The 909,474-nt window shown below is 64.1% G+C and carries 862 protein-coding genes, 2 tRNA genes, 9 pseudogenes and 1 riboswitch (2 of these 874 running past the window's edge); of the genes and pseudogenes, 487 read left to right on the top strand and 386 right to left on the bottom strand.

The genetic code is table 11. The annotated features are described in order from the left end of the window. The 3 genes from hflC to DCM79_RS20190 form a co-directional block, all read left to right on the top strand. Positions 1-769, top strand: partial view of a protease modulator HflC gene (gene hflC / locus DCM79_RS20200; RefSeq protein ID WP_257176023.1) — the 3' portion only. Its footprint begins 128 nt before the window's first position; only the last 769 of its 897 coding nucleotides appear in the window; the start codon falls outside the window, past its left edge; its stop codon occupies positions 767-769. Between the two features lie 71 nt (positions 770-840). Then, complete coding sequence (locus tag DCM79_RS20195) at positions 841-1,047, top strand: DUF2065 domain-containing protein (protein ID WP_028137993.1); 207 nt, start codon at positions 841-843, stop codon at positions 1,045-1,047. Positions 1,048-1,189: 142 nt separating this feature from the next. Then, positions 1,190-2,692 (top strand): Do family serine endopeptidase, encoded by a 1,503-nt coding sequence (locus DCM79_RS20190; RefSeq protein WP_257176022.1) that lies wholly within the window; start codon positions 1,190-1,192, stop codon positions 2,690-2,692. Positions 2,693-2,824: 132 nt separating this feature from the next. Here the strand turns inward: DCM79_RS20190 and serB are convergent, their stop codons facing one another. After that, a complete protein-coding gene (serB, locus tag DCM79_RS20185; RefSeq protein ID WP_257176021.1) occupies positions 2,825-3,730 on the bottom strand; it encodes a phosphoserine phosphatase SerB in 906 nt (301 codons plus the stop codon). A gap of 11 nt (positions 3,731-3,741) precedes the next feature. On the opposite strand from serB, the gene miaA reads away from it, so the two are divergent. The 8 genes from miaA to DCM79_RS20145 all read left to right on the top strand — a co-directional run bounded on the left by miaA (position 3,742) and on the right by DCM79_RS20145 (position 11,786). Then, on the top strand, positions 3,742-4,698 hold the full coding sequence (gene miaA / locus DCM79_RS20180) for a tRNA (adenosine(37)-N6)-dimethylallyltransferase MiaA (RefSeq protein WP_257176020.1): 957 nt from the start codon (positions 3,742-3,744) through the stop codon (positions 4,696-4,698). Between the two features lie 327 nt (positions 4,699-5,025). After that, positions 5,026-6,801: an acetolactate synthase 3 large subunit gene (locus DCM79_RS20175; RefSeq protein WP_257176019.1), complete on the top strand. Its 1,776-nt coding sequence runs from the start codon at positions 5,026-5,028 to the stop codon at positions 6,799-6,801. Between the two features lie 24 nt (positions 6,802-6,825). Continuing rightward, entirely contained in the window at positions 6,826-7,368 is a 543-nt protein-coding gene (ilvN, locus tag DCM79_RS20170; RefSeq protein WP_028137987.1) for an acetolactate synthase small subunit, read from the top strand. Between the two features lie 3 nt (positions 7,369-7,371). After that, positions 7,372-8,061 carry a class I SAM-dependent methyltransferase gene (locus DCM79_RS20165; protein WP_373568092.1) on the top strand — a complete coding sequence of 230 codons (690 nt, stop codon included), beginning with the start codon at positions 7,372-7,374 and terminating at the stop codon, positions 8,059-8,061. 66 nt (positions 8,062-8,127) lie between these two features. Then, positions 8,128-9,018, top strand: a complete 891-nt coding sequence (locus tag DCM79_RS20160; RefSeq protein WP_257176017.1) for an EamA family transporter — start codon at positions 8,128-8,130, stop codon at positions 9,016-9,018. A 7-nt stretch (positions 9,019-9,025) separates the two neighbouring features. Then, on the top strand, positions 9,026-9,628 hold the full coding sequence (locus DCM79_RS20155) for a LysE family translocator (RefSeq protein WP_257176016.1): 603 nt from the start codon (positions 9,026-9,028) through the stop codon (positions 9,626-9,628). A 133-nt stretch (positions 9,629-9,761) separates the two neighbouring features. Next, positions 9,762-10,781, top strand: a complete 1,020-nt coding sequence (gene ilvC / locus DCM79_RS20150) for a ketol-acid reductoisomerase (RefSeq protein WP_257176015.1) — start codon at positions 9,762-9,764, stop codon at positions 10,779-10,781. A 156-nt stretch (positions 10,782-10,937) separates the two neighbouring features. Further along, complete coding sequence (locus DCM79_RS20145) at positions 10,938-11,786, top strand: SDR family oxidoreductase (protein WP_257176014.1); 849 nt, start codon at positions 10,938-10,940, stop codon at positions 11,784-11,786. Positions 11,787-11,796: 10 nt separating this feature from the next. Here DCM79_RS20145 and DCM79_RS20140 read toward each other — a convergent pair whose 3' ends face one another. Then, positions 11,797-12,417 carry a hypothetical protein gene (locus tag DCM79_RS20140; RefSeq protein ID WP_257176013.1) on the bottom strand — a complete coding sequence of 207 codons (621 nt, stop codon included), beginning with the start codon at positions 12,415-12,417 and terminating at the stop codon, positions 11,797-11,799. A 107-nt stretch (positions 12,418-12,524) separates the two neighbouring features. On the opposite strand from DCM79_RS20140, the gene DCM79_RS20135 reads away from it, so the two are divergent. Together DCM79_RS20135 and DCM79_RS20130 are read left to right on the top strand one after the other, a co-directional pair. Next, complete coding sequence (locus DCM79_RS20135) at positions 12,525-13,178, top strand: TetR/AcrR family transcriptional regulator (RefSeq protein ID WP_257176012.1); 654 nt, start codon at positions 12,525-12,527, stop codon at positions 13,176-13,178. A gap of 214 nt (positions 13,179-13,392) precedes the next feature. Then, positions 13,393-15,105: a sulfatase-like hydrolase/transferase gene (locus tag DCM79_RS20130; protein WP_257176011.1), complete on the top strand. Its 1,713-nt coding sequence runs from the start codon at positions 13,393-13,395 to the stop codon at positions 15,103-15,105. 108 nt (positions 15,106-15,213) lie between these two features. On the opposite strand, the gene DCM79_RS20125 is transcribed toward DCM79_RS20130, so the two are convergent. After that, positions 15,214-16,773: an ABC transporter permease/substrate-binding protein gene (locus DCM79_RS20125; protein WP_257176010.1), complete on the bottom strand. Its 1,560-nt coding sequence runs from the start codon at positions 16,771-16,773 to the stop codon at positions 15,214-15,216. Continuing rightward, positions 16,770-17,552, bottom strand: coding sequence for an ATP-binding cassette domain-containing protein (locus tag DCM79_RS20120; protein ID WP_257176008.1), 783 nt, complete (start codon positions 17,550-17,552; stop codon positions 16,770-16,772). Before DCM79_RS20120 ends, DCM79_RS20125 begins: the two co-directional genes overlap by 4 nt. 131 nt (positions 17,553-17,683) lie before the next feature. Between DCM79_RS20120 and DCM79_RS20115 the strand changes: the two genes are divergently transcribed. From DCM79_RS20115 to DCM79_RS20050, 14 genes are all read left to right on the top strand, one after another. Further along, positions 17,684-18,502, top strand: coding sequence for an ABC transporter ATP-binding protein (locus tag DCM79_RS20115; RefSeq protein WP_257176005.1), 819 nt, complete (start codon positions 17,684-17,686; stop codon positions 18,500-18,502). Next, on the top strand, positions 18,502-19,290 hold the full coding sequence (locus DCM79_RS20110) for an ABC transporter permease (protein WP_257176004.1): 789 nt from the start codon (positions 18,502-18,504) through the stop codon (positions 19,288-19,290). Before DCM79_RS20115 ends, DCM79_RS20110 begins: the two co-directional genes overlap by 1 nt. Before the next feature lie 99 nt (positions 19,291-19,389). After that, positions 19,390-19,923, top strand: a complete 534-nt coding sequence (locus tag DCM79_RS20105; protein WP_257176002.1) for a DUF305 domain-containing protein — start codon at positions 19,390-19,392, stop codon at positions 19,921-19,923. Positions 19,924-19,932: 9 nt separating this feature from the next. Continuing rightward, positions 19,933-21,402, top strand: a complete 1,470-nt coding sequence (locus tag DCM79_RS20100; protein ID WP_257175999.1) for a YncE family protein — start codon at positions 19,933-19,935, stop codon at positions 21,400-21,402. Positions 21,403-21,442: 40 nt separating this feature from the next. Continuing rightward, positions 21,443-21,961 carry a sigma-70 family RNA polymerase sigma factor gene (locus DCM79_RS20095; protein ID WP_257175998.1) on the top strand — a complete coding sequence of 173 codons (519 nt, stop codon included), beginning with the start codon at positions 21,443-21,445 and terminating at the stop codon, positions 21,959-21,961. Continuing rightward, a complete protein-coding gene (locus DCM79_RS20090; RefSeq protein WP_257175997.1) occupies positions 21,958-22,731 on the top strand; it encodes an anti-sigma factor in 774 nt (257 codons plus the stop codon). Before DCM79_RS20095 ends, DCM79_RS20090 begins: the two co-directional genes overlap by 4 nt. Before the next feature lie 72 nt (positions 22,732-22,803). After that, on the top strand, positions 22,804-23,829 hold the full coding sequence (locus tag DCM79_RS20085) for an ABC transporter substrate-binding protein (protein ID WP_257175996.1): 1,026 nt from the start codon (positions 22,804-22,806) through the stop codon (positions 23,827-23,829). A gap of 21 nt (positions 23,830-23,850) precedes the next feature. Beyond that, on the top strand, positions 23,851-24,555 hold the full coding sequence (locus DCM79_RS20080) for an NUDIX hydrolase (RefSeq protein ID WP_257175994.1): 705 nt from the start codon (positions 23,851-23,853) through the stop codon (positions 24,553-24,555). A 93-nt stretch (positions 24,556-24,648) separates the two neighbouring features. Further along, positions 24,649-25,971 (top strand): ABC transporter substrate-binding protein, encoded by a 1,323-nt coding sequence (locus DCM79_RS20075; RefSeq protein WP_028137974.1) that lies wholly within the window; start codon positions 24,649-24,651, stop codon positions 25,969-25,971. Between the two features lie 15 nt (positions 25,972-25,986). Continuing rightward, positions 25,987-26,754: an ABC transporter ATP-binding protein gene (locus DCM79_RS20070; protein ID WP_028137973.1), complete on the top strand. Its 768-nt coding sequence runs from the start codon at positions 25,987-25,989 to the stop codon at positions 26,752-26,754. Positions 26,755-26,757: 3 nt separating this feature from the next. Then, positions 26,758-27,462, top strand: coding sequence for an ABC transporter ATP-binding protein (locus DCM79_RS20065; RefSeq protein WP_257175993.1), 705 nt, complete (start codon positions 26,758-26,760; stop codon positions 27,460-27,462). Positions 27,463-27,467: 5 nt separating this feature from the next. Next, positions 27,468-28,349, top strand: coding sequence for a branched-chain amino acid ABC transporter permease (locus DCM79_RS20060; RefSeq protein WP_028137971.1), 882 nt, complete (start codon positions 27,468-27,470; stop codon positions 28,347-28,349). After that, positions 28,346-29,365 (top strand): branched-chain amino acid ABC transporter permease, encoded by a 1,020-nt coding sequence (locus tag DCM79_RS20055; protein WP_257175992.1) that lies wholly within the window; start codon positions 28,346-28,348, stop codon positions 29,363-29,365. Before DCM79_RS20060 ends, DCM79_RS20055 begins: the two co-directional genes overlap by 4 nt. Continuing rightward, positions 29,325-30,275, top strand: a complete 951-nt coding sequence (locus DCM79_RS20050; protein WP_257175991.1) for a polyphosphate kinase 2 family protein — start codon at positions 29,325-29,327, stop codon at positions 30,273-30,275. The genes DCM79_RS20055 and DCM79_RS20050 overlap by 41 nt, the downstream gene beginning before the upstream one ends. 531 nt (positions 30,276-30,806) lie before the next feature. Here the strand turns inward: DCM79_RS20050 and DCM79_RS20045 are convergent. The 3 genes from DCM79_RS20045 to DCM79_RS20035 all read right to left on the bottom strand — a co-directional run bounded on the left by DCM79_RS20045 (position 30,807) and on the right by DCM79_RS20035 (position 33,100). Next, positions 30,807-31,448 carry a DsbA family oxidoreductase gene (locus DCM79_RS20045; RefSeq protein WP_257175990.1) on the bottom strand — a complete coding sequence of 214 codons (642 nt, stop codon included), beginning with the start codon at positions 31,446-31,448 and terminating at the stop codon, positions 30,807-30,809. A 291-nt stretch (positions 31,449-31,739) separates the two neighbouring features. Continuing rightward, complete coding sequence (locus tag DCM79_RS20040) at positions 31,740-32,384, bottom strand: NAD(P)-dependent oxidoreductase (protein WP_257175989.1); 645 nt, start codon at positions 32,382-32,384, stop codon at positions 31,740-31,742. Positions 32,385-32,479: 95 nt separating this feature from the next. Then, on the bottom strand, positions 32,480-33,100 hold the full coding sequence (locus DCM79_RS20035; RefSeq protein WP_257175988.1) for an FMN-dependent NADH-azoreductase: 621 nt from the start codon (positions 33,098-33,100) through the stop codon (positions 32,480-32,482). Between the two features lie 86 nt (positions 33,101-33,186). Between DCM79_RS20035 and DCM79_RS20030 the strand changes: the two genes are divergently transcribed. The 6 genes from DCM79_RS20030 to DCM79_RS20005 all read left to right on the top strand — a co-directional run bounded on the left by DCM79_RS20030 (position 33,187) and on the right by DCM79_RS20005 (position 39,461). Continuing rightward, positions 33,187-33,564 (top strand): helix-turn-helix domain-containing protein, encoded by a 378-nt coding sequence (locus tag DCM79_RS20030; protein WP_257175987.1) that lies wholly within the window; start codon positions 33,187-33,189, stop codon positions 33,562-33,564. A gap of 318 nt (positions 33,565-33,882) precedes the next feature. Beyond that, on the top strand, positions 33,883-36,219 hold the full coding sequence (locus DCM79_RS20025; protein ID WP_257175986.1) for a mechanosensitive ion channel domain-containing protein: 2,337 nt from the start codon (positions 33,883-33,885) through the stop codon (positions 36,217-36,219). Between the two features lie 13 nt (positions 36,220-36,232). Then, the gene (locus DCM79_RS20020; RefSeq protein ID WP_373568138.1) at positions 36,233-36,571 is read left to right on the top strand and encodes a tripartite tricarboxylate transporter substrate-binding protein; all 339 of its coding nucleotides are present in this window, start codon (positions 36,233-36,235) and stop codon (positions 36,569-36,571) included. A 298-nt stretch (positions 36,572-36,869) separates the two neighbouring features. Beyond that, positions 36,870-38,522, top strand: coding sequence for an NAD-dependent malic enzyme (locus DCM79_RS20015; RefSeq protein WP_257175985.1), 1,653 nt, complete (start codon positions 36,870-36,872; stop codon positions 38,520-38,522). Between the two features lie 165 nt (positions 38,523-38,687). Next, complete coding sequence (locus DCM79_RS20010) at positions 38,688-39,206, top strand: septal ring lytic transglycosylase RlpA family protein (protein WP_257175984.1); 519 nt, start codon at positions 38,688-38,690, stop codon at positions 39,204-39,206. A 99-nt stretch (positions 39,207-39,305) separates the two neighbouring features. Then, positions 39,306-39,461 carry a hypothetical protein gene (locus DCM79_RS20005; RefSeq protein WP_196236077.1) on the top strand — a complete coding sequence of 52 codons (156 nt, stop codon included), beginning with the start codon at positions 39,306-39,308 and terminating at the stop codon, positions 39,459-39,461. Positions 39,462-39,577: 116 nt separating this feature from the next. Here the strand turns inward: DCM79_RS20005 and DCM79_RS20000 are convergent, their stop codons facing one another. The 3 genes from DCM79_RS20000 to DCM79_RS19990 all read right to left on the bottom strand — a co-directional run bounded on the left by DCM79_RS20000 (position 39,578) and on the right by DCM79_RS19990 (position 43,041). After that, the gene (locus DCM79_RS20000; protein ID WP_257175983.1) at positions 39,578-39,883 is read right to left on the bottom strand and encodes a hypothetical protein; all 306 of its coding nucleotides are present in this window, start codon (positions 39,881-39,883) and stop codon (positions 39,578-39,580) included. 109 nt (positions 39,884-39,992) lie between these two features. Continuing rightward, positions 39,993-40,265, bottom strand: a complete 273-nt coding sequence (locus DCM79_RS19995) for a hypothetical protein (RefSeq protein ID WP_257175982.1) — start codon at positions 40,263-40,265, stop codon at positions 39,993-39,995. A 130-nt stretch (positions 40,266-40,395) separates the two neighbouring features. After that, positions 40,396-43,041: an alpha/beta hydrolase fold domain-containing protein gene (locus tag DCM79_RS19990; RefSeq protein ID WP_257175981.1), complete on the bottom strand. Its 2,646-nt coding sequence runs from the start codon at positions 43,039-43,041 to the stop codon at positions 40,396-40,398. 263 nt (positions 43,042-43,304) lie between these two features. On the opposite strand from DCM79_RS19990, the gene DCM79_RS19985 reads away from it, so the two are divergent. Together DCM79_RS19985 and DCM79_RS19980 are read left to right on the top strand one after the other, a co-directional pair. Further along, on the top strand, positions 43,305-43,484 hold the full coding sequence (locus DCM79_RS19985; RefSeq protein ID WP_257175980.1) for a hypothetical protein: 180 nt from the start codon (positions 43,305-43,307) through the stop codon (positions 43,482-43,484). Between the two features lie 76 nt (positions 43,485-43,560). Next, positions 43,561-45,018: a carboxylesterase/lipase family protein gene (locus tag DCM79_RS19980; RefSeq protein WP_257175979.1), complete on the top strand. Its 1,458-nt coding sequence runs from the start codon at positions 43,561-43,563 to the stop codon at positions 45,016-45,018. A 195-nt stretch (positions 45,019-45,213) separates the two neighbouring features. Here the strand turns inward: DCM79_RS19980 and DCM79_RS19975 are convergent, their stop codons facing one another. Then, complete coding sequence (locus DCM79_RS19975; RefSeq protein WP_126255372.1) at positions 45,214-45,393, bottom strand: hypothetical protein; 180 nt, start codon at positions 45,391-45,393, stop codon at positions 45,214-45,216. 152 nt (positions 45,394-45,545) lie between these two features. Between DCM79_RS19975 and DCM79_RS19970 the strand changes: the two genes are divergently transcribed. Then, positions 45,546-46,343: a class III extradiol ring-cleavage dioxygenase gene (locus DCM79_RS19970; protein WP_257175977.1), complete on the top strand. Its 798-nt coding sequence runs from the start codon at positions 45,546-45,548 to the stop codon at positions 46,341-46,343. 418 nt (positions 46,344-46,761) lie between these two features. On the opposite strand, the gene DCM79_RS19965 is transcribed toward DCM79_RS19970, so the two are convergent. Genes DCM79_RS19965 through glgC form a run of 3 tightly spaced genes read right to left on the bottom strand, consistent with a single transcriptional unit; the run spans position 46,762 to position 49,772 of the window. Further along, complete coding sequence (locus DCM79_RS19965) at positions 46,762-47,022, bottom strand: SemiSWEET transporter (RefSeq protein ID WP_257175976.1); 261 nt, start codon at positions 47,020-47,022, stop codon at positions 46,762-46,764. A 36-nt stretch (positions 47,023-47,058) separates the two neighbouring features. Continuing rightward, the gene (gene glgA, locus DCM79_RS19960; RefSeq protein ID WP_257175975.1) at positions 47,059-48,513 is read right to left on the bottom strand and encodes a glycogen synthase GlgA; all 1,455 of its coding nucleotides are present in this window, start codon (positions 48,511-48,513) and stop codon (positions 47,059-47,061) included. Beyond that, on the bottom strand, positions 48,510-49,772 hold the full coding sequence (gene glgC, locus DCM79_RS19955) for a glucose-1-phosphate adenylyltransferase (protein WP_257175974.1): 1,263 nt from the start codon (positions 49,770-49,772) through the stop codon (positions 48,510-48,512). Before glgC ends, glgA begins: the two co-directional genes overlap by 4 nt. A gap of 357 nt (positions 49,773-50,129) precedes the next feature. Here glgC and DCM79_RS19950 point away from each other — a divergent pair, with 357 nt between their 5' ends. The 3 genes from DCM79_RS19950 (at position 50,130) to DCM79_RS19940 (ending at position 52,316) form a co-directional block, all read left to right on the top strand. After that, on the top strand, positions 50,130-50,570 hold the full coding sequence (locus tag DCM79_RS19950) for a hypothetical protein (protein WP_257175973.1): 441 nt from the start codon (positions 50,130-50,132) through the stop codon (positions 50,568-50,570). Positions 50,571-50,787: 217 nt separating this feature from the next. Then, a complete protein-coding gene (locus DCM79_RS19945; protein ID WP_257175972.1) occupies positions 50,788-51,102 on the top strand; it encodes a septal ring lytic transglycosylase RlpA family protein in 315 nt (104 codons plus the stop codon). Between the two features lie 44 nt (positions 51,103-51,146). Next, complete coding sequence (locus DCM79_RS19940; RefSeq protein ID WP_257175971.1) at positions 51,147-52,316, top strand: Gfo/Idh/MocA family protein; 1,170 nt, start codon at positions 51,147-51,149, stop codon at positions 52,314-52,316. Between the two features lie 196 nt (positions 52,317-52,512). Here the strand turns inward: DCM79_RS19940 and DCM79_RS19935 are convergent, their stop codons facing one another. The 4 genes from DCM79_RS19935 to DCM79_RS19920 form a co-directional block, all read right to left on the bottom strand. After that, positions 52,513-53,823, bottom strand: a complete 1,311-nt coding sequence (locus DCM79_RS19935; RefSeq protein ID WP_257175970.1) for an ABC transporter substrate-binding protein — start codon at positions 53,821-53,823, stop codon at positions 52,513-52,515. Positions 53,824-53,972: 149 nt separating this feature from the next. Next, on the bottom strand, positions 53,973-56,483 hold the full coding sequence (gene uvrA / locus DCM79_RS19930) for an excinuclease ABC subunit UvrA (protein WP_257175969.1): 2,511 nt from the start codon (positions 56,481-56,483) through the stop codon (positions 53,973-53,975). Positions 56,484-56,568: 85 nt separating this feature from the next. After that, positions 56,569-57,690: a D-alanine--D-alanine ligase family protein gene (locus tag DCM79_RS19925; RefSeq protein ID WP_274069743.1), complete on the bottom strand. Its 1,122-nt coding sequence runs from the start codon at positions 57,688-57,690 to the stop codon at positions 56,569-56,571. Positions 57,691-57,853: 163 nt separating this feature from the next. Continuing rightward, positions 57,854-59,071, bottom strand: a complete 1,218-nt coding sequence (locus DCM79_RS19920) for an SMP-30/gluconolactonase/LRE family protein (RefSeq protein WP_257175968.1) — start codon at positions 59,069-59,071, stop codon at positions 57,854-57,856. A gap of 322 nt (positions 59,072-59,393) precedes the next feature. Here DCM79_RS19920 and DCM79_RS19915 point away from each other — a divergent pair, with 322 nt between their 5' ends. From DCM79_RS19915 to DCM79_RS19895, 5 genes are all read left to right on the top strand, one after another. Next, the gene (locus DCM79_RS19915) at positions 59,394-59,657 is read left to right on the top strand and encodes a hypothetical protein (protein WP_257175967.1); all 264 of its coding nucleotides are present in this window, start codon (positions 59,394-59,396) and stop codon (positions 59,655-59,657) included. A gap of 1,492 nt (positions 59,658-61,149) precedes the next feature. Next, positions 61,150-62,712 (top strand): 2-isopropylmalate synthase, encoded by a 1,563-nt coding sequence (locus DCM79_RS19910; RefSeq protein WP_257175966.1) that lies wholly within the window; start codon positions 61,150-61,152, stop codon positions 62,710-62,712. A gap of 266 nt (positions 62,713-62,978) precedes the next feature. Then, a complete protein-coding gene (locus tag DCM79_RS19905; protein WP_257175965.1) occupies positions 62,979-63,983 on the top strand; it encodes a TRAP transporter substrate-binding protein in 1,005 nt (334 codons plus the stop codon). Between the two features lie 188 nt (positions 63,984-64,171). After that, positions 64,172-64,774 carry a Spy/CpxP family protein refolding chaperone gene (locus tag DCM79_RS19900; RefSeq protein ID WP_257175964.1) on the top strand — a complete coding sequence of 201 codons (603 nt, stop codon included), beginning with the start codon at positions 64,172-64,174 and terminating at the stop codon, positions 64,772-64,774. A 182-nt stretch (positions 64,775-64,956) separates the two neighbouring features. Further along, a tRNA-Lys gene (locus DCM79_RS19895) sits at positions 64,957-65,032 on the top strand. A gap of 58 nt (positions 65,033-65,090) precedes the next feature. On the opposite strand, the gene DCM79_RS19890 is transcribed toward DCM79_RS19895, so the two are convergent. Genes DCM79_RS19890 through DCM79_RS19880 form a run of 3 tightly spaced genes read right to left on the bottom strand, consistent with a single transcriptional unit; the run spans position 65,091 to position 67,077 of the window. Continuing rightward, positions 65,091-65,306 (bottom strand): hypothetical protein, encoded by a 216-nt coding sequence (locus DCM79_RS19890; protein WP_257175963.1) that lies wholly within the window; start codon positions 65,304-65,306, stop codon positions 65,091-65,093. Between the two features lie 11 nt (positions 65,307-65,317). Next, on the bottom strand, positions 65,318-65,905 hold the full coding sequence (locus DCM79_RS19885; RefSeq protein ID WP_257175962.1) for an ANTAR domain-containing response regulator: 588 nt from the start codon (positions 65,903-65,905) through the stop codon (positions 65,318-65,320). After that, a complete protein-coding gene (locus tag DCM79_RS19880) occupies positions 65,902-67,077 on the bottom strand; it encodes a transporter substrate-binding domain-containing protein (RefSeq protein ID WP_257175961.1) in 1,176 nt (391 codons plus the stop codon). The genes DCM79_RS19885 and DCM79_RS19880 overlap by 4 nt, the downstream gene beginning before the upstream one ends. Before the next feature lie 410 nt (positions 67,078-67,487). On the opposite strand from DCM79_RS19880, the gene DCM79_RS19875 reads away from it, so the two are divergent. The 9 genes from DCM79_RS19875 (at position 67,488) to DCM79_RS19835 (ending at position 76,948) form a co-directional block, all read left to right on the top strand. Beyond that, the gene (locus DCM79_RS19875) at positions 67,488-68,888 is read left to right on the top strand and encodes an amidase (RefSeq protein ID WP_257175960.1); all 1,401 of its coding nucleotides are present in this window, start codon (positions 67,488-67,490) and stop codon (positions 68,886-68,888) included. Positions 68,889-68,905: 17 nt separating this feature from the next. Then, entirely contained in the window at positions 68,906-69,901 is a 996-nt protein-coding gene (locus tag DCM79_RS19870; protein ID WP_257175959.1) for an acetamidase/formamidase family protein, read from the top strand. Between the two features lie 32 nt (positions 69,902-69,933). Then, on the top strand, positions 69,934-71,175 hold the full coding sequence (locus DCM79_RS19865) for an urea ABC transporter substrate-binding protein (protein WP_373568091.1): 1,242 nt from the start codon (positions 69,934-69,936) through the stop codon (positions 71,173-71,175). 95 nt (positions 71,176-71,270) lie between these two features. Continuing rightward, positions 71,271-72,137 carry a branched-chain amino acid ABC transporter permease gene (locus tag DCM79_RS19860; RefSeq protein WP_257175958.1) on the top strand — a complete coding sequence of 289 codons (867 nt, stop codon included), beginning with the start codon at positions 71,271-71,273 and terminating at the stop codon, positions 72,135-72,137. A gap of 11 nt (positions 72,138-72,148) precedes the next feature. Then, positions 72,149-73,213 (top strand): branched-chain amino acid ABC transporter permease, encoded by a 1,065-nt coding sequence (locus tag DCM79_RS19855; protein WP_257175957.1) that lies wholly within the window; start codon positions 72,149-72,151, stop codon positions 73,211-73,213. Positions 73,214-73,215: 2 nt separating this feature from the next. Beyond that, on the top strand, positions 73,216-73,935 hold the full coding sequence (locus tag DCM79_RS19850) for an ABC transporter ATP-binding protein (protein WP_257175956.1): 720 nt from the start codon (positions 73,216-73,218) through the stop codon (positions 73,933-73,935). After that, entirely contained in the window at positions 73,925-74,650 is a 726-nt protein-coding gene (locus DCM79_RS19845) for an ABC transporter ATP-binding protein (RefSeq protein WP_257175955.1), read from the top strand. The genes DCM79_RS19850 and DCM79_RS19845 overlap by 11 nt, the downstream gene beginning before the upstream one ends. A 45-nt stretch (positions 74,651-74,695) precedes the next feature. Then, positions 74,696-75,457, top strand: coding sequence for an SDR family NAD(P)-dependent oxidoreductase (locus DCM79_RS19840; RefSeq protein ID WP_028137907.1), 762 nt, complete (start codon positions 74,696-74,698; stop codon positions 75,455-75,457). An 87-nt stretch (positions 75,458-75,544) separates the two neighbouring features. Then, a complete protein-coding gene (locus DCM79_RS19835) occupies positions 75,545-76,948 on the top strand; it encodes an amidase (protein WP_257175953.1) in 1,404 nt (467 codons plus the stop codon). A 92-nt stretch (positions 76,949-77,040) separates the two neighbouring features. Here DCM79_RS19835 and DCM79_RS19830 read toward each other — a convergent pair whose 3' ends face one another. The 3 genes from DCM79_RS19830 to DCM79_RS19820 are packed head-to-tail and all read right to left on the bottom strand — an operon-like array spanning position 77,041 to position 82,061. Continuing rightward, entirely contained in the window at positions 77,041-79,251 is a 2,211-nt protein-coding gene (locus DCM79_RS19830; protein WP_257175952.1) for a hypothetical protein, read from the bottom strand. Positions 79,252-79,253: 2 nt separating this feature from the next. Next, entirely contained in the window at positions 79,254-80,399 is a 1,146-nt protein-coding gene (locus DCM79_RS19825) for a phosphatase PAP2 family protein (protein ID WP_257175950.1), read from the bottom strand. Between the two features lie 18 nt (positions 80,400-80,417). Further along, a complete protein-coding gene (locus tag DCM79_RS19820; RefSeq protein ID WP_257175949.1) occupies positions 80,418-82,061 on the bottom strand; it encodes a hypothetical protein in 1,644 nt (547 codons plus the stop codon). Positions 82,062-82,173: 112 nt separating this feature from the next. Between DCM79_RS19820 and DCM79_RS19815 the strand changes: the two genes are divergently transcribed. The 9 genes from DCM79_RS19815 (at position 82,174) to DCM79_RS19775 (ending at position 92,763) form a co-directional block, all read left to right on the top strand. Then, complete coding sequence (locus DCM79_RS19815) at positions 82,174-82,407, top strand: hypothetical protein (protein ID WP_257175948.1); 234 nt, start codon at positions 82,174-82,176, stop codon at positions 82,405-82,407. Positions 82,408-82,785: 378 nt separating this feature from the next. After that, the gene (locus tag DCM79_RS19810; RefSeq protein WP_257175947.1) at positions 82,786-83,886 is read left to right on the top strand and encodes a peptidoglycan-binding protein; all 1,101 of its coding nucleotides are present in this window, start codon (positions 82,786-82,788) and stop codon (positions 83,884-83,886) included. A 160-nt stretch (positions 83,887-84,046) separates the two neighbouring features. After that, positions 84,047-84,256 (top strand): hypothetical protein, encoded by a 210-nt coding sequence (locus DCM79_RS19805; RefSeq protein ID WP_257175946.1) that lies wholly within the window; start codon positions 84,047-84,049, stop codon positions 84,254-84,256. 729 nt (positions 84,257-84,985) lie between these two features. Next, on the top strand, positions 84,986-87,091 hold the full coding sequence (locus tag DCM79_RS19800; RefSeq protein ID WP_257175945.1) for a PatA/PatG family cyanobactin maturation protease: 2,106 nt from the start codon (positions 84,986-84,988) through the stop codon (positions 87,089-87,091). Between the two features lie 18 nt (positions 87,092-87,109). Beyond that, positions 87,110-87,325, top strand: coding sequence for a cyanobactin biosynthesis system PatB/AcyB/McaB family protein (locus DCM79_RS19795; RefSeq protein WP_257175944.1), 216 nt, complete (start codon positions 87,110-87,112; stop codon positions 87,323-87,325). 110 nt (positions 87,326-87,435) lie between these two features. After that, on the top strand, positions 87,436-87,630 hold the full coding sequence (locus DCM79_RS19790) for a hypothetical protein (protein WP_257175943.1): 195 nt from the start codon (positions 87,436-87,438) through the stop codon (positions 87,628-87,630). Positions 87,631-87,688: 58 nt separating this feature from the next. Beyond that, positions 87,689-90,040, top strand: a complete 2,352-nt coding sequence (locus tag DCM79_RS19785; protein ID WP_257175942.1) for a TOMM precursor leader peptide-binding protein — start codon at positions 87,689-87,691, stop codon at positions 90,038-90,040. A gap of 121 nt (positions 90,041-90,161) precedes the next feature. Beyond that, positions 90,162-90,350 (top strand): DUF5837 family cyanobactin class RiPP, encoded by a 189-nt coding sequence (locus tag DCM79_RS19780; RefSeq protein WP_028137896.1) that lies wholly within the window; start codon positions 90,162-90,164, stop codon positions 90,348-90,350. A 214-nt stretch (positions 90,351-90,564) separates the two neighbouring features. After that, on the top strand, positions 90,565-92,763 hold the full coding sequence (locus tag DCM79_RS19775) for a S8 family serine peptidase (protein ID WP_257175941.1): 2,199 nt from the start codon (positions 90,565-90,567) through the stop codon (positions 92,761-92,763). A gap of 273 nt (positions 92,764-93,036) precedes the next feature. On the opposite strand, the gene DCM79_RS19770 is transcribed toward DCM79_RS19775, so the two are convergent. Beyond that, the gene (locus tag DCM79_RS19770) at positions 93,037-94,176 is read right to left on the bottom strand and encodes an acyl-CoA dehydrogenase family protein (RefSeq protein ID WP_257175940.1); all 1,140 of its coding nucleotides are present in this window, start codon (positions 94,174-94,176) and stop codon (positions 93,037-93,039) included. A gap of 75 nt (positions 94,177-94,251) precedes the next feature. Between DCM79_RS19770 and DCM79_RS19765 the strand changes: the two genes are divergently transcribed. From DCM79_RS19765 to DCM79_RS19745, 5 genes are all read left to right on the top strand, one after another. Further along, complete coding sequence (locus DCM79_RS19765) at positions 94,252-95,118, top strand: FadR/GntR family transcriptional regulator (protein ID WP_306556679.1); 867 nt, start codon at positions 94,252-94,254, stop codon at positions 95,116-95,118. Positions 95,119-95,150: 32 nt separating this feature from the next. Beyond that, the gene (locus DCM79_RS19760; protein ID WP_028137894.1) at positions 95,151-95,960 is read left to right on the top strand and encodes an enoyl-CoA hydratase/isomerase family protein; all 810 of its coding nucleotides are present in this window, start codon (positions 95,151-95,153) and stop codon (positions 95,958-95,960) included. 9 nt (positions 95,961-95,969) lie between these two features. After that, positions 95,970-98,189 carry an acyl-CoA dehydrogenase gene (locus tag DCM79_RS19755; protein ID WP_257175939.1) on the top strand — a complete coding sequence of 740 codons (2,220 nt, stop codon included), beginning with the start codon at positions 95,970-95,972 and terminating at the stop codon, positions 98,187-98,189. Between the two features lie 24 nt (positions 98,190-98,213). After that, complete coding sequence (locus tag DCM79_RS19750) at positions 98,214-99,398, top strand: CaiB/BaiF CoA-transferase family protein (protein ID WP_257175938.1); 1,185 nt, start codon at positions 98,214-98,216, stop codon at positions 99,396-99,398. A gap of 107 nt (positions 99,399-99,505) precedes the next feature. Continuing rightward, on the top strand, positions 99,506-100,432 hold the full coding sequence (locus DCM79_RS19745; RefSeq protein ID WP_257175937.1) for a tripartite tricarboxylate transporter substrate binding protein: 927 nt from the start codon (positions 99,506-99,508) through the stop codon (positions 100,430-100,432). A 12-nt stretch (positions 100,433-100,444) separates the two neighbouring features. Here the strand turns inward: DCM79_RS19745 and DCM79_RS19740 are convergent, their stop codons facing one another. Beyond that, complete coding sequence (locus DCM79_RS19740; protein WP_257175936.1) at positions 100,445-101,398, bottom strand: tripartite tricarboxylate transporter substrate binding protein; 954 nt, start codon at positions 101,396-101,398, stop codon at positions 100,445-100,447. Positions 101,399-101,527: 129 nt separating this feature from the next. Then, positions 101,528-102,016 (bottom strand): MarR family winged helix-turn-helix transcriptional regulator, encoded by a 489-nt coding sequence (locus tag DCM79_RS19735; protein ID WP_257175935.1) that lies wholly within the window; start codon positions 102,014-102,016, stop codon positions 101,528-101,530. Between the two features lie 180 nt (positions 102,017-102,196). Here DCM79_RS19735 and DCM79_RS19730 point away from each other — a divergent pair, with 180 nt between their 5' ends. The 6 genes from DCM79_RS19730 to DCM79_RS19705 are packed head-to-tail and all read left to right on the top strand — an operon-like array spanning position 102,197 to position 107,795. After that, positions 102,197-102,520, top strand: a complete 324-nt coding sequence (locus DCM79_RS19730) for a hypothetical protein (RefSeq protein WP_257175934.1) — start codon at positions 102,197-102,199, stop codon at positions 102,518-102,520. A gap of 22 nt (positions 102,521-102,542) precedes the next feature. Continuing rightward, positions 102,543-103,862: a Rieske 2Fe-2S domain-containing protein gene (locus tag DCM79_RS19725; RefSeq protein WP_257175933.1), complete on the top strand. Its 1,320-nt coding sequence runs from the start codon at positions 102,543-102,545 to the stop codon at positions 103,860-103,862. Positions 103,863-103,872: 10 nt separating this feature from the next. Then, positions 103,873-104,829, top strand: coding sequence for a PDR/VanB family oxidoreductase (locus tag DCM79_RS19720; RefSeq protein WP_257175930.1), 957 nt, complete (start codon positions 103,873-103,875; stop codon positions 104,827-104,829). A 37-nt stretch (positions 104,830-104,866) separates the two neighbouring features. Continuing rightward, complete coding sequence (locus DCM79_RS19715; protein ID WP_257175929.1) at positions 104,867-106,150, top strand: CaiB/BaiF CoA-transferase family protein; 1,284 nt, start codon at positions 104,867-104,869, stop codon at positions 106,148-106,150. Then, complete coding sequence (locus DCM79_RS19710) at positions 106,147-107,343, top strand: acetyl-CoA acetyltransferase (RefSeq protein WP_257175928.1); 1,197 nt, start codon at positions 106,147-106,149, stop codon at positions 107,341-107,343. Before DCM79_RS19715 ends, DCM79_RS19710 begins: the two co-directional genes overlap by 4 nt. Beyond that, a complete protein-coding gene (locus tag DCM79_RS19705; protein ID WP_257175927.1) occupies positions 107,340-107,795 on the top strand; it encodes a Zn-ribbon domain-containing OB-fold protein in 456 nt (151 codons plus the stop codon). The genes DCM79_RS19710 and DCM79_RS19705 overlap by 4 nt, the downstream gene beginning before the upstream one ends. 26 nt (positions 107,796-107,821) lie before the next feature. Here the strand turns inward: DCM79_RS19705 and DCM79_RS19700 are convergent, their stop codons facing one another. The 4 genes from DCM79_RS19700 to DCM79_RS19685 all read right to left on the bottom strand — a co-directional run bounded on the left by DCM79_RS19700 (position 107,822) and on the right by DCM79_RS19685 (position 111,078). Then, positions 107,822-108,673, bottom strand: a complete 852-nt coding sequence (locus DCM79_RS19700; protein WP_257175926.1) for a FadR/GntR family transcriptional regulator — start codon at positions 108,671-108,673, stop codon at positions 107,822-107,824. A gap of 71 nt (positions 108,674-108,744) precedes the next feature. Beyond that, complete coding sequence (locus tag DCM79_RS19695; RefSeq protein ID WP_257175925.1) at positions 108,745-109,512, bottom strand: SDR family NAD(P)-dependent oxidoreductase; 768 nt, start codon at positions 109,510-109,512, stop codon at positions 108,745-108,747. A gap of 19 nt (positions 109,513-109,531) precedes the next feature. Continuing rightward, positions 109,532-109,912 carry a Zn-ribbon domain-containing OB-fold protein gene (locus DCM79_RS19690; RefSeq protein ID WP_257175924.1) on the bottom strand — a complete coding sequence of 127 codons (381 nt, stop codon included), beginning with the start codon at positions 109,910-109,912 and terminating at the stop codon, positions 109,532-109,534. 5 nt (positions 109,913-109,917) lie between these two features. After that, positions 109,918-111,078: a thiolase domain-containing protein gene (locus DCM79_RS19685; protein ID WP_257175923.1), complete on the bottom strand. Its 1,161-nt coding sequence runs from the start codon at positions 111,076-111,078 to the stop codon at positions 109,918-109,920. Positions 111,079-111,167: 89 nt separating this feature from the next. Here DCM79_RS19685 and DCM79_RS19680 point away from each other — a divergent pair, with 89 nt between their 5' ends. From DCM79_RS19680 to DCM79_RS19670, 3 genes are read left to right on the top strand one after another with little or no spacing between them, the layout of a single operon-like run. Then, positions 111,168-112,682 (top strand): acyl-CoA synthetase, encoded by a 1,515-nt coding sequence (locus tag DCM79_RS19680; RefSeq protein WP_257175922.1) that lies wholly within the window; start codon positions 111,168-111,170, stop codon positions 112,680-112,682. A gap of 29 nt (positions 112,683-112,711) precedes the next feature. After that, positions 112,712-113,650: a tripartite tricarboxylate transporter substrate binding protein gene (locus DCM79_RS19675; RefSeq protein ID WP_257175920.1), complete on the top strand. Its 939-nt coding sequence runs from the start codon at positions 112,712-112,714 to the stop codon at positions 113,648-113,650. A 9-nt stretch (positions 113,651-113,659) separates the two neighbouring features. After that, entirely contained in the window at positions 113,660-114,517 is an 858-nt protein-coding gene (locus DCM79_RS19670) for a MaoC family dehydratase (RefSeq protein WP_257175919.1), read from the top strand. 35 nt (positions 114,518-114,552) lie between these two features. Here the strand turns inward: DCM79_RS19670 and DCM79_RS19665 are convergent, their stop codons facing one another. The 9 genes from DCM79_RS19665 to DCM79_RS19625 form a co-directional block, all read right to left on the bottom strand. Then, on the bottom strand, positions 114,553-116,343 hold the full coding sequence (locus DCM79_RS19665; RefSeq protein ID WP_257175917.1) for a chloride channel protein: 1,791 nt from the start codon (positions 116,341-116,343) through the stop codon (positions 114,553-114,555). 1 nt (position 116,344) lies between these two features. Next, entirely contained in the window at positions 116,345-117,319 is a 975-nt protein-coding gene (locus tag DCM79_RS19660) for a formylglycine-generating enzyme family protein (protein ID WP_257175916.1), read from the bottom strand. Between the two features lie 3 nt (positions 117,320-117,322). Further along, positions 117,323-118,966 carry an arylsulfatase gene (locus DCM79_RS19655; RefSeq protein WP_257175915.1) on the bottom strand — a complete coding sequence of 548 codons (1,644 nt, stop codon included), beginning with the start codon at positions 118,964-118,966 and terminating at the stop codon, positions 117,323-117,325. A 32-nt stretch (positions 118,967-118,998) separates the two neighbouring features. After that, the gene (locus DCM79_RS19650; protein ID WP_257175914.1) at positions 118,999-119,772 is read right to left on the bottom strand and encodes a GntR family transcriptional regulator; all 774 of its coding nucleotides are present in this window, start codon (positions 119,770-119,772) and stop codon (positions 118,999-119,001) included. A 4-nt stretch (positions 119,773-119,776) separates the two neighbouring features. Continuing rightward, positions 119,777-120,829: an ABC transporter ATP-binding protein gene (locus DCM79_RS19645; protein ID WP_257175913.1), complete on the bottom strand. Its 1,053-nt coding sequence runs from the start codon at positions 120,827-120,829 to the stop codon at positions 119,777-119,779. Continuing rightward, positions 120,826-121,665 (bottom strand): carbohydrate ABC transporter permease, encoded by an 840-nt coding sequence (locus DCM79_RS19640; RefSeq protein ID WP_257175912.1) that lies wholly within the window; start codon positions 121,663-121,665, stop codon positions 120,826-120,828. The genes DCM79_RS19645 and DCM79_RS19640 overlap by 4 nt, the downstream gene beginning before the upstream one ends. Further along, a complete protein-coding gene (locus DCM79_RS19635; RefSeq protein WP_257175911.1) occupies positions 121,662-122,597 on the bottom strand; it encodes a carbohydrate ABC transporter permease in 936 nt (311 codons plus the stop codon). The genes DCM79_RS19640 and DCM79_RS19635 overlap by 4 nt, the downstream gene beginning before the upstream one ends. Positions 122,598-122,600: 3 nt before the next feature. Then, on the bottom strand, positions 122,601-123,995 hold the full coding sequence (locus DCM79_RS19630; RefSeq protein ID WP_257175910.1) for a sugar ABC transporter substrate-binding protein: 1,395 nt from the start codon (positions 123,993-123,995) through the stop codon (positions 122,601-122,603). Positions 123,996-124,348: 353 nt separating this feature from the next. Next, positions 124,349-125,311 carry a LysR family transcriptional regulator gene (locus tag DCM79_RS19625; protein WP_257175909.1) on the bottom strand — a complete coding sequence of 321 codons (963 nt, stop codon included), beginning with the start codon at positions 125,309-125,311 and terminating at the stop codon, positions 124,349-124,351. Positions 125,312-125,611: 300 nt separating this feature from the next. Between DCM79_RS19625 and DCM79_RS19620 the strand changes: the two genes are divergently transcribed. From DCM79_RS19620 to DCM79_RS19605, 4 genes are all read left to right on the top strand, one after another. Continuing rightward, positions 125,612-127,258 (top strand): thiamine pyrophosphate-dependent enzyme, encoded by a 1,647-nt coding sequence (locus tag DCM79_RS19620; RefSeq protein ID WP_257175908.1) that lies wholly within the window; start codon positions 125,612-125,614, stop codon positions 127,256-127,258. Positions 127,259-127,271: 13 nt separating this feature from the next. Further along, on the top strand, positions 127,272-128,780 hold the full coding sequence (locus DCM79_RS19615; protein ID WP_257175907.1) for an aldehyde dehydrogenase: 1,509 nt from the start codon (positions 127,272-127,274) through the stop codon (positions 128,778-128,780). 146 nt (positions 128,781-128,926) lie between these two features. Further along, positions 128,927-130,399 carry an FAD-binding oxidoreductase gene (locus DCM79_RS19610; RefSeq protein ID WP_257175906.1) on the top strand — a complete coding sequence of 491 codons (1,473 nt, stop codon included), beginning with the start codon at positions 128,927-128,929 and terminating at the stop codon, positions 130,397-130,399. A gap of 31 nt (positions 130,400-130,430) precedes the next feature. Continuing rightward, the gene (locus DCM79_RS19605) at positions 130,431-131,393 is read left to right on the top strand and encodes an MBL fold metallo-hydrolase (RefSeq protein WP_257175905.1); all 963 of its coding nucleotides are present in this window, start codon (positions 130,431-130,433) and stop codon (positions 131,391-131,393) included. Positions 131,394-131,493: 100 nt separating this feature from the next. Here DCM79_RS19605 and hpaD read toward each other — a convergent pair whose 3' ends face one another. From hpaD to DCM79_RS19585, 4 genes are all read right to left on the bottom strand, one after another. After that, complete coding sequence (hpaD, locus tag DCM79_RS19600; protein ID WP_257175904.1) at positions 131,494-132,339, bottom strand: 3,4-dihydroxyphenylacetate 2,3-dioxygenase; 846 nt, start codon at positions 132,337-132,339, stop codon at positions 131,494-131,496. A 253-nt stretch (positions 132,340-132,592) separates the two neighbouring features. Next, positions 132,593-133,171 carry an amino acid synthesis family protein gene (locus DCM79_RS19595; protein ID WP_257175903.1) on the bottom strand — a complete coding sequence of 193 codons (579 nt, stop codon included), beginning with the start codon at positions 133,169-133,171 and terminating at the stop codon, positions 132,593-132,595. A gap of 8 nt (positions 133,172-133,179) precedes the next feature. Then, positions 133,180-134,043, bottom strand: a complete 864-nt coding sequence (locus DCM79_RS19590) for a fumarylacetoacetate hydrolase family protein (RefSeq protein WP_257175902.1) — start codon at positions 134,041-134,043, stop codon at positions 133,180-133,182. Positions 134,044-134,141: 98 nt separating this feature from the next. Further along, the gene (locus DCM79_RS19585; RefSeq protein ID WP_257175901.1) at positions 134,142-134,843 is read right to left on the bottom strand and encodes a GntR family transcriptional regulator; all 702 of its coding nucleotides are present in this window, start codon (positions 134,841-134,843) and stop codon (positions 134,142-134,144) included. A gap of 176 nt (positions 134,844-135,019) precedes the next feature. Between DCM79_RS19585 and DCM79_RS19580 the strand changes: the two genes are divergently transcribed. The 3 genes from DCM79_RS19580 to DCM79_RS19570 all read left to right on the top strand — a co-directional run bounded on the left by DCM79_RS19580 (position 135,020) and on the right by DCM79_RS19570 (position 137,923). Continuing rightward, positions 135,020-135,949, top strand: coding sequence for a zinc-dependent alcohol dehydrogenase family protein (locus DCM79_RS19580; RefSeq protein ID WP_257175900.1), 930 nt, complete (start codon positions 135,020-135,022; stop codon positions 135,947-135,949). Between the two features lie 248 nt (positions 135,950-136,197). Then, positions 136,198-136,869, top strand: a complete 672-nt coding sequence (locus tag DCM79_RS19575) for a VOC family protein (RefSeq protein ID WP_257175899.1) — start codon at positions 136,198-136,200, stop codon at positions 136,867-136,869. Positions 136,870-136,942: 73 nt separating this feature from the next. Further along, the gene (locus DCM79_RS19570) at positions 136,943-137,923 is read left to right on the top strand and encodes a tripartite tricarboxylate transporter substrate binding protein (RefSeq protein WP_257232121.1); all 981 of its coding nucleotides are present in this window, start codon (positions 136,943-136,945) and stop codon (positions 137,921-137,923) included. Positions 137,924-138,372: 449 nt separating this feature from the next. On the opposite strand, the gene DCM79_RS19565 is transcribed toward DCM79_RS19570, so the two are convergent. Both DCM79_RS19565 and DCM79_RS19560 read right to left on the bottom strand, forming a co-directional pair. Beyond that, positions 138,373-139,335: a tripartite tricarboxylate transporter substrate binding protein gene (locus tag DCM79_RS19565; protein WP_257175897.1), complete on the bottom strand. Its 963-nt coding sequence runs from the start codon at positions 139,333-139,335 to the stop codon at positions 138,373-138,375. Positions 139,336-139,412: 77 nt separating this feature from the next. Further along, a complete protein-coding gene (locus tag DCM79_RS19560; RefSeq protein ID WP_257175896.1) occupies positions 139,413-140,000 on the bottom strand; it encodes a MarR family winged helix-turn-helix transcriptional regulator in 588 nt (195 codons plus the stop codon). Positions 140,001-140,180: 180 nt separating this feature from the next. On the opposite strand from DCM79_RS19560, the gene DCM79_RS19555 reads away from it, so the two are divergent. Next, positions 140,181-141,809, top strand: a complete 1,629-nt coding sequence (locus DCM79_RS19555; RefSeq protein ID WP_257175895.1) for an alkaline phosphatase family protein — start codon at positions 140,181-140,183, stop codon at positions 141,807-141,809. Positions 141,810-141,935: 126 nt separating this feature from the next. Beyond that, on the top strand, positions 141,936-142,076 hold the full coding sequence (locus tag DCM79_RS19550; protein WP_257175894.1) for a hypothetical protein: 141 nt from the start codon (positions 141,936-141,938) through the stop codon (positions 142,074-142,076). Between the two features lie 294 nt (positions 142,077-142,370). Here the strand turns inward: DCM79_RS19550 and DCM79_RS19545 are convergent, their stop codons facing one another. Genes DCM79_RS19545 through DCM79_RS19525 form a run of 5 tightly spaced genes read right to left on the bottom strand, consistent with a single transcriptional unit; the run spans position 142,371 to position 147,481 of the window. Next, complete coding sequence (locus DCM79_RS19545) at positions 142,371-143,795, bottom strand: FAD-dependent oxidoreductase (protein WP_257175892.1); 1,425 nt, start codon at positions 143,793-143,795, stop codon at positions 142,371-142,373. Between the two features lie 51 nt (positions 143,796-143,846). Next, on the bottom strand, positions 143,847-144,827 hold the full coding sequence (locus tag DCM79_RS19540; protein WP_257175891.1) for an ABC transporter substrate-binding protein: 981 nt from the start codon (positions 144,825-144,827) through the stop codon (positions 143,847-143,849). 29 nt (positions 144,828-144,856) lie between these two features. After that, the gene (locus DCM79_RS19535; RefSeq protein WP_257175890.1) at positions 144,857-145,864 is read right to left on the bottom strand and encodes an ABC transporter substrate-binding protein; all 1,008 of its coding nucleotides are present in this window, start codon (positions 145,862-145,864) and stop codon (positions 144,857-144,859) included. Then, complete coding sequence (locus DCM79_RS19530; RefSeq protein ID WP_257175889.1) at positions 145,845-146,636, bottom strand: ABC transporter ATP-binding protein; 792 nt, start codon at positions 146,634-146,636, stop codon at positions 145,845-145,847. Before DCM79_RS19530 ends, DCM79_RS19535 begins: the two co-directional genes overlap by 20 nt. Next, positions 146,633-147,481, bottom strand: a complete 849-nt coding sequence (locus DCM79_RS19525) for an ABC transporter permease (RefSeq protein ID WP_257175888.1) — start codon at positions 147,479-147,481, stop codon at positions 146,633-146,635. Before DCM79_RS19525 ends, DCM79_RS19530 begins: the two co-directional genes overlap by 4 nt. Before the next feature lie 133 nt (positions 147,482-147,614). Here DCM79_RS19525 and DCM79_RS19520 point away from each other — a divergent pair, with 133 nt between their 5' ends. The 8 genes and pseudogenes from DCM79_RS19520 (at position 147,615) to DCM79_RS19485 (ending at position 157,667) form a co-directional block, all read left to right on the top strand. Continuing rightward, entirely contained in the window at positions 147,615-148,139 is a 525-nt protein-coding gene (locus tag DCM79_RS19520; RefSeq protein WP_257175887.1) for a MarR family transcriptional regulator, read from the top strand. 453 nt (positions 148,140-148,592) lie between these two features. Then, positions 148,593-149,432: an AraC family transcriptional regulator gene (locus tag DCM79_RS19515; protein ID WP_257175886.1), complete on the top strand. Its 840-nt coding sequence runs from the start codon at positions 148,593-148,595 to the stop codon at positions 149,430-149,432. Positions 149,433-149,560: 128 nt separating this feature from the next. Continuing rightward, the gene (locus tag DCM79_RS19510; RefSeq protein ID WP_257175885.1) at positions 149,561-152,566 is read left to right on the top strand and encodes a molybdopterin cofactor-binding domain-containing protein; all 3,006 of its coding nucleotides are present in this window, start codon (positions 149,561-149,563) and stop codon (positions 152,564-152,566) included. Beyond that, a complete protein-coding gene (locus DCM79_RS19505) occupies positions 152,563-153,375 on the top strand; it encodes a xanthine dehydrogenase family protein subunit M (protein WP_257175882.1) in 813 nt (270 codons plus the stop codon). The genes DCM79_RS19510 and DCM79_RS19505 overlap by 4 nt, the downstream gene beginning before the upstream one ends. Beyond that, positions 153,372-153,890: a (2Fe-2S)-binding protein gene (locus DCM79_RS19500; RefSeq protein WP_257175881.1), complete on the top strand. Its 519-nt coding sequence runs from the start codon at positions 153,372-153,374 to the stop codon at positions 153,888-153,890. The genes DCM79_RS19505 and DCM79_RS19500 overlap by 4 nt, the downstream gene beginning before the upstream one ends. Further along, a complete protein-coding gene (locus tag DCM79_RS19495) occupies positions 153,883-155,424 on the top strand; it encodes an AMP-binding protein (protein WP_257175880.1) in 1,542 nt (513 codons plus the stop codon). Before DCM79_RS19500 ends, DCM79_RS19495 begins: the two co-directional genes overlap by 8 nt. Before the next feature lie 29 nt (positions 155,425-155,453). Further along, the gene (locus DCM79_RS19490) at positions 155,454-156,260 is read left to right on the top strand and encodes an enoyl-CoA hydratase/isomerase family protein (RefSeq protein WP_257175879.1); all 807 of its coding nucleotides are present in this window, start codon (positions 155,454-155,456) and stop codon (positions 156,258-156,260) included. Positions 156,261-156,336: 76 nt separating this feature from the next. Beyond that, positions 156,337-157,667, top strand: a pseudogene (locus DCM79_RS19485) (MFS transporter). 129 nt (positions 157,668-157,796) lie between these two features. On the opposite strand, the gene DCM79_RS19480 reads toward DCM79_RS19485, so the two are convergent. Continuing rightward, positions 157,797-158,531, bottom strand: coding sequence for an SDR family NAD(P)-dependent oxidoreductase (locus DCM79_RS19480; protein ID WP_257175878.1), 735 nt, complete (start codon positions 158,529-158,531; stop codon positions 157,797-157,799). Positions 158,532-158,541: 10 nt separating this feature from the next. Beyond that, positions 158,542-159,582 carry a LacI family DNA-binding transcriptional regulator gene (locus DCM79_RS19475; RefSeq protein WP_257175877.1) on the bottom strand — a complete coding sequence of 347 codons (1,041 nt, stop codon included), beginning with the start codon at positions 159,580-159,582 and terminating at the stop codon, positions 158,542-158,544. Between the two features lie 197 nt (positions 159,583-159,779). Here DCM79_RS19475 and DCM79_RS19470 point away from each other — a divergent pair, with 197 nt between their 5' ends. From DCM79_RS19470 to DCM79_RS19440, 7 genes are all read left to right on the top strand, one after another. Then, positions 159,780-161,078: an ABC transporter substrate-binding protein gene (locus tag DCM79_RS19470; protein ID WP_257175876.1), complete on the top strand. Its 1,299-nt coding sequence runs from the start codon at positions 159,780-159,782 to the stop codon at positions 161,076-161,078. 62 nt (positions 161,079-161,140) lie between these two features. After that, positions 161,141-162,028: a carbohydrate ABC transporter permease gene (locus tag DCM79_RS19465; protein ID WP_257175875.1), complete on the top strand. Its 888-nt coding sequence runs from the start codon at positions 161,141-161,143 to the stop codon at positions 162,026-162,028. A 4-nt stretch (positions 162,029-162,032) separates the two neighbouring features. After that, positions 162,033-162,860 (top strand): carbohydrate ABC transporter permease, encoded by an 828-nt coding sequence (locus DCM79_RS19460; protein ID WP_257175874.1) that lies wholly within the window; start codon positions 162,033-162,035, stop codon positions 162,858-162,860. A 7-nt stretch (positions 162,861-162,867) separates the two neighbouring features. After that, the gene (locus DCM79_RS19455) at positions 162,868-163,872 is read left to right on the top strand and encodes a zinc-binding dehydrogenase (protein ID WP_257175873.1); all 1,005 of its coding nucleotides are present in this window, start codon (positions 162,868-162,870) and stop codon (positions 163,870-163,872) included. 6 nt (positions 163,873-163,878) lie between these two features. Beyond that, positions 163,879-164,952, top strand: a complete 1,074-nt coding sequence (locus tag DCM79_RS19450) for an ABC transporter ATP-binding protein (RefSeq protein WP_257175872.1) — start codon at positions 163,879-163,881, stop codon at positions 164,950-164,952. Continuing rightward, the gene (locus tag DCM79_RS19445) at positions 164,949-165,908 is read left to right on the top strand and encodes a sugar kinase (protein WP_257175871.1); all 960 of its coding nucleotides are present in this window, start codon (positions 164,949-164,951) and stop codon (positions 165,906-165,908) included. The genes DCM79_RS19450 and DCM79_RS19445 overlap by 4 nt, the downstream gene beginning before the upstream one ends. Then, entirely contained in the window at positions 165,905-166,942 is a 1,038-nt protein-coding gene (locus DCM79_RS19440) for a tagatose 1,6-diphosphate aldolase (RefSeq protein WP_257175870.1), read from the top strand. The genes DCM79_RS19445 and DCM79_RS19440 overlap by 4 nt, the downstream gene beginning before the upstream one ends. Positions 166,943-167,127: 185 nt before the next feature. Here the strand turns inward: DCM79_RS19440 and DCM79_RS19435 are convergent, their stop codons facing one another. The 4 genes from DCM79_RS19435 to DCM79_RS19420 all read right to left on the bottom strand — a co-directional run bounded on the left by DCM79_RS19435 (position 167,128) and on the right by DCM79_RS19420 (position 172,125). Next, positions 167,128-167,940, bottom strand: a complete 813-nt coding sequence (locus DCM79_RS19435) for an IclR family transcriptional regulator (protein WP_257175869.1) — start codon at positions 167,938-167,940, stop codon at positions 167,128-167,130. A 114-nt stretch (positions 167,941-168,054) separates the two neighbouring features. Then, positions 168,055-169,149 (bottom strand): extracellular solute-binding protein, encoded by a 1,095-nt coding sequence (locus tag DCM79_RS19430; protein WP_257175868.1) that lies wholly within the window; start codon positions 169,147-169,149, stop codon positions 168,055-168,057. Between the two features lie 34 nt (positions 169,150-169,183). Continuing rightward, entirely contained in the window at positions 169,184-170,974 is a 1,791-nt protein-coding gene (locus tag DCM79_RS19425) for an ABC transporter permease subunit (protein ID WP_257175867.1), read from the bottom strand. Then, positions 170,971-172,125 (bottom strand): ABC transporter ATP-binding protein, encoded by a 1,155-nt coding sequence (locus tag DCM79_RS19420; RefSeq protein WP_257175866.1) that lies wholly within the window; start codon positions 172,123-172,125, stop codon positions 170,971-170,973. The genes DCM79_RS19425 and DCM79_RS19420 overlap by 4 nt, the downstream gene beginning before the upstream one ends. Positions 172,126-172,367: 242 nt before the next feature. On the opposite strand from DCM79_RS19420, the gene DCM79_RS19415 reads away from it, so the two are divergent. The 8 genes from DCM79_RS19415 to DCM79_RS19380 all read left to right on the top strand — a co-directional run bounded on the left by DCM79_RS19415 (position 172,368) and on the right by DCM79_RS19380 (position 180,113). Beyond that, a complete protein-coding gene (locus tag DCM79_RS19415; protein ID WP_257180798.1) occupies positions 172,368-173,177 on the top strand; it encodes a CoA transferase subunit A in 810 nt (269 codons plus the stop codon). After that, positions 173,177-173,935, top strand: coding sequence for a CoA transferase (locus DCM79_RS19410; RefSeq protein WP_257175865.1), 759 nt, complete (start codon positions 173,177-173,179; stop codon positions 173,933-173,935). Before DCM79_RS19415 ends, DCM79_RS19410 begins: the two co-directional genes overlap by 1 nt. Beyond that, positions 173,932-176,241 (top strand): molybdopterin-dependent oxidoreductase, encoded by a 2,310-nt coding sequence (locus DCM79_RS19405; protein WP_257175864.1) that lies wholly within the window; start codon positions 173,932-173,934, stop codon positions 176,239-176,241. Before DCM79_RS19410 ends, DCM79_RS19405 begins: the two co-directional genes overlap by 4 nt. Before the next feature lie 14 nt (positions 176,242-176,255). Continuing rightward, a complete protein-coding gene (locus tag DCM79_RS19400) occupies positions 176,256-176,825 on the top strand; it encodes a peroxidase-related enzyme (RefSeq protein WP_257175863.1) in 570 nt (189 codons plus the stop codon). Between the two features lie 126 nt (positions 176,826-176,951). Then, complete coding sequence (locus DCM79_RS19395; protein WP_306556678.1) at positions 176,952-177,611, top strand: hypothetical protein; 660 nt, start codon at positions 176,952-176,954, stop codon at positions 177,609-177,611. Positions 177,612-177,630: 19 nt separating this feature from the next. Continuing rightward, positions 177,631-178,323 (top strand): L-fuculose-phosphate aldolase, encoded by a 693-nt coding sequence (locus DCM79_RS19390; RefSeq protein WP_257175861.1) that lies wholly within the window; start codon positions 177,631-177,633, stop codon positions 178,321-178,323. 32 nt (positions 178,324-178,355) lie between these two features. Continuing rightward, positions 178,356-179,318, top strand: coding sequence for a carbohydrate kinase family protein (locus DCM79_RS19385; protein ID WP_257175860.1), 963 nt, complete (start codon positions 178,356-178,358; stop codon positions 179,316-179,318). 48 nt (positions 179,319-179,366) lie between these two features. Further along, positions 179,367-180,113 (top strand): SDR family NAD(P)-dependent oxidoreductase, encoded by a 747-nt coding sequence (locus DCM79_RS19380; protein WP_257175859.1) that lies wholly within the window; start codon positions 179,367-179,369, stop codon positions 180,111-180,113. A 195-nt stretch (positions 180,114-180,308) separates the two neighbouring features. Here the strand turns inward: DCM79_RS19380 and DCM79_RS19375 are convergent, their stop codons facing one another. From DCM79_RS19375 to DCM79_RS19365, 3 genes are read right to left on the bottom strand one after another with little or no spacing between them, the layout of a single operon-like run. After that, on the bottom strand, positions 180,309-181,304 hold the full coding sequence (locus DCM79_RS19375) for an ABC transporter substrate-binding protein (RefSeq protein ID WP_257175858.1): 996 nt from the start codon (positions 181,302-181,304) through the stop codon (positions 180,309-180,311). Between the two features lie 22 nt (positions 181,305-181,326). Then, complete coding sequence (locus tag DCM79_RS19370) at positions 181,327-182,136, bottom strand: ABC transporter ATP-binding protein (protein WP_257175857.1); 810 nt, start codon at positions 182,134-182,136, stop codon at positions 181,327-181,329. Continuing rightward, positions 182,133-182,903 carry an ABC transporter permease gene (locus DCM79_RS19365; protein ID WP_257175856.1) on the bottom strand — a complete coding sequence of 257 codons (771 nt, stop codon included), beginning with the start codon at positions 182,901-182,903 and terminating at the stop codon, positions 182,133-182,135. The genes DCM79_RS19370 and DCM79_RS19365 overlap by 4 nt, the downstream gene beginning before the upstream one ends. Before the next feature lie 106 nt (positions 182,904-183,009). Between DCM79_RS19365 and DCM79_RS19360 the strand changes: the two genes are divergently transcribed. The 5 genes from DCM79_RS19360 (at position 183,010) to DCM79_RS19340 (ending at position 188,904) form a co-directional block, all read left to right on the top strand. After that, the gene (locus DCM79_RS19360; RefSeq protein ID WP_257175855.1) at positions 183,010-184,137 is read left to right on the top strand and encodes a mandelate racemase/muconate lactonizing enzyme family protein; all 1,128 of its coding nucleotides are present in this window, start codon (positions 183,010-183,012) and stop codon (positions 184,135-184,137) included. Further along, complete coding sequence (locus DCM79_RS19355; protein ID WP_257175854.1) at positions 184,137-185,732, top strand: GMC family oxidoreductase; 1,596 nt, start codon at positions 184,137-184,139, stop codon at positions 185,730-185,732. Before DCM79_RS19360 ends, DCM79_RS19355 begins: the two co-directional genes overlap by 1 nt. A gap of 28 nt (positions 185,733-185,760) precedes the next feature. Beyond that, complete coding sequence (locus DCM79_RS19350; RefSeq protein ID WP_257175853.1) at positions 185,761-186,483, top strand: GntR family transcriptional regulator; 723 nt, start codon at positions 185,761-185,763, stop codon at positions 186,481-186,483. 137 nt (positions 186,484-186,620) lie between these two features. Then, positions 186,621-188,465, top strand: coding sequence for an ATP-dependent zinc metalloprotease FtsH (gene ftsH / locus DCM79_RS19345; RefSeq protein ID WP_257175852.1), 1,845 nt, complete (start codon positions 186,621-186,623; stop codon positions 188,463-188,465). Between the two features lie 196 nt (positions 188,466-188,661). After that, positions 188,662-188,904, top strand: coding sequence for a hypothetical protein (locus DCM79_RS19340; protein ID WP_306556677.1), 243 nt, complete (start codon positions 188,662-188,664; stop codon positions 188,902-188,904). A gap of 488 nt (positions 188,905-189,392) precedes the next feature. Here the strand turns inward: DCM79_RS19340 and mgtA are convergent, their stop codons facing one another. Together mgtA and DCM79_RS19325 are read right to left on the bottom strand one after the other, a co-directional pair. After that, a complete protein-coding gene (gene mgtA, locus DCM79_RS19330) occupies positions 189,393-191,933 on the bottom strand; it encodes a magnesium-translocating P-type ATPase (protein ID WP_257175850.1) in 2,541 nt (846 codons plus the stop codon). Between the two features lie 139 nt (positions 191,934-192,072). Next, positions 192,073-192,537, bottom strand: a complete 465-nt coding sequence (locus DCM79_RS19325) for a hypothetical protein (protein ID WP_306556676.1) — start codon at positions 192,535-192,537, stop codon at positions 192,073-192,075. A 237-nt stretch (positions 192,538-192,774) separates the two neighbouring features. On the opposite strand from DCM79_RS19325, the gene DCM79_RS19320 reads away from it, so the two are divergent. Genes DCM79_RS19320 through DCM79_RS19310 form a run of 3 tightly spaced genes read left to right on the top strand, consistent with a single transcriptional unit; the run spans position 192,775 to position 194,963 of the window. Beyond that, on the top strand, positions 192,775-194,121 hold the full coding sequence (locus DCM79_RS19320; protein WP_257175849.1) for a hypothetical protein: 1,347 nt from the start codon (positions 192,775-192,777) through the stop codon (positions 194,119-194,121). Positions 194,122-194,133: 12 nt separating this feature from the next. Beyond that, positions 194,134-194,643 (top strand): DUF2249 domain-containing protein, encoded by a 510-nt coding sequence (locus tag DCM79_RS19315; protein WP_257175848.1) that lies wholly within the window; start codon positions 194,134-194,136, stop codon positions 194,641-194,643. Then, on the top strand, positions 194,640-194,963 hold the full coding sequence (locus DCM79_RS19310; RefSeq protein WP_257175847.1) for a metal-sulfur cluster assembly factor: 324 nt from the start codon (positions 194,640-194,642) through the stop codon (positions 194,961-194,963). The genes DCM79_RS19315 and DCM79_RS19310 overlap by 4 nt, the downstream gene beginning before the upstream one ends. 37 nt (positions 194,964-195,000) lie before the next feature. Here DCM79_RS19310 and DCM79_RS19305 read toward each other — a convergent pair whose 3' ends face one another. Further along, positions 195,001-195,591: a UbiX family flavin prenyltransferase gene (locus DCM79_RS19305; protein ID WP_257175846.1), complete on the bottom strand. Its 591-nt coding sequence runs from the start codon at positions 195,589-195,591 to the stop codon at positions 195,001-195,003. After that, positions 195,588-197,117, bottom strand: coding sequence for a UbiD family decarboxylase (locus DCM79_RS19300; RefSeq protein WP_257175845.1), 1,530 nt, complete (start codon positions 197,115-197,117; stop codon positions 195,588-195,590). Before DCM79_RS19300 ends, DCM79_RS19305 begins: the two co-directional genes overlap by 4 nt. A gap of 100 nt (positions 197,118-197,217) precedes the next feature. Here DCM79_RS19300 and DCM79_RS19295 point away from each other — a divergent pair, with 100 nt between their 5' ends. The 4 genes from DCM79_RS19295 (at position 197,218) to DCM79_RS19280 (ending at position 200,675) form a co-directional block, all read left to right on the top strand. Continuing rightward, a complete protein-coding gene (locus DCM79_RS19295) occupies positions 197,218-197,763 on the top strand; it encodes an SCP2 domain-containing protein (protein WP_257175844.1) in 546 nt (181 codons plus the stop codon). After that, entirely contained in the window at positions 197,763-198,740 is a 978-nt protein-coding gene (locus tag DCM79_RS19290) for a peptidase U32 family protein (protein WP_257180796.1), read from the top strand. Before DCM79_RS19295 ends, DCM79_RS19290 begins: the two co-directional genes overlap by 1 nt. A 55-nt stretch (positions 198,741-198,795) precedes the next feature. Then, positions 198,796-199,740 (top strand): U32 family peptidase, encoded by a 945-nt coding sequence (locus DCM79_RS19285; protein ID WP_257175843.1) that lies wholly within the window; start codon positions 198,796-198,798, stop codon positions 199,738-199,740. Positions 199,741-199,817: 77 nt separating this feature from the next. Beyond that, the gene (locus DCM79_RS19280; RefSeq protein ID WP_257175842.1) at positions 199,818-200,675 is read left to right on the top strand and encodes an SDR family oxidoreductase; all 858 of its coding nucleotides are present in this window, start codon (positions 199,818-199,820) and stop codon (positions 200,673-200,675) included. Positions 200,676-200,898: 223 nt separating this feature from the next. On the opposite strand, the gene DCM79_RS19275 is transcribed toward DCM79_RS19280, so the two are convergent. Beyond that, a complete protein-coding gene (locus DCM79_RS19275; RefSeq protein ID WP_028137832.1) occupies positions 200,899-201,414 on the bottom strand; it encodes a ferritin-like domain-containing protein in 516 nt (171 codons plus the stop codon). Positions 201,415-201,499: 85 nt separating this feature from the next. Between DCM79_RS19275 and DCM79_RS19270 the strand changes: the two genes are divergently transcribed. Further along, positions 201,500-201,694 carry a hypothetical protein gene (locus DCM79_RS19270; RefSeq protein ID WP_028137831.1) on the top strand — a complete coding sequence of 65 codons (195 nt, stop codon included), beginning with the start codon at positions 201,500-201,502 and terminating at the stop codon, positions 201,692-201,694. A 134-nt stretch (positions 201,695-201,828) separates the two neighbouring features. Next, positions 201,829-201,999 (top strand): hypothetical protein, encoded by a 171-nt coding sequence (locus DCM79_RS19265; protein WP_257175841.1) that lies wholly within the window; start codon positions 201,829-201,831, stop codon positions 201,997-201,999. A 36-nt stretch (positions 202,000-202,035) separates the two neighbouring features. Here the strand turns inward: DCM79_RS19265 and DCM79_RS19260 are convergent, their stop codons facing one another. Further along, positions 202,036-202,386, bottom strand: coding sequence for a RidA family protein (locus tag DCM79_RS19260; protein ID WP_257175840.1), 351 nt, complete (start codon positions 202,384-202,386; stop codon positions 202,036-202,038). 204 nt (positions 202,387-202,590) lie between these two features. Between DCM79_RS19260 and DCM79_RS19255 the strand changes: the two genes are divergently transcribed. The 3 genes from DCM79_RS19255 to msrA all read left to right on the top strand — a co-directional run bounded on the left by DCM79_RS19255 (position 202,591) and on the right by msrA (position 206,094). After that, positions 202,591-204,912, top strand: coding sequence for a molybdopterin guanine dinucleotide-containing S/N-oxide reductase (locus DCM79_RS19255; protein ID WP_257175839.1), 2,322 nt, complete (start codon positions 202,591-202,593; stop codon positions 204,910-204,912). Positions 204,913-205,024: 112 nt separating this feature from the next. Beyond that, complete coding sequence (locus DCM79_RS19250; RefSeq protein WP_028137828.1) at positions 205,025-205,447, top strand: OsmC family protein; 423 nt, start codon at positions 205,025-205,027, stop codon at positions 205,445-205,447. A 131-nt stretch (positions 205,448-205,578) separates the two neighbouring features. Further along, on the top strand, positions 205,579-206,094 hold the full coding sequence (gene msrA, locus DCM79_RS19245; RefSeq protein WP_028137827.1) for a peptide-methionine (S)-S-oxide reductase MsrA: 516 nt from the start codon (positions 205,579-205,581) through the stop codon (positions 206,092-206,094). 97 nt (positions 206,095-206,191) lie between these two features. Here the strand turns inward: msrA and DCM79_RS19240 are convergent, their stop codons facing one another. From DCM79_RS19240 to DCM79_RS19210, 7 genes are all read right to left on the bottom strand, one after another. Further along, positions 206,192-207,346 (bottom strand): MFS transporter, encoded by a 1,155-nt coding sequence (locus DCM79_RS19240; RefSeq protein WP_257175838.1) that lies wholly within the window; start codon positions 207,344-207,346, stop codon positions 206,192-206,194. A gap of 1,022 nt (positions 207,347-208,368) precedes the next feature. Beyond that, on the bottom strand, positions 208,369-209,595 hold the full coding sequence (locus DCM79_RS19235; RefSeq protein WP_257175837.1) for a Zn-dependent hydrolase: 1,227 nt from the start codon (positions 209,593-209,595) through the stop codon (positions 208,369-208,371). Beyond that, a complete protein-coding gene (locus DCM79_RS19230) occupies positions 209,588-210,373 on the bottom strand; it encodes an ABC transporter ATP-binding protein (protein WP_257175836.1) in 786 nt (261 codons plus the stop codon). Before DCM79_RS19230 ends, DCM79_RS19235 begins: the two co-directional genes overlap by 8 nt. Beyond that, positions 210,370-211,143: an ABC transporter permease gene (locus DCM79_RS19225; protein WP_028137823.1), complete on the bottom strand. Its 774-nt coding sequence runs from the start codon at positions 211,141-211,143 to the stop codon at positions 210,370-210,372. Before DCM79_RS19225 ends, DCM79_RS19230 begins: the two co-directional genes overlap by 4 nt. Before the next feature lie 73 nt (positions 211,144-211,216). Further along, on the bottom strand, positions 211,217-212,161 hold the full coding sequence (locus DCM79_RS19220; RefSeq protein ID WP_257175835.1) for an ABC transporter substrate-binding protein: 945 nt from the start codon (positions 212,159-212,161) through the stop codon (positions 211,217-211,219). Positions 212,162-212,267: 106 nt separating this feature from the next. Beyond that, a complete protein-coding gene (gene hutC / locus DCM79_RS19215; protein WP_257175834.1) occupies positions 212,268-212,996 on the bottom strand; it encodes a histidine utilization repressor in 729 nt (242 codons plus the stop codon). Then, positions 212,993-214,351, bottom strand: a complete 1,359-nt coding sequence (locus tag DCM79_RS19210) for a formimidoylglutamate deiminase (RefSeq protein WP_257175833.1) — start codon at positions 214,349-214,351, stop codon at positions 212,993-212,995. The genes hutC and DCM79_RS19210 overlap by 4 nt, the downstream gene beginning before the upstream one ends. Positions 214,352-214,438: 87 nt before the next feature. Here DCM79_RS19210 and hutI point away from each other — a divergent pair, with 87 nt between their 5' ends. Genes hutI through hutU form a run of 3 tightly spaced genes read left to right on the top strand, consistent with a single transcriptional unit; the run spans position 214,439 to position 218,888 of the window. After that, complete coding sequence (hutI, locus tag DCM79_RS19205) at positions 214,439-215,653, top strand: imidazolonepropionase (protein ID WP_257175832.1); 1,215 nt, start codon at positions 214,439-214,441, stop codon at positions 215,651-215,653. Then, entirely contained in the window at positions 215,650-217,221 is a 1,572-nt protein-coding gene (gene hutH, locus DCM79_RS19200) for a histidine ammonia-lyase (RefSeq protein ID WP_257175831.1), read from the top strand. Before hutI ends, hutH begins: the two co-directional genes overlap by 4 nt. Continuing rightward, positions 217,218-218,888, top strand: coding sequence for a urocanate hydratase (gene hutU, locus DCM79_RS19195; RefSeq protein WP_257175830.1), 1,671 nt, complete (start codon positions 217,218-217,220; stop codon positions 218,886-218,888). The genes hutH and hutU overlap by 4 nt, the downstream gene beginning before the upstream one ends. Here hutU and DCM79_RS19190 read toward each other — a convergent pair whose 3' ends face one another. Continuing rightward, on the bottom strand, positions 218,889-219,509 hold the full coding sequence (locus tag DCM79_RS19190) for a TetR/AcrR family transcriptional regulator (protein WP_257175829.1): 621 nt from the start codon (positions 219,507-219,509) through the stop codon (positions 218,889-218,891). It abuts the gene before it with no gap. Between the two features lie 254 nt (positions 219,510-219,763). Between DCM79_RS19190 and DCM79_RS19185 the strand changes: the two genes are divergently transcribed. The 8 genes from DCM79_RS19185 to DCM79_RS19150 are packed head-to-tail and all read left to right on the top strand — an operon-like array spanning position 219,764 to position 228,136. After that, positions 219,764-220,624 carry a xanthine dehydrogenase family protein subunit M gene (locus DCM79_RS19185; RefSeq protein ID WP_257175828.1) on the top strand — a complete coding sequence of 287 codons (861 nt, stop codon included), beginning with the start codon at positions 219,764-219,766 and terminating at the stop codon, positions 220,622-220,624. After that, on the top strand, positions 220,621-221,145 hold the full coding sequence (locus tag DCM79_RS19180; protein WP_257175827.1) for a (2Fe-2S)-binding protein: 525 nt from the start codon (positions 220,621-220,623) through the stop codon (positions 221,143-221,145). The genes DCM79_RS19185 and DCM79_RS19180 overlap by 4 nt, the downstream gene beginning before the upstream one ends. Continuing rightward, entirely contained in the window at positions 221,142-223,517 is a 2,376-nt protein-coding gene (locus tag DCM79_RS19175; RefSeq protein WP_257175826.1) for a xanthine dehydrogenase family protein molybdopterin-binding subunit, read from the top strand. Before DCM79_RS19180 ends, DCM79_RS19175 begins: the two co-directional genes overlap by 4 nt. Positions 223,518-223,549: 32 nt before the next feature. Continuing rightward, entirely contained in the window at positions 223,550-224,791 is a 1,242-nt protein-coding gene (locus tag DCM79_RS19170; RefSeq protein ID WP_257175825.1) for an ABC transporter substrate-binding protein, read from the top strand. A 10-nt stretch (positions 224,792-224,801) separates the two neighbouring features. Beyond that, positions 224,802-225,677, top strand: a complete 876-nt coding sequence (locus DCM79_RS19165) for a branched-chain amino acid ABC transporter permease (RefSeq protein WP_257175824.1) — start codon at positions 224,802-224,804, stop codon at positions 225,675-225,677. Next, positions 225,674-226,672 (top strand): branched-chain amino acid ABC transporter permease, encoded by a 999-nt coding sequence (locus tag DCM79_RS19160; protein WP_257175823.1) that lies wholly within the window; start codon positions 225,674-225,676, stop codon positions 226,670-226,672. Before DCM79_RS19165 ends, DCM79_RS19160 begins: the two co-directional genes overlap by 4 nt. Beyond that, complete coding sequence (locus DCM79_RS19155) at positions 226,669-227,424, top strand: ABC transporter ATP-binding protein (protein ID WP_257175822.1); 756 nt, start codon at positions 226,669-226,671, stop codon at positions 227,422-227,424. The genes DCM79_RS19160 and DCM79_RS19155 overlap by 4 nt, the downstream gene beginning before the upstream one ends. Beyond that, positions 227,417-228,136 carry an ABC transporter ATP-binding protein gene (locus DCM79_RS19150; RefSeq protein ID WP_257175821.1) on the top strand — a complete coding sequence of 240 codons (720 nt, stop codon included), beginning with the start codon at positions 227,417-227,419 and terminating at the stop codon, positions 228,134-228,136. Before DCM79_RS19155 ends, DCM79_RS19150 begins: the two co-directional genes overlap by 8 nt. Before the next feature lie 2 nt (positions 228,137-228,138). On the opposite strand, the gene DCM79_RS19145 is transcribed toward DCM79_RS19150, so the two are convergent. The 3 genes from DCM79_RS19145 to DCM79_RS19135 form a co-directional block, all read right to left on the bottom strand. Further along, on the bottom strand, positions 228,139-230,148 hold the full coding sequence (locus DCM79_RS19145; RefSeq protein ID WP_257175820.1) for a bifunctional diguanylate cyclase/phosphodiesterase: 2,010 nt from the start codon (positions 230,146-230,148) through the stop codon (positions 228,139-228,141). Between the two features lie 342 nt (positions 230,149-230,490). Further along, positions 230,491-231,648: a hypothetical protein gene (locus DCM79_RS19140; protein ID WP_257175819.1), complete on the bottom strand. Its 1,158-nt coding sequence runs from the start codon at positions 231,646-231,648 to the stop codon at positions 230,491-230,493. 322 nt (positions 231,649-231,970) lie between these two features. Continuing rightward, positions 231,971-232,243 carry a hypothetical protein gene (locus DCM79_RS19135; protein ID WP_257175818.1) on the bottom strand — a complete coding sequence of 91 codons (273 nt, stop codon included), beginning with the start codon at positions 232,241-232,243 and terminating at the stop codon, positions 231,971-231,973. A gap of 163 nt (positions 232,244-232,406) precedes the next feature. Here DCM79_RS19135 and DCM79_RS19130 point away from each other — a divergent pair, with 163 nt between their 5' ends. Continuing rightward, the gene (locus DCM79_RS19130; RefSeq protein ID WP_257175817.1) at positions 232,407-233,216 is read left to right on the top strand and encodes an extracellular solute-binding protein; all 810 of its coding nucleotides are present in this window, start codon (positions 232,407-232,409) and stop codon (positions 233,214-233,216) included. Here DCM79_RS19130 and DCM79_RS19125 read toward each other — a convergent pair. Continuing rightward, positions 233,190-233,888: an ABC transporter permease gene (locus DCM79_RS19125; RefSeq protein WP_257175816.1), complete on the bottom strand. Its 699-nt coding sequence runs from the start codon at positions 233,886-233,888 to the stop codon at positions 233,190-233,192. The genes DCM79_RS19130 and DCM79_RS19125 overlap by 27 nt on opposite strands. Next, a complete protein-coding gene (gene arsC, locus DCM79_RS19120) occupies positions 233,885-234,256 on the bottom strand; it encodes an arsenate reductase (glutaredoxin) (protein ID WP_257175815.1) in 372 nt (123 codons plus the stop codon). The genes DCM79_RS19125 and arsC overlap by 4 nt, the downstream gene beginning before the upstream one ends. 395 nt (positions 234,257-234,651) lie before the next feature. On the opposite strand from arsC, the gene DCM79_RS19115 reads away from it, so the two are divergent. The 4 genes from DCM79_RS19115 to DCM79_RS19100 all read left to right on the top strand — a co-directional run bounded on the left by DCM79_RS19115 (position 234,652) and on the right by DCM79_RS19100 (position 238,868). After that, complete coding sequence (locus DCM79_RS19115; protein ID WP_257175814.1) at positions 234,652-235,503, top strand: 3-hydroxybutyryl-CoA dehydrogenase; 852 nt, start codon at positions 234,652-234,654, stop codon at positions 235,501-235,503. Positions 235,504-235,635: 132 nt separating this feature from the next. Then, a complete protein-coding gene (locus DCM79_RS19110) occupies positions 235,636-236,100 on the top strand; it encodes a group III truncated hemoglobin (RefSeq protein WP_257175813.1) in 465 nt (154 codons plus the stop codon). A 261-nt stretch (positions 236,101-236,361) separates the two neighbouring features. Continuing rightward, positions 236,362-237,015 carry a ubiquinol-cytochrome c reductase iron-sulfur subunit gene (locus DCM79_RS19105; RefSeq protein WP_257180795.1) on the top strand — a complete coding sequence of 218 codons (654 nt, stop codon included), beginning with the start codon at positions 236,362-236,364 and terminating at the stop codon, positions 237,013-237,015. Between the two features lie 128 nt (positions 237,016-237,143). After that, on the top strand, positions 237,144-238,868 hold the full coding sequence (locus tag DCM79_RS19100) for a methanol/ethanol family PQQ-dependent dehydrogenase (protein ID WP_028137808.1): 1,725 nt from the start codon (positions 237,144-237,146) through the stop codon (positions 238,866-238,868). 253 nt (positions 238,869-239,121) lie between these two features. Here DCM79_RS19100 and DCM79_RS19095 read toward each other — a convergent pair whose 3' ends face one another. From DCM79_RS19095 to xoxF5, 7 genes are all read right to left on the bottom strand, one after another. Then, entirely contained in the window at positions 239,122-239,379 is a 258-nt protein-coding gene (locus DCM79_RS19095) for a hypothetical protein (RefSeq protein ID WP_257175812.1), read from the bottom strand. A gap of 54 nt (positions 239,380-239,433) precedes the next feature. Beyond that, a complete protein-coding gene (locus tag DCM79_RS19090; protein ID WP_257175811.1) occupies positions 239,434-241,746 on the bottom strand; it encodes a molybdopterin cofactor-binding domain-containing protein in 2,313 nt (770 codons plus the stop codon). Position 241,747: 1 nt separating this feature from the next. Then, positions 241,748-242,200 carry a (2Fe-2S)-binding protein gene (locus DCM79_RS19085; protein ID WP_028137805.1) on the bottom strand — a complete coding sequence of 151 codons (453 nt, stop codon included), beginning with the start codon at positions 242,198-242,200 and terminating at the stop codon, positions 241,748-241,750. 624 nt (positions 242,201-242,824) lie between these two features. Further along, complete coding sequence (gene gfa, locus DCM79_RS19080; protein WP_028137804.1) at positions 242,825-243,388, bottom strand: S-(hydroxymethyl)glutathione synthase; 564 nt, start codon at positions 243,386-243,388, stop codon at positions 242,825-242,827. Between the two features lie 32 nt (positions 243,389-243,420). Further along, entirely contained in the window at positions 243,421-244,530 is a 1,110-nt protein-coding gene (locus DCM79_RS19075) for an S-(hydroxymethyl)glutathione dehydrogenase/class III alcohol dehydrogenase (RefSeq protein ID WP_257175810.1), read from the bottom strand. Positions 244,531-244,590: 60 nt separating this feature from the next. Beyond that, the gene (locus tag DCM79_RS19070; RefSeq protein ID WP_257180794.1) at positions 244,591-245,082 is read right to left on the bottom strand and encodes a c-type cytochrome, methanol metabolism-related; all 492 of its coding nucleotides are present in this window, start codon (positions 245,080-245,082) and stop codon (positions 244,591-244,593) included. A gap of 111 nt (positions 245,083-245,193) precedes the next feature. Further along, positions 245,194-246,999: a lanthanide-dependent methanol dehydrogenase XoxF5 gene (gene xoxF5 / locus DCM79_RS19065; RefSeq protein ID WP_257180793.1), complete on the bottom strand. Its 1,806-nt coding sequence runs from the start codon at positions 246,997-246,999 to the stop codon at positions 245,194-245,196. A gap of 512 nt (positions 247,000-247,511) precedes the next feature. On the opposite strand from xoxF5, the gene DCM79_RS19060 reads away from it, so the two are divergent. Next, on the top strand, positions 247,512-248,480 hold the full coding sequence (locus tag DCM79_RS19060) for a helix-turn-helix domain-containing protein (RefSeq protein ID WP_126255566.1): 969 nt from the start codon (positions 247,512-247,514) through the stop codon (positions 248,478-248,480). A gap of 57 nt (positions 248,481-248,537) precedes the next feature. Here the strand turns inward: DCM79_RS19060 and DCM79_RS19055 are convergent, their stop codons facing one another. The 5 genes from DCM79_RS19055 to DCM79_RS19035 all read right to left on the bottom strand — a co-directional run bounded on the left by DCM79_RS19055 (position 248,538) and on the right by DCM79_RS19035 (position 253,295). Next, the gene (locus tag DCM79_RS19055; RefSeq protein ID WP_257175809.1) at positions 248,538-248,963 is read right to left on the bottom strand and encodes a hypothetical protein; all 426 of its coding nucleotides are present in this window, start codon (positions 248,961-248,963) and stop codon (positions 248,538-248,540) included. Positions 248,964-249,079: 116 nt separating this feature from the next. After that, complete coding sequence (locus DCM79_RS19050; protein ID WP_257175808.1) at positions 249,080-250,081, bottom strand: tripartite tricarboxylate transporter substrate binding protein; 1,002 nt, start codon at positions 250,079-250,081, stop codon at positions 249,080-249,082. 255 nt (positions 250,082-250,336) lie between these two features. Then, on the bottom strand, positions 250,337-251,266 hold the full coding sequence (locus DCM79_RS19045) for an ABC transporter substrate-binding protein (protein ID WP_257175807.1): 930 nt from the start codon (positions 251,264-251,266) through the stop codon (positions 250,337-250,339). Next, on the bottom strand, positions 251,263-251,619 hold the full coding sequence (locus DCM79_RS19040; RefSeq protein ID WP_028137796.1) for a cytochrome c: 357 nt from the start codon (positions 251,617-251,619) through the stop codon (positions 251,263-251,265). Before DCM79_RS19040 ends, DCM79_RS19045 begins: the two co-directional genes overlap by 4 nt. Before the next feature lie 11 nt (positions 251,620-251,630). Continuing rightward, positions 251,631-253,295: a methanol/ethanol family PQQ-dependent dehydrogenase gene (locus DCM79_RS19035; RefSeq protein WP_028137795.1), complete on the bottom strand. Its 1,665-nt coding sequence runs from the start codon at positions 253,293-253,295 to the stop codon at positions 251,631-251,633. Between the two features lie 331 nt (positions 253,296-253,626). Between DCM79_RS19035 and DCM79_RS19030 the strand changes: the two genes are divergently transcribed. The 5 genes from DCM79_RS19030 to DCM79_RS19010 all read left to right on the top strand — a co-directional run bounded on the left by DCM79_RS19030 (position 253,627) and on the right by DCM79_RS19010 (position 256,155). After that, the gene (locus tag DCM79_RS19030; protein WP_257175806.1) at positions 253,627-254,019 is read left to right on the top strand and encodes an EF-hand domain-containing protein; all 393 of its coding nucleotides are present in this window, start codon (positions 253,627-253,629) and stop codon (positions 254,017-254,019) included. A gap of 127 nt (positions 254,020-254,146) precedes the next feature. Further along, positions 254,147-254,485 (top strand): hypothetical protein, encoded by a 339-nt coding sequence (locus DCM79_RS19025; RefSeq protein WP_028137793.1) that lies wholly within the window; start codon positions 254,147-254,149, stop codon positions 254,483-254,485. Positions 254,486-254,712: 227 nt separating this feature from the next. Further along, entirely contained in the window at positions 254,713-254,793 is an 81-nt protein-coding gene (gene pqqA / locus DCM79_RS19020; RefSeq protein WP_008562446.1) for a pyrroloquinoline quinone precursor peptide PqqA, read from the top strand. A 24-nt stretch (positions 254,794-254,817) separates the two neighbouring features. Next, complete coding sequence (locus tag DCM79_RS19015) at positions 254,818-255,723, top strand: hypothetical protein (protein ID WP_257175805.1); 906 nt, start codon at positions 254,818-254,820, stop codon at positions 255,721-255,723. A 222-nt stretch (positions 255,724-255,945) separates the two neighbouring features. Beyond that, positions 255,946-256,155 carry a hypothetical protein gene (locus DCM79_RS19010; protein ID WP_028137791.1) on the top strand — a complete coding sequence of 70 codons (210 nt, stop codon included), beginning with the start codon at positions 255,946-255,948 and terminating at the stop codon, positions 256,153-256,155. A 9-nt stretch (positions 256,156-256,164) separates the two neighbouring features. Here the strand turns inward: DCM79_RS19010 and DCM79_RS19005 are convergent, their stop codons facing one another. The 4 genes from DCM79_RS19005 to DCM79_RS18990 are packed head-to-tail and all read right to left on the bottom strand — an operon-like array spanning position 256,165 to position 258,933. Continuing rightward, positions 256,165-256,518 (bottom strand): hypothetical protein, encoded by a 354-nt coding sequence (locus DCM79_RS19005; protein ID WP_257175804.1) that lies wholly within the window; start codon positions 256,516-256,518, stop codon positions 256,165-256,167. Between the two features lie 43 nt (positions 256,519-256,561). Next, positions 256,562-257,272: an ABC transporter ATP-binding protein gene (locus DCM79_RS19000; RefSeq protein WP_028137789.1), complete on the bottom strand. Its 711-nt coding sequence runs from the start codon at positions 257,270-257,272 to the stop codon at positions 256,562-256,564. Further along, positions 257,262-257,999 (bottom strand): ABC transporter permease, encoded by a 738-nt coding sequence (locus DCM79_RS18995; RefSeq protein ID WP_257175803.1) that lies wholly within the window; start codon positions 257,997-257,999, stop codon positions 257,262-257,264. The genes DCM79_RS19000 and DCM79_RS18995 overlap by 11 nt, the downstream gene beginning before the upstream one ends. Before the next feature lies 1 nt (position 258,000). Further along, positions 258,001-258,933 (bottom strand): ABC transporter substrate-binding protein, encoded by a 933-nt coding sequence (locus DCM79_RS18990; protein WP_257180791.1) that lies wholly within the window; start codon positions 258,931-258,933, stop codon positions 258,001-258,003. Between the two features lie 171 nt (positions 258,934-259,104). On the opposite strand from DCM79_RS18990, the gene DCM79_RS18985 reads away from it, so the two are divergent. Continuing rightward, a complete protein-coding gene (locus DCM79_RS18985) occupies positions 259,105-259,464 on the top strand; it encodes a hypothetical protein (RefSeq protein ID WP_257175802.1) in 360 nt (119 codons plus the stop codon). 166 nt (positions 259,465-259,630) lie between these two features. On the opposite strand, the gene DCM79_RS18980 is transcribed toward DCM79_RS18985, so the two are convergent. Next, positions 259,631-260,449, bottom strand: a complete 819-nt coding sequence (locus tag DCM79_RS18980; RefSeq protein WP_257175801.1) for a quinoprotein dehydrogenase-associated SoxYZ-like carrier — start codon at positions 260,447-260,449, stop codon at positions 259,631-259,633. Between the two features lie 80 nt (positions 260,450-260,529). Then, entirely contained in the window at positions 260,530-261,456 is a 927-nt protein-coding gene (locus DCM79_RS18975) for a quinoprotein relay system zinc metallohydrolase 2 (RefSeq protein WP_257175800.1), read from the bottom strand. Positions 261,457-261,583: 127 nt separating this feature from the next. On the opposite strand from DCM79_RS18975, the gene DCM79_RS18970 reads away from it, so the two are divergent. Both DCM79_RS18970 and DCM79_RS18965 read left to right on the top strand, forming a co-directional pair. After that, positions 261,584-262,465 carry a substrate-binding domain-containing protein gene (locus DCM79_RS18970; RefSeq protein WP_257175799.1) on the top strand — a complete coding sequence of 294 codons (882 nt, stop codon included), beginning with the start codon at positions 261,584-261,586 and terminating at the stop codon, positions 262,463-262,465. A gap of 24 nt (positions 262,466-262,489) precedes the next feature. After that, positions 262,490-263,047, top strand: coding sequence for a PQQ-dependent catabolism-associated CXXCW motif protein (locus DCM79_RS18965; protein ID WP_257175798.1), 558 nt, complete (start codon positions 262,490-262,492; stop codon positions 263,045-263,047). A 154-nt stretch (positions 263,048-263,201) separates the two neighbouring features. Here the strand turns inward: DCM79_RS18965 and DCM79_RS18960 are convergent, their stop codons facing one another. The 6 genes from DCM79_RS18960 to DCM79_RS18935 form a co-directional block, all read right to left on the bottom strand. Further along, the gene (locus tag DCM79_RS18960) at positions 263,202-263,501 is read right to left on the bottom strand and encodes a copper-binding protein (protein ID WP_257175797.1); all 300 of its coding nucleotides are present in this window, start codon (positions 263,499-263,501) and stop codon (positions 263,202-263,204) included. Positions 263,502-263,636: 135 nt separating this feature from the next. Beyond that, on the bottom strand, positions 263,637-264,245 hold the full coding sequence (locus DCM79_RS18955; RefSeq protein WP_257175796.1) for a hypothetical protein: 609 nt from the start codon (positions 264,243-264,245) through the stop codon (positions 263,637-263,639). Further along, positions 264,242-265,090, bottom strand: coding sequence for an ABC transporter permease (locus DCM79_RS18950; RefSeq protein WP_028137779.1), 849 nt, complete (start codon positions 265,088-265,090; stop codon positions 264,242-264,244). The genes DCM79_RS18955 and DCM79_RS18950 overlap by 4 nt, the downstream gene beginning before the upstream one ends. Then, positions 265,087-265,893 carry an ABC transporter ATP-binding protein gene (locus tag DCM79_RS18945; RefSeq protein ID WP_257175795.1) on the bottom strand — a complete coding sequence of 269 codons (807 nt, stop codon included), beginning with the start codon at positions 265,891-265,893 and terminating at the stop codon, positions 265,087-265,089. The genes DCM79_RS18950 and DCM79_RS18945 overlap by 4 nt, the downstream gene beginning before the upstream one ends. Continuing rightward, positions 265,890-266,849, bottom strand: a complete 960-nt coding sequence (locus DCM79_RS18940) for a YVTN family beta-propeller repeat protein (RefSeq protein WP_257175794.1) — start codon at positions 266,847-266,849, stop codon at positions 265,890-265,892. Before DCM79_RS18940 ends, DCM79_RS18945 begins: the two co-directional genes overlap by 4 nt. Before the next feature lie 202 nt (positions 266,850-267,051). Further along, positions 267,052-268,233, bottom strand: a complete 1,182-nt coding sequence (locus tag DCM79_RS18935) for an ABC transporter substrate-binding protein (RefSeq protein ID WP_257175793.1) — start codon at positions 268,231-268,233, stop codon at positions 267,052-267,054. 60 nt (positions 268,234-268,293) lie between these two features. On the opposite strand from DCM79_RS18935, the gene DCM79_RS18930 reads away from it, so the two are divergent. Further along, positions 268,294-268,866 carry a DUF3280 domain-containing protein gene (locus tag DCM79_RS18930; protein WP_257175792.1) on the top strand — a complete coding sequence of 191 codons (573 nt, stop codon included), beginning with the start codon at positions 268,294-268,296 and terminating at the stop codon, positions 268,864-268,866. Between the two features lie 174 nt (positions 268,867-269,040). On the opposite strand, the gene fghA is transcribed toward DCM79_RS18930, so the two are convergent. After that, positions 269,041-269,886 (bottom strand): S-formylglutathione hydrolase, encoded by an 846-nt coding sequence (gene fghA / locus DCM79_RS18925; RefSeq protein ID WP_257175791.1) that lies wholly within the window; start codon positions 269,884-269,886, stop codon positions 269,041-269,043. A gap of 74 nt (positions 269,887-269,960) precedes the next feature. Next, positions 269,961-270,581, bottom strand: coding sequence for a response regulator transcription factor (locus tag DCM79_RS18920; RefSeq protein WP_018320706.1), 621 nt, complete (start codon positions 270,579-270,581; stop codon positions 269,961-269,963). Between the two features lie 215 nt (positions 270,582-270,796). Between DCM79_RS18920 and DCM79_RS18915 the strand changes: the two genes are divergently transcribed. Continuing rightward, complete coding sequence (locus DCM79_RS18915) at positions 270,797-272,155, top strand: histidine kinase (RefSeq protein ID WP_257175790.1); 1,359 nt, start codon at positions 270,797-270,799, stop codon at positions 272,153-272,155. Between the two features lie 27 nt (positions 272,156-272,182). Here DCM79_RS18915 and DCM79_RS18910 read toward each other — a convergent pair whose 3' ends face one another. Both DCM79_RS18910 and DCM79_RS18905 read right to left on the bottom strand, forming a co-directional pair. Next, entirely contained in the window at positions 272,183-272,821 is a 639-nt protein-coding gene (locus DCM79_RS18910) for a response regulator transcription factor (protein WP_257175789.1), read from the bottom strand. A 100-nt stretch (positions 272,822-272,921) separates the two neighbouring features. After that, positions 272,922-275,087, bottom strand: a complete 2,166-nt coding sequence (locus DCM79_RS18905; protein ID WP_257175788.1) for a PQQ-dependent dehydrogenase, methanol/ethanol family — start codon at positions 275,085-275,087, stop codon at positions 272,922-272,924. A 399-nt stretch (positions 275,088-275,486) separates the two neighbouring features. Here DCM79_RS18905 and DCM79_RS18900 point away from each other — a divergent pair, with 399 nt between their 5' ends. Next, positions 275,487-277,874, top strand: a complete 2,388-nt coding sequence (locus tag DCM79_RS18900) for a TonB-dependent receptor (RefSeq protein ID WP_257175787.1) — start codon at positions 275,487-275,489, stop codon at positions 277,872-277,874. 175 nt (positions 277,875-278,049) lie between these two features. Here the strand turns inward: DCM79_RS18900 and DCM79_RS18895 are convergent, their stop codons facing one another. The 3 genes from DCM79_RS18895 to DCM79_RS18885 are packed head-to-tail and all read right to left on the bottom strand — an operon-like array spanning position 278,050 to position 281,576. Beyond that, positions 278,050-279,075 (bottom strand): ABC transporter permease, encoded by a 1,026-nt coding sequence (locus DCM79_RS18895; RefSeq protein WP_257175786.1) that lies wholly within the window; start codon positions 279,073-279,075, stop codon positions 278,050-278,052. Beyond that, positions 279,072-280,589: a sugar ABC transporter ATP-binding protein gene (locus DCM79_RS18890; protein ID WP_257175785.1), complete on the bottom strand. Its 1,518-nt coding sequence runs from the start codon at positions 280,587-280,589 to the stop codon at positions 279,072-279,074. The genes DCM79_RS18895 and DCM79_RS18890 overlap by 4 nt, the downstream gene beginning before the upstream one ends. A 33-nt stretch (positions 280,590-280,622) precedes the next feature. Continuing rightward, positions 280,623-281,576, bottom strand: coding sequence for a sugar-binding protein (locus DCM79_RS18885; RefSeq protein WP_257175784.1), 954 nt, complete (start codon positions 281,574-281,576; stop codon positions 280,623-280,625). A gap of 306 nt (positions 281,577-281,882) precedes the next feature. Between DCM79_RS18885 and DCM79_RS18880 the strand changes: the two genes are divergently transcribed. The 5 genes from DCM79_RS18880 (at position 281,883) to DCM79_RS18860 (ending at position 286,745) form a co-directional block, all read left to right on the top strand. Continuing rightward, positions 281,883-282,245, top strand: a complete 363-nt coding sequence (locus DCM79_RS18880) for a hypothetical protein (RefSeq protein WP_257175783.1) — start codon at positions 281,883-281,885, stop codon at positions 282,243-282,245. 369 nt (positions 282,246-282,614) lie between these two features. Continuing rightward, complete coding sequence (locus DCM79_RS18875; RefSeq protein WP_257175782.1) at positions 282,615-283,025, top strand: hypothetical protein; 411 nt, start codon at positions 282,615-282,617, stop codon at positions 283,023-283,025. A gap of 154 nt (positions 283,026-283,179) precedes the next feature. Next, a complete protein-coding gene (locus tag DCM79_RS18870) occupies positions 283,180-284,634 on the top strand; it encodes a GH1 family beta-glucosidase (RefSeq protein ID WP_257175781.1) in 1,455 nt (484 codons plus the stop codon). A gap of 233 nt (positions 284,635-284,867) precedes the next feature. Next, entirely contained in the window at positions 284,868-286,100 is a 1,233-nt protein-coding gene (locus DCM79_RS18865; protein ID WP_257175780.1) for an acetyl-CoA C-acetyltransferase, read from the top strand. Between the two features lie 342 nt (positions 286,101-286,442). After that, on the top strand, positions 286,443-286,745 hold the full coding sequence (locus DCM79_RS18860; protein WP_025037698.1) for an HU family DNA-binding protein: 303 nt from the start codon (positions 286,443-286,445) through the stop codon (positions 286,743-286,745). 69 nt (positions 286,746-286,814) lie between these two features. On the opposite strand, the gene DCM79_RS18855 is transcribed toward DCM79_RS18860, so the two are convergent. The 5 genes from DCM79_RS18855 to DCM79_RS18835 form a co-directional block, all read right to left on the bottom strand. Next, positions 286,815-286,970, bottom strand: a complete 156-nt coding sequence (locus tag DCM79_RS18855) for a hypothetical protein (protein ID WP_257175779.1) — start codon at positions 286,968-286,970, stop codon at positions 286,815-286,817. Between the two features lie 4 nt (positions 286,971-286,974). Next, positions 286,975-289,368, bottom strand: a complete 2,394-nt coding sequence (gene lon / locus DCM79_RS18850) for an endopeptidase La (protein ID WP_257175778.1) — start codon at positions 289,366-289,368, stop codon at positions 286,975-286,977. A gap of 8 nt (positions 289,369-289,376) precedes the next feature. Further along, entirely contained in the window at positions 289,377-289,760 is a 384-nt protein-coding gene (locus DCM79_RS18845; RefSeq protein WP_028137762.1) for an Hsp20/alpha crystallin family protein, read from the bottom strand. 150 nt (positions 289,761-289,910) lie between these two features. Then, the gene (locus DCM79_RS18840; RefSeq protein WP_257175777.1) at positions 289,911-290,477 is read right to left on the bottom strand and encodes a ferritin-like domain-containing protein; all 567 of its coding nucleotides are present in this window, start codon (positions 290,475-290,477) and stop codon (positions 289,911-289,913) included. A gap of 104 nt (positions 290,478-290,581) precedes the next feature. Beyond that, on the bottom strand, positions 290,582-290,788 hold the full coding sequence (locus tag DCM79_RS18835) for a hypothetical protein (protein ID WP_257175776.1): 207 nt from the start codon (positions 290,786-290,788) through the stop codon (positions 290,582-290,584). 90 nt (positions 290,789-290,878) lie between these two features. Between DCM79_RS18835 and DCM79_RS18830 the strand changes: the two genes are divergently transcribed. The 3 genes from DCM79_RS18830 to DCM79_RS18820 all read left to right on the top strand — a co-directional run bounded on the left by DCM79_RS18830 (position 290,879) and on the right by DCM79_RS18820 (position 293,756). Next, positions 290,879-291,040: a hypothetical protein gene (locus DCM79_RS18830; RefSeq protein WP_257175775.1), complete on the top strand. Its 162-nt coding sequence runs from the start codon at positions 290,879-290,881 to the stop codon at positions 291,038-291,040. Positions 291,041-291,302: 262 nt separating this feature from the next. After that, the gene (locus DCM79_RS18825; protein WP_257175774.1) at positions 291,303-291,956 is read left to right on the top strand and encodes a class II aldolase/adducin family protein; all 654 of its coding nucleotides are present in this window, start codon (positions 291,303-291,305) and stop codon (positions 291,954-291,956) included. Positions 291,957-291,968: 12 nt separating this feature from the next. Continuing rightward, positions 291,969-293,756, top strand: coding sequence for a chloride channel protein (locus tag DCM79_RS18820; RefSeq protein WP_257175773.1), 1,788 nt, complete (start codon positions 291,969-291,971; stop codon positions 293,754-293,756). 5 nt (positions 293,757-293,761) lie between these two features. Here the strand turns inward: DCM79_RS18820 and DCM79_RS18815 are convergent, their stop codons facing one another. Beyond that, on the bottom strand, positions 293,762-294,013 hold the full coding sequence (locus tag DCM79_RS18815) for a DUF2798 domain-containing protein (RefSeq protein ID WP_257175772.1): 252 nt from the start codon (positions 294,011-294,013) through the stop codon (positions 293,762-293,764). Between the two features lie 284 nt (positions 294,014-294,297). Here DCM79_RS18815 and DCM79_RS18810 point away from each other — a divergent pair, with 284 nt between their 5' ends. The 4 genes from DCM79_RS18810 (at position 294,298) to uraD (ending at position 298,289) form a co-directional block, all read left to right on the top strand. After that, the gene (locus DCM79_RS18810) at positions 294,298-294,711 is read left to right on the top strand and encodes a hypothetical protein (RefSeq protein ID WP_257175771.1); all 414 of its coding nucleotides are present in this window, start codon (positions 294,298-294,300) and stop codon (positions 294,709-294,711) included. A gap of 1,338 nt (positions 294,712-296,049) precedes the next feature. Continuing rightward, a complete protein-coding gene (locus tag DCM79_RS18805) occupies positions 296,050-296,463 on the top strand; it encodes a DUF3830 family protein (protein ID WP_257175770.1) in 414 nt (137 codons plus the stop codon). Continuing rightward, entirely contained in the window at positions 296,464-297,399 is a 936-nt protein-coding gene (gene puuE, locus DCM79_RS18800) for an allantoinase PuuE (protein ID WP_257175769.1), read from the top strand. A gap of 2 nt (positions 297,400-297,401) precedes the next feature. Further along, on the top strand, positions 297,402-298,289 hold the full coding sequence (gene uraD, locus DCM79_RS18795) for a 2-oxo-4-hydroxy-4-carboxy-5-ureidoimidazoline decarboxylase (protein WP_257175768.1): 888 nt from the start codon (positions 297,402-297,404) through the stop codon (positions 298,287-298,289). On the opposite strand, the gene DCM79_RS18790 is transcribed toward uraD, so the two are convergent. Together DCM79_RS18790 and DCM79_RS18785 are read right to left on the bottom strand one after the other, a co-directional pair. Next, a complete protein-coding gene (locus DCM79_RS18790; RefSeq protein ID WP_257175767.1) occupies positions 298,286-301,012 on the bottom strand; it encodes a molybdopterin-dependent oxidoreductase in 2,727 nt (908 codons plus the stop codon). The genes uraD and DCM79_RS18790 overlap by 4 nt on opposite strands. Beyond that, complete coding sequence (locus tag DCM79_RS18785; RefSeq protein ID WP_257175766.1) at positions 301,009-301,833, bottom strand: FAD binding domain-containing protein; 825 nt, start codon at positions 301,831-301,833, stop codon at positions 301,009-301,011. Before DCM79_RS18785 ends, DCM79_RS18790 begins: the two co-directional genes overlap by 4 nt. Positions 301,834-301,997: 164 nt before the next feature. Here DCM79_RS18785 and DCM79_RS18780 point away from each other — a divergent pair, with 164 nt between their 5' ends. Next, positions 301,998-303,344: an 8-oxoguanine deaminase gene (locus tag DCM79_RS18780; RefSeq protein ID WP_373568088.1), complete on the top strand. Its 1,347-nt coding sequence runs from the start codon at positions 301,998-302,000 to the stop codon at positions 303,342-303,344. A 107-nt stretch (positions 303,345-303,451) separates the two neighbouring features. Here the strand turns inward: DCM79_RS18780 and DCM79_RS18775 are convergent, their stop codons facing one another. The 4 genes from DCM79_RS18775 to DCM79_RS18760 form a co-directional block, all read right to left on the bottom strand. After that, on the bottom strand, positions 303,452-304,528 hold the full coding sequence (locus tag DCM79_RS18775; protein WP_257175765.1) for a BMP family ABC transporter substrate-binding protein: 1,077 nt from the start codon (positions 304,526-304,528) through the stop codon (positions 303,452-303,454). A 77-nt stretch (positions 304,529-304,605) separates the two neighbouring features. Then, complete coding sequence (locus DCM79_RS18770; RefSeq protein WP_257175764.1) at positions 304,606-305,523, bottom strand: ABC transporter permease; 918 nt, start codon at positions 305,521-305,523, stop codon at positions 304,606-304,608. Beyond that, a complete protein-coding gene (locus DCM79_RS18765; RefSeq protein ID WP_257175763.1) occupies positions 305,510-306,601 on the bottom strand; it encodes an ABC transporter permease in 1,092 nt (363 codons plus the stop codon). The genes DCM79_RS18770 and DCM79_RS18765 overlap by 14 nt, the downstream gene beginning before the upstream one ends. Further along, positions 306,585-308,174, bottom strand: a complete 1,590-nt coding sequence (locus DCM79_RS18760) for an ABC transporter ATP-binding protein (protein ID WP_257175762.1) — start codon at positions 308,172-308,174, stop codon at positions 306,585-306,587. Before DCM79_RS18760 ends, DCM79_RS18765 begins: the two co-directional genes overlap by 17 nt. A 359-nt stretch (positions 308,175-308,533) precedes the next feature. Between DCM79_RS18760 and DCM79_RS18755 the strand changes: the two genes are divergently transcribed. Next, complete coding sequence (locus DCM79_RS18755; RefSeq protein ID WP_257180789.1) at positions 308,534-309,907, top strand: hypothetical protein; 1,374 nt, start codon at positions 308,534-308,536, stop codon at positions 309,905-309,907. 50 nt (positions 309,908-309,957) lie between these two features. Here DCM79_RS18755 and DCM79_RS18750 read toward each other — a convergent pair whose 3' ends face one another. Further along, positions 309,958-310,179 (bottom strand): hypothetical protein, encoded by a 222-nt coding sequence (locus tag DCM79_RS18750; protein WP_257175761.1) that lies wholly within the window; start codon positions 310,177-310,179, stop codon positions 309,958-309,960. A 344-nt stretch (positions 310,180-310,523) separates the two neighbouring features. Between DCM79_RS18750 and DCM79_RS18745 the strand changes: the two genes are divergently transcribed. Continuing rightward, a complete protein-coding gene (locus DCM79_RS18745) occupies positions 310,524-310,706 on the top strand; it encodes a hypothetical protein (RefSeq protein ID WP_028137743.1) in 183 nt (60 codons plus the stop codon). Positions 310,707-310,739: 33 nt separating this feature from the next. Here DCM79_RS18745 and DCM79_RS18740 read toward each other — a convergent pair whose 3' ends face one another. The 3 genes from DCM79_RS18740 to DCM79_RS18730 all read right to left on the bottom strand — a co-directional run bounded on the left by DCM79_RS18740 (position 310,740) and on the right by DCM79_RS18730 (position 313,417). Beyond that, on the bottom strand, positions 310,740-312,116 hold the full coding sequence (locus DCM79_RS18740; protein WP_257175760.1) for a VWA domain-containing protein: 1,377 nt from the start codon (positions 312,114-312,116) through the stop codon (positions 310,740-310,742). A 5-nt stretch (positions 312,117-312,121) separates the two neighbouring features. Further along, positions 312,122-313,069, bottom strand: a complete 948-nt coding sequence (locus DCM79_RS18735) for a MoxR family ATPase (RefSeq protein WP_257175759.1) — start codon at positions 313,067-313,069, stop codon at positions 312,122-312,124. Positions 313,070-313,216: 147 nt separating this feature from the next. Continuing rightward, positions 313,217-313,417 (bottom strand): hypothetical protein, encoded by a 201-nt coding sequence (locus DCM79_RS18730; protein WP_194403530.1) that lies wholly within the window; start codon positions 313,415-313,417, stop codon positions 313,217-313,219. Between the two features lie 226 nt (positions 313,418-313,643). Between DCM79_RS18730 and DCM79_RS18725 the strand changes: the two genes are divergently transcribed. Further along, positions 313,644-314,618 (top strand): quinone oxidoreductase, encoded by a 975-nt coding sequence (locus DCM79_RS18725; protein WP_126255621.1) that lies wholly within the window; start codon positions 313,644-313,646, stop codon positions 314,616-314,618. Positions 314,619-314,652: 34 nt separating this feature from the next. Here DCM79_RS18725 and DCM79_RS18720 read toward each other — a convergent pair whose 3' ends face one another. Together DCM79_RS18720 and DCM79_RS18715 are read right to left on the bottom strand one after the other, a co-directional pair. Then, complete coding sequence (locus DCM79_RS18720) at positions 314,653-314,928, bottom strand: hypothetical protein (protein WP_028137738.1); 276 nt, start codon at positions 314,926-314,928, stop codon at positions 314,653-314,655. Between the two features lie 99 nt (positions 314,929-315,027). Beyond that, positions 315,028-315,636 carry a S24 family peptidase gene (locus DCM79_RS18715; protein ID WP_028137737.1) on the bottom strand — a complete coding sequence of 203 codons (609 nt, stop codon included), beginning with the start codon at positions 315,634-315,636 and terminating at the stop codon, positions 315,028-315,030. A gap of 165 nt (positions 315,637-315,801) precedes the next feature. Between DCM79_RS18715 and DCM79_RS18710 the strand changes: the two genes are divergently transcribed. Both DCM79_RS18710 and DCM79_RS18705 read left to right on the top strand, forming a co-directional pair. Continuing rightward, positions 315,802-316,332, top strand: coding sequence for a GcrA family cell cycle regulator (locus tag DCM79_RS18710; RefSeq protein ID WP_257175758.1), 531 nt, complete (start codon positions 315,802-315,804; stop codon positions 316,330-316,332). Between the two features lie 42 nt (positions 316,333-316,374). Continuing rightward, on the top strand, positions 316,375-316,950 hold the full coding sequence (locus tag DCM79_RS18705; protein WP_257175757.1) for a hypothetical protein: 576 nt from the start codon (positions 316,375-316,377) through the stop codon (positions 316,948-316,950). A gap of 14 nt (positions 316,951-316,964) precedes the next feature. Here DCM79_RS18705 and DCM79_RS18700 read toward each other — a convergent pair whose 3' ends face one another. Further along, positions 316,965-317,321 (bottom strand): hypothetical protein, encoded by a 357-nt coding sequence (locus DCM79_RS18700; protein ID WP_257175756.1) that lies wholly within the window; start codon positions 317,319-317,321, stop codon positions 316,965-316,967. A gap of 635 nt (positions 317,322-317,956) precedes the next feature. Here DCM79_RS18700 and DCM79_RS18695 point away from each other — a divergent pair. Further along, entirely contained in the window at positions 317,957-318,142 is a 186-nt protein-coding gene (locus DCM79_RS18695; protein WP_028137733.1) for a hypothetical protein, read from the top strand. Positions 318,143-318,364: 222 nt separating this feature from the next. Beyond that, positions 318,365-318,706 carry a phasin gene (locus tag DCM79_RS18690; RefSeq protein ID WP_028137732.1) on the top strand — a complete coding sequence of 114 codons (342 nt, stop codon included), beginning with the start codon at positions 318,365-318,367 and terminating at the stop codon, positions 318,704-318,706. A 176-nt stretch (positions 318,707-318,882) separates the two neighbouring features. Here the strand turns inward: DCM79_RS18690 and DCM79_RS18685 are convergent, their stop codons facing one another. The 3 genes from DCM79_RS18685 to DCM79_RS18675 form a co-directional block, all read right to left on the bottom strand. Beyond that, entirely contained in the window at positions 318,883-319,200 is a 318-nt protein-coding gene (locus tag DCM79_RS18685; RefSeq protein ID WP_257180788.1) for a c-type cytochrome, read from the bottom strand. Between the two features lie 282 nt (positions 319,201-319,482). Continuing rightward, a complete protein-coding gene (locus tag DCM79_RS18680; protein ID WP_257175755.1) occupies positions 319,483-320,313 on the bottom strand; it encodes an alpha/beta hydrolase in 831 nt (276 codons plus the stop codon). A gap of 153 nt (positions 320,314-320,466) precedes the next feature. Continuing rightward, positions 320,467-322,263, bottom strand: coding sequence for a ShlB/FhaC/HecB family hemolysin secretion/activation protein (locus DCM79_RS18675; RefSeq protein WP_257175754.1), 1,797 nt, complete (start codon positions 322,261-322,263; stop codon positions 320,467-320,469). 130 nt (positions 322,264-322,393) lie between these two features. Here DCM79_RS18675 and DCM79_RS18670 point away from each other — a divergent pair, with 130 nt between their 5' ends. After that, a complete protein-coding gene (locus tag DCM79_RS18670; RefSeq protein ID WP_257175753.1) occupies positions 322,394-323,653 on the top strand; it encodes a FecR family protein in 1,260 nt (419 codons plus the stop codon). Positions 323,654-323,712: 59 nt separating this feature from the next. After that, positions 323,713-326,454, top strand: coding sequence for an EAL domain-containing protein (locus tag DCM79_RS18665; RefSeq protein ID WP_257175752.1), 2,742 nt, complete (start codon positions 323,713-323,715; stop codon positions 326,452-326,454). A 33-nt stretch (positions 326,455-326,487) separates the two neighbouring features. Here the strand turns inward: DCM79_RS18665 and DCM79_RS18660 are convergent, their stop codons facing one another. Next, entirely contained in the window at positions 326,488-326,748 is a 261-nt protein-coding gene (locus tag DCM79_RS18660) for a hypothetical protein (protein WP_257175751.1), read from the bottom strand. A gap of 250 nt (positions 326,749-326,998) precedes the next feature. On the opposite strand from DCM79_RS18660, the gene rocF reads away from it, so the two are divergent. Continuing rightward, on the top strand, positions 326,999-327,976 hold the full coding sequence (gene rocF / locus DCM79_RS18655) for an arginase (RefSeq protein WP_257175750.1): 978 nt from the start codon (positions 326,999-327,001) through the stop codon (positions 327,974-327,976). Between the two features lie 120 nt (positions 327,977-328,096). Here the strand turns inward: rocF and DCM79_RS18650 are convergent, their stop codons facing one another. Continuing rightward, positions 328,097-328,510, bottom strand: a complete 414-nt coding sequence (locus DCM79_RS18650; protein WP_373568087.1) for a response regulator — start codon at positions 328,508-328,510, stop codon at positions 328,097-328,099. 306 nt (positions 328,511-328,816) lie between these two features. Between DCM79_RS18650 and DCM79_RS18645 the strand changes: the two genes are divergently transcribed. Further along, positions 328,817-329,155: a hypothetical protein gene (locus tag DCM79_RS18645; protein WP_257175748.1), complete on the top strand. Its 339-nt coding sequence runs from the start codon at positions 328,817-328,819 to the stop codon at positions 329,153-329,155. Between the two features lie 71 nt (positions 329,156-329,226). On the opposite strand, the gene DCM79_RS18640 is transcribed toward DCM79_RS18645, so the two are convergent. Then, complete coding sequence (locus tag DCM79_RS18640) at positions 329,227-329,643, bottom strand: hypothetical protein (RefSeq protein ID WP_257175747.1); 417 nt, start codon at positions 329,641-329,643, stop codon at positions 329,227-329,229. 231 nt (positions 329,644-329,874) lie between these two features. Between DCM79_RS18640 and DCM79_RS18635 the strand changes: the two genes are divergently transcribed. After that, positions 329,875-330,084: a hypothetical protein gene (locus DCM79_RS18635; protein WP_257175746.1), complete on the top strand. Its 210-nt coding sequence runs from the start codon at positions 329,875-329,877 to the stop codon at positions 330,082-330,084. Positions 330,085-330,461: 377 nt separating this feature from the next. Here DCM79_RS18635 and DCM79_RS18630 read toward each other — a convergent pair whose 3' ends face one another. Next, entirely contained in the window at positions 330,462-330,797 is a 336-nt protein-coding gene (locus DCM79_RS18630) for a nuclear transport factor 2 family protein (RefSeq protein WP_373568086.1), read from the bottom strand. 96 nt (positions 330,798-330,893) lie between these two features. Here DCM79_RS18630 and DCM79_RS18625 point away from each other — a divergent pair, with 96 nt between their 5' ends. Both DCM79_RS18625 and DCM79_RS18620 read left to right on the top strand, forming a co-directional pair. Then, a complete protein-coding gene (locus DCM79_RS18625) occupies positions 330,894-334,727 on the top strand; it encodes a LuxR C-terminal-related transcriptional regulator (protein WP_257175745.1) in 3,834 nt (1,277 codons plus the stop codon). 138 nt (positions 334,728-334,865) lie between these two features. Beyond that, positions 334,866-335,150: a hypothetical protein gene (locus DCM79_RS18620; RefSeq protein ID WP_257175744.1), complete on the top strand. Its 285-nt coding sequence runs from the start codon at positions 334,866-334,868 to the stop codon at positions 335,148-335,150. A 68-nt stretch (positions 335,151-335,218) separates the two neighbouring features. Here the strand turns inward: DCM79_RS18620 and DCM79_RS18615 are convergent, their stop codons facing one another. The 5 genes from DCM79_RS18615 to DCM79_RS18595 form a co-directional block, all read right to left on the bottom strand. Then, complete coding sequence (locus DCM79_RS18615; RefSeq protein WP_257175743.1) at positions 335,219-336,505, bottom strand: NRAMP family divalent metal transporter; 1,287 nt, start codon at positions 336,503-336,505, stop codon at positions 335,219-335,221. 235 nt (positions 336,506-336,740) lie between these two features. Next, positions 336,741-336,926, bottom strand: coding sequence for a hypothetical protein (locus tag DCM79_RS18610; RefSeq protein WP_257175742.1), 186 nt, complete (start codon positions 336,924-336,926; stop codon positions 336,741-336,743). Between the two features lie 219 nt (positions 336,927-337,145). Then, positions 337,146-337,772, bottom strand: a complete 627-nt coding sequence (locus DCM79_RS18605; protein WP_257175741.1) for a hypothetical protein — start codon at positions 337,770-337,772, stop codon at positions 337,146-337,148. Positions 337,773-337,798: 26 nt separating this feature from the next. Next, a complete protein-coding gene (locus tag DCM79_RS18600; protein WP_257175740.1) occupies positions 337,799-338,119 on the bottom strand; it encodes a hypothetical protein in 321 nt (106 codons plus the stop codon). 493 nt (positions 338,120-338,612) lie between these two features. Then, on the bottom strand, positions 338,613-338,795 hold the full coding sequence (locus tag DCM79_RS18595) for a hypothetical protein (RefSeq protein ID WP_257175739.1): 183 nt from the start codon (positions 338,793-338,795) through the stop codon (positions 338,613-338,615). 129 nt (positions 338,796-338,924) lie between these two features. Between DCM79_RS18595 and DCM79_RS18590 the strand changes: the two genes are divergently transcribed. Then, positions 338,925-339,152 (top strand): hypothetical protein, encoded by a 228-nt coding sequence (locus tag DCM79_RS18590; protein WP_257175738.1) that lies wholly within the window; start codon positions 338,925-338,927, stop codon positions 339,150-339,152. A 141-nt stretch (positions 339,153-339,293) separates the two neighbouring features. On the opposite strand, the gene DCM79_RS18585 is transcribed toward DCM79_RS18590, so the two are convergent. After that, on the bottom strand, positions 339,294-340,064 hold the full coding sequence (locus tag DCM79_RS18585) for an EAL domain-containing protein (protein ID WP_257175737.1): 771 nt from the start codon (positions 340,062-340,064) through the stop codon (positions 339,294-339,296). A 349-nt stretch (positions 340,065-340,413) separates the two neighbouring features. Here DCM79_RS18585 and DCM79_RS18580 point away from each other — a divergent pair, with 349 nt between their 5' ends. Continuing rightward, positions 340,414-340,662, top strand: a complete 249-nt coding sequence (locus DCM79_RS18580) for a hypothetical protein (RefSeq protein ID WP_028137705.1) — start codon at positions 340,414-340,416, stop codon at positions 340,660-340,662. A 118-nt stretch (positions 340,663-340,780) separates the two neighbouring features. Then, positions 340,781-341,050, top strand: a complete 270-nt coding sequence (locus DCM79_RS18575; RefSeq protein WP_257175736.1) for a hypothetical protein — start codon at positions 340,781-340,783, stop codon at positions 341,048-341,050. Here the strand turns inward: DCM79_RS18575 and DCM79_RS18570 are convergent. After that, a complete protein-coding gene (locus DCM79_RS18570; RefSeq protein WP_257175735.1) occupies positions 341,044-341,271 on the bottom strand; it encodes a hypothetical protein in 228 nt (75 codons plus the stop codon). The genes DCM79_RS18575 and DCM79_RS18570 overlap by 7 nt on opposite strands. Continuing rightward, positions 341,268-341,468 carry a hypothetical protein gene (locus DCM79_RS18565; RefSeq protein ID WP_257175734.1) on the bottom strand — a complete coding sequence of 67 codons (201 nt, stop codon included), beginning with the start codon at positions 341,466-341,468 and terminating at the stop codon, positions 341,268-341,270. The genes DCM79_RS18570 and DCM79_RS18565 overlap by 4 nt, the downstream gene beginning before the upstream one ends. A gap of 462 nt (positions 341,469-341,930) precedes the next feature. Here DCM79_RS18565 and DCM79_RS18560 point away from each other — a divergent pair, with 462 nt between their 5' ends. From DCM79_RS18560 to DCM79_RS18545, 4 genes are all read left to right on the top strand, one after another. Further along, positions 341,931-342,764, top strand: a complete 834-nt coding sequence (locus DCM79_RS18560) for a DUF4261 domain-containing protein (RefSeq protein ID WP_257175733.1) — start codon at positions 341,931-341,933, stop codon at positions 342,762-342,764. 5 nt (positions 342,765-342,769) lie between these two features. Further along, positions 342,770-342,973 (top strand): hypothetical protein, encoded by a 204-nt coding sequence (locus tag DCM79_RS18555; RefSeq protein WP_257175732.1) that lies wholly within the window; start codon positions 342,770-342,772, stop codon positions 342,971-342,973. Further along, complete coding sequence (locus tag DCM79_RS18550) at positions 342,970-343,602, top strand: DUF1629 domain-containing protein (protein ID WP_257175731.1); 633 nt, start codon at positions 342,970-342,972, stop codon at positions 343,600-343,602. Before DCM79_RS18555 ends, DCM79_RS18550 begins: the two co-directional genes overlap by 4 nt. Positions 343,603-343,978: 376 nt before the next feature. After that, a complete protein-coding gene (locus DCM79_RS18545; protein ID WP_257175730.1) occupies positions 343,979-345,631 on the top strand; it encodes an AHH domain-containing protein in 1,653 nt (550 codons plus the stop codon). 149 nt (positions 345,632-345,780) lie between these two features. Here DCM79_RS18545 and DCM79_RS18540 read toward each other — a convergent pair whose 3' ends face one another. The 3 genes from DCM79_RS18540 to DCM79_RS18530 all read right to left on the bottom strand — a co-directional run bounded on the left by DCM79_RS18540 (position 345,781) and on the right by DCM79_RS18530 (position 348,178). Beyond that, positions 345,781-347,313, bottom strand: coding sequence for an FAD-dependent monooxygenase (locus DCM79_RS18540; protein WP_257175729.1), 1,533 nt, complete (start codon positions 347,311-347,313; stop codon positions 345,781-345,783). 237 nt (positions 347,314-347,550) lie between these two features. Then, positions 347,551-347,895: a response regulator gene (locus DCM79_RS18535; protein ID WP_257175728.1), complete on the bottom strand. Its 345-nt coding sequence runs from the start codon at positions 347,893-347,895 to the stop codon at positions 347,551-347,553. A gap of 58 nt (positions 347,896-347,953) precedes the next feature. Beyond that, on the bottom strand, positions 347,954-348,178 hold the full coding sequence (locus DCM79_RS18530) for a hypothetical protein (protein WP_257175727.1): 225 nt from the start codon (positions 348,176-348,178) through the stop codon (positions 347,954-347,956). Positions 348,179-348,510: 332 nt separating this feature from the next. On the opposite strand from DCM79_RS18530, the gene DCM79_RS18525 reads away from it, so the two are divergent. Further along, positions 348,511-348,633, top strand: a complete 123-nt coding sequence (locus tag DCM79_RS18525; RefSeq protein ID WP_257175726.1) for a hypothetical protein — start codon at positions 348,511-348,513, stop codon at positions 348,631-348,633. Next, positions 348,630-348,965 carry a hypothetical protein gene (locus DCM79_RS18520; protein ID WP_257175725.1) on the top strand — a complete coding sequence of 112 codons (336 nt, stop codon included), beginning with the start codon at positions 348,630-348,632 and terminating at the stop codon, positions 348,963-348,965. Before DCM79_RS18525 ends, DCM79_RS18520 begins: the two co-directional genes overlap by 4 nt. A gap of 133 nt (positions 348,966-349,098) precedes the next feature. Here DCM79_RS18520 and DCM79_RS18515 read toward each other — a convergent pair whose 3' ends face one another. Beyond that, positions 349,099-350,061 carry a hypothetical protein gene (locus DCM79_RS18515; protein WP_257175724.1) on the bottom strand — a complete coding sequence of 321 codons (963 nt, stop codon included), beginning with the start codon at positions 350,059-350,061 and terminating at the stop codon, positions 349,099-349,101. Between the two features lie 154 nt (positions 350,062-350,215). Here DCM79_RS18515 and DCM79_RS18510 point away from each other — a divergent pair, with 154 nt between their 5' ends. The 6 genes and pseudogenes from DCM79_RS18510 (at position 350,216) to DCM79_RS18485 (ending at position 355,913) form a co-directional block, all read left to right on the top strand. Then, positions 350,216-351,025: a M23 family metallopeptidase gene (locus DCM79_RS18510; RefSeq protein WP_257175723.1), complete on the top strand. Its 810-nt coding sequence runs from the start codon at positions 350,216-350,218 to the stop codon at positions 351,023-351,025. Positions 351,026-351,043: 18 nt separating this feature from the next. Then, a pseudogene (locus tag DCM79_RS18505) lies at positions 351,044-351,664 on the top strand (PBSX family phage terminase large subunit); the annotation flags it as partial. Between the two features lie 406 nt (positions 351,665-352,070). Then, positions 352,071-352,499 (top strand): GNAT family N-acetyltransferase, encoded by a 429-nt coding sequence (locus tag DCM79_RS18500; protein ID WP_257175721.1) that lies wholly within the window; start codon positions 352,071-352,073, stop codon positions 352,497-352,499. 242 nt (positions 352,500-352,741) lie between these two features. Continuing rightward, positions 352,742-354,007: a CaiB/BaiF CoA-transferase family protein gene (locus DCM79_RS18495; RefSeq protein WP_257175720.1), complete on the top strand. Its 1,266-nt coding sequence runs from the start codon at positions 352,742-352,744 to the stop codon at positions 354,005-354,007. Positions 354,008-354,140: 133 nt separating this feature from the next. Beyond that, positions 354,141-355,346, top strand: a complete 1,206-nt coding sequence (locus DCM79_RS18490) for an acyl-CoA dehydrogenase family protein (protein ID WP_257175719.1) — start codon at positions 354,141-354,143, stop codon at positions 355,344-355,346. A 9-nt stretch (positions 355,347-355,355) separates the two neighbouring features. Beyond that, a complete protein-coding gene (locus tag DCM79_RS18485) occupies positions 355,356-355,913 on the top strand; it encodes a flavin reductase family protein (protein ID WP_257175718.1) in 558 nt (185 codons plus the stop codon). 31 nt (positions 355,914-355,944) lie between these two features. Here DCM79_RS18485 and DCM79_RS18480 read toward each other — a convergent pair whose 3' ends face one another. Continuing rightward, positions 355,945-356,853, bottom strand: coding sequence for an NAD(P)-dependent oxidoreductase (locus tag DCM79_RS18480; RefSeq protein ID WP_257175717.1), 909 nt, complete (start codon positions 356,851-356,853; stop codon positions 355,945-355,947). A gap of 166 nt (positions 356,854-357,019) precedes the next feature. Here DCM79_RS18480 and DCM79_RS18475 point away from each other — a divergent pair, with 166 nt between their 5' ends. The 6 genes from DCM79_RS18475 to DCM79_RS18450 all read left to right on the top strand — a co-directional run bounded on the left by DCM79_RS18475 (position 357,020) and on the right by DCM79_RS18450 (position 363,326). After that, positions 357,020-358,003 (top strand): ABC transporter substrate-binding protein, encoded by a 984-nt coding sequence (locus DCM79_RS18475; protein ID WP_257175716.1) that lies wholly within the window; start codon positions 357,020-357,022, stop codon positions 358,001-358,003. 72 nt (positions 358,004-358,075) lie between these two features. Beyond that, on the top strand, positions 358,076-359,770 hold the full coding sequence (gene ilvD, locus DCM79_RS18470) for a dihydroxy-acid dehydratase (RefSeq protein WP_257175715.1): 1,695 nt from the start codon (positions 358,076-358,078) through the stop codon (positions 359,768-359,770). 82 nt (positions 359,771-359,852) lie between these two features. After that, positions 359,853-360,698, top strand: a complete 846-nt coding sequence (locus tag DCM79_RS18465) for an ABC transporter ATP-binding protein (protein WP_257180786.1) — start codon at positions 359,853-359,855, stop codon at positions 360,696-360,698. After that, positions 360,695-361,480, top strand: coding sequence for an ABC transporter permease (locus tag DCM79_RS18460; protein WP_257175714.1), 786 nt, complete (start codon positions 360,695-360,697; stop codon positions 361,478-361,480). Before DCM79_RS18465 ends, DCM79_RS18460 begins: the two co-directional genes overlap by 4 nt. Further along, on the top strand, positions 361,480-362,244 hold the full coding sequence (locus DCM79_RS18455; RefSeq protein WP_257175713.1) for an ABC transporter permease: 765 nt from the start codon (positions 361,480-361,482) through the stop codon (positions 362,242-362,244). The genes DCM79_RS18460 and DCM79_RS18455 overlap by 1 nt, the downstream gene beginning before the upstream one ends. A 35-nt stretch (positions 362,245-362,279) precedes the next feature. Then, positions 362,280-363,326, top strand: coding sequence for a peptidase M29 (locus DCM79_RS18450; RefSeq protein WP_257175712.1), 1,047 nt, complete (start codon positions 362,280-362,282; stop codon positions 363,324-363,326). On the opposite strand, the pseudogene DCM79_RS18445 reads toward DCM79_RS18450, so the two are convergent. The 6 genes and pseudogenes from DCM79_RS18445 to DCM79_RS18420 form a co-directional block, all read right to left on the bottom strand. Then, positions 363,323-363,448: pseudogene (locus DCM79_RS18445) on the bottom strand (IS481 family transposase); the annotation flags it as partial. The gene DCM79_RS18450 and the pseudogene DCM79_RS18445 overlap by 4 nt on opposite strands. A 124-nt stretch (positions 363,449-363,572) precedes the next feature. After that, on the bottom strand, positions 363,573-364,565 hold the full coding sequence (locus DCM79_RS18440) for a 3-hydroxybutyryl-CoA dehydrogenase (RefSeq protein ID WP_257175711.1): 993 nt from the start codon (positions 364,563-364,565) through the stop codon (positions 363,573-363,575). A 3-nt stretch (positions 364,566-364,568) separates the two neighbouring features. Next, positions 364,569-365,657: an NAD/NADP-dependent octopine/nopaline dehydrogenase family protein gene (locus tag DCM79_RS18435; protein ID WP_257175710.1), complete on the bottom strand. Its 1,089-nt coding sequence runs from the start codon at positions 365,655-365,657 to the stop codon at positions 364,569-364,571. Further along, a complete protein-coding gene (locus DCM79_RS18430) occupies positions 365,654-367,180 on the bottom strand; it encodes a class I adenylate-forming enzyme family protein (protein WP_257175709.1) in 1,527 nt (508 codons plus the stop codon). Before DCM79_RS18430 ends, DCM79_RS18435 begins: the two co-directional genes overlap by 4 nt. A gap of 2 nt (positions 367,181-367,182) precedes the next feature. Next, positions 367,183-368,472, bottom strand: a complete 1,290-nt coding sequence (locus DCM79_RS18425; RefSeq protein ID WP_257175708.1) for an acyl-CoA dehydrogenase family protein — start codon at positions 368,470-368,472, stop codon at positions 367,183-367,185. A gap of 12 nt (positions 368,473-368,484) precedes the next feature. Next, a complete protein-coding gene (locus tag DCM79_RS18420; protein WP_373568085.1) occupies positions 368,485-369,300 on the bottom strand; it encodes an alpha/beta fold hydrolase in 816 nt (271 codons plus the stop codon). A 182-nt stretch (positions 369,301-369,482) separates the two neighbouring features. Here DCM79_RS18420 and DCM79_RS18415 point away from each other — a divergent pair, with 182 nt between their 5' ends. The 4 genes from DCM79_RS18415 to DCM79_RS18400 all read left to right on the top strand — a co-directional run bounded on the left by DCM79_RS18415 (position 369,483) and on the right by DCM79_RS18400 (position 374,859). Then, positions 369,483-370,244, top strand: a complete 762-nt coding sequence (locus DCM79_RS18415; protein ID WP_257175706.1) for an SDR family NAD(P)-dependent oxidoreductase — start codon at positions 369,483-369,485, stop codon at positions 370,242-370,244. Between the two features lie 27 nt (positions 370,245-370,271). Continuing rightward, the gene (locus DCM79_RS18410; protein ID WP_257175705.1) at positions 370,272-371,108 is read left to right on the top strand and encodes an enoyl-CoA hydratase family protein; all 837 of its coding nucleotides are present in this window, start codon (positions 370,272-370,274) and stop codon (positions 371,106-371,108) included. 97 nt (positions 371,109-371,205) lie between these two features. Further along, positions 371,206-373,557 (top strand): bifunctional salicylyl-CoA 5-hydroxylase/oxidoreductase, encoded by a 2,352-nt coding sequence (locus DCM79_RS18405; RefSeq protein WP_257175704.1) that lies wholly within the window; start codon positions 371,206-371,208, stop codon positions 373,555-373,557. A gap of 51 nt (positions 373,558-373,608) precedes the next feature. After that, the gene (locus DCM79_RS18400) at positions 373,609-374,859 is read left to right on the top strand and encodes a flavin-dependent oxidoreductase (RefSeq protein WP_257175703.1); all 1,251 of its coding nucleotides are present in this window, start codon (positions 373,609-373,611) and stop codon (positions 374,857-374,859) included. Positions 374,860-374,868: 9 nt separating this feature from the next. On the opposite strand, the gene DCM79_RS18395 is transcribed toward DCM79_RS18400, so the two are convergent. Together DCM79_RS18395 and DCM79_RS18390 are read right to left on the bottom strand one after the other, a co-directional pair. Then, on the bottom strand, positions 374,869-375,324 hold the full coding sequence (locus DCM79_RS18395) for a cupin domain-containing protein (RefSeq protein WP_257175702.1): 456 nt from the start codon (positions 375,322-375,324) through the stop codon (positions 374,869-374,871). A gap of 29 nt (positions 375,325-375,353) precedes the next feature. Continuing rightward, entirely contained in the window at positions 375,354-376,529 is a 1,176-nt protein-coding gene (locus tag DCM79_RS18390; protein ID WP_257175701.1) for an ABC transporter substrate-binding protein, read from the bottom strand. Between the two features lie 250 nt (positions 376,530-376,779). Between DCM79_RS18390 and DCM79_RS18385 the strand changes: the two genes are divergently transcribed. From DCM79_RS18385 to DCM79_RS18375, 3 genes are all read left to right on the top strand, one after another. Continuing rightward, entirely contained in the window at positions 376,780-377,298 is a 519-nt protein-coding gene (locus DCM79_RS18385) for a MarR family winged helix-turn-helix transcriptional regulator (protein ID WP_028137658.1), read from the top strand. Between the two features lie 146 nt (positions 377,299-377,444). Beyond that, a complete protein-coding gene (locus tag DCM79_RS18380) occupies positions 377,445-379,136 on the top strand; it encodes a benzoate-CoA ligase family protein (RefSeq protein ID WP_257175700.1) in 1,692 nt (563 codons plus the stop codon). 21 nt (positions 379,137-379,157) lie between these two features. Further along, the gene (locus tag DCM79_RS18375) at positions 379,158-379,616 is read left to right on the top strand and encodes a RidA family protein (protein ID WP_373568084.1); all 459 of its coding nucleotides are present in this window, start codon (positions 379,158-379,160) and stop codon (positions 379,614-379,616) included. A 37-nt stretch (positions 379,617-379,653) separates the two neighbouring features. Here DCM79_RS18375 and DCM79_RS18370 read toward each other — a convergent pair whose 3' ends face one another. Beyond that, positions 379,654-380,382, bottom strand: coding sequence for a CBS domain-containing protein (locus DCM79_RS18370; protein WP_028137655.1), 729 nt, complete (start codon positions 380,380-380,382; stop codon positions 379,654-379,656). Between the two features lie 209 nt (positions 380,383-380,591). Here DCM79_RS18370 and DCM79_RS18365 point away from each other — a divergent pair, with 209 nt between their 5' ends. Continuing rightward, entirely contained in the window at positions 380,592-382,445 is a 1,854-nt protein-coding gene (locus DCM79_RS18365; protein WP_257175698.1) for an alpha/beta hydrolase, read from the top strand. Here DCM79_RS18365 and DCM79_RS18360 read toward each other — a convergent pair. From DCM79_RS18360 to DCM79_RS18350, 3 genes are read right to left on the bottom strand one after another with little or no spacing between them, the layout of a single operon-like run. Next, the gene (locus tag DCM79_RS18360) at positions 382,442-383,413 is read right to left on the bottom strand and encodes a CHAD domain-containing protein (protein WP_257175697.1); all 972 of its coding nucleotides are present in this window, start codon (positions 383,411-383,413) and stop codon (positions 382,442-382,444) included. The two genes, DCM79_RS18365 and DCM79_RS18360, sit on opposite strands and share 4 nt — an antisense overlap. After that, on the bottom strand, positions 383,400-384,962 hold the full coding sequence (locus DCM79_RS18355; protein ID WP_257175696.1) for a bifunctional aminoglycoside phosphotransferase/ATP-binding protein: 1,563 nt from the start codon (positions 384,960-384,962) through the stop codon (positions 383,400-383,402). Before DCM79_RS18355 ends, DCM79_RS18360 begins: the two co-directional genes overlap by 14 nt. Positions 384,963-384,984: 22 nt before the next feature. Then, positions 384,985-385,968, bottom strand: coding sequence for a zinc-dependent alcohol dehydrogenase family protein (locus DCM79_RS18350; protein ID WP_257175695.1), 984 nt, complete (start codon positions 385,966-385,968; stop codon positions 384,985-384,987). Positions 385,969-386,181: 213 nt separating this feature from the next. On the opposite strand from DCM79_RS18350, the pseudogene DCM79_RS18345 reads away from it, so the two are divergent. Beyond that, positions 386,182-386,562: pseudogene (locus DCM79_RS18345) on the top strand (universal stress protein); the annotation flags it as partial. A gap of 64 nt (positions 386,563-386,626) precedes the next feature. Beyond that, positions 386,627-389,320 carry a bifunctional acetate--CoA ligase family protein/GNAT family N-acetyltransferase gene (locus DCM79_RS18340; RefSeq protein ID WP_257175694.1) on the top strand — a complete coding sequence of 898 codons (2,694 nt, stop codon included), beginning with the start codon at positions 386,627-386,629 and terminating at the stop codon, positions 389,318-389,320. 8 nt (positions 389,321-389,328) lie between these two features. Here DCM79_RS18340 and DCM79_RS18335 read toward each other — a convergent pair whose 3' ends face one another. Then, positions 389,329-389,829, bottom strand: a complete 501-nt coding sequence (locus DCM79_RS18335; protein ID WP_257175693.1) for a phage holin family protein — start codon at positions 389,827-389,829, stop codon at positions 389,329-389,331. Next, positions 389,830-390,105 (bottom strand): hypothetical protein, encoded by a 276-nt coding sequence (locus tag DCM79_RS18330; protein ID WP_257175692.1) that lies wholly within the window; start codon positions 390,103-390,105, stop codon positions 389,830-389,832. Between the two features lie 173 nt (positions 390,106-390,278). On the opposite strand from DCM79_RS18330, the gene DCM79_RS18325 reads away from it, so the two are divergent. The 3 genes from DCM79_RS18325 to DCM79_RS18315 are packed head-to-tail and all read left to right on the top strand — an operon-like array spanning position 390,279 to position 393,292. Next, positions 390,279-391,415, top strand: a complete 1,137-nt coding sequence (locus DCM79_RS18325) for an ABC transporter permease (protein ID WP_257175691.1) — start codon at positions 390,279-390,281, stop codon at positions 391,413-391,415. 2 nt (positions 391,416-391,417) lie between these two features. After that, positions 391,418-392,185, top strand: a complete 768-nt coding sequence (locus DCM79_RS18320) for an ABC transporter ATP-binding protein (RefSeq protein WP_028137647.1) — start codon at positions 391,418-391,420, stop codon at positions 392,183-392,185. 3 nt (positions 392,186-392,188) lie between these two features. Further along, on the top strand, positions 392,189-393,292 hold the full coding sequence (locus tag DCM79_RS18315) for an ABC-type transport auxiliary lipoprotein family protein (RefSeq protein WP_257175690.1): 1,104 nt from the start codon (positions 392,189-392,191) through the stop codon (positions 393,290-393,292). A gap of 6 nt (positions 393,293-393,298) precedes the next feature. Here DCM79_RS18315 and DCM79_RS18310 read toward each other — a convergent pair whose 3' ends face one another. Further along, positions 393,299-393,616: a cytochrome c gene (locus DCM79_RS18310; protein ID WP_257175689.1), complete on the bottom strand. Its 318-nt coding sequence runs from the start codon at positions 393,614-393,616 to the stop codon at positions 393,299-393,301. A 154-nt stretch (positions 393,617-393,770) separates the two neighbouring features. Here DCM79_RS18310 and DCM79_RS18305 point away from each other — a divergent pair, with 154 nt between their 5' ends. The 3 genes from DCM79_RS18305 to DCM79_RS18295 all read left to right on the top strand — a co-directional run bounded on the left by DCM79_RS18305 (position 393,771) and on the right by DCM79_RS18295 (position 395,709). Then, a complete protein-coding gene (locus DCM79_RS18305; RefSeq protein WP_257175688.1) occupies positions 393,771-394,484 on the top strand; it encodes a helix-turn-helix domain-containing protein in 714 nt (237 codons plus the stop codon). A 91-nt stretch (positions 394,485-394,575) separates the two neighbouring features. Beyond that, positions 394,576-394,701, top strand: a complete 126-nt coding sequence (locus DCM79_RS18300) for a hypothetical protein (RefSeq protein WP_257175687.1) — start codon at positions 394,576-394,578, stop codon at positions 394,699-394,701. 279 nt (positions 394,702-394,980) lie between these two features. Continuing rightward, positions 394,981-395,709, top strand: a complete 729-nt coding sequence (locus DCM79_RS18295; RefSeq protein WP_028137643.1) for a Crp/Fnr family transcriptional regulator — start codon at positions 394,981-394,983, stop codon at positions 395,707-395,709. Positions 395,710-395,719: 10 nt separating this feature from the next. On the opposite strand, the gene DCM79_RS18290 is transcribed toward DCM79_RS18295, so the two are convergent. Next, positions 395,720-396,496 carry a cyclase family protein gene (locus tag DCM79_RS18290; RefSeq protein WP_257175686.1) on the bottom strand — a complete coding sequence of 259 codons (777 nt, stop codon included), beginning with the start codon at positions 396,494-396,496 and terminating at the stop codon, positions 395,720-395,722. Positions 396,497-396,793: 297 nt separating this feature from the next. On the opposite strand from DCM79_RS18290, the gene DCM79_RS18285 reads away from it, so the two are divergent. The 6 genes from DCM79_RS18285 to DCM79_RS18260 all read left to right on the top strand — a co-directional run bounded on the left by DCM79_RS18285 (position 396,794) and on the right by DCM79_RS18260 (position 403,680). Further along, the gene (locus DCM79_RS18285) at positions 396,794-397,765 is read left to right on the top strand and encodes a TRAP transporter substrate-binding protein (RefSeq protein WP_257175685.1); all 972 of its coding nucleotides are present in this window, start codon (positions 396,794-396,796) and stop codon (positions 397,763-397,765) included. Between the two features lie 62 nt (positions 397,766-397,827). Beyond that, positions 397,828-398,379: a TRAP transporter small permease gene (locus DCM79_RS18280; protein WP_257175684.1), complete on the top strand. Its 552-nt coding sequence runs from the start codon at positions 397,828-397,830 to the stop codon at positions 398,377-398,379. Continuing rightward, on the top strand, positions 398,370-399,662 hold the full coding sequence (locus DCM79_RS18275; protein WP_257175683.1) for a TRAP transporter large permease: 1,293 nt from the start codon (positions 398,370-398,372) through the stop codon (positions 399,660-399,662). The genes DCM79_RS18280 and DCM79_RS18275 overlap by 10 nt, the downstream gene beginning before the upstream one ends. A gap of 23 nt (positions 399,663-399,685) precedes the next feature. Further along, positions 399,686-400,489, top strand: coding sequence for an SDR family NAD(P)-dependent oxidoreductase (locus tag DCM79_RS18270; RefSeq protein WP_257175682.1), 804 nt, complete (start codon positions 399,686-399,688; stop codon positions 400,487-400,489). Between the two features lie 175 nt (positions 400,490-400,664). Further along, positions 400,665-402,767: a molybdopterin oxidoreductase family protein gene (locus DCM79_RS18265; protein ID WP_257175681.1), complete on the top strand. Its 2,103-nt coding sequence runs from the start codon at positions 400,665-400,667 to the stop codon at positions 402,765-402,767. A 130-nt stretch (positions 402,768-402,897) separates the two neighbouring features. Continuing rightward, a complete protein-coding gene (locus DCM79_RS18260) occupies positions 402,898-403,680 on the top strand; it encodes an enoyl-CoA hydratase/isomerase family protein (protein ID WP_257175680.1) in 783 nt (260 codons plus the stop codon). A gap of 79 nt (positions 403,681-403,759) precedes the next feature. Here the strand turns inward: DCM79_RS18260 and DCM79_RS18255 are convergent, their stop codons facing one another. The 3 genes from DCM79_RS18255 to DCM79_RS18245 form a co-directional block, all read right to left on the bottom strand. Beyond that, positions 403,760-404,188 (bottom strand): heme-binding protein, encoded by a 429-nt coding sequence (locus DCM79_RS18255; RefSeq protein ID WP_257175679.1) that lies wholly within the window; start codon positions 404,186-404,188, stop codon positions 403,760-403,762. Continuing rightward, the gene (locus DCM79_RS18250; protein ID WP_257175678.1) at positions 404,181-407,156 is read right to left on the bottom strand and encodes an FAD-binding and (Fe-S)-binding domain-containing protein; all 2,976 of its coding nucleotides are present in this window, start codon (positions 407,154-407,156) and stop codon (positions 404,181-404,183) included. The genes DCM79_RS18255 and DCM79_RS18250 overlap by 8 nt, the downstream gene beginning before the upstream one ends. A gap of 102 nt (positions 407,157-407,258) precedes the next feature. Next, entirely contained in the window at positions 407,259-407,996 is a 738-nt protein-coding gene (locus DCM79_RS18245) for a GntR family transcriptional regulator (protein WP_257175677.1), read from the bottom strand. Positions 407,997-408,130: 134 nt separating this feature from the next. On the opposite strand from DCM79_RS18245, the gene DCM79_RS18240 reads away from it, so the two are divergent. The 7 genes from DCM79_RS18240 (at position 408,131) to DCM79_RS18210 (ending at position 415,854) form a co-directional block, all read left to right on the top strand. Next, positions 408,131-409,333: an alanine--glyoxylate aminotransferase family protein gene (locus DCM79_RS18240; RefSeq protein WP_257175676.1), complete on the top strand. Its 1,203-nt coding sequence runs from the start codon at positions 408,131-408,133 to the stop codon at positions 409,331-409,333. Between the two features lie 139 nt (positions 409,334-409,472). Beyond that, positions 409,473-410,672 (top strand): alanine--glyoxylate aminotransferase family protein, encoded by a 1,200-nt coding sequence (locus DCM79_RS18235; protein ID WP_257175675.1) that lies wholly within the window; start codon positions 409,473-409,475, stop codon positions 410,670-410,672. A gap of 24 nt (positions 410,673-410,696) precedes the next feature. Next, on the top strand, positions 410,697-411,494 hold the full coding sequence (locus DCM79_RS18230; RefSeq protein ID WP_257175674.1) for an enoyl-CoA hydratase/isomerase family protein: 798 nt from the start codon (positions 410,697-410,699) through the stop codon (positions 411,492-411,494). Positions 411,495-411,668: 174 nt separating this feature from the next. Next, entirely contained in the window at positions 411,669-412,622 is a 954-nt protein-coding gene (locus tag DCM79_RS18225; protein ID WP_257175673.1) for a tripartite tricarboxylate transporter substrate binding protein, read from the top strand. 132 nt (positions 412,623-412,754) lie between these two features. After that, positions 412,755-413,297 (top strand): tripartite tricarboxylate transporter TctB family protein, encoded by a 543-nt coding sequence (locus DCM79_RS18220; protein WP_257175672.1) that lies wholly within the window; start codon positions 412,755-412,757, stop codon positions 413,295-413,297. Between the two features lie 11 nt (positions 413,298-413,308). Next, positions 413,309-414,826, top strand: coding sequence for a tripartite tricarboxylate transporter permease (locus DCM79_RS18215; RefSeq protein ID WP_257175671.1), 1,518 nt, complete (start codon positions 413,309-413,311; stop codon positions 414,824-414,826). Between the two features lie 155 nt (positions 414,827-414,981). Next, the gene (locus DCM79_RS18210; protein WP_257175670.1) at positions 414,982-415,854 is read left to right on the top strand and encodes an outer membrane protein; all 873 of its coding nucleotides are present in this window, start codon (positions 414,982-414,984) and stop codon (positions 415,852-415,854) included. 179 nt (positions 415,855-416,033) lie between these two features. On the opposite strand, the gene DCM79_RS18205 is transcribed toward DCM79_RS18210, so the two are convergent. From DCM79_RS18205 to DCM79_RS18185, 5 genes are all read right to left on the bottom strand, one after another. Further along, positions 416,034-416,531, bottom strand: a complete 498-nt coding sequence (locus DCM79_RS18205) for a hypothetical protein (protein ID WP_257175669.1) — start codon at positions 416,529-416,531, stop codon at positions 416,034-416,036. A 259-nt stretch (positions 416,532-416,790) separates the two neighbouring features. Beyond that, positions 416,791-417,144, bottom strand: coding sequence for a hypothetical protein (locus tag DCM79_RS18200; protein WP_257175668.1), 354 nt, complete (start codon positions 417,142-417,144; stop codon positions 416,791-416,793). A gap of 927 nt (positions 417,145-418,071) precedes the next feature. Then, on the bottom strand, positions 418,072-419,268 hold the full coding sequence (locus tag DCM79_RS18195) for an O-antigen ligase (RefSeq protein ID WP_257175667.1): 1,197 nt from the start codon (positions 419,266-419,268) through the stop codon (positions 418,072-418,074). 170 nt (positions 419,269-419,438) lie between these two features. Beyond that, positions 419,439-420,632, bottom strand: coding sequence for a CaiB/BaiF CoA-transferase family protein (locus tag DCM79_RS18190; RefSeq protein ID WP_257175666.1), 1,194 nt, complete (start codon positions 420,630-420,632; stop codon positions 419,439-419,441). Positions 420,633-420,751: 119 nt separating this feature from the next. Then, complete coding sequence (locus tag DCM79_RS18185; protein ID WP_373568083.1) at positions 420,752-420,964, bottom strand: hypothetical protein; 213 nt, start codon at positions 420,962-420,964, stop codon at positions 420,752-420,754. A gap of 291 nt (positions 420,965-421,255) precedes the next feature. Here DCM79_RS18185 and DCM79_RS18180 point away from each other — a divergent pair, with 291 nt between their 5' ends. Together DCM79_RS18180 and DCM79_RS18175 are read left to right on the top strand one after the other, a co-directional pair. Next, positions 421,256-423,580: an FG-GAP-like repeat-containing protein gene (locus tag DCM79_RS18180; protein ID WP_257175664.1), complete on the top strand. Its 2,325-nt coding sequence runs from the start codon at positions 421,256-421,258 to the stop codon at positions 423,578-423,580. Between the two features lie 185 nt (positions 423,581-423,765). Next, entirely contained in the window at positions 423,766-424,797 is a 1,032-nt protein-coding gene (locus tag DCM79_RS18175; protein ID WP_257175663.1) for a GDP-L-fucose synthase, read from the top strand. On the opposite strand, the gene DCM79_RS18170 is transcribed toward DCM79_RS18175, so the two are convergent. Then, positions 424,798-426,021, bottom strand: a complete 1,224-nt coding sequence (locus DCM79_RS18170) for a glycosyltransferase (RefSeq protein ID WP_257175662.1) — start codon at positions 426,019-426,021, stop codon at positions 424,798-424,800. 152 nt (positions 426,022-426,173) lie between these two features. Between DCM79_RS18170 and DCM79_RS18165 the strand changes: the two genes are divergently transcribed. The 22 genes from DCM79_RS18165 (at position 426,174) to DCM79_RS18060 (ending at position 451,794) form a co-directional block, all read left to right on the top strand. Further along, positions 426,174-427,184 carry an STELLO glycosyltransferase family protein gene (locus DCM79_RS18165; RefSeq protein ID WP_257175661.1) on the top strand — a complete coding sequence of 337 codons (1,011 nt, stop codon included), beginning with the start codon at positions 426,174-426,176 and terminating at the stop codon, positions 427,182-427,184. A 24-nt stretch (positions 427,185-427,208) separates the two neighbouring features. Continuing rightward, positions 427,209-428,003 carry a TylF/MycF family methyltransferase gene (locus DCM79_RS18160; protein WP_257175660.1) on the top strand — a complete coding sequence of 265 codons (795 nt, stop codon included), beginning with the start codon at positions 427,209-427,211 and terminating at the stop codon, positions 428,001-428,003. Further along, positions 428,000-429,481: a lipopolysaccharide biosynthesis protein gene (locus tag DCM79_RS18155; protein WP_257175659.1), complete on the top strand. Its 1,482-nt coding sequence runs from the start codon at positions 428,000-428,002 to the stop codon at positions 429,479-429,481. Before DCM79_RS18160 ends, DCM79_RS18155 begins: the two co-directional genes overlap by 4 nt. A 14-nt stretch (positions 429,482-429,495) precedes the next feature. Further along, positions 429,496-430,299: a hypothetical protein gene (locus DCM79_RS18150; protein WP_257175658.1), complete on the top strand. Its 804-nt coding sequence runs from the start codon at positions 429,496-429,498 to the stop codon at positions 430,297-430,299. A gap of 277 nt (positions 430,300-430,576) precedes the next feature. After that, the gene (locus DCM79_RS18145) at positions 430,577-431,374 is read left to right on the top strand and encodes a formyl transferase (RefSeq protein WP_257175657.1); all 798 of its coding nucleotides are present in this window, start codon (positions 430,577-430,579) and stop codon (positions 431,372-431,374) included. A gap of 8 nt (positions 431,375-431,382) precedes the next feature. Next, complete coding sequence (locus DCM79_RS18140) at positions 431,383-432,321, top strand: polysaccharide deacetylase family protein (protein ID WP_257175656.1); 939 nt, start codon at positions 431,383-431,385, stop codon at positions 432,319-432,321. Positions 432,322-432,680: 359 nt separating this feature from the next. Beyond that, positions 432,681-433,685, top strand: coding sequence for an N-acetylneuraminate synthase family protein (locus DCM79_RS18135; RefSeq protein WP_257175655.1), 1,005 nt, complete (start codon positions 432,681-432,683; stop codon positions 433,683-433,685). Further along, entirely contained in the window at positions 433,682-434,839 is a 1,158-nt protein-coding gene (gene neuC / locus DCM79_RS18130; protein ID WP_257175654.1) for a UDP-N-acetylglucosamine 2-epimerase, read from the top strand. The genes DCM79_RS18135 and neuC overlap by 4 nt, the downstream gene beginning before the upstream one ends. A 37-nt stretch (positions 434,840-434,876) precedes the next feature. After that, positions 434,877-435,575: a cytidylyltransferase domain-containing protein gene (locus DCM79_RS18125; protein WP_257175653.1), complete on the top strand. Its 699-nt coding sequence runs from the start codon at positions 434,877-434,879 to the stop codon at positions 435,573-435,575. After that, positions 435,572-437,278, top strand: coding sequence for a hypothetical protein (locus DCM79_RS18120; RefSeq protein ID WP_257175652.1), 1,707 nt, complete (start codon positions 435,572-435,574; stop codon positions 437,276-437,278). Before DCM79_RS18125 ends, DCM79_RS18120 begins: the two co-directional genes overlap by 4 nt. Further along, the gene (locus tag DCM79_RS18115) at positions 437,275-437,991 is read left to right on the top strand and encodes a bifunctional 2-polyprenyl-6-hydroxyphenol methylase/3-demethylubiquinol 3-O-methyltransferase UbiG (RefSeq protein ID WP_257175651.1); all 717 of its coding nucleotides are present in this window, start codon (positions 437,275-437,277) and stop codon (positions 437,989-437,991) included. The genes DCM79_RS18120 and DCM79_RS18115 overlap by 4 nt, the downstream gene beginning before the upstream one ends. Before the next feature lies 1 nt (position 437,992). After that, positions 437,993-439,270 carry a glycosyltransferase gene (locus DCM79_RS18110; protein WP_257175650.1) on the top strand — a complete coding sequence of 426 codons (1,278 nt, stop codon included), beginning with the start codon at positions 437,993-437,995 and terminating at the stop codon, positions 439,268-439,270. A gap of 123 nt (positions 439,271-439,393) precedes the next feature. Further along, entirely contained in the window at positions 439,394-440,524 is a 1,131-nt protein-coding gene (locus tag DCM79_RS18105; protein WP_257175649.1) for a glycosyltransferase family 4 protein, read from the top strand. A gap of 2 nt (positions 440,525-440,526) precedes the next feature. Next, positions 440,527-442,416 (top strand): asparagine synthase (glutamine-hydrolyzing), encoded by a 1,890-nt coding sequence (gene asnB, locus DCM79_RS18100; RefSeq protein WP_257175648.1) that lies wholly within the window; start codon positions 440,527-440,529, stop codon positions 442,414-442,416. Then, positions 442,413-444,077: a hypothetical protein gene (locus DCM79_RS18095; protein WP_257175647.1), complete on the top strand. Its 1,665-nt coding sequence runs from the start codon at positions 442,413-442,415 to the stop codon at positions 444,075-444,077. The genes asnB (DCM79_RS18100) and DCM79_RS18095 overlap by 4 nt, the downstream gene beginning before the upstream one ends. A gap of 32 nt (positions 444,078-444,109) precedes the next feature. After that, positions 444,110-444,928 (top strand): glycosyltransferase family 2 protein, encoded by an 819-nt coding sequence (locus DCM79_RS18090; protein ID WP_257175646.1) that lies wholly within the window; start codon positions 444,110-444,112, stop codon positions 444,926-444,928. Next, complete coding sequence (locus DCM79_RS18085; protein ID WP_257175645.1) at positions 444,925-445,536, top strand: bifunctional 2-polyprenyl-6-hydroxyphenol methylase/3-demethylubiquinol 3-O-methyltransferase UbiG; 612 nt, start codon at positions 444,925-444,927, stop codon at positions 445,534-445,536. Before DCM79_RS18090 ends, DCM79_RS18085 begins: the two co-directional genes overlap by 4 nt. Positions 445,537-445,744: 208 nt before the next feature. Then, positions 445,745-446,902 (top strand): glycosyltransferase family 4 protein, encoded by a 1,158-nt coding sequence (locus tag DCM79_RS18080; protein ID WP_257175644.1) that lies wholly within the window; start codon positions 445,745-445,747, stop codon positions 446,900-446,902. Next, entirely contained in the window at positions 446,902-448,836 is a 1,935-nt protein-coding gene (asnB, locus tag DCM79_RS18075; RefSeq protein WP_257175643.1) for an asparagine synthase (glutamine-hydrolyzing), read from the top strand. Before DCM79_RS18080 ends, asnB (DCM79_RS18075) begins: the two co-directional genes overlap by 1 nt. Next, positions 448,827-449,693 (top strand): class I SAM-dependent methyltransferase, encoded by an 867-nt coding sequence (locus DCM79_RS18070; RefSeq protein WP_257175642.1) that lies wholly within the window; start codon positions 448,827-448,829, stop codon positions 449,691-449,693. Before asnB (DCM79_RS18075) ends, DCM79_RS18070 begins: the two co-directional genes overlap by 10 nt. Further along, entirely contained in the window at positions 449,690-450,844 is a 1,155-nt protein-coding gene (locus DCM79_RS18065) for a glycosyltransferase family 4 protein (RefSeq protein WP_257175641.1), read from the top strand. The genes DCM79_RS18070 and DCM79_RS18065 overlap by 4 nt, the downstream gene beginning before the upstream one ends. After that, entirely contained in the window at positions 450,841-451,794 is a 954-nt protein-coding gene (locus tag DCM79_RS18060; protein WP_257175640.1) for an NAD-dependent epimerase/dehydratase family protein, read from the top strand. The genes DCM79_RS18065 and DCM79_RS18060 overlap by 4 nt, the downstream gene beginning before the upstream one ends. A gap of 33 nt (positions 451,795-451,827) precedes the next feature. Here DCM79_RS18060 and DCM79_RS18055 read toward each other — a convergent pair whose 3' ends face one another. Further along, positions 451,828-452,802 carry a GDP-mannose 4,6-dehydratase gene (locus tag DCM79_RS18055; protein ID WP_257175639.1) on the bottom strand — a complete coding sequence of 325 codons (975 nt, stop codon included), beginning with the start codon at positions 452,800-452,802 and terminating at the stop codon, positions 451,828-451,830. Positions 452,803-452,985: 183 nt separating this feature from the next. Between DCM79_RS18055 and DCM79_RS18050 the strand changes: the two genes are divergently transcribed. Both DCM79_RS18050 and DCM79_RS18045 read left to right on the top strand, forming a co-directional pair. After that, on the top strand, positions 452,986-454,260 hold the full coding sequence (locus tag DCM79_RS18050; protein ID WP_373568137.1) for a nucleotide sugar dehydrogenase: 1,275 nt from the start codon (positions 452,986-452,988) through the stop codon (positions 454,258-454,260). A 23-nt stretch (positions 454,261-454,283) separates the two neighbouring features. Further along, positions 454,284-455,300: an NAD-dependent epimerase gene (locus DCM79_RS18045; protein WP_257175637.1), complete on the top strand. Its 1,017-nt coding sequence runs from the start codon at positions 454,284-454,286 to the stop codon at positions 455,298-455,300. 1,053 nt (positions 455,301-456,353) lie between these two features. Here DCM79_RS18045 and DCM79_RS18040 read toward each other — a convergent pair. Both DCM79_RS18040 and DCM79_RS18035 read right to left on the bottom strand, forming a co-directional pair. Further along, positions 456,354-456,965, bottom strand: coding sequence for a YdcF family protein (locus DCM79_RS18040; protein ID WP_257175636.1), 612 nt, complete (start codon positions 456,963-456,965; stop codon positions 456,354-456,356). 853 nt (positions 456,966-457,818) lie between these two features. Then, positions 457,819-458,751, bottom strand: a complete 933-nt coding sequence (locus DCM79_RS18035) for a hypothetical protein (protein ID WP_257175635.1) — start codon at positions 458,749-458,751, stop codon at positions 457,819-457,821. 176 nt (positions 458,752-458,927) lie between these two features. On the opposite strand from DCM79_RS18035, the gene DCM79_RS31850 reads away from it, so the two are divergent. From DCM79_RS31850 to DCM79_RS18015, 4 genes are all read left to right on the top strand, one after another. Next, positions 458,928-459,638 (top strand): class I SAM-dependent methyltransferase, encoded by a 711-nt coding sequence (locus tag DCM79_RS31850; protein WP_373568082.1) that lies wholly within the window; start codon positions 458,928-458,930, stop codon positions 459,636-459,638. Continuing rightward, positions 459,544-460,458: a bifunctional 2-polyprenyl-6-hydroxyphenol methylase/3-demethylubiquinol 3-O-methyltransferase UbiG gene (locus tag DCM79_RS18025; RefSeq protein ID WP_257175633.1), complete on the top strand. Its 915-nt coding sequence runs from the start codon at positions 459,544-459,546 to the stop codon at positions 460,456-460,458. The genes DCM79_RS31850 and DCM79_RS18025 overlap by 95 nt, the downstream gene beginning before the upstream one ends. Positions 460,459-461,480: 1,022 nt before the next feature. After that, positions 461,481-462,551, top strand: a complete 1,071-nt coding sequence (gmd, locus tag DCM79_RS18020) for a GDP-mannose 4,6-dehydratase (protein WP_257175632.1) — start codon at positions 461,481-461,483, stop codon at positions 462,549-462,551. Beyond that, positions 462,532-463,473: a GDP-L-fucose synthase gene (locus DCM79_RS18015; RefSeq protein ID WP_257175631.1), complete on the top strand. Its 942-nt coding sequence runs from the start codon at positions 462,532-462,534 to the stop codon at positions 463,471-463,473. Before gmd ends, DCM79_RS18015 begins: the two co-directional genes overlap by 20 nt. 154 nt (positions 463,474-463,627) lie before the next feature. Here DCM79_RS18015 and DCM79_RS18010 read toward each other — a convergent pair whose 3' ends face one another. Genes DCM79_RS18010 through DCM79_RS18000 form a run of 3 tightly spaced genes read right to left on the bottom strand, consistent with a single transcriptional unit; the run spans position 463,628 to position 466,285 of the window. Continuing rightward, entirely contained in the window at positions 463,628-464,269 is a 642-nt protein-coding gene (locus DCM79_RS18010) for a hypothetical protein (protein ID WP_257175630.1), read from the bottom strand. Next, on the bottom strand, positions 464,266-465,447 hold the full coding sequence (locus DCM79_RS18005) for an ERF family protein (protein ID WP_257175629.1): 1,182 nt from the start codon (positions 465,445-465,447) through the stop codon (positions 464,266-464,268). Before DCM79_RS18005 ends, DCM79_RS18010 begins: the two co-directional genes overlap by 4 nt. Continuing rightward, a complete protein-coding gene (locus tag DCM79_RS18000; protein WP_373568136.1) occupies positions 465,431-466,285 on the bottom strand; it encodes a YqaJ viral recombinase family protein in 855 nt (284 codons plus the stop codon). Before DCM79_RS18000 ends, DCM79_RS18005 begins: the two co-directional genes overlap by 17 nt. 388 nt (positions 466,286-466,673) lie before the next feature. Here DCM79_RS18000 and DCM79_RS17995 point away from each other — a divergent pair, with 388 nt between their 5' ends. Then, entirely contained in the window at positions 466,674-467,231 is a 558-nt protein-coding gene (locus tag DCM79_RS17995; protein WP_257180785.1) for an HAD family hydrolase, read from the top strand. A gap of 44 nt (positions 467,232-467,275) precedes the next feature. Then, positions 467,276-467,710 carry a hypothetical protein gene (locus DCM79_RS17990; protein ID WP_257175627.1) on the top strand — a complete coding sequence of 145 codons (435 nt, stop codon included), beginning with the start codon at positions 467,276-467,278 and terminating at the stop codon, positions 467,708-467,710. 254 nt (positions 467,711-467,964) lie between these two features. Here the strand turns inward: DCM79_RS17990 and DCM79_RS17985 are convergent, their stop codons facing one another. Beyond that, positions 467,965-468,768: an outer membrane protein gene (locus DCM79_RS17985; RefSeq protein ID WP_257175626.1), complete on the bottom strand. Its 804-nt coding sequence runs from the start codon at positions 468,766-468,768 to the stop codon at positions 467,965-467,967. A gap of 728 nt (positions 468,769-469,496) precedes the next feature. On the opposite strand from DCM79_RS17985, the gene DCM79_RS17980 reads away from it, so the two are divergent. Beyond that, complete coding sequence (locus tag DCM79_RS17980; RefSeq protein WP_257175625.1) at positions 469,497-471,332, top strand: caspase family protein; 1,836 nt, start codon at positions 469,497-469,499, stop codon at positions 471,330-471,332. Between the two features lie 871 nt (positions 471,333-472,203). Continuing rightward, a complete protein-coding gene (locus DCM79_RS17975) occupies positions 472,204-472,416 on the top strand; it encodes a hypothetical protein (RefSeq protein ID WP_257175624.1) in 213 nt (70 codons plus the stop codon). A 179-nt stretch (positions 472,417-472,595) separates the two neighbouring features. On the opposite strand, the gene DCM79_RS17970 is transcribed toward DCM79_RS17975, so the two are convergent. The 4 genes from DCM79_RS17970 to DCM79_RS17955 form a co-directional block, all read right to left on the bottom strand. After that, the gene (locus DCM79_RS17970; protein WP_257175623.1) at positions 472,596-472,802 is read right to left on the bottom strand and encodes a hypothetical protein; all 207 of its coding nucleotides are present in this window, start codon (positions 472,800-472,802) and stop codon (positions 472,596-472,598) included. Between the two features lie 178 nt (positions 472,803-472,980). Next, the gene (locus DCM79_RS17965; protein ID WP_257175622.1) at positions 472,981-474,636 is read right to left on the bottom strand and encodes a recombinase family protein; all 1,656 of its coding nucleotides are present in this window, start codon (positions 474,634-474,636) and stop codon (positions 472,981-472,983) included. A gap of 123 nt (positions 474,637-474,759) precedes the next feature. Next, positions 474,760-474,987, bottom strand: a complete 228-nt coding sequence (locus tag DCM79_RS17960) for a hypothetical protein (RefSeq protein ID WP_257175621.1) — start codon at positions 474,985-474,987, stop codon at positions 474,760-474,762. A 159-nt stretch (positions 474,988-475,146) separates the two neighbouring features. Next, positions 475,147-475,392, bottom strand: a complete 246-nt coding sequence (locus DCM79_RS17955) for a helix-turn-helix domain-containing protein (RefSeq protein ID WP_257175620.1) — start codon at positions 475,390-475,392, stop codon at positions 475,147-475,149. A gap of 177 nt (positions 475,393-475,569) precedes the next feature. On the opposite strand from DCM79_RS17955, the gene DCM79_RS17950 reads away from it, so the two are divergent. Further along, positions 475,570-476,085, top strand: a complete 516-nt coding sequence (locus DCM79_RS17950; protein ID WP_257175619.1) for a hypothetical protein — start codon at positions 475,570-475,572, stop codon at positions 476,083-476,085. A 163-nt stretch (positions 476,086-476,248) separates the two neighbouring features. Here DCM79_RS17950 and DCM79_RS17945 read toward each other — a convergent pair whose 3' ends face one another. From DCM79_RS17945 to DCM79_RS17930, 4 genes are all read right to left on the bottom strand, one after another. Continuing rightward, positions 476,249-477,106, bottom strand: a complete 858-nt coding sequence (locus tag DCM79_RS17945) for a DUF5681 domain-containing protein (protein WP_257175618.1) — start codon at positions 477,104-477,106, stop codon at positions 476,249-476,251. 154 nt (positions 477,107-477,260) lie between these two features. Then, the gene (locus DCM79_RS17940; protein WP_257175617.1) at positions 477,261-478,547 is read right to left on the bottom strand and encodes a DNA methyltransferase; all 1,287 of its coding nucleotides are present in this window, start codon (positions 478,545-478,547) and stop codon (positions 477,261-477,263) included. Between the two features lie 82 nt (positions 478,548-478,629). Beyond that, a complete protein-coding gene (locus DCM79_RS17935; protein ID WP_257175616.1) occupies positions 478,630-479,040 on the bottom strand; it encodes a hypothetical protein in 411 nt (136 codons plus the stop codon). A 533-nt stretch (positions 479,041-479,573) separates the two neighbouring features. Beyond that, the gene (locus tag DCM79_RS17930) at positions 479,574-480,797 is read right to left on the bottom strand and encodes a phenylacetate--CoA ligase family protein (RefSeq protein ID WP_257175615.1); all 1,224 of its coding nucleotides are present in this window, start codon (positions 480,795-480,797) and stop codon (positions 479,574-479,576) included. Between the two features lie 86 nt (positions 480,798-480,883). Here DCM79_RS17930 and DCM79_RS17925 point away from each other — a divergent pair, with 86 nt between their 5' ends. Then, positions 480,884-482,038: an AGE family epimerase/isomerase gene (locus DCM79_RS17925; RefSeq protein ID WP_257175614.1), complete on the top strand. Its 1,155-nt coding sequence runs from the start codon at positions 480,884-480,886 to the stop codon at positions 482,036-482,038. Between the two features lie 12 nt (positions 482,039-482,050). Here DCM79_RS17925 and DCM79_RS17920 read toward each other — a convergent pair whose 3' ends face one another. From DCM79_RS17920 to DCM79_RS17895, 6 genes are all read right to left on the bottom strand, one after another. Beyond that, positions 482,051-482,890: an ABC transporter ATP-binding protein gene (locus DCM79_RS17920; RefSeq protein WP_257175613.1), complete on the bottom strand. Its 840-nt coding sequence runs from the start codon at positions 482,888-482,890 to the stop codon at positions 482,051-482,053. Positions 482,891-483,036: 146 nt separating this feature from the next. Further along, a complete protein-coding gene (locus DCM79_RS17915) occupies positions 483,037-484,320 on the bottom strand; it encodes an ABC transporter substrate-binding protein (RefSeq protein WP_257175612.1) in 1,284 nt (427 codons plus the stop codon). Between the two features lie 43 nt (positions 484,321-484,363). Then, positions 484,364-485,437, bottom strand: coding sequence for a branched-chain amino acid ABC transporter permease (locus DCM79_RS17910; RefSeq protein ID WP_257175611.1), 1,074 nt, complete (start codon positions 485,435-485,437; stop codon positions 484,364-484,366). Positions 485,438-485,440: 3 nt separating this feature from the next. Next, positions 485,441-486,334 (bottom strand): branched-chain amino acid ABC transporter permease, encoded by an 894-nt coding sequence (locus tag DCM79_RS17905; protein WP_018317428.1) that lies wholly within the window; start codon positions 486,332-486,334, stop codon positions 485,441-485,443. Between the two features lie 178 nt (positions 486,335-486,512). Next, positions 486,513-488,444, bottom strand: a complete 1,932-nt coding sequence (locus tag DCM79_RS17900) for a long-chain fatty acid--CoA ligase (protein ID WP_257175610.1) — start codon at positions 488,442-488,444, stop codon at positions 486,513-486,515. After that, positions 488,441-489,262: an ABC transporter ATP-binding protein gene (locus tag DCM79_RS17895; RefSeq protein WP_257175609.1), complete on the bottom strand. Its 822-nt coding sequence runs from the start codon at positions 489,260-489,262 to the stop codon at positions 488,441-488,443. The genes DCM79_RS17900 and DCM79_RS17895 overlap by 4 nt, the downstream gene beginning before the upstream one ends. A 336-nt stretch (positions 489,263-489,598) precedes the next feature. Between DCM79_RS17895 and DCM79_RS17890 the strand changes: the two genes are divergently transcribed. Continuing rightward, a complete protein-coding gene (locus DCM79_RS17890) occupies positions 489,599-490,273 on the top strand; it encodes a Crp/Fnr family transcriptional regulator (RefSeq protein WP_028137580.1) in 675 nt (224 codons plus the stop codon). A gap of 7 nt (positions 490,274-490,280) precedes the next feature. Here DCM79_RS17890 and DCM79_RS17885 read toward each other — a convergent pair whose 3' ends face one another. Beyond that, positions 490,281-491,543: an MFS transporter gene (locus DCM79_RS17885; RefSeq protein ID WP_257175608.1), complete on the bottom strand. Its 1,263-nt coding sequence runs from the start codon at positions 491,541-491,543 to the stop codon at positions 490,281-490,283. Between the two features lie 120 nt (positions 491,544-491,663). Then, the gene (locus tag DCM79_RS17880) at positions 491,664-492,506 is read right to left on the bottom strand and encodes a uroporphyrinogen-III synthase (RefSeq protein WP_257175607.1); all 843 of its coding nucleotides are present in this window, start codon (positions 492,504-492,506) and stop codon (positions 491,664-491,666) included. Between the two features lie 187 nt (positions 492,507-492,693). On the opposite strand from DCM79_RS17880, the gene purU reads away from it, so the two are divergent. After that, complete coding sequence (purU, locus tag DCM79_RS17875; RefSeq protein WP_257175606.1) at positions 492,694-493,557, top strand: formyltetrahydrofolate deformylase; 864 nt, start codon at positions 492,694-492,696, stop codon at positions 493,555-493,557. 64 nt (positions 493,558-493,621) lie between these two features. On the opposite strand, the gene DCM79_RS17870 is transcribed toward purU, so the two are convergent. Then, the gene (locus DCM79_RS17870) at positions 493,622-493,906 is read right to left on the bottom strand and encodes a hypothetical protein (RefSeq protein ID WP_257175605.1); all 285 of its coding nucleotides are present in this window, start codon (positions 493,904-493,906) and stop codon (positions 493,622-493,624) included. A gap of 518 nt (positions 493,907-494,424) precedes the next feature. On the opposite strand from DCM79_RS17870, the gene DCM79_RS17865 reads away from it, so the two are divergent. The 6 genes from DCM79_RS17865 to DCM79_RS17840 all read left to right on the top strand — a co-directional run bounded on the left by DCM79_RS17865 (position 494,425) and on the right by DCM79_RS17840 (position 500,343). Then, positions 494,425-495,603, top strand: a complete 1,179-nt coding sequence (locus DCM79_RS17865; RefSeq protein ID WP_257175604.1) for an ABC transporter substrate-binding protein — start codon at positions 494,425-494,427, stop codon at positions 495,601-495,603. A gap of 177 nt (positions 495,604-495,780) precedes the next feature. Beyond that, positions 495,781-496,650 carry a branched-chain amino acid ABC transporter permease gene (locus DCM79_RS17860; protein WP_028137574.1) on the top strand — a complete coding sequence of 290 codons (870 nt, stop codon included), beginning with the start codon at positions 495,781-495,783 and terminating at the stop codon, positions 496,648-496,650. A gap of 8 nt (positions 496,651-496,658) precedes the next feature. Next, positions 496,659-497,687 (top strand): branched-chain amino acid ABC transporter permease, encoded by a 1,029-nt coding sequence (locus tag DCM79_RS17855; protein ID WP_257175603.1) that lies wholly within the window; start codon positions 496,659-496,661, stop codon positions 497,685-497,687. Then, positions 497,684-498,439 (top strand): ABC transporter ATP-binding protein, encoded by a 756-nt coding sequence (locus DCM79_RS17850; RefSeq protein ID WP_257175602.1) that lies wholly within the window; start codon positions 497,684-497,686, stop codon positions 498,437-498,439. Before DCM79_RS17855 ends, DCM79_RS17850 begins: the two co-directional genes overlap by 4 nt. Further along, positions 498,432-499,148, top strand: a complete 717-nt coding sequence (locus tag DCM79_RS17845; RefSeq protein WP_257175601.1) for an ABC transporter ATP-binding protein — start codon at positions 498,432-498,434, stop codon at positions 499,146-499,148. The genes DCM79_RS17850 and DCM79_RS17845 overlap by 8 nt, the downstream gene beginning before the upstream one ends. Positions 499,149-499,224: 76 nt before the next feature. Continuing rightward, positions 499,225-500,343 (top strand): cobalamin-independent methionine synthase II family protein, encoded by a 1,119-nt coding sequence (locus DCM79_RS17840; protein ID WP_257175600.1) that lies wholly within the window; start codon positions 499,225-499,227, stop codon positions 500,341-500,343. Between the two features lie 211 nt (positions 500,344-500,554). Here the strand turns inward: DCM79_RS17840 and DCM79_RS17835 are convergent. Continuing rightward, positions 500,555-500,761, bottom strand: a pseudogene (locus tag DCM79_RS17835) (caspase family protein); the annotation flags it as partial. A 263-nt stretch (positions 500,762-501,024) separates the two neighbouring features. On the opposite strand from DCM79_RS17835, the gene DCM79_RS17830 reads away from it, so the two are divergent. From DCM79_RS17830 to DCM79_RS17815, 4 genes are all read left to right on the top strand, one after another. Then, positions 501,025-502,380 (top strand): hypothetical protein, encoded by a 1,356-nt coding sequence (locus tag DCM79_RS17830; RefSeq protein WP_028137568.1) that lies wholly within the window; start codon positions 501,025-501,027, stop codon positions 502,378-502,380. 61 nt (positions 502,381-502,441) lie between these two features. Continuing rightward, on the top strand, positions 502,442-503,638 hold the full coding sequence (metK, locus tag DCM79_RS17825; RefSeq protein WP_028137567.1) for a methionine adenosyltransferase: 1,197 nt from the start codon (positions 502,442-502,444) through the stop codon (positions 503,636-503,638). A gap of 137 nt (positions 503,639-503,775) precedes the next feature. Then, the gene (ahcY, locus tag DCM79_RS17820; protein WP_257175599.1) at positions 503,776-505,197 is read left to right on the top strand and encodes an adenosylhomocysteinase; all 1,422 of its coding nucleotides are present in this window, start codon (positions 503,776-503,778) and stop codon (positions 505,195-505,197) included. 160 nt (positions 505,198-505,357) lie between these two features. Beyond that, entirely contained in the window at positions 505,358-506,818 is a 1,461-nt protein-coding gene (locus DCM79_RS17815) for an NAD(P)/FAD-dependent oxidoreductase (RefSeq protein WP_257175598.1), read from the top strand. A 95-nt stretch (positions 506,819-506,913) separates the two neighbouring features. On the opposite strand, the gene DCM79_RS17810 is transcribed toward DCM79_RS17815, so the two are convergent. Beyond that, positions 506,914-507,150, bottom strand: a complete 237-nt coding sequence (locus DCM79_RS17810; protein WP_257175597.1) for a 4-oxalocrotonate tautomerase family protein — start codon at positions 507,148-507,150, stop codon at positions 506,914-506,916. 16 nt (positions 507,151-507,166) lie between these two features. Further along, the gene (locus tag DCM79_RS17805) at positions 507,167-507,877 is read right to left on the bottom strand and encodes an SDR family NAD(P)-dependent oxidoreductase (protein WP_257175596.1); all 711 of its coding nucleotides are present in this window, start codon (positions 507,875-507,877) and stop codon (positions 507,167-507,169) included. 216 nt (positions 507,878-508,093) lie between these two features. Between DCM79_RS17805 and DCM79_RS17800 the strand changes: the two genes are divergently transcribed. From DCM79_RS17800 to DCM79_RS17790, 3 genes are all read left to right on the top strand, one after another. Further along, a complete protein-coding gene (locus tag DCM79_RS17800; protein WP_257175595.1) occupies positions 508,094-509,017 on the top strand; it encodes a LysR family transcriptional regulator in 924 nt (307 codons plus the stop codon). 145 nt (positions 509,018-509,162) lie between these two features. After that, positions 509,163-509,318, top strand: coding sequence for a hypothetical protein (locus DCM79_RS17795; protein ID WP_007612486.1), 156 nt, complete (start codon positions 509,163-509,165; stop codon positions 509,316-509,318). 136 nt (positions 509,319-509,454) lie between these two features. After that, positions 509,455-510,384, top strand: coding sequence for an aspartyl/asparaginyl beta-hydroxylase domain-containing protein (locus DCM79_RS17790; protein WP_257175594.1), 930 nt, complete (start codon positions 509,455-509,457; stop codon positions 510,382-510,384). Between the two features lie 109 nt (positions 510,385-510,493). Here DCM79_RS17790 and DCM79_RS17785 read toward each other — a convergent pair whose 3' ends face one another. Further along, positions 510,494-511,036: a Spy/CpxP family protein refolding chaperone gene (locus DCM79_RS17785; protein WP_257175593.1), complete on the bottom strand. Its 543-nt coding sequence runs from the start codon at positions 511,034-511,036 to the stop codon at positions 510,494-510,496. Between the two features lie 162 nt (positions 511,037-511,198). On the opposite strand from DCM79_RS17785, the gene DCM79_RS17780 reads away from it, so the two are divergent. Continuing rightward, a complete protein-coding gene (locus DCM79_RS17780; RefSeq protein WP_257180784.1) occupies positions 511,199-511,657 on the top strand; it encodes a nuclear transport factor 2 family protein in 459 nt (152 codons plus the stop codon). A gap of 87 nt (positions 511,658-511,744) precedes the next feature. On the opposite strand, the gene DCM79_RS17775 is transcribed toward DCM79_RS17780, so the two are convergent. The 3 genes from DCM79_RS17775 to galE all read right to left on the bottom strand — a co-directional run bounded on the left by DCM79_RS17775 (position 511,745) and on the right by galE (position 515,425). Next, the gene (locus DCM79_RS17775) at positions 511,745-512,452 is read right to left on the bottom strand and encodes a fumarylacetoacetate hydrolase family protein (protein ID WP_257175592.1); all 708 of its coding nucleotides are present in this window, start codon (positions 512,450-512,452) and stop codon (positions 511,745-511,747) included. Between the two features lie 35 nt (positions 512,453-512,487). After that, positions 512,488-514,293, bottom strand: a complete 1,806-nt coding sequence (locus DCM79_RS17770; RefSeq protein WP_257175591.1) for an ABC transporter ATP-binding protein — start codon at positions 514,291-514,293, stop codon at positions 512,488-512,490. Between the two features lie 118 nt (positions 514,294-514,411). Beyond that, complete coding sequence (gene galE, locus DCM79_RS17765) at positions 514,412-515,425, bottom strand: UDP-glucose 4-epimerase GalE (protein ID WP_257175590.1); 1,014 nt, start codon at positions 515,423-515,425, stop codon at positions 514,412-514,414. Positions 515,426-515,551: 126 nt separating this feature from the next. On the opposite strand from galE, the gene DCM79_RS17760 reads away from it, so the two are divergent. The 3 genes from DCM79_RS17760 to DCM79_RS17750 all read left to right on the top strand — a co-directional run bounded on the left by DCM79_RS17760 (position 515,552) and on the right by DCM79_RS17750 (position 517,448). Next, the gene (locus DCM79_RS17760; RefSeq protein ID WP_257175589.1) at positions 515,552-516,589 is read left to right on the top strand and encodes a glycosyltransferase family 4 protein; all 1,038 of its coding nucleotides are present in this window, start codon (positions 515,552-515,554) and stop codon (positions 516,587-516,589) included. 179 nt (positions 516,590-516,768) lie between these two features. After that, a complete protein-coding gene (locus DCM79_RS17755; RefSeq protein ID WP_257180783.1) occupies positions 516,769-517,065 on the top strand; it encodes a type II toxin-antitoxin system HigB family toxin in 297 nt (98 codons plus the stop codon). Then, positions 517,065-517,448, top strand: coding sequence for a type II toxin-antitoxin system HigA family antitoxin (locus DCM79_RS17750; protein WP_257175588.1), 384 nt, complete (start codon positions 517,065-517,067; stop codon positions 517,446-517,448). Before DCM79_RS17755 ends, DCM79_RS17750 begins: the two co-directional genes overlap by 1 nt. A gap of 20 nt (positions 517,449-517,468) precedes the next feature. On the opposite strand, the gene waaF is transcribed toward DCM79_RS17750, so the two are convergent. Then, the gene (gene waaF, locus DCM79_RS17745; protein ID WP_257175587.1) at positions 517,469-518,539 is read right to left on the bottom strand and encodes a lipopolysaccharide heptosyltransferase II; all 1,071 of its coding nucleotides are present in this window, start codon (positions 518,537-518,539) and stop codon (positions 517,469-517,471) included. 156 nt (positions 518,540-518,695) lie between these two features. Between waaF and rfaD the strand changes: the two genes are divergently transcribed. The 5 genes from rfaD (at position 518,696) to DCM79_RS17720 (ending at position 525,445) form a co-directional block, all read left to right on the top strand. After that, the gene (gene rfaD / locus DCM79_RS17740; RefSeq protein WP_257175586.1) at positions 518,696-519,676 is read left to right on the top strand and encodes an ADP-glyceromanno-heptose 6-epimerase; all 981 of its coding nucleotides are present in this window, start codon (positions 518,696-518,698) and stop codon (positions 519,674-519,676) included. A 12-nt stretch (positions 519,677-519,688) separates the two neighbouring features. After that, positions 519,689-521,173: a D-glycero-beta-D-manno-heptose-7-phosphate kinase gene (gene rfaE1 / locus DCM79_RS17735; protein WP_257175585.1), complete on the top strand. Its 1,485-nt coding sequence runs from the start codon at positions 519,689-519,691 to the stop codon at positions 521,171-521,173. Further along, positions 521,170-522,456, top strand: a complete 1,287-nt coding sequence (locus tag DCM79_RS17730) for an O-antigen ligase (protein ID WP_257175584.1) — start codon at positions 521,170-521,172, stop codon at positions 522,454-522,456. Before rfaE1 ends, DCM79_RS17730 begins: the two co-directional genes overlap by 4 nt. Positions 522,457-522,540: 84 nt before the next feature. Next, positions 522,541-524,451: a nucleoside-diphosphate sugar epimerase/dehydratase gene (locus tag DCM79_RS17725; protein ID WP_257175583.1), complete on the top strand. Its 1,911-nt coding sequence runs from the start codon at positions 522,541-522,543 to the stop codon at positions 524,449-524,451. Between the two features lie 46 nt (positions 524,452-524,497). Next, a complete protein-coding gene (locus tag DCM79_RS17720; RefSeq protein ID WP_257175582.1) occupies positions 524,498-525,445 on the top strand; it encodes an NAD-dependent epimerase/dehydratase family protein in 948 nt (315 codons plus the stop codon). Here the strand turns inward: DCM79_RS17720 and DCM79_RS17715 are convergent. Together DCM79_RS17715 and DCM79_RS17710 are read right to left on the bottom strand one after the other, a co-directional pair. After that, positions 525,433-526,452, bottom strand: a complete 1,020-nt coding sequence (locus DCM79_RS17715) for a glycosyltransferase family 4 protein (protein WP_257175581.1) — start codon at positions 526,450-526,452, stop codon at positions 525,433-525,435. The two genes, DCM79_RS17720 and DCM79_RS17715, sit on opposite strands and share 13 nt — an antisense overlap. Continuing rightward, positions 526,449-527,408, bottom strand: a complete 960-nt coding sequence (locus DCM79_RS17710; RefSeq protein WP_257175580.1) for a lysylphosphatidylglycerol synthase transmembrane domain-containing protein — start codon at positions 527,406-527,408, stop codon at positions 526,449-526,451. The genes DCM79_RS17715 and DCM79_RS17710 overlap by 4 nt, the downstream gene beginning before the upstream one ends. A 234-nt stretch (positions 527,409-527,642) precedes the next feature. On the opposite strand from DCM79_RS17710, the gene DCM79_RS17705 reads away from it, so the two are divergent. From DCM79_RS17705 to DCM79_RS17665, 9 genes are all read left to right on the top strand, one after another. Further along, complete coding sequence (locus DCM79_RS17705; RefSeq protein WP_257175579.1) at positions 527,643-528,632, top strand: NAD-dependent epimerase; 990 nt, start codon at positions 527,643-527,645, stop codon at positions 528,630-528,632. A gap of 7 nt (positions 528,633-528,639) precedes the next feature. Continuing rightward, positions 528,640-530,052, top strand: a complete 1,413-nt coding sequence (locus DCM79_RS17700) for a mannose-1-phosphate guanylyltransferase/mannose-6-phosphate isomerase (RefSeq protein WP_257175578.1) — start codon at positions 528,640-528,642, stop codon at positions 530,050-530,052. Between the two features lie 180 nt (positions 530,053-530,232). Continuing rightward, positions 530,233-531,237 carry a Gfo/Idh/MocA family protein gene (locus DCM79_RS17695; RefSeq protein ID WP_257175577.1) on the top strand — a complete coding sequence of 335 codons (1,005 nt, stop codon included), beginning with the start codon at positions 530,233-530,235 and terminating at the stop codon, positions 531,235-531,237. A 51-nt stretch (positions 531,238-531,288) separates the two neighbouring features. Further along, positions 531,289-532,440: a DegT/DnrJ/EryC1/StrS aminotransferase family protein gene (locus DCM79_RS17690; RefSeq protein WP_257180782.1), complete on the top strand. Its 1,152-nt coding sequence runs from the start codon at positions 531,289-531,291 to the stop codon at positions 532,438-532,440. Positions 532,441-532,633: 193 nt separating this feature from the next. Continuing rightward, complete coding sequence (gene murJ / locus DCM79_RS17685) at positions 532,634-534,160, top strand: murein biosynthesis integral membrane protein MurJ (RefSeq protein WP_257175576.1); 1,527 nt, start codon at positions 532,634-532,636, stop codon at positions 534,158-534,160. A 257-nt stretch (positions 534,161-534,417) separates the two neighbouring features. Then, positions 534,418-534,693 carry a DUF1127 domain-containing protein gene (locus tag DCM79_RS17680; protein ID WP_257175575.1) on the top strand — a complete coding sequence of 92 codons (276 nt, stop codon included), beginning with the start codon at positions 534,418-534,420 and terminating at the stop codon, positions 534,691-534,693. Positions 534,694-534,902: 209 nt separating this feature from the next. Then, a complete protein-coding gene (locus DCM79_RS17675) occupies positions 534,903-537,212 on the top strand; it encodes a xanthine dehydrogenase family protein molybdopterin-binding subunit (protein ID WP_257175574.1) in 2,310 nt (769 codons plus the stop codon). 153 nt (positions 537,213-537,365) lie between these two features. Then, entirely contained in the window at positions 537,366-537,812 is a 447-nt protein-coding gene (locus DCM79_RS17670) for a cytochrome c (protein WP_257175573.1), read from the top strand. Positions 537,813-538,130: 318 nt separating this feature from the next. Further along, complete coding sequence (locus DCM79_RS17665) at positions 538,131-539,414, top strand: cystathionine gamma-synthase family protein (RefSeq protein ID WP_257175572.1); 1,284 nt, start codon at positions 538,131-538,133, stop codon at positions 539,412-539,414. Between the two features lie 182 nt (positions 539,415-539,596). Here DCM79_RS17665 and DCM79_RS17660 read toward each other — a convergent pair whose 3' ends face one another. Next, a complete protein-coding gene (locus DCM79_RS17660; protein WP_257175571.1) occupies positions 539,597-540,013 on the bottom strand; it encodes a CHRD domain-containing protein in 417 nt (138 codons plus the stop codon). Positions 540,014-540,168: 155 nt separating this feature from the next. Here DCM79_RS17660 and DCM79_RS17655 point away from each other — a divergent pair, with 155 nt between their 5' ends. After that, on the top strand, positions 540,169-541,098 hold the full coding sequence (locus DCM79_RS17655; RefSeq protein ID WP_257175570.1) for a cytochrome c: 930 nt from the start codon (positions 540,169-540,171) through the stop codon (positions 541,096-541,098). On the opposite strand, the gene DCM79_RS17650 is transcribed toward DCM79_RS17655, so the two are convergent. Continuing rightward, positions 541,095-541,340, bottom strand: coding sequence for an Lrp/AsnC family transcriptional regulator (locus DCM79_RS17650; protein WP_018317369.1), 246 nt, complete (start codon positions 541,338-541,340; stop codon positions 541,095-541,097). The genes DCM79_RS17655 and DCM79_RS17650 overlap by 4 nt on opposite strands. A gap of 166 nt (positions 541,341-541,506) precedes the next feature. Here DCM79_RS17650 and thiD point away from each other — a divergent pair, with 166 nt between their 5' ends. The 4 genes from thiD (at position 541,507) to DCM79_RS17630 (ending at position 545,610) form a co-directional block, all read left to right on the top strand. Further along, positions 541,507-542,307, top strand: a complete 801-nt coding sequence (thiD, locus tag DCM79_RS17645) for a bifunctional hydroxymethylpyrimidine kinase/phosphomethylpyrimidine kinase (protein WP_257175569.1) — start codon at positions 541,507-541,509, stop codon at positions 542,305-542,307. 372 nt (positions 542,308-542,679) lie between these two features. After that, positions 542,680-543,492 (top strand): UDP-2,3-diacylglucosamine diphosphatase, encoded by an 813-nt coding sequence (locus DCM79_RS17640; RefSeq protein ID WP_257175568.1) that lies wholly within the window; start codon positions 542,680-542,682, stop codon positions 543,490-543,492. Between the two features lie 13 nt (positions 543,493-543,505). Beyond that, positions 543,506-544,564, top strand: a complete 1,059-nt coding sequence (locus DCM79_RS17635) for a glycosyltransferase family 1 protein (RefSeq protein WP_257175567.1) — start codon at positions 543,506-543,508, stop codon at positions 544,562-544,564. 62 nt (positions 544,565-544,626) lie between these two features. Further along, entirely contained in the window at positions 544,627-545,610 is a 984-nt protein-coding gene (locus DCM79_RS17630; RefSeq protein WP_028137531.1) for a threonine/serine dehydratase, read from the top strand. A gap of 327 nt (positions 545,611-545,937) precedes the next feature. Here DCM79_RS17630 and DCM79_RS17625 read toward each other — a convergent pair whose 3' ends face one another. Beyond that, positions 545,938-547,737, bottom strand: a complete 1,800-nt coding sequence (locus DCM79_RS17625) for a caspase family protein (RefSeq protein WP_257175566.1) — start codon at positions 547,735-547,737, stop codon at positions 545,938-545,940. Positions 547,738-547,901: 164 nt separating this feature from the next. Here DCM79_RS17625 and DCM79_RS17620 point away from each other — a divergent pair, with 164 nt between their 5' ends. Beyond that, positions 547,902-548,345, top strand: coding sequence for an RbsD/FucU family protein (locus DCM79_RS17620; protein WP_257175565.1), 444 nt, complete (start codon positions 547,902-547,904; stop codon positions 548,343-548,345). Here DCM79_RS17620 and DCM79_RS17615 read toward each other — a convergent pair. Further along, positions 548,338-548,721, bottom strand: a complete 384-nt coding sequence (locus DCM79_RS17615; RefSeq protein ID WP_257175564.1) for a VOC family protein — start codon at positions 548,719-548,721, stop codon at positions 548,338-548,340. The genes DCM79_RS17620 and DCM79_RS17615 overlap by 8 nt on opposite strands. Before the next feature lie 147 nt (positions 548,722-548,868). On the opposite strand from DCM79_RS17615, the gene DCM79_RS17610 reads away from it, so the two are divergent. Continuing rightward, a complete protein-coding gene (locus DCM79_RS17610) occupies positions 548,869-549,228 on the top strand; it encodes a hypothetical protein (protein WP_257175563.1) in 360 nt (119 codons plus the stop codon). A gap of 234 nt (positions 549,229-549,462) precedes the next feature. Here the strand turns inward: DCM79_RS17610 and DCM79_RS17605 are convergent, their stop codons facing one another. Next, positions 549,463-550,884 (bottom strand): hypothetical protein, encoded by a 1,422-nt coding sequence (locus DCM79_RS17605; RefSeq protein WP_257175562.1) that lies wholly within the window; start codon positions 550,882-550,884, stop codon positions 549,463-549,465. A gap of 75 nt (positions 550,885-550,959) precedes the next feature. On the opposite strand from DCM79_RS17605, the gene DCM79_RS17600 reads away from it, so the two are divergent. Continuing rightward, complete coding sequence (locus DCM79_RS17600; protein ID WP_257175561.1) at positions 550,960-552,156, top strand: major facilitator superfamily domain-containing protein 6; 1,197 nt, start codon at positions 550,960-550,962, stop codon at positions 552,154-552,156. Here the strand turns inward: DCM79_RS17600 and dgcA are convergent. Further along, complete coding sequence (gene dgcA / locus DCM79_RS17595) at positions 552,126-553,121, bottom strand: N-acetyl-D-Glu racemase DgcA (protein WP_257175560.1); 996 nt, start codon at positions 553,119-553,121, stop codon at positions 552,126-552,128. The genes DCM79_RS17600 and dgcA overlap by 31 nt on opposite strands. A gap of 133 nt (positions 553,122-553,254) precedes the next feature. On the opposite strand from dgcA, the gene DCM79_RS17590 reads away from it, so the two are divergent. Genes DCM79_RS17590 through DCM79_RS17580 form a run of 3 tightly spaced genes read left to right on the top strand, consistent with a single transcriptional unit; the run spans position 553,255 to position 556,068 of the window. Beyond that, complete coding sequence (locus tag DCM79_RS17590; RefSeq protein WP_257175559.1) at positions 553,255-554,388, top strand: ABC transporter permease; 1,134 nt, start codon at positions 553,255-553,257, stop codon at positions 554,386-554,388. 2 nt (positions 554,389-554,390) lie between these two features. Further along, a complete protein-coding gene (locus tag DCM79_RS17585; RefSeq protein ID WP_373568081.1) occupies positions 554,391-555,185 on the top strand; it encodes an ABC transporter ATP-binding protein in 795 nt (264 codons plus the stop codon). A gap of 16 nt (positions 555,186-555,201) precedes the next feature. After that, positions 555,202-556,068 carry an MlaD family protein gene (locus DCM79_RS17580; protein ID WP_257175558.1) on the top strand — a complete coding sequence of 289 codons (867 nt, stop codon included), beginning with the start codon at positions 555,202-555,204 and terminating at the stop codon, positions 556,066-556,068. Between the two features lie 231 nt (positions 556,069-556,299). On the opposite strand, the gene DCM79_RS17575 is transcribed toward DCM79_RS17580, so the two are convergent. After that, positions 556,300-562,062, bottom strand: a complete 5,763-nt coding sequence (locus DCM79_RS17575) for an apolipoprotein A1/A4/E family protein (RefSeq protein ID WP_257175557.1) — start codon at positions 562,060-562,062, stop codon at positions 556,300-556,302. A 398-nt stretch (positions 562,063-562,460) separates the two neighbouring features. Here DCM79_RS17575 and DCM79_RS17570 point away from each other — a divergent pair, with 398 nt between their 5' ends. Further along, positions 562,461-562,835, top strand: a complete 375-nt coding sequence (locus DCM79_RS17570; protein ID WP_257175556.1) for an Hpt domain-containing protein — start codon at positions 562,461-562,463, stop codon at positions 562,833-562,835. A 177-nt stretch (positions 562,836-563,012) separates the two neighbouring features. Continuing rightward, positions 563,013-563,333 (top strand): 2Fe-2S iron-sulfur cluster-binding protein, encoded by a 321-nt coding sequence (locus DCM79_RS17565; protein WP_028137518.1) that lies wholly within the window; start codon positions 563,013-563,015, stop codon positions 563,331-563,333. Between the two features lie 16 nt (positions 563,334-563,349). Here DCM79_RS17565 and DCM79_RS17560 read toward each other — a convergent pair whose 3' ends face one another. Beyond that, the gene (locus tag DCM79_RS17560; RefSeq protein WP_257175555.1) at positions 563,350-563,817 is read right to left on the bottom strand and encodes a thioesterase family protein; all 468 of its coding nucleotides are present in this window, start codon (positions 563,815-563,817) and stop codon (positions 563,350-563,352) included. A gap of 183 nt (positions 563,818-564,000) precedes the next feature. Here DCM79_RS17560 and DCM79_RS17555 point away from each other — a divergent pair, with 183 nt between their 5' ends. Together DCM79_RS17555 and DCM79_RS17550 are read left to right on the top strand one after the other, a co-directional pair. Next, positions 564,001-565,029, top strand: a complete 1,029-nt coding sequence (locus tag DCM79_RS17555) for an NAD(P)/FAD-dependent oxidoreductase (protein WP_257175554.1) — start codon at positions 564,001-564,003, stop codon at positions 565,027-565,029. Positions 565,030-565,136: 107 nt separating this feature from the next. Next, entirely contained in the window at positions 565,137-565,727 is a 591-nt protein-coding gene (locus DCM79_RS17550) for a DUF2147 domain-containing protein (RefSeq protein ID WP_257175553.1), read from the top strand. Between the two features lie 272 nt (positions 565,728-565,999). On the opposite strand, the gene DCM79_RS17545 is transcribed toward DCM79_RS17550, so the two are convergent. The 7 genes from DCM79_RS17545 to DCM79_RS17515 all read right to left on the bottom strand — a co-directional run bounded on the left by DCM79_RS17545 (position 566,000) and on the right by DCM79_RS17515 (position 573,546). After that, entirely contained in the window at positions 566,000-566,275 is a 276-nt protein-coding gene (locus DCM79_RS17545) for a hypothetical protein (protein ID WP_257175552.1), read from the bottom strand. Then, positions 566,272-567,855: a PepSY domain-containing protein gene (locus DCM79_RS17540; RefSeq protein ID WP_257175551.1), complete on the bottom strand. Its 1,584-nt coding sequence runs from the start codon at positions 567,853-567,855 to the stop codon at positions 566,272-566,274. Before DCM79_RS17540 ends, DCM79_RS17545 begins: the two co-directional genes overlap by 4 nt. Positions 567,856-567,872: 17 nt before the next feature. Continuing rightward, complete coding sequence (locus tag DCM79_RS17535) at positions 567,873-568,193, bottom strand: hypothetical protein (RefSeq protein ID WP_257175550.1); 321 nt, start codon at positions 568,191-568,193, stop codon at positions 567,873-567,875. Then, a complete protein-coding gene (locus DCM79_RS17530; RefSeq protein ID WP_306556673.1) occupies positions 568,190-570,292 on the bottom strand; it encodes a TonB-dependent siderophore receptor in 2,103 nt (700 codons plus the stop codon). Before DCM79_RS17530 ends, DCM79_RS17535 begins: the two co-directional genes overlap by 4 nt. A 749-nt stretch (positions 570,293-571,041) precedes the next feature. Beyond that, on the bottom strand, positions 571,042-571,308 hold the full coding sequence (locus DCM79_RS17525; protein WP_257175548.1) for a hypothetical protein: 267 nt from the start codon (positions 571,306-571,308) through the stop codon (positions 571,042-571,044). A gap of 196 nt (positions 571,309-571,504) precedes the next feature. After that, a complete protein-coding gene (locus tag DCM79_RS17520; protein WP_257175547.1) occupies positions 571,505-572,803 on the bottom strand; it encodes a HAMP domain-containing sensor histidine kinase in 1,299 nt (432 codons plus the stop codon). A gap of 62 nt (positions 572,804-572,865) precedes the next feature. Further along, complete coding sequence (locus tag DCM79_RS17515) at positions 572,866-573,546, bottom strand: response regulator transcription factor (RefSeq protein WP_257175546.1); 681 nt, start codon at positions 573,544-573,546, stop codon at positions 572,866-572,868. Between the two features lie 347 nt (positions 573,547-573,893). Here DCM79_RS17515 and DCM79_RS17510 point away from each other — a divergent pair, with 347 nt between their 5' ends. Continuing rightward, positions 573,894-574,793 carry a MipA/OmpV family protein gene (locus tag DCM79_RS17510; RefSeq protein ID WP_257175545.1) on the top strand — a complete coding sequence of 300 codons (900 nt, stop codon included), beginning with the start codon at positions 573,894-573,896 and terminating at the stop codon, positions 574,791-574,793. A 5-nt stretch (positions 574,794-574,798) separates the two neighbouring features. Next, positions 574,799-575,539 (top strand): hypothetical protein, encoded by a 741-nt coding sequence (locus DCM79_RS17505; protein WP_257175544.1) that lies wholly within the window; start codon positions 574,799-574,801, stop codon positions 575,537-575,539. 17 nt (positions 575,540-575,556) lie between these two features. On the opposite strand, the gene garD is transcribed toward DCM79_RS17505, so the two are convergent. The 7 genes and pseudogenes from garD to DCM79_RS17470 all read right to left on the bottom strand — a co-directional run bounded on the left by garD (position 575,557) and on the right by DCM79_RS17470 (position 584,454). Then, the gene (gene garD / locus DCM79_RS17500; protein ID WP_257175543.1) at positions 575,557-577,098 is read right to left on the bottom strand and encodes a galactarate dehydratase; all 1,542 of its coding nucleotides are present in this window, start codon (positions 577,096-577,098) and stop codon (positions 575,557-575,559) included. 116 nt (positions 577,099-577,214) lie between these two features. Next, positions 577,215-578,663 (bottom strand): aldehyde dehydrogenase family protein, encoded by a 1,449-nt coding sequence (locus tag DCM79_RS17495; RefSeq protein ID WP_257175542.1) that lies wholly within the window; start codon positions 578,661-578,663, stop codon positions 577,215-577,217. An 18-nt stretch (positions 578,664-578,681) separates the two neighbouring features. Continuing rightward, positions 578,682-578,879, bottom strand: a pseudogene (gene gudD / locus DCM79_RS17490) (glucarate dehydratase); the annotation flags it as partial. Between the two features lie 85 nt (positions 578,880-578,964). Further along, complete coding sequence (gene kdgD, locus DCM79_RS17485) at positions 578,965-579,909, bottom strand: 5-dehydro-4-deoxyglucarate dehydratase (protein WP_257175541.1); 945 nt, start codon at positions 579,907-579,909, stop codon at positions 578,965-578,967. A gap of 127 nt (positions 579,910-580,036) precedes the next feature. Further along, entirely contained in the window at positions 580,037-580,942 is a 906-nt protein-coding gene (locus tag DCM79_RS17480) for a LysR substrate-binding domain-containing protein (protein WP_257175540.1), read from the bottom strand. Between the two features lie 389 nt (positions 580,943-581,331). Further along, on the bottom strand, positions 581,332-583,284 hold the full coding sequence (locus DCM79_RS17475; protein ID WP_257175539.1) for a hypothetical protein: 1,953 nt from the start codon (positions 583,282-583,284) through the stop codon (positions 581,332-581,334). Positions 583,285-583,371: 87 nt separating this feature from the next. Next, entirely contained in the window at positions 583,372-584,454 is a 1,083-nt protein-coding gene (locus DCM79_RS17470; protein WP_028137506.1) for a YbhN family protein, read from the bottom strand. A gap of 431 nt (positions 584,455-584,885) precedes the next feature. Here DCM79_RS17470 and DCM79_RS17465 point away from each other — a divergent pair, with 431 nt between their 5' ends. Beyond that, positions 584,886-585,392, top strand: coding sequence for a ferritin-like domain-containing protein (locus DCM79_RS17465; protein WP_257175538.1), 507 nt, complete (start codon positions 584,886-584,888; stop codon positions 585,390-585,392). Between the two features lie 71 nt (positions 585,393-585,463). Here the strand turns inward: DCM79_RS17465 and DCM79_RS17460 are convergent, their stop codons facing one another. Further along, on the bottom strand, positions 585,464-585,898 hold the full coding sequence (locus DCM79_RS17460) for a hypothetical protein (RefSeq protein WP_028137504.1): 435 nt from the start codon (positions 585,896-585,898) through the stop codon (positions 585,464-585,466). Positions 585,899-585,977: 79 nt separating this feature from the next. Between DCM79_RS17460 and DCM79_RS17455 the strand changes: the two genes are divergently transcribed. After that, a complete protein-coding gene (locus tag DCM79_RS17455; RefSeq protein ID WP_257175537.1) occupies positions 585,978-586,565 on the top strand; it encodes a hypothetical protein in 588 nt (195 codons plus the stop codon). An 8-nt stretch (positions 586,566-586,573) separates the two neighbouring features. Here the strand turns inward: DCM79_RS17455 and DCM79_RS17450 are convergent, their stop codons facing one another. Then, the gene (locus DCM79_RS17450; RefSeq protein ID WP_257175536.1) at positions 586,574-587,917 is read right to left on the bottom strand and encodes a PLP-dependent aminotransferase family protein; all 1,344 of its coding nucleotides are present in this window, start codon (positions 587,915-587,917) and stop codon (positions 586,574-586,576) included. 188 nt (positions 587,918-588,105) lie between these two features. On the opposite strand from DCM79_RS17450, the gene DCM79_RS17445 reads away from it, so the two are divergent. Together DCM79_RS17445 and DCM79_RS17440 are read left to right on the top strand one after the other, a co-directional pair. After that, positions 588,106-588,342, top strand: a complete 237-nt coding sequence (locus tag DCM79_RS17445; protein WP_257175535.1) for a DUF1127 domain-containing protein — start codon at positions 588,106-588,108, stop codon at positions 588,340-588,342. Positions 588,343-589,459: 1,117 nt separating this feature from the next. Continuing rightward, positions 589,460-591,643, top strand: a complete 2,184-nt coding sequence (locus DCM79_RS17440) for a DUF262 domain-containing protein (protein ID WP_257175534.1) — start codon at positions 589,460-589,462, stop codon at positions 591,641-591,643. A gap of 335 nt (positions 591,644-591,978) precedes the next feature. On the opposite strand, the gene DCM79_RS17435 is transcribed toward DCM79_RS17440, so the two are convergent. Together DCM79_RS17435 and DCM79_RS17430 are read right to left on the bottom strand one after the other, a co-directional pair. Beyond that, positions 591,979-592,404 carry a universal stress protein gene (locus DCM79_RS17435; protein ID WP_028137496.1) on the bottom strand — a complete coding sequence of 142 codons (426 nt, stop codon included), beginning with the start codon at positions 592,402-592,404 and terminating at the stop codon, positions 591,979-591,981. A gap of 37 nt (positions 592,405-592,441) precedes the next feature. After that, positions 592,442-592,978, bottom strand: coding sequence for a histidine phosphatase family protein (locus DCM79_RS17430; protein ID WP_257175533.1), 537 nt, complete (start codon positions 592,976-592,978; stop codon positions 592,442-592,444). Between the two features lie 93 nt (positions 592,979-593,071). Here DCM79_RS17430 and DCM79_RS17425 point away from each other — a divergent pair, with 93 nt between their 5' ends. From DCM79_RS17425 to DCM79_RS17385, 9 genes are all read left to right on the top strand, one after another. After that, positions 593,072-594,529, top strand: coding sequence for an FAD-binding oxidoreductase (locus DCM79_RS17425; RefSeq protein ID WP_257175532.1), 1,458 nt, complete (start codon positions 593,072-593,074; stop codon positions 594,527-594,529). Between the two features lie 84 nt (positions 594,530-594,613). Next, entirely contained in the window at positions 594,614-595,126 is a 513-nt protein-coding gene (gene msrB, locus DCM79_RS17420) for a peptide-methionine (R)-S-oxide reductase MsrB (protein WP_028137493.1), read from the top strand. A gap of 289 nt (positions 595,127-595,415) precedes the next feature. Next, entirely contained in the window at positions 595,416-597,668 is a 2,253-nt protein-coding gene (locus DCM79_RS17415) for a flagellar hook-basal body complex protein (protein WP_257175531.1), read from the top strand. A 35-nt stretch (positions 597,669-597,703) separates the two neighbouring features. Next, on the top strand, positions 597,704-599,587 hold the full coding sequence (flgK, locus tag DCM79_RS17410) for a flagellar hook-associated protein FlgK (RefSeq protein ID WP_257175530.1): 1,884 nt from the start codon (positions 597,704-597,706) through the stop codon (positions 599,585-599,587). 21 nt (positions 599,588-599,608) lie between these two features. After that, the gene (locus DCM79_RS17405) at positions 599,609-601,492 is read left to right on the top strand and encodes a flagellar protein (protein WP_257175529.1); all 1,884 of its coding nucleotides are present in this window, start codon (positions 599,609-599,611) and stop codon (positions 601,490-601,492) included. 73 nt (positions 601,493-601,565) lie between these two features. Beyond that, positions 601,566-602,351, top strand: coding sequence for a hypothetical protein (locus DCM79_RS17400; RefSeq protein ID WP_257175528.1), 786 nt, complete (start codon positions 601,566-601,568; stop codon positions 602,349-602,351). Further along, the gene (locus DCM79_RS17395; RefSeq protein ID WP_257175527.1) at positions 602,341-603,990 is read left to right on the top strand and encodes a hypothetical protein; all 1,650 of its coding nucleotides are present in this window, start codon (positions 602,341-602,343) and stop codon (positions 603,988-603,990) included. The genes DCM79_RS17400 and DCM79_RS17395 overlap by 11 nt, the downstream gene beginning before the upstream one ends. Position 603,991: 1 nt before the next feature. Next, positions 603,992-605,245, top strand: coding sequence for a RimK family alpha-L-glutamate ligase (locus tag DCM79_RS17390; protein ID WP_257175526.1), 1,254 nt, complete (start codon positions 603,992-603,994; stop codon positions 605,243-605,245). Beyond that, the gene (locus DCM79_RS17385) at positions 605,242-606,741 is read left to right on the top strand and encodes an aspartate aminotransferase family protein (protein ID WP_257175525.1); all 1,500 of its coding nucleotides are present in this window, start codon (positions 605,242-605,244) and stop codon (positions 606,739-606,741) included. Before DCM79_RS17390 ends, DCM79_RS17385 begins: the two co-directional genes overlap by 4 nt. A gap of 103 nt (positions 606,742-606,844) precedes the next feature. Here DCM79_RS17385 and flbT read toward each other — a convergent pair whose 3' ends face one another. Beyond that, on the bottom strand, positions 606,845-607,300 hold the full coding sequence (gene flbT / locus DCM79_RS17380) for a flagellar biosynthesis repressor FlbT (protein ID WP_257175524.1): 456 nt from the start codon (positions 607,298-607,300) through the stop codon (positions 606,845-606,847). A 320-nt stretch (positions 607,301-607,620) separates the two neighbouring features. On the opposite strand from flbT, the gene DCM79_RS17375 reads away from it, so the two are divergent. From DCM79_RS17375 to flaF, 5 genes are all read left to right on the top strand, one after another. Then, a complete protein-coding gene (locus tag DCM79_RS17375; RefSeq protein ID WP_257175523.1) occupies positions 607,621-609,900 on the top strand; it encodes a DUF1522 domain-containing protein in 2,280 nt (759 codons plus the stop codon). Between the two features lie 356 nt (positions 609,901-610,256). Next, the gene (locus DCM79_RS17370) at positions 610,257-612,536 is read left to right on the top strand and encodes a DUF1522 domain-containing protein (protein ID WP_257175522.1); all 2,280 of its coding nucleotides are present in this window, start codon (positions 610,257-610,259) and stop codon (positions 612,534-612,536) included. Between the two features lie 326 nt (positions 612,537-612,862). After that, positions 612,863-615,142 carry a DUF1522 domain-containing protein gene (locus DCM79_RS17365; protein WP_257175521.1) on the top strand — a complete coding sequence of 760 codons (2,280 nt, stop codon included), beginning with the start codon at positions 612,863-612,865 and terminating at the stop codon, positions 615,140-615,142. A 219-nt stretch (positions 615,143-615,361) separates the two neighbouring features. Then, positions 615,362-617,653, top strand: a complete 2,292-nt coding sequence (locus DCM79_RS17360) for a DUF1522 domain-containing protein (RefSeq protein WP_257175520.1) — start codon at positions 615,362-615,364, stop codon at positions 617,651-617,653. A 293-nt stretch (positions 617,654-617,946) separates the two neighbouring features. Next, complete coding sequence (gene flaF / locus DCM79_RS17355; RefSeq protein ID WP_008554779.1) at positions 617,947-618,315, top strand: flagellar biosynthesis regulator FlaF; 369 nt, start codon at positions 617,947-617,949, stop codon at positions 618,313-618,315. A gap of 233 nt (positions 618,316-618,548) precedes the next feature. On the opposite strand, the gene DCM79_RS17350 is transcribed toward flaF, so the two are convergent. The 4 genes from DCM79_RS17350 to DCM79_RS17335 form a co-directional block, all read right to left on the bottom strand. Then, on the bottom strand, positions 618,549-618,908 hold the full coding sequence (locus DCM79_RS17350) for a hypothetical protein (RefSeq protein WP_257175519.1): 360 nt from the start codon (positions 618,906-618,908) through the stop codon (positions 618,549-618,551). 158 nt (positions 618,909-619,066) lie between these two features. Further along, positions 619,067-619,564, bottom strand: a complete 498-nt coding sequence (locus tag DCM79_RS17345; protein WP_257175518.1) for a hypothetical protein — start codon at positions 619,562-619,564, stop codon at positions 619,067-619,069. Between the two features lie 11 nt (positions 619,565-619,575). Next, positions 619,576-619,944: a flagellar assembly peptidoglycan hydrolase FlgJ gene (gene flgJ, locus DCM79_RS17340; RefSeq protein ID WP_257175517.1), complete on the bottom strand. Its 369-nt coding sequence runs from the start codon at positions 619,942-619,944 to the stop codon at positions 619,576-619,578. After that, entirely contained in the window at positions 619,944-621,077 is a 1,134-nt protein-coding gene (locus DCM79_RS17335) for a flagellar basal body P-ring protein FlgI (RefSeq protein WP_257175516.1), read from the bottom strand. Before DCM79_RS17335 ends, flgJ begins: the two co-directional genes overlap by 1 nt. A 284-nt stretch (positions 621,078-621,361) precedes the next feature. On the opposite strand from DCM79_RS17335, the gene DCM79_RS17330 reads away from it, so the two are divergent. Continuing rightward, on the top strand, positions 621,362-621,775 hold the full coding sequence (locus DCM79_RS17330) for a flagellar assembly protein FliX (RefSeq protein ID WP_257175515.1): 414 nt from the start codon (positions 621,362-621,364) through the stop codon (positions 621,773-621,775). Positions 621,776-621,790: 15 nt separating this feature from the next. Here the strand turns inward: DCM79_RS17330 and DCM79_RS17325 are convergent, their stop codons facing one another. Then, on the bottom strand, positions 621,791-622,162 hold the full coding sequence (locus DCM79_RS17325; protein WP_257175514.1) for a helix-turn-helix domain-containing protein: 372 nt from the start codon (positions 622,160-622,162) through the stop codon (positions 621,791-621,793). A 145-nt stretch (positions 622,163-622,307) separates the two neighbouring features. On the opposite strand from DCM79_RS17325, the gene DCM79_RS17320 reads away from it, so the two are divergent. The 4 genes from DCM79_RS17320 to DCM79_RS17305 all read left to right on the top strand — a co-directional run bounded on the left by DCM79_RS17320 (position 622,308) and on the right by DCM79_RS17305 (position 625,824). Next, positions 622,308-622,919, top strand: a complete 612-nt coding sequence (locus DCM79_RS17320; protein WP_257175513.1) for an NAD(P)-dependent oxidoreductase — start codon at positions 622,308-622,310, stop codon at positions 622,917-622,919. Positions 622,920-623,135: 216 nt separating this feature from the next. After that, positions 623,136-623,501, top strand: a complete 366-nt coding sequence (dksA, locus tag DCM79_RS17315; protein ID WP_085966600.1) for an RNA polymerase-binding protein DksA — start codon at positions 623,136-623,138, stop codon at positions 623,499-623,501. A 299-nt stretch (positions 623,502-623,800) separates the two neighbouring features. After that, a complete protein-coding gene (locus DCM79_RS17310; protein WP_257175512.1) occupies positions 623,801-624,601 on the top strand; it encodes a phytanoyl-CoA dioxygenase family protein in 801 nt (266 codons plus the stop codon). A gap of 443 nt (positions 624,602-625,044) precedes the next feature. Further along, the gene (locus tag DCM79_RS17305; protein WP_257175511.1) at positions 625,045-625,824 is read left to right on the top strand and encodes a 2-keto-4-pentenoate hydratase; all 780 of its coding nucleotides are present in this window, start codon (positions 625,045-625,047) and stop codon (positions 625,822-625,824) included. 263 nt (positions 625,825-626,087) lie between these two features. Here the strand turns inward: DCM79_RS17305 and flgH are convergent, their stop codons facing one another. The 4 genes from flgH to flgF are packed head-to-tail and all read right to left on the bottom strand — an operon-like array spanning position 626,088 to position 629,582. After that, positions 626,088-626,852, bottom strand: coding sequence for a flagellar basal body L-ring protein FlgH (flgH, locus tag DCM79_RS17300; protein ID WP_257175510.1), 765 nt, complete (start codon positions 626,850-626,852; stop codon positions 626,088-626,090). A gap of 9 nt (positions 626,853-626,861) precedes the next feature. Next, the gene (gene flgA, locus DCM79_RS17295; protein WP_257175509.1) at positions 626,862-627,995 is read right to left on the bottom strand and encodes a flagellar basal body P-ring formation chaperone FlgA; all 1,134 of its coding nucleotides are present in this window, start codon (positions 627,993-627,995) and stop codon (positions 626,862-626,864) included. 20 nt (positions 627,996-628,015) lie between these two features. After that, on the bottom strand, positions 628,016-628,804 hold the full coding sequence (gene flgG, locus DCM79_RS17290; protein WP_091965437.1) for a flagellar basal-body rod protein FlgG: 789 nt from the start codon (positions 628,802-628,804) through the stop codon (positions 628,016-628,018). A 16-nt stretch (positions 628,805-628,820) separates the two neighbouring features. Then, a complete protein-coding gene (gene flgF / locus DCM79_RS17285) occupies positions 628,821-629,582 on the bottom strand; it encodes a flagellar basal-body rod protein FlgF (protein ID WP_257175508.1) in 762 nt (253 codons plus the stop codon). A 377-nt stretch (positions 629,583-629,959) separates the two neighbouring features. On the opposite strand from flgF, the gene fliL reads away from it, so the two are divergent. From fliL to DCM79_RS17260, 5 genes are all read left to right on the top strand, one after another. Then, positions 629,960-630,460: a flagellar basal body-associated protein FliL gene (fliL, locus tag DCM79_RS17280; RefSeq protein WP_028137460.1), complete on the top strand. Its 501-nt coding sequence runs from the start codon at positions 629,960-629,962 to the stop codon at positions 630,458-630,460. Between the two features lie 30 nt (positions 630,461-630,490). Further along, entirely contained in the window at positions 630,491-631,693 is a 1,203-nt protein-coding gene (gene fliM, locus DCM79_RS17275; RefSeq protein ID WP_018321852.1) for a flagellar motor switch protein FliM, read from the top strand. Next, on the top strand, positions 631,690-632,136 hold the full coding sequence (locus DCM79_RS17270; RefSeq protein ID WP_257175507.1) for a DUF6468 domain-containing protein: 447 nt from the start codon (positions 631,690-631,692) through the stop codon (positions 632,134-632,136). The genes fliM and DCM79_RS17270 overlap by 4 nt, the downstream gene beginning before the upstream one ends. A 9-nt stretch (positions 632,137-632,145) precedes the next feature. Beyond that, positions 632,146-632,910, top strand: a complete 765-nt coding sequence (locus DCM79_RS17265; protein ID WP_257175506.1) for a MotE family protein — start codon at positions 632,146-632,148, stop codon at positions 632,908-632,910. 600 nt (positions 632,911-633,510) lie between these two features. After that, complete coding sequence (locus tag DCM79_RS17260) at positions 633,511-633,708, top strand: hypothetical protein (RefSeq protein WP_257175505.1); 198 nt, start codon at positions 633,511-633,513, stop codon at positions 633,706-633,708. A 20-nt stretch (positions 633,709-633,728) separates the two neighbouring features. Here the strand turns inward: DCM79_RS17260 and DCM79_RS17255 are convergent, their stop codons facing one another. Then, the gene (locus tag DCM79_RS17255) at positions 633,729-637,880 is read right to left on the bottom strand and encodes a VCBS domain-containing protein (protein WP_257175504.1); all 4,152 of its coding nucleotides are present in this window, start codon (positions 637,878-637,880) and stop codon (positions 633,729-633,731) included. Positions 637,881-638,241: 361 nt separating this feature from the next. Here DCM79_RS17255 and DCM79_RS17250 point away from each other — a divergent pair, with 361 nt between their 5' ends. The 3 genes from DCM79_RS17250 to DCM79_RS17240 all read left to right on the top strand — a co-directional run bounded on the left by DCM79_RS17250 (position 638,242) and on the right by DCM79_RS17240 (position 643,806). Then, positions 638,242-638,892, top strand: a complete 651-nt coding sequence (locus tag DCM79_RS17250; RefSeq protein ID WP_257175503.1) for a FecR domain-containing protein — start codon at positions 638,242-638,244, stop codon at positions 638,890-638,892. A gap of 92 nt (positions 638,893-638,984) precedes the next feature. Further along, positions 638,985-639,848, top strand: coding sequence for a tetratricopeptide repeat protein (locus DCM79_RS17245; RefSeq protein WP_257175502.1), 864 nt, complete (start codon positions 638,985-638,987; stop codon positions 639,846-639,848). Positions 639,849-640,074: 226 nt separating this feature from the next. Next, entirely contained in the window at positions 640,075-643,806 is a 3,732-nt protein-coding gene (locus tag DCM79_RS17240) for a tetratricopeptide repeat protein (RefSeq protein WP_257175501.1), read from the top strand. Positions 643,807-644,053: 247 nt separating this feature from the next. Here the strand turns inward: DCM79_RS17240 and fliP are convergent, their stop codons facing one another. Together fliP and DCM79_RS17230 are read right to left on the bottom strand one after the other, a co-directional pair. Continuing rightward, positions 644,054-644,812: a flagellar type III secretion system pore protein FliP gene (fliP, locus tag DCM79_RS17235; RefSeq protein ID WP_028137455.1), complete on the bottom strand. Its 759-nt coding sequence runs from the start codon at positions 644,810-644,812 to the stop codon at positions 644,054-644,056. After that, positions 644,809-645,771, bottom strand: coding sequence for a flagellar biosynthetic protein FliO (locus tag DCM79_RS17230; RefSeq protein WP_257175500.1), 963 nt, complete (start codon positions 645,769-645,771; stop codon positions 644,809-644,811). The genes fliP and DCM79_RS17230 overlap by 4 nt, the downstream gene beginning before the upstream one ends. Before the next feature lie 351 nt (positions 645,772-646,122). Between DCM79_RS17230 and flgB the strand changes: the two genes are divergently transcribed. The 10 genes from flgB to DCM79_RS17180 all read left to right on the top strand — a co-directional run bounded on the left by flgB (position 646,123) and on the right by DCM79_RS17180 (position 655,399). Next, entirely contained in the window at positions 646,123-646,527 is a 405-nt protein-coding gene (flgB, locus tag DCM79_RS17225; RefSeq protein WP_257175499.1) for a flagellar basal body rod protein FlgB, read from the top strand. Between the two features lie 41 nt (positions 646,528-646,568). Continuing rightward, positions 646,569-646,994, top strand: a complete 426-nt coding sequence (gene flgC, locus DCM79_RS17220) for a flagellar basal body rod protein FlgC (protein ID WP_257175498.1) — start codon at positions 646,569-646,571, stop codon at positions 646,992-646,994. 16 nt (positions 646,995-647,010) lie between these two features. Continuing rightward, positions 647,011-647,319 (top strand): flagellar hook-basal body complex protein FliE, encoded by a 309-nt coding sequence (gene fliE / locus DCM79_RS17215; protein WP_257175497.1) that lies wholly within the window; start codon positions 647,011-647,013, stop codon positions 647,317-647,319. Positions 647,320-647,496: 177 nt separating this feature from the next. Continuing rightward, complete coding sequence (fliQ, locus tag DCM79_RS17210) at positions 647,497-647,760, top strand: flagellar biosynthesis protein FliQ (RefSeq protein WP_007612284.1); 264 nt, start codon at positions 647,497-647,499, stop codon at positions 647,758-647,760. Positions 647,761-647,777: 17 nt separating this feature from the next. Next, a complete protein-coding gene (fliR, locus tag DCM79_RS17205) occupies positions 647,778-648,548 on the top strand; it encodes a flagellar biosynthetic protein FliR (RefSeq protein WP_257175496.1) in 771 nt (256 codons plus the stop codon). A gap of 13 nt (positions 648,549-648,561) precedes the next feature. Beyond that, positions 648,562-649,641, top strand: a complete 1,080-nt coding sequence (flhB, locus tag DCM79_RS17200; protein ID WP_257175495.1) for a flagellar biosynthesis protein FlhB — start codon at positions 648,562-648,564, stop codon at positions 649,639-649,641. Positions 649,642-649,795: 154 nt separating this feature from the next. Then, complete coding sequence (gene cckA / locus DCM79_RS17195) at positions 649,796-652,372, top strand: cell cycle histidine kinase CckA (RefSeq protein ID WP_028137448.1); 2,577 nt, start codon at positions 649,796-649,798, stop codon at positions 652,370-652,372. A gap of 184 nt (positions 652,373-652,556) precedes the next feature. Beyond that, positions 652,557-653,597 (top strand): Tim44 domain-containing protein, encoded by a 1,041-nt coding sequence (locus DCM79_RS17190; RefSeq protein ID WP_257175494.1) that lies wholly within the window; start codon positions 652,557-652,559, stop codon positions 653,595-653,597. Between the two features lie 149 nt (positions 653,598-653,746). Continuing rightward, the gene (locus tag DCM79_RS17185) at positions 653,747-654,430 is read left to right on the top strand and encodes a lectin (RefSeq protein WP_257175493.1); all 684 of its coding nucleotides are present in this window, start codon (positions 653,747-653,749) and stop codon (positions 654,428-654,430) included. 261 nt (positions 654,431-654,691) lie between these two features. Further along, complete coding sequence (locus DCM79_RS17180; protein WP_257175492.1) at positions 654,692-655,399, top strand: glutathione S-transferase; 708 nt, start codon at positions 654,692-654,694, stop codon at positions 655,397-655,399. A gap of 182 nt (positions 655,400-655,581) precedes the next feature. On the opposite strand, the gene DCM79_RS17175 is transcribed toward DCM79_RS17180, so the two are convergent. Next, the gene (locus DCM79_RS17175) at positions 655,582-655,755 is read right to left on the bottom strand and encodes a hypothetical protein (protein WP_196236045.1); all 174 of its coding nucleotides are present in this window, start codon (positions 655,753-655,755) and stop codon (positions 655,582-655,584) included. A 310-nt stretch (positions 655,756-656,065) separates the two neighbouring features. Beyond that, a complete protein-coding gene (locus DCM79_RS17170) occupies positions 656,066-656,539 on the bottom strand; it encodes a hypothetical protein (RefSeq protein WP_257175491.1) in 474 nt (157 codons plus the stop codon). Positions 656,540-656,636: 97 nt separating this feature from the next. On the opposite strand from DCM79_RS17170, the gene DCM79_RS17165 reads away from it, so the two are divergent. The 3 genes from DCM79_RS17165 to DCM79_RS17155 all read left to right on the top strand — a co-directional run bounded on the left by DCM79_RS17165 (position 656,637) and on the right by DCM79_RS17155 (position 658,916). Next, positions 656,637-656,867, top strand: coding sequence for a hypothetical protein (locus DCM79_RS17165; RefSeq protein ID WP_257175490.1), 231 nt, complete (start codon positions 656,637-656,639; stop codon positions 656,865-656,867). Then, positions 656,864-657,148: a type II toxin-antitoxin system RelE/ParE family toxin gene (locus DCM79_RS17160; protein ID WP_257175489.1), complete on the top strand. Its 285-nt coding sequence runs from the start codon at positions 656,864-656,866 to the stop codon at positions 657,146-657,148. The genes DCM79_RS17165 and DCM79_RS17160 overlap by 4 nt, the downstream gene beginning before the upstream one ends. A gap of 112 nt (positions 657,149-657,260) precedes the next feature. Beyond that, entirely contained in the window at positions 657,261-658,916 is a 1,656-nt protein-coding gene (locus DCM79_RS17155; protein WP_257175488.1) for a fumarate hydratase, read from the top strand. A gap of 151 nt (positions 658,917-659,067) precedes the next feature. On the opposite strand, the gene DCM79_RS17150 is transcribed toward DCM79_RS17155, so the two are convergent. From DCM79_RS17150 to DCM79_RS17130, 5 genes are all read right to left on the bottom strand, one after another. Further along, positions 659,068-659,982, bottom strand: a complete 915-nt coding sequence (locus DCM79_RS17150) for an SH3 domain-containing protein (RefSeq protein ID WP_257175487.1) — start codon at positions 659,980-659,982, stop codon at positions 659,068-659,070. A 14-nt stretch (positions 659,983-659,996) separates the two neighbouring features. Next, entirely contained in the window at positions 659,997-660,293 is a 297-nt protein-coding gene (locus DCM79_RS17145; protein ID WP_257175486.1) for a hypothetical protein, read from the bottom strand. A 105-nt stretch (positions 660,294-660,398) separates the two neighbouring features. Continuing rightward, the gene (locus tag DCM79_RS17140; protein ID WP_257175485.1) at positions 660,399-660,953 is read right to left on the bottom strand and encodes an inner membrane-spanning protein YciB; all 555 of its coding nucleotides are present in this window, start codon (positions 660,951-660,953) and stop codon (positions 660,399-660,401) included. Between the two features lie 207 nt (positions 660,954-661,160). Continuing rightward, positions 661,161-661,424 carry a hypothetical protein gene (locus tag DCM79_RS17135; RefSeq protein WP_257175484.1) on the bottom strand — a complete coding sequence of 88 codons (264 nt, stop codon included), beginning with the start codon at positions 661,422-661,424 and terminating at the stop codon, positions 661,161-661,163. 74 nt (positions 661,425-661,498) lie between these two features. Beyond that, positions 661,499-662,896: a carotenoid oxygenase family protein gene (locus tag DCM79_RS17130; protein ID WP_257175483.1), complete on the bottom strand. Its 1,398-nt coding sequence runs from the start codon at positions 662,894-662,896 to the stop codon at positions 661,499-661,501. A gap of 106 nt (positions 662,897-663,002) precedes the next feature. Here DCM79_RS17130 and DCM79_RS17125 point away from each other — a divergent pair, with 106 nt between their 5' ends. After that, positions 663,003-663,734, top strand: coding sequence for a TetR/AcrR family transcriptional regulator (locus tag DCM79_RS17125; protein WP_257175482.1), 732 nt, complete (start codon positions 663,003-663,005; stop codon positions 663,732-663,734). A gap of 39 nt (positions 663,735-663,773) precedes the next feature. Next, entirely contained in the window at positions 663,774-664,412 is a 639-nt protein-coding gene (locus DCM79_RS17120) for a DUF6321 domain-containing protein (protein ID WP_257175481.1), read from the top strand. Here DCM79_RS17120 and DCM79_RS17115 read toward each other — a convergent pair. After that, on the bottom strand, positions 664,409-665,014 hold the full coding sequence (locus DCM79_RS17115) for a hypothetical protein (RefSeq protein ID WP_373568080.1): 606 nt from the start codon (positions 665,012-665,014) through the stop codon (positions 664,409-664,411). The genes DCM79_RS17120 and DCM79_RS17115 overlap by 4 nt on opposite strands. 160 nt (positions 665,015-665,174) lie before the next feature. Between DCM79_RS17115 and DCM79_RS17110 the strand changes: the two genes are divergently transcribed. After that, complete coding sequence (locus tag DCM79_RS17110; protein ID WP_257175480.1) at positions 665,175-665,738, top strand: SET domain-containing protein; 564 nt, start codon at positions 665,175-665,177, stop codon at positions 665,736-665,738. Between the two features lie 154 nt (positions 665,739-665,892). On the opposite strand, the gene DCM79_RS17105 is transcribed toward DCM79_RS17110, so the two are convergent. The 5 genes from DCM79_RS17105 to DCM79_RS17085 all read right to left on the bottom strand — a co-directional run bounded on the left by DCM79_RS17105 (position 665,893) and on the right by DCM79_RS17085 (position 668,607). Beyond that, entirely contained in the window at positions 665,893-666,291 is a 399-nt protein-coding gene (locus DCM79_RS17105) for a hypothetical protein (protein ID WP_257175479.1), read from the bottom strand. 32 nt (positions 666,292-666,323) lie between these two features. Next, on the bottom strand, positions 666,324-666,554 hold the full coding sequence (locus DCM79_RS17100; protein ID WP_257175478.1) for a hypothetical protein: 231 nt from the start codon (positions 666,552-666,554) through the stop codon (positions 666,324-666,326). Between the two features lie 139 nt (positions 666,555-666,693). After that, complete coding sequence (locus DCM79_RS17095) at positions 666,694-667,773, bottom strand: YeeE/YedE family protein (protein ID WP_257175477.1); 1,080 nt, start codon at positions 667,771-667,773, stop codon at positions 666,694-666,696. Between the two features lie 71 nt (positions 667,774-667,844). Then, on the bottom strand, positions 667,845-668,195 hold the full coding sequence (locus tag DCM79_RS17090; protein ID WP_028137430.1) for a metalloregulator ArsR/SmtB family transcription factor: 351 nt from the start codon (positions 668,193-668,195) through the stop codon (positions 667,845-667,847). Between the two features lie 28 nt (positions 668,196-668,223). Continuing rightward, positions 668,224-668,607, bottom strand: a complete 384-nt coding sequence (locus DCM79_RS17085; RefSeq protein WP_257175476.1) for a thioredoxin — start codon at positions 668,605-668,607, stop codon at positions 668,224-668,226. 97 nt (positions 668,608-668,704) lie between these two features. On the opposite strand from DCM79_RS17085, the gene DCM79_RS17080 reads away from it, so the two are divergent. Next, complete coding sequence (locus DCM79_RS17080) at positions 668,705-669,436, top strand: cytochrome c biogenesis CcdA family protein (protein WP_028137428.1); 732 nt, start codon at positions 668,705-668,707, stop codon at positions 669,434-669,436. An 11-nt stretch (positions 669,437-669,447) separates the two neighbouring features. On the opposite strand, the gene DCM79_RS17075 is transcribed toward DCM79_RS17080, so the two are convergent. Further along, the gene (locus DCM79_RS17075) at positions 669,448-670,167 is read right to left on the bottom strand and encodes a hypothetical protein (RefSeq protein WP_257175475.1); all 720 of its coding nucleotides are present in this window, start codon (positions 670,165-670,167) and stop codon (positions 669,448-669,450) included. An 87-nt stretch (positions 670,168-670,254) separates the two neighbouring features. On the opposite strand from DCM79_RS17075, the gene DCM79_RS17070 reads away from it, so the two are divergent. The 14 genes from DCM79_RS17070 to DCM79_RS17005 all read left to right on the top strand — a co-directional run bounded on the left by DCM79_RS17070 (position 670,255) and on the right by DCM79_RS17005 (position 681,526). Further along, entirely contained in the window at positions 670,255-670,836 is a 582-nt protein-coding gene (locus DCM79_RS17070; protein WP_257175474.1) for a thioredoxin family protein, read from the top strand. A 131-nt stretch (positions 670,837-670,967) separates the two neighbouring features. Beyond that, positions 670,968-671,411 carry a sulfur oxidation c-type cytochrome SoxX gene (gene soxX, locus DCM79_RS17065; protein ID WP_257175473.1) on the top strand — a complete coding sequence of 148 codons (444 nt, stop codon included), beginning with the start codon at positions 670,968-670,970 and terminating at the stop codon, positions 671,409-671,411. Positions 671,412-671,429: 18 nt separating this feature from the next. Continuing rightward, a complete protein-coding gene (soxY, locus tag DCM79_RS17060; RefSeq protein WP_257175472.1) occupies positions 671,430-671,882 on the top strand; it encodes a thiosulfate oxidation carrier protein SoxY in 453 nt (150 codons plus the stop codon). Between the two features lie 18 nt (positions 671,883-671,900). Then, positions 671,901-672,227, top strand: coding sequence for a thiosulfate oxidation carrier complex protein SoxZ (gene soxZ, locus DCM79_RS17055; RefSeq protein WP_257175471.1), 327 nt, complete (start codon positions 671,901-671,903; stop codon positions 672,225-672,227). Between the two features lie 28 nt (positions 672,228-672,255). Next, positions 672,256-673,077 carry a sulfur oxidation c-type cytochrome SoxA gene (gene soxA / locus DCM79_RS17050; RefSeq protein WP_257175470.1) on the top strand — a complete coding sequence of 274 codons (822 nt, stop codon included), beginning with the start codon at positions 672,256-672,258 and terminating at the stop codon, positions 673,075-673,077. 27 nt (positions 673,078-673,104) lie between these two features. Then, the gene (gene soxB, locus DCM79_RS17045; RefSeq protein ID WP_257175469.1) at positions 673,105-674,796 is read left to right on the top strand and encodes a thiosulfohydrolase SoxB; all 1,692 of its coding nucleotides are present in this window, start codon (positions 673,105-673,107) and stop codon (positions 674,794-674,796) included. A 6-nt stretch (positions 674,797-674,802) separates the two neighbouring features. Beyond that, a complete protein-coding gene (soxC, locus tag DCM79_RS17040) occupies positions 674,803-676,074 on the top strand; it encodes a sulfite dehydrogenase (protein WP_028137420.1) in 1,272 nt (423 codons plus the stop codon). Further along, positions 676,058-676,750, top strand: coding sequence for a c-type cytochrome (locus DCM79_RS17035; RefSeq protein WP_257175468.1), 693 nt, complete (start codon positions 676,058-676,060; stop codon positions 676,748-676,750). Before soxC ends, DCM79_RS17035 begins: the two co-directional genes overlap by 17 nt. Next, entirely contained in the window at positions 676,747-677,211 is a 465-nt protein-coding gene (locus DCM79_RS17030) for a hypothetical protein (protein ID WP_373568079.1), read from the top strand. The genes DCM79_RS17035 and DCM79_RS17030 overlap by 4 nt, the downstream gene beginning before the upstream one ends. Before the next feature lie 14 nt (positions 677,212-677,225). Next, positions 677,226-678,128: an alpha/beta hydrolase gene (locus DCM79_RS17025; RefSeq protein WP_257175467.1), complete on the top strand. Its 903-nt coding sequence runs from the start codon at positions 677,226-677,228 to the stop codon at positions 678,126-678,128. Positions 678,129-678,138: 10 nt separating this feature from the next. Beyond that, positions 678,139-678,582 carry a DsrE family protein gene (locus tag DCM79_RS17020; RefSeq protein WP_257175466.1) on the top strand — a complete coding sequence of 148 codons (444 nt, stop codon included), beginning with the start codon at positions 678,139-678,141 and terminating at the stop codon, positions 678,580-678,582. A 94-nt stretch (positions 678,583-678,676) separates the two neighbouring features. Further along, positions 678,677-679,768, top strand: a complete 1,092-nt coding sequence (locus tag DCM79_RS17015) for a YeeE/YedE family protein (protein ID WP_257175465.1) — start codon at positions 678,677-678,679, stop codon at positions 679,766-679,768. A gap of 100 nt (positions 679,769-679,868) precedes the next feature. After that, entirely contained in the window at positions 679,869-680,690 is an 822-nt protein-coding gene (locus tag DCM79_RS17010) for a helix-turn-helix domain-containing protein (protein WP_257175464.1), read from the top strand. A 170-nt stretch (positions 680,691-680,860) separates the two neighbouring features. Then, on the top strand, positions 680,861-681,526 hold the full coding sequence (locus tag DCM79_RS17005) for a DsbA family oxidoreductase (protein WP_257175463.1): 666 nt from the start codon (positions 680,861-680,863) through the stop codon (positions 681,524-681,526). 7 nt (positions 681,527-681,533) lie between these two features. Here DCM79_RS17005 and DCM79_RS17000 read toward each other — a convergent pair whose 3' ends face one another. The 5 genes from DCM79_RS17000 to DCM79_RS16980 all read right to left on the bottom strand — a co-directional run bounded on the left by DCM79_RS17000 (position 681,534) and on the right by DCM79_RS16980 (position 686,282). Then, on the bottom strand, positions 681,534-682,697 hold the full coding sequence (locus tag DCM79_RS17000; protein WP_257175462.1) for a GNAT family N-acetyltransferase: 1,164 nt from the start codon (positions 682,695-682,697) through the stop codon (positions 681,534-681,536). 150 nt (positions 682,698-682,847) lie between these two features. Continuing rightward, a complete protein-coding gene (gene ccoG, locus DCM79_RS16995) occupies positions 682,848-684,287 on the bottom strand; it encodes a cytochrome c oxidase accessory protein CcoG (protein ID WP_257175461.1) in 1,440 nt (479 codons plus the stop codon). A 37-nt stretch (positions 684,288-684,324) separates the two neighbouring features. After that, positions 684,325-684,528 carry a DUF2892 domain-containing protein gene (locus DCM79_RS16990; RefSeq protein WP_011088520.1) on the bottom strand — a complete coding sequence of 68 codons (204 nt, stop codon included), beginning with the start codon at positions 684,526-684,528 and terminating at the stop codon, positions 684,325-684,327. Positions 684,529-684,555: 27 nt separating this feature from the next. Beyond that, a complete protein-coding gene (gene trxC / locus DCM79_RS16985; RefSeq protein ID WP_257175460.1) occupies positions 684,556-684,999 on the bottom strand; it encodes a thioredoxin TrxC in 444 nt (147 codons plus the stop codon). Further along, positions 684,996-686,282: an NAD(P)/FAD-dependent oxidoreductase gene (locus DCM79_RS16980; protein ID WP_257175459.1), complete on the bottom strand. Its 1,287-nt coding sequence runs from the start codon at positions 686,280-686,282 to the stop codon at positions 684,996-684,998. The genes trxC and DCM79_RS16980 overlap by 4 nt, the downstream gene beginning before the upstream one ends. A gap of 115 nt (positions 686,283-686,397) precedes the next feature. On the opposite strand from DCM79_RS16980, the gene DCM79_RS16975 reads away from it, so the two are divergent. From DCM79_RS16975 to DCM79_RS16960, 4 genes are all read left to right on the top strand, one after another. Continuing rightward, positions 686,398-686,724, top strand: a complete 327-nt coding sequence (locus tag DCM79_RS16975) for a helix-turn-helix transcriptional regulator (RefSeq protein ID WP_257180778.1) — start codon at positions 686,398-686,400, stop codon at positions 686,722-686,724. Positions 686,725-686,820: 96 nt separating this feature from the next. Next, complete coding sequence (locus DCM79_RS16970; RefSeq protein ID WP_373568078.1) at positions 686,821-687,816, top strand: efflux RND transporter periplasmic adaptor subunit; 996 nt, start codon at positions 686,821-686,823, stop codon at positions 687,814-687,816. Next, positions 687,813-691,037, top strand: coding sequence for an efflux RND transporter permease subunit (locus DCM79_RS16965; protein WP_257175457.1), 3,225 nt, complete (start codon positions 687,813-687,815; stop codon positions 691,035-691,037). Before DCM79_RS16970 ends, DCM79_RS16965 begins: the two co-directional genes overlap by 4 nt. A gap of 10 nt (positions 691,038-691,047) precedes the next feature. Further along, positions 691,048-691,404, top strand: a complete 357-nt coding sequence (locus DCM79_RS16960; RefSeq protein WP_028137402.1) for a carboxymuconolactone decarboxylase family protein — start codon at positions 691,048-691,050, stop codon at positions 691,402-691,404. Positions 691,405-691,483: 79 nt separating this feature from the next. Here the strand turns inward: DCM79_RS16960 and DCM79_RS16955 are convergent, their stop codons facing one another. The 3 genes from DCM79_RS16955 to DCM79_RS16945 form a co-directional block, all read right to left on the bottom strand. Next, a complete protein-coding gene (locus DCM79_RS16955) occupies positions 691,484-691,807 on the bottom strand; it encodes a hypothetical protein (RefSeq protein WP_257175456.1) in 324 nt (107 codons plus the stop codon). A gap of 105 nt (positions 691,808-691,912) precedes the next feature. Then, positions 691,913-692,317 carry a hypothetical protein gene (locus DCM79_RS16950; RefSeq protein ID WP_257175455.1) on the bottom strand — a complete coding sequence of 135 codons (405 nt, stop codon included), beginning with the start codon at positions 692,315-692,317 and terminating at the stop codon, positions 691,913-691,915. A 384-nt stretch (positions 692,318-692,701) separates the two neighbouring features. Continuing rightward, positions 692,702-692,944, bottom strand: coding sequence for a PilZ domain-containing protein (locus DCM79_RS16945; RefSeq protein ID WP_257175454.1), 243 nt, complete (start codon positions 692,942-692,944; stop codon positions 692,702-692,704). A gap of 182 nt (positions 692,945-693,126) precedes the next feature. Here DCM79_RS16945 and DCM79_RS16940 point away from each other — a divergent pair, with 182 nt between their 5' ends. After that, positions 693,127-693,420 (top strand): HdeA family protein, encoded by a 294-nt coding sequence (locus DCM79_RS16940; protein WP_164718979.1) that lies wholly within the window; start codon positions 693,127-693,129, stop codon positions 693,418-693,420. Between the two features lie 104 nt (positions 693,421-693,524). Here the strand turns inward: DCM79_RS16940 and DCM79_RS16935 are convergent, their stop codons facing one another. Continuing rightward, entirely contained in the window at positions 693,525-693,989 is a 465-nt protein-coding gene (locus tag DCM79_RS16935) for a PaaI family thioesterase (RefSeq protein WP_257175453.1), read from the bottom strand. Between the two features lie 341 nt (positions 693,990-694,330). Between DCM79_RS16935 and DCM79_RS16930 the strand changes: the two genes are divergently transcribed. Together DCM79_RS16930 and DCM79_RS16925 are read left to right on the top strand one after the other, a co-directional pair. After that, positions 694,331-694,630, top strand: a complete 300-nt coding sequence (locus DCM79_RS16930) for a hypothetical protein (RefSeq protein WP_257175452.1) — start codon at positions 694,331-694,333, stop codon at positions 694,628-694,630. 106 nt (positions 694,631-694,736) lie between these two features. Then, on the top strand, positions 694,737-694,991 hold the full coding sequence (locus DCM79_RS16925; RefSeq protein ID WP_257175451.1) for a hypothetical protein: 255 nt from the start codon (positions 694,737-694,739) through the stop codon (positions 694,989-694,991). A gap of 20 nt (positions 694,992-695,011) precedes the next feature. Here the strand turns inward: DCM79_RS16925 and DCM79_RS16920 are convergent, their stop codons facing one another. Further along, positions 695,012-695,245, bottom strand: coding sequence for a hypothetical protein (locus DCM79_RS16920; protein WP_018316629.1), 234 nt, complete (start codon positions 695,243-695,245; stop codon positions 695,012-695,014). A 343-nt stretch (positions 695,246-695,588) separates the two neighbouring features. Here DCM79_RS16920 and DCM79_RS16915 point away from each other — a divergent pair, with 343 nt between their 5' ends. Beyond that, positions 695,589-695,846 (top strand): DUF2798 domain-containing protein, encoded by a 258-nt coding sequence (locus DCM79_RS16915; protein ID WP_257175450.1) that lies wholly within the window; start codon positions 695,589-695,591, stop codon positions 695,844-695,846. Between the two features lie 527 nt (positions 695,847-696,373). On the opposite strand, the gene DCM79_RS16910 is transcribed toward DCM79_RS16915, so the two are convergent. After that, positions 696,374-696,541 (bottom strand): hypothetical protein, encoded by a 168-nt coding sequence (locus tag DCM79_RS16910; RefSeq protein WP_257175449.1) that lies wholly within the window; start codon positions 696,539-696,541, stop codon positions 696,374-696,376. A gap of 111 nt (positions 696,542-696,652) precedes the next feature. Next, positions 696,653-696,853, bottom strand: coding sequence for a hypothetical protein (locus tag DCM79_RS16905; protein WP_257175448.1), 201 nt, complete (start codon positions 696,851-696,853; stop codon positions 696,653-696,655). Positions 696,854-697,163: 310 nt separating this feature from the next. On the opposite strand from DCM79_RS16905, the gene recA reads away from it, so the two are divergent. The 4 genes from recA to DCM79_RS16885 all read left to right on the top strand — a co-directional run bounded on the left by recA (position 697,164) and on the right by DCM79_RS16885 (position 701,366). Further along, complete coding sequence (recA, locus tag DCM79_RS16900; protein WP_061882979.1) at positions 697,164-698,252, top strand: recombinase RecA; 1,089 nt, start codon at positions 697,164-697,166, stop codon at positions 698,250-698,252. A gap of 105 nt (positions 698,253-698,357) precedes the next feature. Further along, on the top strand, positions 698,358-699,338 hold the full coding sequence (locus tag DCM79_RS16895) for a hypothetical protein (protein ID WP_257175447.1): 981 nt from the start codon (positions 698,358-698,360) through the stop codon (positions 699,336-699,338). A 9-nt stretch (positions 699,339-699,347) separates the two neighbouring features. Continuing rightward, positions 699,348-700,346 carry a hypothetical protein gene (locus tag DCM79_RS16890; protein ID WP_257175446.1) on the top strand — a complete coding sequence of 333 codons (999 nt, stop codon included), beginning with the start codon at positions 699,348-699,350 and terminating at the stop codon, positions 700,344-700,346. Between the two features lie 45 nt (positions 700,347-700,391). After that, complete coding sequence (locus tag DCM79_RS16885) at positions 700,392-701,366, top strand: hypothetical protein (protein ID WP_257175445.1); 975 nt, start codon at positions 700,392-700,394, stop codon at positions 701,364-701,366. Positions 701,367-701,502: 136 nt separating this feature from the next. On the opposite strand, the gene gcvP is transcribed toward DCM79_RS16885, so the two are convergent. From gcvP to gcvT, 3 genes are all read right to left on the bottom strand, one after another. Beyond that, positions 701,503-704,370, bottom strand: a complete 2,868-nt coding sequence (gene gcvP, locus DCM79_RS16880) for an aminomethyl-transferring glycine dehydrogenase (protein ID WP_257180777.1) — start codon at positions 704,368-704,370, stop codon at positions 701,503-701,505. A gap of 216 nt (positions 704,371-704,586) precedes the next feature. Then, on the bottom strand, positions 704,587-704,955 hold the full coding sequence (gcvH, locus tag DCM79_RS16875; RefSeq protein ID WP_257175444.1) for a glycine cleavage system protein GcvH: 369 nt from the start codon (positions 704,953-704,955) through the stop codon (positions 704,587-704,589). A gap of 9 nt (positions 704,956-704,964) precedes the next feature. Further along, positions 704,965-706,113, bottom strand: a complete 1,149-nt coding sequence (gcvT, locus tag DCM79_RS16870; RefSeq protein WP_257175443.1) for a glycine cleavage system aminomethyltransferase GcvT — start codon at positions 706,111-706,113, stop codon at positions 704,965-704,967. 141 nt (positions 706,114-706,254) lie between these two features. After that, positions 706,255-706,345: riboswitch (glycine riboswitch) on the bottom strand. A 311-nt stretch (positions 706,346-706,656) separates the two neighbouring features. Here gcvT and alaS point away from each other — a divergent pair. Together alaS and DCM79_RS16860 are read left to right on the top strand one after the other, a co-directional pair. Further along, the gene (gene alaS / locus DCM79_RS16865; RefSeq protein ID WP_257175442.1) at positions 706,657-709,338 is read left to right on the top strand and encodes an alanine--tRNA ligase; all 2,682 of its coding nucleotides are present in this window, start codon (positions 706,657-706,659) and stop codon (positions 709,336-709,338) included. Positions 709,339-709,344: 6 nt separating this feature from the next. Continuing rightward, on the top strand, positions 709,345-710,571 hold the full coding sequence (locus tag DCM79_RS16860; RefSeq protein ID WP_257175441.1) for a cyclic nucleotide-gated ion channel: 1,227 nt from the start codon (positions 709,345-709,347) through the stop codon (positions 710,569-710,571). Positions 710,572-710,733: 162 nt separating this feature from the next. On the opposite strand, the gene DCM79_RS16855 is transcribed toward DCM79_RS16860, so the two are convergent. Beyond that, positions 710,734-711,948: an NADP-dependent isocitrate dehydrogenase gene (locus DCM79_RS16855; RefSeq protein WP_257175440.1), complete on the bottom strand. Its 1,215-nt coding sequence runs from the start codon at positions 711,946-711,948 to the stop codon at positions 710,734-710,736. 341 nt (positions 711,949-712,289) lie between these two features. Here DCM79_RS16855 and DCM79_RS16850 point away from each other — a divergent pair, with 341 nt between their 5' ends. After that, entirely contained in the window at positions 712,290-713,489 is a 1,200-nt protein-coding gene (locus tag DCM79_RS16850; protein ID WP_257175439.1) for a TrmJ/YjtD family RNA methyltransferase, read from the top strand. A gap of 141 nt (positions 713,490-713,630) precedes the next feature. Here DCM79_RS16850 and DCM79_RS16845 read toward each other — a convergent pair whose 3' ends face one another. The 3 genes from DCM79_RS16845 to wrbA all read right to left on the bottom strand — a co-directional run bounded on the left by DCM79_RS16845 (position 713,631) and on the right by wrbA (position 717,304). Continuing rightward, positions 713,631-715,292, bottom strand: a complete 1,662-nt coding sequence (locus tag DCM79_RS16845; RefSeq protein ID WP_257175438.1) for an amidohydrolase — start codon at positions 715,290-715,292, stop codon at positions 713,631-713,633. A 186-nt stretch (positions 715,293-715,478) separates the two neighbouring features. Next, positions 715,479-716,678 carry a CynX/NimT family MFS transporter gene (locus tag DCM79_RS16840; protein ID WP_257175437.1) on the bottom strand — a complete coding sequence of 400 codons (1,200 nt, stop codon included), beginning with the start codon at positions 716,676-716,678 and terminating at the stop codon, positions 715,479-715,481. Next, complete coding sequence (gene wrbA, locus DCM79_RS16835; protein ID WP_257175436.1) at positions 716,678-717,304, bottom strand: NAD(P)H:quinone oxidoreductase; 627 nt, start codon at positions 717,302-717,304, stop codon at positions 716,678-716,680. The genes DCM79_RS16840 and wrbA overlap by 1 nt, the downstream gene beginning before the upstream one ends. 108 nt (positions 717,305-717,412) lie before the next feature. Here wrbA and DCM79_RS16830 point away from each other — a divergent pair, with 108 nt between their 5' ends. After that, positions 717,413-718,321 (top strand): LysR family transcriptional regulator, encoded by a 909-nt coding sequence (locus tag DCM79_RS16830; RefSeq protein WP_257175435.1) that lies wholly within the window; start codon positions 717,413-717,415, stop codon positions 718,319-718,321. Positions 718,322-718,390: 69 nt separating this feature from the next. Here the strand turns inward: DCM79_RS16830 and DCM79_RS16825 are convergent, their stop codons facing one another. Further along, positions 718,391-719,038 carry a TetR/AcrR family transcriptional regulator gene (locus DCM79_RS16825; protein ID WP_257175434.1) on the bottom strand — a complete coding sequence of 216 codons (648 nt, stop codon included), beginning with the start codon at positions 719,036-719,038 and terminating at the stop codon, positions 718,391-718,393. Between the two features lie 246 nt (positions 719,039-719,284). On the opposite strand from DCM79_RS16825, the gene DCM79_RS16820 reads away from it, so the two are divergent. From DCM79_RS16820 to cynS, 7 genes are all read left to right on the top strand, one after another. Beyond that, positions 719,285-719,827 carry an OsmC family protein gene (locus tag DCM79_RS16820; RefSeq protein WP_257175433.1) on the top strand — a complete coding sequence of 181 codons (543 nt, stop codon included), beginning with the start codon at positions 719,285-719,287 and terminating at the stop codon, positions 719,825-719,827. A gap of 35 nt (positions 719,828-719,862) precedes the next feature. Then, positions 719,863-721,017: an acyl-CoA dehydrogenase family protein gene (locus DCM79_RS16815; protein ID WP_257175432.1), complete on the top strand. Its 1,155-nt coding sequence runs from the start codon at positions 719,863-719,865 to the stop codon at positions 721,015-721,017. 52 nt (positions 721,018-721,069) lie between these two features. Further along, positions 721,070-721,948, top strand: a complete 879-nt coding sequence (locus DCM79_RS16810; protein ID WP_257175431.1) for a sulfurtransferase — start codon at positions 721,070-721,072, stop codon at positions 721,946-721,948. A 117-nt stretch (positions 721,949-722,065) separates the two neighbouring features. Beyond that, on the top strand, positions 722,066-723,448 hold the full coding sequence (locus tag DCM79_RS16805) for a CmpA/NrtA family ABC transporter substrate-binding protein (protein WP_257175430.1): 1,383 nt from the start codon (positions 722,066-722,068) through the stop codon (positions 723,446-723,448). Between the two features lie 169 nt (positions 723,449-723,617). Further along, entirely contained in the window at positions 723,618-724,457 is an 840-nt protein-coding gene (gene ntrB, locus DCM79_RS16800) for a nitrate ABC transporter permease (RefSeq protein ID WP_257175429.1), read from the top strand. A gap of 5 nt (positions 724,458-724,462) precedes the next feature. Beyond that, positions 724,463-725,386: an ABC transporter ATP-binding protein gene (locus tag DCM79_RS16795; protein WP_257175428.1), complete on the top strand. Its 924-nt coding sequence runs from the start codon at positions 724,463-724,465 to the stop codon at positions 725,384-725,386. A gap of 15 nt (positions 725,387-725,401) precedes the next feature. Continuing rightward, the gene (cynS, locus tag DCM79_RS16790; RefSeq protein WP_025037304.1) at positions 725,402-725,890 is read left to right on the top strand and encodes a cyanase; all 489 of its coding nucleotides are present in this window, start codon (positions 725,402-725,404) and stop codon (positions 725,888-725,890) included. Here the strand turns inward: cynS and DCM79_RS16785 are convergent. Next, positions 725,877-726,704, bottom strand: a complete 828-nt coding sequence (locus DCM79_RS16785; protein WP_257175427.1) for an oxaloacetate decarboxylase — start codon at positions 726,702-726,704, stop codon at positions 725,877-725,879. The two genes, cynS and DCM79_RS16785, sit on opposite strands and share 14 nt — an antisense overlap. Positions 726,705-726,806: 102 nt before the next feature. Here DCM79_RS16785 and DCM79_RS16780 point away from each other — a divergent pair, with 102 nt between their 5' ends. Continuing rightward, a complete protein-coding gene (locus DCM79_RS16780) occupies positions 726,807-727,781 on the top strand; it encodes a LysR family transcriptional regulator (RefSeq protein WP_257175426.1) in 975 nt (324 codons plus the stop codon). A gap of 5 nt (positions 727,782-727,786) precedes the next feature. Here DCM79_RS16780 and DCM79_RS16775 read toward each other — a convergent pair whose 3' ends face one another. After that, positions 727,787-728,110: a DUF1476 domain-containing protein gene (locus DCM79_RS16775; RefSeq protein ID WP_257175425.1), complete on the bottom strand. Its 324-nt coding sequence runs from the start codon at positions 728,108-728,110 to the stop codon at positions 727,787-727,789. Between the two features lie 322 nt (positions 728,111-728,432). Between DCM79_RS16775 and purC the strand changes: the two genes are divergently transcribed. Both purC and purS read left to right on the top strand, forming a co-directional pair. Further along, positions 728,433-729,200, top strand: coding sequence for a phosphoribosylaminoimidazolesuccinocarboxamide synthase (gene purC / locus DCM79_RS16770; RefSeq protein WP_173015815.1), 768 nt, complete (start codon positions 728,433-728,435; stop codon positions 729,198-729,200). Positions 729,201-729,214: 14 nt separating this feature from the next. Continuing rightward, a complete protein-coding gene (gene purS / locus DCM79_RS16765; RefSeq protein WP_257175424.1) occupies positions 729,215-729,457 on the top strand; it encodes a phosphoribosylformylglycinamidine synthase subunit PurS in 243 nt (80 codons plus the stop codon). A gap of 104 nt (positions 729,458-729,561) precedes the next feature. Here the strand turns inward: purS and DCM79_RS16760 are convergent, their stop codons facing one another. After that, a complete protein-coding gene (locus DCM79_RS16760; protein WP_257175423.1) occupies positions 729,562-730,578 on the bottom strand; it encodes a magnesium and cobalt transport protein CorA in 1,017 nt (338 codons plus the stop codon). 179 nt (positions 730,579-730,757) lie between these two features. Between DCM79_RS16760 and purQ the strand changes: the two genes are divergently transcribed. Together purQ and DCM79_RS16750 are read left to right on the top strand one after the other, a co-directional pair. Further along, positions 730,758-731,459, top strand: a complete 702-nt coding sequence (purQ, locus tag DCM79_RS16755; protein ID WP_257175422.1) for a phosphoribosylformylglycinamidine synthase subunit PurQ — start codon at positions 730,758-730,760, stop codon at positions 731,457-731,459. After that, a complete protein-coding gene (locus tag DCM79_RS16750) occupies positions 731,456-732,427 on the top strand; it encodes a tripartite tricarboxylate transporter substrate binding protein BugD (RefSeq protein WP_257175421.1) in 972 nt (323 codons plus the stop codon). Before purQ ends, DCM79_RS16750 begins: the two co-directional genes overlap by 4 nt. 20 nt (positions 732,428-732,447) lie before the next feature. Here the strand turns inward: DCM79_RS16750 and DCM79_RS16745 are convergent, their stop codons facing one another. Next, positions 732,448-732,846 carry a RidA family protein gene (locus DCM79_RS16745; RefSeq protein ID WP_257180776.1) on the bottom strand — a complete coding sequence of 133 codons (399 nt, stop codon included), beginning with the start codon at positions 732,844-732,846 and terminating at the stop codon, positions 732,448-732,450. Positions 732,847-732,982: 136 nt separating this feature from the next. Between DCM79_RS16745 and DCM79_RS16740 the strand changes: the two genes are divergently transcribed. Next, positions 732,983-733,579 (top strand): TetR/AcrR family transcriptional regulator, encoded by a 597-nt coding sequence (locus DCM79_RS16740; protein ID WP_257175420.1) that lies wholly within the window; start codon positions 732,983-732,985, stop codon positions 733,577-733,579. A gap of 71 nt (positions 733,580-733,650) precedes the next feature. On the opposite strand, the gene DCM79_RS16735 is transcribed toward DCM79_RS16740, so the two are convergent. Both DCM79_RS16735 and DCM79_RS16730 read right to left on the bottom strand, forming a co-directional pair. Beyond that, on the bottom strand, positions 733,651-734,616 hold the full coding sequence (locus DCM79_RS16735; RefSeq protein ID WP_257175419.1) for a DMT family transporter: 966 nt from the start codon (positions 734,614-734,616) through the stop codon (positions 733,651-733,653). 75 nt (positions 734,617-734,691) lie between these two features. Continuing rightward, positions 734,692-735,171: a PaaI family thioesterase gene (locus tag DCM79_RS16730; RefSeq protein ID WP_257175418.1), complete on the bottom strand. Its 480-nt coding sequence runs from the start codon at positions 735,169-735,171 to the stop codon at positions 734,692-734,694. 184 nt (positions 735,172-735,355) lie between these two features. Here DCM79_RS16730 and purL point away from each other — a divergent pair, with 184 nt between their 5' ends. Continuing rightward, positions 735,356-737,566: a phosphoribosylformylglycinamidine synthase subunit PurL gene (purL, locus tag DCM79_RS16725; RefSeq protein WP_257175417.1), complete on the top strand. Its 2,211-nt coding sequence runs from the start codon at positions 735,356-735,358 to the stop codon at positions 737,564-737,566. Positions 737,567-737,702: 136 nt separating this feature from the next. Here purL and DCM79_RS16720 read toward each other — a convergent pair whose 3' ends face one another. Beyond that, on the bottom strand, positions 737,703-738,893 hold the full coding sequence (locus tag DCM79_RS16720) for an acyltransferase (RefSeq protein WP_257175416.1): 1,191 nt from the start codon (positions 738,891-738,893) through the stop codon (positions 737,703-737,705). Between the two features lie 165 nt (positions 738,894-739,058). Here DCM79_RS16720 and DCM79_RS16715 point away from each other — a divergent pair, with 165 nt between their 5' ends. Beyond that, entirely contained in the window at positions 739,059-739,232 is a 174-nt protein-coding gene (locus DCM79_RS16715) for a DUF1328 domain-containing protein (protein WP_007612121.1), read from the top strand. A 61-nt stretch (positions 739,233-739,293) separates the two neighbouring features. Here the strand turns inward: DCM79_RS16715 and DCM79_RS16710 are convergent, their stop codons facing one another. Continuing rightward, entirely contained in the window at positions 739,294-739,653 is a 360-nt protein-coding gene (locus DCM79_RS16710) for a DUF427 domain-containing protein (RefSeq protein ID WP_257175415.1), read from the bottom strand. Positions 739,654-739,849: 196 nt separating this feature from the next. Between DCM79_RS16710 and DCM79_RS16705 the strand changes: the two genes are divergently transcribed. Genes DCM79_RS16705 through DCM79_RS16695 form a run of 3 tightly spaced genes read left to right on the top strand, consistent with a single transcriptional unit; the run spans position 739,850 to position 741,693 of the window. Continuing rightward, positions 739,850-740,104, top strand: a complete 255-nt coding sequence (locus DCM79_RS16705) for a BolA/IbaG family iron-sulfur metabolism protein (protein WP_028137365.1) — start codon at positions 739,850-739,852, stop codon at positions 740,102-740,104. A gap of 23 nt (positions 740,105-740,127) precedes the next feature. Further along, a complete protein-coding gene (locus DCM79_RS16700; RefSeq protein ID WP_257175414.1) occupies positions 740,128-741,309 on the top strand; it encodes a low temperature requirement protein A in 1,182 nt (393 codons plus the stop codon). Positions 741,310-741,315: 6 nt separating this feature from the next. Next, positions 741,316-741,693 carry a hypothetical protein gene (locus DCM79_RS16695; protein ID WP_257175413.1) on the top strand — a complete coding sequence of 126 codons (378 nt, stop codon included), beginning with the start codon at positions 741,316-741,318 and terminating at the stop codon, positions 741,691-741,693. 52 nt (positions 741,694-741,745) lie between these two features. Here the strand turns inward: DCM79_RS16695 and egtD are convergent, their stop codons facing one another. Continuing rightward, entirely contained in the window at positions 741,746-742,717 is a 972-nt protein-coding gene (gene egtD, locus DCM79_RS16690) for an L-histidine N(alpha)-methyltransferase (RefSeq protein WP_257175412.1), read from the bottom strand. A gap of 134 nt (positions 742,718-742,851) precedes the next feature. Further along, entirely contained in the window at positions 742,852-744,147 is a 1,296-nt protein-coding gene (egtB, locus tag DCM79_RS16685; protein WP_257175411.1) for an ergothioneine biosynthesis protein EgtB, read from the bottom strand. Positions 744,148-744,385: 238 nt separating this feature from the next. Here egtB and grxD point away from each other — a divergent pair, with 238 nt between their 5' ends. From grxD to DCM79_RS16665, 4 genes are read left to right on the top strand one after another with little or no spacing between them, the layout of a single operon-like run. Continuing rightward, positions 744,386-744,712, top strand: coding sequence for a Grx4 family monothiol glutaredoxin (gene grxD, locus DCM79_RS16680; RefSeq protein ID WP_257175410.1), 327 nt, complete (start codon positions 744,386-744,388; stop codon positions 744,710-744,712). Positions 744,713-744,715: 3 nt separating this feature from the next. Continuing rightward, positions 744,716-745,270, top strand: a complete 555-nt coding sequence (locus DCM79_RS16675) for an O-acetyl-ADP-ribose deacetylase (RefSeq protein WP_257175409.1) — start codon at positions 744,716-744,718, stop codon at positions 745,268-745,270. 42 nt (positions 745,271-745,312) lie between these two features. Continuing rightward, positions 745,313-746,599 carry a serine hydrolase gene (locus tag DCM79_RS16670; protein WP_257175408.1) on the top strand — a complete coding sequence of 429 codons (1,287 nt, stop codon included), beginning with the start codon at positions 745,313-745,315 and terminating at the stop codon, positions 746,597-746,599. After that, on the top strand, positions 746,580-747,845 hold the full coding sequence (locus DCM79_RS16665; RefSeq protein WP_257175407.1) for a serine hydrolase: 1,266 nt from the start codon (positions 746,580-746,582) through the stop codon (positions 747,843-747,845). Before DCM79_RS16670 ends, DCM79_RS16665 begins: the two co-directional genes overlap by 20 nt. Here DCM79_RS16665 and DCM79_RS16660 read toward each other — a convergent pair whose 3' ends face one another. From DCM79_RS16660 to DCM79_RS16620, 9 genes are all read right to left on the bottom strand, one after another. Further along, positions 747,846-748,913: a low specificity L-threonine aldolase gene (locus DCM79_RS16660; RefSeq protein ID WP_257175406.1), complete on the bottom strand. Its 1,068-nt coding sequence runs from the start codon at positions 748,911-748,913 to the stop codon at positions 747,846-747,848. Positions 748,914-748,949: 36 nt separating this feature from the next. After that, positions 748,950-749,234, bottom strand: a complete 285-nt coding sequence (locus tag DCM79_RS16655) for a type II toxin-antitoxin system RelE/ParE family toxin (protein WP_306556668.1) — start codon at positions 749,232-749,234, stop codon at positions 748,950-748,952. Beyond that, positions 749,231-749,458 (bottom strand): hypothetical protein, encoded by a 228-nt coding sequence (locus DCM79_RS16650; RefSeq protein ID WP_257175404.1) that lies wholly within the window; start codon positions 749,456-749,458, stop codon positions 749,231-749,233. The genes DCM79_RS16655 and DCM79_RS16650 overlap by 4 nt, the downstream gene beginning before the upstream one ends. A 113-nt stretch (positions 749,459-749,571) precedes the next feature. Beyond that, positions 749,572-750,189, bottom strand: coding sequence for a 30S ribosomal protein S4 (rpsD, locus tag DCM79_RS16645; RefSeq protein ID WP_028137354.1), 618 nt, complete (start codon positions 750,187-750,189; stop codon positions 749,572-749,574). A gap of 199 nt (positions 750,190-750,388) precedes the next feature. Next, on the bottom strand, positions 750,389-751,156 hold the full coding sequence (locus DCM79_RS16640) for an acyltransferase (protein WP_257175403.1): 768 nt from the start codon (positions 751,154-751,156) through the stop codon (positions 750,389-750,391). A gap of 271 nt (positions 751,157-751,427) precedes the next feature. After that, on the bottom strand, positions 751,428-752,201 hold the full coding sequence (locus DCM79_RS16635) for an HpcH/HpaI aldolase/citrate lyase family protein (protein WP_257175402.1): 774 nt from the start codon (positions 752,199-752,201) through the stop codon (positions 751,428-751,430). Between the two features lie 61 nt (positions 752,202-752,262). Then, a complete protein-coding gene (murI, locus tag DCM79_RS16630; RefSeq protein ID WP_257175401.1) occupies positions 752,263-753,060 on the bottom strand; it encodes a glutamate racemase in 798 nt (265 codons plus the stop codon). Positions 753,061-753,204: 144 nt separating this feature from the next. Next, complete coding sequence (locus DCM79_RS16625) at positions 753,205-754,011, bottom strand: Crp/Fnr family transcriptional regulator (protein ID WP_028137350.1); 807 nt, start codon at positions 754,009-754,011, stop codon at positions 753,205-753,207. Positions 754,012-754,260: 249 nt separating this feature from the next. Next, positions 754,261-755,340, bottom strand: a complete 1,080-nt coding sequence (locus DCM79_RS16620) for a preprotein translocase subunit SecD (protein WP_257175400.1) — start codon at positions 755,338-755,340, stop codon at positions 754,261-754,263. Positions 755,341-755,589: 249 nt separating this feature from the next. On the opposite strand from DCM79_RS16620, the gene DCM79_RS16615 reads away from it, so the two are divergent. Then, on the top strand, positions 755,590-757,497 hold the full coding sequence (locus DCM79_RS16615) for an acyl-CoA synthetase (RefSeq protein WP_257175399.1): 1,908 nt from the start codon (positions 755,590-755,592) through the stop codon (positions 757,495-757,497). Between the two features lie 212 nt (positions 757,498-757,709). Here DCM79_RS16615 and DCM79_RS16610 read toward each other — a convergent pair whose 3' ends face one another. Further along, complete coding sequence (locus DCM79_RS16610) at positions 757,710-758,879, bottom strand: M20 aminoacylase family protein (protein WP_257175398.1); 1,170 nt, start codon at positions 758,877-758,879, stop codon at positions 757,710-757,712. A gap of 113 nt (positions 758,880-758,992) precedes the next feature. Continuing rightward, a complete protein-coding gene (gene purB / locus DCM79_RS16605; protein ID WP_257175397.1) occupies positions 758,993-760,300 on the bottom strand; it encodes an adenylosuccinate lyase in 1,308 nt (435 codons plus the stop codon). 549 nt (positions 760,301-760,849) lie between these two features. Here purB and DCM79_RS16600 point away from each other — a divergent pair. After that, entirely contained in the window at positions 760,850-761,437 is a 588-nt protein-coding gene (locus tag DCM79_RS16600; RefSeq protein ID WP_257175396.1) for a TetR family transcriptional regulator, read from the top strand. Positions 761,438-761,472: 35 nt separating this feature from the next. On the opposite strand, the gene DCM79_RS16595 is transcribed toward DCM79_RS16600, so the two are convergent. The 3 genes from DCM79_RS16595 to DCM79_RS16585 all read right to left on the bottom strand — a co-directional run bounded on the left by DCM79_RS16595 (position 761,473) and on the right by DCM79_RS16585 (position 763,918). Then, positions 761,473-761,778 (bottom strand): hypothetical protein, encoded by a 306-nt coding sequence (locus DCM79_RS16595; protein ID WP_257175395.1) that lies wholly within the window; start codon positions 761,776-761,778, stop codon positions 761,473-761,475. Between the two features lie 111 nt (positions 761,779-761,889). Further along, positions 761,890-762,540, bottom strand: coding sequence for a response regulator transcription factor (locus DCM79_RS16590; protein ID WP_257175394.1), 651 nt, complete (start codon positions 762,538-762,540; stop codon positions 761,890-761,892). A 7-nt stretch (positions 762,541-762,547) separates the two neighbouring features. Next, positions 762,548-763,918 (bottom strand): sensor histidine kinase, encoded by a 1,371-nt coding sequence (locus DCM79_RS16585; protein ID WP_257175393.1) that lies wholly within the window; start codon positions 763,916-763,918, stop codon positions 762,548-762,550. 199 nt (positions 763,919-764,117) lie between these two features. Between DCM79_RS16585 and DCM79_RS16580 the strand changes: the two genes are divergently transcribed. The 5 genes from DCM79_RS16580 to DCM79_RS16560 all read left to right on the top strand — a co-directional run bounded on the left by DCM79_RS16580 (position 764,118) and on the right by DCM79_RS16560 (position 768,469). Next, complete coding sequence (locus DCM79_RS16580) at positions 764,118-764,897, top strand: MotA/TolQ/ExbB proton channel family protein (RefSeq protein ID WP_257175392.1); 780 nt, start codon at positions 764,118-764,120, stop codon at positions 764,895-764,897. Then, positions 764,894-765,580 (top strand): hypothetical protein, encoded by a 687-nt coding sequence (locus DCM79_RS16575; protein WP_257175391.1) that lies wholly within the window; start codon positions 764,894-764,896, stop codon positions 765,578-765,580. Before DCM79_RS16580 ends, DCM79_RS16575 begins: the two co-directional genes overlap by 4 nt. After that, positions 765,573-766,178 carry a hypothetical protein gene (locus DCM79_RS16570; RefSeq protein WP_257175390.1) on the top strand — a complete coding sequence of 202 codons (606 nt, stop codon included), beginning with the start codon at positions 765,573-765,575 and terminating at the stop codon, positions 766,176-766,178. The genes DCM79_RS16575 and DCM79_RS16570 overlap by 8 nt, the downstream gene beginning before the upstream one ends. A gap of 114 nt (positions 766,179-766,292) precedes the next feature. After that, on the top strand, positions 766,293-767,033 hold the full coding sequence (locus tag DCM79_RS16565) for a metallophosphoesterase (RefSeq protein ID WP_257175389.1): 741 nt from the start codon (positions 766,293-766,295) through the stop codon (positions 767,031-767,033). A 5-nt stretch (positions 767,034-767,038) separates the two neighbouring features. Then, positions 767,039-768,469: a bifunctional serine/threonine-protein kinase/universal stress protein gene (locus tag DCM79_RS16560; RefSeq protein ID WP_257175388.1), complete on the top strand. Its 1,431-nt coding sequence runs from the start codon at positions 767,039-767,041 to the stop codon at positions 768,467-768,469. Positions 768,470-768,495: 26 nt separating this feature from the next. Here DCM79_RS16560 and DCM79_RS16555 read toward each other — a convergent pair whose 3' ends face one another. The 5 genes from DCM79_RS16555 to rpe all read right to left on the bottom strand — a co-directional run bounded on the left by DCM79_RS16555 (position 768,496) and on the right by rpe (position 770,475). Then, positions 768,496-768,687: a hypothetical protein gene (locus tag DCM79_RS16555; RefSeq protein ID WP_257175387.1), complete on the bottom strand. Its 192-nt coding sequence runs from the start codon at positions 768,685-768,687 to the stop codon at positions 768,496-768,498. 24 nt (positions 768,688-768,711) lie between these two features. Continuing rightward, a complete protein-coding gene (locus DCM79_RS16550) occupies positions 768,712-768,885 on the bottom strand; it encodes a hypothetical protein (protein WP_257175386.1) in 174 nt (57 codons plus the stop codon). A gap of 5 nt (positions 768,886-768,890) precedes the next feature. Continuing rightward, positions 768,891-769,034, bottom strand: coding sequence for a hypothetical protein (locus DCM79_RS16545; protein WP_257175385.1), 144 nt, complete (start codon positions 769,032-769,034; stop codon positions 768,891-768,893). 91 nt (positions 769,035-769,125) lie between these two features. Further along, a complete protein-coding gene (locus DCM79_RS16540; protein WP_257175384.1) occupies positions 769,126-769,722 on the bottom strand; it encodes a hypothetical protein in 597 nt (198 codons plus the stop codon). Positions 769,723-769,773: 51 nt separating this feature from the next. Beyond that, positions 769,774-770,475, bottom strand: a complete 702-nt coding sequence (gene rpe / locus DCM79_RS16535; RefSeq protein ID WP_028137335.1) for a ribulose-phosphate 3-epimerase — start codon at positions 770,473-770,475, stop codon at positions 769,774-769,776. Positions 770,476-770,726: 251 nt separating this feature from the next. Between rpe and DCM79_RS16530 the strand changes: the two genes are divergently transcribed. Next, positions 770,727-771,506, top strand: a complete 780-nt coding sequence (locus DCM79_RS16530; RefSeq protein ID WP_257175383.1) for an EF-hand domain-containing protein — start codon at positions 770,727-770,729, stop codon at positions 771,504-771,506. Between the two features lie 12 nt (positions 771,507-771,518). On the opposite strand, the gene DCM79_RS16525 is transcribed toward DCM79_RS16530, so the two are convergent. The 3 genes from DCM79_RS16525 to DCM79_RS16515 all read right to left on the bottom strand — a co-directional run bounded on the left by DCM79_RS16525 (position 771,519) and on the right by DCM79_RS16515 (position 775,742). Next, positions 771,519-771,731, bottom strand: coding sequence for a KTSC domain-containing protein (locus DCM79_RS16525; protein ID WP_257175382.1), 213 nt, complete (start codon positions 771,729-771,731; stop codon positions 771,519-771,521). A 150-nt stretch (positions 771,732-771,881) separates the two neighbouring features. Continuing rightward, complete coding sequence (locus DCM79_RS16520; RefSeq protein ID WP_257175381.1) at positions 771,882-772,877, bottom strand: P1 family peptidase; 996 nt, start codon at positions 772,875-772,877, stop codon at positions 771,882-771,884. 57 nt (positions 772,878-772,934) lie between these two features. Further along, entirely contained in the window at positions 772,935-775,742 is a 2,808-nt protein-coding gene (locus DCM79_RS16515) for a PAS domain S-box protein (protein WP_257175380.1), read from the bottom strand. A 236-nt stretch (positions 775,743-775,978) separates the two neighbouring features. On the opposite strand from DCM79_RS16515, the gene DCM79_RS16510 reads away from it, so the two are divergent. Further along, on the top strand, positions 775,979-776,365 hold the full coding sequence (locus DCM79_RS16510; RefSeq protein WP_257175379.1) for a response regulator: 387 nt from the start codon (positions 775,979-775,981) through the stop codon (positions 776,363-776,365). An 82-nt stretch (positions 776,366-776,447) separates the two neighbouring features. Here DCM79_RS16510 and DCM79_RS16505 read toward each other — a convergent pair whose 3' ends face one another. The 5 genes from DCM79_RS16505 to DCM79_RS16485 form a co-directional block, all read right to left on the bottom strand. Then, entirely contained in the window at positions 776,448-777,566 is a 1,119-nt protein-coding gene (locus DCM79_RS16505; protein WP_028137329.1) for a branched-chain amino acid ABC transporter substrate-binding protein, read from the bottom strand. Between the two features lie 161 nt (positions 777,567-777,727). Beyond that, positions 777,728-778,471 (bottom strand): ABC transporter ATP-binding protein, encoded by a 744-nt coding sequence (locus tag DCM79_RS16500; protein WP_257175378.1) that lies wholly within the window; start codon positions 778,469-778,471, stop codon positions 777,728-777,730. Then, a complete protein-coding gene (locus DCM79_RS16495) occupies positions 778,468-779,301 on the bottom strand; it encodes an ABC transporter ATP-binding protein (protein ID WP_257175377.1) in 834 nt (277 codons plus the stop codon). Before DCM79_RS16495 ends, DCM79_RS16500 begins: the two co-directional genes overlap by 4 nt. After that, a complete protein-coding gene (gene livM / locus DCM79_RS16490; RefSeq protein ID WP_257175376.1) occupies positions 779,298-780,599 on the bottom strand; it encodes a high-affinity branched-chain amino acid ABC transporter permease LivM in 1,302 nt (433 codons plus the stop codon). Before livM ends, DCM79_RS16495 begins: the two co-directional genes overlap by 4 nt. Before the next feature lie 27 nt (positions 780,600-780,626). Further along, positions 780,627-781,544: a branched-chain amino acid ABC transporter permease gene (locus tag DCM79_RS16485; RefSeq protein ID WP_028137325.1), complete on the bottom strand. Its 918-nt coding sequence runs from the start codon at positions 781,542-781,544 to the stop codon at positions 780,627-780,629. A gap of 280 nt (positions 781,545-781,824) precedes the next feature. Here DCM79_RS16485 and DCM79_RS16480 point away from each other — a divergent pair, with 280 nt between their 5' ends. After that, positions 781,825-781,998: a hypothetical protein gene (locus tag DCM79_RS16480; RefSeq protein WP_181769418.1), complete on the top strand. Its 174-nt coding sequence runs from the start codon at positions 781,825-781,827 to the stop codon at positions 781,996-781,998. Between the two features lie 273 nt (positions 781,999-782,271). Further along, positions 782,272-782,811: a hypothetical protein gene (locus tag DCM79_RS16475; RefSeq protein WP_257175375.1), complete on the top strand. Its 540-nt coding sequence runs from the start codon at positions 782,272-782,274 to the stop codon at positions 782,809-782,811. Here DCM79_RS16475 and DCM79_RS16470 read toward each other — a convergent pair. The 3 genes from DCM79_RS16470 to DCM79_RS16460 form a co-directional block, all read right to left on the bottom strand. Beyond that, on the bottom strand, positions 782,773-783,165 hold the full coding sequence (locus DCM79_RS16470) for a carboxymuconolactone decarboxylase family protein (protein WP_257175374.1): 393 nt from the start codon (positions 783,163-783,165) through the stop codon (positions 782,773-782,775). The genes DCM79_RS16475 and DCM79_RS16470 overlap by 39 nt on opposite strands. 108 nt (positions 783,166-783,273) lie before the next feature. Continuing rightward, on the bottom strand, positions 783,274-784,056 hold the full coding sequence (gene pcaD / locus DCM79_RS16465) for a 3-oxoadipate enol-lactonase (RefSeq protein ID WP_257175373.1): 783 nt from the start codon (positions 784,054-784,056) through the stop codon (positions 783,274-783,276). A gap of 29 nt (positions 784,057-784,085) precedes the next feature. Further along, a complete protein-coding gene (locus tag DCM79_RS16460) occupies positions 784,086-785,441 on the bottom strand; it encodes a 3-carboxy-cis,cis-muconate cycloisomerase (RefSeq protein ID WP_257175372.1) in 1,356 nt (451 codons plus the stop codon). A 172-nt stretch (positions 785,442-785,613) separates the two neighbouring features. Here DCM79_RS16460 and DCM79_RS16455 point away from each other — a divergent pair, with 172 nt between their 5' ends. The 12 genes from DCM79_RS16455 (at position 785,614) to DCM79_RS16400 (ending at position 796,120) form a co-directional block, all read left to right on the top strand. Next, positions 785,614-786,060 carry a carbon monoxide dehydrogenase subunit G gene (locus tag DCM79_RS16455; protein WP_028137320.1) on the top strand — a complete coding sequence of 149 codons (447 nt, stop codon included), beginning with the start codon at positions 785,614-785,616 and terminating at the stop codon, positions 786,058-786,060. Between the two features lie 150 nt (positions 786,061-786,210). Continuing rightward, positions 786,211-786,696, top strand: coding sequence for a (2Fe-2S)-binding protein (locus DCM79_RS16450; RefSeq protein ID WP_028137319.1), 486 nt, complete (start codon positions 786,211-786,213; stop codon positions 786,694-786,696). 27 nt (positions 786,697-786,723) lie between these two features. After that, positions 786,724-787,530 carry a xanthine dehydrogenase family protein subunit M gene (locus DCM79_RS16445; protein WP_257175371.1) on the top strand — a complete coding sequence of 269 codons (807 nt, stop codon included), beginning with the start codon at positions 786,724-786,726 and terminating at the stop codon, positions 787,528-787,530. 60 nt (positions 787,531-787,590) lie between these two features. Then, positions 787,591-788,529, top strand: coding sequence for a MoxR family ATPase (locus DCM79_RS16440; RefSeq protein WP_257175370.1), 939 nt, complete (start codon positions 787,591-787,593; stop codon positions 788,527-788,529). 146 nt (positions 788,530-788,675) lie between these two features. Beyond that, positions 788,676-789,878, top strand: coding sequence for a VWA domain-containing protein (locus DCM79_RS16435; RefSeq protein ID WP_257175369.1), 1,203 nt, complete (start codon positions 788,676-788,678; stop codon positions 789,876-789,878). A gap of 10 nt (positions 789,879-789,888) precedes the next feature. Further along, positions 789,889-790,212, top strand: coding sequence for an XdhC family protein (locus DCM79_RS16430; protein WP_007602422.1), 324 nt, complete (start codon positions 789,889-789,891; stop codon positions 790,210-790,212). Between the two features lie 2 nt (positions 790,213-790,214). Beyond that, positions 790,215-790,916 carry an XdhC family protein gene (locus tag DCM79_RS16425; protein ID WP_257175368.1) on the top strand — a complete coding sequence of 234 codons (702 nt, stop codon included), beginning with the start codon at positions 790,215-790,217 and terminating at the stop codon, positions 790,914-790,916. Further along, entirely contained in the window at positions 790,913-792,517 is a 1,605-nt protein-coding gene (locus DCM79_RS16420) for a molybdopterin-binding/glycosyltransferase family 2 protein (RefSeq protein WP_257175367.1), read from the top strand. Before DCM79_RS16425 ends, DCM79_RS16420 begins: the two co-directional genes overlap by 4 nt. 201 nt (positions 792,518-792,718) lie before the next feature. Further along, a complete protein-coding gene (locus DCM79_RS16415) occupies positions 792,719-793,108 on the top strand; it encodes a DUF4189 domain-containing protein (RefSeq protein WP_257175366.1) in 390 nt (129 codons plus the stop codon). A gap of 139 nt (positions 793,109-793,247) precedes the next feature. After that, positions 793,248-793,658 (top strand): DUF2000 family protein, encoded by a 411-nt coding sequence (locus DCM79_RS16410; RefSeq protein WP_257175365.1) that lies wholly within the window; start codon positions 793,248-793,250, stop codon positions 793,656-793,658. A 138-nt stretch (positions 793,659-793,796) separates the two neighbouring features. After that, the gene (gene adhP / locus DCM79_RS16405; protein WP_257175364.1) at positions 793,797-794,822 is read left to right on the top strand and encodes an alcohol dehydrogenase AdhP; all 1,026 of its coding nucleotides are present in this window, start codon (positions 793,797-793,799) and stop codon (positions 794,820-794,822) included. Between the two features lie 17 nt (positions 794,823-794,839). Next, positions 794,840-796,120 (top strand): alpha-glucosidase/alpha-galactosidase, encoded by a 1,281-nt coding sequence (locus tag DCM79_RS16400; protein ID WP_257175363.1) that lies wholly within the window; start codon positions 794,840-794,842, stop codon positions 796,118-796,120. 29 nt (positions 796,121-796,149) lie between these two features. Here the strand turns inward: DCM79_RS16400 and DCM79_RS16395 are convergent, their stop codons facing one another. Genes DCM79_RS16395 through DCM79_RS16385 form a run of 3 tightly spaced genes read right to left on the bottom strand, consistent with a single transcriptional unit; the run spans position 796,150 to position 797,372 of the window. Then, the gene (locus tag DCM79_RS16395) at positions 796,150-796,563 is read right to left on the bottom strand and encodes a GFA family protein (protein WP_257175362.1); all 414 of its coding nucleotides are present in this window, start codon (positions 796,561-796,563) and stop codon (positions 796,150-796,152) included. Between the two features lie 12 nt (positions 796,564-796,575). Continuing rightward, positions 796,576-797,040, bottom strand: coding sequence for an SRPBCC domain-containing protein (locus tag DCM79_RS16390; RefSeq protein WP_257175361.1), 465 nt, complete (start codon positions 797,038-797,040; stop codon positions 796,576-796,578). After that, positions 797,037-797,372 (bottom strand): helix-turn-helix transcriptional regulator, encoded by a 336-nt coding sequence (locus DCM79_RS16385; RefSeq protein ID WP_257175360.1) that lies wholly within the window; start codon positions 797,370-797,372, stop codon positions 797,037-797,039. The genes DCM79_RS16390 and DCM79_RS16385 overlap by 4 nt, the downstream gene beginning before the upstream one ends. A gap of 110 nt (positions 797,373-797,482) precedes the next feature. Here DCM79_RS16385 and DCM79_RS16380 point away from each other — a divergent pair, with 110 nt between their 5' ends. The 6 genes from DCM79_RS16380 to DCM79_RS16355 all read left to right on the top strand — a co-directional run bounded on the left by DCM79_RS16380 (position 797,483) and on the right by DCM79_RS16355 (position 803,535). Next, on the top strand, positions 797,483-798,169 hold the full coding sequence (locus tag DCM79_RS16380) for a TetR/AcrR family transcriptional regulator (RefSeq protein WP_257175359.1): 687 nt from the start codon (positions 797,483-797,485) through the stop codon (positions 798,167-798,169). After that, entirely contained in the window at positions 798,166-798,954 is a 789-nt protein-coding gene (locus tag DCM79_RS16375) for an HlyD family secretion protein (RefSeq protein WP_257175358.1), read from the top strand. Before DCM79_RS16380 ends, DCM79_RS16375 begins: the two co-directional genes overlap by 4 nt. Continuing rightward, entirely contained in the window at positions 798,951-799,880 is a 930-nt protein-coding gene (locus DCM79_RS16370; RefSeq protein WP_257175357.1) for an ABC transporter ATP-binding protein, read from the top strand. The genes DCM79_RS16375 and DCM79_RS16370 overlap by 4 nt, the downstream gene beginning before the upstream one ends. Next, a complete protein-coding gene (locus DCM79_RS16365; protein ID WP_257175356.1) occupies positions 799,877-801,040 on the top strand; it encodes an ABC transporter permease in 1,164 nt (387 codons plus the stop codon). The genes DCM79_RS16370 and DCM79_RS16365 overlap by 4 nt, the downstream gene beginning before the upstream one ends. Positions 801,041-801,169: 129 nt before the next feature. After that, the gene (locus tag DCM79_RS16360; RefSeq protein WP_257175355.1) at positions 801,170-802,477 is read left to right on the top strand and encodes an adenylate/guanylate cyclase domain-containing protein; all 1,308 of its coding nucleotides are present in this window, start codon (positions 801,170-801,172) and stop codon (positions 802,475-802,477) included. A gap of 143 nt (positions 802,478-802,620) precedes the next feature. Continuing rightward, positions 802,621-803,535 carry a PhzF family phenazine biosynthesis protein gene (locus tag DCM79_RS16355; protein WP_257175354.1) on the top strand — a complete coding sequence of 305 codons (915 nt, stop codon included), beginning with the start codon at positions 802,621-802,623 and terminating at the stop codon, positions 803,533-803,535. Between the two features lie 123 nt (positions 803,536-803,658). Here the strand turns inward: DCM79_RS16355 and DCM79_RS16350 are convergent, their stop codons facing one another. After that, a complete protein-coding gene (locus DCM79_RS16350; protein ID WP_257175353.1) occupies positions 803,659-804,120 on the bottom strand; it encodes a DUF488 family protein in 462 nt (153 codons plus the stop codon). Positions 804,121-804,284: 164 nt separating this feature from the next. After that, positions 804,285-805,106, bottom strand: a complete 822-nt coding sequence (locus DCM79_RS16345; RefSeq protein WP_257175352.1) for a DUF72 domain-containing protein — start codon at positions 805,104-805,106, stop codon at positions 804,285-804,287. A 117-nt stretch (positions 805,107-805,223) separates the two neighbouring features. Here DCM79_RS16345 and DCM79_RS16340 point away from each other — a divergent pair, with 117 nt between their 5' ends. The 4 genes from DCM79_RS16340 (at position 805,224) to DCM79_RS16325 (ending at position 808,762) form a co-directional block, all read left to right on the top strand. Then, positions 805,224-805,604: a hypothetical protein gene (locus DCM79_RS16340; protein ID WP_257175351.1), complete on the top strand. Its 381-nt coding sequence runs from the start codon at positions 805,224-805,226 to the stop codon at positions 805,602-805,604. A 71-nt stretch (positions 805,605-805,675) separates the two neighbouring features. Further along, a complete protein-coding gene (locus DCM79_RS16335) occupies positions 805,676-805,879 on the top strand; it encodes a hypothetical protein (RefSeq protein WP_257175350.1) in 204 nt (67 codons plus the stop codon). Positions 805,880-806,119: 240 nt separating this feature from the next. Continuing rightward, positions 806,120-807,253: a glycosyltransferase family 2 protein gene (locus tag DCM79_RS16330; RefSeq protein WP_257175349.1), complete on the top strand. Its 1,134-nt coding sequence runs from the start codon at positions 806,120-806,122 to the stop codon at positions 807,251-807,253. Positions 807,254-807,259: 6 nt separating this feature from the next. Further along, positions 807,260-808,762 (top strand): glycosyltransferase family 39 protein, encoded by a 1,503-nt coding sequence (locus tag DCM79_RS16325; RefSeq protein ID WP_257175348.1) that lies wholly within the window; start codon positions 807,260-807,262, stop codon positions 808,760-808,762. Positions 808,763-808,764: 2 nt separating this feature from the next. Here DCM79_RS16325 and DCM79_RS16320 read toward each other — a convergent pair whose 3' ends face one another. Both DCM79_RS16320 and DCM79_RS16315 read right to left on the bottom strand, forming a co-directional pair. Then, positions 808,765-810,654 (bottom strand): CHASE2 domain-containing protein, encoded by a 1,890-nt coding sequence (locus tag DCM79_RS16320; protein ID WP_257175347.1) that lies wholly within the window; start codon positions 810,652-810,654, stop codon positions 808,765-808,767. Between the two features lie 47 nt (positions 810,655-810,701). Beyond that, positions 810,702-811,226 (bottom strand): FecR domain-containing protein, encoded by a 525-nt coding sequence (locus DCM79_RS16315; protein WP_257175346.1) that lies wholly within the window; start codon positions 811,224-811,226, stop codon positions 810,702-810,704. A gap of 680 nt (positions 811,227-811,906) precedes the next feature. Between DCM79_RS16315 and DCM79_RS16310 the strand changes: the two genes are divergently transcribed. Further along, positions 811,907-812,986 carry a DUF2778 domain-containing protein gene (locus DCM79_RS16310; RefSeq protein ID WP_257175345.1) on the top strand — a complete coding sequence of 360 codons (1,080 nt, stop codon included), beginning with the start codon at positions 811,907-811,909 and terminating at the stop codon, positions 812,984-812,986. 7 nt (positions 812,987-812,993) lie between these two features. On the opposite strand, the gene DCM79_RS16305 is transcribed toward DCM79_RS16310, so the two are convergent. Both DCM79_RS16305 and DCM79_RS16300 read right to left on the bottom strand, forming a co-directional pair. Continuing rightward, positions 812,994-813,623 (bottom strand): glutathione binding-like protein, encoded by a 630-nt coding sequence (locus DCM79_RS16305; RefSeq protein ID WP_257175344.1) that lies wholly within the window; start codon positions 813,621-813,623, stop codon positions 812,994-812,996. Positions 813,624-813,634: 11 nt separating this feature from the next. Next, complete coding sequence (locus DCM79_RS16300; protein ID WP_257175343.1) at positions 813,635-814,228, bottom strand: cysteine hydrolase family protein; 594 nt, start codon at positions 814,226-814,228, stop codon at positions 813,635-813,637. 130 nt (positions 814,229-814,358) lie between these two features. Between DCM79_RS16300 and DCM79_RS16295 the strand changes: the two genes are divergently transcribed. From DCM79_RS16295 to DCM79_RS16285, 3 genes are all read left to right on the top strand, one after another. Then, positions 814,359-815,198, top strand: a complete 840-nt coding sequence (locus tag DCM79_RS16295; RefSeq protein ID WP_257175342.1) for a LysR family transcriptional regulator — start codon at positions 814,359-814,361, stop codon at positions 815,196-815,198. Positions 815,199-815,326: 128 nt separating this feature from the next. Next, positions 815,327-816,073 carry a signal peptidase I gene (gene lepB, locus DCM79_RS16290; RefSeq protein ID WP_257175341.1) on the top strand — a complete coding sequence of 249 codons (747 nt, stop codon included), beginning with the start codon at positions 815,327-815,329 and terminating at the stop codon, positions 816,071-816,073. A gap of 111 nt (positions 816,074-816,184) precedes the next feature. Further along, positions 816,185-816,472 carry a GIY-YIG nuclease family protein gene (locus tag DCM79_RS16285; protein ID WP_257175340.1) on the top strand — a complete coding sequence of 96 codons (288 nt, stop codon included), beginning with the start codon at positions 816,185-816,187 and terminating at the stop codon, positions 816,470-816,472. A 321-nt stretch (positions 816,473-816,793) separates the two neighbouring features. On the opposite strand, the pseudogene DCM79_RS16280 reads toward DCM79_RS16285, so the two are convergent. Next, positions 816,794-817,198, bottom strand: a pseudogene (locus DCM79_RS16280) (TCP-1/cpn60 chaperonin family protein); the annotation flags it as partial. Between the two features lie 151 nt (positions 817,199-817,349). Between DCM79_RS16280 and DCM79_RS16275 the strand changes: the two are divergent. Beyond that, positions 817,350-819,611, top strand: coding sequence for a hypothetical protein (locus tag DCM79_RS16275; protein ID WP_257175339.1), 2,262 nt, complete (start codon positions 817,350-817,352; stop codon positions 819,609-819,611). Positions 819,612-819,743: 132 nt separating this feature from the next. Here DCM79_RS16275 and groL read toward each other — a convergent pair whose 3' ends face one another. Continuing rightward, complete coding sequence (groL, locus tag DCM79_RS16270; protein WP_257175338.1) at positions 819,744-821,384, bottom strand: chaperonin GroEL; 1,641 nt, start codon at positions 821,382-821,384, stop codon at positions 819,744-819,746. 45 nt (positions 821,385-821,429) lie between these two features. Then, the gene (locus DCM79_RS16265; protein WP_025037205.1) at positions 821,430-821,744 is read right to left on the bottom strand and encodes a co-chaperone GroES; all 315 of its coding nucleotides are present in this window, start codon (positions 821,742-821,744) and stop codon (positions 821,430-821,432) included. A 379-nt stretch (positions 821,745-822,123) separates the two neighbouring features. Here DCM79_RS16265 and DCM79_RS16260 point away from each other — a divergent pair, with 379 nt between their 5' ends. Together DCM79_RS16260 and DCM79_RS16255 are read left to right on the top strand one after the other, a co-directional pair. Then, complete coding sequence (locus DCM79_RS16260) at positions 822,124-822,411, top strand: usg protein (RefSeq protein WP_049820194.1); 288 nt, start codon at positions 822,124-822,126, stop codon at positions 822,409-822,411. A 151-nt stretch (positions 822,412-822,562) separates the two neighbouring features. Next, a complete protein-coding gene (locus DCM79_RS16255) occupies positions 822,563-823,075 on the top strand; it encodes a cupin domain-containing protein (RefSeq protein WP_257175337.1) in 513 nt (170 codons plus the stop codon). 98 nt (positions 823,076-823,173) lie between these two features. Here DCM79_RS16255 and DCM79_RS16250 read toward each other — a convergent pair whose 3' ends face one another. The 7 genes from DCM79_RS16250 to DCM79_RS16220 form a co-directional block, all read right to left on the bottom strand. Next, on the bottom strand, positions 823,174-824,424 hold the full coding sequence (locus DCM79_RS16250) for a NupC/NupG family nucleoside CNT transporter (protein WP_257175336.1): 1,251 nt from the start codon (positions 824,422-824,424) through the stop codon (positions 823,174-823,176). Between the two features lie 294 nt (positions 824,425-824,718). Beyond that, positions 824,719-825,477: an SDR family oxidoreductase gene (locus DCM79_RS16245; RefSeq protein WP_257175335.1), complete on the bottom strand. Its 759-nt coding sequence runs from the start codon at positions 825,475-825,477 to the stop codon at positions 824,719-824,721. A gap of 24 nt (positions 825,478-825,501) precedes the next feature. Further along, on the bottom strand, positions 825,502-826,260 hold the full coding sequence (locus DCM79_RS16240; RefSeq protein ID WP_126257829.1) for a proteasome-type protease: 759 nt from the start codon (positions 826,258-826,260) through the stop codon (positions 825,502-825,504). A 193-nt stretch (positions 826,261-826,453) separates the two neighbouring features. Beyond that, the gene (locus DCM79_RS16235; RefSeq protein ID WP_257175334.1) at positions 826,454-826,861 is read right to left on the bottom strand and encodes a carboxymuconolactone decarboxylase family protein; all 408 of its coding nucleotides are present in this window, start codon (positions 826,859-826,861) and stop codon (positions 826,454-826,456) included. A gap of 63 nt (positions 826,862-826,924) precedes the next feature. Further along, positions 826,925-827,773, bottom strand: coding sequence for a transglutaminase family protein (locus tag DCM79_RS16230; RefSeq protein ID WP_257175333.1), 849 nt, complete (start codon positions 827,771-827,773; stop codon positions 826,925-826,927). Between the two features lie 167 nt (positions 827,774-827,940). Next, positions 827,941-828,885 (bottom strand): alpha-E domain-containing protein, encoded by a 945-nt coding sequence (locus tag DCM79_RS16225; RefSeq protein ID WP_257175332.1) that lies wholly within the window; start codon positions 828,883-828,885, stop codon positions 827,941-827,943. Between the two features lie 3 nt (positions 828,886-828,888). Next, on the bottom strand, positions 828,889-830,307 hold the full coding sequence (locus DCM79_RS16220) for a circularly permuted type 2 ATP-grasp protein (protein ID WP_257175331.1): 1,419 nt from the start codon (positions 830,305-830,307) through the stop codon (positions 828,889-828,891). 279 nt (positions 830,308-830,586) lie between these two features. Here DCM79_RS16220 and DCM79_RS16215 point away from each other — a divergent pair, with 279 nt between their 5' ends. The 3 genes from DCM79_RS16215 (at position 830,587) to DCM79_RS16205 (ending at position 832,646) form a co-directional block, all read left to right on the top strand. Beyond that, on the top strand, positions 830,587-831,324 hold the full coding sequence (locus DCM79_RS16215; RefSeq protein WP_257175330.1) for a molybdopterin-binding protein: 738 nt from the start codon (positions 830,587-830,589) through the stop codon (positions 831,322-831,324). 41 nt (positions 831,325-831,365) lie between these two features. After that, the gene (gpt, locus tag DCM79_RS16210; RefSeq protein WP_063195254.1) at positions 831,366-831,893 is read left to right on the top strand and encodes a xanthine phosphoribosyltransferase; all 528 of its coding nucleotides are present in this window, start codon (positions 831,366-831,368) and stop codon (positions 831,891-831,893) included. A 135-nt stretch (positions 831,894-832,028) separates the two neighbouring features. After that, a complete protein-coding gene (locus DCM79_RS16205) occupies positions 832,029-832,646 on the top strand; it encodes a hypothetical protein (protein WP_257175329.1) in 618 nt (205 codons plus the stop codon). 25 nt (positions 832,647-832,671) lie between these two features. Here the strand turns inward: DCM79_RS16205 and DCM79_RS16200 are convergent, their stop codons facing one another. After that, complete coding sequence (locus tag DCM79_RS16200; protein WP_257175328.1) at positions 832,672-833,694, bottom strand: methionine synthase; 1,023 nt, start codon at positions 833,692-833,694, stop codon at positions 832,672-832,674. A gap of 330 nt (positions 833,695-834,024) precedes the next feature. Between DCM79_RS16200 and DCM79_RS16195 the strand changes: the two genes are divergently transcribed. Beyond that, the gene (locus DCM79_RS16195; RefSeq protein ID WP_257175327.1) at positions 834,025-834,633 is read left to right on the top strand and encodes a 2-hydroxychromene-2-carboxylate isomerase; all 609 of its coding nucleotides are present in this window, start codon (positions 834,025-834,027) and stop codon (positions 834,631-834,633) included. Continuing rightward, the gene (locus DCM79_RS16190) at positions 834,633-835,616 is read left to right on the top strand and encodes an NADPH:quinone oxidoreductase family protein (protein ID WP_257175326.1); all 984 of its coding nucleotides are present in this window, start codon (positions 834,633-834,635) and stop codon (positions 835,614-835,616) included. The genes DCM79_RS16195 and DCM79_RS16190 overlap by 1 nt, the downstream gene beginning before the upstream one ends. A gap of 88 nt (positions 835,617-835,704) precedes the next feature. Here the strand turns inward: DCM79_RS16190 and DCM79_RS16185 are convergent, their stop codons facing one another. The 8 genes from DCM79_RS16185 to DCM79_RS16150 all read right to left on the bottom strand — a co-directional run bounded on the left by DCM79_RS16185 (position 835,705) and on the right by DCM79_RS16150 (position 846,139). Beyond that, positions 835,705-836,595 (bottom strand): crotonase/enoyl-CoA hydratase family protein, encoded by an 891-nt coding sequence (locus DCM79_RS16185; protein WP_135163159.1) that lies wholly within the window; start codon positions 836,593-836,595, stop codon positions 835,705-835,707. 159 nt (positions 836,596-836,754) lie between these two features. Continuing rightward, on the bottom strand, positions 836,755-838,176 hold the full coding sequence (locus DCM79_RS16180) for an amidase (protein ID WP_257180775.1): 1,422 nt from the start codon (positions 838,174-838,176) through the stop codon (positions 836,755-836,757). After that, positions 838,169-839,341 carry a M20 aminoacylase family protein gene (locus DCM79_RS16175; RefSeq protein WP_257175325.1) on the bottom strand — a complete coding sequence of 391 codons (1,173 nt, stop codon included), beginning with the start codon at positions 839,339-839,341 and terminating at the stop codon, positions 838,169-838,171. Before DCM79_RS16175 ends, DCM79_RS16180 begins: the two co-directional genes overlap by 8 nt. A 13-nt stretch (positions 839,342-839,354) precedes the next feature. Continuing rightward, on the bottom strand, positions 839,355-840,860 hold the full coding sequence (locus DCM79_RS16170) for a M81 family metallopeptidase (protein WP_257175324.1): 1,506 nt from the start codon (positions 840,858-840,860) through the stop codon (positions 839,355-839,357). Positions 840,861-841,125: 265 nt separating this feature from the next. Continuing rightward, a complete protein-coding gene (locus DCM79_RS16165; RefSeq protein WP_257175323.1) occupies positions 841,126-842,775 on the bottom strand; it encodes an ABC transporter ATP-binding protein in 1,650 nt (549 codons plus the stop codon). A 133-nt stretch (positions 842,776-842,908) separates the two neighbouring features. Beyond that, complete coding sequence (locus DCM79_RS16160) at positions 842,909-843,796, bottom strand: ABC transporter permease (RefSeq protein WP_028137266.1); 888 nt, start codon at positions 843,794-843,796, stop codon at positions 842,909-842,911. Between the two features lie 21 nt (positions 843,797-843,817). After that, the gene (locus tag DCM79_RS16155; RefSeq protein ID WP_257175322.1) at positions 843,818-844,759 is read right to left on the bottom strand and encodes an ABC transporter permease; all 942 of its coding nucleotides are present in this window, start codon (positions 844,757-844,759) and stop codon (positions 843,818-843,820) included. A gap of 249 nt (positions 844,760-845,008) precedes the next feature. Next, the gene (locus tag DCM79_RS16150; RefSeq protein WP_257175321.1) at positions 845,009-846,139 is read right to left on the bottom strand and encodes a M20/M25/M40 family metallo-hydrolase; all 1,131 of its coding nucleotides are present in this window, start codon (positions 846,137-846,139) and stop codon (positions 845,009-845,011) included. 269 nt (positions 846,140-846,408) lie between these two features. On the opposite strand from DCM79_RS16150, the gene DCM79_RS16145 reads away from it, so the two are divergent. Further along, positions 846,409-848,016, top strand: coding sequence for an ABC transporter substrate-binding protein (locus tag DCM79_RS16145; protein WP_257175320.1), 1,608 nt, complete (start codon positions 846,409-846,411; stop codon positions 848,014-848,016). A 277-nt stretch (positions 848,017-848,293) separates the two neighbouring features. Here the strand turns inward: DCM79_RS16145 and DCM79_RS16140 are convergent, their stop codons facing one another. The 3 genes from DCM79_RS16140 to DCM79_RS16130 form a co-directional block, all read right to left on the bottom strand. Then, positions 848,294-849,544, bottom strand: coding sequence for a multidrug effflux MFS transporter (locus tag DCM79_RS16140; RefSeq protein WP_257175319.1), 1,251 nt, complete (start codon positions 849,542-849,544; stop codon positions 848,294-848,296). Positions 849,545-849,703: 159 nt separating this feature from the next. Then, on the bottom strand, positions 849,704-851,428 hold the full coding sequence (locus tag DCM79_RS16135) for a hypothetical protein (RefSeq protein ID WP_306556739.1): 1,725 nt from the start codon (positions 851,426-851,428) through the stop codon (positions 849,704-849,706). A gap of 13 nt (positions 851,429-851,441) precedes the next feature. Further along, a tRNA-Leu gene (locus DCM79_RS16130) sits at positions 851,442-851,530 on the bottom strand. A gap of 174 nt (positions 851,531-851,704) precedes the next feature. Between DCM79_RS16130 and DCM79_RS16125 the strand changes: the two genes are divergently transcribed. Further along, positions 851,705-852,139 (top strand): twin-arginine translocation pathway signal, encoded by a 435-nt coding sequence (locus tag DCM79_RS16125; protein ID WP_257175318.1) that lies wholly within the window; start codon positions 851,705-851,707, stop codon positions 852,137-852,139. Between the two features lie 18 nt (positions 852,140-852,157). On the opposite strand, the gene DCM79_RS16120 is transcribed toward DCM79_RS16125, so the two are convergent. Together DCM79_RS16120 and DCM79_RS16115 are read right to left on the bottom strand one after the other, a co-directional pair. Further along, positions 852,158-853,360 (bottom strand): FAD-dependent monooxygenase, encoded by a 1,203-nt coding sequence (locus DCM79_RS16120; RefSeq protein ID WP_257175317.1) that lies wholly within the window; start codon positions 853,358-853,360, stop codon positions 852,158-852,160. A 19-nt stretch (positions 853,361-853,379) separates the two neighbouring features. Then, positions 853,380-853,625, bottom strand: a complete 246-nt coding sequence (locus DCM79_RS16115) for a zinc-finger domain-containing protein (protein WP_007602543.1) — start codon at positions 853,623-853,625, stop codon at positions 853,380-853,382. Positions 853,626-853,932: 307 nt separating this feature from the next. On the opposite strand from DCM79_RS16115, the gene DCM79_RS16110 reads away from it, so the two are divergent. From DCM79_RS16110 to DCM79_RS16100, 3 genes are all read left to right on the top strand, one after another. Further along, positions 853,933-855,069: a hypothetical protein gene (locus tag DCM79_RS16110; RefSeq protein ID WP_257175316.1), complete on the top strand. Its 1,137-nt coding sequence runs from the start codon at positions 853,933-853,935 to the stop codon at positions 855,067-855,069. A 117-nt stretch (positions 855,070-855,186) separates the two neighbouring features. Beyond that, complete coding sequence (locus DCM79_RS16105) at positions 855,187-855,942, top strand: alpha/beta fold hydrolase (RefSeq protein ID WP_257175315.1); 756 nt, start codon at positions 855,187-855,189, stop codon at positions 855,940-855,942. A gap of 40 nt (positions 855,943-855,982) precedes the next feature. Beyond that, positions 855,983-857,146: a LuxR family transcriptional regulator gene (locus DCM79_RS16100; RefSeq protein WP_257175314.1), complete on the top strand. Its 1,164-nt coding sequence runs from the start codon at positions 855,983-855,985 to the stop codon at positions 857,144-857,146. Between the two features lie 448 nt (positions 857,147-857,594). Here the strand turns inward: DCM79_RS16100 and DCM79_RS16095 are convergent, their stop codons facing one another. Next, positions 857,595-858,530, bottom strand: a complete 936-nt coding sequence (locus DCM79_RS16095) for a LysR family transcriptional regulator (protein WP_257180773.1) — start codon at positions 858,528-858,530, stop codon at positions 857,595-857,597. 107 nt (positions 858,531-858,637) lie between these two features. On the opposite strand from DCM79_RS16095, the gene DCM79_RS16090 reads away from it, so the two are divergent. Further along, complete coding sequence (locus tag DCM79_RS16090; RefSeq protein ID WP_257175313.1) at positions 858,638-859,051, top strand: hypothetical protein; 414 nt, start codon at positions 858,638-858,640, stop codon at positions 859,049-859,051. 76 nt (positions 859,052-859,127) lie between these two features. On the opposite strand, the gene DCM79_RS16085 is transcribed toward DCM79_RS16090, so the two are convergent. From DCM79_RS16085 to DCM79_RS16055, 7 genes are all read right to left on the bottom strand, one after another. After that, complete coding sequence (locus tag DCM79_RS16085) at positions 859,128-859,436, bottom strand: YciI-like protein (RefSeq protein ID WP_257175312.1); 309 nt, start codon at positions 859,434-859,436, stop codon at positions 859,128-859,130. A gap of 151 nt (positions 859,437-859,587) precedes the next feature. Next, positions 859,588-861,834: a xanthine dehydrogenase family protein molybdopterin-binding subunit gene (locus DCM79_RS16080; protein WP_257175311.1), complete on the bottom strand. Its 2,247-nt coding sequence runs from the start codon at positions 861,832-861,834 to the stop codon at positions 859,588-859,590. After that, positions 861,831-862,820, bottom strand: a complete 990-nt coding sequence (locus DCM79_RS16075; protein ID WP_257175310.1) for a xanthine dehydrogenase family protein subunit M — start codon at positions 862,818-862,820, stop codon at positions 861,831-861,833. Before DCM79_RS16075 ends, DCM79_RS16080 begins: the two co-directional genes overlap by 4 nt. Continuing rightward, the gene (locus DCM79_RS16070; protein ID WP_373568077.1) at positions 862,817-863,356 is read right to left on the bottom strand and encodes a 2Fe-2S iron-sulfur cluster-binding protein; all 540 of its coding nucleotides are present in this window, start codon (positions 863,354-863,356) and stop codon (positions 862,817-862,819) included. The genes DCM79_RS16075 and DCM79_RS16070 overlap by 4 nt, the downstream gene beginning before the upstream one ends. A gap of 41 nt (positions 863,357-863,397) precedes the next feature. Beyond that, the gene (locus DCM79_RS16065) at positions 863,398-863,883 is read right to left on the bottom strand and encodes a nuclear transport factor 2 family protein (protein WP_257175309.1); all 486 of its coding nucleotides are present in this window, start codon (positions 863,881-863,883) and stop codon (positions 863,398-863,400) included. A 119-nt stretch (positions 863,884-864,002) separates the two neighbouring features. Continuing rightward, entirely contained in the window at positions 864,003-864,920 is a 918-nt protein-coding gene (locus tag DCM79_RS16060) for a LysR family transcriptional regulator (RefSeq protein WP_257180671.1), read from the bottom strand. 388 nt (positions 864,921-865,308) lie between these two features. Then, positions 865,309-866,667 carry a hypothetical protein gene (locus tag DCM79_RS16055; RefSeq protein ID WP_257180670.1) on the bottom strand — a complete coding sequence of 453 codons (1,359 nt, stop codon included), beginning with the start codon at positions 866,665-866,667 and terminating at the stop codon, positions 865,309-865,311. Between the two features lie 301 nt (positions 866,668-866,968). On the opposite strand from DCM79_RS16055, the gene cysE reads away from it, so the two are divergent. Next, positions 866,969-867,793, top strand: coding sequence for a serine O-acetyltransferase (cysE, locus tag DCM79_RS16050; RefSeq protein ID WP_257180669.1), 825 nt, complete (start codon positions 866,969-866,971; stop codon positions 867,791-867,793). A gap of 132 nt (positions 867,794-867,925) precedes the next feature. Further along, positions 867,926-868,144: a DUF3126 family protein gene (locus tag DCM79_RS16045; protein ID WP_007602550.1), complete on the top strand. Its 219-nt coding sequence runs from the start codon at positions 867,926-867,928 to the stop codon at positions 868,142-868,144. Positions 868,145-868,414: 270 nt separating this feature from the next. On the opposite strand, the gene DCM79_RS16040 is transcribed toward DCM79_RS16045, so the two are convergent. Together DCM79_RS16040 and DCM79_RS16035 are read right to left on the bottom strand one after the other, a co-directional pair. Next, on the bottom strand, positions 868,415-870,238 hold the full coding sequence (locus DCM79_RS16040) for a caspase family protein (protein ID WP_257180668.1): 1,824 nt from the start codon (positions 870,236-870,238) through the stop codon (positions 868,415-868,417). A 319-nt stretch (positions 870,239-870,557) separates the two neighbouring features. After that, positions 870,558-871,265, bottom strand: coding sequence for a hypothetical protein (locus DCM79_RS16035; RefSeq protein ID WP_257180667.1), 708 nt, complete (start codon positions 871,263-871,265; stop codon positions 870,558-870,560). 222 nt (positions 871,266-871,487) lie between these two features. Here DCM79_RS16035 and DCM79_RS16030 point away from each other — a divergent pair, with 222 nt between their 5' ends. Together DCM79_RS16030 and DCM79_RS16025 are read left to right on the top strand one after the other, a co-directional pair. Next, entirely contained in the window at positions 871,488-871,817 is a 330-nt protein-coding gene (locus DCM79_RS16030) for a hypothetical protein (protein WP_028137247.1), read from the top strand. A gap of 87 nt (positions 871,818-871,904) precedes the next feature. Then, positions 871,905-872,435: a gamma carbonic anhydrase family protein gene (locus tag DCM79_RS16025; protein ID WP_028137246.1), complete on the top strand. Its 531-nt coding sequence runs from the start codon at positions 871,905-871,907 to the stop codon at positions 872,433-872,435. On the opposite strand, the gene DCM79_RS16020 is transcribed toward DCM79_RS16025, so the two are convergent. Beyond that, the gene (locus DCM79_RS16020; protein WP_257180666.1) at positions 872,432-872,596 is read right to left on the bottom strand and encodes a hypothetical protein; all 165 of its coding nucleotides are present in this window, start codon (positions 872,594-872,596) and stop codon (positions 872,432-872,434) included. The genes DCM79_RS16025 and DCM79_RS16020 overlap by 4 nt on opposite strands. A 95-nt stretch (positions 872,597-872,691) precedes the next feature. Here DCM79_RS16020 and DCM79_RS16015 point away from each other — a divergent pair, with 95 nt between their 5' ends. Further along, on the top strand, positions 872,692-873,003 hold the full coding sequence (locus DCM79_RS16015; RefSeq protein WP_257180665.1) for a hypothetical protein: 312 nt from the start codon (positions 872,692-872,694) through the stop codon (positions 873,001-873,003). A 104-nt stretch (positions 873,004-873,107) separates the two neighbouring features. Beyond that, the gene (locus DCM79_RS16010; RefSeq protein ID WP_257180664.1) at positions 873,108-873,479 is read left to right on the top strand and encodes a hypothetical protein; all 372 of its coding nucleotides are present in this window, start codon (positions 873,108-873,110) and stop codon (positions 873,477-873,479) included. Between the two features lie 187 nt (positions 873,480-873,666). Here DCM79_RS16010 and DCM79_RS16005 read toward each other — a convergent pair whose 3' ends face one another. Both DCM79_RS16005 and DCM79_RS16000 read right to left on the bottom strand, forming a co-directional pair. Beyond that, a complete protein-coding gene (locus tag DCM79_RS16005; protein ID WP_257180663.1) occupies positions 873,667-874,161 on the bottom strand; it encodes a hypothetical protein in 495 nt (164 codons plus the stop codon). Between the two features lie 178 nt (positions 874,162-874,339). Continuing rightward, positions 874,340-874,498: pseudogene (locus DCM79_RS16000) on the bottom strand (aspartate/glutamate racemase family protein); the annotation flags it as partial. A gap of 73 nt (positions 874,499-874,571) precedes the next feature. On the opposite strand from DCM79_RS16000, the gene DCM79_RS15995 reads away from it, so the two are divergent. Continuing rightward, positions 874,572-875,315: a DUF5131 family protein gene (locus tag DCM79_RS15995; protein WP_257180661.1), complete on the top strand. Its 744-nt coding sequence runs from the start codon at positions 874,572-874,574 to the stop codon at positions 875,313-875,315. Here the strand turns inward: DCM79_RS15995 and tcmP are convergent. From tcmP to DCM79_RS15965, 6 genes are all read right to left on the bottom strand, one after another. Then, positions 875,271-876,173 carry a three-Cys-motif partner protein TcmP gene (gene tcmP, locus DCM79_RS15990; RefSeq protein ID WP_257180660.1) on the bottom strand — a complete coding sequence of 301 codons (903 nt, stop codon included), beginning with the start codon at positions 876,171-876,173 and terminating at the stop codon, positions 875,271-875,273. The two genes, DCM79_RS15995 and tcmP, sit on opposite strands and share 45 nt — an antisense overlap. A gap of 143 nt (positions 876,174-876,316) precedes the next feature. Next, entirely contained in the window at positions 876,317-877,048 is a 732-nt protein-coding gene (locus tag DCM79_RS15985; RefSeq protein WP_257180771.1) for an aspartate/glutamate racemase family protein, read from the bottom strand. 35 nt (positions 877,049-877,083) lie between these two features. Continuing rightward, positions 877,084-877,962: an ABC transporter permease gene (locus DCM79_RS15980; protein ID WP_257180659.1), complete on the bottom strand. Its 879-nt coding sequence runs from the start codon at positions 877,960-877,962 to the stop codon at positions 877,084-877,086. A 3-nt stretch (positions 877,963-877,965) separates the two neighbouring features. Next, the gene (locus DCM79_RS15975; protein ID WP_257180770.1) at positions 877,966-878,862 is read right to left on the bottom strand and encodes an ABC transporter permease; all 897 of its coding nucleotides are present in this window, start codon (positions 878,860-878,862) and stop codon (positions 877,966-877,968) included. Positions 878,863-878,924: 62 nt separating this feature from the next. Then, entirely contained in the window at positions 878,925-880,214 is a 1,290-nt protein-coding gene (locus DCM79_RS15970) for a PotD/PotF family extracellular solute-binding protein (protein ID WP_028137236.1), read from the bottom strand. Positions 880,215-880,260: 46 nt separating this feature from the next. After that, entirely contained in the window at positions 880,261-881,247 is a 987-nt protein-coding gene (locus tag DCM79_RS15965; RefSeq protein WP_257180658.1) for an ABC transporter ATP-binding protein, read from the bottom strand. A gap of 268 nt (positions 881,248-881,515) precedes the next feature. On the opposite strand from DCM79_RS15965, the gene DCM79_RS15960 reads away from it, so the two are divergent. Further along, positions 881,516-882,220: a GntR family transcriptional regulator gene (locus DCM79_RS15960; RefSeq protein WP_257180657.1), complete on the top strand. Its 705-nt coding sequence runs from the start codon at positions 881,516-881,518 to the stop codon at positions 882,218-882,220. A gap of 202 nt (positions 882,221-882,422) precedes the next feature. Here DCM79_RS15960 and DCM79_RS15955 read toward each other — a convergent pair whose 3' ends face one another. The 3 genes from DCM79_RS15955 to DCM79_RS15945 all read right to left on the bottom strand — a co-directional run bounded on the left by DCM79_RS15955 (position 882,423) and on the right by DCM79_RS15945 (position 885,365). Beyond that, on the bottom strand, positions 882,423-883,046 hold the full coding sequence (locus tag DCM79_RS15955; protein ID WP_257180656.1) for a transglutaminase-like cysteine peptidase: 624 nt from the start codon (positions 883,044-883,046) through the stop codon (positions 882,423-882,425). Between the two features lie 331 nt (positions 883,047-883,377). Next, complete coding sequence (locus DCM79_RS15950) at positions 883,378-883,989, bottom strand: PilZ domain-containing protein (protein ID WP_024340745.1); 612 nt, start codon at positions 883,987-883,989, stop codon at positions 883,378-883,380. Positions 883,990-884,123: 134 nt separating this feature from the next. After that, the gene (locus DCM79_RS15945; RefSeq protein WP_257180655.1) at positions 884,124-885,365 is read right to left on the bottom strand and encodes an MFS transporter; all 1,242 of its coding nucleotides are present in this window, start codon (positions 885,363-885,365) and stop codon (positions 884,124-884,126) included. A 352-nt stretch (positions 885,366-885,717) separates the two neighbouring features. Between DCM79_RS15945 and DCM79_RS15940 the strand changes: the two genes are divergently transcribed. Both DCM79_RS15940 and DCM79_RS15935 read left to right on the top strand, forming a co-directional pair. Continuing rightward, positions 885,718-886,869, top strand: a complete 1,152-nt coding sequence (locus DCM79_RS15940; RefSeq protein ID WP_257180654.1) for a zinc-binding dehydrogenase — start codon at positions 885,718-885,720, stop codon at positions 886,867-886,869. Positions 886,870-886,924: 55 nt separating this feature from the next. Next, positions 886,925-887,341 (top strand): VOC family protein, encoded by a 417-nt coding sequence (locus DCM79_RS15935; RefSeq protein WP_257180653.1) that lies wholly within the window; start codon positions 886,925-886,927, stop codon positions 887,339-887,341. Here DCM79_RS15935 and DCM79_RS15930 read toward each other — a convergent pair. After that, a pseudogene (locus tag DCM79_RS15930) lies at positions 887,326-887,932 on the bottom strand (metallophosphoesterase). The gene DCM79_RS15935 and the pseudogene DCM79_RS15930 sit on opposite strands and share 16 nt — an antisense overlap. A gap of 281 nt (positions 887,933-888,213) precedes the next feature. Between DCM79_RS15930 and DCM79_RS15925 the strand changes: the two are divergent. Beyond that, entirely contained in the window at positions 888,214-890,163 is a 1,950-nt protein-coding gene (locus DCM79_RS15925; protein ID WP_257180652.1) for a DEAD/DEAH box helicase, read from the top strand. Positions 890,164-890,220: 57 nt separating this feature from the next. Here DCM79_RS15925 and DCM79_RS15920 read toward each other — a convergent pair whose 3' ends face one another. After that, the gene (locus DCM79_RS15920; RefSeq protein WP_257180651.1) at positions 890,221-890,727 is read right to left on the bottom strand and encodes a GNAT family N-acetyltransferase; all 507 of its coding nucleotides are present in this window, start codon (positions 890,725-890,727) and stop codon (positions 890,221-890,223) included. Between the two features lie 146 nt (positions 890,728-890,873). Between DCM79_RS15920 and DCM79_RS15915 the strand changes: the two genes are divergently transcribed. Further along, a complete protein-coding gene (locus tag DCM79_RS15915) occupies positions 890,874-891,260 on the top strand; it encodes a hypothetical protein (RefSeq protein WP_257180650.1) in 387 nt (128 codons plus the stop codon). 58 nt (positions 891,261-891,318) lie between these two features. Here DCM79_RS15915 and DCM79_RS15910 read toward each other — a convergent pair whose 3' ends face one another. Then, on the bottom strand, positions 891,319-892,452 hold the full coding sequence (locus DCM79_RS15910) for a DJ-1/PfpI family protein (protein ID WP_257180649.1): 1,134 nt from the start codon (positions 892,450-892,452) through the stop codon (positions 891,319-891,321). A gap of 126 nt (positions 892,453-892,578) precedes the next feature. Next, entirely contained in the window at positions 892,579-893,133 is a 555-nt protein-coding gene (locus DCM79_RS15905; protein WP_257180647.1) for a PAS domain-containing protein, read from the bottom strand. A 449-nt stretch (positions 893,134-893,582) separates the two neighbouring features. On the opposite strand from DCM79_RS15905, the gene DCM79_RS15900 reads away from it, so the two are divergent. Both DCM79_RS15900 and DCM79_RS15895 read left to right on the top strand, forming a co-directional pair. Beyond that, positions 893,583-894,401 carry a rhomboid family intramembrane serine protease gene (locus DCM79_RS15900; RefSeq protein ID WP_257180646.1) on the top strand — a complete coding sequence of 273 codons (819 nt, stop codon included), beginning with the start codon at positions 893,583-893,585 and terminating at the stop codon, positions 894,399-894,401. 195 nt (positions 894,402-894,596) lie between these two features. Next, the gene (locus DCM79_RS15895; RefSeq protein ID WP_257180645.1) at positions 894,597-895,025 is read left to right on the top strand and encodes a CBS domain-containing protein; all 429 of its coding nucleotides are present in this window, start codon (positions 894,597-894,599) and stop codon (positions 895,023-895,025) included. On the opposite strand, the gene DCM79_RS15890 is transcribed toward DCM79_RS15895, so the two are convergent. Next, the gene (locus DCM79_RS15890; protein WP_257180644.1) at positions 895,026-896,060 is read right to left on the bottom strand and encodes a patatin-like phospholipase family protein; all 1,035 of its coding nucleotides are present in this window, start codon (positions 896,058-896,060) and stop codon (positions 895,026-895,028) included. 261 nt (positions 896,061-896,321) lie between these two features. Between DCM79_RS15890 and DCM79_RS15885 the strand changes: the two genes are divergently transcribed. Both DCM79_RS15885 and DCM79_RS15880 read left to right on the top strand, forming a co-directional pair. Then, positions 896,322-897,395: a hypothetical protein gene (locus tag DCM79_RS15885; RefSeq protein WP_257180643.1), complete on the top strand. Its 1,074-nt coding sequence runs from the start codon at positions 896,322-896,324 to the stop codon at positions 897,393-897,395. A gap of 394 nt (positions 897,396-897,789) precedes the next feature. Then, complete coding sequence (locus DCM79_RS15880) at positions 897,790-897,984, top strand: hypothetical protein (RefSeq protein WP_028137218.1); 195 nt, start codon at positions 897,790-897,792, stop codon at positions 897,982-897,984. A 35-nt stretch (positions 897,985-898,019) separates the two neighbouring features. Here the strand turns inward: DCM79_RS15880 and DCM79_RS15875 are convergent, their stop codons facing one another. Continuing rightward, on the bottom strand, positions 898,020-899,012 hold the full coding sequence (locus DCM79_RS15875) for a zinc-dependent alcohol dehydrogenase family protein (RefSeq protein ID WP_306556665.1): 993 nt from the start codon (positions 899,010-899,012) through the stop codon (positions 898,020-898,022). Between the two features lie 104 nt (positions 899,013-899,116). Here DCM79_RS15875 and DCM79_RS15870 point away from each other — a divergent pair, with 104 nt between their 5' ends. Continuing rightward, positions 899,117-899,977: a LysR family transcriptional regulator gene (locus tag DCM79_RS15870; protein ID WP_257180768.1), complete on the top strand. Its 861-nt coding sequence runs from the start codon at positions 899,117-899,119 to the stop codon at positions 899,975-899,977. Positions 899,978-900,906: 929 nt separating this feature from the next. Beyond that, entirely contained in the window at positions 900,907-903,369 is a 2,463-nt protein-coding gene (locus tag DCM79_RS15865) for a bifunctional diguanylate cyclase/phosphodiesterase (protein WP_257180642.1), read from the top strand. Here the strand turns inward: DCM79_RS15865 and DCM79_RS15860 are convergent. From DCM79_RS15860 to thrS, 3 genes are all read right to left on the bottom strand, one after another. Then, complete coding sequence (locus DCM79_RS15860) at positions 903,355-904,623, bottom strand: serine hydrolase (protein ID WP_257180641.1); 1,269 nt, start codon at positions 904,621-904,623, stop codon at positions 903,355-903,357. The genes DCM79_RS15865 and DCM79_RS15860 overlap by 15 nt on opposite strands. 63 nt (positions 904,624-904,686) lie before the next feature. Further along, positions 904,687-905,250 carry a nitroreductase gene (locus DCM79_RS15855; protein WP_257180640.1) on the bottom strand — a complete coding sequence of 188 codons (564 nt, stop codon included), beginning with the start codon at positions 905,248-905,250 and terminating at the stop codon, positions 904,687-904,689. Between the two features lie 93 nt (positions 905,251-905,343). Then, on the bottom strand, positions 905,344-907,386 hold the full coding sequence (gene thrS, locus DCM79_RS15850; protein ID WP_257180639.1) for a threonine--tRNA ligase: 2,043 nt from the start codon (positions 907,384-907,386) through the stop codon (positions 905,344-905,346). 186 nt (positions 907,387-907,572) lie between these two features. Here thrS and DCM79_RS15845 point away from each other — a divergent pair, with 186 nt between their 5' ends. Then, positions 907,573-908,745, top strand: a complete 1,173-nt coding sequence (locus DCM79_RS15845) for an MFS transporter (RefSeq protein WP_257180638.1) — start codon at positions 907,573-907,575, stop codon at positions 908,743-908,745. Between the two features lie 90 nt (positions 908,746-908,835). Then, positions 908,836-909,204: a hypothetical protein gene (locus DCM79_RS15840; protein WP_028137207.1), complete on the top strand. Its 369-nt coding sequence runs from the start codon at positions 908,836-908,838 to the stop codon at positions 909,202-909,204. Positions 909,205-909,358: 154 nt separating this feature from the next. Here DCM79_RS15840 and DCM79_RS15835 read toward each other — a convergent pair whose 3' ends face one another. Further along, positions 909,359-909,474: the end of an alpha/beta hydrolase gene (locus tag DCM79_RS15835; protein ID WP_257180637.1), read on the bottom strand. The gene runs 1,156 nt beyond the window's last position; only the last 116 of its 1,272 coding nucleotides appear in the window; the start codon falls outside the window, past its right edge; its stop codon occupies positions 909,359-909,361.

Here is a 909,474-nt window from a genome sequence, read left to right as displayed (position 1 = left end):
CGACGTGGTCACCGCGCCCGGCCTGCACTTCAAGGCACCGTGGAATTCGGTGATCAACATCGACAAGCGCATCCTTGACCTGGAGAACCCCTCCCAGGAAGCGATTGCGTCCGACCAGAAGCGGCTCGTGGTCGACGCATTCGCGCGCTACCGCATCAAGGACGCGTTGCGCTTCTATCAGAGCGTCGGCTCGATCCAGGCTGCCAACATCCAGCTCACCACGCTCCTCAACGCGGCACTGCGCCGCGTGCTCGGCGAAGTCACCTTCATCAACGTGGTGCGCGACGAACGCGAGAGGCTGATGCAGCGCATCCGCGACCAGCTCGATCGCGAGGCCGACGGTTACGGCATCGAGGTCGTCGACGTCCGGATCCGCCGCGCCGACCTGCCGGAGCAGAACAGCCAGGCGGTCTATCAGCGCATGAAGACCGAGCGCGAGCGCGAAGCGGCCGAGTTCCGCGCGCAGGGCGGCCAGAAGGCGCAGGAGATCCGCTCCAAGGCCGACCGCGAGGCGACCGTGATCATCGCGGAAGCCAACTCGCAGGCCGAGCAGACCCGCGGTGCGGGCGATGCCGAGCGCAACCGCCTGTTTGCGGAAGCCTACAGCAAGGATGCCGACTTCTTCGCCTTCTACCGGTCGATGACCGCCTATGAGAACGGCCTGAAGTCGAACGATACCCGCTTCCTGCTGCGGCCGGACTCGGATTTTTTCCGGTACTTCAGCAACCCGTCCGGCAAGATGGCAACCGAGACGCCGGCGAAGCCGTAAGCGAGACAGGGGCGGCAGGTCCGGCCGCCCCTCGTCCAGATAAGAACAGCATAACGGGAGGTTCCAATCCGATGAGGTCCATTGCGTTCGCCGACTTCCTCATCGGCTTGGGCATCCTGTTCGTGCTGGAGGGCTTGATGTTTGCGGCGAGTCCAAACTGGATGCGCAAGGCCATGAAGAGCGCCATCGCCACGCCGGATAACATCCTGCGGGCGGTCGGGATCGGCTCGGCCGTGGTCGGCTTGGTCCTGATCTGGGTTATGCGGCGGCCGGTCTAGGCCGCGCACCAACGCCAAAGTGAAGCCGAAAGACCGGTTTTCGCCGTATTATCGGGCTCTTGAGGCCCGTTAAGCTCCGTGCTTGCGCCGTCCCCCCGTTCGAGCGCAGTCTGGACCGAATCCTTATTCTCTGGAGATACCAATGCCCGCTGCCACCATTGCCCCGACCCGCTTGCGTTTAGGGCTGGCCGCGCTCGTCGTCAGTGCTTTCAGTGCGTTCGGCACACCGGCCGAGGCGCGCGGACCGGATGGCATCGCCGACGTCGCCGAGAAGGTGATCGACGCGGTCGTCAACATCTCGACCTCGCAGACCGTTGAGGCCAAGGGCAGCGGCGGCGGCAGCAACACCATGCCGCAATTGCCGCCCGGCTCGCCTTTCGAGGAGTTCTTCGACGATTTCTTCAAGAACCGCAGGGGCCCCGGCGGCGGCAGCAAGGGCGGCGACGGCGGCAGCGCTCCGAAGAAGACCAACTCGCTCGGATCCGGCTTCATCATCGACACGGCGGGCGTCGTCGTCACCAACAATCACGTCATTGCGGATGCCGACGAGATCCACGTCATCCTCAACGACGGCACCAAGATCAAGGCCGAGCTGGTCGGCGTCGACAAGAAGACCGATCTTGCGGTGCTCAAGATCAAGCCGCCGAAGCCCCTCGTCGCGGTGAAGTTCGGCGACAGCGACAAGCTTCGCCTCGGCGATTGGGTGGTCGCGATCGGCAATCCCTTCAGCCTGGGAGGCACGGTCACCGCCGGCATCGTTTCGGCGAAGAATCGCGACATCTCCTCAGGTCCCTACGACAGCTACATCCAGACCGATGCCTCCATCAACCGCGGCAATTCCGGCGGTCCGCTGTTCAACCTCGACGGCGACGTCATCGGCGTCAACACGCTGATCATCTCGCCCTCCGGCGGCTCGATCGGCATTGGTTTCGCCGTGCCGTCGAAGACGGTCGTGGGCGTCGTCGATCAATTGCGCCAGTTCGGCGAGTTGCGCCGCGGCTGGCTCGGCGTGCGCATCCAGAGCGTCACCGACGAGATCGCCGAGAGCCTCAACATCAAGCCGGCGCGCGGCGCGCTGGTCGCCGGCATCGACGACAAGGGCCCGGCCAAGCCCGCGGGCATCGAGCCCGGCGACGTCGTCGTCAGGTTCGACGGCAAGGACGTGAAAGACCCGAAGGATCTCTCGCGCGTCGTCGCCGACACGGCGGTCGGCAAGGAGGTCGACGTCGTCATCATCCGCAAGGGCCAGGAGCAGACCAAGAAAGTCACGCTCGGCCGCCTCCAGGATCCCGAAAGGGTGCAGGCCGCGGTCAAGACCGACGAGCCGGCGCCCGAGAAGCCGGTGACGCAGAAGGCGCTCGGCCTCGATCTCGCCGCGCTGAACAAGGATCTGCGCACGCGCTACAAGATCAAGGAGAGCGTCAAGGGCGTGGTCGTCACTTCGGTCGATGCCAATTCCGACGCCGCGGAAAAGCGCCTCTCGGCCGGAGACGTCATCGTCGAGGTCGCGCAGGAAGCGGTGTCGAGCGGCGCCGACATCCAGAAGCGGGTCGATCAGCTCAAGAAGGACGGCAAGAAGTCGGTGCTGCTGCTGGTCTCCAACGCCGAGGGCGAGTTGCGCTTCGTGGCGCTGAGCGTGCAGTAGCCGCAAGTACGGTCCCGTAGGGTGGGCAAAGGCGCTCTTGCGCCGTGCCCACGCTCTCTTGCTGTAATGGATGAATGGTGGGCACGCTTCGCTTTGCCCACCCTACGATCGCTGAGCGAGCAACAAGAGCGGTTACCCCTCCACGAACTCCTCGCGCCGGTACCCCTGCGCATAGAGCAGCGCGGTGAGATCGCCGTGATCGATCCGCGCGGCTGCCGCCGCCGCGACGGCCGGCTTGGCGTGATAGGCGACGCCGAGCCCCGCCGCCTGGATCATAGCGAGGTCGTTGGCGCCGTCGCCGACCACGACCGAGTCGATGTCGTCGAGATCGAACGATTCCATCAGGTCGACCAGCGTGGCGAGCTTGGCCGCGCGTCCCAGAATCGGCTCCTTCACCTCGCCGGTGAACTTGCCGTCGCGCACGACGAGCTCGTTGGCGCGGTTTTCCTGAAAACCGATCTTGGCGGCAACCGCGGCCGTGAACAGCGTGAAGCCGCCGGAGACGAGGCAGGTATAGGCGCCGTGGGCCCGCATGGTCGCGACCAGTGTGCTGCCGCCCGGGGTCAGCGTGATCCGCTTGGCCAGCACCTCGTCGACCGCGCTGGCGGGCAAGTCCTTCAGCAGCGCGACGCGCTCGCGCAGCGCCGGCTCGAACTCGATCTCGCCGCGCATGGCGCGTTCGGTAATGGCGGCCACATGCGCCTTCACCCCGACCAGATCGGCGAGCTCGTCGATGCATTCCTGCCCGATCATGGTCGAATCCATGTCGGCGAGAAAAAGCTTCTTGCGCCTGAAGCCGACAGGCTGCACGACGATGTCGATGGGCAGATCGCCGCGAAGCTCGCGGAGCCGCTGCTCGATGGCGTGACGGTCGGCTTCGAGGTGACTGTCGGCGCCGAACGGGATATCGACCGCGACCCCGTCGAACAGCCAGTGCGCGGGTGCGGCCTGCGGCAGCACGGCGCGGGCGCCGTCGACGATGGTCGTATCGAGCGCGGGATGGTCGGGGTTGCAGATCAGGGTGGCGACGAGGGACATTTGAGGTTTTCGTGAGCGAGGAGCAAGTCGGCAGAAGGCCCGTTGGCGAGGCCGTGCTTATCGCAGGCCCGACCGCAAGCGGCAAGTCGGCGCTCGCGCTGGAGCTCGCGCTCGCCAGCGGCGGTATCGTCGTCAATGCCGATTCCATGCAGGTCTACCGCGACCTGCGCATCATCACGGCACGGCCGACACAGGATGAGGAGGCCCGCGCTCCGCACCGTCTCTACGGCCATGTCGATGCAGCCGTGAATTTCTCGGCCGGCGCCTGGGTGGCCGATGCGGCAAAGGCGCTCGACGAGGCGCGCGCGCAAGGCCGCCTGCCGATCTTCATCGGCGGCACCGGGCTCTATTTCAAGGCGCTGACCGCCGGGCTCTCCGTGGTGCCGCCAATTCCCGCCGAGGTGCGCGAGGACGTGCGCGCGCGGCTGGAACGGGACGGTGCGGAGGCGCTGCATGCGGAATTGGCGCGTCGCGATCCGCTTGCCGCAGCGCGATTGAACCTGCGCGATCGCACCCGGATCGCGCGTGCGCTCGAAGTGGTCGAGGCGACCGGCCGCTCGCTGCTCGACTGGCACCGGGAAGGCCAGCCTCCGCTGCTGCCGAGGGACAGTTTTCGCGCGGTGTTTCTCGCGCCCGAGCGCGACACGCTCTACGCACGGATCGACGCCCGTTTCGACGCCATGCTGGCAGCCGGCGCGTTGGAGGAGGTCGAGCGCCTTGCCGCCAGACAGCTCGATCCGCTGCTGCCGGCGATGAAGGCTCATGGCGTGCCCGCCCTGATCCGGCACTTGCGCGGTGAGCTCAGCCTGGAGCAGGCCGCCGCCATCGGCCGCGCCGACACCCGTCACTATGCCAAGCGGCAATTCACCTGGTTCCGGCATCAATTGCCAGAGTTCGAATGGGTCAGGCCGGAGCAGGCGAGGGAATGGGTCGCTGCGAACGTCAACGCGGTCCGCGCCCGCGGCTGACGAATTTTCCATCCGGGTTCCCCAATTTACCTCTCGCCGAACCCGGGGAACACCGCTACACTGCGAAAATCGCGCGGAGACGGCCGCCTTGCCTTGACATCTAGGCTTTGGCCGCTATGTTCGCGCAACCTTTGGGAAGCCGAGCGCCTGCCATGCGTAACATTATTACCAAACTTCTTATCGCCGTCGTACCCAGGCACACCGCCGGGGATGGCTAGCTGCCATCCACATGACAGGCGGTGTGCATGGGCCCTCTTCGGGGCCTTTTTTATTTCCCGAACCCGACACGAACGAAGCCGCTGACAACAGCGCATCCGGAGCAAGCCAATGAGCGACAAGAGCCACGATCCGAACCAGATGACCGGCGCCGCGATGATCGTGCGCGCGCTCATCGATCACGGCGTGACCGACATTTTCGGCTATCCCGGCGGCGCCGTGCTTCCAATCTATGACGAGATCTTCCAGCAGAGCGAAGTCCAGCACATCCTGGTTCGTCACGAGCAGGGCGCGGGCCACGCCGCCGAGGGCTATGCCCGCTCGACCGGCAAGCCGGGCGTCGCGCTGGTGACCTCCGGCCCCGGCGCCACCAACATGGTGACGCCGCTGACCGATGCGTTGATGGACTCGATCCCGCTGGTCTGCATTTCGGGCCAGGTGCCGACGCATCTGATCGGCAACGACGCGTTCCAGGAATGCGACACGGTCGGCATCACGCGCCCCTGCACCAAGCACAATTGGCTGGTCCGCGACGTCAACGATCTCGCGAAAGTTCTGCACGAGGCCTTCTACGTCGCGACCTCCGGCCGTCCCGGGCCGGTGCTGGTCGACGTGCCCAAGGACGTGCAGTTCGCGACCGGCACCTATCATCCGCCGCGCAAGTCCGACGTGCACCGCTCCTACGCGCCGCGCGTGAAGGGCGATGCGGCGCAGATCCGCAAAGCGGTGGCGCTGCTGGCGGGTGCCAAGCGTCCGGTGATCTACAGCGGCGGCGGCGTCATCAATTCCGGCCCCGAGGCGACCAGGCTGTTGCGCGAGTTGGTCGAGGTCACCGGCTTCCCGATCACCTCGACGCTGATGGGTCTCGGCGCCTATCCTGCGTCGGGCAAGAACTGGCTCGGCATGCTCGGCATGCACGGCACCTACGAGGCCAACATGACGATGCATGATTGCGACGTCATGCTGTGCGTCGGCGCGCGCTTCGACGACCGCATCACCGGCCGCGTCGATGCGTTCTCCCCCAATTCGAAGAAGATCCACATCGACATCGACCCGTCCTCGATCAACAAGAACATCCGCGTCGACGTGCCGATCATCGGCGATTGCGCCAACATCCTTGGCGACATCCTGCAGGTGTTCAAGGCGGAGGCCAAGAAGCCGGACATCAAGAGCTGGTGGCAGCAGATCGCGCAATGGCGCGCTCGCAACTCGCTCTACTACAAGAAGAGCAACGACGTCATCCTGCCGCAGCATGCGATCCAGAGCCTGTTCGAAGCCACGCGCGGCCGGGACACCTACATCACGACCGAGGTCGGCCAGCACCAGATGTGGGCGGCGCAGTTCTACGGCTTCGAGGAGCCGCATCGCTGGATGACGTCGGGCGGTCTCGGCACTATGGGCTACGGCCTGCCGGCTGCGGTCGGCGTGCAGGTGGCCCATCCCGACAGTCTCGTCATCGACATCGCAGGCGATGCCTCGGTGCAGATGACGATGCAGGAGATGTCGACGGCGGTGCAGTACGAGCTGCCGATCAAGATCTTCATCCTGAACAACCAGTACATGGGCATGGTGCGGCAGTGGCAGCAGCTGCTGCACGGCAACCGGCTGTCGCATTCCTATTCGGAGGCGCTGCCGGATTTCGTCAAGCTCGCCGAAGCCTATGGCGCCGTCGGCCTTCAGGTGCACAAGCCCGGCGATCTCGACGGCGCCATCAAGGAGATGATCTCGGTCAAGCGGCCGGTGCTGTTCGACTGCCGCGTCGCGGCGCTCGAAAATTGCTTCCCGATGATTCCGTCCGGCAAGGCGCACAACGAGATGCTGTTGCCGGAGCAGGCCAATGACGAGGCGACCGCGAAAGCGTTCGCCGGCGGCAAGGCGCTGGTGTGACGAGCGACATTTGAGGGGACGACAATGAACCAGCCCGCATCCGCCTATTTCATCGAAGAGCGCCACGATCCGAACGAGACGCACACGCTCGCCGTGCTCGTGCAGAACGAGCCTGGCGTGCTCGCGCGCGTCATCGGCCTGTTCTCGGGCCGCGGCTACAACATCGAAAGCCTCACGGTCTCGGAGACCGAGGCCCAGAAGCATCTGTCGCGCATCACCATCGTCACCACCGGCACGCCGATGGTGATCGCGCAGATCAAGAACCAGCTCGACCGCATGATCCCGGTCTATCAGGTCGTCGACATGACCCAGACCCGGCGCTCGATCGAGCGCGAGCTCGCGATGGTGAAGGTGCGCGGGCAGGGCGAGCATCGCGTCGAGGCGCTCCGGCTGGCGGATGCGTTCCGCGCCCGGGTGATCGACGCCACCACCGAGAGCTTTGTGTTCGAGATCACAGGCAATACGGACAAGATCAACCAGTTTATCGACCTGATGCGCCCGCTCGGCCTCGTCGAGGTGTCGCGCACCGGCGTTGCCGCGATCGGACGCGGGCCTGAAGGGATGTGAGCCATGCTGGCGCGCGACTGGTACTATAACGAGCGGAACCGGATGGGGATCGGGCCCGCCGTGGCCTCGATCTACGACGCCCACGACGATGCCGATCTGCGGGCGCGCGCCGCACTGAAGATGCTGGGAGTCCAGCGCGGCTGGCGCATCGCCGACATCGGCTGCGGCAACGGCGTGCTGGCGACCGAAGCGGCGCTGATGGGTGCCGAGGTCGACGCCATCGACATCTCGCCGGCGATGCTGGCGCTCGCCGAGATCTACGCGCGCGATCGCAAGGCGCCCGTGCGCACCCAGTCCGCCGGCCTGCTCAGCTTTGCCTATCGGCCGGAATCCTACGATCTCGTCGTCAGCGAGTTCACGCTGCACCATTTGCCGGATTTCTGGAAAGCTGTGGCGATGTCGCGGATTTTTCGCGCGCTCAAGCCGGGAGCGACGTTCTACCTGCGCGACATCGTCTACACCGCGATGCCCGACGCGATCGAGCGCGACGTCGAGCAATGGGCCGACTTCCAGATCAAGAACCACGATTTCGCACGCGAAAGCGTGGTGACGCATATGCGCGACGAATATTCCACCTTCGGCTGGGTGATGGAGCGGATGCTGACCGACGTCGGCTTCACGCTGGTCTCGGCCGACTACCACGGACCGATGCACGGCACCTATCTGGTTCGCAAACCCAATTCTTCCACGTAAAGGCCGGCGAGCAAGGCTAGACGAATAACAACAGGGCTGCACGACAGGGCAGAACCGAGAACAACAATGAAGCCGGCCGATATCCTCATCGCCGTCCTGGTGGCGATCATCTGGGGGCTTGCCTTCGTGGCGAGCCGGTTCGCGCTCGACGAGTTGTCGCCGGAGCTGATGACGGCGCTGCGCTTCGCCATTGCAGCGGTGCCGTGCCTGTTCATCCGCAAGCCCAAGATCGCCTGGTCGCTGCTGATCGCGATCAGCTCCACGTTGTTCCTCGGCCAGTTCCTCAGCCAGGCCTATGGCATCGCTCACGGCGTGCCGGTCGGGCTCACCAGCGTGGTGGTGCAGAGTCAGGCTTTGTTCACGATCGGTTTTGCCGCGATCGCCTTTGGCGAGCGTCCGACACCGATGCAGACGCTCGGCATCGCTATCGCCGCGATCGGCCTGCTGATGATCTGCGGTACGGTCGGCTACGATTTCAGCGTCGCTGCGTTCGCGGTGCTGATGATCTCGCCGCTCAGCTTCGCGGTCGGCAATCTGCTGCTGCGCAAGGCCCGCGGCGTGCCGATGTTCGACCTGTTCGCGTGGCTGTGCCTCGCCTCGGCCGTGCCGCTGTTCGTGCTGACGCTGATCGCCGACGGCCCGGCGCCGACCTGGACGTCGCTGAGCCGGATGTCGCTGACATCGGCGCTCTGCATGCTGGCGCTTGGCGGCATCTCCACCAGCATCGCCTATTGGCTGTGGGGCCGCTTGCTGCGCGACTATCCCGCCGCGCAAGTGGTGCCGTTCGCGCTGCTGGTCCCGTTCGTCGGCTCGGCGGCCTCCAGCATCGTTTTCGGCGAGCGGTTCGGACCCTTGCGGCTTGCCGGCATGGTGACCGTGATCGGCGGTATCGCCGTGATGGTGCTGGCGAAGCGGCCCAATACGCTACCCGAAGAACCGTTGCCGAAGACGGCGTGAGGTGAGCATGTCCCAGTCGCTGCTCTATGCCTTCCTCATCTTCATGGTCGTGATGTATTTCACGCCCGGGCCGAACAACATCATGCTGCTGTCCTCGGGCCTGACCTACGGCTTCCGGCGCACCATCCCCCACATCGTGGGCATCGTTCTCGGCTTCGCCTTCATGGTCGCAGCTGTCGGCCTCGGGCTCGGCTCCGTATTCCTGGCCTATCCGATCCTGCAGACCATCCTGAAATATGCCGGTGCCGCCTACCTGATCTATCTTGCCGCCGCGATCGCCATGTCCGGCCCGGCCAAGCCGGGGGAAGGCGATGGCCGCGGCCCGATGACCTTCTGGGGCGCGGCGATGTTCCAGTGGATCAATGCCAAGGGCTGGGTGATCGTGATCGGCACCATCACCGCCTATGCGGCGATCGCCCAATTCCCGCTCAATATCGCGATCCAGACCCTGATCAGCCTGATCGTCGGCACCGTCTCGACCGTGGTCTGGGCCCTGTTCGGCTCCGCCTTGCGGCCGGTCCTGACCTCGGAGCGGCTGGTCCGCGCCTTCAATATCCTGATGGCGATCCTGCTGCTGGCCTCCCTCTACCCCGTTTTCATGGATGCATGATGTCGCGGATTTCCATGCAGAAACGGGTTTCCCTCAGGGCTGAAAATGCTCTAGACAGCCCCCGAAATCCGCAAATTTCACCCTTCGGACACTGACCAATGGCCGATTTTCGGCCCTGAACGAGGAAACGACCATGCGTGTTTATTACGATCGCGACGCCGACCTGAACCTGATCAAGGGCAAGAAGGTCGCCATCGTCGGCTATGGCAGCCAGGGCCATGCCCATGCGCTCAACCTCAAGGATTCCGGCGTCAAGGAAGTCGCCATCGCGCTGCGCAAGGGATCGGCCTCGGCCAAGAAGGCGGAGAACGCCGGCTTCAAGGTGATGGAAGTCGCCGAAGCCGCCAAATGGGCCGACCTCGTCATGATGCTGACCCCGGACGAGCTTCAGGGCGACATCTACCGCGAGCACCTGCACGACAACATGAAGAAGGGCGCTGCCCTGGTGTTCGCGCACGGCCTCAACGTCCATTTCAACCTGCTCGATCCGCGTGCCGATCTCGACGTGCTGATGATCGCGCCGAAGGGCCCCGGCCACACCGTGCGCTCGGAATATCAGCGCGGCGGCGGCGTGCCCTGCCTGATCGCGATCGCCAAGGACGTCTCGGGCAACGCCCATGACCTCGGCCTGTCCTACGCCTCCGCCATCGGCGGCGGCCGCGCCGGCATCATCGAAACCACCTTCAAGGAAGAGTGCGAGACCGACCTGTTCGGCGAGCAGGTGGTGCTCTGCGGCGGCCTGGTCGAGCTGATCAAGGGTGGCTACGAGACGCTGGTCGAAGCCGGCTACGCGCCGGAGATGGCCTATTTCGAGTGCCTGCACGAGGTGAAGCTGATCGTCGACCTGATCTACGAAGGCGGCATCGCCAACATGAACTACTCGATCTCCAACACCGCCGAGTACGGCGAGTACGTCACCGGTCCGCGCATCATCACCGACGAGACCAAGAAGGAGATGCGCAAGGTTCTGGCCGACATCCAGGGCGGCAAGTTCGCCCGCGACTGGATGCTCGAGAACAAGGTCAACCAGACCTCGTTCAAGGCGACCCGCGCCAAGCTCGCTCAGCACCCGATCGAGGAAGTCGGCGCCAAGCTGCGCGACATGATGCCTTGGATCAAGAAGGGCGCGCTGGTCGACAAGTCGAAGAACTAAGTATTGTGCCCCGGACGCAGCGCAGCACGTTGGTGCTGCGCTGCCGATCCGGGGTCCATGCGGCTCCTGGGTCCCGGCACTGCGCTTCGCTGTGCTTGTCCGGGACACCAACAGAAATCCAAGGCATGATCGCGGGCACCTGAGGGAGGGAAGACCATGCGATCTGTCGTCGTCACCGGTGCATCCACCGGCATCGGCTGGGCTACCGCAAAATTCCTGATCGGGCGCGGCTATCGTGTCTTCGGCAGTGTGCGTAAGCAGGTCGACGCCGAGCGGCTCGAGGCCGAGTTCGGCGCCCATTTCACGCCGCTGCTGTTCGACGTCACCGACGAAGCCGCAGTCCTCGCGGCTGCGCGAGAAGTCCGCGAGGCGCTGGGCGGGGGGACGCTGGCCGGCCTCGTCAACAATGCCGGCGTCGCGGTCGCCGGTCCCGTGCTCGAATTGTCGGCCGACGATTTTCGCCGCCAGATGGACATCAACGTCATCGGCCCCGTCATCGCGACCCAGGCGTTCGGGCCGCTGCTCGGTGCCGATCCCTCGCTGAAGGGGCCGAAGGGGCGGATCGTGATGATCAGCTCGGTCGCGGGCAGGAACGGCAATCCACTGTCGGCGCCCTATTCCGCCTCCAAGCATGCCATCGAGGGATTGGCGGAAAGCCTGCGCCGCGAATTGATGCTGTTCGGCATCGACGTCATCATCGTCGCTCCCGGCGCAGTGAAGACGCCGATCTGGAGCAAGGCCGAACAGATCGATCTCTCCGTCTACCAGAACTCGCCCTATCTGCCGGCGCTGAACAAGGTCATGGCCTTCATGATGGATCTCGGCGCCAAGGGCCTGCCGGCCGAGCGGATCGCCGAGATCGTGTTCGAGGCGCTGACGGCGGCGCGCCCCAAGGTGCGCTACCAGATCACGCCCGACCCGATACGCCATCTGATCGCGGCCGTGCTGCCGAAGCGGACGCTCGATCGTATCATTGCCAAGCGGCTCGGGTTCCTGCCACTGTAAGGCAGGCGCTTCAGCCTGCCGCAACGGCCTGCGTGCGCGGGCGGCGGGCCATCGCGATCATGCGCAGCGCCAGCACGATCAGCAGCGGAATGAAGAATGCGGCATAGAGCGGCATCGCCGGCACGCGCATGCCGAACGACACCAGGAACTGGAACCAGAGATAATAGCCGCCCACCAAGTGCAGCCTCCGCCAGGCGCGCGGTCCGATCAGCGCGGCGGTGCGGTCGAACGAGGTCGCGCTCATGGCAATGATGACGGCATAGCCGATGCCGCCGAAGACGTAGGAGACGACCGAGGTTGCTTGCGCAAAGCCGGCGGGATCCATCCAAGCGAACACTACGATCGCGACCGCGTGGATGGCGTGGGACGCGGCAAAGCTCAAGCCGAGATAGCGCCGGTTGCGGCGCTGCCAGCGCGTCCAGGCGTTGGGCCACAGCTGTGCCAGCGCTGCGGCGCTGAAGGCGAGGCAGAACAGCGCGAGCGAGCTTCGCGCCGTGAAACGGATCACCATCCGCACGCCCTCGACCTCGAACTGCCGCATCGAGGCGATCCACAGGCTGAGGACGATCAGGCTCAACGAGAGGGCGGCCAGCAGCCGCCAGCCCTCGAGCCAGCCTTGACGGTGCGACACGATGATCTCCCTTCATTATGTAAGCGTCGATTACATGGCGGCGCCCCGGCGCGGTCAATGGTGTAATCGCTGCTTACATTCACGTTGAGGTGATGCTAGAAGGGCCCATGTCCGCTCGTCAGCCCTCCAGGCCGCGTGCCCGCCGCCCCACCGCCCAACCCAAACCCTATCACCATGGCGACCTTCGCCGCGTCCTGATCGATGCTGCGCTGCAACTTGCGGCGGAGGGAGCAGAGGTCTCGGTCCGCGAGGCCGCGCGCCGGGCCGCGGTGTCCCCGGGTGCGCCATTCCGGCACTTTCCCAACCGCGATGCTCTGATGGCGGCGGTGGCGGAGGAGGCGCAGCGGCGGTTTCGCGCCGAGATCGAGGCAGTGCTGACCGAGGCTCCGGCCGCCGGCCCACTTGTCCGCTTTCGCGCCTTCGGGCTCGCTTACCTGCGCTGGGCGATGCGCAATCCCGCCCATTTCGAGATCATCTCCACCGGGCGCTACTTCGCCCATGGCAGCTCCGCCGACCTCAGCCGCGACAATGCCGAGCTGATCGCGCTGACCGAGGGGATCCTGGCTGATGCGGCAGAGCAGGGCCTGCTGCGGCCGGCCGACCTCAAGCAGGTCCAGGTCGCCGGTCGCGCGCTGGTCTACGGCTTTGCCCGGATGAATCTCGACGGCCATTTTCCGCGCTGGGGCGTCGAGCAGGGCGAGATCGAGCGGATGGCGGAAGCAGTGCTCGACCTGTTCATCTCAGGCATCGCAAAGCGCTAGGCCGGTGCTTGGCGATGTCGACCGCCGTATCGCGGCGCGCCGCTCGCTGACATTAAGCGAAGGTCGGATCACGACGTGCGTTGCCTGTCCTTGACCGTTCCGTTACAGTTTTATGACATGGTGCAGGCTTCCGGCTGCGCCGGAGGCCCTGGTCGTTTTCGGGCCGGCCAGACGGCTTGGCATCACCGCACCGGACCAGAGTTGCGTGTCCTCGATGGCGTCCGCGCCCAATCCAGGTCCTTCTGCCACCACCGCCGTGCTGGCGAGCGTCGCCGCGCTCGGCATCTGGCGGCTGCTCGCCGTGGCCGCGCCGCACCTTGCCGCCCTCGCGCTGATGTACCAGACCGAGACCGATTTCGGCTCGCGGCTCTCGTTCGCGCTGGCCTGGGGCATCCTCAATTTCTTCTGGATCACATTGCTGCGCCGGCCGGCCCTCTCCGGCGCGCTGTCGCTGACCATGGTGGTCGTGCTGGTGCTGCTGTCGCGGCTGAAGCACGACGTCGTGCAGATGACGGTCAACTTCATCGACCTGATGATGATCGACCGCGACACCGTCGCGTTCCTGTTCGCGATCTTCCCGAATTTGCGCTGGTCGGTGATCCTGGCCGGCCTGGTCACGCTGCCGCTGATGTATGCGCTGTGGTGGCTCGATCCGTTTCGCATCCGCCGCCTGCCCGCGCTCGCCTGCAAGCTGGCCTGTCTTGCCGCGCTGGTCTTCTATTCGCTCTATCACCCTGACGAGGCCTGGCGCGGCTATTACGACGACGGTTATCTCTCGAAGTTCTTCCGCTCCGGCGTCAGTTCGGTCTCCGATTTCGTGCAATATGGCTTCATGGAATCGGCCGCTGCGACCAATGAGCGGCTCAACATGCCGCTGGTCGATTCCTGTCACCCCGCCGGGCGCCGGCCGAACATCATCATGATCCATGATGAATCGAGCTTCGACATCCGCGCCGCGCGCGGCATCAAGGTGCCGCAGGGCTATGGCAGCCACTTCAAATCCTGGGACGGCAAGCAGCGCACGTTCCTGGCCGAGAGCAATGGCGGGCCGAGCTGGTTCACCGAATACAACGTGCTGGCGGGGCTCTCCTCGCGTTCGTTCGGCCGCTTCGCCTATTTCGTGACACGCATCGCCTCGAGCCGCGTCGAGCGTGGGCTGCCGCTGGCGCTGCGCCGCTGCGGCTACGACACGATGTCGCTGTATCCCGCCCATGGCGGCTTCATGGCCGCCCGCAGCTTTCAGACGACCACCGGAATCGAACGCTTCCTCGATTCGAAGGATCTCGGCGCCAAGGACGTCGAGCCCGACAGCTTCTTCTACGAGAAGGCGCTGCAGCTGATCGGCCAGCAGCCGCCCAACAAGCCGCTCTTCACCTTCATCTATCTCGGCGCCAATCATTTCCCCTGGGAGACGCGCTTCCGTCCCGAGCTGCTGCCGAACTGGCGCGCGCCGGGCAATGTGGCGTCCATCGACGAATATCTGCGCCGGCAGGCGATGAGCGCCGAGCAGTACAAGGCGTTCGTGGCGGGGCTGAAGAAGAAATTTCCGGGCGAGCCCTTCCTGATCGTGCGTTACGGCGATCATCAGCCTGAGTTCGCGCCTGCCATCCTCGAGCCCGGGCTGGACGAGGGCGCTCTCGGCAAGAAGCTCGACGCCTACGATCCGCGCCTCTATGCGACCTATTACGCGATCGACGCCTTGAATTTCCAGCCGGTCAAAAGCGAGGCCGTGATGGACACGATCGACGGCCCCTATCTGCCCCTGGTGATCCAGGAGGCCGCGGGCATCCCGCTCGACCCGTCCTTTGCCGAGCAGAAGGAGATCATGCTCCGCTGCAAGGGCGTCTTCTACGGCTGCAAGGACGGCGCCGAAGCGCGGCGGCTGAACCGCCTGCTGATCGATGCAGGGATGATCCGGGGGCTGTAGCCTCTCGCCGCGTATCTCGTACTTTGTAGGGTAGGCAAAGCGGAAGCGTGCCCACCATCTCTCACCGCATTGAAGAGATCGTGGGCACGGCGCTGGCGAAATCTCGCCCTACCGCCCGCCCACCTTCTCCCACAGCCACCTCGCCACCGCATCGGGCGATGAATTCGCATCGTTGCCGCTGGCGCGCAGGTTCGCCTCGCGCATGGTGGCGATGTCGATCTTGCCGAGCAATGGTCTCAGCGCCGCCTTGAGTCGCTCGTCATCGGCGCGTTTGGGCGCGAGCAAAAGGATCGCGTCATAGGGCGGGATGGCCTGCCTGGGGTCGCCGAGCGCGACCAGATCGTATTTCGCGATCAGGCCGTCGCTGGTGTAGCCGGCGATGACGTCGACCTCGCCGCTCGCCACCGCCGCATACATGAAGTCCGGCTGCATCTGGCGCTGGGCGCGGAAGGAGAGGCCGTAGGCTTTCTGCAGCGCCGCCCATTCCGGCCGCGAGAAGAATTCGTAGTCGCCGGCGATCGACATCGTCGATGCGTGCGCGGCGAGATCGGTGATGGTGCGGATGCCGAGCGCCTCGGCACGTTGCTTCGGCATCACCAGCGCATAGGCATTCTCGAAGCCGAGCTCGCCGAGCAGAGTGATGTTGTCCTTCGCCAGCTCGCTCTTCAGCTCCGCGATCAGCTCGGCGCGCGGCTTGATGTCGGTGCGATGCAGCTGGTTGGCCCAGAGCGTGCCGGAATAATCGACACAGAGATCGATGTCGCCGGCCTTCAACGCCCCGAAGATCACGCTGGAGCCGAGCCCCGAGCGCGCCGTCGCGGAGAGGCCGGCGGCCTGCAGGCGGTCCCTGAGCAGCGCCGACAGCACATATTGCTCGGCGAATGTCTTGGCGCCGACGATATGGCCCTGCGACGAGCGCCCCATCGTCGGCACCAGCGTGGCCGCGACCAGCGCTGCGATGCCGGTCGCGCCGAGCACGGAGCGGGCACGGCTGCGCTGGCGCAGGCCACCTTCGATCAGGCCGAGCAGCTGATCGACGGCGAGTGCGAGCAGGGCCGAGGCGAAGCAGCCGAACAGCACGAACACCCAGTTCTGGGTCTGCAGTCCGGCAAAGATGTAATTGCCGAGGCTGGTCTGTCCGATCGGCGTCGACAGCGTCGCGGTGCCGATCACCCACACCGCGGCGGTGCGGATGCCCGCCATCATCACCGGCAACGCCAGAGGCAGCTCGACCATGATCAGCGACTGGCGTGCGGTCATGCCGACGCCCTTGGCGGCCTCGATCAGCGCGGGATCGATGCCGTTGAGCCCGGCGATGCCGTTGCGCAGCACCGGCAGCATCGAATAGAGCGCGAGCGCCAGCATCGCCGGCAGGAAGCCGAAGGCCGAGAAGGACACGCCGAACCAGGCCAGCGTCACCGATGCCGCCAGCAGCAGCAGCGGATAGAACAGTGCGAGCAGCGCCAGGCCCGGCACCGTCTGCACGATGCTGGCGACCGCGAGCAGGACGGCGCGCGGCGCCGGGCGGTTGCGCGTCAGGATCGCCAGCGGCAGGCTGACGGCGAGACCGAGCGCGAGCGCGGCCAGACTCACCCGCACGTGGTTGCCGAGATAATCGGGCAGATGCGCCAGCGCCTCGCCCCAGCGTGGATCGGCAAGCACGCTCATGCCGTGCCGCCCTGCGGTAGCAGCGCGTTCAGCCGTTCGACCTGGCGGCGCGGCGTGCGCAACAGCTCGAGCACGTAAGCGTCGCTGCTGCTGGAGAGCTCGGCAGGGGTGCCCTGGGCGAGCAGCCTCCCGCCGCGCATCACCGCGATGCGGTCGGCGAGCAGGATCGCCTCGGTGATGTCATGCGTGATCATCACACTGGTCAGGCCGAGCTTGCGGTGCAGCGCACGATAATCCTCGCCGAGCGCGTCGCGGGTGAGCGGATCGAGCGCGCCGAAGGGCTCGTCCATCAGCACGATGCGCGGCTTTGCCGCAAGCGCCCGCGCCACGCCGACGCGCTGGCGCTGGCCGCCGGAGAGCGCCGCCGGCAGGCGGTCGCGATGCGCATCGCCGTCGAGCTGCACGAGCGCGAGCAACTCGTCGACGCGCGCAGCGATGCCCGCCGCCGGCGCGCCCAGCAATTTGGGTGTGATCCCGATATTGTCAGCGACGCTCAGATGCGGAAACAGCCCGCCGCTCTGGAAGACGTAGCCGATCCGCCGCCGCAGCGCGACCGGATCGACGCTTTGCACGCCCTCGCCCTCGACACTGACGGTGCCGCCATCGGCCTCGATCAGCCGGTTGGCGAGCCGCAGCAGCGTCGTCTTGCCCGAGCCCGAGCTCCCCACGATGGCCACGAACTCGCCTTCGGCGGCGTCGAGCGACACACCGTCGACAGCCCTGAGCGAGCCGAAGCGCTTGGTGACGTGGGAATAACTGATGGCCGGTTTGGAAGGCATCTCAAGTAGGCTCGCGCTTGTCCTTCCCTGGCGGGCCAGGGAGGGTGGTCCCATGCGTAGCACGCTTGCCGCCTTGATTGAACTTGGCGGCGCGAGCGGCTAAGGCATCAAGCGAAATTCGGAGGAAGCCTATGTCGACGCCCACGGCGGTGGCGCTGGAAGATGCCAAGGTCGCGTTCCGGCTCGGGGACGGGCGGGTCTATACGGCGGTGGAGAAAGCCCATCTTGCGGTTGCGCAGGGCGAGTTCGTGGCCATTGTCGGCCCCACGGGCTGCGGGAAATCGACGCTGCTCAACGTCGCGGCGGGGCTGTTGAAGCCGGCCGCCGGCAGCGTCAGGATTTTCGACCGGCCGCTGGCCGGGCTGAACCGGGATGCCGGCTATTTGTTCCAGGCCGACGCGCTGTTCCCCTGGAAGACAGCGCTCGACAATGTCGCGATCGGGCTCGAGATCAAGGGCACGCCGCGGGCCGAGGCGCTGCCGCGCGCGCAGCAATGGCTCACCTCGGTCGGCCTTGGCGCCTTCGCGGGTCGCTATCCGCACATGCTCTCCGGCGGCCAGCGCAAGCGCGTGGCGCTGGCGCAGGTGCTGATCCGCGATCCAAAGATCCTCCTGATGGACGAGCCGTTCGGGCCGCTCGATGCGCAGACTCGCCAGGTGATGGGCAATCTGCTGCTCGATCTGTGGAGCGCCGACCGCAAGGCGGTGCTGTTCGTGACCCACGATCTGGAAGAAGCCATCGCGCTCGCCGACCGCGTCGTGATCATGTCGGCCGGTCCGTCCTCGCGCATCATCGGCGATTGGCGCGTCAGCTTAGCCCGCCCGCGCGACATCTTCGAGGTACGGCTGGACAAGGGGTTCCACGAGCTCCATCGCGAGATCTGGAGCGTGCTCAAGGACGAGGTGATGAAGGGTTACGCGCAATCCACGCAAGCGGCGGAGACGGTCTGATGTCGCGCCCGACGCTGCTCGCGCTGCAAGTCCTGGTCGCGGTCGTCTGCATCGTGCTGTGGCAGGTGCTGTCGACCGTCCCCGTATTCGGCAAGATCCTGCTGCCGCCGTTCTTCTTCTCCAACCCGCTCGACGTCTTCAGCCAGATCGTGAAGTGGTTTTCCTCCGGCGTGATCTGGAAGCATCTCGGCATCACCCTGACGGAATCGATCCTCGCCTTCGTGATCGGTTCGCTGGCCGGCGTGCTGGTCGGCTTCTGGTTCGCGCGCCAGCCGCTGGTGGCCGCGGTGTTCGATCCTTACGTGAAGATGATCAATGCACTGCCCCGCGTGGTGCTGGCGCCGATCTTCGCACTGTGGCTCGGCCTCGGCATCTGGTCCAAGGTCGCGCTCGGCGTGACGCTGGTGTTCTTCATCGTGTTCTTCAACGTCTATCAGGGCGTCAAGGAGGTGAGCCGCACCGTGCTCGACAACGGCCGCATGCTCGGCATGAGCGAGCGGCAGCTGATGCAGCACGTCTATTGGCCCTCGGCGCTGTCCTGGATGTTCTCCTCGCTGCACACCTCGGTCGGCTTCGCCGTGGTCGGCGCGGTGGTCGGCGAATATCTGGGATCCGCGGCAGGGCTTGGCTATTTGATCCAGCAGGCCGAGGGCGTGTTCGACGTCGCCGGCGTGTTCGCCGGCATGTTCGTGCTCTCGGCGTTCGTGATCCTGATCGACTTCGGGGTGACGCTGGTCGAGCGGCGCCTGCTGGTGTGGCGGCCGACGGCGTTGGACGGGCGGGGGTAGGCTCGATCGCCTGCTGACGTTTACGTGATCGGCCGGCCGGAATAGAACGCGCGCCCACGCGTCCTACCCCCATGCAACAAAGCTGCATGGGAGTTCAGGATGGACCAGTTACAATTTCGCCGCGTCGTTGCGGCGCTCGCAGGCAGATGCCGATGGCCGAAGCCGGGCCTCGGCACGGCGCTCATCGGCGCTCGCATTTTCGCCGCATTCGCGCTGCCGTCGCTCGTGCTCGCGCATGAACCTCATCCGGTCGCCGCGCCGGTTGCGCACAGCGCGGACGAGCGTGCGTTCCTGCAAGAGAACGACGCGGCGATGACGAAGATGATGGACGACATGGCGGCCAAGCCGACCGGCGATATCGATCGCGACTTCGTTGCGATGATGACCCCGCATCACCAGGGTGCGATCGACATGGCGGTGATCGAGCTGCGTTACGGCAAGAACGAGCAATTACGGCGCATCGCCCAGGAGATCATCGTCGATCAGATGCAGGAGATCGCGGCGATGAAACTCGCCATCGGCGAGCCTGCAACGGACACGACGCCGGCTCCGACGCAACAGCCATCCGCTCCAGCCGCAAACGTTCATCATCAGGGTGTGCAGATGGATATGTCCGCCGCAACGAAGAAATAGGAGTCACCGATGAAGGCGTCGCAAAGCAACATCATGAAGAGCGTTTTCCTCGCAGCCACGATGCTCGCCACGGGTTCGGCCGCATGGGCAGGGCAGGCGCCGGGCGCGCTATCCGCCCGCGATATTCCGATCAGTCATCACGATCGCGTCTATGCGGCCGAGCAGTTCTCGAACACGGTCTCGGTGACAGATCCGGTCGACAACAAGCTGCTTGGTGTGATCCGCCTCGGAGATCCGCAACCCGGCAATTTCAGCCCGCTCTACAAGGGCCAGGTTCTCGTGCACGGCATGGGTTTCTCCCCCGATCACAAGACGCTTGCCGTGGTATCGATCGGCTCGAATTCGGTGACATTCATCGACACCGCGACCAACGCGGTCAAGCACACGACTTATGTCGGGCGGTCGCCCCACGAGGCGTTCTACACCCCCGATGGCAAGGAGGTGTGGGTCACCGTCCGCGGCGAAAACTACATTTCCGTGATCGATGCCAAGAGCCTGAAGGAGAAGACCCGCATCACGACCCCCAACGGGCCGGGGATGCAGATCTTCTCGCCTGACGGCAAGTACGGCTACATCTGCTCGTCGTTCAATCCCGAGACCGATGTCGTATCTGTCGCCGATCACAGGATCATCGCCAAAGTAAAGCAGGAGAGCCCGTTCTGCCCGAACATCGCGGCGACGCCCAACGGAAACCAGGTCTGGTTCACGCTGAAGGATGTCGGGCGGACCCAGGTGTTCAACGCGAAGCCGCCGTTCAACCCGATCAAGACGATCGACACTGGTCCGATCACCAATCACGTCAACTTCGCGCACACTGCCAAGGGCACGTTCGCCTATGTCACCGTCGGTGGTCTGAACCTGGTGAAGGTTTTCCGCACGGACGATTTCTCGCAGGTCGCGACGATCCCGGTCGGTAGTCTGCCCCACGGCGTCTGGCCGTCTGGCGATGGCACGCGCATCTATGTCGGCCTCGAGAACGCCGACGCCCTCGCAGCGATCGACACTGCGACCAACAGCGTGGTTGCGACTGTCCCGATCGGCCAGGCACCGCAGGCGATCGCCTACGTCCCAGGCGCGGCGCCCAATCCGGATGACCGCCAGAATCTGCAGCCGCTGGGCGTAGCCGGCCGGGTCGCCCATCTTTCGATGGGTCCCAAGGACGGATCGAAGGACGGCACGGCGCCGACCAGCGTCTCGCTGTTCGACCAGGGCCTGATTCAGATATTGCAGGCTTCGGTGACGGGACTTCAACCCAAGCAGAAATACGTGCTTGCGCTGGCGGATCAAATTGACGGAAGCGGGCCGCTGCAGCCACTTGCGGCCTTCATGACGAATCCGGCCGGATCAGCCATCGTCAACGCGGCTGGCCCGATCCGCCAGATCGTCGATCAATCCGCGGTCTCCGGAAAGCGATATCTCGTGATAGCTTCCGGTGACTCGGCCGAGCCCGGCGCCGCGGTCCAGATCCAGACACAATGACGCGCCGTCGGGCGTCGACGAAAGGCGGGCGGAGCGCTCCATGAAGGACATGCTGGTTCAGGTCGAACCGCTGATCCCCTCGCTCCGCCGATATGCGCGGGCGCTGATGCGTGATCGCGCTACGGCCGACGATCTGGTTCAGGATTGCCTGGAGCGCGCCGTCGGCCGCTGGCATCAGCGGCGCGACGGCAGCGTGCGCGCCTGGCTGTTCACCATCCTCCACAATCTGGCGGTCACCCAATTTCGTCAGGCCGCGACGCGGGGAAGGCATATGCCGATCGACGATGCAGGCGAGCGCGAGCTCGTGAGTGCTGCCGCGCAGGAGCACAGGCTGATCTATCAGGATGTCTTGAACAAGCTCGCGAAGCTGCCGGAGGAGCAGCGGGCCGTGCTGCTGCTGGTTGCAGTCGAAGACTTTTCCTATGCCGATGCCGCGAAAATGCTGGATGTCCCGATCGGGACCGTGATGTCGCGCCTGTCCCGCGCGCGGGAACGGCTGCAGCATGAGATGGAGGGGGCTGCGCCGGGGAATATCATGGAATTGCGGAGCGTGAAATGAGCCAGCGACCGATCACGGAAGATGATCTCCACGCCTTTGTGGACCAGGCACTAGCACCCGAGCGTCGTGGAGAGGTTGCTTCCTATCTGAACGATCATCCGGATGCCGCCCGGCGCGTCGCGGCCTTCGCCAGCCAGCGCGAACAGTTGCGCAGCGCGTTGGCTTCGATTGCGGATGAACCTGTGCCGGTCGAACTGAATCTGTCGCACATCATCGAACGTCGAAAACGAGGTCCTTTGCGTACATGGAGCGCAATCGCGGCGCTGTTGCTGGTGGGCATCGGCGGTGTCGGCGGGTGGACCATGCGCGGCCTGTCGCAAGGTGGTTCGACCGGCTTGCCCGCATTGGCACAAGAGGCTGCCTACTCCTATGGCGTCTACGCACCGGATCGCGTGCGGCCGGTCGAAATACGAGCGTCCGACAGCGCCGAGCTCACGCAATGGGTGTCCGGCCGGCTGAGGCGGGCGGTCAAGGTGCCTGATCTCTCCGCGTCGGGCTATCGGCTGATGGGGGGGCGCCTGGTTGCGACCTCGCATGGTCCGGCCGCGATGTTCATGTATGACGACGATCGAGGCGACCGTCTCGTCATGCTGACACGTCCAATGAGCAGCGGCAGTCAGGATGCGCCAATGATGCCGCACGCGGCGGGCGATATCGCGGGCTTCGCATGGGCGGATCGCGGCATGGGCTATACGCTCGTCGGCCAGCTTCCGGGGGACACCCTCAAGCCGATCGCAAATGAAATTCGGAAACAGACGGGACCGATCTAGCTTCAGGACTCGGAAAGCTTCTCAAGCCCCTCCCGCTGCTCTATGGTGCCGCCGGCCGAACGGAGGAACCCCATGAAGAACACGATTGCCAGGCTCGCCGGCGCGCTGCTCGCGCTGACGCTCACCGTCTCGCTTGCCCAGGCGCAAAGCAAGGTCACCATCGCGGTCGGCGGCGGCTCCTGCCTGTGCTATCTGCCGACGGTGCTGGCCAGGCAGCTCGGTGAATACGAGAAGGCCGGCCTCAATGTCGAGCTGGTCGACCTCAAGGGCGGCTCGGACGCGCTGAAGGCCGTGCTCGGCGGCAGCGCCGACGTCGTCTCCGGCTATTTCGACCATTGCGTCAATCTCGCCGCCAAGAAGCAGGAGCTCCAGTCCTTCGTGGTCTATGACCGCTATCCCGGCCTCGTGCTGGTGGTCGCGCCCTCGCGGACCAATGAGATCAAGTCGGTCAAGGATCTCGCCGGCAAGAAGGTCGGCGTGAGTGCGCCCGGCTCCTCCACCGACTTCTTCCTCAAATACATGCTCAAGAAGAACGGGATCGATCCCACCAGCGTCGCCGTGATCGGCGTCGGTCTCGGTGCCACCGCGGTCGCCGCCATGCAGCAGGGTCAGATCGACGCTGCCGTGATGCTCGACCCTTCCGTGACCGTGCTTCAGGGCAGCTACAAGGATCTGCGCATCCTCTCGGACACCCGCACGCAGAAGGACACGCTCGAGACGTTCGGCGGCGAGTATCCCGGCGGGGCGCTCTACTCGACCGTGGCCTGGATCAACGGCCACGAGAAGGAGGCGCAGGCTCTTACCAATGCCATCCTCGCCACGCTGGCCTGGATCCATTCGCACTCGCCGGAGGAGATCATGGCGAAGATGCCGGAGGAGACGGTCGGCAAGAACAAGGATCTCTATCTCGCCGCGCTGAAGAACACGATTCCGATGTACTCGGAGACCGGCAAGATGGACCCGAAGGGGGCGGACGCCGTGCTCGCGGTGTTCAGCGTCGGCTCGCCCGAGGTGGCCAATGCCAAGATCGACGTCAGCAAGACCTTCACCAACAAGTTCGTCGAACAAGCCAAGAAGACCACGGGAAATGTCAAATAGCTGACGCGATAGTCGTCCCGCATGACGTCACCGATCATTCATCGCGTCACGACGCTCGCTCTTGCGGTGCGGCCGATCGCCTGGCCGTTCGCCGAGGAGCGTCGTGACGAGATCGCGGCGCACTTCGCCGAGAAGCAGCGCGAGCGGCCGAAGATCTGGAACGGCCGGGTCCTGCTCGGACGCGATCCCGTGTTCGCGGGCGGCCATTTCGCTTCCACCTATTTCGAGACCGATTTCGCAAGCTTCCTCGCCTGGCGCGACTGGGGCTTTCCCGGCGTCCCCGTGTTCAACGGTTTCGGCATAGGCGCGCTGCGTACCTCCGACGGCGCCTTCATCATGGGCGAGATGGCGCAGCACACCGCCAATGCGGGCCGTATCTACTTCCCGTCGGGCACGCCCGATCTCGACGACGTCAGGGACGGCGCGCTGGACATCCCCGGCAGCGTCGTCCGCGAGCTCGAGGAGGAGACCGGCCTGACGCCGGCGGACTACCGGGCCGAGCCGGAATGGCACTGCGTCGTCAGCGGTCCGACGATTGCGATGATGCAGGTGCTCAACCTGGATATGTCGGGCGAGGAGGCCCGCGCCCGGATCGAAGCCAACCTCGCCCGCGAGGACGAGCCCGAATTGTCGGCCATCCATCTCGTGCGCGGGATGAGTGATCTGAAGCCGACCATGCCGCGATTTGTCACGGCCTTTATCGAGCAGCAGTTCGCCTCGCGCTGATGCGCAAGGCTTGACATCCCTGCGCTCTGCCCATGTGATGGGGGCAAGCAAGATCAAGACGAATGCAACGCACAATCGTCCAGGGAGGTTCTGATGCGCATGCGCATGGCTGCCCGTTTGCTACGTGGGCTGTTGGTCGCGATATCGGCGACAGGTTTGGCGGTGTCCGCCGAGGCCCAAGACAAGGCTCAAGACAAGAAGCTCAAGATCGGTGTCATCTATGATCTGACCGGCCCGCTCGCCGGCGGTGGCTCGGAGCTGCAATATACCGGCGCGCGAATCATGCTGGATCAGTACAGCGGGAAGGACGTCGAGGGCTACAAGATCGAGGCGATCTATGCCGATGCTCAGAGCAAGCCGGACGTCGCCATCAATGAAGCGATCCGTTTGATCGAGCAGGAAAAGGTCGACATGCTGCTCGGCTTCTTTTCCTCGGCGCAGTGCGTGCCGGTGGCAGCGCGCGTCGAGCAACTGAAGAAGTTCATGTGGATCACGACCTGCATCTCTTCTGCGGTGCTGGAGAACAAGAACTACAAATACGTGTTTCGGCCGCAGGCCTCCGGCGATCAGTTCGGCATGATGACGATGGACTTCATCGCGCAGAACACGAAGGAGAAGCTGGGCAAGGAGCCAAAGGACCTGCGGGTCGCCATCATCCATGAGGATGGCGCCTACGGCGTCGACGTTGCCAAGGGCAACGAAGCCGGTGCCAAGAAGGCCGGCTTCAACATCGTGCTCAGGGAGGGCTATTCGGCCACGGCCCCGGATTTGTCTGCGCTGGTCACCAAGCTGAAGCGGGCCAAGCCGGATGTGGTCTTCCACACCGGCTACAATCCCGACATCACCCTGCTGCTCCGGCAAGCGCGCGAGCAGGGGCTGAAGTTCGGGGCACTGGTGGGACATGGCGCCGGCTACGGGGTCTATGAGAAGCTGAAGGAAGGCCTCGGCGCCGATGTCAACTACGTCTTCAACACCGATCCGATCTCGATCTGGCTGGCCAACCAGAAGAGCATGGATCCGAAGCTGCCGCCGATCATCAAGGCGGTCGGCGAGGAGTTCGACAAGCGCAAGCCGGGCCTCGCCATCCGTTCGGCTCATGTCGGCATGGCGGCGTCCAACACCCACCTGTTCCTGACCGACGTGCTGCCGCGAGCCATCAAGAAATACGGCGGTATAGATCCCGACTCCCTGCGCAAGGCAGCACTCGACACCGACATCCCCGAGGGCGGCACCATGCTCGGCTTCGGCGTCAAGTTCCACGGCGAAGGCTCGCCCATGGCCGGCCAGAACGAGCGCTCGTTCCCCGTCGTGATCCAGTACGTCGACGACAAGTCCTACGTGGTGTGGCCCAAGAGCCAAGCGCAGCGCGAGGCCGTGCTGCCGCTGCCGAAGGGCACCACCTATAGCAACCAGTAGCGGCGGAGAGCTTTGGTGCTGGAAGTCAGCGGGCTGGTGAAGCGGTTTGGCGGCTTCACCGCCGTGAACAACGTGTCGTTTCGGGTCGACCAGGGCGAGATCCTCGGCCTGATCGGCCCCAACGGCTCGGGCAAGAGCACGATCTTCAACATGCTCTCCGGCACGCTGGCGCCGACCTCGGGCTCGATCCTGTTCGGCGGCTCCGAGATCGCGGGGCTCGCCCCGCACCGGATCATCAACAGCGGCATCGGCCGCACTTTCCAGATTCCGCGCCCGTTCCGCCGCCTGACCATCTTCGAGAACGTCGCGCTCGCCGGCTTTTATGGGCAGGGCCGCCACAGCCGCGTCAAGGCCGAGGAGGCGGCCGAGCGTTCGCTCGCCATGGTCGGCCTGCCGACCGATCGCCATGCCAGCGTCGACGGTCTCGGTGCCGCCGGCCTGAAGAAGCTCGAGCTCGCCAAGGCGCTCGCCACCGCGCCGAAGCTGCTGCTGGCCGACGAGAGCCTCGGCGGCCTCGACGAGGCCGAGATGGACCAGGCCGCCGACATGCTGCGCAACATCCGCGACGAGCTCGGGATCACCATCATCTGGGTCGAGCACATCATGGGCGTGCTGATGCGCGTCGTCGATCGCGTCATGGTGCTCGATCACGGCGAGAAGATCTCGGAAGGCCTGCCGAGCGCGGTCGCCGGCGATCCGCGCGTCATCGAGGTCTATCTCGGCACCGATGCCGAGACCACACAGGCCGCGGCCGCCGAAGCGCGCCGCCGCGCGGGAGGCTAGCCGATGCTGGAGCTCCGCGCCGTCAATGCCGGCTATGGTACGTTCCAGGCGTTGTTCGACGTCAGCCTCGACGTCAGGGCCGGTGAAGCCGTCGGCGTCATCGGCCCCAACGGCGCCGGCAAGACCACCCTGATGCGCGTCATCTCCGGCCTGATCCGGCCCTCGCGCGGCTCGATCCGGATGGAAGGCGTCGACGTCGTGGTAACGCCGCCGCACAAGATCGTCAGCCTCGGCATCGCCCATGTGCCGGAGAACCGGCGATTGTTTCCGCAGCTCACGGTCGACGACAATCTCAAGATGGGCGCGTTCATGAAGGAAGCGCGCGGGCATTATGCCGAGCGGCTCGAGGTCGTGTTCGACCTGTTCCCGCGCCTGAAGGAGCGGCGGCACCAGATGGCCGGCACCATGTCCGGCGGTGAGCAGCAGATGTGCGCGATCGGCCGCGCGATGATGTCCAATCCGAAATTGCTGCTGCTCGACGAGCCGTCGGCGGGTCTCGCGCCGGTCGTGGTGCAGCAGGTGTTCGAGCTGGTGAAGCGGATCCGCGCCAGCGGGCTGACGGTGCTGATCGTCGAGCAGAACGTGCAGCAGGTGCTGAAAGTGGTCGATCGCGCTTATCTGATCGAGGCCGGCTCGATCCGCGCGTCCGGCACCGCGGCCGAGATGCTGGCGAGCGATACGGTCAAGGAAGCGTATCTCGGGGTGTGATGGGCATGCAGGGATTCCTCGACGTCTTCGACATCTACCTGCTGGAGGCCGTGATCAACGGCATCCTGCTCGGCGGCGTGCTGGCGCTGCTCGCGCTCGGGCTCAACCTGATCTTCGGCGTCATCGACGTCACCTGGATCTGCTACGCCGAGCTCGTGATGATCGGCATGTACGGCATGTATTTCTTGGTGCAGGTTTACGGCGTCAGCTATTTCGTTGCCGCCCCGCTCACCATCCTGCTGGTCGCCGTGCTTGGCGCGGCGCTGCATTACCTCGTGATCGCGCCGCTACTGACCGCGCCGCCGATCAACCAACTGCTCGCGACCGGCGGTGTTCTGTTCGTGCTGCAGAGCTTTGCCACCGTCGCCTTCGGCATCGACTTCCGCAATCTCGGCATCCGTCTGCCGGTGCTCGCCTTCGGCGACATGAATTTCAGTTATGCGCGGCTGCTGTCGTTCCTGGCGGCGCTGGTCGGCATGGTCGCGGTCTACTTGTTCATGACGCGCACCTTCACCGGCACCGCGATCCGCGCCATCTCGCAGGACCGCCAGATCATGGCGCTGATGGGTGTCGACACCAGGCGGATCTATCTCATCACCTCTGCGCTCGGCGGCGCGCTGGCCGGGCTCGCCGCCTGCCTTCTGGTGCTGCAATATGACGTGCACCCCTTCGTCGGCCTGTCGTTCGGGCCGATCACCTTCCTCATTTGCGTGCTCGGGGGCCTCGGTAATTTCATCGGCGGCTTCATTGCCGCCTTCGTGTTCGCCGAGATCATCTCGCTCGGCGGCCTGTTCTCCGATCTCGAATGGGGCTACGTGCTCGCCTTCGCCTTCTTCATCGTCATGATGTTCATCCGGCCCGCGGGCCTCCTGGCGAGGCGCCGATGATGGGGCAGGGGCGGCTTGCGGCATGGGGAATAGGCCTGGCGGCGCTGGTCGCGCTGCCGTTCGTCTATCGCGATCCCTATCATCTGCACATCCTGGTGCTGATCCTGATCTGGTCGTTCGCCTACACCTCCTGGTCGGTGATGGGACGGTTCGGCCTGGTCTCGCTTGGGCACGGCGGCTTCATGGGGATCGGCGCCTATGTCACCGCGCTGCTGTGGAATCACGCAGGGCTGTCGCCCTGGATCGGCATTCCCATCAGCATGATCGCGGCCGGCGCGCTGGCGCTGATCGTCGGCTATCCCTGCTTCCGTTTCCGCATCACCGGGCATTATTTCGTGCTGGTGACGCTGGCGCTGTCGGGCATCGTGCTCCAGGTCATCACCGCGACGCGCGACTACACCGGCGGCTCGCTGGGCTATACGCCGAACCGTACTTCGGGCAGCAAGCTGCTGGCGCTGCAATTCGACGACAAGACGACCTGGTACCTGATCGCGCTCGGGGTCTGGCTGTTCGGCATCGTGGTCTGGCACTGGGTCGACCGCAGCATGGCCCGCTATGCGCTGGAGGCGATCTCGGAGGACGAGGACGCTGCGGCCGCCGCCGGCGTCGACGTCACCGCGGAGAAGTTGAAGATCACGCTGCTCAGCGCCGTGATGACGGCGCTGGCGGGCGCGATCTACTGCCAGTACCAGATGTTCATCACGCCCGACACCGTCAGCGGCATCGCGGTGTCGCTGCAGATGGTGTTCGCGGCCATCGTCGGCGGCCTGTTCGTCTCGCTCGGCCCGACCGTCGGCGCCATCATCACCATTATGCTGGCCGAGACCCTGCGCATCGGTTTCGGTACCAAGGCGGTCGGCTGGGACAACCTCGTCTACGGGCTATTGCTCGTGCTTTTCATCATATTCCTTCCCAAGGGCATCCTTGGTAGCTTGCTCGACCGATTGAAGCCGCAACGCAAGGTGCCCCGCGCTCATGAGCAAGAAACCGTCCAAGCCGCTCGCCCAGGAGCTTGACCGCTACATCACGCCGTTCCGCTATGACGGCTCCGGCAAGTTTCATCTCAAGGATCACAAGACCAGCGAGAAGGGCGGTCTCGACAAGGAGGCGGCGCAGGCGATTCTCGACGCCAACAAGAAGCGGCTGACCGAGTTTCAGGAGAAGCTCTACGCGCAGGACCGCTGGTCGTTGCTGATCGTGTTCCAGGCCATGGACGCCGGCGGCAAGGATAGTGCCATCAAGGCGATCTTCGAAGGCATCAACCCGCAGGGTTGCGAGGTCCATGCCTTCAAGGCGCCGAGCAGCAAGGAGCTCGACCACGACTTCCTCTGGCGCCATGTGATCGCGCTGCCCGAGCGCGGCCGTATCGGCATCTTCAACCGCTCCCACTACGAGGAATGCCTGGTGACGCGCGTGCACCCGGAGCTCCTCGCCAAGGAGAAACTGCCGCAAAAGCTCCTCACCAAGAACATCTGGAAGGAGCGGTTCGAGGACATCTCCGCATGGGAGCGCTATCTCTGCCGCAACGGCACCGTGGTGCTGAAGTTCTTCCTCAACGTCTCCAAGGACGAGCAGCGCGAGCGCTTCCTCGACCGGCTGCAGGATCCGGCCAAGCAGTGGAAGTTCTCCATGGGCGACATCGAGGAGCGCGCGCTGTGGCCGCGCTACCAGGCGGTCTACCAGGACATCGTCCGGCACACCGCGACGTCTCATGCGCCTTGGTACGTCGTGCCGGCCGACCACAAATGGTTCGCGCGCGTCGTGATCGGCTCGGTGATCAATGCGACGCTCGAAAAGCTCGACCTGCGCTTTCCCCGTGCCGACAAGGCATCGCTGCGCGAGTTCGACGAGGTGCGCAAGGCGCTGGAGCAGGAAGAAGAACGGGACAGGACAAGAAAATCGCGAAAACAACCCCATGCACAGTAGCCGGCGGCAGCAAAATCAACGGCTTGGTGGCCGCTGGGAAAGCTTGCTGATTTGGCGAAATGAGTTTGTCGCGTCGGGCAAAACAGCCGCTCGCCGAGTCCTGCGGAACCGGCCTGTTCAATTGTGATGTTTCACCCGGCTGATCCCGCTTGACAGTTTTGTGTCACGGGAGGACCATGCCGATGGTCGCAAACAAGCGACGCGCAACGTCCACCTCATGAGCAAGGGGAGGTCTATGACACCACCTCCGCAAATCCAGCCGCGTTAAGTGCGATGGAGCTCGTTCGGACTATCGCATAGCGGCGAAAACCGCGAACGGCACGCCGGGTCAAGGTTTAGCGGGCTGCATCAGTAAGGCAGAGCCCCTACCTTCCCGGCGCTGTATTTTTTTATCGCATCGATCGTGTTGCCGGCGTGATGAGGCCGCCGCGATCGGCGTCTTTTCACATCCTTTTGTCGTCTTCCTCCTCGCCGTCATTCCAGGCCTACGCCCGGAATGACGGAGTAATCGCGATGGTGGCCCGATCGCTGTCAGGCGGATGCGGCGACACCGGCAGCCTCACGGATGGCCGCTGCGATCTCGTCTTCGCTGCGTCCTCCGTTGATGGCGATGCGCCCGCCGAAGACGAAGTGAGGAACTGACCTGACCCCGGCTGCCGCCGATTGAGCCGCCTCCTGCTCGACACGTCGGTGTTGCTCGGGATCGAGCGCTATCGCGCGGGCTTCTTCACGTTCGAACCCATAGGTCACGGCGATATCCGCGAGGACATCGGGGTCTGAGATGTTCTTTGCTTTCAGAAAATGGGCATCGGTGATCGCGACCGCGAGCTGATGCTGCGTACCTTGTGCTCGCGCCGCAAGGACTAAACCGTGCGCCGCCTGCGTCCTGTAAGTCCAGGGCTGGCGGCTCAGGTCGAGATCAAGGCCGGACGCCCGCGCTTCCGCCTCAGGGCGGGCGAACGACGCCTTCGGATCAGTCACGCCGTAGCGCGAGAGGAGAAGATCGGGAATGTAGAGGCCCTCCGCTGGCGCGTCGGGAAGCAAAAGGACCGGATGTTGACGGATATCCACGTCCAGCTCGGGGAATCGCTCCGCCAGGACCTTATCGAGACGGTGATGCCCGATGATGCACCAGGGACAGGTGATCTCGGTGTAAAGATCGATTTGCAGCATGATCTCATCCTTCTGGTCGTTGAGCCGGCAAGCTGAATTGATCTGAACCCACACTCATCAGACCCAGGTTCTGCCTACCGGTCTGTTCGAGACGTCGGTGAAGCCATCCACGTCACGAACCGGTTAGGGCTGCGGCGGGGGCAGGACCATCTCGACTCCATCGCGCTCGATGACAGGTTCCAGATTTCCTGCGCAGTGGTGTCGGGATCGATTGCCGAAGCCTCGATCGAGTGGTGCAACGGCGGCAGTCGCGCGCATGCCCGCCAAACCAGTCCGATGGGCCGTATGCACTCAGATGTGATCGGCTATCCCCGGCGCGGCGCGCACGTACTCCTTGGCTGCGACCTGATCGACCAGGAATTTCGCAAGATTCCCGCGCGATAGCTTCATGCTGAGCTTCGTCGTGCCGTACCAGCCGACGTCCACTTGGCCTGTTGCGGGCCCATCCTTGAGGTTGGGAATCCGAACCAGCGTCCAATCGAGGCGTGAGTTGCTCACCAGTGCGGCGGTCGCGCTGATATCGTCATAGGCGTTGCGAACGATCAGCCTGAACAGCATGACGAACGCCTGCGACTTGAAGTCGAAACCATCCTTCGGATCACGATAGGCGGCCGTCGAGATCTGAATGAGCCGACGAACGTTCAGCTCTTCCATGACAGAGATGATCGTGCCGACGCCGCGCATAATCGGCCGCTTCTCGCGCGCCTTCAGACTATTGGGCCCGAGCGCGCTGATCACCGCGTCTGCGCCCGCGACGCACGCCTTGATCGCTTCGCGATTGTTCAGCTCACCGAGGATGACTTGGATCTTGCTCCCAAAGGCCGAGAGTTTTCCGGCGTCGCGCGTGTAGACGGACAGCTTATAACCTTGCCGGAGCGCCTCTTCGATAATGTGTCTTCCGGTTGGTCCGGTCCCTCCAAAGAGAGCAATCTTCATCTCATTTTCCTCGTGGGCTTTTGGCTTGGAGCAACTGCCCTAGCTGCTGACATGCATGTTCGCGCTCACAGCCCGAGCAGTTGGCCGGCCCGCCTTCAGGCGGCCTTTTCCAAGACCGAGCGAACCCGGGCTTCGGTGACGGCGATGGCGGCCTTGGCCGCCTCAGGCCCGAAGACGGTGCCTTCCACACGGACGATTTCGATGTCGGTCAGGCCGATGAAGCCCAAGAGGTGGCGCAGATAGCCGGTCTGGAAGTCAAAGGGCGCCCAGTCGCCTTCCGAGAAGACGCCGCCTGCAGCAATGACGAGATAGACCTTCTTGCCGGTCAGCAATCCCTGCGGCCTGCCGGCTTCGCTATAACCAAAGGTCACGCCCGGCCAGGTGATATGATCGAACCAGGCCTTGAGCTGCGACGACGGGCCGAAATTGATCATGCCCGAACCCAAGACGATCACGTCCGCAGCCTTCACCTCGTCGACAAGTTCCTGGGCAAGGCCGACCGCCTTGACCTGCTCGGGCGTGCGCGCCTCTGGGGCCGCGACGCGGCCGTGAATATAGGCCTGCGCGATATGCGGCAGTGGGTTGGCCGCGAGATCGCGAGTCAAAAGCGTGCCGCCCAAGCGAAGCTTGAAGCCTTCGGCGATCTCGGTCGCGAAGCGGGTGGACAGGCTCTCGGCGCCACGAGGGCTCGATGTGACGAGGAGGATGTTGGTCATGGTTGCTCCGGGGTGAACAGGGTAGTAAACTCTTGTTACCAACACTATTAAGGTGACTGCCGTATTCCCCGCAAGAAGGCACTCCAATGACACTTGGTGACATTGATTTTCCCATCCCCCGAAAAGGTGACGAGTGCCGGTTTGTTCGGGAAATCCTTGATCGGGTCGGCGACAAATGGAGCCTGTACATCATCGCAACCCTCAAGGATGGACCGGTTCGCTTCAACGAGCTGCGCCGTCAGATCGACGGCATCTCGCAGCGGATGCTGACGATCACCTTGCGCGGACTGGAACGCGACGGGTTGGTGAAGCGGACATTGTTCCCAACTATTCCGCCGCGCGTGGAATATGAGTTGACGGACGTCGGACGGACGCTTCTTGCGCCCGTGATGGGTCTCGTAATGTGGGCGGACAGCAATCAGGAGAACATCCAAGACGCTCGCGTCCGATACGATGCAAGCTAGTTGGCATCGGACATCACCTGTCCGATTTGCATTCTATGGCACGCTATTGCCGCACAGGCAGAGCGGGGGTCTTCCAATGCGCACGATCCATCGTCTTCTGACTCTCAGTCATCATTGACGAAGAAAGAAAAGATGAGCCAAGCACCTCGGGCCGCCCGCAGAGCTAGCCGCCGGTAACAACTACAAATGCCAAGAGAATGTCGCCCCGAAGGCCAATTTCCGACACAGGCTAGGGGCGAATAGCGGCAATCCGACATGACGCATGTGTTTCGGTGGTCCCGACGCCGCCGGCGCATGCATTTTTTTCAGGGAATCCTCGTGTCGCATAAGCTTGCCCAGGCCTTCTTCGCCGTTCTCTTCCTCGCGCTCTCCTTCCCCAGCGCTCGCGCCGAGCAGGCTCAGCCCGCGATGACCAATGCGGCCGCGTTGTCGCCCGAGGAGGCCAGGCGAGCGCTTGAGACGATCCAGGACGACAGGAAACGCGCGCAGATGATCGACACGCTGCGCGCGATCGCCAATGCGTCCGGCCCGCAGCAGCCCGCGACGCCCGCGCCCGCGCAGACGTCGCCGATCCCGCTCTCGGCTGACGGCCTCGGTGCGCAGCTCCTGCTCACGGTGTCGGAGGAGATCGGCGAGATCTCGAGCGAGATCGCCAGCGTGGCGCGGACGATCACGCATTTCCCGGCGTTCTATTACTGGATCGTACGGACCGCCAACGATCCCGCGGCCTATAACCTTCTGATCGAGATCGCCTGGAAGCTTGCACTGGTTCTCGGTTGCGCGCTCGTGGCCGAATGGGTGCTGTTCCGCCTGATCCGCCGCCCGGTTGCCTTCCTGGAAGGACGCGTGCCGCAAGCCGCGCATCTGCCGGCACAGGCGCTGCCGATTGCCGATCCGCCGTCTTCGGTCGCCGATGTCACCCCCGCGCCCGAGCTGCACAAGCGCCGTCACAGCCTTGCGCGGGTCTGGCAGGTGATGCTGCGGCTGCCCCCCGTGTTCGGCCGCCTCGTCCTCGAGCTGCTTCCCGTTCTCGTCTTCGTGGGCGTCGCGACGGCGCTGCTCGGGACCGAGATCGGCCAGCCCACCACGGTCCGCCTCGTGATCCTCGCCGTCGTCAACGCCTATGCGTTCTCGCGTGGGCTCATCTGTGTGGTACGCGCGCTGGCAGGGCCGTTCGGCCTGTTTCCGGTGCGTGCCGAGACGGCGGCCTATGTCGAGATCTGGGCGCGCCGCATCGTCGGCGTCGGCATCACCGGCATCGCCTTTGCCAATGTCGCGCTGTTGCTCGGTCTGCACCGCGCCGGCTATGCAGCGCTGCTGCGCATGGTGATGCTGATCGTGCATCTCTTCGTCGTCGTCATCATCCTGCAATGCCGGCGGCAGGTTGCCGAGGCCATCCGCGCGCCGGCCGACCGGCAGGGAATCGCGGCCCGCCTGCGCAACCGCATCGCCGGCGGCTGGCACTATCTCGCCATCGCGCTGGATCTCGCGCTGTGGGCGGTGTGGGCGCTCAACATCCGCAACGGCTATTCGCTGCTGCTGCAATATTTCGTCGGCACCATCGTGGTCGCCGTGATCACGCGGCTCGCCGTCATGCTGACGCTGAGCCTGATCGACCGCGGCTTCCGGATTCAGCCGGACATTCTCCAGCGCTTTCCGGGCCTCGAGATCCGCGCCAACCGCTATTTGCCGCTGCTGCGCAAGATCGTGTCGGGCGTGATCGTCTTCATCGGCCTGGTGGCGGTGCTCGAAGTCTGGGGTGTGGACGCCATCGTCTGGTTCTACGGCGGCCAGATCGGCAGCCGGCTGATCTCCGCCCTCGTGACGATCGGCCTTGCCGTGTTCATCGCCGCCGCGATCTGGGAAGCCAGCAACGCGCTGCTGGACCGCCAGATCAACACGCTGTCGCGCGATGGGCACTATGCCCGCGCCGCGCGCCTGCGCACCTTTCAGCCGATGCTGCGCACCGCGCTGCTCTGCCTGATCGCCACGATCGTCGGCCTCACCGCGTTGAGCGAGATCGGCGTCAATGTCGCGCCGCTGCTGGCGGGCGCCGGCATCGTCGGCATCGCCATCGGCTTCGGCTCGCAGAAGCTGGTGCAGGACCTCATCACGGGTCTGTTCCTGCTGCTGGAGAACACGGTGCAGGTCGGCGACAATGTCAGCGTGTCGGGGCTTTCCGGGACGGTCGAGAACGTCTCGATCCGCACCATCCGCCTGCGCGCGGGCGACGGCGCGGTGCACATCGTGCCGTTCAGCGCGGTCACGACCATCACCAATGCCAGCCGCGGCGCCGGCAATGCCTCGGTCAGCGTCAACGTCGCCTACAGGGAGGACACCGACCGCGCCGGCCAGATCCTCAAGGACATCGTCGACGAGATGCGCCGCGAACCGGAATTCCGCGCGCTGATCCGCGGCGACCTCGATCTGTGGGGCATCGACAAGGTGGACGGCGCGATGGTGTCGATCGTCGGCCAGATCCGCTGCACCGAGGCCGGGCGCTGGCCGGTCCAGCGCGAATTCAACCGCCGCATGAAGCTGCGCTTCCAGCAGAACGGCATCAACATCGCATCCGCCACCCAGACCATCCTGATGCATGTCGCGCCGCCGGCAGACGGTGCCGCCAGCCTGACGCCAAGACGGGCGGCCGGTTAGTCGCCCGGCGGAAATTTCCGGCTTGCCTCCGTCCACCCGGCAGCGTTCACTCTGTTTCCAGCCCGCTCCCGACATTCCGACCGTCGACGAGGCGGGCCTGCCGGGGCTCTATATTTCCTACTGGCACGGCATCTGGGCACCGAAGACCACGCCGAAGGAGATCGTGGCCAAGCTCAACGCGGCCATCGTCGCCGTGCTTGCCGATGCCGCGGTCGAGCGGCGCTTTGCCGAATTAGGTCAGGAGATACCGCCGCCCGACCAGCAGACGCCTGCGGCGCTTGCGGCCTTTCAGAAGGCCGAGACCGCGAAATGGTGGCCGATCGTGAAGGCGGCCAACATCAAGCCGGAATAGCCGCGCGCGGCGCCACAAGCACTCTTCCTCATCCTGAGGAGGCCGCGCAGCGGCCGTCTCGAAGGATGGCCGCGGGCGAGATCTCGGCCTTCATGGTTCGAGACGCGCGTACCGCGCTCCTCACCATGAGGCGAGAGAGCTGCTTGCCGCGTTAACTTTTGCTCCAACTGCCGCTCGTTCGCGGCAATCTCGCTGCATTGCGAGATCACAATCGGCGCCTCAGTCTCTACGTCCTTGATCTCGATGGAGCGCTGGCCGACAATGTCCGCCGTTCAATGTGAAGCTCCTTGGGGGAATCGTGAATAGACCTGCTCGGGTCGTTGCCCAATCGACGTCGTCAAATCCGCCGCAAGGCATGGCGCTGCTGCGCGATCCCCTGCTCAACAAGGGCACCGCCTTCACCGAATCCGAGCGCGCCGCACTCGGCCTGCGTGGCCTGCTGCCGCCTTGCGTGCTGACGATGGAGACCCAGGCGCAGCGTGTCCTCACCAATCTGCGCACGCTGCCGACCGATCTGGAAAAATATGTCGCGCTGAACGCGCTGCATGACCGCAACGAGGCGCTGTTCTTCCGCGTCGTCGTCGACCATATCGACGAAATCCAGCCGATCATCTACACGCCGACGGTCGGGCTCGCCTGCCAGAAATACGGCCTGATCTTCCAGCGGCCGCGCGGCATGTTCATCTCCTCGCGCGATCGCGGTCAGATCGCCGAGCTGCTGAAGAACTGGCCCTACCAGGCCAAGCTGATCGTCGTCACCGACGGCGAGCGCATACTGGGGCTTGGCGATCTCGGCGCCAACGGCATGGGCATCCCGGTCGGCAAGCTCTCGCTCTACTCGGCCTGCGCCGGCGTGCATCCGGAATCGTGCCTGCCGATCGTGCTCGACGTCGGCACCAACAACGAAGAGCTGCTGAACGATCCCTATTATCTCGGCCTGCGCGAGCGGCGGCTTACGGGCGAAGCCTATGACAGCTTCGTCGACGAGTTCATGCAGGCTGCGCGAAAGACCTTTCCGGGCGTGCTGATCCAGTTCGAGGATTTCGCCAATCATTCGGCGTTCAAGCTGCTGCACAAATATCGCGACGAAGCCTGCGTCTTCAACGACGACATCCAGGGCACCGCGGCGGTGGCGCTCGCCGGACTGTTCTCGGCTCTGCGCATCTCCGGCGGCAAGCTCAGGGATCAGCGCATCCTGTTCCTTGGCGCGGGCGAGGCGGCGACCGGCATCGCCGATCTCGTGGTGTCGGCCATGATGGCGGAAGGCGCCAGCGAAGCGGACGCGCTCCGGCGCAACTGGCTGGTGGATTCCCGCGGCCTCGTCGTCGGCGGCCGCGATGGTCTCTCAGGCCACAAGCTGCGCTATGCGCATGCCGGCCAGGCGCCGATCTCCGACTTCCTGACTGCGATCAAGACGCTGAAGCCGACGGCGATCATCGGCGTCGCTGCGGTCGGCGGCGCTTTCACGCCGGAGGTGCTCAAGACCATGGCCGAGCTCAACGAACAGCCGATCGTGTTCGCGCTCTCCAACCCGACCTCGAAGGCGGAATGCTCGGCCGAGGATGCCTATCGCTACACCGGGGGCCGCGCGCTGTTCGCCTGCGGCAGCCCGTATGATCCGGTCAAGCTCAACGGTCGCAGCTTCGTGCCGCGCCAGGGCAATAATTCCTACATCTTCCCCGGCGTCGGCCTCGGCGTCATCGCCAGCGGCTCGAAGCTCGTGACCGACGAGATGTTCATGGCGGCGGCCCATACGCTTGCCGATTGCGTCGGCAAGGAGGACCTCGATCAGGGGAGCCTCTATCCGGCGTTGCCGCGCATTCGCGAGGTCTCGGTCCGCATCGCCGCGGCCGTTGCCGACGTCGCCTATCAGCGCGGGTTGGCGGCCGGACCGGCGCCCAACGACGTCAAGGCCCTGGTCCAGTCCCAGATGTACGAGCCGCATTACTGAGCCACTGGGGTTGCCGGCCCTCAGGCTGTCCCGATTCAGGACGCGTCACTGTGGTGGAATCGTCACAGCTGACGCGAAATGGCGGCGGCCGCACGCCTGCTTTTGTTCCGACAAGGTTCTGCCCTCATTGCCGACCGAAAATCGCCCCCGTTCGGAGGGCGTATCATGTCTCGCATTGCACGTGCCGAAGCTTCCCGGATTTCCTACGCGACCTCGTGCCGGCTGTTGCTTGCCATCGCCGGCGCCGCCTCGCTTGCCGCCTGCGCGCAAGCGCCGGTCGGCCGCCAGAAGGCCGATCTCGCCGGCGCCAGCCGGCAGGCCGCGGTCGAGCGCCCGCAGCGCGTGGCGGCGCTGCATCCGCGCCCGATCAGCCGGGCGCGCGCTCCCGATGCGGACTCAAAGCAAACCGTGTCGCACGGCATTGCCAGCTTCTATTCGGATACGGCGACCGCAAGCGGCGAGCGGTTCGACAAGAACGAGTTGACCGCGGCGCATCCGACTCTGCCGTTCGGCACCAAGCTGCGCGTCACCGACACCGATTCCGGCCGCTTCGTCACGGTCCGGGTGAACGATCGCGGGCCCTATGTTCGCGGACGCGTGGTCGACATCACGCCGTCCGCGGCCGAGGCGCTCGGCATGGTCGACAAGGGCATCACCAATGTCCGGCTCGAGGTCGTGCAATAGGACGCTCGTCAACACCAGACGCCGCGTTTAACCGGGTGTTAGCGGCTTATCGAGCACCATGTGTGTCCAGGCAGTTTGGGGCAGTGGGGAGAGGGACGCTTGAACACGATCCAGTATCTCGAAGATCAGGCCGCGCGCGCCGAGCGGCTCGCCAGACGGATCACGGATACGCTGACCATCGAAAGGCTGCTCGCCTTTGCCGACGAGCGCCGCCGCGAGATCGAGGTCATCGCCGGCAAGTACCGGCGCGCTTAGACTCTTCCCAATCCATGTCCTGACGGCTGGCACCACCGAGGTGACCGCCAAATGCGCCGCGGACGCTGCGCTTTTCTTGTTCGGGCAAGCAGAGCGCTTTCAGGAGCAGAGCGCTTTCAGGAATGGCTTTCCACGAAGTCGCTGAGATAATCAGGCAGCTCCATTCCGTCGATGTCGCAGCGCGCTCGGATCTCGCCGGCGACGTCGGTCGAGATGTCCTTCATCCAATGCTCGAGCGTGTTGAAGGAGATCACCTTGATGGGGTCGTTGAAGCAGCCGGCGACGAGATCGCCGATCGTGGCTTCGAGGTCGTTGCGTTCGATGCGGATTTCGGTGTTCTCGTCGCGGCGATCGACCACCACGAACAAGGTCTGGTCCGCCCCGTAGGGCACGATCGATGATGGTACGCCAGCTTCAAGCATCCTCAGGCACTCGCGACTTGGCTTACGAATTGGCTTAGGACTTTGGCTTCCGATCCCCGTTAACGGGACAAACCGGAAGAAGGTTCCTGCGCGATGCCGTGAAGTGCGGTCAGAGAAATTCTCGGAGGCGCCAGAGCTCGACGACGTGCTCGGGCGAGAGGACCTCGGTGACCAGCGGCGGCTGCGCCACGGTGCGGATCTCGTAGAGGTGACGGGTCGCCACCGGCTTGTCCATGAACGCCGAGATGCATTCGTCGAGCGTGCCTTCGACGACCTGGTACGGCTCCCGGTCCGGCTGACGCTGATTGGCGAGCGACGGCCATTTGTTCAGCACCGCAAGCGCACCGAAATCGACCTTTGACTCCCCGACAACGTCCCCCATCGTCCCGCCTCACGCAAAAAACGCCCCAGCACGCGGATCTGCGTGCCGGGGCCTACACCTGTCGCTGCATCTCAATGCCACGACGCCATAATGCAGCAGCCGGGAAAAGGTTCCCGGCCGCCTTGCCTGATCAGCTCGCCGCCGCCGCGATCTTGTGCCCCGGGCTGGCCTGCCCGGCGAAGCGACGCAAGGCCTCCGCCATCTGCACCCGGCCCGGTACGCCCGTGATCACGACGTCGACCATGGTGAACGAGGAGTGGAAATGGCCGTGCGCCTTCAGCTGGTCGACCGGGACGCCTGCGGCCGACATCGCCTCGGCATAGGCGATCCCCTCGTCGCGCAACGGATCGAACTCGCAGGTCACCACGAAGGCGGGCGGCAGGCCGGCGACCTTGCCGCGCAGCGGCGAGACGCGCGGATCGGTGCGGTCGGCCGGCGAGCAATAGAGATCCCAGAACCAGTACATCAGCGAGCGCGTCAGGAAGTAGCCGGTCGCATTGTCGTTGTAGGAGGAACGATCGAAGCTGCAATCGGTGACCGGGCAGATTAGGAGCTGGCCGGCGATCTCGGGCCCGCCACGGTCGCGCGCGAGCTGGCAGGTGACAGCGGCGACGTTGCCGCCGGCACTCCAGCCGGCGACCAGCACCGGGCCCGCTCTGCCGCCGAGCTCTTCGGCGTGCTCGGCGATCCAGCGCGTTGCCGCATAGCCGTCTTCGGCCGCGGTCGGGAAGCGATGCTCCGGGGCGTGACGATAGCCGACGCTGACGAACATCATCCCGGTCCGCCGCACCATGTCGCGGCAGAACGGCTCGTCCGATTGCTCGTCGCCGAGCACCCAGCCGCCGCCGTGGAAATACACCACGACCGGATGCGGTCCTGGCGTCGCCGGCTTGTAGACGCGGTAAGGCAGCGCGCCGTCCGCGACGGGAAGGGTGCCGTCGACGATGTCGCCGATCGGCCGTCCCGCAGGCCGGCTCTTGTTGAACTCGTTCACGAACGCACGCGCGCCTTCCGCGCCCATCGACTCGATCGGCGGCAGGTTCAGCGACGCCAGCAGGCCCAGCACCAGCCGCACGTCCGGCTGCAGCCGCACCACCTCGCCGTCATTGCATTGCGCGGCGCCACCAGGGCCGGTGAGCTTGAAGCCGAGCATGCCGCGGCTCACCACCTCGTCGCAGATGCTGCGATAGGGGCCGACGCCGCCGGTATAGGGCATCAGGCCCTGCACCTTGCCGGGCACGTTGGCGCCCGTGTACCAGGTGTTGGCGAGCCGGTGTAGCGTCAGCATCGAGCAGTCGGCCATGTGCCTGTTCCAGCCGGCCTGCGCCGTCTCGGTCGGCTCGATCGTGGTGAGGCCGGCATCGCGCAAGTCGGCCAAGCGGTCGACCACCCAGTCGACATGCTGCTCGATCGAGACCGCCATGTTCGAGAGCACCGACGGGCTGCCCGGACCGGTGATCATGAAGAAGTTCGGGAAGCCCGCGACGGTGAGGCCGAGATAGGTCTGCGGCCCCTGTGCCCAGACGTCGGTGAGCGACTTGCCGCCGCGCCCGGTGATCGGATGCACGGCGCGGATCGCGCCGGTCATGGCGTCGAACCCGGTGGCGAACACGATGACGTCGAGGTCGAAGCTGCGCTTGTCGGTCGCGATGCCGCTCGCGGTGATCGCCTTGATCGGTTCCTGGCGCAGATTGACCAGCGTGACGTTCGGCCGGTTGTAGGTGGCGTAGTAATTGGTGTCGAGGCAGGGGCGCTTGGCGCCGAAGGGATGGTCGTGCGGCATGAGCGCGGCAGCGGTCTCGGGGTCCTTGACGGCCGCGCGGATCTTCTCGCGGATCAGGTCCTGGACGATCTTGTTGCCGTCGACGTCGACGGCCTGGTCGGCCCAGAGCTGGGTCAGGATGTGGACGAGGTCGCCGGCCGCCCAGGCACGCTCGAACCGCTCACGGCGTTCGGCATCGCTCAACTGCCAGCTCACGACCGTCTGCTGCGGATAGGGCACGCCGGCCATCGACTGGCGCGCCTGCTCGCGATAGGCGGCGCGGTCGCTCTGCAGCAGGCTCATGCGGTCCGACGGCGCCGGACCGTTATGCGCGGGCAACGCGAAGTTCGGCGTGCGCTGGAACACGGTCAGATGCGCGGCCTGCTCGGCGATCAGCGGGATCGACTGGATCGCCGACGAGCCGGTGCCGATCACGGCGACGCGCTTGCCCGCCAGATCGACGCCGCCATGCGGCCAGCGTCCGGTGAAATAGACCTCGCCCTTGAAATCCTTGACGCCGTCGATCTCCGGCGGCTTTGGCGCCGAGAGGCAGCCGGTGGCCATGATGTAGTGGCGGCAGGAGACCGGGGCGCCATTGTCGGTGGTGAGCAGCCAACGCTCCGCCGTCTCGTCCCATCTGGCTTCGGTGACCTTCGTGCCGAAGCGGATGTCGCGTCTGAGATCGTAGCGGTCGGCGACGAAGCCGAGATAGCGCAGGATTTCGGGCTGGGTTGCGTATTTCTCCGACCAGGTCCAGGCGGTCTCGAGCTCGGGATCGAACGTGTAGCTGTAGTCGATGGTCTGGATGTCGCAGCGCGCGCCGGGATAGCGGTTCCAATACCAGGTGCCGCCGACGTCGCCGGCCTCCTCGAGGGCGACGGCCTTGAAGCCGGCCTTGCGCAGGCGGTGCAGAAGATAGAGGCCGGCAAAGCCGGCCCCGACCACGGCGACGTCGACCTGCTGAGCGGTTCCGCGTTCCTCGGAGGCACGTGTGGCAACCATCGCATCAGACATGGCATTCCTCCCGTATGTTTCGTTTTGCCGGCAGGCTAGCGCTGCAGGTTCAGCTTGTCATCAGAGCAAGTGCAATCTTCGGTGGTCGTTTGCGGCGGCATCATGGCCGCGCGAATGTCGCGGGCGCTGCACGCATCGCGATGCACAATGGCCGTGATTACCCGGGCTAATCATGCCCGATCGCCCTGTGTATGCTTGCGGTTACAAGCCACGCGTAGCGGCCGAGCGTCATGCCAGAGTTGAGTGAGCGGACCAAAGCGAACATGGACGTCGTCCTGGAGCAGACGTGCCGGCAATTGCCGCATGGCGGCGATCACGATAGCCGCAGGTTCATCGCCGAGCGACTGATCGAGGCGGCGCAGGCCGGACACTCGACGCTCGGCGAGCTCGGCATCGTCGCGCGCCGCGCGCTGGCGGAGATTCTCGCAAAGCGCGGTGAGTAAGCCGCAAGGCTTGCCTGCTGGCGCGCCGCGGACATAACCTCACACGAATTCGTCTGCGCATCGAGATGCCCAGAAGATGCGATCCCTGCTTGCGCTCATTGCGGCTTCCGCATTGCTCTGGCTTGCCGGCTCGGCCATGGCTCAGCCGGTCGGGCAGTTTCCATTCGCGCTGACGCGCGAAGGACAGATGCTCGGCGCCGTCGAAGGCGAGGTGGCTTCGTTCAAGGGACTGGCCTACGCGGCGCCGCCGGTCGGCGCGTTACGCTGGCGGCCGCCGCAGCCGACGCCCGAAAGCTCGGAGATGCACACCGCCTATGCCTCCGGCGCGCCCTGCCTTCAGCCGGCGCTGCCCGAGGCAAGCGAGGATTGTCTGACGCTGAACGTGTTCCGTCCCTTCGGGGTCGACGGCCCGCTGCCGGTGATGGTGTTCATCCATGGCGGCGGCTTCGTCAGCGGCAGCGCGAACGAGCCGCTGTTCGACGGTGCCAGGCTGGCGCAGGCCGGCCTCATCGTCGTGACCGCCAATTATCGCCTCGGCGCGCTCGGCTGGCTTGCTCATCCCGCGCTGTCGGACGGCGGCTCCGGCAATTACGGCCTGATGGATCAGATCGCCGTGCTGCATTGGGTTCACGACAACATCGCGGCCTTCGGCGGCGATCCTGGCAACGTCACCTTGTTCGGCAGCGGCGCCGGCGCGACGTCGATCGCGCTCCTGATGCTGTCCGCGCAAGCGCTTGGTCTCTTTCACAAAGCCATCCTGCAATCGATTCCAGCGCGCGCGCATCTGCGCTCGGTGCAGGAGGCGGAGGCTGTCGGCCGGCAGTTCGTGGCCGCGCTGGGAGCGCAGGCGGATCTGCGCGGCGTCGAACCGCGACGCCTGCTTGCCGCCGAGAACCGTCTCCTGCAGACATTGCGGCGCAGCTTCGCGCCGATGAGAGATGGAGATCTGGTGACCGAGGATATTGCCGCGGGCTTTGCAGCCGGACATCAAAGCCGTATTCCCATGATCATCGGCTCGAACGACGACGAGACGGGCTTCGACAGCGAGTCCGATATCAAGGAGGAGGTCGCATCGTCAGGGCTCACGAGCGGCGAGCTGCGCGAGCTCTATCCAGGTCTCGTCCGGCCGTCAGAGCTTGCGGCGAGGTTCTATACCGACAAGGTCTTTACCGAGCCCGCACGATTGCTGGCCCGCCTGCATGCAGCAAGCGGCGCGGCGACCTTTCGCTATCGCTTCGCCTATGTGCCGGAGGCCCGGCGCGCCAATCCCGAAGGCGGGCATGGGCGCGAGCTGCAGTTCATTTTCGGTGCGGAAGGCGTGCCGGGGGCAGGCATCTTCTCGCGCGGCGATCGCAAGGTCGCAAGCCGCATGCGATCCTATTGGATCAACTTCGCCAGGAGCGGCGATCCCAACGGTCCGGATCTTCCGCATTGGGCCGCGGCCGGTCGCGATCGCCTGCTGCTGATGACGAACGAGGGCATCGCGAGCGGCGACGATCCCTTGGCGGAGCGTCTGGACCGACTCGCGCGCTAGCTGCCGCAGCCCGCCCACCTCTCCCGCTTGCGGGAGAGGTCGCGCCGAAGGCGCGGGTGAGGGCTGTCTCCGCTAGGGGATACTATCCCATTGCGGAAACACCCTCTCCCCAACCCTCTCCCGCAGGCGGGAGAGGGAGCGCGCCTCCGTCCAATTGTCAGAGCTCATCTTAAGCGCGACAGGATGGCGTGAGCTTTAAGCCGCGAGCTCGACGCGCGGGGCCGGCGTCAGCCGGTCTTCCTCCAGATAGTCCATCGCGCCGTCCTTCTCGACGGCGTAGAATTGCTGGCCTTCCCGCGACTTGAAGGCGGCGCGCACGATGCCGCGGCGGCCCTTGTCACTGTTGACGACGTCCCCCAGTGCAAACTTCCTCATCTCACGTCTCACTTGTCTTGAGGCCGACTGCTTCGGCCATGCCGGAGATTTTGGGCGGCAAATCGTTAACGACTTGCTAACCATGCCGGTTTGCCTATGCTCGCCGCCGTCGCGCCGGCACTGGCGCGCATATTGCCGATGAGACCAGCAACATGACGCGATTTCCGACGCTCTTCCTGTCGCATGGCGGCGGTCCCTGGCCGTTCATGGAGGACAGGCGGGTGCAATATGCGAAGACCGCCGCGGAGTTCGGCCGGCTGCCGCAGCTGCTCCCGGAAAGGCCGAAGGCCGTGCTCGTCATCACCGGCCATTGGGAGGCCGATGCCTTTACCGTCTCGACCTCGGCGCAGCCGCCGATGGTGTACGATTATTACGGTTTCCCCGAGCATACGTACCACCTCAAATATCCGGCGCCCGGCAAGCCGGAGCTCGCGGCGCAAGTGAAGGCGCTGCTGACGCGGGCCGGCCTCGATTGCCGGGAAGATCCCAATCAGGGGTTTGATCACGGCACCTTCGTGCCGCTCGGCTTGATGTATCCGAACGCCGACATGCCGATCGTGCTGCTGTCGCTGAAGTCTGCCTACGATGCGGCCGAGCACATCAAGGCCGGCGAAGCCATCGCCTCGCTCCGCGATGATGGCATCCTGATCGTCGGCAGCGGGCTGACCTATCACAACATGCGCGGCTTCAACCGGCCGGAGTCCAGGCCGGTCTCCTACGATTTCGAGGCTTATCTGAACGAGGCGATCAGCAACCCGGATCCGGTCCGTCGCAACGCGATGCTGGTCGATTGGGAACATGCGCCGAGTGCGCGCCTGGCGCATCCGCGCGAGGACCATCTGCTGCCGCTGATGGTGGCCGCCGGTGCCGCCGGCAGCGATGTCGGCAGGCGCGTCTTCGTCGACGAGGTCTCGGGTGTCGCGATGGCGTCGTATGTGTTTGGTGGTTGAATCTTCCTTCTCCCCTTGTGGGAGAAGGTGGCGCGAAGCGCCGGATGAGGGGTCTCTCTCCGCAAGTCCAACTCTCATGTGAATCGCTGAGAGAGACCCCTCACCCGTCTCGCCGCTACGCGGCGAGCCACCCTCTCCCACTGTTCAGACCGGGGAGATGGTGGACGGGTGTTCGGAGACATCGTGGACACTTTCTGGGCTCCCGTCGAGAGGTCGGATGTCGACGGTTGCAATCGTTTGGGTTCTGAACACGACGTCGAAGACGCCAGACAAACTCCAATCTCGCGTCCATCCGAGACACCTCGCGGAACGGCATCCGACAGCCTCCTTACTGAGCTGTCGAAAGTGTCCACGATGTCTCCGAACACCCGTCCACCATCTCCCCGGTCTGAACACCCACAAGGGGAGAGGGTCAACCTCACCCGTATCTCAGCTTCATCACCAGAATGCCGCCGGCGAGCACCATGGTGATGGCGTTGGCGGCGACCAGCGGGGCGTCTCCGGAGAGCAGGCCGTAGATTAGCCAGAGCGCGAGGCCCAGCACCATGACCAGGAACATGCCGAGCGAGATGTCGCCGGTGGAGCGGGTCTTCCACACCTTGATGGCTTGCGGCGCGTAGGCCACGGTGGTGCAGGTGGCGGCGGCAAAGCCGATCAGCTTGATGACGAAGGGGTCCATGCCGGCTCTATAACATGGATTCGCCGATGGTCACGTTCAGGCGCGCGCCGCCATCAGATCACGATACAGTGCGGCATAGTCGCCAGCGCGGCCACGCCAGGAGACGTCGGTCGCAAGGCCGTTTCGTTGCAGCCGGCGCCAGGTCTGCTTGTCGTGGAAGGCGGCGTTGGCCTTGCGCAAGCTGCCGGCGAGGGCCTCCGCCGTCACGGGTGCGAACTTGAAACCGGTGGCATCGCGGCCGGAGGCGGCGGCCTCGTCGATATCGACGATAGTGTCCTCGAGCCCGCCGACGCGCGAGACGATCGGGACGGCGCCATAGCGTAGCGCGCAGAGCTGGGTGAGCCCGCATGGCTCGAAGCGCGAGGGCACGATCAGCGCGTCCGAGCCGGCCTGGAGCAGGTGCGCCAGGATTTCGTCATAGCCGATCACGACGCCGATGCGGCCGGGATTGGCGCGGGCCGCAGCCTGATAGCGGTCCTGCAGATCGCGGTCGCCGCTGCCGAGCAGCGCGAGCTGCATGCCTTCGCGCAGGATGGTCGGGATCGCCTCGAGCAGGAGATCGAGACCCTTCTGCCACGACAGCCGGCTGATGACGCCGAGCAGCGGCGCCTCGTCCGAGGAATCGAGGTTGAACTGCTGCTGCAGCACTGCCTTGTTCGCAGCCCGGAACGTGAGGTCCTCGGCGCCGTAGCGGTAGGCGATGTGGGGATCGTCCTGCGGATTCCACACCGAGATGTCGATGCCGTTGAGGATGCCGCTCAGCACATCGCGGCGCGCGCGCAACAGGCCGCCGAATCCCATGCCGCCCTCGTCGCTCTGGATCTCCCGCGCGTAGGTCGGCGACACCGTGGTGATGCGGTCGGCGAATTGCAGCCCGGCCTTGAGGAAGCTGATGCCGCCGAAATATTCGAGTTCATTGACGTTGAAGGCGTGCCAGGGCAGGCCGATCGACCCGATCAGATCAGGTGCGAACTTGCCCTGATAGGCCATGTTGTGGATGGTCATCACGGTGGCAGGCCGCGGGCGATTGTCATAGTGCAGATAGGCGGGCGCAAGCCCGGCCTGCCAGTCGTGGGCGTGCACGACGTCGGGCACGAACGCGGGCACGAGGCCGCGGCCGATGTCGGCCGCGACGCGCGACAGCGCCGCGAAGCGCACGCCATTGTCGGGCCAGTCGACGCCTTCAGGGGTGACGTAAGGGTTGCCCGGCCGCGCATAGAGGTGGGGCACGTCGAGCACGAACAGGTCGAGCCCCTCGTGGAAGCCGGCGAGCAGCCGTCCGGGACCGCCGAAATAATCCGGCCAGCTGCGAATCTCCGCGGCGCCGGCGACCTGCCGCATCACGTCGGGATAGCCCGGCATCAAGGTGCGCATCTCGACGCCGTGCGCCTTCAGCGCGATCGGCAGCGCGCCGGCGACGTCCGCGAGGCCGCCGGTCTTGACGATGGGATAGACTTCCGAAGCGACCGCGAGGACGCGAACAGGCATCATTTATTGAGCCCGTCGATCATCGGCTGGGTGATCAGGGAGATGCCCTGTTCGGTGGTGCGGAATCGCTTTGCGTCGAATTCGGGATCCTCGCCGACGACGAGGCCTTCGGGAATCTCGACGCCGCGATCGATCACGACGTTCTTCAGGCGAGCCCCGCGGCCGACATTCACATAGGGCATGATGACCGCGTTCTCGACATTGGCGTAGGAGTTGATGCGCACGCCGGTGAACAGCAGCGAGCGGCGCAGCGAGGCGCCGGAGATGATGCAGCCGCCGGAGACCAGCGAGCTCACCGCCTGGCCGCGCCGGCTTTCCTCGTCATGGACGAATTTCGCCGGCGGCGTGATCTCCGAATAGGACCAGATCGGCCAGGCGCGGTCGAACAGATCGAGCTCCGGCACCACGTCGGTGAGATCGATATTGGCGGACCAGTAGGCGTCGACGGTGCCGACATCGCGCCAATAGGCAGTGTTGTTGCGGCTGGAGCGGACGCAGGAGGTCGAGAACTGGTGGGCGATGGCGCGGCCGTTCTTGACGAGGTAGGGAATGATGTCCTTGCCGAAATCGTGGTTCGAGTCCGGGTCCTCGGCGTCGCGCTTGAGCTGGTCGAACAGAAACTTTGCGTCGAAGACGTAGATGCCCATGCTGGCCAGCGAGACGTCCGGCTTGCCCGGCATCGGCGGCGGATCTTTCGGCTTCTCCAGAAACTCCTGAATCCAGCCGTTCTCGTCGACATGCATGATGCCGAAACCGGAAGATTCCGCGCGCGGCATCTCCAGGCAGCCGACTGTGACGTCGGCGCCGCTCTCGACGTGCTGGCGCAGCATCACCTCGTAGTCCATCTTGTAGATATGGTCGCCGGCCAGCACCACGATGAAGCGGCAGGCGTGGGATTCGATGATGTCGATATTCTGGTAGACCGCATCCGCCGTGCCGACATACCACATGTTCTCGGAGACGCGCTGGCTCGCGGGCAGGATGTCGAAGCTCTCGTTGCGCTCGGGACGGAAGAAGTTCCAGCCCATCTGAAGATGCCGGATCAGGCTGTGTGCCTTGTATTGGGTGGCGACCGCGATGCGGCGGATGCCTGAATTGACGGCATTCGACAGCGCGAAATCGATGATGCGGGACTTGCCGCCGAAATAGACGGCGGGCTTGGCGCGCCGGTCAGTCAGCTCCAGGAGCCGGCTGCCGCGTCCACCAGCCAGGACGAACGCCAGCGCCTGACGGGCGAGCGGCTCATTACCGACGGCACTCATGTCATCCTCCCACTCACGCCCGGCGCAGACCGAGGCCATTTGTCGCGAGAAGCCCTCGCGCCCTTGGAACAGATAGTAGCGGTACGCATAGTAAATCGTGAAGTAGGTTGTTGGTTGCGAGCGCGGGAAGCTTAATGCTCTGCCCGCCCGGCTCCGGCACCGCGGCGGCGACGCCGGGCGGCGGATGGTTCGGGCGCTTTGCATGCCGACGGCCCTCTCGCCAGGAGGCATGAATGGGACTTGTGCGCCGCACGCAAAATTCCGGCTCGAAGATCCGGGATTTGACATAACGCAACGATGCCCGATCATGCCGCTGCGATCCTTTTCCAAGCGAAACGTCAAACAGGAGCTGAGACGATGAGGTTCTGGAAAACGGCAATTGCCTGTTCGCTGGCCGGCGTGGTCATCGCCGGTCAAATCCAGCAGGCGGCGGCGGCCCCGCTGCCGACCAACGTCGCGACCATGAAGGCGGCGGTCGGCGATGACGTCACGCCGGTGCATTGGCGCGGCGGCGGATGGGGATTGGCCATTGGTGGCCTCGCTGCAGGTGCAATCATCGGCGGCGCCATCGCCGGCGGCGCGCCTTATGGCTATTACGGCAGACCCTATTATTACGGCGGCTACGGCTATCCGGGCTACGGCTATGGCTATGGCTATGCCCCCGCCTATTACGGCTACGGCTACGCACCGGTCTATGCCTATCCACGCTATTATCGGCCCTACCGTCCGTACTACGGCTACGGCTATTACCGGCCGCACCGGGTCTATCACCGTCACTATTACCGCCGACATTGGTGAATGCCCGCGTAGGCGGCGGGAGAGTCAGGCGATCAGCTCATGCAGGCAAACTGCATGAGCGCGATCGTGGCGAGCTGCCGCCTCGAAAACACGTCGGTCTTCACAGACGGAAATAATCTGTGATCGAACTGTCGCGCCTTGCGCGGCAGTGTTGCTGGAACCCGAGGGAACAAAGCGACGTTTGCAGCGCCGGGCAGGGCCAACCGGGAGCGGTGCCGTGCGCGCACGAACCACGCTTTTCTTTTCTCTGGCCAGCTTTTCGCTTTGTGCAATTTCCGTTGCCCAGGCCGAAAGTGGGCTTGCCTCGTATTACGGCTATGGAAAAGCCGGCAAGGGCGGCGAGCTGACCTGCGCGCACCGCACGCGCCCGTTCGGCAGCGTGCTCAGGGTGTCCTACGGCAGCCGCACGATCCAGTGCCGCGTCAACGATCGCGGCCCCTTCATCCGCGGCCGGATCGTCGATCTCTCGGTGCCGGCCGCCCGCGCGCTCGGCATGATGAGCGCCGGCGTGGTGCGGGTCTCCGTGGAATAGGCCGCCCCGCGCGCTATAGTGCTGCCCGAGCAAAGGTGAGGGCTATGGCTGGGATCAGGGTGGGACTCGTCGGCTGCGGCTTCGTGTCGGAGCTGCACATGTACGCGTTCCGGCGCGTCTATGGCGTGAATGTCGAGGTTGCCGCGGTGGCCGCGCGCGGCGACCGTGTCGTCGCATTCGCCAGCCGCCACAGCATCGCACGCGTCTATCGCAGCTTCGCCGATTTGATCGCGGACGGCACGATCGACGTCGTCGACATCTGCACCCCGCCCAATCTTCACGCGGAAATGATCGTTGCGGCGATGCAGGCCGGCAAGCACGTGATCTGCGAAAAGCCTTTCGCCGGCTATTTCGGCCGCGACGGCGATGTGCGGCCGATCGGCCAGCACGTGCCGAAGGCGCTGATGTACGAGCGCGTGATCGAGGAGATGGACAAGACGCGCGCCGCGATCGAGCGCACCGGCAAGCTCTTCATGTATGCCGAGGACTGGGTCTACGCGCCCGCGGTGACAAAGATTGCGGAGATCGTCAGGGCGACCAGGGACAAGATCCTGTTCATGAAGGGCGAGGAGAGCCATTCCGGCTCGCATGCGGCCCATGCCGCGCAATGGGCGATGACCGGCGGCGGCTCGCTGATCCGCATGGGCTGCCATCCGCTCTCGGCCGTGCTCTATCTGAAGCAGGTCGAGGCCAGGGCGCGCGGCGAGACCATTGGCGTCGCCAGCGTCACCTGTGACGTCGGCAACGTCACCGCCGGGCTCAAGCCCGAGGAGCGCACCTACATCAAAGCCAATCCCGTCGACGTCGAGGACTGGGGCACGCTCACTGCGACCTTCTCCGACGGCACCAAGGCGACCGTGTTCTCCGGCGACATGGTCATGGGCGGCGTGCGTAATTTGATCGAGACCTACACGTCCGGCGGCTCGCTGTTCGCCAACATCACCCCGAACAATCATCTGATGAGCTACCAGACCAGCGAGGAGAAGCTCGCCTCGGTCTACATCACGGAGAAGGTCGACCGCAAAACCGGCTGGCAATATGTCTGCCTCGAGGAGGAATGGACGCGCGGCTATCTGCAGGAGATCCAGGACTTCATGGAATGCGTGGCGAGCGGGCGGCAGCCGTTGTCCGATCTCGCGCTGGCCTATGAGACGATCAAGGTGAACTACGCCGGCTATTGGGCGGCGGAGGAGGGACGACGGGTGGTGCTGTAGGGCAGTGAGTGCCACGAGCATGATGCCATCCTTCTCCCCTTGCGGGAGAAGGTGGCGCGAAGCGCCGGATGAGGGGTTCTCTCCACGCGCTTGCTAAGAGTTGGACTCGGGGAGAGAACCCCTCACCCGGCTTCGCTTTGCGAAGCCACCCTCTCCCGCAAGGGGAGAGGGTGCACCGCCTTCGCGGCGAGCAAAGCTACGCCCCGTAGGTCGAGCCCTTCGGCAGCGGGAATACCGGGTCCCGCGTGCGGATGTTGGTCGGCCACACCACCGAGATGTGCTCGCCGGCATTCTGCATCACCACCGGGGTCGAGCGTTCGTTCTGGCCGGAGAGCGGCGTGCCCGGCGGGAAGAACTTCACGCCGTAGCCCTGGATGGTGCCGCCGGCGGGAATGTCGACGTCGAGCGCGGCTTTGCGAATCGCCTCGGGCTCGAAGCTGCCGTACTTCTCCTTGGCGACCGGCAGCACGTTGTTGAGCAGCACCCAGGTCTGGTTGAAGCCCATCGAGCAATGCGGCGGCACGTCGGTGGCGCCGGTCTTGGCCTGATAGCGCGAGACCATGGTCTTGATCAGCTCGCCCATGCCGGGCGCGAGCTTGGCGGGATCGAGCAGCTGCGCCGGCACCGGGTCGATGTTGCAGAAATTGTCGATGTCGGTCCCAAACGTCGCGCGCAGCTTGTCGAGCTGGCTGTAGCCCGCGCCGGCCCCGAACAGCATCTTGAAGCGCAATCCGCTCTCGCGGGCCTGGCGCAGGAACAGGGTGATGTCGGGGTTGTAGCCCGCGTGCGAGATCACGTCCGCCCTGGAGCGCTTGATCTTGGTGACGAGCACCGACAGGTCAGGCGCGGAAGCCGAATAGCCTTCACGCAGCACGACCTGGATGCCGGCCTCCTTGGCGTAGGCTTCGTCGGCGGCGGCGACGCCGACGCCGTAGGGGCCGTCCTCGTGGATCAGCGCGACCTTGACGTCCTTGGCCTCCATGCCGAGCTTGGCCTTGGCGTGCTCGGTAAGGAAGGCGGCGAAGGCCTGGCCGTATTGATCCGAGTGAATTTGCGCGCGGAACACGTATTGCAGGTTCTTGTCCTTGAACACGGCGGTGGAGACCGCGGTCGTGATCCAGAGAATCTTCTTCTGCTGCTCGACCTTGGCGGCGAGCGGCACCGCGTGCGAGCTCGCATAGACGCCGTTGAGGATGTCGATCTTCTCCTGGCTGATCAGACGTTCCGCCTCGTTGATCGCGACGTCGGGCTTGCTCTGGGAATCCGCGGCGACGGGAGTGACCTTGTATTTGCCGCCGATGCCGCCCTTCTCATTGACGAGGTCGATGGCGATCTGCGCGCCGACCGAGGAGGCGACCGAGCCGCCGGCGGCGAACGGGCCGGTGAGATCGTAGATCAGGCCGATGCGCAAATTCTCGGCCTGCGCCTGGGCCCGGGTCCAATCGAGGCTGAGCGTGGCGGCGGCAGCCGCCGTACCCTTCAGCAGCTGCCTGCGTGAAGTCGGCATCCTATCCTCCCTCAAAACCGTCTTATGTTGTTTTTTGCGAAGTATGGGGAGCGCGCCAACGGAAAGTCAACATCGCGAAAGTCGAGGTCGGTCGCACGTGGCATGGAACGCAAATGCGAAATGACGGCGAGGCGGGCGATAACGTGTGATCACTGGGTCAGGCGCCGGGCCAGATAGCGCGCGGTCTTGCCGCCGGCCGTGGCGACCTGTTCAGGCGTTCCCGCCACGACGATGCGGCCGCCCTCGTCACCGGCGCCGGGGCCGAGATCGATGATCCAGTCGCTGTGGGCCACGACGTCCATGTCGTGCTCGACCACGATCACGCTGTTGCCGGCCTCGACGATCCGCTCGAGCTGGGCGATCAGCCGTTCGACGTCGCGCGGGTGCAGGCCGGTGGTGGGCTCGTCCAGGACATAGAGCGTGTGCCCGCGCTGCGGACGCATCAGCTCGGTCGCGAGCTTGATGCGCTGAGCTTCGCCGCCGGACAATTCGGTGGCGGACTGGCCCAGGCGGATATAGCCGAGGCCGACCTCGCGCACGACCGATAGCGAGCGTTTCAGCGTGGCATCGCCCTCGAAGAACGCGAAGGCGTCGTCGACGCGCATTGCCAGCACATCCGCAATGGACTTACCGCGGATCTTCACCTCGAGCGTCTTGTCGTTGTAGCGCGCGCCCTTGCAGGTCGGGCAGGGCGCGTAGACGCTGGGCAGGAACAGCAGCTCGACGCAGACGAAACCCTCGCCCTCGCAGGTCGCACAGCGGCCCTTGGCGACGTTGAAGGAGAAGCGTCCGGCATCGTAGCGGCGGGACTTCGCCTGCGGCGTCGCCGCGAACAGTTTTCGCACATGGTCGAACAGGCCGGTATAGGTCGCAAGGTTGGACCGCGGCGTCCGCCCGATCGGCTTCTGATCGACCACGACGAGCCGGTTCACCTGGTCGAGGCCGGCAACGATCCTGCCGCCCAATGTCTCGACCGTCGGCGCCAGGCTGTCGTCATCGGAATCGGCAGCAAGCGTGTGGCCGAGATGAGCGGCCACGGTGTCGACGAGAAACTGGCTGATCAGGCTCGATTTGCCGGAGCCGGACACGCCGGTGATGCCAGCGATGACGCCTAGGGGAATGTCGATGTCGAGGCCGCGAAGATTGTTGCGGACCACACCCCTGATTTTCAGATGCCCCTTCGGCGCACGACAAACAGCCGGCAGTGGCTTTCTTGGTCGCGACAGATAGTGGGCGGTTCGCGATTGCTCGATGTCCTCAAGCCCTGCCGGCGGCCCGCTGTAGAGGATGTGTCCGCCGCCTTCGCCGGCATCGGGGCCGACGTCCACCAGCCAGTCGGCATGCCTGATCACCTCGATCTCGTGCTCGACCACGAAGATCGAGTTGCCGGCATGCTTCAGCCGGTCCAGCGCCCGCAGCAGCGCCTCGGTGTCGGCGGGATGCAGGCCCGCGGACGGCTCGTCGAGCACGTAGACGACGCCGAACAGGTTGGAGCGGACTTGCGTGGCCAGACGCAACCGCTGCAATTCCCCCGGCGACAGCGTCGGCGTGCTGCGCTCGCAGGCGAGATAGCCAAGGCCGAGGTCGAGCAGGACGGCGAGCCGGGCCGACAGATCCTCGCAGATGCGTCTGGCGACAATGGCCTTCTCCGACCTGTCCGCAGATGCTGTTGCAAACGGCTTGATGAGCTGGTGCAGTTGCGAGAGCGGCAGATGCGACATCTCGGCAATGTTGAGCCCGGCGAACCTGACCTTGAGGGCCTCGGGCTTCAACCTTGTGCCATGGCAGGTTGGACAGTCGCGCGTGATCATGAATTGCGCGACGCGGCGCTTCATCATCGCGCTCTCGGACTTGGCGTAGGTCTGCATCACGTAGCGCTTGGCGCCGGTGAAGGTGCCCTGATAGCTCGGCTCCTCCTTGCGGCGCAGGGCGCGCTTGACTTCGGCGGCGTCGTAGCCGGCATAAACGGGAACGGTCGGCTGCTCCTCGGTGAACAGGATCCAGTCGCGGTCCTTCTTCGGGATCTCGCGCCAGGGCTTGTCGACGTCGTAGCCGAGCGTCGTCAGGATGTCCCGGAGGTTCTGACCTTGCCAAGCGCTCGGCCAGGCCGCGACCGCACGCTCGCGGATCGTCTTGGTGTCGTCGGGCACCATCGACTTTTCGGTCACATCGAGCATCCGGCCGATACCGTGGCAGGTCGGGCAGGCGCCCTCCGGCGTGTTCGGCGAGAACGCCTCCGCATAGAGCATCGATTGTCCCCGCGGATAGTCGCCGGCGCGGGAATAGAGCATTCGCAAAAGGTTCGAGATGGTGGTGACGCTGCCGACCGACGACCGCGTTGTCGGTGCTCCACGCTGCTGCTGAAGCGCGACCGCGGGCGGCAGGCCCTCGATGTCGTCGACTTCAGGGACTTGCATCTGGTGGAAGAGCCGACGCGCGTAGGGCGATACCGACTCCAGATAGCGCCGCTGCGCCTCGGCATAGATCGTTCCAAAGGCGAGCGAGGATTTGCCGGAGCCCGACACGCCCGTGAACACCACGAGCGCGTTGCGGGGAATGCGAACGTCGACGTTCCTGAGATTGTGCTCGCGCGCGCCCCGCACCCGGACGAAGCCATCGTCCTGCATCAGGCTGCCGGTCGGTTCTGATCGATCATCCATCTGGATCCTCCGGCCGCGGCGGGAGTGGCTCCGCGCGGCGCATGCTTCGCGCGGCGATCAGGTGTCGCCTGTGCCGACAGATAACCTAGCTTGCGTAGGCGCGTTCCAGCGATCGACGCTGCAGGTGCCGATCCAGTGCCAGGTCGACGAGACGCGTCAGCAGCTCGCCATAGGGTACGCCGGAGGCTTCCATCATCTTCGGGTACATGCTGATCGACGTGAAGCCGGGCAGGGTGTTGATCTCGTTGAAATAGAATTCGCCGGAGTGCCAGTCGAGGAAGAAGTCGACGCGCGCGAGGTCGCTGCATTCGAGGGCCGCGAAGACCTGCACCGCGAGCATGCGCACGCGCGCCATCTGGGCGGCGTCGAGCCTGGCCGGAAGATCGACCCGGGCGCCGTCGGGGTCCAGATACTTGGCCTCATACGAGTAGAATTCGTGATGGGCGTTGGGATTGAGCTCGCTGGCGACGCTCGCGAACGGCGTCTCGCCATCGAGCACCGCGATCTCGATCTCTCGGGCGTCTATGCCCTGTTCGACCAGCACCTTGACGTCATAGCGAAATGCGTCGTCGAGCGCCGCGCCGAGCGCATCCCACGTCTTGACCTTGTGAATGCCGACGCTGGAGCCCATGTTGCAAGGCTTGACGAAGACCGGGAGCGCCAAGCCCTCGGTCGCCTTGGCGACCGACGCGGCGCGGTCCCGGGCGAAGGCCTTGCGGGTCAGCACGCGATAGGGCGCGACCGGAATGCCGGCTAATCCGGCGAGGCGTTTGGCGATATCCTTGTCCATGCTGACGGCGGAGGCGAGAACGCCCGACCCGACATAGGCAACCTCAGCCAGTTCCAGGAGGCCCTGCACGGCGCCGTCCTCGCAGAGCGGCCCGTGCAGGACCGGAAAGACCACGTCGACATCGAGCGGGCCAGCTCCGCTTTCCGAGATCGGCATGAGCGCGCAGCGTCCGTCGGGTGTTCGGGCGAGCCGTATTTCGGGTGCGTCGGGCAGGATCGGCAAGGACGCCGCCTGCGCCTGATCGATCGCATGCAGATCGTTCCACTGCCACCGTCCTGCCTTGTCGATGGAGACGGGGATGATCTCGAAGCGCGAGCGGTCGAGATGCCTGAGCACGGAGGCGGCGGATTTCAGCGAGACCTCGTGCTCGCCTGACCTGCCACCATAGAGAACAACGACGCGAATCTTGTCTGCCATGGCTCAATTATCACGCGCTCTGTCCGGGAGTCACCTCCGTGGTCCTGTCTGCAGGTGCCGTAGGTTGGGCAAAGCGCAGCGTGCCCACGACTCCTTCAATACCGAACGAGAAGGTGGGCACGGCGCTTTGCGCCTTTGCCCACCTTACGATAGCGGTGCACTCTCAGCCCGGCCCTGCGCCCTGCGTTGCCGTGAACACCGCGTAGAGCGACTGGCTCGCGGCCATAAACAGGCGGTTGCGCTTGGGGCCGCCGAAGCAGACGTTGCCGCACACCTCCGGCAGGCGGATGCGGCCGAGCAGCTTGCCCTCGGGCGACCACACCGTCACGCCGCTATAGCCGACGGCGCGGCCGGCATTGCTGGAGGCCCATAGATTGCCGTTGACGTCGCAGCGCAGGCCGTCCGGCCCGCACTTCACGCCGTCGACCACGCAATCGGTGAACTTCTTCAGGTTCGACAGCTTGTTGTCGGTGCCGACGTCTAACACGAAGATCTCGCCCTTGCCGCCGGGGCCGGTGTCGCCCGGTCCCTTGCCGGTGGAGGCAATGTAGAGCTTCTTGTAGTCGGGCGAGAAGCAGAGGCCGTTCGGATCGGGCACCTGGTCCTCGGTGACGACGAGGTCGACGCGGCCGGAGGGGTCGATGCGATAGCAATTGGTCGGCAGCTCGCGCCTGCCCGGTGTGAAGCCGGCCGGCTGCCCGATCCGCGGATTGAGCTTGCCGCCCGCATTGCTCGGGCCGCCCGCGACGTCAGGCTCGCCTTCGTAGAGCTGGCCGCCATAGGGCGGATCGGTGAACCAATAGCTGCCGTCGGGATGCGCGGCGACATCGTTCGGCGAGTTCAGCTTCTTGCCCTGATAGGAGTCGGCCAGCACGGTGGCGGTGCCGTCATGCTCATAGCGCGTCACCCGGCGGGTCAGATGCTCGCAGGAAAGCTGGCGTCCCTGGAAGTCGAAGGAGTTGCCGTTGGAATTGTTTGAGGGGGTGCGAAACACGCTGACCCGGCCGTCGTCTTCGCTCCAGCGCATCTGCCGGTTGTTGGGAATGTCGCTCCACAACAGGTATCGTCCTTGCGCGCTCCATGCCGGGCCCTCGGCCCACAGCAAGCCGGTGTAGAGACGCTTGATCGCGGTGTTGGGTTGCGCGAGATCGTTGAAGGAGGGATCGACCGCGATGATGTCGGGGTCCCAGAAATAGGTGGTCGGCGCGCCGTGAGGTCCGAAATCGCGCGGCGGATTGGTGATGGTGGTCGGCGGTGCGGCGGGTCCGGTCTGGGCTAGCGCAGGGCCGGCGACGGTGGCCGCAGCGCCAAGCGCAAGCCCCCGGACAAGTGTTCGTCGTGAAAGCGCAAGCTCCTGCTCACGCTGTTCCTGGCGTGTCATGGCGTCCTCCCAATATCGTTCGGCTGGCCGGTTGATCCGGCCGAGCAACTGGAGGTTAATGCGGTCCGGCGCCGGTTGCGAGACTGGAATTGCTCTCGCGCGATGTCGGGGGCCGCAATCCCGTCATATTCGAATGCGTTTGGAGCGGGCGCGCTCCGCATCAGCCTTGCGCAGTTCGCAGGGCTCGAAAATGTTCCGCAGGCCAGCGCAAAAATTTGCTTGCGGCAAAGCGCGGCATGCAACGCATTCGGCCCGGCTCAAGCCATGATTTCGCGCGCATTGCCCCGCAAACACCGTCCGGGGGCGATGAACGGAGTTGAGCGTGGCTGGCGTCGTCGTATTGATCGTGTTGCTGGGGATCGCATTCGCGGCCGGCTATTTCACGCGTGACCACATCTCGAACAAGCGGCGTGCGGAAGCCCGCCGCTGGCGCGAATACACCGAGCCGGACTGGCTCAATGCGAACGCGCCGGCCAACACCAACGAGATCACGAACGCCATCACAGCCGTCCCCGTGGTCAACGGCGAGCTCGGCCAGATGCTGACCCGCTGGGAAACGAGGGCCCGCGCCCGCCGCGCGGGATAGAGGCGTTGTTCTTGTAGCCCGAATGGAGCGCAGCGCAATCCGGGGCCGCTCGCCCGGCATCTCGCATCGTCCCGGATTACGCTTGCGCTCCATCCGGGCTACGGCACCTTGCCTGTGTCGCCCTCTGTCAATCCCTCCGCGCGAAAATATTCTACTTTACCGAAATTCGGTTTTGACGTATGTGTCGCCCATCCCGGCTCACTCAGGAGGGGCGATCTCGTCGTCGTCTTGATCGCGAGCCGGGCTTGCGGTGGACGCGGCAGCGTCGGCACGAGATGGGACGGGCAGGGCGGGTAGTCCCTGTGGGGCGGGTAGTCCCTGTGAGTCCAACACCCGCGTGCAGACGAACGGCGCTGTTCAGTTCGTCGCGCCAACATTCGATGGCTACGTGCACGATGCCGTCGACCCTGTGGTGCGAACGAATGCGCGTACGGCAAAACCGTGTGGTCCTGGCCGTCGTTGCTACGGTCAAGCTTCCGCGGAGGTGCGAGCGAGCCCAACCGGGCAGACTGCATCATTCAATTCGCGGGGCGAGGGAGGCCAGAAGGAAAGTTCGGCTCCCGGGAGAGCACGGCATAAGCTGTCCGACCATCGCGCAGGGAAGGCCGAGTGATCGGCACCACCTGTATGCTGCTGTGCGGTTCTTCCTGCGTGTGCATTGCGCGCAGCGGACCGCGGGTGCGTTGTCAGCACCCGGCCTTCCCTGCACCCTCTTGGCTTTGAGGGTGGAGACGCAAGCAAAGCTCGGGCGACTCCAGCCGCGAGAGCGAGAAGGCATGTCCGTCGCCACACACGCGATGTCATCGCCCGCGAAAGCGGGCGATCCAGTATTCCAGAGACGCTAGAGATCAATCCGAGAAGCCGCGGCGTACTGGATTCCCCGCCTTCGCGGGGAATGACAGTGGTGATTGGAGAAGCAGCTCTCGCCTCATCCGCCACTACGCTCGCGTGCCCCGGACGCAGCGCAGCGGCCCGGCCGATGCGGAGGATCGTCCGGGGTGGTGCGCTGCAGAGCCGGGGCCCATCCGCGCCGTGCCTTGTGGCCCTGGGTCCCGGCTCTGCGCCGCAACGTAAGAACGCTGCAGCGCGTCCGGGACAGGCGGGGGCGTGCCCCCAACATCAGGTCAGCTCCCTTGACCATCTTTTGGCGTTGCAGTTGCGGCCATTTCTCGTCTAGAAACGGGCCACTGAGCCTCCCGGCAACCAACCGTCAACGGTTTTGACCGAGGATTTGAGGGCTCAAAAGGGTCCGGCAATGCTGATTCGCGGCCAAATCGAGGGGATTTCGGGGGAGGTGGCTCTGGCCGCCGCCACGATCCCGGCCGCGCTGCTGCCCACCCTGCTGATTGGCGGGCTTCTTCTTAGCTGCCCCTGAGGGCCGGCTGGGCGCCATGCGCCTGGGCGCTCAGGGGCTGGTCGAGATCACCGGACACCTCAAGCGCCAGGGACCAAGACGGCCTGAACGGCGCAAAAGCTCAAAAGGAAATCTGAAATGGCCACCGTGAACAAGTCCGAGAAGGACCGCGTCATCATTTTCGACACCACCCTGCGCGACGGCGAGCAGTGCCCCGGCGCCACCATGACCTTCGAGGAAAAGCTCGAGGTCGCCGAGCTGCTGGACGATATGGGCGTCGACGTCATCGAAGCCGGCTTCCCGATCACCTCGCAGGGTGACTTCGAAGCGGTGAGCGAAATCGCCCGCCGCTCCAAGAATGCCGTGATCGCCGGCCTGTCGCGCGCCCATCCGGCCGACATCGATCGCTGCGCCGAGGCGGTGAAGTTCGCCAAGCGCGGTCGCGTCCACACCGTGATCGCCACCTCGCCGTTGCACATGCGGGTGAAATTGAACAAGACGCCGGAAGAGGTGCTCGAGACCTCGGTCGCCATGGTCGCGCGTGCCCGCAACCAGATCGACGACGTCGAATGGTCGGCCGAGGACGGCACCCGCAGCGAGATGGATTTCCTGTGCCGCATCGTCGAGGCCGTGATCAAGGCCGGTGCCACCACGGTGAACATCCCCGACACCGTCGGCTACACGGTGCCGGAGGAATACACCCACTTCATGAAGACGCTGATCGAGCGCGTGCCGAACTCGGACAAGGCGATTTTCTCCGTGCACTGCCATAACGATCTCGGCATGGCGGTCGCGAACTCGCTGGCCGGCATCGTCGGCGGCGCGCGCCAGGTCGAGTGCACCATCAACGGCATCGGCGAGCGCGCCGGCAACGCCGCGCTCGAAGAGATCGTGATGGCGATCAACGTGCGCAACGACAAATTCCCCTATTGGAACAAGATCGACACCACGCAGCTCACCCGCGCCTCCAAGGTGGTGTCGGCAGCGACCTCGTTTCCGGTGCAGTACAATAAGGCCATCGTCGGTCGCAACGCCTTCGCGCATGAGAGCGGCATCCATCAGGACGGCGTGCTGAAGGACGCCTCGACCTACGAGATCATGCGGCCGGAGATGGTCGGCCTGAAGCAGTCCTCGCTGGTGCTGGGCAAGCATTCCGGGCGCCACGCCTTCGTGCACAAGCTGGAGGAGATGGGCTACAAGCTCGGCCCGAACCAGCTGGAGGATGCCTTCACGCGGATGAAGGCGCTGGCCGACCGCAAGAAGGACATCTACGACGAGGACATCGAGGCGCTGGTCGACGAGGAGATGGCGGCTTCGCACGATCGCATCAAGCTGGCCTCGCTGACCGTGATCGCCGGCACCCACGGCCCGCAGCGCGCGACCATGAAGCTCGACGTCGACGGCCAGATCAGAATCGAGGAGGCCGAGGGCAACGGTCCGGTGGACGCAGTGTTCAACTGCATCAAGCGCCTGGTGCCGCACGAGGCCAAGCTGGAGCTGTACCAGGTCCACGCCGTCACCGAGGGCACGGACGCGCAGGCAGAAGTCTCGGTGCGGCTGGCGCAGGACGGCCGCTCGATGACGGCGCGCGCGGCGGATCCGGATACGCTGGTGGCCTCGGCCAAGGCCTATCTCGGTGCGCTCAACAAGATCGTCATGAAGCGCCAGCGCGACACCGTGACCACGGCCGCGGCGAGCTGACGTTTCTTCGCCTCTCCCGCTTGCGGGAGAGGCCGACACGCGAAGCATGGCGGGTGAGGATTCTTTCCCCATGGGGAAATGTCCCGTTGCCGAAACACCCTCTCCCCAACCCAAGGCGGGAGAGGGAGCGCAGGCGGCATTCACCATGAATACCTGCCCTGCTAAGGGCCAATAGCGGCGCAAGCCGCCGGCCTGTATTGATGCAGGCGGGCAAGAGGATTGGCCGCCCGCATGCCGGGCGGCCCAAATAGCACCAGGGAGAGATTATGCGCACCTTCGCGATCGCCGCGTCCATCGCGGCATTGGCACTCGGGCTGGCCGGGCCGGCATCGGCCCAATCGCCGATCATCATCAAGTTCAGCCACGTCGTCGCCACCGACACGCCGAAGGGCAAGGCGGCGGAGAAGTTCAAGGAGCTGGCCGAGAAATATACCGCCGGCAAGGTCAAGGTCGAGGTCTACCCGAACTCGACGCTGTACAAGGACAAGGAAGAGCTCGAGGCGCTCCAGCTCGGCAGCGTGCAGATGCTGGCGCCCTCCAACTCCAAGTTCGGGCCGCTCGGCATCCGCGAGTTCGAGGTGTTCGACCTGCCCTACATCCTGCCCGACATCAAGACGCTGCGGAAGGTGACGGAAGGGCCGCTCGGCACGCGGCTGCTCAAGCTGCTGGATGCCAAGGGCATCTCCGGGTTGGCCTATTGGGACAATGGCTTCAAGCAGATGAGCGCGAACAAGAAGCTGATCACGCCCGCCGACTATCAGGGCGTCAAGTTCCGCATCCAGTCCTCGCGCGTGCTGCAGGCCCAGTTCAAGGCGCTCGGCTCGCTGCCGCAGGTGATGGCGTTCTCGGAAGTCTATCAGGCGCTGCAGACCGGCGTGGTCGACGGCCAGGAGAACACCTGGTCGAACATCTATACCCAGAAGATGCACGAGGTGCAGAAGTACATCACCGAGACCAATCACGGCTATATCGGCTACGTCGTGATCGTGAACAAGAAGTTCTGGGACGATCTGCCCGCCGACATCCGCGACCAGCTCAACAAGGCGATGAAGGAAGCGACCGAGTTCGGCAACACGCAGTCGCAGAAGGAGAACGACGACGCGCTCGCCGAAATCAAGAAGAGCGGCAAGAGCGAGATCATCAAGCTCACGGCGGAGCAGAGCGAGGCGATGCGCAAGGCCATGGAGCCGGTCTACAAGGATGCCGCAAGCCGCATCGGTCAGCCGCTGATCGACGAATTCCTCAAAGAGGCCAAGAGCACGACCAACTGATCCGTGTAGCGATGAACGAAGGCTTCCGTGCGGTTTGCACGGAAGCCTTTTTGTTGCGAACGATTCCGATTGCGACGGTAAAATCGTTCGTTACATCTTGGTAAGGACGCACTCCCTGTCCAACTTGTAAGTTGCGCGTCAGCCGCACCGCGCCCATCTTCATGAACATCCTTCCAGAGGAGGTTCGGATGAAGAAGTTCACCATCGCCGCCATCGCCGTGCTCAGCATCGCCGGCTCAGGCGCGGTCTACGCCCAATACCATCGCCCGTGGATGGAGCACGTCCGCCACATGCGCATGAACCCGGAGGATCGCGCCGCCCTCGTCGATGCGCGGATCGCCGCCGTCCATGCCGGGCTGAAGCTCAACGCCGATCAGGAGAAGCTGTGGCCGCCGGTCGAGGCTGCCGTGCGCGAGTTCGCCAAGCTGCGCATCGACCGCGCCAATGCGCGGATGAATGCCGGCCCCGGCGATGCCGGCAAGGACGCCGACAAGGTGGACGATCCGGTCGCCCGTCTGCGCCAGCGCGCCGAGGACATGGGCGCGACGTCCGCGGCCCTGAAGAAGATCGCCGACGCCGCCGATCCGCTCTACAAGACCCTGGACGAGGGCCAGAAGCGGCGCCTCGCCGTGCTGACCCGCCACCGCGGCCCGTTCGGCGGCGGCGAGGATGGCCCGCGGCACCGCCACTTCATGGAGCGCGGCATGGATCGCATGATGGGGCACGGCATGGAGCATTTCCACCATGACCGCGACGGCGGCGAGGACCGCGACCGCGAGGGCCGGCTCTAAACGAGGCGGGTTTTTGCGGGGAATCAGCCCCTGGGATCAACCCCGGCGAAGCCGCTGGAATCCAGCGGCTTTTCGCTTTTCCGGCGCTGTGGAAGAACCTTGGAAAACTTGCGACCGGTCGCTTGCCAGACCCGGATCGCTTTGCTAAACGACCGGCCTCGCAAGGCTTTGACCGGCCTTTCGGGCGCATAGCTCAGTTGGTAGAGCAGCTGACTCTTAATCAGCGGGTCCCAGGTTCGAGCCCTGGTGCGCCCACCATTTAAATCAAGACCTTAGCGAGAGAGACCGTTTGAGAAGGCCGGACTAGAACGGTTTTTCAAACGGTGTTTTTGACGGCCAGGTCGGCGACGCATTGGGGCAGCTGCGCCGCGCTGTCATCGAAATAGTGCTTGAAGTCGACGTGGACCCTCATGTTGTCCGGGCGGTCGGCCGCCATGCGATCGTAGAGAAGAACGGACGCCGCCTCGAAACGCCGATAGACCGATTTGTGCCTCGGTGATCTCGATTCTTCCGTCTCCGGCATCGTTGCCAACAGGAAGCAATCTAACCCGTTGCGCGCGGAAGCATGCCCCTTGCCGTTATCTCCGCCGAGAGCTCTTCGATCGTCTTGCGCTGCTCCATCGCAGTTCTTCGGATCAGTGCAAAGGAAGCAGGTTCGGTGAGCGCATGCGAATGCATGACCTGAAGAACGGCGGCGAGCACGACGCGACGTGACCGCAGACGCTGTTCGAGCTTGAAAATCTGTTGTTTCAACTCGCTCGTGCGTTCGTTCCGCTCGAATGCCATGACGAGAGCTGCATAGATGCCGGCCGATCGCAACGGCTTGATGAGAAACGAGGCTGGATCGAGTTCGAACACTAGCTTGAGTCGGCTTGGCGTCTCTGTGCCGAGCAGGGCGATGACAGGTGATCGCGTCAGGAATGCGCGTTGCGCCGGTTGCAGCAGGGGCAGGAATTCGTCGTCGATCAACACCAAATCCGGTGCGAAGTCGACGGGCTCCGCCGGCGTCCATGCGACACCCTCGAGTCCCAGACGCTCGAACTGGCGTCGCACGATGGTTGCGTCGCGTTCGTCTTTGATGGCGACGAGAGCCTTGCGTCCGCGTAGCGAAAATGAAGACCGTCTGCTCATTTCACAACCCGCAAATGCGGCGCGTTCGGCAATGCGCCGCCCGCCGAGGTTTCTTTCGACGGGCTGACGGCGACGTCGAGCTGCGTCAGGTAGGGATCAGGCTTAACAGGCGCTTCGGCTTCCCAGAAGATATCAAACTGTCCTTGTGGGTTGGAGACGGCAAGCCGCGGTGTAAGGACGCAATGATTGTTGCCGCCGTCGATCCACACCGGCCCTTGCGGCGAATTGTAGCGATATCCCGCCGCGGCGCGCCGCACTTCGGCAATGTCGGACGTCCCCGCGCGCTGCAGAGCGCGCGCCAGCAGATACACCGCGACATAGGCGGATTGACCGTCGACGGAGGGACTGCTGTCCTCGCCATAGCGCGCCCTCCAGCGCGTAACGAAGGCGCGGTTCTCCGGCAAGCGAATGCTCTCGAAATAGGCTGACGACGTGATGCAGCCGGCCGATGCAGGCCCGACGATCGCTAGTTCCGGCTCGCACAGGCTGCAACTCAGCATGGGGATCTCCAGGCCGGCGGCCTTGGTGCCTGCGTTGAAGGCGCGGATGAAGTCGTAGCTCGAGCTTCCGACCAGAGTGTTGAACACGATTGGCGGCTTTCGGCGAACGATCTCGTCGACGATGTGCCCGACGGCGCTTTCGCCGAGCTCGAGCAGCCGTTCCGCGAGGATGTGGCCGTTTGCCGCGCTGACCAATTCGCGGGTGACGCGATTGGTCTCCCATGTCCAGACGTAGTTGGAGCCGACGCAGAAAAATTCCCGCGACAGATTGTCGAGAACGTAACGGACCAGTGGCAACACGTTGTGATTGGGCGAGGCGCCGACATAGATCACGTTGTCCGAGCACTCGAAGCCCTCATAGCGGGCGGGATACCAGAGCAGGCGATCGGTGCGCTCCACGATTGGGAGCACCTGCTTGCGCGAGGCCGAGGTGTAGCAGCCGATGATGTGCTCGACGCCGACGTTGCGGATGAGGTCGTCGCAGACCGTGTGATATTCGGAGACGATGCCGCGGGGATCGCGGATATGGGGCGCGATCGAGAAGTCGAACTCCGCCTGGCCGTTGATCTCCTCGACCGCCATGATCGCGCTCTTGAGGATCTCGCGGCCCATCGCCTGATATGGCCCGGACTGCGAGCAGACGATGCCAACGGGAACAGACGGCTTTGTCATTGATGGCTTTCGGTCGCGGAACGCGAACATGAAATCATCATCGCCGACGACAGCGCAAGTGGCTTGCCCTTTTGCTGCGCAGCACTCTCGAAATTTAGGCAGGCAGCATCGTTGACAACACGATGGGCAGTTACTTAGACTTTTCTCCTACAGGGCGACCTGTCGAACCTCGCGTGCGCTGATCTGGCCGATGACGTCCAGCTCTTTGCTACCTAATTGCTTCGTTCGATCACGGACCCTAAGCGACAGATCATAGCCGCGGCATTTGAGCCATTCGTCACCTCATTCGGGAGGGGCGGGTGGCTTTTTGTTTTTGCCGCCAAGACAGCTGGCGATGCGTCCGCATCGCCAGAACAGTGACGCACGCGCCTGACGACGGTGTGTCATGTCGAGCAAGAGGATGAGGAGCAATGGCGGCAACAGATCTCCACTATCTTGGACTCGTCGAGATCGGACAAAAGCTCCAGGCAAAGGAATTGTCATCGGTCGAAGTCACCAAGGCGTTGCTCGGCCGGATCGACGAGCTCGACGGCAAGCTCAAGAGTTTTGCGTATGTCATGGCCGACTCGGCGCTTGCGGAAGCAGCCGCGGCCGAGAAGGAGATCGCCTCTGGCAAAATCAAGGGGCCGCTGCACGGTGTGCCGGTGGCGGTGAAGGATCTCTGCTGGGCGAAGGGCGCACCTTCCGCGCATGGCATGACGATCCATCGCGACTTCCGCCCCACTGAGGATGCAACGGTCGTCGCGCGGCTGAAGGATGCCGGCGCGATCATCCTCGGCAAGCTGCAGCAGACCGAAGGCGCTTACGCCGACCATCATCCGAAGATCGACCCGCCGCGGAATCCGTGGAACGCGGATCTCTGGCCCGGTGCCTCGTCGAGCGGCTCCGGCGTTGCGACCGCGGCGGGCCTCTGCTTCGGCTCGCTTGGCACCGATACCGGCGGGTCGATCCGCTTTCCGTCCGCGGCGAACGGAGTCACCGGACTTAAGCCGACCTGGGGACGGGTCAGCCGCTATGGCGCATTCGAGCTTGCGGCGACGCTGGACCACATCGGCCCGATGGCGCGGAGTGCGGTCGATTGCGGTGCCATCCTCGGCGTCATCGCCGGCAAGGATCCTAAGGATACGACAGCGGTGCCGCTGGCCGTGCCGGATTATCTCGCCGGCCTGACCGGCGATCTGCGCGACGTGACCATCGGCGTCGACCGGCGCTGGACCAGCGAAGGCACCGACGGCGACGCGGCCAAGGTGCTGGCCGAGGGTTTGCGGGTGGCGGCCGATCTCGGGGCGAAGATCAAGGAAATTGCGTTTCCCGATCCCAAGGCGATCATCGACGACTGGTTCCCGCTCTGCGGCATCGAAGTCGCGGTCGCGCACGAGGATACCTATCCGGCGCGCAAGGACCAATACGGCCCGGCGCTGGCCGGCCTGCTCGAGCTCGGACGGCAACAGTCCGGTATGGACTACCAGAAGATCGTGCTCCGCCGCGAAGCGTTTCGCGGCGCTGTGCGCGTGCTGTTCGAGACGGTCGATCTCCTCGCGATCCCGGCCCAGGCGTTTGCGGCGCCGACGCTTGCCAAGATGGCAGCGCTCGGAGAGGACGCCTCGCTGATCGGAGGCCTGCTCCGCTTTACATGTCCGTTCGACATGACGGGAAGTCCGACCGTGACGTTGCCCGGCGGCTTTGCGGCGAATGGCGGCCCGGTCGGCTTCCAGTTCGTCGGGCGTCATTTCGACGAGGCACTCCTCGTTCGCGCGGGCGATGCGTTCCAGCGCGTGACCGACTGGCACAAGCGTCATCCCGCGATCTGAATCGAGGAGCCGATCACATGTCCGAAGACTGGTTGAAGACATCCATCATGGCCAGGCGCGCCGTCGCCAAGGGCGCGAGCGGCACGACCCATAGTCTCACGATCGAGCAGCAGGGCGGCTTCCACTACGTCTACGGCCCCTATGCCAAGCCGACCCTGTCGATAGATCCCGGCGGAGTGGTCGTCGTAGAGACCGAAGATGCCTTTGGTGGCGCGCTCACCAGGGAGACCGACAGCCCCACCGCGAAGTTGAACTTTCCCTATCTCAATCCGCAATGTGGGCCGATCGCGGTGAATGGTGCCAGAAAGGGCGATTGCCTTGCGATCTACATTCGCGACGTCGAGACCCGGGGCGAGCAGCCGGCCGGCACGACCTGCATCATTCCGGAATTCGGCGGACTGGTCGGGACAGGCTCGACGGCGCTGCTCAATCCGCCGCTGCCGGAACGCGTGAAGAAAGTGCATGTCGACAGGAACGGCGTGCGCTGGAACGACAGGCTCACGCTGCCCTACGAGCCCTTCATCGGCACGATCGGCGTCTCGCCGGAGATCGAGGCGATCTCTTCGCTGCAGCCGGACTATCACGGCGGCAACATGGATCTTCCCGACGTCGCGCCCGGCGCCATCATCTATTTCCCGGTGCACACCGACGGCGGGATGCTCTACGTCGGCGACTGCCACGCCACGCAGGGCGACGGCGAGCTCTCCGGAGTCGCGCTGGAGCAGCGCGCGACCGTCACGCTCCAGGTCGACCTGATCAAGAACTGGAGCTTCGCCTGGCCTAGGCTCGAGACCAAGGACTTCATCATGACGATCGGCAGCGCGCGTCCACTCGAGGACGCAGCCCGCATCGCCTATCGCGAGCTCGTGCGGTGGATGGCGGCCGACTACGGCTTCGACGAGATCGACGCCTACATGCTGCTCAGCCAGGCCGGCCGCATGCGCCTCGGCAACATGGTCGACCCCAAATACACGATGGGAGCATCGATCCTGAAGAATTACCTCAAGCCATGACGTCAGCACTTTCAACAACAGGGGACATCACGATGAATTCGGGACGTAGGTTGCGTGCTATTCTGCTCGGCGCGATGCTCGGTACGGCAGCATCGATCGTTGGCGCTCATGCAGCGGAACCGCCGCTGAAGATAGGTCTGCTCGAGGACGTGTCGGGCGACCTCGCTTTCATGGGTATGCCGAAGCTGCACGGCTCGCAGCTCGCCGTGGAGGAAATCAACAAGAGCGGCGGCATTCTGGGCCGGCAGATCGAGCTCATCCATCTCGATCCGCAGGGTGACAATGCGCGCTACCAGGAGTTCGGCCGGCGTCTGCTCAACCGCGACAAGGTCGACCTGCTGATCGGCGGCATCACTTCGGCCTCGCGCGAGGCGCTGCGTCCGATCGTCGATCGGACCACGACGCCGTACTTCTACACCAACCAGTACGAGGGCGGCGTCTGCGACGCCAGCATGATCAGCATGGGCGCGGTGCCCGAGCAGCAATTCTCGACGCTGATTCCCTGGATGGTCGAGAAGTTCGGCAAGAAGGTCTACGTCATCGCCGCCGACTACAATTTCGGTCAGATCTCGGCCGAGTGGAACCGCAAGATCATGAAGGATCTCGGCGGCCAGGTCGTCGGCGAGGAGTTCATCCCGCTCGGCGTGTCGCAGTTCGCGCAGACCATCCAGAACATCCAGAAGGCAAAGCCCGACTGGCTGCTGACGATCAACGTCGGTGCCGCGCAGGATTCGTTCTTCGAGCAGGCGGCCGCCGCCAACCTCAACCTGCCGATGGGCTCGTCGATCAAGGTCATGCTCGGCTTCGAGCACAAGCGCTTCAAGCCGCCGGCCCTCAACAACATGCACGCGACTGCGAACTGGTTCGAGGAGATCGACACGCCGGAGGCGACCGAGTTCAAGAAGCGCTGGCGCGCCAAATTCCCCGACGAGCTCTACATCAACGACATGGGCTACAACGCCTACAACGCGCTCTACATGTACAAGACATTGGTCGAGAAGGCGAAGTCGACCAAGCTCGAGGACATGCGCAAGGTGATCGCGACCGGTGATGCCTGCATCGACGCGCCCGAGGGCAAGGTCTGCATCGATCCGAAGAGCCAGCACACCTCGCATCGAATGCGCCTGATCTCGGTCGGGCCGAAGCACGAGGTGAAGGTCGAGAAAGATTACGGCACGATCCAGCCGTACTGGCTGGGCGAGATCGGCTGCGATCTGACCAAGAAGAACGACAAGGATCAGTACACGCCGAGCCACCTTCCCAAGAAATCGTGACGTCCGGGCACGGATCTTGCTCGTGTCGAGCGTCACGAACGTGAACAAGGCCGGCGCCGCAACGATGCGGCGCCGGGAGCGGCAAGGGGATCAAGATGTCGGCTGAAGTGTTCTCGGTATTCTATCAGTTCGCCGACGTGTTCGCGTTCCTCATTCTCTCGGCCGCAGGCCTCGCCATCGTCTTCGGCATGATGGGCGTCATCAACATGGCGCATGGCGAGTTCATCATGTGCGGTGCCTACGTCACCGTTGGCCTCGTGAACCTCGGCGTGCCGCTCGCGATCGCCCAGATCCTGGCCGCGGTGACCGCGGGTCTCATCGGTGTCCTCGTCGAGTTCCTGGTCGTGCGGCGCTTCTACAAGCGGCCGCTGGATTCGCTGCTCGCGACCTGGGGCCTCAGCCTCATCGTGACGCAATCGATGCTGCTGATCGTCGGCTCCGCCGTGCGCGGCATCGGAACGCCCGAGGGAAGTTTTGCCATCGGCGGCTACACGTTCTCGACCTATCGCCTCGTTCTGTTCGCCTGCGCCGTCGCCGTGCTGGCCGGCCTCTACGTCATCTTCATGAAGACGCGGTTCGGCGTGATCGCCCGCGCCACCATGCAGAACGCAGCGATGGCGAAGGCGCTCGGCGCGCGCACGGGCCGCATCTATGCCATCAGCTTCGGAATCGGCACCGGCCTCGCTGGACTGTGCGGAGCGCTCTACGCGCCGACCATGACGCTGATCCCGACCATGGGAGCGACCTTCGTGGTCGAGAGCTTCGTGACCGTCGTGATCGGAGGCGCCAACGTGCTGCTCGGAACGGCGCCGGCCGCCGTGTTCCTGGCGATGATCCGGATGGCGCTGAATGCGAGCTATGGCCAGATCATCGGGCAGATCGGCATGCTGGTGGCGGTCATCCTGATCATTCGCGTGCTGCCCGAAGGTCTTTCCAGCGTGCTGGTTCGTCGCGGACGCTGAGGGAAATGCGGATGTTCAAGCTGCTGGAAGGTTCACAGACACTCGGGCGCGGCAGGGCTTTCTGGTCCTGCTTCCTGATCGTCCTGGCGGGGGCGCTGACCTATCCGTTGTTTGCGGATTCCTACGACGTCGGCAATTTCGCCTACTTCCTGATCTGGATCTTCATGGCGCTCGGCCTCTGCCTGATGTGGGGCTATGGCGGGATGCTTTCGTTCGGACAGACCCTGTTTTTCGGCATTGCCGGCTACAGCTACGGCGTGCTCGCCATCAATATGGGCGGCGGCACCGCAACGATCGCCGCGCTCGTGCTCTCTGTGGTTCTCGCCATGATCGCGGCGGGCATCCTCGGCTATTTCATGATCTGGGGCGGCATCAACGGCATCTTCTTCGGCATCGTAACGCTGTCCGCAACGCTCGTACTTGCCTTCTTTCTCGGTCAGACGGCAGGACCGGAATGGCACATCGGCCCGGCGCGGCTGAACGGGTTCAACGGCATGAAGGGCATGGATCCGCTGACCGTCGGTGAGTTCTACGTCGAGGGATCGGCGCTCTACTACGTCATGGTCGCGCTGATCGTGATCGTGTATCTCGCGCTGCGGATGCTCGTGAACTCGTCGATCGGCAACGTCATCGTGGCGACGCGGGAGAATCCCCAGCGTGCGGAGATGCTGGGCTACGACGTCCGCAAATATCAGTTGCTGACCTTCGTGATCGGCAGCGGTCTCGCCGGCCTCAGCGGCGCGCTCTACACATCCTGGGGGCAGTTCATCACGCCATCCAGCATTGGCTTGCCGGCGGCCGCGATGCCGATCGTATGGGTGGCCTTTTCCGGGCGCAGCGATCTGACTGCGACGCTGGTTGGGTCGTTCCTGCTTCTCTTCGGCTTTCAGACCATCACCGTCTACAGCCAGCAGGCGGCGCTGGTGCTGATGGGGGCACTGCTGCTCGCGACCGTGATGCTGGCGCCGCAAGGCTTCGTGCTCGGCATCGGCAAGCTCGCTGCCGACTGGTGGCAGGCACGCCGGCGGCGCAGCGACGTTGCCGAAGCCGGCCGCCTGCAACCGGAAGAGTCCTGATCATGGCGCTGGTCGAAGTCAAAGGCGTATCCAAGCGCTTCGGCGGGCTGACGGCGGTCTCGGGCGTCGACCTCACGGTCAATGCTGGCGAGATCCACTGCCTGATCGGCCCCAACGGCGCCGGCAAGAGCACGTTGTTCAAGCTGATCGTCGGCCTCTATCCGCCGACCGAAGGCAGCATCCTGTTCGACACGGTCGATATCACCGCCGAACGTCCCTACGCGCGGGTGCAGCGGGGCATGAGCATCAAGATGCAGGCCCCGAGCGTCTTCAAGGAATTGCCTGTCCGCCAGAACATCCAGACCGCGCTGCAGGAGCGACTGTCCGGCCCGGAACGCATCGCCGAGGAGGATCGTCTGCTGACGCTGCTCGACCTGCGGTCGGACAGCGACAAGCTCGCGGGCGCGCTGTCGCACGGCCAGCAGCAATGGCTTGAAATAGGAATGGCGCTGGCGCTGAAGCCTCAACTGCTGTTGCTGGACGAGCCGACCGCCGGCATGTCGCCGGAGGAGACCTTCAAGACCGGCGAACTGATCAAGTCGTTCAACGCAGAAGGCATGACGGTGCTCGTGGTCGAGCACGACATGGCCTTCGTGCGCCAGGTCGCCCAGCGCGTGACAGTGCTGCATCTCGGTAAGATTTTCGCGCGGGGCAATCTCGAGAGCATCCTGCAGGACGAGAAGGTCGCTGAAATCTATCTCGGGAAAACCCATGCTCACTAAGCCCGATGCCGCCGACCGGATTCTGGACGTTTCGGAACTGTGGGCCGGATACGGTGCGACACCTATCCTGCAGGGGGTGACCATGTCGGTCTCGCGGGGCGAGATCGTCGGCGTGATCGGCCGCAACGGCGTCGGCAAGTCGACCCTGATGCGATGCATCATCGGGCTGCTCCAGACCTGGCGCGGCACCATCAGTTTCGTCGGACAGGACGTGACCTCGCTGGAGGCCGACGCACGGGCGAGGGCGGGCTTCGGTTACATCCCGCAGGGGCGCGACGTGTTTCCGCAGATGACGGTCGAAGAAAACCTCGAGGTCGGTCGCTTGATCGGCGGTCCCGGAGGCAAGAAGCTGCCGGAGCTCGTCTACGAGTATTTTCCGCGGCTCAAGGAGCGCCGTCGGCAAGCAGCCGGCACCATGTCGGGCGGCGAGCAACAGCAGCTCGCCATCGGTCGCGCGCTGATCGGCAATCCGTCCCTGATGATCCTCGACGAACCCTCCGAGGGTATCCAGCCGTCGATCGTTCAGCACATCTGTGAGGCGCTCCGGTCGTTCCGCAACGAGCTCGGAACCACCATCATCTTCGTCGAGCAGAACCTCGACACGATCCTGGCGATCGCCGAACGCTGCTACATCATGGAGAAGGGCAAGATTACGCGGTCGCTCGCAGGCGCCGAGGTCAACGAGGACAACGTGCGCGAACAGCTTCTGCTCTGAACGGCCTCGGGCGTGATTTCAAGTCGTCAATAGGGAGGGAAGAACATGGATCTCGGACTCAAGGGCGCAAAGGTTCTCGTCACAGGCAGCACCAAGGGGATCGGCAGGGCGATCGCCGACACCTTCGCGGCAGAAGGGGCCAATGTCGGCATTTGCGCGCGCAACCAGGCGGACGTCGACAGCGCGGTCACTGCGATCAAGGCGAAGGGCGTCGCCGCGTTCGGCAGCTCGGTCGACGTTTCCAATGGTCCGGCGCTCAAGGCCTGGGTAGAGGATATGGCCTCCAAGCTCGGCGGCATCGACATTGTCGTCGCCAATGTCAGCGCATTATCGATCGGGCAGGACGAGGAGAGCTGGGAGAAGGAGTTCTCCACCGACATGATGGGCACGGTGCGGCTGATCAATGCGGCGATGCCATACCTGGAGAAGAGCAAGGCCGCCGCGATCGTCACCATCTCCAGCGTGTCGGGCCGCGAGGTCGATTTCGCCAGCGGTCCCTACGGCACATTCAAGGCCGCAATCATCCACTACACGCAGGGGCTCGCCTTCCAGCTTGCCGGCAAGGGCATCCGCGCCAACTCGGTGTCGCCGGGCAACACCTATTTCGAGGGAGGCGTTTGGAATCAGATCAAGGACGGCAATCCCGAGCTGTACAAGACTGCGCTGGCGCTCAATCCGACCGGCCGCATGGGCACGCCGCAGGAAATGGCAAACGGCGCGGTCTTTCTTGCCAGCAAGGCCGCGAGCTTTATCACCGGGACCAACCTCGTGGTCGACGGTGCGCTCACGCGCGGGGTGCAGTTTTAGGCGCATTCCGAGCCGCGCAGCGACGAAACCGGGCCGCCAGCGGCGCCGGCGGGCAGGGCCGTTTTCCGACAACAACAGGGCTGTCAGATGTCAGCAGATCCAATCCACTATAAGTCGATCACCGAGCTCTCCGAGCTGTTCCGTCGCGGCGAGCTTCTGCCCTCGAAAGTGACCGAGGCCATGCTGAGCCGGATCGCCAGGCTCGACGGCAAATTCCACGGCTATCAGCTCGTCCTTGCCGAGCGCGCCATCGCACAGGCGAAGCGCTGTGACGCCGAGCTCGCCAAAGGCATCTGGCGCGGGCCGCTGCACGGCGTGCCGATCGGACTGAAGGACCTCTGCTACACGACCTTTGCGCCGACGGCCGGTGGCACCATGATCCACGCCAAATTCGTCCCGTCCTTCAACGCGACGATCGTGGACCGGCTCGAACAGGCCGGCGCCGTCACGCTTGGCAAGCTAAAAATGACCGAGGGCGCCTATACCAGCCACCATCCGAACGACCAGGCGCCGCTCAATCCCTGGGGTGTCGATTACTGGGTCGGCTCGTCCTCGAGCGGATCGGGCGTGGCGACGTCGGCGGGGCTCTGCTTCGGCTCGATCGGTAGCGACACCGGCGGCTCAATCCGGTTTCCGTCGGCAACATGCGGCTTGACCGGGATCAAGCCGACCTGGGGACGCGTTAGCCGCTATGGAGTCTTCCCCCTGGCGGATTCGCTCGATCATGTCGGGCCGATGTGCCGGAGCGCAGCCGATGCAGCCGCCATGCTCGGCGTCATCGCCGGCGCCGATGTCAACGATCCGACGGCCCTGCAGGCGCCGGTGCCGGACTATCTCGCAGGTATCGGTGGCGGGGTCCGAGGCCTGCGGATCGGCGTAGACCGCAGCTACACCCAGAACGGAATCGATCCGCAAGTGGCCGCCGCGTTGCTGGAAGCCGAGCGGACGCTCGCTGCGCTTGGGGCCGATATCCGCGAGGTCAGGTTCCCGGCCTACGAGAAGCTCGTAAGCATGTGGATTCCGATGTGTTCGATCGAGACCGCAGAGGCGCATCTCGAAACCTATCCGTCCCGGAAGTCGGAATACGGCCCCGATCTAGCGCAGTTGATCGAGCAGGGCAGATCGATGAGCGGCGTCGAGATCGCGCAGATCCATCACGAGAGGCTGAAGTTTTGCGGCAGCTTGGCGGCCCTGTTTGCCGATATCGACCTGCTCCTGATCCCCACCATGCCCGTGCCGATTCCGACGCTGACCAAGATGGGCGAGTACGGCGCGGATCCGAACGTGCTGCTCAGCATCTTGCGTTTCACCGCGGTGTTCGACTTCTCGGGCAGTCCGACCATCACGCTGCCGAATGGCATCGCGTCGGATAGCCTGCCGCTCAGCATGCAGTTCGTCGGCCCGCATCTGTCGGAGGATGTGCTCGCGCGCGCCGGGCATGCGTTCCAGTCGGTGACGGACTGGCACACTCGTCGTGCCCCGATCGATTGACTTTTTGGCCCGGTTGGGGGCCGAACCACCGCTTTTCGCATCATGACCACATTGGCGAGCCAGAATGACCAATTCTGCCAAGTGAAATCAAGTCAGCCGATTCGGTCGTCGCTCGAATCGTCGAAGCCAGGTTGCCAGTGCGGAGGTATGCGTACGAAACCAAGTCGCGCCTTCCTCAGAACTGCGCTTTCATTGTCGTCCGCGCCGTGATCCTCCCAATACCCACGAAGTAGCGACCGGTAGTTCTCAAGGGCGGCTTTCTCTACGCACTCATCTCCGGCCGTGACGAAGGTCGCTGTCAGTTGGCGCGCCACGAATGGGGCAGCTGTACTGGTGCCGTCCAATCGGGACCGCGCGCCGCTCCGAACCCCCGCTGCGATCGTTCCGGTCAGGACTCGTGATCGGTCAGACATGGATGAGCACGCGACCCTGGCCTCCGGCCATCCACTTTCGAGCGCCCCTGCAGAGCTGTAGGCTGCTGGACGGACGCCTTTGAGGGAAGAGCCGAGCCCAGCGCCAAGTCTATAACCGCCCACGATCAGCGAGGTGCGACCGGTGGCCAATCCGTTGAGGCTGCCGAAGCGGCGAACGATCGATCCCGCCGCATCCGTTTCACTGAGATCTCCTTCAGGGGTGTAGCGAATGTTCGCAGGTTGATCGAAATAGCTCTGCCGACTCCCCGAGCGCAGACCCTCGGGGTCCGCGGCACGTTGGATCCAGCATTGGATCGGCTGCTCAAGCGGTGCAGTGTTCTCGTCTCGGCTGATCACGACGGTCCATTGGCCGGATTCGATGGCCGGAAGTGAAGCCATTTCCGGTTCCGTTGGCGCCAGGATGACCAAGACCCGCCATCGTTGCCCCCTGTGCAAATCAGCACTGATCAGACCTACTGGCCGGCCTTCGGCGTTCAAGAGAGGCTTGTGTGATCTTGGATCGCCGCCCGTCTTCATCTGATCGAATTGAACAGGCAAGGAGACGCGTGAGCGATCGAGAGGATCGATCAATTTGATCGTGTAGCTGGACGGGTCAAAGTTTCTCTCGAACCAGAGCTCGAGATAGCTGGGTGTCCGATCGTTTGGTTGGATGCGCCAATTCAGCCTGGCTTGTCCGCGATCGAAATCCGCTTCGCTGACGACCGCGTGCAAGCGATCGAGAAAGCTATTTCCGCTCGGCACCACGAGAGCCGTCGGGCCTGTCGAGTGACGGCGGAGCGCAACCATCTCATCGATCGCCGCCTCGAGTTCCGTCCCGCCGTCGTGGCGCCCTCCGGAAAAACCATAGCTGAAGTTGATGACCAGGCGGGGCTTGTCGATGCCGTATCCTCTGGCGATGACGTCGGCACGGTCGAAGATGTAGTGAAATGCCGACAACATGTACATGTCCTTGCCGAAGCCTGACGTATCCCAGGCGACGGTGTTTGGTAACTGCACGCCGATAATGCGAATTTCTTCGCTTGGGTCGTCACCGCGTTCAGAGGCGCATCCAGCGGCAAGATCCATGACGTGAGCACCGTGGGTAGCGCGCCGGTCGATCAGGCTGCCTAGGGCCTCCGTGTCGACGGCTGCTCCGGCCTTGCGGTACAGCGCGTCTTCGTCGTCTCCGTATTGCGCGATGTAGTCCTCGATCTGGCTCCGCATGTATTCCCGTCCGAACAGAACGCTGTCCTGCTGCGGATTGGCGATGGCTGATTGCAGCCAACAGAACTCAACGCGTGTCCGCGTCCCGCCAAGGTCTCGAAAATTGCGGTGCGCGAAGGGCAGGCCATCGTCGATGACCGCGATGATGGTGATTCGCTTTTGCCCTGATATCCGTCCGCGGAGCCCGTCGTCGGGGCGCCAGTCCGGCCGCTCCGGATAGCGCCCTTGACCAGGATGCATCGCCCGCTCAGGCACCGGAAATGCAACGCGTGTCCGAGCCTCCTCTATCGTGGCAAAATTCGCATCGATGGCGAATTCCGTGTTCAATTGCATCAGGCCCCTGCTGAGAAGGTTGCGAAGCGCTTTCGGCCCCTTGACGTCGTCGAGCGGGTTCTCGACGACGAAGGGAACGAAGGACAGCTTTGCGGCATTCCACAGCGTCGGAAACCATGCGATTCGACGGTCCCCCCGAAGATTGGAGATGGCGTTGATATTCGCCGCTTTCGGGAATTCGGCTAGAGCGGTGATGTATTTCGCGTGGTCGCGAATGGCCGGAAAGGAATAGCCTTGGCCAATTCCGAAGTTCCAGAACTCGTAGGGGCTGAGGTAGACTGGCACGCCGTCCGAGCCATCAGCAAGATCATCGCTCGCGCCATCGTCTGTCATGATCATGCCTCCTGGACGAGGTCAAACTCACCGGATGCCTTGTTCCAAAGCCATTCGAAAAGCTCGGACGATCCGACATCGATAGATCCGGTCTCGGTCACGCCGAAGCCCCGGTTGTCGCCCTTCGCGAACTCCTTGACGAAGAAGTCGAGGTCGCCTTTGGCGGAATACCTATAACCATTCACCGTGGTGCCGGCGCGGCATTTGGCCAGCACGATCTGACCGATGGCGCGGCCCAGGATTGCTCCTGCCCAAGTATCGATCGGAAAATGTACCCCGGCCACGGTCCGATTGACGGCGATGCGCTCCGCCAGCTTGGTGATCAGCGCTTGGCGCGCCTTGACGTCGGGATAATGCTGTTGCTGGCGTTCGACAAATCTGTTGAGGACGGTCGCGACTGCGAAAGCTTCGGTGGCGTGTGCGCTCGGGAAGGTGCCGTGAGCCGGGGTCGGGATCATTGGCATGACCTGCGCGCCGGCGCGATCGGGGCGCCGACAGGCCAGATGGTGCTTCACAACCATCGCAACGTGGGCGGCAAGCACCTGAGTGATCGTGATCAGCTCGAACGTATGAGTGTTGGCGCCGACTTGAAGGCCGAGCAGCATCGCAAAATACGGTGTGGGAAAGCCGAGCTGGGTGATAATCTCAGGCGTTCGGTCGGGCCGCTGGTCCAGGTAGGACCTCATGAATTTCAACTGCTCCTTGAAACAATCGCTGTCCGGACGCCGCACGGCGTAGAAGCTCCGCTCGCCGCGATCATGGTCACCGCTGTCACCGTGATGTCGACGACGGCCATAGCTTAGGGTGACGGTCCTGTCGTCCTGGCGCCAATCAAGTTCCCTTAGGAACTCGGTCATGTAAAGCGAGGCTCTCACCCAGTCGGCCCACAAGGTCATGTTGCCGGCTGACGAGAAGGCGAGTTCCTCGATGTCCCCCGCCGGGTCGCGGCTGGCGACGTGGGTGATTGCCTGCTCGGCAATCTGCAGACCTTGCACAAGGATCGGATCGTAGACGGGGTCGGCGCCGGCACCGAGGAAGGAGCCCAACCCGGTAAAATTGAGATTCCCGCCTCCGGTTCCGCCTGTACCTCCCGTGCCCCCCGTCCCCCCGGTCCCACCAGTGCCGCCGGTTCCGCCTACGATCGACATCAGACGCTCCTTTCTTCATCAAGGAATCCCGGCAGCGCTCAGCGCTTCGGCCGCGCGCTTGCCGAAGTTGTAGTCCGCAGCCGGATGATCCCGGCGATAAGCGGAGACCGTGAAGTGTGGTTGACGAGTCAAGAGGTCCGAGGCCGCCCGCTTAGCGTCCTCGATTCGACCCAGATTGTGCAAAGCCACGATTTTCGTGCGCAAAGTGGAAATGTGGCGGTGATGTCTCTGCAGCGAGCACTCGGCGAAATCCAGCGCTTCGGCGTATCGTCCGGCGGACAGAAGCGCTGTCGCGCTGAGCGATTCGTAGTAGTATCGAAAGGGATCGATCGGAGACAGGCGCCGCGCTCTTTCGGCTGCCGTGACCGCCGTAGGTCCATGGTCTTGGAATGCGTTCAGCGCGCCCTTCAGGAGCCAAGCCAGCGCTTCATTCGGGTTGCGGCGCAGCGCTTCGTCGTAGCGCGCACTGGCGATATCCATACGGCGCAGCAGATTGTTGTGTGCGAAACCATCGATCGTTAGGCAAAATGCGTTGTCCGGATTGATGTCGAGGGCGCGCGCGGTGCTGTCGAGGGCGATCCGCGTATCCTTGGCCGGATCGGTGCTCCAGCCATTGAAGACGCTCAATGCGTGCCACTTCCCGAACCAGGCGTGGGCTTCAGCGGCATTGGGAGCGCGCTTCAACGTCTCCTCGATAAGTTCGCGCGACCTTGCAAAATCGCGAAGTGCCGGGCGATGCATGAGCCCCACTCCCGCCACCAGGAGCCGATGATCTTCCACGTCGGAGAGTCGACGATCAGACACATGCGAGATCGCATCGTCTGCCACCGTGGCGCCAATGGCGCGCACGATCTCCGCTACGCCTTCCGCGCACCTATCCATGAAGCGGCCGATCGGTCCCGCGAATTGCCGGGTCCACAGGATGCGGCCCGATATCGTGTCAACCAAGTCTGCGTCGAGTATGATCTCGCGTGAGGCAACGCGAAGGGTGCCGACCAAGCAATAGTCGACGGCAAGCTGCTCGCGAACTGTTGCGATGTCCACGGCTCGGTGATCGAGCGCCCTGCTGGACCAATGGGAGATCACGGAGGTCAGGTTCGATCGTGAAAGCGAGCGACTCACTTCCTCGGCCAGCCAGTCGCCGAGAACGGCATGCTCGGGTGTTCCACCGATCGTCCGGAACGGCAGCACTGCGACGAATGGCAGCATCGGCGCGGCGAGCGACTGCGTAGAGCAACCGTACAGCGAATAAATTTGCTGAGGATTTTGGCGCATCGCGCCAAGCCAGCTGTTGAAGCCGTCCTCCTTGAGGTTGATCCCTTCGAGCAGCTCTCCAGATCCCGGCCGTCCGATGAAGGAGACGCGGGCGAGGTCGAGCGTGAGGTCGGAATTCGTGCTGCTCAGAACGTCTGTGAAGCAGTCTCCCATGATCTGCCTGATATCGGATAAGGCCCGTCTCAGGCTCTGTCTGCCCGTATCATAGCAAGCCGTGCCCCATAGTGTGTCCTGAAGGAACGGCCTGGTCCGACGCCCAAATGGTGCGGTCGCCAGGAGGGCGAAAAGGGCCTTGTGCTTGGCTCCGGTTATCTCAAATCCACCCGCCTGTGTGGACCGGACCACGCAGGCTCCAAACAGATTGATTTCAATGCGCTTGATCTCCACCACAGAAATCCCATAGGTGAGACAACTTGTCATTCCGCAATGAATACAACCTAACACTGTATCAAGCGCATATCCAAGTGTCCTCACACATTTTTCACGCCGCCAGCTTTGGATGTTCGCATTACTGTTCTGTATGGCCAAATCGGGCGGCGAGGGTGAGGACGAAAAAGGTCGGCGATCCGGCCTGGAGGCTCCTCGTGACGTGGTGGAGTTCTACTCCCGCTGGGCCGATTTTCGGCAAACGGCCACCCAGATGTTGGATCGGGCCGACCTTTCCCCGGACGAGCGGCAGACAGTCTTCTGGCTGATCCAGTTGGTTGACCGCATTAGCGAGCATGATCTCTAGCCGGACGCCGAGCGAACTAACGGGGGGGCTCGAGCTGCTCTGCAACCGGATCCGGCATGATGCCTGAGCCGGCTGGGTGCTCAGTTTCCGTCAATTACTGCCGTCGAACGCGAAGGAGCGACGCAGCGAGTTGAGCGCGTCGGCCGCGCCCGAGGGATGCACTCACGTTTATCTCACGCGACAAAAAGCAAGCCGCCGATATTCTTCGTATCGACATCGCTCGACCAATAAAGGTGAGAGCGCGCTGTTCGCGTCCGCCGGCACGATCAACGGAATCCCTGTCTCGGGCCGTTCGGCTCCCGACCTCAGAGCGCGATATCCGGGAATCTGTGTCGACAGCGCCTTTGCGCTTCACGCTCAGAGCCAGGGAGAACAGGCATGTTAGTTTCTCAGTTGTTTTCTGGACACGCAGACCTCGAGTTGATCGCGTCCGGCGGGCGTCGCATGCTGGCGCCTGAGGTGTCCGATAGCGTGGCGCTGGTTCAGCAAGCGCTTCTCGCCATCGGATTTCCCTTGCAAGCTGCGGGCGTCGATGGAGCTTTCGGTCAGGAAACGGGAAATGCCGTAGTCGCTTTCAAGACCGACCGCGGTCTGTTTCCGAACGACCCCGTGGTCGGGGTTGGGACGATCAAGCGGCTGGACCGCGAGATCACATGGCTCGAAGGTGGGGATGGAGCGGGACTGATCGACGTCGCGACGCTGGACACAAAGACCCTCGTTCTCGATCCTGTCCACGCGGGTTTCGTCGAGAACACGTTAGGGGATATGTCGATCGGTCAGAAAGTGCTGGACCAATGGGAATTTGGCGACAGGGCCTGTTTTCGCGCCTCATTTCTGTTTGATCGCTTCATCGCGCAGGCGCTCGGTCGATTCATCGAGCCGTTCGTTTTCGAGAATTTCTGCGAGAGGACGGGGCCGTGCACCGCCGACGACTTTCTGGACGAGGCAGGACCGCTGAACTACACGGCGTTCCTTAAGCCGAGAAATCCGACAGTTCCGCCAGCGCGCATTGACGAGTTGGCCAGCATGCGGCGTCCGGACATCATCTCGCACCGTGCCATCAAGGAATGGTACGAAATCAAACCGGCCAGCGTCTGGAGTGCGGGCGAGGCGTGGATCAAGCTGAATAGCATCATTCCAGCCTATGCGGCGCGTGGTCTGCCTTACAAGCCCGGTGAGAATTATGTGCCGACCGATGTTGTGCTGGGGCGCTTCCTCACGCCTGAAGGCGAAAAGCTCGATCTGATCCTCAGCCTGCGCCGGCAGGCTCCAGGCCTGATCTTCTACATTCTATGTGTGAAGGGCGACTATGTCAGGTACTTCAATCGCGTCCGGATCGCGGCCGGCGTCGCGGCGCTGTTGATTGCGCTGAGCGAAGTCTTGGTGCCGGCAGCGGAGGTGGCGGGCGTCCTTGCGTCTCTCCAGGAGATCCTGGCCGCGCTATCGATCGTAGCGGCGCCGGCGCTGCAAAGACTTTAACCGCCGGCAAAATCAATCGTCGCGCAGCTGTCCGTCTCAAGCACAGATGGCGGCAATCTCAGCGCAGTGCAGACATTCAAAGTCCAGTTCACGCTTAACTCACGCGACAAAGCAGGCGCCGTGGCTATCATGGCTCCATCATTCTCATCAGGAGGACCAAGTGATGTTTCCAGTTCAATCGGCACCGATCGGTCGCAGCATTCTCAACAAGAGCTTGTCGTCGCGAGAGATTGGGCACGATCCGGCAGGTTCAGGCACGGCTGACGTCGCGGCACAGTTGGATGGGTCGATCCATCAACAGGGCTTCTTCAGTGATCTTGGAAGCCATCTTGGCAGTGTGCTCGACGATCTGGTCGGTCAGATCTTCTGACCTGAACGTCGACAGGATCGAGATCCTTCCGAAATGCGGCGCGCTGGGCTACATTGGTCTGAGCGCGCTCTTCGGCCGACACGGTACACGCCTTCGGCCTGGGATTGGATATCAAGGATAAAGATCCCGGCCCCGAAAGACTCCGGTCGTGCAAGGTGCGTAGCGATTATTCGAAATAGTTGTGCTTATACGCCAAGCCAAGGCGCGACAACGTTCGTCCTGAGCTCATCGCGCCTCGGCGGCTCTGGCCAGCTTTCAAGCGCGCCACGAGCTGTCTGCACCGGCCGTTGGATCGACAGTCCCATTCCAGCCTCATGACGTCAGCGCTGGTTAGCCGAGCGGCCCGCAGTGCTCGGTCGAAGACGGGGCGTTGCGCATTTCCATCTCGATCTGCGGCGGGACGCTGCGATCACGACGCGCACTCACCCCTATAGCGAGTCATTGATTGATCGCGGACTCAGCGTCGACACGCGATCGTGCCGCGCATCTATCAATGACGTCATGCATTCGGCGCTCGAAGTTCGCGGGAAGGAAGGTCGTATCCGCGATAAGAAAAATCACGCTTATCTCACGCGACAGAAATCGTTCAACAGATATTATTGCGAACTGAGATCTTGTTCACCAGCGGACGTCGTCGCTGGGATCGGCAACTCTAACGCAGCTTGAAGAGCTGGAGCGGCCGACGTCGAAACTGAGATTTCTGGTGCGTCTTCGAAGGAAGCGAACGAGATGGCAAGTCGATCTGCCTTAGTTGCTGGCAGGCATGTTGAGCGGCCGTCCGGGTTTGGCGCCGCAGGCTCGTCATCGTCGGGTGTGGAGACGCGCAGCGTGCTGTGGACGCCTGAGGGCAGTCCTAACAATGTGCAACGATTTGATGCCGGTAGAGGCTCGCCGGGCGTTCGTATCGCCGTGTTGGACGGCCGTGTCGATCTTGAACATCCATGCTTTCGAGGTGCTCATCTTGCTCTGCTGCCGAGCATGCTCCCTGCGGATCAAAAGTCGTTGGGACCGATGGCCGCGCATGGGACTCACATTACGAGCGTCATTTTCGGTCAACCCGGCAGCGAAGTCGAAGGGCTCGCGTCGGGCTGCAGTGGACTCATTATTCCGGTCTTTTTCGAAGATCGCCGGAGCGCCTCGCAGCTTGATCTGGGCCGTGCCATCGAGCTGGCTGTCGATCATGGCGCGCACATCATCAATATCAGCGGCGGTCAGCTGACGGACGTTGGGGAGGCCGACGCCTGGCTGGAGAACGCAGTGCGCCTCTGCGCCGATCGCAATGTCCTTGTGGTGGCGGCGGCCGGCAACGACGGGTGCGAGTGTCTGCACGTTCCGGCGGCGCTCCCGATGGTGTTGCCCGTCGGCGCGCTGGATCGCCAGGGCCGACCGATAAATTTCAGCAACTGGAGCGGAGCCTATCGCTCCAGAGGCTTGATGGCCCCAGGCCAGGACATCCTTGGCGCCAAGCCGGGCGGCGGCGTGACGCGTCGCAGCGGCACCAGCTTTGCGGCGCCCATCGCGGCCTCGGCTGCCGCGCTGTTGTTGAGCCATCAGGTCGATCGAGGCGAAACACCTGATCCGCATTTCGTTCGCCAGCTGCTGCTCGACAGTGCGTTGCCTTGCGACGGCTTGGGCCCGGACGAGTCTGACCGATGCTTGGCGGGGAGGTTGAACTTACCAGGTGCTTTCGAACTCTTGAAACGGAGTATAGGACAAATGACCAGAAATACGATGACGGCGAATACGGCGATCAGCCCTCAGTGCGCCTGCAACGAGCTCAAGGAGCCGAACGCGGTCTCACAGGCCGAAATGGCGGAGCCGAATGCGGCGGATCCGCGTTTGGAGTCGTCGCAAGGCGCTATACAGTCGCTGGCTGCGATGGCGATCGGCGGCAGCCGGATGCCGGATGAGGGCGCCGGCCCCCGGCCTGCTGCAGCACGCGCCGCTCCCGGCATGGCACTCAGCTCCGTGGTGCCGAGCTCCATACCGGACATGGATGAACCTGCCGGTCTGGTCTATGCACTCGGCGTGCTTGGCTATGATTTTGGGACGGAGGCGAGACGGGACAGCTTCAAGCAGCTGATGCCGCCCGTCAACCAGGTGCCTGCGAATCCTTACGACGCCCGCCAGATGGTCGACTATCTGACAACCCATCTTGCGGAAGCCAAGTCGCTCATCTGGACTTTGAACATCGAGCTGACGCCGGTGTATGCCATCGAGCCGGTCGGAGCATTTGCTCGCGACGTTTATGAAGTTCTCCTCACCATGCTGGCCGGCGAGATCAAGTTGGAGTCGGACGCGGATTTCGTTCAGCGGGTAGCCATTCCAGGAGTGCTGACGAAACGCACCGTCAAGCTTTTCTCGGGGCAGGTCGTGCCGGTGATCCAGCCGGTCAATACGCGTGGAATGTATGGCTGGAAGACCAACGCACTGATCGATAACGCATTGAATGCGCTTGCCAGCGATGGGGTGGAGTCGGATCAGGCCGAGAGCATCCGTTCGTCGCTGGAAGCATTTCTCAACCGTGTTTACTACGACTTGAGGAATCTCGGAAAAACATCCCGCGACCGCGCGCTGAACTTCGCCGTCACCGACGCATTCCAGGTCGCTACGACGTTCAGCGACTCGCTCGTAGCTGGAATGCAGCTCGATGAAATTGCGGTCGACAAGAGCCCGTTCTGTCGCATGGACAGCGATTGTTGGGATGTGAAGTTGAAGTTCTTTGATCCGGAGAACAACAAACGCGCCAAGAGGATATTCCGCTATACGGTCGATGTGAGCGACCTCATACCCGTCACCATGGGCGAGGTCCGGTGGTGGACCCAACCCAATTGATTCCGGGAGGACACACGCATGGTCAACATCAATCCGATCCTTTCAAGGCCGGTGAAGCGTCCGCATTCCGTAGTCCCATCGACGTGTGTCGATGTGGTGCATGGAAGGCGCGAGGACTTGATATCTCTGGCGATCTCGCTGATCCACGGCGCGAATTATAACGATCCGGCTCCGTTTGAATGGGCTGCACCTGAGCAGGTCATAAGTTCGGCATTCGTCCACCGGAGGTTTTGACAACATCATGACGCGGGACGCGATGATCGGCCGGCAGTGCCGGGCGACCATCGCGCGAGGCCGAACGAGCTCACGACGAGTATTTCGCAGCGAACGAGGAGCTGTTGACAATGACGAAGAAGCCGCGACCGGAGAAAAAGCGCCCCAGCGGGTCGATCACTTGGGACGAGGCAAGAGCGATGGGCATGAGCTATCGCAGCTATCTCCAAGGACTGACGGGGCTGGTCGACAGGAAGGCGAAAGGAGCGTCGGCCGAAGCGGAAGATGCCGACAAATCGTACCTGCGAGGAAGGATTTGGGCATAGGCGATTGGCGGACGGGGGCAATCGCCTGGCTCGATGACGAAGGGATCGGATGAGAGACATGCAGGCTGAGGTTGTCGACTATACGGCGAGTTGTTGCGCGAGCCCGGTGCGGCTGTGCATCAAGCCGAACTTCAGTGTCGAGCTCGTCGAGCCGATGCATGTATATTTGCTTAGCGAGCACGCATCTCACGTCCTGACAGGGCAATTGTATTGCGCCATCGTGCCGTTGCTCGATGGTCGATACACCATCGACGAGATTCATTCGCTCTTGTCTGGGACAATTTCGAGTGACGTTGTAGACCATGTGATCGCGCGGCTGAGCAGGCTGGGCTTTCTCGTCGAGGCCGTCGACGGAACAGCTCCCGGAGTCGCGGCATTCTGGAGCGAGCTTGGCTTCGATCCAGGCCGGGTCGTGATGCAGCTCCGGCAGAGCAGGATCTCGCTGATGGCCGTCGGCAATGTCTCCGTAGTGCGATTGCTGACGTTGATATCGGAGGCGGGCCTCGTTGCTGATATCCGGCCAGTTCAGAGAAGCGGCGATGCGGCGGCAACTCTGCCCGACCTTCAGGTCGTCGTGACCGACGACTACCTGCGTCCGGAGATCGAGGAGATAAACCGGATTGCATTGAAGACCCGACGGCCCTGGATGCTCGTCAAGCCTGTCGGCAGCGTCATCTGGCTCGGTCCCATCTTCGTGCCGTGCGAAACTGGCTGCTGGCAGTGCCTGGCTCACCGCTTGCGGGGCAACCTCGAAGTAAAGGAGTCCATACACCGGCAGAGAAAAGCCCAGGCCGACGCTCCCATTTGTCTGCCGACGTCACGGCCTGCGCTTCCGTCAACTGTCGACCTGGCGTTGCATTGGACGACGACGGAGATTGCAAAATGGCTGGCAGGGCGGACGCTCGGGCCCGAGGACGGCAATGTCAGGGCAGAGACCCTGGCGGGAAAGATCCTCACGCTGGATCATCTGAGTCACGGCTGCCAAACGCATTCACTGCCGCATAGGCCCCAGTGCAGCTGTTGCGGCGATCCCGCCCTGATCGCTCGTCGAGGTTTTCAGCCAATCATGCTGGAATCGTCGCCGAAGCGGTATGTCGAGGAAAGCGGCCACCGCTCCATGACGCCAGAGCAGACCGTCGCCCGCTATCAGCACCTGATCAGCCCTGTCTCCGGGGTCGTCACGGAATTGACGAGGATCTCAGATCCCGCCAACCATTTGGTTCACACCTATAGATCGAGCCATAGCCGGGGCACCGTCGGGTCTCTGCGCGGCCTGCGCCGGATCCTCCGACACACCAGCTCCGGCAAAGGCAAGACCAGCGAGCAAGCCCGCGCCAGCGGTCTCTGCGAGGCGATCGAACGCTACTCGTTCATCTATCAAGGTGACGAGCCGCGGATCAACGCCACTTTGGCCGAGATGGGCGAGAACGCGCTCCGTCCCGAATGCTGTCTGCAATTCAGCGAGGCGCAGTACGCAGATCGCGAGACGTTGAATGCAAATTCGGCAGTCGGCAACAATTGGATTCCCATGCGCTTCGACCCTGGCCGGCCGATCGACTGGACACCGGTTTGGTCGCTCACGCATGGACACCAGAAATTTCTGCCGACGGCCACTTGCTATCAATGGTACCCGCTCCCCAGGAATCATGAGTTTTGTCGGGCGGATTCAAACGGGAACGCCGCCGGCAACAACCTGGAAGAAGCGATCTGTCAGGGATTCCTGGAAGTCGTCGAGCGGGATTGCGTGGCGCTTTGGTGGTACAACCGCTTGCGGCGTCCGGCCGTCGATCTGGCGAGCTTCGATGATCCGTACTTCCGCGATCTCGAGCAGTACTATCGGGACGTCGGCCGGGAGATGTGGCTCCTCGATCTCACTGCCGATCTCGGGATCCCGGTCGTGGCCGCGGTCTCCCGAAGGATCACGGGCAGTAGTGAACGGCTGATTGTCGGCTACGGAGCCCATTTCGATCCAGCGGTTGCCGTGACGAGAGCGCTGACCGAGATGAGTCAGGTCGGCCTGGAGTTGGACAAGATTCCTGATGAGCTGATCGATGCCGAAGGTGCCGAGTGGCTGCTCGGCGCGCGAATAGAGGACAAGCCTTACCTTGTCCCTGACCGGCTGGCACCGGCTACGAAGGCCGTTGATTTCAAGTCAGCCTGGACGGGCGACATACGCGACGATGTCGATATTGCCGTTGCCGCTTGCCGGCGCATCGGTCTCGAGGTCCTGGTTCTCGACCTCACGCGGCCCGACATCGGGCTCAACGTCGTCAAAGTCGTCGTTCCGGGCATGCGCTTCTTCTGGAAAAGGTTTGCGCCGGGGCGTCTCTACGACGTGCCTGTCAGGCTCGCATGGTTGAATGAACCAACCCCCGAAGCACTGCTCAACCCGACGCCGATGCCGTTTTAGTTGACGCCGCGGGTTCCGCTAGCACCGGACTCTCACGGCGAGCCTGGCTTCTTCCGCAAGGAGGAGGAGTACGCGACCCGCTCAGAGTGGTCGAGCATGCGTCTATCGAAGGAGACAACCTATGAAGATCACGAACAAGAAGCCCGTGCAGATCGCGCCGGTTTCTCGCAGCATCGTCGGCAATTCGGCCGACCTGTTGTCCGAGCTGTCGGAGGAGACCCTTGCTGGCGTGACCGCGTCGGTCAGCGTCAGTGTTCCCGGCGTCGGCTCGGTCACGATCACCTGCGCCTATTCGGGTAGCGCCGAATAGAACCCGGACGACAGTCACCAACTGATCGGCGACGGTTCATTGGTGAATTGTCGAATTTGAAGGGGAGCGCTCGTCGTCGGCGCGGCGAGCGCTCCCAATCCCGGAAACCGAGTGATCGAGCTTCTGACAACGTCAATCTGCCGTGCGCGATTTTGCCGATTGCAGCGGCAGCGGCAGGGAGCGTTTGGATGATCTCAGACGAGCGAGCAGCCCGATGAGTCTGGATTCTTCGAGACTTCTGAACGCCCCATCGGTGCGAGCTGCCGACCTGCATGGGCGGTTTGTCGACGGCCCCTCCACCGCGAGAGGCGTGACTGCGTCCAACCTGATTGTCGATGCCGGTGCCGTCACCATGCCGCACGATTTGGATGCCCGCATTCCCGGTCTCGGCGAACTCCGAAAGCGGACGTTGGGCGACCCTCGAGTCACCATCGTCGTTCTCGACGGCTACCCCGATCTGACATTGTCAAGTCTTCGCAGCGATCAGATCTCGATGCTGCTTCCGTATTGGCATGAGGGGGCGAGCCCGATCACGGCTGAGCAGCACGCCCTGTTCCGCGAGATCGCAAATAGTGATCTTCCTGATAAGCAGAAGGAAGAAAGGCTTCTCACCGAGTTCTCGCCAGACATCCTGCTTCGGATTCTGGGCGACCGTCACGCCACTCATATCACCAGCGTCATCGCAGGGCGGCCTGGCACACCGGCGCCGGGCATCGCGCCGGCTTGTCGGGTGATCGTCGTGCCGATGAACCAGGTTGGCGAGGCGGGGGAGTTCATATCGCCGCTCAATCTCGCCCGGGCGTTCGATCTGGCCCATGATTGGGGAGCTGACGTGATTCATTGCGCCGCGTGCGTGCCGACTCAAACGGATTCGCCACACGACCTGCTGGCGCGCGCGGTCCGCCGATGTCTCGACGACAACATCCTGATCGTGGCGCCGGCCGGCAATAACGCGGGCGATTGCCGCTGCTTTCCTGCCGCACTCCCGGGGACGCTCGCAGTGGGCGCTCTGAAGGACGACGGCAAACCGTTCAAGTTCAGCAATTGGGGCGGCAATTATTCGGCAGACGGCATCATGGCGCCGGGCGAAAACATCCTCGGAGCACAGCCGGGAACGGAGGAGCCGATCCGCGAAATGGGGACGAGCGTGGCGGCGCCGATCGTTACCGGCATCGCTGCCTTGCTGATGAGCCAGCAGTTGCAGGCCGGGCAGCAGATTGATGCAGCGGCGATCCGCGCGGCGCTGCTCGATACGGCGCGCTTATGTGATCCAGCCGTCATCGACGAGCCGGAACGTTGTCTTCGAGGCGTGCTGGATCTGCCTGCGGCCTTCGAGGCGCTGTTCACGTCGCGCGGCGGGATTGGTGCGAGCGGCAGAGACGACCGTCTCCTCGTCGGCGTCGGACCCGTTCCCCAGACCGGCGTGATGACGAGTGCCGCATCATCGTCCGTCGAGGAGACGCTCAGTCCATCGGCTTTGCCACCGACCGTAGCGGACTCTGCCGCTTCGGCACCGGCTTCGGTTGGCGCGACGGGGGGCGTCGAACAAAGCACCGCCCACTCCGGCCTGGTCTATGCGCTCGGCAGCTTGGCCTACGACTTCGGATCCGAGATCGGCCGGCAGGAGTTCGAGCAATATATGGGCCGGGAGGCGGGGCGTGCCGGCCCGGACCGGCCGACTCCGCACGAGGTGCAACACCTCATCGAATATCTCGATCGGCGCCGGACGGAGCGGGATTGTTTGATATGGACTTTGGTGATCGGCGGCTCGCCGGTCTATGGGCTCGTTCCCGAAGGCCCTTATGCCGACACAATATACGAGACCTTTCTGCAACTCTTGGCCGGTCAAAGCCTGACACCGGATCAATCCGATTTCATCGAGAGGATCAGCATTCCGGGCCGCCGTACCGGCGAAATGATAAGGCTTCAATCAAAGGCGGAGGTTCCGATCGTAGCCGTCACTGATCTGCGCGGCATTTACGGCTGGAAGATCAATGAGCTGGTCGATGACGCCGTGAACAGGATACACGGCGCAGAGGCTACTCCGGCGCGCGCATTTCTCCATCATGCAGTAACCGACTTCCTCAACCGTGTGTACTTCGAGTTGCACAATCTGGGACAGATGTCCCGAGATCGTGCAATGAACTTCGCAGCAACGAATGTGTTTCAGGCTGCATCGGGTTTTGCTGCAGCAGTCGATGAAGGGCGTGTGCTCGACACCATCGTTGTGACCAAGAGCCCAGTATGTCGAATGCATAGCGACTGCTGGGAGTTGTCCTTGACGTTCTTCGATCCGGACGACGAGGGAAGGGCAGCAAAAATGTTCCAGTTCACGATTGATGTATCTGAGATGATGCCGGTTACGGTCGGTAACGTGAAGAGCTGGTTCAAGAGGCGCGGTTTCGGACACTAACTTTGTAGCTGGTCCTCCGGTCGCCTTCCGACCACATGGGCGTATGCTGGCCGCCTTCTCGGGGGCATGGCGCAAACATGGCGATGGTGCCGCTGATGAGCAGCTGAGCATTCTCGGATTGGCGATAGTCCAGGAGGAGAGTGTTGTGTTGGTACCGAGCTTTCCCAACGGACTGCCGGAGAATATCGGATCAGCTATTTCGTATCCGGCTTTGGCGTGCTTCCGAAACTCCAAACGCCACGACGTTTCCTCCGAGTTCTATTTGCTTGAGATCTATCGCAACAGCTCGCGGGCGATTACCACGCGCTGGATCTGGTTGGTTCCCTCGAAGATCTGAGTCAGCTTCGCGTCGCGCATCATTCGCTCGACGGGGTAGTCCATGGTGTAGCCATAGCCGCCGAAGATCTGGACGGCGTCGGTCGTCACCTTCATAGCCACATCGCTGCCGAAGCATTTCGCCATGCTGGCGAGCAGATTCAGGCGCTTCCAGTCGCCTTCATCGCCGGCCCGCGCGCATTCATAGACGAGCGCACGCGCGGCCTCGATCTGGATCGCCATGTCTGCGAGCATGAACTGTACGCCCTGGAATTCGGAGATCGACTTTCTGAACTGCTTCCGCTCCTTGGCGTAGGCGATGCAGGCGTCGAGCGCACCTTGGGCCAGGCCGACCGACTGAGCGCCGATCGTCGGGCGGTTGAGATCGAGCGCCCGCATCGAGGCACGAAAGCCCTTGCCCTCTTCCCCCACGAGGTTTTCGGCGGGCACCCGCACATTGTCGAGGAAGATCGGCGTATTGGGCGCGCCGCGAAAGCCCATCTTGCGCTCATGTCGGCCGAACGACACGCCCGGCATCTTCTTTGGCTCGATGATGAAGGCGCTGATGCCGTCGGCGCCCGGTCCGTCGCCGGTCCGGGCCATCAACACGATGAACTCAGCCTCCACGCCATAGCTGCACCACTGCTTCCGGCCGTTCAGGATGTAGCTGTCGCCATCCTTCTGCGCGCGGGTGTTGAGGGCGGTGACATCGGAGCCGGCCTGCGGCTCGGAGATCGCGATTGCCGTAACCACGCCGCCCTTGGCGATGATCGGCAGGAACTTGCGGCGCTGCTCCTCCGAGCCGAAATGGAGCAGCGGCATGATGAACATGGTGTTGAGTCCGGCAATGGACGCGCAGGCGGGAGAGACCTTCGATATCTCCTCCCGCGCGATGCACATCATGGTGAGGTTGCCATTGGGGCCACCGTACTGCTCGGGTACCCAGAGCTGCATCAATCCCATCTCGCCGAACAGTTTCACCAGTTCGGTCGGGAAGCGATCAGTCTCGTCGATCTCCGCCGCGATCGGGGCCACATGTCTGGCCACCATCCGGCGGATGCTCTCGCGGAACGCGGTTTGCTCTTCGGTGAAACTCATCGCGGCGTTTCCTTGGGAGAAAGCTCCAAAGAAAGAGCTTCCATTTAATGGGTGATCCATTTAATAATCATTGTCATGATGATGAAGTCAAGACCGCAGACATCCACTCCCTCAAAGTCCGGACCATCTGGCCGACGCGACCGCCCCGCGGATAGCCGCGTGGCAGGGGCGCCAACGGCGCCGAAATTCCGGCCGATCCATACGCGTCGGGCATTCGAGGAAATCTGCGAGAGGATCAGGGAGCAGCTCGCGTTGGGCGTGCTCAAGCCCGGTGACAAATTGCCGCCGGAGCGCGACCTGGCCCAACAGTTGGGCGTGAGCCGTAACGTCCTGCGTGAAGCTCTGCGGAGCCTGGAGATGGCCGGAGTGCTTCGGCTGCGAAAAGGCGTGAAAGGCGGCGCTTTTGTGCGCGAGGGCGATACCGGCCGCATGAATCTCGTCATGCGCGACATGCTGAGTCTGGGCACGATCTCCGTGCGCGAGCTGTCCGAGGCGCGGATTGACGTGCTGGATCTCGTGGTTCGGCTGGCCTGTGCCAACGGCAAGCCGGTCGATTTCGACGCGCTCGAGGCCAACATCGAGCGCACGGAGCTCGCGACGCAGGAGGGTCGTCTGCTCGACCGCGTCGAATGCTCGCGCGAGTTCTACAAGCTGCTTGCGGTTGCGACCGGGAACAAGGTGATCGCGATGATCCTCGATTCGGTCACCGAGATCCACATGCGGTTCGTCTATGCCAAGGTGGTGTCGAGCGGTGTCGCCATGGCGCGGTTGGTGGAGACGCGTCGAAAATTTCTGGCGGCGCTCCGGGCACGAAATGCAGCGACTGCGTCACGCCTGATGCGTACCCATCTCGAGTCAGTGCAGCGCATGCTGGAACAGGATCCCGGTGCGATGTCGCTGCAGGTGGCGCTTGCCGAGATGCAGCCGGGCATGCGCCCCTGAACGAAAAACGATGAGCCAAAACGGAGGAAACCGTGTCGATCTACGCCAAATACGAATGCCTGAAAGTCGAGGTCGCGGACAAAGTCGCGACGGTCACGCTGAACCGGCCGGAGGCGCGTAACGCCATCAATCAGAAGCTGATCCGCGAACTCAGGACGATCTGGGACGATCTGGCCGACGATCACGCCGTCAACGTCGTAGTGCTCACCGGCGCCGGAGATTTCTTCAGCGTCGGCGGCGACGTCAAGGCGATGTCGGAGCGACCGGGCGGGGACGTTCTGGAGGAGGGCGAGATCCATGATCCCATGATCAGCCGCCGCGGGGTTACCCGGCAACTCGAGCTCGACAAGCCCATCATCGCGGCGATCAATGGCGATGCCATCGGGCTGGCTGCGACCCATGCGCTGCTGTGCGATATCACGGTCATGTCCGAGGATGCCCGCATCGGCGACACGCACGTCTCCCGCGTCGGGCTGGTTGCCGGCGACGGCGGCACCGTGATCTGGCCGCTGCTGGTCGGCATCAACAAGGCCAAGGAGTTCCTGATCCGCGGCACGCTGCTTAAGGGCAGGGAGGCCGAACGGATTGGCCTGGTCAATCATGTGGTTCCTCGTGCCGACGTGCTGGGCAAGGCGCGGGAAATCGCCATTGAACTGGCGAACGGCCCGACGTGGGCGATCCGCTGGACCAAGCTGTCGATCAACCAGATCGTGAAGGATCGCGTGAACATGTTGCTGGAGGCGTCAATGGCGCTCGAGCAGGTCACGTTCGAGACAGCGGATCACAAGGAGGCCACCATGTCCTTCAAGGAGAAGCGCAAGCCGAGGTTCGGTCAGGCGTAGGCTCTCGTGATGGCCTCCGGGATCGAAAGCGACGACGTTGCGGGCATGCTTCGCGATTCCATGCGCGGACTTCTCGAAGCGCATTGGCGCGCCGATCGCCTGAAGGATGGTGCGTCGCCGGACGCGATCACCGAGATCTGGGACAAGCTGGCCCAGCAGGGTGTCGCGGTTCTGGGCGCCAATCCGGAGGAGGGCGGTCTTCGCGAGATCCTGGCGGTGATGGAAGAGCTCGGCCGCGCGGCGTGTCCAGCTCCGATGTGGTCTGCCGTGCTGGCCAACCTCGTGCTGCCGGATGCATCCTCCGATGGAGCCGACCTGCGAAAGGCACTTCACGTGGGCGCGGCGCGCATTGTCTTTTCCTTCGGGGCGTTCGATCCCGATCCCGGTATCGGTTCGATCACGCTTGATGGCGAGACGGCAACGGGATCCCTCCGGTTCGTCGAGGCGGCGGGAAGCGCGACCCACCTGCTCACGCCGGTGGATGAGGCGCAGCTCGTGCTCGTCGACCTTCGGGCTCCCGGCGTCGATCGTCTACCTACGCGCACGATGGGGGCGTGGGGCAATTGGGAGCTGACGCTCGATGCGGCGTCGGCAAGACTTGTTCCTGCTGCCGACATCAGCCTGAGCGACCTGCGATCGATCGCGCGCCTCATGCTACTGGCGCGTGCCCATGGCGCCGCGCGCCGCGCGTTCGAGCTGGCGGTTACCTACGCCGGGGAGCGGCATCAGTTCGGCCAGCCGATCGGGCGATTTCAGGCGATCCAGCACAAGCTGGCCAACTGCTTCATCGATCTCGAGGGCGTGCGTCTCGTTCTGCACCATGCAGCAAAGCTGCGCGACGAGAGCGACCTCGACTGGCGGTATTTCTCCGATTGCGCCATGGCGTTCGCAGGCCCTGCTTTGCGACGCGCTTCGCTGGAGACGCAGCACACGTTCGGCGCCATCGGCTATGCCGAAGAACACGAAGCACCACTGCATTTCAAACGCGTCCATCTGGACACCGTAGCGTTTGGTGGCGCAGCCCATGCCAAACGAAGCCTCGCCGCCCATCTCTTCGACAATGGCGGTGCGGGGATGCCGCAATATGACCTCGGCTGCGCGGGCAACGAACTGCGCGATCAGGTCAAGCGGTGGTTTGCGCGAAACTGGGCGGACGGCAGAAAAGCCGCCTTCGACGCCAAGCCGTTCGCAAAGCGCGAGTTCGACGCCGAGTTTGCTGCAGATATGGGCAGCACGGGGTGGATCGGCCTCGGCTGGCCGCAGGAGTTCGGCGGCCAGGCGCGTTCGCCGCTCGAGCAAATCGCCTTCATGGAGACCATGGAGCAGAACGAGGCTCCGCGCATTGGCGCCTCGATCCAGGCCAACGCCTTGATGATGTTCGGAACGTCCGAGCAACAGAAGAAATATCTGCCGGAGATTCTGCGCGGCGAGGCCATGCATGGGATGGGTTACAGCGAGCCGCAAGCAGGATCCGACCTTGCGGCACTGCGGACCAGCGCGGTCCGCGACGGCGACCAGTGGGTCATCAACGGTCAGAAGATCTGGACCACGACCTGGTGGGGCAAATACATGTTCCTGGCGGCGCGAACCGACAAGAGCGCCAAGCCCCATGCCGGCATCAGCATGTTCATCGTGCCGATGACCACACCCGGAATCACGATCCGGCCGGCCAACACCATGTACGATGGAACGTTCGCCAACATCTTCTACGACGATGTTCGCGTGCCCCTGGAGAACCTCGTCGGCGCTGAAAACGAGGGCTGGAAAGTCCTGACCGGAGCGCTCGCTTTCGAGCGGGGGCTGGTCGGTGGCGGCATCGTGCTGAAAGTCGCGCATGCCTTTGAACGATTGCGCCAGCACGTCGTGGCCCGGCAGGAGTTAAGCGAGGATCCAATGATCCGGGACCGCATGGCGGCGTTCGCGTGCGAAATCGAGATCGGGCGCCAGCTGATGATGCATTGCGCTGACCTTGCCGCCGGCGGCATCACTCCGCCGGAGTATGGTGCGATCAGCAAGGTCTTTTCCAGCGAGCTGATGGAACGCTTCGGCGAGGCCGCGCTCGACATGCTCGGCATGCGCGCCACGCTGTCCGAACAGATGCCGGGTGCCATCGACAACGGCCGGTTCGAGCAAAACCTGCGTCATTCCTTGATGTGGGTGATCAGCATCGGAACGAACGAAATTCAGCGCAGCCTGATCGCGCAACGTGCGCTTGGCTTACCTCGATAGGAACGGATGATGCAGGGACAATCGTTGAAGCCACCACTCGAGGGCGTCCGCGTGCTGGACTTCTCCATCATGCTCGCCGGACCCTATTGCGCCCGGCTGCTGGCAGATGTCGGCGCCGAAGTGATCAAGATCGAGCCGCCGGAAGGCGAGGAGATGCGTCTGCGCGCGCCCCTTCGCGACGGCCAAAGCGCCTATTTCGGCCAGCTCAACGCCGGCAAGAAGAGCATCGCACTGGACCTCAAATCGTCCGAGGCGATCAAGCTCGTGCATCGGATGGTCGAAAGCACGGATATTCTGGTCGAGAATTTCCGCCCCGGCGTCATGGAGCGCCTCGGTCTCGGCTATGAGGCGCTTCGCAAGATCAATCCGCGTTTGATCTATTGCTCGATATCCGGCTACGGCCAGACCGGTCCGCAGTCGGAGCGACCGGCCTATGCGATGATCGTTCAAGCCGAGAGCGGTTTCGACCGCGCGCTGATGCGATACGCCGGTGATCGCGACCGGCCGGCGGCCGGAGCAGTGTTCGTTGCCGACATTCTCGGTGGCGTTTTCGGCTTCTCGGCGATTCAAACGGCGATGGTGCAACGGGAGCGTACGGGAGCAGGGCAGCACGTCGATGTCGTTCTGATGGACTGCATGCTGAACCTCATGGTGTATGAGCTGCAGGAAGCGCAATTCTCGGCGCCGGTGGCACGGCCGACCTATGGTCCCGTGCGCGCCAAGGACGGCGACGTCCTGATCGCGCCGGTATCGGCGCGCAATTTTGCGGCGCTTCGCGACCTGACGCGCCTGCCGGAGCTCTCGTCCGACCCTCGTTTCACTTCGGTCGCAGCGCGTGGCGCGAACTGGGGCGCGATGATGCAGGTCGTCGAGCGGTGGACGATGCAGCACACGGTGGATGAGTGCCTGGCAGCGCTCGATCGCGCCGGCATTCCGAGCGCCCGCTTTCGTGATCCCGCGGAAACGCTGGATGATGCGGATTTGTCTGCCCGCGGCGTCTTCGCGCCGATCGCCGACCTCGCAGGCGAGTTCAAGGGCGTCAACGCGCCGTGGCGGATGTCGGGCGCGCGGACTGGAATCGGCCGCGACATCCCCGCCATCGGCGAGCACCGGGACGAGATTCTGACGCGCGTGCTCGGCCTGTCCGAAAACGACCTCGAGCAAGCCGCTGCCGCCGGCGCATTTGGAAAGGGTGGAGCGTCACCGTGATTTGATGCTGCCAGCCGCGAATTTTCTACCGCAAGATAATCAAAAAGTATCGTGGGAGGATCGACATGAAGGGGCTACGTGTTCTGGCTTTCATATTCGGAGCGGCGATGCTCGTCGCGCCCGCCGTAGCGGACAATTATCCATCGCGTCCCATCCGGCTCATCGTGCCATATCCCGCCGGCGGTTCGACCGACATCATGGCGCGTGCACTGCAGGAGCCGATGACGAAGATCCTCGGCCAGCCGATCGTCATCGATAATCGCGGCGGGGCCGCCGGCACGACCGGTTCCAACGAAGCGGCTCGATCGGATGCCGACGGTTACACGCTTCTGTTTGCCAACAACGGCCCGATCTCGATCGCGCCGTTGCTGCAAAAGGGCATCGATTTCGATCCGCTGAAGAGCTTTGCGCCAGTGTCGCTGGTTTCCACAGCGCCGCTGGTCCTGGTGGCAAGCGAAAAGGTACCCGTGAACGACGTCGCCGGGCTGCTTGCCTATGCCAAGGTGCAGAGCAAGCCGATGCTGTATGCATCCGCCGGACCAGGTTCGCTCGGGCATCTGAGCACCGAGCGCTTCCTCAATCAGGCAGGTCTGCAAATGGTCCACGTCCCATATCGGGGCCAGGCGCCGACGACGCTTGCCATCTTTACCGGCGAGGTCGACATTCTGCTCACCACCACTTCCGATACGCTGAACGAGCACATCCGCTCCGGCAAGGTGAAGCTGCTCGGGGTTTCCTCGCCCGGTCCTTCGCCGGTCGCTCCCGGTGCGGCATCCATCGGCACCGCCTTGAAGGGCTATTCGGTCGAAACGTGGTTCGGCATTCTCGCCCCTGCGGGCACTCCGCCTGATGTTGTGGCCAAGCTAAACGCCGCGCTTGGCACTGTGCTGGCGATGCCGCAAATAAGGGAGCGCTTCCTCTCCTATGGCGTCGAGGCCAAGGCCAGCACCCCTGCGGAGTTGCGCGCCCTGATCGCCGCAGAGATCCCATCCTGGCGCAAGGTGATCGAGGAACGCAACGTCAAGACCGAATAGCGGAGTAGGGTGCTAGTCGAGCGTGATGTTGGCCTCCTTCACCACCTTCGCCCACTTGTCGACATCGGCGCGGATGGTGGCCGCGAAAGCTTCCGGCGTTGAGCTCTTCGGTTCGACGCCGAGCTTTTTGAGAGCCTCCTGCACGGACGGCGTTGCGACCGCGCGCGCGATTGCGTCGTTAAGCCTGGCCACGATCTCGGACGGGGTGCCGGCAGGCGCGAGGATGCCAAACCACACCACGACCTGAAATCCAGGAAGCGCCTCGTTGATGGTCGGCGTGTCCGGAAACAGCGGCGAGCGCTCCGCCGTGCTGATGCCGAGCGATTTGAGCATGCCGGCCTGGACCTGACCCATGCCTTCGAGCGGCGTGATGAAGTAGACCGAAACCTGGCCCGCGAGCGTATCGTTCGTTGCCGGTGCGCCCCCACGATACGGAATGTGTTGCATTTCAATGCCGGCCTGACGGCGAAACAACTCCGCTGTGACATGGGAGGCCGACCCTTGCCCGACCGATGCATAGGAGAGCGCGTTGGGATCCTTCTTGCCGCGCGCGATGAGATCGGTGACGCTGCTGATCCCTGTCGACGGCGCCGTCACCAGCAGGAACGGCACGTCGACGACCTTCGAGATCGGCACGAAATCGCGGACGGGATCGTAGGCGAGCTTCTTGTAGAGGCTCGCGTTCAACGCGTTCGGCCCGAGATTGCCGAATACGATCGTGTATCCGTCCGGCGTTGCCCGAGCCGCTTCTGTCGTGCCGATGATGCCTCCGGCACCCGACTTGTTGTCGATGATGACCGGCTTGCCAAGGATTTCGGTGAGGGGTTGCAGGATCGCCCGCGCGAGGATGTCGGTGGAGCCGCCCGCCGGATAGGGCACGATCATCCGGATCGCACGCTCCGGATACCCCTCGGCCAGACAAGGGACCGCGAACAGGAATGACAGCAGCAGAACCAGTGCGCGCATCAGCGCCTCCCCTCGACGGGCGCTCTATGGCGCCTCGGAAGTATATTTAGTACGTATACGTATCGTATCGGCCGAGGGATTACAACAGCCTTGGCCAGCCAAGCGGCGGTCCGGCCGCGGCTGCGGGAGTCAGGCGCCGGGCTCGGGAGGGGGAGACTTCGCGATCGCCAGCATGCAACGCAGGAAATGCGCGCGGTCGTCCTGGCTCAAGGGAGCAAGCATGAGATCCTGCAGCCGGGCCGCGGCCGGAACCACGGCCATCAGGGCGCTGGTGCCCTTGGCCGTGATCTGGACCTGGATGGAACGGCGATCGACGGGATGGTTCTTCTTGGAGATCAGCCTGCGTGCGGTCATCCGCTTCAACATTTCGCTGAGCGTATTCCGGTCGCAACTGATGCGTTCTGCAAGCGCGGACGCCGTCATTGGTCCCTGCTGCAGCAGCGCCATCAGGACGCCGAACTGGCGGGGCGTGATGTCGGTTTGCCGCGTTACGCTCTGGTAGAGCCCGTCATATTTGGCTTCGAGCAGGCGCAGCAGAAATCCGATGCCGCTTTCCAGTCTCCACTGATGTGCCAGCGCGGCAACCGGATCTCCCGCTTCGTCCTTTTTGACCGACATGACGCCTAGTTCCCACCTGCTCCAGTGTAACAATCGGTTAGCAGCTTGGCCGTGGCCCCTCAACCGCCGGGGACGGGGTTCGCCCCGGCGGCATCCCGATGGTTGCCAGGGTCATGGCGATATGGTACGTATACGTATTAATTAACGGCTCGGACGAAAGAGCCCAGGGGAGGCCCTGCGTTGGATCTGCGCGCTCTGTTGTCGATTCCGTATCTGCTCGAGGCGGAAGCTGTCGAGACCGAGCCCGGAGAATGGCTCGTCCGTTGCGCCTATCCGGAGCTCCCCGGCTGCGCCGCAGAAGGCGTCGTCGTTGAAGCCGTGCTGAAGGATCTGGAGCGTCAGCGGATCGAAATGATCGTCAGGCTGGTCGAGGCCGGAAGGCTGCCGCCGATTCCGCGACAGCCGCTGGCTTCATCCGACCCGTTATGGACCGCGCGCGATCTCGGATTGTCTGATCGGGTCACAGCCTTGCTGGACGCGAGAACGACCCAAAATCGAACCTGACAAAAACGATCGAGGAAAAATCATGCTCTCGCACGAGGACAACGAGCGGCTGGTAAGGGTTGGCAAGGGCACTCCGCTGGGGGAGTTGTTCCGGCTCTACTGGATTCCGTTTCTGCCATCCGCGGATCTGGTCCGCGATGGCCAGCCGAAGCGCGTCCGACTGCTCGGCGAGGATCTGGTGGCCTTCCGCGACACCGAGGGCCGCGTTGGTCTGGTCGACCAGGCCTGTCCGCACCGGGGCGCGCCGATGGTTTTCGCCCGCAATGAGGATTGCGGCCTGCGCTGCGTCTATCACGGCTGGAAGTTCGACGTCACGGGCGCGGTGATGGACATGCCGGCCGAACCGGTCCGCAGCCGGCTCAAGGAGCGGGTGCGCATCAAGGCCTATGCCTGCCGCGAGCGCAACGGAATGATCTGGGCCTATCTGGGGCCGGATCAGGCCGCGCCTCCGCCGCTGCCGAATGTCGAGTGGAATCTTGTCCCCGAGGAGCAGGTTCACATCTCGGTGCGGGTTCAGGAGTGCAACTGGCTGCAGGCCGTCGAAGGCGAGATCGATTCCGCGCACGCGCCGTTGCTTCACGGCCGTCTCGACGCGCAGGGCACCACCAGCGCCTGGATCCAGAAGCGCGACCTCCGCCCGACCTTCGAATGCGTCAAGCAGGATTTCGGCATGAGCATTGCGGCACGCCGGAACTACGACGCCAATACGCTCTACTGGCGCGTCAATCAGTTCATGCTGCCGTTCTACACGCTGGTTCCGCCGCTATCGCCATTTCCCGATCTGAGCGGCCATGCCTGGGTGCCGATCGACGACGAGAACACGCTCTGCATCATGTTCTCCTATCATCCCTCGCAGCCGCTGCTGGCCAAGACGCGCGAGGTTTTCGCGGAAGGGCATAAGGGCCGGGAGAGCGGCCACGCCAGCCGCCACGCGCTGGTCAAGCAGCCGGTGACGGTGCCGTACGCCGACTATTGGACGAAGTACAATCCGCAGAACGGATATCAGTTCGACTACGAAGCCCAGCGGACGACATGGTTCTCCGGTCTCCCCGGTCTTTGGGTCCAGGACGGAGCGTGCCAGAGCGGGGTATCGCCGGTCGCCGACCGCACCAAGGAGAATTTGTGTTCCAGCGATACCGGCATCGCGATGACCAGGCGGTTCATTCTGGAAGCACTCGGCGCCTATCGCGACCACGGCACCAGGCCGAAGGGCGTCACCGATCCGGACGTGTTCATGGTCCGTGCGGTGTCCTTGCGGCTGCCGCCCGAGGACTCCTGGATCGATTCCGGCGCGCCTTTCATGCGGGCGAAGCTCGGGGCGGATTTCGGCTACGAGCTTTGAGCGCTACGACATGGCCGGCGACCTGCAGGAATTGCGAGTGAAGCGCATCAGCTATGAGGCCGAGAGCATCAACTCCTATGAGCTGGTGCCCCCCGCAGGAGGCGACCTCGGACCCTTCACCGCCGGCAGCCACATCGATCTGCATCTGAAGAACGGCATGATCCGCAGCTATTCGCTCGTCAACGATCAGAGTGAACGGCATCGCTACGTCATCGCCGTCAACAGGGATGCTGCCGGGCGCGGCGGCTCGAGCTTCGTCCACGACAGCTTCAGGGCGGGCGATACCGTTACGGTCTCCATGCCGCGAAACAATTTTGCGCTGCGTGAGGATGCGGAATCGTCGCTGCTGATCGCGGGCGGCATCGGCATCACACCGCTGCTGTCGATGATCCGGCGCCTGCAAGCGCTGAGGCGACCATGGAAACTGTCCTATGCGGCAAGGACGCGGCGGGCTGCGGCATTTCTCGACGAGCTCGGTACCATCGACCCGGCCGCACAGCTCCATGTCCACTTTGACGACGAACATGGCGGGCGGCCCCTCGATCTTGCTGCCATCGTCGGAAATGCGCCGGTCGGCACGCATCTCTATTGCTGCGGCCCGGTGCCGATGCTGGAAGCCTTCGAGAAGGCCACCGCGGGCCGTCCGGCGGAGCATGTCCACGTCGAGTACTTCCAGGCCAAGCAGGCGCCGGCCGTCGACGGCGGATTCGAGGTCAGGCTGGCGCGCAGCAATCGCACGATCGCGGTCGAGCCGGGCAAGACCATTCTGAATGCCGTTCTCGATGCCGGCGTCATGGCGAATTACTCCTGTTCGGAAGGCGTTTGCGGCACCTGCGAAACGCGGGTGATCGAAGGAATCCCTGATCACCGCGACCTGTTCCTCAGCCCGGAAGAGCAGGCGGCGAACAAGACCATCATGATCTGCTGTTCGGGATCGAAATCCGGCACGCTCGTGCTCGATCTTTGACGGCATCATCTCGGAACAAAACCATATGGGTGGAAAGATGCTGGATCGGATCGAAGCGGAGTTTCCGGAGCACACGCCCCGAACATCCGATGCGCCCAAGGCGCTTGCCGGGATCAGGGTCGTGGATTTCTCGCATTTCATTGCAGGGCCGTTTGCGACGATGATCCTGGCCGACATGGGCGCCGAGGTGATCAAGGTCGAGGCCCCCGTGCGTGGTGACGACCTGCGGCGCTACCCGCCAGTCGATGCCAGGCTGAACTATGGTGCGCCGTTCCTGTGGACCAATCGCAACAAGCGAAGCGTCGCGATCGATCTGAAATCGCCCGAGGGCGTCGCGGTCGCACGGGACCTGATCCGCACGGCGGACGTCGTGGTCGAGAATTTCTCCACCGGGGTCATGGAGCGCTTCGGGCTTGGTTACGAGAGTTGTCGTCAGATCGCGCCAGCGATCATCTATTGCTCGGTCTCCGCCTACGGCCGGGAAGGACCTTTCTCGGACCGGCTTGGCTTCGATCCGATCGCCCAGGTCGAGAGCGGATTTGTGTCCATGAACGGCTACGCGGACCGCGAGGGCGTGCGCGCGCTGTCGCCAGTCATGGACATCAGCACGGCGATGATGGCCAGCAATGCCGTCCTTGGCGCGCTTGTCGCACGCGAACGCACCGGCAGGGGTCAGGCCATTGAGGTATCGCTGTTCGACACGGCCGTTCTGATGACCGGCTATGCGTCGGTGCAGCAATTGTTCACCGGAACGGATCCGCAGCGCCACGGCAATACCAGTCCCGACACCTGCCCCTCCGGAGTCTTTCAGGCCGCAGATTCCACCTTCTACATCAACTGCGGCAACGACAAGATCTTCCAGCGCCTGATGTCCCAGGTGCTCGATCGTCCCGATCTTGCAACGTCAGATCTCTACACGACAGGAGCCGATCGCATTCGCCGGCGCGATGAACTGTTTGCGATCCTCGGCGAGGCGTTCGCGCAGCATCCCTGGTCGCACTGGCAGTCGAAGATGCGCGCCGCGGCTGTGCCTTGCGGCAAGGTCCGGACCGTCGGTGAGGCGATCCGTTCTCCGGAAGCGCGCGATCGCGGCATCGTCACGCGGATTCCTCATGATGAAGTGGGGTGGATACCGAACGTCAGCCTGCCGATCCGCTATTCGCAAACGCCGGTCGTCGATCCCGTGGCTGCTCCCGCCGTCGGCCAGCATACCGGGCAGGTGCTCCGCGATCTGCTGGGCTATGATGAAGCCCGCCTCGCGCGGCTGGCCGAGGCTGGCGCTTTTGGTGCGGACGCCCTCCCGCGGGCGGCCAAGCCATGACGGCGCGGGCAACAGGCGAACGCACGCTGCGGGGCCGTGTTGCCGTGATCGGCATCGGCGAAACGAATTACTATCGCCACGGCGCATCGCCCGACCCCGAGTTCAAGCTGGCCCTCAAGGCGATCCTGGCAGCCTGCAACGATGCCGGCCTCGATCCGCGCGAGATCGACGGGTTCTCGTCGTACAGTGACGACCGCAGCGATGCGGCGCGCCTGGCGGCAGCGCTCGGGATACGCCGGCTGAGCACGACCACGATGCAATGGGGCGGGGGAGGCGGGGGCTGCTGCGCAGCGGTGGCCAACGCCGCTGCTTCGATCGTTGCTGGGCTTGCGGATTGCGTCGTGGTGTTCCGTTCGCTGGCGCAAGGGCAATACGGACGCTTTGGACAGGCCGGCGGTATTGGCACCATCTCCGGCGAGAGGGCCTATCTGATGCCGTACGGCGTGCTGGCGCCGCCGCAGCGTTTTGCCATGCGCGTGCGGCGCTACATGCATGAGCATGGCGTGCGGCAGGAAGCCATGCAGGCGATTGCCCTGGCCTCGTACCATCATGCGCAGTCGAACCCCCGCGCGGTGATGTTCGGCAAACCGCTCGATCCCGAAAAGTACAACGCCTCGCGCTGGATTGCCGAGCCGTTTCATCTTTTCGATTGCTGCATGGAGAATGATGGCGCCGCGGCGATCATCCTGGTGCCTGAAGAGCGCGCCGGCGATTTCCGGAACAAGCCCGCCTACGTTCTCGGGGCTGCCACTGGCGCCGGATATCGCAGCGGAGCGATGCCGCATAATTCGCCGCAATATGCCAGCGCCAGTTTCGAAACGCTCGCGCCCGCTCTTTACCGCATGGCCGGGATCAGCCCCGCCGACGTCGACGTCGTTCAAAGCTATGAGAATTTTACCGGTGGCGTGGTGATGGCGTTGGCCGAGCATGGCTTCTTCAAGCCCGAGGAGGCGAACGATTTTCTTGTGCTCGACAATCTGATAGCGCCCTCCGGGCGGCTTCCACTGAATACCAGCGGCGGGAATCTCGCCGAATGCTACATGCACGGCTTCGAGCTGGTGATCGAGGCGGTGCGCCAGATCCGCGGCCAGTCGGTCAACCAGGTCAAGCGCAACGACGTGGCGATGGTGATCGGCGGGCCGATGGTGACGCCGGCCAGCAACCTTCTCCTCGGCTCCGGAGCAACGCTGTGAGCGACACTCCGCGCGCGGCCTATCTTCCCGAGGGGCTGCCGAGTCCGGTCCCCGAAAACGATGGATTATCGGCGCCGTATTGGGCGGGGTTGCAACAGAACCGCCTGTTGGTGCAGCGCTGCCCGCACTGCACGACGTGGCAGTTCGGGCCGGAGTGGCTTTGCCACCACTGCCATTCGTTCGACGTCGAATGGACCGAGGTCGAGCCGCGCGGCCGCATCTTCAGCTGGGAGCGGATCTGGAGCCCTTCCCACGACGCATTGCGCGGGCGTGGACCTTACCTCGCCGTCCTGGTGGAGCTGCCGCATGCCGGACATGTGCGCATGGTGGGGAACCTGCTCGGCGATCCCCTGCAAACCATCACCATCGGGACTGATGTCGAGGGCGTATTCGAGCATCACCATGACGCCGTGCCGCGATATTCATTGCTGCATTGGCAGGCCGCCGGATGAAGGCGGCGATGTGGGGCCAACCGAAGTCAGACCGGCGCGCGCGAGCGGCGGCGGGCGTCGCCGCGCAGACGGACCTTCTCGGTGTTCAGCAGGTGCTCGTTCAGTTTGATGAGATAGCTGCGCATCGTCTCACAAGCGCCCTTGGTATCCTTGGCCTTGATCTGCTCGATCAGTCGCAGGCGGGAGGCGATCACCGGGTCATGGGCGGGTGGTCCGGCGATCAGGACAAAGCGGCGGATCACGGATGCCATGGCTTCCAGAATCGCCGACATCACCTGGTTGCCGGTCGAGTTTGCCAGCAAGGTGCTGAACTCGACGGCCTTCAAGGTCCGCTCCTCGTAACGGCCCTGCCTCGTCAACTCGACGGTCTCGGCCACGTTCCTGCTCAGCCGCTCGATGTCCGCGGGTTTCGCGCGCTCGCAGGCGGCGCGCACCACGGCGTCCATCACCATGAGCCTCGCCTCGAGCAGCGTCGCCAGCGACACATGACCGAAGTCGAGCATGTCACGGAAGGTACGGGTCACCTGTCCGGCGCCGCTCCGGGTGATGAAGGCGCCCCCCCGGCTTCCCTTTCGCATCTCGACGATGCCGGCGATCTCGAGGCTGCGGATGGCTTCGCGCAACGCGGTGCGGCTGACATCGAGCATCTCGGACAGTTCGCGCTCGGACGGCAGCCGGTCGCCGGCTTTCAGTTCGCCACTGACGAGCTTGGCGCGGATCGCATCGCAGATCTCCTCGAAGATCCGGCGGGTCTTGATGGGACGGAAGGACTTTCCGGCAGATCGGCTATCCCTGAGATCACCAGCCGATGGCGCCGGCGTGCCGGCCGCTGTCTTTCGACCGGTACGCGGCTCTGGCCTGGATCGTTGTTGCGGCATGAGTCGTCCCTGGGGTTATCAGGTCTTCATCAGCCCGCACCGGCCTCTTTGCAAGAGCTTCCGCTGGCCGATCAGATTGATATGTGGAAACCGCCGTTGACCGCGATGTGCTGGCCGGTGATGTAGGAGGCGGCGTCCGAAAGCAGGAAACACACCGGCTGCACCACTTCCTCGGGCTGGGCCCAGCGCCCCATCGGAATGCGGGCCAGTATCCCCTCGCGGAACTTGTCGCCACGGATGGTTTCGGTCATGGGTGTCTCGACCACGCCGAAGCAGACTGAATTGGTCCGGATTCCGAACTTCGACCATTCCTTGGCCGAGGTCATCGTCATCCCCAGCATGCCGCTCTTGGCGGCGGCATAGTTGATCTGGCCCATCGCGCCGGCACGCCCTGCGTCGGACGAGATGTTGACGATGGAGCCGACGTTGGTCTCGCCGCCCTTTGCGCGTTGCAGCATGGTGCGGCCCACTGCCTGGGTCCACAGAAACGCTCCTGTCAGATGCACCTCGATGACCGCGTTCCATTGCGCAAGCGTCATCTTCTCCGACATCGCCGGCCGGGTGATGCCGGCATTGTTGACGAGACCGTGGATCGCACCGAACCGCTCGACGATCTTCTCGACCGCATCCGTTGCGAACGCCTCGTCCGTCACGCTGCCGGTGATCGTCATCAATTGGCGGTCGGACGTGTCGTAGGTCGACAGCGTGTCGCGATTGAGGTCGATGGCAATTGCGTTGGCGCCGAGCTCTCGCGCCAGGTTGATCGTGGCTCGGCCGATGCCCTGGCCCGCACCGGTGACGACGACAGTCTTGCCTTCCAGGGAGACGATGTTGCGCATGGCTTTGCGTCCTCAAGCTTCAGATCAGGGTGAACATCGGCGCGAGTGCGCCGTCGGCGCCCGGGCGAACGACCAGGCGGACGGCTGCCCCATTCGACAAGGCGCTCGGCGGACTGTCGACTATTGATGTCATCAGCGTCGGGCCCTCGTCGAGCGTGACATAGGCAAGGACCGGCAGGTCCTTGGCCGCCTGCAGCACGCTGTAGGCGTAGATCGTTCCGGTGCCGCGGCTTTCCAGCCATTCGGTCGTGTCCGAAAAGCAGAACGGGCAGCCAGCGCGCGGATAGAAATGCGGCTGCCGGCACTGCGTGCATGCTTTGATCAGCAGCTTCCCGTCGCGAAGGGCCTCGAAATAGGGCTGGATTTCGGGATTTGCGGATGGTGCAGGGGTTTGCGACACGGGGATTACTGCCTTTCCAGAATGACGGTGGCACTGCCATGACGCGTTCCGAGCGAGCCGCCGGTGCCATGCGCCAGGGCCAGCGCGCAGTTGGGCACCTGCACGGCCGGGTGGGCCTCGCCGCGCAACTGGCGGACGGCCTCGAGCACTTTTGTCATGCCGCCCCGATTTCCGGGATGGTTGTTGCAAAGGCCGCCGCCGTCGGTGTTGAAGGGCAGCTTGCCATGTCCCGAGATCAGATTTCCGTCGGCCACGAAGCGGCCGCCCTGGCCCTTGGCACAGAAGCCGAGATCCTCCAGCGTCATCAGCACCGTGATGGTGAAGCTGTCGTAGATCGAGGCGTATTGGATATCCGATGGACGGACGCCGGCCTCTTCAAAGGCGCGCGGTCCCGACCAGACGGCGCCGCTGTAGGTAAGATCGATCCTGCCACCGGCGGAATGCTTGATCGCCTCGCCGGCCCCGCGAATGCTGACGACCGGTCTTTTGAGGCTTCGCGCGACCTCCGGGGCGACGAGAACGATTGCGCCGCCGCCGTCGCTGATCACGCAGCAGTCGAGGCGATGCAGGGGATCTGCCACCATCGGAGAATTCAGCACGTCTTCGACCGTCACGACGTTCCGCAGCATGGCGTGTGGATTGTGCTGAGCGTGATGGGATGCCGCGACCTTGATCCAGGCTAGTTGTTCCGATGTGGTCCCGAACTCGTGCATGTGACGATTGGCAGCCGCGCCGTACATCGTCGCGATCACGGGATTGAAGGGCGCCTCGAACGGCGCGTCCGCCGTTGCGCCCGGCGCCGGACGGACCTGGCTTTGGCCGGCGGCGCGGGGCCGGCCTGCCAAGGTGATCAGCGCGACGCTGCATTTTCCGAGCGCGATCGCGGCCGCGGCATGGCCGACCGCCAGAACATAGGAAGAGCCGCCGGTATCCGTCGAATCGACATGACGCGGCTTGAGGTTGAGGTACTCGACCATGTTCATCGGGCCGAGCCCCGGCGCGTCGCCTGCGCAGAAATAGCCGTCCACGTCGTCTTTGCTGAGGCCTGCGTCGGCAAGCGCGCCGCGCGCGACTTCGGCGTGGATCTGGGCGAGCGACAGCCCGTCGGCCTTCCGCGTCGGGTGCTCGTAGATGCCGGCGATGCAGGCCTTGCCCCGAATGCTCAAAGATATCTCCTTGGTCTATTGATCTAATGGTCAGTCCATTATATTGATGCCAAAGTCAAGTTGGGCGAAGACCCGCGGACGGAGGAAATGTGAGCGACGAAACCGCGACCATCATCGTCGGTGAACGCACCCGCTCGAAGTCCGAGCTGCTGGCGCGCGGTCGCCGGGCCGCCACCGGGCTTGCGAGGCTCGGCGTTTGCGAAAACGACGCCGTAGCGCTGCTGCTGCGGAACGATTTCGCCTTCCTCGAAGCGACCCATGCCGCGAATGCCATTGGCGCCTATGCGGTGCCATTGAACTGGCACGCAAGCCCCGACGAAATCGCCTATATGTTGGGAGATGCGAATCCGAAGGTGCTGGTCGTTCACGCCGACTTGCTTGACCCGGTGCGCCGGATCATTCCGGCAACATGCGAGGTCCTTGTCGTTTCGAGCGCAGACGCTGGCAATCCCGTCGCTGTGCGGGACGGCGATCAGGATTGGGACCGCTGGCTGGATGAACAGCCGGAATGGGACAGGCCGCCGCTGCCGCCACGCGCGTCCTGGATCTACACCTCTGGAACAACAGGCCGGCCCAAGGGCGTCCGTCGCGAACCGGCAACGCCTCAACAGGCCGCGGCGATGCGCGATCTGTTCCGTGTCGTCTATGGCTGCCGCGAAGGCATGCGCTCATATGTCGGCGGACCGCTCTATCACGCCTCGCCCAACGCCTTCGCGCGGCAAGGCCTGGCGCTGGCCGACACGCTTGTGCTGTCGTCGCGCTTCGATCCCGAAGAGCTGCTCCGGCAGATCGACCGCCACCGTTTGACGACGCTGGTGATGGTGCCGACGTTCTTTGTGCGGCTGCTCAAGCTTCCGGAAGAGGTGCGGCGCAAGTACGACGTGTCCTCGCTCGAACTGGTGCTGCACACGGGCGCGCCGTGCCCGCCGGATGTCAAGCGGGCGATGATCGCCTGGTGGGGACCGGTCCTCGTCGAAACCTACGGCGGCTCCGAGACCGGCGTCGCCACGATTTGCACCTCACACGACTGGCTCTCCAGACCCGGAACCGTGGGGCGTGTCGCTCCCGGCGGCACGATCAAGATATTCGACGAGCAGCGCCGCGAACTGCCGCCGGGCGTCAGCGGCGAGATTTACGCACGCTCGCCGGCCTATCCGGATTTCAACTATCACGGCCGCAATGATGACCGCCGCTCCGTAGAGATCGACGGCCTGATCACCTGCGGCGACGTCGGCTACCTCGATGCCGACGGTTATCTGTTTCTCAACGACCGCAAGCGGGACATGATCATCTCGGGCGGGGTGAACATCTATCCGGCCGAGATCGAAGCGGCGCTTCAAAGCTGTCCGGGGGTTCAGGACTGTGCCGTTTTCGGCATTCCCGATGACGAGTTCGGCGAGCGCATCTATGCGGCCGTTCAACGCGACGCGGGCGCGGCGCTGACTGAAGACGATGTCAGAAATTTCGTCCGCGAGCGCCTGGCGGCATTCAAGGTGCCGCGCGAGGTGGTCTTCCACGACACGTTGCCGCGCGAAGAGAGCGGCAAGATCTTCAAGCGAAAGCTGCGCGAGCCGTTCTGGGCCGGACGTTCAACACGTATTTGAGAGGGACCATGCTTACGCGACGTTCACTCATGAGAAGCGCCGTCGGCATTGCAGCACTTGCAGCGACGCCCGCGCTGGCGCAATCGCCATGGCCCAGCCGGCTGTTGAAGATCGTCGTGCCGCTGCCGCCAGGCGGCGTGATGGACGGTTTGACGCGCGTCGTGGCCGACCGGCTGGCGCAGCGCCTGGGCCAGTCCGTGATCGTGGAAAACAAGCCCGGCGCCAACGGCATGATCGCTGCGAGCGCGGTCGCGGGGGCGGACCCCGACGGCTACACCATCCTCTCCACGATGAGCTCGATCGTCCAGAACGTCTCTCTGCACAAGTCGCCAAGCTACAAGATGTCGGACTTGTTGCCGTTGGCGCCTCTCGGCCGCTTGCCGATCGCGTTCATCGTTCCAAAGACCCTCGGCGTAACCACGTTGCGGGACTTCGTCGAGAAGGCTCGCAGTAGCCCCAAACCCCTGAGTTACGGAACCTACGGCCTTGGCTCGAGCGCGCATATCATCGGCGAAGTGCTGATGAAGAACACCGGCATCAAACTGCTTCAAGTGCCGTATCGCGGCGAGGCGCCGGCGCTGACCGCGATCCTTGCTGGTGAAGTGGACAGTGCCTTCGTATCGGTCGGTGGCGCAGTGGCTCAAAGGGAGAACGCGCTGACGCTGGCGATCGCCAATCCGGCGCGTATGAAGCGCTATGCCGATATACCCACCTTTGACGAAGCAGGATTTCCCGTGCTCGGCCTGACCGGGTTCAGCGGCTTCTTCGCGCCGGCGGCCGTGCCCAAGCCCGTTGCCGATCGGCTCAACAAGGAATTGCGGGAAATCGTCGCGCTTCCCGATGTGAATTCCAAGCTGCTTGATCTCGGGTTCGAAGATATGAGCGACATCGCCGATTTTGCGGGCTTTGTCGACGATGAGGTCAAGCGATGGGCCTCAGTGATCCACGAATTCAATATCAGCATCTAGGATATCCCGGTGGCGATCAACCTCGAGGCGCTCCAGGCACTGGAAATCACCGACATGCGGTTCGCGTATGGGGAGCGCGAGACGATGTTGTACGCGATCAGCATCGGCATGGGACGCGATCCGCTCGACCTGCGCGAACTGCCGTTCGTCTACGAAGGCGCCGCGCTGCAGGCCGTTCCCACGATGGCAGTGGTGCTGGCATCGACCGGGATAATTCGCAAGACCGGCGTCGACTTCACCAAGGTTCTCCATGGCGAGCAACGACTCACCCTGCATCGTCGCCTACCGGCCGCAGGCGAGCTGCTGGCGAATTCACGCGTCGCGGCTGTCTATGACAAAGGCGCCGACAAGGGCGCCGTATTTTTGCTCGAAACGACCGCGCGATCGGCAGCAGATAATGCGCCGCTGTTTACCTACGTCATGACGATCATGGCGCGCGGTGACGGGGGATTCGGAGGACCGCAGGGTTCGGGCCCCGAGCCGCATCAGCTTCCCGAGAGGGCGCCGGACCAGACCGACATGTTCGAAACGCGCCCAGAGGCGGCGCTGCTCTATCGTTTGAACGGAGATCGCAATCCGCTCCACGCCGATCCGAGGGTGGCCGGCCGCGCGGCGTTTGCGCGACCGATTCTCCACGGGCTCGCGACTTACGGGATTGCCTGCCGTGCCGTGCTGCGGACCGTCTGCGACTGTGACGCGGGAAGGGTGCGGTCGTTCGATGCGCGCTTCTCCGCGCCGGTCTATCCGGGCGATCGCATCGTGACCGATATGTGGACCGACGGCGACGTCGTGTCGTTCAGATGCCGCGTCCCCGATCGCGATGTGATCGTCCTCACCAACGGGCGATGCTTCCTAGCCCGATCATGATTTTCGAAGCCATGGGTCTGCGGCCCTAGCACCCCTTACCGTGAGAACAGCTCCTGGTTCCGGCGTTCGAGCTCTTCCCCGTAGGTGCGCAGAACGTGAGCTTCGCTCAAGGTGCCAATCGTGGCGCGATGGTCGGAGCGGTCGACAACCGCGAGCACGTCAGCCTCGCTGCGTTCGAAGGCCTTCAGGATCTCGCGAACCGGCGTGGTCGGAAGCAAGTATTCGTCTAGTTGTTGCGCCAGCGACCCGAGCAGCTCCTCGTCCTGATTGGCGACGGAATGTAGCGTCGCGGCGGGCACGATTCCCGCATAGATGCCGTTGGGATCGCGCAGCACGATCTGGCGGACCTGCGCCGGCGAGAACAGCTTTTGCGCTTCGCCGATCGGCATCGTCGTTGGCGCATTCTCGAAATCGGTGCGCATCAGGGAGGCTGCGCTCATCTGCCGGACCCAGCCGACGTCCTGCGGGCCGCGGATGGCCTCGCCGCGCAGATGAAAGCGCCATGTCGCGAAGCTGTAGCCGAACAGCTCGCGAACGATCAGCGCGCAGACCGATGATGCGACCACCGCTCCAACGGTGACGGAAAAATCGCCGGTGATTTCGAGCGCGAGACAGACCATACTGAAGGGCGCTCCGAGCACGCCGGTTCCGAGCGCGGCGAGTGCCGCAATCGCGGCGGTGCCGGGCTGAAGCGCGATCGTGGGAAGAGGGCCGGTCAGCACGACGCTGTAGAGCTGTCCGATCAGCGCGCCGAGCAGGAGCGAGGCGAAGAACAGGCCGCCGCGAAAGCCCGAACCAAGCGAGATGGCGGAGGCCAGGATCTTGAACACGATTGTGGTCGTGAGCAGGAGCCAGGTCGGATTGCTGACCAGCAGGATCTGCATGGCACCGTGGCCGGCGCCGAGCACGGTCGGCGTCAGCAGGGCGAGGCTCCCGAGGAGGAGACCGCCGAGAATCGGCCGCAGCAGGCCCTTGAACACCGTGATGCGCTGAAAGCAGCGCTCTGAGAATGCGACGGCGAGCATCACGAGGATGCTGACGAAGGCGCAGATGATGCCGATCAGCACCGTCTGGCCGATCATCTCCACGGAAACTGGTGAGGGGAAGCCGGGCACCATCAAGAAGGACTGGTGCGTCAATTGCCGCGCGACGAGCCACGCGGTGACGGCACTGGCGATGACCGGCACGAGACCGGCGGACGTATAGGCGCCGAGCACGACCTCGAAGGCGTAGAAGGCGCCGGCGAGCGGTGCAGAGAACGCGGCACTGATCGCCCCCGCGGCGCCGCAGGCCACCAGCAGCCGCATGTCGTTGCGGCGGGCGGCCAGGCGTTGACCGACATGAGAGCCGAACATCGAGCAGATCTGCGTATAGCCGGCCTCCAGCCCGACCGATCCGCCGAATCCGTTGGACAGCAGTGTCTGGATCGAGATCAGCAGGCTGCCGCGAAAGGATACCCGGCCGCCATAGAGCGCATTGGCCTCGATCGCGTCGGCGAACTGCTGTCCTTTCACGCGCCGGGCGAAGTACAGTCCGATGAGCGCGAGCACCAGGCCGCCGAGCATCGGGACGAGCAGCGTGCGCTGCCAGGAGATCACGCCGGTGGCGCTGAGGTGGGCGTCGAAGGGAATGTCGAACAGCAGGGCGTGAGAGACCTGGCTGAGGCTCGAGATCGCGGCCACCAGTAAGCCACTGAGCAGTCCGACGACGATGGCGACCAGCACAAGGCCGGTCTCGCGGTTGCGCACGAAATTGCGCAGGAACAACGGCAGCAGGCGGATGCCGGGAGCCGTGGCCGGCTTCGCAGGATGTGACGCCTGCGCCATCCTAGGCCGAATCCTGCAGCGGCTCGGTGCGCACGACGCGGAAGCCAATATTGCTGGACGAGGAGTCGGGCGTATTGGAGCTTCGCGCCGCGACGCGATAGCGATTGCAGTAGGATTCGTGGCAGAGGAAGGATCCGCCGCGCATCGATCGATTTGGAGCTCGCTCGCGGTTCAAGGGGTCTCGTGATGGCGTGAGGCGGTGATAGCTCGGCGAGAAATAGTCCTCGCACCATTCCCAGACATTTCCGGCGACATTGTGCAGGCCATGTCCGTTGGGCGCGAAACTGTGAACGGGCGCGGTACCGAAATAGCCATCATCGACAGTGTTGCGGTCGGGAAAGCTGCCCTGCCAGATATTGCAGCGATGCTCACCGCCGGGCTGAAGCTCGTTGCCCCAGGGGTAGGTGGCCTGGTCCAGCCCGCCGCGCGCGGCCATCTCCCATTCCGCCTCGGTCGGAAGGCGCGTGCCGGACCATTGGCAGTAGGCCTGTGCGTCGTTCCAGGAGACGTGGACGACGGGGTGATCGAGCCTGTCGAGGATGCTGCTGCCCGGTCCTTCCGGCTGCACCCAATAAGCGTGCGTCACCGGGACCCACCATGGCGTTTCCTGAACCCGCGTCGTGTGGGTCGCACGTGTATCTTGCGGCAGCAGCCCCTCGAAGACGAAGCTCCAGCCGAAGCGTTCGGCGTCCGTCGTGTAGCCCGTGGCACGCACGAAGTCGCCGAATTGCAGATTGCTCACGGCATGGCAGGCAATGGCAAACGGCGACAGCGTGACGGGTCTCACCGGGCCTTCGCCGTCTTCGACAAAGCCGATGCGGGCAGATCCCATGTGGAAGGTTCCGCCGATCAGCGAGCTCCAGCGGCGTTGGATCGGGGTTGGAGCGGGAGGGATGGCTGCTTGCGTAGCTTCGCCCGTCGGCAGTCCGCTGCCGGCGGCACGCTGGATACAACAATGTGAACGATCCCCAGTCATGTCCTAGTTCTGCTTCTCTTCCTCCCAAAAGGCCGTGCCGCCTTCCGCCTTCATCAGCTCGAGGATCTTCTCGCGAGGGATCACGCCGCAGCGATTGGCCCATTGCTGATACTGTGCCGCCATCTCCTTGACGCGGTCCGGATGCTGCGCGGCGAGATCGTTCATCTCGGTACGGTCGGTCTCCATGTCGTAGAGCTCCCAGGGGCCGGGATACTTCCGCACCAGCTTCCACTTGCCGACGCGGACGGCCGCATTGCCCTCGTGTTCCCAGAACAGCGGGCCGCGGTTGCCATAGGCCGAGGCGAATGACGGCACGAGGCTCTCGCCTTCGCAGGGCAGGATGGCGTTGCCGTTGTACTCCTTGGGGTAGGTGGCGCCGGTGACGTCGAGGATGGTCGCCATCACGTCGGTGAGCTGGCTCGGATTGTGCCGCAGGCCGCCCTTCTCGGAGATGCCGCGCGGCCAATGCACGATGAACGGGGTCGCGATACCGCCTTCGTGGATCCAGTGCTTGTAGAGACGGAACGGCGTGTTGGACAGGTTGGCCCAGGCGGTGCCGTAGCTTTGGTAGGTGTCCTCGGCGCCGGGCATCAGGGTCGGGTCATTGCCGAAACGCACCGGCCTGCCGTCGCGTGTTGTGGCCTGGGCGATCATCAGCTGGTCGACCAGCTCCTTTGCCGTGACGCCTTCCGGAATGTCCTCGGCGCAGGCGCCGTTGTCGGAGAGGAAGATGATCAGCGTGTTGTCCATCTGGCCGGTCTCTTCCAGCGCCTTCAGGATCCGGCCGATGCCCTGGTCCATGCGGTCGATCTGGGCTGCGTAAACCTCCATGCGGCGCAGCGTCCATTCGCGCTGCTCGGCGTCGGTCCACGGCGGCTGGGTCGGATCGCGGTCGGTCAGGCGCCAGTTCGGATGGATGATGCCGTCGTCGACGAGGCGCTTGACGCGCTCCTCGCGCAGCCTGTCCCAGCCCGCATCGAAGCGGCCCTTGTACTTGGCGATATCCTCGTCATGGGCATGGAGCGGCCAGTGCGGCGCCGTATAGGCGACGTACTGGAAGAACGGCGCGTCGGGCTTCTGCGCCTTGTGCTGGCGGATGAAGGCGGCGGCCTGATCGCTGATCGCGTCGGTGTAGAAGAAAGACGGATCCTTCACCGCCTCTTGCTCGATATTGTCGTTGCCGCGGGTGAGCGTGTTGGGATGGTAGAAGCTGCCGGCGCCGATGATGGTGCCGTAGAAATGGTCGAAGCCGCGCTGCATCGGCCATGCATCGGTGGGTTCGGTCAGGCTGCTGGCAATGTGCCATTTGCCGCTGAGGTAGGACGTGTAGTTCTTGCTCTTCAGCGCTTCGGCGATCGTCACGCAGCTCTTGTTCAAATTGCCGGCGTAGCCCTCTGGGCCGTTGCTGTAGGTGAGGATGCCGATGCCGGTCTGGTGCGGATGCAGGCCGGTGAGCAGCGAGGCGCGTGAAGGGCTGCAGCGGGCGGTGTTGTAGAACTGCGAATAGCGCAAGCCATTGGCCGCGAGGCGGTCGAGGTTCGGCGTCTGGATCTCGCCGCCGTAACAGCCGATGTCCGAAAAGCCCATGTCGTCGTTGAGGATGAGCAGGATGTTGGGGCTATCGGGGGTCTTTGCGCCATTCGGCATGTTTGTATCCTCGTTCTTGACGTGTGGCGTTGCTAGTGGCGGCGCGTCAGGCTGATGCTGAGGCGGAAATATTTCGGCAGGTACACGGCGCGCAGCAGCTCGAGCGCCCGTCCGCCCTTGCCGAAGGTGACGCGCTCGATGGAGAGCAGGGGCGAGCCGACCTTCACCCCCAGCAGCTTGGCGCTGCCGGCGTCGGCGAGGTCCGCGCTGATGGTCTGCTGAGCGTCCTTGATGGCGAGGCCAAGCTCGTCCTCGAAGACGCGGTACATGATGATCGAGACCAGGTCGCGCTTCTCGAGCTCGAGTCCGATATCCGGGGGGTAGAAGGCGTGCTCGATGGCGATCGGCGTGTCATCCGCGAGCCGCAAGCGCCGGAGCTGCCAAACCGCGCGTTCGCGCAGTTGCTCGCGAACGGCGGCGTCGTGCCGGTTGGTCATGCCCTGCTGCAGGATCTTGGCGCCGGCCTGGTAGCCGGCGTCGCGGATGGTTTCCGAGAAGCCCATGAGACGGCCGACCCAGTTTTCAGGCTGGTTCGAGCGCAGGAAGGTACCGCGGCCGCGCGAGCGGTCGAACATGCCTTCGTTCACGAGGGGTGCGATGGCGTTTCGGATGGTGATACGGCTGACACCGAAATGACGGCCGAGCTCGGCCTCGGTCATGAGGCGGCCGGTCCCGTCGATCAACTTGCCGTCACGCACCTGACTGCGAATGGATTCGCGGATCTTGACATGCAGGGGCGTCGAGCCCTCCGTGGCGACATCACTGCCCAGCGGTACGGGCTTCTTCTTGCGCGTTTGAACAGTCATGGTGTCAAAGCCGCATGCGTGTCGCTGGATCGAACAGGTGAATATCTTGCGGACGGGCCGTGATCGAGATCGTGTCGCCTTCGCCGGGAATGTTGCCGTCGGCGACGCGCATGCGGATCATGGTGCCGGCGCAGTCGAGATCGAGCACGGCGGTATCGCCGAGATCCTCGATCAGATCGACGCGCGCGCCGAGACCGCCTTCCGCCATGCGCAGGGCGCCGGGCCGAAGGCCGACCACCACGTCGCGCTCGCCTGCGATCGTGGTCGTTGTCTTCAGGCGATGGCCTGCGATGATGACGTCGCCATCCACGTACCGGGCGGGGACGAGGTTCATCGGAGGATTGCCGATGAAACCGGCAATGTCGATCGAGTTCGGGCGGGCGAACACCTCGGCCGGCGTGCCGACCTGCTGGATCTCGCCCGACATGAACACCGCCATGCGGTCCGCGAGCGTCATGGCCTCTTCCTGGTCGTGAGTGACGTAGACGGCGGTGACGCCGAGCGAGCGCTGCAGCTTCTTCAGCTCGGCGCGCGTTTCCAGCCGCAGCTTCGCGTCGAGATTCGACAGCGGTTCGTCGAGCAGGAACAGGCGCGCCTTGCGTACGATGGCGCGGGCGAGCGCGCAGCGCTGCTGCTGGCCGCCCGAGAGCTGGCCCGGCTTGCGTTCGAGTAAATGATCAATCTTCACCTTGCGCGCCGCGTCTTTCACGGCGGGCGCGATCTCTGATTTCGGCAGCTTGGCCATCTCGAGCGGAAAGGCGATGTTCTCGGCCACCGTCATATGGGGGTAGAGCGCGTAGCTCTGGAACACCATGGCAATGTCGCGATCGCGCGCGTCGGTCGAGGTGACGTCCTTGTCGTCGATCAGCACGCGGCCCGTGGTCGGCGCGTCGAGGCCGGCGAGGATACGCAGCGTGGTGCTCTTGCCCGAGCCCGACGGGCCGAGCAGGGCGAAGAACTCCCCCGGCTTGATGTCGAAATTCACGTTCTTCAACGCGGCAAACTGGCCGTGCAGCTTGACGATGTTGCGAAAACTGACCTGACCCTGACCGCTCATCGGCGCCCTCCGCCCTTGACTGCACCGACCGTCAGCCCCTTCACGATATGCTTCTGCGCGACCACGCCGAGAACGACGACAGGCAGCATGGCGAGGACCGAGACCGCGGCGAGCTTGGCCCACAGCGTCTGCTCGACGGAAACGAAGTTGAACATGGCGACCGTGACCGGACGCACCGTGTTGCCGCTCAGCACGACGGCGAACAGGAATTCATTCCACGCATTGAGGAACACGAACACGATGGTCACGGCGATGCCGCCACGGACCTGCGGAATGATGATCCGCCACAACGTCTTCAGTCGGCTGGCGCCGTCGAGATAGGCGGCTTCCTCCATCTCAAAGGGAATGTCCTCGAAATAGGAGACCAGCAGCCAGATCGCGAAGGGCAGTGAGAACGACAGATAGATCAGGATGATGCCCTGATAGGTGTCGATCCAGCCGATGTTCCGCAGCACCAGGAAGTAGGGGATGATGATGCCGACCGGCGGCAGCATCTGCGTAGCCAGCACGTAGAAGCCCGCGAACTTCTTGCCGCGAAAGCGCAGGCGCGCCAGCGCGTAGGCCGCGGGCACCGCCATCAGCATGGTGACGATGGTGGTTCCGACGGAGATGATGACGCTGGAGAGCAGGTTCGGCAGGATCGATCCTGAGCCGAACAGCACGTCGCGATAGGCTTCCAGCGTCGGCGCAAACACCAGCTTGGGCGGATAGGCCAGTACGTCGGAATCGGTCTTGAGCGAGTTCAGCACGCTCCAGAGGATGGGAAATGCCCAGGCCAACAGGAAGACAGTGGAGATAGCCAGCAGGGCGATGATGCGGAGGCGCTTTGCAGTCATTTCGCCCTCCGCATCGCGAACAAGATGCCGGAGATGATGATGGTCACGATCAGCAGCGCCACCGCGAGCGCCGAGCCGTAGCCGATCGAGAGCTCGGTGAAGGATTTGCGGTAGGCATAAAGATTGAGGATCTCGGTCGCGGTGCCGGGCCCCCCGGCGGTGACGGTGAAGATCGCCGCGAACGCGGTCAGCGCCACCATGGTCCGCATGATGATAACCATGACGATCGCCGGGCGCAGCAAGGGCAGGGTGATGCGGCGAAAGCGCTGCCAGGCGGAGGCTCGATCGAGCCGCGCGGCCTCGTAGATATCTTCGGGCAAGGAGGCCAGCGAGGCCAGCAGCACCATGAACGCGAACGGCGTCCACTGCCAGGTATGGATCGCGATCACCGAGACCATCGCGAGCGTGGGATCGCCAAGCCAGTTCTTGCTGCCGAGGCCGGCGTTGATGGCGAGGAAGTCGACGATGCCGAACTCCGGCGCCAGCATGAAAGTGCGCCAGATCATGCCGACCACGGCCGGCGACAGCACCACGGGCAGGATGGCGATCACCCTGAACCAGCCTTGGCCGCGCTTCATGTCCATGACGAGCAAGGCAAGCGCCAGGCCGATGATGACCTGGAGCGTGACGGTCGAGCCGGTATAGACGAGGCTCACCAGCAGCGAGGTCCAGAAACGTTCGTCCGAAAGCAGAACTTGGTAGTTCTCGAACCCGACGAAGCCGTTGGTGAACGGCATCGCCAGATCCATCCGGAACGCGCTGGTGTAGACCAGGAAGAGCAGCGGAAACGTCGTCGTGGCGAGCAGCGCGAGAAATGCCGGTGCAAGCAGGGCCGCCGCAAAGCGGCGCTCGCGCTGGGCCAGGACGCGGCCGAAATCGCTGCGAGGCTCCTCGCTCGCGATCCCGGCCGATGTCACCGCTGTGGTCACCATGGTTCAGCCGCGCATCATCGGTTCGATGCGGCGCTGCGCATCGTCCAGTGCAGCCTTGATCGTGGCCTGGCCGGAGAGGGCGGACTGGATCGCGGTTGCCATGGTATCGCCGATCGCCGGCCATTGCGGCACGCGCGGACGCCAGTCGACGTCGGTATCCTCCTGCAGGGCGCCCATCGTGGCCTCGACGAAGTTCTCGCCAAAGCCGTTCATCAGCTTGATGTAGTCGGGGTCCTTCCACACCGAGGTGCGGTTGACGCCGGAGCGTTTGGTGGGCCCGGCGAACTTGTGCGCGGTGCGCGCCTGGGTCTCGGCGCTCGCGGCCCATTGGATGAACAGCCAGGTCGCCTTGCGCTTCTTCTCCGGTAGCGCGGCATTGATCGGGAAGCCCCAGTTCCAGATCGACGTCGTGCGCTTGCCCGAGGGACCCTTGGGCCAGCGGGCATAGCCGACCTTGCCGATCACCTTGGACTTTTCCGGGTTGTTGATGACCGAAGCCGACGAGTGCGCGTCGATGTAGCTGGCGACGGTGCCTTGCGAGAAGGCATCGGCGATATCCGGCCAGTTCCAGTTGGCCGCCGCCGTCGGTGCGTACTTCTTCATGATGTCGATGTACCAAGCGAGCGCCGCCTCCGCCTCGGGACCGTTGACGGTGAGCTTGCCGCCCTTCATCCAGTCGCCGCCGAACTCGCGGAAGATCGACGGATAGATGTACATGTTCTGGCCGGCACCCGCGACGCCGCGCAGCGCCGCGCCCCAGACGCGATCGTTTGGCGTGTTCAACGCCGCCGCGTTGGACATGTAGGCCTCCAGCGTGTCGGCCGGCTTCAGGCCCTTCGCATCGTAGAGATCCTTGCGATAGACCTGAATGGTGACTTCACCGTCATAGGGCATGCCATAGAGCTTGCCGTCGATGCCGTTGGCGCTGCGCCAGGCCGGGATGATGTCGTCGAGCTTGAACCATGCCGGGTCGGTCAGCGACTTGTCGGCGAGATAAGTGTCGAGCGGCTCGACCCATTTGTTCGCGGCATAGAGCGCGTAATACATGGGATCCGCCGCGTGGGTCGCGTAGGTGCCGGTCTTCGAGGTCAGGTCGATGACGCTCTTCTGCCGAATCTGCGCCGGCGGAATTTTTTCGAAGCGGACGTCGATGCCGGTCAGCGCCTTGAATTGTGGCGCCAGGGTGATGAGGTTCTCGAAATAGCTCGCAGGAATCACGGCCACCGTGATGGTCTCGCCGGAGACCTGCTGCCAATCGATCTGAGCGGCCTTGTAAGGCGCAAGGTCGGCGTCCTGCGCTGCGGCTTGCCGGAGAAAGGCCGGACCAAGCGTCGCGAGAGCGGCGGCTGCGGTTCCGGTCTTGAGTAGCGTTCGTCGCGTCGGCGTGAATGACGGCATGCTGTCCTCCCGAAAATCCGGATTTATACTTCCGGTTAGTTAGGACATTTGCCTAAATGTTATAACAAGTCAACACGTCGATCCGGGTTCGCGCCGGCGGCGGGCCTGGCCGGCGACATGACGTCGCGCGACCCTCGGCTTGGAGCGGACCCGACGTTGTGGGCGTGCATATTCATGCGCTTCGCATGCTATTGATCGATCGCTCTGACGGTCACGTGGACGACGGTCCGTCTGCCGAATGGCTTGGGATACGACGCGCTGACCGCCGGACGAATGTTCTCGCGAGGAATTGGCGGCGAGGCTCAGCGTTGAGTTTTGACTTTACGGCCGGCTATTCAACCGCTCTGACGAACTCAGTCGTTCCGTTTTGAGGCCTTGCGCGCCGGCCCAGCCTTGTCATGTTGTGCCTTCAGATTCCATGCCCGGATCCATTGAATCACAAATTCGGCGAAGGCTTCGGCTGCCGGCGGAATCGAGCGCCGCAAAGGCCGATAGAGACACACCTCGCGCACGGTCTCGGGCTTTGTAATGCGGCGCATCGTGAGCCCCAGCGGCCGAGCCACGACTCCGACATAGGCCGGAGCAGGCGTGGCGGCGAGCCCTTGCGCCGCGATGCCAAGGGCTGTGGTGATGTTGTCGACTATCTGCGGAGGAGCGATCGGACTTGAATTCGGAGCGGAACTCCGCATCTCAGCAACGCTGACCTCGTGATCCCGGCTCGCGGCGACGAGGTTGACATTGCGAAGGTCGTCCCAGCTCAGCACCTTCCTGGTCGCCAAGGGGTGTTCTGGCGCAAGCCACAGCACCCAGGGGCTGCGGAAGATCGCCTCTCGGATCACGGCTGGATCGGGAGGGCGGTCCGGCCCTACCGCCAAGTCGACGTCTCCCGCTGCGACCCGATCCACGGTCAGATCAACGGGTACGTCTCGAATATGGATGGCAACGTTCGGACGCTCTCGTCTGAATTCGCGCACGGCCGGCGGCAATACGGCGCTCGCCAGGATCAACGGGGCGCCAATCCGGACCACGCCTGCGGAACGGTTGCGAACATCCGCTGCGGCAGTCTCGGCGAGTTGTACGTGCCGAAGGACAGTCTGTCCAATGCCCAGGAATTCGCGGCCGGCGCTCGATAAAGCAACGCGTCTCGTGCTGCGGTCGAACACGCGAAATCCTGTAATGGCCTCGAGCTCACTTACGAGCTGGCTGACAGCCGACGATGTCAGGCCCAGTCGATCGGCAGCGGCGGAGAAACTGAGAGTATCAGCGACAGCAACGAACGCTTCGAACTGCCGGATCGTGATGCGGGTGAGCGACATGCCCCATTATTAAGCATTCCTGATCAATTGCAAAGAATCGATCGTTTGTCCTGGAGCGCTCTCCTGCGCAAGAATTGCCCCGCTGATCCTCGGCATCGGTCGTGGCGGCGCCCAATCTCAATGATGAAGAGCGGAGCTCACCGGATGTGAAGCTACCGCCGCGGCATCTGGAGGGAACTGTGCTCGATCCTTGGCCGGCGCCGCTGCCGCCCTCACTCTTTGGCCGATCACAGGCGGGATTCTTCTGGTCGCCTTGCAGGCCCACAGCTCGTGCCCTCTGGACACGGACGAGCATCGCAAATGATTGAGCACGAAACCACCGGCGAGAAGATCGCTCGGTCTCTGATCGCGCACGGGGTGGATACGGTTTTCGGCATCCCCGGCGCGCACATGTATGACTTCAACGACGCTCTCTATGGCCGCCGTGCCGAGCTGCGCTTCATCCATACCAGGCACGAGCAAGGCGCCGGTTATATGGCCTACGGCTACGCCAAGTCGACCGGGAAGCCCGGGGTCTACTCGGTCGTGCCCGGCCCCGGAGTGCTCAACTCCGGCGCCGCGCTTTGCACCGCCTACGGCGCAAATGCTCCCGTTCTCTGCGTCACCGGCAACATCATGTCGCACTTGATCGGTCAGGGGCGCGGCCAGCTCCATGAGTTGCCCGATCAGCTCGCGACATTGCGGAGCTTCATCAAGGGCGCGGAGCGCATCAACCATCCAAGCGGCGTCTCCGACACCATGGCGAACCTGTTTACGCGCATGCTGTCGGGGCGCCCCGGACCGGTTGCCGTCGAGGCGCCATGGGACGTTTTTGGAGCAAAAGGACCGGTGGGCGCAATCGCCGTCGGCGTTCCCCATCTTCCGCCGGCCATCGATCCTGATGCGATCGCCGCGGCCGCGGCACTGATCGCAAAGGCCAGGAATCCGATCATCATGGTCGGCGGCGGGGCTGCGGATGCGGGCCCCGAAGTCGCCGAACTGGCTGCGCGGCTTCAAGCACCCGTCACCGCGCACCGCTCGGGCAAGGGAATCCTGCCTGGTGACGATCCTCTGGCGTTCAATTCGGTCGCAGCCTTCGAGCACTGGAAGAAGGTCGACCTCCTGATCGGCATCGGCAGTCGCCTCGAGCTGCAATATATGCGCTGGCGGTGGCTTCCGCCGGGGCTCAAGGTCATCCGTATCGACATCGATCCGACCGAGATGGTCCGTCTGAAGCCGGATGTTGCGATTGTGGCGGATGCGGCGGCAGGGACCAGGGCTTTGACCGCCGCGATCAGTGGAGCGTCACCTGCCTCGCGCGAAGATGAATTCCGCGAGATCAGGGCCAAAGCGCAGAGCGCCTTCTCGGAGGTGCAGCCTCAGAAGGCCTATCTCGACGCTATTCGCACCGTACTGCCTCGCGACGGCTTTTTCGTCGAGGAAGTGAGCCAGATGGGCTTCACGGCGCGGTTTGGCTTTCCGGTCTATGGGCCTCGACAATACGTTACATGCGGCTATCAGGACAATCTTGGCTTCGGCTATAACACCGCGCTCGGCGTCAAGGTTGCGCATCCGGACAAAGCCGTGGTTTCCGTCTCCGGCGACGGCGGGTTTCTGTTCGGACTCCAGGAGATGGCTACCGCGGTTCACCACCGCATCAACGTCGTCGCCATCGTCTTCAACAACGCGTCATACGGCAACGTTCTGCGCGATCAGCGGCAGTCGTATCAGGGCCGCTTCATCGGGTCCGACTTGACCAATCCGGATTTCGTCAAGCTCGCCGAATCCTTCGGCATGCCTGCCTATCGTGCCGCATCCCCGGAAGCCCTGAAGCGCACGCTCGCAAAAGCCCTCGATCTCGACTCGCCGGCGCTCATCGAAGTGCCGATCGAAAAGGGCTCGGAAACGAGCCCCTGGCCGTTCATTCACCCGGCCGAGCCCAGCGCGTCCGATCGTCGCCGGACATGATCAAGGAGTGAGCATGACAATTCAAACCCCCATCGCAGCTCTGCCCTTAAGCGAGGCCAGCAGGGCCTTCCTCTCGCGCAAGCACAAACTCCTGATCGGCGCGCAGGACGTTGGAACGCGGAGTGGCTCGGAAATTCCAGTGCATGATCCGGCATCCGGCGCAGTCATTGCGGCGGTGCCGGCCGGAGGCAAAGCGGAGATCGATGTGGCGGTGGCCGCAGCCCGCGCTGCCCTCGACGGCCCGTGGTCGAAGCTCCGCCCTGCCGATCGCGGACGACTTCTGCTCAAGCTGGCGGATGCGGTCGAGGCCGACGGTCAACTGCTGGCGGAAGTGGAAACGGCCAACAACGGCCAATCGATCGGTATTGCGCAGGCGCTCGAAGTGGGGGCTTCCGCCGAACACCTGCGCTACATGGCGGGGTGGGCGACCAAGATCTACGGTCAAACGCTGGACGTCTCGATCCCGATTCCGCCCGGCACCCGCTATCGCGCAATGACGCGGAAGGAGCCCGTTGGCGTGGTCGGCGCCATCGTTCCGTGGAACTTCCCGCTCCTGATGGCGGTCTGGAAGATTGCGCCGGCGCTGGCTGCCGGGTGCACGGTCGTCTTGAAGCCGGCAGAGGAGACGCCGCTGACCGCGCTGAGGCTTGGGCAGCTGATCCGGGAGGTCGGTTTTCCCGACGGCGTCGTCAATGTCGTGACCGGCTATGGTCACGAGGCCGGTGCGGCGCTGTGCTCCCACCCCGGGATTGACAAGGTCGCCTTCACCGGCTCGACCGAGGTCGGCAAGCTCATCGGACATGCCGCGATCGACAATATGACACGTTTCTCGCTCGAACTCGGCGGGAAATCGCCGATGGTGATGTTCGATGACATGAATCCCGAGTTGTTCGGGCTCGCCGCCAATCTCGGCGTCTATTTCAATCAAGGACAGGTCTGCACGTGCGGTTCGCGCGTCTACATCCAGAAATCGATCTTCGACAAGGTGGTTGAAACGTTTGTTGGCGTCGCCAACGGCCTGAAGATCGGATCTGGTTTCGATCCCGCCAACCAGATCAATCCTCTTGTTTCGGTCAAGCAGCAGTCGCGTGTCCTTTCTCTGATTGAAAGAGGCGCGACCAAGGGCGCCACGATTGCAGCAGGTGGAACCTCGGTGGGTGATGCAGGCTACTTCGTCAAGCCGACCGTCATTATCGGCGCCAACAAGACGAACACGCTTGTGCGCGAGGAGATCTTCGGGCCGGTGGTTGCTCTGCTTCCATTCACCGACATGGCCGACGCCATCGCTCAGGCGAACGACACGGAGTACGGGCTTTCTGCCTCGGTGTGGTCGCGCGATATCGATCGCTGTTTCACGTTTGCGGATGCGGTGAAGGCAGGCACGGTCTGGATCAACACGCACAACGTGGTTGATCCGAACATGCCGTTCGGCGGCTACAAGCAATCCGGTCTCGGTCGCGAACACGGGGCCGTTGCGGTCGAGAACTACCTCGAAACCAAGGCGATCTGCTTGGCGTTCTAGCTGCCACCGAACGCATCGGCCAGTCAGTCCACGTCGTCCGCCTAGAGAATAATGATGAGCGAGTCCAAGACGCTTGCGACCAACGAGACGCTTGCAGCCAATCAGAAGAGAGCGGAAGCGTTCCTCGATGGAGCCCGGTGGCACAAATGCTTGAAACCTTGAAGGGAGCAACGTCCCTGCTGGACACCACGTGGTCCGTTGCAGCGCCGCGCGTGTCGGCCGAAAAGGTGGCGATCGTGATCGAGGAAGCGCGCGGATTCCTTGGCGACCGGCTGTCGACAAGCATGGCGTTGCGCGAGCAGCATGCGCACGGTGAGGGCCCCGCGTTGCCTCATTTGCCGGATGCCGTCGCTTTCGTCGAGACGGTCGACGAGGTCAGGCAAGTCCTGGCGCTCTGTCATCGCGAGGGAGTGCCAATTGTTCCATTCGGCGCAGGGTCGAGCCTTGAGGGGCAGGTGAACGCCGTTTGCGGAGGAATAAGTGTCGATCTCAGCCGGCTGAACTCGATCATCGAAGTCAACCGGGAGAACATGGATTGTCTGGTCGAGCCGGGTGTCACGCGTGAGCAGCTCAACAGCTTTATCCGCGACGCCGGCCTGTTCTTTCCCGTCGATCCCGGTGCGGAGTGCACGATTGGAGGAATGTGCGCGACTCGCGCAAGCGGTACGAATGCAGTGCGGTACGGGACCATCCGGGAAAATGTGCTCGGGCTCGATGTCGTTCTGGCTGATGGCCGTCTCATCTCGACGGGCGGTCGCGTGCGGAAGGCCGCCAACGGATACGATCTGACCCACCTCTTCATTGGTTCGGAGGGCACACTCGGCATCATCACGAAGATCCGTTTGCGTCTTCACGGCATACCCGAGGCAACCAGCGCCGCCGTGGCGCAATTCCCAACTCTGGCAGCCGCGGTCGAGACGGTCTTCATGACGATGCAACTCGGTATTCCCATTGCGCGCGTCGAGCTTCTGGATGACGTGCAAATGGGAGCGAGCATCGCTTACTCGAAACTCGAAGGTTACGAGGCAGTCCCGACCCTGTTCTTTGAATTCAACGGCAGTCATTCCAGCGTGAAAGAGCAGGCCGAACTCGTCGAGACCATGGCGAATGACGCTGGAGCAGTTCGTTTCGTGTGGTCCAGCGGGACCGAGGCACGCAATCGGCTGTGGACCGCCCGACACCGGGCGTATCCGGCCGCAGTCGCTTTGCGTCCGGGGGCGAAAGGCATTGCGACCGACGTCTGCGTGCCGATCTCGCGGCTTGCCGAAGCTGTGCTCGGAGCGCGCGAGGATATTGCAGCGTCCGGATTGATCGCACCAATTGCCGGCCACGTTGGAGACGGCAATTTTCACTGCTGCATCCTGGTCGATCCGGGTGATCCCGTTGAAGTCGAGCGAGCGCTCACGCTGGATCACAAGATCGTCGCGCGCGGTCTCGGCCTGGGCGGGACCTGCTCTGGAGAGCACGGGATCGGCCTCGGAAAGCGCGGCTTCCTGGAGCAGGAGCACGGAGCTGAGGCTTTGGAGGTGATGCGATCGATCAAGATGGCACTCGATCCAAAAGGAATTCTCAATCCAGGCAAGCTTTTCCCAGGGCCGCCGTCAGCATCCGCGTCTTGAGCTCACCTGTCAGCGTCGAAAGGAACATGCGATGAATTGCCAATCCCTTCTCGCAGGCGCCACTATAGCCCTGATATCGTCTTTCGGAACGGCAGCCCTTGCGCAGCCGTTCGAGGGGTGCCCGTCGAAGGAAATCCTGGCGCAGTTCGAGGAGTTTGGCCGCACCAGGAAGATGCCGCCCGAGCTCGGTGCCTGGCTGAACAATCCCAAGGCTCAGTACATCGAGCCCTGGAAGGCTTTCGATAACGTCTACTATGTCGGCGTTTGCTGGGTCTCGTCCTGGGTGATACGCACAAGCGACGGCGTGGTGTTGATCGACACGTTGCACGAGCCTCATGTCGACCAGCTCATTGCCAATTTGCGCAAGGTCGGCGCCGACCTGGCCGACATCAAATACGTGCTGATGACGCATGGGCACTTCGATCATGTCGGCGGGGCCGCCAAGCTCAAGCCTCTGCTGCCGAATGCGAAATTCGTGATGACCAAGATCGGCTGGAGCGAAGCGATCGCAGCGGCGAAGCAGTCCGAAGGAACGCCGCGTCCGTGGTCAATGATCGATCAGGATGTCGTCGTCGGGGACGGAAACGTCATCCGTTCAGGCAACAACACGTTCGGTGTATTGGAGACCCCCGGTCATACCCATGGCACAGCATCGTACACCTACGACGTGAAGGATGGCACAAAGACCTATCGCGCCGTCACGGTCGGCGGACTTGGGCTCAATGCGATCGAAAACTCAAAGCAGGTCGAAGGGTACATTGCGAGCCTCGACACGATCAAGAAGCCGGTCGAGCAACCTAACAATCCTGTGACAGTGCATCTCACGACGCACCCGTTCTCCAACGGATTGACCGAGCTCCGCGAGAAGGTCGTTTCGCGCGCACCGAACGAACCGAATCCTCTTGTCGACCCGCAGGGTTTGCTCGATCAGGTGGCCTATCTGCGCAAGGGAGCGGAAGAGCGGCTGGCTATCGAACGCAAGGCGGGTCGCTAGTCATGTCTCGTCTGCGTCGCGGAGTAGCGGTAGTCTCAAGCGGAAGCATGGTGCCACCGAGGCCGGTCTGGCCGGCCCCGGTGTGCTCCGTTCGTCGCCCTCAAAGATGATGCTCGGCGATGATCTGGCCGCTGCCCGATGAAGGGAAGTAGGGACAAAGCAGCTCGGTTTCTCCCGTGTATGCGTCCCAACCGAGCAACCCGAACATCATGTGGGTATCGGCCATCAAGGCCTCTCCATTGCACTTGGTCGAGTATTCGGGGAGCATGCGGACGAACTCCGCATAGCGGCGTTCCTTCCATAGATCGAGGACGCGCAAGTCGACCTGGCGGTTGAATTCGCTGCCGACCTGTTCCCACTGGCTGTCGCCGACCTGCTCGTTGGCAACGAGCTTGTGCGACATGGAGCCGGAGGCAAGGACAGCGACCTTGCGATTGGAGGCGGCGATCGCGGCAGCGCAGGCCGTGCCGAACTTGCGGTTCTCCTCCACGCTGGCGAAGATCGGCGCGGCAACCGAAAGGACGCGCGCCCAGCCGCCTTCGTTCATGTAGTGCATCGGCACGATGGTGCCGTACTCGAGCGGCAGCGTCTCCACCTTGTGTGCCAGGACCTGAAGACCGTGCCTCGTCGCTTCGGCTGCGATGGCGTCGCCTAGCTCGGGGTCGCCGGGATAGTCGTAATTCATGTTCTGGATCATATGCGGCGCTTCATGGCTGGTATAGACGCCGCGATGGCGCGCGTTTGCGTTCATGTGACACCCGAAATTCGAGATCCAATGGGTATCGAATACGAGGAACGTGTCGGCCTTCCTGTCGCGGGCACGCCTGCCGATTTCGCGCAACGCCTGAATGGCCGCTGCCCGCTTTCCCTTCAGCGGCCCGTCGCGCTCCGAAATCATGATCGAAGGTACGTGCGCAATCTTGGCCGCCAATACGATGTCACCCATGGACGCCTCCTCGTTGAGTTATCCGGGTATCGTATTTGCCTTGGCCGCAGCGATCCTTAATGCAGATCAAATGGAGAAGGTGCCAAGCGCGGGTTGATCATTAAGCGCAGCTTATCGATTACAAAGAAACTATCGATTGTGAGGCCACGCTTGAGGCCTTGTTCGAAGATACAAAGCGCCGGGTCGAACCGTCGCCTTGTTGCTAATTCAGCGGCCAGTGCCCGCAGGTTTTGAGGCGAGCCTCCGTCAATTCTCAGCGCTGCCCATCGTGCACCGAGATATCGGATGCGGCGAGCCCGCCGATCCGCGCATGAGGCCTGCCGCCGGTCGCCATCACCAGCCCGAAAGCGATCTCGTCACGTCTGGGCGCATCCCATAGCGTCATCTCCGCGGTACCAAAATGGCTGCGCACATAGCACGCATGGATGTGTCCAAGCGGAACCATGAGACGCGTGCCGGGTCCGCCGATGGTCTTTGCCGCCGGCACGATCGCCTTGGGCTGGCTGAGCACCTCGCGCATGCCCTGGCCGCCGGCTTCGTGCCAGACCGCGCCATGCTCGAGCTCGCCGTCTTCGCCGACGATGATGCCCTTGCCGTAGGCTTCGATGCGCTCGGCGCCGCCGAGCTGCGCGATCAGCCGCGTCGCGAGCTCGCGCCCGAGCTCACGCAAGGCCGCCTGGAACGGCATCAGGTTGGGTTCGTAGCGACCGGCGAAGGGATTGTGGATGACCGCAATGGCCGTTCCGACCAACAGCGGCTTCTCTAGGCGAGGCCCGCGCTCGTGCCAGATTGTCTCGACACCAAGCGCGGTCTTGCGAATATCGTAGGACATGCGCGGCTCTATGCTTCGTCGACGACCGGATTGCTGAGCACGCCGATGTTTTCGATCTCGACCTCGACCACGTCTCCAGGCTTGAGAAAGATCGGCGGCTTGCGCGTGAAGCCGACGCCGGCCGGCGTGCCGGTGGCTATGACGTCGCCAGGAACAAGGTCGAAGATGGTCGAGGAATATTCGATCAGTCGCGGGATCGAGAAGATCAGCATCGAGGTGTCGGAGGACTGCACTACCGCGCCATTGACGCGCGTCTCCAGCTTCAGCTTGGCGGGATCGCCGATCTCGTCCGGCGTCACGAGCCACGGTCCGAACGGACCGGTGCCAACGAAGTTCTTGCCGGAGGCAATTTGCCCGGCATGGCGCTGCCAGTCGCGCACGCTGACGTCGTTGTAGATCGAGTAGCCCGCCACGTGGTTCCAGGCATCGTCCTGGCTGATGTGGCGACCGCCCTTGCCGATCACGACGGCGAGCTCGCCCTCCCAGTCGAAATTGTCGGAGACCTTCGGCCGTATCACCGGCGCGTTGTGGCCGACCTGGGAGCGCCAGACCCGCAGGAAGATCGGCGGAAACTCGGTGATCTCGCGCTTCATGCCGAACGCCACCGCCTCGTTGTGGTGGTCGAGATAATTGCGCACGGCGCAGACGATCTTTTCGGGACGCGGGATCACGGGAAGGTATTTGACGTCGGCCAGCTTCATCGTCGGCTTGTGTTCGGCGACGATGGCCTCGCGGCGCGCGTAGTCGTTGCTGCCGAGGAAGTCGGCGAGGGTCGGATATTGGGGCAGGGCGCGGCCGAGATCGACCACGCCATTTTCGACGACGGCTCCCCAGCTTTCCCGATTTCCATCCAGGAACGACAGCAGCTTCATGGCATGATCCCAAAAGTTCGCGTTTTCGATCTTGGGTATTATTTTCGAAAATAGAGGTGGATGCAAGCCTGACCCGACCGAAAAATGAGGACGACGTCCTATTCGGTCTCGAGCAGGTGCCCCGCGTATTTCGCGACATTGTCCGCGGTGGAGCGGATGTGGGTCTCGATCAGCTGCACCGCGAGATCGGCATTGCGCGATATGGCGGCTTGCATGATCGCCTGGTGCTCGCCGGCCTTGTCGCGGGGGCGTGGCCGGAAATTGGCCGACAGATGCCGGTATCGCTCGGCGCGGTCGAACAGCTCGGCGCGGATTGCGAGCAGGGTCGCGGAGCCGCAGGCGGAGACCAACGCCTGGTGGAATTGCCGGTGGGCGATCTTCCATTCGGGGTCGCGCAGCGGATGCTCGGGATCACGCTGTTCGATCCGTTTCAGCCTGTGAAGCGTCGAGATGACGGCAATCTCCCAGTCGTCATCGCCCTTCTGGATGGCGCGGCGCATCAATTCCACTTCGATGAGGACCCGGGCGTCGGTGACCTCCACAAGATCCTGCCGGCTGACCGGCGCAACGCGAAATCCGCGCTGCTCCTGGGCGTCGACCAGGCCCTCGGCGGCGAGGGCGGTCAGCGCCTCCCGCAAAGTGGTGAAGCTCGCGCCGAAACGCTCGCGTAAGACGTCGAACCTCAACGGCTCGCCGGGGGCAAGAGCGCAGGTCACGATCTCCTCGCGCAGCCGATGGGTAATGTCGGCGGCGATCGTCTTGCCGAATTCCTTGCGGGGGCGAATGGCGCTGTCGGGCATGGTCCTGCCAATGAATCGATGGCTCAAGATGCCGTGCCACCGCCCATCTTGCAATAATTTTCGTAACCGCTATTATTTTCGAAAATACGTGTCGAGGAGGGAGATATGAGCTCATGAGAGCGGTCCTGGTACGTCAACCGGGCGGGCCGGATGCCCTTGAATTGGTCGAGCTGCCAGTGCCCACGCCGGGTGCCGGACAGGTTCAGATCCGTGCCGAAGCATTCGGCGTGGGGCAGCCCGACGTGCTGATCCGTCGCGGCGTTTACAAATGGATGCCGCCGCTGCCGGCCAATCCCGGCAATGATGTCGCCGGCTGCATCTCCGCGCTCGGGGCGGGCGTTGAGGGCGTGCACGTCGGCCAGAAGGTCCTGCTGAGCGCGCGTGATCTATCGCAGCGCGGCGGCTGTTATGCCGATTATGTGGTCGCTCCCGCCGACGCCGTTCATGTGCTTCCCGACCATGTCGATCTGCAAGCAGCGGTGTGCCTGTCGAATTATCAAGTGGCTTACGCACTCCTGCAGGAGTGCCGCCATCCGCGCGCGCCCGCGAGCGTCCTGGTGATCGGCGCGGCCGGCGGCGTCGGCACCGCGCTGGTGCAACTGGCCAAGCTGGCGCAGATGACCGTGATCGGCACGGTTTCCACCGACGAGAAGGCCGAGTTCGCGCGCCGTCACGGCGCCGACCACGTCATCTTCTACCGCAGCGAGGATGTCGTGGCGCGGACCCGCGAGTTGACCAAAGGCGAGGGCGTCGGTCTCGTTCTCGACCACGTCTGCGGTCCGGAGTTTGCGTCCTATCTCGGGGGGCTTGGAAAATGGGGCACGCTGCTGTCATACAACGCTTTCGCCGGGCTGCCGGAAGAGAATCTGATGGCGGCGATGCGCGATCATCTCGACATCTGCCCTGCCGTGCGCTGCTTCTCCTTTCACATTTACGATCATGATCGCGAGAGCCGTCGCGCACTGATGCGCAGCGTGATCGACGCCCTGAGTCGCAATGCGATCAAGCCGGCGATCTCGGCGGTTCTGAAGCTGGATCAAGTCAGGCAAGCTCACACCTTGCTGGAGCAGGGCTCCGCGCTCGGCAAGATCATCATGACGCGTTGAGAGAGTGGACCACAATGACGACCCAAGCACCCATTGCTCGATTCACACGGCTGAGACATGCCACTTTCGCCTCGCCGGATTCTGAGCGATTGCTCGATTACTATCGCGGAGTGATCGGTCTTGGTCTGATCGGCCGCGATGGAGATCGCATTTTCCTTGCCAGCGACTCCGATCAGCTTTCGCTCGTGATCGAGCCCGGCGAGGCCGCTTTGACGAGTATCGCGTTCGAGATCTCACCTGATGTCGAGATGGCGGCGCTGGAGGTTACCCTGAAACGCGCGGATCTGCGTCCAGAACTGCGGAGTGATCCCCTGCCGGGAATTTCCAGGCTGCTGTCGTTCATCGATCCCGAAGGGACGCGGTTCGAGTTGATTCAGGGCTGGACGCCGACGCCGGCGCAGGAGCGGATCGGCGCGCTCGCCGTCATCAAGCTCGGTCATGTCGCGCTTCGGACGCCCGACCCGCTGGCGACGTCGAACTTCTGTGCTGATGTCATGGGTTTGCGGGTGTCCGACTGGGTCGAGGACCGTTTCGTCTTCATGCGCAGCGGCTACGAACATCATACGTTGAACTTCGCCCGTGCTCCCGTGCGCAGCCTCCATCACCTCGCATTCGAATTGCGCGGCCCTTCCCACATGCAACAGGCTTGCGATCATCTCGCTCGCCACAAGCTCGATATCCTTTGGGGACCGGTCCGCCACGGCCCGGGCCACAACACGGCCGTCTACCACCGCAATCCCGATGGCCATCTGGTCGAGCTGTTCCACGATCTCGACCGGATGATTGACGAAGAGCTCGGCTACTTCGATCCGCGCCCCTGGCATCGCGATCGTCCGCAGCGCCCGAAAGTCTGGGTTGGGCTGCCGCGCGACGTCTGGGGTCTGCCGCCATCGCCCGAATGCGTCGAGTTCGCGCGCTAGGCGGCCGGCACTTTTCTTGAAGACCGCCGCTTCAACGCGGCCAACGAAGCAAAGTCAAAGGGAGGATGCATCCATGCAATGGATGAGGCGGATTGCTGCGACCGGATTTCTGCTTGGCAGCGTCATTGCTGCTGGCCCCGCCCAATCGGCGGATAATTATCCGTCGCGGCCGATACGAATGGTTCACGGCTTCGCCGCTGGTGGCGCGGCCGATACGCTGTCGCGCATCGTTGCCGACGGGCTGTCCAAGAAGCTCGGGCAACCGGTCGTCGTTGAGGCCAAACCGGGAGCGGGCGGCAACATTGCGGCTGACGCGATCGCCAGGGCTGAGCCCGACGGCTATACGATCGGCCTCGTCACGGGCGCCCATGCCATATCGGCCGCGACTTACAAGAGTCTGAGCTACCAGCCGGCCGAAAGCTTCGACATGATCTCGACGCTGGTCTACTACGCGCTGGTCATTGCGGTGCGCAACGACTACCCGGCCAAATCGCTCGGCGAATTGATCGCGATGGCAAAGCAGAAACCCGGCGCCCTCAGCTTCGGCTCGGTCGGTTTCGGCAGCACGCACCACCTCGCAGGGGAGCTGCTTAATGCGATGGCCGGCACCGAGATGGTGCACGTTCCCTATCGCGGTGATTCCCAATCCATCACTGCGATGCTTGGCGGCGAGGTTCCGGTCATCATCGGCACGCCGGTCCTGCTCGCAGCACAGATCCAGAGCGGAGCCGTTCGCGGGCTGGCTGTGACTTCGCCAAAGCGGACCGCGCTTTTGCCCGACGTCCCGACCGTCGAGGAAGCCGGCGTCAAGGGATATGACGTGCGCACGTGGGCGGGCCTTCTCGCTCCCAAGGGCACCCCACCTGCCGTCGTTGCGACGCTCAACGCGGCGACGCTCGAGATCCTCAAGGACCCCGAGATCAAGCAGCGCCTGGAAACAGCCGTGGGAGGCGAAGTCCGTGGCAGCTCCCCGGAAGAGATGAAGAAGCTGATCCAGTCCGAAATCGCGAAGTGGTCGGGCGTGGTGGAGCGGGCGAAGATCCCCAGGATCTGATCTGCGTTCGCCTCGCGGAAGCAGACAGAAGCTTGCAGGGGAGGGAGTGTCAGGGATCGTCGTCCTCTCGTGTAGACATTGTCCCCAAAGTGGCGGATGCGACGGGTCTGCCTTTCTGGCAGCGGCGCCCCGTTCCCGCCACGGGCCTATAAGTCCACGGAAAGCTCTTGGCCGACGCGAGCGCCTTTCACGCCGTCCGGGCGGCGTCGCACGCACGTGTCGAGGTTTATCGGACCAAGGCCTTCAAAGCTCCCAAGAACTGAGATCGGCGCCGGGGCATCGTCCAACTGACGCCGTGATTCGAGACCACGACGGCACCCGCGCCGACTGCGAAGCAGCGAGCCTGATCGTTCGCCGTTGTCGATCGTGCACCGAGCCGTCGGACGTCAAGTCCGGCGGTCTGCGCACAAGGTCTACCTCCGGCCCCGTCCGGCCCTGCATGGCATCGGCTATTGCCCTGCGAGCCCGGCGGCCTTAATGACCGGCGCCCATTGCTCGTAGTCTGCCTTTTGGATTGCGGCGAGCTCGGCCGAAGTGGTGCCCGTTGGCGTCAGCCAGAGCGCACGCGCTTTCGCCTGGAATTCGTCGCCATGGATCGAGTCAACGATCAGCTTGCTCAGCTTGTCGATTTCGGCAGGAGGCGTCTTGGACGGAGCGAACATGCCGTACCAGCCGGATCCCGAGATCGCGTAGCCCTGCTCGATGAAGGTCGGCACATCCGGGACCAGCGCATTCCGCGACTTGCCGCTGCTCGCCAACAGCTTGATGGTTCCAGCCTTCGCCTGCCCTACGAGGTCGCCCAGCGGCGCACACACCAGCGGGATTTGCCCGCCCATGACGTCCGTGAGCGCCGGCCCGGTCCCCTTGTAGGCGATCGGCTGGATACTGATGCCGGAGTCGGCCGCGAACTTGAGTGGCAACAGATGCGGCAGCGCACCAAGGCCCGGTACGCCGACATTGTTCTGGGCGGGATTTTTCTTCAGCCAATCCAGAAGCTGCGCGAGGGTTCTGGCATCTGTCATCGGTCCAGCCGCCAGCCCAAAGTCGTAGGTTACGACCTGGGTGATAGGCGTGAAATCCGTGAACGCGTTGTAGGGCAGATCCTTGAACACGGTGGGGAACAGCACCATGGCGCCGAAAGGCGTGAACAGCAGCGTCATGCCGTCGGGATCGGCGCGCTGCACCTCACGCACGCCGATGCGGCCGTCCGCTCCCGTCTTGTTCTCGACGATGGCCGTGACGCCAAGCTTCTTCTGAATGTCTTGGGCAATCAGGCGCGCCAGCACGTCGCCGCCGCTTCCCGGCGAATAGGGATATATGATCTTGAGAGTCGTACCCGCCGCATCAGCCTGATAACTGCACAAGCCGGCTGTCGCTGCCACTGCACCGAGCAAAAATTCGCGTCTGTACATCCTTCCCTCCCCGTTTCCCATTGAGCTCGTCCGTCTTTTTGTGCGGCGAGCCGTTCGATCGACCAAGAGCCGCCGGCTCACGGTCCGGCAGTTTTCAGGTCGCGAACGCGCGGCGCCCCGCGGGACGGCCGAATCTGCGTGGCGTCGCGCTGCGACCCTCGGCGCGGCGATCGCGTGCCTGCAGGCCTGGAACGCGACGGCGGCTTGGCCGCATTCCGCTCCGGCCGTTGCTTTGCCGGGCGCCGGAAGATCTCGTCGAACGACTGCACGGTGGCCTCCGTCACCTTGTCGAGCAGGCGGAGGAGCTCCGCCTTTTCCTTAGGGCTGAGAGATCGCGTGATCATTTCGTTGCGTGCGGACGTGAAGGCCAGGACGCGATCGTGCAAGCGGCGTCCGGCGGCAGTCGGCACAAATAGCGTTTGCCGGCGGTCCTGCAAGCTTGCGCTGTGCGACACCAGGCCCTTGCGGATCAGATCGGATACCGACCTGCTGATCTGCGCCTTGTCCAGGTAAAGCTCGGCCGCGAGCTCGGCGAGCGTGACCGGCTGGAGCGCATGGATCAGGCCGAGCGCGCGCCACTCGCCGAGGTTCAATCCGAACTCGCCCGATATCCGCAGCTGTCCGGTGCGCTCACCGATGGTGGCGAGGCGCAAAATGCGAAACATAAGAAGCCGGCGAACGTCGCCTTCGGCCTTTGTCGGGGCACCTCTTGAACGCGCAGACATGGTTCCCAATTGATGTTGACTTTGTCAATGTTTGACATTCTCATTGAGATTGCGGCGAGTCAAGCAGGATCGTGCATTCGCCGCGCCACGTTCAGCCTGCCACCAACAGAAGGCGCGGAAATGCCCACCCGCAATGTCCTGTTCATCATGTGCGATCAACTCAGGTACGATTACCTGAGCTGTTCCGGTCATCCTTACCTTCAGACGCCGAACATCGACGCGCTCGCGGCGCGCGGCGTCCGCTTCACGCGCGCCTACGTGCAGTCTCCGGTCTGCGGCCCGTCGCGCATGAGCTATTATACGGGCCGCTACATGCGCTCGCACGGATCGAACTGGAACGGATTTCCCTTGCGCATCGGCGAGCCGACGCTCGGCGATCACTTGCGCCAGCTGGGCGTCCGCACGGCACTGGTCGGGAAGACGCACATGACGTCGGATAACGAGGGGATGCAGCGGCTCGGCATCGATCCCGGCTCTACCATCGGCGTGCTCGCTTCCGAATGCGGCTTCGAGCCCTACGACCGCGACGATGGCCTGCACCCGTCGGCAAGACGACAGCGCAGCGAACCCTACAACGCCTATCTTCGCTCCAAGGGCTATGAGGGGAATAATCCGTGGGAGACATGGGCCAACTCCGGGGCGGCCGCGGACGGCAGCCTGCAGAACGGCTGGCTTCTCGTTCATGCCGACAAGAAGGCGCGCGCACCGGACGAAGACACGGAGACGCCTTGGACGACGCGCGAAGCGATGCGCTTCATCGCCGAGGCCGCAGCCGAGCAGCGGCCCTGGTGCCTGCATCTGTCCTATATCAAGCCTCATTGGCCCTATATCGCGCCGGCGCCCTATCATGAGATGTTCGGCAAGGAGCAGGTGGTTCCGGCCGTCCGGGACGAGCGCGAGCGCGGCAACGAGACGCATCCGGTCTACAAGGCCTTCATGAATCTGCGCGTATCCCGCAACTTCTCGCGCGAGGAGGTGCGTCAGCGCGTCATTCCGGCGTATATGGGTCTCATCAAGCAGATCGACGACCAGCTCGGCGATCTGTTCGCGTTTCTGAAGGAGAAGGAGCTCGACAAGACGACGATGATCGTCTTCACCTCCGATCACGGCGACTATCTCGGCGACCACTGGCTCGGCGAAAAGGACTTATTCCATGACGTCTCCGTCAAGGTTCCGATGATCGTCGTCGACCCTTCTCCAGAGGCCGACAACACCCGCGGCACCACCTGCGATGCCCTGGTCGAAGCGATCGACCTCACGCCGACCTTCATCGAATTCTTCGGAGCAACGTCACCGCGCCACATCGTCGAGGGCAAGTCGCTGATGCCTTGGCTTCGCGGTGCCGCACCGTCGCATTGGCGGACGCACGTGTTCTCCGAATACGATTACTCCATGCAGGACGTGCGCGGCTATCTCGGGCTTGGCGTCGACCAATGCCGCTTGTTCATGGTGTTCGACGGGCGCTGGAAATACATCCACGCGCCCGGCTTCCGCCCGATGCTCTTCGATCTTCAGTCCGACCCGCAGGAGCTTCGCGACCTCGGCGCCGACCCCGCCCATGGGGATACACTCGTCAGAATGCGCGCTGCACTGCTCGACTGGGCGCTAACCGATCACAATCGCATTACGACGCCGGATGCCCGCATCGAATCCTACAGCTCGGCGACGCAGCTCAAGGGAGGAATATTGATCGGATATTGGGACGAGGCGGAACTTGAAGAAGCGCGGCAGCGCTTGCAGCCGGATTAGGCCAGGCCGGTCATTGGCCAGAAGCGGATCCTCTTAGCACGATCAACGCTCATTTCATCACCAGTCTACACTCGGATCGCGCCGTCGGTCTGCCGGACCTCTGGTTGAGCGGCTGAACGCGACGCCTTGGGCATCACGAAAATCGCCGATAGTGGTCTTTGGGCCGACCGAAACCGTCGCTATGTCGCGAAAGCGTTCTCCGAGGACATCCGCATCCGCGAAGTCGACGAACATCTGCCGCCGGAAGGCGTTGCCCGCCGGGAATGATCCTGATCGTTGCGTCGATGCCCCGGTCTTTGAAATAGCCTTTCTCGACCGCGATCATCGGCAGCACGAATTCGGGTACGTGCGAAACGCCAATGGTAACCTTGGTTTGCGCTGCGGCAATGCCGGCAAGCGGTTCTCGCGTCGGTAGCTTACCACTCCGTGGAAATCATGCCAGCGAAACGCCTTGTCCGCGGCCTCCGGAATGTTCTTACGAACGCCTCGGCTGGCCGAGCCACTTGCTGGATCCGCAAGCGTTCGGAGCGATGCTCAAGGGATGCATAGATCGATCGACGCTCAGAAGTACGGCGTCGTCCACTCCAGCTCCTTTGGCTTGATTTTCTGCTCGATGCAGCGCGCCGCGGCGTACCCGGCGATTTCGCCGGTCTGGGTACACCACGGGAAGTTGCGCATCACCATGAACAGCGTGCGGTATTCGAACGACAACGACGCGCCGGTCAGAACCATGTTGTCGATCTTTTTCGGCAGGAAGCAACGGAACGGCACCTCGAAATCGTGCTTCTGAAATCCCTCCCAAAAGAACGTCTTGGTCATCGGCTTGCTGATCGCGTCGCGGAAGCGGCGGCCGGCACGCACGTCCTCGATGTTGACGACGTACTCGCCGATCGGGTGACGGCCGTCGCGGACGCCGACGAAGCGGCCGATGCTGGCGACCGTCGCCTGCTCGAAGCCGGGCACGTATTTTCGCAGAAACTGCGCTTCGCCGTTGATGAAGCCGCGCAACTCGCGCTTGGCTTTGGCATGGTCCGCGGCGTTGTCGTCCATGTGCAGTGCCCATTCGTAGGGCACGTTCTGCCACAGCACATAGGTGCCGTCGGCCGAGATCGGGCTCATGTCGAGCGTCGGGTGGCCGATATAGGCTTCGCCGTATACGTTGTTGCCGGACATCCGCGGACGATATACGCCCTCCGGCAGATCGCCTGCGGCGGCAGCCTCGGCCATCACCTTGCCGAGGTCCGGGTCCTTGGCGGTCTCCTGATGTGCGATCAGGCGCTGCAGGTCGATGCCGCTCATGGTCCACAGCAGTCCGCCGGGGATCGGCCGCTGGATGCCGTCCCAGCCCGTGCTCGCCGGTTGCGGGCCGCCGCCCCGTACATAAGGTGCGCCAGCGCGGGCCACCAGTTCGCCGGTGCCCGAGCCCTCGATGAAGATCTTGCCCGCGATGGCCTGCAGCCCGCTGGCATTCTCGACCAGGATCGCCGTGATGGTGCCGTCGGCGGGGCCGCTGGAGTCGACGATGGCATCGACGAAGGTGGTGCCATAGAGCGCGGTGACGCCGGCTTCCTGCAGCATCATCGCCATCACACAGCCGGCGCCTTCCGGATTGAAAGACATGCGGCGAAACTCGCTGCCCGGCGGCTTCTTGCGCTCGTAGTGCGACAGCGGATTGCCGGCCCAGCCGGGATGCGTGCTCTCGGTCGCGGTATAGATATAGCCTTCGGTGGCGAAGCGCTGCATCAGTTCGGTGTGGATGCCGCCTACGCCGCTGTCGGCGGCGCCCTGCAGGCCAGAGGTGTGAACGCCACCCGGCATGTCGAAGCGCTCGATCATGACGGTGCGTGCACCCATCCGCGCCGCCTGTAGCGCGGCTGCGAAACCGCCGGGACCGCCGCCCACCACGACGACGTCGGCTTCGTAGGCGATTGGGATGTTATAATGGCGGCTGATGGCAGGGGCGGCAGTCGGGGTCTGGACGGTCATGGGGGACTCATGTTGCGAGGCCGCGGCGCGGCATCGAAGAACGACGTCGTCTCAGCCAACGAAGAAGCTGGCGTCGACCGGTTTCGGGAGATCCTTTTCGGCGACCAGGATTTCGCTGCTGCGGATCACTGCCTGCCGCGCTTTCGGATCGGCCATCGACTCGAAGCGATATTTCAGCCGGCCATTTTGCGTCGCCGTCACCAGCGTGCTTGCCGGCAGCTTGGTTTCCTTCTCGGCCGCCGCGTAGGCCGCCTGCGGATCCGCCTGCATCGCCGCCGCGCCGTCGGCGAACACCTTGTACAGCCGCTCGGCGATACCCGGATATTTGTCGAGTGCGGCCTGCCGGATTGCAAGGCCGAGGAACGGCATCACCGCGCCCTCGTGTTTCTCATAGGCCTCGCCCATGTTGAGCAGCACGCGCAGCTTCGGATTCTTGGTCATCCCGATGGTGACGCTGGGCTCCCAGGTCATCGCCGCATCGGCGCGGTCGGCCAGCACCAGCGTGACGCCGCCGAGCGGATGATCGACGGTCTGGATAGTGGTCTCCTTCTCGAGATCGATGCCGTAGAACGCGCGCACCAGCGACTTCATCAGCCGGAACGTGCCCGACGAGGTCGGCGCCGCCAGCGTCTTGCCGCGCAGATCGGTGATCGATTGGATGCTGTCCGAGGCGGTGACGATGTTGAGCAGGTTGCCTGGGTTGATCCCGCACAGATACTTCACGGGGACCCCGGCGAAGGCGCGCACCGCAAAGGTGTCCCAGCTGCCGAAGCACATGTCGAACGAACCGGCGACGAAGTCGCCGTAATAGGTCGTCAGCGACGAATACGGAATTGGCGGCGCCAGCGCGACGCCGTGCTTGCGGTCGAAACCGTTGGCCAGCGTGCATTCCATGAAGGCAGGCACGAAGCCCGGCGTGAACGTCGCCCAGGTGAGCTGCGGAAGATCGGCGGCGGGCGCCAGCGTCGGCAGCGCCAGGCCCGCGGCAGTGCCTGCGACCGCTTGAATGAATTGCCGTCGTGATCCGGCCATGTGAACCTCTCTTCAAAGGGAGCTCGGAATCAGGTGGCGAAGAAGCCGGGCTCGGCCTTCTTGGTCAGCACGCCCTGCCGCACCAGGATCTCGGATGCGGTGGTAATCGTGCTCTGCACTTTCGGATCGCCGGCCCTACCGTAGGCGAGCTTGAACCGGCCGGAACTGCGGGCGATCTTCAGCGTCTCGGCATCGATCTTGGTGCGCGGCGCGTATTTTGCGGCGATCGCATCGAATTCGGCGTCGATCAGGGCCACGCAATCGCCGAACGCAGCGCTGAGCTTGGCGGCAAGACCCGGATGGGCGCTGAGGATCTCCTGCCGGACATTGACGCAGAAATACGGCAGGTCCGATCCGGTCTTGTCGTGAAACGCCTTGCCGGCACTGAAGATCACCTCGAGATCGGGGCGCTTCTGCATGCCGTTGCTGATCATCGGCTCCCACGCCATCGCCGCGTCGGCACGATCGGCGATCACCAGCGTCACGCCCTGCGCCGGATTGTCGGCGTTCTGCACCTGCGCGATGCTCTCGATGTCGGTGCCGGCGATGTCCTTGATCATCGCGCGGGTCATCCGGTAGACGCCGGACTGCTGCGGCGCGGCGATAGTCTTGCCCTTCAACTCGGCGACCGACTTCGGGCCGCCCTTGGCGGCGATGATGCCGATCATGTCGGCGGTCATCAGGGTGCACAACAGCCGACAGGGCACGCCGCCATGATAGCGCGTCAAGATCGGGTCCCAACTCGCGATGATCAGGTCGGAACTGCCGGCGACGAAATCGTTGAACAGCGTACCGATCGACGCGTTCAGCACCGGCTCGCCGAGACGGAATCCGTGCTTCTGGTCGAGCTTGCGTTCGCGAATGACGTCGTAGAACACCGTGGTGAAGCCCGGCGTCGCGGTCGCGCAGCGGATCTCGGGCAGATCCTCGCTGCGTGACGTCAGCGGCGCCGCCAGCAGGCCGGCGCCGGCGGCGAAGCCACCCAATAAGGCGCGGCGGGACAATCGCGAGCGCATGTCAGCCTTCGTCGTCCTCATCTTTTCCTCCCAACGCGGTTTCGATTTGTGCCCGGCATTGATCCCGGGTCTTTTCGTCGATCCGAGCCGCCGCGAGCGGCATTTCCAGCACGATGCGTGCCCCGGGGCCGAGCACGATGACGCGGTCGGCCATCTCGAGCGCGTCGTCGATCCGGTGGGTCACGATCAGGCAGGTCTTGTGGAACTCGCGCGCCACCTTGCAAAAGTCCTGGCGCAGCGTGCGCGAGGTGACGTGGTCGAGCTGGCTGAACGACTCGTCGAGCAGAATCAGCTCGGGGTCGACCGCCAGCGCCCGCGCCAGCGACACCCGCTGCCGCATGCCACCTGACAATTCGTGAGGATATTTGGTCTCGGCGCCGCTCAAATTGACTGCAGCAAGAGCCTTGATCGCCCCAGCACGGGCGGTCCGGCGATCCTCGCCGGCGATCAGCAGGCCGAGTTCGGCGTTCTCTACTGCGGTGCGCCATGGCAACAGACGATCGGTCTGGAACGCGACCGCGAGCTTGCCCTTCAGTGCCTTGAACTCCTTGAACGGATCGGCGCCCGCGACCTCGACCGCGCCGGCGTCGGCCCGCATGGTGCCCATGATGATGTTGAGCACGGTGGTCTTGCCGGCGCCGGTGCGGCCGAGCAACGTGACGATCTCGCCGCGCGCGACGCTGAAGCTGAGGTCTTCGACGACGCAATGGCTTCCGAACTGCTTGCGGACTCCGCGCAAGGAGATCACCGGGCCGCCGGTCGCGGCCTTGAACTCGGTCTGCCGCATGTTCATCGGACCGCCGTATCAGGCCGCCAGCCGAGTACGGCTTTCTCGACCGCCGTCACCAGGAGCTGCAACACGATGTTGAGGACAACGAGGAAGAACGTCCAGGCGAGCACCTCGTCGATGTGGAAGGTCGATTGCGCGAGCCCCATCCGCGAGCCGACGCCGATCGCGGATGCCACCAGTTCGGCGAAGATCACCATGCGGGTCGCGTAGCCGATCACCGACTTTGTGGTGAGGATCACGTAGGGCACCAGATGCGGCACGATCAGGTAGCGCAGCGTCTGCAATTGCGACGGCCGGAAGCTCTCGATCATGTCGACCAGATCCTTCGGCAGCGCGCGGAATCCGTCGTAGATGCTGAGCGCGTAGAACGGCATCAGGATCATGATCAGGATGAAGAAGATCCGGGTTTCCGGATTCTTGAACCAGAACACGGCCAAAAGAATCCAGGACAGCGCCGGGATGCCGGTGTCGATCACCACCAGCGAGCGGACGAACGGCCGCAGCAGCGGCGACAGCGCCATGATCAGGCCGAGTAGTACCCCCGCGACCAGCGAGAACGACAGCGCCGCGGCGAGCCGGCCGAGTGTCGCGAACACGTGCACGTAGTCGGCGTGGGCGAGTCGCCAGATCGCCGCGGACACCGCTTCCGGCGACGGCATGATGTAGTCGGGAACGTACCAGCTCGCGACCTTCATCGCGGTGAGCAACAGCAGCACCACGATCACCGTCGCGCCGGTTTCGCGGATTGAGGGCTGCGTCGCGACGAATTTCAGCAGGGCCGCAGCCCGGCCGCAGTTTGGCGGCGGCTCGCTATCGGTGACGATCACCCGATTCTGGACGGTCTGCAATGGCCGGTCTCCTCCCGAAAGAGCGATGCAGCAAGCCGCTCGGTTCCTTCGTTTTTTTCAACTTAACATGTTCACTTGAGCCGTCAAGCACGACTTGGCATAATTCGAATCGGCTCCAGGCAAAGGATGACGCGTGCCCCTCTCCACACGACCCCCCAGCAGCAAGCGACAGCGAGCATCGACACCGCCAAAACCTGTCGAGGTCGACGAGATAGCGATTCCGTTCGAGCGGGCTCTACCGGTGGCGCTGTTGCGCGCGCGCGAAGCCGTGATGGCCCATATGCGGCCGATCCTGCGCAAGCACGGCACCACGGAACAGCAGCTGCGGGTGCTGCGCTCTCTCAACGACCTGCAGCCGATGGACAAGACCACGCTGACCAACCACGCAGCACTGCTGATGCCGAGCCTGCTGCGTATATTGAAGGACCTGAAGAAGGCCGGGCTGATCCGGCTAGTGCGTTCACCCGCCAACCGTCGCCTCAGTGGCGTGATCCTCACCGCGCGCGGTGCCGCGTATGCGAACGTAGTGACAGCGGAGCTGTCGCAGAAGGGCGTCGAGCTCAAGCAGGTGATCGGGGAGGCGGCGGTCGAGCAGTTGCTCGACCTTCTGAGAACCGTCGAACTCCGGCTCGCGACGGTCGCCCCCGCAAGCGAATGACGACTGTGCCATCGAAGACCTGCGATACTGCTTCTGGCCCGATGCTGCCTCGCTCGATTCTCGCCGTCGACTGACGAGTGTGGACCGGAAGTGGTTCGCAGCGAGACAAACTGCGAGTTTGACCCGTAGCTGCGTTTCCAGATAGTCCCCGTACCCCTCCTTGTTTGGGAGATCGAACAGACTGGCGGCTAGATCCGGTATTGCCAGTTTCGCCTGCGCGCCGATCAAATCGGTCGCTGGCCCGAGCCTGATAGGCTCCTCTCGCCACCGCGTTGCAGGCCGACCCCAGCGCCGCGGTCGCGCGGCTGCGTGCGAAGGTTCGGACATGAGCCGGTTGGCGCCTCCAAGCGACTTGCGTCGGTTTGCGTCGTTGGAATATGAAGCGGGTGCTGCTTATCGTGCCGTGCCAACAAAGCAACCATTTTGCAGCGCAATGCTGGGAGGAGGGAACTGATGTCGACGGCCCTGCGCATCGCTCATGGCGCTTTCGGCAGGGTCGCTCTGCTCGACATGGACCGTCCGCTGGTCCGCCACGCCCACCATCACTGCCACGTCCTGCTCAAGGTCGAGGGCGCCGACACGCAATTCATGGTCGGCGACCAGGTCACGCCGCTCACGGACACCGCCGCCGTGCTCGTCGATGGCTGGAAGCCGCACGCCTACGTGCACGACGTCAATCGTCCGCGCACGCTTATCATGGCGCTCTATATCGAGCCGGAATGGCTGAAGGAGTTCCGCCGGGGTTGGGCCGCGAGCGGTGCGCCGGGCTTTTTCGAGCGGCCTTCGGGCGAGGTGTCACCGCGCATCCGCCAGCTCACGCTGCATCTGGCGGCTGAAATGATGGCGAATCCGGACGCGGTGCGGACCCATGAGCAGACGCTGTCCGACCTGATGATTGCCGTGATCGAGCGCTTCACTGAGTGGCGCAGCTTCCCGACCTCGATCCGCGGCATGAGCGCGGTGAACTGCGACTGGCGCATCCGGCGTGCGATGGACGCGCTGCGGACGCACGATTCCTACGGCAATGTCGATCAGTTCGTGAAGGGTGCCGGGCTCTCGCGCGCGCAGTTCTTCCGCCTGTTCGAAACCTCGCTCGGCGTCTCGCCAAAGCTCTATCTCAACGTTGTCCGCATGGAGCGCGCGCTCGATGCGGTCATGCGTGAGGACACCCCGCTCGGCGAGCTCAGCGAGCGTTTTGGCTTTCCGGAGCCCGCCCATTTCACGCGGTTCTTCCGCGATCATGCCGGCGTCAGCCCGCGCGAGTTTCGCAACGTCTCGCGTCTTGCTGGCTGATATTGCGCCGCACGCTCTCGAATGAGACGATTTGGTAAGTCGTGAGAGCGGGCGGTATGGGCCCTGCAACCCTGTCCTGACAAACGTCACCGTCGCGTCAAAGAACGCGTCGGGAGGCATGGCGGGACATGGTGCAGGCTGCGGTTCAATCCGCAAATTCAGAAAGTCGCGCTGAGCCGTGGGTCGGGCGTTCGATCGAGCGCGTCGAGGACGCCGCGCTGCTCTCTGGCCGCGGCCGCTTCATCGACGATCTCGGTGTCCCGCCCGGCACGCTGCACGCGACGATTTTGCGCTCGCCGTACGCGCATGCCGACATCCTTTCCATCGACTTTGAAGCTGCCAGGCGCCTCGCTGGTGTTGCGGCGGTTCTGATCGGCAGTGACATCAGGGCCATCACCAACAGCCTCGTCGTCGGCGTGAAGGCGCCGGTCGAGTGCTGGCCGATCGCGATCGATCGCGTGCGCTATGTCGGCGAACCCGTTGCGGTCATCGTGGCGATCGACCGCGCCCGCGCCGAGGATGCGGCGGAGCTCATCAACGTCGAATATCGTCCGCGCGGCGCCATCGTCGATCCGCTCGGTGCACTCGCGCCTGGCGCGCCCGTGCTGCATGACGGCTTTCCCGGCAACCTCGCCAGCGATCGCACCTTCCGCTATGGCGACCCCGAGAAGGCCTTTGCGGACGCGCCACATCGTTTCTCCATCGATGTTTGCTATCCCCGCAATTCCTGCACGCCGATCGAGACCTATGGCGTCGTCGCCTCGCACGATGCCGGCGAGGATGCCTATGAGGTGCTGGCCAATTTTCAGGGTCCGTTCAGCATCCACACCGTGATCGCCCGCGCGCTGAAAGTACCGGGCAATCGCCTGCGGCTGCGCACGCCGCCGGATTCCGGCGGCAGCTTTGGCGTCAAGCAGGGCGTGTTTCCATACATCGTGTTGATCGCTGCTGCCGCGCGGGTCACGCAGCGTCCGGTCAAATGGATCGAGGACCGGCTCGAACATCTCACCGCGTCGGTGTCGGCGACCAACCGCGCGACGGCCTTGTCGGCGGCGGTCGCTGCCGACGGAGAGATCCTCGCGCTCGACTGGGACCAGGTCGAGGATTGCGGCGCTCACTTGCGCGCGCCCGAGCCCGCGACGCTCTATCGCATGCACGGCAACCTGACCGGCGCTTACGACATAAGCCACGTCAGCGTCCGCAACCGCGTCGTTGTCACCAACAAGACGCCGACCGGCCTCAATCGCGGTTTTGGCGGGCCGCAAGTCTATTTCGCGCTGGAACGTCTGGTGCAGCGGATTGCAACCGGCCTCAAGCTCGACCCGCTCGACGTCATCAAGCGCAACCTGATCGATGCGGGCGCATTTCCATATCGGACCGCGACCGGCGCACTGCTCGATTCCGGCAATTACCAGGAAGCCGTCGCGCGGGCGGTGGAGCAGGGCAGGCTCGCTGAACTGAAGGCAAAGCGCGACGCGGCGCGGGCGGAGGGGCGTCTCTACGGCATCGGCTTCACTGCGGTGGTCGAGCCCAGCGTGTCCAACATGGGCTACATCACGACCGTGCTGACGGCGGCCGAGCGCCGCAAGGCAGGTCCCAAGAACGGCGCGCAGGCGACCGCGACCGTCGGTCTCGATCCGGTCGGCAGCGTCACGGTCCACGTCGTCTCGGTGCCGCAAGGGCAGGGCCATCGCACCGTGCTGTCGCAGGTCGTGGCCGACGTGTTCGGCCTTCAGCCGAAGGACATCCGCGTCAACACCGAGATCGACACCGCCAAGGATGCCTGGTCGATCGCGTCGGGCAATTACGCCAGCCGCTTCGCCGCGGCCGTAGCGGGCACGGCGAAGCTGGCGGCGGAACGCATCGCCGGCCGTCTTGCGCGCATCGCCGCCAGTCAGCTCAACGTCGCGGCTGCGGACATCGTGTTCGCGAACGGCTTCGTTGCCTCAAAACAGAATCCGGAGAACCGGATCGCGTTCTCGCGCGTCGCAGCCCTCAGCCACTGGTCGCCGGGCTCGCTGCCCGACGATGCCGGCCAGGCCATCCGCGAGACCGTGTTCTGGACGCCGCCGGAGTTGACACCGCCGGACGAGGGTGACCGCATCAACTCCTCGCTTTGTCACGGATTCATCTTCGACTTCTGCGGCGTCGAGGTCGATCGCGTCACGCTCGAGACGCGGATCGATCGCTACGTCACCATGCACGATTGCGGTACCATCCTGCATCCCGGCATGGTCGACGGCCAGATCCGCGGCGGCTTCACCCAGGCGCTCGGCGCTGCCCTTTACGAGGAATACGCTTACGCCGAGGACGGCAGCTTCCTGACGGGAACGCTCGCCGACTATCTGCTGCCGACCACCACCGAGGTGCCGGAGCCCGAGATCTTCCACATGCAGACGCCGTCACCGTTCACGCCGCTCGGCGCCAAGGGCGTCGGCGAGGGCAATTGCATGTCGACGCCGGTGTGCCTCGCCAATGCGGTCGCGGATGCGCTCGGTGTTGCCGATGTCACCCTGCCGCTGGTGCCGGCGCGGCTGGCGGAGCTCGTGCGCGGTGCCGAACCGCCGCCGCCCGCAGGCGGAGCGACCGTCGTGCCCGTTCGCGAAGGCGACCGGCGGCTGCGCGGCGAGGGACAGGCCTTGGTGAAGGGCGCGCCCGAGCAGGTCTGGACCATGCTGCTCGACCCCGCCACGCTGCAATCGGTCATTCCCGGCTGCCAGCGCGTCGACAGGGTCACCAACACCCATTTCCGCGCCGACGTGACGCTCGGCGTCGGCCCGGTCACCGGGCGCTATCGCGCCGACGTGCAGCTGTTCGATCTCGATCCGCCGCGCTCCGTCACCTTGCGCGGCGGCGCCACCGGCGCTCTCGGCTTTGGTAACGCAGAAGGGCGCATCACGCTCGCTCCCGACGGCGAGGGTGGGACCAAACTGACCTACCAATACGACGCCGCGATCGGCGGCAAGGTGGCCAGCATCGGCGGCCGCCTGCTCGACGGCGCCATCCGCGTGGTCATCGGACAATTCTTTGCCGCGCTCGCCCGCAAGGCCGGCGGTGGCAGCGAGACGGGCGGCGGCTTCTCGCTGTTCGCGCTTCTGGCGAAGGCGGCCGGCCTGTTCGGGGGACGCCGATGAAGCCGGCTGCGTTCGACTATCTCCGCGCCGAATCCGTCAGCGATGTCCTCGAAGGCCTCGCGCAGCAGGGGGGCGACGCCCGTGTGCTCGCCGGCGGCCAGTCGCTGATGGCGATGCTCAACATGCGCCTCGCCAGGCCGAAGCTCTTGATCGACATCATGCGTCTCGAGGAGCTGCGCCGGATTGAGCGAACGAAAGATACGATTGTCATCGGCGCCGGCGTGCGCCAGGCGGATCTGCTGGCCTGGTCCGATCTTGCCGAGGCGCTGCCGCTGGTTGCACTGGCGCTGCCCTGGGTCGGACACATGCAGACCCGGAGCCGGGGCACGATCTGCGGCTCGCTGGCGCATGCCGATCCCAGCGCCGAGATGCCGCTGGCGCTTGTTGCGCTCGGTGGCGAGGTGCTCCTGCGCAGCGTCAAGCGCCGCCGCCGCGTCGCTGCAAAGGACTTCTTCGCCGGCATGATGCTGACCGCCCGTGCCGATGACGAGTTGATCGAGGGAATTTCGCTGCCGGTCAAAGGATCGCGCGTCGCCTTCCGCGAGGTTGCGCGCCGTCACGGCGATTTTGCCATCGTCGCCTGTGCCGCGATGGAGACGTCATCCGGCGTGCGCCTCGCCGTCGGCGGCGTTGCTGACGTGCCGACCGCGCGCGACTGGCCGCGGCTGGAGGGTAGCGCACTCGACGATGCGCTCAACGCCTTTGCCTATGAGCTCGGCGCCCGCGACGACGTCCACGCCACCGCGCGGTATCGCCGCGACCTCGTGCGCATGATCGGCCGGGACTTGATCGGCGAGGTGCTGCAATGACCCGCCTCAAGGCAGATGGCCGCCATTCCATCCGCTTCTCGCTCAATGGCAGGTCCGTAGAGGGCGAGGCCGAGCCGCGCACGCTGCTTTCTGATTTCCTGCGCCACCAGCTCGGCGCGACCGGTACTCATGTCGGCTGCGAGCACGGCGTCTGCGGCGCCTGTACCATCGTCGTCGACGGCATGCTGACCCGGTCCTGTCTGACGCTGGCTGCGCAAGTCGATGGCTGCGAGCTGAAGTCGGTCGAAGGCCTCGTGCCATCGGCCGACCGACTCGGCGTGTTGCAGCAGGCGTTTCGCCGCAACCACGCGCTCCAGTGCGGCTTCTGCACCGCGGGCATCTTGATATCGCTCGACCACTATCTCGCCTCGCATCCGGCACCGACCGAAGCGGAGATCCGCAATCTCCTCAGCGGACATATTTGTCGCTGTACCGGTTACACCCCGATCATCCGCGCCGCCTTAGAGGCTGCCGCCCAGCTCGCTTCATCCCCAAAAGAGACGTCCGATGCTTGATCTCGCCAGCAGCTTCGTGGCCAGCGCCGCGCGCGATCCAAACGTCATTGCCTTGGTCGACGGCGATCTCCGCCTGACCTATCGGCAATGGTACGACAAGATCTCTTCGCTCGTGGCATCCTTCCGCCGTCTGGGCCTCAAGCCCGGCGATCACGTCCTCACGCTGCTGCAGAACCGCTGGGAAGCGGCGACGCTGCACTGGGCCTGCCAGTTCGCCGGCCTCGTCATCACGCCGATCAACTGGCGCTCCAAGGCCGACGAGCTCGATTACTGCATCGAGAACGCCGAAGCCTGCGCAGTGTTCTATCAGGACATCTCCGCGCAGGCGGTGCAGGGCTCGGCGCGATCGGGCAGGCTGCTGTGCGTGTCGGTTGATACCGGAGCGAGTGCGACCTGTTTTGCCGATCTCATCAAGGGGACCGCGCCGGACGCCGATCCACGCGTCGGCGCCGATGCCTGGTCGATCATGCTGTACACCTCGGGCACCACCTCGCTGCCCAAGGGCGTGCCGCGGCGGCATCGCGCCGAGCGCGCCGCAGCGATCGCCCATGTCGCGCAGAATCTTTACGGCCGCGGCGAGCGCACGCTCGGGGTGATGCCGCTCTACCACACCATGGGGGTCCGCTCGCTGCTGGCGATGTCGCTGATCGGCGGCGCATTCATCTGCTTGCCGCGCTATGACAGCCGGCAAGCGCTGGCCCTCATCGAGAGAGAAGAGATCACCAACCTTTATCTGGTGCCGACGCTCTATCATGACCTCGTCCATCACGAAGACTTCGCCGCGACCAACGTCTCCAGCGTGCGCAAGCTCGGCTTCGCCGGCGCGTCGATGACCGATGGCTTGCTCAGGAAGCTGAACGAGGCGTTCAGGCCGGAGCTGTTCGTCAACCATTACGGCAGCTCGGAGATCTACACCTTCACGGTCGACCAGAAGGCCGCGGCGAAACCCGGCTCGGCCGGCAAGGCGGGCCTGAACCAGCACGTCAAGGTCGTTCGCATCGGTGCGCGTTCGGCTGCGGAGCTTGCCGCCGTCGGTGAGGAGGGCGAGATCATCGCAACGCTGGCCGGCGACGAAGCGTTCGAAGGCTACTGGCGTCGCCCGGAAGCCGACGCCAAGTCGTTGCGTGGGGGGTGGTATTTCACCGGCGATACGGGCTTCGTCGATCCTGCGGGCGATCTGTTCGTCACCGGTCGCGTCGACGACATGATCATCACGGGCGGCGAGAACGTCTCGCCGGTCGAGATCGAGAGTTGCCTGTCGCTGCATCCCGCCGTCGACGAGGTCGCGGTGGTCGGAATCGACGACGAGAAGTGGGGCAAGATCGTCGCTGCCTTCGTCAAGCGCAATCGCGCCGTCTCGGAAGGTGAGCTGGAGCAGTTCTGCCGCACCTCGGGGCTCGCCAATTTCAAGCGGCCGCGGCGCTACGTCTTCGTTGATGCCATCCCGAAATCGCCGGTCGGCAAGCTGCTGCGACGATTGCTCGTCGCCGGAGAATACGAGGCCGAGCGTCTGCCGCCGTCGGACGCGGCCTGAAAATCACCCATCAACAGAAGGAAACCCAAATGCCGTCAGCCTATCCATTTGCCGATCCCCGATTGGCAAAACTGAGTGGGTTCAAAGTCGAGATCGACGAGGTGCATGAGCGCGCCGACGTCATTCTGGGACGGCCGCCCTACAACGTCGTGGCGATGCCGCAGCGCGACCAGCTGCGGCTGACGTTCGAGACCCTGGACGAGGATCCGCGCGTGCGCATCATCGTGCTGCGTGCCGAGGGCGAGCATTTCTCCAGCGGCGGCAATATCGGGGGCTTCATGGAGGCGAGCCCCGAGCACGTCTCCAAGCTCGCCTGGAATATCGCGGCCCCGGCGCGCTGCGCCAAGCCGGTGATCGTTGCCAACCGCGGCTATTGCTTCGGCGTCGGCTTTGAGCTGTCCCTCGCTTGCGACTTCCGTATCGCGTCCGAGACGACGCAATACGCGCTGCCGGAGCAGAAGCTCGGCCAGATTCCGGGCTCGGGCGGCTCTGCGCGCCTGCAGAAGATGATCGGCATCACCCGCACCAAGGACATCGTGATGCGCTCCAAGCGGATCTCGGCGAGGCAGGCCTATGAGTGGGGCATCGCTACCGAATGCGTGCCGGATGCCGAATTGGAGAATGCGACCGACAAGCTTGTGGACGAACTCCGGTCCTTCTCGCCGCTGGCACAGCGTACCGCCAAGAAGCTCCTCAATGACACCGAGGATTCGACGCTCGCCATCGCCATCGAACTTGAAGGCCACTGCTACAGCCGCCTGCGGCAGTCCGAGGACTTCAAGGAAGGCGTCGAGGCCTTCAACGCCAAGCGGCCGCCGAAATTCGTCGGCCGTTGATACGGGACGCCACGAACTGCCGCGGTTCGCAATGGCGCGGACCGCGGCGCCAATCAAACGGGGGAGGTAAAACGACATGAGTGGGATGGATATGCCGGTCGCGGCTGCGCAAGCACCGGCCGATAACAAGCAGATGGTCAACGCGGTTATCGCATCGGTGCTCGGATGGGCGCTCGATCTGTTCGATTTGTTCATTCTGCTCTACGTGGCGCCGGTCATCGGCGCGCTGTTCTTTCCGTCGAGCAATGCGGCTCTGTCGCTCGCCGCTGTCTACGGTTCGTTCGCCGTCACACTGTTGATGCGGCCGCTCGGCTCGGCGGTGTTCGGACACTATGCCGACGTGCACGGTCGCAAGCAGGCGATGCTGGTCGCAATCGTCGGTGTCGGCCTCAGCACCGCGGCTTTTGGCTTGCTGCCGACCATCGCGCAGGCCGGCGTGATCGCGCCGATCATCTTTCTGATCCTGCGTCTCGTGCAGGGCGTGTTCGTCGGCGGCGTCGTGGCCTCGACCCACACGATCGGCACGGAATCGGTCCCACCGCAATGGCGTGGCGCGATGTCCGGCCTGGTGGGCGGCGGCGGCGCCGGTATCGGTGCATTGCTCGCGTCCTTCGTCTTCCTGGTCACGTCGTGGATTTTCCCCGGTGACGCCTTCGCGGTCTGGGGCTGGCGCGTCATGTTCTTCTCGGGGTTGCTGAGCTCTCTGCTGGGCTGGTTCATCTTCAGGAATCTGGAGGAGTCGCCGTACTTCAAGGAACTCAAGCGCCAGCAGGGCAGTAAGCAGGCAAAGGTCTCGAAAGCCCCGGTCAAGGACGTCTTCTCCGGTGAATATCGCGGCGTGCTGCTGTCAACCTGCTCATTACCTTCGGCGGCGGTGCCGGCTACTACCTGACCTCGGGTTATCTGCCGAGCTTTCTGAAGGTGATTAACGCGGTCCCGAACCAGACCGCTTCGCTGATCCTGATGGGTGCGAGCGTCTCGGCATTCTTCGCCGCGGTGTTGATCGGGGCGCTCAGCGACCTCATCGGCCGCAAGAAGACGTTCTTGCTGATCGGCGTCCTTGCGGCGGTGCTGTTGCCGCTATGCTATCTGAACCTTGCCGCAACCAAGGACACGACCCAGATCACGTTGTATGCGTTCGCCATCGCCTTCATCGGCAATGCCGGCTACGCGCCGGTGCTGATCTTCCTGAACGAACGCTTTCCCACGGCGCTCCGCGCCAGCGGTACGGGCCTGTCCTGGAACATCGGCTTTGCGCTCGGCGGCATGATGCCGACCTTCGTCTCGCTGGTGAGCGGCAGCCCCGCGCAGATCCCGATGTCGCTGGCCTGCTTCGCCGTCGGCGTGTTCGTGATCTACCTCATCGGGGCCGTCGTGATCCCCGAGACCAAGGGGAACTTCCGCTGAGGTCAAGCGGCGCGGCTGCACCCTTGGCCGCGCCGCCACATACGTATCCGGACCGGTTTCGCCAAATTGAAATCTGCCAGCGAAGTCGAGTGACTGCGAAGCCCCCAAACGGCTGACGCTTCGGATCGATCATCCCGCCAAAAAACCTCCGTCAACTGACACGACCGTGCCGGTCGCGTATTGCGAGGCCGGCATGCAAAGGAAAGCAACCGCGCCGGCGATATCTTCCGGTTGTCCCCAGCGCTTGAACGCGGTGCGGTCGGCGATGCGCTGATAGTGCACAGGATCGGTGCGGCCGGCCGCGTTGATCGCAGTTTCGATATAGCCTGGTGCAACTGCGTTGACGCGGATGCCATCCTCGGCCCATTTCAGGGCGAGTGCCTTGGTTAGCATCACGACGCCGCCCTTGCTTGCGCAATAGGCCGGGATCCGCGGCAGCGCCAGTGTCGCGTTCATCGAGGCGATGTTGACGATCGAGCCCTTCTGCTGCGCGAGCAACGGATGGAACGCCATGCAGGTCCGGAACGTGCCGGTGAGATTGACGTCGATCACCTTCATGAAGGTCTCGATCTCGAATTCCTTGTCGCGCGCCAGGATGCCGGCGCAATTCACCAGCGCGTCCACGCGCTTGTGCTGCCGGGCGAAGGCGGCGACGGCCGGATCATCGGTGACATCGAGCGTGCCGAGCGTGAGACCCGCGCGTGGCTTGAGCAGAGTGCGGGCGAGATCCGCATCATTGGCGCCCGTTGCCGTCACCGTCGCGCCGAGATCGCAGAACTGGTTGCTGATCGCCGCACCAATGTCGCCGGCGCCGCCGATCACGACGGCATGAAAGCCGGGCGCGAGAGAAAAGTTCGAACTCATCGGGAGGGTCTCACTTCAGGGATTTCGGAGGCGGCGCCGTGGATTCGCGAACCACCAGCGAGAAGTCGATCTCGCGGTGCATGATGGTCTGCTCGCCGGCAAGGCTGCGTACCAGGTATTCGCCGGCGCGCTGCCAGGTTTCGCCTGTTGGAACGTGGATGGTGGTCAGACTCGGCCGCAAATGCCGGCTCCAGTCGAGATCGTCGAAGCCGACCACCGACAGATCGCGTGGCACGGAGAATCCGTCGCGCTCCGCCTCGAGCAGCACGCCATAGGCGATGACGTCGTTGCCGCACACCACCGCCGTCGGGCGATCCTTGAGATTGAGGAGATAGCGGGCCGCTTCGCGTGCGTCGTCCAGCGTGTAGGGAACCTCGACATGCCATTGCGGGGGAAGCTCGATGCCGCTTTCGCTCAGCGCGCGGCGAAAGCCGGCGACGCGCGCGCTGGCACGGTCGTTGTTGCGCTGAAGCGCCGAGACGATCCCGATGCGGCGGTGCCCGAGCTCGATGACATGCGCCGCCGCGCGATGGGCGGCCGCCTCGTTGTCGGTGCCGACGCAAGGGTAGGGCCTGTCAGGCTGGTAGATGCCGACATTGATGAACGGCACCGCATTGTCCGCCAACAGTTTTCGCAAGCCGTCGTGATGGCAGTCGCCGCGCAGCACGAGGCCGTCGACGCCGCGGCTGATCAGGTTGCGCGCCTGCTGCAATTCGACGTCGAGATCGTAGCCGCTCGTGGTGAGGAACAGCATGTATCCGACCGACGACAGATATTGCTGCAGCGAGGCGATGCCGCGCGCGAACATCGTGTTGTCGATCGTCGGCACAATCGCGCCAAGGGTCCGCGAACGCCGCGACGAGAGGATGCGCGCGGGCGCATGCGGAATATAGCCGAGTGCCTCGATGGCCTGCTCGATCCGCGCACGCAGGGAAGGGCTCACCGCGTCGGGATTGTTGAGGGCGCGCGACACCGAGGCCGTCGACACGCCGGCGCGCGCTGCCACGGCTCGGATGCCCTGTTTCACTGATTTGGCGCTGGTCAATCTCATGGAATGTAACGTTACATCGCGGACAGCGAGACGTGAAGTGGCTCAACAACCTAATTCTGCTGCAACTTATAGCGCGTGTCCATCGCTTGACACTGCGTATATCAGAGTTAGATTGTAACCGTTTTCAAAGCCTGTTTAATCAGGATGCGCTCAAGAAGGCTTGCCGACACAAGGCAGCCAGCCGGGAGGAGAGTTCGATGAAGGCCAGGATGCTCGCGACGCATGTCGCGCTGCCCGTTCTCGCAATAGCCGTCAGCGGGCAGGCCCATGCCGCCGATTTCGACTGGATGAAGTTCAAGGGCAAGACGGTCACCTTTCTCGCCAACAACAACCCGGTCTCACAGGCGCTGCTGACCTACAAGGCCGATTTCGAGAAGTTGACCGGCATGACTCTCAAGGTCGACGGTTATCAGGAACAGCAGATGCGCCAGCGTCTGGTTACCGTGATGAATGCGAACAGCGACGAGGTCGACGTGTTCATGACGCTGCCCTCGCGCGAGGGCGAGCAGTTCGCCGCGGCCGGCTGGTATGGTGATCTCACGGCGATGGCCAAGAACCAGGTCGCCAAGGACTACGATCCAGCGGGGCTGAGCCAGGCCCTGCTGAAGGCCGCGACATTCAACGGCAAGCTTACGAGCATGCCGATGAACATCGAGGGGCCGATCTTCTACTACCGCACCGACATCTTCAAGAAGTGCGGGCTCGAGGCGCCGAAGACCATCAAGGACGTCGAGGCTGCCGCCGAGAAGATCAAGACCTGCGACAGCACGGTGACGCCGTTCGTCTCGCGTGGCCTCAAGCCCGCGGTCGCCTACACCTTCAGCAACATGCTGCACAATATCGGCGGCACGTACATCGCCAATGGCAAGTCGAATCTTTGCTCGGCCAAGGGCAAGGAGGCGCTCGACACCTATAGCCGGCTACTGCGCGATTTCGGCCCGCCCGGCGTGGTCAATTACAGCTTCCAGCAGATCTCCGCATTGTATCGCAGCGGCCGCGCCGCGATGGCGTTCGAGTCGTCGAACGAGCTCCGCACGGTCATGGAAGGCGGCGCGCGCCTGAAGGACACCGGCCTCTTGCCGTTCCCGGCGGGTGAGGCCGGCCAGGTGCCGACGACGATCGGCTGGGGCATGGCGGTGTCCTCGCACAGCAAGCAGCCCGACGCGGCCTGGTATTTCGTGCAGTGGGCGACCAGCCCCGAGGTGCAGAAGAAGATGGCGCTGCAGGGCATCGCCCCGCCGCGCCCGTCGGTCGCCAAGGACCCGGAATATCGCAAGTGGATCGACGAGGAGCCGGTCCGCAAGGAATGGCAGGCCGCGCTCGACGTGCTGGCCACCAAGGGCACGTCCGAAGTCGGTTATCCCATCGTCGCCAATCCGCAATCGCGCGAGTTCATCGGCCAGGCCGTGCAGGATCTGATCCTGAAGCAAAAGCCGATCGACCAGGCCTGCGCGGATGCGGACAAGGGGCTGGACGCGCTGATCGCGCTGAACTGACCGCCCGGTGCCGGCCGGCTCGCTGCCTGCCGGCACCTCATTCGATCGAAGGACAGGAACGCATGGCTGATACGGCTGCGCCACTCACGCAGGACCGGCAGAAGCTTGAGATGGCGGCGCTCTCGGCGCCGGCCGTGCTGTTCACGGTCGCGATGATCGCGTTTCCGGTCGTTTATACGATCTGGCTCGGCTTCCAGACCTTTTCTTCCACTGGCAAGCAATCTTTCGCGGGTCTTGCCAATTATTCCAAGCTGATCTCCGACGTCGAGTTCTGGCACGGGCTGTGGGTCACGATCGCGCTCTATGTGCTGTCGCTGATGCTGCAGCTCGTCTTCGGCGTCTGGCTGGCGCTGGTGCTGTTCCACGCCAGGCGCCTGCCGGGCATCGTCCGCTCGCTATTCATCTCGCCCTTCATGATGCCGCCCGTGGTCGCCGGCATGATGTGGCTGGTGATCCTCGATCCGTCGCTGGGGGCGGCGAACTACATCCTGCAATCGTTTGGCCTGCCGCCGTCGGACTGGCTGGCTTCGCCGAGATGGGTCATTCCGACCGTGGCGCTGATCGACAGCTGGCAGTGGACTCCCTATGTCGCGTTGATCGTGCTGGGCGGTCTGCAGTCGCTGCCGCCGAGCGTCTACGAGGCCGCCCAGATCGATGGCGCGTCCCCGTTCAAGACCTTCCAGCGCATCACGCTGCCTCTGCTGCTGCCGACCATCGTCACCGCGGCGATCCTGCGCAGCGTCGATCTCCTGCGCTTCTTCGACATCATCTACATCACCACGCAGGGCGGTCCGGGCAACGCCTCGAACACGCTCAACATCTACGGCTTCCGGGTCGGCTTCGAGTTCTTCAACATCGGCTATGCCAGCGCCCTGATGCTGACGCTGACGGCGATCGTGTTCGGCGCCGTGCTCGCCTTCAACCGCCTGCGCGGCGCAGTCGCCTGGTGACGCCATGACCGATGCCGCCAATACCGATCGCTGGATCCGATGGCTCAACACGGTGCAGCTCGTGCTGGCCGGTGCGCTGATCATGGCGCCGACGGTGTGGATGGTGCTGTCCTCGTTCAAGCCGTCCTTCGAGGTCACCGCCTATCCGCCGACGCTGGTCTTCTCGCCGACGCTGGAGAATTACGTCGAGCTGACCAGGACCACGCCGTTCCTGAGCTACGCGCTCAACAGCCTCATCGTGACCGTCGGCTCGACCGCGCTGGGGCTGCTGTTCGGCATTCCAGCCGCCTTCGCCGTGTCATGGACGCGGATCACGTGGCCGGCAATCCTCACGCTGGCTGCGCGCATGGCGCCGGGCACGCTGTTCCTGCTGCCGTGGTACGTGATGTTCCGGCAAATCGGCATGATCGGCTCCTACACTGCGCTGATCCTCAGCCATGCCGTGATCACGCTGCCGATCGTGATCTGGGTGCTGCTGCCGTCCTTCGACTCCATTCCGCGCAGCGTGTTCGAGGCTGCGCAGGTCGACGGATGCAGCGTCACGCGCATCCTCTGGCGCATCGCGATGCCGCTGGTGGCGTCAGGCATTGCGGTCTCGGCGATCCTCGCCTTCGTGTTTTCGTGGAACTACTTCCTGTTTGCGCTGGTGCTCTCCAATGGCGACACCAAGACGCTGATCGCGGCGGCCTTCAACTTCATCGGCGAAGGCTCGACGCAATGGGGCGCCCTCATGGCCGCGGCGACGCTGATCGCATTGCCGCCTCTGGTGCTGGCCGCCCTGGTTCAGCGCTGGCTGGTGTCCGGACTGACGCTCGGCGCGGTGAAAGGCTAGACCTCTGATGAATGTATCGCCCCGTCCCAATTCGATCATGCAGGCCGCGGTCTTCCACGGCAACGATCGCATCACCATCGAGCGCGTGGCGATGCCCGATGTCGGCGCGGGCGAGGTGCTCGTGCGCGTCTCGCGCACCGCGCTGTGCGGCTCGGACTTCAAGCTCTGGCACAAGGGCGCCGAGTTCACCGCAGGCCATGAGATCTTCGGCGTGGTCGAGCAGCCCGGTCACAGGCTGCACGGCCGCCGCTGCGCCGTCTACATTCCCCTGCACTGCGGCCATTGCGCCGCCTGCAAACGCGGCGACACCCAGATGTGCCTGGAAGTGTCCAGCCTGATCGGCTGGAACAGGCCGGGCGGCTATGCCGAATACGTGCCCGTGCCGGAGAATTGCCTGCTGCCGGTGCCTGATGATATCGAGGACAGCCTCGCGCCATTGCTGCTCGACACCATCGGCACGTCGGGGCACGCCGTGCGCTTCGTCAGCCGCGTCGTGCCGCCAGGCGAAGCTGGACCCGTTCTCGTGATGGGAGCAGGGCCCGTCGGCCTCGGCGTCGTGCTGGCGCTCCGTGCACTCGGCTACGACGACGTCCATGTCGCCGACCCCAATGCAGCGCGCCTAGAGATCGCGCAATCCTTCGGTGCGACGGCGCACCCGGTCGGCGATACCTCGAGGCGCTTTGCGCTCATCATGGAATGCTCCGGCGCGCATGCGGCGCGCAACCTCGGCATCGAGCTGGTCCTGCCGCGCGGGGCCTTGGTGCTGGTCGGCGAGAATGCAGCGCCCTGGACCATCGAGGAGGGCAAGGTGTTCCGTCGCAAGGATTTCTACATGATCCGCACCTTCTATTTCCCGGTCTCGGACTTCGAGCCGAATGTCGAGCTGCTGCGCAAGTACAAGGACGAATACCGCGTCCTGGTCGACGGCGAGTTTGGTCTCACGGCGCTCCCCGAAAATTTCGCCCGCTTCGCCAAGGGTGAGCTGATCAAGCCCGTGCTGGCGCTGGACTGAGCGATCATGGCCTCGATCTCGATCCGCAACCTCACCAAACGCTACGGCAACTTCACCGTGATCCCCGATCTCAATCTGGAGATCGCGGACCACGAATTCGTCGTCTTCGTCGGCCCGTCCGGCTGCGGCAAGTCGACCTTGCTGCGGATCATCGCCGGGCTCGAGCCGATCTCGTCGGGAGAGCTCTATATCGGCGACAAGCGCGTCAACGGCGTGCAGGCCGCGCAACGCGACATCGCCATGGTGTTCCAGGATTACGCGCTCTATCCGCACATGAAGGTCTACGACAACATGTCGTTTGCGCTGGAGCTGCGGGGCGTGCCGAAGGCCGAGATCGACGCCCGGGTGAGGCGCGCCGCCGCGCTGCTGCACATCGAGCCCTATCTCGACCGCAAGCCGAAGGAACTATCTGGCGGGCAGCGCCAGCGCGTCGCCATGGGCCGCGCCATCGTGCGCAACCCCAAGGCGTTCCTGTTCGACGAGCCGCTGTCCAATCTCGACGCCAAGCTGCGCGGACAGGTGCGGGCCGAGATCAAGGCGCTGTCGCAGGAGCTCAAGACCACCATGGTCTTCGTCACCCACGATCAGATCGAGGCCATGACCATGGCCGACCGGATCGTGGTGCTCCAGAGCGGCACGATCCAGCAATACGACACGCCGGAGACGGTCTACGAGCGCCCGGCCAACCAGTTCGTCGCCGGCTTCATCGGCTCGCCCGCAATGAACTTCTTCCCGGTCGAGTGGCGGCAGGACCGTGCGATTCTCTCGCAAGGCGGGACGGTGGTGCCGCTGGACGGCGAGACCGCAGCCCGCCTGAGCAATGCCGGCAGCGCCGTGCTCGGCATTCGTCCCGAACATTTCACGGTGGCTCCAGAGTCCGCCGATGGCGTCGCGATCACCGTCAAGCTGGTCGAGCCGCTCGGCTCGGATACGCTGATCCACTTCGATCTCGCCGGCGGTTCGGCGATTGCGCGGGTCGATCCGGCGCTGCGGCCGAAAGTCGGCGATCGCATCAACCTGCGCCCGCAGCAGGGCAAGACGCATCTATTCGATGCGACCAATGGTCAGGTCCTGCGGTGAGCGCATCGGTCGACATCGGCGATCTCTCGGCGCTGGCGGACGTCGCGTCCAAGGCAAGGCCCGTGCACATCATCTGTCTCGGCCTGTCCGCGCTCGACCAGGTCTGGCGCGTTGACCGGCCGTTCGCGGGTGGAAGCGAGAAGATCAAGGCACTCGCGTACGGCACACTCGGCGGCGGCATGGCGGCCAACGCATCGGTTGCGGTGGCACGGCTCGGCGCGTCCGTCGCGTTCTGGGGGCGGGCAGGGAACGATGCCGCCGGCCACGAGATGAAATCGGCGTTTGCCGCCGAGGGCGTCGATGTCGAGAACTTCCGGTTGTTTCCCGACGGCCGCTCCTCCGTCTCCGGGATCATCGTCGACAGCTCCGGTGAGCGGCAGATCGTGAATTTCCGCGGCCTCTATCCCGAGTCCGCCGACTGGCTTCCAATCGAAATCGTTGCGCGCGCATCATCCGTGCTGGCTGATCCTCGATGGGTCGAGGGCGCAGCGACGCTGTTCAGGGAAGCGCGCTCGCGCGGCATTCCGACGGTGCTTGATGGTGACATGGCCGAGCCTGATGTCTTCGAGCGGTTGCTGCCGCTGACCGACCACGCCATCTTCTCCGAGCCCGCGCTCACAGCCTTTGCCCGCTCGGCCCAGGATGAGAGCCTTGCTGCGCTTGCGCGCTTCGGTTGCCGTGTCCTTGCCGTCACCCGCGGCGAGGGCGGCGTGAGCTGGTACGGGAACGGCCAGTTGCACCGGCAGGCCGCCTATGCCGTCGACGTCGTGGACACCACGGGCGCGGGCGACGTCTTCCATGGCGCCTACGCGCTGGCGATCGGCGCAGGCCTCGAGGTGCGAGCCGCCATGACGTTTTCGGCGGCGACAGCCGCGATGAAATGCCGCCACGCCGGCGGCCGCAACGGAATCCCCGATATCAACGAGTGTCTTGCATTCATGAGGACGAAACCATGAGAACGATTGGAAAGAACCGCGGCCTGGCACGGCTTGCCGACGCGGATGGCCACTTTCGCATGGTCGCGCTGGATCAGCGGCCGCCACTGTTCGATGCCATCGCCAAGGCAAAAGGCATTGCGCGGGAGCAGGTCGAGTATTCCGACGTCACAGCGGCCAAGCGCCTTCTGGTGGAGAACCTCGCGCCGCATTGCAGCTCCATGCTGTTCGACCCGAATTTCGCGGTGCCCGCCGCGATCGATCTGCTGCCGCCGCGCTGCGGCCTAATCATGACGCTGGAGGAGCACCGGGTCGAGGAGACCGCGGGCGGCCGCAAGTCGCGCGCGATCACCAACTGGAGCGTGGAGAAGATCCGCGCCATGGGCGGCGACGCCGTCAAGGTGTTGGCCTGGTACCGGCCGGACGCCGATGCCGCGGTGAACGCGCATCAGAAGAAGTTCGTGCGCGAGATCGGCGAGGATTGCGCCCGCCACGACATCCCCTACGTGCTGGAGCTGCTGGTCTATCCGTTCCTCGGCAGCGCCAATCACACCGCCGATTACGTGGAATCGCCGGGCAAGCTGCCCGGCCTCGTCATCGACAGCGTGCGCGAATTCGCCAAGCCGGAGTACGGCGTCGATCTCCTCAAGCTGGAGAGCCCGCTCGCGGCGGGCAGCCTGCCCGCCCGCGACGGCAGCGCGGAGGCCAAGGTCGCGCAGAAGGAGTTCGATGCGATCGGCGACATCTGTCGCGGCCGCAACATTCCTTGGGTGCTGCTGTCAGGGGGCGCCGCGCCTGAAAAGTTCGAGCGGGTGCTCGACTATTCCTATGCCGCGGGCGCGAACGGCTTCCTGGCGGGCCGCACCATCTGGCTCGACGCCGTCCTGAAGAATTTCCCGGACCGTGCGGCGGTCTCGGCCAGCCTGCGCAAGGATGGCCTCGGCGTGCTTGAACGTCTCAACGAGCTGACCACGGCCAAGGGCACGCCGTGGAAGGCGCGCTTTCCGGCCTTCACCGACATCAAGCAGGAGGGTGACTTCGCACGCGCCTACTGAAATGATGGCGGCTCCGCATGGTCCCATTCCGATCGCAGGATCTGCAACGTGACTGACCCACTTTGCCGTCCGTTTGCGGCGAAGTGGGCGCGCTGCACGGATCGTTCCCGCAGCGCCGCTGCGCGTCCATCAATGGTCGTACGGAGGCTCTGTCGGCACTGCCGCAGACGTCGCGGCAGGCAAGATCAAGGTGCGCGTCGCGATTGATGTGGAGGCGGAGAATCGCCTCTTGCTGTGGTGTATGCCAACCTATTGGAATAGCCGAGCGCAGCCCCGATGGTTCTGGCTGCCTCCATGACGTGGACCGAATATTCCTTGATCTGCTTGCGCTTGATGCGGCTGTCGGGGCCCGACATGCCGATCGCTCCGACGAGTTCGCCGGAACGGCCGAGGATCGCGCAAGCGCAGGCCGCGATGCCCTCGCGCCACTCGCCGTGCAGCACGGAGGAATAGCCCTGCGCGCGCGCCAGCTCGATGTCCTCCCTCAGCTCCTCCATCGTCGTTCGCGTCGTTTCGGTGTAACGCCTGAGATGCGGGCGGAATCGTTCCAGATAGTCATCAGGCATATGCGCGAGCATCGCCTTGCCTGTCGCCATGGTGAAGGCGGGCGCGCGCATCCCCACGCTCGTATGGGCGCGGATGTGGTGAGCGCTTTCGATCTTGTCGACGTAGACGACGTCGGTGTCCTCGAGCACGGACAGATGGATGGTTTCGCCGGTGATCTCGGCAAGCTTCGTCATTGCCGGTCGCGCGACGTTGATGAGATCCATCCGGTGGATGACGTGGCTGCCGAGCGCCCAGATCTTGGTCGTGAGCTCGTAGGTGCTGTGCGGAGGGATCTGGCGCACATAGCCCTGGGACTGCAACGTCATCAGCAGCCGATGCACGTTGCTCTTGGTGAGCTTCAGCTCGCTCGCGAGGTCCGTGACCCCGCGGGGCTGCTCGCTCAGCGCAAGTGCTTCCAGGAGACGCAGCCCCTTGGTAAAAGCCTTATCCATCCACCAGCCAAAGTAGAATGATCTTTCACATCGTCTAGCATGGTCGCGCGATCCGCAACAGCCGGCGTGTGGGGACCGGCCCCGATCCCCTTGGATCGGGGCCGGTCAGCCGGCCTATTGCGCCAGCAAGGCGTTCAGCTTCTCCTGCCCGTACTCTTCATTGGTCGATTTTCCGGCCGGCGAAGCCGCGCCCCAATAATCCGGGCTCCATTCGATCGCCTTGGAGACGTTGTCCGGGTTGTTGGCCCAGTAGCGCGCGAGCTTCTTGTCGGTCGCGGCCTCGAACACGACCTGGGAGGGAAGGGCGACGGGGAAGGTCGAGGTGAGCTGCGCCGCGCGCTTGGGCTCGAGCCGCCAGGACAGCAGCTTCAGCGCGTTATCGTAGTTGGGCGCTCCCTTGGGGATCGAGAAGAAGTCGTAGTAGATGAAGCCTTGATTGAAGGTCAGCTCGATCGGGGCGCCCTCCAGGGCGAGCTTGCTCATCGAGCCGGTGTAGGCCATGCACATGTCGGCCTCGCCATCGAGCAGGAGCTGCGGCGGCTGTGCGGACGTCGTCCACCATTTGGCGATGTGCGGCTTGATCTCCTTGATCTTCTTCAGCGCCCGCTCCATGTCGATCGGGTAGAGCTTGCTCTTCTCCACGCCGTCAGCCATCAGCGCCGCTTCGAACACGAAACGCGGCCAGGCGGGCATGCAGCGGCGGCCGGGAAACTTCTTCACATCCCAGAAGTCGGCCCAGCTGGTCGGGACGTTCTCGCCCTTGTACTTATCCTTGTTGTAGACAAGGCCGACGCCGATCACCTGCAGTGCCACGCCCTTCTTGCGCTTCAGATTGTCCGGCATTGCCGCCAGCGTCTGCTTCGCCGCGTCGGACAGCTTGGAATAGTCGATGTCAGCCAGGCAGCAATCGCCGAGCAGCTTGGTCTCCTGGTCGAAGATGAAGGTCAGGTCCCATTGCGCCTTGCCGGCTTCGGCCTGGGCCTTGATGCGCGGGCCGCTGCGGGCCTCCTGGACCGTGACCACCTTGATGCCGGTCTCTTTCTCGAAGGGGTCGTACATGACCTTGCGCAATGCATCGCCATAACCGCCGCCCGGGTCCTGCATGATCACGACGTTGCTCTGCGCTTGAGCCAGACCCGTCCCCATCGCGACGAACAGGGTCGAGGCCAGCACGGAAGCCGATAGTCGCAAGCGTTTCATTCCCAGCATTTTCTCTTTCCTCCAGTTGAAACTTGATCTCTCGTCACGTTGCCTTCCGCGACGTGGCGAGAACCGGTCGTGCAAGGGCCAGCCCTGCGATCACCAGCAGCACCTCCAGCGTCGAGACCACGGCCAGCACCGGATTGAGCCGATAATTGACGTCACCCCACAGCATGAGGGGGAGCGTCTTCAGCTCCGCGCTGGACAGGAACAGCGTCAGCACCAGTTCGTCGAACGAGTGCAGGAAGGCGAAGAATGTCGCGGCAGCCAGGCCCGGCATGATGGCCGGCAGCGTCACCAGGCGGAACACCGTCAGGGACGATGCGCCATGGACGGCAGCGGCCTGTTCGAGCCTGGTATCGACGCCTTGAAGCGATGCGGACAGGATCACCACGACGAGGGGAAGGCCGCCGATCGCATGCGCCGCGGCAAGGCCGAAGACGGAGCCGACCAGGTCGAAACGCAGGAACAGGCTGTAGAGCGACAGGCCGAGCACGACCGGAGGCACGATGATCGGACTTACGAGCAGCAGCATGATGGTGGATTTGCCGCGAATGCTGCTCCTGACGATGCCGAGGGCGGCCGACGCGCCTAGCACGATCGCGATTCCCGCCGACATCGTCGCGACCACCAGGGACGTCCAGAATGCCCGCATCCAGTTCGAATCGGAAAAGAACTGCTCGTACCAGCGAAACGAGAAGCCCGGCGGCGGGAAGGTCAGATAGCTTGCGCTGCTGAAGGAAATGATCATCACCACGATGATCGGCAGGATGAGAATGGCAATGACCAGTCCGCCCATGAGGCGAACCGTCCAGGTCCCGAAGCTCGCCGGCAGCCGCCCGAACAGTCTCAGAAGCGGCCAACCGATCGCGTCGGCAGCTGAGGCGCCGAGACTGCGGCGGCTGACACCGGCGGCGCGGCGGTTAGTCGTTGTCGGTGTCGCTTCGGTCAGCTTGCGGCCGCCCCAGATGAATTCGAATCCGAGAAAGCGTCCGGCCACCGCGACCACGGCCAATGTGATCGTCAACAGCACCACGCCCAGGGCCTGCAGGAATCCCTCCGAGGTGACCGAGTCCGCCTGTTGGGTGATATGCATGGCAAACATCTGGTCGCCGGGTCCGCCGAGCAGGGTCGGCGTAATGAAGAATCCGATCGCGGCGACGAAGACGAGCAGGAAGCCGGCGCCCATGCCGGGCAAGGTCAGTGGCAGCATCACGCGCCAGAACGCCGCAATGGGCCCGGCACCGCTGGCCAGCGCCGCGCGGGTCAGGCTTTGATCAAGCCGCGCCACGCTGGAATAGATCGTCAGCACCATCAGCGGCAGAAGCACGGCGGTCATGCCGAGAAGCACCGTGCCGCGATTGAACAGCAGCTGCACGGGCTCGCTCAAAATGCCGATCGAAACCAGCATCTTGTTGACCGGCCCGTTGCGTCCGAGCAGGACCATCCAGGCGTAGGTCCGGATCAGGATGGCGATGAAATAGGGTAGCACGATCGCGGTCGCGATCAGGGCCTGGGTAATGCCACGGCTGCGGTGAATGAGCAGCGCCGTCGGATATCCGAACAGCAGGCACAGGCACGCAACGGTGACCGAGATCTGCATCGTGCGGACGAGCGAATCCCAATAGAGCGGTATCGCGAATACTCGCTCGAAGTAGGACGTCCAAGATGGCCCGCTCACGCTGATACGGATGAGATCGATCAGGGGCAGGAGGTAGATGAAGGCCAGAAACGCGAGCGCAGGCAGGAGCAGCAGCGCCGGATCCTTCAACCTCCTGACGAGATCGAGATTCGCGGGACGGTCTGCCTGGAGGCCGATCGATGCCGAGGTCATGCAAGCACCCAGCAGTCCGCGGCGCCCCAGCTCACGTGCAGACGGTCCCCGACGTTCGGCAATGGCCGGTCGGCCATGTCGGTGCACCGGATTAGGAGCGGATCTCCACCCTCCATTTGCGCCTCGATCCGCAGGATCTCGCCGAGGAAGATCGCAGACGTGACGCTGACGGGCGTGGAGTTCGCGGTCGGCTCGTTCGACACGGCGATACGTTCCGGACGCACGAGCACCGTTGCACGTCCGACGTCGATCGTGTCCCGGCTTTCGGCATTGAACACGTATCCTGCACGGTTCTTCATCGTCAGTGTCGTGCCGCGCTTCTGCATAATTTCCGCCTCGATCAGATTGCTCTCGCCGACGAACGAGGCGACGAACCGATCGATCGGGTGCCGATAGATGTCCAGCGGGCGGCCGATTTGAACGATCTTGCCGGCGTTGAGCACCGCGATGCGGTCGCTCATCGTCAGGGCTTCGCCCTGGTCATGGGTGACGAACAGGATCGTGCTGCCGATGGTCCGGTGAAGGTCGCGGATCTCGATCTGGATCTGCTCGCGCAAACGCCGGTCAAGGGCGCTGAGGGGTTCATCCATCAGCACGACCTTGGGCCTCCTGACGATCGCGCGGGCGATCGCGACGCGCTGCTGCTGCCCGCCCGACATCTGCGAAGGAGACTTCGCCGCATGCTCCGTCAGCCGCATGATCTCCAGCGTTTCGGCGACGCGGCGCTCCGCGGTCGCCCGGTCGACTCCCGCCATGCGAAGTGGAAACGCGACGTTCTGGCTGACAGTCATGTTCGGAAACAGCGCGTAGCTCTGGAACACCATGCCGAAGCCGCGCTTGTGCGTCGGCACGTTGTGGATAGGCTTGCCGTCGACGAGGATTTCGCCGCTGTCGAGGCTCTGGAAGCCCGCCACGAGGTTCAGCAGCGTCGTCTTTCCGCTGCCGGAAGGGCCAAGCAGCGTGATGAATTCGCCCGGCTCGATGTCGATGCTGATGCGGTCGACCGCGTGGAAGCTGCCGTAGGTCTTCACTGCGTCGCGGACGGCGATGCTCGATCCGATGGCGCCGCGGTCACGGAGGCGGCCGGTCGGCGACGTTCCAACGTTCGCATCGCCGGAGCGCATTGCGCGCAGAGCCGTGGGCTCACCCATTCTCTCCTCCCAACTTGTTCTATATTGTAGAACACTATTCCAATTATTGTTGGCGTAGCGCGCCGTCTTGTCAAGTCGAGGCGACCGCTCGCGGCGCAATGGCGCCCCGCTGCGGTCGATGCGGAGGTGGGATCCCCTTCAAACAAAGGCCTCGCCGACCAAGTCAGATTGACACTGTCGTCGGGATCCGCCAACATAAACGTGGAATAGCGTTCTACAATATAGAACAAGACGGGAGGATGATGGTGTTGAGCGAGCCTCGCGCAATGGCGAAGCACATCGAGCCGGGGATGCGCGTAGCGCTCCCGGTCGACTACGCCGGTGTCTCCATGGCGATGACGCGGCCCATCATCGAGCATGGTGCGGGCAATCTCGATCTCGTCTGCGTGCCAACCGGCGGATTGCAGGTCGACCAGCTCGTCGGCGCGGGTCTGGTCCGGACGGTGGAGACCAGCGCCGTCTCGCTGGGCGAGGCGGGTGGAGCGCCCCGGTTCAATGCGGCTGTCAAGGAAGGCGCGGTTCGACTGAAGGACGCGACGTGCCCTGCCATCCATGCCGGCCTGATGGCGGCGCAGAAGGGCAGTCCGTTCATGCCGCTGCGGGGGCTGATCGGAACGGATCTGCTCCGCCATCGCGACGATTGGCGCGTGATTGATAATCCGCTGGCGGATGGAGGCGATCCGATCGTGCTGATCCCGGCCATCAAGCCGGACGTCACGATCTTCCACGTGCCCATGGCTGATCGCTTCGGCAATGTCTGGGTCGGCCGTCGACGCGAGCTTGCCGCCATGGCTTACGCTTCGCAGATTGTTCTCGTCACGGTGGAGCGAATCGTCGAGCAGAATCTGCTCGCCGATGAGATGAGCGCTGCCGGCGTGCTGCCGGCAATCTACGTTACGGCCATCGCGCGCGCGCCGAAGGGCGCGTGGCCCTACGGGCTGTGGGGCGAGTATCCCACCGACAGCGCGGAGCTCGCACGTTACGCGAAGGCCGCGCGAACGGCCGACGGCTTCTCCGCCTATATGGCGCAGGCGCAGATGGAGCCCGCGTGATGGCCGAAGTTCTCCCTCGCGAATTGCTGATTTGCACGATCGCGCGGCTGCTGGACGGGGTCAGGCATGTCGCCGTAGGCGCCTCCTCTCCGATTCCTGCCGCCGGCGCGATGCTGCTGCGAGCCATGAAGGAGGCGGGCGGCGCCGTCGGTCCACGCATCTCCATCCTCGGTTCTGTCGAGCAAAATTTCTTCACCAACGGTTCGGCCGAGCTGTTCGATTGTGCGGGTCAAGGCCGGATCGATGCGTTCTTCCTCGGCGGGGGCCAGATCGACGGCTTCGGCAACGTGAACCTCGTCGGCACCGGCGATTATCCGCGCTCCAACGTGCGCTGGCCCGGCTCGTTCGGGTCGGCCTATCTCTACTTCGTCGTGCCGCGGGTCATCCTCTTTCGCGAGGAGCATACGCCGCGCGTCTTCGTCGAGCATGTGGACTTCATCAGTGCCCCCGGCGTCAGCCCCGAGGGAGTGTTTCGGAGCGGCGGTCCCGTTGCCCTCCTGACCGGCAAGGGTCTGTTTCGGTTCGACAAGACCCGGCCTGGGTTCGACCTGGAGAGCGTCCATCCCGGGCACGGTCTCGCCGAGATCAAGCAGGCGACCGGCTTTCGCTTCGCCCATGATGCCGAGCCGCGGCAGACCCCGCTGCCCGATCGATCGACGCTCGGCCTGCTCCGCGGCCGCGTGTTCGACGAACTCGCCGAGACCTATCCCGAATTCGCCGCGCAGATGCGGCGCGAGCTTGGAGCGGTCGACGCATGACCACGATCAAACGGGTTCCGCATTGCAGCCATTGGGGTGCGTACACCATCCTCGTCGAGGATGGCCGCATCGTCGGTGTCGAGCCGTTCGAGCACGATCCGGCGCCGTCCCCGATCATCCATTCCATCGCCGAATGGGCCAATCCCGAGCGGCGCGTGCTACGGCCGATGGTCCGTTCCGGCTGGCTGGACAAGCGCGGGAAAAGCGATCGCCGCGGACGCGGCCGTGAGAAATTCGTACCGGTCAGCTGGGACGAGGCGACGACGCTGGTCGCCGACGAGGTGCGCCGCGTAGCGGGCACGTTCGGCAATGCGTCGATCTTCGCGGGCTCCTATGGCTGGACCAATTCCGGCCGCCTGCATCATGCGTCCTCGCTTCTGAAGCGCATGCTCAATCTGGTTGGCGGCTTCACCAGGCACGTCGACACCTATTCGATCGCGGCAGGTCCCGTGATCTTGCGCCACACGCTCGGCAACGACGATGCATGCGGCGGCCGTGCCAACACGCTCGACACCATCGTGCAGCACACCGAGACGCTTGTGGTGTTCGGCGCCCTGTCGCCGCGAACCGCGCAAAACGAGGCCGGAGGAATTGGCAGCCATCGGCTCGAAACCTATCTCAGGCAGATCGTCGAACGCGGCGTCAAGGTCATCCACGTCTCGCCGCTGAAGGATGATCTGCCCGACTGGGTTGACGCCGAATGGTGGCCGATCCGGCCGAATACGGACACGGCGCTGATGCTCGGCCTCGCCGGCGAGATCGTGAAGGCGGGCCGGCACGATGCCGATTTCCTCGCGCGCTGCACCAGCGGCGCGGATCGCTTGCTCGGCTATCTTGAAGGCAAGACGGATGGCGTGCGCAAGGATGCGGCGTGGGCCGCCAGCATCTGCGGCCTCGATGCAGACAGGATCGCGACGCTGGCAAGCCGCCTGGTCGACACCCGTAGCATGCTCACGGTGAGCTGGAGCCTGCAGCGTGCCCATCACGGCGAACAGCCGTTCTGGGCGGCGCTCGGACTTGCATCGGTCGTCGGCCAGATCGGATTGCCGGGCGGCGGCGTTGGTTACGGCTACGCGTCACTGGGGGGCGTGGGGGCGCCGCTCAATATGGGCCGCTCTCCTGCCATTTCGCAACTGACCAGGCCGATCGACAGCTTCATTCCGGTGGCGCGGATCAGCGACATGCTGCTCAACCCCGGCAGACCGTTCAGCTATGAAGGTGAGATCCGCACCTATCCGGACACGCGGCTGGTCTATTGGGCGGGCGGCAATCCCTACCACCATCATCAGGACCTCAATCGCCTGTCGGAAGCCTGGACGAGGCCCGAAACGATCATCGTGCAGGACCCGATGTTTACGGCGACAGCCCAGCGGGCCGACATCGTGCTGCCGGCAACCACGTCGATCGAGCGCAACGATCTTGCCGGCAACAGGCGCTCCGACTTCATCCTGGCGATGAAGAAGGCCATCGAGCCGCTGGGCGAATCCCGCTCCGACTTCGCGATCTTCGACGCGATCGCAGGCAAGCTCGGGGTGGCCGACCGGTTCAACGAAGGCCGGGACGAAATGGGCTGGGTCCGCCATCTCTACGAAGCCTGCCGCAGCGATGCCGCGCAGCGCTTCGGCTTTGAGATGCCGGATTTCGATGCGTTCTGGGAAGCCGGCTATGCCCGCTGCCCGGTCAAGACAGACCATACGTACTTGACCGACTTCCGGAACAAGCCGGAGGAGCACGCGCTCAAGACCGAAAGCGGAAAGATCGTGCTCGGCAGCGAAACCCTGGCCAGGCTGGACTATGCCGACTGTCGCCCGCATCCCGCCTGGATCGAGCCGGCGGAATGGCTCGGCAATGCCACCGCCGGCCAGATGCACCTGGTGTCGCATCAGCCGGCCGGCCGCCTTCACAGCCAGCTCGAAACCGGCGCATCGAGCCGGGCCATGAAGCGCAACGGCCGTGAACAGGCTCGCCTTCATCCTGACGACGCGGCCGGTCTAGGCGTCGAAGACGGCCGGACCATCCGCATCTGGAACAGCCGAGGGGAGTGCCTCGCGACGGCGGAAGTTACCGACAAGGTCCGTCAAGGCGTGCTGGTGCTTCCGACCGGTGCCTGGTTCACGCCGACAGGCAATAGCGGTCTGGAGGTCGCCGGCAATCCGAACGTGCTCACGCTCGATATCGGCACGTCTCAATTCGGCCAGGGCTGCTCGGCCCATACCTGTCTCGTGCGGGTCGAGCACTACGCTGCCGATCGGCGCGATGCGTTCGAGGCCTATCGGGAAACGCTCGTCGCACTTGCGGCGGTCTAACAGGAGTTAGGAACATGTCTGCGCCCGCCATCAGCCGCTTTCCCGTCCCCGACATCGCGACGCTGCCGGAGGACATCCGCTCGCGGATCGAGGCGGTTCAGGAGAAGTCCGGCTTCGTCCCGAACGTCTTCCTGACGCTCGCGCATCGTCCCGACGAATTCCGGGCCTTCTTCGCCTACCACGACGCACTGATGGACAAGCCCGGGCCGATCACCAAGGCCGAGCGCGAGATGATCGTCGTCGCGACCAGCGCCGCCAATCAATGCCAGTATTGCGTCGTGGCGCATGGCGCCATCCTGCGCGTGCGCGCGAAGAATCCGCTGATCGCGGATCAGGTCGCCACCAATTACCGCAAGGCCGATATCACCGCGCGGCAAAGGGCGATGCTCGATTTCGCGATGAAGGTCTCGGCGCGCGCCTATGAGGTGGACGATTCCGACATCGCCGATCTCAAGGGACACGGATTCACCGAGGAGGACGCCTGGGACATCGCGGCCATCGCTGCCTTCTTCGGCATGTCCAACCGCCTCGCCAACGTCACCAGCATGCGTCCGAACGACGAGTTCTTCGCGATGGGACGCTGAGCGCCGCGAACGAGAACTGCAATGATATCGCTGGTCATCGACAGGCGCTTCCGGGGCCCGCCCAATTCCGGCAACGGAGGCTACGTTTGCGGATGTCTCGCAAGGCACGTCGCCGGAGACGCCGAAGTGACGTTGCGCGCCCCGCCGCCGCTGGAGCGGCCGCTCGACGTGCTGAACGGGACCGACGGCGTCATCGAGTTGCGCGAAAAAGACGGGCTGCTCGCGACGGCGCGTGCAGCAGGCCTCGATATGTCGGACATTCCCAGGGTGAGCTACGCGGCGGCCGAAGAGGCGGTCGGCAGAACGCCCTACGATGAGCAGACCCATAACCTTCCGGGATGCTTCGTCTGCGGCCCCGCACGTGGCCACGGCGACGGGCTCCGGATCTTCGCAGGTCCGCTCAAGGCGGGCACGGTCCCGGGCAAGCCGGTCGTGTTCGCGGCTTCCTGGGTCCCTCACGGCAGCCTGTCCGGCGAGGACGGCTATGTCGCGCCCGAGTTCGTCTGGGCCGCTCTCGATTGCCCGACCGGCTATTGCAGTGTGGGCGCCCGTCATCTCGGATTGAATGGTGACGAAACGGCCCTGCTCGGACGCATGGCCGCACGGATCAAGCGCCGGCCGCGCCCGGAAGAGCGATGTGTGGTGGTGGCGTGGCCGACCGGGCGGGAAGGCCGCAAGCTGTTTGCCGAGAGCGCTTTGCTCGATGCCGAGCAGGAGGTGCTGGCGACCGCGCGAGCCACCTGGCTGTTGGTCGACCGTCAGGTCCAGCTCGGAGCAAGTGCATGAAAGAGGGTGGGAGCAAGGTATGACCGGCCGCGAAGCGGAGTTCGAACTTCGTCAATCCATCATCGATGCCTGCCGCGAGATGGCGGCGCAGGGCATCAACCAGGGAACGTCCGGAAACATCAGCGTCCGAACCGACGACGGCATGCTGCTGACGCCGTCCGGTCTTCCCTACGACCGCATGAGGCCCGAGGACATCGTGGCCATGAAGTGGGACGGCTCGTGGAGCGCACCGGCCGGCAACGTTCCATCGACGGAATGGCGCTTTCACCTCGATATCCTGAAATCGAAACCGGAGGTCGGCGCCGTCGTTCACGCCCATCCGGTGTTCTGCACCATCATCGCAATCATGAATCGCTCGATCCCTGCGATTCACTACATGATCGCCGCCGCCGGCGGAAACGACATTCCCTGCGCGCCCTATGCTCAATATGGCACGGCCGAGCTCTCGCAGGCGGCGCTGAACGCGCTCCGCTATCGCCGCGCCTGCCTGCTCGCGCATCACGGGCTGATCGCCGTCGGTCCCAATCTGCGCAAGGCCTTGTGGCTCGCCGTGGAGGTCGAGGTGCTCGCCAAGCAGTATCACGGCTGTCTTCAGCTCGGCGCTCCTCCGCTGCTGCCGGACGAGGAAATCGACAGCATCCTGAAACGATGGGGGCAGTACGGCCTGCGCGATAGCGAGGGCACGCCCAAGCTCCCTCAGCTGTCGAGCTAGATCACGATCCAACCACTGTCCTGCGAGAAATCATGGCTCACTCTCACGACGTCAGCGTCTGCGGCACTTATATTCTGGACATTCTGGGAGTCCCGGTGACCGAGATTCCGCCCGGTGGCGGCCGTTTGCTGATCGAAGAAATTCGGCTCACGGTCGCGGGCACCGCCGGCGGAACGGTCGTCCCTTGCGCGCGTCTCGGTCTGAAGGCGCTCGCGGTCGGTGCCGTCGGCTCCGATGAGAAGGCGGACTGGATGCTGAACGCGCTGGAGCGTGAAGGCATCGACATCTCTCTCATGGAGCGGATGGCCGACAGTCCGACCTCGGCCACGATCCTGCCGATCCGGCCCGACGGCTCGCGTCCGGTCATGCACGCAAGGGGCGCTTCCGCGCGCTGGCGGATCGCGCCGCAAGTGCAAGAGGCCGCTTGCCGCAGCAAGATCCTGCATCTCGGTGGGGTTGGCTCCCTGCTGGCGATGGACGGCGCGCCGTCCGTGGCATTGCTGCGCGATGCGAAGGCGGCCGGCTGCACGACGACGCTCGACCTGATCCAGGCGCGCGGTGAGACGTTGGCGCTGGTCGAGCCTCTGATGCCTTATGTCGATTTCTTCATGCCAAGCATCGACGAGACCCATGCGATGGTTGGAACGGCGGATCCGGCCGCATGCGCCCGTTTCTTCATCGAGAAGGGGGCCGGAGCCTGTGCCGTCTCCATGGGCGCCGACGGCTCGTTCGTGATGACGCGCGACGGACGTCAGTTCACCGTGCCTGCCTTTGAGGTGAAGGTTCGTGATACGTCGGGATGCGGCGATTCCTACACCGGCGGCTTCATCGCGGGTCTCGTGCGCGGCTGGGATTTGCTGGACTGCGCCAGGCTCGCGACGGCGACATCCGCAATTGTCGCGACGGGTCTCGGCTCCGGCGCCAACCTCGTGTCATTCGAGGAGACCGTGCAGGCGATGAACTCGCTTCCCGTGCGCAAGCCCGCTCAGGCCTGAGCCGATCACATCATCAATACGTCAATCCGACCGATAGGGGAGAATAACATGGCCCGACATGCAATCGTTACGGGAGCAAGCCGCGGAATTGGCCGAGCGATCGCCATGGGTCTTGCCAGGCGCGGCTATGATCTCGCGCTGACCGACATCGCACCTCAGGAGAAAGTCCTGCTTGAGACCGTCGCCGAGATCGGCGCGCTCGGCGGTCGTTGCATCCCGGTGCTTGGCGACGTCAGCGACCTCGGGGATTGCAGGCGGGTCGTGGCGGAAGCCGTGCAGGGGCTGGGACACATCGACGTCCTCGTCAACAACGCCGGCATCCTCCGACTGGCGACGATCGACGAGCTGACGACCGAGACATGGGACCAGACGTTCGCCGTGAACACGCGCGGCGTGTTCCAGATGACCCAGGCCGTGGTGCCGCACATGAAGGAGCGCAAATACGGGCGGATCGTCAATATCGCCTCGCTCGCCGCCCGAACGGGCGGCCCGGGACAGTCCCACTACGCTGCATCGAAGTCGGCCGTGGTCGGCTTCACCCGGGTGTCGTCCATGGAGTTCGGCGGCTTCGGCATCACGGTCAATGCCGTTTGCCCCGGCATCATCGTAACCGAGATGGGGATGAACAATCTGCGTGATCCCGAGCGCGTCGCCTATTTCGAGAAGGTAACGGACTTGCACCGGCTTGGACAGCCGGAGGATGTCGTCGGTCCCGTGGCATTCTTTGCGTCGGATGATTCCGCGTTCGTGACCGGCCAGGCCCTCAATGTGGACGGAGGTATTTTCTACAGCTAGCGGATTTGTGAGTTGCTCGTCTCGGCGGAGGCCAAGGGCGTCTGGCAGGCGGTCCGAAGGCGCCGCCCCTCGATGCCGGCCGACACGGCCGGCATCTTCCCCCTTCTTTTCATGTCATCGGCAGCGAATTGGGGCAGCTGTGCCGCGCTCTCTGCGCGGCCGACGTTCTTGCCTGCCACGCGGACGGCAGATCGTTCACGCAATCGTTTTCAAATATAAGCTCGGATCGAAATACTTGCTGGCAGGCGTGAAGTCCTTGATGCCGGCATTGGCCATGAAGAAGTCCGTCGATTGCTGCAGCCAATTGGTCACGGTCCCGTCCGAGTACATGCGCTTCCATTCCTTGGACGTGAACATCTTCTGCGCCTTGAACGACTCGGTGATGTCGGCCAGCGGCGTCTGGCTGTAATGGCCCTTCTGCAGCTTCTCCATGGCCTCGACGCTGTTTGCAACGATGTAGTCGTTGGCATCCGCCCAGCCAAGGATCAGCTTCGCCAGCGTCTCCTTGTTGCGCTCGTAATAGTCGTTGGCGGCCGCCCAACCGCCGATGATCGCGGCTTTCGGGTAATAGGCAGAGGCGTCGGCGAGCTTGACCGCGCCGGGCACCTTGTCGCGGACCGTGACGTTGAAGGGGACCCAAAGCGCTACGGCCGGCACCGCGCCGGAAATGAAGGCGGTCACGGCGGCAGGCATGGTCTGGTTGACGAGCTCGACCTCCTTCGGATCGACCTTGTTGGCACGGAGCGCGGTATCCAGGAATACGTGCGCGGTCGTGCCGGTCGCGGTCGCGATGCGCTTGCCCTTCAGGTCCTCGAACGATTTGATGCCCTGGTCGCCACGCACCCAGAGCTGAGCGGTCGCGACCTCGATGTCATTGATGAGGAACACCTTGCCCTGGCCACGGGCCGGAAAGTTCGAAAGCACGGCGCCGGTCGACAGCACGTCGAGGCTGCCGCCGATCAAGGCCTGGAAGATCTCCAACCCGGTGTTGAACTGCCGCAGCTCGAGATCGAGGCCCTGCTTCTCGAAGGAGCCGCGATCCATGCCGGTCCAGATCTGGCCGTCGACGGCGACGGTGTGGAGATAGCCGACGCGAACCTTCGTTCTTGCCTGCGCGATCGCGGGGGCTGCGGCCGTGAAGGTGCCGAGTGCAAGGCCTGCCGTCGTGCTCAGAAATTGCCGCCGATCCATGATGTTTCCTCCGTCTTGCTTGTTATTCCGAGAATGAGACCGGGCGCATCTGCGCCTGCTGGGCACGATATTCGTCCATCACGAGCTGCCTGATATGGCTTCGCAGCTCGGCGAATTCCGGCCGCTCCTGGATCGAATCGTCGCGCGGATAGGCGAAGGGAACGTCGATGATTTGCTTGATCCGCGCCGGCCGCGCCGTCACCACCACGATGCGGGAGGCGAGGTAGATCGCCTCCTCGACGGAATGGGTGATCAGCATGACGGTCTTGCCTTCGGTCTCCAGCACCTTGAGCAGCAGGCTCTGCATGTTGGATCGGGTCTGGGCGTCGAGCGCGCCGAACGGCTCGTCCATCAGCAGGAATTGCGGCTTCACCGCATAGGCCCGCGCGATCGCGAGCCGTTGCCGCATGCCGCCGGACAGGTGCTTCGGGTAGGAGTTGGCGAAGTCGGACAGGCCCATCAGCCCGAGATAGTGATCGCAGATCGCCTCGCGCTCGGCGGCCGCGACGCGGTTGGCGTTGAGGGTCAGGCCGAAGGCGATGTTCTGCTTCACCGTCAACCACGGGAATACGCCATACTCCTGGAAGATGACGCCGCGCTCGGGGCCGGGGCCGGCGACGGGACGTCCGTCGAACAGGACCTTGCCGGTCGTCGGCTTCTGGAAGCCGGCGAGCATGCTCATCATCGTGGTTTTGCCGCAGCCGGATGGGCCGATCACCGCAATGAAGTCGCCGTCGTTGATGTCGTAGCTGACGTCCTCGACCACCTGGAGGCGGCCCTTCGCCGTCTCGAAAGACAGCGATACCTTGTCGAACTGTGCGCGCTTGGTCATGCGATGGCCCGATCCTGCCAGACCAGCAGCCGCGCGGTGATCTTGCGCAGGATCAAGTCCATGATCAGCGCGATCAGGCCGATGCAAATGATGCCGACATAGATGACGTCGAGCAGGAAATAGGTCGAGGCATTTTGGATCATGGCGCCGAGCCCGCGCTGCGCGGCGATCAGCTCGGATGCGACCAGCGTCGCCCAGGCCACGCCCAACGCCACGCGCAGCGCCGTGAGGATGTGCGGGACGGTGAGGGGAATGATGACCTTGTGAAAGATCTCGGCCTGGTTCGCTCCGAGCGTCTGCGCCACGCGGATGTAGAGCGGCGTGATCTGCGACACGCCCTCATACATCACGATCACGCCGGAGAAGAACGAGGCGTAGAACAGGATGACGAGCTTTGCGAGCTCGTCGACGCCGAAATAGACGATGACCAGCGGAATCAGAGCGATCGGCGGCAGCGCGCGAAAGAAGTTGATCATGGGATCGGCAAAGGTGCGGGCGGGGCGATACCACCCGAGCAGAAACCCGACCGGCACGGCCACGAGGATGCCGAGCGCCACGCCGAGAAAGACGCGCCGCGTCGAGGCGAAGATGTCGATCAGCAGCCCTTCCCTGGTGAGAAGCTCGAAGAACTTTGCGGCGACCTGGTGCGGCGCGGGGATCAGCGAGACGTTGACGAAGCCGCTCCAGCGCACGGCGTACCAGAGCAGGATTGCGCCGATCCACGGTATCAATCCGAGGCCAACACGTCTCAGGCCAGCTCCATTCATTCGACGCGTCCGCCCAGATTGCGATTGATGTTTTCGGAAGTCATATTATAAATAGGATGACCGTACAAGTGGTGCCTTTGATCGGAGGCGTCGCAGGCTTTCCCGCATGACTTCCCCGCCATTCACCATCCGAAGCGTCCAGGCCTTTGGCTATCGCTACCCGCTGACCACGCCGGTCATCACGTCCTTTGGGCGGATGGCGGATCGGCCTGCTGTTTTCGTCCGCGTTGAAGACACCGACGGAAACATCGGCTGGGGCGAAGTGTGGTGCAATTTTCCTGCACCCGGTGCCGAGCATCGTGTCCGGCTCGTCAACGAGGTGCTTGCGCCGGCTTTGATCGGATTCAATGCGCCCGAGCCCTCTGCCGCGTTCGAACGCCTGACGCAGGGAACCTCGGTGCTGGCGCTGCAGTCCGGAGAGGCCGGCCCGTTTGCGCAGTCGATCGCCGGCATCGATCTCGCGGTCTGGGATCTCTACGCGCGCCGCCGGAATGTTGCGTTGTGGACGCTGCTCGGCGGCGCCAAGCGCAAGATCAAGGTCTACGCCAGTGGCATCAATCCGGTCGGGTCCGAGCGGACGGCTGAAGCGGCCCTTGGCCGCGGATACCGCGCGTTGAAGCTGAAGATCGGCTTCGATCCGGCAACTGACCGCGCCAATCTCGGCGCGCTGCGCCGTCTCGTCGGCGAGGGGCTGCTCGCGGCCGACGTGAACCAGGGCTGGACCATTGCGCAGGCGCTGGAACTTGCGCCTCCGCTCGAGCGCTTCGGTCTTGCCTGGCTCGAGGAGCCGATCCGTGCTGATCGTCCGCGGCAAGAATGGCAACAGCTGTACGAGGCCATTCGCTTTCCGCTCGCAGCCGGCGAGAACATTGCCAGCCACGCCGGCTTTGCCGAGGTGCTGGGTGAGCCGATTCTCCGCGTCGTCCAGCCCGACATCGCCAAATGGGGCGGGCTGTCGGCCTGCACCAGCATTGCCCGCGACATCCTGGCGTCGGGAAAGATGTTCTGTCCGCACTATCTTGGCGCCGGCATCGGTCTTCTGGCATCCGCGCATCTTCTCGCCGGCGTCGGTGGCGACGGGCTGCTCGAAGTCGACTGCAACGAAAACCCGCTGCGCGATCGCTTCTGCGGTCCGGTGCTCGATGTCCGCGACGGCATGATCGAGCTCGGTGACGAGGCGGGTCTTGGCATCACGCCCGATCTCGCTTCCATCGCGCAATACCGGACAATCTGATGCCAGCTCGCGGCTACGACTACATCATCGTCGGCGCGGGCTCGGCCGGCTGCGTCGTTGCGAACCGGTTGTCGGCCGATCCGTCCTGCCGTGTTCTGTTGCTGGAGGCCGGCGGAGCGGACCGGAATTTCTGGCTGAAACTTCCGGTCGGCTACTACCGGACTATCTACAACGAGCGATTCTCGCGCCTGTTCAGGACCGAGCCCTCGGAAGGGAGCGGCGGCCGCGCCATTGTCTGGCCGCGCGGCCGCGTGCTCGGCGGCTCCTCGTCGATCAACGGCCTGATCTTCATCCGGGGCCAGCACGAGGACTTTGACGATTGGGAGCGCCTCGGTGCGGACGGCTGGAGCTATCGCGAGCTCCTGCCGTATTTTCGGCGTTACGAACGCTATCGCGGCGGCGAGAGCCAGTTTCACGGCGGCCTCGGCGAGTTCGAGGTCTCCGATCTCCGCAACGACAATCCGGCATCGAAGGCCTGGGTCGAGGCGGGTGTAGAGTTCGGCCTGCCGCGCAATCCCGACTTCAACGGCGCCACGACGCTGGGCGTCGGCACCTACCAGCTCGGCATCGGCCGGCACTGGCGGACCAGCTCCGCCTCTGCGTTTCTGCGCCCCATCGCCGGCCGTCCCAATCTCACCATCATCACCCATGCGCAGGTCAGCAGGGTCATTTTCAATGGTCGCGTCGCGACCGGCGTCGAGTGGATCAGCAACGGACAGGTCCACAGCGCGACGGCCGATCGTGAGATCATCCTGTCCGGCGGCGCGCTGCAATCCCCGCAGATCCTCCAGCTTTCTGGCGTCGGTCCGGCCGAACTGCTGCGCAAGCTCGGCATTCCCGTAATTGCCGATTCTCCTGAGGTCGGCGCCAATCTCCAGGACCATTATCAGGCCCGGCTGATCGTCCGTTTGAAGGAGCGAATCTCGCTCAACGATCAGATCCGCAATCCCGTCGCGCTGGCGAAGATGGGGCTGGAGTGGATGCTGGCAGGCAGGGGTCCATTGACGGTCGGGGCGGGGCAGGTGGGCGGCGCAGCCTGCACGGAATACGCGGTTGGCGGAAGGCCGGATGTGCAGTTCAACGTGATGCCGCTCTCGGTCGACAAGCCCGGCGAGCCCCTGCACCTCTATTCCGGCTTCACCGCCTCGGTCTGGCAGTGCCATGGCAAGTCGCGCGGACAGCTTGCGATCAGCTCGATTGACCCGTTCGAGCAGCCGCGCATCGTGCCGAATTATTTCGCCGAAGAGATCGATCGCAAGACCATCGTTGCGGGTCTGAAGATTCTGCGCGAGATTTATCAGCAGAAGGCCTTTCGCCCGCTCTGGGATGTCGAGATGGTGCCGGGCGAAGCGGCAAGGGATGATGCCGGGCTGTGGGATTTTGCGCGCAACACGGGAGGCACGGTGTTTCACTGCGTCGGGACCTGCCGCATGGGGCGGGACGCGCAGGCCGTGCTCGACCCGCAGCTGCGGGTGCGCGGCGTCGAGCGCCTGCGCGTGATCGACGCCTCCGTGATGCCGCAGATCACCTCGGCCAACACGAATGCGACCAGCCTGATGATCGGCGAACGGGGCGCCGCGCTGGTCATGGCTTGATCGCGCGGCCTGAATTCCGGAGGGCGAGATGGAATTGAGTTCCGATAGTCACGTCCCCAAATACGCGCAGATCGCCGACATCTTCCGGCAGCGGATCGCACGCGGCGTCTGGACCCAGGGTTTTCGGCTGCCGGCCAACGAGGAGCTGGCCGCCGAATTCGGTGTGTCGCGCGTCACGATCAGGCAGGCGGTGGAGCTGCTCGCACGCGACGGTGTGATCGAGGCGCAGCAGGGCCGCGGCACCTTCGTCACGGGAACCGTGCGGCAGGATCGCTGGCTCAAGGTCGAGACCACGCTGTCCGATCTTGCCGACATGTACCGCGACACCTCGCCCGAGATCATCAACATCTCGGAAAGCCGCAGCAATGCCCCGCTGCTTCCCGGGGACGGCAAGCCGGCGGAAAAATACGTTTTCATGCGCCGGCTGCATTCGCGGCAGAAGCAGCCTTACTGCGTCATCTCCATCTATCTCGACGAGAAGATTTTCCGCAGGTCGCCGAAGCGTTTTCGCAACGAGACCGTGATCCCGATCCTCAACGATCTCAGGGATCCCGCCATCGCCAGCGCGCGCCAGACCCTGACGATCGGCACCGCGGATATCGAGGCGGCGCGGCTGCTGCGCGTGCCGCTGAATTCGCCGGTGGCCGAGGTCCGCCGCATCTTCACGACCGCGGACCGTACCGTGATCTATCTCGGCGAGGTCACCTATCGCGGCGACTTCGTGCGGATCGACATGGATCTGCGTCCCTAGGAAGGAGAGGCCAGATCTGGCTCGACCGGACGACGGCGGTCGGCGGCTGGACTCCCCCGACGTTGAGCTGAATCAAGCGGCAGCCGCCGCTCTCCGTTACCGTTCGCACCGCAGACGACGGCGATGGGAGAAGCAGGGTGGAGTCCGATCGAGTTTCACGGAAGCAGGGCATCGCAATGGCCGCCATCCTGGCCGGCGGCATGCTGCTCGCCATGCTGCAATTCGGCCTGTCGACCTACAATACGATCGAAACCATTCCCTACAGCCAATTCGAGCAGCTGCTCGCCCAGGACAAGATCGCCGAGGTGTCCGTCGGCCCGGATACGATTCAAGGCAAATTGAAGGAGCCGCTCCCGAGCGGCAAGTCCGCCTTCGTGACCGCGCGGGTCGATATGGCCCTGGCCGAGAAGCTCGCGGCAAAGGGCGCCAGCGTGACCGGCGTCCCCGGCGGCGGCGCGTTGCAGACCTTGCTGTCCTGGATTTTTCCGGTCATCGCCTTCTTCGTGATCTGGCTCTGGATCGGCCGCTCCATGGGCGGCGGCCAGGGCCTGGGCGGGCTGATGGCAATCGGCAAGTCCCGCGCGAAGGTTTACGTCGAGAAAGACATCAAGGTCACCTTCGCGGACGTCGCCGGCGTGGACGAAGCGAAGTTCGAGCTCCAGGAAGTGGTGTCGTTCCTCAGGGATCCCAAGAGCTATGGTCGCTTGGGCGCGCACGTCCCCAAGGGTATCCTGCTGGTCGGACCGCCGGGAACGGGAAAGACCCTGCTGGCCCGCGCGGTGGCGGGAGAGGCCGGTGTCCCGTTCTTCTCGATCTCCGGCTCGGAATTCGTGGAGATGTTCGTCGGCGTCGGCGCGGCGCGGGTTCGGGATCTGTTCGAGCAGGCCCGCAAGGCCGCACCATGCATCATCTTCGTCGACGAGCTCGACGCACTCGGCCGCAGCCGCGGGCCGCTGTCGTTCGGCGGCTACGACGAGAAGGAGCAGACGCTCAATCAGCTGCTGTCCGAGCTCGACGGTTTTGATCCGAGCGCCGGCGTCATTCTGCTGGCGGCCACCAACCGCCCGGAGATCCTCGACCCCGCGCTGCTGCGTGCAGGTCGGTTCGACCGGCAGGTCCTGGTCGACCGGCCGGACAAGAACGGACGCGTTGCGATCCTGAAGGTGCATGCCCACAAGATCCGCATGAGCAGCGACGTCGACCTCGACAAGGTGGCGGGTCTCACGACCGGATTTACCGGGGCAGACCTTGCGAACCTGATCAACGAAGCCGCAATCGCGGCGACCAGGCGGAGCGGAGACGAGGTCACGTTCGACGATTTCGTCACGGCGATCGAGCGGATCGTGGCCGGAATCGAGAAGAAGAGCAGGGTGTTGAGCAAGGACGAACGGCGCAGGGTTGCCTATCACGAGATGGGCCATGCCCTTGTCGCCGCCAGCCTGCCCGGCGTCGACCCCGTGCAGAAGGTCTCGATCATCCCGCGCGGGATCGGTGCGCTGGGCTACACCATCCAGCGACCGACCGAGGACCGGTTCCTGCTGACCGTCGAGGAGCTGAAGAACCGCATTGCGGTGCTGATGGGCGGGCGCGCGTCGGAGCGTCTGATCTTCGACGGGGCGATCTCGACCGGCGCCGCCGACGACCTTCAGCGTGCGACCGAAGTCGCGATCGAGATGGTGACCAAGTACGGCATGGACGAGACGGTGGGGCAACGCACTTACGCACCCAAGCCGCAGGCCTTTCTCGGCGCGGCCCAGGACAAGATCGCCGGCGCCGCCGAGGCGACCGGGCGCGAGATCGATCTCGCCGTCCGCAACCTGATCGAGGAGGGAGACCGCCGTGCCCGCGACATCCTCCAGCAAAGGCGGGCAGACCTCGATGCCGGCGTCGACCTGTTGATCGCAAACGAAACGGTTACGTCGGAGCAGTTTGCGCCATTGCGCGGCAAACGCAGCGGCGAAAGCGAGCCGGTTGCCGCATGACGGCGCTGGGCGCCGGCAGCGCCATGATGCCGCCAGAAGGGGCGGGGCTTCGGGGGACAGCCTGATTTTCCCGGGTTGATCCGGGTCAAGATCTGACCCGCCAGACGCACTATGATGCGATTTTCCAGCTCGCTGCGGCCGCCCCCGGGCCTCGGCAGCTCCCGTTTTTTCGGGACGATGACGTCAAGAGAGCCGCGTGTGGAACGCGGAAAATGAGTTCATGCCCACATATTATTTCGACATGAAGGACGGCGTGCCCGTTCGGGATAGAGCCGGATTGGAGCTTGTCAGCGACGGTGCCGCCATCGCGCACAGCAAGGACCTGGCCGACCGGATGCGCCGGGAGAAGCCGAACGGCCATCCCGACCTTGAGATCGTCATCATCGACGAGAGCGGCCGCGAAGTTCACCGCGAACGGATTTATTGGAGCGCAACCTGAGCAGCGGTAAATGGATGTAGCGCTGCTCTCTCTGCCAAAGCCCGTTAGCTCGCTGCACATCGCCGAATTCGGCCCCCGCATTGACTTGGCGCAAACTCGCCAGCCGATCGGCTCCTAGCTTAGGGCTAAGCGCCGGGTCGGGGTGCTCGTCTCCCCCTCGCCCAACAGGTGCTGAACGGAAGGCGCTTGGGGAGGGGTGAAGCACTGTGAAGCGGCAGCACATAAAGCAAACCGTATCATTTCAGGTCCGTCTTTCGGCATGGGCCGAACAGCTCCGCGAGCGTGCCGCCAGACTGAAGCCTGGCCGCGAGCGGGACGAGCTGCTTGCGAAGGTTCGCCAAGCCGACGTCGCAGCTCACCTCGACGAATGGGTCAACTCTCGGGGTCTTCAGCCGCCAAAGTAGGGTTGCTCTGCTTCCCAGCTGAATATGGCCAATTGAGCTGTCGCCCTCGCGCTCGGCAGCAGCCCAAATCGACCGTATCGAGTGTCAAGGCTCTGCGATCGCCAGCCGCTTCGCGAGGCTTGCCGAGATCAGATAGGCCGCGGCGATGGCGATGATCGTCGCAAGCAGTCCCGCAGGCAGCGCGGTAAAGCCGAATGCGCCTCGCCATGGGCCGAGTGCAAGCGCCACGCCGGCAAGCAGGGCACCCAAGGACGTGGCGATCAAGATGGCGTGGGGGCGGTGTGCGCGCCACGGCAGCTTGCGAGACCGGATCACGAAGATCACCAGGATCTGGGTCGCTATCGATTCCAGGAACCAGCCGGTTTGAAACATCGGCGCATCCGCATCGAACAGCTTGAGAAGAACGGCGAAGGTAATCGCGTCGAACAGGGACGACGCCATTCCCATGACGATGGTGAAGCGAAGGATGCTTGTCATGTCCCAGGATTCCGGCCGCGCAATGTCCTCGCGATCGACGTCGTCGAAAGGGATGCCGATCTCGGAGAGATCGTAGATCAGATTGTTCAGCAGGATCTGCAACGGCAGCAACGGCAGGAATGGAAGAACGACCGAGGCCAGGGCCATCGAAAGCATGTTGCCGAAATTCGAGCTCGTTCCCATTCGGACATATTTCAGGATGTTGGCGAACGTCCTGCGGCCTTCGCGCACACCGGCCGCTAGCACGGACAGGTCGGGCGCCAGCAGGATCAGGTCGGCGGCCGCGCGGGCGACCTCGGTCGCGCCCGTGACGGATATGCCGACATGTGCGGCGTGAAGCGCGGGGGCGTCATTGACGCCATCGCCCATGAAGCCGACGACGTGATTGCGGTGCCTGAGCGCGGCAATGATCCGCCGCTTCTGGTCGGGATCGATCCGGGCGAACAGGTCGACATGGTCGACCCGGGCGATGAGCGCGGCATCGGTCAGCTCGGAGATCTCGGCACCGGTCATGATCCGGTCGGCGCTGAGGCCGACCGATCGCGCCACGTGCGCGACCACGGCGCCATGGTCGCCGGAAATGATCTTGATGGTGACGCCGAGCGAGCCGAGCGCCTTGATGGCTGCGGCCGCATCCTGCTTCGGCGGATCGGCGAAGGCACAAAAGCCGATCATGGTCAGATTGGTCTCGTCGCCGACGGCAATGGTCTGCTGCCCCGCCGGTATGGACTTGAAGGCGACGGCAAGAAGCCGGAAGCCGTCGCGGGCATAGCGCGCCTGGATGTCGGCCATCTTCTGTTGCCAGACGGCGTCGAGCGGATGAGCCAGACCATCGATTTCTACGGCCACGCAGCGAGAAAGGATGGATTCGGGAGCCCCTTTGGCGATCAGCGTCTGTTCGCCGTTGCGTCCGACCAGAACGGACAGGCACCGCCGCTCGAAGTCGAACGGGACTTCCGAAAGCCGGACCCAGCCATCGCGATCGTCGCGGCTTGCCGACAGGATGGCGTCGTCGAGAGGGCTTCTGATGCCGGCCTGAAATGTGCTGTTCAAGCGCGCCAAGCTCAGAACGCGGTCGCTGGCCCGATCCTCGGGATCGACATGCGCCTGCAGCGTGATCCGGGCTTCCGTGAGCGTGCCGGTCTTGTCGACGCAAAGCGTGTCCATCGCACCCAGATCGTGAATTGCGGACAACCGCTTGACGATGACTTTCCGCTTCGCCATGCGCAGGGCGCCGCGGGCGAGGGTCACCGTCATCACCATCGGCAGCAACTCGGGTGTCAAGCCGACGGCGAGCGCGATCGCGAAGAGGAAGGACTCCATCGCGTTGCGTTGCGCGACGAGATGAGCCATCAGCACGAAGAGCGTGAGGAAGAGCGTCAGCCGAAGGATCAGCAGCCCGAGCCTGCGGACGCCCTGCTCGAGCGCGGTTGGCGGTGCGTTGGCGGCCATTGCCGAGGCGATCGCGCCGAAGCGCGTCCGGCCCCCGGTCGTCACGACCAGCATCCTGCCCCTGCCGCCGACGGTACTGGTTCCCGCGAACAGGGCGTTGATGGCGTCTGCCGGCAATGCAGCGGAGCAGGTAGCGTCGGTCTTGAAGGCCGGAAACGGCTCGCCCGTCATCAGTGCTTCATTGACCTGCAGATCCTGCGCATCGAGGACGATGCCGTCGGCCGGTATCAAATCGCCGATACGGAGCTTGACGACGTCCCCCGGGACCAGTGCCGTCACCGAAATCGTCGCATCCCTGCCGCCCCTGACGACGTCAGCCTGAATGGCGACCGATTCCCGCAACCTTTCGGCGGTGAGCTCGGCACGGTGCTCCTGAACGATATCGAGCGTGATGGAGAGGGACAGCACGGTGGCGATGATGGCAAAACTGCCGATATCGCCGCTCAACCCGGAGAGGAGCGCAGCCGCCAGGAGCATGGCGATCAGCGGATTCCACAGACGTTGGCCGAGCTTGCGCAGGGCCGATCGGCCCGGTGAGGCGTCGGCGCGGTTCGCGCCGTGGATCTTTAGCCGTCGGGCGGCTTCGCCCTGCGAGAGGCCGTCCGGGCCGGAGCCGAGCGCGCGGTAAAGCTCGGCCTTTGGCATTTGCCAGAACGCCTCGGCCAAAACCTTGGCCGGGCTGGATTGTTCGATCATGGAACGGCTCGGCGGTCGCTGATTTCCAGGCGAGGCCAAGGGTAGGGGGCTGCTCGTTTCCCGGATTGATGCAACGCAATCAGATCTCGGACGGCGTCGTCAGGAGGCGGACACCGGGAGCAAAGCGCCCCCGGCCGCATCATTTCTTCCGGCCGTTTCCCGACGGGGAAAATACCTGATTGGCGGGCGGCTGCCCGCCGGTCGGCACGGCGATGGCGATGAAGCTGCGGCCCATCGAGCTGTGACAGGCATTGCAGCCGTCGGTCAGCGCGCGCATGGAGCCGGCGAACTTGCGATCGTCTCCCGCCGCGATCGCGTCGGCGACCGCGAGCAGCGGCTCGTTCATCGTGGTCACGTTGGTGACGGGAATTGCAGGGTAGAAGATCGCCGCTTCGGCCAGGCTGTTCGTCAACTGGCGCAGCTCGTACGCGGCGAGATCCCAGTTTCTCGCCTTGCCCGCGTACCAAAGCTTGAGATGCTGAAGCTGCGCCATGCTCATGACTTGGGTGAGGCGAGGCGCATCCTGCTTTGCGTTCGGGGAGGGCTGGAAGCTGGACTGCGCAATCGCGGATGTGACCGCGCCCGCCGAGATCGCCAGCACCACACACCAATTCCTTAGCGTCATCCGACCACTCCTTGCCGATTGAACGTCTTGAATATCAGCGCCGCGGGCTGTGCTCTTGCGTTGCATCAATCCTTCCACGGCCCTGGCGTCGACGCCGGTCCCATTGTCGTGAATGACGCCGGAGTTTGCGCCTCGACAAAGTGGTCGCGACTGCCGCCGCTTACCGTTTTCGAGCGCTGACATGGAAATTCATGTGCAGGCGATGGGAAGTAGGCCGTGATCGGAACCAGCCTCTGTAGATGGGCCATCAGTTACTTCGCAGTCGCGATCGTATGGTTGCTGCTCGCAGAAGCACTGATGGTCGTTGGGTTCGGTTTTCCGAACCACGATATCGGCGCTCCGGAAACTCTCGTCATTGTCCACATGGTCAGCATCGGCTGGTTGAGCACGGTGCTGTGCGGCGCGCTGTTCCAGTTCGTGCCGGTGCTGGTCGCAAGGCCGCTCTATGCGGAACGCTGGACGCTGCCGGCTCTGGCGCTGCTGACGCTGGGGCTGATGGTCCTGCTCGCGGGCTTTCTGGCTCTGGGCGGGCACATCAACGGGCCGCCATGGCTGCTTCCCATTGGGGCCGGCCTTCTGATCGCCGGCTTCGCCCTGGTCGTCGCCAATCTCGGCATGACGCTGTGGTCGGCCCGTCCGCTGCCGCTGCCGGCGCGGTTCGTCGCAGGCGGGCTTGCCTGCATCTGCGTCACGGCGGCGTTCGGCGGCCTGTTCTCGCTGGTGCTGTCCGGAACCGCCATCGGCGCGCAATGGCCGGAGCTGCTGGTCTCGGGCGTGCCGATCCACGCGCTCGCCGGCCTTGGCGGCTGGCTGACCTTCACGGCCATGGGCGTCAGCTATCGCCTGCTTGCGATGTTCATGCTCGCGCCCGACGGCGATGCGCGGCTCGGCCGCCTCGCCTGGTCTGCCGGCATCATTGCGCTGGCCGTCGGACTTGTCGGCGGCGCGCTCGCACTTTGGCGCATGACGGGGCTGAACCTGGCATTTCTGCTGGCAGGAACAGCGGCGCTGCTGTCGCTGGCCGCCTACGGCCGCGACGTGCTCGGCCTGTACAGGACCCGCAAACGCCGCGCGCTCGAGCTCAACACGCGCATGAGCCTCGTTGCGCTGACGAGCCTCATCGCCGTCGCGATCCTTGGCGCCGCTTGTCTCGCAACCGGCACCTTCTCGTCCCATGTCGGCGCGCTCGCCTTTCTCCTCGCGTTCGGCTGGCTCACGGGCCTCGTGCTCGCCAATCTCTACAAGATCGTGCCGTTCCTGACCTGGCTCGAGACCTATGGTCCGGTGATGGGCAGAGTGCCGACGCCCCGCGTCCAGGATCTTGTCGCCGAGCGCCGCGCCTCGAAATGGTTCGTGCTGTTCTTTGCCGGAAGCTGGACGGCGACATTGATGCTCATGATCGACGCGCCACTCGGCTTCCGCGTCGCCGTCGCGGCGGTGATGGTTGCGACGCTCGGCCTGAGCGAGGAGTTCATCAGGGCCCGGCGGCTTACGGATGTGGCGGCGGCGCAACGCCTGCCGACGGGAGCAGCCGCGCCCCATCTCTTGGTCTCAAGAAACTGAAAGGAGACTGCAATGACCGAATTCATCGACGTCGATGTCCGGCCGATCCTGCGTGCAGGCGGCGAGCCGTTCTCGATCATCATGGCCGCGCTCGAGCGGCTGGAGCCCGGGGAGGGGCTGCGGCTCTATGCTCCTTTCAAGCCGGTCCCTCTGTTCGAGGTCATGGCGAGCAGGGGCTTTGCTCATCGGGCAGCCGAGCTCGAAGGTGGCGAATGGGAGATCCGCTTCATGCCGGACGATGGCTCGGTCGAGGCGCCTGAACCGGTCTTTGCTGCCTCGAGCGAGGGCGATTGGCCCGAGCCCGCGGTCCATCTCGACAATCGCGACCTCGATCCGCCCGAGCCGATGGTTCGGATTCTGGCTGCCCTGGAGCGGCTCGCGCCCGGCCAGACGTTGTCCGCCTTGCTCAGCCGTGAACCGGTCTTCCTGTTTCGGGAGTTGAGCAAGCGCGGCCATCAATGGCGCGGCGGCTTCACGCCGCAGAAGGATTCCTATCAACTGACGGTGAGGGTGCAGCCATGACGATCAACGATGATGATCTCGTGGACCTGATCAGGCAGGCACTGAAGGTTGTGATCGATCCGGAGCTCGGCCACAACATCGTCGACCTCGGCTTCATCTATGACGTGTCGGTCGACGAAGGCGCCGCCCACATCACCATGACGGCGACCACACGCGGTTGCCCCGCCGCGTCCTTCCTCAAGGAGGGTGTCGCGAGCAGCGCTTGCCTCGTTCCGGGCGTCGAATCGGTCGACGTCACCATGACGTTCGAGCCGCCCTGGCATCCCTCGATGATCTCGCCGGGCGTCAGGTCATCGCTCGGCTTTGCCGAGGTGAATTGATCCGGCGAACCGGCTGTGACGGCAGCCGCTGCGCCGGCTATGCGCCTTCCGAGCCCGACCAGACCTTTGCGGGTGCGCGAAGCTTTGTCAGGTCGAGCAGGTTGATCGCCCGGGCGGCGATCTGGTCGATCACCTCATCCAGCGACTGCGGCCTCAGATAAAAGGCCGGCATCGGCGGGGCAATGATCGCGCCGATCTCGGTTGCCTGGAGCATGCTGCGCAAATGGCCGAGATGCAGCGGGCTCTCGCGGACCAGCAGCACCAGCCGGCGCCGCTCCTTGAGCTGCACGTCGGCTGCGCGCGTCAGGAGGTTGTCGAGCTGCCCCCAGGCGATGGCCGAGAGCGTGCGGATCGAGCACGGCGCCACGATCATGCCGGCAACCGGATACGAGCCGCTGGCGATCGCGGCGCCGACGTCCGAATGAAGATGATGGCGGAAGGCGAGCGCGCGCAGCCGCGCCAGCGCATCGCTGCCCACTTCCTCGCTCAGCGTACGCTCGGCCGCGGGCGAGACCACGAGGTGCACCGCGTAGTGCGGATCGGCAGCCAGCAGCTCGACGATGCGCATGCCGATCGCGGCGCCCGAGGCGCCGCTGATGCCGACGACGATGCCTTGTCGCCCGCTCATGTCAGGACCGATGTGCGTGCGGGCGCACCGGAAAGGCCGAGATTGGCCCACATCGCATCGACACGTGCGACCACGGTGGGATCCATCGCCAGCGGAACGCCCCATTCGCGATCCGTCTCCGGTGGAATCTTGTTGGTGGCGTCGATGCCGAGCTTGCCGCCGAGCCCGGATTTCGGCGAGGCGAAATCGAGATAGTCGATCGGCGTGTCGGTGAGGGTCACGAGATCGCGCGAAGCGTCGCTGCGCGTCGAGACCGCCCACATCACGGCTTTCCAGTCGCGGACGTCGATGTCGTCGTCGACCACGATCAGGAGCTTGGTGTAGCTGAACTGCGGCAGCATCGACCACAGGCCCAGCATCAGCCGCCGCGCCTGGCCGGGATAGCGTTTCTTGATCGCCGCGACCGCGATGCGATAGGAGCACGCCTCCGGCGGCAGCCAGCAATCGGTCACTTCAGGGAATTGCTGACGGATCAGCGGCACGAACAGGCGGTTGAGTGCCTCGCCGATCCGCGACGGCTCGTCCGGCGGTCGGCCCGTGAAGGTCGAGAGATAGACCGGCTGCCGCCGGCTGGTGATCGCCGTCACGCGCATCACGGGGAATTCCTCGACGGAATTGTAGTACCCGGTGTGGTCGCCATAGGGACCCTCGGGCGCGGTCTCGGTCGCCGAGACCAGGCCCTCGATGACGATCTCGGCCTCGGCCGGGATCGCGAGCGGGACGGTGAGGCATGGCGCGAGATCGGGCCGTTCGCCGCGCAGGATTCCGGCGAAGCGCAGCTCCGACATGGTCTCGGGCAGCGGCAGCACCGCGGCCAGGATGGTTGCCGGATCGGCTCCGATGACGATCGCGACCGGCATGTCGCGCCCGATCCCCTTCCATTGCTGGTGGTGGCGAGCGCCGCCGCGATGCGCGAGCCAGCGGATGATGGCGCGGTCGCGACCGAGCACCTGCATGCGGTAGACGCCGACATTCTCCTCCTGGTCGGCCGTGGCGGAGTGCGGCGGCACGGTGATCACGAGCGGCCAGGTGATCAGCGGTGCCGGCTCCCCGGGCCAGCAGATCTGCACCGGCAATCTGGCGAGATCGATGTCGGGCCCCATCGCGACGCAATCCTGCACCGGTGCCGCCGCGCGCGTGCGCGGGCGCGTCGCCAGCGCGGCGCGGGCGAGCGGAAGCTTGCCGAAGGCCTCCCTGATGCTGTTCGGCGGTCGCGGCGCGCGCAGCTCGGCCATCAGCTCGCCAAGCTCTTCGAGGCGGTCGGGCGCAATCCCCATGCCCCACGCGATCCGCTCGACCGTTCCGAACAGATTGGTGAGGAGCGGCATCTCCGAGAGGCAGCCGTCGGCTTTGACGGGCTGCTCGAACAATAATGCCGGTCCGTGCGCCTCCAGCATGCGCCGGTGGATTTCCGTGATCTCGTGGACGACGGAGACCTTCTCGCGAATGCGTCGCAACTGCCCCCGGCTTTCGATGAAGCGCAGGAAGTCGGTCAAGTCGCGAAACCGCGGCACATCACGTTGCAACTGAAGATGCTCCCAAAAAATCACAGCTAGCCGGCCTGTTTTTGGTCTTCATTGTTCCGGCTCAAATACAACAATGTGCATTCCGTCCAGATGTGGCGCCATGAATGACCCGTCCGCCGCATCTCCCGGCCGGTTGCCGACGATTCCGCCGCTCGTCGCATTGGCGATGCGTCCGCTGCCCCTGCTGCCGTTGCAGCTCGTGCTCGGCGGCGTCCTGCGGCGCATCCACCGGCGCAACCCAGCGATATTCGACCGGCTCGGCGCGCATGCGCGCGCGCGGTTCGGCATCAAGCCGACCGATCTGCCCTTTGCCTTCGTGGTCGAGGCGAAGCCGCCGCGGCTGTCCGTCGTGCGCGAGCTGCCGAAGGGCCTGGATGCGCGCATCTCGGCCTCGCTCGCCAATCTCCTGGCTCTGCTCGAAGGCAAGGTCGACGGCGATGCCTTGATGTTCTCGCGCGAGCTCGTCATCGAGGGCGATGTCGAGGCGGTGCTGGCGTTGCGCAATGCGATTGACGACGCCCAGCTCGATCTCGCCGCCGAACTGTCCTCGCTGTTCGGTCCGCTGGGCGTGCCGGCGAGGCGCGCCTTCGAGGCCGCCCGCGGCCATGTGATCGGCTCATCGGGCCAAGGCGAGCAATTCAGATGATGGAATTGATCTGTCCCGCCGGGACGCCGGCGGCGCTGAAGAGCGCCATCGATGCCGGTGCCGATGCGATCTATTGCGGCTTCAACGACGAGACCAACGCGCGCAACTTTCCCGGCCTGAATTTCAGCCGCGACGAGCTGCGCAAGGCAATCGCGCTCGCGCATGACCGCGGCGCGAAGATCCTGGTGGCCATCAACACCTTCCCGCGCGCCTCCGCCGTCGACATCTGGCATCGCGCGGTGGATGATGCGGTGAGTGCCGGCGCCGATGCGCTGATCCTTGCCGACATCGGATTGATGGACTACACGGCGCGGCGCCACCCGAGCCAGCGTTTGCACGTCTCGGTCCAGGCCGCGGCCGCGAATCCGGATGCCATCGCGTTCTATGCCGAGAATTTCGGCGCGCGGCGCGTCGTGCTGCCGCGCGTCCTGAGCGTGCCGGAGATCGCCGAGATCACGCGAGAGTCCGCCTGCGAGACCGAGGTCTTCGTGTTCGGCGGCCTCTGCGTGATGGCCGAGGGGCGCTGCTCGCTGTCGTCCTACGCCACCGGCAAGTCGCCGAACATGCAGGGCGTCTGCTCGCCGCCGAGCCATGTGACCTACGAACAGACCGCGGAGGGGACGAAGTCCAGCCTCGGCGGCTTCGCCATCAACCGGTTCGGGACGAGCGAGCCCGCCGGCTATCCGACGCTGTGCAAGGGCCGTTTCTCGACCGCGCAGGGCGCCGGTTACATTTTCGAGGATCCCGTCAGCCTGGACGCCACGACCTTGCTTAGGGGCCTGCGCGATGCCGGCGTCACCGCGCTCAAGATCGAGGGCCGCCAGCGCGGCCGTGCCTATGTCGAAAGCGTGGTGCGCCATTTCCGTCATGCGCTCGCCGCGCTCGAGAACGGCAGCGAGGCGGATATTGCGAGTCTGAAGCCGTTCACCGAAGGCCAGGCCTCCACGCTCGGCGCCTATCGCAAGACTTGGCGCTAAAGACCTGGCGCTAAAGACCTGGCGCTGATCTCTTCGAATATGTGAGGTTCCTGCGATGCAACTCAGCCTCGGTCCAGTTCTGTACAATTGGGCGCCGGAACGCTGGCGCGACTTCTACTTCCGTATCGCCGATGAAGCGCCGGTCGATGTCGTATCGGTCGGCGAGATCGTCTGCTCGAAGCGGTCGCCGTTCATCGCCGACCACATCCCGGCCGTGGTCGAGCGGCTGCAGAAGGCGGGCAAGCAGGTGCTGCTGGGCTCGCTGATCCTGGTCTCGCTGCGGCGCGAGCGCCGCCAGACCGAAGAGCTCGCTTCGGCCGAAGGCGCGCTGGTCGAGGTGAACGACCTGACCTGCCTCAGGGCGCTCGCAGGCCGGCCGCATGCCATCGGGCCCTTCGTCAACATCTACAACGAGGCGAGCGCAGCCTTTCACGCCGCGCATGGGGCAGGGCGCATCTGCCTGCCGCCCGAGTTGCCGCTGGCCTCGGTGGCGGCGATCGCGAAGGCCGTTCCCGATGTCACGATCGAGGTGTTCGCGTTCGGCAGGGTGCCGCTGGCGATCTCCGCCCGCTGCTATCATGCGCGCCTTCACAAGCTCGCCAAGGACAATTGCCGCTTCGTCTGCGAGAAGGATCCGGATGGTCTGCTCCTGAGCACGCTGGAGCAACAGGAGTTTCTGACCATCAACGGCGTGCAGACGCTGTCTCACACTTGCGCCAATCTGCTGGGTGAGGCCGAACTGTTGCGCCAGAGCAATGTCGGCTCGCTGCGCCTGTCGCCGCAGGATTGCGACATGGTCGCCGTCGCCAGGATTTTTCGCGACGTGCTCGACGGTCGCGACGATGTCGATGGCGGCAACCGCCGGCTTGCGGCGGCCTATCCTGGTGTGCCGTTCTCGAATGGGTTCCTGTGGGCAGAGCCAGGTCACCTCTATCGTCGGGCCCGATCAGGGGATGCGCAAGGTGCGGTGTCGCAGATCGGGGTCGTCTCACCCGGATAGGGCTACGGTCGTCCGGACCATCCCAGGAACAGTTTCGGCGGCGCTCCGTTAGCGCAGCGAGCTTCCCGGAGTTGTCCATGACCGATTATCCAAAGCCTCCTTTTCCACCGCAGCAGCAGCCGATGCCCGGTTCGACGCGGGCGATGCAGCCTCGGCCGGATCATGGCGAGGAGAGTTACAAGGGCGCCGGACGCTTGGCCGGAAAGAAAGCGTTGATCACCGGCGGCGACAGCGGCATCGGCCGCGCGGTCGCGATCGCCTACGCGCGCGAAGGCGCCGACGTCGTCATCTCTTATCTGAACGAGGACGAGGATGCGGCCGAGGTCAAGGCGCTGGTGGAGCGGGAGCGGCGCAAGGTCGTCCTGATCCCCGGCGATATCAGCAATCCCGATCATTGCCGCTCGATCGTGCGTCGCACCGTGGAGGAGCTCGGCGGCATCGATATCCTCGTCAACAATGCGGCGCATCAGGCCACGTTCAAGGACATCGCCGACATCAGCGACGAGGAATGGCAGCGCACGTTCGCGACCAACATCCACGCCATGTTCTATCTGACCAAGGCCGCTGTCCCGCACATGCGGCCGGGCGCTGCCATCATCAACACGGCGTCGGTGAACTCGGATATGCCAAATCCGACGCTGCTGGCTTACGCCACCACCAAGGGCGCCATCCAGAATTTCACCGGTGGGCTTGCCCAGATGCTGGCCGAGAAGGGTATTCGGGTCAACGCCGTTGCTCCGGGGCCGATCTGGACGCCGCTGATCCCGTCGACCATGCCTGAGGACAGGGTCAAGAACTTCGGCAAGCAGGTTCCGATGCAGCGCGCCGGCCAGCCGGCCGAGCTGGCAACCGCCTACGTCATGCTGGCCGATCCGCTCTCGAGCTACACTTCGGGAGCGACGCTCGCCGTCACTGGCGGGAAGCCGTTCATCTGACAGAATTAGGACTTGGTGAGACGAGGTCTAATCACAAAGTCGCGGCGCACTCCCTCTCCCGCTTGCGGGAGAGGGTCGGGGAGAGGGTGCATCCGCAATGGGACAATCCCCGAGAGGAGAAAGCCCTCACCCGCGCCTTTGGCGCGACCTCTCCCGCAAGCGGGAGAGGTGCCGGAGCCGCAGCAATCGATTCAACCAATCCAGTCGGCTTTGCAGCACTTGCTCAAGCGGCGTCGGACGCCTTGGCGTTGACGCCCTTGCGCAGCGCCACCGTGTTCAGCTTGGTGTTGGCCGCCTTCTCCTCGTTCAGATTGGTCGTGAGGAAACGGACGATGTCGTCGTGGCCGAGCTCCTCGGCCCAGGCGATCAGCGTGCCGTAGCGGCAAATTTCGTAATGCTCCACCGCCTGCGCGTTGGCGACGATCGCGGCGTCGAGCACGGCCTTGTCCTCGATCTCTCCGGCGGTCGCATCGGCTTCATCGATGAGGCCGTCGATGGCCGGACACTGCGTGCCGCTGGGCTGCTTGCCGAGCTTGGCGAACACCTTGTCGAGCCGTTCGACCTGCTTGTTGGTCTCGTCCAGATGCGCTTTCAAGCCTGCGGCGAGGTCCCTGTTGGTCGCCTTGTCGATCATCTTGGGCAGCGCTTTCAGGATCTGCTGCTCCGCGTAATAGATGTCCTGCAGCCCGTGCAGCAGCAGGTCTTCCATCGATTTGATGTCCTTGGTGAAGAAACCCATAAAAGACGCTCCTTTTCACAATGATGGCAGTGGAACGCTCCACGGCGGCAGCTGTTCCAATCGGTGGTGAGACCAGGAGAGCCGAATGAACGACGGAATTGATCATCTTGCGGGCCTGCTCGGACGCGCGGCAATGGACGTGTGGGGCGACATGCCTCGCGACATCCAGGAAGCGCTGTTCGAAACCGCCATGAAGGGACGCGAGACCGAGCGCGAGGAGCTGGCTCGGCTGCTGCATGAGCGGCATCCGCGCACGATTCACCCGGCCCGGCCGGGATGATGCAGTGGGTGGAACGATAGTCCGCGCCACCGATTGGTAAAATGGGCGATGCGCCCGCGAACCGTGGGAAATGAGACGGTGGAGGCGTATCGCTCAGCCGTGATCAATTCTGTGAGCCGATTGAAGTGACTGAGATGAGCATCGGAAAATGGTACGATCCGGTCTCGGAGCGGTGGATCGTGCCTCGTGAGACGCGCACCATGGGATACGGTCAGCCCAACGCGCAGAAGGTGCCGGACACTCACGAACGACGCGAGGCGCAACGGATCTGGGACCTGCTGGTCGATTGCTGCGCCCGCGGTTGAGCGCGTGGTCCCCGGGTCGGGCTTCGCTGCCGCTCGCTATGGCCGGGCCGCAATGGCCGTCATCTCGAGCTTGACGCCCGGACCGAGGTCGGCCACGCCGATTGCAGCGCGTGCCGGCAGATGAGCTTCTGCAAAGTGCGCTTTCCAGGCCGCGTTGAACGCGGCCTTCTCGTTGAGATCAGTCATGTAGATCGTCACCTGCAAGACGTGGGCTGGATCGGATCCGAGGGTCTTCAACAGCTGCGCCAGTTGGGTGAGCACGTCGTTGGCCTGGCCTGACATATCGAGGCTGGTGTCCTCGGGGACGATGCCGCCGATGTAAAGCACGCCGTTGTGCTCGACCACTTCGTGGAGCAGACCTTCATACGGCAAGACGCGTTTGATCATGAGAAATCCGTTGTCGCTGTGAGGGCCGCGGCATATCGCACATTCCAGGCAAACGCGAGCGCCGGTGTCTGCGAATTGCCGCCGCATGGTCCGGACCAAGTTGCCAGGCGGTGCTCGCGCACGACAGCCCTGTCGGCGCTGATCTCGACGACATCCCGGGATGATCGGTATACTGCCACCTCGTGCCGGAACAAGGAACAGATGATGGACGATACGATTGGCTTTCCCGACCCCGGTCTTGACCTGTCGAGCGGCTTCAGGCCGCACACCTCGCATTGGGGCGTGTTTTCGGCGCGTCAGGGCGCGGCCGGCCTCGAGGTCAGGGCCTATGCGGGCGATCCCGATCCGAACGGCATCATCGGCAATTTTCCCGGTGCGCTCCGCCACCAGGCGCGCATCGCCCAGCCGGCGATCCGCCGCGGCTGGCTCGAGCGCGGGCCGGGCCCGGACAATCGCCGCGGCCGCGACGAGTTCGTCCCGGTCAGCTGGGAGAAGGCGCTCGATCTGCTCGGCGACGAACTCGGCCGCATTCGCGATACGCGCGGGCCGGGCGCCGTGTTCGGCGGCTCCTATGGCTGGTCGAGTGCGGGGCGCTTTCATCACGCCCAGAGCCAGGTGCATCGCTTCCTCAACATCGCGATGGGCGGCTATGTGCGCTCGGTGAACTCCTATTCGTCGGGTGCGTCCTCGGTGCTGCTGCCGCAGATTCTGGCGGGCTATGAGGACATCACCAAGCGCAACGTCACCTGGGAGCAGATCGCGGCCGAGACCGAGATCGTGCTGGCCTTCGGCGGCATGGCGCTGAAGAACTCCATGGTGGCCGGCGGCTCGATCAGCAAGCACGTCGAGCGCGGCGCGATGGCGGCGGCGCGCCGGCGCGGCTGCGAATTCATCCTGGTCAGCCCGCTGCGTGACGATCTGCCGGTGGAAGCTGGCGCGGAATGGATGAGTTGCGTGCCCGGCACCGATACCGCCTTGATGCTCGGCATAGTCCACACGCTGGTGGCTGAGGGTCTGCACGATCAGGCCTTCCTCGATCGCTACACCGAAGGCTGGCCCGTCTTCCTGCGCTATCTCACCGGCGAGAGCGACGGGCAAGCCAAGCATGCCGAATGGGCTGCGGCCATCTCGGGCGTCGCGGCCGACACGATCCGAAAGCTGGCGCGCCGGCTCGCCGGAAAACGCGCGCTGATCACGGTCTCGCATTCGCTGCAGCGCGCCGAGCATGGCGAGCAGCCGGTGTGGATGGGTATGGTGCTGGCGGCAGCCCTCGGTCAGATCGGCCTGCCCGGCGGCGGCTACGCCTATTCGCTGGGGGCGATCGGCTATTACGGCCGGCGTGTCAACGACGTGCCGGGACCGACGCTGGGGCAGGGCCGCAACGGCGTCGCCGATTTCATTCCGGTGGCCCGCATTGCCGACATGCTGCTGGGTCCTGGCACCACCTATCGTTACAACGGCGAGACGCGCACCTATCCGGACATCCGTCTCGTCTATTGGGCCGGCGGCAATCCGTTCCATCATCACCAGGATCTCAACCGCCTGCGCAAGGCCTTTGCGCAGCTCGACACCTTTGTCGTGCACGAGCTGGCCTGGACTGCCACGGCCCGGCATGCCGACATCGTGCTGCCCGCGACGATGACGCTCGAGCGCGAGGACATCGGCTATTCCACCAACGACCCCCTCATGGTCGCCATGCACCGGATCGCCGAGCCGTTTGGACTTGCACGCGACGACTACGATATCTTCGCCGATCTCGCCGAGCGTCTAGGGGCCCGCGAACCCTTCACCGAGGGGCGCACGTCGCGGCAATGGCTGGAGCATCTCTACGAGCCGACCCGCGCCTCGCTCGCCAGGCGCGGCCTGGAGGCGCCGAGTTTCGACGAATTCTGGGCGCGCGGCAGCCTGGTCGTGCCGCAGCAGCCCGATGACGGCGGCCGGCTGCGTCGCTTCCGTGAGGATCCCGTCAATCACGGGCTGCCGACGCCGAGCGGCCGCATCGAGATCTATTCGGCCAAGATTGCGGCCCATGGCGATGCCGATTGTCCGGGGCATCCGGTCTGGCTGGAGAAGACCGACACGCCGAAGCCCGGCTCGCCGTGCTTTCTCGTCGCCAACCAGCCGGTGACGCGCCTGCACAGCCAGCTCGATTTCGGCGGGCATTCGCTTAGCTCGAAGCATCGCGGCCGCGAGGTCGCGCGCATGAACCCGGTCGATGCGGATGCGCGCGGCATCGGGGATGGCGACATCATCCGCCTGTTCAACGCGCGCGGCGCCTGCCTTGCCGCGGTCCACGTCACCGACGGCATCGCGCCCGGCGTCGTGCAGCTTCCGACCGGCGCCTGGTACGATCCGATGGATCCGGAAGACGAGGCGCCGCTCTGCGTTCACGGCAATCCCAACGTGCTCACCCGCGACGTCGGCACCTCGTCCCTGGCGCAGGGCTGCACCGGTCAGCTGACGACGGTCGAGGTGGAGAGGTTCACCGGTAATCTGCCGCCGATCCGCGCGTTCGATCCGGCATAGGGCTAACGGAACCGCTGCGGCGCGCGGCTGATTTGGAAGGGCAGGCGGTCATGCCGATGCCGCCTTCCACGGATACGACCAACGGTACTGCAATCAAACGAGGAGAACCGAGATGATCCGAAAGGCAACGGCAGTCTGGAAGGGCACCGGTCGCGACGGCACGGGCCATTTGACGAGCGAATCCGGCGTGCTGGCGCAGACCCCCTATTCGTTCAAGACCCGGTTCGAGAACGAGAAGGGCACCAATCCCGAGGAATTGATCGCCGCCGCCCATGCCGGTTGCTTTACGATGGCGCTGGCCTTCGGGCTCCAGATGGCCGGTTTCACGCCGGACGAGCTCTCGACTGAAGCCGCCGTGACCCTCGAGCCCGAAGGCAAGGGCTTCAAGATCAGCAAGTCCGCGCTGACGCTGCGTGCCAAGGTGCCGAACCTCGACGAGGCAGCCTTTGCCAAGTTCGCCGGCGAGGCCGAGAAGAACTGCCCGGTGTCGAAGGTGCTCAACGCCGCGATCACCCTCGACGCCAAGCTGGGCTAAGGCGGGGGCTCGTTGCGGGCCCACGGTTCGAGGAACCGGCCGGGCAGGCATGCAAGGCATGGCTTTCGGCCGGGCGGCCGAAAGCATATGTTGCGGCAGATGTCGAACGTAAAGCAATCGGGAGCGGACAGATGACGACAGAGCGCGCAGTTTTGGCCGGAGGTTGCTTCTGGGGCATGCAGGATCTGATCCGCAAGCAGCCCGGCGTGATCTCCACCCGCGTCGGCTATACCGGCGGCCACGTCAAGAACGCCACCTACCGCAATCACGAAGGCCACGCCGAGGCGATCGAAATCATGTTCGATCCGGCAAGGACCAGCTTCCGGACCATGCTGGAATTCTTCTTCCAGATTCACGATCCCACCACGCTCAATCGCCAGGGCAATGATCTCGGCACGAGCTACCGCTCGGCGATCTTCTACACCAGCGAGGAGCAGAAAAGGATCGCCGAAGACACCATCGCCGACGTCGAGGCGTCGGGCCTCTGGCCGGGCAAGGTGGTGACCGAGGTCGCGCCCGCTGGCGAGTTCTGGCAGGCCGAGCCGGAGCATCAGGACTATCTCGAGCGTTATCCGGACGGCTACACCTGCCACTTCATCCGGCCCGGCTGGAAGCTGCCGCGCCGCGCGGCTGCGGTGGGCGGCTGAAGCATGATCCGGAAAAGTGCGAAGCGGTTTTCCGGAAAGATCATGCGCAAACAATAACCTGAAGCGCGATGACGATTTATTGAAATCTCATCGCGCTTCAGCTCGCCGTGCCCTGACGTGCGCTTGTCGTGACGATCGGCGCTGACAGCGTGACGAGGCCCATCAGCGCCGCCAGCAGCCCGAATGCCGCTGGCAGCCCGCCAATCTGTGCGATGAAGCCGACGCCGGCCGGACCGATGAGGACCCCGGCATAGCCTGCGGTCGTGACGGCCGCGACGGCCAGGCCGGCGGGCATCACCGTTTGCCGCGCCGCCCGGCGGAACAGCACCGGCACGAGGTTCGACGCGCCGAGCCCGATCAACAGGAAACCACCGATGGCAAGTGCTGCAACGGGCGCGGTGAGCAGCATCACGAAGCCCGCGATCGCGATCAGGCTGCCCCACAGCAACGTCGCGCGGTCTCCGATGCGGGCAACGACGGCGTCACCGCCGAGCCGGCCCACCGTCATCGCGATCGAGAACACGATGTAGCCGGCGCCACCCTGCGCCTCGGTGACGAGCCCGGCGCCGATCACGAGCAGCGCGCCCCAATCGAGCATCGCGCCTTCGACCAGGAAGGTGATGACGCCGAGAAGCGCGAGCAGCAGCACCGATCCGTGCGGCATCACGAACAGCGGTCCCTCCTGCACCTGCACCGAGCGGAGCAGGCGCGGCGCGGTCACGGCCATCGCGATCAGCATCAGCACGGAGCAGATCAGCGTGCAGGCGAGCGTGCCGAATTGCAGCGAGAGCAGCGCCGTCATCAGCGCGGCTCCGGCGAAGCCGCCGATGCTGAACAGCGCGTGGAAGCCGGACATCAGCGGGCGTTTCGCGGCGCGCTCCACCTCCACGGCATGGATGTTCATGGCGACGTCGATCGAGCCGAGCGCGGCGCCGAACGCGAACAGGGCCAGCGCCAGCGTCGCGGGCGAGCTTGCGACCGCGAGCAGGGGCAGGACCAGCGCCAGGCCGAACCCGCCCGCGATGATGATCGGCCTGCTGCCGTAGTGCGCGCTCACGATCCCGGTTAGCAGCATCGCGACCACGGAGCCGATGCCGAGGCTGAGCAGGAGCAGACCGAGCACGCCGTCGTCGACGCCGAGCCGCGTTTTCGCGAACGGCACCAGCGGCGCCCAGCATGCGATGCCGAAGCCGGCAACGAGGAAGGCAAGCCGGGTCGCAAGGCGTGTCGCCGGCCGGTCGGCAGAGGACAATGGAATCTCCGGGGGAAACAGAGGCGGGAGGAATGACAAGCCCGAAGATTGTCGCGACTTTATGTCGGTGGCGTGGAATGCGATGTCGCGGGTGCACGTGCGTGTAGCGTGTAGCCCGGATGGAGCGGAGCGCAATCCGGGGCCGCTCCCCCGGCATGCTCCGCTTCCCCGGATTACGCTTTCGCTCCATCCGGGCTACGGGACCGTGCCCTGTCCGGAAATACTGCGGCGAAAGGGCGGGCCGTGCGTACGGCAAAACCGTGTGGTCCTGGCCGTCGTTGCTACGGTCAAGCTTCCGCGGAGGTGCGAGCGAGCCCAACCGGGCAGACTGCATCATCCAATTCGCGGGGCGAGGGAGGCCAGAGGGAAAGTTCGGCTCCCGGGAGAGCACGGCATAAGCCGTCCGACCATCGCGCAGGGAAGGCCGAGTGATCGGCACCACCTGTATGCTGCTGTGCGGTTCTTCTGCGTGTGCATTTTGCGCAGCAGACCGCGGGTGCGTTGTCAGCACCCGGCCTTCCCTGCGCCCTCCTGGATTTGAGGGCGGCGACGCAAACAAAGCTCGGGCGAATTGCGCCGCGAGGTCGACGAGGCGTGTCTATGAGTCGAGCTGCGTGTCACAAACTCGATCTCGTAGGGTGGGCAAAGCGCAGCGTGCCCACGCGTCTATCGTCGCATCGGACAGATCGTGGGCACGGCGCAAGTGCGCCTTTGCCCACCCTACGACACCGCCGCTGGGATGTGCACCGGAGCATTGCAATGACGCAGAGAGAATATGCGCCGCCCACCGCTCTCGTGCCCCGGACGCAGCGCAGCGCTTCCCCGGCGATGCGAAGCATCGTCCGGTGCGCTGCGCTGCAGAGCCGGGGCCCATGTCGCGGCATGGCGCCGTGTCGCCCTGGGTCCCGGCTCTGCGCCGCTACGCTTGCGCGCTGCGGCTTGTCCGGGACACGACGGTGCGGCAGAGGTGCACTCGCAATGACGTCGTTGGCAGACCGTGGGTTAGGCGGCGGGACGTCGTTCTAACCCGCCAGGATCCGCCGGCAGGCATCGACGAAGACCTCTGCGCCGGTGACGATATCGGCGTCGGCGGTGTTCTCGGTCCAGTGATGGCTGATGCCGCCGATCGATGGCACGAACAGCATGCCGGCGGGCATGACACTTGCCAGCATCTGCGCGTCATGGCCGGCGCCGCTGGGCATGCGAACGCATCGTCCACCGGCCATGGTCTTGCTGGCGGCTTCGATCGCATCCTGAAAGCCTGCGTTCATCATGGCGGGCGCGCCGGTGCGCAGCTTCTCGACGGTGACGGTGCACGGGCCGCGCGCGCTGGCATCATTCGCCATGGTCCGCAGCAGCTGCTCCAGCCTGGCGATCACGGCGGGATCGTCGTCGCGGATCTGGAACAGCATCTCGGCGCCGCCCGGAATGATGCTCGGCGCGCCCGGATCGAGCGTGATGCGCCCGGTGGTCCAGACCGTGCGCGGACCGCAGGCGGCCGGAAAACATTCGTCGATTGCGACGCAGAATTTGGCGAGCGCGAGCCCCGCATCCTTGCGCACCGCCATGCGCGTGGTGCCCGCGTGGTTTTGCTCGCCGACAAAGTTGATCTGGTACTGCCAGATGCCGACGATGGACGTCACAACGCCAATCGCGAGGCGGCTGCTTTCAAGCGTGTCGCCCTGCTCGATGTGAGCTTCCAGATACCCGACGTGCCGTCCCGGTTCGGCGGTGATGCGCGGGCGTCCCGCGAGGCCCATGTCGGCAAGCGCTTCGCGCATGGTGCGGCCGCTGGTGCGGTCGCGCGCGGCGTCGATGTCGGCCTCGGTGACCTGTCCGACATAGGAGCGCGAGCCGAGAAAATGGCCGAAATGCCCTTCCTCGTCGCACCAGGCGGCGACTTCCACCGCGCCATTGAAGGAAGGATCGGTGTTCAGTACGCGCGCAGCTTCCAGCGCGTAGACGACGCCGAGCGGCCCGTCGAGCCAGCCGGCGTAATTCTGGCTTTCCAGATGCGAGCCCGCCAGCAGCTTCGGCCCGGGCTTGGCGCTGGTGCCGAAGACATTGCCGATGCCGTCCACGGCGGCGGAGAGATTGGCCTCTGGCAGCTTCTGCACGAGCCATTCCAGCGAAAGCCTGTGCGGCTCGGAGAAGGTCGGCTTGTGGACGCCAGTCTTGTAGGCGCCAAAGGCGCGCAGCGCATGGAGATCGGCGAGCACGCGATGTCCGTCGGCGCGAGTGTCAGGCATGTTCGGCAACCCTGAGCGCTTCGGTGCGGATCTCCTCGACCAGCCGTTCCTTGAGCTGGACGAATTCCGGCGTGGTCTTGATCTTGTAGGAGCGCGGATGCGGCAGGTCCACATCGATTTCGGCCTTGATGCGGCCGGGGCGCGCGCTCATGACGATGACGCGGCTGCCGAGGAAGATCGCTTCCTCGATGTCGTGGGTCACGAACAGCACCGTTTTCTGGTCGCGTTCCCAGATCCCCAGCAGCATCTCCTGCATCAGGGCGCGGGTCTGGTTGTCGAGCGCGCCGAACGGCTCGTCGAGCAGCAGGATCTTGGGATCGTTGGCGAGCGCCCGCGCGATCGCCGTGCGCTGCTGCATGCCGCCGGAGAGCTGCTTCGGCCAATGATTCTCGAAGCCGGACAGCCCGACCTGGCGGATGAAGGCATCGGCGATCCCATGGCGCTCCGCTTCGGACACGCCGCGCTCGCGCAGGCCGAAGGCGATGTTCTCGCGCACGGTGAGCCAGGGAAACAGCGTGTAGGACTGGAACACCATGCCGCGATCGGCGCCCGGTCCGGTCACCTCGCGCCCGTCGAGCGTGACGCGTCCGCTGGTCGGGCGGTCGAGGCCGGCGACGATGCGCAGCAGGGTGGACTTGCCGCAGCCGGAGGGGCCGAGGATGGTGACGAAATCGTTGGTGCCGATGACGAGGTCGGTCGGCTCCAGCGCCCTGGTCGGCGCGTTGCCGTGACGCGCCGGGAAGGTGCGCGAGACCTGCTCGATCTTGAGGATCGTCATGCCAGCCTCCACGGAAACAGCCAGGCGTTGAAGGCCTTGAACAGGAAGTCCGAGAGCAGGCCGATCAGCCCGATCACGATGATGCCGAAGATGATCTGGCCGGTGTTGAGCAGGGCCTGGCTGTCGGTGATCATGTGGCCGATGCCGGAGGATGAGCCGATCAGCTCGGCAACGATGACATAGGTCCAGGCCCAGCCCAGCACCAGGCGCAGGATTTCCGCGATCTCGGGCGCGGAGGAGGGCAGCAGCACGCGGCGGATGATGCCGCGGTCGCTCGCTCCAAGCGTATAGGCGGCTTCGACCAGATCGCGCCGCGTCGCGCCGACGGTCACGGCGACCATCAGGATGACCTGGAATACCGAGCCGATGAAGATGACGAGCAGCTTCTGCAATTCGCCGATTCCGGCCCACAGGATCAGCAGCGGGATGAAGGCGGAGGCGGGCAAATAGCGGGCGAAGGAGACGAACGGCTCGAGGAACGCTTCGACCGGCTTGTAGGCGCCCATCAGCACGCCGAGCGGCACCGCGATGACCGCGGCGAGCGCAAAACCGCCGACGACGCGCCAGATCGTCATGCCGATGTCGTAGACGAAGCCTTGCTTGGCGAGGAGGTCATAGCCCTCCTGCACCATGGTGAGGGGATTGGCGAGGAAGGTCTTCGAGACATAGCCGCCGAGCGTCGCCCAGGACCACAGGGCGACGAACAGCACGAAGAACGCAAGGCCATAGGCCACGCGCTGCTTCGATGTAACAGGGTCCAGGGGACGCATCGACGATTTATCCGGGCGGTGAACGGCTTTGCCGGCCCCACCGCGAGACGGGGCCGGCAGATCCTGAGGCGACTTACTTGATGAAGCTGGCGTCGTAGAGGTCCTCGACCTTCGGCGCGGCCTTGATGATGCCGATCTCGAGCAGAAGCTCGGCGGCCTCCTTGTTGAAGGTGAGGAAGTCGCCGGCGAAGAACTTCTGGTTGGCGGCCTTGTCCTGCCAGCGCAGATATTTCGCCGAATTGCCGAACTGCTCGCCGGTCTGCTTCACGTCGGCGCCCATGATCTCATAGGACTTGGCCTGGTCCTTGGCGATCATGTCGAGCGCCTCGAAATAGCTGTCGGCGAGCGCCTTGGCGGCCTTGGGATTCTCGGTGAGGAATTTCGGCGTGCAGCCGAAAGTGTCCATGACCATCGGATAGTCCAGCGTGGTGGCGATGATCTTGCCCTTGTCGGGGGCGGCGCGCACCGTCGACAGATAGGGCTCATAGGTCATCGCGGCGTCGTTCTGGCCGGAGACGAAGGCCTGTGCGGCGGCGGCCGGCTCCAGGTTCACGACGGTGACGTCCTTCACCGACAGGCCGTTTTTCTTCAGCATCCAGGCCAGCGCGAAGTAGGGCGAAGTGCCGGGCGCGGAGGCGGCGACGGTCTTGCCCTTCAGGTCCTTGATCGCGGCGACGCCGTTGCGCACGGCCATGCCGTCGGCACCGTAGCTCTTGTCGAGCTGGAAGATCTGCTTGGTCGCAACACCGTTGGCGTTCCAGGAGATCCAGGTCTCGACAGTCGTCGCCGCACACTGGATGTCGCCGGAAGCGATGGCGAGATGCCGGTCCTTCTGCGGAATCTTCTTGATGGTGACGTCGAGGCCGTTCTTCTTGAAGATGCCGGCCTCCTTCGCCAGCGTCAGCGGCGCAAAGCCGGTCCATCCGGAGATGCCGACGCCGACCTTGACGTCGTCGGCGAGCACGGGAGTTGTGGCCGCAAGAGCAATGATTGTCGCAAATATCGTCGAACTACGCATGATTGTCGTCCTCTGCCGATCGGTGGATTGACGTCCTGTTGATCTTCATGTCGGCCCCTATGGGCCGTTGCTCTAAGCGTTGCACGATTTGTGCCGACATACCCTCTCAGCCTCCCTTGAATCGCGCGACAAGGCGGTGAGAGTCACCGGGATAGAGCAGGCGCACGGCGGTGATCGTGCGCGCGCTGCGCCAGGTGTAACGGTCGATCACGAGACAGGGCGCGCCGACGGCGATCGCAAGCGCGTTCGCCATATGATCGTCGGCAATGATGGCGCTGATCGTGTGCTCGGCCTCCGTCCACGGGACGTGGTGAAGCAGCCACGAGCCGGGCGGCTCGCGCGAGAAATCCGCGGCCGCGGCGTCAGGCACGGACGACAGGTCGATCAGCCGGTCCTCGACGGCGAACGGCACGTTGTCGGCGCTGTGCCGGCAGGTGACCGCGACCACCTTGCCGGCCTTCTTGACGCCGAGACGATCTCGGTCGGCAGCGGTGGCAGTGCGCAGCTTGCGCTGGATCAGCTCATAGCCGTAGGCGCGCCCCAGCGCGGTGATCTCGGCGCGGATGTCGGCGATCTTGAGCACCGCCGACATGTGCTGCGGCCGGCGCACGAATGAGCCGGCGCGCCGCCGCCGCTCGATCAGATCTGCCTGCGCGAGCTCCGACAACGCCTTGTTCACGGTCATGCGCGAGCAGCCGTAACGCGCCACCAGCTCATGCTCGAACGGAATGCGATGGCCGGGCGGCCATTCCCCGGTCAGGATCCGCTTTTCGATGTCGGCGCGGATCCGCTTGTAGAGCGTCGGCTTGTCGGCGGCATCGGTGACGAGGCTCATGCAACGAGCCTCCGCACCGCCGCGCTGAAGCGCTCGCGCGCCGCCTGACGCAGCCTGTGCCGGCCACGCTCGACAACCTTCTCGCCGCCGGAAAAGACGCAGTCGATCGCGCCGCTGCCGGCGGCAAAGATCCAGCCGTCGATCGCGGCATCGCCCTGGCGTCCCGCCAGCGAGGGATGTGCGGCGTCGAGCGTGACGATGTCGGCGCGCGCACCGGGCACGAGGCCGATCGTCGTCTGCGCCAGCGCCTGCGCGCCGCCCGCGAGCGCATGGTCGAACAGTGCGCGTCCGGTCGAGCGGCCGGCGCCGGCGGAAAGCACGTTGCGTTCGCGGTGCTTGAGCCGCTGGCCGTATTCGAGCTGACGCAATTCGTCGGCGACGCCAACCAGCACGTTGGAATCGGTGCCGATACCGAATGCGCCGCCAGCAGCAAGAAATTCGCGGGCGGGAAAGATGCCATCGCCAAGACTGGCTTCGGTGATCGGGCAGAGACCCGCGACCGCGGCGGTCGCCGCGAACGCGCTGACTTCGTCATTCGTCATGTGGGTCGCGTGAATGAGGCACCAGCGCCGGTCCAGCGGCGCGTGCTCCAGCAGCCATTGCACGGGACGCCGGCCCGACCAGGCCAGGCAATCCTCGACTTCCCTGACTTGCTCGGCGGCGTGGATATGCACCGGTCCGCCGTCAGCCAGCGGAATGATCGCGGTAAGCTCGTCCGGCGTCACCGCACGCAGGCTATGCGGCGCGATGCCGATGTTGGCGCCGGGCAACGTGCTGATCGCCTTGCGCGACGCAGTCATCAGCGCCGCGTACTGATCGACCGAGCAGACGAAGCGGCGCTGGCCGGCCTGCGGCGCGGCGCCGCCGAAGGAGCCGTGCGCATAGAAACTCGGCAGCAGCGTCAGCGCAATGCTCGATGCCTCGGCAGCCTCTGCGATCCGCGCGGCCATCTCGGCAATATCGGCATAGGGAGAGCCGTCGCGGTCGTGGTGCAGATAATGGAATTCGCCGACGCGGGTAAAACCCTGCTCCAGCATCTCGACATAAAGCAGCGTCGCAACTGAAACGACGTCGTCCGGCGTCATTGCGAGGGCGAAGCGGTACATCGTCTCGCGCCAGGTCCAGAACGTATCGGTGCTGTCGCCGCGCAGCTCGGCAAGGCCCGCCATGCCGCGCTGGAAGGCGTGGCTGTGCAGGCTCGCCAATCCCGGAAGCGCAATGGCGTGGCGCTCGTCGCCGGCGGCAGACGGCACGCCCGCGGTCACCGCCGCGATCGCGCCGGCGGTGACCACCACCTGCACGTCATTGGCCCAGCCCGAGGGCAGGAGCGCGGAGGCGAAATGCAGTCGGGTCATGATCGATTACACGCCGGCTGGACAGAACCACCTTACGATTATATGTCTAGACATATAAGTCAAGCATCCCACCCCAGGGGAAGTGGCATGGCAGAGCGCTTCGACCGGATCTGGCTCAATGCCCGTCTCGCCACGATGCGGGCCGACCGTCCTGATCTCGGCGAGATCGAGCATGGTGTCATCGCCGCGCGCAGCGGCCGTGTCGTCTACGCCGGTGCGGCGACGGACTTTCCCGCGGATGCGGATGCGAACGAGCGGATCGACTGCGAGGGGCGCTGGATCACGCCCGGCCTCGTCGATTGCCACACCCATCTCGTCTATGGCGGCAACCGCGCGCACGAGTTCGAGCTGCGCCTGAAAGGTGCGAGCTACGAGGAGATCGCGCGCGCCGGCGGCGGCATCGTCTCCACGGTGGCGGCGACGCGCAAGGCGAGCGAGGTCGATCTCGTCGCGAGCGCGCTGCCGCGGCTCGATGCGTTGATTGGCGAGGGCGCCACCACCGTCGAGATCAAATCCGGCTATGGCCTCGATACCGAGACCGAGATGCGGCAATTGGCGGCCGCGCGCAGCCTCGGTCGCCAGCGGCCGGTTGCGGTCCGCACGTCCTTTCTCGGCGCCCACGCGCTACCGCCGGAAGCCGATGGCGACAAGGATCGCTATATCGATCTCGTCTGCAAACAGATGCTGCCGGCCGTTGCGGAGGCGGGCCTCGCCGACGCTGTCGACGCCTTCATGGAGGGCATCGCGTTCTCGACCGCGCAGACGGCGCTTGTGTTCGAGACGGCGCGAGGGCTCGGGCTACCGGTCAAGCTCCACGCCGATCAGCTGTCGAACCTCGGCGGCGCGGCACTCGCTGCAAGATTCTCGGCGCTGTCGGCCGATCATTTGGAGCATACCGACGAAGCCGGCGCCGCCGCGATGGCGAAGGCCGGCACAGTGGCGGTGCTGCTGCCTGGCGCGTTCTACTTCATTCGCGAGACGCAGAAGCCGCCGGTCGAGGCCTTTCGCAGGCAGGGCGTTCCCATGGCGCTCGCGACCGATTGCAATCCCGGCAGCTCGCCGCTGACCTCGCTGCTGCTCACCATGAACATGGCCGCGACGCTGTTCCGGATGAATGTGGCCGAGTGCCTTGCCGGGATCACCCGCGAAGGCGCGCGTGCACTCGGCGTGCTCGATGAGACCGGCACGTTGGAAGCCGGCAAGTGGTGCGATCTCGCGATCTGGGACGTCGAACGGCCCGCCGAGCTCGTCTACCGCATCGGCTTCAATCCGCTGCATCGCCGGGTATGGAGGGGCCAGTGACGGAGCAGGGCGCAGCGATCGTCGTCACGCCGGGAACGGTCAGCCTCGCCGATCTCGCGGGCGTGCTTGCGGGTGCTCCTGTCGTGCTCGACCCGTCGTTCTGGCCGCGCGTGGAGGCAGCTGCCGAGATCGTCGCAAAGGCCGCGCAAGCCGCTGCGCCGGTCTACGGCATCAACACCGGGTTCGGGAAGCTCGCCTCGAAGCGCATTCCGCCCGAGCAGACCGCGCTGCTCCAGCGCAACCTGATCGTGTCGCATTGCTGCGGCGTCGGCCCCGCGACTCCGGAGCCGATCGTTCGCCTGATGATGGCACTGAAGATCGTCTCGCTCGGCCGTGGCGCCTCCGGTGTGCGCCGCGCGGTGATCGAGCAGCTGCAGGCCATGATGGCGCGGGGCGTCACTCCGCTGGTGCCGCAGCAGGGCTCGGTCGGCGCCTCCGGCGATCTCGCCCCGCTCGCGCATATGACGGCGGTGATGATTGGCGAGGGACAGGCCATCGTCGGCGGACAAGTCGTGCCGGGCGGCGAGGCGCTGGCATCCGCCGGCCTCGTGCCGCTGACGCTGGGCCCCAAGGAGGGCCTCGCGCTGATCAACGGCACGCAATTCTCGACCGCCTATGCCGTCTCCGGCGTCCTGCGCGCCTTCGGCCTGGCGCGCGCCGCGCTCGTCACCGGTGCATTGTCGGTCGATGCGGCGATGGCGTCGACGGCGCCGTTCCGTCCCGAGATTCAGGCGCTGCGCGGCCATGCCGGCCAGATCGCCGCCGCCGCCACGCTGACTGCACTGCTCGACGGCAGCGACATCCGCCTGTCGCATCTCGAAGGTGACGAGCGCGTGCAGGATCCCTATTGTCTGCGTTGCCAGCCGCAGGTCGCGGGCGCCGCGCTCGATCTGATCACGCAGGCCGCGCGCACGCTGATCGTCGAGGCTAACGCCGTCACCGACAATCCGCTGGTGCTGGTCGAGACCGGTGAGATCGTCTCCGGCGGCAACTTCCACGCCGAGCCGGTGGCATTCGCCGCAGATGCCATTGCGCTGGCGCTGTCGGAGATCGGCGCCATCAGCGAGCGGCGCATTGCGACGCTGGTCGATCCCACGCTCAATTTCGGCCTGCCGCCGTTCCTCACTCCTGATCCCGGCATCAATTCCGGCTTCATGATCGCCGAGGTGACGGCCGCCGCGCTCTATGCCGAGAACAAGCAACGCGCAGCTGCCTGCTCGATCGATTCGACGCCGACCAGCGCCAACCAAGAAGACCACGTCTCGATGGCGGCGCACGCGGCGCGGCGGCTGTCCGACATGGCCGACAATCTCGCCGCCATCCTCGGCATCGAGTTCTTGGTTGCCGCCCAAGGCATCACGCTGCGCGCGCCGCATGCGACCAGCAGGCCGCTGGCTGCCGTCATCGCCGCATTGCGCGAGCAGGTGCCGGCACTGGGTGCCGATCGCTACATGGCCGGTGATCTCGCCAAGGCCGCGGCGCTGGTCGAGGCCGATACTCTGCCCGCTGCCGCGCTCACAGCGCTTCCATCCGATCCGTTTCCGAGACTTGATGAGAGGTCCGCATGAACCGCCGACTGGACAATGACCGCACCATCCGCGCGCCCCGCGGCAGCGAGATCAGCGCCAAGAGCTGGCTGACGGAAGCTCCCTTGCGCATGCTGATGAACAATCTCGATCCTGACGTCGCGGAACGCCCGAGCGAGCTGGTCGTTTATGGCGGCATCGGTCGCGCCGCGCGCGACTGGGAGAGCTTCGACCGCATCGTTGCGGCCCTGCGCGAGCTCGAAGCCGACCAGACGCTGCTGGTCCAATCCGGCAAGCCGGTCGGCGTGTTCCGCACCCACACCGACGCGCCGCGGGTGCTGATCGCCAACTCCAACATCGTGCCGCACTGGGCGACGCTCGATCATTTCAACGAGCTCGATCGGAAGGGCCTGATGATGTACGGCCAGATGACCGCGGGCTCGTGGATCTATATCGGCAGCCAGGGCATCGTGCAGGGCACCTACGAGACCTTCGTCGAGGTCGGGCGGCGCCATTATGGCGGCAGCCTCGCCGGCAAATGGATCCTCACCGCCGGACTGGGCGGCATGGGCGGCGCGCAGCCGCTGGCCGCGACCATGGCTGGGGCCTCGATGCTCGCAGTCGAGTGCCAGCCGAGCCGCATCGAGATGCGCCTGCGCACCGGCTATCTCGATCGCCAGGCCGCGACGCTCGACGAAGCGCTGGCGATCATGGCGGATGCCGCGAAGACGAAGAAGGCAATCTCGGTCGGTCTGCTCGGCAATGCCGCGGAGATTTTCCCGGAGCTGGTGCGTCGCGGCGTCAAGCCCGACATCGTCACCGACCAGACCAGCGCGCATGATCCGATCAACGGGTACTTGCCGAAGGGTTGGACGCTCGCGCAGTGGGAAGCCAAGCGCGCGTCCGATCCGAAGGCGGTCGAGCGCGCCTCCAAGACCTCGATGGTCGAGCACGTCCAGGCCATGCTGGATTTCCACGCGCAGGGCATTCCGACGCTCGACTACGGCAACAACATCCGCCAGATGGCGCAGGACATGGGCCTGAAGAATGCCTTCGATTTCCCGGGCTTCGTGCCCGCCTATATCCGCCCTCTGTTCTGCCGCGGCGTCGGACCGTTCCGCTGGGCTGCGTTGTCGGGCGATCCCGAGGACATCTTCAAGACCGATGCCAAGGTCAAGGAGCTGATGCCGGATGACAAGCATCTGCACAATTGGCTCGACATGGCCAAGGAACGCATCAAGTTTCAGGGCCTGCCGGCGCGGATCTGCTGGGTCGGCCTCGGCGATCGTCACCGCCTCGGCCTCGCTTTCAACGAGATGGTGGCGCGCGGCGAGTTGAAAGCGCCGATCGTGATCGGGCGCGATCATCTCGACAGCGGTTCGGTCGCGAGCCCCAACCGCGAGACCGAGGCGATGAAGGACGGTTCGGATGCGGTGTCGGACTGGCCGCTGCTGAACGCGCTGCTCAATTGCGCCAGCGGTGCGACCTGGGTTTCGCTGCATCACGGCGGCGGCGTCGGCATCGGCTATTCGCAGCACGCCGGCATGGTGATCGTCGCCGACGGCACGCCCGAGGCTGCAAAGCGCATCGAACGCGTGCTCTGGAATGATCCCGCGAGCGGCGTCATGCGCCACGCCGACGCCGGTTACGACATCGCGATCGACTGCGCCCGCGACAAGGGCCTCGATCTGCCGAGCCTTGCGAAGTAGCTAATCGCTCGCCAACAATTTCGGCATCGTCGTCTTGGCGCCGTCCATGAAGGTCTGGACGGCGTCGCGGACGATGGCGTCGAGATCGGAGGGGATCGGCGTCTCGTAGATGAACTTGCGGATGGCGAGATAGAAGATGCGGCCGTGCAAGCCCCAAAACAGCTCGGTCTCGCGCTCACTCAATGAGTGAGCCTTCGCGTTGGGCAGCTTCAGGTCAAAGCGCAACTCGGCCGCCGCCGGCTCGATGATCTCGCGGCGGACGATGTCGAGATAGCGGCTGGTGATGCCGAACGATTTCATGCCGGAGAACACGAAGATCCGCACCCAGTTGTATTCGAACACCCGCTCGACATAGTCGAGATAGAAGCGCGTCAGCCGCGCTTCGAGCGAGATTGAACGGTCGCGGATCATCGGGCCCCAGTCTGGTGACCAGCGGCTGAGATAGACCTCCTGGTATACCCGCTCGATCAGCGCTTCCTTGCTGGGGAAGTGGCGATAGATCGCCGAATGCGTGATGCCCATGCGCTTGGCCAGCTCGCGCGTCTGCCCTTCGAAACCACGCTCGGCGAAGAAGCGAATGGCCTCCTCCACGATCGCGCGCTCGCGGTCGGCCGCGCGCATGTTGCGACGCTTTGGCGCAGACTTGCTGCCTGTCTCGGTCCGCTTGCGAACCGGTCGCTTCGCCGTTTTCTGCGCTTTTCGGGCCATTTCGTCGCTGAATCAACGTACCGCCGCCTTCATAACCCAAGCCGCCTTTGTGACCAAATGGTCATTTCCTGTTGACCGTCTCCGGGAGGCATGTCAGGATTTTGAGACCAGATGGTTACAAATCTGGCATCCCGGCTGATGAGCCGAGGGATCTCGAGGAAACGGCAGTGAAGGCGAGGGCTTTCAGCTATTTTCGTGCTGCGACGATCGACCAGGCGCTGGATGCTCACGCACGCGCCGGCGACGACGCGCGCTACATTGCGGGCGGCCAGAGCCTCGTGCCGGCGCTGTCGCTGCGGCTGCAGGCGCCGCGGCTCCTCGTCGATATCACTCATATCGACGAGCTGCGCGGCGTCAGGCGCGAAGGCGGCAGCTTGCGTATCGGCGCACTGACGCGCCATTGCGAAATGCTGAGCGAGCCGCTGATCGCCGAGTTCGCGCCGCTGTTGCATGCCGCCGCGCCCTTCGTCGCCCATCCCGCGATCCGCAACCGCGGCACCTTCGGCGGCAGCGTCGCACTCGCCGATCCCGCGTCCGAATTTCCGGCGATGACGCTGGCGCTCGATGCTGAGATCGAGATCGCCGGTCCCTCAGGCCGCCGGCGCGTCAAGGCCGACGATTTCTTCATCGACCTGTTCGAGACGGCGCTGCAGCCCGGCGAGCTCATCACCTCGATTCATGTCCCGCTGTTCAAGGCCGATCAGCGCTTCGCCTTCGACGAGCTGGCGCGGCGCCGCGGGGATTATGCGTTGGTCGGCTGCGGAATCTTGGCAACGTGCCCGGGTGGCCGCATCGAGGACATTCGCATCTCGTTTTTCTCCGTTGGCAATACGCCGACCCGGGTGAAGGGGGTTGAACGTACCCTGATCGGTTCGCGTCTCGAGGCGGAACGCATCACTGCGGCGCAAGGCGCGCTCGACGGCGATCTCGCGCCGCCGGATAGCGACGAGGTGCCGCCGGCGATGAGGCTGCATCTCGCCCGCGTGCTGCTGGGCCGCCTGCTCGGACGTCTTGGAGAGGGCGCATGAGCGGCTTCGACGAAACCCTGCAGGATGAGGCCGAGGCGCCGGTGCGCGTGCGCTTCGTCGTCAACGGTCGCAAGGTGGCCTGCGAGGTCGCACCGCGCGACACGCTGGTCGATTGCCTGCGCGACAAGCTCGAGCTGACCGGCACGCATGCCGGCTGCGAGATGGGCGCCTGCGGTGCTTGCCTGGTCCAGCTCGACGGCCGCGCTATCCATTCCTGCCTGATCTACGCGGTGCAGGCCGATGGCGCGAGGATCGACACCATCGAGGGACTGTCGGAGGGCGGCGTGCTCGCCGACCTTCAGGCCGAATTCCATCGCCGCAACGCGCTGCAGTGCGGCTTCTGCACGCCGGGCATGCTGATCAATGCGCAGGAGCTGCTGTCGCGGGTGGCAGAGCCGGGCCGTGGCGAGATCCGCGATGCGCTGTCGGGCAATTACTGCCGCTGCACCGGCTATGAGGCGATCGTCGATGCCATCGACGCTGTGGCGAAAGCGCGCAGCAAAGGCGGAGTTGCGACATGAGCGCGCCCCTGACCTCGCTCGACCGCCCGAACTCCTATATCGGCCGTTCCGTGCCGCGGCCGAACGCCAAGCGCTTGCTGGCTGGGCGCGGGCGCTATGTCAGCGACCTCAAGCTGCCGCGCATGCTCCACGCCGCGTTCCTTCGCAGCCCGCATGCGCACGCGAAGATCGTTGCGATCAAGACCGACGCGGCGCGCGCGGTCGAGGGTGTGCATCTCGTTGCAACTGGGGCCGACTTTGCCAGGATCTGCACGCCCTGGACTGGGACGCTCGACCATTTCAAAGGCATGACCTCTACGCCGCAATGGCCGTTGCCGCTCGATCGCGTGGTCTGGGCGGGGCAGGCAATGGTTGCCGTCGTCGCCGAGAGCCGGGCGATCGCCGAAGATGCGCTGGAGTTGATTGAGGTCGACTACGAGGACCTTCCCATCGTGGTCGACATCGACGGCGCGCGCAAACCCGGCGGGCCGGTAATCAATCCGGGCAGCGCCAGTAACGTTTGCTTCCGCAGCCAGCTCGACAGCGGCACCGTGGACGACGCTTTTATGCATGCGGCCCATGTGGTGGAGGAAGAATTCACCTTCGGCCGTCACACCGCGGTGACGCTTGAGCCGCGCGCGCTCGTCGCGGACTACGATCCGTCGGCGGGCATGCTCACCGTGCACCACGGCACGCAGACGCCGTACCAATTCCAGGATCTCTATTCGCGCCACTATGGCATCCCGGAAGCCCGGGTCCGCGTGATTGCGACCGATATCGGCGGTTCCTTCGGCATGAAGCTACATGTCTATCACGAGGACATGGCGGTGGTCGGCCTATCGATCCTGCTCGGCCGGCCCGTGAAATACGTCGCCGACCGCATGGAGTCCTTCGTCTCGGACATCCACGCCAGGGACCACCGCGTTCGAGCGCGGATGGCGCTCGACGCCAAGGGCGAAATCCTGGCGATGGATGTTGTGGACCTGACCGCGATCGGAGCGTTCTCGACCTATCCGCGCACCAGCGTGGTCGAAGGCAACCAAGTGATCCGTCTGATCGGCGCGCCCTACCGCTTGACGAACTATCGCGCCGCGCTGGAGGTGATCTTCCAGAACAAGGTGCAGACCAGCCAATATCGCGCCGTAGGTCATCCCATCGCCTGCGCGGTCACCGAGCGGCTGGTCGACATGGCAGCGAGCAAGATAGGGCTCGATGCCTTCGCCATCCGCGAGCTGAATGTCATCCCCGACGACGCCTATCCGCAGACCTCGCCGACCGGCTATCGCTTCGAGGCGCTGTCGCATCAGGCCTGTCTCAAGCGCCTGCACGAGATGATGGACTATGACGGCCTGCGCGCCGAGCAGGCCGATTTGCGCAAGCGCGGCATCTATCGCGGCATCGGCATTGCGGCTTTCGTCGAGATCACCAATCCGAGCCCGGCTTTCTATGGGGTCGGCGGCGCGCGCATCTCCTCGCAGGACGGCGCGATCCTCAGCCTGACGCCGTCGGGCGAGGTTCGCTGCCTGATCTCGGTCACCGAGCAGGGGCAGGGCACGGAGGCGATCATCAGCCAGATCGTGGCGGACCAACTCGGTGTTGCTCAGGACCACGTCAGGGTGATTACCGGCGACACCGAGGTCACGCCGCATGGCGGCGCCACCTGGGCCTGCCGCGGTGCCGGCATCGGGGGCGAGACCGCGCTGCAGGCGACGCGCGTGCTCAAGCGCAACATCCTGGAGATCGCCGCGCTCATTCTCCAGGAGCAGCCGTCGGCGCTCGATATCATCGACGGCGAGGTCGTGGACGTTGCGACGGGCAAGCCGCGCCTGCCGATCGCCGAGATCGCGCGCATTGCCTATTTCCGGTCCGACACGCTGCCGCCGGGCGCGCAGGCGCAGCTCACCGTGAGTCACCATTTTGCCCCGCAAGGCTATCCCTTCGCCTTCACCAACGGTATCCAGGGCTGTCTCCTAGAGGTCGATGTCGAGACCGGGCTCATCAAGCTCCTGAAGCATTTCATCGTCGAGGATTGCGGCCGGATCATCAATCCGATGCTGGTCGACGAGCAGCTCCGCGGGGGCATCGTGCAGGGGCTGGGCGCGGCGTTGTTCGAGGAGTGCCGCTACAGCGACACCGGCCAGCTCATGAACGGATCACTCGCCGACTACCTCGTGCCGATGCCGATGGAGATGCCGGACATCGTTATCGCCCATGTTGAGACGCCGACCGCCGACACCGTGCTCGGCGCCAAGGGTGTTGGCGAGGCCGGCACGGCAGCGGCCTCGGCCTGCGTGCTCAACGCCGTCAACGACGCGTTCGCGCCGTTCGATGCCACGATCAATTCGATTCCGATCACGCCTGCGAAGATCCTGAAAGCCCTGAAGCGCTTCTAGACCAGACAATTGAAAAGACATTGGAGGACATCATGCCCAACTCCGTTTCGACCCCGAAGGTAACCCGCCGTACCGCACTCGCCGGCCTCTCGGCCGGCGCGGCTTTGCTGGCCATGCCCCGGATCGGCCGCGCCGCTGACGAGACCATCCGCATCGGCTTTCCGACGCCGCTCACCGGCCCATTTGCCGCGGAAGCGCGCGACCAGGTCAAGTGCGCCGAGCTCGCCGTCAAGCTCGTCAACGACAAGGGCGGCATCGGCGGCCGTAAGGTCGAGCTCCTGGTGCGCGACGACAAGCTCAACGCCGGCGAGGCCGCGACCCGCACCCTCGAGCTGATCGAGAAGGACAAGGTTCACGCCGTGGTCGGCGCGCTCTCGAGCGCCGTGCAACTCGCGGTCAACGAGGTCACCCGCGCCCGCGGCGTGATCTACGTTTCGATCAGCCAATCCGACACCATCAACGAAGCCAAGGATTTCAGCAAATTCACCTTCCACGAGGCGCTCAATCCGCACATGACGACCGCGGCTGTGGCGCGGCAGACCCTGAAGAAGGGCATGAAGGTCGCCCATCTCGTCGCCGACTATGCTTACGGCCATGAGATGCTGCGCGGCTTCAAGCGCGCGCAAGCAGCGATCGGCGCCGATAGTGTCGGCGAGATCCTGCATCCGTTCGGCGCTGCCGACTATTCCACCTTCATGCCGCGCCTGATGTCGATGCGGCCGGACGTGCTCTGCATCTCCAATTTCGGCCGCGACCAGGCCAATGCGATCAAGCAGGCGGTCGATTTCGGCGTCAAGCAGCAGATGAAGATCGTTGTGCCCGTGATCCTGCACAACCAGCGGCTCGCAGTTGGCCCCGACGTGTTCGAGGGCGTGGTCGGCGGCGCCAATTATTATTGGGGCCTGGAGGCGCAGAGCAAGTCGGCCGCAAGCTTTAACGCCGCGTTCAAGGCCGCCAATGGCGGCGCGATCCCGACCGATTACGGGGCCTATGGCTATTCCGGCGTCGGCTCCTTGCTTGCCGCGATGCAGGCCGCCGGCGGCACCGACACCGACAAGGTGGTCGATGCGCTGGAGAAGCTGCAATATGATCTGACCAAGGGCCCGCAGCACTACCGCAAGTGCGACCACCAGTCGGTGCAGTCGGTGCTGGTGCTTGAGTCCAAGAAGAAGTCGGCGATGGCGAACGAGAACGATTTGTTCGCCGTTCTCGCCAACGAGGCCGGCTCCGACGACATGCTGCGCAGCTGCAGCGAGCTCGGCCACGCGACCTGAAGCCTGTCCGATGGACCTGTCGCTGATCATCATGCAGCTTCTCTCCGGGATCGCCCTTGGGTCGGTCCTGGTGATCACGGCGCTCGGGCTGACGATCGTGTTCGGCATGCTCGGGGTGGTCAATTTCGCCCACGGTGCGCTGTTCATGATCGGGGCCTATGCAGGGCTGTATCTGGCCTCGCTCACCGGAAGCTTCTGGTGGGGATTGCTGCTCGCTCCCATTTTTATCGGCGTCTTCGGCATGCTGATCGAGTTCGTCCTGATCCGCCGGCTCTATGGACGCTCGATCGATGATCCGCTGCTGCTCACCTTCGGTCTCAGCTACATCCTGGTCGAGGGCGTGCGCATCGTGTTCGGCAGCGACGGCATTCCGTTTCCGACCCCGCAGCAACTGATCGGCGTGCTCGATCTCGGCATCGGGTTCTTCCCGCGCTACCGGCTTTTCGTCATCGTGCTGGTGGCGGTGGTGCTGCTGGCGCTTTATCTCGCACTGGAGAAGACTCGTATCGGCCTGATCGTGCGCGCCGGCGCCCGCGATCCGGTCATGATGCAGGTGCTGGGTGTCGATATCGGGCGGGTGTGGCTTGCGATCTTCGGCCTCGGGGTTGGGCTTGCTGCGCTGGGCGGTGTGCTCGCCGGGCCCATGCGCAGCGTCAATCCGGAGATGGGTTCGCTGGTGCTGGCCGAAGCCTTCGTCGTCACCGTGATCGGCGGCCTCGGCTCGATCGTCGGAGCGGTCGTGGCCGGCCTCATGGTCGGCATTTCCATCAGCCTGGTGGCGCTGTTCGCGCCTGAAATGGCGACCATCGTCATGTTCGCGTTGATGGCGGTGGTGCTTCTGATCCGCCCGCAAGGCCTGTTCGGCGTCAGGGGGAGGACGGCATGACCGGACCTTCGAGCGGCGGGGTGCTCGCCAAGCCCGCACCGAGCCGCCTCGGCCGGATTCTCGACCACCGCGTGCTGCTCTCCATCGCCGTTCTGGCGCTGTTGCCATGGCTGCTGCCGTCCAAGGCGCTGGCCGTCAACGTCCTGATCTACGGCGTCGTGGTGATGGGCTACAATCTGCTGTTCGGCTACACCGGCCTTTTATCGTTCGGGCAGGCCGCGTTCTTCGGTGCAGGGGCTTATTTCACCGGCATTGCGATCGGGCGCTACGGGGTGCCGTGGTTTGCGGCGGTCGGCCTCGCGGTGTGCCTCAGCACCTGCCTTGCGGCCCTGATCGGGCTCATCTCGACACGCACCCGCGGCATCTATTTTTCCATGGTGACGCTCGCCCTGGCCCAACTGGTCTACTACGTCGCGCTGCAGGCGGCCTCGATCACCGGCGGCGAAAACGGCCTGCGCGGCTTCACCGTCGACCGCATCAGCCTGTTCGGCTTCTCGGTCAATTTCCTCGACCCCGTCAATAAATACTACGTGCTGATGGTCTTCGCGGGCTTGGCGATGTGGTTCCAATCACGCATCCTGAACTCGCCGTTCGGCGCCGTCATCGAAGCGATCCGCGAGAACGAGCAGCGGGCACGGGCCTGCGGCTACGACGTCGAGTGCAGCAAGCTGGTGGTGTTCATGCTGTCGGGCGCGATCTCCTCGCTCGGCGGCTGCATGCTGGCGCTGCATCTGTCGATCGTGCCGCTCGACATTCTGCACTACCAGACCTCGGGCATGATCGTGATGATGGTGCTCCTCGGCGGCGCCCGCAGCTTTTTCGGGCCCTTCGTCGGCGCGGCGAGCTTCCTGATCCTCGAGGACGTCATCTCGCTGTGGACGCCGCATTGGCAGATTTTCGTCGGTGCCATCTTCGTGCTGTTCGTGCTGTTCCTGCCCAAGGGCATCTGGGGCACGTTGCTAGATGCGGTTCGCGTCGGAAAGGCGCGGCCATGAGCGGCGAGCTGCTTCGCGCCGAAGGGATCGGCAAGCGCTTTGGCGGCTTTGTCGCGCTCGAGGAGATTACCCTGTCCTTTGCGGCGGGACAGCTGACCTCGATCATCGGCCCGAACGGGGCCGGCAAGAGCACGTTCTTCAACATCCTCTCTGGCGCGTTGACGCCGACATCAGGCAAGCTGCATTTTAGAGGCCGCGAGCTGAACGGCCTGCCGCAGCACCGCTTCGTGCACCACGGCATCTCGCGCTCCTACCAGATCACGAACATCTTTCCGGACCTGTCGGTGCACGAGAATGTCCGCGTCGCGGTCCAGGCGCTGACCGTGAGTTATGACATCTGGCGGAATCGCGCCCGGCTGACCGAATTGCACGCGCGTGCCGACGCGGCGCTCGAGTCGGTCGGACTGCTCGCGAAGCGGAACGAGCTGGCAAAATTCCTCTCGCACGGCCAACAGCGCGCGCTGGAGATCGCGATCGCACTGGTCTCCGAGCCGGAACTGCTGCTGCTCGACGAGCCGACGGCCGGCATGGGGCCGGAAGAGACCAAGGACATGGTCGCGCTGCTGGAGCGGCTCGCCGACAAGCGGACCGTGTTGCTGGTCGAGCACAAGATGAAGATGGTGTTGGGCCTGTCCAAGCGCGTCGTGGTGCTGCATCACGGTCGGCTGCTCGCCGACGGCGCGCCCGACGAAATCAGGAGCAATCCGGACGTCCGCCGCGTCTATCTCGGACAGAGTGAAGGCTATGGCTGAGACCGCATTGCTCGAAATCGAGAACCTCCACGCCTGGTATGGTGCAAGCCATATCCTCCACGGCATCTCGCTGCATGTGAAGGAGGGCGAGGTGGTCGCCTTGGTCGGCCGTAACGGCGCCGGCAAAACCACGACCCTGCGGGCGATGATGGGCTTGATGCCGAGGGCCGAGGGCCATGTGCGCTTCGCGGGCAGGGAGCTGCTACCGCTGCGGGCCCATCAGCGCTTCCACCTTGGCCTCGCTTACGTGCCCGAGGAACGGCGTATCGTGCCAGGACTGTCCGTGCGCGAGAATCTGCGGCTCGGCCTCGTCGCCGCCCGCCGTGAGATCGAGGAGCGTGCCGCAATCGACGAGATCGCCGAAACCTTCCCGCGCCTGAAGGAGCGGCTCGACCAGGAGGGCGTGACGCTCTCGGGCGGCGAGCAGCAGATGCTGGCGATCGCGCGGGCGCTGATCGCAAGACCCAAGATGATCCTGCTGGATGAACCGTCCGAGGGCATCATGCCGGTGCTCGTCGAGGAGATGGGCGTGCTGTTTCGCCGTCTGCGCGATGAAGGCAAGACGCTGCTGCTGGTGGAGCAGAACGTCGAGTGGGCGCTGCGCCTGGCAGATCGCGCGGTGATCATCGACCAGGGCGCGGTGGTGCACCAGAGCAGCGCTGCGGCGCTGCTCGCGGACAAGGACGTCCAGGAACGCTACTGCGCGGTTTGAGATCAGGCCACGACCTTGGCTCCGCGGCCGTCGAGACGCTGGCGTTCGTTCGCCAGGTACTCGGCGATCGCATCGGCCGGCATGGGTTTGGCGAAATAGTAGCCCTGGATGAAATCGCACCCGAGCCGGCGCAGGCTGTCGAGCTGGGCACGGGTCTCGACGCCCTCGACGACGCAGGCGATCTCCATGTCGTCGCAGAGGCCCGCAAGCGATTTGATGATCTTGTGGCTCACCGGATTCTCGTTGATCTCGGCGACGAAGCTGCGGTCGACCTTGATCTTGTCGAGCGGCAATCGGTGCACGTGGCTCAATGACGAATAGCCGGTGCCGAAATCGTCCAGCGAAATGCCGCAACCCATCGCCTTCAGCGTGGCGATCGACTGCTGCGCGCGGACGAAATCGAAGGTGACGGCAGTCTCGGTGATCTCGAAGTCGATCCGGCGGGGCGACAGACCGCTTTTCTCGATGATCGAGATCAGCGGCAATATGCCCTCGGCGGCACAGACGTCGTGAGCGGACAGGTTGAACGACAGGCGGAGGTCGTCGGGCCAGGTCTTGGCCGTGGCGAGGGCGCGCGCCAGCAGCGCCTGTGTCAAAGGACGGATCAGGCCGATGCGCTCGGCGGCGGGAATGAAGTCGGCCGGAGAGACCCAGCCCAGACGGGGACTGTGCCAACGGGCCAGCGTCTCGAAACCCGCGGTGTGCTCGCTCATGGCATCGACGATGGGCTGGAAAACCAGCTCCATCTCGGCGCCGAAATCGGAGGTGCGCAACAGATTCTCGATCACGCCACGGCTGCGAATCTCGGCCTCGAGCTCGCTCGAGAAGATCACGGTGCGGCCGCGCTGATGGCGCTTGGCGTGATAGAGCGCATAGTCGGCGCATTCATAGAGCGCTTCCGAGGTCGTCGCGGAGTTCGGGAACGATGCAAAACCGATCGAGCAGGACAAGCCGGTATGAGCGGTGTCGAGGTGGTAGGGCAGCTTGACCCGATCGCCGATGCGCTCGCCGAGCCGCATCAGGTCCGCGTCATCGGGGTCGCCGCAGACGATGAGGCCGAACTCGTCGCCGCCGAGCCGGGCGAATTCCACGCGCTGCGGGCCGAAGCCCTCGCAGACCTCGCGGATGCGCCGGCCCGCCTCGATCAGGACGCGGTCGCCGACCGAGTGACCGTAATTGTCGTTGATCGGCTTGAAGCCGTCGAGGTCGATGATCCCGACCGCGACGCGGACGTGCCTGCGCTCGGCGTCGGCAAAGGCGCTCGACAGCTCGGCGAAGAAGCGGCGGCGGTTCGGCAGCTCGGTGAGGGAATCGAGATTGGCGAGGCGGAAGTTCTCGTCCGAGAGCGCCTGCGTCGCCGCCTGTTGCGCAAGCAGCGACTTGCGGCTGGCGACGAGATCGGCGAAATCGCGGTAATAGATGAACAGCACCGTTACCATCGCGCCGGAAACCAGGAGGTTGTTGACGGCCGTCGCCTTCAGCGTCGGCTCGCCCGTGGCGAAGAAGAACAGCACATAAGGCACGTCGACGATCAGCGTCACGATCAGCGCCGCCGAGCGCAGATGCATCAGCGAGAAGATGCAGCCGATCACCGTGACCGCCATGTAGAAGGCGACCTGGCTCTTGGCGAAGGGATCGCCGTAGGGATAGAGCGCGAAGGACCAGGCGGTGAATCCGGCGCTGATCGGCAGGGTCAGCCAGTTGGTCGCGCGCAGATTGCGCAGGATGTCGGCGTCGCTGCGCACCAGATGACGCTGGCGCAGCCACCAATAGCCGCGCAACCCTGCGAGCACGGTCAGCACGCCGGGCACGATCATCGTCAGCCAGTCCGGCGCCACGTTCACGTAGGTGTAGGCCACCGCGATCGTGTTGCTCATGAGGATGAAGTAGAGCAGCGGGACCTGCTTGGAGAAGGCGCCGAACTGCGCGCGCATCAGATCCGGATTGTCGGCCGGAACGCGAAACAGCCGAACTGCGGCGGCGAGAAGAGACTTCAAATCTGCAACAGGCATTGAAAATACGAGCCCCGGCTACCCTGAAAACGCCGGCGATCTTGCATGACGGGGGTAAAGGGCGCGTTAGATTGATGCGTACCGACGGACAGGCTCGGGTCGGGCGCCACAGCGTCTCTTTCGTTCGCGGGCGTCGGTGAGGCGGCGTTAACGATAAGGGGCCGCAGAAGCGGGCGCATCGGCTGCAAAGTCCGGCAAGAAGCCGCTGCTACGTTCTGCTAACCATGCGTGTCGGCGCAACGTGATGCCCCACCTCTCCTCGCCGGGCAGGGTAATCGCATAGGGGCGATCTCCCATGTCGGAGTATCAGCCGAGCACATCTTTGGTTGCAGGAGTAGAGGATCAGGCCAGAGCGGCCTGACGCTCCCGGCCCGGTTCGCGGACTCGCTCGAGTTTCGCAGGCTCGGCGAGCCGCGTGAAACTGCGCTGGCTCGCCTGCGCGGGGCCCTCGACAATGACGCCCTCGCAGACGATCTGTCCGCCGAGCATCCTGAATTCCAGCTTGTCATAACGCGGCATCGTCTCGCCGGGGGCGGGTGGCAGCAGCCCGACGCTTCCCTGGATGTTCAGCGTGGCTTCGCCGGTGCCGTGAAGCCGCAGATTCCACATCCTGATCCCGCTTTCCGCCCAGCGTTGCCGGATCAGCGCGGTGCGATCGAGGGGCTCCGCGGCTCTCGCGCGAACCTTCGGCGCGCTGCGGACTTCCGGAGCAGGCGAGACGAGCGCCGGAGCAGGCGCGATCTCGGTGATGACGCTGGCCGTGTCGGTGGGGTCGTGCTCTGCGGCCACCGCTGCGACGGGCGCAGCACTTTCCGCAACTACCGGCGCGATGGCAGCCGCATCGTCCGGCGAGGGATCGCTGCCGAAGTCGGTCTCGGAGACAGGCTCTGCCAGAACTTCGGCGTCGGCAGACGTGACGCACGGCGCGTCTCCGCTTCGCTCGACGTCCACGATGGCATCAGAGGAGCGATCGTCGTGGACAACAAGGGCGGGGCCATCAAGCGGATCACGCCCGACCGCGACGGGCGACAGCGAAGTCTCCACCGCGGCGACGGCCTCGGCCACGACCGGATCGTTGCTGATGGCTGGTTCGGGAGCATCTTCCGCCGTGGTTTCGATCTCGGCTGCCGAAGCCTTTTCTTCGACGACCGGCTCAATGTCGGACGGTGTGTGCCGGGCGGAATCGTCGCTGGAGACGGCCTCGGTCGGCGCTGCCGGTGGGCTCTCCGCGATGACGGAGATCGCGGCATCATCCTCGGCGGGCGGAGCTGCGGACTCGCTTTCGGCCTCGTCGAGGCGCGAGGCCTTGCTGATTTCGGCGACCTGAGTCGAAGCGACTTCCGCGATGTCTTGCGCTGGCACGTCTTGTGCCGGGACGTCTTGGATCTCAATGACGGGTGAGACGTCTGCCACGGCCGGCGTTGCATCAATGCTGCCGCCCTGCGGCACGGGCCGAAGCCGGGTGAACGCCCATTTCACCGCAGGGATGCGGCGCAGCAACGATATCAGTCTCGAAAGCACTAGGCGTTGTCCAAGAGATACTCGGCGTGAGGCAATCGCTGATTCGCCAGCAATGTGAAAAACTGCCCCGGCCGTCACACCTCTGTCAATGTAGCCGAGATCAATTGCAGAACATCAAACAGGGCGGTCGGTGCCGGTGGGTGACCTGATGAAGTGTCAGTCATCACCGACAGACCAATCGCCGTGAAGTCCGAGCGTCATCGGCCGCCGCCGACGTGACGCGCCCACGATATGGCTGCGCCGTGTCAAGCACGCGCCTTCGAAGGCGAAGGACGGCGAAGCGGAATTTTCGATCTTCCGACTATTTGCCGGTGCCCGCGCTGCCGCCGGTCTGGCCGCCCGTGCTGTTGGTGTTAGTGCCGCCGGCTGATGGTTGCTGCGCACCCTTGCCGTCGCTGGCCTCGTTCTGCATGTTCGACGAGCGTCCGGTCGTCATGCCCTTGGTGGCGGGACCTCGCGAGGAGGGGCCGACGTCGCTCTGGCCCGAGGCGCCCGGGGTGGGTTGTGTCTGCGCGACGGCACTACCGGTCGCCAGCGCCATGATGCATGCCGATGCCAAGACGAGCTTCTTCATGGGATTCTCCCTGACTATACATCCCAGACAATCCGCCTGCGCCAGCGACGTTCCTGACGAATTGCGGCCATCGCTTCAACCCTGAGCGGTTGAACGTTGGGGGTTCCCGTTGGCGTTCCAAACGGCTATTGAGGGACCGTCATCCCTTGTCTGGAAACCACCCATGAGGAAGATCGCCACCCTTGGAGCGCTGCTGCTCTGGTCCACCCTCGCGTTTGCGCAGGAGCGCACCATCACGGTTGCTTCGACCACCTCGACGGAGCAATCAGGCCTGTTCGGCCATCTGCTGCCGCTGTTCGAGAAGGCCGAAGGCATCAGGGTGAAGGTCGTCGCCGTCGGCACCGGCCAGGCGCTGGACATCGGCCGGCGTGGCGATGCCGACGTCGTGTTCGTCCATGACAGGCCCGCCGAGGACAAGTTCATGTCGGAAGGGCAGGGCGTGAAGCGCTTCGACGTCATGTACAACGACTTCATCATGGTCGGGCCAAAGAGCGATCCGGCGCGGATATCCGGCAGCAAGGATGTGGTCGAGGCGCTGCGCAAGATCGCGGCCGCGAAGGCGCCGTTCGTCTCGCGCGGCGACAAGTCCGGCACGCATGCGGCCGAGCTGAGGCTGTGGAAAGAGGCGGGAGTCGACCTCAACTCCGGCAAGGACAGCTGGTATCGGGAGATTGGTCAGGGCATGGGCCCGGCGTTGAACATGGCGTCGTCGTCGAACGCCTATGTCCTGTCGGACCGCGGCACCTGGCTTTCGTTCAAGAACCGAGGCGATCTCGCCATCCTGACCGAGGGCGACAAGCGGCTCTTCAACCAGTACGGCGTCATGCTGGTGAGTCCCGAGAAGCACCCGAACGTGAAGGCGAAGGACGGGCAGGCCTTCATCGACTGGCTCGTCTCATCGAAGGGGCAGGACGCGATCGCCGGCTACAAGGTCGGCGGCGAGCAGCTATTTTTCCCCAACGCGTCCCACTAGCACGAAGGCGACGGTCGATACCGCGACGCTGAGCGCGAGCAGGATCAGTCCGAGTCCGAGCGCCAGCGGCAGGTCGCCCTTGCTGGTCTCCAGCGCGATCGCCGTCGTCATCGTGCGGGTGAAGCCGCGGATGTTGCCGCCGACGATGATGATGGCGCCGACCTCGGCGATGGCGCGGCCGAACGCCGCGAGAAAGGCCGTCAGCAGCGAGGCCCGGCCGAGCGCGAACAGGAGCGCCAAGCTGCGCAGGGCCGACAGCCCATCGATCCGCGCCAGGTCGCCATACTCCGCCCACAGCAGGCTTGCGGGTCGGTGCACCAGGGCGACCACGATGGGCGCGGCCAGCAGCGTCTGCGCGATGATCATGGCGGCCGGCGTGAACAACAGCCCGCCGGCCCCGAGCGGGCCCGACCGCGACAGCAGCAGGTAGAGCACGAGCCCGACCACGACCGGCGGAAGGCCAAGCAGCGCATTGGTCAGCACGATGATCACCTGCCGCCCGCGGAAACGGGTGATCGCGAGCAAGGCTCCGATCGGCGCGCCGATCATGAGAGCAATGATGCTCGCGGTCAGGCTGACGCGCACCGACAAGGTGACGATGCCGAGCAGCTCGGCGTCGGCTTCGCCGATGAGCGAGAACGCAGCGCCAATGGATCGTGCGAAGTCGTTCATCCGGCCTGACGCTGTTGCGCCGGCAGCAGATCGAACACCCGTTCGGAGGGACGGCAAAGCCTGACGCCCTTCGGCGTCACGACGATCGGCCTGTTGATCAGAATCGGATGCGCCATCATCGCGTCGAGCAGCTGATCGTCGGTCAGCGCGGGGTCGTCGAGCCCGAGCTCTGCGTAAGCGGGGGCCTTGTCGCGAACCGCCTCGCGCACCGAGATCCCCATGCGTGCGATGAGCTGCTGCAGCAATGCCCGCGATGGCGGTGTCTTCAGATATTCGACCACATGCGGCTCGATGCCGGCGTTTCGGATCGTCGCGAGCGTCGTGCGCGACGTGCCGCATTCGGGATTGTGATAGATGATCACGTCCATTCGAAAAGCCCCCACGCTCAGCCGCAGCTGAGCTGCTTCCGGACCCTCGCGCGGTCTCGCCGCGGCGAGCCGGCAACAGGCCTGTCGCGGACTAGACCACGATTCACGGCGCAATTTCCAGAAGCGGGCGCCGCGTGGTCCCATTCGTGGAGCTCAACGGCGATCCGAAGCGTCCGGGCCGGCCGTCCCTCCGCCGGGCCAAATTCGAGGTCAAACCGCTTGCCGGGCGGCAAAATCGTGCCGATTCGCGGTCGTGGGCGGCTTTATTCCGGCCCCGGATGCTTTAAGGAGAGGGCGGATCAGGTCGCAGTCGCGTTGTGGCGGTGCTAGACCCTGGTGCAGGAACAATGGGCCGTGCCGCCCGGTGCGCCCGCAAGGATGAAGGATATGAGGCAATGATCCAGACCGTTGGCATCATCGGGGCAGGGACCATGGGCAATGGCATCGCGCAGGTCTGCGCGGCGGCCGGACTCTCGGTCGTGATGGTCGACATTTCCGATGCGGCCGTGAACCGCGGGCTTTCGACCGTCGGCGGCAGCCTCGAACGCCTGGTCAAGAAGGAGAAGATGTCGGCGGCCGACCGCGACGCCACGCTCAAGCGCATCACCGGTACCACCGACCGGGCGAAGCTGTCGGATTGCGACCTGGTCATCGAGGCCGCGACCGAGAACGAGGAGCTCAAGGTCAAGATCCTGAAGGACCTCTGCGCCGCCTTGTCGCCGCGCACGCTGGTCGCGACCAACACCTCGTCGATCTCGATCACCAAGCTCGCCGCCGCGACCGACCGTCCCGATCGCTTCATCGGCATGCACTTCTTCAACCCGGTTCCGGTGATGGCCCTGCTGGAGCTGATCCGCGGCCTGCAGACCTCCGACGACACCCATGCCAAGGCGCTCGATTTCGCCAAGCGCGTCGGCAAGGTGGCGATCACCGCCAAGAACAGCCCGGGCTTTGCCGTCAATCGCATCCTGTGCCCGATGATCAACGAAGCGATCTTCGCGCTCCAGGAAGGGATCGCGACCGCGGAAGAGATCGATGCCGGCATGAAGCTCGGCTGCAACCATCCGATCGGGCCGCTCGCTCTGGCCGATCTGGTCGGGCTCGATACCATGCTTTCGGTGATGGAGGTCTTTTACAAGGGCTTCAACGATCCTAAATACCGGCCAGCGCCACTGTTGAAGGAAATGGTCGATGCCGGCCATCTCGGCCGCAAGACCGGGCAGGGCTTTTACACCTACAGCGCCTGATCAGGCGGCCGGCGGCGGGCATTCGCGTTCGCCGCCGGATCCCGCACTTTGCGCTGCGACAAAGACGCCGCGCGCAACTGGCCCGACAATGTCGAGCGGACCCGCGGGAACAACGGAACGGACACAGAGGATATGTCGGATCGACTGAAGGCCGAGCGCGAGGCGGCGGCCGCACGGCGAAGCCTGTTGACGCAGGATGCGATCGAGCGCACCGGGATCACCGAGGAGATGATCGCGGAACTCGTCACCCGCTTCTACGGACGGGTGCGCGAGGATGCAAAGCTGGGTCCGGTGTTTGGCGTCGTGCAGAACTGGGACGAGCATCTCGCCAAGCTCAGGGATTTCTGGTCCTCGGTGGTGCTGATGAGCGGCCGCTATCACGGCTCGCCGATGCGGGCGCATCTGCCACTCGGCTTGGCTGGTGACCATTTCGACCGCTGGCTCGATCTGTTCGAGCAGACCGCGCGCGAGGTCTGCCCGCCGCCAGCGGCCAGCCTGTTCATCGACAAGGCGCGGCGCATCGCCGACAGCTTCGAAATGGCGTCGGCAACCGTTGCCGGTTCGATCGCCGCGCCGCGCCACGTCCTCAGGCCCTGACGACACCGGCTGCCTCCAGCGCATGAAGAGCGGTCGCGCTGCGTTTGCGCAGCGCGACGAAAAGCGCACTGCACCAATTCCGTCATCATCGGTCTGATCTGCAAAATCATCATGCCGATCGCGCGGCGTGACGTTGCAATCGCGAAAACGCTTTGGTTGCATTCGGTCTTGCTCAATCAACGCGAGCAAAGCCATATTGATGCACTGCGGTGCCAATTCTTCGCCTTGTTTTCGGCAGAGTTCCAGCGCCTGCTTGTGAACATGTCCCGCGCATCGTTCACCACCAATTTCACATCGTCCGAAAACTCCAGGCAGCCCGATGCCGAGGTCGATGCCGAGCAGACGCGGCGAACGGTCCTGCTCGGCGCGCTCGCCGTCACCGCCTGCCTCGGCTGCTCCGCGCATGCGCGCGCAGGTGAGGATCCGCCCGGATCCGACGAACGGCCCCAGAAAGGCGATGTGCTCGTCTACTCCCAAGGCGACAAGGAGGGAAAGCTGATCACCGCGGCCGATCTGAACGCCGGCGGACCGCCGGTGCATGCCTGGCCGAAGGATCCCAACACATCGGTCGTGCGCAGCGGCTCGCGGCTCAACGAGATCCTGATCATCCGCCTCGATCCCGCCGAGCTCGACGAGAAGACCCGCGCGCGGGCCGTCGAGGGCATCATAGCCTATTCGGCGATCTGCTCGCACGCCGGCTGCCCCGTCACCGCCTGGGTGAAGAGCGATGTCGGCGACAAGGAGGTGTTCAAATGCATGTGCCACAACTCCGAATTCGATCCGCGCGCCGGCGCGCAAGTCGTGTTCGGACCGGCGCCGCGACGGCTCGCGGCGCTGCCGCTGGCGCTGGCTGACGGTTCGCTCAGCATCGCCGGCAATTTCATGGGAAAGGTAGGTGGCACGCAGCCAGGATGATGGACGGTTGCGGGCCCGGCCCGCGTCACGAAAGGCCGCATCCGCCAACGGCGGGCGGGGGACGAACGACAAGAATTCACAACAAGAATTCAGAACGGATGAAAAGGGGAACGTCCATGACAACTTCCATGACCAGGAAGCAATGGTTACTGTCCGGCTTCGTCGCCTTCACGTGTCTTGCATCCACTGCCGCCGTGTCCGGTCCGATCGAGAACTACTCGCCGGTCACCGCACAGCGATTGGAGAATCCGGAGCCGAAAAACTGGATGCTCTACCGGCGCACCTATGACGGGCACGGCTACAGTCCACTGGACCAGATCAACACCTCGAACGTGAAGAACCTCACGCCGGTCTGGACCTTCGCCACCGGCGTGGTCGAAGGCCACCAGGCGCCGCCGATCGTCAACAATGGCGCGATGTTCGTGACGACACCGATGGGGCAGGTGATCGCGCTGAACGCGAAGACCGGCGACGAATATTGGCGCTACAAGCGGCAGCTCCCTGACGATCTGTTCCAGCTGCATCCGACCAACCGGGGCGTCGGCTTGTGGGAGGACAAGCTCTACCTCGCCACCACGGACGATCACGTGGTCGCACTCGACGCCAAGACCGGCAAGGTGGTGTGGGATACCAAGGTCCAGGACTACAGGAAGGGCCAGTACTTGACGCTGATGCCGTTGATCGTCGACGGCAAGGTCATCGTCGGCGGCTCCGGCGGCGAGTTCGGCGTGCGCGGCTATGTCGTTGCCTATGATGCCAAGGACGGCAAGGAGCTGTGGCGGACCTACACCATCCCCGGCGAAGGCGAGCCCGGTCACGACACCTGGCAGGGCGACGATTGGAAGAACGGCGGCGGTTCGGCCTGGATGACCGGCAATTACGACAAGGAGACCAAGACGATCTATTGGGGCGTCGGCAACGCCGCGCCGTGGCCCGGCGACTCCCACCCCGGCGACAATCTCTACACCTCCTCGGTGCTCGCGCTCGATCCGGACACCGGCAAGATCAAGGCCTACCACCAGTATCATCAGAACGATTCCTGGGATTGGGACGAGGTCGAGGCGCCGATGCTGATCGATCTGCAGCGCAACGGCCGCACCATCAAGAGCCTGGTGCATCCGGGACGTGATGCCATCTTCTGGGTGCTCGAGCGGACGCCGACCAAGATCAATTATGTCGCCGGTTGGCCGTTCGTTCATACGGACGTCTGGAAGGGCATCGACGAGACCGGCAAGCCGATCGTGGATCCCGCGCACAAGCCGGTGATGGGCAAGCGCGTCGAGTTCTGTCCGTCGCTGTGGGGCGGCAAGGATTGGCCGTCGGCTGCCTATAGCCAGAGGACCGGCCTCGTCTACGTGCCTGCCAACGAGAATTTCTGCGGCGGATTCACCGGCGAGAAGGTCCCGCTCAAGCCAGGCGAGCTCTGGCTCGGCACCAAGCCGGAAGACATCGGCCTGAAGACGAGGCCGGGAGCAGATCATTTCGGCGAGCTCCAGGCCTGGGATCCCGCCACGGGCAAGAAGGTGTGGCAGCACAACTTCCCCAAGTCGCAACTGTTCGGATCGGTCACGGCGACTGCCGGCGACCTCGTCTTCGTCGGCGGCACGAACGACCGCAACTTCCGGGCCTTCCACGCCAAGACCGGCGAGCTCCTCTGGGAGCAGAAGACCAATTCCGGCATTGTCGGCATGCCGGTGTCCTACGAGATCGACGGCACGCAGTACATCGCGATCCAGTCGGGCTGGGGCGTGGACGCGCAGCGCATCCAGGACGCGCTGGTGACCAACAATATCGGCATCGAAGCCAATGTGCCCCAAGGCGGCGTGGTCTGGGTGTTCGCATTGAAGAAATAGCTCCGCGGGCGGATCGAAGACAGCGGAGCAGCAGGGGGGTGGGAATGCGGCGGACGGCAACGTCCGCCGCATTTTTGTTTGTATACTGCGATTGCCCGCGGGCCGCATACGCGTCGTCACGCCCGGGCCTGTGCCGCCTGCGCGGCCGTAGCCGCCTCGGCGCGGCGAAGGGCCGGGCGTCTACGTTGTGCCACGGCAAAGGCCGGTGCATGGCCGGGATAAAGCCGGCCAGAGGCATGAGGGTCGCAAAAGTTTACTTGCCTTGGCGATCCACCTTGTCCTTCTCCTTCTGGTTCATCTCCTGAACCTTCGGATCCGGATTATGCTGGCCGGTGGTCTGGGTGGTCGAGGCGGGCGGGGCATTGGCGTTGGGCAGTGAGGTCTGGTCCGGCGTGCTGGGACGGGTGGCCGAGGTCGGCGGCGCGGTATTGCTCTGGGCAAATGCGCCTGCGGCCGTCAAAAGAAAGGCGCTCGACAGTGACACTGCGAGCGCCTTTGAGAGGTTTGTCATCGATCTGCTCCTGTCAGATCGATGGAAACGGCGCGAGGCCGCTTCCGTTCCGTCCTACGCCTCCAGCTGCTTGCCGATCGGCAAGCTCCGGATACGTTTTCCCGTCGCCGCGAAGATCGCGTTGATCAGCGCCGGCGCGAAGGGCGGGACACCGGGCTCGCCGACGCCGCTCGGCGGCGTGTCGGGTCCGGGCGGCACGATGTAGACGTTGGTCACCGCAGGGGACTCGTCGATCCTGACGAGCTGGAAGTCGTCAAAGTTCTTCTGCTGCACCTTGCCGTCCTTGAAGGTGATCTCGCCGTATTTCGCGAGACTGAGGCCCATGATCGCCGCGCCCTCGATCTGCGAGGCGATGCGCTCGGGGTTGACATAGGTGCCGCAATCGATCGCGGTGTCGACCCGGGGCACCGTCAGCTTGCCCTTGTCGTCGACAGCGACCTCGACGATGGTCGCGATATAGCTGACGAAGCTGCGGTGCACTGCGATGCCCAGACCGTGGCCCTTCGGCACCTTGCGACTCCATTCGCCCTTCTCCGCGACCAGATCGACCACCTTGCGCAGGCGCGCCGTGTCGATCGGGTAGCTCTCCTGGGGCTCGCCGTAGTTCCAGAGGTCCTTCACGTTCGGCTTGACGATGCGAGGCGAGCCGATCAGCTCGATCAGCATGTCTTTCTGGTCGCGGCCGGTCGCCTGCGCGATCTCGCCGACCATCGATTGCACCGCGAAGGCGCGCGGGATGTTGGAGACCGAACGGAACCAGCCGATGCGGGTGCGCGCGGCTGCCTCCGGATTCTCGCAGGAGATGTTGGCGATCTCGAACGGCAGGTCGGCGAGGCCCATGCCGATCTCGAACGGGGCCTGATGCACGGCGCCGGCGGCAAAGGTCGAGGCGATGCTGGGAGCCACGCTGCGGTGGCGCCAGGCGATCACCTTGCCGTTCTTGTCGAGGCCGGCCTCGATCCGCTCGACCGAGACGGTGTGCAGGAAGCCGTTGTGAATGTCGTCTTCGCGCGTCCACTGCACCTTGACCGGCGCGCCAAGCTCCTTCGACAGCAGGGCGGCTTCGAGCGCGAAGTCGCATTTCGACTTGCGCCCGAACCCCCCACCCAGCAGCGTGACATTGACCGTGACATTGCCTTCGGGAATGCCGAGCGTCTTGGCGACGTCCTCGCGGGTGCCGCCCGGGCTCTGCACCGGCGCCCAGATCTCGGCCTTGTCGCCCTTGACGTCGGCGACCGCCACCGGCGGCTCCATGCTGACATGAGCAAGATGCGGCAGGTAGTACTCGCCGACGATCACCTTGTCCGCGCCCTTCAAGGCCGCCTCCGCGTCACCCTCCTTGCGCACGACGAGGCCTGGCTTGCGCGAGGCCTCCTCGAGCTCCTTGCGATAGGCGACCGAGTCATACTTGCCGTTGGCGCCGTCGTCCCAGGTCAGCTTCAATGCGTCGCGGCCCTTGATCGCCGCGCCGGTGTTGCGCGCGATCACGGCGACGCCCCCGAGCGGCTGGAATTTCGACGGCCACGGCCAGCCTTGAACCTTCATCACCTTCTCGACGCCGGGGACCTTCAGCGCCGCGTCGGGATCGAACGAGACGAGCTTGCCGCCGGTCACCGGCGGGCGCGCGATCACGGCATATTTCATGCCCGGCAGCCGCACGTCGGCGCCGTAACGCGCCTTGCCGGTGGTGATGTCGTGCAGATCGACCATGCCGATCTGGCCCTTGGTGAGGTAGCGGAAGTCCTTGGGGTCCTTCAGCTTGAGGCCTTCGACTGCAGGCACCGATTGCTTGGCGGCGTCGGCTGCGAGCTCGCCGAAGCCGAGCTTGTGGCCGCTGGCGCTGTGGACGACCTCATGATTGACCGCCTTGACCTCGGTCGCCGGCACGCCCCAACGCTTCGCCGCAGCCTGCTCCAGCATGGTGCGGGCAGCGGCGCCGATCTGGCGCATCGGGATCAGATAGTGCCGCGTGCTGCGTGAGCCGTCGGTGTCCTGGTTGCCGAACTTGACCTCGTCGCCGTGGGCCTGCTGCACCTTGACCCTGTTCCAGTCGGCCTCCATCTCCTCGGCCACGATCAGCGGCAGGCTGGTGCGCACGCCGGTGCCCATCTCCGATCGGTGCCCGACGATGGTGACGATGCCATCCGGGGCGACCGAGACGAACACGCGCGGATCGACCACGACGCCGTGCGGCATCTTGCCGGCGCCGGTCTCATAGGCGAGCGCCTGGCGCGACATCACGGGGGCGGCGAGGACGAAGCCGCCGGTGACGCCGAGCCCCTTCAGGATGCTGCGGCGCGAGATCTTCTCGACCCTGATATGCTTCTCGAAGCCGCGAAGCTTGCGGGGATTGTCGATGAAATTCATGTCACACTCCCGTCGATGCGAGATGGACGGCGTTTTCGATGCGCTGGTAGCAACCGCAGCGGCAGATGTTGCCGGACATCGCCTCGCGGATCTGGTCGTGCGAGGGCTTCGGGTTGTCCATCAGAAGCGCGGCGGCCTGCATTATCTGGCCGGCCTGGCAGAAGCCGCATTGCGGCACGTTGACCTGGCGCCAGGCCTTCTGCACCGGGTGGTCGCCGTTGGGGTGCAATCCCTCGATCGTGGTGACCTCGCGCCCGGCGACGTCGTTCACCGACGTGACGCAGGCCCGCACGGCCTGCTTGTCCACGATGACGGTGCAGGAGCCGCACAGAGCCTGGCCGCAGCTGAACTTGGTGCCGGTCAGCCCGACCTCGTCACGCAGGAACCAGAGTAGCGGGAGATCCGGGTCGCCGTCCCAGCTCTGTTCCTGTCCGTTGATCTTCACCTTGATCATGGTCATCCCTCGCTCTTCATAAGCATGCCAAATTGAAAATTCGCCGACGCCGGTCGGCGCAATGCCAGTTGCATCGCATCCCGGCCCACGATCCCGCACGGGCAGATCCCGGCAGGGGGCAGGAATACGAATCTCGATGTCCGGATGTGGTCGATACCTCCCGTTTGTTCTTGTTTGATTGTATGTCGCGCGGCATCGTGACGGCGCGATCGTAGCAGAGATCGCGCCTGCCCGGCGTTCACAGCCGGGTGTTCTCACCGGGAAAAGACTGCATCGATGATTTGTCAAAAGCAGGGCGCACCGGCGCGCCGCGTGCACGTCGCGTTCGCAAAACGTGACTGCGGCCAAAAAGGCTTCGTCCGCCAGCAAGACTGCACGGACGAAGCAGGATGCCTCAGTCGAGGGAGGGAGAAACGCAGACGCCGGGACTTCGAGACGGAAGTCGGAGGCGCTACGCAGTCATTCAGAGACCAGGACTGAGGGAGCTCGTCACCCTCATGGCCACGTGAGTTGCAGAGGCGGCGGCATCGCCGCGATCGTCCCGGAGCCGGGGCCCGTCCGCTTCGCTGGCGCTGGTCGAGGCCATCGAGCGGACGGGGGCCGGCGAACGTCTAGCGGCCTTGCTCAGGCGGCTTTGGCTTTGGCGACGTGGGTCGCGATCGCGTCCATCAGCGCCGGTGACAGGCAATCATAGGGCTCGAGCCCGATTTCCTTCAACCGCGCACGAATGCCGGACATCTGCTCCGGCTTCACGCCCGATTCGATCACGGAGGAGACGAAGGCGGCGAATTGCGGCGCCTGCGAGCCCTGCTCCTGGAACAGCTCGGGATGGATGAAATCGAGGCCGTAGAACGGGTGGCCCTTGTTCTCGATGCGGCCGTACATGTGGGTGCCGCAGGCCTTGCAGGCGTAGCGCTGGATCACCGCGGAGGGATCGACGATCTGGAGCTTGTCGCCGTTCTCGAGCACGGTGACGTTCTGGCGCGGCACCACGGCGACGACGGAGAATGTCGCGCCTTGCGGCTTCCAGCACTTGGTGCAGCCGCAGGCATGATTGTGGGCGACGTCGCCCTTGATGCCGACCTTGACCGGATGGTCCTTGCATTTGCAGACGAGCGTGCCGCCGGCAAAGCTGCCGCTGCCCTGTTTGAGGCCGTTGTCGATCGAGGGGTGGAGTGCAACAGTCATGGGTCGATCCTCCTTGGGGTGACGGTTTCGGGCTAGAACACGACGACTGAACGGATGGATTTGCCCTCGTGCATGAGGTCAAAGCCCTTGTTGATCTCCTCGAGCTTGAGCACGTGGGTGATCATCGGATCGATCTGGATCTTTCCGTTCATGTACCAGTCGACGATCTTCGGCACGTCGGTGCGGCCGCGCGCGCCGCCGAACGCCGTGCCGCGCCAGTTGCGTCCGGTGACGAGCTGGAACGGGCGGGTGGAGATCTCCTTGCCGGCTTCGGCGACGCCGATGATGATCGAGGTGCCCCAGCCGCGGTGGCAGGCTTCCAACGCCTGCCGCATCACCGTGGTGTTGCCGGTGCAGTCGAAGGTGTAGTCGGCCCCGCCGTCAGTGAGGCCGACGAGGTGCTGGACGATGTCGCCGGTCACCTTCTTCGGGTTGACGAAGTGGGTCATGCCGAACCGCTTGCCCCACTCCTCCTTGGAGTCGTTGATGTCGACCCCGATGATCTTGTCGGCGCCGGCCATCTTGGCGCCCTGGATCACATTGAGGCCGATGCCGCCGAGGCCGAACACGACCACGTTGGCGCCCGGCTCGACTTTCGCGGTGTTGACGACGGCGCCGACGCCGGTGGTGACGCCGCAGCCGATGTAGCAGCTTTTGTCGAACGGGGCGTCCTCGCGGATCTTGGCGACCGCAATCTCGGGCAGCACGGTGAAGTTCGAGAACGTCGAGCAGCCCATATAGTGGTAGATCGGCTTACCCTTGTAGGAGAAACGGCTGGTGCCGTCGGGCATCACGCCCTTGCCCTGCGTCGCGCGGATCGCGGTGCAGAGATTGGTCTTCTGGCTGAGGCAGCTTTTGCACTGCCGGCATTCCGGCGTGTAGAGCGGAATGACGTGATCGCCCGGCTTCACCGAGGTCACGCCGGGACCGATCTCGCGGATGATGCCCGCGCCCTCATGCCCCAGGATCGACGGGAAGATTCCCTCGCTGTCGAAGCCGTCGAGCGTATAGGCGTCGGTATGGCAGATGCCCGTCGCCTTGATCTCGACCAGGACCTCGCCGGTCTTCGGGCCTTCCAGGTCGACCTCGACGATCTCGAGCGGCTTCTTGGCTTCGAAAGCGACGGCGGCACGTGTCTTCATCGGTAGCTCCTCAAATTCTCATAAGACGCCAGGAAGTGGTCTTGGCAGTCCTCGTAGCGTTCACTTCTTGCCCATACAGGCGTCTTCCGCCTTGGTGTAGGCCTCTGTCTTCTCCTCCTTCTTGGAAGGACGCTGCCGGCCCCATGCTTCGGTGGAGCGGGCGCGGAGATAGACGTAGAGATCGTCCATGTAGCAGGCGACATTCGGATTGTCGCCGAAGGCCGGCATGACGTTCTCCTGTGCGGTCGAGACGTTCTTGCGACCGGAGGCCACCACGCCGAGGAAGTCGCCGTAGCTCATCGTCTTGACGGAATCCTTGAGCGCGGGCGCGTAGGTGGAGCCCATGCCGTCAGGCCCATGGCAGACGTGGCAGTCGGAGTGATAGCGGCGGTAACCGGAATAGGTGAACCAGTCCACGGTGCCGTCGGCCGAAATCTTGTAGGTCGGTGTTCCCTCTTTATCGAGCCACTTGCCGTCGTCTTCCTTCTTCACCGCGGCCGGATCGCCCGGACCGTCCGCGACCGCAATTCCTCCGGACGCAACCAAGATCATCGCAGCAATGACAGAGCAGATTTTACGCAAGAGATTATCCTCGAAGGAGCCCCGGGGGGAGACGAGCCGGCGCGTGGAGCTGATCCACGCGCCGGAGCGATGCTGATGGGCCTAGTTCGGCAGCGCGAACACGGTCAGCGTACCGCCGAGTGCCGTGTAGTTGCTGAGGGCCGCGTAGCCGCCGACTGCGCCGAGACCTGCGGTCGGATCGGTCAGACCTGCCGCCAGACCGATGCCGGCCCAGCCGCCGACGCCGGAGAGCACTGCGACATACTGCTTGCCGCCGTTCTCATAGGTGGTCACGTTGCCGATGATGCCGGAGGGAGTCTTGAACTTGTAGAGCTCCTTGCCGGTCTTGGCGTCGACCGCCTTCAGGTAGCCTTCGAGCGTGCCGTAGAACACCACGCCGCCGGCGGTTGCGAGCGCACCCGACCAGACCGAGAACTGCTCCTTGTTCGACCAGACGATCTTGCCGGTCTTGTTGTCCCAGGCGATGAAGTTGCCCATGTGGGTTTCACCCGGGGGCGGGTACATCGAGAGCGTCGCGCCCACATAGGGCTGGCCCGCGGTGTAGCTCACCTTGAACGGCTCGTAGTCCATGCAGACGTGGTTGGTGGGAACGTAGAACAGCTGCGTGTCCGGCGAGTAGGCCGCCGGCTGCTCGTCCTTGGTACCGAGCGCGGCCGGGCAAATGCCCTTCGTGTTCTTGTCCTCTCCGCCCGCTTCCGTCGAATACTGGGTGACCACCTTCGGACGGCCGTAGGTCGGGGAGTTCTTGTCCATGTCGACGCCGGAGGTCCAGTTCACCTTCGGATCGTACTTTTCGGCGACCAGCAGCTCGCCGGTCACGCGGTCCATGGTGTAGGCGAGGCCGTTGCGGTCGAAATGCGTCAGCAGCTTGCGCGGCTGGCCATTGATCGACTGATCCGAGAGGATCATCTCGTTGACGCCGTCATAGTCCCATTCGTCATGGGGCGTCATCTGGTAGACCCACTTGGCGACGCCGGTATCGGCGTTGCGAGCCCAGACGGTCATCGACCATTTGTTGTCGCCGGGACGCTGCTTCGGGTTCCAGGTCGAGGGATTGCCCGACCCGTAATAGATCAGGTTCAGCTCGGGATCGTAGGAGATCCAGCCCCAGGTGGCGCCGCCGCCGATCTTCCACTGATCGCCTTGCCAGGTCTTGAGGCTCGAGTCCTTGCCGACGGGCTTACCGAGCGCGGTGGTCTTCTCGGGGTCCACCAGGATCTGGTCGTCCGGACCTTCCGAATATCCGCGCCAGACCAGCTTGCCGGTCTTGATGTCGTAGGCGGTCATGTGGGCCTGAACGCCGAACTCGCCGCCGGAAATGCCGACCATCACCTTGTCTTTCACGACCAGCGGTGCCGATGTGCCGGTCTCGCCCTTGCCGGGATCGCCGTTCTTGACGCTCCATGCGACCTGACCGGTCTTGGCATCGAGCGCGACGAGCGTGGTATCGGCCTGATGCAGGAAGATCTTGCCGTCGCCATAGGCCACGCCACGGTTGACCGTGTCGCAGCACATCACGGGAATCACGTTCGGATCCTGCTTCGGCTCGTACTTCCAGACGATCTTGTTCTCCTGCGAAAGGTCAATGGCGTAGACCTTGTTCGGGAACGGTGTATGGACGTACATGATGTTGCCGATGATCAGCGGGCCGCCTTCGTGGCCGCGCAGCACGCCGGTGGAGAAGGTCCAGGCCACCTGGAGCTTGCCCACGTTCTGTGCGTTGATCTGGTTGAGCTTGGAGTATCGCGTGTTGGCGTAGTCGCCGGCCGGCATTACCCAGTCTTTCGGGTTCTGCGACATCTTCATCAGCGCGTCATTGGCTGAGGCGCTCCCGACGGCGAGAGCCGCCGCGGAGCCAAGAAAGGTCGCCAGTAGCACCTTGCGCATAGTCATTCCTCCGTTGGTCTCGTTATTTTTCCGAAGCAATATTGATTCACCGGACGTCTCGTCCGGCGTCTGCTCGTGCAGGGCGGTCACGATCGGGACCAGAAACGATGCTGTGCTGTTTCCTCCTCCTGATGAGAGCCACGGGTCCGCGTGCAGGAGCGGCCCGTTCTTGTTGTTCCTGCCGCAATCCCTAACGACTTCGTCATCGGGAAACTTGCCCAAGAGAGAACCCGCTTTGCTCGACAGCGCACGGAGGAAAAGATTTTGATTTTGCAGTAGCGAATTCAGCGGCTTCCGTGCGGCATGGAGGCGCTTTCAACGCTCAGGTTCCCCTTGACGGCGGTGCAACTAAGGCGGAGGATTAACTTTCAAGGGTGGCAATGGAACGATGGCGCTCGTGCCAAGAGACCGCTCAAATTCGAGGTAAACGTCACGCAATCACGGCTGAGGGCTTCAGCAAGCACTGGTCGCGATTCGCGTCGAATCTCCGGATCAAAACAGTGGCTGGATTAATGTCCGACACCATTCACACGCTCTCGACGACCGGTATGACGCCGAAGCGCCAGATCCAGAGCTGGATCGACGGGCTGACGAGCCTGTGTGGGCATTTCGACGTCGATCCGCTGGAGGCGTCCTCGCTCGAAGGCCGCATCGACTACACGAGCGTCTCGCGCCTGAAGCTCTGCCAGATCGAGGTGAGCCAGCATCGTATCGCGCACACGCTGGCGCGCGCCAAGGCCAATGAGCATCCCTACATCAAGATTCACTTCCAGACCTACGGCGTGTCTTATTTCGAGCAGGAAGGCCGCCACATCGAGATCAACCCCGGCGACATCATCGCCTATGACGTCTCCTGCCCGCATTCGATCATCAGCCCGGCCTTCACGCGTCACGACGTGGTGATCGTGCCGAAGGCGCTGCTGCGCGACCGCGGATTTCCCTCGCAGCGGATGCCGGCGTGCAAGTTGTCGGCGAAGACGGGCACGGGGCGGATCGCCCACGATTTCGTCCATGCGACCTTCGACGAGGCTGCCAAGCTGTCGGCGAACAGCGCGGTCGGCGTCGCCGATTCGCTGATCGACCTGCTGCTGCTGCCGCTGCGCGAAGCCGACACGATGTTCGACCGGGTCGGGCCCGAAGCGATGTATGTGCGCGCGCAGTTCTTCATCCGCGAGCATCTGCGCGATCCGGATCTGTGTATCGACCAGATCTCCGCCGAGCTCGGCTGCTCCAAGCGCTATCTGCACATGCTGTTCTCGGAGCGCGGCACCACGGTGAGCGACTACATCTGGCAGGCGCGGTTGCAGAACTGCCGCCAGGAACTCGAGGCTCATGCCGGCAAGACCATCACCGATGTCGCGTTCTCCTGGGGCTTCTCCAGCTCGTCGCATTTCAGCCGCGTGTTCCGGAAATATTTCGGCGTGGTGCCGTCCTCGATCCACAAGGCGCAGCAGAGCGCGGCAAACTCGAACGAGCATTAGATCAGACGCTGCCGAAGCCTCTGCCGCGATCAATTCGCTCGATGGACCAAATCTTGCTTACGCCGACGCGGAAATGTAGGGAATGCTGGCCAGGAGAGCGGCAAGCAGCACGGCGTTGCAGAGCATTCCGCTCCAATGCAGCCTCCGCAGCCGCACCGCGGCACCGGTATCGCCAGCTTCGCTGGCGCTGAGCTGTTCGTCCATCCGCTGCAAGAACCAGCCGCGGCCGCCGATCGCGACAGCTGCAAGCAGGCCGATGCCGATCGCGGCGAGCGGACGACCATCGAGCAGCAAAGCCACCGTCGCAATGAGTCCCGCAACGCGCATCACCAGAAAATGGGCGTTGAACATTCCGCGCAGCAGCAAACCGACCGGCCGGATGTCGAGCTTCACCAGCAGGAAGGCGGGCGAGGCAAGCGTGAAATAGCTCATCGGAAACAGCAGGATGATCAAAACGGCGACGGCGACTGCATCCGGTGTCATGCGCTCGGCCCTTGTTGTCCGCAAAGACGCGCAATCATAGCGGCAGAATGCGTGTCCGGCACTGGACTTTGGTCGAGCCCCGGGCCGCGAAGACCGACCGGCGCCTGACCTTCTGATCAGGCCGGCTCGAGGCCGAGCGATTTTGCGCTCTCGATCCAGATCGGCAACTCGCGCTGGTACAGTGCATTGGTCTCCTTGAAGCCGATGGCAGGCTCGAGCACGAAGGTGGTGAGAACCTCTTTCACTTTTGGATCGTTGTTGGCGGCGACGCAGAGCTCGGCGAGGCGGTCGACCACCGGCGCTGGCGTTGCCTTCGGCACGGCCCAGCCGGTGAAGCCGCTGACGGTGAAGAATTTCGACGTCGCGCCCTGCTCGGGAAGGGTCTTGATGGTCGGGATCGCCTCGACCTTCTTCGAATGCACCGCGAACACGGTGCCGCGGTCGCTTTGCAGGACCGACTGGGCCGCCGTGTAGCTTCCCATCGCGACATCGAGCGTGCCTTCGAGCATCCCGGTCCACATCGGGGCCTCGCCGCGGTAATGGATCGGCTCGATGTTGAGACCGTACTGCTTGTTGAGCTCGTTGATCGTCATGTGCGGGGCCGAGCCCGCGCTGTAGGTGCCGAAATTCACCTTGCCGCTCTTGCGCGCGAAGGCGACGAAATCCTCCAGAGTCTTGACCCCGGTCTTCGGGTTGGCCACCAGCAACAGGCCGGCGCCCGGAATGACGCTGACGAGGGTCAGATCCTTGTCCATGTCGTAGCCGGGATTCTTCATCACCACCCGGTTCATGATGTAGGTGGTCGAGATCGAGCACAGGATGGTGTGGCCGTCGGGCTCGGCGCGGGCGACCTCCGCCGTGCCGATCGCACCGGAAGCGCCGGGCTTGTTCTCGACGACCACGGTCTTGCCGACCTGCTTGGAGATGAATTCGCCGTAGGCGCGCGCGAGCAGGTCGGTCTGCCCGCCGGCGGGATAGCTGCAGATCATGCGAATCTGCCGCGACGGCCAAGGGCCTTGTGATGCAGCCTGCGCCGCGGCGCCGCGCGAGACGAACGGCATCGCGAATGCGCCGGCTCCGGCGGCGATGAAGTGGCGGCGATGGATTTTCTTGGACATGATTCTCTCCCGGTTCCGGGCAGGGTACTGCACCGGGCTGACGCTGCCACGGGCGTCAGGCGAGACAGATTGGCGCATTCGCCACACTTCCCGTTCGCGACGTCAGAGCAGATTCGTGCCCCGGACGCGGCGCAGCGCGACTTCCGCGGTGCGCTGCAGAGCCGGGGCCCATTCAGCAGCGAGTTGCGTGGCCTGCTGGGTCCCGGCTCGGCGGAGCGTCACTGCGTGCCGCACCGCGTCCGGGACACGAGAGACTCACCGCTGGATGATCTTGGTCCAGACGTCGCCCAGAATGGCGGGCTCGCGCGGTGGTAGATAGGTGAGGCCGGCCTGCCTGCCGAATTCGGCGATCCTGCCCTCGGCCGCGAGGGCGCTCAGCGCCTTGTTGACGGCCTCGATCAGCGCGCCATCGCTGGCAAGCCCGACATAGCCGCGATTGGCGCCGATCGGATAGTAATAGCCGGACGCCGCGAGCGCCGTATCGGGGTGCGCGGCGCGGTGGGCGTCGAAGCGCGCAAGGTCGATCAGCGTCGCGTCATGGTCGCCGCGCTGCAGCGCGCCGAGGAGATCGTCGCGGCCGGGGACGAGATGGGTGATGCTGTCGATCAGCCGCCCCTTGTCGAAGGTCATCAGGATGGCGTCGCCGAGCGAGCCGCTTTCGACGACCAGGCGAAGCCCGGCGAGATCGCCGATGTCTCCGATCGTGCGGCCGCTTGCCTTCGGCCCGAGCACCACCGTCATCGGCGAATACACGTAAGGCTGGCTCGGCGCGAGCACGCCGACGGCGACGCGGCGCCGCCGGTCGTCGCGCGTGGCCCCGGCGAAGCCCGGCAGGCGCGCCGTCTTCATTCCGGGGGCAACCAGCGAATCCCGGGTCAGCGCGTAGCCGCCGACCAGCGAGCAGCGCCCATCCGAGAGCAGCGCATTGGCCTCGAGCTGGGGACTCGAATCCTCGTCCAGCTTGCTCTCGAACCACTGGATCGCCAGCTTCCGTCCGAGCCGCTCGGCCACCGCCTGCGCCAGCAGCACGTCGAAGCCGGCATCCGGCTGGCCGCGGCGATGCAGCGAGAGCGGCGGTCGGTCCTCGTCGAGACAGATCCTCAGGGGATCGTCGGCCGCAGGCGCGGCCGACGCCATCGTCGAAAGCAGCGCAGCAACGCTCCATGCAACGGCCCGGCTCCTCATGGCTTTCTCCGGCTGGACACGAACGCCCAGAGATTCCCGATCTCGTCGTCGGAGAGAATGTCGCCCCAAGGCGGCATCTTGTTGTTCTTGCCGTTCTTCACCGTGGTGACGAAGCGCGTCTTGTCGTCGGGAATGGCGCGCAGGTCCGGCGTGATGGTGCCGGAATTCATCAGGTTGGGGCCGTGGCAGTGCGAGCATTTCGAGGCATAGGTCGACTTGCCGTGGTCGATTTGGGCCTGCAGTGGATTGCCGTTCGCGTCGTCCGCGGCACGAACGGTCGCCGCAAGCGCGACCGTCAGCACCGCGACGGTGGCGAGGCTCGCCACCGTCTTGTGAAGCATTTCTCTCAGCATCGTACCTGTGTTTATTGCTTGACCGCGAAGACCCACAGCGAGCCGCCGGGCGGCACCTTGGCAAGCCGCTCGTCACCGGAGAACAGCGAGTAGACGCCGCCGTAGCCGCTGGTCACCGCGACATATTGCACGCCATCCTGCTGCCAGGTGACCGGCTGTCCCTCGATGCCGGACCCGGTCTGGAACTGCCAGAGCTTCTTGCCGGTGTCGGCGTCGAAGGCCTCGAACTCGCCGGTCAGGGCGCCCGAGAACACGACGCCGCCCGCGGTCGACAGCACGCCCGAGAAGCGCGGAATGTCGCTCGGCGCTTCCCATTTCGACTTGCCGGTCATGGGGTCGATGGCCTTGAGGTGACCGCGCGGTCCGTCCCCGAACTCCCAGGGATCGCTCAGGTCCATGCCGAGATACCATTCACCCTGCTTGAAGGTGACGGGCTCGGCCTTGTATTTGCCGCCGAAGTTCAGCGTGTTGGCGTAGGCAAGGCCGGTCTGCGGATTGAACGACATCGGCTCCCAGTTCTTGCCGCCGAGGATCGACGGATAGACCGTCACCTTCTTGCCCTCGCGCGCATCCTTGGCGACGTCGGTTTCGACCGGACGGCCCGTCTTCATGTCGACGCCGGTCGCCCAGTTCACCTTCACGTAGGGATTGGCCGCGAGCAGCTTGCCGTTGGTGCGGTCGAGCACGTAGAAGAAGCCGTTGCGGTTGGCATTCATCAGCACCTTGGCCGGCTTGCCCTCGACGTTCATGTCGGCGAGGACCATCTCGGCGACCGCGTCGTAGTCGAACGGATTGTTCGGCGAGAACTGGTAGTGCCACTTGATCTTGCCGGTCTTGGGATCCATCGCCAGCACGGAGCAGGTATAAAGATTGTCGCCCGGCCGTACCGCCGCGTTGAACGGGCCGGGATTGCCGGTGCCCCAATAGACGGTCTTCAACTCGGGATCGTATGAGCCCGTAATCCAGGTCGAGCCGCCGCCGAGCTTCCAGGTGTCGCCCTTCCAGGTGTCGCCGCCGGGCTCGTCTGGCGAAGGAATCGAGTGAGTGCGCCAGAGGTGCTTGCCGGTCGCCGGGTCCCATCCATCGATGAAGCCGCGCGTGCCGAACTCGGCGCCTGAGACGCCCGTGATGACGACACCCTCGGCGACCAGCGGGGCGATGGTCATCGAATAGCCTTCCTTGATGTCAGCCGCCTTCTGCCGCCACAGCTCCTTGCCGTTCTTGGCGTCAATGGCGACCACGTGGGCATCGAGCGTGGTACGGAACAGCTTGCCCTCGTGAATCGCGACGCCGCGGTTGATGATGCCGCAGCAGACGATGCGGGGCGTCTCGGCCGGATATTCGATCTTGCTCTTCCAGATCTGCTTGCCGCTCTTGGCATCGACCGCCATGGTGGCGTTGTGCGTGGTCACGTAGATGACGCCCTGATAGACGATGGGCTGCGATTCCTCGCTACGATCGTCGTTGAAGCTGTAATTCCAGATCGGGACGAGGTTCTTGACCGTATCCTTGTTGATCTGGTTCAGCGTCGAGAAGCGCTGAAGATGGTAGCCCATCCCGTAATTGAGAACATTCGATGTGTCGGTCGCGCCCTTGACCAACTGCTCGGTGGTCTGTGCACTTGCACACGTCGACGCAAGCATGACGAGGCCCGCGGCCATCGCAAAGCGTTTCATCCGTTCCTCCCAATATGCGCGCCTTTTGACGCTGCAAGTACAAATCTCCGCCCGAATGCAAAACGCGTCAATACGAAAGTCGTAAGTGTGGTGCCGATATCGTTGGACGCCCGCGCCGGTCACTTCATGAAAACCGGTGGACTTGTGCAGAGACGCTGGGAAAATTCCGCGCCACGAAGCGGCTCCGATCCAGGGCGGTCTGGCTGAGCCGCAGGGTTTCCGTGAGTTGTAGCACGCACAAGTTGTAATTCAGGACTTGAACCGGACCCGCTCGCGGACTTATCTCGTTGCTGGCCCGTCCCGCACCGGGGCTCTTGGTCTGGAGGTCTTGATGATTTCGCGTCTCTCAGTTGCACTTGCGCTCTCGCTTGCATTGTTGTCCGGTCCGGCGTGGTCGGCCTCCGGCAATGCGGTCAAATTGTTCGATACCGACAACGACGGCACGCTCGATCTGGCGGAGGTCAAGAAGGTGGCGGCCGGATTGTTCGCAAAGCTCGATCCGGATCGCGACGGCACGCTCGATGCCCGCGAATTGCGCGGACGGTTGACTGCGAAACAACTCGCCGCTGCCGATCCCGACCGCGACGGGACACTGATGCTCGACGAGTACCTGTCCGTGGTCGAGCAGCGCTTCAATGCGGCCAATCCCGACAAGGATGGAACGCTGGATGCGAAAGAGCTGAACTCGCGCGCCGGCCGTGCGCTGTTGCGATTGATGCGCTGAGCGGGCAATCGGAACAACGTGACGAAGGCGGCTTTTGCGAGCCGGCACTGGGAACATCAGGCAGCTCGGTCTGTTCTCTCCGCGATATCCCGCCCGGCGCCGGGGCCGCGCGGCGGGAGAAGAGGAGATGCAGATGACCACGAAACGTACCGTTCTTGCCGCCTGCGCGATCCTGACCTTGAGCGCCGGCCTCGCCGTCGCCGGACCGTGCAACACGGGCAGTGCCAGCACCAATAAGGATGCTGGCTCTGGTCCGGTCACCGTTGGCGCAGCGCAATCGCACTCGTCCGGTTCAGCCGGCGATTCCAGCCAGCACCCGCCGACCAGCACGATGAATCGTGCAAGCGGCGAAACGCCGGCCTCATCCGAAGATGCGCAGCGGCAAATGCAGAGCGAGCCGACGGCGGCTCAGCGGGCCGACGGTGCCAAGCCGAGCGGCTCGGCAATGGCCGGCAAAGACTGCTGACGGCGCGGTGTCGTTCGTGTCGATTCGACGCGCGGTGCGTCGCACAGCCGGCGCCTCCGCAGGTCGTGCTTGACCAAGAGCGAACTGGCTTTGTCCGAGAGAGAAATGCAGCCGCGAAGAATCGACACAGACGCGCTCGGCAGACGAATCGAGGCTTGAACTGCATCTGGCGCAGCCCTAGGTTTTGCGCCGCGCGATGTCGCGCTCAATACCTTGGGAGACCCCGAATGGCTTGGAAAGCTCCGAAGATCGTGGAAGTGCCGGTCGGCATGGAAATCAACATGTACGCCTGCGCTTCGCGCAAGTAAGACTGACGACCTGCCGCGGCTTCGATGGCAAACGCCGTCGAAGCCGTGGTAGTGTCGAACATGCGCGCGAGAGCCAACAGCTTCTGGACGATTGCTGCCTGCGCGGTCGTGCTTCTGCCGGAATGCGTCAGCGCCGAGGATGGCTTCGATACCGAGCACATCTTCGGTTTCATGATCGGCACCGATATCGGCAATCCCGGCGAGCGCGAATTCCAGAGCCAGACCACGGGGCGCTTCGGCAGGGGCGGCGGTACGTATCGCGCCCTCGAGCAGGAATTCGAGATCGAGGTCGTGCCGTTGCCGAACGTCCGCATCGAGGTCGGCGGCACCGCGAGCTTGTATGACATCACCGGCGTTCCCGATATCGACGACCGCCGCCAGTTCAATTTCCAGGGCGCCTCGCTCGATCTGCGCTACCGCCTGCTCGACCGCGCGCGTGCGCCGTTCGGCCTCACCATCGCCGGAGAGCTCCATGGCGACCGGATCGACGAGACCAGCGGCGCGAAAGGGCGGATGTACGGCACGGAATTCACGCTGGCGTTCGACCGCGAGCTCGTTCCCAACTTCGCCATCGGCGCTCTCAACCTGATCTATCAGCCGGAATGGGCGCGCTTCGAGGTGGCGGGCGTGTCCGAGAAGAGCTCGACGATCGGGGCGGCGTTGGCTGGCCTGGTGCGTGTGCGGCCCAATGTGCTGCTCGGCGGGGAGCTGCGCTACTTCCGGCAATATGACGGCATCGGCCTTGGCGAGCTTTCGGGCCAGGCCCTGTTCGTCGGCCCGACCGCTTATTTCCAATTGTCCAACCGCTCACGCCTGACCATGAGCTGGAGCACGCAGGCCTGGGGACGCCCGGCCGGCTCGGGCGGAAATCTCGACCTCGTCAATTTCGAGCGCCATCAGGCCCGGATGGTGTTCGGGGTGAATTTCTAGCGAAGACGGTCGTGTCCCGGGCATCCACGTTCCTTGTACCGCGCGGCAAGGCGTGGATGCCCGGGACAAGCCCGGCCATGATGACGGAAGCTTCGGCGTTCTGCCTCATGTCAGGGAGACGAGAAGCGGTTCCCGCCCCATTCCCCTGCAAAGTGAAACTTCCCCCTCCGCGGAACGTATCCTTTCGTGCTAATCTCCATCGCCCCGTGAGAGGATTCCGGCATGAACGCGATTGACCTGGTGGTGACTGTGTGTGCGGTGCTCTCGCCTGCGACCTGCGAGGAGCAGCATCTGTTGTTCAACTATTCGGGGTCGCCTCGTCAATGCATGATGGCCGCGCCGCCCTATATCGCGCAATGGGTCGGTGAGCATCCGAAGTGGCAGGCGGTGCGCTGGCGCTGCGAATACCCGCACCCGAACGACAAGGCGTGAGGCGTCTCGCTACTTGGTGCAGTCCTTCAAATCCTTGTCGGCGATCGAGAACACTGCGTCGGCCCTGATCTCGATGTCGCGGACCACGCATTGACGTCCGTTGGGATAGCCGACCTTGGCATCGTAGCGGCCGGGCTCGACACCGGCGATGCGTAGCCGCTCGTCGTGGTCGACCTCCTTGTCCTTGTCGTTCAGGCACTGGTTCGGACCCCAATCGGTCTTGCCGGCCGGTGAGAGCTGGAATCCGGAGATCGTCTCCGTCGTCAGGTTCCAGAGCCTGATGCCCTTGCCCTTGGCCTGCGCCAGTGCGGCGTTCGGCACCGCAACCAGGAGGAGGCCGATCGCAATCAGCGTGCGCCGCATGGGTGAATCTCCCTCGATATGTCGGTCCAGTTGACCCGCGTTCTCATTTCGATTCAAGCGGCAAGGCCGCAAGCTCGGCCCTGATGCGGCCGAGATCGGCTTCGCTGCGCATCGCGCGCGGAATGGCGATCGGCACCTCCTGCACGATATGCGCGGGGCGCGGCGACAAGACCAGCAGGCGGTCGCCGAGCCGGATCGCATCGTCGAGACTATGGGTCACGAGCAGCGTCATCACCGGACGCCGCGCCACCAGCATTGCGATCTCGTCGCGCAACCGGCCGGCGAGGGCGTCGTCGAGCGAGGCGAGGGGTTCGTCGAGCACCAGCAGGTCGGGCTCGACCGCGAAAGCGCGGGCGAGTGCGACGCGCCGGGCAAGGCCGAGCGACAACTCGCCGGGAAAGTGGCTGCGATGCGCCTCCAGCTCCAGAATCCTGAACAGCTCCGACAGCTTCGCCTCGGTCACATCAGGGGCCGCCAGCCGCACATTCTGCTCGACCGAACGCCACGGCAGCAGCCGGGGCTCCTGGAACACCATTCCGATCCGCGCCTGCGGCGGCCGCGCGATATGGCCCCTGAAATCGTCATCGAGCCCGAGGATGATGCGCAGCATCGTGCTCTTGCCGCAGCCGGACGGACCGATGAGCACGCCGACCTCGCCGGGGCAAAGCGCGAACTTGAGCGGCGCGAGCACCTCGTGGGTCCCGCCCGCGGCACTCGTGAACGTCTTGCCCGTGATGTCGACCTCAAGCCGCACGTGGCCGCCACCGGGTTGTGCGGGCTTCGAACGGCTGCACCAGCAAGGTTTCGATCACGAGCACGACCGCGGCGAATGTCAGCGAATAGGCCAGCAGCCGCGGCGTGTCGAACAGCTGGAAGGCGACGCCGATCTCGAAACCGACGCCGTTCGGACGTCCGAGCAGCTCGGCGACCAGCACGATCTTCCACACCAGCGACAGCCCGGAACGGGCGGCGGCCGCGATATAGGGCGCAAGTTGCGGCAGCACGACATGGCGGAATGCGCGCCAGCGCGGCATCGCGAACACGCTCGCCATCTCGTCGAGCGAGCGGTCGAGCGCGCGGGTGCCCTCGCGCAAGGTGACGACGGCGGTCGGCAGCTTGTTGATGGCGATCGCCGCGATCGCGGCGGTCTCGGTCAGGCCGGCCCAGATATAGGCCAGCACGATCACGACCAGTGCGGGCAGGTTGAGCAGCAGGATCAGCCAGGGATCGCCGAGCCGGTCGGCGAGCCTGACCCGTCCCATCAGGTAGCCGATGGCGCTGCCGAGCGACATCGCCAGCACGAAGGCGAGCGCGACGCGCGCCAGCGTGGCGCCGAGATGCAGGAACAGCGCGCCGGATGAGGCTTCCGCAATCATCACCTCGAGCACCGCCGGCGGGGACGGCAGCTTCGCGCCGCCGACGAACAGCGCGGCAATCCACCAGGTCGCGAGGAGCAGGGCGAAGGAGAGAAGACGCAGCACCTCAGTCTCCGGGCACGGCGTGGTAGAACGTGCCGGGATCGAGCTCGGCCGCGGGGCCGACGAGATCTCGGCCACCGACCTCGGCCAGCACGCGATACAGCACGCGCGCGTCCTGTTCCTCCTCGGCGATGCTCCGGCGTGGAATACCGTCGCGATAGCGCTCGCGATAGGTCTTGAGCAGGGTGACATCGCTCGTGCCGGTCAGCGGCGCGATCTTGTCCCAGGCCGCATCCGAGCTGACCAGCAATTGCTTGGCCTTGCGGGTCATGGCGATGAAGCGCGCCACGGCGTCGCGATGGCTCGCGGCCCAATTCTCGTCGAAGACGTAACCGACCGCGGAGACGGCGCCCTTGGCGCCCAGCTTCGGTAGAATGTCTTCGATGCCGGCGAGGCGCCTGAAACCCTTGGCTTCGAGCTGGGCACAGAAATTCCAGAAGTTGAGGCTGGCCTCCATCTCGCCGTCGAGCGCCTTGGCTGCGAGCAGGGGCGGGGCGCCATAGACGACGGTCGCCTCAGACTTCAGGTCGATGCCGTCCTGCTTCATGCGCGCCTGCAGCAGCAGCCAGCTCTTGTCGATTGCTCCGCCCGCGACAGCGAGCTTGCGGCCCTTCAAGTCGGCAAGCGACTTGATCGGCGATGACGCCGGCACCATCACCGCGCCGAGCGCACTGGAGTAGGGATAGAAAGTGAGCTTGGCACCGAGCGCTCGCTCGCGCGACACCCACAGCCAGTCCGACAGGATGATGTCGGCGCTGCCTGCGCGCATTGCGATCTTGCCGGCCTCGGTGCTCGCGAGCTCGGTGACCTCCAGCGTGAGGCCCGCTTCCTTGTCGAGCCCGCTGGCGCGGATCGCGGCCAGCTCCCAGGAGAACGTTCCGGTTTTCTGCACTGCAAGGCGGATGGTCTCCGCGGCGCGGCCGGGTGCGGCCAGCATCAGCGCCAGCGTCGCCGCGACCGCCAACGGTCGACCAAGTGCCCTTATCAGGCCAAGTGCCCTTATCAGCCCAAGTGCTCTCATCACCTTGTGAGCCGTTTCCTCTGACAGAGTGCTTTTCAGGACAATACGCATAGCATAGCTTTGGTCGCAACCAGCGGGAGGATGCGCATGAAACTGGCCGGACAGCTACGACCGATTGTCGCCGCATTGACGGTGCTGGCGGCGACGTCGTGCGTGGCGCAGGCCGAGGACGTCAATGATTATCCCACGTCGGCGCGCGCGGAGTACGTCTATGGCTGCATGAAGGCCAATGGCGAGAGCCGGCAATCGATCGAGCAATGTTCCTGCTCGATCGACGTGGTGGCCTCAATCATCCCCTATGAGCGCTATGTGACCGCGGAGACCGCGCTCAGCATGTCGCAGGTGCGAGGCAATCTCGGCGTCCAGTTCCGCACATCGGAGCAGGCCAACACGGCAATGAACGATCTGCGGCGGGCGCAGGCGGAAGCCGAAGTGCGGTGCTTCTGAAGATTTCTTCCTTCTCCCCTTGTGGGAGAAGGTGGCGCGAAGCGTCGGATGAGGGGTATCTCTCCGCGAGCTCATGTGTGGAGAGATACCCCTCACCCGTCTCGCCGCTGCGCGGCGATCCACCCTCTCCCACAAGGGGAGAGGGAATCAGAGCAAGCGTCACGAACTAAGTCCCCGGCTTCTCGACATCCCACTCGTTGCGGAACACGTGTCCCTCCGTGTCCCTGGCTTCCGCGCGGAAACGCTTGGCGCCGTTGGAGACGTAGGTGAAGCGCAGATTGGGATCTTCCGAGATCGAGATGCCGCCTTCCATCGACAGCACGGGGCTGTCGTCCTGCGTCAGCTTCAGCTGGTTGATGAAGAAGGCGGGAATATAGAGCTGCGTGACCTGGTCCATCTGCAGGCCGGAATTGTTGGGATGGCCGATCATGATCTGCGCTTCGCGGACGCGGCTCGCCGGCGCTTCCTCGCGCGCGAACTGCCGGTAGCGCATCTTGCCGAGCCGGCTGTTGGCTTCCTCGACATTCTTTCCCGCCGGCGCCGAGCAGCCCCCGGAGGCTTTTACGTAGACCTTCGAGACATAGAGCTGGCCGTCGCTGAGCTCGGCCACCGCGTGGACGTCGGTGTAATTGTTGACACGCACGCGCGTCGAGATCTCGGTGACATTGGCATCGGCGCCGAGCTCGAACTTCGCCGCCATCGGCGCCGGGTTACGGTCGATCACGAGCGTGATCGAACGGATCCGTCGGCTGTCTGCGGGCGACAGCTTGCTGCGCAGGGTCACCGGCACGATCGCCGCGTCCTCGGCGCGATACGGCATCTCGATGCCGATGACGGCGCTGCCGTCATTCATCGGACGGCCATTGAAGATGTCCTGCACCAGGCCCGGCCAGGGATCGTAGGCTTCTTCGGCCTGCACCGGCATGGCAAAGGCGATGCCGAGCAGTGCGGCGATCAGGGGCAGGCGGCGTGTGCATCCCGTCATGGTCATGGTCCTCTGAGACAGCGAAGCCGATCTCGTCCCCGGATGTCAGCGAAGCCGATCTGCTTATGTTAGCGCGCCGGCTACTCCCATTCAATTTCCGAGAATGCTGCAGTTGCGTTCCGGGCGTTGTAATCGCCGAACAGCTCCCAGCGCGGTCGCTCCTCGGCAGCCGCCTTGTCGGCGGCGGCCCGGATCGGCTCGCCTTTCTTGTTCGAGGCGCGGACGTCGGACAGCAGCGTTGACAGGTAACGCCGTTCGTCGGCCAGCGCGGCGGGCCAGTCGCTCACGGGGCCGTGACCGGGAACGACACGCTGCGCCGGAATCGCCTCCAGCTCCTTCAACGTGTCGAGCCAGCCGCGGATGCTGCCGTCCATGACCGGAATGTGGCGGAGAAAGACGAGGTCGCCTGCAAACAGGGTCCTGGTCGTCTCGTCGTACACGGTGACGTCGTTGTCGCTATGTCCGGCCCGCCAGCCACGCAAGGTTAGGCGACGTGACCCGAGATCGAGCGTCATCGTGTCCGAAACCAGGAGGGTGGGAGCAATGATCCTCACGGGATCGATCAGCTCGCTACCCATGATGCGGCGAAAATTGTCGAGATAGTGAGGCCCGCGCGTCGCGAGCGCCTGGGGCAGCTTGCCATGGCCGACGAAGCTTGCGCCTGTGGTGGCGAAGGCCGCGTTACCGAAGACGTGGTCGGGGTGGCCGTGGGTGTTGATGACATAGCGGATCGGCTTGGGCGTACGGGCCCGCACCGCCGCCAGCAGGGCCTCGCCTTCGCGCACGCTGCCGCCGGTGTCGATGACAGCCACGCCATCATCGCCCACGATGAAGCCGACATTGGCAATGTCGCCCTCGTTCTCACGGCTCATCAGGGCAATGGCCCCGGAGTGTACGAAGATTCCCGGCGCGACTTCGCTCACAGGCAATTCGGCCGCCCCGGCCCGTGCTAGCGTTGCTGTCCCCAGCAGGGACAAGGCTGCGATCACTCGAGCGATGCGAGACACTTTTCCGCCTCAGTTCAAAGGATGGCCTGCATTGCACTGCAACAAAGGAAACCCAGCAGGGTCTGGCAAAACATGGCGCGTCATGCGTTGCATGGATAGCATTCAAACAAAACGAGGAGGAAGCGCGATGACGGAGGCCGGACGACATCGTCGCTGGTTGTTTTCACTGTGGGTCCTGGTTGCGTCCTGCGCGCTCGGCGATGTCGCCGTTGCGCAGACCAATGACAGCGGCGACCTCTCGTTCGAGCTGGTCGATCCGAACGTGCTGCGCGTCTGTGCCGATCCACGCAATCTGCCGTTCTCGAATGAAAAGGGCGAGGGGTTCGAGAACAAGCTGGCCGAGCTGTTTGCGGACAGGCTCAAGAAGAAGCTCGACTATGTCTTCTTCCCGCAAGCCACGGGCTTCGTGCGGATGACGTTGGGCGCGCATCGCTGCGACGTCATCATGGGCTTTCCGCAGGGCGATGACGTCGTGCAAGGCACCAATCCCTATTATCGCACCACCTATGCGCTGGTCGCCAAGACCGGCAGCGGACTCGACGGCGTCGATACGCTGGAGGATCCGAAGTTGAAGGGCAAGCATGTCGGCATCGTCGCCGGCACCCCGCCGGCGACCAACATGGCCATCGCCGGCCTGATGAGCAATGCGAAACCCTATCCGCTGATGGTCGACACGCGCTACGATAATTCGGCGCAGGCCATGATCGACGACCTCGCGGCCGGCAAGATCGACGCCGGCGTGCTGTGGGGGCCGATGGCCGGCTACTACGCGAAGAAGGTCGGATCGCTTCATGTCACGCCGCTGGTGAAGGAGACCACGGGGCCGAAGCTGGTCTACCGCATCGGAATGGGCGTGCGTCCCGCCGACCAGAACTGGAAACGGCAGCTCAACAAGCTGATCCAGGAGAACCAGGGCGAGATCAACAAGATCCTGCTCGACTTCGGCGTTCCGCTGCTCGACGAAAGCGATCGGCCGCTCAATGCGGAGACGGCCAAGAAAACACCGTAAGGCAAACGCCGTGAGGCAGACGCCATGAGGCGGCTTCCCGCCGTTGTGCTCCTCGCTGCCGTGCTGGCGGCGCCGGTTCAGGCGCAGCAGCAGGAGCCATTCGAGCCTGAGAATTATCGCGCCGACAATTATCGCGCGCCGGTGCCGGCGACGCTGGCCGGCGCGCGAGTGCTGACCACGGCGGACGCCGAAGCGATCTGGCGCGCCAAGAGCGGCGTGTTCATCGACGTGCTGCCGCGCCCGCCGAAGCCCAAGAATCTTCCGGAAGGCACGGTGTGGCGCGATGCGCCGCGCAGGAACATTCCGGGCAGCGTCTGGCTGCCGGATACCGGCTACGGCACCTTGCCGCCGGCCATGGATGACTATTTCCAGCGGGGGCTCGCTCGTGTCGCGGGCGGCGACAAGGCCGCGCTGCTGGTGATCTATTGCCTCGCCGATTGCTGGATGTCCTGGAACGCCGCCAAGCGCGCGCTGGCCTATGGCTATTCCAACATCGCCTGGTACCCCGACGGCACCGACGGATGGGAACGGGCCAAGCTTCCGACAGAAGAGTCGCAGCCGGAACCGCGGCCGGAGCAATAGCGACTGGATGGCCACCGCAGCTCGGGATCCAAAGCGCGGCGCAACTCACTCCACGTCATTGCGAGCGCAGCGAAGCAATCCAGGGTCCTTCCGCGGAGGGACTCTGGATGGCTTCGCCGCAACAGCTCCTCGCAATGACGGTGCAGGCCGAGCCCTATTGCTTCTGCAACTTGGTCAGGGTGCCGGTGCCGTTATTGTCGGTCGCAGAATAGTTCACCCTGTCGCCGGCATGAACGGCGTCCAGCATCGCGGCGTCCTTGGCCTTGTATTCCTGGAGCGCGCCGGCACTTCCGGTGCTGGCGCCGACCGTGCCCTTCTGCGTCTGCTGGATCGAGATCGTGCCGTTGAGCCGATCGATCCGCATCACCATGCCGGTCATGTCGTCAGCAACAGCGCTGGTTGCGAGCAGGCTGAGGGCCGCAGCGCCCGCCCAGATAAACTTGGTGGTTCCCATCGAGGCCTCCCGACGTCCTGGAGTTCACTTCGACAAGCCATCCTAGATCGATTTGGTTCCGCCGGATAGCCGCGGCGAGGGTTAACGATCTGACGCTATCGCGGGAACTTACGACTGCCGTCAGGGAAGCTGACGCTATTCCATCTCCTGCTGAATCACGCGGCCGAGCGCGAACAGGCGCTGGTCGATCGTGGTTGGAACCTCGCAGACGAACCGCACCACCTTGTTGCGGTCCTCGAAAATGCGGGTCTTCCAGATCAGCTCGTTGCTGAGCGCCTCGACCTTGGCCTCGTCACGCGGCGTGGCGCCCTGAAGCGCCTGGAGCTGGATTGCCTCCTCGCGGATCTTGTCGGCGGCCTCGCGCTGCTTGCGGCTGACGCGTTCGAGCCCGTTCATGACCTGCGAGCGCTGGGCGTTGAGGGTATCGAACAGGCCGGCGAACAGCAGCTTTGCGTTGGTCGTCTTGTCGGCGGAAGAGGCAGCCAGGAAGTCCTTCACCAGCTTCGCGGCCTCGTCCATCGGGGTCTTGCGCGCCGACAGCTTTGCGACCAGGGCGGTGATTTTCGCGTCGTTCTTCCACCTGGTCTCGGCGTCGTCGAGCGCGGGCCCCGCCCAGACGGCGGCGAGCGAGATCTCTGGCACCTTGGCCTGCGTGCACGGCCAGTTGGGGTAGCGCGGATCGGCCGCGCGGGCGACCGTGCCCGACAGCGCGAGTGTCAGAACAGCCATCGCCAGAACCTTCATCCTTCGCCTCCTGCGGGCCCCCGTCGCGCCAGCCCACGCGAGGGATCATAGGCCAGAATTGCACCGATCATGAAGACGATTGTGCAAGCTGCAACCACCGCCAGCGCGATCCAGTTGATCTGCCCGTAAAGTGCAAAACGTATCAGCTCGACCGCATGGGTGAACGGATTGGCCTCGCAGAGATAGTACAGATAAGGGCTGCCTTCCTGGACCCGCCAGAGCGGATAGAGCGCGGAGGAGGCGAAGAACATCGGAAAGATGACGAAGTTCATGACCCCGGCGAAGTTCTCCAGCTGCTTGATTCCGGAGGAGATCAGCATGCCGAGCGAGCCGAGCATCAGCCCGGACAGGATCAGCGCCGGCAGCACGGTGAGATAGCCCGACGACGGCGGGGTGATGTCCCAGAACCAGGCGATCAGAAGGAACGCATAGACCTGGAGCAGCGACACCGCGGTCCCCGCCAGCAGCTTGCAGAACAGCAGGAACCCGCGCGGCAGCGGGCTCACCAGGAGCGTACGCATGTTGCCCATCTCGCGGTCGTAGACCATGGACAGCGATGACTGCATGCCGTTGAAGAGCTGGATCATCGCCATCAGCCCGGGCGCGATATAGACCTCGTAGAGGATGTAGGTCTCGTAGGGCGGGATGATGGAGATGCCGAGCACCTGGCGGAAGCCGGCGGCGAAGATGAACAGCCACACCAGCGGCCGCACCAGCGCCGAGACGAAGCGCTCGCGCTGATGCAGGAAGCGCAGGCCCTCGCGCCAGACGATGCCGGTGAGACAGGTCATGTACTCGGCGAATGAGAAGCCACGCGGGGCCTCGCGCGCCGTGATGCTGCTCATGCGCCGCCTCCCGGCAACGTTTGCGCACCGGTCAGGCGCATGAAGGCGGTGTTGACGTCCTGCGCGCCGGCCTCCGTGACGACGCGGCTCATCGGCCCCCGCGCCAGCACCTTGCCCTGGTGCAGCACCACGAGGTCGTCGCTGGGCATGATCTCGTCGAACAGGTGCGTGGCCCAGAGCACGCCGATGCCTTGCTCCGTCACGAGCTGGCGGACCTGGCCGATGATGTCGGCGCGCGCCTTGACATCGAGGCCGACCGTCGGCTCGTCGAGCAACAACAGCCGCGGCCGGTGCAGCAGCGCCCGCGCGATCTCCAGCCGCCGCATCTGTCCGCCCGAGAGATCGCGTACCTTGCTGCCGGCGCGCTCGTCCAGCCCGATGCGGCCGAGCAGCTCGGCGCTGCGCGCTGCGGCCTCGCTCCGGCCGATGCCGTGGAGTGCGGCGTGATAGAGCAGGTTCTGCGTCAGCGACAGGTCGAGGTCGAGCGTGCGCGGCTGGAATACCACCCCCAGCAGCCGCAGCGCCTCGCCGGGACTCTTGCTGATGTCGTGACCGAAGATGACGACACGGCCGGACTGGATGCCGAACAGGCGCGTGATGAGCGAGAACAGCGTGCTCTTGCCGGCGCCGTTGAGGCCGAGCAGGGCCGTAAAGCTTGCCGGCTGCACATCGAAAGAGACGTCGATCAGCGCCCGGCGCGACCCATAGGCATGGCTGACGCCGTCGATCGACAGCGCCGGCACCGCTGCCGTCTCCAGCCTCGGCGCCTCCTGTGGTTCGGGACTCGGCGCAAGGCTGGTCATGGCGCGATCGCGACGCCCCAGGGCAGTTCGCCCACCTGAATGGTCTTGATCACCTTCTGCGCGGCGACGTCGATGACGGAGACGTCATTCGAGACGCCGTTGGTGGTCAGCAGATATTTTTCATCGGGCGTGAACGCCACGTGCCAGACCCGCTGCCCGACCAGCAGATATTTCGTCACTTTGCGCGAGGCGACGTCGACCACGGCGATGCGGTTGGCCGGGCCGAGCGCGACAAAGGCGGTCTTGTCGTCCTTGGTCATGCCGATGCCAACCGGCTGGATCGCCTCTTTCCGCAGGCCCGGAATCTCGAACGTGACCTTGCCGATCACCTCGTGCTTCCTGGGGTCGATGATCGAGACGGTGCCGCCGATCTCGGAGGACACCCACACTTCGGAACTATCGTGCTTGAATTCGGCATAGCGCGGCCGGGCATCGACCAGCACGTTGGCGACGATCTGGCGCGTGGCCGTGTCGATGAAATGCGCCATGTTGGTGGTTTCGGAGGTGTTGATCAGCGTCTTGCCGTCGGGGCTGATGGTCATGCCCTCGGGCTCGACGCCGACCTGGATGTCGCCGAGCCGGGTACGCTTCTCGAGATCGATCACGGTGACCGTGTTGTCGTTCTCGTTGGCGACGTAGAGGGTTTTTCCGGCCGCATCCTGGGCGAACAATTCAGGATCGGGGCCGGAGGGCAGGCTGTCGACCACGACTTGCGTCTTGGCGTCGATCACCTGGATGGTGTCGTCGTCGCCGACCGCGACCATCACGAACTTGCCGTCGCGCGTAAAATCGATGCCGCGCGGGCGCTGGCCGACCTTGATGGTCTTGGTCACGGTCCAGCTGTCGGTGTCGATCACCGAAACCGTGTTGCTCTTCTCGTTCGAGACATAGGCAACGAAGGCCTGCGCGGGCGCTGCTATGAGCCCAAGAGTCAGCAGCGACGCTGCTCGTAGCATGCGTGATATCCGCCCGCGGGCGGTCGTCACCTCCCCCGCTTGCGGGGGAGGTCGTATCGCATCGAAAGATGCGATACGGGAGAGGGCTCTTTCCTCTTGGGGGCTCTCGCGAGCCGAGACACCCTCTCCCCAACCCTCCCCCGCTCGCGGGGGAGGGGGCGCAGCGTCGTCGCGGTGGCAGCTCAATCTCATCTCACATCGCTCACTTCAGCTTGCATTTGCTCTCCGGACGATCATAGCCGAGCGTGTCGAGCTCGGAGACCTGGTGCAGGAATCCTTCCTGCGGCGAGACCGACACCACCATGCGGCCGTCGACCAAGAGGATCGGCTGGCGCAGCTGTAAATTCCAGTCGCGTAGGGTCAATCGCGTGCCCTTGAAGGCCGCGACCGAGAAATCCGGGGCCTTGATGAAGTCCGTGACCTTCTTGACGTCACCTGAATTGGTGCGCGAGGTGGCTTCGCCGATCATGCGCACCGCGGTCCAGGCCTGCATGTCGCGCGCGGTCATGCGCCGCGAATTCAGTTTCATGAAGCGGTTCTGCATCTGGATCGCGCCCCACTGGTCCAGCGATGCGTCCCAGCTGCGCGGCACGAGGCCGGCCGAGCCGGCGACGGGGCGCGGATCCCAGGTGCGATAGGGCAGGTAGCCGGCGAACACCTCGCTCTCGTCGGCAGCGACCAGCACGTCGTAGGCCGGCGCGCCTTGCGTGAACACCGGCATCTGACGCTGGATCAGCGTGACGCCGCTGTCGGTGCGCCGCGCGCCGCCCTTGTCTTCAAAGGTCTTCTCCTGCACGATCTTGGCGCCGAACCGTGCGGCGGTGCGCCGCAGCGCGTCCGCAAACAGCTTGTCCTCGTCGTGCGAGCCGACCACCAGTAGCCAGCGCGACCACTTCTTCCAGGCCAGATATTGCCCGAGCGCATCGGCCAGCATCGCGCGCGTCGGCGCGGTGTGGATCACGTTGGCGCGGCAATCGGCCTCGCGCAGCCGCTCGTCGATCGCCCCCGCATTGAACAACAGCGTGCCACGGTCGCGCAGGGCATCCGAGACTTTCAGCAGCGCGTCGGCCGGCAGGTCGGCGATGATGAAGCCGTTCTTCTCTGCCAGCGCTGTCGCGGCCTGCACCGGGTCGTCGCCTTCCTTGACGCGGCGCTCTTCCAGCGCGAACCGCTGGCCGAGGAATTTTCCGGTGGTGTTGTTGTCATCGATCGCGAGGCGGGCGCCGGCGACGCCGTCATTCTCCGCGGGCTGCTCGATCAGCGACAGCGTCGATCGGGGAGCGGCGAGGCCGAGATAGCCGACGCCGATCAGGACAGGCTCCGCCGCGAGCGCGCTCGTCGCAGCAAGACCAATGCCGATCAGACCGGCCAACCATCGGATCATGTTTCCTCCGGACGATCTCCCCGGCTTGACCCCAGGTGGAGAATTGTCTCTGCTTCAAGCATGACCAATTTGTCAGGGCATGCAACCCCGCATTTCGTCCGCGCGCTGGCGGCGTCCGGAATCACGATCATGCGAGCATCGATGATGGCCGCCGCTTTGCTGTTGACGCCTTCGTTCGCGCGCGCCGACCCGCCGAAGCTGGCCGTGTTCGATTTCGAGCTGATCGACACCAGCCTGCCCGGGGAGTTCTACGGCTCCAGGCCCGAAGAGGCACGGCTCCTGCGCATCAGCGAGCAGCTCCGCAAGGAATTGACCGATTCCGGCAGGTTCCAGGTGCTGGACATCGCGCCGGTCAGGGACGCCGCCCGCCGCGCCAACTTGCAGGCCTGCGGCGGCTGCGATCTCAAGCTCGCGGGGCAGTTGGGAGCGGAGCTCGAGATCACCGGCATGGTGCAGAAGGTCTCGAACCTGATCATCAACCTCAACGTCTATCTGCGCGACGTGAAGACCGGCGCCATGATCACCGCGGCGAGCGTCGACATGCGCGGCAACACCGATGAAGCCTGGACGCGCGCGATGAGCTACCTGATCCGCAACCGCTTGCTCGCGCCGAATTACGGCAGGCGGGAGTAGGGTATTCTCCGAGCGACTTGGGAAGCGTAGGGTGGGCAAAGGCGCAACGCGCCGTGCCCACGATCAATCAATGATTCGAGAGAATCGTGGGCACGCTTCGCTTTGCCCACCCTACGAGACCGCGAGCGTCACAGCCCAGTCCCCCTCTCTCCGCAAGCGGAGCGAGGGAGAAGCTCACCCCTTCAGCTTCTCCGCATGCCAGTGCAGGTGATCGCCCATGAAGGTCGAGATGAAATAATAGCTGTGGTCGTAGCCCGCCTGACGCCGCAGCGTCAGCGGGATGCCCGCCTTGGTGCAGGCGGCTTCGAGCAGCTCCGGCTTGAGCTGCTCCTTCAGGAAATTGTCAGCCTCGCCGACGTCGACCAGGAAGCCGGAGAACTTGGCGCCGTCCTCGATCAGCGCCACCGTGTCGTGGCTGCGCCAGGCCTCCTTGTGCGGTCCGAGATAGCCGGTCAGCGCCTTGATGCCCCAAGGCACGAGCGAGGGCGCCACGATCGGCGCGAACGCGCTCGCCGCGCGATAGCGGTGCGGGTTGCGCAGCGCCACCGTCAGCGCGCCGTGACCGCCCATCGAATGACCCATGATGGATTGCCGTTTGGCGTCGACGGGAAAATTTCCCGCCACGAGCTTGGGGAGTTCGTCCGTCACGTAGCTCCACATCCGATAATTGCGCGCGAACGGCTCCTGCGTGGCGTCGACATAGAAGCCGGCCCCGAGCCCGAAATCATACGCATTGTTGGCATCGCCGGGAACGTCCGGCCCGCGCGGTGAGGTGTCGGGCGCGACGAAGATCAGGCCGAGCTCGGCACAGGCCTTGCGGAACTCGCCCTTCTCGGTGACGTTGGCGTGCGTGCAGGTGAGGCCGGACAGATACCAGACCACGGGCAGCTTCGCGCCTTCGGCATGCGGGGGAACGTAGACCGAGAACACCATGTCGGTTCCGGTCGCCTGGCTCGCATGGCGGTACACGCCCTGCACGCCGCCGTAGGATCTGTTGGTCGAGACAGTCTGAATCGTCATGCCCTAGCTCCGTGGCATTTCACCACATCAACATTGCAACGCTTGTGTGAGCGAAAGTGTGGCGGCGGCCCGCGTCAGGCGACACCGCTGTCGATCGCCAACCGCACCAGCTCGACCGAGGTCTTCACGCCGAGCTTCTGGCGCATGATGGAGGAGGTGTTGGCGACCGTCTTGTACGACGATTGCACCAGCCAGGCGATCTCCGACAGGCTCTTTCCGGCGCTGAGCAGCCGCAGAATCTCCATCTCGCGCGCGTTCAGCTTCGACAATGGGCTTTGCGCCAGCGTCGGCCCGGCGAAGGCGATGCTGCGCGCGATCGCGCTCGGCAGGTACGTGCCGCCGCCGCCGACGGCGCGGATCGCCTCGACGAGGTCGTCGGGGTCGCCGGTCTTGGAGACGTAGCCCTTGGCCCCGCATTCGATCGCGCGCGCGGCGAAAGCCGGGTCGTCGTTCATGCTGAACATGATGATGCGGGCCTCGGGCGCGCGTTCGAGAATGCGGCGCGCGAGCTCGAATCCGGAGACGGTCGGCAGATTGATGTCGATGATGCAGAGGTCGGGACGTTCGACGATGAAGACGCATTCGCCGTCTTCGGCGTCGGCGGCCTCCAAAATCTCGATCTCGCCCTCGTCGGCCAGCACGGCGCGGCAGCCGGAGGCGACGATGGGATGATCATCCACGATCAGAATGCGCATAGGCGTTCCCCGTGACAGCGTTTCCTGTAATGAACTTGCCTGCTCTGCGCCGCATGATACCGACCTGGGACAGGCGCGTGAGCGATGTGTCCGAGCTCGCCTCATGCAACCCGGCCGGGATTGCTGTACGCTTCCGATTAGATATCCGCCGCTCCGCCCCTGTCAACGTCATCGGACAGCGGCGGGCAGAGCTTCGCGAGGCACGAGCGATACCCATGTGGCAAAATCTATCCTTGCGCGGGCGCATCAACCTCCTGCTGGCGCTGCTGCTGGCGCTGGGGCTCGCCGTCAATATCGGCCGCCAGGTCGCGGAGGCAGGTCCCCGCGTGCAGGCCGAGGACCAGAGCGTGATCCGCCTCGCGCGCGAATTCATCGAAATGATCGTGGCCGACCTCAACGAAGCCCCCGATCCGGACGCCAGGCTGAACCAGATCGCCCGCGATCTCAGCCGTCTTCGCCATGTCAGCATCACGCTCCGGGATGCCGCTGGCCATCCGCTGACGCCGCCGCGGGCCGATGCCGATGCCGACACGCACGGGCCACCAGCCTGGTTCGTCAGCCTGGTTCACCCCGACCAGACCGCGGTGAGCGTTCCGGTAACGGTCCATGGCAGGCCCGGTTCGCTCCTGATCACCTCGCATCCCGATGACGAGATCGCGGAGATCTGGGACGGCATCGTGACCCAGCTCGAGGTCGGCTCGGCGATCGCGCTGGCGCTGTTCCTGTTGATGATGAATGTGGTCGGCCGGGCCTTGGCGCCGCTGCAGTCGCTGGCGGAGACGATGGGGAAGCTCGAAGGCGGACATTACGAGGCCCGCGTCACGCCGGGCGGTGCGCCGGAGCTCGCCGCGATCTGCACCAAGCTCAACCACCTTGCCGCAACGCTTCATGAGGCGGTCGAGGACAAGCGGCGCCTCGCCGAGCGAGCGGTTTCGCTTCAGGATATCGAGCGCAAGGAGATCGCGCGCGAGCTCCACGACGAGTTCGGGCCGTATCTGTTCTCGTTGCGCGCACATGCCGGCGCGCTGGCGAAGCAGGCGGACGGACGGGTTCCCAATGCGGAAGCCGTGCGAAAACACGGCAGCGCCATGCTGGAGCAGATCAACGCCCTGCAGCAGTTCAATCGCCGCGTGCTGGAGCGCCTCCGCCCGGTCGGGCTCGCCGAGCTCGGCCTGCGCCAGGCGCTGGAATCGCTGTCGCGGCTGTGGCGGGAATCGCATCCGGATGTCGCGGTCGAGACCGTGATCTCACCCGCGCTCGGGCCCACCGGCGAGACCGCCGATCTCACCATCTACCGCATCGTGCAGGAGGCGCTCACCAATGTGTTCCGCCACGCCGGCGCGACCTCGGTCAATGTCGTCATCGAACCGGCGGAGCAGACGGCTCACGACGGCCGCTCCTGCGCCCGGGTGCGGGTCAGCGACAATGGCCGCGGCATGGAGCCCGGCCAGAAGCTCGGCTTCGGCCTCGTCGGCATGCGCGAGCGGATCCTGGCGCTGGGCGGTACGCTTAATGTCGTCTCCGGTGACGGAGGGGTGACGGTGGAGGCCTTGGTTCCGACGGCCGCGTCCTGATCCGAATTGATGTCGCGCCGCGCCGGGTCAATTCGAACCGTCTGCGCCGCCCGCGAGCTCGTACGCTAGGCGGAGCAGGTCGCTGGTGCGACGGATCCCGAGCTTGATCCTCGCCTGCTTGACGAGCCGCGCGACGGCGCGCGGCGTGATGTCCAGCTCTTCGGCGATCGCAGAGTAGGCGTTTCCCTGGCCGAGCAGGCTGAGCGCCTCTCTTTCCCTGCGCGTCAGTGTGGCGGCCTTGCCGAATTCGACGTGATCGGGCAGGGGCACGCCGCGCAAATTGATCCGCTCGTCGACATAGCGATGACCGAGCCTGACCTGACGCACCGCCTTCGGCAGCTCGTCCGGTGCCGAGTCCTTCAGCAGATATCCGATGGCTCCCGCCTTGATTGCGGACGCGACGATGCTTGCGTCCGCATGCATGCTGAAAACCAGCACGCGTGCGAGCGGTGCATCCGAGGAGATGCGATGCAGTAGGTCGACGCCGCCCAGTGCTTCTCCGGGAAAGGTCAGATCCAGGATGACGACTCCGGGCCGGTGCTCCAGGAATGCCTGATAGCCGCTCGGCACATCACGCGCAGCGACGACGTCCTCGACGTCGCCCAGCACGACGCGGCACGCTTCTGCGATGATTGGATGATCATCGACGACGAGTATCGGGCTCAAATTGAACTCTCTGGTCTGCATCGCGCTTGATTGATGCAACGTTAGGCTTGAAACCATCTCCGCCGGCTGCGGCAATGCCTGCCGCAGCCGTGTCGCCGCGTCACTTCTTCGGGCGTATGGCGTCGGCCGTGCCCTGGATGAAAGCCTGAATCTTCACGACATCGGCTTCCGTCAGCTTGCCCGTGAAGTCCGGCATGCCCTTATCGCGGAACGGTCCCTTGAACACGATGTTCTTGAGGTTGGCGATCTCCTCCGCCGGCACGTAGCCGAGGTTGCGGACGTTGCCGCCCTTGTCGACACCGGGCACGCCATGGCAGGTGGCGCAGGCGGCGACATAGAGCGCCGTTCCTTCCGGCACGTCCTTCGGATCGTACTTCACGCCCTGGATCAGGCCCTCGGTCTGGTACTTCACGAATTCCGGCAGCGGCGCCTTGCCGTTGAGCGCGAACGTGTACACCGTTCCAGGGCTTTGCCGCTCGGTCGCCCGCTGTGCCATGCCATAGACACCGCCCCAGCCGACGGCAATCGAGACATATTGCACGCCGTCGAGCATATAGGTTGAAGCCGCAGCGACGACGCCGGTGCCGGTCGGTGTCTCCCACAGCGCCTTTCCGGTCTTGGCGTCATAGGCGACGAACCGACCATCCGCCGTGCCCTGAAACACCAGGTTTCCGGCCGTGGTCAGCGTGCCGCCGTTCCATGGCGAGGGGTATTCGACGCGCCAGGCTTCCTTCTGCCTGACCGGGTCCCACGCGATCAGACGCCCGAACGGAAGACTCTTGGGCGGCTCGCCATTCAGGACGAAGCCGACGTTCCAGCCGGTGGCGCCGCCGAACTTGCCCGGCGTTGCCGCATTCTGCTTGAATTTCTTTTCCGGGATGAGGTTGAGCGGCACGTTCTGGGCCGGCAGATAGACCAGCCCGGTTTGCGGGTTGAACGACATCGGATGCCAGTTGTGGGCGCCGTAGGGTCCCGGGATCGAGTCGTAGGCCGCATCGCCGCGCGCGGCCGGCACCTCGATCGGGCGGCCGTTGGCGTCGTAGCCGGTGGCCCAGTTCACATCGACGAAGTTCTTCGCCGAGATGAACTTGCCGTTGGTGCGGTCGATCACGAAGAAGAAGCCGTTCTTGGGCGCGTGCAGGATGACTTTGCGCGGCGCGCCGTCGATGCTGATGTCGGCGAGGATCATCGGCTGGGTCGAAGTGTAGTCCCAGTGATCGCCGGGCGTCTCCTGATAGTGCCAGGCGTATTTGCCGGTGTCGGCGTTCAGCGCCACGATCGAGGCGAGATAGAGATTGTCGCCGCCGGCGGGGCTGCGCACGTTCCGGTTCCAGGGCGAGCCGTTGCCGGTGCCGATATAGACGAGGTTGAGCTCGGGGTCGAAGGTGATGGTGTCCCATGGCGTGCCGCCGCCGCCGTTGAGCCAATATTGGCCGGCGGGATCCCAGGTCTTGGCCGCCTTCTCCATCGACTCGTCTTCGAACGGCTTCGACGGATCGCCGGGCACGGTGAACCAGCGCCAGAGTTGGTTTCCGCTTTCGGCATCGTATGCGGTGACGTAGCCGCGCGCGCCATATTCGGCGCCGCCTTGTCCGATCACGACCTTGCCGTTGAAGACGCGCGGCGCGCCGGTGATGGTGTAGGAATGCTCGTGGTCGATCAGCGTGTCCTTTTCCCAGACCTTCTTGCCGGTTGCCGCGTCGAGCGCGATCAGGCGGCCGTCATAGGCAGCCACGAACACCTTGCCCTTGTAGAGCGCGACGCCGCGGTTGACGACATCGCAGCAGCCCTTGTAGCCGAGTTCGCGGTTGACTTGCGGATCGAAGGTCCAGATGCGCTTGCCGGTGCGCGCGTCGATCGCATGCACGACGCTCCAGGAGGCCGTCTGGTACATGATGCCGTCGACGACGACCGGCGTCGCCTCGACTCCGCGCGAGGATTCGAGATTGTAGGTCCAGACCAGGCCGAGGCTCTTGACGTTGTCGCTCGTGATCTGATTGAGCTTCGAAAAGCGGGTCTCGGCGTAGTCCAGGCCGACCGTCGGCCAATTGTTGGATGTCGCCGCATTGGCTTTGATGTAGGCGCTGTCGACCTGGGCAATCGCGGCCTTGATGCTGTCGGGCGTCAAGCTCTTGGTCGTGTCCTGCGCGCCTGCGGCGGCGATGGACGCGGCGACGCCAAGACTGGCGGCGAACCCCGTGACGAGGCGGCGGCGGACGCGCCGGACAAATAGATCTCGAACGGAAAAGCGTTCCCGCAGCCTCATCGTTTCCTCCGCCTGTCTTTTGCTTCCCGTAAAGGCACCCCGCCACGAAGGGCGGGGTGTTGAGTCTACGGATGAATGACTCGCGACGAGGTCGCGATGTCGCGCCAAGGATTGCACAGAGACCATCGGTCGGGTTGAGCATAAAGTCTCGCCGGCACCGGGAATTGTTCCCGAGAGTCGAGGCAGGTCGACGATCGAGTGGCGACCGGATCAGGAAGAATTCCCGATTTGATCGGGATTTCCTGCCGTTGAGAGGGCGGACCTTTTACGGCTGGCGTGCTGCGGCTTTTGGCCTGTACGTTGGCTTGAACGGCGGGGAACAAGATTGCCGGAAAATGTGGGTGGAGACGGATGGGCGTTCGGGGTCTGGTCGTAATTTCAATCTGTACGGGAATGGTCATGGCGACCGACGCGGGCGCCGCGCCGGATGAGCAAACCAACATCCAGAATTTGCCGCCGGTCGAGGTCGAGGCACCGCCACCGGCCGTGCGGCGGAGTGCTCCGTCCCGGCCCGTCGCGCGCATCGGCGCACCGTCGTCCGCCGCGCCGAGGACCCGCCTTTACGTCTATCCGACCTCGCCGGGCAGCGGCAGAGGTCTCGACGTCGACAAGGTTCCCTCGGCGATCAACGCGGTCGACGCTGGCCAGATCAGGCGCACCAATTCGCCGAACATCGCCGATGCCCTGCAGCAGCACGTGCCCGGCGTCAGCATCAATGAGGTGACCGGCAATCCCTTCCAGCCCGATATCCAGTTTCGCGGCTACGTCGCGTCGCCGCTCGCCGGCACGCCGCAAGGTCTCGCCGTCTACCAGAACGGTGTCCGCATCAACGAGGCCTTCTCCGACATCGTCAATTGGGACCTGATTCCGACGGCTGCGATCCGATCAGCCGTCGCGGTGACCAACAATCCCGCCTATGGGCTCAATGCGCTCGGCGGTGCCATCGATCTGCAGATGAAGAACGGCTTCAACTATCAGGGCGCCGAGATCGACGTCATGGGCGGCTCGTTCGGCCGCATTCAGGGCTCCGCGCAATGGGGCAAGCAGATCGACAGGAACTGGTCCGTCTACGGCGCGCTCGAAGGCATTCACGACAACGGCTTTCGCAACTTTTCATCGTCCGACGTGCGGCGCTTCTATGGCGATGTCGGATATCGCTTCGAGGGCAGCGAATTCCATCTCAATGGCGGCGTCGCCAACAACTCCTTGGCAGGCCCCAGTACCGTTCCGGCCGAATTGCTCCAGCAATATTGGGGCGCCACCTATACGACGCCGCAGACCATCTCCAACAAGGTCGGCTATCTCAACTTCACCGGAAAGGTGGAGGCAACGCCGACCTGGACCTTCGAAGGCACGGCGCGTTTGCGGCACTTCAAGCAAAGTACCGTCGACGGTAACCCGACCGATACCGTGCCTTGCGCCGACCCGACGCTGCTTTGCTTCGACGACGACGACGTCCCCGCGTTCGGCCTGAATGGCGTGCAGCTCGCCAATACCTTCGGCCCCGATGCCATCCTCAGCCAGATCGATCGCACCTCCACCAAGTCGACGTCGTTTGGCATATCCGGACAGGCGACCAACACCGATCAGCTGTTCGGTCACGGCAACCGCTTCGTGGTCGGCGCAAGCTACGACCTCAGCAAGACGCATTTCACGGGCAGCACCGAACTGGGAACGATCGGCACCAACTACGTCGTCACGGGCAGCGGCATATTCCTCGGTCAGTCGGGCGAGCCGACGTCGATCGGCCCGGTGTCGCTTCGCACCGTCAACCAGTATCAGGGCCTCTATGCACTGGACACGTTCGACGTGACGGATCGTTTTGCGGTCACTGGCGGCGGACGGTTCAACGCCGCCCAGATTTCCCTGATGGACCAGCTCGGCACCGCGCTCAACGGCGATCATGCCTTCTACCGCTTCAATCCCATCGTCGGAGGCACCTTCAGGATCACGTCCGAAGTGACGGCCTATGCCGGCTATTCCGAGGCCAACAGGGTGCCGACGCCGCTCGAGCTTGGTTGCGCCGATCCGGCGAGGCCCTGCATCATCGGACAATTCCTGGTCGCCGATCCTCCGCTGCGGCAAGTCGTATCCAAGACCGTTGAAGCGGGCTTCCGCGGCACCAAGGAACTGCAGATCGGTTCGCTCGGTTGGAAGATCGGCGCTTTCCGGGCCACCAATTACGACGACATCGTTGCGACGCCGATCCCCGGCTTGACCGGCTTCGGCTTCTTCCAGAACATTGGTCGCACGCGCAGGCAGGGGCTCGAAGCCGAGGTGAGCGTGAAGTCGAACGTGCTGCAATTCCAGGCGAGCTATGCATTCCTCGATGCGCGCTTCCTCGACGCGCTAACGCTGGGCTCGGATAGCCCGTTCGCAGACGCCGACGGCAACATCCAGGTCCTGCCGGGCAACCAGATTCCGCGCTTGCCGCGGCACCTCATCAAGGCCAGCGTCGAATATGCGGTGACCGACGTTTGGAAAGTCGGAGGCGACGCGCTGTTTGTTTCGAGCCAGTACTACGTCGGCGACGAGTCCAACCAGTTTCCACAGCTCCCGTCCTACGCCGTGTTCAATCTCCACAGCTCCTACCAGATCACCCGGAACATCCAGCTCTATGGGCGCGTCAACAACATCTTCGACAATCGCTACTCCACGCTCGGCACGTTCTTCGACAGGGAAGCGCTGCCGAACTTCGCCAACGGGGGAGCCGAATTCACCGACCCGCGCTCGCTCAGCCCGGCCAGGCCGCGCGCGTTCTATGCGGGGATGCGGGTGACGTTCTAAGGCCTGATCCGGAGCAGCGCGCAGCGGCTTTCCGAGAAGCTCATGCTGAAACAATAGCCTGGAGCGTGATGATGATGCTTCCTCATCTCATCGCGCTCCAGATACTTTGGAAGTGCTGTCGTCTTCCCGTGATCGACCGTCCGTGCCGGATACAGACCGGCGCAAACCGTCGCCTTCACTCCGCCTTCAGTTTCTCGATCGGTGCGGCCGCGGCGCTCGTCTGCCCTCGGCCTTTGGCCGCCCCGACGCGGCTGCGTCGCTGCACCAAATACTGATCGCCGAGCACTCCGGCCAGGATCACCGTTCCCATCACTGCGAAATTGAGCGAGCTCGGAATGCCCAGCAGGTTGACCAGATTTTGTAGCATCTGGAGCAGCACGGTGCCGAGCACGACGCCGATGATCGAGCCTTCGCCGCCGCGCAAGGAGCAGCCGCCGAGCACAGCGGCGGCGATGGCGTAGAGCTCGTAGAACGAGCCGTGCACGGCCGGCGAAATCGAACGGGTGTACATCGCGATCAGGATGGCTGAAAACGCAGTCAGCCCGCCGCAGATGACATAGGCCGAGATGATCACGCGGTCGGAGCGGATGCCGGAGTAGCGTGCCGCCTCCTCGTTCTTGCCGACGGCATAGAGGTAGCGGCCGAACACGGAGCGGTGAAGCACCACCCAGGCGATGATGGTCACCACGCCAAGCGCCACCACGCTGTGCGGCAGCGGAAAACCGAGGACGTTGGTGCGGCCGGCGGCCAGCCATTCCAGCATCGGAAAGCTCGCACCGAAGCCGAACCCCGCCGTCGAGTCCTCGGTATAATAGCGTGCCGCGCCGCGATAGATCAGGAGGCCGCACAGCGTGACCACGAAGGCCTGGATCCGCATCCTGGTCACCAGCGTGCCATGAATTAGGCCGATCAGGAGCCCGGCCGCAACGATCATCGCGGTTGCCGCCAGCCAGTCGACGTCGTGATTGACGATGAGGTCGATGAACAGGACGCCCAGCAGCGCGATCACGGAACCGACCGACAGCTCGATTCCGCCGATGATGATGACGAAGGCTTGCGCGATGGAGAAGATGCCGAACAGCCCGACCTGGTTGGCCGTATTGGAGAGGTTGCCAACGTACAGGAATCTCGGATTGATGAGGGCGACGACGGTTCCGACCAGGAGGATCAGGACCAGAAGGCTGAGGTCTTTCTTGCTCAAGGTCCCTCCGGTCCAATTGCGTGACCGACGGCAAGCTGCAGCACATTGTGCTCGCTGAACTGGCTGCGATCAAGGAAGCCCGAGATTGCGCCTTCATGCATGACCGCGATCCGGTCGCTGATCCCGATCACCTCCTCCATGTCGCTGGAGATCATCAGGATCGCGACGCCGGCGTCGGTGAGGCGGCGCAGCATGTCGTAGATTTCCTGCTTGGCTCCGACGTCAACTCCACGGGTCGGCTCGTCGAAGATCAGGACCTTCGGCCGCATCGACAGCCATTTGGCGAGCACGACCTTCTGCTGATTGCCTCCCGACAGCGAGCCGACGACGGTCTCGACGTCGGGGGCGCGGATATTGAGACGCTCCCGCTGGCGCATCGCATTCTCGTGCTCGCGCGCCGTATCCACCAGCCAGAAGCGCGAATAGGACGCCAGATCGGGCAGCGAGATGTTCTCGCTGATCGAGACGTCGAGCAACAGGCCCGAGCCCTTGCGGTCCTCCGGGACCAGATAGATGCCTTGTTCGATGGCGGCCCGCGGGTTTGCGATGCGGATCGGCTCGCCATCGAGCCTGATCGCGCCGTCACGCAACCGGTCGATGCCGAAGACGGCGCGCGCGAGCTCCGTGCGGCCGGACCCGACGAGGCCGGCAAGTCCGAGGATCTCGCCGCGGCGGACCGACAGGCTCACGGCGCGCTCGGGATAGGTGTCGGTGACGGCATCGACGATCTGGAGCACGCTGTCCCCAGGTGGTGCGGCCGGGGGAACGTAGAGCGATTTCAGGTCGCGGCCGATCATCAGGCGGATCATCGCCGCCGGCGAGAGCTCTGCGCGTGTCAGTGTGCCGACCACGCGACCGTCACGCAGCACGACCGCACGGTCGGCGCACTGCATGACTTCATTGAGCCGATGGGTGATGAAGATGACGCTGACCCCGTGGGCTTTCAGGCCGGCGACGATCCGCATCAAGCGGTCGGTCTCCGTGAGCGTCAGGCTCGAGGTCGGCTCGTCCATGATGACGAGACGGGCATCGAGCGAGAGCGCCTTCATGATCTCGACGAGCTGGCGCTGCGCCAGCGACAATTCGGCGAGCGGCGCATCGGCTGCGAAATCGCAGCCCAGCCGGTCGAGCAGCGGAGCGACGTCGGCGTGCATGCGCTTGCGGTCGATCAGCCGCAGGGGCCCGCCGCGCACGGGCTCGCGGCCGATGAAGACGTTGGCGGCGACATCCAGATTGTCGAACAGGTTCAGTTCCTGATGAACGAAGGCGATGCCCGCCTTGATCGCATCCGTCACGGTGAGCGAGCTTCGCGCGGCGCCGTCCACACGGATGACGCCGCCGCTCGGCTCAACGACCCCGCCAAGCACGCGCATCAGCGTCGACTTGCCGGCGCCGTTCTCGCCGATCAGCGCAACGACCTCGCCGGGCGACACCTGCAAACCGACGCGGTCGAGAGCGACCACGCCAGGATAGCTCTTGCTGATGTCAATCAGCTCGAGGAACGGCTCTGACATGGCAGGCTGCGGCTCGGGCAGCGGGGATATCTCCTATTTCTTCAGCATCTGCTTCATCGAGGCCATGAAGTCGTCGACATTCGCCTTTTCGATGACCTTGCCGGGCACGATGATGATGCCGTTGGCCGGAACACCAGACTTGTTGCCGCCGATGTAGTTCGCCATCAGCTTCATGCCCTGATAGCCCCACTCGAACGGCTGCTGGACCACTGTGCCGACGATGCTGCCTTCCTTGACGCCGCCGAGCGTGATCGGATCCTCGTCGAAGCCGATGATCTTGATCTTGTTGAGCTTGCCGGCTTCCTTGAGCACCTCATAGATGCGCGGCGTATTGTAGGAATAGAAGCCGACGAGGCAGCTCACGTCGGGCATGGCAGCAAGGATGTCCTCGACGTTGCGCTTGGCGCGGGTCTGGTCGATCTCGTCGCCGCGGACGTCGACGAGCTCGACCTTCGAGCCTTTGATGGTCTCCTTCACGCCTTCGATGCGCTCGCGTGCATTGTCGGCGCCGGGCAGGCCGACGAAGCCGACGCATTTGCCGCCGTTCGGCAGCGCCTTGATCATCAGCTTTCCTGCCTCCTTGCCGAGATCGGTGTTGGAGGAGCCGATATAGGCCACGCGCTTGGATTGCGGCGCGTCGCTGTCGGTGGTGAACAGCACCGTCTGGGACGCAACCTTGTTGAGGTGATCGGTCTGGTTCTTCGGATCCACCGCGCTGACCATGATGCCGGCGGCGCCGGCGGCGACGAGGTCGTCCATCACGCGCTGCTGCACGGCGGCCGCAGCCTGTTCCGGATATTTGAACTGGAGGTCGTAGTTGGGCAGCTCGCCCTGCGCCTTCTTCATGCCGGCCTCAGCGATCTTCCAGAAGTCGGATGCGCCATTGACGACGAAGGCCAGGACTTTCTTGTCCGCTGCGCCGGCCGAGCCGACACCCGCTGCTACCGCGAAGGCAATAGAGACACCTGCAACCAAGAGACGCTGCATATTATCCTCCCTAAGGCGGTCGGCCCTTGATAAAGGCCAACTCTGCTTGTGCCCAAATGCCATTCACCGGCCGCGAGCCGGCGAGGTGAAATGAGGCACGTACCTCAAGGTAGCAGAAGCATGCCCGGCGTGCAATCGGAAGCAGCCGCCGCGGCGTCGACGGCGAAGCCCTGCCCAATCTTGCCAGTGGTGGGCCGCTCGCCGACCTGAGCTCGCTGAGCCCGGCCAGGCTGGGCGCCTTCGGACGCCGCCTCCGTTGCTCTTGCGGGAGTGCTCGCTGAGCTTGCAGAATATGCCGCCTCCGGCATGATAGGTTCGGAGGCCTGCCTTGCCGTGTCGTTGAAGAATCCGGATGCCGTCGCTGCGATCGTTTCAGCGCTTCGGCATGTCTACGGCGACGAGATCGCGCGAATGATGCTCGTCGAGGGCATGAGCCTCGCCGACCTGATCGATGCGATGTTTTCCGCGCCCTTGACGCACCGCGAGGCCGTTCGAGATATCACGGACGCGTTGGACGATTTTGTCGTGTCACCGGACCTGGGCCTGATGTGGCACCTCAAGTACATCTATGGAGACGAGCCCGGTTCCCTACACGTCGTGGACATGGAGATCGCGACGCCCAACGGCACGCTGGCGAGCAGGGACGTCTGGCTTCGCCTGTCCACCTAGAGACGATGCCGCCTTCGCGGCGACTTGGCTCCGCTGCCGCGCAGCGCCGTCTTTACCAATCAGAAACCATCAAGAATGATCTGAAAATTTTAACGAAACTGCCCGGCGCTCTCCGCGTCAATTCGCCGGAGGGCCCGTGTGATGACAGAGCACCAATTGAGAGAGCAGGAATGCCGCATCGCCCGTTATCGGCGTTTGGAGCGGGAGGTGACCGATCCGCTGGCCGCGTGTCTGCTTCACGGCATCGTCGAGGAGCTCGAAGCCGAGCTGCGCAAGGACAGGCCGGAATGGCACGGGCTGCGTGATTAACGCTTTCTTAGCGCTGATCGTGCGGATGATCGTGAGGGAATGCCAGGGGAGACTGCTCCCATGCTGAAGGACGGGACATATGCGGCGTGGTACCAGACGCCGCTCGATCAGGGGACCGGGATCGTCCATGTCGCCGACGGACAGATCTGGGGGCGCGACAGCCTGATGACCTATCACGGCTCCTGTCAGGTCGATGGAGATCGCTTCACCGCCACCGTCTCGACCAAGCGCCACACCGACGGTCGTGCAACGGTGTTCGGCGTGGAAGACGAACTCGTTTTGGACATCGAGGGAAACTGCCCCGGCAAGATCGCCACTTACACCGCGACGGCACAGCAAGTGCCGGGAATGATTCTCCAGGGAACGCTCATTCTCACCGAACCGCCGCTGCCGGCACGTGAACAGCGAGCCGAGCCGCGCCCGGCGTTCAACCTCGCCAAGCTGCCAAAGTTGCCCAAGCGTCCGCGCTGAGTCGGCAAGTACACGGGGCAGTTGGCCCGTCAGCCCCATGTCGGCCCCCGGGACCGCGCGGTTCTGCATCCGGTTTCTCCCAAAGCTTGCTTCTCAAACCGCCCTGGACTCGCCATTGTGCGCCCGCAACAGGATTGGAAGCGGAGAAGCATCAATGTCGGACAAGGTCTCGCGTCGCCGTTTCGCGAAACTCGCGGGGCTGTCCGCGACCGGCCTGACCGGTTCGCTCGATGCAGCCGAAGCGAGACCGGCAGCGCCGCGCGCCGGCTTTCCGGCCGGCTTCGTCTGGGGAACAGCGACCTCGTCCTACCAGGTCGAGGGCGCAGTCAACGAGGATGGGAGAGGGGCCTCGATCTGGGACAAGTTCGTGCGCATCCCCGGCAAGATCGAGGACGGCACCACTGGCGACCGCGCCAATGAGCACTATCACCGCTACAAGCAGGACATTGCCCTCATCAAGGAACTCGGCTGCAAGGCCTACCGCTTCTCGGTGGCCTGGCCGCGGCTGTTTCCGGACGGCGACGGCAAGCCCAATCCAAAGGGGCTCGACTTCTACAACCGGCTCATTGACGAGCTTCTGAAGAACGGCATCGAGCCGTGGCTGACGCTCTATCATTGGGACCTGCCGCAATCGCTTGAGGATCGCTTCGGCGGCTGGCGCTCGACGGAGACCTGCAAGATCTTCGGCGACTACGCGGCCTATGTCTCCAAGCATCTGACCGATCGCGTCAAGAACGTCTTCACGCTGAACGAGAGCGGCCGCTTCGTCTATTTCGGCTACGGCATCGGCATCGACGCGCCGGGCTTGACGCTGCCGCAAGCCGACGTCAACCAGATCAGGCACAACAGTGCGCTGGCCCACGGGCTCGCGGTGCAGGCGGTGCGCGCCCACGGCCGCCGCGGCACGAGGGTCGGGCCGGCCGAGAACGTCGATGCTTGCGCGCCCGCGATCGACACGCCGGAAAACGTTCGCGCCGCTGAGATCGCGCTCCGCGAGATGAACGCCGGTTATCTCAACGTTATCATGACGGGCCGCTACACCGACGCCTTCCTGAAATTCGCCGGTGCCGACGCGCCCAAGTACACCGATGCGGAGCTGAAGATCATCTCCTCGCCGGTCGATTTCCTCGGCCTCAACATCTACGCGCCGCAGAACTATGTGGTGGCGTCCGATCACGGCGCCGGCTTCATGCCGCTGCCGATTCCGAAATCGTTTCCGCATATGAACTCGGACTGGCTGCGCGTCGGACCCGAGACGATCTACTGGGTGCCGAAGCTCGCGGCAAAGATCTGGAAGACGGATGCGATCTATATCAGCGAGAACGGCGCCTCTGGCGACGACGCCGTGACGCCCGACGGCAAGATCTACGACACCGATCGCATCATGTATCTGCGCAACTATCTCGCCCAGCTCCAGCGCGCCACGGCCGAGGGCGTGCCGGTGCGCGGCTATTTTCTCTGGAGCCTGGTGGACAATTTCGAATGGGTCTACGGGCTGAACAAGCGCTTCGGACTTTACCACGTCAATTTCGATACCCAGGTGCGCACACCGAAACTCAGCGCCAGCTTCTACCGCAACGTGATCGCGAAGAACGCGGCGGGGGCGTGATCGCCTCCCTCGCGCCGAGCTCGTCATGCCCGGGCTTGTCCCGGGCATCTACGTTCTTTGAGCTTGGAGCAACGCGTGGATGGCCGGGACAAGCCCGGCCATGACCTCGCGGAGGCTTTCGCCCAGCGGAAAATTTGCTGAGGGTGGAAGAGGGCGTTTGACGCTCCGCATTGACTCTCCTATCTGCCTTATTCAGAACCGTCCTCAAACAACCACAACAAGAGGACATGCCCATGGCTGACGCACTCATCATCGATGCCTGCCGGACCCCGCGCGGCGTCGGCAAGGCCGGCAAGGGGGCACTCTCGGGCATTCATCCGCAGCAACTGGGCGCTACCGTTCTGCGCGCGCTCGCCGAGCGCACCGGCATCGACACCGCCGACGTCGACGACATCGTCTGGGGCTGCAGCGCGCAGGTCGCGACGCAAAGCGGCGATCTCGGCCGGATGTCGGCGCTCGATGCCGGCTACGACGTGCGCGCCAGCGCCGTGACGCTGGATCGTTTTTGCGGAAGCGGCATCACCAGCGTCAACATGGCCGCATCCTCGATCATGGCCGGCGCGGAAGACCTCGTCATCGCCGGCGGCTGCGAGATGATGTCGATGGAGGGCCGGCGCGGCAGTGGCCCGATGATGATGGACAACGGCAATCTGCGGCTCCGCGCGCGGCATCCGCAGTCGCATCAGGGCGTCTGCGCGGATGCGATCGCGACGCTGGAAGGCATTACCCGAGGGGATGTCGACGCGCTCGGGCTGGAGAGTCAGAAACGGGCCGCGCACGCGATCGCGAACGGCTACTTCAAGAAGAGCCTCGTGCCGGTCCATCGCGAGGACGGCAGCCTTGCACTCGACCACGAGGAATATCCGCGGCCGCAGACCACGATGGAGGGGCTGAGCAGCCTGAAACCGGCATTCCCGGCGATCGCCGACTATGCGCTCGACGACAAGGGCACGACCTATCGCGGACTGATCCTGCAGGAATATCCTGATCTCGAGATCAACTTCGTGCACCATGCCGGCAACTCGTCCGGCGTCGTCGACGGCGCCGCGGCGATCCTGCTGGCCTCGCCCGCTTACGCCAAGGCGCACGGCCTCAAAGCCCGCGCCCGCGTGGTGGCGATGGCGAATATGGGGGACTCGCCGACGCTGATGCTGAACGCGCCGGTGCCGGCCACGCGCAAGGTGCTGGCGAAGGCGGGCTTGACCGTCGACGACATCGACCTGTTCGAGATCAACGAGGCGTTCGCGGTGGTGGCGGAAAAATACATCCGCGACCTCGAACTCGATCGTGCCAAGGTCAACGTCAACGGCGGCTCGATCGCGCTCGGTCATCCCATCGGCGCCACCGGCTCGATCCTGATCGGCACCGTGCTCGACGAGCTCGAACGGCGCGATCTCAAGCGCGGTCTCGTCACCATGTGCGCCGCCGGCGGCATGGCGCCCGCCATCATCATCGAGCGCGTCTAGCCGATCGCCCGTCACTTTCTCCCTGCTTTTACGGGGAGGAAGACCGGCGATATCGATCCAGCCCTTATTTTTCAGGGTGAATCGCGCGCTTCCCGTCAGAAAGAGGCCGGTCGTCGCTTGTCGAAAGCGGCGAATCAGTTCTAGCAAGATGTCGTGCGGGCCTTTGAAACAAGGCAAAATCCGCTGCTCAAGGCTTCTTCCGCACTGGAAGTGGCTAAAATGCAGGGTTTTTTGTCACATGGGGCCAAAAAAGCCCGTAAAACCGCGACAAAACTGTGCAGAAGGCTATAGGCCTTCGCCGGTTGGTCTAATATGCAGCCGTCACGAATCAGAGGAGACACGATGGCCACCCAAATGTCCAAATCGCAGTTGATCGAAAAGATTGCGACCGCCACAGAGCTTTCCAAGCGCGACGTCAAGAACGTCATGGAGACGCTGACCGACGTCGGTCACAAGGAGCTCAAGAAGAACGGCCTGTTCCTGGTGCCGGGCTTCGCCAAGTTCGTCGTGATCAAGAAGCCGGCGACCAAGGCACGCAAGGGCACCAACCCGTTCACGGGTGAAGAGATGATGTTCAAGGCCAAGCCGGCCCGCAAGATCGTCCGCGCCCGCCCGGTCAAGGCGGCCAAGGACGCCGTGGGCTAACGACGCAAGGCCCCCTCGGATAAGGGGGCCTTTTGTTTGGGGCAGCCGCGAGGACTTGAGACGGAGGGCTCAACCCTTGCGGCGCTTCACCCTGACCGGAACGGGTTGAAGCTGCGGCCCCGGCGCCGCCAGCGCATCGCGAAGCCGGTCGATCGCGCGATCGAGCATTTGGCGCAGCCGCTGCGTCTTCCGCGATCCCTTTGCTTTCTCCAGCAATTTCTTCATCGCCTCACTCCGCCGCTTCGACCTTCGCGTTGACCTGAGCTTCGACCGGTTCGAGCGCCGCGGCGATGGCTTCGTCGACGCGCTCCAGCCAGATGAATTCGAGGTTGTCCCGTGCGCTCTTCGGGATGTCGTCGTAGTCCCGCTTGTTGCGCGCCGGCAGCATCACCCGCTTCAGGCCGGCGGCCGCGGCTGCGACCACCTTCTCCTTGATGCCGCCCACCGGCAGCACCAGGCCGCGCAGCGAGATCTCGCCGGTCATGGCGGTGTCGCTGCGCACGGTGCGGTTGGTGAGCAGGGACGTCAGCGCCGTGAACATCGCAACGCCCGCGCTGGGCCCGTCCTTCGGGGTTGCTCCCGCCGGGACGTGAACGTGGATGTCGCTCTTCTCGAACGCTTGCGGATCGATGCCGAGCTGCGAGGCGCGGCTCTTCACCAGCGTCATCGCAGCCTGCACGCTCTCGCGCATGACGTCGCCGAGCTGGCCGGTCAGGATCATGCCGCCCTTGCCGGGCACCTTTGACGCCTCGATGAACAGGATGTCGCCGCCGACCGGCGTCCAGGCAAGGCCGGTGGCCACGCCCGGAATGCTGGTGCGCTGGGCGATCTCGCCTTCGAAACGCGGCTGGCCGAGCACGGTGACGATGTCCTTCGCCGCGATCACGACCTTTTCGGCCGTGCCCTCGGCGACCTGCACCGCGGCGTGCCGGAACAGCTTGCCGATCTCGCGCTCGAGGTTGCGCACGCCGGCCTCGCGCGTGTAGCCCTTGACCACCAGCTTCAGCGCCTCCGGCTCGATCTCGGCCTGCTCGGCCGAGAGGCCGTTGGCCTCCAGCTGCCGCCGCACCAGATAGCGCCGCGCGATCTCCAGCTTCTCGTCCTCGGTGTAGCCGGCGAGGCTGATCAGCTCCATGCGGTCCAGCAGCGGGCCCGGGATCTGGTCGAGCATGTTGGCGGTCGCGATGAACACCACGCGCGACAGGTCGAACGGCACGCCCAGGTAATTGTCCCGGAACGTCCCGTTCTGCTCGGGGTCGAGCACCTCCAGCATGGCGGCCGAGGGATCGCCCTGCACGCCACGGCCCATCTTGTCGATCTCGTCCAGCATCATGACGCAGTTCCGGCTGCCTGCCTTCTTGATGCCCTGGATGATGTTGCCCGGCAGCGCGCCGATATAGGTGCGCCGGTGGCCGCGGATCTCGGCCTCGTCGTGCACGCCGCCGAGGCTGACGCGGACGAAGGGACGGTCCATCGCGCGGGCGATGGATTGGCCGAGCGAGGTCTTGCCGACGCCGGGCGGGCCGACGAAGCACAGGATCGGCGCCTTGCCCTTCGGGGCGAGCTTGCGCACCGCCAGATATTCGATGATCCGGCCCTTGATCTTCTCCAGGCCGAAATGGTCGGCGTCGAGGATGGCTCGCGCCTCCTTGATGTCGATCGGCTTCTCCGGGGGCAGCGCCCAGGGCAGCTCGATCAGCCAGTCGAGATAGGTGCGGACCATGCCGGCTTCGCCGGCGGCCTCCGGCATGCGCTCGTAGCGGCGCAGCTCCTTCTTGGCGTGCGCGTCGGCCTCGGGCGGCATATTGGCCTTGGCGATGGCAGAAGTCAGCTCGGCGACCTCGGCCGCCTTGCCGTCGCCTTCACCGAGCTGGCGCTGGATGGTCGCCATCTGCTCGCGCAGGATCGCCTCGCGCTGCCGCTCGTCGAAGGAGGCCTTGGTCTTCTGGCCGATTTCGTTGGAGATGCGTAGCACCTCGAGCCGCTCGGCCAGGTGCTTGGACACCCTCTCGACGCGCAAGACGAGGTCGATGGTCTCCAGCACCTCCTGCTTGTCCTGCGGCTTGATGTCCATGAACGAGGTCGCCAGGTCCGCCAGCGCGCCCGGCGCACTGGTGCCCTGGAACATCGCGGCCAGCTCGGGCGGCGCCTGCGGCAGCAGCTCGATGGCCTCGATCGCCTGACGCTGCAGGTTCAGGGCGCGGGCCTCGATCTCGGGCGAAGTCGTGGTCGGCTCGGGAATCTGCTGGAAGCGCGCCACGGGAAACGGCGTCCCCGGCAGGAAGTCGAGCAGGCGTGCGCGCTGGACGCCCTGGCAGACGATGTGGTGGGTGCCGTCGGGCGCGGTGATGTAGCGCACGATATTGGCGATGGTCGCGACCCGGTAGAGGTCGTCCGGCCCCGGCGCATCGGTCTCGGGGCTGCGTTGCAGGACGATGCCGACGGGCCGCTGCTCGCGCAGCGCCTGCTGGGCGGCGGCGATGGACTTCGCCCGGCCGATCGTGATCGGCGCGATGGCGCCGGGAAATAGCACCATCTCGCGCACGGGGATGATGATCAGCGCGTCGTCGGGGATCTTCGCGTCGTTGTTGGTCTGTTCGTTGTTCATCTGTTCGGTGGCCATGATCGACCTCAGGATTTGGCGAGGCGCAGTGCGACGCAGCCGTCCATCACGAAACGGCTGATGGCGTAGCGGCCGATGGGCAATGCAATACGGCGCTCAAAACGCCCCTGCGGCAGCTCGAGCCGGTGGATGCGGGCGTTGCGGAGCTCCGGCGGCAGGGTGCGCTGCCCGGAGATGACGAGCACGCCGTCATGAATGACCGTCTCGACATTGTCCGGATTGACGCCCGGGAGCGCCACCAGGATCAGGAGCTCGTGCTCGGTTTCCAGCACGTCGATCGGCGGCTCCCAGCAGGCTTCCTGGCGGCCGAACTGCTGGCGCAGCCGGTCGGCGCGGGTCAGCGAATCCAGGGCTTCGGACAGCATCCAGTCGAGGGGATTTTTGGGTTGCATGTGGAAGGCTCAGGGGTGGGAAAGCCTGCATATGGGGCCGGTTCCCGGAAAATCCAGAGCGCCGGCGCCGGCGTGCCATGCGCTGTCGTGCAATCCAAAAACAAACGCCGCGGCAGGGCCGCGGCGTTCCGTCATCGACAGCGGCGCGGGTCAGGCCGCGGCGCGGTATTCTTCCTCCGCTTCGAGGTTGATCACGGACGTCGCGAGCTCCGTCAGCGTGTGATCAGTCGCCTCTTCTTCGTCCAGCGTCGCCTGAAGCAGCCTTGCCGCGTCCTGCATGCCGAGTTCCTCGGCCCAGGTCCGCAAGGTGCCGTAGCGGGAGATCTCGTAGTGCTCGACCGCCTGGGCGGCCGCGAGCAGTCCCGCATCGAGCGCCGGTGCGCCCTTGAAGTCCTTCATGATCTCGGCGCCCTCGTCGGTGATGCCGTTGATGGCCTCGCAGGGCTTGCCGCGTGCCGGCTTGCCCAGCATCTTGAAGATCTGGTCGAGCCGCTTGACCTGACCCTGGGTCTCGCGCAGGTGCTTGTTGAAGGCTGCGGCCAGCTCTTTCGATTGTGCTGCCTTCGCCATCTTGGGCAACGTCTTGATGATCTTGTTCTCGGCGAAATAGATGTCCTTCAGCGTCTCCAGAAACAGGTCGCTGAGCATCTTCGGTGCCTGACGCGGCCGGCGCGCCGCGGTCTTCTTGGTCGTACGCTTCTTTGCTTGCTTAGCCATAGGTCCTCCTCACGAGGTGACACGGGAAGGCCTCGCCCTCCTCAATCCTCAGGCGATCAAAGCCGCTTCAATAACGAAAGTTCCAATCTGCAACCGGTCGACGCTCAGGTCGGGCGCTTATACGGATCTTCCTGGCGCTGCCGCGCCTCGGTGTTGCGATCGAGCTGCGCCCGCTCGCCGCGCCTGAGGTGGCCGGCCTTCATCACGCCATAGACGAGGATCCCGCCGAGCACGAAGGCTCCGATGAACCAGAGCCAGAGCAGATTGGCCGAGAGCTGGCCGAGCAGCATTCCGATTCCACTGTCGCTCATCGATCGTCTCCAGTGATTTTGCAAAACGGTCCTGCCGGGCTAAGTCAGTCCGCCCGCCATCGTTCCAGCGTTCCGGGATCCCGGCGAGACATGCTCGGCTTCGCCCTGTCCGCTGCGCCAACCGTGATCGCGGCTTCGATTTTGGTGGTGATCGCGCTGCTCGGAAACCGACTGCTGCACCGGCTCGGGGATCGCATCCCGTCCTCCGGATTGCCGGCGGGCTGCTGCTGCTCGGCGCGTCCTATCAGGTGATCTTCCGTGATCGCAAGCACTCTCGGACCCACAGGAAATGCCGTGCTCTTGCGCGTCCCCGGCATGCTGCTCGCGGCCTAGTCGGGCAGTTCGTGATCAACGGGGTTGCGGCCGCCTGCCATGGCGCCGCGATAGCAGGTGAATCCATTGATCTTGCCGTCCGTTTCGTGGTTTTGACAACAGATCCGGGCCGCTTTCGCTTGCACTGCCATATTGCTTTGACGTACTTCCGGTCTAACAAGACCATCGTCGGGAAATCGGGATGTCGATGACAACGGACGAGCTCGCCAAGCGACAGGCCATCATCGACGCTTGCCGGCGCATGAATGCGCTCGGCATCAACCAGGGCACCTCGGGCAATATCTCTGTCCGGCATGTGGACGGGCTTCTGGTCACGCCGACCAGCGTGCCCTATGAGGCCATGACGCCCGGGCAGATCGTGTTCATGACCATGGACGGCGCACACGGGCCCGACCAGAAGCCGTCGAGCGAATGGCGATTTCATCGCGACATCCTGAAGTCGCGGCCCGAGATCAACGCCGTCGTGCACGCCCATCCGACCTATTGCACCATCCTGGCGATCATGGGCATGGAGATTCCGCCGGTGCATTACATGATCGCGGCGGCCGGCGGCGACAGCATCCGCTGCGCGTCCTATGCGACGTTCGGAACGGCGGAGCTGTCCGAACATGCGGTGCGGGCGCTGGAGGGCCGGCTTGCCTGCCTGCTCGACCACCACGGCATGATCGCGATCGGCAAGACGCTGGACAAGGCGATGTGGCTCGCCGTCGAGGTCGAGACGCTGGCGCGGCAATATCACGGCTGCCTCCAGATCGGACAACCGCCGCTGCTCCCCAGCGCCGAGATCGAGCGGGTCCGCCAGCGCATGGCCGGCTACGGCCTGTCGGAAGGGTAGGGCAGGCAGAGGGTGTTCGTACGGATCAGGCATCTCGTCGATCGCAAGGGGACGAACCGCACCATGGTTCGGCTGCGTGCCCTCCTGCGCAGCAACGAATTCTACCTGATCCCGCTCGCGCTGGTGATCGGCACGCTCGCGGGCTCGGTCGTGACGCTGATGGCCCGCATCGCCCAGATCGCGCATGTGGTGATCTACGGCATTCCCATTGATGTTCACCTTTCGGCTCACGAAAGCGTCAGTCCGTGGGCGGCCCTGATCGCGCCCGCGCTCGGTGGGCTGTCGCTCGGAATCATGGAATGGTCGCGGCGGCGCATGAAGATATCGAACGCGGTCGACCCGATCGAGGCGAACGCGCTGCGCGGCGGCAATCTCTCGATGCGCGACAGCGTGGTGGTGTCGAGCCAGACGCTGATCTCAAACGGCTGTGGTGCCTCGGTCGGCCTCGAGGCGGGCTACACCCAGATCGGCTCTGGAATTGCTTCGCTGCTCGGCAAGTTCTTCAATCTTCGCCGCAACGATCTGCGCCTGATGGTCGGTTGCGGCGCTGCGGCGGCGATCGCGGCGGCGTTCGGCGCGCCGATCACCGGCGCCTTCTATGCCTGCGAGCTGATCGTCGGCGTTTATTCGGTCGGCAGCGCGGCACCGATCCTGGCCGCCTCGCTCGCCGGCGCGTTGACCGCGCAATGGCTCGGCGGCGCGCCGTATTCGCTGGAGATACCAAAGGTCAGCGCGGTCGGCGTCGAGCAATATCTGGCATTGATCGGGCTGGCGCTCATCACCAGCGGCGTTGGCATCGCCGTGATGCGCTCCTCGCCGATGTTCGAGCGCCTGTTCGCCTGGCTGCCGGTCTGGCTGCGCCCGGTGATCGGCGGCCTGATCGTCGGCGGTTTCGCGATCATCACGCCGCAGGTGCTGGCGGCCGGCCACGGCGCCATGGTGCTCGACCTCTTTCACGACATGACGATCGGCCTGATCGCGCTGATCATCGCCTTGAAGGTGACGGCCTGCCTGATCTCGCTCGCCTCGGGTTTCCGGGGCGGCCTGTTCTTCGCCTCGCTGTTCGTCGGCAGCCTGATCGGCAAGTTCTTTGCCGCGGTGCTGCTCCTGATCAGCCCGAACTTCGCGATCGATCCGCTGGTGGCGATGCTGACCGGAATGGCGACGCTCGGCGTCGCCATCGTGGGCGGCCCGCTCACCATGTCGTTCCTCGTGCTTGAGATGACCCGCAACGTCGACGTCACCGCCGTGGTGCTGGCCGGCTGCATCGTCACCTCGATCTGCGTCCGGTTCATGTTCGGCCATTCCTTTTCGACCTGGCGCCTGCATCTGCGCGGCGAGACCATCCGCAGCGCCAACGACGTCGGCTGGCTGCGCAATCTCACCGTGGAGCGGCTGATGCGCTCCGACGTCGGCAAGGTGCCCTCGACCACGACGATCGCCGCCGTCCGCCGCGAGTTCGCGCTGGGCTCGCGGCCGGGAATCGTGATCGTCAACAACGCGGACGAATATGTCGGGCTGGTCATGCTGCCCGACTTGTTCTCCAATGATCTCGACAGCATCGCCGACGACATCCAGGTGGTCGAGCTCGCCCGCCTGATCGACATCGTGCTGATCCCGGAAATGAACGTGAAGTCGGCGATGGCTGTGTTCGACGAGGCCGAGGCCGAGATGCTGGCGGTGGTCGATTCCACCGACAGCCGCAAGGTGATCGGCTTTCTCACCGAGACTTTCGCCCGCCGTCGCTATGTCGAGGAGATCGACAAGGCGACGCGCGGCGTGCTGGGGGCGTTGTCGTAAGCGCCCTATTGGCGGGGTGGGGCTGCAACGAGGCAGGTCACGATCCGCCGCACCAGTGGAAGCACCACGAGCAGGGTTGGAAAGGCGACCAGCCAGGATAGCGCCCAGGCGCCGGGCCAGGTCGCGAGGAACGCCGGCGTCGCGCCGAGGCTCCGGAGCGTCGAAATGACCGATACCACCGCCGTCATGAGGATGGACAGCACGAACGGCATCACGATCGGCGCATAGCGCGCCGGCAGTTTGCGAACCGCAATCATCTGATTTCTCTTATGGAAAGACGCGTCGATCACGTTGAACCCTGGAAATGGCATCGATCCCGACGACGTCGGTTGATGCGTTGGTTCACGTCAAACGCTTACGGCGACCGCAAAACGGCGCGGCTGTTCATTATCCGCTCAGGTTGGAGGGTGCAAGCTGCGGATTGGCCGTTCGTTTACAATCGTTCAAAGCGTGGCGGATTGCCGCGATCAGGAAACCATTTCAGTGGTTTGCGCATTTGACGTGGTTTGCATATCTTTACGCAAGAACCTAGGAGGTCAAAATGACTGCTAGACCGATGATTTCTGCCGGCCGCAACCTGGCGCTGGCCGCGTTCGCAAGCCTGGCAATGGTCGCAACCTCCATGTCGCCCTCGGCTGCGGCGTCCCCCGGGACGGCCGAGGCGCTGTTCGCGAAGCCTGTCTCGGCAGGGCAGGGCTCGTCCGAGGTCACTGATTTCAGCGCAGCCCGGCGTCGCCACCACTATCGACGCGGACCGAATGCTGCCGGTCTCGCCTTCATGGGCTTGGCTGCGGGGGTGATCGGTGGCGCAATCGCCGAGAGCCGGCGCCGCGAATATTACGAGAACCGCTATTACTACGGCTCGCGTCCCTACTATGGCGGGCCCGGCTATTACGGCGGTCACGGCTATTACGGCGGCGGTGGCGGTCAATTCTATTACGATCCGGGCTACTAGCGATCGTATCGAGCGATCGTTTTCGACGCGGCCCGATTGGACTGCATGAAGGAGGGCGGTGCTTTGTACCGCCCTTTTTGATGCGTCGGTGCTCTTGTAGCCCGGATGGAGCGAAAGCGTAATCCGGGGCCGCTCGCCCGGCATCTTGCACTGTCCCGGATTGCGCTGCGCTCCATCCGGGCTACGGTACCGTGCCTGTGTCGGCCTCTGTCAATCCATCGCCGCAAAAATATTCCACTTTACCGAAATTCGGAAATGGCGTATGTGTCGCCCATCCCGGCTCATCCAGGAGGGGCGATCTCGAGGTCGTCTTGATCGCGAGCCGGGCTTGCGGTGGACGCGGCAGCGTCGGCACGAGAGGTGCGGGCAGGGCGGGTAGTCCCTGTGAGCCCGAGGCCGCGTGTAGACGAACGGCGCTGCTAGGTCTCGTCTCGCCTGTAAGTTTCCGGCTTCGTCGACAGGGCTGGAAATACTGCGGCGAAATGGCGGGCCGTGCGTACGGCAAAACCGTGTGGTCCTGGCCGTCGTTGCTACGGTCAAGCTTCCGCGGAGGTGCGAGCGAGCCCAACCGGGCAGACTGCATCATCCAATTCGCGGGGCGAGGGAGGCCAGAAGGAAAGTTCGGCTCCCGGGAGAGCACGGCATAAGCCGTCCGACCATCGCGCAGGGAAGGCCGAGTGATCGGCACCACCTGTATGCTGCTGTGCGGTTCTTCTGCGTGTGCATTTTTGCGCAGCAGACCGCGGGTGCGTTGTCAGCACCCGGCCTTCCCTGCGCCCTCTTGGCTTTCCGAGGCGCGAAGACGAAGCAAAGCTCGGGCGAAACAAGCCGCGAGGCTGATGAGGCATGTCTGCGATTTGAGCGGGCGAGCACAAACTCCGATCTCGTAGGGTGGGCAAAGCGCAGCGTGCCCACGCGTCTTTCGCCGCATCTGAAGGATCGTGGGCACGGCGCTATGCGCCTTTGCCCACCCTACGACACTGGGTCCCGGCTCTGCGCCGCAACGCTCGCGCGTTGCGGCTTGTCCGGGACACGAGAGCGAGTGGTGATGACGCCGTGCGCCCGCCGGCCCGGCCCATGCCGGCTAAATATTCGGCATCATGCCCGCTGGCGCCGATGGACTTGCCTCTCCCAATCCGGTTCAATGGAATCCATTGCGGCAAACACCGCGGCGAAGGAGACGGCGCGGCCTGCGCCGAGCCGGAACCGGCGCTGCGGCGGCGCGCCATGTTCGGCTGGTCCTGGGACCGCGGGTGATGCGACCGCGCCACTTGCGCGAAGTCGTCGGGAGTGCTCTTGCTTGAGCTGGGGCGGCCGGCCCCGATCCAGAGAGATGAGATGAGCAAGCTCGTTATCCGCGCCGGCGATTTCACCTTCGATGCCCGCTTCGAGGAGCAGCTGGCACCCAAGACTGTCGCCGCCTTTCGCAATGTGCTGCCGTTCGAAAGCCACGTCATCCATGTGCGCTGGAGCGGCGAGGGCGTGTGGATGCCGCTCGGCGACCTCGATTTCGGCGTCGGCTACGAGAACCACACCAGCTATCCCGCGCCCGGCCAGATCATACTCTATCCCGGCGGCATCAGCGAGACCGAGATCCTGTTGGCCTATGGCAGCGTCCATTTCGCGAGCAAGATGGGCCAGCTTGCCGGCAACCATTTCATCACGCTGACCTCCGGCCTGGAGAATCTGGCAACGCTGGGCAAGAGCGTGCTGTGGAAGGGCGCCCTGCCGATTCGCTTTGAGGAAGTCTGAGTGACCGATAACAGCTACCCGCGCGATCTCCGCGGTTACGGCCGCAACCCGCCGCACCCGCAATGGCCCGGCGATGCCCGCATCGCGGTGCAGTTCGTCGTCAATTTCGAGGAAGGCGGCGAGAACAACATCCTGCACGGCGACCGCGCCTCGGAAGCGTTCCTGTCCGACGTGCTCGGCGCGCAGCCGTGGCCCGGCCAGCGCCACGCCAATATCGAATCGATGTTCGAATACGGCTCGCGCGCCGGGTTCTGGCGGCTGTGGCGGATGTTCGGCGAACGCAGCTGGCCGACCACGGTGTTCGGCGTCGCCACCGCGCTCAAGCGCAACCCCGAGATCGTTGCGGCGATGAACGAGGCGGGCTGGGATATCGCCAGTCATAGCCTGAAATGGATCGAGCACAAGGACATGACCGAGGCGCAGGAGCGCGCCGAGATCGCGGAGGCGATCCGCGTCCATACCGAAGCCACCGGCGCGCGGCCGCTCGGCTGGTACACCGGACGTTCCTCGATCAACACCAACCGTCTGCTGATGGAGGAGGGCGGCTTTCTCTATCTCTGCGATTCCTATGCCGACGATCTGCCCTATTGGATCAAGGGCGCGAACGGCAAGCAGCTCGTCATTCCCTATGCGCTGGATGCCAACGACATGCGCTTCATCAACCCGCAGGGGTTTGCAGAAGGCGAGCAGTTCTTCACTTACCTCAAGGATGCCTTCGACGTGCTCTATGCCGAAGGCGAGACCGCGCCCAAGATGATGTCGGTCGGCCTGCATTGCCGCCTCGCCGGCCGGCCCGGCCGCGCTGCGGGCCTGATCCGCTTCCTCGACTATATCGGCAGGCACGAGCGTCTCTGGGTACCGACGCGGTTGCAGATCGCGCAGCACTGGCACGCCAGGCACGCGCATCTTGCCGCCGACGCATTCGAGATCGGTTGACGATGTCGCAGCTTTCCCTGTCCGATCTCAATGCCGCTGCAAAGCCTGATTTCGTGGCGGCGCTTGCCAACGTCGTCGAATATTCGCCGTGGATCGCCGAGCAGCTGGCCGACAAGCGGCCGTTCGCCGGCATCAACCAGCTGCACACGGCACTGATGGCGGCGATCCAAAGCGCCGACCCCGATGTGCAGCTCGCGCTGATCCGGGCGCATCCCGATCTCGCCAGCAAGACCCGGCGCGCGGAAGGCCTCACGGCGGACTCGACCCATGAGCAGAGCAGCGCCGGCCTCGATCGGCTGTCGGATGCCGAATACGCCGCCTTCGAGCGCGTCAACAATGCCTATCGCGCCAAGTTCGGCTTTCCCTATATCGTCTGCGTGCGCCGGCACACCCGGGATTCCGTACTGCGCGATTTCGAGGTCCGGTTGCGCAATATCGCCAAGACCGAGACGCGGCGTGCGATCGAGGAGATCGGCCGCATCTCCGCGCTGCGGCTCGATCAGCTCGTCATTGCCGACGACGCGTTGAAGGTGCATGGCCGCTTGTCGACCCATGTGCTGGACAATCATGTCGGCAGGCCTGCGGCGGGCATCCCGGTGGAGCTTGTCGAACTTTCCGCGCTCGGCGAGAACCGCGTCATCGCGCGCGCGGTCACCAATGCGGACGGCCGCACCGATCAGCCGCTGATCGGTGGCCGGCCGCTGCCGATCGGCCGTTACGAGCTCAGATTCAGCATTGCCGGATACTACGCCGAGCGCAATGTGCAGCTCACCGATCCGCCCTTCCTCGACGAAATCCCGCTGCGCTTCGCGATCAGCGAGCCGGAAGGCCACTATCACGTGCCGCTGCTGGTCACGCCGTGGAGCTATTCGACCTATCGCGGCAGCTAGCCGCCGAACTTGTCGAGCAGCGCCGGAAACAGCCGGTCCGGCTTGAACGGCGGTGCGGTGAAGCGGATGCCGGTGGCATCGGCAATGGCATTGCCGAGCGCGGCAGCGACCGGATTGTACGGGCTCTCGCTCATCGACTTCGCGCCCAACGGACCGATGCTGTCGGACGTCTCGGCGAAGAACACCTCGGTGCGGGGCACGTCGGCGAATGAGGGCAGGTGGTAGTCGCGGAATTTCGGGTTGATGACGCGCCCCTCGGCATCGATCACCATCTCCTCGTAGAGCGCGGCGCCGAGCGCTTGAGCGACGCCGCCTTCGACCTGACCGCGGCACTGCATGGGATTGGCAATGACGCCTGCGTCGGCGGCGTGCACGCTTTTGAGAATCCTGAGCTCGCCGGTGCCCCGGTTCACGGCGATGCGAAAGCCCTGCACGTTGAAGCCGACCGAGCGCGGCGTGCCGCCGGAATTGCCGCTGCCTGTGAATGGTCGCCCGCGTTCGCCGCCGAGCTTTGCCAGCTCCACAAAGGACATGCGCCGAACGCCGCAGGCGACCGCATTGTCCTCGAGCACACAGGTCTCGACGTCGCACAGCCACGCGCCGGCGGCGGCCGCCTTCAGCTCGGTCGCGAGCTGCATCGAAGCCGCATGGGTCGCCTTGCCGGCGACGAAGGTGCCCGCACTGCCATAGGCGCCGGTGTCATGGCCGCCATGGGCGGTGTCGGACTGGCGCAGGTGGATCCTGTCGACGGTGGTCGCAAGTGTGGTCGCCGCGATCTGCCGGTGCACGGTGCTGGTGCCGTTGCCGAACTCGGCGGTGCCGACGCTGAGCTCGAAGCCGCCGTGCTCGTTGAGCACCATCATGGCGTCGGCGATATGTCCGGCCGGCGGCACCGTGTGGATCATGGTCAGCGCGACGCCGTCGCCGATCAGCCATTCCGGCGACAGGTCCGGCTGGGATCCATCGGCCTGCATGGCGCGCTCGACCAGGTCGAGACACTGGTCGAGCCCGTAGGAGCCGTAGACGACGTCGTGATACTCGGACGGCGGTGGCGACAGCATGGGATCGCCGGGCCTGATGATGTTGCGCCGGCGCATCTCGTAGCCGCCGATGCCGAGTTGCTTCGCCAGCTCGTCGATTGCGGCTTCCACGGCGATGAGCGCCTGTGGCAGGCCGTAACCGCGAAACGCCCCCGCCGGCACCGTATTGGTATAAACCGCAAAGCCATCGACCCGCTTGTTCGGGCAGTTGTACACGGCAATGGATTCCGCCAGGGCGTGGAACATCACGGGCCCGGCGTGATTGCCGTAAGCGCCGGTGTTGGAGAGCAGATCGAGCTGGAGCGCGGTGAGCTTGCCGCCGGCGTCGGCGCCGGCCTTGATATGGATCCGCATCGGGTGCCGCGTCGAGGTCGCGATGAACTGCTCCTCGCGGGTGAACTCCAGCTTCACAGGGCGGCCAGTCTTCAACGCAGCGAGCGCCAGGATGTCCTCGACGAACATCTCCTGCTTGCCGCCAAAGCCGCCGCCGACGCGTTCGCAGAACACGCGAATCTTGTCCATGGGAAGCCGGAAAATGTTCGACAGCGCGCGGCGGGTCAGGAACGGCACCTGGGTCGAGCTGCGGACATTGAGCACGCCGGACTCATCGAGCCAGGCGAGGCCGCCATGGGTCTCCAGCGCCGCATGCTGCACGCGATGACTATGGAAAGTGCCCTCGTAAGTCACGGCGGAGGCGGCGAGCGCCGAGGCGACGTTGCCGAATTCGCCATGCGTCTCCGCCGCGAGGTTGCGCTGGGGATCGGCGATGCGGTTCGCGGTGGTTCGATCGGGATGAAGGACGGGCGCGCCCGGCGCCATCGCCTGCTCGGGATCGATCAACGCCGGCAGAATCTCGTAATCGACCTTAAGCCGGCGGCACGCCTCCTCGGCGGCGGCCTCGCTGTCGGCGACGATTGCAGCAACCCGCTGTCCGATGAAGCGGACGACGTCGTCGAGAATGCGGGTGTCCTCCGGATCCATCCAGTCCATCTCATGCCGCGCAGTCGAGATCAGGACCGAAGGCGCATCCTCGTGCGTCAGCACCGCGTGCACGCCGGGAATCTTCAGCGCGTCCGACTTGTCGATCGCGACGATCCTGGCGTGGGCGTGAGGCGAACGCGCCAGCTTGACATGGAGCAGGCCGTCGATTGTGGTGTCGAAGGTGTAGCGCACGGTGCCACGCACGATGTCGGGGCCGGCGGGCGCAGGCAGGCTGCGGCCGAAGGCGGCGCCGGCCTCGACACCTGTCTCGACGTTGGTCTTGCCGAGCAACGCATCCTCGATCGAGCGGTAGCCGGTGCAACGGCAGATATTGCCCTTCAGCGCCGTGCCGAGATCGGTGCGCTGGGCCTGGTTCAGCGAGGCGCAGGTGAGGATCATGCCGGCGGTGCAGAAGCCGCATTGAAAGCCTTGCGCGTCGAGGAAAGCCTGCTGCATCGGATGCGTGCCGTGGTCTCCGCCAAGACCTTCGATCGTGGTCACGGGGCGTCCCTCGGCGCGGAAAGCCGGGATCAGGCAGCTATGCACCGGCTCGCCGTCGAGCAGCACGGTGCAGGCGCCGCAATCGCCGGCATCGCAGCCTTTCTTCACGCCGAAATGGCCGAGCTCGCGCAGGAAGGTGCGCAGGCATTGGCCGGCGCGCGGCTCCTGCGAGAAACTCCTGCCGTTGATCTCGAAACTCACGGCGTCGCTCCCAGGAGCTCGCGGCGAATCTCCTCGGCGAGCCGCAATGTCATGTGCTTGCGCCAGAGCGGCTGGCCGTGGATGTCGTTGTGGTACAGATCGTCCGTGATCTGCTGCGCGATCGCCGCGTGCAATGCACTCGCGTCCGGGACGCCGCGAAAGGACAGCCGGATCGGCCGTACCGTCGATGCGGTAACCGTGAGCGTCAACGTGCCATCGGCATCGAGGCTGCCGATGAGGAGCGCCGCGGAGCGGCCGACCGGTGCCAGCGAGATCTGGCGAAACGCCGTGCGGCGCTTCAACGCGGCAATCGGAATATCGATCTGGCGAAGCAGGTCACCCGGCGTCAGGCGATTGCGCTGGTTGCCGGTGATGAAGTCGATGACCGGAATCTTCTGCTCGCCGCCACCGGCCTTCCAGACGGTGCAGACGCCGTCGAGCGCGGAAGCGAGCGAGATCATGGGCCCTGCCGGCAGCGACATGCAGAGATTGCCGCCGATGGTCGCGGTCTTCCAGATCTTGAACGAGGCCAGAAAGGCCCGGCAGCATTGGCCGATCAGCGGCGCTGCGCGCCAATCAGGCGGGCAGACGAAACCATCGAGCTGTGCGATGGTGCAGGTCGCGGCGATGCTGAGATGGGTCTCGGTGACCGACAGCGCCGGCCATTTCAGATCGGTGAGATCGATCAACCGTGTCAGATGAGTCTGCGGCTCCGAGAACAACCAGGTGCCGCCTGCCAGCCAAGCATCTCCCGCCGTCCAAACCGGCAGCTGTGCGCGCGTTTGCGGATGGGCGACCGCTGTGATGGTATTCAAGTCCATGGCTGCGCCCACGCTCGCGTCGGTGAATCGTCCGACAGAAAGTCTTGCAAGACCGGAGCCAAGTCGCAACAAGAAGTCGCAACGACAAGTCGCAGCAAGTTGGCGATCGGACCCGCCTCCGCCTTGCGGTCCTGTCGTCAACGAATGTGAGGAGAAGCGGGATCATGAGCACAAGGCCGATCTGGATCAGGGATCCCCTGGCGATCCTCGCCGACGGTGCCGAGCGCGGGATTGTGGTGACGGGCGGCCGGATCGTCGAGCTGGTGCCGGCCGGCGGCACGCCTGCGACCGCCGATGTCGCGGTGTTCGATGCAAGCGAGCACGTCGTGCTGCCGGGCCTGATCAACACCCATCATCACTTCTACCAGACGCTGACGCGGGCGCTGCCGGCGGCGATGGACCGCGAGCTGTTTCCCTGGCTCCAGGCACTCTACCCGGTGTGGGCGAGGCTGACGCCTGAGGCACTCGAGCTCGGCGTCTCCGTGGCGATGTCCGAGCTGCTGCTGTCGGGCTGCACCACCACGACCGATCATCATTACGTTTTCCCGACAGGACTCGAAGGCGCCATCGACATCGAGGTCGGCGTCGCAAAGCGGCTCGGCGTCCGCGTGCTGCTGACGCGCGGCTCGATGAACCTGTCACAGCGCGACGGCGGCTTGCCGCCCGACAGCGTGGTGCAGGACGAAGACACGATCCTCGCCGACAGCGCGCGCGTGGTCGCCGTACATCACCAGCGTGGTCCGGACGCGATGGTGCAGATCGCGCTGGCGCCGTGCTCGCCGTTCTCGGTGACGACGTCCCTGATGCGCGCAACCGCCGATCTCGCCGACAAGCTCGATGTGCGGCTGCACACCCATCTCGCCGAGACCGAGGATGAGAACAAGTTCTGCGAGCAGATGTATGGCTGCCGCCCGCTCGATTATCTCGAACAATGCGGCTGGCTGAATGCGCGAACCTGGCTCGCTCACGGCATTTTCTTCAACGCCGACGAGATCAAGCGGCTCGGCAAGGCCAGGACGACCATCAGCCATTGCGCGTGCAGCAACCAGTTGCTGGCGTCGGGCTGCTGTCCGGTCTGCGAGATGGAGGAGGCCGGCGTCGGGATTGGGCTCGGCGTGGATGGCTCGGCCTCGAACGACGGATCGAACCTGATGCAGGAGGTACGGGCCGCATTCCTGCTGCAACGGGCCCGCTATGGCGTCACGAAAGTCAGCCACAAGGATGCGTTGCGCTGGGCCACCAAGGGCTCGGCGGCCTGCGTCGGCCGGCCGGAACTCGGCGAGATCGCCGTCGGGAAGGCGGCCGATCTCGCGCTGTTCAAGCTGGACGAGCTGCGCTTCTCCGGCCACGGCGATCCCCTGGCCGCGCTGGTGCTGTGCGGGGCGCATCGGGCCGACCGCGTGATGGTAGCTGGACAATGGGTCGTGATCGACGGTGCGATTCCGGGTCTGGATGTCGCCGATCTCGTCCGTCGCCACAGTTCCGCGGCGCGGGCCATGCAGGTGGGATAGGGGCAGAAATTGAAAGAGGGGGCGACCACAAGTGCCGGGTGCTTCTGGCCACCCCCTCCGAACCTCCTCCGGGAGGAGCAGGTGATTTGAGCAAAGCAAGAAGCGTGCTACTTGCCCGGCAGCTTGTCGTCGATGCCCTTGACGTAGAAATTCATGCCGAGGATCTGGCTGTCATCGAGGTGATCGCCGCCCTTGCACTCCACCGGCTTGCCGTCCTGCCCAACAATCGGGCATTTGAACGGATGCAGCTTGCCTGAGGTGATCGCGGCCTGGGCATCCTCCGCCATTTTCTTCACCTCGTCGGGCATGTTGGTGTAGGGCGCCATCGTGAACATATGGCTGTCGAGGCCGCCCCAGGTGTCTCCGGACTTCCAGGTGCCGGCGAGCTCGGCCTTGACGCGCTCGATGTAATAGGGGCCCCAGGTGTCGAGGATCGAGGTCAGCTGGGTCTTCGGTCCGAATTTGATCATCTCGGAGTCCTGGCCGAAGGCGAGCTTGCCGCGTTCGCTGGCGATCTGCATCGCCGCGGGCGAATCCGTGTGCTGCATGATGACGTCGGCGCCCTGGTCGATCAAAGCCTTGGCGGCATCGGCTTCCTTGCCCGGATCGAACCAGGTGTTGGCCCAGATGATCTTGACCTTGATGTTCGGGTTGATCGTCTGCGCCGCCAGCATCGTCGCGTTGATGCCGGAGACGACCTCCGGAATCGGGAACGAGCCGATATAGCCGAGCACGCCCGACTTCGACATCTTGGCCGCGATCAAGCCCTGAATGTAGCGGCCCTGATACCATCTGGCCGAATAGGTCGACATGTTCGGGTTGCGCTTGTATCCGGTGGCGTGCTCGAAATGTACGTTCGGATATTTCTTGGCGACCTTCAGCGTCGGATCCATGTAGCCGAACGATGTCGTGAAGATCAGCTTATTGCCGGCGCGGACGAGCTGCTCGATGGAGCGCTCGGCGTCGGGGCCTTCGGGCACGTTCTCGAGATAGGTGGTCTCGATCTTGTCGCCCAATTCCTTCACCAGAGCCTGGCGCCCCAGATCGTGCTGATAGGTCCATCCCAAGTCTCCGATCGGGCCCAGATAGATGAAGCCGACCTTCAGCTTGTCGGCGGCGGAGGCTGCACCAATGCTCCCGGCGAGCAACAGTGTGGCGGCCAGCGCAAGAAGTGATTTCCTCATCATCGATCTCCAAACATCAGGGGAAAGCCACGATCCGCAACCTGCGCGCCCCATCGCGCCCGTCGCGGAAATGAAACTCAGCGGTCAGGGACGAACACGGTCCCGAGCGCGGCCGGTGCGGTCGAGCCGCCGCTGCGCGCGCGGGAGAGCAGAACCAGAACGACGATTGTCGCAAGATAAGGCAGCGCCGACATGAATTGCGAGGGAATGCCGACGCCCCAGCCTTGCGCATGCAGCTGAAGGATCGTGACGGCGCCGAAGAGATAGGCGCCGACGACGAGCCGGCCCGGCCGCCAGGACGAGAACACCACCAGCGCCAGCGCGATCCAGCCGCGGCCCGCGGTCATGCCGGGAATGAAGAACGGCGTATAGGCGAGCGGCAGATAGGCGCCGGCAAGCCCGGCGCATGCGCCACCGAACATCACGGCGAAGGTGCGGATGCGCAACACGGGATAACCCAGCGCATGTGCGGAGACGTGATTGTCGCCGCAGGCGCGCAGGATCAGTCCCGCGCGCGTGCGGTACAGAAACCACCAGACGGCGACGACAAGCGCAATGGAGACGTAGACGAAAGCGTTCTCCCCGAACAGCACGCGACCGACCAGCGGGATATCGGTGAGGCCCGGAATCGAGAGATGAACTGCCGGTGTGATGCGCTCGCCGACGAAGCCGGCACCGACCAGTCCGGACAGCCCGACGCCGAGGATGGTCAGCGCAAGCCCCGTCGCGACCTGGTTGACGGCGAGCCCGAGCGCCATCAATGCGAAGATCAGCGACATCATCGTGCCCGCGAGGATGCCGAACAATGCGCCCATGAAGATCGATCCGGTGAGCCAAGCACCGGCAAAGCCGCAGGCCGCGCCGACGATCATCATGCCCTCGACGCCGAGATTGAGCACGCCGGAGCGCTCGGTCACGAGCTCTCCGGTCGCGGCGATCAGGAGCGGCGTCGATGCAGCGAGCACCGAGAGGACGATGGCTTCAACGAGTTCCACGGGCCACCTGACGGTTCGGGAAGACCAGCCTGAAGCGATAGAGGATCAGGGAATCGCAGGCGAGCACGTAGAACAGCAGAACACCTTGGAAAACCTTGGTGACGTCCAACGGGATTTTCATCGCGATCTGCGCTTGCTCGCCGCCGATGAAGGTCAACGCAAGGAAAAGGCCTGCAACCAATATTCCAAGCGGATTCAGCCGGCCGAGGAAGGCAACGATGATCGCCGTAAAACCATAGCCTGGGGAGATGCCGGGCTGGAGATGGCCGACGGGGCCTGCAACCTCGATGATGCCTGCAAGGCCCGCGAGCGCGCCCGACACCGCGAAGGTCAGGATGACCAGATGGTCGGCTTTGAAGCCGCCGAACCGCGCCGCACGGGGGGCGGCGCCGACGACGCGGATCTCAAAACCCTTGATGGTTCGCCCGAGCAGGATTGCAGCAGCCGCCACGACGAGAAGCGCGATGATCGCGCCGAGATGCAGCCGGCCGCCCTCGATCAGCAGTGGGACGGTCGCCACCGGATCGAACTCGGCCGTGGTCGGGAAGTTGAAGCCGTGCGGGTCGCGCCAGGGGCCGCGCACGAGATAGTCGAGGAGAAGGTCGGCCACATAGACCAGCATCAAGCTGGTCAGGATCTCGCTGGCGCCGAACTTCACCTTGCAGATCGCCGGGATCAGCGCATAGAGCGCACCTGCGGCGGCGGCAAGGACGAACATGGCCGGCAACACCCAGGCGCCGGCGTCGGTGCCTTGCGTCCTCACCGCGATCCAGCTTCCGGCCACCGCGCCGATCAGGAATTGGCCTTCGGCGCCGATGTTCCAGGCATTGGCGAGATAGCAGAGTGACAGTCCGATCGCGATCATCACCAGCGGCGCGGCCTTCACGGCGATCTCCTGGAGCGAATAGCCGTCGGTCAAGGGCGCGATGAAATAGGCGTGCAAAGCGAGCAGCGGATTCTTGCCGAGGATCGCGAACAGGATCACCATCGTCGCGATCGTGAGGCCGACCGCGATCAGCGGCGAAACCAGCGCGATCGTGCCGGAGCGCTCGGCGCGCTTCTCAAGCACCAACTGCATGCGCCGCCTCCTTCGGCTCCAGGCTGCTGCCGCCCATGAGAAGGCCGAGCTTTTCGCGCGTCGCCTCGCTGGCGGCGAGCGGCGCTGACAATTTGCCGTGGAACATCACGGCGATACGATCGGCAATCTCGGCGAGTTCGTCCAGATCCTGGCTGGTCACGAGCACGGCGGCGCCGGCGGTGGCGAGATCAAGCAGCGCCTGGCGAATGACGGCAGCGGCGCCGGCATCGACGCCCCAGGTCGGCTGGCTCACGACCAGCACCGCAGGCTTGCGCAGGATCTCGCGTCCCACGATGAATTTTTGCAGATTGCCGCCGGAGAGGGATGCTGCTTCGGGATCGCGCTTGGCCTTGCGCACGTCGAACGTCTCGGTCGCGCGGTCGACGGCCTTCAGTGTGGCGGCGGTGTCGATGAAGCCGCGATGCACCATGCCGCTCGCGGCATGTCCGGTGAGCAGCGCGTTCTCCGAGAGCTTCATGCGCGGTGCCGTGCCGTGGCCGAGCCGCTCCTCGGGAACGAAGGCGGCCCCCAGCTTGCGCCGTTGCGTGATGGAGAGATGGCCGGCGGCAATGCCGTCGATCACCACCGTGCCCGGATCCTTCGACAATCGCTCGCCCGACAGCGCGGCGAATAATTCGTCCTGACCGTTGCCGGCGACGCCGGCGATGCCCAGAATCTCGCCGCCCTTCAGTTCGAACGAGATGTGCTCGAGCCGCACGCCATGCGCCTCGCTCGGTGCGAGCGACAGATCGTTGACGACGAGCCGCGGCGCGGTGGTCGTCCGGCGGGCCGCCGCCTTCACCTCCTTGATCTCTCCGCCGACCATCATGCGCGCGAGCGAAGCGGCGGTCTCGCGCCGGGGATCGCAGGTCTCGACCTTCCTGCCGCCGCGCAGGATCGTGGCGGTATCGCAGAGCCGCTTCACCTCCTCGAGTTTGTGGCTGATGTAAAGGATGGCGCGCCCTTCGGACTTGAGGCGTTCCAGCACGATGAAAAGCTGATCGGATTCCTGCGGCGTCAAGACCGCGGTGGGCTCGTCCAGGATCAGGAATTTCGGGTCCTGCATCAGCGCGCGGACGATCTCGATGCGCTGGCGCTCGCCGACCGACAATTGCCAGGCCTCGCTCCGGGGATCGAGCGGAAGACCGTAAGTCTTCGACACCTGCGCCAGCCGTGCCGACATGTCGTTGAAGGATTCCCGTCCGTCGAGGCCGAGCGCGACGTTCTCGGCGACCGTGAGGTTGTCGAACAGCGAGAAGTGTTGAAAGACCATGCCGATGCCGCGGCGGCGGGCGTCCGAGGGGCCGGACAGCACGATGCGCTCGCCCTGCCAGTAAATTTCACCGGAGCTGGGCTGGATCAGCCCGTAAATTGCCTTGACCAGCGTCGACTTGCCGGCCCCATTCTCACCGAGCAACGCATGGATTTCACCGGGCCAGATCTCGATGTCGATGGAATCGTTGGCGAGGAAATCGCCGTAACGTTTGGTGAGCCCGATCGTCCGCAGCAGCGGAGATTCGCCGGAATTCAGGCCCTCAGGTATTGAATCCAACATTCGCGGATGCGCTTGCATGGGTGAAATGTCTCGATAGTGGGCCAGTTTGGAGCCCGGCGTAAGGTGTGAAAATGCGTCATCCCTTGCTCAACGCTTCGGCAGGAAGCGGGCGCCTGTTGCAGATATGTGACGGTCCATGCCAAATTGGAACCCGCTATGCAGACTTGACGTCGCAGTGAGCAAAGTTGCGCGATCACGCCTGTGCCGACGCCTGCCGCGCGGGTGCAGGCTCGGGGCGATCGAGAATATCGGCCAGCGGGAAGCGTCGCCCGAGCAGGTTGATGCAAGCCGGCAGCCGGCAAGTCATCTGGACGAAACACGAATCAGCCAAGCTTCGGACGGTGATCGCACCGCCGGGGTTACTCTCTAGCCCGCATATGAATAGCGATATCTCGTTGTCTTCAGATCGCGGAAACCGATTCTACCGAGGTGTGGCTGCGACGTTTTTCGCCAACGCCCTCCAGGCGGTCAATTTTCTCGGGGATCGATTCCTGAGAAAATCGCCGCATTCGTTGTCGGCCATCGAGGACCTCTACCGGCACGCGATGGACAGCGCATTTTCGGTGACCGAAGCCTTCCTCGTCACCGGCGCCCCCCACGCATCCGCCTACTACCCCCGCGACTTCGCCTGGTTCTATCCTGACGTCCTCGACCCCGAAACCATCATGGATGCGCAGGACGCGGTGCGGCGGGCACGGCTTCTCGACAGGAGCATCCGTTTGTTGCTGGAGGCGGTTCGCGCCGATGTCGTCACGACGACCATCGTCCCGGCCGGGCGCGGTCGATACCTCGGCGTGAACTACTTCTCGCGCCCGTCGGATACGCTGCTCGGCATTCTGGCCGGCCTGCGGCAGATGATCCTGGCCGACCAGAAGGCGCCGTCCTATCTGGCGATGTCCCAATGCGCGCATGCCGGACGCCTGCTGCTGGCTGAGTATGGCGGTGACCTGAGGCGCGCAATCCTCAAGCTCGCAAGCGAGCTCGAGCCGTTCGATCATGACGGCAGCTCCTGTTTGCTGTGCGACGCTCGTGGCCCTCGCTCCGCCGCAACGGATACCCGCGCCGAGCGCCGGCGCTTCGTCACCAATGCCTGCGTCCACACGACCTTCGTGTGGGGCGTGCAGCTCGGAATCGTCGATGAGAACGAGCTGAAGCGGCTGCTCGGGCGCGACCTCGTGCAGTATAAGAAGGACCTGCTCCGTCTGTTCGGCAGGGACGGATATATCAGGCATTCTCTCGACGGGCCGGAGGGCCCGCCGGCGTCCTCAGTTGCGCTGGATTTCGTCAGCGTGCATCGCGGCTTCTGGGATCTGAACGAAGCTGGCGAGCGGGCGCTGTTCGCGGCCACGGCGGATCTGATCATTGCCGAGCCGCGCTTTCGCATCCCCAGCACGTTCCACTTCCTGGTGTCTGCGGAGAACCCGCGGAACAAGCTGATCCACAAGATCGCGGCGCCTGCCTATCAGGGACGTACCTCCTGGCCGACGTTCAACGTCGAATTCGCGGATCGCATGCTGGACTATGATGAATTTTCGGGAAGCGACACCTACCGTTCCCGCGCCCAGGGAATCTTGAAGGACATACGAGCTGCGACTGAGCTGCACGGCGGATATCAGGAGCTGATCTCCGAGCAGGGGCTGAAATATCGCACCTGGGCCTATCAGGGCGCGGTGGCTCACTCCTGGTTTCCGCGCTTCCTGTCCGTCTGGAGAAGGGCCTATGGATCGCCGCTCCTGCAGTGGAACGACTGACCTGCGGCGATATGCCGGCAGGGATGTCGCCGAGGATCAGCGCGAACCTGTCACGCCACGAGATCCAGCAACCGGCACGATCCGCGCACGAGCACCTTGCGTCCGGCCGGCGTTATCGCAGGTACGCCGTCGTTGATGGCAACGAGGCCGAGCTCGACGAGGCCTTCGACAAGATAGGACTTCGCCAGGCGGCCGTTCGACAGCGGGTTGCGTAGTGTACGCAGCGCTTCCCACTGGTCCGGCGCAAGTTCGAATTCGAAATCGTTGCTCATGTTGCCTCAAAGATCGTGCCGTTGGCGCCCTGTTAGCGGCGCCGCATGAAGACCATGCGACGACAATGAGTCGGGAATTCGGTAGGCCGTTTAGAACACCTCTTCACAAATTGCCGCACTTCGTTGCGATAAGAGAAGAAGATCGTCTGATCGGGAATAGATACGTGGCTCGATCACCAATTGATGATCCGCAGTTGATGTAGCGCTGCGCGCTGCTGCAGTGCACGGGAAGCATCACTGTCCCATGATGCCTCGCGATATGCACAGAAATGGTGAAGCGAGCGATCTGGGATTCTGTTAGGTTGATTCGCGGGGAATGACTTCACGCGGCAGGAGTGGAGTGCATGAACAGGCTGGTCGAAATTCGCAGTCAGGAATCCCTGTGCCGGGAGCGTGCGGCTCTCGATTTGGATCGCCGGCTGTTCTGGCTTGCGCAAGCCGAGGAATGGGAGCAACGCGCGCTCGACGAAATCGCCTATCACTTCCGGGAGTGCAATCTCGGCCAAGCGGAGCTCGCGCGAAACTGACGTTTCGCCCACGAGGTTGGCTGCGCGCGGGATCTACTGATAAGTCGCCACGATGTCGGACACGGCGCGCTCGAGCTGCTGCGCGGTGGCGCATTGGCGCACCACGCTGCAGAAGGTCGCGTAGCGCGGCATCTCGGAATCGCCGAAGCCCCAGGCGAGCCGCCCTTCGGGATTGAGCCAGACCAGCCGCTTCGAACGTTCGGAGATGCGGCGCAGGATGTCGGCGCGCGGCTCGAGATTGTTGCTGCGGGCATCGCCGAGCACGATCACCGTGGTTTGCGGCGTCAGCGCGCTCATGAAGTCCTTCTCGAAATCGACCAGCGAAGAGCCGTAGTCGGACGAGCCGAAACCGACCTTGGACATGATCTCGGCCATTGCCTCTTCCGGCGATTTCGCCTCCAGGATGTCGCTGACCTCGATCAGATGCGAGGAGAAGGCAAAGGAACGGACGTCATCGACGACTTCGTGCAAGGAGTGGATCAGGAGCAGGAAGAAATCCGAGACCTGAGCGACCGAGCCGGAGACGTCGCAGAGCGCCACGATCTTCGGCCGGTCGCGATGCTTGCGCTTCCACGCCGTCAGGAATGGCACGCCGCCCCACGCCGCGTTGCGGCGCAGCGTGCGGCGGACGTCGAGATGGCCGCGGCGCTGGCGCTTGCGCGGCTTGGAATAGCGCTCGCGCAGCCGGCGCGCGATCTGGCGGATGAGGGCGCGCATCTCGGCGACCTGGCGCCGCTCGATGCGGGCAAGCGGCGCGTTGCGCAGGATCTCGTTGCGAAGATTTTCGGCTTCCTCGCGGGCATAGAGCGCGAGCCCCTGGGCGACCGTGTCGCGCACCGCCTCACGCAACGCATCGAGCGCGGCGCGCAGGCGCTCGGCCAGCGCGGGATTGGTCGCGGTCAGCTGGTCGAGATCGTCGCGCAGGCGCTGCAGGCCCATGGCGTCGAGGATGCGGCTGGAGAAGATGCCGCGCTGGGTGGAGTAGCGGATCTCAGACAGGGAGGCCGCACCGGAGGCGCTGGCGATGGCGGCTGCGATCGCGTTGCGGTCCTGCGACAGCAGCATCTGCGCAAGCGGGCCCAAACCCTCGGGAGGCTGCCCTTCGCCCGGCTCGCTGGCCGAGCTGGAAGCGGGCGACTGATCCATGTCCTGCGAGGCGTCGTCGTCGGTCGCCTCGGCCTGGTCCTGCCGCGGCTCCGGCTGGCTGAAGAACAGATCGAAACAATCCCCGAGCGCGAGCTTCTCGTCCTTCGACTTGGCGAGCGTCAGCAGCAACGCGTCGCGCAGCACGGCTCGGTCGGAGATGCCGACTTGCGCGACCGCGCGCATCGCATCGATGCTTTCGGCAGGCGAAACGTGAACGCCGACGCCCCGCGCTGCCCGAAAGAAACGATGGAGGTTCTCGCGCATCGGCGTCAACCGAAGACGTTGGACCGTGCCGCCTTGGCAATGAAGCTCGTCACCTGTGGCGATGCGGCCTCGATGTCGGCTTCGTATTTCAGGAGCACGTTGAGGGTGTCCTTGACGATATCGGTGTCGAGTTCGGCGGCCTGGAGCAGCACCAGGACGCGTGCCCAGTCGATGGTCTCGCTGACCGACGGCAGCTTCTTCAGATCCAGCGAGCGGATCTCGTGGATGAAGCCGACCATCTGCCGGCGCAGCGCCTGCGAGATGCCGGGCACGCGACTTTCGACGATGCGCTCCTCGAGCCGCTGCTCGGGAAAGCCGATATGCAGATGCAGGCAGCGCCGCTTCAAGGCGTCGCCGAGGTCTCGCTCGCTGTTGGAGGTGAGGATCACGGTCGGCGGCGTGATGGCCGAGACGGTGCCGAGCTCGGGGATCGTGACCTGGAAGTCGGACAGGATTTCCAGCAGCAGCGATTCAAATTCCGCGTCCGACTTGTCGATCTCGTCGATCAGGAGCACGCAGCCGCCCGGCTGCTCCAGCGCCTGGAGCAGGGGACGCGGCTCGACGAATTCCTTGGAGAAGAACACGTCGCCAAAATCGTGGAGCTGGGCGAGCGCGGCATGCAACGTCTGCGCACCGCCGAGGACTTCGCCGAGCTTGTCCTTGAGGATCTGCGTATACAGAAGCTGCTTGGCGTATTTCCACTCGTAGAGTGCCTTGGCCTCGTCGAGGCCTTCGTAGCATTGCAGGCGGATCATCTTCATGCCGCGCCAGGCGGCGATCGCCTTGGCAAGCTCGGTCTTGCCGACGCCCGCGGGGCCCTCGACCAGGATCGGCTTCTCGATCTGCTGCGACAAATAGACGGCGGTCGCGATCTGCCGGCTGGCGATATAGCCCTGCGCGGCAAGGCCGCTCTCCACTGCCTCGATCGAGGTCGAGGCCTTCTGATCAGCCACGAATGGGCGCTCCCAAGGTCTTGCTTGAGGCTTGTTCTGCCTGCGTTCCCGGCAAAGAACAAGCCTCGTTTGGGAGACATCAGACCCGCATCAGCGGCGTTTTTTCCGCTGAACGCAAATAGTTGCGCGGTCCGCCGTTCGCGGGATTCAGTGCCGCAGCACTTCCGGCTTGCGGATGGTCTGTCTGACCTCGGCGCCGCAATCGGCGCATTCATAGACAAAGTCGATCTTGGCAAGGCTCCAATGCGGCTCGACCTCGCGCACATACATCGGCAGGAACCCCATGCAGGTGGGGCAATTCACGGGCGCGATTTCGACGTCCTGATGATGCTGTACATAAGCTGGCATCTCGGCTCTCCTTCGCAGGCGACCACCAAACCCCGCGCAGAAGCTACTGCTGGTCGCTTCATGCGCGTCATCAACTTTTCCGAACGGAGGTCGAACGGCGGAGGTTTGTCGCTCGCTGTGACATTCTTGTGACGTGTCTGTACTGTAACGGGCAGACTGAATGCCTATTTCTGCGGCCAATCCGGCTTTCTCGGACCTTCACCCAACGATAAAGGGAGCAACGCCCATGACCCATGCCATTCGTTTTCACAAGACCGGCGGTCCGGAAGTCCTGGTCTGGGAGGAGGTCAGCGTCGGCAAGCCGGGGCCGGGCGAGGCGCGCATCCGCCACACTGCGGTCGGACTTAACTTCGTCGACATCTACAACCGTTCGGGCCTGTACCCGGCGCAACTCCCGAGCGGGCTCGGCAGCGAGGCGGCCGGAATCGTCGAGGAGGTCGGGCCCGGTGTCACCGATCTGAAGCCGGGCGATCGTGTCGCCTACGGCGCCTCGCCGCTCGGGGCCTATTCCGAGGCGCGGCTGATCCCTGCCGACCGTTTGCTGAAGCTGCCGGACGGCGTCGACGACAAGACCGCAGCGGCGATGATGCTTAAAGGGCTCACCACACAATATCTGATCCGGCAGACCTATCGGGTGAAGGCCGGCGACACAATCCTGCTGCACGCGGCGGCGGGCGGCGTCGGCCTGATCCTGAGCCAGTGGGCCAAGCACCTCGGCGCGACCGTGATCGGCACCGTCAGCAACGACGAGAAGGCCAAGCTCGCCAAGGCGCATGGCTGCGATCACGTCATCATTTACACCCGGGAGGACTTCGTGAAGCGGGTGGACGAGATCACGGGCGGCAAGAAGGTGCCGGTGGTCTATGATTCCGTCGGCAAGGACACGTTCCTGAAATCGTTGGATTGCCTCGCGCCGCTCGGCGTCGCCGCGCTGTTCGGCCAGTCCTCCGGCGCGGTCGAACCGCTCAATCTCGGCCTGCTGGCTCAGAAGGGCTCGCTCTACGTCACCCGCCCGACCCTGTTCACCTATGCCGCCAAGCGTGAAAACCTGGTTGCGATGGCCGGGGAGCTGTTCGACGTCGTCAAGTCCGGCGCGGTCAAGATCGAGGTGCACCAGACCTATCCGTTGAAGGATGCCGCCAAGGCGCATGCCGATCTCGCCGCGCGCAAGACGACGGGATCGACCGTCCTCACGGTTTGATCCACTCCGGGACGTTGGCGCAGGCTCTCCTGCGTCACGCCCGTTCGTGCTTGCGCAGATCGCGGGCGTGGTCGAGGCGGGCTGCCTGGAGGTCGACCTCTTCCGGTGGAATCTGGGGCAGGGTCGCCTCCGTCAGGATGGCCTCGGTGACGTCCTCGACCGAGTTCTCCGCGATCTCGTGGATGAACGAGACATTCTGGTATTCGCCAGAGGCGATGCGGGAGACGACCTCGCGCCTGGTGATTTCGGGATCAACGACCGCTTCGCGGCCGCGCCGCCCATAATCGATCATCACGACGAAATATTGCATGAAAATGATCCTGCCGCGCTCCCGTCACCGGAAACGCGGCAGAGTATTTCCGAAAAACGGAATCAAGTCAAGTATTGTTTCTGAAAAACGGAATTTGGGTCACTTGCTCTTCTTGCGCGGCCGCGCCGACTTGGCGCGCAGCCGCTCGAGCTGGCCTTTGGGCATCGACAGGCAGATTTCCCCGACCCAGTCGAGCTTGACGCCGACGATCGGCTTGGCATTGAAGCTGGTGAGATTGACGACGGACGGACTCTTCCCCCGCTCGATGGTCTTCAGATAGCGCTCGCCGGTCTTGAGCCGGACCACGGCCTCCTCGCCGTAGAAGCTCGACAGCGGATGGCGCTGATCCTTGTAGACCACGATCACGTCGCCGCTCTCGTATTTGGGCAGCATCGAATCGCCCACGATTTCGAATGCGACGGTTTCTTCCATGATCGGGAAGGGCAACGTGATGTCGCCTAGCCCCTCCGGCGGAACCTGCTCATAATCCGGCTCGATCACGGCGCCGGCGCCGACCCGGCCCATGATCGGCGCGAGATTGAGCTCGAGATATTCCATGATCGGAATGATCTCCGAAGCCTTCACCAGACGTTCGCCGCCGAGGATCTCCGAGACCGCGCCGGGGCGCACGCCCATGGCCGCCGCCAGGCCGCCCTTGCTCTTGCCCGTCTTCTCCAGGCCCCGCTCGATCATTGCAACGTCCAACATGGTGATTCCCTCGATTGCGCACCGTCCTGGCTCTTGTAATCCGAAATTCGGAATTGATGCAATTATGAATATCAGAATTATTGCTTGACTTGCGCTTCGGAATACCGGAATGTGTGTTTCGCCTCCCGGTCGCTCGACGAGGGAAGCGCATCACAGGACAGCATCATGGAACCGGGCCATTGGCCGTCGGAGCATTCCGACGCGCTTCGCGACTATTTTCGCAAGGGCATGTCTTATGCGGAGATCGGAAGACAGATTAATGCAAGATTTGGAACGGCTTATACCCGCAATGCGGTGATCGGCCGCGCCAAGCGGCTCGGGCTCGTCATCCCGGAATGGATAACGAGCCCGTCGATCGCGCCATATTTGCCGGGCGAGGCTCCGGTTTCGCCGCGCCGCGCGGTGTTACCGAACCTGAACGTGCCGCCGAAGTCCGCAATGAAGCCGGCGGCGCCGGTGAAGTTGCGCTGCGTCGGCGTTCAGCCGCGCCTGCTTCAGCTGGTCGAGCTCGAGCCGGCCGATTGCCGCTATCCCTATGGCGGCGACAAGGACGGGGAGGAAATCGCCTTCTGCGGTCATCCCTGCCGGCCGGGCTCCAGCTATTGCGCGCCGCACGCGCGCCTGACGTGCCGCTCCGGTGCGGCGTCCGCCCGCGCCCCCGGTCCCGTCGTGCTGAGGCTGGTCTCCGATGCCTGAGCTCCCATCCGTTCCGTCGTCAATTTCGCAAGGAGTATCCGAGTGGCTCGTGTCCGACGCAACAAGTCCTACAAATTAGCCAAGATCCACGATCGGCGGTCCCGCGAGGTGCCGTTCAATGCCGAAGTGGCGGAGGTCGAGATCGACAATCCGCTGGCGCTCGATTCCGGTGAGAAGATCCTGGCCATCCGGTCGATCCGTGGCGACCCGCTGGGGCGGCTGCACGCACATCACCAGATCGACGAGGCGCAATACCGCGGCGGGCGTGCCTTCCAGAACGATTGGGAGAGGGCGGAGCGGGGGCCTCAGGCGGTGGACCCGACCCGGGAATATGTCGACGGCACGCGCACGCGCGACCCCATCACCGAGAGCCAGCGCCAGGCGGTGTTGCGGTTGAATCGGGTCGAGCGCGAGCTTGGCACCGACGGCGCGGCGCTGGTGCACGACGTGCTGATCCTGGGCCTGACCATGGATCAGATCGGCGCGCGTCGCGCCGTCCGGACGCAGCGCTGGAACGATTATTTTGCGCGGCGCTTTCGCGAATGTCTGGACCGACTGGCGCTGATCTACGGCTTTGCGACGGAAACGAGCGCCCGACGGGCAGAGCGGCGCGGGTGAAGACGGTCGGTCGCTTATGGGTGCGGTACGATCCGATAAGGCGTCGTGTACGGCTCGACGCGCAGCGAGGCATTGGCCAGAAGCCCGATCTTGGCGGTCGGCGCCTGCTGCAATTCGCCGTTCGGGCCACGATGCACGTTGTACTGCCATACCGTGAGGTCACCCTTCTGCGCGAGCGCGTGCGCAACCGCGCTCGCATCATTGCCGCCGAGCCCCTGGAGCTCCTCTGTCGATAACCCGACCACGATTTCGTCCTTGACGGTGATGATCTTGAACAGGTTCATCTTGGTCTCCTGCGCCCATGCGCCTTGTATCGAGAGGGTGAAAAGCGCGACCGCGGCGCCCTTGATGAGATCGCAGCGAGAAATCATGCCGTCGTCCTTGGTGTTGAGGCGCGCCCGAATCGAAGAGTTCAGCCATGGCGCCCGTAATCTGCGTGGCCGTGTCGCAACGGCTTGGTCGCTCGCATATGGCTAATGGTTCATGGGCGAGACCTGCGGACCGACGATGCGACATCCATGTCGAGATCGGGACGCTGAGATCAGCTTCCGAGGTTGATGTTCATTTGTCGCCGATACAACCGCTGGGGCCAGACTCAACAATTACGTGTATGCGCCGAGAAGCGCACGTATGCAGCCAATGTGCATTCATGTCGGAAACAGGCCGAAACGCTGTGCCAATTGACAGCGGTCAGGACTGTGTGACGTGATGGATGCCGCTTCTTGACGCAGGTGGGTGACGGCAACCGATATTCCTGTTATCCGGAATTGCCGCGCTGCGATGCAGACGAAGCATCTCTGCGCTCGCTGTCGGACTTGCCGGACGGGTTGTTCCCTGACATAGTTGCAACCAAGTGGTTGAGTGTTGTTGGGGCATGTCGTTCAGCATGCCGGCTGGCCGGGGCCACCCGGCCGACAGTTTGTCGCCATAGGTCCTATTGTGGCGTCTTGCTGCGGCGTTCGGTCTCGCGTAGATCACGAAGGCTGACGCTTGTCATAGGTGCGAGATGAAGAACCTTAATTTCGCGGCTGAATTGCACCTCAAGCTCGGCGCGCCCGCAAGCGGCACGGTCGAAAGTCTGCGCCTGCTCCGCGCGTTCCTGAAGCTCGCACCGCGACAGCGTTTCGAGGTGATCAAGCTGGTCGAAGATCTCGCCACCGAAGAAGCCCTTCCCGAGCGCCCGTTGTCCTGAGTCCGGCCTCGTGCCGTCACTTCCTGCCCTAAAGCGCGATGAGATTCGGGCGAATCGTCATAGCGCCTCAGGCTTTTTGCGCATGATCTTTCCGGAGAGCCGCTGCGCACTTTTCCGGATCATGCCCTAGCCGGGCCCCCGGCGAGGTTTCCCCGAGGCTGGCCGCTGGAAGGCGATCCGGCAAGTGTGGTATTCAGTCGGGAAAGCGGGAGGAGTGCGACCATGATCGAACCGAAGCTGGAAGTTCCGGCCGAACTGCGCGACCTGGCCGAGAAGACGATTGATCAAGCCGAAAAAGCGTTCGGCATGTTTTTCGAAGCCGCCAGCAAGTCAATGTCGTCCGTTCCGGGCGCGGGGACGGAGGTGTCGAAGCAGGCGTTGAATTTCACTGAGCAGAATATGAAGTCGGCCTTCGAGCATGCGCGCAAGCTGGTTCATGCCAATGACCTTCAGGAAGCGATGCGAATCCAGTCCGATTTCCTGCGCAGCCAGTTCACCAGTGCTGGAGATCACATGCGCCAGATGACCGGCAGTCTTATGCAATCGGGCAAGGACAAGTCCTGATTCTCGATCTGCGCGCAGTCTGCCCACAAATTGAACTTGCGTGGCGCGGCGATCCGCTTTTCGATGCGGGCGCAGATCCATGACGGGCCACCGAATGACCTTGTTCGCCGTCCGTCATCTCTTCTGCTGATCCCTGTCGGTCCTCCGGCAGGGATCTTTATTTTCCGGATCATGCATTAGCGCAGCGATGCGATGTATGCCGCGATGTCGCCCGCTTCGGTCCGGCTCAAGGGAAAATTCGGCATCTTCGGGTGGGGATCGAGCAGGAAGAAGGCGAGCCTCTCCGGACTGAAGCCCGGCCTGCGCGCGATAGAGGCAAAGGAGGGGACGTCGGCGCTCGCCTGGGCCTGGCCGTTCGCGACGATATGGCAGCTTGCGCACCAGCGCTTGGCGAGGTCGGCACCGTGATCGGCATCGGCTGCGAGCGCGGGCGACGTGCCAACGCTCGAGGTTACGGCAAGCGTCAGGCAGATTCGTCTCAAATGCTGGTGCATCGGGTAGCCTTCTTGCATTCCGTCGGCCAAGCCTATCCGCAGCACGATCCCGGAAATTGCGAGAGATCAATGCGGGCGATGATCGACCGCAGCAGCTTGCGGACCGAACGATAGAGATGCCGTACGCCTGCCGGCATTCTCGCCGCCGGCAGGCTCAGGCTTGCATCGAGCCCCTTCGTATCAAGACTTTCGACGGAATGCGACACCTGTCTCTCCGAGGCCATATGGCTTTTCTATCCTGCCGTCTCGGAGCCGCCTTGATCTGCCGCAAAGCGTTCCCGGCTAATAGTCACCCGGATTCATGATCATCGGACTTTTCGTATCGGCTGGCGCGAGCGCGCTGCTGGCGCTGTCACGCAGGAAGCGGTCGAGCGTTTCCTGGATCTTCTGCTTGACCGAGTTGGGGCCGCGATCGCTCATGTCCGTGTGCTGTGCGCCGGTGTGCACGATGTCGATGCCGTGCGCCTTGGCTTCTTCCGGCGTCGGCAGCACGCCGGGATCGGTCACAAAATGCGGGTCCTTCGACCGGAACGACAGGATCTTCATGCCGTCGCTCGTCACGAAAGGCACCCGCAGATTGTCGAGCGTGATCACCTTCGACACCAGTTCCGGGTGCTGATGGGCGACATACATGGAGACATCGCCGCCGTTCGAGTGGCCGACGAGGGTGATGTGGTCGTAATCGACGTTCTCCTGCTGCCTCTTCAGCTTATCCAGGACGAAGAGAATGTTGGCCTCGCAGCGGATATAGACCTCACGCCGGCCGACATATTGCTGACCGGCATGGGTCATCAGCGGCGGGTCAGTCGGCAGGTCCTGCTGGATGCTGGCAACCAGATAGCCGCGCGCGGCGAGCACATTGGCGAGGAAGGAATATTCGGTGGCCTTGACGGTGTTGCCGTTACTGATGATGGCGAGCGGGAGTTTCCAAAGGCCGAGATTGGCCTTGGTCTCGTAGTCGCGCCGCACCGCCAGTTCGACCGCGATCGGTCGCTGCCGCGAGGCGTCGAACAGCTCCAAAGTCTCATGGCGGATCGCGAACCGGCTGACGACGAAATATTCCCCGACGCCGAGGACGCAGAGAAACGCCAGGATTGCAAACACCCTCTTCATGGCTTCGTCTCAAATCACGTTCGGCTGAATATGGTCATCGGGAACTCTCCGATCGAGCGATCGTGAGCAGGTTACGGGATTAAATCTTGGCAACTCTGTGAGCAAGGCCGCAATGGCCGGATGCCGGGTCCAGTGGCGCAAACGACCGGCTGGTCAGATACACCCCGACCTGCCGCGTTCGGGACAGAGCCGAAATGCGCTCGACAGTGTAAACAGGAAGCGGGGGCTGCGGCGTTCATTGTCCGGCGCCCGGTAGCTCAACGGCACGGCCACGCCGAGATCGGCCTGGAAATCGTTTGGCAGGAAGAAGCGCACACCGGCTCCGGCCGATGTCAGCGATAGGCCTTCACTCAAACGGTAGCCGTCGTTCCAGACGGCGCCAGCGTCGCCAAAGGCATAGAGCTGATAGCCGGTCCAGTAGCGGAAATCGAGCTTCTGATCGAAGCGCAGCTCAAGTGAGCCGGCGAGGCCATTGTCGCCGCTAATTTCGGCTGCGCCGTAACCCCTGCCGAAGGCCGCACCGCCGAGATAGAACTGCTGCGAGGTGAACAGCGGCCGCGACGCTGTCTGGCTCGCTGCCGCGAGCTTGAGCGACCAGGCATCGTTGAGCGTCTGGTAGCGCGTGAACCAGAGGTTCAGCACCGAGAAGTTCGATGAGGCGCCGTCGCGCGACAACAGATCGTCGTCGAAATGCGAGGCACCGAAGACGTCGAGGCCCTGGCGGTAGATCAGCGTCGCGAAACTGGTGCCGCCGAAGCGGTCCTGCAGCCTGTAGTCGGCGGTCAGGCTCGCGGTCCTGATGTGGTCGTTGTACCAGGGGCCGTAAAGGTCATGCTCGGACACATTGCTGAAGTTCGTCGCCGCAGTCAGCGTGAGCGTGGAGGATTGCGACTGTAGCGGAACGATGCTGGCGCGCAGCTCGAAGGCCTCGGTCGTCGTGATGTCGCTGTCGAGGCGGCGGGCATCGCCTGGCCGGACCGCGCTGTAGAGCACGGAAGCGCCGAGACGTACGCCATCGACGCCGACGGGCGCGTCATAGGACAGCCGTGCGAAGCCGAGCTGGCGAGGATCGTTGGCAATGGTCGACAGGTTGACGGCCAGCGTGTCTCCGGGCGTGAGGTAGGAGTTGAACGCGCCGGTGGCGTAGGTCTGCCACGGGCCCACCGAGGATGATCCTAGATTGTCCAGGCCGAACGAGGAGAAGACGTGCCAAGTCTTCAAATAGACGGTGAGACGGAAGCGTCCGGACCCGCTGCCGATCTCCTCCAGCGCGCTGTCGGTGATCCGAACGCCCGGCCTGGCGTTGATGAGGAAGAGCTGGCGCTCGAGCGTCGGGAGCCGCGACGGCTGCTCGGCGAGAACCGGCCCGAGCATCGGCCTGACGCCGAACTGCTCGGCGCCGTCGCCTTTCAGCTCGACCTGCACGATGGCGCCTTCGATCACCTGGATCCGGAGCCGGCCGTCGGCAATGTCCTGCGGCGGCACGATCGCCCGGCTGAGATGGAAGCCGTCGGCGCGGTAGAGCTCGCTGATCGCGCCGGCGATCCCGGCGAGATCCGCCTGCGAGACCCTCTTGCCGAGATACGGCTGATAGACGGCGGCAATACGGTCGCTGGAAACCGCGTGGGCGCCGCTGATGCTAACGCCGCGCAGGACGAATTGCGGCTTGGCATCGCCGCGGGTATCGGGTTGGCCAACCGTCGGCAGGCTGACCGGCGGGCGGTTCAGTTTTTCCCGTTCGGTTTGGTTTTCAAAGTATTTCTCCGGCTGGCGCGGATCGAAGCCCGGCTGGTTCGCCTGTTGTGCGAACGCTTGGGGAGCTCCGGCAAAAAACGGGACCAGCAAGGCTATTGCGGTAACGAGATGCCGCATTCCGGCGCGCGCGGCGAAACTTTCCCCGTAGTTTGACGGAGGAATTGCCGCGGGACGGGAGGGGGTCGTTAGCCTCATGATTTTTCATAGTTTTTTAAGGTCAATGATTGGTTAATGTCACAGCTCCACTGGCCGCTTCCTGCTAATCCTCTCTTGAGTGATTTCGGATACCCCTCAGATCTGGCTGTAACGCAGACTAAGGATCGTCATGCTCGGCAGAATTGGAATGCGGTGCGCCCTCGTGGCGCTGGCTCTTGGAACGGCTTCCGGCGCATTCGCCGCGGACGACGGCGTCTGGTCGATCAGCAAGGCCACCGGTGAAGTGTGGGTCGCGACCGACGGCGCGCAACAGGTCGCTCTGAGCCGGGACGAGACGCTCAAGCCCGGCAATACCATCCGCACCGGCCGCAATGGCCGGGTGCTGCTAGTCCGCGGCGAGGAAACGATCCTGATCTCTCCGAACTCGGTGGTCGGCTTGCCGGCCGAGAAGAAGGAGGGACTCTCGACCACCATCATCCAGCAGGCGGGTTCGATCCTGCTCGAGGTCGAGAAGCGCAACGTCAAGCATTTCGAGGTCGAGACGCCCTATCTCGCCGCCGTGGTCAAGGGAACCCAGTTCAGCGTCACGGTGGAGGCGGGTAGCACCAAGGTCGGCGTGCTCCGCGGCCAGGTCGAGGTCTCCGACTTCAGGACGGGGCAGATTGCCCAGGTCATGCCGGGACAAGCGGCTACGGTGTTCGAGCAGGGCAAACCCGGACTTAGTTTGAGCGGCGCAGGAAAGTTGAGTCCGATCGAGCAGGGCAAGCCGCGCGCCCCGACGATCGAGCGCGTCCCGGTGCCGAGATCGGGACTGACGGCGCCACGCAATGCCGCGGCCGGTCATTCCATCCATGCGCTCGGTCCGATCGACAAGGGCAGCAAGGCGGCCGGTGCACCCAAGGCATCGGGCCAGGCGGCCGCGGGGCATGCCCCCAAGGCGGGAGTCGTGCGCATCTCGACCGCGCTGGGAGAGGTCAAGCTGAACGTCCACAAGGCGACGCGCGGCCTCGCCCACGGCGGCGTTCCGCCAGGGCAGGCGCGTAACGCGAATGCCAGGGCGGACAGTCAGACGGTCTGGAACGATGGCAAGACCAGCCCGGCCGCATCCAACGGCGCGGCAGCTGGCGGTGGCGCCAGTGCGAACGCCACGATCGCCGCAACGACAGCCGGGGCATCCAGCGATGCCCCGCGCGCCAAGAACGGAGACGCCGGGGGCAACGGCAATTCCGGTAACAACAACGGCAATGGCGGCAACAACGGCAATAACGGCAACGGCAATAGCGGAAACAACGGCAACAACGGCAATAGCGGCAACAACGGTAACGGCGGCAGCGGCCATGCCAACAACGGCGCCACCGGCAACGGCAGGGGCAACAACGGGAATGGCGGCGGCAATGGCGGCAATGGCCACGCCTACGGCAGACGCTGAGGCGATTTCCTAGGGGATGAGGGGCGTGCCCGCAGAAGCGGGGACGGGGGAGGACTGGAGTGAAACGCTATCGGCCGCATATCCTCGTGGTGATCGCGCTTGCGATCGTGCTGTCCACGGGGTGGCATGGCTCACTTCGCAATGCGCTCACTGATCTGCGGTTCGCCTGGCAGTCGCGAGACGCCAGCGGCAAGGTCGTGGTGGTGGCCATCGACGCACCATCCATCGATCAGATCGGCGTGTGGCCCTGGCCGCGCCGGCTTCACGCGGACCTATTGAGGAGGCTCGAGGCGGCGGGCTCGGGAGACATCGCGTTCGATGTCGATTTCAGCACGCCGTCGGATCCGGCCTCCGACGAGGCTTTCGTCAAGGCCCTTCGCGATGCCGGCGGCTCGACGATCCTGCCGTCCTTCAAGCAGCCGACGCCGAACGGCGGCGCGGCCCACGTCAATCGTCCCCTGAAGCCGTTCAGCAACCAGTCGTGGCCGGCGGTCGTGAACGTCGCAGTCGAATCCGACGGGCGTGTTCGCCGCTACCCGGTCGCCGAGAAGCTCGGGGATGAGTTGCTGCCCTCGATGGCGGTCGTGCTGGCCGGCCAGGACGCCAACCGGCGGCCGCCCTTCCTGATCGATTTCAGCATTCGTACGGCCTCCATTCCGACCGTCTCCTTCATCGACGTGCTGCGCGGCGATCCTGCTGCGCTCGACAAAGTGAGAGGCAAGAAGGTCATCGTCGGGGCCACCGCGCTCGAGCTTGGCGACCGCTTCAGCGTTCCCAACGGCAAGATCGTCTCGGGGCCTGTGCTCCAGGCACTGGCCGCGGAATCCATCCTTCAGGGCCGAATGCTGCGCTGGACCTCGGATGTCGGCATGATCCTGGGCTTGGGTGTGATCTGCCTGCTGATGATGTATTCGTGGCGGCGCTTCGGGCCGGGGATTCGCGTCGCAGCACTGGTCGCTTCCGGGGCAGCTATGGGACTGGCCGCGGTCCTCGTGCAGGCAAGATGGCCCCTCGTCATCGACACATCGCTATTTCATATCGCGATCGTCGCCTATCTGACCGCGATCGCGCTGGATGAAATCGATTTCCGTGGGCTGCTGGGGCGCATCGCCGAGAGCCGCTTTCACCGCATCGCGATGTCGCTTGGCGACGGCCTCGTCTGCACCGACGAGGATCACCGGATCACGGTCTGGAATCCCGGCGCGAGCGCGATCTTTGGCTACTCGCCGGCCGAGATGATCGGCCGCCCGTTCGAAACGCTGTGCGCTGTGCCGGTGGACGGCGATGCAAGATCGTCCATGCATGACGCCGCGCGCCAGGCGCTCCTGGTTCCAGGTGGGGCGGTCGTGGTCGAGTTCGAGGGCCGGCGCAAGAATGGTGAGACTTTCTCCGTCGAGGCGAGCTTCTCGGGTTGGCAGGGAACGGACGGCTTTCAATACGGCGCGATCCTGCGCGATATCTCGGTCCGCAAGCGTGAAGCTGAACGTATTCAATATCTGGCCGAACATGACGTGCTGACGGGTCTTGCCAACCGGAACATGCTGCACACGGGCCTCACCGACCTGATCGCTGCGGCGAAACGGCGGTCGTCCGGCGTCGCTCTGCTCGTGCTCGGGCTCGACGGCTTCCAAGAGATCAATGACATGCTCGGGCACTCGTCGGGCGATCTCGTGCTGCGCGCGGTCGCCGAGCGGCTCCGCATCGAAGTCGACGGCAAGGCGACCATCGCCCGGCTCAGCGGCGACGAATTCGCCATTGCGCTCGATTGCGCCGATATCGGCGAACCGGTCTCGACCTTCGCCGAGCGCATCGCGCAGGCCTTTGAACCCCCCCTCGCGGCCGGCACCCGGCAGCACCGCATCAGGATCAGCGGAGGCGTCGCCGTCTATCCGGAAGGCGGGCAAACGGCCGACGATCTCCTGAGCAACGCCCATCTCGCGCTAAGCCGCGCCAAGGCGACGCGGCGCGGCGGCCATGTCCTGTTCGAAGCCGCAATCAGGCAGGAGCTGGAGAACCGGTTGACGCTGGAGAGTGAGCTGGCGCTTGCTGCCGATCGCGGCGAGTTCGAGCTGTTCTATCAGCCGCAGGTTCGCCTGATCGACGGCAGCCTGGTCGGAGCCGAGGCGCTCATTCGTTGGCGCCATCCGGTGCGCGGCTACGTCTCGCCGGCCGAATTCATGCCGGTGGTCAACACCTCGGCCCTGTCCGAGCGGATTGCCAACTGGGTGATGGAGACGGCCTGCCGTCAGGCGCGAGCCTGGGAATTGTCCGGCAACAACGTGCGCGTCGCCATCAACCTCTCGCCCTCGCAACTCCAGTCCGGCGATCTCGCGCATTCGGTCGCGGCACTGCTCAAGACGACCGGGCTGACGTCGTCGCTTCTCGAAATCGAAGTCACCGAAGACATCCTGCTCCATGACGAGCGCCGCGTGCTGGCCATGTTCAAGCGGATTCAGGACCTCGGCGTCCGGGTTCTGTTCGATGATTTCGGCACCGGTTACGCGAGCCTGAGCTATCTGAAGAAGTTTCCGCTCGACGGGCTCAAGATCGACCGGTCGTTCGTATTTGGCCTGCTTACCAATTCCGACGATGCAGCGATCGTCGGCTCGACCATCGGTCTCAGCAAGCAGCTCGGCCTCACGGTCGTGGCTGAAGGCATCGAGAACCGCGCCACTGCCGACTTCCTGGTCAGCCTGGGATGCGAGGAAGGGCAGGGCTACTTCTTCGGCCGTCCGATGCCCGCCGAGGCGTTCGAGAGGCAATTTCTGACGGCAGAGCTCGACGCAGTCACCGCTGCCTGAGCAGGACGGTCTGGCCGAGCAGGCGGCTCGGTTCTACCGCCGCCGCGCGACCGCGACGCCAAAGAGGAAAGCGACGAACAGGCTGGCAAGCGGCGCTTCGCGCGTGATCGCTGCGACCGTCGCGAGGGCTCCGCCGGGCTTGCGCGATTCCTCGATGCTCGAAGTGAAACGGTCGACGGCCGCGTGCAGGCCGCCCGCGACTTCACCGATCGTGCGGGAGACATCCGCTGCCGTATCGATGGCACGCTCGGCCATGCCGGGTTGGGACGTGGATTGCGGTATCTCCGTGCTCAAGTGCGCGACCTCCAAACCTGATGGCGGAGGCCGGCACCTTTGGCTATCCGCGCGAGCGCTTGTTTTGAACAGCGGGTCTGACGACCTTTGGCTATCCGCGACAGGCGCCGTCATTAACGGCGGGTGCCGGCCTTGGATGGGCAATGCAGCGTCAGGGCTTTTGTTCCTGTCCTAAGGCAAATGCCTCCGTGAAACGACGGATGCGAATCTCTGTTAGGCTGGCGCGACCTTGTTGGATCAGGAGGCGGCCGTGACCGATCGGACCATGACGGATCGAGCCCGGCGCATCGCCTTGCTCGGCGCGCCCATCGATATGGGCGCATCGCAGCGCGGCACATTGATGGGGCCTGCGGCGCTGCGTACCGCGGGCCTTGCGACGCTGCTCGAAAGCCTGGATTTCGAGGTCGTCGACTACGGCGATCTTTCCGCCAGCGAAGTCCGGGACCTCACCGACAGGCCGCCGGAAAGAGCCAACCACTACCGCGAGATCCAGCGCTGGACACGCGCCCTGAGCCGCAAAGGCCATCAGATCGCGAAGACCGGTGCGCTGCCGATCTTCCTGGGCGGCGATCACACGCTGTCGATGGGATCGGTCAATGCCATGGCGCGTCATTGGCAGGAGCGCGGCCGGGAGCTGTTCGTGCTCTGGCTCGATGCCCATGCCGATTACAACACGCCGGAGACGACGCTCACCGCGAACATGCACGGCATGTCGGCCGCGTTCCTGTGCGGCGAACCCGGCCTCGACGGCCTGCTCGGCGACGATCCTCGCGCGTCGATCCATCCAGACCGGCTCGACCTGTTCGGCGCGCGCTCGATCGACAAGCTGGAGAAGGAGCTGATGCGAGCACGCCGGATCAGGGTCGTCGACATGCGCCAGATCGACGAGTTCGGCGTCGCGGTGTTGATCCGGCGCGTCATCGATCGGGTCAAGGCGAGCAACGGGGTGCTGCATGTCAGCTTCGACGTCGATTTCCTCGATCCCTGCGTGGCGCCGGGCGTCGGCACCACGGTGCCGGGTGGTGCGACCTATCGCGAAGCACACCTGATCATGGAGCTATTGCACGATTCCGGCGCGGTCGGATCGGTCGACATCGTCGAGCTCAATCCTTTCCTGGATGAACGCGGCCGGACGGCGCGCACGGCCGTCGAGCTCATCGGCAGCCTGTTCGGCCAGCAGATCACCGACCGGCCGACGCCGAGCAACGCGATTGCTCCGGGCGAGTGAAGCGTCGGCGATGGTGACGATGAGCTTCAATCTGCCAGATAGATCCCAGCTTGTCGCTTGGCGGTATCAGGGCTTCATCGTCGACGAGGAGAACTGAAGCAGTTACGGATTGCGGAAACCTCAGGCGGAACCCGTTTGCTGCGAGCCCGCGTTCAAGAGCTGCGATACAGCGGCAACGACTTGCGCGGGCGCAAATGGCTTTTGCAACAGGATGCTGTTCGGCACCCCTAGTACGGGCCATTGATCGGCAGCGCCGCCCGTCATGTAAACCACCGGAAAATTCGGATCGATCTCCCGGGCCGCTCTTGCGACCTCCCAGCCATCGAGGCGTCCGAGAAGATTGACGTCCGTGACAAGCGCCCGGTACGGCCTGAGACGACCCTTCAGCAGTGTACTGGCTTCCTCGCCCGTCTTCACTGTTGCGATCTCGAAGCCTCCTTCGGTCAAGGCATCTTCAACGATAGCCTGGATCATATCGTCGTCTTCGATAACAAGAATGATCGGACGTTCGGTCACGGCACCAGTCCCCGTCATCTTCCCCGTGTGTTACAAAGTGTACACAGCCCCATTTGTTCCCCAGCGGAACAAATCACGTGAATTCAGGGATGGAGTGGTCAAGCATTCCGTCTGGAATTCCGCCAGCACTGGAACATTCCGGCAATTGCCAAGTTTTCCCGATGCCCTTCCCCAAGGGTGACCCCGGTGGCCCCAGCTCCAACGCCCCCCACGATCCCCGCGAGCTGGGGCCCTTTTTTGATCGAGACCGGGCGTCGACGCAGCCCGTAACTTTGCCGACGCATCACCGTTCCCGGTGTGCAGGCGCGAGCGTAGGCGGACACTATGAAATGGATGCTTGTGGTCCTCGTCGGTGGCGTCGCGCCCGTCAATACCGATCTCGTATTCGACAAGTTCAGCGACTGCCTGTCCGCCGAGGCGCAAATGCGACAGCACTACTCTGACGCGTTCGATGCCTGGGACCGGGTCGCCGCGGCAAGAATCGACCGGCGTAGCGATTACAGGAAAGCCCGCGAACGCGAGGCGAAAAGACTGCTCAGCAATGTCGGGACCTGCGTGCCCCATGGCGGGGGAGAGTCTGTTACGCCGGCGGAGCCGCCCAAGCCTCCCGCTACACCTTCGCAGCAACCTGCTGCGCCGCCGCAGCCGGCGCCGCGACCCTAGCGAGCCGCGCACCTCATCGAAAAGGCCGCGCTCATTGCGAGCGCGGCCGCGGTCGGGACCACGCGCAGCGCTTAGTGGTGATGATGATGCCAACGGTGCCGTACCACGGGATATGATCCGGGGTAATAGGCGTAGGCGGGGCGCACGACGCGGCGATAGCGATAGCCGTAGGAAACGGGCTGGGTGTAATAGGTGGTCGTGGTGTACCCGCCGCCCCAGCGATACGGTGCATCGTACCCATAGTCGTAGGCGTACGGGCCGCCATAATAGCCAGCGCGATAATAGCCCGGACCGTAGCCGTAATAGCCATAGCCGGGGCCCCATCCATACGCCGAGGAGGCAAGCCCGCCGATCACGGCACCTGCGACAAGGCCGCCGGCAAGTCCCGGTCCCCAGCCCCGCCAATGGGCTTCAGCTGGAGACGTCGCAGCGATTGAGCTTACACCAAGAGCGCCGGCCATCAGGGCCGACATTGCGATCTTCTTCATCGAGATACCCTTTCACATCGCATTGCTTCCGCCCCGTAAGACAACGGGAAAAGTAGGCAATGGTTGCGAGATGAAAGAACGTCCTTACGCCAGTTCTGAAAGCTGGAGCATGACCTGCAACCGTCCCAGGCGATGTCATCGGTCGACTAAAGATGGTTGGGAAAAAATGGAAACATCGGGGAGTGACTTGAGTTGACACCGATGGATTCGGTGTCCTGGAGAGCAAGCATCGTGGACGACGCCGTGGTGAAGAACGCCGCCGAAACCGCCTGGACGGTGTACCGGGCGCGGCATCCCGACGTCGATGCATGCGATGGTCGGCGCAGCCTGCTGGAACGCCACTTGTTGCTCAGGAGAAGGCAAGAGCGCGCGAGCGATGCCGAAGGACTCGTCGGTTTCGGGATAGCCTACCTGGACCGGCTTCCCAGCGACGAATGTTGACGAGCATGAAAATGCTCGTCGCGCGCCTAGCCCGCGGAAGCACTAGGCCGAGTTGGACGCTGCTGGCGATTTCGTCTCTCATCTCGGCGGTCATCGTGATCGCCTTGCGCATCGTCGTCGGGAGTTAGTCGCGGAGACATTTGGAGCGCAGGCTTACGGTGCCAGCTGCGCCGCCGTACAGCCCGATAGCACCGCAGGGCCTTCGCATAAGGCGCTTGGAATGAGCTGCGCGCGCCTCATCCTTCGAGACGCCCGCCTGCGGCCCGCTCTCAGGAGGGACCGCCAGCGAAGCGCGCCTCGACGGATGGCTGCGGGCAAGATCTCTCCCATATGCGACAGCCCTGGATCGCGCCGACAGTCCCGGATCGCGCCAAAGGCTAGGGGGAGGGACTGCAGTCCAGCACCTTGATCCTTCCGGCGGCGTCAAACGCCAAAATCGCGCTCATCACACCTGTGCTGGTGGCGTAAGAGATCACGGTTCTATCGTCGGAAGGATTGAGATCGTCCAACCTGCCCGCCGGATATTTTCGGAGGCGATCGATCCAATAGGCACGGAGTGCCTCGCGGCCAGTGATGGTTTGGGCGCCGCAGCAACCGCAGTGCACCACTGCATCATCGGCATGGAGATCCAAGAGCGCTTCAATATCGCCCGCGCGATAGGCATCAAGCCAATCAACAGCAATGCCCATCGGGTCGAAGGAGAGACTTTTCACCAGTTACCATCCAAATATTTTAGGCTGCGGGAACCCGCCAAGCCTCTTTTTTCAATCGATTAATTGTATTTTAATGCCCCACCCGGCCACGGCCATATGCTGAAGGACATAGAGGACCGGGCCGAGGCAAAGTCGATGTTGGACACGTCCGCCAAGCAGGGGATCCTCAAACCCATCCGGCTTGTGCTTGTTGATCGGCAACCAATCGTCCTGCAGGGACTGAAGTCGGTCCTCGGGACGCAGCAGGACTTCGATGTTGTCGCGTCCGCCAGCGACGGGGCAGGCTGCCTCGAGGCCATCCGGACTTTGTCGCCTGACGTCGCGCTCATTGCCGACACCCTGACCGACCTGACGGCATCCGACATTCTTGCGATCTCGAAGGCCGAGAAGCTCTCCACGCGCCTGGTGTTCTTTACCGAATCCGACGCCGACCACGATCTGACCGCAGCGATTGCCGCGGGCGCCTGCAGCGCAATCTCGAAATATGCCGCTCCCGGCGCCATGCTGCGATCGCTGCGGCTGATGGCGAAGAGCGGCGTGTCGCTGGAGCAGACCGATCTCGTGCCCACCGGCCCGGACGATGACGGCGGCGGCAAGCTCGAAAAGATGCTGGAGCGATTGACGAGCCGGGAACGTCAGATCGTCCGACTGGTCGCGGAAGGGATGTCGAACAAGGAGATCGCGCGCCGGCTCGACGTTTCCCAGGGGACGGTCAAGGTCCACTTGCACAACATCTTCCAAAAACTGGAGATCACCAACAGAACGGTGCTTGCGACCATCTCATGGTTGCAACGCACCTCCGGCTTCAGCGCGCTCGCACTGGCCTTCCTGGCATTCGCGATTGCGGACGAACTCAAGGCGTCGGAAGCCGAGGACAATTTTCCGCATGACGATGGCCCCGGTCGGAGCGACGAACACGCCGGCTTTGAGGTCTGGAAAAAAGCCATCCTCGCGCATCTCATCATCTCGACATCCAGAGAAGCGACTGCTCTCACCGAGAGGGACTTGCTGGCCAAGGCAAGCCAGACCACGAACCCGAGCGCGGCAATGGAAGCGCTGCGCGCGGCGGAGCAGCTGCTTGGCTCGCAAGTCCCTGGCTTGAACGCGTTAAAGCAGGGCGGCGCTGCTGGATCGAACACGCCGAGCCTTGATGCGCTTTTGCCGCGGGAATCCCACGACGCTTCAAGCGGAGGTGTCCTTCGGGTGGAAGATCACCTTCCGCGGCTTGCTTTCCAACCGACGCCGATCCCCGGAGGCTATGGCACCTTCGCCGCTGTTGCCGGCGCGTTGATCTACGCCATGAGCGACCACCATCTCGCCGCGCAGGCACATGAGTTGGATCACACATCGATCGACAGCCTCCTGGACGGCGTTGGCGAGGCCGCGACGACCAAGCTCGCCGCGATCACGCATGTCGACGCCAATCAGCCAGCGAGCTTGCATCCAGCGAACTCAACTTCGGATATCCTTGCGCACGATTTTGGCCGGGCTGCCGGCTTTGTGACCGGAAGCATTGACGTCCCGCAACAGGACGTTCGGGGGCAGGCTGGCCCGGATGCCGCGAGCGACAGCGGCCAGAAAATTGACGGCGTGTTCGATCTTGGTCCTGCTTCCGGTTCCGGCGGAGATGGTCTCGATCAATTGCCGGATGGCAAAGTCGAGAACGTCGTTCATCGCAGTGCGGGCGATACCAAATCCGGCTCTTCCGATTCCGTCCTGGATTCCGCCTCAGGACCGAACAGGATCAATCTTGCGGCTTTCGGGGCGCTCGCTTGTCTGCATTTGACGGCCGCGGTCAAATCGATTCCGCCACATACCCTCGCCTGGATCTACGATCCCGCAACCAATCAAACGATCGTCTACGTGAATCCGACTGATCGTGTGCTTGATGTCGGGGATCGCGCGCTGCTGGAAGTTCATCTGCAGGGAATTGTATCCGTCGCAAATGCGGATGTCGTTCATCCCACCGATGGCGCAGCTGTCGCCGTCACCCTAGAGCAGCTCGAACAGGCGCTGATATCGGCGGCCGCCATCGATGAGACTGATCCGAGTGAGAGCCGGGACCACGCGAGCGAGAGTTCGCCCGGGACAGCCCACGTTTGGAGCGCTTCGGCCGATGACGGCTTGAGCTTCCAGTTCGCACACTTTCGGTCGGGCTCCGGGACGTCGGCCAAGTCGGGCACCTTCGCACGCGACTCGGCGGATACGACCGAGGGAAGTGCCGATGCCTCCAGTGTCTCGTCCTACGGATCATCAACCGCGCCCGCTCATGGTGCGTCGCCTCCGGCAACCGAAAATCTCAGTTCAAAGAGTGCTCCGGCTAGTCCGAACAGCGGCGCTCCATGGAGCGCGCAGAATGAGATCGTCCCGCCTGGCCTCTCGACGGCTGATAGTGCAAGCCATGGCAATTCTGCGCACGCTTCAAACCAGGGACAGGGAAAGAACGCGGCCGCGGGCGAGGCTGAGACGGAGTCCAAACCCGGTAACGCTGACCACGACAGTGAGCAGCATTCCCAGGCTCCGGACAGTCCGCCAGGGCTAGCGAAAAAGGCAGAGGCCGGCGGCGCCGATCACGGCGAGTCGGGCTACTCGGGCAAAGCAGTGGACCCAGGCGAGAGCGACCCAAATGCCGGCAACGCCGAGCACGGTCACGCGTCGCATGATTTGAAGTCTGGGCCTGTCAAGGCGGCGAACGTGGAGGAGGCCGAAGCCAATTCCAAGCCGGACCATGGCGTCGGCCATGACAAGGAGCATCATTCCCAGGCTGCAGACAATCCGCCAGGGCAAGCAGAGGCCGGCAGCGCCGGCCACGGCAATTCGGACCACTCCGCCAAAGTAGCGGAAGCTGGCGAGAGCGACTCAAATGCCGGGAATGCCGAGCACGGTCACGCGCCGCACGCTGGTAAGCCTCTGCCTGCGAAGGCGACGGACGTCGAGATGGCCGAAGCCAATTCCAAGCCGGACCATGGCGTCGGCCATGTCAACGAGCATCATGCCCAGGCTGCGGACAATCCGCCAGGGCAAGCGAAAAAGACAGAGTCCGGCGGCACCGACCACAGCAACTCGGGCCACTCGGCCAAAGCAGCGGAAACTGGCGAGAGTGACCCAAATACCGGCAACACCGAGCACAGTCACGCGCCGCATGATTTGAAGTCTGGGCCTGCCAACGCTGCGAACGTGGAGATGGCCGAAGCCGAGTCCAAACCGGACCAGGGCGTCGGCCATGACAAGGAGCATCATTCCCAGGCTGCGGACAATCCGCCAGGGCAAGCGAAAAAGGCGGAGGCCGGCGGCGCCGACCACAGCAATTCGGGCCACTCGGCCAAAGTAGCGGAAGCCGGCGAGAGCGACTCAAATGCCGGGAATGCCGAGCACGATCACGCGCCGCACGCTGGTAAGCCTCTGCCTGCGAATGTGGAGATGGCCGAAGCCGAGTCCACACCGGATCACGGCGCCAGCCATGATGAGCATCCATCCCACACTTCCGACCCGGCATCTCCGACAGGGAAGACAGCAGACCCGACGGCTTCGGAGCACGGCAAGCCGCCGCACGATTCGCCTTCGGCCTCACCGAACGCAGGCACGGCCGAGCCGAGCGTCGTAAAAGGGGACATCGCCGCGGGCGGAAGCCCACACCAGCCTCCGCAATCTCCTGCACCTGAAGCCCAGCCGGGAAAATCTGGATCCGCAAGCAGCGGCTCGGATCGTGACCTGGTGTTTCGCTTCGATAGCGGGACAGCTCCTTCCACATTCGCCCCGGCCGTCGAACTCAGAGAACATGGTGTTGGCCACGTGACGCCCGGTGAGAAAGACTCCCCCCAGATGATCACCGAAATCGTTGCCGGCGCGCTGGACGAGCACGCAGCCCATCACGGCGTGAACGGTCCGCATCACGGCATGGGACCCGCGACCCATGATTGGTTGATCTGAAGCGCGGCGCCCTCATTGCGCGGACAGGAACGTGATGGCGCGGGCGGCATCCGCGCAATTTGCTGGAACCTGCCTGAAGCTGGAACCGGGAAGGGCGCCTTGGAATTAACCTGCGAGAGGACAACCGCGGATTTCATGATGACAAATGGTCGTTTCGCCAACTCCATGTCCACCGCCTTCCGCCATCCCGGCGTGATCGCGCTGATCGTAGCGGGGGTGGCGATTGCGGCCATGCTGATCGTTGATCATGGCCCGTGGAATCGCGCCAAGACCCAGCCGGCTCATGTCGCGATGTATGCGACCACGGGCGAAGCGGCACGGGCCGCCGGGGCCAAGGTGCTTCCGACCACTCCGAAATCGCCGATCGAGCCGGCCCGACCGGGGCCCAAGACGTCCCCTGTCGTCAATCCCGTGACGCCGTAATCGCGTCGATCCTTGCGGCCGTGATACACGAGCCCGCCGTGAACTTCTTCTCGCGCAGCTCGGTCGCGTCAGCCGATTACCGATGAGGCGAGCAAGGCGAGGACGGCCAGCGCCATCAGCGCGGTGCCGAGCCAGCCCAGCGCGATCAGCCACTTCCTTGCCCTGAAGCGGCCCATGATCGCGCGGCTCGAGACGATCAGCATCATCATCGCCATGATTGGGACGGCGACGATGCCGTTCAGCACAGCGCTCCACACCAGCATCTGGATGGAGTCGATCCCCGTAAAGCCGAGGCCGAAGCCGATGAGGGTCGCCGCGGCGATGATGGTGTAGAAGCCGGCCGCCTCGTCCGGCTTGGCCTCCAGCGTGGCGCGCCAGCCGAAAATCTCCGCAACGCCGTAAGCGGCCGAGCCCGCCAGCACCGGGATCGCGAGCAGACCCGTGCCGATGATGCCGAGCGCGAACAATGCGAAGGTGAAGTCCCCGGCGAGCGGTCGCAGCGCTTCGGCCGCTTGCGTCGCCGAATCGATGTTGGTGATGCCGTTGGCGTGCAGCACCGACGCGGTGGTGAGAATGATGAAGAAGGCGATGCCGTTGGACAGCAGCATGCCGGAGACGGTGTCGGTCTTGATGCGGTCGAGCTCCCGATGGCCGCCGCGCTTGAGCTCGCGCAGCGGCTTGTCGCGCGTGCCCTGGTTCATCTCCTCGACCTCCTGCGAGGCCTGCCAGAAGAACAGATAGGGGCTGATCGTGGTGCCGAGCACGGCGACGACCATGAGGAAATAATCGGCGCTGACATTGGCCTTGGGCCACACCGCGGCGAGCAACGCCGTGCTCCAGGGGATCTTCACGGTGAAGGCAGTCGCGACATAGGCGAACAGCGCCAGGGTGAGAAATTTCAGCACCGGCGAGTAGCGGCGATAGGGCAGGAAGACCTGCAGGAGGGTCGAGCCCGCCGCGAAGATCAGCGCATGCTCATGATTGAGCCCGCCGATCACGAGCGACAGCGCCTCGGCCATCGCGGCGATGTCGGCGGCGATGTTGAAGGTGTTGGCGGCAACCAGCATGGCGACGAAACCCAGCACCGTCCAGCGCGGCGCGATCTCCATGACGTTGGCGGCGAGCCCCTTGCCGGTGACGCGGCCGATCCGCGCGCTGACGAGCTGGATCGCGATCATGAACGGGGTGGTGAGAAACACCGTCCACAACAGGCCGTAGCCGAATTGCGCGCCGGCCTGCGAATAGGTGGCGATGCCCGAGGGATCGTCGTCGGCAGCTCCGGTGATCAGGCCCGGCCCCAGCCGTTGCAGAAGCGTCGGCGCGGATTTCGTCGGGGTGAGGGCGCTGTCGCTCATGGAAGGGGGACCTCGATCGGGCGGTGCTTCATAGCAAATGCTGAGAACGGAACATAGGTTCCACGCCGCGCCGGGACCCGTCATTTCTGAAAATGCTAATTCAACTTGACCGCCGGGCAAAACAGGTGTAGATTGCCATCATCGCAAGACTTCTCGGACGCCAGTCGCGTGGGCGAGCGCCTCGTGTTCAGGCGGAGTCTGGAGCGGTCGCGCTGGGAGGCCTTGCGCCGCCGCGCTACTTGATGCTGACGAACATGCCCCAGGCCGCCGCCAGTGCCGCGCCGGAAAAGACGATCAGCGGGTTGTCGCAGAATGCGCTGCCATAGGTGCACATGGTGACGCCGAACGAGCCGATCTCGTGATGGCTCGCCGAATAGAACAGTCCCGACAGCACCAGCAATGCAGCGGCGACGTAGTACATGGGTGATCTCTCCAAGCTCGTCCGATGGCGCCCGCGCAAAGAGAGCAAGCGGCACGCTTCAGCATGGCGCGAGGAGCTTTCATTCCGCCAAATCCGATGCGCCGGATTTTGCTAAATTTGGTGCTATTTGCCGGTCTTTCCCGAGGGAAAAGATGGATTGCGCTCAAGCAAAAAGGCCCCGCATTGCGGGGCCTTTGCCGTATCTTGTTCGATGGGAGCTTATCGCCGCGTACCCGCACCGTAGAGCTCGCGCTCGCGGCCGATGTCCTCCGGCGACAGCGGCGGGCTTGCCGCATCGAAGTCGGTCCAGCCGCTCTTCTGCCAAGCCGCGCTGCGGTCCTGCAGGTTCACGGCCCGCTCGTTGAGCAGCGCATCGAGCCGCGCGCGGTCCTGGTCCGGCACCCGCGCCGATACCAGCGTGCCGCCGCGGCGAACGCCCTCGGCATAGCGCGAGGCATCTTCCTTGGAGACGCCGGCTTCGGTCAGGGCACCGACGATTCCGCCCGTGGCGGCACCGGCGGCTGCGCCGACTGCGGTCGAGGCGAGCCATCCTGCCGCCACGACCGGCCCGAGGCCGGGGATGGCGAGCAGGCCGAGACCGGCGAGCAGGCCCGCCGCGCCGCCGAGGCCGGCGCCGATGCCGGCACCGGTGCCGGCGCCCTCGGCGCGATCGTCGACGCCGTCGCGGTCACGGTCGACCTTGCCGGAGCGGGAGCCGTACCAATTGTCCGAATTGTTGGCGACGATGCTGATGTCGGAGTGCGGCACGCCGGCGCCTTCCAGCCGGGTCACCGCGCGCTCGGCGTCGGCATAGGAGTCGTAAAGGCGGGAGATGGTGGTTGTCATTTGCATGATTCCTTACTTGGTCGGCCTTACTTGGCGGGGTTCACGTTGCCCTGGAAGTCCAGGCTGACGTCGGTCTTGGTCCCGGCCTTGTCGGCCTTGCCACGCCAGACGCCCTGGTCGTCCTTGTGCAATCCGGACACGTTGGAATAACCGGCGCCCTCGATCCGCGACTTCGCCTGTCCCTCGGTGAAGCTGTTGCGGCCCTCGACCGGCTTGTTGGAGTTGTTCTGGTCCGAGCTGTTGACGGCGTTGTTGCCCGGCCCGCTTTGCGCGGGCTGCGACTGCGCGCTTGCGGGCACGGCTCCGAGCATCAGCAAGGTTGTGACGAGTGCGGTAAGACGTCTCATTGTTTTGTTCTCCGGCGGTGAATGTGCCGGCGACAACACGTCAGATTCGAATTGGTTGCTATCGTGCGAAGCTGCGAATGCGGCTGCAGCGTCTTGCTTCGATCATGGTCGCGCAGGTGAGGGGCGCGAGCAACATTGCCACGCTGGTCGGAGGAACTTCGCTTCCGGCGACCGATTGTCTTCGCTTTCACAGCGGGCGAGGCAGCGCCAACCATGCAATCACGCTATCCATTGTTGAAGAGGTGGACAGCGGATGAGCACGAGCAGTTGAAAGCCATGGCTGAAGCGGGCCGGCGGCCCGACGAGATTGCACTTGCGCTTAACCGGAGCGAGGCGGCGGTGAGGGGGCGTGCCTGGCAGCACGGCATCGCACTGCGCACCGTGACTACCAAGCGAGGCCGATGAGTCGCGCCGGGGTGCGAGACCGCAGACGTGCGGAGCGATGCTTGCGTGGGTAAAAAAAGCTGGAACGCGATTGTCGGGAAGCTCCGCCTTACTTCGCCGGCGGCGCTTCGGCCTGCGTCGTGGCGGGCTCCCAGGGGGCCGGCAGGATAACGCGGATCGGACGAGCCTCAGCCGCAGGCCGGCCCTGATCCTTGGTCGGCTCGGCCAGTGCCACGGACATCAGGGCGATCAGCATCGCCAGCGAGGTCGTCACAAGTCTCACATCCAGCATCGAAGCCTCCAGGGTCGTGCGTCAACGCAGGTCCTCGCCGTTGGTTCGGGTCCCGACCGGGAACAAGTGGCAATATTTGAAGTTTAAAGCAGACAGGTCCGGATCACCGGGCCGCTGGAGGAGGACACGATGAAGATCAAGACCATTATTGCCGCCGCCGTGCTGACCTCGTTTGCGGCGCCTGCGTTCGCGCAGTCGTTCTACGTGGTGCAGGACGTCAAGACCAAGAAGTGCACGATCACCGAGGCCAAGCCGACCACCACCGAAACGACGGTCGTCAGCGGCGACACCGTCTACAAGACCAGGTCTGAAGCCGAGGCCGGCATGAAGACCGTCAAGGTCTGCACCTCGAACTGAGGATGCACTGAGACGACGATCGGCGCCGAGGCTCCTCGGCGCCGCGCTTTCGAGGGAGGCCGCGCCAGCGGCAAACGAAAGCCCGCGTGGAGCGATCCGCGCGGGCTTTTGACTGATGAGCGGTTCAGGCAGGAAACTGCCTCACCCCGCGAGCGAGACGTCGATCCGTTCGAATCCCCGCACCGCCGGCAGCGACATCAGGGCGGGCCTCGCAAAATAATAGCCTTGAAACAGCGCGATGCCGGCGGAGCGCAAGATGATGAGCTCGGCCTCGTTCTCGACGCCCTCGGCCAGAACCGTGATGTCGAGCTCGCGCGCGATTTGCGCCAGGCCTGAGACGATCACTTGCTTGGGCCGGCTGAGATGGATGTCGCGCAGCAGCTCCATGTCGATCTTGATCAGGTTCGGCTGCAGCCGGGCCAGCAGGCCGAGGCCGGCATAGCCGGCGCCGAAATCATCCAGCGCGGTCCAGAAGCCGAGCGCCTTGTAGGTGCGCACGATGTTCTCGACATGCGCCGGATCGCTCATCCGCTCGTTCTCGGTGAACTCGAACATCAGATTGGAGGCGGGAAAATTCACGCGGCGCGCCGCTTCCAGCGATTTCCGGATGCAGGCGCGCGGCTCGTACACGGCGTTCGGCATGAAGTTGATCGAGAGCCGCGCGCGCGGATCCACAAACAGCCGGCCGGCGGTTTCGATCGCCATCACCCGGGCGGCCTGGTCGAAGCGGTAAAGCTGCTGGTCGGTGAGCTGGCTGAGCACGCTATGCGCGCTCTCGCCGCTGGGGCCCCGCACCAGCGCCTCATAGCCCCAGATCCTGTTCTCGGCGACGTCGACGATCGGCTGGAATGCCATCTTGAATTCGAATGGCAGCTCCGCCCCGTCAGCGCATCCGGCGCACGTCACGCCCATCTTGCAAGTCTCCTGCAGCCCTTCGCCTGCGCGGACGTTATGGCGCACCCGTTAAGGAACAGCGAAGCGTGGACGCGGACCCCGGAAAGGCGTTGCCAGGTTCATTTGTGAACACAAGCAGGCGGGCCATCAGCGTCACGATCGGACGAAACACGCCTGAAACAATGCTGAAACCCGATTGTCCTGAACTCCGTGCGCCCGGGCCCCGACCAACGAAGCGAAAAGGAGATCATCATGATCCAGATCGGTTCGAAGGAAGAAGTCGCGTTCCTGCTGGCGCTGTTCGGCACCCACACCCAGCCGGTGCGGCGGCCGAAGCCGAAATCGCAGCAGAGGTGAGAGCAAACCCATGCCCGGTTTGGCCGAATGCCAGAGCCTGCTCCGGCTCCTGATCGCCAGGGGCGATCCCAAGGCCATCCCGCTCGCCAAGGGCGCCATCGATCAATATCTGAACACGGCGCCGGTGAGCTGCCGCGGACGGGGCCTGCGCGTGCTCCAGCGCGACGCACTCGACCAGCACGATGTGGCGGTCGGCGTGCAGCGCTCGTTCGCCGAGACGGTGGACGCCTATATCGAGCGCAAGCTCGCGGAAGAGTAGGGGACTGGGCCAGGGAGGCGCAGTCAGTTCCCGGACCCCCTTGGCTTCAATAGTTTTTTTCGATGGGCTTGCAACCTTTGTCCCCTTCCGGGCCTCTTAGGGACAAAGGAATACGCACATGGCGCGATACTACTTTGACTTGACCGACGAGCACGGAGTCGCGCTCGAGGAAGAGGGGCTGGAATTGTCCAACATGCGCGCGGTCCAGGCCGAGGCCGCCAAGTCGGTCGGCGACATGGCGCGCGATGCCATCATTTCCGCAGCGGCGACCGGCGGACGGCGGAGGATGGCGATCGACGTTCGCGACGCCGGCGGGCCCGTCATGCAGATGACATTCAGCTTCGCGATCGAGACGTTCAACGCACGAACGCCATCCGGCGATCATTGACGCGTCAGCGTCGGCCGCGATGGCTGCGGCGGTGGCGGCCAGGATTGCCCGGACTCGAGCACCGCGATCTTGCGGCCCAGCTGCCAGACCTCGACCTTGCCGTGCCGCGTGAACTGCCGCGCGAAGGCGAGGGCGGTCTCGTCGGACGCGGCCTCGAAGGCCTCCGCCGAGCGGAAGACGCCGTTCTCGCCGACGAGATAAGCGCGATATTGCTGGCTCATGTCGGCGCCCTCAGGCCGGGCGAGCGCAGCCAGCTGTCGATCTGCATGGCGGTCTCGTCCTGCCGCGCCCGGCGCAGCAGCATCTCGCGGCGGCGCCCCGGCGCGAGCGCGCGCGCTTCCTCGCGGCAGCGCGCGGCCTCGTCCGCGAGGCGTTCGGTCAGTGTCCTGGTCTGTTTGATGCGACGTCGTGTCAGCATGGCGCATGTCCCTTGTTCGAGGAGGGCGGGAGCGCGAACCGGCGTTCTCATCACCGGTCTTGTGCCGCGGGCCTTGCGGTGATGGATGAAGCCTAGGCCTGGCGGAGCGGCGAGTCTGTATCTTTTGATGCGTGCGCAGATTAAATTTCGAGGCGAAGTTTGAGCCTGTTGAGCGACTTACTCAATCTGAGTGCGCGTCGATACGTGCGCTCATCTCTGCAAGCGCGTGCGCGCATGCCGCGAGCCGCTGAAGCATCCGCCGCCCAGCGTTTTTGACGACGCAAACAGACAAGAAGGACAAGTCGGAGACGACATGCTGAACGATGCGCGGCGACGCCCGCGCTGGTCAGCGCGCACCACGGGCCGTTTCCTGCGTGGCCGAGATCTCATTTGCGCTCCCATCAAAAAAAACGTCGATTGACATCGTTCTCTTTTTGTTCTAGTCAACCAACATTTCAACCTGTGGGCGAACGCCGCTGGATCGGTGTTGGCCTGATTTTTTTCGCGGGGCAGTCGATGAGTAGCTCGCTTCTCGCTTTTGTCTTGTTGGACAGCCCGGCGATGCCGGACATGTCAGCGGTCACCAAGGTCCTTCACGCCCGGCATCCGGATTTGGCAACGGAGGCGATCGGGGACGGACCTCCGCAGCAGACCCAGGCCAACTCGCCGCTCATCCGCTGTGGCCGCGAGCTTGTTGCCGTGATGTCGATGCCGGCGCCCGTGCCGCACGACCAGGGACTATGGGCGCGCGCTGTCACCACCTGGCCGGAGAGCAAGGCGGTGGCGGCCCGCCATCGCGGTCATCTGATCGTATCGATGCTCGGAAAGAGCGAGCAGCCGCTGGTCGCCGCGCGCGGCACCACCGCACTCATCGGCGCGTTGATCGCGACCATACCGGAAGCTTGCGGCGTGGTGTGGGCCGGCCGGGTGGCGCGGCCCGCCGATCTCTGGCTCGAGATGTCGCGCGATGCGTTCGCAGCGTTTCCGGACTATCCCTTCAGGCTCTGGGTCGACATTCTTCCGTTCCGGTCAGGCGCCAGGATCGGCGCGGTGACTATGGGACTGTCCGCCTTCGTCGATCGGGAGATCGAGTTCGTCACCGCCAAGCTTACGCTCGCGTCATTGTTCGACAAGGTAGCCGGCCTTGCCGTGTATCTGATCGAGCATGGCAGCGTGGTGAAGGACGGCGACACCATCGGGGCAAGCGCGAGCGAGCGGATCCAGGTGCGTCACAAGGAGTCCGATGCGTTTGGCGGGATGCCGGTGTTTTACTGTGTTGATGAGCTCGTGCAGTGATGGCGATGAGCGACTACCATCGGTACTTGCCGCCGGGCTCATTGCTCGAGATCGATCGTTTGACACGTCGGGCAAAACACCGGCAGAATGCCATCATCGAAAAAAGCCGATCAAGCTCGCGGGAAGCCGCGGGCTTTATTGTTGTGCGACCGATCGCGCTCTTCACCGCGTGTGTCGCGGGTACGATGTTCAGTGAGATGCAGTCGTGACTGACGAAAAAGAGAATTCTGTGCCGAAGCGACCGAGAGCACGCAAGCGCCGCTTCCACCGGATAAGGTACAATCTCAGCGGCCGCCCCGGCTTTTGGATCGCGGACGAAAGCGGCCTTCCTCCCTACCAAGTATCTCGATTGCCGGCTTCTACACCGCCTGTGCCTTACATGTTCGATAAATCCGACGGCCGTCTGCCCGGCGACCTGGAGCTCTGCTGGGGGTGGTGGCTCATTTCGGATCGAACCAAGGCTGTCTTCGAGAGGATGGATCCGGAGGCCTTCGTTTTTGTGCGATGCGACGTGCGACTACCGAAAGGTAGCTATCATGGGCCGGACTATTGGATCTGCGATGTTGTTCGCGTCCTCGATGCGGTGGACGAATCGCAATCGCATTTGCGGATCGGAATTCGGGACGATATCCGCTACATGGACCATGGCATGAAATATTACGAATTCCCTCTCGGATACAAGCTGGTCTTCAGAGAAGACGTGATCGGCACGGCGCACATCTTCCGCATGGCCTACGAAGAGGCGACAGTCATATGCGACCAGGAGTTCAAGGACGCTTGCAAGTCGGCGGGGTTGAAGAAGATCCACTTTGCCGACACTTCGAAAGGCGAAATTTGACTCTCTCCGTCCCGAGGAATGAAGTCCTTTCTCTCGCCGAGAGTGTGCTTTCCTGAGACACATGCGAGGGGCCGTTTCGCTTCGGCGAAGAACCGTGCAAGCAGGCATATTCTGCTGGCAACAAGGCTGGCGTCCCGCAAGCGGATAGCGACGTCGGCGCGATATTTCTTCTTGATCTAAGAGAATCCAACAAACTCGCGCCTTGAGGCCGTTGCCTGCGTTCGGTCGGGTCGACTGCGCCGCGTGCCATAGCACTTCAGAAAATACTGCAGTCCTGTCGATGAGCGCGCGGGCCTCCCGTCGGGCCTGCGCTTGTGCGCTCATTCATCCAATTTGCCACCCCCCATACTCAATGAAGTCCCTTTTGTGAGGGTGCATGTCAATTTTTTCCGACCATCATATTATTCCAGAGAGCTGTAGAGATCACCGCGCATTTCGCGGCATTGACAAGCAGACGTTCGATATCGACTCCCCCGCAAACCGAATCTATCTGCCAGCAAATCGGGAGCTCGCTGCAAAGTTGAATGTTTCGCCCCATCCCGGCGGGCATGTCGGACCTTACAAAAGCCTCGTTTGTAAAAAGCTTGATCAGATTGCAAAGACCGAAAGTCCAGAGGAGCGATTAGCGGAGATTAAGACACTGATCGATGCTATGCGGGTCGGCTTCCTCAATGGCCATCTCTACCCCAATGTGCCTATCGATAAAACACGAGAAGACATCGTCGAGTGGATCGAGAAAATTGTGACGGACCCCAAGGCTTACCGCGATCAATACCCCGATCTATTGCGAACCATCGGAGATATCGAGCGAAGGGGAACGGGCGCCGGTCAGGATCATCTGATCAAATGGTTGCTCTATCTGGATCATCCGGAGCGGCAGAAGCTCATAGACGAGGCAATTGCCCGCAATCGCGATGTCAACGTGACGGCTGGTAATCGCGACCTGCGCGGAACGAATTGGTCCAAGTTTGAAGTGTTCGACCCTTCCTCGGACATTCGTCACACTCCGGGTATCGCGCCAGTGAACCCGAGCGACTTTCCGCCGCTGTCCGGCTACAATTCACCTTCGCTGGGCGGTTTGAACGAACGGGAAGGGTTCGCGCGAAGTGATCCCCGCTTCACACGCGCGCTGCCTCCGTTCCCCCAGCTAGATCCCAATGAACAGCAGATCGGTCGATTGCCTCCGACAACGGCCGCTCCATCAGACCCGCTGGTGCTGCAATCCGATCCGCACTCCGGCGTTACGAATCCATACTACGAGAATCCGTTGGCTGGAGGCGCATCTCCGGAGCGTGATATTCTTCCTTGGTTGGCCGGTGGCGCCGCCGTGCTAGCGGCTCCCCTCCTTGCTCCCCCCTCCTTGCTCCCCTGGCTGCTCGGCGTTGGAGGCATTTTTGCGGTTACGCGCGTTGCGAACGCAGAGGATAGCAGTCCGGGCACGACGGAGGGCGCTACTGCGCCTCGTGGAGGAGTGTTCTCGACAGAAGCGCCTGCGCACGACACTATCGGCAACGGTTTTCGCGTCGACGACGGGGCTAGCAGCCGCGGCTCTTCGGCATCATCGACCTTCGGGCGGCAGCCGGGTGCAACGTCCTCGATCGATCCGAAGACTATTGCAAGCGTCTTTGCGGATCGCTTTGGCAACTGGGCCAGTACGCCAGACGGCTCCGTGCCTGCCGAGAACGTGGACAACGTGCCGGACACTCCTGCACACGGAACAGTGGCGCCCGAAAACGTTCGGCGCCTCACGCGGACCAATGAGTCCAATGCGGGCAGCGTGTTCGCGTCCGGCAGTGCGCCGGTCCCGTATCTGCCTTCCACGGAGTTCAACGAGCGGTTCGGCAATTGGACAGTGCCGATCGCTGGAAGCAGGCGACCGCAGCCCAACAAGCCGATCGGTTTCTTCGCCGACGAGCCGAGCTATTTCGTTCCACCTCCGATCTTCGACGTGGACAATCCAGGCAATTCGCGTACCGAAGCCGGGGAGTGGTTCTCGCGCTGGATACGTCCGTTGCTTCCACCGCAGTGAGGACCGGACGGAGTGGTCGACGCCGAGCCGTTCGATCGTTTGACATGTCGGGCAAAATTACCGGCAGAATGGCGTCATCGGAAGAGTTCGGATCAAGGCCCGCGGTATACCGCGGGCTTTCATATTCGAAGAGCTGTGACGTTCGTGTTCTACGCAGCAGCCGGCCCGAACCACCGCGCCAACGTCTCCTCGAGCCTGAGCTGGCTCTCGTCCCCCACCCAAGCCACGTGCCCGTCGGGCCGCACCAGCACGGCGCCCGGCGCGGCGACCCGCCCGATGACCGGAAGCTCCCACACGCCATCGTAGCTGGCGTCGACGACATCGATGCGGTCCGCCCAGGGCGCCGCGGCGATGCCGCCGCGCCGGCCGAAATTGAGCAGCACGCCGCGGGCGCGGTGCAGCAGCGTGAACAGGTTCAGCGTCCGTCCTTCGACCGCGAGGTCGAGATCGGGCATGCGCCGGCCGAGCAGCGCGTGGCCTTCGCCGAGATCGTGGGCGATGTCGAGCCCGCTCATCATCGCACCAAAACGCCGGCGCGGCTCGTCCATGGCGAGCAGCTCGGCGATCGTCTCACGCGCGGCCTTGCGGCCGTCGTCGCCGCGGCGGAGCAGGGCGATCTGCGCCCTGGTGTTCTTCAGCACGCGCGCGGCCACCGGATGGCGCTCGGCGTGGTAGCTGTCGAGCAGGCTGTCCGGCGCGAGGCCCTTGACCACCTGCGCCAGCTTCCAGCCGAGATTGACCGCGTCCTGCACGCCGAGGTTGAGGCCCTGTCCGCCGACGGAATGATGGATATGGGCGGCATCGCCGGCGAGCAGCACGCGGCCCTTGCGATAGCATGCGGCCTGCCGCGCCGCATCGGTGAAGCGGGAGATCCACGCCGGGCTGTGCACCCCGAAGTCGGTGCCGTAGACGGCAACAAGCGCATCGCTGAGATCGCGCAAGGCCGGCTGGCCGGTCGCCGCGAGTGTTGCTTCCGTCGCCACGACCAGCACGCGGCCGCCCTCGGTTCTGCTGAGGCCGTGAAAGCCGAGCGCATCGTGACGCAGGCCGAACTCCGGCGGCTCGCGCATCTCGACCTCGGCCATGAGGTTGACAAGCGTCGGTGAGGTGCCGGGGAAGTCGATGCCGGCCGCCTTGCGCACCAGGCTGCGGCCGCCGTCGCAGCCGACCAGATATCTTGCGCGCAGGCGCGCGCCGCCGGACAGCGTCACGGCGATGCCGGTCTCGTCTTCCGCAAAGCCGGTGACCTCGCGCTCACGATAGAAGGGGACGCCGAGCTCCTCGGCCCAATCGGCCAGGATGCGCTCGATGCGGGTCTGCCGCAGCTTGAGGCCGTAAGGATGCCGTGTGGGGAGATCGCTGATGTCGAGCGGGGTCCAGGCAAAGCCTGTGAGCTGGAGGATCTCGCCTTCGCGCAGGAAGCGGTCCGCGACGCCGCGCTGATCGAGCACCTCGATGGTGCGGGCGTGCAGGCCGCCGGCGCGCGTCTCGACGATCGTCTGGTCGGGGCGCCGCTCGACGACGGCAACGTCGACATCGGCAAGCGCGAGCTCGGCGGCCAGCATCAGCCCGGTCGGGCCGCCGCCGGCGATCAGGACGGCATGGTCTCTCGGCGTTGCCATTGCAGCGTCGGCGCGCTGGGCGCTGCGGCGTGAACGGGACGTCGGAAGCAGGACAGGCATGTTGACCCCCTCGATGGTCTGGTTGGGTCGGGGGTTCTACGGCAGGATCGGGGACTTGAAGCAAGCCCGTCGCGCACCACATATTGAGCTGGGAGAAGGGGCTTTCGCTTCCGCACCCGCCGCGTTGACACGTCGGGCAAAACACCGGCATAGTGGCATCATCGAAAGAATTGAGTTCAGCCCGCGCGGACGCCATCCGCTGCGGGTTTTTCATTGGCCTCTTTTATTGGCCTGTGGTCAGTGAATGCCTGCGGTTCGCTGCAGGACGTCGGCGAGCTCCTCGAACGAGAACGGCTTCCGGATCATCGGCAGGCCGCCGCGCCGGGGCTCGCGCCCCGACAATTGCAGCATCTTCAGCTCGGGGCGGAGGCGCCGCGCCAGCTCGGCCAGTTCATGACCGTCCATGCCGGGCATGTTGATGTCGGTGATGAGGACCGAAATGTCGCGGTTCTCCCCGAGCCGCTCGAGTGCATCCGGGCCGCTCCTGGCGCTGATCACCTCGCAGCCGAGATCCTCGAGCATGGCCACGATGGTCTCGAGCACGGGGGGATCGTCGTCAACAACCAGGATCGTGTGACTCATCAACGTTCCCTCCAACCAGGACGTCAACGCGCCTGTCGTCGCGTAAGTTCCGGACCGCCTAATCGTCCTTCGACAAATCGCCCGGCCTCGCCGGAAGATCGATCGTGCCGCCTTCACCGCGCGCGAGGTCGCGGCCGCCGTCGGCGCTCTCGCCGGGCTGTTCGATGACGGCCTGGTCCGGGGCGCGGTCCTTGTCGTTGCGCGGCTTGGTTTCGCTGCGCGGCTTAGTTTCGCTGCGCCGCTTGGCGTCGCTGCGCGGCTTGCGATCTGTCCTGGGTGTCATGACGGTCCTCCGACCGATCAACTTCGGCGCGGCGCATTGGTTCGTTTGACATGTCGGGCAAAACACCGGCAGAATGACATCATCGAGGCGAGTTTGGTCGACCCGCGCGGACATCATCCGCCGCGGGTTTTTTCGTCTCGGTTGCGGAATCGGACGGCGGCGGCGCATTGCGGCCACGCACTCGTCAAACCTGGAGCGCCGATCGGCGCGCCGCCGTCCGAACCATTGCTGGCCGTGCACGCGCGAACGTGTCGGCCTGCGGTGCAGGAGCCGATGGCCCGCGCCGCTGCGGTCTCCGGGACACGGAGATAGGGTTCGCGCCCGAAACGATCGTGCTTCGCCTGGCCGATCTGCCGCGCATTTTCTTCGCATGGAGGATGATGATGACCGCTTATCTGATTTCGCTCGCGCTCGCGGGCCTCGTCGCAATCGCGCTGTGGGAGACGGTGTCGTGAGCCAAGACGTCATCGAGCTTGCAGGCGAGCCGTCACCGCTGCCGGCGACGAAAGCCAGGCCAAGGGCGGCGCGCACGCCGACCGAGATCCGCGCGCTGGCGCGCGGCCACACCAAAGCCGCCCTGAAGGTGCTGGTCGGCATCATGCGCAACGACGAGGCGACGCCGGCCGTGCGCCTGTCCGCGGCCAACGCCATCCTCGATCGCGGCTGGGGCAAGGCTGCACAACCGATCGAGAGCGGTGAAGAGGGCGTGGAAACGGTGCACCGGGTCGAGCGCGTCATCGTGCGCCCGGACGACGCCGGCGGCGGCGGCGCTGGTCCCAAGGCTTGAGCCGCCGGACAACTCAAACTTTGAAATTCGGCTCGACACGTCGGGCAAAACACCAGCAGAATGGCATCATCGAATTCGAGTTGGCTCAGCCCGCGCCGAGCAATTGGCAGCGGGTTTTTCGTTCCGATGATCCCTAGTTCTTGCTCGGCTTGCTGGTCCGGCGTTGCCCGGCATAGGCGCGCTGCACCTGGTCGCTGCAGTAGGACAGCTTGCGGCCGTCGCCGGTGAAGTGTCCATTGTTGATGATCCAGAGGATGACGGTCTTGTCGTCGATCTTCTTGAACATCAGGTTCTTGCGGTCCTGAATGGTGTCCGGGTCCTGCACTCTGACGGCGTCAGGGCCTGGAGCCGATTGCAATGTGCAGTCGGCGTCGATCCTGACGGTGTCGGGAAGCTGAACCTGCGTATTCCTGATCTGGCAGATATTCGAGGCCGTCGCGATCGACTTTCCGGAGAACGTGACGACCGTGTCGTTGAACTTGGTGCAGCGCTCCTCAAAATCGGCGCCGGCCACCGCGTAAACGCCGTCCCGCGGGTGAGCCGCCTTGAGGGCTCGTTCCTGTTTGGCCTTCTGCTTGGCTTCAGACTTGGCTGCGAGTGTGGCTTCGGCAAGCGCGCGTTGCGTCTTGAGAGGGCAGTAGGCCTCGCGCCAGGGAGGATCCTTGAATCTCCCGTTCAAGCTCTTCTGAACGGAGATCGTCGCCTCATCGAGCCGCTTGACGAACATAATCTCTTTGAACTGCCTGTTCTCCCAGTTGGGATCGCGGGGGTCGAGGTTCTGCGCCAGGTTGTAGTCATTGCAGATCATGTCGAGTTGCACCGAGCCCGGCGAAAGATCAGTAATTGTCTTGACCTTGCAGCCCCATTCGTAGCCGTAGACTGATTTGCCTCGGAGATTGATCGTCATGTTGTTGCGTTCGTCGCAGGACGACTGGAAATTTTCGCCCGGCTCGGCGTAGACGCCGTCCTTGGGGCGCCATCTGTCGATAGCGGTCCCGATCGCTTCCTGAGCAAGAGCTGACACATTCGTATCCAACGTTAGAAAGACAACCAGCGCCAACAGCGGCGCGCAACGTGTCATCTTATCAAAGCTCACGGACTGCTCCTGCATCGAAAGTCAGTGGTGGGACATTCGCCTGCGTGTTGCGGCTTCGCAGGATAACTGAACACCCATAAGTTGAGCAAGGGACCGTACCGTCCGGCCGTGCTCTTCAGCTCAGAATCAATGCCTCGCAATATTGGAGAGTGGAATGTCCTGGCAGGACGCCTTGCGACGAATGTTGCCCCCCAACAGTGGCTTCGAGCCCCATACCACCAGCCCCTATGACGCGATACGGGATCGGGGTACATCTCCACACCAGGGCGTAGATGCAAATTACAACGTCGGCCCAAACGGCCAGCAGGGGATCAATCTGAAGCATCCTGCGTTGCGTTCGCCGGTGGATGGAATCGTGACAAATGCTGGTCAGGGCACTGCAGGCAGAATTGCGATCAGAGACGCCAACGGCTTGTCACATGAGCTCCTGCACACGCATCGTAGATTTGTCAGCGTGGGCGATCCGGTTGTTGCGGGACAATTGGTCGGCACGATGGGCAACACAGGAGTGATTGAGCCGTACATCGAGAGCGGCGACCATCATCTTCACTATCAACTAAAAGATCCAGCCGGTCGACGACTGAATCCTCAAGTGTTTTGGAAGGAGCAAGGGCCAATCGATCCAAATCCGGAACCTCCCGTATATGTTGACGAACATCGCCAGTACTTGCGCGATGCAGGGGCCATTCCCGCGACGTCTCGGGAAGATGTGAGAGTTTTGAGAAGTATGCCCGCGCGCCCAACCGATCGGTCGGCCTTCAATTCGAAGCCCGTCGATCTACCATACAGCGGCTCCAATTCCCCATTTCCACGGAGGGTGGAAGATTATTTCAGAGGGCTCTTCGGAACTTGGCCCCCATTCTCCGAAAACGAGACTTCTCCTGATCTAGGCCAGAGACAGTCAACGTCCCCAAACAACGAAGACTGGTCCGCGATGTGGCGCAGGCGCATCGGCCTGCCCTGAGCCGAGCGAGCGCAGCCATTGTCGATCCTGAAAATTCCGACCGCGAAGATCTTCGAGCCGCTGCTGAAACCTGCGCGTTACAAGGGCGTTTACGGCGGACGCGGCTCGGGCAAATCGCATTTCTTCGGCGAGTTGCTGGTCGAGACCTGCCAGGCCGAGCGCGGCACGCTCGCGGTCTGCATTCGCGAGGCGCAGCGCACGCTGGCGCAATCGTCCAAGCGTCTGATCGAAGGCAAAATCGCCAGCCTACACCTCGGTCACGGCTTCAGGGTGTTCAGCGACAAGATCGAGACGCCGGGCGACGGGCTCATCATCTTCCGCGGACTTCAGGATCACACGGCGGACTCGATCAAATCATTGGAGGGGTTTCGCATCGCCTGGATCGACGAGGCGCAGAGCTTGAGCGCACGCAGCCTCGCGCTGCTGCGGCCGACGATCCGGGTCAAGGATTCCGAGCTGTGGGCCAGCTGGAATCCGCGGCGCAAGAGCGATGCGATCGACGATTTCCTGCGCGGGCGCAAGCCTGACGGCGCCGTACTGGTCAAGGCGAACTGGCGCGACAATCCCTGGTTTCCCGACGTACTCGGGGAGGAACGGCTCTTGGATCAGAAGCTCTACCCGGAGCGCTACGATCACATCTGGGAAGGCGAGTATGCCCGCGCCTTCGAGGGCGCTTATTTCGCCTCGCTGCTGTCGGAAGCGCGCGCGCAGGAGCGGATCGGCAAGGTCTCCGCGGATCCGCTGCTGCCGCTGCGCGCCTTCATCGACATCGGCGGCGCCGGCGCGGCGGCGGATGCCTTCACGATGTGGATCGTGCAATGGGTCGGCAGCGAGATTCGGGCCGACTTCCAGCATCTGCGGCGCTGGCGAAAGAGCGTGGAACAGGCGCAGAGCTATACCTTCAAGGCTGTGATCACGGTGGTCGCAACCGGCTTGATGGGGGCGGTTTGGCTCGGCGTCAAGGTCGCGCTGGGCAAGTGAGCCTCGTCCACCAAGGCGGCGCAGGTCACGCAGTTGCGACGATCCCTGCCAATAGGGCCATCCCATGTACAGAATTCGGATCGTCGATGCGGACGATGACGAGACTGCCGAGACCCTCGGCGATTTGCACCGGCTGACATTCTTCGATGGGGCCGCCGTGCCGCAATTCGAGTCGGGGGCATGGTGGATCGCCTACCACGATGACGACGCAGTCGCCTTCGCCGGCGTCGTGCCGTCGACGCATGCGCGGAACAGCGGATATTTCTGCCGGGTCGGGGTCTTGCGGCGGCACTGGGGACGGGGACTTCAACTCAGGCTGATGCGGGCTGTCGAAGTGCGAGCGCGACGCCTCGGATGGCACAGCATCGTCTCCGATACGACGGACAATCCGGTATCTGCCAACAATTTCATCCGTGCGGGTTATCGGCTCTACGAGCCCGACGCGCCGTGGGCCTGGTCGCATACGCTCTATTGGCGAAAATGGCTGCGCTGATCGATCGGAGCGGGTTTCCCGTGCTGCGGAACGTGACCTTCTGAAACCAGAATGGCTGCGCAACGCGCCTGACCTTCATACACCCGGAAATGTTCAACGGCCCGGCAGCTTGAGGGCTGCCGGGCCGTTTCTGCGTTTCGGGAAAAGCAAGCGAGGCACTTGCGAAGCTGGCGGTGCCGGGCTTTAAGTTCGCTGTTGCAGGAAATTCGGCGGCCACAAGCCGATGTAAGGGAGCGCCATCCATGCCCAACAAGCCTCAATTGCCGGAACGGCCGTCGCGGGCGACGGCAGGGCTGACTGCGCTCGATGGTCTCTTGGTCATCGATTTCACGCGTGTCGTCGCCGGACCGGCCTGCACGCAGACGCTCGCCGATTTTGGCGCGCACGTCATCAAGATCGAGAATCCCGACGGCGGCGACGACACGCGCGCCTATGAGCACGCCGAAATCGGCGGCGAGAGCGCCGCCTATCTCAGCCTGAACCGCAACAAGCGCGGCATTGCGCTCGACCTCTCCGTGCCGGAAGCCCGCGAGATCGCGCTGGATCTGATCCGCAAGGCGGATGTCGTCGTGGAAAATTTCTCGAGCGGGGTCATGAGGAAGTTCGGGCTCGACTACGAGTCGGTCGCGCCGCTCAATCCACGGCTGGTCTATTGCTCAATCTCCGCCTACGGCCGCTCCGGACCGTTCGCCTCGCGGCCCGGTTTCGATCCCATCACGCAGGCGGAGAGCGGCTTCATGTCGCTCAACGGGTTTGCCGACGGCCCCGCGGTTCGCACCGGCCCGCCCATCGTGGACATGGCGACGGGGATGTCTGCCTGTAACGCCATCCTGCTGGCGTTGCTCGCGCGCGACAGGCTAGGCCGCGGGCAACGTGTCGAAGTCGCTCTGTTCGACGTCGCGATGGGAATGACCGGATTCTACGGCATGGCCTATCTCATCAACGGCGAAAATCCCGGCCGCTTCGGCAATTCGCCAAGCGGGTCGCCCACCGTCGGCGTCTATGAGGCCTCCGATGGGCCACTTTACATGGCCTGCGCCAACGATCGGCTCTATCGCCGGCTCGTGGTCGAGGTCCTGAACCGGCCAGATCTCATTACCGATCCCAAGTTTGCCACGCGCAAGGCCCGTTCCGAGAACAAGGAGCTCTTGCGCGCAGCCATTGCCGAGGTCTTTGCCAGCGATACGCTCGAGAACTGGATGGCGAAGATGAAGCAGGCCAATATCCCGGTCGGCTATCTCCGGACGGTCGAGGAGGGATTCAATGCGCCCGAGGCACGCGAGCGCGAGCGCTTGAACCGGATTCGGCACCCGACGGCGGAATGGGTGCCCAACATCGAGCCGCCGATTACCATGAGCCTGACCGGCACAGTCGATCCCGTTGCCGCCCCACTGTTAGGCGAGCATACCGAGGACGTCTTGCGCAATCTTCTCGGTTATGACGAGCGTCGGATCACCGAATTTGCCCAGAAAGGAATCTTTGGCGCGCGCAAGCCCTCGACGGGCTAGGTTCGCGATCGGTCCCTGGCACCAGGCTCCGGCTTCCGGGCCGGTGCCGCTGCATGGCTTGATTTGGCGATGGGGCGGTCGCATAAATGTGTGAAAGCGAGGGACACAAATGGCGCCTGGTCGAAAGCCGAGCATGGATCAGCCCGCCGGCCCGGAAGCCAGCGGACGTGCCCACGCGGAAATGATCGCGAAGGCTGGCGCGCTCGTGCCGCGATTGCGCGAGCGGGCGGCGCGAACAGAGGAGCTGCGGCATCTCCCGCCGGAAACCGAAAGGGATCTCCACGATGCCGGCCTGTTCCGAATGCTGCAACCGGCACGGATTGGCGGCGCAGAGCTTGATTATGTCGCTCTGGTCGATTGCGCCGAACTGCTCGGGGAAGCGGATGCGTCGGTCGCCTGGAATCTCGCCAATCTGGCGAGCCATCACTGGATGCTCGGCATGTTCGAGCAGAAGGCGCAGGATCTGGTCTGGGGCCGTGATCCGGACGTGCTGATCGCGTCCTCGTTCATTTTTCCCGCCGGACGCGCCACGCGAGTGCAGGGCGGATACCAGCTTCGCGGCAGCTGGCCGTTCTCCTCCGGCGTTGCCTCGTGTGAATGGAACATGCTGGCAAGCGTGGTGTACTCCGACGACGAGGCGGACGGCATCGAGTATCGCATCTTTCTGCTGCCCAAGGGCGACTACAACGTGCTGGACACCTGGAATGTCGCGGGATTGCGCGGGACGGGGTCTTGCGACGTGGAGGTCAGGGACGCCTTCGTGGCCGACTATATGACCGTCGCTGTCTGCGATCTCGCCGGCGGCCCGACGCCGGGAAGCAGGGTCAATCCGAATCCGCTGTATGCGCTGCCTGTGTTCTCGTTGTTCCCCTACGTCCTCTCCGGTGTTGCGCTTGGGAACGCGCAGGCGTGCCTCGACGATTACGTCGAGGTCGCACGTCACCGTATTTCGACCTACAACCGCGCCAAGCTGAGCGATTTTCAGAGCACCCAGATCAAGATCGCGGAGGCCTCGGCGAAGATCGACGCCGCACGCCTGATCATGCGGTCGGCGTGCCTCGATGCCATGGACGACGCGCGGCGCGGTCACATCCCCGATATGGCGACCAAGACCCGATATCGCCGCGATGGATCCTTTTCCGTGAACTTGTGCACGGACGCGGTCTCGATGCTGTTTGCCGCAAGCGGGGCGCGCGGCCTGTTCACGAGCGGCGTGTTGCAGCGGCAGTTCCGCGATGCGCATGCGATCAACTCGCATCTCGCGTTCAACTTCGATGCGGCCGGAACCAATTATGGACGTGTGGCGCTAGGGCTGCCGTCCGAAAATCTCACGCTGTGAGGCCGGCCGATGAATGATCAGCCGCAGCGGCCCCGTGTGCCCGATCCCGCCAACGAGTTCGCGAGCGACAGCTCGTCGATCGATCCTCGCGACTTTCGCAACGCGCTTGGAACCTATGCAACCGGCGTAACGATCATCACGGCCGCGGCGCCTGATGGCAAACCTTACGGCCTCACGTGCAACTCGTTCGCCTCGGTCTCGCTGAATCCTCCGCTGGTGCTGTGGAGCCTTGTCGTCTATTCCTCGAGCCTGACCATCTTCCAGAACGCCAGCCATTTCACCGTCAATGTGCTCGGTGCTTCGCAGCAGGCTCTCGCGAATAAGTTCGCAAAATCCTCGGACGACAAGTTCACCGGCGTGGACTGGACGCCGGGCCTCGGCGGGGCGCCGGTGCTTGCCGAGAGCGTCGCCAGCTTTCAATGCCGGTCCGTGAATCGCTATTATGGCGGCGACCACGTGATCTTTCTCGGCGCGGTCGAGGCCTATACCTACAGCACGACCGAGCCGCTGCTCTTCGCGCGAGGGGCTTTCGGCCGATTTCTCGCCGACGACGAGCGCAAGAAATGATCCTGGTGGGCTTTAGCGCGCGCTCGACGGCTCAGCGCTTTGCGGCCGAAAGCTTGTAGATCTCCAGCGCGTCCGCTTCCGCGCCGTGCGCGGCCTTGGCCAGCCGAAAAAGTTGTCCGGCAAGCGAGGCCATCGGCACCGGCGTCGACGTCGCCTGCGCGACGTCGGCAACCGTATCGAGATCCTTGAGCATCGTGGTGATGTGACCAAGCGGCGGCGAGTGAATGCCTTGCACCATCCTCGGCACGAACAGCTGAAGCGGAATGGAATCCGCGAAGCCGCCGGCGAGCGCTTCCGGCAGGCGATTGGCGTCAATCCCGGCGTTGACGGCGAGACGCGTGGCTTCTGCCAGCACGGCCATCGCGCACCCGACGATGACCTGATTGCAGAGCTTGGTGGTCTGGCCGGCGCCTGTCGGGCCCATATGGGTGAGCCGGCGCGCCATGGCCAGCACGTAGGGCCGGACCCGTTCGATATCGTCTGCTTCTCCGCCCGCCATGATCGCAAGCGTGCCTTCCTCCGCGCCCTTGGTCCCGCCGGACACCGGCGCATCGATCCAGCCGGCGCCATTGGCGTCTTTCAATCGCTTTGCGAGGTGGCGCGCGGCATCGGGATGTATCGATGAGAAATCGACGACGAGCTTGCCGGCACCGGGCGCCGCGGCGAGACCCTCCGGTCCGAAGATCACCTCCTCGACGGCCGTTGCATCCGTCACGCACATGAAGGCGATATCCGAGTTCGCCAGGAGATCGCGAGGCGTGACTGCACGCTTGGCACCGGCTTCGACGAGCGGAGCCGCCTTGCCCTCAGACCGGTTCCAGACCGTGACCTGATAACCGGCCTTGAGCAGGCGCCGGGTCATCGGCGTTCCCATCAGCCCGAGGCCGAGATAGCCAAGCCTCTCGGCGCCGTGCGGGTTTGCCTTGCTCGCATCAGCCATAGGTTGCCTCATTCTGTCGCGGCGCGACGCCGGCTTATCATACATTTCGCGTCGGACGGCAGAACCCTCCGGCCCGCATGGCTTGCCTGAATGTTTGAACCATGAAACATTTGAGGCGGTCGGGTTGGGTGGCGCCCGTCGGCGCCGGAGCAGCGGAGTGGGCACGATGCGAACCGTTTCGAAGTGGATCCTGGCTTTGGGGGCGGCAGCTGCCGTGAGCGCGGGGGCAAGCCCGTCATGGGCGCAACAGACGATCCGCGTCGGCTGGACGATCCCGGCCGAGGAATCCAAGTACTGGATGATGCGCCGCCAGGCTGAATTTCCCAACCTCGGCAAGGCCTACAACATCGAATGGACCCAATTCCAGGGCACCGCGCCGATGACGCAGGCCTTGGCAGCCGGCGCGCTGGACTGCGCGACGCAGGCACCGCTGTCGCTTGCCAACGGCGTGGTCGGCGGCAATCTCAAGGCCTATATCGTGGCGCAGCACGTGTTCGAGAAGCCCGGCGGGTTCTCCGTCTATTGGGCCGTCAAGGATGACTCCCCGATCAAGAGCATCGCCGATCTCAAGGGCAAGACGGTTGGCATTTCCGTGATCGGCGGCGGGACCCAAGGTCCGTTCAATCTGCTCTTGAAGCAGAATGGCGTCGATCCAGCCAAGGATATCAAGCTGGTCGAGGTCGGTTTCGCGGTCTCCGAGGATGCGCTACGCCAGGGCCGCGTCGATGCAGTCAACATGAACCAGCCGTTTGCGGCGCGCGCGGAGGCAAAGGGCGGCACGAGGAAGCTGTTCTCGCTCTCGCAGGCCATGCCGAACATCGTGCATATCCTGGAAGCCTGCCGCGCCGATTTCGTCGACAAGAACCCCGAACTGGTTAAGGCCTATGTTCGCGACATCACCTCGGGCATGAAGAAGGCGCTGGCGAACCGCGAGGAGACTCTCAAGGTCGTCAATGAAGTGCTGAAGGCGCCCATTCCGGTGCTCGAGACCTACCTGCTCAAGGACAACGATTTCGGCCGTGATCCAGGCGCGGCACCGAACTTCCCCGCGATCCAGAAGATGCTGGATATCTACGCCGAGACCGGAATGCTGCCGAAGCTGGATGTCACGCAGTTCAAGCATCCGACCATCGTCGCTCCGCTGGAATAGGCGGGCCAGCGATCCGGGACAGGGATCCAGCGGCGTCTCGGATCCGGGACGCCGCACAATGAAGATGCACGTATGAAGAAGCTGCGATCACGAGTGACGACAGACGGTCTCGATCGGGCCCCGCATCGGGCGTTCATGCGCGCGATGGGGCTCGACGACGCCGCGATTGCGAAGCCGATGGTGGGCGTCGTCAGCATGAAGGGCGAGCAGACGCCCTGCAACATGACCCACGACTTCCAGGTGGCTGCGGCCAAGACCGGCATCGAGGAAGCCGGCGGCACGCCGCGCGAATTCTCGACCGTGTCGGTGTCCGACGGCATCAGCATGAACCACGAGGGCATGAAGTTCTCGCTGTTTTCGCGTGAGCTGATCGCCGACTCCATCGAAGCTGTCGTCCATGGTCTGGCCTACGACGCGCTCATCGGATACGGCGGATGCGACAAGACGCTTCCGGGCGTGATGATGGGCATGGTTCGCTGCAACGTGCCGTCCATCTTCATCTATGGCGGCAGCTCGCTGCCGGGCCGCGTCGATGGGCGTACGCTGACCGTGCTCGATTCCTATGAGGCTGTCGGCAGCTTCATGACCGGAGAGATCGACGGCACCACGCTCGAGCGGATCGAGCGTGCCTGCCTGCCGACGATCGGCGCATGCGCCGGCCAGTTCACCGCGAACACCATGGGCATGGTCTCGGAGGCGATGGGGCTGACCATTCCCAACGTCTCGATGGTGCCCGGCATCTATGCCGAACGCGCGCAGATCTCGCGGCGGGCGGGACGCCTGATCATGCAGATGCTGGCCCGTGGCGGACCGTTGCCGCGCGACATCGTGACGCGGAAATCCCTGGAGAACGGTGCGGCGATCGTTGCGGCGACGGGAGGCTCGACCAACGCCGCGCTGCATCTGCCGGCGATCGCGAACGAGGCCGGCATTGCATTCACGATCGATGATGTGGGCGAGGTCTTTGCCAGGACGCCGCTGATTGGAAACCTGCGGCCGGGCGGGAAATACACGGCAAAGGATGTCTACGACATCGGCGGCGCCGCGGTCGTGATCCGCGAGCTGATCCAGAGCGGTCACATCGATGGCAGCTGTATCACCATCACCGGCCGCACGCTTGCTGAAGAATACGGCGCGGCCAACGCGCCGGACGGAGAGGTGGTTTACCCGTCTCGTGTGCCGATCATGCCTGACGGCGGCGTGGCGGTGCTGAAGGGAAATCTCTGCCCCGATGGCGCCGTGATCAAGGTTGCCGGCCTGAAGAGCCAGCTTTTCGAAGGCGTCGCGCGGGTGTTCGAGGATGAAGAAGCCTGCGTCAAGGCGGTTCGGGATCGCACCTACGCGGCGGGCGAGGTTCTCGTGATCCGCAATGAGGGGCCGGTCGGCGGCCCCGGCATGCGTGAGATGCTCGGCGTCACTGCGCTGATCTACGGGCAGGGCATGGGCGAAAAGGTGGCGCTGATCACCGACGGCCGGTTCTCCGGCGCCACCCGCGGCATGTGCATCGGTTACGTGGCCCCGGAAGCATTTGTCGGCGGTCCGCTGGCGCTGGTTCGCGATGGTGACAGGATCCGGATCGATGCCGCAAACCGGCAGATGGATGTCCTGCTCGATGAGGGAGAGCTCGCCGCGCGACGCCGCGATTGGAAGCAGCGTCCGCCGCGCCATCGTGCAGGGGCGCTTGCAAAATATGCGCGACTGGTCGGGCAGGCGCCGGGCGGAGCCGTGACGCATGAAGGCCCCGCAGAATGGCCGTGGTTCGAATGACGTATCGCACGGGTGCGAAGACCTCCGCCTGTCTGGCAGGCTTCTTGCTAAGTCCGAGCCTTACGGTGAAGCGAGCGACGGAATGACGGTGGTGCCTGCGAGATCGAGCGAATGGGTGAGACCGGTGACATCACGAGAACCGGCTTCGGCAATCATCGAGATTGATCGCGTCTCGCAGGTCTTTCAGACCTCCGCGCGCAGGGATCATGTGGCGCTCTCGGACATCTCGCTGACGATCGAGGAGAGAGCCTTCGTCTCCATCCTGGGTCCGTCGGGCTGCGGCAAGTCGACACTGCTTTATATCGTCGGCGGTTTCGTCAACCCGACCAGCGGTGCGGCGAAGATGAAGGGACAGGCGATCACGGGCCCCGGTCCAGACCGCGGGCCGGTGTTCCAGGAATTTGCGCTGTTTCCGTGGAAGACCGTGCTCGGCAACGTGATGTATGGCCCCCGCCAACAAGGTGTGCGCGCTAGCGAGGCCGAAGCGCAGAGCTTGGCCTTGCTCGAGATGGTCGGCCTCAAGGGTTACGAGAACTTCTATCCCAAGGAGTTGTCGGGCGGCATGAAGCAACGCGTGGCGCTGGCCCGGACGCTGGCCTACCATCCCGAAGTTCTCCTGATGGACGAACCGTTCGGTGCGCTCGACGCCCATACGCGGACCCGCTTGCAGAACGACCTTCTCAACATCTGGGAGCGCGATCGCAAGACGGTGCTGTTCGTCACTCATTCGGTTGACGAGGCCGTCTTCCTCTCCGACAAAGTCGTCATGATGTCGAAATCGCCCGGCCGCATCCGCGAGGTCATCGACATCGATCTACCGCGGCCGCGCCGTCGCAGCGAGCTATTGCTCGACCCGCGCTATCAGAAGTACGTCGTCGATATCGAGCGCATGTTCGATGAAAGCGACGAAGCCGGGACTGCGGTATGATGTTGCCGGCAGCCCTGATCAGACGAGCCGCTCCGGTGCTGGTTTGTATCGGGTTGCTCGCGGTGTGGCAGGTTGCGTCGATCGTGCTCAAGAACGACAGCTTCCCGACCGCGGTCGAGGCGATCCGGGCGATTCCGGACATTCTCGGCGACAAGGAATCCCTCCTCAACATCCTGGCTTCGCTTCGCCGCATGGCTCTCGGGTTCTGCGTGGCGGTGCTGATCTCGATTCCGCTGGGCCTGTTGATGGGACGCAGCCGGAGCGTTGCGGCCTTTTTCAATCCGCTCCTGATGGTGATTTATCCGGTGCCGAAGGCCGCCTTGATGCCGATCATCATGCTGTGGCTGGGCGTTGGCGACATCACGAAGACATTGGTGATATTCCTCGGTGTCAGCCTTCCCGTGATCTATCACAGCTTCGAGGGCGCCAAGGCTGTCGAAGAGAAGATGCTGTGGTCGGGCGCCGCGATGGGACTTTCACCCGTTCAGCGCCTGGTGCGGATCGTACTGCCCGCGGCGCTGCCGGAAATCCTGACCGGCTGCCGCACCGGTCTGGTGCTTGCGCTGATCACGATGATTACCAGCGAGATGATCGCCCGGCAGTCAGGGGCCGGCAACATCCTGTTCAATGCGCTCGACATGGGCCAGTACGACACCGTCTTTGCGATGATCATCATCGTGGGCGCCATGGGAATCTGCCTCGATGCCATTTTCGAAAGGGTTCGTGCCAGGCTCGTGCGTTGGTCCGAGCCTCAGTTCGACATGCCGCTGAGTTTCTCCTGATGCCGCGCCTTCTTTCCGCAAACGTCCTTCTTGGCATTGCCCCGATCGCGCTGATCATCGCCCTGTGGCAGGGGCTGGTGTCATTCGGCTTTGCGCCCGCGGTCTTGCTGCCGCCCCCGGGCTTCGTCTTCGGCCGGCTGCTCCAGCAGCTCGCGACGTGGACCTTCCAGCAGGAAATCGCGGCGACCCTGATCCGGCTGTTTGCCGGGTTCGCCATTGCGGTCGTGCTCGGTGTCAGCATCGGCATTGCCGCTGCGGCAAGTCCAGCGATCAACGCCGTGGTTCGGCCCATTGTCCGCGTCCTAGCCCCGCTGCCCAAGGTTGCGCTCTATCCGGCGCTCTTGCTCTTGCTCGGGTTTGGCCACGGATCGAAGGTCACCTTGGTGGCCGCGGATGCGCTCTTTCCCATTCTGCTCTCGACCTATTATGGTGCGTCAACCGTCGAGCAGAAGCTGATCTGGTCGGCCATGGCGGCGGGAACGCCGCGCATCCAGATTCTGTTCAGGGTGGTGCTGCCGGCGGCGATGCCGTCGATCCTGACCGGATGCCGGATCGGACTTGTCATTTCCTGCATCGTGGTGTTTCTGGCCGAGATGATCACGTCGACGGACGGATTGGGGCACGCGCTCGTGACCGCGGCGCGAACCTTCCAGGCTGTCGACATGTTCGTGCCACTGATCACGATCTCGCTGTTGGGGCTGATCCTGAACGCCTTGTTGGGAGCCCTGCGGTCGTACCTCTTGCGCGGCTTTCCAGAAGCGTGATCTGAAGGAAGAATAAACAAGACCGGGAGTGACCCATGCTGGCTGACCGCATCGAGGCAAAATGGATCGACGCATTTTGCGAGATTTTCGAGCGATGCGCCGTCAAGGCCGGCGATACTGCGGCGATCCTGTCGGAGACGCAGTCGCGGGCGTTGAACGTTCATCTGGCGGAGCTCGCGCTGCTGCGCATGGGCGCGCGGCCGTTTCACGTGGTGATGCCGACGCCGCGCAACCGGAACATCGTTCCGGTTCGCTCCACCGGCGCGAGCGAGGCGATCCAGAAGCTTGGTCCGGTCATCACCGCGCTGCAGCAGGCGGGCTTCGTAGTCGATTGCACCGTCGAAGGCCTGATGCATGCGGTGGAGACGCCCGAGATCCTCAAGGCCGGAGCACGGATCCTGGTGATCTCCAACGAGCATCCCGAAGCGCTGGAGCGGATGGTGCCGGATTCCGCGCTCGAGAAGCGCGTTCGCGCGGCGGCGAAGATGCTGCGGGGGACCAAGCGGATGCGCGTGACCTCGAAGGCCGGCACAGCGCTCGACGTCGATATGGTCGGCGCATCCACTGTGGGTGTGTGGGGCTGGACCGACAAGCCCGGCACGCTGGCGCATTGGCCCGGGGGCATCGTCGTCAGCTTTCCCAAGAGCGGGACGATCAACGGCACGCTGGTGATGGCGCCAGGCGATATCAATCTCACGTTCAAGCGTTACCTGACGTCGGCCGTGAAGATGACTCTGAAGGACGACTATGTCGTCGAACTAGAGGGCGAGGGCACCGATGCCGCGATGATGCGTGCCTATCTCGCAGCCTGGGGCGATCGCGAGGCCTATGCGGTCTCGCATGTCGGCTTCGGCATGAACCCCGGTGCGCGTTATGAGGCGCTCTCGATGTACGACCAGCGCGACACCAACGGCACGGAGATCCGGGCCGTCTCCGGCAATTTCCTGTTCTCGACCGGCGCGAACGAATTCGCCGGCCGCTACACGGCGGGTCATTTCGACCTGCCGATGATGGGAACGACGATCGAGCTCGATGGCGTCGCGGTGGTCCGGGAAGGCGTGCTTCAGGACGTCTTCGGCTAGGTGTTCAGTCCCGAGGTCAAGTGGATCGGATCGCGACTGAAGCGGCTTGGCTCGCCACCCCATGCTTTACAGATGGCCTCGAATGGTGTGAGGCCGCGAAGGCTTTTGAGCCGCTTGGCGAAGTCGCTGTATCGCAGTTCGGATGGCATGCGTTGTCGTGGCGCTGCCGTGGAGTACCTGTCCCATAATCCCTCCCGGAATACGGGATCAGATTGACTGATTCCCCCACACTCCGGGACTAAACACCTAGTCGGGATCGAGCACCGGCGGACGTGCCAGATCGAAGTGGCGGAGCAAATCCACCATGGCCTGCAGGCGCTTCGCGCGATAGGCATCGACGTCCATCCCTGAATAATCGAGGAAGCCGGCGCCTGTGCGCAGGCCGATGCGGCCCTTATGCATGTTGCGGGAAATGACGTCCGGTGCCCGATAGCGGTCGCTGCCGAGCGCGCCCTCGAGATAGCGGCTCGCGTAGTAGAGGATGTCGCCGCCGCCCCAATCGATGAATTCGAGCAGGCCGAGCACGGCATAGCGGAAGCCGAAGCCGTAGCGAATCGCCTTGTCGATCTCTTCCGCGCTGGCGACGCCTTCCTCGACCATGCGCGCGGCCTCGTTCATTGCCAGCGCCTGGATGCGCGGCACGATGAAGCCGGGCGTCGCCGCGCAGATCACCGGCACCTTGCCGATGCCTTCCAGCAGGTTCTTGACCTCGTCGATGATGGTGGGGTCGGTGGCCTTCCCAGGCGAAACCTCGACAAGCGGAATGAGGTAGGCTGGATTGAGCCAGTGCACGTTGAGAAAGCGGCGGGGATTTACGATCGCGCCTGAGAGATCGTCGACAAGAATCGTCGATGTGGTCGATGCAATGATCGTGTCAGGTTGAACCTGCCTTGAAGCCGCCCCGAGCACCTCCCGCTTGAGCTCGACGACCTCCGGGACGCCCTCGAAGACCATGCCGGCTTCGGATAGTGCTGCGCCGCTCTGGCCAGCGGGCACCACCGAGACCCGCGCGATCAGCGGGTCAACATGCCCTTCGGTCAGCAGTCCCAGCTTCGACAGGCTGGCAAAGGTCTTGCCGATTTCACCCAGCGCGTCCCCCTCCAGCTTGGCGAACTCCTCCGCGGAACGCGCCTTGACATCGATCATCGTGACCTTGTGCCCTGCATAGGCGAACGCGACGGCAATGCCGCGTCCCATGCGGCCAGCGCCGAGACAGGCGATGTTGGCGCGACGCGTCATCGTTCAGTATCCATTGCGAAGCAGCGTCTGCAATTCAGCCTTGCCGAGATTGTCGAGGCCCAGTGTCTTGAGCGTTCGGCCGCCTTGCGCAAAATCCTCGCCGCAGACCGCGCCGCCAATCGACAGGAACGCTTTGGCCAAGGGAGTGGCCACGCCAGCCAGGCCGGCGACGGAGACCAGCAGCGACAGCCCGAGCCGCAGGTCCTCGCGCATATAACGATGCTCGGTCAGCACGATTCGTTCGCGCCAATCGCCGGAATCGGTCAGGCGGTCGTGCGAGCCGCGGCCGTACATCCAGATCTCGCCTTCCTTCGCGTAATGATGAGCGAGCGGGAAATGTGGCGCGCCATAGCCGAGCGCCTCGCGCACGGCAATCCGCTCGGCGTCGAGCGCATCCGTGACCCGCCGAATCGCGGCCTGCGTGCCTTCCTTGTGGATATCCCATCTCTCGAAGTGCTCGATCGGGCCGGCGTTCATCACGATCAGCGGCGGATGGATGATCGGGCCGGCATTCATCAGCGCGCCGGACAATGCGTCTCCGCACGGTTCGATCGCTTCGGGGAAAGCCCGTCCGATCACGGCGAGGGCGTGCGGCGCCTGGTCGAGCGGAAATACGCCGACCGGAAGCCGTTTGGCGCGGATGGTGATGGCGACTTCGAATGGTCCGTGCTTGCGCGTCAGCCACGGCAGCGTCCCGGTTTCGGCAAAGCTCGCCTTGGCGCGGTTGCCGGCGTCCCGCGCGGCTTGGGCGAAGATCATCGAGCCAAATGTCGCCGGCGGCAAGAAGACGACCTGGCCATCGCGCAGATGCGGGGCAAGCAGGCGGGCGATATCTGCTTGCGCGAAGGCAGGGGCGGGGCACAGGATCAGCTCCGTTCCGCCGACGGCCTCGGCGATGTCGGTCGTGACCAACGCGAGCGTCACGTCGTGGCGGCCGTTATGGTCCTTCACCAGGATGCGCGAGCCGGCGGCGCGATGCGCCGCGACCTGGTCGGCATCGCGGCGCCAAAGCCGCACCTCGTGTCCTGATAGCGTAAAATCGCCCGTGGCCGCGAAAGAGCCGTTTCCCCCACCCAGAACCGCAATCTTCAAGATGCTTCTCCCTGCGCGCGAGACTGCGCATCGAGCTGCTTCAGCAGGAAATGCTGGACCTTGCCCAGCGCCGTGCGCGGCAGGTCGGTGACGAAGACGATGTCGCGCGGCACCTTGTACCGTGCGAGTTGCGCCTGGATATGTGTTCTGAGTTCGTCCGCTTCGAGCGGTGAGCCGGATCTCCTGATCACGTAAGCGATGGGGACCTCGTCCCAGCGCGGATCTGGCCTGCCGATCACAGCGCATTCGCTGACATCGGGATGTTCGAGCAGGACGCGCTCGACCTCGGCCGGATAAACGTTCTCGCCACCTGAAATAATCATGTTCTTCTTGCGGTCGCGGACCCAGAAATAGCCATCGGCGTCGCACAAGCCGATATCGCCGGTGCGGTACCAGCCGTCGTGCAATGCCTCGCGCGTTGCGGCTTCGTTGCCCCAATACTCAAAGAACACATTGGGTCCGCGCACCGAGATCTCGCCCGGCGTGCCCGCCGGTACCTCGCTGCCGGAATGGTCGACCACCTTGGCTTCGCAGCACAGGCCGGCGAGGCCGGTCGATCCCGTGCGCGACAGATCGCCGCCCAGCCGTGTATAGATGGCGATGGGGCAGGTCTCGGTCGAGCCGTAGACCTGGAGCACTGGCACATCTCGTGCGACGTAGCGCTCGATCAGGTGCGGTGGGACGATGGTTGACCCGGTGGCGACGGCTTTGAGTGATGAAAGATCAGTGGCTGTCCAGGCCGGATGCTCGCTCACCGCCTGGATGATCGCAGGCACCATCACCGTGAGCGTCGGTCGTTCCCGTTCGATGGCCGCAAGCGCGCTATCAGGCGCGAAGCGCGCGTGAACCGTGACGGTCGCGCCTAGCTGCAGCGCCGGCGTGGTCTGGATGTTGAGGCCGCCGACGTGGAAGAACGGCAGCACGGTCAGCACGTGGTCGTCGGACGTCATGTTATGCATGTGCTGGCTCATGACGCCATTCCAGAACAGCGCCTCCTGGCGCAGCACCGCGCCTTTTGGCCGTCCGGTCGTTCCTGACGTGTAGACGATGAGCAGCGGACACGAGAGATCGGTGTGCGGGTTGCGGCTGGTGCCGTCGCTGCGCGTCAGCAGGCCTTCGAAGGTTGTGCCGCGGGCCGGCGCGAAGTCGAGGCCGACGACGGCTGTCCCCGGCGCAAGCTCGGAGAGCACGCCCTCGAAGGCGCGTTCGAGCACCAGCACTTTGGCGCCTGCATCGGTGAGAATGAAGACTTGCTCCGCGACGGCGAGCCGCCAGTTCAGCGGCACCAGCATCGCCCCCAGCCGCGCGCAGGCGTAGAGCAGAACCAGATAATCCGGCCGGTTCAGACTGAGGATCGCGACGCGGTCGCCGCGGCCGACGCCGAGCTCCTGCTTCAACGCCGTTGCGGTCCGCTCGATGCGCGCGGCGAACGCCGCATAGCTCAGCCGTTCGCCTTCGAAGACAATGGCCGTCTTGTCTGGCGAGAACGCCGCGTTGCGATCGATCAGGCTGCAGAGATCCACCGTCAGTCGTCCGTCTCGCCGGCCTCGTACAGCGCCTCGCGCCCGATCCGGTCGAGGCAGAGCTCGGCCGTCCAGGGCAGCATCAGCGAGCCGCAGCGGCTGTCGCGATAGATCCGCTCCAGCGGCAGGGAGCGGAGCATGGCCTGGCCGCCGCAAGTGCGGATCGCGAGCGCCGCTAGCTCATTGGCGCCCTCCATCACCGAATATTGTGCGGCATAAGCCCGTAACACCTGTTCCTTGCTCGGATTGGCGCAGGCCTCGGTGACGGCCTGGAACCAGATCGCCTTGATCTGCTCCAGCTTGATCTGCATCTGCGCGACCGCGATCTGCTTGGTCGGATACATCCGGCGCTTGACCGGCGGCATGCCCGGCATCTCGCCGCGCAGATAACGCACGGTGAAATCATAGGCGGCTTGCGCCAGGCCCATATAGGTTGGCGACAGAGTCAGAAACATATGCGGCCAGCGCATCGCGGCCTGGAAGTAGACGCCGCGCGGCATCAGCGCGGAATCCTCCGGGACGAACACGTCCTTGAACAGCAGCGTGCGCGACACCGTTCCGCGCATGCCGAGCGGGTCCCAATCGCCGACGACCGAGACGCCTTCCGATTTGGCCGATATCGCGAGGTAAAGCGTGTTGCGGCGAGACGCCTTCTCACCTTGCTCGATCTCGGTGCAGAGCACGCCGTAATAGTCGGCGTGGCCCGAGAGAGACGCAAAAATCTTCTTGCCGTTGACGATCCAGCCGCCTTCCACGGGCTTCGCCTCGGTGCCGAACGCGACGCCGCCCGCGGCCGCCGCGCCACCCTCGGAGAAAGGCTGCGAATAGATCGCACCGTCGTCGACGATCCGCTTGTAGTGGATCGCGCGTCTCCGTTCGTGCTCGGCGCGGGTCAGCGCGTCCATGTCGAGATCGTCGGCGAGGGGCCCCGACCACAGGGTCGAGCAGACATGCATATTCCAGGTCAGCGCGGTCGCGCCGCAATAGCGGCCGATCTCGGCGGCTGCCAGGGCGTAGGTCTGGTAGTTCGCGCCAAGGCCGCCGTGCTTCTTGGGAACGGCAATGCCGAGCAGGCCGACGCGATGCAGGTCGCGGTAATTCTCGGTCGGGAAGATTGCCTCGCGATCGTAGGTGGCGGCGCGATCGGCAAACACGGTCTGCCCGATCTCCCTTGCGCGGGCGATGATGCCGGCCTGCTCCTCGCTCAGGCGGAACGCGACGGGATCGAAGATCGGCGCATCCAGCGCGACCTTGTCAGTCGTGCCGAGAGTCTTGCTGACTTGCATGGTCATTGCGCAGTCACCTTACGCTTTGGTCGTAACGGAATTCAGAAAACGGCCGAGGGCCTCGTCGAATGCATCAGGCCGCTCGAGGTTGGCGAGATGGCCGACGCTGGGAAGCTCGACGTATTCGGCCCCCGGGATGTAGGTCGCCGTCTTCGCCATCATTGGCGCCGGCGCGTTGTTGTCCTTGGAACCGGATAGCAGCAGAGTGGGGACCGAGATATCCTTGAGTGTGCTGCGCTGGTCGAAGCCGATGAGAGCGAGCATCATGGCGCGATAGCTTGCCTCGGGTACGCTCCCCATGCATTCGCGCGCAAGCTCCATTCCCGCAGGATCCGGATCGTCGCCGACCAGCTCTTTCACCAGCGAGGGCGCTAGCGACTGCATCGTCTCGCCGCGATCGAGCGGGCCGAGCCGCGCCGCGATGAACGATTTCTGCCAGTCGCCGTCGGCCTTGCCGAAGGCAGGGCTAGTCTGCGCCAGCACGACCGCGCGCGCCAGTTTGGGGGATTGCACGAGCCATTTCTGGACGATCATGCCGCCGATCGAGTGACCGACCAGGATGGGTCTGGTGGCACCGAGCTGCGCGATGAATTGCTGGAGCGTGTCCGCCAGGGCAGCGATGCTGACGCTCGCGAGCGGTGCCGAGCCGCCATAGCCCGGCATGTCCCACGCGATGGCACGAAAGCGTTTGCCGAACGTAGCAAGCTGCCGTCGCCAGGCTCGCGCCGCGCCCCCGATGCCATGCAGGAAGATCAGAGGGATCGCATTCGGATCGCCCGCGGCTTCATAGGCGAAGCGTCCGTCCTCTGTTATCATTGGCCCAGGCTGCGGCACGCGACATCCTCTTGCTTGCCCCCATCGATGCTAACAGGCCTTTCGGGGATGGGAAGCGATAATTTTACACTTAAAGCAATTTCCGGGCCGGCCTCCGTCGCATCGATTCTGCGCCTTCGTTGCAAAAGTTTGAAGGTTAAAATATATCGGTGCAACGGTCACAGATCCGAGGGAGCCAGCGCATGTCCGGATTGCCGCACTCGCCGCACGCGCTGGTGACCGGCGGAGGCCGCGGCATCGGCCGCGCGATCGCGGCGGCTCTCGTCGGCGCCGGCGCGACCGTGACGATCATCGGCCGGAATGCCGAGGTCCTCCATGAGGCGATCAATGATGGCGCCGCGCATTTCGCCGCGGTCGCCGACGTCGCGAACGAGACTGTCTTGAAGGCCGCCATTGCCGAGGCCCATGCGCGAAGGCCGATCGATATCCTGGTTGCCAATGCGGGCAGCGCTGAATCCGCGCCATTCGCGAAATCGGACAGTGCCCTGTTCACGCGCATGATGGACATCAATTTCATGGGCGTGGTTCATTCCATCCACGGCGTGCTGCCCGGCATGAAGGACCGCCCCTATGGCCGCATCGTCGTGATTGCGTCGACCGCGGGCCTCAAGGGCTACGCCTATGTCAGCGCATACGTAGCGGCCAAGCACGCTGCGATCGGTCTGGTTCGTTCGCTTGCGCTCGAACTCGCCGGCAGCAGCGTGACCGTGAACGCGGTTTGCCCTGGTTTTACCGACACGGACCTCGTCGCCGGCAGCATCGACAACATCATGAAAAAGACCGGACGAAGCCGCGAGCAGGCCATCGCCGAGCTTGCCAAGCACAATCCGCAAGGCCGCCTGATCGCGCCTGAAGAGGTCGCGGACGCTGTGCTTTGGCTGTGCGGGCTGGGCGCCAGCGCGATCACTGGGCAGGCGATCGCAGTTGCGGGCGGTGAAATCTAGCGCGGACAGACATACCAAGGAGATCGCATGAGCAGACCAGCCAATCCCGTCACCGTGCCGCTCGCGGACTACTCGCCGCAGCATTTTCTTCTGGCCGTGGTCGACGGCGTTGCGACGGTCACGCTCAACCGGCCCGAACGGAAGAATCCGCTGACGTTCGAAAGCTACCGGGAACTGACCGACTTCTTCCGCGCCTGCGCCTTCGACGACGAGGTCAAATCCATTGTCGTCACCGGCGCCGGCGGCAATTTCTCCTCGGGCGGCGACGTGTTCGAGATCATCGGCCCGCTGGTGAAGATGGATACCAAGGGGCTGACCGCCTTCACGCGGATGACCGGTGACCTCGTCAAGGCGATGCGGGCCTGTCCGCAGCCCATCGTCGCCGCCGTCGAGGGCATCTGTGCCGGCGCGGGTGCGATCGTCGCCATGGCCTCGGACGTGCGGCTCGCGGCAAGCGGGGCCAAGGTCGCCTTTCTCTTCAACAAGGTAGGACTCGCTGGCTGCGACATGGGCGCCTGCGCGATCCTACCGCGGATCATCGGACAGTCCCGCGCCTCCGAGCTGCTTTACACCGGTCGCTTCATGACCGCGGAAGAGGGCGAGCGCTGGGGCTTCTTCAGCCGCGTCGTCACGCCGGAGCAGGTGCTGCCCCAGGCGCAGGTCCTGGCCAAGCAGATCGCGGAAGGCCCGACCTTCGCCAATACCATGACCAAGCGGATGCTGGCGATGGAATGGGCCATGTCGGTGGAGGAGGCGATCGAGGCGGAGGCCGTTGCCCAGGCCCTGTGCATGACCACGGCCGATTTCGAGCGCGCCTTCGAGGCCTTCGCCAACAAGGTCAAGCCGGTCTTCCGAGGCGACTAGGGCCGGTCAGCCCGTCACCAGGCCGGCAACGGGGACTTGCGCGAAATTATTTTAGGCTTAAAATAGTTTCATAGCCGGGTGAATTGGCGAGGCTCCCATGAAAGTCGCGATCATCGGTGGCGGACCTGCGGGTCTCTATGCTGCGATCCTGCTCAAGAAGCAGCGCCCCGGCGCCGACATCACCGTGTATGAGCGCAACCGGGCCGACGATACCTTCGGCTTCGGCGTGGTGTTCTCGGATGCCACGCTGGACAATTTCGAAAAGCATGATCTGCCGAGCTATCGCCGCATCACCCAGGAGTTCGCGTACTGGGACGACATCGCCGTGCATTTTCGCGGCACCGTACACCGGGTCGGCGGCAACGGCTTCTGCGGCTGCTCCCGGCGCAAGCTGCTCTTGATCTTGCAGGAGCGGGCGCGCGAGCTCGGGGTCGTCCTGCACTTCGAGGTGGACGTCGAGGACGAAGCCCGCTTCGCCGATGCCGACCTGGTGCTGATCGCCGACGGCATCAACAGCCGCTTCCGCGAGAAGCATGTCGATCATTTCGAGCCGGAAGTCGATCTGCGTACCAACAAGTTCGCCTGGATGGGCTCGACCAGGCCGCTCGACGCCTTCACCTTCATCTTCCAGGAAACCGAGTGGGGGCCGTTCATCGCCCACGCCTATCAGTATGAGGCCGGACACTCGACCTGGATCTTCGAGACCGATCCCGACACGTTCGAGCGCGCCGGTCTGACAGGGTTGGACGAGACGCAGTCCGCCGCGCGGATGGCCGAGATCTTCGGCTGGTTCCTCGACGGGCATAAGCTGCTCACCAATCGCTCGATGTGGCGCAATTTCCCGATGATCCGCAGCAAGCGCTGGGTCAAAGACAACATGGTGCTGCTTGGCGATGCCAAGGCGAGCGCGCATTTCTCGATCGGTTCCGGCACCAAGCTCGCGATGGAAGACGCGATCGCGCTTGCCGAAGCGATGGAGAGGGCCCCGGACATCAAGGCCGCACTCGACATTTACGAGCACGGCCGCCGCGAGGAGGTCGAGAAGACCCAGCACGCCGCCGATGTGTCGCTGGTCTGGTTCGAGCACGTCGACCGCTTCTGGGATTTCGACCCCGTGCAGTTTGCCTTCGGCGTGATGACGCGGTCGAAGGCGATCACCTACGACAACCTCAGGCTTCGCGCGCCCGATTTCGTGGCGGAGGTGGAGAAGTCGTTTGCCAGACAGGTTCGCGACAGCGGCTTTGAGGTCGACACCCAAAAGCCGGCGGTGCCGTTGTTCCAGCCGTTCCGGCTGCGCGAGATGGAGATCGCCAATCGCGCCGTGATGTCGCCGATGTGCATGTACTCGGCGAAGGAGGGCATGCCGACCGATTTCCACCTCGTGCACTACGGCTCGCGTGCGATCGGTGGCGCCGGCCTCATCTTCACCGAGATGACCTGCGTCAGCCGCGATGCCCGCATCACGCCCGGCTGCGCCGGATTGTGGAACGACGAGCAGGAAGCCGCTTGGCGGCGCATCGTGGATTTCGTCCACGGCAATTCGGCTGCAAAGATCTGCCTGCAACTCGGCCACGCCGGCCGCAAGGGCGCGACCAAGCTGATGTGGGACGGGATGGACCGTCCCTTGGAGGAGGGCAGCTGGGACGTGGTCTCGGCATCGCCGCTGCCGTATTTTCCCGACAGTCAGGTGCCGCGCGAGCTCGACCGCGCCGGCATGAACGCGGTGAGGGAGGCCTTCGTTGCGGCGGCCGAGCGCGGCGAGCGCTGTGGCTTCGACATGCTCGAGCTGCATTGCGCCCACGGCTATCTGCTCGCGAGCTTCATCTCGCCGCTGACGAACACCCGCACGGACGAATATGGCGGCTCGCTCGAGAACCGTCTGCGGTTCCCGCTCGAGATCTTCGAAGCACTGCGGGCTGTATGGCCGAAGCATAAGCCGATGTCGGTGCGTATTTCCGCGACCGATTGGGCTGAAGGCGGTATCACCGGCGACGATGCCGTGGCAATTGCACGCGCTTTCGCCGAAGCCGGCGTCGACCTCGTCGATGTCTCGACGGGACAGACCGTGCGCGATGCTCAGCCGGTCTACGGCCGCATGTTCCAGACGCCGTTCTCGGATCAGGTCCGTAACGAGGCGCGGGTTGCGACGATGTGCGTCGGCAACATCACGACGGCGGATCAGGCCAATACGATCCTGGCAGCCGGCCGAGCGGATCTCGTCGCGCTCGGCCGGCCGCATCTGGTCGATCCGTTCTTCACCATGAAGGCGGCGGCCTGGTACGGCGCAGATGGGGCGTTCTGTCCGCCGCAATATCTGCCGGGAAAGGAGCAAATTTTCCGCAACAGCGTGCGCGACCGGCAGGACCTCGAGGAGCTGAGAATTAAGGCTAAGCCCAAGACCCGGGCCGAGCTCAAGGCGGAGGCGACAAACCCGCTTGCGGCGGAGTGACCGCCCGTGCGACGTTAACCCATTGCCTGTGTTTCGAGTGGAGTAAGGGCGATGAAGGCGATTATCGTCGGTGGCGGTATCGGTGGTCTCACCACGGCATTGATGTTGCGGTCGCGCGGCCTCGACTGCGAGATTTTCGAGCAAGCCGACACCATTCGCGAGCTGGGGGTCGGCATCAACACGTTGCCGCATGCCATGCGGGAACTCGCCGGTCTCGGTTTGCTCCAGAAGCTCGATGACGTCGCGATCCGCACCGACCAGCTCTATTATCTCAACCGCCATGGTCAGGAGGTCTGGCGCGAAGCCCGCGGCATCGACGCCGGCCACGACGTGCCGCAATTCTCGATCCACCGCGGCCGCCTCCAAGGCGTCATCCACCGCGCCGTCGAGGAACGGCTTGGGGCCGATGCCATCCACACCGGCTGCCGGCTGGGCGCGTTCGCACAGGACGAGGGCGGCGTCACAGCCTATTTCTTCGATCGCGCTGGCGCGCACATTCACACCGCGCGCGGCGACATCCTGATCGGCGCCGACGGCATCCATTCCCGCGTCCGCGAGACGCTGTTCCCGAACGAGGGACCGCCGTGCTGGAACGGCCTGATGCTGTGGCGCGGCGCGCGCGACTGGCCGCTGTTCCTGACCGGCAAATCGATGATCGTGGCCGGCGGTCTCAATGCCAAGGTGGTGATCTATCCGATCGCGGAAGGTTCGAGCCCGGCGAGCCGCCTGACCAATTGGGCGGTGCTGGTGAAGGTCGGGGAGGGTAACGCTCCGCCGCCGCGCAAGGAGGACTGGTCGCGGCCGGGCCGCCGCGAGGAGCTGATGCCGCACGTCGCGCGCTTCTCGGTGCCCTATATCGACGTGAAGAGCCTGATCGCGGCGACACCCGAATTCTACGAATATCCGACCTGCGACCGCGATCCCCTGCCTTACTGGTCGTCCGGACGCGTCACGCTGCTCGGCGATGCCGCGCATCCCATGTATCCGGTCGGCTCGAACGGCGCCTCGCAGGCGATCCTCGATGCGCGCTGCCTTGCCGACGCGCTGGTGCGCGCCGAGCATCCGCGCCAGGCGTTGCTCGAGTATGAGAAGAAGCGGCTGCCGATGACGGCCGATATCGTTCGCTCCAACCGGCGCGGCGGCCCCGAGGGCGTCATCGACGCCGTCGAGCAGCTCGCCCCTGATGGCTTCGACAATGTCGACAATGTGCTGAGCTATTCCCAGCGCGAGGCCATCGTGCGCGGCTATGCCGCCAAGGCCGGTTTCGCCGCCGTGCCGGGACTCGCGGCGGTGCGCGCCTGAACCGCGCCGCTAGTCGCCGGGCGGCGGCGGCAGGAAGTGGATGTTGAACTCGGCCGCCAACGCCACCACGTCCTCCGGCTTCTGCTCCTTCATGTTGTGAAGGCCCCAGAACAGGTCGAACAGCTTGCGGCTCGGCGAGACCCAGAACAGCACTTTGGCGGTCTGCTCCGACTTGTTGAAGATGCCGTGCGGGACACCCATGCCGAGGCGGATCAGATCGCCTGCGGTGGCCTGCGACTCCGAATTGCCCAGCATGAAATCGAGCTTGCCCTCCAGCATGTAGAGATACTCATCCTGATCGGGATGAATGTGCGGCGGCACAAACGTGCCCGGCGGAAGTGTCGCATGCCAGGAGAAGCTGTGCTCGGCGTAGCTCTTCGGCACATAGGTCTGGCCGAGGATGTTCCAGGAGATGCCCTGGATACCCTCATTGGCCCGTGTGATGCCGGTGATTTCGCTCTTCATTGCAGTCCTCCCTCAACGCAGTACGCCGCTTAGTTCGCCGCCTTGCAGTCCTTGGCATAACGGTCGCCGTAATTCTCGAAGACCTTCTGCACGATCTCGGTCTGGAACTTGCCGTCGGGACGCTTGGCCACCTTGGTCAGATAGAAGTCCTGGATCGGATAGCCGTTGGTGTTGAACTTGAAGGCGCCGCGCAGCGAGGTGAAGTCGGCCTTCTTCAGCGCCGCCTGGACCGCTGCCTTGTTCGACAGATCGCCCTTCACGGCCTTGACCGCGCTGTCGATCAGCATCGCGGCGTCATAAGCTTGGAAGGCGTAGGTGCCGGGCACGACATTGTAGGCGGCCTCGTAGGACGCCACGAACTTCTTGTTCTGGGGATTGTCGAGATTGGGTGCCCAGTTCGCACCGCCAAACATGCCGACGGCGGCATCTTGCTGGGCCGGCAGGGTCGATTCATCCACAGTGAACGCCGAGAGCACCGGAATGCTGTCGGCGAGGCCGGCCTGCCGGTACTGCTTGACGAGATTGACGCCGAGGCCGCCGGGCATGAACGTGAACAGCGCATCGGGCTTCTGTGAGGCGATCTTGGACAGCTCCGGCTGGAAATCCAGCGTGTTCAGCGGCATATAGGATTCCTCGACGATCTCGCCCTTGTAGTCGAGCTTGAAGCCCGCCACCGAATCCTTGCCGGCCTGATAGTTCGGCACCATCAAATACATGCGCTTGTAGCCGCGATCCTGCGCGACTTTGCCGAGGATCGCGTGCACTTGGTCGTTCTGGTACGAAGTCACGTAGAAGAACGGGTTGCAGTCCTTGCCGGCGAAGGTCGACGGACCGGCATTGGGGCTGATCAGGAAGGTTTTCGATTCCGTGATAGGCCGGTGGATCGCCTGCAGGATGTTGGAGAAGATCGGGCCGACCACGAAGTCGACCTTGTCGCGCTCCAGAAGCCCCTTGACCTTGGTCACCGCCGCATCCGGCTTGAGCTCGTCATCCGCAACGATCACCTCGACATCGCGGCCGCCCATCTTGCCGCCGAGATCCTTCACCGCGAGCGCAAAGCCGTCGCGGACTTGCTGACCCAGCGCAGCGGCGGGTCCCGACAGGGTCACCACCACGCCCAGCTTGATCTTCTCCTGCGCCACGGCTGGATTGAGGGCGGTGCCGACGAGCAAGGCGGCTGCGGCCAAGGTCAATTGCGTCTTCATGATCTGTCCCCGTGACATCGAGGCTTGCGCTGCAAGCCGCGTACTTCAATCCAAGCTTATGCCGATGACGGCTGCCGCGGCAAGCAGCGCGCAAACCATCGCCATCCTGCGGGCAGCGCGCATGCAAGCGGCGCGCCAATTATTTGAAGCCTAAAGAAATTCCTCTGCGGTCGATTGTTGCAGCTTTGGACTTGCGGCCGGCTCCGATTTACTTGAAGCTCAAAATGTTGGGGAATCCGTGTTGGCGCCAATGCCCGCCGAGAGTGACTGCATCGAGATGCTCGATTCCGAGACCAAGGCCGTCGAAACGCCGGAAGACCACGCCGACGAGCTGCGGCTGTGGTTGCGCCTCTTGACCTGCACGACGCTGATCGAGGGCGAGGTCCGCGGCCGGCTGCGGCAGCGGTTCGACGTCACGCTGCCCCGGTTCGACCTGATGGCGCAGCTCGACAAGGCGCCGGACGGCATGACGCTGTCCGATGTCTCCAAACGCATGATGGTGTCGAACGGGAACGTCACCGGGCTGGTCGAGCGCCTTGTGGAGTCCGGCCATCTCGACCGTCGCACGTCGGAAACGGATCGTCGTGTCCAGGTGATCCGCCTCACGAAGCTCGGTCGCGCCGAGTTCCGCCGCATGGCTGCGGAACACGAGACCTGGATCGCCGATCTGTTCGCCGATCTCTCGCCGAAAGACGTCCGCGAATTGATGCGGCTGCTCGCCAAGACCAAGGCGTCGGCGCAGAAATCGGCCGCGCGCCGCCGGCCGTAAGCGCAGGCCGCCGCGCCGCCCCATCCCTTTTGCCGCAGGAAAAAGCACGGGATGCCCAAAATCCACTATTGCGCCGAATTGTTTTAAGCCTAAAATGTTTTCCAGATCGTGCTGCCGGGTGCAATCCATGCTGAAAGGAGCGTGCGATGGCCAACGCCGCCAAGGTTCAAGTGACGGGCTCGCCTGACGGCAACGCCGCCACGGCCCATGTCGACACGTTTGCGCAGCAGCATCTGCCGCCGCGCGAGCTCTGGCCCGACTTCATCTTCACGCGGCCGGAGCTGACCTATCCGCCCCGATTGAACTGTGTCAGCTACTTCCTCGACCGCTGGGTCGGGCTGGGCCATGGGGATGCGCCCTGCGTCATCAGCCCCGCCGTCAGCTACACCTACCGCGAGCTGCAGGCGCTCGTGAACCGGATCGCCAATGTGCTGGTCGGCAAGCTCGGTCTCGTCCCCGGCGGACGGGTGCTGCTGCGCTCCGCCAACAACCCGATGATGGTTGCGACCTATCTCGCGGTGATCAAGGCCGGCGGCATAGTCGTGGCCACGATGCCTCTGCTGCGCGCCAAGGAGCTGTCCTATCCGATCCAGAAGGCTGAGATTGCGCTGGCGCTGTGCGACGGCAAGCTCGCCGAGGAAATGGAAAAGGCGAGGGCTGCCGCCCCCCATCTGAAGCGTATCGTTTATTGGGGCAACGGCGCGCCGGACTCGCTCGAAGCGCTCATCGCCGACGCACGTCCGGAGTTCGAAGCCGTCGATACCGCCGCCGCCGACGTCTGCCTGATTGCCTTTACGTCCGGCACGACAGGCGATCCCAAAGGCACCATGCATTTCCACCGCGACATGCTCGCGGTCTGCGACGGCTATGCGCGCAACATCCTGCGGGCCGAGCAGACCGATCGCTTCGTCGGTTCGGCGCCGCTCGCGTTCACCTTCGGATTCGGCGGCGTGCTGTTTCCGATGCACATCGGCGCCTCCTTCGTGGTGCTGGAAAAGACGACGCCCGACGATATCCTGGCGGCGATCGAGCAGTACAGGATCACGGTCTGTTTCACCGCACCTACGGCGTATCGCGCCATGATCGGCAAGCTCGCCGGGCGCGACATTTCCTCGCTGCGCAAATGCGTCTCCGCCGGGGAGACTCTGCCCAAGCCGACCTTCGACGCCTGGCTCAAGGCCACCGGCATCAAGTTGATGGATGGTATCGGCTCGACCGAGCTGCTGCACATCTTTATCAGCGCGACCGAGAATGAGATCCGTCCCGGCGCCACCGGGAAGCCCGTGCCGGGCTACGAGGCCAAGATCGTCGATGATGACGGCCATGACGTGCCGCCGGGCACGATGGGCAAGCTCGCGGTGCGCGGGCCGACCGGTTGCCGCTATCTCGCCGACGAGCGCCAGCGCAAGTACGTCCAGAACGGCTGGAACATCACCGGCGACACCTATCTCATGGATAGCGACGGCTATTTCTGGTACCAGTCCCGCTCCGACGATATGATCGTGTCCTCCGGCTACAACATCGCAGGCACGGACGTCGAAGCGGCCCTGCTCACCCATCCGGCGGTCGCCGAGTGCGGTGTGGTCGGCGCCCCCGACGAGGCACGCGGCATGATCGTGAAGGCCTATGTCGTCGCTGCACCCGGCGTGACGCCGGATGCGCAGCTCGTGGCCGAGCTGCAGGAGCATGTCAAACGCGAGATCGCGCCATACAAATATCCGCGGGCCATCGCGTTCGTGACGCAACTGCCGAAGACCGAGACCGGCAAACTGAAGCGCTTTGCCCTGCGGCAACTGGCGCAGGCCGCTGTGACGTCCTCAGGCGTCGCGGCGGAATGAGAAAAGGATGACGAATTGTCCGTGACGACGCCGAAGGGCCCGCAGCTCGCGGTGCTGCCCACAGCCGCCGAGGATGGCACCCGTTCGCGGGTGCAGGTACTCCAGCCGTCGGGCTGGCCGATGCCGAAGGGCTATGCCAACGGCGTGGCCGCCGAAGGGCGCATCGTGGTCACCGGCGGCGTGATCGGCTGGGACGCCGAGGAGCGTCTCGCCGACGGCTTTGTCGCGCAGGTGCGCCAGACCCTGAGCAACATCGCGGCGATCCTGGCCGAGGCCGGCGCGCGGCCCGAGCACCTCGTGCGGCTGACCTGGTACGTCGTCGACATGGACGAGTACCTGTCCAACCTGAAGGCGCTCGGCAAGGTCTACCGTGCCATCTTCGGCACCCATTATCCCGCGATGGCGCTGGTGCAGGTGGTACGCTTGGTGGAGAAGGCGGCTCGCGTCGAGATCGAGGCCACCGCCGTCATTCCGCGCTGATCGCCCAGACTCAGGCTCGCCTTGTCAGCCTACCTTGTCAGCTCGCCTTGGCGAGTTCGTCGTCCTCCGGCGAGTTCAGATAGATGCCCGACATGGTGTCGACCCAGCACAGATGATCGTGCACCTTCTTCACGCCTTCGACGTTCTCAGTGGCGACGATCGCCGCCTGCCTTGTGCGCTCTTCGGTGATGACGCCGCTGAGGTGAACGATGCCGTCACGGACGATGACGTTGAGCCCGAATGGGCACCAGTCGTTCTTCTCCATGGTCTCGATGATACGGCTGCGAATGTGATCGTCATCCGCCGTCGGATCCGGCACCTCGCGGGCGAGCCCCGCCACCGCCTGCAGCAGGTTGGCTCGCGATACGATCCCGACGACCTTGTCGCCGCGCACCACGGGCAACCGCTTCACGTTGTTGCGTTCCATGAGGTCGACGATCTCGGCGAGCGCCGTATCCTCCGTGATGGTGATGGGCGTGTCGGTCATCACTTCCGAGACCTTGCGGCCGTGCTCGTGGACGAAATCGCTGGCGGATTTGCCCGGACCCAGGATGAACCGCAGCCAGCGTCCGCGCTTGCGCCCGGTGCCGATTTCGCTGCGGCGGATGAAATCGCCTTCGGAGACGACGCCGACCAGCTTGCCGGTCTCGTCGACTACCGTGAGGCCGCTGACATGCCGCTTCAGCATGATATTCGCCGCCTCGACGATGCTGGTGTCGGGGGTAACCGAGATGACCGACCGGGTCATGATCTGGTGGGCGCGCATGGACAACTCCGCTGGCTTGTCAAATTTCGATGCGCGAAAACTACCCCGGGCGCCCGGGTGCGGCTTGACTCAGGTCAATGGGACGGAGCCCGTCCGTCCCAATGAAGCGATTGTGACCTGTCCCCGGTTTGATGCAGCTCAACGCCTATCCGAGGCCTCGCCATATCCTTCCGTCGACATCAGACCGCAGCCCTTGGGATCATTGAGCCATGAGCGTCGTGCAGATATTTCCACGGGCCGAAGAGCCGGCGGTGCAGGCCCTCCCGCTCAGTCCCGCCGCTGCTCCCGGAGCTTCGACGGCGAGCGCCGAAAAGCCCGCAGAAAAGACGGTCGCCACCGACCCTCTGCCTGAATCCGAGCCATATCCACTCGACCGCGCCTTTCACGCCATGCTGGCACGGTTCACCGGCGGAATTTCGCCGCTGGCCTTGTCGCTTGCCTGGCTCGATTGGGGCTCGCATCTCGCTGCGGCGCCGCAGCGCCAGATGGAGATTTCCCGCACCATCCTGCGCGACATCGGCCGGCTGGCGGAAGCCGCCGCGCACGCGGCGTCGCCGGAGCAGAAGCCGTGGTCCGTGATTCAGCCGCAGGGGCGGGACCGCCGTTTCAGTGGACCGCAATGGGAGACCGCGCCGTTCAATCTGCTGGCGCAGGGGTTCTTGCTCTCAGAACGCTGGTGGCGCGATGCCGCGACGGGCGTGCGTGGCGTGTCGCACCCCAATGAGGCCATCGTCGAGTTCTCGATGCGCCAGATGCTCGACATGTTGGCCCCGTCGAATTTCGCAGCGACCAATCCGAAGGTGCTGGAGAAGGCGTTCCAGAGCGGCGGGGAGAATTTCGTCTTTGGCTGGCAGAACTGGTGCAGCGATCTGATGCGCCTGCTCTCCAACTCGAAGCTGGCGGGTGGGGAGCAGTTCGTGGTCGGCAAGACCGTGGCGGCTTCGCCCGGCAGGGTCGTGTACCGCAACGAGCTGATCGAGCTCATTCAGTACCACCCGACCACCGCGCAGGTGAGGCCCGAGCCGATCCTGATCGTGCCGGCCTGGATCATGAAGTACTACATTCTCGATCTCTCGCCGCAGAACTCGCTGGTCAAATATCTGACCGGCCAAGGGTTCACCGTGTTCGCGATCTCCTGGCGCAATCCGGATGCGAGGGATAGGGATCTCGCCTTTGACGATTATCGCAAGCTGGGCGTCATGGCGGCGCTGGACATGATCGGCCTGATCGTGCCGGGGCGGAAGACGCATGCGCTCGGCTATTGTCTGGGCGGCACGCTGCTGTCGATTGCCGCGGCGGCGATGGAACGCGACGGCGACAACCGCCTCGGCACCGTCACTCTCCTTGCGGCCCAGACCGATTTCACCGAGGCCGGGGAGCTGACGCTCTTCATCAACGAGAGCCAGGTCGCCTTTCTCGAAGACATGATGTGGCAGCGAGGCTATCTCGACACGACGCAGATGGCCGGCGCCTTTCAGCTGCTGCGCTCCAACGAGTTGATCTGGTCGCGTCTGTCACATGACTATCTGATGGGTGAGGGCGCGCCGCCGAGCGACCTGATGGCCTGGAACGCGGACGCAACCCGGCTGCCGTATCGCATGCATTCGGAATATCTGCGTAAGCTGTTCCTCGACAACGATCTGGCCGGCGGGCGCTATCAGGTCGACGGCAGGAGCGTTTCGCTGTCCGATATTCACGCGCCGATGTTCGTGGTCGGCACCCTCGCCGATCACGTGGCGCCGTGGCGATCCGTCTACAAGATCAACTATCAGGTCGATGCCGACGTGACGTTCCTGTTGACCAGCGGTGGTCACAATGCCGGTGTCGTTGCACCTCCAGAGGAGCCCGGCCATAGCTATCAGGTGCTGACCAAGGCTGCCGATGCCCCCTATGTCGGTGCCGACGAATGGCTGAAGCTGGCTCCGCACGTCGAGGGCTCGTGGTGGCCGGAATGGGCTAATTGGCTAGTGGCGCATTCCGGCGCGCCCTGCGATCCGCCGCGGATCGGAGTTGGAGACGCGCCGGGACTGCCCGATGCGCCGGGGGACTACGTCCACACCTAAGCCTCCGGTTCGGATCCTGGCGCGAGATCCGAGGAGCGGAAGGGTTTGGTCTTGTCCAGTTTGCGGTAGGCGGCCGACGCCTTCCGCAGCAGCTTCTTTTCCCGCTTGCGGTTGAGGAAGCGCTTGCTGGCTTCGTGGCCTGCGCCATTCAATGACGCGGCCAGCGCCTGGCCGCGCGCGTCGTCGTTCAATTGTCCGAGCGACCGTTGCGCCTTGCGCAATCGCTTGAGGATGGACTTCTGTTTCGTCAGCGATTCATCAGCGAACAGGTCCTGGAGTGACTCGATCGAATAGGTCATTCGCTTGTTGAGAAGCCGCAGCTTGTGACGCTTCTCGACGTCGAGCTTGCGGAGCTTCCGCGCCTTCTTGAGCAGCTTCGTCTCCCACTCGGCCAGCCGCTCCATTGCATGGTCAGCGAGCGTGCAGCGGCGCAACCGGATGGCTTCCTTGCTGCGCCGGGTCGACCAGGGGCCGCTCTCGATCCAGGCCGAGGTCTGCTCGACAAGGCGGCGATAGCGCGGGGATTGCAGCGCGCGCGCCAGCTCGCGATGGCTCTCGGCGCGTTTTTCGTCCCAGTGTTGAAGCTCGGCGATCACGGCGAGCTCGTCGCCGCTCTCGGCCACGACCCGCTCGATCGCCACATCGAGGTCCCGCACCATGCCGAGCTGGCTGTTCAGCCATTTCAGCTCCGCCCAGATCGTCGGTCGCAGGGCGTCGTCGACCATCGGCGAGAAGAAGCGGATGGCGGTGCGCAGATGCGTCAGGGCGATCCGGATCTGGTGCAGCGCATCGGGATCGCCGCGGCAGGTGCCGTCATGCTGGGCGAGGATGGCGGCAAGGTGACGGCGCGCGATGATCCGGAACGCGGTATCGCAGGCCATACCGGGACTGAGGCGGCCAGGCAGGGCATTGCGACGTGCCGCCGGCGTGACGCGAGCGGCCGTCGAGATCGTGCTAGGTCGCGCCATCTTTGCCCGCGCCAATCAGATTGCCCTGTTTGCCTGCAGCGATCGCGTTCCGGCAGTTCTGGAGCGTCTGCTCTTGCGTCCCGGATGCATCGATGGTCGCCCAACCGACACGGCCGATATTATAGCGCTCCTGCAGCGCGGCAACCTCTTGCGTGGCGTCGGATGCGTCTCCCCGACGGCTTCCGATCCGCATTTGCCGGGTCGCGAGGTCCGCAACCAGGAACAGGCCGTCCAGCGGCACGTTGCACTCCCTCGCCAGTGCCGCGATCGCGTCTCGTTCGTCCTCGCGGGCAAATACGCCGTCAATGATCGCGGAATGGCCTTGCGCCAGCACCCGCCGGGCAAGTTGAGCCAGCGTTTCGTAGACGCGGCCTGCATGCTCCGGCGTGTAGGCGGTGGGCGGCAAGCGATGGGTTTCGTCGACCCCGAACATCTGCTTGCGGACGATGTCGCTGCGCAGCACGACGGCTCCGGGCGGCGGTGCGATGCGGGGCGCCAGCGCTTGCGCCAGCACTGTCTTGCCGGTGCCTGATAATCCGCCGACGGCGATCAGGCGCGGGGCGGCAGGATGGATCAGCATCGTGGCGAGGTCAAAATAGCGCCGTGCCTGCTCGACAATGTCGGGGTCTTCGGAATGCGGCGGCCTCAGCCGTGCCAAAGCCACCTGGGCGCGGATCGCCGCCCGGAGGGACATGAACAGCGGCAGGGCCGAGAGCGCGTCCAAATTATCGGCGGGCGTCGCGGTGAGATATCGGTTCAGGACGATGTTGGCCGCGTGCGCCTGATCGTGGTGCAACAGGTCCATCAGCGTGAATGCGAGATCGTAGAGCACGTCGACGGTCGCCATCTGCGCATCGAACTCGATGGCGTCGAACAGCACGGGCCGGTCATCGATCAGAACGATGTTTGCGAGATGCAGGTCGCCGTGGCAACGGCGGACAAAACCCTTCCGGCCGCGCTCCGCGAGCAAGGGGCGGAGACGCGAATAGGCCTCGTGCGAGGCTTGACTAAGCTTTTCGAAGTCTTCCGGGCCCAAACGCCCACCAGCCCGCAGGCCCTGACTGTTGCCGTCAATCAGGGCGGGGATGGATGAGACCCATGCTTTTCCGTCGGGGTCGGCCGCCCCTGCATGCGAAGCCACGATCGCGTCTGCGGCGGCCAAGGCGAGCTTTGCATCCAGCGGCCCGGCCTTCGCCAGATGATCCACCGTTTTGCTTTCGTCGAAGCGCGACATCTCCACTGCATACTCGATCGCCCGACCGGCGCCGCCAACCTGCACCGACCCATCGGGCTCTTCCGTGATCGCCACGACGCGATGATAGACCTGCGGCGCCAACGGCCGGTTGATCCTGATCTCCTCCTCGCACGCCGCCTTGCGTTTTTCGAGCGTCGAGTAGTCGAGGAACGGAAATCGGACGGCGCGCTTGATCTTCAGCGCGCGCTTGCCGTCGAGGAACACCGAGGCTCCATGCGTGTCGATCCGCGTCACGCCGGGATGGCCCGTGAGCGTCCGGAAGACCCGCTCCTGGGTCGCCATTTCGTCTTTCATGGAAATGGACATCCGAGCACCATCAGGGCGTCAGCACGGCCGCGCCGAGAATCTGACCGGCCCGCAGCATGGCCAGAACTTCGTTGGCCTGCTCGAGCGGATATGCCGTCGTTTCGGTGCGCACGCCCGCTTGCGGAGCGATCTTGAGGAAATCGATGCCATCCTGCCGGGTCAGGTTGGCGACGGAGACCAGCTGCCGCTCCTGCCAGAGTAGATCATAGGGGAAACTTGGAATGTCGGTCATGTGGATGCCGGCGCATACGACGCGCCCGCCTTTGCGGACCGCACGCAGCGCAGCCGGCACAAGCTCGCCTGACGGTGCGTAGATGATGGCGGCGTCGAGCGGCTCGTCTGGCAGCTCGTCTGATGCTCCCGCCCAGACGGCACCGAGACGACGGGCGAGATCTTGCGCGGCAGCATCGCCGCGTCGCGTGAATGCATGGACCGATCGTCCCTGCCAGTGCGCGACCTGCGCAATGATGTGGCCGGCCGCGCCAAAACCGTAGAGGCCGAGCCGTTCGGCAGGGCCGGCCAGTACCAGCGAGCGCCAGCCGATCAGCCCGGCGCAGAGCAGAGGCGCAATCTCTACGTCGTTGCCGGCCTCACCGAGCGGGAAAGCGTAGCGGGCGTCGGCGACGGCGTGGGTCGCGTAGCCGCCATCGCGCGTGTAGCCGGTGAACAGCGGTGCGTCACACAGGTTTTCCATGCCGTTCCGGCAGAATCGACAGTTTCCGCAGGTGAAGCCGAGCCAGGGAATGCCGACGCGGTCGCCGGGCGCATGCGTTGCGACATTTGGGCCCACGAGATCGACCCGGCCGACGATCTCGTGACCGGGTACGATCGGATAGCGAATATCGGGCAGTTCGGCATCGACGAGATGAAGATCGGTCCGGCAGACCCCGCAGGCGCTGATCTTCACGCGGAGCTGACCCTCGCCGGGTATCGGGTCGGGCCGCTGCTCCAGCTGGAGCCGCGTTCGCGGGGCCGGCAATACCATCGCGCGCATGAGCTTCTCCGGGGCGAACCGCTCCGACTGAACTATCCATAGAATAGCCGATGGGCCAGTCCTTGACGCCGGTCAACGCCGGCTCCGGACAGAGTTTTCTTGGCTTGACGAGGATCAAGCGTCTCAACGAGCGCCGGCCTATCGTAGCGCCAAGGAGAATCCCGATGCCCATCAAGGACGTGTTTCTGCCGCTTGCCGGCCAGCCGCGCGAGCCCAGAACTCGAGAACGTCATGATCGCCTGGGATCACTCCGCGTATGCGGCAGGTGCGGTCGGCGACGCGTTGCCGGTCCTGCAGACGGCGGCCTCTGTTCGCGTGGTGACCGTGGCGGATGAGAAGACCGACGCGATCGTGCAAGCCGGAACCGCTCTGGTCGATCATCTGAGGGAACACGATGTCCATGTCTCGTTCGAGGCGGCGAAGAGCCGCGGCAGCTCGATCGGCAAGGTCTTGCGAAATTGGGCGAATTCCCCCGGCATGGACGCCATCGTGATGGGCGCCTATCATCATTCGCCCTTGAATGAGATCGTCTGGGGCGGTGTGACAACGACCGTCATTGGCGAGCCACCATGCTGGGTTATGATCTCGCGCTAGGCTCGCCATTCGTCCAGCCTGATCCTCAACATCGAACCGTCGCCGAGCGGGTGCATTTGCTTTCATGTCAACTTATCGTCTGAATAATCTCTTGGCGCCGCGTTCAGTTGCGCTCGTCGGCGCAAGCGCCCGTCCGGTCTCGGTGGGACGCGCCGTTCTCGAGAACATTCGCAAGGCCGAATTCAAGGGGCGATTTGGCCTCGTCAATCCACGCCATGCCGAAATCAGCGGCATCGCCGCGGTCAAGAGTCTGGACGCTCTCGATTTCGTGCCCGAGCTCGTCATCGTCACCGCGCCTGCGCGTGAGATTCCCGGCATTATCGACCAGGCCGGCCGTCGCGGCTCGGCGGGCGCCTTGATCGTCTCGGCCGGGCTCGGCCACGGACCGGGATCCCTGCACGAGGCTGCCATCACCGCAGCCCGCAAGTACGGTATGCGGCTGATCGGACCTAACTGTCTCGGCATCATGATGCCCGGAGTCAGCCTGAATGCCAGCTTTGCTGCGCATATGCCGGGGGCGGGTAGCCTCGCGCTGATCTCGCAATCGGGCGCGATTGCCGCCGGCATGGTCGATTGGGCCGCGCAACGCGGCGTCGGCTTCTCCGGCATCGTCTCGATCGGCGATCAGATCGATGTCGACATTGCCGATCTGCTTGACTATTTCGCGATGGACCACAAGACGCGCGCGATCCTGCTCTACATCGAGTCCATCAAGGACGCGCGCAAGTTCATGTCGGCTGCGCGCGCCGCCGCGCGCGTGAAGCCCGTCGTCGTGGTGAAGTCCGGCCGCATGGCGCAGGGCGCGAAGGCGGCTGCCACGCATACCGGCGCGCTCGCCGGCGCCGACGCCGTCTACGACGCGGCGTTCCGCCGCGCGGGCGTCCTGCGGGTCTCCGACCTGCGTGAGCTGTTCGATTGTGCCGAGACACTCGGCCGCGTCGAATCGCCAGCCGGAAAGCGCCTCGCCATCCTGACCAATGGCGGCGGCATCGGTGTGCTCGCCGTCGATCGACTGGTCGAACTCGGTGGAATTCCGGCGACCATCTCGGCGGAGACGCGCAGGAAGCTGGATGCTGCGTTGCCGCCGACCTGGTCCGGTGCAAATCCCGTCGACATCGTGGGCGACGCCGATGCCGCGCGCTATGCGGCGGCGTTGGAGCTGCTTCTAGCCGATCGCGACAATGACGCCGTTCTGGTTCTCAACGTGCAAACTGCGATCGCCTCGGCGGCCGAGATCGCTCAGACCGTGACGGAGCTCGTCGGCAAATACCGGAAGGAGCACCGCAACTGGGCGAAGCCCGTATTGGCGGCCTGGGTCGGCGCCGATCAGCACATCATTCAGGCGCTTTCAAGCGCGGGTGTGCCGAACTATCCGACCGAGGACGACGCCGTGCGCGGCTTCATGCATCTGGTCCGGCACCGCGAAGTGGTGGAGGAGCTGAGCCAGGTTCCCCCCGCGATGCCCGACACGTTCGTTCCGGACGCTCGAGGGGCCCGGCAGATCGTCACCGCCGCGATCGCGGATGGCCGGCAATGGCTGGAGCCGGTCGAGATCAAGAATCTGCTCGAAGCTTATGACATCGCGATGGTGCCGACCTATGCGGCAGCCGATGTCGAGCAGGCGGTGGGCTATGCGAACGATATCTTCGCACAGGGCGACACCGTCGTGCTGAAGATCATGTCGCGAGACATCCTCCACAAATCCGATGTCGGCGGCGTCGTGCTCAATCTGACCACGCCCGAAGCAGTCCGGGGCGCGGCCACCGGCATTATGGCCCGTGCAAAAAAGCTGCGCCCGGAAGCCCGCATCGGCGGCGTCATCGTCCAGGCCATGGTCGTCAAGGCAAAGGCACGCGAGCTGATCCTGGGCCTCGCCGACGATCCCACTTTCGGAACTGTCGTCGTATTCGGCCGTGGCGGCACGGCGGTGGAAATCATCAACGACAAGGCGCTTGCGCTGCCACCGCTCGATTTGCAGCTCGCCCGCGATTTGATCGACCGCACGCGCGTGTCGCGGCTGCTGAAGGCCTATCGCGATGTGCCGGCGGTCAAGCAGGACGCTGTCGCCATGGTACTGGTCAAGCTGGCGCAGATGGCCGCCGACATTCCCGAGATCCGGGAATTCGACATCAACCCGTTGCTGGCGGACGAAACCGGCGTGACTGCGGTGGATGCCCGCGTCGCGGTCGGTCCGCCGCAGCGGAAGTTCGTCGGCTCCGGCCCGGCCAATTTCGCCGTTCGGGCCTATCCGTCGCAATGGGAGCGCCGCCTCAAGCTCAAGGATGATTGGCGCATCTTCGTGCGGCCCATGCGCCCGGAGGACGAGCCGACCATCCACGAATTCCTGCGCCACGTCACGCCGCACGACCTGCGCCTGCGTTTCTTCGCGCCGATGAAGGAGTTTACCCACGAGTTCATCGCGCGCCTGACCCAGCTCGACTATGCGCGTGCGATGGCCTTCATTGCATTCGACGAGGCCACCGGTGAGATGGTCGGCGTGGTCCGGCTCCATTCGGATTCGGTCTACGAGAACGGTGAGTACGCGATCCTGCTGCGGTCCGACCTGAAGGGCAGGGGGCTCGGCTGGGCCCTCATGCAGCTCATCATCGACTACGCCAAGTCGGAAGGACTGAAAGTCATCTCGGGCGACGTGCTCCAGGAGAACATCGTGATGCTCGAAATGTGCCGAAACCTGGGTTTCGAGGTCAAGCCGGATCCGGCCGAACCCGACATCTGCGACGTCAAGTTGAAGCTCTGAACGCCAGCTCAGGAGGACGCTTCGGCCGAACCTGCGGCGGTAGATGTCTTGGCCGATGTTCTGGCGGTCGACCGCAAATTCTTCACGATGATCGCCATCAGCGGCACCAGCACCGGCACGATCGTGCTGAGCGGATGATGCACCGCGCCCGACACCTGGGCCTGGAGCGCGCGCGCCTCGAGCTGGAGGGCTTCGATGGAGGCGTCGTGGATTTCGCCGGCGAGCTCGATGTCACGGCCGGACGGAGGCCGGCCGGCGATGACGAAGATGGCAGCCGCGATGGCGAAATTGACGGCACCGAGGATAGCCGCCGCGGCAATCGCGCTCCAGATCTGGACCAGCGCGAAATAGGCCGCCAGCTCCAGCATCAGGAGCCCGAACGCCGCAATCAGTGCCGCGAAGGCGCGCAGGCCGAGGCCGATCAGCAGGTGACGCAGCCTGATGTCCGCGATGATCCGGTCGGTGCGCCACAGCACGCGCAGGTGTTTGACCACGTTCTCGGTATTCACCTAGTGTCTCCTCAGCATGAAGCCGACAACCACGCCGAGCGCGAAGGCTGAGGCGAGCGATGCGACAGGACGGTCTGCAATAAGGCCCTGAAGCTGCTCGTGCTCTTCCTCGACGGTCTCGCCGAGCTCGGTGAGCGCAGCCCTGATCTGATCGGCGAGCGCCTCGGCGCGATCCTTCGAACTCTCGAACATCTCTTCGCCGGCGGTGCTCAGCAAGCGCGTCACATCAACCTTCAGCGTGTGCAACTCTTCGCTCATCCTGTCACGGTCGAACATGAACCCGATATCCCCATTGAACGGACGCAAGCCTAGGGCCCGCGTGCCCGATCATGCTTGATTTGGGTCAATCGGCACTGCAGTTCGCTCTTGAGACAGGTCAAGCCGGCCGCCATATGCTGGCCTAGAAATGCCGTCTGAATGGGGACCGATTGTCCCGACGAGGTGGAAGCGTGAACCACGAACCGCTGTTGCTCGCGACGCCGTCCGGCGACGTGCTGAACCTGCGCCCCGAAGGGCCCTGGACCGCCGCGAATGTGGTAACGCTCGAGACATTGTCCCGGTCGGTCGGAGCCGACGTCGATCGCTCGCGCGCCGTCACCCTGGACATGTCGGGCGTCAGTGCGCTCGACACGCTCGGCGCCTGGGTCTTGGAGAAGCTGTCGCGCAGGGCCGCATCATCCGGAAGGTCGGCCCAGTTCGTCGGCGTCGCCGATCATTTCAGCGGGCTGATGGATGAGGTGCGCCAGGTCAACCGGCACACACCGGCACCCACGGCTGCGCCCAACCCGGTGCTGTCGAGGCTTGGCGATCTCGGCAAGTCGACGGTCGGATCGCGCGAGGACATCACGATCTTCCTCCAGATGCTCGGTGCCTTGTTCATGGCTATAGTCGGCGTGCTGCGCCGGCCGGGCTCGCTGCGGCTGACCTCGCTGGTCTATCAGCTCTACCGCATCGGGTGGCAGGCGATTCCCATCGTCGCGCTGATCACCTTCCTGATCGGTGCCATCATCGCGCAGCAGGGTTTCTTCCATTTCCGCCGGTTCGGCGCGGAGTCCTACACCGTCGACATGGTCGGCATCCTGGTGCTGCGCGAGCTCGGCGTGCTGATCGTCGCCATCATGGTCGCCGGCCGGTCGGGAAGCGCCTACACCGCCGAGCTCGGCTCGATGAAGATGCGCGAGGAGATCGACGCGCTCTCGACCATGGGGCTCGATCCCGTCGACGTCCTGATCCTGCCGCGCGTTGCGGCCCTGGTCATTGCCTTGCCCATTCTCACTTTCATTGGATCGATTGCCGCGCTCTATGGCGGTGGCCTCGTCGCACAATTCTATGGCGATATGGGACCGGCGATCTACATCGCGCGGCTGCACGAGGCCATCTCCGTCACGCATTTCGAGGTGGGCATCCTGAAGGCGCCGTTCATGGCGCTGGTGATCGGGATCGTGGCCTGCAGCGAGGGACTGCGGGTCAAGGGCAGCGCCGAGTCGCTCGGGCGACAGACCACGACGTCGGTGGTGAAATCGATCTTCCTGGTGATCGTGCTCGACGGTCTGTTTGCGGTCTTCTTTGCCTCGATCGGAATGTGACGATGGACGCATCGCAAGACCAGTTCGCGATCCGCGTCCGTGATCTCGTGGTCGGCTTCGGCCGCCAGACGGTGCTCGACCATCTGTCGCTCGACGTCCGCCGCGGCGAGATCCTTGGGCTTGTCGGGGCGTCCGGTGGCGGCAAGTCGGTCCTGATGCGGACGATCATCGGCCTGATCCCGCGCCGCGGCGGGACCATCGACGTGATGGGACAACCGACCGGGGGGCACGGTCGAGGCGCAGCCACGACATGGGGCATCCTGTTCCAGCAGGGGGCGCTGTTCTCCTCGCTGACGGTCCGCCAGAACGTCCAGTTTCCCTTGCGCGAAAATCTGGTCCTGTCGCAGGAGCTGATGGACGAGATCGCGATCGCCAAGCTCGAAATGGTTGGCCTGCGTCCCCAGGACGCCGACAAATATCCGGCGGAGCTGTCCGGCGGCATGACCAAGCGCGTGGCGCTGGCCCGCGCGCTCGCGCTCGATCCGCCGATCCTGTTCCTGGACGAGCCGACCTCCGGCCTCGATCCGATCGCCGCCGGCGATTTCGATGCGCTGATCAAGACGCTGCAAAAGACGCTTGGGCTCACCGTGTTCATGGTGACCCACGATCTTGCAAGTCTGACCACCGTCTGCGACCGCGTTGCCGCGCTCGCCGACGGCAAGATCGTGGCGATCGGCCCGATGCGGGAATTGCTGCAATCCGAGCATCCCTGGGTGCGCGCTTATTTCCACGGCAAGCGCTCGCAGATGCTGCAACACGAGATGAGATGAGACATGGAAACCCGCGCTCCCTACGTGCTGATCGGCAGTTTCGTGCTGGCCGCGATCCTCGCGGTGTTCGGCTTCGTCTATTGGCTGAACAACACCGGCGGCATTGGGCCGCGCACGAACTACCATGTGCAATTCCAGGGGCCGGTGCCAGGCCTCCTGGTCGGAGCCGGCGTGCTGTTCAACGGCATCCGCGTTGGCGAGGTGACCCAACTCGGGCTCGCGCCGGACAATCCTCGCTTCGTCAATGCCACGATTTCGGTTGCGACCGCCACGCCGGTCCGCTCCGATACCAGGGTCGGTCTCGAATTCCAGGGTCTGACCGGCGTGCCGGTGGTGACGTTGGAGGGCGGCATGATCGTCGCCAAATCCGGCGAGCCCGTGACCCTGATCGCCGAGGCCGGTGCTGGTCAGAGCATGACGCAGGCGGCGCGTGATGCGTTGCGGCGGGTCGATACGGTGCTTCAGGACAATTCCGGCCCGCTGAAGGATACCATCGCGAACTTCAAGACGTTCTCCGATGGGCTCGCGCGCAACACCGGAAAGGTCGATGGCATTCTGGCCGGCCTGGAGAAGATGACCGGCGGCGGCGCTCCCGCGCAGAAGGTCACCTACGACCTGCACATTCCGCAGAACCTCGGGCCTGCCGGCAAGACGCTCTCGGCGTCTCTGGCCATCCCCGAGCCGAGCGCGGTCGCAATGCTGCAGACCCAGCGCATGCTGTTCGCGCCCGTCGGCGACAGGCCGGGCTTTGCCGACTTCCTCTGGGCCGACAGCATTCCGAAGTTGGTGCAGGCACGCCTGATCGACAGCTTCGAGAATTACGACATCGCCCATGCCCCATTGCGCACGAGCGACCTCGGTCAGGCGGATTACCAGCTCCTGATCGACATCCGGCGCTTTCGGATCGCCACGGAGGGCGAGGCGAGGGTGGAGATCGGACTGTCGGCGCGGATCGTCGACAAGAACGGCAAGGTGGTTGCCTCGCGTCTGGTCGAGACCAGCGAAAAGCTCGACAAGGTCGAGCCCGCCGCTTCAGTCGCCGCCTTCGACGCGGCCTTTGCCCGCATCGCCAAGGAGCTGATCGGCTGGACCGTGCAGGCGGTATGACGCCCGTTATTCCAGGGTTTTCAGGTAGGACAGAAGGTCGTGGATCTGGTCTGGATTGAGCTCGAAGGCCGGCATGTCGGCGTGACCGGTGTTGATTCCCTCGGCCAGCGCCTCGCCCAGGGTCTCGATGGGGTAACGCTGATGCAGGATGCGCAGCGGGGGTGCGCCCTCGAGCGGGCTGCGGGAGGCGCGGTCAATGGCATGGCAGCGCGCGCAATTGGCCCTTGCAAAGGCCTTGCCACGCTGTTCGGCGGTCGGTGCGGCCAGGGCAGGCGTAATCAGAAGCAGCCCAATCAGGCTGTGACGTAGAGCGCCTTGCAGCATGGACGAATGATCCCGTCGAACTCTAGAGCAGAATAAAACGGGGATGCCATTCAAATTTGATCTGAGTCAATTGGCTTTGGCGCAGTGCAGTAAAATCCAGTCGCGCGGTGGACTCGGCCTGGGGGCGGGGTGCAGTCGGCGTGGGGAGCGGTGGATGAAGCCTTCCGTGGTCATGATTGAGCCGAACGGACATTTTTGCAACGATTGTGCCGTACGCGGTGCGGCTGTTTGTTCGTCGCTGAATGCGATCGAGCTCAGGGAGTTCGAGCATCTCGGACGCCGCGTTCATTTCGAGTCGGGCGAGACCGTTTTCTCCGAAGAGGACATCACAACCTCGTTCTACAACGTCCTCGAGGGCGTAATGCGGCTGTACAAGCTGCTGCCCGACGGACGGCGGCAGATCGTCGGTTTCGCCTTGCCTGGCGATTTCCTGGGGATGAACCTTTCCGGCCGGCACAATTTTTCGGCCGATGCGATCGGTGTCGTGACCGTCTGCCAGTTCGCCAAAGCTCCGTTCAGCCGTTTCATCGAAGACCGGCCGCTTCTGCTCAAGCGGATCAACGAGCTGGCCATTCGCGAGTTGAGCCAGGCGCGCGATCATATGGTGCTGCTGGGCCGTCGTTCGGCCGACGAGAAGGTAGCGACCTTCCTGCTCGGCTGGCGTGAACGGCTGGTCGCGAACAAGGGCCTATCCGACACGGTTCCACTGCCGATGAGCCGCCAGGACATCGCCGACTATCTCGGCCTGACCATCGAAACCGTCAGTCGCACCTTCACCAAGCTGGAGCGTCACGGCGTGATCGAGATTATTCACGGCGGCATAAGCCTGCTCGATCCCGCGCGCGCCGAGGCACTGGCCGCGGCCTGACCTTCCGACGCCCCCCCACGTTTTTGATCTCGATCAATGACGCCGTCCCGCTGCAGCAAAACAATGCGGCAAATCATGGGGGGAGGGAACAATGCCCGCTGACGCGTTGCTGGTGACCGTTGTCGTCGTCGCCATCTTCGTCGTATTTGCCGCTGTCCTGGCTTGGGCCGATCGGCAAACCCATTCCATCCGGCTCGACCCGGATTCCAAGCGCTGAAGCTCCCGAGATCGTAGTCCGCTCAGACCTGCCAACAGGCTGACGCTCGTCCGGCCGGCTTGGCTGTTCGCCGGCCTCTCGACGCATCGCGGCCTTGCGTCGCCCGCAACTCTGCATCGATTCGAATGCCCTGGTGCAGCCTTCGGATGCGGGCTTTCGCGTCGATCGCGGCCTTTTCGCCTCATTTGTCTCAAACCTCGCGTGTGCTTTCCGGTTGAAAAGCCTGATAACGTTGACTACGCAGGAACCTCAGTGCCTCGCAGTCTTAGGAGCCGCGGCGTGCCTCAGGACAAGACCGGCGATCCCCGACAGTCGGCGGGCAACAAGCTATCGGTCCTGCGCAAGCACCCGATCTTCGCGGATCTGGAGCCGGAAGCGCTCGATCAGCTCTGTCGCTACGCCAAGCACACCACCGTGAAGCGCGGCGCGACGATCGCCGCCAAGGGCGATCCCGGCAACAATCTGTTCGCGGTGATCTCGGGGACGGTGAAGATCTCCTCCTCCTCGCCGGACGGCCGTAATGCGATTCTCAACCTGATTGGTCCCGGGGAAATCTTCGGCGAGATCGCGGTGCTCGACGGCGCGCCGAGATCGGCCGATGCGACCGCCAACACCAATTGCGAGCTCTACATCATCGACCGCCGGGACTTCTTGCCGTTCGTGAAGAGCCAGCCGGCGCTGGCGATGAAATTCATCGAGCTGCTCTGCGCACGCCTGCGCTGGACCAGCCAGCAGGTCGAGCAGGTGATCCTGCAGAATCTGCCGGGCCGGCTCGCGAGCGCGCTGCTCGGTCTCACCGAGGAGCGCAAGTTCGACTCCGGCAGCGGCACGCTCGCCATCACGCAGCAGGAGATCAGCGAGATGGTGGGGATGACGCGCGAGAGCATCAACAAGCAGTTGCGCGCCTGGGCCGGCCGCAACTGGGTTCGCCTCGAGCACGGCGCCATCGTCGTGCTGGATACGGATGCGCTGCGCGAACTCGCCGAGAGCGGCCTCGACGGCGAGTGATGGCGTCCGCCTAAGTGTCGATGATGGCGACGGCGCGGGTCCACCCCGCCGAGGCGCGTTCGATCTTGACCGGAAAGCATGAGACCGTGAATCCGGTCGAAGGCAATTGCTCGAGGTTGTGCAGCTTCTCGAGATGGCAATAGCCGATATGCCGTCCCGCCTTGTGGCCCTCCCAGATCAGGCCGGCGTCGCGCGTCTCGGCATATTTCTTCGCGGTATAGACGAACGGCGCGTCCCAGCTCCAGCCGTCGGTGCCGGTCAGCCGCACGCCGCGCTCGAGCAGGTACATGGTGGCTTCATAGCCCATGCCGCAGCCGGAATTGACGTATTCGGCCGTGCCGAACTTTGGGCCGGCGCTGGTGTTGACCACCACGATCTCCAGCGGAGACAAGGTGTGCCCGATGCGTTTCAGCTCCTTCTCGACGTCGTCGGCGCTCGCCACGTAGCCGTCGGGCAGATGCCGGAAGTCGAGCTTCACGCCCGGCTGAAAGCACCATTCCAGTGGGACCTCGTCGATTGTCCATGACCGTTCGCCGCGGTTCATGGTCGGATGGAAGTGCCAGGGCGCGTCGAGATGCGTGCCGTTGTGGGTCGACAACGAGATCTGCTCGACGGCCCAGCCCTGTCCGTCAGGCAGATCCTGGGCCTTGAGGCCGTCGAAGAATTGCAGCATCCGCGGCAGGCCCTGCTGGTGGTCGATATACTGAATGGCCGGATGGTTGCCCGGCGGATCGGCCGTCACGTCGTTTCTGAGCGGCACCGAGATATCGATCAGCTTCCGCGGCATTGGGCATTCCTTCGAGATGGTCCGCTGTGCCGGTCATCTTGAGGGGCCTCGATTGCTGGCGTCAAGTCGCGTGCCGGGCGGCTGGCCGCCCGCCCGACCCCACCGCAATGCGAATTGCGCCAGAAATCGATCGATGCAAGTGTTGCATCGATCGATGCCGGATTTGGCTTGGACAGGGAATGCCGCCCGCCCTACGGACGACATTGGCGCTTGACTTCATGCTTGAGGTGGAGCGACCCAAGGCGGCCCGCAGCATCCGCCGGACCACGACATAATCAAACCAGGAGGAAAGCCCAGATGAAGACACTCACCGGTATCATCACAGCCGTTGCACTGGCGGTCTCAGCGCCCCTGGCGTCCGCACGCGATTTCCGTTCGGCCGACGTCCACCCCGCCGATTATCCGACCGTCGAGGCGGTCAAGTTCATGGGCAAGCAGCTCGCGGCGGCGAGCGGCGGCAAGCTTGGTGTGAAGGTGTTTCCCAATGGAGCCCTGGGCTCCGAGAAGGACACCATCGAGCAGCTCAAGATCGGCGCACTCGACATGATGCGCATCAACGCATCGCCGCTCAACAACTTCGTGCCCGAGACCATCGCCCTGTGCCTGCCCTTCGTATTCCGCGACACGCAGCACATGCGCACCGTGCTCGATGGGCCGATCGGCGACGAGATCCTGGCCGCCATGGAGCCTGCGGGCCTGATCGGTCTCGCCTATTACGACAGCGGCGCCCGGTCCATCTACACCGTCAAGGCACCCGTCAAGTCGCTCGCCGACCTCAAGGGCCTGAAGATCCGCGTCCAGCAGTCCGATCTCTGGGTCGGCATGATCCAGAGCCTCGGCGCCAACCCGACGCCAATGCCGTATGGCGAGGTCTACACCGCGCTGAAGACCGGCCTGGTGGATGCGGCCGAGAACAACTGGCCGTCCTACGAGTCCTCGCGCCATTTCGAGGCGGCCAAATTCTACAACATCACCGAGCACTCCCTCGCGCCCGAAGTCCTCGTGATGTCGAAAAAGGTCTGGGACACGCTGAGCAAGGAGGATCAGGCGACGATCCGCAAGGCGGCCAAGGAATCGGTGCCCGTGATGCGCAAGCTGTGGGACGAGCGTGAGCAGGCGTCCCGCAAGACGGTCGAGGCGGCTGGCGTTCAGGTCGTCACGATCGCCAACAAGACGGAATTCGTCGATGCGATGAAGCCGGTCTATCAGAAGTTCGCCGGCGACGAGAAGCTGCAGAGCCTCGTCAAGCGCATCCAGGGCACGAAGTAGAACCAGCGGCGCGGGCCCGGCGTCGCCGCGAGGTGACCCGGGCCCTCGCAGGGAGACGCGGGATGACAGACCCACACGTCGCAGATCACGAGCATGACGCGGTCTCCGGGCGCCGGTCCAACGGCGTGCTGTCGCGGATCAACGCACCCATTGCGCGCGCGGGCATGTATCTGTCGGTGACCGGACTGCTCGTCATCGTCGCCATCGTCTTCTACCAGGTATTCGGACGTTACGTGCTCAACTCCAGTCCGACCTGGACAGAGAACCTCGCGCTCGTGCTGATCCTCTATGTCACGCTGATCGGCGCCGCCGTCGGCGTGCGCGATGCCGGACATATCGGCATGGACAGCCTGCTGGTGATGCTGCCCGACCACGCGCGAGAGAAGATCGAGATCGTGATCCACGTGCTGGTCGCCGCGTTCGGCGTCGCCATGGCCTATAATGGTTGGATCCTCGGGGCGTCCGTCGGCACCGTGAAGATCCCCAATCTCGGCCTTCCCGAGGTGATCCGCTACGTGCCGCTGATCGCCTCCGGTCTCCTGATCGTCTCCTTTTCCATCGAGCACATCATTGCTCTCCTGCGCCGCGAAGAGGTCGTCCCCTCATGGAACTGATCATCCTCGGCGCCACCTTTTTCGGCTTCCTGATCCTCGGCGTGCCGGTTGCCTTCGCGATCGGCCTCTCCGCGATCTGCACCATCCTATACGAAGGCCTGCCCGTCGCCGTCATCTTCCAGCAGATGATGTCGGGGATGAACATCTTCTCGTTCCTCGCGATTCCCTTCTTCGTGTTCAGCGGTGAGCTGATGCTGCACGGTGGCGTCGCCGACAAGATCGTCCAACTCGCCAAGAATCTGGTCGGACACATCCGCGGCGGCCTCGGCATGTCGAACGTGGTCGCCTGCACCCTGTTCGGCGGCGTCTCCGGCTCGCCCGTGGCCGACGTCTCGGCGATGGGCGCGGTGATGATCCCGATGATGAAGAAGGAGGGGTTCGACACCGACTACGCCGTCAACGTCACCACGCACGCTTCGCTGGTCGGCGCCTTGATGCCGACCAGCCACAACATGATCATCTATGCGCTCGCCGCCGGCGGCAAGGTCTCGATCGGTGCGCTGATCGCGGCCGGCCTGCTGCCGGCGCTCGTGCTGATGGTCTGCATGCTGGTCGCTGCCTACGCGGTTGCGGTGAAGCGCGGTTATCCGGCCGGCAAGTTTCCGGGTTGGGCCGAGGTGTTCCGCTCGTTGGCAGCCGCGCTGCCGGGCCTTCTGATCGTCGGCATCATCCTGGCGGGCATCCTGTCCGGCGTCTTCACGGCAACGGAATCCGCGGCCATCGCGGTCACATACACGATGCTGCTGACGTTCTTCATCTACCGCACCATGACCTGGGGCAATTTCCTGCGCGCGGCCGCCAAGGCCGTGAAGACGACGGGCGTGGTGCTGCTCTTGATCGGCGTCTCCACCATGTTCCAATATCTGATGGGGCTTTACGAGGTGGCCGACCTCGCCGGCGAAATGATGAGCAAGATCTCGTCGCAGCCCTGGATGATCTTCCTGCTCATCAACGTCATTCTGTTCGTGCTCGGCACCTTCATGGACATGGCCGCGACCATCCTGATCTGCACCCCGATCTTCCTGCCGATCGCGATGAAGGCGGGCATGGATCCGGTGCAGTTCGGCATGCTGATGCTGATCAATTGCGCGCTGGGGCTGAACACGCCGCCGGTCGGAACGACGCAGTTCGTCGGCTGCGCCATCGGCGGCATCTCGGTGGGCGCGGTGATGCGCACCATCCTGCCGTTCTACGCGGCGCTGATCGCAGCTCTGATGTTCGTGACCTACGTCCCCGCATTCTCGCTGTGGCTGCCGCGCCTCTTGATGGGCTACAAGGGATAGCAGCAGTACAGGAGAGGCTATCAGTGACGGACTATCGCAAGCTTTTCGATCTCACCGGCAAGACGGCCGTGGTGCTCGGCGCCGCCTCGGGTATCGGCAAATCGTCGGCCGAGGCGCTGGCCGGGCTGGGGGCCCGCGTTGTCTGTGCCGATCGCACGCTTGACGGGGCGGAAGCGACCGCCGGCGGCATTCGCGACAAGGGTGGCTGGGCCGAGGCAGCCAGCTGCGACGCCGCGAGCGCTGCGGACGTCGATGCGCTTGCCAAGGTCGTGATGCAGAAATTCCCGCGGCTCGACATCGCCGTGACGACGCCCGGCCTCAACATCCGCAAGACCATCCTCGACTACACCGAGGAGGATCTCGACCGCGTCCTCAGCCTCAACGTCAAGGGCACCGTCTTCTTCTTCCAGGCCTTTGGCCGCATCATGGTCGCGCAGAGGGGCGGCAGCATCATCGCCTGCTCCTCGGTGCGCGCGGTGACCATCGAGCCGGGGCTCGGCGTCTACGGCTCGACCAAGGCGGCGATCGGTCTGCTGGTGAAGGGCTTTGCCTCCGAGGTCGGCCATGCCGGCGTGCGCGTCAACGCCATTGCGCCCAGCATCGCCGAGACGGCGCTCACCGGTCCGTTCAAGCAGCGGCCCGACATCTACAATCTCTATGCCGGCCATACCGTGTTCAACCGCTGGAGCAGTGCGGACGAGGTCGCGACCGCCGTTGCCTATCTCGCTTCGGATGCCGCAAGCTATGTCAGCGGCAGCACGCTGTTCGTCGATGGCGGCTGGACCGCCGTCGACGGTCCGCCGACCGGTCTCACCCAGCTGCATTAAGTAACGCAGGCCGTTTCGGCATTGCGCCTGCGCGTCACGGCCGCCGTGTGGCGCAACCGTGCCGCCTTCGCTGTTGCAGCAGGAACCGCCGGCGCACACGGTTTGAGCAATTCGCATGGCGCTGCCGGATAAATGCCCCTCGGCTGGACGGTATTTTGGTGTTACGAACTGGGACATGAACCAGCACGCCAAGATTGACGCCAAGATCGAAATCCGCCATTCGACCTGTCCGCATGATTGCCCCTCCGCCTGCGCCCTCGATGTCGAGGTGGTCGAGGGCCGCAGCATCGGCCGCGTCCGCGGCTCGAAGCGGCAGACTTACACGGCCGGCGTCGTCTGCGCCAAGGTCGCCCGCTACGCCGAGCGCATCCATCATCCTGAGCGGCTGATCCACCCGCTGCGCCGCACTGGACCGAAGGGCTCCGGGCAATTCGCGCGGATTTCCTGGGACGAGGCGCTGGACGAGATCGGGCACCGCTTCAACGCCGCCGAGCGCGAGTTCGGCGCGGAATCGATCTGGCCCTATTACTACGCCGGCACGATGGGGCTGGTGATGCGCGACGGTCTCAACCGCCTCGCGCATGTGAAGAAATATTCGCGCTTCTATCAGACCATCTGCGCCAACGTTGCCCGCATCGGCTTTGCCATCGGGACGGGCAAGATCGCCGGCGCCGATCCGCGCGAGATGGCGCTGTCCGACCTCGTCGTGATCTGGGGCACCAATCCCGTCAACACCCAGGTCAACGTGATGACGCACGCCGCCCGTGCGCGGAAAGAGCGCGGCGCGAGGATCGCGGCGGTCGACATCTACGACAACGACACCATGAAGCAGGCCGACATCAAGATCATCCTGCGGCCCGGTACCGACGGCGCCTTTGCCTGCGGCGTCATGCATGTCCTGTTCCGCGACGGCTATGCCGACCGCGCCTATATGGACAAGTACACGGACTGCCCTGCCGAGCTCGAGGCGCATCTGAAAACGCGCACGCCGGAATGGGCGTCCGCGATCACAGGCGTGCCGGTGGCGGAGATCGAGGCCTTTGCCAAGGCAGTCGGCGAGACCAAACGGACCTTCTTCCGCTTCGGCTACGGCTTCACGCGCAGCCGCAATGGCGCCACGCAGATGCACGCGGCAAATTGCATTCCCGCGGTGACCGGCGCCTGGCAATACGAAGGCGGCGGTGCCTTCTTCAACAATTACGCGCTGTGGCACTTCAACGAATCCATGATCGAGGGCCACGATGCCATCGATCCTGGCATCCGCGCACTCGACCAGTCCAAGATCGGCCGCATCCTCACCGGCGACGGCGAAGCCCTGCGCGGCAAGGGGCCGGTCAAGGCGATGCTGATCCAGAATACCAATCCCATGACGGTGGCGCCGGAGCAGGCGCTGGTACGGCAGGGCTTTGCGCGCGAGGATCTGTTCGTCGTGGTGCACGAGCAGTTCATGACCGAGACGGCCCAGATGGCCGACATCGTGCTGCCCGCGACCATGTTTATGGAGCATGACGACCTCTATTACGGCGGCGGCCACCAGCACATCTCGGTCGGGCCGAAGTTGATCGATCCGCCCGGAGAATGCCGCTCCAACCACTGGGTTCTGCAGGCGCTGGCGCCGCGGCTCGGTGCCAGGCATCGAGGCTTCGAAATGACGCCGCGCGAGTTGATCGACGCGACGCTGAAGCTGAGTGGCCACGGCGACATCGGCGGCCTCGAGGCCGATCTCTGGCGCGACCTGCAACCGGATTTCCGCACGTCGCACTATCTCGACGGCTTCGCCCATGCCGACGGCAAATTCCACTTCAAGGCCGATTGGGTCCACCCGCCATTCGGCGTGACCATGGGCGATGTCGACAAGATGCCGTCATTGCCGGATCATTGGGCCGTGATCGAGCAAACCGATCAGGCCCATCCGTTCCGGCTCGCGACCAGCCCCTCGCGCAGCTTCCTCAACACTACCTTCAACGAGACGCCGTCCTCGCAGGCGCGCGAGGGCAAGGCGAGCGTGATGATCCACCCGCTGGATGCCGCCGCCCTCGACATCGCCGACGGCGATGCGGTGACGCTCGGCAATACGCGCGGCGAGACCACGCTGATCGCAACCTTGTTCGACGGCGTGCGGCGCGGCGTCCTGATTGCGGAATCCGTTCATCCCAACAAGAATCATATCGGCGGCCGTGGCATCAACATGCTGACGGGCGCCGAGGCCGTCGCGCCGATCGGCGGGGCCGCGTTCCATGACAACAAGGTCTGGATCAGGAAAGCGGTCGTGGCCTGAGGGGCGCTCCGCGTTAATCTCGAGCAAATTTGCGTCGAGGCGCTAAAGCGCGGCCGCGCCGTAGTTTGCGCTTGCACCTTGCGTCGGAGCTGCCGCAAATGGCGGCACGAAGCGGCGGAAGCGAGCTACCATGACCGAGACCACAGCAATCATTACCGAGAAGCGCGGGCAGGCATTCTGGATCACCATCAACCGGCCGGAGAAGCGCAACGCGCTGAACGGTGAGGTCATCGCCGGCATCACCAAAGGCTATCGCGACGCGCATGACGACAAGGACGTCCGCGTCATCGTGCTGACGGGCGCGGGCGACAAGGCGTTCTGCGCCGGCGCCGATTTGCAGAATTCCGGCGCGGCTTTTGCGATGGACCATTCCAAGCCAAATGTCGACTATGCCGACCTGCTACGTTTGTCACAGAACGCCACCAAGCCGGCGATTGCGCGGGTGGGCGGCGTCTGCATGGCCGGCGGCATGGGCTTGCTCTGCATGACCGACATGGCGGTCGCGGCCGATCACGTCGTGTTCGGCCTGCCGGAGGTCAAGGTCGGCGTGTTCCCGATGCAGGTGCTGAGCCTGCTCCAGCGCATCGCGCCGCCGCGCCTCGTCAACGAATGGGCGCTCACGGGCGAGCCGTTCGATGCCAAGGCCGCGCAGGCTGCGGGTCTGCTCAACTACGTCGTGCCCACGGCCGAGCTGGATGCGAAGGTCGACTGGCTGATCGGCCGCATCGTCGACAAGTCCCCGACCGCGATCCGCCGCGGCAAGTACGCCATGCGGGCCATCGCCGCGATGTCGTTCGACGAGAGCATCGCCTATACCGAAAGCCAGATCGCGCTGCTCGCGATGACCGAGGACGCCAAGGAGGGCCTCAAGGCGTTCAGCGAGAAAAGGAAGCCGGTCTGGACGGGGCGGTGAAGCCTGCGCTCTCGCGTCCGGGGGACGAGCCCGCCGTCATTCCGGGGCTCGCGCCAAGTGGCGCGCCCGGAATGGCAAGTTACCCCGCATTTGCCTTCAACCCCGCGGCTTGAATACCCGCCACCGCGCAGGCCTCGTCGTTGTCCGAGGTGTCGCCGGAGACGCCGACCGCGCCGAGCAGGGTCGTGCCGTCCATGATCAGCACGCCGCCGGGCACGGGCACCAGCGCGCCCTTGGCGATTGTGTTCACGGCATCGATGAAATAGGCCTGCTCCTGGGCGCGTTGGAACAGCGCACGCGAGCCCATGCCCATGGCGAGCGCGCCATAGGCCTTGCCGTGCGCGATCTCGGCGCGCATCAGGCTGGTGCCGTCCTGCGCGGCAGCAAGCTTGAGCACGCCGCGCGCGTCCAGGATGGTCACGACCAGCGGCTTCAGCTTGAGCTCGCCGGCCTTCGCGAGGGCGGCGTCGAGGATCTTGCGTGCAACTTCGAGCGTGAGGTCAGCCATGGCTGGGTTCCTTTGCAGTGGTGGAAGTAGAATTGGGCTCAGCACGATCGAGGCTCAGCGCCAGCACCCGTGCGACGTGGAGCGCCTCGCGCTGCGTGCCGTCGTGGATCTGATGACGGCAGGACGTGCCGTCGGCAACGACGAGCGTCGTTTCACCGGCGCGCCGCACGGCGGGCAGCAGTGACAGCTCGGCCATCTCGATCGAGGCATCATAGGTGTCGGCACCATAACCGAAGGCGCCGGCCATGCCGCAGCAACTGGACTCGATGGTCTCGACCTTGAGGCCCGGAACGAGCCGGAGCACCTGCTCGACCGGCTTGAAGGCGCCAAAGGATTTTTGGTGACAATGGCCGTGCACAACGGCCTTGTCGGCGACGCTGCCGAGCGGCAGTTGCAGCCGGCCGGCTTCGGCCTCGCGCACCAGGAATTCCTCGAAGGTCAGCGCATGCGCGCCGACCGCCTTGGCGTCGTTGTCCTTGCGCAGCGAAGCGAGCTCGTCGCGCAACGTCAACAGGCAGCTCGGCTCGAGACCGACGATCGGCACGCCGCGCGCTGCAAAGGGCGCGAAGGCGGTGACGAGCCGGTCGAGCTCGGCCCTCGCTTCATCGACGAGACCGGCGGAGAGGAAGGTGCGGCCGCAGCAGAGCGGGCGGCCGCCGCTTGCCGGCCTGGGCAGATGTACGCGATAGCCACCGGCCACGAGCACGCGTAGCGCGGCGTCGAGGTTTTCCCGCTCGTAGGTGCGATTGAAGGTGTCGGCGAACAGCACGACCTCGCGGCCGGCTTGCGGGCCAACGCTTTCGGCCGGCGGCACGAACACGTCGCTGCGGAAGGCGGGCAGCGCCCGGCGCGCGCTGATGCCGGCAAAGCGCTCGAACACTCGTCGCAGCCACGGGCTGCGATTACGCAAGTTCGCCAGCGCCGCGAAGCGCGAGGCGAGGCCGGCATAGCGCGGCAGATACGCGACGAGACGATCCCGCAGCGTCAGGCCGTGGCTCGCTGCCCGTGCCGCCAGCACCTCGATCTTCATCTTGGCCATGTCGACACCAACAGGGCATTCGTGGCGGCAGGCCTTGCAGGAGACGCAGAGTTTCAGCGTCTCCATCATCTCGTCGGACGATAGCGCATCAGGGCCGAGCTGGCCGGAGATCGCGAGCCGCAGTGTGTTGGCGCGTCCGCGGGTGACGTCCTTCTCGTTGCGCGTGGCCCTATAGGACGGGCACATCACCCCGCCCTCCAGCTTGCGGCAGGCGCCGTTGTTGTTGCACATCTCGACCGCGCCCTGGAAACCGCCGCCGGCGCCGGGATAGGCGGACCAGTCGAGCTTTGTTTTCAGCTCGCTGACGCGATAGTCGGGCTTGAAGCGAAACAGCGAGCGGTCATCCATTTTGGGCGCATCGACGATCTTGCCCGGATTGAGGACGCCGCCGGGATCGAAGCGCTGCTTCACCTCCCTGAAGTCGGCGACGAGGCGCGCGCCGAACATGGTCTCGTGGAATTCCGAGCGGACCAGGCCGTCGCCGTGCTCGCCGGAATGCGAGCCCTTGTATTCTCGCACCAGCGCGAACGCCTCCTCGGCGATGGCGCGCATCGCCTTCACGTCCTTCTCCAGCTTCAGGTTCAGCACGGGACGCACGTGCAGGCAGCCCTCTGAGGCGTGCGCATACATCGTGCCGCTGGTACCGTGCCTGGCAAACACCTGGTTGAGCCGCGCGGTGTAGTCGGCGAGGTGCGGCAGCGGCACGGCGCAGTCCTCGACGAAGGAGACCGGCTTGCCTTCCTGCTTCATCGACATCATGACGTTGAGGCCGGCGGCGCGAAAATCGGCGATGCCGCTCTGCAGCGCCGGCTCGGTGATCTCGACCACGCCGCCCCATTTGCGCGTATCGTTATTCCAGCCGAAGCCGAGATCGCCCATCAGCTCGCCGAGCTGCTTCAGGCGGATCAGGTTATCCGCCTGGTCCTCCTCGGCGAACTCGACCACCAGCACGGCATCCGGATCGCCCTTGATGGCCGCGGAGATGATCGGCTTGAACATCGCGATGTCGCGGCCGAGCGCGATCATGGTGCGGTCGACCAGCTCGACCGCGATCGGCTTGAGCTTGACCAGATGCTGGGCCGCATCCATCGCCTCGTAGAAGCTGCCGAAATGGCAGACGCCGAGGGCTTTGTTGCGGATCACCGGCCACAGCTTCAGCTCGACCTTGGTGGTGAAGGCCAGGGTACCTTCCGAGCCGACCAGGAGATGCGCCATGTTGTTCGGCGCGTTGCGCGGCACCAGCGCATCGAGATTGTAGCCGCCGACGCGACGTTGCACTTTGGGAAACCGCGCAGCGATCTCCTCGGCCTCGCGGGAGCCGAGATCGAGCATGTCGCGAAACAGCGCCCGGACTTCGTCGCCCGCATCGACATCGGAGAGATCGCGCGAGACTTCGCCGAAGCGGCTCAGCGTGCCGTCGGCGAGGGCAGCTTCCATCGAGAGCGTGTTGTCGCGCATGGTGCCGTAGCGCAAGGAGCGGCCGCCGCAGGAATTGTTGCCGGCCATGCCGCCGATGGTGGCGCGCGAGGCGGTGGAGACGTCGACCGGAAACCACAGCCCGTGCTTTTTGAGCTGCCGGTTGAGGTCGTCGAGCACGATGCCGGGCTCGACCACGCAGGTCCGGCCCTCGACGTCGTGCGACAGGATCCGGTTCAGATGCTTGGAGAGATCGACCACGAGCCCGTCGTTGACGGTCTGGCCGCATTGCGAGGTGCCGCCGCCGCGCGGGGTGACCTTTAGCCCCTCGTCGCGGGCAATCGCCAGCGCCCGCAGGGCCTCGTCCATGGTCTTGGGCGCCACCACGCCAGCTGGCACGATCTGATAGAACGAGGCGTCGGTGGCGTAGCGGCCGCGGCTGAAGGGGTCGAACAGGACGTCGCCGGTCAGCTCCGACCGCAGGCGCCGTTCGAGCGAGGAGGCGTTTGTCATCCCTGATCCCGGACTGATCCAGTAAGGCTCAGCCTTGCTGAGTTATTCATTATCATTCCCGACCGACGCATTATGAATTCAAAAATGAGCAGCTGGCCGCCTTCAAAGCGCGGCCGGCGCGGGCTCTTGGGGCTCGGTCAGGTGCTCGATCGCCGCCGTCCGCTTGTTGCGCAGGTGCTGGAACAGGATGTCGCTGAGCTCGCTGCCGGCTCTCCGGCGCAGTGCATCGAGGATCGCCTCGTGCTCGCGCATCGCTTCCGCCCAGCGTTGCCGCTTGCGGGCGAAATTGGCGGAGTAGCGGACGCGGCGGATTCGGCCCGCGAAATTGGCATAGGCCGTCTTCAGCGTCTCGTTGCGCGCGGCCGCGACGATGCTCTCGTGGATGCGCTGGTTGGCCTGGAAATAGCCGTGCATGTCGCGGTGCAGGTAATGGCCGTACATCTCGTAATGCAGCTGCTCGATCGCGGTGATTTCCGCGTCGCTGATCGCCTCGCAGGCAAGGCGCCCGGCCAGGCTCTCCAGCCCTGCCATGACGTCGAACAGCTCCTCGAGGTCGCGTTGGCTGAGCTGGCGCACTCGTGCGCCGCGGTTGGGCAAAAGCTCGATCAGGCCCTCGGCGGCAAGCACCTTCAGGGCCTCGCGCAGGGGCGTGCGGGAGATGCCGAGCATCTCGCAGAGTTGCCGCTCGGGAATGCGGCCTCCTTCCGGGATGTTGCCTTCCACCACGTAGTCGCGCAGCCGCAGCAGGATCTCGCCGTGAAGCGAGGGCTCGGGGCGCTCGCCGTCACTGCCTGCGGCGGGGGTGATCGGAACCCCATTGTCGGGAATCGTGGATTTCATTTGCAGCACAATAGTTTGCCCGTCTGGTCGCGTCGACGTCCACAATCGAATACCAAAATTCGATTGTAATGACAAAAAATGAATGCAAAATTGGACGAGGCAAACCGGTCAGAGTCGCCGACTGGGAGGTTTTCATGCATCAGGGACGTCATTTCCTTCAGATTCCGGGCCCGAGCCCGGTCCCTGAGCGCGTCCTGCGCGCCATGGACATGCCCGTCATCGATCACCGCAGCTCCGAGTTCGGCGAGCTCGGCCGCGCCGTGCTCGAAGGCAGCCAGCAGATCTTCCAGACCAGGGGTCCGGTCGTGATCTTCCCCTCCTCGGGCACGGGGGCCTGGGAGGCTGCGATCGTCAACACGCTGTCGCCGGGCGACAAGGTGCTGATGGTCGAGACCGGCCATTTCGCCACGATGTGGCGGCAGATGGCCGGCCGCTTCGGCATCGAGGTCGATTTCGTCCCAGGCGATTGGCGGCGGGGCGCCGACCCGGCGGTGATCGAGGCAAAGCTCACTGATGACACCGCGCACGCGATCAAGGCCGTCATGGTCGTGCACAACGAGACCTCGACCGGCGCCACCAGTCGCATCGCCGAGATCCGCGCTGCGATCGATCGCGCCTCGCATCCCGCGCTGCTGATGGTCGACACCATCTCCTCGCTCGGCTCGGTCGACTATCGCCACGACGAGTGGAAGGTCGATGTCAGCGTCAGCTGCTCGCAGAAGGGTTTCATGCTGCCGCCCGGCCTCGGCTTCAACGCGATCTCGGAGAAGGCGCTGGCTGCGTCCAAAGCCAACCGGATGCCGCGCTCCTATTTCGACTGGGAGGAGATGCTCAAGCCGAATGCAAAAGGCTTCTTCCCCTACACGCCCGCGACCAATCTGCTCTACGGCCTGCGCGAAGCGATCGCGATGCTGCTGGAAGAGGGGCTCGACAACGTATTCGTGCGTCATCAGCGGTTGGCGGCTGCGACCCGGGCTGCCGTCAATCATTGGGGCCTCGAGATCCTTTGCCAGGAGCCGGCCGACTACTCGCCGGTGCTCACCGCGGTGCTGATGCCGCCGGGGCACGATGCCGACCAGTTCCGCAAAGTTGTGCTCGACAATTACAACATGTCGCTCGGCTCGGGCCTGTCGAAGGTCGCAGGCAAGGTCTTCCGCATCGGCCATCTCGGCGAATGCAACGCGCTGACGCTGCTCGGTGCGCTCACCGGCGTCGAAATGGGCCTCTCGGTCGCCGGCGTGCCGCACCGCGCCGGTGGCGTCGACGTCGCGATGAAGCTCCTGGAGCAGCGCCCGCAGGGCAATGCCTCGCCGCATCTGAAGATCGTCGGCGCGTAAGGGGGCGACTATGGCAGGGACGGCAGACGAGGGCAGGCCGGTCCGCCATGGGCGGACCAACCCTTTCGAAAGAGGACAAGCCGGTCAAATGGTGCTATTCGGCGCCCACCAAACCAAGGCTAGACCGGGAAGGACGCCGATGACCGTGCATACTGGAAGGCATTTCTTACAGATTCCAGGACCGACCAACGTGCCCGATCGCGTGCTGCGGGCGATGGACATGCCGACGTTGGACCATCGCGGTCCGGAGTTCGCCGAGCTGGGTTTTGCCGTCCTTGCTGCGATGCAGCGGGTGTTCCGCACCAAGCAGCCGGTGATCATCTTCCCGTCGTCCGGGACCGGCGCCTGGGAAGCGGCGATGGTCAACGTGTTCTCGCCGGGCGACAAGGTGCTGATGTGCGAGACCGGCCAGTTCGCCGTGCTGTGGCGCGGCATCGCCGACAAGTTCAAGCTCGAGGTCGACTTCATCCCGAGCGACTGGCGCCATGGTGCCGACCTCGCCGAGATCGAGAAGCGCCTGTCGGCCGACAAGCAGCATGCGATCAAGGCCGTCTGCGTCGTCCACAACGAGACCTCGACCGGCTGCGTGACGCCGCCGCTGGAGGTGCGCAAGCTGCTCGATCGGGTCAAGCATCCGGCGCTGTTGATGGTCGACACCATTTCCGGGCTCGGCTCGATGGAATACGAGCACGATGCCTGGGGTATCGACGTTTCGGTTGCCGGCTCTCAGAAGGGACTGATGCTGCCGCCCGGCCTCGGCTTCAACGCCGTCTCGGAAAAAGCGCTCGCGGTCGCCAAGGCCAACCCCGGCATGCGCTCCTACTGGGACTGGCAGGAAGTCATCAACTTCAACAAGCTCGGCACCTTCCCTTATACGCCCGCCACCAATTTGCTCTACGGCCTGCGCGAAGCGGTCAAGATGCTGGAGGAGGAAGGGCTGGAAAACGTCTGGGCCCGCCACAAGCGCCACAGCGCCGCCACGCGTGCTGCGGTCAAGGTCTGGGGCCTGGAGACGCAGTGCTCCGACCCGGCCGCGCACTCGCCGGCACTGACCGGCGTGCGCGTGCCTGAGGGCTTTGATGCCGACGCCTTCCGCAAGGTGGTGCTGGAGAACTTCGACATGTCGCTCGGCACCGGCCTGAACAAGGTCAAGGGCAAGGTCTTCCGCATCGGCCATATCGGCCATTTCAACGATCTGATGCTGATGGGCACGCTCGCCGGCGTCGAGATGGGCCTCGATCTCGCAAAAATTCCGCACCGCAGCGGCGGCGTGTTGGCGGCCATGGACGTCCTGAAGGGGCGCGAGGCGGTGCAGATGACCAAGGCTCAGGTGGCCTGAACGAACTTGGAAAGTGAGCGCGTGATGAACGCACCTGCGACGACCAACCAAGACCTGCTCTACTCCGTCCAGGACGGCATCGCGCGGATCACTTTCAACCGCCCCCAGGCGCGCAACGCCATGACCTTCGCCATGTATGACCGCATGGCGGAGATCTGCCTGGAGATCAACGCCGACCGCTCGATCAAGGCGTTGATCCTGACCGGCGCCGGCGACAAGGCGTTCGCCTCCGGCACCGACATTTCCCAGTTTCGTGCATTCAAGACCGCGCAGGACGCGCTCGATTACGAGGCGCGCATCGACCGCGTGCTCGGCACGCTCGAGCAATGCCGCGTGCCCGTGATCGCGGCCATCGCCGGCGCCTGCACCGGCGGCGGCGCGGGCATTGCCGCCTGCTGCGACTTACGCATCGGCACCGAGACGACGCGGATCGGCTTTCCGATTGCGCGCACGCTCGGCAACTGCCTGTCGATGTCCAACATCAGCCGCGTGGTCGCCTTGGTCGGACCCGCCCGCACCAAGGATATGATCTTCAAGGCGCGCCTCGTCGAGGCGCAGGAAGCCCTTGCGCTCGGCCTGCTCAACGAGGTCGTGCCCGACGTCGAGACGCTGCAGCGCCGCGCCGACGAGACCGCAAAGCTCGTGGCCAGCCACGCCCCGCTCACGCTGGAGGCGACCAAGGAAGCCGTGCGCCGCATCCGCCGTACGCTGTCGCGCGAAGAGGGCGAGGACCTGATCCTGAAGGCCTATATGAGCGAAGATTTCCGCGAGGGCATGGACGCCTTCCTCAACAAGCGCGCGCCGGTCTGGAAGGGCAGGTAAGTCCACGCGCTTTCGGCTTCGTCAGCCGAAAGTCATAGGGTTCGACCGGCTCGCTTGCTTGAACTCGTCGGTGATAGTCCGCACAATGCAGGGATAAAAGTTTCCGCACTACAACTCAATAAACATCAGGGGACGAAACTCGTGCGAATTCCAGGGAAAGCCGTCGGCGCTGCAATGGCGCTGTTGTTGAGCACGCCGGCATTTGCCGGCTGGGAGCCGGCCAAGCCGGTCGAGATCGTGGTGGCGGCAGGCGCGGGCGGTGCCTCCGACCAGATGGCGCGGATGATGCAGGCCGCGATCCAGAAGAACAATCTGATGAAGCAGCCGATCGTCGTCTCGCTCAAGGGCGGCGCCTCGGGTGCGGAAGCGCTGATGTACATGAAGTCCAGCGAGGGCGATCCGAACAAGGTGCTGATCGCCTATTCGTTGATCTACATGCTGCCGCTGTCGGCGAAGATCCCCTTCAATTGGCGTGAGCTGACCCCGGTTTCGGTGGTCGCGCTCGACCAGTTCGTGCTGTGGGACAACAGCGCAGGTCCCAAGACGGTGAAGGAATTCGTCGCGGCCGCGAAGGCCGCGAGTGCGCCGTTCAAGATGGGCGGCACCGGCTCCAAGCGCGAGGACCACGTGCTGACCGTCTTCCTCGAGCAGAAGACCGGCGCGAAGTTCTCCTATCTGCCCTACAAGTCCGGCGGCGAGGCCGCGACCCAGCTGGTCGGCAACCACACCGAAGCCAACGTCAACAACCCCAGTGAAAATCTCGAAGTCTGGCGCGCCGGCCAGGTGCGTCCGCTCTGTGTGTTCGATAAGGAGCGCATCTCCTACACCAGCAAGGTGACGGACACCCAGTCCTGGGCCGACATTCCGACCTGCAAGGAGGAGGGCGTCGACGTGCAATATCTGATGCTGCGCGCGATGTTCCTGCCCGGCAAGGTGACGGCCGAGCAGCAGGCGTTCTATGTCGATCTCTTCCACAAGGTAACGCAGACCTCGGAGTACAAGGAGTACATGGAGAAGCAGGCCTTGAAGCCGATCTTCCTCACCGGCAAGGACATGGTGCAGTTCCTCGAGGAGGATGACGCGCTCAACAAGTCGCTGATGACCGAAGCCGGTTTCGTCGCGAAGTAGCCACCTCTGGCGTCATGCCCCGCGAAGGCGGGGCATCCAGTATCGCACAGAGCTCAACGTTACGGCTTCTGGACGGAGTACTGGATCATCCGCTTTCGCGGATGATGACAGCGCAATTTGATTTGGCAGCTCATGTCCCAAACCGATATCGAAATCGTCGTCGACGATCCGACCGCGCCCGAAGACGATTCGCCCTCCGTCGTGTCCTCCGGCACGATCGAGATCGTCGTCTGCCTGCTGCTGCTCGCGCTGGCCGTCACGCTCGGCTACGACAATTGGCGCACCGGCGCGTCCTGGGATTCGACCGGGCCCGAGCCCGGATATTTCCCATTCTATCTCTCGGTCATCCTCGGCGGCGGCAGCCTCTACGGCCTGATCGCGGCGCTGGTCGCGCATCGCAAGGCGGCAGAGGCCTTCGTCACGCAGGCGCAGGCGCGCCGCGTGCTGGCGGTGTTCGTGCCGACGCTGCTGTTCTGCCTGGCGATGCAGTTCCTCGGCCTCTATGTCGCGAGCTTCCTCCTGATCGCAGGCTTCATGCGCTTGGTCGGCAAGATCGCGCTGTGGAAGTCGCTGCTCACGGCCTTCGTGTTCACGGCGATCATGTTCGTCACTTTCGACGTCGCCTTCGACGTCATCATGCCGAAAGGGCCGCTCGAAGCGGCCTTCGGCCGCTAGGCGGGCCTGCCATGGAAGCTTTCGGTCTCCTGCTCCACGGTTTTGCCGTCCTGCTGACGTGGAAGACGCTCGTCCTGATGATGGTCGGGCTGGTGCTCGGCATCTTCGTCGGCGTGCTGCCGGGCCTCGGCGGTCCCAACGGGGTCGCGATCCTGTTGCCGCTCACCTTCACGATGGATCCGACCTCGGCGATCGTGATGCTGTCCTGCATCTATTGGGGCGCGCTGTTCGGCGGCGCGATCACCTCGATCCTGTTCAACATTCCCGGCGAAGCCTGGTCGGTCGCGACCACCTTCGACGGTTATCCGATGGCGCAGCAGGGCCGGGCCGCGGAGGCGCTGACCGCGGCGTTCACCTCCTCGTTCATCGGCTCGCTGGTCGCGGTGCTGCTGATCACCTTCCTTGCGCCGATGATCTCGTCCTTCGCGCTGAAATTTGGTCCGCCCGAGTTCTTCGCGGTGTATCTGCTCACCTTCTGCTCCTTCGTCGGACTGGGACGCGAGGCCAAGCACAAGACGGTCATCTCGATGTCGCTGGGGCTGCTGCTGGCCGGCATCGGCATGGATACCGTGTCGGGCAATCTGCGCATGACCTTCGGCTCGCCGGAATTGCTCCGCGGCATCAACTTCCTGGTCGCCGTCATCGGCCTGTTCGGCATCAGCGAGATCCTGCTGACGATGGAGGAGCGGCTGGCGCTGCGGGGACATGCGGCGAGCATTTCCCTGCGCGTCGTGCTCGGCGTCTGGAGGGACCTGCCGAAATACTGGATGACGCTGCTGCGCTCCTCCTTCATCGGCTGCTGGCTCGGCATCACCCCGGGCGGCGCGATCGCGGCCTCCTTCATGGGTTACAATCTTGCCAAGCGTTTCGCCAAGGAGCCGGAGAGCTTCGGCAAGGGCCGCATCGAGGGCGTGTTCGCGCCCGAGACGGCGGCGCATGCCTCCGGCACCTCGGCGCTGCTGCCGATGCTGGCGCTCGGCATTCCCGGGTCGGGCACGGCGGCGATCCTGCTCGGCGGGCTGATGGTGTGGGGGCTCAATCCGGGACCGCTGCTGTTCGTCGAGCACAAGGACTTCGTCTGGGGCCTGATCGCTTCGATGTATCTCGGCAATGTCGTCGGCCTCGTGCTGGTGCTGACGACGGTGCCTATCTTCGCCTCGATCCTGCGCGTGCCTTTTGCCGCGGTGGCGCCGATGATCGTGGTGTCCTGCGCGATCGGCGCCTACGCGATCCAGAACGCGATGTTCGACATCTGGCTGATGCTCGGCTTCGGCGTGGTCGGCTACGTCTTCAAGAAGATCGGCATTCCGCTGGCGCCGTTCACCCTCGCGCTCGTGCTCGGCAACCGCGCCGAGGATGCCTTCCGCCTCTCGATGATCGGCTCCGGCGGCACGCTGAAAGTGTTCTGGTCGAACGGGCTGGTCGGCTCGATCACGACACTCGCGATCGTCCTGCTGTTCTGGCCCCTGATCGAGCGCTTGCTCGGCCGGGTCGGCTGGAGCCAGCGGGACAAACTGGCGAGGTCATGACAAGCGAGTTTTTTCAGTATCTTAGCTTGTCGTGTCGCAATAGGCCGGTTGCTCAAGCCTAGTGCTTCTCCCCAAATGTTGCTGCCGGGCGACAGCCTCGGCCGTCCTTGGCGCCTATGCTCCCCTGGATTTCCAGTCTTTCGGAGGGCATTGCAATGAAGCAGGTTGTGATAGGCATTGTGGCGGCATCGCTGGTCGCGAGCAGTGCATTGGCCGCCGACCTGGCATCGAAACCCTACGTGAAGGCCCCGCCGGTGGTCGATCCGGTCTGGAGCTGGACGGGCCTCTATGCCGGATTGAACGCCGGATACAGCTGGGGCCGCGCGGACACGACCATCGCGCCGATCGCACTGCCATTCCCGGCCACGCAATTCGGTGCGTTTGGCCAGAACGTCGATGGTTGGCTGGCCGGCGGTCAGCTGGGCTACAACTGGCAGGTCGATCCGAAATGGGTCGTCGGCCTCGAGGGCGACATTCAGGCGACCGGCGAACGTTCGTCGCGGACGGTGACCACGACAAGCGCGCGCTACGGTTCGAATATCATCGGTCTTCCAATCGGCTCCGACTTCAATTCCATTGCAACGCTCACCGCAAATCTTTCCTACGACCTGCAGTGGTTCGCGACGTTCCGCGGGCGCGTCGGCATCCTGTCGGATCCGCAGACCCTCTGGTACGCGACCGGTGGTCTCGCTGTCGGCGAGTTCAAGTATTCCTCCGCGACCAATCTTGGAATCCAGGTCTTCGGGCCGGGCCTCGGCGGCACCACGCCGGTGGGCGCGTTCAGCTTTCCGATCGGGGCGGCGGTGTCCAGCAGCGATACCCGGCTCGGCTGGACATTGGGCGCCGGCGTCGAACGCAAGTTCACCCGGAACTGGTCGGCCAAGCTCGAATATCTCTACATGGATTTCGGCACCAAGACTTACTTCGCGGGAACCGCCAACCAGGCGGACGTCAGTTTCCACGATCACGTGCTGCGTGCCGGCTTCAACTATTCGTTCACCCCGACCCCCGTCGTCGCGAAATACTGAGCTGTCCAGAGCGAGGCGCCTTCGATGCCCGGCAATCCTGCCGGGCATCGTCGTTTCCGGCCCAATTCACACCACCTTCGCATCTCTGAGCTTGGCGATCTCGTCCGCACCGAGGCCGAATTCCTTCAAGACCTCCTCGGTCTGCTCGCCGATATCGCGGAACCCGGATTGTAGGGCGCTTAGATTTGGTCCTCCTGACAGAAACCGTCTGGCGCGTCTCGCATCTCACGACTTTCTCGGTAACCTGTAGCTCTAGCAATGAGGCACGTCATGCTCGAGCGTTGGAGCTGCTCGGCGATAATTTCGGCGCGGCGAGCAATGTTGCGCTGAGTGACATTTAACACTCCGGCCTGTTTGGCGCGGGCAAAGACGGCGCAAACCTCAGGGAGGAAACTCGCTACGTAGCCGACCGTCTTTAAGCCTTGCTCGGTGCGGAATTCAATTTGATTGGCCAGCACGACCAAACCTTCGCCGATAAATGGCTTAAGATTTCGCGTTGCTAAGAAAGCGGGCAGATTGCTGCTCCTGCGATACGGGCGCCCTTTGGGGGGCCGAATGCGACCCAGGCCCCACATGAAGCCAACCTGAGTCATCACGCGCTGGCCGTTATCGAGGATGGCGACCTCGATCTCGATGTCGCCAAGTCGAAGAACGCCTTGATGTGTTGCCTGTGGCAAGTGTCGCGCCCAACGAGCCTTGGCAGCCTTCCGAGCGATCTCCCTCCGCTCGTCACCCGACAGCGCGGCTGCTCTTGCAGTGCCGCCAGCGGCTCGGGCGGGAACTCCCCACTGCACCTTCCAGCGCGTTCTCCGCCGGTCGTGGTCCAAACTCACTTTTCGACGCGTATTCATTCTTCAGGACTATGGTCGGATCGGACAATTGCAGTACGACATACAGGCAAAGAGGGACCATGTTAAGTGATCGTCCGCGCCAATGTCACGCCGTGAGTAAAGCCGGATCATTTAAGACGGCCTTGACGCGCGCGGGGGAGGGGCAGTGCCAGACGGCGGTGCAGAAGGCTTTCAGCATCACATCCCTACACCGAATTTGTGGAACCGGTCGGAAGGTTGCCAGAATAGCTTGAGCAACGCTGAGCGCCTGGTAGACATCCCGTTCCTGATAGAGCTTTGGACCAAGGAGGCTTCCCAGCAATCCACCCCAAAAGCTGTGCTTGTGAGTACGTACGAGGACACCCTTCTTGCCCACGGAGATCCAACAGGCGTCTCCGCTCTCCAGTATGATGGTCGCGTCGTGGCCAAACCTTTCGTTGATGTAGAGCAGGCGCGGCATCACGTCATCACCCCTCAGCTCTTCCCTTTTCGGGAATTTCGCTCGAAGCGGTTAGTACTTGAAAATAGTTTAGTCCCGATTGGCATCACTATTACTCTCTCCGGGCCTATCGGCTTGGCGGCCCGCTTGTAACGCGGTGAGGCTGTCCCATTCCAGATATCATTCCATCTCACCCGGGTTGTGGTTTCGTGCTATACTGTTTCATGGAACGAGGGCTTGCGCTTAGGGCCGATCACCCTCACGGGCGCGAGTTTCGGCGTCCAGTCACCAAGACTGTTATTGCTTAGATCAGACTGAATGAGCGACGGCCTGCCTGAACCGTCCGCAGGGCATGCCGTCAAACGCAATTTGTCATTGACTCTGTCGCGACCACAGGGCATCGGCTTCCAAAGGGGCCGATTCTGCCTCTTCGCTGTTTCGAGTGATGCCACGGGTCGCTGCAATAGAAAGCAAGTGTCCAGGTTTGAAGCGCTCCTTATCCGTAGATGAGCATCGGCTATAGGCTTGTGATCTGGGGAACGAAAGCCGCCCCGCCCCGCCCCAGCCAGACCAGTTGGCGATAGAGTACGTGTCGATTGAGCAGATAATGAGAGAAGATCGTCTTCGCCATTTAGCCTTCGGCGGTTTATTCTATCTCCTGGATCGTTGGAGAGTCAGGCGCATGCCGCTTGTTTGTCCAAACTGTTCTGAGCAAGCATCGCCGGCCACCTACGCGCAGGGACGATGCGCGGTTCGTAAGGACTTGCATTGCGACGCATGTGGTGCAACGAGCGATGTTGCTGGATGGCGATTAGCGGCAGATTACAAAAAGAGCGGGGCGAGGTTGCCGTCACTGTCCGACAACTGAAAGTTCTATTCTGTTGTCGTCCATATCTGGACAGTCGGTCAGGTAATCTTTTCCAGGTGGCACTTGTCGAGGCCGCTGTTCTATCGTGAGGCCCCCGTAAGCTTGTTGCGGTGTTGGAGAATCCGCCCTGCTGCGAGACTGACGCCTATCACGTAGATCCAACCGGGCACAAAATCGAACAGATGCGAATTGAAAAGCGAGCTGACAAAATTCTGTACAACGACGATGAAGCCAAGCCACGGATAAAAGCCAGGCCCTCGAAAAAAACTGACATGACAAATCCACATTGCGTAGAGGACGACGCAACCGATCAAGCCCCATTGCACGGCGGCACTAAGCGTTTGGTTATGTGGGTTGCTGATTGTCTCCGCCGCTAGTCCTGTTTGACCTAGGGCGGCACGATCGAATAGCATCTGCACGGAGCCTGTGCCGTGTCCGAGCAATGGCGCTTCGCGAATGAACCCGAGAGACTTGCGCCAATACTCCAGCCGCAATCCAGTTGACGTTATCTCGTTGCTGGCGCCGTATTTTGAAGACTCAAGTAAGATACTATTCGTGCGGTTTTGTAAGTTGGGTGAAGCAAGCCACGCGGACCCGGCAGCCAATATGAAAAGTCCGATCCCTCCATAAAAGAGTGAGCGTGGCAAATAAAATGCGCCAAAAAAGAGCAGCATCACCGGCGTATATATTAGCGCTGTCCGAGCGAGTACCACGAAGGACAGGTCGGCTAGAAACGCGATTGATAGCGCAAGTAGAGGCAGAGCTAAGTGAAGTTTGCGGGCCTTAAATAGCTCTAAGATCGGCCAAGCGAGAACCACGGCGCACAGGGCAAATGATTGGCTTTGATCAATGTAATTCTTGACAGGAACGCCAGGCTGCAAACTCGCAGTGGGGGTGAGATTTGGCACAAAAACTGTGGCCCAGGACAGGGCCAGTAGAACAACACAAGATCCGAGGAAAGCCCATAATATCCAAACCGTACGCGACGATTTATAGAAGTGATACAGGAAGAACGGCATCATAAAAAACTTTAGTGTGGGATTTACACCCCGCAGGCGCGCGCCCAAGGAGACATCCGTCGCCCACAAAGTGCCTAATAACGCGAGCGCAAACAATCCGACGGCAAAGCCGCTTCTGGAGCAGCGTACCAAATCTACAAGTTCTGCAAGACGTATCCTCGTACACACATTGAGAACCAGAAGGGCGCTGAAGATCGAGGTGATGGTTGTGGACCACGGCAGCGACGCGACTGTGATCACAGCGAGGAGATCGCCCATGGCTGTCGAGCTCGATAGGGTCAGACAGCGCCGAAGATGTTGAGTCCAGCTACACTGCTTCCCTTGTACAGTAGATGAGCTAAACTGGTTTTCCATAGTTCCTCGTCGGTATGCTTGCGCGGCGCCTTTTCGGGCGGGTACGGTGATCGCAGCTCAATGAGTTGAGCAAATCAGACGACGCCGGCTTCTCTCAAAGTTGCGATCTCGTCCGCACCGAGGCCGAATTCCTTCAAGACCTCCTCGGTCTGCTCGCCGAATTCCGGCGGCCGCGCCACCATCCTGCTCGGCGTGCGTGACAGCGTCACCGGCTGGCCGACCAGGCGGATCCGGCGGCCCTCCTGGTTCGGCACGTCCTGGGCGATGCCGAGATGCTTGACCTGGGCGTCCTCGAACATCTGGTCGATGGCATAGATCGGCCCGCAGGGCACGCCGGCCTCGTTGAGCTCGCGGACCCAGGTCTCGGTCGACTTCGTCACGGTGCGCTTCTCGATCTCGGCGTTGAGCGCATCGCGGTTCTTGGAACGGGCAGGGGCCGTCGCATAGTCGGGATGGGCATAGAGCTCCGGCGCGCCGATCGCCTGCGCGCAGCGCTCCCAGATCCGTCCACCGGTCGTGGCGATGTTGATGTACCCGTCCGAGGTCTTGAACACGCCGGTCGGGATGCTGGTCGGATGATTGTTGCCGGCCTGCTTGGCGACCTCCTTCTCCATCAGCCAGCGTGCGGCCTGGAAGTCGAGCATGAAGATCTGGGCCTGCAGCAGCGACGTCTGCACCCACTGGCCCTTGCCGGACACCTCGCGCTCGAGCAGCGCGGTGAGGATGCCCATGGCGCAAAACAGGCCGGCGGTCAGGTCGGCGACGGGAATGCCGACCCGCATCGGGCCTTGGCCCGGTGCCCCAGTGATCGACATCAGCCCGCCCATGCCTTGCGCGATCTGATCGAAGCCGGGCCGCTTGTGATAAGGGCCGTCCTGGCCGAAGCCGGAGATGCTGCCATAGACGATGCGCGGGTTGATCGCGGCGAGGCTGTCATAGTCGATGCCGAGCTTCTTCTTCACGTCGGGCCGGAAATTCTCGACCACGACATCGGCCTTGGCGGCGAGGCGCTTGAACAATGCGAGCCCGCGCTCGTCCTTCAGGTTCAGCGTCATGGCCCGCTTGTTGCGATGCAGATTCTGGAAGTCGGAACCTTGCCGGGGGCCGCCCGGCTGCTCACCGCCGGCGTCCTCGGTCAACGCGTCGATCTTGACGACATTCGCGCCCCAGTCCGCCAGTTGCCGCACGCAGGTCGGCCCGGAACGGACGCGGGTCAGATCGAGCACGGTGAAGCGCGACAGGGCTTCCGAGGCATGCGGAAAGGGCATCTTGAAAGGCTCCGGGACAGATTGCGGGCCTACCATAGTGCCGAAAGATCACGCCACAAGTCCGCGCCGACGCCGATCCCGCCTGCCGAAATGCCATGCCTGATGCGCTGCCTGCGAGATCAGCGCGACAGGCGCTTCAGTTCGACGCGCGCCTGCTCGGCCAGGGGATCGTCGGGGTGGCGTGCGATGAAGAGCTCGAGGGCTTCCCGCGTTCCCTTGCGGTGTGCGGCTTCGTATTCCTCCGCCACCGCAACAGCAGGGTCGCGGGCCATCGGCATCACGGGCGCGCGCACCGCCTTGCCCTTGTCGTCGGCCTTGGCCTTTTCCACCATGACAGGCAGTCCTCCGAGGGGGTGATGGCTCAATCCGGCGAGCGCGAGCAGGGCGCCAAACAGGCGAGCTGGAAATCGAGGTCGTGTCATGAAGACCCTGCAAATCACGGGTGTTCCGGGAAACGAGACCCTTGTTCGCGGTCCGTATGACTACGGGTTTTGATGGCTAACATCGTCTTATCGAAGGCAGACGCACGCCACTGCCCCATTTAAACCAAACGTTTAACTCTCAAGCTAGAATCATGTGCCTTAGTGGCGAATCACGCCCAATGCGTTGCTCTGGAGAGTAAATTGGCCACCGCTGTCAGTGTCAGTGCCACCAACAACGCCGAGGTCGACGGCCTGCTGTCCGGTTACAAATGGACCGGCACGATCACCTATAGCTTTCCCGACGCGTCGAGCGACTATTCTAACCCTTATTACGGCGGCGACAGCGAGCCAACCACGTCGGGCTTTTCCTCGGCACCCACCCAGATCCAGGCGGCGATCAACTACGCGATCGGGCTGATCCTCGGTTACACCAACGCCAACATCCAGTACGCGGGCACGAACGGTGCCGACATCATGGTCGCGCAATCGCCGGCGGCCAATCCGACTGCTTACGCCTACTATCCCTTCAATTACGCGCCCGGCGGCGACATCTGGTTCGGCACCCAATACAATTTCTCGCTGGCCAAGCTCGGCAATTACTACTTCACGACCGCGCTGCACGAGCTCGGCCACGCCATCGGCCTTAAGCACAGCCAGGAGGCCGGCGGCCCCGCCAACGTCGCGGTGCCGAGCGCGCATGACAGCAGCGAATACACCGTCATGAGCTATCGCAGCTATGTCGGCGCTTCGACCACGGGGGGCTACACCAATGAAGCGTACGGATATTCGCAGACCTACATGGCGAACGATATCCTCGCGCTCCAGACGATGTACGGGGCGGACTTCACGACCCAGAGCAGCAGCACCGTTTACACCTGGAATCCGACCACCGGGCAGCAATCCATCAACGGCGTCGGGCAGCTCGCGCCGGGCGGCGGGGTCGGCGGCTCGGCCAACCGCATCTACGAGACGGTCTGGGACGGCGGCGGCGTCGATACCTACGACCTGTCGAACTACACGACGAACCTGAGCCTCAACCTCAATCCCGGCGCTTCGTCGGTGTTCTCCTCCGTGCAACTGGCGTATCTCGGTGACGGCCATTACGCCTCTGGCAACGTCTACAACGCCCATCTCTACAATAGCGACGCACGCTCCTACATCGACAACGCCATCGGCGGATCCGGCAACGACACCATCATCGGCAACGCCATCGCCAATACGCTGACCGGCGGCGGCGGTAACGACACGATCACCGGCGGGGCTGGCAACGACACCATCGCCGGCGGCGCCGGCACCGACACCGCGGTGTATTCGGGGAACGAGGCCAATTACGTCATCGCCTACAATTCAACGACGCAGACTTTCACCATTGTTGACCAACGTTCCGGTTCACCCGATGGGACTGATACGGTGGCGGGTGTTGAGAATTTTCGCTTCGGCGATGGCACGGTTGCTGGCACGACGTTGATGAACAATCTGCAGCCTGCGGGAGCGGGATGGATTGCCACGATCGAGCAGGACTTCAACAGCGACGGCTTTGACGACATTCTTTGGCTGCAACCGTCAACCGGAGCTGGGAAGGTCGCCTATCTTTCCAATGGCGCCCTGACCAGCTTTGACTCGTTCACCACGATTGGTAAGGGGTGGACCGCTATCGGCCATGGGGACTACAACCATGACGGGAATATCGATATTCTTTGGCAGAATCAAGCGACTGGGCAAGCCAAGGAGAGCCTTCTTTCGGCAGGGCAAATCTCCAATACATTCGATGTCGGTGTCATGAGCTCGGACTGGCAGCTCATATCGTCCGGTGATTTCAATGGCGATCAAACGGACGACATGCTCTGGCGAAATAAAGCTACTGGCGAGGGAATTGAGTGGTTCCTGCAAAACGGCTACGCGACGTCCTGGATGAAAGTCGGCGTCATGACGCCGGATTGGAAAGTGGCATCAACAATCGACCTCAATCACGATGGAACAACAGACGTTCTTTGGCAAAACACCAAGACGGGCGAGGGGATCGAGTGGTTCTGTCAAAGCGGCTACGCAGTGGCCTGGCAGAGAGTTGGGACAATGGGTGCAGGCTGGGATGTCGTCGCGACTGCCGATTTTAACTTCGATGGCCGTGTGGACCTGCTCTGGCAGAATGAAGTCAGCGGTCGTCTGATCGAGTGGTTTGTTAATGATCAGGGGCTTGCGTTTGATTGGAAAGACCTAGGGACCCCTGGGTCCAGCTGGAAAGTGTCAGGGGTGTTGGATCTGCATGCCGCCGACGGGCCGACGATCTTGATGCAGAACGCAGCGATCGGCATCACGACTGCAATTTCTAGTGCGGTCCAGGGGATCGCCACGTCATTAGCATCGCAGTCTGCATCGACCAGCGTGGCGTGGCAAGCTGACGCAAGCGGTCCCTCTCTGGTGGCTGACTCAAGCGGAGCACCTCAAAATCCTACAGCCGGTTCACTTCAGCAGGATCACGACACCTTTAACCTCCTGGCTCACTCATCCGATTTCATGTTGATCTGACATTTGCACGAAATGCCTGAGAGTGGCACGCAGCTATTGGTCGGGTTGAGCTGTCATTTTTGGCAAGGCTCTCGGACGATCCTTCGTTGAGCCCATGACGGGCCATCGTGAAGCGATGGTTGCCCATGCGCCAATGCGGAGCTATAAGCTCGGGAGAACAGGATATATGCGCCAAGTTTTGGCAGATGGCGGGTGCTGCGATGTCGGATTTCAGGTTTGACCTAGCGGGACGCCGTATCTGGGTCGCAGGCCATCGAGGTATGTTGGGCTCAGCGGTCGTTCGCAGACTAGCGAGTGAAAATTGTGAAATCCTCACCGCCGCGCGCGAAGAACTTGACCTCCGCAATCAAGCTGCCGTAAGGAGCTGGTTCGATGATATGCAGCCGGAAGTTGTTGTCTTGGCCGCGGCTCGAGTAGGCGGGGTGCTCGCGAACAGTCGGTATCCTGCGAGCTTTCTCTCGGACAACCTCGCTATTCAGGATAATGTGATTCAAGCGGCTGCGGCTCGAGGCGTCAAGAAGTTGTTGTTTGTCAGTTCTTCGTGCGTGTATCCCCGCCTAGCCGAGCAACCTATTCACGAAGACGCTCTGATGACAGGACCGTTGGAGCCGACCAACGTGTGGTATGGGGTCGCAAAGATTGCTGGCATGATGCAATGTGCTGCATATCGTCAGCAATATGGCCTTGATTTCATCGCCGCTGTTCCTGGAAATCTTTACGGTCCGGGTGACTATTTCGACAATGAGAACTCGCACGTTATTCCGGCGTTTATCCGCCGCTTTCATGATGCCGTCATCAATCGGCTTGACGAGGTCGTAGTCTGGGGCGGGGGCTCTGCGCGCCGTGAATTCGTTCACGTCGAGGAGTGCGCCGACGCCCTCGTATTTCTTCTCAAGAATTACTCTTCAGGAGACATTATCAATATCGGCAGCGGGGTTGACGTTTCTATCCGCGAACTTGCGACTTTGGTTGCTGCTGTTGCGGGGTTCGCCGGGCGCATCACATTCGATGCATCGAAACCCGAAGGGGCTCCTCGTCGGCTGCTGAACACTGAACGGCTTACGCAGCTCGGCTGGCGATCGAGAATGCCGCTGCCTCAAGGATTGGAATCAACCTATCGATGGTTTCTAGACAGCCGTGCAGCTGGACACATACCGCGTGGCTTTGCCTCTGATGACGATAGCCGCGAAGTTGCCCCAAAAATGAGCGGCAATTAACTAGTCCTGCGGAGGGAGGGTGAGCAACCTGTTGGTCCGCGCAATGAACTCCGCCGTTGCTTTTTCCGGGCTAAAGAGATCTTTGTACACTTTGCGTCCGGCTTCAGCTACTTTGCGCGCCCAAAGGGGATCATCGACTGCGCGCTTCATACGCGCCACGAATTCTTCACCGGAAGAGGCGAGCGCGCAGGTCTGACCGTCGACAAGTGCTACATTTCCGAGTGCCACATTTTCATGGGCGATGACCAGGGTCGACTGGCTGAGCGCGTAAAGGATGCGCGTTCTGTTGCCAACCGGAACGTCGATAGGCACAAGAGCTGCGTGACAATCGGCCAAAGTAGATGGAAGGTTGTCGACAAAGCCGACGCGAACAAATTCCGGCTTGTCTTTGATCGATTCGGCAAACCATTCGGGCAGGTTTCCTCGCCCAGCCAACAGAATCTTGAAGCCGTTGTGTCCCCAGAGCTTGACCAATCGGCCATAGACCTGCGTGATCATAAAATGCAGGGCCGAGCGGGAACCTAGGCCGACTAGATTGCCGAAGAACATGAAGGTAGGGATATCCGGCTTCGCACGGTATGGGACGGGTGGGTCGATCACAGGCCAAGGATAGGGACAATATTGGTGATTCCGCAGTCCGAGGCGTCTGAGCTGTTCTACCGACGATGCTGCGGACGTGATGACTTCATCGTAGGATGAGAGGACACGTGCATAGACGCGCTTCCAATTGCGTGCGGCTAGCCAGTATTTAGCGAAAGCGAAGATTCGCCACGGACGTTCCTGAAGGCCGTAAAGACCGTGATAGTAGGTCGTCTGGAAATTGAGATCGCCCAGCCAGGCAAGCTTTCGTTTGGCAAGAATCTCGACTCCAAGCCATGCAGGCAATATGTCGAAGGCGACAAATAGGTCGGCGGAAAATTCTCTCCCCCGCTTGATGAGCTCCGCGACGGGCAGCAGATCGATGCGATGTTCCCTCGCGCCCTGAACGACAAGCGTGCGGGCGGTCGCCGCCAAGACCTCAAAATAATCCGTCGAGACAGACGCGCGATAATTCTCTAACCGCTCTTGATCTTTCGGATCGTCATCAAGCAGGACAAGATGAAGAACATCAAAATATTGAGCGCGGATCCCCTGAAGGAAGCTGTAGATGATGACGAGGCTAGCGCCCTCGCGTTCGTCCGGAACTCCTTTGGTACAAAGAACAATCCGCCTACGTCGCTGCAAGTTGCGGCTCCCACGTAGAGACCGGCTTCTTGGCGGTTTTCCTTGGACGAAAGGTCATTTTTCGCTTGATAATGCCGAATTTGTTTGCGAGGAGGCCCAATGTGCCCTAGCTAGCCATGCCCCCACAAGGCAAATTACGCGGTCCGAGACGAATGAATCAAGCGATTATTATTACGTCAATCAATCCTCCTAATGACGTCATGAAGACCATCGCGGCCAGTGCTCTTCAGTCTGGTTTCGACTTCTTCGTTGTCGGGGACACTGCGAGTCCCGCAGACTTTTCGATTGAAGGATGTCGCTTCCTTGGGATTGCGGATCAGGTGAATTCCGGCTTTGCATACGCAAATCTTGCGCCAGTGAAAAATTATGCGCGCAAGAACATAGGCTACCTGTCTGCGATCGCAAGCGGTGCGCAGGTCATTGTCGAAACGGATGATGACAATTTCGCACGGCCGCAGTTCTTCGAGTGCCGGAGACGCAAGTTAACCGCTCCAGTTCTATCGGGGCATGGATGGGTTAATGCTTATCGGTACTTTTCTGATGGCAATATCTGGCCGCGCGGGCTGCCTTTGAATCACGTTCTGAAGCCCGTTCCTGACTTCGCGAACTTGGCGCTGGCTGAAGTTGATTGTCCGATCCAGCAGGGACTCGCGGACGGAGACCCCGATGTGGATGCTCTCTACAGGCTGGTGCTGCCGTTGCCTCACCACTTCAGGACGGACAGGATGGTTGCATTCGGCGTGGGCGCTTGGGTTCCGTTCAACAGCCAAAACACGAGCTGGTGGCAAAGTGCTTTTCCGCTCATGTATCTTCCTTCCTATTGCAATTTTCGAGTAACCGACATCTGGCGGAGCCTAATTGCTCAGCGCATCGCATGGGCAAACGGTTGGCACATCCTCTTCCATGGGCCGACTGTTTGGCAAGATCGCAACGAGCATGACCTGATGAAAGACTTTGAGGACGAAATTCCGGGTTATCTGAATAACGATCGTATTCGAGGGATGCTCGAAGATCTGCCGATCGCCGGGGGCCTTGATTACATCAGTCTGAACGTGCGTCGTTGCTATCAGGCTCTGGTCGACCGCGAGCTGGTTGGCGCTGCCGAGCTCCCCCTGCTTGACGCGTGGACTTCGGATTTGGATCGAATTCTCAGTCATAGATAGGCGCTGTAAAGGGTCCGTGAGACTATGAATTGGCAAGATCGTCTACGCGCCTCTTTGCTGCCGACTTATCAGAGCTTACCGAGCGGCACCAAGCGGCTCGCGCGGCGGATATTCGCCTTGTTGCAGGGGCCGCTCTTCTCAGCTCGTACGCGATGGGTCCGCTCGACCTATTTGCGTCACATTGCTCGGGAGCGGAAATATCTGTTCCTTTGCATGGCTCGGTTTGCGAACGTCAATCGGCCTATCAAAGGCTACTACATGGAGTTTGGCTGCTTCGGCGGCAACACCATGAGGCTGGCATATGACAGCTTCCATCATCTGTTCGACTGGCGGTATCTGGCTTTCGACTCATTCGAAGGATTGCCTGCGATATCAGAAATTGATCGTCAGGATGCTTGGGAGCAGGGCAAACTGAAGACGAGCGAGGAGGACTTCAAGCGAATATGCCGACGTCATGGCATTCCAGCCAATCGATTGCGAACGGTGAAAGGATTCTACGATGTCAGTCTGACGTCAGATCTGGCTCGTGAACTTCTTCCAACCAAAGCCGCTGTGGTCTATATCGATTGTGATCTTTACGATTCAACTGTCCCCATCCTTTCGTTCATCATTGATTTCCTACAAGTCGGCACAATCATCGTGTTCGACGATTGGAATTGTTTCTGGGCCGACCCTGATCGTGGTGAACGGCTAGCATGGCACCAATTCCGCGAAACGCATCCGCACCTTCGTTTTGAGCCGTTCGTCCAGACGGGAATGCAGATGTCCTTTGTCTGCGTCGGCACGTCCCTCAGGGGTAACGGGAGTTCCCCCACGTGAGCAGGTTTCTATCGCTTCGCGGCCGTTTCGCGGGGCGCGTTCTGCTCTTTGTGAGCGCGACAGTCTTTCAAGCAGTCTTGTCCGTCGCTATCCTTCCATTGACTACCGTTGTATTGACTGCGGCCGACTTCGGATATTTTGCCCTAATGATGTCGTGGGCTGCGCTCGCTGGCGCTTTCGGCGATGCAGGTGGCTCTCTGGCGCTGCCGGCAAATTATTCGGTTGCTTCGATTCCAGAGCGGCGGCGAATGTTGTCAAGCTTCTTTACGGTCGCACTCCTTTTCAGTGTGAGCCTCGCTGTCGTGTTCTTGGTGGCTTGGCCCTGGCTTCAGCATATTATGTCGGTTCCAGTTGAAGATTCCCGCGCAACCCTTCTTCTGACGGCCCTCCTCATTCCCTTAAAGTCTGCGACGATCCTCGCGACCAATGTCTTTGCCGTTTCCGGTCGTGGCAATGCCGTTGCTGCCCAGATCGCTATGCAAGCAGTTGGGTCTTTTGCCGGCACGCTAGTCTCACTCTTTACCTTTCATCTGGGCGTGGCATCGCTATTCGTTGGGGCCGTTCTCGGGCAAGCGTGCTCTGTGGTGGTCGCCATGGTAGCGCTTGGTGCCGAGCCATGGCACGTACCTAGCCGTCGATGGTTTTTGGTTCTTCGGTCCCACAGCCTAACGTCCATTGCATCGGGGCTCACGGGTGGCTTGCGCAGTATCGGGGAGAATTCGATTCTCGCCGCGAATCTCAACCTCTCAGCGGTCGGATATCTCAGTCACGCCCGGCTGTACTACGGAACCTTGCTCGCCGGAACCAATGCCGTTGCAGTCAATGTCTGGTCGACGTCGCTGGCCGAGGCGCGAGATGGGCAGCGGCTATTTTCATTGACCAAACGCGTGTGGATGCCAATCCATGTTCTGATTGCCCTTTTTGGTGTCGCATTCTCCTGTTTCGGCGAGGAGTTTGTTGTCATTCTGACTCATGACCGCCTAACGCCCGCAGCGCCACTCGTGCCCTGGTTCGCATTGCTTCTGCTGCTCCACGTTTCTGGCAGAACGCAAAATGCGACCATCTATGCAAATGGCGGCGCGAAAAGCCTCACCCATGCGGGTTCACTGATTTCGATTTGTTGCTTGGCTGCCTTACCATTTGCCGTAGGTCGGGTGCGAGACGTTGGCTGGAACGGAGGCCTCGCGGGGGTGGTCGTAGTTCTTCTTGCTGAAGCGATCCTATTCCGAGCCTATATCTATTGGAAATCGATTTCGTTCCAGCGCCTTGAAGGCTTTGATGACAGTCGGGTCGTGTATGGCTGCGCTGCCATTATCCTGAGCTGGTTGTTCAACGCATACATGGCTCCCGCACTGATAACAAGAATCGGTTTGTGCTTAGCGGTTTCCGCTGCGGCAGCTATCGTCGAACGAGAGCGCATCGTTGATTTGCTGCGCGTTTTGCAGGATCGATCTCATGCAAAGGTTCAGAATATTTGAACGGGATCAAACTCATGGCGAAACAAGACTTGGAAGCGCTTCAAGCCGCTGCAGAGATTGCGGCGGCACTTGTTCTCGAAGGATATGTCGACCGATGGGTGGAAGGGGCAATTTTTCCCTGCGAAATGGCATTCTTCCTGGCACGCTGTATGGTCGAGGACGTTTCGGTCGTCGTCGAATCCGGCCGCCAGGATGGCTACTCGACTGAAATTCTGGGTGACTGGGCCAGGCGAAATGGTCGCAGGCTCGTTTCGATCGACCTTGAGCAAGATACGGCGCGGGCCGCGGCGTGTCGGCAACGTCTTGCGCATTTGCCCATCGAGCTTGTCAAAGGCAGCGCCTATGAGGAGTTTGGCCGCTGGTCAAATAAGCTGCGCGGAGCACGAGTTGGCTTTCTCGTTGACGGCCCCAAGGGATGGCCGGCTATTTCGATGATGGCCGCGGGGCTGGCGGACAATGTTCGCCTGATGGCCATTCATAACCTGACGGTCGGGAGCCCAGAGCGGGCGTTCTTCGAGCAGTTCGGGAGTGCAGAGGTTTTTTACGAGGTCGCACTTGCGAAGCCTGGTCCCCGCTGGCGTGAGCTGCGCGAGCGTGAGGTAAATGTAGCGACGCGCGCCGGTGCGGCTCGATCGTTGGAAGTGTCTTCACTTGGCGTTCTCGTGCTCGACCCGGAACGTCGCCGCCGCGTTCGTTGCACTCTCCGTGGAGAGTTCGGCCTCCATCAGCCGAGAGTTGTCAGGGCCCTCTGGTCGCTTGGAGCCTACCGTGCGGCGACGAAGCTCTATGGTTTATCCTACAGGCTCTTGGGACGGTAAGCAGGCCCATACGACAAGTTCGAGGCGATCGGAGAACTCGCCAGCACCGGCGAGGCGACGCTTGCCTATCGGATGGGCCGAACGAGGTGTCTGACACATCTGGCAAGCTGGTTGGCGACATCGTAAAGTCCCAATAGGGTTTCGGGGACGTGCGACTAAAGTTCCTCGGATTGCCCGCCCCGTGGCTCTAAAATGATCGATACGCCACTTCCTGTCCCAGAACCGAGTTTGCTATATCGGTAACGCCCGCCGGTCTGCTAGAATCCCCCATTATCCAATGCGCATAGCCCTCCTCACCAGCACCAGTCGCCGGCATGCCTATCTCGCACGGCGCCTCCAGGAACGGCACGATCTCGCAGTGATCGTCAGGGAACAGAAGGGCCTTGATGACGCCTATGCGGGCCGAGAGGACGCGGACCTGATTGCGGATCACTTTCGTCGCCTCGCCGGGGCCGAGGATGCCTTTTTTCCGGACCATGCCTGGTGTGGTGTGCGATCCGAAACGATCACGGTTGATCGGGGGGGCCTAAATACAGACGCGGTCTTTACGGAACTGCGTCGCGCCCAACCCGAGGCAATAGCCGTGTTCGGTTGCGGGTTGATCAAAGCGCCGGTTCTCGGGATGCTCCCAGCCAACCGACTGCTGAACATCCACCAAGGCTTGTCGCCCTATTACCGCGGGAGCGGCACCAACTTCTGGCCGTTTCACGATCAACGCCCGGAACTGGTCGGCGTGACCCTGCACACGATCGATGCAGGGACTGACACGGGCGGAATCATCGCGCACGGTCGCCCTTCCATCGACCCTACGGATGGCTTGCATACGCTCGGCCTCAAGTCCGTGGTGGTTTCCGCAGAGCTCATGCTTGACGCCCTCGACGCGCTCGCCGGCGGCGAGGAGCTAACTCCCATTCCACAATGGGCCGGCGGCACGCTCTATCGGCGAAGGGACTTCAATGGCGAGGCGATCAAAAGGGTTCGGGCGCTTGAAGCAGCCGGATTTATCGCCGAGTGGCTGCACCGGAGGGAGCGCCACGAAACTGCAGCGGTCCGACTAATTCGGATCGAGCGGTGAGGCCCTCAATGTTTCTGGCGGTCAACTTCCACTACGTCGGCATGCCTAAATACCCGTTCGACGGCATTCATGGACTGACGCCGGCCGAGTTTCGAGAAAGGCTCCGTGGGCTCGCTCGAGATTTTGATATGATCGGGCTTCCGGATCTTGTTCGCGCCGCTCGCGGCAATCAGCACCTGCCCGAACGAGCATGTCTAGTTACCTTTGACGATGGACTCCGCTGTCAGTTTGAGCACGCGCTTCCGGTTCTCGAAGAGGAGCGGATACCGGCGGCCTTTTTCGTGCTGGGGAGCCCAATCGGCGAGGCGCGCGCGGCCACAGTTCACAAGCTTCACTATCTCCGGGCCAGTTTCGGCGACCCTACGATCATCGCCCACATCGAACGTCTTCCCGAACATGCGGATTTTCTGGCGGTAGACCTCAAAAAAGCGCAGGAAAGCTATCGGTATGACGGCGTTCAAACCGCGCGCCTCAAGTATTTCCTGAACTACCAGATGCCGCCCGAGTTTACCTCACGGTTGACTGATACTCTGCTGGCAGAGGCGGGCATTCCCGAATCCAGATTTGTTACTGACTTCTATCTCGATCCGTCAATGATACGAACTCTCGCCGGGCCCGGCATGATCGGTGCACATGCTTGGAGCCATGCCCCCCTGGCCAGAATGGCACTCGCAGAGGCCGGCGCTGAATTGCAAAGAACGCGGAAGCTTCTCGAAGAGGTCACGGGGACGAATGTCAGTGCGGTCAGCTACCCGCTTGGCAATCCCGGCGCGGTCAACCGCACCATTGCTGATTTGGCCGCAGAGGCCGGCTATGTCGCCGGAATGACAATGGAACGCGCGGTCAATCGCAGCCTCTCTGATTCTTTGCTGCTTGCGCGGATCGATGCCGCCGATATCGCCGCGGTTGCAGAACTTCCTGCCCGTAGTCGATATTTTGTTGACTAGATGGCTCGCCAGATCCGCCGTCGGCACGCAATGCCATGCTGCGCGCCACCTATACAAATTTTGGCGAACTTGCGGCGCCGGCAATCTGGCCTTGCTTTCTGGATCGGCCTCCTCCTTTTAATTCCAGAATTGGAGCTGAAGCCGGTTGGCGGATCCAAATAGAGGCCCGCGGCGCGGTAGCAGCGACCTCGTTACTTGATCTGCCCTCGGCGAGTGCAGGCGTGACCTCCAAAACACCATTTCTCCTCCAAAAGAGGAACTCCGCATGGGTCAATACCGTACTTCGCTTGATTGTGGCCCAAAAGTTCGGTAAGCGGAGGCCGCCCCCGTGTTCATCTTTTGTTTCGAAAGCTCGCGCCATGACCATCGGCCGCCAAATGCCTTACGTGATTGCAGAGATCGGATCCGTTCACGATGGATCGTTCGGAAATGCATGTCGTCTAATAGAGGCGGCGGCCGACTGTGGCGCGGATGCGGTCAAGTTTCAGACTCACATTGCCGACGCCGAGACACTAGTGGATGCGCCTTCGCCGTCGTATTTCTCCGCGGAGCCGCGCGCGGAGTATTTCCGGCGAACGGGCTTCTCCGTTGATCAATGGGGACGACTTGCGGAGCTGGCCAAGAAACGCAAAGTCGATTTCATGTCTTCACCGTTTTCTCTCGAAGCAGTTGACTTACTGGAGCGTGTCGGGGTCAGTGCATACAAGATTCCGTCTGGGGAGGTGAGCAATTTGCCATTGATGGAATGCATTGCGCAGACCAAGAAGTCGGTGTTCCTCTCATCTGGTATGAGCAACTGGCACGAACTGGACTCCGCGGTTGCGATACTTCGTTCGGCCTGCGCGCTGACCTTGCTCCAATGCACATCGATCTACCCGTGTCAACCAGAGCAGGTCGGCCTTAATGTCATGCTGAAAATGCGCGAACGTTATGACGTTCCTGTCGGGTTTTCGGATCATACCCTGGGCTTTGCCGCTGCGATCGCCGCGGTTGCGCTCGGCGCCACCGTGGTCGAGAAGCATTTCACTTTCTCGAAGCTGATGTATGGGAGTGATGCCAAGCATAGCATGGAGCCGGATCAATTCCAGCTGCTCTGTAGCGAGTTGAAATTCACGGCGCGAATGATGGCTTCTCCGGTGGAGAAGGACGATTTGTCTTCTGTGCTGGAGATGAAGCGGATCTTCGAGAAGAGCATTGTGGCTGCCGCGGACCTCGCCGAGGGGACCGAAATTCAACAACAGCACTTCGCGTTCAAGAAGCCGGGAGACGGAATTCCCGCCGCCCGGTACCGGGAGTTTATTGGCCGGCGCTTGGCGCGGTCCCTGCCGCGGGATCACAAGTTCGGCGAGGAGGACTTTGCGTGAGCAAGAAGAAGATCTGCGTAGTTGTCGGGTCCCGCGCAAACTATAGTTCAATAAAATCGGCGATGCGTGCCATCAAGCAGCATCCGGCTCTTGAGTTGCAATTGATCGTGGCTGCATCTGCTGTGCTCGATCGCTATGGTTCTGTCGTCAATTTAATCGAGAAGGATGGTTTTACCCCGCATGCCCGGGTGACCATGCTGATCGAAGGAGAGACGCCTTCGACTATGGCCAAGTCGACGGGGCTCGGTCTGCTCGAACTACCAACCTTGTTCGAGCAACTCGCCCCCGATGTGGTACTAACCGTCGGGGACCGCTTCGAGACGATGGCGACGACCCTGGCCGCTGCCTACATGAATATACCCGTGGCTCACACCATGGGTGGCGAGGTGAGTGGCACGATCGACGAAAGCATTCGTCATGCAGTGACAAAATTCGCGCATATCCACTTTCCGGCGAGTGAGGGGGCGCGGGAGCGCATTGTAAGGCTTGGCGAGCGACCGGAACACGTCCACATGGTTGGCTGTCCGCGCATCGACCTGGTAGCCGACATTCTGAAAAATCCAATCGAGAATATATTCGATCATCTGTTTGATGATGGTGTAGGGCAGCGCTTTTCGATCGACGAGCCGTTTGCACTCGTTTCCCAGCATCCTGTGACGACGGAATATGGTGACGGCGAGGCGCAAATCACGATGACCTTGGAGGCGGTGCGCGAGCGGGGGCTCGCGGCGGTCGTACTGTGGCCAAATGCAGACGCAGGCTCGGATGATATCTCGCGCGGCATCCGAAAGTGGCGCGAGCGGAAGCTCGACGACCGTATGCACTTCTTCAAGAACTTGCCCATCGACATTTACGTCAACCTCATGAACTCGACAGCTTGTCTCATCGGAAATTCGAGCAGCGGGATAAGAGAGGGAGCTTACATCGGTACCCCAGTCGTGAACATCGGTTCCCGCCAGAACATGCGTGACCGAGGCGATAACGTCATCGAAGTCAGTTATGACAAGAAGCAGATCTCAAATGCTATTGCGAAGCAGCTTGAGCACGGCCGGTACGCGATGAATCCGATCTACGGTGATGGATCGGCTGGCCCCAGGATCGCTAGCGTTTTGGCCGTCGAGAAGGTGGAAATCCAGAAATGCATCACGTACTGAGCGTGAAACGTCTTGGCAATCGCGAGGCTGATATCGAATGAGCCTTGTGGCCCTCATACCCGCCCGTGGTGGTTCAAAGGGCATTCCTCGTAAGAATCTTGCGCTCTGCGGGGGACGCTCCTTGCTGGATTGGACTGCAGAGGCCGCGTTGCTCTCGGGCGTCATTGATCACGCGGTACTATCGACGGATAACAACGAGATCGCTGAGGCGGGACGGGCGCTGGGGCTCGACGTGCCTTTTCTTAGGCCTGCGGACCTCGCGGGAGACGCCGCATTGATGCTTGGTGTTATGCAGCATTGTCTTGCCGAAATGCGCCGGGCGGGAGAGGCGATCGAGGCGATTGTGCTCTTGCAGCCTACCTCGCCGTTTCGTCGTGCGCACCATGTTCGCGAGAGCGTCGCAAGATTCCGCGAGACCCAGGCGCATACGCTGGTGAGCGTGGTGAACGTGCCGCATCGCTTCGTTCCCGAAGGACAAATGCGGGAGAAGGATGGGCTTCTCACGCCGTATTTCGGTGGAGGCATCGGAAAGACGTCGCGGCAGGAAAAAGAACGTCTTTATGCGCGGAATGGGCCAGCCGTACTGATCGTTCGCAGTTCAGTGCTCGACGCCGGGCAGCTCTACGGAGAGACAATTGTCGGCTACGAGATGGACGAGCTTTCCTCGCTCGACATTGATACGCCGGAAGACCTCCGGTTGGCAGATCATCTATTACGCACGGATTTCGTCCGATGAATGCGCTTGTTCGATATCTGCGTCGAAGTCCCGTCGCGGAAAGACTCGCGGACTTGCGCGAGCGGATGACAAATGGCGACTATCGCCGATTGAAGAACGAGGAAAGCCGTACGTTTGTCGATATGGCTTTTGCGCGTGAGCTGCCGTTGCCTCAGGCCGATGCCAGGACTGTTCTGATACTCAGCATGACGAACAATACTTACGCGGCAAAACTGGAGTGCATGCAGGTGTTGGCGTTGCGCCGAAGGGGCTGGCGCGCGAAAGTGTTGACGTCGAGCATCTACACTCACGCGAAGCGTCTGTACGAAGCCTTCGGTGTCGTCGATTTTCTTGCGTTCGAAAAGCTGGTCAACGTTAGAGGTGCGCGGGCGGCGGCGATTGCGGAGGTGCGGCGCCGCAGCGAGATGCCGCTGGATTTCCAGTCGGTCATGGAATGGCGGTACAGAGACGCATGGATCGGGCCGCAATTGCTTTCGTCCGTGTCCCGGCGGGGTTTCGATGGTGCCCCCGATCCACGAAAGCCTGAAGTGCGTCACGCCATCCTCGAGCAGCTGAAGGAATCCGTCGGTTTCGTGCACGCCGCAGAGAAATGCTTGTCGGAACTTCAGCCCGCTCTCATTCTCGTCAATGAACCGAACTTCCACACGCTCGGGCCGTTTGTTGATGTCGCGATCAAGAGAGGCATTTCCACGATCCAGTTCAATCAGCCTTCTCGCGAAGATGCCCTGATTCACAAGAAGCTCACGCGAGAAACGCGCCGCATCCATCCCAATTCGATCACCCGCGAAACGCTGGAGCGGATTTTGAGAGAGCCTTGGGGGGCACAGCAGGAGGCCGAACTCGATGATGAGTTCCAGAAGCGTTATGGGGGGGTGTGGAAAGTTCAGGCCCGCAACCAGCCGGCAACGGTCGATGTGACAGAGGCTGAGATTCGGCAGGAGTTGGGCCTCGACGAAAGGTCAGTAGCGGTTTTATTCTCGCACGTCCTGTGGGATGCGAATTTGTTCTACGGCAAGGATATTTTCGAGAACTATGGCGACTGGTTTACCCAAACGGTGAGGGCCGCGGCCGCTAACCCCCGAATGAACTGGCTCATCAAGTTACACCCCGCCAACATATGGAAGCGGCAGCTTTCAGGCGTGTCGGGCGAATATGGAGAGCTGCGCCTCATCCGCGAGAGTATCGGCGACCTGCCAGCCCACGTGAAATTGCTTCCGCCCGACACGCGCTTCAGTACGCTTTCCGTGTTCCGAATGGCCGATGTCGGGATTACAGTCCGTGGCAGCATTGGATACGAGCTGCCTTGTTTTGGCGTGCCGGTCATAACCGCGGGAACGGGGCGCTATTCGGGCTTCGGTTTCACTGAAGATCATTCGTCTCGCGAAAGCTATTTGGATACGCTTAACAAGCTTGAGCGGGTGCCGCGCCTCGATCCTGCGAAGGTCCACCTTGCGAGGGTCCACGCTCACGCGCTGTTCGTCAGGCGCCCGTGGGTCTATAAAAGTTTTAAGACGGAGATCGGAACGGATGTTTGTGACCCGCTGTTTCAGAATCTAGTGCCTGTCGTTGCGAGCGACGCAGATATCCGGCGTAACGGCGATCTTGACGAATTTGCGCGCTGGGCGGAGCGATCTGAGGAAATCGACTACTTGGCTCCTCAGTGCAATGCCGTTAGAGCTCACGGAATTAGTGTGCCGCGATGACCTCTCCATCTCGACCGACAAATCTGGTCTGGGATGACGCCACGTTATCTCACTTTTGGGCGTATCATTCGCAGTTCACCGAAAGCTATTTCAGCCACCAGAAGGGTAGGAGCCTTGCCGCGTATGCGAAGCGTTTGCTGCCTATCGGAGCAACGGTGCTCGACTACGGTTGTGGTCCGGGTCATTTGCTCCCGCATCTACTCGATGCAGGATTCGAGGTGCAAGGGGCGGACATAACGCCTGACACCATTGGGTCTGCGGTCACTATCAAGGATCGAAAGCGTTTCCTGGGATTTGCCACGATCGACGAGCTTTTGGCGGAGGATAGAAAGTTCGACGCCGTTTTTCTGATTGAGGTGGTTGAACACCTGGATGATTGCTGGCTGGCCAAGACGCTCGATCAGGTGCACGCGCTTCTGAAGAAGGGAGGCATTCTAATCGTCACGACACCCAACGAAGAGAATCTGGAAGAGAATATGGTCTATTGTCCGGTTTCGAATACGATTCTCCATCGCTGGCAGCATGTGCGAAGCTGGTCTCAAGGGACGCTGCGAGCGGCTTTGGCTGCACACGCTTTTCGGGATATCAGGACCGAGACGCGAACCTTTGATGGGGACAAACCAGATGGTATGTCCCTCCTGCGATATTTCGCTTCTAAGATTCTGATTCGCCTCCGAAAGCCTCAGTCTCTGATCGCCGTTGCGCGCGCCTGATATGGCGGTCGATCGGCTCTGCGTCGTCCACGTCGCCCAATCCGACAGCGAAGGCGGAGCGAATAAGGCTGCATTTCGCCTTCACAATCATCTGCGGAGCGCGGGCGTTGATTCGGTCTTCCATTGCGGCCGCAGCCACCTAAATGATCCTTCCATTGTGCCGGCACATTTGCCAGGCGTGGGTGATTTCGTCAGCGACATCGTGGCGTACTTCAACGCACGCTGCTTGAGGCAATACCGGAACCGAAACGGCATGCCTTTTTCTCCGATGCGCATCAGCTACGGTCGCCTAGATTCGTGTTTGCTGTCTCGTGCCGATGTCGTGTGTCTTCATTGGATTGCCGGGGCCTTCCTCAGGGCGCCGCAGCTTCAGGCGATAAACAAGCCGCTAGTTTGGCGGTTATCGGATATCTGGCCGTTTAGTGGCGGATGCCACTATCCCGGAAGCTGCACGAAGTTTGAGGGCATTTGTGGCTCCTGCCCTCAACTAGGGAGCGCGTCGGATCAAGATCTATCGCGATCCGGAATGCGATTGCGTGAGGCCGGATATCGCAATCTTGATCTGACTATTGTCGCCCCAAGTCGATGGATTGCCGACCTTGCTCGGCGCTCTCACCTTTTCGGTCGACTGCGCATTGAACACATTCCCACCGGAGTGGATCTTGAGGTATTTCGTCCCGAAGATCGCATTGCTGCGCGTGCCCGGCTCAATCTGCCGGCTGATGGGCACATAGTCGTATTCGGTGCGCTCGGAGCAACGTCTGACCCTCGAAAGGGCTATGCTGAGCTTCGAACCGCACTGGAGAAGCTGGCAGCATTTAGCGATCATCAATTTACTCTGGTAACATTTGGCGGCAACGAGTTCGCGGGGCAGGAACAAATAGCGAGGTTTCCCGTCTGCCATTTGGGACGCATTGATGGCCAGAATGCTTTAGCTAGCGTTTATTCCGCTGCCGATCTGCTTGCTGCCCCATTTCTTGAAGACAATCTGCCCAACGTAGTATTGGAGGCCATTGCGTGTGGAACTCCAGTTGCGGCGTTTGCTACGGGAGGCATTCCAGACGCCATTGACCATGAAATCAACGGCCATCTATCGCCGATCGGCGATACCGATGGGTTGGCGCGGGGTATAGCTTTCCTTCTCGATCGTGCTGGTGATGGCCAGATGCGTCGGGCCGCGCACGCTCGTGCTATTGAGCGGTTTGACATTCTGGTTTGCGCGCGTCGGTACGGAAGCCTGTTTGAGGAGATTGTTGCAAATCGGCACGCTCGAAATTGACAAAATTACCCAACAGAGGCTATTTTTCACTTGAATCCAGCGAGGAGGGGCGGTGGGTTCCACAGTTATCTGCCTTCCGCCGATCATACTTCAACCGCTGTTAGAGCTGGTGTAAGACGTGCTATGCCAGTTTCGATTGCCCATGTCTTACGAACCTACGGTGTCCATGGAGGCGAGCGCCAACTAGCGCGATTGTTTAGGGAGGAGGATCCCTCCCTATACGAGAACACGTTTTTCTCGATCTACTGCAATCCGCATTGCGCCGACTATTTCGCCCAGATTCCAAATTTGCGTCAGAAAAGGGTCATAGGACTCAAGGCGAAGGCTTTCCCTAAGCTTCGCAACGAAATGCTGTTGCTGTTGTTGCTGCTGCCTATTCTTCAGCTAAGAATGTTATATCTGTTGGCGGTAGGCGACTATCGGATCTGCGTGGCGCACGGAATACAGGGTGCAGCAGCCTGTTGGCTCGCAGCTTGGTTCTTGCCTGGTATACGCTTTGTTTATGTTCACAGAGGCACCAAATCGAAAGCTGGATCGCATCCGATTTTCAAGCTTCTATATAGACCTTTCCAAGTAGTCGCTGGCGTCTCGGTCGCAACCGTGGCTTCGCTGAAGACACTCGTTCCTGATGGTAGAGCGGTGACCCTTGAAAACGGCATCGACTGGGAGGCGTTTGTCGATGCAACCGCCCGCTGTGAGAAGGAGTTTCGTCGAGATACCACAACCCTTGTTTCGTCGGCTCGCTTGCTGCCGCACAAGGCGCAGGCATTCTTGCTGGATACTTTCGCAATTCTTGTTCGCGAACGGCCGAATGTCGAGTTGATCGTCGCAGGAGATGGTCCAGAGCTGAGCAATTTGATGGGCCAGGCTGAGGCGCTAGGTATCAGCAGCCGAGTCCGGTTTCTCGGTCATGTCTCCGATATCCAGTGTCGCATGGTGAACAGCGATATCTTCGTTCACGCATCCGAGGTGGAGGGGATGAGCAACGCGGTGCTGGAGGCTATGGCGCTTGGTTTGCCGAGTGTAGTGGTGGATGCTCCCGGTGTAAGCGAATGTCATATCGATGGGGAAACCGGATTTGTCGTGCAGCGAAGCCCGTCGGATATGGCTAACAGGATCATCTCGCTCATCGATGATGTCGAGCTGCGGGAATGGATGGGTAATCAGGCGAGGATACGCGTTCAAGAGCAGTACTCGACAAAGGCCAATGTTGCTCGATATCACGCGCTCTACGCAAGTTTGCTGGCGGGATAGGGATGTGCGGGTTAGTAGGAGGTCTTTGGAAGGATCCAAGAGCACAAGCCCCTGCCGTGCGTTGCGCTTCATCTCTCGCGGCTATTGCGCATCGGGGGCCCGACGCATCTGGCGAACATTTCGAGGCCGGACTATTTCTAGGCCATCGACGCTTAAGTATCATCGACCTGGACCCTCGTTCGACCCAACCCATGCACGCTGGGCCGTTCAGTGTTGTATTCAACGGAGAGATATACAACTATCGGGAATTGCGCGCCGATCTTGAAGGTCGGGGATGCATTTTTCGGACTGACTCAGACACCGAGGTGCTTCTTACGGCGTTTGCATTAGACGGCCTCGATTGTTTGAACTCGCTTGAAGGAATGTTTTCCTTTGCCGTCTGGGATCGAGAAGAACGCCGATTGACGCTTGTCCGTGACCGGTTCGGCGAAAAGCCGATGGTCTATCTTCATGACGACCACAGACTCTTGTTTGCTTCGGAAATTCCAGCTATTCAGGTTCTGTCGGGATCCGGCCTCGACATCGATCAGGCAAGTCTTCCGCTGTTTTTCCGTTTCTCCTACCTGCCTGCGCCTTATACTCCTTTCAAGGGAATGCGACAGCTCCGCCCGGGCCATTGGCTGCAGCTTGATCTCGACAGCTGGGAGCATCGCGAGGGATGCTATTACCACTTGCCTTTCGGTAGCCACCGTCTTGGACGCAATAGAGAGATGTCGTTTGAGGACGCAAAATCCGAATTGCGTCGTCGTCTTACATCGTCTGTCCGCCAGCGGTTTGCGGCATCGGACGTTCCGGTCGCAACTTTCCTTAGTGGGGGGCTGGATTCATCGATTGTATCGAGTATCGCAGCGCAAACCACTGGCCAAAGAATCGCAGCTTACTCGATTGGCTTTCCCAACGAGCCTGAGTTCGATGAATCGCCATATGCGAAGCTACTCGCGTCCCGCTACCCCCAACTCGAACACCATGTGATTGATCTCAACGAGGAGAAGCTCGCGGATTTCACTGATAGGACGCTAGCGCATCTTGGCGAACCGTACGCTGACGCGTCGCTTATTCCGACAGCGTTTCTCTGTTCTCACGTTACTGAGAAGGTCATTCTCGGCGGGGATGGCGCCGATGAAATATTTGCCGGTTATGGAACGTACTCTGCCATGCAGTGGAGCGCACGCATGCCGCCTTGGCTCAAGGCGTTAGCTACTCAGCTTCCTTCTATCGGCAATCCCGTTGCGATCAACAACCCAGTGCTTCGAGGAGCTGCACTGTTTCATAAGAATCTTCGTCGCTCGCCGATGGAAGAGTATCTCTCCTGGCGCTCTTATGCGCGCGCGGACCAACTGACCGCGCTCGGCCTAGCGAATGAGAGCGCCCATGATTTGCCGATAAAGGAGCGTCCGATACGCTCACTGCATGATCTCCTCGCCCTAGATATCGAATTTAATCTACCTGCAGACATGCTCAAGAAGGTCGACCTTGCAAGCATGCAGCATGGCTTGGAGGTTCGCCTTCCATACCTTGACTCCAGCTTGGTCGAATTCGCGCTGAATCTGCCAGCAAACTTTCTGATAATGGGCGGCCGTCGTAAACATCTGCTGCGCGAGAGCTTTCGAGATCTCCTTCCACTTGAAATTCTGGAGCGCCGAAAGCGAGGTTTTTTATTACCCATTCGCAAGTGGATGAAGAACGGGCGTATGCGAGACGAATTGGTGGAATTATCCGCAGCCCAGAATCTGCTTGACGGTGCCGCAATTCGACGATTTGCCGACCGGCATCGGTCGGGCCTCGAAGATTTGTCGCCGTTGCTTTGGTCTTGCTACGTTTACTTGAAATGGCAGCACCGGGCAATCAAGAGACCCGTTCGTGACCTAGCATTGGGCGAGTCGGAAACATGATGGGCCGAAATTTCGAAACCGTGGTTCCTCGTGAGTCTGTTGTCGCCGTTGTGCCAAGGCAGCTCATATCTGCGGCTATCGCCTTTCTGCAGCCAGCATCGTCTGCCAAATGCGTCGAAAAATTGTCTCTTTCCGCCTGGCTCTTCCTCACAAGCGTGTTTTGGGCCGTGGTTCGGTCAAGCTTCATTGTGAAGTCCGTTTCGGGAGAAACACTCGATCAGACTATCCCGCTGTGGATCAGAGTAGCTTTCTTCGCTGCCTTTGCAATTCCATCTATCTTTTTCTTTGCTTTCCGAAAAGATCGCTTTTGGCTGCTTGGGCTGGGCTCTGTCGTCGGGCTCATGCCTGAACTTCCTTTGATTCCCTATATTCGTGACAACGGTCATCTGTTAGTCATCCTGAGTGCAATAGCCGCTCTACTTTACGGGATGATGTTCCCTTTAGAAAAGGCCCCAGGTTTTGCGCGCACCTATGCTTTGTACGTTACTGTCTGCGCGGCTTCGACGATAATCAACTTCCTCCTCTATCAGAATGTCTGGCAATTGAAGGTCGGCATCTCATTTTTGATCTTTTTCACGGCTCTTGCAGTAATGATTTCTGGCGTCAGTCGTGCGGGAAATTCACGTTGGAGTACCGTCGAAGGGTTAGTCGAAGGACTCTCCTGGGGCGCCATTGGTCAATGCGCGATAGCTATCGTATCATTGCCGCTACTTTTCATTTTGCCATTCGAGGATGGGGCCGACACTGTGTTCGGACTTGCGTTTTATGACCGATACAAGTCGACGATGCCAGGCCCCGTCAATCTCGGAATGTTCTTCGTCGCAGCGATGCCGCTGGTTCTGCTATGGATGAGCTGGGGCAATAGTAAGATCAGAGCGTGTCTCGGCTGGGTTTACCTGCAAATGGCACCGTGGCTGGTCGGTATGACTGGTAGCCGCACGGCTCGAATTGTCCTGATCGGTCTGGTCTTAGCCTTCCTTTTGAAGCCCAAGACTCGATTGAGCGCCCTCATTATTTTGCCGTCGATCGCTATCTCCTTTTACCTTTCGTTCTATTTCGAATCGTTTCCTGCCGCTGTTCGCTCCGCTCTTGGAGATGCAAGTGCCGCTACGCTAAGTCTAAAAGGCAACTTTTTCTATATGAGTGACCGCTCCGGCCTGATCGAGGCCGCTGTGGAGGCCTTGCCAGTGTTTGGACGTAATGCGTTGAGCCTAGCAAAATCGCTGCATTCGTCAGAAGCCGGAGCCTCTTTCTACATCCCGCCGCTCGCGCCGATGCTTCCCGCCTCAGTTCTAGAAGCTCTGAATCTATTCTTTGGTTACGGGGCGGGTGTCGGAGGATACGTGCGGAGCGGATATCCATCGCCTCACACTACGATCCTGAATTTGCTGATCGATACTGGTGTCTTTGGGCTCATCTCTTGCGTCACCTTTTTTGTTTGGCTCGCGCTGCGGCTCTTTGTGCGATCCTTCTCCAGGGCACACCCACACGCTATAACGATCTGGCTTTGTCTACTCTGCTACGGGGCCGCCTCGGTGGCTAATGGAACCTATGTTCCGCAATGGTGGGGATATTACTCTGTTATTTTAGTCCTTGCTGCCGCGGCAGCCGCGAACTCGCTGACGGAGGGCTCTGCCGAAAGACAGTCGCGAGATGTGTAGATCCCATCGGCCTGAGCGCGAGGACGTTCTTAATGCGTCTGACAAATGGGGGTGGCTGGATTCCGGTCGAGGATGAGATGATGCCAGGCGGCAGCCGAGCTGACGAAACGAACGCATCGGCCGAAGGTCCTGGCGTTCCATTTCTGTCGATTGTAACTGCGACCTTCAATAGTGCTGCTACTGTGCGGACCACCCTTGAGAGCGTCCGACGACAGAGCTTTCGCAGTTTCGAACACATCGTTGTCGATGGCGGTTCCACCGACGGTACGATCGATATTCTAAGGGAGTACGGTGGAAGCGTCCGATGGATTTCTGAGCCTGACCGCGGCATCTACGATGCGATGAATAAGGGAATAGCGATGTCGCGTGGACGTTGGATACATTTGCTGAACTCCGACGATCATTACGCGGCTGATGACGTCTTGGCTCGCATTGTTCCGCGTCTACGCGGAGACGCAATCAATTACTGCGACATTATCCGTTCTAATCCCGACGGCAGCCGCATTTCTCAGAGATTTTCTTTTAGAAGATGGCCGCTATATTTTTCGGCCTTTCTGCCGCATCCGGCTTTGATCGTATCGGCCGCGCAGTACAAAGAACTCGGTCTTTACGATGCCAATTTTCGCGTGGCGGCGGATCACGACATGATCTTAAGACTGGTTCGCAGATACCCTGCCAATCACATCCCGCTTGAAATGACGGTCATGTGCCAGACGGGTATCTCCGCAACCAACCTCGGCATCAGCATGCGAGAGTTTGGAGAGGTCTTGCACAAACATGAAGTACCGCGGGCGCTGATCGGAATGATTATGGCAGTTAGACATATATGGTGGAAGGCGCGATCCTTATGAATGATCCAAACAGCCTCGCTATCCGGGCCGGCGTTAGCGCCAGGGTGGCGGAAATTTCATCGAACAGACGAGTGCGTGTGGCCGACCTAGCTTGCGGAGACGGGGAGTTGCTGGCTCGTCTGCGTGATCTCGGCTTCACGCAGTTGACTGGGGTGGGTTGGAAGGTGACTGTGCCCCCCACTGCAACAAAAGTGGAATGTGTTGATCTCAGTCGTAACGGCTGGGCCGATATGTTTGGCGGAGCGACTTTTGACGTACTGACTGCCACGGAAGTACTGGAACATCTCGTAAATCCTTACGAATTTCTAGTTCAAGCTCGACGCCTTACAGTTCCCGGTGGCCATTTAATTATGACCTTCCCAAACGTTCATAACTGGCGCAGTATTGTTGGTTATGCGGTAGCGGGGCGGTTTAGTGGATTTTTTGGGCCAAACTGGAACGATAATCACCCTCTATATGATCAGCACATATTTGTGCCAAATCACGAGCTGGTTCAGTATTTTCTCAAGCTGGCGGGCTTTGAGGTCGTGTCGATTGAATTCCTTTTTGGACGGGGAAAACTGTTTGGTACGACAGCAATGTTTGATTGCAAGGCGATACCCGTCTGAATCCTAGGGGGCTGCGGGCCGGCCAATCATCGCCCACGTCTTCATCGACAGGAGGCCGAAGGTCAAATATTGAGACTTGGCGGGGATGCTGGCCGGTTGAGGGCGGATCCTACAAGCACGGGTAGGGGTATTCCTAAATGTCGGTCTTTCGGGGCCCGCCGCTTGGCGGTATGTCACAGTGAATAAGGCGACTTCAGAAAAAACGGGCTTGGTCGACGCCAACTCTGCGGCAACGCCCCGCAAGGTGCTGATCTGGCATTGGGGACGACGGGGCGGTGGGGTAAGGTACACTTACGAGTTGGTGCGCGAGCTAAGGAAGCGTCCGGAGCTTGAGTTGCATATGTCGCTGTCGCGGCAAGGGGACATCATTGCAGATTTCGACGCCCTTGGATTGCCGAGTCATTACGTCGATACCTACACTGGCGTTTCGTCGGGTATCCTCGCGCTGCTTCGCGTGCCGATCGTTCGGCGTCGATTTTGGCGCTATGTGCGCGAGCACAACATTTCGGTGGTGGTCTGCACCATGAGCCATCTGTGGAATGTCCCGACACTGTGGCGCAGGCCCCGCGACGTTGCTTACGTTTTCGTTCTGCATGATCCAAAGCCGCATGCGGGGGACGACATCGCTATCCGCAAATGGATGCTCGACACTGAAATCGCGGCGAGCGACGGCATTATTGCGCTAACCGAGTACACGCAGAAGTCGGTTATTACGAACAACAGTTTTCCTGCCGACCGCGTTTGGATCGCCCCTCTGGGGGTCTTCCCGTATGCCGAAACCAGAAGCCCGACGTCCACGCCAACTGGGCGTCCGATCCAGTTGCTCTTTTTCGGACGCCTATTGCCCTACAAGGGGTTGGATATCCTCCTCGAAGCGTACAAAATCTTGAAGCGCCAGGGCAAGGCTGTTGAGCTTCGCATCATCGGTCCCGGAGATATCGAGCCGTATCGGGCGCAGTTAGCCGAGCTTGAGGACGTCTTCGTTGATAATCGGTGGATCCCCGAAGAGGATGTCGGTGCAGTCTTTGAGGGTATCGATATCGTCGTTGCGCCATACCGCGGCGCGAGCCAGTCCGCCGTACTTGCAACGTCGGGCGCGGCCGGAATTCCGGCTATTGTGACTCCCGTCGGAGGGCTAGCCGAGCAGGTCCTGCACGAGCAGACCGGTCTCGTGGCAGCTGCCCCGACACCTGCCGCGCTTGCTGCTGCACTCAGTCGGCTCGTCGATGATGAGGCATTGCGGCTGCGTTGCGGCGCGGCGGCAAAGGCCCACGCCATGAGCGAATTGTCGTGGTCTGCCATTGCTGCGAAGTTCGCGTCGATCCTCGCGTCAATCACTCCGCGCCAAAAATCCGAAACGCAATAATGTGTGGCATCATCGGAATTGTGGGCAGCAAGGCAGGTCGGATCGATCGCCAGATTCTGGTCCAGATGACAAATGCGCTCGCGCATCGGGGCCCGGATGGTGATGGCCACTGGATCAGTGATGACGGTCGCGCCGGATTCGGCCATCGCAGGCTTTCGATCATCGATCTGTCGTCCGCTGGAGCGCAGCCGATGATCTCGGCGTCCGGCCGTTATGCGCTGACGTACAATGGCGAAATTTACAATTACCGCGATCTGCGTCGAGAACTCGAGGCCAAGGGCCATCAATTCAATGGTCACTCGGATACCGAGGTCATCCTTGCGGGCTTTGAACATTGGGGTATCGATGAGACGATCTCGCGGTGTGCCGGAATGTTTGCTCTTGCCGTCTGGGATAGGCGCCACCATACCCTAGTGCTGGTGCGCGATCGGCTCGGCATCAAGCCTTTGTACTATAGCGTCGTGAACGGAACGCTTATCTTCGCCTCAGAGCTGCGCCCGATCGTGGTGCAGCGCGGAGAGCTTCCTGCAGTTTCACCGCCGGCTTTGTCCGAATACTTGCGCCTCGGTTACGTTCCGGCGCCATTCAGTATTTTCGAGGGCGTGTACAAGTTGCCCGCCGCGACCACTCTCAGGTTTCGCGACGGTCATGCCGGCGAGCCGACAGCCTACTGGTCGATTCCGGAGGTTGTCGCTCGTGGCATGTCGAGGCAACGTCCAAACGAAGAGGAGGTGCTGGAAGAGCTGGACCAGCGTCTGCGTGGCATCGTCGCCGAGCACATGATCTCAGATGTGCCGCTGGGAGCGTTCCTGTCCGGCGGCATCGATTCCAGTTCGGTCACGGCCATCATGCAGGCCGTCGGCGGTGGGGCCACCAAGACATTCTCAATCGGATTTCACGATCCGAGTTACAACGAAGCCCCATACGCTGCTGACGTCGCTAAGCATCTTCAGACCGACCACACCGAGCTTTACGTCTCGGATGCAGATGCGATGGCAGTCATTCCCTCGCTCCCCGACATCTATGACGAGCCTTTTGCGGATATTTCGCAGATACCGACCTTTCTTGTCTCTAAACTCGCGAGACAGCAGGTGACGGTTGCGCTGTCCGGCGACGGTGGCGACGAGCTGTTCGGCGGCTACAACCGCTATTTGTTCGTCGCCGACTATTGGAAACGTCTGACGAGGTTTCCCCATGCGCTGCGCCGCATGGCCGCGTCCGGTTTGTCCTCCGCTTCGCCCGCCAGTTGGGACGCCGCTTTTCGCGCGCTGAGCTACGTCCTGCCGCCGCACTTGCAACCCGCGCTACCGGGGCAGAAGATCCACAAAGTCGCCTCGGTGCTCGCATCCTCGACCTTGTACGAACTTCAGAGCAGGTTGGTGTCGCAATGGGCCAATCCCGAAACCGTTTTGGTTTCCTCGGACGGCGTTGGTCTTGCAAGATCTGCTCCCTTGGCGTTGGCGCCCGACGTTCCTGCGACCGCGGAGCAAATGGCCTGGGATATGTCGACATATCTCGTGGACGACATCCTGACCAAGGTCGATCGCGCAAGTATGCGTGTCGGACTCGAGGCGCGCGTGCCGCTCCTGGATCACCGGATGGTGGAATTTGCGTGGGAAATTCCGATCTCGTTCAAGTTCAGGAATCATTCCGGAAAATACATCCTGCGCCGTTTGCTGGAACGTTATGTGCCACGTGAGCTGTTCGAACGCCCCAAGATGGGCTTCGGCATCCCGCTCGATAGCTGGTTGCGTGGTCCGCTGAAAGGCTGGGCATCGGATTGTCTGTCCTCCGGTAATGACGAGTTTTTCGATCGCCAAGCTATCGGGGACAACTGGCAGCAACATCAGGTCGGCCGGGTCAACCGCGGCGGTCAGCTTTGGACCGTGCTGATGTTCGACCTGTGGCTTGAGCGGGCAAGGCAATGGGTCTGAGTTCCTACGTGCCGTGGTGGGCCAAGCTGGGCATCAAGCTTGGGCTCGCGCGCCTGCCTGTCCCCTACGCTCTCTGGAAACGCATCGGATTGTTTCGTCATGGCGAGATGATGGTTCCGGAGCGCGCGATCTCCGCGTTCGAGAGCCATTTTCAGTCCGCTGTGCAGAACGGCCGAGTTCCTGCGAAGTTTCACTCCCTCGAGCTTGGACCGGGAGACTCAGTCCTCTCGGGCTTCGTCGCCCGCGCGTTCGGTGCCGAAAAGGCATGGCTTGCGGATGCGGGGCCTTTCGCCGAAACCGACATTTCCGGCTGCCGCGCACTTCTCGAGTTGCTTGCCTCGCGCGGCCGGATTGTCGCCCCCCTGAAGTCGACAACCCTTCCAGATGCGATGAACGAATACGACATCGTATATCTGACGGACGGCACGAGGTCGCTCAGGGCGATTCCCGACCAGTCAATTGATTTCACCTGGTCTCAGGTGGTGCTTGAGCACATCTATCGCGACGAATTTTCAGCTCTAATGAAGGAACTGCGCCGGATCGTGGCGCCGGGGGGGATCGGTGTTCACAGCATCGATTTTCGCGATCACCTGGGAGGCGGCCTAAACAATCTCCGCTTTGGAGATGACGTTTGGGAGACCCAGGCCTTCCGAACCTCAGGCTTCTACACCAATCGCATTCGTCCCCGGGAAATGATCGACCTGATGGAGGCGGCCGGATTTAGGGTCGAGGTCATCTCTGAGCAACGATGGCCAAAAGTGCCGCTGGCTCGTGATCGGATGGCACCGCAATTTCGGGCTTTTGCCGATGAGGACTTCATGGTTTGCGAAATCCGCGTGATCATGAGGCCTGCGTGAAGGAGGCGTCTGTTCTCAATCGGAAGCGGTTGCTATTCGTCGTGACAGAGGACTGGTATTTTGTCTCTCATCGCCTGCCGATCGCCCGTGCGGCGCTGGCCGCCGGCTACGAGGTGTACGTGGCAACGCGTCTTGGCGAGAAGGCGGATGCCATCGTGCGCGAAGGATTCACGCCCATCGGCCTCAAGCGCATGCGGCGCTCCAGCCGAAATCCGTTTCGCGAACTGGCAAGCATCGCTGAACTGGTGACGCTCTACCGAAGCTATCGTCCGAACATCGTTCATCACGTAGCGATGAAGCCCGTCTTGTACGGTTCGGTCGCGGCACGGCTCGCGGGTGTGAGCGCAATTGTCAATAACGTCGCGGGATTGGGCTTCGTGTTCTCGTCCAAGGCAGTCTATGCGCAGACCCTTCGCCGCCTAATCGCTCCGTTATTAAGATATGCGTTGAGGCAGCGGCAGGCGTTGACGATTGTCCAGAACAGGGATGACGCACGGGTATTAGCCGATGACATCGGCGTTGCAGCGGAGAAGATACGTCTCGTCAAGGGATCTGGTGTCAATCTCGCAGATTTTTCCCAAATACGCCGCGAGAGTTCGCCGCCCATTGTGCTTCTGGCGTCCAGGATGATCAAGGAGAAGGGGGTCGAGGATTTCGTGCGAGCCGCAGCTCAGCTGCGTAAAGAGGGCGCGACTGCAAGGTTGGTGCTCGCGGGCGCGCCGGACCCCGAAAACCCGCACAGCATTCCTGAAGCCGTTCTCAGGCAATACCACGAAGATGGACTTGTCGAGTGGTGGGGACATCGCGACAACATCCCTGAGATCATCCGTGAGGCTGCAATCGTCTGTCTGCCGACCACGTACGGCGAAGGGATTCCCAAGACCCTGATCGAAGCCGCCGCCGGCGAGTGCCCCATCGTTACCTATGACGTGCCGGGGTGCCGGGAGATCGTGACCAACGGTATCAACGGTCTGCTTGTCCCCGCTGGCAACGTCCGCCGGCTCGCCGAGGCCATCGCGCAATTGCTGGCAGACCCGCAGCAGCGACGTCGTATGGGAGCGCAAGGTCGAAAGCGCGTCCAGGCGGAGTTCTCTCAGGAGATCGTCGTTGCCCAGACAATTGCGATCTATTCCGAGCTTTCGGTGCAATGAAGATCTTGGTCGTCGGAGCTTCAGGGTTTGTAGGCGGGCATCTCGTCCGTCGCCTCGCTGCCGATGGAATTCCTCTACGCGTCGGTGTCCATCGCAATCGAGGAAACCTACCGGCCGGAATCGACGTTGTTGAGAACGTTGATCTGGAAGGCTCGTTCGATTGGAGGTCTGCGGTCGCGGGATGTGATGTCGTTGCCCATCTAGGGGCGCGGGTGCATGTGATGCGCGAAAATAATGCAAATGCACTGGATGCATATCGTTGCGTCAACGTGGACGGGACTTTGCGTCTCGCACGTCAAGCCGCGGCTGCCGGCGTTCGCCGCTTCGTGTTTCTCAGCTCGGTCAAGGTATGCGGCGAATCCACAGCTCCGGACACGCCTTTCGACGAAACCGCAACGCCACACCCGCAAGACCCGTACGGACTGTCGAAGCTGGAGGCCGAATGTGGCTTGCTCGAACTTAGTCGCGCAAGCGGCATGCAGGTCGTCGTTCTGCGTCCGCCCTTGATCTACGGGCCAGGCGTACGCGCGAATTTTCTATCAATGATGCGTTGGCTGCGGCGCGGAGTTCCGTTGCCGCTTGGTAGCATCGAAAATCGCCGCAGTCTGATTGGTGTCGGCAACATGGTCGACCTGATCTGCGCTTGCTTGCGGCATCCTGCGGCGGCCGGAGAAGTCTTCATGGCCAGCGATGGCGAAGATCTTTCCACACCAGAGCTTCTGAGGAGGCTGGCGATGGCTCTCGACACAAAGGCTCGCCTGCTGCCCATTCCTGTAAGTCTATTGGAGGGTGCGGCCGCATTGGTAGGCCAACGGGCGTTGGCTCAGCGGCTCTGTTTTTCGCTCTGTGTTGACAGCCAGAAGGCTCGCAAGATACTCGGTTGGAGGCCGCCCTTCAGTGTCGATGACGAATTGCGGCGCACCGCGCGAGCGTTTCTAGGATCTCGCTAAGACAGGCGAATCAGGACCAGGGAAACGTTAGAGTCACGCCTTCGCTATACGGCGATATTCGAGTTCGCCGTCTGCCAGTAGTCTGACGACGTTCTTCATGAAGACCTTTGCTTCCCAGCCAAGAATCCGTTTCGCTTTAGCAGGGTTGGCAGAGTTGCACTTCAGATCGATCGGGCGAAGTAGGCTTTCGTCGAAGTCGATGTGCTTTCGCCAATCGAGTCCGAAGTAGCTGAATGCCTCGCGAACGAAGCTCTCGAGCGTATTGGTTTGACCTGTTGCAATAACGAAGTCTTCGGGTGTGTCGGCCTGGAGCATCATTGCCATGGCTTCAACATATTCCGGCGCCCAGCCGAAGTCCCGCGAGATGTGCAGGTTCCCAATGCGCAGGCTGTCGGTCTTCCCCTCGGCAATATCAGCGGCACCGGACACGATCTTTCGTGTTACAAAGCGCTGCGGACGCAACGGCGAGTCGTGGTTGAACAAAAGCCCCGAGCATGCAAACAGCCCGTGTGCGTCTCTGTAATTTGCCACGGTCCAAAATGCCGCGGCTTTGCCAACGCCATATGGGCTACGTGGACCGAACGGTGTCGATTCGTCGGCAGGCAAATCGGTATCGCCGAAGCACTCGCTGGAACACGCATTGTAGACGCGAGAGCTCAATTTCAATCGATGGACGGAATCGACAATATTGTGAGCGGTGAAAATTGTGGATTCGAGAGTCTGAATCGGTTGGTCAAATGACAGGCCGACGGAGGATTGACTCGCCAGATTGTATATCTCATCGGGAGTCGTGTCAGAAATGACATGCAGCACGCTGCCGAAATCGGTAGGGTCCACGGAATGGAGTGTCACCTGATCGCGGATACCCAGCCGGAGCAAATTCGCGAAGATGCCGAGTTCCTTGTCGCGTGATGTTCCGTGGATCGTATAGCCCAATTTGAGGAGATGCGCGGCCAACAGCGAGCCGTCCTGTCCGGATATTCCAAAGATTAGTGCCTTTTTGGGCATGACGAGCTGACTTCCAAACCGGTTTGTGATACTATAGCTAGCTCTAAATGTAAGCCGCCTCAAGGGCTAGCGGCTGGCGCGAGGCACGTCTCCAAAAGAAAGGGGATTGCAAGAGAGGGGCTTCCTAGCTAACGAGACGCTGCAGCGGAGTTTTTTGGTGGGGAGCGGACCGGCTTGCCGACTATCCGAAACATTGGCGTCATCGGCCTTGGCTACGTTGGCCTTCCAGTGGCGGTGGCGTTTGGTCGGGCTGGATATCAGGTTATCGGATTCGATATTAGCGCAGAGCGGATCGTCGAGTTGCGTCGGGGGGAAGACCGGACTCGTGAGATCGAGACGGCCGATCTGCATGCGACACGGATCGAATACACGGACGATCCGACACGTCTGGTCGCGGCAGACTTCTTCATCGTGACGGTTCCGACACCAATCGACGGTGCGAACAAGCCCGACCTTCGTGCGCTGTTGAGCGCATCTAGGTTCGTTGGCGGCGCCTTGAAGAAGGGAGACATTGTCGTTTACGAATCGACCGTGTTTCCCGGCGCAACTGAAGAGGAGTGCATGCCGGTTCTTGAGCGTGCCTCCGGCCTCAGAGCGGGTGTTGATTTCCATGTCGGATACTCCCCTGAGCGGATCAATCCCGGTGACAAGGAACATCGCTTCGAGACGATTCAGAAGGTGGTCTCCGCTCAGGATGCCGAATCACTCAGGATCGTTGCCGAGGTCTATGGTGAGGTCGTAACGGCAGGCGTCTACCAAGCGCCTTCGATTAAGGTCGCTGAAGCGGCCAAGGTCATCGAGAACACGCAGCGTGATCTCAATATCGCCTTCATGAACGAGCTCTCGCAGATCTTTCACGCGCTCGATCTCGATACTGGCGACGTGCTGGCGGCTGCCCGCACGAAGTGGAATTTCCTCCCGTTTCAACCTGGCCTGGTCGGAGGACACTGTATCGGGGTCGATCCATATTATCTGACCTATCGCGCCGAGATGGCGAAGTATCATCCTCAGGTCATTTTGGCGGGCCGGCGCATCAATGATGATATGGGTTCACGGATTGCGCGAGAGTGTGTTCGGCGCCTCCTGAAGAGGGGATCTCACGGCGGAATTGTCACGGTGCTGGGCGTGACGTTCAAGGAGAACGTGCCGGATTTGCGCAACTCTAAGGTCGTCGACATTGTGCGGGAATTGGAATCCTTCGGCATTAAGGTTCAGATCAGCGACCCTTGGGCAAACCGCGCCGAGGCCCTCCACGAGTATGGTATTGTGCTCTCCGATTACAAAGAGCAGCAATCGGCCGACGCGGTCATTCTCGCCGTCGCGCACGACACTTTCGTCAACATGGGCTGGCCATTCTTGCAGTCGTTACTGAAAGAGGGGCGGGGGCTAGTCATGGACGTTAAGTCTCGGCTGGACCGCGTGAGCAAGCCAGCCGAGATAGAGATCTGGCGACTTTAGCTCCTGAGCAGGTAACGGGCGCAATGACTGATCAAAAGATACTGGTGACCGGCGCCGCCGGATTCATAGGTTTTCACGTTGCGCATCGGCTTGCGTCGGCTGGTTGGGAAGTAATTGGTCTCGATATTGTCAACGACTACTATGATCCCACGCTGAAGGAAGCGCGGCTTCGCGTGCTGCAAGAGCTTCCATCATTCCGTTTCGTTAGGATGGATCTCGCCAATCGCGCCGCAATCACTCCATTCTTTTCCGAATCTCGCTTTTCCCATGTCGTGCATTTGGCGGCTCAAGCCGGCGTGCGATATTCTCTGGAGAATCCGCATGCCTACGTCGACGCGAACCTGCAAGGCTTCATGAACATTCTTGAGGGCTGCCGACATACGCAATGTCGGCATCTTCTCTATGCTTCGTCATCCTCGGTGTACGGCTCGAACAAGAGGCTGCCGTTCTCGGTGCACGACAACGTTGATCACCCGATCAGCCTGTACGCGGCTTCCAAGAAGGCAAACGAGTTGATGGCACATGCGTACAGTCATCTCTTCTCCTTGCCGACCACGGGTTTGCGATTCTTTACGGTCTATGGACCGTGGGGACGTCCCGACATGGCGATGTTTATTTTCGCAAAGGCGATCGTGGAGGGCAGGCCCATCAAGCTATTCAATCACGGGCAGATGTCGCGCGACTTCACCTACGTTGACGACGTCGTGGAGGCAATCGTCCGGCTGATCGACCGGCCCCCTTCTCCAGGGCAACAGGCCCCGACCGATGCTCCGGATCCTTCGCGCAGCGGCGCGCCTTGGAAGATCTACAACATTGGGAACAATAAGCCCGAGCAGCTGATGAACGTTGTGTCACTGCTCGAAAAGAAGTTGGGCCGTGTCGCAGCGAAAGAAATGCTTCCAATGCAACCGGGTGACGTCCCGGCGACATACGCTGACGTCGACGATCTGATGCGCGACGCTGGTTTTCGGCCATCAACCAGCGCCGAGGAGGGGATTAGCAAGTTTGTCGACTGGTACCGCGGATACTATCGAGTTTGACTTCGTTGCTCGGAGTGGTGGAGCCCTTTGTCTCGAAAGTGAGAGCACGTTTAAGAGTACCTTCCGCCATTCGCGACTGTTCAAAATTTGATTGCCCGCGGACGAGGATCAACGCCGACGCGCGGCCTGGACCATCTCAGCGGCCGAGCGCTTTCGCAGGAAGCTTGGGTCGGAGGACGTACGCAAAAGGGGGCGCGACCTCATTTGACCGCTAAAATTGCGTCGTAGATGAAATGCTGCCTCGAACCACTCTGGTGCTTGCCGAACCGGTAGGGGCGCCGGTGGTAGGCATGATGGCAACGCAGGCAGGCCGCTTAGCGTCGGCGGCACCCTGCAACGGATCCGGTTAGTGCCCGGATTTCAGCGCGGCGCTGGCTTTCCTATTCCAGGGGGCCGAAATCAGACTTCTCCTGCATGCATCCCGCGATCTAGCGCTAGCAGACGTAGGCGCGATATGGACCGCGATAGCAATTCGGGTCGGTGCTGCGCCCAAATTGATCTATGGTATAGGAATACGGCCGCCGATAGCGAGGGCGCTCGTACTCGTAGTAACCATGGCGCGGCCCGCCACAGACGTATACTTGGTTAGGTCCCCGGTAACAATCCGGATCCGTGCTCCGCCCATACTCATCCAAACCGTAAGGGTGCGCCCTTCGATAATACCCTTGAGCGTCTACAGGCAAAACCCACGTTGCCGTCACGCACAGCGCAACAATCACCGCAAACACGAGCCTCATTTTTTCCTTCTCCCGTTCGTCTCGACAAGATGTCGGCTACGGGCTGAATGAAATGTGAACGGCTGGGTGGTGCCGACCTGTTAGGACTTGAACTAAGGATCTCGGTCACTGAAGAGATAGTCCCCCAGGTAATAAATGCCGACAAAGGCGACTAGCCCTGCACCGGCTAGAGCGTATTTTGCCCAATCGGAAAAGTTGAACACTGCGGTGTCCGGCATAAGGTCAGAGAGCATCGATTGTCCCCATCGATCCGGCCAGCCCGAAGAAGTGGCACGATTTCTGAGTTCCGAAACTAACCTATGTTAGGTGCAGTGCACTAGGGAGCCGGGAAGAGGCTGTCAATCCTTCCAAGCGCGCGATATGCAGCCAGCCCGACCCATTCTCGACTGGCAAGATGCACAAGGAGCATTGAAGAGGCGAAGTTGCCGAAGTCGACCCAGGCGGTGTGCCCCGCCGTTAGCCAGCCGGTTGGTACAGGCTCCACCGGAAAGCCGGCGGCACGAAACAACCCAACCGCTCGAGGCATGTGGTACGCGGAAGTGACGAGGAGCCATCGCTCACCAGGAGCTGGAGAAGCAAGGGTCTTCGAGAAAGCCGCGTTCTCGGCTGTGTTGCGAGAATCGCCTTCAATTTGAACGCGATCCTTTGGCACGGCCAAGTCGGCAAGGATCTGGACCGCGTAATCGGCCTCGCGGATTGTGCTGGGCCAAAGCTCAGGATTGCCGCTCGCATAGATGATGCGAGCGGTTGGGTAGCGACGGGCTAGCTTCGCGCCGGTGATGAGCCGATCTATTCCAAGGTCCGAGGTCGGAAGGCCTCTGAAAGCAGATATCGCCGGCTTCGTCGCACCACCGAGAATAATGATGCCGGTCGGTGGGACCGGTCCGGGCACCCACGCAGGAAAGCGATCTTCCAATGGCTGAACCATGAGGCTCCCGACAGGGGTAAAGCCACAAACGGCGAGAGCCAGCAGTGAGAGGACGACAAGCTTCCGACCAGCAGAGGCGAAGCGCGTTAGGACTAGTAGACAGCCGAGGACGCCTACGATCGGCAAGAGATTTGGCAGGATGCTAACAACACCAAGCGTCTTAGACAGTAAGAACACAGGCGAGCCTCAAGGGCTAGTTGCGCTCCTGCGCAATAGCGTTTTCGAACTCTCTGACTTGGTCGATGTTGAGTTTCAGCACCAGCCCGCAGCACATAGCGAACGCGATCCATCCAATTGCAACAAGTTTCACGGCACCCCCCAATTAGAGAAGCAAATAGCTTGGGCTAATTAGGACAAAAGCGCGATCGATGGCAATCACGTAGTTGAGCTTCGATTTTTTATCTGGAGACTCGTCACCGCAGTGCGCCCTTGGATAAACAGAGCAACGGCCGCAGTGCCTCGCCATTTCGAGCACAATGCTGTCAGAAGGCCTTAGACCGTCCTTCTCCTGCGGTCGTGTGAAACACGGTTGCGCGAAAGCTGATCCAGAAACGTGACTGGGTCCAGCAGTTCCCCTGAACGTAACAAAATCGGAGCAAAAATTTACTCCGCACCCCGCTCGCTGAATAGATATTCGCCAACATAGTACAGTCCAACGAAAGCACACAAACCGACGGAGGCGGCACCATACAACGCTTTGTCAGTGTAAAGGAGCGCCTCGAACTTTTGCATCACCTCTATCAGCATCGAATCTTTCCTCGATCGCCAACCGGATGGTACTCTTAGGAGAATTTGGTTAACAAAGCATAACGTGCCGTTCTTCGCGGGGCTAGACGAACAAAGTGGCGACCAGTCAGTCTCCAATAGGGGCCTGTGTATTCACTTCGATCAAGACCTGCGAACCGTCCTCGCTTGCTGAGAGAACCCGCCAGTCGGATAGTTTGTAGAGCTCCACAAATTCGATCCAAGCCTTGAATTCGTGGTTGGCCGAGTAAAACTCGTCAAAAAGAATAAGATACCGATATTTGAGCACGCCGCAAATTGTATCTAGAACCGGGCGGGTAGAGATATATAGATCCGCGTCGAAATGGATTAGCCGCAGATCGCGAGGCCAGCCCTTTTCGATCAGATAACGTGTCACTGACTCGCTGAACAGGCCCGACTCAATCTGGACGTTTGGCTGTGGAGGCCGGGGAAAAGGGATTCCGCGCTCAAGGTTGGAGATGACCTCACGGCGTTTCTCGGGCTCATCAGCCCATAACTCGACGGGGCCACCAAAGCCTCTAATTGATCCCGCTGGCAAACCGTCCCACGATTCCGGTAGGCCTTCGAAGCAATCAAAACCTACCAAGTGAAATGCTTGTGGCAAGTGGTCTAGGAAATACTTGAGCGAACCGCCATTATTAGTACCCAACTCGAGGATAGTTCCCGACGAGGAGTTCCCATTAATCCAATTCAGAGCAACGTTCCAGATGGGGTGCTTTCCGGTCCTCTTGTTGAATGTCGGTACAATGATCACGCGATGATCTCTTGCGATCTTGTCGCGCCAAAATTGTTCGAATCGAAAAGTGTTCGCGATTTTTTGCACATTAAGGCCGAACAATTCAATCACGTCGATCGCCGCGGAGGGAAGCGAGGGTACTCGTGCCAAGACGCGCCGAAGCTTCCCCACATGTCGCGGCTTCTGAGCGAAAGGAGCGGTAGTAATGCCGAGCGGCAATTTTAGGTCTTGAGCCATCCAGTGTTCGCCCCCATCGTCAACAAGAAAATAGTTTGCAATCGGCATATGGTGCAAGTCGGAACAGCACAAGCATAAGACTTTGTCCAAATGCGCGAATGGCTACAAGCGAGCGGTCCGGCCGCTCGATTCACCCGCAGGCTAGCGGATTGACTTTGCTGCGTGTTAGAATGGTAAAAGGGCGAGAACACCGAGCTCTTTAAGGTGCCTTTTGGGGATTTTTAATGAACGCTCCGAAACCGATCCCTCTACAGTGGGACCGAGAGACGCTCAACCGGTTCTGGTCTTATTACTCAGGGACACCGGAACTCTACTTCAGTTACTCGAAAGGCGCGGACGTAGTTCGTCGTTGCGGATCTCTTCTCAAGTCTGGCGTTCGAGTTATGGATTACGGGTGTGGTCCTGGCTACCTACTTCGGCATCTAATCAGGACTGGTTGCGAGGTCTGGGGAGGCGACTTCAGCGAGGACGTAGTCGGCAAAGCCGGGCATGACATCATCGGTGTGCCGAACTTTCGTGGTATCCACACCATCTCCAGTCTTCTCGGGAGCGAGCAGTTTGATGTTGTGTTTCTCTTGGAGGTAATTGAGCATCTTGATGATGCCGCGCTCGACGAAACGATGGGAAACATCAATCAATTGCTCAGGCGAGGCGGTCGTCTGGTCGTGACGACGCCAAACGACGAACGGCTAGAAGAGAGCATCGTCTACTCGCCTGTTGCAAACGTCACATTTCATCGATGGCAGCATGTCCGAAGTTGGTCGTCGGTTAGCTTGAGCAGTTTCTTGCAGCGACGTGGTTATGATCCTGTGGTAAGCGCGGTCAATTTTCGAGACTCAAATGAATCCATATCCCTTCGAAACAGAATCGGCCGGTTCCTTCGTGACCGATTTGAAAAACCTGCCGGGCTCTATGCAGTCGCAACAAAGCTCTAGCGATAGCTTCGGCTTCCAGTGGGCCAAATTCAAGACAACTCAATTAGATAGCCACACTGGTCTTTCGCTCACGCTAACGCGCTTCTTCTCGAACACGAAATGGAAACCGAAAGATATCAACGGGAAGTCTGTTCTCGAAGCTGGATCTGGGGCCGGACGTTTTACAGAAGTTCTGTTGGACGCTGGTGCGATCGTCACGACCTTCGATGCGTCAATTGCGATCGACGTTAATCGCGAGAACAATGCTGGCAGGGGTGACGTGAAATTCCTGCGCGCGGACATCTATGACATTCCCGTGCCTAATGGATCGTTCGATTTCGTGTTCTGCTATGGAGTTATCCAGCATCTTCCGGATGCTGAGAAAGCTCTTGAATCGCTTGTCTCAAAACTAAAACCTGGTGGGCGCATCAGCATCGATCACTATCTGAAGACGTCGGCCCTCGATCCGTTCAATCAGCCCAAATACTTCTGGCGTCGCTGGACAGTTGGCATGGAGCCGGAGAGGCTTCTGCGCATAATCAGTGCCTATATGCCGGTTTGGCTTCCGATCAACACCTTGATCCAACTCATTCCATATTTTGGCCCCAAAATTGCGGCGCTGACTATGATTCCCTGCTGGAACTACCTTCGTTCGGGTTTGAACAGGCAGCAGCGGCTAGAGTGGGCCATTCTCGATACGTTCGACGCGTTATCACCCGCTTATGATACCCCTCGCACCCTCGAAGAGGTTCGCGAGCTGGTTGCCCGCTGTGAAGGGTTGACCGATATCAATGTATTCTATGGCAGCAATGGTGTGGTGGCCAACGCGGTCAAGCGTTGATTTTGGGCCGACAGGTACTGACAAGCCGTCTTTCGAGCGCTTCGGGCGGTGCCAAGAATTTCCTAGCAGTTGCTGTCTTCGTCTACCATCTGAACGTGCTTACGGGGCACTATAGATAAGCGAGAGTAAGTTAGCCCTCAAGAGGTAAAATAATACCGCAAAGATGATGAAGGAGCGCCGCTTAAGAAACGCAGATCAACATTTGGGGGCCGCTATTCGTCGTTGACCGCGCTAGCACAGAGATAGGCGCTATGGGCTTAAAGTGGCACGGCGTGTTGCGGCCGGGACCTTCGATTGTAGGCTACGATCGCAGCTATGTTATACAGGTTGCCAAGGGATTAGCTGTAGGTTCGTGACTTCGTCGTTGGCCAACAGTCACCCCACAATCGAAGACGATTACCTGCATTTCGAGCGTCGGTGACAACGTGGATTGGGCGATTGCCATTGCTGCGATTTTCCTGTTCGTCGGTGGCCATGGTCACTTTGCGTTCGGGCTTATGCTTCTCGCCGTTACTGTTGGCGTAAGCACCATCGCCGTACGTCTTCACCAAGAATTTCCGGAGTCCGGGTGGCTCATGCCGAAGTTGCTGTGTGTGGCGGTCTTCTCAGCCGCTGCTTTCTGTCTCGGTAATTTTCTAGGCTTCCTGTAGCGTCAGCAAGCAACGAGTCGCATTGCGCATGTGGAGCCAAACGCGACAGCGCGTGAACTATGCCATACATGGGCCTTGGAGCGCTCGGCTGCTTTGCAAGAGCGGGTTGCAATCGGATCTCGGGCTTCACTGTGTGGAGAATAGGTCTGCGCCCTCCGGTATTGCAAGGTTCGGGCTCCTATAATAGCTTGCCAATGATCTCAAGGACTAAAGGCCTAAGATGTCTTTGGGCTGCAATCCGATCTAATCCGTCACTCAACCTGAGTAGCGAGCTTCACCTTTGCTTGGCAATTGTGCGACAAGTAGCTTCTGCCGCGATGCGGTTCTAAGCGAAAGGGCAATCTGTCTGTGCAAGCAAGAAGGTAACGTAATATGAATGCGCGGATCGCTCTCATCACAGGCGTGACGGGCCAGGACGGCGCCTATCTCGCTGAATATCTGCTGTCGCTCGGCTACGTCGTGCATGGCATCAAGCGGCGGTCTTCGTCATTCAACACCGCGCGCGTTGATCATCTGTACCAGGATCCGCATATCGGGAATGTACCTTTCCTCATGCACTACGGCGACATGACCGATTCGACGAATCTAATCCGCCTAGTGCAGCAGATCCGCCCAACGGAGATCTACAATCTCGCAGCCCAGAGCCATGTCGCGGTTAGCTTCGAGAGCCCAGAATACACCGCCAACGCCGACGCGATCGGTGTGTTGCGCCTTCTGGAAGCGATCCGCATCCTCGGCATGGAAAAGGAGACGCGTTTTTATCAGGCCTCGACCTCCGAGCTTTACGGATTGGTGCAGGAGATTCCGCAGAAGGAGACGACGCCTTTCTATCCGCGCTCGCCTTACGGCGTTGCCAAACTCTACGGCTACTGGATCACCGTGAACTACCGCGAGGCCTATGGCATGTTTGCCTCGAACGGTATCCTTTTCAACCATGAGAGCCCGATACGCGGCGAGACTTTCGTAACGCGCAAGATCACGCGCGGCGTTGCCCGCATAGAGGTGGGATTGGAGGAGACGCTCTATCTCGGCAATCTCTCCGCCAAGCGCGACTGGGGCCATGCGCGGGATTACGTTGAGGGCATGCACATGATCCTCCAAGCCGACAAGCCTGACGATTTCGTGCTCGCCACCGGCGAGATGCATTCGGTCCGTGAGATGGTCGAGTTATCTTTTGCCCAAGTCGGCCGCCGTATTGTCTGGCGGGGCAAGGGCATCGAGGAGACCGGCGTGGATGAATCGAGCGGCAAGACGGTTGTAAAGATCGATCCGACCTATTTTCGGCCGACCGAAGTCGATCTCCTGATCGGCGACGCCAGCAAGGCGCGCCAAGTGCTCGGCTGGAAGCCGAAGAGGACGTTCGCTCAGCTAGTCGAGGAGATGATGGCAAGCGACTTGGCCGAGGCGAAGAGCGACGCGTCCCATGGCAAACGCTCAATTTGAGCTCAAGGGCAAAAGCGTCTACGTCGCCGGCCATCGCGGTATGGTAGGAAGCGCGCTCGTGCGACGGCTGGGAAGGGAGGACATAAGGCTCGTCACTATGGATCGGCGTGAGTTGGATCTTTGCAATCAAGCTGCGGTGTTCGATTGGTTCGCTAAGGTGCGTCCGCAAGTGGTATTCCTGGCTGCAGCCAAGGTCGGCGGAATCGTCGCCAATGACACGCTACGCGCCGAGTTTATCTACGAAAACATCTCGATTGCGGCTAACGTGATCCATGCTGCGCATTTGAACGGTGTTGAGAAGCTAATGTTCCTGGGCTCCTCCTGCATCTATCCAAAGCTTGCCGCCCAGCCCTTGCGCGAGGATTCTGTGCTGTCGGGCCCGCTGGAGCCGACCAACGAACCTTATGCTGTCGCGAAGATCGCGGGCATCAAGATGGTGGAGGCTTATCGCAGCCAATATGGCAGCGACTTTATTAGCGTGATGCCAACCAATCTCTATGGCCCGGGCGACAGCTATGATCCTGAATTAAGCCACGTGGTGGCGGCTCTGATCCGTCGCTTTCACGAGGCAAAAGTTTCGGGCACGAAGAGCGTCCTAGTATGGGGTACTGGTACGCCGCGGCGCGAGTTCCTCTATGTTGATGACATGGCGGATGCCTGCGTTCACCTCATGAAGAACTATTCGGGCGCGGAGCTAATCAATGTAGGCACTGGCGAGGATATCACTATTGCGGAGTTCGCACGCCTCGTCGCTCGGATTGTAGGATACAATGATGAAATCAGCTTCGACACTTCTCGGCCCGATGGTACACCCCGTAAGCTGCTTGACGTTAGCCGCTTGGCAAGGCTGGGCTGGCGAGCGACGACCTCGCTTCAGGACGGCCTTGAGCGCGCCTACGCGGCGTATTTGTCGCAAGTATAGATGCGGCGAGTGCACATCTAATTCTTGCGATTTTAGCCAACAAGCGGATCTACCGAAGCAACTCGTTCACCTTTCCACCCGCAACGCCAGCTTCTATTCAACTCGGGGCAGTTTTCGCCATCCGGTCTGACTTGCTTGAAATCGGCTTTGCAGCTCAGCTCTTTATGGTCTGACGTGGGGCTTCGTGATGGTTCGTCCTTCTTTGCCGCCCCCTTCGAGTCCGAGTGTGGCTGCCTGGGCTCGCGCTCGGCCGTCGAAGATTCTTGATCTCCTTCAGCAACATCAGGCGTCGAAGCTGTGCCCCGTTCAGCAGCGATTCAAATAGCACCAGGATCTCGCGTGCTTGAACGTAGGCTTCCATGTTGATCGCATGTTGATCGAAGCCATAGGATCGAAGACGAGCCTCGATATCGAGCGCAGCAGAAGGATCTAGCTGCCAGTCCAGCGCGTTATGGACAGTGTAGATTTCGGCTGCGTCCTGGAAGTCCGGAGCAATGCCCACCACGTCGATTCGGCGAAGCGTCATCTCCACAGCCTTTTGGCGATAGGTGCTCAGAAGCCTATGCCGCAGAATCCAGTAGCGTTGCATGTCCCAGGAGAGTTCTGCGATGTCGATAGCAAGCAGCCACTCGACGGCAGACTGGGGATCGAGGTCGCGGAAGATGGCGGACTGAAGAGCCTGATAGTGGTCGATGCTCTCGCCAGGAAGCAGTTGGGGCGGGGGACACAACGCCTCGAACTGAGGTGGCAGGACGCTCGCCGATAGCTGCTGACCGAGGTTGATCGGACCATTCATTGACCCCGCGCCTCCAAACCCGAACGAGAGGGCTCTGCACCGACATTTGCGCCGTTCGCCAGGTGGACGGGACTCGCATCCCAAAGCTCCTTTGCGATTGGCAGCGGCGAAATTTGCAGATTGGTCCACCAGGCTCTTTCGTCTCCGTGCCGGTGCAGGGATAGGTGATGGGATCTGCACAGCGGTACGGTAAATTCGTCACTGACTTTGCGTCCTAAGGTCCGCGCTTGAGCGAACTTCAGGTGATGTGCATCAGAGGGGGTCTTCTGGCAGACCAGGCAACCTTGGGCGCGGATGAAGGCGAGGTGATCCTTGCTTCGTCTTCGTGGCGGCTCCTTTGGGAAGGCGAGGCCGACTTGCTGTCCAGAAGCGGTGTTGGCAGCGGCATGCGCCTCGTCGGATATCCCCGAAGCATGCTGCTCAGGTAGAAATGGCCCGGCTGCCGACACAGGCCGCTGGTCTGTTAAATCGAATTCAAGAGGGGCTATTTGCTCGCCTCTCTTTTGGTAGGCGGCCTCAAGTACGCGAGCGTCCGGCTCAAGAAGGGTGTTCTTGAGGGGGAGGCTGGTCTTTGCCCAGGCGAGCAGTCCATCGCTGTCCTCTCGGCTGGCCAGCTCGCCCAGGAGCCGGTCCAGGAGCTCGGCGGAGCGCTCGGGGGACAACATGGGCGGGCGGTTCAGGACGGCGCTGGACGGCCTTCGCTTCGGTCCTGACTCGGCCTGCGGCTCGGGGGCGGCGGGAGGCCCCGTAGCGACGTCAGGTGCGTCCAAATCATCCTCTCCGGCGATCCCGACGAGGGCAAATAGGGCATACCGGCGGGCATAGGTCAGCGCCGCGCCCATCCGGTGCGGCGCCTCGACTTCCTTGGGGGCGCAGACCGGTAGGTCCGAAGAAATCCATTCCCCGGAGGCGTGGGCGAGCAGGGTGGTGAGATGGATCTGGCCGGTGATCTGTTCGATCCGGGTGGTCTGGATGGTGGCGATCTCCTGCTGGCTGAGGGTCTTGCGGACGATGTCGAGGCCCGAGGCGAGGGAAGCGTACCGGAAGCTTCGATCATCCTCCCGCGGGAAGGGCGACCGGATCACGGCAGTCAGGGTCTTCTCGGGGTTGGTCAGTTCAGCCTGGGCCCGGGCGAGGGCCGCAGCAAGGGTGCCGATGCGTTCACTGGACTGATGCATGGGATCCCTCCGCCGCCTGGGCTTCGAAGCTTATCGCGCCGGCCTTGGAGCGCTTGGCCTTGATGCCATGGCCCGCCGCCTCCTTGGCGTCCTCCGGCATGAGTTTCTTCAGATCGGCCTTGGCGGTTTCATGCTCACTGTGCGCCTCTCGGGTTCGAAGATAGGTGGCCGCCAGCTCCGCCCATTGGTTGGACGTGGACATGTCGACAACCCTGACCGCTTCCAGTCGGGGGCGCGGCGTCTCGATGTTGAACAGGATAGGCAGCTCGCCACTTTGGACGCAGCGCCAAAACTTCTTTTCGGCAGTGAGCAGCAGATGCTGATACAGCGGGTCGGCATGAAGCTTGATCTCGACCCATTTGCCGCCACCGGTAATGATCGAGAGAACGGCCGTGCGGGATGCGGTCACCCACATGTTGTGCTGCAACTGGGCCATGTGCTTTTCGGCCGCGACCTCCTCGGTGAAGGCCCAGGGCAGCATGAACTTGGCTTCGAAGACGGCGCCGGTCTGCTCGACCGTCCCGTCCAGCGTGGCCGCCATCCATTTGTGGACGGGATGGCGGACGCGCTTTTGGATGTCCTTGACCGTGTGCCCGCTTGCGCGTTGATACCAGGCGCGATTTAAGACCTCGGTCACGGTGCCGAGTTGGACGATCAAGTTGTCGCCGAGGTCTTCCGGCTCAATCTCGCCGCGCTTCTCTCGCCATAGGCGGACGAGGTCCTCCTGGTCATTCCCCATAATGATACGGGCGTCCGAGCCACCGATGAAATGTCGCCGGTCGTTCGGGTTGAACCTGATGATATGATGCTGTGGTTCGATTTGGCCGTCACTCTGCACGCTACGCACTGGTATCTCCTACTCCAAGAACAGCGGCGCTCTTCGCCGCACTGCCTGAAGCCTCGCGTCTGCGAGGTGAGATACCGGCGCTACAATCGGAGTTGGTGCGCGGCCGAATCAGTAACGCTCCAATCGCGTGGGAACGCCAGTCCTTTCTGCAGCAATCTTGTTGCTCGTTATAACGGCTGGAATTGCTCTTGTTCTCGCCTTTCGAGGGTAGGGATGACGATGAGGCTACCCAGCATCAAAACGACAAAACGAAGCCAATCTATGCCCCGAGGGCCGCGCGGCCCGCCCTAGAAGCCTGTTCAACCGCGTCGGATGTGTTGAAATGAAGCGGTGATTGTCGGAAGATCGCCAATATCCCCTCAAGCGTGAGCTGATGAGCTTGATGCGTCCGGCAGTGTTTTTTGATCGTGATGGCGTCCTCAATGAGGACGACGGCTACGCTTTTGATCCGGACAAGATTCGGTGGGTCAAAGGAGCCCAGCAAGCAGTAAAAGCAGTCAATGACGCCGGTTATTTTGCGTTTGTCGTGACAAACCAGTCAGGAATCGCGAGAGGGTTTTATGAGGAGCGGCATGTTCGCAATTTGCACGAATGGATGTCGCGTGAACTTTCTGTTGTGGGTGCGCATATCGATGCGTTTGAGTTCTGCCCCCACCATCCCGACGGCTTGATTGAGCGCTATCGTGTCCTCTGCAACTGTCGCAAGCCGCAGCCTGGGATGATTGGAGTCCTGCTTGAGCGTTATCCGGTGGATATCGACGCTAGCTTTATGATCGGGGACAAGCAGAGCGACCTTGCAGCAGCGCAAGCGGCCGGCATCGCAGCCCATCTATTTGATGGGTCTAATCTCCACACCTTCCTTGCTCCATTGCTGACAGGTCAGCCTTACAGCCCTCCTCAACAATCACCGTCGCATCGCGGAGACGCCGAAACGTAAGAGTTGTGCGGTCGATTGCTAGCTCGGGAAATGAAGGAGGGAACTTGGCGTCAAAGCGACAAGTCGAAGCCAATCGTGCGAACGCCGCGAAGAGTACCGGCCCGCGAACCAGCACCGGGAAGGTCATCTCCAGCCGCAATGCTTATCGGCATGGCTTGTCTCGCTGGGACGATTCCGACGGTTCTGGTCTCGCCAGGTTCGATGCGGTTTTTGCGGAGGAATTCAAAGGCGCGGGAATGGAGATCGCGCTTCAAGATCTGGTTCAAGCCAGGAATCGGCAAAGTCGGTTGCGAGCTATCAGGCTGGGGCTGATCTTGGCCGTGATTGAGAAGGCTGAGCCAAAGCAAATGAAATTTTTGTCGTGCTTGGAACGATATGAGAAAGTTGCCCTGTCGCGGCAGCGGCGAGGCCTCAAACGCGTGAAGCGAGACAACGGATCAGCAACATCGAAGCGGAAGCAGAATAGGTCCAGCTATTAGGGCCTGTGTTCATAAAGGTTGGCTGCCGATGGTTAAGCGGAAGTCGTTCGCTCGGCCTGCATCGACCGCTTATGACTCGAAGCGGACCTTAGAAGTCGTCTTCGTTTGGCCGAACGGCGGGCCATTGAGAACCCGCAAATGAAGCCCGACAGTCTACACCAGCGTCAGACCACCCGTAATTTTCCCAGCGTCAGGAAAAAGCCCGGCCGCATAACGGCCGGGCTAAGGATTACTGGAATGGGGTATTCAGAACCTTAGTGCCGGGCAACGCTCGGTCCGCCAAAGATGTAGTTTACGCCGACCCGAACCGTGTCGATGTGACCATCCGACTCGACGTGCCTGAAGGCGGCCGGAAATCCAGGATAGCTGAAGTCCCTGGCAACATTGTCGAACTGCAGATGCTGATATTCGACCTTAGCAGTCCAGTTGGGGGCGAACATCCATTCGACACCGGCACCCGCTACCCAGCCGTTGTTGAAGTTGGAGGCTGATGCAACCGCTCCCGTCAGAGGTGAAGGGCTCGGCCCGCCCGGGCAGATACCACCGCCCGCGACAACGCACGTAATGGTCCGGTCGGTGCTGGTGTGGCTCCAAGCCCAACCACCGGTTCCGTAGAGAAGGACGTTATTGATGACATAGCCGATGCGGCCCCGGACAGTTCCGAAGTCTTCGGTCTTGCCAAATGAAGAGCCGCAACCTGTCACGGTACAAGCATTCGTGGTGCCCTTGATGTCGGCCACCGAGCCATCGGCCTCAATACCAATCAGCCAGTTTGGGGAGAATTGCCAGTTGTAACCGATCTGGCCGCCTCCAAAGACGCCATCTGACTTGCTCGTCGTGGTATCGAGCAGAACACCCGCGGCACTGAAGGAGTCGTTGCTGGAGCGACCCCAGCCGTATCCAACATGGCCGCCGATATAAAATCCGGTCCAATTATAAACCGGAGCGGCGATCGGTGGGGCCTTGGTGTAAGGACGGGCCGCCATATCCGCGGCGCTTGCGGGAGCCGACAGACCCAAAGCCATCGCCCCGGCCGCAAGTACTAGAAGCTTTCTCATGCGAGTATCTCCCCAAAAGAAATTCTGAAAACGGCGCAAATGCCCACCTGTTGTTGAAGATTAACCCGTTCGTGCTCAGGTTGCTGTAGCAAGCTGGCAACACTTACTGCCGAAATACGCAAGGGTTCTCAACGTCGTAATAGCGGGGGAGGAACCTTAAGCACTCCAAAGTGCAAACTGGGACATCGGCACAGGAGCCGACGGCCTTGATGGTTAGAAGTAGCAGTTGGAAGCAAGCCGTGGGGCAGAGCCCATCCAGGTGCCAGCATTTCGAGCCAGCCTTCTCATGCCCCTCCATGTCACCTAGGGTGCTCCCGTTGGTTTTCACGATCAACGCGGTCCTCTCGCTCAACCCTCTTGGTTGTCGGGAATGCCGCCCCAACCGATAAGGCTGCCGATGCTTGGCACGCTGTCCGCCCACATCTAACTCTGGGGTCTCGTTCGGTAACGAACAAGCCTTGTCCTAGATTTGGATTGATCGGTCACCGATCGAAGCTTCCGTTCAAGGCTCATCTGGCGAAGTTGCGCCTCGTCGGTCGGTAGTCCGCTCGTTGAGCCAGAGCGGACCAGATTTGCTCCACCTGAGTTCTTCGTTTTGACCCTGTTGCAGACCTTGGTCCGCCGACCCGGACCTCCGGAAGCAGCCAATATGTGACAGACATCACAGATCTGATACTTGCCTTCCGGCAGGCTATGAATACGCTGCTCACGTTTGATCTGGGGCTGCAATGGGCGCGCTTCGTTTTTTATTGATGATTTTTGCTATGTGGGTCGGATGCGGACCGGCAATGGCCGAGCGGCGCGTCGCGTTGGTGATCGGCAATTCGGCATACAAGAACGTCAACAAACTCATAAACCCCTCGAACGACGCCGCGCTGGTCGGGGGGATGTTTAAAAAGGCGGGCTTCGAAAGCGTCGACATCAAGCTCGACGTGAACGCGGCCGACCTGCGCCGGGCGCTGCGCGAGTTCGCAGGCAAAACGCGCGAAGCCGAGGTCGCGGTCATCTACTATGCGGGGCACGGCATCGAGCTGGACGGGAACAACTACCTGATTCCCGTCGATGCGATGCTGGAAAGTGATGGCGATGTGCTCGACGAGACAGTCGCCCTCGATCGCGTCCTGTTCGCTGTCGAGCCCGCGAAGCAGCTGCGCCTGATTATACTCGACGCCTGCCGCGACAACCCGTTTGCAAAGACCATGAAGCGTACTATCGCGTCGCGCGCCATCGGCCGCGGCCTTGCCAAGGTCGAGCCGACAAGCCCGAACACCATGATTGCGTTCGCGGCGAAGGCAGGCTCGACGGCCTCAGACGGGGAAGCGAAGAACAGCCCGTTTGCTACCGCGCTAGCAGACCGTCTGCCGACCCCGGGGCTCGACCTTGGTAAGGCCTTTCGCTTTGTGCGCGATGATGTGCTCAAGAGCACCGGCAACAAGCAAGAGCCTTTTGTCTACGGCTCGCTCGGCAGTGACGACCTGGCCCTGGTTCCGGCGAAGCCGGTCGCGACCGGACCACAGGCGAATCCGCAAGATGCGGTTCGCCGCGATTACGAGCTGGCGCTACAGGCGGGTGATCGCGACGCATGGGAAGCGTTTCTTCAAGCCTATCCTGAAGGTTTTTACGCGAACCTTGCCCGGGTGCAATTGAAGAAGATCGGGGCCGAAGATGCCCGGGCCATCGCAGCAGAGAAAGCCAAGCACGCTGAAGACGAGAAGGCGCGGCTCGTGGCGGAGCGCGCTAAGAAGGCCGAGCAGGACAAGGCTGCAGCCGCTGCAAAGGCTGCCGAAGATGCCCGCATCCTTGCCGAAAAGACCAAGCAAATCGAGGACGCCAAGGCGGCGGCCGCCGAGCAGCGCAAGAAGGATGCAGAAGCGGCGGTCGCCAAGGCGCTCGCCGACAAGCAGGCCGCTGAAAAGGCGCTCGCCGAGAAGATTGCAGACGACAAGGCAGCTGCCGAGCTTGCTGCCAAAGAGGAGGCTCCGCGCGTCGCTGAGCAGAAGGTCGCGGCCGTGGCCCTAACTCAATCGCCGCCCTCTCTGTCGTCGCAGGAGACTGCCAAGCTCGTGCAGTCAGAACTCCGCCGCGTCGGATGTCTCGCGAGCAATGCGGATGGCGACTGGAATGCGACCTCGCAACGCTCGCTGGCCTTGTTCAACAAGCATGCCGGCACTAAATTCGACGCCAAGCAGGCGAGCTTCGATGCGCTGAGTGCCATCAAGGCAAAGTCGGGCCGCGTCTGTCCGCTGGTCTGCGACCGCGGCTTCAGGGCCGATGGCGACAATTGCGTGAAGATCACATGCCGCGCGGGCTATCGCGTCAACGACGACAATGAATGCGAGAAGATGCAGGACAAGAAGCCGGTAGCGACACGGGAGGATGTGAAGCCGCGAGACGAGGAGAGGAAGAGGAGAGAGGCTTCTCCTGCGAGGCCGCAGGCTGCGGGACAAATATTCTGCACCGGCACCATTTGTCGTCCGGTTCAGAAAGGCTGTCGCCTGGAGACCGCTTCAGGCGGGGTAGGTCCTACGGCGGCGGCGGGTAGGCAAGCGGAAGTTTGCAACTAGCGTCGGCCCGGCTAGGCGCTCCAATCCGGGAGACTGAACCGAACCTCTGTTGCAGATCGAAGCGAAAAACATCGAGCGCGGCGCTTTTGCAGCCGGCCTGTCCCGCCCGGGCCGCAGCGTTCGTGCGCAGATGCACAGAGCTGAGACCAGAAGGTCCGCACGCCGCCGTTGTGTGGAGCCCGGGCTCCGCAGCGCGCCCTGCTACGAGGCGCTTCAGCAGGCCTGTGGCACAAAGCGAAGTCTCCGCGAACTGCTACTCCTGAAGGTGGTCATCCAGAATCGCCGTCTCAATTGGAACGAGCGATCGTCGTTCTCGTTGTTGCACGGGCAGATTTCCGGTATTGGCCCTTCGGCGAAGTGGCAGTATCCCTCCACGAAGCCCGCTTATTGAGGCATTGCGGACGAGATTTGCTCAGGTTGAGTTCTTCGCATTTTGACCCGAAGCGGACTTCAGCCCTTTATTGAGTAAATGTGGCTCCTCAGCCGCAGCAAAACCCAGCTTACGCAATTGGTTTAGGCGGGGAACATCGTCCCGATTGGACGGTTCTTGCAGAACTGCTAGTATCTATTCGAAGTTCTGGGGTTTGCATGAACTACATTTTTCCGCTGCTGGCACTAGCCATCACCGTGGGCCTGTTTGTGCTCTATGCGATGCTGCGGCCGTATTTGCATCGATCTCGGCCGGCCGATGAGATCCTTCACTGGCCTGATACGGGCCTGAGATAGGCAAGTAGGCCGTCAGGTCTGCCATTGTGGGTCGGCACACGACGTTGCCGTCGGAAGTCGCATCGAAAAACCCGAAATTGAAGCTTGCATCGTCGGGCAAAACACCGGTTTATGGGGGGCTGGTCCAGTAATGGGAGCCCAGCCGATGGCCGACGAATGCAAGGCGTTATCTGATCTGCCGGAATTAGCCAAGCTCAACGGGGAATTTCGCAAGAACTATGGAAGGCTTCTCGGTGCATTCCTGTATCTGCGTTCGATTAGCGCCGCCCGCGGACGGTCCTGGTTCTGGACCGCTTTGCTTTCAGCCATTTGTTCAGCGGCACTGGCGTGGCTGGGGAGACGGGGCGTCGCGTTGTGAGCCGCAGATTTCAGGCTGAGTGGCAATCGACGACGTCGACCCGTATGGCTTCGGCCATACTCCCCCGCTGCGGAGAATCATGGACGGTGGTGCACTCAGGCATGAGCAATGTTCTAAGTGCTATGACGAGTTCTCGTCCGCAAAGCGCTAGGATGTAAGCTTCTGCGCGCGAGGCTGAGCTAAACCATTCCGCCGAAGTCGATGCCTTCCTTTGCGAGCTCCTCGGCTTCCTCGGCGGAAGCGGCCGGCTTCGTATCAAGGTATGGGTGCTCGGAAGCCGGCAGGATGGTGCGAATATTCTGGCCATCCGCCCGCGTGATACGGGCAGTCCAGCGCTTATGGCCGTGCTCAACTCGCTGGATGTGGTACTGCTTGTACGTAATCATAACTCTCTAACGCAACTGTCTTGAGACCGGTTGTTCTTTTAGCCATAAGGGATGCCGCCGCACAATAGATCTTAAAAGTTTCGTTAAGATCGCACGGAACCGGCAACCCCATGAGATCGAGGGTTCAAAGAAGACCCACCGGTCTGGGAGCGGGTAGGAAGAATGCAGATCACCGGAGTCAGCGGCGGCGTCCGTGAGAAAGTCTGGTTTTGGACGGCGTTGCCCTCGGCTTGCCCTGCGCACCCGGCGCGGCTTGGGAGGTGGACCGCGCTCCCGCAAGCCGGCGGGCGATGGCCTTAACGAGGCCAGTTGCGGTTTTAAAGCGCAGAATTCCTCGTCGCGCTCGCGCAGCTTCGGAAAAGCGGATCGTGCGCTTCACTTTGCCGTCCGTCGGCAACAGTACGTAATCGAGTATGGCCTTGTTGTGCTCTGACAGGCGGATCGCCGCGATCCAGCCATCGGGAAGGCAAGCCTCGCGCTCGATGCTCCAATGCGGTGCATGGCTGGGCTTTCGGCGGGGTGTCCACCGGGCGGCCCTGACGGATAGACAGACTGTCCGGTTTACACGTAGGCAATCGCTCCAGCCGCCCGAACTGACGTGCCCGCCTGCCGCCTCAATCGCGGCGGCCGCTTGTTCGACAAGCTTTGCCCTGAGCTTGGACCAAACAGGACGAGCGTCCAGGAATTCGTAATTCCGCTTCGGAGTGTAGCCGAGCAACCGATAAAGATTTCGAAAATTGCCGAAGTGCGTTTGACATGTTGCAGAGCAGGGGAGCCCCGCAGTTCGATCGATGATGGCGGGCGTCAAGCGGCCTTCTTTGATAAGAGTTTTGCGCAACCGAACAAGCATCTCCTCCTCCGTAAGATCGACGCGCCGCTCTTCGATAATCTTCCTGACGCGGATGAAGAGCTCGCGATCGATGATGGGTTCGATGCAGCCCTCGCTTCTGATCCATTGTTCGGGAGGATTTTTCACGGCGGCCTGCCGCAGTTTCTGGGACTTTCGATTGAAGATGAGGTTTCCGATATAGCTCTCGTTTCTGAGAACAATGCCAACGGCGGCGCGAGTCCATGGCGCGCCCGTACTCGAGACGAGCTCTTTCTGATTGAGCTCCCAAGCGATGACCGTCTCCGACCTAACCTCCAAGAACCTTCCGAAGATCCACCTGACGACAGCGATCTCCATCGGGTCACCCGGTCTTATGCGGATGTGGTCGGTGAGGATGTATTTCCGCTCTCCCTTCTTCATCACTCGTCTGGTTTTCATATTTTCGTCGACGAGCTCCCGCACCAGCGCATAGCCGGCTCGGCCGCATGGCTTATAGCCGAGCCGCGCAAGCCGACATTGGCCGGCGTAGACCTTTGCGGAAAGCTCCCGGCTGTATTCGGCCGCCATCACTCGCTTGATGTTCTTGACGATGCTTGCCAGCATGCTCCCATCATTCTCGAACTGCTCCGCGCAATAGGCAACCTTGATGCCGGCGCGTCTGCACACGAACTCGTAATGCGCGCTTTCGTCAACGTCTTGAAAGCGTCCCCATCGGCTGACGTCGAAGACCAGGAGATGGCCAAAATCCGCCTGTTGGTTCTCGACATCCTCGAGAAGTTGAAGAAGCCCTGTCCTGTTCTTGATGAGAAGTCCGCTCTCACCCTCGTCCTTATAGGTTCGGACCAGCGTAAGGTTGTGGGCGTGCGCATATGCAGCGATGACAGCGGCCTGATTCTGGATTGAGTACTGCTGCCGGTCGGTCGACATGCGGACATATTGGGCTGCACGAACATTGAGCAACGCTCTTGGCAGATGAGCCCTGTGAACGATGAGCGCCGTACTCATTCTTCACCTCATCCCACGCGGGACACGGGGAAATAGAACTCCTTCGGCTTCAACTCTTCAAGACGGATCTTGTGACGGCGTGCCGAACCCGTTGTTGCGGGTGCGAAGGAATTTGGATTGGCGCTAGAGGTCCGCCGTGATCATTCGGCCAAGCAGCGCAACAGCGTCGTGAAGGCGATCCGCCTCGTAAATGAGTTGCTCAATGCCCATGGAGACCCGCACTGCTTCCTCGATGCTGCCGGCCTCGGCACACGCCTGCGCCGCCTTGGCGATGCGTTGGGCTTCCGTGAGCTTGGCCTGCATCTCCCCGAAGCACGCCTTGATCACCGGTGCGATAGCTTGTGGATCCATTTATCCGCTCGCTGCATGGTTGGTGGACCATGCACGCTCTGACCCGCCGCGAAGTCCAGTGGATTTCGAGCGATTTTTTGGACTCAATGAGGGTGTGTTGGAACGCAGAAGGATACGGACCGCCCGCATGGCGCTATCGGAGCAGACTTGTCTGGCTAGCTAGCGTGTCTTGGTTTGCAGGAACCGGCGCAATAGTTTGATTGGGTCGGCCCCCAATGCCTCGGCAATGACGATGAACTCAATCACGTCCAGACGGCGCTCTCCGCCCTCATATTTCGCGACGAAGGACTGCGGTTTGCGGAGCTTCTTGGCCAAGGCCTGCTGACGCATACCCGCTTTATGTCGCGTTGCGACAAGAAGGGCGATCAGGCGGGCATACTCGGCGGATTTGAGGGACTTTTCCATGGCCGCCGGGGCTTTGCGATTCGGCGGCAGTCAATTTGATCCCGTATCGGGATTATCCCAAAATAGGATCGTGTTAACCGTCCGGTGTGAAGCTGAGCGACGGGGCGCGCTGTGCGCTGGACTTGTGCGGCGGGTGGAGCGCAACTGCAGGCATCGTTGAACCCAAGGAGTTTCACAGTGCTACTCGAACTGAATCAGAATCCCACCATGCCCCATTCCTACGCCTCCAGCGTTCGGGAGCAGGCGATTTTCCATCTCTTGCTCGGGGAACTCATGGCCGCACGTTGGCGGCAGGGCCTCCACGATATCGAGGTGCTCAAGAGCGAGGTCGATCGGGGTGGCTACGATATTGTGTTGGAAGCCAATGGGGTGCTCCGGCACATCCAGCTGAAGTCGACCTTCTCCGGCTCGGCGGTCCGGCACGTGACGGTCAGTACGCGGTTGCTTGATAAGCCCAGCGGCTGCGTCATTTGGCTCGAGGTCAACCCGCGCACGCTTGCGTTGGAGAGTTACCTCTGGTTTGGCGACCGACCGGGAATCAAGCTGCCCGATCTGGGTGCGAGGGTCAGCAGGCATTCGCGCGGCGACAGAGGCGGACAGAAGGCTGAACGCCCTATGCATCGCGATTTGAGCAAGGCCTGTTTTGAGCGCTTAAGCGGAATAGATGAGTTGCTGATCAGGCTGTTTGGCTAGCGCCGAGTGGTGGCTTGCGGGAGCCGATCGCTCGGCTCTCCGCTATCCGAACCGTCCGGGTCAAATTCATTGCAGGATCCGCAGTGCGTGAGGTGTGCGCCTTCACAAGGGAGCATCCGCAGCTCCGGGAAACCCGTCTCGAACGTGTTCGGAGCGTCGACGACTAGCTCGCAGGCTTTTTGGGCATTTCAACGATGCTCGCGCCATAGAAGGCCAGGAGTTCGTCCGTGGTCTCGAAGCGGTTGCGGGGCATGAGCAGAGGCTTACCTACCTTGGCAGGATCGTCGCGATCGAGGAATTCGCCGCCTTGTTCGGCCAAGCGGAAAATGTTGCTGAAGGCTGCTGTATCGTTTTGCAAAGCCGCGTTGCAGTTCTTCAGGATAATGAGTTCAGCCAAAGTCACAATGCGGCTACGGCCATCTTGATTGATTGTCTTGCGCTCGGTCACAAGCCGCTTGAATCGCGCGATCATATTTTCGTCCTCCGCAACGGAGATCTTGCGGCGGGGCGTCGAAGCGCTGTTCCTGATCTCGGGCTCAGGGCTGCAAGACCCCGGTTCTCTCGCGGGTTCGTGAACTGCTTCGCTGGTGCCGGCCTGGGTTGCCTTTTCCGCTGCGTTCTTTCGCTTCCACGCCTCGTAGCTCTCCGGAAATTCCGAGGGAGTGTGATCGTCGTAATAGATGATGTGGGGATGCTTCGAGGTCTCCTTGCGGAAAAGCCCGGCCTGGTGCATCAACTTCAGGAAGATCCGGAACGCGGTTGCATTCCCTTCAAGCGCTCCCTTCAAAACTCGCCGCAGATATGCCTCTCGTGTCGAGATCTTGCGTCCATCCTTTAAAGTCTGAGGGCTATCAAATATGTCGCGGATCAAGATCCCCTCGGGCCGCTTCGGTCGCCCCTTTGGGTTGCCTGATCGACCCTTCGGAAATCTCGCATGCCGCGGCGGACGCTTATAACCGACTTCATAAGGCGCCTGTATTTCGTCAAGCGTTTGAGGGCGAGTGGAGTCGATGTCATCCATTTGGTTTTTCCGAGGTGGGTTGCCGGGTCACAGAGCGTACTAGCACCTCAGATCCAAGCCGGCGCTCACGACAATTGCTGCGCGTATCAGCGCAGACTCGATGCCGCCGAGTGGCACCTCGTCTTGAAATGGCGAGCCTTTCAAAACGAGTCGATCAAGCCGCCCGGAGCTCCGCGAGCTCCTCAAAGGTCTCCTGCATGGGATAAAGCAAAGCCTTCTTTCCGGTGTACTGCTCCCAACGCCGAACCGCGACATCGACGTAAGCCGGGTCGAGCTCGATTGCGCGGGCACAGCGGCCGGTCTTTTCCGCCGCAATCAGAATCGTTCCACTGCCGCAGAAAGGATCGAGCACGATCTGGCCACGCTTGGAGCAGTCCTTGATGGCGTCGGCCACCATGGCCACGGGCTTGACCGTCGGGTGCAGCTTCAGCTCCTCCAGGCGACCGGCCTTCATGGTGGTTGCGCCTTCGTAATCCCAGACGTTGGTTCGATAGCGGCCGTGCTGACCGAGTTCGAACGTGTTGATGTGTGGGGCTGAGCCGCTCTTCCAGACGAACACCAGCTCATGCTTGGAGCGATAGAACGATCCCATCCCTGCGTTGGTCTTGTTCCAGACGCAGAGGTTCTTGAGCTCGGAGTAATACCGATCGCCTGCCTCGAACATTTCCCTCATATGCCGCCAGTCCATGCAAATCTGGTGGATCGAGCCGTCCGTTGAGTAGTGGGACAGCAGCCGGAAGGTCTTTGACAGGAATGCGGTGAATTCCTCCTTGCTCATCTCTCCGGACGCCATGGCGAACTCGCGATGCTTGATCGCGCCCAGGCCCGATACGTTACCGCCAATGCGAACATTGTAAGGGGGATCGGTGAAAATGAAGTCGGCCCGCTCGCGATCCATCAGGGTTTCGTAGACCGCGCGATCGGTTGCATCGCCGCAAAAAAGGACGTGCTTTCCCAGCCGCCACATATCCCCGAGCCGGCTGACCGGCGGACCTTCACCGCGCTCCGGGATCCGGTTCTCCGGCTGCTCGCTTTCGTCGTCGAAGTTTTCGATAATGCAGTCGACCTCGGCGGCTTCGAAGCCCGTCAGATCGATGTCGAATCCCACGTCAGCGAGCTGCTTAAGCTCGATTGCAAGGAGCTCGTTGTCCCAACCTGCCTTTTCGGCAAGGCGATTGTCCGCAAGAATGTAGGCCCTCTTATCGGTCTCGCTGAGATGCGAGAGGCGAACACAAGGGACCGTCTCGCGATTGAGCAGGCGCGCCGCTGCAAGACGTCCATGGCCTGCAATCACCTGGCCATCATCATCGATCAGAATGGGATTGTTAAACCCGAACCGTTCGATGCTCTGTGCGATCTGCTTGACCTGCTTCGTCGAATGGGTGCGGGCATTTCCAGCGTAGGTCTTCAACATGTCAATTGAAAGATGCTCGATCTGCATAAGTTCTCTCCTTTAGAGTTCTTGGGGTTTGCCCCGAGGAGAGGTTTTTGCAGACCGAGCTTTGAAATGCGCTCACGGAAAATCAGGGATGGCGGGTCGTGCGACCCTGCGGAAACTGACGCTCGATCTCCGCGTCAAAGTCCTCTGAATTCCTGCGGTCTTCTTCGGAAATGCTGCGAAGCTTCCACAAGGTGTGCTTGTTGCGGAGAGTCGTCCAGTTAATGTTCGGAAAGCGCTCTCCCGCCCAATCGGTCAACAGCTTGTATGCCCGCTCGCTGATAGCCTCATGATCAGCAGTGCGCTTCTGAGCCACGGGACGTGCCTTGAGCCGCCTGCACAGCCAGGGATAGATCCGATCGACCTGCTCGAGGGTAAAGTCCTCCAGTGCAGGATGGTTGGGCGGGCGACCGCGGCCCCTCTTGGCGGGAAGGTCGTGCCGGACGAGCCAGGGTGGGTCGTCGCGGAGCTGCTGCTGATCAAACGGAATGCCCATGTGGCACGCCTCCTCTTAGGGGTGGTTGGAACGGAGACGCTAGCTCAAGATGGCGTTTCCCCGCAGCGCGGCCGGCCGCGTTGGTAAACGCTCAAAACCCGATATTGCGGATTCGGAGGGCTATGGGGGTAGCGGGCGAGTCCAATTGACGAATGTAGAGGGCCCCTATCGCATTCTCGAATTTGTCACAAAGCGGTGACAAGCAAGCCGGCATCGATGTTACCGAAGGGCTGTCGGCACGGGGAGCTTCGGGCCGCGCCGTCGTGGAGAGCTGGCGAGCCAGGGGGTAGCGTTCGCGAGTCCACTTTCCTCCTGCCCGCGGGTGAGCGATGGGCTTCCCTGCTCGGGTCTGCAAATTCCCTGATCTAGGACCAGAAATTCCCTGCAAGTGATTTGGAATTGCCTGTTATTTTCCGCCTGCTGCTCAACGAAAGGGGTGTAAGTGCCGGGAATTACGGAGGTTTTGCGCGCGTGGGCCCTTTTTAGGCGGCCGTTGTTTCGCAATATTCGCTGTTACGAGATCAAGGTTGGCTCTACCGTTCGTCCGCGATCACCTTGCCGTCGTTCGGCAGTGCGCCGGGGCTGACCAGTTCGACGGCGCCACCGAGCTTCGTCACTGCGCGCAAAGTTCCGGCGATCTCCTCGCGTAGCGCCTCGCTCGCGGTCGCCGTTTCCGCTCTCAATGTCATCGCGTCGGTCTCGTCCTGTCGTGTCACCACGAGGCGCAGTCTTCCGAGCGAGGAATGACGCTTGCCGATCTCGGCGATCTGCTCGGGACGCACGAACATGCCCTTGACCTTCGTGGTCTGATCGGCGCGGCCCATCCAGCCCTTGATGCGCATATTGGTGCGCCCGCATTTGCTCGGACCTGGGAGAGCGGCGGTGAGGTCGCCGAGCGCAAGGCGGATCCAGGGATGATGCGGGTCGAGCGACGTTACCACGATCTCGCCGACGTCGCCGGGCGCCACGGGATCGCCGGTGCCGGGCTTGACGATCTCCAGGATCAGGTCCTCGTTCACGATCATGCCCTCGCGCGCCCCGGTCTCGAACGCAATGAGGCCGAGATCGGCGGTGCCAAAGGCCTGGTAGGCGTCGATGCCGCGCGCCTTGATCTCGGCCTGGAGCGAGGGCGGGAACGCGGCCCCGGAAACCAGTGCACGCTTGATCGAGGAGACGTCGCGGCCCGAGCTCGCCGCCGCATCGAGCAATATCTTGAGGAAGTCCGGCGTGCCGCTGTAGCCGACCGGGCGGTAGGCCTCGATCAGCTCGAATTGCTGCTCGGTATTGCCGGGCCCTGCGGGAATCACGGCGCAGCCGAGCGCGCGCGCCGACGCGTCGAAGATGAAACCGCCGGGGGTGAGATGGTAGCTGAAGGTGTTGAGGACGATGTCATCGGGCCGGAACCCGGCCGCGAACAGGGCCCTTGCGCCGCGCCAGGGATCGGCCTGCCGTCCCTCCGGCTCGAAGATCGGCCCGGGAGAGGTAAAGAGGCGGGCGAATGATCCGGGGGGCGCCGCGACGAAGCCTCCGAAGGGCGCAGAAGCCTTGTGCAAAGCGGGCAGTTCCGACTTGCGCAGCACCGGCAGGCCGGCCAGCGCGGTCCTGGAGGCCACGGCGGCGGGATCAAGGCCCCTCAGCCGCTCGGCGTAGGCCGGTGCGGCCATCGCGGTGCGCAAGACCTCTGGCAGGCGGGAGAACAGATCGGCCTCGCGGGCTGCCGGCTCGCGCGTCTCGCGGGCATCGTAATGGGCGGTCATGGCTGTTCTTTCCGTGTTGGCATCCGTTGCGCGCCGCCACCGGCATGGGTATCAGACCGCCATTGTTGAGGCCTGGAGAGGACCCGATGGCGGACATGGGAAGCGTTGCGGCGGCGAATGAGGCTGCGGATGTCGTGGCGCGCCTGAAGCTCCGCATGGTCGACGAGGCGCTGCCCCTGTGGTCGACCGTCGGCTGGGATCAGGCTACCGGCGGTTTCATCGACCGGCTGCACCGCGACGGCACTGCGGATGCGGCTGCGCCGCGGCGCGTGTTCGTTCAGGCCCGGCAAATCTATTGCTACGCCAAGGCGGCGCAGATGGGCTGGTATCCTGAGGGGCGCGCAGTCGCGCTGAAGGGACTGGAACATCTGCTGGCCAAAGCCAAGGCGCCCGACGGCCGGCCCGGCTTTGTGCACCGGCTGACGCCGGACGGGACGGTGCTGGACGGCCGCCGCGATGCCTACGACCACGCCTTCATCCTGTTTGCCCTCGCGACCGTCTACGCGCTCGACCAGGACGCGCAGGTTCGCGCCGAGATCGATGCGCTGCTCGCTTTCCTGGACGGCCATCTCCGTTCGCCGCATGGGGGCGTGCACGAAGGCCTTCCGGTCTCGCTGCCGCGCAGGCAGAACCCGCACATGCATCTGTTCGAGGCGATGATCGCCTGTTTCGATGCGACCCACGATCTGTCGTTCCAGAACCGCGCTGGCGAATTCTTCGCGCTGTTCCTGGCCAATCTCTACGACAAGCAAAAGCGCATCCTGACGGAGTATTTCGAGGAGGACTGGTCGAAGATCCAGCCGGTCAGCGTCGAGCCGGGCCATCAGGCGGAATGGGTCTGGCTGCTGAAGGGGTTCGAGCGCATCACGGGCTGCCCGACCGGGCAGCGGCGCGCCGAACTCCTGGCGACCGCGCTGCGCTATCGCGACGAGACCACGGGCTGCCTGATCGACGAAGGCGACGACGTCGGCAACATTCGCCGCAGCACGCGCCGGCTGTGGCCGCAGACCGAGATTGCGAAGGCGTGGATCGCGCAAGCCGAGTCGGGTGAGGCAGGGGCGGCGGACGAGGCCCGCGCGGCGCTGGTGCGGCTCGAACGGCATTATCTCAGCCATCCCGTGAAGGGCGGCTGGTACGACCAGTTCGATCGCGACGGCAAATCGCTGATCGACACCATTCCTGCGTCGTCGTTCTATCATGTTCTCTGCGCGGTCACGGAAGCGGAGCAGGTGCTGGGCTAGGCTTCTTGTGGATCACAGCCAGCGCTTGCGCCGCTTGAAGCTCTTGAGGTTCTTGAAGCTCTTGCGCTGGTCGCCGGCGCCGCCGAGATAGAATTCCTTGACGTCCTCGTTGTCGCGCAATTCGTCGGCACTGCCGTCGAGCACGACCTTGCCCTGCTCCATGATGTAGCCGTGGCTCGCCACCGACAGCGCGGCGCGTGCGTTCTGCTCCACCAGAAGGATGGTGACGCCGAGGTCGCGGTTGATCTTCTGGATGATCGAGAACACCTCCTTCACCAGCAGCGGCGACAGGCCCATCGAGGGCTCGTCCATCAGGATCATCTTCGGGCGCGCCATCAGCGCACGGCCGATCGCGAGCATCTGCTGCTCGCCGCCGGAGAGATAGCCGGCGAGGCCGGTGCGCTCCTTCAGGCGCGGGAAATAGTTGAAGACCATGTCGAGGTCGGAATCGACCTCGCGGTCCCTGCGGGTGAAGGCGCCGAGCTTGAGGTTTTCCAGCGACGTCATGTCGGCGACGATGCGCCGGCCCTCCATCACCTGGAAGATGCCGCGGCGGACGATCTTGTCGGGATCGATGCCGTTGATGCGCTCGCCCTCGAACAGGATCTCGCCGCGGGTGACTTCGCCGTCCTCGGTCTTGAGCAGCCCCGAGATCGCCTTCAGCGTCGTCGACTTGCCGGCGCCGTTGGCGCCGAGCAGCGCCACGATCGCGCCCTTGGGCACGTCGAGGCTGAGGCCGCGCAGCACCAGGATGACGTCGTCATAGACCACCTCGATGTTGCGCACGGCGAGGAGTGGAGGCGCGGCTACGATGCTGGGGGAGGGACGCTCGATCTCGGCCGTTTCACTCATGATCAGCTACTTTCTCGGTGTCGTCACCCGCGAGGGCGGGTGACCCAGTATTCCAGAGACGCCTGACGTTCCCCCGAAAGGCCGCGGCGTACTGGATCCCCCGCCTTCGCGGGGGATGACAGTCCTGGGTTCGGCAAATGCTCGGCTCACCAGCCCAGCAATTCCGGCTTGCGCGGCAGCTCGACGGTCTTGACCTTCTCGAGCTTGATCGTGCCCTTGGCCATGAGATCGTTGAGGTCGCCGTCGGTCGCGCCCGAGATCTTGGTGCGATAGAGATCGACCTTCAGCGTGCCGCGATGGTCCTTGTCGGTCCAGGTCGAGGGATTGCAGACGCCTTCCATTCCGGCCGGCACCCAATCCTTCTTCTGGTAGAAGCCCTTGGCGACGTTCTCGCCGGTGGCGCCGCCGTTCTTTGCGGCCCAATCGATCGCTTCCTTCATGTACATCGCGGAGCAGACGGCCGCGACGTAGTGCACCGGGCGATAGACCTTGCCGGTCGGGTCGGACATCTTGGAGATTTCCATCACCGTCTTCATGCCGGGCGCATCGCCGCCCCAACTCACCGCCGTGCGCAAGGGGAAGATCACGCCGTTGGCGGCGTCGCCCGCGGTCTTCGCAGCGTTCTCGTCCATGCCCCAGACGTTGCCGAGGAACTGAATTTCGACGCCGGCAGTCTTGCAGGCCTTCATCACCGAGATGTTCGAGGCGGCGGTATTGCCGAGATAGGCGTAGTTGGCGCCCGAGGATTTCAGGCTCAGGCACTGCGCGCTGTAGTCGCCCGGTGCGAGCGCAAAGACCAGAGGCGGCAGCACCTCGAAGCCGAGCTCCTGCGCCATCGCTTCCCCGGCGGCCTTCGGCGCGTTCGGATAGGGATGGTTGGCCCCCATGTGCACGAATTTCGGCTTGCCGGATTTGCCCTTGGCCTTCCAATCCTCGGCGGCCCACATCAGCATTGCGCGCAGCGCGTCCGAATAGCTCGGGCCATAGAAGAAGTTGTAGGGCGCGGGCTTGGCCTTGCCGCTGATGCCTCCGGGATCGGTGAGTGCGGCGGCATAGGAGCCGGACATGTCGGGGATCTTGTCCTGGGCGAGGAAGCCGGTCAGCGCTTCGGTGTCGGCGGTGCCCCAGCCCATGATCGCGGCGACCTTGGTGTCCGGCGCCGACCACTTCTTGTAGAGCGCGATGGCGCGCGGCACCTGATAGCCATAGTCGTTGGTGTCGAGGTTGAGCTGCTTGCCGCCGACGCCGCCGTTCTTGTTGACCCAGCCGAAGGTGTCGGCGACGGCCTGGCCGAAGGGCGTGCCGACGTCGGAGGTGCCGCCGGAATAGTCGGCGAGGTGTCCGATCGCGATCTGCGCCTGCGCGCCGGTCGAAAATGCGGCGATCGCGATCGCGAGCGATGCGGTGCTCAAAAGGGACTTCATGGTCATGGTCGGTTCCTCCTGTTTATTGTTTAAGTGAAGTGGTCCGCGCTCAATGTGAGAACGGGTAGAGTTTCCAGTACGCCTTGATCTGCCGCCAGCGATGCGCGAGCCCGTCAGGCTCGAACATCAGGAACGCGATGATGATCACCCCGATCGCGATCTCGCGCAGGAAGGTGATGTTGGTGTTGAGTGACAGCGCCTGGTCGATCGCGCCGCCCTTCAGATGATGGCTCAGCCACTCCATCGATTCCGGCAGCAGCACCACGAAGGCTGTGCCCATCAGCGTGCCCATGACCGAGCCGGTGCCGCCGATGATGATCATGGCGAGGAACAGGATCGAGCGCTCGATGCCGAAACCTTCCTGCGACACCACGAGCTGGTAGTGCGCGTAGAGCGCGCCGGCGATGCCGGCGAAGAAGGCGGCGAGCCCGAACGACAGCGTGCGGTATTTCGTCAGGTTGATGCCCATGATCTCGGCGGAGAGATAATGGTCGCGGATCGCCACCAGCGCGCGGCCGTCCCGCGTGCGCATCAGATTGGTGACGAGGATGTAGCTCACGAGCACATACGCCAGAACGACGTAGAAATATTGTCGGTCGCCGCGCAACGTATAGCCGAAGATCGAGAAAGGCGCGGCGCTCGCCGGCACCGAGCCGCCGGAAAACCATTCGGCGCGCGAGAAGAAGTCGAGCAGGATGTACTGCGCGGCCAGCGTCGCGATGACGAGATAGAGGCCCTTCAGCCGCGCCGCCGGGATGCCGAAGATCAGGCCGACCAGCGCGGTGACGATTCCCGCAAGCGGGATGGCGAAGAACACCGGGATCGGCGCGTTGTTGGAGATATAGGCCGAGGTGAAGGCGCCGAGCAGGAAGAAGGCGGCGTGCCCGATCGAGATCTGGCCGGTGAAGCCGACCAGGATGTTGAGGCCGAGCGCGGCGATCGAGAAGATTCCGATCTGGATCAGGATGCTGAGCCAGTATCCGCTGAAGAATTGCGGCGCGAAGCACAGCAGCGCGACGCCCACGATGGCGAAGTTGCGGCTGGTGGCGGTCGGGAAGATCGTGGTGTCGGCCGCATAGGAGGTGCGGAAATCACCAGCAGGAATGAGGGCAGGGCCGGCCATGGGTCAGATCCGTTCGATGTCGTGGGTGCCGAACAATCCGTAAGGCTTGATCATCAGCACGATGATGAGGACGTAGAACGGCGCGATCTCGTAGAGATTGCCCCAGTGCAGATACTCGCTGTCGACATATTGCGCGACGTTCTCGAGCAGGCCGATGATGATGCCGCCGAGCACGGCGCCGCCGACGGAGTCGAGCCCGCCGAGGATCGCCGCCGGAAAGACCTTGATGCCGTAGGCGGCAAGACCCGACGACACGCCGTTCACGACCGCGACGACCACACCCGCGACCGCCGAGACCGTCGCCGAGATCGCCCAGGCCATCGCGAACACGCTCTTGACGGAAATGCCAAGCGATTGCGCGACCTGCTGGTTGAACGCGGTGGCGCGCATCGCCAGGCCGTACTTCGAAGCACGGAAGAACCAGGCCATGCCGATCATCATGGCGACGGAGACCACCAGGCTCATGACATAGACGGTCTGGATCTGCAGCCCGAGCAGGCTGACCGACTGGCTCTCGAACACGCGCGGGAACGGCTGCGGATTGACGCCGAACATCCATTTTAGCGTCGCTTGCAGCACGGTGGAGAGGCCGATCGTCACCATGATGACGGATATGATGGGCTCGCCGATCATCGGCCGCAGGATCAGGACCTGGACCGCGATGCCGAACACGAACATGAACACCAGCGTCATAGGCATGCCGATCCAGAACGGCACCTGGTACTTCGCCAGCAGCGCCCAGCACACCCAGGCTCCGACCAGCAGCAGCTCGCCTTGCGCGAAATTGACGACCTGCGTCGCCTTGTAGATCAGCACGAACGACATCGCGACCACGCCATAGAGCGTGCCGACCACGAGGCCGTTAACCAGAAGCTGGATGAGGAAGGCGGTGTTCATTTATGATTTCCTGCTGCACCGGCATCGTCATTGCGAGCGCAGCGGAGCAATCCAGGGTCTTTCTGCGCATGCAGTCCGGATTGCTTCGCTGTGCTCGCAATGACGGACGGCATATGCGATTGCTCTGCCGCAAGCGGGGAGAGGCGAAGAGCAGTACCGCTCGCGACTGGGAACTGCTTCACTCCGCCGCCTCCGCCATGTGCCCGTGCATCCCGAGGTCCACCACTCGCAATGTCGTCCGTACCCGCTGTGTGGTGCCGTCCTGGAAGCGGATCACGGTGTCGACGGGAATGTCGGAATCGCCGCGGTAGATCGCGTCGATGATGCCGGCGTACTTCTCGTTGATGACGCTGCGGCGCACTTTCCTGGTGCGGGTGAGCTCGCCGTCGTCGGCGTCCAGCTCCTTGTAGAGCAGCAGGAAGCGCGAGATGCGCTGGGCCGGCGGCAGCGTGGCGTTGACGGTCTCGACCTCCTTGTGCAGCAACGCGTAGACCTCGGGCCGCGAGGCGAGGTCGGTGTAGGTGGTGAAGGAGAGGCGGTTCTTCTCCGCCCATTTCGAGATGATCGAGTAGCGGATGCAGATCATCGCCGCGAGCGCGTCGCGGCCGGCGCCCAGCACCACGGCTTCGGCGATATAGGGCGAGAATTTCAGCTTGTTCTCGATGAATTGCGGCGAGAAACGCTCGCCGCGCGAGGTCTCGGCGAGATCCTTGATGCGGTCGATGACGACGAGCTGGTTGTTGGCGTTGAAATAGCCGGCATCGCCGGAGCACATCCAGCCGTCCTTGATGTCGGCGACGCTCGCTTCCGGATTCTTGTAGTAGCCCAGGAACATGTTGGGATGCCGAACCACGATCTCGCCGACGCCGTGGACGTCGGGATTGTCGATGCGGATCTCGACATTGTCGGCCATCGGCACGCCGGTCGTGTCGGGATCGACCTTGCCTTCGGGATGCAGCGTATAGGCCCCGAGCAGCTCGGTCTGGCCGTAGAGCGTGCGCAGCGGCACGCCCATCGCCTGGAAGAACTTGAAGGTCTCGGGGCCGAGCGCCGCGCCGCCGGTCGCGGCCGAGCGCAGGCGGGTGAAGCCGAGGCGGTCGCGCAGCGCGCGAAACAGGATCGCGTCGGCAAGGGCGGAGCGTTTGCCCTGTTCGAGCGCGGCGAGGCCGCTCTTCATGCCGAGGTCGAACAGGCGCTGCTTGAGAGGCGTGGCGTCCATCACCTTGGCCCGGACGTCGGCGGCGATGGATTCCCAGACGCGGGGGGCAAACAAGACGAACGTCGGCGCGATCTCGCGCAGATCGTTCATCATGGTGTCGGGCTCTTCGACGAAGTTGATCTTCATGCGGCACAACAGGCCTTTGCCGAGCACGTAGACCTGCTCCATGATCCATGGCAGCGGCAGCACCGAGACGTATTCGTCGTCCGGCCCTTTCGGATCGAAGGCGAGATAGGTCGCGCAATGACCGAGCACCCGGCCGGCGGCGAGCATCGCCAGCTTGGGATGAGACGTGGTGCCCGACGTCGTGCAGAGGATCGCGACATCCTCGCCATTGGTGGCATCCACGAGGCGGTCATAGAGCTCCGGCTCGCGCGCGGCACGTGCCCGGCCGAGCTCGGCAAACGCCTCCGCCGACATCAGGCGCGGGTCGTCGTATTTCCGCATCCCTCGCGGATCGGAATAGATGATGTGCTTCAGCTTCGGTGCGCGGTCGGCGAGGGTGAGCAGCTTGTCGACCTGCTCCTCGTCCTCGGCGAAGACGAGCTGCGCCTCACCATAATTGAGAAGATAGGAGGCCTCCTCGTCGAGCACGTCGCGATAAAGCCCGAGGCTGAGGCCGCCGATGGCGTGCGTCGCGACTTCCGCCGCGACCCAGTCCGGCCGGTTGTCGCCGATGATGCCGATGACATCGCCGCGGCCAAGGCCCATTTCGACGAGACCGAGCGCGAAGTCGCGCACGCGGGCCTGATAGTCGTTCCAGGTGAATAGCCGCCAGAGCCCGAGATCCTTCTCCCGCAGCGCGATTTCGTTGCCGTGCTCCTTGGCGTTGAGCCGGAGCATCTTGGGATAGGTGTCGGCCTGCGCGACGCGGCCTGCGTAATCCATCATGCCGCGCTCTCCTGCGCAGGCGGTGCATCGTCGGGATCGACCAGCACTTCGTCCTCCTCGCCGAGATAGGCACGCTTGACGTGAGGATCGGCGAGCACCGTCGCGGGGTCGCCTTCGGCGATCTTCTTGCCGAAATCCAGCACCATCACGCGATGGGAGATGTCCATCACCACGCCCATGTCGTGCTCGATCATCACCACCGTCATCCCAAACTCCTCGTTGAGGTCGACGATGTAGCGGGCCATGTCCTCCTTCTCCTCGAAGTTCATGCCGGCCATCGGCTCGTCGAGGAGGATGAGGCGCGGCTCCAGCGCCATGGCGCGGGCGAGCTCCACGCGCTTGCGCAGGCCGTAGGGGAGGGTGCCGGCGGTGGCTTTGCGCACCGACTGCAGATCGAGGAAGTCGATGATTTCCTCCACCTTGCGGCGGTGCTCGAGCTCCTCCTTGCGCGCGCCGGTGAGCCAGTACAGCGAGCCCGTCAGGAAATTGTTCTTCAGGAGGTGATGGCGGCCGACCATGATGTTGTCGAGCACACTCATGTGGTGGAACAGGGCGAGATTCTGGAAGGTGCGGCCGATGCCGAGCGAGGCCCGGGCATTCGGCGTCAAGCCGGTGATGTCGCGGTCTCCATAGAAGAGCTGGCCTTCAGTCGGCTTGTAGCGACCGGAAATACAGTTCACGATCGAGGTCTTGCCGGCGCCATTGGGGCCGATGATCGAGAACAGCTCGCCGTCCTTGATGGCGAAACTGACATCGGTCAGCGCACGGACGCCGCCGAATCGCAAGGACACGCCGCGCACTTCAAGACTGGTAGCCACCAAACGAAACCCTCCCGGTGATGGCGCTTTTTAGCCGCGCTCTTCGTCCGTTCTGTCCGGCGATCCTAGTACGGTGGTGCCGGTGAGGCCATGCAGCAGATGGTCTCGACCGGAGCCCGCGCCACTCTCGTTCCCGTCAGGGATCAAGAGCCGCATCGCCGAGGTGGTCCTCAATAGGGGAAAGCGCTATTTTGAAATGTCTCCCGGCTGACAATTCTGCGACAAAGTTTGCCGGGCGGCAGCGGCCTTCATCTTTCGTCGGGTGGCAGTCGTCATAATCATGTTGCAATGCAACAGAAGGTGGAGTGACGAAACGGTGCGGCTGTTCGCGAGATCATGATTTCAGAAGATCATCTGAAGCGCGTCGCCGCCTGGTCGCGCGAGCTCACGCAAGCGGAGATCGAGGTCGCGCGCGCCGGTATCACCGAGCGGTCCTACGGCACCGGCGAGACCGTGTTCATGCGAGGCGACATCTTCGCCTATTGGGCCGGCATGGTCAGCGGTCTTGCCCGCATGGGCGGGGTCTCGCGGGACGGCAAGGAGACGAGCCTGGCCGGGCTGACGGCAGGGGCCTGGTTCGGCGAGGGCAGCGTGCTCAAGAACGAGCCGCGCCGCTATGACGTGGTTGCGCTGCGCGACAGCCGCGTCGCGCTGATGGAACGCAGCGCCTTCATGTGGCTGTTCGAGAACAGCGTCGGCTTCAACCGCTTTCTGGTGCGCCAGCTCAACGAGCGGCTCGGCCAGTTCATCGGCATGCTCGAGGTCAATCGGACCCTCGATGCGACCGCGCGCCTTGCCCGCAGCATCGCCTCACTGTTCAACCCGATCCTCTATCCGGAATCGACCGCGCATCTGGAGATCACCCAGGAGGAGATCGGCGCGCTCTCCGGCATGTCCCGCCAGAACGCCAACCGCGCGCTGAACCGGCTGGAGAAGGAGGGGCTGCTGCGACTAGAATATGGCGGCGTCACCATCCTCGATATCGAGCGGCTGCGCGGCTACGGGGACTAACGCGACCTCATCGCGCGTTGGCGGGCGCGTGCACCGGCCAGAGATCGGCGCGCCAGCGGATCGCGATCGCCAGCATCGTGATGAAGCCCGCGGAGGCATAGAGCGAGCCGGTTGCGGAATAGCCGATGACGTCGATCATGCTGCCGGCCGCGAGCAATCCGATCGGCAGGCCGTAGATCACCATCATGCGCACGCCCATCACGCGGCCGCGAAGATGGGCACTGGCCGACCGCATCAGGATCACGGCTGCCGAGATCATCGACATGCTCTGGGCGATACCGGCGAGAACGAGGCAGGCCATCGCCACCGGCATGGTCCTGACTTCGACGAACACCAGCAGCATGGCGTACCAGGCCAGCGTCGCGCCGATCAGCAGCCGGGCAATGCGCAGTCCGCCGACGAGGCTGAGCGTGATGGAACCGATCAGCGAGCCGATTGCGAAGCTCGCCGAGAGGTAACCGAGGCCGGTCTGGTCGGTATGAAAGATGTCGCGGGCGATGTAGGGCAATAGCCCGCCGGTGAAGGGAAATGCGGTGAGATTGGCCAGGAACGCCACGCACAGCGCCGCGCGCATTCCCGGGCCATTCCAGGCGTAGACGATTCCCTCCTTGAGCTCGCCCAGCAGTCGCGACACCGCGTGGCTGTTGGCCGGAAGATCGCTCGTGACGACGGTTCTCTTCGGTCGGGTCAGGCAGAGCATGAGAAGCGCGGCCGCCAGATACAGGCAGGCGATCGCCACATAGACGAGGCCGATGCCGAGGACGGCGAACAACCCGGCGCCGGTCAACGCGCCGGCGATGCGCGCGCTGTCCTGGGTGGTGCGTGCAACGCTGATGGCGCCAACCAGCTGCTCGGCCGGCATGATCTCGGCGAGCAGCGCGCCCCGGACGCCGAGATCGGAGGGACGAATCAAACCCATGATCGCGACGATGATCATGACGCTCAGCGGCGACAGATGACCGGTCAGCGCCAGGACCATGATGGTTGACGAGAGCACCGTATAGGCAAGACGCATCACGATCAGCAGATCGCGATGGCCCATGCGATCGCCGATCATGCCGAACACCGGCGCGACCAATGTCCCGACGAACTGGAGCGAGGCAAGCACGGTGAGCAGCAGCACCGAGCCGGTCTCGACCAGGATGTACCAGCCGAGCACGAGCGTCTCGACCTCGAACGCCCAGGAGGTGAGCAGATCCGACGGCCATTGAAAACGATAGTTGCGAATGCGGAACGGCGCGAGCGCGGAAGGTCGTGCGGCTCTGCTCAAGGCGCGATGGCTCGTATCACGGCGATTTCCCAGCCCGTGTGGTTTCTTCTTGCTCGCAAGCTAGCGCCAGCGATGCTCGTGTCAATCGCAGCTGCCGCAGGCCGCCCCCGCGTTCGGCTCTTACCTCGCCGCGGCTCTCGGCTTCCGCTGCGCCAGGGCTGAGGCCATCGCCGAGATGAGCGGTCGCATGAAGTACGCTTCCTCCGCCGGCGAAACGTCGGTGCGCAGGCCGTGGGCGGCGAGCTCGCCGGAGACCGCCGGACCGACCGACGCGATCAGCGTCCGTTCGAGGCCGGCGCGCAGCTTGGCCTCGCTGCCATGCGCCTTCGCGGCCTCGATCAGTCGGCGGACCTGGCCGAGATTGGTGAGCGCGAGGGCGTCGATCCGACCTGCGGCCATGTCGTCGACGGCGGCGATGATGTTGGTATCCGCTGCCTTGGAATCGTAGACATAGGGCAGCACCGTATCGACCGCGGCGCCTTGTGCGGCCAGCGCGCCGGTCAGCGCGCTATGGTCCTTGTCCGGATAGAGCTGCAGGCCGAGGCGCCGTCCCCTGAGGTCGAGCTTGCCCAGCATCTCGATCACGCCCTCGGTGGTCGGTTTCTCCGTCGTCTGCTGCGGTTCCAGCCCGATCTCGCGCAGCGCCTTGCCGGGCTTTGGGCCGCGGGTGAATGTCCGCGCCTTGGCGAGCGCCGCGACAAAGTCGGCGTCGATCCCGCGGGCGCGGGCAAGCTTCATGATCCGCCGCAGGCCTTCGCCGGTCATCAGCACGAGATCGTCAAGCGGCTTGTCGATGGCGCGGCGGATCCAGGCCTCGACCGGGGCCGGGTCCGGCGCGTCGTGGATGGTGAACATCGGGCATTGCACGACCTCGGCGCCTTGCTCGGCCAGCAGCTTGGAAAACTGCGCCTCCTCGCGCGTTTCCAGGATCAGGATGCGGTAGCCGTTCAGGCGGTCGGCCATGGGATTCTCCGTAATCGCAATCGTCTGTTCATCCTGACTCCGCGCATGATGTCGAAGCAAGTCTTGGGATTGTCTTGGGATCGTCTTGGGATTGGCGCAAGGGCGGGGTCGGTGCTAGAGCAGGGTGCAGGTCGCGGGGTCGTTCCGCTGCACAAACCTTCATCAAGAGCCAAGCCCGTCCATCAACATGCCCGACCATCAATATGTTCTGACCTTGTCCTGTCCGGATCGGCCCGGCATCGTCTCGGCGGTGTCGACGTTTCTCGCCCACAATGGACAGAACATTCTCGACGCCCAGCAGTTCGACGACGTCGAGACCAAGAAGTTCTTCATGCGGGTGGTGTTCACCGCAGCCGATCTTGCCGTGGAACTGTCGGCGCTGCAGACCGGCTTTGCCGCGATCGCCGAGCGCTTCGGCATGGAATGGCAGATGCGCGACCGCGCCGCGCATCGCAAGGTGATGCTGCTGGTGTCGAAGTCCGACCATTGCCTGGTCGACATCCTCTATCGCTGGCGCACCGGCGAGTTGCCGATGACGCTGACTGCGATCGTCTCCAACCATCCGCGGGAGGTCTATGCCGGGCTCGATTTCGGCGGCATCCCTTTCCACCACCTGCCGGTGACCAAGGAGACCAAGCGCGAGCAGGAGGCACAGATCATCGACCTCGTCGGCAAGACGAAGACCGATCTCGTCGTGCTCGCCCGCTACATGCAGATCCTGTCCGATGATCTCTCGGCCAAGCTTTCGGGTCGCTGCATCAACATCCACCACTCGTTCCTGCCGGGCTTCAAGGGCGCAAAGCCCTATCACCAGGCCCATGAGCGCGGCGTCAAGCTGATCGGAGCCACCGCGCATTACGTCACGCGCGATCTCGACGAAGGCCCGATCATCGACCAGGACGTCGAGCGCATCAGTCATCGCGACACGCCCGAGGATCTCGTCCGCAAGGGCCGCGATATCGAGCGTCGCGTGCTCGCCCGCGCGATCCGCTACCATCTCGACGACCGCGTCATCCTCAACGGTCGCAAGACCGTGGTGTTTGTCGACTAGCGAATAGCGAGTGGCGGATAGAAAAGGGACGATATTCGCCACTCCCAATTCGCCGTTCGGCCCCTCAGCGCACCGTGCTGGCCGACGTCGTTCCCGTCGCGCCCTTCTGCGCCTGCTCTTCCTTCTCGCGATCCGCCGCCGGCATCAGCCGCTTGCGTTCGCGTTCCTTCATGTAGGCGTCGTATTGCGGTGTGCCCGGTCGCGGCGGGGCATCGGCCGGCAGGCCGCCGGCCCATTGCGGGACATAGTCGCCCATGCCGGCGGAGAGTTTTTCGTTGACCGTCCCGCAGCCGGACAGTCCCGCAGCGAGCGCAGCGAGGACGAGGGCGGAACGAAAAGTCTTGGACATTGTATGGGCGCGCAGTCGGTCAGTGGACGCCAGCCCGGGCCGGCAGGGCAGAAGCTTAGCCTTCAACAAGGTAAAATAGACTTATTCGAGATAGGTAATTTATTACCGAGATGCGGGAAGCCAGGGCGCGCGGATGTACATATTCTGCAAGCGAAAGACGAAATCCTCCATGCCTGCGATCCCTGCCGGTTCTAGACTGCCATGCGACGCTCGCGACAACATGGCGTGGGTCGGCGGCGGGGTTCTCGTTGACAAGTCCATTTTCTTTGTACATTCGTACAAATGATTGGTGGGCGAGTTGCTTCGGGGAAACCCGACGTAACCCGGGGCGCCGCTTCGGCCGGTGAGTCACCGGAACGCAGGGCTCGCCGAATAGTCGCCAAACGTCCGATTGACAAGGTTGGCGCGAAAGACGCCCATGTGGCCAGCGATGATTGCTCGCGCGTCGGCAAAGTTTGAGGCAAGGGCCGGGCACTCGGTCCAGGGCAAAGAGCAGGAATGAAGGGGAGGGACATCTGATGTTCGAACGCAAGATTCTTTCGCGGACCGCCGTAGCGGTCGCCATCGCAAGCCTCGCGGCCGTCGCGCCTGCGAAGGCTCAGGACAGCGTCAAGATCGGCCTGATCCTGCCGATGACAGGCGGCCAGGCCTCGACCGGCAAGCAGATCGAGAACGCGATCAAGCTCTATATGCAGCAGAAGGGCGACACCGTCGCCGGCAAGAAGATCGAGATCATCCTCAAGGACGATGCCGCGATCCCGGACAAGACCAAGACCGCCGCGCAGGAGCTGATCGTCAACGACAAGGTCAACTTCATCGCCGGCTTCGGCGTGACGCCCGCCGCACTTGCGGCGGCGCCGCTGGCAACGCAGGCCAAGATTCCGGAAATCGTCATGGCGGCCGGCACCTCGATCATCACCGAGCGCTCGCCCTATATCGTACGCACCAGCTTCACGCTGGCGCAGTCCTCGACCATCATCGGCGACTGGGCGGCGAAGAACGGCATCAAGAAGGTGGCGACGCTGACCTCGGACTACGCGCCGGGCAATGACGCTCTCAACTTCTTCAAACAGCACTTCACGGCCGGCGGCGGCGAGGTGGTCGAAGAGGTCAAGGTTCCTCTGCAGAACCCCGACTTCGCACCGTTCCTGCAGCGCATGAAAGACGCCAAGCCGGACGCGATCTTCGTGTTCGTGCCGGCCGGCCAGGGCGGCAACTTCATGAAGCAGTATGCCGAGCGCGGCCTCGACAAGGCCGGCATCAAGGTGATCGGGCCCGGCGACGTCACCGACGACGACCTGCTCAACAACATGGGCGACGCCGTGCTCGGCACGGTCACCGCGCACCTCTACTCCGCGGCGCACCCTTCGCAGATGAACAAGGATTTCGTCGCCGCCTACAAGAAGGCGTTCGGCAATCGTCCGGGCTTCATGGCGGTGGGCGGCTATGACGGCATCCACCTGATCTACGAAGCGCTGAAGAAGACCGGCGGCGATACCAACGGCGACAAGCTGATCGAAGCCATGAAGGGCCAGAAGTGGGAGAGCCCGCGCGGTCCGATCTCGATCGACCCTGAAACCCGCGACATCGTGCAGAACATCTACATCCGCAAGGTCGAGAAGGTCGACGGCGAGCTGTACAATGTCGAGTTCGCCACCTTCGAGGCGGTCAAGGATCTCGGCAAGACCAAGAAGTGACGCGTTAGTTTCACCTCTCCCGCTTGCGGGAGAGGTCGACGCGAAGCGTCGGGTGAGGGCTCCTTCCACTAGGGGATTGTCCCTTTACGGAGACACTCTCTCCCCAACCCTCTCCCGCAAGCGGGAGAGGGAGCGCAGCACGGCCTCGGCCATACCTGAGATGATCTTCGACCTTCAATGACCGCAATCCTCACCAACCTGTTCGATGGCGTTGCCTACGGCATGCTGCTGTTCGTGCTCGCCTGCGGGCTTGCGGTCACGCTTGGCCTGATGAACTTCGTCAACCTCGCCCACGGCGCCTTCGCCATGGCCGGCGGTTATATCTGCATGGTGCTGGTCAACCGGATGGGCTGGCCGTTCTTCGCCGCACTGCCGCTCGCCTTCGTCTCCTCGGCCGCGATCGGCATTGCGCTCGAACGGACGCTCTATCGCCACCTCTATACGCGCAGTCACCTCGACCAGGTGCTGTTCACGATCGGCCTGACCTTCATGTCGGTTGCCGCCGTCGACTACATCCAGGGCTCATCGCGCGTCTTCATCAATCTGCCGGCCGCGCTCCAGGGCCAGTTCGACCTGTTCGGCGTCGGCATCGGCCGCTACCGGCTGATGATCATCGTCATCTGCGGCCTGCTCACCATCGCTCTGCAGATGGTGCTGGCCAAGACCCGCTTCGGCAGCCGCCTGCGCGCCGCCGTCGACGATCCCCGCGCCGCGAGCGGTCTCGGCATCAACGTGCCGCAGGTGTTCGCCTTCACCTTTGCCTTTGGTTGCGGGCTCGCAGGCCTCGGCGGCGCGCTCAGTGCCGAGATCCTCGGCCTCGATCCGTACTTTCCGCTGAAGTTCATGATCTACTTCCTGATCGTGGTCACCGTCGGCGGCTCCTCCTCGATAACAGGCCCGTTCCTGGCCTCGCTCCTGCTCGGCATCGGCGACGTCGCCGGCAAATATTACGTACCGAAGATGGGCCCCTTCGTGATCTACACCATGATGATCGTGATCCTGATCTGGCGCCCGAACGGCCTGTTCGGCCGCACGGCCGCGCGTTGAGTTCGCCGATGAGCGCTGCTTCCGACGTCGGTTATCACGCCCAGCGCCAGGCGCGCTGGCACTACGGCGAAATCGCCTTCTGGCTGATCGTGCTGGCCTGCGGCTTCGCCTTTCCCTCGCGCTATCTGATCATGACCGACATCCTGCGCCTGGCGCTGTTCACGATGTCGCTCGATCTCATCCTTGGCTATGCCGGCATCGTCTCGCTCGGCCACGCCGCCTTCTTCGGCGTCGGCGCCTATGCCGCGGGACTTCTCGCGCTTCACGGTATCGTCAACGAGCCCGTGCTCGCGCTGATCGTCGCGGGCCTGGCCGCGATGGTGCTTGGTTTTGCCACCAGCTTCCTGGTGATCCGCGGCGTCGACCTCACGCGCCTGATGGTGACGCTCGGCATCGCGCTGCTGCTGGAAGCGCTCGCCGAACGCTTCTCCAACATCACCGGCGGTACCGACGGCCTGCAGGGCATCGAGATGCAGCCGATATTGGGCCAGATTCCGTTCGACATGTTCGGCAAGGCCGGCTTCTTTTACTCGCTGGCCGTGCTGTTCCTGCTGTTCCTGTTCGCCCGCCGCGTCGTGCATTCGCCGTTCGGCCTGTCGCTGCGCGCGATTAAGAACAACCCGCTGCGGGCCGCCGCCATCGGCATTCCGGTCAACCGCCGCCTGATCGCGATTTACACGCTGGCTGCGTTCTATGCCGGCATCGCGGGCGCGCTGTTCACCCAGACCACTGCGATCGCCTCGCTCGATGTGTTCGCTTTCGAGCGATCCGCCGACTTGATGCTGGTGCTCGTGATCGGTGGCACCGGCTATCTCTATGGCGGGCTGATCGGTGCGGTGATTTTCCGCATGCTCCAGGAATTGTTCTCCACCATCACTCCCCAATACTGGCAGTTCTGGATCGGCCTCGTGCTGGTCGTGATCGTGCTGGTCGGCCGGCAGCGCCTGCATCGCTGGGTGCTGTATGTTCCGAATCTGGTCATCAGGCAGGTTGCAGGCCGTAAGGCGGTCGTCGCCGTGCCGGAGAGCGATGCATGACCATCGCGCTCGAAACCCAGAACCTCGAAAAGCAGTTCGGCGGCTTGCGCGTCACCCGCGATCTGTCGCTCAAGGTCGAGCAGGGGGCGCGCCACGCGCTGATCGGCCCGAACGGCGCCGGCAAGACCACGGTGATCAACCAGCTCACCGGCGTGCTGAAGCCGAACTCGGGCCGCATCCTGCTCGAAGGCCAGGACATCACCGACCTGCCCGTGCACAAGCGCGTGCTGCTCGGCCTGTCGCGCACCTTCCAGATCAACCAACTCTATCCCGATCTCACCCCACTCGAAACCATCGGCCTGGCCGTCTCCGAGCGCCTCGGCCATGGCGGCGATTGGTGGCGGCGGATGGGCACGCGCAGCGACGTCAACGGCGAGATCGCCGATCTCCTGACCCGCTTCCACCTGCTCGACGTCATGAACGAGCAGACCGTCACGCTGCCTTACGGCAAGCAGCGCCTGCTCGAGATCGCAGTCGCGATCGCCGCCAAGCCGCGCGTGCTGCTGCTCGACGAGCCCGCCGCGGGCGTGCCCGAGAGCGAGCGCCACGACATCCTCGCCGTGGTAGGCAGCCTGCCGCGCGACGTCACCGTGCTCTTGATCGAGCACGACATGGACCTCGTCTTCTCCTTTGCCGACCGCATCTCGGTGCTGGTCTCCGGCGCGCTGCTGACCGAAGGCCCGCCCGAGCAGGTCGCGCGCGATCCGCAGGTCAAGGCGGTCTATCTCGGCGAGGAGGCGGTCCATGTCTGACCTGCTCGCGATCGACTCACTTCGCGCCGGCTACGGCGAAGCGGTGGTGCTGCCCAACATGTCCCTACGCCTCGCCGAGGGGCAGGTCCTGGCGCTGCTTGGCCGCAACGGCACCGGCAAGACCACGCTGATCAACTCCGTCGTCGGCGTCACCCGCCGCTTCTCCGGCTCGGTCGTGCTGGCCGGCACCGACGTCACCAGCTTGCGGCCCGACCAGCGCGCGCGCGCCGGCATCGGCTGGGTGCCGCAGGAGCGCAACATCTTTCGCTCGCTCACGGTCGAGGAGAACATGACCGCGGTGGCCCAGCCGGGCCCCTGGACGGTCGAGAAGGTGTACGAGATGTTCCCGCGGCTGAAGGAGCGGCGGACCAACTTTGGCAATCAGCTCTCCGGCGGCGAGCAGCAGATGCTGGCGATCGGGCGCGCGCTCACCCTCAACCCGAAAGTGCTTCTGCTGGACGAGCCGACCGAGGGTCTTGCTCCCATTATCGTCGAGGAGCTCCTGAAGGCGATCGGGACCATCACCCGGGGGGGCGGCATCTGCTCGATCATCGTCGAGCAGAATGCCCAAAAGATTCTGGGGCTGGCCGACCGCGTTGTGATATTGGAGCGCGGAACGATCGTCCACGACGCTCCGAGCGCCGCGCTGAGGGCCGACTCCTCGGTCCTGGAGCGGCACCTCGGCGTCGCAGGGGCGGCGGGCCACTGACTTTTTCTTCGCCTCTCCCCGCGTGCGGTGAGAGGAGGTACAACGAGCGCCGACTGAAATTTCGGGAGAAACAAGAATGCAGCGAACCAGAGCCCCCTTCCGCGCCGACGAGGTCGGCAGCCTCCTGCGTCCGGCCAAGATCAAGGAAGCCCGCATCCGGCTGGAGAAGGGCGAGATCTCGGCCGACGATCTGCGCAAGATCGAGGACATGGAGATCGAGAAGGTCGTGCACAAGCAGGCCTCGATCGGGCTCAAGCTCGCGACCGACGGCGAATTCCGCCGCTCCTGGTGGCATTTCGATTTCCTGGCTAAGCTCACCGGCTGCGAGCTGTTCCACCCCGACACCGGCATCCAGTTCGCAGGCGTGCAGACCCGTCACGACGCGGTGCGCGTCATCGGCAAGCTCGATTTCCCCGCCGATCACCCGATGCTCGACCACTTCCGCTTCCTGAAGAAGGTCGCCGACCAGGCCCACGTCACCGCCAAGATGACGATACCGTCGCCCGCCGTGCTGCACTTCCGCGGCGGCCGCAAGTCCATCTCCAAGGACGTCTATCCCGATCTCGAGGCCTTCTACGAGGACCTCGGCAAAACCTATCGCAAGGCGGTGAAGGCGTTCTATGACGCCGGCTGCCGCTATCTCCAGTTCGACGACACCGTGTGGGCCTATCTCTGCTCGCAGGACGAATTGCAGAAGGCGCGCGAGCGCGGCGACAACCCGGACGGTCTGCAGCAGATCTATGCGCGCATCATCAACTACGCGCTGGCCGAGAAGCCCGCCGACATGGTGGTGACGACCCACGTCTGCCGCGGCAATTTCCGCTCGACCTGGATTTCTTCGGGCGGCTACGAGCCCGTTGCCGAAACCATGCTGGCCGGCACCAATTACGACGGCTACTTCCTGGAATACGATTCTGACCGTGCCGGCGGTTTCGAGCCGCTCCGCTTCCTGCCCAAGGGCAACAAGGTCGTCGTGGTCGGCGTCATCACCTCGAAGTTCGGTGAGCTCGAGAAGAAGGACGACATCAAGCGCCGCCTGGAGGAAGCCGCCAAGTTCGCGCCGCTGGAGCAGCTCGCGCTCTCCCCGCAATGCGGTTTCGCTTCGACGGAAGAGGGCAACATCCTCTCCGAGGAAGAGCAATGGGCCAAGCTCAGCCTCGCTGTCGAGATCGCCAAGGAAGTGTGGGGCAACTGAGCCCCGCACCGCTAAACGACGGTGAGGCCTCACCACATGCTCGGTGTCATTCCCCGCGAAGGCGGGGAATCCAGTACGCCGCGGCTTCACGGTGAATCGCTGACGTCTCCGGAATACTGACGTCTCTGGAATACTGGGTCGCCTGGTCAAGCCGGGCGACGACGGCGAACGTCGGGCGCACTGTGCTCACAAGCAGCGCGCAAATCCCGCCTCACTTCTCCGCCAGATAAACCTCGCCCAGCAGCGACGAGTTCGACCACGGCACCTGCTTGTTCCTGGTGCTCGACACCACCTCTGCCCGCACCCGCGTCAGCATTTGCTGCACCTCCAGCCCGGGCGTGCCGATATGGCGGGACAGCGCGGCAGAGAACGGCGAGTTGGCGCCTTCGCCGTCGAGCGCGACCTGGCCCGGCGCGGTTTCGCGCGGGAAATCGCGCGTCATCTTCTGCATTCGCGGCGCGATCGGCGCGCCCGCATCCATCACCAGCGACTGCCCCGGGCGGCGTAATGGCGTTGACCGGCCGCCTGTCCTTGGCCAGCCGGATCGTCTCGCTGCAGCAGGGCTTCACAGCTGGCGCCAGCGCGAACGGCAGGGGAGGTGACTCAATCCACTATTCCCTTGGTGGGCAGACTTTGCTAGGAGGGGGCGTCCCACTCTGTCTGCCCACCGCGTCCCACCTCATGAAGAACGACGAAATCCTGAGCCAGATCACGGAGTTCTGCCGCAAGGCGGACATGGCGGAATCGACCTTTGGCCGGCGCGCGGTGAACGATGGGAAGCTGGTGCATCGCCTGCGCGAGGGCAAGCGCATCACCATCGATACGCTGGAGCGGATCCAGGCCTACATGGCGGCCTCGATGGCCGGCGGCATGCCGCCGCCGCGAGGGCTCCAGGTGCCGCCCGAGAAGCGCGATCCGCGCGGCAATTTCCGCTTCTTCGAGAACCGCCAGAAATACCTATTGTTCGTCCATACCTGCAGCGAAAAGCGGGTGGTGGCGGACAGGGTCGCGCTGGAGCTCGCCTCGATCCATCCGCGCCCGCCGGCCCTGCGCCTGTTCGACGCCGGCGTCGGCGACGGCACCGTGCTGGCGCGGGTGCTGCGCGCAACGCACCAGCGCTTTCCCCATATGCCGTTCTACGTCGCCGGCAAGGAGCTCAGTCTCGAGGATTTGCGCCTGACGCTGGAGAAGGTGCCGGACCGCATTTTCGAGCACCCGGCGTCGGTGTTCGTCTTCACCAACATGTTCTATTCGGAGGCGCCCTGGCTCACGCCGGCATCGCCTGCGGCGGCGGCTGCGACCGTCTGGCACGAGGTCCCGCTGCGGGGCGCCTCATCGGGCGAGTTCGAGCAGCAGATCGCCGAGCTCCGGCCGTTTCTGGAGCAGAACTGGCGTGCCGCGATCAGCCCGCGCACCGCCATGCCGCTGTATGAGCGGCCCGTCGTTCTGGTGCTGTATCGCGAGGACCACAGGTTCCTGCTGGATTCGACCATTCCGCGACCGGGCCAGACCGAGGCCAATTTCGATCTCGTCATCGCCTCCCAGCCCTACCGCGCCCTGTCCTCCGTGAACTTCCGGGCCAAGCGGATCATCGCACCGCTTGCGCGGGCGCTTCGGCCGGGAGGGCGGCTGATCGGGATCCACTCCCATGGCCAGGATCCGGGCATGGAAATGATCCAGGCGATCTGGCCCGGAGAAAACCCTTTCGCGGTGAGCCGTCATGAGCTATTGCGCGCCGTTAAGTATGAACTCGGATCGGTGGGCCGCGACTTAAATTTTAATGCTTATGCGGATAACCGTTCGATCTTCAGGTATGATATGGAAGCGCTGCCCAACGAGGTCACCGGGACGATCGGGACCTCCACGGCCTTTGCAGCGTGGAATGCGGCGGTGTATGTCGCTCAGATTGAAGACGACCGGTTGACAGAAATGACTCAAAACGGCCGCACTCTGGATGCCGCCAGGGACGTGCTGCGAAAATACAATGGGCTCTGGTTTCTCGACGAATCCTACGTCATCTCGCGCCGGCGTGATTGACATCATCAAAAGTAAACATCGCAAACGCCCGCCGGCTTAGCGGCGGAACAAGGGGTTACTGATGCGCGCGTCCTATCTCTTCACCAGCGAGTCCGTGTCCGAGGGTCATCCGGACAAGGTCTGCGACCGCATTTCCGACGAGATCGTCGACCTGTTCTACCGCGAAGGGCCGAAGGCCGGCATCGACCCCTGGCAGATCCGCGCCGCCTGCGAGACGCTCGCCACCACCAACAAGGTGGTGATTGCGGGCGAGACCCGTGGTCCCAAGTCGGTGACCAACGAGCAGATCGAAGGCGTCGTCCGCGGCGCGATCAAGGACATCGGCTACGAGCAGGAAGGCTTCCACTGGAAGACCTGCGACATCGAGATCCTGCTGCATCCGCAGTCGGCCGATATCGCCCAGGGCGTCGATGCGCTGCAGCCGGGCGAGGTCAAGGAAGAGGGCGCGGGCGACCAGGGCATCATGTTCGGTTACGCCACCAACGAGACGCCCGATCTGATGCCGGCGCCGATCTTCTACGCCCACAAGATCCTCCGCCTGATCTCCGAAGCCCGCCACTCCGGCAAGGAGAAGGTGCTCGGTCCGGACTCCAAGAGCCAGGTCACCGTGCAGTACGAGAACGGCAAGCCGGTCGCCGTGCGCGAGATCGTGGTCTCGCACCAGCATCTGGTTCCGGACCTCACCTCGAACCAGGTCCGCGAGATCGTCGAGCCCTATGTGCGCGAGGCGCTGCCGAAGGACTGGATCACGCCGAAGACGATCTGGCACATCAACCCCACCGGCAAGTTCTACATTGGCGGCCCGGATGGTGATTCCGGCCTGACCGGCCGCAAGATCATCGTCGACACCTATGGTGGCGCGGCCCCGCATGGCGGCGGTGCGTTCTCCGGCAAGGATCCGACCAAGGTCGACCGTTCGGCAGCTTATGCCGCCCGCTACGTCGCCAAGAACATCGTTGCCGCCGGCCTGGCCGACCGCTGCACGCTGCAGCTCGCCTACGCCATCGGCGTGGCGCGTCCGCTGTCGATCTACATCGACACCCATGGCACCGGTAAGGTGCCGGAGGAGCAGCTCGAGAAGGCAGCGGCGCAGGCGATGGATCTGACGCCCCGCGGCATCCGCACCCATCTCGACCTCAACCGTCCGATCTACGCGCGCACCTCGGCCTACGGCCATTTCGGCCGCACGCCGGACAACGAGGGCGGCTTCTCCTGGGAGAAGACCGACCTCGTCGAGCAGCTCAAGCGCGCGCTCTAAGCGCGTGCTCTAAGTCACTTTCGTCATTCCGGGGCACCGCAACCGCGGCGAGCCCCGGAATCTCGCACTTCCGGATTCCAGGTTCGCTCGCGTCACCAGCGCCCAGGAATGACGAGCCAAACAAACAGGAACCTCCTATGAACGCGAAGCCCGGCTTCACCGATTACATCGTCAAGGACATTTCGCTCGCCGATTTCGGCCGCAAGGAGCTCTCGCTGGCCGAGACCGAGATGCCCGGCCTGATGGCCACCCGCGAGGAGTACGGCCCGAAGCAGCCGCTGAAGGGCGCCCGCATCGCCGGCTCGCTGCACATGACGATCCAGACCGGCGTGCTGATCGAGACGCTGGCCGCACTCGGCGCCGACATCCGCTGGGTCTCCTGCAACATCTATTCGACGCAGGACCACGCCGCCGCCGCGATCGCGGCCGCTGGCATTCCCGTCTTCGCCGTCAAGGGCGAGACGCTGGCCGAGTACTGGGACTACACCGCGAAGCTGTTCGACTGGCACGGCGGCGGTCACCCGAACATGATCCTCGACGATGGCGGTGACGCCACCATGTACGTCCATCTCGGCCTGCGCGCCGAGAACGGCGACGCCGCCTTCCTCGACAAGCCCGGCTCCGAGGAAGAGGAAGTCTTCTTCGCGCTTTTGAAGAAGCAGCTCAAGGAGAAGCCGAAGGGTTACTTCGCCGGGATCGCCAAGAGCATCAAGGGCGTGTCCGAGGAGACCACGACGGGCGTGCATCGTCTCTATGACATGCAGAAGGCAGGCACGCTGCTGTGGCCGGCCATCAACGTCAACGACAGCGTCACCAAGTCGAAATTCGACAACCTCTATGGCTGCCGTGAATCGCTGGTCGACGGCATCCGCCGCGGCACCGACGTGATGCTGTCGGGCAAGGTCGCGATGGTCGCCGGCTTCGGCGACGTCGGCAAGGGCTCGGCCGCCTCGCTGCGCCAGGCCGGCTGCCGCGTCATGGTCTCCGAAGTCGATCCGATCTGCGCGCTGCAGGCGGCGATGGAAGGCTACGAGGTCGTGACCATGGAAGACGCCGCGCCCCGCGCCGACATCTTCGTCACCGCCACCGGCAACAAGGACATCATCACCATCGAGCACATGCGCGCAATGAAGGATCGCGCCATCGTCTGCAACATCGGCCACTTCGACAACGAGATCCAGATCGCGGCGCTCCGTAACCTGAAGTGGACCAACATCAAGCCGCAGGTCGACGAGATCGAATTCCCCGACAAGCACCGCATCATCATGCTGTCGGAGGGCCGCCTCGTGAACCTCGGCAACGCGATGGGCCACCCGTCCTTCGTGATGTCGGCGTCGTTCACCAACCAGACGCTGGCGCAGATCGAGTTGTTCGCCAACAACAAGGACGGCAAGTACGAGAAGAAGGTCTACGTGCTGCCGAAGACGCTCGACGAGAAGGTCGCCCGCCTGCACCTCGCCAAGATCGGCGTCAAGCTCACCGAGCTGCGCAAGGACCAGGCCGATTACATCGGCGTCAAGCAGGAAGGTCCGTACAAGAGCGACCATTACCGCTACTGATCGAATGATCTGATCGACCATCGACGCGAAGCCCCGGAGTGATCCGGGGCTTCATTGTTTCGGCGCATGGAATTCAACTCGCTTTGCGTTTGCGGCACGGCCGATTGCCAATTGACGGCCAGCAGCGGCGGGCGGACAATCCTCCCCGGCGGAGGAAACCATGCAACAAGAACATTTCGACGTCCTGATCGTCGGTGCCGGGCTATCAGGCATCGGCGCGGGCTATCATTTGCAGACCAGGTGTCCGACCAAGAGCTACGTCATCCTGGAGGGGCGCGACTGCATCGGCGGCACCTGGGACCTGTTCCGCTATCCCGGCATCCGCTCCGACAGCGACATGTTCACGCTCGGCTATTCGTTCAAGCCGTGGACCGACCCGAAGGCGATCGCCGACGGGCCGCAGATCCTGAACTATGTGCGCGAGACAGCCGGCGAGAACGGCATCGACAAGCACATCCGCTTCCGTCATCGCGTCAAGCGCGCATCCTGGTCGACCAGCGAGGCACGCTGGACCGTCGAGGCCGAGCGCATCACGGGCGAGGGCGCGAGCGAGCTGGTCCGCTTCACCTGCAATTTCCTCTTCATGTGCTCGGGCTATTACAAATACGAGGCGGGCTACACGCCGGAGTTCAAGGGCGCTGCGGATTTCGCCGGCTGCATCGTGCATCCGCAGAAATGGACCGAGGACATCGACTATGCGGGAAAACGCGTCGTCGTGATCGGCTCGGGCGCGACCGCGGTCACGCTGGTGCCGGAGCTCGCCAAGAAGGCGGCGCAGGTCACGATGCTGCAGCGCTCGCCGACCTATGTGGTATCGCGGCCGGCGCAGGATCCCCTCGCCAACAAATTGCGGCGCAACCTCCCGGCGCGGCTGGCCTATCATTTGATCCGCTGGCGCAACGTGATGTGGGGGATGTTCTTCTTCCAGCTCAGCCGGCGCAAGCCTGCGAAGGTCAAGGACCTCATTCTCAAGGGCGTGCGAATGGCGCTCGGTCCCGACTACGACGTCGCAACCCATTTCACCCCGCGCTACAATCCCTGGGACCAACGGCTGTGCCTGGTGCCGGACGGCGACCTCTTCAAGGCGATCCGCGAGCAGCGCGCCAGCGTCGTGACCAACGAAATCGACACGTTCACGCGTGACGGCATCCGCCTGAAGGATGGAAGCGAGCTTGCGGCCGACATCATCGTGACGGCGACCGGATTGGTGCTCCAGGTCGTCGGCGGACTCGAGGTCAGTGTCGACGGCCGCGCCGTCGATTTTGCCAAGATCCTGACCTACAAGGGCATGATGTATGCCGACGTGCCCAACATGGCCTCGGCCTTCGGCTACACCAACGCGTCCTGGACGCTGAAATGCGATCTCACCTGCGAATATGTCTGCCGTCTCATCAACTACATGGATCGGCACAATTTCCGTCAATGCGTGCCGCACAACGACGATTCGACCATCACAGCGCAGCCGTCGCTGGATTTCACCTCGGGCTATGTGCAGCGCTCGGTGGCCAAGATGCCGAAGCAGGGCTCGAAGCGGCCGTGGCGGCTGTACCAGAACTACGCGCTCGACATCGTGTCCCTGCGCTTCGGCCGGATCGACGACGGCGTGATGCGCTACTCCTGACGGCGCCTCCTCCGCAATGCCGTTTCGGCCGGGGCGCGATGGACTGCTTCGTGTCTGCGTCGGTCACGGCCCCCCTTGCGCGCATGACCGGCCGATCATTCCGTCTGGGCAGCGCGCCGGCGTCGGAATTCCTGCACGGGCAGCCCGCCCCAGCCCCAATTGGCGGTGTCGAGTTCTTCGATCACGACGAAGGTGGACTCCAGCGGCTTGCCGAGCACGTCGAGCAGGAGCTGGCTCGAACCCTCGATCAGAGCGGCCTTCTCCGCCGCCGAGAGCGACGCCGCCCCCGGCGTCGTTCCCTCGCGGGTCACTTGAATGGTGACGATGGGCATCGTGCGTCTCCTCGTCTCAATGTCCCGCGCTCTGCCCGCCGTCGACGTGCAGGATCTCGCCGGTGACGAAGGAGGCCCCCTCGAGATAGAGCACCGCATCGACGATGTCGGACATCTCGCCCATGTGACCGACCGGGTGCAGCGCACTGAGCTGCGCATGCGTCGCGACCGGGTGCATCGGCGATTTGATGATGCCGGGCGACACCGCGTTCACCCGGATGCCGCGCTTGGCGTATTCGATCGCGAGCGATCTGGTCGCGGCGTTCAGCCCGCCCTTGCTCAGCGAGGCCAGCACCGAGGGCACGTTCGAATTGGCCTGATCCGCCAGCGTGGTCGTGATCTGGACGACGTGGCCGGACCCCTGCTTCTCCATCTCGGCCATGGCGAGCTGGGTGATGTTGAAAAAGCCCGCGACGTTGGTGCCCATCACTGCTGCATAGTCTTCGACCGTGTACTGGGTGAACGGCTTTGCGACGAAGATGCCGGCATTGTTGACCAGCGTGTCGACACGGCCGAAGCGGGCGAGGGCCTGAGAGACCACACGCTCGGCAGTGGCCCGATCGGCGATGTCGCCGGGCACGGCGAGGATATCATCGTCACCCGACGGCTTGATGGAGCGAGCCGTGGCGACGACGCGGTAATTGCGATCGCGAAAACCCCGGACCAGGGCGGCGCCGATGCCCTGCGATGCACCGGTGACGATGGCGACCTTCTGTTCGATACCCATGATGGGCTCCTGTTGTTGGCTCCGAGAATCTGTGCCGGCAGCGGCCGGCTTGCGTGCTGAGGTACGCTGCGACGGGCCGGTCGCAAATATCCGCTGTCCGGCAGACACTCTTTCGCCGCGCGAGCGAATGCGGGGGCGGCCGCCCCGGCGGTGGTTGTCGAGCTTGCGGCGAGCGCCTAGCCTGCGAGCGGAAGCTCAGGGGGCGACGGGAAGGGAATGGATCGTCTGGATGCGATGAAAGTATTCGTCCTGGCCGTGGACGAGGGCAGCTTGGCTGGCGCCGGGCGCAAGCTCGGCCGCTCGCCGGCTGCGGTGAGCCGGGCCATCGCGTTTTTGGAAGAACGCGTCGGCGCCGTACTGCTGCACCGGACGACTCGCGCGATCAAGCTGAGCGAGGAGGGGGAACGTTATGCCGCGATCTGCCGCCGTGTGCTCGCCGAACTCGAGGAAGCCGACGACGTCGCGGCTGGACCGCGCACCGCGCCGCGCGGCCTGCTCACGATCACGGCTCCCGTGGTCTCGGGGGAAATGGTCTTGCGGCCGATCCTCGATGCGTTCCTCGACGCTTATCCGACCGTGTCGGCCAAGCTGCTGTTGTTCGACCGGGCGGTCAACCTGATCGAAGAGGGCATCGATATCGCGCTTCGCATCGGGCCCCTCGCGGATTCAGCCATGATCGCGATGCGGGTCGGCGAGATCAGCCGCATCGTCGTGGCAGCACCGCGCTATCTCAAGCAGCATCCACACATCAACGAGCCCGGCGATCTCGCCAAGCACCAGATCGTGGCGATGGCGCACCTGCCCAATTCCTGGACCTTTGCGCCGCAGGCCGGCGCGTCAGTGCCGCGCACGGTTCAGTTCACACCTCGGCTTGTCGTCAACAGCACCTATGCGGCGGTCGCCTCCACGGTCGCCGGGCGCGGCGTTGCGCGGATGTATTCTTACCAGGTGGCCGAGCAGGTCGCCCGCGGCGAGCTCGAGATTGTACTGGCTGGTGATGCGGATCCTGAAATGCCGGCCCACCTGATCTGCCCGCAGGGCCGGCTCGCTGTGCCGAAGGTGCGCGCCTTCACCGATTTTGCCGTGCCCCGGCTGAAGAAGCACTTTGCGCAGCTGAGGAAGAGCATCAAGGCGCGCTGAGCCGCCGCGCGCCTGGCAATGCGTTGTTTTGCGTATACGGCCGCCTCGCTGAATCGGGCCATGTTCCCGAACGGTTAACGCCGAATTTACGGATCAATCCTAGCCTGTCTCGGCCGGGGTTACTCGCAAGGCCGAGGTGAGCCCAATGGAAGCCCAGAGAATCGCCGTCGATGCCGTCGTCGCGCTGACCGATTGCGACCGCGATGCCGTCATCGCCTTTATCCGCCGTCTCTATCTGGCCGGCGTCACCGACCCCAAGCGCCTGACCTTCAAGGGTCTCCAGGCGCTGTCCCGGGCGTGATGGGGTCGATTGACCACCACCAGGTTCCCCCGTCTGCTCTCCCCAGTGTGAACGCAACCCAGCGGCGAATATCTTGTCGCACACGTTCGGCCGGAGTAGATGACGTCCCCGGCTGAGTTCACTGGGGAACGGGGAGATGTTGAATCAGCTTTTTGCGCCGCAGCTTGTCATTCTTTATGTGCTCGCGGCCTCGACGATTTACGTTCACTTCCGCGGCAAGCAGCGGCTGTGCTTTGCCCGCCAGCTCGGCGACCACTCGACCTATCTGGCCCCTTACAATGTGCTGATGTATGCGGGCTCGGCGGTGCCGAACAAGCCGGTGATCCCGGTCGAGCAGTTTCCCGAGCTGAAGCCGCTGAGCGAGAACTGGGAGACCATCCGCGACGAAGCCGTGCGCCTGTTCGACGAAGGGTTTATCCGCGCGGCGGCCAAGAACAATGACTGGGGTTTCTACTCGTTCTTCAAGAGCGGCTGGAAACGGTTTTACCTGAAATGGTATGACGACTTCCTGCCCTCGGCGAACACGCTGTGCCCGAAGACGGTTGAGCTGCTGAAGTCGATCCCGAGCGTGCACGGCGCGATGTTCGCGATGCTGCCGCCGGGTGGCAGGCTGGGCGCGCACCGAGATCCCTTCGCTGGCTCACTGCGCTATCACCTCGGCCTGGTCACGCCGAACTCGAACAAGTGCCGCATCGTGGTCGACGGCGTCGAATGCGTCTGGCGCGACGGCGAAGCCTTCATGTTCGACGAGACCTTCATTCACAGCGCCGAGAATGCGACCGACGTCAACCGCATCATCCTGTTCTGCGACGTCGAGCGCCCAATGAAGTTCGGCTTCATGACCGCAATCAACCGCTGGGTCAGCCATCACATCGTCAAGGCGTCGGCGACCCAGAACGTCGACGGCGAGAATGTCGGCGTGCTCAACAAGGTGTTCGGCAAGCTCTACGAGGTTCATCTCGCCAGCCGCAAGGTCAAGGAGTGGAATCGCAACGTCTACTACACGCTGAAATACGCGCTGGCGGCGTTGATTCTCGGTCTCATCGTGTATTCGGCACTGAATTGAAGCGACACATGGGGCGGATCGGCGAAGCTTGGTTCGCCCTTGCGTCGTGCCGATATGCGGATTGCTTTCGGACGTCCTGCCACGATCGTCCGATCTCGGTCGGCTGCGTCTAGTGGCGGTGCTTGTGCCCTGCGGAGCTGTCGGGACGCTGGTAGCCTCGCAACTCTGCATATCGCTGCATCTGGTTCTGATTGAGCAAGGCGGCGGTCGACAGATGATATTTGAGATGGCTCTCGCGGAGCTGTCCCTGGGTTTCGGCAATGGCCCCGATGCTCGTCTTGAGCGCTTCCGACGTGACCGCACGGGACGAGAAAAGGTCTTCCAGCGCTCGCTCTTGCTCGACGAGCTTGTGACCCAACGGAACGGTTTCCTGTTTCATGGCATCGAACAGTCGCCGGACCTCGACGCGTTGATCGGCTGTCAAGTCGAGGCTGTCGCCGAGCTCGAGCACGTGGCTGGGACCGGGATATCCATTGAGCTCCGCAGCAAGAGCCAAGCCCATACCGCGTCCGGCGCGAAGGTCGTCGATCTGCTGCTGTGACAGCGCCTTGATCGGGCGCCTTTCCATGCCGGCATAAGGGTGGCTGGACTGGGCGCCGGCCGCGCTGGCGGTGAGGACGAGAGAGGCGGCAAGCAGAAGGAGGCGGTTCATGAATCTGGCTCCATCAAGTCGGGCCGGCCATGCCGAAGCAACGGACCCGGGTGCGACGTTACCCATCGCGATCGAGTGATCTCGGGGCTGAAATCTTGCTGGATCGTCCGGCCCATGGCAACAAACGTTACCGCGATCAAATTGCCGAATGTGGAGCAGGTGATGGCCTCCTTGCCGACCGCGAATGTTGAGATCGAGCAGTTCTTCCGCGATTGGCTGGAAACCTTCGCGGGCTATGTTCGCGAGGTCGACTACGCCTCGGCGCGGCCGCTCTTTCATCCCGACGTCCTGGCCTTCGGCACCCACAACGACGTCATCCCCGGCCTCGATCAATGGGTCGCGACCCAATGGGACAATGTCTGGCCCAAGACGACCGACTTCCGATTCGTGCTCGATCAGGCCTCGATCCTGGCATCGCCCGACGGCACGATGGCAACCGTGATCGCGCCGTGGACGAGCACGGGCTATCATCAAGATGGCAGCCCATTTCCACGTCCCGGCCGAGCGACGATGGTGTTTTCAAGATGTGGCGACGGCTGGCTGTGCGTCCATTCGCACATGTCACTCAATCGCGGTGTCCCGCAGACAAGCCATGCCAATCGGCCGGTGAAGGCCTGGTAGCGTGTTGGGTGGATCAGCGAAGCGTAATCCACCACCTCGACGCAACAAGACGGTGGTGGATTACGCTTTCGCCAATCCCCCTACGATTCAAGCCTGCTCGGGCTGGCCGATGCTCACCTTCAGCGTGCCGACACCGTCGACGCCGCATTCGAGCTTGTCGCCGGGCTGGAGCTGGGACACGCCGGCCGGAGTGCCCGTCATGATGATGTCGCCGGCGGCAAGCTTCACCTGTTGCGAGAGCTGCCAGATGATCTCGGGTACGTTCCAGATCAGCTCGGTGAGGTCGCCCTTCTGGGCTTCCTTGCCGTTGACCGTGAGCCAGATCTTGCCTTTGGCGGGATGGCCGATCTTGGAGGCCGGCTGAATCGCCGAGCACGGAGCGGAGCCGTCGAACGACTTGCCGATCTCCCAGGGGCGCTCCTTCTTGCGCGAGGCGATCTGGAGGTCGCGGCGGGTGAGATCGATGCCGACGGCGTAGCCGTAGACGTGATCGAGCGCCTTGTCGGCGGGGATGTTGAGGCCGCCGCTCTTCATCGCCACGACCAGCTCGACCTCGTGATGGAGGTCCTTGGTCAGCGGCGGATAGGGAATGGTGGCGCCGTCGGGCACCAGCATGTCGGCGTGCTTGGCGAAGAAAAACGGCGGGGCGCGCTCGTCATTGCCCATCTCGCGGATGTGCTCGAGATAATTGCGGCCGACGCACCAGATGCGGCGAACCGGATAACGGCCGCTTTCCCCGACGACGGGAAGCGAAGCCTGGGGCGGAAGCGGGATGACGTAGGAGGCGGCGTTCATGAAGCGGTCTCGCTGCTCTTGAGGTGGAACGAACTCTATGCGGTTGCGCTGATCGGCGCCAGCGCGCCGGAATCGTGGTGGTGTTGCAGGCGGAAGAACGAGGCGTAACGGCCACCCCGGCGGAGCAGTTCGTCATGCCGGCCCTGCTCGACGATCTCGCCGCCCTCGACCACGAGAATCGCATCCGCGTGCATGATGGTGTGCAGACGGTGGGCGATCACGATGGTGGTGCGGTTTCGGCACAGATGCTCGATCGCCTCCTGCACCTGCCGCTCGGACTCCGAATCGAGCGCCGCGGTGGCCTCGTCCAGCAGGATGACCGGCGCGTTCTTGATCAGCGCGCGCGCCACCGCGATGCGCTGGCGCTGTCCGCCGGACAGCTGCGTGCCGTGCTCGCCGACCGGGGTGTCGTAGCCGAGCGGGAAGCCCATGATGAAGTCATGCGCGCAGGCCGCCTTCGCCGCCTCGATGATCTCGTCCTCGCTCGCGCCCGGCTTGCCGAAGGCGATGTTGCTCCGGATGGTGTCGCGGAACAGATAGACGTCCTGGCCGACATAGGCGGTCTGCGAGCGCAGCGATTTGCGCGAGACCGCGCCGATCGACTGGCCGTCGATCACGATGTCGCCCTGCGTCACCTCATGGAAGCGCAGCAGCAGCGCCAGCACGGTCGATTTGCCGCCGCCGGAGGGGCCGACCAGCGCGGTGACCTTGCCGGGCTCGGCGACGAAGCTCATGCGGTTGAGCACGGTCTCGCCGGTGCGGTAAGCGAAGCTGACGTCACGCAGTTCGATCCGCGCGTCGGTGAGCTTCAACGCCGGCTTGTCGTCGTCGGAGCGTTCGCTGGCCGGGCTGTCGACCACTTCGAGCAGCATGCGGGCGCCGACGAGCTGGCTGTTCAGATCGATGTTGAGCCGCGCCAGCCGCTTGGCCGGCTCGGTCGCCATCAGGAACGCGGTCATGAAGGAGAAGAACGCGCCGGGCGTGGCGTTGAGCGCGACCACGCTGTAGCCGCCGTACATCAGGCAGCCGGCGACCGCGAAGCCGCCGAGCATCTCCATCAACGGGTTGGAGCGGTTGGCGACGCGCGCCATCTTGTTGGCGTTGCGCTCGACGATCGCGATGTTCTCGTCGATGCGCTTCTGCATGGTCTCTTCCAGCGTGAACGCCTTGACCGTGCGGATGCCCTGCAGCGATTCCTGCATCGTCTCCATGATGTCGGCGGTGCCGGTGAACTGGTTGTAGGCGAGGCCCTTGATGCGCTTCACCAGCTTGCGCAGGACCAGCATCGCCGGCGGCACCGCGACGAGGCCGATGAACGACATCAGCGGATCCTGCCACACCATCACGCCGATCATGGCGAGCAGCATCAGCAGGTCGCGCCCGATGGCGTTGACCAGCATGTTGAGCACGTCGGTGATGGATTTGGCGCCGGCCGTCAGCCGCGCCAGGAATTCGGAGGAATGGCGCTCGGAGAAGAAGCCGACGCTCTCGCGCATCAATTTTGCGAACAGCTGGCGCTGGTTGGTGGCAAGGATCGCGTTCGAGATCTTGGTCAGGATCACCATGTGGCCGTAGGTGGCCACGCCCTTGATGAAGAGCAGGATCACCGTGAGCCCTGAGAACATCGCGATGCCCGGGATGTTCTTGTCGACATAGGCCTGGTTGATGACCTGGCCGAGCACGTAGGTCGCGCACGCCGTCGCGGCCGCGGCCACCGCCATCAGCGCGAAAGCAACGAGGTAGCGCCGCCAGTAGACGATCCCCTGTTCCGTGACCAGGCGGCGCACCAGGGCCATTGCCGCATAGGGATCGTCGGTGATCTTTTTTGGAAACTGGGCCATCCGGGGTCCATTGACGGCGCAGGACAAAGCCTGCCCGCGCGTCAGGGATCGATGGGCCTCTGTGCCCGCTCAGCTACGGTTTTTCAAGCCCAATTAAGGGCTTGCGCTTGGGATGATTCTAGGCGGAGGCGGCGTGGCGAAGCTCGCCATGGCGCTCGTGGAACAGCTTGTCCTCCCAGGCCAGCGCGTGGGCCGCGATGGTCTCGAGGTCCTCGTATTGCGGCTTCCAGTCCAGCAGTCCGCGGATGCGGCTGGTGTCGGCGACCATGGTCATGATGTCGCCTGGCCGGCGCGGCGCGTATTGCACGGCAAAGCTGCGGCCCGACACGCGGCGCACGGCGTCGATGGTCTCCAGCACCGAATAGCCGCGGCCATAGCCGCAATTCAGCGTCGTCGAGGCCCCGCCGTTGCGCAGATAGGCGAGGGCCGAACGATGCGCCTGCGAGAGGTCGGTGACGTGGATGAAGTCGCGAATGCAGCTGCCGTCCGGGGTCGGATAGTCGGTGCCGAACACGTCGATCTTGGCGCGCTGGCCGGTCGCAGCTTCCACCGCGATCTTGAGCAGATGCGTGGCGCCGACGGTGGCAAGGCCGATGCGGGCGTGCGGATCGGCGCCGGCGACGTTGAAATAGCGCAAGGTTACGTATTGCATGCCGTAGGCGGCGGCAACGTCGTGCAGCATGATCTCGGTCATCAGCTTCGACGAGCCGTAGGGCGACAGCGGCCGGGTCGGCGCGTGCTCGGGCACTGGGACCTGGTCCGGATTGCCATAGACGGCGGCGGTCGAGGAGAAGATGAAGCGATTGATACCGCGCTTGACCGCGACGTTCAGCAGGTTGCGTGCGGTCGTGAAGTTGTTGCGGTAATAGCCGAGCGGATCGCGCATCGAGTCCGGGACGACGACCGACCCCGCGAAATGGATGATGCTTTCGATGTCGTGCTGGGCGATCACGCCTTCGAGCAGGTTCTCGTCGCCGGCATCGCCGATGAACAGCGGCACGCCCTCAGGCAGATAGGCGGAGAAACCGGTGGAGAGATCGTCGATCACCACGACATCCTCGCCGGCTTCCGCCAGCGCGAGCACCGTGTGACTTCCGATATAGCCGGCGCCGCCGGTGACTAGCACAGTCATGATCTCACCCGTCTTCGATCAACGCTGCAAGCTAACGTCTGCGTGGTGAAGAGGGGGTATCGGCGCGGCCGAACTGGTCACTATGCTTAATGTTGCGTATAGGGGGCCGGTCAAACGGAGCGTGATGTGGCCAATTTCCCCGGCGATCTCGAAGTGATCGTGCCAAATCTGCACAGGCGCTATTCCGGGGTCACCGCGACCAACCGGATGGTGGCCCCGCGGCTGGCAAAGCTGTATCGCGCCGCCTGGTTCGGCTCCGACGCGCCGGCCGGGATCGCGCGGCTCGGCATCGCCGATTTTCTCAAGCTATGGCGTCGCAAGGCGCCGCTGATCTGGCATGCGCGGCGCAACAACGAGATGATCGCCGGCGTCGTGCTGCGTGCGCTCGGCTGGCCCTTGAGGCTCGTGTTCACCTCGGCGGCGCAGCGGCATCATAGCTGGATCACGCGCTGGCTGATCCGGCGCATGGACGCGATCATCGCGACGAGCGACATCTCCGCCTCGTTCCTGAAGGTGAAGGCGACGGTGATCCCGCACGGCGTCGACACCGACGTTTACGCGCCGCCGATCGATCGCGCCGCTGCTTTCGCCGAAAGCGGTCTGCCGGGCCGCTACGCCATCGGCTGCTTCGGCCGCGTGCGTGCGCAGAAGGGCACCGACCTCTTCGTCGATGCGATGTGCCGCCTGTTGCCGCGCTATCCGGATTTCACCGCGATCATCGTCGGCCAGGTCACGGCCGAGCAGACGCCCTTTGCCAACGATCTGAACAAGCGGATCGAGGCCGCCGGCCTGCAATCGCGCATCGTCATCACCGGCGAGCTGCCGATCGAGGCGGTGCAGCGCTGGTATCAGCGGCTGACGATCTACGCCTTCACCTCTCGCAACGAGGGCTTTGGCCTGACGCTGATCGAGGCGATGGCGGCCGGCAGCGCACTGGTCGCCGCGCGCGCCGGCGCGGCCGAGCTCGTGGTCGAGGATGGTGTGAGCGGCGTGCTGATCCCGACGGGAGATGCCGACGCGCTCGCGACGGCGCTGGAGCCGTTGATGCGCGATGTGACGCTTGCGACGGCGATGGGCGAGCGGGGGCGGGCGCGGGTGCTGGCAAAGTTCAGCCTCGATGCCGAAGCGGCGCGGATCGGCGAGGTCTATCGGTCGCTGCTCTGAACTGCCGCCCTCGGAGCCACCAACCAAAAAATGCGAAAACAACCCCATGCACAGTAGGCGAGGCCAGCGAAATCAATGGTTTGGCGCTCGTGCAAGCTTGTGCGAAATTGCGTCCGCGCTACAATTATGTTCCCATTTTGGGAATTTAATTGATCCCGAACTGGGAACATGCTATGGCTATGAACGTAATAGCTAGAAGGGCGCTCAAGGTCTTTTGGGAGCGACACCCCCAAGCGGAAACTCCCTTGGACACCTGGTACGAAATCGTTTCGAAGGGTGACTGGAGCGGCCCCGCAGATCTGAAGAGAGCGTTTGGAAACAATATCGACTTTGTTGGCGACAACAGAGCCATCTTCGACATAGGCGGCAACAAGTATCGCCTTGTGGTTCACTTCTCCTACAAGTTCAAAACAGCTCTCATCAAGTTTGTCGGCACGCACGCAGAGTACGACGGAATAGACGCGGAGACCGTGTGATGATGGACGTAAGGCCGCTTCGCAACGAACAGGACTACGATTGGGCGATCGGGGAAGTATCCCGCTATTTTGCGGCCGAGCCTGCTCCCGGCACGCCTGACGGTGATCGTTTCGAAGTCTTGTCTTCACTCATCAAGGAGTACGAGGACAATCACTTCGCCACCACTCACGGCGATCCAATCGACGTTCTCCATTTTGCAATTGAATCCATGGGACGCTCGCAGTCAGAATTGGCGGCTCTGATCGGACGCAATCGGGCATCCGAAATTTTGAATCGCGTCCGTCCACTGACGCTGGACATGATCCGTACCATCAGCAAGGAATGGAGCATTCCAATTGCTGTTCTGACAGCTCCATATGAGCTAACGCGCGCGCAAGCATGATCTATCGGCGACCGCCCGGCTCACGTCGTCGCCTTCCCTCCCGCCTCGCTCAGCACCCGCTGCGCAATCGCCGCCACCTCGCTGGCCGCGATATTCCGCATGCACCTGTGGTCGTTGATCTTGCAGATCGTGCTCTGGCAGGGCTGGCAGGACAGCACCTCCTTGTCCTGCACCACGGTGGCGGCAAGGCCGTTGAGAGGGGCCCAGAGATAGGGGCTGGTCGGGCCGAAGATGCCCATGGTGGGCGTGCCCAGGGCGGCCGCGATGTGCATCAGGCCGGAATCGTTGGAGATGGCGACGCCAGCGGCCGCCATGGCCAGCACGCCGTTGCGCAAATCGTTGCCGGTGAGGTCGCGCACGCCGGGACCGCCAGCCGCGACGATCTCCTGGGCGAGGCCCTTTTCCGCGGGGCCGCCGACCACCCACACCTCCAGCCCGCGCCCGGCCAGCAGGCGGGCGGCCTCGGGATAGTACGTCCAGCGCTTTGAGACGCCCACGGAGCCGGGAGCGAGCGCCACCGCGGCTCCGGCGCCAAGGCCGTTGGCCTGCCGCCAGCGGACGATGTCCTCGGCCGGGACCCGCAATTGCGGCACCGGCCATTCAGGGGGGAGCGGGGCCCCGTCGGGCTGGGCCAGGGCGGCGTTCTTGTCGATGAAGCGGGGCAGCTTCTTTTCGCCCCAGCGCCAGCGGTTGATCAGGCCGAACCGGAACTCGCCGACGAAGCCGACCCGCTCGGGAATACCGGCCAAAGCGGGTGCGATGGCAGCCTTCCAGGTGCGCGGCAGCACCAGGGCTGTGCCGTAGTTTCGCTTGCGCAGCAGCTTCGCCAAGGCCAGCTGACGGCCCACGGCCAGCCGGCCGCGCGGCAGGTCCCAGACGATCCCCTCGCGCACGCCGGGCATGTAATCGACCAAAGGAGCGCACAGCGACGTGGTGAGGAGATCGACCGGCCGGTTGGGCCAGCGCTCCTTCAGGACCCGGACCACGGTATGATTCCGGACGAAATCGCCGATCCACATGTAGGGAATGATCAGAATCGGGCGGGTATCGCTCCGGTCTGGATCTCCACTAAGTTGTGAATTTTGGTTCATTCGTTGAAGGGGCCGCAATGATTTGGGCGGTTCGGTAGCCGCTCCCAGCCGGCAGGTAAAGCCGGCAAACCGCTCAATCCCAAAACCGCTTACACTTTAGCGGCTCATGCGCTACGGCAGGACCGGATCGCAGAAAAATCGGGCAGGGATTTCGGAATGTTGCTGGTGACCGGCGGGGCCGGTTTTATCGGGTCGAATGTCGTGGCCGCGCTCAATGACGCGGGCCGCAGCGACGTCGTGGTTTGCGATCTGCTCGGCACCGACGGCAAGTGGCGGAACCTCGCCAAGCGCCAGCTTGTGGATATCATTCCGCCGGCCGAATTGATGGACTGGCTGAAAGGCCGCAAGCTCGATGGCGTGATCCATCTCGGGGCGATTTCCGCGACCACGGCGACCGACGGCGACCTCGTGTTCGAGACCAATTTTCGTCTGTCGATGCGCCTTCTCGACTGGTGCACGGCAAGCGTGGTGCCCTTCATCTACGCCTCCTCGGCGGCGACTTATGGCGACGGCGAAAGCGGTTTCGACGACGATGCTTCGATCCCCGCATTGAAGAAGCTTCGGCCGATGAATCTCTACGGCTGGAGCAAGCACATGTTCGATCTTGCGGCCGCCGGGCGCGTGGCCAATGGCGATCCGCTGCCGCCGCAATGTGTCGGCCTGAAATTCTTCAACGTGTTCGGCCCCAACGAATACCACAAGGGCTCGATGATGAGCGTGCTGGCGCGCCGCTTCGACGACGTCAAGGCCGGCCGCGTCGTGCAATTGTTCAAATCGCATCGCGAGGGCATCGAAGACGGCGATCAGCGCCGCGATTTCATCTATGTCGATGACGTCGTGCGCGTAATCATGTGGCTCCTGGCGACGCCGTCGGTCTCCGGACTGTTCAACGTCGGAACCGGCAAGGCGCGCAGCTTCAGGGACCTGATACTGGCTGCCTATGCGGCGCTCGGCACCAAGCCCAACATCGAATACATCGACATGCCCGAGCAGATCCGTGCGGCCTACCAGTACTTCACCCAGAGCGAGGTCGATCGGCTCCGCCGCGCCGGCTATAACGGCGGCTTCACGACGCTCGAGGACGCGGTGAAGGCCTATGTCGGGGATTACCTCGACCGGCCCGACCGCTTCCGCTGAGGCTCCCTGACCATGCCGACGCCCATTCTCGATTTCGACGCTCTCGCGCAAGCCATCTCAAGCCGCACGGTGCTGTGCATCGGCGACATCATGCTGGACGAGTTCGTCTATGGCGAGGTGTCGCGGATTTCGCCGGAAGCGCCGACGCCTGTCATCACGGCGCAGCGCAGCGAGATCCACATCGGCGGCGCCGGCAACGTCGCGCGCAACGTCGCCTCGCTCGGCGCGCGCTGCATCTTCGTCGGCCTCGTCGGCGAGGACGATGCCGGTGCACGGCTCAAGACGGCGCTGGACGAGCTCGCTGCGATCGAAAGCGTGCTGGTGTGCGATCCCGCGCGCCCGACCACGCGAAAGGTCCGCTTCGTCTCCGAACATTTTTCCACGCACATGCTGCGCGCGGATTGGGAGCAGGCGGCGCCCGTATCCGATGAGGTCGAGACCAAGCTGATCGAGGCTATCCTGCCGGGAATCGCGCGCGCCGACCTCGTGCTGCTTTCGGACTACGCCAAGGGCGTGCTGACGGCGCGCGTCATCCGCCACACTATCGACACGGCGCGAAAGCTCGGCAAGCCCGTGATCGTCGATCCCAAGAGCCTGAACTGGGCGATCTATCGCGGCGCCACGCTGCTCACGCCCAACCGCAAGGAATTTTCCGAAGCGACGCGCAGCCGCGCCGACACGCCGCAGAGCATCGTCGATGCCAGCGAGGACGTGATGCGGCTCGCAGATTGCGAGGCGATCCTGGTTACCCAGGGCGAGCACGGCATGACGCTGGTGCCACGCGGCGGCGAGGCCGTTCACGTTCCGGCTTTCCCGGTGAAAGTGCGCGACGTCTCCGGTGCCGGTGACACCGTCGCCGCCGCCCTCGCGGTGACGCTTGCGGCCGGCGCGGACTGGGACACGGCATTGCGCATGGCCAACGCCGCGGCCGCCGTCGCGGTCGGCAAGCAGGGCACCGCCAGCGTGAGCGCGGCCGAGCTGCGCCGCAAGATCCTGCCGCATGCCAGTCTCGCGGCCGAGGAAAAGATCGTGCTCGATCCTGATACGCTCGACGCCCAGCTCGCCGAGTGGAAGAGACAGGGCCAGCGCGTCGGCTTCACCAACGGCTGTTTCGATATCCTGCATCCGGGCCACGTCAAGGTGCTGACCGCGGCGCGCGCCGCCTGCGACCGCCTGATCGTGGGCCTCAACAGCGACGCCTCGGTGCGGCGGCTCAAGGGCGCGGAGCGGCCGGTCCAGGACGAGCGCGCGCGAGCCGAGGTGCTCGCCGCGCTGGAGGCCGTCGATCTCATCGTCATCTTCGAGGAAGACACGCCGATCGACCTGATCAGGCGGATCAAGCCCGGCGTGCTGGTGAAGGGCGGCGACTACACCCGCGAGCAGGTGGTGGGCCACGAGGTCGTCGAGCAAGCGGGCGGGGCGGTCGTGCTGGTCGATATCCTCCAGGGCTTCAGCACGACGGCACTGGTGCATCGCGCGCGGGGAGGGGGCAAGTGACGGTGCTCGCACGCGAGACGACCGGCGAAAGGTTGCTTCGCCGTCTGCGCAGCCCGGCCGCCTGGCGCGAGACGGTCGATATATTCGCAGTCCTGACCGCGGCCTCGCTGCCCTGGTCAACCTCGCTTGCGGGAATCTTCAACGCGCTGATGCTGGTCTGCATGGTCCCGTTCCTCGACGTCCGCGCGTTGCTGGAGTTCTTGAAGCGTCCGATCTGTGCGGCCCCGATCGCGCTGGTGCTGCTGGCGCTGGTGGGGACACTCTGGTCGGACGCGACCTGGGGGGCGCGATTCTATGCGGTCAATCCGACCGTGAAGCTGCTCGTGCTGCCGTTGCTGCTCTATCATTTCGAGCGCTCGCCCCGCGGCCACTGGATCTTCATCGCCTTTCTGGTGTCCTGCGCCTTGTTGTCGTTGATGTCCTGGCTGGTCGCGTTCTATCCCAACCTCGCGCTCAAGTCCGGTCCGGCCGAGCGCGGCATCTTCGTCAAGAACTACATCGACCAGAGCCAGGAATTCGCGCTTTGCGCGGTCGCGCTGGCCTATCCGATCGTGACGTTGCTGCGCGAGAAGCGCTACTGGCTCGCCGGACTGCTGACGGCGCTGGCGCTGAGCTTCTTCGTCAACATGACCTTCGTGGTGGTGTCGCGTACCGCGCTCGTCACCATCCCGATCATGTTCGGCGTGTTCGCGCTGCTGCACCTCAAATGGCGCAGCATCGCGATCATCTCCGCCGCTCTGCTCGCCGGCGCCGTTCTGGCCTGGCACGCCTCTCCGCAATTGCGCCATACCGCCGAGAGGTTTACCGACGACTACGCGGGCTATGTGGAAAGGGGCGAGGCGACCTCCATGGGCCTGCGGCTCGAATTCTGGCGGAAGTCGTTGAGCTTCTTGGCGGAGGCGCCGATCATGGGGCACGGCACCGGCTCGACGCGCGGATTGTTCGAACGCGCCGCGGCGCCCGCCGGTCAGAACCGGGCCTCGGCCGAGGTGATCGGCAATCCCCACAACCAGACCCTCAACGTTGCCGTGCAATGGGGCGCGATCGGCATCCTCATTCTCTATGCGATCTGGATCCTGCATCTGCTGTTGTTTCGCGGCGACGGGCTTGCCAACTGGATCGGGCTGCTGGTGGTGGTGCAGAACGTCTTTACCTCGCTGTTCAACTCCCATCTGTTCGACTTCCATGAGGGCTGGATGTACGTCATCGGCGTCGGCGTCGCCGGCGGCATGGTGATCCGGGCACAACGGGGCCAGGCGAAGATGGGGGAAGCCGGTTCCTGAGCGGCCGCGCGGCTGGCAAGTCTGGTTCAGATGGGCTATCAGCGCGGACAGGTTGCATCTAACTGGATTTTCATCGGTCGGCGGATGACGCGTTTATCGCATCTCACCTCGCGCAATTTCCTGATCGCGCTGCACGATGTGCTGGCGACGACGGCGGCGCTTTTTGCCGCCTTTTACGTGCGATTCGAGGGCGGAGACGGCTTCTACGAGCGTTTGCCGCTGCTGTTCCAGATCCTTCCCTATTTTCTAGCCTTCAGCGTCGTCGTGTTCTTCGTCTTGAACCTGACCACGACGAAATGGCGCTTCATCTCGCTGCCCGACGCGCTGAACATCATTCGCGCGGCGACCGTGCTGACGGTTGCCCTGCTCGTGCTCGACTACATCTTCGTTGCCCCCAACGTTCGCGGCGCCTTCTTCCTCGGCAAGGCGACGATCGTCCTCTACTGGTTCCTGGAGATCGCCTTCCTCAGCGCGTTGCGCATGACCTATCGCTATTTCCGTTATACGCGGGTGCGGCGCCATGCGAGAGGCGGTGATGCCGCGCCGACGCTGCTGATCGGCCGCGCCGCGGACGCAGAGGTGCTGCTGCGCGGCATCGAGAGCGGGGCGATCAAGCGGATCTGGCCGGTCGGCGTCTTGTCGCCGTCGTTTTCGGACCGGGGCCAAATCATCCGCAACCTGCCGGTGCTGGGCGGCATCGACGATGTCGAGGACATCATTGCGGACTTCGCCAAACGCAACAAGCCGATTGCCCGCCTCGTGATGACGCCGTCGGCGTTCGAGCCGGAGGCGCATCCGGAATCGGTCCTGATGCGGGCGCGCAAGTTGGGTATGATCGTCAGCCGCATGCCCTCGCTCGAGAGCGGCGATACGCCGCGGCTCACCCCCGTCGCGGTCGAAGATCTCCTGCTGCGGCCGAGCGAGGCGATCGACTATGCCCGCCTGGAAGCCTTGATCAACGGCAAGGCGGTGATCGTCACCGGCGGCGGCGGCTCGATCGGTTCCGAAATCTGCGAGCGCGTCGTCGCCTTCGGCGCCGCGCGGCTCCTGATCGTCGAAAATTCCGAGCCGGCGCTCTACGCGATCACGGAACGGCTCGCCGCGCGGGGTGTGGCAGCCGAGATCGAAGGGCGGATCGCCGACATTCGCGATCGCGAGCGCATCATGCGCCTGATGGCCGAGTTCAGGCCGGATATCGTGTTCCATGCCGCCGCGCTCAAGCACGTGCCGATCCTCGAGCGCGACTGGAGCGAGGGCGTCAAGACCAATATCTTTGGCTCGATCAATGTCGCCGACGCCGCGCACAACGCCGGCGCCGAAGCCATGGTGATGATCTCGACCGACAAGGCGATCGAGCCGGTGTCGATGCTCGGCCTCACCAAGCGCTTCGCCGAGATGTACTGCCAGGCTCTCGATCGCGATCTCGCTGCAGCTAGCGGCGCCAGGTCGCCGATGCGGTTGATCTCGGTCCGGTTCGGCAACGTGCTGGCGTCGAACGGCTCGGTGGTGCCGAAGTTCAAGGCCCAGATCGAGGCCGGCGGTCCTGTCACGGTGACGCATCCCGACATGGTCCGCTACTTCATGACCATCCGCGAGGCCTGCGATCTCGTCATCACCGCGGCCACGCACGCGCTCGGCGCGCAGCGTGCTGATGTCTCGGTCTACGTGCTCAACATGGGCCAGCCGGTGAAGATCGTCGATCTCGCCGAGCGCATGATCCGCCTCTCCGGACTGCAGCCCGGCTACGACATCGAGATCGTGTACACCGGCATGCGGCCGGGCGAACGCCTGTATGAGATCCTGTTCGCCTCCGAGGAACCGACCCGCGAGATCGGGATTGCCGGCATCATGGCCGCACAGCCGAACCAGCCGCCGATGCAGACGCTGCGCAAATGGATCAGCGCGCTGGAGCAGGCCGTCGCGCGCGAGGACCGCGCCACCATCAGGACCATCCTGAAGGATGCGGTGCCGGAATTCGGGTCGACGGCGGCCTGACCATGCCGGTCGATGGGGTGTTGCGCGCTATCCTGTCGGAGAGACGATGAGCGAGACGAAGCCGGTCGCGCTGGTGACGGGAGCGAGCGGCTTCGTCGGCCGTCACGTCGTGAGCGCATTGACGCGCGAGGGCTGGTCGGTCCGCCGCGCGGTGCGCAGCCCGGAAGGGGCTGACGGTGAGGTCGTGATCGACTCGATCGGTCCCGACACCGATTGGCAGGCGGCGCTCGAGGGCGTCGACGCCGTCATTCATCTCGCCGCACGCGTGCATTACAAGAACGACGAGCACGCGGCCGAGCTCTACCGCAAGGTCAATGTCGAGGGCACGCTGCGCCTGGCACGCTGCGCAGCAGCGGCCGGCGTGCGTCATTTCATCTTCATCAGCACCGTTCTGGTGCATGGCCGCAGCAATGACGGCCGCGCGCCGTTCAGCGAGAACGATTCGCCGACGCCGCGTGGCCTCTACGGCACATCCAAGGCCGCGGCGGAGGCGGGCTTGAGGACGCTGGCCCGCGACGTCGACATGAAAATCTCGGTGATCAGGCCGCCGCTGATCTACGGCGCGCACGCCAAGGGCAACTTCCCGCTGCTGGCGCGCGCAATCAGGCTGGGGCTGCCGCTGCCCTTTGCGGCGATCCGCAATCGCCGCAACTTTCTTGCGGTGCAGAACCTGTCGTCATTCATCCTGCATCGGCTGCGCCATCCTGACGCGGCGAGCAATTTCGAGATCTTCCTGCTGGCCGACCGGGAGCGGGTCTCGACGCCTGAATTCATCGCCTGCATGGCGCGAGCCTCCGGCAAAACTGCCCGGCTGTTCGGCGTCCCGCCGAACCTGCTCGGCACGGTCCTGCGCGTGATGGGCCGTCAGGAGATGCGGGACGGGCTGATCGGCTCGCTCGAGCTCGACATCTCCAAGGCGATCGCCACCGGATGGCAGCCGCAGGTCTCCCTCGAGGAGGGGGTGCGGCTGGCGCTGTCGGATCAGGACGCCTGACGGCGGGAAAAGCGCCGCAGCACGAAACCGACGGCGACCGCGCCTGCGACCAAGGACGCAACAATGATCGTTGTCGAGCCGGCGCGAACGGTGACGATGGCAAGCATCGCCAGCACGAGATTGAGCGCGAACACCTCGCCGATCACCTGCGGGACCGTAAACCCATTGTCGGTTGCGCGTTGATAGAAGTGGGTGCGGTGCGCCGACCAGAATGGCTCGCGCCGGATGATGCGCCGAAACAGCGTGATGGTGGAATCCGCAAGGTAATAGGCCGGCAGCAGCAGCGCTGCGGCGGGTTGGCCGTGCCAGGCGAGCTCCAGCAGGCACCAGCCGAGCAACAGGCCGATCGGCAGGCTGCCGACATCGCCCAGGAAGACCTTTGCGACCGGACGGTTGAACGGCGCAAAGCCGAGCATGGCGCCGCACAGCGCGGTGGCAATCAGCACAGCCGGCCACGAGAGATCCCCGAGCCATCCGAGCAGCAGCAGCGCCGCGGTGACCGGCACGACTTCCGCTACCGTCATCAGGTCGAGACCGTCCATGAAGTTGACGAGGTTCACGAACCAGACTCCGGCAAGGACGATGAGGGCGCGCTCCAGCGGAAGCGGCAGCGCCGGCACGATGCGCGCGGCCTCGGGCGCGGTGAACACCACCGCGCCGACGCAGGCTGCCTGCAGCACCAGCCGCACGAGCACGGGCAGTGACACGATGTCGTCGGCGAAGCCGACCAATGCGATCACGACCGTCGCCGCGACCAGCGCCGGCGGAATCGCGACATTGGCCGAGGCGCCCCAGAGCGCGGCGACGATCAGGGTCGCGGCGATCACCGCGATGCCCGCGCCCTGCGGGGTCGGGATGCGATGCGAGGACCGCGCGTTCGGTCGCGCCAGTGCGTAGCGCTGGAGCAGGGGGCGGCTGGTCCAGGTGACGAGCGCCGAGATCAGCGCGGCGATCGCAACGGCAAGCAGCACGGGCGCGCCGGCGAGCGCATCGGTGGTCGAGCTCACTCCGGCACTCCGATCGGAGCCGACCCTTGCGCGGCCTTTTCAGCGCTGAGGATCCAGACCAGGCCGCCGACCGCGCCGACGATGAAGAACACGGCGCCGTACAGCAGCGAGATGTTGACGCCCTCGTTGGCGGCCAGTCCGGCGAAGCCGAACGCCAGGCCCATCGTGGCCTCACGCACGCCCCAGCCGGCGATCGAGATCGGCATCATCGTGATCAGCATCACGGGCGGTACAAGCAGAAAGACGTCGCTGAACCGGACCGGGGCCGCGATCGATTGCACTACGCACCAGGCAATGACGACGGCGAGCACGTGAACGAGGATCGACAGGATCGCGATCACCGGTCCGCTGCGGCGATTGAAGATCACGCGGTTGGCAATCACCGCGCAGGCGTGAAGATGATGCGTGGCCCACCAGGTCTTGAGCCAGCGCCATTTCAGGGCGCCGAAGATCAGGAAGCCGAGGCCGCCGGTGAGCGCCAGAAGGTCGATGAGCAGCAGCGCCGAGCGCCCGTGCGGATCGGTGATGAGGGTGTAGCTCCAGGGCAGGCTCGCGACGATGAGAACCGCGAGCGCGATCAGGCCGATGGCGCGGTCGACGAAGATCGAATAGGTGGCTGCGCGCCAGCCGGCGCCGGCGCGCGCGACCAGCCACAGCCGGACCGCGTCGCCGCCGATCGCCGAGGGCAGGGTCTGGTTGAAGAACGAGCCGATCACGTTGTAGCGCATGGCACGGCTGAGCTCGAGCGGCGCGCCGCAGACAGCACTGATCTCGCGCCAGCGCAGCACGCCGACGAGGATCTGCAGAAACGTGATCGCGATCGCCACGCCGATCCAGAGCAGGCTGGTCACGGTGAAGCGCGAAAACAGCTCGGATAGGTCGACCTTGCGCAGCGCCAGATAGAGCAGCGCCGCGGAAATCATGATTTTGGCCGCGGAAAGCAGGATTCGGCGCATTTCGCCCGCATGAACTGGGTTTGCGAAGATTTGAGGCAACCCGACGCAAGGCGCCGAATTCGGCCGCTTTGGTATGGTTTTGGCGCCAATCTTGCAATAGCCCTTGTTCGATCGCCCTCGTTCAACAGCCCCGTTAAGGACGCTGAGAGGAGTCCTCATGAAGCGCTGCGGGCCTATTGCGAGCCGATCGAGCCGGCGGCTAAACAGGGCCGGCTTGGATCCCCAGGGAACAGGATGACAGATCAGGCGATTTTGGTTACCGGCACGGCCGGCTTCATCGGCTTTCACGTCGCCCGCCAGCTCCTGGGCGAAGGCCGGTCCGTCGTCGGGCTCGATAATCTCAACAGCTATTACGACCCGGCGCTGAAGAAGGCGCGACTTGCGCTGCTCAAGGAGGAACCCCGTTTCTCCTTCGTCGAGGCCGATCTCGCCGACCGCGAGACGATGGCCGCGCTGTTCTCGCAACATCGTTTTGCCAAAGTCGTGCATCTGGCGGCGCAGGCCGGCGTGCGCTACTCGATCGAGCAGCCGCACGCCTACGCAGAGTCCAATCTCGTCGGATTCCTCAACGTGCTCGAGGGCTGCCGCAACAACGGCTGTCGTCATCTCGTCTACGCGTCGTCATCCTCCGTTTATGGCGCCAACACAAAAATGCCATTTGCGGTTGCGGACCGCACCGATCATCCGGTGAGCTTCTACGCCGCGACCAAGAAGGCGAACGAGGTGATGGCGCAGTCCTACAGCCATCTCTATCGCCTGCCGGTCACGGGCCTGCGCTTCTTCACCATCTACGGGCCATGGGGACGGCCCGACATGGCCATGTTTCTGTTCGCAAGCGCCATCATGGCGGGCAAGCCGATCCGGCTCTTCAACCATGGCAGGATGCGTCGCGACTTCACCTACATCGACGATGTGACGCGCGTCGTCTCGAAGCTGATCGATCTCGTGCCTGGGGACGATCCGGCTGCCGCAAATGCGCCGTTTAAGCTCTACAATGTCGGCAATCACCACCCGGAGGAACTGATGCACGTCGTCGGTCTTCTGGAGCGGGAGCTGGGCCGGACGGCGATCAAAGAATTGCTGCCGATGCAGCCGGGAGATGTGCTGGAAACGTTCGCGGATGTCGAGGATCTGATGCGCGACACCGGCTTTGCACCGTCAACGCCGATCGAGCATGGGGTCCACAATTTTGTCACCTGGTATCGGGACTATTTCAAGGTTTGAGATGACGATGGACAAACGCATAATCCCCCTGATCATGTGCGGCGGTGCCGGCACGCGGCTGTGGCCCGCTTCGCGCGAGGTGCGGCCCAAGCAGTTCCTGCCGCTGTTCGGCACGCGCTCGACCTTCCAGGACACGCTGCTGCGCGTGTCCGATCCCTCCCTGTTCGACCGGCCGATCGTCATCACCAACGCGTCCTATCGCTTCATGGTGCTGGAGCAGCTCGCCGAGATCGGCATCGAGGCCGACGTGATCCTCGAGCCGATGCGGCGCGATTCCGGCCCTGCGATCGCAGCCGGCGCGGTGTTCGCTCAAAACCGCGCCAGTGAGGCGATCGTGCTCGCGCTCGCCGCCGATCACGTCGTGCAGGACAATGCCGCTTTCGTCGCCGCCTGCCGCGAAGGCCTTGCCGCCGCGAGCACCGGGCGCATCGTCACCTTCGGCGTCAAGCCGGAGCGGCCGGCGACCGAATACGGCTACATCAACCCGGGCGAGGTGATCTCCGGCGAGGTGCATGCGGTGGCGCGCTTCGTCGAGAAGCCGGACGCGGTGAAGGCCTCCGACTACGTCAATTCGGGCTATCTCTGGAACAGCGGCAACTTCATGTTTCCGGCCAGCGTGCTGCTCGACGAATACCGCAAGGTCGATCCGGCAAGCGTCGAGGCGGTCACCAATGCCGTCAACAATGCCGGCCGCGATCTCGGCTTCGTCACGCTGGAGCCGGAGGCATTCGGCGCGGCGAAGGCGATCTCGATCGACTATGCCGTGATGGAGAAGACCTCGCGCGCGGCGGTCGTTCCGGTCTCGTGCGGCTGGTCCGATGTCGGCTCATGGCACGCGGTGTGGGAATTGTCCGAGAAGGACGCGCAGGGCAATGCCGCGCACGGTGCCGCGGTGTTCGAAGATTCCCGCAATTGCAACGTCACCACCGACCAGGCGCTGGTCGCGCTCGAAGGCGTCGACGATCTCGTCGTGGTCGCAACCGCGGATGCGGTGCTGGTCTCGCGCCAGAAGGATGCCAACGGCTTGAAGCGTCTCGTCACCAAGCTGAAGGCGGTCGCGCCCAAGGTCACCGAGGAGCACCTCAAGGTGCATCGGCCCTGGGGCAGCTACCAGTCCGTCGACAATGGCGAGCGCCACCAGGTCAAGCGCATCGTGGTGAAGCCGGGCGGGCGGCTTTCGCTGCAGAAGCACCATCATCGTGCCGAGCATTGGATCGTGGTCCGCGGCACCGCCCAGGTGACGGTCAACGAGACCGTCAAGACGGTGCACGAGAACGAATCGATCTACATCCCGATGGGCGCCGTCCACCGCATGGAGAATCCGGGCAAGATCCAGCTGGAACTGATCGAGGTCCAGACTGGAAGCTATCTCGGGGAAGACGACATCATCCGGATTGAAGACGATTATCAAAGGTCGTAACCACCAAGCTCCGAATCACCAGACCCGGGCCGACAAGCGCTATTTTTCCGCTTAAGGCCCGGGGAACGTGTAACTTTTTGAATCAAATCGTGTCCGGGCCGCGAGGGCGGCATTCGCCACAAATGTGGCGTCTGTGCTAGAAGCGCGCCGGGGATTTGCGTTGAATCGGGGTTTGCTCAGATGAGTTCCAAGGGATCTGCACCGGCAAAGGCCGGCTTGCGCGTCGGCGTCATTGGCGCCGGCGTGATGGGCAGCAACCATGCGCGCGTGCTCAGCGGCCTGCCCGGCATCAGCCTCGTCGGCGTCGTCGATCCTTCGCACACGCATCGCGCCCGCGCCACGGAACTGGCCAACTGCCCGAGCTTCGAGACACTCGACCAGCTCATCGCCGCCGGCGTCGACGCGGTCACCATCGCCGCGCCGACGCATCTGCATCACGAGGTCGCGCTCGCCTGCATCGCCAAGAACATCCATGTCCTGGTCGAGAAGCCGATCGCGTCCACGGTCGAGGAGGGCCGCGAGATCGTCGCCGCCGCGCACAAGGCCGGCGTGACGCTGATGGTCGGCCATGTCGAGCGCTTCAATCCGGCGGTTGCCGCCGTCAAGCAGGCGATCGCGGGCGAGGACATTCTCTCCATCGCGATCACCCGCGTCGGCCCGTTCCCGCCGCGCATGTCCAATGTCGGCGTCGTCATCGACCTCGCCGTGCACGACATCGATCTGATCCGCTGGTTCACCGAATCCGACATCGTCGAGGTGCAGCCGCAGCTGTCGAGCGCGGTCGCCGAGCGCGAGGACATCGCGCTGTTGCAGTTCCGCACGGCCAACGGCGTGCTCGCCCACATCAACACCAACTGGCTGACGCCGTTCAAGGCGCGCAGCGTCACGGTCGCGACCCGCGGCAAGTACGTGATGGGCGATCTCTTGACGCGCCAGGTCACCGAGTGCTTCGGCTTCAAGCCCGATGGCAGCTATTCGATGCGGCACCTGCCGGTCGGCCATGACGAGCCGCTGCGTGCCGAGCTGATCGCGTTCCTCAAGGCGGTGCGCAACGGCGAGACGCCGGCGGTCACCGGCGACGAAGGCGTCGCCAGCCTCGAGATCGCCACCCAGTGTCTGGAGACGCCGTCACGGCCCGCGGCCAAATCGCCCGCCCTCAAGGGGCCGCGCCGTATCGCCGGCTGATCCCTGTCCATGTCGACCGCTCAAGACCAGCAAGGCGCCAAGAACCAGGCCATGAACCAGCATCTGCGCTCCGAACCGATTCCCTTCATCGACGTCGCCTCGCAGCGCCGCCGGCTCGGCGCCTCGCTCGATGCCGCCGTCAAGCGCGTGCTCGATCATTGCCAGTTCGTCAACGGCCCCGAGGTGTTTGAGCTCGAGAAGCAGCTCGCCGCCTATTCCGGCGCCAAGCATGTCATCGGCTGCGCCAGCGGCACCGACGCGATCCTGATGGTGATGATGGCGAAGAATGTCGGGCCCGGCGATGCCGTGCTGTGTCCGTCCTTCACCTTCATCGCGACCGCCTCGCCGGTGGCGCGGACCGGCGCGACGCCGGTCTATGTCGACGTGGACGAGACGACCTTCAACATGAGCCCGGACTCGCTCAAGCGCGGCATCGCGACCGCGCGCAAGGCCGGCCTCAAGCCGGTTGCGGTGATTCCGGTCGACCTGTTCGGCCAGCCCGCCGATCACGACGCCATCGCCGAGATCGCCAGGGCCGAAGGCCTGTTCGTGCTCGACGACGCCGCGCAAGGGTTCGGCGCCAGCTACAAGGGCCGCAAGCTCGGCACCTTCGGGCTCGCCACCGCGACCAGCTTCTTCCCGGCAAAGCCGCTCGGCTGCTTCGGCGACGGCGGCGCGATCTTCACCGATGACGACGAGCTCGCGGCGACGCTGCGCAGCATCCGCGTGCACGGGCAGGGCGTCGACAAATACGACAACGTCCGGCTCGGCCTGACCGGCCGGCTCGACACCATGCAGGCCGCGGTCCTGATCGAGAAGCTGAAGATCTTCGACGACGAGATCGCCGCCCGAAACAGGGTCGCCGAGCGCTACGCGCGTGGCCTGAGCAACGTCGTCACGGTGCCGCGCCTGGCACCCGGCAATACCTCGGTCTGGGCGCAGTACACGATCCGCCTGCCTGAAGGTACCGACCGCGACGGCTTTGCCGCCGCGCTGAAGGCCCAGGGCGTGCCGACCGCGATCTATTACGGCAAGTCGATGCATCAGCAGACCGCCTACAAGCAATACCCGGTCGCCGATGGCGGCCTGCCGGCTTGCGAGAGCCTGTCGCAGGACGTCATCAGCCTGCCGATGCATGCCTATCTGACCGAAGCCGACCAGGAACGAATCATTGCCGCCGTCCGCGGCGCGCTGGCGGGGTGATTCTCGCCCTTCTTCCCCTCTCCCGCTTGCGGGAGAGGGTGGCGCGAAGCGCCGGGTGAGGGTTCTCTCCTCTGGGGGAGTCTTCGTCGTCGAGACACCCTCTCCCCAACCCTCCCCCGCGAGCGGGGGAGGGAGCAGACCTCCACCGCCGCTTGCACCTAGACCTAATCGCTCCATGCTCTAAAACATCCGCATGCTCGGACGCATCTTCACGGTTGGTGGCTACACGCTGCTCTCGCGGCTGACGGGATTTGCCCGCGACATCATGCTTGCGGCGATCCTCGGCGCTGGTCCCGTCGCCGACGCCTTTTTCGTGGCGCTGCGGCTGCCCAATCATTTCCGCGCGATCTTCGCCGAGGGCGCCTTCAACGCCGCTTGGGTGCCGGCCTACGCCCATGTCCATGGCGAGAAGGGGGAGGCGGCAGCTCATCTGTTCGCCGACCGCATCTTCACGCTGCTCCTGGCCTCACAGGTTCTGCTGCTGATCGTCGCCTGGCTGTTCATGCCGCAGGCCATGAGCATTCTCGCGCCCGGCTTCAGCGACGACGCCGAGCAGCGCAAGCTCGCGATCGAGCTGACCCGGATCACCTTTCCCTATCTGCTGCTGATCACGCTGGTGACGCTCTATGGCGGCATGCTCAACGTGATGCAGCGCTTTGCCAGCGCCGCGGCGGCCTCGATCTTCCTCAACGTCGCGATGATGATGACGCTGGCGCTCGCCGCCTGGTTTCCGACCGCGGGCCACGCCGCGGCCTGGGGCGTGCTGATCTCCGGCTTCCTGCAATATTTCCTGCTCGCCGGCGATCTCGCGCGCCACGGCGGCCTGCCGCGCTTTGCGCCGCTCAAGCTCGACGAAGATGTCCGCGACTTCTTCAAGGCACTGGGCCCGGCGACGCTGGGCTCGATGGGCACACAGCTCGCGCTGTTTGCCGACACCATCATCGCCACCTTCCTGCCCGCCGGCGCGCTCTCGGCGCTGTATTACGCCGACCGCCTCAATCAATTGCCGATCGGCGTCATCGGCATCGCCATCGGCACGGTGCTGCTGCCGGAAATGTCGCGGCGGATCACCGCGAATGACCAGGACGGCGCGATGAAGGCGCAGCGCCGCGCCTTCGATTTCACGTTGCTGTTCTCGATTCCGTTCGTGGCGGCCTTCCTCACCGTGCCCGACGAGATCATGCGGGCGCTGTTCGCCCGCGGCGCGTTTTCGCAGGCCGACGCGGCCGTGGCCGGCGCGACGCTCGCGGCCTACGCCATCGGCCTGATCCCGTTCGTTCTGATCCGCAGCGCAGTCGCGACCTTCTACGCGCGCAAGGACACCGCGACGCCGGTGCGGGCCTCGCTGACCGGCATCGCCGTCAACGTCGCGCTGAAGGTCGCATTGATGGGATCGCTCGCGCAGATCGGCCTCGCGCTCGCAACGGCCGTCGGGGTCTGGACCAATCTCTTGCTGGTCCTGTTCTTCGCCGTGCGGCGCGGTTTTCTCGTGCTGGACCGTGGCTGGCTGACGTCGCTGGGCAAATTCCTGCTGACCGGGATCGTCCTCGCCGCCGCGTTCTGGCTGATCGCGCGCTTCGGTGCTGCATCTCTCGCCTCGATGCATTTCCACAATGAGTTGATGCTCGTCCTGCTCGCAGTCGGCGGCAGCATCGTCTACGCGCTCGCGATCCTCATCCTGTTCGGCCGTAGCTGGCTAGTTTCCCTGGTGCGTGGTTAAGCCAGCAGGGCATTCGCCTCCAGGCTGCAGTGAACATCCGCACATCTCTTGATTTTGCGATGTTCCCGTGGTATTCGCGCTGCATGATCAAATCGTCGCGCACCCTCAACCGCAACCACATGACCCGCTTCGGCTGGGCCGTGGAAGGAGTCGTGCGCTAGGATTTCGACGACATCTTTTCCACCAGGCCCCGCCGGCATCGGACGGGGCCTTTTCTTTGGCCCCGCTCCCTGCCGGCTCAACAGCAGGAGCGTGCGATGCCACCCCAACTGACGAACATCTCACCCGAAATTGAGATCGATGCCGTAAGGCGCGGCCTCGATCTCTCGATGGTCTTGAGCCTGCTCAAGCGATACTGGCTTGCATTTCAGGCGCGGCGGTCCCGTGTACCGGTCAGCTTGCATGACCTCAGCGACAGGGAGCTGATGGACATCGGCCTGACGCGCGGCGAGATCGACTGCATCGCACCTGAGCGCGTCATCGACAGGGTGAGAGACAACGCGAGGACTCTGTGGGGCCGTGGTGGGATGTGACGCCTCTCCTTCGAGACGACCGCTGAGCCGGTCGTCGGGCCGCGCTCGGCGGCGGGGCGTCTCGAAGGACGGCCACACGTCAATTGGATGCGATTGCCCCGACTTACAGGCCAGCACCGGGTGAGTCCGGCGCCGGCCTAATGCCATTTGCCTTGCCAGTTTTTCCACGGCAATATGCCCGCAAAACAACCATAGGACGGGATCAGAAAATGGCGGCTCCCATCAAGTTCGGCGTTGGCCAAAGCGTGCTGCGCAAGGAGGATGACGCGCTCATCCGCGGCAAGGGCCGCTATACCGACGATTATGCGCCGCAGGCCGCGCTGCGCTGCCTGGTGCTGCGCTCGCCGCATGCGCATGCCAAGTACACCCTCGATGTGAGCCGCGCCCGCGGCCTGCCCGGCGTCGCGCTGATCCTGACCGCCGACGACGTTGCGGATCTCGGCAATCTGCCCTGCCTGTTCAATCTCGAGACCGATCCGTTCACCGGACCGCCTTATCCGATTCTGGCCAAGGACGAGGTGCGCCATGTCGGCGATGCCGTCGCTTTCGTGGTTGCCGAGACCATCGATCAGGCCCGCGACGCGATCGAGGCGATCGAGGTCAAATGGAGCCCGCTGCCTGCGGTGACCGGCGTCGTCAATGCCGTGAAGAAGGGCGCGCCGCAGGTCTGGCCGGACAAGCCGGGCAACGTGCTGTTCGACGTCTCGATCGGCGACAAGGCTGCGACCGAAGCGGCCTTCGCCAAGGCGCATGCGGTTGCCGAGATATCGATCGTCAATCCGCGCGTGGTCGCGAGCTTCATGGAGACGCGCGCGGCGGTCTGCGAATACGATTCCAAGCGCGACCATCTGACGCTGACGGTCGGCAGCCAGGGCAGCCATCGTCTACGCGACATCCTGTGCCAGAACGTGCTCAACATCCCCACCGACAAGATGCGGGTGATCTGTCCTGATGTCGGCGGCGGCTTCGGCACCAAGCTGTTCCCGTACCGCGAATACGCCCTGATGGCGGTCGCGGCGAAGAAACTGAAGAAGACGGTGAAATGGGCGGCCGACCGCTCCGAGCATTTCATGGGCGACGCCCAGGGCCGCGACAACGTCACCACCGCGAAGATGGCGCTGGCCGAGGACGGCAAGTTTCTCGCGATGGATTGCGACCTGATGGGCGACATGGGTGCCTATCTGTCGACCTTCGGGCCCTACATCCCGCATGGCGGCGCCGGCATGCTGCCGGGCCTCTACGACATCCAGGCCTTCCATTGCCGGGTGCGCACCGTCTTCACCCACAGCGTGCCGGTGGATGCCTATCGTGGTGCGGGCCGGCCCGAGGCCGCCTACGTCATCGAGCGCCTCGTCGACGCCTGCGCGCGCAAGCTCGACATGACGCCGGATGCTGTCCGCCGCAAGAACTTCATCCCGCCGAAGGCGCTGCCCTACAAGACGGCCACGGGCAAGGTCTACGATTCCGGCGATTTCGCCGCGCATCTGAAGCGTGCGATGGAGATTGCCGAGTGGAAGGACTTTCCCAAGCGCGCGAAGCTTGCCAAGAAGCAGGGCCTGATCCGCGGCATCGGGCTGGCGAGCTATGTCGAGGTCTGCGGCACCATGGGCGAGGAGACCGCCAATGTGCGGCTTGATCCCAATAGCGATGTCACTGTCCTGATCGGCACGCAATCGAGCGGGCAGGGCCACCAGACCGCCTACGCCCAGATCGTCGCCGAGCAGTTCGGCGTCGCGCCCGAGCGTGTCCACATCCATCAGGGTGACACCGACGAGATCAAGACCGGTCTCGGCACCGGCGGCTCGGCCTCGATTCCCTCCGGCGGCGTCAGCGTCGAGCGTGCCACGCGCGAGCTCGGCCAGAAGCTGAAGGAGATCGCGGCGCAGGCGCTGGAGGCCGGCGCCGGCGACCTCGAGATCTCCGAGGGCGTGGTGCGGATCGCCGGCACCGACCGTTCGATCTCGTTTGCCGACCTTGCCAAGAGGCCCGGCGTCGATCCGTCGAAGCTGAACGGCAGCGCGACCTTCGCCAGCGCCGACGGCACCTATCCCAACGGCACCCATGTTGCGGAAGTCGAGATCGATCCGGCCACCGGCATCATCAAGATCGTCAACTACGTGATCGTCGACGATTTCGGCAAGACGCTCAATCCGCTGCTGCTGGCCGGTCAGGTCCATGGCGGCGCCATGCAGGGTATCGGCCAGGCGCTGATGGAGCAGGTGGTCTATGGCGCCACCGACGGCCAACTCATCACCGCGACCTATATGGACTACGCGCTGCCGCGCGCGGCGGATGGCCCGGCCTTCGTGTTCGAGACCCACAACGTCCCGTGCAAGACCAATCCGATGGGCGTGAAGGGGGCGGGCGAGGCCGGCGCGATCGGCTCCTGCCCGGCGATCGTCAATGCCATCGTCGATGCGCTCTGGCGTGAGTACAAGATCGACCACATCGACATGCCGGCGACGCCGGAGCGGGTGTGGGTTGCCATCAGCGAGCACCATCGCCGCCACAGCCTGTAAGTCCAGGCAAACGCGGAACGCGTGTTGCGGCTCAGCCAAATGACCCGGAGTGCGACGATTTATCGTCCCGCTCCGGATGGAATGAAATCTGCCAATCGGTGTTGGCCATTCAGGGGTCGGCACGATCCTGCATCAGGGAAAGGGATTTTGCGAATGAAGCGAGTATTGATCGTCGGGGGCGCGCTGCTGCTCGGGATGGGCGCCGTCTGGGCGCAGCAGGATTCCGCCAAGGAAGTTCAGGCCCTCATGAAGGGCAACGGCAAGAACGCCGGCGCGATGTCGGCGATGGTGAAGGGCGAGAAGCCCTACGACCAGGCTACCGTGGACAGCGCGCTGGCGCAGTTCGAGGATACCGCCAAGAAGCTGCCGAACCTGTTTCCGGCCAGCGCCAAAGGCGTGAAGCTCGACGGCGACTACTCGACCTCGCCGAAGGTCTGGGAGGACAAGGCCGGCTTCGACGCGAAGGTCGCGAGCTTCGCCAAGGTCGTCAGCGAGGCCAAGGCCAAGATCAAGGACCTGGATTCGCTCAAGGCGAGCATGCCCGCGATCGGCAAGGAATGCGGCGGCTGCCACGAAACCTACCGCATCAAGAACAGCTGAGGCCAAGGAAAAGATTCGTAGCCCGGATGGAGCGAAGCGCAATCCGGGGGCTGTCCGAGTCGTTCCTCCGTCCCGGATTGCGCTTGCGCTCCATCCGGGCTACTCGGAATTCAGAAAGGGCGGTTGTGAAAGCAGCCGCCCTTTTTCCGTTTACAAGGTTTTTCCGTTCACAAGGTCTGACGGATCGCCGTCCGAACGGTTATGTTCGCAGCAGCGGCCGCGGCGTTGATGCGATGAGTCGCGTCTCTTTCCCGATTGCCTCATGACATCGGGAGCTCCAGCGCGCGGCGAGGATCTCAATCAACAGCGAGACAGGCCATGGCAAAACCGTTTCCGTCGAAGACGCACATCGGCAACCACATGCTGCATCCCGAAACGCTGATGCTGACCTATGGCTATGACCCGCAATTGTCGGAAGGCGCCATCAAGCCGCCGGTGTTCCTGACCTCCACCTTCGTGTTCAAGACGGCCGATGACGGGCAGGACTTCTTCGATTACGTCGCCGGCCGGCGCGAGCCGCCCGCAGGCATGGGCGCGGGCCTGGTCTATTCGCGCTTCAATCATCCCAACAGCGAGATCGTCGAGGACAGGCTCGCGATCTACGAACGCACCGAGAGCTGCGCGCTGTTCTCGTCCGGCATGGCGGCGATCGCCACCACGATCCTGGCCTTCGTCCGCCCCGGCGACGTCATTCTGCACTCGCAGCCGCTTTACGGCGGGACCGAAACGCTGCTGACCAACACGCTGGCGCGTCTGTCGATCGGTGCCGTCGGCTTCGCCGACGGGATCGACGAAGCAGCCGTCAGGCAGGCCGCGGAAGAGGCCATGGCCAAGGGGCGCGTTTCGATGATCCTGATCGAAACCCCGGCCAACCCGACCAACGGCCTGGTCGATGTCGCCATGATCCGGCGTGTTGCCGAGTCCATCGGAAAGGCGCAGGGGCACACGCCGGTGATCGCCTGCGACAACACGCTGCTGGGTCCGGTGTTTCAGCGCCCGATCGAGCACGGCGCGGACCTGTCGCTGTATTCGCTGACCAAATATGTCGGCGGTCACTCCGATCTGATCGCGGGCGCCGCGCTCGGCTCGAAGGCGATCATGAAGGGCATCAAGGCGCTGCGCGGCGCCATCGGCACCCAGCTCGATCCGCATTCTTGCTGGATGATCAACCGCTCGCTGGAGACGCTGAGCCTGCGCATGGAGAAGGCCAACAGCAACGCGCGCCTCGTGGCGGATTATCTGCGCGATCATCCCAAGGTGGCCAAGGTCCACTATCTCGGTCATCACGAAGAGGCGTCGCCGGCGGGCCGCGTGTTCGCGCGGCAGTGCCTCGGGGCGGGGTCGACCTTCTCGTTCGACATCGTCGGCGGCAAGGACGCGGCGGTGAAGTTTCTCAACGCGCTGCAGATCCTCAAGCTGGCGGTGAGCCTCGGCGGCACCGAATCGCTTGCGAGCCTGCCCGCGACCATGACCCATTCCGGCGTTCCCGCCGACATCCGCCACAAGATCGGCGTGCTGGATTCCACGATCCGGCTGTCGATCGGCATCGAGAACCCGTCGGACCTGATCGCCGACCTCGCGCAGGCGCTGAACGCGGCTTGAGCGCGGTCGAAAAGCGCGTAGCCCGGATGGAGCGCAAGCGTAATCCGGGATGTTCACCGCTCGAAGTCTGTCCCGGATTGCGCTGCGCTCCATCCGGGCTACGGAGCTGAGCTGCCCTCGGAATCGAAAAGACCGGACGCCCCCTCCTGCGCCCGGCCTTCGCGCCGAAGCAGTGTTGCGGCTTACTTCGTCACCTGACCGCGGATCTCGCCGCCCGGATTGGCCGCGGTGTGGATGTTGATGTAATACTTGCCGCCGAGCAGATCGGCGGCCTGCGCATCCGTCAGCGTCGCTTCGCCCTTGACCGGGCTTGCGGCGGCGTTCGGGATCGCGACCGCGACGCCGGCGTTCTTGCCGGCTTCGGCGGGCCCGTGGAAATGCGCGGCGGTGGCGGGACCGGAGAGTCCGGAATAAGTGACGGTCCAGGACAGCTTCTTGCTGGCGGCATCATAGTTCAGTTCGGCGGTTCCGGTGCCGCTGCCGGTGGTTGGCGGCACCTCGGACTTGCCGTCGAGGGTTGCTTTGAGCTTTTCGGCGCTGGCCGGGCCTGCGAAGGTCACGGCACCGAGCGCCAGGGCGGCAATGACGGTCTTGTTCATGACATTCTCCCTGCTGAACCCGTTCGGGCTGGCAAACTTCCAACAGCCGGCATTTCAGTTTATTCCCGTGTCCGGCCGAGGCGGGCTAAATTCTTCGTGGCTGGAGCCGCGACGACATCGGTCATAAGTTCGCCGCGACGATTGAATGGATCTGCATGTTGCAACGAACAATTCTCATCGGGCTGCTCGCGGCGCTCGTTGCCGCAGGCACCTATTGGTGGCTCAGCGCGCCGAAGGGTGCGGCCGCGGGCAACGCGCCGGCCCATGCGGCCAACCTTGCCAATGGCGAGGTGATGTTCAACGCCGGGGGCTGCGCGTCCTGCCATGCCACGCCCGGCCAGCCCGATCGTGGCAGGCTCGGTGGCGGCGTCGCGATCAAGTCGCCGTTCGGAACGTTCTATGCGCCGAACATCTCTCCGGATCCGAACGACGGCATCGGCAAATGGACGGACGCCGACTTCGTCAACGCGGTGATGCACGGCGTCTCGCCGGGCGGGCAGCATTATTTTCCCGCCTTCCCCTACACGTCCTATCAGCACGCCAGGCGTGAGGACGTGCTCGATCTCTTCGCCTACTTGAAGACGCTGCCGCCCGTGACCGGCAAGGTGCGCGACCACGACATGCAGTTTCCCTTCGACGTCAGGCGCAATGTCGGCATCTGGAAGTTCCTGTTTCTGGATGACAAGCCACTCACCGCCGACAGCAGCAAGTCGCCGCAATTCAATCGCGGCGCCTATCTCGTCAACAGCTTCGGCCATTGCGCCGAATGCCACAGCCCGCGCAACGCGTTGGGCGGCATCATCTCGAGCCAGCGTTTCGCCGGCGGGCCCAATCCCGAAGGCGAGGGCTGGGTGCCCAACATCACCCAGAAGCGCCTCGGCGAGTGGAGCGTGAAGGATATCGCCTACTTCCTCAAGAACGGCGAATTGCCCGACGGCGACAGCGTCGGCGGCGCGATGACGCGCGTGATCAAGAACACCTCGCAACTGCCCGACGAGGATATTGCGGCGATGGCGGAGTATCTCAAATCGCTGCCGCCGGTGGACGGTCCGCCGCGACCGAAGCGCAAGGAAGCCGGGGGCTAGCTGGCGCCAAACGCCTTGAACGTGATGATGGTGAGGGTGTCCTGGATGCCCGGCAGCACCTGCACCTTCTCGTTGACGAAATGGCCGATGTCGGTGTCCTTGTCGACGTAGAACTTCACGAGCAGGTCGTATTGGCCGGCCGTGGAGTAGATCTCGGAGGCGATCTCGGCTTCGGCAAGCGCATTGGCCACCGTGTAGGACTGGCCGAGCTTGCATTTGATCTGGACGAAGAAAGGAACCATCGCGGGCACTCCGAAAGCGTATTCTTCCGGCTAATAGGCCAAACCCGGCACGATTTAGCAAGCGGGCTTGCTGGCAGCCGGCGGCCGGCCCGAGGCCTTGCCGCTATTCTGCGGTCGCGCTAGGACAGGCCATGGCGGTGTCCGTATCCAGCAAAGGTGCCCGGCGATGACGACCCCGGTCGCACTCACCATCGCCGGCTCCGATTCCAGCGGCGGCGCCGGCATCCAGGCCGACCTGAAGACGTTTGCGGCGCTCGGCGTCTACGGCGCGTCCGTCATCACGGCCTTGACCGCGCAGAACACGCGCGGCGTCACCGGCATCCACGCCGTGCCGGCGGCATTCGTCACCGAGCAGATCGATGCGGTGTTCTCCGATCTCGACATCGGCGCGGTGAAGATCGGCATGGTGGCCCAGGTCGCCAGCATCGAGGCGATCGCGGCCGCATTGTTGCGCTGGTCGCCGGGGCACGTCGTGCTCGATCCCGTGATGGTGGCGACGTCGGGGGATCGCCTGCTCGCCGCGGAGGCCGTCAATGCGCTGCGCACAAAACTGGTACCGCTGGCGTCGGTGATCACGCCCAATCTGCCGGAGGCCGCGGCGCTGCTCGACGAGCCGGTCGCGGCAAGCGAAGCGGGGATCGAAAGCCAGGGGCGACGCCTGCTGGCGCTCGGCTGCCGAGCGGTTCTGATCAAGGGCGGGCACGGCGAGGGCGCCGAGAGCATCGACTATCTCGTCAGTGGCGAGGGAACGCTCGCGCTGGCAGCGCCGCGCGTGGCGACCCGCAACACCCATGGCACTGGCTGCTCGCTCTCCTCGGCGGTCGCCGCAGGGCTCGCCCGGGGCGAGGATCTGGCAAGCGCCGTGCGCAGCGCCAAGACCTGGATAAGCGCGGCGATCGCCGCCGCCGACCGCTTCAGCGTCGGACACGGCCACGGCCCGATCCATCATTTTCACAAGTTCTACTGACGCGGGCGCGCGGAAGCCAAGCTGTTTACGGTTCAGCACACGTGGTGCAGCCAATTTACCCTCCCCTGGAGGGGGAGGGTCGGCTCACATTGAGCGTAGCGAAACGTGAGACGGGGTGGGGTGACGGTTTCTCCACAGCCAACAGTGCCCGAGTGGAGAGATCACCCCACCCCGCTCGCGCTGCGCGCGATCGACCCTCCCCCTCCAGGGGAGGGTAGCGTCAACCAGTGCCTTCTGCGGCGCCGTCGCCTGATTGTCGCATGCGACTGATATTCGCAGGGAGGGCGAGGCCAGGCGTGATTCGTATCTAGAGTTGCCTCAAGGGTTCAACCGGTCATCCCCCTGTCACGGGACATTGTTACAGGCTGGCGCATGGGAAGTTACGATGTGAGTGACGAGGGCCCCGAGCGGCGCTTTCGCACGTTGTTCATCTCCGACGTTCATCTCGGAGCCCGCGGTTCTCAAGCCGATCTCCTGCTCGACTTCCTGCGCTACCACGATGCCGACACGATCTATCTGGTCGGCGACATCGTCGACGGCTGGGCGCTGAAATCGAGCTGGCACTGGCCGCAATCGCACAATGATCTGGTCCAGAAGCTTTTGCGCAAGGCGCGCAAGGGTGCCAAGGTCATCTACATCCCCGGCAATCACGACGAGTTCCTGCGCAACTATTACGGCACGCATTTCGGCGGCATCGACGTGGTCGAGAACACCGTCCACACCGGCGCCGACGGCAAGCGCTATCTCGTCATCCACGGCGACATCTTCGATCTCGTGGTGCAGAACGCGCGCTGGCTCGCCCATCTCGGCGACAAGGCCTACGACTTCGCGATCCAGATGAATCGCCTGGTCAACTTCTTCCGCCGCCTATTCAAGGTGCCCTATTGGTCGTTGTCGCAATGGGCCAAGCAGAAGGTCAAGAACGCGGTCAATTATATCGGCGCGTTCGAGCAGGCGCTCGCCGCCGAGGCGCGGCGCTACGACGCCGACGGCGTGATCTGCGGCCACATCCACTATGCCGTGATCCGCGACGAGGGCGACATTCGCTACATGAATTGCGGCGACTGGGTCGAGAGCTGCACCGCGCTGGTCGAGCACGACGACGGCCGTTTCGAGATCATCACCTGGGCGGATCATCTGCAGAAGCCGGCGGCCGTCCCGCAGGTCGCAGCCAGAGCCGCATAACAGAGGCCGCCCGATGCGCATCCTGGTCGCGACCGACGCCTGGCACCCGCAAGTCAACGGTGTGGTTCGGACGCTGACCAAGCTTGCGGACGCGGCTGAGGGGCTTGATGTCGAGGGTTCCGGCGTTGCGTTCACCTTCCTGACGCCGCAATCGTTCCGCACCTTCGCGATGCCGAGCTATCGCGACGTGCGCCTGGCGATGCCGCGCCCGGCGCGCATTGCCAGGCTGATCGAGGAGGCGCGCCCGGACAGCATCCACATCGCGACCGAAGGGCCGATCGGCCTGATGGTCCGCCGCTATTGCCGCCAGCGCCGGCTGCCGTTCACGACCAGCTTCCACACCCGCTTTCCCGAATATGTCCGCGCCCGCGTGCCGGTTCCGGGCTCGCTGATCTGGCGGGCGCTGCGCCGCTTCCATGCCCCCAGCCGTGCCGTGATGGCGGCAACGCCTGCGCTCGCCTGCGAGCTGGCCGAGCGCGGTTTCGACAATGTCGTACTGTGGCCCCGCGGCGTCGACACAAAGGTGTTCCACCCGCGCGTCATCGACCTCTGCCTGCCGGCACCAGTGTTCCTGTCGGTCGGCCGCGTCGCGGTGGAGAAGAATCTCGAAGCGTTCCTCGACCTGGATCTGCCCGGCACCAAGGTGATCGTGGGCGACGGCCCGGCGCGCGCCGCGCTGGAAGAGGCCTATCCCGATGCGATCTTCCTCGGCGAGAAGCACGGCGAGGCCCTGGCGGACATCTATGCGGCGGCCGACGTGTTCGTGTTCCCGAGCAAGACCGACACGTTCGGCCTGGTGCTGTTGGAGGCGCTGGCGAGCGGCCTGCCGGTCGCGGCCTTTCCGGTGAAGGGGCCCCGCGACGTGATCGGCGACGCCCCGGTCGGCGCCCTCGATCACGACCTGCGCAACGCCTGCTTCGCGGCGCTCGATATCTCCCGGCAGGACTGTGTCGAATTCGCCGCCAATTACACCTGGGAAGCCTCGGCGAGGGCTTTTGTTGATAACATCCAGGCGGTGGGGGCCGTGCTGCCGGGCCGGGACGGCACGGAACAGCCGCGCTTCGTCGCCTGAAGGGAAGATTCCTCGCGCGGAGGTGTCTTGCCCGCGGCTCGATGGCCGCGATAAGGTCTGATATGACCGAACAGCTTCTCCCGATCGGCCCCGCCGACATCGACGCCGCAGCGCGCGTGATCGCGCCCTACGCCATCCGCACCCCGCTATTGTCCTTTCCGGTGCTCAACGAGCGGGTTGGCGCCAAAGTCTTCCTGAAGCCGGAGATGCTCCAGCGCACCGGCTCCTTCAAGTTCCGCGGCGCGTTCAACAAGGTGTTCTCGATCCCGCAGGACAAGCGCGCCGGCGGCGTCGTCGCGTTCTCCTCCGGCAATCACGCCCAGGGCGTGGCGGCGGCGGCAAAAATCCTCGACATGCAGGCGACCATCGTGATGCCAGCGGATGCGCCGCTGTCCAAGCGCGAGCGCACCAAATCCTACGGCGCCGAGGTCGTGCTCTATGATCGCGACAAGGACGACCGCGAGGCGATCTCGCGCGGCATCGCCGAGAAGCGCGGCGCGACGCTGGTGAGGCCCTACGACGATCCGTTCGTGATCGCAGGGCAGGGCACCGCCGGCCGCGAGATCGCGGAGGACATGGCAACGCTTGGCCTTTCCCCCGACATCGTGGTGGCACCGGCGTCCGGCGGCGGCCTGATCGCGGGCGTCGCGACCGCGGTGAAGGCGCGCTATCCGCTCGCCGAGATCGTGGTGGCCGAGCCCGAGGCGTTCGACGATCACGGCATTTCGCTGAGCGCGGGTCATCGCGAGCCGCACGGGCCCGCGGGCCGCACCATCTGCGATGCGCTGATGGCCCTGATCCCCGGCGAGATGACCTTTGCGATCAACAGCAAGCTGCTGGCGCGCGGTGTCACGGCTTCCGATGCTGAAGTCGGCGCCGCCGTCGCCTTCGCCTATCGCGAGCTCAAGCTGGTGGTGGAGCCGGGCGGCGCGGTGGGTCTTGCAGCCCTGCTGGCGGGACGTCTCGACGTCGCCGGCAAGAACGTCGTCATCGTGCTCTCCGGCGGCAATGTCGATGCGGATCTGTTCGCCGAGCTGGTGGCTTAGCCGTCATTCCGGGCCCGCGCCTTTCGGCGAAGCAATCCAGTGCCGTAGGGTGGGCAAAGGCGCAAAGCGCCGTGCCCACCACCTTTCAGTGATTCCAAAGAGAGACGACGTGGGCACGCTTCGCTTTGCCCACCCTACGAGACCTCCCCTCGTCATTGCGAGCGAAGCGCCTCCCGAATGACGACGTTCAATGGCTGATGACGAAGGGGCAGAGCGTCACCGCTCTGCCCCTTCGTCTTGTCTTGGGGATTGTCCCGTTGCGGAAGCACCCTCTCCCCAACCCTCCCCCGCAAGCGGGGGAGGGAGCGCACCTCCTTTTTCGCGCGATCAGCGCATGAAGCCGCTGCGGCGATTGCCGCCATTGCTCATGCTCGGCGCCTGGTTCATCGACTGCCGGAAGTTGCTGTTGCTGTTGACCATGCGGCTCGGCATCGTGTTCAGCTGCGGACGGTTGGTCTGCACGTTGTTCTGCACCTTGTTCACCGGGTTGTTGTTGAGCTTCACGATGCCGGTGTTGCCGTTGTTGACGCGGATCGGCTGGTTCTGGGTCTGAACGACCGGCTTTGCGTCGATCGTCGAGCCGCCCTTGCCGACGTTCACCGGCATGCTCACGATCTTGCCCGGCTTGCCATTGACGTTGCCGCCGTCCGGCTTGTTGCTGGTCGCAGGCAGCGTCACGATCTTGCCGATGCCGCCCTTGTTGGTGGTGGTCGGCGCGGGCAGGGTGACGATCTTGCCCGGGGTCTGCGACGGCGTGCCGTTCTGCTGGTTGTTGTTGCCAGCCGGCAGATTGACGATCTGGCCGCCATTGCCGGGCTTGCCGATGACATTGCCGTCGATCGGCTTCTGCACGATCGGCAGGTTGCCATCGAGCTGACCGCCGCCATTGCCCTGCTGCAGCAGCGGCATGTATTTCGGCTGGCCGAGATTGCCGATCTTGATGGTCGGAGCAATGGTCTGCGGCGCCAGGAACTTGGTCGCCTGCATCAATGGGATCTGCTTCGGCTGCGCCTGCAGCTTCAGCGCGACCTGCGCATACGGGCTGTTGCCGTAGCTGTCATAGAAGCTCTTGTACGCGACTGGCGAGTTCGCCAGCACGGTCTTGTGCCAGGCCTGCGAGATCATGATGTTGTTGAGCAGCCAGCGGACATGGTCGCACAGCGGGTCGTGCGGATACATCCGGATGAACTCCTGATAATATTCCGGCCGGCCCTCGGACACGACGTAGTCATAGGCTTGGCGCGTCGAACGGCTCGGCAGGTTGGAGGCCATCTGCACCACCGGCGCTTTCACCGGCGCGCGGTTGGCGGCGACAGCGGTGTCGCCGAAGAAGGTGAAGTCCGACGTGAGCGAGGAGCTCTCCCACGGGATCTGCGCGCCGCTGGTGGTCTGGTTGACCTGCAGGCGGACGCGCTTGAACAGCTGCTCGATCGGCACGTTGGGCTCGCGCGCCACGTTCAGGAAGGCTTGCGTGTACGGGCTGTGGCCGCTCGTGCCGTCGAGCGCCTCGGCGCCCGGCGCGGTCGAGTAGCCGACGATCGAGCCGTTCGGCGCATCGACGATGGCAAGGCCGCGGCCGGCGTCGTTGACCTCAGGGAACGGGTTGTTGCGGCAGGCATCGAGGATGACGATGCGCATGCGGCTCGGGATCGTCTCCAGTGTCGACATCACGTCGACGAGGCGCACTGAATTGTTGACGAGCTCGGTCGGGCTGGAGACCTTGGCGTCGACCGGAACGAGATAGTTCTCGCCGGCGAGCTGCACGCCGTGGCCGGCGTAATAGACCATCGCCACCGTGTTCGGACCGCGCGAAGCGACCTTGGCGGAGAAGTCCTGGACGACACGCAGCATGTCGTTCTGGGTCAGGTCGGTCGCTGCGACCACCTCGAAGCCGGCGGAATTCAGGAACTGGGCGATCGACTGGGCATCATCGTCGGGGTTCGCCAGCTGCGGCGCGCTCTGGTAGTTCGCATTGCCGATCACCAGCGCCACCCGCTGCTCCGGGCCTTGCAGCGCGGTGGGGGCAGGCTGGACCGGGGCGACTTGCGCGGAAACGGGCCCGCAGGTGAAGCCGAACAGGCTTCCCACGAGGCCGGCCGTCATCAAAAAAGGCTTTAGGCGGAACATGGCGTGCTCCTTTGGCACTCATCTCGATACGAGATTGGTTGCGACCAAGCCTGGCCGCGTTCGAGCGCGAGGTCCGTGATCCCTGTCACCATGGCGGTGGACGTGACCTGAATCACGCTTGGAACCTGCTATGGTTAGCGATCGCTGAGAGGAGCCGCCGTCACATGCTGAAATCGATCGATCCGATCCTGACGCCCGACCTGCTCTGGCTGCTGGCCTCCATGGGCCACGGCGACGATCTCGTGGTCGTCGACGCCAACCACCCGGCCACGCATATCGCTCGCAGCACATCGTCGCAGTGGCTGATCCAGTTGCCGGGCATGACGATGGAGACGGCCGTCCGCGCCATCATGTCGGTCTATCCGCTCGACGATTTCGATCCCGATCCGGTGCGCGTGATGATGCCGGTCGATGATGCCGATCGCGTACCCGAGGTGCAGCGCGCGGTGCTCGCCGAGATCGAACGCGCCAGCGGCGGTCCGGTCAGTCCCGGCAAGCTCTCGCGCGCCGATTTCTATCGCGCGGCCGCGGCTGGTTTCGGCGTGGTGCAGGTCGGCGACAGCAGGGGCTATGGTTGCTTCCTGATCAGGAAGGGCGTGATCAGCTAGCGGGCCTCATCAGCGCCGAGGGCCAGCCGATCCTAACGAGGAGGCCGTCAGGGCCGTTGATGCCGAACTCATACATGCCCCATTCCCGGTGCCGCAGCACGCCGCCGGGACGGATGATGAGATCGTCGACGCGCGCGGCGATGGCCTCGACCTCGGGCGTGCGGATGAAGACGCCAAAGGGATTGTGCGCCGGCACGCGCCATGGGTCATCGCCAGCCTGCGTGAGATGCACCTCGCATCCCCAGCCGCTCATGATGACATAGCCGGCGTCGCCGCCGGTGCGCGCAAAGCCGAGACGTTCCCAGAACGGAATCGCCGCAGGAAGATCGTTGCTGGGAACGATCGCAAAGGCGCCGACGCGCGGGGTCTCCGACATTCACTCACTCCGGATCATGCAAGCCGTGATCGCAACGCTCGTGCGGGTCTCGCAGCCTAGCCGGCGCGGCCGATCAGCAGAAGCGGCGAAACATCCCGCACTCGAATTTGAATGGCGTGTCTCGAGCCGACTGTCTATTGTCGCCTCATGTCTCGCCTCATGTGTCTATTTGTTGCCGTCGTCCTGTCGCTGCTGCCGGCGGTCGCGCCCGCCGAGTCCGCGCAAAAGCGTCCCAAGCCGGTCTGGAAAGGCTACGGGTTCCTGCCCGGCTATCGCCAGCCGCTGAGCAACAGCATCCCGCTCTACAAGCAGAAGGACGCGATGCGGCGCCTCGCGCGCAACGAGCGCCGCCACTGGTACATCGACCCGGTTCCGCAATATTACCGCTGGGACGGCGAGTGGCACTATTTCGGCCGCCCCGGCTTCAACGGCGGCCGCTACAACGGCGGCAGCTTCGGCCCGTGCTGGACCCGCACGCCGATCGGGGCGGTGTGGAATTGCGGGTGATTGCGTAACGCCCGCTGCTTCAGCACGTCATTGCGAGCGCAGCGCTGCGCTCGCAATGACGCTGTTGAAACAGCGAGGAGAACATTTGAAGGGCTCGTGCCCCGGACGCAGCGCAGCGTCTCTTCGACGATGCGCTGCTGAGCCGGGGCCCATGCTGCGACTGAGATTGCGGCCTCTGGGTCCCGGATCTGCGCTTCGCTTGTCCGGGACACGAGGGTGAGCAAGCGTGCCCGTTTACGAGAAGAACGCGATCTTCTCGGCCTGGGTCATGCGGCGGATCGGGGCCAGGGGGTCGTTGGCGGGGGCGCGGGGCTTTTGCAGAATGCCGCTGGCGAGGATGGTGGCGCCGAGCGAGGGCTCCGGCACGGGCGAGGGCGTCGGTAGCGTCGTAGCCGGGGCCGCGGCCAAGATGGCACTGGCCGCCATCGCCGGGGCCGGCTGCTCCCTCACCTCGGCGGCGGCCTCCGCGATGGCGTCGGTGAGGCGCGCGAGCGAGTCCATCGATATCGGTGCGTCGGCGGGCTCTTCGACCACGGCAGCGACGACCGGTTGAGGCGCGATCGGCTCGGCAGCGACGGGCGCTGCGGTCTCCGCGAGACTAGGCTCCGGAACGGCCGCGTCCATCTCCGCCGGTGCGATGATCTCGTCGAACTCCGGATCGGGGGCTGCCATCTCGAGCGCGATGGCCTCGAGCACGGCATCGTCCTCGGCCTGCGCGGCGGCATCGAGCGCGAGCGCGTCGGCGACGTCCGACAAGGCGGTGGGTTCAGTTGCCGGCTCTTCAAACGAGACGTCTTCAGGCGCGGCATCTGCACGCGCGACATGTTCCGGCGCGGCTTGGTCGAGCGCGGCGTTTTCGAAAGCGACCTGACTTTCGGCCGCGATCTCCGTCGCGACCGCCGTGTCCATTGCCTGCTCGGCCGCGGCGAACGCTTCGGTGGCGCCGGCTGTCTCCACGGCGGCTTCAGGCGCGGCACTTGCTGCGACGTCCGGCGCCGTCTCCGTAAAGGCCACGGGTGCTTCGGTGGCCATCGCCTCCGGCGCGGTCTCGACCGGCGCTTCGGCAACGGGGGCCGCCGCCTCCTGCACCGGAGCCGGGGAAGCCGCCGGCTTCGTTGCGCCGCCCTCGGTCTGCTCGACCCGATCCTTCAGCAGATCGAAGGCGATCCTGAGCTCGACGCGGGGATCGATGGCCTGGGCCTGACAGCAGGCGGCCTCGATCGAGGCGAGCTGCGAATCAATGAGGTCGCAGATTCGCCCGTCGGCGCCGATCTCGCGCCAGCGCCAGGAGATCTCCTTGATGATGCGCACCCCGCGCGGAATCGGCGCGAGGCTGGCTTCGATCGCGGCGGGATCGAACGCAGCAAGCGCAATGGTCTCGGCCTCGCGGATCGCGCGGCGGATCTCTACCAGCGCCTCGGGCAGGCGGTCCTCGACGACGGGTTGCCGCTGCGCCGCAAGGGTTTCCTCGATCTTGGCGACCGCGTCGAGCACCATGCGCGTGTCGGCATTGCGGTTGCGCTTGGCGTATTCGCCGAGGAACCAGCGGCCGCGCGCGGTCTCCATGAAGGCCTCGCGGATCGCGTCGTAATCCTGCTCGTTCGGCTCGGCCGCGCGGGCAGACATAGGCGAGAGGGCGAATGCTTCGTTGGCCATGACGATCTCGTCGCGCAAATCACTACGCGTTACTGTAACGATCACCACGATATCGACCGAATCGCAATTGGTTTGATGCAGTCCGAATCACAAATCCCCATCGCGGCATCGAGGAAGCGGCGATTCGCCGTCAGCCTCGCCCTGTTCTATTCGGCCGTGTTCGCGGTTTCGGGCACGCATCTGCCGTTCTTCCCGGTGTGGCTGAAGGCGATCGGCATCGACGCGGCCTGGATCGGGCTGATCAACGCGCTGCCGGCGATCACCCGCTTCACCACCTTGCCGCAAGTGACCGCCTTTGCCGAGAAGCGACAGGCGATCCGCGCGGCCATGATGCTGTCGGTGCTGGCGACCGCGATCGGGTTTACGGCGGTCGGCCTGCAGCAGCAGCCGCTGGCGCTGTTCCTGATCTATGCGCTGACCTGCATGATGTGGACGCCGACGATGCCGCTGACCGATGCCTATGCGCTGCGCGGCGTCGCCCGGTACGGGCTTGATTACGGGCCGTTGCGGCTGTGGGGCTCGGCGGCCTTCGCCGCCGGCTCGCTCGCCTGCGGCTATCTCGTCGACGTCATCGCCGCGCGCGACCTGATCTGGATCATCGTCGCATGGGCCGTCGTTGCGGTCGCGGCCAGCCTGCTGCTTCAGCCGCTCGACGATCTCAGGCGCAAGACGGCGGAGAGGCATGCCGGCAAGGCGCTGCTGCGCGATGCCGGCTTCTGGGCCGTCATCGTCTCGGCGGCGCTGATCCAGGGCAGCCACGTCGCCTATTACACCTTCTCGGCCATCAACTGGCAGCTCCATGGGATCAGCGGGCTGACCATCGCGGGCCTGTGGACGCTGGGCGTGATCGCGGAGATCGTCGTGTTCGCGCTGTCGCCGCGCTTCTCGCTGCATCCCTCCACCATGATCGCGATCGGCGGGCTTAGCGCCGTGGTGCGCTGGATCGTCACCGCCAACGAGCCGCCGCTGGCGCTGCTCGCGATCGTGCAGCTCGGCCACGGTTTCACCTTCGGCATGACCATCGTCGGCACGATGAATCTCCTGGTGCAGCGCGTGCCGCCGCATCAGATCGCACGCGGGCAGGGCTATTACGCCGCCTGCAACGGCCTGTTGGGCGCCACCACCTCGATCGCGTCAGGCGCGATCTACGCCCGCATCGGTGACGGCCTGTATTACGTCATGGCCGCGATGGCCGCCGGCGGCGCGCTGCTGATCTGGTCGGCGCGGCACCGGCTCATGGCTCAGCCCCAGAGCGAGGCGTCCGGCGGATAGACCAGGCTGCCGTCGTAACGCAGCCCGTGGTCGCGGTCGCGTGCCAGCAACAGCGGGCCGTCGAGATCGACGAAGCGCGCCTGCGGCGTCACCAGCATGGCCGGGGCCATCGACAGCGAGCTCGCGACCATGCAGCCGATCATGATCTCGAAGCCGAGTGCCTGTGCCGCATCGGCCATCGCGAGCGCCTCGGTGAGGCCGCCGGTCTTGTCGAGCTTGATGTTCACGGCGTCGTAGCGCTCGCGCAAGGGTGCAAGCGAGGAGCGGTCATGCACGCTCTCGTCGGCGCAGACCGCGAGCGGCCGCTTGATCCGCGCCAGCGCCTCGTCCCGGCCCGCCGGCAGCGGCTGCTCCACTAGGATGACGCCGACGGCGGCGCAGGCGGCGAGGTTGGCTTCCAGATTGGCTTCGGTCCAGGCCTCGTTGGCATCGACGATCAGCTCGGCTTCGGGCGCGACCTTGCGCACCGCCGCGATCCGTTCCGGATCGCCGTCGCCGCCGAGCTTGATCTTGAGCAGCGGCCGGTGCGCCGCCTTGGCGGTCGCCTCCGCCATGGCCTCGGGGGCCCCTAACGAGATCGTGTAGGCGGTGGTGCGCTCGCCCGGCACCGGACGCTCGAGCAAGTTCCAGGCCCGCAAGCCCGCCGCCTTGGCCTCGAGGTCGATCAGGGCGCAATCCAGGGCGTTGCGGGCTGCGCCGGGCGCCATGGCGGCCTGGAGCGCCTGCCGTGAGATACCGTCGGCGACGGCCTGCTGCATGGCCTGGATGGCCGCCAGCGTCGCCTCGGGCGTCTCGCCATAGCGGGGATAGGGCACGCACTCGCCGCGGCCGGTCAGCCCGTCCCGGCTGACCTCCACCATGACGGTCACGGCCTCGGTTTTCGCCCCGCGGCTGATGGTGAAGCTGCCCGCGATCGGGAAGCGCTCGATTCGCGCCGCCAGGGAGGCAAATTTCGTGGAAGTCATTTTGAACTCTGGCGAAATCTGAACCTGCTAGTTACCTCTAGCAACTAACATTAACCACTTGGGGATACCTTCTCTGGGTAAGGGCGCGTGCGCAACTCTGTGATTTTCTCCGCCCCAGTACGGGAGCGGACATTTGGATAGCGATCCGAAGCTGGAACGGATTGCCAAGGGCAACGCGCTGGCACTTTGCGCCACTGGGACCTGGACCGCGAGCTTCGCGCCGGCGCTGGAACGGATGGTCGCCGACGCCGAGAAACTCGCCGGCGGCCCCCAAAGCATCTTCATCGACGTCTCCGAAGTCGCCAAGCTTGACACTTTCGGCGCCTGGCTGATCGAGCGGCTGCGCCGCAGCCTGACCCAAGGCGCGGTCGAGGCCCAGATCGCAGGGCTGTCCGCCAATTATTCCAGCCTCGTCGACGAGGTGCGGCGGGTCAGGGCGGGGGCCGTGGTCGACAGCAGCCCGATCACCATCGCCGGCATGCTGGAGCAGATCGGCCGGACCGTGGCCGGCCTGGCCGGGACGGTCGCGGGCCTCGTCGACATGCTCGGTGCCGTGCTCGCGGCATGGTTTCGCGTGCTGATACATCCGCGCTCGTTCCGCCTGACCTCGACCGTGCACCACATGGAGCAGGTCTGCTGGCGCGCGGTGCCGATCATCGTGCTGATCACCTTCCTGATCGGCTGCATCATCGCCCAGCAAGGCATCTTCCATTTCCGGCGGTTCGGCGCCGACATCTTCGTGGTCGACATGCTCGGCGTGCTGGTGCTGCGCGAGATCGGCGTGTTGCTGGTCGCGATCATGGTCGCGGGCCGCTCGGGCAGCGCCTACACCGCCGAGCTCGGCTCGATGAAGATGCGCGAGGAGATCGACGCGCTGCGCACCATGGGCTTCGATCCGATCGAGGTGCTGGTGCTGCCGCGCATGATGGCGCTGGTGCTGGCGCTGCCGATCCTGGCTTTCCTCGGCGCCATGGCCGCGCTCTATGGCGGCGGGCTGGTGGCCTGGCTCTATGGCGGCGTCGAGCCCGAGGCCTTCCTGCTGCGCCTGCGCGACGCCATCTCGATCGATCATTTCATCGTCGGCATCGTCAAGGCCCCGGTGATGGCGGCCGTGATCGGCATCGTTGCCTGCGTCGAAGGGCTTGCCGTGCAGGGCAGCGCGGAATCGCTGGGCCAGCACACCACGGCCTCGGTGGTGAAGGGCATCTTCTTCGTCATCGTGATGGACGGCGTGTTCGCCATCTTCTTCGCCTCGATCGGGATGTGACGATGGCAAGAGAAGTTCAAAGAGAAATTCAAAGCGAGATTCAAAATCCCATCATCCGCGTCCGCGGCATCACCGTGCAGTTCGGCACGACGCGCGTGCTCGACGGCCTCAACCTCGACGTCAAGCGCGGCGAGATCCTCGGCTTCGTCGGCCCGTCGGGCGCGGGCAAGTCGGTGCTGACGCGCACCATCATCGGTCTCGTGCCGAAGGTCGCAGGCTCCATCGAGGTGTTCGGCGTCGACCTGGATTCATCGAGCACCGCGCAGCGCCGCAACGTCGAGCGGCGCTGGGGCGTGCTGTTCCAGCAGGGCGCGCTGTTCTCCTCGCTGACGGTGCGGCAGAACATCCAGTTTCCGATGCGCGAATATCTGCGGGTCTCGCAGCGGCTGATGGACGAGATCACCATGGCCAAGCTCGCCATGGTCGGCCTCAAGCCGGAAGTGGCCGAGCGCTTTCCGTCCGAGCTCTCCGGCGGCATGATCAAGCGCGTGGCGCTGGCGCGGGCGCTGTCGCTCGATCCGGACCTCGTCTTCCTGGACGAGCCGACCTCGGGCCTCGATCCCATCGGCGCCGGCGACTTCGACGAGTTGGTCAGGACGCTCCAACGCACTTTGGGGCTGACGGTTTTCATGGTAACCCACGATCTCGACAGCCTATACACAGCATGTGACCGCATCGCCGTTTTAGGGAACGGTAAGATCATTGCGGCAGGGTCGATCGCCGACATGCAGGCCTCGCAGCATCCCTGGTTGAGGCAGTATTTCCATGGCAAGCGCGCCCGCGCGGTCATGACTTGAGTAGCCGGAGCACCTGATGGAAACGCGGGCGAACTACATCTTGATCGGGTCGTTCACGCTGGCGGTGATCGCCGCGGCGATCGGCTTCGTGCTGTGGTTTCAGTCGCTGCATACCACCAAGCAGCGCAGCCCCTTGCGTGTCGTGTTCGAGGGCCCGGCGGCGGGCCTGCGCAACGGCGGCAGCGTCAACTTCAACGGTATCCGGGTGGGCGAAGTGGTCTCGGTGAAGCTGGACAATCCGCGGCGGGTTGTCGCACTCGCGATGATCGAGAACAACGCCCCGATCCGCAAGGACACCCTGGTCGGCCTCGAATTCCAGGGTCTCACCGGCGTCGCCGCGATCTCGCTCAAGGGCGGCGACGAGGCGGCAGCCCCGCCGCCGCTCGACCAGGACGGCATCCCGACGCTCACCGCCGATCCCAACAAGCTGCAGGACGTCACCGAGGCGATCCGCGCCACGCTGCAGAACGTCAACAAGATCGTCGCCGACAATCAGGAATCGGTGAAGAACTCGCTGAAGAATCTGGAGACCTTCACCAACTCGCTGGCGCGCAATTCCGAGAAGATCGACGGCGTGATGGCCAAGGTCGACGGCGTCATGCTCAAGGCCGACAATCTCATGCTCGGCCTCAACACGCTGGCCGGCGGCAAGGACGGCGGCGAACTGTTCCAGGCGGTGAAGTCGATCCGCGAGCTCGCCGACGATTTCGACAAGCGCTCCGGCGCGCTGATGGCCGACGGCCGCCGCACCCTCGGCGACATCAGCCGCGCCGTGAACAATTTCGACCGCAACCCCACCCGCGTGCTGTTCGGCGCCAGCAACTCGTCACAGCCCGCACCGCCGCCCGAACCGCCGAAGCCGGCGGCGGCGCCGAGACGGTAGGCGAATGCGCTCGTGTCCCGGACAAGCGGCAACGGGTCAGCGTTGCTGCGCAGAGCCGGGACCCAAGCGGCAACACGGTACACGCGGAGACATGGGCCCCGGCTCTGCCGCGCACCGCCGAAGGGGGCGCTGCGCTGCGTCCGGGGCACGGCAGCGAGGATGCAAAACAAAAAAACGGAGGCCGCGAGGCCTCCGTTTTGCGTTCGCTATCCGTCACTCGCTATTTGCCGCTCACCCCAGCCGTCCCGCCGCATGCGCCAGCAGCGTGTACACCAGACCCGTCTCCGAGGTCAGGTGGCTGCGCAGCTCCTGCGGGCCGCGGCCGTCGCGGGCGACTTCGTCGAGCAGGCGCTCGAACTCGGCGACGTAGCGGTCGACCGTGCCCTTGAAGTTGCGGTCGGCGCGGTACTTGCGGGCGACCTCGTCGAAGGCCTTCTGACCGGCGGGCGTGTAGAGGCGCTTGGTGAAGGCCTTGTTCTCGCCGCGCTGGTAGCGGTCCCACATCTCGGCGGCGAGGTTGCGGTCCATCAGCCGGCCGATGTCGAGCGACAGCGATTCCAGCGGATTGCTGCTGGCCTGCGGGGCCTGCGGCTGCGGCGCGGGGCGGCCACGGGGAGCCTCACGTCCGGTCGGGGCGCCCTGATTGGCGTCGGTCCGGCTGAGCAGGTCCGACAGCCAGCCGTCACGGCCCTGGTCGTTGCCGGAAGGCGCGACCGGCGGCGCTTCGGTGCGGCGCGCGGCCGGCATGCCGAGGTCCGGCGGCGGCAGCGTGGAGGCGCTGCCGGTGTCGCGCATGCGGGTCTCGGTCGCGCGAGCGGCCGCAACGGCCATCACCGGCTCTTCCTGGCGATGCACGGCGACGGAGGCGCGGCCCGCCGTGGTGACGTCGAGGCCGCGGCCGTGCTGGGCCACGATGCGGTTCAGCTCGGCGAGCGCCTCGATCTGGTCGACGATCACCTTGCGCATCTGCGCGGTGCTCTCGGCGGCCTCCTGCGGCATCTCGAGCACGCCGCGGCGCAGCTCGTTGCGGGTGGCTTCGAGCTCGTTGTGCATCTCGAGGGCCATCTGCTTCATGCTGGCGACGAGGTTGGTGAACTTCTCGGTCGACTGCTTGAACATCGCGTCCGCCTCGTCCGTGGTCTGGCGGTAGATGTCGTGCATCGCCTCGATGGTCTGGCGGTGCTCCTCCTCGGAGGCCACGCGCACCGCCTCGAACTGGCGGGTGATCGCGGCCGAGCCGGCGCCGGCGGTCTCGGCGACGACGCGGGCGATGTCGCGGGCACGCTCCTCGGCCGCGGCCAGCGATTCGTCGAGCAGGCCGGTGAAGCGCGACAGCCGCTGGTCGAGATCGGCGGTGCGCAGGTCGATCGTGGTGACCAGCGATTCCAGCGCCTGCTTGCGCTCGGCGAGCGAGGCGGTGGTGTTCTTGTTGCTCTGCTCGACGACCTGGGCGGCCTCGACCAGCGCCTTGCCGTGCGCGTCGAACTGGGTCGACAGCTCGCCGAGATCCTGCAGCGCCTTCGTGGTCTTGCTGTTGAAGACGTTGAGCTGCTCTTCCAGGTTCTGCGTCGCCGCGCCGTTGCGCGAGGTGACGTCGTTCATCGCCGAGACGAAGTCGGCGACGCGCGTCACCAGCGCCCGCTCGAGCGAGTTGAGGTTGTCGTGCGCACCGGTCAGCACTTCCTGGAGCAGGATGTTGCCTTCGCGCAGACGCTCGAACAGCGCCACGGTGTCGGTGCGCAGGATCTTGCTGGTCTCCTGCATCTCGGTGACGGCCGCGACCGAGACCTGGCGCGACTGGTCGATCGCCGAACGCGAGGCCTGCTCGAGGTCCTTGAGCGACTTGCCGACCGCGCTGGTGGCGATCTCGCTCGCCGCGTTGATGGTGCGGGCGACTTCCGAGCCGTTGCCCATCATGGTCTGCGAGAAGGCCTGGCCGCGCGTCTCGATCGACTTCAGCGCGTCCGAGGTGACGCGGTCGATGTCGAGCGTGAGCTGGCTGGTCTTCGAGCCGATCGCGTCGACCAGGGCGCCGCGCTTGGCGTCGATCATGTTCGACAGGCGGTCGGCCTGCTGCTGCACGTAGGTGACGATCTCGTCGGTCTTGCCGGTCATGGCCTGGCCGAAGCTGGAGCTGGCGGCGAGCACCGAACGTTCGACGTCGGCCGAGCTCGACTTGACCCGCGAGCTCGCCTCGTTGGAGGCCGAGATCAGCGCGTTCTGGGCGTTGAGCGCGCTGGTCTGGATGTCGTTGGTCGCGTTGGCGGCGGCCGCGCTCAGCGTGCGCTCGATCTCGGTCGAGATCGTGCGGATCTGGCTCGCGGCGTCCGCCGAGGTCGAGGTCAGCGAGGTCTGGGCCTCACGCGCGCTGTTGAGGATGGTCGAGGCGGTGTCTGCGCCGACCGCGGTCAGCGTGCGCTCGATGTCGGTGGTCAGCGACTTGATCTGGGTCGCCGCGTCGGTCGAAGCCGTGATCAGCGTGCCCTGGGCCTCGCGCACGCCGCTGGTCAGCGCCTCGATGGTGGCGCCGCCGGCAGTCGCCAGCGCGCGCTGCATCTCGGCTGCGAGCGAGCGGACCTGGCTGGTCTGCTCGGCCGAGACCGTGAGCAGGGTGCTCTGGGCGTCGCGGGCGCTGGTGGTGATGGTCTCGGCGGTCGACTGGCCGACCTGCGAGAGCGAACGATGCACCTCGGCCGCGAGCGACTTGACCTGGTTGGCTGCCTCGGACGACGCCGTGACCAGCATGCTCTGCGCTTCACGCGCGCCGGCCGTGATCGTTTCGGCGGTCGAGGTGCCGGCCATCGAGAGCGAGCGCTGCACGTCGGCGGTGAGCGACTTGACCTGGGCCGCCGCATCCGCGGAGCCGGCGACCAGCGTGTTCTGCGCTTCGCGTGCCCCGGTGGTGAGGATCTCGGCGGTCGAAGTGCCGGCCATTGTGAGCGAACGCTGCACGTCTGAGGACAGCGCCTTGATCTGGTTGGCGGTCTCGCTCGAGGCCGCGATCAGCGCGCTCTGCGCGTCGCGGGCGCCGGCGGTGATCGATTCTGCCGTGGTGGTGCCGGCCAGCGACAGCGAGCGCTGCACGTCGGCCGTCAGCGTCTTGACGTGGTTGGCCGCGTCCGAGGACGCCGTGACGAGGGTGGTCTGCACCTCGCGGGCGCCGGCCAGGATCGAGGCTGCGGTGGCCGAGCCTGCCGCCGAGAGCGTGCGCTCGACGTCGGTCGCGAGCCCCTTGATCTGGGTGGAGGCTTCGCCCGACGCCGCGACCAGGGTCGACTGCGCCTCGCGGGCGCTGCTCAGGATCGAGTTCGCCGCACCGGTGCCGACCGCGGTCAACGCCTGTTCGACCTCTGCGGAGGTCATCTTGAGCTGGGCGTTGACGTCGGAGGAGACCGTCATCAGCGACTGCTGGGCGGCGCGTGCGCCGGTCTGGATCGTCTCGCTGGTGTTGACGACGAGGTTGGTGAGCGAGCGCTCGGCGTCCTCGACATGCGAGCGGATCGCGGTCGAGATCATCTCGGCGCGGGACATCATGTCCTCGCTGGCCTGGCGGCCGCTGCTTTCGATGCGGCCGGCAACGGCCTCGACGCGCGAGCCGAGCAGGTCTTCGAACTGCGCCACGCGCACGTCGATGTCGCTCGCGACCGAGCCGACCTTGGTCTCGATGGCCTGCTGGATCTCCTGGAAGCGCGCGGTGACCGTGTCGGTCAGGTGCATGCTGCGGCCGTCGATGATCTCGGTGACGCCGGTAATGCGGCGGTCGACCGCTTCGATCGCCTGCGCGGTGCCGTCGGTGAGCGTCGAGGTCAGCAGCGTCAGGCGCGTGTCGATCGACTGCACGGCCTGCGATGCGCCGTTCGTCACCGCGGTGGTCAGGTAGGTGAGGCGGGAGTCGATCGATTCGAGCGCCTGCGTCGCGCCGCCGGTGAGCGTCGTCGTGAGATGCGTCAGCCTCGTATCGATCGAGTGGATGGTTTGCGACGCGCCGTCGGTCAGCGTGCTCGTGAGGTGGGTGAGGCGGCTGTCGATCGACTGGATAGCCTGGGCGGCGCCGTCGGTCAGCGACGAGGCGAGCGTGTTGATGCGTCCGTCGATCGTCTCGGTCATCGACTTCGCACGGCTGTCGAACGATTGCTCGAGCGCGGTGACGCGGCCGCCGAGCTGCTCGTCGAAGGTCTTGATGTGGCCCTCGATCGTGGAATCGAGGCCGGTGATCTTGCCGTTCAGCGAGGCGTCGAAATTGCTGACGCGTTCGCCGATGGTGGTCTCGAACTGCGCCAGGCGCTGGTCGAGGATCGCGGTGATCTCGCCGCCGTTGGCGGTGAAGCGGGTGTCGAAATTGTCGACATAGGTCTTCAGCGACTCATGGATGTCCTGCGTGCGCTGGCCCATGCGTTCGACGATCTCGCCGCCGAAGGTCTTCACGGTGCGGTCGAACTCGGAGATGTGGCGCGTGATCAGGGCGCCCAGCGTGCCGGAATCGCGGGCGAATTTCTCGACCAGCTCGGTGCCCTGGTTCCTGACCAGTTCGTCGAACGCGCTCATCTGCAGCGACAGCGAATCGTGCGCGGTCTCGGTCTGGCTGACGACCTTGGCGACCAGGGTGTTGACGGTGGCGTCGAGCGCCTCGCTCGCCTTGTCGCCGCTCGTCATGATCTGGCCGGCGAGGCGGTTGCCGGCGTCGTCGATCTTGGCGGAAAGGTCGTTGGAACGCAGCTCGAGCTCGAGTAGCAGCGAGTCGGACGAATTCTTCAGGCTGTCGTGCACCTGCTCGGTGCGCTCGGAGATGCCGTCGACGATCGCAGCCGAGCGCTGCTCGAATTCGCCGGTGATGCGGTCGATTCGCTCGTTCAGCATCTCGTGGACGCGGTCGGCGAGGTCGACGAACTCGTCGTGGACGTGGCCGGTCTTGAAGTTGAGGCTGGTGGTCAGCCGCTCGCTGGCGTCGAGCACGGCACGCGTGGTCTCGTTGCTGGCCTCTTCGAGGCGGTCGAGCAGGTCGCCGCCGCGCTCGCCGAGCGCCAGGATCATGTTGTCGCCGGCATTGCTCAGCGCGCTGGTGATGTGGGCGCCGCGCTCTTCCAGCGCGCCGGTGATGGACTTGGCGACCTCATCGACGCGCGAGGCGATCGCGTCCGAGATCAGCGCGATGTCGTGGCGCAGATCGATCTGCACGCCGGAGATGGCGCTGCGGACCTGCTCGGCCTGGCCGACCAGGTTGTCGCGCTGATGCGCGATGTCCTGGAGCAGGGCGCGGATGCGCACTTCGTTGTCGGAATAGGCGCGTTCGAGCGCGGCGACCTCGTTGGCGACCAGCGTCTCGAGCTCGCCGGCGCGCGCGATCGCGCGCTCGATGCCGTCGCCCATCGCCGCGACCTCGCGGCGGATGGCCTGGCCGACGGTGACCATGGAATCGGAGGCCGAGCCCTCGGGCTCGGAGAAGCGGATCGCGACCTGCGCCATCGCCTGCGCGATCATGCGCATTTCCTGGCCGCGCCAGACCAGGCTGGCGAGGAAGTAGAACAGCATGATCGGCGCGAAGAACATCGCGATCAGGCCGGCGATGACGAGCACGCCGCCGCTCTGGCCCATGGCGGCCTGGATCGAGGGCAGGAATCCGAACGTCAGCGCGGCGCAGGCGGCAAGCCAGACGCCGGCGAAGATGGTGGCGAAGGTATAGACGCTGCGGGCAGGGCGGCCCTTCTGCAGCGCCTGCAGCAGCTGGCCGATGGTCTCGCGGTCATCGTTGGCTGCGCGACGCGAGGCGCGCGGCTCCTCGACCGGGTCGAACACGGTCGAGCGTTCGTTCGCGGCAGGGCGCGGCTCGAAGCTCGGCTCGTCGAAGGCCGGAGGAGTCACCGGGGGCGCCGTCTCGCTGCGCATCGCGGCGTTGCGGCTGGTATCTGCAGCGGTGTCGCTGATGTTGAGGGCTTCCTGGATTGCAGAAAGCGCGACTTCTGTGGGGTCTTTGACCTTTTTCGGAGTGTTCGCCATGTTCAGTCCGAGCCCTCGTTACTTGTACGCGTCCCCCCGCGAGCCCTGCGCCCTGCGCAAGCCCACAGACCGGATCATGCCGCTTGCGCGGATCTCCGAGCCGTCCCCACCCGGACGGCTTGTCCGCCAATTTCCGCAACATCCTATTGGCAGAGCGTCGCGAATGAAATGCCCGCGATTAAGACATTCTTAATCATCGTTAACAGGATCGCGCCGTAACGCCTTAGCAATAAATGAAATTCTCCACCGGACTCGGTCGATTGCGGCAACTTTTCGTCAATAAACGGGCAGAACTGCGTCTTCGACCCCAAACATTTCGTTAACCATTTCCATGCTTGGGTGAAGTGATCTCACCGCCGGACCGGCGGAACCGTCGCGCGATGCCGGGGCCTTTCGCCATGACGCCTGAACTGCAACGGATGGACTGGATGCCCTCGCCCCCGCTTGCACCCATCGACAGCCCGCTCGACCTCGACCATCTATCCCGGATGACGCTCGGCGACGCCGAGCTGGAGCAGGAAGTGCTGGCCATGTTCGCCGAGCAGGCGGTCCGCCTGGTGGCGGCGATGGCGGGCTTGCCGGCCGAGGCCGGCGCGCTTGCCCACAAGCTCAAGGGGTCGGCGCGCGGGATCGGCGCCTTTGCGGTGGCCGATGCCGCCGCGAGCCTGGAGACCGCGATCCAGATCGGCCATAACGAGCGCCACGCCTTCGCCGCGCTGAAGGAGGCGGTGACCGAGGCTCGCGCCGCCATCGAGGCGATCCTGAAGGCTTGAGACCGCGCGGCCGAGCCGGATACCAGGCTCTTGTCTTAGCCTCTTGTTTTGACGCATTTTCTTGCCGCAAAGCGGCATTCACTTCGCATCAAAACCCTATGGCGCCGGGCTGATCGACCCGTTATAGGACAGCCCGGACCCTCCTTCATTCCCAGCACCGCGGCAACACGAGCACACATGGCCAAGATTCACTTTGTCGACCACAAGGGCGAAACCCGCACGGTGGAAATCGAGAACGGCGCAACCGTGATGGAAGCCGCGATCCGCAACAGCATTCCCGGGGTCGAGGCCGAATGCGGCGGCGCCTGCGCCTGCGCGACCTGCCATGTCTATGTCGACGAAGCCTGGCGCGAGAAGGTCGGCAGCCCGACCCCGATGGAAGAGGACATGCTCGACTTCGGCTTCGACGTGCGCCCGAATTCGCGCCTGTCCTGCCAGATCAAGGTCACCGACGACCTCGACGGTCTCGTCGTGACGACGCCGGAACGCCAGGCCTGATCGTCCCTCGACGAGACTAACCGCTCGGCGGCGCGATCTCGATGCCGCGCTTGTGCCAGGGTCTGAATTTCTCGATCACCTCAGGGGTCAGCGGGGCCGGCCGGCGCGTCGCCTCGTCGAGCAAGACGCCGACCGACGTCGCCGAGGCGACGCATTTTCCTTCCGAGAACACGACCTGCTCGAAGGTCACGGACGTGCGTCCCAGCTTCACGACGCCGAGGCCGAGCTCGATGGTGCCCGGCCAACGTAGCTCGGCACGAAAATGCATGTCGAGGCGCACCATGATCCAGGCGAGGCCCGGCGGGGTCAGGCCGTATTCCGGCAGCTTCATCAGCGTGACGCGGCCGGTCTCGAAATAGGTGGCGTAGACCGCGTTGTTGACGTGCTGGTTGGGATCGAGGTCGCCGAAGCGGACGTTGTCGCTGAGGCGGTAGGGGAAGTCCTCCAGGCGCGGCGTCGTATCGAGGCGACTTGGTGCGTTCACCGATTGATCTCCGTCATATCCTTGCTGGTTACAGCCCAGTTATGCTGCCCCGGCAAGTGGGCGCGGCCGCGGGGCGCTCCCGCTTTTATGCCTTCCCTGATCCATCCCCGTTGGCTAGACAGGCAGGGGTCACCTCGGCCCAAAGGGCGCCGTCCAACAGATAGCGACAGACAAAGAGACGACATGAGCGACGCGATCAAAACCGATGTGCTGATTATTGGCGCCGGCCCCTGCGGTCTGTTCGCCGCCTTCGAGCTTGGCCTTCTCGACATGAAGGCGCATTTCGTCGACATCCTCGACAAGGTCGGCGGCCAGTGCGCCGAGCTTTATCCGGAAAAGCCGATCTACGACATTCCCGGCATCCCGCAGGTCTCGGGGCAGGGCCTCACCGACGCGCTGATGGAGCAGATCAAGCCGTTCCATCCGACCTTCCATCTCGGCGAGATGGTCGAGACCGTGGAGAAGATCGGCGATCCCCTGTTTCGCTGCACCACGGACGCCGGCAAGGTGTTCGAATGCAAGGTGCTGGTGATCGCAGCCGGCGGCGGCTCGTTCCAGCCCAAGCGTCCGCCGGTGCCGGGCATCGAGGCCTATGAAGGCACCTCGGTGCACTACGCGGTGCGCAAGATGGAAACGTTCCGCGACAAGAACGTGCTGGTCGTCGGCGGCGGCGATTCCGCGCTCGACTGGACGCTCAATCTGCATCCCATTGCCAAGCGTATCACGCTGCTGCACCGCCGCGACGAGTTTCGCGCCGCGCCCCACAGCGTCGAGCAGATGCGCGCGCTGGTTGCCGGCGGCAAGATGGATCTGAAGCTCGGCCAGGTCACCGCGCTGTCAGGCGCCGACGGCAAGCTCACCGGTGCCACCGTCAAGGGCAACGACAACAGCATCACCGAGGTCGCCTGCGACACCATGCTGCCGTTCTTCGGGCTGACCATGAAGCTCGGTCCGGTCGCAAACTGGGGCATCGCGCTGGAGAACAATCTGGTGCCGGTCGAGACCTCCGCGTTCGAGACCAACGTGCCGGGCATCTTCGCGATCGGCGACATCAACACCTATCCCGGCAAGATCAAGCTGATCCTGTGCGGCTTCCACGAGGGCGCACTGATGTCGCAAAAAGCCCATCGCTACGTCTATCCGGAGAAGCGGCTCGTGTTCCAATACACGACCTCGTCCTCCAGCCTGCAAAAGAAGCTCGGTGTCAACTGACGGCGACGGGGGCGGCAAGGCATGCCCCATGTTTCTGGTGCTGGAACCGTTCGCGAAATCGCCGTAGTCTGCGGCCATTCCGGTCGTGGAATAACTAGGGTGATCTAATGCGGAATTTCTCCAGCTTTCGGCTGCTGCCCTTCCTCGCGCTCGCATTTTCGCTCGCGACGGTGACGCCGTCTGCGGCGCAGACCGCCGAGCCCACGGCGGCGGGTCTGTGGCAGAAGGTCGAAGACGGCAAGACCGTCGGATGGTTTCTCTTCATCGACCGCGGCGGCATCTTCGAAGGCGTGATCGCAAAGACCTTCCCGCGTCCCGGCGACGATCCGAACGAGGTCTGCAGCAAGTGCACCGACGATCGCAAGAACGCGCCGGTGCTCGGCATCTCCTTCGTCCGCAACATGAAGCGCGAAGGCTTGAAGTACGAAGGCGGCAACGTGCTCAATCCGCGCGACGGCCAGATCTGGAAGGCCAACATGAAGGTCAGTCCCGACGGCCAGACCCTGACCCTGCGCGGCTATCTCGGCATTTCGCTGCTCGGCAAGGACGAGACCTGGACGCGCCTGCCTGACGCCAACATCGCCCAGGTCGATCCCGCCATCGTGGCAAAATATCTGCCCGCCCAGGCCACGGCCACCAAGCAAACGGCGCCGGCGAAGAAGGGCGGCGGCATGATGGCGCCGGCGCCGAAGCAGTAGAGCCGTTGGGCGGGTCATAAGCGCCCGACCGATGTCCGCTTTCCCCGCGAGCGGCGCAAACGCGGAACCTGAAGTCCGGGTCGGGCCCGATTATGTTGCAAGTCGCTGTGACCGAAGCATGCCCGTCTGCCATTTGGCAAAGTGGATCCGACCCTGACGCTCTCTGCGCGATGCACAGAGCGTGAGCGGGTGGAGGTCGCGCGACGAGCGAAGATAAGTGAGCCTCATCCCGGGCGTGCTCGGCCAGCTTAAGGTGCCGAATGCAAACGAGCTCAAGATGGTTGATCCTGATTGCCGCGCATATTCGTTAATGCCGCAACCGCCCAGCCGAAAATCGCGGCAGCGCCGATCCAAATCAGGAAGTCGCTCCATCTTCCGGCAAAGCCGAGGACGAGTCCCGGCATCAACATCGCCAGCAGGAGCAATCGCCGGATGCCCGGGCGCACGGTGATGCCGTTACGACGTCTCCGATCAAGTCTTGCAAGGATCGCGACGCAGATGGCGCTGAAGAAAGCCGCCCCCAAGCCGAGCCAGCCGAGCAGCATCATTCGGCCGACTGCATGACGGCGCCCGCGCCGAATGTCGTTTGCTCGCGACGGCGCAAAGACAAGCCAGCCGAGACTACGCACACAAGGCCGCCGAGCACTACCAGTCCATCCATTACGGGTATCGCGCTCTGGCCTGCCGCGAGCGCCGCGTTCCAATCGGGTCCTCCAACGGCAGTGCGCAACACCGGGATCACGACCATCAAAATGCCGGTCGCGCCGAATAGCAGCGGCGGGACTCGTTCGACCGAGCGCATCACTATCGCGGGAATCAGCGCAAGGGCGGCCGCAATCAGAAAGGCCGCAGGAGTCCAGAACACCGTGGCGAGCGACGGCAGGCTGGCAAAATAAGCCGCGGCTGCAACCGTCATCGCGAATGGCAATCCGCCCCCCACCCAGGCCGTGGCGCGGCCAAGCCCACGCCAGCCACGTTGGTTGGAGCGACGACGAACCCATAAATTCAATCCGCTCCATGCGACGTACGCGCTTGCAGCACCCAGCGCGAACCATACCGAACGCGACCACCAGCCGGCAAAATTGCCAAAGTGAACTGGGCCGATGAGGCCAAGAAGCGACGCACCCCAAGATGGCTTCAAGCCGATGATCGGCCGCTCGCGGATCAACTGGCCGGTCGATCCGTTGTAGATCAAGCGCATCGCCGTCAGGTCCCCGCTCCGCGGCGCCGGAAAGACCGTGATCCGCGAATCGGCGCGACCGCGGTTTTCCCATCCTGCACTCATCAGCGGGGCACCGGCACGCTGACGCGCATCGGACAGTATGCGATCAATGTCGGCAATTGCCGCCGGACGGGCGTCGACGTTATTCAAGCCATTCAGCGTCGTGACCATTTCGCGCACGTCGCCTTTGAAAGCGATTTTCGCCAACATCGGCAGCGCCACGGCGATGGCAAAGCTGAGATAAGCTCCAGTGAAGGCCAGGACGAAGGCGTGCGGCAACGTCCATGTCCCCGCGACGGAATGCAGATCGCGCAGGCCGACAAGCCGATCGCGTCCGCGCATCAGGAAGATGTCCCGGAACAGATGCCGGTGCATCAGGATACCCGAGACCGCCGCCACCAGCATGGCAAGACCTAAGATGCCAGTCAGGATCAGTCCCCACGGATTGGGCACGTGCAGGCGCACGTGAAGATCCACATAGAAGCGTCCGAGCGCGGCGTGGGGATCATTGGCCGCAAGTTCGTTCCCAAGTCCTTCCTGGCGCGAGATCACGCTTTCGTTCGGTCCGATCTCGTACAGGACGCCGCGCTCGCGGCGGACGCCGTTTACAGTTTCATCGGCATGGAAGAACGCATGAACGTTGCCGGCCGGTGTGGCTCGAAGACCGAGGTCGTCACGAAATTCCTCAGGTGTTTGCGCTTCGAGCCGCGCCAGCACAGCGCCGAGCGGTTGGTTCAGCGGATCGCTGATACCGAGCAGTCCGCCCGACCAGGCTTTGATCTCGTTCGAGAACACCGCCGCCATGCCCGTCACGATGACGACGTAGAGCAAGAGGCCTAACACGGCGCCGGCCCAGCCATGAACCGCTACCAGCGTCTTGGTTTCGCGTGCTTTCAGATTGATCACATGCTTCTCCCCGCGAGCTAACCGGCAAACATGCGGCTTAGTGCGATTGCGTGAATGGCGGCGATGACCGTCATTGTAATCGCAACGCGGCCGAGGTTCCGATCCAGCAGGGCATAAAAGAAGATGATGCCCCAGATCGCGGGCATGAAGAACAATGGAAACGCGATGTGGTCAACGCCTCCGGCGCCTTTCGGCATCCAGAACGGCATCACGGACAAGATCAGCGCGGTGAGTGCGAGCGCGCACGGTCCTGCCAGCAGGGCCCGCAGCCAGGGATGCCAGCGGCTGCGATTCCGCACCTTTGAATGCGACGCTGCCAAACGGTGGACCTCGCTCAAAAATTAAACGTGGTCGACATCAGATAGGTGCGCGGCGCGCCGAGCGAGACTGCGCTGCTGACCGTGCGGTAGGAGTTGTAGTAGGCCACGTTGAAAACGTTCTCGACGCTCGCGCGCACGACAATGGGCTTGCCGTTCCACGGCGAAGCAAAGGTGTAACGTGCCCCGACATCGACCCGCGTCCAGTCAGGCAGCACTTGTGTGTTGGCATCGTCGGCAAAACTTTCGCCGGTGTAGATGACCCTGCTCGTAAGCGTCAGGCCATCGACGAAAGGAGTATCCCATTCAGCGCCGATATTGAGGTTCACCGTCGAGATACCGACCGGCGTCCTGCCGTTGTAGTTGAATGTGGCGCCGCCCGGGTACGCGTACCTCTGGGAAACCACCTCGCCGTTGATGATCGTCACACCGCCGAGCACCCGAAACCAGGGAGCCAATTCACCGAACGTGTAGAGTTCGATGCCACGGTTGCGCTGTTCGCCGACGAGCCGTCGTGCGGGCAGCCGCCCCGCCACAGGAACCGACGATGCGTTCGGAGCCGTGATATCGAAGTAAGAAGTGGTGAACGTAATGCGACCCACATCGATCTTGGCGCCGGCTTCCATTTGTTTGGTTTGAGCGGGCGGCAGAATTTCGCCGACGTTCGAATATGTTGTCGCTCCAGAGACTATTTCCGGCAGCTTAAGGCCTTCGATGTAGTTCGCGTAGAGCGAAACATTCTCGACGGGCTTCACGATGATTGCGTAGCCGGGGCTCCATACCGAGCCTTCGATATGCGAGGCGGTCGGCGGCGTCAGAAAAGTCTGGCTGTCCGCACCGACCGATTGCCGCCGCGCGCCCACGATGAGCTGCAGGCGGTCGCCGAACATCGACATCGTGTCGGCAATGCCGACGCTTCTCATATTTGTCTGAGTTTTCAGATTCTGCACGATGGTGGTGAAGTTCGGCAGGGGGCTCGGAATGGGGTTGTACAGATTCGAATTGATGATACCGCCAGACCTGCCGAAGGACGTGTAGTCTCGGTCGAACGTCGAATAGTTCATCGTGAAGAGATGCTTGACAGGGCCGGTGTTACCGGTTGCGCGAAAGCCGATGTCGCTCGCATAGTTCTCGAAGGTGTCATACCCCTTCAGAGCGGGATTTGACCAATTTCCAAGGCCACCCACGTTGGTGATGCGCGGCGATACGTATTGAAAATCGACGTCGCTCCGGTGATAGCCGCCGGCAGCGTAAACGGTGAGCCAGTCGGTCATGTCGACCTCGGCCCGTGCCATCGTGAACGTATCCTTCGTCTTCCAGCTCGCCCAGTCCGGCATGTAGTTGGTGCCGGGCCGAGGCGGAGGCGGCACGGGAATAGTGAACGGGAAGGGCGGGCTTGACGTAAACGTCAGGAAACGCTGCGGCGGCGTGAGATTTTCGGCTTGGTAACCGAGATCAACGGAGACTCGTGCACGCTCGCCGCGATAGTCCATATTGAGGACCGCGTTTCCAAGCTCGTCGGTCTGACGGTCGATCGCGGTGTTTCCGCCTCGCCCGCCGCCGTTGAAGCGAATGCCGAACTCCTTGTGCTCGCCGTAGCGACGCGCCACGTCGATGAAAGCACCGAACTGCGATTTGGAAATGTACACGCCGGTAAGTTGGGTGATGTCGAAGTCGGGAGCTTGCTTCGTTACCAAGTTTACGCTGCCGCCGATTGCGCCCGCCGGCGGCATGCCACCGAGCATGACGCCGGGCCCTTTAAGAAGCTCGACGCGCTCGAGATAATTGGCCGACGTCGAATATGCAGGCGCCATGCCGTAGAGGCCGTTCATCGCATAGTCGCCGGCGTCGTAATAGAAGCCTCTTATGTAGAGGCCGTCGACGCCGTTGCCGGAAGGTGTCTTGCTGCGGACCGACGGATCGTTGGCAAGCACATCGGCGACGGTGCGCGCCTGCTGATCCTGCATCAGTTTGGCGGTATAGCTGACCTGGTTGAACGGCGTGTTCATCACCCCGCGATTGCCGAGAAAGCCGAGCTGCGAGCCGGTGGCGACCTGACCGCCAGCATAAGGAGCCGGCGGAGCACCCAGTGCGCCGGTGGCCGGCGCGACATAAGGCACCGGCTCGACCTGACGAAGTGCAGCCGGAGGTATGCGGCGCTGTGGAGTCGTAGTTGCTCCTTGAGTCCGTTGAGCCTGGCGCGCGCGAGGAGCCGCAGGCTTCGGCGCCTCGACTTGGACCGGCGGTAGGACCGATTGCGCAAGAACCGTCGTTGCACATCCTATGGATTGGGCCGCGAGAGCGAGATGGCTTACAGCGCCCAACAAAGCCGCTCGACGCAAGAGTCCGCACCAATGTACACGCGACATCCCCAACACCCCCAAGCACCGCTGATCCCAGAGCCGATCTGGCCTTACCATGCTGGATATCGTCGGGCATCGGGACGGCGGTTAGAACCACTCAAAACAAGCGACTCTGTCAAAGTCTGTTGCGTGATTGCGACTATCGAAGTTGGTCCGAGCGATCTCGCGCGGTAAGGACTCAGCGAAGGAAGGACTTGAAAAAGTCTTTCGCGAAGTCTCGATCGTGCGAGTCCATCACCGTTCACGCTTACGAGGAACGATCTTCGCCAGCACATGGCTGTTCCAGGTCGAGGCCGGTATGGCGATCAACAAGCGGAACAATTCTGTTTTGCTCGCAGAACCTGACATCCGCGACTTATGAGTACACGCCCCGTCGCCGCGCAGCATGCGGACGGCGGGCTCGTTCGCCCTAGCCGTGACCACTTCGACCGCGGGGCATCATGACGCAGAAGCGCTTGCCATCCGGTCGGCGCGGAGCACCGAACCGGACGACGACAAAGCCAAGTTCAGTGCGCCTGCTCGTTCGAACCTGCGCTCGCGAGCTGCTTGATCCGCGGCGACAGCACGGAAAGCTGTACGGGCGAGGCCGGCATGCCGGCGACGATCATCGCAGGCGCGGCCGACTGCTCCTCCACGCCGGCGCCGCCGAGCACCCGAACCTGCGTCGGCGTGATCGGATACGACGTCACTTCGTAGGAGGGAAGCTCGTCGGCCAACGCGGCCGAGCTCGCAATCACGGCGCCGGCGATGGCAATCATTGTGAGAATACGCATTGGAAAAGCTCCGTTGGAGATGTCAATCGGAGGTTTGGTCGTGACGATGCAGGAACAGGTTCGCTCGCGTGCGAACAATCGTGTGGCCGTGAGCGCATCTATTTGATTGCGTGATGCGACAGGATGAAACGACGACGAAGTCTTCCGCGTCAATGTTTCCGGATGGCTTCGCGGCGTCGATCGACGCAGCTCGCAGCTAGCCGGTCTGCAGCTCCAGGTGCGGAGATCGGGTCGGCGCTGCGGTCACGGGAAAGCGCAGGCTCATGGTCGTGCCGCGGCCGGGTGCGGAGGAGATGACCAGCTCGCCGCCATGGGCGGCCATGATCTCGCGGACGATCGACAGGCCGAGGCCGGCGCCGTCGCCTGCTGTAGTGCCGGTCTGGAACGGTTCGGTCAGCCCTTGCGCCACGCCGTCGGGCAGGCCCGCGCCGTCGTCGTGGATTGAGATGCCATCGCGGCCGAGAGTGGCGGTGATGCGTCGCGCGCCACGGGCGTGGATGAGTGCATTGCCGACGAGATTGGCAAGCGCGCTGCGCACCGCCGCGTCCACGCCCTGCACCATGACCGGATCGGGCCCGGCCTGCTCCAGTGCGAGCTCGATGTTGGCATCGAGCGCCGAGGGGCCGAAATCGGCCAGCACGTCTCGGGCTATTTCGCCGAGATCGATCGGTCGTGTCTCGATCGCATGGTTTTGCAGCCGCGCCAGATCGAGCATGGCGGAGACCAGCGAGGTTAGCCGGCGGACGTCGCGTACCAGCTCGGCCTTCAGGGCCGGGTCAGGCAAGTCCTCGATCTTCGCACGCAGCAGCGTGAGCGGCGTGCGCAGTTGATGGGCGGCGTTGCCGAGAAAGCGGCGTTGCATCCTGATATAGGCGTCGATCTCGCCGAAGGCGCGGTTCAGCGCCTCGACCAGAGGCTTCAGCTCCGAGGGAACCTCCGACAAGGATATCAAGCCTTGCGGTGCCGACGGATCGATCGCGAGAGCGCGACGCGCGACCCGCTCGATGCTGCGCGAGACGTAACGTGCAGCAAGCGCCGAGCCGACGGCAACGGTTGCGGCAAAGGCCAGCGCCACGAGGAAGATCGAAAAGATCCTGCGGAGGAGAAACGTCCTTGCAATCCGGCCAAAGCGGACCCGTGGCTCGCCAACCATCATCCCGAGCCGCACCGAGCCCCGTTGTACGGCGGAGAGACAGAAAGTGCTGTTCTGGTCGAGGGTGCTGAAGACGGACGTGCCGACGGGCCCGCGGTAGGGAAACACGAAGGGAAGGGCGGGCCGATGTTCGCTGCCATACTCGCTAACCAACTCGCCTGCGGACACGACGTACCAGAGGTTTGGGCTGTCCGCCTTCAATTCCTCGAGGGCAGGAGTCGAACGGACCGTCAGTCCGTGCCCTTCGATGACCGTCGCGCGATCGAGAACGGCAGCCACGACCTGGCAGGACCTAAACTCGTGTTCCTCAGTCGGATATCGCGAGATGAAGATGCCCAGCATGGTCAGGAAGATCGTCGTCGCCGCGATGCCGAGCGAGAGCGAAAAGGTCCGGGCGATCGACCTCATCGCGGTGTCGCCGGCCGCAGAATGTAGCCGATGCCGCGCATGCTCCGGATCTCGACGTCGCCCCCGAGCTCGGTGAGCTTCTTCCTCAGGCGCGAGACCTGTGCCTCGAGCGTGTTGGACTCGATCTCGTCGTCGAAGCCGTAGATTTCCTCGATCAGGGCGGCGCGGGTGATGACACGGTCGCGCCGCATCAGGAGCGCTCCGAGGATCAGCGCCTCGCGCCGCCGCAGCAGGATCTTGCTGCCCGCGACCACCGCTTCGTTGCTGCCGAGATGCAGCTCGACATTGCCGATCGACAGCACCGACGGCGCAAGCAGCCGGGGCCGGCGCAGCACCGCGCGCACGCGCGCAAGCAGCTCCTGCGGTTCGAACGGCTTGCCGAGATAGTCGTCGGCACCGCCGTTGAGACCGTCGACGACGTCCTCCTTGGCGTCCTTGGAGGTCAGCATGATGATCGCGGGACGTTCCGGCGACCGGCTCAGCGCCGTGACCACCTGGAGCGCGTCCCCGTCGGGCAGCATGCGGTCGACGATCGCGAGATCATACTTGAAGTTGTCCAGCGCCTGACGGGCATCGGCAATCGAGCCGACGATGTCGACGATTCCGTGCAATTGTCCGAGCAGGCGGCTGACATAGGCGCCGATCTGCGGTTCGTCTTCGATCACGAGGGAGCGCACGCGGGTCGTCCTTGAACTCTGCTGGGGCAGCACATCCCCGAGCGTGACGCTCCCCGGCCGAAATCTGGCGCCTCGGCTCGTCGCAGGGTTCCCATTAAGGCAGCCAGCTTGGCGAATAAAAGGCAGGTTCCAAGGAGCCGGCCGATGCCGGCGCTCGAAATTTGGACGCGTGAGGAAGTCCCGGCAATGTTCGTGCAATGTTGGTTCGGTGGCCCGCGATTTGCCTACCGGCGGCGGATCGGCCAGCGGCTCCTGCCTTGCAATCTTGGGGCAATTTTGCCGGGCCACATGCTGAGCTCCGAACCACATCAGTCGACCAGGCCACAAGGCCGGTCCGGGGCCCCGTAATGACTTATCCTGACGAAGCCGCTCTCCGCCTCACGGTGACTGCGCGGCTGACAACCGCCTTGCTTGCCGCGCTCGGCGCAACCCTGACGATCCCTCAATCCGCATCGGCGCAGACCGCGGCAAAGACCGCGTTCACGCTGCCGGCTCCTCCATTCGATCTGCCGATGCTGCCCTCGCCGACTGGAAACTGGACCGTCATGGTCGGCATCGGGGGACAATACATGCCTGACTTCGTCGGATCGAAGAACGGCAAGTTCATGCCGATCCCGATCTTCTCGATTCGCCGCGCCGGATCAATCGATCAGTTTCGCGGGCCGCGCGACAGCGCCAGCATCGCGCTGCTCGACGTCGGCAATTTTCGCGCAGGACCTGCGTTCAAATATGTCGCCGCGCGCAAAGCCGACAAATATGCCGAGCTGACCGGCCTCGGCGACGTCAAGGCTGCCTACGAGCTTGGCGGCTTCGTCGAATATTACCCGGTCGATTGGCTACGCCTGCGCGGCGAATTGCGCCAGGGCATCGGCGGCCACACCGGCACGGTCGCCGACGTCTCCGCCGACGTCATCGTGCCGCTGATTCAAAGGCTGACGATCTCGGCCGGCCCGCGCTTCACCTGGAAGAGCAGCAAGGCGACGGCGCCTTACTTTGGCGTCGATGCGGCGCAGGCCCTCGCATCGGGATTGCCGATGTACGATGCGAAGAGCGGCGCGCACTCGGTCGGCTTCGGCAGCCAGATCTCCTATCGCATCAATCCGCAGTGGGAGGTCCACGCCTATGTCGAATACGAGAAGCTGCTCGGCGATGCCGCGGACAACCCGCTGGTGAAGCTGCGTGGGTCGTCGAACCAGACGACGGTCGGCCTCGGCGCGTCCTATTCGTTCGATTTCAGGATTCGGTAGCCCGCATGCGCCGCATCGCATTTCTATGGATCGGCCTCGCGGCCGCTTGCGTCGCGCTCGGCGCCGCCGCGGCATTCGAGACCCGCGCCAGCCGTATTCAGGCGATCAAGACGGTCGGCATCGTCTCCGCCATCGGCGAGGAGATGAGCCTGACGCAAGCCGGTCTGACCCGGCCGGACGCCACCGCGCAAAGCCTGTCGATCAGCGCCTGGGCGCTGGACGAGTTGATCGTCCAGCAGGCGACCAGGCTGCTGGACGGACGCTTTCGCGTGCAGCCGGTGAGCTACAGGCGCGCCGCTTTCGCCGCGATCAGGGATTCGGCGGTGGCGCCGGTCAATCTCCTGCGCAGCGATCCGTTCAAGGAGCTGGTTCGCAGCGACGTCGCCCCCCAAGGGTTGGACGCCTACATCGTCATCACCCGGGCGCGATCGAAACTTGGAAACGGCCGCAGCGTCGAGGGCGTCGGCCTTGCCCAATACCGGACGCTGCTTGCGGATTACGGCCTGATCCACGCGCTGTACGAAGTCCGCGTCATCGACGGCAAGTCGTTCAACGTGATCGAGAAGCGGGCGGCCGGGCCGCTCGACAATACCGGCACCGTGCAGCTGGCCGGTCCGAGCGGGCCGGTCGACGAGGCGCTGGGCGCTTCTGCGTCGAGCGAACGCTTGCGTGCCGCAGTCGTCGACCTCATTGCGCGCAGCCTGCCCGTCACGTTCAGTGACATGCACTTGATCGGGGGGCCGTGAGGCCGGCTCGTCGGCGCTCAGGTCACCGGCGCCGGATTGAACAGCGTGAGATCGTTGTGGATGCCCCAGCGGTCCGACCATGGCTTGGTGCGGCCGGAGGCGACGTCGAGGATCAGTCGGAACAGGTCCCAGCCGCATTGCTCGATGGTCTTCTCGCCGGTGGCAATGCTGCCGGCGTCGAAATCGATCAGGTCCTTCCAGCGCCGCGCCAGCTCGCTGCGGGTCGCGACCTTGATCACGGGCGCAGCCGCAAGGCCGTAAGGCGTGCCGCGACCTGTGGTGAACACCTGCAAGGTCATGCCGGAGGCGAGCTGCAGCGTGCCGCAGATGAAGTCCGAAGCCGGCGTTGCCGCGAACAGCATGCCCTTCTGTGTCGCCTTCTCGCCAGGCGAGAGCACGCCGGTGATCGCGGATGATCCGGACTTCACGATCGAGCCGAGCGACTTCTCGACGATGTTGGCGAGGCCGCCCTTCTTGTTGCCGGGCGTGGTGTTGGCGCTGCGGTCGGCGCCGCCGCGGGCCAGATAGGAATCGTACCAAGCCATCTCGCGCACCAGCGCGCGGCCGACATCCTCATTGATGGCGCGCCGCGTGAGCAACTGGATGGCGTCGCGCACCTCGGTGACCTCGGAAAACATCACGGTCGCGCCGGAGCGCACCAGCAGGTCCGCGGCGAAGCCGACGGCGGGATTGGCGGTGACGCCGGAGAAGGCGTCGCTGCCGCCGCATTGCAGTCCGATGACGAGATCGGAGGCCGGGCAGGTCTCGCGCTTGCGGGTGTTGAGCACCTTCAGCCGCGCTTCCGCCTGGGTCATGATGGCATCGACGATCGCGCCAAAGCCGTCAAAGGCTTCGTCCTGCATGCGCACGATGGCGTCGCTGACGCCCTCCGGCACCAGCCGCTCGGGCGCAAGCTTCTCGCAGCCGAGGCCGACGACGAGGATCTCGCCGCCGAAATTCGGGTTGAGCGCGAGGTTCTGCAAGGTGCGGATCGGCACCACCGCGTCGGGCGCATTGATGGCGACGCCGCAGCCATAGGCATGGGTGAGCGGCACGACGTCATCGACATTGGGGTATTTCGGCAGCAGCTCGGCGCGGATGCGCTTGACCGCATATTCCATCGTGCCCTTGACGCATTGCACGGAGGAGGAAATGCCGAGGATGTTCCTGGTGCCGACCGAGCCGTCGGGATTGCGATAGCCCTCGAAGGTGAAGCCTTCGAGCGGCGGCAGCGGCGCGGGGACGGCGGTGGAGATCTCGAGCTTGTCGAGGTCTGGGGCCTCCGGCATGCGGATGCGCGCCTCGTCCACCCATTCGCCGGCGAGGATCGGCGACAGCGCGTAGCCGATGATCTCGCCATAGCGGATGATCGGCTGGTCCTGCGCGATGTCGACCAGCGCCGTCTTGTGTCCCTGCGGCACGAAGGCGCGCAGCGTCAGTCCGCTGGCGAAGCGGGAGCCCGCGGGAAGCCCGAAATCATTGACCACGATCGCGACATTGTCGCGCTCGTTGAGCTTGATGTAGCGGGGCTGCTCTTTCGCTGCGACGTCCTGGTCCATGGAGGACTCCGGGATTTGTAGGGTGGGTTAGCGCAGCGTAACCCACCAATGTCTCGGTCCGCAGAAAAAGAAGAGGTGGGTTACGCTGCGCTAACCCACCCTACGTAGTCAGCCGATCAGCCCGGGAACGTATAGGCCGTCTTCACCGTCGTGTAGAACTCGCGCGCGTAGGAGCCCTGTTCGCGGGCGCCGTAGCTCGAGCCTTTCCGGCCGCCGAACGGCACGTGATAGTCGACGCCGGCAGTCGGCAGATTGACCATCACCATGCCGGCATCGCTGTTGCGCTTGTAGTGCGAGGCGTATTTCAGGCTGGTGGTGCAGATGCCGGAGGCGAGGCCGAACTCGGTGTCGTTGGAGATCGCCAGCGCCTCGTCGTAGTTCTTGGCGCGGATGACGGCAGCGACGGGGCCGAAGATTTCCTCGCGCGCGATGCGCATGTTGTTGTTGGCTTCGGTGAACAGCGCCGGCTGCAGGTAATGGCCGGGCGTCTCGCGCTTGAGCAGCTCGCCGCCGAAGGCGAGCTTGGCGCCCTCGTCCTGGCCGATCTTGATGTAGCGCAGGTCCTGGTCGAGCTGGCTCTGGTCGACCACCGGGCCGATATGCACGCCGGCCTTGAGCGCGTCGTCGACGGACAGGCTGTTCAGGCGCTCGGCCATCGCCGCGACGAAGCGGTCGTGGATGCCTTCGGTGACGATCAGGCGGGAGGAGGCGGTGCAGCGCTGGCCGGTCGAGAAATAGGAGCCGTTGACGGCGACCTCGACGGCAGTCTTGAGGTCGGCGTCGTCGAGCACGACCAGCGGATTCTTGCCGCCCATCTCGAGCTGGAATTTCTTCATCGGGGTCGAGAGCACGCAGGCCTGCGCGATCTTGCGTCCCGTCTGCACCGAGCCGGTGAAGGAGATCGCGGCGACGTCCGGATGCTCGAGCAGGGTCTGGCCGACCACCGAGCCGGAGCCGACCACGAGGTTGAAGACGCCGGCCGGAATGCCGGACTTGGCAATAATCTCGGAGAGCGCATGCGCGCAGCCCGGCACCAGCTCAGCCGGCTTGAACACCACGGTATTGCCGTAGCAGAGCGCGGGCGCGATCTTCCAGGCCGGAATCGCGATCGGGAAATTCCAGGGCGTGATCATGCCGACGACGCCGACCGGCTCGCGCGTGAGCTCGACGTCGAGGCCGGGACGCACGGAGGCGCCCTTCTCGCCGATCAGGCGCAGCGCTTCACCGGCGAAGAACGCGAAGATCTGGCCGGCACGGGCGACCTCGCCGATACCTTCCGGCAGGGTCTTGCCTTCCTCGCGCGCGAGCAGGCGGCCGAGCTCTTCCTTGCGGGCGAGGATTTCGAGGGAAATCTTGTTGAGCGCGTCGAAACGCGCCTGCGGGGTCGATTGCGACCAGGCGGGGAAGGCGGCCTTGGCGGCGGCGATCGCCTTCTCGGTCTGCGCCTTGTCGGCCTTGGCGTATTCGCCGACGACGTCGTTGGTGTTGGAAGGGTTGATGTTCCGGGTGACGCCGGAGCCGTCGACCCATTCGCCGCCGATGAAGTTCTTCAGGATCGCAGTCATCGTTTCCTCCAGAGTTTCTTACCGTACAAAGCAGGGACGCTTGTCGTCGAAGGTCCCGCCGGGGATCAGGTCCTGCATGGCAATAGCGTCATCCCGGGTGCCAAGTCCATGCTGCTTGTAGAGCTCATGCGCGGCATCGATGGCGGCCCTGTCGATTTCGATACCCAGGCCCGGGCTATCAGGGACCGCAATCTTGCCGCCCCTGATCTGGAGCGGCGCCTGGAGGGCCCGAGACCGGATCACCTGCATTGATGTGACGGCCGGCGCACTGCGCCACCGCTCGCTCCTTGCTGTAGCCGGCCTATTCTGCCGCCTGTTGTGTCGATCGGATGGCGGGCAGGTTCTTCACCAGCTCGGCCAGCTCCGCGAGCTCCTGCTCGGTGAGATCGGTGAGCGGCGGGCGGACCGGGCCGGAATCGCGGCCGATCACCTTCATGCCGGCCTTGATGATCGAGACCGCATAGCCCTTCCTGCGGTTGCGGATCGCGATCAGCGGCAGGATGAAGTTCTTCAGGCCGGCCTGGATCGTGGCGTGGTCGCGCTTGCGCACGGCCGCGTAGAAATGGGTCGCGAATTCCGGCACGAAGTTGAACACGGCGGAGGAATAGGTCGTCACGCCCATGTCGAGATAGGGCAGCGCGAAGGTCTCGGCGGTCGGCAGGCCGCCGACATAGGTGAGGCGGTCGCCGAGCTTGGTGTAGACGCGGGTCATCAGCTCGATGTCGCCGATGCCGTCCTTGTAGCCGACGAGGTTCGGGCAGCGCTCGGCAAGGCGGGCCAGCGTATCGGGCTGGAGGATCGCGTTGTCGCGGTTGTAGACGATGACGCCGATCTTCACGGCGGCGCACACCGCCTCGACATGGGCGGCCAGGCCGTCCTGTTCGGAGTGAGTGAGATAGGGCGGCAGCAGGAGCAGGCCGTCGGCGCCGGCCTTTTCAGCGCCAGCGGCGATCTCGCGGGCGATCGCGGTGCCGTAGCCGGTGCCGGCAAGCACCGGCACGCGGCCCTTGGTTTCCTCGACGGCGACCTTCACGACTTCAGGAACCTCGGTCGGCGTCAGCGAGAAGAACTCGCCGGTGCCGCCGGCGGCGAACAGGCCTGCGACGTCATAGCCGCACAGCCAGTCCATGTTGGCGCGGTACGTCGGTTCGTCGAAGGAGTAATCCGCCTTGAACGGCGTGACGGGAAAGGACAGGAGGCCGGATCCGATCTTCTGGGCCATCTCCTGCGGGGTCATCTTGCTCACGGGCACTGTTCCCTTGGTGCGTGTTGCGGAGGGAGCCTAATGGCCCGCGCGTCCATGCACCGGGGTTTAAGAGACGGTTCGATACGGGTCCAAGCCAAAGCCTGTATCGACTGATGCGGATCGAGCATCAATCCTCCGGCACCTCCGCGGAGGACAGTTCACCGGCGATCTTGACCAGCGCCGGGAGCAGCGGATTCTCGTCGTCGCGGCGCCAGACCATGAACAGCTCGACCGGAACGCGGCCCTTCAGCTTCAGCGGCCGCAGCCGCACGTCGGAGATCTTCAGGCCCGCAGCCGCGGCCGGCACGATGGCGAGGCCGAGGCCGGCGCGGACCATGGCCAGGATCGAGTGGATTTGGCTGAGATGCTGGACATAGCGCGGCAGCACGTCGGCGCGGGTGAACTGCGCCACCAGCAGATCGTGGAAGTAGCGGCTCTCATAGGGCGAATACATCACGAAGGGCTGATCGTCGAAATCCTTGATGGTGATGCTCTCGGCATTGGCCAGCGGATGCTTCTTCGGGATCGCGGCGAGCAGGGGCTCGGCGACGACGCGGCGGCTGGCGAGCTCGGGCCGCGCGATCGGCGGCCGCAGCAGGCCGGCGTCGATCTGGCCGGAGGTCAGCGCCTCGAACTGATCGCCCGACACCATCTCCTTCAAGGAGAAATCCACCTCGGGCAGCCGGGCGCGGCAGGCGGCGATGAGCTCGGGCAGAAAACCGTACGCCGCGGCCGCGGTGAAGCCGATCTTCAACGAGCCGATCTTGCCGAGCGCGATGCGGCGGGCGACCTGCGAGGCGCTTTCCGCAAGCTTGAGGATGCGCCGCGCCTCGGGCAGGAAGCTGCGCCCGGCAGGGGTGAGGCGGACCGAGCGGCTGGTGCGCTCCAGCAGCGGCGCATCGATGATGTGCTCGAGCACCTGGATCTGCCGGGACAATGGCGGCTGCGTCATGTTCAGCCGCGCGGCGGCGCGGCCGAAATGCAGTTCCTCCGCCACCGTGACGAAACAGCGGAGCTGGTTGAGGTCGAACATCGATACATGCCTTAGATGGATAAGGCGCTTCCCCGGCACTTCTAGCATCGATCACCTCCAATACAAAGACGGCGGCCGTGAAGCCGCCGTTGAGTTGCCTGGTCGAGCTCCCCATGGGAGCCCTCAGGAGGAACGTTCACGACTCGTAGAGGCGCCCGCCGCGCCGTGTCCAAGTTCAAGCGGGTATCGATCGATGCCGTTTTTGGATCGATGGGACGCAGACGAGGGGGAATGATGATGGTGTCGCCGCGGGTGTGGGAAGTGCATGCCACCAACTCGCCATCGCGAGTGCAGCGAAGCGATCCAGGAATGCGTCTGCGCAAATAGTCTGGATTGCTTCGTCGCAACGGCTCCTCGCAATGACGCGAGGAGAGAGTTCGTCTTCGCCTCTACTGCTGCGTGCCTGGCAACAGCTGCGGCAGCAATCCCCGCGTCACGTTCGGCGGCACGGCGTCGAGCCCGAGCACGGCACTCGCGGCCGGCAGGGCGGCGTCCGCCATCGCGGCGTGGCCCTCGGCACTCGGATGCACCGCGCCGCCATAGACGGCGGAGAGCACGCCCCAGGTCGCGTCGTGGATGTCGGTCGGCTGGCTCGCCGCCGGCAGCCCTTGCGGATAGGTCATGGCGGAAAAATAGCTGTCATTGGCGTCGCGGATCCAGCGCGCGCGGGGCCAATAGGCGCGATATTCCGAGGCGCCGCGGCCGCACAGCATCGGCTGGCTCGCTGCGCTCACGATATCGGGATTGAAGCTCTGGCCGTTCTCGGCAAAGCAGGTGCGGTCGAATTCCGGATCGTTGCCGGAATGGGCGCAGAAGCCGTGATCGGCGAACGCGGCCTGGTGCGCATCGACGAAGGTCATGCGCTCGGCTTCGGGATCGCGGCACAGTGCGCCGCGGGTGCAGGTGGCGAGCCCCTTCAGCTGCGGCAGGAATTCGGTGTCGACGAAAGTCGAGACGCGGGCGAGCCGCTGCGGGTCGGCGTTGAAGGACGGATGGATGTCGAAGCCGGCACGGCCGCCGCGGCAGGGCACGCCGCCATCGGCGAGCGCGGGATTGGCGTAGGAGACATAGACCACGCGCGAGAGGTCGCCGCCGACCAGCGGCTTCAGCGCCTCGCGCAGCTTGACGAAGTTTTGGGGCAGCTCGCGCGCCAGCGCATCGCGGGACTCGTCGACGGTCGCCATCACGCCGGAGCGGCGGAACAGCGCCCGCTCGGTCGCGGTGTCGACGATGACGTCGGCGACGAGGCCGGAGAAATAGACGTCGTTGGCGCCGACCGACAGCAGCACGAGATCGAGCGTGCGGTCGGGCTGGCGCTTCTTCGCCGCGGTGAGCGCCTCGCGCAGCTCGGCGACCTGCGCGTTCACACTGGTGTTGCAGACGCCGGTCTTGCCGGGCGGGCATTCGCGGGCGCGCTGCGAGCCGAGCAGGCCGTCGCCGATGCTTGCGCCGGTGCAGGCGAGCGGCAGGTAGGTCACCGCGATGTGGGTGTAGCGCACCGCGAGCGCCAGGGCCGTGCGCGTCTGGTAGCTGTACAGCGAGCGGTGGCACGGTGCGTTGAACCAGAGCGCGCTGTAGCGTTGCCAGTTGGCGAGCGTATCCGGGGCCTCGCAAGCGCGGCCGCCCTTGAAGCCGTGGCGGCTCGGCCGGTAATACTGCCCGCCGGCGGTGCCGAGATAGGAGCGGAAGCAGAAACCTTCGTCGGACAGCGCCAGCGCCCGGTCCGGATTGCCCTCGCCCGAGGCGATGCTGTCCCCGAGGCCGGCGACGAAGATGTCGCGGACCTGGATCTCGGTCTGGACCCGCTGGGTCGGATCGGCGCCGGCGGAGACGTCGACGGTCGCGACCGTCTGCTTGCCGTAGCGGACGCGCAGGTTGATCGGCTCGGCGCAGTCGAAGGTCGATTGCTGCGGGCCGTCGCCGTCGTCGAACGACCAGGCGCAGGTGGCGCCGACCGGCACCGCGCCCACGAGACGCACGGTGACGGGATGGTCGATCGGGGTGAGGTAGTTTTCCTTGGTGTTGTCGCGGGTGCAGGGCTGGTTGACGCGGCCCTGAAGGTCGATGCAGAGGCGGTTGACCATGTTGCGCGCCCAGCCGCGGCCTTCGCTCTGGAGCTCCAGCGATTGTTCTGCGGCGAGGATGCTGCGGTTACGCGCATTCTCGACATGGAGCAGGAAGTCGCGCTCCTCGCGGAACAGTCGGAAGCGGTTGCGCACCTCCCAGCTGATCTGCAGGGGGCCGGCGTCCTGCGCGGCGGCGCGCTCGGCCGGCAAAACGGACAAAAGTCCGGCCAGCAGCAAGGCGCTGGCGCAGAGGGTACGAAGCAATACAGGGATCATGGCCCGCGTCTTCAACGGCAAAGTTGAGGCGGAAATAAGAGAGCATTGCGCTGCCGCCCGCAACCCTCCGGTCCGGGCAGGCTGCTTTCAGCGCTTATTGGCCTGCCGCAGCAACCGCTCGCGCTGCATCGGCGTCACCTCTTTGGGCAGATTGGCCTGCGCACAGGCCTCCGCCAGCCGCCGTCGCTCCTGCCAGGGCTCGACCACGTTCATCCAGAGCTCGCGCGTGCCCATGATGGAGATGGCGAGACCGAACGGGATCACGAAATAGAGGATGCGGAACACCAGCAGCGTCGCCAGCAGCTCCTCGCGGCCGAACTGCGGCAGCGCCACCAGCATGGCGGCATCGAACACGCCGATCGAGCCGGGCGCATGGCTGGCAAAGCCGATCAGGGTGGCCAGGATGAACACCACGGCCAGCGACATGAAGTCGATCGGCGGATTGGCCGGCATCAAGAGGTACATCGCCATGGCGCAGAAGCCGAGATCGACCACGCCGATGAGGATCTGCACCAGCGTCAGCGGCGCCGAGGGCAGCACCACCTTCCAGCCCTTCTGACCGAGCTCGCGCCGCTTCTCGCCCATGACGAGCCAGGCGAGATAAGCCCCGATCGAGGCAAGGCCGCCGAGCGCGATCAGCCGGTTGATCGATGGAGGAAGTTGATCCATCGAGGAGGCCGCGTCCGGATGGACCGCCAGGCCGATCGAGAGCACGAAGATGTTACCGAGCCAGAAGGTCAGGCCCGACAGGAAGCAGATCTTGGCAACGTCGATCGCGTTCAGCCCGTAGTCCGAATAGATCCGGAAGCGGATCGCGCCCCCGGTGAAGACGGTGGCGCCGATGTTGTGGCCGATCGAATAGGACGTGAAGCTGGAGAGCGCCGCGATGCGATAGGGCACGTGCTTCTTGCCGATCGTTCGCAGTGCGAAATAATCGTAGAAGGTCAGCGTGCAGAACGCGAAGAACACGCACACCGCCGCCAGCCCGATGCTGCCGCGGGGGATCTCGGTCAACGCGGTCAGGATGACCCCGGTATCGATGCCCTTGAGGGTCCGCACCAGCGTGGTGATCGCGAAGGCGATGATGAAGATGCTCGCGGCAACTCCAAGCCGTCGCCAGCCGATCCATCTCTTGAAGCCGCGCTTCAGCGCAGGCAGCAGTCCGTGCATTCATCCTCCCGGCGGGGGGCAAGACCGACAGGGCCAGGCATTGGCCAGTTCGGGTGCGATCATCACCAAAGGCAGGCAGCGATCGCTAGGCGTGATCCAGCTCATTTAAGGCAAAAACTGCAGCTTGTGCAGCCCTTGACAACAATAGGTTCTGCGCCGGACCGGCAACTTTGTCATACGCGGTTCACATCGGAAGGCGCGTTAAGCATATGAGTCGTGAAAGCGGGCCGGCGCGTGCGTTCGTATCGGCCTATGATTTCAGATCCCGGCGCCGCCCGCATTGTTCCAACGCAATGCCATGCGGGTGTTTTTTGGAACGTCGATGTCGCGCGTTCGTTGGGTCCGAACAGCAACCGAAACATGGCGCAATGAGCGGCTTTTCGTGCAAGCCGCTGCCTGCGTGTTCCAGCAAACCGAAAAAGGACGAAACGATGGGACTGTTCACAAAAGACATCAAAACCATGAACGACCTGTTCGTGCATCAGCTCCAGGACATCTATTACGCCGAGCAGCAGCTGACCAAGGCGCTGCCGAAGATGGCCAGCAAGGCCACCGATCCGCAGCTGAAACAGGGCTTTTTGACGCACCTCGAAGAGACCAAGCAGCACGTGGCGCGGCTCGAGGAAGTGTTCAAGATGCATGGCGTCCCCGTCAAGGCGGTCGACTGCCCGGCGATCGACGGCATCATCGAGGAAGCCGATGAGACCGCCGGCGAAGTTGCCGACAAGGCCGTGCTCGACGCCGCGCTGATCAACGCAGCCCAGGCCGCCGAACATTACGAGATCGTGCGTTACGGCAGCTTGATCGCCTGGGCCAAGCAGCTCGGCCGCAACGATTGCGCCGCCGTGCTCGCCAAGACGCTCGAGGAGGAAAAGGCGACCGATCATAAGCTGACCACGCTGGCCGAGAGCAAGGTGAATCTGCGCGCGGCGAGCTGAGCCGGGCCCAAATTCGACGAACGCTGCGCGGCCTCCGCGCGGCGTTCTTTCTTTGCGGCCCGTGTCTGCGATCAGCCGCGGCGCAGCGCGAAATGGGCGCCGCAGAACGCCATGACGGCGCCGAGGCAGAGCGCGGCGAGCCCGGCCAGCACGCCGGAGACGGTCGGGATCGGGCTCGGCGCGGAGGCTGCCTGACCCGCCCCCGCGAGCAGGAGCACGCCGACCGCGATCAGAAACTGGCGCATCCGCTGCGGGATCTGGCCGGAGGCCGCGCTTTGCATCAGCGTCGCGGTGAAATAGCCGCCGGAAAAGCCGACCGTGGCGATCAGCCACCACGCGATCGCCGCGCCCGCGGGGATGAACTCGGCCGAGTCGGAGCGCCAGAGCCCGCCGAGGTCGAGCCCGTAGCGCGCGCCCAGCATGTGCACCGCGAGCGCCAGCAGCACGCCGGAGATCATTGCGGCGCCGAGAATCAGACGGCGCGGAAAAAAGGTCGTCTCAACCATGCCCCGCTTGTAGGATGGGCGAGGGCGACCGCGCAAGCGGATCGCGGGCGCGATGGCGCGGACGGGATCGATTGTCGGGATGCAGGGTTCGGAAGCCGAGGCCGCGTCAGTCACGAGCTATGCCTACAAGGCGTCGCTGATCGGCTCGGCGCATCGCTTCGCGCTGACGGAGCAGGGGCTGTCCTGGCACATCGGCAGCCGCTCGGGCCTGTGGCCGTATGACGAGATCAGCGCGATCCGGCTGTCGTTCCGCCCGGTCTCGATGCAGCAGCACCGCTTTCGCGCCGATATCACCCACAGCAGCGGCCGTCGCATCGCGATCCTGTCGACGAGCTGGCAGACCGCCGCGCTGATGGCGCCGCAAGACAACGGCTTTCGCGCCTTCATCGTCGAATTGCATGCACGGATGGCGCAAGCCGGCAGCCACGCGGTACTGACGTCGGGGCTCGGCCGCATGGCCTATGCGATGGTGCTGGCATTCCTGGCGATGCTCACGGTCGCGATGGTGGGCCTGTTGATCCGCGCGCTCGTGATCGGCGAGTTCGCCGGCGCGCTGTTCGTCCTCGGCTTTGCCGCGCTGTTCGCCTGGCAGGTCGGCGGCTTCGTGCGGCGTAACCGGCCGTGCAGCTATGGCTTCGATCAATTGCCCCGGTCCGTGCTGCCATAGACCGATATCTACTCCGTCGAGTCCAAATCCTCTTCCTTGGTGCCGAGCAGCGACGCGATCGTGCGCAGGCCGGCATCGAGCTGCTCGAACGAGGGTGGGGCGAGCGCGAGGCGCACCGCATTCGGGGCGTGGCCGTGGGCGATGGCGAAGGTGGAGGACGGCGTCAGGGCGATGCCGCGGCGCGCCGCGGCCGCGACGAAGGTCTGCGAGCGCCAGTGCGGCGGCAGCGTCAGCCACAGATGATAGGAGCGAGGGTCGGCGGCGAGCTGGTAGCCGGCGAGCAACCGTGCCGCGGTCTGCTGACGGCGCGAGGCATCGATGCGTTTCAGCCGCGTGAGCTCGGCGACGGTGCCGTCGGCCATCAGCCGCTGCCCGGCCGCAAGCGCATGGCCGGAGGCGATCCAGCCGCCGGTGCGGACGGCGCTCATCACGCTCTCGCGCAAGCGCGGCGGCGCCACGAGGATGCCGAGGGCGAGGCCGGGCGCGACCTTCTTGGACAGGCTGTCGATCACGATGCAGCGGTCCGGCCCGAGCGCGGCCAGCGGCGTGTCGTCGGCGAGGAAGCCGTAGACCGCGTCCTCGATGATGGTGAGGTCGAGCTTTTCGGCGACACGCATGATGTCGGCGCGTCGCGTCGCGTTCATGGTGACGCCGAGCGGGTTCTGGATGATGGGCTGCAGATACAGTGCGGACAGATGCGCCTCGCGATGCGCCTTCTGGATCGCATCGGGCCGTGCGCCGAGCTCGTCCATCGGGATCGGGACCAGCGTGATGCCGAGCCGAGCGGCGATGCTCTTGACGTAAGGGTAGGTCAGCGCCTCGACGCCGCAGCGGCCGCCGGTGGGGACCAGCGCGGCGAGCGCGGCCGCGAGCGATTGCTTGCCGTTGGCGGTGAAGACGATCTGCTCGGCCTGCGGCGCGAAATCCTTGCGCGCGAGATAGGCGGCGGCGGCATTGCGCGCGCTCCTGGTACCGGTGCTGGTCGAGACGCGCAGCGCCGATTCGAGCGCATCGACGCGCTCGAGCCCGGCGAGGCTCTTGGCGATCATCGCCCATTGCTGCGGCAGCAGCGGGTAATTGACCTCGAAATTGATCCGCGCCTCGGCCGGCTCGCTCGGCATCTCGACCTTGCGCCTGATATCGCCGGAGATGAAGGTGCCGCGGCCGACCTCGCCGACCACGAGGCCGCGGCGAAGCAACTCCGTATAAACCCGGCTCGCGGTCGAGACCGCGATGCCGCGGTCATAGGCAAAATTGCGCTGCGGCGGCAGCCGGTCGCCGGGCCTTAACGTGCCGTTAGCGATATCTACGGCAATGGCATCGGCAAGCTTCACGTACTCGAACTTGGACATTATTGCACCGAGAGCAATGTTTTCCTTGCTCCGAGCAGTGTACTGAAGCATTTAAGTTCCATCAAGGTCCGCGATTGAGCCGAGGAGAGCGAGAGCAATCCGACGGCAAATGAGGTGCAGGCGCTCACAAGCGTCCGCGCCAACGGCATTGGCTTCGCTGCGCGGAACGACAGGCCGGAGAAAGAAGAATGACCACGATCTCGCAAACTGCCGGGCGGAGCTTCCGCCCATCCTCCTCGAGCGGATTTTTTGCAACGCTCGCCCACGCCGCCTATGCGCTGTTCGACCGCCTGGAGCGCCGCTCCGCCGTCAAGACGCTGAACGAGCTCGACGACCGCGCCCTGCGCGACATCGGGATCACGCGCAGCCAGATCGAGGACGCGGTGTACGGGCAGTTCAGGACCGAGCTGACGCGGTATCTGTGAGACACGTTCGACGCTCGAGCCGTGCGTGTCCCGGACGCGCTGCAGCGTGAAACGCTGCTGCGCAGAGCCGGGACCCAGCAGGCCGCAGCGCTCGCCGATGCATGGGCCCCGGCTCTGCAGCGCATCACTTCGTGCTGCGCTGCGTCCGGGGCACGAGAGCGTCGGTGAATGATTGACATGGGGTCGCATCCTCGCGGCTTGTTCGCCCGAGTCTTGCCTGATCGCTTTGCCCTCTGAATTGAAAGAGGGCGCAGGGAAGGCCGGGAGCCGGTGGCTCCCATGGACCGCCATGCCAAGGGCAGACTGCGTGTGCTGCTGCATAGCGGAGAACAGGGCAACCGGGACATCCCGGCCTTCCCTGCGCAGTGGTTTGAACGGCTTATATCGTGCTCTCCCCGGGGAGCGTTGCACTATTGCCCCCGTCGCCTTGCGGATGATCGATGCGGCCGCCCGGTCGGGCCGCCACATCACCGCAAGCCTTGGCGCACAGACCCCGGGCGCCAGGACCACACGATTTTGCCGTACGCCGATCGCACCGGTCGTGTGCGCGACGACCTTGCTCACGGTTGCCCGCCCTGCAAAACCCTTCGCGCCGATGCCATCGGCGTCCACCGCCGCCCGGCCCGCGTTCGTGACGATCGCGATACGCCCCTCTTCCTTGGGCCGGGTTGCGCGACACATACGTCATTTCCGAAATTCGGTAAAGTGGAATATTTTCGGCGACGCGGATTGACCGATGGATTGGGTGTTTTGCCCGTCGGGCAGCACAAGGGCTTGTTGCCCGGATGAGCGCAGCGATATCCGGGATTCGCGGCGCGAGTGGTCCCGAGGCTGCCATGCATCCGCGGGTCACGATCGTGCGCAAGCACGCAGCCGATGCGGTGAGGTATGCGGCGAATTTGGGCGCCCGTTGCTCGGCGCCAAATCGCAGCTGGAATCAATACCACGCAGTTGCCGAACAAGTTCGATGGTTTGCTGCGCTGATCAATCTGCCTTGGCCTCATCAAAAGCGCAGTTGATAAATGTCGTTGTGACCAGCAGTTGCCAAGAAACTCCATTATCCCCTAAGTTTACAACCCTTCCGTTCTGAGAAAACCGCAGGCTGGGGAACTAGGGCATGGAGACGCAAGTTCGGACACCGCAGATGGTGTTTATGCAGCCTCAACGGCTAGTCGTTCCCCTGTTTCAGAGGCCTTATGTTTGGAATCAGGAAACTCAATGGGAGCCACTTTGGGAGGATGTGCAGCGTGTTGCGGAGCGCGTGCTTGCCTATCCGACGGATAGGCATCAGCCTCATTTTCTTGGTGCTGTCGTGCTGCAACAAATGCCAAACCAATCAGGTTTGATGCAGCAGCGCACAATCATTGACGGGCAACAAAGATTGACGACGCTCCAGCTATTGCTTGATGCGCTTAGTGCTGAATTGACCGCAGCCCAAGCGTTGTCTTCTGCAGCACGTATCGAGCCGCTTGTGACCAATGCCGAGCCATTCTGCGCTAAGCCAGAGGACCGCTTCAAGGTTTGGCCGACGAATCGGGACAGGCCAGCTTTCAACGAAGTGATGGGCGCATCGCCTCCTGTCGATCATCAGCAACTCAAATTCCGTAACGAACGAATGACACAGGCTCACCATTTCTTTTGTGAACAATCGCGCGCTTGGCTCAATGAAAAGGGTCCCGAGATGGTGCAAGCGCGGGCGGCTGCAATGGAACGATCAGTGCGCGAACTGATACAACTGGTTGTGATCGATCTCGCGGCTGACGAGAATGCTCAAGAGATTTTCGAGACTTTGAACGCGCGTGGAGCGCAGCTTACGGCCGCCGACTTGATTAAGAACCTCATCTTTCAGCGTCTTCTCGAAAACGGAGCGGATGTTGAGGACGCCTATCAGAAGTACTGGGCGGAATTCGAGACCGGTTTTTGGGAAGTTGAAGTAAGTGTTGGCCGGTTTCGCTATCCGCGATCATCTGTTTTTCTCAACCATTGGCTCGTAGCTCAGACGGGCGAAGAAGTAGTTGCGAGAGAGGTATTTGACCGCTTCAAACGCTTCGTGGATCATGATGCCGGTCTGCCTATGCAGGACCTGCTTAAGCAAATCCACGCCGCCGCTGGCGTTTACCGAAATTTCATCGAGGCTGCTTCGAGAGAAGGGGGCTCAATAGATAAACTTGGCTTGTTTGGATATCGAACGAGCGTCCTTGAGAGCGAGGTAATCAAGCCTCTGATACTCGCCCTCCTTGATCCGCAACGTCCTGCTGTTCCGGCGATCCAGCTAAACAAGGCGTTGGATGCGATCGAAAGCTGGATGGTTCGCAGAGCGCTCGTGCGCGCCACAGCCAAGGGTTATAATCAGCTAATTGCCGAGCTCGTCGGGCAGCTTCGCGGCTGGGATAGAGCGACCGTAGGCGATAGTATCCAATCCTTTCTCGCAGGACAAACCGCAGAAAGCCGGTATTGGCCGGACGATGCTGAGCTGGAGCAGGAAATTGCTGATCTCCAGGCTTACCGCCGATTGCGGCGGGGGCGCCTTCGGATGGTTCTTGAAGCGATTGAGGATCATTTGCGCGGTTGGCGAGATGGTAAGCAAGGCCTGGGAGGAGAGCGCGTTGCTCGCGGCAAGCTGGCAATCGAGCATGTGATGCCGAGAAAATGGCAGCAGCATTGGCCGATACATGGCTCCGACGAGCAGGAGCGCGATAGACTTATACATACGCTGGGCAATCTTACCCTCCTGACCGGAAAGTTGAATTCAACAGTATCCAACGGTCCTTGGCGCGGAACGAACAGCAAGCGGGCAGGTCTCGAGGCGCATGACGTGCTGCTCCTAAATCGGACCTTGTTGAAGGAAGCAGAAGCGGAGTGGAACGACACTTCAATCAGTCGGCGTTCGCAAGAACTCGCATCAATTCTAGCGGAGATATGGACGGTACCTCCCAATCACCGCTCCGGTTTTGCCGTAACGCGGCGACGACCGGGACGAAAGGTGGAACTCGCAGACCTCATCAACGCGGGTCTTCTGCAGCCGGGAATGTCATTAGTCCCAAAGCGCAAGAAATTCAGCCATCGCGTAGCTACGCTGTTAGCGGACGGGCGTGTAGAGGTGGATGGTGAGGCCTTTGCGAACGCTGGGGAAGCCGCAACCGCAATCTATGGTAAGAAGACCGGAGGGTGGTGGTTCTTCCTCACCGATCCTGCGTCAGGTCGCACACTGCGAGCAGTTCGTCGCGACTACATCGAAGCTATGGCTGTTGATTCTGACGATGACGAACAGGGCGACGAGGATGATGACGACGAAACATAGATGGCGCGGCGGTCCCGCCTCTGGTCGCAGCTCTGTCACCGCCCAATTCCATTGAAGATAGGTCGGGGTAACCGCTATCGGGCCAAATGCCACACCTGGATGAGCGCGTCGATATCGGGATTCGTACCGAGAGCGGCTCCCGGGTCTCGCTGCGCTCCCCCCGGGCTACGAGGCAACGAGGGTCGCGTGTCCTGGACGCGCTGCAACGCCCTTGCGTTGCTGCGCAGGGCCGGGACCCCATCAGGAAGCGCAGTGCGTGTCGATGCATGGGCCCCCGGCTCTGCAGCGCACCGCTGAAGAAGCGCTGCGCTGCGTCCGGGGCACGAACCAGCCCCCTAGTGCCGCACCACCAGCACCGAGCATTTGGCGTAGCGCACGACGTGGCCGGCGTTGGAGCCGAGGAAATAGGTGCGCATCGCCGGCCGGTGCGAGGTCATCACGATCAAATCGGCCTTCATCTGCGCGGCTTCCTCCAGGATCTCGTGGTAGATGCCGCCCTGGCGCACCACGCTGGAGATCCGGCCCGGCTCGATGCCGGATTCGCGCGCGACGATGGCGAGCGCCTCTTCCGAGGTCTGGCGCTGCTGCTCGTCGAAATCTGCCGGCACGTATTCGGCCAGCATCACCGGCGTCATCGGCAGCACGTTGAGCAGCCGCACCGTGCCGCTCCAGGTCTGCGACAGCGTTGCCGCGGTCGCGATCGCCGGCTTGGCCAGATCGGTGTCGGCGAGGTCGATGGGCACGAGGATGGACTTGAACATCTGCGCCTCCTGATTTGCGGTCAGCGGTACGTCGCGATCATCCCGATCGAAGCAGCTTGGGGCTGGTGAACAGCACCAGCTTGCCGCGGCGGTAGGCCACGTCGGCCCAATCCTTCACGTCAAAGTCGAAGATCGCAAGTCCCGAAGTGGGCAGATTGTCGGCGAGCGCGTTGGCGCCATCCGAATCGCCGCCGCCCATCAGCATGAGCGCGGCCTCGTGCATGCCGGGATTGTGGGCGACCAGCAGCAATTGCTTCGGGTCGGCCGGGGCCGTCGCCGTGCGAATGGAGTCAAGGATCTGCGCGGGATCGGCGCCATAGAGTTCCGGCAGGATCTCGACCTGCGGCGCCGGGACGCGGTCCTTCATCGCCTCCCAGGCGATGTCCCAGGTCTGCCGGGCCCGGACGGCGTGCGACACCAGCACGGTATCGGGGAAGGGCGGATGGTCGGCGAGCCAGTCGCCGATCTGCGCCGCGTCCCTGCGGCCGCGCTCGTCGAGCCGGCGGTCCTGGTCACGGCCGCTCGGCGCGTCGGTCTCGGTCTTGGCGTGACGCAGCAACATCAAACGGCGCATGGCATTCTCGAATCGCTCCCCGTCCAGAATAATCTACAGGCGCGGGTTGAGGACAAGGTGACAGGCGCCCGCACAGTCCTCTAAACAAACGACATGAGCGAGACTTACACAAGCGTGTCCCAGGACGAAGCCGGCTTTCGCGACCGCACGCGGCTGTCGTTCGACCTCGACGCCGACATCTGCGTCATCGGTGCGGGGCTGGCCGGGCTCACTATCGCGCTGGAGGCGGCCCGGCTCGGGGCCAGTGTCGCGGTGCTCGAGGGCCGGCACATCGGCTGGAACGCGTCCGGCAACCAGCTCGGCACGGTGATGCCGGGCTTTGCGCTGCCGCTCACCGACCTGATCGAGCGCATCGGCTTCGAGGACGCGCGCGAATTGTGGACGCTGTCGAAGGAGGGCGCCGAGTTCGTCCGGGCCAACGCCACGGAGGAGAACATGCCGGGGATAGCCAGAAGCGAGGGCGTGCTGGAGGTCTCGAACGTCGATGTCGGCGACCGGCTGATCAGCCGGTTGCAGATGCTGAACGAGGATTTCGACACCGAGGTCGAGGGGTGGCAGGTCGATCGCGTTCGCGAGGCGCTGAAGACGGATCGCTATTTCCACGGCGTGTATTATCCCAGGGCGTTCCAGGTCGACGGCCGCAAATATGTGCACGGCCTCGCGGCGCTGGCGCGGCGGGCAGGCGCCCGCATCTTCGAGGACACGCCGGTCGTCAGCATCGATCATTCCGGCATCCGCAAGCGCATCGTCACGCCCTCGGCGCGGCTGCGCGCCACCCACATCGTGCTTGCGGGCAACATCCATCTCGGTGCGCCCCTGAAGCGCCTGTCGGAGACGCTGCTGCCGGTCTGGCGCTATGCCGGAATCACCGCGCCGCTCGGCGAGCGCGTGCACGAGATCGTCGCCTTCAAGGGGTCGGTGATGGACAGCGACGGTGTCGATCATTTCCGCATCGTCGACGGCGACCGGCTGATGTGGGAGAGCCCGGAGACCACCTGGGCCGCGCGTCCGCAGCGCTTTGCGGGCGCCGTCAGACGGCGGATCCGCACGATCTTTCCTGCGCTCGGCGATGTCGAGGTCACTGACATGTTCGGCGGCGCCATCGGCCAGACCGTGCACGGCATGCCGCAGATCGGCCAGTTGCGCAAAGGCCTGTGGGTGGCGAGCGGCTTCGGCCGCCAGGGCATGAACACCTCGGCCATGGCCGGGCAGATGATCGCGCGCAGCATTCTGGCGGGCGACGAACGCTGGAAGCTGTTCTCGCCGTTCGAGCTGGTCTGGGCGGGCGGCGCCACCGGGCGGGTCGCAGGCCAGCTGGTCGGGATCTGGGGCAGGGCGAGCTCCGCCGTGGCGGGCTCTCTGGCCCGTTACCGCGAGCGCGCGCGGGTCAAGGACAGGGAGCGCGAGGCACGTCTCGCCCAGGCCAACCGGGCCACCGGCACCGGGCCGCGCCGCCCGCCCCCCGGCGTTCGGCCGCGACCGTCACCGCCGCCGCGACCGGCGGCCGAAGCCGTGGAACCGGCCTCGCATGACGACGTGGCCTCCCGATAAGTTGAGTGAAATTCCGCCCGGACGTGTAACTTCGGCCGTTCAAGTCCGTATCTCAGGGCGTGGAGCTCCCGCACGGAGAATGAGATGTTTGACCGCCGCATCCTGTTGACGACTGCCGCCGGACTGTTTGGCCTCGGCGCCCTTCGCTGGCTGAGGGGAACGCCTGCCGAGGCCGGCGAGAAGACCGCCAAGAAATTCGAGATCATGAAGACGGAGGCTGAATGGCGCGCCCAGCTTACGCCGCAGCAATATGAGATCCTGCGCAACCACGGCACCGAGCGGCCGGGTTCCAGCCCGCTGCTGAAGGAGAAGCGCAAGGGCATCTTTGCTTGCGCCGGCTGCGACCTGCCGCTGTTTGCGTCGGAGACCAAGTTCGAGAGCGGCACCGGCTGGCCGAGCTTCTATGCGCCGATCGAGGGCAATGTCGGCAAGACCGAAGACCGCGCCTACGGCATGGTTCGCACCGAGGTGCATTGCCGGCGCTGCGGCGGCCATCTCGGCCACGTCTTCGACGACGGTCCGAAGCCGACCGGGTTGCGCTATTGCATCGACGGTTTCGGGCTGGTGTTCCATCCCGCGGCGGCGTCGGCGACGTAGGCATGAGGCCGTCATTCCGGAGCGATGCGTCAGCATCGAATCCGGAATCTCGAGATCCGCGGTGCGCAATTGCGCACCGGAGTCCGGTCCTGCGGACCGCCCCGGAATGACCGAACGCCCCGGCAATTGTTGCCGGTCCCGGCAATTGTGCCCCGGTCGTCTGGCCGGGGCCTTTTCATTAAGTCGTTGATTTCACAAGAATACCCGCATTGGCATAGGCCTTGCGACGGTCTCCCCCGACTGCGGCCATGGTCGACCGGCCGCCGAGATCGGATTTGGAGACAAAGTTATGGGTATCTTCGATGCAATGAACACCTCGGTGGGTGGCCTGCAGGCGCAGTCCTTCGCGCTGCAGAACATTTCCGGCAACATCGCGAACTCGTCCACCACCGGTTACAAGGGCATCGGCACCAGCTTCGTCGACCTCATTCCCGACTCGTCGGTCCCGAGCAAGCAGGTCGCAGGCGGCGTGCAAGCCAATGCGAAGGCCACCATCACCACGCAGGGCACGATCTCGTCCTCCACCGTCGCCACCAACATGGCGATCACCGGCGACGGCTTCTTCTCGATCCAGAAGGCGAGCGGCGTCGTCGACAACGTGCCGGTGTTCACCGGCGTCACCTATTACACGAGGCGCGGCGACTTCCAGCTCAATGCCAACGGCAATCTGGTCAATGGCGCCGGCTATTACCTGATGGGCGTCACGGTCGACCCGAAGACCGGCAACCCGACCGGCAGCGTGGCGAACGTGCTGCAATTCCAGAACAACTTCATTCCGGCGCAGGCGACCACCTCGATCCAATACGCGGCGAACCTGCCGACCCAGCCGAACACGGTGGCGAAAACCACGGCCTCGACTGGCACATTGCTCGCGGCCGGCGGCCTGAACCCGTCCGATTTCGCCGCCAACCCGCTGCCGGTCGGCACGCCGCCGGCGCCCTATGCCAACGCAACGGTTTCGGGCGCGGCCGCAACCGGCAACATCCGCTCGGCCTATTCGTCGACGACGGCCACGGGCACCGTTGCGCTTCAGAACAATTCCTCGGCGGTCGCTTCGACAACGACCTCGCTCGACAATACCGCCGGCACGCATTTGGCCTCCAGCATTCTGACCGCGTTGAGCGGCCAGACGCTGACCATCAACGGCAACACCATCACGTTCAACGGCGGCACCACGGTCTCGACCGTCGGCAGCAACACCACGATCGGCCTCGGTGCGGGCACCACGGCGACGGTGGCCGACATTCTGAACGCGATCCAGACGGCCGGCGGCGCCGGCGTCACCGCCTCGCTCTCGGTCAGCGGCAATATCCAGATCGCGACCGGCACCGGCACGGACGTTGCGATCGGCAGCGGCACGGCCGCCACCGCCCTCGGCATCAGCAGCGTGACCCGCGGCGGCAACGTGCTGTCCTCGCCCGCGATCTCCGGCGCGACCGTGCTGAGCGGCTCCGCGACCGCCGGCGGCGCCCAGGTGCTGACATCCGGCTTCTCCGCAGGCGACACCATCACCGTCAACGGCCAGACGCTGACCTTCATGGCCTCGGGTGCTGCGGGGCCGAACCAGATCAACGTTGGCGACAACGTCACGACCCTGCTCGGCAAGATCGATGCGCTCTCCGGCGCCTCGGGGTCGTCGGTCAGCAGCGGCGGTGTGATCACGCTCAACACCGGCACCGTCTCGAACCTGACGGTCTCCAGCTCCAACAGCGCCGCCTTCTCGGCGCTCGGCTTCACCTCGACGATCACCCGGAATCGTGAGGGTGGCGGCACGGCCGGCACCGGCGGCGTGATCGGCAACGACATCGCCACCTTCACCAAGGAATCGATCAGCGGCGGCGCGGTGACTGCCTACAACGCCGCCGGCACCCCGGTGAACCTGCAACTGCGCTGGGCCAAGACCGACAGCGCCTCGCTCGGCGCGGGCCATTCGGACAGCTGGAACCTGTTCTACCAGACCGACCCGAACGCGACCGGAACGGCGGTCGGCTGGGTCAACACCGGCCAGACCTTCACCTTTGCCGCCGACGGCTCGCTGACCTCGCCGAGCGGCTCGGGCATCACCATCAACAACGTCACCGTCAGCGGCCAGTCGCTCGGCTCGGTCGCCTTCAACATCTCCTCGGGCGGGCTGACGCAATATGCCAGCACCAGCGGCGCGGTGACCATCAACACCATCACGCAGAACGGCTATGCCGCCGGCCAGCTCCGCTCGGTCGCCGTCAACAACAACGGTGTCGTGGTCGGCACCTTCTCGAACGGCCAGAACCTCAATCTAGCCCAGGTGCAGCTCTCGCACTTCAACGGCACCAATTACCTGAAGGCGATGGACGGCGGCGCCTATGCCGCGACCGAGCAGTCGGGCGACGCCATCGACGGCGCCTCGGGCACCATCAGCGGCTCGTCGCTGGAAGGATCCAACACCGACATCGCCGACGAATTCACCAAGCTGATCGTGACGCAGCAGGCCTATTCGGCCAACACCAAGGTGATCACGACCGCGAATTCGATGGTGCAGGATCTCCTGAACGTGTTGCGCTGATCGGCGCGTGAGGCAACCAAAGGCGGGCCAGTGATATGGGTTTGAGTTCAGCCCTCGCCAGTGCGATGAGCGGCCTGCGTGCCAACCAGGCCGCGCTCTCGATCGTCTCCTCGAACGTCGCGAATGCGCAGACGCCGGGTTACGTCGTCCAGACCCCGAACCAGATCGAGGTCACCACCGGCGAGTTCGGCTCGACGGCGATGACCACCGGCGTCAGCCGCCTGCTCGACACTTACGTGCAGAACCAGCTGCGGACCGAGACCGGCGGCAGCGGCTACGCCGATCAGATGGCCAACATCCTGAAGCAGCTTCAGAATGTCTACGGCACGCCCGGCAATTCCGGCACCCTCGAAAGCGCGCTGAACAAGTTCACCACGGCGCTGCAGGCGCTGTCGACCAGCTCGGGTGCCTCGTCGGCGCAGACCGTCGCGCTCGGGGCGGCGCAGGCGCTCGCGACGCAGCTCAACGTCACCACCAAGGGCATCCAGTCGCTGCGCTCCAACGTCGAGCAGGATCTCGGCAACTCGGCGCAGGCCGCCAATGCGGCCATGAAGCAGATCGCCGACATCAACACCAGGCTCCAGGGCCTATCGGCCAACGATCCCTCCGCCGCAACGCTGATGGACCAGCGCGACCAGGCCATCAACACGCTGTCGAAATATGTCGACGTCCGCGTCACCACCGACAACTCGAACCAGGCCAACATCTACACGACGACCGGCATCCAGCTGGTCGGCGCCGGGCTCGCCTCGGAATTCTCCTTTGCCTCCGCCGGCACGCTGTCGGCGACGTCGCAATACAACATCGACCCTGCCAAGTCCGGCGTCGGCGCCTTCAACATCAAGCTGCCGAACGGCTCGCAGGTCGATGTCGTCGCCAACAACGTGGTGTCGTCCGGCCAGATCGCGGCCGACCTGAAGCTGCGTGACGACATTCTGGTGCAGGCGCAGAACCAGATCGACCAGCTCGCCGCCACGATGTCGAGCGCGCTGTCCGACAAGACCACGGCGGGCAGCACCGTCTCCGGCCCGCCGGCCGGCTTCGATCTCGAGCTCGCCGGCGCGCTGCCGGGGAACACGGTCAACATCACCTATACGGACACCGCGACCAACACGCAGCGCCAGGTCACGCTGGTCAACGTGACCGACCCGGCGGCGCTGCCGCTCCAGAACGCGACCAACGCCAACCCGATGCGGATCGGCGTCAACTTCGCCGGCGGCATGGGCGCAATCGCCTCTGCGCTCAATACCGCGCTGTCGGGCTCGCACCTGTCGTTCTCCGCCGCCCCGTCGCCGGCGACCGCCACGACGCTGCGGGTGATCGACGACAATACCGGGCTCGCCAAGGTCGGTTCGGCCTCGACCACCAAGACGATGTCATCGCTGACCTCGGGCAATCCGCAGCTGCCGCTGTTCACCGACGGCGGGCAGGCGCTCTATACCGGCGCGATCACGGCATCGGGCTCGCAGATGACCGGTCTTGCCGGGCGCATCGCCGTGAACACGCAACTGGTGACCGATCCAACCCGGATGTCGGTCTACAATACCTCGCCGGTGACGCCCGCGGGCGACACCACGCGCTCGGACTATCTCTACTCGCAGCTCACCAATGCGGTGTTCTCCTATTCGCCGCAGAGCGGCCTCGGCTCGGCGAGCCAGCCGTTCACCGGCAGCGTCTCGAACTTTCTCCAGCAATTCCTGAGCGTGCAGGCCAACGCCGCGACCCAGGCCACCCAGCTTCAGCAGGGCCAGAGCGTCGTGGTCTCGACGCTCCAGGCCAAGTTCGACTCGACCTCCAAGGTCAACCTGGACTCGGAGATGTCGAACCTGATCCAGCTTCAGAATGCCTATGCCGCCAACGCCCACGTCATGTCGGTGGTGCAGAGCATGATGAACACGTTGATCCAGGCTCAATTGTAACCAGTAACAGGGCTCTGAAAGATGTCGATCAGCAGCATCAACTACTCATCGTCGGTTCTCGGCGCGCAGATCCGCAACATCAATCAGCAGCTCACCGACCTGTCGACGCAGCTCTCGACCGGCAAGCTGTCGCAGAACTATGCCGGCATGGGCACCAACGAGGGCTTCGCGATCGCCGGGCGCGCGCAGCTCTCCAACATCGCCGCCTATACCGACACCATCACCAACGTCAATGTCAGCATCAACCTCGCCAATACCGCGTTGCAGTCGCTGACCAAGATCCGCAGCACGGTGCAGACCGGCTCCGCCAACACGGCGCAGGATCTCAACGTCAACGGCCAGACCATCGCGCAGAACACCGCCGCGGCCCAGTTCGGCTCGATGGTCGGCGTCCTCAACACGCAGACCGGCAACCGCTATCTGTTCTCGGGAACCGCCGTCAACACGCAGTCGGTTACGGATGCCGGCGACATCATCAACGGCACCACGACGCAGGCGGGCTTCAAGACGGTGATGGCGGAGCGCCAGGCCGCCGACCTCGGGGCCAACGGCATGGGCCGTCTGGTGCAGACGCAGCCGACGCCGAGCTCGATTCAGGTGTCGGAAGACGTTGCGGGCTCGCCGTTCGGCCTCAAGCTCAAGGCGGTCTCCTCGACGCTGACGGGCGCGACCGTCACCGGCCCGAGCGGCTCGCCGGTGTCGTTCTCGGTCGATCTCAACGGCAACAACCCGAACAACGGCGACAAGCTCAGCATCCAGTTCACGCTGCCGGACGGCACGACCGAGCAGATCGACCTGACCGCATCCTCGGCGACGCCGACGCCGATCGGCAGCTTCGCGATCGATGCGAGCATCCCCGTCAACCCGACCAATACCGCGACAAATCTCAATGCCGCGCTGAACACCGCGATCACGAAGCTCGCCAACACTTCGCTGGTCGCGGCATCCGCGATCGTCGCCGGCGACAATTTCTTCAATACCGCCAGCTCTGCGATCGGCACGCCGGTCAACAACCAGGCGGCGATTCCGGCGCCCGTCACCGGCGCTACGGCCCTGTCGGGGGCGAGCCCCTCGGATTCGATCTCGCCGGGCTTCGTCGCCGGCGACACCATCACCGTCAACGGCACCACGCTGACCTTCGTGGCCTCGGGCGCGACCGGCAACCAGCTCAACGTCACCGACAGCATCCAGACCCTGCTCGGCAAGATCGACGCCATCACGGGGACGTCGAAGCCCTCGACGGTCCATGGCGGCTCGATCACGATCAACACCGACGATGCGGCGAGCCTCAACATCACCAGCTCCAACACCGGCGCGCTGGGCTCGCTCGGGTTCGGCGCGACGCCCGTGACCGCCACGCAGCCGCCGCTGCGGGTCGGCTCCTCGCCGGCGAGCTCGGCGACGACGCTGGTCAACGGCACGGCCAACACCGTGAAATGGTATCTGGGCAATGACGGGCCCGGCTCGGCGCGCTCGACCGCGATGGCGCGGGTCGACGATGCCATCACGGTGCAGTATGGCGCCCAGGCCAACGAGGACGCGATCCGCCGCCAGTTGCAGGCGATCGCGGTGTTCGGGACGTTCTCGACCTCGCCGACCGGGCAGTATTCGGGCGGGCAGGTCTCGGCGCTGAGCCTGCGGGTGACGCAGGCGCTGACGCAGCAGCCGGGTCAGCAGCGCATCGAGGACATCCAGACAGACATCGCGATGGCCCAGAACACGATGAAGGACGCCTCCACGCGCCAGACCCAGGCCAAGGCGCAGCTCCAGACCATCATCGATCAGGCGGAATCGGCCTCGCCCGACCAGGTCGCGAGCGAGATCCTGGCGCTGCAGAACGCGCTGCAGGCGTCCTACCAGGTGACCTCGAACCTCGCGCAGCTCTCGCTGGTCAAGTTCCTGTAAGGGCCCGCGTTAAGGCGCCGTTAACCATGCCTCTTTACCTCTTGGTGAGGATTGGAGCGGGGCGGAGCTGCCGATGTCGGACAGGATGCAATTGGTGGTGGCGACGCCATGCTTCGGCGGGCAGGTGTCGAGCATCTATGCGAGCTCGATCTTCGCGCTGCAGCGCGCCGTTCACGGCATGTCCAATCTCGAGCTCAAGGTGCTGCTGCGGGACGGCGACGCGCTGATCACCCGCGCGCGGGCCAATCTGGTCGCGATGTTCCTGGACGATCCCAATGCGACGCATTTCCTGTTCATCGACGCCGATATCGGCTTCAAGCCGGAGCAGGTGTTCCGCCTGATCGAATGCGGCGCGGACGTCGTTGCCGGCTGCTATCCGATCAAGCGGATCAATTGGGACAAGGCCGCGCGGGCGATCCAGTCGGGCCGGGCCGACGTGCCGGCGGCTTCGCTGGACTACGTGCTCGAGATCGAGGATCCCGACCGCATCGTCGTCGTCAACGGCTTCACCCGCGTGCGCTATGCCGGCACCGGCTTCCTGATGATCCGGCGCCACGCGCTTGAGGCGATGTGCCGCCACCCGGACTATGCGGGCCTGCAGTTCTTCCGCGAGCATTCGCACGACACGCTGGTCGCGAGCCAGAACCGCTTCGCGCTGTTCGAATGCATGATCGATCCGGCGACCGGCACTTATCTTTCCGAGGACTTCGCCTTCTGCAAGCGCTGGACCGATATCGGCGGCGAGATCTGGGCCGACATCCAGAGCTCGCTCGATCACGTCGGGCCGTCGGTGTTTCATGGCGACATCGCCTCGCAATTCGCACCGGCGCCCGCAACGGCGGCGGTCGATGCGGCCTGAGACTTTCGGGATGAGCACCCGCGCATCCCGCCTGTCAGGAGCGGAACGCGCATCCGACGGCGGTTCGCGGTACCGCCTGCGCGATCTTTTCACGCCCCTCGATACGCTGCTCGTCTCCGGAGGAGAACCGCGGCTGGCGCTCGACGCCGCGGCCCGCCTCAACGTGTATGGCTGCACGGCCGCGCCGGAGCCGGAGATCTGGAATTTCGCCTCCTCGACGGCGTCGACGATTTCGCAGGCTGCCTATGACCGTGTCGCGTTGGCGCGCGAAGAGCTGGTGCACAAATGCCTGTTCGACGAAGTCGAGGTCGCCTTCGACTCGCGCTGCGAGGACATGCGGACCGAGTTGCGCGGCCACCTCCAGCTTCCACCGCGCGTCGAAATCGTGTTCTCGCCCTCCGGCACGGACTCCCAGCTTCACGCCTTGTTCCTGGCGCGCGCGTCGCTCGGGGCGCCGCCGGTGACGATCGTGGTCGGCGCCGACCAGACCGGAAGCGGGACGATCCATGCCGCGCGCGGGCACCATTTCAGCTCCATCACGGCAAGCGGCGTTGCGGTTCGCAAGGACGGCGCGGTGGCGGGGCTCGCCGGCGCCAGTGTTGCATTGCCGCTGCTCGAGGCCGGCCCCGCGCCTGCGATGCGCGGGGATGCCGATGCCGCGGTGCTGCGTGCGGTCGAAGCGAATATCGCGCAAGGCGCGCCCGTGCTGCTCCAGATCATGGATGCATCGAAGCTCGGCTGGCGCGCACCAAGCGCGGCCTGCCTCGATGAGATCGCGCGGCGCTGGCCGCGCAAGGTCCAGATCGTCGTCGATGCCTGTCAGGCGCGGCTCGGGCGCCGCCGGCTGCGCTCCTATCTCGACCGCGGCTACATGGTGCTGATCACGGGCTCGAAATTCTACGGTGGGCCTGCCTTCAGCGGTGCGCTGCTGGTGCCCGAGAGCATGTCGCGGACGCTCGACCAGGCCGAGGGGATCGCGCCCGGCATTTTCGACTATGCCGGCCGTTGCGATTGGCCGATGGCCTGGACGAAGCTGCGTTCGCGCTTCGAGCGCCGGCCGAACTTCGGCCAATGGCTGCGCTGGGAGGCGGCGCTCGCCGAGATTGGCGGCTATTACGCCGTGCCCGCTTCATTCCGCGCAAAGGTGCTCGCCGAGCTCGCTGCCGGCATCGACAGCATGATCGCGTTGTCGCCGTCGCTTCGCTCGGTCGCAACCGCGACCAAAGCAGCCGACGCGGATGACGAGGAATTTGCACAAACTACCATCTTTCCGTTCATGCTGTTGCGCGGCGGCAAGCCGGTTTCGATCGCCGAGACCAACGCGATCCATCAGGCTTTGGCGCGTGACATGAGCCAGGCAATCGGCGGCACCGCGGCGGATCGACAGGTCGCCGCGCACCGCTGCCTGATCGGCCAGCCGGTCCGTCTGGAGCGGCAGGACGCGGCCCCGCAGGCCGTGCTGCGCCTTTGCGTCGGCGCCCGAATAGTGACCGAGGCCTGGTCGCCGGATCCGGCAGAGGCGCAACGCAACGTGCAGCAGGTCCTCGATCGCATCGCCCATGTGCTGGTAAAGATCGAGCTGCTGCTCGACCGTGGCGCAGTCGCTGCCGCGCCGGTAAACTCCGCGTTCGAGGTGTGAGATGCAGCATCCGCTTTCCGCGCCGATCGGCATGATTGCGGCGAACTATGCCGATCGCATCGGCTTTGCGCAGCTGACGCGCCAGGCCTTCGAAGGTGTCGACCTGCATCCGCTGCGCGACCAATTGCTGGCGCGGATCGCGGCGGGGACGGCGTTGGCGGGCGAAGGGCTCGATCTGTCGTTGATCACCCAGCTTCTCGGCGACAAGGATCAGGGGCTTGCGATCCAGTCGGAGGTGCTGGCCTTCCATCAATTGTTTCGCACGCCGAGCGCCGCTCCGAAGCCCGGCCTGCGCGTGCTCGCGCTGGCGGCCGACATCGACATGGGCGGCAACACGCCGATCGATTTTCTGCTCGAAGGCTCCGACATCGAGCTGTTAACGCTCTACGTGGTCAAGGGCGTCGGCCTGCCGGAGAATTTGCCGGAGCACGACGTCGCCATCGTGGTCGCCTCCGATTCCGAGGAATGCCGCGAGGCGCTTGCCTTGATCGGAAAGGCCGCGCCGCATTGGCCGCGGCCGCTGCTCAATCGTCCCGATCGCATCGGCAATCTCGATCGCGACAAGCTGCATCGGCTGCTGGCCGGCGTGCCGGGGCTCGACATTCCCGCGACCATCCACGCGACGCGGGCGCAATTGTCGGAGCTTTCGAGCGGGCGGATCGCCTGCCGGGACATCGCGGGTGAACTGCGCTTTCCGATGATCGCGCGGCCGCGCGGCTCGCATGCCGGCGTCGGACTCGCGAAGCTCGACGATGCGGCGGCGCTCGCATCTTATCTTGGCGAGCGTAGCGAGCAGGATTTCTTCGTCGCGCGTTTCGTCGATTACATGAATCCGGACGGGCTCTATCGCAAATATCGTCTCGCGATGGTCGACGGCAAACCTTACGCCTGCCACATGGCGATCGCCGACCGCTGGGATATCTGGTACCTCAACGCCAACATGGCCTTCAGCGAAGAGAAGCGTGCGGAGGAGGCGATCTTCATGCGCGACTTCGACCACGCCTTCGCGGCGCGCCACAGAAGCGCACTCGACGAGATGAGCAGGCGGGTCGGCCTCGATTATTTCATCGTCGATTGCGCCGAGAACCAGAACGGCGAACTCCTGGTCTTCGAAGCCGACAACACCGCCGTCGTGCACAACATGGATTCGCCAGCCGTGTTTCCTTACAAGCCGCCGCAGATGCGCAAGATTTTTGCGGCGTTCGCGGCGATGCTGTCGCGGTATGCAAGAGTGGGCGAGGGGAGTGCAACATGAACGAGATCGTCCGCAACACGCAGAGCTCCGTGGTGCACGCCTCGCTCGATCCGCAGGACTGGAGCGCGTTTCGCGCGCTCGCCCATCGCATGCTGGACGAGACGATCGACGGCATCGCCAACATCCGGATGCGTCCGGTCTGGCAGCCGATCCCTGACGACGTCCGCGCGGCCTTCAAGGCCGACGTGCCGCGCGAGGCGAGCGACCTCGCCGAGGTCTACCGCGAATTCGCCGATCACGTCGAGCCCTATGCGACCGGCAACGTCCATCCCGGCTTCATGGGCTGGGTGCATGGTGGCGGAACCGCGGTGGGCATGCTCGCGGATATGCTCGCGGCAGGCCTCAACGCCAATCTCGGCGGCCGGGACCATATGCCGATCGAGGTCGAGCGCCAGATCGTCTATTGGATGCGCCGCCTGTTCGCCTTTCCGGATAGCGCGAGCGGCATCTTCGTCACGGGTACCTCAATGGCCAATCTGATGGCGGTGCTGGTGGCGCGCACCGCTGCGCTCGGCGCGTTGGCGCGGCAACACGGCATCGGCAATGACGGTGCGCTCCTCACCGCTTACACTTCGCAGGCCGCACATGGCTGCGTCTCCAGGGCGATGGACATTGCCGGGCTCGGCACCGATGCGCTGCGCAAGGTCGGCGTCGATGCCGATCATCGCATCGACATTGCCGCGTTGCGCGCCCAGATCGCCGTGGATCGCGAGGTCGGCTTCAAGCCGTTCCTGGTCGTCGCCTCCGCCGGCACGGTGGACATCGGCGCGATCGACGATCTCAAGGCCGTCGCGGAGCTGTGCCGCGAGGAGGGAATCTGGTTTCACGTCGACGGTGCTTTCGGTGCGGTTGCGATCTTCTCGCCCGAGCTTGCGCCGCTGCTCGCCGGCATCGAGCTCGCCGATTCCATTGCGCTCGACTTCCACAAATGGGGACAGGTGCCGTACGATGCAGGCTTCCTGCTGGTGCGCGACGGCGAGCAGCATCGGCAGGCCTTTGCACAGCCCGCGGCCTATCTGCGCCGCGAGGCGAGGGGGCTTGCGGCGGGGGCGGTCTGGCCCTGCGATCTCGGCCCCGACCTGTCGCGCGGCTTCCGTGCGCTGAAGACGTGGTTCACCCTGAAGACGTTCGGCATCGACCGGCTGGGTGCGACGATCGCGCGAAGCTGTGCGCTGGCGAAGTATCTCGAGGCGCGCGTGCTGGCCGAGCCGCGGCTGGAATTGCTGGCTCCGGTCAACCTCAACATCGTCTGTTTCCGCTACCGTGCCGACGATGCGGTCAATCGCGAGATCGTCGCCGATATCCAGGAGTCGGGAGTGGCGGCGCCGTCGAGCACGACGCTGGACGGCAGGTTTGCGATCCGTGCCGCGATCGTCAATCACCGCACCGAGGAGGCGGACATCGATGTGCTGGTCGCGGCGGTGCTGGAGTTCGGCGCACGGCGATGCGGCGACGGCGTGATCGAGGTCGAGGCGCCGCCGCTCGCGGCGCAATAGCCCGCGCATGGTTGAAACGACAACGGCCCCGGAGATGATCCGGGGCCGTTATCGTTTGCAGAGCTGGGCCGTTCGCGAGGCTTCGCTGCGCGGACGTTGATGGTCAGGCGGCGGAGCTCACGTCGTCCTTGGCCGCTTCAGCCTTGGCCGCTTCAGGCTTGGGATGGGCGGCCTCGAACTGGCCCCGCAGCTTTTCTTCATAGGCGATCAGCTTGCGGGCATCCTTCAGCGCCCGGTAGAGGTCGCCGTTCAGGATGTTGTTGTTGATGGCCTCGATGATCGGCCAGGCGCTCGGGACCGCGGTGACGATGTCGCGCACCAGGTTGAAATAGGTGCCGTGCTGGGTCTGCGGATCCGGCGAGATGTACATGAGCTGCACCGCCAGGTAGACGAGCTTGGCAGGCGTATCGGCGGTCTCCGGCGTGAGGATGTCGCGCTCGCGCAGGATCGGGACGTTGTCGCCGTCGATCAAGAGACGGGCACGCTGGTCCGTATTGGTAATCACGCAGTTGCCGACGATGATGCGTTCGTGCGGTCTGAGCTCGACCTTGAGGGCCATTGCCTGTTCTCCATCAACGCTTTCGTAACCGAGCGTTCGTTGCGGCCTGCCAAGACGTGATTCTCGCTCGCAACTAGTTAACGAGCTGTAAATTCCCGCCAGTCGCGCCAAAAAACTCAATGATTTCAACGGTGCGGCTGTGTGCTGGCGTAGCGCTGCGCGCGGCATCCCGGACCGAATCACGCGCGACCGGGCAAAAGCACGGGTTTCATTTCATGTTTCGTTAGAGGTCTCGGCGGCACCGTCCGCCGTCGCTGGGTCAATCGCGATCCAAGCAGACGTGTAACAGTAGCGTCGTTTACCAGAAAGGTAACAGAGTCATGTCCGGTATCGTCCTCTCCGCATCGGTTCGTCAGAACCTGCTCTCCCTCCAGTCCACCGCTGACCTCCTCGCCACCACGCAGAACCGTCTGTCGACCGGCAAGAGCGTCAACTCGGCCCTCGACAATCCCACCAACTTCTTCACCGCCCAGTCGCTCGACAACCGCGCCAGCGACATCAACAACCTGCTCGACGGCATCGCCAACGGCGTGCAGGTGCTGCAGGCCGCCAATACCGGCATCACCTCGCTGCAGAAGCTGATCGACAGCGCCAAGTCGATCGCCAACCAGGCGCTGCAGACCACGGTCGGCTACTCCACCAAGTCGAACGTCTCCGCCACGATCTCCGGTGCGACGGCGGCCGACCTGCGCGGCACGACCTCCTATGCGAGCGCGACCGCGAGCAGCAACGTCGTGTTTAGCGGCGCTGCCGGCGGCACCACCGCGGCCACCGGCACCACGACGCTCGGCGCCACCATCGGCACCTTCTCCAGCACGGGCGCAACGGCCGGTGACGGCACCACGGCGCTCGGCGGCACCATGACCCTGATCGCCACCAACGGCACGACCGCGACCGGCCTTGCCGGCAACGCCCAGCCTGCCGACGGCGACACGCTGACCGTGAACGGCAAGACCATCACGTTCCGCAGCGGCTCGGCTCCGGGCTCGACCGGCGTTCCGACCGGCTCGGGCGTCAGCGGCAACATCGTCACCGACGGCAACGGCAACTCGACGGTCTATCTCGGCACCGCCGGTACCCCGGCTGCGACCGTCAACGATCTGTTGTCCGCGATCGATCTGGCCAGCGGCGTCAAGACGGTCTCGATCACCTCGGGTGCGGCGACGATCGCCACGAGCAACGGCCAGACCGCTTCGAGCGTTGCGGCCGGCGCCGTCACGCTGAAGAGCTCGACGGGCGCGGATCTGAGCGTCACCGGCAAGGCCGACCTGCTCAAGGCGCTTGCCCTGACCACGTCGGTGGGCGGCGGCAACGCCACCGTCAATGTCAACCGCACCACCAGCTCGGCTTCGCTGGGTGCGACGATCACGGACGGTTCGACGCTGAACGTCAACGGCCACGTCATCACCTTCAAGAACGCGCCGATCCCGGGCTCGACCGGTGCTCCGAGCGTTCCGACTGGTTTTGGTACGAGCGGTAACGTCCTCACCGACGGTGCCGGCAACTCGACGGTCTATCTGCAGGGCGGCACGCTCAACGACGTCCTGAAGGCGATCGACCTCGCCACCGGCGTGCAGACCGCGACGATCGGCGCCAACGGCGCCGCGACGCTTGCGACCGCCACCGGCCAGACCAACTCGTCGATCAACGCCTCCGGCCAGCTCAAGATCTCGACCGGTGTCAATGCCGACCTGTCGGTCACCGGCACGGGCAACGCGCTGAACGCGCTTGGCCTCGCCGGCAACACCGGGACCGCGACCGCCTTCACGGCGGCTCGCACCTCCGGCATCGGCGGCATGGCCGGCAAGACCTTGACCTTCACCTCCTTCAACGGCGGCACGGCGGTTGACGTCACCTTCGGTGACGGCACCAACGGCACGGTCAAGACGCTCGATCAGCTCAACACCAAGCTGCAGGCCAACAACCTGTCCGCGACGATCGACGCCAACGGCCTGCTGACGATCTCGACCACCAACGACTACGCGTCCTCGACCATCGGTTCGAGCGCCGCGGGTGGTTCGATCGGCGGCACGCTGACCTCGGCGCTGACCTTCTCGACGGCTTCCAGCCCCGTCCAGGATACGGTTGCCCAGACCTCGCGTGCGAACCTGGTCAATCAGTTCAACAACATCCTGAACCAGATCGACACCACGGCGCAGGACTCCTCGTTCAACGGCGTCAACCTGCTGAACGGCGACCAGCTCAAGCTGGTGTTCGACGAGACCGGCAAGTCGAACCTCAGCATCACCGGTGTGACCTACAACTCCAAGGGTCTGGGCCTCGCCTCGCTGACCAGCGGTGTCGACTTCATCGACAACGCTGCCACCAACAAGGTGCTGACCAACCTGAACGCCGCGTCGAGCACGCTGCGCTCGCAGGCCTCGAGCCTCGGCTCGAACCTCTCGGTGGTGCAGGTTCGTCAGGACTTCAACAAGAGCCTGATCAACGTGCTGCAGACCGGCTCGGCCAACCTGACGCTGGCTGACACCAACGTCGAGGCGGCCAACAGCCAGGCGCTGTCGACCCGCCAGTCGATCGCGGTCTCCGCGCTGTCGCTGGCCAACCAGTCGCAGCAGAGCGTGCTGCAGCTGCTCCGCTAAGTCACGGACGACATCGCAAGAAGATTACGGCGGCGGGGCTTCGGCCCCGCCGCTTTCTTTTGGGCGGCATCAAGATGCCGTTCGGCGAAAGGGAACGCTGCATCTGGATGCCGCCAATTGCTCACTCTGAGTTATGGTTGACAAGTCGCAAACGGCTGGCGACGGTACCAAAAAGCATCATCCTATCATGATGATATCGACGAGCGCGTTGCTGCTCCGAATCCGGATATGGTGAATCTTCGCAAGGACTGGCGCGACGCGCTTCATGCTTTGTTAGCCCACAACGTTCACCGTCCCGGCCATCGATTAATCCTAATCGAAGTTTGTTGCGTTGCGTACCAGAAGGGTAACACTCAATGTCCGGTATCGTTCTCTCTTCCTCGGTTCGTCAGAACCTGCTTTCTCTCCAGTCCACCGCTGACCTTCTCGCCACCACCCAAAGCCGTCTGTCGACCGGCAAGAGCGTCAACTCGGCCCTGGACAATCCCACCAACTTCTTCACCGCCCAGTCGCTCGACAACCGCGCCAGCGACATCAACAACCTGCTCGACGGTATCGCCAACGGCGTGCAGGTGCTGCAGGCCGCCAACACCGGCATCACCTCGCTGCAGAAGCTGATCGACAGCGCGAAGTCGATCGCCAACCAGGCGCTGCAGACCACGGTCGGCTACTCCACCAAGTCGAACGTCTCGACCACGATCTCCGGTGCGACCGCGGCGGATCTGCGCGGCACCACGTCGTTCGCCAGCGCCACCGCTTCCAGCAACGTGCTGTATAGCGGCGCGGCCGGCGGCACCACCTCGGCAACGGGCACGACCACGCTCGGCGCCACCATCGGCACCTTCTCCAGCACGGGCGCAACGGCCGGCGACGGCACCACGGCGCTCGGCGGCACCATGACCCTGATCGCCACCAACGGCACGACGGCGACCGGCCTTGCCGGCAACGCCCAGCCTGCCGACGGCGACACGCTGACCGTGAACGGCAAGACCATCACGTTCCGCAGCGGTTCGGCTCCGGGCTCGACCGGCGTTCCGACCGGCTCGGGCGTCAGCGGCAACCTCGTCACCGACGGCAACGGCAACTCGACGGTCTATCTCGGCACCGCCGGTACCCCGGCTGCGACCGTCAACGATCTGTTGTCTGCGATCGATCTGGCCAGCGGCGTCAAGACGGTCTCGATCACCTCGGGTGCGGCGACGATCGCCACGAGCAACGGCCAGACCGCTTCGAGCGTTGCTGCGGGCGCCGTCACGCTGAAGAGTTCGACGGGTGCGGATCTGAGCGTCACCGGCAAGGCCGACCTGCTCAAGGCGCTTGCCCTGACCACGTCGGTGGGCGGCGGCAACGCCACCGTCAACGTCAACCGCACCACCAGCTCGGCTTCGCTGGGTGCGACGATCACGGACGGTTCGACGCTGAACGTCAACGGCCACGTCATCACCTTCAAGAACGCGCCGATCCCGGGCTCGACCGGTGCTCCGAGCGTTCCGACCGGTTTTGGTGCGAGCGGTAACGTCCTCACCGACGGCGCCGGCAACTCGACGGTCTACCTGCAGGGCGGCACGGTCAACGACGTGCTGAAGGCGATCGACCTTGCCACCGGCGTGCAGACCGCGACGATCGCTGCCAACGGCACCGCGACGCTTGCGACCGCCACCGGCCAGACCAACTCGACGATCAACGCCTCGGGCCAGCTCAAGATCTCGACCGGCGTCAATGCCGACCTGTCGGTCACCGGCACGGGCAACGCGCTGAACGTCCTCGGCCTCGCCGGCAACACCGGGACCGCGACCGCCTTCACGGCGGCCCGTACCTCCGGCGTCGGCGGCCTCACCGGCAAGACCTTGACCTTCTCCTCCTTCAACGGCGGCACGGCGGTCAACGTCACCTTCGGCGACGGCACCAACGGCACGGTCAAGACGCTCGATCAGCTCAACACCAAGCTGCAGGCCAACAACCTGTCCGCGACGATCGACGCCAACGGCCTGCTGACGATCTCGACCACCAACGACTACGCGTCCTCGACCATCGGTTCGAGCGCCGCGGGTGGTTCGATCGGCGGCACGCTCACGACTGCTCTGACCTTCTCGACGGCTTCCAGCCCCGTCCAGGATACGGTTGCCCAGACCTCGCGTGCCAACCTGGTCAATCAGTTCAACAACATCCTCCAGCAGATCGACTCGACTGCCCAGGACTCCTCGTTCAACGGCGTCAACCTCTTGAACGGCGACCAGCTCAAGCTGGTGTTCGACGAGACTGCAAAGTCGAGCCTCAGCATCACCGGCGTGACCTACAACTCCAAGGGTCTGGGCCTCGCCTCGCTGACCAGCGGTGTCGACTTCATCGACAACGCTGCCACCAACAAGGTGCTGACCAACCTGAACGCCGCGTCGAGCACGCTGCGCTCGCAGGCCTCGAGCCTCGGCTCGAACCTGACCATCGTGCAGGTTCGTCAGGACTTCAACAAGAACCTGATCAACGTGCTGCAGACCGGCTCGTCCAACCTGACGCTGGCTGACACCAACGTCGAGGCGGCCAACAGCCAGGCGCTGTCGACCCGTCAGTCGATCGCGGTCTCCGCGCTGTCGCTGGCCAACCAGTCGCAGCAGAGCGTGCTCCAGCTGCTCCGCTAATAGCGGACGACATCGCAAGTAAGATCCGGCGGCGGGGCTTCGGCCCCGCCGCTTTTCTTTGGTTACGGCTCGAGATTTGGAGAAGGCAGGCGCGCTTGCAAAAGTAACCAGCGGTTATGGTTAATGGAGCGTAAGCGCGAAGAAATACTAATGATATCAGGCTGATTGCCGATTGCCGCCGGCGCCTTGTTCGCGCTTATGGTGAACCGGCGCTTATGCAGGCGATGCTCGTTTCACCCTTTGTTAGCCATGTCACGGCACGCTGGCCCCGTCACTCGATCCAGAAGCGATCGAACGAAGACGCGTAAGCCAGAAGGGTAAGAGTCATGTCCGGTATTGTTCTCTCTGCGTCGGTTCGCCAGAACCTGCTCTCTCTCCAGTCCACCGCCGATCTTCTCGCCACCACACAGAACCGTCTGTCGACCGGCAAGAGCGTCAACTCGGCCCTGGACAATCCCACCAACTTCTTCACGGCCCAGTCGCTCGACAACCGCGCCAGCGACATCAACAACCTGCTCGACGGCATCGCCAACGGTGTGCAGGTGCTGCAGGCTGCCAACACCGGCCTGACCTCGCTGCAGAAGCTGATCGACTCCGCTAAATCGATCGCCAACCAGGCGCTGCAGACCACGGTCGGTTACTCCACCAAGTCGAACGTCTCGACCACGATCTCCGGTGCGACGGCGGCGGATTTGCGCGGCACCACGTCGTTCGCCAGCGCCACCGCGTCCAGCAACGTTCTCTATAATGGCACCGCCGGCGGCACCACCGCGGCGAACGGCACCACCACGCTCGGCGCCACCATCGGCTCCTTTGCGAGCACGGGCGCGACGGCTGGTGACGGCACCACGGCGCTGGCCGGCACCTTCACGCTGATCGCCACCAACGGCACGACCGCGACCGGCCTTGCCGGCAACGCCCAGCCTGCCGACGGCGACACGCTGACCGTGAACGGCAAGACCATCACGTTCCGCAGCGGCTCGGCTCCGGGCGCGACCGGCGTTCCCGCCGGCTCCGGCGTCAGCGGCAACATCGTCACCGACGGCAACGGCAACTCGACGGTCTATCTCGGCACTGCCGGTACCCCGGCCGCGACGGTCAACGATCTGCTGTCCGCGATCGATCTGGCCAGCGGCGTCAAGACGGTGTCGATCACTTCGGGTGCAGCGACGATCGCCACGAGCAACGGCCAGACCGCTTCGAGCGTTGCTGCGGGCGCCGTCACGCTGAAGAGCTCGACGGGTGCGGATCTGAGCGTCACCGGCAAGGCTGACCTGCTCAAGGCGCTCGCCCTGACGACGTCAACAGGTGCAGGCAATGCCACCGTCAACGTCAACCGCACCACGAGCTCGGCTTCGCTGGGTGCGACCGTCACCGACGGCTCGACGCTGAACGTCAACGGCCACATCATCACCTTCAAGAACGCGCCGATCCCGGGTTCGACCGGCGCGCCGAGCATTCCGACCGGCTATGGCGTCAGCGGCAACGTCCTCACCGACGGCAACGGCAACTCGACGGTCTATCTGCAGGCCGGTACGGTCAACGACGTGCTGAAGGCGATCGACCTTGCCACCGGCGTGCAGACCGCGACGATCGGCGCCAACGGCACCGCGACGCTAGCCACCGCGACCGGCCAGTCGAACTCGACCATCAACACCTCCGGCCAGCTCAAGATCTCGACCGGCGTGAACGCCGATCTGTCGATCACCGGCACCGGCAATGCGCTGAACGTGTTCGGTCTCGCCGGTAACACCGGCAATGCCACTGCGTTCACCGCGGCCCGCACCTCCGGGATCGGCGGCATCGCCGGCAAGACCTTGACCTTCACCTCCTTCAACGGCGGCACGGCGGTCAACGTCACCTTCGGCGACGGCACCAACGGCACGGTCAAGACGCTCGATCAGCTCAACACCAAGCTTCAGGCCAACAACCTGGCTGCGACGATCGACGCCAACGGCTTGCTGACGATCACCGCATCCAACGACTATGCGTCCTCGACGCTCGGCTCGGCGGCTGCCGGCGGTGCGATCGGCGGCACGCTCACCTCGGCCCTGACCTTCTCGACGGCCTCCACCCCCGTCCAGGATGGCGTTGCCCAGACCGCGCGTGCCAATCTGGTGTCTCAGTTCAACAACATCCTCAACCAGATCGACACCACCGCGCAGGACTCCTCGTTCAACGGCGTCAACCTGCTCAACGGCGATCAGCTCAAGCTGGTGTTCGACGAGACCGCCAAGTCGAGCCTGAACATCACGGGCGTGACCTATAATTCCAAGGGTCTCGGCCTCGCGTCGCTAACGGTCGGCGTCGACTTCATCGACAACGCCGCCGCCAACCGGGTGCTGACCAACCTGAACGCCGCCTCGAGCACGCTGCGCTCGCAGGCCTCGAGCCTCGGCTCGAACCTCTCGGTGGTGCAGATCCGTCAGGACTTCAACAAGAACCTGATCAACGTGCTGCAGACCGGCTCGTCCAACCTGACCCTGGCCGACACCAACGTCGAGGCGGCCAACAGCCAGGCGCTGTCGACCCGCCAGTCGATCGCGGTCTCCGCGCTGTCGCTGGCCAACACGTCGCAGCAGAGCGTGCTCCAGCTGCTCCGCTAACAAGCGACTGAAATTACTCACTAAAATCGAGCGGCGGGGCCAGTTGCCCCGCCGCTCTTTTTTGCGTGCCGAGCCGGGCAGGGGCGTTCACCGCGCATTAACCCTATCCCTTAAACCGGCGTTAACCATACTTTAAAGGACACCTCCTAAAACTGGACGAAAGCCCGCTTGCAGACCCGAGCGGCCGATTCGTATCCGGTTCAAGAGGAAGACTCGCCAATGTCCAACATCGTTCTCTCGGCGTCAGTTCGCCAGAACCTGTTGTCGCTGCAGTCGACGGCCGACTTGCTGGCCACGACGCAGGAGCGGCTGGCGACCGGCAAGAAGGTCAACACGGCGCTCGACAATCCCACCAACTTCTTCACGGCGCAGGGGTTGGACAACCGGGCGAGCGACATCAGCAACCTGCTCGACGGCATCAACAACGGTGTCCAGGTGCTGCAGGCGGCCAATACCGGCATCACCTCGCTGCAGAAGCTGATCGACAGCGCGAAGTCGATCGCCAACCAGGCGCTGCAGACCACGGTCGGTTACTCCACCAAGTCGAACGTCTCCACCACCATTCCCGGCGCGACGCCGGCCGACCTGCGCGGCACGACCTCCTATGCGAGCGCGACCGCCAAGAGCAACGTGCTCTATACCGGCGCCGCCGGTGGCGTGACCCCGGTGACGGGAACCGCCGCGCTCGGCGCCTCGCTGGGCTCGAGCGCCGGCACCTTCACCGGCACGGCAGCGCTTGCCGCCGACGGCACGACCGCGCTGTCCGGCACCGCGACGCTGCTCGGCACCACGGCTTCCACTACGTTCGGCACGCCGCCCGCGGACGGCGACACCATCACGGTGAACGGCAAGACCATCACCTTCCGCACCGGCGTCGCGCCGGCCACGCAGCCGACCGGCTGGGGTCTCGACGCCAGCGGCCATATCGCCACCGACGGCAACGGCAATTCGATCGTCTATGAGGGAACGGCGGCTGCGCCGGGGGCGACGATCAACGACGTCCTCACCGCGATCGATCTCGCCAGCGGCGTCAAGACCGCAACCATCAGCGCGAGCGCGGCGACCATCGCCGTCAGCGGCGCGGCCGGTCCCGTCGGCACACTTCAGGTGGCCTCGTCCATCACGGCGGGCGCTGTGACCTTGAAGAGCTCGACCGGTGCCGATCTGAGCGTGACAGGCAAGGCCGATTTCCTCAAGGCGCTCGGTCTGACCTCCGCGACCGGCGCGGGCAACGCGAACGTGACCGCGAACCGCTCGACCACGGCGGGTTCGCTCGGCACGCTCGTTCAGGACGGCTCGACGCTGAACATCGACGGCCACACCATCACCTTCAAGAACGCGCAGACGCCGCAATCGGCGGCGAGCGTCGCCAACGGCTTTGGCGTCAGCGGCAACGTCGTTACCGACGGCAACGGCAACTCGACGGTCTACATCCAGAGCGCGACGCTGACCGACCTGCTCAATGCGGTCGACCTTGCGACCGGCGTCAAGACCGCGAGCATCTTCAACGGCGCGGCGACGCTCTCGACCACGTCGGGGCAGATCCCCTCGTCGGTGAACTCCAGCGGCCAGCTGGCGATCTCCACCGGCGTCAACTCCGATCTCTCGATCACCGGCACCGGCAACGCCCTCAGCGCCTTCGGCCTCAGCGGCAACACGGGAACGGCGACCGCCTTCACGGCGGCGCGCACCTCCGGCGTCGGCGGCATCAGCGGCAAGACGCTGACGTTCACCTCCTTCAACGGCGGCACGCCGGTGAACGTCACCTTCGGCGACGGCACCAACGGCACCGTCAAGACCCTGGACCAGCTCAACGCGCAGCTGCAGGCCAATCATCTGACGGCGACGATCGACGCCAACGGCGTGCTCACGGTGACCACCGTCAACGAGTACGCCTCCTCGACGCTCGGCTCGACGCTTGCCGGCGGCGCAGTCGGCGGCACGATCACCGGCGTCCTGGCGTTCACGACGGCGCAGCCGCCGATTCAGGACCCCGTGGCGCAGACCGCGCGCTCCAACCTGGTCAACCAGTTCAACAACATCCTGGCCCAGATCGACACCACCTCGCAGGACTCCTCGTTCAACGGCGTCAACCTGCTCAACGGCGACACGCTGAAGCTGGTCTTCAACGAGACCGGCAGCTCCACGCTCAGCATCAACGGCGTGGTGTTCAATGCCGCCGGCCTCGGCCTCAGCAATCTCGTCAACGGCGTCGACTTCATCGACAACGGCGCCACCAACAGGGTGCTGGCCAGCCTGAACGCCGCCTCGAGCACGCTGCGCTCGGAAGGCTCGACACTCGGTTCGAATCTGTCGATCGTGCAGGTGCGTCAGGACTTCTCCAAGAACCTGATCAACGTGCTGCAGACCGGCTCGGCCAACCTGACGCTGGCCGACACCAACGAGGAGGCGGCCAACAGCCAGGCGCTGTCGACCCGCCAGTCGATCGCGGTCTCCGCGCTGTCGCTGGCCAACCAGTCGCAGCAGAGCGTGCTGCAGCTGCTCCGCTAATTCGACGGCGCACGCTCGTCACTCGAGATTTCGCGGCGGAGCTAACGCTCCGCCGTTCTTTTGAGGGAGATCGCTAAGGCAAGATTAGCTGAGATCGGCGCGCATCACGGCAAGCGAGTTTACATCGTGCGTGCGTGGATCTAGCGTTGCGCTGAGAAGACCTCCGTGCCCCGTAATTGTCCGGAGTGCTTCCAAAGCACACACGTAAGCAAATCTTAAGCGGTGCTGCCTAGGGTTGGGAAAGAAATCCTTAAGCGCGTACAACGCGCTAGGTAACCTCCAGGGTGTGATTGATGTCGAATTCCGCTGCCTCGGCCTATGCGCGTGTTGCAACGACCACCGCATCTCCTCGGGACATCGAGGCGCAGACCCTGCTCAAGGCCGCGAACAAGCTCCAGGACGCCGTGAACAACGCCGATCCGCTCAGCGAGCAGACCATGCAGGCCCTGATGTTCAACCGCAAGCTCTGGACCATCTTCCTGAGCGAGGCGATGCGCGACAACAATCCGCAGCCGATCGACGTCCGGCAGAAGATCGCCAACATCAGCGTGTTCGTGCTGAGCCAGACCGCCGCGCTCCAGATGAGCCCGCAATTCGATCATTTCCGTCCGCTGATCGAGATCAACCGCAATATCGCTGCGGGTCTGTCCGGGCGGCCGTGACCGCAACTCGTGATGGTCGACATCACGAGCGTTCTTGAGTCCTCATCCAGATCGAACGTCCTGCCGCCTGTCTCTGGCTCGTCGCGCCATGCCGCGGCGACACATCGCCATCGGGGCAGGTGACGAACAGGGTCCCCAGTTCTGCTTCGGCAATACGAATGTCGCGCTGACCGGTGTCGGTCAGACGCGAAGCAGAACATCGTCACCGATCCCGCGATCTCGTCACGCGATGGTCAGGCGCTGACGTCCGTGCTGAGCGGACGCGCAGGCTCGGACTTCATGTCCAGCGCATGGAAGTAGGCCCGCCGGCGCAGCATCGCTTCGTCGGGGAACTGGTTGACCACCGCGTCGGTCTTGTCGTTGACGACCTGGAAGACGAAGGACGCGGCCGCTTGGTCGAACACGACCTGGCGCGAGACGTTCTCGTGGTTCGGCAGATCGTTGCGCACGGGGGCGCGCGTATCCGCCGCGGCGACCGTCTGGCTCACCGGGAGATCGGTTTGCACAGCCTCGTTCGCCGCCACGCTGGACGTCGTTACGATCTGCACGGGGGCCGGGATCCCCACCGGCCTGATGCTGAAATCTGTACTCATGGCAGCCTCCTGGTTGCCTTGATTGAGTCAAATCCCAACCCCTCTAATAACGCAACCATGGAACGTCAGGACTGAAGACCCGGTAAGGAAACGTGCCTAACCGCGCGACGAAATCGCCGCGCGGTTTTTCGTAAAATTGTCGGTTGTTTTCGTGCCGATCAGAGCGAGCGGCTGACCGCGAGCGGCGAGATGTGGCGCGGGCCCGGAGCTGCGCGCCGGCCCGCGGCCGTATAGGTGTTCGGCACGTTGCGCTTCTGGATCTCGGCATTGACGCCGCGCACGACGCTCTCGGAAACGGCGTGCGCGGTCGCGAGCACGGTGAGATTGACCTGGAGCATGGCGCGGAACGCGTCGTGATGGCGGTGCAGCGTCGAGAGCAGCTCAGGGGCGGATTTCGCAAGCTGCGCCTGGTTCGCCTTCAACTGACTGACGGCGCCGACATAGTTTCGCGAGAGCTCCTGCTTCTTGCTCTCGAGCGTCATCGCTTCACGCACCTTGCCGGCGCGAACGAGCTCGGTCTCGCGCTCGATCAGCCCGAGCAGGGCGCTCATCGCATCCATCAGGTCTTCGGCGAGCTTGCGCGCCTCGGCGTTGCCCGGCGCAATGTTCGGGCGTTGGGCCTGCATCGGCTGACGTGAGGCGTTGAAGTGGTTCATCTCGTTTGACCTTATGCCGTGCGGATGGTTTTCGCCTGCTGCATGATGAGGGTGCGGTAGACTTCGCTGGCGATGCCGACGCCGCCGGCCTGGGCGAAGTTCTTGGAATATTGCTCGGTCAGCATCGAGCGCCACACGCCGGTGCCGGGCGTGTCGCCGAACGGGCCTTCGCCCTTCAGGCCCGAGGTCATCTGCGAGAACATGCTGTTGAGGAACATCGCCTCGAAATCGGTGGCGGTCTTCTGGGCCCTGGCCTGCTCCTTCGGCGAGACCTTCTGCAGGGCGCTGGCGAGGTCGAAATCGGGCCGCCCGTTGCGGCTCTCGACCGAGAAGGCCGAGGAGGTGGCGAGGCGCGGCGTGTTGATCGTGCTGGTCTGCATCACATCACCTCGATGTCGGCTTCGATGGCGCCGGCGGCCTTGATCGCCTGCAGGATGCTGATCATGTCGCGCGGGCCGATGCCTAGCCCGTTGAGGCCATCGACGAGTTGCTGGAGCGAGACCCCGTCCTTGACGACGGCCAGCTTCTTGCCGTCCTCGGTGACGGTGACGGCGCTGCGCGGTGCGACCACGGTGCGGCCGCGCGAGAGCGGGTTGGGCTGGCTCACCTGCGGGCTCTCGGAGATGGTGACGGTGAGGTTGCCCTGTGCCACCGCGACGGTGGCGACGCGAACGTCGCGGCCCATCACGATGATGCCGCTGCGCTCGTCGATGATGATCTTGGCGGCCAGATCGGGGTCGACCTGCAGCTGCTCGATCTCGGTGAGGAATGCGACGACGTTGCCCTTGAACTCGGGCGGGATCGAGAGCTGCACCGTCGAGGGGTCGATCGGCTCGGCGGTCTTGACGCCGAGATAGTCGTTGACGGCGGCCGCGATGCGCTTGGCGGTGGTGAAGTCGGCGTTGCGCAGCGCCAGGCGCACGTTCGGCAGGCGATTTAGCGCGAACTCGATCTCGCGCTCGATGATGGCACCGTTGGCGATGCGTCCCACGGTCGGAACGCCGCGCACGATCTTGGCCGCCTCGCCCTCGGCCTGGAAGCCGGAGATCGCGAGCGAGCCCTGCGCCACCGCGTAGACATTACCGTCGGCACCTAGCAAGGGGGTGACGAGCAGGGTGCCGCCCTGCAGGTTCTTGGCGTCGCCGAGCGCGGAGACCGTGACGTCCATGCGCGTGCCTTGGGTGGCGAAGGCCGGCAGATTGCCTGTCACCATCACGGCGGCGACGTTGCCGGTGCGGATGGTGGCGCCGCGGATGTTGACGCCCATGCGCTCGAGCATCGCCTGCAGCGATTGCTTGGTGAAGGGGATGTTGTTGAGCGTGTCGCCGGTGCCGTTGAGGCCGACGACGAGGCCATAGCCGATTAGCTGGTTCTGCCGCACGCCTTCGATGTTGGCGAGATCCTTGATGCGCGAGGTCGCAGCCGCCGGCGCGACCAACAGCGCCAGCGCCGCCAGCGCCGACAGCGCCGCGCAGGCCACCCCGACGATCCTTACCCAACGAACGCCTGGCATCCTCTGCTCCCCAAGGCTCCTAAAGCGGGCCCCTCAAATCGGAAAGACCTGCACGACACTCCCATGACGAGCTGGTCCGACGCTGTCCTTGCGAGGGCTGTGCCAACCCGGGCAGCAAGGTTAGGTGGCTGAATAGGTTGAATAAATCTGTTTCGACCGGTGTCAGCCGGCGTTGTCCCTGAGGAGCGAAACTGCCGCCCGTCGGCAGATTTTGCCGGGCTGTTTACGCGCCGTTAACCATAAGACGGCGAAGGTGACGGCATCGATCACCCGGATTCCCTCCGATGCGCATCTACGGACCGAATGGCACCACGCTTGGAACGCCGGCGAGCCAGGCCAGGCGGACCGGCTCCGGCACCTTCGTGCTGCCCGACACTTCGTCGGCGCAGGAGACCCGGAGCGCGGCCGCACCGAAGTCCGCCACCAACATCGATGGGCTGCTGGCCCTGCAAGGCGTCGAGGAGGATCCGGTCGAGCGTCGCAAGCGCTCGGTCGCGCGCGGCAGGACTGCGCTCGACGTGCTCGACGACCTCAAGATGGGCCTCTTGTCCGGCAATCTCGACGCCTCGACCGTGATGCGGCTGCGGGATGCCGCAGCGAACCTGAAATCGTCCTCGGGCGATACCGGTCTCGATGCGGTGCTGGCCGAGATCGAGCTGCGCGTCGAGGTCGAACTGGCGAAAGCCGGGCAGGCGTAAAACTCATCCCATCAACTACGCCGCTTCCTCCTTCTGCCGCGCGTCGTAGCGGCGCTGGGCGGCGAGAACGTCCTTCAGATTTTGCTCGGCCCAATCGCGCAGCGGATCGACCGCGCCGGCGAGCGTCAGCCCGAGCTGCGTGATCGAATACTCGACCGTCACGGGCACGGTCGCGATGGCATGGCGCCTGAGCAGGCCGTCGCGTTCGAGCGATTTGAGGACCTGGCTCAGCATCTTCTGCGAAATGCCTTCGATCGTGCGGCGCAGCTGATTGAAGCGCATCGGCTGCTCGCGCAGCAGCAGGAGGATCAGCACCGCCCATTTGTCGCCGACCCGGTCGAGGATTTGGCGCGTGGGGCAGTTCGCCGCGTAGACGTCGGGTTTCATCGTCGGTCCTCGAAATCCATGTTCGTCAAATAACAGTGGGGGTCACCCTCGTGTAAGCAGGTAAGCACAAAGTGCTCTCTTAACACCAGCATTCTTTGCGATATCTAGTCTCCATTAGTTACTATGGTAGCAAAAGGAGCCTTCCATGAAAATCGCAGTCGCCGGCGCCTCGGGCCGGGCCGGGTCGGAGATCACCAAGGAGCTGTCCCGCCGCGGCCACGCGGTCACCGCCATCGCCCGGAACCCGGAGAAGATCGCGGCCCTGCCGAATGTCACGCCCACCAAGGGGGACGTGCTCGACCAGGCCGGCCTCGCCAAGCTGTGGGCCGGCCACGACGTCGCCGTGAGTTCCGTGCACTTTCTGGCCAGCGACTCGCGCAAGCTGATCGGCGCGGCGAAGGAGGCCAAAGTTGGCCGTTATCTCGTGGTCGGCGGCGCCGGCAGTCTCGAGGTCGCGCCGGGCGTGAAGCTGGTCACGACTCCCAATTTTCCGGCCCAGTACAAGGCGGAAGCCGAGGCAGGCGGGGCCTTCCTCGACCTGTTGCGGCAGGAGAAGGAGCTGAACTGGACCTTCCTTTCGCCGTCCGCGCTGTTCGTCGAAGGAGAGCGCACGGGCAAGTTCCGGCTCGGGACCGATCAGCTTCTCGCAGATGCGAACGGCAAGAGCTGGATCACTTTTGCCGACTACGCCATCGCGCTCGCCGACGAGATCGAGCGCCCGGCCCATCCGAGGCGGCGCTTCACGGTCGGTTACTAGGCTTTCGGCCGCCCCCGAGCCATCCCAGGATAAACCTTCCTGTGCAAGGACTTGGGGGCGCCGGCCAGACTCTCAGGGAAATATTGTCTGTCACAGGAGGCCACTATATAAGGCCCGGTTCAACGGACCCTGTTTCCGTTGCGAGTCGTTGCTTAGACAGATAGGCCGCCCTTGGAAAAGTTGAAAAACTACCGACCGACCGAAAAAGAGCCTTTCATGAACGACCGGCAGAAGGAGTACTTCCGTTTGAAGCTCCTTGCCTGGAAGGATGAGATCCTCAAAGAGTCCAAGCTGACCCTGCAAGCTTTGCAGGAGGAGAACGTCAACCACCCCGATCTCGCCGATCGGGCATCGTCCGAAACCGACCGTGCCATCGAGCTCCGTGCCCGCGACCGCCAGCGCAAGTTGATCGCCAAGATCGACGCCGCGCTCCAGCGCATCGAGGACAACACCTACGGCTATTGCGAGGAAACCGGCGAGCCGATCTCGTTGAAGCGGCTCGAGGCCCGGCCCATCGCGACGCTGTCGGTGGAAGCGCAGGAGCGCCACGAGAAACGCGAGAAGGTCTATCGCGACGAATAGAGGCGGAGCCGCAGAGATGCGGCTCTTTTATTTCGTGGCGGATGGTGCGCGGTTTCGCGCCGCGTCCGGCGTTGTTGCTTGCCGCTTGAATGTCGCCTGCGCGGCGCGTAGATTCGCGCCGCCATGATGATTTACACTCTCGACATCGCATCGGTCTTCTTCCTGGGTTGAGCGCAGGGCGCCTCCGCCGCGGAGGCATTGCGTCCCGCAAGTGCGACTTGCGGATTCCCCACCGATCGCCCCAGCCGGTTCCGCAGCGAGCGGACGATGCGGGCTGGACGAGACATCGAGAGATCATCATGACGGCCAATCCCCGCGCGCTCGACGACGCGCAGATCGACCAATTCATTCGCGACGGCTTCATTCGGATCGACAACGCCTTTCCGCCCGGCCTGGCCGAGGCGGCGCGTGCCATCATGTGGCGCGATCTGCCGTGCAGCGAGCACGACGCCGCAAGCTGGACCCGGCCCGTGGTGCGGCTGCCCTACTATGGCGGCCCGCCGTTCCGGGATGCCATCAACACCGCAGTGCTGCATGCCGCGTTCGACCAGATCGTCGGGCCGGGACGATGGCGGCCGCGAGGCGATATCGGCACCTTTCCGGTGCGCTTTCCCCATCCGGACGATCCGGGCGACGATGGCTGGCACGTCGATCTCAGCTTTCGCGGCGAGGGCTGCAACCCGGACGAGGCGCAGGATTTCTCGGCCTGGCGCGTCAACGTCACCTCGCGGGGCCGGGCGCTGCTGCTGCTGTTCCTGTTCTCCGATGTCGGTGAGGACGATGCGCCGACGTGGATCCGGGTCGGTTCGCACCTGCCGATGGCGCGCTATCTGGCGCCCGCCGGCGATGCGGGGCGGGCGCACATGATGCTGGAGCGGATGGGGGCCGATTGCCCGGTTGCGGTGGCGACCGGGGCGGCGGGGACGGTCTATCTCTGTCATCCCTTCCTGGTTCATGCCGCGCAGAAGCACCGGGGAACGCGACCGCGCTTCCTGGCGCAGCCGCCGCTGCATCTCGCCGAGCCCTACCAGCTGGAGCGGAAGGAGGGTGATTACTCGCCGGTCGAGGTCGCCATCCGCGTCGCACTTGGACGCAATTGACGGAGGCGATGCCGTTGCACTTGGCGTTGTGGCGCGTTCCTGCGCCACAACGCGATGGTCGTGGGGACCGATTGCCAGGGATATTGCAGAGATCGCAAAAAATGAATCGCAATCAATGGGCTAGAGTCGAATCCTCCGTGCTCACGTGAATTCGCATGAGAGAAAGCCTTCACGTCAGGCGCGGGACGTTTTGCGAGTCGCATCAAGGGGATCGACCGGCATCTTGAGACGGCGGCGCAGCGGCTTCACGCATCGCTGCAATCAGGGTCTCTGCCGCGCGTAGGGCGGGCGCGTGGCTCCATAAAGACCTGACCAACTCAATATTTCCTTAAGCGGGGCGAGCGTCCCGTCATCGACCGGACGAGCGCCGACCTGCGCTTGTCATGCCCGGGCGGGAATGCTGAAGTGCCGCCATTGAATGCGTAGCGTGGGAGGCGGCGCCGATGGACAGGATTCTCGAAGCCGCCAAGGCGATCGCGCTGGCGCGGCGCAATCATGCGCCGCTCGCGGCGCTGGAACGTCCGCCCAGGGATGAGGCCGAGGGCTATCAGGTCCAGCGCGCGCTGCACGATCTGCTGCTGGCGCATGTCGGGCCGCAGGTCGGCTACAAGATCGGCTGCACCAGCCAGGTGATGCAGGACTATATCGGCATCCCGCATCCCTGCGGCGGCGGCGTGTTCCAGAAGGGCGTGCATGACAGCGGCGCCAGGCTGGCCGCCTCCGACTATGTCCGGGTCGGCGTCGAATGCGAGATCGCGGTGCGGCTGAAGCGGGATCTCGCCGCCGGCGAGGCGCCGTTCACGGCCGAGTGGGTCGGCGAGGCGGTCGAGGCCTATCATCCCGCCATCGAGATCGTCGACGACCGCTACGTCAAGTGGGAGACCATGGGCGCCCCGACGCTGATCGCGGACGATTTCTTCGCGGCCGGCTGCGTGCTCGGGCCGTCCGTGCCCCGCTCGTCCGTGCCGGATCTGAAAGCGGTCAAGGGCCGCGCCATCGTCAACGGCGAGGAGGTCAGCCACGGCACCGGCGCAGACGTGCTCGGTCACCCCCACAACGCGCTCGCCTGGCTCGCCAACCATCTCGCCGCCGAAGGCAAGGGTCTTCACGCGGGGCAACTCGTGCTGACGGGCAGCCTGGTCAAGACGCTCTGGCTCAAGGCCGGCGACAAGGTGCGGATGGAGCTGGACGGGCTGGGCACGGTGGAGGCGGAGTTTACGTGAGGACGCGGTCCCTCCGCCGTCATTGCGAGCGCAGCGAAGCAATCCAGAATCCTTCCGCGGCGGCAGCCTGGATTGCTTCGCTGCGCTCGCAATGACACTGGTTGAGCAGCGATCTCGCTGCAATGGCGATCTGACCCGTGGCCGCTATGGCACACCGCCCAAAGTACATGCGGCCTCCGGCAGGGGAGCTACCGGAGGCCGCGTCGTACATCGTCGTTCGCGCCTTAAGTTCACGAACACGATGTGGGAGCTCTTGAAGAGGCTTAGAAGGGCAGCAGCACGTCCATGACCTGCTGGCCGTAGCGCGGCTGCTGCACGTCCATGATCTGGCCGCGGCCGCCATAGGCGATGCGGGCCTGGGCAATCTTGGTGGAATCGATGGTGTTGTCGCTCTGGATGTCCTCGGGGCGCACGATGCCGGCCACGATCAGCTCGCGAATTTCGAAGTTGACGCGGATCTCCTGCTTGCCTTCGACGACCAGGTTGCCGTTCGGCAGCACCTGGGTGACCACGGCGGCGACGTTGGTCTGCAAGGCTTCCTTGCGGTCGACGCTGCCCTTGCCCTCGCTCGATGAGGTCGAGTCGGCGGTCAGGATGCGGCCCGGCAGGACCTTCTGCGCCTGCGTGCCCAGCGTCTTCGCGCCGATGAAGTCGGTGATGCCCGAATCTTCCTTGTTGGTGCGGCTGCGCGAGGTGTCGTTCTCGATGTTGGCCTTGTCCGTGATGTTCACGGTCACGGTCAGGAGGTCGCCGACCTGGCGGGCGCGCTGGTCCTTGAAGAAGGCGCGGCTGCCGTTGCGCCACAGCGAGTTCGGATTGTAGGAGGCGACTTCCGGCTTCGGCATCGGCATCTGCACCGGCTTGTAACCGGGCTGTGCCGTCGGATTCTCGATCGCCGACAGCTTCGGTTGCTCGCCGATCTGCGACAGGCGATCGATCGAGGAGCAGCCGCCCAGCGCGCAGGAGGCGAGCAGCAGGGCAGAGATCGCGATGCGACGAAGACGGAAAGCCGGACTGAAAGCGGACATGACGAACTCTTACTTGGCTTGAGCTTGCGAGACGCGAGCTTGCGGGGTTTGGGCTTCTGCGATCTGGGCCGGCGAGGCGGGGGCCTGCACCAGGTTCCGGAGGAGAGCTGCGGTGTCGACGGGGGCCGGCGTCTCGTCGCGCCGGAGCGAGGAGGTCTGGTCGACCGCCGGCGCCATCGGCGCCGACTGGCTCGCGCCCTGGATCGTCACCTGGCCGCGGCCGGTGACTACCCCGGTCAGCGTGCGCTTGGAATGCAGATTGAGCACGCTGACGGTGTCGCCATCGGCGCCGCTCTCGATCGCCTTGCCGCGCGTGGTGAGATAGAGGCCAGGCGCCTGAAAAATGATGGTCACGCTCTGGTCGCGCACCACGAAGTCGGGCTTGACGATGTCGGCGGCGCGAAGCGGCATGCCTGCCCGCATCGCCCGACGCAGCTGCATGCCGACGCTGCGCTCGCGCGAAGCCGGCTCGCCGGTGACCTCGGCCTTCGGCCGGCGCTCCAGCGCGATGTCGGAGGACTTCAGCACGTCGGCACGGTCGATGTCGCGCGTCAGCACGGCCACTTCGACCGTCTCGATCGCGGTACCGGCGAAGCGCAGCTTGGTCGGGATCGGATTGTTGTCGTTGGCGATCTCGAAGGCGACGTCGAAGCGGCCGCTGCGGGCATCGTAGCGGGTTGCGACCGGCTGCAGCGCACCGCTGTAGGCGGCGTCCAACCGCATCTCGGTGACGGCGCGGTCGAAGGTGATGGTGATGTTGGCGGCATCGCCGAGGCCGAAGCGGCGCTCGAGCGCCGAGGCGACCGCGCTTTCGATATCCTTGCCCGCGAGCGTGCGGGAGAGGCGCGTGACGTGGACTTCCTTGATGTCGCCGGTCATCACGCCGATCACCTGCTTGGCGCGGAGCACCGACAGCACCTGGCCGACGGTCAGCGTGCCGGTGGTGCCGAGATCGGGCGAGCGGTAGACCGGGATCGTCGCGGCCGATCCGGCATTGTCGATGAGATCGCCGACCCGAACCACGTCCGAGGTCACGCTGACGCTCGCGCGCAGCGCCGGGGCGGCGATGAAGTCGTCCGCGGCCGCGGCCGGCAGGGCCAGCGCGAGCAGGGCGGAGATGGTGGCGAGAGTGGTGCGGATCATCGTCATTGCTTCAGTTGGCCTCAGCGGAACAGCGCCGTGGTCGATTGCATCATCTGGTCGGCGGCGCTGATCACCTTGGCGTTCATCTCGTAGGCGCGCTGGGCGGCGATCAGGTCGCTCATCTCGGAGACCACGTCGACATTGGCCTGCTCGAGGCTGCCTTGCGTGATCTTGCCGTAGCCCTCGGAATTCGCGGTGCCGTCCTGCGGCGGGCCGGACGAGGGCGTCTCGGTGAACTGGTTGCTGCCGACCGGCTGCAGGCCCGCTTTGTTGATGAAGCGGGTCACGCCGATCTGGCCGACGATCGAGGAGGTCGAGGAGCCCGGCAGCGTCACCGAGACCTGGCCCTGCTCGCTCACGCTGATGCCGGACGCGTTGTTCGGGATCGTGATGGTCGGCTGCACCGGGTTGCCCTGCGCGGTGACGACGCGGCCCTGATTGTCCATCTGGAAGGTGCCGTCGCGGGTGTACTGGTAGGTGCCGTCGGGCATCAGAATCTTGAAGAAGCCTTCCCCGGACATCGCGAGGTCGAGATCGTTGCCGGTCTGCGACAGCGTGCCCTGGGTCATGCTGCGCGGCGTGCCGACGGTCTTGACGCCGCCGCCGATGTCGACGCCGACGGGCAGGATGGTGCCCTGGTCCGAGGCCTGCGCGCCGACGCGGCGCACGTGTTCGTAGATCAGGTCCTGGAACGCCGCGGTCTGCTTCTTGAAGCCGGTGGTGCGCAGGTTGGCGATGTTGTTGGAGATCACCTGAACGTTGAGTTCCTGTGCCGCCATTCCGGTCGCTGCGGTGTGAAGTGCCTGCATCTCAGTTCTCCCTCAATCAGGCCGGAACGTCGGCGAGTCTTTCGATCGCCGATTTGTGGAGGTCGCTCTGCTGCTGGAGCAGGTTGGCGACGGCGCTGTAGCTGCGCATGACCTCGACCATGCGGGTCATCTCGATGACCGAATTCACGTTCGACTTCTCGACGTAGCCCTGCTCCACGGTGGACTTGGTGGCGGGCTGCAGGGTCGCTCGGCCGGTGTCGTAGAGATTGGCGCCGAGCTTGGTCAGCTTGGCCGGATCGTCGAACGCCACCATCTTGATCTTGCCGCGGATCGAATCGTTCCTGGCGGTGCCTTCGAGCACCGTGATGGTGCCGTCGGGCGCGATGTTGATGTCGTGATCGGTCGGCTGGAAGGTGATCGGGCCGCCGGTTCCAAGCACGAGGTTGCCGTCGGAGGTGACGAGCTGGCCGGTCGAGTTGAGCGAGAACTTGCCGTCGCGTGTGTAGCGCTCGGCACCATTGACCTGCACTGCAAAATAGGCGTCGCCGGTGATCGCCAGGTCGAGCGGGTTCTTGGTCATCTCCATCGGCCCCGGGCCGACGTCGCGGAAGGTGCCGCGGTCCTGCACATAGGAGACGCGGCGGTCGGCGCCGATGAAATTGTCCTCACGCGCGTTCGAGTTGAGATACTCCTCGAACAGCGAATGGTCGGCCTTGAAGCCGTTGGTGTTGGCATTGGCGACGTTGTTGGCGATGACATCCATCTGCCGTTCCAACGTCATCTGCCGTGACAACCCGATCAGAAGCGCGTTCTGCATCGGAAATCTCCCCTGAGTGGATCCGCCATCTCGCTCTCCCAAGCGCCTTGGCCGACCCCGTGAACGAGACCTTCAGGTTCTCCCAAACCGGTGGGTCTCGGCCCTTTCTCAGCGAAAGCCGTGCCAACCTGGAAAAATTTGCGATTTCAATGTCTTGTCGATTTTCGAGGGGCGCGGGAGGGCGGCAGAAAGGTTCTGTTAGCCATGTCTGCCCGGCAGATTTTTCCTAGCGCGAGCCCGATCGAAAGATTCCGTTAACCATTATTACCGTAGCGTTTGCCATGAAAAGGAGCGCATTGCGCCGGGGCATTTGTATCGCGTCACTGTCTTGAGCCTTCGCTCTTTCGACCCCTTTTAGAAATCCGGGCGCGGCGACCATGGCAGAGAACGAAGCGGAAGGCGGCGCAGCCGGTGAGGGCACCGAAGGCGCTCCGCCGAAGAACAAGCTCAAGCTCATCATCATGGCCGTCGGCGTGCTCGCCATCCTCGGCGGCGGTGCTGCGACCTGGTTCTTCTTCTTCCGTCACGGCGATGCCGAGCACCATGCCGAGGCCGCGCCGCCGCCGAAGCCGCCGGCCTTCGTCGACGTCCCCGACCTGATGGTCAACCTCGCCGGTTCGCCCGGCGAGCGCGTGCAATATCTGCGGCTGAAGATCGTGCTGGAGCTGAAGGAAGAGAAGCAGATCGAGGCGATCAAGCCGACGATGCCGCGCGTCACCGACATCTTCCAGACCTATGTGCGCGAGCTGCGCCCCTCCGACCTCAACGGGTCCGCCGGCATCTTCCGCCTCAAGGAGGAGCTGACCAAGCGCGTCAACGCCGCGGTCGCCCCGATCCAGGTCAGCGCGGTGCTGTTCAAGGAAGTCGTGGTTCAGTGATGGCGCTGCGGGAGGCAACGGACTAGCGCCATGGCCGGCAACGAGCAAATGGACCAGGATGCGATTGCCGCCCAATGGGAGGCGTCGCTCGATTCCGAGGATCCCGCGGAGGCCGCAAAGGCTGCTGCCGAAAACGAGCTGTCGGAGACCATGGCCCTGCAATGGGCCGCCATGGTCGAGGACGGCAGCCGCGATCTCGGCAGCGGCAAGAACTCCGGCGAGCGGGTTCTGTCGCAGGAGGAGATCGACAATCTCCTCGGCTTCACCGTCGGCGACGTCACGCTCGACGACCATTCCGGCATTCGCGCCATCATCGATTCGGCGATGGTCTCCTACGAGCGTCTGCCGATGCTCGAAATCGTCTTCGACCGCCTGGTGCGGTTGATGACCACGTCCCTGCGCAATTTCACCTCCGACAACGTCGAAGTCTCGCTCGACCGCATCACCTCGGTGCGCTTCGGCGACTACATGAACTCGATCCCGCTGCCCGCCGTCCTGACCGTCTTCAAGGCCGAGGAGTGGGAAAACTTCGGCATGGCGACGGTCGATTCCAACCTGATCTATTCGATGATCGACGTGCTGCTCGGCGGACGCCGCGGCACCAGCCAGCTCCGCATCGAAGGCCGGCCCTACACCACGATCGAGACCGAGCTGGTGAAGCGGCTGGTCGAGGTGGTGCTGGCCGACGCCGAGCAGGCGTTCCGGCCGCTGTCGCCGGTGACATTCACGATCGACCGGCTCGAGACCAATCCGCGTTTCGCCGCGATCAGCCGTCCCGCCAATGCCGCGATCCTGGTGCGCCTGCGCATCGACATGGAAGACCGCGGCGGCAACATCGAGCTGCTGCTGCCCTATGCGACCATCGAGCCGATCCGGGGCGTCCTGCTCCAGATGTTCATGGGCGAAAAATTCGGCCGCGACCCGGTCTGGGAAGGCCATTTCGCCACCGAGATCGTGCAGGCCGAGATCGCCGTCGATGCCGTGCTCTACGAGGCCGACATCCCGCTCAAGCAGCTGATGCGGCTCAAGGTCGGCGACACGCTGCCGCTGGACATGCGCGCCGACGCCAACGTCACCGTGCGCTGCGGCGACGTCACGCTGACCGAGGGGCGGATGGGCCGGGTCGGCGACCGCGTCGCGATCCGCGTGACGAAACCCTTGCGCAAGCCAAGCACGACACTTGCGATGTTCGAGAAGGTGGACGAGCAGAACAAGATGATGGAGGCCCCATGAACCACTCCCTGGGAATGGCGATCGAGACGCTGGTGGCTATCCTGCTGATGCTGACGATCGTCTACTGCGTCATGCTCAACAAGCGCCTGACGCGGCTGAAGGCGGACGAGCATTCGCTGAAGGCGGTGATCGGCGAATTGATCACCGCAACCGAGATCGCCGAGCGCGCGATCGGCGGGCTGAAGCTAGCGGTGCGCGACGTCAACGAGAATCTCGGCAGCCAGCTCGCCGCGGCGACGCAGATGTCGGACCAGCTCTACAAGCAGCTCGGCGAAGCCGACAACGTGGTGCGGCGCCTGTCCAAGATCGCGATCGCCGCGCGCCCCGTCACCAATCCGGAAGCGGTCGCCGCGCCCACGTCCAAGCCCTCGACCGCGAAGGCAGTGGCGGCGGCGGCCGAAGCCTTCTCCGAGCGCCGACGCTCCAACGGTCTTGCCGCATGAAGTCAGGGCATGAAATCCTTTCGTAACATCCGCGTCATCCCGGTCGTCCTGATTGCCGTCGCGGGCCTCGCCACGCTGAAGGTGGCGGGCCTCGCGATCAATGGCGGCTATGTGTTCGACTACAAGCCGAACCAGGGCAAGAAGTCCTGGGCGGAGGAGAACCTGAATTTTCCGACCGGCCGCGACGATCCCGATATCACGGGATCGACCCATGGCGCGCCGAAGGAGCCACCGAAGCCGGCCGCGCCCGAGACCAAGATCGAGGGCGGCACCCCGGTCAAGATCGACGAGACCCAGCCACAGGTCTCGGCCTCCGAGCGCGCGATCCTGGAGCGGTTGCAGGCGCGCCGGCAGGAGATCGAGGCGCGCCAGCGCGAGATCGACATCCGCGAAAGCCTGCTCAAATCGGCCGAGAAGCGCATCGAAGGCAAGGTCGAGGAGATGAAGGCGGTGGAAACCCGCATCTCCGCGACGCAGGCCGAGCAGAAGGCCGCCGAAGCCCAGCGCATGAAGGGCCTCGTCACCATGTACGAGGGCATGAAGCCGAAAGATGCCGCACGGGTGTTCGACCGGCTGGAGATGGGCGTGCTGATCGAGATCGCCTCGGCCATCGCGCCGCGGAAGATGTCGGACATCCTCGGACTGATGTCGTCGGAGGCCGCCGAGAAGCTGACGGTCGAGATGGCGCGGCGTGCCAATGGCGGCGGCGACCAATCGGCCTCGGCCGCGGAACTGCCCAAGATCGACGGCAAGCCGACGCAAAAGCCGAATTGAGGGCGCGAGGCGAACAGTGCTATCGCGGCCGGTCGCGTTGTGGCGTGGTCGTTCGAATGAATCCCAGCGAGACGCCTTGCGTGCCTAATTCACGAAAACCTGTTGCACCCTCCGAGCAGGCGGGCGCCACCGCTTCTCCACCCGAGGAAGAATATCTACCTGCTGCTTGATCGGCGGCGCCTTCGTGACGCGAGTCACGAGCTGTAGCGTGCTATGGCAACAGGAGCACTCAAATGTTTTCAGGGCATATCCTCGGGCAATCGGAACGATCGCGACGACGGCTCTTGCCCTGCTACACACAATGCAACCGGCTTCTCCGTTCATTGATTACCCCCGAAGCTAACCAATGCGATTCGCATCGCCGAGGTCACATCTGATTCAGAGTCGCGCGCGGACCGCAACCTCCCGCAGGTTGTGAGCGCGCGCCCGGCAACTCATCAAGGCGACAGATCGAACTCCCGCGGCGGATGCAGTCGAACCAGGGGGCACCCTCTGAGACTGCGATGAGTTGACGCGCGCAGGTGTGAGCTGGCGTACAGTGGCGCTCAAGGCGCGGTCCTACGCTTCGGCCATTCGCAATCGGCAGCGCAGGAGAAGGCCATGAACTACTCGTCCGCAGCAGAACGCGTCATTGAGGCCGTCAACCGGCTGCTCATAGCGGCGATGACATCCGCGTGGACATCCGCCCTGAGCCATCAGCATTCAGCTCCGCCAGGTGTTGACGACGGCTACGAGGAAGACTCTTCTCTCGACGAACAGAGCTCCTCGGCGCCGGAAGGCGCGGACAAGCAACACTGACGAGGCAATCGACTTGAGCGTCACAGGATTAGATCGTGCAACACATGGCCGTGAACTGTTCCTGCCCCGTGAGGCGGGTCAGCATCGGATGGCGACGTTTCAGCCATGAACGCCAGCTCGGACCCATGGAGTCCCTCAGCCTGCCCGTGCTGACCGACGAAGTCCGAGGGATGCTCCCACACTGCGCTGTGCAGCGAGCCCGGCGAAGCGTCATCTGTAAACTGGAACGAGTCGCCGAGCTGCTGCGGATTGACGGGCTTGGATCCGGACTCTCCCTGGGACGGGTTGTGCTGCTCCGCCTCGCTTGACGGCAAATGGTTGGCGCCGCCGCTCGCTGACTTCAGGAGGCTTGGGTTAGGCGTCGTGTCTGCCGTTTCATCGCTGGCATGATCATGGGCATGAGCCGCCTTGGCGGCGCTTCCCGGTGGCAAGATGCCGTCGTCAGCATTGCTCCCCGGCGCAAAACTGCCCCCGGCGTGGTGTTCGGCACCGTCATGGACAGACTTCAGCATGGCGACCGGAATGCCGGGCACCTGGCCGCTCGCGGCAATCGCGCCGCTTTTGCCAGCCATTGAGGCCGCGTCGAGCCCGGTCAGGTTGTCGAATATAAAGCTGGTCTCCGTGTGTGTGACGATGTGCTGCACGATCACCGCGAGTGCGCCGGCTGAGGGAGGTGCCGCGTCGCTGCGCAGCGGCTCGATCGCGAGCGTTTGCACTTCGTCTGAACCGGAGAAGCTGGAATACTCGGTCCGTCCGATCTGGTCCCAGCTCGAATCGAGGCTGTAGGCCGGCTCGGTCGATTGGATCGTCGAACTCTCCGCCGCGAGAAGCGTGCCGTCGATGCTGCCGAAATCGGACGAGACTCCGGAGGCGGTCGTCGCCTCAGCGCTTGCGTCACTCTGCGCGGTTGCGGTGAGGTCGAGCAGTTCGCCGGAAACCGCCATCACAGGTGCCGCCGCCGGCGCCATGATGAAGTCCGACGCGTCGACCGTTGCAATCCCCTGCAAATGAATTTCGAGCAGAGCGGAATCGCCAACGTGCAGGGTCTCGTCGGTTGGATTGATGTACACGATCGTTTCATTCGCCGCGCTGTCATAGAGCCAGGCGATCGTATGTGGCGGCACGGCCGTGCTGGTTGAGCTCAAGGCCAATATGACAAACCCAAGCGCGCCAAGAGCAGTCAAGTCGATCTTGTCGGCCCCCGAGGCGAAGTCGGTGATGGTGTCGAACTGGCTTGCGTGGGAATCGGCTACGAACAAATAAGCGAAGCGGTCGTTCCCATTGCTGCCGGTGAGTTGATCCGCACTAAATCCACCGGTTATGGTGTCGCTGCCGTTATTGCCGTTGATTGTATCGCTGCCCGAGCCGCCGTAGATGGTGTCATCCCCGTCATTGCCTTTGATCGTGTCATTTCCCGAGCCGCTATAGAGGACGTCGGCTTTGCCGGTCCCGTTGACGGTGTCGCTGCTGGCCCCTGCGTAGATGATCTGACCTCCATCGCCGCCGCCGGCAATGGTTTCGCTCCCCGGCGTTCCATACACGTTGGGTGGATCGGAGATCACTGCAGATCCGGTGGCCAAATTATCATAATCGTTGGGGTCAGCGTCGCTGGCGCCATGAATGGCGACGGTGACCGTCTGCGTCGTACCGTCGATGGCAGTTACCGTGAATGTGTCGGTCAACATGTCGCCGACGTCGAGCGCCTGAACCACGCTGTTGTTATTATCAAGAGTGTAAGTCCATACGCCGGCCGCGGTCATCGTGAAGGTACCGTACCCGCCGTCACTTGCTGTCGAAGGGACTGCGGTGAACGTGTTCGGCGCGTTGTCGACGTCTGTATCGGTGAGCGTGCCCGTCGCGATCCGAGCGCCAGATGAGAAGGTTCCTGCCTCGGTCACTGAGCCGGTCGTAGTGCCAAAAATGAGGGCCGCGTCGTTGCTGCCCTGAATGGTGATCGTCACCACCTGCGGCGTGCCGTCGAGGGTCGTGACCGTGAAACTGTCGGTGAGCGTGCCGCCGACATTGAGCGCCTGCACCGCGCCATTGGCGTTGTCGAGCGTGTAGGTCCACACGCCGGTGGCGGTTAACGTAAAAGTGCCATAACCATTCGTGCTTGCCCTGGGTGAACTCACCGCGGCGAAGGTGTTGGGTGCATTGTCGACGTCGGCGGCAGAGAGGGTGCCAGTTGCGCTCGGACTGCCGGGTGACGCATTGGCGATGCCGCCCGCCTCAGTCACCGAGCCGGCCGTGGTTCCTGAAACGATGGCAGCATCGTTGGTGCCATGGATGGTGACCGTCACGACTTGGGCAGTTCCGTCCAGTGTGGTGACTGTGAACGTATCGGTCAGTGTCTCGCCGGTATTGAGCGCCTGCACCGCGGCGTTGGCATTGTCGAGCGTGTAGGTCCAAGCGCCGGCTGCCGTCATGGTGAAGGTGCCATAGCCGGCGGTGCTCGCTGTTGGCGAGGTGACTGCCGTGAAAGCATTTGCAGTCGTGTCGACGTCTGTGTCGGTGAGGATGCCGGTCGCGGTCGGCGTGCCAGGCTTTGTATTGGCGAGACCGCCAGCCTCGATCACTGCACCGGTCGTCGCGCCGGAGATGATCGCGGCGTCACTGGCTCCGTGGATCGTGATCGTCACCACTTGGGCGGTGCCGCCGATCGTGGTCACCGTAAAGGTGTCGGTGAGCGTGTCGCCGGCGTTGAGCCGCTGCACTGTGAGATCGGCATTGTCCAAGGTGTATGTCCACACGCCGGACGTCGTCATCGTGAAGGTGCCATAGCCACCGGTGCTCGAGGTTGGCGAACTCACTGCCGTGAACGTATTGGGCGGATCGTCGACGTCGGTGTCAGAAAGGGTGCCGGTCGCAATCGGCGTGCCAAGCGCTGCATTGTCTATGCCGCCGGCCTCGACGACCGAACCGGTCGTATTGCCGGAGATGATTGCAGCGTCGTTGACACCGTTGACGGTGATTGTGAACGTCTTGCTCGCGGAGGTGAGGCCGTCGGAAACCGTGATAACGAAACCGTCGGTCGAGGGCGATTTCAGCGCGTTGATCGCGACGCTGTTCGGCACGAACGTGTAGGCGCCGCTCGTACTGTTGACGTAGAGCGTCCCGTACGGACCTGGCTTTGACAGATCGTATGTCACTCCTTCGAGGATCGTCTCGTTGGCGGCCGCCCCAATGACCCCAAAGGTCAGCTTGGCGCCGCTGCTGGTGCTGCTGGCGGTGAAAACTCCGCTCGTCGGAGTGAATGTATCAAACACCACCGTATCGAGCTCGGTTGGCCCCGCTCCGGTGCTGAGCGTCGGCGGCACAGGGTCAAGAATGGGAATAACGAATGGTGACACGGGGGCCAGCAGGTTCTGCGGCGCGGGCGCATCGGATGGAATGAAATTGATTGGCTGCAACGACAGCGATTTGACAAAGGGTGGTGTGCTCGATCCGCGTGGACCTTGCCCGTCTGTGAGATTGGCGAGCACGTCCTGCTGAGCGGCGCGCAACTCGTCCATGCGAGCGGCCGTGTTCCCGACTTGGTTGATACTGATGGTGGAGCCCACCTTCTTGAGGACGATCGTCTCGCCGGGATCTTCGACGATGATGTGTCGCGGGATCCGCTCCTTGGTCACGAGCTCGAATGCGCCGTGCGCAAGGTCCTTGTAGGTAATGGAATCGTCATCCAGGAAAGTGACCTCCGGATCCGCGGCTTCGGCATCTTGCGCGGTCGAGAAAGTCAATGCTGCCAGCGTCAGCATCCCGAAACCGCCCGCGTGGCTCCGGGCGCGAATGCCTGCAATGGGCGTATTCAACTGGAGCGACCCGCCTTTTGCCAGCCGGCCCGGGACGAAACTGAAGCTCCCTCGGGTCACGTCGAACAGGGCTGCGAGTGGCATGCCTTCGACGTCTAAGACGAACTCGCTCAGCTCAACTTGAGTGCCGCAGCCGATGCCGAAAAAAGTACCGTCGATGAAGCGAATTGTGATCTGTCCGTCGGCACCGCTCTCCAGCACGTCGCCCCTGTAGATCGGCGCACCAGCTACCGCTTGTGTGGCGATGCCGCTCGCTCGTGTAAGCGTACAGCAACCGATCACCGTATGAATATGGCCGATGAATTCGGCGGGCAGGGCCATGGCGGCCCCGTTATCAGCCTGGATGCCGGAAGCAACTAACATGGCTCGCCCTCGCCTGGGTTTCAGGCTCGGCGTGCCGCCTTGCTCGGGGTCCTCGCCAAGGCACAACATTTCCTAGCGCCGGCAGCCCCGAAGGCTTGCCCGCCGAAAAATCAAGTCTGAGAGGGAGAGACGCATTGTGCCGGGGACAACGAAGCGTACCCCCATCCCCCGCCGTGCCCCTCCCGCCAATGTGATTAAATAGACAAACGAGATGTATTTAATTTGTGGCGCTCGCTTGGCGCTGGATATAAGGTAGTCCGGTTAATAAGATTAAACAATAATTATATTTATTGTGGCGGCGTTGCGCGGTTCAAAAAATGGACCGCCGATAGCGGCAAGATCTTCTCAGAAAGGGGGGATCATGTGCAGACCTGCGATAGCCGCTCTGGCGACCGTCCTTGTTGTGGCGCTTGCCTGCTTCTTGCCGGGTGCCGCTCGAGCGCAAATCGATTCCGCCAAGCCCGCCGTCGCTACCGCGTCACCGAAGCCGATTGGGAAGGTGGTAGCGGCCACAGGCTCCGTCACCATCGAACATGCGGGCGCAGTGATCGTTCAGGCGAATGTGGCGAGCGACCCCGGCCGGGCCAACACCGGTGACCCCGTATATCTTGGTGATGTGGTGCAGACCGGGGCCGACGGCCGAGTCGGCATCAATTTTACCGACGGCAGCTCGTTCAATCTATCGAGCAACGCCCGTATGGTGCTGGATCATTATGTATATGAGCCGGCCGGCAAGTCCAATGCGAGCCTATTCAATCTCGCCAAGGGAACGTTCACTTTTGTTGCAGGCAGCGTCGCAAAGACAGGCGACATGAAGGTCGATACCCCCGTCGCCACGCTCGGGATCCGGGGCACGACGCCGCATATCGAGATTTCGGATGATGGGTCGGTCAGATTCTCTACCTTGATCGAAGAGGGCAAGAGCAAGCTTCTGAAGAAGCCGCCGACATCCGCGGCGCCGGAGCCCGATCGAAGCAGCAATCGCAGGCTCAACATCTGTCGGGGATGCTGAGAAGCTGGCCTGCTCCGAAGCCGTCTTGATGCCGCAGCGCCGGCCGGGCATTGGTGCTTCGCTCGCTGTCGGAGTGGGATTTTGGTGTGGCAATGACCGCAAGAGCCGGTTTCATCAACGCGGTGATGCTCGTTCTTATCATTGTGCTGTCCAGTTCGGCTGGCTGGGCGCAGAAGCCGAAGAAGGGCAGCTCCCTCAAGAACGTCGAACTGTGTAACAGCTCAGACCGCGTGTCGCCCGAAGCTCGGATCGATGGCTGCACGGCGTTCATCGAAGCGGGCGAGGGAGCGGTGAACGGCTTCGTTATCGCCTACAACAACAGGGGGAATGCCTATAGCGCTAAAGCCGACTACGAACGCGCGATCAAGGACTTCCTCGAAGCGGCCAGGCTTGACCCGAACTATGCGAAAGCCTTCAACAACCTCGGCGTGGCCTATCTGAGAAAGGGCGCGAACGATCTAGCGATCGGCGCTCTTGAGGAGGCGCTCAAGCTCAACCCGAACTATGGCGCTGCCTATGCCAACCGCGCGGCAGCCTACTTGAAGACGAACGCGTTCGACCGTGCGGCGCGGGACTATGACGAGGCAATTCGCCTTGATCCGAAGCTGGAGGCGGCGCGGAGCGGCCGCTGTTGGACCCGCGCCGTCCTTGGCGCTTTACAGGCTGCGCTGGAAGACTGCGATATTGTGCTTCGATCGGAAACAAACAACGCGGCAGCATACGACTCGCGAGCTCTTATAAATCTGAAAATGGGGCAATTCTCCGCGGCTATAGATGACTACAACTCAGCACTGCGGCTCGTGCCCAAGCTTGCCAGCGCGCTGTACGGCCGAGGGCTTGCCCGATTCAAGCTGGGCGACACAGACGGTGGCCATAGCGACATCTCCGCGGCTAAGAAGATCGACGCTGCGATTGACGAAGCTTTTGTCCGCTATGGGGTGCCGCGAAGGGACTGACCATCCGCGACAGCGCCGTTGTGCAGGCGTTAACAAATCCTTAACCATCGGCGCCTCAAATTCAAATCCAGCGGATCCGTCGACGCTCGATGCGGCACGGCGTGCAGCTCCCCAGAGCAAATCAAGATTTAGCATTAACAAGTCCTTAATTGGCGAGACCTACAGTCGAGGGCAGGGGCCGGCGTCAGGACCGGCGTCGACCGTCGAAACGGAAGAAATGCCGCCAATGGCGCGAGAGGCTGCCGCTGGATTTGTGTCGCGAGCCCGCGCTTTAGCGCCGGGCCTGTCGCGTCATGTCCGCGCGGCGGGCATGCTGGCGGTCTGCCTGCTGATCGGTTTCGGTGCACCTGGCCGGGCCGCCGATCCCGTCAGGGGCGAGGCGACTTTTTCGGCCGGCGGCGGCTTTGCCCGCCTCGTCATCAAGCTCGGCGAGGACGTTCCCTCCGAGGTGGCGACCGCCGGCTCCATCCTCATCATCCGCTTCGACCGGCCGGTCGACGTTCCCGTCGACCGCGTGCCGGAAGGCGCCCCCGATTACATCAATTCCGCGCGCCGCGATCCCGACGGCAGTGCCATCCGCTTGTCGCTGGCGCGGCGCGTCACGGTCAACACCATGAACGCCGGCGAGCGCACCTTCATCGATCTCCTGCCCGAGGGCTGGAAGGGGCCGCCGCCGAGCCTGCCGATGGACGTCGTCAAGGAGCTCGCCGAGCGTGCGCGCATCGCCGAGCGCGCGCTGCGCGCCCAGCGCGTCGCGGCCGAGACCAAGAAGCGTCCGCCGATCCGCGTGCGTGCCTCGGTGCAGCCGACCTTCGTGCGCTTCGTGTTCGAGATGCCCGACGGTGTCGGCGTCTCCTCCGTGCTCAACGAGCAGAAGCTCACGCTGGCGTTCAATGCCAACCTCAATTTCGATCTGGCGGACGCGGTCGTCGCGGCGCCGCCAAACGTTGCCTCGATCAAGCAGAAGGCCGACATCGACCAGACCAATGTCGAGATCGCGCTGATCGGCGATTCCGACGTGCACTCGTTCCGCGACGAGAAGAACTACATCGTCGACGTGTCTTTCCAGCCCGACAAGGGCAAGATTGCCGCGACGCCGGAGGCGGCGCTCACGCAGATGAAGCCCGGAGGTTCCGGACCTCGGCCTGCGCCGGACAAGCCCGCGGCCGAGAGGCCGAAGGATGCCCAACGCGAGATCGTGCCGCCGACCTCCGAGACGATCGCGCGCGAAGCCAAGATCGACGTCAAGCCGGACGTTAAACCCGAGCTGAAGCCGGAAGCGCCGACGGCGATGCCGGCAGCGGAGGCGCCGAAACCGGGGCCGGCGCCCGCGACCGAGGCGGCGCGCGCTCCGGAGGCGGCCAAGGAGGCCACGAAGGACGTTGCGAAGCCGGCGCCCCCTACTGGCGAAGCTGCGACCGTGCCGGCCAAGCCCGCGCCGGCCGAAGAGGCCGCGAAGGAGCCGGTCAAGGAAGCCGCCAAGGAAACGGCCAAGGAAATTGTCAAGCCTGCGCCGCAGCCCGCGATCGCCGGCGTCGATGCGCGTCGCGACAGCGACGGCTTGCGCGTGACGTTCCCGATTCAGGTCGCAACGGCCGCGGCCGCGTTCCGCCGCGGCGATACCGTCTGGCTGGTGTTCGATTCGCCGAAGCCGATCGACGTCGAGGCGATCCGCACCAAGGGCGGCGCGATGATCGGCGAGGTCGGCCGCATTCCCCTCGACAAGGGGCAGGCGGTGCGCATCCGTCTCACGCGCCCGCTGGTCTACTCGCTGGCGAGCGAGGAGGTCGGCAAGGAAACCAACTGGCTCCTGACGCTGGCCGACAAGATCCAGTCGACGCCGCTGCCGCTGATGATGTCCCGCAACATCACCGACCCCGCGCTTGCCAACATCGCGATCCCCTTCGCCAACCCGGGCCAATTGCACAAGCTCACCGACCCCGATGCCGGTGACACGCTCTATGTCGTCACCGGGCAGCGGCCGGTGCGCGGCTTCATCAAGCGGCAGGACCTCGTCGATCTCTCGCTGCTGGAATCGGCGCACGGCATCGCGATCCGGCCGAACTCCGACGAGGTCGGCGTCGAGGTCGGCGCCGACAAGGTGATCCTCGGCAAGAAGGGCGGATTGACGCTGTCGCCGGTCGACATCTCGGCCGAGCGGGCGCCGACCGCGGTGCGCCCGGTGTTCAGCCCCGAAGCCTGGCGCAAGGGCCAGTCGGAAAACTTCATGGCGCGCCAGAACGAGCTGATGACGGCGATCTCGGCGGTCGAGCCGGCGCTGCGCTCGCTACCGCGGCTCGACCTCGCGCAGTTCTACATGTCGCGCGCGATGTATTACGAGGCCAAGGCCGTCACCGACGTGATGCTGAGCGATCCCCTCAACAAGGAGGAGAGCGGCGCGCTGATCATCCATGCGATCGCCAGCATCCTGATCGGCCGGCCGGCGCAGGGCCTGAAGGACCTCGCCAACCCCGTGATCGGCAACAGCCACGATTCCCAGCTCTGGAAGGCGCTCGCCTTCGCGCGCCAGGGCAAATGGGCGGACGCGCGCGAGAAGTTCAAGAACGTCGAATTCGCCATCGCCTCGCTGCCGCTCGACATCCAGCGCATCGTGACGATGGATGCGATGCGCGCGTCCCTCGAGGTGAAGGACTATGCCGGCGCCTCCAAGCGCCGCAGCGAGCTCGAAGTGGTCGGCGTCTCGCCCGAGGCGGGGCCCGGCTTCGCCGTGCTGCGCGGCCGGCTCGCCGAGGCGCTCGGCCACGACAAGGACGCGCTCGACGACTACAGGTTCGCAGCCGCCTCGGCCGACCGGCCGGCGGCGGCGGAGGCCAAGCAGCTCGAGATCGCGCTGCGGCAGAGGCGCGACGAGATCGGCAAGGAAGACGCGCTGCGCGAGCTCGAGACCCTGTCCATGACCTGGCGCGGCGACTCGATCGAGGTCAAGACGCTGCAGATGCTGTCGCAGATGTATGCCGAGAGCGGTCGCTACCGCGACGCGCTCACTGCGGCGCGCACCGCGACGAGGCTTCAGCCGAACGCGGAAGCCTCCCGTCAGGCGCAGGACCTCGCCTCCGAGTTGTTCACGCAGATCTTCCTCGGACCGAAAGGTGACGACCTGCCGCCGGTCGAAGCGCTCGGCATGTTCTACGAGTTCCGCGAGCTGACGCCGATCGGCCGCCGCGGCGACGAGCTGATCCGCCGGCTCGCCGACCGCCTCGCCTCGATCGACCTGCTCGACCAGGCCGCCGAGCTCCTGCAATACCAGGTCGATCATCGCCTCGAAGGCGCCGCGCGTGCCCAGGTCGCCGCGCGTCTTGCCATGATCTATCTCGCCAACCGCAAGCCCGACATGGCGATCACCGCACTGCGCGCCAGCCGCATCAGCGATCTCTCCGGCGAGCTCAGGCAGCAGCGCCTGCTGCTGGAAGCGCGCGCGCAGAGCGACGTCGGCCGTCACGATCTCGCGCTCGACATCGTCTCCAACGTCGCCGGGCGCGAAGTGCTCCGCCTGCGCTCCGACATCTTCTGGGCGGCACGGCGCTGGCGCGAGGCCGCCGAGCAGATCGAGCTCTATTACGGCGAGCGCTTCCGCGACTTCAAGCCGCTCAACGCGGTGGAGAAGAGCGACATCATCCGCGCCGCCGTCGGCTATGCGCTCGCCGACGACTCCATCGGCCTGTCGCGCTTCCGCGAGAAATACGCGCCGCTGATGAGCGAGAGCGCCGACCGTCTCGCCTTCGACATCGCCAGCAAGCCGGCCGCGGCCTCCAGCGCCGAATTCGCCGAGATCGCCAAGCTCGCCGCCAGCGTCGACACGCTCGACGGCTTCCTGCGCGAGATGAAGCAGCGCTTCCCCGACGCCTCCGCCCGCGCGCCGCAGGCCAAGGACGAAGCCGACCACACCGGCTCGCTGCCGACGATCCCCGTCGTGCGGCAGATCAAGATGACGCGGTAGGGAGCCGCGCAAAGCGCGGCGTGGGACCGTGCCGCATCCTCCGTCATTTGCGAGCGCCGCCGCTCTATCCCCGTCGTTGCGAGCGCAGCGACTTGTCCGCCGAAGCCTTGGCGAAGGCGGAAGCAATCCAGAATCTTTCCGCCGCGGCAGTCTGGATTGCTTCGTCGCAAGGGCTCCTCGCAATGACGGGGAGGGCGCGGTGGCTATTGCGGGAAGCGGAGAGGATGCGCCAGCGGTGCGCCCGCCGTCACCCCCCGTAGCTCTGCACCAGGCTTCCCGCCACCAGCGACCAGCCGTCGACCAGCACGAAGAAGATCAGCTTGAACGGCAGCGAGATCGTCGCCGGCGGCAGCATCATCATGCCCATCGACATCAGCACCGAGGCGACGACGAGGTCGATGATCAGGAAGGGCAGGAACAACAGGAAGCCGATCTCGAAGGCGCGCTTCAGCTCGGAGATCATGAAGGCGGGGACGAGGATGCGCAGTGCGAGGTCGTCGGGGGTGGCCGGTGCCGGCTCGCCCGACAGATCCAGAAACAGCCTGAGGTCCTTTTCGCGCACGTTCTTCTGCATGAAGCCGCGCAGCGGGACGGAGGCGCGCTGCAGCGCGTCCTCGACGCCGATCTGGTTGGCGACGAGCGGCCGGATGCCGTCGTCGTAGGATTTCTGCAGGACCGGGCCCATCACGAAGAAGGTGAGGAACATGGCCAGCGCGATGATCACCGAGTTCGGCGGCGCGGTCGCCGTGCCCAGCGCGGTGCGCAGCAGCGACAGCACGACCACGATGCGCGTGAATGACGTCATCATGATCAGGATCGACGGTGCGATCGACAGCACCGTGAGCAGCGCGATGAGCTGGATCGCGCGCTCGGTGACGCCGCCACCGCCAGCGCCGCCGCCGAGGTTGATGCTGATGTCCTGCGCATGCGCAAGGCCTGCGAGCGAGGCCGCGACCAACAGGACAGAAAGGAAAAGAACTCTACGCGGGAGGGACGGCAGCCTCACGAAGACGGCTTCGGACGGCCGAGCAGCGAGGCCATCTCGTCTTCGAGATTTTCAAAGCTGGTCTTTTCCGCGGCCGGCTTTTGCGGCGGGGCCGGTGGCGCCGCCGGCTCGCTGCGAGCCGCCCGCGGGGGAGCGGCCGGCGGCTCCGGCGCGACGGGCGGGGCGACCGTTTCGCCGGCGGGGCGGCGAAGCGCTGCCTCCAGCCGCTGCGCCATTTCCGCGAGGTTCTGCTCGGCGCTCGACGGGCCCGCGGCGGGCGCCGGCGGTGCAACCGGCGGAGCCGGCGGAGGAGGCGGCGGGGCAGCGGCGCGCTCGGCCCGCACGGGCGGCATCTTCATCGGCTCGCTCTGGCGCGGCGGCCTTGGCATCAGCGGCGGCTCGCTGCGCGGAACGCGCGGCGGCAGCGGCTCGGGCCGCGGTTCGCGCTCGGGCCTTGGCGCGATCGTATCGGCCGTGAAGCCGGCCAGGGGATCGCTGCGGCGTTCGGCCAGAGCGGGGGCGGGCCGGCGCACCTCGTCGGCGAAGGACGGGCGCGAAGGCCGCGGCGGCGGCTCGGGCATTTGCGGCTCGGGATGATCGAGCATCTCGGGCCGCGGCGCCTCGTCGGCCCAGCCGCCGGCGTCCGGCATGGGAGCAAGGCGTGGCGGCTCGGCGGCGTTGGGACGCTGGGGGAGCTGATCGCGGCCATGCGCGGCGCGAACGATGTTGGGCTCGACCACGATGTCGGTGGGGCCGCCGATCATCAGGAGGTGCTCGACATTGTCGCGCCGGACCAGCACCAGGCGGCGCCGGCCGTCGACCGCGGCGGCATCGATCACGGCAAGGCGGGGCATCCTGCCGCGCTGGGTGTTGGCGCCGAGCCGGCTGGTGGCGAATCGGCGAACCAGCCAAGCAGCGACGCCGATCAACGCCAGAACGACGATGAACGCGACGATGAAGGTGATAGGGCTGCCTTGCATACTAGTCCCCGACAAATGGCGCTTCTCTCGTGCCCGTGGTCGGATACGCCAACCACCAGCCTACGATGCCCCAAACTGCGATTTCTTAACGTCCCACGGCAAGTTTTGCCGTCCCCAACTCTTAATAACCCATGAATCGCTCGATCCAAAACGACTTCTTGGCCTGTGCACGGCCGCCAAACGGTTGGGTTAATGCTGATTCTGCAGGGCGTAGAATCACGGGGTGCGGAAATCCTGTCCCGCTCGGGGACATGCGTCGGGGATCCCTTAACCAGCTGTTAACCATACACGCGGCAAATTCTGCCTAGCTGCGGACCTCGGGGTCCGTGTCAGGCGGAAGGAGCCGCGACGATGTCCATCAACGACCTCCCGGAGCTGTCGGCGCTTCGCACCAAGATGCAGTGGCACCAGGAACGCCAACGCGTCCTGTCCGAGAACGTCTCCAATTCCGATACGCCCAAATTCCGGCCGCGCGACCTGGTCGAGCCGAAACTCGACAAGAGCGGGGCCGTCACGGGCTCGATGGGCCCCCTGGCGCTGACCCGCACAAGCGGCTCGCACATGACGCCGTCGGGCGCGGCTTCCGTATTCGACCAGAACAAGAACGCCGGCTTCGAAACCCGCCCTGCCGGCAACGCCGTCAATCTCGAAGAGGAGATGATGAAGGCCGCCAGCAACCAGATGGACTACGCGGCGGCGACCTCGCTCTATTCGAAGAGCCTGCATCTGCTCAAGACCGCGATCGGCAAGGCCTAGCCGCATGATCTTCGGAACAGAACAGCTAGAGGAGGCGCATCATGGCCAATGACAGCAGCGACTTCGCCCGCTCGATGGCGATCGCGACCTCCGGTCTGCGGGCGCAAGCCGGCCGCATGCGGGTGATCTCGGAAAACATCGCGAACGCGGATTCGACCGCGCAGACCCCCGGCGGCGACCCCTACCGGCGCAAGGTTCCGACCTTCTCCTCCGCGCTCGACCGCGCGCTGGACGCGCAGGTCGTCACCCTCGGCAGGATCAAGCCCGACCAGTCGAACTTCCGCGTCAAATACGAGCCGAACAATCCGGTCGCGGACGCCAGCGGCAACGTCAAATATCCCAACGTGAACTCGGTGGTCGAGATGACCGACATGCGCGATGCGCAGCGGTCCTACGAGGCCAATCTCAACATCATCAGTGCGACGCGCCGGATGATCCAGCGCACGATCGACATCCTCAAGAGCTGAACAGGACAATTGAGCCATGGCATCACCCACAATCGCGGCCAATGCTTACGCCAACCTTGCCCGGGTGCTGGAGACCGGCGGTGCCGGCAAGAGCACCGAGGCAAGCGGGCAATCCTTTGCCTCGATGCTGAAGGACGCCGTCGGCAGCGTCATGGAATCCGGCCGCAAGGCGGACGCGCAGACGATCGCGATGGCCTCCGGCAAGGCCAACGTGATGGACGTCGTGACCGCGGTCGCCGACACCGACGTCGCGGTGTCCACGCTGGTGTCGGTCCGCGACCGCGTGATCGCGGCCTATGAAGACATCATGAAGATGCCGATCTGATGGTTCGGCGCTGGCGCCTGCTCCGGGCGTCATTGCGAGCGCAGCGAAGCAATCCAGGATCTTTCCGAGGCGGCAGTCTGGATTGCTTCGTCGCAAGGGCTCCTCGCAATGACGGGGAGGGGCCGGGTGGTCCTCGCCGGGGTGGTTGGGGATGAAAGTGGACAAGGAATTCTGCGAATGACCGGCCCCGAGACCCTCGACGTCGCGCGCGATGCCATCTGGACGATCGTGATCGTGTCCTCCCCGCTGATGGTGGTCGGTCTGGTGGTCGGCGTCGTCGTGTCGCTGTTCCAGGCGCTGACGCAGATCCAGGAACAGACGCTGATCTACGTGCCGAAGATCCTGGCCATCTTTGCCACGATGCTGCTGGCGCTGCCGTTCATGGCCGACGCGCTTCATTCCCATATGCTGCGGATCTCGTCGCGAATCATCGGCGGCTGAGGCAAGATGCAGCGATTATGCGCATCGACGTCTCGCTGCTGCCGGAGCTCGCCGCGTCCTTCATGCTCGCCTTCGCCCGGGTCGGCGCGATGGTGATGCTGTTGCCGGGGCTGGGCGAGACCAATATCCCGACGCGGATCAAGCTGTCGATCGCGCTGCTGCTCACGCTGATCATCCTGCCGCTGCATCGCAACGCCTACCAGGTCGATATGGGCTCGCTGGCGCCGCTGCTGGTGCTGATGCTGCATGAGATCGCGATCGGCATCGTGCTGGGAGCGACCGCGCGCGTGACGCTGTCGGCGCTCCAGGTCGCGGGATCCGTGATCGCGCAGCAGATGGGGCTCGGTTTCGTCACCTCGGTCGATCCGACGCAGGGACAGCAGGGTGTGCTGGTCGGCAACTTCCTGACCATCCTGGGCGTGACGCTGCTGTTTGCCACCGACAGCCATCATCTGGTGATCGCCGCGCTGAACGACAGCTATACGATCTTCTCGCCGGGCGAGACCGTGTCGAGCGGCGATGTCGCCTCGCTGGCAACGCGCGCCTTTGCCGCCGCGTTCCTCCTGGGCTTGCAGCTCTCGGGACCGTTCCTGGTGTTCGGCCTCGTCTTCAACATCGGGCTCGGCGTGCTGGCGCGGCTGATGCCGCAGATGCAGGTCTATTTCGTCGGCGTGCCGCTGTCGATCTTCGCAGGCTTCCTGGTGCTCGCCGTGGTGCTGACCGCGATGATGGGCACGTTTCTCGATTATTTCATCGGTGTCATGCACCAGATGATGCCGCTCAAGTGACGGGGGTCGAACGATGGCGGAAGACAACGATCCCGAAAGTCAAACAGAAGACCCGACGCAAAAGCGTCTCGACGATGCGCTCGAACGCGGTGACGTCGCCAAGAGCCAGGAGATCAACACCTGGTTTATGATGGCGGGCGGCACGCTCGTGGTCGCAACCTTCTCGGGCTCGGTCGGCAGCGGGCTGCTGACGCCGATGCGCAACCTGCTCGCCAATTCCTGGATGATCAAGACCGACGGCAAGGCCCTGCTCGCCCTGATGCAGCAGATCGAGCTCGCCGTGCTCGCCGCGGTCGGCGTGCCTCTGTTGATGCTGGTGCTGGCGGCCATCGCCGGCAACATGCTCCAGCACCGTCTGGTGTGGTCGGCCGAGTCCCTCAAGCCCAAGTTCAACAAGATTTCGCCCGGCGCCGGCTTCAAGCGCATCTTCGGCAAGCAGGCGGCGGCCAATTTTCTCAAGGGCATCGGCAAGCTCGTTGCCTTGGCCGTGGTCATGACCATGATCCTGTGGCCGGAGCGGCATCGCATGGAGGCGATGGTCAGGCTCGATCCGGTCGCCATGCTTGGCGCCAGCACCAGCATGACCGTCCAACTGCTCGGCGCGGTGGTCGCCGCGCTCGCGATCGTCGCCATCGCCGATTATTTCTTCCAGTATCGCAGCTGGTTCCAGCGGCAGAAGATGTCGCTCCAGGAGATCAAGGAGGAGTTCAAGCAGTCCGAAGGCGATCCGCACATCAAGGGCAAGATCCGGCAATTGCGGCAGCAGCGCGCCAAGAAACGCATGATGGCGGCGGTTCCCAAGGCCTCGGTGATCATCACCAACCCGACCCACTATTCGGTGGCGCTGTCCTACGAGCGCGGCATGACGGCTCCGGTCTGCGTCGCCAAGGGCGTCGACAACCTCGCTTTCAAGATCCGGGAGATCGCGCGCGAGCACGACATCCCGATCGTGGAGAACGTGCCGCTGGCCCGCGCGCTCTATGCCACCGTCGAGGTCGACCAGGAAATCCCGACCGAGCACTACCACGCGGTCGCCGAGGTGATCGGCTACGTCATGCGGCTGAAGCGCGGATTTGGCGCGGGGCGGGGATAAAGCACCCGAAAAATACCGGAAATGGCCGTAATCTGGGAATCAGCGTACCTTTCGCTCCTGCTGCCCTTGCACCTCAGGGTCCGATTCAGGCAGGGAGGACCCCATGCGCCCCGTGGCGCGTTGATTCTCTGCCGACAGGCCGCGCCAGCTTGAGATGACCGCCGAGACCGACCACGACCTCACACGCGAGCCCGGTGCGGCGCACGAGCCGTCGCCGCGCTCGGGCAGCATTGCGCTGGTGCTGCTGGTGGCCGCCGGCCTCGTCGCCGTCGCCGTCGGACTGATGACGCTCGGACGGGTGCAGGCGCAGCCCTATATCCTCGGTGTCCTCGCCGTGCTGGCGATGGTCGGCCTGTTCAACCTGTTCGCGTTTGCCGCCGGCATCATCCGCTTTGCCGATCGCAATCTCGACGATCCGATCATTCGCCGCATTTCCGATCACGCCTTCGACGGGCTCGCGGTCACCGATGCCCGCGGCCACGTGATCTATTCCAATGCCGCCTATCTGACGCTGACCGGCGCCAGCGGTCCGCAGGACGTGCGTCCGGTGGAACGCGTCTTCATCGGCAACCCCGATGTCTCCGAAGCCGTGTTCCGGCTGCTGAAGGCCGCGCGCGAGGGCAAGCGCCAGCAGGAGGAGGTGCGCATCTCCGGCCACGACGGCAGCCAGGGCCGCTGGCTGCGCATGCGCGTTCGCCCGCTCGGCACTGAAAAGCGCGAGGCGAAATACGCGGTATGGTCGATCGCCGACATCACCCGCGACCGCGAGCGCCAGGAGGACGTGTTCCAGGAGCTCCAGCACGCCATCGAATATCTCGATCACGCGCCGTGCGGCTTCTTCTCGGTCAATCCGGCCGGTGAGCTCGCTTATGTCAACGCGACGCTGGCGAACTGGCTCGACTACGACCTCGCCGAGATCGGTTCGGGCGGCCTCAAGCTGACCGACATCGTCTCCGGCGACGGCGCCTCGCTGCTGACGTCGATCGTGGCGGTGCCGGGCGAGGTGAAGACGGAAGTCTTCGACATCGATCTGCGCATGCGCACCGGCAAGACCATGCCGGTGCGGCTCTATCACAAGCTCGCCTTCGGCGCCGACGGCGCGCCGGGGCCGTCGCGCACGCTCGTCATCAGCCGCGCCCGCGACGAGCGCAGCGACCCCGATCGTGCCGCCGAAGTGCGCTTCATGCGCTTCTTCGACCATACGCCGATGGCGATTGCGACCGTCGACCGCGCCGGCAACGTCGTGCGCGCCAATGCCCGCTACGCCAAGCTCGGCCAGGCGTTGGGGCTCGACAGCGCCTCCAAGTCGATCTTCCGCGCGGTCAATGCGCGCGACCGCCACCTCCTGATCGCGGCCATCAACCAGGCCGCCGAAGGCCAGGCCGACATCGCGCCGGTCGAGGTGGCGCTGGAAGGGACCAAGGAGCGCTGGGGCCAGTTCTTCGTCACGCCGGTCGATTCGGCCGAGAACGACGCGGAAGCCGCCATCGTGCACATGCTCGAGACCACCGAGCGGCGCGCGCTGGAGAACCAGATCAACCAGTCGCAGAAGATGGAGACGGTCGGCCAGCTCGCCGGCGGCATCGCCCACGACTTCAACAACGTGCTGTCCGCCATCATGATGGCGAACGACTTCCTGCTGAACGCGCACAAGCCGACCGATCCGTCGTTCCAGGACATCATGCAGATCAAGCAGAACGCCACGCGCGCCGCGACGCTGGTGCGGCAGCTGCTGGCGTTCTCGCGGCGGCAGACGCTGCGGCCGCAGGTGCTCGACCTCGGCGACGCGCTTTCCGATCTCACCATGCTGCTGCGCCGGCTGATCGGCGAGAAGGTCAAGCTCGACCTCGTCCACGGCCGCGATCTCTGGCCGGTGAAGGTCGACGTCTCCCAGTTCGAGCAGGTGATCGTGAACCTCGCGGTGAACGCGCGCGACGCCATGCCCGACGGCGGCAAGCTGATCATCCGCACCGCCAACGTCTCCACCGAGGACGCCGGCAAGCTCGCCTACAAGGGCATGCCGGCGGCGGATTACGTCCGGATCGAGGTCGCCGACACCGGCACCGGCATTCCCGCCGACATCCGCGACAAAATCTTCGAGCCGTTCTTCTCGACCAAGGAAGTGGGCAAAGGCACCGGCCTCGGCCTTTCCACGGTCTATGGCATCGTCAAGCAGACCGGCGGCTTCATCTATGTCGATTCCGAGCCGGGGCAGGGCACCTCGTTCCACATCTTCCTGCCGCGCCATCACGCCGAGCCGGAGGTGCAGGTCGAGCAGCCGGCTGTCGCCAGCGCGACCAATGGCGCCGCGAAGGACGCCGCTGCCGTCGAGGCCAAGCCGCGCACCGATCTCACGGGACAGGGCACCATCCTGCTGGTCGAGGACGAAGAGGGCCTGCGCGCGCTGAACGCACGTGGCCTGCGCTCGCGCGGCTATACCGTGGTCGAGGCCGAGAACGGCGTCGAAGCCATGGAGATGCTGGAGGAGCAGAGCGGGGCGATCGATCTCGTCGTCTCCGACGTCGTCATGCCCGAGATGGACGGACCGACGCTCTTGAAGGCGATGCGGGAGAAGAACCCCGACATCAAGTTCATCTTCGTCTCCGGTTACGCCGAGGACGCCTTCGAGAAGAGCCTGCCCGAGGGCCAGCAGTTCGACTTCCTGCCGAAACCATTCACGCTCAGCCAGCTCGTGGCGGCGGTGAAGGAGACGATGACGAAGCAGGGCTGAGGGCGCTCTCGCCGCGCATCTGCGGCCCCGCCGGTAACCCGTAGCGACGGTTTCCCCGCCGGATCCGGCCAGATCCCGCCCAATATGGGCTTTTGCCACATCCCCGCGACTGAGGGCCGCAGCCACAAGTTCCGAAACCGGCTTCACTTTTGGGGAAGTCTGCCCATCTTAAGAGCACGTCCCCATGCCGGGGATTTGGGAAACGAACATGAATTTCTCGCTACGCTCCCGCAATCTCTTCAAGACGCTCGCCGTCATGCTGGCGCTTGCGCTGCCGACAGCGCTCGTCATCTCGTCCGCCGACGCGCGTGTCGGCGGCGGCGGCTCGTCCGGTTCGCGCGGCTCGCGCACCTATTCCGCTCCGCCCCCGACCACGACGGCGCCGGGCTCGGCCTCGCAGTTCAACCGGACCTACACCCAGCCGGGTGCAGGCATGAACTCGGCTGCTGCCGCGCCCGCGCGCGGCGGCCTGTTCGGCCGCGCCGGCGGCTTCATGGGCGGCCTCGCGGCCGGCTTCCTCGGCGCCGGCCTGCTCGGCATGCTGTTCGGCGGCGGCCTGTTCGGCGGCCTCGGCGGCTTTGCCTCCATCCTCGGCCTGATCATCCAGATCGCGCTGGTGGTGCTCGTGGTGCGGCTGGCGATGTCCTGGTGGCAGCGCCGTCACGCGCAGCAGCAGCCGGCCTACGCCAATGCTAACGCCGGTTCCGGCCAGGGCCCGCAGACCAATTATCGCAGCGGCCTCGGTGGCGGTGCGCTCGGCGGCGGCGCTCTGGGTGGAGGCGGCCTTGGCGGCTTCGGCTTCGGCGGTGCCAACAATGCGCCGGTCGAGATCAAGCCGGACGATTATGAAGCGTTCGAGCGCCTGCTTGGCGAGATTCAGGCGGCCTGGTCGAACGAGGATGTGGCCAAGCTGCACACGCTCGCGACGCCCGAGATGGTCTCCTATTTCGAGCAGGACCTCGCCCAGAACCGTGCGCGGAACGTCGTCAACAAGGTGACCGACGTCAAGCTCTTGCAGGGCGACCTCGCCGAAGCCTGGCGCGAAGGCGAGACCGACTACGCCACGGTGGCGCTGCGCTTCGCGCTCACCGACAAGACGCTGGACCGCAACAGCGGCACGCTTATCGCCGGTAGCGAGCAGCCGGGTGAAGTCACCGAGGTCTGGACGTTCGCCCGTCGGCCCGGCAGCGGCTGGGAATTGTCGGCGATCCAGCAGACCAACTGATCGCAAAGCGATTGAAGACAAGGGCGCCGTGCTTCCCGCACGGCGCCTTTTCTTTTGCGGCCCTGCATCGCGGCATCGGAATAAGCGGGGGCGCAGCGGGTTGAAATCAGGCGGCCAACGACAAACGACAAACAAAACGGGAGGACAACATGATCCGTATCAGGAGATCCCTGACGATTTCCGCGCTGGCCGTGGTTCCGCTTGCATGGTTTGCGGCCCTGTCGGCGCAGGCGCAGTCGGCCGACATGACGTTCTTCGTGACCTCCAGCGGCCTCGGCAAGGGTGCCGACCTCGGCGGCCTGGAGGGAGCCGATGCGCAGTGCCAGAACCTGGCACAAGCCTCCGGCGCCGGCGCGAAGACCTGGCGCGCTTATCTCTCGACACAGGCCGCCGAGGGCAAGCCGGCCGTCAATGCGCGCGATCGCATCGGCAAGGGACCGTGGCAGAATGCCAAGGGTGCGGTGATTGCCAAGGACGTGGCCGAGCTGCACGGTTCCGCCAACAACCTGACCAAGCAGACGGCCCTCAGCGAGAAGGGTGAAATCATCAACGGCCGCGGCGACACGCCGAACCGGCACGACATCCTGACGGGAACCCAACCCGACGGCACCGCGTTCGCGGCCGGCGACGACAAGACGTGCAAGAACTGGACGTCGAGCACGCAGGGTGCGGCGGTGGTCGGCCATGCCGATCGCCAGGGCCTGCGCGACGACGAACCGTCAAAGTCCTGGAACAGCTCGCACACCTCGCGCGGGTCCGATGGTGGTTGCTCGCAGGCCGATCTGAGGAGCACCGGCGGCGACGGGCTGCTGTATTGTTTCGCTGCGAATTGAAGCGCTGAACTCTATCGGCGCGTCATTGCGAGGAGCTCAGCGACAAAATTGCGTAGCCATTTTGCGCAGATGCGACGAAGCAATCCAGACTATTCCGCCGAGGCAAACTGGATTGCTTCCGCCTTCGCCGAAGGCTTCGGCGGACAAGTCGCGACGCCCGCAATGGTGGCTATGCGGCGCGAGTACTCCGTCTCACCCTGACGGAACCTCCGACGGCATGTTACATTAGTCCGCACGTGTTCACGTTCGCGGACCCCTCCCATGACATACGAGCTCTATTACTGGCCCGAGATCCAGGGCCGCGGCGAATATGTGCGGCTGGCGCTGGAGGAGGCAGGCGCGGCTTACGTCGATGTCGCGCGCGGAGCGCGCGGGACGGCGGCGATGATGAAGATGATGGACGCGCGCAAGGGCACGCCGCCATTTGCGCCGCCGTTTCTGAAGGCCGGCAAGCTCGTCATCGGCCAGACCGCCAACATCCTGCTCTATCTCGGCAGCCGCCACGGGCTTGCGCCGAAGACGGAGGCGGGAAAGCTGTGGGTGCATCAGCTCCAGCTCACCATCACCGACTTCGTGGTCGAGATCCACGACACCCATCATCCGCTCGGGCCCTCGCTGTACTACGAGGACCAGAAGCCGCCGGCGAAGAAGCGCACGGCCGCATTCTGGGACGAGCGGGTGCCGAAATATCTCGGCTATTTCGAGCAGCTTCTCGACGCGAATGGCGGCGGCTATGTCACGGGCCGCCGGCTCACTTATGTCGATCTCTCGCTGTTCCAGATCGTCGCGGGGCTGCGCTATGGCTTTCCCAAGCGCATGAAGGCGTTCGAGACGGACGTGCCGGGCCTCGCCGGCCTGCACGATCGGATCGCCGCGCGGCCCAACATCAAGGCCTATCTCACAAGCCCGCGCCGCATTCCCTTCAACGAGCAGGGCATCTTCCGCCGCTACAAGGAACTGGACGGGTAAAGCGTTTTCAAGCGAAGTGGATACCGGTTCGCGTCAAGAAAACGCGGGCAGTTTCCTCGCCGATGCGCGAAGGGGGCCGGCGCCTTAGGGCAGGGAATGCCGAGGGCACATCGTCGCGAACGGGAACAGCCGCGCGCCGTGGCGGCGACCAGGACCACGTTCGGCAATTGCGAAAGGACCGATCAGGCGAGCTGATCGATCCGCGTGCCCTGACCCGGCGGCAGCGGCACGGGCGGCTGCGGCTTGTAGGTCGGGTCGGCGTCCCTGGTCTTGGTCTGATCGTCCTGCTGCTTGGTCGTGTCGTAGCTGGGAACCACGATCGCGATTGGCGGCGGTGCTACGGTAGAAACCTTCATCCGCAAATCCTCACAATATGGAAACGATTCAGCCTGCGCTGTGAGGAGCGAAGATTCCTTCAAGGCGATCGTTAAAATGCGAGGGATTGGGCGGGAGGATCGCGGTGTTTGCGTCATCCGCACGATGCCGAAGGAGATGACAAAATCTCTCCCCGTCATTGCGAGGAGCTCTCGCGACGAAGCAATCCAGACTGTCTCGCGGAGAGATTTCTGGATTGCTTCGCTTCGCTCGCAATGACGGAGTCGGTGACGGGCGGCGTCGCGTCACTTGTGTACCGTGTCTGCAGCAAGCGCGAAGAAGAGCCGCCGCCTATTCGTCCTTGCCGCGCGTGATCGCGATCGACGCCTCCGTCTTGGTGCGGATGCATTCCATGTTGAGCCGGCGATAGCGCATGCTGACCTTGTCGCCGCGGAGCAGGCCCATGCGCTTCAGGCAGCGTGTCGCGCCCGTCGTGGTGTCGTCCTTGGTCACGGTGAAGACGATCGCGGCCATCGATCCCACCAGCGCATAGAATTCCGGCTTGGGCTTGCGATCACCCTTGGCATAGAGCTCGATCGAATATTTGTCGCCGCGGCAACTCACGGAGAGCTCCTTGGCCGCCGGATGCGTCATGTAAACGACGTTTGCGGCACGGAAATTCACCTTCAGGCGATCGACCTGGTTCGCCAGCTCCTTGGCGCTGTCATCGCAGCGGTCGGCCCGGGCCGGCGAGGTGAGGGTCACAAGGCCGGTGATGGCGGCGGCGACCAGGATCGCGCCGCGGACGTTCAGTTCCAATGTCATGATGAAAAGCCCCTTACGACGCGCATTCAAGCGTCGGCGGACGCCAAGCGCAAGGGCCGGGTCTTTCTTGTTGGCCGGCACGTGATATAAAGAGCACATGAGCAAGGAGCAGGTAAAAGCCGTCCTGGATCGCGTTCTGACTTGGCCGCTCGAGCGCCAGGAGGATGCGGCGAAGATGCTGATGCTGATGGAGTCGCAGGACGAGAGCGTTTACCGGCTCACCGACGAGCAGGTCGAGGAGGTTCGCCGCCGCCGGTCGGATCCGAACGCGCGCCGTCTCACGCTCGATGAGTTCAAAGAGCGCCTCAAGCGCCGCCTCGGCGAATGAAAGTCGTCATTCACGAGTCGGCGGCTCGTGATCTCGATGAGATTGTTGACTGGATTTCCCAGGACAATCCCCCCGCAGCAGCGCGGGTAGCCGATCGCATCAGGGCGAAGATCGAGCGTCTTGCCGTTTTGGGCCTGCCCAACATCGGTCGTCCGGGCCAGCTTGAAGGAACGCGGGAGCTGGTGGAGGCTCCCTATATCATTGTCTACGCGGTCGATCAGCCAAATCAGCTGATCGACATATTGGCCATCGTTCATGGCGCCAGGGATCGCGAAATCTAGGCTCGACCCATGAGCTGGGCGGCGTTCGGGGTGCTTCCCTTTGCGGCAAAAAGGCTTAGAACGCTTCTATGCTGAGAGGCCCGCCAGGGCTCCAAAACCCCGAGATTCACCCATGAACGCCCCGACCGCCTTCCCCGACCAGTCCAAGCCCGTTCCCCCCTACAAGCACACCCCCCTGTTCCCGCTGGGCAAGGACGAAACGCCCTACAGGAAGATTTCGTCCGAGGGTGTCAGGGTCGAGAAGGTCCTGGGCAAGGACATGCTGGTGGTGTCGCGCGAGGCGCTGCGGGCGCTGTCGGAGGCGGCTTTCGGCGACATCAACCATTACCTGCGCCCCGGCCATCTGAAGCAGCTCCGTGCCATCCTTGAGGACGATGAGGCCAGCCCCAACGACAAGTTCGTCGCGCTGGACTTCCTGAAGAACGCCAACATCGCGGCCGGTGGCGTGCTGCCGATGTGCCAGGACACCGGCACCGCCATCATCATGGGCAAGAAGGGCTGCAACGTCATCACCGACGGTGACGACGAGGCGGCGCTGTCGGAAGGCGCGCGCGACGCTTACCTGCGCCGCAATCTGCGCTACTCACAGGTCGCGCCGCTCTCGATGTACGAGGAGAAGAACACCGCCAACAACATGCCGGCGCAGTGCGAGATCTACGCCGAAGGTGATGACGCCTACAAGTTCATGTTCATGGCGAAGGGCGGCGGCTCCGCCAACAAGAGCTTCCTGTTCCAGGCAACGCCGTCGGTGCTGACCAAGGACCGGCTGCTCGCGTTCCTGAAGGAGAAGATCCTGACGCTGGGCACTGCGGCGTGCCCGCCCTATCACCTCGCCATCGTGATCGGCGGCACCTCGGCCGAGCTGTGCATGAAGACGGTGAAGCTCGCCTCCGCGCGCTATCTTGACGCCCTGCCGACGCACGGCTCGCCTGACGGCAACGCCTTCCGCGACGTCGAGATGGAGAAGGAAATCCACAAGATGACGCAAAGCCTCGGCGTCGGCGCGCAGTTCGGCGGCAAGTATTTCTGCCACGACGTGCGCGTGATCCGCATGCCGCGTCATGGCGCATCGCTGCCGATCGGCCTTGGCGTGTCCTGCTCGGCCGACCGCCAGGTGCTCGGCAAGATCACCAGGGACGGCGTGTATCTCGAGGAGCTCGAGCATAACCCGGCGCAGTACCTGCCCCAGATCGAGCAGTCGCTCGGCGGCGAGGTCGTCAAGATCGACCTCAACCAGCCGATGAAGGATATTCTGGCGACGTTCTCGAAATATCCGATCAAGACCCGGGTCTCGATGACCGGCACCATGATCGTCGCGCGCGATAGCGCCCATGCCAAGCTGCGCGAGCGGCTGGAGAAGGGCGAGCCGCTGCCGGACTACTTCAAGAACCATCCGGTCTATTACGCCGGCCCCGCCAAGACGCCCGACGGCTACGCCTCCGGTGCGTTCGGTCCGACCACCGCGGGACGCATGGATTCCTTCGTCGACCAGTTCCAGGCTGCCGGCGGCTCGATGGTGATGGTGGCCAAGGGCAACCGCGCCCCCGCCGTGCGGGAAGCCTGCAAGAAATATGGCGGCTTCTATCTCGGCTCGATCGGCGGCGCTGCGGCGAACCTTGCCGAACACTGCATCAAGAAGGTCGAGGTGCTCGAATATCCCGAGCTCGGCATGGAAGCGATCTGGCGCATCGAAGTCGTCGACTTCCCCGCCTTCATCATCATCGACGACAAGGGCAACGACTTCTTCAAGGAGTTGAATCTGGGTTGAGGCGGCGTTCCCCGGATTCTGCGTGGGGTGAAATGCTGCGCTGCTGATCGGGGGGCGATCGGCGAGAGATGGGTCCCGACTCTGCGGAGCAGCGCTATGCGCTGCACCGCGTCCGGGACACGAGAGCGGTGCCCCAGGTGGCTCTATTGCGCTAGCTGCAATTCGTGACCTGGTTGGAGCACAGCGCGCGCCACCAGCCGCGCACGCCGTCGTGGCTCTCGACCAGACCCCAGAAGCCGCTGCAGGCGAGGAGGCGCTTGGGTCCGCCGTCGCCGTCGATCGGGCCGCCGAGCTCGCGCTGCGCCGGCATCCATTGAGCGTCGACGAAGGGGGCCTGGAACAGGCCGCCCGCGCGCGTGCCGCCATTGGCGTAGTTCGCGCCGACCTTGCTCGCTGCAACCCAGCCGCGACCGGCATAGGGCTTTGGCGCGTTGCGCGGATATCGCTTCTCGTCCTCGTAGTCCTTGCCAGGCGGGCTTGCGCCTTCGATCAGAAACCAGCCGTTCTTGAAGCCGATGATGCGGAATTCGGTGAGCCAGCCGCCGTCGGGCGTGTTCTCGGCGCCGCCCAGTTTGAGCCGGTAGGGGGGCGGCAGCGTGCCGAGCACGCGCGCCGTCGTTGACGGCTCGGCGCGCACGTTGAGCCCGTGTGGATCCTTGTCGATGGACCAGGCGCCGAGACTGCAGGGTTCGGTGCGATCGGGAAGCGTCGCGCGCTTTCCGGCAAGCTCTGCGTGCAGCTTGGCGAAGTCGCTGTCATCGCGATCGGGATCGCTGCGCGGCTTGATCTCGGCTGACAAGGCGCGTGTCGCATCCGGTGTCAGCGCGACGACGAGGGTCTGGCGTGCGGCGAACACGCTGGCCGGTGTCTTCGGATCATTCGAGGTTGCCGGGTAGACCGCGAGATAGCCGGTCGAGCCTTCGGTGCGATACGCAGTGCCGGCAACGTAGCCGGCGGGCACCATGGCGAGCGCGCTTGCGCGCCACGCCGGCCCGGTGTCGTCCGCGCGCGCCGCTTGCGTCGCGACGGACAGGATCGCCGCCGCGATGAGACGGAGCACGCGCATGATGGTGCGCAGCCTTACGCGCGTGAACCCGTGAACGGAAAGCTGCCCATCGGGCCGATGCCCATCTCGCCGCTCATGCCGTCGCCGGCGACGGTGCCGGTGAATTCGAGCGTAAGCGGCATCGGCTTGTCGATCGAGACCTTCCAGGAGACGTTGTCGCCGGAGACGGTGCCGTCGAAAATCTCGGCGGTATTACCTTCCGCGCCCTGCGTGCCCGTGAGCGTGCCGCCGGCGGCCTTCAGGCTCAGCGTCGCCTGGCGCTCGCCCATCGGCGTCGTCATGGTCAGATTCCAGTTGCCGTCTACGGCCATTCCCGTCTCCCGAACAGATTTCGGCGGTCCGCGACGATCCGCGGCCGTCCCAAGCCGAGCCTATAGCCCAACTCGCAGCTCCTGCCTAACCCTCGAATAGGGCATTTAGGCGCGGGCGGCGGCGCGCCGGCGGTTGGTGACGATCAGCCGCAGAACGAAGTACTGCACGGCAAAGGCCAGGATCTTGGCGCCGCCTGCGACCACCATGAGATAGAACGCCCACAGCTTCAGATCGCCGGTGGCGGCGACCGCCATCATGCCGGCGCCGATCACGAACATCAGCGCCGCCCAGGCATAGCCCGCAACGGTGACATATTCCGGAACGGTCTCGACGATGACGGGAGGCATGTAGCGCAGCATCCAGCCGCGCTTGAGCATGATCGCGCCGATCGCAAAATGTGCGATCGAGGGTTTTGCCAGCATGAAGCGCGGATCATTGGTCAGCAGCGTGATACCGCCCAGCACGACGACCAGAGCGAGGCTCGCATAGGTCATGTAGTGGAGCGGTTGTCCCTTGAGGCGCGCATAGATCACCTGCGCGATCGCGCCGGCAATCGCCACCGCCGTTGCGAGGATCACGTTGTCTGTGACGAGATAGACGGCCAGGAAGATGATAACGGAGAGGAGGTCGGAGGCGAGGCGGGCGAATACGTCCTTCATCGTCATTCCTGTTCAGCGGTCGCCGGCAAGGCGCGGACCGGCGCACCCTACTTGATCCGGCGATACCCGGCATATCACTTTGTGAGGACAGGCGCGCTGTTGCGAGATGGCGCAGGGACCCCATAAACCGACCGGAACGCCCAGGTCGGAACCCCGCAGCACGGGATGCGGAACCGCAATAACCGGAGCGGCGCGGTCAACCATCTCTTACAATGTCAAGACGACGTAAGCGACCTCCAGAAAATGAAGTGCTGCAGCGAGCTGGTCGGTCATCTCGTCGATCAATCCTGTCCAGGGCAGGGGCGGCAACATCGGGAGTGTGGCGGCAAGTAGAAAGCCGGCAGCGAGCAGGATGCCGCCTTCGAAGAATGTGAGGCTTCGCCGGCGTAGCCGTATCGCCAGGAATGCAAGTGCGGCGCCCGCCAGGGCGAGGACAGCGACGGATTGCGCGGCGATCGGGAGCTTGTGCATCGGGCCTCCTTGATGACGCGATATTCACGGGGATTCCGGGCTCGCGACCGCGTTGCGCCCCGCATTGACGAGGGCTACGCCGCCCCGACCCAATTGCCGTGAAAGCCATCGGGCACGCGGTGGCCGAGCTGCACCAGCGCGACGGGACCCGCCTCGACGTCGGTGGCGTTGAACACCGCGAGGTCGCTGCGGTTCTCTCGCGCCCGCCAGACCACCGCGAGCAGCCAGCCGTCGCCCTCGGCCGCATCCTTGGCGCGCTCGACGAACACGGGCTCGGAGATGGTGTCGCCGGCCGGCAGCAGATATTGGCCGAGCCGTCTGCCGTTGCCGTCGACATGGACGATGCCAGAGAGTGCGCCGAACATCGACAGTTTCGGATTGGCGCAGGCGTACCAGCCGTGACGGCTCTTCAGTCCGGCCCGGCGGTCGTCGATGCGTGGGAATTCGCCGGTGAGATCGTCGAGATAGGTCTGCTGGAAGCGGTCGGTATTGCCCGAGAGGTCGAAGGTCCAGCGGCAATGCCGGGCGCGCGACTTCTCCGGATCGGTCGGCCGGCCGTCGGGATGCGGAAACAGCGGCGCCTGCTCGAACTGCATGACGTCCGCGACGATGCGATTGTCGTCCTCCCACGCGTTCATGACGTGGAAGACGTAGCAGGCTTCGGCACGGAACCAGACGATGTCCTTTGCCGTGCCGCTGCGCTTCATTACGCCGACATAGGCGCCCTTGTCCGGCTCCCAAGCGTAGGGCGGCCGCCCGCTCATGGCGCGCTCCATGCTGCCGGTAATGGGGAGGATCGGAAACAGCACATGGTTCGCGGTGACGATGAAGTCGTGCACCATGCTGGCATAGGGCGCCTCGAACCGTTCGAAATGCGTCGCCTTGCCGGAGGCATCGACCGAACCGTAGGAGAGGGCAGGGGTCAACGGACCAGCGGCGTTGTAGCCGAAGAACACCAGCTCGCCGGTGATGGGATCGATCTTCGGGTGCGCCGTAAAGCTGCCGGCGACGCGGCCCTGATAGTTGTGATAACCGCGCGTCGCCAGCGTGCCCGGCTCGATCTCGGTCGGCAGATGCGCCTCTTCCAGCGCGAGCAGCTTGCCGGCGTGGAAGATGATGTTGGTGTTGGCGACGCCGCCGTCGGTGAGATCAGCCGGGGCATCCGGCAGCTTGCGGCCGAAGCCGCCGAACAAGGCGCGGCCGGCGTCGTGCTCGGCAAGCCATTTCGGCGTGCGAACCCAGCGGTTGCGATAGCTGGCGCGGCCGTTCTCGAGGTGGAAGGCGTGCAGCATGCCGTCGCCGACGAACCAATGCGCGCCGGGCGATTCGAATTGTGGGTTGGGGCCGTTGCGATAGAGCGTGCCGTTCAGTTCCCGCGGCAATTCGCCGATGATCTTGAGGAAAGGCGCATCGGCCTCGAACGGGATCGGTGCGATATTGTTGCGGCGCTCGGCGGTGGCGTCGTTCTGCACGGCATATCCCTCCCTATCTTTACATCGTAAAGATCAGATAGCGCCGATCGCCAGGTCGGTCAAGCGAAATCTTTACACTGTCAATATTGCGTCATATAGCTTGCAAATGGCCAAGACCGACACCAAGAGCGGAACCACGCGAGGCTCGCGCCCCCGCCGAAGCGCGACGCCGATTACTGCATCGCGACCGACGCGCCGCACGGCGAGCGCGAAGACCGAGACGCCATACCATCACGGCGCCTTGCGTGAAGCGCTGCTCCAGGCTGCCGAACGTGTGCTGGAGCGTGACGGGCTCGGCGGCCTGACCTTGCGGGCGGTGGCACGCGAGGCGGGCGTTTCGCACGCTGCGCCCACCCATCATTTCGGCGATCTCACCGGCCTCCTCAGCGAGCTTGCGGCCGTGGGCTTCCGGCAGTTCAACGCAGCGATGACCGCGTCCTGCGATGCCGCCACCACGCCGCTCGAAGCCGCGCTGGCGCGGCCGAAGGCCTATGTCGCCTACGCGCAGGCTCATCCCGGCATGTACGGCATCATGTTCCGCAGCGAACGTCTCGATTATTCGAGGCCCTCTCTGCACGAGGCGGCCGAAGCTTCCTTCGCGGGACTTGCGAATGCGATCGGCATGATGCGGCAGGAGCAGATTAGCGGCGACGCGCTGACGCTGAATCAGGGCGCCGCCATCGCACGCGCCTGGTCGATGGTGCACGGCTTCACCATGCTGCTGCTCGACGGCCGGCTCGAGGATATCCTCGAGCGGCTCCCCGAGGGGACCACGGCCGAACGGCTGCTCGAGGCGATGCTGACCGCGCCCATCACGAGCAAACCGCCCGGACACTGATCCATCAAGGATCAACGCAACCCTTGCCGTGATCAGGCGTTGACGCCGCATGGCAAGAACAGCACGCGCTCCCTGGAAACGCGCCAATCCCCGCAAACGGACAGGGAAGGTTTCCAAGCATCTCAGCCCCGCGCAGAAATCGGCGGCGAAAGCGCGCGCCCGCCGCGCCGGCCGCCGCTATCCCAACCTCGTGGACAACATGCGCATGGCAGCAAAGAAGACCTCCAGGAAGAAGGCCTCGAAGAAAGCTTCGAAATCGAAATCCTCGACAGCAAAGAAGACTTCCGCGAGGAAGACCCGCAAACGCACCGCGAAGAAGGCCAAGTCTCGCAAGCGCAGCGCATCCGCGCGCGAGAAGGATCCGCGCGGCGCCTGACCGCGGCGGGTCGCAAGGCGTTCGCGCGCAAGCAGGGCGCCGATTTGCGGCCCGGCGTCACCAAGAAAGAGTCGGAGATGACGCCGCAGGAGATGCGGCGGAAAGGAAGCTGGGCCGTGCGCTTCTATGGCCGCGCCAAGCTGCCGCCGCTGGTCGATGCAAGGGGGCGTCCGACCCGCCACGCGCTGTCGGCGCATGCCTGGGGCGAGCCGGTTCCGAAGACAGTCGCGGCGGCGCGGCGCATCGCTGCGAAAGGAGAGCGTCTGCTGGCGCGCTACCGGCGAGCCAAGTCGGGAGGCTAGCGCATCGTCGCCAATTCGACGGCGCGGCCGCGCGTGCCGATGATCTTCACCTCGTCCTTGCCGCAAGCGAAGCCGCGGGCGAAATCGTCCGCCGCCTTGCGCGCGAGCTCGTTGGCGGTGGGATTGGCGATGGCATCGACATAGGCGACGTGGCAGACCGGGCCGGGCGGCAGCCGGGTCACGACAAGCATGGCTTTGGTGTTGGGCCGTCCCTGCTTGTCGGGATCGCCGTTGTCGGCAATGTGCCAGCGCTGGATGATCGCGAACGGCTTTGCGCCCACTGCGCGCCATTCGATCGTGGTCTCCGACGAATTGAACGGCGCAAACCAGGCCTTGGCCGCCGGTTCCTCGGCCGCTTGCTTGCGATTGCGGCCGACCGAGACGATCTCGCGGAGATCGTCCTCGGCAACCAGCACCAGGAGGCCGTTCCTGCCCGGACATGTCCTCGTGGTGCTGCCGTCGAGCTCGCTCGCTTTGCCGATCTGGCGGCAATCTTTTGGCGCCGTCGAGGTGTAGGTGCTGCCCACGGATTGGGCGTCGGCGCAGGTCAGGCCGATGCAGGTCATCAGAACGGCAAGACCTATGCTGTTGTGGTTCATCATGAGGCTCCGCGGCAGTGGGAACTTGGTCCCATCAGACGTCTTGATTGTGGGCAAGGTTCAAACCGGAGCGGGATATACCTGACAGCGCCGCGGAATCGTTCTAGAAGAGCGGCTTCGCTTGGGCTTCTCCCGCCTCGTTCGCGTCCTCATTTTCTCGATCATGCCAGCCATCTCGAACAAACCTTATCGTGTCGGCCGCTCCAAGACCGGACTCGGCCTCTTCGCCACCAAGCCGATCAAGAAGGGCACCAGGATCATCCGCTATTTCGGACCGATCCTGGATTCGCGGATTCCAGCGCACGACGAGATCGAGAACAAGTACCTGTTCGAGCTCAACGGGCGCTGGACCATCGACGGGTCGGTGCGCAAGAATCTCGCCCGCTACATCAACCATTCCTGCCGGCCCAACGCCGAGTCCGACGTCCGGCCGCGCGAGCGCAAGGTGTTCATCCGCGCCATCAAGAACATCGAGCCCGGCGACGAGATCAACTACGATTACGGCACCGACTATTTCAAAGCCTATCTGAAGCCGATCGGCTGCAAGTGCGAGTCCTGCGAGAGGAAGCGCAAGAAGCTGCGCGCCGAGGCGCGGGCCGAACGTGCCAAGGTGAAGGCGCGCAGCGAGCGCAAGGCCGAGAAGGCGGGCGCGAAGGGCCTCAAGAACAAGGCGGCCAAGAAGAAGCTCAACGGTCACGCCGTCGGCAAGGCCCGCGCGCGGGCCTAGCCCCCATTCGTGCCCCGGACGCGGCGCAGCGACCCCGGCGATGCGAAGCATCGTCCGGTGCGGTGCGCCGCAGAACCGGGGTCCATTACAAATGGGTCCCGGCTCTGCGCCGCAACGCCGAAGCGTTGCAGCGCGTCCGGGACAAGAGCGGCCTTCACGCCGCCGCCACACTCCCGCTCTTCCGCAATCCCACATATTGCAGCTCGGCGAACACGCCGGTGGCGATCGCCTGCGCCACGACCATGAGCTCGCCGGCGAGGTTCGGCGACACTGCGCCGGAGAGCAGCAGCGCGATGCTGCCGACGGTCCAGGCGGCGTTGCCGACCACGACCAGCAGCACCAGCGCCTTCGCCACCGCGGCGCGCGAAGCGAGCCAGCCGACCAGCGCGGCGTAGCCGATCAGGAACAGGCCGGTCTCGCGCAGCAGCGCCTCGGGCAGGTTGAAGAGCGCAGCGAACGTGCTCGCGCCGAAGGTGAAGCCGAGGGCGGCGACGCCGCTGAAGACGGCATCGGCGAACAGGGCGCGGCGGAGGAAGGTGGATGCAACGATCATGGTAGGTCTCCTTGCTTGGGGTGGGGTGGAGCTCACTGCCGTCCGCGCCACCAGGCGCGGAGCAGGCGGGCGAGACGGTAGGGGCAGAGGCTTCTGCCGACGCCGTGCTCGAAGGCGATGACCTGTGCGACCACGTAATCGCCGGTCGAATGCACCAGCGGCTCGGGCATGTTGAGGCTGCGTGCCAGCATGCGGGTCGCGAGCGCCATGGCCCAGGGAACGAGGTGGTCTGCGATGGTCCGGTAGAGCAGCAGCGCGATCATAGTCATCTCCTGTTGCAACAGAAGATGCGCCGGCCCGCGGGCCAATTCGATTACCTCAGGGGTAAGGCAGGGCGCTATTCAGGGCACTGTGGGACGTTCGACGCAGCTCGCAATTGGCGTGAAATCGCGGTGGTCCGGGCTATGTCGAGGCGCCGAACAGCCGCCGCAATGCCGGCAGCCACTCGCCGGTCATCGTGAATTCGAGTCCGAGTCGGGCTCCGCAGGCGATCGCCAGCAGGGTGATCGGCGCCGAGACGGCGAGGGTCGAGAACGCGGTCAACCCTTGCCCGATCGTGCATCCCATCGACATGACGCCCCCGATGCCCATCAGGAGCGCGCCGGTCATGTGACGCTTCAATTCGCGGGCGTCGTCGCAGGCCTCCCAACGGAAGCCGCGCGCGAGCATCGCCGCGGCGAATGAGCCTGCCACCACGCCTGCGACGGAGCCGATGCCGAAATTCAGACGCGCCCCGGAGAAGGTCGCGATGTAGAGGATGGTGTCGCCGAGCGGCGCGACGAAGCTGAGCGAGGAGACGCGGACGGGATCGAACTCGTCATCGGCAAGCCAGCCGGTCGCGAACCAGCCGAATGCGACCGCGGCGCCGACGGCAAGGCCGGAGGCCAGCAGTCGGGGCGATCGCAGCAGCCTGCCGTCGGCGAGGGCCCAGACGGCGAGCGCCGTGGCGATCGACACGACGAGCAGCGCGCGCATCGCGCCTCCCGCGCCGAGAAGCGAGGTAAGCGTCTGGTCGGTGCCTGCGGAGAGCCGCAGAGACAACGGCTCGATCAGCATCACGCGCAACATGCCCGTGATGCCGCGCATGGTTGCGAGCGCCGAGAGGCCGAGCACGAGGAAGACCACGATGGCGCGCAGATCTCCTCCGCCGACGCGGACCAACGTGCCGAAGCCGCACGTGCCGACCAGCGCCATGCCGATGCCGAACATCAGCCCGCCCAGAATCGCACCGCCAAGCCCGATCGACGGTGTCAGGTAGATCGATCGCGACAGATCGACGATGCCGAATTCGGCCAGCGCCTGGGTCGCCAGCAGCGCCACGGCCGCGGCCAGCGCAAAGGATTTCAGCCGGCGCAAATCCGACCCGAAGAACGCATCCTCGAGCATCGCCAGTGTGCAAAATCGTCCCGCGCGACCCGCGACACCGAGCATGGCGCCGGCTGCAAGCCCGCATGCGAACGCTATGGTCGACGGGTTCAGCATTCCTCCCGGAGATGTTTGTTGTCCTTCCGGTCAGCTTGCGCCGGAGGGTTGCGGAAAGCCAGAGCGGATAATTACCGGCGCCGCCGGCGCACCGGCTCGCAGAACACGTCGTAGACGGCGGTCAATATCTTGCGGACGTCCTCGCTGGCGAGGCTGTAATAGATGGTCTTGCCGTCGCGGCGGGTGGTGACCAGACGGTCGAGCCGCAGCCGCGCGAGCTGCTGGGATACCGTCGATTGCCGCTCGCCGAGGAATTGCTCGAGCTCGGTCACCGACTTCTCGCCCTCGGCGAGGATGCAGAGCAGCAGCAAGCGGGATTCGTGCGACAGCGCCTTGAGCATGTCGCTCGCCTCGCGCGCCTTCTCGATCATCTGCTCGAGTTCGGCGGATCCCTCGATCTCCTTCAGCTTTGGCAACGGCATCGCGTCAAGTTCCTCATGGCATCTCTGGTCACGACCTGTCCGGCATCGATCCCGAACCGGTCAGGATGCGGTTCAGCAGGCCGAAGAAGAAGGTATCCCCCGGATAGCCGCGGATGCGGCCGATCTCCCGGCCCTCTTTTACCACGACGAAGGTCGGCGTGAAGGCACCCGGATCGATTCCGGCGAGATCGGCGGGCAGGGGGCGGCCGAGATCGACGCGGCGCAGCGGTGCGGCCTGGCTTTCCTCGGTCTTGCCGTAGATCGGCGCGATCTCGGAATCAAAGCGCGCACACCAGACGCAGCCGGCCCGCTCGAACATGACCAGCTCGGTCGCGCGGGACCCCGTCGCCGGCAGGGCGAGCGTGATTGCGGCCAGGAGCAATGCCAAGAGAAATGCGACGTGTCGGCTCATCCCGCGCGATGACCTCCGGACTTCGGGCCTCTAGCGGCCTCTGGACTTCCTCGGTTCTTTATATCATTAAATTCGCATACGTAATAGGTGGGAGGCAATGACCTTGGATGTCACGCTTGGGGCGGCCTTTGTCGCTGGCCTATTGTCGTTTCTGTCACCCTGCATCCTGCCGCTGGTCCCGCCGTTCCTGTGCTACATGGCCGGTGTCTCGGTCTCGGATCTCTCCGATGGGCAGCCGGCATTGCGGCCGCGCATCCTCGTTTCTGCATTGGCCTTCGTGGCCGGCTTCTCCCTGGTCTTCGTGGCGCTGGGCTCGACCGCCTCGATTGCGGGGCGCTTCATCTCCGCCCACATCTCGACGCTCGGCATCGTCGCGGGCGCCCTGATCGTCTTGATGGGTCTGCACTTTCTCGGCGTGCTCAGGATTCCGCTGCTGTATCGCAGCGCGACGCTGCAGGTCGAGAACCGGCCTGCCGGTGTTGCGGGCGCCTTCGTCATGGGTCTGGCGTTCGCGTTCGGCTGGACACCTTGTGCAGGTCCTATCCTCGCGGCCGTCCTGTTCATGGCGGGGTCCGAGGACACCACGGCGAGGGGAGCTCTGCTGCTGCTGTCCTATTCGGCAGGGACCGGCATTCCCTTCCTAATCGCTGCCGCTTTCACCGGTCGCTTCGTCGCCGCGCTCGGCCGTGCCCGCCGGCACCTGGCCTTGGTGGAGAAGACGATGGGCGCCTTTCTGGTTGCGACCGGATTGATGTTCCTGACCGGCTTGATGCCAGCCGTCTCGGAATGGCTGCTGCAGCATTTCCCTGCATTGACCAGCATCGGCTGACTATCACGGTTTCAGCCGAAGCGGAAATCGAGCAGCTGCGCGTAAGACTGCAGCTCGATCAGGTAGCGATGGACCAGCGGCCCGTCGCCGGCCATCGCCGCACGGGAGATTTCGGCGCTGCTGGCGATTGCTCCGTCAATCAGCCGACGGAACTCGCTCGTTTCAGCAACGTTCGCCCGGGCCCAATCGTTGCAACGTTGCAGACGGTCGCGCAACGCGCTTGCGCTGGCGATGGTAGCCTCGGCCCGTGCCGGGGCAGGGTGCTCGCCATAGTGCGTGGCCGCAACCCGCAGTCTGTCCATCGCGGGTGCGATCTCGAAGACGCAATCGGCGAGATCGTAGAGGCCGGATCGACGCCTGAGGTCGTGGAACGACCGGCGGAGCAGGAGCAGCTCTCGTCCGGCGGCGACAACGTCACCGTCATCGAGTGCCCGCGCGACCGCACCAAGCTGCTCGCTGCCGCGGCCGAGAAATTCCGTCAGCGCGGCAGGCATATAAGCGGGGCTGGGAGAGGGCGCATTTGTCGCGAGCTGCTTCCAGGCCGCTGTGGCCTCTTCGATCTCCATCTGAGCCAGCGCAATGTTTCCGGTCCGCGCATAGCTCGCGGCGCTGCGCAGATTGGCCCTGATCGGCTGCATCGCCGCTGCGAAATCGTTCACAGGGTCGCCCTCGGCGCCAAGGGCGAGCGCTCCGAAGGCCAGCCACGTCAACAGCACGATGATGCAGCGCAAGATGGGAAATCCTTGTTACATTCGAGTATTCGAATATTATAATGGAGCTGGCTCGACCCGCAATGTTGTCCAAGGTTGAAATTCCCGATGCATCTCCTCAGGCCGACGCGGCGAGATCTTCTGGCTCTGGCTCCGGCAGCCGCGATTGCCGCAAGCTGCCGCGTGGCCGTGGCCGAACCCGCGCTCGGAGACGACGGGCTCTATCACGAGCCCTGGTTTCTGCAGAGCTTTCTCGATCTGCGCGAAGATCTCGACAGCTCTGCCGCCAACGGCAAGCGCCTCGCCATCATGTGGGAGCTGCGCGGCTGTCCCTATTGCCGCGAAACGCATCTGGTGAATTTCGCCGATGCCGGCATTGCGAATTACATCCGCGAGAATTTCGAGGTGCTCCAGCTCAGTCTGATCGGATCCCGCAAGGTGACGGATTTCGACCGTCAGGAGCTGTCCGAGAAGGACCTTGCCCAGAAATACGGGATCAGGTTCACCCCGACGTTCCAGTTCTTTCCGCCTTCGTCCAGCGGCATCGAAAAGCGGGAGCCGATGGCGCGAGAAGTCGCGCGCGCGCCCGGCTATCTGAAGCCGCCGCATTTCCTCGCGATGTTTCGTTTCGTGCGGGAGCGCGCCTATGAGCGCGGCTCGTTCAAAGACTTCCTCGCCACAAGCGGCTAGTCCGACGCCGCGCGCAAATATGTCTTGACGCCGTCAAAGACATGATCATATCATAATAAATGAATGTGATGGATCGTCAGATCCGTCATGAACGAGGCGGGCGTCACCTCGCCATCCCTGGGGTAGGAAACATGCGGCGCTCGCTTGCGGCTGCGTTTGCTTGGTGTCTCACGATCGGAAGCGCCTGTGCGCAGGAGCCGATCAAGCTCGACGTCGTCGATGATTCTCTGCCGAAATCCCTGACCGGCGCGCCCGGCGACGCCGCCGCCGGCAAGAAGGTGTTCCTGACGCGCACGCTCGGCAATTGCCTGGCCTGCCATCAGGTCACCAGCCTGAAATCCCAGGAATTCCATGGCGAGTTCGGCCCGTCGCTCGACGGTGTCGCCGGCCGCTATAGCGAGGCGCAATTGCGCCTCATCATCGCCGACCCCAAGCGCATCTTCACCGGCACGGTCATGCCCGCGTTCTTCAAGAACGATGGGCTCAGCCGGGTGCGCCCGGAATTCGTCGGCAAGTCCATTCTGACGGCCGCGCAGGTCGAGGACGTCATCGCTTTTCTCAAGACGCTGAACTGACGGCGAGGAGGATCAGGAATGAAAGCCATCAATCGACGGCAGGCATTTGCACTCGGGGGCGGCTTCGTCATGCTGACCCTGATGCCCATGGCAGCCGATGCCGAGGTCTCGAACGACGCGGCGAAGTGGATCGAGAAGTTCACCGGCGGCAAGCAGCCGGCCAAGGGCAAGATTTCGCTCGATCTGCCGGAAATCGCGGAGAATGGCAACACCGTGCCGCTGTCGATCAACATCGACAGCCCGATGACCGCGGACTCCCACGTCAAGGACGTTCTGATCATCGCGGACGGCAACCCGAACGCGGGCGTGGCGACGCTGTCCTTCACGCCGCTGTCGGGCAAGGCGGAAGCCTCGATCCGGATCCGGCTCGCGTCCACGCAGAACGTGGTTGCGATCGCTAAGATGAGCGACGGTTCGCTGTTCACGGAGCAGAAGACCGTCAAGGTCACCATCGGCGGCTGCGGCGGCTAAGGGCTTAGGAGAAGACAGATGGCAGAAAAGCCGCGCATCAAGCTTCCGAAGGAAGCCGCCAAGGGCGAGGTCATCCAGATCAAGACCCTGGTTTCGCACGTGATGGAATCGGGCCAGCGCAAGGATGCGCAGGGCAAGCCCATTCCGCGCAAGATCATCAACAAGTTCGCCTGCGAGTTCAACGGCAAGCCGGTGTTCGGCTGCGTGCTGGAGCCGGCGATCTCGGCCAACCCCTACATCCAGTTCGACGCCAGGATCGACGAGGCCGGCACGTTCAAGTTCTCCTGGACGGACGACGACGGCACGGTGATCACGGCCGAAGAGAAGATCGCGCTCAAGGCATGATGCGCATCGCGCATTGAGGGAGGCTCGAATGGCGCCACGATACACAGGGTTGGCCGCTGCGATCGTGGCCGCTGCATCGGTTGCGACGCTCGCATCCGCGGAGGAGGCCGAGCGCAAGGGCATCGCGGCGCCGCCCGACCACGTCTTCAAGACCATCATTTCCGGCTACGAGTTCCGCAGCAAGGAGACCCGTGCGCTGCAGGACGACGATCTGGAAAATCCGGGATTCCTCGCCGTGGAGCGCGCCGCGGAGGCTTGGAAGAAGGTCGAGGGCAGCGAGGGCAAGTCGTGCATGAGCTGCCATGGCGAGGCCGCGACCAGCATGAAGGGCGTCGGCGCCGCCATGCCGAAATGGGACGACAAGCTCAAGAAGCCGGTCAATCTCGAGCAGCGCATCAACATCTGCCGCAGCGAGCAGATGAAGGCGGAACCCTGGAAATTCAAATCCCGGGAGCTGACTGACATGACCGCCTTCGTGCGCTACCAATCGCACGGCATGAAGGTCGCGGTGAAGACCGACGGGCCGATGTCGCCCTGGTTCGAGCGCGGCAAGCAGATCTATTACACGCGCTACGGCCAGCTCGATCTGGCCTGCGAATCCTGCCACGAGCGCAACAACGGCAAGTTCATGCGCGCCGATTTCCTGAGCCAGGGCCAGACCAACGGCTTTCCGACCTATCGGCTGCGCGACCAGCGCCTGGTGCCGCTGCATGAGCGTTTCGAAGGCTGCATGTTCGACGTGCGCGCCGAGCCGTTCAAGCCGCTCTCGGACGAGTTCTTGGCGCTCGAGCTCTATGTGGCCTGGCGCGGCATCGGGTTGCCGGTCGAGACGCCGTCGGTGCGCAACTGAAACGATGAGCTTGCAGGAGTCTTGCGCATGATCTCTCGCCGCGAGTTCATTCAGGTCGCCGCGGCAACGGCGGCCCTCTCGAGCGGTGTCGGCTCCGGCCTGACCCGGGCGGTCGCCCAGCAGCGCCTGACCGAGAAGGAATTGCTGGCATTCGAGCCGCTCGGCAACGTCACGCTGGTGCACGTGACCGATATCCACGGTCAGCTGATGCCGCTCTATTTCCGCGAGCCCTCGACCAATCTCGGAGTGGGCGAGGCCAAGGGCCTTCCGCCACACGTCACCGGCAAGGAGTTCTTGACGCGGTTCGGGATCGCGCCCGGCTCGTCGGCGGCCTACGCCCTGACGTCGGAGGATTTCGAGGCGCTGGCCAAGAGCTATGGCCGGATCGGCGGTCTCGATCGCGCCGCGACCGTGATCAAGTCGATCCGCGCCGAGCGCGGCGACAAGGTCGCGCTGCTCGACGGCGGCGACACCTGGCAGGGCTCGTGGTCGTCGCTGAAGACGCGCGGCCAGGACATGATCGACTGCATGGCTCTGCTGAAACCGGACGCCATGACCGGTCATTGGGAGTTCACCTACGGGACCGAGCGGGTCAAGCAGGCCATCGAAGGCCTCGGCTTCCCATTCCTCGGCCTCAATATCCGCGACACCGAATGGAACGAGGCGGCGTTCGAGGCCTCGACCATGATCGAGCGCGGCGGCGTCAAGATCGCGATGCTGGGCCAGGCCTTCCCCTATACACCGGTCGCCAATCCGCGCTGGATGATTCCGACCTGGTCGTTCGGCGTGCGCGAGGAGGACGTGCAGGCGCAGGTCGACAAGGCGCGCAAGGGCGGCGCGCAGCTCGTCGTGCTGCTCTCCCACAACGGCTTCGACGTCGACCGCAAGCTCGCGAGCCGCGTCAAGGGCCTAGACGTCATCCTGACCGGACATACCCATGACGCGCTGCCCGAGGCCGTCAAGGTCGGCAAGACCCTGCTGATCGCGTCGGGCTCGTCCGGAAAGTTCGTCTCGCGGCTCGATCTCGACGTCCGCGACGGCGAGGTGAAAGCTTACAGGTATAAGCTCATTCCGCTGTTCTCCGACGTGATCGCGGCGGACGCCGAGATGGCGGCCAAGATTGCCGAGGTGCGCAAGCCGTTCGCGTCCGATCTCGCCAAGGTGCTCGGCAGGACCGACTCGCTGCTCTACCGGCGCGGAAATTTCAACGGCACGTTCGACGATTTGATCTGCCAGGCGCTGCTGCAGGAGCGCGACGCCGAGATCGCGCTGTCGCCCGGCTTCCGCTGGGGCACCAGCGTGCTGCCGGGGCAGGACATCACCTTCGAGGACGTCACCAACGCGACCGCGATCACCTATCCTGCGGTCTACCGCATGGGCATGACCGGCGCGCGGCTGAAGGAGATCATCGAGGACGTCGCCGACAATCTGTTCAACATCGATCCCTACTACCAGCAGGGCGGCGACATGGTGCGGATCGGCGGACTGTCCTACGCGATAGACGTCACCAAGCCGCAGGGGCAACGCATCTCGGACATGCAGATGGCCAAGACCGGCGCGCCGATCGATCCCGCCAGGGAATACCAGGTTGCGGGCTGGGCCAGCGTCAACGAAGGAACCGAGGGTCCGCCGATCTGGGACGTCGTCGCGAACTACCTGACGCGACAGAAAACCGTTCGGCTCGAACCCAACCGGGCCGTCAAAGTTACCGGAGCGTGAGAAGCGATGTCGAAGATGGACAGTTCCCGCCAATCCCGACGCAACTTCCTGGCCGCTGGGGCCGGTGTTGCCGCATCGGTGCTCGCCAAGCCCGCTCTTGCGGGCGGCGGCAATCCCGCCAATCAGCCGCCCAACGTGCCGGAATGGACCAGGTCGCTCGGCGAGGGCGTCGCCGTGCGTCCGTATGGCAAGCCGTCGAAATTCGAGAAGGACGTGGTGCGGCGCGACGTCGAATGGCTGACCGCCTCGCGCGAATCCTCGGTGAGCTTCACGCCGCTGCACGAGCTCGAAGGCATCATCACCCCGAACGGGCTCTGCTTCGAGCGGCATCACGGCGGTATTGCCGAGGTCGATCCGGCTGATCATCGCCTGATGATCCACGGGCTCGTGGAGCGTCCGTTGATCCTCACGCTGGAGGAGCTGAAGCGCTACCCGCGCGTCAACCGCATCCACTTCATGGAATGCGCGGCGAATTCGGGCATGGAATGGCGCGGCGCCCAGCTCAACGGCTGCCAGTTCACCCACGGCATGATCCACTGCGTGCAGTACACCGGCGTGTCGCTGCGCACGCTGCTGGAGGAAGCCGGCGTCAAGACCAACGGAAAGTGGCTGCTGGTCGAGGGCGCCGATGCCGCCGCGATGGATCGCAGCCTGCCGATCGAGAAGGCCCTCGACGACTGCATCATCGCCTACAAGATGAACGGCGAGGCGCTCTATCCCGAGCAGGGCTATCCGATGCGCCTCGTGGTGCCGGGCTGGCAGGGCAATCTCTGGGTCAAGTGGCTGCGCCGCATCAAGGTCGGTGACCAACCCTGGCACACCCGCGAGGAGACGTCCAAATACACGGACCTCATGCCGAACGGCAAGGCGCGCCGCTTCACCTGGTCGATGGACGCCAAGTCCGTGATCACGAGCCCGAGCCCGCAGGCGCCGATCCGGCACGGCAAGGGCTTCACCATCGTCTCCGGCCTCGCCTGGAGCGGCAACGGCAAGGTCAAGCGCGTGGATGTCTCGCTCGACGGCGGCCGCAATTGGTGGCCGGCGCGGCTCGACGGGCCGGTGCTCGACAAGGCGTTGACGCGCTTTTACTACGAATTCGACTGGAACGGCGATCCGTTGCTGCTGCAATCGCGCGTGCAGGACGAAACCGGATACGTGCAGCCGAGCAAGGCCGAGCTGCGCAAGATCCGCGGCGTCAACTCCATCTATCACAACAATGGCATCCAGACCTGGCATGTGCAGGCCAATGGTGAGGTCGAGAATGTCGAAGTCGCTTAAGCTCATGACAGCCGCGCTGCTCGCCTGCGCGCTCGGCGCGCCGGCGCTCGCGCAGCAGAAGGCGGACGCCAAGGGCGGGCCGCGCTATCACATCGGCCGCGCGCCGACCGCAGACGAGATCCGCGGCTGGGACATCGACGTGCGGCCCGACGGCCAGGGCCTGCCAGAAGGCAAGGGCACAGCCGCCCAGGGCGAGAAGCTGTTCATGGACAATTGCGCGAGCTGCCACGGCGAGTTCGGCGAGGGCAGCGGCCGCTGGCCTGTGCTGGCCGGCGGCAAGGGCTCGCTCACGAGCGACAATCCGGTCAAGACGGTGGGCTCGTACTGGCCCTACGCCTCCACCGTGTTCGACTACGTCAGGCACGCCATGCCCTATGGCAACACGGGGTCGCTGTCCGTCGACGAATATTATGCGCTGGTCGCCTACGTCCTCTATCTGAACGACGTGGTCACCGATCAGAATCTCGAGCTGAACAAGAAGACCCTTGCCACGATCAAGATGCCGAACGAGCAGGGCTTCGTGATGGACGATCGCGCCAGCAGCGAGAAGGCGTTCTGGCAGAAGGATCCCTGCATGAAGAACTGCATCGCTCCGGTGAAGATCACCGGGCGCGCTGCCGCCATCGACGTGACGCCCGAGGACGGCAAGGACAAGAAGTCGCGGGGCGTGGAGTGAGACACGGCCGGGCGAGCCGCCGCACGCTGCTGCATGCGGCTCTCGCTGTCGGCTCGCTCATCGCAATCTTTCCGGCCGCGGCCGAGGCCGCTGAGCCTCACAGGCTCGCGCTGCAGATCAGCGACGACGACCCGGTCAAGATGCGCGCCGTCCTCGATGTCGCCGCCAACGTCTCCCGGCATTATTCCGGACAGGGCGAGGACGTCGAGATTGCAGTGGTCGCCTTCAATGGCGGTCTCGACATGCTGCTCGAGGATCGTTCGCCGGTGAGGGAGCGCCTGGTGAATTTCCTGAAATCGATGCCCAATGTGAGCTTCATCGCCTGCGGCAACACGCTGGAGACGCTGGCGGCGAAGGAGGGCAGGCGGCCTCCGCTGCTCGAAGGCATCAGCGTCGCCCAGGTCGGGGTTGCCGCGCTGATGGATCTTGCCGAAAAAAACTGGACGATTGTCCGGCCGTAGGGAGATAGCCGACGATGCGATGGTTGATGGGACTGGCTATCGTGCTTGTATTCGCGGGGCCCGCAGGTGCGGCCGAGCAGGAGCTCGAACTGTTGGTCGAGGGCCGCACGACGCTCGCGACACTGCGCACGCCAGCCTCGATGGGGCCGGACACACCGCTCGTCGTGATGACCCACGGCACGCTTGCGCACAAGGACATGGAGGTCGTTCAAGGTATTGCCAAGGCGCTGGAGCAGCGCGGCATCGCCTCGCTCGCGCATACGCTGTCGCTGGGAGCCGATCGCCGCAAGGGCATGTATGATTGCGCGGTGCGACATGACTATGTCGCCGAGGATGCGATCGCCGAGATCGGTGCCTGGGTTGCGCGAGCGAAAGGCGTGTCCCGGCTCGTCTTCGCGTTCGGCCATTCGCGCGGCGGCAACCAGGTCGCGCGCTATCTCGCAGCAAGCGAGACGCCAGTGGCGGGTGCGGTGCTGCTGGCGCCCGTGACCGCAAAGGCGGAGGCCGATTTGCGCGCCGCCTACGCGAAGACCTATGGCAAGCCGCTCGAGCCGTTGCTGGAGGGGGCGACGAAGGCGGTCGCGGCCGGGCGCGGCGGGGAGTGGCTGGACGTGCCCGGCTTCATCTATTGCCGCAACGCCGTGGTCACCGCGCGGGCCTTCGCGTCTTTCTATGCCGCCGATGCCGGCCAGGACACGGCCGCCCTCGTGGCCCGCGCGAAGCTGCCGGTGCTGGTGTTCGCCGCGACCAAGGACACGGTCGTGCCTGATGTGGCCGCGTCCTTCGCGCCGCTGGCCGCTTCGAGCGGCGGCAGGGTTCAGCTCGACACAATCGAGGATGCCGATCACTTCTTTCGCGATCTGTTTGCGGAAGACGTCGCCGACCGCATCGCCGAGTTCATCAAGCAGACACGATAGGAGGGACGCCATGCAGCGTCGATCCATGCTTCGCGCCGGCCTTGCCGGACTATTCGGCGTCTTCGCGGTGCGCCAGGCGTCCGCGGCGACGGAAACGCCCGCGCGGCAGCGCGTGGCCTATCATCTCGCGGATGCCGATCGTGTCGTCTTCGTTCTGGGCAATCTCCAGAACCATGTCGACGGCGTCGGTGGGCCCGGCAAGGCCGACATCAGGCTGGTCGTGCATGGGCCGGCCCTGCGGGCCTTCCACGCGCTTGCGGCCCAGGATCACACCGTTGCGATGATGACGAAGCTCGTCGCTGCCGGCGTCGGCTTCGACGCTTGCGCCAACACGATGAAGGCGCAGGGCGTCAAGCTGGACGACCTCACGCCCGGCTTCGTTGTCGCCGAGAAAGGCGGCGTGGTGCGGCTCGTCGAGCTGCAACAGCAGGGATTTGCCTATCTGCGTCCCTGAGCGGGCGTAGGCCGCGCCCTGGGCTTGATCTCGCTCATACAGCGCGGCCGCGCCTGGCGATAGATTGGCAAGTTCAGGGCATACCGAGGCGGCCGTGCTGACGACACTCATCGATCTCATGGGAGAAGACCGGCTGTCATGGCTGGGCGGCCTCCTGGTCGGCGGTCTCTTTGGATTCTTCGCCCAGCGCAGCCGCTTCTGCCTGCGCGCGGCCGCCGTCGAATTCTCCCGTGGCGAGGGTGGACCGCGCCTTGCGGTGTGGCTGTTGACCTTTGCTGCGGCGCTGCTGGGCACGCAAGTGCTGGTCGCGCTCGGCTGGCTCGACGTCTCCGAAGCGCGCCAGCTCGCGCAGCAGGGCAGCATCTCCGGTGCGCTGGCCGGCGGGGTGATGTTCGGCTGCGGCATGATCCTGGCTCGCGGCTGCGCCAGCCGGCTGCTCGTGCTCTCGGCCAACGGCAATCTCAGGGCGCTGCTGTCGGGATTGGTGTTCGCGGTCGCCGCTCAGGCCTCCTATCGCGGCTTGCTGTCGCCTGCGCGCGAGTGGGTGACCAATCTGTGGCTGGTCGACGGCGGCCCGTCGCGCGACATCATGGCGATGTTCGGCGCCGGCACGCCCGAGAAGCTCGCTTTCGGCGGCGTGTGGCTGATTGCGGGGCTGTCCTTTGCCTTTCGCAGCCGGCTGCCGCGCCAGCTGATCCTTTCCGCGCTCGCAGCCGGAGCGGCTGTGGTCGCCGGCTGGCTCTTCACCTACCAGCTGTCGCAGGCCTCGTTCGCGCCGGTGACGTTGAAGAGCCTCACCTTCAGCGGACCGTCGGCCGAACTGCTGATGCTGGTCCTGAACAGCTCGCAGCTGCGGCTCGGCTTCGACCTCGGCATCATTCCGGGCGTGTTCCTCGGCTCATTTGTGGCGGCAGCCCATGCGGGTGAGCTGAAGCTGGAAGGATTCTCGGACGGGCTCGGCATGCGCCGTTACCTGCTCGGCGCGGTGCTGATGGGATTCGGCGCCATGCTTGCCGGCGGCTGCGCGGTCGGCGCCGGCGTGACCGGCGCCTCGGTCTTCGCGCTCACCGCCTGGCTCGTGCTCGGCGGCATGTGGCTGGGGGCGGGTCTCACGGATTTGATCGTCGACCGCGCCGGCATGCCGCAAGCCCAACCGGCGACGGGCTCGCCGGCGCCGGGCACCTGAATTACTGTATAGGGGATGGGCGCGTCCGAGTTACAAGGGGACGGAATCATGACCTCGCAGGTAATGGAAGGGCCGTCACCTGCATGCTAGATTTTCGGTCATGAACGCACATGCATCCACGGCACGTACCGAGCGCAGCCAACCAGTCCATATCGGCGATCATTTGCGCGAATGGCGGCAGCGCCGCCGCATGAGCCAGCTCGATCTCGCGGGCGAGGCCGAAATCTCGGCGCGTCACCTGAGCTTCGTCGAGACCGGCCGCGCGGCGCCCTCGCGCGACATGGTGCTGAGGCTCGCCGAACGCCTCGACGTGCCCTTGCGCGAACGCAACGTGCTGCTGGTCGCGGCCGGCTATGCGCCGGCCTTCCAGCAGCGGCCCCTGGAGGATCCTGCCTTGAAATCAGCCCGCCAGGCGATCGATCTCGTGCTCAAAGCCCATGAGCCCAATCCGGCGCTGGCCGTGGACCGGCACTGGAACCTGGTGTCGGCCAACCGCATGGTGGCGCCGCTGCTCGACGGCATTCCCCAGCGGCTGCTCGGCCAGCCCTTGAACGTGCTGCGGCTCGCCTTCCATCCCGAGGCGCTGGCACCGCGCACGGTCAATCTCGCGGAATGGTGCGGGCACCTCCTGGAGCGGCTGCACCGGCAATGCGAGGCGACGGCCGATCCTGAATTGATCAAGCTCTACAGCGACCTCAAGAGCTATCCGATCCCGGCGCGCGCGGGGCCGCTGTCGAGCGACAATGTCGCGATCCCCTTCAAGCTGCGTCACCAGGGCGAAATCCTGAGCTTCTTCTCCACCACCATGGTGTTCGGCACGCCGGTCGACATCACGCTGTCGGAGCTGGCGCTGGAAACCTTCTTCCCGGCGGACGAGCGCACCGGCCAACGGCTGAAGCAGATGGCGGCCGGGCTGTCATAGCGGCGTTTACAGATGGTAGCCGCCCTGGCCGCGAGTATCCCGGCGGGCCGGAGCCATCACGATAACCGCAGAGGTGCAGTCCCGAGCCATGCGGGACGGGTGCCTTGCGCCGTCTCCGGTTCGGCTTATCTTCCGGCGAACCCGTGACCCGCCCGAAGGAGGCGCCTGACATGAGCACGCTGAAACCGCTCCAGATCGACGTCGTCTCCGACGTGGTGTGCCCCTGGTGCTATATCGGCAAGCACCGGATCGAGAGCGCGCTGGCGCTGGTGCCCGACGTCCCGGTCAAGCTCAATTTCCGCCCGTTCTTCCTCAATCCATGGGTGCCGCGCGAGGGCATCAGCCGCGAGGCCTATCTCACCCAGAAGTTCGGCTCGGTCGAAGCCTACAAGGGCATTGCCGGGCGCGTCGTTGCGGCCGCAAGCGAGGAGGGCCTCGTCTACAAGCCCGAGCTGGTCGCGCGTCAACCCAACACCACCGACTGCCATCGTCTCATCCTGTGGGCGGAAGCGATCGGCAAGGCGCCCGAGATGAAGCAGCGCCTGATGGAGCTGTATTTCCGCGACGGCGGCGATCTCACCGATGTGAACGTGCTGGTGCAGGCGGCCGCCGATGTCGGCCTCGATGCCGAGGACGTGCGCAGGCGTCTCGCCACCGACGAGGACGTCGCGCGCGTCTCGGCGGACGCCCAGGAGGCCGCCGAGAAGGGCATCTCCGGCGTGCCAACCTATGTCTTCGCGCAGAAATACGCGGTCTCCGGCGCGCAGGATCCGAAGCTACTCGCCCGCGCCATCCGCCAGGTCTCGGCGGAGATCAACGCGGAGGCGGCGGAGTAGCGCTCGCTTATTTGCGGAGGCGGCGAACCAGGCGTCGCGCGGTCTCGTGCGCGGTGATGAGGCCGACCAGTACTCCGTGAATGAGCGCCACGACCGGATCGTGCCGCCGCAGCGGGATCAGCACGTCGCCGACCGCAAAGCGTCCCCGCCAGATCGGGTTGATCATGGGGTGGTCGGCGCTCGCGGTCGAATCGGCGCTGGCGATGGCGGCATCGGCGCAGAGATGGCGGGTGAGCTCGAGCGTGAGCTGCACGCCCGGCGAATATCTGGCAAAGCGCTCGTCGATGCCGAGCTTGAAGAAGAAGGCGCGATCCTGGTGGCGCAGCACGATGCCGGCCGCGACCGGCATCGTGCCGGCGCGAAGCGTGATGATCTCGCACTGCGCGGTCTCCGCCAGCGCCGGGACGGCGCGGCGAATGAAGGCCGCATCGCCGGCATGCTGGACCAGCGCGGTACCGCGCTCGCCTTTCCAGCCGCTGGCTTCCAGCTGCAGGAACGTTTCGAGCGCCGGCCCGATCTCGTCGGGCCGGCGCGCGATCTCGAACGTAACGGGGCCGTGCTCTTCGAGCCGATGGCGCAGGCGGCGCAGCTCCTTGAGCTTCTTCGCTCCGAGCGCGTCGCGCAACAGCGTTTCGTCGTCTTGCGTCGCATCGAGGCTGGCGCGGAGATAGGAGGACAGCAACCGCGGCTTCAGGCCGTCGCGGCTCAAGGCCTGCTCGAGCGCCTTCATCGCGGCACCGTCGAGCGCGACGTCGTTCAGCACGAGCGCGTGCGCACCGGCCTTGCGCGCCTGCTGCAACAGCCGCGTGGCTGCCGCGATCGGAGCGTCGCGATCGATCAGCGGGCTGCACAACGTGCCGTAGGGATGCGCGCTCACCAGCGCGGGCAGGGGGATTCTCCAGGCTCGCCACAGCGAGATCACGGGCATCAGGCCGATCAGCCGCGTCGAAGAGCCGTCGAATGCAGGCAATGCCGAAGCGTCCATGCGGCCGCGCGCGGTGGCGCTGACGGCGAGCTCCCAGGCGGGCAGGTAATATCCGTTCGGCTCGATCGCCCGCTGCGCGAGTGCGCGCCATTGACCGGCGTCGATCGCAACGAGCGGGACGCGCGCCGCCATGGCATCCTGTGTGGATGCCGGATGAATCGCCGCCTGCTGCGCGATGTCGATCACGTCCCCTCGTCCCGTTCACGCGGGCAAGTGCCGCGTCACGGGGCCATGCTTAGCGCAAAGATTGGAAAATACCGTTGGCGCGCCGTTTCAATTCGAGCGGTAATGTTAACGTCTCGTTGAGCATCCGTTGCCGGATGCTCAACGAAGTCCCTACTTGTCGCCCGGCAAGAAATGGTCGCGGGCGCTTGCCCGGCCGCCGCCGGCGGTATCGGTGATGGTGACCTCGAGATCGCGCGAGGACTTCGGCAGATCGGCGGGCCCCACCTGCACCGACAGCCGGACCTCGCGGGTCTGGTCCTGCCCGACCTCGACGACGGGCTTGGCGCCGGGCGCGGCCTCGATGCCGGCAACGCGAATGGTGGCGCCGGGCAGCCCGGAGACCTCGATCGCAAACGATCGCTGTGCGCCCTTGTTGAGAATGCGCACGGTGTAGTCGTTGCGGACCCCGCCATCCGACAGCTGGACGAACAGCGGATTGCGCTCGTGCAGCACGTTGACGTCCATGGTCGCGCGCGTGGCGAGCGCGTACAGCATGATGCTGCCGACAATGGCGATCGCTGCGGTGTAGATCACCGTGCGCGGACGGACGATGCGATAGATCGGCGGCTTGCCCTCGCGCCGGCGCTGCATGTTGATGTCGGTGTCGTAGCCGATCAGCCCTTGCGGACGTCCGATCTCGCGCATGACGTTGTCGCAGGCGTCGATGCACAGGCCGCACTGGATGCAGCCGAGCTGGATGCCGTGTCGGATGTCGACGCCGGTCGGGCAGACGTTGATGCACTGGTGGCAGTCGACGCAGTCGCCGGCGAGGCCACCCTGCGCACGGGCAGATTCCGCCTTCTTCACCGACATGCGCGGCTCGCCGCGGTCGCGACGATAGGTGACGTTGAGTGCCCATTCGTCGGTCAAGGCCGCCTGGATGCGCGGCCACGGGCACATGTAGATGCACATCTGCTCTCGGGCATGGCCGGCGAAGACGTAGGTCGTCGCAGTCAGAATACCGATCCAGAGATAGGCGATGAACGGGGCCTGGAAGGTCGCGAGATCCTTCACCAGCGTCGGCGCATCGTCGAAATAGAGCACCCAGGCGCCGCCGGTCCACCAGGCGATCATGATCCAGAGGAAATGCTTCAGCGCGACCTTTCGGATGTGGTCGAACGTCCAGTAGTGCTTGTCGCCCTGCATGCGCTCGCGGCGGTCGCCCTCGACCCAGCGCTCGACGGCGTAGAACAGGTCGGTCCACACCGTCTGCGGGCAGAGATAGCCGCACCACAGCCGTCCCGCGACCGCGTTCATCAGGAAAAGCATCATCGCGGCGAGGATGAGCAGGCCGGTGAAATAATACACCTCCTGCGGCCATAGCTCGATGAAGAAGAAATAGAAGCGGCGATGCGGCAGATCGATCAGCACGGCCTGATCGGGCAGCCCGGGGCCTCTATTCCAGCGCACGAACGGCAGGAGATAGTAGACCCCGAGCGTAACGCAGAGGATCGCCCATTTGATGCGGCGGAACGGCCCATGGACCGACTGCGGATAGACCTTTCTTCGCTTCTCGTAGAGAGGTCCCTCGATGAAGGTGTCGTCGGTCATGGCAAATTCCCCCGCATTACAGGCTGCGTCCGCACGTTCAGGAGAACGCGCAGCCGCTGCTCAGGCCCAGCTTCTTGAACACGATGGCTGCGGGGCAGAAGCCCGTGAACGAGGCCTGCAGCATGTTGAGCCCGGCGAAGGCCGTCAGCAGGTACCAATAGGCATTCACATAGGTGCCCAGTGCGAGACCGAGCAGGACGACGAACCCCGCAAACGCGAGGACGGCTTTATCGACATTCATGGCAGGCTCCTTTTTGATCTTGCGACGTTACGAACGGGTCAAGTTGGCTTCGGTCCAGGCGACGATGCTGCGCGCATCCATCGCGCCGGAATGACGGGCGATCTCCCGGCCGCCGCGCATCAGCAGCAGCGTCGGAATGCCGCTGATGTTGAGCTGCGACGACAGAGCGGGTGCGTCGTCCGAATTCAGCTTCAACAGCCGCACGCCGGGCTCGAGCTGTTGCGCCGCGCGTGCGAACATCGGGGCCATGGCGCGGCAGGGTCCGCACCATGGTGCCCAGACGTCGACGAGCACGGGAATGTCGTTGCTGGCGACATGACGGCCGAAGGCGGCTTCGTCCACCTCGATCGGTTGGCCGGTGAACATCGGCTGGTGACAGGCGCCGCAGCGCGCACCTTCCGGAGCGCGCTCGGCGGGCAGGCGGTTGGTGCGCCCGCAATGTCCGCAGACGATCTGGCGTGTCGTGCTCATGTGCCGGTTCGGACCTCCTTGATCTTGGCGATGTTCAGCCGGTCGAGCAGGAAGCGCTCGTAGAACGGCTCACTCTCGCCGCGCCGCATCTTGCGCAGGAAGTACTTCTCGAAGGCGACCTTGGCGAAGTGCACCCATTCGCCCTTTGAGGACCAATTGACGTTGCGCGGCGGAATCTGCGGCTGCGCGAGGAAGGCGACGCCGGAATCGCCGAAATCGGCGAGGCAGATCGCGTTCCAGGTTGGCTGCGCCGTCGGCACCTTGCCACGGAGCAGGGCACCGATGTTGATCGCGGTCGCCGTCACCATGGATTCGATCATGAAGCCGGTCTTGGGCACGCCGACCGGCACCGGTGTCGCGCCGAGCGGCGCGATCGCCACGCAGACGCCGACTGCAAAGATGTTGGGGAAGGCCGGGTTCTGCTGGTGCTTGTCGACGATGACGAAGCCGCGCGGATTGGTCAGCTTCTCTATGCCGCGCACCGCCTCGACGCCGCGAAAGGCGGGCAACATCATCGAATAGGCGAATGGCAGCTCATGAGCCTTGCGGGACGTGCCGTCGTCGGCAAACTCCTCCACCGACATCAAGCCAGGAGCGACATTGTCGATGCGGGCATTGGTGATCCACTTGATGTGCTTCTCGCGCATCTCGCGTTCCAGCAGGCCCTTGGTATCGCCGACGCCGTCGAGACCGAGATGGCCGATATAGGGCTCCGAGGTGACGAACGTCATCGGCACCCGGTCACGCAGCTTCCGCCGGCGCAATTCCGTTTCCAGGATGAACAGGAACTCGTAGGCCGGCCCGAAGCAGGAGGCGCCCTGAACCGCCCCGATCACGACCGGACCGGGATTGGCTGCGAGCTTCTCCAACGCGTCACGGGCATGTGCGGCGTGATCGACGTGGCAGATCGACTGGGTATGGCCCTGCGGCCCGAGACCCGGAATCTCGTCGAAGGCGAGTTCGGGGCCGGTCGCGACGACCAGATAATCATAGTCGATCAACGTGCCGTCACCGAGTTCGACCCGGTTCTCCCCGGGGTGGACGCGCTTTGCGCCCTGCGTAAGCAGCCGCACGCCCTTGCGTTTCATGACATCAGCGAGATCGATCTCGATCTCTTCGCGCTTGCGCCAGCCGACGGCCACCCAGGGATTCGAGGGTACGAAATGATAGACCGCGCCTTGCGAGATGACGCTGACGCGGTCCTCCTTTCGCAACTGGGGCAGCAATTCATAGGCCATTAGCGTTCCGCTCAGACCGGCTCCGATTACGACAACTTCCGCCATGGGTACCTCCGTTGGACCAAGCCGCTCCGCCGGTTCAGTTCCGGCCGTCATGCAGCGCTTGACTATATATTCGTATTTTTGTATATACGCAAGTATGAAAATAGATGCCGAAGTCATGGAGCGGGCGGCGGATCAGGCGAGTGTGCTGCTCAAGGCGCTCTCGAACCGTCACCGTCTGCTCATCATCTGCCAGTTGATCGACGGCGAGCGGTCGGTCGGCGAGCTGGCCGAATTCCTCAGCTTGCGCGACTCCACGGTCTCCCAGCATCTTGCGCTCCTTCGCAAGGATGGCCTGGTCGCATCCAGGCGCGACGCGCAGACGATCTATTATTCGATCGCCAGCGAGCCAGCGCGTGAGGTGTTGAAGACGCTCTACCAAGCGTTCTGCGCACCGAAGTCCGCCAGGAGCAGACCTACGAGAGTTCGGGGAAGGGCGCCTTGACCAGGATCAACACGCTTCTCTCCCATGCAGATGAAATGAGCTGCGCCGCGGCGTGGTGATGCTTTGGTCGTGACACGGAAAAATCCCATGCGATGTATGGCGAAGTATTTTGGCCTGTTGGCTGCTTTCGCGGCGACAGGCTTGTCTGCAACAACGGCGACGGCAGCCGAAACACTCGTGGTCGCGCGACAGTCGATCGCGGACGAGAAGGCGGTATTCGCCACGGTCGAAAGCACCAGCGTGGTTCCCGCGCGCGGACGCATCGGCGGCACGGTGGCTCAGCTCAAGGTCAGGGAAGGGGATCGCGTTACCGCCGGCCAGGCGATCGCGGCCATCGGTGACGAGAAGCTTGTGCTGCAAATGAAATCGCTCGATGCCCAGATCGAGGCGCTGCAGGCGCAGGCCAACCAGGCACAACTCGATTTCACCCGAACCGAGGGGTTGGTCGAGCGCGGTATCCTGCCGCGGATCAAGCTGGACGAGCAGCGCACCGCGCTCAACGTCGCCGAGAACGGGCTGCGGGCCAAGACCGCCGAACGTGCCGTCATCAACGAGCAGCTCAACCAGGGACAGGTGCTCGCGCCGGCGGATGGGCGTGTGTTGAAACGGCTGATCACCGTGGGATCCGTCGTGCTCGCGGGCGATCCCATCGTCACCGTCGCCCAGCAGAATTTCAAGCTGCGGCTGCGCGTGCCGGAGCGCCACGCGCGCTTCCTCAAGGCCGGCGACAAGGTTCGCGTCGATGGCGCGGAGCTGGCGGGAGAGGCCTCGAAATGGGGCGTGGTCGACCTCGTCTATCCCCAGATCGAGGAGGGGCGCGTCATTGCGGATGCGACGGTCGAGGGGCTCGGCGAATATTTCGTCGGCGACCGCTTGCGGGTCTGGGTCGCCGCCGGAACGCGAACAGCCTTCGTCATTCCCGCGGGCTATGTAACGACGCGGTTCGGTATCGACTATGTCCGGATCCGGAAGGGCGACGAGGCGATCGACGTGCCGGTGCAGCGGGGCCGGCACCTGCCGACGCCGTCGCTTCCCGACGGCCTCGAAATCCTGTCGGGTATCCAGGCCGGCGACCAATTGGTGCGGCCGTGAATCTCGGGCTGTCAGGACGGTTGACCAGGTCGACCATCGCATCGCCACTCACCCCGCTGTTCCTGATCGGAGCGCTGGTCGTCGGGCTGATCGCCGTCGTGGCGATCCCGCGCGAGGAGGAGCCGCAGATCAGCGTTCCCATGGTGGATATCCGCGTCAATGCCGACGGCCTGCGCGCGCCGGACGCGGTGGAGCTGGTGAGCAAGCCGCTGGAATCGATCGTCAAGGGCATCGACGGCGTCGAGCACGTCTACAGCCAGACCGAGGACGACCGCGTGATGGTCACCGCGCGCTTCCTGGTCGGCACCAAGTTCGAGGATGCCATCCTGCGGGTGCACGAGAAGATCCGCGCCAACCTCGACCGCATTCCCGTCGGCATCCCCGAACCGCTGATCGTCGGGCGAGGCATCAATGACGTCGCGGTGACGGTGTTGACGCTGTCGCCGAAGCCCGAGGTCGCCGGCCGTTGGACCGACAAGGACCTCTACGAGCTCGCCGACAAGCTGCGCGCGGAGCTGATGAAGGTCGACGACATCGGGCTGACCTACATATCCGGCGGCGCCGCGCAACAGATCCGGGTCGAGCCCGATCCGGAGAAGCTGTCGTTGTTCGGCGTCACGCTTCAGCAGCTTGTGGCCAAGGTCAAGGACGCCAACCGCTCGTTCCTGGCGGGGCAGGTTCGCGATGCCGGCATCGTGCGGGGCGTCGCGGCGGGGCAGACGCTGTCAGGCATCCCCGACATCGGACTCTTGCTGATCACGAGCCGCGACGGCCGGCCGGTCTACGTCAAGGACGTCGCCTCCGTCGTCGTCGGTCCGAGCACCATCGAGCATCGCGTCTGGACGGATTCGCGCGGGGCCGCCGGCCAGTGGACGCGGACGCCCGCCGTCAGCCTGGCGCTGGCCAAGCGGGCCGGCGCCAATGCGGTCGTGGTGTCGGAGAATATCGCGGAGCGCCTCGAAGGGTTGAAGTCGCGCCTGATCCCCGAAGATGTCCAGGTGACGGTGACGCGCGACTACGGCGAGACCGCCAACGAGAAGGCCAACGAGCTGCTGTTCCACCTCGGCCTTGCGACCGTCTCGATCGTCGTCCTGATCGCGATTGCGATCGGCTGGCGCGAGGCGCTGGTGACCTTCGTCGTGATTCCGACCACGATCCTGCTCACGATGTTCGCCGCCAACCTCATGGGCTATACCATCAACCGCGTCAGCCTGTTCGCGCTGATCTTCTCCATCGGCATTCTCGTCGACGACGCCATCGTCGTGGTCGAGAACATCGCGCGGCACTGGGCCATGCGCGACGGCCGCCCGCGCCTGCAGGCCACCATCGAGGCGGTGGCGGAGGTCGGCAACCCCACCATCGTCGCGACGCTGACCGTGGTCGCCGCGCTGTTGCCGATGCTGTTCGTGTCGGGCCTGATGGGCCCCTATATGGCGCCGATCCCGGCCAACGCGTCGGCCGCCATGCTGTTCTCGTTCTTCGTCGCGATGGTGGTCGCGCCCTGGCTGATGCTCAAGCTCGCCCCGAAGGGCGAGGTTGCCTCGGCGCATGCGGAGCACGACGAAGGCCGGCTCGGCCGGCTCTACCGGCGCTTCGCCACGCCGATCGTGCGCAGCAAGCGGTCAGCCTGGTTGTTCCTGCTCGGCGTCGGCATCGCGACGCTGCTGTCGATGACGCTGTTTGCGACCAAGTCGGTGACGGTCAAGCTGCTGCCGTTCGACAACAAGTCCGAGATCGCCGTGGTCGTCGACCTGCCGGAAGGCGCGAGCCTGGAGGCGACCGAGCGCACACTGTTTGGCGCGGCCGAGATCGCGCGGCAATTGCCGGAGGTCACCTCGCTGCAATCCTATGCCGGCACGCCGGCGCCCTTCAATTTCAACGGCCTGGTGCGGCACTATTACCTGCGCGAGAGGCCCGAGCTCGGTGAGTTGCAGGTCAACCTGGCTGCGCGCGGCGAGCGCAAGCGCGCGAGCCATGAGATCGCGCTCGATCTGCGCGAGAAGCTGAAGGCGCTCGATCCGCCCGCGGGCACCAGCATCAAGGTGGTCGAGGTGCCGCCCGGGCCGCCGGTGCTGTCGACGCTGCTCGCGGAGGTCTACGGTCCGGATGCGACCACGCGCCGGGCGGTGACGGCCGAGCTCAAGAAGATCTTCGCCGAGGTGCCCTTCATCGTCGACATCGACGATTCCATCGGCGAGAAGCGGCCGCGGCTGCGGCTCTCGATCGACCAGGACCGGCTCGAATTCTTCGGCGTCGAGCAGCGCGACGTCTACGACACGATCCAGACGCTGTTCGGCGGCACCTCGATCGGCTATTCGCACCGCGGCGAGGACCGCAACCCGATCGAGATCGCGGTGCATCTCGGAAAGCGCGATCTGGTTTGGGACGAGGCGCTGGCCTCCACGCCGGTGCCAGCCAATACATTGCCCGGCAGCAAGACCGTGGTCGAGCTCGGTCAGGTCGTGAAGGCGACCATGGAAGAGGGCTCGCCGACCATCTTCCGCCGGGACGGCCGCTTCGCCGACATGGTGATGGCCGAGCTCGCCGGGCGCTTCGAGGCGCCGCTCTACGGCATGCTCGCGGTTGCCGATCGGGTCGATGCGCATGATTGGGGGAAGCTGCCGAAGCCCGCCATCAGCCTGCACGGCCAGCCATCGGACGAGTCGCGCCCCACGCTGCTGTGGGACGGCGAATGGGAGATCACCTGGGTGACCTTCCGCGACATGGGCGCCGCCTTCGGTGCGGCCATCCTCGGCATCTATGTGCTGGTCGTCGCCCAGTTCAGGAGCTTCCGTCTGCCGCTCGTCATCCTGACGCCGATTCCGCTGACGCTGATCGGCATCCTGATCGGGCACTGGCTGCTGGGAGCGCCGTTCACCGCGACCTCGATGATCGGCTTCATCGCACTCGCCGGCATCATCGTGCGCAACTCGATCCTGCTGGTCGACTTCATCAGGCACAGCGGCGGGGACGGCAAGTCGCTGCGCGAGGTCGTGCTGGAGGCCGGCGCGGTCCGCTTCAAGCCGATCCTGCTCACCGCGCTTGCGGCCATGATCGGAGCTGCGACCATCCTGCTCGATCCGATCTTTCAGGGATTGGCGATCTCGCTGCTGTTCGGGCTGGCCTCGTCAACCCTGCTCACCGTGCTGGTGATTCCCGCCATCTACATCGCCTTGCGCGCGCCGCGCGAGGCGGCTCCGACCACCGCCAAATCCAGCTAACGAGGGTCCGATGGACAAGAACTACGTCGACATCACCAGGAACATCTCCGCCAACCTGAAGAAGCTGCGCAGCGACATTCCCGATACGATGAAGGGATTCTCCGCACTCGCCCAGGCTGCCACGCGTGACGGCGCGCTGGACAAGAAGACCAAGGAGCTGATGGCGCTGGCGCTCGGCGTCGCCGCGCATTGCGACGGCTGCATCGGCTTTCACGCCGAGGCGCTCGTCAAGCTCGGCGCGAGCCGCGAAGAGATCGAGGAGACGCTCGGCATGGCCGTCTATATGGGCGGCGGGCCGTCGCTGATGTACGCCGCGGATGCGATCGCGGCGTATGAGCAGTTCCAGCAACAATCGACCGCCGCATGAGCGCGGTCACCTCGTAGGGGCATGCGAGCGGGACCGGGCGAATTGTCTCGTCCGGTCCCGGCCCTGACGTCTTCACGGATTACCAGCGGTCGCCCACGCCCACGCCGACGCTGACGCCAGGCGCGCGAATGCCGACGCTCGGGCCGTCATCGTAGTGACGATGATACGTCCGACGCTCATAGTAGCGATCACGCGGCATGTAGTTATAGGAATCGCGCACGATCACGCGCGAGCCGCTGCGCGTGCGATAGCAACGGCCGGCGTCGTCGCAGACGAGCCGCACCTGCTGGACCAGATTGGGATCGGTGTACTCGCTGGTCGTATAGATATCGGAAGCCCTCGCCCCCGAGACGGCTGCCAGGGCGCCCACGCCCGCCAACAGCGCAATCGTAAATGTCTTCATCGTGTCCTCCTCGAAACTGCCCTCGGCGGTAACAAGAAGGGGAGGCGGCGATCGTTCCCCGCCGCAATGCTCGTTTTTCCCGGAACCGTCGGTCGGTGACGGTTCCTAGACCGGCTCGTAGGTCTCGGTGCCGCAGATGTCGTCGGCTTCCGCCCGCCGGCGGTCCACGACCTTCCCGCCGTTGATCGTCACGATGTAGGTCTGGGCGCCCAGCGACGTGCCGGTCGCGGAGGTGAGCTGGGCGCGCACGCAAGCCGTCCAGCCCGGTCCGCGCAGCTCACGACGGGGCGGGGCGACGTGCACCTCGCGCGGATAGGAGGTGGCGAGGAAAACCACATCGATCTGCTCGCGCACCACACGCTTGACGTCGGGAGGCGCTTCGGGCGGGGGTTGCTCGGCCTCCTTGATGCGCATGAACTCGGGCACCGGCGCGCGGCTGTCGGCAAAGCCGCAGGCACCAAGCGCGAGCGCGCCGGCGAGCAGCGCCGCATGAGCAATGATCCGTAACATCCGTGAAAGTCCCCTGCGGGCGGACAGATAGGCACGAATGCGGTCGGGCGAAGTCCTTGCCGATCAAGATTTGCTGAGGCCTCCACAAGCCCTTGAACCCGCGGCATTTGCTATTCCGCGATGGCGGGCGAGTTTGTACCCCAGACGAAGGGGATTGCGCCGATGAGGGTTTTGGTCATCGCGGCCAGCCGTGCCGGCGCTGACCGCTGCCTCGGGGCAGGCGCAGGGCCGGCGGCCGCGCCGCCTCACTTGCGGGATCGACGACGAGGCGGCCGCGCCTGCCGCGCGGGTGACCGCAAGCCTGCGCTGGCGTTGCCGTCGCCGTGCCGCGTAATCATCATTGCATTGTGGATGCGATGCGAACGCTCGTTCACATCGCGGGCGCTAAGGCACAAAGGCGAGGCCGACGCGCTTGTCACGGCGCCAAACTGTGCGACAATTCCGCACGAACTCGTCGCGCGCGATCGAGAGCGTGAACGATTGCGGTAACGTGACGGGAGCGTCGAGGTCGATCGCCGCGCCGCCCGCCGACATGTTTCGCACCGTGCAGGCGATGCCGTTGTTTTCGAAGGTGATCGTTCCACCTTTGAAAACGCGGTGACGTTGCGCTGTACGCTTCTCGATCATCGGCGTCGGTCCATCACGATGATTGTGGAGTAATGCATAGAAATTACGTTGAACTAAACTCAATATCGGCGCTGCCCGCATGGCGCTTCAGACTTCGTTTACGACGTTCGAGCGGAGAGCATCTCCGCCGATTTCCCTGCAAGCTTTTCTTTTATGGCGTCACGGCGCCGATGGAGATTCCGATGAAGACCACGCTTTCGCTTCTGTTCGCCGCTGCGCTCTCGCTGTCGTCGATGCCCGCCCACGCCGTCAAATGGGACCTTTCGACCATGAGCTGCAAGCAGTTCCTCGAGAGCGGCGAAGACAACATCCAGGTCGTGCTGACCTGGATGGATGGCTGGTACAAGGGCGACGAGGACAACGCGATCATCGACACCGACGTGTTCATTGCGAACGCCAAGAAGTTTGGTGCCTATTGCGGAAAGAATCCGACCGCCAGCATCGTCACGGCGGCTGACGAGGTGCTCGGCAAGTAGCTGGAAGAGCGGACCGAAGCGCCGCCGCAGTCGCGGCTGGGGTCTCGATGCGATCGTGATGGAGAGCCGCGGTACGCTTTGCGCGCGCGGCTCTCGCTTTTTGATCAGCCCGGCAACATCGCGAACGCGCTGGATATCATCGCGGCCGGCTTGTTGTCGGTCGCCGACAGCAGCGTGACGCGGCCGAAGCTCATGGTGCGCCCGAGCCGCACCACGCGCGCGTCCGCCAGCACGTCCGACGAGGACACCGCGCGCATGAAATGCGTGGTCTGGTCGACCGTCGTCATCGGACGATAGCCACGATTGGCCGCAAGGATCGCGATCACCATCGCGGTGTCGGCGAGCGCCATCAGGGCCTGGCCGCAGACCACGCCGCCATGGCGGCACAACCGCTCCGAGAACGGCATGCGCAGCAGCGCGCCCGGCTGCCAGTCCGGCGCGTCCGCCGGCTGCGCGTGTTCGAGGCGCTCGACCGCGAGGTTGAGGTCCTGGACCCAGGGCGCAAAAACCTCGCCGAGGATGCGTCTAGCGTCGGGGAGGCCGAATTCGGCGTCTGGCTGGCTTTGCATTGCTGTCGTGCTCTCCTGTATTGCCGGATGTTTCGTCCCATTGTGTGCGCATCGGCGCGGCAAAGTCACCGGTCTCGCGGCGGTGCAGTCGGCTTGAAAATGCCCGACTTGGACCGGTATGATGCCTTGCTTGGGAACGGGTGGATGATGTTGCGTCGGTGTGTCCTCGTCTTTGGTATGATCGCCCTCGGCTTCGCGCTGAGCGGGTGCACCAAATGCGGCCCGATCTGGGACGATTGGCTGCATGGGCCCAAATCGTGCCGGTCGGACCGGTCCTAGCGGGCCCCTGACGGCCCCCGGCGCGGGCGATCCGTGCCTCATGGATGATCAAGGAGTAGACGATGAAGCTTTTCCGTATGGCGGCGGTGCTGCTGGCGGCGCTGGCGGGAACTGCCTATGCGCAAATGCCCAATATCAATTTGATGCAGGATGGCCCGAGCAAGTCCCCCGAGGAGAAGGCCGCGGAAGCCGAGCGCGAGAAGGCCTACAAGGAAACGCTGAAGAAGATTCCGGAGTCCAAGGCGTCCAACGATCCCTGGGGCGGCATGCGCGCCGATCCGCCGAAGCAGCCGGCGGCGCCGAAGGCATCGGCCGCAAGCAGCGCGCCGAAGAAGACCAAGAGCGGCACGGCCGCCAACTGACCAAAGCTTCGTCCGGGGGCAGCACAGGCCTTCGGACAGGACTCCTCTTCGGCCGGCCCGCGCCCTACATTTGCCTCTGAGCGTAGCGCGTAGAGGAGGGCAGGACATGGCCGATCGTCCGCGGGATCTCGCCGAGCGGATGGCGCGCCGGCGCAAGGCGGCCGGCAAGCCCGGCCCAACTTTCGGCGACGGCTATCTGCGCGAGACCTTCACGCTGCCGCGCGCGGCGGCGCGGGAACGCGCCCAGGCCTTCTTCGCCCGCTACCCCAAGGCCGGCTATATGAGTGCGGTCGAGACCTGGCGCGAACTGCCGGACGGCGACATCGAATTCACCATGCGGCGGCTGCCCAGCGCGGACTGAAGCCGGCCTCGAGCCTCGTCCTAGTCGAGGGTTTCGGCGACGATGCGGATCCGGAAGACGGGCTCCTTGGCCTCGTCCAGCAGCTCCATGTGCCATTCGGAATTTTCCTGGAGCTTGCGCGCAATGCCGGCGGTCATGTCGGCGCAGACATTGGTCATCTCTTTCCAGGCCGAATCGCGATCGGCAAATTCCGTCGCCTGGTCGGCGCAGCCGGAATAACGGCCATTCCGGATACGAAAGAAATAGAGCGGCATGGCTGGCACCGATCGCGCGTGACGGCCTCGCCCCCAAGGCCACGGGCGCGCGCAGTCCAATCCCAAACCTGCGTCAGATCAATTCCGGGCGGCTACGGATGATGCCGCCGCCAGCAGACATGCTGATCGCGGTCATATTCCCGCGACAAGGAAAATCTGTTGGTTGACGGTAGGTTACCCCGTGGTTCTCCGACCAAGAACAGAGTTCCTGGGCTGCATCCAGTCGCGTTCTTTGCGCCGCTGGGGGGAGACGCAACGCAGACCGGACCCGCCAACGGCTTCCGATGCACGCGGCGGCATGTGCCTTGCTTGCCGTGATGACGGCCAACAACATGGGTCCGTCATGCTCGGCATTCCCCGCCGCTACAGTCATTTCGTGTTCGGGATCATCCAGTCCGGACTGACCTCGCTGATCGCGGCGGGGATCGCCAGCTTGCCCGTCGGCAGCGCGACGATCTTCCTCGGCCACTGGATGGCGTCGTGGCTGGTCGCCTGGGCCGCCATGCTGCCGATCGTGCTCCTGGCCGCGCCCGCGATCCGCGCCTTCGCGCTGCGCCTGACCCGGGAGGAGAGGGATCCGCGCGCCGGTAACCAGGCATGAAAAAGCCCCGCCTGGGGAGAGCCAAGCGGGGCGGAGAGTTGTTGGAGGCTGAGGTGCTGGGCTGCAACACCATAGCCGAATCATCCTAGCCGGCTCCGCTTACGGCAGCCTGACAGGCGCCAGCTTGGCGGCCCGAGCCGAGGCCGCAGACTGGCCCCGCAGCGGTCCCAATTTCGACATCCGTTCGCACAACTGCGGTCACACAGGTCGGCAAGATTCCAGACCGTTCGGCGCAGCCATGGGGGAAACGTGGCTCGCCGACGATGGGGTGGCATCATGGATAACGTAGAGCGGTCGTTCGCCGCCGCGACAGCGGCTGGCTTCGTGGTGCTGGTGATCGGCCTCGTGCTACTCGCGCTGCTGTAGGGCGGGCACTGCCGGCAGTCGTGTCCTGCGATGATCGCAGGTCGCGTCATGCGGCATCTCAAAAGATGGAAAAACAACCCCATGCACAGTAGGCTGCATGGAATTCCTGTGACAATTGAATATCTTAGCTAAGGTATTCAGATACCTCGCGCGCAACGCGCTTAGTGGATCTTGATCTCGTTGAGCGGAAGTCGGAGCTCGCTGGCGCGCTCTTCGCGATCCTTCTTGCGGAACTCGTTTTCCTTGCGCTCGAACTTGATCAGCTCCTCACGCGCCGCCTCCAGCAGAGGATGGCGCCGGCTCGTTTCGTGGTGCTCGTTGTCCGTCATGACGGTCCCCAGAATTGCGGTCTCGTCCTGGAGAAGGCCTGGGACCGCGAAAAGGTTCGGTGCCATACGATTGCGGAATGATGACGGCGAAAGGACGTGAGCGCGGCTCGGCTATTTCGGCGGTTGCAGCCCGGGAGATTTGACCCAGTCGTGCAGATGATTTGCCATCTCGGCCTGACGCGCCTTCTTGAGCAGGGCGTCCCGTTCAGGGCCGGGCGGCAGCTTTGCGGCGTCGTCCTTGACCTGCTTGACCCAGGCGGTGAGCCGGTCCTGCAGGGTCAGCTGCTGCTTGAAACGTCGTCGCTTGAACAAAGCGCGCTCCTGTCCGCGCGAGGAAGGCGGGAGCGCGATCGGCGTTCTCGTCACCGATAATTGCCACGATCCGAGCGGTGATGAGGCTATTAGGGAGCAGCGATGGAGCGGCGTCTGTTCACTTGTGCGCACAGGGCGGGATCGAGGGGAGGGTTGCCAACAATCCGGCGACTGTCCAACGGACAGCACCCAAATCCGCAAAAGAACATATTGCGAACCTAGAACAAATAGGGTACATTGCTTTTATCGCCGCGCCGCCCTCGCAACTGTTTGTCCCTCACGCGAATCCTCGCCATAAGGAGCACGACCTATGTCCGCCACTGCCCTGCGTATCGTCGAAGGATCTTCCATGGACAAGAGTAAAGCTCTGGCCGCCGCGCTCTCCCAGATCGAGCGCCAGTTCGGCAAGGGCTCGGTGATGAAGCTCGGCAAGAACGACCGGTCCATGGACATCGAGGCGGTGTCGTCGGGCTCGCTCGGGCTCGATATCGCACTCGGCATCGGCGGCCTGCCCAAGGGGCGCATCGTCGAGATCTACGGGCCGGAATCCTCAGGCAAGACCACGCTGGCGCTGCATACGGTGGCGGAAGCGCAGAAGAAGGGCGGCATCTGCGCCTTCATTGACGCCGAGCACGCGCTCGACCCGGTCTATGCCCGCAAGCTCGGCGTCAACATCGACGAGCTGCTGATCTCGCAGCCCGACACCGGCGAGCAGGCGCTGGAGATCTGCGACACGCTGGTGCGCTCCGGCGCAGTGGACGTGATGGTGATCGATTCGGTCGCGGCGCTGGTGCCGAAGGCCGAGCTCGAGGGCGAGATGGGCGATGCGCTGCCGGGCCTGCAGGCCCGCCTGATGAGCCAGGCGCTGCGCAAGCTCACGGCCTCGATCAACAAGTCCAACACCATGGTGATTTTCATCAACCAGATCCGCATGAAGATCGGTGTGATGTACGGCTCGCCCGAGACCACCACCGGCGGCAACGCGTTGAAATTCTACGCCTCCGTCCGCCTCGACATCCGCCGCATCGGCGCGATCAAGGAGCGCGACGAGGTGGTCGGCAACACCACGCGCGTCAAGGTGGTCAAGAACAAGCTGGCGCCCCCCTTCAAGCAGGTCGAGTTCGACATCATGTACGGCGAGGGCGTCTCCAAGATGGGCGAGATCCTCGATCTTGGCGTCAAGGCCGGCATCGTCGAAAAATCCGGCGCCTGGTTCTCCTATGACAGCCAGCGCCTCGGCCAGGGCCGCGAGAACTCGAAAGCGTTCTTGAAGGCCAACCCCGACATCACCGCCAAGATCGAGACCGCGATCCGCCAGAACTCCGGCCTGATCGCCGAGCAGATCCTGGCCGGCACGCCCGAGCGCGACGCCGACGGCGAGGAGCCGGCGGACGAGTAAGCCTTAACGCGAAGAGTTTTTCGCGAGAAGCGGGCACTGAGGACGTTGAGTTGCCGACGTCTTCGGTGCCCGTTTCGTTTATGTGTGCGTTGATCAGGTGGTGTGATGAAGCGGCTGATCTTGACCGGTTGGGGCGGCGGCAGGGAGCTTGCTCGATCGGGCTTTGCCGAGATCGTTATCCCGTTCCATTTTCAATTTGAGTGGGGGCCGCTCCCGCGGGCGGAAAAGCTCTCGGCTTATTTGGCTGCCTATGCCGCCGATCTTGGCCCGGCCGAACACTGGTCGGATTGGGTCCGCTGGCCAAAGGGCGCCAAGGGCCGCAAATCATCGCTGGCCGAGTTTTGCGAGCGGTATGACGAGATCGAACTCTGGTTCGCGGCCACGCCCCGCGACCAGCTGCAACTGGTCTGGTTGCTCGATCACCTCAGCAGCTATCCTGCGCTCGCGCAGAGGTTCGCGGTCCGATTGCTGGCCTCCGATCTGATGTTCAGTCCGGACTATAATTTCGCTGAGGCCGAGCCTGATATTAATGTCATGGACGTTGGCACGGAGGAGTTCGAGATCGGCAAATCGGCGTGGTCCGCCTACTGCGCGCCGACTCCTGAAGCTTGCATCGATCTCCTTCGCCGTGATCTCAGTGCCTTGCTGATGCTGCGGCCCGCCTTGCTCGACCTGCTGGCAGAGCTCCCGTCTCCTTTGACGGGACTCGGTGCGACCGAGATGCGATTCCTTGAGATGCTTGCCTGGTATGCGAACACGAATCCGTTGTTCCATCTACGCTCGCTACGGCGCACAGATGTGTTCGGCGAGATCGAACTGGGATATTTGATCGAAGGCCTCGCACTCGGCCCAAAGCCCGCAGTGGCCGGTCTGGGCGAAGAACTTCGTACGATCGACCTGCAAAATTTGCGAGCTCGGCACCAGGTCTACCTGCGCAGCCGCCTCTCGCTGACCGATTTCGGAAAGGCTGTCCTGGCCCATCAGGAAGACTTCAGCCGACACAACCCGATCGATCGCTGGTGGGGCGGCACGCATCTGACCAATGATCGACTGTGGCGCTACGGCGCCGTCCTGACGAAGCCGTGAGGACCCCGCATGGCGCGGCTCATCGTGACGACAGATTCGGCCGCCGCCGGCGCGATACGAGGGGCCGGCCTTGGCGATCTCGTCATTGCGATCGAGCGTCGACTCGTCTGGGGAACGCTGCCGTCCGATGCGGAACGCCAGGTATTTTTCTCCCCACGTACGACTCAGCCGAACGGCCTGCACTGGCTGGACGACACGCCGGCCTGGCGCCTGGAGGGAACTGGGTTGAAGGGACGCGGACTGATTGACCTATTGTCCGAATGCGACACGGCCGAGCTGTGGATGGGACCAGAGCCGAATGCACAATTACTTCTGCTCTGGCTGCTCGATCACCTCAGCAGCGAGGATGGGGCAGCTTCCAAGCTCTCAATGCGTCACCTGGACTTTGCCGTCGGTGGTGTCGAGCCAGAGCAACTTGCGAAGCTGAACCCGCATATGGCCAGGTTGACGCAGCATCACCTTGCACTGGCCGGTCGCGCGTGGTGCGCTTATTGCGAACCCACGCCGCAGGCCTGGTTCGAGCTCCTCAAGATCGATCTGGGTTTGCTTCCGCAGCTCGAGCGCTGCGCTGTTGATGTTCTCTCAGAGCTTCCGAGCGTGACCACCGGTCTTGGAGCGACGGAGACGCGAATGCTGGAGTTGATCGCACCAGGGAATGTGCAGCCCTTCGACGTCTTCCCGGGGCATAAGAAACCCAACGAGCGGCGCGTCTTTGACTACTGGGAGGTCGGCGAGCTGCTCGATGGACTCGCGCGCTGTCCAATGCCGGCCGTAGCCGGGCTGGACGAGGGGCCATTCACGCTGGACATGCATGATGATGTCCCCCGTCACGCACGGTACAAGCAGTCCCAATTGTCCTTTACGGACCTGGGACAGGCGGTGCTGGCCAGGGCGGAGGATTTTCGCCGTCACAACCCGATCCGCCGCTGGTGGGGTGGCACGCTTCTCACCAACGAGCGGCTCTGGCGCTGGGATCGCGAGAGCCGGATGTTGATCGCGCCTGACTGACGCGTGTTGCTCCCGTAATGCGCATCAATTTCGAGAGGAGCAATCTTGTCACATCTGATCCTGACGACCAACGATCATGCGGAAGAGGTGCTTCGCCAGTCGTGCCGGGCGAACGTCGCGCTCGGATTCTATCCGCGTTTTGTCGGGAGGAAATTGCCTTCGGACGAGCGCCTCTTGATGGGCCTGGAGCGTCGATCGGCCAAGCATTGCAATCCCGGCGATCATTGGCTCGATCACGCTCGCTGCGGCTCGCTCGACGGCTTCGGCACGCGCGATATCGGTTTCTTCGAGCTGTGTGCGAAGTTCGAATCGATCGAGATATGGGCTGATCCCCGGCCCAATGATCAGCTGGTGCTGATCTGGCTGCTGAACCTGCTTCGCCCCTACAGGGAAATCGTGACCAAGCTGAGCCTTGTGCATGCGGACGACATTATTGCGAACTATGCTGCGGAGTCTGTCGCAAAATGGAAGCTGCCGACCTTCAAGGTGGCCGAGAACCATTTGGTGTTGGCAAGCCGTGCCTGGCGGGCCTATCGGGCTCAAACGCCAGAGCCCTGCTTCGATCTGCTGATGACGGATCTGACGATCCTGCCGAGACTTCGACCGGCTCTGATAGCAGTGCTCGAAGAGCTTCCGGACAGCGTGACGGGACTCGGTGCCACTGAAATGGATTTGTTGGATTATGTGAATGACGGGGAAACCGACCCGCGGATCGTCTGCAATGGCAGATTGATTCGCGACGTATTCGGCGAAAACGACGCGCGCGACGCTTTGCTCGAACTGGGGGGACATCCGACGCCGGCGCTCTTGTTGGGAGATCCGGCGTTCACCAACGAGGACCGTTACTTCTGCAGGAGTGAGTGGAAGCTCACGCTCACTGAACTCGGGCGTTCGCTTCTGGCCCGCGAAGACGACATGTGGCGCCACAACCGGATTTATCGCTGGTGGGGCGGGACTGAGCTGACCAATGAGCGGTTGTGGCGCTGGGACCGGGAAAGTCGGTTGTTGATTGGGCCTTAGACCAGCCGCGCATTCGGTGCCGTAGGGTGGGCAAAGGCGCGCAAGCGCCGTGCCCACCATCTTTCACCGCGTACAAAGGTGGTGGGCACGCTTGCGCTTTGCCCACCCTACGAAACTACGAAACCGCCGTCGCGGCTTACTCCGCGGCTTGCGCGTAATCGCTCACCGGCGGGCAGGAGCACACCAGGTTGCGGTCGCCATAGACGTTGTCAACGCGGCCCACCGGGCTCCAGTATTTGTCGGTGCGCGAGGTGCCGGCGGGGAAGCAGCCTTCGGCCCGGGTGTAGTCGCGCTTCCAATCATCGTCCGCGATGTCGTGCACGGTGTGCGGGGCGTGACGCAGCGGCGAGGCCTCGATCTTGAAGCGGCCGGCCTCGACCTCGGCGATCTCCTTGCGGATCGCGATCATGGCGTCGCAGAACCGGTCCAGCTCGGCCTTCGATTCCGACTCGGTCGGCTCGATCATCAGCGTGCCCGGCACCGGGAAGCTCATGGTCGGCGCGTGGAAGCCGTAATCGATCAGGCGCTTGGCAATGTCATCGACGGTGACGCCTGAGGTCGTCTTCAGCGGACGGGGATCGACGATGCACTCGTGGGCGACACGGCCCTTCTCGTTCTTGTAGAGCACCGGGAAGTGCGGATCGAGGCGGGCTGCGATGTAGTTGGCGTTGAGGATCGCAATCTCGGTGGCGCGCTTCAGGCCTTCGCCGCCCATCATCAGGATGTAGATGTAGGAGATGGTCAGGATCGAGGCCGAGCCGAACGGCGCGGCCGAGACCGGGCCGACCGGAGCTTCCGCATTCGTCGCGGGATGGCCGGGCAGGAACGGCGCGAGATGCGCCTTCACGCCGATCGGGCCCATGCCGGGGCCGCCGCCGCCATGCGGGATGCAGAAGGTCTTGTGCAGGTTGAGATGGCTGACGTCGGCGCCGTAATCGCCGGGCCTGGAGAGCCCGACCTGGGCGTTGAGGTTGGCGCCGTCGAGATAGACCTGGCCGCCATGGCCGTGCACGATCTCGCAGATCTCGCGGATATGCTCCTCGAACACGCCATGGGTTGAGGGATAGGTGATCATGATAGCGGCGAGGTCGTTCGAATGTTTCTCCGCCTTGGCGCGGAGATCATTGACGTCGACGTCGCCGTTCTTCTCGCAGGCGACCACCACCACGTCCATGCCGGCCATCGCGGCCGAAGCCGGATTGGTGCCGTGGGCGGAGGAGGGGATCAGGCAGATCTTGCGGTGGCTCTCGCCGCGCGCGGCGTGATAGCCGCGGATCGCGAGCAGGCCGGCATATTCGCCTTGCGCGCCCGAGTTCGGCTGCAGCGAGATCGCATCATAGCCGGTGATGTCGCACAGCCATTTTTCCAGCCGCGCGAACAGCGCGTGATAGCCGCTCGCCTGCTCGCGCGGCACGAACGGGTGCAGCGTCGCGAATTCCGGCCAGGTCAGCGGCATCATCTCGGTGGTCGCGTTCAACTTCATGGTGCAGGACCCCAGCGGGATCATGGCGCGGTCGAGCGCGAGGTCGCGATCTGAGAGCTTGCGCATGTAGCGCAGCATTTCGGTCTCGGAGCGATGCGCGTGGAAGACGGGATGGGTGAGGAACGCGGTGGTGCGCTTCAAATCGTCCGGTAGCGCTTCGCGCGTCTCGGCATCGATCTCGGCGTAGGCAAGCGTGCCGCCGAAGGCGCGCCAGACCGCTTCGACCGTCGCCGGCGTCGTGGTCTCGTCGAGCGCAATGCGCAAGGCGGTTTCGCCGACGCCGAGATTGATCTTCTCGGCGGTCGCGCGCGCGACGATCTCGGCGCGCCCGGCGCCGGCATCGACGCTGAGCGTATCGAAGAAGGTCTCCGATTGCGGCGCAAAGCCGAGCTTGCGCAGGCCGCTCGCCAGCACCGCGGTGCGGCGATGCACGTTGCGCGCGATCTGCGCAAGGCCTTCGGGGCCGTGATAGACCGCATACATCGAGGCGATCACGGCAAGCAGCACCTGCGCGGTGCAGATGTTGGAGGTCGCCTTTTCGCGGCGGATGTGCTGCTCGCGGGTCTGCAGCGCGAGACGATAGGCCGGCATGCCGCGCGAATCCACGGACAGGCCGACGATGCGGCCGGGCAGCGAGCGCTTCAGCGCATCGCGCACCGCCATATAGGCCGCGTGCGGTCCGCCAAAGCCCATCGGCACGCCAAAGCGCTGCGCCGAGCCGATCGCGATATCGGCCCCGAGCTCGCCGGGCGAGGCGATCAGCGTCAGCGCCAGCAGGTCAGCGGCGAGAATCGCCAGCGCGCCCTTGGCCTTGAGCGCCGATATCGCGGGCTTGAGGTCGCGCAATGCGCCCGATGAGCCCGGATATTGCAGCAGCGCGCCGACCACGTCCGCCTTGTCGAGATCGGTGAGGGGATCGCCGACGATCAGGCTCCAGCCGAGCGGCTCGGCGCGGGTGCGCATCACCGCCAGCGTCTGCGGATGCACGTCCTTGTCGACGAAAAAGGCCTTTGCCTTGACCTGCGAGTGCCGCTCCGCCAGCGCCATGGCTTCGGCGGCGGCGGTCGCTTCATCGAGCAACGAGGCGTTGGCGACATCGAGCCCGGTGAGGTCGCAGATCATGGTCTGGAAGTTGAGCAGCGCTTCCAGCCGGCCTTGGCTGATCTCGGGCTGGTAGGGCGTGTACGCCGTGTACCAGGCCGGATTTTCCAGAATGTTGCGCTGGATCACCGCGGGCAGGATGGTGCCGGAATAACCTTGGCCGATCAGCGAGGTGAAGACCTGGTTCTGTCGCGCCAGCTCGGCCATATGCGCGATCGCCTCGGTCTCGCTGAGCGGCTTGCCGAGATCGAGCGGGACCGCCTGCCGGATCGATGCCGGCAGCGTCTCCGCCATCAGCGCGTCGACGCTTCTAGCGCTGACGGCCTCCAACATGGCGGTGATGTCGCGCGCCGAGGGGCCGATATGGCGGCGAACGAAACTGGTGGCGGTGTCGCCGTTGCTCTTGCGGTGCGCGGTCATCATGGGTCCTCGCTTTAGGTCATCTGTCGCTGTCATCGTCCGGGACGGGAGCGCGATGACGCGGTTGTTCGCCTCACCACTCCGCTGTCATGCCCCGCGAAGGCGGGGCATCCAGTAAACGCAGGCGTTTCGGCTAGGGCCGATGGGCCGCGGCGTACTGGATCACCCGCCTTCGCGGGTGATGACACCGAGAATGGGAAAACAGCTCGCTTCATCTCACGCCGTGTGGGCCTTGTAGGCGGCTTCGTCCATGAGGCCGCCGAGCTCGCTTTTGTCGGCAATTTTGATCTTGAAGAACCAAGCTTTGCCTTGCGCGTCCGAGTTCACCAGCGCCGGCTCGGCAACGAGCTCGGCATTGGTCTCGAGCACCTCGCCGGTGACGGGCGCGTAGACGTCCGAAGCCGCCTTGACGGACTCGACGACGGCAGCGGCCTCCGCCTTCTTCAACGCGCGGCCGACCTTGGGCAGTTCGACGAACACGACGTCACCGAGCTGCTGCTGGGCATAATCGGTGATGCCGACGGTGGCGACATCGCCGTCGATCGCCAGCCATTCGTGGTCGGAGGTGTACAGCGTCGTGGTCATTTCGAATCCTCAGCGTTTGTAGGTGTTCTTGACGAAGGGCATGGCGGCGACGGCGAGCGGCAGTCGCTGGCCGCGCACCTCGGCGAACAGCTTGGTGCCGAGCGCGCTCAGTTTGGTCGGCACGTAGCCCATCGCGACCGGCGCATTCAGGCTTGGGCCGAAGCCGCCCGATGTGACTTGTCCGATCGGCTCGCCGGCATTGGCGTCGGCAAACAGCAGCGCGCCCTCGCGCACCGGCGCGCGGCCCTCGGCACGCAGGCCGACGCGGCGGCGGGTGGCGCCGTTGTCGAAATGCGCGAGGATCTTGTCGGCGCCGGGAAAGCCGCCGGCGCGCGCGCCGCCGCTGCGGCGGCTCTTCTGCACCGACCATTCCAGGGCGGCCTCGACCGGCGTGGTCGCGGTGTCGATGTCGTGGCCGTAGAGGCAGAGGCCGGCCTCCAGCCGCAGGCTGTCGCGGGCGCCGAGGCCGATCGGCAGCACGTCGGGATTTTCCAGCAGCATTTTGGCGAGGCGTTCGGCATCGCCTGACGGAACCGAGATCTCGAACCCGTCCTCGCCGGTGTAGCCGGAGCGCGAGACGAAGCACTTGATGCCGGCGACCTCATGCGGACCGGAATCCATGAACTTCATGGACGGCGCAGCTGCACACAATTTCGCCAGCACCGTTTCGGCCTTCGGGCCCTGCAGCGCGAGCAGCGCGCGGTCGGCGAGGGGATCGACGACGCAGTCGCCCGAGAGATTCGCGCGCAGATGCGCCTCGTCCTCCGCCTTGCAGGCGGCGTTGACGACCAGGAACAGGTGATCGCCGAAATTGGCGACCATGAGGTCATCGAGAATGCCGCCGTCCGCGTTGGTGAACTGGGCATAGCGCTGCCGTCCCGGCGCGATCGCCACGATGTCCTGCGGCACCAGCCGCTCCAGCGCGCGGGCGGCGTCCTCGATCCTCCCCGACTTCGGCCGCAGCGCGAGCTGGCCCATATGGGAGACGTCGAACAGGCCGGCTTTGGAGCGGGTATGGAGGTGCTCCTTCAGCACGCCCGCGGGATATTGCACGGGCATGTCATAGCCCGCGAACGGCACCATCTTGCCGCCCAGGGAGACATGAAGCCCATGAAGGGGCGTCCGTTTCAGGGAGTCTTGGTCGTGCGCTAGCATCATGGGGGCCCTCGGCGGTTCCCCGGGGACGATTCCCCGAGACAACCAGTCGAAGCCCCATCTGTCGCTGTGCCTGAGAGTATTATCCCGTCGGCGGACGCAGTCCGGGTCTAGACCCGTCGGCGCCTCTTTCCAGATGCTGTCAAAGCCACGCGGTCCTTTTGCCTGAGAGTTTCCGGGGCGGTTGCTCCTTCGGCGCCGGCTGCCTAAAGCCGGTCTCTCCCGACGTGGCCGTACGATACAGATGGGTACAGACCACAGGCTGGCCAAGCCTGTCAACGCGTCCGCGCGTCCTATCCAACGGGATTGAGCGGCTGCGGCAACCCTCTGATCTGGCTGCACAGTTTCTGGACAGGAAAGCTGGCCTTGTCTAAAAGCGCTTTGGCCCGCAGATATCAGCCTTAACGTTACGGTTTGGATGGCGAGAAGCGGGTCCTAAAGCGCGATGAAAGCATCGCGCTTTGGCTCTTTGTTCGAGCATGATCTTTTCGGAAAATCGCTTCGCACTTTTCCGGATCATGCTCTAGCACACCCGATTGGATGAACATGAGCGGCGTCAACGAGATCAGGTCGACCTTTCTGAACTTCTTTGCCGAGAACGGCCACGAGATCGTGGCGTCCTCGCCCCTCGTGCCGCGCAACGACCCGACGTTGATGTTCACCAATGCCGGCATGGTGCAGTTCAAGAACGTCTTCACCGGCGTCGAGAAACGGCCGTACCAGCGCGCCACCACCTCGCAGAAATGCGTGCGCGCCGGCGGCAAGCACAACGACCTCGACAATGTCGGCTACACCGCGCGCCATCTCACCTTCTTCGAGATGCTCGGCAACTTCTCGTTCGGCGACTATTTCAAGGAGCGGGCGATCGAGCTTGCCTGGAAGCTGATCACCGCCGAGTTCGGGCTGAAGAAGGACAAGCTGCTCGTCACGGTCTACCACACCGACGACGAGGCGGCGGGCCTGTGGAAGAAGATCGCCGGCTTCTCCGACGACCGCATCATCCGCATCCCGACCTCGGACAATTTCTGGGCGATGGGCGACACCGGCCCGTGCGGCCCGTGCTCGGAGATCTTCATCGACCGCGGCGAGCACATCTGGGGCGGGCCTCCGGGCTCGCCGGAGGAGGACGGCGACCGCTTCCTCGAATTCTGGAATCTCGTGTTCATGCAATATGAGCAGGTGACGAAGGAGGAGCGCGTGGGCTTGCCGCGTCCCTCGATCGACACCGGCATGGGCCTGGAGCGCATGGCCTGCATCCTCCAGGGCGTCGAGAGCGTGTTCGAGACCGACCTGTTCCGCCACCTGATCGACGCGACCGCGTCCGCGCTCGGCAGCGGACCGAACGAGCAGAACGTCGCCTCGTTCCGCGTCATCGCCGATCATCTGCGCTCCTCCGCGTTCCTCGTTGCCGACGGCGTGCTGCCCTCGAACGAGGGCCGCGGCTACGTGCTGCGCCGGATCATGCGCCGCGCGATGCGCCATGCGCAGCTGCTGGGTGCGAAAGAGCCGCTGATGCATCGGCTGGTCTGGGCGCTGGTGCGCGAGATGGGCCAGGCCTATCCCGATCTGATGCGCGCGGAGAATCTGATCGAGGAGACGCTGCGGCTGGAAGAGACCCGATTCCGCAAGACGCTGTCGCGCGGCCTTGCCATTCTCGACGAGAAGAGCGCTGCCTTAAAGAAGGGCGACATGTTCGACGGCGACGTCGCCTTCACGCTGTACGACACCTACGGCTTCCCGCTCGACCTGACGCAGGACGCGCTGAAGTCGCGCGGCATCGGCGTCGACCAGGCCGCGTTCACCGACGCGATGGAGCGGCAGAAGGCCAAGGCGCGCGAGTCCTGGAAGGGCTCTGGCGAAGCGGCCTCCGAGGCGATCTGGTTTCCGCTGCGCGAGAAGCTCGGGGCCACCGAATTCCTGGGCTACGAGACCGAGCGCGCCGAGGGCGTGGTGTCGGCGCTGGTCAAGGACGGCACTGAGGTCACCAGCCTGAAGGCCGGCGAGACCGGCGCGATCGTGCTGAACCAGACGCCGTTCTACGCGGAGTCAGGCGGCCAGGTCGGCGACACCGGCGTGCTGACGGGCGAGGGCGGCATCAAGTTCCGTGTCACCGACACGCAGAAGAAGCTCGGCGATTTCTTCGTCCACATCGGCAAGGTCGAGCAGGGCGAAGTGAAGCTCGGCACCGCGCTGCAGCTCGAGGTCGATCATAGCAGGCGCTCCTCGATCCGCGCGCATCATTCGGCGACGCATCTCATCCACGAGGCGCTGCGCCAGGTGCTCGGCGATCACATCGCCCAGCGCGGCTCGATGGTCGCGCCCGACCGCCTGCGCTTCGACTTCGTGCATCCGAAGCCGATCACGCCGGAGGAGCTCGCCCGTGTCGAGGACATCGCCAACGAGGTGGTGCTGGAGAACGACGAGGTCACCACGCGCGTGATGGGCGTCGACGAGGCCCGCGAAGCGGGGGCCCGCGCGCTGTTCGGCGAGAAATATGGCGACGAGGTCCGCGTCGTCTCGATGGGCAGGACCGCGCGCGAGCGCGGCGCCAACGCGCTCGGCTGGTCGGTCGAGCTGTGCGGCGGCACGCATGTCAGGCGCACCGGCGACATCGGCCTGATCACGGTGACGAGCGAGAGCGCGGTGGCGTCCGGCGTGCGCCGCATCGAGGCGCTGACCGGCAATTACGCGCGCAGGCACGCCAACGACACCATGGCGCTGGCGAAGACCGCGGCGAACGAGCTGCGCACCTCCCTGGACGACGTGCCGGCGCGCATCGCCGCGCTGATGGAGGAGCGCAAGAAGCTCGAGCGCGAGCTCTCCGACGCGCGCAAGAAGTTGGCGATGGGCGGCGGCGCCTCCGCTGGCGGCAATGGCGCGGCTTCGGCGGTGCGCGAGGTCGGCGACGTCAAGCTGATGGCGCGCGCGGTCGAGGGCATCGAGATGAAGGATCTCAAGAGCCTCGCCGACGACGGCAAGAAGCAGATCGGCTCCGGCGTCGTCGCCATCGTCGGCGTCACCGAGGACGGCAAGGCCGGAATCGTGGTCGGCGTCACGCAGGACCTCACTGCGCGCTTCAACGCCGTGAACCTCGTCCGCATTGCCTCCGAGGCGCTCGGCGGCAAGGGCGGCGGCGGCCGGCCCGACATGGCGCAGGCCGGCGGCCCCGACGGCGCCAAGGCGACCGAGGCATTAGCTGCGATCGAAAAAGCGATGGCAGGCGCTTAAGTCGCCATGTCCTCCGTTCCGCGAGGACGTGGGCTTCGCGATCCCAACGTGAGGGATCGCCTCTACGAATTGCTGGAGCACGACCCGCTGGCCTATTCGGCCGGGTCGCGCTTCATCCAGCTCATCATCGGCCTCATCGTGCTCAATGTGGCCGCGATGATCCTCGCCTCGGTGCCGGAGCTGGATGCCCGGTTCGGCACGCTGTTCCAAGCCATCACCATCCTGGCCGTGATCGTGTTCGCGCTGGAATATGCCGCGCGGCTGTGGACGGTGGCCGGCCACACCCAGCGCAAGGGATCCGCGCTGGCCGACCGGCTCGGCTATGCCTTCTCGGCGCTGGGCCTCATCGATCTCATCGCGTTCCTGCCTGCGGCCATCGTGCTGGCCACCGGCGAGCACCCGACGCTCGCGGCGCTCGGCGTGCTGCCGTTCTTCAAGCTGATCCGCTATTCCCCGGCGATGCGCTCGCTGCTCGCCGCCGTGCATGCCGAGCGGCGGGCGCTGATCGGCTGCATCGTCATCCTGATCGGCGCAGTCTTGACCTTCGCCTCGCTGCTCTACGCCATCGAGCGCGACGTGCAGCCGGACAAGCTCGGCACCATCCCGCAGGCAATGTGGTGGGCAATCGTGACGCTCGGCACCGTCGGCTATGGCGACGTCGTGCCGGTGACGCCACTCGGCAAGCTGATCTCCACATTCGCCATCGTCAGCGGCTTTGCCATGATCGCGCTGCCGGTCGCGATCATCTCAACCGCATTCGCCGAAGAGGTGAAGCGGCGCGACTTCGTCGTCACCTGGGGCATGCTGGCGCGGGTGCCGCTGTTCTCGCATCTGTCGGCGGCGGAGATCGCCGACATCATGCGGCTGCTCCGCGCACGCACCATCGAGCAGGGCGAGGTCCTGGTGCGGCGGGGCGATGCGGCCTCGTCGATGTACTTCATTACTGCCGGCGAGGTCGAGATCGCGCTGCCGAGCCAGCATGTGCGCCTTAGCGACGGCACTTTCTTCGGCGAGATCGCGCTGTTGCACAAGACCAAGCGCAGCGGCACGGTGACGGCGACCCGCAAGACGCGGCTGCTGGTGCTCGACGCCCAGGATTTTCACGCCTTGATCGCGCGCATGCCGACGCTCGCCGACCACGTCCACACCACCGCCAAGGCCAGGCTCGCCGACACCGGCGACCTCGCGCTGGCGGAGCTGGCGCAGGCGGAGGAGGAAGGCGGAGCGCGCTGAGGGCCCGCGTCCTTTCCAAAGGGGTCGACAGCGGTCAACGCCGCCTCCGCTGTCGTCGCCCGGCTTGACCGGGCGACCAAGTATTCCAGAGAAGGCAGTCATTGAGCCGAGAGGCCTCGGCGTACTGGATGCCCCGGTCAAGCCGGGGCATGACAATTGGGCTTACGCCGCCAACTCCTTGCCGAGGTTCTCGGCGACCTTGTCGAGGAAGCCGGTGGTCGAGAGCCAGCGCTGGTCGGCGCCGACCAGCAGCGCGAGGTCCTTGGTCATGTAGCCGGCCTCGACGGTGTCGACGCAGACCTTCTCCAGGGTGTTGGCGAACTTGGCGAGCTCGGCATTGTTGTCGAGCTTGGCGCGGTGGGCGAGGCCTCTGGTCCAGGCGAAGATCGAGGCGATCGAGTTGGTCGAGGTCTCCTTGCCCTTCTGGTGCTCGCGGTAGTGGCGGGTCACCGTGCCGTGGGCGGCTTCCGCTTCCACCGTCTTGCCGTCGGGGGTGAGCAGCACCGACGTCATCAGGCCGAGCGAGCCGTAGCCCTGCGCGACCGTGTCGGACTGCACGTCGCCGTCGTAGTTCTTGCAGGCCCAGACATAGCCGCCGGACCATTTCAGCGCCGAGGCCACCATGTCGTCGATCAGGCGGTGCTCGTAGGTCAGGCCCTTGGCGTCGAACTCCTTCTTGAACTCGCGGTCGAAGATATCCTGGAAGATATCCTTGAAGCGGCCGTCATAGACCTTCAGAATCGTGTTCTTGGTCGACAGGTAGACCGGGTAGCCGCGCAGCAGGCCGTAGTTGAAGGAGGCGCGGGCGAAGTCGACGATGGAATCGTCGAGATTGTACATCTCCATGGCGACGCCGGCGCCGGGGGCCTTGAACACCTCCTTCTCGATCACGGTGCCGTCCTCGCCGACGAACTTCATCGAGAGGGTGCCCTTGCCCGGGAACTTGATGTCGGTGGCGCGGTACTGGTCGCCATAGGCGTGGCGGCCGATGATGATCGGCTTGGTCCAGCCCGGAACCAGCCGCGGCACGTTCTTGCAGATGATCGGCTCGCGGAAGATCACGCCGCCGAGGATGTTGCGGATGGTGCCGTTCGGCGACTTCCACATCTGCTTGAGGTTGAACTCCTTCACCCGGGCTTCATCGGGGGTGATGGTGGCGCACTTGACGCCGACGCCGACCTTCTTGATGGCCTCGGCCGCGTCGATGGTGACCTGATCGTTGGTGTGGTCGCGGTACTCCATGCCCAGGTCGAAATAGAGCAGCTCGACATCCAGGAACGGGTTGATCAGCTTGTCCTTGATGTACTGCCAGATGATCCGGGTCATCTCGTCGCCATCGAGCTCGACGACGGGATTGGATACCTTGATTTTTGCCATGATCGGAGAAGCCCTCTTGGGAACGGCGCCATCGGCGCCACGTGAATATCCGCCGCCTCTTAGCACCTGATAGCACCGGGCGAAAGCCAAGGGATTATGCACTTTTAGCCGATCCAGCCCCCACGGATGGGGAGCAAGGTCGGGCCGCGCCGGACCGGCAGGGACGAGGTTTCAGGCGAGATTCAAAAGTCGAATCCAACCCGTTATTTCCCTTGAGAATTTCGTCAGGACAGGCAAACGACGGGCGGACGACCCGGCCGGCCCAACGCGAGCCTGAAAGGCCGGCCTGAATCAATTCCTGAGAGCGCCTTGCCAAGGCCTTGAGAGTGAAAGCGAGCGAGATGTCGGGGACTGACAAGAGCAAGGCGGGACTTTCCCTCGACGGTCCCATCGTGATCCTGGTCGAGCCGCAGCTCGGCGAGAACATCGGCATGGCCGCGCGCGCCATGGGCAATTTCGCCCTGAGCCGCTTGCGTATCGTCAACCCCAGGGACGGCTGGCCCAACATTGCCGCCCAGCGCGCCGCCGCCGGCGCGGACCACATTCTGGAGAAGGTCGAATTGTTCGGTACGGTGGAAGAAGCCGTTGCCGACCTCGACCTCTTGTACGCCACCACCGCGCGCCCGCACGACCAGGCCAAGCCCGTGGTCGGGCCGGAAGCGGCAGCCGCCGAAATATCCGGGCACATCGCCACGGGAGGCAAGGCCGGTATCCTGTTCGGCCGCGAGCGCTGGGGGCTGACCAACGAGGAGGTCGGGCTCTCCAACCGCATCATCACCTTCCCGGTCAATCCGGGCTTCGCCTCGCTCAACCTTGCCCAGGCCGTGCTGCTGGTCGGCTATGAATGGTTCAAGCGGATAACGTCGGGCGAGCTGCCGCACGCGATGCCGGAGCGCTCCGAGCGCGCCTCGCAGCACCAGATGCAGGCGTTCTTCGACAACCTCGTGCGCGAGCTCGACAAGGTGGAATTTTTGCGTCCGGCCGAAAAGCGCGACACCATGCTGGTCAACCTGCGCAACATCTTCACCCGGATGGAGCCGACCAAGCAGGACATGCACACACTGCACGGGGTGGTGATGGCGATCGCCGAGGGGCGCAAGGGCCCGGCCAAGGGCGGCGTGCTCGACGGCGAGCAGGCCACGCGCCTGCGCGCGCTGCTGGCGGAGCACGGGCAGGGCGGTGGCGTCTCCGACAGCGGCTCGACCGTGCGCGGCCTCGCCCGCCTGCTCCGCCGCAATCCGACCGACGCCGAGCGCCTGCTCTGGCAGGCTCTGACCCGCGACCGCCGCTTCGCAGGAGGGTTCAAGCGCCAGACCCCGGTGGGGCGGCACATCCCGGACTTCGTCTCGTTCCCGCACCGGATCGCGATCGAGCTGGTCAATCCGGGCGAGGGCGAGGCGATCGCGGCCGATCGCGCGGGGCGGCGAAGGTGGCTCGAGGCGCGCGACTATCGCGTGCTGGACATTCGGGCAGTGGATGTGGAGCGCGATCTGGAGACAGAGCTGGTGCGGCTGCAGGGGATGATGGAGCAGGGCGCGTAGGTCGCGCGTCGGTCTCGTAGGGTGGGCAAAGCGAAGCGTGCCCACGCATTTTCGCGATCGAGAGAGAAGGTGGGCACGGCGCTTTGCGCCTTTGCCCACCCTATGGCACTACGGCTTCGTACTGGTCGGCGTCGAATGATGTCAACGTTGAAACACAACCTTGCCGCCCACGAGCGTCATGTCCGCCTTGATGTCCTTGATCTGCTCCTCAGGCACGGCCGTGTAGTCGGCGGAGAGCACCACCATGTCCGCAAGCTTTCCGGGCTCAAGGGTGCCTTTGCGCCTTTCCTCGAACGTATAGCGCGACGCCGCGCTGGTGTAGAGCCGCAGGGCCTGCTCGCGCGTAATCGCCTCTGCCGAGCCATAGACGGTTCCGTTGGGATCCTTCCGGGTCACCATGACGTACATGTTGAGGAAGGGGTTGATCGGGTTGACCGGAAAATCCGTGCCGGCGCCGAGACTGTCGAGCCCCATCTTTTCGATCAATGTCCTGGTCGGCACGGCGCGGTCGGCGGTTGCCTTCCCGAGAAATCTTTCGACGGTTGCTGCCTTGTCCCACATGAAGGCATTCTGGAAATCGACACGGGCCCCCAGCCTGTGCGCACGCTCCATCTGTTCCGGCCGGATCAGGCTGGCGTGAATGAGGACGAAGCGGCGGTCGCGGATCGACTTTTCCTTGTCCACGGCCTCGAATGCATCGAGCACCTGGTCGATGCCAAGGTCGCCGACCACGTGGACACCGACCCGCCAATCATAGCGGTTGCAGATGGAGATGAGTTGCTTCAGCCGCTCGGGCGTCTGCTGGGCCACGCCGTGATAGTTGTCGTGTGAATCGGGATACACCTCGCGCATGAGCGCCGTCTTCAGCGTCATGCCTCCGTCGTAGAAGATCTTGATGCCGGCGAACTTCAGCCAATCGTCGCCAAAACCCGAAGAGGCGCCATTGCCTGACATGATGGCTTCCCATCCGGTCAGGTCGGCTGGTGGCTCCGGTCGAAACATCACGCCGGTGCGCAACGTGGCCTTCCCGGCTGCGACAAGCTTCTGCAGCGTACGGATGTCGCGTGGTTCTGTCGCGCCTTCGATCACGCTCGTGATGCCGAAGCTGTTGAGGAAGCCTTGGGCAATGGTGAATTGCCGCATTTCGTCGTCTTCTGTCCAGGGCGGGACGGCCTTCTCGACCCGGTCGATCGCCGTCTCCACGAGCAGGCCGGTCAATTCACCGGCCGCGTCGCGCTCAAACTTGCCCCCACTCGGGTCCTCCGTGGTCTTGTCGACGCCAACCCGCTGGAAAGCCATGGTGTTCGCCATCGAGAAATGCCCGACGGTGCGAAGATAGACGGGATTGTTGGGAGCAACGCTATCGATCTCCTGCCTCGTCAGATAGCGCTTCTCGGCCAATTGTGACGGCGGATGCCAGGCGCCACCTACGATCCACTCGCCCGGTTTCTTCTTCGCAGCGAATTCCTTGATGGCCGCGAGCGCCTCAGCTACTGTCTTGGCCCGGGCCATGATGACCACATAATCGCCAAGGCCGGCGGCCTTGAAGTGAGTATGGGTATCGATCAATCCAGGAATGACGGTCTTGCCGGCTAGATCGAGCACGCGCGTTCGGGTGCCTGCAAGCGCCTTCATCGCAGCACTGGTTCCGTTTGCGAGGATCTTCCCGTCTGCGACAGCCACGGCCTCCGTGGTCGTCGATTGGTCGTCCAGCGTCAGAACCTTTCCATTGATGAGGACCAGGTCGGGTGCGTGAAGCTCCGGCTGCTGCGCCGCGACATTCGCGATGCCAGCGATCCACATGCTCGTCGCGACGATTGCAGCTGCCGTTAACTTGCAAGCCATGACGTCCCCCTTTGATCTTGCTTTTGCCGGACGAAGATCTTTCGAGGGTATCTTTGATCATACTCTGGTTCAACGCTTCTCACGTCGTGCAGCGTCCACATGGTGGGCAAAGTGGATTGTGCTTTGTGTCGGTCCCGCAGGTTCTCAGCGGGGCGTGCTGTCGCCGAAGCGGGCGGACGCGGTGACAATGGCGGCAAGCAGCGCGGCGATCAGCATGATGGCCAGTGCGGCTGTCCACCCATAGGCCTCCACAGCACTTCCGACCGCGACAGGTCCGGCCACTTGGCCGAGATTGCTGCCTTGCATCACCAGGCCGGTGACCACAGGAATGAGTGCGGCGGATGGCGCGAGCAACGGGATCGATGAGATCAGGACGGCCGGGATCAGGCCGCCGACCGCCGAGAACATGATGCACAGCAGAAGCGTGGGGGTATCGCCGAAGATCTGCAGGAAGATTCCAGGAGCTGAAAACCCCATCGCCAGATAGGCCGCAACGAGCAGCACTGAACGCCGGGCACCGCGCGCGAGCAGGTAACCGGCAGAGACATTGCCCATGATATTGCTTGCGGTGGCGAGAGCACTGAGCATGCCGGCGGTGCTATGGGAAATGTTCATCCGCTCCATCAGCAGCACCGGGATGAAGCTGAACAGCGCGAAGAACATCAGGCTGTAGAGGGCAAAGCATCCGGCCAGCAGAAGCGGGCCCTTGCTTGCCGCCACGCGCATCGCATCCGACATCGTGCGTCTCCACGATGCCGAGATGCGCTTCGGGGCCGCCGGAATACTCGTCCACGCGGCAGCCATGGCGAGCGCTGCAAGACCGGCACTGCCCCACCACAGGGCGCGCCAGTCGCTGAAGAACGTCCCGACCAGCATCGCGAGCGCAATGCCGGCCGGCATGAAACAACTCCACAGGGCAAAGGGAACGTCTTGTTGCCCGACCGGAGCTATTCTGTTCAGGATTGCCGGCCCCGCAACGATGATCAGAAGAAATCCTGCCCCCTCCAGGACGCGCGATGCGAGAAGCACCGCATAACCGGCTGCGAGCGCGCCGATGACGGCTCCGAGGATGAGCAGCCCGAGGCCGAGAATGAGACTTTGCCGATCTCCAGCGCGAGCCACGAGGGAGCCGGCGGGGATGCCGCCCAACAGGCCGAGAACAGCCAGTATCCCGGTCAGCCAGCCGGCAGCGGCGAGATCAAGGCCCAAGTCCTTTTGCAGCATGGGCGCGGCGATGGCGGTCTTCCCCACCTGGATTGCGGCAACGACACCGGAGCCTACCGCGACGCTCACCACATGCCGGTGTCCATCCCGCAAGGACGGCGCAGGTGCTGCCGCCGTCATCAAGCCGCTTCCTTGAGCCGTGCAGCGGCCAAGGCGCGAGCAATCACGGCGACATGGCGTCCCTGAAAGCGTGCCCCTGCCAGCTCATTGGCGCTGGGACGCCGATCCCCGCCGCTGCCGTCGTCGGCGAGGGTCGATGCACCGTAAGGCGAGCATCCGGTAACCTCGTCCATGCGCATCTGTCCCTTGAATGTGTAGGGCAGCCCGACCACGACCATGCCGAGGTGCAGCAACACGGTGTGCACGGAGAGAATGGTGCTTTCCTGACCGCCGTGCTGGCTGCCCGTGGACGTGAAGACACTGCCGACCTTGCCCACCAGCTTGTTCTCGAACCAGAGGCCGCCGCACTGGTCCAGGAAGTTCTTCATCTGGGAGGCCATGTTGCCAAAGCGCGTCGGCGTGCCGAAGATGATCGCGTCGTATTCGGGTAGCTCGGCCACCGCAGCGATTTCGGCGGGTTGATCGAGCTTGTAGCCGGCCCGTTGCGCCACATCGCCGGGAACCAGCTCCGGAATGCGCTTGACGATGGCGGCGGCTCCAGCGTCTCGCACGCCGCCGGCAACCTCTTCAGCCATCGCCTCGACGTGACCGTAGGACGAGTAGTACAGCACCAATACCTTCGTCATTGTCGTTGTCCTCTGCCGTCTCTCAAGGGGGAGCAGCGGAAAACATAGGACTTTGCCTGATCAGCGGAAGCGACATAAGATAGATCAGTTTGATCGATTGGATAGATCGTGCTGGACGTTCTGACGCTGGATCAGCTGCGCACATTCGTAACCGTGGCGGAAAGCGGAAGCTTCCGCTCGGCCGCGGTTCAGCTATCGCGTGTTCAGTCCGCCATCAGCCATGCCATTGCCAACCTCGAGGCTGAGCTGGGCCTGACGCTGTTCGACCGCGCGGGTCATCGGCCCGTCCTGACGGCCGAGGGCCGGTCACTGCTGGAGAACGCTCGCGACATTCTCCTCAGGGTGGACGCGATGCGAGCGAGAGCCCGCGGTCTCGGCGAGGGAGTCGAACTCGAGCTCTCATTGACGGTCGACACATTGTTTCCGATCAACAGGGTTGGAGCGGCACTAACGGAGATGCGCGCCGGCTATCCCTCGGTTTCGATCAGGCTTGCAGTCGAGCCTCTGGGTGGACCGATCACGTCGCTGATCGACAAGCGCAGTTCGCTGGCGATCGTGGTGGGCGAGGATTTCCGCGACCCGCGGATCGCGCTCGAGGCGATCTCATCGGTCGAGCAGGTTGCCGTCGTTTCCGTTAAGCACCCATTGGCGAGGCGGCAATCGCGCAACAGGATCAGCCTTCAGGATCTGGCGGATCATCTGCAGATCGTTCTGTCCGATCCGACACCGTTGACCGAAGGGCGCATGTTCGGTGTGCTTTCGCCCCAGACCTGCCGGGTCACCAATCAGGACACCAAGCATGCGATGATTCTCGCCGGCCTCGGCTGGGGCCGCCTGCCGTTCTGGCAGGTGGCGCGCGATCTGAGGGAGAGGCGCCTTGTGCGCCTTGCCACCACCGCCCTCGGACGCCGCAGCCAGGTTGCCGCAGAAGCCTATCTCGCTCACCGGCTCGACGAGCCGCTCGGGCCAGCCGCAATGGCTTTCCGCCAGGCCTTGCTGCAGCTGGCCGAGCCGTAGGGACGTGACGATGAGGTGCTGGCCTGACCGTTGACAGACCGGTTGCGTTTCGCTGACGGCTCTACGGGCTCACGCCGTCTCCAATTGCTCCGCTGCGCGCTTCTTCTTCGCCTTGGACTGGCCGAGCAGGGGGCCTGCCGTTAGTGCCGCCGTATCGGCGACGCCCGGGTCGCGCGAGATCATCGCGGCGACGATGGCGCCGTCGATGAGGAGGCCGAGCTGGTGCGCCAGCACGGCGGGCTCGCTCGAGCCGAGCTCGCCGGCGAGCTTCTCGATGTGGCCGAGCACGATCTTCTTGTGCTTCAGCGCGATGTTGCGAAACTGTTTGGCGTCCTTGTCGTGCTCGCCGACCGCGTTGATGAAGGGGCAGCCGTAGAACCGCTTTTCGGCGAACCAGCTCTTCAGCGCCGGGAAGATGCGCGTCAGCTTGGCCTGCGCGTCGCCGCCGCCTTGCTCCATGGCGGCGATGAACCATTCGCGCCACTGCTTGCCTTCGCTTTCCAGCACCGCGTTGACGAGATTGGTCTTGGAGCCGAACAATTTGTAGAGCGTGGTCTTCGCGGTGCCGGCCTCCTCGATGATCGCATCGATGCCGGTGGCGTTGATTCCATTCTTGCAGAACAGATGCGACGCGGCGCTGAGCAGGCGCCCGCGCGCGGATTCGTCGTCGCCGATGGCGGCGTGGGGCGAGGTCTTCTTCGATGACGTCTTTGCCATAAGCTGCAACTTAATCGCAGCTGCATCACATCAGCAAGCCGCATCTGGTTGGCGCTGAAAAGATTCGCATCCGCTTAAGCATCTGCTCCGCCTTTGAGCAGGAGGGGGCCGATCAATCCACCGGCAGCGACGCTAAGCGGCTCCAATGCTTCGCCTTTCGCTTTCTGGCAGGTTCTGGCACGCTCCATGCAAGAAAACAGACCGTTCGGTATCCTGCCGATTTCCACTTCTGCCAGGGAGAAGACGATGACTGCGGTCGTTCAGAAGACAGTGCTGACGGGGTGCCTCGCGCCCATCGACAAGAATGGGCTCGAGCAGCTGATCGCCAACGGCAAGGCGAATCCGAAGGTGGTCAAGACCTTGAAGTGCAAGACGGTCGCGGAAGGAAAATTCCGTCACGCCAACTACATCCGCAACCTGCCGCCCTACATCGTCGACGAGCCGCCGGGGCTGCTCGGCGACGACACCGCACCCAATCCGTCGGAAGCCTCGCTCGCCGCGCTCGGCTCCTGCCTCGCCGTCGGCCTGCACGCCAACGCCGTGCACCGCGGCTGGATCGTCAACAAGCTCGAGCTCGAGCTCGAAGGCGACCTCAACATCACCGCGGTCTGGGGCACCGGCGACACCTCGGACAAGCCGGTCGGCTTCACCGACGTGCGCGTCAAGGTCGACATGGAATGCGAAGGCATCGCGCAAGACGAGATCAACGCACTGGTCGCCCATGTGAAGAAATGGTCGCCGGTCGCCAACACCTTCACCCGGCCGGTCAATCTCGAGGTCGGCATCTAGCAGGCGGCAATCAGGACAAGGTGCGGGAGACGATCATGGGTTCACTGGCTTTATCGCGGGTCGACGTTCTGGATCAGCCCGCACCGTCCATTGCAGGCGAGGTGGCGCGGATCGCGCGGGAGCAGCTCGCCCCGCTCGCCGCCGGCATCGACGACGGTTCGGTCTATCCGGCCGAGGTGCTGCGCAACTTCGGCGCGGTCGGCGCCTGGGGCAGTCACGTGCCCCACGAAGGTCCCGCCGATCTGCGCTGCGCCATCCAGACGATGGCGGCGATCGGCGAGGTCTGCGGCGCCACCGCCTTCATGGCCTGGTGCCAGGACACGCTGGTCTGGTACGCCGCCAACTCGACCAATATGAAACTGGCGAAACGCTTCGGCGATGCGTTCTCGACCGGCCGGGTGCTCGGCGGCACCGGGCTCTCCAACCCGATGAAGAGCTTCTTCGGCATCGAGAAGCTCAAGCTGAAGGGGCGCAAGGTCGAGGGCGGCTATATCGTGCGCGGCGCGCTGCCCTGGGTCTCCAATCTCGGCCCGGACCATTATTTCGGCACCATCTTCGAGCGTGAGGACGACCAGGGCACCGCGAGCGGCGAGCCCGGCATCGCAAGCGGCGAGCCCGGCACCGTGATGTTCCTGGCCGATTGCTCGGATCCCGCAATCACGCTGACGCCGTGCAAGCCCTTCCTCGCCATGGACGGCACCGGCACCTATGGCGTGCAGTTTCGCGACGTCTTTGTGCCGGACGAGCTGATCCTCGCCGATCCCGCCGGGCCCTTCGTCAAGAAGATCCGCGCCGGCTTCATCCTGCTGCAGGCCGGCATGGCGCTCGGACTGATCAAGGACTGCATCAACATCATGGGCGAGGTTGACGGTCCCCTCGGTCATATCAACCGTTATCTGCCGCAGCAGCCGGTGCATTTCGGCGATCTCGCCGCCGAGATCGAGGCCGAGACCATGGCGCTGGCGCGCGACCCCTACAATGAGGAGGAGACCTACTGGCGCAAGGTGATCGCGCTGCGCTTGCGCGCCGGCGAGGCCAGCGTCGCGGCGGCGCATGCGGCGATGCTGCATTGTGGCGCGCGCGGCTATTTGAAGGGCCATCGCGCGCAGCGGCGCCTGCGCGAGGCCTATTTCATCGCGATCGTCACGCCGGCCACCAAGCAGCTGCGCAAGATGCTCGCTGATTCCTGAGCTCACGAGTCCACCCCCAGAAGACCACTTAACCTCAACGGAGAGGCTGCCAATGACGGACGTTCTGATCTCTGCCAGCGAACTTGCCGATCTCTTGAAGACGGAGCCGTGTGTCGTGATCGACACCCGCAATCCCGACGCCTATGCCGCCGGGCACCTGCCGGGCGCCGTGAACGTGCACGAGATCTTCACCTTTCTCGCGACGTCGACGCCCGAGGGCATCAGCGAGCTGAAGACCAAATTCGCCGACGCCTTCGGTGCCGCCGGCCTCTCCGGCAAGGAGACGGCCGTGATCTACGAGCAGTCGATGAATTCCGGCTTCGGCCAGTCCTGCCGCGGCTACTATCTCCTCACCATGCTCGGCTATCCCAAGGTCAAGGTGCTGCATGGCGGCTTCGACGCCTGGGCCGCCGCCGGTCTTCCCGTGACCAAGGACGTTCCGACGCCGGCAAAGGCTTCGTTCGCGATCGTGCCCGAGGCCGGCGAGATCCTGATCGACGCCAAGACCATGCTGTCAGCCGTCGGCAAGCCCGGCATCGCCATCCTCGACGTCCGCGACGTCGACGAGTGGATCGGCGACAGCTCGTCCCCGTACGGCAAGGATTTCTGCCCGCGCAAGGGACGCATCCCCGGAGCGGTGTGGCTGGAATGGTACCGCATGATGAAGCCGACCGCCGAGGGCCCGCGCTTCAAGTCCAAGGACGAGATTCTCGCGGAATGCGCCACGGTCGGCATCACGCCGAGCACACCGGTGTACCTGTACTGCTTCAAGGGGGCGCGCGCCTCGAACACCTTCCTGGCGCTGAAGAACGCCGGCGTGAAGGACGTGCGGATGTATTTCGGCTCCTGGAACGAATGGTCGCGCGATCCGTCGCTGCCGATCGAGCAGGGCTTGCCGGTGGCTGCCCAGGTAACAGGCAAGGCGGCATAGAACCTGCATGTTTCTCGTGGTCCGGCTGCGCAAGGCTTGGCCGGACCACGATGGAATTTGACCCGACGCGGCGGACAACGGCGTTCGCCGCGCGATGTGACAAAGGGGCGCAGCAGCATGTCCACGTTCGACGATCCGTTTGACTCCGACCGCAATCTCCAGGCCGGTTGCGTGTGCGGCCAGCACCGTTCGGCGCGGGAGCACGAGCAGGCGGCTTCGGCCTTGCGCTGCGACCCTGTCGAGAGTGAAGAGAAGCGCTACGAGGGCGTGGTCGCCTCCGCGGTGATGCGCGCGATGTTTCCGCAGGACGTGGCGCGGCGTGCTTTCCTGAAGTCCGTGGGCGCGTCGACTGCGCTCGCGGCACTGTCGCAGTTCTTCCCGCTCAAGACCGCGACCGAGGTGTTTGCGCAAGCAGGCGCGCCCGAGAAGAAGGATCTCAAGGTCGGCTTCATCCCGATCACCTGCGCCACGCCGATCATCATGGCGGCTCCGCTCGGCTTCTATGCCAAGCACGGTCTCAACGTCGAGGTGGTCAAGACCGCGGGCTGGGCCGTGATCCGCGACAAGACCATCAACAAGGAATACGACGCCGCGCACATGCTGGCGCCGATGCCGATCGCGATCTCGCTCGGCCTCGGTGCCAATGCCATTCCGTTCGCGGTGCCTGCGATCGAGAACATCAACGGGCAGGGCATCACGCTTGCCATGAAGCACAAGGACAAGCGCGATCCGAAGGACTGGAAGGGCATGAAGTTCGCCATCCCCTTCGACTATTCGATGCACAATTACCTCTTGCGCTATTATCTCGCCGAGCACGGTCTCGACCCCGATATCGACGTGCAGCTGCGCTCGGTGCCGCCGCCGGAAATGGTGGCGAACCTGCGCGCCGACAACATCGACGGCTTCCTTGCGCCCGACAACATCTGCCAGCGCGCGATCTATGACGGCGTCGGCTTCATGCACATCCTGTCCAAGGAGATCTGGGACGGCCATCCCTGCTGCAGCTTTGCCGCCAGCCGCGAATTCATCACGACTGCCCCGAACAGCTTTGCGGCGCTGACGCGGGCCATCGTCGATGCCACGGCCTACGCGTCGAAGGCCGAGAACCGCAAGCAGATCGCGGAGGCGATCGCGCCGGCCAACTACATCAACGCGCCGGTCACGGTGCTGGAGCAAGTCCTGACCGGCACCTATGCCGACGGCCTCGGGGGCGTGAAGACTGACGCCAAGCGTGTCGATTTCGATCCGTTCCCCTGGCAGTCCTTTGCGGTCTGGATGCTGACGCAGATGAAGCGCTGGGGCCAGATCAAAGGCGACGTCGACTACAAGGCGGTGGCCGAGCAGGTGTATCTCGCCACCGACACCAAGAAGCTGATGACCGAGATGGGCCTGTCGCCGCCCGCGAGCGCCTACAAATCGTTCGCGGTGATGGGCAAGAATTTCGATCCTGCCAAGCCGGAGGACTACGTGGCGAGCTTCAAGATCAGGAAGTCGTCGTGATGGGCGGCGTTCTTTCCCCAGCGTCGTCCCGGCGAACGTCGGGACCCATACCGCGTGATCTATCGATCGCGGAAGGTCGCAATACCGAACGACCGGTCTTCGCCAAATGTCGTCCTATTGTTATGGGTCCCGGCGTTCGCCGGGACGACATGCGGAGAGATCGCGCCATATGACATCCTCCCTCCGTCTCCGTGCCGGCCTCGTTTCCATCGTGCTGCTCGCTGCGTTTCTCGGCATCTGGCATCTCGCCACGCGCTCGACCGGCACCGCGGCGACGATGAGCCCGGAATATGCCAAGCTGATGGGTCTGACCGCGACGCAAGGCAAGTCCGCCATGCCCGGGCCGCTCGATGTCGGCACCAAGCTCTGGGAGCATCTGAAGCGGCCGTTCTACGACAACGGACCGAACGACAAGGGCCTCGGCATCCAGCTCGGCTATTCCATCGCGCGCGTCGGCACCGGCTATCTGCTGGCGGTGCTGGTCGCGATCCCGCTCGGCTTCCTGATCGGCATGTCGCCGCTGCTCAGCAAGGCGCTCGATCCCTTCATCCAGGTGCTGAAGCCGATCTCGCCGCTGGCCTGGATGCCGCTCGCGCTCTACACCATCAAGGATTCCTCGGTCTCGGCGATCTTCGTCATCTTCATCTGCTCGATCTGGCCGATGCTGCTCAACACCGTGTTCGGCGTCGCCAGCGTGCGCAAGGAATGGATCAACGTCGCGCGCACGCTCGAGGTCGGCACCGTCAGGCGCGCCTTCACCGTGATCCTGCCCGCAGCGGCGCCGACGATCCTGACCGGCATGCGCATCTCGATCGGCATCGCCTGGCTCGTCATCGTCGCCGCCGAGATGCTCGTCGGCGGCACCGGCATCGGCTATTTCGTCTGGAACGAGTGGAATAACCTCTCGATCACCAACGTCATCATCGCGATCCTGCTGATCGGGGTCGTCGGCATGCTGCTCGACCAGATCCTGGCGCGGTTCACGCGCATGGTCACGTTTCCGGAGTAGGGCAAGTGACCGATAAGTTCATCTCCATCGAAGCCATCGCCAAGCGCTATCCCGGCGCGGGCGGCGCCACGACCACCGTGTTCGAAAATCTGTGGCTGTCGATGGCGCGCGGCGAGTTTGCTTGCGTGATCGGCCATTCCGGCTGCGGCAAGACCACGGTGCTCAACATCCTCGCCGGCCTCGATGCGCCGAGCGAGGGCGCGGTCATCGTCGACGGCCAGGCGATCTCCGGCACCAGCCTCGACCGCGCCGTGATCTTCCAGAGCCACGCGCTGCTGCCCTGGCGCACCGTGCTCGGCAACGTCGCCTATGCCGTCAGCTCGAAATGGCGCAGCTGGGACCGTGTCAAGGTCAAGGCACATGCGCAGCGCTTCATCGATCTCGTCGGTCTTTCGGGCTCCGAGCACAAGCGGCCGTCTGAACTGTCGGGCGGCATGAAGCAGCGCGTCGGCATCGCGCGGGCGCTGTCGATCACGCCGAAGATGATGCTGATGGACGAGCCGTTCTCGGCGCTCGACGCGCTGACGCGCGGCACGCTGCAGGACGAGGTGCGGCGCATCTGCCTCGAGACCGGGCAGACCGCGTTCATGATCACCCACGACGTCGACGAGGCGATCTATCTCGCCGACAAGATCTTCCTGATGACCAATGGGCCCGGCGCGGTGCTGGCCGAGGTGGTCGAGAACCCGCTGCCGCGGGATCGCGGCCGCACCGATCTGCACCGCCATCCGCTCTACTACGCGCTGCGTAACCACATCATCGATTTCCTGGTGACGCGCAGCAAGACCTTTACGGCCGAGACACCCGGTCACGATCCGCGCAACGTGCCGGTGATTCACATCGGCAAGCCCGGACTGACGATCGCCTCGAACGGCGAGGAGCAAAGACAGACCTGGATACCCGGGCCCAGTCCCGGACTCACTGCCTGAAGAGGAGACCCTGACATGAAACGCGAAGACCTCACCGAGAAGCTGCTCGACATCAAGCGCGAGAAGGGCTGGAGCTGGAAGCACATCTGCGAGAAGATCGGCGGCTATTCCGAGGTGCTGATCGTCGGCGCGATCATGGGCCAGATGAAGCTGACCAAGCCGCAGGCCGCCAATGCCGGCGAGCTGTTCGGCCTGTCGAAGGCGGAAGTTGCGATGCTCAACGAGGTGCCGATGCGCGGCACCGGCACGCCGATGCCGCCGACCGACCCGCTGATCTACCGCTTCTACGAGATGGTGATGGTTAACGGTCCGGCCTGGAAGGCACTGATCGAGGAGGAGTTCGGCGACGGCATCATGTCCGCGATCGACTTCGACATGGGGATCGAGCGCGTCGCCAACCCCAAGGGCGACCGCGTCAAGATCACCATGAGCGGCAAGTTCCTGCCGTACAAATATTACGGTGCCAGCGGCAACGTGCCGGAATACGGCTTCAAGGAGGAGTAGCGGCGGCGAAGGCGGCGCGCAGCTCGCCGACCGGCGCCATCTCGCGGATGTAGGTGAAGGACCCGTTGTCCTTCATCTCACGCGCGCAGCTCAGGAACGCGGCGAGCGCGTAGCGGGACATGGCGCCGCCGACGCTGATGCGCTTGACGCCGACGGCGGACAATTGCGCGGCCGTCAGCGTCGGGTCGGCGAAGCCCATCACGTGGTTGAACGGCTTGCTGATCGAGGAGACGACCGTCCGGATCGTGGCGAGATCGTACAGGCCGGGCGCATAAAGAACACCGGCGCCGGCGGACTCGAAGGCCTGCAGGCGGCGAATCGTATCGTCGATGTCTTTGCGGCCGTGCAGGAAGTTCTCGGCTCGCGCTGTCAGCATGAACGGAAAGGGCAGCGCGCGCGCGGCTTCCACGGCGGCCTGGACGCGCTCGACGGCTAGGGAGAAGTCATAGATCGGGCGGTCGCGATCGCCGCTGAAATCCTCGATCGACCCGCCGACCGCGCCAACCTCGGCGGCGCGCCGAATTGCTTCGGCGGCGCGCTTCGGCTCGTCCGCGCCGCAATTCTCGAGATCGACGCTCACCGGCAGGTCGGTGGCCTCCACGATGTCGCGCGCATTGGCGAGGATGACATCGAGATTGACGCCGCTGCTGCCGACCATGTTCGCGACGCCGAGGCTCGTGGTTGCGAGCGCTTCGAAGCCCATCGCCGCGAGCAGCTTGGCCGTCCCGGCATCCCACGGATTGGGAATGATGAAGGCATCACGCCGCTCGTGCAGTGCGCGAAACGCCGTCGCTTTGTCCAGCTGGCTCGTCATGGATCGTCTCCGTTGTCCGTTCCGACCAGCCTTAGGCTTGTTTCCATCATCCGCCAAATTTGTTATCTTGTCGGATCTCATCAGTTTTTTGCATGGACGCCGATGGACAGTGACGCCCTGAACACCTTCCTGGTGGTTCATCGCAAAGGCGGGATCTCCAGTGCCGCGAAATTTCTGCACCGCTCGCAGCCGGCGATTTCGCGCCGTATCGCGCTTCTCGAGCAGGAGCTCGGCGTGCCGCTGTTCGAGCGGGTGGCAGGCCGCACGCGGCTCAGCGATGCCGGGCGCGTGCTGATCCCCTATGCCGAGCGCGCGGTTGCCGCGGCGCAGGACGCCGAACAGGCGGTGCGCGCGTTTACCAAGCAGAATGCGGGGCCGGTACCGCTGGCCGTGACCGGCACGCTTGCCGACGGACGGCTGTCGAGCATCATGAAGCGGTTCGCCAAGGAGCATCCGGCCGTCACGCTGAGCTTGCGGACGGCGACCAGCGCGGAGGTCAGCGATCTCATCCGGCGCGGCGAGGCCACGATCGGCCTGCGCTACAATACCGATCGCTCCGGCGATCTCGCCTGCGAGCGGGTGCTGAGCGAGGCGTTGCAGGTCGCCTGCGCGCCTGACCATCCTCTGGCCGGACAGCGCGTGAAGCGCCTCGCTGAACTCGGTGGCGAGCGCTGGATCGCGTTCCCGGAGATTCGCGGGCGCCGCGAGATTGCCGCGGCTCACGTGTTCGCGTTGTTTCTGGCGCGCGGGCTTGGCGAAGTGGAGTGGACGGCCGTGGACAGTCTCACCGCGCAGAAACGGCTGGTGGAGTCCGGCTTTGGCCTATCACTGCTGGCGCGAAGCCATTTGGCGGACGAGCTGCGCGCGGGCTCGATCGCGACGATCGCCGTGGGCGATCTTGCCGCGGAGCAGGACATCGTTCTTGTCACGCGCCGCGGTGGATTTCTAAGCGCTGCCGCCGAGCGCCTGCTGGAGAGCATTCGCCGCAACTACGCCGCGCAGGACGTGTTGGCAAGGCGGGACGGCAGAAAGCGATCGCCGGCGCGCAAGGGTGTTTCGCGCCGGCGCTTGGTCTGACTCGGTTATTTCCCCGCCTTTACCTCGGCGGCGGCGACCGCGAGCAGCTCGCTCATCTTGGCGCGAATCGCCTGCTCGGTGACCGCGACGTTCTTGGTGGCGAAATCGGCCGCCAGCTTGCGCACGACGTCGGCATCGCCGGCCTCCTCGAAGTCGGCCGCGACCACTTCCTTGGCATAGGCGGTGGCGGCATCGCCGGACATGCCGAGCTTTTCGGCCGCCCACATCCCGAGCAGCCGGTTGCGGCGGGCCTCCGCCTTGAACTTCTGCTCCTCGTCGAGGGCGTATTTCTTCTCGAAGCCTTCCTGGCGCTTGTCGAACTCGCTCATGCCTTGTTCCAAATCCCTGCTGAATGGCGCGGGAGCCTTCCGTTGCGGCGCCCCGGCTGCATGCCTACATAGATAGCACGAATCGGCAAAACAACGGGCCGTTAAGCCGCAGGCAAGACGGTATAAGTTGGCGCCGGACGGCCGGATCGATTGTGCTCGGACAGCCAATCGGATAGGTTGCCTGAAGGCTTGGTTCCCGTTCTGTTTCCAAGGGTTTATGGATGGGTTCCGGGCTGTTCACGGCAGCTCCGCTGTGGGTCGTAAATCCTGGTAATCGGAGCACACCAAATACATGGATTTCAACAAAACACGGTACATCCCCATGAGCCGTCGGCGTCGCATTTATGAAGGCAAGGCAAAGGTTCTCTATGAAGGCCCGGAGCCCGGTACCCTGATCCAGCACTTCAAGGACGACGCCACCGCGTTCAATGCGAAAAAGCATCAGGTGATCGAGGGCAAGGGTGTCCTCAACAACCGGATCTCGGAGTACCTGTTTCAGCACCTCAACGATATCGGGGTGCCGACCCATTTCATCCGCCGCCTCAACATGCGCGAGCAGTTGATTCGCGAGGTCGAGATCGTGCCGCTCGAGGTGGTGGTGCGGAACGTCGCCGCCGGCTCGCTGTCGCAGCGCCTCGGCATCGAGGAGGGCACGCAGCTGCCCCGTTCGATCATCGAATTCTATTACAAGAACGACCAGCTCAACGACCCCATGGTGTCGGAAGAGCACATCACCGCCTTCGGCTGGGCGACGCCGCAGGAGATCGACGACATCATGGCGCTCGCCATCCGCGTCAACGACTTCCTCACCGGCCTCTTCCTCGGCATCGGCATCCGCCTCGTCGACTTCAAGATGGAGTGCGGCCGCCTGTTCGAGAACGAGATGATGCGCATCATCGTCGCTGACGAGATCTCGCCGGACAGCTGCCGTCTCTGGGACATCAAGTCGAACGAGAAGCTCGACAAGGACCGCTTCCGCAGGGATCTCGGCGGTCTGCTGGAAGCCTATACGGAAGTTGCAAAGCGCCTCGGCATCCTCATGGAGAACGAGCGTCCGCAGGGCTCCGGCCCGGTGCTGGTGAAGAGCTGAAAGAGGATCCTGACGTGAAGGCACGTGTCACCGTTACCCTGAAGACGGGCATCCTCGATCCGCAGGGCAAGGCCATCGAAGGCGCGCTGAAGTCGCTCGGCGTCGACGGCGTCGCCAGCGTCCGCCAGGGCAAGGTGTTCGACATCGAGCTCGCGGGCGCCGACAAGGCCAAGGCGGAAGCCGCGCTGAAGGAAGCCGCCGACAAGCTGCTGGCGAACACCGTGATCGAGAATTATCGGGTGGAGTTCCTGAGCTAGGCCCGCCAGCCTGGTAGCCCGGATGGAGCGAAGCGAAATCCGGGTTCTATCTGCAAGCGGCACTGTCCCGGATTGCGCTTCGCTCCATCCGGGCTACGGAGCAATTATAGCCAGCCCGCTCTGCGGAAACGCCAATACAGCGAGCCGCACGCGGTCAGCATCACGCCGAGCAGCATGAAATAGCCGTACTCCCATTCCAGCTCCGGCATGTGCTTGAAGTTCATGCCGTAGATGCCGGCGAGCGCGGTCGGGACTGCGATGATGGCGAGCCAGGACGCGAGCTTCTTCGACACCGCCGTCTCCTGCGCCTGGCCGACCAAAAGGCTCGCCTCGAAGGCGAACGCCAGCACTTCGCGCATGGAATCGATGCGCTCCTGGATGTTGCGGACATGGTCGGTGACGTCGCGGAACAGCGGCTGCATGGCCTTGCGCACCATCGACAGCTCGTCATGCTCCAGCCGGCGGCAGACCTCCACCAGCGGGCCGATCGCGGTCCTGAGCCGCAACAGGTCGCGGCGCAGCATGTAGAGCCGCTCGATTTGCGCCTTGCTGATCTGCTTGGAGAGCACGTCGTCCTCGATGCCCTCGACCTCGTCGTGGATGCTCTCCAGCACGGGCGAGTAATTGTCGACGATGAAATCGAGGATGGCGTAGAGGATGTAGTCCTCGCCGCGGGCGAGCGCCCGCGGACAACTCTCGCAACGCTCGCGCACCGGCGTGTAGGAGGTCGAAGCGCCGTGGCGCACCGAGACCAGATAGCCTTCGCCGACGAAGATGTGGGTCTCGCCGAAGGCAATGCGGCCCTCGATCAGTTGCGCGGTGCGGGCGACAATGAACAGGGCCTCGCCATATTGCTCGATCTTCGGCCGCTGATGGGCGTGGTTGGCGTCCTCGATCGCGAGGTCGTGCAAATCGAACTGCTTCTGCACCGCGCCGAGCAGCGCCATGTCGGGCTCGTGTAGCCCGATCCAGACCACGTGGCCGGGCTTGGCCCGCCAGCTCGAGGCTTCGCTGATCGCGATATTGGCAACGCGTCGGCCATCGACATAGGCGCCGGCCGCGACGACGCCCTCGGCGGAGACCGGCTCGGCGGGGGAGGGGGGCAGCGACGGGACGTTCATGGCTTCAATCCCGGGCAATCGATCGGCCGAGCGGCGCGTCGCCGACCGATGTGCATGGCCTGTGTACAAGGCCCTCTGCGAAGGCTAGCACTGGTAAAATCCCCGTCAAATGGTTATGTCTCTTCACGAATTGGCCCGTCGGCCAGCCCCGATTCCCGCCCACCGTCGGAACCTCTGTCATGAAAGCCGCCATCCTCGTCTTTCCCGGAATCAACCGCGAACGCGACATGGCGCGTGCGCTGAGGCTGATCTCCGGCACCGAGCCGGCGATGGTGTGGCACGCCGAGACCTCGCTGCCCCCTGGCACCGATCTCGTGGTGGTGCCCGGCGGCTTCTCCTACGGCGATTATCTGCGCTGTGGCGCCATCGCGGCCCGCGCGCCGGTGATGGACGCGGTGCGCGACTATGCGGCCAAGGGCGGCCTCGTGCTCGGCGTCTGCAACGGTTTTCAGATCCTCTGTGAATCCGGCCTGCTGCCGGGCGTGCTGATGCGCAACGCGCGGCTGAAGTTCATCTGCCGCGACGTGCACCTGCGCGTCGAGCGCTCCGACACCCCGTTCACCCGCGGCTACAATGCCGGCCAGGTGATCCGGGTGCCGGTCGCCCATGGCGAGGGCAATTACGAGGCCGACGAGGAGACCATCAAGCGGCTCGAAGGCGAGGGGCGGGTGCTCTATCGCTACTGCTCCGTCGCCGGCGAAGTCGACGATTTCAACAACATCAACGGCGCGGCGCATTCCATTGCCGGCATCGTCAACGACAAGGGCAACGTGCTCGGCATGATGCCGCATCCGGAAAATCACGTCGAAGACATCATGGGCTGCACCGACGGCCGCGGCCTGTTCGCGGGCTTGGTCCAGCATCTGGAAAAGGCCGCGTGATTGCGTTCGCGGTGAAGCGGCTCTCTGTCGCTGTCGCCGCCGTCGCCTTTGCGACGGCTGCGTTCGCCCAGGACTATCCCAAGCGTCCGATCACCATGATCGTGCCGTTCGCGGCCGGGGGTACCTCGGACGTGATCGCGCGCGCGGTGGCCGAGCAGATGGGCATCGCGCTCGGCCAAACCATCGTGATTGAGAACGTCGCCGGCGCCGGCGGTTCGACCGCGCTGGCGCGCGCCTCGCGCGCCGAGCCCGACGGCTACACCATCGCGATCGGCAATGCCGGCACCAATGCCGCGAGCTACACGATCTATCCGAAGCTGCCGTTCACGCCGGATTCCTTCGTGCCGATCGCCATGGTGGCGAAGACGTTCGGCATCATCGCGCTGCGCAAGGACTTTCCGGCCAAGGACTTGAAAGAGTTCATCGCCTACGCCAAGGCCAATCCCGGCAAGATCAATCTCGGCCATGCCGGCGTCGGCTCCTCGAATTATCTGATCTGCAAGAGCTTCGTCACCTCGGCCGGGATCGACGCGACGCTGGTCGGCTATCGCGGCGCCGCGCCGGCGCTGACTGACGCGGTCGGCAGCCAGATCGACGGCGTCTGCGACGCGGCCGCCTCGGTCTCGCAGTCCATCAACGACAAGCTGGTGAAGGGACTCGTGGTCGGCTCGACCGTGCGGCTCGCCACGCTGCCGGATCTGCCGACCTCCGCGGAAGCCGGCCTGCCCGGATTCGAGGCGCAGGGCTGGAACGGCCTGTTCGCGCCCAAGGGCACCCCGCCGGCCGTCATCGCCAAGCTGAACGCCGCCGCGCGCACGGCGGTCGAGACCGACGCGGTGAAGAAGCGCTTTGCCGACCTGTCGACCGTCGCGCCCGATGCCAACGAGCACGCGCCGGAGCTGTTGCAACAGCTCGTGACGCGCGATGTCGAAAAGTACCGGAAGATGCTGGCGGACGACGCCAAGTAAATGGGCCAGCCCGACAGGCCTCATTGAGCTGCAGGAATGCGGGCGATGGCCTTGATCTCGAAGTCGAACCCGGCCAGCCAATTCACCCCAACGGCGGTCCAGTTCGGATAGGGCGGCTCGCCAATCTCCTCGGCGCGAACAGCCATCACCGTCTCGATCTGGCTCGCCGGATCGGTGTGGAAGGTGGTGACGTCGACGACATCGTCCAACGTGCATCCACCAGCGGCGAGCACGGCACGCAAATTGGCGAATGCGCGCCGGACCTGGTCCTCAAACACCGGTTCGGGCGAGCCGTCCTCGCGGCTACCGACCTGCCCCGACACGAACAGCAGGTCGCCGGAGCGGATCGCCGCGGAGTATCGATGCACTTGGTAGAGCGCGTGGCGGTTTGCGGGGAAAATTGCCTCTCGCTGGGGCATGGCGGGACCTTTCAATCGACGGCTGGGCGGGGAGGACGCGGACGCTCGGCGGGTGGCGCGTCACGGCAATTTCAGATACGGTTCGTATGTGAGAGATATTTCACATACGAGTCGTATGTCAAGAGGGTCAGGGGGCATGGCAAAGGGAAAGCGCGCTGCGGCCATGGCGGAAAATCGGGCCAAGCTCATCCGTGCGGCGCGCACGGCATTTGCCACGCAGGGCTATACAGACGCGTCGATGGACGAGCTCACTGCCGCCGTCGGTCTGACGCGGGGCGCGCTGTATCACAACTTCGAAGACAAGAAGGGGCTGCTCTGGGCCGTCGTCGAGCAGATCGACGTCGAAATGGCCGAGCGGCTGCGCGCGGTTCGCGAGCGCGCCCCCAGCTTGTGGGAAGGCCTTCTCGCAGAGGGGAGCGCTTATATCGAAATGGCACTCGATCCCGAGATCCAGCGCATCATGCTGCTGGATGGACCCGCTGTGCTCGGCGATCCCTCCAAATGGCCCGGTGAGAATGCCTGCCTCGACATCACCATGCGAACGATCGGGTCGCTGATCGAGCAAGGCGTGGTGAAGCCGGTAGATGTCGAAGCGGCGGGACGATTGCTCAACGGCGCCGCCCTCAGCGCCGCCTTATGGGTTGCGGCGGCCGACCATCCGAAATCCGTATTGAACAAGGCCGTTGATGCGTTTCGCGAGTTGGCGAGCGGATTGCTGCGCAAGGCGATCTGACTGCACGCCGGGAAAACGCCCGCTCGATCCCGCGTAGCGCACGTGCTCGCAGCACCGGACGTCCGACACCGTTAGCGCAGCTTCAGCCGCTCCGCCGGCACCGTCATGGCCGCGACGCCGGCCATCACCAGTAGCAGCCCCAGCGCCAGGTTCGACGGCACGCTCTCGCCGAGCAGCAGCACGGAGAGGCCGACGCCGATCGGGATGCGCAGATAGCCTTGCGCGTTCGTGGTCAGCGTGCCGAGCCGGCCGAGGCAGACATAGAACAGCATCAATCCCAGCGCGCTCGAGACGATGCCCATGACGATGGTGGCGACGATCGCGGTCGGCGTCGGGTGCAGCGTCCAGGGCTGGTCGATGATCAGCGAGGGCGGCAGCAGGAGGAGGCCGCCGAACAGCAGCGAGCCGGCCGCCACCACCATCGGGTCGTAGTCGGACAGGCGAAGGCCGAAGATGGTCGCGCAGGCAAAGGAGATGGTGGCGAGCAGGATCGCGATCTCCGCCACGATCTCACTGCCAAGGCCATGCAGAGCATCGAGCCCGACGATGGCGACAGTGCCGGCGAGCCCCAAAACCGCGCCCGCGAGCTTGAGCAGCGTCGCCGGCTCGTGCCGCGTGATCAGCGAGGTGATCAGGAAGGCGAAGATCGGCGTGGTCGAGGCCAGCACCACCGTGTTCGAGGCCGGCACATATTGCTGCGACCAGGTGATGATCAGGAACGGAAAGGTCGAGTTGATCAATTGCTGGATCGCGAACAGCTTCCACGCCCTGGCGTCGGTCGGGACCTTGATGCCGCGCATCCACAGGATCGCGAACAGGAAGGCGGCCGCGATCAGCGAGCGCGCGGAGATGAAGGTGATGGGCGGGATGGTGGGAAGCGCCAGCTTGGTCAGCGGATAGGTCGAGCTCCAGCAGCAGGCGAGTGCGAGCAGCAGCGCATAGTCGCGCCAGTTGCGCGCGCCGGTGGCGGGCATGGACGGCAACGGCGATGCTGCGGAGGCCGCTGTGCGACCCCTCGACGGTGTGCTCTGCGGCACCTTGTTCCTGCTCCCCGGCGCACAAGCGCTCGCTCCGACTGTGGGCGAGGGCGTGCGAAAAGGGAAGGCGCCGAGCTATGCGTTTGGCTGAGGGAGCGCCTTCCGCTTCATCCGCTTGATCGTGCCGGAAAAGGTCAGCAGCACCCGCTCCCCGGACATCATCTTACCGCGCAGGAAGATCAGCGAGCCGCCGGCGCGGGTGACCTCGCCAGTGCATTCGATCAGCTCGCCCTCCCGTGCCGCGTCGAGGAATTCGCAGGCGAAGTTGGTCGTCACCGCCCGGCTGTCCAGGACATGGGTGGCGATCGCGAACAGGGAATAGTCGGCAAAGGCCATGTAGCAGCCGCCATGGACGTTCCCGGAGCCGTTGAGGTGCTTCTTCTCGACCCGGAAGGCGCAGCGGACGCTGCCGTCCGCCTCGATCTGATGCCAGAAGGGGCCGACATGGGCCTCGAAACTGTCGCGAATCCAGGTCCGCCAGCCCACAAACTCGCCTTCGGTGGCGATGTGGAGGTCGGGGCGGCGGGGCGGGGGCGCTTTGGTCAATTCGTGCAAGGAAATGGGCCTTCAATTGCGGGTCTTCAGCCCTTAAATCCGATCCGTCCGCGCCGTGCAATTCCTGTTCCCGCCGTCCCTGCCTGCAAAACGTGGGACAGCGGGAAAATGCGCCACAAAGGGCTTTTCCCGGCCCTCCGATCTTCCTAAGAACGGCCAAACGCCGCCGAAAGCCCCTGAAGCCATGAAGAACGAACCCAAGATCACCCCCGAACTGGTTGCCGCCCACGGGCTCAAGCCCGACGAGTACGAGCGCATCCTGAAGCTGATCGGGCGGGAGCCGACCTTCACGGAGCTCGGCATCTTCTCGGCGATGTGGAACGAGCACTGCTCGTACAAGTCCTCCCGCATCCATCTGCGCGGCCTGCCGACCAAGGCACCCTGGGTGATCCAGGGCCCCGGCGAGAATGCCGGCGTGATCGACATCGGCGATGGCCAGGCCGTGGTCTTCAAGATGGAGAGCCACAACCACCCGAGCTATATCGAGCCCTATCAGGGCGCGACCACCGGCGTCGGTGGCATCCTGCGCGACGTCTTCACCATGGGCGCGCGCCCGATCGCCTGCCTCAATGCGCTGAGCTTCGGCGCGCCCGAGCATGCCAAGACCCGGCATCTGGTCTCCGGCGTCGTCGCCGGCGTCGGCGGCTACGGCAATTCCTTTGGCGTGCCGACGGTGGGCGGCCAGGTGCGCTTCCACACCCGCTATGACGGCAACATCCTCGTCAATGCGATGGCGGTCGGCCTCGCCGATACCGACAAGATCTTCTATGCGGCGGCCTCCGGCGTGAACATGCCGATCGTGTATCTGGGCTCCAAGACCGGGCGCGACGGCATCCACGGCGCCTCGATGGCGTCGGCCGAGTTCGACGACAAGTCCGAGGAGAAGCGTCCGACCGTGCAGGTCGGCGATCCCTTCGCCGAAAAGCTGCTGCTGGAAGCCTGCCTCGAGATCATGGAGAAGGGCTGCGTCATCGCGATCCAGGACATGGGCGCGGCAGGGCTGACCTGCTCGGCGGTCGAGATGGGCGCCAAGGGCGACCTCGGCGTCGACCTCGATCTCGACGCGGTGCCGACCCGCGAGACCGGGATGAGCGCCTACGAGATGATGCTCTCGGAGAGCCAGGAGCGCATGCTGATGGTGCTCAAGCCCGAGAAGGAAAAGGAAGCCGAGGCGATCTTCAGGAAGTGGGGCCTCGACTTCGCCGTGGTCGGCTACACCACGCCGAGCAAGCGCTTCGTGGTCAAGCATGGCGGCGACGTCATGGCCGATCTGCCGATCAAGGAGCTCGGCGACGAGGCGCCGGTCTATGACCGCCCGCACGTCCCGTCTGCCGCGCTGCCGGTCGTGCATGCGCGCGAGGTGTCGGCGCCGATGGGTCTCGGGCCTGCGCTGGAGAAGCTGATCGGCACGCCCGACATGTGCAGCAAGCGCTGGGTCTGGGAGCAATACGACCACGTCATTCTCGGCAACACCATGCAGCGCCCGGGCGGCGATGCCGCCGTGGTGCGCGTTGAGGATGGGCCGAAGGGCCTCGCGCTCACTGTCGACGTCACGCCGCGCTATTGCGAGGCCGATCCGTTTGAGGGTGGCAAGCAGGCCGTCGCCGAGGCCTGGCGCAACATCACCGCGGTCGGCGGCAAGCCGCTCGCGATCACCGACAATCTCAATTTCGGCAACCCTGAAAGGCCCGAGATCATGGGCCAGTTCGTCGGCTGCCTGAAGGGCATCTCGGAGGCCTGTCGCACGCTCGACTTCCCGGTCGTGTCCGGCAACGTCTCGCTCTACAACGAGACCAACGGCCGCGCGATCCTGCCGACACCCTCGATCGGCGGCGTTGGCCTGCTGGACGATTTTACCAAGTCGGCGTCGCTCGCCTTCAAGGCCGAGGGCGAGGCCATCCTCCTGATCGGCGAGACCCACGGCTGGCTCGGCCAGTCGGTCTATCTGCGCGACATCTGCGGCCGCGAGGAGGGCGCACCGCCGCCGGTCGATCTCGCCGCCGAGAAGCGCAACGGCGATTGCGTGCGCGGCATGATCCATGCGGGCACCGCGACCGCAGTGCACGACCTCTCGGACGGCGGCCTGCTGATCGCGCTTGCCGAAATGGCGATGGCGGGCGGCATCGGCGCCAAGCTGCTTGCGGCGCCGACCGCGCTGGTCCCGCAGGCCTATTGGTTTGGTGAGGATCAGGCGCGCTATCTCGTCACCGTGCCGGAAGCCGAAGCCGGCCGCGTGCTCGCCAAGATGCGCGGCTGCGAGGTGCCCTGCGCGCGCATCGGCACCACCGGCGGCGATGCGATCACGATCGCGGGCGAGGCGCCCGTGGCGATCGACACGCTGCGGGCCTCGTTCGAGCGCTGGCTGCCGGAGTACATGGGCGGCAAGGCGGCGTAAGGCGCTGCCACGAACTCAGACCAGTAGCCCGGATGGAGCGCAAGCGTAATCCGGGACCGCTATCACTTGCGGCAAGGCCCGGATTGCGCTGCGCTCCATCCGGGCTACGGACTTCACAGTGACGCGAGGTCATGCCTCACAACACGCGTGACGCGCCCGGGATCTGCCGCAAGGCGCGCGTCAGCGCCCAACTCGCTGCAACAGTCAGTACAAACCCGATCGCGGCCTTGACGATCGCCGGCAGATCATAGTCGAACAGCCAGTATTGCAGCCACAGTGCGATCGGATAGTGCACCAGAAACATGCCGAACGCGTCGCCCTGCATTGGATCGAGCAGCATGGCTGAGCCTGATTGCTTGAATCTCTGGAACAGGGCCAGGATCAGAAACATGATGGCCACGCTGAAGACAGTGAAGCAGATGGCATAGAGCGCTTCATACCAGTCCGGCAACGGCGACGGGTTGCCCAGTATTTCGCGCTTGATGAAGATCAGTCCCCACAACAGGCAATACGGAACGATCGCCAGGACCATCCAGTCCCAGCTCACCTTTGCCATGCGGCCGTCGACAGCGAGCAGCCCACGATCCATTTGCGCAACGCCGATGCCGGCACCGAAAAAGAAATAGGTCGCGTACAGCATCACGCGCCCGTGCTGGACCGAGAATGGCCCGAACTCGAACCAGCTGCTGTGTCCGTAGCGAACCAGCCCGGGAATGTAGAACGCCGCGGTGACGGCCAGCATGACCGCGAAGAATACGGCGGGCCGGCGGCGACCATGCAGCGAGAGGCGATTGACCGGATCGAGCAGATTGGGTGACAGCCGATACAAAAGGCAGGCAACCAGGTCGAAGGCGAACAAGACCCACAGGAACCAGATCGGCCCGCTCGGCCACGGGCCCTTCGTGACCATATTCCACCAGAATTCCGAAAACCCGATCTCGGGATGCTGCCGCAGGGAGATCGCGTAATAGGCGACCGGAATGACCGTTAAGGCACAGATCGCGAAGGGTAGGCCAAGCCGAAGCAGGCGATCTGCCAAGTAGCTCCGGATTCCCTTCCGGGCGATGCCGGACCAGGCGAACAGCCCCGACAGGAAGAAGAACATCGCCATGAAGAAGCTGTCGGTGGCGAGCACGACCATGTCGAAGCCGAAGAAATAACTCGGATCGGTATGGCCGAAATAGGTATAGGGAATCACCGCGTGATGCAGCAACACCACCAAAGTGAGGAAGGTGCGGGCGCGATCAATCGCCAAATTGCGCATCTTGCTCTTCGGCGCGGCCTGCACCTCCGCGCCGATCGTCGCTGAATGTGACATCGTCATCATGGTCGCCCCGCGCTCTTGCTCCCGGCGGGACTGTGCCGCCGGGAACCGGTTTCAGCAAGATCGTTTCAGCAGGATGAGGAACCAGCTCCGCTCCGCGATGTTAGCGTCTGCGAAAGAGGGCGTGGAAGGGCCGCAGGCGAGCGGCCACCGATTGCGGAGCTGGCGATGACGATCCTGAAATGGGCGCTGATCTTCCTACTTGTTTCGATCGTGGCCGGTGTGCTCGGCTTCACCGGCATCTCAGCCGCCTCCGCCGATATCGCCCGCTTCCTGTTTTACGTGTTCGTCGTGATCTTCCTGGTGCTGCTAATATTGGGACTCACGATCTTCAGGGCATAGCTCTTCCCTCATCATTCCGGGTTCGATGCTTCGCATCGCCCCGGAATGATGGCATCCCAAACTACCCCACTTCCTCGATCTTGACCTTGTCGGGATAGAACGCCAGATGGCCGGAGATCTCGGCCATGGCGGGGAAGGGCGTCTCGTAGGTCCAGATCGCGTTGTCGAGCGTCTTGCCGTTGGCCTTGACGCTGTAATAATTGGCATCGCCCTTGTAGGGGCAATGGGTGGTGCGCTCGGTGCGCTCGAGCAGGGCCATGTTGGCGTCCTGGCGCGGCACATATTGCACCGCCGGATATCTGGCTTCCTTCAGGGTCAGCGCCTTGTCGGTCTCGGCAATCACGATGTCGCCAGCCGTGACGCGGACACGCCGGGGATTTGCGGTGATGGTGATGGGGTGGTCGGGCCCTGGAAGCTTCATGATGTCACGCCTTTTCGATCGATCTGCCACGCGCGGCACTTTGTCGTGCCTTTATCCTGATGCGATCAGGGATATAGTGCCGGAAAGCGTGACCTAGAAGGCCGTTCACGCTAAGTTTGGCCCTGCCGGGCCGGGGACTCCGGCAGCGATTCGACGACGAGGCTGATTCGCAGCCGAGACAAGGAGCACGACCCGAATGCCCATGGACGCCCACGATATCGAGGCGATGATCAAGGCAGCAATCCCCGATGCCGAGGTGACCATCCGAGACCTCGCCGGCGATGGCGACCATTACGCCGCGACCGTGATCTCGGAATCCTTCCGCGGCAAGTCCCGCGTCCAGCAGCACCAGATCGTCTATCAGTCCTTGCGCGGCCAGATGGGCGGCGTGCTGCACGCGCTGGCGCTGCAAACCGGGGTGCCTGGCGGACCCGGGGCACCCGGCACCTGATCCAAGCTTAGCGGGGGATGACGATGGCTGCGGACAATCCTCGCGGCGCAATGTTTCGCGTCACCGGTCCGAACCAGCACAGCCGCGTCACTTATGTCGAGCTGTTCTTCGACCTCGTCTTCGTCTTCGCCGTCACGCAGATATCGCACACGCTGCTGCACCATTTCACGCCGCTCGGCGCGGTGCACGTCATGGTGTTGTTCCTGGCGGTGTGGTGGGTGTGGGTCTTCACCGCCTGGGTCACCAACTGGCTCAATCCCGAGCTGACGCCGGTCCGCATCCTGCTTTTTGCCATGATGCTGGGCGGCCTCGTGCTGTCGACCACGATCCCGACTGCGTTCGAGGGACGGGGCCTGTGGTTTGCGATCGCCTACGTGACCCTGCAGGTCGGACGGACCGCGTTCTGGATGTTTGCGACCCCGCATCACCGGTCCGCAGTGCGACACAATGCGATCCGCATCCTGACCTGGTTCTCGGTCTCCGCCGTGTTGTGGATTGCCGGCGGTCTGTCCGGTGGAGACACGCGGCTATGGCTGTGGATCGCGGCGGTGAGCTGGGAGTATATCGCGCCGGCCGCACGGTTCTGGGTGCCGAAGCTGGGCTTCTCGTCGGTCGAGGCCTGGGCCGTCGAAGGCGCGCACATGGCCGAGCGCTGCTCTCTCTTCGTCATCATCGCGCTCGGCGAAGCCATCATCGTCAATGGCGCAACATTTGCCGAGCTGGAATGGACCGCGAGCAACATCCTCGCTTTCGTGTCGGCGCTGATCGGCGCCATCGCGATGTGGTGGGTCTATTTTCACAAGGGTGCCGAGGCCGGCGCCGAGCGGATCTCGAAATCCGCCGAATCCGGCCGGCTGGCGCGGCTCGCCTACACCTACCTGCACACGCCGATCGTGGCCGGCATCATCCTGACGGCCGTGTCGGACGAATTGGTGCTGAAACACCCGGCCGGACACTCCGACATGCGCACGATCGTGAGCACGATCGGCGGGCCCTTGGTGTTCCTGGTCGGCACGATCCTGTTCAAGCACGCGATCCGCGGCTTCCTCCAACTCTCTCACGGCGTCGGGATCGCGCTGCTGCTGGTGCTGAGCTGGTTCGCGTCAGACCTCTCGCCGCTCTGGCTATCGGTCGCGACGACCGCGATCATGATCGTGGTGGCCGTCTGGGAGTCGGTGTCGCTGGGGACGTCAACCGAGAAATAGGCGGGTATGAGACGCCTCATCATCCTCGGCGCAGCTTTCGCCGCGGCAATTATCGTCGAGGAAGCCACGCTTGGCGGGGTGCTCGGCCAAAGCCCGTCGGCCTGCCGTGCCATGGGAGGAAAACCTGCTCCAGCCGCTGGACGCTGCGTCATGCCCGTGTGCTACTGGCTGGGCAATTGCGGGCATTGGGCGTATCCGCCGCAATGGCTGGATCGCCTCAAGCCAGGCGACAAAGTCTCAAAGGTGGTTTTCTGGCTCGGCGAGCCGCTCCAGCGCGACGGCGAGTATCTCTCCTGGTCGTGCGGGAAGGCGTACGCCGACAGTTTCCGCGTCGTCATCCGGGATAAAAGGTTGGTGGCAATTGAACCGTGCAAGTCCGATTGAGCTCCCGCCCGGCGGCGGGAACTAAACGGTCCAGGAGCAAACGCGCAAGAGCCTACTCCGCGACCTCCAACGCGTGCACCGAGAACATCCCGGCCGCATCCGTCCAGCTCTCGCGCACGCGCCAGCCGGCGCCTTGCGCCAGCTCAGCAAAACGCGCAATGCTGTATTTGTAGCTGTTCTCGGTGTGGATGCTCTCGCCGGCGCGGAACGAGAAGCTGGTGCCGAGCAGGCGCACGGTCTGGCTCTTCCTGCTGATCAGGTGCATCTCGATGCGGTGCCGCTCGCGATTGTAGATCGCGCGATGGGTGAAGGCGGACAGATCGAAATTGCCCCCGAGCTCGCGGTTGATGCGCACGAGAACGTTGAGGTTGAAGCGCGCGGTGACGCCGGCGGCATCGTTGTAGGCATCATACAGCACGCGCTCGTCCTTCTCGAGATCGGCGCCGATGATCATCTGCGCACCCCGGCCCAGAATCTTACGGGCGCTGTTCAGGAAGGCCTGGGCTTCTTGCGGCTCGAAATTGCCGATGGTCGAGCCCGGGAAGAAGCCGACCTTCGGCATGGACGCGACCTGCTTTGGCAGCTCGAACGGCGTGGTGAAATCGGCCGCGACCGGATAGATGCCGAGCGAGGGAAAATCCCGCTTCAGGCCATTCGCCTGCGCCTTCAGGAAGTCGCCGGAAATATCGACGGGGACATAGGCCGCGAACTTGCAATGGTTCAGCAACAGGCGGACCTTGGTGGTCGCGCCGGCGCCGAACTCGACCAGGGCGGCGTGCTCCGGAATGATCTTTGCGATCTCGCTGCCGCGTTCCCTCAGGATCGCAAGCTCGGTGCGCGTCGGATAATATTCCGGCAGCTTCGTAATCGCCTCGAACAGCTCCGAGCCGGTCGCGTCGTAGAAATATTTCGGCGACAGCTTCTTCGGCTGCTGCGACAGGTCCGCAATGGCCTCGCGGGCGAAGGCGGTGGTCTGCTCGTCGGGAAGATGGGCTTCGGCCAAAGCGCTGGCGTGCACATTCATGATACTCTCCTGAACGCGCTGTCCGGCGCGCATCTGTCGTCGGATAAGAACCCTAGGCGCGATGATCGCGCCTAGGGTTGTTTTCTGAGCATGATCCTGTCGGAAAACCGCTGCACACTTTTCCGGATCATGCTCTACTCGTAGTCGGCGAGCCGCAGTCCCGTGAACTGCCAGCGGTGGTGCGGATAGAAGAAGTTCCGATAAGTGATACGGCTATGGCCCTCCGGCGTTGCAAGCGAGGAGCCGCGCAGCACCAATTGGTTGACCATGAACTTGCCGTTGTATTCGCCGAGCGCGCCTTCGATGGCGCGGTAGCCGGGATAAGGTGAGTAGGACGATCGCGTCCATTGCCAGACGATGCCGAAGGCGTCGTTGAGCTGGCCTGTGCGCGCTGCGACCTCCCATTCCATTTCGGTCGGCAGATGCTTTCCGGCCCAGCGCGCGAAGGCGTCGGCCTCGTAATAGCTGACGTGGCAGACCGGCGCGTCGGGATCGACCGGCTTGAGGCCGGCAAGCGTCATGACCTGCCATGCGCCATCGACCTCGCGCCAATGGCCCGGGGCTTGCCAGTCGTCCTTGCTGGCCGCGGCATAGCCGTCCATCAGCCACAACGTCGCGGTCCGGTAGCCGCCATCGCGCATGAAGGCGAGCCACTCGCCGTTGGTGACGAGATTGCGTGCCAGCTTGACCGGGCCCACGAGGGCGCGATGGGCGGGCTTCTCATTGTCGAAATGGAAACCGCCGTCGACGTGGCCGACGGTGTGGATGCCCTCGTTGAGTTGAAGCCATTCATCGCCGGTGCGCGTCGCGGAGGGAAAACGCCAGTCCGGATCGTAGGCCGGATAGACCGGGTTCTGGGCAAATGCGTGCAGGATGTCGGTGAACATCAATTCCTGATGCTGCTGCTCGTGGTTCAGGCCGACGTCGACCAGCGGCGCGATCTCGTGAAGCTTGTCCGCGCCGGCCTCGCGGAAGAATTTGACCACGGCCGCATCGACATATTTGCGATAGGCGCCGACCTGATCGGCGCTGGGACGGGTGATGTCGCCGCGATGATTGCGCGCATGACGCGGGCCGGCGCTGACGTAATAGGAATTGAACAGGAACGCGAAATCGGGGTGGAAGGGCCGATAGCCTGCGGCGTGCTCGCCGAGCAGGAATTGCTCCCAGAACCAGGTGGTATGCGCCCGATGCCATTTCGCCGGGCTCGCATCGGGCATGGACTGGATCTGCTGATCTTCCGGCGAGAGCGGCGCTGCCCGGCGTTCAGTCTCGTTGCGGACGGCAACGAACGCGTCCTGCAGCCTCTGGGCGAGACCGCCCGGACCGGACAGTGACGAAAGCGGGGCGGCGGCCGTGGCGGAGGCTTGTTTCGTCACGTTTTTCTCCAGACAGGACAAGAGAACGTTGTTCGCACCACCCGGTTCCATGAACAGGGTTCGTCCTAGATAGGGGCTCCGTTACGGTATGAAAGTCCTTTCCGGCGATGATATCGATGTCGTCAGCCTATGGCCCGACCCCGGCCAAACCGGTCGCAGGGGACCTGTCGCCGCCATTTTACTTTGGATGCACAACGGTTTGGGCTACATATATAGACAGGTATCGGGTTAGATCGGCTGAGCCGGCCCGAGGATATTGGTCAGGGCTCTGCCCCAGAAGGACACGGATATGAGCATCGCGGAATTCATCGACAGCGAAGTGAAGTCGAACGACGTGGTTCTGTTCATGAAGGGTACGCCGCAATTTCCGCAGTGCGGTTTCTCGGGCCAGGTCGTCCAGATCCTCGACCACATCGGCGTCGGCTATAAGGGCCTCAACGTCCTCGAATCCGCCGAGCTTCGCAACGGAATCAAGGAATATTCGAACTGGCCGACCATTCCGCAGCTCTATGTGAAGGGCGAGTTCGTCGGGGGCTGCGACATCGTCCGCGAGATGTTCCAGGCCGGCGAATTGCAGCAGCTTTTCTCCGAGAAGGGCGTCGTCGTCGCGGCCTGATGAATGACCGGGCCGACGCGCCGGATTGGCGGCGCCGAGCTCGAGGTCATCGTTGCCGACATCACCACACTCTGCGTTGACGCCATCGTCAACGCCGCCAACACGTCGCTCCTTGGCGGGGGCGGCGTGGACGGCGCAATCCATCGGGCTGCCGGGCCCGATCTGGTCGCCGAATGCCGCCTGCTCCACGGCTGCAAGACCGGCGATGCCAAGATTACCAACGGCTACCGGCTCAAGGCCGCCCATGTGATCCACACCGTCGGGCCGGTCTGGAATGGCGGCAGGTTTGGCGAGGACGATCTGCTCGCCTCCTGCTATCGGCGCTCCATGGAGCTGTGCGGGACGCACGAGCTGACCTCGGTGGCGTTTCCCGCGATTTCGACCGGTATTTATCGCTTTCCGGCCGATCGAGCCGCAAATATCGCCGTGCGCACGGTGATCGAAGGGCTCTCTGCATCTCCCTCTCTTGCGCGCGTGGTGTTCTGCTGCTTCTCCGAGCCAAGCGCCAAACTCCATGACGAGGCACTCGCGCGGCACGCCGGCCCTTGTGCCGACTGAGGCGGCCGGTACACTCCGCCGGACCATGTTCCGGGAGGGGATATGATTTCACGATCTGGGTTGTGTGCGCTGGCTTGCGGCGTGCTGGTGTCGCTTGGCGCGATATCGCTGGCGCGGGCCGAGGGCACTTACGAGATACCGGCCGGCGCGCGTTTCAATCAGGACAAGCTCGCCAAGATCACCGAGTTCTTCAAGAACGAGGTCGCGACCGGTAAGATCGCCGGTGCGAACGTGCTGATCCAGCAGCACGCCAAGCCGGTTTATCACGAGGTCTTCGGTGTGCAGGATGTGGTCAGCAAGGCGCCGATCACGGACAAGACCATCTTCCGCCTGTCGTCGCTAACCAAGGTGATCACCTCCGTTGTGGCGATGCAACTGATCCAGGACGGCAAGATCAAGCTCGACGATCCCGTTTCGAAATACATTCCCTCCTTTGCAAATGTGAAGGTCGGTGAGGAGAAGAAGGCCGAGGACGGCACCAAGACGCTTGAGCTGGTACCACTGGCCCGGCCCATTACCATTCTCGATCTGATGCGCCATACCTCCGGGATAACCTACGGTTTCTACGGCGATAGTCTGGTTCGCAAGGCCTATCGCGACGCTAACATCTACGCGGGCGAATTCGATCTCGCCGAGTTCGCTGAGCGGATCGCCAAGCTGCCGCTGCACAATCAACCCGGCGCACTCTGGCAGTACGGGCATTCCACTGACATTCTGGCGCGGATCATGGAAATCGTGTCCGGGAAGACATTGTTCGAACTCGAGAAGGAAAAGCTGCTCGATCCGCTCGGTATGACCGATACAGGCTTCTTCGTCACCGAACCGGAGAGGCTGAAACGGCTCGCCCAGCCGCTGCCGAACGACAGCAATTTCCGGGTCGGCCGCGAGTACAGGACTGAGGTTCGCCAGAAGTGGGAATCCGCCAGCGGCGGTATGGTTTCGACCATGGCGGACTTTTCCCGCTTTGCGCAGATGCTGGTTAATGGAGGAACGTTCGAGGGCAAGACCTATCTCAGCCCGCAGACGTTTGAGCTGATGGCATCGGACCATGCCGGCAAGGACTCCGGCGTTGAGCGGGACTACTTCTATTTTCCCGGTGACGGTTTTGGCATGGGACTTGGGTTTGCCGTGCGCACCGATCCGGGTAATGCCAAACCTCCGCCGCCCGGCGATCTCGGGGAATTGAAATGGGACGGCGCCAGCGGTTGCTATTTGGTGGTTGATCGCAAGCAGGACATGTTCTTCCTGCTGCTGGAGCAGACCCCGAGCGAGCGCCAGCGAATCCAGCGAACATTGAAGCAGCTGGTTTATGAAGCCATGGAGAAGTGAGGCACTCGTTCGGATCGTTCTCGCCGCCGCCTTTGTCCTGCTGGCGGGCGCGGCGAGCCAGCTTCGTGCCGAAGCGCCGGCTGCCCGCAGTTTCTCGACGGCGGGACTTGCGCGCGTCAGTGCGTTGCTCGACGAGGCGGTCGCCGCCGGCAGGATCCCCGGCGCGATCCTTCTGATCCAGCAGCACGGCAAGCCCGCACTCTACCGCAAGTTCGGCCAGCGCAACGTCGCGACGGCGCAGCCAATGACGGACGACACCATCTTCCGTCTCTATTCGATGTCGAAGCCGATCACCTCGGTGGCGGCGATGATGCTGGTCGACGACGGCAAGCTCGCTCTCGATGACCCCGTTGCGAGATACATTCCGGCCTTCGCCGATGTGCAGGTCGGCGTCCCGCAAGCAGACGGCAAGCTGGCCCTCCAGCCGCTGGCGCGACCGATCACGGTGCGCGATCTGCTCCGGCATACGTCCGGCATCACCTACGGCTTCTACGGCAGCAGTCCCGTCCGCAGGCTCTATGCGGAAGCCGGCCTGTTCGAGGGCGATCCCGACAATGCGCAATTCGCCGAGCGGATCGCGCGATTGCCCCTGGCCGAGCAGCCGGGGACGCTGTGGGACTATGGCCATTCCACGGACGTGCTGGGTCGGGTGATCGAGGTGGCGTCGGGCCGGTCGCTCTATCAATTCGAGAAGGAGTGGCTGCTCGATCCCCTCGGTATGCGGGATACAGCGTTCTTCGTCGCCGACCATGCCAGGCGGCCGCTAATTGCCGAATCCTTGCCTGGCGACTGGTTCGATCGTCCCGTCGCAGGCATCAGCGAGGCGACCGCGCCGCGTCGCTGGGAATCCGGCGGTGCGGGCATGATCGGCACCATCGGCGACTATGCACGCTTTGCACGCATGCTGCTCAATGGCGGCGAGCTCGACGGTCGCCGCTATCTCAAGCGCGAGACCGTGGCGCTGATGACGTCGGACCAGCTCGACGGAGCCAATGGGATCGCGAGAGATCCGGAGTTCTATTTTCCGGGCTCCGACAGCAGCTTTGGTCTTGGTTTTGCCGTGCGCACGCGCGCAAAGCCGCCGCTGCCAGCAGGCGAATATCGCTGGGACGGTGTCGGCGGCACCTTCTTTTTCATCGATCCCGCCGACGACATGTTCGTCATTTGCATGATGCAGTCGCCTTCGCAGCGGGGTCCGATCCAGGACGAGCTGAAGCGGCTGGTCTATGAGGCGATGGGACGCTGATTACGCGCCGCGCACGATCTCGCGGACGTATCCGATGGTCTCCTCGATTTGGGCCGCATTGACGTCGAGATGCGTGCAGGCGCGGATGCGTCCGTCCATCATCGCAAGCGTGACGCCGCGCTGGCGCAGCGCTCCGACCATCTTGTCGCCGGCAATGCCGGCGCCGTCGGGCTTGAAGAAGACGAGGTTAGTCTCGGGCTTCTGGACCTCGATCCCTGCGATCTGCGACAGACCGCGGGCGAGCGCGCGCGCATTGGCATGGTCGTCGGCCAGGCGCTCGACATGATGGTCGAGCGCGTAGATGCAGGCGGCGGCGCAAATGCCAGCCTGGCGCATCGAGCCGCCGAGACGCTGCTTCCACTGCCAGACCGCATCGATGAAGGCGCGCGAGCCCGCGAGCACGCCGCCGATCGGCGCGCCCAGGCCCTTGGAGAAATCGATCCAGGCCGAATCCCAGCCTGCCGTCATGTCGCGCGGGGAGATGCCGCTGGCCACGGTGGCGTTGAGCAGGCGCGCGCCATCCATGTGGGTGACGAGACCGTGCTGCCTGGCGATCGTCACGATCTCGTCGAGCGCGGCCTTCTTCCAGATCGTGCCGCCGCCGATATTGGCGGTCTGCTCGACGCTGACGACGGTCTGCGGCGGCTGGTAGCGCGTGCGCGGATGCAGCGCCTTGCGAAAGGTTTCCGGCGTGAATTGGCCGTCGGGACCCTTCAACTGCGTGACCTGGAAACCGCCGATCGCGGCATGGGCCCCGCCTTCGCGAGCGATGATGTGCGCGGTCTCATGGGCGAGGATCTCGTCGCCGGGGCGGCAATGCACCAGCGTCGCGGTGACGTTGCACATGGTGCCCGAGGGCATGTAGACCGCCGCTTCCTTGCCGAGCAGATCGGCTACGCGCTCGCACAGCGCGTTCACGGTCGGATCGTCGCCGACCTGCTCGTCCCCGACCTCCGCGCGCGCCATCGCCTCGCGCATCCCGGGCGTCGGCTTGGTTTGCGTGTCGGAGAGCAGATTGATGCGCACCGGCGGCGCCTTGGGATCAACAGGGGGAGGGGTGTAGAGCATCAACTTGCTCCCTGAGGGAAATGCATGTGCTCGCGGTCAGCGAGTTCTGGGTGGACGCCGCGCGGCGTGACGAAACCGCATAATAACGATTTCTGACTCGGTCACACGATAATCGATCAGATAGGGATAAGGGTTGACCGGCAAGCGACGGACGTATGCACGAGTGGTCTGCCGGCCTGCGTACGGGTGATCCCGGAGCAGCGCAATGAGCGCGACAACGCGGTCGCGCACGTGGCCTGCTCCCTTGGGGGAGCGTGCATCGATGTAGGTTAGAGCTTCGTCGATCTGGGCAAGTGCCCGCTTTGTGTAGCGGACCTTCACAGCCCGTGCTTGGCCCACATCGCACGGATTTCGTCGGCACTAGCCAGTTCCCCCCGAGCAATTTCAGCTTCGGCCTCGGCGAGATCTGCGTCTTCAGCAGCGGTTAACTGGATCGGAGGCTGATCGAGCCCGGCAAGCTCAAGCAGGGCGCGCGCCAGCTCATCCTGCTCGGACTCGGGCAGGCCGGAAACCTTGCTGAAGGCCTCTTCTAGAAGACGCGTCATGGTCAACTCCGCTACGTGCAAGCATAGCACGGATTGACTCCGAGATGGGAGTGGCCGCCTCAAACGAAAAGGCCCCGGAAACCGGGGCCTTTGAGCAATTGATCGCAAAGATATCAGCGCGAATAGAATTCGACGACCAGATGGGGCTCCATCTGCACCGGGAACGGCACGTCGGAGAGGCCGGGGATGCGGATGTACTTGGCAGTCATCTTGCCGTGGTCGACTTCGAGATAGTCGGGCGTGTCGCGCTCGGGGAGCTGGCTGGCTTCGAGCACGTGGGCGAGCTGCTTGGAAGCTTCCTTGACCTCGACGACGTCGCCGACCTTGAGCTGGTAGCTCGAGATGTTGACCTTGCGGCCATTCACCTTGATGTGGCCGTGGTTGATGAACTGGCGTGCGGCGAAGATCGTGGAGACGAACTTGGCGCGGTACACCACCGCGTCGAGACGACGCTCCAGGAGGCCGATCAGGTTTTCGCCGGTGTCACCCTTGAGGCGGCTCGCCTCGACATAGATGCCGTGGAACTGGCGCTCGCTGATGTTGGCGTAGTAGCCCTTCAGCTTCTGCTTGGCACGCAGCTGCACGCCGAAGTCCGAGAGCTTGCCCTTGCGGCGCTGGCCGTGCTGGCCGGGGCCGTATTCACGACGGTTCACGGGGCTCTTCGGGCGGCCCCAGATGTTCTGGCCCATACGGCGATCGATCTTGTACTTCGCCTCACTGCGCTTAGTCATCGCGTCCTCTTCAGGTCATGGTTTGAGGAAACGCGCCCTCCTGTGTGACGGACCTAGGCCCGGCACCGACAGGTCCGATCCCCAAAGCTTAAGGGAGTGGACCACGGGTCGCGAAACGCTTCGCGGGCCGAAATCGGCCCGCGAGCAGGCGGCTTTTAGGGGAGTTTGGGGCTCACTGTCAATGCGAATGGACCCAGAATCAGGTTCTTAACGCCCGAATCGGCTTGGCTCCGGCCGCCCCCAATTCGGCAGCGATTTCAGTGTTCAGCACCTGTTCCAGCCGGGTCAGGACCCGGGCGATCGGAGCAGCGTCCGTGACCCGGTGATCCCAGCGGATCACGACATGGATGGTCTGATCGGGCTCGACCACCCCGTAGCTGACGACAAAGGGGCCGGGCGTGATCGGATGAAGCTCACCGCCGCCATAGGCGGCCACCGAGCTGACCCCAAAGCTACCGAACCAATTGCCGCGCTGCCGGCCGAAATTCAGGCCGATCGCCCAGGACAAGCGGCGCAGCGGCAGCGGCAGGCGGGTCGCCCGCATGATCTTGCGGAACATCGGGACGTCCTCGACCGGGGCCGTCTTGCCGAGCCGGATCTCGGCGTCAATCGCTGCTAGTGAAAGGGCCTCGGGAGCGGCAATTCGCTGGGGCAGCACGCATTCCTCGCCATCGTCCACCCGCGCGATCGCGACCGTCGCCACGCTCTTCGGCAGCTCGTAGAGGCCCGGCCAAGGCCATTTGACATAGACAGTGCGCAGGATCGGCTCGTCCCGCGCAACCAGGGCGAAAGCCTTGACGAACATCGCGGCCCAGCCGGCGGGCGCCGTTGCGCGTGCGCGGGCCTCCAGCAGGGGACGGATATTGAGCGAGCGGGAGAGTGAAACGAAGGGCACGCCCATCGAGGCATGCATCAGGTCGCAGATCAGGCGACGCCGCAGCGATATGGTTTTGGGCGTCCCGCGCATTGGTTTTCAGTTCCAAATCAAAGCTCAAAATATGTGCAGCGAGCGGTGCCCGCCCGCTCGCTCTAGCATGAACCAACCCGCTTGGGGCCGGCCGGTTCGCCGCATCATGGCGCTCGCGCAGCTGCCAGCTTGCTAGTGGCAAAAATCTATATCATTTTCAATGACTTGTTGCTTGGGTCTTGGCGTCATGAGCGCAAAGTTGCTTGAGCCCATTTCTCCTGAATTGCACATTCCAGTAGCGCCGCGGTTTCCGGCACCTCGTTGCGGTTATTCAGCGCTTGATTCCCTCGAATGCCGCCATGATGCCGCGCTGGAACAGCGACCAGTCGAAGCCGAGCGCGATCGCACGATAGCCGCGGTCGATCAGGGCATTGGCCTGATCTGCGGTGCGGGCGACGCCGCCGATCGGCACGCCGCTTCTGAGGATGCCGGCCTCGGCGCGCGCGATCAGCTCCAGCAGCTCCTGGTCGTCCATCTGGCCGCGCTTGTTGATGGACGTGGCGAGATCGCCGGGGCCGATTACCGCGACGTCGATGCCGGGCGTCGCCATGATCTCGTCAATGCGGTTGACGGCATCGACATGCTCGATGGTGACCATGCAGATCATCTCGTCGTCGGCGCTGGCCATGTAGTCCGGCATCGACTGGCCCCACCGGAACGGGGCGTGGAACGGGCCCCAGAGCCGATCGCCGCGCGGCGGATAGCGCACGCTGCGCACCGCCTTTTCGGCGTCCGCGCGGCTGGTGATCATCGGGAAGTTGATGCCGAAGGCGCCGATGTCCATCGGCGCCTTCGCAAGCCACGGCTCGTTCGCCGCGATCCGCACCAGGGGCGTGCACGGCGTGCCCGTGGTGGCGGCGATCATCGCATGCGCTTCGGTCAATCCGATCGGGCCGTGCTCGAGATCGACGATGATCCAATCGAGCGAGCGCGCCATGATCTGCACCATCTGCACGCTCGGGATGGTCGCGATCGCACCGAAGGCAGGGCGGCCCTCACTCCACAATTGGCGGAGACGGTTGAGTGGCGTGGACGGGACCGACATCGAAAGACCTGCAGCTGGGTGACGACGGCAAAACGTAGCAGCGCGGCGCCGAGGCGGAAAGTCAGGCCAGCGCGCGTCCGCCGAAGAACGGCGTCAGCGTGGCCGAAAGGCCGTGCACGCGGTTCGAAGTGAAGATCATCTCGGCGCCGGCCTGTGCGATGTCTCCGCTGCGCGGACCGAGCAAGTCGGAGACGCGCCGGGCGATCGCCGGCGCGGGATCGATCCAGTCCACCGGCCAGGGCGCCAGCCGTTTCAGCCGGTCGAGCAGCAGCGGATAATGCGTGCAGGCGAGCACGACGGTGTCGGTGCGTGCGCCGGCATCCGCGGTATCGCCGACGAAGCAGGGCGCGAGCTCGGCCAGGATGTCGCCGTCGCTGACGGAAGCGCCGCCGAGCGCGGCCTCGGCGAGCGAGGCGAGTTCGGGCGAGCCGACCAGCGTCACCTCGCAGCCTTGCGCGAAATCGCGGATCAAAGCTTTGGTGTATTCGCGCCTCACCGTGCCCTTGGTGCCGAGCACCGAGACGCGGCGGGTCCTCGACCGCGCGCAGGCCGGCTTGATCGCCGGCACGGTGCCGACGAACGGCACGGAATAAGCGGCGCGCAAGTGCGACAGGACCAGGGTGGACGCGGTGTTGCAGGCGATGACGACGATATCGGGGTCGTGCGTGCCGATCAGCTCCCCCATCAGCGGCACGACGCGGGCGATGATCTCGTCCTCGCCGTGGTGGCCGTAGGGGAAGAAAGCGTCGTCGGCGACGTAGACAAAGTCCGCCTCCGGGCGCGCGGCCACGACCTCACGGAGCACCGTGAGCCCGCCAAGGCCGGAATCGAACACCAGGATGGTCGGAGAATGGGTCACGTCGTCACCTTAAGGCGCCATGGTTACCATTCGGTTTTTGGGGCGGTTTTGCGGCGGGGCCGCTCGGCGTCATGGGAGGGAGGCCGGCGGCATCCGCAGAATTCCGGGGTGGACATGACGCGGCCCGGCGCGGGCCCCCAACGTTCACGCGATCCTGTTCGTCGTGGCTGCCCGTTCCGTGGCGAGCTGCTTCTGCAGGCGGTCGATGTTCTGCAGGAGGCGCTGGCTGGTCAGCACCAGGAAGTAATAGCCGAACTGCGGATCCTGGAAGTAGATCTCGAGCAGCCGGTCATAGGTGATCGTCAGCACCTGGCCGTCTTCGATGCATTGAATCGTTCCGGTGCGCCGGTTGTCGGGTGTGAGGAAGCCGAGCTCACCCATCAGCGCTCCGGGCCCAATCTCGACGTTGATCTCCTTGACCAGGAACTTGCCGGTGACTGTGAGGAGCATTTCTTTCGCGGGATCGCCCAACTTGAACAGCGTGTCGCCGCGGCGATACCGGCGCTCGGTCATGAACGGCTTCAGCCATTCGATCGACATGTCGCCTTCGGCGGCATGGCGCGCCTTCTTGACCAGCTTGAGCATCTGCCGGAGGCGCAGGGCGTTGATCGGAAGCATCAGAAGGTAGAGCAGGAACGTTGCGACGTTGGCGGAGAGCGCGCCGAAGATGGCAAAGAACGCGCAGCCGACCATGTTGGCGACGCGCAGCGGCACCATCGTCCGCATCAAGAGCGTGGCGACAAAGAAGACCGCCCCGACCACGGCGAACATATTGGCCAGCGTGATGTTGCTGACGAAGATCTCCAGCAGCCGGTTGAAGATCGCGTCGTAGGTGACGTCGTTGGGATCAAGGCCCATCTGAACCAGGATCTTCGCGATCCTGAGATTGTCCGTGGCCGCGTCGAGAATGCGGTCGAGGATCGAGGAAATGTCTGCGCTGCCGGACGGCATGGTACTAACCCCGCGTAAGGCCTTCAGTCCTGGTCGGTGTGCTCGACACCTATAGCCGAAATCGGATGACGGCCGGCTGAAATGAAGCCTTCGGCCGCCATGTCGCAAGAGGCAAATTCTAGCCCGATCGGGCCTTTCGGCAATCGCCCGTCGGTTGCCCGTCAGGCCGCGGCGGCCGTGATTCGGACCGGGAGGCGGCGTCGCGGAGGGTAAATGCACCCCAGGCGGGGGCGCCGGACGAGCTTCGGCCTACGGCTTCGTGGCGGGCTGCACGACCTGCTGCTCGACGAGGCCAAGGCGCCCCGGCAGCGAAGCGGCCCGCAGCATCATGGCGACGCTGTTGGCTTCTTCCAGTGTCAGGTTTCCGGAGATCTGGCCCGAGCCGCCGGTGATCGGCTCGCGGATCACGGGGGCGGAGATCACCTTGTCGTCGAGCACGATGGCGAAGGGCTTGCCGACGTTCTCGCTGGTGATGTGGGCGAAGCGCCGCGTGCCGCGGCCGTTGAAACGGAACGAGGCGATGGGCTCGTTCGTGCCGATTGCAAATCCCGGACCGGCAGAGCTGATGTCGTCCCCGTCGAGCGCGCTGCGCTTGGCGACGAGGTAGGGTTGGTTGTCCTTGAAGCCCAGCAGAACTTCCGTGCCGTCCGGCGGCGCGCCCCGCTGTGCCTGCTCGGCAGGCATCGAGAGGTCGACCTGGCGGAAGCTGACCTTGACCTTCCTGGCGAAGATCGCGGTGATGCGCTCGGGCTCGGTCGTACCAGGCAGGAAGATACGGATGCGATCTGCGCCCTCGGGCTGGACGCTGGCGAGCGTGACGCCGGCGTCCTTGAGGCGCTGCTCGATCATGGCGATGGAATCGTCGACCAGCTCGTGCAGCCGTGCGGCGGATGCGGCCTCGGTCGGCGCCAGCCTGACCGGTCCGTCGCCACTGCCGCTGACGCTGAGCGCGTGCGTTGGCAACCCCTCCGCTGCCGAGGCGAGCTTGCGTGTGAGCTGCTCGCGGCCCTTCGCGTCGGAGATATTCACCTCGACGCCGCCGTCGCGGATCGCGAGGCCGGAGAAGGCGATCCGGGCCTCGCGCAGGATCTTGTAGACGTCGTCGCGCAGGTCCGCGACAGCTGCCTCGCGCAAGCCGTCGGCGTCCACCCGATAGACGATGCGCGATCCGCCCAGCTTCTCCATCTTGTCGGCAATGAAAGCCGCGACCTTGACTCGCATCTTGTCGAGCTGGGCGTCGGCCGACGCCGCGCGCGGCATGGCGACCGCCGCTGCCATGGCGAGCGCTACGCTCATGGCGGCGATGAAGTTGCTCCGATGCCTGGGCATGATCACCTCAAGTCTTGCGGCAGGACGCTGGCCGGCGAATCCGACGCCAGTTCTTGGTCCCGGAATTGGGCGTGAAGGTTCAATTCCGGTGTCGATCGAGCCTGGCCGCTGCTGCGGGTTGGCCATGGACGAACGGCAAATCATCCATCATTCTGCGCCCGCTCGACCGGCCATCTGTCGAGGCCTCGCCGAACAAAATGTCAAAAGACAGCGGGCGGGGGACATGCATCTGAGGGAGGACGGAATTCCATGGCGGGCATCCATGCGCTCGATCGGCTTATCGGCAACGACTATCCGGAACTTTTGACGGACGCGGACGTCCGCGCTTTCGAGCAGGTCCCTTACGCAGAGCGCATTGCGGCCGAGAGCACCTATGATGCCATCAAGCTGGGTGCCGAGCGCAACCCCGACGGCGCGGCGATCCAGTTCCTGCAGAATGCCGATCCCGCCGACACGCCGGCCATGGTCACGTACCGCGATTTCATCGCACGCGTCACGCAGGCCGCCAACATGTTTCACGCGCTCGGCGCGGAAAAGGGCGACGTCATCAGCTTCATGCTGCCGCTGGTGCCCGATGCATTCGTGACGCTGTTCGGTGCGGAGGCCGCCGGCATCGCCAATCCCGTCAATCCGCTGCTGGAGCCGCACCAGATCGCGGAAATCCTGGAAGCTGCGAACACCAAGATCCTGGTGGCGCTCGGGCCGATGCCGGGCACCGACATCTGGCAGAAGGTCGAGCAGATCCGCCCGCAGCTCAAGCACCTCAAGGCGATCGTGCAGGTGTTCGGCGGCGGCGATCCGGACAAAGGCATCTTCGCCTTCGGCGACCTGATCAAGCAGCAACCGTCGGACAGGCTGGTCAGCGGACGACAGATTCGCGGCAGCGACATCGCTGCTTATTTCCATACCGGCGGCACCACCGGCACGCCGAAGCTGGTGCGGCACACGCATGCCAATCAGGTCTATCAGGCCTGGGCGCTCAATCTGCTGCTGAAGGGCAAGCCCGGCGTCAATCTGCTGTTCGGCATGCCGCTGTTTCATGTCGGCGGATCGCTGACGCAGGTGCTGACGACGCTGTCGGGCGGCGGCTCGCTGGTCGTGCTGTCGCCGGGCGGCTGGCGCAATCCGAATGCGGTGAAGAATATCTGGGGACTGGTCGAGCGCTACAAGCCCGAGGCGCTGTCGAGCGTGCCGACGGTGCTGGCCGCGACGCTCGCGGTGCCGCCGGGCAATGCGGATATCTCCAGCCTGAAATATGCCGCCGGCGGCGGCTCGGCGATCCCCGTCGCCGTCGGCTCGGCGATCCAGGATAAACTGAAGCTGCCGGTGGTCGAGGTCTACGGCATGACCGAGACCTCGAGCGTGCATACGCTGGCCTATCCGGCGCGACCGATCCGGCTCGGCTCGGTCGGCCTGCCGATGCCTTATTCGCGCGTGCGCATCGTGCAGCTGGACGCTGACGGCCGCCTGATCCGCGACTGCAAGCCGGACGAGATCGGCGTCGTCATCATGGCCGGGCCGGGCGTGTTCAGCGGCTATCTCAACGACGAGCACAACAAGGGTGCCTTCGTCGAACAGGTCTGGGTCAATTCCGGCGATCTCGGCCGGCTCGATGCCGACGGCTATCTCTGGATCACCGGCCGCGCCAAGGACCTTGTGATCCGTGGCGGCCACAACATCGATCCGGCGCCGATCGAGGAGATCATGTTCCGCCATCCCGCCGTCGGCTTTGCCGCCGTGGTCGGCCAACCCGACGCCTATGCCGGCGAATTGCCCGTGGGATACGTGCAGCTGAAGCCGGGCGCCAAGGTCGAGCCGGGCGAATTGGAATCGTGGGTGCGCGAGCGCACGCCGGAGCGCGCGGCCGTCCCGGTGCAGGTAATTCCGATCGATCCGATGCCGGTGACGGGCGTCGGCAAGGTGTTCAAGCCGCAGCTGCGCTGGGACGCAGCCGAGCGCGTGTTCGCCACGGTGTTGGCGCCGCTGGTCGAGCGCGGCATCGATTGCAGGGTCAAGGTCGGCGCCCATGGCAGCCACGGCTCGATCGCGACCGTCACGCTGGTCGGCCTGCCGCCGGATCAGCGCGAGACGATTGCGGCCGAGGTGCACACGCTGCTCGCGCCGTTCGTGATGCGGCACGAGGTGGTGCAGGCGTAGGTGCTTGCGTTGGATTGCCGCCCGGATGGGCGGAGCGATATCCGGGAAGCCAGCTGTCCCGGATGTCGCTTTCACTCACCCGGCTACAAGCTTCGCATTCGTAGGGTGGGCAAAGGCGCAACGCGCCGTGCCCACGATCTCTGTATGGTTGAGAGAACTGGTGGGCACGCTTCGCTTTGCCCACCCTATGAGATCTGCGCCCCAAATATTTTCTACGCCGGCATCCGCGTCTCGACCAAGCGCGCCCAGAACGAGGCGCCGTGGCCCAGGATGTTGTCGTTGAACACATACGCCGGGTGATGGCACTCGTTGCCGTCGCCCATGCCGACCAGCACCATCGCGCCGGGACGCGCCTCCAGCATGAAGGAGAAGTCCTCGGCGCCCATCATCGGAATGAACTTGTCGTTGACGCGATCGGCACCGACGATGTCGCGGGCGACGTCGGCGGCAAGGCCGGCCTCGCGGGCATGGTTCATGGTCACCGGGTACATCCGCGTATATTTGGTCTCGGCCGAGCCGCCATAGGCGCGGGCGACGCTGTCGGCGACTTCGCCGATGCGGCGTTCGACGAGATCGCGCACTTCAGGGTCGAGCGTGCGCACGGTGCCGCCGAGCTCGGCGATCTCCGGAATGATGTTGAAGGCCGTGCCGGAGTGGAATTGCGTGATCGAGATGACGGCGGATTTGAGCGGATCGACGTTACGCGCCACGATCGATTGCAGCGCATTCACGATCTGCGAGCCGATCAGCACGCTGTCGACGGATTTGTGCGGACCCGCGCCGGCGTGGCCGCCCTTGCCGTGGACCGTGATCTGGATGTTGTCGGAGGAGGCGAGCATCGCGCCGGGCGTGGTGGCGAAATGGCCCTCCGGCAGGCCGGGCATGTTGTGCATGCCGTAGACCTCCTGGATGTTCCAGCGCGTCATCAGCCCGTCCTCGACCATGGCCTTGCCGCCGCCACCGCCTTCCTCGGCGGGCTGGAAGATCATGATTGCCGTGCCGTCGAAATTGCGTGTCTCGGTCAGGTACTTTGCGGCGCCGAGCAGCATCGCGGTGTGGCCGTCATGGCCGCAGGCGTGCATCTTGCCGGGGACCTTGGAGGCGTAGGGCACGCCCGACGTCTCCATGATCGGCAGCGCGTCCATGTCGGCGCGCAGGCCGATGGTCTTGCCGGAGGCGGACTTGCGGCCGCGGATCACGCCGACCACGCCAGTGCGGCCGATCCCGGTCACCACCTCGTCGCAGCCGAACTCGCGCAGCTTGTCGGCGACGATGCCGGCGGTGCGGTGGACTTCGTAGAGCAGCTCGGGGTTCTCGTGGAAGTCATGGCGCCAGGCGGCCATTTCGTCGGAGAGGGCAGCAACGCGGTTGACGATGGGCATGGGAGATCCGTTTCTTGTTCGGAGTTCGTAGGGCGGGTTAGCGCAGCGCAACCCGCCGCGTTGCTGGGACGGAAGGCGGATTACGCTGCGCTAATCCGCCCTACGGGAAGGTGTCAGCTCTCGCCGAACACGCGCTTGAAAATCGTGTCGACGTGCTTGAGGTGATAGCCGAGGTCGAACTGCTCCTCGATCTCGGCGTCCGAGAGATACTTCCGCACCTCCACGTCCTGCTTCAGCAGCTGAAGGAAGTCACCTTCGCCGCGCCAGACCGGCATGGCGTTGCGCTGCACCAGCTTGTAGGCATCCTCGCGGCTGGCGCCCTTCTGCGTCAGCGCCAGCAGCACGCGCTGCGAATGCACGAGGCCGCCGAGGCGGTCGAGGTTCTTCTGCATGTTGGCGGGGTACACCAGCAGCTTGTCGATCAGGCCGGCGAGGCGCACCAGCGCGAAGTCGAGCGTGACGGTCGCATCCGGGCCCATCATGCGCTCGGCCGAGGAGTGGGAGATGTCGCGCTCGTGCCAGAGCACGACGTTCTCCAGCGCCGGCGTCACATAAGCGCGCACCATGCGGGACAGGCCGGTGAGGTTCTCCGACAGCACCGGGTTGCGCTTGTGCGGCATGGCGGAGGAGCCCTTCTGCCCCTCGGAGAAGAACTCTTCGGCCTCCAGCACCTCGGTGCGCTGCATGTGGCGGATCTCGACCGCGATCCGCTCGATCGAGGAGGCGATCACGCCGAGGGTCGAGAAATACATCGCGTGGCGGTCGCGCGGGATCACCTGGGTCGAGATCGGCTCCGGGACGAGGCCCATGGCTTTCGCCACGTGTTCTTCGACGCGGGGATCGATCTGCGCGAAGGTGCCGACGGCGCCTGAGATGGCGCAGGTCGCGACTTCCTTGCGCGCCGCGATCAGGCGCTCCTTGGCGCGCGAGAATTCGGCATAGGCGTAAGCGAGCTTGAGGCCGAAGGTCACCGGCTCGGCATGGATGCCGTGGCTGCGGCCGATCGTCGGCGTCATCTTGTGCTCGAAGGCGCGCTTCTTCAGCGCGGCCAGCACCTTGTCGAGGTCGGCGAGCAGGAGGTCGGCGGCACGGGTGAGCTGCACGTTGAGGCAGGTGTCGAGCACGTCGGAGGAGGTCATGCCCTGATGCACGAAGCGCGCCTCGGGGCCGACGATTTCGGCGAGATGGGTGAGGAAGGCGATGACGTCGTGCTTGGTCTCGCGCTCGATCTCGTCGATGCGGGCGACGTCGAAGGTGGCGTTCCTGGCCTTGGCCCAGACCGTCTTGGCCGCCTCCTTGGGGATGGTTCCAAGCTCGGCCAGGGCGTCCGCCGCATGCGCCTCGATCTCGAACCAGATCTTGAACCGGGTCTGCGGCTCCCAGATCGAGGCCATTTCGGGACGGGTATAGCGGGGGATCATCTGACGGCTCCAGGAAGGTGGGCGGGCGATCCTGAGGAGGCGGCGCCGGCCAAAATGCTTTTTACGCCGTGATTTAACAGAGCGGACAGGGCGAAACAAACGGTCTGGCCTGCGAGAGAGGGGGATCGCCGAGCTATCCACCGGACCGGTTCGCAGGGGGAGGCGGCCCCGCCGCAGAAATCAGCTGTCAATCACGGATCATTGACTGACAGATATTGAAATCTGTCAGCGAGACATGTATATCCGTTCTCGGACGCTCCAATTGGGCGTCCCGCGACAAGCCCCGGGGAGCCCGACATCCGACGCGGATCGGAGGGCGAATTGAAGAACGGGACGAATGGAGACTTAAGGCGATGACGACCGAAATCCTCAATTTGACCGGCGTGATTGGGCATTGGCTCAATCTGCTGGTGGCGCGCCAGATCGCGGCGCAGGCTGCGAAACTGCCTCATTAGGGCATAGGCTTTCCGAAACGACCGGCCAGGGCGCTTCGGAAGCAGCCCTACTACTGCCGGGAAACTGAGCCCTGAACGGGAACATGGTGCTGGCATGAATGAAGCTGTTGTCTTGACGCCGGAGCGGATCCTCGACGTCACCGAGGACGTGCTCAGGCGCTTCGGACTTGCCAAGGCCACCGTGGTCGACGTGGCCCGTGCGCTCGATGTGAGCCACGGCAGCGTCTATCGCCATTTCCCCAGCAAGGCCTCGCTGCGCGAGGCCGTCGCCAAGCGCTGGCTGGACCGCATCGACGCGCCGTTGCGCGCGATCGTCGAGGAGCAGGGCCCGGCGCCGGCCAGGCTCGAGCGCTGGCTGCGCACGCTGTTCGCTGCCAAGCGTTCGCGCGTGCTCGACGACCCCGAGATGTTCGAGACCTACCTGACGCTGGCGCGCGAGGCCTGCGCGGCCGTGAAGTGTCACAAGGACACCATGATCGACCAGATCGCGGCGATCCTGAGCGACGGCGTGAAGCAGGGCGTGTTTGACGTCGCTGACGCGAAGATCACGGCGCGCGCGATCTTCGATGCGACCGTCCGTTTCCACCATCCGGCTCATGCCGAGGAGTGGAAGGATGCCGATCTTGCTGCGCGCGTCGACGCGACGCTGGCGCTGCTGCTGCGCGGTCTGAAGGCGGCCTGAGGCCGCAGGACTTATTCACTTCGCTGTGCGGCCGATCAACCTCTCGCCTTGTGAAGAAGGGCGCCGTCGCGAAGCGAGGGCGAGGAAGCCGAGTGTCTTCGCGTTTGGAAGGCCGGATCGGACGATGGCACGACGGGCGGGCTAACGGGATAGACATCGACCGCGATTTCTACGGCGTCTTTTGACCGCTTTCGAAGCCGGTGGAATGTCAGCTCCTGATCGAGCATCGGGCAGCGGAAGTGGACGACGGCGGTGTCGGGCAGGCGGCAGAGCTCGTCGATCAACTCGCCGACCGTGATAATGGGGGGATGGTCGACTGACTTGTGGTGACCCTTACTCATGACCCTGTACTCCTTCATTGCCGTGTTAACCGGAGCCGGAGGGTCTGCGTTCCAATTTCGTTCGGCAGATCGAGAAGCTTCAGGGCCCAAACCGGTGCGGCAGCTCTGCTGCTAGATCCTCGTCAGACCGCAGGTTGCGGCCAGCCGCACCAGCTGCGCATCCGTGCGTGCGCCGGTCTTAGTTTTGATCAGGTAGTGATAGTTCTGCACCGTCTTCACACTGAGATTGAGATGCGCCGCGATTTGCTCGGTGGTGGCGCCGCCGGCGAACTGGCGCAGGATCTCGATCTCGCGCTCCCCCAGCTGATCCAGCACCGAACCCGACGACAGGCTGTCCTCGGCCAGGATATGCGCGATGTCGTCGCTCATGGCGCGCTCGCCGCGGGCGACGGCACGGATGGCGCCGACCACCGAGGACGGCTCGCTGCTCTTGGTGACGAAGCCGCTGGCGCCGGCGCCGAAGGCGGCTTTCACCAGCACGGCCTCGTTGTGCATGGTGAAAACCAGGATCCGCGCCCGCGGGCTGCGGGCGCGGATGTTGCGGATCGCCTCCAGCCCGCTCGCGCCCGGCATCGAGATGTCCAGCACCACGACATCGGGGTCGTGCGCCTTGAAGGCGCCATAGGCGTCCGCGGCGTTGTCGGCTTCCGCCACGACATGCAGATCGCCCTGGCTTTCCAGCACGCGCCGGTAGCCTTGCCGAACGATCGGATGGTCGTCGACCAGCAGCACGGAGATGCCTGTTGCTGCCACCTCGCTCATGGCGGCCTCACGCGGCGAGCGGGATGGTGGCGGCGACGCTGAGGCCGCCGCGGGCAGGCAGGATCGAGAGCGATCCGCCGGCCGCATTGACGCGCTCGCGGATGCCGGTCAGGCCGAAGCCCGCCGACTGTGCGACGCGCGCCGCATCGCCGCCGCCGTCGTCCTCGACGCGGATCAGCAGCGCGTTGTCGTCGCCGGTCCGGCGTTCAATGCGCAAGGAAATCTCGCGCGCCGCGCTGTGGCGCAGCGCATTGGTCAGGCATTCCTGCGCCACGCGATAGGCCGTGGTGGCGGCCTCTCCCCGCACGTCCGTCAGGTCGCCCCTGAGGTCGAGCCGGATGGTCGGCCGCGCCGCGCTCTGCGAGCGCCAGCTGTCGACGAGATTGACGAGGCTCGCCTCGAGCCCGAGCTCCTCGGGCAGCGGATTGCGCAGACGCTTCAGCGCATCGCGCAACGAGGCCATCAGATGATGGGTCGCCTGCGAGATCATGCGCGCATCCTGTGCGATGCCGATGTCGGGGTTCCCCTTCTTGCTCGCCGTCTCGATCGTGTTGGCGAAAGCGAGAATGGCGGACAGGTTCTGCCCGAACTCGTCGTGCAGCTCGCGGGCGAGGGCGCGGCGCTCGTCGTCGCGGATCTCGATCAGGCGCCGCGTCAGCGCGGCGCGCTGCTCGGTGGCTTCCTCCAGGCGGCCGCCGAGCTCCTCGACGGCGCGGCCGATCATCGCCAGCTCCATCGAGCGGAAACGCGGCAATTGGGTGCGGTATTGTCCGCGCGCCATGCGCTGCAGCGCCGTCACGATCGCGCGCGCCGGGGCCAGCGCATGCGCGATCGCAAGCGATGCCAGCAGTGCGATCGCCGCCGCCATCAACAGCGCGACGTCGATCACGTTGAGGGTGTACTCCCAGGCGAGCGAGATCGCGGCGGCCGCATCCGGCGTCGCGACCACTGTGCCGGCGGAAGCGGCCCGGGGACTGACCGGCCGTATCACCTCGGCGTGGCTGCCGAGGATCATCGGCACGATGGCGGCGAACCAGCGCGGCGGCGTCTTGCCCAGCCCCTCGCTCTGGCCGCAGAGCGGCTTCTCAAAAGCGGTGGCCGGCTGGAACTCGACGCAGACGCCCGGCGAGATCAGCTTCATGGTCTCCAGGGTGCGCCAGTCCGGAACCGGCAGGATATGCTCGCGGGCCCTGCTGCTGCGCAACAAAAGCTCGCGCCAGTACAGCCCCTGAAGCGCCTGCGCGACGCGCTGCGCCGAGGCTGCGGTCGCCCGATCGACGCTGCGATAGGCGTCGAACGTGGCCCATATGGTTGCCGCGCCTAGGCACAGAGCCACGATGAGCAGCAGACGGGCGACAAGCTGAAGCACGAGGCGCATGCGATCACCCTCGACGTTTGATAAGGTCAGCCTAACAACGCCGCCGCGCCTTGCCAATTGCGGGGTTCGGCAGGATCGCAGCTCGGGCAAATTTCCCAAGCCGGATTGGGCATGGGTCTTTGGACCTGATACGGCGGCTTTGATCTAATCGGGTGGAAATTTATGGGGCCAATCGTTGCGGCCCGAGGAGCGGTGCAGCATGAGTTCGATGACGATTGGACCGATCGCGCCTGTAGCGACCGACCCGTCCGAGCGCAGCGCGCTCCTGTTCTGGATGATCTTCACCGGACTCTCGATCTTCGCCGTGGTGCTGCTGTGGCGGTTCGGTCTGATCCATCTGATGCTGACCTCGGACCGCACCTACATTTCGAGCGTGATCGCGGTGCTTTATGTCCTCACCTGCGGTCATTGCTTCCTGCGCACGCGGGCGATCGCGCGGGAGGGCGCGGCGGCGCGGCGCTGCCGCGAGGTGCTCGCGGCCCCCGATGGCGGCAAGGTGCTCGATGCACATGCGGCTGCGTTGCCGCGCGGGCTGGTACGAGATCACATCGAAAGCCTGGTGACCAAGGCCGCGGCGCAGGATTATCGCCCGGTGGATCAGACCCTGCTGCTGCGAACGCTCGCCGATCGCCTGCGCGGCTCCAACGGGTTCGGCGCCTTCGTCTCGGACACGCTGATGAAGCTCGGCCTGCTCGGCACCATCATCGGCTTCATCATCATGCTGGCGCCGATCGCGGGGTTGGATGCCGCCGACAAGGTCGCGATGCGCTCATCGATGGGGTTGATGAGCGACGGCATGGCGGTTGCGATGTATACGACGCTTGCCGGCCTCGTCGGCTCGATCCTGGTCCGCATCCAGTATTACATGCTGGACGCCGCGACCCAGCGGGTGTTCTCGGATGCGGTGGTGCTGACCGAGACCTATGTGACGCCGGTGCTCGAGCGCAAAGGCGCAGTCAAGGGCGCCACCTCGTCATGATGGATGATTTCGGTCTCTATCCGCGCGAGGAGGCGTTCGACCCCCTGGGCGTGATGCTGTTCAAGGCGCTCCAGGTGATCGCGTTCCTGTTCTTTCTGGCGCTGCTGGCGGTCTCTCCGGACGCCAAGGAGGGCAAGATCGACTCCAAGGCCGAGTTCATGATCACCTTGGACTGGCCGGACAATCACCCCGACGATCTCGACCTGTTCGTGCAGGATCCGGTCGGCAACATCGCATGGTATCGCCACCGCGAGGCCGGCTTCCTCACCCTCGACCGCGACGACCGCGGCGGGGCCAACGACTTCATCATTGTCGCCGGCAAGAAGATCGCCTCGCCGATCCGCGAGGAGATCGTCACGGTGCGCGGCATCCTGGCCGGCGAATACACCGTCAACATCTCGCATTTCGTGGCGACAACCGGCGAGCCGGTCACGGCCAACGTGAAGGTGCAGAAGCTCAATCCGACGGCGCAGGTGGTGTTCGACAACAAGTTCACGCTCGACCACACCGGCGACGAGAAGACCGCGGTCCGGTTTCGGATCGATGACGAGGGCAAGGTCGTCAACGTCGACCAGCGGCCGAAATCGCTGCTGGAGACGTTCCGCAGCGGCTGGCGCAACGGCGCCGATCTCGACCCGAGGACAGGCGTGAGCAGGAACCCCACGAGGATACGCCGTGACTGATCTGCAGACGATCATCCTGACGCTGTCGGTCGCCTACGCCGTGATCGGCGCGCTGCTGCTGGTCGTGCTGGTCTATGCGCGCCTGCACTGGTCGCTGAAGGCGATCGCGGTGATCGTGACCAGCGCCTTCTATGTCGTCAGCTTCACCGAGATGCGCGGGCTGCTCGGCTGGGCCAGTTCCGACCGGCTGCCGGCGTCCTTCAAGTTGTTGAAGGCCCGCATCGTCGAGCCGCACTCGCTTCAGGGCGATCCCGGCTCGATCTATCTGTGGGTCGAGCAGCTCGACGAGGACAATCGCCCGAGCGGCATTCCGCGTGCCTTCCGCGTGCCCTACAACGACAGGCTCGCCGACAAGACCCATGCCGCGGAGAACGAGATCGCGCTGGGAAATCCGCAAGGCGGCCGCGCCGCCGACTTCGGCGGCGGCGATGGCAGCATCATCGACATGGTCCGCGAATATGTGACGCCCAAGACCATCTTGGAGACGACCGGCGGCGATTCCTCGACCGGCGAGTTCATCGCCCCGCCGGCCGGCGCGCAAGGCGCCGTGTTCACCCCGCTGCCGCCGCCCCGGATGCCCCCGAAAGACGAGCAATAGGCTCTCCGCCATCGTCCGCGGGCGCTGGCAAAGGCCGCCGCGCTGGCGCATGGTCTTGACCTCCCTCAAATTGGCCTTATCGGCTTTCAATAAGAATTCGAGGGTGGAGGGTGCGTGCTTCTCGCTGTCTTTTCGGATATCCACGGCAACCGGCAGGCCTTCGAGGCCTGCCTGAAGGTCGCCCGTGCGGAGGGCGCGGAGCAATTCGTGCTGCTCGGCGATTTCGTCGGCTATGGCGCCGATCCCGAATGGGTGGTGGATACCGCGATGGAGCTCGTTGCCCAAGGGGCTGTCGCCGTGCGCGGCAATCACGACCAGGCGGTCAATTCCTCCGCAGAGACCATGAACGCCGAGGCGCAGGTCGCGATCGAATGGACCCGCGGCCGGCTTGATACCGCGCAGCGGCGGTTTTTGACCGAATTGCCAATGCTGGTAGAGGACGGCGATCGGCTCTTCGTGCATTCGGAAGCCTCCCAGCCCCAGCGCTGGCACTATGTCCGCTCGACGGTGGAGGCCGCCAAGAGCCTGATCGCGACACCGGCCCATGTCACGTTCTGCGGCCATGTCCATCGTCCCGCGCTCTATTCGATGTCGGTGACGGCGAAGATGACGAGCTTCGTGCCGAAGACCGACGTCCCGGTGCAGCTCCTGCGCGGACGGCAATGGCTCGCCGTGCTCGGCTCGGTCGGCCAGCCTCGCGACGGCGATCCGTCGGCAGCCTTCGTCTTGTTCGACACCGAATCGTGCCAGATCACCTATTGCCGCGCGCCTTATGACGTCGCGACCGCAGCGGGCAGAATTCGCGACAACGGTCTGCCGCATTGGCTCGCCGATCGGCTCTCGCAGGGGCGCTGAAGGCAATGCCGAAGCCTCTGGTCAAATCCGGCGCGGTGATCGATGGCTACACCATCGGCGAATGCGTTCACGCCGGCGGCATGGCGACGCTGTGGACCGTCACCCATCCCGGCATCGACGTGCCCCTGCTGATGAAGATACCGCGGGTCTCGGAGGGCGAGGATCCCGCCGCGATCGTCTCCTTCGAGATGGAGATGATGATCCTGCCGCGGCTTGCGGGGCCGCACGTCCCGACCTGTTTCGGCACCGGCGATTTCGCGCACCAGGCCTATGTCGTGATCGAGCGCATCGATGGCGCCACGCTCTACAAGCGGCTGCCCGACCTGCCGCTGCCTTATGACGAAGCGCGGCAGCTCGTCGCCAGGATCGCGAGCGCGCTGGCCGACCTGCACCGGCAGAACGTGATCCATCACGACATCAAGCCGAGCAGCATCATGTTCCGCGAGAGCGGCGAGGCCGTGCTGATTGATTTCGGCCTGTCGCATCACAATCACCTGCCGGATCTGTTGCAGGAGGAATTCCGCCTGCCTTACGGCACTGCGCCCTACATGGCGCCCGAGCGGCTGTCGGGAGTGCGCGACGATCCGCGCAGCGATCTGTTTTCGCTGGGCGTGCTGCTGTATTTCTTCACCACCGGCGAGCGGCCGTTCGGCGAGGGCGAGACGCTGCGCGCGATGCGGCGCCGGCTGTGGCGCGATCCGCACCCGCCGCGAAGCTTGCGCGCCGACTATCCGCCCTGGCTCCAGGAGGTGGTGCTGCGGTGTCTCGAGATCGAACCGGTGTGGCGCTATCCGACAGCGTCCCAGCTTGCTTTCGATCTCGCCCATCCGGACCAGGTCAAGCTCACCACGCGCTCGGAGCGGGTCAAACGCGACCCGCTCAGCGTCGCCTGGCGGCGCCGGTTCAATCTGGGTGTCATGGCGCCGCGCGCGAAGTCGGATGTCGCCGCCCAAATCGCATCGAGCCCGATCCTCGCGGTCGCGCTCGACACGGTGGAAGGCGCACCGGAGCTCAACGAGGCGCTGCGCGTGACCACCGAGCGCATTCTCGCTACCCTGCCGTCGGCCCGGCTCGCCTGCCTCAACGTGCTCAAGCTGAGCCGGATCGCGGTCGACCGCACCTTGGACGAGCAGGGGTCCAACAAGCATATCGACCGCCTGGTCGCACTCCGGCACTGGGCGACGCCGCTCAAACTGGATGAGAGCCGGCTGACGGCTCATGTGCTGGAGGCGGTTGATCCCGCCGCCGCGATCCTGGAATTCGCCGAGGTCAACCAGGTCGACCACGTCATCATCGGAGCGCGGCAGGACTCGTTCAGGCGCACGCTGCTCGGCAGTGTCTCGGCCAAGGTGGCCGCGGAAGCGGCCTGCACCGTCACCGTGGTGCGGCCGCCGCGGATGGCCGGCGACGCCGATACCGGCGAACGACCGGGATAGGCTGCCGGCCGACTTGAGCGGGCGGATCAGGCCGCGTGAGCGGCGTGAGCGACCCGCTTGCGGCGGATCGGCCAGGAGAATTGCGGGCCGGGCTCGCCGTGATCCGCGCTGCCGCCGAAAAACTGGATGATCTCGCGGCAGGGCTCGCAATTGAACAGGTTACGCGACGCGGATGCCTTGGTCATTTCCTTCAGGCAGTTCGGGCAGTGCGGTTTCATGGGGTGGTCCGAAAGAGGGAAGGATCAGTGCTGTGACGCCAACGAATGATCGAGGTCGGTCGTGTCCAGCCTGGCATCGTCGTCCATCGCGCCGTCGGTGCGATCGAGGCGGCCGAAGAAGAAATCAAGGCCCGGATGCGGGCGGCGCGGGATCCGGCACCTGCGCTTCGGCTGGCGCTTCACGAGCGTGATCTGCATGGCGCTCAGCCCCGACGACGATGAAGGTGGATGACGCGGGCAGAAGCTTCGGCTTTCAGCGGTCGCGCCACATGCAGGCTGCGAGCCGCAATCGCCGCGTTGAACGCCAACCACAACGCTACACCAGTCCAGAGCAGGATCGCCGTCATGATGTCCTCCCGTCAAAAGCAGGCAGGAATCACTTGCGGTGATTTGCGCGAATCAGTGAAGTCCGGATGAGTACGGATCAAGACTGCAATTTTAGGCATTGCGCATTGCAGCACCCGTAGAAGCCGCGACTTTTTTTCCGTGCTGTCGCATCGCGCCCGTGCGCGCGCCTTCGAGGATCTCCCGTATGCGCGGCGCTTCTCGAAGACAGCGAAATCCGTAGCGTCCAGTATAGTCGGTATCGGGCGAGCGGGTCGACCTTCCCGACGCGAAATTGAGATGACCGGCGCCACGGCCGATGTCGAGGATTTCGCAATCCGGGTCCATCGCCTGGAATGGCGTTTGGCTCACCGTCCGTCTGCCCCAGGCCGTTCGTAAGATGAGCGCGCGACGATCGGTTATGAGATAGAGCGTCTGCAGGTCCTGAAGCAGCATCACCAGCGGGGCCGCAACCATCGCAACGCCGAGCATCGCGAGAGGCTCGGCCGCGCCGCCGATCCAATCGAAGCCGACGGCGATAACGGTCAGCAACAGCCAGGGAAATCCGATCCACCAAAGATACCGCCACATCATCATGTGGGCGACGCCGTCGGGCTGGCCCTGCCAGATCACCCGCTCTCCGTCCTGCAGGGATTCGGCGCGCAGGCGTTCCAAGCCTGCGGAAAACGGGGTGGCGTGAATTCCATTCATTGCCTTTGGTCGCCGCGGCGGAGCCGCCGGTTCGGGACCCGCGAATGGTTCTCAGATGGCTTCGCCACGGGCCCCTAGCGCCGCGTTGCGGATCGCGGCGATGTTGGCCTTGTAGGCATCCTGCGTGCCGCCTCGGAATACGGATGTGCCGGCGACGAAGGCGTTGGCGCCGGCCGCAGCGAGCGCGCCGGCGACGTCGGGGCCGACCCCGCCATCGACCTCGATGTCGATCGGGCGCCCCGCCGTCATCGCGCGGATATCGCGGATCTTTCCGATCGCCGAGGGAATGAAGGCCTGGCCGCCGAAGCCGGGATTGACCGACATCACCAGCACGAGGTCGACGAGATCGAGCACGTATTCGAGCGCGCTGACCGGCGTGCCTGGATTGAGCGAGACGCCGGCCTTCTTGCCGAGCGCGCGGATCGCCTGCAGCGAGCGGTGCAGATGGGGGCCGGCCTCCGCATGCACGGTGATGTGGTCGCAGCCGGCTTTCGCAAAGGCTTCGAGATAGGGGTCACATGGCGAGATCATCAGATGCGCGTCGAACACCTTCTTGGTGTGCGGGCGCATCGCCTTGATGATGTCGGGGCCGTAGGAAATGTTGGGAACGAAGTGACCGTCCATCACGTCGAGATGGATCCAGTCGGCGCCGGCGGCGTCCACGGCACGCACCTCCTCGCCGAGCCTGGAGAAATCCGAGGCCAGTATCGAGGGCGCGATGGCCAGCGGGCGGGGGGTGAAGGCTTGGGTCATGGCGCGGTTTCCCGATGCGGCCGTGAAAGATGGCCTCGCCTAACATGGGCCTCCACGGCGGGCAATGCAGGACAGGCGTGCTTGCTGTGGGCGGAAAATTCTGCCGCAGCCGGCACGAATTGCCGGTGTTCCCCGGTCGTCCCAGGCGCGGCGTAGCCGGATTTCATTGAACTTTTTGCGCTGGCACGACGCTTGCTGCCGACACCTGCAGAACATTGGCCGCGGCATGCCGCATCGGTTGGAGTTGTGCAATGTTGTTTGCCCTTGGGGCCGTCGGGGCCGTATCGAGCGCACTCGACGCGATTCAGTCGCTGACGAACTCGAAATCGTCCTCCTCGACGCACAAGACGGGATCGGCGCAGGGCGCGACCAACCCATTCGCGATCGACAGCGGCAGCAGCAATACGACCAGCGGCGCGACCTCGTCGGTCAATTCGGGCAATTGCGCACAGATTTCGCCGGAAACGATGAGCGCGCTGATCGCGGCACAAAGCCAATCGTCCGACGGCAGCGGCGTGGCGACCTCGACGAACGCGACGTCGAAAGGCCGGGATGCTGCACTCAAGGATCTGTTCTCGCAGATCGATGCGGATGGCGACGGCAGCATCACCAAGTCCGAGTTCGAGGACGCACTGGGGGCTGGCGGGACCAACCTCGCGCAGGCCGACAAGGTGTTCTCCAAGCTCGATGCCAACTCCGACGGCAACGTCAGTCTCGACGAGATGTCGAAGGCCCTGAAGAGCGGTCGCCACGGCCACCATCACGCGGACAGCGCCGGCGGCTCGGGCGATGGATCGGATTCATCGAAGTCCGTCGGCGGATCGACCTCGACGACGACGATTGCTGCCGACGGCTCGACCACCACCACCGTCACCTATGCCGACGGCTTCAAGATGTCGACGACGGTGCCGGGGGCCGCCAGCCCCCGCAATTCGGCCTATGATCTGTTCGCGCAGTTGATGCAGCAGCAGGGCGGCCAGGGCCAGGGCTCTTCGGCGGCGGCCGGTTCGTCGATGTCGATGAGCGTCTGAGCGCATCCGAGATCAGCCGGCATATTCGTGCGTGATGTCACGATAGTCATAGCGGTCACGGATTTCGTGGTTGAAGAACGCGCCCTTTGAGCGCGCTTGCCGGAACGCTGCGGCAACCTCGGGCGGAACGTCCTCATAGACATAGAGGCGTCCGCTGACGAAAGTCACCTTCAGCTCCCGGGTGTCGGGCGCATAGCGGAAGAACCTGATCACGGATGACGGCATGGCAGCACACCTGAGGCCGCCAGGGTAACGCCGTATCCGCCGTTTCGTTTCCAAAGCGCGATGAGCTTTGGATGAACGTCATCGCGCTTCAGGTTGTTGTTTGCGCATGATCCTTCCGGAAAACCGCTGCGCACTTTTCCGGATCATGCTTCAGCCGAATCTGTCCTTCCACGCCGGCTGCGCCCCCGGGAACGGCAGCGCGGTCGCGCTGTACACTGCGCGGCCGATCGCGCGCGCGACCACGTTGGCGGCGACGGTGCCGAGCTCGGTGAGGCCGACCAGCGGCTCGATCGGCTTCTCGCCGGTCGCCGCCGCAAACAGCACGTCGCCATCGGTCGGTGCGTGCACCGGATAGATGGCGCGGGCAAAGCCGGTGTGCGCGATCATCGCCAGGCGCTTGGCCTGGGGTTTGGTCAGCACCGCGTCTGTGACGACGGCGCCGATGGTGGTGTTTTCGCGCGCGCTTGCCGCGGGACCGCCCTTGATGCGCATGCGAAGCATGTCGTCGGTGAACGTGTCAGGCAGGCCGCGGCCGCCGAATTCGCCGCCGAGCTCGAACGGCGCCGCCCAGAACCACGGCCCGTCGCCGACGGTAACGGTGCCCACCGCGTTGACGGCGACGATCGCCGCGACCTTCACGCCGTCAGGAGTTGCCGCCGAAGCCGAGCCGAGCCCGCCCTTGAACGTCGCGGTGGTGGCCCCGAGGCCAGCGCCAACGCTGCCGAGCGCGAAGTCGGTGCCGGCGGCAGCGGCCGCGGCGTAGCCGAGGTCGCGATAGGGCGAGAAGCGGCCCCAGGCCTTGTCACCGCCGTTGAGCAGATCGAACAGGATCGCGCCCGGCACGATCGGGATCAGGGCTTCGCGAACCTTGAAGCCGCGCCTTTGCTCGGCGAGCCAGGCCTGGACGCCGCCACCGGCATCGAGGCCGAAAGCGGAGCCGCCGGACAGCGCGATCGCATCGACCCGCTCGACGGTGTTGGCGAGATCGAGCAGGGCGTCCTCGCGCGTGCCGGGACCGCCGCCGCGCACGTCGATCGCGGCGACCGCGGGGGAATCGAAGATGATCGCGGTGGTGCCGCTGGCGAGTTTGGCGTCCTCGGCATGGCCGACGCGGACCCCGGCAATGTCGGTGAGCAGGTTCTTCAAGATGGCCTCGCGCGCTGAAAGGGGCTCGCCTTGCGATAGCGCAGGGATGCCGCAGGCTCAACTCGCCAGTGCAGTCCTGAGCATCTTGGCGAGTTCGGTCTTGCGGTAGGGCTTTGCCAGCAGCAGCACGCCGGAATCGAGCCGGCCGTGATGGACGATGGCATTCTCGGTATAGCCTGAGGTGAACAGGGTCTTCAGGTCGGGGCGGCGGCGGATGGCTTCGTCGGCCAGCTGACGGCCGTTCATGTTGCCCGGCATGATGATGTCGGTGAAGAGCAGGTCGATGGTCTTGTCGTTGTCGAGGATGGTCAGGGCCTCGGCGCCGTTGGCGGCCTCGAGCGCGGTGTAGCCGAGGCTCTTGACCTGGGTCACCACATATTGCCGCACCAGCGCATCGTCCTCGACGATCAGGATCTTCTCGTTGCCGCCGGTGACGGGCACATTCTGCAGCGCCTCGAACTCGCTCTCCTGTACGCCGCTCGAGCGCGGCAGGTAGATCTTCACGCTCGTGCCGTGGCCCTGCTCGCTGTAGATCTTGATGTGGCCGCCGGATTGCTTGACGAAGCCGAACACCATGCTCAATCCCAGCCCGGTGCCCTTGCCGACCTCCTTGGTGGTGAAGAACGGATCGAACACGCGGTCGATCAGCTCCGGCGGGATTCCGGAGCCGGTGTCGCTGACCGCGATCATCACGTAATTGCCGGCGACGACGTCGGGGTTCATGCTGGCATAGCCGTCGTCGAGGAAGATGTTGCGGGTCTCCAGCACCAGCGTGCCTCCCTCGGGCATGGCGTCGCGGGCGTTCAGCGCGAGATTGAGGATCGCGGTGGACAACTGGCCGGGATCGACCAGCGTCGGCCAGGCATCCTCGGTGAGCTGCGGCACGATGGTGATCTGCTCGCCCAGGGTGGGGTGCAACAGCTTGGCGGCTTCGAGCGCCAGCGCGTTGACGTCGATCTCGCGGGGCTGTAGCGGCTGCTTGCGGGCGAAGGCCAGCAGATGCTTGGTCAGCTGCGCGCCGCGCTCGGCGGCGTCGTCGATCAGCTTGGTGATCGCAGCCAGCTCGGGGCGGTCGGCGACCGCGTCGGCCAGGATGCCGATCGTGCCGGTGATGACGGTCAGCACGTTGTTGAAATCGTGGGCGACACCGCCGGTCAGCTGGCCGATCGAGTCCATTTTCTGGACGTGCCGGAACTGGGCTTCGGCGGCCTGCTTCTCCGTGAGATCGCGGCCGATGAAGAAATGGCGCTTCACGGGCTCGGACCAGGTGCCCATCCAGTTCAACGTGACCTCGTGACCGTCGTAGTGATAATAGCGGGCCTCGAAGCTGCGCTTGACCGCGCCGCGCCGTGCCGCCCGCATCTCCTCCCGCGTCTTCTCGAGGTCGTCAGGATGGATGAACTCGGTCGCGCTGTGCCCGATCATGTCTTCGGGGGTGAAGCCGAGGATGTCCTTCACGCTCGGGCTGACCTGGACGAAATTGCCGAAACCGTCGGTGACCAGGATCAGGTCCTGCGAGGTCTCGAAGATGCGCCGGCGCTCCTCGGTCTCGCGGCGCAGCTTCTCGCGCGCTTCCTTCTCCTCCGTGATGTCATGGGCGATCTTGGAGGCTCCGATGATCTCTCCATTGTCCGACCGCAATGGCGAAACGTTCAGGACGACGTCGAGCGCGCGGCCATCCTTCCGAATCCGCACCGTCTCGTGCTGGGCGATCGACTCGTTGCCGGCGATCCGGTTGAGGATGCTCCTGACTTCATGCTTGCGGTCCGGCGGCACGATGATGTCGATCGACCTTCCGACCGCCTCCGCGGCGGAATAGCCGAACAGATGCTCGGCGGCCTTGTTCCAACTGGTGATGATGCCGTCGAGCGTCTTCGTGATGATGGCATCATTGGAGGATTCAACGACGGCGCCGTACAGCGCGAGGCGCTTGCCGTAATAATCGCGTTCAGAGGCCGATTGCTGGCGCAGCCTGCCGACGAGGCTGACGGTGTGCACCTGAAGGCGGACATTCTCGATCAGCAGCACCGCCAGCACGAAGCTCGACGCGCATAGGCCGTAGAGACGGCCGGCGTAGAAACCGAGATCGAAGCGCGCGACGTTGACGATCGCAGACAGCGCGATGTCGAACAGCCATGCGCACATCACGACCATGAGCCAGACGTCGATCACCGAATGCGGGCGGCGGAACCACAGCGAAACGAGCGCGGCGAAGCTCAGCGACCACACGAAGGATACGACCCCGATCATGGTCGCCGTGTAACGGCCGTCGCGGAGCAGCACCGGCAGCAGATCGTGTTGGGCTGTGACGATCCAGGTAAACGCAGCCATGGCCGCGACGACGCCGAGCGCCATGGCCCAGATCGCGTTGCTGGTCGGACCCTTGATCGTGGGGCCGCCGTCCTTTTCCTTCTGCCAGGCATAGCCGAGCACGAACAGCGGGAAGACGCCGTGCCAAATCATGTAGAGCCAGACGGTAGTCTGGCTGCCCGCGCCGAACAGTCCGGTCGGGGTGAACAGGCCGGGGAAGGTAAGGGCGTGGACCAGTGCCGCCGCGGCGGTGAAGAGATAGCCGGTCGACAGCCACAGCAGCGCGCGGGTCCGCAACACCGAAAACTGCGACAACAGCAGCACCGCGGTGATGATGTCGCTCACAGCCAGGGCGGATTGATAGCTGGCGACGAAGGCCGGGACCGGCGGCAACGGGATACCGGCGAACGGCACGGCCAGTGCGAACAGGATCGAGGACACGCCGACGATCCACAGAGCCGCGCTGCGGTCGGTTGAGGTGGCCGGGAGAGTGGAAAGAAATGTGCTTCGGTCGATCGCAGGCGCGTTCATCTCGTGCAGACCCGTGTTGAGCATCTCCGCAGTTCCAAGATCTGGCAGCCTTGACCTCCACGGTAGCCCATTCCGGGCCTGGGTCGTGAACTGATGCAGCGCCGACTCAACCGAGGGTTACAGCTTACCTAACTTGGGTGGGAACGCGGAATAGGGATCGGGTAAGATGCGCTTTACCGCGCGGTGTCATAATGCCCCGCCACGGTCCCGGGTTCCAGGCTTGAAACATACGGTTTGATTGATCTGCGGGAGTTGTTCCCATGTCTCGCGTTCTCATCATCGACGACCAGAAGGACGTGCGTGCGATGGTCGCGATCGTGCTTCGGGTCAACCATTACGAGGTTGCCGAGGCCGACAGCGGCGCGGCCGGGCTGAAGGCTTTCTCTGAAGGTCCGTTCGACGCGGCGATCGTCGATATCTTTCTCGGTGACATCAGCGGCGTCGACGTCATCGCGGCCCTGCGCGAACGTGCGCCGGGGCTGCCCGTTGTAGCGGTGTCCGGAATGACGGCGCTGGACTTCATGGAAGAATCGCCCCACCTCGCCAACGTGATCTGCCTGCAAAAGCCGTTTCGGCCGAACGATCTCCTGCAAGCGCTTCGCAAGGCCCAGGCGGCGCCCGCCGGCGAGTTGCCCGCAGCCGTCTGATCCCGCCGCACAAAGAAAAACGCCCCGGGCAAGCCGGGGCGTTGGTGAGTTCGCATGCGAGGTTTGAGCCCCGGAGCCGCCTTCAGGTGCCGTTGCCTTTGATCTCGGCGTAGCCGCCCTTGGCGTCCCACTTGTAGACGACGTAATCGATCTGCTTGATGTCGCCCTTGGCGTCATACTCGATCGGGCCGATCACGGTGTCCCACTTGCCGGCCTTCATCGCTTCCATGACCTTCTTGGCGTCGGTGGTGCCGGCCTTCTTGGCCGCCTGCGACCACACCTGCATCGCCGCATAGGTGTAGAGGGTGTAGCCCTCCGGATCGATATTCTTGGCCTTGAAAGCCTCGACGATCTTCTTTGCGGTCGGCTTGTTGCGCGGATCGGGACCGAAGGTGAACAGCGTGCCTTCGCCGGCCGGGCCGGTGATGGAGGCGTACTCCTTGTCGGCGAGCGCGTCGCCGGCCATCAGCACGGTCTTGAGGCCCTGGTCGCGCATTTGACGCAGGATCAGGCCGCTCTCCTGATGGTAACCGCCGACATAGACGAGGTCGATGTTGTCGCGCTTCAAGCGCGAGACGATCGCGTTGAAGTCCTTGTCGCCCTTGTTGTAGGACTCGTACATCTTCTCGGTGACGCCGGCCTTGTTGAGCGCCTTCTTGGTCTCGTCGGCAAGACCCTTGCCGTAGGTGGTCTTGTCGTTGAGGATCGCGATGTTCTTGCCCTTGTAGTTCTTGGCGATGTACTGCGCCGCGATCAGGCCCTGCTGATCGTCACGGCCGCAGACGCGCGCCACGTTCCAGAGCTTGCGCTCGGTGAACAGCGGGTTGGTCGAGGCCGGCGTGATCTGGAGCACGTTGCCGTCGGCATAGGCCTCCGAGGCCGGGATCGACGACGACGAGCAATAATGCCCGGCCACGAACGGGATCTTCGCGCCGGCGATCTTTTCGGCGATCGAGCGCGCCTGCTTCGGGTCGCAGGCGTCATCCTCGACGGAAAGCGCGAGCTTCTTGCCGTTGACGCCGCCGGCGGCATTGATATCGGTCACGGCCATTTCGGCGCCGTTCTTCATCTGGCGGCCGAAGGCGGACTCGCCGCCGGTCATCGGACCTGCGACTGCGATGGTGACATCCTGCGCGAACGCCGCGCTCGACAGCGCGATCGATACGCCGAATGCCAGACCGATGAGCTTCAGTGATTTCATGAGATACCTCGCGGGTGGTCGCCTGTGGAAGTTGCCGGGCAGGCCCGGTCCAAACCGGCGCCATTCTTGAATGAATTTCCGGAGAAGTCACCGGCAAAATACGGGCATTGGCGCAGATATCTCGCCACATTCGGCCGCACGCGGGAGCGCATGCGGCTCGGTCAGCCGTGCCGGCCGCCTTCCAGATAGGCGGCGCGAATCTCAGGGCGCTGCAACAATTCGGCGCCGGTGCCGGCCAGCGTGATCAGGCCATTGACCATGACATAGCCGCGATGGGCGAGCTTGAGGGCATGGTTGGCGTTCTGCTCGACGATCAGGACGGTCAGGCCGTCCTGCCGGTTCAGGGTGCGGATCGCATCGAAGATCTGGCGCGCGATCAGCGGTGCGAGGCCGAGCGAGGGCTCGTCGAGCAGGAGCAGGCGCGGACGGCTCATCAGGGCGCGGCCGATCGCCAGCATCTGCTGCTCGCCGCCGGAGAGAGTCCCGCCGCGCTGGTCATAGCGTTCCTTCAGCCGTGGAAACAGCGTGAAGACGCGCTGGAGCGTCGCCTCGCGTTCGGCCTCGGTGCAGTCGGTGGCGTCCGCCCCCATCTGGAGGTTTTCCGCCACGCTCATGCGCGGGAAGATGCGGCGGCCCTCCGGCGATTGCGCGATGCGCAGATGCGCGATCTCGTGGGTCGGGACGTTGGTGATGTCGCGGCCTTCATACAAGATCTGGCCGGCCCGGGCGCGCGGCTTGCCGAAGATCGTCATCATCAGCGTCGACTTGCCGGCGCCGTTGGCGCCGATCAGCGCCACGATCTCGCCGGCATCGATCTCGACGTCGACGCCCTTCAGCGCCTCGATCTTGCCGTAGGCGGCGCGCAGGCCCCGGATCGCGAGCAGAGGAGAGGGCGCCGGCGTCACGATCCGGCCTCCATCACGGCTGCCGCCTCTTCCTCGTCGGCGCCGAGATAGGCCGCGATCACCTTGGGATCGTCGCGGATCTCGCGCGGCGTGCCTTCCGCGATCTTGACGCCGTGGTCCATCACCACGATGTGGTCGGAGATCTCCATCACCACCGACATATCGTGCTCGATCAGCAGGATCGAGGTGCCGAGTTCGTCGCGGATCGAGAGCAGCAGCTCGCTCAAGGCCGCGCTCTCGCGCGCGTTGAGGCCGGCGGCGGGCTCGTCCAGGCACAAAAGCGCGGGCTCGGTGCACATTGCGCGCGCGATCTCGAGCCGGCGCTGGTCGCCATAGGCGAAATTGCCGGCGGCATCGTCGGCGCGGTCGATCAGCTTGACGCGCTTGAGCCAGTCGGTGGCGAGGTCGATGGCGCGCTGTTCGGCGTCACGGTAGGCGGGAACGCCGAGCAGGCCGAGCAGGGTGAATCCGGAGGCGCGCATCAGCGCGTTGTGCTGCGCCACCATCAGGTTCTCCAGCGCGGTCATGCCGGGAAACAGCCGGATGTTCTGGAAGGTGCGTGCGACCTTGGCCTGCTTGGCGATGCGAAAATCGCTCAGCCGCTCCAGCGCGATCGTCCTGCCGTCGTCGTGGGCGAGACGGATCGTCCCACTGCTGGGTTTGTAGAAGCCGGTGATGCAGTTGAACACGGTGGTCTTGCCGGCGCCGTTCGGCCCGATCAGCGCAGTGATCTTCTTCCGCTCGGCGGCGAAAGACAGGTCCTGCACGGCAACGATGCCGCCGAAGCGCATGGCGAGCCGGTCGATGCTGAGAATTTTGTCGCCGCTCATCCGTGCCCTTCCTTGACGAGGTCGGAGGAGATCGCTTTCGCCTTGGTCAGATAGACGGTGGGCGCGCGATGGCCGACGAGGCCGCGCGGCCGCCAGATCATGATCAGCACCATGGCCATGCCGAACACCAGCATGCGGTAGGTCTCGAGACCGCGAAACAGCTCGAAGCCGCCAATCATGGCGAGCGCAGCGAGCGCGACGCCGAGCTGCGAGCCCATGCCGCCGAGCACGACGATGGCCAGCACCAGCGCCGATTCCTGGAAGGTGAAGGATTCCGGGCTGATGAAGCCCTGGCGGGTGGCGAAGAACGCGCCGGCGAAGCCGCCGAACATGGCCCCGGTCGCGAACGCCGTCAGCTTGGTGGTGGTGGTGTTGATGCCGAGCGCGCGGCAGGCGACCTCGTCCTCGCGCAAGGCTTCCCAGGCTCGTCCGATCGGCAGGCGGCGCAGGCGGATCGTCGCCCAGTTGGTGAGCAGCGCAAGCGCCAGGATCAGGTAGAACAGGAAGATGATGCGGTGCGTCGGCGAATATTCGATGCCGAGCCTGGCGGCGAGGCCGTCGTCGCTGTTGTCGAGCGGGATGCCGAAGAAGGTAGGACGGGGAATGCCGGAGACGCCGTTGGGGCCGCCGGTGAGCTCCTGCCAGTTGATGATGACGAGGCGGATGATCTCGCCGAAGGCGAGCGTCACGATGGCGAGATAGTCGCCGCGCAGGCGCAGCACGGGGAAGCCGAGAAGGACGCCCCAGAACGCCGCGAGGATGCCGGCGAGCGGCAGGCAGATCCAGAACGACCAGTCGAAATTGGTCGCAAGCAGCCCGTAGGAATAGGCGCCGACCGCGTAGAAGGCGACGTAGCCGAGATCGAGCAGGCCGGCGAGCCCGACCACGACGTTCAAGCCCCAGCCCAGCATGACGTAGGTGAGCACGAGGATCGCAAGGTCGAGGATGTAGCGCTGGTCATAGAAGATCACCGGCACCAGCACGGTGAAGATCAGGAGCGCCGGCGCGAGGTAGCGGCCGATGAAGGACATGCCGCTCTGCACCGCCGGCGGCACCAGTTTCTCGGTGCCGGTCGGGCCGATCCATTGCCGCAGCAGCTCGATCACGATCGAGCCGCCGAACACGGCGGCGACGAGGGATGCGAGCTCGCCGAAGCGTGTCCAATAAGTGAGCTGGCCGGAGGCGCCCGCCTCGGTGCGGATGCCGACCATCAACGAGAACAACACCAGCGCGATCAGAGCGTTGGCGAAAGCCGTCTTCAGGATGGAGGCGATGCCCGTTGCAGGTTTGGCAGTCATGGGTGAGGAAGTTGCCACGCGCGACCGTCAGACTTTTTCGACTTCGGGACGGCCGAGCAGGCCGGTCGGCATGAAGATCAGCACCACGATCAGGATCGAGAACGCCGCGACGTCCTTGTATTCGACCGAGAAATAAGCCGACCAGAACGTCTCGATCAGGCCGATCGCGAGGCCGCCGAGCATGGCGCCGGGCAGCGAGCCGATGCCGCCGAGCACCGCGGCGGTGAACGCCTTGATGCCGGCGACGAAGCCCATGAAGAAGTCGACGAGGCCGTAATAAAGCAGGTACATCAGGCCCGCGACGGCGGCGAGCGCGGCACCGATCACGAAGGTCATGGAGATGGTGCGGTCGACGTCGACGCCGAGCAGCGCCGCCATGGTCTGGTCCTGCTCGCAGGCGCGCATGTCGCGCCCCAGCCGGGTGCGCGACACCAGCCAGGTGAAGATCGCCAGCAGCACGATCGTGGTGATGACCACCACGATCTGGATGTTGGAGAGCTGGATCACGAAGCCATCGGCGCTCTCATGCAGCGTGTAGCCGCCGGTGATCACCGGCGGCACCGGCTTCACCCGCGCGCCTTGCGCCACCTGCGAATAATTGGTCAGCACGAAGGACATGCCGATCGCCGACAGCATCGGGGCGAGGCGGAAGGAGTGGCGCAGCGGACGGTAGGCGATGCGCTCGATGGTCCACCCATACAGGGCCGTGATCGCCATCGAGACCAGGATCACGACAAGCAGGATCACCGGGACCGCGGTCAGGCCGGTCGAGACCAGAAGAAGGAAGGTGATCAGCGCGATGAAGCCGCCGATCATGAAGACGTCGCCATGGGCGAAGTTGATCATGCCGACGATGCCGTAGACCATCGTATAGCCGATGGCGATCAGGCCGTAGATCGAGCCCAGGACGAGACCGTTGATGAGCTGTTGGGCGAAATAATCCATGGGCTGCCGTACCAAACCTGAGGCGGGCTCAAAGCGAGCTCTTGGGAGAGTGGGTTGGAGATGGTTTTCTTGGGCCCCGGCAGCCGCTTAGCATTCTGCACGTTTTGTAACAGGAGGGAACTGACGGCTGCAACAGCTCACGCGGCGGCAGCAGGTCTTGTACAGAGGTCATTTGGCTTCCGATGGGTTCCGCAGGTGCGAGAAACCGGGTTCCGCCGGCAACCTAACTCGGCGGCGGCCGTTGTCTCGTCTCTGACGAGCAACAAAGGGAGTTCCCCGAATGACGAAGCAGCAGAACCAGAATCCGGGCCAGCAGAGTCAGAACCCCGGCCAGCAGCGCCCCGGGCAGCAGCAGGGCGGCGGTCAGAAACCCGGACAGCAGCAGCAGAACGACCCGATGCGCCAGGGCGATCGTCCCGGCCAGCAGCAGGGCGGCCAGCGCGACCAGGAATAGTGCGCTTGGGTGAGCCGAGAAATAACAAGAGGGCGACGAGGGCCCCGCCGAAAGGCGGGGCCCTTTTGTGGCCTTGGAGCGTCGTCATTCCGGGACGGCTCGCAGAGCCGAGCCCGGAATCTCGAGATTGCGGCTTCGACTGCCCGGAATGGCCGCCTCGGCGAGGCCAGTTAAGGTAAACAAAGGGTTTAAATTGCCGCCACAGTCTGATGCGCGTTAGCTCCCCGCAAAGCCTTCGATTGAAGGCGAACGGCAGGCGAAGCGGGAAGCGGCATGTTCAGGAATTGGCGGATCGGCTCGGTCAACGGCGCGCTGCTGGCGGCCTATTTCATCCCGGTCTGGGCCCTTGTCGTGTTCAATATCATCGTCGCACCAGTGCACGGCCTCTACGAGCGGCCGAGCGTCGCGGTTGCGCTGTACCTCAGCGACCATCTCCAGATGGCCGGCATGGACACGGTGCGCGCCGCCTGGCTGCTGGCACTGGGCCGGCTGACGGTCGTGGCGTTCTTTGCGATCTATCTCGTGCTGCTCTGCATTCCTCGGATCCGGAAGAACGGCGGCAGCGACGAGGCGCTCGGCATTGCCCTCGCGATCGGCAGCCTGATCTCGTTTGCCAGCATGATCATGGCTTCGAAGGTCGGCGAGATGGCGGCGCTCCGGCTGCACGCCACCGAGCTGCTGCTCCTGCTCGGTGCCGCCATCGTGGTGGTGATCGAACGGCCCGAGGCCGCGCCCAAGACCGTTCAGCAGAAGACCGTCGAGACCGCGGCGCCGTTAGGGCTCGAGCAGGCCGAGCTCCTGCACAATCGCTGAAGCTTCCTTGACGGCGTGGTTCACGGCCGGCACGCCGCAATAGATCGCCTGCTGCAGCAGGATCTCCTTGATGTCGTCGGGCGTGAAGCCGCCTTCGGCAAGCGCCGCCCGCACGTGCAGGCGGAATTCGTCCCATTGGCCCAGCGCGACCATGGTGCCGATCACCAGCACCCGCCGCGTGCGCTCGTCGAAATGCGGCCGCGTCCAGATCTCGCCCCAGGCATAGCGCGTGATCATGTCCTGGAAATCGGTGTTGAAGGCGTTGCGGTTCGCGATCGACTTGTCGACCCAGGCATTGCCCAGCACCTTGCGGCGCACGTTCATGCCGGCATCGCGGCGCTTCTGGTCGTCCATGCTCTTCCCTCCTTCGTCATTGCGAGCGCAGCGAAGCAATCCAGAAAAGCATCTGCGGAGGCAGTCTGGATTGCTTCGTCGCTGCGCTCCTCGCAATGACGGTTGCTGTCAGCGTTGCGTCAAAAATCCCACCACGGCGTCCGTGAACGCGTGCGGCTGCTCAACGTTGGAAATGTGCGCGGCGTCGATGATGGTCATGCTCGCGCCGGGAATCTTAGAGCGGATCAATTCGCCCGCCGAGATCGGCGTCGCCACGTCGTGGCGGCCGGCGATCACCAGCGTCGGGCTCTTGATCTTGGGCAGCAGCTCGCGCTGGTCGAGCGTCGACAGCGCCTCGCAGCAGGCCAGATAACCTTCGACAGGCGAGGCGAGCAGCATCGCCCTCATCCTCGCGGTGATGTCAGGCTCGCGCTCGCGAAAATCCTGGGTCAGCCAGCCTGCGATCACGGCATCGGCGACGGCGGCGATGCCACCCTCCTTCACCGCCTTGATGCGGTTATGCCAATTAGTTGGATCGGGATAATAGCAGGACGTATTGGCCAGGATGAGCTTGCCGAAACGCTCCGGCGCGTTGGCGCCCAGCCATTGTCCGACCATGCCGCCCATCGACAGGCCGCACCAATGCACCTTCTCGATGTTGAGATCGTCGAGGATCGCCAGCACATCGCGGCCGAAGCGCTCCATCGAATAAGGGCCGGGCGGCACGTTGGACTTGCCGTGGCCGCGGCGGTCGTAGCGGATGACGCGGAACAGCTGCGTCAGCGCCTTCATCTGCGGCTCCCACATCTGAAGCGTGCAGCCGAGCGAGTTGGACAGCATCAAGGTCGGCCCGCCGTCACGGCCCTCGACGGAGACGTTGAGCAGGCATCCGTCGGCATCGATCATGGGCATGCGGCGTCTCCGTCGTATCTTGCGGTTCTTTATTCGCGGTCGAGGCTGTCGAGCAGCCGGTCGATCAGGGCTTGGGAAGCCCCTTGATAGGCCATCGGCTCGAACAATACCGCAATTTTTTCCGACGAAAGCTGCGCATTCACCTGCGAATCGGCCGAGAGCACCTCGCGCAGATGCTTCTTTTCGGCGACCGCGCGCTTGCTGGCGGCCTCGACGAGGTGATGCGCCTCGCTCTTGCCGATCCTCTCCGCCAGCGCGAAGGTGGCCGCCTCCGCCATGATCAGCCCATGCGTCGCATCGAGATTGCCGCGCATGCGCGCGGCGTCGACGTCGAGGCCTTCTGCGATGTCGACGATGGCGGACAGCGCGCCCGAAGTGACCAGCATCAATTGCGGCAGCGTCGGCCATTCCGCATGCCAGGGACCGGCGCTGCGCTCGTGGTCCTGCACCTGAGCCGCGAAGATCGTCGCGGCAAGCTGCGGGGCCATCGCGGCGGCGCCGAGCGCGCTTGCGGCGGCGACCGGGTTGCGCTTGTGCGGCATGGTCGAGGAGCCGCCGCGGCCTTCGCCGGCCGGCTCGAAGGCTTCGGCAACGTCGGTCTGCATCAGCAGCGCGACGTCGCGCGCGATCTTGCCGCAGCTGCCGGCCAGAATGGCGAAGCAGGAAGCGGCCTCCGCGATCCGGTCACGATGGGTGTGCCAGGGCGCTTCCGGCAGCGCCAGGCCGAGCTCCCGCGCGAGGCGTTCCGCCACGGCCAGGCCCTTGTCGCCGAGGGCCGCGAGCGTGCCGGCAGCGCCGCCGAATTGCAGCGCGAGGCCCTCGCGCCGGAGCCGCTGCAGGCGGCAGCGGGCGCGGGCGAGGCTTGAGGCATAGCCGGCGGCCTTGAGGCCGAACGGCATCGGCAGCGCGTGCTGGAGCCAGGTCCGTGCCACCATCGCAGTGTTGCGATGGTGGCGCGCCAGGGCGGCAAAGCCCTTGATGGCGCGGCCGAGGTCGGCGTCGAGCGCATCGATGCCGGCGCGAAGGGTGAGCATGGTGGCGGTATCGATGACATCCTGGCTGGTGGCGCCCCAATGCACGTAGCGCGCGGCCTCCTTGTCGGCCTTGCCGACATTGGCGGTCAGGGTCTTGACCAAGGGAATCGCAAGATTGCCCGATCGTGTCGCGGCCTCTGCCAGCGCGGCCATGTCGAAGGAATCGGCCTTGCAGGCGGCCTCGATCGGCCCCACGGCGGATGCCGGAATCACATCCGTGGCAGCCTCGGCGCGTGCCAGGGCTGCCTCGAAATCAAGCATGTTCTGCAGCGTCGACCGGTCGTCGCAGACCGCACGCATGGCAGCGCTGGACAGCATCGGTGCGAGCAGGGGGGAGAGGGATGTGCTCATGTTGCGCGCGACCTAATCATCATGGCCCGGCCATGCCAATCCCCAACCACCCGCACGGGCCTTTTTGCAGTTGCGAATATGCATTGCACTTGACCGAGCGCCGCCCTTTCCTTTGCCGCGTCCCTGCGTTACTTGATCAGCACTATAGTTACGCGATCCGGGAGGCATCCTCATGGCCATGACGATGAACGGCGAAGTCCAGCTTGCGGCGCCGCGCGAGGCCGTTTGGGCCAAGCTCAACGATCCCGAGGTGCTGAAGGCCTGCATCCCCGGCTGCGAGGAGCTCGAGAAGACCGACGACGGCGGCTTTCGCGCAACGGCGAAAATGAAGGTCGGCCCGGTGTCGGCGCGCTTCAAGGGTAAGGTCACGCTGTCCGATCTCGACCCGCCGAACGGCTACAAGATCTCCGGCGAGGGCGAGGGCGGGGTCGCCGGCTTCGCCAAGGGCGGCGCGGCGGTCAGGCTGGCGGAGAAGGACGGCGGCACGCTGCTTTCCTACGACGTCGAGGCGCAGATCGGCGGCAAGTTGGCGCAACTCGGCCAGCGCCTCATCAACGGTGCCGCCAAGAAGCTTGCCGACGAGTTTTTCGCGAACTTCGCCAAGGCTGTACAAAGCTAAGGCCGTACAGAGCTGAAGGTCATCGCCTTCGGCATGGCGCCTTGCGCCCGGGGCGATGTTGCCCCCGGGCATAATGGCCCATATGATGGGTTGGAATAATTATAAGAACCGCTTCGATGGGACCCGTCGGGGCGCTGATAGAGAGTGCTTATGGCAAAAATCTCCCTCATCGTGAACGGCAATCCAGTCACCGCCAATGTCGATCCCCGCACGCTTCTGGTGCAGTTCCTGCGCGAGAATCTGAAGCTGACGGGCACCCATGTCGGCTGCGACACCTCGCAATGCGGCGCCTGCGTCGTGCATCTCGACGGCAAGGCCGTGAAGTCCTGCACCACGCTTGCGGTGATGGCCGACGGCCACGAGGTCAAGACGATCGAGGGGCTGGCCGCCGACGGCGCGCCGTTGCATCCGATGCAGGAAGCCTTCCGCGAGCACCATGGCCTGCAGTGCGGCTTCTGCACGCCGGGCATGATCATGACCGCGATCGACATCGTGCATCGCAAGGGCCACGAGCTCGACGACCATACGATCCGGGAAGAACTGGAAGGCAATCTCTGCCGCTGCACCGGCTACCAGAACATCGTCGCCTCGATCTCCGCCGGCGCCAAGGCGATGGCGAAATCCGACCTCGCGTAACGCGCATCCCGCGATCAGGACATTCAGATGTACGAATTCAAATATCATCGCCCCGGGACCGTTCGGCAGGCCGCCAACCTCCTGGTGAAGAACGAAGACGCCAAGGTAATCGCCGGCGGCCACACGCTGATTCCCGTCATGAAGCAGCGCCTCGCAAGCCCGCCGCATCTGGTCGACCTCTCCCATATCGAGGGGCTCAACACGATCGAGATGAAGGGCCGCTCGCTGGTGATCGGCGCCACCGCCAAGCACGCCGAGGTCGCGGCCTCCGCGATCGTCGGTGAGGCGATCCCGGCGCTGGCCAATCTCGCCAGCCAGATCGGCGATCCGGCCGTGCGCCACAAGGGCACGATCGGCGGCTCGCTCGCCAACAACGATCCGACCGCGGACTATCCGGCCGCGGTGCTCGCGCTGGGCGCGACCATCGTCACCAACAAGCGCCGCCTCAAGGCCGAAGAGTATTTCCAGGGCCTGTTCACGACCGCGCTCGAAGCCGACGAGATCATCACCAAGGTGATGTTCCCGCTGCCGAAGAAGGCGGCCTACATCAAGTTCCGCAACCAGGCCTCGCGTTATGCGCTGGTCGGCGTGTTCGTGGCGCGGCGTCCGTCGGACGTGCGGGTGGCCGTAACCGGCGCCGGCTCCGAAGGCGTATTCCGCGTCGAGGCGTTCGAGGAAGCCCTCAAGAAGCGCTTCTCGTCCAAGGTGCTCGACGGCATCAACGTGCCGGCGGAAGGCCTCAACAGCGACATCCACGGCAGCGCCGAATACCGCGCGCATCTCATCGGCGTGCTGACACGGCGCGCCGTCGATGCAGCCAACGCCAAGGAATGAGCGGGCGACCGACGGGCCCGATGCCTGCCCCCATGAGGGCGTAACCGAGACTGGCGTTTCATGACTTCAGTGGCCAATACTTCCGGTGCCAGTACTTCAGTTGGAATGCCGGCATCGGTCGATGCGATGCTCGAACTCCTGACCTCGCGCGGCTATCTCGCCGAGCGATCGCTGGCGACGGTGACGTACCTGTCGCTGCGGATGGGGCGGCCGCTGTTCCTGGAAGGCGAAGCCGGCGTCGGCAAGACCGAAATCGCCAAGGTGCTCTCGGCGGCCCTGGGGCGGAAGCTGATCCGACTGCAATGCTACGAAGGCCTCGACGTCTCCTCGGCGGTCTACGAGTGGAACAGCGCGGCGCAGATGATCGCGATCCGGATGGCGGAAGCCGCCGGCGACACCGATCGCGACCAGCTCTCGAGTGACATCTTCGCCGACCGCTACATGATCAAGCGGCCGCTGCTCCAGGCACTGGAGCCCGATGTCGCCGGCCCGCCGGTGTTGTTGATCGACGAGCTCGACCGCGCCGACGAGGCATTCGAGGCTTACCTGCTCGAAATCCTCAGCGACTTCCAGGTGACGATCCCCGAGTTCGGCACCGTGAAGGCGCCGCACCCGCCGATCGTCATCATCACCTCTAACCGCACCCGCGAGATCCACGACGCGCTGAAGCGGCGCTGCCTCTATCACTGGGTCGATTATCCCGCCGCCGAGCGCGAGCTCGCGATCGTCAAGTCGCGCGTGCCCGGCATCTCCGCCAAGCTGTCGCAGCAGGTCGTGCGCTTCGTGCAGGCGCTGCGCAACCAGGACTTCTACAAATCGCCGGGCGTTGCCGAGACCATCGACTGGGCCACCGCTTTGTCCGAGCTCGATGCGCGTTCGCTCACGCCACAAGTGGTCGGCGACACGCTGGGCGCGCTGCTCAAATATCAGGACGACATCACCCGGATGCAGGGCGATGCCTTGCAGAAGGTGCTGAAGGAAGCGACAAGCGAGAATTAGCCCCGCGTTAGATTGAGCTCGTCATTCCGGGGCGCGACGAAGTCGCGAGCCCGGAATGCATCGGGCCGCAGGGATTGCGGGTAAATGGATTCCGGGCTCGCGCCCAAGAGGGCGCGCCCCGGAATGACGGCTGAGAGTGTGGATCCATGGCCATCAACCACCTTGCCCCCGAGCAAACCGAGCAGTTCGCCGACAACATCGTCGGCTTCGCCCGCGCGCTGCGCGCGGCGGGCATGCCGGTGGGGCCGGGCGCCGTCATCGACGCCATGAGCGCGCTGCAGGTGATCGAAATCGGCAACCGCGCCGACGTCTTCACCACGCTGGAGTCGATCTTCGTCAAGCGCCACGAACATGCTCTGATCTTCAGCCAGGCCTTCAACCTGTTCTTCCGTGCCTCCGAGGAGTGGAAGCACATGCTGGATTCGGTGCCGCTGCCGGACGAGGCCAAGAAGAAGCCGAAGGCCGGCTCGCGCCGCGTGCAGGAGGCGATGTCGCAGCCGCGCATGACGGAGACGCCGCAGCACCAGGAGCAGGATCTGCGCCTGTCGGTCTCCGACAAGGAAATCCTTCAGAAGAAGGATTTTGCGCAAATGAGCGCCGCGGAGATCGCCGAGGCGCTGCGCGCCATCGATCGCATGCACCTGCCGCAGGCCCAGCTTTTGACGCGCCGACACCGGTCCGACCCGCGCGGGCTTCGCCTCGACCTCCGCCGCACGCTGCGCGCATCCTTGCGCACCGGCGGCGACATCATCGACATCCATCGCCTGGGACGGATCGAGAAACCGGCGCCGATCGTGGCGCTGCTCGATATTTCGGGCTCGATGAGCGAGTACACCCGCCTGTTCCTGCATTTCCTGCACGCCATCACCGATGCCCGCAAGCGCGTTTCGGTGTTCCTGTTCGGCACCCGTCTCACGAATGTCAGCCGCGCGCTGCGTCAGCGCGATCCCGACGAGGCGCTGGCGAGTTGTTCGGCTTCGGTCGAGGACTGGGCCGGCGGCACCCGAATCTCGGCCTCGCTGCACAACTTCAACAAATTGTGGGCGCGCCGCGTGCTGAGCCAGGGCGCCATCGTGCTGTTGATCTCCGACGGGCTGGAGCGGGAGGCCGATTCAAAGCTGGCCTTCGAGATGGACCGGCTGCACCGCTCCTGCCGGCGGCTGATCTGGCTCAACCCGCTGCTCCGGTTCGGCGGCTTCGAGGCCAAGGCGCAGGGCATCAAAATGATGCTCCCGCACGTTGACGAATTCCGCCCGGTACATAATTTGAGTTCGATCCAGGAGCTGATCACGACGCTCTCCCGGCCGCTGCCGCCGCATCACCGCAGCCTGATCCGCTCCGCAGCTTGAGAGGTCACCCATGCTCGATCGCGACGAGGATATCCTGAAGGCGGCGGAGGACTGGCAAAAGGCCGGCCGTGGCGTCGCGCTGGCGACGGTCGTCGAGACCTGGGGCTCGGCGCCGCGCCCGGCGGGCTCGAGCCTCGTCATCAACGACGAGGGCACGTTCCTGGGCTCGGTCTCCGGCGGCTGCGTCGAGGGCGCCGTGGTCACCGAGGCCATGGATGTGATCCAGAGCGGCAAGCCCAGGATGCTGGAGTTTGGCGTCGCCGACGAGACCGCCTGGAATGTCGGGTTGTCCTGCGGCGGAACCATCCGCGTCTTCGTCGAGAAGGTCGGCTAGCCGTGAAGCTCGAGATCCTGCACGAACTCAATGCCGAGCGTGCCGCGCGCCGGCCGGCGATCCTGGTGACGGACACCGAGAGCGGCGAGCAGCGCCTGGTGAAGGCGAAGGATTTTGCCAAGGATCCGCTGCGCAGCGAGCTGGAGAAGCAGCTTCGCATGGGCAAGAGCGCCAGCGTCGAAGCTGGCGGCAAGAAGCTGTTCCTCAACGTCTACGCGCCGACTGCAAAGCTCGTCATCGTCGGCGCGGTGCACATCAGCCAGGCCCTGGCGCCGCTGGCGCGCTCGCTCGGCTACGACGTCACGGTGGTGGATCCGCGCACGGCCTTTGCCAGCCCCGAGCGCTTCCCCGATATTCCGCTGGTGGCCGAATGGCCTGACACCGCGCTGCCGCCGCTCAATGTCGATGCCTATACCGCTTTCGTCGCGGTGACGCACGATCCCAAGATCGACGATCCCGCGCTGCTGCATGCCTTCGAGCGCGGCTGCTTCTATATCGGTGCGCTCGGCTCGCGGAAGACGCACGCCAAGCGGGCCGACCGGCTGCGGGCGCAGGGCGCGAAGGAAAGCGACATCGCGCGTATCCACGCGCCGATCGGGCTTGCGATCGGGGCGGTCTCTCCCTCCGAGATCGCGGTCGCGATCATGGCGGAGATCACGGCGGTGCTTCGGCTGCCTCCGAAAGAAAAAGAAGAAGCGGCATGAAATTCGGCCCGGCGAGCCCCAGGGATGCGATCGGCGGAGTAACCGTCCATACCCTGCGCCAGGGCCCGCTGGTGCTTAAGAAGGGCACGACGATCGGCCCCGCCGAGGTCGAGGCGCTGGAGCGCGCCGGCATCAAGGACATCGTCGTGGTGCGCATGGAGGCGGGCGACGTCTCCGAGGACGTCGCGGCCGCCAGCATCGCGCTCGCCGTCGGCGGCGAGGGCATTCATGTCGAGCGCGCCTTCACCGGCCGCGCCAACCTGTTCGCCGCGCGTCCGGGCGTGCTGGTGATCGACCGCGCCGCAGTCGACCGCATCAACAATATCGACGAGGCCATCACCTTTGCGACGCTCTCCGCCTACAAGCCGGTGGTCGAGGGCGAGATGGTCGGCACCGTCAAGATCATCCCGTTCGGCGTCGCCGGAAGCTTGCGCGATGCCGCGGTGAAAGCGGCGGGCAAGGATGTGCTGAAGATCGCGCCTTACGTGATCCAGCGCGTCGGCGTCGTCTCCACGCTGCTGCCGGGCCTGTCCTCCAAGGTGATCGACAAGACGCTGCGGGTCACCGCCGAGCGGCTCGCGCCCGCGGGTGCCAGCATCATCGCCGAGCGCCGTGTCCCGCACGAGGAACGCGAGCTGTCGGCGGCGATCAAGGAATTGCTCGGGCTCGGGGCCGAGCTCGTCATCGTGTTCGGGGCGTCCGCGATCGCCGATCGCCGCGACGTCATCCCCGCGGCCGTCACCGCGATCGGCGGCGCGATCGAGCATTTCGGCATGCCGGTCGATCCCGGCAATCTCCTGCTGATCGCGCGCGCCGGTGACGTGCCGGTGCTGGGCGCGCCGGGCTGTGCGCGCTCGCCGGTCGAGAACGGGTTCGACTGGGTCTTGATGCGGCTCCTCGCCGGCATCAAGGTGACTCGCTCCGAGCTGATGGGCATGGGCGTCGGCGGCCTGCTGATGGAGATCGTCACGCGGCCGCAGCCGCGCGCCAAACCCGAGATCGAGAGCAACAGCCAGGTTGCGGCGATCGTGCTCGCGGCCGGCCGCTCCACCCGCATGGGCGGACCCAACAAGCTGCTCGCCGAGCTCGATGGCAAGAAGCTGGTGCGCCTCGCGACCGAGCAGGCGCTGGCCTCGAAAGCCTCCGAGGTGATCGTCGTCACCGGACATCAGGCCGAGCTGGTCGAGCAGGCCCTGCAAGGCTTGAAGGTGCGGTTCGTCCGCAATGCGGAATTCGCAGGTGGCATCGCCAGCTCAGTCAAGGCCGGCATCGCCGCCGTGCCGGAGGCCTGCGACGGCGCCGTGGTGTGTCTCGGCGACATGCCGCTGATCGATGCCGGCCTGATCGATCGTCTCATCGAAAGTTTTGCGCCCGACCGCGGCAATCTCATCGTCGTGCCAGTCAGCGAAGGCCGCCGCGGCAATCCCGTGCTGTGGTCGCGCCGCTTCTTCAAAGAGCTGATGACGCTCGACGGCGACGTCGGCGCGCGCCATCTGATCGCCAAGCATGCCGAGGCGGTCGCCGAAGTGCCCGTCGATGGCGAGAGCGCCTTCCTCGACATCGACACGCCGCAGGCGCTTGAAGCGGCCCGGCGCGGATGAAGGTGCGTAGGGCGGATTAGCCGAAGGCGTAATCCGCCCTGTGTTTCTCCGCGGAAACAAAAGAGGCGGATTACGCTTCGCTAATCCGCCCTACGGGACTACGGCATCCTCCAAGCCTGGCGAATTCAACCACCCGTTCACCATCTGGAAACGACCGCGGCTTAGAGTCAGCCGCACCTGCCTTGGGGGGAGGGGATTTCCATGGCTTCGAACGTCGTCGCGCGCCGTTGCGCGATGTTTTGCTTTGTCTTGTCGGTTGCCGTCACGGGCGCCCTCTATATCAGTGAAGCCCGCGCCGCCGGTGCGTTTGCGGTCGGCAAATGCGGCGCCTATGGCCAGGCCTTCGATTACGGTCACGAGCACGAAGCGCGCGCCGCGGCGCAGAAGCAGTGCAAGGGCGATTGCACCACCGTGACGATGAAGCACGCCTGCGCGGCCATGTCGATTGACCTCGCCAACCCCTGCGGCGCCTACGGCTACGCCGTCAAGCCGAAGATTTCCGCCTCGCTCAACGCCGCCACGCGCGAATGCTACAAATACGGCGGCAAGGAATGCGTGATCCGCGCCTGGGCCTGCGACGCCAAGGGTTGATGAGGGTTGATTTAGCTTGCCGTCATTCCGGGGCGATGCGTAGCATCGAAGCCCGGAATCCATCGTGCTACGGAGTAGGTGGACGAATGGATTCCGCTCGCGCCAGGTGGCTCGTCCGGAATGACAATCGAGGAATTGCATGCAGTTCGATACCAAGATCGCCGTCGTGATCCGCACCGATCTTCAGGTCTGGCAGAAGCTCAACGTCGCCTCCTTTCTCACCAGCGGCATCGCCGCGGCCTTTCCCGAATGCATCGGCGAAGCCTATGAGGACGCATCAGGCACGCAATATCATGCGCTGATCGGTCAGCCGATCCTGATCTACGGCGCCGACGGGCCGGCGTTGTCGCGCGCGCTGGAGCGTGCGCTCGCGCGCAACGTCAAGCCGGCGGTCTATACCGAGGACATGTTCAGCACTACGCACGATGCCGCCAATCGCGAGGCGGTAAGGGCGGTGGCGCGCAACGATCTCAATCTCGTCGGCATCGCCATGCGGGCCGATCGCAAGGTGGTCGACAAGATCCTCGACGGCCTCAAGTTCCATAGCTGACAGGTCGAGATTCCGCGCAGCGTCATCGCGGTGTCATGATCGGGGCTGCCTTGCGCAAAGTTTGCGCAGTTTGACCCCCGTCAAAGGGGCGCTGAGCGGCATTGCTAGTCTGCATCACCACCCGCAGAGGAGCCGCAGATGCCGACCATGAAAGCCGCAATCGTCAAGCAATTCGGCAAGCCATTGGTGATCGAGGACGTGCCGGTGCCGCAGCCCGGTCCCGGCGAGGTTCTGGTCAAGGTCAAGGCCTGCGGCGTCTGTCACACCGATCTGCATGCGGCCTCCGGGGACTGGCCCGTGAAGCCGGTTCCGCCCTTCATTCCCGGCCACGAGGCTGCCGGCATCGTCGCCGCGCTCGGGGCCGGCGTGAAAAATCTGAAGGTGGGGGACGCCGTCGGCGTCGCCTGGCTGCATGATGCCTGCATGGCCTGCGAATATTGCGAGACCGGCTGGGAGACCCTGTGCGAGCACCAGCACAACACCGGCTACAGCGTCAACGGCGGCTTCGCCGAATATGTCGTCGCCTCGGCTGCCTTTGCGGCAAAGCTGCCGGCGAGTGTCGATTTCGCCGCCATCGCGCCGATCCTGTGCGCCGGCGTCACCACCTACAAGGGCCTGAAGGAGACGGAGGCCAGGCCTGGCGAGTGGGTAGTGATCTCAGGCGTCGGCGGGCTTGGTCATGTCGCGATCCAGTACGCCAAGGCAATGGGGCTCAAGGTCGCCGCCGTCGACATCGCCGAGGACAAGCTCGCGCTGGCGCGCGAGACCGGCGCCGATCTCGCGGTCAATGCGCTCGCGGACGGCGCGGTGGACAAGGTGCTGACGGCGACCGGCGGCGGGGCGCACGGCGTGCTGGTGACGGCGGTCTCGACCGCCGCCTTCGGCCAGGCGCTGAAGATGGTGCGCCGCAAGGGCACCGTCAGTCTCGTCGGCTTGCCGCCGGGCGAATTTCCGACGCCGATCTTCGAGGTCGTGCTCAAGCGCATCACGGTGCGCGGCTCCATCGTCGGCACGCGGCGCGACCTGGATGAGGCCGTCGCATTCGCAGCGGACGGCAAGGTTAAGGCCGAAGTGACCAAGGTGCCGCTTGCGCAGATCAACGACGTCTTCGAGCGGATGAAGGCCGGCAAGATCGACGGCCGCATGGTGCTCGACTTCGGCTAACGCGCGGCGAGCAGAGCGTGACCCGGCCAACGAAGATCGTCTTTCTCGGCGCCAGCAGCGCATCCTTCGGGATGAGCATGTTCCGGGACCTGTTCTCGACCCGCGATCTCTCAGGTTCAACACTGACTCTGGTCGGGCGTAACGTCGACCGGCTCAGCCGGTCGACGCAGCTCGCGAAGCTGCTCAACGAGAGATCCGGCGCCGGCTATGCCATCGAGGCCACGACGGATTGGCACGCCGCGCTCGACGGTGCTGAGTTCGTCGTGCATTCCACCGCGATCGATCGTAACCGGCTGTGGCGGCTGGATTTCGAGATTCCGCGCAAGTTTGGCGTCCGTCATACTCTGGGCGAGAACGGAGGGCCCGGCGGTCTGTTCTTTACGCTGCGCACCTTGCCGGTGGTGTTCGACTTCGTGCGTGAGATGGAGCTCCGCTGTCCGCGCGCGACCTTCATCAACTTCTCCAATCCGGAGAGCCGCATCATCCTGGCGCTGGGCCGGTACAGCAAGATTCGCAGCCTCGGCCTCTGCCACGGAATATTTCTTGCCCGCGAGAATGTCGCCCGAATTCTGGGGATGCGAAAAGAGCAGGTGGATGTGTGGGGTGCAGGCCTCAATCATTTCCAGTGCCTGACCGAAATTCGGGATCGCGAGACGGGTGAGGATCTCTATCCGCTGTTGCGCGAGAGGGAGAGGGATTTCGATCCCACCTTCTCACCGCTGACGCGCAAGTTGTTGCATGCCTTCGGCTACTGGCTCGGCTGCGGCGACGGTCACGTTGGTGAGTATCTCTCGTTCGGCTGGGAGGCCGGCGAGGGCGGCTACAATTACGACTGGGACGAGAGCGAACGCGCGAAGTTGACGCGGCTGATCGACGATGTGCTCGCAGGCCAGGCCGAGGTCCCGGATTGGTGGTCGGCGCCCTCAGGGGAGCGTGCGACCAGCATCATCGCCGCCATCGTTCATAACCGGAAGCAACTCATCGAGTCCGCCGTCATCTACAATCAACAGGTGATCCCGAACCTGCCGGCCGATGCCGCGGTCGAGGTGCCGGTGGTGGCAGATATCGCAGGCATCCACCCGGTCTCGCTCGGGCCGTTGCCCGACGCCGTGGCCAAGCTGATGACGGTCCAGGTTCAGGTTCAGCAGATGGCTGTGGAAGCGGCGATGCATGCCTCGAAGGAGATCGCGCTGCAGGCGTTGCTGCTCGATCCCGTCATCCAATCCGAGGAGGCGGCGCGGGGCCTGCTTGATGAGCTGTGGGAGATCAACCGGCCTTATATCCGGGCGTGCATTTGAGCCGCCGACCAGTCTCGGCGCGCCCAATCTCACGCCGGCGGCATGCCGGCAAATTTCGTCAGGTCGGAGTCAAGACAATCCCAGCCGTGACCGCGCGCGGCGAAGGTGACCACCTGCGGCTTGTAGCGGGCGGGCTCGTCGAGGCTTCCGGCGCGGATCGTGAAGACATCGGGCTGTGCCGCGAAGGTCATATAGACGGCCACGCCGCATTGCGGGCAGAAGCCGCGCGTCTTCACATTGCCGTTGTCGGCGACCATGTCCCAATGCCCGGCATCGCCGGTGAGCGTGACGCCGGCCCGCGCGAACGTTGCGTAGGAGCCATGGCCGCTGCCGCTTTCCCGCTGGCAGTCCCGGCACTGACAATGATTGCTGAACAGGGGCTCACCCGGAATCGAATAGCGGATCGCGCCGCAGGCGCAGCCGCCGGTATAGGGCTTGTCCATGATGATGCGTCCTTACTCGTCTTCGCCGGAGATGGCGTCGAGCCGCTGCAGCACCTTGACCCAGCCGTCGCTCATGTTGCGATAAGCGGTATCGTTCTTCGGCGTCACGAAGCCCGAATGCACCACACGCACGCGCGTGCCTGCCTCGACCGGTGTGAGCGACCAGGTGACGACGGTGTCGAGCGCCGAGCCGTAACCGGTATTGCTCTCGTCGCCGCCCGTCCAGGCGTAGGCCAGGCGCTGGTTCGGCACGACCTCCAGAACGCGGCAATGGATCGTGCCGTCCCACGCACCGGCCGGATTGGTCTTGAAGGTGAAGGTGTTGCCCACGACGGCCTCGAAACCGGTCGGCGGCATCAGCCAGCGCGCGATCAACTGGGCGCTGGTCAGCGCCTTCCAGATCGTCGCGGCCGCGTGCGGGAAGACCTCGTCGATGACGATGTCCTGGGTCTGGACCTTGGAAGCAACTGCACTCACGGATCGATCTCCTTCAACAGGTCACGCAGGTTCTGGAAACGCTCGCGCCAGAACACGCCGTAGTGGTCCATCCAGGTGACCAGCGGCTCGAGCCCCTGCGGCGCGGCGCGGTAATAGACGTTGCGACCCTCGGCGCGCTCGGCGACGAGACCCGCCTGCTTCAGCGACTTCAGGTGCTGCGAGACCGCGCCCTGGGTCACGCCGCTGCCCCGCGTCAGTTCGGCGACGCTGATCTCCTTGCTCTCGAACACGCGCTCGAACACGGCCCGCCGCGTTGGATCGGCGAGGGCGCGCATTACGGTGGTGACGGGGGTTGGGGCAGCTTCGCTCATGGGATTCAATTAGTATGTACTAATTCATTAGTCAATACTAATTCATTGATCCCTGAGCTCAAGCAGTTCTTGGCTTGACTATGACTGACTAGTCAGTCATAAATCATCGCATGATGAAGAAGTCGACCAAGTCCGCCAAACCGTCTCCTGCAGGTGAAGACCATTCGTCCGCGACCCGCGGAGAGCTGCCCGCCTCGAACCGCGCCACGCGCGCGGCTGAGCGGCGCGCCGCGATCGTCGAGGCGGCGATGGAGGAGTTCATCGCCCGCGGCTTTGCCGCGACGCGGCTCGACGACATCGCCAAGCGCGCCGGTGTTGCCAAGGGCACGATCTATCTGCACTTCAAGGACAAGGAATCGATGTTCGAGGAGCTGGTGCGCGTCGTGATCGTGCCGGTCGTGGCGCGGCTGACCGCGCTGCCGCCGCCGACGGGCTCGGTGCGCGATCTCATCGAGGCCTTTGCCGGCAACTTCCTGAAAGAGGTCATCGGCACCAGGCGCGGCGATCTGGTGCGGCTGATCGTTGCGGAGGGGCCGCGCTTTCCGGCCGTCGCCGACTTCTACTACCGCGAGGTCGTCTCGCGCGGCATCGCCGCCATGCGCGGGCTGATCGAGCTCGGCATCGCCCGCGGCGAGATCCGCCAGCAGGATCTCGCGCGCTATCCGCAGATCCTGGTCGCGCCGGCGATGATCGCGGTGATCTGGCAGAGCCTGTTTGCGCGGCATGCGCCGCTCGACGCGCAGGACATGCTGCGCGTCCATCTCGATTTGATCTTTGGCGAACGGAGGACGACATGAGGTCGTCGCACGCACTTTTCAGTATTGCATTGGCTATTGTGCTCGCAACCGTGCTCGCCGGGTGCAACGAGAAGCGCGATCCCGGCTTCCAGGGCTGGGTCGAGGCCGACATGATCTTCGTCAGTCCGGACGAAGCGGGGCGGGTGACGAAGCTCGATGTCCGCGAGGGCGACGAGGTCAAGGTCGGCGACGCCCTCTATTCCGTCGACGACGATCTCCAGCGCGCCGATCTCAACCAGCAAAAGGCGACGCTGGCGAACGCGCAGCAGACCTATGATCGCGCGGCCTCGCTGAGCAAGACCGGGTCGGGCACGCAGGCCAATCTCGACTCCGCCGTGTCCGCATTGCGTGTCGCAGAAGCGCGGGTGGCGACGTCGGAAACGCGGATGGCGCGGCGCAAGGGCTTTGCGCCCGTTGCCGGCACCATCCAGCAGATCTATTTCCGCGAGGGGGAGATGGTGGCGGCGCAGCGGCCGGTGCTGTCGATCATGCCGCCCGGCAACATGAAGCTGCGCTTCTTCGTGCCGGAGACGGCGCTGCCGAAGCTTGCGATCGGCGATACGGTGCGCGTCTCCTGCGACAATTGTGCGGCCGATCTCACCGCAAAGATCTATTTCATCGCGACCTCGGCCGAATACACCCCGCCTGTCATTTACAGCCTCGATGAGCGCAGCAAGCTGGTCTATCTGATCCAGGCGCGGCCCTCGCGCCCCGACGCGCTGCGGGTCGGCCAGCCGATCGACGTCTATCTCAACCCCAGGACTCCGGTGGCGGACAAGCGATGAACGGCGGCAACGGCATCGCGATCGACGTCAAGGGCCTGAGCAAATCGTTCGGCGGCCGCGAGGTCGTGCACGATCTGTCGATGCAGGTGAGGCGCGGCTCGATTTACGGATTCCTCGGGCCGAACGGCTCGGGAAAGACCACGACCATCCGCATCCTCTGCGGGCTGCTCACGCCCGACAGCGGCGAGGGCACCTGTCTCGGCTACGATATCCGCCGCGATTCCGAGAAGATCAAGCGCCAGGTCGGCTACATGACCCAGCGCTTCAGCCTGTACCAGGATCTCTCGGTGCGCGAGAACCTGGAATTCGTCGCGCGCCTCTATGGCCTGGCTGACCCGCGCGGCGCCGCACGCGACATGGTCAAGCGGCTCGGGCTCTCGGGGCGCGAGGGGCAGCTTGCGGGCGAACTCTCCGGCGGCTGGAAACAGCGGCTGGCGCTCGGAGCCTGCACGCTGCCCAATCCACAATTATTGCTGCTCGACGAGCCCACCGCCGGCGTTGACCCCAAGGCGCGGCGCGACTTCTGGAACGAGATCCACGCGCTGGCCGCCGAGGGCCTCACCGTGCTGGTCTCGACCCATTACATGGACGAGGCCGAGCGCTGCCACGAGATCGCCTACATCGCCTACGGCCACCTGCTGGCCCGCGGTACGGTGGAGGAGGTGATCGCGAAGTCCGCGCTGACGACCTACACCGTCACCGGCGAGCTCGGCGGCCTCGCGGCCGAGCTCGAGGGCAAACCCGGGGTGGACATGGTGGCGCCGTTCGGCACCTCGCTGCACGTGTCCGGCCGCGACGTTGCCGCGCTCGAGGCCAGCGTCGCGCCGTGGCGCGAGAAGAGTGGCCTGCACTGGCAGAAATCGCATCCATCGCTGGAAGATGTCTTCATCGAACTGATGAACCGCTCAAGGGACAATTTCCAATGAGCACCATCCAGGCAACCGGGCCCGAACCCGACATCCGCGACCGCTTCGGCTTCTGGCGCCGCACCTATGCCATGATGGCGAAGGAGTTCATTCAGCTTCGGCGGGATCGCGTCTCGTTCGCCATGATCGTGGCGATCCCGGTGATGCAGCTTCTGTTGTTCGGCTATGCCATCAACACCACGCCGCACCATCTGCCGAGCGCGGTGCTCATTCAGGAGGAATCCGATCTCGCCCGCTCGGTCCTGAAAGCGCTGGAGAATACCGCCTATTTCCGCTTCGTCTACGAAGTGCACGACGTGGATGATTTCGACAATTTGCTGAAGTCCGGCAAGGTGCTGTTCGGCGTCGAAATCCCGCGCGGCTTCGAACGGGCGGTGCGGCGTGGCGACAAGCCGGCGCTGCTGGTCGCCGCCGACGCCACCGACCCGGTCGCCGCAAGCTCCGCACTCGGCTCGCTCGGGATGCTCGTGCAGACCGCTCTCCGGCACGATCTCCATATCGGCGATGCGCCGGCGCTGCCGTTCGAGATCCGGGCACATGCACGCTACAATCCGGCTGCGGAATCGCGGCTCAACATCGTGCCGGGACTGGTCGGCACCATCCTTACCATGACCATGCTGATCTTCACGGCGCTGTCGGTGACACGCGAGATTGAACGCGGCACCATGGAAAGCCTGCTGTCGATGCCGATCAAGCCGGTCGAGGTCATGCTCGGCAAGATCATTCCCTACATCCTGGTCGGCTTCATTCAAGCCTTCCTGATCGTCAATATCGGAGTGTTCCTGTTCGGTGTGCCGGTGCTCGGCAATCTACTCCTGCTGGCGGCACTCTCGACCCTCTTCATCGCCGCAAATCTCGCGATTGGCTATACGTTCTCCACCATCGCGCAGAATCAGCTGCAGGCGATACAGATGTCGTTCATGTTCTTTCTGCCGAGCATATTGCTGTCCGGCTTCATGTTCCCGTTCGCGGGCATGCCGGCCTGGGCGCGATATCTCGGCGAATGCCTGCCGCTCACCCATTATCTGCGCATCGTCCGCGCCATCATGCTGAAGGGCGCGACCATGCAGAATCTGCATTTCGACACGCTGGCGCTGGCGGCCTTGATGCTGCTCGCCATGACCATCGCCGTGACGCGCTTCCGCCGCACGCTGGATTGAGGCAGACTGTCTCGACGTCATTCCGGGGCGATGCGCTGGCATCGAACTATGGTACGCAATTGCGCACCTGAGAATCTCGAGATTCCGGGTTCGGGGCTTCGCCGCGCGCCGGAATGACAAGGGGGTGGAATGGTCAGGTTTGCAAGCAGGAGGACACGGCACCACGCCGTGCTATCGGAGGATTTCGAGCGCGAGCTGACGCGGGAGGTGCTGCGCACCGAGCTGCTGCGGGTGCGGGCGCTGATCGCGACGGGCTGCGTCATGCTGCTGCTGCTCACCGCGATCTATCTGATCGACCCCGGCGTGGTGAACCGGGTCTGGCGTGGAACGAGAGGCATCTTCGAGGTCTACGGCCTGCTGGCCGGCTTCATCCTGTTCGAGGTCTGGGTCCATACCCAGATCAGGAAGAACCTCCGGCTCGATCGCGACCTGCCGGTGGTCAGGCGCTATATCGGCACGCTGATCGAGACCTCGCTACCCACAGTGATCCTGGTCCTGCAGACCCGGACCATGGGCGCAAGCCAGGCGATCGGCTTCGCCGTGCCGCTGATGTACTTCATCTTCGTCATCCTCTCGACCCTGCGGCTCGACTTCTGGCTCTCGGCGTTCACGGGTTTCGTCGCCGCGGCCGGGCTTTTCTCCGTCGCGCTGCTCTACAACGCGGCCGACGACACCGGCGAACCGCTGATCTATTTCCACGCCGTGCGCAGCATCGTCATCCTGATCTGCGGCGTGCTGGCGGGCGCCGTCGGCGCCCAGCTGCGCCGCCAGTTCGCCGCCAGCATTGCGGCGGCGACCGCGCGCGACCGGGTGACGAACCTGTTCGGCCAGCACGTCTCTCCGCAGGTGGTGGAGAGGCTGATGGCGGCGGGCACCGGCGGGGGCGGCGACGTCCGCCGTGTTGCGGTGATGTTCGTTGATTTCCGCGGCTTCACCGCCGGCGCGCAATCGCGCAGCCCGCAGGAGGTGGTCGACCGGCTCGACGGCGCCTTTGCGGTGCTGGTCGACATCCTCGACCGTCACGGCGGCATCGTGAACAAGTTCCTCGGCGACGGCTTCCTCGCTTTGTTCGGCGCGCCGCTGGAGGCCTCCGACGCCGCTCAGCGGGCGGTTGCCGCCGGTCGCGAGATGCTGCAAGCGATGGATCTCATCAACGCGCAGACCAGCTGGCCGCTGCGCATCGGCATCGGCATTCATTTCGGCGAGGTCGTCGCCGGCAATATCGGCTCGCCCCGCCGCAAGGAGTATACAGTCATCGGCGACACCGTGAACTTCGCCTCGCGGCTGGAGGCGCTCAACAAGGAGTTCGGCTCGCAGCTGTTGATCTCCGCGACCGTGCGCGAGGCGGTGGGCGAGGCCGGCAGCGATGCCGTCGCGCTCGGCGAGGTCGAGGTGCGCGGCTACGCGCAGAAGGTGCCGGTGTTTCAGCTGGGCTAGCGCTGCTTCTGACTGACGTCCAACGCATCATTGCGATTGCTCCGATTGCACCGAATTTTGGGGCATGACGAGCGATATCGCCGGCTTGTAGAGTGCCGGCGATGCGGCCGGCTATTGGCCGCGCCTTGCATGGGGAAGTGACGATGCAGCGCCGCTACATCACCGTCGACGTGTTCACCGACCGCGCCTTCGGCGGCAACCAGCTCGCCGTGGTGCTCGACGCCGGCGGGCTGACGACGGCGCAGATGCAAGCGATCGCCACCGAGTTCAACTATTCCGAGACCACCTTCGTGCTGCCGCCGCGGGACAAGGCCAATGATGCGCAGGTGCGCATCTTCACGCCGGTGCAGGAGATTGCCTTTGCAGGCCATCCCAATGTCGGCACTGCCTTCGTGCTCGCCTCGATGGCGAAGGAGCCGAAGCCGCGCCTGCTGTTCGAGGAGAAGGCCGGGCTCGTGCCCGTCGACGTCGTGAGAGAGCAGGGCCGGGTGACCAGAACCGAGCTGACCGCGCCGCAGCCGCTGGAGCGGCTTTCACGGCTGTCGGCCGCCGAGGCCGCGAGCTGCATCTCGCTCGGCGCGGACGACATCAAGACAGACAATCACGAGCCTCAAATCGTCACCGTCGGAAACGCGTTTCTGGTGATGGAGCTGCATTCGCGCGAGGCGCTGAAGCGCGCGCGGCCGGATGCGGCAGCCTACGGCAAGGTCTTGCCGCGCGACGGGGCCCGCTCGGTTTGGTTCTATACGCGCGACGTGCCTGCGGCGGAGGCGCCCTGCGATCGTCAGGCGCGGATGTTCATGCGCGGCGCCAGCGGCCTCGTCGAAGACCCCGCCACCGGCAGCGCGACCGTCGCCGCCGCCGCGCTGTTCGCCGATCTCGATCCCGTGCGCGACGGCGAGCTCAAGCTCACGGTCGGCCAGGGTTTCGACATGGGCCGGCCGAGCCTGCTGCTGACGCGCGTGCGCAAGCAGGTCGGCAAGATCGTCTCCGCCCATGTCGGCGGACAATCCGTGCAGATGATGGAAGGAACGTTCAGGCTCGCGGGGGAGGGGTAGGTCGATCTATTCGTCATTCCGGGGCAGCGCGAAGCGCTGAGCCCGGAATCCATCGGGCAGCAGAGCGGGTGGAGAAATGGATTCCAGGCTCGCGCTGCGCGCGCCCCGGAATGACGGGTGTGGCTACACCTGCCGTCCCGCCAGATTCTTCACCGTCACCCCATCGCGTTCCTCGATGATCTCCGCGATCATCTGGCGGTGGCAATGGATGTGGTCGCGCTCGTAGCAGAGCAGGCAGACCGGGCCCGCCTTCTTCACCAGCGCCGAGAGCTCGTCCATGGCTTCCCTGGCTTCGGGCGCCTTCAGGTGCTTTGAGAAAATCTTCTCGAGCACGTCGTACTGTCCGCTGCGGGCGGCGAGGCGGCCTTCCCTGGGCGTGCCGAGCGCGGCGAGGTGGACATAGGCGATGCCGCGTTCGTCGAGCCCTGCCGCAAGCTGCTTTTTGGAAAAGCCGGGCCGGCGCGACGACGTCACCGCGCGCACGTCGACCACGAGCTTGACGCCGGCCTCTTCCAGCTCGTCCAGCACCGCCTTGGGCGGCGTCTGCTCATAGCCGATGGTGAACAGCTTTTTCGCTTTTGCCATGGGTACCTCAAGCGATCACACGGGAGGTCGTCATGCCCGGGCTTGTCCCGGGCATCCACGTTCTTCGCGCCGCACAGCAGATCGTGGATGGCCGGGACAAGCCCGGCCATGACGCGTGGAGGCTCCGTGCTCCTGACTGCAACCGACATGGACGATGGGCCACCTCAGCTCACCCGCGCGATTAATTCCATGGCGCCGGCCGGTGCGCGCACCTTGCCCTCGTGGATGACGTAGGCGAACACGTCGCGCGGTTCCTTCTTCGGCTTGGCTTTGTCGACTTTCGGCAGGTCGTCCGGTTCACCGCCCGACGCCCAGGCCTGCAAGCGTTCGGCCCAGGCATCGAGCTGCTTCGGCGGGTAGCAGGTCTTGATCTCGTCATCGCCTTTCTGAAGCCGGGCATAGACGAAATCGCCAGCAACGTCGGCGATGGCGGGATATTTGCCGTGCTCGGCGAACACGACGGGCGTCTCGAACTCGCGGATCAGCGCCACGAAATCCGGCGTGCAGAAACTGTCGTGGCGAACCTCGACGACGTGGCGCAGCGCGCGCCCCTCGAGCTTGCGCGGCAGCAGCTCCAGGAACTTGCCGAAATCGGCGCCGTCGAATTTCTTGGTCGGCGCGAACTGCCACAGCACCGGCCCAAGATGGTCGCCGAGTTCCAGCACGCCGGAATCGTAGAACCGCTTGATGGAATCGCCCGCTTCCGCTAGCACGCGGCGATTGGTGGCAAAGCGCGGACCCTTCACCGAGAACACGAAATCCTCGGGCACCTCGCTCGCCCATTTGCGAAAGCTCTCCGGCTTCTGCGAGCCGTAATAGGTGCCGTTGATCTCGATCGAGGTCAGCTTCGAGGCGGCATAAGACAGCTCCTTCGCCTGCGCCAGCTTCTCCGGATAGAACACGCCGCGCCACGGCTCGAAGGTCCAGCCGCCGATGCCGATGAAGATGTTGCCGGATTTTTTGGACGCGGTTTTTGCTTTGGCCACGGAGGATCTCGCACCGACGGGGAGGGAAGACGTCATCCTAGTCAAACGAGATGTGATTGGCCAGTTCTCGCCGCCGGTCTAAGCTCGGCAGTGCGATCTGCGAACAAGGAGAACAAGATGCGGATGCCAATGCTCGGAGCGGCGCTGATCATGATGACATCTGCCGCCATGATGTCCCCCGTCATGGCGGATGACGACGATGACAAGGGCGGGCAGAAGCTCGCCCAGCAGGGCCGCGACGATTACTGGCATTGCCTGGCGCGGGAATATTCGCGCGACAGCAATCAGGGAATGACGGAGCAGGATTTTGGCCGCTCGGTCGCGGGCGCCTGTCGGTCGGAGCGGCAATATTACCGGGTGGCGCTGCTCGATTATCTCACCACGCAATATCCTGACATCGATGCCGGCGCCCATCTCGCGACCGCGAACAGGGCGGTGGAATCCGCGCAGAAGGACATCGTGACGGCCTTCGTCAAGCACAGGCCACCGGCGAAGTAGGGCCGTGGGCCTTCCGGCTCCGCGCGCATCCGTGATATCACAGGCCGCATCTGGAACAGGGATGGGTGTCCATGGCGTCTGAATCGGTGGGGGGCATTTTGGGCGCGATCGTTGCCGCTATCGTGCTTGCGGTTGCCGTCGTGTTCGGGCCGATCGGCCAGTACGGCAAGCCGCCCAAACCGGCGAAAGCCGAACCGGCCCCGATCGCGGCACCCGCAACCCCCGCCGCGCCCGCCCCGCGCGGCCCGATCATCCGGGAAGTGCCGAACCAATAAGGCTCGAAATTCCGATTTCAGGCCCTTGCGAAGCAGTGCTGTCCTTCCTATCTTGCCTGTAACGGCGACGTTGAGCGAAAACTCCGGCGCTGGGACGACCTTGGAATAGCTTGGGTTTGCGCCGGATGTACGCGCGGCCCGCCGTTCCGGGGTCGTTGGCATTTTGAGCCCCCTTTTGGGGCCTTTCCCACAGACCTCCCGGCTTGGCAGCGCAGGATGCGGCAGTTATACGCTGCCGTCATGAACGAAGCGATCAGACCGGGCTCCGACATTCCGCAGCAGGCTCACGAGGGCCCGGAACTGTCGGTCATTGTCCCGACCTTCAACGAGTGTGACAACGTCACGGTGCTGTACCGGCGCCTGGAGGCGACGCTCGCCAACGTCGCCTGGGAGGTCGTGTTCGTCGACGACAATTCACCCGACGGCACCTGGGACGTCGTGCGCGCGCTGGCGCAGCAGGACAGCCGCGTGCGCTGTATCCGCCGCATCGGCCGCCGCGGCCTGTCGGGCGCCTGCATCGAGGGCATCCTGGCGTCCAGCGCGCCCTTTGTCGCCGTGATCGATGCCGACCTCCAGCACGACGAAACGCAGCTGCCGAAGATGCTGCTCTTGCTCGCGAGCGACCAGGCCGACCTCGTGGTCGGCAGCCGCTACATCGAGGGCTACAAGAGCGAAGGCTTCAACAAGCAGCGCGCCGGCGCCAGCGCGCTGGCGACCGAGGTCGCAAGGAAGATGCTGCGGGTCGAGATCGCCGACCCCATGAGCGGCTTCTTCATGATCCGCCGCGACCGCTTCGAGCAGCTCGCGCCAAAACTGTCCGTGCACGGCTTCAAGATCCTGCTCGACATCGTGGCAACCGCGCATGGCAGCTTACGGGCAATCGAGATTCCCTACACTTTTGGCGCCCGCCAACACGGCGAGAGCAAGCTCGATTCCATGGTCGCGCTCGACTTCCTCGGCCTTGTCTTCGCCAAGCTGACCAACGACGTCGTCTCGCTGCGCTTCATCCTGTTCGCGATGGTCGGCGGCATCGGCCTCGTGGTGCATCTCGCCACGCTGTTCATCGCGCTTCGCCTGTTCAACGCGCCGTTCGCGGAGGCGCAGGCCGCAGGCGCCGTCGTCGCCATGACCAGCAATTTCATCCTCAACAATTTCCTGACCTATCGCGACCAGCGGCTAAAGGGATTTGCGCTGCTGCGCGGCCTGATCGCCTTCTATATCGTCTGCAGCGTCGGCCTGCTCGCCAATGTCGGCGTCGCCTTCTCGGTGTACGACCAGGAGCCGATCTGGTGGCTGGCCGGCATGGCCGGGGCGCTGATGGGCGTGGTGTGGAATTACGCGATGTCCGGACTGTTCGTCTGGCGCAAGAAATAGCGCGATATGGGCGGGGCTGACGCGCGGATTGTCCGCAACGGCGCGCTGTTGATTTTCGCGCTGGTCGGCTTACGGCTCGTCGCGGCCGCGTTCACGCCGATCACCTTCGACGAAGCCTATTACTGGATGTGGTCGAAGAACCTGGCCGGGGGCTATTACGACCACCCGCCAATGGTCGCCTACGTGATCCGGGCCGGCACCATGATCGCCGGCGATACCGAGCTCGGCGTCCGCCTCGTCTCGATCCTGCTGGCGCTGCCGATGAGCTATGCGGTCTACCGCTCCGCGGCGATCCTGTTCGGCGGGGTGCGCGTCGCGGCGACCAGCGCCATCCTGCTCAACGTGACGCTGCTGGCCTCGGTCGGGACGCTGATCGTGACGCCGGATGCGCCGCTGCTGGTCGCATCCAGCTTCGTGCTGTTTTTCCTCGCCAAGGTGCTGGAGACCGGCCGCGGCGTCTGGTGGCTCGCGGTCGGCGCGGCCGTCGGCGCGGCGCTGCTGTCGAAATATACCGCGATGTTCTTTGGCGCTGGCATCCTGATCTGGCTCGCTGTCGTGCCGAAGCTGCGGCGCTGGTTTCTCTCGCCCTGGCCCTATCTCGGCGGCCTCGTTGCGCTGGCGTTGTTCGCGCCGGTGATCCTCTGGAATGCGGACCATCAATGGGTCTCGTTCGCAAAGCAGCTCGGCCGTGCCAGGATCGAGGACTTCCGCCCGGTCTTCATCGCCGAGCTGATCCCGACCCAGATTGCGTTCGCGACCCCGCTGGTCTTCATCCTCGGCGCGATGGGCCTGCACGCGCTGACCTGGCAGCGCGCCGGCGCGCTGGCCTCGCGCGTGCTGATCGAGGCGATGTTCTGGACCATAGTCGCCTATTTCGTCTGGCATTCGCTGCATGCCCGGGTCGAGGCCAACTGGTTCGCGCCGGTCTATCCGCCCTTTGTCGTTGCTGCCGCGGCGGCCGCCAACCTCGTGCAGTGGAAGCCGCGTGCACGGCGGCTGGCGGATTTCTGCCTGCGCTGGGCCGCGCCTGTGGGCATCGTGATGTTCGCAGCCTTGATCGTTCAGGCCAATACCGGCTGGCTGTCGGGCTATCGGCGCGATGCCACTGTGCGCAGCGTCGGTGTCGGCTGGCGCGAGCTCGCCGCGGGAATCGAGGCCGAGCGCGCGCGCCATGGCGCGAGCTGCGTGCTCGCGCAGGACTACGGCACCACGGGCTGGCTCGCTTTCTATTTGCCGCGTGGCACGTGCGTGCTGCAGCAGAACCAGCGCATCCGCTGGGTCAACATGCCCGAGCCCGATCCAAAGCTGCTCGCCGGCAAGCTGCTCTATGTCGACGAGCTGCGCCCCGGCGGCCACCCCTTCCTCAACGATCGCTTCGCGAAGGTCACGCAGGTTGCGCAATTGCAGCGCAAGCGCGGGCCGCTCGTGATCGAGACCTACAGCATCGATTTGCTGGAAGGCGCCAAAGGCGACGTGCTCGACCGCTCGCCGCCGCCGGAAGCTCGATAGGTTCAGTCGATCATCTCAGCCCTGGCCGCAGCCTGGTCCGGCCCGCTTTGATCGCGCCAGAACCACACCGTCACGACGGCTGAACGGCCGCGGACCTGCGCGAGCAGGGGGCCCGACAGAACGCCGTCGGGAGCGCCGTGGAAGTCGGCCGCATCCAGCAGCGTATCGCTCAGCGCCAGCCGCGCACCGTTCCGGGCGGCCACCTCCATCAGCCGGCTCGCGACATTGACGGTGTCGCCCGTCGCGGTGATGTGCTGGTGGCTTTCGCCGAGGCGCGAGGCGACGATCTCGCCGAAATGCGCGCCGATCTTGAAGCCAAGCCGATCGCCGATGGCCGATGGCAGCGAGGCGATCCAGCGTTCGACGCTGCGATGCAGGTCGATCGCGCATTTCAGCGCGCGTGCCGAATCATCGGGCATCGCAGCCGGAAGTCCGAACAGGATCATGGCGCCGTCGCCGAGAAAACCCGTGATCGTGCCGCCGCAATCGACCGTGATCCTGTCGATCAGCGCGTGAAACGCCTTCAGAAGATTCCTGACTTCGTCCGGATCAATCCGCTCGCTCAAACCCGTAAAACCGGAGAGATCGATGAAGACCACGGCTGCGTTTTGCCGAACCGGCTTCGACAGGAAATTCGGATCGCGCGCCAGCCATTCCTGCACTGCAGGCGACTGCAACCGGGCAAGCGACCTGCTCTTGGCGGCGAGATATTGCGTGCGGCGGCCTCCGGCCCACAGCTGCACACCGGCAAAGATCGCAACCGGCGGCACTGCGGCGGCAAGTGTGGTTACCGCATTCAGCCAGACGCCATGGGTGAACGCGAACGCATTGAGGCCGGCCCAGGCGATCATCAAAGCGGCGGCCGCCGCGATACCGAGCGCGCTCCGGCGCCAGGCGAGCAGGCCGACCAGCAGCATCGGCAGCAGGATCGCAGTGAGCGCTTCAGCGATGCGGACCCTGCGGTCGCGCACGATGCCGTCGCCGGCGACGAGATGCGTGATCGCCGTCGAGATCACCTCGACGCCGGGCATCAGGGAGTCGAACGGCGTCGGGAAGAAGTCGCCGCCGCCGGCCACCGAGGCGCCGATCACGACGATCCGGTTCTCGATCGCCGCGCGGTCGAGCGTGCCGTCGAAGACGCTCTGCGCGCTGACGGTGCGAATCGTGCGACGCGGGCCGTAATAGGTGATCGGCAGCGCGAAGTCGCTGTCGGTCGGCACCACGCGGTCACCCAATCTCAGATGGTCCGGCGCGACCGTCAGGGGCTCGTCGAGCGCACGGGCGGCCACGCGCAAGGGGAATGACAGCTCGACCTTGTCGCGCGTCCGGAACAGCATCGGCACCGAGAGCGGCGAGCCGGATTGTCCTGTCGCGACATTGACCACACCGACCTCGGCGTGATCGGCGAATGCGGGCAGGGGCTGCAGGAAGCGCTCGGCCTGCGGCAGCACGGCGAGGGGCCCGTCTTCACTGCTGGGCGTCACGGTTTCGCTGTCGGAGGGGAAGATCGCCGCGGCGGCAAGCACCATGGGGCCGGTGGCAAGCGTGTTGGCCAGCGTGGCGTCGCCGATCGCGGCGCTGCGGTCGACCAGCAGGAGATCGATCGCGACCACCTTCGGCTTGAACTGCACGATGGTGTCGACGACGCGAGCGAGGTCGGCGCGCGGCAACGGATAGCTGCCGCCGCGCTTCACCACGGTATCGTCGATCGCAACGATGGTGACGAGATCGGGCGGCCGCTGCACGCCGCGAACCTGGGTCCGCCAATCGGTCAGCGTGGCTTCGAGGCGGTCGAGAAAGCGCAGATGCCCGTAGGCGTGCGCGGCATAGATGCCCGCACCCCACAGCGCGGTGAGGACGAGTGCCACCAGGATCTGAACGCGTCTAGTCACTTTGAACTGCAATCTTCCTTGTTCTGAGTCCCGTCGGCCGATAAGTCCTACTGGCCGAGCCTTGCCATCAGCGCGTCGACGCGTGGCTGGCCCCAGGTCTTGACGGTCAACGGGCCGGTTGCTTCCACGTCGACGCCTTCGCCCGGGCCGAGAACGACGCCCCGCCCACGGGGCCTGCGGTTGACGCCGACACGGCCGTCAGCGACGAAGACGGAGGTCTTGGCCTCGGCGACATCGACGGCCCATCTGGTGCCGCGCACCGCGGCGATCGCCTGCGGCGTCAGCACCTTGAAGGCATTGCCCCGGGGCTTCCTGGGCACCTCGACCAGCAGCGCTTTGCTGCTCAATTCGACGGAGTCTATATGTCCGTCGCGGTTGGCGTCCTTTAGTTCAAATCGGGCGCCGTTTTCTGTGACGATGGTGATGCCGCTGCCGCAGCGCCAGACTTGTGTGCCTGCGGTGGATGGCGTTGCCGTGCAGCCCGCATTGGCAGCAGGCTGTGCAATTGCAGAACCAATCAACAGAAACGACCACGCCAGGGCGAAAAATCCGGCGTGCGCGAACCCTCTCATGCCAGCCTCCGTTTGCGTGCTTGGCACAGTTCAAGGCGATGTTGATACGGTACCGTATCCCACGCAGAGGCTGCTGAAAAGTGCCGCTCTGCGAGCTATTTCCCCGCTGCGGCATTTTCCAGTCCGGCCCGATCAACTTTCGGTCAGGGAAGACCGGTGCCATGTCGCGCTGTACAAGGCGTGATGGCGTGGGCGGCCCAACGCGAGCGCCAAGCGAGTCAGGCACGAGCGCGCGGAGAGGCGCATGCACGCCGGCCTCGCGCAAGTGCTTTCCCCGTCATCATCCGGGCATTGAAGACCACGAAAAGGACTTGGTTGGATGCGCTTAAAGGGGCGACCGGAGAGGTTGGCAGAATGCGCCGATCCGGCCGAGAATGATGGTTAACAGACGCGCCTAAGTCCGTAGTTCTGCGGGCTTTTTTCCCAGAATGAGACAGCGTTGACGAGCCGCCCTACATCCGCCCGAACTTAATCCGCATTTAACTAAAAGTCGCCTTAATGACGCTCCGACCCTCTGCGAGATGCTGTTCCCGGATCGTGACCAGCGGCACTTTGAAGGGGGACTGAGTGACACCGTCCTGGACGCAAGGCGAATGAGTACGAGTATCGCTGCGCCGAGTAACGCGGCACGGAAGTCGAAAAATTTCTCGCAAAGCCATTCGCGGAAATCTTCCCGGCAAATGACCACGACCAATTGGCTTGGCGCCGCGGCGATCGGCTGCGTCGTGATGGGCGCCGGCTGGACCATCTACAGCAACGTCTTGGGCGCGAGCGTCTACCCGACCATGGGCGGCATCGGCTACGACGAGCCGGTGATCAAGCGCGCCCCCAAGGTCGTGCTGCGCGAGGCAGGCGATGCCATCAAGGAAGCCTTCGCGCTGCTGCCCGACCGATTGCAGGTCACCGCCCCGATCTCGCGGGAGATGTTCAACGAGCGCTTCGCTGCGGCCGCGACGCAAGGCGTACCCTCGAATGCTGCGAGCGCCGCGCCGTCCACCCAGGTCGCGGTGGCCAAGGACGCGCCGAAGCAGAGCGTGATCGCGAAGGTCGCCGAAGCGCTGAAGCCGGCGGCTCCGGCCAAAACCACTGATAAGGCCACTGACAAGGCCAAGCGTGCTCCGGATGCCCAGATCCAGCTCGCCTCGGCCGATCCGGCCCAGATCGTGCCGGCGCCTGAAGCGAAGACATCGTTCGCGGACCGCGCCAAGGCCGCCGTGATGTCGATCACCGGGCCGCGCCAGTCGATGGTCGAAAAGCTCTGGGGCAAGCGTGAGCCGTCCGGCGGGCTGCTCGCCTATGCCTCGGCCGACGCCAGCATCACCGCTGCCATCGCGCCGAAGGAGCAGAATCCGATGCTCGGCGGCGCGCCGCCCTATGAGCGCGACACCGCGGTCTACGACATCATGGCCAAGACGGTGTATCTGCCCGACGGCACCAGGCTCGAGGCGCATTCCGGCCTTGGCGCCAACCGCGACGATCCGAGCTCGCGTCGCCTGCGCATGCGCGGGGTGACCCCGCCCCACATCTACACGCTGAAGCCACGCGAGGCCCTGTTCCACGGCGTGCCGGCGTTGCGCTTGACCCCGATCGGCGGCGAGAGCGCGATCTACGGCCGCGATGGCCTGCTCGCGCACACCTTCATGCTCGGGCCGGGCGGCGATTCCAACGGCTGCGTGTCGTTCAAGGACTATTACGCGTTCCTCGACGCCTACCGCAACAAGGGCATCCGCAAGCTCGCGGTGCTGGCGCGGGTGGAGTGAGGCGCGCTCACGCCGCCATGGTCTTGCGCAGCGCCATCTCGGCCGCAATCGCCTCCCGCACGGCGGGGCGCGCCTGCATGCGCGCGAGATAGGCCGACAGCGCCGGCCATTGCGCGATGTCGATTCCCGCCGGACGCAGCAGCAGCAAGGCCCAGGTGAGGTGCGCATCCGCCACCGTGAAGCTGTTGCCGACGAGGAATTCGCGCTCCGCCAGATGCGCAGATGGTACCGACAAGGTCTGCGTGATCCTTGCGCGCGGCTTGGCGAGCGAGCCGTCGTCCTTGTACCAGAAGGTCGGAAACAGGAACGCCTTGTGGATTTCGGCGCCGACGAAGCTCAGCCATTCCTGGAGGCGATAGCGATCGGGCTTGCCGTTGTCAGGCGCAAGGCCGGCCTCCGGCTTCACGTCGGCGATGTATTGCAGCACGGCCGCGCTCTCGGTCAGCCGTTCGCCGTTATCCAGCACCAGAACCGGCACCGCGCCTTTCGGCGACAGGTCGCGGAAATCGCTGCCGTCGTCCACGATCCGCTTGGTCCAGATATGGGCGAGGTGATATTGCGCTTCGATACCGGCCTCCATCAGTGCGATGCGGCTCGAGAGCGAGCAGGCCATCGGAAAGAAATAGAGTTGCAGCATGGCCGGCTCCGTCAGGTCAGCGCATCGCTCTGCGCGATGATCGCGAAGCGGTCGGCGAGCTCGGCCAGCGCGACCTCGTGAATGGTCCGGGCGTCCAGCGTGCCGCCGCGGCCGTCCGGCAGGTCGCGGGTGGCGCAGGCATCGGCAGCGATCGTCGCGCGCAGGCCGAGATCGAGCGCGGCGCGGGCGGTCGAGGAGACGCACATGTGGGTCATGAAGCCGGTCAGCACGATGTTCTTGCGCCCGGTTGCGGCAAGGCGCGCTTGCAGATCGGTGCCGGCGAACGAGTTCGGCAGCGCCTTCTCGATCACGGGCTCGCTCGCGAGCGGTGTCAGGCGCTCGACGATCGCGCCGCGCGCGGCCTCGCGGTCGAACAGGCCGCCGGCGCGGCCCTTGTGCGCGACATGGAAGATCGCGGTGCCGCTCTCCCGTGCCCGCGCCAGCAGGCGCGCCGCCGCGGCAATCGCGGGTTGCGCATCGGGCAGGGCCAGCGGACCGGCGCAATATTCGTTCTGGATGTCGATCAGCACGAGGCAGGCCTCGTGGAGCTTCGGCGGATCGAGATCGGCGCCGGCGAGTTCGAGCAGGGTTTTGGTAGCGGTCATGCGGGTCAGGCCTTAAGGGGATAGCGGATGGCGCGACACTAGCGCAGCGCCGGCCTGCCATTGTGCAGGACTATTGCAGCTTATGGCTGCGGATTTGCAGGGCGTGGCATCGCCTGCTAGGCTCGGCGTAATGAACTGGGACGATCTGCGCATCATTGCCGCGGTGAGGGACGAGGGCACCTATGCCGGCGCCAGCGCGCGGCTGCGCATCGACGAGACCACGGTCGGCCGCCGGCTGGCGCGCATCCAGCGCGATCTCGGCGTGCCGCTGTTCGATGCAGTGGACGGGCTGCGGCGGCCGACGCGCCATTGCGAGGCGGTGCTCGAGCATGTCGGGGCGATGGCCGCCCACGCCGCCGCGATCGATCGTATCAAGGAGAGCCAGCCGGGCCCGGTCGGGCGCCTGCGCATCGCCTCGACCAACGCGGTCGCCGAAGAGCTGCTGGCGCCGCGGGCCAGCAGCTTCCTGCGCGATCATCCCGGCCTGACCCTGCAATTCCTCACCTCCAGCGGCAACGTCAAGTTCTCGCGCTGGCAGGCCGACCTCGCCATCCGCCTGCGCAAGCCGGAGAAGGGCGACTTCACCATCTCCAAGCTCGGCGATGTCAGGCTGTATTTCTTCGAGCCCGCCGACCGCTCCGGCGGCGAGCCGATCGCCTGCGTCTATCCGGACGAGCTGGACAGCATTCCGGAGGCGCAATTCCTGCGCGCGAAGCGGCTGACGAACGTGCGCTGCGTCACCGACAATGTCCGGATCATCCGGACCATGATCCAGTCCCACCAGGCCGTCGGCGTGCTTCCCGAGCACAGCTGCACCGCGCTGCTCGCCGACCGCGGCCTGCGTGCCACGCTATTGTCGAAACGGCGTGACGTCTGGCTCCTGGTGCAGAACCATCTCAAGCGCGACGCGGCCACCCGCGTGACGATCGATTGGGTCAGGCATTGCTTCAAGGACGTCCCGCAGCTCTGACGGCGGCGACGTTCAAGGCCTTCGCATTGAACGCGGTGCGCGCGAGGCGCGACCAAGATCACGGAGCAGGGATTGCGTGCGCGCCAAGGTTGCGTAATCTCGTGAGGAGACCTGACCGGGGCAAGCACATGACCACTCTTTCGCAAACCATCAGGCCCTCGCGAGCCCAGTCGCAGGAATGGAAGGCGATTCTCATCCTGATCCTGCTGGTCCCGGTGCTGTGGTCGCCGCTGCTCCTGTTTCGCTTCGTCCTGTACCAGCCGTTCAGCATCCCCTCGGGTTCGATGGCGCCGACGCTGCTGGTCGGCGACTACGTCTTCGCCGAGAAATATGCCTATGGCTACGGCCGCTATTCCCTCCCGTTCGCGCCATCCTGGATCTCGGGCCGCATCCTTGCCGCCGACCCGGAATACGGCGATATCGTCGTGTTCCGGACGGCGAAGGACAATTCGGTCGACTACGTCAAGCGCGTGGTCGGGCTGCCCGGCGACCGCATCCAGATGCGGCAGGGCCGCCTCGTCCTCAACGACCGTCCGGTGACGCGCGTCGCCCTGGAGGCGAAGCCCGCCGGCTCAGCCTGTGGCGGCGACGACGAGGCGAAGGTCAAGCGCTGGCGCGAGACGCTGCCGAGCGGTGCGTTCTATGTCACCATCGATTGCGACGACGACGGTTTCCTGGACAATACCGCCGTCTTCACGGTGCCGCCGGGCCACTTCTTCGTGCTCGGCGACAACCGCGACAATTCCACCGACAGCCGGATGTCGACGTTCGGTTTCGTGCCGATGGACAATTTGATCGGCAAGGTCACGCGGATCATCTGGTCACTCGACGAAGACGACGAGCCGCGCTTCGAGCGGATGGGCAAGGTGGAGTGAGGCTTGCTCCGTCATTTCGGGGCGGCGCGGACAATTGCGCTGTGCTCGATCCGCCAGTCATTCCGGGCGCGCGAAGCGCGAGCCCGGAATCCGTAACCACAGGCCGATGGAATGGCTTATTACGTCTACATCCTCGCGAGTAAGAAGCACGGCACGCTCTACATCGGCGTGACCAACGACCTCGTGCGCCGTGTGTACCAGCACAGGACGAAAGCCGTCCCCGGCTTCACCACGAGGTACGGCGTCGACAAGCTCGTTCTGTTCGAAATCTATGACGACCCTGCAACCGCGATTGCCCGGGAGAAAGAGCTCAAGAAGTGGCGGCGAGACTGGAAGACGCGGCTCATTGAGGAGCAGAACCCGAATTGGGATGATCTCTATCCCGGGATAACCCGATGAGAATTGTACCCGCGCTCCCTCCGTCATTCCGGGGCAGCGCGAAGCGCTGAGCCCGGAATCCATAACCACAGGCCGATGGAATGGCCCCCTATGCCTGTCGTCCGTAAGAAGGGGCGCGGGCAGTGATGGTAGGATTGGAGGACTAGAGGATCAGGGATCCGAACCGGGCTGCTTTCCAGCCCGGGACAACCAACTAAGGTTCGTGGTTATGGATTCCGGGCTCGCGCCCAAGAGGGCGCGCCCCGGAATGACGACCAAAAACAAAAACCCCGGCATCGCTGCCGGGGTTTCGCATTTCTCGACTGTGCCTGAACGGCTGGATCAGAAGTCCATGCCGCCCATGCCGCCGCCGGGGGGCATTGCCGGGCCGGCGCCGCCCTTCTTGGGCAGCTCGGCGACCATGGCTTCCGTGGTGATCAGCAGGGCCGCAACCGAAGCTGCGTTCTGGATCGCGGTACGGACCACCTTGGTCGGGTCGATGATGCCCTTCTTGACGAGGTCGGCATAGTCGCCGGTCTGGGAGTCGAAGCCGTAATTGTAGGCCTTGTTCTCCAGGATCTTGCCGACGATCACCGAGCCGTCTTCACCGGCGTTGATCGCGATCTGGCGGGCGGGAGCCGACAGCGCCTTGCGCACGATCTCGACGCCGGTCTTCTGGTCGTCGTTCTTGGTGCGCAGGCCCTTGAGCTGCTCGGAAGCACGGAGCAGGGCGACGCGGGCAGTTGGATCGCGGGTGCTCGCGCGAACGCGCAGCGCCCAACCAACTGAAATCACTCGGGATGCTGTATGTCGCGCGTTGTTCTGTGTTGTTCTTGACAGAGGCCCGTGGAGTCTGTATTGGAACAACGAGGAACAACAGAGCCCCGCGGAGGAGAATATGGTTTCGCGCTTCACTGCAACGAAAGTTCGCTCAAATCGTCCCGGCTGGAGTGTCACGTTCCGTCATCCGGTTCGGACCGACAGTAAGAACAAGAAGGGATTGAAGGTGAGAAAGGGTCTAGGAACCTCCGACGATGCCCGGGCCGACGAATTGGTTGGGCAATTGAACGAGCTATTGGGGGACGAAACATGGTGGACTGGGGACAAGCGTAAGGATGCGGATCATCAGTTTGATCCAGTTGTGGTGTCGATCTTTTTCGAGGGAATGGAGACCGGATCCTTCAATTCAGCAGCGAAGCGCGATCTAGTCATTCCTTTGCCGACAGCAACGGATGGATATAGCCGCGCATTGCTGCTCGGAACTACTGGAGCGGGCAAGACCACGCTTCTGCGCCATCTCATAGGGACGGACCATGAGGTGGATCGTTTTCCATCAACGTCTACCGCCAAGACAACAACGGCCGACACGGAAATTGTGACTTCGGAAGGTGGCTATGAGGCTGTCGTTACGTTCATGCCCGAGCATCAGGTTCGTGCATACATCGATGAATGTCTTGAGGCGGCATGTCTTGAGGCTGTCCAGGGAAGTTCGCCAGCAAAAATTATGGCTGCCCTACTTCAGCATGAGGAGCAGAGGTTCCGGCTTTCGTATGTGCTGGGAGGCTATTCCACTTCGCAGGGGAAGGCTGATGATGATGAATTCTCGTTCGATGACGACGTCGCCGAGGTTGCCGAAATTGCTCCGCACGAAATGGTGAGCGGTAAGGAGCAAGAACAGAATCGTGCACGCTTGGAGCATTATCTGTCGACGATTGGCGATGTTGTCTCGGACGTGGAAGCTAGAGTGAAACGAGAGCTGGGCGAGCTAAGGTCAGAGATGACTGCCGATGATCGTGCTGCTTGGCTCGAAATTTTTGGAAACGAAATATTTTATGACGGGGCATTCGCGGAGCTTGGGCTCGATCTCATGGAGGATGTTGCACGTCGATTTGACATGGTCTCGACAGGGACCATTGAGCGTTCTGCCTCAGAGTGGCCGACATGTTGGACGTATGCCGAGGCGGATCGCGCGACGTTCCTTTCCAGCGTACGGTGGTTCGCTAGCAATCATCATCTTCAGTTTGGAAGGCTACTTACGCCTTTGGTCGATGGCATTCGTGTGCGTGGTCCATTTTATCCTGCATTTGAGGGGGCTGTCCAACCCAAGCTTGTTTTAATTGATGGCGAAGGAATCGGTCATGCCGCGAACGACGCCTCTTCGATATCTACGCGAATTACGCAGAAATTCGATTCAGTAGATACGATACTTCTCGTCGATAACGCGCAGCAACCCATGCAAGCCGCTCCATTGGCGTTGCTGCGTACTGTTGGCACTAGCGGATTTTCGCGAAAGTTGGCAGTTGTCTTCACTCATTTCGATCAGGTCAAAGGTGCAAATCTTTCTACCTTTGCTCAAAAGACGGATCATGTGACTGCTTCAGTTAAGAATGCCATGTCGAGCATTCGCGATAGCGTTGGGGCCGGGATAGCTGGCACGTTGAATCGACAGATCGAGAGGAACTCGGTGTTTCTCGGTGGACTGGATCGATCGACTGATAAGATTCCGGCTGGTTTCATCAAGGAGCTGTTGAAGCTTCTTAAGATCGTGCACGAAGCGATTGTTCCGTCAGCCGCGGTCACAGTTGCTCCGATCTATCAGTTTAAGGGCCTTGAAATCGCAATGCGGGACGCGATTGATGCCTTCAGAAACCCTTGGCACGGGCGACTAGGGCTAGGATATCATGATGGGGTATCAAAGGAGCATTGGACGCGCATCAAGGCGCTTAGTCGGCGACTGGCAAATGGAGTGGATGAGTACAGTAATCTCCGTCCCGTGGCCGATCTCCTTGGCTGTCTGCAGGAGGAGGCTGCCAAATGGCTCGATCGGCCAGCGGAATGGAAGGGAGTGCCAGCTAACGATGAAGAGCGGGAGGCTGCGCTCGATCCAATACGTCAGCTTGTATTTGCAAAGCTTCACGATCTCGTATCAACGAGGCTTCGTGACGACCAGCTGTCTAGATGGAGGGAGGCGTATCAATTCTCCGGGAAGGGATCGGCGAGCTTTCGAGCTGATTTGATCAACGATATCCATCACGAAGCCGCCCCTCATATGAGCGCGGCTATGACGCAAGATGCGCGAAATTTTTTGAACAAGCTGTATGTGATACTTCAAGACGCAATTGCGGAGGCTGGAGGTGAAATCAAATCGCTGGCCGCTTGAGACGAGACTTGAGGCTCTCGATTGGTACTGTGGACACGACCAAGAAGCCGATGTCCGCTTCCGAACCGTTCCTCAAAAACAAAAACCCCGGCATCGCTGCCGGGGTTTCGTCGTTCTTGAGGTGGTTGGACCTTAGAAGTCCATGCCGCCCATGCCGCCGCCGGGGGGCATTGCCGGGCCGGCGCCGCCCTTCTTGGGCAGCTCGGCAACCATGGCTTCCGTGGTGATCAGGAGCGCGGCAACCGAGGCTGCGTTCTGGATCGCGGTACGGACCACCTTGGTCGGGTCGATGATGCCCTTCTTGACGAGGTCGGCATATTCGCCGGTCTGGGAGTCGAAGCCGTAATTGTAGGCCTTGTTCTCCAGGATCTTGCCGACGATCACCGAGCCGTCTTCACCGGCGTTGATCGCGATCTGGCGGGCGGGAGCCGACAGCGCCTTGCGCACGATCTCGACGCCGGTCTTCTGGTCGTCGTTCTTGGTGCGCAGGCCCTTGAGCTGCTCGGAGGCACGGAGCAGGGCGACGCCGCCGCCCGGGACGATGCCTTCCTCGACAGCCGCACGGGTCGCATGCATCGCGTCATCAACGCGATCCTTGCGCTCCTTCACCTCGACCTCGGTCGCGCCGCCGACGCGGATCACCGCGACGCCGCCGGCGAGCTTGGCCAGACGCTCCTGGAGCTTCTCACGGTCGTAGTCCGAGGTGGTCTCCTCGATCTGCGCCTTGATCTGGGCCACGCGCGCCTCGATGTCGGCCTTCTTGCCGGCGCCGTTGACGATCGTGGTGTTCTCCTTGTCGATCATCACCTTCTTGGCGCGACCGAGCATGTTGAGCGTGACGTTCTCGAGCTTGATGCCGAGGTCTTCCGAGATGGCCTGGCCGCCGGTCAGGATCGCGATGTCCTGCAGCATGGCCTTGCGGCGATCGCCGAAGCCCGGAGCCTTGACGGCCGCGACCTTGAGGCCGCCGCGCAGGCGGTTCACGACCAGGGTCGCGAGCGCTTCGCCTTCGACGTCCTCGGCGACGATGACCAGCGGCTTGCCGGTCTGCACCACGGCCTCGAGCAGCGGCAGCAGCTCGTTCAGCGAGGAGAGCTTCTTCTCGTTGATGAGGATGTAGGCGTCGTCCATCTCAACGCGCATCTTGTCGGCGTTGGTGACGAAGTAGGGCGAGATGTAGCCGCGGTCGAACTGCATGCCCTCGACGACGTCGAGCTCGGTCTCGAGCGACTTGGCTTCCTCGACGGTGATGACACCCTCGTTGCCGACCTTCTTCATGGCGTCGGAGAGGAACTTGCCGATCTCCTGGTCCCCGTTGGCCGAGATGGTGCCGACCTGGGCGATCTCCTCGTTCGAGGTGACCTTCTTGGAGTTCTTCTGCAGGTCCGCAACCACGGCTTCGACCGCGAGGTCGATACCGCGCTTCAGGTCCATCGGGTTCATGCCGGCGGCGACCGACTTGGCGCCTTCGCGCACGATCGCCTGGGCCAGCACGGTGGCGGTGGTGGTGCCGTCGCCGGCCGCGTCAGCGGACTTGGAGGCGACTTCGCGCACCATCTGCGCGCCCATGTTCTCGAACTTGTCCTCGAGCTCGATCTCCTTGGCGACGGTGACGCCGTCCTTGGTGATGCGAGGAGCGCCGAACGACTTGTCGAGCACGACGTTGCGGCCCTTCGGGCCGAGCGTGACCTTCACCGCGTTGGCGAGGATGTCGACGCCGCGCAGCATCTTGTCGCGCGCATCAACCGAGAATTTGACTTCTTTGGCTGCCATGTGGGTTTTTCCTTGAGATGTTTGACTGGAGGGAGAGAGGGGCTCTTAAGCCGCCTTCTTCTTGGACTCGCTGACTTCGAGAACGCCCATCACGTCGCTCTCCTTCATGATCAGCAGGTCCTGGCCATCGATCTTGACCTCGGTGCCGGACCACTTGCCGAACAGCACGCGGTCGCCGACCTTGAGGTCGATCGGGATCAGCTTGCCGGCTTCGTCGCGGCCACCGGGACCAACGGCGACGACTTCGCCCTGGGAGGGCTTTTCCTTGGCAGTGTCGGGAATGATGATGCCGCCAGCGGTCTTCTCTTCTGCGTCGATGCGCTTGACCACGACGCGGTCGTGAAGCGGACGGAATTTCATGCAGTCCTCCTAAGCATTTGCTCGGGTTGAGGTTTTGAGATTGTTAGCAGTCGGTGCCCGCGAGTGCTAGCACACGCGGAGGTGAAATAGGACAGGAATTTTGCGGGGGCAAGGGTTTGTAGCAAAAAAATCAGCACTCGGAAGCGCGCATTGCCAGCTTCTCTCGCCATCGTTAACCGAGCCTCGCGCCCGTATTAGCACGGAGCGTTCTCTGCTGCTAACGCGTTGAATTTCAACAGCTTGTTAAACTTTTGGGCTTGAGATGGATTGTCAGTTTGCGTCACATTTCTCTCATGTGAGCGCATCAGTACCGGGTGGCTCGTAAGGCGCACACCGACCAAGCCGCCCCTCGAATGCGCTCCTGCAAAGGAGGTTTGGCATGGGACTGCGGAATGGGGCCGTTTCCGAGGATTTCCGGAAACAGATGCTGGGTTACGGGCTGACGACGGCACAGATCCTCTATCGGATGCCGGATCATCCCTCGCTGCTTCAGACCTACGTCTGGCAGAACTACGACATGTTTCCGAAATTCCCGGCGCTGAAGGATTTCCTGGCGTTCTGGCAGGAGAAGCTCGACGGCCCCCTCCATTCGGTCACCGTGGCGCATTCCAAGCTGATCAAGCCGGCCGAGCTGCGCGCCGTGGACGGCGTGTTCCGGCTGCATTGAAATGGAGACGGTGCAGAGAGCGGGCAAAGGCGCGTGCGCGCCGTGCCCGCGATCTCTCGCGATCCTCAACGGTGGGTACGCCTCGCTTTGCGCACGCCACGAGACCCGTTTCCGTGCTAGCCTCTCAAAATAACAACAGGGGAGGCACCCAATGGCCACGAAGACCAAATCGCGCGGTGCGGTGCAAGCCGTTGCCCAGAAACGAAGCAGCGCCAAGGCCGCTGTGCGCGTGCCGGTCAAGCAGCCGGCGGTCCTGGCGGCGAAAAAACCCGCGCGCCCGCGGCAACGCATCGCCATCAGCCATCACCGCGAGGAAGACTTTAGGGCCGACGGCCTGCGCGCCTACGCGAAATACCGCGACCTCGGCATTGCCGAGGCGACCCACGGTCTTGCGCAGGCGCATGTCATCCGCCTGCAGGGCCCCTGCAATCCCGCCGAGGTCTCCAAGCTGCACTTCCACGACGTCGAATTCCAGATGGTCTACGTGCTCAAGGGCTGGGTGAAGACCTACATGGACGGGCAGGGCGAGACGCTGATGAAGGAAGGCAGCGCCTGGACCCAGCCGCCGAAGATCAAGCACATGATCCTGGATTACTCCGACGACGTCGAGCTGCTGGAGGTGATCCTGCCGGCGGAATTCAAGACGGTGGAGTTGAAGGCCTGATGTCATTCCGGGGCGCGCGTAGCGCGAGCTACGGTGCGCAATTGCGCACCATAGTTCGCGACTTCGTCGCGCCCCGGAATGACGGCCGGTGGAGTAGTCTAAGCCACCACCCCCACCACCGCGCCCATCAAGCACGTGGTCAGCGTCCCCGACACGATCGACTTCAGCCCGAGCGCGTTGATCTCCTCGCGCCGCTCCGGCGCCATCACCCCCAGGCCACCGACCATGATGCCGAGGCTGGCGAAATTGGCAAAGCCGCACATCGCGTAGAGCATGATCAGGCGCGAGCGCGGATCGAGCGCGCCGGGCGGCAGCTTTGAGAAATCGACATAGGCGATCAATTCGTTGAGCACGGTCTTGGTGCCCATCAGGCTGCCGGCGGTGATCGCCTGATCCCACGGCAATCCCATCAGCCAGCACACCGGCGCCATCACCAGGCCGAGCAGTCGTTGCAAGGAGATCGCGGCACCGCCGATGTGAGGCAGCAGGCCGAGCATGGCGTTGACGAGATAGACCAGCGCCACCAGCACCAGCAGCATGGCGACGATGTTAAGCAAGAGCTCGAGGCCGGCGGTGGTGCCTTTCACGATCGCGTCCATCGTGCCGGACATTTCCATTTCGGGATCTTCAAGCGCGCCGCCGGTGCGCCGGTCCGAGATTTCAGGCACCATGATCAGGCTGACGAGGATCGCGGCGGGTGCGCCCAGAACCGAGGCGATGACGAAATGCGCGGCGGCGTCGGGGATGAGGGGCGCCAGCAGCGTTGCATAGAGCACCAGCACGGTGCCGGCGATGCCCGCCATGCCGCCGGTCATCACCAGGAACAATTCGCTGCGCGTCATCTGCTTGAGGTAGGGCCGCACGAACAGCGGGGCCTCGACCATGCCGAGAAAGACGTTGGCGGCGGTCGACAGGCCGACCGCGCCGCCGACGCCGAGCGTCCGCTCCAGCAGCCAGGCCATGCCGCGCACGATCGGCGGCAGCACGCGCCAGTAGAACAGCAGCGTCGTCAGCACGCTCATGACCAGAACGATCGGCAGCGCCTGGAACGCCAGGATGAAATCGGCGCCCGGCACCTTGACGTCGAAGGGCAGGGGCCCGCCGCCGATATAGCCGAACACGAAGGCGGACCCGGCGCGCGAGGCCGCGGAGATCGCACCGACCGCGTCATTGATGGTGCCGAAGGCGTGAGCGACGATCGGCAGCTTCAGCAGCACGATCGCGGTGGCGAAGGTGATGAAGAGGCCGATCGCCGCCTGGCGCAGCGACACGGCGCGCCGGTTCTCTGCCAATGCGAAGGCGATCAACAGCAATGCGAAGATGCCGAGTGCCGATTGCAGCCGCAGCATGATGTCCCCGAACCCTCGGCGATTATGGCCGCACCGGCCTTGCAAAGGCAATGCCGTCGTGGTGGCCCCGGAGGAAGCTGTCCCGAGCCAGCGTCAGGTGGAGAGTTTGAAGTCGAGATGGTCGCGTGTCCCGGCCAAGCTGCAACGCGTCAGCGTTGCGGCGCAGAGCCGGGACCCAGCTTCGCTTCGCGAGCCGCAGCATGAGCCTCGGCTCTGCAGCGCAGCGCCGAAGGAGCGCTGCGCCGCGTCCGGGGCACGAGATCGTGGGTTTCGTAACGCGCTTCGCTCGACGTGTCAGCCCCGCCCGACGAACGGCATCTTGGTCGCCATCACCGTCATGGTCAGCACGTTGGCATCGAGCGGCAGGCCGGCCATATAGGCCACGGCGTCGCCGACCGCCTTGGCGTCCATGCGCGGTTCGTGCTTGGTGGTGCCGTCCGGCTGCAGCACGCCAGGGCCGTTGACCATGCGATCGGTCATCGGGGTCGCGGCATTGCCGATGTCGACCTGGCCGACCGCGATGTCGTACATGCGGCCATCGAGATTGCTGGCCTTGGTCAGGCCGGTGATGGCGTGCTTGGTCGAGGTGTAGGCGGCCGAGAACGGCCGCGGCGCATGCGCCGAGATCGAGCCGTTGTTGATGATGCGGCCGCCGCGCGGGTCTTGGTCCTTCATGATGCGGAAGGCGTGCTGGGTGCACAGGAACGGCCCGGTGAGGTTGGTGTTCACCACCGCCTGCCATTGCTCGAGGCTGAGGTCCTCGAACGGCACGGCGGGCGCGCCCATGCCGGCATTGTTGAAGAGCACGTCGAGCCGGCCGTAGGTCGCCTTCACCTTGTCGAACAGCGCGGCAATGGAATCCGGCTTGGTCATGTCGGCGGTGACGCACAGGCTTTTTCCTGCCGGGCCGAGCTTTGCAGTCTCCTCGAGCATGTCGAGCCGGCGCCCCGTGAGCACGACGGTGAAGCCGGTATTCATCAGCGCCAGCGAGGCCGCGCGCCCGACGCCGGTGCCGGCGCCCGTCACCAATGCGATCTTTTTTGCTTCACTCATCGTTTCCTGCCTTTGCTCATGTTGTCAGGTTTTCGGTTCTTTTTCGTTCTTGTAGGGCGGCCGCGGAATGTTCTGATGCGCTGCGCGCAGCGCCGCCGACCAGCGCGAGCGCAGGTCGTGGAAATAGGGCTCGCCCGCCTCGATGCGGTGGTTGAGGTCGGCCTCGCAGGCGTCCGAGCGCACCACCAGCACGTCGATGGGAAGGCCGACGCCGAGATTGGAGCGCATCGTCGAGTCCATCGAGATCAGGCCGGTCTTCAGCGCCTCGTAGAGCTCGACGTCGTAATGCATGGCGCGGTCGAGCACCGGCTTGCCGTATTTGTGCTCGCCGATCTGCAAATAGGGCGTGTCGGTGGTGCACTCGATGAAATTGCCGGCGGTGTAGACCATGAACAGGCGCATCCGCGAACCCTTGATCTGGCCGCCGAACAGGAAGGAGACGTCGAAGGACACGTCCTCGGACTTCAAGGCAGGGCCTTCGGTGGCGTGCACCGCCCGGATCGCCCGGCCGATGCGCTGGGCGGCCTGGAACATCGTCGGCGCGTTCATCAGCGTCTCGAGCTCGCCCGTGTTGGGGTCCTCCAGGCCTTCGGTCAGCGTGGAGAGAACCGACTGGCTGATGGCGAGGTTGCCGGCGCTGGCGATCGCCATGATGCGCTCGCCGGGCTTGGAGAAGATGTGGAGCTTGCGGAACGTGGAGACGTTGTCGAGGCCGGCATTGGTGCGGGTGTCGGCGATCATCACCAGACCGTCCCGAACCAGGATTCCGCAGCAATAGGTCATTTCCATTCCCCGAACGCGTTTGCGCGGAATTACTAGCCAATTTCAAGGAGGCATGAAACCCCCGATTCCGACCGTCATTCCGGGGGCGCGACGAAGTCACGAACCCGGAATCCATTCATCGACGAACTTTGCGGCTCGATGGATTCCGGGCTCGCGCTGCGCGCGCCCCGGAATGACGGCGTGAGACGGCAGCTTATTCGCCGGCATCAACAAGAAACGCCTGATCCACGGGCACGCCGAGCGCCGTCACCAGGCGGTTGGTCTCCGCGGCCATGCCGACGATGGCGAGCATCTCGGCATATTCGGCCTCGCTCATGCCCTTGGCGCGTGCAGCGGCGGTGTGCGAATGAATGCAATAGCTGCAGCCATGCGCGATCGAAACCGCCACGTAAAGCATTTCCTTGACCTTGGGATCGAGCGCGCCGGGCGCCATCACCTCCTTGATGCTCTCCCAGGTCCGCCGCAGCGTCTTCGGATCATGCGCCAGCGCGCGCCAGAAATTGTTGACGAAGTCCGACTTCCGCACCTTGCGGATATCGTCGAAGACGGCGCGCGCTTCAGGGGAGAGCTCATCGTCCGAAAGCAGTTTGACAGTGGCCATGGGTACCTCGCGGAGGGCTGGTCCTGCGAGTGTAGCATGGCTGATGCGATCCGACGGCTGCGGCTAGCCCTGCCGCTGGGATTGCGATTGCGACGGCCCGCCGCGGCCGGCCTGCTCGACCTTCACGGTGACTGTCAGCGTCTCCGTGCCGCCGCCGTAGCGGGTGCCGCGCACCGGGGCCGCGCCGAGATAGTCGAGCCCGATCGCGACGCGGACATGGGCGTCGGTGGCGCAGATGCTGTTGGCGGGATCGAAGCCGACCCAGCCGAGGTCGGGCACGTAGGCCTCCGCCCAGGCATGGCCGGCGTCCTGATGCAACAGGCCGTCCGCGCGCAGGAAGTGGCCGGAGACGAAGCGCGCCGGCACGCCGCCGGCGCGGGCGCAGGCAATGAAGATGTGCGCGTAGTCCTGGCACACCCCGCGCTTGAGCGTGAACGCCTCCGCCGCCGAGGTGCCGCTATGGGTCGGGTCCTCGTCGAACGTCATTTGGTCGGCAATCTCAGTCATCAGCGTGTGCAGGAAGCCGAGCGTGTCGCTCTCGGCCTCGCTGCGCAATTGGCGAGCAACCGCCGTCATCGCCGGGTTGACGGAGGTGAGGTCGGTCGCGCGCAGGAACATGCCCGCCGGAAAGCGTTCGTCGGCGCCGCGCAGCACGCCGCCGGTGTCGTGGGTCTCGATCAACCCTTCGGCGGTGATCTGGATGTCGCCGACCGGCCCGCAGGACAGCACATGGGTGACGTTGCCGAACGCGTCCTCGTGCGTGTCGAGCTTGGTGTCGGTGGAGACGTCGATCTGCCATTCCGCCACATATTGCCCGTCATGGCTGCCCGGCGTCATGCGCAGAATCTGGATCACGCTCGTGGCCGGCGGCTCGTAGCGATAGGTCGTGGTGTGCAGGATTCGCAGGCGCATGGCGGACCGTTGTGCTCGTGGTTAGGCCCGACTGCCGCCGCAAGGAAGCTCGTCATGCCCGGGCTTGTCCCGGGCATCCACGCTCTTCTCGACGCGCGAAGGCAAGAACGTGGATGGCCGGGACAAGCCCGGCCATGACGGTATCCTATTTCGTCAGCCGAGGGACATCAGATCAAATACTGCTTCGTGATGATTTCGCCCAGCCTGGAATTGTCCGTGATGAATTCCTGAATGAATTCATGCACGCCGTGCTGGAAAATGTCGTTCATGTTGCTGTGCTCCAGCCGGTTGCGGATGCCGCGGGCGTGGCGCTGGGCTGCGCCCTGGCGGCCATAGGCGACGCCGATCTGGTCGAGGTTGCGGACGAGATTGCCGTAGCAGCTCGCCAGCGAGCGCGGCAGCGTGTCGTTGAGAATGAGCAGGTCCGCGATCAGCCACGGCTTCAGCGTCTCGCGATAGACCCAGTGATAGGCCGTCAGCGCCGAGACCGAGCGCAGGATCGAGCTCCACTGGTAGAAGTCGAGCGGGCCGCCGACATGCTCCTCCTCGGGCAGCAGCACGTGATACTTCACGTCGAGAATGCGCGCGGTGTTGTCGGCGCGCTCCAGGTGCACCCCCATCCGCGAGAACCAATAGGCGTCGTTGCGCAGCATGGTCCGGTAGGCCGAGCCGTCGAAGCGCAGCGAGGTCTCCTGCACGAAGCGCAGGAACTTCGCGAGCTCCTCGCGCGTCGAGGCACCCTTGCTCCACACCGCCTGAAGCTCGATCCAGGCCGAGTTGATGGTGTCCCACATCTCGCTGGTCAGTGCCGTGCGCACCGAACGCGAGTTCAGCCGCGCCGCCTCGATGCAATTCCTGATCGAGGACGGATTGTCCGCGGAGAACGAGAGGTATTCGACGACGTTGTGCTCGTTGGCTTCCTCGTAGGTCTGGTAGAAGCTGGCGGCGACGCCGGCGGTGAGCAGCGCCGAGTCCCATTCGTTAGTCTTGCCGATATAGGCGGCGGGAAGCGCGGTGACGCGCAAGGTCGCATCGATGGTGCGCGCGAGATATTCGGCCCGTTCGACGTAGCGGGCGAGCCAATAGAGGTTTTCGGCGGTACGCGACAGCATCTGCTACTCGTCCAGGATCCAGGTGTCTTTGGTGCCGCCGCCCTGGCTCGAATTCACCACCAGGGAGCCTTCCTTCAGCGCAACACGTGTGAGGCCGCCCGGCACGATGGTCGTGCTCTTGCTGCCCGTGAGCACGAAGGGCCGAAGATCGACATGGCGTGGTGCAAGGCCCGATGCGGTGCAGGTCGGGCAGGTCGAGAGCGCCAGCGTCGGCTGCGCGATGAAACCCTCCGGCTCGCGCTTGAGCTTGTCGCGGAACGCTTCGATCGTCGCTTTCGTCGCGGCGGGGCCGATCAGCATGCCGTAGCCGCCGGAGCCGTGCACTTCCTTGACGACGAGCTCGCTCAGATTGTCCAGCACGTAGGCGAGATCCTTTGGCTCGCGGCAGCGCCAGGTCGGCACGTTCTTCAGGATCGGCTCCTCGCCGAGATAGAATCTCACGATGTCCGGCATGTAGGAATAGATCGCCTTGTCGTCGGCAATGCCGGTGCCGACGGCGTTGGCGAGGGTGATGTTGCCGGCCGCATAGGCCGACATCAGCCCGGGCACGCCGAGCACGGAATCGGGACGGAAGGTGAGGGGATCGAGGAAGTCGTCGTCGACGCGGCGGTAGATGACGTCGACCCGCTTCAGCCCTTCCGTCGTCCGCATGAACACTTCGTTGTTCTTGACGATGAGATCGCGGCCCTCGACCAGCTCGATGCCGAGCTTGTCGGCCAGGAAGGAGTGCTCGTAATAGGCCGAGTTGTAGACGCCCGGCGTGAGCAGGGCCACGGTCGGCTCGCTGGACGCGCTTTGCGGCGCGACCGAGCGGAGCGCGGCGAGCAGCTCATCCGGATAGCGCTCGACCGGCGCCACCTTGTGGCGGGCGAACAGGTCCGGAAACAGCCGCATCATGATCTCGCGGTTTTCCAGCATGTAGGACACGCCGGACGGCGTCCGCGCGTTGTCTTCCAGCACGATGAAGTCCTCGGCATCGACCCGGACGATGTCGATGCCGGCGATGTGCACGTAGACGTCGTGCGGCACGTGCTGGCCGTTCATCTCGGGCCGGAACACCGGATTCTGGAAGATCAGATCGTCAGGCACGATCTCGGCGCGGAGGATGTCGCGGCCGTGATAGATGTCGCGCAGGAACATGTTGAGCGCGCGCACGCGCTGCTTCAGGCCCTTCTCCAACAGGGTCCATTCCTTGCCGGACATGATTCGCGGGATGACGTCGAAGGGGATCAGGCGTTCGGTGGATTCGGCCTCGCCGTAGACCGCGAAGGTGATGCCGATCCGGCGGAACAGGAGCTCGGCCTCCTGGCGGCGATATTCGAGCGCCTCGGGGGGCGTCTCCTTGAGCCAGCGCGCCAGCTCCTGATAGGCGGGGCGAAGGTCCCCGCCGGGAATGTTCATTTCGTCAAACGCGACTGCCATAGATCCCGACTTGTCTCCGCAAGGCGTTGCGCCATTGGACAGGCCGCAAGGCCTTGTTGAAGACCGCAACGTCCTGTGGCCATGCGGCAAGAGTGCATGACTTTCATGTGGTAGCAAGGGCCGGGCCAGCGCGATAAGCATGGCTTGGCAGCATTTGCCTGATATGGCCGGCGGCCTGCCCGAAAAAATGGCGGAGGACTGCTTATTTCGGCAGCAAAACCGCGTGACTTCAACGCGTTACCCCGGCAAAGTCGGCGCTACAGGTGAGGGACTTGAGTTATGAGCGAGATCGTCACGGCGGGCATTCTGGTCATTGGCGACGAGATCCTGTCCGGCCGAACCAAGGACAAGAATATCGGCTTCATCGCCGAATACCTGACCAATATCGGCATCGACCTGAAGGAGGTCCGGGTCGTCTCCGACGACGAGGCCGACATCATCGCGGCCCTGGATGCACTGCGGCATCGCTACACCTATGTCTTCACCACCGGGGGCATCGGGCCGACCCATGACGACATCACCGCCGATGCCGTCGCCAAGGCGTTCGGCGTCGGCATCGACCACCACCCGGAGGTTGTCGCTCGTTTTCGCGAGCGCTGGAGCGAGCAGGACCTCAACGAGGCCCGCCTCCGCATGGCCCGCATCCCCGACGGCGCCGAGCTGATCCAGAGCGCGACCATCCTGGCTCCCGGCTTCAAGATCGGCAATGTCATCGTCATGGCGGGCGTGCCCTCGATCATGCAGGCGATGATGGACATCGTCGCACCCAAGCTGAAATCGGGCGTGCGCATGCTCTCCGACACGGTGCGCGCCAACGCGCGCGAGGGCGACATCGGTGGTCCGCTGCGGGCGATCGCCGCCGCCCATCCCGACACCATCATCGGCAGCTATCCCTTCATGGACGAGGATTCGAAACCGAACACCAACCTGGTGGTGCGCTCGCGAGATCCCGAGAAGCTGGCGGCAGCGATGGCTGCGGTGAAGGAGATGCTGGCAGGATTGAACGTCAGCCGTTAAGCCCGCGGCTTGCCGGACGTTTTACGACGCAGGAGACGACAATGGCTGGTGAAGCACCGGAACTGAGCGCACAGGAGCGGGCGGGCAGGGCCTTTCCGGTCTCGTGGGACCAATTCCACCGGGATTGCCGGGCGCTGACCTGGCGGCTCAACGAGGTCGGTCCGTTCCACGCGGTGATCGCGATCACGCGCGGCGGCCTCGTGCCGGCCGCGATCGTGGCCCGCGAGCTCGGCGTGCGCGTGATCGATACGGTCTGTATCGCCAGCTACGATCACGACAAGCAGGGCGAGCTCCAGGTCCTCAAGGGCATTTCGGAACAGGCCATGAAGCTTGGCGGCGGCACCGGCAAGGGGCTGTTGATCGTCGACGACCTCGTCGACACCGGCAAGACCGGCCGGCTGGTGCGCGAGATGTTGCCCGACGCGCATTTCGCCACCGTCTACGCCAAGCCGAAAGGGCGCCCGCTGGTCGATACCTTCATCACCGAGGTCTCGCAGGACACCTGGATCTTCTTCCCCTGGGACACCGCGCTGTCCTACCACCCGCCGCTGCGTGACGGGGCGGCGTGACCGTCGCCGTCATTTGCGAGCGCAGCGAAGCAATCCAGAAATGTGTCCGCGGAAATAGTCTGGATTGCTTCGTCGCCAGCGCAAATTGCTTCGCAATTTGTCGCGGGCTCCTCGCAATGACGGGTTGAGGCACCCATGCCCCTGCAAAACCGCGTCACGCCCACCGGCGACATCATCGCCACGCCGCATCGCGGCATGTTCACCGGCAATCGCGGCATCATCCACGATCCCGCGACCAGGACGCTGCTGAAGAAGCGCTGGTCGTCTCCGGCCTGGATCACCTGCCTGTGCGAATTCCGCGGCTGGCGACGTCCGGTGATGGCGCGGCGGAGCTGGACCGAGCTGTTCTTTCTCGATGAAGCCACCGCTCTTGCCGCAGGGCATCGCCCCTGCTTCTTCTGCCGCCGCGACGATGCCAACCGCTTCCGCGCGGCATGGGAGCGGGGCAATGGCGCAAGCAAGGTGAGCGCAAAGGCAATGGACGTCCAGCTGCATCGGGAGCGTCTCGATCGTGGCCGCAAGCGGTTGCACCCAGTGCCGGCGCCGCTGGCAGACTTGCCGGATGGCGCGATGGTGCAGCAGGGCGAACAGAGCTTTCTGATGACGACAGGCCGGCCGCTGCTATGGTCCCCCGCCGGCTATGCCCCCATCCAGCGCGAGCTGGAGAGCCCGATGTTGCTGACGCCTCCGTCCACATTGCGGGCGCTGAGCGCCGGATACCGGCCGGCGCTGCATTCGACCGCGCTGGACTAGCGGAGCCTTTTGCAGGTTGCCGCCGTCACCCCAGCTTCTCGCGCGCGAGCGCGGCGCCGGCGCCGAGCGCCATCAGCTTGGCCTCGGCGATCTCGCGCCGCATCGGGGCCATGCCGCAATTGGTTGTGGCGATGATGTTGCTCTTGGGCACGAACTTCGACACGGCGTCGATTACCTGCACGACGTCCTCGGCGGTCTCCACCGCGTCGCTGGCGACGTCGATCACGCCGGCCTGCACGATCTTGTTCTTCAGGAGCGCGAGCAGGTCGAGCGGCACTTTCGAGTTGCGGCATTCGACCGCGACCTGCTGGATCGGGCTCGCGTCGATCGCCGGGAAGATCTGCTCGTATTGCCGCCACTGGCTGCCCAGCGTTTCTTTCCAGTCGGTGTTGGCCTTGATGCCGTAGCCGTAGCAGATGTGCACGGCGGTGGTGCAGGTCAGCCCCTGCGCGGCGCGCTCCAGCGCCGTGATGCCCCAATCGTTGACCTCGTCCATGTAGACGTTGAAGGCAGGCTCGTCGAACTGCACGACATCGACGCCGTCGGCCTGCAAGGCCTTGGCTTCCTCGTTCAAGAGCTCGGCGAAGGCAAACGCCATCTTGACGCGGTCGCCGTAATAGCGGTCGGCGATGGTGTCGATGATGGTCATTGGGCCGGGCAGGGTGAATTTGAGCTTCTTCTTCGTATGCGTACGCGCCACCCGCGCCTCGAAGGCATGGACGCGGTCCTTCAGCCGGAGCGGCGCAATGACCTGCGGCACCATCGCCTTGTAGCGGTCTTTCCGGATGCCCATCTCGACCTTGTGGGCGAAATCGATGCCTTCGATTTTCTCCAGGAAGCCGTGGACGAAATGCTGACGGGCCTGCTCGCCCTCGGTGACCACGTCGATGCCGGCGTCCTCCTGGATCTTCAGCCAGATCAGCGTCGCGTCGCGCTTGGCGCGGAGAAGCTCGTCGCCCTGCGACTTCCAGGGCGCCCAGAGCATGTTGGGCTCGGCGAGCCATTCCGGCTTCGGCAAGGAGCCGGCGATCGTGGTTGGAAACAGCATGGCGGCCCTCCCGGCAGGTTGTGTTGCGCCCCTTCCTGCCATGTCCTAACGTCGAGGTACAGAACAACGAAAGTCGCTCTCTAGTCCAGCGGCGCAGGCGAAGGGGAGATCGGCAATTTGCCAGAGAGCCGTTCGACGCGGAAACACGCAAGATCATGTTCGGGCAGAGGGCTAGGGAATTGTTGAGAAGGAAGTAGTGCTCGTTCCTCATGGTGAGGAGCGCCGTAGGCGCGTCTCGGACCATGAAGGCCCGACTGTCACGCGCGGCCATCCTTCGAGACGGCCGCTACGCGGCCTCCTCAGGATGAGGTCCGTCACAAAGGAACCCCCATGATCGAATTCTTCTTCGACTGTTCCAGCCCCTGGACCTATCTCGCCTTCCACAACATCCAGCCGCTGGCCAAGGAGCTCGGCGCCGAGATCGTCTGGCGGCCGATCCTGGTCGGCGGCATCTTCAACACCGTCAACCCGAGCGTCTATGCGCAGCGCGAGAAGCCGGTGCCGCTGAAGGCGCGCTACATGCAGAAGGATCTTCAGGACTGGGCGCGCTCGGCGGGCCTTCCGATCAAGATGCCGCCGACGGTGTTTCCCGTGAACAGCGTCAAGGCGATGCGCGGCTGCATCTGGCTCGGCAAGGACATGGTGCCGTTTGCGACCGCGGTGTTCCAGGCCTATTGGGGCGGTGACAAGGACATTTCGCAGGACGCCGTGCTGGCCGAGATCTGCAAGAAGGTCGGCATCGACGAGCAGAAATTCTTCGCAGGGATCTCGGAGCAGGGGATCAAGGATCAGCTCAAGGCAAATACCGAAGAGGTCGTCGCCCGCGGCGGCTTCGGCTCGCCGACGATCTTCGTGAACAAGACCGACATGTATTTCGGCAACGACCGCCTGCCGCTGATCCGCGAGGCGCTTCTGCGCGGCAAGGCGAGCGCGGCCTGATGGTGCGGGCCGTCGTCTGCCGCACGCTCGGCGAGCCCGAAGCATTGCGGCTCGAGGAGTATCCGTCGCGCGTCCTGAAGCCGGGCGAGGTGCGCGTCGCGATCCGCGCCGCCGGGCTGAATTTTCCCGATGTGCTGATGGCGGCCGGGCAATATCAGCTCAAGCCGGAGCTGCCGTTCACGCCCGGCATGGAAGCTGCCGGCGACGTCACCGAGATCGGCCCGGAGGCGAGGGGCGTCGCCGTCGGCGACAAGGTCATCGTCAAGATGCGGCACGGTGCGTTTGCGGATGAAGCCGTCGTCACGCCGTCACAGCTCACCCCCAAGCCGTCGACATTCGACTACGCGGAAGCCGCGACTTATCTGGCCGGTCATGGCACGGCCTATCATGCGCTGATCGACCGTGGCCAGGTCGCGCCGGGCGAGGTGCTGCTGGTGCACGGCGCCGGCGGCGGCACGGGATTGGCCGCGGTCGAGATCGGCAAGATGCTCGGCGCGATCGTGATCGCGACCGCATCCAGCGACGAGAAGCTCGCCGTCGCCAAGGCGCGCGGCGCCGATCATCTCGTCCGCTACGACCGCGAGCCGTTTCGCGATGCCGTCAAGCGCATCACCGACGGTCGCGGCGCGGACGTCGTGTTCGATCCCGTCGGCGGCCAGGTCTTTGAGGATTCGATGCGCTGCATCGCCTGGGGCGCGCGGCTCCTGGTGATCGGCTTCACCGGCGGCATCGGCTCGGCCAGAACCAACCTCCTGCTGATCAAGGGCGCCAGCGTGCTCGGCGTGCGCGCCGGCGAGGCCGTGCGCAAGAATCCGGCTCTCGGCGAGGTCCGCCTGAAGGCGCTGCTGCAATGGGCGGAGGAGGGCAAGCTGCGCCCCAACGTCTCGCACCGCTTGCCGCTGGAGGACTATGCGAAGGCGATGCGGCTGTTAATCGACCGCAAGGCGATCGGGCGCGTGGCGCTGATGATGAGTGAAAAGTAGGGTGGGTTAGCCGAAGGCGTAACCCACCTCTTTCTCCGCAGTGATATCAACGGTGGGTTACGCTGCGCTAACCCACCCTACAGGAGCCTCACTTGTATTCCCGCTCGGTCCACCACGGGAAATAGTCCGGCATGTCGGTCGAGACCTTGTTCTTGAACTGTGCGGGGCGCTTCTCCAGGAACGACACCACGCCTTCCTTGACGTCGTCCGAGCGGCCGCGGGCATAGATGCCGCGGCTGTCGACCTTGTGCGCCTCCATGGGATCGTCGGCACCCATCATGCGCCACATCATCTGGCGGATCAGCGCCACCGAGACCGGCGCGGTCTTCGCCGCGAATTCCTTGGCGAGCGCGCGGGCGGTCGGCAGGAGATCATCGGGGGCGACAACCTTGCTGACGAGACGGCCGGCGAGGGCCTCTTGGGCCGGGAAGACGCGGCCGGAATAGCACCATTCCAGCGCCTGCGAGATGCCTACGATGCGCGGCAGGAACCAGCTCGAGGCGGCCTCCGGCACGATGCCGCGCTGGGAGAACACGAAGCCGAACCGCGCGGCGTCCGACGCGATGCGGATGTCCATCGCGAGCTGCATGGTGACGCCGATGCCGACCGCCGGCCCGTTCACTGCGGCGATCACGGGCTTGAGGCACTTGAAGATGCGCAAGGTGACCTGGCCGCCGCCGTCGCGCACCTGCGGATCGCTGTAATCGACCTTGCCGTCGGCAAGGCGCTTCACCGGCCCGCGCCGCGCGTCGCGGTCGAACGTGTCGGCGCCGGAGGAGAGATCGGCGCCCGCGCAGAAGCCGCGGCCGGCACCGGTGACGATGATGGCGCGGACATTGTCGTCCTTGTCAGCGGCGTCGAACGCGTCGATCAGCTCGGACTGCATCTGAGCGTTGAAGGCGTTGAGCTTGTCGGGCCGGTTCAGCGTGATGGTGAGGATCTGCTCGGCGACCTCGTATTTGATCGTCTCATACGCCATGGCTGGTTTCCTTCCCGGGTTCTTTGCCGATTTCTCTAGCACGTCATTCCGGGGCGCGCGAAGCGCGAACCCGGAATCCATGTCTCCGCACGGATTGTGCCGAGGAATGGATTCCGGGCTTGCGCCAAGTGGGCGCAACCCGGAATGACGGCAGTGCGATTAATGCGCCGGCGGCTTCGGCCAGGGCCGCTGCGCGCCGCGCAGGGCCTCGAACGCCTTGGCCAGGCCGAGCACGCCGATATCGTCGAAGCGGCGGCCGACGATCTGCACGCCGATGGGGAAACCCTTGGCGTCGAAACCGCCGTTGACGGTGACCGCCGGATTCTCCGACATATTCCACGGCACGGTATAGGCGATGTGCTCGAACGGCTTCATGGGATCGTTGGTCGGCGAGGCCCATTCCGCGGGATAGTTCACGTTCGGTGCGGTCGGCGAGATCACATAGTCGAGCTCGCAGAACAGTTTGGCTGCCGCGGCCCGGATCGCCATGGTCTGGTTGAAGCCGCGGATCACGTCGACGCCCGAGAGCTTGGCGCCGGACTCGCCCCACTTGAAGATGTAGGGCAGCACCTTGGCCTGGTCGGCCGGCGTCAGCTTCGACAGATCGTCCCACATCCTTGCGCGCCAGAAATTGTCGAGGCCGTCGAGCATCTCGCGCGTCAGGATGCCGTCGATCTCGGTGACGACGCTGCCCGCGGACTCGAACGCCTTCGCCGCCTTCACCGCGATCTCGCGCACCGGCTTCTCGGGCGCGAGGCCGCAGCCGGCATCGAGCATCAAGCCGATCCGCAGCTTTCGCGGAGATTTGTCGAGGCCCTTCCAGTTGAGCGGCTCGGCGGGCAGGCTCATGCCGTCGCGCCGGTCGGGCTTGGCGATCACGCTCATCATCAGCGCGCAATCATCGACCGTCCGGGTCATGGGCCCGGCGACACGGCCGACATAGGTGGGATCAATCGGCACGCGGCCAAAGCTCGGCTTCAGGCCGACGAGGCCGCACCAGCCCGCGGGCAGGCGCACCGAGCCGCCGATATCGGTGCCGAGATGCAGCGGGCCATAGCCGGCCGCAGCGGCTGCGCCCGCGCCCGCGCTGGAGCCGCCCGGATTCTTGGTGAGGTCCCAGGGGTTGCGCGCCAGCGCGTGGAAGCTGGAGAGCCCGGAGGACAGCATGCCGTAATCGGGCATGGTGGTCTTGGCGAAGATGATCGCGCCGGCCTCGCGCAGCCGCGCCGCGGGCGGGGCGTCCTTCTCGGCCGGAACCAGCTTGACGCTGGCCGCGCCCAGCGGCACCGGCACGCCCTTGGTCGCGATGTTGTCCTTCACCGTGACAGGCACGCCGTCGAGCGCGCCGGACGGCTCGCCGCCGGTCCAGCGCGCGGTCGAGGCCTTGGCGGCCTCGCGCGCGCCGTCGGGATCGAAGGCATAGAGCGCCTTCAGATGCGGTTCCCACGCCGCGACATGCGCGAGCAAGTCCTCCAGTACCTCGCTCGGTGAGAATTGCTTGGCGCGATAGCCCGCGATCAGATCGACCGCGGACAGATCGTGCAGCGAGGTGACCGCCTCGTCCGCACGCTTCTTATGCATTGCCACCTACCGGCATCCGCGTCTCGATGATGCGCGCGAACATGCTGGCGCCGATCGGCAGGATCTTGTCGTCGAGCACGAAGCCGGGATTGTGCACCGGCACCGAGCCGTCATGGCCGACCCAGAAATAGGCGCCGGGAATGGTCTCCAGCATGTCGGCGAAATCCTCGCTGCCCATCTTGGGTTGGGCGCGGGTGATCACGTTGGCGGGGTCGACGATGGTGCGTGCGACCTCCTCGACCACCTTGGACTGCTCGACCTGATTGATCAGCACGCCAAAGGTGTCGCGGATGTCGACGTCGATCACGCATTGGTAGGCGCTTGCTACGCCGGCGCAGATCGTGCGGATGCGTTCGCTGACCAGGGCGCGAACTTCCTTCGAGAAGGTGCGGATGGTGCCGCAAAGATGAGCGTCGCCGGGAATGACGTTGTAGGCGGAGCCTGCGTGGATCTGGGTGATCGACACCACGGCGGCCTGCAGCGGATCGACGTTGCGGCTGACGATGGTCTGGATCGCCTGCGCCAGCGTGGTCGCGATGATCACGGCGTCCTTGGAGCGCTCGGGCATCGCGCCATGCGCGCCGTAGCCGGTGATGCGCAGGTCGAAGAAGTCGGCGCTGGCCATCGCCGGGCCCGGCAGGATCGCGATCTCGCCGTGGTTGAGGTCGGGTGCGTTGTGCAGGCCGTAGAGCTCGTCGCACGGAAATTTCTCGAACAGGCCGTCCTTGATCATGGCGCGGGCGCCGCCGAGCCCTTCCTCGGCCGGCTGGAAGATCAGGTGCACGGTGCCGTCGAAATTCCTGGTCTCGGCGAGGTAGCGCGCGGTGCCGAGCAGCATGGTGGTGTGGCCGTCGTGGCCGCAGCCATGGAAGCGGCCGGGGATCTTCGAGCTCCATTTCAGATTGGTGTTCTCTTCCATCGGCAGCGCGTCCATGTCGGCGCGCAGACCAATGCGCTTGGTGCCGGAGCCCTTGCCCTTGATGACGCCGATCACGCCGGTGCCGCCGAGGCCGCGGTGCACCTCGATGCCCCAGCTCTTCAGCTTGTCGGCGACGATGCCGGAGGTGCGGACCTCCTCGAAGCCGATCTCGGGATGGGCGTGGAGGTCGCGCCGGATGGCAGTGAGTTCGTCGGCATAGCCGTCGATGCGGTCGATCGTGGGCATGTGCTTTGTCCAGTCAGCGTGAGGGAGGAATGAAAACGGGGCCGTTCGGCTTGATGCGGATACCCGGGCGCAGCCGCGTCCAGGGCAGGGAGGCGGTGTCGGCCGGCATCGCGCCGGGCGCGGCGCAGATCATCAGGCTCGCAGCGATCGGCTCGAAATCGGCGCGGAAATGCACCGAGCTCTTGTTGACGAGAATCTTCTCTCGCGTCGGCTCGATGCCGACATAGCGGTACATCGCCTGGTCGGCGAGCTGGGCCTTGTACGAGCTCACCACGACCCGGACGTCGCCGATGCGCAAGGCTGCGGAGGGGCCCATCTCCATCTCGCGGCCGCCGTAATAGGGACCCGGTGCGATGAAGCGGCCGTCGGAGAGCTTTTCGACCACGAAGGTCTCGGTGTAGGGCTCGTCGCCGGGAATGCCGGACTTGCCGCCGAGCGCAAGCGTCACGGTGGCGCCGACGCCGGCCGCATGCGCGGCCTTGGCCGATTCCGGATCGTAGATCGCGCCGGTCGCGGCGCTCGCCTTGTTGCGCACCAGCGCGCGCAGCATGCCCGTGGTGTCGGAATCGCCGCCGGCGCCGGGATTGTCCTGGGTGTCGGCGATGATGATCGGCTTGCTCGCGCTCTTCGCAAGTTCCATGGCGTGGCGCACGCCGTCGTCGGGCGTCCAGATCTTGCCGTCGAAATCGTCCTCATGGCTTTCGACCAGCCTCACGATCGCGTCCGCGGCGCGATCGGCCTCCGCTTGCGTCGTGCCATAGGCGAACACGCTCGGCCCGCAATCGCGGAAGTCGGCGGCGGGAAAGCCCGGCGCGAAAGACAGTGTCGGGACCGCATCGCCCTCCAGGGCGGCGAGCTTTTCGTAGATGCCTTTGGTGGGCTGGTCGTTGGTGCATTGCCAGCTGATCGGGATCAGGAACGGCAATTGCCGGAACGCCTTTGCGAGGCGCTGTTTCGTCTTCAGCAGCCGAGCCAGATGTCGCGCCGAGGCGCGGCCGGTCTCGGCCATGTCGACGTGGGGATAGGTGCGGTAGGCGATCAGCGCGTCGGCATACTCGATCATCTCGGGGGTGACGTTGGCGTGGAGGTCGAGGCTGGCGACCAGCGGAACGTCCTTGCCGATGATGCGGCGCACCCGCGCCAGGATCTCGCCTTCGCCGTCGTCGAGGTGCTCGGTCACCATCGCGCCGTGCAGGTCGAGATAGACCGCGTCGATCGGCCCGGCGGCTGCGATGCCGTCGACCATCACTTTCACGATGCGCTCGAAGGCGTCCTTGGTGACGTGCGCGGAAGGGCTCGCCGCGGCGGCAATCGTCGGGACGAGTTCCCAGCCGTTGGTCTCGGCGCTGTCGACGAAACCGGCGAGGCCGACATTGATGCGCCGCATCACCTTCAGCACGTCGGCCCCCTCAGTCATCGCCGGCCAGCCGCCGCCATGCTGGAAGTCGGCGAAGGTCGCCTTGGTGGGAGCGAAAGTGTTGGTCTCGTGCAGGAAGCCGCCGACGGCGATACGTGTCATCAATTCAAGTCCAGCGTTTTGAAAGTGCGCGACGTTAGCCCCGGCGCGAAGGAGAGAGCAAGGCGGGAAGCACTCGCGCCGTGCATAGGGTCAAGCTGTTTTGGGAATGCTGCGGATGCAGTGAGAGCGCGCCGACTCTATCCACCGTCATTCCGGGGCGCGCCCACTTGGGCGCGAGCCCGGAATCCATCGCGCGACAGTCTCTGCGGCTGGATGGATTCCGGGCTCATCGCTTCGCGATGCCCCGGAATGACAGCGAAGAGAGCTACGCGCTCGCCCCCACACCTTCCGCCACCGGCCGGAAGTTCGCAAAATCCCAGCCCCGCCCTGGTGCGGCGTCGAGCAGCGCCTTGGTGTAGGCCTGCTGCGGATGCGTCAGCACCTCGGCGGCGGGGCCCTGCTCGACCACGCGGCCGTGCTGCATCACCACGACCTCGTCGCAGATTTGCGCCGCAACGCGCAGATCGTGGGTGATGAACAGGATGGCGATGCCGAGCCGGGTCTGGATCTCGTCGAGCAGGTCCAGCACCTGCGCCTGCACCGAGACGTCGAGCGCGGAGACCGCTTCGTCGGCCACCAGCACGTCCGGATCGAGCGCGAGCGCGCGGGCAATGGCGATGCGCTGGCGCTGGCCGCCGGAGAACTGGTGCGGATAGCGCGACACCGCATCGGGGGGCAGGCCGACCAGCTCGAGCAGCTCGCGTGCTCGCTTCATGGCGTCAGCGTGCGCGACACCGTAATTGATCGGGCCTTCGGCAATGCTCTCGCCGACGGTGACGCGCGGGTTGAGCGAGCGGTATGGATCCTGGAACACGATCTGGATCTTTTGCCGGTGCGGCTGCAGCAGGCGCCGCGAGATGTCGGCGATCTCGCGGCCGGCGAGGCGGATGCCGCCCGAGGTCGGTTCGATCAGGCGGACGATGCAGCGCGCCACCGTCGACTTGCCCGAGCCGCTTTCGCCGACGATGCCGAGCGTGCGGCCCTTGCGCAGGGTCAGCGTCACCTTGTCGGCGGCGACGACCTCGCGGCCTTTGCCGAAGAAAGCGCGCTCCTTATAGACCTTGCTGAGCTCGTTGGCTTCCAGCACGACCGGCTCCTTGGTCTCGGGTCGCGCGGCACGCGGCACCAGGCTCGGCACCGCAGAGAGCAGGTTGCGGGTGTACTCCATGGTGGGATTGCGCAGCACGGTGTCGAGCGGGCCGGTCTCGACCAGGCGGCCCTGCCGCATCACCGCGACGCGGTCGGCGATCTCGGCGACCACGCCCATGTCGTGGGTGATGAACAGCACCGCGGTACCGTGATCGCGCTGCAGCTCGCGGATCAGCGTCAGGATCTGCTTCTGCGTGGTGACGTCGAGCGCGGTGGTCGGCTCGTCGGCGATCAGCAGCTTCGGTTCCAGCACCAGGGCCATCGCGATCATGATGCGCTGGCGCTGGCCGCCTGAGAGCCGATGCGGGTAGGAGGTGAAGATGCGCTCGACCTGAGGCAGGTGGACCTGCTCCATCATGTCGAGAATGCGCTTCTTGCGCGCCTTGGCGTCGAGGCTGGTGTGGGCGCGCAGCACTTCGTCGATCTGGCGGCCGACCGGTACCACCGGATTGAGCGCGGTCATTGGCTCCTGGAAGATCATCGCCATCTGCGTGGCGCGAAGCTGTCGCAGGCGGCGGTCGGTGGCGGTGAGCAGCTCCTCGCCGACCAGCTTGATGCTGCCGGCGGTGGGCACCAGCGTGCCCTTCGGCAGCAGGCCCATCGTGGTGAGAGAGGTCACCGACTTGCCCGAGCCGCTTTCGCCGACGAGGCACAGCGTCTCGCGCTCGCGCACCTGGATCGAGATGTCGTCGATGATCTTCGGTCCGCCCGGCTTCTTGCCGACGGAGACGACGAGGTTGTTGATGTCGAGGATAATGTTGGTCATGTCAGCTTTCTCGGCCGTCATTCCGGGGCGCGCGTAGCGCGAACCCGGAATCCATCGGGCTGCAATGTCGGTGGTGAAATGGATTCCGGGCTCGCGCCAAGGGGCGCGCCCCGGAATGACACTGTTGGCTGTTTCACTTCCCCTCCCGCTGCTTCATGCGCGGATCGAGGGCGTCACGGGCGGCGTCGCCGATCAGATTGATGCTGAGGATGGCGATTGAGAGCAGAAGGCCCGGCCAGAAGATCAGCGACGGCTTGATCTGGAAGTACTGGCGGCCCTCGGCCATGATGTTGCCCCAGGTCGGCGTCTCCGGCGAGATGCCGGCGCCGAGGAAGGACAGGATGGCCTCGGTGAGGATCGCGCTGGCGCAAATATAGGTGCCCTGCACGATCAGCGGGGCGACCGTATTCGGCATCAGGTGCCGCAGCATGATTTTCGGCAGACTGGAGCCGACCGAGATCGCGGCTTCGACGTAAGGTTCCTCCCGTGCCGAGAGTACGACGGAGCGCACCAGGCGCGCGACGCGCGGGATCTCCGGAATCGTGATTGCGATCAGCACGGTCCAGAGGCTGGCGCCGGACAGCGACACCACGGCGATCGCGAGCAGGATGCTCGGCATCGCCATCAGGCCGTCCATGACGCGCATCAGCACGGCATCGACCAGCTTGAAGAAGCCGGAGACGAGGCCGATCGCGAGCCCGATGGCAATCGACAGGATGGCCGCGCCAATGCCGATCAGCAGCGAGATGCGGCCGCCATAGAGGACGCGCGAGGCCAGGTCACGGCCGTAGGCATCGGTGCCGAGCAGGAATTGCGCCGACGACGGCTTGAGCCGCTGCGACGGCGCGAGCTGGATCGGATCATGGGGCGCGATTAGCGGCGCGAAGATCGAGACCAGCACGATCAAGGCGAGCAGGACCGTCGCCGTGGCGATGATCGGCGTCGAGGTGAGGAATCCGAACCGCGGCCGCAGCGGCGACGTGATCGGAATGGAGGACTGGGGAAGGGTATCGACCGACATGTTCGTTCTTAAATCCTTGCCTCAGTACCGGATCCGGGGATCGAGCAGGGTGTACGCGACGTCGATCAGAAGATTGACGACGACATAGACGAGCGATGTCAGCAGGATCATCGCCTGGATCACCGGATAGTCGCGCGCCAGCACCGCGTCCACGGTGAGGCGGCCGATGCCGGGTATGTTGAACACGCTCTCGGTGACGACGACGCCGGAGATCAGCAGTGCGAAGCCGGTGCCGATCACGGTGATCACGGGCACTGCGGCGTTCCGCAGCGCATGGCGCATCATCACCGCAACCTCGTTGATGCCTTTTGCGCGCGCCGTGCGCACGTAATCCTCGCCGAGCACGTCCAGCATCGCCGCGCGCGTCATGCGGGCGATCAGTGCGATGTAGATGAAGGACAGTGCGCAGGTCGGCAGGATGATGCGCTCGAAGAACGGCCCGAAGCCGTTAAAGACGCTGCGGAAGCCTTGCACCGGGACCCAGCGCAGTTCGATGGCGAAGATCTGGATCAGCACATAGCCGACCACGAACACCGGCACCGAGAAGCCGAGCACCGACAGGCCCATCACGAAGCGGTCGATCCAGGTGCCGTGCTTCCAGGCCGCGATCACGCCCAGCGGGACTGCGATGATGACGGCGAGGATGATCGTCGATAGCGCGAGCGAGATCGAGGGCTCGACGCGCTGGCTGATCATCTTAATCACCGGCAGGTTGGAGATCAGCGAAGTCCCGAGGTCGCCGTGCAGCAGCTTGTTGACCCAGGTGACGAACTGCACGATCAGCGGCTCGTTGAGGCCGAGCGAGGTGCGGATGCGCTCCAGCCGCTCGGGCGTCGCATTGTCGCCGGCGAGGATCGCGGCGGGATCGCCAGGGGTGAGGCGGAGCAGGAGGAAGACGAACAGCGCAACGACGCCCATCACGGGCACGGCGGCGAGGATTCGGCGAAGGAGATATCCGAGCAAGTTGGATCCGTCAGATTAGAGTCAAATCGTGGCAGCGAGGGTCTGTTCTGCCATCAGCCTAACATTTCAGCAATTCCCGTGCCATCAGGGTCGCAGTTTTTGCAGTGCGGTCAGCTGTTTTGGCAGCGCGTAGCTAATAGGGTGGGCAAAGCGGAGCGTGCCCACCGTTCCCTCCATTTGGCAGAATGGTCGGCACGGCGCTACGCGCCTTTGCCTACCCTACCGAATAGCTACGGAATAGCTGCACAATCACTCCAGCGTGGCCAAGAGTCCCGCCATCAGCCGGCCGCGCTCAACGAGGCTCTCGACTTCGATATACTCCTCCAGCGTGTGGCCGTTGCCGCCGCGCACGCCAAGGCCGTCGAGCGTCGGGATGCCCATCGCACCGGTGAAGTTGCCGTCGGAGCCGCCGCCGGAGCTCGCATGCGGTAATTCCGCGCCGAGAGATTTGGCGATGCCGCGCGCCTTTTCGTACAGCGCCATCGTGCCCGCATCCGGCTCCCATACCGGGCGCGTCACGCCGCGCGTCACCTTGAAGGTGACGTCGTTGGTCGTGCCCGACAGCGCCAGCATCCGCTCGACACCGCGGTCGAGATCGGCTTGGCGCTTGGCCATGGAGAGCGCTTCGCCGGTGGCGGTCGTGGCAACGCAATTGACCCATTGCCCGCCATGCACGACGCCGACCGAGATGGTGCAGTCCTCCGTCGTCATTGCGTCGATCGCGAGGATCTGCCGCGCCATCTCGCGGATGGCCGAACGGCCCGCCGACAGCGTCGCGCCGGCGTGGCTCGGCCGTCCGGTCGCCTCGAGAGTGAAGCGTGCGATGGCGTAACGTCCGGTGGTGACGCCGTTGTCGGCACGGCCGGGCTCGGGCACCAGCACATATTTGTTGCGCGCGGCTTCCGCCTCGATGATGTCGCGCGTCGAGGGCGTGCCGACTTCCTCATCCGGCGTGAACAGCACGGTGATCGGCAGCGGCGTGGTGAAGGATGCGCGCGCCAGCTGCCGGATCGCTTCCAGCGAGAGGTAGTTACCGCCCTTCATGTCATAGATGCCGGGGCCGTAGCACTTATTACCCTCGCGCCTCCATTTCAGCTTCTCGATGGTGCCGACCGGGTGGACGGTATCCATGTGTCCCGCGATCAGGATGCCGGGCTCGCCCTGTCTCGGATGCGGAAAGCGCGCGCGGATCACGCCGCCAAAGCCCTGACGGCCCGCGATGCGCTCGATCGTCGCACCCATGATGGCCATATCCCGCGCTGCGATATCGAGCATCCTGTCGACGGCGTTGGCATCCCAGGTCGGGCTCTCGCATTCCACCCAGGTGCGCAAGCCTTCGAGCATGGCCTCGGAATCGAAGGGAAGATTGGCTGGATTCATCTCAATGTCTCTCAAGCTTCGAAAGATGGAACGCGCATTGCATCGCCGCGGGGCGAGACGAGCGGAGAGTGTTGTAGTGCCAAACCGATCCTTGTGGAGCCCGTGCGCACGCCGCCAGGGCCTGCAGCGAAACCGGATTGACGCGCTCGGCACTGTCTGCAAGTCTCAAAAGACAAAGGCATTGCATGGGGTTAGTTCGCCCAAGGAACGAACCACATGCTCAATCAATAACCCGCCTTTGAACAGTTTCACGTCAGGAGAAACTTTTTATGTTGCACTTCATGCGCCGGGGGCCTCGCGCGTTTGCCTCCAAACTCGCGCTGTCTGTCGTCGCGCTTTCGACGGCGCTCGCCTCGCCGGTGCTCGCCGCCGGCAAGACCATCACGGCGGTGATGCATTCCGATCTGCGCATCATCGATCCGATCTTCACCACGGCCTACATCACGCGTGACCACGGCTACATGGTCTACGACACGCTGGTGGCTACCGATTCGAGCTTCAAGGTCCAGCCGCAGATGGCGGACTGGAAGGTCTCCGACGACAAGCTCACCTACACCTTCACGCTCCGCGACGGGCTGAAGTGGCATGACGGCGCGCCGGTGACGGCGGAGGATTGCGTCGCTTCTCTGAAGCGCTGGGCTGCGGTCGACGGCATGGGCCAGAAGCTCATGGACTTCACCGCCAGCATCGAGGCGACCGACGCCAAGACCATCACGTTGAAGCTGAAGGAGGCTTACGGCCTCGTGCTCGACTCCATCGGCAAGCCGTCCTCGCGCGTCGCCTTCATGATGCCCAAGCGCCTCGCCGAGACGCCGCCGGACAAGCAGATCCCCGAGCAGATCGGTTCGGGTCCCTTCAAGTTCGTGCAGGGTGAATTCCAGCCGGGCGTGAAGGCGGTCTACGTCAAGAATACCGATTACGTGCCGCGCAAGGAGCCGGCGAGCTGGACCTCCGGCGGCAAGGTCGTGAAGGTCGACCGCGTCGAGTGGATCACCATGCCGGACTCGCAGACCGCGGTGAACGCGCTGCAGTCGGGCGACATCGATTTCATGGAGAACCTGCCGTTCGACATGCTGCCGGTGCTGGAGCCCAACAAGGAGCTCACGATCGAGGTCCTGAACAAGTTCGGCTTTCAGACGCTCGGCCGGATGAACTTCCTTCATCCGCCGTTCGACAACGTGAAGGTGCGGCGCGCCGCCTTGCTGGCGATGAACCAGAAGGACGTGCTCGACGCGCTGGTCGGCAACGCTAAATATCAGAAGATCTGCGGCGCGTTCTTCATTTGCGACACGCCGCTCGCAACCGATGCGGGCTCCGAGACCCTGATCAAGGGCAACGGAATGGCGCAAGCCAAGAAGGCGCTGGCCGAGTCCGGCTATGACGGTACGCCGATCGTGATCATGGCCCCCGGCGATGTCACGACGCTGAAGGCGCAGCCGATCGTTGCGGCCCAGCTGCTGCGCGAGGCCGGCTTCAAGGTCGACCTTCAGGCGACCGACTGGCAGACGGTGGTGAGCCGCCGCGCCAGCCAGAAGCCGCCGAAGGAAGGCGGCTGGAACATGTTCTTCACCAACTGGGTCGCGGCCGACGTGTCCAACCCGATCGCCAATCTCTCGATCGGCGGCCAGGGCAAGAAGGGCTGGTTCGGCTGGGCGGAGGACGCCAAGATCGAGCAGCTCAAGGACGCTTTCGTCCGCGCGGCCTCGGTCGACGATCAGAAGAAGATCGCCGCTGACATCCAGAAGCAGGCCTATGAGCAGGTGATCTACATTCCGCTGGGGCAGTATCTGATCCCGAGCGGCTGGCGTAAATCGCTGACCGGCGTGCTCGACGGTCCCGCGACGCCGGTGTTCTGGAATATCGACAAGAAGGAGTAGGCGACCCCGCCTGCGCTTGAAAAGCGAAAGGCGCCTCGGGTGAAACCGCGGCGCCTTTTCTATGCGAGGATATCGGTCTCGATCAGCAGTGGCTGTCGCGCACCTGCTCGAGACCCTCACTCGCGAATGCCAGGCTTCGGTTCGGCTGCTCCTCGGACATTTCGCCGGGGGCAGGCCGCTCGGTCTCCCACGCGGGCTGATCCGCTCTGCTCTCGTGTTCCATCTCGCCGATCCCTTCAATTGCTGCAGTACAACATCGAGAGATCAGGGAAGTTCCTCAGGCGATGGGGCGATGATGCGGCCTGAACAGCCGTCCCTTCTCGACCGCCAGCACGATCCCGAGCGCGGCGAGCGTCGACAGGAAGAAGCCGATCGAGAACGGCAGCAGCGTGCCGTCGAAGCTCTGCCCGATCGCCATGCCGACCACGATGCCGATCAGCGTCGTGATCGAGCCGTAGAGCGAGGAGGCGGTGCCGGCGATGTGTCCCTGCGATTCCATCGCGAGCGCAGTGAAGTTGGCGACCATCATGCCGAACGAGAACATCATCAGGGCGGAGAGAAGCATGAAAAGGGACAGTGGCAGCATGCCGAGGCTTTCCGTCAGCAGCATCACGCCGGCCACGGCGGTATAGAGCGCCAGCGCGCCGTGCGAGATCACGCGCATGCCGAGCCGCCCGACCAGCCTTGCATTGAGGAAGCCGGCAATGGCGACGCCGACCGCGACCGCCGCGAAAGCGAGCGGGAAGTAATGGCCGAGGCGATAGATGCCGGTGAAGACCTGCTGCGCGCAGAACACGTACGCGAAGAGTGCGCCCATCACGCTGCCGGCAGCCGTGGCATAGCCGATGGTCTGGCGATGGGTCACGGTCTGCCGGAACGCCGAGAGCACGTCGGCGGGCGCCAGCGACCTGCGTTCCGACTCGGGAAGCGTCTCGGGCAGCCGCAGCACGCACCATGCGAGCGCGAGCAGCCCGTAGAGCATCAGCACCACGAAGATGCCGCGCCACGCCGTCACCAGCAACACCGCCTGTCCGAACGAGGGGGCGATCACGGGCACCGCGATGAACACCATCATGGCGAGCGACATCACGCTCGCCATGCGGCGGCCGGCATAGCAGTCGCGCACGATCGAGGTCGCGATCACGCGCGTCGCCGCGGTGCCCAATCCCTGCAGCGCGCGCGCCAGCAGCAGCGTCTCGAACGAGGGCGCTGCGACTGCCAGCACGCTCGCCACCGCATAGACCGCCATGCCGCCGAGCAGCACCGGCCGGCGGCCGAAACGGTCCGACAGCGGGCCCATGACGAACTGACCGACACCAAAGCCGATCAGGAAGGTCGACAGCACCAATTGGAGGTGATTGGCGACGGGGATCCTGAAGGCTGCCCCGATATTGGGCAGCGCCGGCAACATCATGTCCATTGCAAGCGGATTCAGCGCCATGATGGACGCGATCACGATGACGAATTCCGGAAAGCGCATCGGGCGGTGTCCCGCGGACACCCAGTCGTCGGCATTGACGTCAGACAAGAAGCTCACCTCGCAATTTCAGGGGCTTTATCCGCCGTGGATGCTGCGCTGCACAACCCACGTTTCGGGATGGCTGGCAGGCAGAGCAGGTGCGGACAAGACTTGGTGAGCGGTCAGCCCTGGGCGGGGGACGACCCTGGCATCGGTCGCGGGCGGGCCTTACCTGGAAGCGGCCTCTTGCCGTGTGTAGAGGCTGACATACGCGCCGGTATATTCCTCTTTCCAGCCCCTCTCGCCGACCAGGAAATGCCGCAGCTGGTCATGTGCTCTGATCCAGAGCACCGCATCGATCTTGTACTTGGCGATCACCTTGTCCCAGGTCGCCGCGTCGATGTCCCACCGGACCAGCGCGAGATAATCCCGAAGCAACGCGTCGGGGTAGGCGGTCGCAGCCCGGCCGTCGACGAAGAGGGGCACCGATCCCTGGGTTCTGAAGATCAGGAGCCCGCCGACGTTCCAATGGTTGAGCAGGTGCCCGCGCGGGCTGTGCGCCTCGAGGTAGCGGGCATCTGCTTCGGAGAGCATGTCGGGCAATGCCAGCGCCGGTCTCACCTGCATGAACGTGACGGGCAGCAACAAGAGCCCGACGACACCTGCCGCCAGCATCGCGCGCCGGAGCTCGAGGCTCCGGAGCTTCGGCAGCAGCCGGTCGATGTGCAGCGCCATCGGGACGCTCGAGAAAATGAAGAAGAATGCGGTGTATCTGAACTGGTAGAGGCCCAGAAAAAGGAAGAGCCACGCCAGCACGCGCGCTTCGAGCGGCACGCGCGTGGAGTTTCGGTAGCGCAGCTCCAGGGCCGCGAATGTCAGCGCATAGGCGATGCCGGGAAGGCTCCCCGGCAGTTCCACGTTGTGAAAATAGGACCGCCATTCACTGATGTCGGCCTGCACGAAATGACCCAGTGTCGCCGTCACGCCGTCATAGATGTGCCATCCCAGCGGATTGACGAAGATCGCGATGAAGCACCCGACGCCCGCCAGGCAGTGATTGCGAAAGCCTGTCCAGTCCCGCCGCAGCAACGCGACGCCGGCGAAGACGCCGAGAATCGGAAAGGCGAGCATGAAGCCGCCATGCAGATTGACCCAGACGATCATCATCGGCGGCAGCAGGAACCATCGCCCCCGCCGCAGGCATTCCGCGTAAAACAGCACCGCGAACAACATCGTCGCGATGTTCGGCGATGCCGCCAGATACATGTTGGGTGAGGCTTCGTAGCAGGGATAGAGCAGGCACGCGGCGAACACCGCAATGCAGACCGCGGGGGCCGAAGCGCCGCTGCTCAAGCCGCAGAAGGCGAGATAGCCGGCGATGATCGCGCCGGAGGCGACGACCATGAGCACGATCCCGGCAAAGCCGGCCTGCTGATACAGCGCGCTGGCCATCACGTCCCAGAGCCAGGACAGATTGTACCATCGCTTGTCGCCGACGGTGAACGCCCACGGATCCTGCAAGGGCACTTCGCCCCGCTGTCTGATCAGGTCTCCGGCGGCGAGGTGCCAGCCCAGATCGTAATGGCCGAGCAGAAGCGGTCCGTTCGACAGGTAGAACACGGCGAGGAAAGCGATCAGGAAGACGTAGACTTCGACCCCATGCAGCTGAGATGCGGACGCCGCGCCTCTTCCGCCAATCCTGGACCGGGACCAATCCTCGCGCGCGTCCATCGGAGCTCTCACCATCGAAGCCAGCCGCTCCAGGCCCTGCGTTCCCTGGGTCTGCATCGACGGGGCAGACATCGCTCGCTTTAGGCGAGGACGATCTAAGGTGGAGTAAAGGCCGGCCGCGCCGCCCGGATTCGGCACGCGGAAGGGCGGCTTGGTAAACGAACGGTTGCGTGCCCGGCGCGCATCATGGGCTGCGAGCCCGCTTGCGGAGCGGCTGGGCAAACGTCAGATCTCGTGGTGCGGGCAGCCGGGGTCGAACCGGCACAGCGCTTGCGCACCGAGGGATTTTAAGTCCCTTGCGTCTACCAATTCCGCCATGCCCGCTTTGATCCAACGAGATCAAACACTTAAGTCCATCGCCGGCGGTCTGGAATTGGCGCCTTGCGTCACCGGTGGGACGTTTCTTCCTTAAGCGAGCCGGCGGCACAAGGCAAAGCCTCAATCCGGACATGTGTTATTGCTTTAGGCATTCTCATCCACGGGGACTGTTCATCCGACATGCCTGTTTCGTTTCTCTCCCGCTGTCGCTCCGGGCGCGGACTGCTTGCGCTGGGCCTGCTCGGCGCGACGCTCGCCGGCTGCGCGAGCGTCAGCGACACCATCAGCCCGGCCTTCGTGGACCCGGCCCGCTACGACCTCTGGGATTGCAAGCAGCTTGCTCCCGAACGCAAAAATCTCGTCATCCGCATCCAGGAGCTCGAGCGGCTGATGGCGAAGGCCGAGACCGGGACGGGGGGCGTCGTCGTCGCAGAGCTCGCCTATCGCAACGATTACGTCGCCGCGCGGGGCCAGCAGAAGCTGCTCGAAGAGACCTGGCGCAGGAACAGGTGCCGCGAGAGCGACATGGAGGCGGCAACACCGCCCGCCGAGCCGGCGGCTGCGCCGGCCGCAGCGGTCAAGCCTGCTCCGAAATCCGGCCGAACGGCACGCTGAGACCGCGGCTGCGCCGGTTCACGGCCGCCAGCCGTAGATCCAGTCCTGCCGCGCCAACATGCGGTCGGGACCGAGCGCGCGGATCGCAACATCGCGCGCGATCGCCAGCGCCCCGCCGAGATGATAGATGCGGCCCTGCTGCCGCGCGGTTCGCTGCACCCGCCGCACCCGCGCCTCGCGCGCCCGGCCGTATTGCTTCAGCGCTGCAGCGATATCAGCGCTGCTTTCGGTGGCTTCATAGCTGAGATGACGGGCGAGCACCGCGGCATCCTCGATCGCCATGCCCGCTCCTTGCGCTGCAAAGGGCAGCATCGCATGCACGGCATCGCCAAGCAGTGCCACCGGCCCTTTGCTCCAGGGACAGCCGTCGGGCACGCCGAACAGCGCCCATTTCCGCCAGCTCTCGACCGGGGCGAGCAGCATCCGCGCCGACGGCGGCCAGCGCGGGGCGGCGAAAGCGTTCATCACCTCGCGAAAATCGCCGGGCGTGCTCCAGCCCGGAATGTTCCAGGTGCCCGGCAGCACCGCGACCACGTTGATCTGGCGTCCGCCGGCGATCGGATAGGCGACCAGATGGGCATTCGGTCCCATCCAGAGCTGCACCCGGCGCGCGGTGTAGTCCTTCGGCAGTTGGGTGGCGTCTAACGTGCCGCGCCAGGCGATCAGCCCGGAGAAGCGCGGCTGCACTTCGGGAAACAGATGCTGGCGGACCGTCGACCAGATGCCGTCGGCGCCGATCAGGGCGCTGGCGAGATCGCTGCGGCGGATCGTGCCGCTGCGATGGACCACCGTCAGTCCCTTGGCATGCGGCGCGACGTCCTCGAAGGTCGCGCCCAGCTTCAGGTCGATATCGGGATGATCGGCAACGGCGCCTGATAGCGCCGATTGCAGGTCGGCGCGATGCACCACCCAATAGGGGGCGCCGGCCCGCAGCGAGGCGGCTTCGCCGAGCGGCATGCGCAGCAGCTCGCCGCCGGCCCGCGCGCTCATGATCGAGACCGCTTCCGGGACGACGGTGCGCAGCGCGAGGCGCTCGGTGAGGCCGAGCTCGACCAGCACGCGGCTGGCATTGGGGGAGAGCTGCAGGCCGGCGCCGACTTCCTCGAGGCGCTCGGCCTTTTCCAGCACGACGATGCGGAACCCGCGCGCCGCGAGCGCCAGCGCAGCCGTCAGTCCACCGATGCCGGCACCGGCGATGACGATCGTGCGGGAGAGCGCCACCCCTGACCGACGGATACGGTCAGGCCACCTTGTCCTTCAGGACGCATTCCGGCGGGCGGGCTTCGCCCGCCTTCAGGTCGGCCGCGAAGCGGTACAGCGTCGAGCAATAGGGGCAGATGATCTCGTTGTCGTTGCCGAGGTCGAGGAAGACGTGCGGATGGTCGAACGGAGGGTTGGCGCCCACGCACATGAACTCTTGCGAGCCGATCTCGATGACGGGGACACCGGCATCGTTGTGGAAGTGCGGGACGACATGGTCGGACATCGTAACTCATCCTGGAGTGGCAATGGCGGCAGACACAATCAAGAACTGACGCGGCATCTTTAAGGCGCCGCGGACCATACTGGCGGGTGCAGCTGATTGCTAGTCCGGCGGAACCGAAAGCTCCGCAATTGCCCCATGCTCATTTGCTCATGCAAATTCGACACAATCTTGCGGCCTGAGAGAAGCCCTTCTTTCGTCGGGGACGTTGTGTCGCAATTTTGGCATACTATCTCTGTGGGCACGTGCATTCGAGACGAAAGACGAATTGTCGGCGCGAGCGATCCCAGGGGCATCCGGGCTGTTCCACATGAAGTGGCTGCGAATCAGTACGGCGTTGGCGGGTATTGCCGCGTGCAGCTTCCTGCTCGCGCAGGTGGCGCCGCATGCCCGTGAGGCCGGTGCGATCCTTGCCGCCCAGGACGATCCCGCCGTGCTGTCCGAGCTGAAGCTCGATGCGCTGCTGCGGCAGAACGAGCGGGTGGTTCAGGACAACATCGAGGCCGCGCTCGCGGCCGGAGACGCCGATCTCGCCGACAGTTTCGTCGCGCTCGCGCGCGACCGCAACATCGCGCTGCCGGACGATCTCCTGAGCCGCGTCAGCGATGCGGTCAAGGCCGAGAATTCCACTTCGCAATTGGCCAAGCGATTTGCCACCGGCCTCGTCACCGGCAATGCCGACGATGTCGCGAGCCTGTCGGGAACGGTCGCCGGCGATCTCTTCGTGTTTGGCGACATCAGGGACATCGTCCGCGAGGGCAAGCACCTCGCCATGGGCGAGGACACCGATCGCCTCGTGCTCGGGCTCGCGGCCGCCGGCCTTGCGGTGACGGCGGCAACCTACGTGTCCGCCGGTGGTGCGGCGCCGGTGCGCGCCGGACTGACGCTGGTGAAGGATGCGCGCAAGGTCGGGCGGCTCGGCGAGGGGCTCGCCACATGGGCGGGCCGCTCCGCGCGCGAGGTCGTCGATACGCCGATGCTCCGCAATGCGGTCGCCAAAGGCTCGGTGCTCCGTCCGGGCGAGACGGTGAGCGCGATCAAGGCTGCGTTCCGGGCCGAGAAGGCCGGCGCGCTGGTGCGGCTGGGCAAGGACGTCACCCGCGTCGCCGGCAAGACCGGCACGCGCGGGGCGATGGATACCTTGCGCATCGCCGAAGGCCCGAAGGACGTCGCGCACGCGGCGCGGCTTGCCGAAGCGCAAGGCAGCAAGACGCGTGCGATCATCAAGCTGCTCGGCCGCGGCGCGCTGCTATTGATCGGCGGCGCGTTCGATCTGGCGATGTGGCTGTTCGGCGCGGTGCTGACGTTGTTCGGTCTTCTGTCCTCCATCAAGGCGACCACCGAGCGCCTGACCCAGGCCTGGTGCGACCGCAGGCGGGCGCGCCGGCTGCGCAAGGCGCGGATCGCAACCGAGGCCGCACTCGCCAACGCGGTCGCGACGGCCTGAGGCGCGAGCCGCTTCGGGCTATTGTTTGAGCACGATGTTGCCGGAAAACCGCTGCACACTTTTCCGGATCGTGGTCTAAGATCAATCCATTCCCTCAACATCCTCACGGAACTGAAGATGCCGAGCTTTCACAACGGCGCTGTTGAAATTGCCTATCTCGACGAAGGCGAGGGCGATCCGATCATCCTGGTGCACGGCTTTGCCTCCAGCAAGAACGTGAACTGGGTCTATCCGACCTGGGTCTCGGAGCTGCGCAAGAACGGCCGCCGCGTCATCGCGCTCGACAATCGCGGCCACGGCGACAGCGCCAAGCTGTACGAGCCCGCGCAATATTCGATTCCGACCATGGCCGGCGACGTGCTGGCGCTGATGGATCATCTCGCCATCCCGCAGGCCGACATCATGGGCTATTCGATGGGCGGACGGATGGCGGCGTGGCTCTCCCTCAACGAGCCGCAGCGGCTGCGCTCGGCGATCCTCGGCGGCATCGGCATCGGCGGGCTGATCGAAGGCACCGGGCCCGGCGAGACCGTGGCGAAAGCGCTGGAGGCGCCCTCGCTGGACGAGGTCACCGATCCCGTGGGGCGTACTTTCCGTGCCTTCGCCGACCAGACCCGCTCCGATCATCGTGCGCTCGCCGCCTGCCTGCGCGGCACGCGCGACCTCATGACCCGGGAGCAAGCCGCGCGCATCGACGTGCCGGTACTGATCGCGGTCGGCTCGACCGACGACGTCGCCGGCTCCGCCAGCGCGCTGGGTGCGATCATCCCGGGCTCCGAAGTGCTCGACATTCCCAATCGCGACCACATGCGCGCGGTCGGCGACAAGGTCTACAAGACCGGCGTGCTGGATTTCTTGTCACGCCGCGGGTGAGGAGCCAGCTGGTTCCACGGCAGGATCCGGGCCCCCCTCCTTGTGGCTGATTGCGTCGCTTGATCATCCCGCTATAATTTGCGTCATTGGCTCCTTCGCGCAGCGCATGAGTGGATCTGGGCATCTCGATCATCTGATTGATCGCATCTACGAGGCCGGGCTGATACCGTCATTGTGGCCCGAGGTCCTCAGTGAAATCGGTATCGCGATCGGCGGGAATGGCGGCCTGCTTTTCGCCGTCCGCGACGGCTACCTCAGCGCGGTCAACTCCCATAATTTCGACCAGACCATGCCCGTTTTCCTGAACGAGGGATGGAGCGAGCGCGATCCGTTGCTGCCGCGTGCCGCCGCGCTCAATTACGCCGGCTTCCTCAATGACGGAGACCTGCTGTCGGAGGAGGAGATCGCGACCAATGACGTGTACCGCGATTTCTACCGTCAGCACGGGCTCGGCTACCGAGCCGGGACGATCATCCCGATACCGAGCGGCGATTCGATCGCGATCGTCATGCCGCGACACCAGGACAACGGACCGGTGCCGCGCGACGTCGTCTCGTTCCTCGATGACTTGAGGCCGCATCTGGCTCGGGCGTCGCTGACCGCGAGCCGACTCGGTTTCGAGCACGCGCGCGCCCAAGCCGATGCGTTGCAGGCGATCGGGCTGCCCGGAGCGATATTGCGCGAACGCGGCCGGTTGCTCGCGGCAAACGGCTTGTTCGAAGCGCTGATGCCGTCGCTGTTCCACGACCGCGCCGAGCGGTTGACCTTGACCGATGCTGCCGCGGACGAATTGTTCCTGGCAGCAGTGGGGACGCCGTTGGTCGGCAACAATGGGATCGTCAAGTCCGTTGCCGTCGCAGCGGCGATGGATCGCGTACCGATGGTCCTGCATGTCATCCCGGTGCGCGGATCGGCACGCGATATCTTCACGCGAGCCACCTTCATGCTCGTCGTGACCCCGGTCGACCGCGGCGCGGTACCGAGTGCGGAAGTCCTGCAAGGGCTTTTCGACCTGACGCCGGCAGAGGCCCAGGTCGCACGTGGCGTTGCACAGGCCGCATCGATCGATGCGCTCGCAGCGACATTCGGCGTTGCGCGAGAGACCGTGCGCACGCAGCTCAAAGCCGTGCTTTCAAAGACCGGTCTTTCCCGTCAGCAGGAGCTCGTCAGCCTGCTTGCCGGCAAGGCATTGCGCGGCGGCTAGACGGTTTTTCCATCCGCGGACATATCCCCTCATCGCCCGTCCTGATCCGACACGCGACGGTCTGGACCAGACTTTGCTCCGGAATGCGCAGACTCCCTCTTCACCCAAATGGGTGAAGACACAAGTCAATCCTCCGGGTTGAAGTCTAATTGGTTGGATATTGGGCGAGAAGCGGCAGCAATGGTCAGTCCGGAGTTTCCGATATTCGAGGTGGTCCTGGTGCAGCGCAGGCGAAAAAGATGGGCCTGGAGTGTCTGCACCAGCCAGGGAGCCGTCGCGGCGCAGGGCCGGGAAGCAAGTCGACCCGCCGCCAAGTACCAGGCGGAAAGAGCGTTTTTCATGCTGCTGCTGACTGCGCCCTATCGGTCGCGGCTTCCAGCATAGCGAGGCCCAATTCCCACGAGCTGGAGCCGTTCTTGGTGCCCAGATTTCGCTGACGGCCGATGCCTCACGCTGCCTTGTCGCTGAACGCGGCGGGAAGCGTGTTGAGGAACGACATGACGCGCTGTGTGCGCAGGGGTGGGCGGCGACCCGAGGTGCGCAGCATCCACAGGGGTTCCCCAGGCGCGCGCCAGGGCGCCAGCACCTCGACCAGCCGGCCGGCGCGAAGATCTTCGTGGACCAGCCATGCCGGCCCCCAGCCGATCCCGAACCCATTCGCGATCAATGCGAGCGAGGCATGCGCGTCGTCGCAAATGTGCTTGGGCTTGGGCGTGAGGCGAATGGGTGCTTTGCCGCGCGGGTCGGCGAAGCGCCAGGTCAGGATCTGACCGCTCGCGGGATTGCGGAAGCCGACGTGGTCGTGCGCGGAAAGCTCAAAGGGAGTGGCCGGCGCGCCGCGCGCCTTCAGATAGGCGGGCGCGGCGCAGGCGATCCAGGAGAACGTGCAAAGCCGTCGCGCCTGATGGCCGGGCGTGCGGTCGAGGGGCCCTGAGCGGATCGCGACGTCGACGCCTTCCGCGGCGAGATCGAGAATCTCGTTGCGGAATTTGACCTCGATCTCGATTTCCGGCCGTTCCCGCAGGAACGCGGGCAGCCGCGGCAGGATGCAGGCGCGCGCGAACGAGGCGGGGGCAGTCACGCGCACCCGTCCGCCATCGTCGCGTGCGACTTCGCCGAGCGCGGATTGCACACGGGCGAGACTTTCGACCAAGGCGCGTCCCGCCGTCATCAGCCTGTCGCCCTCGTCGGTCAGCGCCAACGAGTGCGTTGAACGATGCAAGAGCCGCACCCCGCGAGCCTGTTCCAAGCGGGCAACCGCCTTGGACATCGCCGAGGTGGTCGTCCCCGCACGCCGCGCCGCTTCGGCGAACGAGCCCGCCTCGACCACGCGGACGAAGGCGAGCAGACGGGAGAGATCGGGAGGCAAGGTCGTTGTGGACATGAAGTCCACACAATCATGGCTGACCGGTCACTACAAGAGGTTTTCCGAACCCCCTAATTGGAGAGCGTCAGCGCGCATTCTGCGGCGCTCGAAACATGGGAAGACCGATGAACCCGATCGAAATCACCCTGCAAGCCCTCGACGCCGCCGAGCGCGCGATCCCATCCGGCCAGCCGGTCTACATGCTCAATCTTCTGCGATACCGCGCGCAGGCGCGTTACGAGGATGGCTTCGACGCCGCGCCCTGCTCAGGCCGCGAAGCCTTCAATGAACGCTACAGGCCGGCATTCCGGCGTCTGGCGGCCGGTAAGCCGCTCGTGCGGGTATTCTCCGTCCCGGTCCTGGCGCCCATCGTCGGCTCGCCGGGCGAACGCTGGGACGAAGCGGCGCTCAATGAATACGGCGACTTCGCCACCTTCCGCGCGATCGTCGACACCGAGACCTACCAGCGCGACGTCGCTCCGCATCGGCACGCGGCGCTGGAGGATTTCCGGCTGATCGCGCTCGCCAAGGTCGGGTGAAAAATTGCGAGAGAACGGTGACAATGCACGATCGTTTGCCCTGACCAGCGCTGTCAGAGATGACATTGGTGCACTGTCATCGCTCCGGCCATAATTGCGCCGACGCATCTTGCCCGACGACCGTCGTCCATTCGCGAATGCGCCAGCTTTGGATGAGCCCGTTGTTCACATAGGGGTCTTCCTTCACGAATCTCTCGACGACCTCCTCGCTCTCCCCTTTGAAGAGAATGACGCCGGTATCGAGCGGATTGGTGAGCGCACCGGCAAGGACGAGCTCGCCGCGCTCGGCCGCGGCCCAGGCCTTCGCGAGGTGAGCATTGCGAAACTCCGGCCTGCGGGCCTCGTACGACTTTCCAAACTCCAAGAAGAGAAGATAGTGCTTCACGATAGACTCCTTCTTGATCGGATGCCGGCTGAGGGTGGCGGGTCGTGCAGTCTTGTTGCGCCCGCATGCTGATGTGCGAAGCAGCGTCCGCGCGGGAAAGGACTACGCAAAACGTGGGGCAACCGGGTTGGCGAGAGAGCGGCCGCGGACGTCACGTCCGCGCGAGGGTGCTCGATAGCGGCGGCAAGCCAGGCAGAAGCTTGTCGAGGGTAATCGGAAACTCACGCACGCGGACGCCGGCGGCGTTGTAGACCGCGTTGGCGACCGCCGCGCCGGCACCGCACACGCTCAGTTCGCCCACGCCTTTCGCGAACAGGGGATTGGCCAGCGGATCCCGCTCCTCGAGGAAATGGACGTCGATAGCGGGGATGTCGGCATGCACCGCCACGTGATACTCGCCGAGGTCGCGATTGACGACCTTGCCGGAGCGGGGATCATGGATGAGCTCTTCGCTCAGCGCACCGCCAATTCCGAGCACGATGCCGCCGATCGCCTGCGACGTCGCGGTTTGCAGGTTGAGGATTCGGCCGGCTGCAAACACGCTATTCCATCGCGCGACTCGCACCTCGCCGGTCACCGCATGCACCCTGACTTCGCAGAAATGCGCGCCATAGGACGTCTGGTTGAAGCGATTGTTGTTCTCGCCCGGCTCGACGACACCTTCGACAGCCAATCCATTGCCGACCAGCTCGGCGATCGCCCGCCGGATTCCCGGCGCCGTCAGCACGCCGCCCGCCAGCGTGATCGCATCGGCCGGCGCACCGGCCGCAGCGGCAAGCCGGGCGCGCAGTTCGGCGCACGCAGCATAGACCGCCGAGCCGCTCGTCGTCGCGCCCCAGCTGCCGCCCGAACCGGCGCTCGCTGGATCATCGGTATCGCCCAGCCGCACGTCCACCTGAGCGAGCTCCACGCCGAGCAAGTCCGCCACGATCTGCGCGAGGATGGTGTAGGTGCCGGTGCCGATATCGGTCATCTCGGTTTCGACGGTCACCCGCCCGTCGCCTTCGATCCGCACCCGGGCGCGGCTTGGCCCGAACAGATTGCCGCGCGCCGCAGCCGAGACCCCGTGGCCGACCAGCCATTCGCCGTCCCGGAGCCCGCCCGGATCACGATTGCGCGCGGACCAGCCGAAGCGCTCTGCGCCTTGTTTGAGGCACGCCACGAGCGCGCGGCTGGAGAACGGGGCGCCGGTTTCGGGATGCCGCTCGGGCTCGTTGCGGAGGCGGAGCTCGATCGGATCGAGCTTCAACGTCTCTGCCAGTTCGTCCATGGCGCATTCGAGCGCGAGTTGTCCGACCGCTTCGCCGGGTGCGCGCATCGAAACGCCGAGTAGCTTGTTGGTGCGCACGACCTTGTGGTCGACCAGTCGGTTCGCGCCGGCATAAAGCAGGTGCGTGGCGAGGCCTGCGGGTTCGAAAAAGACCTCACCCGCCAGTTGATCGCTGATCGTTTCATGCTGGACGATTGTGAGCCGTCCGCCCGCATCCGCGCCAAGCCGCACACGCTGGTAGGTCATCGGCCGCCGGCCGGTGATCTCGAACACCTGCTGACGGGTCATCACGACCTTCACGGGACGGCCCAGCTGCTGCGCGGCGATCGCTGCCGCTACGGCCTCGGGCATCACTCCAAGCTTGCCGCCAAATCCGCCGCCCACGAAGGATGACAGGACCCGAACTATGGAGGGCTTCACTCCCATCACTGTCGCCAGCTGATCCCTCGTCACGACCGGCGACTGATAGGATCCATGCAAGGTCAGTCGTCCGTCCTGCCAAATTGCCACGGAGGCGTGCGGCTCCATCGCCGCATGACTCTGGCTCGGAGTCTGCCAGACCGCGTCAATCACAGCCGCCGCCTCGCTTGCGGCACGTGCGACATCGCCCTGTTCGGTATGGATAAGAAAGAGCCCGAAGATATCGTCTGTCGGCGGCAGCGCGGTATCGCGCGCCGCCACCATGTCGAACACTCCGGGCGCCGTATCGAATTCCACGCGCACGCACAACGCTGCCGCGCGGGCGCGCTCGAGACTGTCCGCGACCACGAGGCCAATCGGCTGGCCGAAATAGGCGACGTCCTTCACTCCCTGCACCGGCGCCGCCGCTCCGGCAAAGCTGCCGCCATTGCGGACCAGCCGTTCGTCCCGGATCACCGCGAGCACGCCGGGCATCGCCAAGGCCTCCGCAGTGCCCACCTCGGTGATCCGGCCACATCCGAGCGGTGCGCGCAGGAGGACGCCATGCACCATGCCCTCCGGAAAATGCTCGGCGGCGTAGCGCGCGGTGCCCGTCACCTTACGCGGTCCGTCGATCCGCGGCAGCGCGGTGCCGACGATCGCGGCCGGCACGCGGTCGAGCAGGCTATCCGTGAAGGGCGCGTCCATCTTCAGGAGTGCCTCGGTCATTGCGCATTCCCCGTCAGGTCCATGAGGCAGGCAGCAAGTGTCCGCCGCAGCAGCGTTATCTTGAAGTCGTTTCCGCCATGGCCCTGCGCCTCGGAAGTTACGGCCTCCGCAACGCGGTCGAACAGGGCCTGGCTCGGCGTTTGGCCGATCAGGAGTGCTTCCGCTGCACGGTCTCGCCATGGCATGGGAGCGACCCCGCCAAAGGCCATGGCTGCTTGCGCGATCTTGCCGTCTTCGACAGCAATCCTCGCGGCGACAGATACGAGTGCGAAGGCATAGGATGCACGATCGCGCACCTTGCGGTAGCGCTGGCGGCCTTTGGGCAGCGGCGGAAGCACGACGGCGGTGATCAGTTCACCCATCGCGAGCGTGTGCTCGATATGCGGCGTTTCACCCGGCAGGCGATACAGCTCGTCGAGCGTACGGCGCTCGACTTGACCATCCCGTCGCCGCGTCTCGACTTGCGCATCCAGGGCACGCATCGCCACCGCCATATCGGACGGATGAGTCGCGATGCAATGCGCGGAGGTGCCGAGGATCGCCATGATCCGGTTAACCCCGCCGATCGCCGCGCAGCCGGTCCCCGGGTCGCGCTTGTTGCAGGGTGAAGCAGGGTCGTAGAAGTAGTAGCAGCGGGTCCGCTGAAGCAGGTTGCCGGCGGTCGTCGCCTTGTTGCGCAGTTGGCCTGATGCACCCGCGAGGAGCGCCTGCGACAGCAACGGATAGCGCTCCCGCACCAGCGGGTGCGCCGCCAGCTCGGCGTTCGTCACCAGCGCCCCGATACGCACGCCATCCTCTGACGTCTTCGTCACGGCGCGCATATCGAGCCCGCCTATGTCGATCAGATGCGGTGGCCGCTCGACGCCGAGCTTCATGAGATCCAGCAGGTTGGTGCCGCCGGCGATGAAGCGCGCGCCGGGGCGATCCGCGGCTGCCTGAAGCGCCTCCGCTTCATTGCCGGCACGGAGATAGTCGAAGGGCATCATGCGGAGGCTCCTTCGTCGGCGGCATAACTTTGGATGGCCTCGACGATCCGCGGATAGGCTGCGCAGCGACAGAGATTTCCGCTCATCCGCTCGCGGATCTCGGCTGCGTCGATCGGCTCGGCGGCGGCATGTTCGCCGACGTGGCTCGGCCAGCCGGCGCGCCATTCCTCGAGCATTCCGATTGCGGAGCAGATCTGGCCAGAGGTGCAATAGCCGCATTGCAATCCGTCGGCGGCCACGAACGCGGATTGCAGCGGGTGCAGAGCCTCCGTGGTGCCGAGGCCTTCGATCGTGGTGATGGCGTCCGCGCCATGCATCGCGGCGAGCGAAAGGCAGCTGTTGATGCGGCGGCCATTCACCAGCACGGTGCAGGCACCGCATTGACCGTGGTCGCAGCCTTTCTTGGTACCGGTCAGTCGCAGATGCTCGCGCAAGGCGTCGAGCAGAGTCACGCGTGCGTCCACCTCCAGGTGGTGGGAGACGCCATTCACCGTCAGCGTCAATGGGACGCCGGCGTTCGCTTCGATCCAGGGCACTGATTTTCCTCTTGAGAATAAAATGAAAAGAGCAGGCAGGCTCAATCAGATCGCGCGGGCAACGCGAGCGCGGCCTTGAATGCGGGGATGTCGAGGAACGCGGTGACCGCGACGATCTTCTGGTCTTTGACCGTCATGATCCACAGATAGCTGTTCCGGTAGAAGCTGCCGTTGATGAGCTCGGCGCTTCCATCCCAATGGACCAGCACATCGTCGCCATCCGCCCAGACCTTGCGGACATCGGGCTTGAGCGGTGTCTTCAGCCGCGCGGCGAGCGGGCGCGCCGCCGCCGCCAACAATGCTTCCCGGCCATGATAGGTCTTGGCGACTTCGGGATCAACGCCGGCGATCTCCCATTTGGCGTCGTCGGCGAGAACAGCGAAAATATCTCCCTCTCCGCGAGCCCAGCGTTCGAATGCGGCGGTGATGAAGGCCCGGTTCTGTCCCTCGGCGGGGCTCATGCGGGCGCTTTCCTGTGCTCGGCCGAAATTTTGCGTGGCGAGGAGGAGCGTGCCCGCGAGGAGCATCGCAGTTTTGGGGGGCATGCTGGTGCGTCTCCGATCCCTCGGGTTGAACTTCCCATTGGGAATAGCGTGACCCCCTCTCTGGTTCGTCTCCGAAATGTCGCGTCAGCGGGGACCGTGGGTCAACGGTCCAGCAGCGCGCGCCTCGCGAAATCGCGCTCGAAGACGAAGCGTTTGAACGCCTGGATGGCCGGAGAGGGGTGCGCGGTTTCGGGCGTGTAGAGATAGGCAGGCCACATCAGCCGATTCCACGTCGGCAACACCTCGACTAGCCGCCCGGCACGCAGATGCTCCTCGGCTATGAAGTCGAGAAGCCGGACGAGACCGACATGATTCAGCGCGGCTGCCACCAGCAGCGGCGCGTCGTTGACGACGAGGCTGCAATCCGGCGCGATCGATCGGGTCTCGCCGGCATCGTTCAGGAAATCCCAGCTGTGCGGCTTGCCTGTGACATCGTCGATCAGCCGGACGCAGCTATGGTCGGCGATATCCTCCGGAGCCTTGGGTGTCCCGTGTGCCGCTAGATAGGCGGGCGTCGCGCAAGTCATCACGCGGCTCTGCAGAATTGCCTTCTTGTCCAGTCCCCGCGCATCGGGGTCTCCAAACCGGATCGCCACATCGACCCCCTCAGCCAGAAGATTGTCGATTCGATCGCGAACCAGCACATCGATCCGCAATCGAGGATGGGCCGTCAGAAGTTCGGGCAGGGCGGGCATCAGCAGGAAGGGGCCGAACGCGGCATCCGTCGAAACCCGCAAGCGACCCCGCACCTCGGTCAGCGAATCGGGCGTGGCGATCGCGCCGAGCCGCTCCATCAAGGGCGCCACTTCCTCCAGGAAGCCGCGGCCCTGATCGGTCAGCTTGAGCGCACGACTATTCCGGTCGAACAGGCGCATGCCGGTCCGCTCTTCCAGGCGCGCGATGGCCTTGCCGACGCCGGAACGCGAGAGTCCCACCTGATCGGCGGCGCGGGCATAGCTTCCCGCTTTGGCGACCGCGACGAAGACGGTGATGCCACCGATGATCCTGCCGTCGAACACGATGATCTAACCTTTTCTTCCTGCCTTCGGACGCAGCGACTGCTGTCTACGAGATCAGTCACTTCGCCATATGGAAACGGGCAGCGATTCAGCGATACACCATGGCCAAGGCAGCAGCCCCATAGCGTTCGCCGGAAACCGAGAAAGCAACGAGCGCGCCATTTGGCCGCCTCACGTCATCGGCAGAGAGCGTCAATTTGTCCGTCCCGAGAGTCTCCTCGAGGTAGACTTCTCCGCTTGGTCCCGGGGAATCGGAACGACATGGTCCGATCTGGAGCAGCCAGGCGAGCGCGACGCGGCCGGGCGTTGCGTCATAATCTAGATGCGGCCCGGGTTCCAGACCCGGAGATAGCCTGAAACAGAAACGCGATGACGTTTCATCCCCATCTCATCGCACCTTCCCGTTCTCCCCAAACCGCCGCCCCACCGCCATCAACACCACGAACGTCGCAACCCACACCATACGTGCGCCGTAGCGGTCGTGAGGCCCCGAGATCACGGCGCAGATGAAGGCGTTGCCGAGCAGCGCCAGCGTCACGGTCGCCGCCAGCAGCGTCAAATCGTCGAGCCGGCGGTTCGCCAGCGCATGCGCCAGCAGTGCGAGCAACCCAAGCATCGAGGCCAGCGCCACCGGCACGTGCAGCCAGTTGATCGCGGTGAAGTCGAGCTGCCAATTCTGCTGCCGCGCCGCGCGCATCGGCACGGCCTGGGCGGGGATATAGCGCTCGATGATGCCGCGGGTGTGCGGGATCCAGCCATCGGTGCCTTCGCCGGTCGCGACATGCAGCAATTGCTGGCCCATGGCGCGCAGTGCCGCGGCGGCCTGCCAGGCCGGATAGTCCTTGATCGACTGCACGACGATGTAACCCATCTCGTCGTTCAGCCCTTCGAAGCGGCCGAGCGTGTTGAACATGCTCTTGCCCCACAGGAATTCGTCGGCAGTCGCCGGCAGCTCGTTGCGATAGGGACAGAGCTTGTAGCGCTCGCGCGGGCAACGATCGCTCAGATAGCGCGCGACGATGCCGTCCTGCATCATGCGGCCGAAGGCGACGCCGTAGCCGCCGGGCGTCCAGGCCAGCTTCCCGGACAGCGCGTAATTCGCCGAGACCAGCATCAGGCTGCCCGCGACGATGGTGAGGCTCGCCTGCGCCAATCCGGCCAGCGGCAGGCGCTGCTTGAGGAACGGCCGCGCCATCCAGCCCGCAATGCAGAGGCCGAGCAGCACGCCGAGCGTGGCGCTGTGGGTCGCCGCGGCAAAGGCGGTGAAGACGAACAGCGAGATCTTCTCGAGTGTCGAGGTGCGGCCTGCGCCGACCACCAGCAGGAACAGCGACAGGATCGAGAGCCCGGCGAAGATGTCGGTGAGCAGCATGCTCGCAAGCCAGGGCAGCGCGGTCGCAACGATCAGGCACAGGCTGATCGCGACGAAGCGGAAGGTCTGCATCGTCGAGAGCACGCGCAGCGTGAGCTGCAGCAGCCACAGCGTCGCCAGCGACTGGACCGCGAGGTTGGTCCAGAAACCAAAACTCTCGCCATAATGCAGATAGAGCCCGAACACCGTGGAGCGGCTGGGAACGAGATAACCCTCGTACCAGCGTGCCAGATAGCCGCCGGTATCCCATTGCAGCAGCGGATAGCCGTTCCAGAACGCCGGCGCGATCATCAGGAGGGGCAGGGCCATTGCGGCCAGCCGCAGCCAAAGCGCACCCGCGGCGCGCGCGCGCAATTGATCGGTGGTGATGCTCAAATCCGCTCCCGTCCCCGCTTCGGACCATGCCCGCAATAGCGGCTCGCAGAGGATTCACCAAGAGTTTGACGCCGCCCGGCTTGAATTTGGCAAAACTCTGACCACCTTGAGCCGACCTCGCGGCTCCCGGGCGTCAGAAGAAACCGTTGTGTTTCAATGTCTTGGTGTGCTTCGCGGGGCAAGGTGCTGTTCACTCTCAGGCAAGCCGGTCAGGACTTTGCCGCCTAGACTATGCTATAGAACCGGTCAAACGAGCCCACTCGACGAGCAAATTCGAAGAGTAAATCCAAAGAGAAAATCAATGGCAGTGCATCAGGTCAATCCGGGGGGAAAGCTCGCATCGCTCGATCCGATCTGGGACCGGATCCGGGGCGAAGCGGAGGACATCGTCCGACGCGAGCCGGAGCTTGCGACCTTCATCTATTCGTCGGTGCTGCATCACAGCCGTCTGGAGGACTCGGTGGTTCACCGCGTCGCCGAGCGGCTCGATCACTCGGCATTGTCCGGCGAGCTGGTGCGCCAGGCCTATGGCGAGGCGCTGCGCGACGAACCCGATCTCGGCAACGCCTTCCGCGCCGATCTCGTCGCCGTCTATGACCGCGATCCCGCGACCTCGCGCTTCATCGATCCCTTGCTCTACTTCAAGGGCTTTCACGCGATCCAGACCCATCGCCTGGCGCACTGGCTCTATCTGAGGGGCCGCAAGGATTTCGCGTATTATCTGCAGAGCCGCGCCTCTGCGGTGTTCCAGACCGACATCAATCCCGCCGCGCGCATCGGCCGCGGCATCTTCCTCGACCACGCCACCGGCTTCGTCTGCGGCGAGACGGCGGTGATCGAGGACGACGTCTCGATCCTGCACGGCGTCACGCTCGGCGGCACCGGCAAGGAGAACGAGGACCGGCATCCCAAGATTCGCCACGGCGTCCTGATCGGCGCCGGCGCAAAGATCCTCGGCAACATCGAGATCGGCCATTGCGCGCGTATCGCCGCGGGCTCAGTGGTGGTCAAGCCGGTGCCGCACAACGTCACGGTCGCGGGCGTGCCGGCCAAGATCGTCGGCGAAGCCGGCTGCGCCGAGCCGTCGCGCACCATGGATCAGATGATCAACGCCATGGGCCTTTGAGCAGGCCCTCGACGTTGCGAAGGGCCGGATTTTCCGGCCCTTTCCGTCCCCAAATTCTTTGACAATTCATGCTGGCGGTCCGTCGCGTCCCGTCCTAAAACGCGGCCAGCCAATTTCGATCGGAGACTTGCCGTGGACGTCAAAGAAGTCAGAAAGTTAGATGCGTATCTGAAGCGCGTATTCGGCAATCCCAAGATCCGCGTCGTGCCGCGGCCGAAGAAGGACGATTCCGCCGAAGTTTATATCGGCGAGGAATTCATCGGCGTGCTGTTCGTCGATGATGAGGACGATGATCGTTCGTTCCAGTTCCAGATGGCGATCCTCGAGGACGATCTGGTCGATCAGGAATAGTTGTTGTTGCGCCGCCGTCGCGAGCGAAGACCATCCTTGGCTCGCGTGTAGAGTTCACTCGTGTCCCGGACGCACTGCAACGCCCTTAGCGTTGCAGTGCAGAGCCGGGACCCAGAAGCCCCACGACGCATCTCTGCACCATGGGCCCCGGCTCAGCAGCGCACCGTCGAAGCGACGCTGCGCTGCGTCCGGGGCACGCAGCACGAATACCACGCCGTCATTGCGAGCGCAGTGAAGCAACCCAGAGCAGGACTCGCCTGGCGCGCGTCTTCAATTGCAGATTTCGACATTTCTGAAGCCGCTGCCAGAGCTTGTTGTTTCAAGGCGACAGCCTGACCGAACTGGACGACAGATTCCACTGGCACAGACCATTTGACCAGACGATTGCGGCTTCGCGGGTGTAGCTTCTGTTTGCTTGCGCTCCGTGTCTCGCCTTCTGGAATCCTCGCGGGTCGCGACCGGCTTCTTGTCCGGCACCTTCTCGCATTCATTGTCGTCGTTGACGCGATACCCGGCGCGGCAGGCGATCTTGACGCAAGTGTCGCCATCGGCCTTGAAGCCGTGATCGCACACCAGTGGGCAGACCCGGCCCGGCTTGGCCTTGATGGCGTCGAGCGCCTCGAAGCTCGCCAGCTTGGCGTCGAGCTTCGTCCCGGCATATTTGTTGAACAGCGTCAGCGAGCGTTGTGATGACGCATTCCAGTCGCCGTCTGCCGATGCCGCCAGACAACCCACGCGGCGCAGCTCGGACTGAACCAGCTTTGCGGTCTCCTGCGGCGAGAGGCTGGGCGAGGATTGAGTTGGGGTAATTGCCGCGACCTTCTGCTCGCCCTGCGCGTTGTCGTTTGCCTGCTTTGCGGCGAGCTCGGCAGCCGCCTTGTCGTTCGCAATCTTCTCGGCGAGCGCCTTTTCGGTAGCATGCTTGTCGGCCAGCGCCTTGGCGGCTGCTTCTGCGTCCTTCCTGCGCTGCTCGGCGGCCGCCGCCTTGGCCTCTTCGATTTGCTTGGCTTTTTCGGCGGCAAGGCGGGCATTCTCGGCGGCCTTGGCGGCAGCCGCGGCCTTCTCCTGCTCGGCCTTGTTCGCGCGCTCGGCTGCGAGCCGTGCCTTTTCATCTTCGGCTTGGCGTGCCTTCGCGGCCGCGGCTGCGCGCGCCTCCTCGGCCGCGACGTTCTTCAGCTGCGCGCGGGCGAGGCCCGCATAGAACCCATCGGGATAAGCCTGCAGAAACGCTTCCCATGCGTCGCGGTTCCCGGCCTGGAGCGCCAGTTCATAGTCCCGGCGTACGCCGTCTCGCGCATCGGCTTGCGGGCCTGGCGCTGCCGCCGGTTTGGCAGGGACGAGCGCCACGTCATCGCCGCCAAGCGAGCCGTAGACAAACGGCTCCTGCTTGTTGCCGGTGCTCTTGAGCACATCATCGCGAACGAATCGAAAGGCCTTGCCGAGGTCGAGTCCCGGCGTGGGCAGGCGTTCCACCAGAGCGGTGGCAAACGGGCTGTTCTTCGTATCGCCATCCGAAGCAGTCGAGCCCGCTTTCGCGGCGAAGGCGATCATCGTGTTCGGGCTGGTCGGCTCGACCTTGGCAAGGCCGCGGCCGATGGCGCGGGAGGCGATGGTACGCTTCATCGTCTTGGCAAACGGGTTGTCGCGACACGCATCGAGGATGATCAGGCGCAACTGCTTGGCGGGCTCGACGGCGAACAGCGCGCGGTCCAGCGCTATCGTTTCGTCCAGCACGTCGCTGTCGGTCTCCAGCGTCGCATCCGTCGGGATCAAATAGTTGACGCCGTCCAGCTCGATGCCATGCCCGGCGTAGTAGACCACCGCGACCCCGGCATCCCGCACCTTGCCGCCGAACTCGCGCAGCGCCTTGCGCATCTCCGAACCAGTGAGGTCGAGCTTGATATCGACAATATCGAACCCGGCCTTCCTGAACATGCCGCCGACCAGCGCGGCATCGTTCGCGGGGTTCGCCAGCCTCGCCACGTTCTTGTAGGCCGAGTTGCCCATGACGAGCGCGACGCGCTTCTCGGCGTGCGCCGCGCCGGTCCCGAGCCAGCTCGCAACAATCAATAAAACCAACAGCCGAAACCGCATTCCAGCCCCCGAATGCAATAGCGTCAGATTATTCGCACAATGCCCCAGTGCAATCCATGATCAGTGACACCAGTCACACATTGGTGCGGCGACCCGGGCAATTCCGGTGCCGGCGGAGGATGCGCAACCGCATCATTCAAACGAACTCATCAGGATGTCATTTTGGCCCTGTTTTGCCCGACAGGTCAACGGCCGTTCGAAAAATACGAAAATGCTTAATGTCACCAATGCTTGGCTACTGTGCATGGGGTTGTTTTCGCAGTTTTTGTTTTGGGGGCATCAGCCCTGCCGATCTCACGGCAGAGCAGGGCGGCTCCGCTCACCCCTTCGGCCCGCGCAGCTGCGCGGTCAGCCGGTCCATCGCGTCCGCCACGTCGTGCCAGTGCGACAGCCAGCTGCGCGGGAAGCGGAAGGTGAGGTCGGCGCCGCCGACGCGGCGCTCGGACAGGCACATGCCCGGCGTCGCCCCATCGCGCGTGCAGCGGGCGGTCAGCGCCGGGCTTGCCGCGGAATAGAGATCCTCGCTGCCGTAGGGCGTGTCGCTGCGGAACATCCGCATGGTCAGGCCGTCCGCTGGGCTTGCCGCGGCCGGGTCGAGATAGCGCGGATAGATCGTGGCCGAGCGCTGCTCGGGCGAGAGCGCATCGTGATGGGCCGCGATCGACAGGAAGATGCGGTCGATCGATCGCACGGCCGCTTCCACCGTGTCTGCGGTGACGTGCTTGGGCGGGCCCGGCGGCTCCAGCGAGGGATAGAGGAAGTCGAGATCGATGCGCTCCTGCGGTCCGGAGTGCCGCTGGATCTTCATCCGGATTGCGTTCACGGGCAGGTTGAACAGCGTGCCGCCGACGCTCACCGGCAGCTTGTCCGGGGCGTTCGCGCCGCGCGGGCCCCAGGTCGGCCACAGCAGATAGGCGACGAGCGCGACCGCGCCGGCTGCGGCGAGGCCGCCGAGCACGATCGGGACGACATGCGCCCGGGTGCGCGTGCGGGGGGACCTGAAGGGAGCTTCCGAAAACACCGTCATGAGCTGGCGCAAGAGATCCAGACGCCGGCCGCTGGCCGGCGAATCAGCGGCGAATATGCCACGCGGCAGCGATTTCGCGCAGCGTTCCGCACCTGCGGCGGGCGGGGACGGCCCTGCGCGGAACAGACGGCGGCGTTAACCTTCGCTTAAGGATAATGTAGCGTTAACCCGCACTCTTTGTCACAGGAAGGCGGTGGCGTTGCGTAAGGGCGGACCGTTCCGATGACACCTGAAGCTCTCAATACGTTTTTTGCGATCTGCATTGGCTTCGCGCTCGCGGGCGCGCTCGTGAACGGATACCAGGCGCTGGCGCAGCGCCCCGCCGGCTTCGGCCTGTTGCAGGACGGCGTGGCGCCGAAGACCTTCGCGGCGGTGCCGTTCCTGGTGTTCGCCGCGCCCTTCATCATCATGCGCAACACGCTGCGCGGCAGGCGGCTGGAGAGCCGCCGCGCCGAGTTCGTGATGATGGCAACCGTCATCGCCGGGTTCTGGAGCATGATGAGCGGCACCTTCTTCCTGATGACGCTGCGCGCGGCCGGCGTTCTGGGCTGACGCCCGGCCGGTTCACCCGGCGCGTCGGTTCCTTTGCCTCCTCGCCGCCGTTTCGCTATGGCTGGGGCGACGTGACAGGAGACCTCCATGGCGATCTACGAGCTCGACGGGCAGGCGCCCGACCTTCCCGCCGACGGCAATTATTTCATCGCGGACACGGCGACCGTGATCGGCCGGGTGCGCCTGAAGCCGGGCGCGAGCGTCTGGTTCGGCGCCGTGCTGCGCGGCGACAATGAGTGGATCGAGATCGGCGAGGGCGCCAATGTGCAGGACGGCTCGACCTGCCACACCGATCTCGGCTTTCCGCTTGTCGTCGGCCGGAATTGCACGGTCGGCCACAACGTCATCCTGCATGGCTGCAGCATCGAGGAGGGCGCGCTCATCGGCATGGGCTCGATCGTGATGAACGGCGCCAGGATCGGCCGCAACAGCATCGTCGGGGCCGGTTCCGTCATCACCGAGGGCAAGGAATTTCCCGAACGTTCCCTGATTATCGGCTCGCCGGCCCGCGTGCTCCGCACGCTCGACGACGCCCAGGTGCAGAAGATGGGCAGCGCGGCGAAGTTCTACGCGGCCAACGGTCCGCGCTTCAAGCAGGGCTTGAAGCGGATCGGCTAAGTGCCTTCGGACTCGCGGGCTTCCCTGGCGCTTGCGATCTTCTCGTGGCCCGCCGACCACAAGGCGTGATCGTCGCTGCCGTCCGAATAAGGGTTTGCCTCAGCCGGAATGTTTTCGCGCGCTGCGCGTTCGCCTTCTGCAAAAGGATCGCGATCGGTCATCGGGATTTTTCTCCTTAGCTTTCAAGCTGAGGTGACGGCGTTTGTTCCGGAACTGGATTTCGCCGCGGCGGTTGACCGGTAAAGGAGAATTCTCCATGGCCGCATCGCCTGTCGCCGTCTCGACAAGAACCTTGATCCTGATCCTCGCGCTTGCGGCGATGCCGGCCGTCGTCTTCGCGCAGGCGGCTGGCGGCTCAGGCGGAACGAGCGGTGGCGCCGCAGGGTCGACCGGAGGTGTCGCCAATTCGCCGGCGCCGCCGCCCGGCACCAACAGCCTCGGCACGGCTCAATCGTCCGGCCCCGGCGGCGGAGGCGCTGCCGCCACTGGCGGCGGGACGGACGCCGCCGTCAATGCCGAGAATCGCATGCTCGACAAGAAGCTCAAGAGCATCTGCCGCGGCTGCTGAATGCTCGCGCGGAAGTGAGGCAGTGTGCCTGTCCGGAATGCCCTGATGGCGTTAGCTTGATCCGGCTTTGAAGCGTGGAGCGTGTCCACGCGGAGGATCGAGTGATGTTACGCAGGATGATGATGGCGGCGCTGACCGTAGCAATGGTCGGGCTGTCAGTGCCGCAGGCGGCCGAGGCACGTGGGTTCCGACATGGCGGCTGGGGCCATGGCGGTTGGGGTCATGGCGGCGGTTGGCACCATGGCGGCCACTGGCGCGGCGGAGGCTTCTGGCCTGGACTGGCAATCGGGGCGGGTATCGCCGGTGCCGGTCTCTACGGCGGCTATTACGGCTACGGCTACCCCTATTATGGCGACCCCTACTATTATGGTACCGGCTACGGCTACAACGACGGTTATGGCGGCTGCTACGTCGCGCGGAAGCGCGTCATGACGCCCGCGGGCTGGCGTATCCGCCGCGTGGATGTCTGCGAGTAGCGCCCTCGACAGGGATGGCCGACTAAAAAACAAGGCCGTTGACGCAGTATACCGTCAACGACCTTGCCAGCCCCGGACATTGAAATCGGCTCACGCCATCCGGTAACCCGAAGCATCGCGCGGAATCACACGGGCGAATGTGATCCAGTTCACAAGTCGAGAAAATTAGTGGCGTGCCGAGAGTTGCTTAGCCGCGCGAGCGCTTGCGCGCGCTGGCCTGGGCGCGGTGCCGCACTGGTTTCCTGCGGGTAACCGCGGGCGCTTCGACGTCGGTGGCTCGTGCGCTGGCGAACGACTGCCGCAGGCCGTCGATGGACTCGTTCAGCGATGCCACCTGCTCGGACAGACGCTTGGTGTCGGCCTGCTGCGCCGCCATCAGCCGCTTCATGGTCTGGAGCTGATCCTGCACCACCTGGAGCTGGTCGATCGATTCCTGCTGGGTCGCCTCCAGCCCCTTGGTCTTCTCGACCAGCTGCTCGGAGGCCTGCGCGGTCCGCGCCTGGAGCTGCCGCGATGCCACCACCCGGTCGGTCTCGGGTGCGGCGCCGGTATAGGCACGCCAGATCGCGATCGAGGTGACGCCGGCGATAAGGAGCAGGAGCGCTGCGGCGGTCAGCGCGATGGGCTGGGCGCCGAGGCGAAGAAGCGGGTTGGACGGTGTGTCCTGGGCGAGATCGATCATCGCTGACAAAACCCAAAATTGAAACTTGGTGAGTGCGAAGACCGGCAGCCCTGAGGCGGCCGGGGCGTCCCGAAAGCGTTACGTGTCGGCAAGGAATGGGACCAAAAAGAGGCCAAAGGCCAAAAAACCAGCAATCAGCGGGCCTTGGCGCCGCCGATGCTTCGCCCCGGCTTGGGAATCAAGGCTGAAACGGCGAAAGCGGTCCGGAATAGGTCTTCGCGCGCGGCGCCGCGTAGGGGCCGAGCCGGGAGGTCTTCAGGCCCAGCCGCACCAGTGATTCCGCCAGTGTCACTGCCGCCGCGACGCCGTCGATCACGGGCAGGCCGTGCGCGGCGGCGGCTAGTGCAATCACAAGCCCTTAGGGATAATTTACTTCACTCTGTCAGGCCTAAACGCTCGGAGAATGGACGATGGCCGAGACCTCGATCGAGTGGACTGACGCAACCTGGAATCCGGTCGCGGGTTGCACTGTGCTCTCGCCTGGCTGCACCAACTGCTACGCGATGCGCATGGCTGCGCGTCTTGAGGCCATGGGAGCCGAGAAATACCGCGGCCTAACGAGAAAGAGCGGAGAAAGGTCAGTTTGGACTGGCAAGCTATTCCTCGATCGGCGTGCACTTGAAGCACCAAAGGCCTGGCGCAAACCGCGCCAAATTTTTGTGAACTCAATGTCCGATCTATTCCACGCGAATGTGCCGGATAGTTTTGTCCGCGAAGTCTGGACGACGATGCAGGCGACGCCTCAGCACACCTATCAGATCTTAACCAAGCGCCCCGACCGGATGGCTCAGGTCACACAGGCTATGCCAACACTGAAGAATGTCTGGCTTGGTACCAGCGTCGAGAACGCAGATTACTTGGATCGCGTCGAGGATTTGCGCCGGGTGCGCGCAGTGGTTCGTTTCATTTCGTTCGAGCCGCTGCTCGGATCTGTCGCAACCGCCGATCTCTCCGGCATCCATTGGGCGATCGTTGGTGGTGAGAGCGGTCCCGGAGCCCGCTCGATGGACCCCAAATGGGTGGATGAAATCCAGAGTGCTTGCCGTCGTCACGGCACGGCGTTCTTCTTCAAGCAATGGGGCGGTAGAAACAAGAAAGCGTCCGGGAGACTACTTCGTGGGCGTACGTACGATGAGATGCCGCTTAGGGTTTAACAGGTGATCTCCGATCCGCGAGGCAAGACCGATCGCCTCTGGCGCAGGATTGGAAATGCATAAGAACAATGAAAACATCTGCGGCCCGCGGTCGATTGGTAGCGCAAGGGGTTTCAATACTGCACCGAAGATTTCGCTAAGCCGACTTCGCACATAGCGTTCCAGACCCGCCGGGTTGAGGTCTCTTCGTCGCTCCGGTAATATGCCGAACATGTCGGGGTTGCCGGCCTCAGGATAAAGCTCTTCTTCCCAAGATTCTGAGCCAAACATTCGCGTCAGCGCGGCGCGCTTATGCTCATCAATATCAGTCAGCTTCCTCGTAGCCTGTCGAAATAATCCCGCCAACGGAAATAGAAACCAGACGTCGATTGCTTGCGTTGCGGCAAGCGCTTGAAGAGTGGTCCACTCGACCTCCATTCCATATGGGTCAAGGAAGACGACGGCTCGTTTGTCGTCCCAGCTATTATTTGCAACTAGTTGTTTCAGAGCTGAATTTGCGTCTTCCTCTGCGACAACGATGTTGCGTCGGAGATTTTTGGCACGCAAATCTTCCAGTGCCGACACATAATTGGGATTCTTTTCGATGAAGACCACAAAATCAAACTCGGGTCTTACGTCCAGCGCGATTTGAGCTGATCCGCGCCTTCGCTCGACGACCTCTTCGATGGGTTTTTCGACCAGCGTAGCGCCTTGTCGCTCAGTTCGAACCGTCCGAGTACCACTTCCGGCAAACGCATCAATGTACCAAAGGTTCTTGAAGTGAGGACGAAGCGCCGTGGTGAAGGCCTTTAGATACCCCTCAATAATCGACAGTTTGAGTTCGGTATGTTGTCCACCAAATTCGTGATCCGCGATCATGATTTCTCGCACGCCTTAGTGGGTGCAGCAATGTCGCCAAAATATGTGAAGGAAAATACACTCTACCAAAAATAGTATCAACAAAATTGCGATAAGACGTCGTCTCTTTGGATAAGTCTGAGCCTGTTGGTGTCGAACCGAGCTTACGGCTGAAACGGCGAAAACGGTCCGGAATAGGTCTTCGCGCGCGGCGCCGCGTAGGGGCCGAGTCGGGAGGTCTTCAGGCCGAGCCGCACCAGTGATTCCGCCAGTGTCACCGCCGCTGCGACGCCGTCAATCACGGGCAGGCCGTGCGTGGCGGCGAGCTCGGCGGCGAGATCGGCCATGCCGGCGCAGCCGAGCACGATGGCCTCCGCGCGGTCGTCACGGATCGCGGCCTCGATCTCCGCGGAGATCTTCGCCAGCGCATCGCTATTGCGCTCTTCCAGAGCCAGCACGGGCACCTCGGCGGCGCGGACGCGGGCGCAGCGATCGGCGAGGCCGTACTTCCGCAAATTATGCTCGATCGGCACGATCGAGACACTGAGCGTCGTCACCACGGCAAAGCGCGCCGCGATCAGGCTCGCCATGTGGAAGCCCGCCTCGCCGATGCCGATCACCGGCGCTTTGGCGACGGCACGGGCGGCATCGAGGCCGGTGTCGTCGAAGCAGGCGATGATGTGCGCGTCCGCACCGTCGCGGTCGGCCTCGCGGATGCAGCCGAGCATGCCGGGGACGGCGAAGGCCTCGTCGTAAAATCCCTCGATCGAGACCGGGCCCATCGTCGGCTGCCGCGCGTCGATCTCCGTACCGGGCAGGGCGACGCTGCGCGCCGCAGCGGCGATCTTCGCCGTCATCGACGCGGTGGTATTGGGATTGACGACGTGCAGCCGCATCGGATCAGGCAAGCCCTTGTCAGACGAGTGCGTTGTTAGACGAGTCCCTGGCCGGCGTCCGAGCCCTTGGCCGCCTGCCGCTTGTTGAGCACGTGGATGGTGCCGAGCGCAAGGGCGATCACCGTGAAGGAGACGGCCGAAATCACGGTGCCGAGCGCATAGATGTCGGGGTTCGTCACCGTGGTGGTGAGGCCCTGGAGATCGAGCGGCAACGTGTTCACCGCGCCGATCGCCTGGCTGGAGCGCGCAAGCTCGTCCCAAGACAGCGTGAAGCCGAACAGGCCGATGCCGATCACCGACGGCAGGATGATCGGCAGCACGACATGGCGGAACGTCTGCCACGGCGTGGCGCCGAGATCGCGCGCGGCTTCCTCGAGGCGCGGGTCGAAGCGATTGAAGATCGCGAACATGATGAGCAGGCCGAACGGCAGCGTCCAGGTCAGGTGCGCGCCGAGCCCGGAGGTGAGCAGGCCCATCGAGGTCTCGAAATTCTCGTTCCAATGCGCCTTGATCAGGTCGTCGATGATACGGAACTCGAGCGAGATGCCGAGCGAGGTGATGATCGAGGGAACGATCAGGCTGGCGATCGCCGAGTAGAACAGGATGCTTTGCGCCCTAAACTTGCGGCGGAAGGCCATGCCGGCCGCGACCGACAGCACGACGGTGACGATCATCACGATGATGCCGAGCAGCAGCGAGCGGCGGAAGGCCGCGCCGAGATCGACGATGCCGGTGCCCTGGAACAGCTTTGCGATCCAGAAGGTCGAGACGCCGTTCATTGGGAAGGTGAGGCCGCCCTGCGGCCCCTGGAACGACAGCACGTAGATCGCGATCATCGGCCCGTAGAGGAACAGCACATAGACCGCGAAGAAGATCGCGAGCACGTAGAACGAGCGCGGGCGTCCTTCCGTCATGCCCTAGAGCTCCTTCTTGATGTCGACGATGCGCGACATCATGGTGATGATCAGGAATGTGATGACGAGCAGGATCACGGCGTTGGCGGCGGCGGCTGGGAATTGCAGCGCATTCACCCGCGTCTCGATGATCTTGCCGGCGGCGGCGATCTGCTGGCCGCCCATCACGCCGATGGTGATGAAATCGCCCATCACGATGGTGATGACGAAGATCGAGCCGATCACGATGCCGGGCTTGGACAGCGGAATGATGACGTTGACGAGGGTCTGGAAGCCGCTGGCGCCGGCATCATAGGCGGCCTCGATCAGCGACTTGTCGATGCGCACCATCGAGTTGAAGATCGGCACCACCATGAAGAAGGTGAACAGGTGCACGAGCGCCAGCACCACCGAGAATTCGGAGAACAGCAGCCATTCGATCGGGTGGTTGATCAGCCCCGTCTTCATCAGGCCCGAGTTCACGAGGCCATTGCGCCCGAGCAGCGGAATCCAGGCGATCATGCGGATCACGTTGGAGGTCCAGAACGGGATCGTGCACAGCAGCGACAATCCCATCTGCCAGGTCTTGGACCTGACGTGGAAGGCGAGGAAGTAGGCCACCCAGAAGCCGATGAACAGCGTGATCGCCCACACCATGAAGCAGAGCTTCAGCGTCTTCAGATAGGTCTTGCCTATCGTGCAGAGCTCGGGCAGCTGCGCAAGGCAGCCCTCGAACGTGTCGGTGTAGCCGCGGCCGGAGAAGGCCGGCAGCAGCTGGTATTCGTTGTAATCCCAGAACGAGACGATGACGACGAAGGCGAGCGGAATGAGGAAGAAGGCGAGAAACACTAGCATCATCGGCCCGGCCTGAAGCCAGGAAATGAAGGATGGCGATAGGCGCGTCGGCTTGGCGGCGCGCATCGTGCCCGACCCCGGGATCAGGCCCGGGGCTGCCTGTTGCAGGACTTCTTCGGACATGTGCGCTACGCCGCGATGAACTCATTCCACTTGCGGACCATGTAGTCGTTCTCGTCCATCACCGCGTTCCAGCAGGCGACGCCGCCCATGCGGTCCTCGTAGGAGCCGCCGTCGCGCACCGCGCCGGCCTTTTCGAGCAGCGAGCCGTCGGGCGCCTTGATGTCCTTCTCGGCCGGCTTGCCTTCCATCCAATAGGCCCACTCGTAGGGCTCCATATGCGCCTTCGCGGTGGAGAGCACGGCGGAGTAATAGCCCTGGCGATTGAGATAGGCGCCGGCATAGCCGGATAGAAACCAGTTCACGAACTCATAGGCCCATTCGAGCTTCGCGCCCGACACTCCCTTGGAGACGCAGAAGCCGGAGGCCCAGGACCGGTAGCCTTCCTTGAGCGGCTGGAACGTGCAGGGGATGCCCATCGAGCGCACTTTCGTCACCGCCGGCGACCACATCGACTGGATCACGGTCTCGCCCGAGGCCATCAGGTTGACGCTTTCGTTGAAGTCTTTCCAGAAGGCGCGGAACTGGCCGGCCTTCTTGGCTTCGGTCATCACCTTCATGGTGAGATCGATCTCCTCCTTGGTCATGTTGCCCTTGTCGGCATATTTGTACTTGCCGGAGGCTTCCACCACCATCGCGGCATCCATGATGCCGATCGAGGGGATGTTGAGGATCGAGGCCTTGCCCTTGAACTCGGGGTTGAGCAGCTCGGACCAGGAGCTGATCGGCCGCTTGATCAGGTCGGGCCGGATGCCGAGCGTGTCGGCATTGTAGACGGTCGGGATCAGCGTGACGAATTCGGTCGCCGACGTCGCGAATTTCTTGGAATCCTTGCCCTCGAGATAGAGCACCTTCCAGGGCGCGGTGCCCTGGCCGCCGATCTTCTTGCCGCCGGGCGTCTCGCCCTTGGTGAAGACAGGCGTGATGTTGCCGAATTCCTTGATCTTGCGGGCATCGAGCGCGAGGATGTTGCCCGACGGCACGATCTTCTTCAGCGAGAAATATTCGGTGTCGAGCACGTCGAAGGAGTTCGGCTGGGTCATCACGCGCTTGGTGACGTCGTCGGTGGTCGCGGTGATGTATTCGATCTTGATGCCGGTGTCCTTCAGACACTGCCTGGAGATGTCGTCGCCTTCGTTCACGGCGGTGCCGAGATAGCGCAGCACCTTGGCATCGGCCGACTTCACATAGGGAAAGCCGGTGATGGCGCCGGAGCCGGCGGCGAGGCCGGCAAGACTTGCGGTGCCCTTGAGCAGCGTGCGGCGGCTGAGGCCGGTTGTCCTGGTCGTCTCGGTCATTTCCCTCACTCCTCTAGTGTTGCGCATTTTTCCAAGATCAAGGGCGCTATTGCAGGCGTTGCGCCTTGGCGGGGTCCCAGGTGGCCAGCACGCGATCGCCCGGACGGAACGGGTGGACGTCGAAAGTGGCTTCGGGAACGTGGGAGAACAGGGCGGTGCCGTCGTCGAGCGTGAGCGAGACGGCGATGTAGGAGCCCTGGTACTCGGTCTGGGTCAGCAGCGCCGGCGCGCCGAACGCGCCGTCAGCAAACGGCGCGATGCCGAGCTGGTCGGCGCGCACCGCGATGAGCTTGCCGGCGTCGCTGAGCACGTTGTGGCCGCCGATGAAGCGCGCCACGAATTCGGTGCGGGGATGGTGGAAGATGTCGCGGGCCGTGCCCTGCTGCTCGATCCGGCCGTGGTTCATCACCACGATGTGGTCGGCGAGCGCCATCGCCTCTTCCTGGCCGTGGGTGACCTGGATGAAGCTGATGCCGAGCTCGCGCTGCAATCGCTTCAGCTCGCCGCGCATCCTCACCCTCAGGAACGGATCGAGCGCGGACAGCGGCTCGTCGAGCAGGAGAATCTGCGGCTCGGTGATCAGCGCGCGGGCCAGCGCGACGCGCTGCTGCTGGCCGCCGGAGAGCTGCGCCGGCAGCCGGCCGGCATATTGGCTCATTGCCACCAGCTCCAGCAGCTCGCCGGCGCGCTTGTGGCGCGTCGCCTTGTCGATGCCGCGCATCTTCAGGGCGAAGGCGACGTTGTCGAGCACGGTAAGATGCGGAAACAGCGCGTAGGACTGGAACATCATCGCGGTGCCGCGATCGGCCGGCGGCAGGTCGGTGACGTTCTGGCTACCCAGGATGATGTCGCCCTCGCTGACGGCCTCGTGGCCCGCGATCATGCGCAAGGTCGAGGTTTTGCCGCAGCCGGACGGACCGAGCAGGCAGCAATAGGTGCCGGCCGGGATCTTCAGATTGACGGTGTCGACCGCCAGCGTCGTGTCATAGCGCTTGGTGACGGCGACCAGTTCGAGGGCGGCGGGAGTGGCCATGGCGTGTCCAAGGAGGGGCGGTGCTTGCTGCTCTCTCCGCAAGGTCCGTGCCAACCGCCGCCTGGCCGGCCGAATTGCGAAACTGTGCAGCGGAGTCAGATCGTTAGATCGAATCCGGGCCCGCTGTCCCGTCCGCCCTGTGCGCAATCACCTGCACACGAAATGAGCGCGGATTGTATAAACTTTCGCCTGTGATTGCATACAGCTCGTCGACTAACATTCGAGAGCGAACGTCGTCGATCGAGCCCTCAAGCCCAACCTCGAACTCATGGCCGCCAAGCCCCGTCCCAAATCCGACGCGCCCGATGCGAACGATCGCGTCAGCCGCATCCGGGAGGGTGTGACCGCTGCGATCCTCGAGCACCGCCTGCTGCCGGGCACCAAGCTCGGCGAAGACGAGATCGGCGAGATCTACGGCGCAAGCCGCACGCTGGTCCGCACCGCGCTTCAGCAGCTCGCGCATGAGGGCATCGTCAACATCGAGAAGAACCGCGGCGCCTTCGTCGCGCGGCCGACGCCGGCCGATGCCCGCGAAGTGTTCGAGGCGCGCCGTCTGATCGAGCCCACCATCGTCGATCATGCCGTCGATGCGGTGACGCCGGATTGGATCGATCGCCTCCAGCGGCATCTTGCAGAGGAACGCGAAGCCGAGCTGCGCGGCGATGCCCGCGCCTCGGTCCGGCTCTCCGGGGAGTTTCACCGTCTCGTCGCCGAGATGAGCGGACACAGCATCTATCTCGGCTTCCTGAAGGAGCTGATCGCGCGCTCCTCGCTCATCATTCTGCTCTATCGCCGCCACGACACGCCGGCCTGTGGCACCGAGCACCACGCCGGCATCGTTGCCGCCATTCGCAAGCGCGACAAGCAGGCCGCGCGCGCGCAGATGCTGTCGCACCTGGACGAGATCGAAGCCGAGCTGTTCCTGAAAGACCCCGCGGCCGACGAGCTGCGGCTTGCGGACGTGCTGGGGTGATTGCCACGCCCCGGGAAACCGGGTTCCGATTCAGCGACGCAGCGTTACACGCTGCACCACGCTTCCGGGGACAGGCTGGGCTCCAAAAAAGTTGCGGCCAGCCATTGGGGGATGGCTGGCCGCGCGCGAACCGGTCTGGGACGGGGAGGGGTGGGGATGTGACCGGGTCGCGTAACCTGTTGTCTCGTTCCTGATCTCTTGCTCAGTCTCTTGCGCTGGCGGTCGAAACCGCCGGCTTGGTATCGCCGAGCGAGACCCAGACGTTGGGATCGCTCTGCGACTGGCGCTTGACGAAGCGGTAGCCGGTCTCGGTCCAGGCAACGACGCTCTCGTTCTGATTGTCGAGAACGAACTCGCCCTTGTCGGTCTTCACCGTCAGCACCGCGTGTCCTTCGCCTTTCTTGTCGCGCACGACGGTGATGAGCAGGGCCTGGCGCGGCCATCCGGCATCGATCAGCATCTTGCGCTTCAACAGCACGTAGTCTTCACAGTCGCCGTAACCGTCTGACGGCAGCGACCATTTCTCGATCACGCCCCAGTGCTCCTGGTCGGTCAAAGGCTTGACGGTCTCGTTGACCCAGCGATTGACCTTGACGAGGTCGCGCCATGCGCCCTGCGACATCACGATGTCGCGCGGCTGCGCCGGTGCGCCCTGGCACTGGGCGGTGTTGTCCGCACAGAATTCGACCCAGCCGATCGGTGCACGCGTGGTGTCACCGAGGCTCGCGTAGAGCAGACGGCCTTCGCCGGCCTGCGCTGCCGCGCTGATCCCGAAGAGCATGGCGGCCAGCGCCAGCCCTTTCCCCTGTCCCCTGAAGTCAAACATTGCGGCCCCCGTTTCTTGTTGGGACCACATTTCGCACGGAGCTTTTGCGTTGCCGCTAAGTCGACCAAGTCAAGTCGAGACGAATGCAAGTAAAACCTGCGGCGAATTCGATCTATACTTGAATCGAATTCTCATAAAATTTGAAACAACTGAAATTGATTCAAATTTTATCGATTAACGCGCAAACGCTGCCGGAACCGCCATTTCCCTCTGCGAACGGGCCGCGCGTTAACCGGCCCTGGCGCCGTCACGACGCATGAAAAAGGCGGCGTCCGCATCGCGGAGGCCGCCTTCAGGGCTGGAAATTACGGGGTTTTGCCGCGCTGGCGCTTTACCGCGCGGTAACGCTCTCTTCGAGTGTCTCGATCGGCTGCTCGTGCAGGAACTCCAGCGCGAAGCCGTCTTCGAGGTTTCGGACCACGCGGCCCTGGACCCGGCCGAGCAGGACCGTCGATTTCAGCGGCGGCCGGTTCTCCGCGGCGATGGCGGCGCCCGACAGCGAGAGGTCGATGATACGGCAGGTCATCTTGGTGCCGTCCTCGAGCGTCAGCACCGCGATCGGGTTGCGCGGCACGATACGGTCGTGACGGCGGTCCTCCGGCAGGTTGAGGATGTCGCGGTTGGCGAGCCAGGTCAGCTGGGCCGCGAGCTTGTCGCGCTTCCTCGGCGTCGCCCCGATCGTCATGGCGAAGCCGTTGTCGATGATGCGGGTGATCTTGCCCTCGACGCGGCCGATATGGTCGAGATAGGCGACCACGCGGTCGCCGACATTGCCGATGCCGGGGGCGAGCAGCGCAAGGCCGCCCGGCGACATGTTGATCACCTGGCAGGGGAATTCGCGGCGGTCCGGCAGCATGTAGCGGCCGAGCAGGTGCACTTTCACCCGCTGGAAGCGCCGACGCTCCTCGGCGGCCGGTAGAAATTTCTTGTTCGCCAACGCCATTTTCAACACCCGACCCCCCGCCCGGGCGGAGTCCGGGACGACCCTAAGGTGCATAGGGTTAATGCCGCGTTAGGATCGGCCGCGGCGGTCACGGACAGACACAATGCGCCCGAAAAGCCACACCCAAAGCCCGCTCACGCCGGCTTCGTCGCCCGTAATTGCAGCACGACCAGCATTGCCAGCAGCAGCGTGGCCGACAGGCCGAGCGACCAGTGGATACCGATCGCCGCGCCAAACAGCCCGACCGTGATGCCGCTGAAGGCGCGCATGCCGAGGCCGGCCATATTATAAAGGCCGACGACCCGGCCGCGAATGTCGTGCGGCGCATTCAACTGCACCAGCGCCTGCGCCATGGTGTTGAACGACAGCTCGAAGAACCCGGCGCAGAACAAGAGCGCGATCGCGACCGGATAGACCGGCACCAGTGCGAAGCCGAGCAGCGCCAGGCTCCAGAGCATCGCGAGCATGATCGCCGTGCGCGGCGTGCCCTTGAGGCGTCCCCAGGATTCCAGCGCGATAGCGGCGAGCACCGCACCAGCGGCGTCGGCCGCGAGCAGCACGCTGTAGGAGACGCCGGGATCGCCATGGCCGAGATCGCCGGCAAAGCCCGGCATCTGGGCGTGGTAGGCATTGCCGATCATGAAGGAGGTGAGGCCGGCCAGCCACGTCATCGCCGTCAGCACCGGCTGGGTGCCGATGGCGCGGACGGTCAGCACGATGTCGGCAAGGCCGCGCACGGCAAAGCGCCGCGCCGCGACGCTCTTGTCGCGCACGGGCGCCCAGAACAGCCAGAACAGCATCGGCAGGTAGAACAGCGTGTTGAAGATGATGCCGTAGGAGGTGCCGAGCGTCAGCATGATGATCCCGCCCACCGCCGGCCCGACCAGGATGCCGAGATAGCGCGCCATCGCGTTCAGCCGCACCGCGCTCGGTAGATCCGCAGGCGCCACGAGGTCGTAGAGCAAGAGCTGGTTCGGCGTCTGCCAGAGCACGCCGGCGCAGCCATGGATCACCAGCAGCAGCATCGCATGCCACATCTGGATCGTGTCGGTGAGGAAGAAGAAGCCCCATCCGCTCGACGCGACGATGAACAGCAGCATGCCGCACTGGATGATGCGGCGCGGATCGAACCGGTCGGCGAGCCCGCCGACCGCGACCGAGAACAGCAGGAAGGGCAGCCAGTGCGACAGCACCGCAAAACCGGCCAGCGCCGGTGAATGGAATTTCTGGAATACCACCCAATAGCTGATCACGTGCTCGATATTGTCGGCCATCATCGCCAGCACGTAAGAGCCGAACTGGAGACGGTAGGGCGCCGATTTCATGGCCGCGAACGAGCCGGACGTGGCCACGGGATTTTGGGGCAGGGGATTCAAGGGAATACCTGGGGTGAGACTATCGGCGCCTTACACGTTCGCTAATCGGCGCTCAAGACAATTGGGTGCATGACCATCTGCCATGCACTGTGGCTACACACTCCGCCGTCATCCTTCGAGGCTCCACGCTCGACTCTGCGCGCCGCACGTCTCGCCCCTCAGGATGGCGGCGGAGTTTGTAGCAGCACCGGAGCCCGGATGGAGCGTGGCGCAATCCGGGACCGCCGGTCCCGCATTCCGCGTTGCTCCATGCGGGCTACGACTTCGGCTTGGCACGACCGCCCATCTCACATACGCTTCGCCTTAGGCCCGCACCAACCAACCATAACAGACGGGCAGCGAGGAAACAGCCATGCAACAGATCCGCGTCTGCACCCATTCAGGTCCCGGCTCGGAGCCCGTCATCCGCACCGTGCCGTGGCCGAAGGTCGGCAGGAAGGCGGCGCTGATCAAGGTCGGCGCTTGCGGCGTCTGCGGCACAGATCTGCATATCCTGAAAGGACATTGGCCGAAGCCGCTGCCGTGGCCGTTCACGCTCGGGCATGAGCTCGGCGGTGTGATCGTCGAATGCGGTGAGGAGTTCACCGAGGACTTCATGAGCAAGCCGCTGACCGTCGGCTCGAAGGTGATGATCCCGCCCTTGATGCCCTGCGGCCATTGCTACTACTGCATCCACTACCCGCAGACCGCGAACAAGTGCCTGACGCCGGTCTATTACGGCCGCTATCTCGGCTTCGACAAGGCGCCGCACATGTGGGGCGGCTGGGCCGAATACGTCTATGTCGACCTCGACATGCTGCCGGGCACCAAGATCTACAAGCTGCCCGACGACATGTCGCTGCGCCTCGGCGCGCTGTCCGAGCCGCTGACCTCCTGCATCCGCGCCTTCAACCGCGCGGCCCGCGCCGGCGGCTTTTCCTGGGGCGACACGGTGGTGATCCAGGGCTCGGGCCCGATCGGCATTCTGGCGGTCGCAGCCGCCAGGGAGATGGGGGCAGGGCGCGTCATCTGCGTCGGCGCGCCGGAGGAGCCGCGGCTCAAGCTCGCCCGCGAGTTCGGCGCGGAGGCGACCGTGAACATCGAGGAGCTGACGTCGCCGCTCGAGCGCATCGATCGCGTGCGGAATATCGTCGGCGGCTTCGGCGCCGATCTCGTGATGGACTGCTCGGGCCATCCGACCGCGGGCCCCGAAGGCATCGAGATGCTGCGCGACGGCGGCACCTATGTCGAGATGGGCCAGTTCACCGACGCCGGCTCGATCGAGACGTCCTGGCACCGCATCTGCACCAAGGACCTCAACGTGCTGGGCTCCTGGGGCTTCACCGGCAACGACCTGCCGCTCGGCGTCGACATGCTGTACCGCACCGCCGACAAATATCCCTGGCTGAAGATGCAGACGATCTATCCGTTCACGGAGGACGGCGTTGCGCAGGCCGTGAAGGACGCGATGGCGATGAAGACGGTGAAGTCGACCATCGTGCCGTGGCCGGAGCTGGTGGAGTGATGGCTTGCGGTAAGTGATCCGCAGGCTACGTGCCGGCATACCAACGAGAGCCACGATGACAGACGCATCCAACCCGAAGGCTCGATCGCCCTTCCATGCCATCCGCGCGATCGACTACACCGTCATCTTCGTGCGCGACATGGCGGCGATGCGGCGCTTCTACGAGGACGTTCTTGCCTTCCCGCTGCTGCGCGAGCTGTCGCCGAACTGGATCGAGTACGGCCTCGGCCCCAACACGCTGGCGTTGGCGCGGCCGAGCCGCACGGCCGCTGATGCGCCGATGCCGACCGGCAGCGCCGCGCTGCAACTGGCGTTCAGGGTCTCGGCAGCCGAGGTCGATGCGTGTGCCGAGGAGCTGGTGCGGCAGGGCGTTGCGCTGGTATCGCCGCCGACGAACCAGCCCTTCGGCCACCGCACGCTGTTCTTCCGCGATCCCGACGGCAATCTGCTGGAGATCTATGCGGAGATCTGAGCGCTGCGCGCTCGGCGCAGCCGGCTATGTGACGCTCCCGTCAACATCGCATGCGCCCATTCCGGGCGATTGTTGGCGAGAGCGCGCGCCGATGCGGCGTCCCAATCATATTCGAGGGCCAGCAGCTCGGCCTGCCAGCGCTTGTTTCTGTTCGTGAGGATCGCGTAGCGGGCGTGAGGCGAGCGGTGTTCGAGTTTAACGGCGATGGGAAGGGTCCGCGAAGACCGGGCAGCCAACGCTTCCCGGATTGAGGACCAGACGGTTGCCGGGACCCTGAACGACCGCCTGGCGGTGGCTATGACCGCACAGCAGTGCCCGGCGCTGCTCCGCGGTCAATGCGTTGCGGGCAAACAGGCCTGCCGGCGAGAGCTTGTCGTCCGGAAATTCCTCGATCCAGCGGTCATGGTTGCCGCGCACGGTCGGCAACGACAGCGCTTGCAGGACCTCGAACGTCTCTTTCGGCCACAACGGGCTGGTGACGCAATCGCCGAGGTTCACGATACGATCGACGCCACGCGTCTTGATGTCGGCCAGCACGGCCTCCAACGCAGCAAGATTGCCATGGATGTCGGAAATGACCGCCAATCGCATCGTTGTGGTCTCCATCTCTTTCGGGTCCGGATCTCGGCTCAGTCGCGGCCAGATCCGGTTGCGCCGACGATAGTCAAGGTCGCGGCAAAAATCCGCTGCAACCTCCAAGGCGCGGCTCTCCGCCAAGCCATGCAACATAGGCATGGTGATTCCCGCGCGCTTGGCGTAAAGAGCGGCCAGATCAAATCGCCAGCGTGCGGCCGGGCCGATTGCCGCGCACGTCAGCCTCAGGCCTCTCGGCTCGCTGTGCCGCGCCTGAATTAACCAAGGTTCTCCATCCCGTGTCTTTTCCGGCCCTGACCCCGCCGCTCGCCCGCGCTTTGGCCGAGCGGAATTATGATTCTCCGACCCCCGTCCAGCTCGCCGTGCTCGCGGACGAAGCCGCCGATCGCGACCTCCTGGTTTCGGCCCAGACCGGCTCCGGCAAGACCCTCGCTTATGGTCTCGCCATGGCCAGGGGCCTGCTCGGCGATGCCGAGCAGTTCGGATCCGCGGCCGCTCCGCTCGCCCTGATCGTGGCGCCGACCCGCGAACTCGCGATGCAGGTCCAGCGCGAACTCGCCTGGCTCTATGGGCATACGGGCGGGCGCGTGGTCTCCTGCGTCGGCGGCATGGATCCGCGCCGCGAGCAGCGCGAGCTTGCGGCCGGCGCTCATATCGTCGTCGGCACGCCGGGCCGGCTCTGCGACCATTTGCGCCGCGGCCGTCTCGATATCTCCGAATTGAAGGCGGTCGTCCTCGACGAGGCCGACGAGATGCTCAATCTCGGCTTTCGCGAGGACATGGAATTCATCCTCGAGACCACGCCGGATACGCGCCGCACGCTGATGTTCTCGGCGACGTTCCCGCGCGGCATCGTCGCGCTGGCCAAGCAATACCAGAACCAGGCGTTTCGGATCGAGGTCGCCGGTGACGAAGGCGGCCACGCCGACATCGAGTACCGCGCGATCCGGATCGCGCCCGCCGACGTCGAGCATGCCGTCGTCAACGTGCTGCGCTTCTTCGAGGCGCCGAGCGCGCTGGTGTTTTGCAGCACGCGCGATGCGGTCAGGCACTTGCAGGCGGCGCTGCTGGAGCGCGGCTTTGCCGTCGTCGCTCTCTCCGGCGAGCTGACGCAGAACGAGCGAACCCTGGCGCTGCAATCTCTGCGCGACGGACGCGCCCGCGTTTGCGTCGCGACCGACGTCGCCGCCCGCGGCATCGATCTGCCGAGCCTCGACCTCGTCATTCATGCGGACCTGCCCAACGATGCCGAGGTGATGCAGCACCGCTCGGGCCGCACCGGGCGCGCGGGCCGCAAGGGCACGAGCGTCCTGCTGGTGCCGCCCGCCCGCCGGCGGCGCGCGGAGCTGCTGCTCAATCTCGCTGGGGTGGACGCGGTCTGGGGCACGGCGCCGCAGGCGGACGAGATCCGCAAGCTCGACCACGCGCGCATGAAGGACGTGTTGTTCACTGAGGAAACGACCGCCGACGATCTCGTGCTCGCGCAGGCGCTGCTCGCCGAGCGGTCGGCCGAGGATATCGCCGCCGCACTGGCGCGGCTCTATCGCGCGCGGCTGCCGTCGCCCGAGGACATCATCGATCCCGGCGAGCGGAGCGGCCGTCCGCGCGAGGAGCGCGGGCGCGACAGATTTCAAGGCGAAAGTGGCGACGATCGTGCCGCCAGGCCGCGAGCGAAGTCCGGAAAAGCCTCGTCGAAGCACGGCATGGCCGACGGCAGCGTCTGGTTCCGCGCCGCGATCGGGCGGCGCAAGAATGCGGAAGCGCGCTGGCTGCTGCCGATGATCTGCCGCCGCGGCGGCATCGACAAGCGCGACATCGGCGCCATCAAGATCATGGACACCACGACCGAGTTCGAGATCTCCGCGCAGGCCGCGGAATCGTTCGCCGCAAAGATCAAGCGACCGGACAAGGAAGACAGCATCCGTATCGAGCCGATGGCGGACGCGCCGCAGCGACAGGCGCCGCCGGAGCAACGGTCGCACGCGCCGGCTCGCGAGCGAGCCGATCGCGATCATCGCGAACGCCGCGACGAACGCCCGCGCGAGACGCGTGAATTCAAGCCGCGCGGCAAACCGCCCGGCGATCGCGCGCCGCGATTCGACGACGCGCCGCCCTTTGGAAAGAAGAAGCATCGCGACAAGCAGGCCCGCGCGGAGCCCTCGGTGACGCCCTGGCCGGTGAAGGGTGCACCGGGAAAGAAGCCGAAGAAGAAAAAGCATCGCGGCTGAGCCGCCGCCGGATGGCGGCGGCGACGTCATCTGCATCGGCGCAGTCGGGCAGGGGCGCTACGCCGCGGTGAGGTCGCGCCGCATATAGGTCGCGCCTTCCCCGTAGGAAGCGAGCTTCGCGCGCAGTGCCGCGTCCGCCGTCACCGGGCGAAAGCCGAGATGTTGCCACAGCGGCCGCGTGGCGTAGACCGAGACCAATGCGAGCGCCGTGATGCCGGATGCGCGCGCGAGCTTCGCGATGCCGGCGACATATTCGCGCGCCACGCCGCCGCGCCGGTCCGGCAGCACGGCGACATCGTGCACGTAGAGGCAGTCCGCGTCTTGGGGGAGCCGTTCGAGCAAGCGGTCGAGCGGCGGGATCTGATGCAGCTTCCAGGGATGCGCGAGGCCGTAGCCGGCGATCGTATCGTCCGCAACGAGCATGCGGCATCCGTCGGGACAGAGCTGCATCTTCTCCGCGAACACCTCGGCTCTTTCGGGAAGATCGGGATGTATCCGCGCCGCGATGGCGACGATCGCCGCGAGATCGGATATGCGCGCTGGGCGCCAGTACGGCTTGCTCATCTCGATCCGTGGTTCCGTCTCACATCATCCAGTTTATTCCACCGCGCGGCGGCGCGCAGCGAAAAATTTCTTTGCTGCCGCCCGAGGAATACGAGGCCGCGCCCGGCGTCCTACCCATGCAAGCCAATTGCATGACAGGAGACATCATGACGTCCTCGATCCGCCTCGCGCTCGCGCTGGCTCTATCGCTCGCGATCGTTCCCGCCGCCTTCGCCGCACCGCCGACCAAGACCGGCAAGACCGACAAGGGCAATGTGCTGACCGATGCCAAGGGCATGACGCTCTACACTTTCGACAAGGATACCGACGGCAAGTCGGCCTGCAACGGTCCATGTGCGACGAACTGGCCGGTGCTGAAGGCCGAGGCCAGCGACAAAGCCGGCGACGGCTACACCATCATCACCCGCGACGATGGCTCCAAGCAGTGGGCCTACAAGGGCAAGCCGCTCTACACCTTCGCCAAGGACCAGAAGCCCGGCGACATCACCGGCGACGGCTTCCTGAACGGCGCCTGGCACCTGGCGATGCCGTAACGGCGGGGTACGCAGACACGAGCGTCGGCTGCTCCACGCGGCAGCCGGCGCGCTGCAATTATCTCGGATATTCCAGCTGCATCGCGACGAAGTCGGCCGTGCGCGGCCCGTAGCGGGCGTCGATGGCGCGCAAGGTCTGGTCCAGTGCCCGCGCCGGCGGCAGGTCGACGGCGGCCGGCACCGTCTGCTGTGCCGGCCAGTCGGCGACGGCCGCGTCGGGCAGGATGCGAAGACCGCCGCGACTCGACTGCGCCTCTGTGGTCGCCGCGAAGGTGAGGGCACGCGAGCGATAGGTGCGCGACCACGCATCGGCGACCAGCGCGAGCGAGACCTCGTCGATAGCAGGCGTCAGGGCGATTCCGAGTTGCTCGCGGTTCCAGAATGCGAGCGTGTTGGCGATCGCCGTCAGCGCGAACGGGCGGGTGAATTGGAACGCCTCGCTGCGGTGACGCGCATCCCACGCGGCAAGTCCGACCTCGCGGGCGACCGCCTCCGCCTTGGCGCGGCCGGCGATGGCCTCGACGAGGGTCAGGGCCATCGGCATGGATGCGGTGATGCCGGTCGTCGTCGCAACGCCGCGGTCGACCACCAGCCTGCGGTCCGCGACGTAGCGGATCGCGGCATGCTTTTGCAGGTCGCGCACGGAATACCAGTGCGTGGTGGCCTTGCGGCCGTCGAGCAGCCCGGTGTTGGCGACGACCTTGGCGCCGACGCAGACGCCGATGATTGTCGCGCCCTTGCCGGCCTGGCTTCTGATCCATTGCAAGGCTACGGCATCGTCTTCGCGGCTCATCGCGGGCACGATGACGTAGTCGGCGCCGTCGGGATGCGCAGCATCGAACGCGGCGATGGTCGCATGCGGCTGCACTTTCAGCGCGGGATAGAGCGCAACGGGCCCGGGCTGGGTCGCCAAGGTGAGCACGTCGGCGACGTCGGCGCGCGCGAGAATGCCGTATGGCATCAGATAGTCGGTCGTCTCGGTCATGTCGTTGATGCCGACGATGGCGATCAGCGGGCGCTTGCGCTTCGGCGGCTTCAATGCCGCAAGCGTCGCCTCTGTCTCCTCCTTGGATATCGCAGGCGCGGCTTCCGGAGCCGGCGTGCCGGGCAGCAGCAACAGCCAGGTCCCGCCGATCACCGCCAGCAACACCACGCAGCCGAGAGCGCTCCATGCCAGAATTCGCCAGCTCATGATGTCACCCGACCGTCGTTAGCTCACGCGATGCGGAAACTATCCCTTCGCGGCACGATCAGGAATGACGCAGATCCCGCAAAAACGGTCGCATGCGCCGGCGCGGTCATTGTGACGGAGTGGGAACTATCTCAGCCCCTCATACACCATCAGCCCGCGCGCGATCTGCAGTTTCCGGATCGCCCGCGGCAGGAGTTTCTCCGGCTGGTGCAGGTAGCGCCAGGAGGTGAGGGTGAAGGCTGAAAGCGCGCCGCATTCGTCGTCGAACGGCGCGAGCACGCCGGTCACGCTCACCGGCGTATGCGGGCGGGCGTTGAAGGGCAGCAGCAACAGCTCGAGAGCGGCCTTGCTGCCGTCCTCGCGCGCAGCCGTCACGCCGGCGATCGCGCCCAACGCCTCGTCGGCGACGATGGTCGTGATCTCCTCGATCTCGCTGCGGCTCGCATCGTCGAACAGCGCTGCAAAGCCCGTGTCCTTGAGGTCGCGCCCCGCCAGCGCGCAGACGCGCGTGCCGGCGACGCGGAACGGGAAGCCGAGGTTCGGCTCGCAGGAGAGCACGAAGATGTCGCCGAGCAGGCCGCGGACCGCGGCCGGATCGATGTCGGCCCGGTCAGGGGCCCGAGCGGCGCCACGCTTGTCGTCCCAATAGGCGAAGAACGCGCGGCTCGACGGATGTTTCATGTCTGAACGCTTACCCCGGGGTGCAACCTCGAAGGGACAGACCTGTCCCGCTTCAGTGCACCCGCGATCCCTTGTGTTGTTGTGCAGGAGGGGATTTGCAGCGTCCATGCCGCACGCGCGTTTTCGCCTCCCTTAAGCCCGCCTTTGCGTCGTTAACGTTAAATTAACTATGCGCTTTGCGTCGGCCGCTGCCCTGCTATGGTGATCCCAGTCGCAAGCCCCGCCGCTTTTCTCCAGGTTCTCGGCGAGGTCTGTACACAGGGCGTCAAACAGTTTGGCCACGGGCCGGGGAGGGGTGGGGATACACCTTCATTCCGGGATCGGAAGGCCGACATGGACAGGCAGGGCTTTCCCAGGGCCCTGCCTTTTCCTTTTGTGCACTTGCGCAAGGCCGGGAAAGGCGACTATCTGCAGGTGGATCGCTCCAATCGCCTGAAAGCGAAGCTGCCTTGGATTCCCCGCACGATTCGTCGCAAGATCCTCCGCTCGACCTGCCAGCCGCCCATGAGGAGGCTCCGCACGAGCCGGTGCTGACGCTGCCACCGGCGCTGACCGCCTATATCGTCCTGCTGGCGGTGATCCATCTGCGGGTGCTGCTGCCGCCGGAATTCGAGAACTGGACCATCGACGTCTTCGGCTTCATCCCGAAGCGCTACGATTCCTCCCTGCTCAATCTGGAGATCCCCGGCGGGACCGGGGCCAAGGTCTGGACCTTCGTCACCTATTCGCTGCTGCACGCCAATCTGACCCATCTCGGCTTCAACGTGCTGTGGCTGCTGCCGTTCGGCAGCGCGCTGGCACGGCGCTTTGGCGCCGTCAGGTTCTTCCTGTTTCTGGCGGTGACGGCGGCAGCCGGCGCGCTCGCCCACCTCCTCACCCATGAGCACGCGGTGGCGCCGATGATCGGCGCCTCCGCCTCGGTGTCGGGCGCGATGGCAGCCGCGATCCGCTTCGCGTTCGTCCGCGGCAGCTTCCTGTCGTTCAACCGCTCGGACGCCGATACCGCGGCAAGGGTCCCGGCGCTGCCGCTGTTGCGGGCGCTGCGCGACGGGCGGGTGATCGGCTTCCTGGCGGTGTGGTTCGGCGTCAACATCATCTTCGGCGTCGGCGCGATCGGCATCGATGCCGAAACCACCAGCGTCGCCTGGCAGGCGCATATCGGCGGCTTCTTCGCCGGCCTGTTGCTGTTCGCCCTGTTCGATCCGGTGCCGCGCGTGCGAAACGATGCTGCGGATGCGTCATCACAGGACGTTTCAGACCGTATTTGAAGCGGCGCTTGCGGCGCGGCCCGAATTCATCCATCATTTGCGGGAAGAATGTTCCGAAGCTGCGAGCCGCTGGCGGCGATGCTTCGCAAAGCGCCCGAGCGTGAAACCGGCGCCAAACAAAACTGTTAGTTGAAGACTCGAAGACCAAGTTCGGACCGCCGAGAAGGCGGGCGGCTCGGATTCAGGGAGGCGACAATGACGGTACGTTCCATTCTCAACACCAAGGGCCACCAGATCGTAAGCGTCGAGCCCGACGTCAAGCTGGCCGCCGCGGTCAGGCTGCTCGGTGAGAAGAAGATCGGCGCGGTGCTGGTGATGAACCAGAGCCGGCTCGAAGGCATCCTGTCGGAGCGCGACATCGTCCGCGTGCTCGGCGAGCGCGGCGCCGGCGCGTTGGAAGAGCCGGTGGCTCAGGTCATGACCCGCAAGGTCGTCACCTGCAAGGAGACCGACACCGTCGCCGAGCTCATGGAGATGATGACGTCGGGCAAGTTCCGCCACCTGCCCGTGATCGACAACGGCAAGGTGGTCGGCCTGATCTCGATCGGCGACATCGTCAAGCGCCGCGTTCAGGAATACGAGTCCGAGCAGGAAGCCCTGCGCGACTACATCAAGACCGCCTGATCAGGCCTGCTCGTCCGCTTTCGGCGCGTGCCCCGCGGGCGCCGGCGCCAGCACATCGATCGCCTCCTGGATCGACTCCAGCGCGCGCTCGGCGGCGCGCGCACCGTGGGCGATCAGCTCCTCGGAGCGATGGAAGTCGAACCAGCCGAACTGGCCGATCCGCGGCGAGATCAAGAGATCCGGGGGATCGCCGGCGAGGCGGGCGCGCGTGATACGGTCCTGCATGATGTTGAAGGCGTCGACCATCACCGAGGAGATGCCGGGCCGGCCGTTGCCGCCGAAAAATTCTCGCTTCATGGTCTTCTCGGGCGAGAACAGCCGCGGGAATCGCCGCTTGGTCGTCGGCTCCTCAACCTCCGGCGCGACCTGAGCCGGCACGGCGCCATGCGCATGAATGGTCGTGGAATGGGTGAAGATGTCGCTGGAAAGATTTGCGGCGATGACGATTTCGGCGCCGAGCGCGCGGGCGGCGGACACCGGCACGGGATTGACCAGCGCGCCGTCGACCAGCCAGCGGTCGCCAATCAGCATGGGCTGGAAGATCCCGGGCAGGGCGTAGGACGCGCGCATCGCATCGACCACGCGGCCACGCGTCAGCCAGATCTCGTGGCCGGTGCGCACTTCGGTCGCGACGCTCGCGAACTTGATCGGGAGGTCCTCGATCAGGATCTGTCCGATCGCGTCCTCGAGTCGGCTTGCCAGCTTCTCGCCGCCGAGCAGGCCGGAGCCGTTGAGACGAATGTCGAGATAGCCGAGGATGTTGCGCATGCCCTGCAGGCTGCGCCCCCAGTCTTCGAACGTATCAAGCCGGCCGGCCGCGTGGAGACCACCGGCGACGGCGCCGATGGAAGTGCCGACCACGACATCGGGCACGATGCCGTTGGCAAGCAGGGTCCGGAGGATGCCGATATGGGCAAAGCCGCGCGCCGCTCCGCCGCCGAGGGCAAGGCCGATGATGGGACGGCGGGTGGGGCCAAGGCCAATCTTCTCACCGTTCGAGCCGTTTGCGCCGCGCCCCTTCAAGATGTCCAGCACCGAAACTCTCCTACGCCGGGGCCAAAGCTGCGGCCAGGCCCGTATCGCCAGACTAGGCACCGCACTCGCACTCCGCCATCCCGGGCGCGAAGCATGGTTTATGCCGCTTTGGACAGGGCACCGGGCAGGAGTAAGGCGAGGGGCGTTGCCTCAGGACTAATCACGCAGGCGTCAACCGGGTTCCACAGACCGAACCGGCACCGTATTTCCTGGGGTTTCACAGGCTTGAATTTGCCGCGTTTTCGGTGAAAAGCAGGTGGCATGACACGCGGGGGTGACGGCATCATCGGATGGCGGCGCAGCATCAGGCTGCTGCCGGCGCTGATGCTCGTCGCGGCCCTCGTTACCTCAGGCCAAGACACTGCGCAGGCGCAGCTTTTCTCCGATCGTCCGCCGCCGGTCCCGCCGGCTTCGGTGCCCGACCCCGGCGGCGCCGTCAGCCTGGCGCCGCCCTCCGGGCCAGGCGCCGGTCCTGCGAGCCTGCCGCCGAGCCTGATGCAGCCGGCCACGCCGAGCATGCCGCCGCCCGCCCTCACCACCGTGCCGCCGGCCGCGCCGCTCAATGCGGCCGTGCCCGGACAAGGCGTGCTGTCGCTGAGCGCGAAATACGGCAAGGACACCCCGGCGATCACCAGCGGCCTGGTCTGGCGTGTGTTTGCCGACCGTCCCGACGAGAACGGCACCTTCAAGCTGATCCGCGAGGACCGCAACGCCTCGCCCAACATCGTGCTGCCGCCGGGCAATTACGTCGTGCACGTCGCCTTTGGCCTGGTCAGCGCGGTGCGCACCGTCAGCCTGAAGGCCGAGACCGACCGCGAATCCTTCGTGCTGCCGGCCGGCGGCCTGCGCATCGAGGGCCGGGTCGGCACCAGCCGGATTCCGCAGAACCAGATCTCGTTCGCGATCTACAAGGGCAGCCAGTTCGAATCCGGCGAGCGCGCCTCGCTGGTGCCGAACGTCGCCGCCGGCGACGTCGTGCTGATCCCGGAAGGCACCTATTACATCGTCTCCAATTACGGTGACGCCAACTCGGTGGTGCGCTCGGACATTCGCGTCCAGGCCGGCAAGCTCACCGACGTCACCATCACCCACCGCGCCGCCGTGATCACGCTCAAGCTGGTCAGCGACAGGGGCGGCGAGGCGCTCGCCAACACCGCCTGGTCGGTGCTGACCCCGGGCGGCGACGTCATCAAGGAATCGATCGGCGCCTTTCCGCGCGTGGTGCTCTCCGAAGGCGAATACCGCGCCATCGCCAAGAACGAGGGCAAGGTCTACGAGCGCGGCTTCAACGTCGTGAACGGCGTCGACGGCGAGGTCGAGGTGGTCGCGCGGTAGGGTCTGGGCGGCGATGCCGCCCGGCCGGACGCTGAACCGATTCCCCTCGCACGGCGCTTCTCATTCCGTGCACCATCGATCCGTCTCCTGTTACCGCTCGTCCGGCGCGCTGGTGCAAGGAGGCTCGTCGGCAGCAAATCCAGCAATTCTGTTTTGAATGATTCTCAGCGCTCCAGGCTTCGCCGGGAGTTCATAAACACCGGCACCGCCGGCTTATTCCTGACGCCTCGCGGATTCGCCACAGCCGGTGGAAGATACCGATTTCCGATCATCAATCTTGTTCTCTTTCCATCCCGCTGGGTTATATGTCGGGCCTTCCGTCCAACGGGGAAGGCCGGCGCAGATTTGTGAATCTGCGAGACCGGCAGGGGAGCAGGGGACCAAGCTCGTCGGCATGTTCGAAGTGATCCTGACCAGGCGCAAGCGGTTCGGCTGGCGATGGCGTGTGTGCGACCAGTCCGGCAAGATTTTTGCCGATGGTTTCGAGCGCACTCGGCCGTCGGCGAAATACCATGGCGAGCGCGCGTTGTTCTTCCTGTTGTCGCAGGCCTATCTGCGCAACCGCTCGGCGGCCTCCAGCGAGGATTGACAGCCGGGGCGCAGCTGCCGACGACCGGCTTCACCTCAGATGTCGACGACCAGCTTGCCGTTCGCCGCGTGATCGCGGATCAGCTCATAGGCATCGCCGACGCTCTCCATCGTAAAGCGCCTGGGATCGAGCAGCGGCACGAGCTTGCCGGCTTCGACGAGGCGAGTGGCCTCCGTCATGATGTTTCCGTGGTGCGCGCGGCCTTCGCCCGACAGCAGCGGCAGCAGCGTGAACACGCCGGAATAGGTGGCGGCGCGGAACGACAGCGGGGCAAGCGCGTGCGTGCCCCAGCCCAAGGCACTCACCACATGACCGAAGCGGCGCACCGCTTGAAAGGAGGCGTCGAGCACCTTGCCGCCGACGGTGTCGTAGACGATATCGAAGCCGCGGCCGCCGGCATGCTGCGCAACGTAGGCTTCGATCGGGCTGTCGCGGTCGATGAACACCGCGCCAAAGGCTTCGATGGTGCCACGCTGCGACGCCGAGCCCGTGGCGAACACGTCCGCCCCGAAAGCGCGCGCGATCTGAATCGCGACATGACCAACGCCGCCCGCGCCGCCGTGGATCAACACCTTCTGGCCCGCCTTCAGGCCGGCGCGGTCGATCAGGCCCTCCCAGGCCGTGATGACGATCAGGGGCAGGGCGGCAGCCTCCCGCATGCTGAGATTGGCGGGCTTCAAGGCGAGAAGATCGGCATCGACCGCGGCGAATTCGGCCAGCGATCCCGGTACGCCGCCGACCCCTCCGGTCATGCCGTAGACCTCGTCGCCCGCCTTGAACCGCGTCACCTCGCTCCCGCTGCGCTCGACGATTCCGGCCAGATCAATCCCGGGAATTGCCGGCAGCGGATGGCGCGCATGCGCGGCCGTACCGGCATGAATCTTGGTGTCGAGCGGATTGACCCCGCTCGCCCGCACCCGCACCAGCACCTGGCGCGGTCCGATCTCGGGTCGGGAAATCGTCGAGAGGCGTAAGGGGCCGTTGTGGGCCTCCAGCACGCCGGCACGCATCGTCGATCGCGTCATCATGACCGTCTTGCTCCAGTTGTCGGCGCCAATATGATCATGAATTTTTGCATGAAAAGGAACGATGCTGTACGATCCTCATACATTCTTGTATGGCTAGTGGTGTGGTGGACTGGAGCGATCTGCGTATTTTCCTGGCAATTGCCCGCGAAGGCACGCTCGGCGCCGCCGCGCGGAAGATCGGCCAGACCCAGCCGACGATGGGGCGGCGGCTTCGCGCGCTCGAAACGTCGCTGGGTCAGACGCTGTTCCAGCGCACGGCGGACGGCTTCGTGCTGACCGACGAGGGCACGGCCGTGCTGCGTCACGCCGAGCGGATCGAGGACGAGGCGCTTGCGCTGGAGCGTCAAGCGTCCGGTGCGACGACGCAGCTCGACGGGCTGTTGCGCGTGTCTTCGTCGGACTGGTTCGGCACGGTGATGCTGTCGCCGGTGATCGCCGCGTTCGGCAAGCGTCACCCCGCCGTGACCGTGGAGCTGCTGACCGATGCGCGGCTCTACAGCCTGCCGCGGCGCGAGGCCGATCTGGTCTTCCGCATCAAGCCGTTCAGCGAGCCCGAGGTGATCTCCAGAAAGCTGCTGCACATTCCCTACGCGCTCTATGGCAAGAAGGGCAGCAAACCGCCGCGGGCGGGGGGCGGCAGCGGTATTCGCGTCGTGACCATGAATGCCGAATTCGCGGAGATGCCGGACGCGGTCTGGCTGAGGCGCATGCTGCCGAATGCGGACGTCGCCTCGCGCAGCAACAACAGGCAGGTGCAGGCCGAGCTTTGCGCGAGGGGTGGCGGCCTTGCCGTGCTGCCGCGGCCGCTCGGCGACAGCGATCGCCGTCTGGTCGCGCTCGACATCGGCACGCCCCCGCCCGGCCGCGACACCTATGTCGGCTATCATCGCGACCTCAAGCGCCTCGCTCGTCTGCGTGCGCTGCTCGATCTCGTGATCGAGCGGCTGGCAGGACCGCCGTCGTAGCCGCCCCATCAGGACTACAAGACCTTGCGGTGCCCGGCGGGCGAAACACACAACTGATCGGTCAATCCGCGTCGCCGAAAATATTCCGCTTTACCGAATTTCGGAAATGACGTATGTGTCGCGCAACCCGGCCCAAGGAAGAGGGGCGTATCGCGATCGTCACGAACGCGGGCCGGGCGGCGGTGGACGCCGATGGCATCGGCGCGACGGGTCTTGCAGGGCGGTCAACCGTGAGCAAGGCCGTCGCGCATACGACCGGTGCAATCGGCGTACGGCAAAATCGTGTGGTCCTGGCGCCCGGGGTCTGTGCGCCAAGTGTTGCGGTGATGTGGCGGCCCGACCGGGCCCGCGCATCGATCAGCCGCAAGGCGACGGGGGCAATAGTGCAACGCTCCCCGGGGAGAGCACGACATAAGCCGTCAAACCACTGCGCAGGGAAGGCCGGGATGTCCCGGTTGCCCTGTTCTCCGCTATGCAGCAGCACACGCAGTCTGCCCTTGGCATGGCGGTCCATGGGAGCCACCGGCTCCCGGCCTTCCCTGCGCCTTCTTTCAATTCAGAGGGCGAAGCAACACGCAAAGCTCGGGCGAACAAGCCGCGAGGATGCGATCCCATGTCAATCATTCACCGCTCTCGTGCCCCGGACGCGGCGCAGCACGAAGTGATGCGCTGCTGGGCCGGGGCCCATGCAGCAGCGAATGCCGTGGCCTGCTGGGTCCCGGCTCTGCGCAGCAACGCGAAGAGCGTTGCAGCGCGTCCGGGATACGACGCATCGCCTTCGCACCACCGTCACAGTCGCTAAAGCGCACTAACCAACACCCGACTTAAAACTGTCATAATCGCCGAACGGAACCCGCGCTTGCGCGCTCTTTACATGTCGTTAAGTGCGCCTGCATTGGATGCGCCGGCAAAGTGCGTTGGGGACTGCCATGGATGCTGCGAGGAAAGTGCCGGGAAAACCGGCCGCCGAAATGTTCGACGACATCCCGGTGCTTCAGCGCAAATGGCATGCCGCGTTGAAGCCGGGCGACCGGCTGCCGCGCTACGAGGACGTCATGCTCGGCAGTCTTGGCCGGCTCGCCGATCACATCGCGATCTTGAAGAACGACGGCGCGCTCGAACTGTCGCGGAGTGGACGTTACGTGCAGAAATGGCTCGGCGATGAGCGCTGGGACATTGCCGTCGCCGAATTGTCGCCGGATTGCGCCACGGCGCTGTCGGAAGCAGCGACCAGCGCGCTTGCCAACGGGCGGCCGCACCGGGCCAGCGCGCATTGCGTGCGCGACGGCATGGTGCGGACCTACGACGTGCTGGCGCTGCCGACGGCCTCGCGCTGGGGCGCCACGCTGGTCGGCGCCTATGTCAACGAGCGCGGCGCGCAGTACAATCTGCTGGACGCGATCTTCGCCTCGACCGACGACGCGGTGATCTCGCTGGCCACCTTGCGCGATGCCGGCGGCAAGCCGTTCGATCTCCAGGTCGTGCATCACAACAACAGCGCGAGCACGCTGCTGAAAGTCGCGACCGGCAGCCTGTTGTGGCGGCGTATCGGCGAGGGGGCGACGCTGCTGGCCCTGCCCGAGATCATGGACTTTCTGCTCAAGACCCTCGCCGGCGGCCGCGGCGAGCAGCTCGAGATCGAGAGCGAGGGCCGGCACCTCCGTCTCGGTGCCACCGCCTTCGCCGACGTGGTTTCGCTGACGATCTCCGATGTCACCGCGCTGAAGCGGCGCGACGCCTCCTTCCGCCTGCTGTTCGACAACAACCCGATGCCGATGTGGGTGTTCGATGCCGAGACCAGGCAATTCCTCGGCGTCAACGACGCCGCGGTCCAGCATTACGGCTACAGCCGCGCCACCTTCCTGCGCATGAAGCTGCACGAGATCTGGCCGGAGGACGAGTGGGACAGCCACGCCGAGGCGCTCGAACGCCTCGGCGAAGCCTATCATTCCTCGCGCAACTGGCGGCACCTGCGCGCCGACGGTAGCGAGATCGAGGTGCTCACCTTCGGCCGCCGCGTCGCCTTCGACGATCGCGACGGTTATCTGGTCGCGGTGGTCGACATCACCGAACGGCGCAAGGCCGAGGCGCGCATCGCGCACATGGCCCACCATGACGGCCTCACCGACCTGCCGAACCGCGAATATTTCCGGGAGCGGCTGAAGCAGGCCCTGGATCAGGCCGGGGACAAGCGCGTCGGCGTGCTCTACATCGATCTCGACCTGTTCAAGAACATCAACGATTCCTTCGGCCATCCCGTGGGCGACCGCCTGCTCAAGGAGGTCGCCGGACGCCTGACCAAGGCGGTCCGCGGCCCCAATCTGGCGGCCCGGCTCGGCGGCGACGAGTTCGCGGTGATCCTCGGCGCCGACGTCTCGCCGAACGAGGCCAGCGCCTGCGCCGGCCTGTTGATCGACATGCTGAAGGCGCCTTATGCCATCGACGGTCAGGAGATGGTGATCGGCGCCAGCATCGGCATCGCGCTGTCGCCCGGTGACGGCACCACGCCCGAGGAGCTGATGCGAAATGCCGACATGGCGCTGTACCGGGCGAAGTCCGACGGCGGCGGCGTGCACCATTTCTTCGAGCGCGAGATGGATCTGCAGGCGCAGAAGCGCCGCGACATGGAGCTCGACCTGCGTCGTGCGTTCGCCAATGGCGAGTTCGAGCTGCACTACCAGCCGCTGGTGACGATCGCATCCGACCGCATTTCCGGCTTCGAATCGCTCTTGCGCTGGCGTCATCCGGACAAGGGCATGATCTCGCCGGCGGAGTTCATTCCTGTCGCCGAGGACATCGGCCTCATCACCCAGTTGGGGGAGTGGGTGCTGCGCGAAGCCTGCGCAGAGGCGGTCAAATGGCCTGGCGACATCAAGGTCGCGGTCAATCTGTCGCCGGCGCAATTCCGCAGCCGCAACCTGGTGCAGGTCGTGATCTCGGCGCTGGCGCAGTCCGGCCTGTCGCCGCGACGGCTGGAGCTCGAAATCACCGAGTCGATCTTCCTGGCCGAGACCGATGCCAATCTCGCCATCCTGCATCAGCTGCGCGAGCTCGGCGTCGGCATTTCCATGGACGATTTCGGCACCGGCTATTCCAGCCTGAGCTATTTGCGCAGCTTTCCGTTCGACAAGATCAAGATCGACCGTTCCTTCGTGAAGGATCTGGCGGAGCGGCCCGATTGTGGCGCGATCGTGCGCGCGATCTCCGGCCTCGGCCGCAGCCTCAACATCACCACGACTGCGGAGGGCGTCGAGACCGAGGACCAGCTCGATTGGCTGCGCGCCGAGGGCTGCAACGAGGTGCAGGGGTTTCTGTTCAGCGCGGCGCGGCCTGCGGCCGAGATCGCACGGCTGCTCGCCGATTTCGGTCGGCGCGCCTCACGGGCGGCGTAGCGCCTCGGGATAGCAATCGTAGACCAGCGCCTTGAACGCGGGCGTGATGCGGCCCCGCTCGGTCTGGGTCTGCTGCATCATGACGTAGACCATGTCGAGCTTGGGATCGACGCCGAAATAGGTGCCGCTGCCACTGTCCCATTTCAACTCGCCGAGCGAGCCCGGCGGCGGCGGTTTTGCGTTGCCGGGATCGGTCCGTACCGCAAGGCCATAGCCATAGCCGAAGCCGTCGCCCGGAAAATAGAAGTAATCGCGTCCGACGCCGGAGCCGGGTCCGATGTGATCCGTCGTCATCGCCTTGAAGGCGGCCGGGCTCAGATAGCGCTTGCCGTCGAATTCGCCGCCGTTGAGCAGCATCTGCGCGAAGCGCTGATAGTCGGTGATGGTCGAGAGCAGGCCGCCGCCGCCGGACTGCCACTCGGGATGGTCGAGACGCTCGCGCTCGCCGGCGAGCAGGATGAAATCGTTCGGCAGCGGCCGCGCCATCCGCGCCAGCTCGGCCTCCGTCGCCAGCGCGAACCTGGTGCTGGTCATGCCGAGCGGATCGAAGATGCGTGCTTTCAGGAATTCGTACAGCGTCTGGCCCGAGACGATCTCGATGACAGCGCCGAGCACGTCGGTGGAATGGCCGTAGCGCCACAGCGTTCCAGGTTGCCGGGCCAGCGGCAGTTCGGCGATGCGATCGGCGAATTCCCTGTTGTTGAAGTGACCCCTGAAAATGTTGGCCATCTTGTAGGCGTGCTCGACCCACTGGCTGCCGATGTAATCGTAGCTGATGCCCGAAGTATGCCGCAGCAGATCCTCGATGTTGACGGGGCGGTCCGGTGGGTCGAGGTCCAGCTCGACCATGCCGCCGGGCAGGGTCACCTCGCGGCCCACCTTGGTCCCGGCGAACAGCGGGACGTAAGCCGACACGGGGTCGGTGAGCGCGAGCTTGCCCTCGTCGATCAGCATCATCGCGCCGAGGCACGTGATCGGCTTGGTCATGGAATGGATGGCGAAGATCGTATCGGGCGTCATGGCGAGGCCCGTCCTGGTGTCGCGCACGCCGAAGGTCTTGAGGTAGACCGGCTTGCCGTGCTGCTGCACCAGGATCACGGCGCCCGGCAGGCGGCCGCTCGCCACCTCGTTGTCGAAGAATGCCGTGATGCGGTCGAGCCCGCCCGGCGACGGGGCGGGGATGTCGGCGGAGCGGCCTTGCGCCGCCGTGCCGGCGAGCATCGCGGCCCCGACCAGAAATTCACGGCGTCTCATCGGGCCTTCCTCCCTCGGCGGGATCAAAGCCGCAAGATGCCGGAAGGGTCAACACGCCATCGACTAAAAACGCGTCACGATTTCCGAAAGGAACGGTCGCGGACGGTCTTCGCTCGGCTTGGTCGGCGTGCCGATATGGATGAAGCCGGCGAGCTTCTCATCCGGCTTGAGGCCGAGGCCGTCGAGCACGTCGCGATCGAACGCGAACCAGCTGGTCAGCCAGCAGGCGCCGTAGCCGAGCGCGGTCGCAGCGGTGACGATGTTCATGGCGCTGGCGCCCGCCGACAATTCCTGCTCGAACGCCGGCACCTTCGGGTGCGGCCTCGTGAAGCTGACGATGGCGATCACCAGCGGTGCATCCATCAGGCGCTTTCGTTCGGTCTCGACATCGGCCGCCGGCGCGCCGGGATTCTTCCGCGCAAAGACTTTTGCGATCACCTCGCCGGCGCGCTGGCGGGCCTCGCCCTCGAACACGATGAAGCGCCAGGGGGCCAGCTTGCCGTGGTCGGGCACGCGCGCCCCGATGGTGAGGATCGTCTCGAGCTCGGCCGGGGAGGGGCCGGGCCCGCTCATCTCGCGCGGCTTGACCGAGCGGCGCGTCTTCAGGAGTTCGATGGCGTCGGGCAATGCGATATCCTCATCAACGGGTCTGCGGGCGTGCCGTGCCGAGATAAGCATGCACGCCCGCAACCGGAAGTGAATTTAGAGCGATTTCAGGGATCAGAAGGCGCCACGCGCCCGCCGGACATCCGGCGGGGTTGCCTCGTCGACCAGCGCGGCGATCGCCTCGGCGGTCGTCATCACCTTTTGACCGTCGCTGCCGAGCCGGCGGACCGAGACCGAATGCGTCTCGGCCTCCTTCTTGCCGACCACGAGCAGCGCCGGGATCTTGGCCAGCGAGTGCTCGCGGACCTTGTAGTTGATCTTTTCGTTGCGCAGGTCGATCTCGACCCGCAGCCCGGCGCGCCGCGCCTGCTCCAATACCACCTTGGCGTATTCGTCGCCTTCCGAGGTGATGGTGGTGACCAGCGCCTGCACCGGAGCCAGCCAGAGCGGGAAGTTGCCGGCATAGTGCTCGATCAGGATGCCGATATAGCGCTCCATCGAGCCGCAGATCGCGCGGTGCACCATCACGGGCGGCTTCTTGCCGCCGTCATGGTCGATGTAGAACGCGCCGAACCGCTCCGGCAGGTTGAAGTCGACCTGCGTGGTGCCGCACTGCCAGTCTCGGCCGATGGCGTCGCGCAGCACGTATTCGAACTTCGGCCCGTAGAAGGCGCCTTCGCCCGGATTGATCTCGGTTTTGATGTGATTGCTCTGCGACTGGATCTCGCGCAGCACGGTGGCCATCACGCGTTCGGCGTGATCCCACATCTCGTCCGTGCCGACCCGCTTTTCCGGCCGGGTCGACAGCTTCACGGTGAGATCGCCGGTGAAGCCGAAATCGGCATAGGTCGACAGGATCAGGTCGTTGATCTTCAGGCATTCCTCGGCGAGTTGGTCCTCGGTACAGAAGATGTGCGCGTCGTCCTGGGTAAAGCCGCGCACGCGCATCAACCCGTGCATGGCGCCCGACGGCTCGTAGCGATGCACCACGCCGAACTCGGCGAGGCGCAGGGGGAGGTCGCGGTAGCTCTTCAGGCCGTGCTTGAAGATCTGCACGTGGCCCGGGCAGTTCATCGGCTTCAGCGCGAACCAGCGCTTGTCCTCGGCCTCGTCGCCGGCCGATTGCGCCGCGAACATGTTCTCGCGATACCAGCCCCAATGGCCCGAGGTCTCCCACAGCACCTTGTCGAGGATCTGCGGCGCGTTGACCTCGCTGTAATCGCCAGTCAGGCGGCGGCGCATATAGGCGATCAGCTGCTGGAAAATGGTCCAGCCCTTCGGGTGCCAGAACACGACGCCCGGGCCTTCCTCCTGGAAATGGAAGAGGTCGAGCTCGCGCCCGAGCTTGCGGTGGTCGCGCTTTTCGGCCTCCTCGATCTGCTTGAGGTAGGCGTCGAGATCCTCCTGCTTGGCGAAGGCGGTGCCGTAGATGCGGGTCAGCATCGGGTTGTTGCTGTCGCCGCGCCAATAGGCGCCGGCCACCTTCATCAATTTGAAGGCGTTGCCGACCTTGCCGGTCGAGGTCATGTGCGGGCCGCGGCAGAGATCGAACCAGTCGCCCTGGTAATAGATCTTGATCGGCTCGGTGCCGGGAATGGCGTCGACCAGCTCGACCTTGAACGCCTCACCCTTGTCGCGAAACACCTGCTTGGTCTTTTCGCGGTCCCAGACTTCCTTCGTGAAGGGTTTGTCGCGCGCGATGATCTCGCGCATCTTCTTCTCGATCGCGGCAAAGTCTTCCGGCGTGAACGGCTCGTTGCGGAAGAAGTCGTAGTAGAAGCCGTTCTCGATCACGGGGCCGATGGTGACCTGCGTGCCCGGCCACAGCGTCTGCACGGCTTCGGCCAGCACGTGGGCGCAATCGTGGCGGATCAATTCGAGCGCGCGCGGATCGTCGCGACCAACGAGCTCGATCCTGGCGTCGTCCTCGATGGGATCGTTGAGGTCGGTGAGCACGCCGTCGAGCGCCATCGCGACCGTGCGCTTGGCCAGCGACGGCGAGATGCCCTTGGCGATGTCGAGGCCGGTGATGCTCTTGTCGTATTCGCGCCGGGCGCCGTCGGGGAAGGTGAGGGTGACCTTGGCGGCGGGGGTCACGGGCTTGAGATTGGACAGGCTGTACTGGAAGCCGGACTCGGATTTGGGCTGATCGGTCATTGCTTTTCTCCTGAGGCTCACTCCTGCGAACGAGCGCAGGTAAGCGGGAACGAGCGATATATCAGGCGATTCGGCCTGCGCAATCCGGCAATTCCAAGAAAGTGGCGCGCAAAAGCCGAGACGGCGCTTCAACTATTTGGCCGCGTGCCCTTTGACTTGCCGCGGGGCTGCTCTACATGCAGTTGCATGAAAAATCCTCCCGTTGCCGGCCGTTTCGCGCCGACCGCCCTGATGCTCGGCAATCTGGTCACCGGCTGCTCCGTGCTTGCCCCCGCGGGCATGCTGCCGGAATTGGCTGGAGGACTCGATGTCAGCATTCATGCCGCCGGGCTGCTGATCACCTTCGGCGCGGTGACGCTGTGCATCGGCTCGCCGCTGACGGCCTGGCTCACCAGCCGCATCGAACGGCGGACGCTGCTCAGCGCGACGCTCGCCGTGCTCGCTTTGGGCAATCTCGCCTCGGCCTTTGCCCCCGATTACACCAGCCTCCTCGTCATCCGCCTCGTCATGCTCGCGGTCGGTGCGCTCTACACGCCGCAGGCCGCCGGCACGGCGGCGCTGATCGTCCCGGCCGAGCGGCGCGGCAGCACCATCGCCTATGTCTTTCTCGGCTGGTCGCTGGCTGCCGCCGTCGGTCTTCCGCTGATCACCTTCGTCGCCAGCCGCTATGGCTGGCGGGCAGCCTATGGCGAGATCGGCGTGCTCGGTTGTCTCAGCTTCGTGCTGTTGCTGCTGCGATTGCCGGCGGGCCTGCAGGGAGTGCCGGTGGATCTAAAGACCTGGCGTGACGTCGGCCGCGACACGACGATTCTGCTGCTGCTTGCGATCACCATGCTGCATATGTCCGGCCAGTTCGTTATCTTCACCTACATGGGCCCGCTGCTCAACAAGCTCACCGGCGCCGGCCCCGATGCGATCGGCACGGTGTTCGCGCTCTACGGCATCTGCGGTTTCCTCGGCGTCGTCATCGCCACCCGCATCGTCGACACCTGGGGGCCCTATCGGACCTCGCTGCTGTTCACCAGCCTGCTGCTGGCGGGGGTCACGGGCTGGGCGATCGGCGCCGGGACGCTTGCCTTCATGACGTGCGGGGTTGCGATCTGGGGCCTCGGCTTTGCCTCGACCAATTCGATGCAGCAGGTCCGGCTGGTCGCCGCCGCGCCGTCGCTGGCATCGGCGACCGTCGCGCTCAACACCTCCGTCCTCTATATCGGCCAGGCGGTCGGCTCCGCCATCGGCGGATTGTTGTTCGCCCGCGGACTCCTGCACACGCTCGGCTTCGTCGCCGTCGGTTTCGTCGCGCTGGCGCTGATCCTGGTGGTCCTGACCCGGCCCAATCAGGCCGCTGTCACGGCCTGACTTTCTCGCCTGGCGTGCGCAAGGTGCTTGGCAAACAGCGCGCGAGAGGGCTAGAACGCCGGTCATGGGGACCAAAGAGAGTTGACTGAAATGAGGATGATTCTGGCGGTTGCCGCGGTGCTCTATTCAGCCTCCGCGTTCGCGCAAGCCGACAAGCCACCGATGGTCGGGGACAAGCCCTTGGTGCAGGTCAAGCCCAAAGGGACCAAGGAGGCGACGGCAACGGCGCCGAAGGGCAAGCCGCAATCGATCGCCGTGCGGCTCCAGGCCTGTCTCGAGATCGACGACGGCACCAAGGACCGCCTCAATTGCTACGACGCCGTGATGCCGCCGGCCCCGAAGCCGAAGCCTGCGAAGGCCAAGGGCTACGCCGATTGCCGGTTCTTCAAGGAAGAGGACGAGCGGCTGACCTGCTTCAACGGTTTTGCCGAGAGCATCCCGAAGCTGCCCAAGAACTGATGTCAAGAACTGATGCTGCGGACATGCCCGATCCGGCTGAGCAGCCGTAAGGCTAAAGCATGATCCGGAAAAGTGCGAAGCGGTTTTCCGAATAGATCATGCTTAAAGCAACAACCTAAAGCGCGATGACGATTCAGCCCAATCGCATCGCGCTTTAGCGGCTGGATGCCACGCGCGTCAGCGCCAGCGACGGCGTCGCCGCCATCTTCACCAGCACGTCCTTGAGCGGATCCTGCGTCCAGGCGCGGGTGACATAGTCGCGATGGGTGA

It is taken from the genome of Bradyrhizobium sp. WBOS07, from assembly GCF_024585165.1.
Taxonomy (GTDB): domain Bacteria; phylum Pseudomonadota; class Alphaproteobacteria; order Rhizobiales; family Xanthobacteraceae; genus Bradyrhizobium; species Bradyrhizobium japonicum_B.
Note: the sequence above shows the minus strand (reverse complement) of the source record. Positions and strands in the feature narration are given on the sequence as shown.

Coding starts and splice junctions, on each gene's coding strand:
- DCM79_RS20195 (WP_028137993.1), top strand. CDS start 841: ATGAGGTCCATTGCGTTCGCCGACTTCCTCATCGGCTTGGGCATCCTG.
- DCM79_RS20190 (WP_257176022.1), top strand. CDS start 1,190: ATGCCCGCTGCCACCATTGCCCCGACCCGCTTGCGTTTAGGGCTGGCC.
- serB (WP_257176021.1), bottom strand. CDS start 3,730: ATGTCCCTCGTCGCCACCCTGATCTGCAACCCCGACCATCCCGCGCTC.
- DCM79_RS20175 (WP_257176019.1), top strand. CDS start 5,026: ATGAGCGACAAGAGCCACGATCCGAACCAGATGACCGGCGCCGCGATG.
- ilvN (WP_028137987.1), top strand. CDS start 6,826: ATGAACCAGCCCGCATCCGCCTATTTCATCGAAGAGCGCCACGATCCG.
- DCM79_RS20165 (WP_373568092.1), top strand. CDS start 7,372: ATGCTGGCGCGCGACTGGTACTATAACGAGCGGAACCGGATGGGGATC.
- DCM79_RS20160 (WP_257176017.1), top strand. CDS start 8,128: ATGAAGCCGGCCGATATCCTCATCGCCGTCCTGGTGGCGATCATCTGG.
- DCM79_RS20155 (WP_257176016.1), top strand. CDS start 9,026: ATGTCCCAGTCGCTGCTCTATGCCTTCCTCATCTTCATGGTCGTGATG.
- ilvC (WP_257176015.1), top strand. CDS start 9,762: ATGCGTGTTTATTACGATCGCGACGCCGACCTGAACCTGATCAAGGGC.
- DCM79_RS20145 (WP_257176014.1), top strand. CDS start 10,938: ATGCGATCTGTCGTCGTCACCGGTGCATCCACCGGCATCGGCTGGGCT.
- DCM79_RS20135 (WP_257176012.1), top strand. CDS start 12,525: ATGTCCGCTCGTCAGCCCTCCAGGCCGCGTGCCCGCCGCCCCACCGCC.
- DCM79_RS20130 (WP_257176011.1), top strand. CDS start 13,393: ATGGCGTCCGCGCCCAATCCAGGTCCTTCTGCCACCACCGCCGTGCTG.
- DCM79_RS20125 (WP_257176010.1), bottom strand. CDS start 16,773: ATGAGCGTGCTTGCCGATCCACGCTGGGGCGAGGCGCTGGCGCATCTG.
- DCM79_RS20120 (WP_257176008.1), bottom strand. CDS start 17,552: ATGCCTTCCAAACCGGCCATCAGTTATTCCCACGTCACCAAGCGCTTC.
- DCM79_RS20115 (WP_257176005.1), top strand. CDS start 17,684: ATGTCGACGCCCACGGCGGTGGCGCTGGAAGATGCCAAGGTCGCGTTC.
- DCM79_RS20110 (WP_257176004.1), top strand. CDS start 18,502: ATGTCGCGCCCGACGCTGCTCGCGCTGCAAGTCCTGGTCGCGGTCGTC.
- DCM79_RS20105 (WP_257176002.1), top strand. CDS start 19,390: ATGGACCAGTTACAATTTCGCCGCGTCGTTGCGGCGCTCGCAGGCAGA.
- DCM79_RS20100 (WP_257175999.1), top strand. CDS start 19,933: ATGAAGGCGTCGCAAAGCAACATCATGAAGAGCGTTTTCCTCGCAGCC.
- DCM79_RS20095 (WP_257175998.1), top strand. CDS start 21,443: ATGAAGGACATGCTGGTTCAGGTCGAACCGCTGATCCCCTCGCTCCGC.
- DCM79_RS20090 (WP_257175997.1), top strand. CDS start 21,958: ATGAGCCAGCGACCGATCACGGAAGATGATCTCCACGCCTTTGTGGAC.
- DCM79_RS20085 (WP_257175996.1), top strand. CDS start 22,804: ATGAAGAACACGATTGCCAGGCTCGCCGGCGCGCTGCTCGCGCTGACG.
- DCM79_RS20080 (WP_257175994.1), top strand. CDS start 23,851: ATGACGTCACCGATCATTCATCGCGTCACGACGCTCGCTCTTGCGGTG.
- DCM79_RS20075 (WP_028137974.1), top strand. CDS start 24,649: ATGCGCATGCGCATGGCTGCCCGTTTGCTACGTGGGCTGTTGGTCGCG.
- DCM79_RS20065 (WP_257175993.1), top strand. CDS start 26,758: ATGCTGGAGCTCCGCGCCGTCAATGCCGGCTATGGTACGTTCCAGGCG.
- DCM79_RS20060 (WP_028137971.1), top strand. CDS start 27,468: ATGCAGGGATTCCTCGACGTCTTCGACATCTACCTGCTGGAGGCCGTG.
- DCM79_RS20055 (WP_257175992.1), top strand. CDS start 28,346: ATGATGGGGCAGGGGCGGCTTGCGGCATGGGGAATAGGCCTGGCGGCG.
- DCM79_RS20050 (WP_257175991.1), top strand. CDS start 29,325: ATGAGCAAGAAACCGTCCAAGCCGCTCGCCCAGGAGCTTGACCGCTAC.
- DCM79_RS20045 (WP_257175990.1), bottom strand. CDS start 31,448: ATGCTGCAAATCGATCTTTACACCGAGATCACCTGTCCCTGGTGCATC.
- DCM79_RS20040 (WP_257175989.1), bottom strand. CDS start 32,384: ATGAAGATTGCTCTCTTTGGAGGGACCGGACCAACCGGAAGACACATT.
- DCM79_RS20035 (WP_257175988.1), bottom strand. CDS start 33,100: ATGACCAACATCCTCCTCGTCACATCGAGCCCTCGTGGCGCCGAGAGC.
- DCM79_RS20030 (WP_257175987.1), top strand. CDS start 33,187: ATGACACTTGGTGACATTGATTTTCCCATCCCCCGAAAAGGTGACGAG.
- DCM79_RS20010 (WP_257175984.1), top strand. CDS start 38,688: ATGTCTCGCATTGCACGTGCCGAAGCTTCCCGGATTTCCTACGCGACC.
- DCM79_RS20000 (WP_257175983.1), bottom strand. CDS start 39,883: ATGCTTGAAGCTGGCGTACCATCATCGATCGTGCCCTACGGGGCGGAC.
- DCM79_RS19995 (WP_257175982.1), bottom strand. CDS start 40,265: ATGGGGGACGTTGTCGGGGAGTCAAAGGTCGATTTCGGTGCGCTTGCG.
- DCM79_RS19990 (WP_257175981.1), bottom strand. CDS start 43,041: ATGTCTGATGCGATGGTTGCCACACGTGCCTCCGAGGAACGCGGAACC.
- DCM79_RS19985 (WP_257175980.1), top strand. CDS start 43,305: ATGGACGTCGTCCTGGAGCAGACGTGCCGGCAATTGCCGCATGGCGGC.
- DCM79_RS19980 (WP_257175979.1), top strand. CDS start 43,561: ATGCGATCCCTGCTTGCGCTCATTGCGGCTTCCGCATTGCTCTGGCTT.
- DCM79_RS19975 (WP_126255372.1), bottom strand. CDS start 45,393: ATGAGGAAGTTTGCACTGGGGGACGTCGTCAACAGTGACAAGGGCCGC.
- DCM79_RS19970 (WP_257175977.1), top strand. CDS start 45,546: ATGACGCGATTTCCGACGCTCTTCCTGTCGCATGGCGGCGGTCCCTGG.
- DCM79_RS19965 (WP_257175976.1), bottom strand. CDS start 47,022: ATGGACCCCTTCGTCATCAAGCTGATCGGCTTTGCCGCCGCCACCTGC.
- glgA (WP_257175975.1), bottom strand. CDS start 48,513: ATGATGCCTGTTCGCGTCCTCGCGGTCGCTTCGGAAGTCTATCCCATC.
- glgC (WP_257175974.1), bottom strand. CDS start 49,772: ATGAGTGCCGTCGGTAATGAGCCGCTCGCCCGTCAGGCGCTGGCGTTC.
- DCM79_RS19950 (WP_257175973.1), top strand. CDS start 50,130: ATGAGGTTCTGGAAAACGGCAATTGCCTGTTCGCTGGCCGGCGTGGTC.
- DCM79_RS19940 (WP_257175971.1), top strand. CDS start 51,147: ATGGCTGGGATCAGGGTGGGACTCGTCGGCTGCGGCTTCGTGTCGGAG.
- DCM79_RS19935 (WP_257175970.1), bottom strand. CDS start 53,823: ATGCCGACTTCACGCAGGCAGCTGCTGAAGGGTACGGCGGCTGCCGCC.
- uvrA (WP_257175969.1), bottom strand. CDS start 56,483: ATGGATGATCGATCAGAACCGACCGGCAGCCTGATGCAGGACGATGGC.
- DCM79_RS19925 (WP_274069743.1), bottom strand. CDS start 57,690: ATGGCAGACAAGATTCGCGTCGTTGTTCTCTATGGTGGCAGGTCAGGC.
- DCM79_RS19920 (WP_257175968.1), bottom strand. CDS start 59,071: ATGACACGCCAGGAACAGCGTGAGCAGGAGCTTGCGCTTTCACGACGA.
- DCM79_RS19910 (WP_257175966.1), top strand. CDS start 61,150: ATGGCCACCGTGAACAAGTCCGAGAAGGACCGCGTCATCATTTTCGAC.
- DCM79_RS19905 (WP_257175965.1), top strand. CDS start 62,979: ATGCGCACCTTCGCGATCGCCGCGTCCATCGCGGCATTGGCACTCGGG.
- DCM79_RS19900 (WP_257175964.1), top strand. CDS start 64,172: ATGAAGAAGTTCACCATCGCCGCCATCGCCGTGCTCAGCATCGCCGGC.
- DCM79_RS19885 (WP_257175962.1), bottom strand. CDS start 65,905: ATGAGCAGACGGTCTTCATTTTCGCTACGCGGACGCAAGGCTCTCGTC.
- DCM79_RS19880 (WP_257175961.1), bottom strand. CDS start 67,077: ATGACAAAGCCGTCTGTTCCCGTTGGCATCGTCTGCTCGCAGTCCGGG.
- DCM79_RS19875 (WP_257175960.1), top strand. CDS start 67,488: ATGGCGGCAACAGATCTCCACTATCTTGGACTCGTCGAGATCGGACAA.
- DCM79_RS19870 (WP_257175959.1), top strand. CDS start 68,906: ATGTCCGAAGACTGGTTGAAGACATCCATCATGGCCAGGCGCGCCGTC.
- DCM79_RS19865 (WP_373568091.1), top strand. CDS start 69,934: ATGAATTCGGGACGTAGGTTGCGTGCTATTCTGCTCGGCGCGATGCTC.
- DCM79_RS19860 (WP_257175958.1), top strand. CDS start 71,271: ATGTCGGCTGAAGTGTTCTCGGTATTCTATCAGTTCGCCGACGTGTTC.
- DCM79_RS19855 (WP_257175957.1), top strand. CDS start 72,149: ATGTTCAAGCTGCTGGAAGGTTCACAGACACTCGGGCGCGGCAGGGCT.
- DCM79_RS19850 (WP_257175956.1), top strand. CDS start 73,216: ATGGCGCTGGTCGAAGTCAAAGGCGTATCCAAGCGCTTCGGCGGGCTG.
- DCM79_RS19845 (WP_257175955.1), top strand. CDS start 73,925: ATGCTCACTAAGCCCGATGCCGCCGACCGGATTCTGGACGTTTCGGAA.
- DCM79_RS19840 (WP_028137907.1), top strand. CDS start 74,696: ATGGATCTCGGACTCAAGGGCGCAAAGGTTCTCGTCACAGGCAGCACC.
- DCM79_RS19835 (WP_257175953.1), top strand. CDS start 75,545: ATGTCAGCAGATCCAATCCACTATAAGTCGATCACCGAGCTCTCCGAG.
- DCM79_RS19830 (WP_257175952.1), bottom strand. CDS start 79,251: ATGACAGACGATGGCGCGAGCGATGATCTTGCTGATGGCTCGGACGGC.
- DCM79_RS19825 (WP_257175950.1), bottom strand. CDS start 80,399: ATGTCGATCGTAGGCGGAACCGGCGGCACTGGTGGGACCGGGGGGACG.
- DCM79_RS19815 (WP_257175948.1), top strand. CDS start 82,174: ATGTTCGCATTACTGTTCTGTATGGCCAAATCGGGCGGCGAGGGTGAG.
- DCM79_RS19810 (WP_257175947.1), top strand. CDS start 82,786: ATGTTAGTTTCTCAGTTGTTTTCTGGACACGCAGACCTCGAGTTGATC.
- DCM79_RS19800 (WP_257175945.1), top strand. CDS start 84,986: ATGGCAAGTCGATCTGCCTTAGTTGCTGGCAGGCATGTTGAGCGGCCG.
- DCM79_RS19795 (WP_257175944.1), top strand. CDS start 87,110: ATGGTCAACATCAATCCGATCCTTTCAAGGCCGGTGAAGCGTCCGCAT.
- DCM79_RS19790 (WP_257175943.1), top strand. CDS start 87,436: ATGACGAAGAAGCCGCGACCGGAGAAAAAGCGCCCCAGCGGGTCGATC.
- DCM79_RS19785 (WP_257175942.1), top strand. CDS start 87,689: ATGCAGGCTGAGGTTGTCGACTATACGGCGAGTTGTTGCGCGAGCCCG.
- DCM79_RS19780 (WP_028137896.1), top strand. CDS start 90,162: ATGAAGATCACGAACAAGAAGCCCGTGCAGATCGCGCCGGTTTCTCGC.
- DCM79_RS19775 (WP_257175941.1), top strand. CDS start 90,565: ATGAGTCTGGATTCTTCGAGACTTCTGAACGCCCCATCGGTGCGAGCT.
- DCM79_RS19770 (WP_257175940.1), bottom strand. CDS start 94,176: ATGAGTTTCACCGAAGAGCAAACCGCGTTCCGCGAGAGCATCCGCCGG.
- DCM79_RS19765 (WP_306556679.1), top strand. CDS start 94,252: ATGATGATGAAGTCAAGACCGCAGACATCCACTCCCTCAAAGTCCGGA.
- DCM79_RS19755 (WP_257175939.1), top strand. CDS start 95,970: ATGGCCTCCGGGATCGAAAGCGACGACGTTGCGGGCATGCTTCGCGAT.
- DCM79_RS19745 (WP_257175937.1), top strand. CDS start 99,506: ATGCTCGTCGCGCCCGCCGTAGCGGACAATTATCCATCGCGTCCCATC.
- DCM79_RS19740 (WP_257175936.1), bottom strand. CDS start 101,398: ATGCGCGCACTGGTTCTGCTGCTGTCATTCCTGTTCGCGGTCCCTTGT.
- DCM79_RS19735 (WP_257175935.1), bottom strand. CDS start 102,016: ATGTCGGTCAAAAAGGACGAAGCGGGAGATCCGGTTGCCGCGCTGGCA.
- DCM79_RS19725 (WP_257175933.1), top strand. CDS start 102,543: ATGCTCTCGCACGAGGACAACGAGCGGCTGGTAAGGGTTGGCAAGGGC.
- DCM79_RS19720 (WP_257175930.1), top strand. CDS start 103,873: ATGGCCGGCGACCTGCAGGAATTGCGAGTGAAGCGCATCAGCTATGAG.
- DCM79_RS19715 (WP_257175929.1), top strand. CDS start 104,867: ATGCTGGATCGGATCGAAGCGGAGTTTCCGGAGCACACGCCCCGAACA.
- DCM79_RS19710 (WP_257175928.1), top strand. CDS start 106,147: ATGACGGCGCGGGCAACAGGCGAACGCACGCTGCGGGGCCGTGTTGCC.
- DCM79_RS19700 (WP_257175926.1), bottom strand. CDS start 108,673: ATGCCGCAACAACGATCCAGGCCAGAGCCGCGTACCGGTCGAAAGACA.
- DCM79_RS19695 (WP_257175925.1), bottom strand. CDS start 109,512: ATGCGCAACATCGTCTCCCTGGAAGGCAAGACTGTCGTCGTCACCGGT.
- DCM79_RS19675 (WP_257175920.1), top strand. CDS start 112,712: ATGAGAAGCGCCGTCGGCATTGCAGCACTTGCAGCGACGCCCGCGCTG.
- DCM79_RS19665 (WP_257175917.1), bottom strand. CDS start 116,343: ATGGCGCAGGCGTCACATCCTGCGAAGCCGGCCACGGCTCCCGGCATC.
- DCM79_RS19660 (WP_257175916.1), bottom strand. CDS start 117,319: ATGACTGGGGATCGTTCACATTGTTGTATCCAGCGTGCCGCCGGCAGC.
- DCM79_RS19655 (WP_257175915.1), bottom strand. CDS start 118,966: ATGCCGAATGGCGCAAAGACCCCCGATAGCCCCAACATCCTGCTCATC.
- DCM79_RS19650 (WP_257175914.1), bottom strand. CDS start 119,772: ATGACTGTTCAAACGCGCAAGAAGAAGCCCGTACCGCTGGGCAGTGAT.
- DCM79_RS19645 (WP_257175913.1), bottom strand. CDS start 120,829: ATGAGCGGTCAGGGTCAGGTCAGTTTTCGCAACATCGTCAAGCTGCAC.
- DCM79_RS19640 (WP_257175912.1), bottom strand. CDS start 121,665: ATGACTGCAAAGCGCCTCCGCATCATCGCCCTGCTGGCTATCTCCACT.
- DCM79_RS19635 (WP_257175911.1), bottom strand. CDS start 122,597: ATGGTGACCACAGCGGTGACATCGGCCGGGATCGCGAGCGAGGAGCCT.
- DCM79_RS19630 (WP_257175910.1), bottom strand. CDS start 123,995: ATGCCGTCATTCACGCCGACGCGACGAACGCTACTCAAGACCGGAACC.
- DCM79_RS19625 (WP_257175909.1), bottom strand. CDS start 125,311: ATGTCGCTCACCCGCATCACGATCCGGCAGTTCGAAGCGTTCGTTGCT.
- DCM79_RS19620 (WP_257175908.1), top strand. CDS start 125,612: ATGATTGAGCACGAAACCACCGGCGAGAAGATCGCTCGGTCTCTGATC.
- DCM79_RS19615 (WP_257175907.1), top strand. CDS start 127,272: ATGACAATTCAAACCCCCATCGCAGCTCTGCCCTTAAGCGAGGCCAGC.
- DCM79_RS19610 (WP_257175906.1), top strand. CDS start 128,927: ATGCTTGAAACCTTGAAGGGAGCAACGTCCCTGCTGGACACCACGTGG.
- DCM79_RS19605 (WP_257175905.1), top strand. CDS start 130,431: ATGAATTGCCAATCCCTTCTCGCAGGCGCCACTATAGCCCTGATATCG.
- hpaD (WP_257175904.1), bottom strand. CDS start 132,339: ATGGGTGACATCGTATTGGCGGCCAAGATTGCGCACGTACCTTCGATC.
- DCM79_RS19595 (WP_257175903.1), bottom strand. CDS start 133,171: ATGTCCTACGATATTCGCAAGACCGCGCTTGGTGTCGAGACAATCTGG.
- DCM79_RS19590 (WP_257175902.1), bottom strand. CDS start 134,043: ATGAAGCTGCTGTCGTTCCTGGATGGAAATCGGGAAAGCTGGGGAGCC.
- DCM79_RS19585 (WP_257175901.1), bottom strand. CDS start 134,843: ATGCCCGACAGCGCCATTCGCCCCCGCAAGGAATTCGGCAAGACGATC.
- DCM79_RS19575 (WP_257175899.1), top strand. CDS start 136,198: ATGGCGGCGCTGGAGGTTACCCTGAAACGCGCGGATCTGCGTCCAGAA.
- DCM79_RS19570 (WP_257232121.1), top strand. CDS start 136,943: ATGCAATGGATGAGGCGGATTGCTGCGACCGGATTTCTGCTTGGCAGC.
- DCM79_RS19565 (WP_257175897.1), bottom strand. CDS start 139,335: ATGTACAGACGCGAATTTTTGCTCGGTGCAGTGGCAGCGACAGCCGGC.
- DCM79_RS19560 (WP_257175896.1), bottom strand. CDS start 140,000: ATGTTTCGCATTTTGCGCCTCGCCACCATCGGTGAGCGCACCGGACAG.
- DCM79_RS19555 (WP_257175895.1), top strand. CDS start 140,181: ATGCCCACCCGCAATGTCCTGTTCATCATGTGCGATCAACTCAGGTAC.
- DCM79_RS19545 (WP_257175892.1), bottom strand. CDS start 143,795: ATGACCGTCCAGACCCCGACTGCCGCCCCTGCCATCAGCCGCCATTAT.
- DCM79_RS19540 (WP_257175891.1), bottom strand. CDS start 144,827: ATGGCCGGATCACGACGGCAATTCATTCAAGCGGTCGCAGGCACTGCC.
- DCM79_RS19535 (WP_257175890.1), bottom strand. CDS start 145,864: ATGAGGACGACGAAGGCTGACATGCGCTCGCGATTGTCCCGCCGCGCC.
- DCM79_RS19530 (WP_257175889.1), bottom strand. CDS start 146,636: ATGAACATGCGGCAGACCGAGTTCAAGGCCGCGACCGGCGGCCCGGTG.
- DCM79_RS19515 (WP_257175886.1), top strand. CDS start 148,593: ATGTCGACGGCCCTGCGCATCGCTCATGGCGCTTTCGGCAGGGTCGCT.
- DCM79_RS19510 (WP_257175885.1), top strand. CDS start 149,561: ATGGTGCAGGCTGCGGTTCAATCCGCAAATTCAGAAAGTCGCGCTGAG.
- DCM79_RS19505 (WP_257175882.1), top strand. CDS start 152,563: ATGAAGCCGGCTGCGTTCGACTATCTCCGCGCCGAATCCGTCAGCGAT.
- DCM79_RS19500 (WP_257175881.1), top strand. CDS start 153,372: ATGACCCGCCTCAAGGCAGATGGCCGCCATTCCATCCGCTTCTCGCTC.
- DCM79_RS19495 (WP_257175880.1), top strand. CDS start 153,883: ATGCTTGATCTCGCCAGCAGCTTCGTGGCCAGCGCCGCGCGCGATCCA.
- DCM79_RS19490 (WP_257175879.1), top strand. CDS start 155,454: ATGCCGTCAGCCTATCCATTTGCCGATCCCCGATTGGCAAAACTGAGT.
- DCM79_RS19480 (WP_257175878.1), bottom strand. CDS start 158,531: ATGAGTTCGAACTTTTCTCTCGCGCCCGGCTTTCATGCCGTCGTGATC.
- DCM79_RS19475 (WP_257175877.1), bottom strand. CDS start 159,582: ATGAGATTGACCAGCGCCAAATCAGTGAAACAGGGCATCCGAGCCGTG.
- DCM79_RS19470 (WP_257175876.1), top strand. CDS start 159,780: ATGAAGGCCAGGATGCTCGCGACGCATGTCGCGCTGCCCGTTCTCGCA.
- DCM79_RS19465 (WP_257175875.1), top strand. CDS start 161,141: ATGGCTGATACGGCTGCGCCACTCACGCAGGACCGGCAGAAGCTTGAG.
- DCM79_RS19460 (WP_257175874.1), top strand. CDS start 162,033: ATGACCGATGCCGCCAATACCGATCGCTGGATCCGATGGCTCAACACG.
- DCM79_RS19455 (WP_257175873.1), top strand. CDS start 162,868: ATGAATGTATCGCCCCGTCCCAATTCGATCATGCAGGCCGCGGTCTTC.
- DCM79_RS19450 (WP_257175872.1), top strand. CDS start 163,879: ATGGCCTCGATCTCGATCCGCAACCTCACCAAACGCTACGGCAACTTC.
- DCM79_RS19440 (WP_257175870.1), top strand. CDS start 165,905: ATGAGAACGATTGGAAAGAACCGCGGCCTGGCACGGCTTGCCGACGCG.
- DCM79_RS19435 (WP_257175869.1), bottom strand. CDS start 167,940: ATGGATAAGGCTTTTACCAAGGGGCTGCGTCTCCTGGAAGCACTTGCG.
- DCM79_RS19430 (WP_257175868.1), bottom strand. CDS start 169,149: ATGCTGGGAATGAAACGCTTGCGACTATCGGCTTCCGTGCTGGCCTCG.
- DCM79_RS19425 (WP_257175867.1), bottom strand. CDS start 170,974: ATGACCTCGGCATCGATCGGCCTCCAGGCAGACCGTCCCGCGAATCTC.
- DCM79_RS19420 (WP_257175866.1), bottom strand. CDS start 172,125: ATGGGTGAGCCCACGGCTCTGCGCGCAATGCGCTCCGGCGATGCGAAC.
- DCM79_RS19415 (WP_257180798.1), top strand. CDS start 172,368: ATGGTGTTGAGCGAGCCTCGCGCAATGGCGAAGCACATCGAGCCGGGG.
- DCM79_RS19410 (WP_257175865.1), top strand. CDS start 173,177: ATGGCCGAAGTTCTCCCTCGCGAATTGCTGATTTGCACGATCGCGCGG.
- DCM79_RS19405 (WP_257175864.1), top strand. CDS start 173,932: ATGACCACGATCAAACGGGTTCCGCATTGCAGCCATTGGGGTGCGTAC.
- DCM79_RS19400 (WP_257175863.1), top strand. CDS start 176,256: ATGTCTGCGCCCGCCATCAGCCGCTTTCCCGTCCCCGACATCGCGACG.
- DCM79_RS19390 (WP_257175861.1), top strand. CDS start 177,631: ATGACCGGCCGCGAAGCGGAGTTCGAACTTCGTCAATCCATCATCGAT.
- DCM79_RS19385 (WP_257175860.1), top strand. CDS start 178,356: ATGGCTCACTCTCACGACGTCAGCGTCTGCGGCACTTATATTCTGGAC.
- DCM79_RS19380 (WP_257175859.1), top strand. CDS start 179,367: ATGGCCCGACATGCAATCGTTACGGGAGCAAGCCGCGGAATTGGCCGA.
- DCM79_RS19375 (WP_257175858.1), bottom strand. CDS start 181,304: ATGGATCGGCGGCAATTTCTGAGCACGACGGCAGGCCTTGCACTCGGC.
- DCM79_RS19370 (WP_257175857.1), bottom strand. CDS start 182,136: ATGACCAAGCGCGCACAGTTCGACAAGGTATCGCTGTCTTTCGAGACG.
- DCM79_RS19365 (WP_257175856.1), bottom strand. CDS start 182,903: ATGAATGGAGCTGGCCTGAGACGTGTTGGCCTCGGATTGATACCGTGG.
- DCM79_RS19360 (WP_257175855.1), top strand. CDS start 183,010: ATGACTTCCCCGCCATTCACCATCCGAAGCGTCCAGGCCTTTGGCTAT.
- DCM79_RS19355 (WP_257175854.1), top strand. CDS start 184,137: ATGCCAGCTCGCGGCTACGACTACATCATCGTCGGCGCGGGCTCGGCC.
- DCM79_RS19350 (WP_257175853.1), top strand. CDS start 185,761: ATGGAATTGAGTTCCGATAGTCACGTCCCCAAATACGCGCAGATCGCC.
- mgtA (WP_257175850.1), bottom strand. CDS start 191,933: ATGATCGAACAATCCAGCCCGGCCAAGGTTTTGGCCGAGGCGTTCTGG.
- DCM79_RS19315 (WP_257175848.1), top strand. CDS start 194,134: ATGACCGAATTCATCGACGTCGATGTCCGGCCGATCCTGCGTGCAGGC.
- DCM79_RS19310 (WP_257175847.1), top strand. CDS start 194,640: ATGACGATCAACGATGATGATCTCGTGGACCTGATCAGGCAGGCACTG.
- DCM79_RS19305 (WP_257175846.1), bottom strand. CDS start 195,591: ATGAGCGGGCGACAAGGCATCGTCGTCGGCATCAGCGGCGCCTCGGGC.
- DCM79_RS19295 (WP_257175844.1), top strand. CDS start 197,218: ATGAATGACCCGTCCGCCGCATCTCCCGGCCGGTTGCCGACGATTCCG.
- DCM79_RS19290 (WP_257180796.1), top strand. CDS start 197,763: ATGGAATTGATCTGTCCCGCCGGGACGCCGGCGGCGCTGAAGAGCGCC.
- DCM79_RS19285 (WP_257175843.1), top strand. CDS start 198,796: ATGCAACTCAGCCTCGGTCCAGTTCTGTACAATTGGGCGCCGGAACGC.
- DCM79_RS19280 (WP_257175842.1), top strand. CDS start 199,818: ATGACCGATTATCCAAAGCCTCCTTTTCCACCGCAGCAGCAGCCGATG.
- DCM79_RS19275 (WP_028137832.1), bottom strand. CDS start 201,414: ATGGGTTTCTTCACCAAGGACATCAAATCGATGGAAGACCTGCTGCTG.
- DCM79_RS19270 (WP_028137831.1), top strand. CDS start 201,500: ATGAACGACGGAATTGATCATCTTGCGGGCCTGCTCGGACGCGCGGCA.
- DCM79_RS19265 (WP_257175841.1), top strand. CDS start 201,829: ATGAGCATCGGAAAATGGTACGATCCGGTCTCGGAGCGGTGGATCGTG.
- DCM79_RS19260 (WP_257175840.1), bottom strand. CDS start 202,386: ATGATCAAACGCGTCTTGCCGTATGAAGGTCTGCTCCACGAAGTGGTC.
- DCM79_RS19255 (WP_257175839.1), top strand. CDS start 202,591: ATGGACGATACGATTGGCTTTCCCGACCCCGGTCTTGACCTGTCGAGC.
- DCM79_RS19250 (WP_028137828.1), top strand. CDS start 205,025: ATGATCCGAAAGGCAACGGCAGTCTGGAAGGGCACCGGTCGCGACGGC.
- msrA (WP_028137827.1), top strand. CDS start 205,579: ATGACGACAGAGCGCGCAGTTTTGGCCGGAGGTTGCTTCTGGGGCATG.
- DCM79_RS19235 (WP_257175837.1), bottom strand. CDS start 209,595: ATGCCTGACACTCGCGCCGACGGACATCGCGTGCTCGCCGATCTCCAT.
- DCM79_RS19230 (WP_257175836.1), bottom strand. CDS start 210,373: ATGACGATCCTCAAGATCGAGCAGGTCTCGCGCACCTTCCCGGCGCGT.
- DCM79_RS19225 (WP_028137823.1), bottom strand. CDS start 211,143: ATGCGTCCCCTGGACCCTGTTACATCGAAGCAGCGCGTGGCCTATGGC.
- DCM79_RS19220 (WP_257175835.1), bottom strand. CDS start 212,161: ATGCGTAGTTCGACGATATTTGCGACAATCATTGCTCTTGCGGCCACA.
- hutC (WP_257175834.1), bottom strand. CDS start 212,996: ATGAGCCTCGTCACCGATGCCGCCGACAAGCCGACGCTCTACAAGCGG.
- DCM79_RS19210 (WP_257175833.1), bottom strand. CDS start 214,351: ATGACCCGACTGCATTTCGCCTCCGCGCTCCTGCCCTCGGGCTGGGCC.
- hutI (WP_257175832.1), top strand. CDS start 214,439: ATGGCAGAGCGCTTCGACCGGATCTGGCTCAATGCCCGTCTCGCCACG.
- hutU (WP_257175830.1), top strand. CDS start 217,218: ATGAACCGCCGACTGGACAATGACCGCACCATCCGCGCGCCCCGCGGC.
- DCM79_RS19190 (WP_257175829.1), bottom strand. CDS start 219,509: ATGCGCGCGGCCGACCGCGAGCGCGCGATCGTGGAGGAGGCCATTCGC.
- DCM79_RS19180 (WP_257175827.1), top strand. CDS start 220,621: ATGAGCGGCTTCGACGAAACCCTGCAGGATGAGGCCGAGGCGCCGGTG.
- DCM79_RS19175 (WP_257175826.1), top strand. CDS start 221,142: ATGAGCGCGCCCCTGACCTCGCTCGACCGCCCGAACTCCTATATCGGC.
- DCM79_RS19170 (WP_257175825.1), top strand. CDS start 223,550: ATGCCCAACTCCGTTTCGACCCCGAAGGTAACCCGCCGTACCGCACTC.
- DCM79_RS19165 (WP_257175824.1), top strand. CDS start 224,802: ATGGACCTGTCGCTGATCATCATGCAGCTTCTCTCCGGGATCGCCCTT.
- DCM79_RS19160 (WP_257175823.1), top strand. CDS start 225,674: ATGACCGGACCTTCGAGCGGCGGGGTGCTCGCCAAGCCCGCACCGAGC.
- DCM79_RS19155 (WP_257175822.1), top strand. CDS start 226,669: ATGAGCGGCGAGCTGCTTCGCGCCGAAGGGATCGGCAAGCGCTTTGGC.
- DCM79_RS19150 (WP_257175821.1), top strand. CDS start 227,417: ATGGCTGAGACCGCATTGCTCGAAATCGAGAACCTCCACGCCTGGTAT.
- DCM79_RS19145 (WP_257175820.1), bottom strand. CDS start 230,148: ATGCCTGTTGCAGATTTGAAGTCTCTTCTCGCCGCCGCAGTTCGGCTG.
- DCM79_RS19135 (WP_257175818.1), bottom strand. CDS start 232,243: ATGAAGAAGCTCGTCTTGGCATCGGCATGCATCATGGCGCTGGCGACC.
- DCM79_RS19130 (WP_257175817.1), top strand. CDS start 232,407: ATGAGGAAGATCGCCACCCTTGGAGCGCTGCTGCTCTGGTCCACCCTC.
- DCM79_RS19125 (WP_257175816.1), bottom strand. CDS start 233,888: ATGAACGACTTCGCACGATCCATTGGCGCTGCGTTCTCGCTCATCGGC.
- arsC (WP_257175815.1), bottom strand. CDS start 234,256: ATGGACGTGATCATCTATCACAATCCCGAATGCGGCACGTCGCGCACG.
- DCM79_RS19115 (WP_257175814.1), top strand. CDS start 234,652: ATGATCCAGACCGTTGGCATCATCGGGGCAGGGACCATGGGCAATGGC.
- DCM79_RS19110 (WP_257175813.1), top strand. CDS start 235,636: ATGTCGGATCGACTGAAGGCCGAGCGCGAGGCGGCGGCCGCACGGCGA.
- DCM79_RS19105 (WP_257180795.1), top strand. CDS start 236,362: ATGTCCCGCGCATCGTTCACCACCAATTTCACATCGTCCGAAAACTCC.
- DCM79_RS19100 (WP_028137808.1), top strand. CDS start 237,144: ATGACCAGGAAGCAATGGTTACTGTCCGGCTTCGTCGCCTTCACGTGT.
- DCM79_RS19095 (WP_257175812.1), bottom strand. CDS start 239,379: ATGACAAACCTCTCAAAGGCGCTCGCAGTGTCACTGTCGAGCGCCTTT.
- DCM79_RS19090 (WP_257175811.1), bottom strand. CDS start 241,746: ATGAATTTCATCGACAATCCCCGCAAGCTTCGCGGCTTCGAGAAGCAT.
- DCM79_RS19085 (WP_028137805.1), bottom strand. CDS start 242,200: ATGATCAAGGTGAAGATCAACGGACAGGAACAGAGCTGGGACGGCGAC.
- gfa (WP_028137804.1), bottom strand. CDS start 243,388: ATGACTGTTGCACTCCACCCCTCGATCGACAACGGCCTCAAACAGGGC.
- DCM79_RS19075 (WP_257175810.1), bottom strand. CDS start 244,530: ATGAAGACACGTGCCGCCGTCGCTTTCGAAGCCAAGAAGCCGCTCGAG.
- DCM79_RS19070 (WP_257180794.1), bottom strand. CDS start 245,082: ATGATCTTGGTTGCGTCCGGAGGAATTGCGGTCGCGGACGGTCCGGGC.
- xoxF5 (WP_257180793.1), bottom strand. CDS start 246,999: ATGCGCAAGGTGCTACTGGCGACCTTTCTTGGCTCCGCGGCGGCTCTC.
- DCM79_RS19060 (WP_126255566.1), top strand. CDS start 247,512: ATGTCCGACACCATTCACACGCTCTCGACGACCGGTATGACGCCGAAG.
- DCM79_RS19055 (WP_257175809.1), bottom strand. CDS start 248,963: ATGACACCGGATGCAGTCGCCGTCGCCGTTTTGATCATCCTGCTGTTT.
- DCM79_RS19050 (WP_257175808.1), bottom strand. CDS start 250,081: ATGTCCAAGAAAATCCATCGCCGCCACTTCATCGCCGCCGGAGCCGGC.
- DCM79_RS19045 (WP_257175807.1), bottom strand. CDS start 251,266: ATGAGGAGCCGGGCCGTTGCATGGAGCGTTGCTGCGCTGCTTTCGACG.
- DCM79_RS19040 (WP_028137796.1), bottom strand. CDS start 251,619: ATGCTGAGAGAAATGCTTCACAAGACGGTGGCGAGCCTCGCCACCGTC.
- DCM79_RS19035 (WP_028137795.1), bottom strand. CDS start 253,295: ATGAAACGCTTTGCGATGGCCGCGGGCCTCGTCATGCTTGCGTCGACG.
- DCM79_RS19030 (WP_257175806.1), top strand. CDS start 253,627: ATGATTTCGCGTCTCTCAGTTGCACTTGCGCTCTCGCTTGCATTGTTG.
- DCM79_RS19025 (WP_028137793.1), top strand. CDS start 254,147: ATGCAGATGACCACGAAACGTACCGTTCTTGCCGCCTGCGCGATCCTG.
- pqqA (WP_008562446.1), top strand. CDS start 254,713: ATGGCTTGGAAAGCTCCGAAGATCGTGGAAGTGCCGGTCGGCATGGAA.
- DCM79_RS19015 (WP_257175805.1), top strand. CDS start 254,818: ATGGCAAACGCCGTCGAAGCCGTGGTAGTGTCGAACATGCGCGCGAGA.
- DCM79_RS19010 (WP_028137791.1), top strand. CDS start 255,946: ATGAACGCGATTGACCTGGTGGTGACTGTGTGTGCGGTGCTCTCGCCT.
- DCM79_RS19005 (WP_257175804.1), bottom strand. CDS start 256,518: ATGCGGCGCACGCTGATTGCGATCGGCCTCCTCCTGGTTGCGGTGCCG.
- DCM79_RS18990 (WP_257180791.1), bottom strand. CDS start 258,933: ATGCTGGCCGCACCCGGCCGCGCCGCGGAGACCATCCGCCTTGCAGTG.
- DCM79_RS18985 (WP_257175802.1), top strand. CDS start 259,105: ATGAAACTGGCCGGACAGCTACGACCGATTGTCGCCGCATTGACGGTG.
- DCM79_RS18980 (WP_257175801.1), bottom strand. CDS start 260,449: ATGACGGGATGCACACGCCGCCTGCCCCTGATCGCCGCACTGCTCGGC.
- DCM79_RS18970 (WP_257175799.1), top strand. CDS start 261,584: ATGACGGAGGCCGGACGACATCGTCGCTGGTTGTTTTCACTGTGGGTC.
- DCM79_RS18965 (WP_257175798.1), top strand. CDS start 262,490: ATGAGGCGGCTTCCCGCCGTTGTGCTCCTCGCTGCCGTGCTGGCGGCG.
- DCM79_RS18960 (WP_257175797.1), bottom strand. CDS start 263,501: ATGGGAACCACCAAGTTTATCTGGGCGGGCGCTGCGGCCCTCAGCCTG.
- DCM79_RS18955 (WP_257175796.1), bottom strand. CDS start 264,245: ATGAAGGTTCTGGCGATGGCTGTTCTGACACTCGCGCTGTCGGGCACG.
- DCM79_RS18950 (WP_028137779.1), bottom strand. CDS start 265,090: ATGAGCAGCATCACGGCGCGCGAGGCCCCGCGTGGCTTCTCATTCGCC.
- DCM79_RS18945 (WP_257175795.1), bottom strand. CDS start 265,893: ATGACCAGCCTTGCGCCGAGTCCCGAACCACAGGAGGCGCCGAGGCTG.
- DCM79_RS18940 (WP_257175794.1), bottom strand. CDS start 266,849: ATGCTACGAGCAGCGTCGCTGCTGACTCTTGGGCTCATAGCAGCGCCC.
- DCM79_RS18935 (WP_257175793.1), bottom strand. CDS start 268,233: ATGATCCGATGGTTGGCCGGTCTGATCGGCATTGGTCTTGCTGCGACG.
- DCM79_RS18930 (WP_257175792.1), top strand. CDS start 268,294: ATGACCAATTTGTCAGGGCATGCAACCCCGCATTTCGTCCGCGCGCTG.
- fghA (WP_257175791.1), bottom strand. CDS start 269,886: ATGACGATTCAGACTGTCTCGACCAACAGATCCTACGGCGGCGTGCAG.
- DCM79_RS18920 (WP_018320706.1), bottom strand. CDS start 270,581: ATGCGCATTCTGATCGTGGATGATCATCCCATCGTCGCCTCCGGCTGC.
- DCM79_RS18915 (WP_257175790.1), top strand. CDS start 270,797: ATGTGGCAAAATCTATCCTTGCGCGGGCGCATCAACCTCCTGCTGGCG.
- DCM79_RS18905 (WP_257175788.1), bottom strand. CDS start 275,087: ATGAGGCTGCGGGAACGCTTTTCCGTTCGAGATCTATTTGTCCGGCGC.
- DCM79_RS18900 (WP_257175787.1), top strand. CDS start 275,487: ATGGCGACCGACGCGGGCGCCGCGCCGGATGAGCAAACCAACATCCAG.
- DCM79_RS18890 (WP_257175785.1), bottom strand. CDS start 280,589: ATGTCAGAGCCGTTCCTCGAGCTGATTGACATCAGCAAGAGCTATCCT.
- DCM79_RS18885 (WP_257175784.1), bottom strand. CDS start 281,576: ATGCAGCGTCTCTTGGTTGCAGGTGTCTCTATTGCCTTCGCGGTAGCA.
- DCM79_RS18880 (WP_257175783.1), top strand. CDS start 281,883: ATGATAGGTTCGGAGGCCTGCCTTGCCGTGTCGTTGAAGAATCCGGAT.
- DCM79_RS18875 (WP_257175782.1), top strand. CDS start 282,615: ATGCTGAAGGACGGGACATATGCGGCGTGGTACCAGACGCCGCTCGAT.
- DCM79_RS18870 (WP_257175781.1), top strand. CDS start 283,180: ATGTCGGACAAGGTCTCGCGTCGCCGTTTCGCGAAACTCGCGGGGCTG.
- DCM79_RS18865 (WP_257175780.1), top strand. CDS start 284,868: ATGGCTGACGCACTCATCATCGATGCCTGCCGGACCCCGCGCGGCGTC.
- DCM79_RS18860 (WP_025037698.1), top strand. CDS start 286,443: ATGGCCACCCAAATGTCCAAATCGCAGTTGATCGAAAAGATTGCGACC.
- DCM79_RS18855 (WP_257175779.1), bottom strand. CDS start 286,970: ATGAAGAAATTGCTGGAGAAAGCAAAGGGATCGCGGAAGACGCAGCGG.
- lon (WP_257175778.1), bottom strand. CDS start 289,368: ATGGCCACCGAACAGATGAACAACGAACAGACCAACAACGACGCGAAG.
- DCM79_RS18845 (WP_028137762.1), bottom strand. CDS start 289,760: ATGCAACCCAAAAATCCCCTCGACTGGATGCTGTCCGAAGCCCTGGAT.
- DCM79_RS18840 (WP_257175777.1), bottom strand. CDS start 290,477: ATGGCTAAGCAAGCAAAGAAGCGTACGACCAAGAAGACCGCGGCGCGC.
- DCM79_RS18835 (WP_257175776.1), bottom strand. CDS start 290,788: ATGAGCGACAGTGGAATCGGAATGCTGCTCGGCCAGCTCTCGGCCAAT.
- DCM79_RS18830 (WP_257175775.1), top strand. CDS start 290,879: ATGCTCGGCTTCGCCCTGTCCGCTGCGCCAACCGTGATCGCGGCTTCG.
- DCM79_RS18825 (WP_257175774.1), top strand. CDS start 291,303: ATGTCGATGACAACGGACGAGCTCGCCAAGCGACAGGCCATCATCGAC.
- DCM79_RS18815 (WP_257175772.1), bottom strand. CDS start 294,013: ATGATTGCGGTTCGCAAACTGCCGGCGCGCTATGCGCCGATCGTGATG.
- DCM79_RS18810 (WP_257175771.1), top strand. CDS start 294,298: ATGACTGCTAGACCGATGATTTCTGCCGGCCGCAACCTGGCGCTGGCC.
- DCM79_RS18805 (WP_257175770.1), top strand. CDS start 296,050: ATGAGCAAGCTCGTTATCCGCGCCGGCGATTTCACCTTCGATGCCCGC.
- uraD (WP_257175768.1), top strand. CDS start 297,402: ATGTCGCAGCTTTCCCTGTCCGATCTCAATGCCGCTGCAAAGCCTGAT.
- DCM79_RS18785 (WP_257175766.1), bottom strand. CDS start 301,833: ATGGACTTGAATACCATCACAGCGGTCGCCCATCCGCAAACGCGCGCA.
- DCM79_RS18780 (WP_373568088.1), top strand. CDS start 301,998: ATGAGCACAAGGCCGATCTGGATCAGGGATCCCCTGGCGATCCTCGCC.
- DCM79_RS18775 (WP_257175765.1), bottom strand. CDS start 304,528: ATGAGGAAATCACTTCTTGCGCTGGCCGCCACACTGTTGCTCGCCGGG.
- DCM79_RS18765 (WP_257175763.1), bottom strand. CDS start 306,601: ATGCAGTTGGTGCTTGAGAAGCGCGCCGAGCGCTCCGGCACGATCGCG.
- DCM79_RS18760 (WP_257175762.1), bottom strand. CDS start 308,174: ATGCAAGCGCATCCGCGAATGTTGGATTCAATACCTGAGGGCCTGAAT.
- DCM79_RS18755 (WP_257180789.1), top strand. CDS start 308,534: ATGAATAGCGATATCTCGTTGTCTTCAGATCGCGGAAACCGATTCTAC.
- DCM79_RS18750 (WP_257175761.1), bottom strand. CDS start 310,179: ATGAGCAACGATTTCGAATTCGAACTTGCGCCGGACCAGTGGGAAGCG.
- DCM79_RS18745 (WP_028137743.1), top strand. CDS start 310,524: ATGAACAGGCTGGTCGAAATTCGCAGTCAGGAATCCCTGTGCCGGGAG.
- DCM79_RS18740 (WP_257175760.1), bottom strand. CDS start 312,116: ATGCGCGAGAACCTCCATCGTTTCTTTCGGGCAGCGCGGGGCGTCGGC.
- DCM79_RS18730 (WP_194403530.1), bottom strand. CDS start 313,417: ATGCCAGCTTATGTACAGCATCATCAGGACGTCGAAATCGCGCCCGTG.
- DCM79_RS18725 (WP_126255621.1), top strand. CDS start 313,644: ATGACCCATGCCATTCGTTTTCACAAGACCGGCGGTCCGGAAGTCCTG.
- DCM79_RS18720 (WP_028137738.1), bottom strand. CDS start 314,928: ATGCAATATTTCGTCGTGATGATCGATTATGGGCGGCGCGGCCGCGAA.
- DCM79_RS18715 (WP_028137737.1), bottom strand. CDS start 315,636: ATGTTGGACGTTGCAATGATCGAGCGGGGCCTGGAGAAGACGGGCAAG.
- DCM79_RS18710 (WP_257175758.1), top strand. CDS start 315,802: ATGGAACCGGGCCATTGGCCGTCGGAGCATTCCGACGCGCTTCGCGAC.
- DCM79_RS18700 (WP_257175756.1), bottom strand. CDS start 317,321: ATGATTTCTCGCTGCGATCTCATCAAGGGCGCCGCGGTCGCGCTTTTC.
- DCM79_RS18695 (WP_028137733.1), top strand. CDS start 317,957: ATGAAGAACCTTAATTTCGCGGCTGAATTGCACCTCAAGCTCGGCGCG.
- DCM79_RS18690 (WP_028137732.1), top strand. CDS start 318,365: ATGATCGAACCGAAGCTGGAAGTTCCGGCCGAACTGCGCGACCTGGCC.
- DCM79_RS18685 (WP_257180788.1), bottom strand. CDS start 319,200: ATGCACCAGCATTTGAGACGAATCTGCCTGACGCTTGCCGTAACCTCG.
- DCM79_RS18680 (WP_257175755.1), bottom strand. CDS start 320,313: ATGAAGAGGGTGTTTGCAATCCTGGCGTTTCTCTGCGTCCTCGGCGTC.
- DCM79_RS18675 (WP_257175754.1), bottom strand. CDS start 322,263: ATGAGGCTAACGACCCCCTCCCGTCCCGCGGCAATTCCTCCGTCAAAC.
- DCM79_RS18670 (WP_257175753.1), top strand. CDS start 322,394: ATGCTCGGCAGAATTGGAATGCGGTGCGCCCTCGTGGCGCTGGCTCTT.
- DCM79_RS18650 (WP_373568087.1), bottom strand. CDS start 328,510: ATGACGGGGACTGGTGCCGTGACCGAACGTCCGATCATTCTTGTTATC.
- DCM79_RS18645 (WP_257175748.1), top strand. CDS start 328,817: ATGAAATGGATGCTTGTGGTCCTCGTCGGTGGCGTCGCGCCCGTCAAT.
- DCM79_RS18640 (WP_257175747.1), bottom strand. CDS start 329,643: ATGAAGAAGATCGCAATGTCGGCCCTGATGGCCGGCGCTCTTGGTGTA.
- DCM79_RS18625 (WP_257175745.1), top strand. CDS start 330,894: ATGCTGAAGGACATAGAGGACCGGGCCGAGGCAAAGTCGATGTTGGAC.
- DCM79_RS18620 (WP_257175744.1), top strand. CDS start 334,866: ATGACAAATGGTCGTTTCGCCAACTCCATGTCCACCGCCTTCCGCCAT.
- DCM79_RS18615 (WP_257175743.1), bottom strand. CDS start 336,505: ATGAGCGACAGCGCCCTCACCCCGACGAAATCCGCGCCGACGCTTCTG.
- DCM79_RS18610 (WP_257175742.1), bottom strand. CDS start 336,926: ATGTACTACGTCGCCGCTGCATTGCTGGTGCTGTCGGGACTGTTCTAT.
- DCM79_RS18605 (WP_257175741.1), bottom strand. CDS start 337,772: ATGACAACCACCATCTCCCGCCTTTACGACTCCTATGCCGACGCCGAG.
- DCM79_RS18600 (WP_257175740.1), bottom strand. CDS start 338,119: ATGAGACGTCTTACCGCACTCGTCACAACCTTGCTGATGCTCGGAGCC.
- DCM79_RS18595 (WP_257175739.1), bottom strand. CDS start 338,795: ATGCTGGATGTGAGACTTGTGACGACCTCGCTGGCGATGCTGATCGCC.
- DCM79_RS18590 (WP_257175738.1), top strand. CDS start 338,925: ATGAAGATCAAGACCATTATTGCCGCCGCCGTGCTGACCTCGTTTGCG.
- DCM79_RS18585 (WP_257175737.1), bottom strand. CDS start 340,064: ATGGGCGTGACGTGCGCCGGATGCGCTGACGGGGCGGAGCTGCCATTC.
- DCM79_RS18580 (WP_028137705.1), top strand. CDS start 340,414: ATGCCCGGTTTGGCCGAATGCCAGAGCCTGCTCCGGCTCCTGATCGCC.
- DCM79_RS18575 (WP_257175736.1), top strand. CDS start 340,781: ATGGCGCGATACTACTTTGACTTGACCGACGAGCACGGAGTCGCGCTC.
- DCM79_RS18570 (WP_257175735.1), bottom strand. CDS start 341,271: ATGAGCCAGCAATATCGCGCTTATCTCGTCGGCGAGAACGGCGTCTTC.
- DCM79_RS18565 (WP_257175734.1), bottom strand. CDS start 341,468: ATGCTGACACGACGTCGCATCAAACAGACCAGGACACTGACCGAACGC.
- DCM79_RS18555 (WP_257175732.1), top strand. CDS start 342,770: ATGAGCGACTACCATCGGTACTTGCCGCCGGGCTCATTGCTCGAGATC.
- DCM79_RS18545 (WP_257175730.1), top strand. CDS start 343,979: ATGTCAATTTTTTCCGACCATCATATTATTCCAGAGAGCTGTAGAGAT.
- DCM79_RS18540 (WP_257175729.1), bottom strand. CDS start 347,313: ATGCCTGTCCTGCTTCCGACGTCCCGTTCACGCCGCAGCGCCCAGCGC.
- DCM79_RS18535 (WP_257175728.1), bottom strand. CDS start 347,895: ATGAGTCACACGATCCTGGTTGTTGACGACGATCCCCCCGTGCTCGAG.
- DCM79_RS18530 (WP_257175727.1), bottom strand. CDS start 348,178: ATGACACCCAGGACAGATCGCAAGCCGCGCAGCGACGCCAAGCGGCGC.
- DCM79_RS18510 (WP_257175723.1), top strand. CDS start 350,216: ATGTCCTGGCAGGACGCCTTGCGACGAATGTTGCCCCCCAACAGTGGC.
- DCM79_RS18500 (WP_257175721.1), top strand. CDS start 352,071: ATGTACAGAATTCGGATCGTCGATGCGGACGATGACGAGACTGCCGAG.
- DCM79_RS18495 (WP_257175720.1), top strand. CDS start 352,742: ATGCCCAACAAGCCTCAATTGCCGGAACGGCCGTCGCGGGCGACGGCA.
- DCM79_RS18490 (WP_257175719.1), top strand. CDS start 354,141: ATGGATCAGCCCGCCGGCCCGGAAGCCAGCGGACGTGCCCACGCGGAA.
- DCM79_RS18485 (WP_257175718.1), top strand. CDS start 355,356: ATGAATGATCAGCCGCAGCGGCCCCGTGTGCCCGATCCCGCCAACGAG.
- DCM79_RS18480 (WP_257175717.1), bottom strand. CDS start 356,853: ATGGCTGATGCGAGCAAGGCAAACCCGCACGGCGCCGAGAGGCTTGGC.
- DCM79_RS18475 (WP_257175716.1), top strand. CDS start 357,020: ATGCGAACCGTTTCGAAGTGGATCCTGGCTTTGGGGGCGGCAGCTGCC.
- ilvD (WP_257175715.1), top strand. CDS start 358,076: ATGAAGAAGCTGCGATCACGAGTGACGACAGACGGTCTCGATCGGGCC.
- DCM79_RS18465 (WP_257180786.1), top strand. CDS start 359,853: ATGACGGTGGTGCCTGCGAGATCGAGCGAATGGGTGAGACCGGTGACA.
- DCM79_RS18460 (WP_257175714.1), top strand. CDS start 360,695: ATGATGTTGCCGGCAGCCCTGATCAGACGAGCCGCTCCGGTGCTGGTT.
- DCM79_RS18455 (WP_257175713.1), top strand. CDS start 361,480: ATGCCGCGCCTTCTTTCCGCAAACGTCCTTCTTGGCATTGCCCCGATC.
- DCM79_RS18450 (WP_257175712.1), top strand. CDS start 362,280: ATGCTGGCTGACCGCATCGAGGCAAAATGGATCGACGCATTTTGCGAG.
- DCM79_RS18440 (WP_257175711.1), bottom strand. CDS start 364,565: ATGACGCGTCGCGCCAACATCGCCTGTCTCGGCGCTGGCCGCATGGGA.
- DCM79_RS18425 (WP_257175708.1), bottom strand. CDS start 368,472: ATGACCATGCAAGTCAGCAAGACTCTCGGCACGACTGACAAGGTCGCG.
- DCM79_RS18415 (WP_257175706.1), top strand. CDS start 369,483: ATGTCCGGATTGCCGCACTCGCCGCACGCGCTGGTGACCGGCGGAGGC.
- DCM79_RS18410 (WP_257175705.1), top strand. CDS start 370,272: ATGAGCAGACCAGCCAATCCCGTCACCGTGCCGCTCGCGGACTACTCG.
- DCM79_RS18405 (WP_257175704.1), top strand. CDS start 371,206: ATGAAAGTCGCGATCATCGGTGGCGGACCTGCGGGTCTCTATGCTGCG.
- DCM79_RS18400 (WP_257175703.1), top strand. CDS start 373,609: ATGAAGGCGATTATCGTCGGTGGCGGTATCGGTGGTCTCACCACGGCA.
- DCM79_RS18395 (WP_257175702.1), bottom strand. CDS start 375,324: ATGAAGAGCGAAATCACCGGCATCACACGGGCCAATGAGGGTATCCAG.
- DCM79_RS18390 (WP_257175701.1), bottom strand. CDS start 376,529: ATGAAGACGCAATTGACCTTGGCCGCAGCCGCCTTGCTCGTCGGCACC.
- DCM79_RS18385 (WP_028137658.1), top strand. CDS start 376,780: ATGCCCGCCGAGAGTGACTGCATCGAGATGCTCGATTCCGAGACCAAG.
- DCM79_RS18380 (WP_257175700.1), top strand. CDS start 377,445: ATGGCCAACGCCGCCAAGGTTCAAGTGACGGGCTCGCCTGACGGCAAC.
- DCM79_RS18370 (WP_028137655.1), bottom strand. CDS start 380,382: ATGCGCGCCCACCAGATCATGACCCGGTCGGTCATCTCGGTTACCCCC.
- DCM79_RS18365 (WP_257175698.1), top strand. CDS start 380,592: ATGAGCGTCGTGCAGATATTTCCACGGGCCGAAGAGCCGGCGGTGCAG.
- DCM79_RS18360 (WP_257175697.1), bottom strand. CDS start 383,413: ATGGCGCGACCTAGCACGATCTCGACGGCCGCTCGCGTCACGCCGGCG.
- DCM79_RS18355 (WP_257175696.1), bottom strand. CDS start 384,962: ATGAAAGACGAAATGGCGACCCAGGAGCGGGTCTTCCGGACGCTCACG.
- DCM79_RS18350 (WP_257175695.1), bottom strand. CDS start 385,968: ATGCGCGCGATGGTATTGCCGGCCCCGCGAACGCGGCTCCAGCTGGAG.
- DCM79_RS18340 (WP_257175694.1), top strand. CDS start 386,627: ATGTCAACTTATCGTCTGAATAATCTCTTGGCGCCGCGTTCAGTTGCG.
- DCM79_RS18330 (WP_257175692.1), bottom strand. CDS start 390,105: ATGTTCGACCGTGACAGGATGAGCGAAGAGTTGCACACGCTGAAGGTT.
- DCM79_RS18320 (WP_028137647.1), top strand. CDS start 391,418: ATGGACGCATCGCAAGACCAGTTCGCGATCCGCGTCCGTGATCTCGTG.
- DCM79_RS18315 (WP_257175690.1), top strand. CDS start 392,189: ATGGAAACCCGCGCTCCCTACGTGCTGATCGGCAGTTTCGTGCTGGCC.
- DCM79_RS18310 (WP_257175689.1), bottom strand. CDS start 393,616: ATGCTGCAAGGCGCTCTACGTCACAGCCTGATTGGGCTGCTTCTGATT.
- DCM79_RS18305 (WP_257175688.1), top strand. CDS start 393,771: ATGAAGCCTTCCGTGGTCATGATTGAGCCGAACGGACATTTTTGCAAC.
- DCM79_RS18300 (WP_257175687.1), top strand. CDS start 394,576: ATGCCCGCTGACGCGTTGCTGGTGACCGTTGTCGTCGTCGCCATCTTC.
- DCM79_RS18290 (WP_257175686.1), bottom strand. CDS start 396,496: ATGCCGCGGAAGCTGATCGATATCTCGGTGCCGCTCAGAAACGACGTG.
- DCM79_RS18285 (WP_257175685.1), top strand. CDS start 396,794: ATGAAGACACTCACCGGTATCATCACAGCCGTTGCACTGGCGGTCTCA.
- DCM79_RS18280 (WP_257175684.1), top strand. CDS start 397,828: ATGACAGACCCACACGTCGCAGATCACGAGCATGACGCGGTCTCCGGG.
- DCM79_RS18275 (WP_257175683.1), top strand. CDS start 398,370: ATGGAACTGATCATCCTCGGCGCCACCTTTTTCGGCTTCCTGATCCTC.
- DCM79_RS18265 (WP_257175681.1), top strand. CDS start 400,665: ATGAACCAGCACGCCAAGATTGACGCCAAGATCGAAATCCGCCATTCG.
- DCM79_RS18260 (WP_257175680.1), top strand. CDS start 402,898: ATGACCGAGACCACAGCAATCATTACCGAGAAGCGCGGGCAGGCATTC.
- DCM79_RS18255 (WP_257175679.1), bottom strand. CDS start 404,188: ATGGCTGACCTCACGCTCGAAGTTGCACGCAAGATCCTCGACGCCGCC.
- DCM79_RS18250 (WP_257175678.1), bottom strand. CDS start 407,156: ATGACAAACGCCTCCTCGCTCGAACGGCGCCTGCGGTCGGAGCTGACC.
- DCM79_RS18245 (WP_257175677.1), bottom strand. CDS start 407,996: ATGAAATCCACGATTCCCGACAATGGGGTTCCGATCACCCCCGCCGCA.
- DCM79_RS18240 (WP_257175676.1), top strand. CDS start 408,131: ATGCATCAGGGACGTCATTTCCTTCAGATTCCGGGCCCGAGCCCGGTC.
- DCM79_RS18235 (WP_257175675.1), top strand. CDS start 409,473: ATGACCGTGCATACTGGAAGGCATTTCTTACAGATTCCAGGACCGACC.
- DCM79_RS18230 (WP_257175674.1), top strand. CDS start 410,697: ATGAACGCACCTGCGACGACCAACCAAGACCTGCTCTACTCCGTCCAG.
- DCM79_RS18225 (WP_257175673.1), top strand. CDS start 411,669: ATGGCGCTGTTGTTGAGCACGCCGGCATTTGCCGGCTGGGAGCCGGCC.
- DCM79_RS18220 (WP_257175672.1), top strand. CDS start 412,755: ATGTCCCAAACCGATATCGAAATCGTCGTCGACGATCCGACCGCGCCC.
- DCM79_RS18215 (WP_257175671.1), top strand. CDS start 413,309: ATGGAAGCTTTCGGTCTCCTGCTCCACGGTTTTGCCGTCCTGCTGACG.
- DCM79_RS18210 (WP_257175670.1), top strand. CDS start 414,982: ATGAAGCAGGTTGTGATAGGCATTGTGGCGGCATCGCTGGTCGCGAGC.
- DCM79_RS18200 (WP_257175668.1), bottom strand. CDS start 417,144: ATGCCGCGCCTGCTCTACATCAACGAAAGGTTTGGCCACGACGCGACC.
- DCM79_RS18195 (WP_257175667.1), bottom strand. CDS start 419,268: ATGGGCGATCTCCTCGCTGTGATCACAGTCGCGTCGCTGCCGTGGTCC.
- DCM79_RS18190 (WP_257175666.1), bottom strand. CDS start 420,632: ATGCCCTTTCCGCATGCCTCGGAAGCCCTGTCGCGCTTCACCGTGCTC.
- DCM79_RS18185 (WP_373568083.1), bottom strand. CDS start 420,964: ATGGTGGAAAAGGCCAAGGCCGACGACAAGGGCAAGGCGGTGCGCGCG.
- DCM79_RS18175 (WP_257175663.1), top strand. CDS start 423,766: ATGGCGGGTGCTGCGATGTCGGATTTCAGGTTTGACCTAGCGGGACGC.
- DCM79_RS18165 (WP_257175661.1), top strand. CDS start 426,174: ATGAATCAAGCGATTATTATTACGTCAATCAATCCTCCTAATGACGTC.
- DCM79_RS18160 (WP_257175660.1), top strand. CDS start 427,209: ATGAATTGGCAAGATCGTCTACGCGCCTCTTTGCTGCCGACTTATCAG.
- DCM79_RS18150 (WP_257175658.1), top strand. CDS start 429,496: ATGGCGAAACAAGACTTGGAAGCGCTTCAAGCCGCTGCAGAGATTGCG.
- DCM79_RS18145 (WP_257175657.1), top strand. CDS start 430,577: ATGCGCATAGCCCTCCTCACCAGCACCAGTCGCCGGCATGCCTATCTC.
- DCM79_RS18140 (WP_257175656.1), top strand. CDS start 431,383: ATGTTTCTGGCGGTCAACTTCCACTACGTCGGCATGCCTAAATACCCG.
- DCM79_RS18135 (WP_257175655.1), top strand. CDS start 432,681: ATGACCATCGGCCGCCAAATGCCTTACGTGATTGCAGAGATCGGATCC.
- DCM79_RS18125 (WP_257175653.1), top strand. CDS start 434,877: ATGAGCCTTGTGGCCCTCATACCCGCCCGTGGTGGTTCAAAGGGCATT.
- DCM79_RS18120 (WP_257175652.1), top strand. CDS start 435,572: ATGAATGCGCTTGTTCGATATCTGCGTCGAAGTCCCGTCGCGGAAAGA.
- DCM79_RS18115 (WP_257175651.1), top strand. CDS start 437,275: ATGACCTCTCCATCTCGACCGACAAATCTGGTCTGGGATGACGCCACG.
- DCM79_RS18110 (WP_257175650.1), top strand. CDS start 437,993: ATGGCGGTCGATCGGCTCTGCGTCGTCCACGTCGCCCAATCCGACAGC.
- DCM79_RS18105 (WP_257175649.1), top strand. CDS start 439,394: ATGCCAGTTTCGATTGCCCATGTCTTACGAACCTACGGTGTCCATGGA.
- asnB (WP_257175648.1), top strand. CDS start 440,527: ATGTGCGGGTTAGTAGGAGGTCTTTGGAAGGATCCAAGAGCACAAGCC.
- DCM79_RS18095 (WP_257175647.1), top strand. CDS start 442,413: ATGATGGGCCGAAATTTCGAAACCGTGGTTCCTCGTGAGTCTGTTGTC.
- DCM79_RS18090 (WP_257175646.1), top strand. CDS start 444,110: ATGCGTCTGACAAATGGGGGTGGCTGGATTCCGGTCGAGGATGAGATG.
- DCM79_RS18085 (WP_257175645.1), top strand. CDS start 444,925: ATGAATGATCCAAACAGCCTCGCTATCCGGGCCGGCGTTAGCGCCAGG.
- asnB (WP_257175643.1), top strand. CDS start 446,902: ATGTGTGGCATCATCGGAATTGTGGGCAGCAAGGCAGGTCGGATCGAT.
- DCM79_RS18070 (WP_257175642.1), top strand. CDS start 448,827: ATGGGTCTGAGTTCCTACGTGCCGTGGTGGGCCAAGCTGGGCATCAAG.
- DCM79_RS18060 (WP_257175640.1), top strand. CDS start 450,841: ATGAAGATCTTGGTCGTCGGAGCTTCAGGGTTTGTAGGCGGGCATCTC.
- DCM79_RS18055 (WP_257175639.1), bottom strand. CDS start 452,802: ATGCCCAAAAAGGCACTAATCTTTGGAATATCCGGACAGGACGGCTCG.
- DCM79_RS18045 (WP_257175637.1), top strand. CDS start 454,284: ATGACTGATCAAAAGATACTGGTGACCGGCGCCGCCGGATTCATAGGT.
- DCM79_RS18040 (WP_257175636.1), bottom strand. CDS start 456,965: ATGGTTCAGCCATTGGAAGATCGCTTTCCTGCGTGGGTGCCCGGACCG.
- DCM79_RS18035 (WP_257175635.1), bottom strand. CDS start 458,751: ATGCCGATTGCAAACTATTTTCTTGTTGACGATGGGGGCGAACACTGG.
- DCM79_RS31850 (WP_373568082.1), top strand. CDS start 458,928: ATGAACGCTCCGAAACCGATCCCTCTACAGTGGGACCGAGAGACGCTC.
- DCM79_RS18025 (WP_257175633.1), top strand. CDS start 459,544: ATGAATCCATATCCCTTCGAAACAGAATCGGCCGGTTCCTTCGTGACC.
- gmd (WP_257175632.1), top strand. CDS start 461,481: ATGAATGCGCGGATCGCTCTCATCACAGGCGTGACGGGCCAGGACGGC.
- DCM79_RS18015 (WP_257175631.1), top strand. CDS start 462,532: ATGGCAAACGCTCAATTTGAGCTCAAGGGCAAAAGCGTCTACGTCGCC.
- DCM79_RS18010 (WP_257175630.1), bottom strand. CDS start 464,269: ATGAATGGTCCGATCAACCTCGGTCAGCAGCTATCGGCGAGCGTCCTG.
- DCM79_RS18005 (WP_257175629.1), bottom strand. CDS start 465,447: ATGCATCAGTCCAGTGAACGCATCGGCACCCTTGCTGCGGCCCTCGCC.
- DCM79_RS17985 (WP_257175626.1), bottom strand. CDS start 468,768: ATGAGAAAGCTTCTAGTACTTGCGGCCGGGGCGATGGCTTTGGGTCTG.
- DCM79_RS17980 (WP_257175625.1), top strand. CDS start 469,497: ATGGGCGCGCTTCGTTTTTTATTGATGATTTTTGCTATGTGGGTCGGA.
- DCM79_RS17975 (WP_257175624.1), top strand. CDS start 472,204: ATGGCCGACGAATGCAAGGCGTTATCTGATCTGCCGGAATTAGCCAAG.
- DCM79_RS17970 (WP_257175623.1), bottom strand. CDS start 472,802: ATGATTACGTACAAGCAGTACCACATCCAGCGAGTTGAGCACGGCCAT.
- DCM79_RS17965 (WP_257175622.1), bottom strand. CDS start 474,636: ATGAGTACGGCGCTCATCGTTCACAGGGCTCATCTGCCAAGAGCGTTG.
- DCM79_RS17960 (WP_257175621.1), bottom strand. CDS start 474,987: ATGGATCCACAAGCTATCGCACCGGTGATCAAGGCGTGCTTCGGGGAG.
- DCM79_RS17955 (WP_257175620.1), bottom strand. CDS start 475,392: ATGGAAAAGTCCCTCAAATCCGCCGAGTATGCCCGCCTGATCGCCCTT.
- DCM79_RS17945 (WP_257175618.1), bottom strand. CDS start 477,106: ATGGATGACATCGACTCCACTCGCCCTCAAACGCTTGACGAAATACAG.
- DCM79_RS17940 (WP_257175617.1), bottom strand. CDS start 478,547: ATGCAGATCGAGCATCTTTCAATTGACATGTTGAAGACCTACGCTGGA.
- DCM79_RS17935 (WP_257175616.1), bottom strand. CDS start 479,040: ATGGGCATTCCGTTTGATCAGCAGCAGCTCCGCGACGACCCACCCTGG.
- DCM79_RS17930 (WP_257175615.1), bottom strand. CDS start 480,797: ATGACCGCCCATTACGATGCCCGCGAGACGCGCGAGCCGGCAGCCCGC.
- DCM79_RS17925 (WP_257175614.1), top strand. CDS start 480,884: ATGGCGGACATGGGAAGCGTTGCGGCGGCGAATGAGGCTGCGGATGTC.
- DCM79_RS17920 (WP_257175613.1), bottom strand. CDS start 482,890: ATGAGTGAAACGGCCGAGATCGAGCGTCCCTCCCCCAGCATCGTAGCC.
- DCM79_RS17915 (WP_257175612.1), bottom strand. CDS start 484,320: ATGACCATGAAGTCCCTTTTGAGCACCGCATCGCTCGCGATCGCGATC.
- DCM79_RS17910 (WP_257175611.1), bottom strand. CDS start 485,437: ATGGCCGGCCCTGCCCTCATTCCTGCTGGTGATTTCCGCACCTCCTAT.
- DCM79_RS17905 (WP_018317428.1), bottom strand. CDS start 486,334: ATGAACACCGCCTTCCTCATCCAGCTTCTGGTTAACGGCCTCGTGGTC.
- DCM79_RS17900 (WP_257175610.1), bottom strand. CDS start 488,444: ATGATGGATTACGCAGGCCGCGTCGCGCAGGCCGACACCTATCCCAAG.
- DCM79_RS17890 (WP_028137580.1), top strand. CDS start 489,599: ATGATTTCAGAAGATCATCTGAAGCGCGTCGCCGCCTGGTCGCGCGAG.
- DCM79_RS17880 (WP_257175607.1), bottom strand. CDS start 492,506: ATGGCCGACCGCCTGAACGGCTACCGCATCCTGATCCTGGAAACGCGC.
- purU (WP_257175606.1), top strand. CDS start 492,694: ATGCCCGACCATCAATATGTTCTGACCTTGTCCTGTCCGGATCGGCCC.
- DCM79_RS17870 (WP_257175605.1), bottom strand. CDS start 493,906: ATGTCCAAGACTTTTCGTTCCGCCCTCGTCCTCGCTGCGCTCGCTGCG.
- DCM79_RS17865 (WP_257175604.1), top strand. CDS start 494,425: ATGTTCGAACGCAAGATTCTTTCGCGGACCGCCGTAGCGGTCGCCATC.
- DCM79_RS17860 (WP_028137574.1), top strand. CDS start 495,781: ATGACCGCAATCCTCACCAACCTGTTCGATGGCGTTGCCTACGGCATG.
- DCM79_RS17855 (WP_257175603.1), top strand. CDS start 496,659: ATGAGCGCTGCTTCCGACGTCGGTTATCACGCCCAGCGCCAGGCGCGC.
- DCM79_RS17850 (WP_257175602.1), top strand. CDS start 497,684: ATGACCATCGCGCTCGAAACCCAGAACCTCGAAAAGCAGTTCGGCGGC.
- DCM79_RS17845 (WP_257175601.1), top strand. CDS start 498,432: ATGTCTGACCTGCTCGCGATCGACTCACTTCGCGCCGGCTACGGCGAA.
- DCM79_RS17840 (WP_257175600.1), top strand. CDS start 499,225: ATGCAGCGAACCAGAGCCCCCTTCCGCGCCGACGAGGTCGGCAGCCTC.
- DCM79_RS17830 (WP_028137568.1), top strand. CDS start 501,025: ATGAAGAACGACGAAATCCTGAGCCAGATCACGGAGTTCTGCCGCAAG.
- metK (WP_028137567.1), top strand. CDS start 502,442: ATGCGCGCGTCCTATCTCTTCACCAGCGAGTCCGTGTCCGAGGGTCAT.
- ahcY (WP_257175599.1), top strand. CDS start 503,776: ATGAACGCGAAGCCCGGCTTCACCGATTACATCGTCAAGGACATTTCG.
- DCM79_RS17815 (WP_257175598.1), top strand. CDS start 505,358: ATGCAACAAGAACATTTCGACGTCCTGATCGTCGGTGCCGGGCTATCA.
- DCM79_RS17810 (WP_257175597.1), bottom strand. CDS start 507,150: ATGCCCATCGTCACCATTCAAGTGACCCGCGAGGGAACGACGCCGGGG.
- DCM79_RS17805 (WP_257175596.1), bottom strand. CDS start 507,877: ATGGGTATCGAACAGAAGGTCGCCATCGTCACCGGTGCATCGCAGGGC.
- DCM79_RS17800 (WP_257175595.1), top strand. CDS start 508,094: ATGGATCGTCTGGATGCGATGAAAGTATTCGTCCTGGCCGTGGACGAG.
- DCM79_RS17795 (WP_007612486.1), top strand. CDS start 509,163: ATGGAAGCCCAGAGAATCGCCGTCGATGCCGTCGTCGCGCTGACCGAT.
- DCM79_RS17790 (WP_257175594.1), top strand. CDS start 509,455: ATGTTGAATCAGCTTTTTGCGCCGCAGCTTGTCATTCTTTATGTGCTC.
- DCM79_RS17785 (WP_257175593.1), bottom strand. CDS start 511,036: ATGAACCGCCTCCTTCTGCTTGCCGCCTCTCTCGTCCTCACCGCCAGC.
- DCM79_RS17780 (WP_257180784.1), top strand. CDS start 511,199: ATGGCCTCCTTGCCGACCGCGAATGTTGAGATCGAGCAGTTCTTCCGC.
- DCM79_RS17775 (WP_257175592.1), bottom strand. CDS start 512,452: ATGAACGCCGCCTCCTACGTCATCCCGCTTCCGCCCCAGGCTTCGCTT.
- DCM79_RS17770 (WP_257175591.1), bottom strand. CDS start 514,293: ATGGCCCAGTTTCCAAAAAAGATCACCGACGATCCCTATGCGGCAATG.
- galE (WP_257175590.1), bottom strand. CDS start 515,425: ATGACTGTGCTAGTCACCGGCGGCGCCGGCTATATCGGAAGTCACACG.
- DCM79_RS17755 (WP_257180783.1), top strand. CDS start 516,769: ATGAACGTAATAGCTAGAAGGGCGCTCAAGGTCTTTTGGGAGCGACAC.
- DCM79_RS17750 (WP_257175588.1), top strand. CDS start 517,065: ATGATGGACGTAAGGCCGCTTCGCAACGAACAGGACTACGATTGGGCG.
- waaF (WP_257175587.1), bottom strand. CDS start 518,539: ATGAACCAAAATTCACAACTTAGTGGAGATCCAGACCGGAGCGATACC.
- rfaD (WP_257175586.1), top strand. CDS start 518,696: ATGTTGCTGGTGACCGGCGGGGCCGGTTTTATCGGGTCGAATGTCGTG.
- rfaE1 (WP_257175585.1), top strand. CDS start 519,689: ATGCCGACGCCCATTCTCGATTTCGACGCTCTCGCGCAAGCCATCTCA.
- DCM79_RS17725 (WP_257175583.1), top strand. CDS start 522,541: ATGACGCGTTTATCGCATCTCACCTCGCGCAATTTCCTGATCGCGCTG.
- DCM79_RS17720 (WP_257175582.1), top strand. CDS start 524,498: ATGAGCGAGACGAAGCCGGTCGCGCTGGTGACGGGAGCGAGCGGCTTC.
- DCM79_RS17710 (WP_257175580.1), bottom strand. CDS start 527,408: ATGCGCCGAATCCTGCTTTCCGCGGCCAAAATCATGATTTCCGCGGCG.
- DCM79_RS17705 (WP_257175579.1), top strand. CDS start 527,643: ATGACAGATCAGGCGATTTTGGTTACCGGCACGGCCGGCTTCATCGGC.
- DCM79_RS17700 (WP_257175578.1), top strand. CDS start 528,640: ATGGACAAACGCATAATCCCCCTGATCATGTGCGGCGGTGCCGGCACG.
- DCM79_RS17695 (WP_257175577.1), top strand. CDS start 530,233: ATGAGTTCCAAGGGATCTGCACCGGCAAAGGCCGGCTTGCGCGTCGGC.
- DCM79_RS17690 (WP_257180782.1), top strand. CDS start 531,289: ATGAACCAGCATCTGCGCTCCGAACCGATTCCCTTCATCGACGTCGCC.
- murJ (WP_257175576.1), top strand. CDS start 532,634: ATGCTCGGACGCATCTTCACGGTTGGTGGCTACACGCTGCTCTCGCGG.
- DCM79_RS17680 (WP_257175575.1), top strand. CDS start 534,418: ATGCCACCCCAACTGACGAACATCTCACCCGAAATTGAGATCGATGCC.
- DCM79_RS17675 (WP_257175574.1), top strand. CDS start 534,903: ATGGCGGCTCCCATCAAGTTCGGCGTTGGCCAAAGCGTGCTGCGCAAG.
- DCM79_RS17670 (WP_257175573.1), top strand. CDS start 537,366: ATGAAGCGAGTATTGATCGTCGGGGGCGCGCTGCTGCTCGGGATGGGC.
- DCM79_RS17665 (WP_257175572.1), top strand. CDS start 538,131: ATGGCAAAACCGTTTCCGTCGAAGACGCACATCGGCAACCACATGCTG.
- DCM79_RS17660 (WP_257175571.1), bottom strand. CDS start 540,013: ATGAACAAGACCGTCATTGCCGCCCTGGCGCTCGGTGCCGTGACCTTC.
- DCM79_RS17655 (WP_257175570.1), top strand. CDS start 540,169: ATGTTGCAACGAACAATTCTCATCGGGCTGCTCGCGGCGCTCGTTGCC.
- DCM79_RS17650 (WP_018317369.1), bottom strand. CDS start 541,340: ATGGTTCCTTTCTTCGTCCAGATCAAATGCAAGCTCGGCCAGTCCTAC.
- thiD (WP_257175569.1), top strand. CDS start 541,507: ATGACGACCCCGGTCGCACTCACCATCGCCGGCTCCGATTCCAGCGGC.
- DCM79_RS17640 (WP_257175568.1), top strand. CDS start 542,680: ATGGGAAGTTACGATGTGAGTGACGAGGGCCCCGAGCGGCGCTTTCGC.
- DCM79_RS17635 (WP_257175567.1), top strand. CDS start 543,506: ATGCGCATCCTGGTCGCGACCGACGCCTGGCACCCGCAAGTCAACGGT.
- DCM79_RS17630 (WP_028137531.1), top strand. CDS start 544,627: ATGACCGAACAGCTTCTCCCGATCGGCCCCGCCGACATCGACGCCGCA.
- DCM79_RS17625 (WP_257175566.1), bottom strand. CDS start 547,737: ATGTTCCGCCTAAAGCCTTTTTTGATGACGGCCGGCCTCGTGGGAAGC.
- DCM79_RS17620 (WP_257175565.1), top strand. CDS start 547,902: ATGCTGAAATCGATCGATCCGATCCTGACGCCCGACCTGCTCTGGCTG.
- DCM79_RS17615 (WP_257175564.1), bottom strand. CDS start 548,721: ATGTCGGAGACCCCGCGCGTCGGCGCCTTTGCGATCGTTCCCAGCAAC.
- DCM79_RS17610 (WP_257175563.1), top strand. CDS start 548,869: ATGTCTCGCCTCATGTGTCTATTTGTTGCCGTCGTCCTGTCGCTGCTG.
- DCM79_RS17605 (WP_257175562.1), bottom strand. CDS start 550,884: ATGGCCAACGAAGCATTCGCCCTCTCGCCTATGTCTGCCCGCGCGGCC.
- DCM79_RS17600 (WP_257175561.1), top strand. CDS start 550,960: ATGCAGTCCGAATCACAAATCCCCATCGCGGCATCGAGGAAGCGGCGA.
- dgcA (WP_257175560.1), bottom strand. CDS start 553,121: ATGACTTCCACGAAATTTGCCTCCCTGGCGGCGCGAATCGAGCGCTTC.
- DCM79_RS17585 (WP_373568081.1), top strand. CDS start 554,391: ATGGCAAGAGAAGTTCAAAGAGAAATTCAAAGCGAGATTCAAAATCCC.
- DCM79_RS17580 (WP_257175558.1), top strand. CDS start 555,202: ATGGAAACGCGGGCGAACTACATCTTGATCGGGTCGTTCACGCTGGCG.
- DCM79_RS17575 (WP_257175557.1), bottom strand. CDS start 562,062: ATGGCGAACACTCCGAAAAAGGTCAAAGACCCCACAGAAGTCGCGCTT.
- DCM79_RS17570 (WP_257175556.1), top strand. CDS start 562,461: ATGACGCCTGAACTGCAACGGATGGACTGGATGCCCTCGCCCCCGCTT.
- DCM79_RS17565 (WP_028137518.1), top strand. CDS start 563,013: ATGGCCAAGATTCACTTTGTCGACCACAAGGGCGAAACCCGCACGGTG.
- DCM79_RS17555 (WP_257175554.1), top strand. CDS start 564,001: ATGAGCGACGCGATCAAAACCGATGTGCTGATTATTGGCGCCGGCCCC.
- DCM79_RS17550 (WP_257175553.1), top strand. CDS start 565,137: ATGCGGAATTTCTCCAGCTTTCGGCTGCTGCCCTTCCTCGCGCTCGCA.
- DCM79_RS17545 (WP_257175552.1), bottom strand. CDS start 566,275: ATGATGCTGCTCGGCTGGCTCGGCTTGGGGGCGGCTTTCTTCAGCGCC.
- DCM79_RS17525 (WP_257175548.1), bottom strand. CDS start 571,308: ATGCGTATTCTCACAATGATTGCCATCGCCGGCGCCGTGATTGCGAGC.
- DCM79_RS17520 (WP_257175547.1), bottom strand. CDS start 572,803: ATGCTGGGCATCTTCATCTCGCGATATCCGACTGAGGAACACGAGTTT.
- DCM79_RS17510 (WP_257175545.1), top strand. CDS start 573,894: ATGACTTATCCTGACGAAGCCGCTCTCCGCCTCACGGTGACTGCGCGG.
- DCM79_RS17505 (WP_257175544.1), top strand. CDS start 574,799: ATGCGCCGCATCGCATTTCTATGGATCGGCCTCGCGGCCGCTTGCGTC.
- garD (WP_257175543.1), bottom strand. CDS start 577,098: ATGGACCAGGACGTCGCAGCGAAAGAGCAGCCCCGCTACATCAAGCTC.
- DCM79_RS17495 (WP_257175542.1), bottom strand. CDS start 578,663: ATGACTGCGATCCTGAAGAACTTCATCGGCGGCGAATGGGTCGACGGC.
- DCM79_RS17480 (WP_257175540.1), bottom strand. CDS start 580,942: ATGTTCGACCTCAACCAGCTCCGCTGTTTCGTCACGGTGGCGGAGGAA.
- DCM79_RS17475 (WP_257175539.1), bottom strand. CDS start 583,284: ATGATCCCTGTATTGCTTCGTACCCTCTGCGCCAGCGCCTTGCTGCTG.
- DCM79_RS17470 (WP_028137506.1), bottom strand. CDS start 584,454: ATGCACGGACTGCTGCCTGCGCTGAAGCGCGGCTTCAAGAGATGGATC.
- DCM79_RS17465 (WP_257175538.1), top strand. CDS start 584,886: ATGGGACTGTTCACAAAAGACATCAAAACCATGAACGACCTGTTCGTG.
- DCM79_RS17460 (WP_028137504.1), bottom strand. CDS start 585,898: ATGGTTGAGACGACCTTTTTTCCGCGCCGTCTGATTCTCGGCGCCGCA.
- DCM79_RS17455 (WP_257175537.1), top strand. CDS start 585,978: ATGCAGGGTTCGGAAGCCGAGGCCGCGTCAGTCACGAGCTATGCCTAC.
- DCM79_RS17450 (WP_257175536.1), bottom strand. CDS start 587,917: ATGTCCAAGTTCGAGTACGTGAAGCTTGCCGATGCCATTGCCGTAGAT.
- DCM79_RS17445 (WP_257175535.1), top strand. CDS start 588,106: ATGACCACGATCTCGCAAACTGCCGGGCGGAGCTTCCGCCCATCCTCC.
- DCM79_RS17440 (WP_257175534.1), top strand. CDS start 589,460: ATGGAGACGCAAGTTCGGACACCGCAGATGGTGTTTATGCAGCCTCAA.
- DCM79_RS17435 (WP_028137496.1), bottom strand. CDS start 592,404: ATGTTCAAGTCCATCCTCGTGCCCATCGACCTCGCCGACACCGATCTG.
- DCM79_RS17430 (WP_257175533.1), bottom strand. CDS start 592,978: ATGCGCCGTTTGATGTTGCTGCGTCACGCCAAGACCGAGACCGACGCG.
- DCM79_RS17425 (WP_257175532.1), top strand. CDS start 593,072: ATGAGCGAGACTTACACAAGCGTGTCCCAGGACGAAGCCGGCTTTCGC.
- msrB (WP_028137493.1), top strand. CDS start 594,614: ATGTTTGACCGCCGCATCCTGTTGACGACTGCCGCCGGACTGTTTGGC.
- DCM79_RS17415 (WP_257175531.1), top strand. CDS start 595,416: ATGGGTATCTTCGATGCAATGAACACCTCGGTGGGTGGCCTGCAGGCG.
- flgK (WP_257175530.1), top strand. CDS start 597,704: ATGGGTTTGAGTTCAGCCCTCGCCAGTGCGATGAGCGGCCTGCGTGCC.
- DCM79_RS17405 (WP_257175529.1), top strand. CDS start 599,609: ATGTCGATCAGCAGCATCAACTACTCATCGTCGGTTCTCGGCGCGCAG.
- DCM79_RS17400 (WP_257175528.1), top strand. CDS start 601,566: ATGTCGGACAGGATGCAATTGGTGGTGGCGACGCCATGCTTCGGCGGG.
- DCM79_RS17395 (WP_257175527.1), top strand. CDS start 602,341: ATGCGGCCTGAGACTTTCGGGATGAGCACCCGCGCATCCCGCCTGTCA.
- DCM79_RS17390 (WP_257175526.1), top strand. CDS start 603,992: ATGCAGCATCCGCTTTCCGCGCCGATCGGCATGATTGCGGCGAACTAT.
- DCM79_RS17385 (WP_257175525.1), top strand. CDS start 605,242: ATGAACGAGATCGTCCGCAACACGCAGAGCTCCGTGGTGCACGCCTCG.
- flbT (WP_257175524.1), bottom strand. CDS start 607,300: ATGGCCCTCAAGGTCGAGCTCAGACCGCACGAACGCATCATCGTCGGC.
- DCM79_RS17375 (WP_257175523.1), top strand. CDS start 607,621: ATGTCCGGTATCGTCCTCTCCGCATCGGTTCGTCAGAACCTGCTCTCC.
- DCM79_RS17370 (WP_257175522.1), top strand. CDS start 610,257: ATGTCCGGTATCGTTCTCTCTTCCTCGGTTCGTCAGAACCTGCTTTCT.
- DCM79_RS17365 (WP_257175521.1), top strand. CDS start 612,863: ATGTCCGGTATTGTTCTCTCTGCGTCGGTTCGCCAGAACCTGCTCTCT.
- DCM79_RS17360 (WP_257175520.1), top strand. CDS start 615,362: ATGTCCAACATCGTTCTCTCGGCGTCAGTTCGCCAGAACCTGTTGTCG.
- flaF (WP_008554779.1), top strand. CDS start 617,947: ATGTCGAATTCCGCTGCCTCGGCCTATGCGCGTGTTGCAACGACCACC.
- DCM79_RS17350 (WP_257175519.1), bottom strand. CDS start 618,908: ATGAGTACAGATTTCAGCATCAGGCCGGTGGGGATCCCGGCCCCCGTG.
- DCM79_RS17345 (WP_257175518.1), bottom strand. CDS start 619,564: ATGAACCACTTCAACGCCTCACGTCAGCCGATGCAGGCCCAACGCCCG.
- flgJ (WP_257175517.1), bottom strand. CDS start 619,944: ATGCAGACCAGCACGATCAACACGCCGCGCCTCGCCACCTCCTCGGCC.
- DCM79_RS17335 (WP_257175516.1), bottom strand. CDS start 621,077: ATGCCAGGCGTTCGTTGGGTAAGGATCGTCGGGGTGGCCTGCGCGGCG.
- DCM79_RS17330 (WP_257175515.1), top strand. CDS start 621,362: ATGCGCATCTACGGACCGAATGGCACCACGCTTGGAACGCCGGCGAGC.
- DCM79_RS17325 (WP_257175514.1), bottom strand. CDS start 622,162: ATGAAACCCGACGTCTACGCGGCGAACTGCCCCACGCGCCAAATCCTC.
- DCM79_RS17320 (WP_257175513.1), top strand. CDS start 622,308: ATGAAAATCGCAGTCGCCGGCGCCTCGGGCCGGGCCGGGTCGGAGATC.
- dksA (WP_085966600.1), top strand. CDS start 623,136: ATGAACGACCGGCAGAAGGAGTACTTCCGTTTGAAGCTCCTTGCCTGG.
- DCM79_RS17310 (WP_257175512.1), top strand. CDS start 623,801: ATGACGGCCAATCCCCGCGCGCTCGACGACGCGCAGATCGACCAATTC.
- DCM79_RS17305 (WP_257175511.1), top strand. CDS start 625,045: ATGGACAGGATTCTCGAAGCCGCCAAGGCGATCGCGCTGGCGCGGCGC.
- flgH (WP_257175510.1), bottom strand. CDS start 626,852: ATGTCCGCTTTCAGTCCGGCTTTCCGTCTTCGTCGCATCGCGATCTCT.
- flgA (WP_257175509.1), bottom strand. CDS start 627,995: ATGATCCGCACCACTCTCGCCACCATCTCCGCCCTGCTCGCGCTGGCC.
- flgG (WP_091965437.1), bottom strand. CDS start 628,804: ATGCAGGCACTTCACACCGCAGCGACCGGAATGGCGGCACAGGAACTC.
- flgF (WP_257175508.1), bottom strand. CDS start 629,582: ATGCAGAACGCGCTTCTGATCGGGTTGTCACGGCAGATGACGTTGGAA.
- fliL (WP_028137460.1), top strand. CDS start 629,960: ATGGCAGAGAACGAAGCGGAAGGCGGCGCAGCCGGTGAGGGCACCGAA.
- fliM (WP_018321852.1), top strand. CDS start 630,491: ATGGCCGGCAACGAGCAAATGGACCAGGATGCGATTGCCGCCCAATGG.
- DCM79_RS17270 (WP_257175507.1), top strand. CDS start 631,690: ATGAACCACTCCCTGGGAATGGCGATCGAGACGCTGGTGGCTATCCTG.
- DCM79_RS17265 (WP_257175506.1), top strand. CDS start 632,146: ATGAAATCCTTTCGTAACATCCGCGTCATCCCGGTCGTCCTGATTGCC.
- DCM79_RS17260 (WP_257175505.1), top strand. CDS start 633,511: ATGAACTACTCGTCCGCAGCAGAACGCGTCATTGAGGCCGTCAACCGG.
- DCM79_RS17255 (WP_257175504.1), bottom strand. CDS start 637,880: ATGTTAGTTGCTTCCGGCATCCAGGCTGATAACGGGGCCGCCATGGCC.
- DCM79_RS17250 (WP_257175503.1), top strand. CDS start 638,242: ATGTGCAGACCTGCGATAGCCGCTCTGGCGACCGTCCTTGTTGTGGCG.
- DCM79_RS17245 (WP_257175502.1), top strand. CDS start 638,985: ATGACCGCAAGAGCCGGTTTCATCAACGCGGTGATGCTCGTTCTTATC.
- DCM79_RS17240 (WP_257175501.1), top strand. CDS start 640,075: ATGGCGCGAGAGGCTGCCGCTGGATTTGTGTCGCGAGCCCGCGCTTTA.
- DCM79_RS17230 (WP_257175500.1), bottom strand. CDS start 645,771: ATGCAAGGCAGCCCTATCACCTTCATCGTCGCGTTCATCGTCGTTCTG.
- flgB (WP_257175499.1), top strand. CDS start 646,123: ATGTCCATCAACGACCTCCCGGAGCTGTCGGCGCTTCGCACCAAGATG.
- flgC (WP_257175498.1), top strand. CDS start 646,569: ATGGCCAATGACAGCAGCGACTTCGCCCGCTCGATGGCGATCGCGACC.
- fliE (WP_257175497.1), top strand. CDS start 647,011: ATGGCATCACCCACAATCGCGGCCAATGCTTACGCCAACCTTGCCCGG.
- fliQ (WP_007612284.1), top strand. CDS start 647,497: ATGACCGGCCCCGAGACCCTCGACGTCGCGCGCGATGCCATCTGGACG.
- fliR (WP_257175496.1), top strand. CDS start 647,778: ATGCGCATCGACGTCTCGCTGCTGCCGGAGCTCGCCGCGTCCTTCATG.
- flhB (WP_257175495.1), top strand. CDS start 648,562: ATGGCGGAAGACAACGATCCCGAAAGTCAAACAGAAGACCCGACGCAA.
- cckA (WP_028137448.1), top strand. CDS start 649,796: ATGACCGCCGAGACCGACCACGACCTCACACGCGAGCCCGGTGCGGCG.
- DCM79_RS17190 (WP_257175494.1), top strand. CDS start 652,557: ATGCCGGGGATTTGGGAAACGAACATGAATTTCTCGCTACGCTCCCGC.
- DCM79_RS17185 (WP_257175493.1), top strand. CDS start 653,747: ATGATCCGTATCAGGAGATCCCTGACGATTTCCGCGCTGGCCGTGGTT.
- DCM79_RS17180 (WP_257175492.1), top strand. CDS start 654,692: ATGACATACGAGCTCTATTACTGGCCCGAGATCCAGGGCCGCGGCGAA.
- DCM79_RS17175 (WP_196236045.1), bottom strand. CDS start 655,755: ATGAAGGTTTCTACCGTAGCACCGCCGCCAATCGCGATCGTGGTTCCC.
- DCM79_RS17170 (WP_257175491.1), bottom strand. CDS start 656,539: ATGACATTGGAACTGAACGTCCGCGGCGCGATCCTGGTCGCCGCCGCC.
- DCM79_RS17165 (WP_257175490.1), top strand. CDS start 656,637: ATGAGCAAGGAGCAGGTAAAAGCCGTCCTGGATCGCGTTCTGACTTGG.
- DCM79_RS17160 (WP_257175489.1), top strand. CDS start 656,864: ATGAAAGTCGTCATTCACGAGTCGGCGGCTCGTGATCTCGATGAGATT.
- DCM79_RS17155 (WP_257175488.1), top strand. CDS start 657,261: ATGAACGCCCCGACCGCCTTCCCCGACCAGTCCAAGCCCGTTCCCCCC.
- DCM79_RS17150 (WP_257175487.1), bottom strand. CDS start 659,982: ATGCGCGTGCTCCGTCTCATCGCGGCGGCGATCCTGTCCGTCGCGACG.
- DCM79_RS17145 (WP_257175486.1), bottom strand. CDS start 660,293: ATGGCCGTAGACGGCAACTGGAATCTGACCATGACGACGCCGATGGGC.
- DCM79_RS17140 (WP_257175485.1), bottom strand. CDS start 660,953: ATGAAGGACGTATTCGCCCGCCTCGCCTCCGACCTCCTCTCCGTTATC.
- DCM79_RS17135 (WP_257175484.1), bottom strand. CDS start 661,424: ATGCACAAGCTCCCGATCGCCGCGCAATCCGTCGCTGTCCTCGCCCTG.
- DCM79_RS17125 (WP_257175482.1), top strand. CDS start 663,003: ATGGCCAAGACCGACACCAAGAGCGGAACCACGCGAGGCTCGCGCCCC.
- DCM79_RS17115 (WP_373568080.1), bottom strand. CDS start 665,014: ATGATGAACCACAACAGCATAGGTCTTGCCGTTCTGATGACCTGCATC.
- DCM79_RS17110 (WP_257175480.1), top strand. CDS start 665,175: ATGCCAGCCATCTCGAACAAACCTTATCGTGTCGGCCGCTCCAAGACC.
- DCM79_RS17105 (WP_257175479.1), bottom strand. CDS start 666,291: ATGATCGTTGCATCCACCTTCCTCCGCCGCGCCCTGTTCGCCGATGCC.
- DCM79_RS17100 (WP_257175478.1), bottom strand. CDS start 666,554: ATGATCGCGCTGCTGCTCTACCGGACCATCGCAGACCACCTCGTTCCC.
- DCM79_RS17095 (WP_257175477.1), bottom strand. CDS start 667,773: ATGCTGAACCCGTCGACCATAGCGTTCGCATGCGGGCTTGCAGCCGGC.
- DCM79_RS17090 (WP_028137430.1), bottom strand. CDS start 668,195: ATGCCGTTGCCAAAGCTGAAGGAGATCGAGGGATCCGCCGAACTCGAG.
- DCM79_RS17085 (WP_257175476.1), bottom strand. CDS start 668,607: ATGAGCCGACACGTCGCATTTCTCTTGGCATTGCTCCTGGCCGCAATC.
- DCM79_RS17080 (WP_028137428.1), top strand. CDS start 668,705: ATGACCTTGGATGTCACGCTTGGGGCGGCCTTTGTCGCTGGCCTATTG.
- DCM79_RS17070 (WP_257175474.1), top strand. CDS start 670,255: ATGCATCTCCTCAGGCCGACGCGGCGAGATCTTCTGGCTCTGGCTCCG.
- soxX (WP_257175473.1), top strand. CDS start 670,968: ATGCGGCGCTCGCTTGCGGCTGCGTTTGCTTGGTGTCTCACGATCGGA.
- soxY (WP_257175472.1), top strand. CDS start 671,430: ATGAAAGCCATCAATCGACGGCAGGCATTTGCACTCGGGGGCGGCTTC.
- soxZ (WP_257175471.1), top strand. CDS start 671,901: ATGGCAGAAAAGCCGCGCATCAAGCTTCCGAAGGAAGCCGCCAAGGGC.
- soxA (WP_257175470.1), top strand. CDS start 672,256: ATGGCGCCACGATACACAGGGTTGGCCGCTGCGATCGTGGCCGCTGCA.
- soxB (WP_257175469.1), top strand. CDS start 673,105: ATGATCTCTCGCCGCGAGTTCATTCAGGTCGCCGCGGCAACGGCGGCC.
- soxC (WP_028137420.1), top strand. CDS start 674,803: ATGTCGAAGATGGACAGTTCCCGCCAATCCCGACGCAACTTCCTGGCC.
- DCM79_RS17035 (WP_257175468.1), top strand. CDS start 676,058: ATGTCGAAGTCGCTTAAGCTCATGACAGCCGCGCTGCTCGCCTGCGCG.
- DCM79_RS17025 (WP_257175467.1), top strand. CDS start 677,226: ATGCGATGGTTGATGGGACTGGCTATCGTGCTTGTATTCGCGGGGCCC.
- DCM79_RS17020 (WP_257175466.1), top strand. CDS start 678,139: ATGCAGCGTCGATCCATGCTTCGCGCCGGCCTTGCCGGACTATTCGGC.
- DCM79_RS17010 (WP_257175464.1), top strand. CDS start 679,869: ATGAACGCACATGCATCCACGGCACGTACCGAGCGCAGCCAACCAGTC.
- DCM79_RS17005 (WP_257175463.1), top strand. CDS start 680,861: ATGAGCACGCTGAAACCGCTCCAGATCGACGTCGTCTCCGACGTGGTG.
- ccoG (WP_257175461.1), bottom strand. CDS start 684,287: ATGACCGACGACACCTTCATCGAGGGACCTCTCTACGAGAAGCGAAGA.
- DCM79_RS16990 (WP_011088520.1), bottom strand. CDS start 684,528: ATGAATGTCGATAAAGCCGTCCTCGCGTTTGCGGGGTTCGTCGTCCTG.
- trxC (WP_257175460.1), bottom strand. CDS start 684,999: ATGAGCACGACACGCCAGATCGTCTGCGGACATTGCGGGCGCACCAAC.
- DCM79_RS16980 (WP_257175459.1), bottom strand. CDS start 686,282: ATGGCGGAAGTTGTCGTAATCGGAGCCGGTCTGAGCGGAACGCTAATG.
- DCM79_RS16975 (WP_257180778.1), top strand. CDS start 686,398: ATGGAGCGGGCGGCGGATCAGGCGAGTGTGCTGCTCAAGGCGCTCTCG.
- DCM79_RS16970 (WP_373568078.1), top strand. CDS start 686,821: ATGGCGAAGTATTTTGGCCTGTTGGCTGCTTTCGCGGCGACAGGCTTG.
- DCM79_RS16960 (WP_028137402.1), top strand. CDS start 691,048: ATGGACAAGAACTACGTCGACATCACCAGGAACATCTCCGCCAACCTG.
- DCM79_RS16955 (WP_257175456.1), bottom strand. CDS start 691,807: ATGAAGACATTTACGATTGCGCTGTTGGCGGGCGTGGGCGCCCTGGCA.
- DCM79_RS16950 (WP_257175455.1), bottom strand. CDS start 692,317: ATGTTACGGATCATTGCTCATGCGGCGCTGCTCGCCGGCGCGCTCGCG.
- DCM79_RS16945 (WP_257175454.1), bottom strand. CDS start 692,944: ATGATCGAGAAGCGTACAGCGCAACGTCACCGCGTTTTCAAAGGTGGA.
- DCM79_RS16940 (WP_164718979.1), top strand. CDS start 693,127: ATGAAGACCACGCTTTCGCTTCTGTTCGCCGCTGCGCTCTCGCTGTCG.
- DCM79_RS16935 (WP_257175453.1), bottom strand. CDS start 693,989: ATGCAAAGCCAGCCAGACGCCGAATTCGGCCTCCCCGACGCTAGACGC.
- DCM79_RS16930 (WP_257175452.1), top strand. CDS start 694,331: ATGAAGCTTTTCCGTATGGCGGCGGTGCTGCTGGCGGCGCTGGCGGGA.
- DCM79_RS16925 (WP_257175451.1), top strand. CDS start 694,737: ATGGCCGATCGTCCGCGGGATCTCGCCGAGCGGATGGCGCGCCGGCGC.
- DCM79_RS16920 (WP_018316629.1), bottom strand. CDS start 695,245: ATGCCGCTCTATTTCTTTCGTATCCGGAATGGCCGTTATTCCGGCTGC.
- DCM79_RS16915 (WP_257175450.1), top strand. CDS start 695,589: ATGCTCGGCATTCCCCGCCGCTACAGTCATTTCGTGTTCGGGATCATC.
- DCM79_RS16910 (WP_257175449.1), bottom strand. CDS start 696,541: ATGACGGACAACGAGCACCACGAAACGAGCCGGCGCCATCCTCTGCTG.
- recA (WP_061882979.1), top strand. CDS start 697,164: ATGTCCGCCACTGCCCTGCGTATCGTCGAAGGATCTTCCATGGACAAG.
- DCM79_RS16895 (WP_257175447.1), top strand. CDS start 698,358: ATGAAGCGGCTGATCTTGACCGGTTGGGGCGGCGGCAGGGAGCTTGCT.
- DCM79_RS16890 (WP_257175446.1), top strand. CDS start 699,348: ATGGCGCGGCTCATCGTGACGACAGATTCGGCCGCCGCCGGCGCGATA.
- gcvP (WP_257180777.1), bottom strand. CDS start 704,370: ATGACCGCGCACCGCAAGAGCAACGGCGACACCGCCACCAGTTTCGTT.
- gcvH (WP_257175444.1), bottom strand. CDS start 704,955: ATGACCACGACGCTGTACACCTCCGACCACGAATGGCTGGCGATCGAC.
- gcvT (WP_257175443.1), bottom strand. CDS start 706,113: ATGATGCTAGCGCACGACCAAGACTCCCTGAAACGGACGCCCCTTCAT.
- alaS (WP_257175442.1), top strand. CDS start 706,657: ATGAGCGGCGTCAACGAGATCAGGTCGACCTTTCTGAACTTCTTTGCC.
- DCM79_RS16860 (WP_257175441.1), top strand. CDS start 709,345: ATGTCCTCCGTTCCGCGAGGACGTGGGCTTCGCGATCCCAACGTGAGG.
- DCM79_RS16855 (WP_257175440.1), bottom strand. CDS start 711,948: ATGGCAAAAATCAAGGTATCCAATCCCGTCGTCGAGCTCGATGGCGAC.
- DCM79_RS16850 (WP_257175439.1), top strand. CDS start 712,290: ATGTCGGGGACTGACAAGAGCAAGGCGGGACTTTCCCTCGACGGTCCC.
- DCM79_RS16845 (WP_257175438.1), bottom strand. CDS start 715,292: ATGTGGATCGCTGGCATCGCGAATGTCGCGGCGCAGCAGCCGGAGCTT.
- DCM79_RS16840 (WP_257175437.1), bottom strand. CDS start 716,678: ATGACGGCGGCAGCACCTGCGCCGTCCTTGCGGGATGGACACCGGCAT.
- wrbA (WP_257175436.1), bottom strand. CDS start 717,304: ATGACGAAGGTATTGGTGCTGTACTACTCGTCCTACGGTCACGTCGAG.
- DCM79_RS16825 (WP_257175434.1), bottom strand. CDS start 719,038: ATGGCAAAGACGTCATCGAAGAAGACCTCGCCCCACGCCGCCATCGGC.
- DCM79_RS16820 (WP_257175433.1), top strand. CDS start 719,285: ATGACTGCGGTCGTTCAGAAGACAGTGCTGACGGGGTGCCTCGCGCCC.
- DCM79_RS16815 (WP_257175432.1), top strand. CDS start 719,863: ATGGGTTCACTGGCTTTATCGCGGGTCGACGTTCTGGATCAGCCCGCA.
- DCM79_RS16810 (WP_257175431.1), top strand. CDS start 721,070: ATGACGGACGTTCTGATCTCTGCCAGCGAACTTGCCGATCTCTTGAAG.
- DCM79_RS16805 (WP_257175430.1), top strand. CDS start 722,066: ATGTCCACGTTCGACGATCCGTTTGACTCCGACCGCAATCTCCAGGCC.
- ntrB (WP_257175429.1), top strand. CDS start 723,618: ATGACATCCTCCCTCCGTCTCCGTGCCGGCCTCGTTTCCATCGTGCTG.
- cynS (WP_025037304.1), top strand. CDS start 725,402: ATGAAACGCGAAGACCTCACCGAGAAGCTGCTCGACATCAAGCGCGAG.
- DCM79_RS16785 (WP_257175427.1), bottom strand. CDS start 726,704: ATGACGAGCCAGCTGGACAAAGCGACGGCGTTTCGCGCACTGCACGAG.
- DCM79_RS16780 (WP_257175426.1), top strand. CDS start 726,807: ATGGACAGTGACGCCCTGAACACCTTCCTGGTGGTTCATCGCAAAGGC.
- DCM79_RS16775 (WP_257175425.1), bottom strand. CDS start 728,110: ATGAGCGAGTTCGACAAGCGCCAGGAAGGCTTCGAGAAGAAATACGCC.
- purC (WP_173015815.1), top strand. CDS start 728,433: ATGAGCCGTCGGCGTCGCATTTATGAAGGCAAGGCAAAGGTTCTCTAT.
- DCM79_RS16760 (WP_257175423.1), bottom strand. CDS start 730,578: ATGAACGTCCCGTCGCTGCCCCCCTCCCCCGCCGAGCCGGTCTCCGCC.
- purQ (WP_257175422.1), top strand. CDS start 730,758: ATGAAAGCCGCCATCCTCGTCTTTCCCGGAATCAACCGCGAACGCGAC.
- DCM79_RS16745 (WP_257180776.1), bottom strand. CDS start 732,846: ATGCCCCAGCGAGAGGCAATTTTCCCCGCAAACCGCCACGCGCTCTAC.
- DCM79_RS16740 (WP_257175420.1), top strand. CDS start 732,983: ATGGCAAAGGGAAAGCGCGCTGCGGCCATGGCGGAAAATCGGGCCAAG.
- purL (WP_257175417.1), top strand. CDS start 735,356: ATGAAGAACGAACCCAAGATCACCCCCGAACTGGTTGCCGCCCACGGG.
- DCM79_RS16720 (WP_257175416.1), bottom strand. CDS start 738,893: ATGATGACGATGTCACATTCAGCGACGATCGGCGCGGAGGTGCAGGCC.
- DCM79_RS16715 (WP_007612121.1), top strand. CDS start 739,059: ATGACGATCCTGAAATGGGCGCTGATCTTCCTACTTGTTTCGATCGTG.
- DCM79_RS16710 (WP_257175415.1), bottom strand. CDS start 739,653: ATGAAGCTTCCAGGGCCCGACCACCCCATCACCATCACCGCAAATCCC.
- DCM79_RS16705 (WP_028137365.1), top strand. CDS start 739,850: ATGCCCATGGACGCCCACGATATCGAGGCGATGATCAAGGCAGCAATC.
- DCM79_RS16700 (WP_257175414.1), top strand. CDS start 740,128: ATGGCTGCGGACAATCCTCGCGGCGCAATGTTTCGCGTCACCGGTCCG.
- DCM79_RS16695 (WP_257175413.1), top strand. CDS start 741,316: ATGAGACGCCTCATCATCCTCGGCGCAGCTTTCGCCGCGGCAATTATC.
- egtD (WP_257175412.1), bottom strand. CDS start 742,717: ATGAATGTGCACGCCAGCGCTTTGGCCGAAGCCCATCTTCCCGACGAG.
- egtB (WP_257175411.1), bottom strand. CDS start 744,147: ATGGAACCGGGTGGTGCGAACAACGTTCTCTTGTCCTGTCTGGAGAAA.
- grxD (WP_257175410.1), top strand. CDS start 744,386: ATGAGCATCGCGGAATTCATCGACAGCGAAGTGAAGTCGAACGACGTG.
- DCM79_RS16675 (WP_257175409.1), top strand. CDS start 744,716: ATGACCGGGCCGACGCGCCGGATTGGCGGCGCCGAGCTCGAGGTCATC.
- DCM79_RS16670 (WP_257175408.1), top strand. CDS start 745,313: ATGATTTCACGATCTGGGTTGTGTGCGCTGGCTTGCGGCGTGCTGGTG.
- DCM79_RS16665 (WP_257175407.1), top strand. CDS start 746,580: ATGAAGCCATGGAGAAGTGAGGCACTCGTTCGGATCGTTCTCGCCGCC.
- DCM79_RS16660 (WP_257175406.1), bottom strand. CDS start 748,913: ATGCTCTACACCCCTCCCCCTGTTGATCCCAAGGCGCCGCCGGTGCGC.
- DCM79_RS16650 (WP_257175404.1), bottom strand. CDS start 749,458: ATGACGCGTCTTCTAGAAGAGGCCTTCAGCAAGGTTTCCGGCCTGCCC.
- rpsD (WP_028137354.1), bottom strand. CDS start 750,189: ATGACTAAGCGCAGTGAGGCGAAGTACAAGATCGATCGCCGTATGGGC.
- DCM79_RS16640 (WP_257175403.1), bottom strand. CDS start 751,156: ATGCGCGGGACGCCCAAAACCATATCGCTGCGGCGTCGCCTGATCTGC.
- DCM79_RS16635 (WP_257175402.1), bottom strand. CDS start 752,201: ATGTCGGTCCCGTCCACGCCACTCAACCGTCTCCGCCAATTGTGGAGT.
- DCM79_RS16625 (WP_028137350.1), bottom strand. CDS start 754,011: ATGCCGTCCGGCAGCGCAGACATTTCCTCGATCCTCGACCGCATTCTC.
- DCM79_RS16620 (WP_257175400.1), bottom strand. CDS start 755,340: ATGCCCAGGCATCGGAGCAACTTCATCGCCGCCATGAGCGTAGCGCTC.
- DCM79_RS16615 (WP_257175399.1), top strand. CDS start 755,590: ATGGCGGGCATCCATGCGCTCGATCGGCTTATCGGCAACGACTATCCG.
- DCM79_RS16610 (WP_257175398.1), bottom strand. CDS start 758,879: ATGCCCATCGTCAACCGCGTTGCTGCCCTCTCCGACGAAATGGCCGCC.
- purB (WP_257175397.1), bottom strand. CDS start 760,300: ATGATCCCCCGCTATACCCGTCCCGAAATGGCCTCGATCTGGGAGCCG.
- DCM79_RS16600 (WP_257175396.1), top strand. CDS start 760,850: ATGAATGAAGCTGTTGTCTTGACGCCGGAGCGGATCCTCGACGTCACC.
- DCM79_RS16595 (WP_257175395.1), bottom strand. CDS start 761,778: ATGAGTAAGGGTCACCACAAGTCAGTCGACCATCCCCCCATTATCACG.
- DCM79_RS16590 (WP_257175394.1), bottom strand. CDS start 762,540: ATGAGCGAGGTGGCAGCAACAGGCATCTCCGTGCTGCTGGTCGACGAC.
- DCM79_RS16585 (WP_257175393.1), bottom strand. CDS start 763,918: ATGCGCCTCGTGCTTCAGCTTGTCGCCCGTCTGCTGCTCATCGTGGCT.
- DCM79_RS16580 (WP_257175392.1), top strand. CDS start 764,118: ATGAGTTCGATGACGATTGGACCGATCGCGCCTGTAGCGACCGACCCG.
- DCM79_RS16575 (WP_257175391.1), top strand. CDS start 764,894: ATGATGGATGATTTCGGTCTCTATCCGCGCGAGGAGGCGTTCGACCCC.
- DCM79_RS16560 (WP_257175388.1), top strand. CDS start 767,039: ATGCCGAAGCCTCTGGTCAAATCCGGCGCGGTGATCGATGGCTACACC.
- DCM79_RS16555 (WP_257175387.1), bottom strand. CDS start 768,687: ATGAAACCGCACTGCCCGAACTGCCTGAAGGAAATGACCAAGGCATCC.
- DCM79_RS16550 (WP_257175386.1), bottom strand. CDS start 768,885: ATGCAGATCACGCTCGTGAAGCGCCAGCCGAAGCGCAGGTGCCGGATC.
- DCM79_RS16545 (WP_257175385.1), bottom strand. CDS start 769,034: ATGACGGCGATCCTGCTCTGGACTGGTGTAGCGTTGTGGTTGGCGTTC.
- DCM79_RS16540 (WP_257175384.1), bottom strand. CDS start 769,722: ATGAATGGAATTCACGCCACCCCGTTTTCCGCAGGCTTGGAACGCCTG.
- rpe (WP_028137335.1), bottom strand. CDS start 770,475: ATGACCCAAGCCTTCACCCCCCGCCCGCTGGCCATCGCGCCCTCGATA.
- DCM79_RS16530 (WP_257175383.1), top strand. CDS start 770,727: ATGTTGTTTGCCCTTGGGGCCGTCGGGGCCGTATCGAGCGCACTCGAC.
- DCM79_RS16525 (WP_257175382.1), bottom strand. CDS start 771,731: ATGCCGTCATCCGTGATCAGGTTCTTCCGCTATGCGCCCGACACCCGG.
- DCM79_RS16515 (WP_257175380.1), bottom strand. CDS start 775,742: ATGCTCAACACGGGTCTGCACGAGATGAACGCGCCTGCGATCGACCGA.
- DCM79_RS16510 (WP_257175379.1), top strand. CDS start 775,979: ATGTCTCGCGTTCTCATCATCGACGACCAGAAGGACGTGCGTGCGATG.
- DCM79_RS16505 (WP_028137329.1), bottom strand. CDS start 777,566: ATGAAATCACTGAAGCTCATCGGTCTGGCATTCGGCGTATCGATCGCG.
- DCM79_RS16495 (WP_257175377.1), bottom strand. CDS start 779,301: ATGAGCGGCGACAAAATTCTCAGCATCGACCGGCTCGCCATGCGCTTC.
- livM (WP_257175376.1), bottom strand. CDS start 780,599: ATGACTGCCAAACCTGCAACGGGCATCGCCTCCATCCTGAAGACGGCT.
- DCM79_RS16485 (WP_028137325.1), bottom strand. CDS start 781,544: ATGGATTATTTCGCCCAACAGCTCATCAACGGTCTCGTCCTGGGCTCG.
- DCM79_RS16480 (WP_181769418.1), top strand. CDS start 781,825: ATGACGAAGCAGCAGAACCAGAATCCGGGCCAGCAGAGTCAGAACCCC.
- DCM79_RS16475 (WP_257175375.1), top strand. CDS start 782,272: ATGTTCAGGAATTGGCGGATCGGCTCGGTCAACGGCGCGCTGCTGGCG.
- DCM79_RS16470 (WP_257175374.1), bottom strand. CDS start 783,165: ATGGACGACCAGAAGCGCCGCGATGCCGGCATGAACGTGCGCCGCAAG.
- pcaD (WP_257175373.1), bottom strand. CDS start 784,056: ATGCCCATGATCGATGCCGACGGATGCCTGCTCAACGTCTCCGTCGAG.
- DCM79_RS16460 (WP_257175372.1), bottom strand. CDS start 785,441: ATGAGCACATCCCTCTCCCCCCTGCTCGCACCGATGCTGTCCAGCGCT.
- DCM79_RS16455 (WP_028137320.1), top strand. CDS start 785,614: ATGGCCATGACGATGAACGGCGAAGTCCAGCTTGCGGCGCCGCGCGAG.
- DCM79_RS16450 (WP_028137319.1), top strand. CDS start 786,211: ATGGCAAAAATCTCCCTCATCGTGAACGGCAATCCAGTCACCGCCAAT.
- DCM79_RS16445 (WP_257175371.1), top strand. CDS start 786,724: ATGTACGAATTCAAATATCATCGCCCCGGGACCGTTCGGCAGGCCGCC.
- DCM79_RS16440 (WP_257175370.1), top strand. CDS start 787,591: ATGACTTCAGTGGCCAATACTTCCGGTGCCAGTACTTCAGTTGGAATG.
- DCM79_RS16435 (WP_257175369.1), top strand. CDS start 788,676: ATGGCCATCAACCACCTTGCCCCCGAGCAAACCGAGCAGTTCGCCGAC.
- DCM79_RS16430 (WP_007602422.1), top strand. CDS start 789,889: ATGCTCGATCGCGACGAGGATATCCTGAAGGCGGCGGAGGACTGGCAA.
- DCM79_RS16420 (WP_257175367.1), top strand. CDS start 790,913: ATGAAATTCGGCCCGGCGAGCCCCAGGGATGCGATCGGCGGAGTAACC.
- DCM79_RS16415 (WP_257175366.1), top strand. CDS start 792,719: ATGGCTTCGAACGTCGTCGCGCGCCGTTGCGCGATGTTTTGCTTTGTC.
- DCM79_RS16410 (WP_257175365.1), top strand. CDS start 793,248: ATGCAGTTCGATACCAAGATCGCCGTCGTGATCCGCACCGATCTTCAG.
- adhP (WP_257175364.1), top strand. CDS start 793,797: ATGCCGACCATGAAAGCCGCAATCGTCAAGCAATTCGGCAAGCCATTG.
- DCM79_RS16395 (WP_257175362.1), bottom strand. CDS start 796,563: ATGGACAAGCCCTATACCGGCGGCTGCGCCTGCGGCGCGATCCGCTAT.
- DCM79_RS16385 (WP_257175360.1), bottom strand. CDS start 797,372: ATGAGCGAAGCTGCCCCAACCCCCGTCACCACCGTAATGCGCGCCCTC.
- DCM79_RS16380 (WP_257175359.1), top strand. CDS start 797,483: ATGATGAAGAAGTCGACCAAGTCCGCCAAACCGTCTCCTGCAGGTGAA.
- DCM79_RS16375 (WP_257175358.1), top strand. CDS start 798,166: ATGAGGTCGTCGCACGCACTTTTCAGTATTGCATTGGCTATTGTGCTC.
- DCM79_RS16370 (WP_257175357.1), top strand. CDS start 798,951: ATGAACGGCGGCAACGGCATCGCGATCGACGTCAAGGGCCTGAGCAAA.
- DCM79_RS16365 (WP_257175356.1), top strand. CDS start 799,877: ATGAGCACCATCCAGGCAACCGGGCCCGAACCCGACATCCGCGACCGC.
- DCM79_RS16360 (WP_257175355.1), top strand. CDS start 801,170: ATGGTCAGGTTTGCAAGCAGGAGGACACGGCACCACGCCGTGCTATCG.
- DCM79_RS16355 (WP_257175354.1), top strand. CDS start 802,621: ATGCAGCGCCGCTACATCACCGTCGACGTGTTCACCGACCGCGCCTTC.
- DCM79_RS16350 (WP_257175353.1), bottom strand. CDS start 804,120: ATGGCAAAAGCGAAAAAGCTGTTCACCATCGGCTATGAGCAGACGCCG.
- DCM79_RS16340 (WP_257175351.1), top strand. CDS start 805,224: ATGCGGATGCCAATGCTCGGAGCGGCGCTGATCATGATGACATCTGCC.
- DCM79_RS16335 (WP_257175350.1), top strand. CDS start 805,676: ATGGCGTCTGAATCGGTGGGGGGCATTTTGGGCGCGATCGTTGCCGCT.
- DCM79_RS16330 (WP_257175349.1), top strand. CDS start 806,120: ATGAACGAAGCGATCAGACCGGGCTCCGACATTCCGCAGCAGGCTCAC.
- DCM79_RS16325 (WP_257175348.1), top strand. CDS start 807,260: ATGGGCGGGGCTGACGCGCGGATTGTCCGCAACGGCGCGCTGTTGATT.
- DCM79_RS16315 (WP_257175346.1), bottom strand. CDS start 811,226: ATGAGAGGGTTCGCGCACGCCGGATTTTTCGCCCTGGCGTGGTCGTTT.
- DCM79_RS16310 (WP_257175345.1), top strand. CDS start 811,907: ATGACCACGACCAATTGGCTTGGCGCCGCGGCGATCGGCTGCGTCGTG.
- DCM79_RS16305 (WP_257175344.1), bottom strand. CDS start 813,623: ATGCTGCAACTCTATTTCTTTCCGATGGCCTGCTCGCTCTCGAGCCGC.
- DCM79_RS16300 (WP_257175343.1), bottom strand. CDS start 814,228: ATGACCGCTACCAAAACCCTGCTCGAACTCGCCGGCGCCGATCTCGAT.
- DCM79_RS16295 (WP_257175342.1), top strand. CDS start 814,359: ATGAACTGGGACGATCTGCGCATCATTGCCGCGGTGAGGGACGAGGGC.
- lepB (WP_257175341.1), top strand. CDS start 815,327: ATGACCACTCTTTCGCAAACCATCAGGCCCTCGCGAGCCCAGTCGCAG.
- DCM79_RS16285 (WP_257175340.1), top strand. CDS start 816,185: ATGGCTTATTACGTCTACATCCTCGCGAGTAAGAAGCACGGCACGCTC.
- DCM79_RS16275 (WP_257175339.1), top strand. CDS start 817,350: ATGGTTTCGCGCTTCACTGCAACGAAAGTTCGCTCAAATCGTCCCGGC.
- groL (WP_257175338.1), bottom strand. CDS start 821,384: ATGGCAGCCAAAGAAGTCAAATTCTCGGTTGATGCGCGCGACAAGATG.
- DCM79_RS16265 (WP_025037205.1), bottom strand. CDS start 821,744: ATGAAATTCCGTCCGCTTCACGACCGCGTCGTGGTCAAGCGCATCGAC.
- DCM79_RS16260 (WP_049820194.1), top strand. CDS start 822,124: ATGGGACTGCGGAATGGGGCCGTTTCCGAGGATTTCCGGAAACAGATG.
- DCM79_RS16255 (WP_257175337.1), top strand. CDS start 822,563: ATGGCCACGAAGACCAAATCGCGCGGTGCGGTGCAAGCCGTTGCCCAG.
- DCM79_RS16250 (WP_257175336.1), bottom strand. CDS start 824,424: ATGCTGCGGCTGCAATCGGCACTCGGCATCTTCGCATTGCTGTTGATC.
- DCM79_RS16245 (WP_257175335.1), bottom strand. CDS start 825,477: ATGAGTGAAGCAAAAAAGATCGCATTGGTGACGGGCGCCGGCACCGGC.
- DCM79_RS16240 (WP_126257829.1), bottom strand. CDS start 826,260: ATGACCTATTGCTGCGGAATCCTGGTTCGGGACGGTCTGGTGATGATC.
- DCM79_RS16235 (WP_257175334.1), bottom strand. CDS start 826,861: ATGGCCACTGTCAAACTGCTTTCGGACGATGAGCTCTCCCCTGAAGCG.
- DCM79_RS16230 (WP_257175333.1), bottom strand. CDS start 827,773: ATGCGCCTGCGAATCCTGCACACCACGACCTATCGCTACGAGCCGCCG.
- DCM79_RS16225 (WP_257175332.1), bottom strand. CDS start 828,885: ATGCTGTCGCGTACCGCCGAAAACCTCTATTGGCTCGCCCGCTACGTC.
- DCM79_RS16220 (WP_257175331.1), bottom strand. CDS start 830,307: ATGGCAGTCGCGTTTGACGAAATGAACATTCCCGGCGGGGACCTTCGC.
- DCM79_RS16215 (WP_257175330.1), top strand. CDS start 830,587: ATGAGCGAGATCGTCACGGCGGGCATTCTGGTCATTGGCGACGAGATC.
- gpt (WP_063195254.1), top strand. CDS start 831,366: ATGGCTGGTGAAGCACCGGAACTGAGCGCACAGGAGCGGGCGGGCAGG.
- DCM79_RS16205 (WP_257175329.1), top strand. CDS start 832,029: ATGCCCCTGCAAAACCGCGTCACGCCCACCGGCGACATCATCGCCACG.
- DCM79_RS16200 (WP_257175328.1), bottom strand. CDS start 833,694: ATGCTGTTTCCAACCACGATCGCCGGCTCCTTGCCGAAGCCGGAATGG.
- DCM79_RS16195 (WP_257175327.1), top strand. CDS start 834,025: ATGATCGAATTCTTCTTCGACTGTTCCAGCCCCTGGACCTATCTCGCC.
- DCM79_RS16190 (WP_257175326.1), top strand. CDS start 834,633: ATGGTGCGGGCCGTCGTCTGCCGCACGCTCGGCGAGCCCGAAGCATTG.
- DCM79_RS16185 (WP_135163159.1), bottom strand. CDS start 836,595: ATGGCGTATGAGACGATCAAATACGAGGTCGCCGAGCAGATCCTCACC.
- DCM79_RS16180 (WP_257180775.1), bottom strand. CDS start 838,176: ATGCATAAGAAGCGTGCGGACGAGGCGGTCACCTCGCTGCACGATCTG.
- DCM79_RS16175 (WP_257175325.1), bottom strand. CDS start 839,341: ATGCCCACGATCGACCGCATCGACGGCTATGCCGACGAACTCACTGCC.
- DCM79_RS16170 (WP_257175324.1), bottom strand. CDS start 840,860: ATGACACGTATCGCCGTCGGCGGCTTCCTGCACGAGACCAACACTTTC.
- DCM79_RS16165 (WP_257175323.1), bottom strand. CDS start 842,775: ATGACCAACATTATCCTCGACATCAACAACCTCGTCGTCTCCGTCGGC.
- DCM79_RS16160 (WP_028137266.1), bottom strand. CDS start 843,796: ATGTCGGTCGATACCCTTCCCCAGTCCTCCATTCCGATCACGTCGCCG.
- DCM79_RS16150 (WP_257175321.1), bottom strand. CDS start 846,139: ATGAATCCAGCCAATCTTCCCTTCGATTCCGAGGCCATGCTCGAAGGC.
- DCM79_RS16145 (WP_257175320.1), top strand. CDS start 846,409: ATGTTGCACTTCATGCGCCGGGGGCCTCGCGCGTTTGCCTCCAAACTC.
- DCM79_RS16125 (WP_257175318.1), top strand. CDS start 851,705: ATGCCTGTTTCGTTTCTCTCCCGCTGTCGCTCCGGGCGCGGACTGCTT.
- DCM79_RS16115 (WP_007602543.1), bottom strand. CDS start 853,625: ATGTCCGACCATGTCGTCCCGCACTTCCACAACGATGCCGGTGTCCCC.
- DCM79_RS16110 (WP_257175316.1), top strand. CDS start 853,933: ATGAAGTGGCTGCGAATCAGTACGGCGTTGGCGGGTATTGCCGCGTGC.
- DCM79_RS16105 (WP_257175315.1), top strand. CDS start 855,187: ATGCCGAGCTTTCACAACGGCGCTGTTGAAATTGCCTATCTCGACGAA.
- DCM79_RS16095 (WP_257180773.1), bottom strand. CDS start 858,530: ATGTCCACAACGACCTTGCCTCCCGATCTCTCCCGTCTGCTCGCCTTC.
- DCM79_RS16090 (WP_257175313.1), top strand. CDS start 858,638: ATGAACCCGATCGAAATCACCCTGCAAGCCCTCGACGCCGCCGAGCGC.
- DCM79_RS16080 (WP_257175311.1), bottom strand. CDS start 861,834: ATGACCGAGGCACTCCTGAAGATGGACGCGCCCTTCACGGATAGCCTG.
- DCM79_RS16075 (WP_257175310.1), bottom strand. CDS start 862,820: ATGATGCCCTTCGACTATCTCCGTGCCGGCAATGAAGCGGAGGCGCTT.
- DCM79_RS16065 (WP_257175309.1), bottom strand. CDS start 863,883: ATGCTCCTCGCGGGCACGCTCCTCCTCGCCACGCAAAATTTCGGCCGA.
- cysE (WP_257180669.1), top strand. CDS start 866,969: ATGGCAGTGCATCAGGTCAATCCGGGGGGAAAGCTCGCATCGCTCGAT.
- DCM79_RS16040 (WP_257180668.1), bottom strand. CDS start 870,238: ATGCGGTTTCGGCTGTTGGTTTTATTGATTGTTGCGAGCTGGCTCGGG.
- DCM79_RS16035 (WP_257180667.1), bottom strand. CDS start 871,265: ATGACGGTGTTTTCGGAAGCTCCCTTCAGGTCCCCCCGCACGCGCACC.
- DCM79_RS16030 (WP_028137247.1), top strand. CDS start 871,488: ATGACACCTGAAGCTCTCAATACGTTTTTTGCGATCTGCATTGGCTTC.
- DCM79_RS16025 (WP_028137246.1), top strand. CDS start 871,905: ATGGCGATCTACGAGCTCGACGGGCAGGCGCCCGACCTTCCCGCCGAC.
- DCM79_RS16020 (WP_257180666.1), bottom strand. CDS start 872,596: ATGACCGATCGCGATCCTTTTGCAGAAGGCGAACGCGCAGCGCGCGAA.
- DCM79_RS16015 (WP_257180665.1), top strand. CDS start 872,692: ATGGCCGCATCGCCTGTCGCCGTCTCGACAAGAACCTTGATCCTGATC.
- DCM79_RS16010 (WP_257180664.1), top strand. CDS start 873,108: ATGTTACGCAGGATGATGATGGCGGCGCTGACCGTAGCAATGGTCGGG.
- DCM79_RS16005 (WP_257180663.1), bottom strand. CDS start 874,161: ATGATCGATCTCGCCCAGGACACACCGTCCAACCCGCTTCTTCGCCTC.
- DCM79_RS15995 (WP_257180661.1), top strand. CDS start 874,572: ATGGCCGAGACCTCGATCGAGTGGACTGACGCAACCTGGAATCCGGTC.
- tcmP (WP_257180660.1), bottom strand. CDS start 876,173: ATGATCGCGGATCACGAATTTGGTGGACAACATACCGAACTCAAACTG.
- DCM79_RS15985 (WP_257180771.1), bottom strand. CDS start 877,048: ATGCGGCTGCACGTCGTCAATCCCAATACCACCGCGTCGATGACGGCG.
- DCM79_RS15980 (WP_257180659.1), bottom strand. CDS start 877,962: ATGACGGAAGGACGCCCGCGCTCGTTCTACGTGCTCGCGATCTTCTTC.
- DCM79_RS15975 (WP_257180770.1), bottom strand. CDS start 878,862: ATGCGCGCCGCCAAGCCGACGCGCCTATCGCCATCCTTCATTTCCTGG.
- DCM79_RS15970 (WP_028137236.1), bottom strand. CDS start 880,214: ATGACCGAGACGACCAGGACAACCGGCCTCAGCCGCCGCACGCTGCTC.
- DCM79_RS15965 (WP_257180658.1), bottom strand. CDS start 881,247: ATGGCCACTCCCGCCGCCCTCGAACTGGTCGCCGTCACCAAGCGCTAT.
- DCM79_RS15960 (WP_257180657.1), top strand. CDS start 881,516: ATGGCCGCCAAGCCCCGTCCCAAATCCGACGCGCCCGATGCGAACGAT.
- DCM79_RS15955 (WP_257180656.1), bottom strand. CDS start 883,046: ATGTTTGACTTCAGGGGACAGGGGAAAGGGCTGGCGCTGGCCGCCATG.
- DCM79_RS15950 (WP_024340745.1), bottom strand. CDS start 883,989: ATGGCGTTGGCGAACAAGAAATTTCTACCGGCCGCCGAGGAGCGTCGG.
- DCM79_RS15940 (WP_257180654.1), top strand. CDS start 885,718: ATGCAACAGATCCGCGTCTGCACCCATTCAGGTCCCGGCTCGGAGCCC.
- DCM79_RS15935 (WP_257180653.1), top strand. CDS start 886,925: ATGACAGACGCATCCAACCCGAAGGCTCGATCGCCCTTCCATGCCATC.
- DCM79_RS15920 (WP_257180651.1), bottom strand. CDS start 890,727: ATGAGCAAGCCGTACTGGCGCCCAGCGCGCATATCCGATCTCGCGGCG.
- DCM79_RS15915 (WP_257180650.1), top strand. CDS start 890,874: ATGACGTCCTCGATCCGCCTCGCGCTCGCGCTGGCTCTATCGCTCGCG.
- DCM79_RS15910 (WP_257180649.1), bottom strand. CDS start 892,452: ATGAGCTGGCGAATTCTGGCATGGAGCGCTCTCGGCTGCGTGGTGTTG.
- DCM79_RS15905 (WP_257180647.1), bottom strand. CDS start 893,133: ATGAAACATCCGTCGAGCCGCGCGTTCTTCGCCTATTGGGACGACAAG.
- DCM79_RS15895 (WP_257180645.1), top strand. CDS start 894,597: ATGACGGTACGTTCCATTCTCAACACCAAGGGCCACCAGATCGTAAGC.
- DCM79_RS15885 (WP_257180643.1), top strand. CDS start 896,322: ATGACACGCGGGGGTGACGGCATCATCGGATGGCGGCGCAGCATCAGG.
- DCM79_RS15880 (WP_028137218.1), top strand. CDS start 897,790: ATGTTCGAAGTGATCCTGACCAGGCGCAAGCGGTTCGGCTGGCGATGG.
- DCM79_RS15875 (WP_306556665.1), bottom strand. CDS start 899,012: ATGATGACGCGATCGACGATGCGTGCCGGCGTGCTGGAGGCCCACAAC.
- DCM79_RS15865 (WP_257180642.1), top strand. CDS start 900,907: ATGGATGCTGCGAGGAAAGTGCCGGGAAAACCGGCCGCCGAAATGTTC.
- DCM79_RS15860 (WP_257180641.1), bottom strand. CDS start 904,623: ATGAGACGCCGTGAATTTCTGGTCGGGGCCGCGATGCTCGCCGGCACG.
- thrS (WP_257180639.1), bottom strand. CDS start 907,386: ATGACCGATCAGCCCAAATCCGAGTCCGGCTTCCAGTACAGCCTGTCC.
- DCM79_RS15845 (WP_257180638.1), top strand. CDS start 907,573: ATGAAAAATCCTCCCGTTGCCGGCCGTTTCGCGCCGACCGCCCTGATG.
- DCM79_RS15840 (WP_028137207.1), top strand. CDS start 908,836: ATGAGGATGATTCTGGCGGTTGCCGCGGTGCTCTATTCAGCCTCCGCG.